The organism is Rhodanobacter sp. UC4438_H5 (assembly GCF_052978405.1).
Genome location: NZ_CM129672.1, coordinates 2418466 through 3333118 on the forward strand (window position 1 = coordinate 2418466; position 914653 = coordinate 3333118).

At 68.1% G+C, this 914653-nt stretch carries 769 protein-coding genes, 7 tRNA genes, 6 rRNA genes, 2 pseudogenes and 2 riboswitches (2 of these 786 running past the window's edge); of the genes and pseudogenes, 401 read left to right on the plus strand and 383 right to left on the minus strand.

The window, feature by feature from the left end:
* On the minus strand, positions 1-216 hold the start of the coding sequence (gene pdsR, locus ACVCL9_RS11265) for a proteobacterial dedicated sortase system response regulator (protein WP_447098052.1). Its footprint begins 474 nt before the window's first position; 216 of the gene's 690 nt are visible here — the first part of the coding sequence; its start codon is at positions 214-216; its stop codon lies beyond the left edge, outside the window.
* Between the two features lie 305 nt (positions 217-521).
* On the opposite strand from pdsR, the gene ACVCL9_RS11270 reads away from it, so the two are divergent.
* Both ACVCL9_RS11270 and ACVCL9_RS11275 read left to right on the plus strand, forming a co-directional pair.
* Entirely contained in the window at positions 522-647 is a 126-nt protein-coding gene (locus ACVCL9_RS11270; protein WP_447098051.1) for a hypothetical protein, read from the plus strand.
* Positions 648-702: 55 nt separating this feature from the next.
* Positions 703-1011, plus strand: coding sequence for a hypothetical protein (locus ACVCL9_RS11275; protein WP_447098050.1), 309 nt, complete (start codon positions 703-705; stop codon positions 1009-1011).
* Positions 1012-1322: 311 nt separating this feature from the next.
* Here the strand turns inward: ACVCL9_RS11275 and rpe are convergent, their stop codons facing one another.
* The 3 genes from rpe to ACVCL9_RS11290 form a co-directional block, all read right to left on the minus strand.
* The gene (rpe, locus tag ACVCL9_RS11280; protein ID WP_447098049.1) at positions 1323-1991 is read right to left on the minus strand and encodes a ribulose-phosphate 3-epimerase; all 669 of its coding nucleotides are present in this window, start codon (positions 1989-1991) and stop codon (positions 1323-1325) included.
* A gap of 134 nt (positions 1992-2125) precedes the next feature.
* Entirely contained in the window at positions 2126-2938 is an 813-nt protein-coding gene (djlA, locus tag ACVCL9_RS11285; protein WP_395120200.1) for a co-chaperone DjlA, read from the minus strand.
* Complete coding sequence (locus ACVCL9_RS11290) at positions 2935-3249, minus strand: c-type cytochrome (protein WP_447098048.1); 315 nt, start codon at positions 3247-3249, stop codon at positions 2935-2937. The genes djlA and ACVCL9_RS11290 overlap by 4 nt, the downstream gene beginning before the upstream one ends.
* 122 nt (positions 3250-3371) lie before the next feature.
* On the opposite strand from ACVCL9_RS11290, the gene ACVCL9_RS11295 reads away from it, so the two are divergent.
* The 3 genes from ACVCL9_RS11295 to ACVCL9_RS11305 are packed head-to-tail and all read left to right on the plus strand — an operon-like array spanning position 3372 to position 5166.
* A complete protein-coding gene (locus tag ACVCL9_RS11295) occupies positions 3372-4268 on the plus strand; it encodes a phosphoribosylaminoimidazolesuccinocarboxamide synthase (protein WP_395120202.1) in 897 nt (298 codons plus the stop codon).
* Between the two features lie 23 nt (positions 4269-4291).
* Complete coding sequence (locus tag ACVCL9_RS11300; RefSeq protein WP_395120203.1) at positions 4292-4762, plus strand: Mpo1 family 2-hydroxy fatty acid dioxygenase; 471 nt, start codon at positions 4292-4294, stop codon at positions 4760-4762.
* Positions 4759-5166 carry a hypothetical protein gene (locus tag ACVCL9_RS11305; RefSeq protein WP_447098047.1) on the plus strand — a complete coding sequence of 136 codons (408 nt, stop codon included), beginning with the start codon at positions 4759-4761 and terminating at the stop codon, positions 5164-5166. Before ACVCL9_RS11300 ends, ACVCL9_RS11305 begins: the two co-directional genes overlap by 4 nt.
* A 49-nt stretch (positions 5167-5215) precedes the next feature.
* Here the strand turns inward: ACVCL9_RS11305 and ACVCL9_RS11310 are convergent, their stop codons facing one another.
* From ACVCL9_RS11310 to ACVCL9_RS11345, 8 genes are all read right to left on the minus strand, one after another.
* Entirely contained in the window at positions 5216-5638 is a 423-nt protein-coding gene (locus ACVCL9_RS11310; protein ID WP_447098046.1) for a hypothetical protein, read from the minus strand.
* Positions 5639-5746: 108 nt separating this feature from the next.
* The gene (locus ACVCL9_RS11315; RefSeq protein ID WP_447098045.1) at positions 5747-8818 is read right to left on the minus strand and encodes an error-prone DNA polymerase; all 3072 of its coding nucleotides are present in this window, start codon (positions 8816-8818) and stop codon (positions 5747-5749) included.
* Positions 8815-10215 (minus strand): Y-family DNA polymerase, encoded by a 1401-nt coding sequence (locus ACVCL9_RS11320; RefSeq protein WP_447098044.1) that lies wholly within the window; start codon positions 10213-10215, stop codon positions 8815-8817. The genes ACVCL9_RS11315 and ACVCL9_RS11320 overlap by 4 nt, the downstream gene beginning before the upstream one ends.
* 12 nt (positions 10216-10227) lie before the next feature.
* Entirely contained in the window at positions 10228-10854 is a 627-nt protein-coding gene (imuA, locus tag ACVCL9_RS11325) for a translesion DNA synthesis-associated protein ImuA (RefSeq protein WP_447098043.1), read from the minus strand.
* Positions 10854-11474 (minus strand): transcriptional repressor LexA, encoded by a 621-nt coding sequence (lexA, locus tag ACVCL9_RS11330; RefSeq protein WP_395120209.1) that lies wholly within the window; start codon positions 11472-11474, stop codon positions 10854-10856. Before lexA ends, imuA begins: the two co-directional genes overlap by 1 nt.
* Before the next feature lie 64 nt (positions 11475-11538).
* A complete protein-coding gene (locus ACVCL9_RS11335; RefSeq protein WP_447098042.1) occupies positions 11539-12606 on the minus strand; it encodes a tetratricopeptide repeat protein in 1068 nt (355 codons plus the stop codon).
* Positions 12607-12688: 82 nt separating this feature from the next.
* Positions 12689-13348, minus strand: a complete 660-nt coding sequence (locus tag ACVCL9_RS11340) for a thiopurine S-methyltransferase (RefSeq protein ID WP_447098041.1) — start codon at positions 13346-13348, stop codon at positions 12689-12691.
* A gap of 53 nt (positions 13349-13401) precedes the next feature.
* Positions 13402-13704 (minus strand): hypothetical protein, encoded by a 303-nt coding sequence (locus ACVCL9_RS11345; protein WP_447098040.1) that lies wholly within the window; start codon positions 13702-13704, stop codon positions 13402-13404.
* Between the two features lie 161 nt (positions 13705-13865).
* Here ACVCL9_RS11345 and ACVCL9_RS11350 point away from each other — a divergent pair, with 161 nt between their 5' ends.
* Together ACVCL9_RS11350 and ACVCL9_RS11355 are read left to right on the plus strand one after the other, a co-directional pair.
* Positions 13866-14357: an SRPBCC family protein gene (locus ACVCL9_RS11350; protein WP_447098039.1), complete on the plus strand. Its 492-nt coding sequence runs from the start codon at positions 13866-13868 to the stop codon at positions 14355-14357.
* Positions 14341-14694: an ArsR/SmtB family transcription factor gene (locus tag ACVCL9_RS11355; protein WP_395120214.1), complete on the plus strand. Its 354-nt coding sequence runs from the start codon at positions 14341-14343 to the stop codon at positions 14692-14694. Before ACVCL9_RS11350 ends, ACVCL9_RS11355 begins: the two co-directional genes overlap by 17 nt.
* 66 nt (positions 14695-14760) lie before the next feature.
* Here the strand turns inward: ACVCL9_RS11355 and ACVCL9_RS11360 are convergent, their stop codons facing one another.
* Genes ACVCL9_RS11360 through ACVCL9_RS11370 form a run of 3 tightly spaced genes read right to left on the minus strand, consistent with a single transcriptional unit; the run spans position 14761 to position 16754 of the window.
* On the minus strand, positions 14761-15246 hold the full coding sequence (locus tag ACVCL9_RS11360) for a pilin (RefSeq protein ID WP_447098038.1): 486 nt from the start codon (positions 15244-15246) through the stop codon (positions 14761-14763).
* 2 nt (positions 15247-15248) lie between these two features.
* Positions 15249-16202, minus strand: a complete 954-nt coding sequence (locus ACVCL9_RS11365) for a hypothetical protein (protein WP_447098037.1) — start codon at positions 16200-16202, stop codon at positions 15249-15251.
* A gap of 6 nt (positions 16203-16208) precedes the next feature.
* Positions 16209-16754 (minus strand): hypothetical protein, encoded by a 546-nt coding sequence (locus ACVCL9_RS11370; RefSeq protein WP_395120217.1) that lies wholly within the window; start codon positions 16752-16754, stop codon positions 16209-16211.
* A gap of 205 nt (positions 16755-16959) precedes the next feature.
* On the opposite strand from ACVCL9_RS11370, the gene ACVCL9_RS11375 reads away from it, so the two are divergent.
* Positions 16960-17121, plus strand: a complete 162-nt coding sequence (locus ACVCL9_RS11375) for a hypothetical protein (protein WP_447098036.1) — start codon at positions 16960-16962, stop codon at positions 17119-17121.
* A 114-nt stretch (positions 17122-17235) separates the two neighbouring features.
* Complete coding sequence (locus tag ACVCL9_RS11380) at positions 17236-18051, plus strand: hypothetical protein (RefSeq protein ID WP_447098035.1); 816 nt, start codon at positions 17236-17238, stop codon at positions 18049-18051.
* Positions 18052-18367: 316 nt separating this feature from the next.
* Here ACVCL9_RS11380 and ACVCL9_RS11385 read toward each other — a convergent pair whose 3' ends face one another.
* The 5 genes from ACVCL9_RS11385 to ACVCL9_RS11405 form a co-directional block, all read right to left on the minus strand.
* Positions 18368-18865 carry a hypothetical protein gene (locus ACVCL9_RS11385; RefSeq protein WP_447098034.1) on the minus strand — a complete coding sequence of 166 codons (498 nt, stop codon included), beginning with the start codon at positions 18863-18865 and terminating at the stop codon, positions 18368-18370.
* A gap of 18 nt (positions 18866-18883) precedes the next feature.
* Positions 18884-19288: a hypothetical protein gene (locus ACVCL9_RS11390; RefSeq protein ID WP_447098033.1), complete on the minus strand. Its 405-nt coding sequence runs from the start codon at positions 19286-19288 to the stop codon at positions 18884-18886.
* Between the two features lie 31 nt (positions 19289-19319).
* Complete coding sequence (locus tag ACVCL9_RS11395; protein WP_447098032.1) at positions 19320-20066, minus strand: TSCPD domain-containing protein; 747 nt, start codon at positions 20064-20066, stop codon at positions 19320-19322.
* Between the two features lie 99 nt (positions 20067-20165).
* Complete coding sequence (locus ACVCL9_RS11400) at positions 20166-20744, minus strand: hypothetical protein (RefSeq protein WP_447098031.1); 579 nt, start codon at positions 20742-20744, stop codon at positions 20166-20168.
* 63 nt (positions 20745-20807) lie between these two features.
* Complete coding sequence (locus tag ACVCL9_RS11405) at positions 20808-24092, minus strand: LAGLIDADG family homing endonuclease (RefSeq protein WP_447098030.1); 3285 nt, start codon at positions 24090-24092, stop codon at positions 20808-20810.
* A gap of 354 nt (positions 24093-24446) precedes the next feature.
* Between ACVCL9_RS11405 and ACVCL9_RS11410 the strand changes: the two genes are divergently transcribed.
* The 6 genes from ACVCL9_RS11410 to ACVCL9_RS11435 all read left to right on the plus strand — a co-directional run bounded on the left by ACVCL9_RS11410 (position 24447) and on the right by ACVCL9_RS11435 (position 34702).
* Entirely contained in the window at positions 24447-25838 is a 1392-nt protein-coding gene (locus ACVCL9_RS11410) for a Do family serine endopeptidase (protein WP_447098029.1), read from the plus strand.
* Positions 25839-26122: 284 nt separating this feature from the next.
* Positions 26123-27436, plus strand: coding sequence for a LysM peptidoglycan-binding domain-containing protein (locus ACVCL9_RS11415; RefSeq protein WP_447098028.1), 1314 nt, complete (start codon positions 26123-26125; stop codon positions 27434-27436).
* Between the two features lie 34 nt (positions 27437-27470).
* A complete protein-coding gene (locus ACVCL9_RS11420) occupies positions 27471-28178 on the plus strand; it encodes an HAD family hydrolase (protein ID WP_447099522.1) in 708 nt (235 codons plus the stop codon).
* A 67-nt stretch (positions 28179-28245) separates the two neighbouring features.
* Positions 28246-29625, plus strand: a complete 1380-nt coding sequence (locus tag ACVCL9_RS11425; protein WP_395120238.1) for a leucyl aminopeptidase family protein — start codon at positions 28246-28248, stop codon at positions 29623-29625.
* 205 nt (positions 29626-29830) lie between these two features.
* Entirely contained in the window at positions 29831-32707 is a 2877-nt protein-coding gene (locus tag ACVCL9_RS11430) for a TonB-dependent receptor plug domain-containing protein (protein WP_447098027.1), read from the plus strand.
* Positions 32708-32809: 102 nt separating this feature from the next.
* Positions 32810-34702, plus strand: coding sequence for a sulfotransferase (locus ACVCL9_RS11435; RefSeq protein ID WP_447098026.1), 1893 nt, complete (start codon positions 32810-32812; stop codon positions 34700-34702).
* 93 nt (positions 34703-34795) lie between these two features.
* Here the strand turns inward: ACVCL9_RS11435 and ACVCL9_RS11440 are convergent, their stop codons facing one another.
* From ACVCL9_RS11440 to ACVCL9_RS11495, 12 genes are all read right to left on the minus strand, one after another.
* Entirely contained in the window at positions 34796-37045 is a 2250-nt protein-coding gene (locus ACVCL9_RS11440; protein WP_447098025.1) for a carboxy terminal-processing peptidase, read from the minus strand.
* Between the two features lie 8 nt (positions 37046-37053).
* A complete protein-coding gene (lipA, locus tag ACVCL9_RS11445; protein WP_395120242.1) occupies positions 37054-38064 on the minus strand; it encodes a lipoyl synthase in 1011 nt (336 codons plus the stop codon).
* Positions 38065-38075: 11 nt separating this feature from the next.
* On the minus strand, positions 38076-38774 hold the full coding sequence (gene lipB / locus ACVCL9_RS11450; protein ID WP_447098024.1) for a lipoyl(octanoyl) transferase LipB: 699 nt from the start codon (positions 38772-38774) through the stop codon (positions 38076-38078).
* Positions 38775-38881: 107 nt separating this feature from the next.
* A complete protein-coding gene (locus ACVCL9_RS11455) occupies positions 38882-39172 on the minus strand; it encodes a YbeD family protein (protein ID WP_395120244.1) in 291 nt (96 codons plus the stop codon).
* On the minus strand, positions 39172-40416 hold the full coding sequence (locus ACVCL9_RS11460) for a D-alanyl-D-alanine carboxypeptidase family protein (RefSeq protein WP_395120245.1): 1245 nt from the start codon (positions 40414-40416) through the stop codon (positions 39172-39174). Before ACVCL9_RS11460 ends, ACVCL9_RS11455 begins: the two co-directional genes overlap by 1 nt.
* A 76-nt stretch (positions 40417-40492) precedes the next feature.
* A complete protein-coding gene (locus tag ACVCL9_RS11465; RefSeq protein WP_447098023.1) occupies positions 40493-41401 on the minus strand; it encodes a septal ring lytic transglycosylase RlpA family protein in 909 nt (302 codons plus the stop codon).
* Positions 41398-42402 carry a lytic murein transglycosylase B gene (gene mltB / locus ACVCL9_RS11470; protein WP_395120247.1) on the minus strand — a complete coding sequence of 335 codons (1005 nt, stop codon included), beginning with the start codon at positions 42400-42402 and terminating at the stop codon, positions 41398-41400. Before mltB ends, ACVCL9_RS11465 begins: the two co-directional genes overlap by 4 nt.
* 96 nt (positions 42403-42498) lie before the next feature.
* Positions 42499-43614: a rod shape-determining protein RodA gene (gene rodA, locus ACVCL9_RS11475; protein ID WP_395120248.1), complete on the minus strand. Its 1116-nt coding sequence runs from the start codon at positions 43612-43614 to the stop codon at positions 42499-42501.
* On the minus strand, positions 43611-45572 hold the full coding sequence (gene mrdA, locus ACVCL9_RS11480) for a penicillin-binding protein 2 (protein ID WP_395120249.1): 1962 nt from the start codon (positions 45570-45572) through the stop codon (positions 43611-43613). Before mrdA ends, rodA begins: the two co-directional genes overlap by 4 nt.
* Before the next feature lie 16 nt (positions 45573-45588).
* On the minus strand, positions 45589-46074 hold the full coding sequence (gene mreD, locus ACVCL9_RS11485) for a rod shape-determining protein MreD (RefSeq protein ID WP_395120250.1): 486 nt from the start codon (positions 46072-46074) through the stop codon (positions 45589-45591).
* Complete coding sequence (mreC, locus tag ACVCL9_RS11490; protein ID WP_447098022.1) at positions 46071-47036, minus strand: rod shape-determining protein MreC; 966 nt, start codon at positions 47034-47036, stop codon at positions 46071-46073. The genes mreD and mreC overlap by 4 nt, the downstream gene beginning before the upstream one ends.
* Positions 47037-47057: 21 nt before the next feature.
* Entirely contained in the window at positions 47058-48104 is a 1047-nt protein-coding gene (locus ACVCL9_RS11495) for a rod shape-determining protein (protein WP_395120252.1), read from the minus strand.
* A gap of 272 nt (positions 48105-48376) precedes the next feature.
* Here ACVCL9_RS11495 and ACVCL9_RS11500 point away from each other — a divergent pair, with 272 nt between their 5' ends.
* Entirely contained in the window at positions 48377-49312 is a 936-nt protein-coding gene (locus tag ACVCL9_RS11500) for a carbohydrate kinase family protein (RefSeq protein ID WP_395120254.1), read from the plus strand.
* Between the two features lie 7 nt (positions 49313-49319).
* Here ACVCL9_RS11500 and glpK read toward each other — a convergent pair whose 3' ends face one another.
* The 7 genes from glpK to ACVCL9_RS11535 form a co-directional block, all read right to left on the minus strand.
* On the minus strand, positions 49320-50825 hold the full coding sequence (gene glpK, locus ACVCL9_RS11505) for a glycerol kinase GlpK (protein WP_447098021.1): 1506 nt from the start codon (positions 50823-50825) through the stop codon (positions 49320-49322).
* A complete protein-coding gene (glpD, locus tag ACVCL9_RS11510; protein WP_447099521.1) occupies positions 50822-52360 on the minus strand; it encodes a glycerol-3-phosphate dehydrogenase in 1539 nt (512 codons plus the stop codon). Before glpD ends, glpK begins: the two co-directional genes overlap by 4 nt.
* Positions 52361-52647: 287 nt before the next feature.
* Positions 52648-52761 (minus strand): 5S ribosomal RNA (gene rrf / locus ACVCL9_RS11515).
* 302 nt (positions 52762-53063) lie between these two features.
* A 23S ribosomal RNA gene (locus ACVCL9_RS11520) occupies positions 53064-55942 on the minus strand.
* A 202-nt stretch (positions 55943-56144) separates the two neighbouring features.
* Positions 56145-56220, minus strand: a tRNA-Ala gene (locus ACVCL9_RS11525).
* Positions 56221-56259: 39 nt separating this feature from the next.
* Positions 56260-56336: transfer RNA gene (locus tag ACVCL9_RS11530), tRNA-Ile, on the minus strand.
* Between the two features lie 182 nt (positions 56337-56518).
* Positions 56519-58064 (minus strand): 16S ribosomal RNA (locus ACVCL9_RS11535).
* The 16S, 23S and 5S rRNA genes sit together here with 2 tRNA genes alongside, the layout of an rRNA operon.
* Positions 58065-58072: 8 nt before the next feature.
* Between ACVCL9_RS11535 and ACVCL9_RS11540 the strand changes: the two genes are divergently transcribed.
* Complete coding sequence (locus ACVCL9_RS11540) at positions 58073-58267, plus strand: hypothetical protein (protein ID WP_395120256.1); 195 nt, start codon at positions 58073-58075, stop codon at positions 58265-58267.
* Positions 58268-58513: 246 nt separating this feature from the next.
* Here the strand turns inward: ACVCL9_RS11540 and ACVCL9_RS11545 are convergent, their stop codons facing one another.
* Both ACVCL9_RS11545 and ACVCL9_RS11550 read right to left on the minus strand, forming a co-directional pair.
* Positions 58514-58705 carry a hypothetical protein gene (locus ACVCL9_RS11545; protein ID WP_447098020.1) on the minus strand — a complete coding sequence of 64 codons (192 nt, stop codon included), beginning with the start codon at positions 58703-58705 and terminating at the stop codon, positions 58514-58516.
* Positions 58706-58812: 107 nt separating this feature from the next.
* Positions 58813-59010: a rubredoxin gene (locus ACVCL9_RS11550; protein WP_395120258.1), complete on the minus strand. Its 198-nt coding sequence runs from the start codon at positions 59008-59010 to the stop codon at positions 58813-58815.
* Positions 59011-59118: 108 nt separating this feature from the next.
* On the opposite strand from ACVCL9_RS11550, the gene thiE reads away from it, so the two are divergent.
* Both thiE and hemL read left to right on the plus strand, forming a co-directional pair.
* Positions 59119-59754, plus strand: a complete 636-nt coding sequence (thiE, locus tag ACVCL9_RS11555; protein ID WP_447098019.1) for a thiamine phosphate synthase — start codon at positions 59119-59121, stop codon at positions 59752-59754.
* Between the two features lie 7 nt (positions 59755-59761).
* Positions 59762-61045: a glutamate-1-semialdehyde 2,1-aminomutase gene (hemL, locus tag ACVCL9_RS11560; RefSeq protein ID WP_447098018.1), complete on the plus strand. Its 1284-nt coding sequence runs from the start codon at positions 59762-59764 to the stop codon at positions 61043-61045.
* Between the two features lies 1 nt (position 61046).
* Here the strand turns inward: hemL and ACVCL9_RS11565 are convergent, their stop codons facing one another.
* The 6 genes from ACVCL9_RS11565 to ACVCL9_RS11590 are packed head-to-tail and all read right to left on the minus strand — an operon-like array spanning position 61047 to position 66328.
* Positions 61047-61466: a VOC family protein gene (locus ACVCL9_RS11565; RefSeq protein WP_447098017.1), complete on the minus strand. Its 420-nt coding sequence runs from the start codon at positions 61464-61466 to the stop codon at positions 61047-61049.
* Positions 61463-62713 (minus strand): acetylornithine/succinylornithine family transaminase, encoded by a 1251-nt coding sequence (locus ACVCL9_RS11570; RefSeq protein ID WP_447098016.1) that lies wholly within the window; start codon positions 62711-62713, stop codon positions 61463-61465. Before ACVCL9_RS11570 ends, ACVCL9_RS11565 begins: the two co-directional genes overlap by 4 nt.
* A complete protein-coding gene (locus tag ACVCL9_RS11575) occupies positions 62710-63534 on the minus strand; it encodes an SDR family oxidoreductase (protein WP_447098015.1) in 825 nt (274 codons plus the stop codon). Before ACVCL9_RS11575 ends, ACVCL9_RS11570 begins: the two co-directional genes overlap by 4 nt.
* Positions 63535-63578: 44 nt before the next feature.
* Entirely contained in the window at positions 63579-64181 is a 603-nt protein-coding gene (locus ACVCL9_RS11580) for an LON peptidase substrate-binding domain-containing protein (protein ID WP_395120264.1), read from the minus strand.
* Positions 64182-64226: 45 nt separating this feature from the next.
* On the minus strand, positions 64227-65699 hold the full coding sequence (gene mpl, locus ACVCL9_RS11585; RefSeq protein WP_447098014.1) for a UDP-N-acetylmuramate:L-alanyl-gamma-D-glutamyl-meso-diaminopimelate ligase: 1473 nt from the start codon (positions 65697-65699) through the stop codon (positions 64227-64229).
* Positions 65700-65743: 44 nt separating this feature from the next.
* Entirely contained in the window at positions 65744-66328 is a 585-nt protein-coding gene (locus tag ACVCL9_RS11590; protein ID WP_027484899.1) for an adenylate kinase, read from the minus strand.
* A 189-nt stretch (positions 66329-66517) separates the two neighbouring features.
* Between ACVCL9_RS11590 and ACVCL9_RS11595 the strand changes: the two genes are divergently transcribed.
* From ACVCL9_RS11595 to ppa, 6 genes are all read left to right on the plus strand, one after another.
* Positions 66518-67795, plus strand: a complete 1278-nt coding sequence (locus ACVCL9_RS11595) for a 6-phosphofructokinase (protein WP_395120266.1) — start codon at positions 66518-66520, stop codon at positions 67793-67795.
* Positions 67796-67955: 160 nt separating this feature from the next.
* On the plus strand, positions 67956-68405 hold the full coding sequence (locus ACVCL9_RS11600) for an RcnB family protein (protein WP_447098013.1): 450 nt from the start codon (positions 67956-67958) through the stop codon (positions 68403-68405).
* A 162-nt stretch (positions 68406-68567) separates the two neighbouring features.
* Entirely contained in the window at positions 68568-70640 is a 2073-nt protein-coding gene (locus ACVCL9_RS11605) for a sodium-translocating pyrophosphatase (protein ID WP_447098012.1), read from the plus strand.
* Positions 70641-70830: 190 nt separating this feature from the next.
* Positions 70831-72921 (plus strand): prolyl oligopeptidase family serine peptidase, encoded by a 2091-nt coding sequence (locus tag ACVCL9_RS11610; protein ID WP_447099520.1) that lies wholly within the window; start codon positions 70831-70833, stop codon positions 72919-72921.
* 84 nt (positions 72922-73005) lie between these two features.
* Complete coding sequence (locus ACVCL9_RS11615; protein WP_447098011.1) at positions 73006-73860, plus strand: 2OG-Fe(II) oxygenase; 855 nt, start codon at positions 73006-73008, stop codon at positions 73858-73860.
* Positions 73861-73931: 71 nt separating this feature from the next.
* Complete coding sequence (gene ppa, locus ACVCL9_RS11620; RefSeq protein WP_395120270.1) at positions 73932-74477, plus strand: inorganic diphosphatase; 546 nt, start codon at positions 73932-73934, stop codon at positions 74475-74477.
* Positions 74478-74537: 60 nt separating this feature from the next.
* On the opposite strand, the gene ACVCL9_RS11625 is transcribed toward ppa, so the two are convergent.
* Positions 74538-75557, minus strand: a complete 1020-nt coding sequence (locus ACVCL9_RS11625) for a DUF2333 family protein (RefSeq protein WP_447098010.1) — start codon at positions 75555-75557, stop codon at positions 74538-74540.
* Positions 75558-75770: 213 nt separating this feature from the next.
* Between ACVCL9_RS11625 and ACVCL9_RS11630 the strand changes: the two genes are divergently transcribed.
* Positions 75771-76787: a zinc-binding alcohol dehydrogenase family protein gene (locus ACVCL9_RS11630; RefSeq protein WP_447098009.1), complete on the plus strand. Its 1017-nt coding sequence runs from the start codon at positions 75771-75773 to the stop codon at positions 76785-76787.
* 21 nt (positions 76788-76808) lie between these two features.
* On the opposite strand, the gene ACVCL9_RS11635 is transcribed toward ACVCL9_RS11630, so the two are convergent.
* Together ACVCL9_RS11635 and ACVCL9_RS11640 are read right to left on the minus strand one after the other, a co-directional pair.
* On the minus strand, positions 76809-77423 hold the full coding sequence (locus ACVCL9_RS11635) for a ferritin-like domain-containing protein (protein ID WP_447098008.1): 615 nt from the start codon (positions 77421-77423) through the stop codon (positions 76809-76811).
* A gap of 110 nt (positions 77424-77533) precedes the next feature.
* On the minus strand, positions 77534-78133 hold the full coding sequence (locus tag ACVCL9_RS11640) for a TetR/AcrR family transcriptional regulator (RefSeq protein ID WP_395136006.1): 600 nt from the start codon (positions 78131-78133) through the stop codon (positions 77534-77536).
* A 316-nt stretch (positions 78134-78449) separates the two neighbouring features.
* Here ACVCL9_RS11640 and ACVCL9_RS11645 point away from each other — a divergent pair, with 316 nt between their 5' ends.
* Positions 78450-79109 (plus strand): protein-L-isoaspartate O-methyltransferase family protein, encoded by a 660-nt coding sequence (locus ACVCL9_RS11645; RefSeq protein WP_395120275.1) that lies wholly within the window; start codon positions 78450-78452, stop codon positions 79107-79109.
* Positions 79110-79148: 39 nt separating this feature from the next.
* Positions 79149-80567 (plus strand): TolC family outer membrane protein, encoded by a 1419-nt coding sequence (locus ACVCL9_RS11650; protein ID WP_447098007.1) that lies wholly within the window; start codon positions 79149-79151, stop codon positions 80565-80567.
* 12 nt (positions 80568-80579) lie between these two features.
* Here ACVCL9_RS11650 and waaA read toward each other — a convergent pair whose 3' ends face one another.
* Entirely contained in the window at positions 80580-81848 is a 1269-nt protein-coding gene (gene waaA, locus ACVCL9_RS11655) for a lipid IV(A) 3-deoxy-D-manno-octulosonic acid transferase (protein WP_447098006.1), read from the minus strand.
* Between the two features lie 94 nt (positions 81849-81942).
* Between waaA and lpxL the strand changes: the two genes are divergently transcribed.
* Entirely contained in the window at positions 81943-82860 is a 918-nt protein-coding gene (gene lpxL / locus ACVCL9_RS11660; protein WP_447098005.1) for an LpxL/LpxP family Kdo(2)-lipid IV(A) lauroyl/palmitoleoyl acyltransferase, read from the plus strand.
* Between the two features lie 84 nt (positions 82861-82944).
* Here lpxL and ACVCL9_RS11665 read toward each other — a convergent pair whose 3' ends face one another.
* From ACVCL9_RS11665 to ACVCL9_RS11680, 4 genes are all read right to left on the minus strand, one after another.
* Entirely contained in the window at positions 82945-83697 is a 753-nt protein-coding gene (locus tag ACVCL9_RS11665; RefSeq protein WP_447098004.1) for a glycosyltransferase family 2 protein, read from the minus strand.
* On the minus strand, positions 83687-85018 hold the full coding sequence (locus tag ACVCL9_RS11670; protein WP_447098003.1) for an O-antigen ligase family protein: 1332 nt from the start codon (positions 85016-85018) through the stop codon (positions 83687-83689). The genes ACVCL9_RS11665 and ACVCL9_RS11670 overlap by 11 nt, the downstream gene beginning before the upstream one ends.
* A gap of 56 nt (positions 85019-85074) precedes the next feature.
* Positions 85075-86208, minus strand: a complete 1134-nt coding sequence (locus ACVCL9_RS11675) for a glycosyltransferase (protein WP_395120281.1) — start codon at positions 86206-86208, stop codon at positions 85075-85077.
* Positions 86209-86286: 78 nt separating this feature from the next.
* Positions 86287-86496 (minus strand): zinc-finger domain-containing protein, encoded by a 210-nt coding sequence (locus tag ACVCL9_RS11680; RefSeq protein ID WP_395120282.1) that lies wholly within the window; start codon positions 86494-86496, stop codon positions 86287-86289.
* A 196-nt stretch (positions 86497-86692) separates the two neighbouring features.
* Between ACVCL9_RS11680 and ACVCL9_RS11685 the strand changes: the two genes are divergently transcribed.
* Positions 86693-87955: a YIP1 family protein gene (locus ACVCL9_RS11685; protein WP_395120283.1), complete on the plus strand. Its 1263-nt coding sequence runs from the start codon at positions 86693-86695 to the stop codon at positions 87953-87955.
* A gap of 79 nt (positions 87956-88034) precedes the next feature.
* Here ACVCL9_RS11685 and ACVCL9_RS11690 read toward each other — a convergent pair whose 3' ends face one another.
* Entirely contained in the window at positions 88035-88628 is a 594-nt protein-coding gene (locus ACVCL9_RS11690) for a YceI family protein (RefSeq protein ID WP_447098002.1), read from the minus strand.
* Between the two features lie 181 nt (positions 88629-88809).
* Here ACVCL9_RS11690 and ACVCL9_RS11695 point away from each other — a divergent pair, with 181 nt between their 5' ends.
* Positions 88810-89826 (plus strand): mitochondrial fission ELM1 family protein, encoded by a 1017-nt coding sequence (locus ACVCL9_RS11695; RefSeq protein ID WP_447098001.1) that lies wholly within the window; start codon positions 88810-88812, stop codon positions 89824-89826.
* A gap of 72 nt (positions 89827-89898) precedes the next feature.
* On the opposite strand, the gene ACVCL9_RS11700 is transcribed toward ACVCL9_RS11695, so the two are convergent.
* Both ACVCL9_RS11700 and glnE read right to left on the minus strand, forming a co-directional pair.
* Positions 89899-92880, minus strand: a complete 2982-nt coding sequence (locus ACVCL9_RS11700; RefSeq protein ID WP_447098000.1) for a diguanylate cyclase — start codon at positions 92878-92880, stop codon at positions 89899-89901.
* Between the two features lie 195 nt (positions 92881-93075).
* Entirely contained in the window at positions 93076-95946 is a 2871-nt protein-coding gene (gene glnE, locus ACVCL9_RS11705; protein ID WP_447097999.1) for a bifunctional [glutamate--ammonia ligase]-adenylyl-L-tyrosine phosphorylase/[glutamate--ammonia-ligase] adenylyltransferase, read from the minus strand.
* A gap of 178 nt (positions 95947-96124) precedes the next feature.
* Here glnE and ACVCL9_RS11710 point away from each other — a divergent pair, with 178 nt between their 5' ends.
* The 8 genes from ACVCL9_RS11710 to ACVCL9_RS11745 all read left to right on the plus strand — a co-directional run bounded on the left by ACVCL9_RS11710 (position 96125) and on the right by ACVCL9_RS11745 (position 105041).
* Positions 96125-98029: an LTA synthase family protein gene (locus tag ACVCL9_RS11710; RefSeq protein ID WP_447097998.1), complete on the plus strand. Its 1905-nt coding sequence runs from the start codon at positions 96125-96127 to the stop codon at positions 98027-98029.
* A 201-nt stretch (positions 98030-98230) separates the two neighbouring features.
* A complete protein-coding gene (dcm, locus tag ACVCL9_RS11715) occupies positions 98231-99487 on the plus strand; it encodes a DNA (cytosine-5-)-methyltransferase (protein ID WP_447097997.1) in 1257 nt (418 codons plus the stop codon).
* Between the two features lie 66 nt (positions 99488-99553).
* On the plus strand, positions 99554-99781 hold the full coding sequence (locus ACVCL9_RS11720) for a hypothetical protein (RefSeq protein ID WP_447097996.1): 228 nt from the start codon (positions 99554-99556) through the stop codon (positions 99779-99781).
* Positions 99781-100197, plus strand: a complete 417-nt coding sequence (locus tag ACVCL9_RS11725; protein ID WP_447097995.1) for a very short patch repair endonuclease — start codon at positions 99781-99783, stop codon at positions 100195-100197. Before ACVCL9_RS11720 ends, ACVCL9_RS11725 begins: the two co-directional genes overlap by 1 nt.
* 88 nt (positions 100198-100285) lie before the next feature.
* Positions 100286-102178: a hypothetical protein gene (locus tag ACVCL9_RS11730; protein ID WP_447097994.1), complete on the plus strand. Its 1893-nt coding sequence runs from the start codon at positions 100286-100288 to the stop codon at positions 102176-102178.
* The gene (locus ACVCL9_RS11735; protein WP_447097993.1) at positions 102168-103001 is read left to right on the plus strand and encodes a hypothetical protein; all 834 of its coding nucleotides are present in this window, start codon (positions 102168-102170) and stop codon (positions 102999-103001) included. The genes ACVCL9_RS11730 and ACVCL9_RS11735 overlap by 11 nt, the downstream gene beginning before the upstream one ends.
* Positions 102998-103750: a DUF6339 family protein gene (locus ACVCL9_RS11740; protein ID WP_447097992.1), complete on the plus strand. Its 753-nt coding sequence runs from the start codon at positions 102998-103000 to the stop codon at positions 103748-103750. The genes ACVCL9_RS11735 and ACVCL9_RS11740 overlap by 4 nt, the downstream gene beginning before the upstream one ends.
* Before the next feature lie 52 nt (positions 103751-103802).
* Complete coding sequence (locus tag ACVCL9_RS11745) at positions 103803-105041, plus strand: type II restriction endonuclease (protein WP_447097991.1); 1239 nt, start codon at positions 103803-103805, stop codon at positions 105039-105041.
* Between the two features lie 132 nt (positions 105042-105173).
* On the opposite strand, the gene groL is transcribed toward ACVCL9_RS11745, so the two are convergent.
* Together groL and ACVCL9_RS11755 are read right to left on the minus strand one after the other, a co-directional pair.
* Positions 105174-106823, minus strand: coding sequence for a chaperonin GroEL (groL, locus tag ACVCL9_RS11750; RefSeq protein ID WP_395120291.1), 1650 nt, complete (start codon positions 106821-106823; stop codon positions 105174-105176).
* A gap of 132 nt (positions 106824-106955) precedes the next feature.
* Positions 106956-107249 carry a co-chaperone GroES gene (locus tag ACVCL9_RS11755; protein ID WP_395120292.1) on the minus strand — a complete coding sequence of 98 codons (294 nt, stop codon included), beginning with the start codon at positions 107247-107249 and terminating at the stop codon, positions 106956-106958.
* Positions 107250-107482: 233 nt separating this feature from the next.
* On the opposite strand from ACVCL9_RS11755, the gene cutA reads away from it, so the two are divergent.
* The 11 genes from cutA to ACVCL9_RS11810 all read left to right on the plus strand — a co-directional run bounded on the left by cutA (position 107483) and on the right by ACVCL9_RS11810 (position 118336).
* A complete protein-coding gene (gene cutA, locus ACVCL9_RS11760; protein ID WP_447097990.1) occupies positions 107483-107806 on the plus strand; it encodes a divalent-cation tolerance protein CutA in 324 nt (107 codons plus the stop codon).
* Between the two features lie 100 nt (positions 107807-107906).
* The gene (locus ACVCL9_RS11765; RefSeq protein WP_447097989.1) at positions 107907-110096 is read left to right on the plus strand and encodes a protein-disulfide reductase DsbD family protein; all 2190 of its coding nucleotides are present in this window, start codon (positions 107907-107909) and stop codon (positions 110094-110096) included.
* Complete coding sequence (locus ACVCL9_RS11770; protein WP_447097988.1) at positions 110096-110659, plus strand: TlpA family protein disulfide reductase; 564 nt, start codon at positions 110096-110098, stop codon at positions 110657-110659. Before ACVCL9_RS11765 ends, ACVCL9_RS11770 begins: the two co-directional genes overlap by 1 nt.
* Positions 110660-110804: 145 nt before the next feature.
* A complete protein-coding gene (aroQ, locus tag ACVCL9_RS11775) occupies positions 110805-111263 on the plus strand; it encodes a type II 3-dehydroquinate dehydratase (RefSeq protein ID WP_447097987.1) in 459 nt (152 codons plus the stop codon).
* A 66-nt stretch (positions 111264-111329) separates the two neighbouring features.
* Positions 111330-111797 (plus strand): acetyl-CoA carboxylase biotin carboxyl carrier protein, encoded by a 468-nt coding sequence (gene accB, locus ACVCL9_RS11780; protein ID WP_447097986.1) that lies wholly within the window; start codon positions 111330-111332, stop codon positions 111795-111797.
* A 117-nt stretch (positions 111798-111914) separates the two neighbouring features.
* Complete coding sequence (gene accC, locus ACVCL9_RS11785) at positions 111915-113291, plus strand: acetyl-CoA carboxylase biotin carboxylase subunit (RefSeq protein WP_395120297.1); 1377 nt, start codon at positions 111915-111917, stop codon at positions 113289-113291.
* Between the two features lie 121 nt (positions 113292-113412).
* Positions 113413-114339 carry a 50S ribosomal protein L11 methyltransferase gene (gene prmA / locus ACVCL9_RS11790; protein WP_447097985.1) on the plus strand — a complete coding sequence of 309 codons (927 nt, stop codon included), beginning with the start codon at positions 113413-113415 and terminating at the stop codon, positions 114337-114339.
* A 70-nt stretch (positions 114340-114409) separates the two neighbouring features.
* Complete coding sequence (locus tag ACVCL9_RS11795; protein WP_395120299.1) at positions 114410-115252, plus strand: zinc-ribbon and DUF3426 domain-containing protein; 843 nt, start codon at positions 114410-114412, stop codon at positions 115250-115252.
* Between the two features lie 216 nt (positions 115253-115468).
* Positions 115469-115774: a helix-turn-helix domain-containing protein gene (locus ACVCL9_RS11800; RefSeq protein WP_395120301.1), complete on the plus strand. Its 306-nt coding sequence runs from the start codon at positions 115469-115471 to the stop codon at positions 115772-115774.
* A 97-nt stretch (positions 115775-115871) separates the two neighbouring features.
* Positions 115872-117482: a bifunctional phosphoribosylaminoimidazolecarboxamide formyltransferase/IMP cyclohydrolase gene (gene purH / locus ACVCL9_RS11805; RefSeq protein ID WP_447097984.1), complete on the plus strand. Its 1611-nt coding sequence runs from the start codon at positions 115872-115874 to the stop codon at positions 117480-117482.
* A 143-nt stretch (positions 117483-117625) separates the two neighbouring features.
* Positions 117626-118336, plus strand: coding sequence for a glutathione S-transferase (locus tag ACVCL9_RS11810; protein WP_395120303.1), 711 nt, complete (start codon positions 117626-117628; stop codon positions 118334-118336).
* A gap of 22 nt (positions 118337-118358) precedes the next feature.
* Here the strand turns inward: ACVCL9_RS11810 and ACVCL9_RS11815 are convergent, their stop codons facing one another.
* A complete protein-coding gene (locus tag ACVCL9_RS11815) occupies positions 118359-118877 on the minus strand; it encodes a DUF2782 domain-containing protein (RefSeq protein ID WP_447097983.1) in 519 nt (172 codons plus the stop codon).
* Between the two features lie 93 nt (positions 118878-118970).
* On the opposite strand from ACVCL9_RS11815, the gene polA reads away from it, so the two are divergent.
* The 4 genes from polA (at position 118971) to ACVCL9_RS11835 (ending at position 126811) form a co-directional block, all read left to right on the plus strand.
* On the plus strand, positions 118971-121706 hold the full coding sequence (polA, locus tag ACVCL9_RS11820) for a DNA polymerase I (protein WP_447097982.1): 2736 nt from the start codon (positions 118971-118973) through the stop codon (positions 121704-121706).
* A gap of 294 nt (positions 121707-122000) precedes the next feature.
* Positions 122001-122219 (plus strand): hypothetical protein, encoded by a 219-nt coding sequence (locus ACVCL9_RS11825; RefSeq protein WP_395120306.1) that lies wholly within the window; start codon positions 122001-122003, stop codon positions 122217-122219.
* 73 nt (positions 122220-122292) lie between these two features.
* Positions 122293-124653 carry a 3'-5' exonuclease gene (locus tag ACVCL9_RS11830; RefSeq protein ID WP_447097981.1) on the plus strand — a complete coding sequence of 787 codons (2361 nt, stop codon included), beginning with the start codon at positions 122293-122295 and terminating at the stop codon, positions 124651-124653.
* Between the two features lie 136 nt (positions 124654-124789).
* Entirely contained in the window at positions 124790-126811 is a 2022-nt protein-coding gene (locus ACVCL9_RS11835) for a trypsin-like peptidase domain-containing protein (protein WP_447097980.1), read from the plus strand.
* A gap of 24 nt (positions 126812-126835) precedes the next feature.
* Here the strand turns inward: ACVCL9_RS11835 and ACVCL9_RS11840 are convergent, their stop codons facing one another.
* The 4 genes from ACVCL9_RS11840 to ACVCL9_RS11855 all read right to left on the minus strand — a co-directional run bounded on the left by ACVCL9_RS11840 (position 126836) and on the right by ACVCL9_RS11855 (position 131244).
* Positions 126836-127855 (minus strand): alpha/beta fold hydrolase, encoded by a 1020-nt coding sequence (locus ACVCL9_RS11840; RefSeq protein WP_447097979.1) that lies wholly within the window; start codon positions 127853-127855, stop codon positions 126836-126838.
* Between the two features lie 106 nt (positions 127856-127961).
* Entirely contained in the window at positions 127962-129215 is a 1254-nt protein-coding gene (locus ACVCL9_RS11845) for a heme biosynthesis HemY N-terminal domain-containing protein (RefSeq protein ID WP_447097978.1), read from the minus strand.
* Positions 129212-130393 (minus strand): uroporphyrinogen-III C-methyltransferase, encoded by a 1182-nt coding sequence (locus ACVCL9_RS11850; RefSeq protein ID WP_447097977.1) that lies wholly within the window; start codon positions 130391-130393, stop codon positions 129212-129214. The genes ACVCL9_RS11845 and ACVCL9_RS11850 overlap by 4 nt, the downstream gene beginning before the upstream one ends.
* Before the next feature lie 59 nt (positions 130394-130452).
* Positions 130453-131244, minus strand: coding sequence for a uroporphyrinogen-III synthase (locus ACVCL9_RS11855; protein WP_447097976.1), 792 nt, complete (start codon positions 131242-131244; stop codon positions 130453-130455).
* A 58-nt stretch (positions 131245-131302) separates the two neighbouring features.
* On the opposite strand from ACVCL9_RS11855, the gene ACVCL9_RS11860 reads away from it, so the two are divergent.
* The 3 genes from ACVCL9_RS11860 to ACVCL9_RS11870 all read left to right on the plus strand — a co-directional run bounded on the left by ACVCL9_RS11860 (position 131303) and on the right by ACVCL9_RS11870 (position 132774).
* Complete coding sequence (locus ACVCL9_RS11860; RefSeq protein WP_395120313.1) at positions 131303-131788, plus strand: YiiD C-terminal domain-containing protein; 486 nt, start codon at positions 131303-131305, stop codon at positions 131786-131788.
* 41 nt (positions 131789-131829) lie between these two features.
* A complete protein-coding gene (locus ACVCL9_RS11865; protein WP_447097975.1) occupies positions 131830-132243 on the plus strand; it encodes a hypothetical protein in 414 nt (137 codons plus the stop codon).
* A gap of 84 nt (positions 132244-132327) precedes the next feature.
* Entirely contained in the window at positions 132328-132774 is a 447-nt protein-coding gene (locus tag ACVCL9_RS11870; RefSeq protein ID WP_447097974.1) for a rhodanese-like domain-containing protein, read from the plus strand.
* Between the two features lie 77 nt (positions 132775-132851).
* Here the strand turns inward: ACVCL9_RS11870 and ACVCL9_RS11875 are convergent, their stop codons facing one another.
* Entirely contained in the window at positions 132852-133913 is a 1062-nt protein-coding gene (locus ACVCL9_RS11875) for a 2Fe-2S iron-sulfur cluster-binding protein (protein ID WP_447099519.1), read from the minus strand.
* A gap of 54 nt (positions 133914-133967) precedes the next feature.
* On the opposite strand from ACVCL9_RS11875, the gene ACVCL9_RS11880 reads away from it, so the two are divergent.
* From ACVCL9_RS11880 to ACVCL9_RS11895, 4 genes are all read left to right on the plus strand, one after another.
* Complete coding sequence (locus ACVCL9_RS11880) at positions 133968-134408, plus strand: hotdog fold thioesterase (RefSeq protein ID WP_395120316.1); 441 nt, start codon at positions 133968-133970, stop codon at positions 134406-134408.
* Between the two features lie 178 nt (positions 134409-134586).
* Positions 134587-135543 (plus strand): serine/threonine protein kinase, encoded by a 957-nt coding sequence (locus tag ACVCL9_RS11885; protein ID WP_447099518.1) that lies wholly within the window; start codon positions 134587-134589, stop codon positions 135541-135543.
* A 105-nt stretch (positions 135544-135648) separates the two neighbouring features.
* Entirely contained in the window at positions 135649-136083 is a 435-nt protein-coding gene (locus ACVCL9_RS11890) for a hypothetical protein (protein ID WP_447097973.1), read from the plus strand.
* A gap of 107 nt (positions 136084-136190) precedes the next feature.
* Positions 136191-137363 carry a class I SAM-dependent rRNA methyltransferase gene (locus tag ACVCL9_RS11895; RefSeq protein ID WP_447097972.1) on the plus strand — a complete coding sequence of 391 codons (1173 nt, stop codon included), beginning with the start codon at positions 136191-136193 and terminating at the stop codon, positions 137361-137363.
* Positions 137364-137400: 37 nt separating this feature from the next.
* Here ACVCL9_RS11895 and ACVCL9_RS11900 read toward each other — a convergent pair whose 3' ends face one another.
* Positions 137401-138594 carry an NAD(P)/FAD-dependent oxidoreductase gene (locus ACVCL9_RS11900; protein WP_447097971.1) on the minus strand — a complete coding sequence of 398 codons (1194 nt, stop codon included), beginning with the start codon at positions 138592-138594 and terminating at the stop codon, positions 137401-137403.
* 125 nt (positions 138595-138719) lie between these two features.
* On the opposite strand from ACVCL9_RS11900, the gene rmuC reads away from it, so the two are divergent.
* Positions 138720-140162 (plus strand): DNA recombination protein RmuC, encoded by a 1443-nt coding sequence (gene rmuC, locus ACVCL9_RS11905; RefSeq protein ID WP_447097970.1) that lies wholly within the window; start codon positions 138720-138722, stop codon positions 140160-140162.
* A gap of 3 nt (positions 140163-140165) precedes the next feature.
* Here the strand turns inward: rmuC and ACVCL9_RS11910 are convergent, their stop codons facing one another.
* Positions 140166-140378, minus strand: a complete 213-nt coding sequence (locus tag ACVCL9_RS11910; RefSeq protein ID WP_395120321.1) for a helix-turn-helix transcriptional regulator — start codon at positions 140376-140378, stop codon at positions 140166-140168.
* Positions 140375-141019: a hypothetical protein gene (locus ACVCL9_RS11915; RefSeq protein ID WP_447097969.1), complete on the minus strand. Its 645-nt coding sequence runs from the start codon at positions 141017-141019 to the stop codon at positions 140375-140377. The genes ACVCL9_RS11910 and ACVCL9_RS11915 overlap by 4 nt, the downstream gene beginning before the upstream one ends.
* A 151-nt stretch (positions 141020-141170) precedes the next feature.
* Between ACVCL9_RS11915 and folE the strand changes: the two genes are divergently transcribed.
* Positions 141171-141773: a GTP cyclohydrolase I FolE gene (gene folE / locus ACVCL9_RS11920; protein ID WP_395120323.1), complete on the plus strand. Its 603-nt coding sequence runs from the start codon at positions 141171-141173 to the stop codon at positions 141771-141773.
* A 2-nt stretch (positions 141774-141775) separates the two neighbouring features.
* Positions 141776-142105: an EF-hand domain-containing protein gene (locus ACVCL9_RS11925; protein WP_447097968.1), complete on the plus strand. Its 330-nt coding sequence runs from the start codon at positions 141776-141778 to the stop codon at positions 142103-142105.
* 21 nt (positions 142106-142126) lie between these two features.
* Here ACVCL9_RS11925 and ACVCL9_RS11930 read toward each other — a convergent pair whose 3' ends face one another.
* Positions 142127-142339, minus strand: a complete 213-nt coding sequence (locus ACVCL9_RS11930) for a helix-turn-helix transcriptional regulator (protein ID WP_447097967.1) — start codon at positions 142337-142339, stop codon at positions 142127-142129.
* A 659-nt stretch (positions 142340-142998) separates the two neighbouring features.
* Between ACVCL9_RS11930 and ACVCL9_RS11935 the strand changes: the two genes are divergently transcribed.
* The 4 genes from ACVCL9_RS11935 (at position 142999) to ACVCL9_RS11950 (ending at position 148110) form a co-directional block, all read left to right on the plus strand.
* Positions 142999-143523, plus strand: a complete 525-nt coding sequence (locus tag ACVCL9_RS11935; RefSeq protein WP_395120326.1) for a fimbrial protein — start codon at positions 142999-143001, stop codon at positions 143521-143523.
* Positions 143524-143618: 95 nt separating this feature from the next.
* Positions 143619-144353 carry a fimbrial biogenesis chaperone gene (locus tag ACVCL9_RS11940; RefSeq protein ID WP_447097966.1) on the plus strand — a complete coding sequence of 245 codons (735 nt, stop codon included), beginning with the start codon at positions 143619-143621 and terminating at the stop codon, positions 144351-144353.
* Positions 144350-147112, plus strand: a complete 2763-nt coding sequence (locus tag ACVCL9_RS11945) for a fimbria/pilus outer membrane usher protein (RefSeq protein WP_447097965.1) — start codon at positions 144350-144352, stop codon at positions 147110-147112. The genes ACVCL9_RS11940 and ACVCL9_RS11945 overlap by 4 nt, the downstream gene beginning before the upstream one ends.
* The gene (locus tag ACVCL9_RS11950) at positions 147109-148110 is read left to right on the plus strand and encodes a fimbrial protein (RefSeq protein WP_447097964.1); all 1002 of its coding nucleotides are present in this window, start codon (positions 147109-147111) and stop codon (positions 148108-148110) included. The genes ACVCL9_RS11945 and ACVCL9_RS11950 overlap by 4 nt, the downstream gene beginning before the upstream one ends.
* A 40-nt stretch (positions 148111-148150) precedes the next feature.
* Here ACVCL9_RS11950 and ACVCL9_RS11955 read toward each other — a convergent pair whose 3' ends face one another.
* Together ACVCL9_RS11955 and ACVCL9_RS11960 are read right to left on the minus strand one after the other, a co-directional pair.
* Complete coding sequence (locus ACVCL9_RS11955; protein ID WP_395120330.1) at positions 148151-148513, minus strand: hypothetical protein; 363 nt, start codon at positions 148511-148513, stop codon at positions 148151-148153.
* 223 nt (positions 148514-148736) lie between these two features.
* Complete coding sequence (locus ACVCL9_RS11960) at positions 148737-149483, minus strand: ferredoxin--NADP reductase (protein ID WP_395120331.1); 747 nt, start codon at positions 149481-149483, stop codon at positions 148737-148739.
* 91 nt (positions 149484-149574) lie between these two features.
* On the opposite strand from ACVCL9_RS11960, the gene ACVCL9_RS11965 reads away from it, so the two are divergent.
* The 3 genes from ACVCL9_RS11965 to ACVCL9_RS11975 all read left to right on the plus strand — a co-directional run bounded on the left by ACVCL9_RS11965 (position 149575) and on the right by ACVCL9_RS11975 (position 152187).
* Positions 149575-150537, plus strand: coding sequence for an ABC transporter ATP-binding protein (locus tag ACVCL9_RS11965; RefSeq protein WP_447097963.1), 963 nt, complete (start codon positions 149575-149577; stop codon positions 150535-150537).
* Entirely contained in the window at positions 150534-151310 is a 777-nt protein-coding gene (locus tag ACVCL9_RS11970; RefSeq protein WP_447097962.1) for an ABC transporter permease, read from the plus strand. The genes ACVCL9_RS11965 and ACVCL9_RS11970 overlap by 4 nt, the downstream gene beginning before the upstream one ends.
* Before the next feature lie 157 nt (positions 151311-151467).
* Positions 151468-152187 carry a pseudouridine synthase gene (locus ACVCL9_RS11975; RefSeq protein ID WP_395120334.1) on the plus strand — a complete coding sequence of 240 codons (720 nt, stop codon included), beginning with the start codon at positions 151468-151470 and terminating at the stop codon, positions 152185-152187.
* Between the two features lie 91 nt (positions 152188-152278).
* On the opposite strand, the gene tsaD is transcribed toward ACVCL9_RS11975, so the two are convergent.
* Positions 152279-153340, minus strand: coding sequence for a tRNA (adenosine(37)-N6)-threonylcarbamoyltransferase complex transferase subunit TsaD (gene tsaD, locus ACVCL9_RS11980; protein ID WP_447097961.1), 1062 nt, complete (start codon positions 153338-153340; stop codon positions 152279-152281).
* A gap of 68 nt (positions 153341-153408) precedes the next feature.
* Between tsaD and rpsU the strand changes: the two genes are divergently transcribed.
* The 6 genes from rpsU (at position 153409) to ACVCL9_RS12010 (ending at position 158257) form a co-directional block, all read left to right on the plus strand.
* A complete protein-coding gene (rpsU, locus tag ACVCL9_RS11985) occupies positions 153409-153624 on the plus strand; it encodes a 30S ribosomal protein S21 (RefSeq protein ID WP_007081639.1) in 216 nt (71 codons plus the stop codon).
* A gap of 171 nt (positions 153625-153795) precedes the next feature.
* Positions 153796-154242: a GatB/YqeY domain-containing protein gene (locus ACVCL9_RS11990; protein ID WP_395120336.1), complete on the plus strand. Its 447-nt coding sequence runs from the start codon at positions 153796-153798 to the stop codon at positions 154240-154242.
* 83 nt (positions 154243-154325) lie between these two features.
* Positions 154326-154496: a DUF1328 domain-containing protein gene (locus ACVCL9_RS11995; protein ID WP_136257740.1), complete on the plus strand. Its 171-nt coding sequence runs from the start codon at positions 154326-154328 to the stop codon at positions 154494-154496.
* A 98-nt stretch (positions 154497-154594) separates the two neighbouring features.
* A complete protein-coding gene (gene dnaG / locus ACVCL9_RS12000) occupies positions 154595-156331 on the plus strand; it encodes a DNA primase (protein ID WP_447097960.1) in 1737 nt (578 codons plus the stop codon).
* A gap of 130 nt (positions 156332-156461) precedes the next feature.
* On the plus strand, positions 156462-157082 hold the full coding sequence (locus ACVCL9_RS12005) for a DedA family protein (RefSeq protein WP_447097959.1): 621 nt from the start codon (positions 156462-156464) through the stop codon (positions 157080-157082).
* A gap of 119 nt (positions 157083-157201) precedes the next feature.
* Entirely contained in the window at positions 157202-158257 is a 1056-nt protein-coding gene (locus tag ACVCL9_RS12010) for a bile acid:sodium symporter family protein (RefSeq protein ID WP_447097958.1), read from the plus strand.
* A 127-nt stretch (positions 158258-158384) separates the two neighbouring features.
* On the opposite strand, the gene ACVCL9_RS12015 is transcribed toward ACVCL9_RS12010, so the two are convergent.
* Complete coding sequence (locus tag ACVCL9_RS12015; protein WP_447097957.1) at positions 158385-159104, minus strand: hypothetical protein; 720 nt, start codon at positions 159102-159104, stop codon at positions 158385-158387.
* A gap of 273 nt (positions 159105-159377) precedes the next feature.
* Here ACVCL9_RS12015 and ACVCL9_RS12020 point away from each other — a divergent pair, with 273 nt between their 5' ends.
* A complete protein-coding gene (locus ACVCL9_RS12020; RefSeq protein ID WP_447099574.1) occupies positions 159378-160382 on the plus strand; it encodes a sensor histidine kinase in 1005 nt (334 codons plus the stop codon).
* Positions 160379-161164, plus strand: a complete 786-nt coding sequence (locus ACVCL9_RS12025; RefSeq protein WP_395120342.1) for a LytR/AlgR family response regulator transcription factor — start codon at positions 160379-160381, stop codon at positions 161162-161164. Before ACVCL9_RS12020 ends, ACVCL9_RS12025 begins: the two co-directional genes overlap by 4 nt.
* A gap of 55 nt (positions 161165-161219) precedes the next feature.
* Here ACVCL9_RS12025 and mgtA read toward each other — a convergent pair whose 3' ends face one another.
* Positions 161220-163859, minus strand: a complete 2640-nt coding sequence (gene mgtA, locus ACVCL9_RS12030; RefSeq protein ID WP_447097955.1) for a magnesium-translocating P-type ATPase — start codon at positions 163857-163859, stop codon at positions 161220-161222.
* 101 nt (positions 163860-163960) lie between these two features.
* Positions 163961-164188, minus strand: coding sequence for a hypothetical protein (locus tag ACVCL9_RS12035; protein ID WP_395120344.1), 228 nt, complete (start codon positions 164186-164188; stop codon positions 163961-163963).
* 453 nt (positions 164189-164641) lie between these two features.
* Here ACVCL9_RS12035 and ACVCL9_RS12040 point away from each other — a divergent pair, with 453 nt between their 5' ends.
* Positions 164642-165400: a 4'-phosphopantetheinyl transferase family protein gene (locus ACVCL9_RS12040; RefSeq protein WP_447097954.1), complete on the plus strand. Its 759-nt coding sequence runs from the start codon at positions 164642-164644 to the stop codon at positions 165398-165400.
* A gap of 100 nt (positions 165401-165500) precedes the next feature.
* Here the strand turns inward: ACVCL9_RS12040 and cyoE are convergent, their stop codons facing one another.
* From cyoE to ACVCL9_RS12060, 4 genes are read right to left on the minus strand one after another with little or no spacing between them, the layout of a single operon-like run.
* Complete coding sequence (gene cyoE, locus ACVCL9_RS12045; RefSeq protein ID WP_447097953.1) at positions 165501-166403, minus strand: heme o synthase; 903 nt, start codon at positions 166401-166403, stop codon at positions 165501-165503.
* A 5-nt stretch (positions 166404-166408) separates the two neighbouring features.
* Positions 166409-167569 (minus strand): COX15/CtaA family protein, encoded by a 1161-nt coding sequence (locus ACVCL9_RS12050; RefSeq protein WP_447097952.1) that lies wholly within the window; start codon positions 167567-167569, stop codon positions 166409-166411.
* Positions 167569-168141, minus strand: coding sequence for a hypothetical protein (locus ACVCL9_RS12055; RefSeq protein WP_447097951.1), 573 nt, complete (start codon positions 168139-168141; stop codon positions 167569-167571). The genes ACVCL9_RS12050 and ACVCL9_RS12055 overlap by 1 nt, the downstream gene beginning before the upstream one ends.
* A 34-nt stretch (positions 168142-168175) precedes the next feature.
* On the minus strand, positions 168176-168904 hold the full coding sequence (locus ACVCL9_RS12060) for an SURF1 family protein (protein ID WP_447097950.1): 729 nt from the start codon (positions 168902-168904) through the stop codon (positions 168176-168178).
* Between the two features lie 59 nt (positions 168905-168963).
* On the opposite strand from ACVCL9_RS12060, the gene ACVCL9_RS12065 reads away from it, so the two are divergent.
* On the plus strand, positions 168964-169179 hold the full coding sequence (locus ACVCL9_RS12065; protein ID WP_395120350.1) for a twin transmembrane helix small protein: 216 nt from the start codon (positions 168964-168966) through the stop codon (positions 169177-169179).
* A 49-nt stretch (positions 169180-169228) separates the two neighbouring features.
* On the opposite strand, the gene ACVCL9_RS12070 is transcribed toward ACVCL9_RS12065, so the two are convergent.
* Positions 169229-170251, minus strand: a complete 1023-nt coding sequence (locus tag ACVCL9_RS12070) for an NAD-dependent epimerase (RefSeq protein WP_447097949.1) — start codon at positions 170249-170251, stop codon at positions 169229-169231.
* A gap of 62 nt (positions 170252-170313) precedes the next feature.
* Positions 170314-171591, minus strand: a complete 1278-nt coding sequence (gene tviB, locus ACVCL9_RS12075) for a Vi polysaccharide biosynthesis UDP-N-acetylglucosamine C-6 dehydrogenase TviB (RefSeq protein ID WP_447097948.1) — start codon at positions 171589-171591, stop codon at positions 170314-170316.
* Between the two features lie 153 nt (positions 171592-171744).
* Here tviB and ACVCL9_RS12080 point away from each other — a divergent pair, with 153 nt between their 5' ends.
* From ACVCL9_RS12080 to ACVCL9_RS12115, 8 genes are all read left to right on the plus strand, one after another.
* A complete protein-coding gene (locus ACVCL9_RS12080) occupies positions 171745-172365 on the plus strand; it encodes an XrtA/PEP-CTERM system exopolysaccharide export protein (RefSeq protein WP_395120353.1) in 621 nt (206 codons plus the stop codon).
* Positions 172366-172398: 33 nt separating this feature from the next.
* The gene (locus tag ACVCL9_RS12085) at positions 172399-173952 is read left to right on the plus strand and encodes an XrtA system polysaccharide chain length determinant (RefSeq protein ID WP_395120354.1); all 1554 of its coding nucleotides are present in this window, start codon (positions 172399-172401) and stop codon (positions 173950-173952) included.
* Positions 173949-174740: a polysaccharide biosynthesis protein gene (locus ACVCL9_RS12090; protein ID WP_447097947.1), complete on the plus strand. Its 792-nt coding sequence runs from the start codon at positions 173949-173951 to the stop codon at positions 174738-174740. The genes ACVCL9_RS12085 and ACVCL9_RS12090 overlap by 4 nt, the downstream gene beginning before the upstream one ends.
* A gap of 150 nt (positions 174741-174890) precedes the next feature.
* Positions 174891-176198 carry a hypothetical protein gene (locus tag ACVCL9_RS12095; RefSeq protein ID WP_447097946.1) on the plus strand — a complete coding sequence of 436 codons (1308 nt, stop codon included), beginning with the start codon at positions 174891-174893 and terminating at the stop codon, positions 176196-176198.
* A 3-nt stretch (positions 176199-176201) separates the two neighbouring features.
* Entirely contained in the window at positions 176202-176978 is a 777-nt protein-coding gene (locus tag ACVCL9_RS12100) for a serine aminopeptidase domain-containing protein (RefSeq protein WP_447097945.1), read from the plus strand.
* Positions 176975-177805, plus strand: a complete 831-nt coding sequence (locus ACVCL9_RS12105; RefSeq protein WP_447097944.1) for an alpha/beta fold hydrolase — start codon at positions 176975-176977, stop codon at positions 177803-177805. The genes ACVCL9_RS12100 and ACVCL9_RS12105 overlap by 4 nt, the downstream gene beginning before the upstream one ends.
* On the plus strand, positions 177802-178794 hold the full coding sequence (gene galE, locus ACVCL9_RS12110) for a UDP-glucose 4-epimerase GalE (protein WP_447097943.1): 993 nt from the start codon (positions 177802-177804) through the stop codon (positions 178792-178794). Before ACVCL9_RS12105 ends, galE begins: the two co-directional genes overlap by 4 nt.
* Positions 178791-180491, plus strand: a complete 1701-nt coding sequence (locus tag ACVCL9_RS12115; protein WP_447097942.1) for a hypothetical protein — start codon at positions 178791-178793, stop codon at positions 180489-180491. Before galE ends, ACVCL9_RS12115 begins: the two co-directional genes overlap by 4 nt.
* A gap of 10 nt (positions 180492-180501) precedes the next feature.
* Here the strand turns inward: ACVCL9_RS12115 and ACVCL9_RS12120 are convergent, their stop codons facing one another.
* From ACVCL9_RS12120 to ACVCL9_RS12150, 7 genes are all read right to left on the minus strand, one after another.
* On the minus strand, positions 180502-181311 hold the full coding sequence (locus tag ACVCL9_RS12120) for a glycosyltransferase family 2 protein (RefSeq protein ID WP_447097941.1): 810 nt from the start codon (positions 181309-181311) through the stop codon (positions 180502-180504).
* Entirely contained in the window at positions 181308-182303 is a 996-nt protein-coding gene (locus ACVCL9_RS12125; protein WP_447097940.1) for a polysaccharide deacetylase family protein, read from the minus strand. The genes ACVCL9_RS12120 and ACVCL9_RS12125 overlap by 4 nt, the downstream gene beginning before the upstream one ends.
* Before the next feature lie 15 nt (positions 182304-182318).
* Complete coding sequence (locus ACVCL9_RS12130; protein ID WP_447099576.1) at positions 182319-183467, minus strand: GNAT family N-acetyltransferase; 1149 nt, start codon at positions 183465-183467, stop codon at positions 182319-182321.
* Positions 183468-183505: 38 nt separating this feature from the next.
* Positions 183506-184570, minus strand: coding sequence for a glycosyltransferase family 2 protein (locus ACVCL9_RS12135; protein WP_447097938.1), 1065 nt, complete (start codon positions 184568-184570; stop codon positions 183506-183508).
* A gap of 271 nt (positions 184571-184841) precedes the next feature.
* A complete protein-coding gene (locus ACVCL9_RS12140; protein WP_447097937.1) occupies positions 184842-185774 on the minus strand; it encodes a methyltransferase domain-containing protein in 933 nt (310 codons plus the stop codon).
* 70 nt (positions 185775-185844) lie between these two features.
* Positions 185845-187011 (minus strand): hypothetical protein, encoded by a 1167-nt coding sequence (locus ACVCL9_RS12145; RefSeq protein ID WP_447097936.1) that lies wholly within the window; start codon positions 187009-187011, stop codon positions 185845-185847.
* The gene (locus ACVCL9_RS12150) at positions 187008-187682 is read right to left on the minus strand and encodes a polysaccharide deacetylase family protein (protein WP_447097935.1); all 675 of its coding nucleotides are present in this window, start codon (positions 187680-187682) and stop codon (positions 187008-187010) included. The genes ACVCL9_RS12145 and ACVCL9_RS12150 overlap by 4 nt, the downstream gene beginning before the upstream one ends.
* A gap of 247 nt (positions 187683-187929) precedes the next feature.
* On the opposite strand from ACVCL9_RS12150, the gene ACVCL9_RS12155 reads away from it, so the two are divergent.
* Both ACVCL9_RS12155 and ACVCL9_RS12160 read left to right on the plus strand, forming a co-directional pair.
* Positions 187930-189093: a glycosyltransferase gene (locus ACVCL9_RS12155; protein WP_447097934.1), complete on the plus strand. Its 1164-nt coding sequence runs from the start codon at positions 187930-187932 to the stop codon at positions 189091-189093.
* 25 nt (positions 189094-189118) lie between these two features.
* Positions 189119-191224 carry an NAD-dependent epimerase/dehydratase family protein gene (locus ACVCL9_RS12160; protein WP_447097933.1) on the plus strand — a complete coding sequence of 702 codons (2106 nt, stop codon included), beginning with the start codon at positions 189119-189121 and terminating at the stop codon, positions 191222-191224.
* A gap of 17 nt (positions 191225-191241) precedes the next feature.
* Here the strand turns inward: ACVCL9_RS12160 and ACVCL9_RS12165 are convergent, their stop codons facing one another.
* From ACVCL9_RS12165 to ACVCL9_RS12210, 10 genes are all read right to left on the minus strand, one after another.
* Positions 191242-192390: a glycosyltransferase gene (locus ACVCL9_RS12165; RefSeq protein ID WP_447097932.1), complete on the minus strand. Its 1149-nt coding sequence runs from the start codon at positions 192388-192390 to the stop codon at positions 191242-191244.
* Entirely contained in the window at positions 192387-193508 is a 1122-nt protein-coding gene (locus tag ACVCL9_RS12170; RefSeq protein ID WP_447097931.1) for a glycosyltransferase, read from the minus strand. The genes ACVCL9_RS12165 and ACVCL9_RS12170 overlap by 4 nt, the downstream gene beginning before the upstream one ends.
* Complete coding sequence (locus ACVCL9_RS12175) at positions 193505-194875, minus strand: phenylacetate--CoA ligase family protein (protein WP_447097930.1); 1371 nt, start codon at positions 194873-194875, stop codon at positions 193505-193507. The genes ACVCL9_RS12170 and ACVCL9_RS12175 overlap by 4 nt, the downstream gene beginning before the upstream one ends.
* Positions 194872-196422 carry an oligosaccharide flippase family protein gene (locus ACVCL9_RS12180; RefSeq protein WP_447097929.1) on the minus strand — a complete coding sequence of 517 codons (1551 nt, stop codon included), beginning with the start codon at positions 196420-196422 and terminating at the stop codon, positions 194872-194874. The genes ACVCL9_RS12175 and ACVCL9_RS12180 overlap by 4 nt, the downstream gene beginning before the upstream one ends.
* Positions 196419-197681 carry an O-antigen ligase family protein gene (locus tag ACVCL9_RS12185; RefSeq protein ID WP_447097928.1) on the minus strand — a complete coding sequence of 421 codons (1263 nt, stop codon included), beginning with the start codon at positions 197679-197681 and terminating at the stop codon, positions 196419-196421. The genes ACVCL9_RS12180 and ACVCL9_RS12185 overlap by 4 nt, the downstream gene beginning before the upstream one ends.
* 216 nt (positions 197682-197897) lie before the next feature.
* Positions 197898-204383, minus strand: a complete 6486-nt coding sequence (locus ACVCL9_RS12190) for an amino acid adenylation domain-containing protein (protein ID WP_447097927.1) — start codon at positions 204381-204383, stop codon at positions 197898-197900.
* A gap of 5 nt (positions 204384-204388) precedes the next feature.
* Complete coding sequence (locus ACVCL9_RS12195; protein WP_447097926.1) at positions 204389-211612, minus strand: hybrid non-ribosomal peptide synthetase/type I polyketide synthase; 7224 nt, start codon at positions 211610-211612, stop codon at positions 204389-204391.
* A 280-nt stretch (positions 211613-211892) separates the two neighbouring features.
* Entirely contained in the window at positions 211893-212675 is a 783-nt protein-coding gene (locus tag ACVCL9_RS12200) for a hypothetical protein (RefSeq protein ID WP_447097925.1), read from the minus strand.
* A 44-nt stretch (positions 212676-212719) separates the two neighbouring features.
* Positions 212720-213643: a cupin-like domain-containing protein gene (locus tag ACVCL9_RS12205; protein WP_447097924.1), complete on the minus strand. Its 924-nt coding sequence runs from the start codon at positions 213641-213643 to the stop codon at positions 212720-212722.
* A gap of 83 nt (positions 213644-213726) precedes the next feature.
* Positions 213727-214566 (minus strand): TIGR04325 family methyltransferase, encoded by an 840-nt coding sequence (locus ACVCL9_RS12210; protein WP_447097923.1) that lies wholly within the window; start codon positions 214564-214566, stop codon positions 213727-213729.
* 157 nt (positions 214567-214723) lie between these two features.
* Between ACVCL9_RS12210 and ACVCL9_RS12215 the strand changes: the two genes are divergently transcribed.
* On the plus strand, positions 214724-215380 hold the full coding sequence (locus ACVCL9_RS12215) for a J domain-containing protein (protein ID WP_447097922.1): 657 nt from the start codon (positions 214724-214726) through the stop codon (positions 215378-215380).
* 93 nt (positions 215381-215473) lie between these two features.
* Here the strand turns inward: ACVCL9_RS12215 and ACVCL9_RS12220 are convergent, their stop codons facing one another.
* The 7 genes from ACVCL9_RS12220 to ACVCL9_RS12250 all read right to left on the minus strand — a co-directional run bounded on the left by ACVCL9_RS12220 (position 215474) and on the right by ACVCL9_RS12250 (position 224585).
* The gene (locus tag ACVCL9_RS12220) at positions 215474-218449 is read right to left on the minus strand and encodes a hypothetical protein (protein ID WP_447097921.1); all 2976 of its coding nucleotides are present in this window, start codon (positions 218447-218449) and stop codon (positions 215474-215476) included.
* 221 nt (positions 218450-218670) lie between these two features.
* A complete protein-coding gene (locus tag ACVCL9_RS12225; protein WP_447097920.1) occupies positions 218671-220071 on the minus strand; it encodes a TIGR03013 family XrtA/PEP-CTERM system glycosyltransferase in 1401 nt (466 codons plus the stop codon).
* A gap of 306 nt (positions 220072-220377) precedes the next feature.
* Complete coding sequence (locus ACVCL9_RS12230) at positions 220378-221265, minus strand: cytochrome c oxidase subunit 3 (protein WP_395120385.1); 888 nt, start codon at positions 221263-221265, stop codon at positions 220378-220380.
* A 110-nt stretch (positions 221266-221375) separates the two neighbouring features.
* Positions 221376-221507, minus strand: a complete 132-nt coding sequence (locus tag ACVCL9_RS12235; protein WP_395120386.1) for a hypothetical protein — start codon at positions 221505-221507, stop codon at positions 221376-221378.
* A gap of 20 nt (positions 221508-221527) precedes the next feature.
* The gene (ctaD, locus tag ACVCL9_RS12240) at positions 221528-223144 is read right to left on the minus strand and encodes a cytochrome c oxidase subunit I (RefSeq protein WP_395121266.1); all 1617 of its coding nucleotides are present in this window, start codon (positions 223142-223144) and stop codon (positions 221528-221530) included.
* 62 nt (positions 223145-223206) lie between these two features.
* Entirely contained in the window at positions 223207-224130 is a 924-nt protein-coding gene (coxB, locus tag ACVCL9_RS12245; RefSeq protein WP_447097919.1) for a cytochrome c oxidase subunit II, read from the minus strand.
* Positions 224131-224144: 14 nt separating this feature from the next.
* Positions 224145-224585 (minus strand): DUF2244 domain-containing protein, encoded by a 441-nt coding sequence (locus ACVCL9_RS12250; protein WP_395121268.1) that lies wholly within the window; start codon positions 224583-224585, stop codon positions 224145-224147.
* Between the two features lie 295 nt (positions 224586-224880).
* Here ACVCL9_RS12250 and putA point away from each other — a divergent pair, with 295 nt between their 5' ends.
* The 6 genes from putA to ACVCL9_RS12280 all read left to right on the plus strand — a co-directional run bounded on the left by putA (position 224881) and on the right by ACVCL9_RS12280 (position 235897).
* Entirely contained in the window at positions 224881-228036 is a 3156-nt protein-coding gene (putA, locus tag ACVCL9_RS12255; protein WP_447097918.1) for a bifunctional proline dehydrogenase/L-glutamate gamma-semialdehyde dehydrogenase PutA, read from the plus strand.
* 141 nt (positions 228037-228177) lie between these two features.
* Positions 228178-229269 (plus strand): AraC family transcriptional regulator, encoded by a 1092-nt coding sequence (locus ACVCL9_RS12260; protein WP_447097917.1) that lies wholly within the window; start codon positions 228178-228180, stop codon positions 229267-229269.
* 115 nt (positions 229270-229384) lie between these two features.
* Positions 229385-230620: a parallel beta-helix domain-containing protein gene (locus ACVCL9_RS12265; protein ID WP_447097916.1), complete on the plus strand. Its 1236-nt coding sequence runs from the start codon at positions 229385-229387 to the stop codon at positions 230618-230620.
* Positions 230621-230662: 42 nt separating this feature from the next.
* Positions 230663-231865: an SO2930 family diheme c-type cytochrome gene (locus ACVCL9_RS12270; RefSeq protein ID WP_447097915.1), complete on the plus strand. Its 1203-nt coding sequence runs from the start codon at positions 230663-230665 to the stop codon at positions 231863-231865.
* A gap of 61 nt (positions 231866-231926) precedes the next feature.
* A complete protein-coding gene (locus ACVCL9_RS12275) occupies positions 231927-234422 on the plus strand; it encodes a TonB-dependent receptor (protein ID WP_447097914.1) in 2496 nt (831 codons plus the stop codon).
* Between the two features lie 59 nt (positions 234423-234481).
* Positions 234482-235897 (plus strand): coniferyl aldehyde dehydrogenase, encoded by a 1416-nt coding sequence (locus ACVCL9_RS12280; protein WP_447097913.1) that lies wholly within the window; start codon positions 234482-234484, stop codon positions 235895-235897.
* Positions 235898-235969: 72 nt separating this feature from the next.
* On the opposite strand, the gene ACVCL9_RS12285 is transcribed toward ACVCL9_RS12280, so the two are convergent.
* Positions 235970-237466 (minus strand): OmpP1/FadL family transporter, encoded by a 1497-nt coding sequence (locus tag ACVCL9_RS12285; protein WP_447097912.1) that lies wholly within the window; start codon positions 237464-237466, stop codon positions 235970-235972.
* A 243-nt stretch (positions 237467-237709) separates the two neighbouring features.
* Here ACVCL9_RS12285 and ACVCL9_RS12290 point away from each other — a divergent pair, with 243 nt between their 5' ends.
* Both ACVCL9_RS12290 and ACVCL9_RS12295 read left to right on the plus strand, forming a co-directional pair.
* A complete protein-coding gene (locus ACVCL9_RS12290) occupies positions 237710-238003 on the plus strand; it encodes a YcgL domain-containing protein (RefSeq protein WP_447097911.1) in 294 nt (97 codons plus the stop codon).
* 71 nt (positions 238004-238074) lie between these two features.
* A complete protein-coding gene (locus ACVCL9_RS12295; protein ID WP_447097910.1) occupies positions 238075-241509 on the plus strand; it encodes an ankyrin repeat domain-containing protein in 3435 nt (1144 codons plus the stop codon).
* Between the two features lie 13 nt (positions 241510-241522).
* Here ACVCL9_RS12295 and ACVCL9_RS12300 read toward each other — a convergent pair whose 3' ends face one another.
* From ACVCL9_RS12300 to bioD, 5 genes are all read right to left on the minus strand, one after another.
* A complete protein-coding gene (locus tag ACVCL9_RS12300) occupies positions 241523-243349 on the minus strand; it encodes a monovalent cation:proton antiporter-2 (CPA2) family protein (RefSeq protein ID WP_447097909.1) in 1827 nt (608 codons plus the stop codon).
* Positions 243350-243506: 157 nt separating this feature from the next.
* Positions 243507-244565: an STAS-like domain-containing protein gene (locus tag ACVCL9_RS12305; protein WP_447097908.1), complete on the minus strand. Its 1059-nt coding sequence runs from the start codon at positions 244563-244565 to the stop codon at positions 243507-243509.
* A 108-nt stretch (positions 244566-244673) separates the two neighbouring features.
* Complete coding sequence (dcp, locus tag ACVCL9_RS12310) at positions 244674-246884, minus strand: peptidyl-dipeptidase Dcp (protein ID WP_447097907.1); 2211 nt, start codon at positions 246882-246884, stop codon at positions 244674-244676.
* Positions 246885-247010: 126 nt separating this feature from the next.
* Positions 247011-247358, minus strand: coding sequence for a hypothetical protein (locus ACVCL9_RS12315; RefSeq protein WP_395120400.1), 348 nt, complete (start codon positions 247356-247358; stop codon positions 247011-247013).
* A gap of 64 nt (positions 247359-247422) precedes the next feature.
* On the minus strand, positions 247423-248115 hold the full coding sequence (bioD, locus tag ACVCL9_RS12320) for a dethiobiotin synthase (protein WP_395120401.1): 693 nt from the start codon (positions 248113-248115) through the stop codon (positions 247423-247425).
* Positions 248116-248171: 56 nt separating this feature from the next.
* On the opposite strand from bioD, the gene ACVCL9_RS12325 reads away from it, so the two are divergent.
* The 3 genes from ACVCL9_RS12325 to ACVCL9_RS12335 all read left to right on the plus strand — a co-directional run bounded on the left by ACVCL9_RS12325 (position 248172) and on the right by ACVCL9_RS12335 (position 252032).
* A complete protein-coding gene (locus tag ACVCL9_RS12325; RefSeq protein WP_395120402.1) occupies positions 248172-248663 on the plus strand; it encodes a GAF domain-containing protein in 492 nt (163 codons plus the stop codon).
* A 181-nt stretch (positions 248664-248844) separates the two neighbouring features.
* The gene (locus tag ACVCL9_RS12330) at positions 248845-249318 is read left to right on the plus strand and encodes a prepilin-type N-terminal cleavage/methylation domain-containing protein (RefSeq protein WP_447099577.1); all 474 of its coding nucleotides are present in this window, start codon (positions 248845-248847) and stop codon (positions 249316-249318) included.
* A gap of 8 nt (positions 249319-249326) precedes the next feature.
* Positions 249327-252032 (plus strand): putative bifunctional diguanylate cyclase/phosphodiesterase, encoded by a 2706-nt coding sequence (locus tag ACVCL9_RS12335; protein ID WP_447097905.1) that lies wholly within the window; start codon positions 249327-249329, stop codon positions 252030-252032.
* Positions 252033-252067: 35 nt separating this feature from the next.
* Here ACVCL9_RS12335 and yihA read toward each other — a convergent pair whose 3' ends face one another.
* On the minus strand, positions 252068-252718 hold the full coding sequence (yihA, locus tag ACVCL9_RS12340) for a ribosome biogenesis GTP-binding protein YihA/YsxC (RefSeq protein ID WP_447097904.1): 651 nt from the start codon (positions 252716-252718) through the stop codon (positions 252068-252070).
* Between the two features lie 112 nt (positions 252719-252830).
* On the opposite strand from yihA, the gene ACVCL9_RS12345 reads away from it, so the two are divergent.
* The 5 genes from ACVCL9_RS12345 to ACVCL9_RS12365 all read left to right on the plus strand — a co-directional run bounded on the left by ACVCL9_RS12345 (position 252831) and on the right by ACVCL9_RS12365 (position 256567).
* Positions 252831-253589: a c-type cytochrome gene (locus tag ACVCL9_RS12345; protein ID WP_395120406.1), complete on the plus strand. Its 759-nt coding sequence runs from the start codon at positions 252831-252833 to the stop codon at positions 253587-253589.
* 44 nt (positions 253590-253633) lie between these two features.
* A complete protein-coding gene (locus ACVCL9_RS12350; RefSeq protein ID WP_447097903.1) occupies positions 253634-254518 on the plus strand; it encodes a thiol:disulfide interchange protein DsbA/DsbL in 885 nt (294 codons plus the stop codon).
* A 33-nt stretch (positions 254519-254551) separates the two neighbouring features.
* Complete coding sequence (locus ACVCL9_RS12355; protein WP_447097902.1) at positions 254552-255202, plus strand: thiol:disulfide interchange protein DsbA/DsbL; 651 nt, start codon at positions 254552-254554, stop codon at positions 255200-255202.
* A 139-nt stretch (positions 255203-255341) separates the two neighbouring features.
* A complete protein-coding gene (locus ACVCL9_RS12360) occupies positions 255342-256154 on the plus strand; it encodes an endonuclease/exonuclease/phosphatase family protein (RefSeq protein ID WP_447097901.1) in 813 nt (270 codons plus the stop codon).
* A complete protein-coding gene (locus ACVCL9_RS12365; RefSeq protein WP_395120410.1) occupies positions 256151-256567 on the plus strand; it encodes a hypothetical protein in 417 nt (138 codons plus the stop codon). Before ACVCL9_RS12360 ends, ACVCL9_RS12365 begins: the two co-directional genes overlap by 4 nt.
* Here the strand turns inward: ACVCL9_RS12365 and ACVCL9_RS12370 are convergent.
* On the minus strand, positions 256469-258076 hold the full coding sequence (locus tag ACVCL9_RS12370; RefSeq protein ID WP_447097900.1) for a glycoside hydrolase family 17 protein: 1608 nt from the start codon (positions 258074-258076) through the stop codon (positions 256469-256471). The genes ACVCL9_RS12365 and ACVCL9_RS12370 overlap by 99 nt on opposite strands.
* 128 nt (positions 258077-258204) lie before the next feature.
* On the opposite strand from ACVCL9_RS12370, the gene ACVCL9_RS12375 reads away from it, so the two are divergent.
* Positions 258205-260241 (plus strand): transglycosylase SLT domain-containing protein, encoded by a 2037-nt coding sequence (locus ACVCL9_RS12375; protein WP_447097899.1) that lies wholly within the window; start codon positions 258205-258207, stop codon positions 260239-260241.
* 16 nt (positions 260242-260257) lie between these two features.
* Here ACVCL9_RS12375 and ACVCL9_RS12380 read toward each other — a convergent pair whose 3' ends face one another.
* From ACVCL9_RS12380 to hemB, 3 genes are all read right to left on the minus strand, one after another.
* Positions 260258-261829, minus strand: coding sequence for a sulfotransferase (locus ACVCL9_RS12380; RefSeq protein ID WP_447097898.1), 1572 nt, complete (start codon positions 261827-261829; stop codon positions 260258-260260).
* Positions 261830-262031: 202 nt separating this feature from the next.
* Positions 262032-262667 (minus strand): hypothetical protein, encoded by a 636-nt coding sequence (locus ACVCL9_RS12385; RefSeq protein WP_447097897.1) that lies wholly within the window; start codon positions 262665-262667, stop codon positions 262032-262034.
* 81 nt (positions 262668-262748) lie between these two features.
* Positions 262749-263738 carry a porphobilinogen synthase gene (hemB, locus tag ACVCL9_RS12390; protein ID WP_447097896.1) on the minus strand — a complete coding sequence of 330 codons (990 nt, stop codon included), beginning with the start codon at positions 263736-263738 and terminating at the stop codon, positions 262749-262751.
* A 158-nt stretch (positions 263739-263896) separates the two neighbouring features.
* Here hemB and glk (ACVCL9_RS12395) point away from each other — a divergent pair, with 158 nt between their 5' ends.
* The 3 genes from glk (ACVCL9_RS12395) (at position 263897) to ACVCL9_RS12405 (ending at position 266031) form a co-directional block, all read left to right on the plus strand.
* Positions 263897-264934: a glucokinase gene (glk, locus tag ACVCL9_RS12395; RefSeq protein ID WP_395120417.1), complete on the plus strand. Its 1038-nt coding sequence runs from the start codon at positions 263897-263899 to the stop codon at positions 264932-264934.
* Positions 264921-265604: an HAD family hydrolase gene (locus ACVCL9_RS12400; RefSeq protein WP_395120418.1), complete on the plus strand. Its 684-nt coding sequence runs from the start codon at positions 264921-264923 to the stop codon at positions 265602-265604. Before glk (ACVCL9_RS12395) ends, ACVCL9_RS12400 begins: the two co-directional genes overlap by 14 nt.
* A gap of 109 nt (positions 265605-265713) precedes the next feature.
* Positions 265714-266031: a hypothetical protein gene (locus ACVCL9_RS12405; protein ID WP_447097895.1), complete on the plus strand. Its 318-nt coding sequence runs from the start codon at positions 265714-265716 to the stop codon at positions 266029-266031.
* A 225-nt stretch (positions 266032-266256) separates the two neighbouring features.
* Here the strand turns inward: ACVCL9_RS12405 and ACVCL9_RS12410 are convergent, their stop codons facing one another.
* From ACVCL9_RS12410 to secB, 4 genes are all read right to left on the minus strand, one after another.
* On the minus strand, positions 266257-266823 hold the full coding sequence (locus tag ACVCL9_RS12410; protein WP_447097894.1) for a hypothetical protein: 567 nt from the start codon (positions 266821-266823) through the stop codon (positions 266257-266259).
* Between the two features lie 49 nt (positions 266824-266872).
* Positions 266873-269899: a DEAD/DEAH box helicase gene (locus ACVCL9_RS12415; protein ID WP_447097893.1), complete on the minus strand. Its 3027-nt coding sequence runs from the start codon at positions 269897-269899 to the stop codon at positions 266873-266875.
* 94 nt (positions 269900-269993) lie between these two features.
* The gene (locus tag ACVCL9_RS12420; protein ID WP_395120424.1) at positions 269994-271019 is read right to left on the minus strand and encodes an NAD(P)H-dependent glycerol-3-phosphate dehydrogenase; all 1026 of its coding nucleotides are present in this window, start codon (positions 271017-271019) and stop codon (positions 269994-269996) included.
* A 9-nt stretch (positions 271020-271028) separates the two neighbouring features.
* Complete coding sequence (secB, locus tag ACVCL9_RS12425) at positions 271029-271532, minus strand: protein-export chaperone SecB (protein ID WP_395120425.1); 504 nt, start codon at positions 271530-271532, stop codon at positions 271029-271031.
* Positions 271533-271844: 312 nt separating this feature from the next.
* Between secB and rpmB the strand changes: the two genes are divergently transcribed.
* From rpmB to ACVCL9_RS12445, 4 genes are all read left to right on the plus strand, one after another.
* On the plus strand, positions 271845-272081 hold the full coding sequence (rpmB, locus tag ACVCL9_RS12430) for a 50S ribosomal protein L28 (RefSeq protein WP_136258932.1): 237 nt from the start codon (positions 271845-271847) through the stop codon (positions 272079-272081).
* A gap of 10 nt (positions 272082-272091) precedes the next feature.
* The gene (gene rpmG, locus ACVCL9_RS12435; RefSeq protein WP_136258933.1) at positions 272092-272259 is read left to right on the plus strand and encodes a 50S ribosomal protein L33; all 168 of its coding nucleotides are present in this window, start codon (positions 272092-272094) and stop codon (positions 272257-272259) included.
* A 187-nt stretch (positions 272260-272446) separates the two neighbouring features.
* Positions 272447-272995: a DUF4166 domain-containing protein gene (locus ACVCL9_RS12440; protein WP_447097892.1), complete on the plus strand. Its 549-nt coding sequence runs from the start codon at positions 272447-272449 to the stop codon at positions 272993-272995.
* Positions 272985-273398: a thiol-disulfide oxidoreductase DCC family protein gene (locus tag ACVCL9_RS12445; protein WP_447097891.1), complete on the plus strand. Its 414-nt coding sequence runs from the start codon at positions 272985-272987 to the stop codon at positions 273396-273398. Before ACVCL9_RS12440 ends, ACVCL9_RS12445 begins: the two co-directional genes overlap by 11 nt.
* Here the strand turns inward: ACVCL9_RS12445 and ACVCL9_RS12450 are convergent.
* Both ACVCL9_RS12450 and ACVCL9_RS12455 read right to left on the minus strand, forming a co-directional pair.
* Entirely contained in the window at positions 273388-274500 is a 1113-nt protein-coding gene (locus tag ACVCL9_RS12450) for a saccharopine dehydrogenase family protein (RefSeq protein ID WP_447097890.1), read from the minus strand. The genes ACVCL9_RS12445 and ACVCL9_RS12450 overlap by 11 nt on opposite strands.
* A 232-nt stretch (positions 274501-274732) precedes the next feature.
* Positions 274733-275926 (minus strand): DesA family fatty acid desaturase, encoded by a 1194-nt coding sequence (locus ACVCL9_RS12455; protein WP_447097889.1) that lies wholly within the window; start codon positions 275924-275926, stop codon positions 274733-274735.
* 187 nt (positions 275927-276113) lie between these two features.
* Here ACVCL9_RS12455 and ACVCL9_RS12460 point away from each other — a divergent pair, with 187 nt between their 5' ends.
* From ACVCL9_RS12460 to ACVCL9_RS12485, 6 genes are all read left to right on the plus strand, one after another.
* Positions 276114-276872 (plus strand): ABC transporter ATP-binding protein, encoded by a 759-nt coding sequence (locus tag ACVCL9_RS12460; RefSeq protein ID WP_447097888.1) that lies wholly within the window; start codon positions 276114-276116, stop codon positions 276870-276872.
* Positions 276869-277624, plus strand: a complete 756-nt coding sequence (locus ACVCL9_RS12465) for an ABC transporter permease (RefSeq protein WP_447097887.1) — start codon at positions 276869-276871, stop codon at positions 277622-277624. Before ACVCL9_RS12460 ends, ACVCL9_RS12465 begins: the two co-directional genes overlap by 4 nt.
* Entirely contained in the window at positions 277624-278979 is a 1356-nt protein-coding gene (locus ACVCL9_RS12470) for a GldG family protein (RefSeq protein ID WP_447097886.1), read from the plus strand. Before ACVCL9_RS12465 ends, ACVCL9_RS12470 begins: the two co-directional genes overlap by 1 nt.
* 3 nt (positions 278980-278982) lie before the next feature.
* On the plus strand, positions 278983-279480 hold the full coding sequence (locus ACVCL9_RS12475; RefSeq protein WP_447099517.1) for a hypothetical protein: 498 nt from the start codon (positions 278983-278985) through the stop codon (positions 279478-279480).
* Between the two features lie 13 nt (positions 279481-279493).
* Positions 279494-280321, plus strand: a complete 828-nt coding sequence (mutM, locus tag ACVCL9_RS12480; RefSeq protein WP_447097885.1) for a bifunctional DNA-formamidopyrimidine glycosylase/DNA-(apurinic or apyrimidinic site) lyase — start codon at positions 279494-279496, stop codon at positions 280319-280321.
* 221 nt (positions 280322-280542) lie between these two features.
* Positions 280543-281142 (plus strand): nitroreductase family protein, encoded by a 600-nt coding sequence (locus tag ACVCL9_RS12485; RefSeq protein WP_447097884.1) that lies wholly within the window; start codon positions 280543-280545, stop codon positions 281140-281142.
* A 130-nt stretch (positions 281143-281272) separates the two neighbouring features.
* Here ACVCL9_RS12485 and ACVCL9_RS12490 read toward each other — a convergent pair whose 3' ends face one another.
* The 3 genes from ACVCL9_RS12490 to ACVCL9_RS12500 are packed head-to-tail and all read right to left on the minus strand — an operon-like array spanning position 281273 to position 284043.
* Positions 281273-282037, minus strand: coding sequence for a hypothetical protein (locus ACVCL9_RS12490; RefSeq protein ID WP_395120440.1), 765 nt, complete (start codon positions 282035-282037; stop codon positions 281273-281275).
* 23 nt (positions 282038-282060) lie between these two features.
* Complete coding sequence (locus tag ACVCL9_RS12495) at positions 282061-282693, minus strand: thymidine kinase (protein ID WP_447097883.1); 633 nt, start codon at positions 282691-282693, stop codon at positions 282061-282063.
* 54 nt (positions 282694-282747) lie between these two features.
* Positions 282748-284043: an NAD(P)/FAD-dependent oxidoreductase gene (locus ACVCL9_RS12500; protein ID WP_447097882.1), complete on the minus strand. Its 1296-nt coding sequence runs from the start codon at positions 284041-284043 to the stop codon at positions 282748-282750.
* A gap of 85 nt (positions 284044-284128) precedes the next feature.
* Between ACVCL9_RS12500 and ACVCL9_RS12505 the strand changes: the two genes are divergently transcribed.
* Positions 284129-286108, plus strand: a complete 1980-nt coding sequence (locus tag ACVCL9_RS12505; protein ID WP_447097881.1) for a UvrD-helicase domain-containing protein — start codon at positions 284129-284131, stop codon at positions 286106-286108.
* 94 nt (positions 286109-286202) lie between these two features.
* On the opposite strand, the gene ACVCL9_RS12510 is transcribed toward ACVCL9_RS12505, so the two are convergent.
* From ACVCL9_RS12510 to ACVCL9_RS12520, 3 genes are all read right to left on the minus strand, one after another.
* Positions 286203-289115, minus strand: coding sequence for a TonB-dependent receptor domain-containing protein (locus ACVCL9_RS12510; RefSeq protein WP_447097880.1), 2913 nt, complete (start codon positions 289113-289115; stop codon positions 286203-286205).
* 118 nt (positions 289116-289233) lie between these two features.
* Positions 289234-291264: an alpha/beta hydrolase family protein gene (locus tag ACVCL9_RS12515; RefSeq protein WP_447097879.1), complete on the minus strand. Its 2031-nt coding sequence runs from the start codon at positions 291262-291264 to the stop codon at positions 289234-289236.
* 163 nt (positions 291265-291427) lie between these two features.
* Complete coding sequence (locus ACVCL9_RS12520; protein ID WP_447097878.1) at positions 291428-292459, minus strand: hypothetical protein; 1032 nt, start codon at positions 292457-292459, stop codon at positions 291428-291430.
* 134 nt (positions 292460-292593) lie between these two features.
* Between ACVCL9_RS12520 and ACVCL9_RS12525 the strand changes: the two genes are divergently transcribed.
* The 6 genes from ACVCL9_RS12525 (at position 292594) to ACVCL9_RS12550 (ending at position 299808) form a co-directional block, all read left to right on the plus strand.
* Positions 292594-293478 (plus strand): 5'-nucleotidase, lipoprotein e(P4) family, encoded by an 885-nt coding sequence (locus ACVCL9_RS12525; protein WP_395120449.1) that lies wholly within the window; start codon positions 292594-292596, stop codon positions 293476-293478.
* 329 nt (positions 293479-293807) lie between these two features.
* Positions 293808-296456 carry a glycerol-3-phosphate 1-O-acyltransferase PlsB gene (gene plsB / locus ACVCL9_RS12530; protein WP_447097877.1) on the plus strand — a complete coding sequence of 883 codons (2649 nt, stop codon included), beginning with the start codon at positions 293808-293810 and terminating at the stop codon, positions 296454-296456.
* A 31-nt stretch (positions 296457-296487) separates the two neighbouring features.
* Positions 296488-297837 (plus strand): amidohydrolase family protein, encoded by a 1350-nt coding sequence (locus tag ACVCL9_RS12535; RefSeq protein ID WP_447097876.1) that lies wholly within the window; start codon positions 296488-296490, stop codon positions 297835-297837.
* Between the two features lie 108 nt (positions 297838-297945).
* Complete coding sequence (gene ubiE, locus ACVCL9_RS12540) at positions 297946-298713, plus strand: bifunctional demethylmenaquinone methyltransferase/2-methoxy-6-polyprenyl-1,4-benzoquinol methylase UbiE (RefSeq protein ID WP_447097875.1); 768 nt, start codon at positions 297946-297948, stop codon at positions 298711-298713.
* A gap of 199 nt (positions 298714-298912) precedes the next feature.
* Positions 298913-299179, plus strand: a complete 267-nt coding sequence (locus ACVCL9_RS12545; RefSeq protein WP_136259712.1) for a DUF2249 domain-containing protein — start codon at positions 298913-298915, stop codon at positions 299177-299179.
* A complete protein-coding gene (locus ACVCL9_RS12550; RefSeq protein ID WP_447097874.1) occupies positions 299179-299808 on the plus strand; it encodes a hypothetical protein in 630 nt (209 codons plus the stop codon). The genes ACVCL9_RS12545 and ACVCL9_RS12550 overlap by 1 nt, the downstream gene beginning before the upstream one ends.
* 16 nt (positions 299809-299824) lie before the next feature.
* On the opposite strand, the gene ACVCL9_RS12555 is transcribed toward ACVCL9_RS12550, so the two are convergent.
* Positions 299825-300754, minus strand: coding sequence for a DMT family transporter (locus tag ACVCL9_RS12555; protein WP_395120458.1), 930 nt, complete (start codon positions 300752-300754; stop codon positions 299825-299827).
* Between the two features lie 103 nt (positions 300755-300857).
* Here ACVCL9_RS12555 and ACVCL9_RS12560 point away from each other — a divergent pair, with 103 nt between their 5' ends.
* The 10 genes from ACVCL9_RS12560 to ACVCL9_RS12605 all read left to right on the plus strand — a co-directional run bounded on the left by ACVCL9_RS12560 (position 300858) and on the right by ACVCL9_RS12605 (position 312111).
* On the plus strand, positions 300858-301385 hold the full coding sequence (locus tag ACVCL9_RS12560; protein ID WP_395121273.1) for an Lrp/AsnC family transcriptional regulator: 528 nt from the start codon (positions 300858-300860) through the stop codon (positions 301383-301385).
* A gap of 95 nt (positions 301386-301480) precedes the next feature.
* Positions 301481-303049: a S10 family peptidase gene (locus tag ACVCL9_RS12565; protein WP_447097873.1), complete on the plus strand. Its 1569-nt coding sequence runs from the start codon at positions 301481-301483 to the stop codon at positions 303047-303049.
* A 16-nt stretch (positions 303050-303065) separates the two neighbouring features.
* Positions 303066-304619 carry a S10 family peptidase gene (locus ACVCL9_RS12570; protein ID WP_447097872.1) on the plus strand — a complete coding sequence of 518 codons (1554 nt, stop codon included), beginning with the start codon at positions 303066-303068 and terminating at the stop codon, positions 304617-304619.
* 16 nt (positions 304620-304635) lie between these two features.
* Complete coding sequence (acpA, locus tag ACVCL9_RS12575) at positions 304636-306330, plus strand: acid phosphatase (RefSeq protein ID WP_447097871.1); 1695 nt, start codon at positions 304636-304638, stop codon at positions 306328-306330.
* Positions 306331-306351: 21 nt separating this feature from the next.
* Positions 306352-307305 (plus strand): prolyl aminopeptidase, encoded by a 954-nt coding sequence (gene pip / locus ACVCL9_RS12580; protein ID WP_447097870.1) that lies wholly within the window; start codon positions 306352-306354, stop codon positions 307303-307305.
* A gap of 101 nt (positions 307306-307406) precedes the next feature.
* A complete protein-coding gene (locus ACVCL9_RS12585) occupies positions 307407-308048 on the plus strand; it encodes a glutathione S-transferase family protein (RefSeq protein WP_447097869.1) in 642 nt (213 codons plus the stop codon).
* 73 nt (positions 308049-308121) lie between these two features.
* Positions 308122-309984, plus strand: a complete 1863-nt coding sequence (locus ACVCL9_RS12590) for a M1 family metallopeptidase (protein ID WP_447097868.1) — start codon at positions 308122-308124, stop codon at positions 309982-309984.
* Between the two features lie 44 nt (positions 309985-310028).
* Positions 310029-310967 carry an alpha/beta fold hydrolase gene (locus tag ACVCL9_RS12595; protein ID WP_395121275.1) on the plus strand — a complete coding sequence of 313 codons (939 nt, stop codon included), beginning with the start codon at positions 310029-310031 and terminating at the stop codon, positions 310965-310967.
* Between the two features lie 164 nt (positions 310968-311131).
* Positions 311132-311677 (plus strand): sterol desaturase family protein, encoded by a 546-nt coding sequence (locus ACVCL9_RS12600; RefSeq protein WP_447097867.1) that lies wholly within the window; start codon positions 311132-311134, stop codon positions 311675-311677.
* Positions 311678-311715: 38 nt separating this feature from the next.
* Entirely contained in the window at positions 311716-312111 is a 396-nt protein-coding gene (locus ACVCL9_RS12605) for a YciI family protein (protein WP_447097866.1), read from the plus strand.
* A gap of 22 nt (positions 312112-312133) precedes the next feature.
* Here ACVCL9_RS12605 and ACVCL9_RS12610 read toward each other — a convergent pair whose 3' ends face one another.
* From ACVCL9_RS12610 to ACVCL9_RS12620, 3 genes are all read right to left on the minus strand, one after another.
* Positions 312134-312904 (minus strand): M48 family metallopeptidase, encoded by a 771-nt coding sequence (locus tag ACVCL9_RS12610; RefSeq protein WP_395120473.1) that lies wholly within the window; start codon positions 312902-312904, stop codon positions 312134-312136.
* Positions 312905-313036: 132 nt separating this feature from the next.
* Positions 313037-313954, minus strand: a complete 918-nt coding sequence (locus ACVCL9_RS12615) for a recombination-associated protein RdgC (RefSeq protein ID WP_447097865.1) — start codon at positions 313952-313954, stop codon at positions 313037-313039.
* A gap of 163 nt (positions 313955-314117) precedes the next feature.
* Positions 314118-315320, minus strand: coding sequence for an amino acid aminotransferase (locus ACVCL9_RS12620; RefSeq protein WP_447097864.1), 1203 nt, complete (start codon positions 315318-315320; stop codon positions 314118-314120).
* Between the two features lie 263 nt (positions 315321-315583).
* Between ACVCL9_RS12620 and ACVCL9_RS12625 the strand changes: the two genes are divergently transcribed.
* Both ACVCL9_RS12625 and ACVCL9_RS12630 read left to right on the plus strand, forming a co-directional pair.
* The gene (locus ACVCL9_RS12625) at positions 315584-315790 is read left to right on the plus strand and encodes a YdcH family protein (protein WP_395120478.1); all 207 of its coding nucleotides are present in this window, start codon (positions 315584-315586) and stop codon (positions 315788-315790) included.
* A gap of 4 nt (positions 315791-315794) precedes the next feature.
* Complete coding sequence (locus ACVCL9_RS12630) at positions 315795-316397, plus strand: GNAT family N-acetyltransferase (RefSeq protein ID WP_447097863.1); 603 nt, start codon at positions 315795-315797, stop codon at positions 316395-316397.
* A 162-nt stretch (positions 316398-316559) separates the two neighbouring features.
* Here ACVCL9_RS12630 and pssA read toward each other — a convergent pair whose 3' ends face one another.
* From pssA to ACVCL9_RS12655, 5 genes are all read right to left on the minus strand, one after another.
* Entirely contained in the window at positions 316560-317942 is a 1383-nt protein-coding gene (pssA, locus tag ACVCL9_RS12635) for a CDP-diacylglycerol--serine O-phosphatidyltransferase (RefSeq protein WP_447097862.1), read from the minus strand.
* Between the two features lie 374 nt (positions 317943-318316).
* Positions 318317-319246, minus strand: a complete 930-nt coding sequence (locus ACVCL9_RS12640) for a LysR family transcriptional regulator (protein ID WP_395120483.1) — start codon at positions 319244-319246, stop codon at positions 318317-318319.
* A 52-nt stretch (positions 319247-319298) separates the two neighbouring features.
* Complete coding sequence (locus ACVCL9_RS12645; RefSeq protein WP_447097861.1) at positions 319299-321224, minus strand: CocE/NonD family hydrolase; 1926 nt, start codon at positions 321222-321224, stop codon at positions 319299-319301.
* 2 nt (positions 321225-321226) lie between these two features.
* Complete coding sequence (locus ACVCL9_RS12650; protein ID WP_447097860.1) at positions 321227-322639, minus strand: SLC13 family permease; 1413 nt, start codon at positions 322637-322639, stop codon at positions 321227-321229.
* 101 nt (positions 322640-322740) lie between these two features.
* Positions 322741-325494: a TonB-dependent receptor gene (locus tag ACVCL9_RS12655; RefSeq protein ID WP_447097859.1), complete on the minus strand. Its 2754-nt coding sequence runs from the start codon at positions 325492-325494 to the stop codon at positions 322741-322743.
* A 216-nt stretch (positions 325495-325710) separates the two neighbouring features.
* On the opposite strand from ACVCL9_RS12655, the gene ACVCL9_RS12660 reads away from it, so the two are divergent.
* Positions 325711-326838: a CapA family protein gene (locus ACVCL9_RS12660; protein ID WP_447097858.1), complete on the plus strand. Its 1128-nt coding sequence runs from the start codon at positions 325711-325713 to the stop codon at positions 326836-326838.
* 12 nt (positions 326839-326850) lie between these two features.
* Here the strand turns inward: ACVCL9_RS12660 and ACVCL9_RS12665 are convergent, their stop codons facing one another.
* Both ACVCL9_RS12665 and ACVCL9_RS12670 read right to left on the minus strand, forming a co-directional pair.
* Positions 326851-327252, minus strand: coding sequence for a DUF4156 domain-containing protein (locus tag ACVCL9_RS12665; RefSeq protein WP_447097857.1), 402 nt, complete (start codon positions 327250-327252; stop codon positions 326851-326853).
* A gap of 143 nt (positions 327253-327395) precedes the next feature.
* Complete coding sequence (locus tag ACVCL9_RS12670; protein ID WP_447097856.1) at positions 327396-330275, minus strand: M16 family metallopeptidase; 2880 nt, start codon at positions 330273-330275, stop codon at positions 327396-327398.
* Positions 330276-330546: 271 nt separating this feature from the next.
* Here ACVCL9_RS12670 and ACVCL9_RS12675 point away from each other — a divergent pair, with 271 nt between their 5' ends.
* The 7 genes from ACVCL9_RS12675 to ACVCL9_RS12705 all read left to right on the plus strand — a co-directional run bounded on the left by ACVCL9_RS12675 (position 330547) and on the right by ACVCL9_RS12705 (position 335619).
* Complete coding sequence (locus tag ACVCL9_RS12675; protein WP_395120492.1) at positions 330547-330756, plus strand: hypothetical protein; 210 nt, start codon at positions 330547-330549, stop codon at positions 330754-330756.
* Between the two features lie 25 nt (positions 330757-330781).
* On the plus strand, positions 330782-331273 hold the full coding sequence (gene trmL, locus ACVCL9_RS12680; RefSeq protein WP_447097855.1) for a tRNA (uridine(34)/cytosine(34)/5-carboxymethylaminomethyluridine(34)-2'-O)-methyltransferase TrmL: 492 nt from the start codon (positions 330782-330784) through the stop codon (positions 331271-331273).
* 120 nt (positions 331274-331393) lie between these two features.
* Positions 331394-332044, plus strand: coding sequence for a ubiquinone biosynthesis accessory factor UbiJ (locus ACVCL9_RS12685; RefSeq protein WP_447097854.1), 651 nt, complete (start codon positions 331394-331396; stop codon positions 332042-332044).
* Positions 332041-333690, plus strand: coding sequence for a ubiquinone biosynthesis regulatory protein kinase UbiB (gene ubiB, locus ACVCL9_RS12690; RefSeq protein WP_447097853.1), 1650 nt, complete (start codon positions 332041-332043; stop codon positions 333688-333690). The genes ACVCL9_RS12685 and ubiB overlap by 4 nt, the downstream gene beginning before the upstream one ends.
* A 101-nt stretch (positions 333691-333791) precedes the next feature.
* On the plus strand, positions 333792-334493 hold the full coding sequence (locus ACVCL9_RS12695) for a pseudouridine synthase (RefSeq protein ID WP_447097852.1): 702 nt from the start codon (positions 333792-333794) through the stop codon (positions 334491-334493).
* Between the two features lie 110 nt (positions 334494-334603).
* A complete protein-coding gene (gene arfB / locus ACVCL9_RS12700; RefSeq protein ID WP_447097851.1) occupies positions 334604-335026 on the plus strand; it encodes an alternative ribosome rescue aminoacyl-tRNA hydrolase ArfB in 423 nt (140 codons plus the stop codon).
* On the plus strand, positions 335023-335619 hold the full coding sequence (locus ACVCL9_RS12705; RefSeq protein ID WP_447097850.1) for a 1-acyl-sn-glycerol-3-phosphate acyltransferase: 597 nt from the start codon (positions 335023-335025) through the stop codon (positions 335617-335619). Before arfB ends, ACVCL9_RS12705 begins: the two co-directional genes overlap by 4 nt.
* A 43-nt stretch (positions 335620-335662) precedes the next feature.
* On the opposite strand, the gene ACVCL9_RS12710 is transcribed toward ACVCL9_RS12705, so the two are convergent.
* Positions 335663-336703 carry a LysR family transcriptional regulator gene (locus ACVCL9_RS12710; protein ID WP_447097849.1) on the minus strand — a complete coding sequence of 347 codons (1041 nt, stop codon included), beginning with the start codon at positions 336701-336703 and terminating at the stop codon, positions 335663-335665.
* A 123-nt stretch (positions 336704-336826) separates the two neighbouring features.
* Here ACVCL9_RS12710 and aceB point away from each other — a divergent pair, with 123 nt between their 5' ends.
* Both aceB and aceA read left to right on the plus strand, forming a co-directional pair.
* A complete protein-coding gene (gene aceB / locus ACVCL9_RS12715) occupies positions 336827-338419 on the plus strand; it encodes a malate synthase A (RefSeq protein ID WP_447097848.1) in 1593 nt (530 codons plus the stop codon).
* A 142-nt stretch (positions 338420-338561) separates the two neighbouring features.
* Positions 338562-339857, plus strand: a complete 1296-nt coding sequence (gene aceA / locus ACVCL9_RS12720; RefSeq protein WP_447097847.1) for an isocitrate lyase — start codon at positions 338562-338564, stop codon at positions 339855-339857.
* Positions 339858-339956: 99 nt separating this feature from the next.
* Here aceA and ACVCL9_RS12725 read toward each other — a convergent pair whose 3' ends face one another.
* From ACVCL9_RS12725 to ubiK, 3 genes are all read right to left on the minus strand, one after another.
* Positions 339957-341744: a cation:proton antiporter gene (locus ACVCL9_RS12725; protein WP_395120506.1), complete on the minus strand. Its 1788-nt coding sequence runs from the start codon at positions 341742-341744 to the stop codon at positions 339957-339959.
* A gap of 165 nt (positions 341745-341909) precedes the next feature.
* Positions 341910-343403 carry a YifB family Mg chelatase-like AAA ATPase gene (locus ACVCL9_RS12730; protein WP_395120508.1) on the minus strand — a complete coding sequence of 498 codons (1494 nt, stop codon included), beginning with the start codon at positions 343401-343403 and terminating at the stop codon, positions 341910-341912.
* Positions 343404-343551: 148 nt separating this feature from the next.
* Positions 343552-343815, minus strand: a complete 264-nt coding sequence (gene ubiK / locus ACVCL9_RS12735; protein WP_447099516.1) for a ubiquinone biosynthesis accessory factor UbiK — start codon at positions 343813-343815, stop codon at positions 343552-343554.
* A gap of 186 nt (positions 343816-344001) precedes the next feature.
* On the opposite strand from ubiK, the gene glnK reads away from it, so the two are divergent.
* The 8 genes from glnK to ACVCL9_RS12775 all read left to right on the plus strand — a co-directional run bounded on the left by glnK (position 344002) and on the right by ACVCL9_RS12775 (position 352323).
* Positions 344002-344340 carry a P-II family nitrogen regulator gene (gene glnK, locus ACVCL9_RS12740; protein ID WP_136259205.1) on the plus strand — a complete coding sequence of 113 codons (339 nt, stop codon included), beginning with the start codon at positions 344002-344004 and terminating at the stop codon, positions 344338-344340.
* A gap of 89 nt (positions 344341-344429) precedes the next feature.
* Positions 344430-344644, plus strand: a riboswitch (cobalamin riboswitch).
* A gap of 154 nt (positions 344645-344798) precedes the next feature.
* Positions 344799-347237: a ribonucleoside-diphosphate reductase subunit alpha gene (locus ACVCL9_RS12745; protein ID WP_447097846.1), complete on the plus strand. Its 2439-nt coding sequence runs from the start codon at positions 344799-344801 to the stop codon at positions 347235-347237.
* 17 nt (positions 347238-347254) lie between these two features.
* Positions 347255-347479, plus strand: a complete 225-nt coding sequence (locus ACVCL9_RS12750; protein ID WP_447097845.1) for a hypothetical protein — start codon at positions 347255-347257, stop codon at positions 347477-347479.
* Positions 347480-347494: 15 nt separating this feature from the next.
* The gene (locus ACVCL9_RS12755) at positions 347495-348520 is read left to right on the plus strand and encodes a ribonucleotide-diphosphate reductase subunit beta (RefSeq protein ID WP_447097844.1); all 1026 of its coding nucleotides are present in this window, start codon (positions 347495-347497) and stop codon (positions 348518-348520) included.
* Between the two features lie 34 nt (positions 348521-348554).
* Entirely contained in the window at positions 348555-349424 is an 870-nt protein-coding gene (locus tag ACVCL9_RS12760) for a helix-turn-helix transcriptional regulator (RefSeq protein ID WP_447097843.1), read from the plus strand.
* A gap of 48 nt (positions 349425-349472) precedes the next feature.
* Entirely contained in the window at positions 349473-349916 is a 444-nt protein-coding gene (locus ACVCL9_RS12765; RefSeq protein WP_447097842.1) for a nuclear transport factor 2 family protein, read from the plus strand.
* A gap of 99 nt (positions 349917-350015) precedes the next feature.
* Complete coding sequence (locus ACVCL9_RS12770) at positions 350016-350402, plus strand: BlaI/MecI/CopY family transcriptional regulator (RefSeq protein ID WP_395120517.1); 387 nt, start codon at positions 350016-350018, stop codon at positions 350400-350402.
* A 1-nt stretch (position 350403) separates the two neighbouring features.
* Complete coding sequence (locus ACVCL9_RS12775) at positions 350404-352323, plus strand: M56 family metallopeptidase (protein ID WP_447097841.1); 1920 nt, start codon at positions 350404-350406, stop codon at positions 352321-352323.
* Positions 352324-352432: 109 nt separating this feature from the next.
* Here ACVCL9_RS12775 and ACVCL9_RS12780 read toward each other — a convergent pair whose 3' ends face one another.
* Entirely contained in the window at positions 352433-354769 is a 2337-nt protein-coding gene (locus tag ACVCL9_RS12780) for a DPP IV N-terminal domain-containing protein (protein WP_447097840.1), read from the minus strand.
* 433 nt (positions 354770-355202) lie between these two features.
* Here ACVCL9_RS12780 and ACVCL9_RS12785 point away from each other — a divergent pair, with 433 nt between their 5' ends.
* A complete protein-coding gene (locus tag ACVCL9_RS12785; protein WP_395120521.1) occupies positions 355203-355526 on the plus strand; it encodes a hypothetical protein in 324 nt (107 codons plus the stop codon).
* A gap of 122 nt (positions 355527-355648) precedes the next feature.
* Here the strand turns inward: ACVCL9_RS12785 and ACVCL9_RS12790 are convergent, their stop codons facing one another.
* On the minus strand, positions 355649-356548 hold the full coding sequence (locus ACVCL9_RS12790) for a LysR family transcriptional regulator (RefSeq protein WP_447099515.1): 900 nt from the start codon (positions 356546-356548) through the stop codon (positions 355649-355651).
* A gap of 105 nt (positions 356549-356653) precedes the next feature.
* Between ACVCL9_RS12790 and ACVCL9_RS12795 the strand changes: the two genes are divergently transcribed.
* The 6 genes from ACVCL9_RS12795 (at position 356654) to ACVCL9_RS12820 (ending at position 366307) form a co-directional block, all read left to right on the plus strand.
* A complete protein-coding gene (locus tag ACVCL9_RS12795; protein ID WP_447097839.1) occupies positions 356654-357652 on the plus strand; it encodes an aldo/keto reductase in 999 nt (332 codons plus the stop codon).
* 126 nt (positions 357653-357778) lie between these two features.
* Positions 357779-358603 (plus strand): NADPH-dependent 7-cyano-7-deazaguanine reductase QueF, encoded by an 825-nt coding sequence (gene queF, locus ACVCL9_RS12800; RefSeq protein ID WP_447097838.1) that lies wholly within the window; start codon positions 357779-357781, stop codon positions 358601-358603.
* Positions 358604-358732: 129 nt separating this feature from the next.
* Positions 358733-359317, plus strand: a complete 585-nt coding sequence (locus tag ACVCL9_RS12805) for a hypothetical protein (protein ID WP_447097837.1) — start codon at positions 358733-358735, stop codon at positions 359315-359317.
* A 168-nt stretch (positions 359318-359485) separates the two neighbouring features.
* Positions 359486-359878, plus strand: a complete 393-nt coding sequence (locus tag ACVCL9_RS12810; RefSeq protein ID WP_447097836.1) for a hypothetical protein — start codon at positions 359486-359488, stop codon at positions 359876-359878.
* An 86-nt stretch (positions 359879-359964) separates the two neighbouring features.
* Entirely contained in the window at positions 359965-362682 is a 2718-nt protein-coding gene (locus tag ACVCL9_RS12815) for a zeta toxin family protein (RefSeq protein ID WP_447099514.1), read from the plus strand.
* 412 nt (positions 362683-363094) lie between these two features.
* Positions 363095-366307, plus strand: a complete 3213-nt coding sequence (locus tag ACVCL9_RS12820; RefSeq protein ID WP_447097835.1) for a S41 family peptidase — start codon at positions 363095-363097, stop codon at positions 366305-366307.
* A 150-nt stretch (positions 366308-366457) separates the two neighbouring features.
* On the opposite strand, the gene ACVCL9_RS12825 is transcribed toward ACVCL9_RS12820, so the two are convergent.
* The gene (locus tag ACVCL9_RS12825; RefSeq protein WP_447097834.1) at positions 366458-367162 is read right to left on the minus strand and encodes a helix-turn-helix domain-containing protein; all 705 of its coding nucleotides are present in this window, start codon (positions 367160-367162) and stop codon (positions 366458-366460) included.
* A 108-nt stretch (positions 367163-367270) separates the two neighbouring features.
* Between ACVCL9_RS12825 and ACVCL9_RS12830 the strand changes: the two genes are divergently transcribed.
* The 8 genes from ACVCL9_RS12830 to ACVCL9_RS12865 all read left to right on the plus strand — a co-directional run bounded on the left by ACVCL9_RS12830 (position 367271) and on the right by ACVCL9_RS12865 (position 378343).
* Positions 367271-368209 carry a proline racemase family protein gene (locus tag ACVCL9_RS12830; RefSeq protein ID WP_447097833.1) on the plus strand — a complete coding sequence of 313 codons (939 nt, stop codon included), beginning with the start codon at positions 367271-367273 and terminating at the stop codon, positions 368207-368209.
* Positions 368140-369303, plus strand: coding sequence for an NAD(P)/FAD-dependent oxidoreductase (locus ACVCL9_RS12835; RefSeq protein WP_447099513.1), 1164 nt, complete (start codon positions 368140-368142; stop codon positions 369301-369303). Before ACVCL9_RS12830 ends, ACVCL9_RS12835 begins: the two co-directional genes overlap by 70 nt.
* A complete protein-coding gene (locus tag ACVCL9_RS12840) occupies positions 369300-369545 on the plus strand; it encodes a 2Fe-2S iron-sulfur cluster-binding protein (protein ID WP_447097832.1) in 246 nt (81 codons plus the stop codon). The genes ACVCL9_RS12835 and ACVCL9_RS12840 overlap by 4 nt, the downstream gene beginning before the upstream one ends.
* Entirely contained in the window at positions 369538-370803 is a 1266-nt protein-coding gene (locus ACVCL9_RS12845; protein ID WP_447097831.1) for an FAD-dependent oxidoreductase, read from the plus strand. The genes ACVCL9_RS12840 and ACVCL9_RS12845 overlap by 8 nt, the downstream gene beginning before the upstream one ends.
* Positions 370804-370847: 44 nt before the next feature.
* Entirely contained in the window at positions 370848-371723 is an 876-nt protein-coding gene (locus ACVCL9_RS12850) for a dihydrodipicolinate synthase family protein (RefSeq protein WP_447097830.1), read from the plus strand.
* Positions 371720-373210, plus strand: coding sequence for an aldehyde dehydrogenase family protein (locus ACVCL9_RS12855; protein ID WP_447097829.1), 1491 nt, complete (start codon positions 371720-371722; stop codon positions 373208-373210). Before ACVCL9_RS12850 ends, ACVCL9_RS12855 begins: the two co-directional genes overlap by 4 nt.
* Before the next feature lie 442 nt (positions 373211-373652).
* On the plus strand, positions 373653-375827 hold the full coding sequence (locus tag ACVCL9_RS12860) for a TonB-dependent receptor (protein WP_447097828.1): 2175 nt from the start codon (positions 373653-373655) through the stop codon (positions 375825-375827).
* A gap of 185 nt (positions 375828-376012) precedes the next feature.
* Positions 376013-378343, plus strand: a complete 2331-nt coding sequence (locus ACVCL9_RS12865) for a DPP IV N-terminal domain-containing protein (protein WP_447097827.1) — start codon at positions 376013-376015, stop codon at positions 378341-378343.
* 100 nt (positions 378344-378443) lie between these two features.
* On the opposite strand, the gene ACVCL9_RS12870 is transcribed toward ACVCL9_RS12865, so the two are convergent.
* From ACVCL9_RS12870 to ACVCL9_RS12880, 3 genes are all read right to left on the minus strand, one after another.
* Complete coding sequence (locus ACVCL9_RS12870) at positions 378444-378860, minus strand: hypothetical protein (protein WP_447097826.1); 417 nt, start codon at positions 378858-378860, stop codon at positions 378444-378446.
* 134 nt (positions 378861-378994) lie between these two features.
* A tRNA-Arg gene (locus tag ACVCL9_RS12875) sits at positions 378995-379071 on the minus strand.
* Positions 379072-379291: 220 nt separating this feature from the next.
* Positions 379292-381190 (minus strand): M61 family metallopeptidase, encoded by a 1899-nt coding sequence (locus tag ACVCL9_RS12880; RefSeq protein ID WP_447097825.1) that lies wholly within the window; start codon positions 381188-381190, stop codon positions 379292-379294.
* Between the two features lie 240 nt (positions 381191-381430).
* On the opposite strand from ACVCL9_RS12880, the gene ACVCL9_RS12885 reads away from it, so the two are divergent.
* Positions 381431-382513: a GGDEF domain-containing protein gene (locus tag ACVCL9_RS12885; RefSeq protein ID WP_395120531.1), complete on the plus strand. Its 1083-nt coding sequence runs from the start codon at positions 381431-381433 to the stop codon at positions 382511-382513.
* Between the two features lie 205 nt (positions 382514-382718).
* On the opposite strand, the gene ACVCL9_RS12890 is transcribed toward ACVCL9_RS12885, so the two are convergent.
* The 6 genes from ACVCL9_RS12890 to ACVCL9_RS12915 form a co-directional block, all read right to left on the minus strand.
* Complete coding sequence (locus tag ACVCL9_RS12890) at positions 382719-384263, minus strand: amino acid permease (RefSeq protein ID WP_447097824.1); 1545 nt, start codon at positions 384261-384263, stop codon at positions 382719-382721.
* A gap of 371 nt (positions 384264-384634) precedes the next feature.
* Positions 384635-385900, minus strand: a complete 1266-nt coding sequence (locus ACVCL9_RS12895) for a sterol desaturase family protein (protein ID WP_447097823.1) — start codon at positions 385898-385900, stop codon at positions 384635-384637.
* On the minus strand, positions 385897-386628 hold the full coding sequence (locus tag ACVCL9_RS12900; protein WP_447097822.1) for a lysoplasmalogenase: 732 nt from the start codon (positions 386626-386628) through the stop codon (positions 385897-385899). Before ACVCL9_RS12900 ends, ACVCL9_RS12895 begins: the two co-directional genes overlap by 4 nt.
* Before the next feature lie 29 nt (positions 386629-386657).
* Positions 386658-387731 (minus strand): glycerophosphodiester phosphodiesterase family protein, encoded by a 1074-nt coding sequence (locus ACVCL9_RS12905; RefSeq protein ID WP_447099512.1) that lies wholly within the window; start codon positions 387729-387731, stop codon positions 386658-386660.
* Between the two features lie 59 nt (positions 387732-387790).
* Positions 387791-388030 (minus strand): hypothetical protein, encoded by a 240-nt coding sequence (locus tag ACVCL9_RS12910; RefSeq protein ID WP_395120538.1) that lies wholly within the window; start codon positions 388028-388030, stop codon positions 387791-387793.
* 161 nt (positions 388031-388191) lie between these two features.
* A complete protein-coding gene (locus tag ACVCL9_RS12915) occupies positions 388192-389904 on the minus strand; it encodes an LTA synthase family protein (RefSeq protein WP_447097821.1) in 1713 nt (570 codons plus the stop codon).
* A 124-nt stretch (positions 389905-390028) separates the two neighbouring features.
* Between ACVCL9_RS12915 and ACVCL9_RS12920 the strand changes: the two genes are divergently transcribed.
* From ACVCL9_RS12920 to ACVCL9_RS12940, 5 genes are all read left to right on the plus strand, one after another.
* Positions 390029-392026 carry a bifunctional 2',3'-cyclic-nucleotide 2'-phosphodiesterase/3'-nucleotidase gene (locus ACVCL9_RS12920; protein ID WP_447097820.1) on the plus strand — a complete coding sequence of 666 codons (1998 nt, stop codon included), beginning with the start codon at positions 390029-390031 and terminating at the stop codon, positions 392024-392026.
* A 95-nt stretch (positions 392027-392121) separates the two neighbouring features.
* A complete protein-coding gene (locus tag ACVCL9_RS12925) occupies positions 392122-392943 on the plus strand; it encodes a creatininase family protein (protein ID WP_447097819.1) in 822 nt (273 codons plus the stop codon).
* 37 nt (positions 392944-392980) lie between these two features.
* Entirely contained in the window at positions 392981-394162 is a 1182-nt protein-coding gene (locus tag ACVCL9_RS12930) for a YVTN family beta-propeller repeat protein (protein ID WP_447097818.1), read from the plus strand.
* Positions 394163-394910: 748 nt separating this feature from the next.
* A complete protein-coding gene (locus ACVCL9_RS12935; RefSeq protein ID WP_447097817.1) occupies positions 394911-395933 on the plus strand; it encodes a ParA family protein in 1023 nt (340 codons plus the stop codon).
* A 50-nt stretch (positions 395934-395983) separates the two neighbouring features.
* Positions 395984-396940 (plus strand): hypothetical protein, encoded by a 957-nt coding sequence (locus ACVCL9_RS12940; RefSeq protein ID WP_447097816.1) that lies wholly within the window; start codon positions 395984-395986, stop codon positions 396938-396940.
* A 658-nt stretch (positions 396941-397598) separates the two neighbouring features.
* On the opposite strand, the gene ACVCL9_RS12945 is transcribed toward ACVCL9_RS12940, so the two are convergent.
* The 7 genes from ACVCL9_RS12945 to ACVCL9_RS12975 form a co-directional block, all read right to left on the minus strand.
* Complete coding sequence (locus ACVCL9_RS12945) at positions 397599-398492, minus strand: UbiA prenyltransferase family protein (RefSeq protein WP_447097815.1); 894 nt, start codon at positions 398490-398492, stop codon at positions 397599-397601.
* Positions 398493-398496: 4 nt separating this feature from the next.
* Positions 398497-399207 (minus strand): bifunctional 2-polyprenyl-6-hydroxyphenol methylase/3-demethylubiquinol 3-O-methyltransferase UbiG, encoded by a 711-nt coding sequence (gene ubiG, locus ACVCL9_RS12950; protein WP_447097814.1) that lies wholly within the window; start codon positions 399205-399207, stop codon positions 398497-398499.
* Entirely contained in the window at positions 399185-400333 is a 1149-nt protein-coding gene (locus tag ACVCL9_RS12955) for a sedoheptulose 7-phosphate cyclase (RefSeq protein WP_447097813.1), read from the minus strand. The genes ubiG and ACVCL9_RS12955 overlap by 23 nt, the downstream gene beginning before the upstream one ends.
* On the minus strand, positions 400330-400815 hold the full coding sequence (locus ACVCL9_RS12960) for an S-ribosylhomocysteine lyase (RefSeq protein ID WP_447097812.1): 486 nt from the start codon (positions 400813-400815) through the stop codon (positions 400330-400332). Before ACVCL9_RS12960 ends, ACVCL9_RS12955 begins: the two co-directional genes overlap by 4 nt.
* A 3-nt stretch (positions 400816-400818) precedes the next feature.
* Positions 400819-402057, minus strand: coding sequence for a sugar phosphate isomerase/epimerase family protein (locus tag ACVCL9_RS12965; RefSeq protein ID WP_447097811.1), 1239 nt, complete (start codon positions 402055-402057; stop codon positions 400819-400821).
* Positions 402058-402230: 173 nt separating this feature from the next.
* Complete coding sequence (locus tag ACVCL9_RS12970; protein ID WP_447097810.1) at positions 402231-403520, minus strand: cytochrome c; 1290 nt, start codon at positions 403518-403520, stop codon at positions 402231-402233.
* Positions 403517-404251, minus strand: a complete 735-nt coding sequence (locus ACVCL9_RS12975) for a c-type cytochrome (protein ID WP_447097809.1) — start codon at positions 404249-404251, stop codon at positions 403517-403519. Before ACVCL9_RS12975 ends, ACVCL9_RS12970 begins: the two co-directional genes overlap by 4 nt.
* A 384-nt stretch (positions 404252-404635) precedes the next feature.
* On the opposite strand from ACVCL9_RS12975, the gene ACVCL9_RS12980 reads away from it, so the two are divergent.
* The 18 genes from ACVCL9_RS12980 to ilvA all read left to right on the plus strand — a co-directional run bounded on the left by ACVCL9_RS12980 (position 404636) and on the right by ilvA (position 425676).
* Positions 404636-405787, plus strand: coding sequence for a homoserine dehydrogenase (locus tag ACVCL9_RS12980; RefSeq protein ID WP_395120572.1), 1152 nt, complete (start codon positions 404636-404638; stop codon positions 405785-405787).
* Complete coding sequence (locus ACVCL9_RS12985) at positions 405784-406776, plus strand: homoserine kinase (protein ID WP_447097808.1); 993 nt, start codon at positions 405784-405786, stop codon at positions 406774-406776. The genes ACVCL9_RS12980 and ACVCL9_RS12985 overlap by 4 nt, the downstream gene beginning before the upstream one ends.
* Before the next feature lie 168 nt (positions 406777-406944).
* Positions 406945-408273 (plus strand): threonine synthase, encoded by a 1329-nt coding sequence (gene thrC, locus ACVCL9_RS12990; protein WP_447097807.1) that lies wholly within the window; start codon positions 406945-406947, stop codon positions 408271-408273.
* Between the two features lie 42 nt (positions 408274-408315).
* On the plus strand, positions 408316-408840 hold the full coding sequence (locus tag ACVCL9_RS12995; protein ID WP_447097806.1) for a hypothetical protein: 525 nt from the start codon (positions 408316-408318) through the stop codon (positions 408838-408840).
* A 78-nt stretch (positions 408841-408918) separates the two neighbouring features.
* Positions 408919-409356, plus strand: coding sequence for a hypothetical protein (locus tag ACVCL9_RS13000; RefSeq protein ID WP_447099511.1), 438 nt, complete (start codon positions 408919-408921; stop codon positions 409354-409356).
* Complete coding sequence (locus ACVCL9_RS13005) at positions 409353-411608, plus strand: hypothetical protein (protein ID WP_447097805.1); 2256 nt, start codon at positions 409353-409355, stop codon at positions 411606-411608. Before ACVCL9_RS13000 ends, ACVCL9_RS13005 begins: the two co-directional genes overlap by 4 nt.
* Before the next feature lie 11 nt (positions 411609-411619).
* Positions 411620-412192, plus strand: a complete 573-nt coding sequence (locus ACVCL9_RS13010) for a hypothetical protein (RefSeq protein ID WP_447097804.1) — start codon at positions 411620-411622, stop codon at positions 412190-412192.
* Between the two features lie 416 nt (positions 412193-412608).
* Positions 412609-414231, plus strand: a complete 1623-nt coding sequence (locus ACVCL9_RS13015; protein WP_447097803.1) for a 2-isopropylmalate synthase — start codon at positions 412609-412611, stop codon at positions 414229-414231.
* Positions 414228-415223, plus strand: coding sequence for a branched-chain amino acid transaminase (locus tag ACVCL9_RS13020; protein ID WP_447097802.1), 996 nt, complete (start codon positions 414228-414230; stop codon positions 415221-415223). Before ACVCL9_RS13015 ends, ACVCL9_RS13020 begins: the two co-directional genes overlap by 4 nt.
* Positions 415220-416632 (plus strand): 3-isopropylmalate dehydratase large subunit, encoded by a 1413-nt coding sequence (leuC, locus tag ACVCL9_RS13025; RefSeq protein ID WP_447097801.1) that lies wholly within the window; start codon positions 415220-415222, stop codon positions 416630-416632. Before ACVCL9_RS13020 ends, leuC begins: the two co-directional genes overlap by 4 nt.
* A gap of 139 nt (positions 416633-416771) precedes the next feature.
* Positions 416772-417353 carry a 3-isopropylmalate dehydratase small subunit gene (leuD, locus tag ACVCL9_RS13030; protein WP_447097800.1) on the plus strand — a complete coding sequence of 194 codons (582 nt, stop codon included), beginning with the start codon at positions 416772-416774 and terminating at the stop codon, positions 417351-417353.
* Complete coding sequence (leuB, locus tag ACVCL9_RS13035; RefSeq protein ID WP_447097799.1) at positions 417350-418447, plus strand: 3-isopropylmalate dehydrogenase; 1098 nt, start codon at positions 417350-417352, stop codon at positions 418445-418447. Before leuD ends, leuB begins: the two co-directional genes overlap by 4 nt.
* A 324-nt stretch (positions 418448-418771) precedes the next feature.
* Positions 418772-420484 (plus strand): dihydroxy-acid dehydratase, encoded by a 1713-nt coding sequence (gene ilvD, locus ACVCL9_RS13040; protein WP_447097798.1) that lies wholly within the window; start codon positions 418772-418774, stop codon positions 420482-420484.
* Positions 420481-421491, plus strand: coding sequence for a ketol-acid reductoisomerase (ilvC, locus tag ACVCL9_RS13045; RefSeq protein WP_447097797.1), 1011 nt, complete (start codon positions 420481-420483; stop codon positions 421489-421491). Before ilvD ends, ilvC begins: the two co-directional genes overlap by 4 nt.
* Positions 421492-421559: 68 nt before the next feature.
* Complete coding sequence (locus tag ACVCL9_RS13050; RefSeq protein WP_395120596.1) at positions 421560-421901, plus strand: hypothetical protein; 342 nt, start codon at positions 421560-421562, stop codon at positions 421899-421901.
* 112 nt (positions 421902-422013) lie between these two features.
* Positions 422014-423813, plus strand: coding sequence for a biosynthetic-type acetolactate synthase large subunit (gene ilvB / locus ACVCL9_RS13055; RefSeq protein WP_447099510.1), 1800 nt, complete (start codon positions 422014-422016; stop codon positions 423811-423813).
* 64 nt (positions 423814-423877) lie between these two features.
* Complete coding sequence (gene ilvN / locus ACVCL9_RS13060) at positions 423878-424126, plus strand: acetolactate synthase small subunit (protein ID WP_395120598.1); 249 nt, start codon at positions 423878-423880, stop codon at positions 424124-424126.
* On the plus strand, positions 424123-425676 hold the full coding sequence (ilvA, locus tag ACVCL9_RS13065) for a threonine ammonia-lyase, biosynthetic (RefSeq protein WP_447097796.1): 1554 nt from the start codon (positions 424123-424125) through the stop codon (positions 425674-425676). Before ilvN ends, ilvA begins: the two co-directional genes overlap by 4 nt.
* 37 nt (positions 425677-425713) lie before the next feature.
* Here the strand turns inward: ilvA and ACVCL9_RS13070 are convergent, their stop codons facing one another.
* From ACVCL9_RS13070 to ACVCL9_RS13110, 9 genes are all read right to left on the minus strand, one after another.
* Positions 425714-426850, minus strand: a complete 1137-nt coding sequence (locus tag ACVCL9_RS13070) for a GGDEF domain-containing protein (protein WP_447097795.1) — start codon at positions 426848-426850, stop codon at positions 425714-425716.
* A 99-nt stretch (positions 426851-426949) separates the two neighbouring features.
* Complete coding sequence (gene fabG, locus ACVCL9_RS13075) at positions 426950-427687, minus strand: 3-oxoacyl-ACP reductase FabG (protein ID WP_447097794.1); 738 nt, start codon at positions 427685-427687, stop codon at positions 426950-426952.
* Between the two features lie 13 nt (positions 427688-427700).
* Positions 427701-428135, minus strand: coding sequence for a phosphotransferase (locus ACVCL9_RS13080; protein WP_447097793.1), 435 nt, complete (start codon positions 428133-428135; stop codon positions 427701-427703).
* Positions 428119-430437, minus strand: a complete 2319-nt coding sequence (locus tag ACVCL9_RS13085) for an MMPL family transporter (RefSeq protein ID WP_447097792.1) — start codon at positions 430435-430437, stop codon at positions 428119-428121. The genes ACVCL9_RS13080 and ACVCL9_RS13085 overlap by 17 nt, the downstream gene beginning before the upstream one ends.
* Before the next feature lie 2 nt (positions 430438-430439).
* Entirely contained in the window at positions 430440-431096 is a 657-nt protein-coding gene (locus ACVCL9_RS13090) for a LolA-related protein (protein ID WP_395120610.1), read from the minus strand.
* On the minus strand, positions 431023-431979 hold the full coding sequence (locus ACVCL9_RS13095) for an LpxL/LpxP family acyltransferase (RefSeq protein WP_447097791.1): 957 nt from the start codon (positions 431977-431979) through the stop codon (positions 431023-431025). The genes ACVCL9_RS13090 and ACVCL9_RS13095 overlap by 74 nt, the downstream gene beginning before the upstream one ends.
* The gene (locus ACVCL9_RS13100; protein ID WP_447097790.1) at positions 431976-432278 is read right to left on the minus strand and encodes a hydroxymyristoyl-ACP dehydratase; all 303 of its coding nucleotides are present in this window, start codon (positions 432276-432278) and stop codon (positions 431976-431978) included. Before ACVCL9_RS13100 ends, ACVCL9_RS13095 begins: the two co-directional genes overlap by 4 nt.
* Positions 432275-432994, minus strand: coding sequence for a xanthomonadin biosynthesis protein (locus ACVCL9_RS13105; RefSeq protein WP_395120614.1), 720 nt, complete (start codon positions 432992-432994; stop codon positions 432275-432277). Before ACVCL9_RS13105 ends, ACVCL9_RS13100 begins: the two co-directional genes overlap by 4 nt.
* 145 nt (positions 432995-433139) lie before the next feature.
* On the minus strand, positions 433140-433406 hold the full coding sequence (locus ACVCL9_RS13110; protein WP_395120615.1) for a phosphopantetheine-binding protein: 267 nt from the start codon (positions 433404-433406) through the stop codon (positions 433140-433142).
* A 91-nt stretch (positions 433407-433497) separates the two neighbouring features.
* Here ACVCL9_RS13110 and ACVCL9_RS13115 point away from each other — a divergent pair, with 91 nt between their 5' ends.
* Entirely contained in the window at positions 433498-434490 is a 993-nt protein-coding gene (locus ACVCL9_RS13115) for a chorismate transformation enzyme, FkbO/Hyg5 family (protein ID WP_395120616.1), read from the plus strand.
* Positions 434491-434503: 13 nt separating this feature from the next.
* Here ACVCL9_RS13115 and ACVCL9_RS13120 read toward each other — a convergent pair whose 3' ends face one another.
* Positions 434504-435076: a hypothetical protein gene (locus ACVCL9_RS13120; RefSeq protein WP_395120617.1), complete on the minus strand. Its 573-nt coding sequence runs from the start codon at positions 435074-435076 to the stop codon at positions 434504-434506.
* A gap of 113 nt (positions 435077-435189) precedes the next feature.
* The gene (glmU, locus tag ACVCL9_RS13125) at positions 435190-436584 is read right to left on the minus strand and encodes a bifunctional UDP-N-acetylglucosamine diphosphorylase/glucosamine-1-phosphate N-acetyltransferase GlmU (RefSeq protein WP_447097789.1); all 1395 of its coding nucleotides are present in this window, start codon (positions 436582-436584) and stop codon (positions 435190-435192) included.
* A 168-nt stretch (positions 436585-436752) separates the two neighbouring features.
* Between glmU and ACVCL9_RS13130 the strand changes: the two genes are divergently transcribed.
* The gene (locus tag ACVCL9_RS13130; protein ID WP_447097788.1) at positions 436753-437316 is read left to right on the plus strand and encodes a DUF3016 domain-containing protein; all 564 of its coding nucleotides are present in this window, start codon (positions 436753-436755) and stop codon (positions 437314-437316) included.
* A 24-nt stretch (positions 437317-437340) separates the two neighbouring features.
* On the opposite strand, the gene ACVCL9_RS13135 is transcribed toward ACVCL9_RS13130, so the two are convergent.
* The 12 genes from ACVCL9_RS13135 to ACVCL9_RS13190 all read right to left on the minus strand — a co-directional run bounded on the left by ACVCL9_RS13135 (position 437341) and on the right by ACVCL9_RS13190 (position 446206).
* The gene (locus ACVCL9_RS13135) at positions 437341-437763 is read right to left on the minus strand and encodes a F0F1 ATP synthase subunit epsilon (protein ID WP_395120620.1); all 423 of its coding nucleotides are present in this window, start codon (positions 437761-437763) and stop codon (positions 437341-437343) included.
* 116 nt (positions 437764-437879) lie between these two features.
* Positions 437880-439313: a F0F1 ATP synthase subunit beta gene (gene atpD / locus ACVCL9_RS13140; protein WP_395120621.1), complete on the minus strand. Its 1434-nt coding sequence runs from the start codon at positions 439311-439313 to the stop codon at positions 437880-437882.
* A gap of 178 nt (positions 439314-439491) precedes the next feature.
* A complete protein-coding gene (gene atpG, locus ACVCL9_RS13145) occupies positions 439492-440409 on the minus strand; it encodes a F0F1 ATP synthase subunit gamma (RefSeq protein ID WP_395120622.1) in 918 nt (305 codons plus the stop codon).
* 118 nt (positions 440410-440527) lie between these two features.
* On the minus strand, positions 440528-442078 hold the full coding sequence (atpA, locus tag ACVCL9_RS13150; RefSeq protein WP_395120623.1) for a F0F1 ATP synthase subunit alpha: 1551 nt from the start codon (positions 442076-442078) through the stop codon (positions 440528-440530).
* Positions 442079-442289: 211 nt separating this feature from the next.
* Positions 442290-442823 (minus strand): F0F1 ATP synthase subunit delta, encoded by a 534-nt coding sequence (locus ACVCL9_RS13155; protein WP_447097787.1) that lies wholly within the window; start codon positions 442821-442823, stop codon positions 442290-442292.
* A gap of 3 nt (positions 442824-442826) precedes the next feature.
* On the minus strand, positions 442827-443297 hold the full coding sequence (locus ACVCL9_RS13160) for a F0F1 ATP synthase subunit B (RefSeq protein ID WP_395120625.1): 471 nt from the start codon (positions 443295-443297) through the stop codon (positions 442827-442829).
* A gap of 89 nt (positions 443298-443386) precedes the next feature.
* Positions 443387-443665: a F0F1 ATP synthase subunit C gene (gene atpE, locus ACVCL9_RS13165; RefSeq protein ID WP_136257245.1), complete on the minus strand. Its 279-nt coding sequence runs from the start codon at positions 443663-443665 to the stop codon at positions 443387-443389.
* A gap of 70 nt (positions 443666-443735) precedes the next feature.
* Positions 443736-444551, minus strand: a complete 816-nt coding sequence (gene atpB / locus ACVCL9_RS13170; protein ID WP_136257246.1) for a F0F1 ATP synthase subunit A — start codon at positions 444549-444551, stop codon at positions 443736-443738.
* A gap of 3 nt (positions 444552-444554) precedes the next feature.
* Complete coding sequence (locus ACVCL9_RS13175) at positions 444555-444920, minus strand: hypothetical protein (protein WP_136257247.1); 366 nt, start codon at positions 444918-444920, stop codon at positions 444555-444557.
* A 255-nt stretch (positions 444921-445175) separates the two neighbouring features.
* Positions 445176-445562 carry a phasin family protein gene (locus tag ACVCL9_RS13180; RefSeq protein WP_136257248.1) on the minus strand — a complete coding sequence of 129 codons (387 nt, stop codon included), beginning with the start codon at positions 445560-445562 and terminating at the stop codon, positions 445176-445178.
* A 151-nt stretch (positions 445563-445713) separates the two neighbouring features.
* Complete coding sequence (queD, locus tag ACVCL9_RS13185; RefSeq protein WP_447097786.1) at positions 445714-446076, minus strand: 6-carboxytetrahydropterin synthase QueD; 363 nt, start codon at positions 446074-446076, stop codon at positions 445714-445716.
* 53 nt (positions 446077-446129) lie between these two features.
* Positions 446130-446206: transfer RNA gene (locus ACVCL9_RS13190), tRNA-Met, on the minus strand.
* A gap of 173 nt (positions 446207-446379) precedes the next feature.
* Between ACVCL9_RS13190 and ACVCL9_RS13195 the strand changes: the two genes are divergently transcribed.
* The 12 genes from ACVCL9_RS13195 (at position 446380) to ACVCL9_RS13250 (ending at position 456516) form a co-directional block, all read left to right on the plus strand.
* Positions 446380-446940: an RNA pyrophosphohydrolase gene (locus ACVCL9_RS13195; RefSeq protein ID WP_395120629.1), complete on the plus strand. Its 561-nt coding sequence runs from the start codon at positions 446380-446382 to the stop codon at positions 446938-446940.
* 100 nt (positions 446941-447040) lie between these two features.
* A complete protein-coding gene (locus ACVCL9_RS13200) occupies positions 447041-447823 on the plus strand; it encodes a hypothetical protein (protein ID WP_447097785.1) in 783 nt (260 codons plus the stop codon).
* 20 nt (positions 447824-447843) lie between these two features.
* Positions 447844-450645, plus strand: a complete 2802-nt coding sequence (locus ACVCL9_RS13205) for a kelch repeat-containing protein (RefSeq protein ID WP_447097784.1) — start codon at positions 447844-447846, stop codon at positions 450643-450645.
* 4 nt (positions 450646-450649) lie between these two features.
* Positions 450650-451297, plus strand: a complete 648-nt coding sequence (locus ACVCL9_RS13210; protein ID WP_447097783.1) for a hypothetical protein — start codon at positions 450650-450652, stop codon at positions 451295-451297.
* Between the two features lie 102 nt (positions 451298-451399).
* Positions 451400-451597 carry a (2Fe-2S)-binding protein gene (locus ACVCL9_RS13215; RefSeq protein ID WP_395136000.1) on the plus strand — a complete coding sequence of 66 codons (198 nt, stop codon included), beginning with the start codon at positions 451400-451402 and terminating at the stop codon, positions 451595-451597.
* A 109-nt stretch (positions 451598-451706) separates the two neighbouring features.
* A complete protein-coding gene (bfr, locus tag ACVCL9_RS13220; protein ID WP_395120634.1) occupies positions 451707-452177 on the plus strand; it encodes a bacterioferritin in 471 nt (156 codons plus the stop codon).
* Positions 452178-452291: 114 nt separating this feature from the next.
* On the plus strand, positions 452292-453044 hold the full coding sequence (locus ACVCL9_RS13225) for a DUF6776 family protein (protein WP_395120635.1): 753 nt from the start codon (positions 452292-452294) through the stop codon (positions 453042-453044).
* A complete protein-coding gene (locus tag ACVCL9_RS13230) occupies positions 453031-453465 on the plus strand; it encodes a bactofilin family protein (RefSeq protein ID WP_395120636.1) in 435 nt (144 codons plus the stop codon). The genes ACVCL9_RS13225 and ACVCL9_RS13230 overlap by 14 nt, the downstream gene beginning before the upstream one ends.
* Before the next feature lie 46 nt (positions 453466-453511).
* A complete protein-coding gene (gene erpA / locus ACVCL9_RS13235; protein ID WP_447097782.1) occupies positions 453512-453880 on the plus strand; it encodes an iron-sulfur cluster insertion protein ErpA in 369 nt (122 codons plus the stop codon).
* A gap of 10 nt (positions 453881-453890) precedes the next feature.
* Complete coding sequence (nudC, locus tag ACVCL9_RS13240) at positions 453891-454865, plus strand: NAD(+) diphosphatase (protein ID WP_447097781.1); 975 nt, start codon at positions 453891-453893, stop codon at positions 454863-454865.
* Between the two features lie 72 nt (positions 454866-454937).
* Positions 454938-455579, plus strand: a complete 642-nt coding sequence (locus ACVCL9_RS13245) for a hypothetical protein (RefSeq protein ID WP_447097780.1) — start codon at positions 454938-454940, stop codon at positions 455577-455579.
* Positions 455580-455646: 67 nt separating this feature from the next.
* A complete protein-coding gene (locus ACVCL9_RS13250) occupies positions 455647-456516 on the plus strand; it encodes a beta-lactamase induction protein (RefSeq protein WP_447097779.1) in 870 nt (289 codons plus the stop codon).
* 76 nt (positions 456517-456592) lie between these two features.
* Here the strand turns inward: ACVCL9_RS13250 and ACVCL9_RS13255 are convergent, their stop codons facing one another.
* Complete coding sequence (locus tag ACVCL9_RS13255; RefSeq protein WP_447097778.1) at positions 456593-458467, minus strand: MFS transporter; 1875 nt, start codon at positions 458465-458467, stop codon at positions 456593-456595.
* A 283-nt stretch (positions 458468-458750) separates the two neighbouring features.
* Here ACVCL9_RS13255 and ACVCL9_RS13260 point away from each other — a divergent pair, with 283 nt between their 5' ends.
* On the plus strand, positions 458751-459326 hold the full coding sequence (locus tag ACVCL9_RS13260; protein ID WP_395120642.1) for a helix-turn-helix domain-containing protein: 576 nt from the start codon (positions 458751-458753) through the stop codon (positions 459324-459326).
* 52 nt (positions 459327-459378) lie between these two features.
* On the opposite strand, the gene glyS is transcribed toward ACVCL9_RS13260, so the two are convergent.
* Both glyS and glyQ read right to left on the minus strand, forming a co-directional pair.
* A complete protein-coding gene (gene glyS / locus ACVCL9_RS13265) occupies positions 459379-461526 on the minus strand; it encodes a glycine--tRNA ligase subunit beta (protein WP_447097777.1) in 2148 nt (715 codons plus the stop codon).
* Positions 461523-462440 (minus strand): glycine--tRNA ligase subunit alpha, encoded by a 918-nt coding sequence (gene glyQ / locus ACVCL9_RS13270; protein WP_447097776.1) that lies wholly within the window; start codon positions 462438-462440, stop codon positions 461523-461525. The genes glyS and glyQ overlap by 4 nt, the downstream gene beginning before the upstream one ends.
* Before the next feature lie 99 nt (positions 462441-462539).
* On the opposite strand from glyQ, the gene ACVCL9_RS13275 reads away from it, so the two are divergent.
* Together ACVCL9_RS13275 and ACVCL9_RS13280 are read left to right on the plus strand one after the other, a co-directional pair.
* Positions 462540-464360 (plus strand): GspE/PulE family protein, encoded by a 1821-nt coding sequence (locus tag ACVCL9_RS13275; RefSeq protein WP_447097775.1) that lies wholly within the window; start codon positions 462540-462542, stop codon positions 464358-464360.
* 27 nt (positions 464361-464387) lie between these two features.
* Complete coding sequence (locus ACVCL9_RS13280) at positions 464388-465110, plus strand: glutamine amidotransferase (protein WP_395120646.1); 723 nt, start codon at positions 464388-464390, stop codon at positions 465108-465110.
* A 7-nt stretch (positions 465111-465117) separates the two neighbouring features.
* On the opposite strand, the gene ACVCL9_RS13285 is transcribed toward ACVCL9_RS13280, so the two are convergent.
* The 6 genes from ACVCL9_RS13285 to ACVCL9_RS13310 all read right to left on the minus strand — a co-directional run bounded on the left by ACVCL9_RS13285 (position 465118) and on the right by ACVCL9_RS13310 (position 471475).
* Positions 465118-465801, minus strand: coding sequence for a rhomboid family intramembrane serine protease (locus ACVCL9_RS13285; RefSeq protein ID WP_395120647.1), 684 nt, complete (start codon positions 465799-465801; stop codon positions 465118-465120).
* Positions 465802-466058: 257 nt separating this feature from the next.
* Positions 466059-466172 (minus strand): 5S ribosomal RNA (gene rrf / locus ACVCL9_RS13290).
* Between the two features lie 302 nt (positions 466173-466474).
* A 23S ribosomal RNA gene (locus ACVCL9_RS13295) occupies positions 466475-469353 on the minus strand.
* Between the two features lie 202 nt (positions 469354-469555).
* Positions 469556-469631: transfer RNA gene (locus ACVCL9_RS13300), tRNA-Ala, on the minus strand.
* A 39-nt stretch (positions 469632-469670) separates the two neighbouring features.
* Positions 469671-469747: transfer RNA gene (locus tag ACVCL9_RS13305), tRNA-Ile, on the minus strand.
* Positions 469748-469929: 182 nt separating this feature from the next.
* Positions 469930-471475: ribosomal RNA gene (locus tag ACVCL9_RS13310) — 16S ribosomal RNA — on the minus strand.
* A gap of 8 nt (positions 471476-471483) precedes the next feature.
* Between ACVCL9_RS13310 and ACVCL9_RS13315 the strand changes: the two genes are divergently transcribed.
* Positions 471484-471678, plus strand: a complete 195-nt coding sequence (locus tag ACVCL9_RS13315; protein ID WP_395120256.1) for a hypothetical protein — start codon at positions 471484-471486, stop codon at positions 471676-471678.
* A gap of 200 nt (positions 471679-471878) precedes the next feature.
* Here the strand turns inward: ACVCL9_RS13315 and tyrS are convergent, their stop codons facing one another.
* The gene (tyrS, locus tag ACVCL9_RS13320) at positions 471879-473090 is read right to left on the minus strand and encodes a tyrosine--tRNA ligase (protein ID WP_395120648.1); all 1212 of its coding nucleotides are present in this window, start codon (positions 473088-473090) and stop codon (positions 471879-471881) included.
* A 206-nt stretch (positions 473091-473296) separates the two neighbouring features.
* On the opposite strand from tyrS, the gene ACVCL9_RS13325 reads away from it, so the two are divergent.
* Both ACVCL9_RS13325 and ACVCL9_RS13330 read left to right on the plus strand, forming a co-directional pair.
* Positions 473297-474742: an OapA family protein gene (locus ACVCL9_RS13325; RefSeq protein WP_447097774.1), complete on the plus strand. Its 1446-nt coding sequence runs from the start codon at positions 473297-473299 to the stop codon at positions 474740-474742.
* Positions 474743-474755: 13 nt separating this feature from the next.
* Positions 474756-475889, plus strand: a complete 1134-nt coding sequence (locus ACVCL9_RS13330; protein ID WP_447099509.1) for an anhydro-N-acetylmuramic acid kinase — start codon at positions 474756-474758, stop codon at positions 475887-475889.
* Here the strand turns inward: ACVCL9_RS13330 and ACVCL9_RS13335 are convergent.
* From ACVCL9_RS13335 to ACVCL9_RS13345, 3 genes are all read right to left on the minus strand, one after another.
* Positions 475859-476161: a hypothetical protein gene (locus ACVCL9_RS13335; protein WP_447097773.1), complete on the minus strand. Its 303-nt coding sequence runs from the start codon at positions 476159-476161 to the stop codon at positions 475859-475861. The genes ACVCL9_RS13330 and ACVCL9_RS13335 overlap by 31 nt on opposite strands.
* 181 nt (positions 476162-476342) lie before the next feature.
* A complete protein-coding gene (locus ACVCL9_RS13340) occupies positions 476343-477647 on the minus strand; it encodes an AmpG family muropeptide MFS transporter (protein ID WP_447097772.1) in 1305 nt (434 codons plus the stop codon).
* The gene (locus ACVCL9_RS13345) at positions 477637-478407 is read right to left on the minus strand and encodes an exodeoxyribonuclease III (protein WP_447097771.1); all 771 of its coding nucleotides are present in this window, start codon (positions 478405-478407) and stop codon (positions 477637-477639) included. The genes ACVCL9_RS13340 and ACVCL9_RS13345 overlap by 11 nt, the downstream gene beginning before the upstream one ends.
* A 101-nt stretch (positions 478408-478508) precedes the next feature.
* On the opposite strand from ACVCL9_RS13345, the gene pyrE reads away from it, so the two are divergent.
* Both pyrE and ACVCL9_RS13355 read left to right on the plus strand, forming a co-directional pair.
* Complete coding sequence (gene pyrE / locus ACVCL9_RS13350) at positions 478509-479156, plus strand: orotate phosphoribosyltransferase (protein WP_395120653.1); 648 nt, start codon at positions 478509-478511, stop codon at positions 479154-479156.
* A gap of 126 nt (positions 479157-479282) precedes the next feature.
* Complete coding sequence (locus ACVCL9_RS13355; RefSeq protein ID WP_447097770.1) at positions 479283-479924, plus strand: DUF4124 domain-containing protein; 642 nt, start codon at positions 479283-479285, stop codon at positions 479922-479924.
* Positions 479925-479966: 42 nt separating this feature from the next.
* Here the strand turns inward: ACVCL9_RS13355 and ACVCL9_RS13360 are convergent, their stop codons facing one another.
* The 3 genes from ACVCL9_RS13360 to coaBC form a co-directional block, all read right to left on the minus strand.
* A complete protein-coding gene (locus ACVCL9_RS13360; RefSeq protein WP_447097769.1) occupies positions 479967-482306 on the minus strand; it encodes a phosphomannomutase/phosphoglucomutase in 2340 nt (779 codons plus the stop codon).
* Positions 482307-482377: 71 nt separating this feature from the next.
* Positions 482378-482836, minus strand: coding sequence for a dUTP diphosphatase (dut, locus tag ACVCL9_RS13365; protein WP_447097768.1), 459 nt, complete (start codon positions 482834-482836; stop codon positions 482378-482380).
* On the minus strand, positions 482833-484038 hold the full coding sequence (coaBC, locus tag ACVCL9_RS13370; RefSeq protein ID WP_447097767.1) for a bifunctional phosphopantothenoylcysteine decarboxylase/phosphopantothenate--cysteine ligase CoaBC: 1206 nt from the start codon (positions 484036-484038) through the stop codon (positions 482833-482835). Before coaBC ends, dut begins: the two co-directional genes overlap by 4 nt.
* A gap of 97 nt (positions 484039-484135) precedes the next feature.
* Here coaBC and radC point away from each other — a divergent pair, with 97 nt between their 5' ends.
* The 4 genes from radC (at position 484136) to ACVCL9_RS13390 (ending at position 488380) form a co-directional block, all read left to right on the plus strand.
* The gene (radC, locus tag ACVCL9_RS13375) at positions 484136-484807 is read left to right on the plus strand and encodes a RadC family protein (protein ID WP_395120658.1); all 672 of its coding nucleotides are present in this window, start codon (positions 484136-484138) and stop codon (positions 484805-484807) included.
* A 423-nt stretch (positions 484808-485230) separates the two neighbouring features.
* Positions 485231-486943 carry an arginine--tRNA ligase gene (gene argS, locus ACVCL9_RS13380; protein WP_395120659.1) on the plus strand — a complete coding sequence of 571 codons (1713 nt, stop codon included), beginning with the start codon at positions 485231-485233 and terminating at the stop codon, positions 486941-486943.
* Positions 486943-487620 carry an SPOR domain-containing protein gene (locus ACVCL9_RS13385; protein ID WP_447097766.1) on the plus strand — a complete coding sequence of 226 codons (678 nt, stop codon included), beginning with the start codon at positions 486943-486945 and terminating at the stop codon, positions 487618-487620. Before argS ends, ACVCL9_RS13385 begins: the two co-directional genes overlap by 1 nt.
* A gap of 4 nt (positions 487621-487624) precedes the next feature.
* A complete protein-coding gene (locus ACVCL9_RS13390) occupies positions 487625-488380 on the plus strand; it encodes an SDR family NAD(P)-dependent oxidoreductase (protein ID WP_447097765.1) in 756 nt (251 codons plus the stop codon).
* Between the two features lie 12 nt (positions 488381-488392).
* On the opposite strand, the gene ACVCL9_RS13395 is transcribed toward ACVCL9_RS13390, so the two are convergent.
* From ACVCL9_RS13395 to speA, 3 genes are all read right to left on the minus strand, one after another.
* Entirely contained in the window at positions 488393-489562 is a 1170-nt protein-coding gene (locus ACVCL9_RS13395; RefSeq protein ID WP_447097764.1) for a DUF3734 domain-containing protein, read from the minus strand.
* Positions 489559-490344, minus strand: a complete 786-nt coding sequence (locus ACVCL9_RS13400; RefSeq protein WP_395120664.1) for a 3-hydroxybutyrate dehydrogenase — start codon at positions 490342-490344, stop codon at positions 489559-489561. Before ACVCL9_RS13400 ends, ACVCL9_RS13395 begins: the two co-directional genes overlap by 4 nt.
* 123 nt (positions 490345-490467) lie before the next feature.
* Entirely contained in the window at positions 490468-492357 is a 1890-nt protein-coding gene (gene speA, locus ACVCL9_RS13405; protein WP_447097763.1) for an arginine decarboxylase, read from the minus strand.
* 268 nt (positions 492358-492625) lie between these two features.
* Here speA and speE point away from each other — a divergent pair, with 268 nt between their 5' ends.
* On the plus strand, positions 492626-493495 hold the full coding sequence (speE, locus tag ACVCL9_RS13410; RefSeq protein WP_447097762.1) for a polyamine aminopropyltransferase: 870 nt from the start codon (positions 492626-492628) through the stop codon (positions 493493-493495).
* 128 nt (positions 493496-493623) lie between these two features.
* Here speE and ACVCL9_RS13415 read toward each other — a convergent pair whose 3' ends face one another.
* Entirely contained in the window at positions 493624-493818 is a 195-nt protein-coding gene (locus ACVCL9_RS13415) for an antitermination protein NusB (protein ID WP_395120667.1), read from the minus strand.
* Between the two features lie 154 nt (positions 493819-493972).
* Here ACVCL9_RS13415 and ACVCL9_RS13420 point away from each other — a divergent pair, with 154 nt between their 5' ends.
* The 10 genes from ACVCL9_RS13420 (at position 493973) to ACVCL9_RS13465 (ending at position 504305) form a co-directional block, all read left to right on the plus strand.
* The gene (locus ACVCL9_RS13420) at positions 493973-495013 is read left to right on the plus strand and encodes a hypothetical protein (RefSeq protein ID WP_447097761.1); all 1041 of its coding nucleotides are present in this window, start codon (positions 493973-493975) and stop codon (positions 495011-495013) included.
* 140 nt (positions 495014-495153) lie between these two features.
* On the plus strand, positions 495154-495786 hold the full coding sequence (locus tag ACVCL9_RS13425; protein ID WP_395120670.1) for a ParA family protein: 633 nt from the start codon (positions 495154-495156) through the stop codon (positions 495784-495786).
* Positions 495787-495825: 39 nt separating this feature from the next.
* Complete coding sequence (locus ACVCL9_RS13430; RefSeq protein ID WP_395120671.1) at positions 495826-496299, plus strand: SixA phosphatase family protein; 474 nt, start codon at positions 495826-495828, stop codon at positions 496297-496299.
* Positions 496300-496437: 138 nt separating this feature from the next.
* Entirely contained in the window at positions 496438-498312 is a 1875-nt protein-coding gene (locus tag ACVCL9_RS13435) for a phospholipase D-like domain-containing protein (RefSeq protein ID WP_447097760.1), read from the plus strand.
* 69 nt (positions 498313-498381) lie between these two features.
* Positions 498382-498594, plus strand: a complete 213-nt coding sequence (locus ACVCL9_RS13440; protein ID WP_447097759.1) for a DUF2945 domain-containing protein — start codon at positions 498382-498384, stop codon at positions 498592-498594.
* Positions 498595-498597: 3 nt separating this feature from the next.
* Positions 498598-499143 carry a DUF488 domain-containing protein gene (locus ACVCL9_RS13445; RefSeq protein WP_447097758.1) on the plus strand — a complete coding sequence of 182 codons (546 nt, stop codon included), beginning with the start codon at positions 498598-498600 and terminating at the stop codon, positions 499141-499143.
* A 210-nt stretch (positions 499144-499353) separates the two neighbouring features.
* A complete protein-coding gene (locus tag ACVCL9_RS13450) occupies positions 499354-499704 on the plus strand; it encodes a hypothetical protein (protein ID WP_447097757.1) in 351 nt (116 codons plus the stop codon).
* A gap of 716 nt (positions 499705-500420) precedes the next feature.
* Positions 500421-502496 (plus strand): AAA family ATPase, encoded by a 2076-nt coding sequence (locus ACVCL9_RS13455; protein WP_447097756.1) that lies wholly within the window; start codon positions 500421-500423, stop codon positions 502494-502496.
* A 50-nt stretch (positions 502497-502546) separates the two neighbouring features.
* A complete protein-coding gene (locus ACVCL9_RS13460) occupies positions 502547-503569 on the plus strand; it encodes a helix-turn-helix transcriptional regulator (protein ID WP_447097755.1) in 1023 nt (340 codons plus the stop codon).
* Complete coding sequence (locus tag ACVCL9_RS13465) at positions 503562-504305, plus strand: hypothetical protein (RefSeq protein WP_447097754.1); 744 nt, start codon at positions 503562-503564, stop codon at positions 504303-504305. The genes ACVCL9_RS13460 and ACVCL9_RS13465 overlap by 8 nt, the downstream gene beginning before the upstream one ends.
* A 700-nt stretch (positions 504306-505005) precedes the next feature.
* On the opposite strand, the gene gnd is transcribed toward ACVCL9_RS13465, so the two are convergent.
* From gnd to ACVCL9_RS13480, 3 genes are read right to left on the minus strand one after another with little or no spacing between them, the layout of a single operon-like run.
* Positions 505006-505944 (minus strand): phosphogluconate dehydrogenase (NAD(+)-dependent, decarboxylating), encoded by a 939-nt coding sequence (gene gnd, locus ACVCL9_RS13470; RefSeq protein ID WP_447099508.1) that lies wholly within the window; start codon positions 505942-505944, stop codon positions 505006-505008.
* A gap of 52 nt (positions 505945-505996) precedes the next feature.
* The gene (locus ACVCL9_RS13475; RefSeq protein WP_447097753.1) at positions 505997-507520 is read right to left on the minus strand and encodes a mercuric reductase; all 1524 of its coding nucleotides are present in this window, start codon (positions 507518-507520) and stop codon (positions 505997-505999) included.
* Positions 507520-508836 (minus strand): glucoamylase family protein, encoded by a 1317-nt coding sequence (locus ACVCL9_RS13480; protein WP_447097752.1) that lies wholly within the window; start codon positions 508834-508836, stop codon positions 507520-507522. The genes ACVCL9_RS13475 and ACVCL9_RS13480 overlap by 1 nt, the downstream gene beginning before the upstream one ends.
* 281 nt (positions 508837-509117) lie before the next feature.
* Between ACVCL9_RS13480 and ACVCL9_RS13485 the strand changes: the two genes are divergently transcribed.
* Positions 509118-512966, plus strand: coding sequence for a GH36-type glycosyl hydrolase domain-containing protein (locus ACVCL9_RS13485; protein WP_447097751.1), 3849 nt, complete (start codon positions 509118-509120; stop codon positions 512964-512966).
* Positions 512967-513161: 195 nt separating this feature from the next.
* On the opposite strand, the gene ntrC is transcribed toward ACVCL9_RS13485, so the two are convergent.
* The 3 genes from ntrC to ygiD form a co-directional block, all read right to left on the minus strand.
* Positions 513162-514631 (minus strand): nitrogen regulation protein NR(I), encoded by a 1470-nt coding sequence (gene ntrC, locus ACVCL9_RS13490; RefSeq protein WP_447097750.1) that lies wholly within the window; start codon positions 514629-514631, stop codon positions 513162-513164.
* Positions 514624-515634 carry a two-component system sensor histidine kinase NtrB gene (locus ACVCL9_RS13495; RefSeq protein ID WP_447097749.1) on the minus strand — a complete coding sequence of 337 codons (1011 nt, stop codon included), beginning with the start codon at positions 515632-515634 and terminating at the stop codon, positions 514624-514626. The genes ntrC and ACVCL9_RS13495 overlap by 8 nt, the downstream gene beginning before the upstream one ends.
* Positions 515635-515772: 138 nt before the next feature.
* The gene (gene ygiD / locus ACVCL9_RS13500; protein ID WP_447097748.1) at positions 515773-516567 is read right to left on the minus strand and encodes a 4,5-DOPA-extradiol-dioxygenase; all 795 of its coding nucleotides are present in this window, start codon (positions 516565-516567) and stop codon (positions 515773-515775) included.
* A gap of 122 nt (positions 516568-516689) precedes the next feature.
* On the opposite strand from ygiD, the gene ACVCL9_RS13505 reads away from it, so the two are divergent.
* Together ACVCL9_RS13505 and ACVCL9_RS13510 are read left to right on the plus strand one after the other, a co-directional pair.
* Positions 516690-517301 carry an NAD(P)-dependent oxidoreductase gene (locus ACVCL9_RS13505; protein ID WP_447097747.1) on the plus strand — a complete coding sequence of 204 codons (612 nt, stop codon included), beginning with the start codon at positions 516690-516692 and terminating at the stop codon, positions 517299-517301.
* Positions 517302-517337: 36 nt separating this feature from the next.
* Positions 517338-517909: pseudogene (locus tag ACVCL9_RS13510) on the plus strand (NADPH-dependent FMN reductase).
* Between the two features lie 57 nt (positions 517910-517966).
* Here the strand turns inward: ACVCL9_RS13510 and glnA are convergent.
* The 5 genes from glnA to ACVCL9_RS13535 form a co-directional block, all read right to left on the minus strand.
* On the minus strand, positions 517967-519379 hold the full coding sequence (gene glnA / locus ACVCL9_RS13515; protein WP_447097746.1) for a type I glutamate--ammonia ligase: 1413 nt from the start codon (positions 519377-519379) through the stop codon (positions 517967-517969).
* Positions 519380-519556: 177 nt separating this feature from the next.
* A complete protein-coding gene (locus tag ACVCL9_RS13520; RefSeq protein ID WP_447097745.1) occupies positions 519557-520873 on the minus strand; it encodes an ammonium transporter in 1317 nt (438 codons plus the stop codon).
* 117 nt (positions 520874-520990) lie between these two features.
* Complete coding sequence (locus ACVCL9_RS13525) at positions 520991-521329, minus strand: P-II family nitrogen regulator (RefSeq protein ID WP_395120700.1); 339 nt, start codon at positions 521327-521329, stop codon at positions 520991-520993.
* A 23-nt stretch (positions 521330-521352) separates the two neighbouring features.
* A complete protein-coding gene (locus ACVCL9_RS13530; RefSeq protein ID WP_447097744.1) occupies positions 521353-522114 on the minus strand; it encodes a TorF family putative porin in 762 nt (253 codons plus the stop codon).
* A gap of 273 nt (positions 522115-522387) precedes the next feature.
* A complete protein-coding gene (locus ACVCL9_RS13535) occupies positions 522388-523281 on the minus strand; it encodes a pirin family protein (protein ID WP_447097743.1) in 894 nt (297 codons plus the stop codon).
* A gap of 131 nt (positions 523282-523412) precedes the next feature.
* Between ACVCL9_RS13535 and ACVCL9_RS13540 the strand changes: the two genes are divergently transcribed.
* Positions 523413-524210: an undecaprenyl-diphosphate phosphatase gene (locus ACVCL9_RS13540; protein ID WP_447097742.1), complete on the plus strand. Its 798-nt coding sequence runs from the start codon at positions 523413-523415 to the stop codon at positions 524208-524210.
* 173 nt (positions 524211-524383) lie between these two features.
* Here ACVCL9_RS13540 and ACVCL9_RS13545 read toward each other — a convergent pair whose 3' ends face one another.
* Positions 524384-525367 (minus strand): LysR family transcriptional regulator, encoded by a 984-nt coding sequence (locus tag ACVCL9_RS13545; protein ID WP_447097741.1) that lies wholly within the window; start codon positions 525365-525367, stop codon positions 524384-524386.
* A 144-nt stretch (positions 525368-525511) separates the two neighbouring features.
* Here ACVCL9_RS13545 and ACVCL9_RS13550 point away from each other — a divergent pair, with 144 nt between their 5' ends.
* From ACVCL9_RS13550 to ACVCL9_RS13570, 5 genes are all read left to right on the plus strand, one after another.
* A complete protein-coding gene (locus tag ACVCL9_RS13550) occupies positions 525512-526756 on the plus strand; it encodes an efflux RND transporter periplasmic adaptor subunit (protein ID WP_447097740.1) in 1245 nt (414 codons plus the stop codon).
* Between the two features lie 83 nt (positions 526757-526839).
* Positions 526840-530031 (plus strand): efflux RND transporter permease subunit, encoded by a 3192-nt coding sequence (locus ACVCL9_RS13555; RefSeq protein ID WP_447097739.1) that lies wholly within the window; start codon positions 526840-526842, stop codon positions 530029-530031.
* 140 nt (positions 530032-530171) lie between these two features.
* Positions 530172-531611, plus strand: a complete 1440-nt coding sequence (locus ACVCL9_RS13560) for an efflux transporter outer membrane subunit (RefSeq protein WP_447099507.1) — start codon at positions 530172-530174, stop codon at positions 531609-531611.
* A complete protein-coding gene (locus tag ACVCL9_RS13565) occupies positions 531608-532354 on the plus strand; it encodes an SDR family NAD(P)-dependent oxidoreductase (RefSeq protein WP_447097738.1) in 747 nt (248 codons plus the stop codon). Before ACVCL9_RS13560 ends, ACVCL9_RS13565 begins: the two co-directional genes overlap by 4 nt.
* Before the next feature lie 29 nt (positions 532355-532383).
* Positions 532384-533418, plus strand: a complete 1035-nt coding sequence (locus tag ACVCL9_RS13570) for an NADP-dependent oxidoreductase (protein WP_447097737.1) — start codon at positions 532384-532386, stop codon at positions 533416-533418.
* Positions 533419-533432: 14 nt separating this feature from the next.
* Here the strand turns inward: ACVCL9_RS13570 and ACVCL9_RS13575 are convergent, their stop codons facing one another.
* On the minus strand, positions 533433-533654 hold the full coding sequence (locus ACVCL9_RS13575; RefSeq protein ID WP_447097736.1) for a hypothetical protein: 222 nt from the start codon (positions 533652-533654) through the stop codon (positions 533433-533435).
* Positions 533655-533666: 12 nt separating this feature from the next.
* The gene (locus ACVCL9_RS13580) at positions 533667-533945 is read right to left on the minus strand and encodes a type I restriction-modification system subunit M N-terminal domain-containing protein (protein ID WP_447097735.1); all 279 of its coding nucleotides are present in this window, start codon (positions 533943-533945) and stop codon (positions 533667-533669) included.
* Between the two features lie 311 nt (positions 533946-534256).
* On the opposite strand from ACVCL9_RS13580, the gene ACVCL9_RS13585 reads away from it, so the two are divergent.
* The gene (locus tag ACVCL9_RS13585) at positions 534257-534724 is read left to right on the plus strand and encodes a hypothetical protein (RefSeq protein WP_447097734.1); all 468 of its coding nucleotides are present in this window, start codon (positions 534257-534259) and stop codon (positions 534722-534724) included.
* 150 nt (positions 534725-534874) lie between these two features.
* Positions 534875-535270, plus strand: a complete 396-nt coding sequence (locus ACVCL9_RS13590; protein WP_447097733.1) for a hypothetical protein — start codon at positions 534875-534877, stop codon at positions 535268-535270.
* A gap of 37 nt (positions 535271-535307) precedes the next feature.
* Here the strand turns inward: ACVCL9_RS13590 and ACVCL9_RS13595 are convergent, their stop codons facing one another.
* From ACVCL9_RS13595 to ACVCL9_RS13630, 8 genes are all read right to left on the minus strand, one after another.
* Positions 535308-535673: a cupin domain-containing protein gene (locus tag ACVCL9_RS13595; RefSeq protein WP_447097732.1), complete on the minus strand. Its 366-nt coding sequence runs from the start codon at positions 535671-535673 to the stop codon at positions 535308-535310.
* Positions 535674-535732: 59 nt separating this feature from the next.
* On the minus strand, positions 535733-536845 hold the full coding sequence (locus ACVCL9_RS13600) for an AI-2E family transporter (RefSeq protein WP_447099506.1): 1113 nt from the start codon (positions 536843-536845) through the stop codon (positions 535733-535735).
* Positions 536846-536922: 77 nt separating this feature from the next.
* Positions 536923-537261, minus strand: a complete 339-nt coding sequence (locus ACVCL9_RS13605; protein ID WP_447097731.1) for a hypothetical protein — start codon at positions 537259-537261, stop codon at positions 536923-536925.
* Entirely contained in the window at positions 537258-537743 is a 486-nt protein-coding gene (locus ACVCL9_RS13610; protein WP_447097730.1) for an ABC transporter ATP-binding protein, read from the minus strand. Before ACVCL9_RS13610 ends, ACVCL9_RS13605 begins: the two co-directional genes overlap by 4 nt.
* A 7-nt stretch (positions 537744-537750) precedes the next feature.
* Complete coding sequence (locus tag ACVCL9_RS13615) at positions 537751-538113, minus strand: DUF883 family protein (protein WP_395120723.1); 363 nt, start codon at positions 538111-538113, stop codon at positions 537751-537753.
* A gap of 40 nt (positions 538114-538153) precedes the next feature.
* A complete protein-coding gene (locus ACVCL9_RS13620) occupies positions 538154-538309 on the minus strand; it encodes a DUF1328 domain-containing protein (protein ID WP_395120724.1) in 156 nt (51 codons plus the stop codon).
* Positions 538310-538413: 104 nt separating this feature from the next.
* Positions 538414-539037 (minus strand): YbhB/YbcL family Raf kinase inhibitor-like protein, encoded by a 624-nt coding sequence (locus tag ACVCL9_RS13625; RefSeq protein WP_447097729.1) that lies wholly within the window; start codon positions 539035-539037, stop codon positions 538414-538416.
* 89 nt (positions 539038-539126) lie between these two features.
* Positions 539127-540233 (minus strand): PQQ-dependent sugar dehydrogenase, encoded by a 1107-nt coding sequence (locus tag ACVCL9_RS13630; protein ID WP_447097728.1) that lies wholly within the window; start codon positions 540231-540233, stop codon positions 539127-539129.
* Positions 540234-540332: 99 nt separating this feature from the next.
* Between ACVCL9_RS13630 and ACVCL9_RS13635 the strand changes: the two genes are divergently transcribed.
* On the plus strand, positions 540333-541808 hold the full coding sequence (locus ACVCL9_RS13635; RefSeq protein ID WP_447097727.1) for an AAA family ATPase: 1476 nt from the start codon (positions 540333-540335) through the stop codon (positions 541806-541808).
* A 370-nt stretch (positions 541809-542178) separates the two neighbouring features.
* Entirely contained in the window at positions 542179-542796 is a 618-nt protein-coding gene (locus ACVCL9_RS13640; protein ID WP_447097726.1) for a 2OG-Fe(II) oxygenase, read from the plus strand.
* Between the two features lie 109 nt (positions 542797-542905).
* Here the strand turns inward: ACVCL9_RS13640 and ACVCL9_RS13645 are convergent, their stop codons facing one another.
* The 4 genes from ACVCL9_RS13645 to ACVCL9_RS13660 form a co-directional block, all read right to left on the minus strand.
* On the minus strand, positions 542906-546277 hold the full coding sequence (locus ACVCL9_RS13645) for a GH92 family glycosyl hydrolase (RefSeq protein ID WP_447099580.1): 3372 nt from the start codon (positions 546275-546277) through the stop codon (positions 542906-542908).
* 25 nt (positions 546278-546302) lie between these two features.
* On the minus strand, positions 546303-547322 hold the full coding sequence (locus ACVCL9_RS13650; RefSeq protein WP_447097724.1) for a YheT family hydrolase: 1020 nt from the start codon (positions 547320-547322) through the stop codon (positions 546303-546305).
* Positions 547319-548119 carry a lysophospholipid acyltransferase family protein gene (locus ACVCL9_RS13655; protein WP_447097723.1) on the minus strand — a complete coding sequence of 267 codons (801 nt, stop codon included), beginning with the start codon at positions 548117-548119 and terminating at the stop codon, positions 547319-547321. Before ACVCL9_RS13655 ends, ACVCL9_RS13650 begins: the two co-directional genes overlap by 4 nt.
* 67 nt (positions 548120-548186) lie before the next feature.
* Positions 548187-548663 (minus strand): Lrp/AsnC family transcriptional regulator, encoded by a 477-nt coding sequence (locus tag ACVCL9_RS13660; RefSeq protein ID WP_136256685.1) that lies wholly within the window; start codon positions 548661-548663, stop codon positions 548187-548189.
* Between the two features lie 138 nt (positions 548664-548801).
* On the opposite strand from ACVCL9_RS13660, the gene phhA reads away from it, so the two are divergent.
* A complete protein-coding gene (phhA, locus tag ACVCL9_RS13665; protein WP_447097722.1) occupies positions 548802-549695 on the plus strand; it encodes a phenylalanine 4-monooxygenase in 894 nt (297 codons plus the stop codon).
* Positions 549696-549848: 153 nt separating this feature from the next.
* Here phhA and ACVCL9_RS13670 read toward each other — a convergent pair whose 3' ends face one another.
* The 8 genes from ACVCL9_RS13670 to ACVCL9_RS13705 all read right to left on the minus strand — a co-directional run bounded on the left by ACVCL9_RS13670 (position 549849) and on the right by ACVCL9_RS13705 (position 556125).
* Positions 549849-550541: an SGNH/GDSL hydrolase family protein gene (locus tag ACVCL9_RS13670; RefSeq protein WP_447097721.1), complete on the minus strand. Its 693-nt coding sequence runs from the start codon at positions 550539-550541 to the stop codon at positions 549849-549851.
* Complete coding sequence (locus ACVCL9_RS13675) at positions 550538-551272, minus strand: RES family NAD+ phosphorylase (RefSeq protein WP_447097720.1); 735 nt, start codon at positions 551270-551272, stop codon at positions 550538-550540. The genes ACVCL9_RS13670 and ACVCL9_RS13675 overlap by 4 nt, the downstream gene beginning before the upstream one ends.
* A 146-nt stretch (positions 551273-551418) precedes the next feature.
* Positions 551419-551823, minus strand: a complete 405-nt coding sequence (locus ACVCL9_RS13680; protein WP_447097719.1) for an MbcA/ParS/Xre antitoxin family protein — start codon at positions 551821-551823, stop codon at positions 551419-551421.
* A gap of 79 nt (positions 551824-551902) precedes the next feature.
* Positions 551903-553705, minus strand: a complete 1803-nt coding sequence (locus ACVCL9_RS13685; protein ID WP_447099505.1) for a DUF885 domain-containing protein — start codon at positions 553703-553705, stop codon at positions 551903-551905.
* A 108-nt stretch (positions 553706-553813) separates the two neighbouring features.
* The gene (locus tag ACVCL9_RS13690) at positions 553814-554518 is read right to left on the minus strand and encodes a helix-turn-helix transcriptional regulator (protein WP_395120738.1); all 705 of its coding nucleotides are present in this window, start codon (positions 554516-554518) and stop codon (positions 553814-553816) included.
* 95 nt (positions 554519-554613) lie between these two features.
* The gene (locus ACVCL9_RS13695; protein WP_447097718.1) at positions 554614-555243 is read right to left on the minus strand and encodes a glutathione S-transferase family protein; all 630 of its coding nucleotides are present in this window, start codon (positions 555241-555243) and stop codon (positions 554614-554616) included.
* Between the two features lie 35 nt (positions 555244-555278).
* Entirely contained in the window at positions 555279-555506 is a 228-nt protein-coding gene (locus tag ACVCL9_RS13700) for a hypothetical protein (RefSeq protein WP_447097717.1), read from the minus strand.
* A 10-nt stretch (positions 555507-555516) separates the two neighbouring features.
* Positions 555517-556125, minus strand: a complete 609-nt coding sequence (locus ACVCL9_RS13705) for a DJ-1/PfpI family protein (RefSeq protein ID WP_447097716.1) — start codon at positions 556123-556125, stop codon at positions 555517-555519.
* A gap of 244 nt (positions 556126-556369) precedes the next feature.
* Between ACVCL9_RS13705 and ACVCL9_RS13710 the strand changes: the two genes are divergently transcribed.
* Both ACVCL9_RS13710 and ACVCL9_RS13715 read left to right on the plus strand, forming a co-directional pair.
* Positions 556370-557386 carry a class 1 fructose-bisphosphatase gene (locus ACVCL9_RS13710; protein WP_395120742.1) on the plus strand — a complete coding sequence of 339 codons (1017 nt, stop codon included), beginning with the start codon at positions 556370-556372 and terminating at the stop codon, positions 557384-557386.
* Positions 557387-557581: 195 nt separating this feature from the next.
* Positions 557582-559642, plus strand: a complete 2061-nt coding sequence (locus ACVCL9_RS13715; RefSeq protein WP_447097715.1) for a prolyl oligopeptidase family serine peptidase — start codon at positions 557582-557584, stop codon at positions 559640-559642.
* A 69-nt stretch (positions 559643-559711) separates the two neighbouring features.
* Here the strand turns inward: ACVCL9_RS13715 and ACVCL9_RS13720 are convergent, their stop codons facing one another.
* The 3 genes from ACVCL9_RS13720 to ACVCL9_RS13730 all read right to left on the minus strand — a co-directional run bounded on the left by ACVCL9_RS13720 (position 559712) and on the right by ACVCL9_RS13730 (position 561654).
* Positions 559712-559888: a hypothetical protein gene (locus ACVCL9_RS13720; protein ID WP_447097714.1), complete on the minus strand. Its 177-nt coding sequence runs from the start codon at positions 559886-559888 to the stop codon at positions 559712-559714.
* Positions 559889-560011: 123 nt separating this feature from the next.
* Positions 560012-560350, minus strand: a complete 339-nt coding sequence (locus tag ACVCL9_RS13725) for a PRC-barrel domain-containing protein (protein WP_447097713.1) — start codon at positions 560348-560350, stop codon at positions 560012-560014.
* Positions 560351-560535: 185 nt separating this feature from the next.
* The gene (locus ACVCL9_RS13730; protein WP_447097712.1) at positions 560536-561654 is read right to left on the minus strand and encodes a PA0069 family radical SAM protein; all 1119 of its coding nucleotides are present in this window, start codon (positions 561652-561654) and stop codon (positions 560536-560538) included.
* Positions 561655-561812: 158 nt separating this feature from the next.
* On the opposite strand from ACVCL9_RS13730, the gene ACVCL9_RS13735 reads away from it, so the two are divergent.
* A complete protein-coding gene (locus tag ACVCL9_RS13735) occupies positions 561813-562190 on the plus strand; it encodes a GlsB/YeaQ/YmgE family stress response membrane protein (RefSeq protein WP_447097711.1) in 378 nt (125 codons plus the stop codon).
* A 242-nt stretch (positions 562191-562432) separates the two neighbouring features.
* Here ACVCL9_RS13735 and ACVCL9_RS13740 read toward each other — a convergent pair whose 3' ends face one another.
* Entirely contained in the window at positions 562433-564301 is a 1869-nt protein-coding gene (locus ACVCL9_RS13740) for a sigma-54-dependent Fis family transcriptional regulator (RefSeq protein ID WP_447097710.1), read from the minus strand.
* Between the two features lie 263 nt (positions 564302-564564).
* On the opposite strand from ACVCL9_RS13740, the gene adh reads away from it, so the two are divergent.
* From adh to ACVCL9_RS13805, 13 genes are all read left to right on the plus strand, one after another.
* Complete coding sequence (gene adh / locus ACVCL9_RS13745; RefSeq protein WP_447097709.1) at positions 564565-566085, plus strand: aldehyde dehydrogenase; 1521 nt, start codon at positions 564565-564567, stop codon at positions 566083-566085.
* Positions 566086-566333: 248 nt separating this feature from the next.
* On the plus strand, positions 566334-567536 hold the full coding sequence (locus tag ACVCL9_RS13750; RefSeq protein WP_447097708.1) for a porin: 1203 nt from the start codon (positions 566334-566336) through the stop codon (positions 567534-567536).
* A 29-nt stretch (positions 567537-567565) separates the two neighbouring features.
* Positions 567566-569284 carry a methanol/ethanol family PQQ-dependent dehydrogenase gene (locus ACVCL9_RS13755; protein WP_447097707.1) on the plus strand — a complete coding sequence of 573 codons (1719 nt, stop codon included), beginning with the start codon at positions 567566-567568 and terminating at the stop codon, positions 569282-569284.
* A gap of 13 nt (positions 569285-569297) precedes the next feature.
* The gene (locus tag ACVCL9_RS13760; protein WP_447097706.1) at positions 569298-570509 is read left to right on the plus strand and encodes a c-type cytochrome; all 1212 of its coding nucleotides are present in this window, start codon (positions 569298-569300) and stop codon (positions 570507-570509) included.
* Positions 570510-570930: 421 nt separating this feature from the next.
* Positions 570931-571317 (plus strand): DUF779 domain-containing protein, encoded by a 387-nt coding sequence (locus ACVCL9_RS13765; RefSeq protein ID WP_447099504.1) that lies wholly within the window; start codon positions 570931-570933, stop codon positions 571315-571317.
* A 202-nt stretch (positions 571318-571519) separates the two neighbouring features.
* Positions 571520-573865 carry a TonB-dependent receptor gene (locus ACVCL9_RS13770; RefSeq protein ID WP_447097705.1) on the plus strand — a complete coding sequence of 782 codons (2346 nt, stop codon included), beginning with the start codon at positions 571520-571522 and terminating at the stop codon, positions 573863-573865.
* A gap of 28 nt (positions 573866-573893) precedes the next feature.
* Positions 573894-576047 carry a TonB-dependent receptor family protein gene (locus tag ACVCL9_RS13775; protein WP_447097704.1) on the plus strand — a complete coding sequence of 718 codons (2154 nt, stop codon included), beginning with the start codon at positions 573894-573896 and terminating at the stop codon, positions 576045-576047.
* Between the two features lie 309 nt (positions 576048-576356).
* A complete protein-coding gene (locus tag ACVCL9_RS13780) occupies positions 576357-576629 on the plus strand; it encodes a DUF4242 domain-containing protein (protein ID WP_447097703.1) in 273 nt (90 codons plus the stop codon).
* 227 nt (positions 576630-576856) lie between these two features.
* The gene (acs, locus tag ACVCL9_RS13785; RefSeq protein WP_447097702.1) at positions 576857-578797 is read left to right on the plus strand and encodes an acetate--CoA ligase; all 1941 of its coding nucleotides are present in this window, start codon (positions 576857-576859) and stop codon (positions 578795-578797) included.
* Positions 578798-578917: 120 nt separating this feature from the next.
* Positions 578918-583603, plus strand: coding sequence for a glutamate synthase-related protein (locus ACVCL9_RS13790; RefSeq protein ID WP_447097701.1), 4686 nt, complete (start codon positions 578918-578920; stop codon positions 583601-583603).
* Positions 583604-583625: 22 nt separating this feature from the next.
* On the plus strand, positions 583626-585083 hold the full coding sequence (locus tag ACVCL9_RS13795) for a glutamate synthase subunit beta (RefSeq protein WP_447097700.1): 1458 nt from the start codon (positions 583626-583628) through the stop codon (positions 585081-585083).
* Between the two features lie 56 nt (positions 585084-585139).
* Positions 585140-585787 carry a 4'-phosphopantetheinyl transferase superfamily protein gene (locus ACVCL9_RS13800; protein ID WP_447097699.1) on the plus strand — a complete coding sequence of 216 codons (648 nt, stop codon included), beginning with the start codon at positions 585140-585142 and terminating at the stop codon, positions 585785-585787.
* Between the two features lie 79 nt (positions 585788-585866).
* The gene (locus ACVCL9_RS13805) at positions 585867-586610 is read left to right on the plus strand and encodes a pyridoxine 5'-phosphate synthase (RefSeq protein ID WP_447097698.1); all 744 of its coding nucleotides are present in this window, start codon (positions 585867-585869) and stop codon (positions 586608-586610) included.
* A gap of 145 nt (positions 586611-586755) precedes the next feature.
* Here ACVCL9_RS13805 and ACVCL9_RS13810 read toward each other — a convergent pair whose 3' ends face one another.
* The 9 genes from ACVCL9_RS13810 to dnaA form a co-directional block, all read right to left on the minus strand.
* Entirely contained in the window at positions 586756-587169 is a 414-nt protein-coding gene (locus ACVCL9_RS13810; RefSeq protein ID WP_395120757.1) for an ExbD/TolR family protein, read from the minus strand.
* Between the two features lie 6 nt (positions 587170-587175).
* On the minus strand, positions 587176-587598 hold the full coding sequence (locus tag ACVCL9_RS13815; protein WP_395120758.1) for an ExbD/TolR family protein: 423 nt from the start codon (positions 587596-587598) through the stop codon (positions 587176-587178).
* An 11-nt stretch (positions 587599-587609) separates the two neighbouring features.
* Positions 587610-588356, minus strand: a complete 747-nt coding sequence (locus tag ACVCL9_RS13820; protein WP_395120759.1) for a MotA/TolQ/ExbB proton channel family protein — start codon at positions 588354-588356, stop codon at positions 587610-587612.
* An 81-nt stretch (positions 588357-588437) separates the two neighbouring features.
* Positions 588438-589091: an energy transducer TonB gene (locus ACVCL9_RS13825; RefSeq protein WP_447097697.1), complete on the minus strand. Its 654-nt coding sequence runs from the start codon at positions 589089-589091 to the stop codon at positions 588438-588440.
* 211 nt (positions 589092-589302) lie between these two features.
* Positions 589303-590598: a tetratricopeptide repeat protein gene (locus tag ACVCL9_RS13830; RefSeq protein ID WP_447097696.1), complete on the minus strand. Its 1296-nt coding sequence runs from the start codon at positions 590596-590598 to the stop codon at positions 589303-589305.
* 236 nt (positions 590599-590834) lie between these two features.
* Positions 590835-593282 carry a DNA topoisomerase (ATP-hydrolyzing) subunit B gene (gene gyrB, locus ACVCL9_RS13835; protein WP_447097695.1) on the minus strand — a complete coding sequence of 816 codons (2448 nt, stop codon included), beginning with the start codon at positions 593280-593282 and terminating at the stop codon, positions 590835-590837.
* A gap of 97 nt (positions 593283-593379) precedes the next feature.
* Positions 593380-594462, minus strand: coding sequence for a DNA replication/repair protein RecF (gene recF, locus ACVCL9_RS13840; RefSeq protein WP_447097694.1), 1083 nt, complete (start codon positions 594460-594462; stop codon positions 593380-593382).
* A 96-nt stretch (positions 594463-594558) separates the two neighbouring features.
* Positions 594559-595659 (minus strand): DNA polymerase III subunit beta, encoded by a 1101-nt coding sequence (gene dnaN / locus ACVCL9_RS13845; protein WP_395120764.1) that lies wholly within the window; start codon positions 595657-595659, stop codon positions 594559-594561.
* Between the two features lie 268 nt (positions 595660-595927).
* Positions 595928-597262, minus strand: a complete 1335-nt coding sequence (gene dnaA / locus ACVCL9_RS13850) for a chromosomal replication initiator protein DnaA (protein WP_395120765.1) — start codon at positions 597260-597262, stop codon at positions 595928-595930.
* 188 nt (positions 597263-597450) lie between these two features.
* Between dnaA and rpmH the strand changes: the two genes are divergently transcribed.
* From rpmH to mnmE, 4 genes are all read left to right on the plus strand, one after another.
* A complete protein-coding gene (gene rpmH / locus ACVCL9_RS13855; protein ID WP_007809828.1) occupies positions 597451-597585 on the plus strand; it encodes a 50S ribosomal protein L34 in 135 nt (44 codons plus the stop codon).
* Between the two features lie 14 nt (positions 597586-597599).
* Entirely contained in the window at positions 597600-598004 is a 405-nt protein-coding gene (gene rnpA, locus ACVCL9_RS13860; protein ID WP_395120766.1) for a ribonuclease P protein component, read from the plus strand.
* Between the two features lie 62 nt (positions 598005-598066).
* Entirely contained in the window at positions 598067-599809 is a 1743-nt protein-coding gene (gene yidC / locus ACVCL9_RS13865; RefSeq protein WP_447097693.1) for a membrane protein insertase YidC, read from the plus strand.
* Between the two features lie 228 nt (positions 599810-600037).
* A complete protein-coding gene (mnmE, locus tag ACVCL9_RS13870) occupies positions 600038-601393 on the plus strand; it encodes a tRNA uridine-5-carboxymethylaminomethyl(34) synthesis GTPase MnmE (RefSeq protein WP_447097692.1) in 1356 nt (451 codons plus the stop codon).
* 13 nt (positions 601394-601406) lie between these two features.
* On the opposite strand, the gene rbsK is transcribed toward mnmE, so the two are convergent.
* From rbsK to lptM, 9 genes are all read right to left on the minus strand, one after another.
* A complete protein-coding gene (gene rbsK, locus ACVCL9_RS13875) occupies positions 601407-602291 on the minus strand; it encodes a ribokinase (protein WP_447097691.1) in 885 nt (294 codons plus the stop codon).
* A 105-nt stretch (positions 602292-602396) separates the two neighbouring features.
* On the minus strand, positions 602397-603377 hold the full coding sequence (locus ACVCL9_RS13880; protein ID WP_447097690.1) for an IS110 family transposase: 981 nt from the start codon (positions 603375-603377) through the stop codon (positions 602397-602399).
* A gap of 342 nt (positions 603378-603719) precedes the next feature.
* Positions 603720-604352: a hypothetical protein gene (locus ACVCL9_RS13885; RefSeq protein WP_447097689.1), complete on the minus strand. Its 633-nt coding sequence runs from the start codon at positions 604350-604352 to the stop codon at positions 603720-603722.
* A 28-nt stretch (positions 604353-604380) separates the two neighbouring features.
* The gene (gene hslU / locus ACVCL9_RS13890) at positions 604381-605724 is read right to left on the minus strand and encodes an ATP-dependent protease ATPase subunit HslU (RefSeq protein ID WP_447097688.1); all 1344 of its coding nucleotides are present in this window, start codon (positions 605722-605724) and stop codon (positions 604381-604383) included.
* Positions 605725-605808: 84 nt separating this feature from the next.
* Positions 605809-606363 (minus strand): ATP-dependent protease subunit HslV, encoded by a 555-nt coding sequence (gene hslV, locus ACVCL9_RS13895; protein ID WP_447097687.1) that lies wholly within the window; start codon positions 606361-606363, stop codon positions 605809-605811.
* A gap of 135 nt (positions 606364-606498) precedes the next feature.
* The gene (locus ACVCL9_RS13900; RefSeq protein WP_447099503.1) at positions 606499-607386 is read right to left on the minus strand and encodes a tyrosine recombinase XerC; all 888 of its coding nucleotides are present in this window, start codon (positions 607384-607386) and stop codon (positions 606499-606501) included.
* Positions 607387-607393: 7 nt separating this feature from the next.
* The gene (locus ACVCL9_RS13905) at positions 607394-608086 is read right to left on the minus strand and encodes a DUF484 family protein (RefSeq protein WP_395120773.1); all 693 of its coding nucleotides are present in this window, start codon (positions 608084-608086) and stop codon (positions 607394-607396) included.
* Between the two features lie 68 nt (positions 608087-608154).
* Entirely contained in the window at positions 608155-609024 is an 870-nt protein-coding gene (gene dapF / locus ACVCL9_RS13910; protein ID WP_447097686.1) for a diaminopimelate epimerase, read from the minus strand.
* Position 609025: 1 nt separating this feature from the next.
* Complete coding sequence (lptM, locus tag ACVCL9_RS13915; protein WP_395120775.1) at positions 609026-609208, minus strand: LPS translocon maturation chaperone LptM; 183 nt, start codon at positions 609206-609208, stop codon at positions 609026-609028.
* A 101-nt stretch (positions 609209-609309) separates the two neighbouring features.
* Between lptM and ACVCL9_RS13920 the strand changes: the two genes are divergently transcribed.
* Positions 609310-609999: a hypothetical protein gene (locus ACVCL9_RS13920; RefSeq protein WP_395120776.1), complete on the plus strand. Its 690-nt coding sequence runs from the start codon at positions 609310-609312 to the stop codon at positions 609997-609999.
* A 12-nt stretch (positions 610000-610011) separates the two neighbouring features.
* On the opposite strand, the gene ACVCL9_RS13925 is transcribed toward ACVCL9_RS13920, so the two are convergent.
* Entirely contained in the window at positions 610012-610485 is a 474-nt protein-coding gene (locus tag ACVCL9_RS13925) for a GNAT family N-acetyltransferase (protein ID WP_447097685.1), read from the minus strand.
* 201 nt (positions 610486-610686) lie between these two features.
* On the opposite strand from ACVCL9_RS13925, the gene ACVCL9_RS13930 reads away from it, so the two are divergent.
* Positions 610687-612171 carry a RimK family protein gene (locus ACVCL9_RS13930; RefSeq protein ID WP_395120778.1) on the plus strand — a complete coding sequence of 495 codons (1485 nt, stop codon included), beginning with the start codon at positions 610687-610689 and terminating at the stop codon, positions 612169-612171.
* A gap of 4 nt (positions 612172-612175) precedes the next feature.
* Here the strand turns inward: ACVCL9_RS13930 and ACVCL9_RS13935 are convergent, their stop codons facing one another.
* Positions 612176-612436 carry a hypothetical protein gene (locus ACVCL9_RS13935; RefSeq protein WP_447097684.1) on the minus strand — a complete coding sequence of 87 codons (261 nt, stop codon included), beginning with the start codon at positions 612434-612436 and terminating at the stop codon, positions 612176-612178.
* A 116-nt stretch (positions 612437-612552) separates the two neighbouring features.
* On the opposite strand from ACVCL9_RS13935, the gene aroE reads away from it, so the two are divergent.
* The gene (gene aroE / locus ACVCL9_RS13940; RefSeq protein ID WP_447097683.1) at positions 612553-613383 is read left to right on the plus strand and encodes a shikimate dehydrogenase; all 831 of its coding nucleotides are present in this window, start codon (positions 612553-612555) and stop codon (positions 613381-613383) included.
* A gap of 122 nt (positions 613384-613505) precedes the next feature.
* Positions 613506-614048, plus strand: coding sequence for an energy transducer TonB (locus ACVCL9_RS13945; RefSeq protein ID WP_447097682.1), 543 nt, complete (start codon positions 613506-613508; stop codon positions 614046-614048).
* 7 nt (positions 614049-614055) lie between these two features.
* On the opposite strand, the gene ACVCL9_RS13950 is transcribed toward ACVCL9_RS13945, so the two are convergent.
* Both ACVCL9_RS13950 and ACVCL9_RS13955 read right to left on the minus strand, forming a co-directional pair.
* Entirely contained in the window at positions 614056-614385 is a 330-nt protein-coding gene (locus ACVCL9_RS13950) for a low molecular weight protein tyrosine phosphatase family protein (protein WP_447097681.1), read from the minus strand.
* On the minus strand, positions 614385-614918 hold the full coding sequence (locus ACVCL9_RS13955) for a gamma carbonic anhydrase family protein (RefSeq protein ID WP_447097680.1): 534 nt from the start codon (positions 614916-614918) through the stop codon (positions 614385-614387). Before ACVCL9_RS13955 ends, ACVCL9_RS13950 begins: the two co-directional genes overlap by 1 nt.
* A gap of 93 nt (positions 614919-615011) precedes the next feature.
* Here ACVCL9_RS13955 and ACVCL9_RS13960 point away from each other — a divergent pair, with 93 nt between their 5' ends.
* Positions 615012-617069 (plus strand): M3 family metallopeptidase, encoded by a 2058-nt coding sequence (locus ACVCL9_RS13960; protein WP_447097679.1) that lies wholly within the window; start codon positions 615012-615014, stop codon positions 617067-617069.
* A 163-nt stretch (positions 617070-617232) separates the two neighbouring features.
* On the opposite strand, the gene ACVCL9_RS13965 is transcribed toward ACVCL9_RS13960, so the two are convergent.
* A complete protein-coding gene (locus ACVCL9_RS13965) occupies positions 617233-617442 on the minus strand; it encodes a cold-shock protein (RefSeq protein WP_008438719.1) in 210 nt (69 codons plus the stop codon).
* 217 nt (positions 617443-617659) lie between these two features.
* Between ACVCL9_RS13965 and xth the strand changes: the two genes are divergently transcribed.
* From xth to ACVCL9_RS13985, 4 genes are all read left to right on the plus strand, one after another.
* Positions 617660-618427: an exodeoxyribonuclease III gene (gene xth, locus ACVCL9_RS13970; RefSeq protein ID WP_447097678.1), complete on the plus strand. Its 768-nt coding sequence runs from the start codon at positions 617660-617662 to the stop codon at positions 618425-618427.
* A gap of 5 nt (positions 618428-618432) precedes the next feature.
* Positions 618433-619110 (plus strand): YecA/YgfB family protein, encoded by a 678-nt coding sequence (locus ACVCL9_RS13975; RefSeq protein ID WP_395120790.1) that lies wholly within the window; start codon positions 618433-618435, stop codon positions 619108-619110.
* A gap of 87 nt (positions 619111-619197) precedes the next feature.
* Positions 619198-619944: a DUF4336 domain-containing protein gene (locus ACVCL9_RS13980; protein ID WP_447097677.1), complete on the plus strand. Its 747-nt coding sequence runs from the start codon at positions 619198-619200 to the stop codon at positions 619942-619944.
* 103 nt (positions 619945-620047) lie between these two features.
* Positions 620048-620881: a pirin family protein gene (locus ACVCL9_RS13985; RefSeq protein ID WP_447097676.1), complete on the plus strand. Its 834-nt coding sequence runs from the start codon at positions 620048-620050 to the stop codon at positions 620879-620881.
* An 84-nt stretch (positions 620882-620965) separates the two neighbouring features.
* On the opposite strand, the gene ACVCL9_RS13990 is transcribed toward ACVCL9_RS13985, so the two are convergent.
* The 7 genes from ACVCL9_RS13990 to ACVCL9_RS14020 all read right to left on the minus strand — a co-directional run bounded on the left by ACVCL9_RS13990 (position 620966) and on the right by ACVCL9_RS14020 (position 631217).
* A complete protein-coding gene (locus tag ACVCL9_RS13990) occupies positions 620966-621787 on the minus strand; it encodes a carbohydrate ABC transporter permease (protein ID WP_395120795.1) in 822 nt (273 codons plus the stop codon).
* Complete coding sequence (locus ACVCL9_RS13995; protein ID WP_447097675.1) at positions 621784-622662, minus strand: carbohydrate ABC transporter permease; 879 nt, start codon at positions 622660-622662, stop codon at positions 621784-621786. Before ACVCL9_RS13995 ends, ACVCL9_RS13990 begins: the two co-directional genes overlap by 4 nt.
* Positions 622659-623939, minus strand: a complete 1281-nt coding sequence (locus tag ACVCL9_RS14000) for a sugar ABC transporter substrate-binding protein (RefSeq protein WP_447097674.1) — start codon at positions 623937-623939, stop codon at positions 622659-622661. The genes ACVCL9_RS13995 and ACVCL9_RS14000 overlap by 4 nt, the downstream gene beginning before the upstream one ends.
* A complete protein-coding gene (locus ACVCL9_RS14005) occupies positions 623936-625429 on the minus strand; it encodes a glucoamylase family protein (protein WP_447097673.1) in 1494 nt (497 codons plus the stop codon). The genes ACVCL9_RS14000 and ACVCL9_RS14005 overlap by 4 nt, the downstream gene beginning before the upstream one ends.
* A 64-nt stretch (positions 625430-625493) precedes the next feature.
* Positions 625494-627008 carry a tryptophan halogenase family protein gene (locus tag ACVCL9_RS14010; protein WP_447099502.1) on the minus strand — a complete coding sequence of 505 codons (1515 nt, stop codon included), beginning with the start codon at positions 627006-627008 and terminating at the stop codon, positions 625494-625496.
* 109 nt (positions 627009-627117) lie between these two features.
* Positions 627118-630165, minus strand: coding sequence for a TonB-dependent receptor (locus ACVCL9_RS14015; RefSeq protein WP_447097672.1), 3048 nt, complete (start codon positions 630163-630165; stop codon positions 627118-627120).
* A 32-nt stretch (positions 630166-630197) separates the two neighbouring features.
* Positions 630198-631217 (minus strand): LacI family DNA-binding transcriptional regulator, encoded by a 1020-nt coding sequence (locus tag ACVCL9_RS14020; protein ID WP_447097671.1) that lies wholly within the window; start codon positions 631215-631217, stop codon positions 630198-630200.
* Positions 631218-631788: 571 nt separating this feature from the next.
* Here ACVCL9_RS14020 and ACVCL9_RS14025 point away from each other — a divergent pair.
* The gene (locus ACVCL9_RS14025; RefSeq protein WP_395120801.1) at positions 631789-632244 is read left to right on the plus strand and encodes an SPFH domain-containing protein; all 456 of its coding nucleotides are present in this window, start codon (positions 631789-631791) and stop codon (positions 632242-632244) included.
* Between the two features lie 157 nt (positions 632245-632401).
* Positions 632402-633031: a 16S rRNA (guanine(527)-N(7))-methyltransferase RsmG gene (gene rsmG, locus ACVCL9_RS14030; protein ID WP_447097670.1), complete on the plus strand. Its 630-nt coding sequence runs from the start codon at positions 632402-632404 to the stop codon at positions 633029-633031.
* A 147-nt stretch (positions 633032-633178) separates the two neighbouring features.
* Here the strand turns inward: rsmG and ACVCL9_RS14035 are convergent, their stop codons facing one another.
* Positions 633179-634534, minus strand: a complete 1356-nt coding sequence (locus ACVCL9_RS14035; RefSeq protein ID WP_447097669.1) for a GH1 family beta-glucosidase — start codon at positions 634532-634534, stop codon at positions 633179-633181.
* A gap of 271 nt (positions 634535-634805) precedes the next feature.
* Between ACVCL9_RS14035 and ACVCL9_RS14040 the strand changes: the two genes are divergently transcribed.
* From ACVCL9_RS14040 to ACVCL9_RS14060, 5 genes are all read left to right on the plus strand, one after another.
* Complete coding sequence (locus ACVCL9_RS14040; protein ID WP_447097668.1) at positions 634806-635894, plus strand: ABC transporter ATP-binding protein; 1089 nt, start codon at positions 634806-634808, stop codon at positions 635892-635894.
* A 123-nt stretch (positions 635895-636017) separates the two neighbouring features.
* Positions 636018-636881, plus strand: a complete 864-nt coding sequence (locus tag ACVCL9_RS14045) for a ParA family protein (RefSeq protein WP_447097667.1) — start codon at positions 636018-636020, stop codon at positions 636879-636881.
* A 3-nt stretch (positions 636882-636884) separates the two neighbouring features.
* On the plus strand, positions 636885-637754 hold the full coding sequence (locus tag ACVCL9_RS14050; RefSeq protein ID WP_395120805.1) for a ParB/RepB/Spo0J family partition protein: 870 nt from the start codon (positions 636885-636887) through the stop codon (positions 637752-637754).
* A 12-nt stretch (positions 637755-637766) separates the two neighbouring features.
* On the plus strand, positions 637767-638312 hold the full coding sequence (locus ACVCL9_RS14055; protein ID WP_447097666.1) for a sigma-70 family RNA polymerase sigma factor: 546 nt from the start codon (positions 637767-637769) through the stop codon (positions 638310-638312).
* Positions 638299-639066 (plus strand): DUF3379 family protein, encoded by a 768-nt coding sequence (locus ACVCL9_RS14060; protein ID WP_447097665.1) that lies wholly within the window; start codon positions 638299-638301, stop codon positions 639064-639066. The genes ACVCL9_RS14055 and ACVCL9_RS14060 overlap by 14 nt, the downstream gene beginning before the upstream one ends.
* Positions 639067-639159: 93 nt before the next feature.
* Here the strand turns inward: ACVCL9_RS14060 and ACVCL9_RS14065 are convergent, their stop codons facing one another.
* From ACVCL9_RS14065 to bufA1, 4 genes are read right to left on the minus strand one after another with little or no spacing between them, the layout of a single operon-like run.
* Positions 639160-639630 carry a DoxX family protein gene (locus tag ACVCL9_RS14065; protein ID WP_447097664.1) on the minus strand — a complete coding sequence of 157 codons (471 nt, stop codon included), beginning with the start codon at positions 639628-639630 and terminating at the stop codon, positions 639160-639162.
* A 31-nt stretch (positions 639631-639661) separates the two neighbouring features.
* Positions 639662-640417, minus strand: a complete 756-nt coding sequence (locus ACVCL9_RS14070) for an HvfC/BufC family peptide modification chaperone (protein WP_447097663.1) — start codon at positions 640415-640417, stop codon at positions 639662-639664.
* Positions 640392-641258 (minus strand): MNIO family bufferin maturase, encoded by an 867-nt coding sequence (gene bufB / locus ACVCL9_RS14075; protein ID WP_447097662.1) that lies wholly within the window; start codon positions 641256-641258, stop codon positions 640392-640394. Before bufB ends, ACVCL9_RS14070 begins: the two co-directional genes overlap by 26 nt.
* Before the next feature lie 5 nt (positions 641259-641263).
* Complete coding sequence (bufA1, locus tag ACVCL9_RS14080) at positions 641264-641572, minus strand: BufA1 family periplasmic bufferin-type metallophore (protein ID WP_447097661.1); 309 nt, start codon at positions 641570-641572, stop codon at positions 641264-641266.
* 170 nt (positions 641573-641742) lie between these two features.
* Between bufA1 and ACVCL9_RS14085 the strand changes: the two genes are divergently transcribed.
* Entirely contained in the window at positions 641743-642459 is a 717-nt protein-coding gene (locus tag ACVCL9_RS14085) for a glycosyltransferase (protein ID WP_395120812.1), read from the plus strand.
* A gap of 64 nt (positions 642460-642523) precedes the next feature.
* Positions 642524-642892, plus strand: a complete 369-nt coding sequence (locus ACVCL9_RS14090) for a DUF488 domain-containing protein (RefSeq protein ID WP_447097660.1) — start codon at positions 642524-642526, stop codon at positions 642890-642892.
* Between the two features lie 60 nt (positions 642893-642952).
* Here ACVCL9_RS14090 and ACVCL9_RS14095 read toward each other — a convergent pair whose 3' ends face one another.
* Positions 642953-643900 (minus strand): patatin-like phospholipase family protein, encoded by a 948-nt coding sequence (locus ACVCL9_RS14095; protein ID WP_447097659.1) that lies wholly within the window; start codon positions 643898-643900, stop codon positions 642953-642955.
* Between the two features lie 195 nt (positions 643901-644095).
* Between ACVCL9_RS14095 and ACVCL9_RS14100 the strand changes: the two genes are divergently transcribed.
* Entirely contained in the window at positions 644096-645856 is a 1761-nt protein-coding gene (locus tag ACVCL9_RS14100) for an SLC13 family permease (RefSeq protein ID WP_447097658.1), read from the plus strand.
* Positions 645857-645958: 102 nt separating this feature from the next.
* On the opposite strand, the gene ACVCL9_RS14105 is transcribed toward ACVCL9_RS14100, so the two are convergent.
* Positions 645959-646930: a helix-turn-helix transcriptional regulator gene (locus ACVCL9_RS14105; RefSeq protein ID WP_447097657.1), complete on the minus strand. Its 972-nt coding sequence runs from the start codon at positions 646928-646930 to the stop codon at positions 645959-645961.
* A 147-nt stretch (positions 646931-647077) separates the two neighbouring features.
* Between ACVCL9_RS14105 and ACVCL9_RS14110 the strand changes: the two genes are divergently transcribed.
* Entirely contained in the window at positions 647078-647875 is a 798-nt protein-coding gene (locus ACVCL9_RS14110; protein ID WP_395120817.1) for a DUF481 domain-containing protein, read from the plus strand.
* Positions 647876-647993: 118 nt separating this feature from the next.
* Here the strand turns inward: ACVCL9_RS14110 and hemC are convergent, their stop codons facing one another.
* Positions 647994-648911, minus strand: coding sequence for a hydroxymethylbilane synthase (gene hemC, locus ACVCL9_RS14115; protein WP_447097656.1), 918 nt, complete (start codon positions 648909-648911; stop codon positions 647994-647996).
* 136 nt (positions 648912-649047) lie between these two features.
* On the opposite strand from hemC, the gene ACVCL9_RS14120 reads away from it, so the two are divergent.
* On the plus strand, positions 649048-649803 hold the full coding sequence (locus ACVCL9_RS14120) for a Bax inhibitor-1/YccA family protein (protein ID WP_447097655.1): 756 nt from the start codon (positions 649048-649050) through the stop codon (positions 649801-649803).
* A gap of 156 nt (positions 649804-649959) precedes the next feature.
* Here ACVCL9_RS14120 and ACVCL9_RS14125 read toward each other — a convergent pair whose 3' ends face one another.
* The 5 genes from ACVCL9_RS14125 to ACVCL9_RS14145 all read right to left on the minus strand — a co-directional run bounded on the left by ACVCL9_RS14125 (position 649960) and on the right by ACVCL9_RS14145 (position 657694).
* Complete coding sequence (locus ACVCL9_RS14125) at positions 649960-653013, minus strand: efflux RND transporter permease subunit (protein ID WP_447097654.1); 3054 nt, start codon at positions 653011-653013, stop codon at positions 649960-649962.
* Positions 653014-653022: 9 nt separating this feature from the next.
* A complete protein-coding gene (locus ACVCL9_RS14130; protein WP_447097653.1) occupies positions 653023-654183 on the minus strand; it encodes an efflux RND transporter periplasmic adaptor subunit in 1161 nt (386 codons plus the stop codon).
* A 94-nt stretch (positions 654184-654277) separates the two neighbouring features.
* Positions 654278-655774: an efflux transporter outer membrane subunit gene (locus tag ACVCL9_RS14135; RefSeq protein ID WP_447097652.1), complete on the minus strand. Its 1497-nt coding sequence runs from the start codon at positions 655772-655774 to the stop codon at positions 654278-654280.
* Between the two features lie 95 nt (positions 655775-655869).
* Complete coding sequence (locus ACVCL9_RS14140; protein WP_447097651.1) at positions 655870-656400, minus strand: TonB family protein; 531 nt, start codon at positions 656398-656400, stop codon at positions 655870-655872.
* Positions 656401-656407: 7 nt separating this feature from the next.
* Positions 656408-657694, minus strand: a complete 1287-nt coding sequence (locus ACVCL9_RS14145; RefSeq protein WP_395120824.1) for an acetyl-CoA C-acetyltransferase — start codon at positions 657692-657694, stop codon at positions 656408-656410.
* Between the two features lie 164 nt (positions 657695-657858).
* On the opposite strand from ACVCL9_RS14145, the gene ACVCL9_RS14150 reads away from it, so the two are divergent.
* A complete protein-coding gene (locus ACVCL9_RS14150; RefSeq protein ID WP_447110615.1) occupies positions 657859-658980 on the plus strand; it encodes a hypothetical protein in 1122 nt (373 codons plus the stop codon).
* A gap of 128 nt (positions 658981-659108) precedes the next feature.
* Positions 659109-661592, plus strand: coding sequence for a sensor domain-containing protein (locus ACVCL9_RS14155; RefSeq protein WP_447097649.1), 2484 nt, complete (start codon positions 659109-659111; stop codon positions 661590-661592).
* A 63-nt stretch (positions 661593-661655) separates the two neighbouring features.
* On the opposite strand, the gene ACVCL9_RS14160 is transcribed toward ACVCL9_RS14155, so the two are convergent.
* Positions 661656-662120, minus strand: coding sequence for an N-acetyltransferase family protein (locus ACVCL9_RS14160; RefSeq protein WP_447097648.1), 465 nt, complete (start codon positions 662118-662120; stop codon positions 661656-661658).
* A 182-nt stretch (positions 662121-662302) separates the two neighbouring features.
* Between ACVCL9_RS14160 and ACVCL9_RS14165 the strand changes: the two genes are divergently transcribed.
* Positions 662303-670951, plus strand: a complete 8649-nt coding sequence (locus ACVCL9_RS14165; protein WP_447097647.1) for a GH36-type glycosyl hydrolase domain-containing protein — start codon at positions 662303-662305, stop codon at positions 670949-670951.
* Between the two features lie 91 nt (positions 670952-671042).
* Here the strand turns inward: ACVCL9_RS14165 and ACVCL9_RS14170 are convergent, their stop codons facing one another.
* The gene (locus ACVCL9_RS14170; protein ID WP_447097646.1) at positions 671043-672044 is read right to left on the minus strand and encodes an integron integrase; all 1002 of its coding nucleotides are present in this window, start codon (positions 672042-672044) and stop codon (positions 671043-671045) included.
* A 2246-nt stretch (positions 672045-674290) separates the two neighbouring features.
* On the opposite strand from ACVCL9_RS14170, the gene ACVCL9_RS14175 reads away from it, so the two are divergent.
* The 21 genes from ACVCL9_RS14175 (at position 674291) to ACVCL9_RS14275 (ending at position 688089) form a co-directional block, all read left to right on the plus strand.
* Entirely contained in the window at positions 674291-674593 is a 303-nt protein-coding gene (locus tag ACVCL9_RS14175; RefSeq protein ID WP_447097645.1) for a hypothetical protein, read from the plus strand.
* A 524-nt stretch (positions 674594-675117) separates the two neighbouring features.
* Positions 675118-675360, plus strand: coding sequence for a hypothetical protein (locus ACVCL9_RS14180; RefSeq protein WP_447097644.1), 243 nt, complete (start codon positions 675118-675120; stop codon positions 675358-675360).
* 339 nt (positions 675361-675699) lie between these two features.
* The gene (locus tag ACVCL9_RS14185; protein WP_447097643.1) at positions 675700-676317 is read left to right on the plus strand and encodes a hypothetical protein; all 618 of its coding nucleotides are present in this window, start codon (positions 675700-675702) and stop codon (positions 676315-676317) included.
* A gap of 367 nt (positions 676318-676684) precedes the next feature.
* Positions 676685-676993, plus strand: coding sequence for a hypothetical protein (locus ACVCL9_RS14190; RefSeq protein ID WP_447097642.1), 309 nt, complete (start codon positions 676685-676687; stop codon positions 676991-676993).
* A gap of 69 nt (positions 676994-677062) precedes the next feature.
* Positions 677063-677821 carry an HNH endonuclease gene (locus ACVCL9_RS14195; RefSeq protein WP_447097641.1) on the plus strand — a complete coding sequence of 253 codons (759 nt, stop codon included), beginning with the start codon at positions 677063-677065 and terminating at the stop codon, positions 677819-677821.
* Complete coding sequence (locus ACVCL9_RS14200) at positions 677811-678386, plus strand: hypothetical protein (RefSeq protein ID WP_447097640.1); 576 nt, start codon at positions 677811-677813, stop codon at positions 678384-678386. The genes ACVCL9_RS14195 and ACVCL9_RS14200 overlap by 11 nt, the downstream gene beginning before the upstream one ends.
* Positions 678387-678503: 117 nt before the next feature.
* Positions 678504-678809, plus strand: a complete 306-nt coding sequence (locus ACVCL9_RS14205) for a hypothetical protein (RefSeq protein ID WP_447099582.1) — start codon at positions 678504-678506, stop codon at positions 678807-678809.
* A gap of 122 nt (positions 678810-678931) precedes the next feature.
* Entirely contained in the window at positions 678932-679768 is an 837-nt protein-coding gene (locus ACVCL9_RS14210; RefSeq protein WP_447097639.1) for a type II toxin-antitoxin system death-on-curing family toxin, read from the plus strand.
* A gap of 120 nt (positions 679769-679888) precedes the next feature.
* Positions 679889-680188 carry a hypothetical protein gene (locus ACVCL9_RS14215; RefSeq protein WP_447097638.1) on the plus strand — a complete coding sequence of 100 codons (300 nt, stop codon included), beginning with the start codon at positions 679889-679891 and terminating at the stop codon, positions 680186-680188.
* 71 nt (positions 680189-680259) lie between these two features.
* A complete protein-coding gene (locus tag ACVCL9_RS14220) occupies positions 680260-680550 on the plus strand; it encodes a hypothetical protein (RefSeq protein ID WP_447097637.1) in 291 nt (96 codons plus the stop codon).
* Between the two features lie 611 nt (positions 680551-681161).
* Entirely contained in the window at positions 681162-681494 is a 333-nt protein-coding gene (locus ACVCL9_RS14225; RefSeq protein ID WP_447097636.1) for a hypothetical protein, read from the plus strand.
* 111 nt (positions 681495-681605) lie between these two features.
* On the plus strand, positions 681606-682238 hold the full coding sequence (locus ACVCL9_RS14230) for a hypothetical protein (protein ID WP_447097635.1): 633 nt from the start codon (positions 681606-681608) through the stop codon (positions 682236-682238).
* Positions 682239-682264: 26 nt separating this feature from the next.
* Positions 682265-682708: a hypothetical protein gene (locus tag ACVCL9_RS14235; protein ID WP_447097634.1), complete on the plus strand. Its 444-nt coding sequence runs from the start codon at positions 682265-682267 to the stop codon at positions 682706-682708.
* 97 nt (positions 682709-682805) lie between these two features.
* Positions 682806-683630, plus strand: a complete 825-nt coding sequence (locus ACVCL9_RS14240) for a DUF4062 domain-containing protein (RefSeq protein WP_447097633.1) — start codon at positions 682806-682808, stop codon at positions 683628-683630.
* 66 nt (positions 683631-683696) lie between these two features.
* On the plus strand, positions 683697-684254 hold the full coding sequence (locus ACVCL9_RS14245; protein WP_447097632.1) for a hypothetical protein: 558 nt from the start codon (positions 683697-683699) through the stop codon (positions 684252-684254).
* Positions 684255-684342: 88 nt separating this feature from the next.
* Entirely contained in the window at positions 684343-684543 is a 201-nt protein-coding gene (locus ACVCL9_RS14250) for a hypothetical protein (protein WP_447110616.1), read from the plus strand.
* 224 nt (positions 684544-684767) lie between these two features.
* Positions 684768-685172, plus strand: a complete 405-nt coding sequence (locus tag ACVCL9_RS14255; protein WP_447097631.1) for a hypothetical protein — start codon at positions 684768-684770, stop codon at positions 685170-685172.
* 605 nt (positions 685173-685777) lie between these two features.
* Positions 685778-686020: a DUF6429 family protein gene (locus ACVCL9_RS14260; protein WP_447097630.1), complete on the plus strand. Its 243-nt coding sequence runs from the start codon at positions 685778-685780 to the stop codon at positions 686018-686020.
* 80 nt (positions 686021-686100) lie between these two features.
* On the plus strand, positions 686101-686469 hold the full coding sequence (locus ACVCL9_RS14265) for a GFA family protein (protein ID WP_447099501.1): 369 nt from the start codon (positions 686101-686103) through the stop codon (positions 686467-686469).
* A 384-nt stretch (positions 686470-686853) separates the two neighbouring features.
* Positions 686854-687543: a VIT1/CCC1 transporter family protein gene (locus tag ACVCL9_RS14270; RefSeq protein ID WP_447097629.1), complete on the plus strand. Its 690-nt coding sequence runs from the start codon at positions 686854-686856 to the stop codon at positions 687541-687543.
* Between the two features lie 324 nt (positions 687544-687867).
* Positions 687868-688089, plus strand: a complete 222-nt coding sequence (locus tag ACVCL9_RS14275) for a DUF1737 domain-containing protein (protein ID WP_447097628.1) — start codon at positions 687868-687870, stop codon at positions 688087-688089.
* Between the two features lie 36 nt (positions 688090-688125).
* Here the strand turns inward: ACVCL9_RS14275 and ACVCL9_RS14280 are convergent, their stop codons facing one another.
* The 3 genes from ACVCL9_RS14280 to ACVCL9_RS14290 all read right to left on the minus strand — a co-directional run bounded on the left by ACVCL9_RS14280 (position 688126) and on the right by ACVCL9_RS14290 (position 690645).
* Positions 688126-688830 (minus strand): LytR/AlgR family response regulator transcription factor, encoded by a 705-nt coding sequence (locus ACVCL9_RS14280; protein ID WP_447097627.1) that lies wholly within the window; start codon positions 688828-688830, stop codon positions 688126-688128.
* Complete coding sequence (locus tag ACVCL9_RS14285) at positions 688830-689882, minus strand: sensor histidine kinase (protein ID WP_447097626.1); 1053 nt, start codon at positions 689880-689882, stop codon at positions 688830-688832. Before ACVCL9_RS14285 ends, ACVCL9_RS14280 begins: the two co-directional genes overlap by 1 nt.
* A 97-nt stretch (positions 689883-689979) precedes the next feature.
* Positions 689980-690645 carry an alpha/beta hydrolase gene (locus tag ACVCL9_RS14290; RefSeq protein ID WP_447097625.1) on the minus strand — a complete coding sequence of 222 codons (666 nt, stop codon included), beginning with the start codon at positions 690643-690645 and terminating at the stop codon, positions 689980-689982.
* 231 nt (positions 690646-690876) lie between these two features.
* Here ACVCL9_RS14290 and ACVCL9_RS14295 point away from each other — a divergent pair, with 231 nt between their 5' ends.
* A complete protein-coding gene (locus ACVCL9_RS14295) occupies positions 690877-691365 on the plus strand; it encodes an REP-associated tyrosine transposase (RefSeq protein WP_447097624.1) in 489 nt (162 codons plus the stop codon).
* Between the two features lie 107 nt (positions 691366-691472).
* On the opposite strand, the gene ACVCL9_RS14300 is transcribed toward ACVCL9_RS14295, so the two are convergent.
* On the minus strand, positions 691473-693566 hold the full coding sequence (locus ACVCL9_RS14300) for a prolyl oligopeptidase family serine peptidase (RefSeq protein ID WP_447097623.1): 2094 nt from the start codon (positions 693564-693566) through the stop codon (positions 691473-691475).
* A 151-nt stretch (positions 693567-693717) separates the two neighbouring features.
* On the opposite strand from ACVCL9_RS14300, the gene ACVCL9_RS14305 reads away from it, so the two are divergent.
* The 9 genes from ACVCL9_RS14305 to tkt all read left to right on the plus strand — a co-directional run bounded on the left by ACVCL9_RS14305 (position 693718) and on the right by tkt (position 707267).
* Positions 693718-696150, plus strand: coding sequence for a prolyl oligopeptidase family serine peptidase (locus tag ACVCL9_RS14305; protein ID WP_447097622.1), 2433 nt, complete (start codon positions 693718-693720; stop codon positions 696148-696150).
* Between the two features lie 104 nt (positions 696151-696254).
* Complete coding sequence (locus ACVCL9_RS14310; RefSeq protein ID WP_395120854.1) at positions 696255-697625, plus strand: chloride channel protein; 1371 nt, start codon at positions 696255-696257, stop codon at positions 697623-697625.
* A 61-nt stretch (positions 697626-697686) separates the two neighbouring features.
* Positions 697687-698346 carry a class I SAM-dependent methyltransferase gene (locus ACVCL9_RS14315; protein ID WP_395120855.1) on the plus strand — a complete coding sequence of 220 codons (660 nt, stop codon included), beginning with the start codon at positions 697687-697689 and terminating at the stop codon, positions 698344-698346.
* A 128-nt stretch (positions 698347-698474) separates the two neighbouring features.
* Positions 698475-699893, plus strand: a complete 1419-nt coding sequence (gene zwf, locus ACVCL9_RS14320) for a glucose-6-phosphate dehydrogenase (RefSeq protein ID WP_447097621.1) — start codon at positions 698475-698477, stop codon at positions 699891-699893.
* Entirely contained in the window at positions 699890-700591 is a 702-nt protein-coding gene (locus tag ACVCL9_RS14325; protein WP_395120857.1) for an HAD family hydrolase, read from the plus strand. The genes zwf (ACVCL9_RS14320) and ACVCL9_RS14325 overlap by 4 nt, the downstream gene beginning before the upstream one ends.
* Before the next feature lie 50 nt (positions 700592-700641).
* On the plus strand, positions 700642-701745 hold the full coding sequence (gene tal, locus ACVCL9_RS14330; protein ID WP_395120858.1) for a transaldolase: 1104 nt from the start codon (positions 700642-700644) through the stop codon (positions 701743-701745).
* Positions 701742-703379, plus strand: a complete 1638-nt coding sequence (pgi, locus tag ACVCL9_RS14335; protein WP_447097620.1) for a glucose-6-phosphate isomerase — start codon at positions 701742-701744, stop codon at positions 703377-703379. The genes tal and pgi overlap by 4 nt, the downstream gene beginning before the upstream one ends.
* 118 nt (positions 703380-703497) lie before the next feature.
* Positions 703498-705144 carry a phosphoglucomutase (alpha-D-glucose-1,6-bisphosphate-dependent) gene (pgm, locus tag ACVCL9_RS14340; RefSeq protein ID WP_447097619.1) on the plus strand — a complete coding sequence of 549 codons (1647 nt, stop codon included), beginning with the start codon at positions 703498-703500 and terminating at the stop codon, positions 705142-705144.
* A gap of 71 nt (positions 705145-705215) precedes the next feature.
* The gene (tkt, locus tag ACVCL9_RS14345) at positions 705216-707267 is read left to right on the plus strand and encodes a transketolase (protein ID WP_447097618.1); all 2052 of its coding nucleotides are present in this window, start codon (positions 705216-705218) and stop codon (positions 707265-707267) included.
* A gap of 82 nt (positions 707268-707349) precedes the next feature.
* Here tkt and ACVCL9_RS14350 read toward each other — a convergent pair whose 3' ends face one another.
* The 3 genes from ACVCL9_RS14350 to ACVCL9_RS14360 are packed head-to-tail and all read right to left on the minus strand — an operon-like array spanning position 707350 to position 710005.
* Positions 707350-708228 carry an ankyrin repeat domain-containing protein gene (locus ACVCL9_RS14350; RefSeq protein WP_447097617.1) on the minus strand — a complete coding sequence of 293 codons (879 nt, stop codon included), beginning with the start codon at positions 708226-708228 and terminating at the stop codon, positions 707350-707352.
* 20 nt (positions 708229-708248) lie between these two features.
* Entirely contained in the window at positions 708249-709136 is an 888-nt protein-coding gene (locus ACVCL9_RS14355) for an ankyrin repeat domain-containing protein (protein ID WP_447097616.1), read from the minus strand.
* A gap of 20 nt (positions 709137-709156) precedes the next feature.
* Entirely contained in the window at positions 709157-710005 is an 849-nt protein-coding gene (locus ACVCL9_RS14360; RefSeq protein ID WP_447097615.1) for an ankyrin repeat domain-containing protein, read from the minus strand.
* Between the two features lie 41 nt (positions 710006-710046).
* On the opposite strand from ACVCL9_RS14360, the gene ACVCL9_RS14365 reads away from it, so the two are divergent.
* On the plus strand, positions 710047-712398 hold the full coding sequence (locus tag ACVCL9_RS14365; RefSeq protein WP_447097614.1) for a hypothetical protein: 2352 nt from the start codon (positions 710047-710049) through the stop codon (positions 712396-712398).
* Between the two features lie 31 nt (positions 712399-712429).
* A complete protein-coding gene (locus ACVCL9_RS14370; RefSeq protein WP_447097613.1) occupies positions 712430-712999 on the plus strand; it encodes a relaxation protein in 570 nt (189 codons plus the stop codon).
* A gap of 15 nt (positions 713000-713014) precedes the next feature.
* Here the strand turns inward: ACVCL9_RS14370 and eda are convergent, their stop codons facing one another.
* The 4 genes from eda to zwf (ACVCL9_RS14390) all read right to left on the minus strand — a co-directional run bounded on the left by eda (position 713015) and on the right by zwf (ACVCL9_RS14390) (position 718005).
* Positions 713015-713671 (minus strand): bifunctional 4-hydroxy-2-oxoglutarate aldolase/2-dehydro-3-deoxy-phosphogluconate aldolase, encoded by a 657-nt coding sequence (gene eda, locus ACVCL9_RS14375; protein WP_447097612.1) that lies wholly within the window; start codon positions 713669-713671, stop codon positions 713015-713017.
* A 159-nt stretch (positions 713672-713830) separates the two neighbouring features.
* Positions 713831-715648 (minus strand): phosphogluconate dehydratase, encoded by a 1818-nt coding sequence (gene edd, locus ACVCL9_RS14380; protein ID WP_447097611.1) that lies wholly within the window; start codon positions 715646-715648, stop codon positions 713831-713833.
* Between the two features lie 104 nt (positions 715649-715752).
* Complete coding sequence (pgl, locus tag ACVCL9_RS14385; protein ID WP_447097610.1) at positions 715753-716466, minus strand: 6-phosphogluconolactonase; 714 nt, start codon at positions 716464-716466, stop codon at positions 715753-715755.
* A gap of 75 nt (positions 716467-716541) precedes the next feature.
* Positions 716542-718005: a glucose-6-phosphate dehydrogenase gene (gene zwf / locus ACVCL9_RS14390; protein ID WP_395120872.1), complete on the minus strand. Its 1464-nt coding sequence runs from the start codon at positions 718003-718005 to the stop codon at positions 716542-716544.
* Positions 718006-718403: 398 nt separating this feature from the next.
* Between zwf (ACVCL9_RS14390) and ACVCL9_RS14395 the strand changes: the two genes are divergently transcribed.
* From ACVCL9_RS14395 to ACVCL9_RS14420, 6 genes are all read left to right on the plus strand, one after another.
* The gene (locus ACVCL9_RS14395) at positions 718404-719156 is read left to right on the plus strand and encodes a GntR family transcriptional regulator (RefSeq protein ID WP_136259285.1); all 753 of its coding nucleotides are present in this window, start codon (positions 718404-718406) and stop codon (positions 719154-719156) included.
* Between the two features lie 9 nt (positions 719157-719165).
* Positions 719166-720197: an SIS domain-containing protein gene (locus ACVCL9_RS14400; protein WP_447097609.1), complete on the plus strand. Its 1032-nt coding sequence runs from the start codon at positions 719166-719168 to the stop codon at positions 720195-720197.
* 120 nt (positions 720198-720317) lie between these two features.
* Entirely contained in the window at positions 720318-721466 is a 1149-nt protein-coding gene (gene nagA / locus ACVCL9_RS14405) for an N-acetylglucosamine-6-phosphate deacetylase (protein WP_447097608.1), read from the plus strand.
* 111 nt (positions 721467-721577) lie between these two features.
* A riboswitch (cobalamin riboswitch) is annotated at positions 721578-721808 on the plus strand.
* Positions 721809-721931: 123 nt separating this feature from the next.
* A complete protein-coding gene (gene btuB, locus ACVCL9_RS14410) occupies positions 721932-723797 on the plus strand; it encodes a TonB-dependent vitamin B12 receptor (RefSeq protein WP_447097607.1) in 1866 nt (621 codons plus the stop codon).
* Positions 723798-723906: 109 nt separating this feature from the next.
* Positions 723907-727089 (plus strand): efflux RND transporter permease subunit, encoded by a 3183-nt coding sequence (locus ACVCL9_RS14415; RefSeq protein WP_447097606.1) that lies wholly within the window; start codon positions 723907-723909, stop codon positions 727087-727089.
* A gap of 353 nt (positions 727090-727442) precedes the next feature.
* Positions 727443-730610, plus strand: a complete 3168-nt coding sequence (locus tag ACVCL9_RS14420) for an efflux RND transporter permease subunit (protein ID WP_447097605.1) — start codon at positions 727443-727445, stop codon at positions 730608-730610.
* A 122-nt stretch (positions 730611-730732) separates the two neighbouring features.
* On the opposite strand, the gene ACVCL9_RS14425 is transcribed toward ACVCL9_RS14420, so the two are convergent.
* Positions 730733-731059 carry a nucleotide pyrophosphohydrolase gene (locus ACVCL9_RS14425; protein ID WP_395120879.1) on the minus strand — a complete coding sequence of 109 codons (327 nt, stop codon included), beginning with the start codon at positions 731057-731059 and terminating at the stop codon, positions 730733-730735.
* Between the two features lie 85 nt (positions 731060-731144).
* Positions 731145-731492, minus strand: coding sequence for a hypothetical protein (locus tag ACVCL9_RS14430; protein WP_447097604.1), 348 nt, complete (start codon positions 731490-731492; stop codon positions 731145-731147).
* 324 nt (positions 731493-731816) lie between these two features.
* On the opposite strand from ACVCL9_RS14430, the gene ACVCL9_RS14435 reads away from it, so the two are divergent.
* Genes ACVCL9_RS14435 through ACVCL9_RS14445 form a run of 3 tightly spaced genes read left to right on the plus strand, consistent with a single transcriptional unit; the run spans position 731817 to position 732921 of the window.
* Positions 731817-732293, plus strand: coding sequence for a helix-turn-helix transcriptional regulator (locus ACVCL9_RS14435; protein WP_447099500.1), 477 nt, complete (start codon positions 731817-731819; stop codon positions 732291-732293).
* On the plus strand, positions 732290-732709 hold the full coding sequence (locus ACVCL9_RS14440) for a VOC family protein (RefSeq protein ID WP_447097603.1): 420 nt from the start codon (positions 732290-732292) through the stop codon (positions 732707-732709). The genes ACVCL9_RS14435 and ACVCL9_RS14440 overlap by 4 nt, the downstream gene beginning before the upstream one ends.
* The gene (locus ACVCL9_RS14445; protein WP_395120883.1) at positions 732706-732921 is read left to right on the plus strand and encodes a hypothetical protein; all 216 of its coding nucleotides are present in this window, start codon (positions 732706-732708) and stop codon (positions 732919-732921) included. Before ACVCL9_RS14440 ends, ACVCL9_RS14445 begins: the two co-directional genes overlap by 4 nt.
* 82 nt (positions 732922-733003) lie before the next feature.
* Here ACVCL9_RS14445 and ACVCL9_RS14450 read toward each other — a convergent pair whose 3' ends face one another.
* The 3 genes from ACVCL9_RS14450 to ACVCL9_RS14460 all read right to left on the minus strand — a co-directional run bounded on the left by ACVCL9_RS14450 (position 733004) and on the right by ACVCL9_RS14460 (position 737023).
* Complete coding sequence (locus ACVCL9_RS14450) at positions 733004-734977, minus strand: alpha/beta fold hydrolase (RefSeq protein WP_447097602.1); 1974 nt, start codon at positions 734975-734977, stop codon at positions 733004-733006.
* A gap of 88 nt (positions 734978-735065) precedes the next feature.
* Entirely contained in the window at positions 735066-736355 is a 1290-nt protein-coding gene (locus tag ACVCL9_RS14455) for an MFS transporter (protein WP_447097601.1), read from the minus strand.
* Positions 736356-736417: 62 nt separating this feature from the next.
* Positions 736418-737023, minus strand: coding sequence for a DUF2239 family protein (locus ACVCL9_RS14460; protein ID WP_447099499.1), 606 nt, complete (start codon positions 737021-737023; stop codon positions 736418-736420).
* A 146-nt stretch (positions 737024-737169) separates the two neighbouring features.
* On the opposite strand from ACVCL9_RS14460, the gene ACVCL9_RS14465 reads away from it, so the two are divergent.
* The 3 genes from ACVCL9_RS14465 to ACVCL9_RS14475 all read left to right on the plus strand — a co-directional run bounded on the left by ACVCL9_RS14465 (position 737170) and on the right by ACVCL9_RS14475 (position 740718).
* Positions 737170-738561 (plus strand): M16 family metallopeptidase, encoded by a 1392-nt coding sequence (locus ACVCL9_RS14465; RefSeq protein ID WP_447097600.1) that lies wholly within the window; start codon positions 737170-737172, stop codon positions 738559-738561.
* Positions 738558-740027 carry a M16 family metallopeptidase gene (locus tag ACVCL9_RS14470; RefSeq protein ID WP_447097599.1) on the plus strand — a complete coding sequence of 490 codons (1470 nt, stop codon included), beginning with the start codon at positions 738558-738560 and terminating at the stop codon, positions 740025-740027. The genes ACVCL9_RS14465 and ACVCL9_RS14470 overlap by 4 nt, the downstream gene beginning before the upstream one ends.
* A gap of 163 nt (positions 740028-740190) precedes the next feature.
* Positions 740191-740718, plus strand: coding sequence for an acyloxyacyl hydrolase (locus ACVCL9_RS14475; protein WP_447097598.1), 528 nt, complete (start codon positions 740191-740193; stop codon positions 740716-740718).
* Between the two features lie 9 nt (positions 740719-740727).
* Here the strand turns inward: ACVCL9_RS14475 and ACVCL9_RS14480 are convergent, their stop codons facing one another.
* From ACVCL9_RS14480 to ACVCL9_RS14500, 5 genes are all read right to left on the minus strand, one after another.
* Positions 740728-742254, minus strand: a complete 1527-nt coding sequence (locus ACVCL9_RS14480; protein ID WP_447097597.1) for a DHA2 family efflux MFS transporter permease subunit — start codon at positions 742252-742254, stop codon at positions 740728-740730.
* Positions 742255-742431: 177 nt separating this feature from the next.
* On the minus strand, positions 742432-743637 hold the full coding sequence (locus tag ACVCL9_RS14485; protein WP_447097596.1) for an HlyD family efflux transporter periplasmic adaptor subunit: 1206 nt from the start codon (positions 743635-743637) through the stop codon (positions 742432-742434).
* A gap of 10 nt (positions 743638-743647) precedes the next feature.
* Positions 743648-745207 (minus strand): efflux transporter outer membrane subunit, encoded by a 1560-nt coding sequence (locus tag ACVCL9_RS14490; protein WP_447097595.1) that lies wholly within the window; start codon positions 745205-745207, stop codon positions 743648-743650.
* Between the two features lie 25 nt (positions 745208-745232).
* Entirely contained in the window at positions 745233-745691 is a 459-nt protein-coding gene (locus ACVCL9_RS14495) for a MarR family winged helix-turn-helix transcriptional regulator (protein WP_395120893.1), read from the minus strand.
* 75 nt (positions 745692-745766) lie between these two features.
* On the minus strand, positions 745767-746021 hold the full coding sequence (locus tag ACVCL9_RS14500) for a hypothetical protein (protein ID WP_447097594.1): 255 nt from the start codon (positions 746019-746021) through the stop codon (positions 745767-745769).
* A gap of 242 nt (positions 746022-746263) precedes the next feature.
* On the opposite strand from ACVCL9_RS14500, the gene ACVCL9_RS14505 reads away from it, so the two are divergent.
* The 4 genes from ACVCL9_RS14505 to ACVCL9_RS14520 all read left to right on the plus strand — a co-directional run bounded on the left by ACVCL9_RS14505 (position 746264) and on the right by ACVCL9_RS14520 (position 749432).
* Positions 746264-747124, plus strand: coding sequence for a helix-turn-helix transcriptional regulator (locus ACVCL9_RS14505; protein WP_395120895.1), 861 nt, complete (start codon positions 746264-746266; stop codon positions 747122-747124).
* Positions 747125-747189: 65 nt separating this feature from the next.
* On the plus strand, positions 747190-748056 hold the full coding sequence (locus ACVCL9_RS14510; RefSeq protein ID WP_447097593.1) for an MBL fold metallo-hydrolase: 867 nt from the start codon (positions 747190-747192) through the stop codon (positions 748054-748056).
* A 28-nt stretch (positions 748057-748084) separates the two neighbouring features.
* A complete protein-coding gene (locus ACVCL9_RS14515; protein ID WP_447097592.1) occupies positions 748085-748489 on the plus strand; it encodes a TIGR01244 family sulfur transferase in 405 nt (134 codons plus the stop codon).
* An 85-nt stretch (positions 748490-748574) separates the two neighbouring features.
* Positions 748575-749432, plus strand: a complete 858-nt coding sequence (locus ACVCL9_RS14520) for an EamA family transporter (RefSeq protein WP_447097591.1) — start codon at positions 748575-748577, stop codon at positions 749430-749432.
* 67 nt (positions 749433-749499) lie between these two features.
* Here ACVCL9_RS14520 and ACVCL9_RS14525 read toward each other — a convergent pair whose 3' ends face one another.
* On the minus strand, positions 749500-750402 hold the full coding sequence (locus ACVCL9_RS14525) for a LysR family transcriptional regulator (RefSeq protein WP_447097590.1): 903 nt from the start codon (positions 750400-750402) through the stop codon (positions 749500-749502).
* 101 nt (positions 750403-750503) lie between these two features.
* On the opposite strand from ACVCL9_RS14525, the gene ACVCL9_RS14530 reads away from it, so the two are divergent.
* Entirely contained in the window at positions 750504-751382 is an 879-nt protein-coding gene (locus ACVCL9_RS14530; protein ID WP_447097589.1) for an NmrA family NAD(P)-binding protein, read from the plus strand.
* A 67-nt stretch (positions 751383-751449) separates the two neighbouring features.
* On the opposite strand, the gene ACVCL9_RS14535 is transcribed toward ACVCL9_RS14530, so the two are convergent.
* The 3 genes from ACVCL9_RS14535 to ACVCL9_RS14545 form a co-directional block, all read right to left on the minus strand.
* Complete coding sequence (locus tag ACVCL9_RS14535) at positions 751450-752259, minus strand: c-type cytochrome (protein WP_447097588.1); 810 nt, start codon at positions 752257-752259, stop codon at positions 751450-751452.
* Positions 752260-752542: 283 nt separating this feature from the next.
* Positions 752543-754378, minus strand: a complete 1836-nt coding sequence (locus ACVCL9_RS14540) for a tetratricopeptide repeat protein (protein WP_447097587.1) — start codon at positions 754376-754378, stop codon at positions 752543-752545.
* Positions 754375-756222 (minus strand): tetratricopeptide repeat protein, encoded by a 1848-nt coding sequence (locus ACVCL9_RS14545; RefSeq protein ID WP_447097586.1) that lies wholly within the window; start codon positions 756220-756222, stop codon positions 754375-754377. The genes ACVCL9_RS14540 and ACVCL9_RS14545 overlap by 4 nt, the downstream gene beginning before the upstream one ends.
* A 207-nt stretch (positions 756223-756429) precedes the next feature.
* Between ACVCL9_RS14545 and ACVCL9_RS14550 the strand changes: the two genes are divergently transcribed.
* Positions 756430-758034: a S10 family peptidase gene (locus tag ACVCL9_RS14550; protein ID WP_447097585.1), complete on the plus strand. Its 1605-nt coding sequence runs from the start codon at positions 756430-756432 to the stop codon at positions 758032-758034.
* Between the two features lie 30 nt (positions 758035-758064).
* Here the strand turns inward: ACVCL9_RS14550 and ACVCL9_RS14555 are convergent, their stop codons facing one another.
* Both ACVCL9_RS14555 and ACVCL9_RS14560 read right to left on the minus strand, forming a co-directional pair.
* Complete coding sequence (locus ACVCL9_RS14555) at positions 758065-759111, minus strand: LacI family DNA-binding transcriptional regulator (RefSeq protein ID WP_395120906.1); 1047 nt, start codon at positions 759109-759111, stop codon at positions 758065-758067.
* 122 nt (positions 759112-759233) lie between these two features.
* On the minus strand, positions 759234-760523 hold the full coding sequence (locus tag ACVCL9_RS14560) for a sugar MFS transporter (RefSeq protein WP_447097584.1): 1290 nt from the start codon (positions 760521-760523) through the stop codon (positions 759234-759236).
* A gap of 431 nt (positions 760524-760954) precedes the next feature.
* On the opposite strand from ACVCL9_RS14560, the gene glk (ACVCL9_RS14565) reads away from it, so the two are divergent.
* The 4 genes from glk (ACVCL9_RS14565) to ACVCL9_RS14580 all read left to right on the plus strand — a co-directional run bounded on the left by glk (ACVCL9_RS14565) (position 760955) and on the right by ACVCL9_RS14580 (position 768494).
* Positions 760955-762067, plus strand: a complete 1113-nt coding sequence (gene glk, locus ACVCL9_RS14565; protein WP_447097583.1) for a glucokinase — start codon at positions 760955-760957, stop codon at positions 762065-762067.
* A gap of 137 nt (positions 762068-762204) precedes the next feature.
* On the plus strand, positions 762205-764934 hold the full coding sequence (locus tag ACVCL9_RS14570) for a TonB-dependent receptor (protein ID WP_447097582.1): 2730 nt from the start codon (positions 762205-762207) through the stop codon (positions 764932-764934).
* Positions 764935-765079: 145 nt separating this feature from the next.
* Positions 765080-767392 carry a beta-N-acetylhexosaminidase gene (locus ACVCL9_RS14575; RefSeq protein ID WP_447097581.1) on the plus strand — a complete coding sequence of 771 codons (2313 nt, stop codon included), beginning with the start codon at positions 765080-765082 and terminating at the stop codon, positions 767390-767392.
* Between the two features lie 31 nt (positions 767393-767423).
* Positions 767424-768494, plus strand: coding sequence for an acyltransferase family protein (locus ACVCL9_RS14580; protein WP_447097580.1), 1071 nt, complete (start codon positions 767424-767426; stop codon positions 768492-768494).
* Positions 768495-768554: 60 nt separating this feature from the next.
* Here ACVCL9_RS14580 and ACVCL9_RS14585 read toward each other — a convergent pair whose 3' ends face one another.
* Together ACVCL9_RS14585 and ACVCL9_RS14590 are read right to left on the minus strand one after the other, a co-directional pair.
* Positions 768555-768713 (minus strand): hypothetical protein, encoded by a 159-nt coding sequence (locus ACVCL9_RS14585; RefSeq protein ID WP_447097579.1) that lies wholly within the window; start codon positions 768711-768713, stop codon positions 768555-768557.
* Positions 768713-773041, minus strand: coding sequence for a DEAD/DEAH box helicase (locus tag ACVCL9_RS14590; protein WP_447097578.1), 4329 nt, complete (start codon positions 773039-773041; stop codon positions 768713-768715). Before ACVCL9_RS14590 ends, ACVCL9_RS14585 begins: the two co-directional genes overlap by 1 nt.
* 238 nt (positions 773042-773279) lie before the next feature.
* On the opposite strand from ACVCL9_RS14590, the gene ACVCL9_RS14595 reads away from it, so the two are divergent.
* From ACVCL9_RS14595 to ACVCL9_RS14655, 13 genes are all read left to right on the plus strand, one after another.
* The gene (locus tag ACVCL9_RS14595; RefSeq protein WP_395121310.1) at positions 773280-774089 is read left to right on the plus strand and encodes an alpha/beta hydrolase; all 810 of its coding nucleotides are present in this window, start codon (positions 773280-773282) and stop codon (positions 774087-774089) included.
* 82 nt (positions 774090-774171) lie between these two features.
* A complete protein-coding gene (locus tag ACVCL9_RS14600; RefSeq protein ID WP_447097577.1) occupies positions 774172-779157 on the plus strand; it encodes an alpha-2-macroglobulin family protein in 4986 nt (1661 codons plus the stop codon).
* Between the two features lie 174 nt (positions 779158-779331).
* Positions 779332-781695 (plus strand): penicillin-binding protein 1C, encoded by a 2364-nt coding sequence (gene pbpC, locus ACVCL9_RS14605; RefSeq protein ID WP_447097576.1) that lies wholly within the window; start codon positions 779332-779334, stop codon positions 781693-781695.
* A gap of 122 nt (positions 781696-781817) precedes the next feature.
* Positions 781818-782504, plus strand: coding sequence for a response regulator (locus tag ACVCL9_RS14610; RefSeq protein WP_395120916.1), 687 nt, complete (start codon positions 781818-781820; stop codon positions 782502-782504).
* Complete coding sequence (locus tag ACVCL9_RS14615; RefSeq protein ID WP_447097575.1) at positions 782501-783907, plus strand: sensor histidine kinase N-terminal domain-containing protein; 1407 nt, start codon at positions 782501-782503, stop codon at positions 783905-783907. The genes ACVCL9_RS14610 and ACVCL9_RS14615 overlap by 4 nt, the downstream gene beginning before the upstream one ends.
* Positions 783908-784026: 119 nt before the next feature.
* Complete coding sequence (locus ACVCL9_RS14620) at positions 784027-785484, plus strand: TolC family protein (RefSeq protein WP_447097574.1); 1458 nt, start codon at positions 784027-784029, stop codon at positions 785482-785484.
* The gene (locus ACVCL9_RS14625; protein WP_447097573.1) at positions 785484-786614 is read left to right on the plus strand and encodes an ABC transporter permease; all 1131 of its coding nucleotides are present in this window, start codon (positions 785484-785486) and stop codon (positions 786612-786614) included. Before ACVCL9_RS14620 ends, ACVCL9_RS14625 begins: the two co-directional genes overlap by 1 nt.
* A gap of 5 nt (positions 786615-786619) precedes the next feature.
* Positions 786620-787366, plus strand: coding sequence for an ABC transporter ATP-binding protein (locus ACVCL9_RS14630; RefSeq protein ID WP_447097572.1), 747 nt, complete (start codon positions 786620-786622; stop codon positions 787364-787366).
* Complete coding sequence (locus ACVCL9_RS14635; protein ID WP_447097571.1) at positions 787363-788307, plus strand: efflux RND transporter periplasmic adaptor subunit; 945 nt, start codon at positions 787363-787365, stop codon at positions 788305-788307. The genes ACVCL9_RS14630 and ACVCL9_RS14635 overlap by 4 nt, the downstream gene beginning before the upstream one ends.
* 65 nt (positions 788308-788372) lie before the next feature.
* Positions 788373-789197 carry an alpha/beta hydrolase gene (locus ACVCL9_RS14640; protein ID WP_136257703.1) on the plus strand — a complete coding sequence of 275 codons (825 nt, stop codon included), beginning with the start codon at positions 788373-788375 and terminating at the stop codon, positions 789195-789197.
* Between the two features lie 2 nt (positions 789198-789199).
* Entirely contained in the window at positions 789200-789577 is a 378-nt protein-coding gene (locus ACVCL9_RS14645) for an EamA family transporter (protein ID WP_136257702.1), read from the plus strand.
* Positions 789574-789969, plus strand: coding sequence for an EamA family transporter (locus ACVCL9_RS14650; RefSeq protein WP_447097570.1), 396 nt, complete (start codon positions 789574-789576; stop codon positions 789967-789969). The genes ACVCL9_RS14645 and ACVCL9_RS14650 overlap by 4 nt, the downstream gene beginning before the upstream one ends.
* Positions 789970-789989: 20 nt before the next feature.
* Positions 789990-791201: a DegT/DnrJ/EryC1/StrS family aminotransferase gene (locus ACVCL9_RS14655; RefSeq protein WP_447097569.1), complete on the plus strand. Its 1212-nt coding sequence runs from the start codon at positions 789990-789992 to the stop codon at positions 791199-791201.
* A 1-nt stretch (position 791202) separates the two neighbouring features.
* Here the strand turns inward: ACVCL9_RS14655 and ACVCL9_RS14660 are convergent, their stop codons facing one another.
* Together ACVCL9_RS14660 and ACVCL9_RS14665 are read right to left on the minus strand one after the other, a co-directional pair.
* On the minus strand, positions 791203-792084 hold the full coding sequence (locus tag ACVCL9_RS14660) for a hypothetical protein (protein ID WP_447097568.1): 882 nt from the start codon (positions 792082-792084) through the stop codon (positions 791203-791205).
* Complete coding sequence (locus ACVCL9_RS14665; RefSeq protein ID WP_447097567.1) at positions 792077-793141, minus strand: GNAT family N-acetyltransferase; 1065 nt, start codon at positions 793139-793141, stop codon at positions 792077-792079. Before ACVCL9_RS14665 ends, ACVCL9_RS14660 begins: the two co-directional genes overlap by 8 nt.
* Positions 793142-793232: 91 nt before the next feature.
* Here ACVCL9_RS14665 and ACVCL9_RS14670 point away from each other — a divergent pair, with 91 nt between their 5' ends.
* Entirely contained in the window at positions 793233-793505 is a 273-nt protein-coding gene (locus tag ACVCL9_RS14670) for an acyl carrier protein (protein ID WP_136257697.1), read from the plus strand.
* The gene (locus ACVCL9_RS14675) at positions 793505-794737 is read left to right on the plus strand and encodes a beta-ketoacyl-[acyl-carrier-protein] synthase family protein (RefSeq protein ID WP_447097566.1); all 1233 of its coding nucleotides are present in this window, start codon (positions 793505-793507) and stop codon (positions 794735-794737) included. The genes ACVCL9_RS14670 and ACVCL9_RS14675 overlap by 1 nt, the downstream gene beginning before the upstream one ends.
* Before the next feature lie 35 nt (positions 794738-794772).
* On the opposite strand, the gene ACVCL9_RS14680 is transcribed toward ACVCL9_RS14675, so the two are convergent.
* Positions 794773-795087 (minus strand): hypothetical protein, encoded by a 315-nt coding sequence (locus ACVCL9_RS14680; protein ID WP_447097565.1) that lies wholly within the window; start codon positions 795085-795087, stop codon positions 794773-794775.
* A 289-nt stretch (positions 795088-795376) separates the two neighbouring features.
* Between ACVCL9_RS14680 and ACVCL9_RS14685 the strand changes: the two genes are divergently transcribed.
* A complete protein-coding gene (locus tag ACVCL9_RS14685) occupies positions 795377-798040 on the plus strand; it encodes an AAA family ATPase (RefSeq protein WP_447097564.1) in 2664 nt (887 codons plus the stop codon).
* Positions 798041-798606: 566 nt separating this feature from the next.
* On the opposite strand, the gene ACVCL9_RS14690 is transcribed toward ACVCL9_RS14685, so the two are convergent.
* Both ACVCL9_RS14690 and ACVCL9_RS14695 read right to left on the minus strand, forming a co-directional pair.
* A complete protein-coding gene (locus tag ACVCL9_RS14690) occupies positions 798607-800010 on the minus strand; it encodes an aspartate aminotransferase family protein (RefSeq protein ID WP_447097563.1) in 1404 nt (467 codons plus the stop codon).
* 46 nt (positions 800011-800056) lie between these two features.
* Positions 800057-800758, minus strand: coding sequence for an MtnX-like HAD-IB family phosphatase (locus tag ACVCL9_RS14695; RefSeq protein ID WP_447097562.1), 702 nt, complete (start codon positions 800756-800758; stop codon positions 800057-800059).
* Between the two features lie 181 nt (positions 800759-800939).
* Here ACVCL9_RS14695 and ACVCL9_RS14700 point away from each other — a divergent pair, with 181 nt between their 5' ends.
* The 5 genes from ACVCL9_RS14700 to ACVCL9_RS14720 all read left to right on the plus strand — a co-directional run bounded on the left by ACVCL9_RS14700 (position 800940) and on the right by ACVCL9_RS14720 (position 808218).
* Positions 800940-801563, plus strand: coding sequence for a phosphatase PAP2 family protein (locus ACVCL9_RS14700; protein ID WP_447097561.1), 624 nt, complete (start codon positions 800940-800942; stop codon positions 801561-801563).
* Positions 801564-801628: 65 nt separating this feature from the next.
* The gene (locus tag ACVCL9_RS14705; RefSeq protein WP_447101519.1) at positions 801629-803017 is read left to right on the plus strand and encodes a TolC family protein; all 1389 of its coding nucleotides are present in this window, start codon (positions 801629-801631) and stop codon (positions 803015-803017) included.
* On the plus strand, positions 803014-804081 hold the full coding sequence (locus tag ACVCL9_RS14710; RefSeq protein ID WP_447097559.1) for an efflux RND transporter periplasmic adaptor subunit: 1068 nt from the start codon (positions 803014-803016) through the stop codon (positions 804079-804081). Before ACVCL9_RS14705 ends, ACVCL9_RS14710 begins: the two co-directional genes overlap by 4 nt.
* Positions 804078-807149: an efflux RND transporter permease subunit gene (locus ACVCL9_RS14715; RefSeq protein WP_447097558.1), complete on the plus strand. Its 3072-nt coding sequence runs from the start codon at positions 804078-804080 to the stop codon at positions 807147-807149. The genes ACVCL9_RS14710 and ACVCL9_RS14715 overlap by 4 nt, the downstream gene beginning before the upstream one ends.
* A gap of 31 nt (positions 807150-807180) precedes the next feature.
* The gene (locus tag ACVCL9_RS14720; protein ID WP_447097557.1) at positions 807181-808218 is read left to right on the plus strand and encodes a YncE family protein; all 1038 of its coding nucleotides are present in this window, start codon (positions 807181-807183) and stop codon (positions 808216-808218) included.
* A gap of 45 nt (positions 808219-808263) precedes the next feature.
* Here ACVCL9_RS14720 and ACVCL9_RS14725 read toward each other — a convergent pair whose 3' ends face one another.
* The 8 genes from ACVCL9_RS14725 to ACVCL9_RS14760 all read right to left on the minus strand — a co-directional run bounded on the left by ACVCL9_RS14725 (position 808264) and on the right by ACVCL9_RS14760 (position 817070).
* Positions 808264-809454, minus strand: coding sequence for a glycosyltransferase family 9 protein (locus ACVCL9_RS14725; RefSeq protein WP_395120942.1), 1191 nt, complete (start codon positions 809452-809454; stop codon positions 808264-808266).
* A 209-nt stretch (positions 809455-809663) separates the two neighbouring features.
* Entirely contained in the window at positions 809664-809972 is a 309-nt protein-coding gene (locus ACVCL9_RS14730) for a PepSY domain-containing protein (protein WP_395120943.1), read from the minus strand.
* Positions 809973-810349: 377 nt separating this feature from the next.
* Positions 810350-811495: a glycosyltransferase family 4 protein gene (locus ACVCL9_RS14735; protein ID WP_395120944.1), complete on the minus strand. Its 1146-nt coding sequence runs from the start codon at positions 811493-811495 to the stop codon at positions 810350-810352.
* Positions 811492-812238, minus strand: a complete 747-nt coding sequence (locus ACVCL9_RS14740; protein ID WP_447097556.1) for a polysaccharide deacetylase family protein — start codon at positions 812236-812238, stop codon at positions 811492-811494. Before ACVCL9_RS14740 ends, ACVCL9_RS14735 begins: the two co-directional genes overlap by 4 nt.
* 140 nt (positions 812239-812378) lie before the next feature.
* Entirely contained in the window at positions 812379-813773 is a 1395-nt protein-coding gene (locus tag ACVCL9_RS14745; RefSeq protein WP_447097555.1) for a sensor histidine kinase, read from the minus strand.
* Positions 813770-814435 (minus strand): response regulator, encoded by a 666-nt coding sequence (locus ACVCL9_RS14750; protein ID WP_395120949.1) that lies wholly within the window; start codon positions 814433-814435, stop codon positions 813770-813772. The genes ACVCL9_RS14745 and ACVCL9_RS14750 overlap by 4 nt, the downstream gene beginning before the upstream one ends.
* A gap of 137 nt (positions 814436-814572) precedes the next feature.
* The gene (locus ACVCL9_RS14755) at positions 814573-816126 is read right to left on the minus strand and encodes an EAL domain-containing protein (protein ID WP_395120950.1); all 1554 of its coding nucleotides are present in this window, start codon (positions 816124-816126) and stop codon (positions 814573-814575) included.
* Between the two features lie 101 nt (positions 816127-816227).
* Positions 816228-817070 (minus strand): hypothetical protein, encoded by an 843-nt coding sequence (locus tag ACVCL9_RS14760; protein WP_447097554.1) that lies wholly within the window; start codon positions 817068-817070, stop codon positions 816228-816230.
* Between the two features lie 332 nt (positions 817071-817402).
* On the opposite strand from ACVCL9_RS14760, the gene ACVCL9_RS14765 reads away from it, so the two are divergent.
* Genes ACVCL9_RS14765 through mnhG form a run of 6 tightly spaced genes read left to right on the plus strand, consistent with a single transcriptional unit; the run spans position 817403 to position 823349 of the window.
* Complete coding sequence (locus tag ACVCL9_RS14765; RefSeq protein ID WP_447097553.1) at positions 817403-820303, plus strand: monovalent cation/H+ antiporter subunit A; 2901 nt, start codon at positions 817403-817405, stop codon at positions 820301-820303.
* Positions 820303-820644, plus strand: coding sequence for a Na+/H+ antiporter subunit C (locus ACVCL9_RS14770; protein ID WP_395120953.1), 342 nt, complete (start codon positions 820303-820305; stop codon positions 820642-820644). Before ACVCL9_RS14765 ends, ACVCL9_RS14770 begins: the two co-directional genes overlap by 1 nt.
* The gene (locus tag ACVCL9_RS14775; protein WP_447097552.1) at positions 820641-822236 is read left to right on the plus strand and encodes a monovalent cation/H+ antiporter subunit D; all 1596 of its coding nucleotides are present in this window, start codon (positions 820641-820643) and stop codon (positions 822234-822236) included. The genes ACVCL9_RS14770 and ACVCL9_RS14775 overlap by 4 nt, the downstream gene beginning before the upstream one ends.
* On the plus strand, positions 822233-822721 hold the full coding sequence (locus ACVCL9_RS14780; protein WP_395120955.1) for a Na+/H+ antiporter subunit E: 489 nt from the start codon (positions 822233-822235) through the stop codon (positions 822719-822721). Before ACVCL9_RS14775 ends, ACVCL9_RS14780 begins: the two co-directional genes overlap by 4 nt.
* The gene (locus ACVCL9_RS14785; RefSeq protein WP_395120956.1) at positions 822718-822999 is read left to right on the plus strand and encodes a K+/H+ antiporter subunit F; all 282 of its coding nucleotides are present in this window, start codon (positions 822718-822720) and stop codon (positions 822997-822999) included. The genes ACVCL9_RS14780 and ACVCL9_RS14785 overlap by 4 nt, the downstream gene beginning before the upstream one ends.
* Complete coding sequence (gene mnhG / locus ACVCL9_RS14790) at positions 822996-823349, plus strand: monovalent cation/H(+) antiporter subunit G (RefSeq protein ID WP_447097551.1); 354 nt, start codon at positions 822996-822998, stop codon at positions 823347-823349. Before ACVCL9_RS14785 ends, mnhG begins: the two co-directional genes overlap by 4 nt.
* A gap of 151 nt (positions 823350-823500) precedes the next feature.
* Here the strand turns inward: mnhG and ACVCL9_RS14795 are convergent, their stop codons facing one another.
* The 12 genes from ACVCL9_RS14795 to ACVCL9_RS14850 form a co-directional block, all read right to left on the minus strand.
* Complete coding sequence (locus tag ACVCL9_RS14795) at positions 823501-824829, minus strand: Fic family protein (RefSeq protein WP_447097550.1); 1329 nt, start codon at positions 824827-824829, stop codon at positions 823501-823503.
* 401 nt (positions 824830-825230) lie between these two features.
* Positions 825231-825428, minus strand: a complete 198-nt coding sequence (locus ACVCL9_RS14800) for a CsbD family protein (protein WP_395120959.1) — start codon at positions 825426-825428, stop codon at positions 825231-825233.
* Positions 825429-825591: 163 nt separating this feature from the next.
* Positions 825592-825930, minus strand: a complete 339-nt coding sequence (locus tag ACVCL9_RS14805; protein WP_447097549.1) for a CoA transferase — start codon at positions 825928-825930, stop codon at positions 825592-825594.
* A gap of 211 nt (positions 825931-826141) precedes the next feature.
* A tRNA-Ile gene (locus tag ACVCL9_RS14810) sits at positions 826142-826214 on the minus strand.
* Between the two features lie 113 nt (positions 826215-826327).
* Entirely contained in the window at positions 826328-826864 is a 537-nt protein-coding gene (locus ACVCL9_RS14815; protein ID WP_395120968.1) for a lipocalin family protein, read from the minus strand.
* Positions 826861-827976, minus strand: coding sequence for an SAM-dependent methyltransferase (locus ACVCL9_RS14820; protein WP_447097548.1), 1116 nt, complete (start codon positions 827974-827976; stop codon positions 826861-826863). Before ACVCL9_RS14820 ends, ACVCL9_RS14815 begins: the two co-directional genes overlap by 4 nt.
* Positions 827973-828755 carry a DUF1295 domain-containing protein gene (locus tag ACVCL9_RS14825; RefSeq protein ID WP_447097547.1) on the minus strand — a complete coding sequence of 261 codons (783 nt, stop codon included), beginning with the start codon at positions 828753-828755 and terminating at the stop codon, positions 827973-827975. Before ACVCL9_RS14825 ends, ACVCL9_RS14820 begins: the two co-directional genes overlap by 4 nt.
* Positions 828752-829303, minus strand: coding sequence for a DUF2878 domain-containing protein (locus ACVCL9_RS14830; protein ID WP_447097546.1), 552 nt, complete (start codon positions 829301-829303; stop codon positions 828752-828754). The genes ACVCL9_RS14825 and ACVCL9_RS14830 overlap by 4 nt, the downstream gene beginning before the upstream one ends.
* A complete protein-coding gene (locus ACVCL9_RS14835; protein ID WP_447097545.1) occupies positions 829300-830577 on the minus strand; it encodes a class I SAM-dependent methyltransferase in 1278 nt (425 codons plus the stop codon). The genes ACVCL9_RS14830 and ACVCL9_RS14835 overlap by 4 nt, the downstream gene beginning before the upstream one ends.
* A 23-nt stretch (positions 830578-830600) precedes the next feature.
* On the minus strand, positions 830601-831401 hold the full coding sequence (locus ACVCL9_RS14840; protein WP_395120973.1) for a DUF1365 domain-containing protein: 801 nt from the start codon (positions 831399-831401) through the stop codon (positions 830601-830603).
* On the minus strand, positions 831398-832696 hold the full coding sequence (locus ACVCL9_RS14845; RefSeq protein ID WP_447097544.1) for an NAD(P)/FAD-dependent oxidoreductase: 1299 nt from the start codon (positions 832694-832696) through the stop codon (positions 831398-831400). Before ACVCL9_RS14845 ends, ACVCL9_RS14840 begins: the two co-directional genes overlap by 4 nt.
* A 3-nt stretch (positions 832697-832699) precedes the next feature.
* Positions 832700-833698: an acyl-CoA desaturase gene (locus ACVCL9_RS14850; protein ID WP_447097543.1), complete on the minus strand. Its 999-nt coding sequence runs from the start codon at positions 833696-833698 to the stop codon at positions 832700-832702.
* 249 nt (positions 833699-833947) lie between these two features.
* On the opposite strand from ACVCL9_RS14850, the gene ACVCL9_RS14855 reads away from it, so the two are divergent.
* On the plus strand, positions 833948-835057 hold the full coding sequence (locus ACVCL9_RS14855; RefSeq protein ID WP_447099586.1) for a sensor domain-containing diguanylate cyclase: 1110 nt from the start codon (positions 833948-833950) through the stop codon (positions 835055-835057).
* 15 nt (positions 835058-835072) lie between these two features.
* Here ACVCL9_RS14855 and ACVCL9_RS14860 read toward each other — a convergent pair whose 3' ends face one another.
* From ACVCL9_RS14860 to dtd, 5 genes are all read right to left on the minus strand, one after another.
* Positions 835073-836482: a cryptochrome/photolyase family protein gene (locus tag ACVCL9_RS14860; RefSeq protein WP_395121312.1), complete on the minus strand. Its 1410-nt coding sequence runs from the start codon at positions 836480-836482 to the stop codon at positions 835073-835075.
* Positions 836483-836504: 22 nt separating this feature from the next.
* Entirely contained in the window at positions 836505-837167 is a 663-nt protein-coding gene (locus ACVCL9_RS14865) for a ChrR family anti-sigma-E factor (protein WP_395120977.1), read from the minus strand.
* Positions 837164-837718 (minus strand): sigma-70 family RNA polymerase sigma factor, encoded by a 555-nt coding sequence (locus ACVCL9_RS14870; RefSeq protein WP_395120978.1) that lies wholly within the window; start codon positions 837716-837718, stop codon positions 837164-837166. The genes ACVCL9_RS14865 and ACVCL9_RS14870 overlap by 4 nt, the downstream gene beginning before the upstream one ends.
* A gap of 260 nt (positions 837719-837978) precedes the next feature.
* Positions 837979-839865, minus strand: coding sequence for an RNA polymerase sigma factor RpoD (gene rpoD / locus ACVCL9_RS14875; RefSeq protein ID WP_447097541.1), 1887 nt, complete (start codon positions 839863-839865; stop codon positions 837979-837981).
* Positions 839866-840036: 171 nt separating this feature from the next.
* Positions 840037-840477, minus strand: a complete 441-nt coding sequence (dtd, locus tag ACVCL9_RS14880) for a D-aminoacyl-tRNA deacylase (protein WP_395120980.1) — start codon at positions 840475-840477, stop codon at positions 840037-840039.
* A gap of 144 nt (positions 840478-840621) precedes the next feature.
* Here dtd and ACVCL9_RS14885 point away from each other — a divergent pair, with 144 nt between their 5' ends.
* A complete protein-coding gene (locus ACVCL9_RS14885; RefSeq protein WP_447097540.1) occupies positions 840622-841521 on the plus strand; it encodes an LpxL/LpxP family acyltransferase in 900 nt (299 codons plus the stop codon).
* Here the strand turns inward: ACVCL9_RS14885 and ACVCL9_RS14890 are convergent.
* The 4 genes from ACVCL9_RS14890 to ACVCL9_RS14905 are packed head-to-tail and all read right to left on the minus strand — an operon-like array spanning position 841512 to position 845481.
* Positions 841512-841856 (minus strand): tetratricopeptide repeat protein, encoded by a 345-nt coding sequence (locus ACVCL9_RS14890; RefSeq protein WP_447097539.1) that lies wholly within the window; start codon positions 841854-841856, stop codon positions 841512-841514. The two genes, ACVCL9_RS14885 and ACVCL9_RS14890, sit on opposite strands and share 10 nt — an antisense overlap.
* Positions 841853-843577, minus strand: a complete 1725-nt coding sequence (locus ACVCL9_RS14895) for an ArnT family glycosyltransferase (protein WP_395120983.1) — start codon at positions 843575-843577, stop codon at positions 841853-841855. Before ACVCL9_RS14895 ends, ACVCL9_RS14890 begins: the two co-directional genes overlap by 4 nt.
* Positions 843578-843634: 57 nt before the next feature.
* Positions 843635-844666 carry a CDP-glycerol glycerophosphotransferase family protein gene (locus ACVCL9_RS14900; protein WP_447097538.1) on the minus strand — a complete coding sequence of 344 codons (1032 nt, stop codon included), beginning with the start codon at positions 844664-844666 and terminating at the stop codon, positions 843635-843637.
* Positions 844663-845481, minus strand: coding sequence for a glycosyltransferase family 2 protein (locus ACVCL9_RS14905; RefSeq protein WP_447097537.1), 819 nt, complete (start codon positions 845479-845481; stop codon positions 844663-844665). Before ACVCL9_RS14905 ends, ACVCL9_RS14900 begins: the two co-directional genes overlap by 4 nt.
* Before the next feature lie 297 nt (positions 845482-845778).
* Here ACVCL9_RS14905 and ACVCL9_RS14910 point away from each other — a divergent pair, with 297 nt between their 5' ends.
* Entirely contained in the window at positions 845779-846675 is an 897-nt protein-coding gene (locus ACVCL9_RS14910; protein ID WP_447097536.1) for a glycosyltransferase family 2 protein, read from the plus strand.
* 18 nt (positions 846676-846693) lie between these two features.
* Here ACVCL9_RS14910 and ACVCL9_RS14915 read toward each other — a convergent pair whose 3' ends face one another.
* From ACVCL9_RS14915 to def, 5 genes are all read right to left on the minus strand, one after another.
* Positions 846694-847971, minus strand: a complete 1278-nt coding sequence (locus tag ACVCL9_RS14915; protein ID WP_447097535.1) for an O-antigen ligase family protein — start codon at positions 847969-847971, stop codon at positions 846694-846696.
* Positions 847972-848038: 67 nt separating this feature from the next.
* Positions 848039-849748, minus strand: a complete 1710-nt coding sequence (locus tag ACVCL9_RS14920) for an ArnT family glycosyltransferase (RefSeq protein ID WP_447097534.1) — start codon at positions 849746-849748, stop codon at positions 848039-848041.
* 98 nt (positions 849749-849846) lie between these two features.
* Complete coding sequence (gene rsmB / locus ACVCL9_RS14925) at positions 849847-851148, minus strand: 16S rRNA (cytosine(967)-C(5))-methyltransferase RsmB (RefSeq protein ID WP_447097533.1); 1302 nt, start codon at positions 851146-851148, stop codon at positions 849847-849849.
* Positions 851145-852071 (minus strand): methionyl-tRNA formyltransferase, encoded by a 927-nt coding sequence (gene fmt, locus ACVCL9_RS14930; protein ID WP_447099498.1) that lies wholly within the window; start codon positions 852069-852071, stop codon positions 851145-851147. The genes rsmB and fmt overlap by 4 nt, the downstream gene beginning before the upstream one ends.
* An 11-nt stretch (positions 852072-852082) precedes the next feature.
* A complete protein-coding gene (def, locus tag ACVCL9_RS14935) occupies positions 852083-852592 on the minus strand; it encodes a peptide deformylase (RefSeq protein WP_447097532.1) in 510 nt (169 codons plus the stop codon).
* A 188-nt stretch (positions 852593-852780) separates the two neighbouring features.
* Here def and ACVCL9_RS14940 point away from each other — a divergent pair, with 188 nt between their 5' ends.
* From ACVCL9_RS14940 to ACVCL9_RS14970, 7 genes are all read left to right on the plus strand, one after another.
* Positions 852781-853902 carry a LysM peptidoglycan-binding domain-containing protein gene (locus ACVCL9_RS14940; protein WP_447097531.1) on the plus strand — a complete coding sequence of 374 codons (1122 nt, stop codon included), beginning with the start codon at positions 852781-852783 and terminating at the stop codon, positions 853900-853902.
* Positions 853903-853988: 86 nt separating this feature from the next.
* The gene (dprA, locus tag ACVCL9_RS14945; RefSeq protein WP_447097530.1) at positions 853989-855134 is read left to right on the plus strand and encodes a DNA-processing protein DprA; all 1146 of its coding nucleotides are present in this window, start codon (positions 853989-853991) and stop codon (positions 855132-855134) included.
* Positions 855135-855216: 82 nt separating this feature from the next.
* The gene (locus ACVCL9_RS14950) at positions 855217-857715 is read left to right on the plus strand and encodes a DNA topoisomerase I (RefSeq protein WP_447097529.1); all 2499 of its coding nucleotides are present in this window, start codon (positions 855217-855219) and stop codon (positions 857713-857715) included.
* Complete coding sequence (locus ACVCL9_RS14955; RefSeq protein ID WP_447097528.1) at positions 857715-858287, plus strand: L-threonylcarbamoyladenylate synthase; 573 nt, start codon at positions 857715-857717, stop codon at positions 858285-858287. The genes ACVCL9_RS14950 and ACVCL9_RS14955 overlap by 1 nt, the downstream gene beginning before the upstream one ends.
* 97 nt (positions 858288-858384) lie before the next feature.
* Positions 858385-859758: an AMP-binding protein gene (locus tag ACVCL9_RS14960; protein WP_447097527.1), complete on the plus strand. Its 1374-nt coding sequence runs from the start codon at positions 858385-858387 to the stop codon at positions 859756-859758.
* 67 nt (positions 859759-859825) lie between these two features.
* Positions 859826-861109, plus strand: coding sequence for a phosphoribosylamine--glycine ligase (purD, locus tag ACVCL9_RS14965; protein ID WP_447097526.1), 1284 nt, complete (start codon positions 859826-859828; stop codon positions 861107-861109).
* A 172-nt stretch (positions 861110-861281) separates the two neighbouring features.
* Positions 861282-862154: a YbaY family lipoprotein gene (locus tag ACVCL9_RS14970; protein WP_447097525.1), complete on the plus strand. Its 873-nt coding sequence runs from the start codon at positions 861282-861284 to the stop codon at positions 862152-862154.
* Between the two features lie 117 nt (positions 862155-862271).
* On the opposite strand, the gene ACVCL9_RS14975 is transcribed toward ACVCL9_RS14970, so the two are convergent.
* The 4 genes from ACVCL9_RS14975 to mnmG all read right to left on the minus strand — a co-directional run bounded on the left by ACVCL9_RS14975 (position 862272) and on the right by mnmG (position 869448).
* Positions 862272-864119: an autotransporter domain-containing protein gene (locus ACVCL9_RS14975; RefSeq protein WP_447097524.1), complete on the minus strand. Its 1848-nt coding sequence runs from the start codon at positions 864117-864119 to the stop codon at positions 862272-862274.
* 113 nt (positions 864120-864232) lie between these two features.
* Complete coding sequence (locus ACVCL9_RS14980; RefSeq protein ID WP_447097523.1) at positions 864233-866560, minus strand: Tex family protein; 2328 nt, start codon at positions 866558-866560, stop codon at positions 864233-864235.
* A 144-nt stretch (positions 866561-866704) separates the two neighbouring features.
* A complete protein-coding gene (locus tag ACVCL9_RS14985) occupies positions 866705-867487 on the minus strand; it encodes an RDD family protein (protein ID WP_447097522.1) in 783 nt (260 codons plus the stop codon).
* Between the two features lie 83 nt (positions 867488-867570).
* Positions 867571-869448: a tRNA uridine-5-carboxymethylaminomethyl(34) synthesis enzyme MnmG gene (mnmG, locus tag ACVCL9_RS14990; protein WP_447097521.1), complete on the minus strand. Its 1878-nt coding sequence runs from the start codon at positions 869446-869448 to the stop codon at positions 867571-867573.
* A 592-nt stretch (positions 869449-870040) separates the two neighbouring features.
* Between mnmG and ACVCL9_RS14995 the strand changes: the two genes are divergently transcribed.
* A complete protein-coding gene (locus tag ACVCL9_RS14995) occupies positions 870041-870226 on the plus strand; it encodes a hypothetical protein (protein WP_395121002.1) in 186 nt (61 codons plus the stop codon).
* An 87-nt stretch (positions 870227-870313) separates the two neighbouring features.
* Here the strand turns inward: ACVCL9_RS14995 and pepN are convergent, their stop codons facing one another.
* On the minus strand, positions 870314-872965 hold the full coding sequence (pepN, locus tag ACVCL9_RS15000) for an aminopeptidase N (protein ID WP_447097520.1): 2652 nt from the start codon (positions 872963-872965) through the stop codon (positions 870314-870316).
* 130 nt (positions 872966-873095) lie between these two features.
* On the opposite strand from pepN, the gene ACVCL9_RS15005 reads away from it, so the two are divergent.
* Positions 873096-874049, plus strand: a complete 954-nt coding sequence (locus ACVCL9_RS15005) for an aldose epimerase family protein (protein ID WP_447099497.1) — start codon at positions 873096-873098, stop codon at positions 874047-874049.
* A complete protein-coding gene (locus ACVCL9_RS15010) occupies positions 874046-875014 on the plus strand; it encodes a pyridoxal-phosphate dependent enzyme (RefSeq protein ID WP_447097519.1) in 969 nt (322 codons plus the stop codon). Before ACVCL9_RS15005 ends, ACVCL9_RS15010 begins: the two co-directional genes overlap by 4 nt.
* 78 nt (positions 875015-875092) lie before the next feature.
* Here the strand turns inward: ACVCL9_RS15010 and ACVCL9_RS15015 are convergent, their stop codons facing one another.
* On the minus strand, positions 875093-875938 hold the full coding sequence (locus tag ACVCL9_RS15015; RefSeq protein ID WP_447097518.1) for a DMT family transporter: 846 nt from the start codon (positions 875936-875938) through the stop codon (positions 875093-875095).
* A gap of 121 nt (positions 875939-876059) precedes the next feature.
* On the opposite strand from ACVCL9_RS15015, the gene ACVCL9_RS15020 reads away from it, so the two are divergent.
* Positions 876060-876641 (plus strand): DNA-3-methyladenine glycosylase I, encoded by a 582-nt coding sequence (locus tag ACVCL9_RS15020; RefSeq protein ID WP_447097517.1) that lies wholly within the window; start codon positions 876060-876062, stop codon positions 876639-876641.
* A gap of 98 nt (positions 876642-876739) precedes the next feature.
* On the opposite strand, the gene ACVCL9_RS15025 is transcribed toward ACVCL9_RS15020, so the two are convergent.
* Positions 876740-876883 (minus strand): hypothetical protein, encoded by a 144-nt coding sequence (locus ACVCL9_RS15025; RefSeq protein ID WP_395121008.1) that lies wholly within the window; start codon positions 876881-876883, stop codon positions 876740-876742.
* Between the two features lie 54 nt (positions 876884-876937).
* Between ACVCL9_RS15025 and ACVCL9_RS15030 the strand changes: the two genes are divergently transcribed.
* Both ACVCL9_RS15030 and ACVCL9_RS15035 read left to right on the plus strand, forming a co-directional pair.
* A complete protein-coding gene (locus ACVCL9_RS15030; RefSeq protein ID WP_447097516.1) occupies positions 876938-877720 on the plus strand; it encodes a hypothetical protein in 783 nt (260 codons plus the stop codon).
* Positions 877721-877805: 85 nt separating this feature from the next.
* Positions 877806-878654, plus strand: coding sequence for a transporter (locus tag ACVCL9_RS15035; RefSeq protein ID WP_447097515.1), 849 nt, complete (start codon positions 877806-877808; stop codon positions 878652-878654).
* Positions 878655-878702: 48 nt separating this feature from the next.
* On the opposite strand, the gene ACVCL9_RS15040 is transcribed toward ACVCL9_RS15035, so the two are convergent.
* From ACVCL9_RS15040 to ACVCL9_RS15070, 7 genes are all read right to left on the minus strand, one after another.
* The gene (locus tag ACVCL9_RS15040) at positions 878703-879716 is read right to left on the minus strand and encodes a hypothetical protein (RefSeq protein ID WP_447097514.1); all 1014 of its coding nucleotides are present in this window, start codon (positions 879714-879716) and stop codon (positions 878703-878705) included.
* Positions 879717-879847: 131 nt separating this feature from the next.
* Entirely contained in the window at positions 879848-880738 is an 891-nt protein-coding gene (gene bioC, locus ACVCL9_RS15045) for a malonyl-ACP O-methyltransferase BioC (RefSeq protein ID WP_447097513.1), read from the minus strand.
* Positions 880731-881531 (minus strand): pimeloyl-ACP methyl ester esterase BioH, encoded by an 801-nt coding sequence (bioH, locus tag ACVCL9_RS15050; protein WP_395121013.1) that lies wholly within the window; start codon positions 881529-881531, stop codon positions 880731-880733. Before bioH ends, bioC begins: the two co-directional genes overlap by 8 nt.
* Positions 881528-882274 (minus strand): sulfurtransferase, encoded by a 747-nt coding sequence (locus ACVCL9_RS15055; RefSeq protein WP_447097512.1) that lies wholly within the window; start codon positions 882272-882274, stop codon positions 881528-881530. Before ACVCL9_RS15055 ends, bioH begins: the two co-directional genes overlap by 4 nt.
* A gap of 28 nt (positions 882275-882302) precedes the next feature.
* On the minus strand, positions 882303-883496 hold the full coding sequence (gene bioF / locus ACVCL9_RS15060; protein WP_447097511.1) for an 8-amino-7-oxononanoate synthase: 1194 nt from the start codon (positions 883494-883496) through the stop codon (positions 882303-882305).
* Positions 883497-883653: 157 nt separating this feature from the next.
* Complete coding sequence (gene bioB / locus ACVCL9_RS15065) at positions 883654-884688, minus strand: biotin synthase BioB (RefSeq protein ID WP_447097510.1); 1035 nt, start codon at positions 884686-884688, stop codon at positions 883654-883656.
* Positions 884689-884792: 104 nt separating this feature from the next.
* Complete coding sequence (locus ACVCL9_RS15070) at positions 884793-886775, minus strand: multicopper oxidase domain-containing protein (protein WP_447097509.1); 1983 nt, start codon at positions 886773-886775, stop codon at positions 884793-884795.
* Positions 886776-886915: 140 nt separating this feature from the next.
* On the opposite strand from ACVCL9_RS15070, the gene ACVCL9_RS15075 reads away from it, so the two are divergent.
* The gene (locus ACVCL9_RS15075; RefSeq protein WP_447097508.1) at positions 886916-887635 is read left to right on the plus strand and encodes a ComF family protein; all 720 of its coding nucleotides are present in this window, start codon (positions 886916-886918) and stop codon (positions 887633-887635) included.
* Positions 887636-887710: 75 nt separating this feature from the next.
* Here ACVCL9_RS15075 and ubiA read toward each other — a convergent pair whose 3' ends face one another.
* The 3 genes from ubiA to ACVCL9_RS15090 all read right to left on the minus strand — a co-directional run bounded on the left by ubiA (position 887711) and on the right by ACVCL9_RS15090 (position 892879).
* Complete coding sequence (gene ubiA / locus ACVCL9_RS15080; RefSeq protein ID WP_447099496.1) at positions 887711-888604, minus strand: 4-hydroxybenzoate octaprenyltransferase; 894 nt, start codon at positions 888602-888604, stop codon at positions 887711-887713.
* Positions 888605-888797: 193 nt separating this feature from the next.
* Positions 888798-890186, minus strand: a complete 1389-nt coding sequence (locus tag ACVCL9_RS15085; protein ID WP_447097507.1) for a M28 family metallopeptidase — start codon at positions 890184-890186, stop codon at positions 888798-888800.
* Positions 890187-890344: 158 nt separating this feature from the next.
* Positions 890345-892879: a pre-peptidase C-terminal domain-containing protein gene (locus ACVCL9_RS15090; protein WP_447097506.1), complete on the minus strand. Its 2535-nt coding sequence runs from the start codon at positions 892877-892879 to the stop codon at positions 890345-890347.
* A gap of 699 nt (positions 892880-893578) precedes the next feature.
* Here ACVCL9_RS15090 and ACVCL9_RS15095 point away from each other — a divergent pair.
* Entirely contained in the window at positions 893579-894814 is a 1236-nt protein-coding gene (locus ACVCL9_RS15095) for a TIGR03862 family flavoprotein (protein ID WP_447097505.1), read from the plus strand.
* A 12-nt stretch (positions 894815-894826) separates the two neighbouring features.
* Here ACVCL9_RS15095 and ACVCL9_RS15100 read toward each other — a convergent pair whose 3' ends face one another.
* Complete coding sequence (locus ACVCL9_RS15100) at positions 894827-895594, minus strand: glutaminyl-peptide cyclotransferase (protein ID WP_447097504.1); 768 nt, start codon at positions 895592-895594, stop codon at positions 894827-894829.
* A gap of 16 nt (positions 895595-895610) precedes the next feature.
* On the minus strand, positions 895611-896990 hold the full coding sequence (dbpA, locus tag ACVCL9_RS15105) for an ATP-dependent RNA helicase DbpA (RefSeq protein WP_447097503.1): 1380 nt from the start codon (positions 896988-896990) through the stop codon (positions 895611-895613).
* Between the two features lie 123 nt (positions 896991-897113).
* On the opposite strand from dbpA, the gene folB reads away from it, so the two are divergent.
* From folB to ACVCL9_RS15125, 4 genes are all read left to right on the plus strand, one after another.
* Complete coding sequence (gene folB / locus ACVCL9_RS15110; protein WP_395121318.1) at positions 897114-897473, plus strand: dihydroneopterin aldolase; 360 nt, start codon at positions 897114-897116, stop codon at positions 897471-897473.
* A 147-nt stretch (positions 897474-897620) separates the two neighbouring features.
* Entirely contained in the window at positions 897621-898877 is a 1257-nt protein-coding gene (locus tag ACVCL9_RS15115; RefSeq protein WP_447099587.1) for a mechanosensitive ion channel family protein, read from the plus strand.
* A gap of 4 nt (positions 898878-898881) precedes the next feature.
* A complete protein-coding gene (gene folK / locus ACVCL9_RS15120; RefSeq protein ID WP_447097502.1) occupies positions 898882-899370 on the plus strand; it encodes a 2-amino-4-hydroxy-6-hydroxymethyldihydropteridine diphosphokinase in 489 nt (162 codons plus the stop codon).
* A 159-nt stretch (positions 899371-899529) separates the two neighbouring features.
* Complete coding sequence (locus ACVCL9_RS15125) at positions 899530-900390, plus strand: DUF6159 family protein (RefSeq protein WP_447097501.1); 861 nt, start codon at positions 899530-899532, stop codon at positions 900388-900390.
* Positions 900391-900494: 104 nt separating this feature from the next.
* Here ACVCL9_RS15125 and ACVCL9_RS15130 read toward each other — a convergent pair whose 3' ends face one another.
* Positions 900495-901241, minus strand: coding sequence for a pteridine reductase (locus ACVCL9_RS15130; RefSeq protein ID WP_447097500.1), 747 nt, complete (start codon positions 901239-901241; stop codon positions 900495-900497).
* A gap of 54 nt (positions 901242-901295) precedes the next feature.
* Positions 901296-901979: a hypothetical protein gene (locus ACVCL9_RS15135; protein ID WP_395121029.1), complete on the minus strand. Its 684-nt coding sequence runs from the start codon at positions 901977-901979 to the stop codon at positions 901296-901298.
* A gap of 171 nt (positions 901980-902150) precedes the next feature.
* Here ACVCL9_RS15135 and ACVCL9_RS15140 point away from each other — a divergent pair, with 171 nt between their 5' ends.
* Both ACVCL9_RS15140 and ACVCL9_RS15145 read left to right on the plus strand, forming a co-directional pair.
* The gene (locus tag ACVCL9_RS15140) at positions 902151-904328 is read left to right on the plus strand and encodes a TonB-dependent receptor (RefSeq protein ID WP_447097499.1); all 2178 of its coding nucleotides are present in this window, start codon (positions 902151-902153) and stop codon (positions 904326-904328) included.
* Between the two features lie 113 nt (positions 904329-904441).
* Entirely contained in the window at positions 904442-905629 is a 1188-nt protein-coding gene (locus tag ACVCL9_RS15145) for a class I SAM-dependent methyltransferase (RefSeq protein ID WP_447097498.1), read from the plus strand.
* Between the two features lies 1 nt (position 905630).
* Here ACVCL9_RS15145 and ACVCL9_RS15150 read toward each other — a convergent pair whose 3' ends face one another.
* Together ACVCL9_RS15150 and ACVCL9_RS15155 are read right to left on the minus strand one after the other, a co-directional pair.
* The gene (locus ACVCL9_RS15150) at positions 905631-907856 is read right to left on the minus strand and encodes an LTA synthase family protein (protein WP_447097497.1); all 2226 of its coding nucleotides are present in this window, start codon (positions 907854-907856) and stop codon (positions 905631-905633) included.
* Between the two features lie 59 nt (positions 907857-907915).
* Entirely contained in the window at positions 907916-909151 is a 1236-nt protein-coding gene (locus ACVCL9_RS15155; RefSeq protein WP_447097496.1) for a multifunctional CCA addition/repair protein, read from the minus strand.
* A 102-nt stretch (positions 909152-909253) separates the two neighbouring features.
* Here ACVCL9_RS15155 and ACVCL9_RS15160 point away from each other — a divergent pair, with 102 nt between their 5' ends.
* Positions 909254-910246, plus strand: coding sequence for a cupin-like domain-containing protein (locus tag ACVCL9_RS15160; RefSeq protein WP_447097495.1), 993 nt, complete (start codon positions 909254-909256; stop codon positions 910244-910246).
* Between the two features lie 12 nt (positions 910247-910258).
* On the opposite strand, the gene ACVCL9_RS15165 is transcribed toward ACVCL9_RS15160, so the two are convergent.
* The 3 genes from ACVCL9_RS15165 to trxA form a co-directional block, all read right to left on the minus strand.
* The gene (locus tag ACVCL9_RS15165) at positions 910259-911626 is read right to left on the minus strand and encodes a glutamate--cysteine ligase (protein WP_395121035.1); all 1368 of its coding nucleotides are present in this window, start codon (positions 911624-911626) and stop codon (positions 910259-910261) included.
* 262 nt (positions 911627-911888) lie between these two features.
* Positions 911889-913619, minus strand: coding sequence for a transcription termination factor Rho (rho, locus tag ACVCL9_RS15170; protein WP_447099495.1), 1731 nt, complete (start codon positions 913617-913619; stop codon positions 911889-911891).
* A gap of 244 nt (positions 913620-913863) precedes the next feature.
* A complete protein-coding gene (gene trxA, locus ACVCL9_RS15175; protein ID WP_008438536.1) occupies positions 913864-914190 on the minus strand; it encodes a thioredoxin TrxA in 327 nt (108 codons plus the stop codon).
* Between the two features lie 383 nt (positions 914191-914573).
* On the opposite strand from trxA, the pseudogene ACVCL9_RS15180 reads away from it, so the two are divergent.
* A pseudogene (locus ACVCL9_RS15180) lies at positions 914574-914653 on the plus strand (DEAD/DEAH box helicase); it runs 1562 nt beyond the window's last position.

Here is a 914653-nt window from a genome sequence, read left to right on the forward strand (position 1 = left end):
CGCGCGCAGTTCGCGGCACAGGTCGAAGCCGCCCTCCGGTTCGTCGCCCAGGCCGATGTCGATGATGACCAGCTCGGGCAACTTCATCGCGAACGCGCTGGACGCTTCCTGGCGCGAACCGTAGCCGCGCGCGTCGTAGCCGAAACGGTTCAGCGCCTCGACGTAGTTGGCGCGGATCAGCGGTTCGTCCTCGACGATGGCAATGCTGCGGCCCATGGCGCACTCCTTGGATGATGGCTGCAGCGTGCTATGCGCGCCGCGCGGGCGCAAGCGGTCGCAGCACGCTGCCAGCGATTTGCCACAAGCCGGCGGCAAATCGCCCGGCAGCGGCCGGCGCACGCGCCGCGACGGAGGCTTTGATGTGATCCACGCACTCCATCACGAGGTCACTCATGGACACCCGCCGCAACGAACACGACCCCCGCGCCGAACTGCACGGCTTCGAGCCGCTGCGCACCGGCCTGGCGCTGGGCGCCCTGCTGCTGGGCCTGTTGGTCGGCTTCTTCTGAAGGAGGCGCGCCATGTCCCGTCATCTGTCCAGACTCGATCCGTTTGCCGTGGTGGAAGTCGTCCGCGCACCCGGCGCGAAAGGAATCGCGCCGGGTGCGGCCCGGGACGACACCGATCCCGACTGGCAACCGCTGTAACCGTGGTCCTCCCCCTGGTGGTTGCTTGCCCCTCGCTTGCGAGGGGCTTTTTTTCGTGCGCGTGCTGCCCGCCCTTTGCCACGACTGGCCCGAACGCCGCCGCCGGCGCGGCTCCCGCGCGACCTTCACGCGTGCGGCAATGCCATCGTGGCTCGGGCCACAGGAGGACACCGACATGCATGCAGTAATACGGCTTTCGCGCACATGGCGTCACTGGTTGATGGTCGGCAGTCTGATGCTGGCCGCCGGACTGGGCCTCGATGCGGTGTGGCTGCACGCCCGGGTCGCGCTGGCGCAATGGCTGAACATGCGCGCGCAGGCTCGATCCAGCCGGCTGCGGCCGCGATCCGCACAGCGAACCTGAACGACACAGTTGGCAAATTGAGCCTCGCCGCGGGAACCAATCGGCAGGTACCGGGTCGGACCTGATGATTGGCGTGCGTTCCTCTTTGCCGTGGAACCTGCCGGTGCGAGGTTTGCGAGCTCCCTGGCGGACTTTCGCGCCGGCACGCGCCAATCCATGGTGTTTTCCCCCTTGCGTCCCCGACGACGTTTATCCCGGTGCCTCCCTCCTGGCGCCGGGATTTTTTCTTTGTGCCGTCTGGCCAGGCGATCGCCTTGCGCATGGCGGCGGATATCCTCAACCGATCGCCTTGCGCATGGCGGCGGGCATCCTCACCCGATCGCCTTGCGCATGGCGGCGATCTCGGCCGCGTAATCCTTCGCGTGGAAGATCGCCGAGCCGGCCACGAAGGTGTCGGCGCCGGCGGCGGCGATCGCGCCGATGTTGTCGGCGGTGACGCCGCCGTCGACTTCCAGCCGGATCGCACGGCCGCTGGCTTCGATCCGCTCACGCGCCTGGCGCAGCTTCTCCAGCGTGCCAGGGATGAACTTCTGCCCGCCGAAACCGGGGTTCACCGACATGATGAGGATCATGTCGAGCTTGTCCATCACGTAGTCGAGATGGTCCAGCGGCGTGGCCGGGTTGAACACCAGCCCGGCCTGGCAGCCGGATTCCCGGATCAGCCCCAGCGTGCGGTCGACATGCTCGCTCGCTTCCGGATGGAAGCTGATCAGGCTGGCGCCGGCCTTGGCGAAATCCGGCACGATGCGATCGACCGGCTTGACCATCAGGTGCACGTCGATCGGCGCCGTGATGCCGTACTTGCGCAACGAGGCGAGCACCATCGGCCCGATCGTGAGGTTCGGCACGTAGTGGTTGTCCATCACGTCGAAATGCACCCAGTCCGCCCCCGCGGCGAGCGCCGCGGCGGTGTCCTCGCCCAGCCGGGCGAAATCGGCGGCGAGGATGGACGGGGCGATGATGGCGCTTTGCTTGCTCATAAGCCGGGAATCGGGAATCGGGAATCGGGAATCGGGAATCGGGAATCAGGAAGATTATGAAGCCTGACGCGGCAAATGCCACCGCAAAGCCGCTTCTGCCATTCCCCATTCCCTATTCCCCATTCCCGGCCCCATCATTTGAATCCCCGTGCTTCCTTGATGCGGTCGTAGGCGGCGTTGATCTCGCTGGCGCGCGACTCGGCGCGCTTGCGCATGTCTTCGGGCAGGTCGCCGAGGCGGTCGGGGTGGTGCTCGGAGATCAGCTTGCGGTAGGCGCGCTTGATGGCGCGCTCGTCGGCGTTGCGGTCGATGCCCAGCACGGCATAGGGATCGGGCCCTTGCGGCGTGCGTTGCGGCGGCACGTAGCCGCCGCCATTGCCGTACTGCTGGCGGCCGCCGCGCGGGCCGCCCGCGCCCTGGTTCCAGGCGTAGCCCTTCATCGCCATCAGCGCCATCAGCTCCATGTCGCTGACGCGCAGCGCGAAGGCGAGCTGGCGCAGGATCGACATCTTCTCCGGCCCCGGGTTGCCCTCGGACAGTACCGTCTCGATCACCACGTCCAGCACCGGGAACGCGTGGTCGCGGCGCAGGCCGACCCAGCTGCGCAGCTCGGCGATGGTGCGGGTGACGTCGAACTCAGGCTGCTTGCCCGCATTGAAGCTGGCCACGGCCTGCGCGCGCTGCTCGGCGGTCAGGCCCATGCGCGTCATCAGCCGCTCGGCCACCGCGATCTCGGCCTCGGAGACGCGACCGTCGGACTTGGCCACCGCGCCAAGCAGGGTGAACAGCGGGCCGACGAAACCGCCGGCCTCGGGCGTGGCCTGGCGGCGCTGGCTGTGGCGCAGGTTGTCGAAGATGAAACCGAGCACCGCGCCCACCACCGCGCCCGGCATGTGGCCGACCAGCAGGCCGAAGATGCCGAACCAGATCGTGTAGGTGAAACTCATGGCTGCACCTGCGCCGGCGCGGCTGCCTGCGCGCTGTACCAGCGTGCCAGCGCATCGAGCTCGGCGGCGTTCAGCGGGCCGATCGCCGCGCGCATCACCGGCACGTCGCGGCGGCCGTCGCGGTACTGCTTGAGCGCATCGCGCAGATAATCCAGCCGCTGCCCGGCCAGGTTCGGCACGCCGGGCACGTGCGCCTGCCCGGTCTCGCCGTGGCAGGCCGCGCAGAGGCCGAGCCGGCCGGGCCGGGAGGCAGATTGGGCAAGGCTGGGCGAGGCGGCCAGGCAAAGCGCCGCGATCAGGAATATTCGCATCGGCAACACATGGGGCCAAAGGATGCCAATTCTAGCAGTGCGCCCGATCGGCCCGGCGGCACGCTCCCGGCGCCGTGCCGGCAGTCGCTACAATAGACATTTGCCGCCTCGTGGAACCCGCCGTGCCCACCACCCTGCCCCAATCGAACCTGCCTGGCCTCGAGCTGATCCATCGCGGCAAGGTGCGCGATGTCTACGCGCTGGATGATCAGCGGCTGCTGATGGTGGCCACCGACCGGTTGTCGGCGTTCGACGTGGTGATGCCCAACCCGATCCCGGGCAAGGGCGAGATGCTCACCCAGATCTCCAACTTCTGGTTCGGCAAGACCGCGCACCTGGTACCGAACCACCTGCTCGACGTGCCGCTGGCCGAGGTGCTGCCGCCCGGCACCGACCTCAAGCTGTACGAGAAGCGCGCGGTGGTGGTGCGGCGGCTGAAACCGGTGCCGGTGGAATGCATCGCCCGCGGCTACCTGATCGGCTCGGGCTGGAAGGATTACCAGGCCAGCGGTGCGCTGTGCGGCATCGCGCTGCCGACCGGCCTGAAGCAGGCGCAGCAGTTGCCCGAACCGATCTTCACGCCCTCGACCAAGGCGGCGGTGGGCGACCACGACCAGAACGTCAGCTTTGACGCCGTGGTGGACGCGGTCGGCGCCGACCTCGCCGGGCAGGTGCGCGACGCCACGCTGGCGATCTACCGCTGGGCCGCCGCCTATGCGGCCGAGCGCGGCATCATCATCGCCGACACCAAGTTCGAGTTCGGCACCGATGCGAGCGGCAAGCTCTACGTGATGGACGAGATGCTCACCCCGGATTCCTCCCGCTTCTGGCCGGCCGACGAATACCGCACCGGCATCAGCCCGCCCAGCTACGACAAGCAGTTCGTGCGCGACTGGCTGGAGACGCAGCACTGGAACAAGACCGCACCCGGCCCGGTGATCCCGGACGAGGTGATCGCACGCACCGCGGCCAAGTATGCCGAGGCGCTGCACAAGCTGGCCGGCATCCGGCTCGACTGAGGTTTCATCGAGGGGGAACGCTCATGCGCACCATGCAGGACTGGCTCGACAGTTACAGCAGCGACCACCAGAACCCGACCAACCAGATGTTCCACTGGTTCTGCGTGCCGCCGATCGTGTGGTCGGTGATCGCGCTGCTGTGGGCGGCCCCGGTGCCGTTCACCGCGCTGCGCCCCGGTTCGTGGGCGGTGCTGGTGATGGTGCTGGCGTTCTACTGGTACTGGAAGCGCTCGCACCGGCTCGCGGCGGGCCTGCTGATCGCGTTCGCCGTGCTGGGCCTGTTCACCAACTTCCTGTACTGGCGGCTGGGCGCGCCGGCGCTGGCGTGGTGGGCGGTCGGCGTGTTCGTGGTGGCCTGGATCGGCCAGTTCATCGGCCACAAGTACGAAGGCCGCAAGCCCAGCTTCCTCACCGATCTGTCCTACCTGCTGGTCGGCCCGGCGTGGCTGATGGCCAAGCTCTATCGCAAACTGGGACTCCGCCAGATCACATGAATACCGCACTTGCCGTGACCAGCACCCTGCTCTGGTGGGTGCTCTACAGCAGCATGGCGGCGCTGGTGTTCGCGCTGATCGGCTGGTCGGTGCTGCGCTGGACCGAGCGCTGCGCGGTGGTGTTCAACCGCGTCTACCTCGCCTGCCTGCTGTGGACGATGCTCGGACTGTTGCTGGTGTTCCTGGTGGCCGTCTGCGAAGGCGCGGTGCATCCACCCTACGGCGGCCTGCTGCACTCGGGCCTGCTGCGCGTCGCGCTGGTGCTGGACATGCTGCTCGGCGCGGTCCTGCTGTGGCGGCTGGTGCCGCGCATCGACGCCCGCCGCATCCGCCCCGGCAGCGCCTGCATGGCGGTGGCCGCGAGCATGGCGATCGGGTTCGGCGTGGCCAGCACGCTGGTGTGATCCTCGACCCATGGCGGAGGCGGCCGGCGCCCCCGCCATGCATCGAGGCTCAGTGCAGGCCGAACAGCGCCGCGCCAAACACCATCGCGAAGATGAAACCGATGATCAGCGCCAGCACGATGCCGATCACCATGTTGACCAGCTCGACCACGCAGGCCTTGCCGAAGCCGATCTGGCTGCCGTCCGCGGCCAGCAACAGGTAGTTCACCACGACGGCACCGACGAGGAAGGTCACGATCAGCGACAGCACGCTGCTGTGCACCACCATGCCGAGGATCAGTGTCACCACGAACACCCCGACATAGGTCAGCACCACGGCACCCAACGCACGCAGGTAGGACGGCATGAAACCGACCACCAGGCGAAAGGACACGGCCAGCACCAGCGCGCCAAGCGCGATGCCCACGACGATCATGATCAAGATGGCGAACAGGCCCATGCCGGCCAAGGCGGCAAACGTAGAAGTACCCATAAAATCCCCTGCATTGCGATGGAAGGAAAACCGCCCGGTGGCATCCCCATGCCTGGCCGGGCGGCGGCTCCAGCCTAACCGATTCCCTGCGCGGCGGCAGCGCCGGAGTCAGCGGAAATCGCGCGAGCGACTGTCCAGCTCGCCCAGCCACGCACTCATGTCGGTGAGCCGCCGGGCGATCAGGTGGGCCACGCCGTCGACGCACTCCCACTGCCCTTCCACCCCGAGCAGGCGCGCCTCCAGATACGCGCGCCGCTGCCGCTCGGCCACCTGGTTCCACACCACCACGTTGATCGCGCCGTGCTCGTCTTCGATGGTGATGAAGGTGACGCCGCTGGCGGTCTGCGGGCGCTGGCGCTGGGTGACCAGGCCGGCGGCGCGCACCGTGCTCTGGTGCGCTTGGCCGCGCAGGCTGCGCGAGTCGGTGAAACGCGCCGCGCGCAGGCGCGGGCGGATCAGTTGCAGCGGATGCGGGCCGAGGCTGAGTCCGGTGCGCGCATAGTCCGACTGCAGGTTTTCCGCCACCGACGGCACCGGCAGCACGACAGCCTCTTCCGCCGGACTGGCGCGCCCGAACAACGGCAGCTGCGATTCGACCCCGGCCACCGCCCACTTCGCGCGATGCCGATGACCCGCCAGGCCACGCAAGGCGCCCGCCTCGGCCAGCAGCTCCTGCTGGCGGCGGTCGATGCCGGTGCGGGCGCACAGATCCGTCACGTCGACGAAGGCACGCGCGGCGCGCGCCGCCGAAATCCGCTCGGCCACGTCTTCGCGAAAACCGCGCACCTGCCGCAGGCCGAGCCGCAGCGCCGGCTGCCCTTCCCGCGCGTCGTCCTCCAGCGTGCAGTCCCAGTCGCTGTGGCGCACGTCGACCGGCCGCACCGCGATGCCGTGGCGCTGCGCGTCCTGCACGATCTGGCTGGGCCCGTAGAAACCCATCGGCTGCGCGTTGAGCAGGGCGCAGGCGAACGCAGCCGGTTCGTGGCATTTCAGCCAGCAGCTGGCGTAGACGATGCCGGCGAAACTGGCCGCGTGGCTCTCGGGAAAACCGTAGCTGCCGAAGCCCTTGATCTGCTCGAACAGTCGCGCGGCGAACTCGGCGGTGTAGCCGCGTTCGAGCATGCCGCGGATGATCCGCTCGCGGTGGTGCTCCATGCCGCCGTGACGTTTCCACGCCGCCATCGCGCGGCGCAGCTGGTCGGCCTCGCCGGCCGTGTAGCCGGCCGCCACGATCGCCAGCTTCATCACCTGCTCCTGGAACAGCGGCACGCCCAGGGTGCGTTCGAACACCGCCTTCAGATCCTCCGAGGGATAGTCCACCGGCTCCTCGCCGCGCCGGCGGCGCAGGTACGGATGCACCATGTCGCCCTGGATCGGGCCGGGCCGCACGATCGCCACCTGGATCACCAGGTCGTAGAAATTTTCCGGGCGATGCCGCGGCAGCATCGCCATCTGCGCGCGACTCTCGATCTGGAACACGCCGACGGTGTCGGCACGCTGGATCATCTCGTACGTTTGCGGGTCTTCGGCCGGCAGCGTCGCCAGGCTGTAATCCTGGCCGCGATGCGCGCGCAGCAGGTCCAGGCAACGGCGCACGCAGCTGAGCATGCCCAGCGCCAGGCAATCGACCTTGAGCAGGCGCATCGTGTCCAGGTCGTCCTTGTCCCACTGGATGATGGTGCGATCGGGCATCGCCGCGTTCTCCACCGGCACCAGTTCGGCCAGCGGCGCGTCGCTGATCACGAAACCGCCCACGTGCTGCGACAGGTGCCGCGGCATGTCGCGCAACTCGGCGGTGAGTTTCAGCACCCGGCGCAGCACCGCGCCCTGTGGATCGAAACCGTGTTCGCGCAGGCGTTCGTCCAGCGATTGCTCACCGCGCCAGCCGAAGATGCCGCTCAGCTGGTCCACCTGGTCCGGCGGCAGGCCCAGCGCCTTGGCCACGTCGCGCACGGCGCTCCTGCCGCGATAGCAGATCACCGTGGCCGCCAGCGCGGCACGCTCGCGACCGTACTTGGCATAGATGTACTGGATCACTTCCTCGCGCCGCTCGTGCTCGAAATCCACGTCGATGTCGGGCGGCTCGTTGCGCTCCTTGCTGATGAAACGCTCCACCAGCAGGTTCATCCGCGCCGGGTCGACCTCGGTGACGCCGAGCGCGAAACACACGGCGGAGTTGGCCGCCGAGCCGCGGCCCTGGCAGAGAATCCCCTTGCTGCGGGCGAAGTGCACGATGTCGTGCACGGTGAGGAAATAGGACTCGTACTTCAGATATTCGATCAGGCCCAGCTCGTGCTCGATCTGCGCCCGGACTTTCTCCGGCACGCCATCCGGCCAGCGCCAGCGCACGCCTTGTTCGGTGAGATGGCGCAGCCAGCTGCTGGCGCTGTGGCCGGCCGGCACCAGTTCGGCGGGGTAGCGGTATTCCAGTTCGTCGAGGCTGAACGCGCAGCGCGCGGCGATGGCGGTGCTTTCGAGCATCAGCGCGGCAGGGTAGATCGCACCCAGCGCCTCGCGCCGGCGCAGGTGGCGTTCGCCGTTGCGGAAGATCAGCGCGCCGGCTTCGGCCAGCGGCACGCGATGGCGGATCGCGGTGAGCGTGTTCTGCAGCGCGAGCCGGCGACGCACGTGCATGTGCACGTCGCCGGCGGCAACCAGCGGCAGGTCGAGGCTGTGCCCGAGCCGCTGCAGCTCGCGCAGGCGTTGCGCGTCGTCCGGCCCGTGATGCAGTTCCACCGCCAGCCACGCCCGCTCGGCGAAGGTGTCGCGCATCCAGCGACCGTGCGCGACATCGGGCTCGCGCCCGGGCAGCCACAGCGCAAAGGTGCCCGGCACGCCATCGGCGAGATCGGCGCGCTGCAGCCGGTACGTACCCTTGGCCGCGGCGCGGCGGCCACGGGTGATCAGCGCGCACAGTGCGGTATAGCCGGCCTTGTTCTCGCACAGCAGCACCAGTTTGGGGCCGTCGTCGAGCTGGAATTCGGCGCCCACGATCAGCTTCATGCCGGTGGCGCGCGAAGCCTCCAGCGCGCGCACGATGCCGGCCAGCGAACACTCGTCGGTGATCGCCAGCGCCTCGTAGCCGCAAGCCTTCGCGCGTTCGAACAATTCACGCGCGCTGGATGCGCCGCGGCCGAACGAGAAGTTCGACAGGCAATGCAGCTCGGCATACGCGTTCATGCGAACCAGCCGTGCAGCATCCAGCCGTCGCGCTCGCCCGGCGCGCAAAATGCCCAGCCGCGCTGGCCTTGCGCGGTTTCCACCACGTAGTAGTCGCGGCACACCTCGCCGCCATCCCACCAGCCGGTTTCCAGCCGCTCGGGGCCGGCCAGGATGTGTGGCGCGGGGCCGCGCAGGGGAATCGGCCGCTCGAACAGCCAGGTCGGTCGCGGCGAGGGTTCCTGCCAGCCGGCATCGTGGGCCGTCACTTTCTGCGCCAGCTCGGGCCGCGGATCGGTGGTGCTGCCCAGCCGATGCACGGCGCGATCGCCCAGCCGCGCGCGCAGGCGTTCGCGCAACTGTTCGATCGGCAACGCATTGGCGGGGCGTTCGTCGAACAGGTCGCGGCCGGCCGGCACGAACGCAGGCAGGTCGCGCGCGATCAGGCGCATGGCCAGCACCGGCTGCGGCAGTTGCACCTGCTCCAGCCGCGCGCGTGCCAGTTCGAACAGCATGCCGGCCTCGCGCTCGGGTGCGAGCAGGCCCACCTTCACCTCGGTGTGTCCCTCGCGATGTTCCAGCTGCAACGTGAAACGCTGCACGCCGCCGTCGCGACCGGCCAGGTAGGCGGACAGGTCGGCCGTCATCCGACGCAGCGGAAACACCAGCGCGCCGATGGCTTCGACTTCATGCGTGAGTTCGATGCGCAGGTCGAAGCGGTCGGGTGGCCGATACGCTTCCAGGCCGGCCGTGGCCGCGCCGGTCAGCCGATCCAGCGCCAGCAGCAACTCCGCACCGAAGCGCCGGCGCAGGCCGTCGCGCGGCAGCGCCAGCAACTGGCCCAGCGTGCGGATGCCCATGCCCGGCAAGGCGTCGGCCGCCGCCGCAGGCAGGCGACTCTGCGACAGCGGGATGCGCTGCAGCGCGTGGCGCAGTTGCTCGTCGGTGAGCACCACTTGGCCGTCGGCGACACCGGTCAGCACGTGTGCCGCATGCGGCGTGGGCGCGGCGCTGATCCGGTGGCGGAAACCCAGCGCGTCGAGATCGGCACGCAGCAGGCTTTCCAGCCGCGGCCACGAGCCGAACAGGTTCAGGCTGCGGCTGACCTCCAGCACGATCGCGTGCGGCAACAGGCTCACCTCGGCGCTGTAGCGATAGGCCACCGCGGCCAGGAACCGATGCCAGTGGTCGACCCGCTCAGGCTGGTACGGCAGCGCCTCGAATTGCGCCAGCAGCGCCTGCGCCGCGCTCAGCCGCTGACCCACGCGCAGGCCGGCGTCGCGCGCGGCCGCGTTCGCCGCCACGATGCTGCGCGCATGTCCGGTGCCGGCCACCAGCACCAGCGGGCCCGCGTCCGGGCGGCGGCGGAGGACACCGTCCAGTGCCAGCTGCGGCAACAAGATGCAAGCCCACAACATGCGCGGCCACCATCAATGCAGCGCCGCGGTGGGCAGCGGCAGCGGTTGCGCCGGCACCGCGCCGCCCCGGCATTTGCGCACCCATACCCGCGCCTGCGGCCGTGCCTCCAGCTCCAGCCGCAACGCCGCCGGCGAGGCATTGGAGAGATGCCGGCGATCACGGAACGCGAAGGCCAGCGCGCGGCCGCCGTCGGCCGCCACCTGCAGGCGCCGCAGCGCGCGATCGTCCGCCTGCCGCGGCCACGCCAGCACCGCCGCGCAGCTGCCCGAGCGCAGGCATTGCTCCGTCGCCCACAGCACGTCGGCCTCGGTCGCGTTGACGATCTCGACCCGACGCATGTCCACGCCGTGCTGGCGCCAACCGGCCACGCAGGGCAGATACGGCGGCGCCACCAGCACCACCGGCCGCGCACCCTGGCTGAGGCGCGCCAGCGTGGGCAGCACCAGTTGCAGTTCGCCCACGCCATCCAGCGGCAGCAGGATTTCCGACAGCGCCGCCGCCGGCCAGCCGCCGCTGGGCAGTACCGCATCCAGCGCGGCCCAGCCGGTCGGCTGCTCGCCGGCCGGCGGCGGCTCGGCCCGGCCGCGCCAGACCCGGCGCGCATCGAGCAGGTTCGACAGTGGCACCACGGCCGCCATCAGCCGCCCCTCAGCAGGCCGGCGAACAGGCCTTCGATGGCGAAATCCTCGGTGGGGTCGGGATCGATCGGCTGGTAACCGGGGCTGTTCGGCAGCAGCCGGATCACCTCGCCCTGCCAGTACAGCCGCTTGATCGTGAAGCGGTCGCCGCCGACGCGCGCCGCCACCACCTGGCCGTGCCGCGCCACCGGCGTGGCGTGCACGCCGACCAGGTCCTGGTCGAGGATGCCCTCGTCGCGCATCGAGTCGCCGACCACCCGCACCAGGTAATCCGGCGTGAGCCGGAACAGCCAGCGCGACACGCGCAGGCTGCGCTCGATCCGCGACTCGGAGAACAGCGGCTCGCCGGCCGCGATGCGGCCGACCAGCGGCAGCTCCAGGGTATCGGCATCCAGCGCGTCGGGCGCATCCACCAGGCGGATGCCGCGCGAGCGGTGCGGCTCGATCGCCAGCCGCCCCTTGGCCTCCAGCGAACGCACGTGTTTGAGCACCGCGCTGACGTGGGGCAGGCCCATCGCCTGGCCGATCTCCTCCAGCGTGGGCGCCTGCCCATCCCGTGCCACGCGGGCGCGGATGAACTCGAGGATGTTGGACTGGCGGCTGGTCAGGTGCAGGCTCATGGTTTCGGCATTTTCACCTCAAAAGGTGAAAATTGAAAGTACCCGGAAATCATCCCCGCCGACCTCAATTGCGCAGCGGCACCCGCGCGCGGTGGTCCGCGTCGGCGTTGCGGCCGAGCACGTCGGCACGTTGCAGGGCCCGCCGCGCATGGCGCTCCTCGCCCAGTTGCCGATAGACCCGGGCCAGCCCGAGGTAGAAACGCGGGTCGCCGTGGTACAGCCGGATGGCGCGCCGGTAGTGCTGCACCGCGCCGGCGTAGTCGCCCCGTTTTTCGTCGTCCATGGCCAGCAGGAACTGGAAGTAAGGGTCCTTCTGCTGCACCTTTTCCAGTCGCTGCTGGAAGCGGGCGCGGCGCGCCTCGTCGCCCTGGCTGCGATACAGCGTGACCAGGTTGAACAGCGCGCCTGCATGCGTCGGGTCCAGCGCCAGCGCCTGCAGATAGTTGCGCTCGGCGCCGCGCAGGTCGCCCAGGCGCAGCTGCAACACGCCGGCATTGGCCCGGCCGCTGGCATAGCGCGGCGCCAGCTGCAGCGTCATCGCCATGTAGGGGGCGGCGACCTTCGGGTCATCGTCGGCCAGCAATTCGGCGGCGCGGTTGTTGTAGTAGAGCGCCAGCAGGCGCTGGTCGGGAATCGGCTCGGGCTGGTGCCGCGCCAGCACCTCGTCGCGGGCCACGTCGACGGTGTAGCGCATGCGGCCGATGGCGACTTGCGCATTGACGTGGTTGAAGCGGTAGACCACGTTGTCCTGCACGCGCCAGGCCACGACGTCGTCGATCTCCTGCGCGCGGGCCTCCAGCCCGGCCTCGCGCGCCAGCGCCATGGTGAGCAGGGTGAAGGTGAGGCAGTTGGCCTGGCGCAGCCGGTACGCCTGCGCCACCGTCAAGGTGGCGTCGGCGGCGTAGGTCATGCCCAGGCCGGAAGGATCGAACAGGAACGCCACCAGGCGCTGCAGCCGCTGCCGCTCCGACCCGCCGCCGCCGGTGACCTGCTGCTGCAGTTGCGCGCGCAAGGCCGGCGGAATCGCCATGACCTGTTCGGGAGGCGGCATCGGCTCCGGCGGCGGCATGGCCGGGGCGGGCGCGGTGGCCACCGACCACGCCAGGATCGCCGCATGCATCCAGGCCACCATGCCGGAACCCTCCACGCACAAGGCGGGAACGTTTGACGCGGCCAGTCTAGACCTTTTCGCACGCACCGAACGGCGCGGTGAATCAGGCCTTGCGCAGCAGCCGGTACGCGGCGGTCTCCAGTGCGCTCACCCCTTCGGCGGCGAAGCCCGGCTGCTCGGCCAGGATGTCGCGGCGCTCCAGCAACTCCACCACCCAGTCGCGGCCGTAACGCTCGCGCACCTCGGCCTCGGACACGGCAAACGGCGGGCCCTGCTTTTCGTGCGGCGGATAGTCGAGCGTGATCAGCAGGCCGCGGCAGCCGGCAGGCAGCTGCGCATGCACTTCGTCCACGTAGCGACGGCGCAGCTCCGGCGGCAGCGCGATCAGCGCGGCGCGGTCGTACACCGCCGAGCAATCGGCGAGGAGGTCGGCATCGAGCCCGAACACGTCGCCGCAGATCAGCTCGATGTTGCCGGCCACGTGGCGACGGCCACAGGCCGAGGCGGACACCTGCGGCGTCAGTTCGTGTTCGGCGAAGAACTGCTCCACTGCCAGCGGCGACAGCTCCACGCCCAGCACGCGATGCCCCTGCGCGGCCAGCCAGACCATGTCCAGCGACTTGCCGGCCAGCGGCACCAGCACGCGGGTGTCCGGCGCCAGTGCCAGCGCCGACCAGTGCGCGAGCAGCAACGGCGTGGGTCGATCCTGATGAAAGCCGGTGCGACCCTCGCGCCAGCGCCGATGCCAGAATTCGGGTTCCATGGCCTGTCTCCGGTGAACATGCCCGCGCACGGTAACAGGGTGTGCGTGACGCTTCAGCCGTGCCGGACCAGCCAGCGCAGATAGCCCAGATACAGCACGGTGGCCACCAGCGGCAGCGCATGCCAGGCGTATGCACCGGCGCCGCCACCGCACACTTGCAGGCACAGCACGATGAGCGCGCTGCACAGGCAGGCACCGGGCAGCACGAAGATCGACAGGTTCAGCACCCGCAACTGGCGCGGGCGCAGCGAACGCCCGCTGGCCATGCCGCCGCCGGAAAATGCCACCAGCATGAACAGCAGATACGCCAGCAGCAGCTGGCCGAACACTCCCAGCAAGGTCCATCCCCACGACATGCCGTTTCCCCCTTGCGCGCCACGCCGGCGAAGTATCGCAGGCCTTCCCCGACAGGTGCTGGCGACTGGAAACCGGCGGCAGCAATCGAGCAACTGAAAGATTGCATATCAGGCGCGGCGCGTGCATCATGCAACCTAAAGGTTGCCATTGAGGATGACCCATGAGTTCGTCGACCGATCGCATCGAACAACACATCCTGCTCCGTGCACCGCTCGAACGGGTGTGGCACGCATTGACCGACGCCCGCGCATTCGGCGCCTGGTTCGGCATGGCGCTGGACGGCCCCTTCGTCGCCGGGCAGCCGATCACCGGCACGATCCAGCCCACCCAGGTCGACGCCGACGTCGCAAAGTTGCAGGCGCCGCATGCCGGCACGCCGTTCACGCTGTACGTCGAGCGCATCGAACCGATGCGCGTGTTCGCCTGGCGCTGGCACCCCTACGCGATCGAGGCGGGGATGGACTACGACAAGGAGCCGACCACCCTGGTCACCTTTGAACTCGAAGCGTTGGCCGAGGGCATCATGCTGCGACTCACCGAGTCCGGCTTCGACCGGTTGCCGGCCGCGCGCCGCGACGCCGCACTGCGCGCCAACGCCGGTGGCTGGGCCATGCAGATGGGCAACATCGAGAAATATGTCGCCGCGCACTGAACGCTCCCGGCGCAAGGCCGCCGCGTTGTCCGCCAGCGCGCCGGTGTTCGCCGCGCTGGGCGATGCCACCCGGCTGCGGCTGGTCGTCGCGCTGTGTGCCGGCGGCGCGCTGTCGATTGCGCAGCTCACCGCGGGTACCACCATCACCCGCCAGGCCGTCACCAAGCATTTGCAGGTGCTTGCCGATGCCGGCCTGGTGCAGGACTTGCGCCAGGGCCGCGAGCGGCTGTGGGAGTTCACGCCGGCGCGGCTGGACGAGGCGCGCCAGGCGCTGGACGCGATCAGCGCGCAGTGGGGCGCGGCGCTGGCGCGGCTGCAGCGTTTTGTCGAATCGTGATGGCGGCGGGCTGCCGGGGTGCCGCGGTGGATGCAACGGCGGCGTGATGCGCCGAAGCCGGGGCGCCTATGGCGCGCGACAGCTCGACGGCAGATAGGTGGCCTTGAGCGTGGTGCGGTTGGTGCCGATGGCCGACATGCCCTCCGGTGCCGGCGACTCGCCGCAGGCCCAGGCGATCGGACTGTGCGGGCTGCCCTTCACCACCAGCGGCCGCAGGCTCAGCACCTGGCCTTGCAGGGCGCTGTTGATGTTCTTGTCGCGGAAACGGATGTTGATCACGCCATCGTCGACGGTCACCGCGCCCACGTAGTGGCCGATGATCGACCCCGCCGACGGCACGCCGCTGGCGCGGTTGTCCGCGGGGAAGTGGCCGAACTGGCGGTAGTAGTCGACGATCTTCGGCTGCACGAACGAGCCCAGCGAGAACGCCTCGGTGGTCTGCGCGCGAATGACGTAGCTCTGGTACGCCGGGATCGCGATCGCCGCGAGGATGCCGATGATGGCCACGACGATCATCAGTTCGATAAGCGTGAATCCGCGTTTGCGTGTCATCCTCAATGCACTCCCACCATGCTGGCGACTGAAAAGATCGGGACGTAAAGCACCGTGACCATGACGCCGACCAGGATGTAGAACAGCACGCGCGAGGCCAGGATCAGGCGGTCGCGCGACGATTCGAGTTGGGCCTGGGCGGTGGTCCAGTGCAGGCGGCGCTGCCATTCCAGTTCCACGCCGAACGTGCCCAGGCGCTCGGCCTGCGCGAGCTTTTCGCCCAGTTCGCCGGCGAGCGGCGTCCCCGCTGGCCAGCCGGCCAGCCGCAGGGCCGGCTCCAGCACCGCCGCATCCGTCACCCCTGCCGCCTTGAGCGCAGCGGCAAACTCCAGGCAGCGCAGCACCTGGTAGGCGGCCGCGCCCTTGCCATCCAGCCAGCCGGCACGGGCGCGCCCCAGCGGTTGCAGCTGCGCCATGCGACGACGCATGCGCAGCCATCGCGTCGCCAGCAGCACCAGCACGATGGCCATCACCAGCAGCGGCGCGAACAGGCGGATGGCGCCGTTCGCGGCGATCCAGTCGGCGGCGCCGTGCACGCCCAGCGTGCGGTCGAGGTGACTGAAGGCCGGCAGCACGTAGGTCGCGTAGATGAGCGCGATCACCAGCGCCAGGCCCAGCAGGAACAGCACGTACGAAAGAAAGGTGCGCACCGGCCGCCACCAGTCCAGCGCGAACAGCCGCGCCTCGGCCAGCGAGTGGATGAACGCGGCTTGCACGCCGGCCGCGCTGCCGCCAAGTTCCTTCGCTGCCGCAGCCAGGCGCGGGCCCAAGCCGGCATCGGCGAAGCGGGCCGGGCCGTCCGCCGCATCGCCGCCACCGAGCAGCGCCACGGCATCCGCGCCCAGCACCTCGCGCAACCGCGCATGCGCCGCCGGCTCGTCCAGGCCGCTGGCGAGCAGATGCGCGTACTGGCGCGTCACGAAATCGCGGGAGTCATCCAGCTTCAAGGCATCCATTCGCAATCACCGGCAAGAGGGCGGGAGGTAGTCCACGGGGAGGGTGGTCCGGTTCGCGGCCGTGGCCTCGACCGTTCCGGACACTGGCGTGGCGTAACCGCACAGGAAGGAAACCGTCGGCTCCTCGGCCGACCCCATCAGCTCGGGGCGGAACGACAGCCGCCCCCGCACACCGCCTGTCGCCACCGCGCCGCTGCGGTTGCCGGCCGGCAGCGACTGGCCCAGCACTACCTGCGCCGTGATGACGCCACCCTCCGCCAGTGAGAGGTTCTCCACGTGCGACCCCGCGCGCGCGTCGCCGAGGATGTTCGGGTCGCCCGCCGAGGGCCATCGACCATGTTCGGCGCGATAGACCCGGGCGTTGACTTGCGGGGCCCACGCCAGCGAGACCGCGTCCAGGGTCTGCGCCATGAGCATCACGCGGCTGCCGAAACCCGTGGCGACCGCCACCACGGCTGCCACGATCGCGCCAGCGGCAATGAGTTCCAGCGCGTCGGGCCCCCGCACTTCACGCGTGCGGCCGATCGCTGTCCGATGCAGTCTTGCTCCCATCGTTCGAGCCTAGCACAGCGTCCTGCGGCGCCGGAACGACTGCCTGGCGGCCCTCCTGCGAAGTGCGCGGTGGAAAGTTGCCGCCGCCACGATCACGCGGGTGGCGGCCCCTCGACGCCATGACGCGGCGATGATCCATCGACGACCGGGCATTCACCCGCCCGGACACTGGCGTAGGACGTCCATCTAACTCTGGAGCACTCCCATGTCCAAGGGCGACAAATCCTCGTACACCGCCAAGCAGAAGCGCGAAGCATCCCACATCGAGGAAAGCGAAAAGAAAAAGGGCAAGTCGGAGAAGACGGCCGAGCGCATCGCCTGGGCCACCGTGAACAAGCGCGATGGTGGCGGCAAGAAGAAGTCGTGAGGGCAGCGGCTACCGACCCCGGTTCCCCACGCATCTGCCGGCAACGCCCGAACCCCGGGCGCACACCGGGGCTGCCCCGCTATATTGCGTGGCAGGCACAACGGGGAACAGTCGATGTCCGATGGCGATGACGAAGACACAGACGGCGGCGAGTTCGGCATGTCCGTCGGCGAGGACGGCGAGGTCACCTTCGTCGGTCGCCCGCCCTGGGGCACCAAGGCCGCCAAGATCCCGGTCAACTCGAAGGCAAGCAAGGGGCCGGTGGAGGACCGCCGCCACATCCTGCACTGGGGCGAGCAACTGCGGCCGATCCTGGCCTCCGTCATGACGGCCATGTTCCAGCTGCACGGCCGCAGCGGGCCGGCGATCGAGAAGGCGCTGCGCGACCCGCTGAAGGGCCGGGTGCAGCGCATCGTCGGCACCGATGCCCACGCGATCGCCGAGCGGGTGGCGAAGGAGATCAACGGTGCCGTGATCAACCTCGTCGCCGATCGCGCCGACATCAACAAGGCCATCGAACACGTTCGCGCCCGCGTGCGAAACCTGACCCGCCGATTGACCGACGACCCCGCGCTCACCGCCAAGGTCGCGAAGGCCATGCGGGAGCCCTTCCCCAACGACGCGATCATGGACGTCTACCTGGACGAGGCGGCGCAGGAACTGCTGGGCGGGACCAGCGACAGCACCGCGATCAAGTCGCAGGTCCAGGACATCGGCTTCCAGATCGTCGGCCTGGTGCAGTCCTGCCGCGCGCCGTGCGATTTCGTGATGATGCTGCACCACGTGGCCGATTCGGTCACCTTCGACCTGTCGCAGAAAGCGGAGCGCGAACAGACTCGCCGCACGCTGGAATGGCTGCGCCGGATGGAAGCCAACATGCGCGAACCCGCCGACATCCGCTACGAAGCACTGCTGACGCTGCTGGACTGAGCGGCGACGCCCTCGCGGCACGGCGGCGAGGGAAACCGGGAAGCGGCCCCGCACTCAGGACGGCGTCAACTGCCGGTTCAGGTGCGACGGCAAGGCGCCGGCATTGTGTCGCCAGTGCGTCGCGCTCCACGTCGTGGTAGTCGGTGCGCCCGGCCGCGTATTGAACAGAACAGAACAACAAGGTCAGGTTCATTCAACCTACGCGGAATAATGAACCTGACCCCTTATTTTATATTTTACATGCCGCTCAGACGCCCATTGGCTGAAAGTCAACCACACGGATCGAGAGAGCCCTAAAACTGTCCAACTCGGCTAACTAATTCTGCCCGGAGGTGAGAGCGCCTTTCCTTACGAATACGGCGTCATCTATTTTTTCGAATGCCACTTGGTAGGGCTTCGGATCCAAGATGGGAGTATCCTCCGCCTGGGTCTGCCCGTACGCGCTAGAATTATTGCGTGTATTGACAAAGTTAAGGCGGACGCGGACGTATCCTGGCCTAATCTCTTCAACAAATGCTGTAGCTTTCGTTTGACCGCTTGACGCAACACCAACCATCGCCTGCCAAAAACCCGTCTTGTTGGAAGTTGGGCTTGCAGCAGTTATAAACCCAGTATCTTTATCGGCACTCTGCACGATATACCCCAAGTCCTGAAATACGCTCAAAACCGAGCCGAAGACGATTGTCTTCGTTGTTTCAAATTCTTTCGTCTGGAAAGACTGAATCTGCAACGAGGTTGGCGTTGGCTTGGGCGAAGTTGCACAGCCTGTCATGGCCGCTATAGCAAGGCAGCCAACAATAATAAACTTTTTCATCCCCTGTTTCTCCGTGCGTCAGAATTCACTTGATCTGCTTCTAAAATCAGAAACCAGATTGTTCTTTCCGAACTTGATGATTAATGTCATCGTTCGCTGAGTCTGCTCAAAACCTGAAGCAGAATTCGCACCTCCCGCAAGAACTACAGTCCAGTAGTTGCTACTCGAGCTGGACTGAGTCACCGTTGCTTGGCGCTGATATGACCAGACCTCCTGACCGGAGCCGTCGATCGTGGTGATGTTTGGCGCACCAAAATGCTCCAACACATCAGCCTTTGACGTCTGTCCAACCTTGATGTTTAACTGCACGTTGCCATGTGTAAGCTCGCTATTTCGAGTTGTCACAGGCTTCGCATTATTTTGGACACATCCCGAGCAAATCATCACGAACATTGCTAACGCAATTGCACTAACTGATTTCATACATTCCCCCCGCGACTTCCTCAGAATTAACTCACCCGCACTTCGAATACCCACAATTCAGACAAGTCTGGCAGTTGTCCATCAGCACCAGCGCCTTGGTGTTGCACTTGTCGCACATCATCGAGCCGGGCGGAAAGGTCAGGGTTTCGGAACCGGTCGAGCTGGCAGTCACGCCGGCGTCAGCGTTTTTTTTTGAGTCCATCGCCTCGTAGGCGGCGCGCTTCTCCGCAATCAACTTCCGCATCGCCTCATCCATTTCCGGATCATGGATCAGCCCGATGTTCTTCATGTGCTGTTCCACCACCGAGCCGATCTCGGCGACGATGCTGGGCATGTAGACGCCGCCGGCCTTGAAGTAGCCGCCGCGGGGGTCGAACACGGCTTTCAGCTCTTCCACGATGAACGTCACGTCGCCGCCCTTGCGGAACACGGCGGAGAGGATGCGGGTGAGCGCCACGATCCACTGGAAGTGATCCATGTTCTTCGAGTTGATGAAGATCTCGAAGGGGCGGCGCTGCTCGTACTTGGTGCCGGCGTTGAGCACGATGTCGTTGATGGTGACGTACAGGGCGTGCTCGAACAGCGGCGACTTGACCTTGAAGGTGGAGCCGACCAGGGTTTCCGGTCGCTCGACACTCTCGTGCATCTGGATCACTTCGGCCTGCTTGGGCGCGGCAGGGGTGGCCTGCTTCGCCGCGCTGGCGGCCGCATCGGCAACCTTGTCCTCGGGCTTGACCACGTTGTAGCCGGTGATCTTCTTGTCGATCTTGATTGCCATGGGATTCGCTTCTTTGCTGGGGCGCGCCGCAATGGCGGCGACGTGTGACATGAAAAACCATCCGGCCCGGCGCGACGCCGGGCCGGATGGAGGTACGGCTTACTTCTTCTTGCTGGCAGTGGACCTCTTGGCTGCCTTGGGGGCGGCCTTCTTCTTGCTGGCGGACTTCTTTGCCGCCGCCTTCTTCGGGGCCGCCTTGCGGGCGACCGACTTCTTGCCTGCCGCCTTGCGGGCGGGCTTGGCGCGCTTGACGGCGGCTTTCTTGACCGCCTTCTTCGCCACTTTCTTCGCGCTCTTGCGCACAGCCTTCTTCGGGGCCGCCTTCTTCACCGACTTCCTTGCCGCTTTCTTGGCGGCAGCCTTCTTCGGCGCGGCATTCCTGGCTGCAGCCTTTTTCTTGGGAGCCGCTTTCTTCGCGGCGGCCTTCTTCTTAGGCGCAGCCTTCTTGGTCGCGGCCTTCTTCTTCGGAGCCGCCTTCTTCGCGGCCGCCTTTTTCTTCGGCGCCGCCTTCTTCGGTGCGGCCTTCTTCACTGCGGCCTTGCGGCGTGCCGGGGCCTTCTTCGCCGGGGCCGCGGCGGGTGCGGCCGGCGCTACCTCGGGCAGCACGGGCAGCACGACGGCGGGTGCCTCGGCGGCCGCTGGGTTGTTGTTTGACTCAAGCTCGTTGTCGATGGACATAACTGGTGTTCCCCTCCGATGAATGTCAGTACGTGCCGTGGCCCTCGGGAAACTGCGCGCAGTTCAGAACTTGCCGTAGTAACCCTCCTTCAAGGCATCGAAGAGGTTGGCGGCCGAATGCATCTCGCCGTCGTATTCCACCTGCTCATTGCCTTTCAGTTCGACAACACTACCGTCCTCCAGCTCGAAGCGGTAGAGGGTGTTTTCAAGGTCCGATTCCTTGACCAGCACACCCTGGAAAGCGGCGGGGTTGAAGCGGAACGTGGTGCATCCCTTGAGCCCCTGCTTGTAGGCGTAGAAGTAGATGTCCTTGAAGTCTTCGTACGGGTAATCGGTGGGCACGTTGGCGGTCTTGGAGATCGACGAATCAATCCATTTCTGCGAGGCGGCCTGGATGTCCACGTGCTGCTTCGGGCCGATGTCGTCGGCGGAGACGAAGTAGTCGGGCAGCTTGTGCGCGGCGTCGTCGGTGAACGGCCTGGCCTCGGCGTTGATCAGCGCGCGGTAGGCGAGCAGCTCGAAGCTGAGCACCTCGACCTTCTCCTTGGATTTCTTGCCTTCGCGGATCACGTTGCGCGAGTAGCTGTGCGCGAAGCTCGGCTCGATGCCGTTGCTGGCGTTGTTGGCCAGGCTGAGCGAGATGGTGCCGGTGGGGGCGATCGAGGTGTGGTGGGTGAAACGCGCGCCGGTCTCGGCCAGTTGCTCGACCAGCTCCGGCGCCACCGTGGCGATGCGCTGCATGTAGCGGCTGTATTTCGCGTGCAGCACGCGGCCGGGGATGGTGTCGCCGATCTTGTAGCCGTCGGCCGCCATTTCCGGGCGCTTGCGCAGCATGTCGCCGGTGACGGTGTAGTCGCGCAGCAGCACCGGCGCGGCGCCCTTCTCTTTCGCCAGCTCCAGCGCCACTTCCCAGCCGGCCAGCGCCATTTCGCGCGAGACGTCCTCGGTGAACGCCACCGCCTCGGCGCTGCCGTAACTCTGCTTGAGCATGGTCACGGTGGAGCCCAGGCCCAGGAAGCCCATGCCGTGGCGGCGCTTGCCCATGATCTCGTTGCGCTGCTGCTCCAGCGGCAGGCCGTTGATCTCGACCACGTTGTCGAGCATGCGGGTGAACACCTTGACCACCTCGCGGTATTCCTCCCAGTCGAAACGCGCCTTGGGCCCGAACGGGTCGCGCACGAACTTGGTCAGGTTGACCGAGCCGAGCAGGCACGAGCCGTAGGGCGGCAACGGCTGTTCGCCGCAGTTGTGCGCGTGCAGGCCGTTGCCGTCGAAGGTGTTGATGCCGGGTACCTGCACGTCGTAGACGTCCTCGACGCCATCGGCCTGCAGCGATTGCACGGTGGCGACAAAGCGCTCGCGGTTGAGGTGACGCTTGTAGCCCGACAAGGCGGCCTTCAGACGCGCGGCCTTGTCGCTGTCGGCAAAGCCGATCAATTCGGCGAAACGCGGCAGCGACTCGCCGGCAATCACCAGCTCGTGCTGGGCCCGGGTGGCATAGGCATGCCTGCCGCCATGACCATCGGGCAACAGGCTTTCACCTGCGACACGGCGGTCGCGATAGATCCGTGACGGCATGCCCAGGCGCAGCAGCATGCGCTGTACCGCTTCCAACCGCGGCAGGTCCGACTGCGCCAGGCGCACGGACACGCCCTTGGCCTGGCTGCCCTGCACCGAACCGTCGGCGTCGAAGAAGCCGCGCAGGAAGCCGCGATAGGCCTCGCTCGACGCCTGCTCCAGCGCCGGCGTGATCGCCTTGTCGCCAGGATTCATGCCGAACTCGAACGCAAGGTCACGCAGCGCGGCGGACTTCATGCGGAACTCGCCGCGGCCGGCCACTTCCGACCAGCCGGTGAAATCGGCACGGTGCGGCAGCGTCCGGGCGCAGCGCAGGGCTTCGGCCATCAGCGCACGGGTACCGCCATCCACCGGGCCGTTCATCACGGCGGCCTGCGGCCACACCGACAACACCGCGGCCTCGTGCTTGAGCGTGCCGTCACCGACCAGCAGGCCGAGCAGGTAGCCCTGCTCCCCGGTCAGCGCACCGGGCCACTGCGCGTTGGCGCGGTGATCGTTGAGCAGCACGCGGTCGCCAGGCTGCAGCGCGCCGGCGGCGCACCACTCGGTGTCCACGCTCCAGCGGGTCAGGCGCGACACGCGGCGCACGCGGTGGTCCTCGGTCAGGCGCAGGCGGTGGCCTTCCTCGGTCTGCAGCGCCAGCACCGGCTTGGTCGCGGTGCGGAAGAAACCCTCGGCGCCAGTGGCGTGATCGTTGCCGTCCACGCGGGCCATGAAGCCTCGACCGAGCAGGTCACTGACCTGGCGCGGGCCTTCGGCGGTCTGCACCCAAGTGTCGGCCGTGACGCAGGGATTGGTCGCGCGGATGTGCTCGCACCACCAGTTGTTGTTCATCTCGTTGACCTTGTCGATCAGGATGAACCCGGGCTCGGCGTAGTCGTACGTCGAGACCATGATCATGTCCCACAGGTGCCGCGCGCGGATGTGGCTGTAGATCTTGCAGGCGACCAGGCCGTCTTCGCGGTCGACGTAGTTCTCGTGGGTCGGCCATTCGCGCCAGACGACCTTGCTGGGGTCGTCGAGATCGATCTCGTCCTTCTCCTTGACGTGCACCGGGAATACCAGCGGCCAGTCCTGGTCGTTTTCCACCGCGTCCATGAAGCCGTCGGTGATCAGCAGGCTCAGGTTGAACTGGCGCAGACGGCCGTCCTCGCGCTTGGCGCGGATGAACTCCTTGGCGTCCGGATGGCTGATGTCGAAGGTGCCCATCTGCGCGCCACGGCGGCCGCCGGCGCTGGAGACGGTGAAGCACATCTTGTCGTAGATGTCCATGAACGACAGCGGGCCGCTGGTGTACGCGCCGGCGCCGGAGACATAGGCGTTGCGCGGACGCAGGGTGCTGAACTCGTAGCCGATGCCGCAACCGGCCTTCAGGGTGAGGCCGGCCTCGTGCACCTTCTCCAGGATGTCGTCCATCGAATCGTGGATGGTGCCCGAAACGGTGCAGTTGATCGTGCTGGTGGCCGGCTTGTGCGCCAGCGCGCCGGCGTTGGAGGTGATGCGGCCGGCGGGGATGGCCCCGCGGCGCAGCGCCCACAGGAAACGCTCGTACCAGTGGCCGCGCAGCTCGTCGGTGGCTTCCACGTCGGACAGGGCGCGCGCCACGCGCTGGTAGGTCTCGTCGATGCTGCCGTCGACCGGCTCGCCGGTCTTGGTCTTCAGGCGATACTTCTTGTCCCAGATGTCCCACGAGGCGGGTTGCAGCGGGATGTCCACGGCAGCATCACGGCCGGTGGCGGGGTGGTTGGCTGGCGCACGCATTGTGCTCATCGTTTTGCTGACCTCTCGGTGTGGCCTCGCGGCCCCCGTTGATTTTTATTGGGATGTAAGGGTGTCGCTCGCGACGCGACGGCGACGAAGATCACGGGCGGGAACGACCTCCCGGCCTGCCCGCCCCCTGGCTTTCCGACAACAGTGGCTCCTCCCCAAGAACGCCGCGGTTGGCACCAGTGCTAGTCTCGGCATTGGCGCTTCAACACAAGATGTTGTGGTTGTTACCAAGGGAGGAAGTTAACCCTGCCGCTCCGGGAAGTAAAGTCCTGCGAGCGGCATCGGCCGGCGGGAACCCGCACGCCGCCGATCGGTCGAACCAGCGCCGAACTCACCCCCGCCAAGGAGCCCCTCATGTCGCCTCACCATCCCTCCGTGCCGTCGTGGTTGACCGGCTTGCTGGCCGCGCTGGTGATCGCGTTCGGCACGCTGCCGGGCGCCGGCCGCGCCGCCACCTTGCCGGCGGCGATCGACGGCCAGCCGATGCCGTCGCTGGCGCCGATGCTGACCCGGGTGACGCCGGCGGTGGTGAACATTTCCAGTACCACCCACGTGCCGGTGCGCGATGCGTATTTCGACGACCCGATGGTGCGCCAGTTCTTCGGCCTGCCGCCCACGCCGCGCGAGCGCGTGGAGCAGAGCCTGGGTTCGGGCGTGATCGTGGACGCCGCCAGGGGCTACATCCTGACCAACAACCACGTGGTCGCCGGCGCCGACGACATCAGCGTGACGCTGCAGGACGGGCGCAGCTTCAAGGGCAAGCTGATCGGCACCGACCCGGCCACCGACGTGGCGGTGGTGCAGATCCGGGCCAGCGGCCTGCACGCGCTGCCGATGGCCGACTCCTCCACCCTGCGCGTGGGCGACTACGTGGTGGCGGTGGGCGAACCGTTCGGCCTGGGCCAGACGGTGACCGCCGGCATCGTCTCGGCGCTGGGGCGCTCGGGCCTGGGCGATTCGAGCTACCAGAACTTCATCCAGACCGACGCCTCGATCAACCCGGGCAACTCCGGCGGTCCGCTGGTGAACCTGCGCGGCGAGCTGGTCGGCATCAACACGATGATCTTCTCGCCCTCGGGCGGCAACGTGGGCATCGGCTTCGCGATCCCCAGCAACCTCACCGCCGAGGTGATGAAGCAGCTGATCGCGCATGGCAAGGTCGAGCGCGGCAGCCTGGGCCTGCAGGCGCAGGCGATCACCCCGCGCATCGCCCAGGCGCTGGGGCTGAAGGAGAGCAAGGGCGTGGTGGTGACCGGCGTCGGCGACGGTTCGGCCGCCGCGCGCGCCGGGCTGCAGCCGGGCGACGTGCTGACCTCGCTCAACGGCAAGCCGCTGCAGAGCGTGCAGCAGCTGCGCAACACCGAAGGCCTGCTGCCGCTGGGCAGCAGCCTGCAACTGGGCATCGTGCGCGACGGCCAGCCGCGCCAGGTCAATGCGACGCTGAGCGCCGAGAAGCTGGCCAGCCTCGACGGCGGCCAGCTCGACCCGCGCCTGGCCGGCGTGCGTTTCAGCGAGCTGAGCCAGAGCCAGCGCGACCAGGGTTGGTACGGCGCCGCCGTCAGCACGGTGCAGCCGGGCAGCCGCGCCGCCCAGGCGGGACTGCGTGCGGGCGACGTGGTGGTCGGCATCGGCAACCAGCGCCTCACCAGCCTGCGCATGCTGCGCGGGCTGGCCGGTGTGCGCCTGCGCCAGTTGGTGCTGGTGGTGGCCGATGCGGACGGCAGCCACTACGTACTGATCAACTGACGACGCGGCAAAGCGACCGCGCGAAAAACCGGACGTGGGTCGCGTGAACGGCGTGTTCGCGCGCACGCTCTGTGACGCATCGTCACGCAAACGCCAGAAATCGCTTGATATTGTGGGTTCAGGCCGATCCAATATCCTGACGGCTTGTCGAACGCACCGCGCATCGGCTGCATACCCGCTTTCGATCACGCACCTTCGTCAAGTCGCCAGACGGGTGGGTCGGCCCGATCGGCCAGCTCACCCGCCCATGTCATGAGTTCATCACGCCGGGGTTTCGCATCATCATGTCCGTACGCTTTGCTCGCCTGTTCTGCCTCGCCCTGATCGGCGCCTGTTTCTCCACCGCGGCAACCGCGGCCACCAAGTCCGGCAGCCTGGTCTGGCGCGGCGACGACGCCACCGCCAACGCGGTGATGAACGAAGTGGGCAAGGCATGGACGAAGGCCGGCCACGGCCGCATCGAGCTGCAGCCGTTCAACACCGCCTCGGGCCTCGACGCGGTGAGCAACGGCACCGCCGACCTCGCCGGCAGCGCGCGCCCCTCCGACGGCAGCACGCAGAACGACCGGCTGACCTTCACCCCGGTGGCCTGGAGCGGCCTGGTGATCATCACCCAGGCGTCCAACCCGATCGGCAGCCTCACGCTGAAGCAGGTGCACGACATCTACTACGGCAAGATCCACAACTGGAGCGAAGTCGGCGGCCGCAACGCGCCGATCGACGTCTACGCGGTGGCCAGCCCCGGCGACGGCGTGGAGTACAGCCTGCGCAGCCTGCTGTTCGGCCGCGGCAACCAGCCGGTCGCCGCGCCGCGGCTGTACGTCAACACGCGCAAGCTGGAAGAAGGCATCGCGCTGAACCCGAACGGCCTGGGCGTGGCCATGCTGGCCGGCATCAGTGACAACCCCAAGCTGAAGGCGATCCCGATCAACGGCCGCACGGCGACCACGGCGAACATCGCCAACGGCAGCTACCCGCTGTTCATCCCGCTGTACCTGGTCACCAACCCGCACAGCGCCAAGGCCGAGCAGGCGCAGGATTTCGTGGACTTCCTCAAGACCGAGCCGGCCAAGGCTGCGCTGCGTCGCCACGGCGTGCTGCCCTACGACGACGGCGCGCGGCTGGCGGCGATGGATGCCGAGCGCCGCAGCACGATCCTGGCCGAAGTCGGCGCGCGCGCGCGGTCGCAGGGCACGCCGATCTCGGCGCCCGGCGCCACCTACGCGTCCCGCGCCGCCATCGCGCCCACGTCGGAGCGCACGGTGCAGGCCCGCAACGCGCTGGAAGCGCGCCGCGAGCGCGCGGCGAACGATGCACGGCTGGAGCGCGTCAGCGGCAGCGTCAGCAACGTCGCCGTGACCGGCGTCGAGCGCGCCAGCGGCTCGGCCACCACGGTGAGCCAGGCCAACGGCAAGAATTTCCGCAGCGTCAGCGCCGACGCCACGCAGACCCATTCGACGTACAAGGTGGTGCGCGGCGACACGCTGTCCTCGATCGCCAAGGCACATTCGGTCGAGGTGGCGCAATTGCGCGCGTGGAACCAGCTCAAGAGCGACCACCTGCAACAGGGCCAGGTGTTGCGCGTCAGCAAGCGATAACCGGGTGAGCCGCGCCGCAGAGGCGGGCGCCGGCATGGTCCAGCGTCCGCTGGCGCTGACGCTGGATCTGGACGACACGCTGTGGCCGGTGCTGCCCGCGCTGGAACGGGCCGACCGGGCCGTCGACGCCTGGCTGCAGCAGCACCATCCGGAGGTGGCGCGTGCGTGGCCGATCACCGCGATGCGGCAACTGCGCGCCAAAGTGGCCGCCGAGCGGATCGACCTGGCGCACGATTTCACCACCCAGCGCCAGCTGACCCTGCGCCATGTGTTCGAGGCCAGCGGCATCGCCGATGCGCCGGTGGACGCGTTGTGGGAAATCTATTTCGCCGCGCGCAACCAGGTGGAACTGTTCCCCGACTGCCCAAGCGCGCTGGAACGCATCGCCGCACGCTGGCCGCTGGCGAGCCTGACCAACGGCAACGCCGACCTGCGCCGCATCGGCATCGAGCGGCATTTCCGCCATCACGTCTGCGCCCGCGACCATGGCGTGGGCAAGCCCGACCGCGCCATCTTCCTTGCCGCAGCCGCGCTGCTCGGCGTCGAACCGGGACAGGTACTGCACGTGGGCGACGACCCCGCGCTGGACGTGGCCGGCGCGCGCGACGCCGGCTTGCGCACGGCGTGGATCAATCGCCAGGGCGAACCGTGGCCACCCGGCATGGGCCCGCCGCCGGATCTCGACCTGCCCGACCTGGCGGCGCTGGCCGACTGGCTGGAAGCCTCTTCCCGCCGCGACTGACGCCGTTGCGATTGTTCTTCGACGCGGGCATGTCCATCATGGGCCATTTCCCCGCAAGGATTTGCCCATGTCCGCCCTGATCGAACGCCGCCCTGGCCAGCGCCATGGCATCCCCGTCGAGACCACCGACGCCGCGCACCTGGCGGCCAGTCGCCGCCGGCTCGATGCGACGCAGCGGCGCTGGCTCGGCGACAGCGGCTTCGACGCGGCGCCCGGCACGTTCGCTCTGGTGCCCGACGCAGCCGGCAAGCTGGCGCGCGTGCTGGTCGGCGTGGCGCCGGCCGATCCGCTGGCCGCGCTGGCCGGCCTGCCCTGCCACCTGCCCGAAGCCACCTACGAACTGGCCGCCGAAGGCGTGCTCGCCGACACCGCGCTGGCCACGCTGGGCTGGGCGCTGGGCGCCTACCAGTTCACCCGCTACCGCGCAGCCAAACGCGCCCCGGCGCGGCTGATCGTGGCGGCCGAGGAACTGGCCCGGCTGGCCCCGCTGGTGGAGGCCACCTCGCGCGTGCGCGACCTGGTCAACACGCCCACGCAGGACATGGGCCCGGAGCAACTCGGCGAGGCGATAAAGACCCTGGCCAAGGCACACAAGGCGAAGCTGCGCGACTGGGTCGGCGACGAACTGCTCAAGGCGAACTTCCCCACCATCCACGCCGTGGGCCGCGCCAGCCATCGCGCGCCGCGGCTGGTCGAACTGAGCTGGGGCAAGCCCGACCATCCCAGGCTGGTGATCGTCGGCAAGGGCGTGTGCTTCGACACCGGCGGCCTGAACCTCAAGGGCGGCGAAGGCATGCGCTGGATGAAGAAGGACATGGGCGGCGCCGCGCACGCGATCGCGCTGGCCGGGCTGGTGATGCAGGCCAACCTGCCGGTGCGGCTGACCCTGCTGGTGCCGGCGGTGGAGAACGCCGTGGCCGGCAACGCGATGCGCCCGGGCGAGGTGATCACCACCCGCGCCGGCCATACCGTGGAAGTGGACAACACCGACGCCGAGGGCCGGCTGATCCTGTGCGACGCGCTGGCCTACGCCGGCGAACAGCAACCGGCGCTGATCATCGACTTCGCCACCCTCACCGGCGCCGCCCGCGTGGCGCTGGGCCCGGATCTGCCGGCCCTGTTCGCCAACGATGACGCGCTGGCCGACGCGGTGCTGCAGGCCGGTAACGCCGTGGCCGACCCGCTGTGGCGGCTGCCGCTGTGGCGTCCATACCGGCGCATGCTGGACTCCCACCTGGCGGACTTCGCCAACTCCAGCGCCTCGCGCCACGCCGGCGCGATCACCGCCGCGCTCTATCTCGAACGCTTCGTCCCCGACGGCACGCCGTGGCTGCACCTGGATACCTACGCCTGGAACGACGCCGACCGCCCCGGCCGCCCCCGCGGCGGCGAGGCAATGGGCCTGCGCGCGGTGTTCGCGTTCCTGCAGGAGCGTTACGGGCACTGAGCCGCACCCGCCGACCTCGACGCCCGACACCCCCTTCCGCCCGGCGCCGTGTGCAGTGGTGCGACGAAGCCTCGGGGGAGTAACCTCTCGAACGTTGGGCGTGGTCCGAAACTGGTTGCGACATTGCCTGAGGGGGGACAAGGGGCACCAGTGGACGCGCTCGACATTACAGGGCCGAGCCATCACCACTGGGGAAAGAAACCACATGAAATACGACTTGAATCACCTGTCACTGGCTGTGCGTCTCGCATTGACCGCCGGGATGCTCTCGGTCGCCGGCGGGCTGCAGGCCCAGACGACGACCACCAATCCGCCCACGACGGATCAGGCCACGCCGGCCTCCAAGGACAAAGCCAAGACGCTGAACGCCGTGGTGGTCACCGGCTCGCTGATCCGCCGCGTGGACGTGGAAACCGCCAGCCCGGTGGTGACCATCGACCGCGAGGCCATCACCAACTCCGGCAAGCCCACCCTGGGCTACGTGCTGCAGGACATGCCGGCGATCTCCGGCAACGCCACCAACCCCTCCAACAACAGCAACGGCGGCGGCGTCGCCAGCCCGCTGCTGGAAGCCGGCGGCGGCGCCTCGCGCGTCTCGCTGCGCGGCCTGGGCATCAATCGCACGCTGGTGCTGGTGGATGGCCAGCGCATGGTCAACTCGGACATCAACATGCTGCCGCCGGACATGATCGACCGCGTCGACGTGCTGGCCGAAGGCGCCTCCACCGTGTACGGCTCCGACGCCATCGGCGGCGTGGTCAACTTCATCCTGCGCAAGGATTTCCAGGGCGTCCAGTTCAGCCTGAACGACGGCATCTCCAGCCACGGCGATTCGCAGCGTCGCGGCTTCAACCTGACCGGCGGCATGTCCGGCGACAACTACAGCATCGTCGGCGGCCTCGACTACAACAAGTACGACGCCACGCTGGCCTCGCAACGCGACTTCTCGCGGCAGCAGCTGTACCTGTCCAGCGGCACCATCATCGCCGCCGGCTCCAGCTCGATCCCGACCGGCCGCATCCAGCTGCCGGCCTCGATCGCCAGCCAGTACGGCTGCGCGATCAACTCGTCCGGCACCGCCAACGTGACGCTTGCCACGGGCGACGGCTCGAACCTCGGCGACTACCGGTGCCGGCTCGGTTCGGACACCTACAACTATGCCGCGCTCAACTACATGCAGACCGCGCAGAAGCGCACCAACGGCTTCGTGCTGGGCAGCTACGACCTGACGCCCAACCTCAAGGCCTACGTCAACGCGTTCTACAACCGCACCGAATCCAGCGGCCAGGACGCCCCCTCGCCGGTCGGTACCGGTGACGGCCTGATCATCTCCTCCAGCAACCCGATCAACCCGTTCGGCGTCACCTTCAGCCAGAACGCGGTGCCGGGCGACCCGAACAGCGGCTACAACTTCCAGACCCGCCTGACCGGCGCCGGCACCCGCGTGCACAGCTACAAGACCGACAACGCGCAGATCAACACCGGCCTGCGCGGCAACTTCGGCCAGGACAGCAGCTGGATCTGGGACGCGTCGATCAACTACAGCCACAGCAAGCGCGACCAGCGCGACACCAACGAGGTGGACATCCCCGCCCTGCAGGCGGCGGTCGATGCCGGCGCCAACATCTTCAACCAGGCCGACCCGGCGGTGGGCAAGCTGCTGAGCGCCGGCGTGAAGACGCCGATCTATGTCATGACCAACTCGACCAAGCAGGCGCAGTTCGACGCCAGCGGCGACCTGTGGGACCTGCCCGCCGGCGCCATGCAGCTGTCGGTCGGCGCGCTGTACCGCAAGCAGACGATGAAGTACACGGTGAGCCCGTTCGCGGTGCTCGACCCGGTCACCACCCAGTGCCAGATCCTGCAGGAAGCATGCGGCTCGCCCGCCAGCGGCAGCTACAACGTCAAGGAGATCTACGCGGAAACCCTGATCCCGCTGCTCGCCGATGCGCCCGGGGCGCAGTCACTGAACATCGACCTGGGCGTGCGCTCCTCCAACTACAGCACCAGCGGCAGCACCACCAACGGCAAGGTCGCGATCGAATGGAAGCCGGTGGCCGATCTGCTGGTCCGCGGTACCGTCTCGCAGGTGTTCCGCGCGCCGAACCTCAACGAGCTCTACGACGGCCGCACCCTGGTGCAGCCCACCCTGAACGACCCCTGCGTCAACCTCAGCGCGGCCGATCTGGCCCAGCATGCCGCGGCCTGCCAGTACGTGCCGGTCAACTGGGGCGGCAACTCGCCGGCGCAGGTCAACACGTTCTATTCCGGTGCCGCCACCGTGGGCAACTCGCTGAAGCCGGAAAAGGGCAAATCCATCGACCTCGGCCTGGTCTACTCGCCGGAGTGGCTGCCCGGCTTCTCCACCAGCCTCGACTTCTGGCACATCTACCTGTCCGACACGTTGACCGCGATCACCGGCGACCTGGTCGTCAGTTCGTGCTTCAACAACAGTGCCAGCCCGTACTGCGGGCTGATCCATCGCGAGGACACCACCAGCCGCCAGCCGGGCCAGGTGTTCCTGATCAACACGCCGGTGGTCAACCTTGGCACGCTGAATACGTCGGGTGTCGACTTCACCTTGCGCTACAAGGTGCCCCACTTCAACATGGGCAGCGTGGACCCGGGCGACTTCCAGGTGGGCCTCAACAGCAGCTACACCTCCACCTACAGGAACAACGCCACCCCCGGCGAGCCGGGCGCACAGGCCATCGACTACGCCGGCACCTACAGCCAGCAGTTCGGCAACATCTCGCGGCTGCGCGGCACGGTCACGCTGAACTGGAGCAAGGGCAACTGGAACGCCCAGTGGCAGTCGCGCTACATCAACAGCCTGACCGCGCTCAACACGGATGCGGCCATTCCCGGCGTGAACATTCCGATCGCCTCGGTGACCTACCACTCGATCCAGCTCGGCTACGCGGTGCCGTCGATCCACACCCGCTTCGACGTCGGCGTGGACAACATCGCCGACAAGGCACCGCCGCTGATGTATCAGAACGGTTCCAACTACAACGTGGACGTCTCCACCTACGACGTGCTCGGTCGCTACTACTGGGCCCGCGCCACCGTGAAGTTCTGATGTCCTAGCTCCATCGCAGTCGTTGCAAACCCCCAGGAGGGCCGCGGGCAAACCGCGGCCCTCTTGCATAATGGGCGCCGGACACCACCCCACCGAGGCCGCATGCCCCCGCCCCCGCCCGCCGCCGATCCGCCCAGCACTCCGGCCAGCACGCTGGCCGCCGCCATGGCGAGCGCGTGGAATGCAGGCGACGCAGAGCGCGTCATCGAACTGGCGGCGCAGGCGGCGGATGCCGCCGGCGACGACGAAGGCGTGCTCGTCCTGCTCGGCGTGGCGCAACAGGCCACCGGCCGGCACGCACGGGCGGCCGCCACGTTCAACCGCCTGTGCCAGTTGCGACCGGCCGTCTCGGCCTACTGGAACAACCTCGGCGTGGCCTCTCGCCTGGCCGGCGACCTCGCCGCGTCCGGACAGGCCCTGCGTCAGGCCCGGCAGCTCGCGCCGGGCGATGCGGAGGTGCACTACAACCTCGGCCTGCTGTACACCCAGCAACGCGATTGGCCGGCGGCACGGCAGGCGCTGCTGGAAGCGGCCAGTCTCGCCCCTTCATTCATCGAGGCCCGCCTGCAGGCGGCCTACGCCTGCTACGTCTGCGGCGACAACGCGGCACAGGAGGAAATGCTCGACGGCGCCGGCGAGTGGCCGCCGCAACCCGCCGAACAGGCGTTGATCCTGGCCGCCATGTTGTCGGTGCAGGGCGCTTCCGAGGCGGCCCTGCGCACGCTCGCGCGCGCGCAGTTGCCGCCGACGGAGGCCGCGGCCGCTCCGCTGCGCCTGCGCATCGCCGCCCAGCGCGTGGTGTTGCACGAGCGCAGCAACCAGGTCGAACGCGCACAGCAGGACCTGCAGCAACTGCCGCTGGCCGCGATCGACGCCCTGCCGCCGGGCGCCGTGCAAGCGCGCACCGACGGCTGGCGCGCGCACGCCGCGATGGCCTCACGCAACGGCGCGCACGCCGAGGCAGCGGCGCTGTTCCGGCGCGTGCTGGCGCAGCCGCTCGACGACGAGAGCCGGGCCAGCGTCGGTTTCGGCCTCGCCATCGCCTGCGACCGGCTGGGCCGCCACGCCGAGGCATGGGACGCGTTGCAGGCGGCGCACGCGGCGCAACTGGAGATCGCCCGCCAGGTCGTGCCGGAGCGACTGGCGGCGGACAGCCAGCCGCTGCCGCTGGCGGACTGCGTGGTCGAACCGCACGACTACGCCCGCTGGACCGAGCTGCGCGCCCCCGGCTCCATGGAGAGCCCGGTCTTCGTGGTCGGCTTTCCGCGCTCGGGTACCACCTTGCTGGAACAGATGCTCGACGCCCACCCGGATTTCCGGTCCATGGACGAGCGTGCCTACATCCATGAGCTGATCGAAAGCATGGAACGCGTCGGCCAGCGCTATCCCGCCGATCTCGCCTCACTGAGCCAGGACGATGCCGATGCCCTGCGCCGCAGCTATCGCCGACGGGTCGCGCAGGTGCGTCCCGACCTCGGGCCGCGCCGGCTGGTCGACAAGAACCCGCTGAACATGCAGTGCCTGCCGATGATCATGCGGCTGTTTCCGCATGCACGGATCATTCTCTGCCTGCGCCATCCCTGCGACGTGTTGCTCAGCTGCAGCATGCAATCGTTCCGCTCGCCGGCGTTCATGGTGCTGTGCTCCTCCCTGCCGCGCCTGGCGCAGGGCTACGCGCGCGCCTTCACCCAATGGCAGCGCGATGTCGAGGTGTTCGCCCCGCAGGTGCTGGAGTGGCGCTACGAATCCGTGGTGGAGCAGTTCGGCGACCAGGCGACACGACTGGCGCGGTTCCTGGACCTGGCCGATGCCTCGCCCCTGCAGCGCTTCGCCGAGCATGCGCGCGAGAAGCACATCAGCACGCCCAGCTACGCGCAGGTCACCCGCGGCGTCTATCGCAAGGCGGTGGGCCGCTGGCGCGACTACCGCGAGCATTTCGAACCGGTGTTGCCCGTGCTGCAACCGTGGCTCGAACGCTTCGGCTACGACGGGTAGGAGACGGCCCGCGGGACAAGCGCCTGCGGGCCGCAGGCTCCCGCACGCACGACGACAGGCAGTGCCGCCTTGTCGTCGTGCGCAGCGGGATACTCAGTGCGCCGGGCTGCTCGCGGACGGCGCGGGGGTGGTTACGCTGGCCAGTGCGTGCGGCGAGAACTTGCCGCCGTAAGGCAGCACCTCGCTGGCCAGTTTCGGGTCGGCCTTGATCATGCCGATCGCGTCGAACAGGATGTGCGCGGTCTCCTGGAGCTGCGGGTCCTTGGCGTTCTTGGCGTCCTTCTCTTCCTTCAGCTCGCTCTTGATGCTGCGCTCGTTGGGGTTGAGGCCGTCGTCCAGCGTGCTGCCCGCCTCCGGCAGGGCCGCGTCGCTGCCGTCGATGGCGACGTGCCGCGCGCGGAAGGCGGCCTGCATCTGCTCCTGCTGCTTGCGCTCGGCTTCGCGGGTGGCCAGGTTCAGCGAGATCGTGGTCATGTCGCGCATCTTCTTGTACTGCGCCAGCTCGTCCAGCATCAGCTTCCACGCCGGCGATTGCGCCGCACGCTGGTCGTGCTGCTTGAGCAGCTGCGGCAGGTAGGCGGAGAGGTTCGCCACCGGCTGGTAGTCGGCCGGCGGAATCTGCGTCCACGGCAGCGCGTTGTCGTAGGTCGATTCGCCGAAGTCCTTCTCGTCGCCGTTCTTCGGGAACTCGATGTCCGGGGTGACGCCCTTGAGCTGGGTGGAACCGCCGTTGATGCGGAAGAACTCCTGGATCGTCATCTTCAGTTCGCCCAGCTGCGGCTTCTCGCTGTCGCCGGAGGCGAACTTGTCCAGGTCCACCAGGGTCTGCACGGTGCCCTTGCCGAAGGTCGGCTCGCCGATGACCAGGCCGCGGTGATAATCCTGGATCGCCGCGGAGAAGATCTCCGAGGCCGAAGCCGTGCCGCGGTTGACCAGCACCGCCAGCGGACCGCTCCAGGCCATGCCTGCATCGTCGTCGCCCTGCACCTGGACTTCGCCGTGCGAGCCGCGCACCTGCACCACCGGGCCCTTGTCGATGAACAGGCCGGTCATCGAATCCGCCTCGGCCAGCGAGCCGCCGCCGTTGTTGCGCAGGTCCACCACGATGCCCTGCACGCCTTCCTGCTTGAGCTCGGCGATCAGCTTGGCCACGTCGCGGGTGGTGCTGCGGTAATCCTTGTCGCCGGCGCTGCGCGCGCCGAAATCGGAGTAGAACGAGGGCAGGTCGATCACGCCGATCTTGCGGGTGACCGCGCCGTCCTTGATCTCGATGACCTTCTTGCTGGCCGCGGCATCCTCCAGGTTGATCTTGTCGCGCACCAGGGTGATCAGCTCGTGCTTGCCGTCCGGGCCGACATCGGCGGGCAGCACTTCCAGCCGCACCACCGTTCCCTTCTTGCCGCGGATCAGCGCGGTGACGTCGTCGATGCGCCAACCGACCACGTCCACCATTGCGCCCTTGTCGCCCTGGCCCACCGCCACGATGCGGTCGCCCGGCTTGAACTTGTGCGACTTCATCGCCGGGCCGCCGGGGATCAGCTTGACGATCATGGTGTAGTCGTCGCGCGACTGCAGCTGCGCGCCGATGCCCTGCAGCGACAGGCTCATCGCGATGTCGAAGTTGGCCGCCGCCTCCGGGCCGAGGTAGTCGGTGTGCGGGTCGGTGGATTCGGCGTAGGCGTTCATGAAGGTCTGGAACGCGTCGGCGCTGTTGATCTGCCGGATGCGGTCGATGTAGCCGCTGTAGCGCTTGTCCAGCGTCTTGCGGATGTCCGCGTCGTCCTTGCCGGCCAGCTTCAGACGCAGCCAGTCGTTCTTGGTGCGCTTGCGCCAAAGGTCCTGCGCGGCGGCCTCGTCCTTCGGCCAGGCGGCGTCCTTGCGGTCGACCTCGTAGCTCTCGTCGCGACTGAGGTCGAAGCCGTTCTTCAGCAGCTCGCGGGCGTAGCTCATGCGCTGCACGGCGCGCTGCAGGTACAGGTTGAAGATGGCGAACGGCGCGGAGAGGTCGCTGTTCCAGATCGCGTCGTCGAACTTGCTCTTCAGTGGCGCGAACTTGTCCATGTCGGCCTGGGTGAAGAACACCTTGTCGCCGTCGAGCATCTTGAAATATGCCTTGTAGATGCGCGCGGACATCGCGTCATCCAGCGGCTGGGCGTCGTAGTGGAAGCGGGTCAGGAAGCGCGCGGACAGTTGCGCGGCCTGGGCCTGTTCGGCCGTGGGCTCCAGCGGCCAGATGGCCGCCTTGCGCGGCTGGGGGCCGGCACCCAGGTCGGCCGCGGACTGCGCAAAGGCGCAGCTGGCGGAGAGAACGAACAGCAGGACCAGCGCGGGGCGAAGTTTCATGGATGCTCTCAGGCGGATTCGGTGACACCGGCTGCATGCGCCTGCAGGTCGGCGTGGTAGGACGATCGCACCAGCGGGCCGGAGGCGACGTGATGAAAGCCCATGGCTTCGCCGGCTTCGCGCAGCGCGTGGAATTCCTCGGGCGTCCAGTAGCGCAGCACCGGATGGTGGTGCGGCGTGGGCTGCAGGTACTGGCCGATGGTGATCATCTCCACATCGTGGTCGCGCAGGTCGCGCAGCGTCTGCAGCACCTGCTCGCGGGTCTCGCCCAGGCCGAGCATGATGCCGGACTTGGTCGGCACCTGCGGGTGCTGCGCCTTGAAGCGCTTGAGCAGGTCCAGCGACCACTGGTAATCGGCGCCGGGGCGCACCTCGCGGTACAGATGCGGCACGGTTTCCAGGTTGTGGTTGAACACGTCCGGCGGGAATGCCTTGAGCACTTCCAGCGCCCGTTCCATGCGGCCCTTGCCGCGGAAATCGGGGGTGAGGATCTCGATGCGGATGGCCGGGCTGGCATGGCGCACCGCGCGGATGCAGCTGGCGAAGTGCGCCGCGCCGCCGTCGCGCAGGTCGTCGCGGTCGACCGAGGTGATCACCACGTACTTCAGCCGCATGTCGGCGATGGTCTGCGCCAGGCGCGCCGGCTCCAGTTCATCCGGCGGCTGCGGCCGGCCATGCGCCACGTCGCAGAACGAGCAGCGCCGCGTGCACACCTCGCCGAGAATCATGAAGGTGGCGGTGCCGTGGCTGAAGCATTCGTGGATGTTGGGGCAGGAGGCCTCCTCGCATACGGTCACCAGCGCGTTCTCGCGCAGGCGGGCCTTCAGCTGCTGCACCGCGTTGCCCTGCGGCAGGCGCACGCGGATCCAGTTGGGCTTGCGCAGGGTCGGCACGCTGGTGTCGAAACCGGCGCGGTTCAGCGCGATCTTGTCGCTGCCGAGCTGTTTCTCCACCGTGCCGGTGCCGGCCACGACCTGGATCGGAATGGATTTGGACAAGGGGGCGCTGGTTTCGCTCATGGGAGAGGAGTTCAGACCGCGGCGCGCGCGGGGAGTTCGGGAATCAGGGGGGCAGCGGGCGCGGCGACGAAGCCGAACTGGCGGCAGAACTCGTCGGCCAGCACCGTCTCGACGTCCGCCAGCTGCGACGGACCGCCCAAGTCTACCAGTTGCGTGACCGCCAAACCCTTGTAGCCGCAGGGGTTGATGCGTTCGAACGGCTCCAGGTCCATGGCCACGTTGAAGGCCAGCCCGTGGAAACTGCAGCCGCGACGCACGCGCAGGCCGAGCGCGGCGATCTTGGCCTCGCCCACGTACACGCCGGGGGCGCCTTCGCGGCGCGCCGCCGCCACCTGCCAGTGCGCCAGCGTGTCGATCAGCGCCTGCTCGATCCGCCGCACCAGCTCGCGCACGCCCACGCCGATGCGGCGCAAGTCGATCAGCGGGTAGCCGACGATCTGGCCGGGCCCGTGGTAGGTCACCTGCCCGCCGCGGTCGACCGGGATCACCGGGATGTCGCCCGGCGCCAGCACGTGCTCCATCTTGCCGGCCTGGCCCAGGGTGAACACCGGGTCGTGCTCCAGCAGCCACAGCTCGTCCGGCGTGTCGGCGGTGCGGTTGTCGGTGAACGCGCTCATCGCCTGCCAGGTCGCCGCGTAGGGCTGGCGGCCGAGGCGGCGGATGACCAGGGGCCGGAATTCAGGATGGGGGGTTCGGGATTCGTGGTTCACGACGAGCTTGTGGCCTTGCAATTCTTCTGGTTCAAGAGCCGCCGAACCCATGCGACGCGGAGGCTCGGGACGCGGCTCTTGCGAATCCCCCATCCCGAATCCCGGCCTCACAACGTATACCGGACATCCGCATCGGCGCGCAGTGCGTGATGCGCTGCTTCGTACTGCTCGCGGTTGTCGCAGCGGAATGTGACCGTGACCGAGACGAAATTGCCGGCGCCGGAATGGCGGTGACGCACGGTTTCGTGCAGCACGTGCAGACCGGCGCGTTCGAGCAGTTGCGGCACGTGGCGGGGCAGGTCGGCGCTGGCGCTGCCCACGGCGGTGATCTCGAACTCGCCGGGGAACTGGAAGCCCCGGCCTTGCCGCTTCGCCTTGTCGAAGTCGATCGGTTGCATCACTTGGCGCTCGGCGCCTGCTCGGTGTTGCCGGTGTCCTTGTGGAACCAGAGCAGGATGCTGTCCCACAGGCGCGAGAAGAAGCCACCCTGCGGCGCGTCGGCCAGTGCGACCAGCGGCACCGTCTGCAGCGCCTGGCCATCCAGGCTGATGCGCAGGCTGCCGATCTGCTGGCCCTTCTTGAACGGCGCGATCAGGGTCGAGGGGATGTCCATCACCGCCTTGAGCTTGTCGTACTGGCCGGTCTTGACAGTGACCAGCACGTCGCTGGCCACGCCGATCGGCAAGGTGTCCGCCTCGCCCTTCCACAACCGCGGCGTCGCCAGCGGCTTGCTGGTGTCGTACAGCTTGTGCGTCTCGTAGAAGCGGAAGCCGTAGTTGAGCAGGGCCATCGCCGAATCGGCGCGCGCCTTGTTGGAGCTGGCGCCCATCACCACCGCGATCATGCGCTCGTCGCCATGCTTGGCGGACGCCGCCAGGCAGAAGCCCGCGTCGGCGGTGTGCCCGGTCTTGATGCCGTCCACGGCCGGATCGCGCCAGAGCAGCTCGTTGCGGTTCTGCTGCTTGATGCCGTTCCACTCGTACGACTTGATCGCCGAGATGGCGTAGTCGTCCGGAAAGTTGTGGATCAGCGCGCGCGACAGGATCGCGACGTCGCGCGCGGAGCTGTAGTGGTTCTGCACCGGATAGCCGGAGGCGTTGGAGAAGTGCGAGTTGGCCATGCCCAACTGCTTGGCGTAGGCGTTCATCAGGTTGGCGAAGGCATCCTCCGAACCGGCGGTGTGCTCGGCCAGCGCGATTGCCGCGTCGTTGCCGGACTGCACGATCATGCCCTTGAGCAGGTCCATCAGCGGCACCTGGCTGCCCAGCTTGAGGAAACTGGTGGAGCCGTCGGTGCCGGCACCGCCGCCGCGCCACGCATGCTCGCTGATGGTGATCATGTCGCTGGTGTGGATGCGGCCGTTGGCGAGCTCGGCCGACACCACGTAGTCGGTCATCACCTTGGTCAGCGAGGCCGGCGCGCGACGCGCATCGGGATCCTTCGAGGCAAGTATCTGGCCGGTGGCGTAGTCCATCAGCACCCAGCTGGCGCCATCGACGTCCGGCGGCGGCGGCACCGGTGCGGCCGGCATGGCCGGGCGCGGCACGGGCGACGGATGGGGCGGGGTCTGCGCCATCGCGGCGCCGACCAGCAGGACGGCAACGGCGGCAAACGGCATCAGGGTGCGTCGAAGAAAGTTCATCGTGTTTTCGAGTCCGGTTTTTCGAGGATCGGCGTTGCGCGCGCCGAAGTGGCAAGGAAGCCTGCGCAAATCCTGCTCAGTCTACCGCGACCTGCGGCGAGGGCAGACCCATGCGTTCGATCCGGCGACTGACTTCGTCGGCACGATCCACGCTGTCGAGCGGGCCGACCCGCACGCGGCGCAGGCGCTGGCCATGCGCCACGCCGTCGATCACCTGCACCGTGCCGAGGTCGGCCGCACGCAGGCGCCGGGCCAGGCGGTCGGCATTGGACGCGTCGGCGAACGCACCCACCTGCAGGTAGATTCCCGGGTGCCTGCCTGAGACCGTCTCCGGCGGCGGCAGTTCCTGCGCCGGATGCGCCGGGTCGATGCCGCGCACCTCGACCAGGCCGGTGCCCTTGGGCCAGATGCCGATCTTCACTGCCGCGGCATAGGACAGGTCGATCAGCCGGTTGTCGTGGAACGGTCCGCGGTCGTTGACCCGCACGACCACGCTCTTGCCGTTCTCCAGGTTGGTGACGCGCGCGTAGCTGGGCAGCGGCAGCGTGGTGCTGGCCGCGCTGAACGCGTACATGTCGTAGGTTTCGAGGTTGGAGGTCTTGTAGCCGTGGAACTTGTTGCCGTAGAACGAGGCGATGCCGCGCTCGTCGTAGCCGCGCGCCGTGGACAGCACGCGATAGGTCTTGCCGCGCACGCTGTAGGGCGACTTGTTGCCGTAGCGCGAGCGCGGCTCGGCCTTCGGCACCGGCTCGGACAGCTTGCTGACGTCGATCGGCGGCGGCACGCTGTCGCGGCCGTCGCGGTAGCGGCTCGATTGCGGCCGACTGAGGTCGTCGTGGATGCCACCTTCACCCGCGGGCGATGCCGTGCCGGACACGCCGCGATGGCCCGCGCCGGACGACGACGACGGCCGGCTGCGCGGCCCGCTGCACGCGGCAAGCAGCGCGCTGGCCGCGAGCACGGCGGCGACCGCGACGAACCTCACCGCGCCGCGTCCGCCTGCGCCACGCCGGCGGCGATCGCCTGCGCCAGCTGTTCGACGGCCATCGCGTACAACGGGCTGCGGTTGTAGCGGGTGATCACGTAGAAATTCTGGAAGGTGAACCAGTACTCCGGCCCGGCCGGGCCTTCGAGCTGCTGCAGGCTGGCGAGCCGGCCGGGGTCGATCCGCTGCAGCGGCGCGTAGCCCCATGCCTCGAACTGTTCCAGCGGATGCTTCGGCATGAGCTCGTTGAGGTCGCTCGCGTGCGCCTTGGCATCGGGCTGCGCCCGCGCCGCCACCGGGGCATCGCGCTCCCAGCCGTACCCGTGCAGGTAGTTGGCGACGCTGGCCACGATGTCGTCGGCCGAATCGTGCAGGTCGATGCGACCGTCGTGATCCTCGTCAACCGCGTAGTCGCGGATGCTCGAAGGCATGAACTGGCCCCAGCCCTGCGCGCCGGCATAGGAGCCGACCAGCGAGTCCAGCGGACCGGCCAGCTTGCTGGCGGGAAGCTCCAGCAGGGTCTTCAGCTCGTCGCGGAAAAACGGCGCGCGCGGCGGGTAGTAGAAGGCCAGCGTCACCAGCGCATCGAGCACCTTGTAGCGGCCCACGATGCGGCCGTAATTGGTCTCCACGCCGATGATCGCCACCACGTATTGCGGCGCCACGCCGTACTCGGTCGCGATCCGGTCGAGCAGTGCGCGATGCTGCTGGTAGAACGCGATGCCGCCGTCGATGCGGGCATCGGTGAGGAAGATCGGTCGATAGTCCTTCCACGGCTTGGCCTCGGCCGGGCGGCTGATCGCGTCGAGGATCGACTGCTGTTTGGTGGCGCCGTCGAGCAGCGCATTGAGCGCGGCCGGGCTCTGGCCGGTGTCGTGCGCCACCTCCTGCACCAGTTTCGCCTGCCCCGGATGGGCGGCCAGCGCGGTGTCCGTTCCAGCCACCCACGACAGCAGGACCAGCAGGCAACAGCACACACGGGACACGGGATGCACGGACATGCAAGGCCTTCGCAAAGGGAAAATCGGGGTCAGCGAGAGCCTACCATGCAAGCCGCGGCGACTTCGGCCCCACGCATGGCGCGCGCGGGGCGCGATTCAGATGTGGCTCTTGCGATTGGCATGGATCGACATCAGCACGCCGAAACCGGTCAACAGCGACACCGCCGACGTGCCGCCGTAACTGATCATCGGCATCGGCACGCCGACCACCGGCAGCATGCCGGCCACCATGCCGCCGTTGACGAACACGTAGACGAAGAAGCTCATGCCGATCGCGCCGGCGAGCAGGCGCGAATACGTATCGCGCGCCTCCATCGCGATCCACAGGCAGCGGCCGATGATGAACGCGTACAGCGCGATCAGCGCGCACACGCCGACCAGGCCGAACTCCTCGGAGAACACCGCGAAGATGAAATCGGTGGTGTGCTCGGGCAGGAAATCCAGCCGCGACTGCGTGCTGTGCAGCCAGCCTTTGCCGAACACGCCGCCGGAGCCCACCGCGATCTGCGACTGGATGATGTGCCAGCCGTTGCCCAGCGGATCGGATTCGGGATTGAGCAGGGTCAGCACGCGATCGCGCTGGTACTGGTGCAGGAAGTGCCAGCCGATCGGGATCATGCCCACCACCGCGCCCACCAGCAATCCGATGCGCCACCACGCCATGCCGGAGAGGAACAGCGCGAACGCGCCGGCCGTGGCCACCAGCACCGCCGTGCCCAGGTCCGGCTGTTCGGCGATCAAGGCGGCAGGAATGGCGATCAGGATGCCGACCACCGCGATGTCCTTCCAGCCCGGCGGCAGCTGCCGCGGGTGGAGGTACCAGGCCACCATCATCGGCGTGGTGAGCTTGAGCAGTTCGGACGGCTGGAAACGCATCACGCCCAGATCCAGCCAGCGCATCGAACCGCGCCCTTCACCGAGGATCGCCACCACCACCAGCAAGGCGACGCTGACGGCGTAGAGGCCCGGCGTCCAGCTGCGCAGCACCGGGGGCGGAATGCGCGAGACCAGCAGCAGCAAGGCGCCGCCCAACACGAAACGCGCGGCCTGGCCACCGACCAGGGCCAGACTGCGATCGCCCGCGCTGTAGAGCGTGGCCAGGCCGATCAAGGCCAGCACGAACAGGCCGGCCGCCAGCGGCAGGTCGATCCGGCGCCGGGTCATCACCCGGTGCGCGAAGCGGCGCATGCGCGCGCGCAGCACGCCGATCATGGTTGCACCTCGCTGCTGGCGGACACGGGCACGTCCTCGACGACCGAGCCGGCCGGTGCCGGCGCGGCGGATGGGAGCGGTGCGGCATCCGGCAATCGCTCGGCGCCGGGCAGCACGCCCTGGTGGGTGGCCAGCCACGCATCGAGAATCTTGCGCACGATCGGCCCCGCCGCCGAAGCGCCCCAGGCGCCCTGCTCCAGCACCACGGCTACGGCGATCTGCGGGTGGTCGGCCGGCGCGTAGGCGATGAACCAGGCGCGATGGCGGGTGGCCAGATACGCGGTGTTGCGATTGGTGTCGTACGCGTCGCTGGTGCGCGAGTAGCGCTCGGCGGTGCCACTCTTGCCGGCGATCGCGTAGGGGAAGCCGTCGTTCAGGCCCTTGCCGGTGCCTTCGGTGATCACCGCGCGCATGCCCGCGTTGATCACCGCCCAGTCGCCGCGCTGGCGGATCAACGTGGCGCCCGGCGGATTGGGCAGCGGCTGGCGCTGCGCCTCGCCGACCGTGCTGGTGGCCATGCCCAGCCGCGGCAGGTACGGCACGCCACCGCCGGCCAGGGTCGCCACCGCATGCGCCAGTTGCAGCGGGGTAACCGCCCAGTAACCCTGGCCGATGCCGGCGATCACCGTTTCGCCGGGATACCAGGGCTGCTTGCTGTTGGCCGCCTTCCACTGGCGCGAGGGCAGGATGCCGTCGGATTCGCCGATCAGGTCGATCCCGGTCTCGCGGCCGAAGCCGAAGCGACTCATCCACTGGCTCAGCCGGTCGATGCCCATGTCCAGCGCCAGCTTGTAGAAATACGTGTTGGTCGACTTCTCGATCGCGGTGACCATGTCCACGGTGCCGTCGCCGCCGCGCTTGTCGTCGCGGTAGCAGCGCGTCTGCCCCGGCAGGCAGAACTGACCGTTGGAGAACACCGTGTCCGACGGCTTGCGCAGGCCCAGCTCCAGCCCGCCGAGTGCAAGGAACGGTTTCACCGTCGAGCCCGGCGGATAGACGCCCCGCAGCGCGCGGTTGTACAGCGGCTTGTCCGGGTCGGTGGTCAGCGCGCGGTAGTCGGCCTGGCTGATGCCGTTGACGAACAGGTTGGGATCGAACGTGGGCACGCTGACCATCGCCAGCACCTGGCCGTTGCGCGGATCGATCGCCACCGCCGCGCCGGGACGGCCCTCGAATGCCGCCTCGGCCGCCTTCTGGATGCGCGCGTCGATGCTCAGGTAGAGGCTGCGGCCGGGCGTGGGCGCATGGGTTTCCAGCACGTGCTGGGTGCGGCCATCGGCGTTGACCTCCAGCAATTCGTAGCCGGGCTTGCCGTGCAACACGTCCTCGTAGGAACGCTCCACGCCGCTGCGCCCGACATGGCTGGTGCCCTGGTAGCGATCCGCGTCCAGCCGCTGCAGGTCGTCGGCGTCGATGCGCCCGACGTAGCCGACCACGTGGGCGAACAACGGGCCGAACGGATAATGCCGGGTCAGGTAGGGCACCACGTCGACGTTGGGAAAGCGCCAGCGATTGACCGCGAAACGATCGATCTCGTCTTCGGTCAGGTGCATCTTCAGCGGCACGCTGTCGAAACGCCGGCTCTGCCGCAACTGCTTGTTGAACGCGTCGATGTCGTCCTGGTCCAGCGGCACCACCTGGCCCAGCCGCGCCAGCAGAGCGGGCATGTCCTTGACCTGCTCGGGCACCACTTCCAGCCGGAACGCCGGCACGTTGTCGGCCAGCACCACGCCGTTGCGGTCGTAGATCAGGCCGCGCGCCGGCGGGATCGCGCGCGGCTTGACCCGGTTGTTGGTCGAGCGGGTGGCGAACTCGTCGTGTCGCGCGACCTGCAGCACCACGTAACGCCCGACCAGCCCGCCCAGCCCCAGCAGGATCAGCACGAAACCCACCAGCGCGCGTCGACGGAACAGCGCGGTCTCGTCACGGACGTTCTTGAGCGCGCGGCGACTCTTCATCTCACCGGCTCATGCTTCATTGGATCCGCAGCCGCGCGCGCAGGTCGTCGAGCAACAGGAACAGGAACGGCCACAACGCCGCGCCGACGAAGGGGGAAATCCACCAGCTCGCCGGCGGCAGCGAAGCGCCGGCCAGCATGCGCACCAGCAGCAGCAGGAAGCGATCGTTGAGCAGCAAGGCAAGCACCGCCAGCGCCTGCTGCCACATCGGGAAGAAGCGCAATCGCGAACGGAATCGCACGGTGATGAAGACCAGCGCGCACAGCCGCAGCGCCTGCTCGCCCAGCAGCACGCCGTCGAGCAGGTCCGCAAGCAATCCCACGCCGAAGGCAAGGCCCAGGCTCACCCGGTCTTCCGCTTCCAGCGCCCAGTACAGCAACACCAGCGCCGGCCAATACGGCTTGAACGGCTCCAGCACGCCGGGCAGCGGCACCAGCATCAGCAGCAGCGCCGCGGCCAGCGTGCCGACGAACCACCACTGGCTCAGCCGCGCGCGACTCATCGCGGTACCCCGCCGGCCTGACCCGGGTGCACCGCCGGCGCGGCCACGCTGGCGGAAGCGGCCGGCGCCAAGACCTGCGGCGGACCTGCCGGAACGGGCAGGTCGGGCGGCCCCTTGGGTTCGGCCTGGTCGTGCAGCAGCAGTACATCGGTGCTGCGATCGAGGTCCGCCGCCGGCGTGGCCAGGGCGACCTGGAACATGCCGGTCGGCGCCGGCGCCACGCTGTCGATCCGGCCCACCGGGAACCCCGGCGGAAAACGGCCGCCGATGCCCGAGGTGAGCAGCTTGTCGCCAGCGCGCACGTCAGCCGCCAGCGGCAGGTTGGGCAGGCTCAGCTGGTCGCCGTCGCGCGAACCGTAGGCCACCGTGCGCAAGCCGGTACGCGCGATCGTCACCGGGATCGCATGCGAGGGGTCGGTGATCAGCATCACCACGGCAGTGTGCGGCAGCACGGCCTTCACCTGGCCCATCACGCCGTGGGCATCGATCACCGGCTGTCCGGGCTCGACGCCGTCGCGCGAGCCCATGTTCAAGGTCAGCTCATAACGGTACGCGCCGAGATCCACGCCGATGACCCGCGCCAGTTGCACGTTGAGCTTCAGGCTGTGCTGGGTATCGAGCAACCGCCGCAGCCGTTCGTTCTGCTCGGCGACCGCGGCCATGCGGTTCAACTTGGCGTTGGCCAGCAGCAGGTCTTCGCGCAGGCGCTGGTTCTGCGAGGTCAGCAGCTGGCGATCGGCAAACGCGACGCCGAGGGTGTGCACCCCGGCCGCAGGCAGGCCGGCCAGCCGATAGACCGGCTCGACCACCGCCGAGGCGGCCGAGCGCAGCTGCCACAGCCAGCCATTGCGCTGGTCAAGCACCATCAGCACCACCGCCAGCGCCAGATAGACGATCAGCCGCAGCGTGCCGGCCGCGTTGCCGGCAAACAGGGGGGAAGAACCTTCGCGTGCGCGCGCCATCGCGGCCCCCGTTGCCGCGCGCTATTCGGGCGAGAAGAAGTCGCTGCCATGCTGATCGATCAGCTCCAGCGCCTTGCCGCCGCCGCGCGCCACGCAGGTCAGCGGGTCGTCGGCCACCTGCACGTGCAGGCCGGTTTCCTCGGAGATCAGCCGGTCCAGGTCGCGCAGCAGCGCGCCGCCGCCGGTGAGCACGATGCCGCGCTCGGCGACGTCGGAGCACAGTTCCGGCGGAGTCTGTTCCAGCGCCGACTTCACCGCCGCCACGATGCCGGCCAGCGGCTCGTGCAGTGCCTCGAGGATTTCGTTGGAGTTGATCGTGAACATGCGCGGCACGCCCTCGGCAAGGTTGCGCCCGGAGATCTCGATCTCCTTGACGTCGTCCTGCGGGAACGCGCAGCCGATCTGCAGCTTGATCCGCTCGGCGGTGGATTCGCCGATCAGGGTGCCGTGGTTGCGGCGCACGTAGTTGATGATCGCCTCGTCGAAACGATCGCCGCCGACGCGGGCGGACTGCGAGTAGACGATGCCGTTGAGCGAGATCACCGCCACCTCGGAGGTGCCGCCGCCGATGTCCAGCACCATCGCGCCGCGCGCCTCGTGCACCGGAATGCCGGCACCGATCGCCGCAGCCATCGGCTCTTCGATCAGGAACACGTCGCGGGCACCGGCGCCTTCGGCCGATTCCTTGATGGCGCGGCGCTCGACCTGGGTCGAGCCGCACGGCACGCAGACCAGCACGCGCGGGCTCGGCCGCAGGAAGCGCGACTTGTGCACCTGCTTGATGAAGTGCTGCAGCATCGCCTCGGTCATGGTGAAGTCGGCGATCACGCCGTCCTTCATCGGGCGCACCGTGGCGATGTTGCCCGGCGTGCGGCCCAGCATGCGCTTGGCGTCGCCACCCACCGCCGCGATCGTGCGCGGACCACCGGGGCCGCGGTCCTGGCGAATCGCCACCACCGAAGGCTCGTTCAACACGATGCCCTGACCACGCACGTAGATCAGCGTGTTGGCCGTGCCGAGGTCGATGGAGATGTCGTTGGAAAAGATGCCGCGGAACTTCTTGAACATGGGTCCGCCGTGGGTCGGCCAGGCTAAACAGACAAGCTCGCCAGTCTAGTCAGGCCCACCGTTCCACGCAAGGAAAAACACGTTAAGAAACCCTTGTGCAACACGGCCATAAGCGATTTTCCTGTGCCGTGGACTGAACTGCGAAGCAGGTCGCGAAGTCGCCAGCGCGGACGGATGGCGGTACGATGGCGGCCTTTGGCTGCAGGGACCGATTCTGCCCGTCCGGGCACGCGCCCGCAGCCTCCCATCTCAAATCGGGGTTTTCTCGCATCATGCCTGCCGTCATCTGCGGATCGCTCGCCTACGACACCATCATGGTGTTCCAGGATCAGTTCAAGAACCACATCCTGCCCGACCAGATGCACATCCTGAACGTGTCGTTCCTGGTGCCGGCCATGCGGCGCGAGTTCGGCGGCTGCGCCGGCAACATCGCCTACAACCTCAAGCTGCTGGGCGGCGACCCGCTGCCGGTGGCAGCGGTGGGCCAGGATTTCGCGCCCTACCGGCAGCACATGCAGGACTGCGGCATCCGGCTCGATGGCGTGCGCGTGTTCGAGGAGCAGTTCACCCCGCAGTGCTTCATCACCACGGACCTGGACAACAACCAGATCACCGCCTTCCACCCCGGCGCGATGTCCAGTGCGCAGGAGAACCACGTCCGCGACATCCCGCAGATCGACTTCGCGATCGTGGCGCCCGATGGCCGCGAGGCGATGCTGCAACACGTCGACGAATTCGCCGCGCGCGGCGTGCCGTTCATCTTCGATCCCGGCCAGGCGATGCCGTTGTTCAACGGCGACGAGTTCCGCTCGATGATCGCCAAATCGACTTACGTGATCGTCAACGACTACGAATCCCAGTTGCTGCAGACTCGCACCGGCTGGAGTGCGGCGGAGATCGCCAGCCATGTCACCGCCTACATCGTGACCCAGGGTCCACGCGGTTCGGTGATCCACGTGGGCGAGGAGAGCCACCACATTCCGCCGGCGCGCGAGCGCGTCATCGTCGATCCGACCGGCTGCGGCGACGCCTACCGGGCCGGCCTGATGTTCGGCATCATGCATGGCAAGGACTGGCCCACCACCGGCCGGATCGCCTCGCTGATGGGTGCGCTGAAGGTCGAGCACCCCGGCACCCAGAACCAGCGTTTCAACTACGCCGAGTTTGCCGCGGAGTTCGCCGACCAGTTCGGATACGCACTGGACTGAGTGGAAGTCAGCTCGCGGGAAAGCCCATCGTGGCCTGCACCGCCGCTTGCCAGCCGCTGTAGAGGCGCTCGCGACGGGATGCCTCCATCGCGGGATCGAAGCGGCGATCCTGCTGCCACAACCGCGCGATCTGCTCGCGGCTGTCCCAGACGCCGACCGCCAGGCCGGCCAGATAGGCGGCGCCCAGCGCGGTGGTTTCGGTAATCCGGGGCCGCAGCAGCGGCACGCCGAGCATGTCGCTCTGGAACTGGGCCAGGAAATCGTTGCCGATGGCGCCGCCGTCGGCGCGCAACTCCTTCAGCGCGATGCCGGCGTCGGCCTCCATCGCGGCCAGCACGTCGCGCGTCTGGTAGGCCATCGACTCCAACGCCGCGCGTATCAGGTGCTCGCGGCTCGTGCCGCGCGACAGGCCGAAGATGGCGCCACGCACGTCGGCGTGCCAGTACGGTGCCCCCAGCCCGGCGAAGGCGGGCACCAGATACACACCTTCGGTGGAATCCACGCTGTCGGCGCAGGCTTGCGATTGCTCGGCCCGGTCCAGCAGGTGCAGGCCGTCGCGCAACCATTGCACCACCGAACCGGCCACGAAGATGCTTCCTTCGAGCGCGTACTCCACCTTGTCGCCCAGCTTCCAGGCCAGCGTGGTCAGCAGGCCATGCTGCGACGGCACCGCGGAGTGGCCGGTGTTCATCAGCATGAAGCAGCCGGTGCCATAGGTATTCTTGGCCATGCCCGGCTCGAAGCATGCCTGGCCGAACAGGGCGGCCTGCTGGTCGCCTGCGATGCCGCAGATCGGCACGTCGCGACCGAAAAAATACTTCGGCTCGATGCGCCCGTAGATCTCGCTGCAGCCGCGCACCTGCGGCAGCATCGAGGCGGGCACGCCGAACAGGGCCAACAGGTCGTCGTCCCAGCATTGCCGATGGATGTCGTACAGCAGCGTGCGCGAGGCATTGGTCACGTCGGTGACGTGGGTGCGACCGCCGGTGAGGTTCCACACCAGCCAGCTGTCGATCGTGCCGAACAGCAGTTCACCGCGCTGCGCCCGTTCGCGCACCCCGCTGACGTGCTCGAACAGCCATTTCAGCTTGGTCGCGGAAAAATAGGCGTCCAGCAGCAGACCGGTACGCTCGCGCACCAGCGCGTCGACGGCCTCGCTGCGCATGGACTCGCACAGTTTCGCCGAATGCCTCGACTGCCACACCAGCGCGTTGTACACCGGCTCGCCGGTAGCACGATCCCAGACCACGGTGGTTTCGCGCTGGTTGGTGATCCCGATACCGGCCACCGCCGACGCCTCGATCCCGGCCTTGTGCATCGCTTCCGTCAGGGTGACCTGGACGCTGGTGAGAATGTCGCGCGGGCGATGCTCGACCCAGCCTGAGCGCGGAAAGATCTGCTCGAACTCGCGCTGTGCCGAAGACACCACGCAACCTTGCGCGTCGAAGACCATCGCGCGTGAACTGGTGGTGCCCTGGTCGATGGCGACGACGAAGTGTGCTTTCCCGCTCATGCCGATTGTGCCTCTGCTCTCTCCGCGGTTGCACCCACCAGCATCGGAACCATCCGCGCCACGTAAGCGTGCACCCGGTGGTGTTCCACCGGACTCAGGCGCAACCCGAGCTTGGTACGGCGCCACAGCACGTCGTCCCCGCTGCGCGCCCATTCCGCGCGGATGAGATAATCCAGTTCGAGCTGGTAGAGGTCGGCGCCGAAGTGCTCACCCAGATCGCCCATGGCGCACGCTTCGCCGAGCAGGGTTTCGGTGCAGGTGCCGTAGTGCCGGAACCAGCGATGCGCGAGCGAGGAAGGCAGCCAGGGCCAACGCTGCGACCAGGCCGCGAGCAGCCGTTCGGCATCGGCAAAATCGCCGCCTGGCAAGGGATCGCCTTGGGCAGTCCATGCCGACCGCTCGGGCCACAAGACTTCAGCCAATTGATCCACCGCTTCCTCGGCAAGTCGCCGGTAGGTGGTGATCTTGCCGCCGAAGACATTCAGCAGCGGGGCGCCCTGTTCGTGGTCCAGCGTGATGCGATAGTCCCGGCTGACCGTGCTGGCGTTGCCATCCTCATCCAGCAGCGGCCGCACGCCGCTGTAACTCCACACGACATCCTTCGGCTGCACCGGCGTGCGGAAGTAGCGATTGACGGCGTCGCACAGGTAGCGAACCTCGCCAGCGTCGATCACGACGTTCGCGGGGTCGGCGGCATAGTCGAGATCGGTGGTGCCCACCAGGGTGTAGTCGTCCTCATAGGGGATCGCGAACACGATGCGTCGATCGGGCTGCTGGAATATGTAAGCGTGGTCGTGTTCGAACAGCCGCGGCAGCACGATGTGGCTGCCCTTCACCAGCCGCACGCGTGGATGCCGATCGCGGCCCAGCACGTCACCCAGGAAGCGCCCGGCCCACGGGCCGCACGCATTGACCAGCACCTTCGCACGGCAGCTGTCCATCTGCCCGTCGGGGCCAAGCAGCTGAGCCTGCCACACGCCATCCTCGACGTGCGCGGAGACGCAGCGCGTGCGCACCCGGACATCGGCCCCGAGCCGGTGCGCATCCATCGCATTGAGCACGACCAGGCGTGCGTCCTGCACCCAGCCATCGGAGTACACGAAACCGCGTGTGTACGTGTTTTTCAACGGCGCGCCGCTGACATGGCTGCGCAGATCCACCGCGCGCGAATCGGCCAGCGTCCGATGGCCGGCACCCAGGCTGTCATACAGCAACAGGCCGAGCCGGATCATCCAGGCCGGGCGCAGGTGCGATTCGTGCGGCAGGACAAACAACAGCGGCCAGGCAATGTGCGGTGCCAGCCGCATGACCACCTCGCGCTCGGCCAGCGCCTTCGCCACCAGCCGGAATTCGTGCTGTTCCAGGTAGCGCAAGCCGCCATGGATCAGCTTGGTGCTTGCACTGGAGGTGTGCCCGGCCAGGTCGTCCTGCTCGCAAAGCGTCACCGAAAGTCCGCGGCCTGCCGCATCACGTGCCATTCCCGCCCCATTGATGCCGCCACCGACGACCAGGATGTTCGTGTCATGCCCCGCCATCATCGCCCTCGCCTGCGCCGAGCCGGCAACCCCACAACACGCTAACACGCCGCCCCTGCAACCAGTCGGCCCGTGTCATGGAACGGCCTTCCCGGCACAGCTTTGCTCCTGTTTTGCCAGGAACGTAGCGGGTTGATCGCGGGATGGGCGGCGCTTGCCACCCGAGCGCAGGCCCACCTCGAGAACGAACTCCCTGGCGGTGACCTGTTGCAGGTTGCGGGCGGCGGTGGCGGCGGCAGAAAAGAAAAACCCCCACCGTTGCCGGTGAGGGTGTTTCGGGATAAAGCCCCTGGCGGTGACCTACTCTTGCATGGCAAAGCCACACTACCATCGGCGCATGCGCGTTTCACTTCTGAGTTCGGGATGGGATCAGGTGGGACCACGCCGCTATGGCCGCCAGGGAAGGGGTGGGAGCAGCGCGCGTGCGCCAGCTCCACGTTTCTGAAGAGACGGCCCTGACGGCCGGCTCTTCCGCGAAAGATCCCTCGAGGTGTTGAAGAGTCCGCCATGGATGGCGAGGTGTTGACTCTTCTTTCCGTGAGAGGGATCTCACGTGAGATAAATCGTAAACGAGTGACAAGCGTCGAGGTGAAATTCAACCGTTTCGAGACAGTGCTCGAGGCGGCTCCTTTGAAGAGTCCGGCCAGGGATGGCCGGTGGCTCCGCAGAGGGACCTGCGTCAAACAAAGCCACTTGGGGTTATATGGTCAAGCCGCACGGCTCATTAGTACAGGTAAGCTCAACGCATTGCTGCGCTTCCACATCCTGCCTATCAACCACCTGGTCTTGATGGTGCCTTCAGGAGAGTCAAGCTCTCGGGAGATCTCATCTTGGGGCGTGCTTCCCGCTTAGATGCTTTCAGCGGTTATCACTTCCGTTCATAGCTACCGGGCAATGCCTCTGGCGAGACAACCCGAACACCAGCGGAACGTCCACTCCGGTCCTCTCGTACTAGGAGCAGCCCCCCTCAAATCTCCAACGCCCACGACAGATAGGGACCGAACTGTCTCACGACGTTCTGAACCCAGCTCGCGTACCACTTTAAATGGCGAACAGCCATACCCTTGGGACCGGCTACAGCCCCAGGATGTGATGAGCCGACATCGAGGTGCCAAACACCGCCGTCGATATGAACTCTTGGGCGGTATCAGCCTGTTATCCCCGGAGTACCTTTTATCCGTTGAGCGATGGCCCTTCCATACAGAACCACCGGATCACTAAGACCTACTTTCGTACCTGCTTGATCCGTCGATCTCGCAGTCAAGCACGCTTATGCCTTTGCACACAGTGCGCGATGTCCGACCGCGCTGAGCGTACCTTCGTGCTCCTCCGTTACTCTTTGGGAGGAGACCGCCCCAGTCAAACTACCCACCATACACGGTCCCTGACCCGGATAACGGGCCGAGGTTAGAACGTCAAGCACTTCAGGGTGGTATTTCAAGGATGGCTCCATGCAAACTGGCGTCTGCACTTCAAAGCCTCCCACCTATCCTACACAGAAGAACTCAACGTTCAGTGTAAAGCTATAGTAAAGGTTCACGGGGTCTTTCCGTCTTGCCGCGGGAACGCTGCATCTTCACAGCGAATTCAATTTCACTGAGTCTCGGGTGGAGACAGCGCCGCTGTCGTTACGCCATTCGTGCAGGTCGGAACTTACCCGACAAGGAATTTCGCTACCTTAGGACCGTTATAGTTACGGCCGCCGTTTACTGGGGCTTCGATCAAGAGCTTCGCCTTGCGGCTGACCCCATCAATTAACCTTCCAGCACCGGGCAGGCGTCACACCCTATACGTCCACTTTCGTGTTTGCAGAGTGCTGTGTTTTTGATAAACAGTCGCAGCGGCCAGGTTACTGCGACCCATCGGTGCTCAGCTACGCATGTAGCCACACTGATGGGCGCACCTTCTCCCGAAGTTACGGTGCCATTTTGCCTAGTTCCTTCACCCGAGTTCTCTCAAGCGCCTTGGGATTCTCACCCTGCCTACCAGTGTCGGTTTACGGTACGGTTCTTCTACAGCTGAAGCTTAGTGGCTTTTCCTGGAAGCGTAGTATCAGTCACTTCGCCCAAAAGGGCTCGTCATAAGTGCTCGGCATAAAGGATCCCGGATTTGCCAAAGATCCATGCCTACCTCCTTTCCCCGGGACAACCAACGCCCGGTAGACCTAACTTTCTCCGTCCCCACATCGCACTGTAGAAAAGTGCGGGAATATTAACCCGCTTCCCATCGACTACGCATTTCTGCCTCGCCTTAGGGGCCGACTCACCCTGCGCCGATGAACGTTGCGCGAGGAAACCTTGGGCTTTCGGCGGGGGGGCTTTTCACCCCCCTTATCGTTACTCATGTCAGCATTCGCACTTCCGATACCTCCAGCAGACTTTACAATCCACCTTCACAGGCTTACGGAACGCTCCTCTACCGCGCACATTGCTGTGCACCCCGAGCTTCGGTGTCTAGCTTAGCCCCGTTAAATCTTCCGCGCAGACCGACTCGACCAGTGAGCTATTACGCTTTCTTTAAAGGATGGCTGCTTCTAAGCCAACCTCCTGGCTGTCTATGCCTTTCCACATCGTTTTCCACTTAGCTAGAACTTGGGGACCTTAGCTGCGGGTCTGGGTTGTTTCCCTTTTCACGACGGACGTTAGCACCCGCCGTGTGTCTCCCGGATAGTCTGTCCTGGTATTCGGAGTTTGCCATGGTTTGCTAAGTCGCGATGACCCGCTAGCCATAACAGTGCTCTACCCCCAGGAAGATTCGTCCGAGGCGCTACCTAAATAGCTTTCGAGGAGAACCAGCTATCTCCGAGTTTGTTTAGCCTTTCACTCCTATCCTCAGCTCATCCCCATCTATTGCAACAGATGTGGGTTCGGTCCTCCAGTGCGTGTTACCGCACCTTCAACCTGGCCAAGGATAGATCACTCGGTTTCGGGTCTACTGCCTGAGACTATGCGCCCTATTCAGACTCGATTTCTCTTCGCCTCCCCTATACGGTTAAGCTTGCCACAGACAGTAAGTCGCTGACCCATTATACAAAAGGTACGCAGTCACCCTTGCGGGCTTCCACTGCTTGTACGTATACGGTTTCAGGGTCTATTTCACTCCCCTCTCCGGGGTTCTTTTCGCCTTTCCCTCACGGTACTAGTTCGCTATCGGTCAGTCAGGAGTATTTAGCCTTGGAGGATGGTCCCCCCATGTTCAGACAAGGTTTCACGTGCCCCGCCTTACTCAATTTCATATCAAGTGCCCTTTCGTCGACTGGGCTATCACCATCTATGGCCGGCCTTTCCATGCCGTTTGACTAGAACACAAGATACTTTTGGGCTAGTCCGCGTTCGCTCGTCGCTACTGACGGAATCTCGGTTGATTTCTTTTCCTCCGGGTACTTAGATATTTCAGTTCCCCGGGTTCGCCTCGCATGACTATGTATTCATCATGCGATACCGCTTGCGCGGTGGGTTTCCCCATTCGGACATTGCCGGATCAAAGCTTGTTGCCAGCTCCCCGACACTTTTCGCAGGCTGCCACGTCCTTCATCGCCTCTGACTGCCAAGGCATCCACCGTATACGCTTAGTCGCTTGACCATATAACCCCAAGTCGCCTCGGGGCATGCCCCCTCCTCAGGGGCAGCCAAGTTACTTCGTTTCGTGCCTTAACACTTGCCTCGGTTCGGTTCGAACCAAGACGCTTGTCACTCGTTTACGTGTTTTCAAAGAACATCGTGCCGGCCTCAATGCCGGTCGATTTCAAATCTTTTGTGTGCTGATATTTTACGCAGCGACATCCTGGTGGAGCCTATCGGGATCGAACCGATGACCCCCTGCTTGCAAAGCAGGTGCTCTCCCAGCTGAGCTAAGGCCCCGTCGAAGGGATATCCGGATTGTTCCGAACCTCGGAACAATGGTGGGTCTGGGTGGACTCGAACCACCGGCCTCACCCTTATCAGGGGTGCGCTCTAACCACCTGAGCTACAGACCCAGAGATCGAGCCCCAGAACCTACACCAGCCTCTCTCGAACTTCCGTTCGGAGCAGCTTTTGTTGAAGAGTCCGGCCACGGATGGCCGGTCTTGATGTTCGCTCTTCGCAAAAGGGACTTTGCGTAAAATACAGGTGTCTTGTGTGGACGTCTTGCACCGATCGGTGCGACGTGTCGTTCTCGAAAGGAGGTGATCCAGCCGCACCTTCCGATACGGCTACCTTGTTACGACTTCACCCCAGTCATGAACCACTCCGTGGGCGTCGTCCTCCTTGCGGTTAGACTAACGCCTTCTGGAGCAACCCACTCCCATGGTGTGACGGGCGGTGTGTACAAGGCCCGGGAACGTATTCACCGCGGCATAGCTGATCCGCGATTACTAGCGATTCCGACTTCATGGAGTCGAGTTGCAGACTCCAATCCGGACTGGGATCGGCTTTCTGGGATTGGCTCCACCTCGCGGTATTGCAACCCTCTGTACCGACCATTGTAGTACGTGTGTAGCCCTGGCCGTAAGGGCCATGAGGACTTGACGTCATCCCCACCTTCCTCCGGTTTGTCACCGGCAGTCTCCTTAGAGTTCCCGACATTACTCGCTGGCAACTAAGGACAAGGGTTGCGCTCGTTGCGGGACTTAACCCAACATCTCACGACACGAGCTGACGACAGCCATGCAGCACCTGTGTTCCGATTCCCGAAGGCACTCCCGCATCTCTGCAGGATTCCGGACATGTCAAGGCCAGGTAAGGTTCTTCGCGTTGCATCGAATTAAACCACATACTCCACCGCTTGTGCGGGCCCCCGTCAATTCCTTTGAGTTTCAGTCTTGCGACCGTACTCCCCAGGCGGCGAACTTAACGCGTTAGCTTCGACACTGATCTCCGAGTTGAGACCAACATCCAGTTCGCATCGTTTAGGGCGTGGACTACCAGGGTATCTAATCCTGTTTGCTCCCCACGCTTTCGTGCTTCAGCGTCAGTGTTGTCCCAGATGGCCGCCTTCGCCACTGATGTTCCTCCCGATCTCTACGCATTTCACCGCTACACCGGGAATTCCACCATCCTCTGACACACTCTAGCTCGCCAGTATCCATCGCCATTCCCAGGTTGAGCCCGGGGATTTCACGACAGACTTAACGAACCGCCTACGCACCCTTTACGCCCAGTAATTCCGATTAACGCTTGCACCCTTCGTATTACCGCGGCTGCTGGCACGAAGTTAGCCGGTGCTTATTCCTCAGGTACCGTCAGACTGCACACGTATTAAGCATGCAGATTTCGCTCCTGATAAAAGTGCTTTACAACCCGAAGGCCTTCTTCACACACGCGGCATTGCTGGATCAGGCTTGCGCCCATTGTCCAATATTCCCCACTGCTGCCTCCCGTAGGAGTCTGGGCCGTGTCTCAGTCCCAGTGTGGCTGATCATCCTCTCAGACCAGCTAGCGATCGTCGCCTTGGTGGGCCATTACCCCGCCAACTAGCTAATCGCACATCGGTTCGTCCTGCCGCGCGAGGCCTAAAAGGTCCCCCGCTTTCTCCCGTAGGACGTATGCGGTATTAGTCCCGGTTTCCCGAGGTTATCCCCCACGTCAGGGTAGATCCCGATGCATTACTCACCCGTCCGCCACTCGCCACCCAAGGAGCAAGCTCCTCTGTGCTGCCGTTCGACTTGCATGTGTTAGGCATGCCGCCAGCGTTCAATCTGAGCCAGGATCAAACTCTTCACTTAAGTTTTCGATGACCGAAGCCATCTATCTTTCCGAAGCGTATGTTCCCAACCAATCAAAACTCATTACTGACTTTTTACTTGGTGGGACGCTTGCATTGCTTGGACAGGTCACGACCCATCAACGCAAGACGTCCACACAATTCACCTGCGCACACTGTCAAAGATCTTCGCTGCCCGACCGCCTTTCGGTGATCGCCCCGTGACCTTTCGTCCCGGGTGAGCCGCCCATTCTACATCGCTTTCCGAGACCGTCAACACCCTCGATGGAAAAATTTCGACGGTGTTTTGTTGCGGAATCTTCGCCGACAGGGCCTGTCGTCGAAGGGGCGAGCATGATAGCGCCCCGCGGCGTTCGTGGGAAGGGTCTGCGTGCAGTTTCTTCCAGGCAATGGAGCGCCGAGGGCCGTGGAACGGCCTCGCCGCACCATCGCGCAGAGGGTTGGCCTGCATCAGGATCCCGCAGCACCACGCGAAAACAGCGGCCGCGCCGGACAGGTCTCCGGCAACAGCGCCACGGCGCGCGTGGGCGGAGTCGCGAGCGCCGGTTCAGGCAGCAAGCCGACTCGATAGGGGATGAAATCTTCCGGGCGCATGCGTTCGAACGCGTCCCAGTCATCTTCGAAGGGAATGAACCGCAGCATGGGATGCTCCTGATCCGGCGCGCACCATCCGTGCGCGAGTTCATCAGAGCAGTCGGCGCGGCCAGTTCGCCGGCAGGGTCTGGCCGTTTGCGGGCGCAACGCTGCGCTTAGTCGATCTCGATCATCTCGAAGTCGTCCTTGGTCGTGCCGCAATCCGGGCAGGTCCAGGTCTCGGGTACGTCTTCCCAGCGCGTGCCTGCCGGGATGCCCTCGTCGGGGACGCCCTGCGATTCATCGTAGATGTAGCCGCATACGACGCACATCCATTTGCGCGTGGCAGCGGCACCGGGGGAACTCTGGCTCATGGTCGGGCTTCTTCGGATGACTGGGAATAGGACATTCTCGCAACTCGACCGACAATGCGAAAGCACGACAATGATCCGGCCATCTTCACGCCACTCGGAAATCCGCCCATGAAACACCCCACTACGCTCGCACAACGTGGCCTGTACGCGATCACCAACGGACCGCGCCCCGACCTGCTCGACGTGGTGGCACAGGCGCTGGCCGGCGGCGCACGGCTGCTGCAATATCTGGACGAGGAGCCCGGCGATGTGCGCCGCCACGCCGAGGCCACGGCGATCGCGCAATTGTGCCGGCGGCATGCGGTGCCGCTGATCATCCACGAGGACGCGGCGCTGGCGCAGGCCGTCGGTGCCGATGGCGTGCATCTGGCGCACTCGGTCGACACAATCCGCACGGCCCGCGAACGCCTTGGCCCAACCGCCATCATCGGCGTCGCCTGTCGCGACTCGCTCGCCGACGCGCGCAGCGCGGCACAGGCCGGCGCCAGTTACGTATCGTTCGGTGCGATGTATCCGTCGCCGACCAAGCCGCAGGCAACGATCGCCCCGGTGGATCTGCTGAGGCAAAGCGCCGCGCTGGGCGTGGCACGGGTGGCGATCGGCGGCATCACGCCGGACAATGCTGCCTTGCTGATCGAGGCCGGCGCCGATTACGTGGCTTCGATTTCCTCCCTGTTCGCTGCGCCCGACGTGCGCGACGCGGCTCAGCGTTTCGCCCGGCTGTTTCCCTCGCCCAATCCTTGAGAATCCGATGACGACCAACCACGAACTGTTCCAGCGCGCCCTTCCGTTGTTGCCCGGCGGCGTGAATTCGCCGGTGCGCGCATTCAAGTCGGTCGGCGGCGAACCGTTCTTTACCGCCCGCGCCGATGGCGCGTATCTGTGGGATGTCGAAGGGACGCGCTACATCGACTATGTCGGCTCGTGGGGCCCGATGATCGTCGGCCACAACCATCCCGCCGTGCGCGAGGCGGTGGAACGCGCGGTGCGTGACGGCCTTTCCTTCGGCACGCCGTGCGCAGCCGAAGTGGTGATGGCCGAAACGATCACGCGGTTGATCCCGTCGATCGAGATGGTGCGCATGGTCAATTCCGGCACCGAGGCGACCATGTCGGCGATCCGGCTCGCCCGCGGCGCCACCGGCCGCAGCAAGATCGTGAAGTTCGAGGGCTGCTACCACGGCCACGGCGACAGCTTCCTGGTCAAGGCCGGCTCCGGTGCGCTGACCTTCGGCGTGCCGACCTCGCCGGGCGTGCCGAAGGCAAATGCGGATCTCACGCTCACCCTGCCGTACAACGACCTCGCTGCCGCGCAGGCGCTGTTCGCCGAACTGGGCGACGAGATCGCCGGGCTGATCATCGAGCCGGTTGCCGGCAACATGAACTGCATCCCGCCGGTGGACGGCTATCTGCAAGGCCTGCGCGAACTGTGCACACGACATGGTGCCGTGCTGATCTTCGACGAGGTGATGACCGGTTTCCGGGTGGCGCTGGGCGGCGCGCAGGCGCATTACGGCGTCATGCCGGACCTCACCACGTTCGGCAAGATCATCGGCGGCGGCATGCCGGTCGGCGCCTACGGCGGCCGCAGGGACCTGATGGAGCAGATTGCTCCGTCGGGCCCGATCTACCAGGCCGGCACGCTCAGCGGCAATCCGGTGGCGATGGCCGCGGGCCTGGCGATGCTGGAGCTGATCCAGGCGCCCGGCTTCCATGATCGTCTGGCCGCGCGCACGCGTCTGCTCTGCGACGGCCTGCAATCGGTCGCCGACGGCGAGGGCGTGGCGTTCAGCACGAACCGCGTGGGCGGCATGTTCGGCCTGTTCTTCAGCGCCGGGCGAGTGAACAGCTACGCGCAGGCCACGGCCGCCGACGTTGCGCTGTTCAATCGCTTTTTCCACGGCATGCTGAAGCGCGGCGTGTATCTGGCGCCTTCCGCTTTCGAGGCGGGGTTCATGTCCAGCGCACACAGCGACCAGGACATCGCCGATACGCTGGAGGCTGCACGCGGCGCCCTGCGCGACGCGCGCGGCTGATTCACCAGCTGCCGGTGTTGGGCATGGACGCCCACGGTTCGCGCGGCGGCAAGTGGCCTTCCTGCAGCAGTTCGACGGAAACCAGGTCGGGCGAACGCACGAACGCCATGTGGCCGTCGCGCGGCGGGCGATGGATGGTGTAACCCATGTCCAGCAACCGCTGGCAGGTGGCGTAGATGTCCTCCACCCGGAAGGCGAGGTGGCCGAAATTGCGCGCGCTGCCGTAATCCTCGGTGGAACCCCAGTTGTACGTCAGCTCGATTTCCGCCTCGGGGCTGTCCGGCGCAGCCAGGAATACCAGGGTGAACTGGCCCTGGGCGTTTTCCATGCGGCGTACTTCACGCAGACCCAGACCTTCGCAGTAGAAGCGCAGCGAGGCATCGATGTCGCGCACGCGCACCATGGTGTGCAGATATTTCATGGTCCACTCCTGTCTGTCGCGGGTTTCCCGCCTGCGACGAAATCGTTCAACGCGTGGTGCAGGCGGGAAAGGCCTTCGGCCAGTTCCTCGTCGGTGATGGACAACGGCGGCACGAAGCGCAGCACGTCCGCGCCGGCCTGCAACAGCAGCAAGCCGCGAGCCGCGGCGTGGTCGAGGATGTCGCCGGCCCTGCCCTTGTAAGCATCCGCCAGCACGGCACCGATCATCAGGCCACGCCCGCGCACTTCGTCGAACAGTGCCAGTTGCTGGTTGATCCGGGCCAGGCCCGCGCGCAAATCGTTGGCCTGGCGCTCGACGTTGGCAAGGATCGCCGGCGAGGCCAGCTTGGCCAGCGCCACGCGCGCCACCGCGGCGGCCATCGGATTGCCGCCGAAGGTGGTGCCGTGCGACCCGTACTGCATCGTGTCGGCCACTTTCGGTCCCGCCAGCATGGCGCCGATGGGGAAACCGCAGCCCAGGGCCTTGGCCAGGGTGACGACGTCCGGCTTGACCTGGCCATGCGCGAACAGCTCGCCGGTGCGGCCCATGCCGCACTGGATTTCGTCCAGCACGAGCAAGGCGTCGTGCTCGTCGCACAGCTCGCGCACGCGTTCGAGGAAACCCGGCGCCGCCGGCACCACACCGCCTTCGCCCTGGATGGGCTCCAGCATCACGGCGGCAATGCCGCCGGCCTCGAAGGCCAGTTCCAGCGCTGCCGCGTCGTTGTAGTCGAGGTAGCGAAAGCCGGCAGGCAGCGGCTCGTATCCGGCCTGGTATTTCGGCTGCGCCGTCGCGGTCACCGTGGCCAGCGTGCGACCGTGGAAGGAACCCTTGAAGGTGACGATGATGCGTCGCTCCGCCGGGCGCCCCTGCGCGGCCGCCCAGCGGCGCACCAGCTTGATCGCCGCCTCGTTCGCCTCCGCACCGGAGTTGCACAGGAATACGCGCTCGGCGAAACCCGAAGCCACGACCAGTTCCTCGGCCAGGCGCAGCGGCGGCTCGGTGTAGAACACGTTGCTGGCGTGCCACAGCTTGTGCGCCTGAGTGGCCAGCGCAGCGAGCAGATCCGGGTCCTGGTGTCCCAGCGAGTTCACCGCGATGCCGGCGCCGAAGTCGATGTAGTCGCGGCCCTGCGTGTCCCACACGCGCGACCCGCGACCGTGATCGAGCACCAGCTCGCGCGGCTTGTAGACCGGCAGCCAGTAACGCTTGCCGAGGTCCAGCAGTTCCTGTTCGGGCGAGCTCATGAGCGCTCCAGGAACAGGTCCGGCAACAACTCGGCGCCGGGCTCGACGGCGTACTGGTCGAAATCGGTCACGCCGGTTTCGCGCAGCACTTCGTCGTCGATCGCGAAATGGCCGGTGTAGTCGCGGGCCGGCCGGGTCAGGATGGCGTGGGCGGCATCGGCCACGATCTCCGGACGGCGGCACTGCCCGGCGGTGACGCCGTCGATCATCGCAATCGCGGCGGTGGCGATTACCGTGCGCGGCCACAGCGCGTTGACCGCGATGCCGAGCGGGGCGAACTCGGCGCTCATGCCCAGCACGCACAGGCTCATGCCCATCTTGGCGATGGTGTAGGCGACATGCGGGGCGAACCATTTCGGATCGAGGCTGGGCGGCGGCGACAGCATCAGCACATGCGGGTTGGTCGCTTTCTTCAGGTACGGCAGGCAGGCCTGGGTGACCAGGAAGGTGCCGCGGGTGTTGACCTGGTGCATCAGGTCGAAGCGCTTCATCGGCGTGCCTTCGGTGCCGGCCAGCCAGATCGCGCTGGCGTTGTTGACCACGATGTCGATGCCGCCGAAATGCTCCGCCGCCCGCGCCGCCGCGGCGACCACCTCGGCCTCCTCGCGGATGTCCACCTGCAGCGCCAGCGCACGACCGCCCGCCGCTTCGATGTCGGCCGCAGCGGTGTGGATGGTGCCGGGCAGCTTGGGATTGGGCACCGCGCTCTTGGCCGCGATCACGATGTTGGCGCCGTCGCGTGCGGCCCGGCGCGCAATCGCCAGGCCGATGCCGCGCGAGGCGCCGGTGATGAACAAGGTCTTGCCAGCGAGCGAACTCATGCGAATCGACTCCGTGGGATGAACGTCCAGTGTAGCCGGGCCGCTCACGCCTTCTGGAAGCGCGGCAGGATGTCGCGCAGCTCGGCCAGGCGCTGCAACGGATCGGTCAACTCCAGCATGCGCTGTTGTTCGCCGGTGTCCAGCGGCAGCAGTTCGGCCAGGCGAAAACCCAGCCAGCTGGCATCTTCGTAGTCGCTGCGTGCGGCATGCCGCCAATGCGGCGCCATCGTCTCGATCAGTCGTTCGAGGATGCTCTGCAGCAGGGCGAACTCCACCGGCACCTCCTGCACCGGCTCGCCGGGCCAGCGTTCGGCGTTGCCGCGCAACTGGCCATCGGCGCGCGCGCGGCTGCGCGAAACGCGAAAGCGCGCACCCCCTTCGGCCACGATGCCGAGCAGGCCGTTCTCGTCGCGCTGGAAATCGCTGATGCGCGCCAACGTGCCGATCGCCGCCGGCACGGCCGGCTCGCCAGTCTCGCGCCCGGCCAGGATCAGGCACACGCCGAACGGGCTGCCGTCACGGCAGCATTCGCGCACCAGATCCAGATAACGCGGCTCGAAGATGCGCAGGTGCAGCCGCCCACCGGGAAACAGCACGGAGGAGAGCGGGAACAGCGGGATGTCGAGCAGCTCGGATTTGACGGCCATCGGCCGAGTGTACCCAGTGCCCACCACGACGGTCTGCGCCCAGCATCAGGCGCCGCGCAAACGCTCGACGAAGCGCCGCGGCGCAGCCTCGAAACCGCCGTTGGACATGAACACCACCTGGTCGCCCGGCCGCACCTGCCGACCCAACTCGGCGATCAGCGCGTCGACGGTCGGCACCGCGGCGCCGCGGCCGCCGAGGGCTGCCGTCACCGCACCGGCGTCCCACGGCAACTCGGCACGCTGGAGGATCAACACGCCATCGGCGTCGGCCAGCGACGGCGCCAGCGCCTCCGCATGCGCGCCCTGCCGCATCGAGTTGGAACGCGGCTCCAGCGCCACCAGAATGCGCGCGTCGCCGACCTTCGCGCGCAGCCCGGCCAGGGTGGTGGCGATCGCGGTGGGGTGATGGGCAAAGTCGTCGTACACGCGCACGCCATTCACTTCGCCGACCAGTTCCATCCGTCGCTTCACGCTCTCGAAGTTGGCGAACGCCGGCAGCAGCGCACGCGGATCGGCGCCGGCGGCCGTCGCCGCGGCCAGCGCGGCCAGCGCGTTCATCACGCTGTGCTGGCCCAGCAGCGGCCAGCGCACCTCGCCGAGCCGCTCGCCGCCGCGATGCACCGCGAAGGCCGAGCCGTCCGCCTCGATCAGCGTGGCCTGCCAGTCGCCGCGGCCGATGCCGAAGGTTTCCACCGGCGTCCAGCAGCCCATCGTCAGCACCTCGGCGAGGCGCTCGTCGTGCGCATTGACGATCAGCCGGCCGTTGCCCGGCACGGTGCGCACCAGGTGATGGAACTGGCGCTGGATCGCGGCCACGTCGGGGAAGATGTCCGCGTGGTCGTACTCGAGGTTGTTGAGGATCGCGATGCGCGGGCGGTAGTGCACGAACTTCGAGCGCTTGTCGAAGAACGCGGTGTCGTACTCGTCCGCTTCAATCACAAATGGCGCCGCCACCGGCGGCACGACACTCCCTTCTCCCGCCGGCGACCCTTGGGGAGTCCCCTCGCGGGTGAGAAGGTGGCGCGCAGCGCCGGATGAGGGTCCGGGGCTTGCGTGTCCCGATGTGCTCCCCAGCCTCGCCGACACCCCGAAATTCCCCGGCACGCCACCGACCAGAAACCCCGGCGCCATCCCCGCACTCTCCAGCAAATGCGCCAGCAGGCTGGTGGTGGTGGTCTTGCCGTGGGTGCCGGCCACCGCCAGCACGTCGCGCTCGGCCAGCACCGTCTCGCCCAGCCACTGCGGGCCGGAGACGTAGCGCAGGCGCGCATCGAGCAGGTACTCGACGGCCGGATTGCCGCGCGTCATCGCATTGCCGACCACGACCAGATCGGGTGCCGGCTGCAGGTGTTCGGCGGCGTAGCCGCTCATCAGGCCGATGCCGAGCGCCTCCAGCTGGGTGCTCATCGGCGGGTAGACGTTGGCGTCGGAACCTTCGACCGCGTGGCCCAGTTCGCGCGCGAGCGCGGCGACGCCGCCCATGAAGGTGCCGCAGATGCCGAGGATGTGCAGACGCATGCCGAGCGACTCCGTGAAATCCGCTCCGCCGGAGCGGGAAGCGCTCAGCCGTTCGCGGCGGCAGCTTCGTTCTGCAGCGCGCGCTCGATCCGCGCGGTGACCTCGGCCAGCTCGCCGACGCCGTCCACCACCTGCAGCTTGCCGCGGCCGGCGTAGAAATCCGCCACCGGCGCGGTCTGCTCGGCATAGATGGCCAGGCGCTTGCGCACGGTGTCCGGGTTGTCGTCGGCGCGGCCCTCCGCCTTGAAGCGGATTTCGCAGCGGCCGATGATCGCCTGGTTCGGCACCTCCAGCTTCACCACCGCGTCCAGCGGCTGGCCGAGCTTGGCCAGCAGGTGGTCGAGCGCGTCGGCCTGGGCCAGGTTGCGCGGGTAGCCGTCGAGGATGAAGCCGGCCTTCGCGTCGGCCTGGGCCAGGCGCTCTTCCAGCATGCCGAGCAGGATGTCGTCGGAGACCAGCTGGCCGGCGTCCATCACCGCCTTGGCCTTGAGCCCCATCGCGGTGCCCGCGGCGACGGCGGCGCGCAGCATGTCGCCGGTCGAGATATGCGGAACGCCCAGCGCCGTTTTCAGCCGGGCCGCCTGCGTACCTTTGCCCGAACCGGGCGCGCCAAGTAGGACGAGTCGCATAATACTCCACGAGTTCGGCGGGCCGCCGCACGCTGCAGCAGCCCGCCCGATGCACGAAATTGCCGTCAAATTAGCCGCTGCACCGGGTGCCGTCAAACAGCGACCTTCGTCGCATCCGGCCAAGTATTTGTTGCATAAAAAGATTTGCCGGCACCGTTGCCACGCTTCCACTGCCCTATCGAGGATCCCATGAGCCCGAGCCGCCGTTCCCCCGCCGTCACCGGCAACCTGCTGTACGCCCAGTCCGGCGGCGTCACCGCGGTGATCAACGCCACCGCCGCCGGCGTGATCGAGGCCGCCCGCGGCAAGGGCGTGAAGGTGTACGCCGCGCGCAACGGCATCCTCGGCGCGCTGCGCGAGGAGCTGATCGACACCTCGAAGGAATCGGCCGCCGCGATCGCCGCGCTGCGCCACACCCCCGGCGGCGCGTTCGGTTCGTGCCGCTACAAGCTGAAATCGCTGGAGGACAACCGCGGCGAATACGAGCGGCTGATCGAGGTGTTCCGCGCCCACGACATCCGCTGGTTCCTCTACAACGGCGGCAACGATTCGGCCGACACCGCGCTGAAACTCTCGCAGATCGGCAAGACGCTCGGCTACGACATCCGCTGCATCGGCGTGCCGAAGACGGTGGACAACGACCTCGCCGTCACCGACTGCTGCCCGGGCTTCGGCTCGGTGGCGAAGTACACCGCGATCTCCACGCTGGAAGCCAGCCTCGACGTGGCCTCGATGGCCGAGACCTCGACCAAGGTGTTCATCCTCGAAGTGATGGGCCGCCACGCCGGCTGGATCGCCGCCGCGGCGGGCCTCGCCGGCGACGATGCGGACGCGGCACCTCACCTCATCCTGTTCCCCGAGAACGCGTTCGACGAGGCGGCGTTCCTGGCCAAGGTGCAAGCCACCGTCGAACGGGTGGGCTGGTGCACCGTGGTCGCCTCCGAAGGCGTGCGCAACGCGGCCGGCCAGTTCCTCGCCGAGGCCGGCACGCGCGACGCGTTCGGCCACAGCCAGCTCGGCGGCGTGGCGCCGGTGCTGGCCGCGCTGGTGAAGGAAAAGCTCGGCTACAAATACCACTGGGCGCTGCCGGACTACCTGCAGCGCTCGGCGCGGCATGCCGCCTCGCAGGTCGACGCCGAGCAGGCGTACGCCGTGGGCAAGGCCGCGGTCGACTACGCGTTGGCCGGGATGAACGCGGTGATGCCGGTGATCGTGCGCACGTCCGACGCGCCGTACCGCTGGAAGATCGCGCCCGCGCCGCTGGCGAAGATCGCCAACCGCGAGAAGAAGATGCCGAAGAACTTCATCAGCCGCGACGGCTTCGGCATCACCGCCGCCGCCCGCCGCTACCTCGCCCCGCTGATCCGCGGCGAGGCGCCGTTGCCCTACGGCAAGGATGGCCTGCCGCGCTACGTGCGGCTGAAGAACACGGCGGTGACGAAGAAGCTGGCGGCATTCGGGCGCTGAACTCCACGGCTTCCGTGACCGGCGTCACCGTGCTGAGCGCCACCTGAAAACCGGGGCGCCCGCATAGGCTTGCGTTCAGCCGCAGCTTCTTACGCTCCATCCTGCCCGGGTCGATCGCCGTGCCGTTACGGCCACGACCCTCCACGGGAGGAGACTTGAGATGAAACTCATCCACCGCCTGCTCATCGCCCTCGCCCTGCTCGGCACCGGCAGCATCGCGCTGGCCGCTCCCGGCCCCGGTCCGGGCGACCACGGCCGATACGACCACGACCGGGGTCACGACCGGGGTCACGACCGTGGCCACGACCGCCGCCATGACGACCGCCGCTGGCACGACGACCGCCGCCACGGCGACTGGCGCCGGCATGATGACCGCCGCTATGGCTACGGACACCGCGATTACCGCTACGCCGGCCCGCGCTATTACCCGGTGCGCCACCATCGCTGGGAACGCGGCCACCGCTACTACGGTCCGACCTACGTCGTGCGCGATTACCGCTACTACCGCCTGCGCCCGCCGCCGCGCGGCTACCACTGGGTGCGCGCGGACAACGACTACCTGCTGGTCGCAATCGCCACCGGCATCATCCTGGACTACGCCCTGCGCTGAGTCCGCACCAGGCTGACCGATCCGGGGGCCGTGCATCCGTGCACGGCCCTTTTCGCTGATGGACGGCGCTGCGCCGCACAACGGCCTGCGCCGTCGCCTCTGCCTATACTCCCCGGGACCGCCCGTTCCGGACGGCCACTTACAACCCATGGGGAGGCTCCGATGCTGCAGCAGTATGGCTGGTGGATCGTCGTTGCGTGTGCGGTGGTGGCGGTTCTGTATGGCGCGCTGTCCGCGCGCTGGATCCTGGCGAAATCGCCGGGCAACGAACGGATGCAGGAGATCGCCGCGGCCATCCAGGAAGGCGCACGCGCCTACCTCAACCGCCAGTACACCACCATCGGCCTGGTCGGCGTGGTGTTGCTGCTGCTGATCGGTTTCTTCCTCAACTGGCCGACCGCGATCGGCTTCCTGCTCGGCGCGATCCTGTCCGGGGCGGCCGGCTACATCGGCATGAACGTCTCGGTGCGCGCCAACGTGCGCACCGCCGAGGCGGCGCGCAGCGGACTCGGTGCGGCGATGGACGTGGCGTTCCGCGGCGGCGCGATCACCGGCATGCTGGTGGTCGGACTGGCCCTGCTCGGCGTGGCCGGCTACTGGCTGGTGCTCGGCCACTTCGGCGTCACCGGCGAGACCGCACTGCACGCGCTGGTCGGACTGGCCTTCGGCAGCTCGCTGATCTCGATCTTCGCGCGCCTGGGTGGCGGCATCTTCACCAAGGGCGCGGACGTCGGCGCCGACCTGGTCGGCAAGGTGGAGGCCGGCATCCCCGAGGACGACCCGCGCAACCCGGCGGTGATCGCCGACAACGTGGGCGACAACGTGGGCGACTGCGCCGGCATGGCGGCCGACCTGTTCGAGACCTACGCGGTGACGGTGATCGCCACCATGCTGCTGGCCGGTCTCACCTTCGCCGACAACCTCGCTGCCGTGCTGTACCCGCTGCTGCTCGGCGGCGTGTCGATCATCGCCTCGATCATCGCCACCTTCTTCGTCCGGGTGAAGGCCGGTGGCTCGATCATGGGCGCGCTGTACAAGGGCGTGATCGTGTCGGCGCTGCTCTCGGCGGTCGCGTTCTGGTTCGTCACCGGCAGCCTGCTGCCGCAGGGCCTGGCCGCCGGCGACGGCAGCGTCATTTCCAGCCACGCGTTGTTCCACTGCGCGCTGATCGGGCTGGTGCTGACCGGCCTGATCGTGTGGATCACCGAGTACTACACCGGCACGCAGTACAAGCCGGTGCAACACATCGCGGCGGCCTCGACCACCGGCCACGGCACCAACATCATCGCCGGCCTCGGCGTGTCGATGAAGGCGACCGCGATGCCGGTGATCGTGATCTGCGCGGCGATCTGGGGTGCCTACAGCCAGGGCGGCCTGTACGGCATCGCGATCGCCGCCACCGCCATGCTGTCGATGGCCGGCATGATCGTGGCGCTGGACGCCTACGGCCCGATCACCGACAACGCCGGCGGCATCGCCGAGATGGCCGACCTGCCGCCGGAAGTGCGCGGCGTCACCGATCCGCTGGACGCGGTCGGCAACACCACCAAGGCGGTGACCAAGGGCTACGCGATCGGCTCGGCCGCGCTGGCCGCGCTGGTGCTGTTCGCCGACTACACGCACAACCTCGACGTCGCCGCCCAGGCCAAGGCATTGGCCGCGGGCACGGCGTATTCCCCGCTGACCTTCGACCTGTCCGACCACATGGTGATCATCGGCCTGCTGATCGGCGGCCTGATCCCCTACCTGTTCGGCGCGATGGCGATGGAGGCCGTCGGCCGCGCCGCCGGCGCGGTGGTGGAGGAAGTGCGCCGCCAGTTCCGCGACATCCCCGGCATCATGCAGGGCACCGGCAAGCCGGAGTACTCGCGCGCGGTGGACATGCTGACCAAGTCGGCGATCCGCGAGATGATCGTGCCGTCGCTGCTGCCGGTGGCGGTGCCGATCGTGGTCGGCCTGCTGCTGGGGCCGAAGGCGCTCGGTGGCGTGCTGATCGGCACCATCGTCACCGGCCTGTTCGTGGCAATCTCGATGACCACCGGCGGCGGCGCCTGGGACAACGCCAAGAAGTACATCGAGGACGGCCACCACGGCGGCAAGGGCTCCGAGGCGCACAAGGCCGCGGTCACCGGCGACACCGTGGGCGACCCGTACAAGGACACCGCCGGCCCGGCGGTGAACCCGCTGATCAAGATCATCAACATCGTGGCGCTGCTGATGATCCCGCTGCTGTAACCGAAGCCATCCCATCCGGCTCGACGAAAATCCCGCTGCGGCGGGATTTTCGTTCGCCGCCACCGGCGCCCGACGGCCAGCGGCCGCATGGGATCCGCTCGATCGCCGGCAATTCCGCGCTCGCCCCCAAAGGAGAAACCTCATGCGACTGGTCTGGCTCACCCTGGCACTCGGCGTCACACTGGCGGGCATGAATCCTGCCGACGCCAGCGATACCCCAACCGCGAAAACCCCTGCCGACCAGGCCGCCACCGACGATCCCTGGCTGTGGCTCGAAGACATCCACGGCACCCGCTCGATGGAATGGGTGAAACAGGAGAACGCGCGCACGCAGGCGCGCTTCGCCAGCGACGCCAGCTTCGACAAGACACGCGACGCGATCCTGCAGGTACTCGACTCGGACGCACGCATTCCCTACGTCAACCGCATGGGCGGCGAGCTGTACAACTTCTGGCGCGACAAGACCCACCCGCGCGGCGTCTGGCGCCGCACCACCCTGGCCGAATACCGCAAGGCCGAGCCGAAATGGGAGGTGCTGCTGGACATCGACGCGCTGAACAAGGCCGAGGGCAAGCGCTGGGTGTTCAAGGGCGTGCAATGCCTCAAGCCGGCGTTCGAACGCTGCCTGGTGTCGCTGTCGCCCGACGGCGGCGACGCGGTGGCGGTGCGCGAGTTCAGCATCCCGAAGAAGGCCTTCGTGAAGGGCGGCTTCGAGCTGCCGGTGGCCAAGAGCGATGTCGGCTGGATCGACGAGGACACCATTTACGTGGGCACCGACTTCGGCCCCGGTTCGATGACCGCCTCCAGCTATCCGCGCATCGTCAAGGAGTGGAAGCGCGGCACGCCGCTGTCGGCCGCCGCGACCGTGCACGAGGGCAAGCACGACGACCTCGCGGTCAGTGCGTTCCACGACCGCACGCCGGGTTACGAGCGCGACTTCGTGTCGGTGGCCAAGGATTTCTTCCACAGCGAGCTGTTCCTGCGCCACGGCGGCAAACTGACACGCCTCGACGTGCCCACCGACGCCGATGCCAACGCCCACCGCGAATGGCTGCTGGTGCAGACGCGCTCACCATGGACGGTCGGCGGCGCCACCTATCCCTCAGGAGCGCTGCTGGCCATCCGCTTCGACGACTTCATCGCCGGCAAGCGCGAGTTCACCGTGCTGTTCAAGCCCGACCAGCACACCGCGCTGTCCAGCTACGCCTGGACCCGCAACCACCTGATCCTCGACGTGCTGGATGACGTCAAGAGTCGGCTGGAAGTGCTCACTCCGCCGCGGATGGCGGGCGCCGACGACGGCTGGCATCCCGAGGTGCTGCCGGGTGCACCGGCGCTCAGCACGGTCAGCGTGGTCGACACCGACCCCGACCACAGCGACGAGTACTGGCTCGACGTGGCCGGCTTCCTCACCCCCGCATCGCTCGAACGCGGCGTGCTGGGCAGCACGCCGGCGGAGACGATCAAGCAGGAGCCGGCGTTCTTCGACGCGTCGAAGTTCACCGTCAGCCAGCACTTCGTGACCTCGAAGGACGGCACCCGCGTACCGTATTTCGAGATCGCGCCCAAGGGCATCAAGCTGGATGGCGCCAACCGCACCCTGCTGTACGGCTACGGCGGCTTCGAAGTGTCGCTGCTGCCGCACTACAGCGGCAGCATCGGCCGCGCCTGGCTCGATCGCGGCGGCGTCTACGTGGTAGCCAACATCCGCGGCGGCGGCGAGTACGGCCCGCGCTGGCACAAGGCGGCGCTGAAGGCGAACCGCCCGCGCGCGTACGAGGATTTCGCCGCCGTCGCGCAGGACCTGATCAAGCGCGGCGTCACCTCGCCCGGGCACCTGGGCGCCGAAGGCGGCAGCAACGGTGGCCTGCTGATGGGCAACATGCTCACCATGTATCCGCAGTTGTTCGGCGCGATCGCCTGCGAAGTGCCGCTGCTGGACATGAAGCGCTATTCGCACCTCTCCGCCGGCGCGTCGTGGATGGCCGAATACGGCAACCCGGACACCGCCGACTGGAACTTCATCAAGACCTTCTCGCCGTACCAGAACGTGAAAAAAGACGGCCACTATCCGCCGGTGCTGTTCTACACCGCCACCAGCGACGACCGCGTGGGTCCGGTGCAGGCGCGCAAGATGGCCGCGAAGATGCAGGCGCAAGGCCACCCCGACGTGTGGTTCTACGAGAACCTCGAAGGCGGCCACGGCGCCGGCGCGGACAACCAGCAGTCCGCCCACATGCACGCGATGGCCTACGACTTCCTGTGGGATCAGCTGAAGTAGCGGTGACCGCCGCACGCTCGCGCGGGCGTGCGGCGAAAGTGGTCGCTGAAGTATGCTGACACGCCGATCGCAAGCCTTTCCGCCATGCCGTCACGCACCGCCATCAGCCATGAATTGCGCGAGTGGATCCTCGCCACCACACGGGCCGGCCACGGCGTGCCGGACGTGCTCAAGCTGATGAAGGACAACGGCTACGACCCGCGCCAGAGCCGCAGCATCGTCGCCGAAGTGCTGAAGCTGCCGCTGGCCGCGCTCAACGCCGGCACCACTTCGCCCGCACCGCGCGGCCTGCGCACCAGACACCCGGAGGCGCCGGCGGTCTGCGTCGACGGCCACGCCATCGGCGTGTCGCTGAGCGTCGACGAACCGCCGCTGCGCGTGCTGGAAAACATCCTGGACGACGCCGAATGCGCCGAACTGATCGAGCTGGCGCGGCCGCGGCTGGCGCGCGCGCTGACCGTCGACGACGACGGCAAACAGCAGGTGGACCAGCGCCGCACCAGCGAAGGCATGTTCTTTTCTATCGGCGAACGGCCGCTGATCGCGCGCATCGAGCAGCGCCTGGCCGGCCTGCTCGGCCTGCCGGTCAACCACGGCGAAGGGCTGCAGATCCTGCATTACCGCCCGGGCCAGGAGTACGAGCCGCATTTCGACTGGTTCGACCCCGCCTTGCCCGGCTACGACGCCATCACCCGTTCCGGTGGCCAGCGCATCGCCAGCGTGGTGATGTACCTCAACACGCCCGAACTGGGCGGCGGCACCGCCTTCCCCGAGCTGGGCCTGACCGTCACCGCGCGCCGCGGTTCGGCCGTCTATTTCGCCTACGAAGGCGGCGACCCCCGCTCGCTGCACGCCGGCCTGCCGGTGATCTGCGGTGAAAAATGGATCGCCACCAAGTGGCTGCGCGAGCGGCCCTACCGCCAGGGCGGTCGCGGCTGACAAGCGGTGCTGCGATGCAGCAGCGTTTGGCGTATCCTAGCGGACTGTTTTTCCCCCGCTTGAGGATTCCCATGGGTCTGCATCTTGTCCCCGCCGGTCGCGACGTGCCAAACGAAATCAACGTCATCATCGAGATCCCCAAGGACGCCGAGCCGGTCAAGTACGAGGTGGACAAGGAATCGGGCGCGATCTTCGTCGACCGCATCCTGTCCACGCCGATGCGCTACCCGTGCAACTACGGCTACGTGCCGGGCACCCTGGGCGGCGACGGCGACCCGCTGGACGCGGTGGTGATCCTGCCGTTGTCACTGGCCGTGGGCTCGGTGATCCGCTGCCACCCGGTCGGCATGCTGCAGATGACCGACGAGGCCGGCGCCGACGAGAAGCTGGTGGTGATTCCCTCGCCCAAGGTGTTCCCGGGCTACGCCCACATCAACGACATGAAGGGCGTCTCGCCGCACTGGCTGCAGCGCATCGGCCACTTCTTCGAACATTACAAGGATCTGGAGCAGGGCAAGTGGGTCAAGGTCGAGGGCTGGGTCGGTGCCGAAGAGGCCAAGGCCGAAATCCTGGCCGGCATCGCCCGCTACAAGGCCGAGCACGGCTCCAAGGCCTGAGCCCGAAGGCGATGCAACGCAAGAGCCCCGCCCGTGCGGGGCTCTTGCGTTGGGGCCGCATCAGCCGCGCTTGAGCAACTCGCGCAGGTCGATCAGCGCCGCATTGGCGCGCGACACGTAGTTCGCCATCACCAGAGAATGGTTGGCGAAGAAACCGAACGGCGAACCGTTCAGCACCATCGGACTGTGCAGCGGGCGCTGCGCCTCCTCCAGCTCGCGGATCACCTGTTCCAGGCTCACGTCGGCGTGCTTGGAGCGCAGGATCGGGCCGAAATCGCGCTGGATCGCCTTGAGCTGTTCCAGCAGCGTCCAGGTGTAGCCGCGTGCTTCGTAGAAGTTGTCGTCGATCTGCGTCCACGGGGTCTTGACCAGCCGGCCGCCGCCGGGCGCGGCCACGGTGGATGCGCTGACCGGATCGGAGGCGTCCACGTCGCCGATGCGGATCTGGCCCACGCTGGCGGACAGCCGCTGCGACAACGAGCCCAGCCGCGACGACACCAGCTGCAGGTAATCGGCCAGGTTGTCGGCGCGCGCGTAGAAGTGCGCATTGCTGTCGTCGGTATCGCCCAGCCGGACCAGATAGCCGTCCAGATACTTGATCGCCTTGCGGTACTGACTCTCCGAGCTGGGCAGCAGCCAGCGGTCGTTCGGGCTGTTGAGCAGCGGGTCGGCCCCGGCCAGGTCCTTGTCCTCGGTCGACTGCGTCTGCGAGCGACTGAAGTCGTTGCGCAGCGCACGCACCAGGTCGCGCGAAGCGGTCAGCGAGCCGAATTCCCAGTTCGGCAGGTTGTCCAGCAGCACGCCCGGCGGCAGCTTGTCGTTGCTGAGGTAGCCGCCGCGCTTGTCGAGCAGGGTGCGCACCGAGGCGATCAGGGTGACCGTGGTGGTGGCGCCGGTACTCACCGGCCGCTTCAATTCCTGCATCCGGGCCTGGGTGGCCGCCACCGGATCGAACAGCGCCGGCTCGGTATCCCACCACCACATCGACGCCGCGATCAGCAGCACCAGCACGGCGACCACGGCCAGGATCGCCCGGCGCAGGCCGCGGCGCGGCGCGGGGGAAGTGTCAGGGGTCAACATCGGACGGCTCCTGCGGAGGTGGCGAGCGAAGTCCGCAGCTTACAACGCGACCACCCCGGCGCTGTCGGGCGCATCTCGCTCGCGGCGGCGAGGTTCCGCCGCACAGGCTTTGCCGCGAGGCCGTGCCATCGCCGTATGCTTGCCATCGCCCGACGGCGCATCGCGCAGCGCGTTCGCTCACCGATGTTTACCCGCCGCCCCGGAGACATCCACATGAAAGCCGTCGCCCTCACCCGCTACCTGCCGATCGACGATCCGCAATCGCTGTTCGACGTGGAACTGCCCACACCCGCGCCGGGCGGGCGCGACCTGCTGGTGCGCGTCGAGGCCGTGTCGGTGAATCCGGTCGATACCAAGCTGCGCGCACCGAAGCCACACGTGGAAGCACAACCGAAAGTGCTGGGCTACGACGCCGCCGGCACGGTGGAAGCCGTTGGCAGCGCGGTGGCAGGTTTCAAGCCGGGCGATCGCGTGTATTACGCGGGCGACGTCACCCGGCCGGGCAGCAATGCGCAGTTCCAGTTGGTGGACGCGCAGTTGGCCGCGGCGATGCCGCGCAGCCTGGATTTCGCCGACGCCGCGGCGCTGCCGCTGGTGGCGATCACCGCGTGGGAGTTGCTGTTCCAGCGCATGCCGTTCGACAGCGAGCACGGCGGCGAGGGCCAGTCGTTGCTGGTCATTGGCGGCGCCGGCGGCGTCGGCTCGATCGCGATCCAGCTGGCGCGGCGCGCGGGGTTCACCGTGATCGCTACCGCCTCGCGTGCCGACAGTACCGACTGGTGCCGCGCGATGGGCGCGCAGCACGTGGTGAACCATCGACAGCCGCTGGCGCCACAACTCGCCGCGCTGGGTTTCGCGACCGTCGACGCCGCACTCAATCTCGCCGACACGGATGCCTACTGGGACGAACTCGGCGCGCTGCTGGCGCCGCAAGGCCACGTCGGCCTGATCGTGGAACCGCATGGCGCGCTGCGCATCGGCGATCCGTACAAGGCCAAATGCATCGGCATCCACTGGGAGTTCATGTTCGCCCGCGCGCGCTTCCACACGGCGGACATGGCCGAGCAGGGGCGCATTCTCGCCCGCGTGGCAGAGCGGGTGGATGCCGGCGAGTTGAGGGGCATCCGGCGCGAGACGCTGAACCCGATCAACGCGGCGAATCTGCGCGAGGCACATCGCCGGCTGGAATCGGGCAGCAGCATCGGCAAGCTGGTGCTGGCCGGCTGGTAGGGCGGCCGATCGACGGTGCCATCAGCGGCGCTTGCGGGCCACCGCTTTCCCGCCGCTGGCCCTGGTCGAGGGTGCCGGCTTGGCAGGCTCGCCCTTCTTGCCGAGCTGCTCCAGCAAGGTGTTCATGTCCTCGGCGTGCTCTTCCTCCATCGCCAGGATGCTTTCCAGCACACGGCGGGTGGTGGGGTCGGCGGTGCCCACGTAGTCGATCATCTCGCGGTAGCTGTCGATGGCGATGCGCTCGGCGACCAGGTCCTCCTTGATCATGTCGACGATGTCCTCGCCTTCGACGTAGTCGGAGTGGCTGCGCGTGAGCAGGCCCTCGGGCGACAGGTTCGGTTTGCCGTCGAGCTGGGTGATGCGCTCGGCGAGCAGGTCGGCGTGTCCCTGTTCCTCGTTGGCGTGCTGCAGGAACTCTTCCTTGATCGCCTGCGAGTGGATGCCCGAGGCCATGTAGTAGTGGTACTTGTAGCGCAGCACGCAGACGATCTCGGTGGCCAGGGCGTGATTGAGCAGGGTCACCACGGTGGCGCGGTCGGCCTTGTAGCCGGCGGTCATCGCGCCCTTGTCGATGTCCTGGCGGGCGCGTTTGCGGATGTTCTCGATGTCGCTGACGAACGGCTTGGTCTTGGCCATGGCTTGCTCCTGCGGACGGGTGGCGCCGGCTGCGATGAGCTTTCCGGCGCACGGATATCGGCAGAGCATGGGCACCGGCCCGAGAAAGCCGGGTGAAGAACTTGGCGTGGTCAGCGCGGCAGGAAGGCGCGCAGGAAGGTGTCCACGCCCGCGCGCGCGGTCGTCTCGATTTCCTGCAGGTAGCTTTCCGGGCAATTCGTGCAGCCGAACATCTGCCGCATCATCAGGTTGCCCTTGATCAGGGTGAGGAACTGCATGCTGGCCCGGCGCACGTCGTCGATGTCGAGCTTGCCGGCGTCAACCGCCTGCTGCAGCAGGCGTTCCATCAGGCCATGGGTGCGCGTGGCGCCTTCTTCCCAGATCAGCTTGCCGTAGCGCGGGTTGCCCTGGCGGCAGTCGCTGAGGATGGCGCGGAAGGTGCCCACGGTTTCGGCGTTGCAGTCCAGGTGGGCATGGGTCAGCGCCACCCGCAGCAAGGTCTCGCGGATGTCCGCCTGCGGGTCGAAGCGGTAGGTTTCCTCCGGCAGCAGGTCCTGGATGCGCGAGCGGATGACTTCGCGGAACAGGTTGTCCTTGTCGCCGAAATGGCTGTAGACGGTGAGTTTGGACACGCCGGCGTCGGCGGCGATGGCATCCATGCTGGTGCCACTGAAAGCGTTGCTGATGAACAACGCCTTGGCCGCTGCCAGGATGGCCGCACGCTTCTCCATGTCCTTCGGGCGACCGGGTCCCTGGGCTCTGATGGGCGCGCTGGTACTCATGTCCTCCACCTTCAAATACAAATGATCAGCCTTTAGTATACGCTTCGGTTTATTTATTTGCCACGCGGCGGCAATCCGGCCATGGGCGGCGGTCGATCCGATGCGCACGGCGGGGTGACGGACGTCACGCAGCGCCGATGACTTCCGGCACTTCGTGCACCGTGGCGCAGCCGTCAGGCTAGGTGCCAAGCGGCGCCGCCATTGTCGCGGCAGGTGGCAGAGCTTATCCTTCCGGGTTCTTCCGGGACAGCGCAGGCATGCACAGATGGCGATGAATTTCGAACAGGCACGCACGAACATGGTGGAGAACCAGGTGCGTCCGTGGGAGGTACTCGACGGCCGCGTGCTCGACGTCATCAGCCGCGTGCGCCGCGAGGATTTCGTCGCCGCCGAACACCGGCAGCTGGCCTTCGCCGATCTGTGCCTGCCGCTGGGCCATGGCGAGGTGATGATGAAGCCGGTGGTCGAGGGCCGCGTGTTGCAGGCGCTGGACGTGCAGGCCACCGACCGCGTGCTGGAAATCGGCACCGGCTCGGGCTATCTCAGCGCGTGCCTCGCCACCCTGTCGGCACAACTGGTCAGCGTGGACATCCATGCCGATTTCACCGCCGCCGCGAGCGAGCGGCTGCGTCACGCCGGCATCGGCAATGCCAGCCTGGTCACCGGCGAGGCGGTGCGCGCGTGGCAGCCGGATGGCTTGTTCGACGTGCTGGTGGTCACCGGCGCCGTGGCGGAAGTTCCGTCGCGCTGGCGCGCGTGGCTCAAGCCCGGTGGCCGCGCGTTCGTGGTGAGCGGACAGTCGCCGGTGCAGCGCGCCAACCTGCTGGTTCTCGAAGCGACCGGCGAACTGCGCGCGCAAGGCCTGTTCGAGACCGACCTGCCGTATCTGGTGCATGCCGAGCCGGCGCCGCGATTCGTTCTGTAGACCCCCTCCCCGACGTCCCCGATCGACACGAGGCATTCCATGCAATTGAAGCTGCTCACCCTGGCCCTGGCGCTGGCCGCCGTCTCGCTGCCCAGCCATGGCGAGGATCTGCTCGATGCCTATCGCGACGCGCGCGCCAATGACCCGGTACTGGCCCAGGCCGACGCGACGCGGCTGGCCACCGGCGAAGGCGTGCCGCAGGCGCGTGCCGGGCTGCTGCCGCAGATCGACGGTTCGCTCACCCTGCAACAGGCCAACGGCGGCCAGGGCAGCAACAGCCTGGACTTCGGTACCGGCGCCAACAGCTTCCTGTGCAGCGGCATCGCCGCCGGCAGCGGCAACTACACCTGTACCGGCCCGCTGGCGTCCAACGGCACCGCCTCCGACGGCGGCCACCTGCGCACGCGCAGCCTCAATGCCACGCTGACCCAGACCGTTTTCGACTTCAGCAAGTACGCCAACCTCAAGGCCGCGCACTCCGCCAAGGATGCGCAGGACGCGACCTACCAGGCCGCAGCGCAGGACCTGCTGGTGCGCGTCACCGCGGCGTACTTCACCGTGCTCAACGACGAGGATCAGCTGACCTTCGCCAAGGCCAACGAGGACGCGTTCAAGCGCCAGTACGACCAGGCCGACCAGCAGTACAAGGTGGGTCTGTCGGCGATCACCAACGTGTACCAGGCCAAGGCCTATTACGAGAACGCCAAGACCCAGACCATCGCGGCGCAGAACACGCTCGACAACGACCGCGAAGCCTTGCGCGTCATCACCGGCAAGCCGGTGGGCGAACTCAAGAAGCTGCGCGACGACCTGCCGATGGACGCGCCCGCGCCGAGCGATCCGCAGGCCTGGGTGAAGCAGGCGCTGGAGAACAACCCGACCTTGCAGGCGCAGCATGACAACGTGCGGACCGCCGAGCACAACATCACCGCGGCACGCTCGGGCCACCTGCCCACGATCAGCGCCAGCGTGAACTACGGCAAGAGCAGCAGTTGGTACCAGGACCCCGCGCGCATCGGTTCGGAGCGGCCGGCCTCGACCACCATCGGGCTGACCTTGAACGTGCCGATCTTTTCCGGCGGTTACACCCAGTCGCGCGTGCGCCAGTCGATCTACCAGCGCGATGCCGCCAACGACGCACTGGAACTGCAGCGCCGCCAGGTGATCCAGAACACGCTCAACTACTACCGCTCGGTGCTCGCCGGCATTTCGCAGGTGGAGTCGGGCAAGGCCTCGGTGGAGTCCGGCCAGAAGGCGCTGGAAGCCACCCGTGCGGGCTTCGAGGTCGGCACGCAGACCTTCACCGACGTGCTGCTGGCGATCCAGACCCTGACCCAGTCCGAAAGCGCCTATTCGCAGGCGCGCCACCAGTTCATCCTGAACAAGCTGCTGTTGCAGCAGGCCGCCGGCACGGCCGACTTCAAGGACATCCAGGGCATCAACGCTCTGCTGCAGTGAGGCGCTGACCGCCTACTCCTGCAGCAGCGCGTCGACCAGCTGCATGACGCGCCGCACTGCCCCGCGCTCGCGCTCGAATACCTGTCGCGCCGCCTCGCCCATCTGTCCGCGGCGCGGCGCGTCGAGCAGCAGCCGCAGCACGTGCGGGCCGAGTTGCTCGGCGGCAGCCACGCGCTCGGCGCCGCCGTCCTCGATCAGGCTGCGGATGATCTCTTCCGAATTGAAGGTGTGCGGCCCCACCAGCACCGGCACCGAGAGCGCCGCCGGCTCCAGCACGTTGTGGCCGCCGACCGGCACCAGGCTGCCACCGATGAAGGCCAGGTCCGAAGCCGCGAAGAACGGGATCAATTGCCCCATGGCGTCGATCACGAAGACCTGATGCGCGGTCGCCGGCACGCCTTCCAGGCTGCGCGTGGCGACCGTGAAACCGAGGCTGCGCACGGTGTGCTCCACCAGCCGGAAACGCTCGGGGTGGCGCGGCGCCAGCAGCAGCAGCGCATCGGGCAGGCGCTGCAGCACTTTCAGATGCGCCTCCAGCACCGCCAGTTCCTCGCCGTCGTGCGTGCTGGCCGCCATCCACACCGGCCGCCGGGGCCCCCAGTGCGCGCGCATCGCGGCGCCGGCCGCCACCGCGCCGTCCGGGATCGGCACGTCGAACTTCATGTTGCCGCTGACCAGCACCGACTGCGGATCGGCGCCCAGGAGGCGATAGCGCGCAGCATCGGTGCGCGACTGTGCGGCGATCACGCTCACGCAGCGCAGCGCCGAGGCGATCAGCGGACGCAGCGGCTTGTAGCCGCGCATCGAGCGCTCGGACAATCGTGCATTGACGATCATCAGCGGGATGCCGCGGCGGCGGCAGGCGAAGTAGAGGTTGGGCCAGATCTCGGTTTCCACGATCACCGCCAGACGCGGCCGCACGCGCTTCATGAAGCGGCGCACCGCGAACGGCAGGTCGTAGGGCAAGTACACGTGGAACACGCTGTCGCCGAACAGCTGCTGCACGCGCGCGGCGCCGGTGGGGGTGACCGTGCTGACCACCAGCGGCGCGTGGGCGTAGCTGCGCTGCAGTGCCTTGACCAGCGGCTCGGCGGCGTTGACCTCGCCCACCGATACCGCGTGAATCCACAGGCTGCCGCTGAAGCCGGGCGCGTCGAACGAGCCGAAGCGCTCCAGCCAGCGCCGGTGGTGGTGCGGCGGCGAGCGCAAGCCCCGCACCAGCAGGCGCAGCACCAGCACCGGCGTGACCAGGAACATCGCGAGGGTGTACAGGAAGCGCAACGGCCGATCCTTGCAATCAACGCGCGAGTATAGCGACAGCGCCTGAAGCAGGTTCGCGCGCGGATGGCCCGGTACAATGCCGACGATGCCCGGCATGCCCCGCCCCGAATTCACCCGATCGCTGCTCGCTCCCCGCCACTGGCCGGCATGGCTGGGGGTGGCGGCGGTGTGGCTGATCGCGCATCTGCCACAGGCGACATTGCCGTGGCTGGGGCGCCGACTCGGCGCGCTGGTGGCGCGCATTCCGTCGGCGCGACGGCGCATCGCGGCCGCCAACATCGCGCTGTGTTTCCCCGCGCTCGATCCCGCGCAGCGCGCGACACTGGTCGACGCCAACCTGCGCGACATCGGCATGATGATGGTGGAGTTCGCGCTCGGCTGGCTGGGCAGCGACCGGCGCATGGCCGCGCTGCCGACCGCCATCGAGGGGCTGGAACACCTGGAGGCGGCGCGCGCGCGCGGCAAGGGCGTGCTGCTGGTCGGCGGCCACTTCTCGCACCTGGAGCTGTGCGCGCGGCTGGTGTCGCAGCGCATCCGCATTGCCGGCATGTACCGGCGCATGGATTCGACCGTGTTCGAATGGGTGGTGCTGCGCGCGCGGCTGCGCTACGCCGCGGCGATGTTCGACAAGGACGACATCCGCGGCACGGTGAAGTACCTGCGCGCCGGCGGCACGCTGTGGTACGCGCCGGACCAGGACATGCGCAGCAAGGACACCGTGTTCGTGCCGTTCTTCGGCGTGCCGGCGGCGACCATCACCGCCACCCACCACCTGGCGCGGCTGTCCGGCGCGGTGGTCATCCCGTTCTTCCACCGCCGCCTGCCCGACGGGTCGGGTTACGTCCTGCGCCTGGGTGCGCCGCTGGAGGATTTCCCCGGCGCGGACGTGCTGGAGGACACCGCCCGCGTCAACGCCTGCATCGAGCAGATGGTGCGCGAGGCGCCGGAGCAGTACCTGTGGGTGCACAAGCGCTTCAAGACCCGCCCTCCGGGCGCCGCCGCCATCTACTGATCCGTTCGGCAGCCGGATGCCCGGCGGCGCTCGACCAGGTACAGCCGCATGCCTGCGTCCCGAGCGGCGATCGAGCTGGCCGGATCAGTCCCGCGGCCGCCGTTGCTCGTACAGCTTGGCGTACTTCAGGAACGCGTAGAACGCGTGGATGCGCGCGGCGATGAAGCCGGCCCAGCCGGAGCGCCAGTGTCCACGCAGCACGTAATAACGAAGAAACGCCACCGTCGGATACGCCACCATGCGCAAGCGCAGCCAGCTCACCCGTCGCCCGGCCAGATCGGCCTGTTGCAGGCTGGAGTAGCGGTTCGCCTTGACCACGCGGCCGGCGATGTCGGGCTCGCCATGGTGATCGATGACCGCGTCGAGCACGCCCACCGGGCCGTCCACCTGCACTTCCTCGTGCACCTCGTGGCCGCTCATGCGCGCACGCTGCCGGTCGAACAGGCGCACGTAGTGGTTGAGCCGGCCGCGCCGCGACTGCCAGCGCCAGAACTGCCACTCGCGCCGCCACAACTGGTAACCCGCATGGGCCGGCTCGCACAGCGCCTGCTGCAGGCATGCGGCGGCATCCGCATCCAGCGATTCATCCGAGTCCAGCAGGAGCACCCAGCGATGGCTGGCGAGGTCGATCGCCGCCTGCTTCTGGGCGCTGTAGCCGGCGAACGGCTGCGCGTGGATGCGCGCGCCGTAGTGCGCGGCGATCGCCGTGGTGGCATCGCTCGAGCCCGAGTCCAGCACCACGATCTCGTCGGCCCAGCTCACCCCGCGCAGGCAGGCGTCGAGCGTGTCGGCGCTGTTGAACGTGGTCACCACCACCGACAGCGGCTCACGCCCCATCGGGCGTTCCCTGAGGGGGTTCTGCGTTTAGGAGTCCGGCACGGATGCCGGGCTCTTCGTTGCCGGCAGAGATGCCGGCAACGAACAAACTGGCGCACCACAGCCCGAGCAGCCAGGCGAACAGCAGCCCCCACCAGGCCGAGTAGAACGCCAGGTGCGAGTTCAGCGGAAACAGCATCACGCCCAGCGCCAGGCTGGCGGGGAACGCGCGTGCGCGCGCCGCCGCGCCCACCCGCCGCCATGCCCGCCACGCCAGACCCGCCGCGGCCAGCCACAGCGCCAGCCCGAGCAGGCCGGTATTGGTGAGGATCTCCAGCAGCAGCTGGTGCGGATGGCAGGCGCCTTCGCCGACGCCGCACGCTTCGGCCGACACCACGAAGTGGTCGTCGGCCGGCGCGAACTGCGGATAGGCGTAGCGGAATCCGCGCACGCCCACGCCGTTGACCGGATGCGCCGCGGTCATCGCCACGCCGACCTGCCAGATATCGAGCCGGCCGCTGAGCGCCGTGTCCACCGACTGATCGGTACCCTGCAACACCAGCAGGCTGCGCGCCATCCGGTCATGGAAGCGCGCCGAGGTATTCCATGCCACCACGCCAGCCAGTGCCAGCAGCAGCGCCGCCGCCCCGCACCACAACGAGAAGCGCCACAGCGTGCGCGCCTCCTGCCAGGCGAAACCCGCCAGCACCAGCACGTAGCACAGCCACGCCGAACGCGAGCCGGCCAGCAGCACCGGGCCGAGCACCAGCACTGCGGCCAGCACCAACCCCGGCCGCCCCCAGCGCTGCCGCGCTGCCCACAATGCGAACGGCGAGAGCACCGCCAGGCTCGGGCCCAGTTTCAGGTTGTCGGCGCCGAAAATGCCCGAGACCCGAAAGGCCTCGGGATGGCCGCCCAGACTCCAGCCGGTGAACGCCTGCACCCACGCATCCGCACACCACAGCGCCAGCACCGCGGCGACCGCCTTGTACAAAGCGTGCAGTTTGGCCTCGCGACGGATCGCGAAGCACGCGTACAGGCCCAGCGGAACGTAACGCAGCGTGGCGGCCACCGTGCTCCAGCTCTTGCCGGGACGAATCGCGTCCAGCGCGGAAAACAACGCCGCCGCCACATACGCTCCCAGCAGCCACAGCAGCAGCTGCGCGCCGGGGTGCTGGCGCAGTGCGGCCGGGTCGCGTGCAAACAGCATGATCACGCCGAGCAGGCACAGCAGCGTGCCCAGCTCCGAACTGCGACCGAACGGCAGCAACGCAATCACCAGCCAGAACGGCAGCAAGGGGGAACGCAGCGCGGCCTTGAGTGAACTGCCGAAGGTCGTCATGGGTGGGCCAGGCGGGAACCAGCCCGCATTGTAGGCGCGCCGCGACGCCTGGCGCGTCAGCCCTGCGGCTGGCTCACTTCGTCGTACAACGCCAGCGTGGATTGCTGCATGTCGCTGAGCCGGTAGCTCTGCAGCGGCGAGATCGGAGGCGCCACCCGCAGCAATTCGGCCGCGCGTTCGACCAGCCGCTCGCGATCGCCCAGCGGCACGCGGCCGGCAGGGTACAGCTCGGCCAGCAATTCGCCGACGCCGCCATGGGCGTAGCCGAGCACCGGCCGGCACAGCGACAGCGCCTCGATCACCGTGCGCCCGAAGGTCTCGGGCTTGTTCGACAACTGCAGCACCAGCGCCGACAGCGCGTAGATGTCGCGGATGTCATCGCGCGGCGGCGACAGCACCACCTGCGAGGTCACCCCGCGCAAGCGGATCAGCTCCTGCAGCTCGGCCACGTAGGCCTCGCGGCCGGGCTCGACCACGCCCAGCAGCAGCAAGCGCGCCTCGATGCCGCGACGCTTGAGGTCGGCCAGCAATTCGATCGCGTCGTGGTGGCCCTTCAACCGCGTGCCGCGCGCGGGCATGGTCAGCAACGGCGCACCGGCGAGCGCAGGGAACTCCGCGAAGAACGCCTTCTGCCATGCATCGTCCGGCCGGTGCCCGTAGGGAAACGCATCCTGGTCGATGCCGCGCGGGATCACCCGCACCCGGCCCGGCTCCAGCCAGCGATAGTGGCTGAGCACATAGTCACGCAAGGTCTGCGACACCACGATCACGCGCTCGGCGCGCAGCAGGATCGAGCTGTAGCGGCCCGGCGAATTGAAGCCATGCACGGTGGTGATGAAGTGCGGTCGCGGGGAAATACCGCGCAGCGCCCACCAGCCCACCCACGCCGGCAAGCGCGAACGCGCGTGCACGATGTCCGGCTTCAGCTCACGCAGCAGGCGTCGCAGCGGGCCGATGCGGCCCAGGGTGGCGAGCGACTTGCGCCCCAGGTCGAGCGTGATGTGCTCGCTGCCCTCGGCCTGCAACTGCTCGACCAACCGCCCACCGGCGGAAATCACCACCGAGCGATGGCCTGCCTGCACCAGCGCGCGCGCGATCTCCAGCGCCGAACGCTCCGCACCGCCGGAATGCAGCGCGGGGATCAGCTGGACCACGGTCAGCAGCTTGGCGGGCACGACAATGCTGGACATGAGCTCGGGGCTGGCGGCTTTCATGGCAAAAAACAAGCAAAAAAAATGCCATGGCCGGCCGCCGACCGGGTCCGCTGGTCAGTCGCGCAGCACGTAATGCGCGCCACAGTAGGCGCAGGTTGACTCGCCGCCGTCATCGACGATCGGCAGGTAGACCTTCGGATGGGAATTCCACAGCACCATGCCCGGCATCGGACACGACAGCGGCAGGTCCTGCCGCGTCACTTCGTAACGATTTTCGGCATTTGCCGGCACCAGGGGCACGGTCGCGACAGCGGGGGATGACATCAGCGGACTCCGGACTGGACAGCAGGCTGCAAATGGTAGCAGGCTGGCGTTTGCTGCCGGGGCGCTCATCCGCCACGGCGCGGCCGGAAGGGGTTTCCGCCGCGCGACGGCAGCAAGCGGTGCGACGCACCAAAGGGGAAATCAACGACGTCCCGGCGCCCCGCGCCGGATTCGGGCATCTGATCGGGAGCAGACCATGGATTCCGCAAAGCTCATCGCGCGCGCAAAGAACATCCTGACCACACCCAAGACCGAGTGGCCCGTTGCCGCCGCCGAACCGGCCACGGTCAACAACCTGTACCTCGGCTACATCGCCATCATCGCCGCCCTGCCGGTGATCGCGCAGTTCATCAAGGGCAGCCTGATCGGCACCAGCTTCCTCGGCGTCACCGTGCGCGCCGGCATCGGCGCGGGCATCGGCCGGATGATCCTGGGCTACATCCTGTCGCTGGTACTGGTCTACGTGATGGCGCTGATCATCAACGCGCTGGCCGGCACCTTCGGCGCCAAGCCGAACCTGATCCAGGCACTGAAGACGGTGGCCTACGCGTGGACCGCCTGGTGGATCGCCGGCATCGGCGTGATCGTGCCGTGGCTGGGCCTGCTGATCGTGCTGGCCGGCGGTGTCTACAGCATCTACCTGCTGTATCTGGGCCTGCCCCACACCATGCAGTGCCCGCCGGAAAAGGCCGGCGGCTACACCGCGGTGAGCGTGATCATCGCGATCGTGCTGGGCTGGATCGTTAGCCTGATCCTGGGCCTGATCTTCGTCGGCGCGCTGGGCGGCGCGGCGATGAGCGGCATGCACGTCACCAGCAGCAACGGCGAGACCGTCACCGTCGACGGCAACAGCGCGCTGGGCAAGCTCGCGGCGATGGGCCAGCGCGCCGAACAGGCCGGCAAGGAGCTGGAAGCGGCGCAGAAATCCGGCGACAGCGCAGCGCAGTCGGCCGCGATGGGCAAGATGATGGGCGCGATGTCCGGCACCAACGGCCCGGTGGAGGCGCTGGCGCCCGACCAGATCAAGGCGTTCCTGCCCGCTGCCGTGGGCAATCTCAAGCGCACCGGCATCTCGGCCGAGCGCAACGGCGCGATGGGCATGCAGGTGTCGGAGGCCAGCGCGGAATACAGCGGCGACAACAACCAGCACATCACGCTGGAAGTCACCGACACCGGCGGCGCCAAGGGCTTCATCGCGATGGCCAGCGCGATGGCGCCGGAGGAGGAGAAGGAAACCGAAACCGGCTACGAGAAGACCTACAGCGACAATGGCAACCTCATCCACGAGGAGTGGGACCACCAGTCCAAGTCCGGCGAGTACAGCGTGATCGTCGGCAAGCGCTTCACGGTCAAGGCGAACGGCAACGCCGACAGCATCGACGAGCTGAAGGCGGCGGTGGGCAGCGTCGACCTGGGCAAGCTGGAGTCGATGAAGGACAGCGGCGTGAAATCCGAATAACCAGCGGTCGCCGGCACAAAAAAACCGCGCCGATGACGGCGCGGTTTTTTTGTGCGAGTGCGCCAGACCTGCGCGACGATTACTTCGCCGCGACTTCCTTCGGCACCGAACCTTCGGTGGTGATGCGCACGTGCACCTCGTCGCTGACGTTGGGCACGTAGGCGCCCACGCCGAACTCCGAGCGCTTCAGCGTGGCGGTGGCGTCGAAACCGATCGACTGCGCCTTGCCCATCGGATGCGGGCCCACCCGGTTCAGCGTGGCGTCGAGCACCACCGGCCGGGTCACGCCATGCACGGTGAGGGCACCGGTGACCCTGAACTTGTTGTCGCCCAGCGGCTCGACCTTGCTGCTCTTGAAGGTCACCACCGGATACTTGGCCGCATCGAAGAAATCGGCCTTTTTAAGATGCTCGTCCAGCGCCGCCACGTGGGTATCCAGCCGCGCCAGCGGCAGGGTCACTTCGACGCTGGACTGCGCCGGATGCTGCTCGTCGAACACGATCGTGCCCTCGCCCAGACCGAGGTCGGCGGTGGGGTTGGAGTAGCCGAAGTGGTTCCAGCTGAACAGCACCATCGTGTGGTTGGGGTCGAGCTGGTAGGTCACCGGCGCCGCCTGTGCGGAAACCGCCGCACCCAGCAGACCGGCGAGAAAGAGATATTTCAGTGGGGACATGCGAAGACTCCATGGGGCAAGGACGAAAGGCTGTTTCGGGCTGTCGCACGGTATCCTTTGCGAGAGCCGCACCGGCACGCTGGCCAGAAATTCCAGTGTACAGACCGGGCGCCGGCGGTCGACGCCCGGCGGAGAAACGCATCGTGTTGATTCGGGAAACAATCCTGCGGCGAACCCGGCCATGCTGACGCTGCACGGCGAGTGCTGGGTGATCACCGATTCGGCCGCCGGCAACCAGCGCCAGGCGCTGGCGCTGGCCGAGCATCTGCAACTGCCGCGCCGCCATTTGCTGCTGGAGCCGCGCGCGCCATGGTCATGGCTGGCGCCGCGCCTGATCGCGGGCGGACGCCTCGCCCTGCCGGCCAGCCAGCGGGCGTGGTTTGCGCCGCCCTGGCCGGCAGTCGCAATCGGCTGTGGCCGCGCGGCCGCGTTGTTCACCCGTATGCTGCGGCCGCTCGGCGAGGGCCGTTGCCACACCGTGCAGATCCTCGACCCGCGCATCGAGCCGACGCTGTGGGACACCGTGGTGGTGCCGCGCCACGATGAGCTGCACGGCGCCAATGTGCTGACCACGCTGGGCTCGCTCAACACCGTCGACGACGAATGGCTGGCCGATGGTCGCGACGCCTGCCCGCAGTTCGAGGCCTTGCCGCGGCCCCGCGTGGGCGTGCTGCTGGGCGGGCCGCGCCGCGGCATTGCACTGGACGCCGACTACGCCAGCGCGCTGATCCGGCAGCTGCTGGCGCGCCAGCGCGCCGAAGGCGGTAGCCTGCTGGTGCTCGGCTCGCGGCGCACGCCGACGGCACTGATCGAATCGCTGCGGCCGTTGCTGGCCGAGGTGCCGGGCCTGCTCTGGGCTGGCCGCGACGACGGCCGCAACCCCTACCCCGGCGTGCTCGGCTGGGCCGACCGGCTGGTGGTCACGCCCGATTCGGTGAACATGTTGTCCGAAGCCTGCGCCGTCGGCTGCCCGGTGCTCACCTTCATCCGCGCACCGCTGCCGCCGAAGATCGCGCGCTTCCACCAGACCCTGCGCGACGCCGGCCTGCTGCACGACCTCGACGCTCCGGGCACCGCCGCGCAACGCCCGCTGCGCGAAACCGCACGCGTGGCCGCGCTGGTGCGCGAGCGCATCGAGGCGACCCGGGGCGGGTTGCGTGGCGGAAATACCGGCGGATTCCCGCTTTCGCGGGAATGACGGCGCGGGGTGCTCGAGCGCGGCGGGCAGGGCTTCGCCCGAAGCGCCGGCGCAATGATCGAAGGCGCCCGCTCAGTTCGTCGGACGCACCCATTTCAGCTGGCCGGCGGCCAGCAGCGCGTCCAGTTGCGGTGCCAGCGGATCGCGCAGGATTGCCGCCGGCAACGGCGCGGCGGCCAGCAGGCCGACGCACTGGTCGCGGCCGAGGTACTTGGCGCGATACAGCGCCAGGTCGGCCAGCTCCACCGCCGCATCGAAGGTTGCCGCGTCGCTGTGGGCGGCCAGCGGATGCATGCTGAAACCGATCGAGCAGGTCAGCCGCAGCACGCCGCCGCGACCATCCGCGAATGCCTTGGCGGCAATGTCGTGGCGCAGGCGCTGGGCGATGCGCAGCACGTCGGCCTGGTCGACGTCGCGCAGCAACAGCAGGAACTCCTCGCCGCCCCAGCGCACGGTGATGTCGCTGTCGCGGCGCAACTCGGCGAGCCTGCCGCCCAGCTCGCGCAGCACCGCATCGCCCACTGCATGGCCGCGGGCGTCGTTGATGTGCTTGAAGTGGTCGATGTCGATCTGTATCACGCCGACGCTGCTGCCTTCGGCCAGCAGCGCGGGCAGTTGCGCCAGCAGGTAGCGCCGGTTGTGCAGCGCGGTCAGCGTGTCGGTATGGCTCTCCTCGGCCAGCGCGAGATTGGTGACGCGCAGGCGCTCCAGCGCGCGCGACAACTCGCCGGTACGGCGTTCGACCTGTTCCTCCAGCCACGCGTTGCGGCGGCGCTGCCGGCGCATGCTCCAGCGCGTCAGCACGAACAGCAGCACGACCAGCGCGGCCGCGGCGGCGAGCCGCACCAGCAGGTTTTCGTACCAGTACGGGGTGACTTCGACGGCAATCGCGGCCTCGGGCCCGTAGCCGGCGGCACCCGGCAGCGTGGCGGCGACGCGAAAGCGGTAGTTGCCCGCCGGCAGGTGGGTGTAGAACGCCTCGCGGCGCACGCCCGCGTGCTGCCAATCCTTGTCGTAGCCGTCCAGCCGGTAGCGGAAATGCAAGGTCCCCACCTGCAGGTAGGGCGCGGTGTAGTGCACGGTCAGGTCGCGGCTGCCCTGGTCGAGGGTGAACGCGCCGCCCGTGTATTGCCGGTCGTCATGTTCGACCGACACCACTGCCGCACGCGGCGCCGACGGCCGCTCGCCGAGTGCGCGCGTGTTCACGCCGAGGATGCCGTCGGTGGTGGCGTACCAGATGACGTCGCCGACGATGGCGCTGCGCGCGCGGGCGCCGCCATTGCAGCAATGCAGGTTGCTCACCGTGGTGGAACGCTGCTCGCCGGCCAGCTGCTGCGGCGAGACCGTGCGCGGCGGCGAGCCGGGCAGCGGCAGTTGCGAGAGCGGCAGGCGCCAGGCGCCTTCCGTCGAGCTGGCGTAGAGCTGCCCGTCGAGCAGGTCGAACGTCCACACGTTGTCGCTGGGCAAGCCTTCGCTCTGGCCGGTCATGCGCAGGCGGCCGTCTGCCATCAGGCCAATGCCGGCGTCGCTGGTGGCCACCGCGAGCAAGTCCGGCTTGAGCAGCGCCAGCCGCGTCACGAAGTGGCTGCGCAAGGGCTCGGCCCACGCCGGCCGTGTCCAGTGACCGTCGCGCCACTCGCGCACGCCGTCGCGGGTGCCGACGTACCAGCGCCCCGGCGCCAGCGGCAGCACCGAGCGGATGATGGCCTCGGCGGCGGTAGCCTGCGGATCGAGCCGGCTCAACGCGCCCTGCCGCCAGCGATAAAGCCCGGCGGAAGTGCCAAACAGGAAATCGTCGTCGCCGAGCTCGTGGATGTCGTTGATCTGCAGGTTGCGCAGGCCTTGCAGCGCGGACGGGGTGACGTCCACCCCGCGGTCGAACACCGCGATGCCGCCGCGCGTGCCCACCCACAAGCGCTGGCGGCGGTCGTAGTACAGCTCGTAGGCGGACGGGTTGGGCAGCGCGCTGCCGGGAATCAGCGTGCGCACCTGCTTGCCGTCGAAGACCTCCACGTCGGAATTGGTGCCGAACACGATCGCGCCGTCGGGCGCGCGCAGCACGCTCCACACCAGCGGGTCGCGCACGCCGTCGTCCAGCGACAGGCGCCGGGTCCAGCCATTCCAGATGCGGTACAGGCCCCGGGTGTAGGTGCCAAGCCACAGGTTGCCGTCGCGGTCCTCCAGCATGCGGTGCACCCACGGCCGGCGCTGGACATCGATCTCCTCGCGCTCCAGTTCGCCGCCCGGCAGGCGGCGGTACAGCGCTTTGGCGGTGGCGATCCAGAGCGAACCGACGCGATCGGTGAGCAGGCTCTCGATCGGCGCCGCATCGATCCCGTCGCCCAGTCCCGCCGCGACCCACTGCCCATCCACGATCCGCATCAAGCCGGCCGACGTGCCCAGCCACAACTGGCCGCCCTGCAGCGCCAGATGATTGACCACCACGTGCCGCCATGCCGCCGGCCCCGCCGCGATGCAGCTTTCCGTGGCCGGTGCGGCGCTGTCGGCGCGGCGGCAGACGCGGCCGGTGCCGCCGATCCAGAGATGGCCGTCGCCACGCAGCAGGCTGAAGGCCGGCCCGCTGCTGCCGCCGGTCGACACCATCCGGCCTTCGTGCAGCCGCTGCACGCCGTCGGCGGTGGCCAGCAGCGGCGTGCCGTCACCGGCGTCGATGATCGCGTTGACCGCAGCCCCGCCCAGCGCCTTGAACTGCCCGTCGCGCTGCTCGATCAGGCCGCGCGCGCCGCCGAACCATACGCCGCCGTGCGGGTCGGCCCATGCAGCGTTGAGCATGCTGGTATCCACGCCGGTGCTGGCACGGTCGTAGCGCACGAAGCGGGCGCCGTCGAAACGCGCCACGGCCGTTTGCGTGTTGACCCACAGGAATCCGGCGCGATCCTCGGCCAGGCCCAGCACGGTGATTTGCGGCAGGCCCTGTTCCACGCCCCAGTGGTCGAGCACAAAGGAATGGAACGGCTGCTGCGGATCCATCGCCCGCGCGGGCGACATGACAACCAGCCAGCCGGTCGACATCAGCAGGAGTGCAAGCAGCACTCGCGATCCCACTCCCCCTGTCACGCGTCCCCTCATCCCGCCCCTGCCGACAGCCCGTGGCCATGGTCGATCTTGCCTGCCGGGATGGGTCCAGACAAGCGCCATGCGTTGAAGGCACTCTTCACGTCCGTGAAGCGAAGGGCTCTCCGCGAACACTCCCCGGATCGCGCGCAAGGAGCATGCGCGCGATTCCTCTCAACCCTGCGGCGGCGGCTCCGCGTCGGCGGCGAAGGCGAAGCCCAGCGCGTCGGTGACTCCGCGCACGCCGGCGCGCAACTGCTCCAGCGCGGCGTCGCGCGGCGCGATGCGCGAGCGCAGGTCGAGCGTACAGGCCAGCGCGCGTTGCAGCAGGCCAGCGTGCGCGGCCGCCAGGGTCGCCGCCTGATCGTCGTCGAGCACGCCGGCGACGCGGCAGGCCTCGATCAACCCGGCGTTGGCGGTGACGCCGAGCAGCGCCGGCTGCCGCGCCGCGTGCGCCAGCACCAGTCCCTGCAGCGCGAACTCGATGTCGAGCAGGCCGCCGAGGCCCTGCTTCAGGTCGAACTGCTGCTCGTCGGAACGGTCACGCTCGGCGCGCCAGCGCTGACGCATGCTGGCCACTTCCGCGCGCACCGCGGCCGGGTCGCGCGGCACGGCGAGGACGTCGCGGCGTACTGTCGCCAGCTCGGCGTTGAGCGCCGCGTCGCCAGCCACCGGCCGCGCGCGCAACAGCGCCTGGTGCTCCCATGTCCACGCACGGCTTCGCTGATAGGCCACGAACGCATCGAGGCTGCTTACCAGCAGGCCCTTGGAACCATCCGGACGCAGCCGCGTGTCCACCTCGTACAGACGGCCGGCGCGGGTCAGCACGGTCAGCCAGTTCATCACCCGCTGGGCCAGCCGCTGGTACCAGCGATAGCCTTCCAGCGGACGCTCGCCGTCGCTCATCGCCTGCGCGCGCTGGCCGTCGAACACGAACACCAGGTCCAGGTCCGAGGCGAAGCCGAGTTCCTCGCCGCCGAGACTGCCGTAACCGAGCACGGCGAAGCCCGACCCGGTGCCCGGCAGGCGGCCATGCCGCGCCACCAGATCGCGCTCGGCCAGCGCCAGCACCGCGCCCACCACCGACTCCGCCAGCGCGGCCAGCCGGCGTGCGGTGGCTTCGGCGTCGACGCGACCGTCGTTGAAGGCCAGCCCCAACCGGAACGCGGTGGACGAACGGAACTCGGTGATCCGCTCCAGCTCGGTCTCGGCGTCGCGCTCATCCAGCGTGCCGAGCACGCGGGTGATCTCGGCGGCGATGTCGGCGCGGCGCAGCGGCAGCTGGTCGATGCGCGGATCGAGCACGTCGTCCAGCAGCAGCGGCTGGGCGATCACCCGTTCGGCGAGAAAGGCGCTGTCGGCGAACAGCCGCACCAGCCGGCGCCGCGCCGCGGGCTGCTCGTCCAGCAGCGCGAGATAGGCCGAGCGCCGCGCCACCGCCTGCATCAGCCGGCACAGCCGCAGCAGCGCGGGCACCGGCGCCGGAGTGTTGCGCGCGGCGCCGAGCAGCTGCGGCAGCAAGCGGTCGAGCCGCTCGCGCGAACGCGGCGACATCGCGCGCACCGAGGCGGCTTGCGGCAGCTTCAGCAAGGCGTCGGCCAGTTCCGCCGCGGGCGCGAAACCGGAAGCCTCCAGCGTGGCCGCATCCAGCGTTTCGTCGCAGGCGTGCTCCCACAGCCGCACGTCGGCGACCGGCGCGGCGGCGACCTGGCCATGCGCGGGCATCAGCACGGCGGCGAACTCCTCGCTGACGATCGCGCGATGGGTCGCCAGCGCCGCGCGCAAGGTTTCCCAGTCGGGGTAGTCGAGGCTGAGCGCGATGCGTTCGCGGCTCAGGGCATCGTCGGGGATGTCGTGGGTTTGCGCGTCGCGCAGCATCTGCACGCGGTTTTCGGCCCGACGCAGCAGCGCGTAGGCCTCGCGCAAGCGCCGCGCGCGCTGCGCGCCGATGTGGCCACGCGCCTCGCAGGCGGCCAGCGCGCCGAGCAGGCCGTGCACGCGCAGGGAGGGTTCGCGTCCGCCGCGGATCAGCTGCACCAGCTGCACGATGAACTCGATCTCGCGGATGCCGCCGGGGCCGAGCTTGAGATTGTCGGCCAGATCCTTGCGCGCCACCTCGGCGTCGATCAGCGCCTTCATCTCGCGCAGCCCGGCGAACGCGGTGTAGTCGAGATACTTGCGGTAGACGAACGGGCGCAGCATCTCCTGCAGCTGCTTGCCGTCGGCGCGGTCGCCGGCCACCGCGCGCGCCTTAATCCACGCGTAGCGCTCCCAGTCGCGCCCCTCGCTCTGGTAGTACTGCTCCATCGCGGCGAACGACAGCGCCAGCCGGCCGGCCTTGCCGAACGGGCGCAGGCGCATGTCGACGCGCGCGCAGATGCCGTCCATGGTCGGTTCGCCGAGCAGGCGCACCAGCTGGCGGCCGAGCCGCACGAAGTATTCGCTGTTGTCCAGCGGCCGCGCGCCGTCGCTCTGGCCCCCGTGCGGGTAGGCAAACAGCAGGTCGATGTCGGAGGAGAAGTTGAGCTCGCTGCCGCCGAGCTTGCCGAAGCCCACCACCAGCAGGTGCTGCAACACGCCTTGCGCATCGCGGCTGTGGCCGTAGCGCGCGGCCATTGCCGCGGTGGCCCACGCCAGCGCCTTGCCCAGCAGCGCCTCGTACAGGACGCTGGTGGCGGACAGGGTTTCCGGCAACTCGTCCAGCCCGTTGACGTCGCGGAACACCAGCCGCAACGCCTCGGCATGGCGAAAGCGGCGCAGCGCGGCCATGCAGCCGGCTTCGTCCTCCGGCAGTGGCAGCGCGTCGATGCGGGCTCCGGCATCGGCGCCGGAGCGCAGGCGATCCAGCCCCTGCGGGGCGAGCAGCTGCGGCTGGCGACACCAGGTGTCGAACGCGAAATCGCTGGCCAGCAAGGTGCGACGGATGCGTTCGGCGACGCCGGCATCGTCATGCAGGTGCACGCCGGCGGCGCGGCAACGGCGCTCCAGCTCGCGGTAGCGATCATCGATCAGCGCGCGCAGCGCGGCGGATTCGGGCGGGTTCATCGGCCCATTGTGCCGCAGCGCGGCGGCGACGCCGCGCATCGCCGTGCACGGCCGACCCGTTCGTGCGTTGCGCATGCCTGCGGCAGGCCCGACACTTGTCGTTTTGCGCGCCACCCGCCGTTCATCGAGTCCTGTTTACATTCTGGAGACCACCCATGACGACCCCGGCAGTCGCCACATGCCCCTGATCTCTCCCGACATCCGCAGCGCCAGGTATCCGCTGGGCGCGCGCATCGCGCTGGTGCTGGCACTGGCGCTGGCGTTCGTGCTGCTGACCGGGCTGGTCGACGGCGGCGTGGGGGTGACCACGGCGCAGTTGCTCAAGCAGCCGCGGTTCCCGCTGGCCAATGCGCTGCCCGGCCTGCTGCTGGCCGGCGCGCTGCTGGCGTGGACCCGCCGTGCCTGGCTGTCGTTCGGCTTGGCGTTCACGCTGCAAGGGCTGGTCTACGGCGTCAACGTGCTGAAGGTGGCCAACCTCGGCACGCCGCTGCTGCCGGACGATTTCCGCATGATCGGCCAATTGCGCAAGGGCGGCATGCACCTGCTGGCCGGCTACCTGCCGCACAGCCCGTGGCCGTACCTCGCGTTGCTGGCGGCGCTGGCGCTGGTGGTGCTGGCGTGGCGTTACGAGCCGCCGGTGGTACCGCGGCATACCGGTGGCAAGCGCCTCGCCGCCTGCGGCCTGCTGGCCGCGGCGTTCGTCAGCATGCTGGTGGGCCTGTCCGCCTGGGGCAGGATCTACAACGCGCGCGTGCTGTGGCTGGAGCCGTGGTCGGCCCGGGTCACCACCAACCATTCCGGCCTGATCAGCTCGCTGATGCTGTTCCACCTGCAATACGGCGGTGGCCACCACAAGCCCGACCGCGCCGCGGCCGAGCAGCTGATTGCGCAATCCGCGCCGGCGTTGCAACAGGTGTTGCGGCAGCCGGCGGCAACCGGTGAGCTGCCCGACATCGTGGTGGTGCAGAGCGAATCGTTCTTCGACCCGTCGATCATGCACGGCTACGAGCACAGCAACTTCGCGCCCAACCTGCGCCGGCTCGCGCGGCATGGCAGCAGCGGCAAACTGCACGTGCCCACCTTCGGCGGCGGCACCATCCGCACCGAGTTCGAGTTCCTCACCGGCCTGTCGCTGCGCTACTTCGACAACCTGCAGTTCCCCTACCTGCAGATGAGCCACAAGTCGCTGCCCAGCCTGGTGCGCACGCTGGCGTCGCACGGCTACAGCACGCTTGCGCTGCATGGCAACGACCCGGCGTTCTGGAACCGCACCACCGCGTTCCAGGCAATCGGCTTCGACCGGTTCGTGTCGCAATCCTCGTTTCCGCCCGGCGCGCCGAATGACGGCAAGTACATGGCCGACAGCGCGATGACCGACGAGATCATGACCCAGCTCAAGGACAGCGGCCCGCCGCAGTTCATCTTCGCCATCAGCATCGAGGCGCACGGCCCCTACGACATCGAGCCCGCGCACGTCGCCGAACGCGACGCGATCCCGGTGCCCGACGGCATCACCGGCCGCGACAAGCTCGAGCTGCAGACCTACCTCTACCACCTCAAACATGCCGACGCCGAACTCGGCCGGCTGGTGAAGCTGCTCGCCAAACGCGACCGGCCCAGCGTGGTGCTGTTCTACGGCGACCACCTGCCCGCCCTCAGCAACAGCTACCACATCACCGGTTTCGTCGACGGCAGCGACATGCTGGGCCAGGCCGGCGTGTGGCTGCTGGTCGACCCGAAACGGCCGTCCAAACCGCTGCAGGCCGACACCGCCTCCTGGCTGCTGCCGGGCAAACTGCTGGCCCACCTCGGCATCCACGACGATCCCTATTTCGCACTGACCGAACTGGTCGGCCCGCAGATCGCCGCCCTCACCGCCGCCCCCGGCGCCCCGCCGCGCCCGCAGAGCGACGAGCAGCGGCAACTTGACAAGGCCATGGCCGGCGTCGACCAGTTGCGCATGGGCGGCAAGCTCGAACCGATGCTGGCCAAGGCACTGGACGCCACCGCCGCGATGACGCAAGTGGTCCACGCCACCGCGATGCCTCCGGCGGTCGAGGAACAGCCCGCAACGGCGCATTGATCGGCGGTTTGGGTGGGCTCAGCGTCGACGCGAGTGATGCGCCGCTCCGGTATCAGCCCACGAGACGCCGCGCCGTCAACATCAGACATCGCACGACACGATGATGCCTGCCCGGCATGGACATGCCCGGGCATCTTCACCGCTTGTCATGGGGACATCTTGCGGACATACTGACCGCAATCATTACCGGAACGACAAGCCATGGAAAACATCCGGCATTTGCTGGCCAGTCTGCGCGGTCGCTACAACCAGCGTGAACTCGCCGAGGCACTGGGCGTCAGCGTGCGCACCGTGCGTCGCTGGGAAACGGGCGAAACAGATCCCCCGCCCTACGTCATCGGCGCCATCCGCCAGTATCTGCTGCCGCTCACCGGGTCGAAGGGGAATCCAAATGCCGCGTTTACCTTCATCGACTTGTTCGCCGGCATCGGTGGCATCCGTATGGGTTTCGAAGCCCACGGCGGGCGCTGCGTGTTTACCAGCGAGTGGAATCCGTACGCACAGAAAACCTACCTCGCAAACTTCCCCGAATCGACGCACAGCTTCGAGGGAGACATCACCCGAGTCGACGAACACGACGTTCCCGATCACGACATCCTGCTGGCCGGCTTCCCCTGCCAGCCCTTCAGCATCGCCGGCGTGTCCAAGAAGAACGCGCTGGGCCGCGCCCACGGCTTCGCCGACGAGGCGCAAGGCACGCTGTTCTTCGACGTGGCACGCATCATCAAGGCAAAGCAGCCGCGGGCATTTCTGCTGGAAAACGTGAAAAACCTCGTCAGCCACGACAAGGGCAATACCTTTCGCGTCATCAAGAAAGTGCTGGAACAGGACCTCGGCTACCACATCTATTGCAAGGTGATAGACGGTCAGCACTTCGTGCCGCAACATCGTGAGCGCATCCTGATTGTCGGCTTCCGCGAACCGACCGACTTCACCTGGGACGACTTGCAACTTCCGAAAGAAGGCCCGCGCCTGCGCAGCATTCTGCATCCGCAGGACGGCAGCGAGTTGCCGGAATCCCACTACACCACCGGCAAGCAAGCCAAGGTGGATGCGCGTTACACGCTCACTCCAAACCTTTGGGCCTATCTGCAAAACTATGCCGCCAAGCACCGCGCCGCCGGCAACGGCTTCGGCTTCGGACTGGTGGATGGCGATGGCGTGACGCGAACCCTTTCCGCGCGCTATTACAAGGACGGATCAGAGATTCTGATATCACAGGGACCGCGCAAGCGACCGCGGCGATTGACGCCGCGCGAGTGCGCGCGATTGATGGGTTTGCCGGACAGCTTCCATATCCCGGTGAGCGATACGCAGGCGTACAAACAATTCGGAAACAGCGTCGTCATGCCGGTCATGCGCGAAGTAGCGCGCATCATGGTGCCCCGCGTGCTCGAGCTGATACGACAAGAAGAGGAAGGTGTCCACCAGGTGCCGCTGCTCGCAGCCTATGCCTGATAGCGAAGGAGAGTCGTCATGCACGCATCCCGCATCCCCGATTTCGCCAACAAGAGTCGCGAAGGCATGTCGCGCTGGTTCTCGGAAATGTCCCTGCGCGGCCTGCTGTTCCATCCGGAAGACAGGCCCTGCGACATCATCAGCAATGCAAGCGGCGAAATGCTCTTCCAGTCCAACGAGTGCATCAAGCTCGACGCCATCATGGCCGAAATGTTCGGCCGATTCGGCGACGAGGTCTGCGAGACGGCGTATCCCATCTTCATGAAAGCCGCCGGCCTCCCACGCGGCAACTGATGACGGACGTAGTTGATCGTGCCACGCGAAGCCGGATGATGTCCGGCATTCGCGGGCGCGACACGAAGCCGGAGATCATCGTGCGGAAATATCTGCACGCACGGGGTTTGCGCTATCGAATCGCACCGAAGAACCTCCCCGGCAAGCCGGACATCGTGCTACCGAAATACCGCACGGTCGTTTTCGTGCACGGATGCTTCTGGCATCGGCATCACGGCTGCCGGTACGCAGCCACACCAGCCAGCAACAGGGATTTCTGGCAAGCCAAGTTCAAACAGAATCTGGCACGTGACACCCGAGTTCGAACCCAACTCGAGAAGCACGGATGGAAGGTTCTCATCGTGTGGGAATGCGAAGTCAGCTTGGGAAGACTTCAGCTGCTTGTCGACGAAATTCAATCGAAACGCAAGTCCTGAGAACTCTTTTGGGTCCGACGCGATTTGCCCACGCTTCCAATGCTGGTTTAACGTTGAATGCGTACTGTTGCAGACTCAGGGGGATCACATGGCACACTGGGAATTCTTGCCCAATCCAGGCAGGGAAGAGGAAGGCCTCGGCCATGCCGGTATCGAGACGTTCAAGGGCTCACCTTATCCCGGCATCGCTCGCGAGTGCTCACAGAACAGCCTCGACGCTTCAGCACGCCGGCCAGACGGCACATCCGAGCCGGTGCATCTCATATTCCGGTTGCTTTTGGCGCGGAGTTCAGAGATTCCTGGGTTGCAGGATCTCAAAGGCACCTTTGCCGTATGCCTGAAGCAGGCCAAGACGCGTAACCACAAGAAGGACAAAGAGTTCTTCGAGCGCGCGATCAGAATCGCTGACCGTCCCAACATCCCTGTGTTGTTGATGGAAGACTATGGTACGACTGGCCTCGTCGGCCCAGCCGTGGAGGGAACAGCTTTCCACGCGTTGGTCAAATCCTCAGGAATCAGTCAGAAAACGGACACCGACGCCGGTGGCTCATTCGGAATTGGCAAGAATGCCGCATTTACCATTTCCAGCCTCCGGACGGTGTTCTACTCCACTTGTTACTTGGACGGAGGCGAGCCGGCATTCCTTGCTCAAGGCAAGAGCATCCTTGTATCCCACGATGAAGGAAGTGGCCCGAAACGCTCCACCGGATACTGGGGTAACGGCGGCTACATGCCAGTCGATAACACCAGTTCTCTTCCCGCATGGCTTCGCCGCAACAGAATCGGCACCACCGTGGCTAGCATCGGCTTCTCAAATGAGCCCGGTTGGGAATGGTTGATGACCGAATCCTTGATTCGGAATTTCTTCTCCGCCATCCAGGATGGATCCATCCGCTTTACCGTCCAACGTCCTGACGTCGGCCCCATAGAGATAGACAAGGACACGGTCACGGCACTTTTCGATGAATCGGAGGTACGCGCAGCCGCGGAAAGTTCGGGCACAACCGACGACCTGACTTTCAGCGCAGCAATGCTGGAAGCACTCAAAAGCCCGGTATCGGAACGGAGTGAGCAGACTTTCGCCCCCATCGGGACCTTCAAGATGACGCTCCTGCAAAAGGACGGATTCCCCCGCCGCCTCGGCATCCTTCGTAACGGCATGTACATCGCGGACAACCTGAAACACTTCGGTCACCCCATGGCCCGCTTCCCGATGTCCAAGGATTTTGTCGCCCTGCTCGAACCGGCCAATCGCGACACCAGCAGCCAGATTCGGGACATGGAGAGCCCCAGACACGACGAAATTTCGCCAGAGCGTATTGATGAACTCGACAAACGCAAGCGGTACAAGTCTGCCATGAAGGCAGTCGGGACGTGGGTCAGAGAAACCATCAAGGCAAGCACCACCAAGCCGGCTGAAGCAGTGATCCTGCTCGACGAGATGAACCGCTTTTTCTCGAACCCGAGTGCAGGCAAGGTGATACCCGATCCGACCAACATCAACAATGACCCCGAACGTCCAAAGATCGCCCTGAAGCCAACTGCACCCAAACCTCGCACAGGCAGTGGAGACACTGGCGAATCAGGCTCATCCGGTGGCCTTAAACAGAGCAAAACAAAAAGCGGCCAGACTTCCGGCGAGAGGCAGGGCCCCGGCCGAGGCGTGGCCGGTGGCAGAGGCGGCAGAAGCATTCCCTACTTTGGGCTTCGCAGTTCCAAGTCGGGCTCGGGCGCCACCCGATTGGTCGCACTCACTCCTGAAGAATCCGCTACGGTAATTCTCGAGATCGTCGCCACAGGCGTCTCCAGTAACGAGGCCCTTGGCATTCGCTCCATCGGCGGAACGCCGTGTTCCAGGTCTCCTAGGGTCTTTCTCGAACAGGGCGCGCGCGCAAATTTCGAAATCGAATTCGACACCCCGTACTCGGGGCCAATTCGCGTAGTTCTCACGCCAATTGATGGAGAAGCCGATGCGCATTGATCACGGCATCAGTTTTCCACATCCTATCCTTTCTTCGGAAACACAGGATTACAGCAAGGGAAGCTTCGAGCTTTTTCTCGACGTCCAGGAAAGCGCAAATTGCAGCGACGCCACACTGCGCGGCAACTTGATTCTCAACGAGCGATCTATCCAGGAGCTGCTGGAGTCCGGAAAGGCTAAATCGGGTCTGATGGTCACGTGCCGCGACACCTATCTGGATCGCTTCGAGGAATGCCTACCCGGAGACATCTCCATCCCGCTCGTCAACGGCATCGTGCGTGGCACAGTGAATGTCCGCGCTGCCGTGATCGCTGTTCGGGACGATCTCAGGCTGGATTCCGAGCACATCGACAAGGAGTTCCCCGATGACGCAAAGATCGTCAATGCCGGAGATGTCTTGGCCTTAAGCGACGAACTGCGTTTCGAGGCTGGCCTCGAAAAGCTTGCTCCACTGGAATCCATTTTCACGCTCGTGAAACACGAGGACGTCCCGAAGGGAAGCTTCAGAATCAACCCTGACGACGAGGCAATTCAGATCATGGTTCATCCTGACCTGCATGCCTTTCTCGGCCTCTTGCGCGGACGTGCCGACCTGTGTGATCTCATGCTCCCATCTGTGTTCCTTCCCGCCATCATGTCGGTACTCGACATCATGCGGGGTGAGTCCGAATTCCAGGACAAGCGCTGGCACGGCGTGATGATGGCTCGCTGCAATGCGGAAGGAATCGACATCGAGAATCACGACTATGCCGAATCAGCACAGAAGCTTCTCGATGCTCCACTGGGCTCGCTGCAGGGCATCATCGAGAGGTTGGATCGATGAGCAAACTCCTTTATGTCGGGCAGCAGGTTGCTGACGACCTGAAGAACAAGGTCGCGGAGAATCTCGATCGCTATCGAGAGGGGAACTTTCGTGACATGGAGAGCAAGGGGGACTGGCGCATTCCTCTATCCATCGATGCAGACCTTGCCAGTCTTGAGCGACTGGAACTCACCGATGGTGCCGCTGCTGAAATCAGCAACTCCCTGATTGTTGGCCACGCGCTTGACAAACTGACCCCGGCACTGGCACGTGAGAATCGTGTATGGATACGTTTGAGCCACGTCGAGTGCCTAGAATACGCACGCAGGCGCTGGCTGCAGTCCACAATGAATGATGATGCACTGACAAAGGCCGTCGCCAAACACTTCTTTGCCCCAACCTTGACTGGTTGCCGTGATGATCATGCGATTGCCCGCCTGTGGTGGAATCATCACATTGCAAAGCTGATCATGCCGGACAACCCAGCCAGAGCGTTGAAAATCACACTGGCAAGGGCAGACATCCGCCTGAACCTTCTCGAACGCCCAGGCCTTGCCGCTCGTCCGATCCTCGCCAAAGGAATCGTTCTGGCTCTCGAGAAGTACAGTCAATTGTTGAACGGGGAAAGACTGTTTCGCGAGTTCATGAAAAAGATCAATCTTCTTGGGGCAGGTATCGCTTTCGAGGTATGGGATGAGGCGCGGATCACACAATTCATGGACCAGTGTTTGTCGGCCGCGCTGAGCACTGACCGGGCCAATCCTTTGTGACGGAAAAGACTGCTGAACGCTACCAAGCTCTTCGACAAGAACCACCGCAGCCATGGAAAAACAAGCGATGAAGCGCGGCCAGCTGTCCGAGTATTTTGAAGGCACAGCCATCAAGCAACTGTCTGCCGTTGAGGCGGACGAGACACGCTCGAACCAACATGAGTACAACGCCACGAAGCCCATGCTGTCCTTCATGGGGAGGCCGACCGAGCCGACCACTCTGCCCACCCGATTCGTCTACCTCGACAATGAAAGTGATGAGCCCATCGTCGAAGATGCGTTCTTAACTCTCTATGACAGTCGTGCGCGTCAGCCACATCGGCCTGCTGAGTACCGCTTCTATTTCCCGACCACAGCCGTATCGCTCAAGGCCTCTCCGGGTGACTTGCTACTGCTTGCCAAACGGCGCGATGAAGGCCTACTGGTCGTGATTGCCGCTTGCGGCTCTAGCGCCGTCGGCCAAATCGAATGGCTTTTCGGCGTGACAGGGGGCGACCTAAGCAAGTTCGCCGTCCGCACTGATGAGCAATTGAAGAACAACGATGTTGGCTTTGCGGCAACTGCCATTCTCGAAAGCATCGGCGTTGAAGTCACACAGCAGGATGATGGTCATCTCGAAGCCATGCTCAAACGTTTTCAGGGCGGCTTCCCGAGCACTCGTGACTTCTCGACGTATGCCAGGGAAACGCTGAATGGAGTCGACCCGCGCGAAGGCCCTGACGAAGCACTTATGGCATGGATGGAAAGGGAGGAGACGCTGTTTCGCATCCTCGAACGACACCTAATTGGGGAGCGCTTGGCCCAAGGATTCGATGCCGATCACGTCGACGACTTCATACACTTCTCCCTGTCTGTGCAAAACAGGCGCAAGAGTCGTGTCGGCTTGGCCCTCGAGAATCATATTGAAGTCATACTTTCGAGCATGGGGATCCGTCACGCGCGAACTGCCGTCACCGAGAACCGCTCCAAACCCGACTTCCTTTTCCCTGGGAGAAACGAGTATCACAACACCAGCTTTGACCCGTTTCGCTTGACGATGCTGGCGGTCAAAAGCACCTGCAAGGATCGTTGGCGTCAGGTTCTTGCTGAAGCCGACCGCATCCGGAGCAAGCACTTGCTCACGATGGAGACATCCATCAGCGAGAACCAGACCGCTGAGATGCGAAGCAAGCACCTGCAACTCGTGGTGCCCCGGGGCCTCCACGCAACCTACACCTCTGTACAGCAGAGATGGTTGTTTGACCTCGATTGTTTTACGCGATGCGTATTGGATCGGCAGCGCCGCATATAAACCATGCGCAAAGAAAAACCCCGCCGAAGCGGGGTTTTTCGTATTGCCGCCGGATTTCCGGGGCGTTGAGCGGCAGCCCTGCCGCTCGAACGCACCGAGTTGATCCGTCGCCGCGTCGCGGCGGGGGACAACTCAGAAATCCATACCGCCCATGCCGCCCATGCCGCCGCCCATGCCGCCGGCGCCGTGGCTGTGCTCTTCCTTCTTCGGCAGCTCGGCGACGATCGCCTCGGTGGTGATCGCCAGGCCGGCGACCGACGCGGCGTGCTGCAGGGCCGAGCGGGTGACCTTGGTCGGGTCCAGGATGCCCATTGCCACCATGTCACCGAACTCGCCGGTGGCCGCGTTGTAGCCGAAGTTGCCCTTGCCTTCCTTGACCTTGTTGAGGATCACGGACGGCTCTTCGCCGGCATTGGCGACGATCGCGCGCAGCGGCGCTTCCAGCGCGCGGCGGGTGATCGCGATGCCCAGGTCCTGGTCGGCGTTGTCGCCCTTCAGGCCCTCGACCGCCTTGAGCGCGCGGATCAGCGCCACGCCACCGCCGGGGACCACGCCCTCTTCCACCGCAGCGCGGGTGGCGTGCAGGGCGTCTTCGACGCGGGCCTTCTTTTCCTTCATCTCGATCTCGGTGCCGGCACCGACCTTGATCACGGCAACACCGCCGGCCAGCTTGGCCACGCGCTCCTGCAGCTTCTCGCGGTCGTAGTCGGAGGAGGTCTCCTCGATCTGCGCCTTGATCTGGCCGATGCGCGACTGGATCTTCTCCGCGTCGCCGGCACCGTCGATGATCGTGGTGTTTTCCTTGGTGATCACCACGCGCTTGGCGCGGCCGAGGTCGTTGATGGTGGTCTTCTCCAGCGACAGGCCCACTTCCTCGGACACGACCTGGCCGTTGGTCAGCACGGCGATGTCTTCCAGGATCGCCTTGCGACGGTCACCGAAGCCCGGCGCCTTGACGGCGGCGACCTTGACGATGCCGCGGATGGTGTTGACCACCAGCGTGGCCAGCGCCTCGCCCTCGACTTCCTCGGCGACGATCACCAGCGGCTTGCCGGCCTTGGCGACGGCTTCCAGCACGGGCAGCAGCTCGCGCACGTTGGAGATCTTCTTGTCGTGGATGAGGATGTACGGGTCATCCATCTCGACCTGCTGCGAGGTCTGGTTGTTGATGAAGTACGGCGACAGGTAGCCGCGGTCGAACTGCATGCCCTCGACCACGTCCAGCTCGTTGTCCAGGCCGGAACCTTCCTCGACCGTGATCACGCCTTCCTTGCCGACCTTCTTCATCGCGTTGGCGATGATGTCGCCGATGTCGGTGTCGGAGTTGGCCGAAATCGTGCCGACCTGGGCGATTTCCTTGTCGTTGGCGGTGGGGTTGGAGAACTTCTTCAGCTCGCCGACGGCGGCGGTCACCGCCTTGTCGATGCCGCGCTTGAGGTCCATCGGGTTGATGCCGGCGGCCACGGCCTTGAGGCCTTCCTGGATGAACGCCTGCGCCAGCACGGTGGCGGTGGTGGTGCCGTCACCGGCCACGTCGGAGGTCTTGGAAGCGGCTTCCTTGACGATCTGCGCGCCGAGGTTCTCGTACTTGTCGGCCAGCTCGATCTCCTTGGCGACGGACACGCCGTCCTTGGTGATCGTGGGCGCGCCGAAGCTCTTCTCGAGCACCACGTTGCGACCCTTCGGGCCGAGGGTGACCTTGACCGCATTGGCCAGGGTGTTCACGCCCTTGAGCAGGCGGGCGCGGGCGTCTTCGCCGAAACGGACTTCTTTGGCTGCCATGATTTTTTTGCCTCAAAAAAATTGAATAAGAATGGGAAACGTCACGAAAGAGCTGCAAGAAGGAGCCGAAGGCGACTGGCGTGCGCGCTTTTGACTTTCGTCGCGCTCAACCGGCCATCGGCCCCGAGCCCATCACCCCTCGATCACCGCCACGATGTCGTCTTCCTTCAGGAACACGAGCTCTTCGCCGTCGATCTTGATTTCCTGGCCGGCATACTTGCCGAACAGCACCGTGTCGCCTTCCTTCAGCGACATCGGGCGAACCTTGCCGTCGGCCATGATCAGGCCGGTGCCGGCGGCGACGACCTTGCCGCGGGTGGGCTTCTCGGTGGCGCTGTCGGGGATGACGATGCCGCCGGCGGAAACGCGCTCTTCTTCGAGACGCTTGACGATGACGCGGTCATGCAACGGACGCAGTTTGCTCATGGAAGGACTCCGATGTCGTTTGAGGTGGAACAAGGCTTTCAAGACCCCGATCCGGCGATCTTGTTAGCACTCGTGGTAGATGAGTGCCAATTCTAGCGACACAAACTGCCGCTGCAAGACGTTCGGACCGGGAACGTACAGCTAATTGGGTGGATGGGTGCAGGTTTCAAGGGGCGGGCGTCGAGCCCGAGGCAGGGGTGCGCGCGGCGGCTCCGCCGGTTAGGCTGGCCGGCATGCCTGACACCGTCCTGCTCTGCTACTGCACCTGCCCCGACCGAGACAGCGCCGGGCGCATCGCCCGGGCGCTGGTCGACGAGCGGCTGGCCGCCTGCGTCAGCGGGATCGCTGCGGTGCGTTCCACCTACCGCTGGCAGGAAGCGGTGCACACCGACACCGAGGAACTGCTGCTGATCAAGACCACCGCCGCCCGCCTGCCGGCGCTGGAACGTCGCGTGCTGGAACTGCATCCTTACGAGGTGCCGGAGTTGATCGCGGTGCCGGTGGCCGATGGCCATGCCGCCTACCTCGACTGGGTGCGCGAGCACAGCCGGGACTGAAGTCCGGCGCGACCAAATGAAGCACGCCGCGGCGCAGCGAACCGGCTGCGCCATAATGAACCGCTGCCCGCGCGCGGGCCCCATGTTTTCCGGAGTCATGATGCGATCGTTGTCCGCCGGCCCGATGTTTGCCCGCCTGCTGCTGGGCGTGGGCCTGCTGCTGGCCGGCCTGCCCGCGTTGGCGCAGGACACCGACGCTCTGCTGCCGGTGACCGAGGCCTACCAGCTCAGCGCCGACGCCGGCACTCCCGGCGTGCTCAAGCTGCACTGGAAGGTCGCGCCGGACTACTACCTCTATCGCGGCCGCATGAAGTTCAAGGCCGGCGACGGCGTCACCCTGGGCCAGGCGCAACTGCCCGAGGGCAGGAAATACCACGATGAATACCTGGGCGACGTGGAGACCTACCACCACGACATCGACGCCAGCATTCCCTACACCGTCGCCACAGGCACCACGCGGCTGAAGCTCAGCGTGCAGTACCAGGGCTGCCACGAGGTCGACCCGAAGATCTGTTACCCGCCGCATACCGAACAACTGGACCTGGCGCTGCCGACCGCCACCGCACCGACCGCACCCGCGGGCTCGCTGGGCGCGGCACTGGACCAGCTCGGCCGCGGCGGACAGAGCGCCGCCACCGGCGTGACGCGGGCGCCGCTGCCGCCCGAGCAGGCGTTCCGCTTCGAGGCACTGGCGCAGAGCCCGCAGCAACTGCTGCTGCGCTGGACCATGCCGGCGGGCTATTACCTGTATCGCGACCACACCACGCTCAAGCTGAGGAAGGCCGACGGCGTGCAGCTGGGGACGCCCGCGTGGCCGGCCGGCGTGCGGCATCAGGACCCGCAGTTCGGCGAGGTCACGGTGTACTTCGACCAGGTCGAAGTGCCGGTGGCGCTCGAAGGCGTACCCGCCAGGTCCGGACCGCTGACGCTGGAGGCGACCTTCCAGGGTTGTCAGGACGGCGGCCTGTGCTACCCGTTGATGACGCGCACGGTGCAACTCGACCCGGGCAGCGGCACGGTCGCCACCGGCATGCCGACCAGCGCCGCCAGGGAGCTGCCGCCGGCCACCAACGGCGGCCCGCTGCGCACCAGCCTGTTCGCCGCACTGGCGTTGGCGCTGGGCGGCGGGCTGATCCTCAACCTGATGCCGTGCGTGTTGCCGGTATTGTCGATCAAGGCGGTCGGCGTGCTGGAGAGCGGCGAAAACCCCGCCACGCGGCGCAGCCATGCCTTGTTCTATACCGCCGGCGTGCTGTGCAGTTTCGCCGCGCTGGGGTTGGGCATCCTCGCCCTGCGCAGCGCCGGTCACGCACTGGGCTGGGGTACGCAGCTGCAGCAGCCGGTGGTGGTCGGCGTGCTGGCCTGCGTGATGCTGGCGGTGGGCCTGTCGATGTCCGGCGTGGTGCAGTTCGGCGCCTCGCTGGGCAATACCGGCGCCGGGCTGGCGCGGCGCGCCGGTCCGGCCGGCGACTTCTTCACCGGCGTGCTGGCGGTGGTGGTGGCCAGCCCCTGCACCGCGCCCTTCATGGGCGGCGCGCTGGCCTATGCGTTCACCGCGCCGATGCTGTCGGCGCTGCTGGTGTTCCTGATGCTGGGCATCGGCCTGGCGTTGCCGTTCCTGGCCATCGGCTTCGTGCCCGCGGTGGCGCGATGGTTGCCGAAGCCCGGGCGCTGGATGGAAACGCTGAAGCAGGTGCTGGCCTTCCCGATGTACCTCACCGCCGCCTGGCTGGTCTGGGTGCTGGCCAACCAGCGCGGCGCCGACGCGGTGGGCCTGGTGCTGGTGGCGATGGTGCTGCTGGCGATGACCTTGTGGTGGTTCGAGCGCAGCCGTTCGCGCGGCGTGGTCAGCAAGCTGGCGGTGGCCGTGCTGGCGGTCGCCACGCTGGTGCCGATGAGCCTGCTCAGCCAGGTGCCGCCGCCAACCGCAGCCCGCATGGCCGACGGCGTGGTGCCCTATTCCGCGGAGAAGCTGGCCGCGCTGCGCGAAGCGGGCACGCCGGTGTTCGTGGACATGACCGCCGACTGGTGCGTGACCTGCAAGGCCAACGAGCACACGGTGCTCGACACCGCGCGCTTCCGCGACCTGCTGCAGCGCACCGGCGCGGTCTACATGAAGGGCGACTGGACCGACGTGAACCCGGCGATCAGCGCCTTCCTGGCCGAGTACCACTCGCCGGGCGTGCCGCTGTACGTGGTGTTCCCGAAGGATGGCGGTCCCGGCCGGCAGCTGTCGACCGTGCTGACCGCCTCGATGGTCGAACGGGCGTTGACCGACGCGGCGCGCTGATGCTCGACCGCACCTCCGGCCTGATCCTGCTGCTCGCCGCGCTGGCCGCCCTGCTCGGCGGCGGGCTGGCCCAATACCGACACCATCGCGCGACAGCCTCCGTTCCGGTCGCCGCGCCGGCCGTGTCGGCGATGGTCGGCAAGCCGCTGCCGGCGCTGACGCTGGCGGATCTGGACGGGCGCATGCACGCGCTGACGGCGTACCGCGGGCGCCGCCTGCTCATCAATTTCTGGGCCAGCTGGTGCGGCCCGTGTCTGCAGGAAATGCCCGCGCTCGACGAAGCCCAACGCAAGTTCGCCGATAATGGGGTGATCGTGCTGGGAATCGCCATGGATCAGCCCGACCACGTTCGTGCTTTTCTGGCCAGGCAACCGGTGAGTTACCCGATCTTGCTGGGCAATATGGAGGCACCGAGCACATCCCTGCAATTGGGCGATGAGGCCGAAATCCTGCCATTCAGCGTGCTGATCGGCGCCGATGGACACATTATCGCGACTCACGCCGGCATTCTTTCGCCGCAGCTGCTGACCCAGTGGTTGGCGCCGCAGCAAGGTGCTCCCTGAGTTCGGCCAAACATACGCCAGCGCAGGGCAATCCCTGCGGGTTCTCCGTTGAACATCGCCGATCTGCCGCGAACTGGACAACATCGCCCGACGCGCGCACACTGCGCCGGGTTCCGGGGCCTCCGGACGCAAGCTGGGTGGTTTCGTGGCGAAGATCCTGGTCCTGCACGGACCCAACCTCAACCTGCTGGGTGCACGCGAGCCGCAGATCTACGGCCGCGAAACGCTGGCCGGGATCAACCAGAGCCTGGCCGATCGGGCGCAGGCGGCCGGCCACGAATTGCAGTGGTTCCAGTCCAATGCCGAGCATGAGCTGATTGCGCGCGTGCACCAGGCGCGCGACGACCGCACCGCCCTGATCCTGTGCAATGCCGGCGCCTTCACCCATACCAGCATCGCGCTGCGCGACGCGTTTGCGGCGGTGGCCATCCCGTTCATCGAAGTGCACCTGTCCAACGTGTTCGCGCGCGAGCCGTTCCGCCACCACTCGTATCTGTCGGATCTGGCGCTCGGCGTGATCTGCGGCTTCGGCAGCGCCAGCTACGCACTGGCGCTGGACGCGGCGATCCAGCGGCTGCAGGCGCAGCCTGCCGCCGACGCCTGACCGGCGGCACCCTCTTTCCCCTTCCAGCCGCCTCCACGGCGGCATGACTGACCAAAGGCTGATCCGATGGATTTGCGCAAAATCAAGAAGCTGATCGACTTGCTCGAGGAATCCAACCTCGCCGAACTGGAGATCAAGGAGGGCGAGGAAGTCGTGCGTCTGTCGCGCGTGCCCAAGGGCACCGCACCGGTCGCGGCCGCCGCGCCGGTGGTCGCCGCCGCGCCTGCCGTGGCCGCCGCCCCGGTGGCTGCTGCGCCCGCCGCCGCTTCCGAAGCGCCGCCCGCCGACGCCCTGCCGGCCGGCCACGTGGTCAAGGCGCCGATGGTCGGCACCTTCTACGCCTCCGCCTCGCCCGGCGCCCCCGCCTTCGTCAAGGTCGGCCAGCAGGTCAAGGCCGGCGACACCCTGGGCGTGATCGAGGCGATGAAGATGTTCAACCAGATCGAAGCCGAAGTCGCCGGCACCGTACAGGCCATCCTGATCGAGAACGGCCAGCCCGTGGAATTCGACGAACCGATGTTCGTGATTGCGTGATTCGGCGGGGGATACGGAACGGGGAACGGTGGATGGGGAAGAGCCGGCCGCTACGGCATTGCGCTCATCGTCATCCACCGCTCCCCGCTCCCGTCCCCTGCTCCTTCGGAGCTTCCCATGCTAGAAAAAGTCGTCATAGCCAATCGCGGTGAGATCGCGCTGCGCGTGCTGCGCGCGTGCCACAGCCTTGGCATCAAGACGGTCGCGGTGCACTCCACCGTGGACCGCAACCTGAAACACGTCGGCCTGGCCGACGAGGCGATCTGCATCGGCCCGGGGCCGTCGGCGGACAGCTACCTCAACATCCCGCGCATCATCGCCGCAGCGGAGATCACCGACGCCCAGGCCATCCATCCGGGCTACGGCTTCCTTTCCGAGCGCGCCGACTTCGCCGAGCAGGTGGAGCAGTCCGGCTTCATCTTCATCGGACCGACCGCCGACGTGATCCGCCTGATGGGCGACAAGGTCGAGGCGATCCGCGCGATGAAGGCGGCCGGCGTGCCCTGCGTGCCCGGCTCCGGTGGTCCGCTGACCGAGGATGTCGACGCCAGCATCAAGATCGCGCGCGAGATCGGCTACCCGGTGATCATCAAGGCCGCCGGCGGCGGCGGCGGCCGCGGCATGCGCGTGGTGCGCACCGAGGCGCACCTGGGCAACTCCATCGTGATGACCAAGCAGGAGGCCAAGGCGGCCTTCGGCAACGATCAGGTCTACATGGAGAAGTTCCTGGAGAACCCGCGCCACGTGGAGATCCAGGTGCTGGCCGATGGCCAGGGCCACGCCATCTATCTCGGCGAACGCGACTGCTCGATGCAGCGCCGCCACCAGAAGGTGGTCGAGGAAGCGCCGGCGCCGGGCATCACGCCCGAGCTGCGCGCGCAGATCGGCAAGGTCTGCGTCGACGCCTGCCTGCGCATCGGCTACCGCGGCGCCGGCACGTTCGAGTTCCTGTTCGAGAACGGCCGCTTCTACTTCATCGAGATGAACACCCGCATCCAGGTCGAGCACCCGGTGACCGAATTCATCACCGGCGTGGACCTGGTGCGCGAGCAGTTGCTGATCGCCGGCGGCCAGCCGTTGTCGATCCGGCAGGAAGACGTGCACATCACCGGCCATGCCATCGAGTGCCGCATCAACGCCGAGGACCCGGACACCTTCATGCCCAGCCCCGGCACGGTGAAGCGCTTCGAGGCGCCGGGCGGCCCCGGCGTGCGCGTGGACACCCACCTCTACGACGGCTACAGAATCCCGCCGAACTACGATTCGATGATCGGCAAGCTGATCGTCCACGGCCCGGATCGCAAGACCGCCATCGCGCGCATGCAGCTGGCGCTGGCCGAAACGGTCATCGAAGGCGTCAAGTGCAACATCCCGCTGCAGCAGCGGATCATGGCCGACGTCGGCTTCCAGCACGGCAGCCAGAATATCCATTACCTGGAAAAACGCATGGCCGAACAGAAGGAAAAGGCTGCCGCCGGTGCGGCAGAGAAGTGAGTGAAGAGCAGTTGAGGAGTGAGAGAAGGCCGGCGCGCCCGTGCTTCTCTCCACCTTTGACACACTCGCCAAGCCTCGCCCTTCTCTCGTTCCTCACTCCTCTTCACTCACTCCTCGCCTCATGCCCTTCCTCGAACTCTCCCTGATCATCCGCACCGAACAGCAGCCGCGCGTGGAAGAGGCGCTGGAGGATCTGGGCGCGTTGTCGATCACCCTGCGCGATGCCGACGCCGAGACGCCGGACGAGCAGGCGATCTTCGAGCCGGGCGTGGGCGAGTTGCCGCTGTGGCCGACGATCACGCTGGATGCGCTGTTCGACGAGCACGCCGACCGGCGCGGCATTGCCGCGGCACTGGGCGACCTGTTGCCATGGCTGGAACCGGATCAGCTGAGCTTCCGCGACGTCGCCGACCAGGACTGGGAGCGCGCGTGGATGGACCAGTTCAAGCCGATGGCGTTCGGCCACCGGTTGTGGATCTATCCGTGGAACATCGAGCCGCCCGTCGATGACGGCAACATCGGCCGCTCCGATGCCTCCATGCGCGTCGTCGTGCGGCTCGACCCGGGCCTCGCCTTCGGCAGCGGCACCCACCCGACCACCGCGCTGTGCCTGGAATGGCTGGACGGGCTCGACCTGCACGGCAGGACGATCACCGATTACGGCTGCGGCTCCGGCATCCTGGCCATCGCTGCGCTGAAGCTCGGCGCCGCTGCCGCAATCGGCATCGACAACGATCCGCAGGCACTCACGGCCTCGGCCGACAACGCCGCGCGCAACGGCGTGGCCGATCGCCTGACGCTGTTCCTGCCGGAAGATCGCCCCGACGGCGCCACCGACGTGTTCGTCGCCAATATCCTCGCCGGGCCGCTCGATTTGCTGGCGCCGACCTTCGCGGCCGCGGCAAAACCCGGCGCGCCCTTCGCGATCTCCGGCATCCTCGCCGGCCAGCAGGACGAGTTGCTGACGCGCTACGCGGAATGGTTCGAGGACTTGCGCGCAGACCTTCGCGACGACTGGGTGCGCATCAGCGGGCGTCGTCGCCGCTGACGCCGCCGCTGCATCCGCATGCTCCGGACAGCCTGTTAAGCTTGGGCGATACCGGTTGAAGCGGCGACGCATGTATACCCAATGCCCCGAATGCCTGTCCGTGTTTTCGCTGGATGCACAGACACTGGCGAAGGCTCACGGTCACGTGGTGTGCGGGCATTGCAACGCCAGCTTCGGCAGCCTGGCCACGCTCACCGAGCAATTGCCGCCCGAGCCGTTCGTCGAACTGGCCGTCAACGAGCCCGCGCTGGAACCGCCGCTGCTGGACCTGGTGGTCTATCGGCCGCAACCCGAGCCGGTGGTGGTGGCGACCGAACAGCCGGCCAGCGCGCCGCCCGAGGATTTTTCGCAACTGGTGTTCACGCCGCGCTTCGCCCGCCAGTCGCGCGGCCGCGCGGGCAAGCGCACGCGCGGGAAAGCCCATCGCCTGCGCGCCGCCTCGGGCGAGCGCAACTGGCCGTGGATACTTGCCTGCGGCGTGCTGACACTGCTGTTGCTCGCGCAACTGGGGTGGGCCAAGCGCGACGCCCTGATCCGCGATCCCACCGTAGGCGGCTGGTTGCGCAGCAGTTGTGCCGTGCTGCACTGCCGGCTGCCGCTGGTGGCCGCGCCGGCACGCCTGCGCCTGCTCGCCAGCAACGTGCAGGCGCACCCCAGCGTGCCGAACGCGCTGATGATCAGCGCCAGCGTGCGCAACGACGCCAGCTTCGCGCAGCCCTATCCGGTGGTGACGGTGACGCTGTCCGACGCGCAAGGCCAGCGACTGGCCATGCGCCGGCTGCAGCCGACGGAGTACCTCGACGACCCTGCGACCTTGCGTCGCGGCCTGGCGCCCGGTGCCGTGGCGGTGTTGCTGCTGGAGGTCAAGGACCCCGGCGACCAGGCCGTCGCGTTCGAGTTCGGCTTCGAGTGAAGCGTGCAGCGCCCCATGGGCAACGACGCCTCGGCTGAACGGATCAGGGTCTCCCGCGCTTGTCGAGGGACTTAAAATCGACCGCGCACAAGGGTAGACTCAAGCGCTCGCACCGAGTGCCCGCCGGCACTCGATCCATGCTGCGAATGCACCAACCGACACCAGAGAACGCAGCGGCCCTCGCAGCCGCCGCACCGCATGCGAGGGAAAGTATCCGTGAATGCCGCCAGACTGCCTGCCGCCGAGGCTGCCGTATCGACCTCGTCGCAAGCTGCGCTTGCGCACGGCTCCGGCAGCGCACTGAGTGAGTGCGTCAGCCGCACGGTGCGACGCTATCTGGCCGACATCGGCGACACCGAATGTGCCGAGGGCCTGCACGCGCTGGTGCTGCACGAAGTCGAAGTGCCGCTGCTGCGCGAGGTGCTGGCCTTCCACGGCGGCAACCAGAGCCGCGCCGCCGTGGCGCTGGGCATCAATCGCGCCACGCTGCGCAAGAAGCTGGCGGCGCACGGGTTGCTTTGAGGCCGCTGACGCGGGATGGGGGATTGGCAACAACCCAGATCACCGCCCGGCCCGCCACTGCAACCACGAATTTTCCATCCCTGATCCCGGAGCCATCATGTCCGTCCCTGCCGTCGTTCCCGTTCGCCGCGCGCTGCTCAGCGTTTCCGACAAGACGGGGTTGGTCGAGTTGGCGCGGCGGCTGGCGGCGAAGGGGGTGGAACTGCTTTCCACCGGCGGCTCGGCGCGCACGCTGCGCGAGGCGGGCATCGCGGTTACCGAGGTCAGCGACGTCACCGGCTTCCCCGAGATCATGGACGGCCGCGTGAAGACGCTGCACCCGAAGGTGCACGGCGCACTGCTCGGCCGGCGCGGCACCGACGATGCGGTGATGGCCGAACTCGGCATCGCGCCGATCGACCTGCTGGTGCTGAACCTCTACCCGTTCGAGGCCACGGTGGCAAAGCCCGACTGCACGCTGGAGCAGGCGATCGAGAACATCGACATCGGCGGTCCGGCGATGCTGCGCTCGGCGGCGAAGAACTGGAACGACGTGGCCGTGCTGACCTCGCCCGCGCAGTACGACGCGGCGCTGGAGGAGATCGAGGCGCAAGGCGGCCTGACTCGCGCGACGCGCTTCAAGCTGGCGGTGGCCGCGTTCAACGACGTGTCCAGCTATGACGGCGCGATCAGCGATTACCTGTCCGCGCTGCAACTCAACGACGCCCAGGACGCCATCGCCGGCCACGACATGTTCCCCGGCCAGGTCAACGGCCGCTTCGTCAAACTGATGGACCTGCGCTACGGCGAGAACCCGCACCAGAGCGCCGCGTTCTACCGCGACCTGTATCCGGCGCCGGGCACGCTGGCCACCTTCCGCCAGCTGCAGGGCAAGGAGTTGTCGTTCAACAACATCGCCGACGCCGACGCCGCGTGGGAATGCGTGCGCAGCTTCGTCAAGCCGGCCTGCGTGATCGTCAAGCACGCCAACCCCTGCGGCGTGGCGGTGAGCCTGGACGGCATCGGCAAGGCGTATGATCTGGCCTTCCAGACCGATCCCACCTCGGCCTTCGGCGGCATCATCGCGTTCAACCGCGAAGTCGACGGCGCTACCGCGAAGGCGATCGTCGAGCGCCAGTTCGTCGAGGTGGTGCTGGCGCCGGCCTACGCGGATGACGCGCTGAAGGCATTCCACAAGAAAGGCAACGTGCGCGTGCTGGTGATCCCGCTGCCGACGCACGGCGAACTGCGTGATGCCCACCCCGGCATGCACTCCAAGCGCGTCGGTTCGGGCCTGCTGCTGCAGAGCGCCGACACCGGCATGATCACCGCGGCGGACCTGAAAGTGGTCACCTGCAAGGCGCCCACCGAAGCGCAGATCCACGACCTCATCTTCGCCTGGAAGGTGGCCAAGTTCGTCAAGTCCAACGCCATCGTCTATGCGAAGAATCGCCAGACCATCGGCGTCGGTGCCGGCCAGATGAGCCGCGTCTACAGTGCGAAGATCGCCGGCATCAAGGCCGCCGACGAGAAGCTCGAAGTGCGCGGCTCGGTGATGGCCAGCGACGCGTTCTTTCCGTTCCGCGACGGCATCGACGCGGCGGCCGAGGCGGGCATCGCCGCGGTGATCCAGCCCGGCGGCTCGATGCGCGATGGCGAAGTGATCGCCGCCGCCGACGAACACGACATCGCGATGGTGTTCACCGGCATGCGCCATTTCCGCCACTGAGCGCACGTCCCGCAGGAGCCCGCTCGCGGGCGATGCTTTTCCCGGGGATTCGCAAAGGCAGGAGCATAGCCCGCGAGCGGGCTCCTGCACGTCGCGTAGTAATGTCACGCCGCAGCATCGGATATCCCGCTGCGGAGGCTGCCATGCGCTACGAACTGTATTACTGGAGCGGCATCCAGGGCCGCGGTGAATTCGTGCGGTTGGCGCTGGAGGATGCCGGCGCCGATTACGTCGACGTGGCGCGCGAGGAAGGCGACGATGCCATCGTGCGCTACCTCGACGGCGCGCACGAAGGCGCGTTGCCGTTCGCGCCGCCGTTTCTCAAGGCCGGTCGGCTGGTGATCGCGCAGACCGCGAACATCCTGCAATACCTGGGCCCGCCACTGTCGCTGCTGCCGCAAGGCACCAGCGTGCGGCGCTACGCCCACCAGCTGCAATTGACCATCGCCGACCTCGTGGCAGAAGTGCACGACGCGCACCACCCCATCGCCAGCGGCCTTTACTACGAAGACCAGCGCGAGGAAGCCCGCCGCAGGGCCGGCGACCTGCGCACGCAGCGGCTGCCGAAGTTTCTCCACTACTTCGAGCAGGTGCTGGAGCGCGGCGGTGGCCGCCACGCCCTGCGCCGGCACTCCTGCGTCGACCTGTCGCTGTTCCAGCTGATGAGCGGCCTGAACTATGCGTTTCCCCGCACGATGCAACGCCTGCACGCCGGCCTGCCGTTGCTGCACGCGCTGCACGCCAACGTGACCCAGCGCCCGCGTATCGCGGCCTACCTGGCGTCCACGCGGCGCGTACCGTTCAATGAAAGCGGCATCTTCCGCCACTACCCGGAGCTGGACGACCCGGCCTGAGCGGCCGCGCCGTCATCGAGGTTCAGCGACTGCTGCTGGAAGCCGGCGCGCCGGTGTCGTCGGACGACTCGGCCGGCGGGCGGCTCTTGCCCCATTCCAGCACCTTGTACAGCGCGGGCGTGGCGCGTCGCTGGCCGTGTTCGTCCACCAGCCGGCCCTGCGGGTCGACCATGTAGGTCTGCTGCAGGCCGTGCCTGGGCGTGACCACCACCATGTAGACGCGACCGTTGCGGCTGTATTCCTGCACCGTGTTTTCGCCCTGCTGACGGATCTGCACTTCGGGCTCGTCGGCGGGACGGCCCATGCGGCTGTCGCCGCTCTTCATCGCCGGCAGGGTGAGCGGACGCAGATCGGGTTTCGGCGCGCTCGCGGGCGGTGCCGCGGACGTGGCCGGCGGCGGGTTTGCCTGCACGCCGGGATCGTTCATGCCGGGCGGCGGCAAGGCCGGACCGGGGGCGGCCGTCTGGGCGTGCACTGCCGCGGCGAACAGCGCGGTCGACAGCAAGGTGGCGACAACAACCGGCACGGCAGGGATTTTCATGGTGGCAACCTCGATGGGGAGGGCAGCATAGCAGCGCACCCGCGGCGCTTCCGTGAAACGCGACATTTCGCCGTGCATGCGAGAATCGCGCCCATGCCCAAGCTCATCCTCATCGACGGTTCGTCCTATCTCTACCGCGCGTTCCACGCGCTGCCGCCGCTCTCCAACGCGCGCGGCGAGCCCACCGGTGCGCTGTTCGGCGTGGTCAACATGCTGCGCGCCACGCTGAAGGCAAAGCCCGATTACCTGGCCTTCGTCAGCGACGCGCCCGGGCCGACCTTCCGCGATGCGTTGTACGACCAGTACAAGGCGAACCGGCCGCCGATGCCGGACGACCTGCGCGCGCAGGTTGCGCCGATGCTGGCCATCGTCGCTGCGCTGGGCTTTCCGATCCTGCGCGTGGACGGCGTCGAGGCCGACGACGTGATCGGCACGCTGGCGGTGCAGGCGCGCGCGCTCGGCATCGAGGTGGAAGTGTCCACCAGCGACAAGGACATGGCGCAGCTGGTCGGACCGCAGGTCACCCTGGTCAACACCATGACCGGCACGGTGATGGACGATGCCGGCGTGATGGCCAAGTTCGGCGTGCGGCCGGACCAGATCATCGACTTTCTCACGCTCACCGGCGACGCCATCGACAACATTCCCGGCGTGCCCAAGTGCGGGCCCAAGACCGCCGCCAAATGGCTGGCCGAGTTCGATTCGCTGGATGGCGTGATGGCCAATGCCGACAAGGTCGGCGGCAAGATCGGCGAGAGCCTGCGCGCCACGCTGCCGCAACTGCCGCTGTCGCGCGAACTGGTGACGATCAAGACCGACGTGGCACTGGAGTTCGGCCCCACCGACCTGGCGCAGCGCGAGCCCGATGTCGAACAGTTGCGCGAGCTGTACACGCGCTACGAGTTCAAGGCGGCGTTGAAGGAGCTGGATGGAACGGCGGAACCTGCAGGAGCGCACCCCGTGCGCGAAGCTCTTCCGGCGCGGGACGAAGGGCATCGCGCACAGGGTGCGCTCCTGCAAGGGCCGGGCGAATACGAACTGGTCATCACCCGGCCGGCCTTCGATGCGTGGCTGGAAAAGCTTCGCAGCGCCGAACTGATCGCCTTCGATACGGAAACCACCAGCATCGACGCGATGCGTGCGGACATCGTCGGCATCAGTTTCGCGGTGGAGCCGGGCAAGGCCTGCTACATCCCGCTCGGCCACGACTATCCGGGCGCGCCGCCGCAGCTCGATCGTGGCGAGGTGCTGCGCGCGCTCAAGCCGATCTTCGAGGATGCCGCGCGGCCCAAGCTCGGCCAGCACGCGAAGTACGACATCAACATCCTGTCGCATTACGGCATCACGGTGCAGGGCGTGAAGCATGATTCGATGCTGGAATCCTACGTGTGGAACGCCACCGCCACACGCCACGACATGGATTCGCTGGCGAAGAAATACCTCGGCTACGAGACCGTGAAATACGAGCAGGTCGCCGGCAAGGGGGCCAAGCAGATTTCCTTCTCGCAGGTGGACCTGGACACTGCCTGCCGCTACGCCGCCGAGGATGCCGACATCACCCTGCGCCTGCACCATGCGCTATGGCCCAGGCTGCAGGGCGTGCCCTCGCTGCAACGCGTGTACGAGGAGATCGAGATTCCGCTGGTGCCGGTGCTGGCCGGGATGGAGCGCCGCGGCGTCCTGATCGACGGCGACGCGCTGCGCGCGCAGAGCCAGCAGCTGGGCAAGCGCATGCTGGAGCTGCAGCAGCAATCGCACGCGCTGGCCGGGCGTGAGTTCAATCTCGATTCACCCAGGCAGCTGCAGGCGGTGCTGTTCGACGAACTGGGCCTGGAAGCGAAACTCAAGACGCCGACCGGCCAGCCCTCGACCAACGAGGAAGCGCTGGAGGCGATTGCCGAGACGCACGAACTGCCGCGGTTGATCCTGGACTACCGCGGCCTGGCCAAGCTGCGCAGCACCTACACCGACAAGCTGTCCGGCATCGTCAACCCGCGCACCGGCCGCGTGCACACCAGCTACCACCAGGGCTCGGTGGCGACCGGGCGGATCTCCTCCTCCGACCCCAACCTGCAGAACATCCCGGTGCGCACCGAGGAAGGCCGGCGCATCCGCCAGGCGTTCATCGCGCCGCCGGGGTGGAAGGTGATGGCGGCGGACTACTCGCAGATCGAACTGCGCATCATGGCCCACCTGTCCGGCGACGAAGGCCTGCTGCGCGCGTTCCACTCCGGTGGCGACGTGCATCGCGCCACCGCGGCCGAAGTGTTCGGCGTGGCGCCGGAAGACATCACCACCAACCAGCGCCGCGCGGCCAAGGCGATCAATTTCGGCCTGATGTACGGCATGAGCGCGTTCGGCCTGGCCCGCCAGCTCGGCGTGGACCGCGGCGAGGCCAGCGACTACATGGGCCGCTATTTCTCGCGCTACCCCGGCGTGCGCGCTTTCATGGAAGCCACCCGCGAGCGGGCCCACCGCGACGGCTACGTGGAGACCCTGTTCGGCCGCCGGCTGTACCTGGAAAACCTCACCGCACGCAACGCCGGCCTGCGCCAGGGCGCCGAACGCGCCGCGGTGAACGCGCCGATGCAGGGCACCGCGGCGGACATCATCAAGCGCGCGATGATCACCGTGGCGGCGTGGCTGGCCGAACGCGACGACGCCCACATGCTGATGCAGGTGCACGACGAACTGGTGTTCGAGGTGCGCGCCGACGCCGTCGAGGAGGTCCGCCGCGCGGTGTCGGAGCGGATGTCCGGTGCGGCGGAACTGTCCGTGCCGCTGCTGGTCGATGTCGGCGTGGGCGCCAACTGGGACGAGGCACACTGACGCCGGCCGGAGGTTAATTTTCCATGAGAATGAATCGCAGTTGAATTTCTGCGCGAGCCTTGCAACTTTCCCGGCGCGGCCGCATCTAATCCTTCGGATGCACGCAACGGCATCCGCGGCCAGCCCACCTCCCTGGGCGGCCACAGTCGCGAACCTCTCCCCTGGGTTTTCGCGTCTGCCCCGGCCCCGAAGGTTCCCCCTAACCTTCGGGGCCTTTTTTTGCCTCACCGGCGTGTACATTCCGTGCACGAACGATTGCGGCATACTCGATCCACCATCATCACGGGGAATACCATGCGTGCAGGCTTGATCGTCATTGGCATCATTCTCGTCGCCGCGGGCATCTGGGTGGTCGCCGGACATGCCTTCTACCAGGACACCGACACGCTGGTGCAGGTCGGCTCGGCCAAGCTCACCGCCACGCACGACAAGGGCGTGCCGCAGTGGATCGGCATCGTCGGGATCGTCGTCGGCGGCCTGCTCGCCCTCGGCGGCTTCATGCAGAAGCGCTGAAGCGCATCGACCCGCCAACGAAAACCGCCGCGCTTCGCGGCGGTTTTCGTTGGCGGCCACTACAATGGGCGAGATGGATGTCTCGTACCTGATCGATCCGCTGAACGAAGCCCAGCGCGAAGCCGTCTGCGCCCCACCCGGGCACTACCTCGTGCTGGCCGGAGCCGGCTCCGGCAAGACCCGCGTGCTGACCCACCGCATCGGCTGGCTGATGCAGGCCGAAGGCGTGCCGCCGTGGGCAATCCTCGCCGTCACCTTCACCAACAAGGCCGCCGGCGAAATGCGCGCGCGGCTGGCCTCGCTGATCCCCGGTGGCACCCAGGGGCTGACCGTTGGCACCTTCCACGGCATCGCCCACCGCCTGTTGCGCCGGCACTGGCGCGAGGCGGGCCTCCCCGAGACGTTCCAGATCCTGGATTCCGACGACCAGCAGCGGCTGGTCAAGCGCGTGGTGGCCGGGCTGGGGCTGGACGAGGCGAAGTTCCCGCCGCGCCAGGCCTGCTGGCAGATCAACCAGTGGAAGGACGAGGGCAAGCGGCCGGACAGCATCGAGCATCGCGACCACCCGGTAACGCGCGCTTTCGTCAACATCTACACGGCCTATGAGGAAGCCTGTCGTCGCGCCGGCCTGGTGGACTTCGCCGAACTGCTGCTGCGCGCGCACGAACTGTGGCTGAAAAACCCCGCCGTGCTGGAGCACTACCAGCAACGCTGGCGCCATCTGCTGATCGACGAGTTCCAGGACACCAACACGCTGCAGTATGCGTGGGTGCGCGTCCTGTCGGGTGCGAACCAAGGAATCGGGAATAGGGAATCGGGAATAGGGAGAGCTGACGGCGCCGCGGCGACCGGGGATGCTCCTATTCCCTATTCCCCATTCCCTATTCCCGCGAAAACCGGTCAGGTTTTCGCAGTAGGCGACGACGACCAGTCCATCTACGGCTGGCGCGGTGCCAAGGTCGAGAACATGCAGCAGTTCCTGCGCGATTTTCCCGGTGCGCGCACGATCAAGCTGGAACAGAACTACCGCTCCACCTCGACCATCCTGCAGGCGGCCAACCACATCATCCAGCGCAACGGCAGCCGCCTCGGCAAGCAGCTGTGGACGGCCGGCGAGGACGGCGAGCGCATCGCGCTGTATGCCGCCTACAACGAGCAGGACGAGGCGCGCTTCGTGGTCGAGCGCATCCGCGAGTACATCGACGAGCACGGCAGTGCGCAGGATTGCGCGATCCTCTATCGCTCCAACGCACAGTCGCGCAACTTCGAGGAGCAGCTCGTCCAGCGCCGCATCGGCTATCGCGTCTACGGCGGCCAGCGCTTCTTCGACCGCGCCGAAGTGAAGGACGCGCTGGCCTACCTGCGCCTCAGCGCCAACCGCCACGACGATGCCGCGTTCGAGCGCGCGGTGAACACCCCGCCGCGCGGCATCGGCGAGCGCACGCTCGACGTGCTGCGCCGGCGCGCGCGGCGCGACAACGTCTCGATGTGGGAAGCGGCGCTGATCGAACTGGGCAGCGGCAACGAGCTGGCCGGCCGCGCGAAGAATGCGGTGAAGGCATTCCTGGCCTTGATCGACCAGATGGCGCACGACTCTCAGGGTACGAGATCACCGGAAGGCGCCGCTCCGCCCGTACCCTCACCCCCGGCCCCTCTCCCGGAGGGAGAGGGGAACCATTCCCTGTCCCTGGCCGAACAGATCGACCATGCCATCACCCACACCGGCCTGCGCGACTATTACGAGAAGGACAGCCGCGGCAACGCCGAGGCGCGGGTGGAGAACCTGGACGAGCTGATCAATGTGGCCAGCCGCTTCGAGCGCTCGGCGGAGGATATCGACGCGGGCCTGAGCGAGCTCAACGCGTTCCTCTCCAACGCCGCGCTGGAGGCCGGCGAAAGCCAGGGTGCCGAAGGCGAGGACTGCGTGCAGCTGATGACCCTGCATTCGGCCAAGGGGCTGGAGTTTCCGGTGGTGTTCCTGGTCGGCATGGAAGAAGGCCTGTTCCCCAGCCAGCGCTCGGTGAACGACGAGGGCCGGCTGGAGGAAGAGCGCCGGCTCGCCTACGTCGGCATCACCCGTGCGCGCCAGCGGCTGATCGTCAGCCACGCCGAGTCGCGTCGCATGCACGGTGCCGAGATGCTGACCCGCCCGTCGCGCTTCCTCGCCGAAATGCCGCCCGAACTGATCGACGAAGTGCGCCCGCGCGTGCACGTGACCCGGCCGCTGTACACCGGTCGCGCGCGCGAGACGTCGCCCTCCCTGGACGAGTCGCTGCCGGTGAAACTCGGCCAGCGCGTGAGCCATCCCAGCTTCGGCGAAGGCGTGGTGCTCAGCGCCGAGGGCAGCGGCGCGCACACCCGCCTGCAGGTCAACTTCGAAGGGGTGGGCAGCAAGTGGCTGGTGGCGGCCTACGCCAATCTCACCGCGCTGTAACCGCGTACGGGGCAGGAGCCGCAAGGCAAGCCGCGCGATGCAATTGCCGCGGCGGCATGCCACTATCTGCAGCGGGGCCGCGTCCGCGAGCATTCACGGGGGATACTCGGATGGCCGCCCGCAGCCAGGGAAATCCATGTCCAGTTCGCAAGGCGTGAGCCGCCGGATCGGCGGCAAGGGAAGGAACTTCGCGCGGTGGGCGCTGTGCATCGGCATCGGTTGGGGCGGCTTCACCGGCAGCCACGCCGCGACGCTCGATCCGGCCATGCTGCCCCGCATCGAAGCGGCCACGTTCGAGGTCGTGCAGGCCAAGCCCGTCGACGATCCGCTGAGTTACGAGAAGCCGTTGCCGCTGGACCTGCTGCCGTTCCAGGAACGCACCGACAAGTACCACTCGATCGGCACGGCGTTCGCGATCGGCCCCAACCGCTATGTCACCGCCGGCCACGTGCTGCTGGCCGGCGCGGGCAGCCTGTGGGGCGCACCTGAATTGCGCGATTCGCAAGGCCATGTCTACGCCATCGACAAGATCGAGCAGTACTCGCTGCGCAAGGACTTCGTGGTGTTCTCGCTGGCCTCGCCGCCGTCGGTCAAGCCGCTGCCGGTGGACACCCGACCGGCACTGAACCAGGTCGTGTATGCGGTGGGCAACGCGCTGGGCACCGGCATCGTGATCCGCGACGGCCTGTACACCTCCAACACGCCGGAACAGCAGGACGGCAGCTGGAACTGGATGCGCTTTTCCGCCGCCGCCTCACCGGGCAACAGCGGCGGCCCGCTGCTGGACAGGAACGGCAAGCTCATCGGCGTGGTGCTGGCGAAATCGGCGAACGAGAACCTCAACTACGCGCTGCCGATCAGCGAGGTGCTGAACGCCCCGGCGCACCAGGCGATCATCGACTCGCGCCTGGTCTATCAGCTGGACATCTTCCAGGCCGTCGAGAACGGCACGTTCAAGGCGCAGTTCGCGCTGCCGCTGGGCCTGGACGCGTTCTACCGCGCCTTCCTCGATCGCGCGAACGCCAACGCCGACACAATGCTGAAAACCCTGCTCGCCAGGGAATCCGCCAATCTGTTTCCCGATGGCCCGGGCTCGCTGCGCCTGCTGCACCAGCGCACCAAGCTCAACGCGTTCCCGTCGTTGATCATGCGCGGTGCGGAAGGCGAATGGAGCCGCGTGGGCGAGGCTTCCAGTCATTACACGCTGAGCGGCAACGGCTACGTGGACGCCGGCGCGATCGGTCGCAACGGCCTGTTTCATCTGCGCCGCCCCGACGGTTTCGACGCGGAAACCTATTACCGCGATGCACGTGCGCGCATGGACCTGCTGGCGCAGACCGGCATGTTCCGGCGCGCGGTGGCCGGCGAGAACATCAAGATCACCTCCTTCGGCAAGCCCGTGCAGGAATCGGTGCACGAGGATCGCTGGGGCCGGCCGTGGCATGTGTCGGTATGGGCGTTGCCATATGCCAACGCGCTGGGCGTGGTGTATTCGCTGCCGGTGCCTGACGGCAGCGTGATGCTGACCCGGATGACGTCGCCGGCAAGCCTGCACGACACCCGGCTGGACATGGACCAGCTCAGCGGCTTCATCCACGCGACCTACGAGGGCACGCTTGCGCAGTGGACCGGCTACCTGAAGAACGCGAAGCTGAAACCGGCCGTCTTCAAGGACATCCGCATCGACTTCGACTACGGCCACCGCTTCAGTTATGCGTCGCCGCGGGTGGCTTTCTCCTACGGCCCCGAGGTGCAGGAGATCACCCCCGACAACATGCTGTGGCTTGGCTTCCGCTTCTTTCTTTCCGACGGCAAGCCGGTATGGGACGTGGGCATCGTCAATGTGTGGAAGGACTCCACCTCCGACAACCAGGAAAACGTCGACATCCAGCGCTACATGGCACCGCCACCGAACCTGGACAAGGACATGAGCAGCCGCTGGCAGCAACTGGTGCAGCGCCAGTTTCCGTTCAACGCGGTGGCGCGCCCCGAGAACGGCCTGATGAAGATCGACGCCGTCGCCACGCCAGCGCCGGGCGACGGCAAACCGTCGGTGCTGTACACCGCTTTCTACGGCGTCGCCGGCACTTCTTCGCAGGCCCGCATGAAACACCAGCTCGACCTGCTGATGAAGAACCTGCGCATCAAGGAACGCTGAGGCTGCCCGCGCGCGTCGCGCGGGTCAGCGCCTGGCCGGGGCCGGTTCGCGCAGCAGCTCCATGACCGCATCGGCCACCGCCTGCGGCTGATCCATCTCGATGTCGTGCGAGCTGTCGGCCACCTGGCGCAGCGTGCCGCGGGTCGAGCTGGCCGTGATGCGCTGCTGCGTCGCCTCGCGCGCGGCCTCCAGCGGCTTGCGCATGGCTTCCGGCGCATCCGCGTAGGTGCCCGAAGCCTGCAGCACCAGCAGCGGCATGTCGCCGTGCGATTCGCTTGCCGGCACCGGCGCGGCGAACACCGACGCGTTCTGCGCCAGCTCCGAGCGCAAGGTATGCCAGAACGCCGGACGCAGCTTGCGCGCACGGTCGGCGGCCGCCACCGCCGCGCTCTGCCACGGCAGCGGTCCGCCGACGCACTGCGCCAGCGCCGGCGGCGGCTGGCCCAGCACGCCCCGCTCGGCGCCCTGCTCGCAGCTGGCGATGAAGGCGTCGCGCTGCGTCGTCAGCGCAGCTTCGTCCTTCGTCCACGATGCCGGCAGGAAACGCGCCTGGCCCTGTGCCGGCGGATCGACCAGCACCATCCCGGCAACGTCGTCCGGATGCTCGCTGGCATAGCGGCGCACGATGTTGCTGCCCAGCGAATGACCCACCAGCAGAAGCGGTGTGTGCAGGCCGGCGGCGCGGATCAGCGCATGCAGGTCGGCGACGTCGGCGGCAAGATCGCGCGGCAACGGGCCCTCGTCGCTGAAGCCGTAGCCGGCGCGGTCATAGGCACACACGCGCGCATGCGTTTCCAGCAACGGCTGCACGCGGAACCAGCTCTGCGAATCGGCATGCGCCCCGGCCTCCAGCAATACGGTCACCGGCCCGCTGCCGCTGCAGCGCAGGTTGAGGCTGCGCCCGTGATCGATGGCGATGCGCTGGCCGGGCCTGGCGTAGCTGTCCGGCGTGGTCGCTGGCGCCGGCGGAGCCGCCGTCGCGGCGGTTGCAATGAACAGTCCGCTGCAGGCCAGGCCAAGAAGTCCCGCGTGTCGATGTTTCATGTGCTGATCCGGTTCGAGATCAGGCATGGGACCGGGGCGACGAAAGGAAGTTCGCGTGTGGAAATCGGGAGGCCGGGGACGACCTGAGCGGGCCGCTGGCCGAGGTTCAGCTGCGCAACCTCGGCACGCCGTGCTGGTCGCGCTCCTCCACCGCAATGACGGTGGTGTCGATGGCGCCGCCGGTGCGGCTGCGGGTGTCGCGCACGGCTTCGCCGCGGGTCATCGCCAGTGCGTTGCGATAACAGCGCTGCGCTTCGGCGGCGTCGCCCTGACCGGCGAACGTGTCGCCGAGGGCTTCCCACGCGCCGGCGACGGGCTCCAGCGCCAGCGAGCGTTCGAGGTATTGGCGGGCCTTGCCCCACAGTTTCAGGCGCACGCACATGCGGCCCAGGGCGAGCAGCAGGTGGGCGTCGTTCGGGTGGACGTCGAGCCAGGCTTCGGCGCGGCGCAGGCGCGGTTCGAGATCGTCGCCGGCAAGCAGGCCCCAGGTCTCGATCAAGCGCGGCGACCATTCACGGCGCAGTGCCGACTCCAGTTCGTCCATCGCCGGCAGCATCAGTCCGAAGAACGCGGCGCGGCGCGCATAGGCGTCGACCACGGTCGGCGGGCGGCGCTGCGCTTTCGGCAACTGCGACCACAGCGTGTTCAGCGCGGCGCCGTCCGGCGCGGCCTGCAAGGTATCGGCCAGGATCTGCGTTTCCAGTGCCGCGTACGCGCGACTGCCGAGCGCGCCGCTCTTCTGCAGCGGCTCCAGCGCGGTGCGCGCGCGGCGCAGATCGCCGCTTTCGCGAGCCGCCTGCGCCAGCTCGCGCCAACCGCCGGGAGTGAGCGTGCCCTTGTCCGCTTCCGGCGCCAGCAGCGCCAGCGCTTCGGCCGGCTTGCCCTCGCGCCGCAGCAGGCGGGCGCGCAACACGCGGGCCGCCTGCGGAACGTATTGCGAAGCCCGATCGAGCGACTCCAGCGCGCGGGCGGACTCGCCGCGGCGCGACGCGGCTTCGGCTGCGGCGAGCAGGGCCGGGCCGCGCAGGCTTTCCAGCCGCGAGGCGCGATTGAGGTCGCGCTCGGCGTCGCCGTGGCGGCCTTCGATCAGTGCCACCAGACCTTCGCCCAGGCGCTGCTGGCTGAGCCGGCGATGGCGCCGCGAGAGTGCGCCGAACGGCCAGCGCAGCAGGCTCCACGCCAGGCTGAGCACGGCCCACGCGAGCAGCCACAGCACCACCGCGGCAATCACCGTGGTCTCGACGCGCCAGCCGCGCATGCGCAGCAGGACGTAGCCCGGGTCTTCGGCCACCCAGTGCCAGCCGAACGCGGCCACGGCCGCCACGATGACCAGCAGCAACAGCCAGCGCCACAGCCTCATGGCTGCACTCCACCCCGGCGTGCCGCCGGAACGGCAGGCTTCGCCGCGGACTGGGCCGGCGCGGGCGCAAGCGCGTGCACCGCGCGCAGGTTGCGCAACTCGCGCAAGGCCGCACCCAGTTCCACCGCGCTGTCGGCAGGTCGTTGCTCCTGCAGCTTCTTCAGCGCGGCGCGGGCTTGCTGCACCGAATTCGCGTCGCCATCGAACTGGCTCGTCAGGCTGGCCTGCACCCGCTGCAATGCCGCGGCATAGGCGATGCCGTCGTGGGCGAGCAGATCGGCCTGCGCCTGCGCCAGGTCGAGCGCGGCCAGCTCGCGCGCGAAGCGGGCATCAGCCACCGCCAGCGGCGCACCGTTGTCGCGACGCACGCTGACCACGCTGCCGAGCGCGCGGCGGATGCGCGACCAGACGTCGGTGGCCTGCGCGGCGGCGGGGGTGTCGAGTGGCTTCAGCGGCAGTTCGCCGATCGTGCCGCGCAGCGCCTGCAACTGCTGCAGCAGCCCGGCCTGGTCGGTCGGCTGGCTCTTCAGCAGGGCTTCGCGCTCGGCCTGGATATCCTGGCGCACGCCACTGAAGGCGCCGTCATTGACCGCCGCCAGGGTCTGGTCGGCCAGCTCGTAGGCGGCAGCGGCCGCTGGTGCGTCGTGGAACAGGCGATAGCGCTCGGCGCCCATGCGCAGCAGCGAGTCGGTTTCGTCCAGCAGCATGGCGTCGTGGCCGGAGAGGCTCTTCTCCGCCAGCTTGGCCACGGCATCTTCCAGGTTGCGGATGCGTTCGCTCTGGCCCAGCAATTCTTCGCGCAGCGACCGGTTGACTGCCGCCGCGTCGTCCACGCGCTGATCGAGGCTGGCACGCTGGTCGGCCAGCGCACCCACGCGTGATTCGATGCCCTCTGCGCGCTGCTGCAAGGCCGCCACGCCCTGGCGGTCGGCGTTGCTGCCGCGCTGCTGTTGCCATTGCTGCCAGCCGACCCATGCGGCGGCGGCCAGCGCCAGCAGCGACAGGATCAGGGCGAATGCCAAGGTGCCGCCACCACGTGACTGCGGCGCGCGGCCGGCGGGCGCCGGGCGCGAGCGCGGCGGGTCGACGATCACCGGATCGGGCTGCACGTCCCGCGACGAGGCCGGGGTCCTGGCTGCCGCGGCGAGCGGCTCGGTGGGTTCATCTGGCTGGCTCATGGCTCGCATGCTAGCAGGCCATACGCCTGCGTTCGTAGCGCCTGCGCGTGAAGAGCGCCTCAACGCGCGGCAGCGGCCAGCATGTCGTCGGCCAGCGCCGAGGCCGCCTGCACGACGCGACGAAACCCGGCCGCACGCGCGGCCGCGGCCAGCCGTTCGCTGCTCACCACGGCGGTGGCGGCACACAGGCGCTGCCGCGCCGGCGGGGGCAGCAAGCTGCAGAGGTTGTGCAGCGCCTCCTGGCTGGACAGCAGCACGCGCGCCGAACGCGGCAGTACCTGCAGCGCCGCGGTGTGGCGGCGATCGAGCCGCGGCGGCACGCGACGATAGACCTGCACTTCGCGCAGGCATGCACCGCGTGCGGCGAGTTCGCGGCGCAGCACGCCGCGGCCACCCGGCGCGCCGATCAGCGCCACGCGGCGATCGCGCAATGCCTGCAATGCCGGATGCGCGAGCAGGCCTTCGCTGTCCTGCTGGTCAGGACACAGCGGCTGCTTCACCCCATGCCGGCGCAGCGCACGCGCAGTGCCCTGCCCCACCGCCAGCACGGTCGACCGCGTGCGCAGCGCAACGAGCGCCGCTGCGTGATGCACGGCCGCGGGGCTGGTGAAGATCACCAGTTCGTCGGCGAGCGCCTCGCGCAGCTGCGCACGCACGGCCGCCGGATCGTCCGCTGCGCGCAGCGCCAGGCCGGGCAGCGACAACGGCACGCCACCGAGCGCGCGCACGCGACGCGACAAGGCCGCAGCGGTGCCCACCGGGCGGGTGATGACGAGCACCCGGGCGCGCAAGGCGCCGACTCTCGTCAGTGCCTGCGGGTGCGTTCGCGTGTCGGGTCGATGGTCCGGCATGGCTGCAGTGTAGCGGCGGCCCTACACTGTGGAGTTTTCCCCCACCTCATCGAGCCACGTGGATACCCTTTCCGACAACGATGACGCGCAGCGCCTGATCCGGTTCATCCGCGACGAAATCCCGCTGGCCCGCGCAATGGACCTGCGATTGCAGCACCACGACGCCGACATGCTGAGTCTGTGCGCGCCGTTGCCGCCGAACGTCAACGACAAGGGCTGCGCGTTCGGCGGCAGCCTGGTCAGCCTGATGACGCTGAGCGGCTGGGCACTGGTTGAACTGGCGCTGCGCCGGCGCGGCATCGACTGCGACGTGTTCGTCGCCGAATCCGGCGTGCGCTACCTCGCGCCGCTGTGGCAGGACTTCTGCAGCGAGGCGCGGCTCGCGCCCGACGCACGGTGGGACACCTTCTTCGACACGCTGGCCGCGCGCGGACGTGCCCGCATCGCGGTCGAATGCATCGTTCCCGGCACCGACGGCCAGCCCGCGGCCACACTGGCGGCGCGTTTCGTGGCCAAGCGGCGCGAGCCGACCCTGCCGGCTTGAATGAGGCAGAATGGCCCGGCCACCGCCAAGGAGAACCACCCATGCGCCGTATCCCGCAGCTCCTGCTGGTGTTGTCGCTCCTGCTGCTGGCCGCCTGCGCCACGCAGGAACGCAGCCGCTCGCTGACCACCACCTTGTCGGCCTATGCCGGCACGCTGCGCTGGGGCGATTTCGCCAGTGCCGCGCAGTTCATCGACCCGAAGATCCGTGCCGAACACCCGCTGAGCGAACTGGACCGCGCGCGCTACAAGCAGGTGCGCGTCACCGAGTACGACGACGGCAGCGGCCCGGTGCCGCTCGGCCCGACCGAGGTGCAGCAGACGGTGCGGATCAGCGTGGTCAACATCCACACCCAGGCCGAGCGCAGCGTGATCGACCGCCAGACCTGGCATTACGACGAGCAGACCAGGCATTGGTGGCTGACCAGCGGGCTGCCGGACATCACCCGCGAATGAGCGCAGGCGCCGGCTGCCGCACGCAACCCGTATAATCGCGGGTTTACCCGAACCGGCGCCGCGCGGCGCGCCGATGGACTGACGATGAACGATTTCCTGCACCAGCTGCCTGCCTTTGTCGGCAACCATGTCGCCCTGTCGGTGCTGTTCGTGATCCTGCTGGTGGCCTTGCTGGTCATCCAGGCGCGGATCATGTTCAGCAAGATCAAGGAACTGAGCCCGGCCGCGCTCACCGGCCTGATCAACCGCGAGAATCCGCTGCTGATCGACCTGTCCGCGCTGGCGGACTTCGAGAAGATGCACGTGCCCGGTGCGAAGCACGTGGCGATGAGCCAGTTCGACCCGGAAAAGAAGGATCTCGCCGCCGCGAAGTCCCTGCCGGTCGTGCTGATGGACAAGGACGGTCGCGGCAATGCGGCCAAGGCCGCGCAGCGCCTGCTCAAGGCCGGCTTCGAGCACGTGCACACCCTCGGCGGCGGCGTGCTGGCCTGGCACGCGGCGCAGTTGCCGGTGGCCAAAGGCAACAAGTAGCAGGAGCAAGTGGAGAGGAGTGAGAAGTGAGAGAAAGCGGGGTTGTCCTCTCTTTTCTCACTCCTCTTCACCCGCTTCTAGCCATCATGGATGCCGGCGCGGCTGGCGATGATCTGCGCCAGCACGTCGGGCGCGTATTCGAACGAGTCGTAGTAGAGCCGATCCTCCGGCAGGCCGGCGGCGAGGAAGCTCGGGTGCGCAGCGTCGATCATCGCCGGCGGGCCGCTCATGTAGAGGTCGTGACCCGACAGGTCGGGCCAGTCGGCCAGCACTGCCTCATGCACGAGGCCCGTGCGCAGGCCGTCAGCGCGCGCGGCGTCGGACACCACCGGATGGAAGTCGAGGCCGGGCACGTCACGCGCCCACTGCGCGGCCAGCTCGCGCAGGTACAACTCGTCGGCGCTGCGTGCGCCCCAGTAGAGCCGGATCGGGCGGCGCGTGCCCAGCGCGATGAAGTGCTCGATGATTGCCTTGACCGGCGCGAAGCCGGTACCGCCGGCCATGAAGATCATCGGCCGTTCGGAATCCTCGCGCGGCACGAAGGTGCCCAGCGGCCCCTCCACGCGCAGGCGGTCGCCGACCTGCAGGGCATCGTTGACCCATGAAGTGAAGCCGCCGCCGGCGACGTGACGAACGTGCAGTTCGAGGCTGCCGTCCGGCTGCGGCCGGTTGGCGATCGAGAACGGCCGATGCCGGCCGTCTTCAAGCACCACGTCCAAATACTGGCCGGGCAGCCGGCGCAGGCGCCGTTCGCCGCGTTCGGGGCGCAGGCGCACGCCGATCACGTCGGGGGCCAGGCGCCACTTGTCGACCACTTCCACCCCCAGCTGGCGCCGCACGATGTCCTCCACCGAGGGCACTTCGCGCGCTTCCAGCAGCAGGTCGGTGACCGGCACGGCCTGGCACAAGAGCACCGCGTGATGGGCCACCGCATCGGCGCTCAGCGCCAGCGGCGGGTTGCGCGGGTATTCGCAGCGCCCCTGCAGCACGGTGGCCTTGCAACTGCCGCAGACGCCGGCGCGGCAGGAATACGGCAACGCCACGCCCGCGCGCTGCGCCGCTTCCAGCACGGTCTCGCCGATGGCCACGGGGAACTGCCGGCCGGAGGATTTCAGGGTAACGATGGGCACCGGCAGCATTGTCGCCGTGAACGCGACAGACAACAATGCGGGCTCGCCGCACGGGAATCGACGATGAGCCTCTGGAAACAACCCACCGACCTGGCCCGCCTCAACGGCTGGAGCGCCAACACGATGATGGAGACGCTGGGCATCCGCATCACCGCGGTCGGCGACGACTGGCTGCAAGGCACCATGCCGGTCGACGCGCGCACCCACCAGCCCTACGGCCTGCTGCACGGCGGCGCCTCGGTGGCGCTGGCCGAGACCCTGGGCAGCACCGCGGCGATGCTTACGCTGGACCCGGACCAGGAGCTGGCGGTGGGCCTGGACATCAACGCCAACCACATCCGCGGCGTGCGCTCGGGCACCGTCACCGGCACCGCCAGGGTGCTGCACATCGGCCGCACCACCCAGGTGTGGGAGATCCGCATCGAGAACGAGGACGGCGCGCTGGTGTGCATCTCGCGCATCACCATGGCGGTGATCGCCGCGCGCGGCATGGGCACCAGATAATGCGACCTGCTCCCGATGACTCTCATTGGAGCATCGTCATTCCCGCGAGAGCGGGAGACGCTTTTTCAACAGACGAATGTCTGGTCATCCGCTGTCTTTTACCTCGTGAACCCATGGATTCCCGCTTTCGCGGGAATGACGACCGGTGCGCACCGGTGAGATCGGCACTCCCGCCGACATGACCGCCGACGCGCCCTACGCCAGCCTCACCCCCGACCTGGTGCTCGATGCCGTGAGCGCCTGCGGGTTGTGGCCGGACGGACGCCTGCTAGCGCTGAACAGTTACGAGAACCGGGTCTGGCAGGTGGGCCTGGAAGACTCGCCGCCGGTGATCGCGAAGTTCTACCGGCCCGGCCGCTGGAGCGATGCGGCGATCATCGAGGAGCACACGTTCGCGCAGGAGCTGGCCGAGGCCGAATTGCCGGTGGTCGCGCCGTTGGCATTCGACGGCCGCACCCTGCTGCTGCACGGCGGCTTCCGTTACGCGCTGACGCCGCGCCGCGGCGGCCGCGCCCCCGAACTGGAAGCCGTCGACCAGCTGCAGTGGCTGGGCCGGTTGATCGCGCGCATGCACGTGGTGGGCGCGCGTGCGCCGTTCGTCCACCGCGGCCGGCTCGATCGCGACACCATGGTGCAGCAGCCGCTGTGCGCGGTGCTCGACTCGTCGCTGCTGCCGACCTCGCTGCAGGGGAACTACCGCGCGGCAGCGACTCGCCTGGATGCCGCCATCGCCGCGCGCCTGGAGGCGGTCGGCCCGGTGCGCCAGCTGCGCCTGCACGGCGACTGCCACCCCGGCAACGTGCTGTGGACCGACGCCGGACCGCATTTCGTCGACCTCGACGACGCCCGCACCGGCCCGGCGGTGCAGGACTTGTGGATGCTGGCCAACGACGAGCGCGCGATGGATGCCGTGCTCGAAGGCTACCGCCAGTTCCGCGATTTCGACGACGGCGAACTGGCGCTGATCCCGGCACTGCGCGCGATGCGCCAGCTGCACTACGCCGGCTGGATCGCCGCACGCTGGCACGATCCGGCGTTTCCTGCCGCGTTCCCCTTCGTCGCCGAATCGCGCTGGTGGGACCAGCACGTCGCCGACCTGCATGAACTGGCCGACGAGCTCGGCGCCCCCTCGTAGGCGCCCGCTCGCGGGCGATGCGGTTCCCGGATTCGGGATGCAGCAGGAACATCGCCCGCGAGCGGGCTCCTACAATCCACCGACTTGCTTTCAGGAGTTTCTTGCATGCGCACCACCTTGTTCCGCCTGATCGGCGTCCTCGAAATCGCCGGCGGCCTGTACGGCGTGGCGGCGATGCTGCGGCGGCTGTTGCCGTTCGGCGCGCATGACGGCGTGATCGCCCTGATCGGCCTGGTGCTGTACGGTTTCGTGCTCGCCGCCGGCGTCCAGCTGGTGGCCGGCACCGAGCATGGCGTGCGGCTGTCGCGCTGGGCGCAGTTGCTGCAATTGCCACTGATCGCCCTGCCGGTGTTCAGCTACGGCCTGCACTGCGGCGCCTTCATCAACGTGTTTGCCACCCTGCAGGCCGCGCCGCGGCTGGGACTGGACTGGCACCTCGGCAGCCAGGGTTTCGTGCTCGCGGTCGCCGGCCCGTCGGTGTCGCGCGTGGGCGTCAATCTGCTCGCCCTGCTCTCCTGGCTGGTGCTGCGCCTGCGCTGACGCACGGGAGTAGGGCGGGCACCGCCCGCCGGTCTTTCCCCCAAAGCGGCGGGCAGTGCCCGCCCTACGCTCCGAAGAGGGACCCGGCCAGCGGCTATCATGCGCGGATGAATACGCCCGCAGCGCTTCCCGTCATCCGCCTGAAATCCGATCGTGCTCCCGGCCACCCGTGGGTATGGTCGGCGCAGCTGCACAAGCCCGAGTCAAAGCTGCCGCCGGGCAGCGTGGTCGAGGTGCAGGATGCGAAGGGGCGTTTCGTCGGCCGTGCATTCTGGAACGGCCATGCGCGCATTGCCCTTCGCCTGCTGGACACGCATCCGGATGCCGTGATCGACGCCGACTGGATCGCCGCGCGCATCGCCCGCGCGGTGCAGCTGCGCCGCCAGTGGCTGCAGCTCGACGAGGTCAGCGATGCCTGGCGCGTGGTGCACAGCGAAGGCGACGACCTTTCCGGCCTGATCGTCGATCGCTACGCCAACGTCATCGTCATCGAATACTTCGCTGCCGGCATGTGGCGTTTTCGCGAAGCGATCCACGCCGCCCTGCTCACCCACTTCCCCGGCGCGCAGCTGTACTGGTTCGCCGAGTCGCACGTGCAGAAGCAGGAGTCGTTCGACTGTCGCAGCCCCGAGGTGCCGGCGCCGTTCGAGGTGCACGAACACGGCCTGCGCTTCCACGCCGCGCCGGGGCTCGGCCACAAGACCGGCTTCTTCGCCGACCAGCGCGACAACCGCAAGCGCTTCGCCGAGCTGGCGAAAGGCCGCCGCGTGCTCGACCTGTGCTGCAACGCCGGCGGCTTCGCCGTGCACGCGATGGCCTGCGGTGCGCGCGAGGCGGTCGGCGTGGACCTGGACGCGGGCATCCTGGAAGTCGCCCGCGCGAATGCGGAAGCGAACCAGGTCGCGGTGACGTTCGAGCAATCCGACATCTTCGACTGGGTGCGCGCCGCCGTCGCGCGCGGCGAGAAGTACGACGCGGTGATCCTCGACCCGGCCAAGCTCACCCGCGACCGCAGCAAGGTGATGGACGCGCTGAAGAAGTACTTCGCGATGAACCGCATGGCGCTGGACATCATCCCGTCCGGCGGCCTGCTGCTGACCTGCTCGTGCACCGGCCTGGTCGGCGAAGGCGAGTTCCTGGAGATGCTGCGCCGGGTGGCGCTCAACGCCGGCCGCACGATCCAGGTGCTGGAAGTGCGCGGCGCCGGCGCCGACCACCCGTTCCGCACCGACGTGCCGGAAGGGCGCTACCTGAAGGCGGTGTTCTGCCGGGTGGATTGAGGGATTCCGGCTTTTTTCTGCAACAACGCGGCGCGGGTCAGGATTTGCGCGGCAGCCGGCCGCGCAACGAGGCGGCGTCGAACGGGCCGGGCTCGGCGATCAGCGCGCGCGCCGCGTCCACCTGGTCCCACGTGTTCCACAGCAGCACGCCGCGCACGCGCCCACCGTCGAGGTAATACACCACGCCTTCGCGGTTCGGTTCGCGCCAGTCCTCGACCACTTCCAGCCGCGTATCGAGCAGGCCCACCGCCTCGTAACCCAGGTCGAACAGGTCGGAGTAGAAGAACGGCTGGGTGACGTACTCATCCGCGATCCCGGCCATCGCGCGGCCGGCGAGCCGGCCCATGCCGACGGCGGCGTCCTCGTGCTCCACGCGCATCCGGCGATCCAGGCTCACGCTGTGGAAATTGGCCACGTCGCCGGCGGCCCAGATGTCCGGATCGCTGGTGCGCAGCTGCGCATCGACCAGGATGCCGTTGTCCACCGCCAGCCCCGCCTGTTCGGCCAGCGCGACGTTCGGCGTCACGCCGATGCCGGCCACGGCGGCCTCCACGCGCAGCAACGTGCCGTCGGACAGGCTCAGCTCCACGCCGCCATCCGTGGGATTGCTGCCGGTGACCTGCGCGCCGGGTCGCACGTCCACGCCATGGCGCGCAAAGTAGTCGGTGATGAAACGCGCCAGTCCCTCGGGATAACGTCCTGCCCCCAGCAGCTCGCCGGGAAACAGCAGGCTGACCTTGCAACCCAGCGCGGCCAGCGAGGCAGCCAGTTCGCAGCCGATGAAGCCGCCGCCGATCACCGCGATGTACGCGCCGGGCTGCGCGAAACCGTGCAGCGCCTGGTAATCCGCCAGCGTGCGGTAATGGATCAGCCGCTTGCCGCCCTCGAACGGCAGCTGCCGCGGCGTGGCACCGGTGGCCAGCAGCAGGCGGCGATAGCGGTAGGTGTCGCCGCGGTCGTCGCGCGCGACGCGGGTGGCGCGGTCGAGCGATTCGATCCGCCGGCCGAGATGCAGGGTGGCGCCGCTGGCCGCGGTGGCCAGGTCGACGTCGGCGGGCGACTTGTCGCCCTTCCACAGCCCCTTGCTGAGCGGCGGGCGCTGGTACGGCGCAGAGGTCTCGTCGCCGACCAGGCCGACGTCGGCCGCCGGATCGACCTCGCGGATCGCCTTGGCGGCCGCATCGGCGGCCATGCCTGCGCCGATGATCAGGTAATCGTGGACATGTTCCATGACCTTCTCCTTGAACAAGCACTCCGCCCATCATGCACCACGCCCGCCATTCCAGCGTGAAACGCCGGCGCAGGCCATGAGACGGCTCGACGTACACTGGATGCATCGAACCCGGGAAACGTTCCATGCCACTCAACGAGATCCTGCAGATCGTCCTCGTCATCCTGCTTGTGCTGGTGCTGCTGTTGCAGCTCGTCACGGTGCTGCGCGGCCGCGACGGCGCGGGCGTGAGCGCCAAACTGGATGCGCTGAAGGACGACAGTGCCCGGGTCGAGCGCACCCTGCGCGAGGAGCAACGCGCCGGTCGGGAGGAGTTGCAACAGGGTTTCGACCGTTTCCGCGGCCATGTGGGGGAGCAGCTCGGCGGCATGTCGCAGCAGCAGGCCGAGCGCATCGAGGGCTTCGGCCAGCGCCTGGCTGCGCTCACCGACGGCACCAGCCAGGGTCTGCAGACCCTGGCGCAGCAACTCGCGGAGGACGCGCGCAAGAGCCGCGCGGAGACCACGCTCGCGCTCAACCGCTTCGGCGAACAGCAGCAGCAGCGCCTCGCCGCACTCAGCGCCGAACACGAGAAGCGCATGGGCGAGGTGCGCGCCACGCTGGAGGCCAAGCTCGGCGCGATCCAGCAGGACAACGCGGCCAAGCTGGAGCAGATGCGCGCCACCGTGGACGAGAAGCTGCACGCCACGCTGGAAAATCGCCTCGGCGAATCGTTCAAGCTGGTCTCCGAACGACTGGAGGCCGTGCAGCGCGGCCTTGGCGAGATGCAGGGCCTGGCCGTCGGCGTGGGCGACCTCAAGCGCGTGCTGGGCAACGTGAAGACCCGCGGCGTGCTGGGCGAGACCCAGCTCGGCGCGCTGCTCGAACAGCTGCTGACGCCCGACCAGTACGCGGTCAACGTGGCCGTCGCACCCAACTCAGACGCGCGGGTGGAGTACGCCATCCACATGCCCAACGGCGTCGATGGCGCCGCGCTGTGGTTGCCGATCGACGCGAAGTTTCCGCTCGAGGACTACCAGCGCCTGCAGGAAGCTCACGAGAACGCCAATGCCGCGGCCGCCGCCGATGCCGCCAACGCGCTGGAACGGCGCGTGCGCGAGGAGGCCAAGCGCATCCGCAGCAAATACGTGGTGCCGCCGCATACGGTGGATTTCGCCATCCTGTTCCTGCCGACCGAAGGCCTGTTCGCCGAAGTGCTGCGGCGGCCGGGCCTGTTCGAGTCGCTGCAGCGCGAACACCACATCACCGTGGCCGGACCGACCACGCTGGCGGCGATCCTGACCAGCCTCAAGGCCGGTTTCCGCACGCTGGCGATCGAGAAGCGCAGCAGCGAGGTGTGGCAGCTGCTGGGTGCGGTCAAGACCGAGTTCGGCAAGTTCGGTGCCGTGCTGGACAAGGTCAAGAAGAATCTGGACCAGGCCAGCAACCAGATCGATGCGACCGGCGTGCGCACGCGCGCGATCGAACGCAGGCTGCGCGGCGTCGAAACACTGCCCGGCGAAGTCAGCCAGCAACTTCTCGATACCGCCCCCGCCACGGAGGACGGCGACGAACCGACGGCCGACTGAACCTCAGCGTCGCCAGCGGAACACGTCCTCCACCCCCACGCCGAACGCATGGGCAATACGGAAGGCCAGCTCCAGCGACGGCGCGTATTTGCCGCCTTCCAGCGCGATCACCGTCTGCCGCGTGATCCCGCAGGCATCGGCCAGCGCCTGCTGGGTCATTTCGCCATGCTCGAAGCGCAGCTTGCGGATGCTGTTGTCGATCGGCGTGCCGCTCATGCGCTGCGCCGGTCGTGCCAGTAGGCCATGCCGGTAGCCAGGTATTCCAGCAGGCACGACGCCATCAGGCCGACGATCAGCACGTTGGCGACCGCCATCGGCCGGGCCCAGGCGAGGCGTTCCAGCGGCGAGAACGCGAACATCACGGCCAGGCCGATCACGAACACCGACAAGCCGACCCGCGCCCAACCGCAGGCGCGCGCCTCGATCTGGCGATCGCGCTCGTCCTGTTCCACCGTGTCGCGCCAGCGATGCCGCAGCAACTGCATCACCACCAGCCAGCCGACCACCAGCATGCCGATGTGCCGGCCGATCGCCGAGGCCTCCGGCGCCATCGACCCATCCGCAGCCACCATCTGCGAACCGCGCAGGAGGTAGTAGGCGCCGATGGCCGCGGTGAAGACCAGGCCGATCCAGGCCCGCTGCTCGCCCGGCGACACCGGTGCCGCCGACTCGTCCCGGGCCGCCATCGCGGCGGATTCCTGGAGCGTGGCCCAGAGCAGGTACCAGACCAGCCAGGCGCCACCAAGCACGGCCAGCCCGCCGGGCCAGCCCAGATCCACGTCGGGCAGCACGAACAGCACGTAGAACGCCGCCACGGACAGCGGAACCAGGACGAAGTAGCGCAGGTTGCGCGACATGGTGTCATCTCCATCGGACGTTATGTATGTTATACATTACATCATGTCTTGTCAGACGGACAATGGCCTCCCCGCGCGGGAACCCCGGCGACACAGACGTCATCAGGTTGGGAACGTTAAACTGGCAAATCAGCCATCCCGAGGCCCCCGCATGAACGAAGAGCATCATTCCCAGGAAGTCAGTCAGCAGCAGGCCGAGGACGCGGTGCGTATCCTGCTGCGCTGGGCCGGCGACGACCCCACGCGGGAGGGCCTGCTGGACACGCCCAAGCGGGTGACCAAGGCCTACCGGGACTGGTTCTCGGGCTACGAATCGGACCCGGCGGAGTTCCTGCGGCGCACCTTCGAGGAAGTGGCCGGCTACGACCAGATGGTGGTGCTGCGCGACATCCAGTTCGAGAGCCATTGCGAGCACCACTTGGCGCCGATCATCGGCCGCGCCCACGTCGGCTACATGCCGACCAACCGCGTGGTCGGCATCAGCAAGCTGGCCCGCGTGGTCGACGGCTTCGCACGCCGCCTGCAGGTGCAGGAGAAACTCACCGCGCAGATCGCCCATTGCATCCAGGAAACCCTGCAGCCCAGCGGCGTGGCGGTGGTGATCGACGCCAGCCACCAGTGCATGACCACCCGCGGCGTGCACAAGCGCGGCGTGTCGATGGTGACCAGCCAGATGCTGGGCAGCTTCCGCGACGATGTGCGCACGCGCAACGAGTTCCTGCAGTTCATCGGCATCCACGGCAGCGCCCGCTGAACATGCACCCCCGCTGGTGCGCCGTGCCGCTGCTGTGGCTGGCAGCCCTTGCGCACGCGCAGGATTCACGCGTCGCCTACCTGGGGTTCTTCGATCGCGACGGCGACGGCAAGGTCAGCGTCGCCGAATACGTCCAGTACATGAGCCGCGGCTTCGCGCAGATGGATGCCAACGGCGACGGCGTGCTGGAAACCGACGAGTTGCCGGGCCGCCGCGGCGAGCCGATTTCGCTCCCGGCATTCCAGGACAACCTGCGCCGCCAGTTCCATCGGCTGGACCGCAACCATGACGGCAGCCTGGATGCGCGCGAGTTGACCGCGCCGCCGCGCTGATCCGGCCGGCCTGCTCCGCGCTCACCCCGGCCCGCCGGGATCCACGCCAGGGAAGAAGATCGACTCGATCGGCCGTCCGAACAGGCGCGCGATCTTGAATGCCAGCGGCAGGCTGGGGTCGTACTTGCCGGTCTCGATCGCGTTCACTGTCTGCCGCGACACGTCCAGGCGCTCGGCCAGCTCGGCCTGCGACCATGCCTGTTCGCCGCGCAACTCGCGCAGGCAGTTGTTCATCGGCGGGACTCCGATGTCGATCGGCCCTGCTGCGGGGCGGGCTTGTTGCCCGGCATTTTTCGCAAAGAGGCGAGGCGCCTGCTCACGACGAAGCGGGCCGTCGGATCAACCGCGAGAAAAGGCAAGGCGGATGCCGGCGTGACCGGTTTTCCGGCTGTTCGCAGCCGCGGGCGCAACGGCGAGAGAGGGATTCGCCGCTGGCGAAAGGGGTTCACGGCGGGCTCCGGACGCGCGGGCAATCTTCCCGCCGCGAAGCTATCGGGCCGGCCCAGTAGCGTCAAGTTTACTTGACCAAAGCTAAGCAATCAGACGAGGTGCGGTTGCTCAAGCTTCATATATCAGTACAATTTGTGACGCAGTTCGCACTTTATGTGACGCAATCTGTAGGGGAACGCCGACAAACGCTGCCAATTTTTTGCCCCACGGCAGAAAAGCCACATGGCAGGTCGTGGCGGCGAGGGGGAATCCGGACGATCAGGATGATTGGCATGCCGGTTGCTTTAGCCACCGCAAGCCACGGTAGATCGTGGTCTGCATTTCATCCGGGGGGAATGAATTTAGCCAGAACCCGCCGGTTTACCAGATGCCTTGCCGCCAACGGGCCTTTCCTCGTGCGGCGATGCCGAGATCCCGAAACCATCCATCCAACGAGGAACACCATGAACAAGACTCTGCTTTCCACCGCACTGGTCGCCGTGATCGCCGCCACCGCCTTCGCGCCGACCGCCCAGGCAGCCAACACCGGCACCATCACCATCTCCGGCAAGGTTCTGTCCGACACCTGCACCGTCGCCGTCAATGGCGGCGCCACCGTGGCGCTGCCCACCGTGATGACCGCCAGCCTGGGCACCGTGGGCGCCACCGCCGGCACCACGCCGTTTACCGTTGCGCTGACCGGCTGCGACACCAACACCACCACCGCCGCGATGAGCTTCAGCGGCAGCAACATCGACGCCGGCACCGGCAACCTGAAGAACACCGTCGTCGGCGGCTCCAACGTGCAGATCCAGTTGCTCAATGGCGCCTCCCTGATCAACGCGTCCAGCGGCGCCAATGCTCCGGTGATCAACGTCACCAGCGGCAGCGGCAGCGTGGCCATGAACGCCCGCTACGTCGCCGCCAGCGCCGCGGCCACCGCCGGCCTGGTCGCCTCGACCGTCAACTTCACCCTGAGCTACCAGTAAGCGCGACATCGGCGCGCCGCAGTCGCCATGGCGGCTGCAGCGCGCCGTTTTTTTGCCAGCCGCCACTACCGCTCCACCGTCCCGGGAACCCTCCGATGAAGAACCTGCTCGCCCTTGGCGCCATGCTGATCGCCCTGACGGCTGTCAGTGGCGCGGCCGACGCCAGCGTCGTGATCGGCGGCACCCGCGTGGTGTTCCCGGCCGCCAGTGGCGAAGTCACCGTGCGCCTGAACAACAACGGCCAGCAACCAGCCCTGGTCGAAGCCTGGATCGACGCCGGCAATCCCGATTCCACCCCCGATACCGCGCGCGTGCCGTTCCTGATCACGCCGCCGCTGTTCCGCATGAACGCCGGCAAGGGCCAGAGCCTGCGCATCGTCTACACCAGCCAGCCGCTGCCGACGGATCGCGAGTCGCTGTTCTGGCTGAACGTGCTCGAGATCCCGCCCAAGCCCGGCACCGTCAATGGCGAGACGCAGAACACCTTGCAGTTCGCCGTGCGGTCGCGGCTGAAGCTGTTCTTCCGCCCGGCCGGCCTGGCCGGCAACCCGCTGACCGCCGCCTCGCAGATCACCTGGTCGGTGGCCAGCGACGGCCATGCGCTGGTGGCGCACAACCCGACGCCTTACCACGTCACGTTCAGCAAGGTGTCGCTGAGTGCCGGCAAGGCGGCGTTGGCGACCGACGCGGGCATGGTCGCGCCGCTGTCGACCTTGCGCCTGCCGCTTGCCGAAGGCGCACCGGCCCCTGCCGCCGGCACCGCCGTCGCGTTCACCACGATCAACGACTTCGGCGCCGCCGACGCCAACCAGGGCACGATCACGCCGTGAAGCGCGCACGCGCCCGCGCATCGACGCCCTGCGCGCGCGCAGTCGCCAGCCGTCGGCTGGCGTTGTCGATCCTGCTGGCGCTGGCCACCGCCGCCGGTGCCGCCCACGCTGCCGCGGCCAACGCCGACGCCGGCGCCGCGGCCGACGCGGCGGATGCCAACTTCGACCGCAGCATGCTCGCCGGCGCGGGCCAGAACACCACCGACCTGTCGCGCTTCGAACGCGGCAATTTCGTGCCTGCCGGAAACTACAGCGTCGACATCTACCTCAACGACGCGCCGGTCGGCCGCCGCGACGTGCGCCTGGCCGCGCCCTCGCCCGACGCCAGCGCCACGCCCTGCGTGACCCCGGCGCTGCTGGACACCCTGGGTCTGCACCCGGCCGATCTCTCCGACGCGCTGCTTGCGGAAATGGCCGACCCTGCCGCCTGCGTCGACATCACGCGCGTGATCCCGGGCGCCAGCCTCGGCTTCGACCTCGGCGACCTGCGACTGGACGCCAGCGTGCCGCAGGCGTTCCTGGGCCGCGTGGCGCGCGGTTATGTCGACCCGCAGTACTGGGACGAAGGCGTGACCGCGGGCCTGCTCAACTACAACTTGAACAGCTACCGCACCAGCGCCGGCGGCCTGCACCAGACCTCGACCTACCTGGGCCTGGATGCCGGCATCAACTTGGGCGCCTGGCGGGTCCGCCACGACTCGACGCTGGACTGGCAATCGGGCACCGGCGCGGCCGGCTCCACGCACCACTGGCAGAATATCGCCACCTACGCCCAACGCGACCTGACCGCACTGCGCGCGCAGCTGACCGTGGGCGACTCCTGGACCAGCGGGGAGATCTTCGACAGCTTCGGCCTGCGCGGCGTGCAGATCGCCACCGACGACCGCATGCAACCGCAGTCGCTGCGCGGCTACGCACCCACCGTGCGCGGCGTGGCCGACAGCAACGCCAAGGTGGTGGTGCGCCAGAACGGCATGCTGATCTACCAGACCACGGTCGCGCCCGGCCCGTTCGTGATCGACGACCTCTATGCGACCGGCTACGGCGGCGATCTCGAAGTCAGCGTGACCGAAGCCAGCGGCCGCGTGCACAGCTTCTCGGTGCCCTACGCCTCGGTGCCGCAGCTGCTGCGCCCCGGCGTCAACCGCTTCAGCATCGCGGCGGGGCAGATGCGCGAGCAGACCATCGAGGACGAGCCGAACGTGGTGCAGGCCACCCTGCAGCACGGCTTCACCAACCTGCTCACCGGCTATGCCGGCGTGGTGGGCTCGGAAGGTTACGGCGCCATGCTGCTGGGCAGCGCGCTGAACACCCGCTACGGCGCGTTCGCGATGGACATCACCGGCGCGCGCACGCGCATCCCCGGCCTCGACACCATGTCCGGCCAGAGCGTACGGCTGAGCTACAGCAAGATCATGGCGCCCACCGGCACCTCGCTGTCGGTGGCGGCCTATCGCTATTCCACCAGCGGCTACCTGACTTTGCGCGATGCGGCGCGCGCGCGCGACTACGCGCAACGCGGCCTGCCGGTGTTCGCCAGCGGCCCGGCCCGGCCGATCCTGATCAACGGCGTGCCGGTGGCCGGCCTGCTCACCCCGCAGCAGCAGGCGGCGCTGGCCGGCATCAACTACACCGGCGCGCTGGACACCGTGGGCGTCGATCGCCAGCGCAACAATTTCAGCATCAACCTCAGCCAGCGCCTGGGCGCGACCGGCGGCTCGCTGTACGTCACCGGTTCGGCGCGCGACTACTGGAACCGCGGTGGCACCGACACCCAGTTCCAGGTCGGCTACAACAACTCGGTGGGCCGGCTGAACTACAACGTCTCGGCCAGCCGCGAGCGCAACCTGTTCGGGCGCAGCGAAAACCGCTTCATGCTCAACCTCACGATCCCGCTGGGCAACGGCGCGCATGCGCCGATCCTCACCGGCGCGCTGAGCCGCACCGGCAGCGACGCCACGCAGGAGCAGGCCACCGTCAGCGGCACCGCCGGCAGCAACGACCAGTTCAACTACGGCGTCACCGCCACCCACGACAACGGTCGCGACAGCGGCTCGGTGGGCACCAGCGGCAGCGTCAACGCCGGCTATCGCGGCAGCCACGTGCAGGTCAACGTCGGCGTCGGCGCGGGCAGCGGCTATTCGCAGGCCTCGTTCAACCTGGCCGGCGGCATCGTCGCGCATCCCGGCGGCGTCACCTTCGGCCAGCCGCTGGGCGACACCGTGGGCCTCGTCGAGGCACGGGACGCCGCCGGCGCGCGGGTCATCAACGCCGCGGGCGTGAGGATCGGGCACAACGGCTATGCGCTGATCCCGTACCTCACCCCGTACCAGCTCAACCGCATCGACATCGACCCCACCGGCCTGTCGCTGGACGTGCAGTTGGACAACACCAGCGCGCAGATCGCGCCGCGCGCCGGCGCGGTGGTGCTGATCAAGTTCAAGAGCGAAAGCGGCCGCTTCGTGCTGATCCAGACCCGCCTGGCCGACGGCAACACGCTGCCGTTCGGTGCCGAAGTGGATGACGCGCGCGGCACGCTGGTGGGCGTGGTCGGCCAGGCCGGGCAGATCATGGCGCGATTGCCGAACGACAGCGGCTCGCTGCGGGTGAACTGGCAAACGGATGATGGCGCATCGCAGTCGTGCACCCTCCCCTATGACCTCGCAAAGTCGAACGGCACGGCTGCGGGAATCCGGCGGATCGAGGCCACCTGCGTCGCACCCGACCTTCGAGCAAAGCTTGCAGAGGCCCGCCCATGAGCAACGGTCCCATCACCTCCATCCCGCGGGCATTCCGATTGCCGAACCGGTGGCTCCTGCTGCTGGCTTGCACCCTGCTGGCAGCAACGCCCGTCGCGCATGCCGGCTGCTCCTTCAGCCGTGGCGACTCAACAGGCACGTATTCCGTTGGCGTCCCGGCGACCATCGTCAACGATCCCGGCATCCCGGTGGGCGCCACGCTCTACACCTCCGGCCTGACCGGAATCAGCCAACCGGTGAGTTTCAAGTGCAACGGCAACCAGAACTACTGGGGCCTGACGAACCGTGCCGGCGCGACTCCCGCTGCCGGGCAATACCTGTTCCCGATCGGCACCACCGGCATCAGCTTCCGGATCACCCAGACTTCGGGCAGTTACCCCGGACTCATCGGCCCCTGGCCGTTCCAGAGCCTGGACGGCAGCTCCACCTGGACTGAAGCGGACCCCGTCACGGTCGAGCTGGTGAAGACCGGCAATATCGCCGACGGCACGGTGGTGTCCGGCGCGCTCGCCGACTTTCAGGCCGGCACCGTCAGCAACAACATTGTCGACGCATCCATCGTGCTGGCCGGATCGCTGACTTTCGTGGCCCCGGCCTGCAGCGTGCCGTCAAGCCTGACCGTGCCGCTGCCGACGGTCACCACCAGCGCTCTCGCCGGCGGGACCGGCGTGACCACGGGTGACAAGCCTTTCGCGATCCCGCTGACCTGCTCGGCAAACGCCAAGCTGGCGATCACGCTGGACTCGACCAACCCGGTCAACCGACCCAACGGCGTGTTGTCGAACAGCGGGACGGCAACCGGAGTCGGTATCCAGATCGTCTGGAACGGCGCGCCGGGAACCAGCGGCAATCCGGTCGCGCTGGGCACGGCCGTCACCTTCAACGCGGCCAGTGGTGCGTCGCAAATCCCGCTGGTCGCACGCTACTACCGGACCACGGGAGCGCTTGCATCGGGGTCGGTCACGGCGACAGCCACCTATACGTTGACCTACCCCTGAAGGACGCGCGACAACGCCGGATGGCGGGTCCGACCCCTCCTCACTCGTAGGTGTGCACGACAAGCTTCGCGGCGGTTGCGCCATGCTGGTTGCGGGTGAAATAGGTCAGCAGGCGATCGCCGGCGACACGCGTCGCATCCAGATCCAGCACCACGCGCGAATACGGCCGCCCTGGATCGGTCGCGGTCTGGCCGCAGGCGAGTCGCAGCGGCGCGCGGGCGTCGACGGCCGGGGCGGCGATGCTGGCGGCAAGGTAGTGGGCCGGCACGGTACAGGTCGGTTCGACCACCGCGCCGGAAAACGAGATGCGCCCACTGGCGGCCTTGGCCACCGAGAAGGCGCCCAGCAGAGCCAGCGCCATCCATGCGCCTCCGACCACGTTGCTGCTCCACGAACTCCTCATGCCCTGCACCTCTTGCGCAAACCCGCCTGTGACGGGGCGACTCAAGTGGCTTTTCGGCAGCGCTTGTACGGGCTTTAGCGGCGGAGCCGGCGCGCATCGCAAACTGTGATGTGCGTCACGTTTCAGCCGGGCAAGAACGCCATGCCGCTTCCATGTCCGCCTGCATACCGCCCCGCGCGTGATGCGCGCGTGGAAGAGGCGTGAACCGGGAAGGTCGGCGACGTCAGCGGGAGGAGATGTACTTCTCGCGGCGGATCTGTTTCACCGGCAGGCCGAACTCCTGCAGGGCGGCGTAGGCGGCATCGACCATGTTGGGGTTGCCGCAGAGGTAGGCGATGTCGCGTTCGGCGCTGGGCCCGAGTTCGGCCAGCACGTGCTGCACGTGGCCGGCGCGATCGCCGGGGCGCGGCACGGCGCGGGCCTCGCGGCTGAGGCAGCCGTGGAACAGGAAGCCGGGGTGGCGCTGCGCGAACGCCTCGAACTCCTCGCCGTAGAGCAGTTCGGTTTCGTTGCGGGCGCCGTACAGCAGCACCACTTCGCGATTGCCGCCCGCCAGCAGTTTCTCGATCTGCGGCAGCATCGCGCGGTACGGGGTGACCCCGGTGCCGGTGGCCAGCAGCAGGTAGCGCGGGTGGGTGTCGGCCTCCTGCAGGCAGAAGCGGCCGTACGGGCCACTGGCGTCGATCACGCCGCCGACCGGCAGCTCGCCGAGCAGCTTCGTCGCGGCGCCGCCTTCGACGTAGCTCACCGCGATCTCGATGTGCGGCACGGGCGAGGAGCCGTCGCCCACGCTGCCCACCGAATAACTGCGCTTGGTCGGCGTGCCGTCGTCGTAGTGGAAATGCACCTGCAGGAACTGGCCCGGCTGGAACGCCAGCGGTTGCCCGTCGACACGCTCGAACACCAGGTGGCGCACCGTCGGTGCGAGCATGCGGGCGTCGACGAGACGGAGCTGGAAGGATTCGGCCATGGTTTTCCCGAAACAGTGTGTGCGTCGGGCGGGCCCGGACGGTGATGGTCAGCCCCGTATAATAAGCGGCTTGTCCCCCTTGGCGCAGCCCATGTCCTTCACCCAAAACGATTCGCCCCCCGCGCTGGTCGTCGACAATCTGCGCAAGGTCTACCGCAACGGCGTGGAAGCGCTCAAGGGCGTCAGCCTCACCGTGCAGCAGGGCGACTTTTTCGCCCTGCTCGGCCCCAATGGCGCGGGCAAGTCGACCCTGATCGGCATCCTCTCCTCGCTGGTCAACGCCAGCAGCGGCGATGCATTGGTGTTCGGCCGTTCGGTCATGCGCGAGCGCAGTGCGGCGATGCAGCTGATCGGGCTGGTGCCGCAGGAGATCAACTTCAACCAGTTCGAGAAGCCGTTCGACATCTGCGTCAACGAGGCCGGCTTCTACGGCATCCCGCGCAGGCTCGCCGCCGAACGCGCCGAGAAATACCTCAAGGAGCTGCGCCTGTGGGACAAGGCGTTCCATCAGGCGCGCGAGATGTCCGGCGGCATGAAGCGGCGCCTGATGATCGCCCGCGCGATGATGAACGAGCCCAAGCTGTTGATCCTGGACGAGCCCACCGCCGGCGTGGACATCGAGATCCGCCGTTCGATGTGGCACTTCGTCAGCGCCATCAACGCGGCCGGCACCACGGTGATCCTGACCACGCATTACCTGGAGGAAGCCGAGTCGCTGTGCCGCAACATCGCGATCATCGACCACGGCACCATCATCGAGAACACCAGCATGAAGCGCCTGCTGGCGACGCTGGACGTGGAGACTTTCGTGCTCGACCTGGCCGAACCGCCGGGCGAGCTGCCGACCGTGGCCGGCATCGCTCTGCGCCGCATCGACGAGCGCACCCTGGAGGCCGAGATGGCCCGCAAGCAGGATCTCAACACGCTGTTCAGCGCACTCACCCACCACGGCATCACGGTGCATTCGATGCGCACCAAGACCAATCGGCTGGAGGAACTGTTCGTGCGGCTGGTCGAACAAGGCCGCACCCCGGAGCGGGAGAAGGCGGCATGAGCAGTTCCACCAACCTGGTCGCGCTGTACACCGTCGCGCGGCGCGAAATCGTGCGCATCCTGCGCATCTGGACCCAGACGCTGATCCCGCCCGTCATCACGATGACGCTGTACTTCATCATCTTCGGCAAGCTGATCGGCAGCCGCATCGGCCCGATTGCGGGCGGGTTCAGCTACATGCAGTACATCGTGCCCGGCCTGGTCATGATGTCGGTCATCAACAACAGCTACATGAACATCTCCAGCTCGTTCTACGGCGCGAAGTTCCAGCGCTCGGTGGAGGAGATGCTGGTGGCCCCGATGGCCAACTGGGCGATCCTCTGCGGTTACGTGATCGGCGCGGTCGCACGCGCCCTGGTGGTCGGCGCGCTGGTGCTGGTGGTCGCGCTGTTCTTCACGTCGCTGCACGTGGCGCACCCGCTGACCGCGCTGGCCGCGGTGTTGCTGGGCGCGGTGATCTTCGCGCTGGCCGGGTTCATCAACGCAGTGTTCGCCAGCAAGTTCGACGACATCGCCCTGGTGCCCACCTTCGTGATCACGCCGCTGACCTACCTGGGCGGCGTGTTCTACTCGATCGACATGCTGGGCGAGCCATGGCGCGCGATATCGCACGCCAACCCGATCCTGTACATGGTCAACGCCTTCCGCTACGGCGTGCTCGGCATCAGCGACGTGTCGGTGGGCTGGGCCTTCGCGGTGATGCTGGGGTTCATCGCCGGGCTGTCGATCGCGGCGCTGCAACTGCTCAGGCGCGGCGTGGGGCTGAGGAGCTGAGAATCGGGAATAGGGAATCGAGAATAGGTAAAAGCTGCAGAACGTGAGCCACGCGCCTCGCCCAATGCCCGAAAACCATACGAAATCCGATCAGAGCGACCTCACCCAACCTCACCGATTCCCGATTCCCGATTCCCCATTCCCGATTCCCGGCCTTATGCGCGTAAACAAGTACATCAGCGAAGCCGGCCTGTGTTCGCGCCGCGAAGCCGACGAGTGGCTGCTCGCCGGCCGCGTGAGCATCAACGGCGAGGTGGTCGGCACCGGTGCCAAGGCGCTGGACGGCGACGAGGTGCGCGTGGATGGCGAGATCGTCCGGGCGCGCGTGCTGGCCGCCACGCCGGCGGCGAAGAAGGCGGTCTACATCGCGCTGAACAAGCCGGTCGGCATCACCTGCACCACCGACCAGAGCGTGGCCGGCAACATCGTGGATTTCGTCGACCACCCGCAGCGGATCTTCCCGATCGGCCGGCTGGACAAGGATTCCGAAGGGTTGATCCTGCTCACCAGCAATGGCGACATCGTCAACGAGATCCTGCGCGCGGAAAACCACCACGAGAAGGAATACCTGGTCGGCGTGAACAAGGCGGTCACCGACGAGTTCATCGCCGGCATGAGCAAGGGCGTGCGCATCCACGGCCAGCTGACCCAGCGCTGCCGCGTGCGCCGGATCGCGAAGTTCGGCTTCGCCATCGTGCTGACCCAGGGCCTGAACCGGCAGATCCGCCTGATGGCGGCGGCGTTCGGCTATCGCGTGACCCAATTGCGCCGCGTGCGCATCGACAACGTGAAGCTGGCCCACCTGAAACCCGGCCAGTGGCGCAACCTCACCGACGCGGAGCTGAAGGGCTTGCTGCCCGGGCGCACGCAATGGTGAGCGCGTAACCGCTTTGTAGGGCGGGCACTGCCCGCCGGCTTTTCGACGTACCAAGACCAGGAGCGGCGGGCGGTGCCCGCCCTACGGCAGCTCAGGCAGCCGGCAACGTCTGCAGGTCCCAGCGCGGGCGCACCTGCACGGTTTCGTCCTGCTGCTGGCCGCTGGCCAGCCGGATCGCGCCGGCCAGGGCGATCATCGCGCCGTTGTCGGTGCAGAACTGCAGGCGGGGGAAGTACGTGCGGAAGCCGTCCTTCTCGCCTGCCGCCGCCAGATCCGCACGCAGCCTGCGGTTGGCGCCCACCCCGCCGGCGATCACCAGCCGGCGGGTGCCGGTGGCCTCCAGTGCGCGGCGGCACTTGATCAGCAGCGTCTCCACGATCGCCTCCTCGAAGGCGCGGGCCACGTCGGCGCGGGTCTGCTCGCTCTGGTCCGATTTCTGCCAGGCCAGCAGCACCTGGGTCTTCAGGCCGGAGAAGCTGAAATCCAGCCCGGGCCGGTCGGTCATCGGCCGCGAGAAGCGGAACACCCCCGACCGGCCCTGTTCGGCCAGTTTCGCCAGCGCCGGTCCGCCCGGGTAGGGCAGGCCCATCAGCTTGGCGGTCTTGTCGAAGGCCTCGCCGGCGGCGTCGTCCAGGGTGTCGCCCAGGATGGTGTACTGGCCGATCGCCTTGACCTCGACCAGCAGCGAATGGCCGCCGGACACCAGCAAGGCCACGAACGGCGGCTGCGGCGGGTCCTGCTCCAGCAGCGGGGCCAGCAGGTGGCCTTCCATGTGGTGGACGGCGACGGCCGGCACGTCCAGCGCCCAGGCCAGCGCGCGGCCCACCGAGGCCCCCACCAGCAGCGCGCCGACCAGGCCGGGACCGGCCGTGTAGGCCACCCCGCCGAGATCGCGCACGCCCAGCCCGGCCTGCGCCAGCGCCTCGCGGATCAGCGGCAGCAGCTTGCGCACGTGGTCGCGGCTGGCCAGCTCGGGCACCACGCCGCCGTAATCGGCGTGCAACTTGATCTGGCTGTACAGGGTATGGGCCAGCAGGCCCGCCCCCGGGGCATCCGGCTGCCAGCGCAGGATGGCTACGCCGGTCTCGTCGCAGGAGCTCTCGATGCCCAGCACCGGCCGGTGGGCCGGCTTTGAAAAATCTTTGTTATCCACGGTATAATTCGCGGCTCACCACTTTCCACTGTCCCGCACAGGCGGGCAGATTACCACCTGGAGTTTCCATGCCCAACGTAAAAGTTCGCGAGAACGAGCCGTTCGAGATCGCACTGCGTCGTTTCAAGCGTACCTGCGAGAAGGCCGGCGTGCTGGCCGAGACGCGCAAGCGCGAGTTCTACGAGAAGCCGACCCAGGAGCGCAAGCGCAAGCGCGCTGCCGCCGTCAAGCGCCACCTGCGTCGCCTCTCGCGCGACGTTTCGCGCAAGGTCCGCCTGTACTGAGCGCCCTCCCCGCCGCGCGTCGGCGGGTCGAGCGGCAACAGTCATGCGGCAGGCGCGGGTTCTCGCTGCCGCCGCAAGCATCCGGATAGGCCATGGCCGGCGTTGTTCCCAGGGACAACGCCGGCTTTGCCGTTTCCGACGAATCGGAATTCCACCCAACGAGGCATCGCCATGACGCTCAAGCAGCAGCTCACCGAGGACATGAAGACCGCCATGCGCGGCGGCGACAAGCCGCGGCTGGGCGTGATCCGGCTGATGCTCGCGGCGATCAAGCAGCGCGAGGTGGATGAGCGCATCGAGCTGGACGATGGCCAGGTGCTCGCCGTACTGGAAAAGATGATGAAGCAGCGCAAGGACTCGGTCAGTCAGTACGTTGCCGCCCAGCGCGAAGACCTGGCCGAGGTGGAGCGCGCCGAGATGGCCGTCATCGAAACCTACCTGCCCGCCAAGCTGGGCGAAGCCGAGATCGACGCGCTGATCGCCGCCGCGATCGCCGACACCGGCGCCAGCTCGCCGCGGGACATGGGCAAGGTGGTGGCCGCGGTGAAGGACAAGGCCGCCGGCCGCGCCGACATGGGCGTGGTGTCCGCACGCATCAAGGCCCGCCTGGCCGGCTGACGCGCCGCCCGGTCGGCGATGCGCCGCCTTCACGCCGATCCCGCTACAACCTCCGGAAACCCCATCGCCTTCCGGAGGACCGCATGCTGAAGTGGGCCATCATCTTCGCCATCATTTCGCTGATCACCGGCTGGCTCGGCTTCGGCGGCGTATCCGGCGCCACCGCGACCATCGCCAAGGTGCTGTTCGCGTGCTTCGTGATCCTGTTCCTGCTCGCAGTGCTGGCCCTGGTCGGCGTGATCAGCCTGTTCTAGCCGGCCCGACCACGCGCCGGCGCCAGGTCGCCTCGCGGTATGCCACCGGTCGGCGCCAGTGCGCCTCCCCGGCGGCGACCGACTAGACTAGGCGGTCTATGCGCGGCCTGATCCCCGACAGCTTCATCGATGAACTGCTCGCCCGCGTCGACATCGTCGACGTGATCGAGCGGCGCGTGCCGTTGAAGAAGGCCGGCCGCGAGTGGACCGCCTGCTGCCCGTTCCACAACGAGCGCACGCCGTCGTTCTACGTCAGCCCGGCCAAGCAGTTCTTCCACTGCTTCGGCTGCGGCGTGCACGGCAGCGCGATCAAGTTCCTGATGGACTACGACCGGCTGGAGTTCCCCGACGCGGTGGAGGAACTGGCGCAGTCCGTGGGCCTCACCGTACCGCGCGAAGGCGGCCGCGACGAGCGCCCGCGCGAGGACAAGACCGATCTCTACGCCCTGCTCGACGCCAGCGCCAGCTGGTACCAGCAGCAGCTGCCGGGCAGCGTCGAGGCGAAGGCGTATTGCACGAAGCGTGGCCTGGACGCCGATACCATCGCGCGCTTCCGTCTCGGCTGGGCGCCGGCCGGCTACGACGGCGTGAGCAAGGCGCTGGGCAGCAGCCCGCGCCGCATGGAGCTGCTCGAGGAGGCCGGCATGGTTTCCACCGGCGAACGCGGCAGCAAGTACGACCGCTTCCGCGAACGGCTGATGTTCCCGATCCTCGACCGGCGCGGGCGCGTGATCGCCTTCGGCGGGAGGGTGCTCAGCTCGGAGCAATCCCCCAAGTACCTCAATTCGCCGGAGACCACGCTGTTCCACAAGGGCCGCGAGCTGTTCGCGCTGTGGCAGGTGAAGCAGGCCAACACGAACCTGACCCGCATCGTGGTGGTCGAGGGCTACATGGACGTGATCGCGCTGCACCAGGCCGGCCTGCCGATCGCGGTGGCCACGCTGGGCACGGCGACCACGCCCGAGCACACCGAATTGCTGTTCCGCGCCGCGCCCGACGTGGTGTTCTGCTTCGATGGCGACCGCGCCGGCCGCGCCGCGGCGTGGAAGGCGCTGGAATCCGCGCTGCCGCGGCTGCGCGACGGCCGCCAGGCGTATTTCCTGTTTCTGCCCGACGGCGAGGACCCCGATTCGCTGGTGCGCAAGGAAGGCAAGGCCGGCTTCGAACGGCGCATCAAGGAAGCGATGCCGCTGTCGGACTATTTCTTCAACGAGCTGTCGCGCGATGTCGACATGGCCAGCCTCGACGGGCGCGCGCGGCTCGCCGAGCGCGCGCGGCCGCTGATCGCGAAGCTGCCTGACGGCGCCTTCCGCGACCTGATGGCGCAGGAGCTGGAAAAACGCAGCGGCGCCCGCGCGATGCTGCAGGCCGACCCCGCCGCCCATCGCGCGGTGCAGCGTCCGATGGCGGTGCAGCGCAGCCTGGTGCGCAGCGCCATCTCGCTGCTGCTGACCCAGCCGGGGATGGCCGACCGGGTGGAGAAACCCTACCGCTTCCTGCGCCTGGACAAGCCCGGCGTGGAGCTCCTGGCCGAACTGCTCGACCTGGCGCGCGCGCGTCCCGGCATCAACCCGGCGATGCTGGTGGAGCATTTCGCCGAGCGGCCGGAATACCCGGCGCTGCAGAAACTGATGGCCGCCACCGTGGTGGGCGAAGCGGAGGCGCAGGCCGCCGAGTTCTTCGACGCCCTGCGGCGGATGGAGGAAGAATCCGTCCGCCAGCGCCGCGACGCGCTCACCGCCAAGAGCCGCGAAGGCGCGCTGGACAGCGCCGAGAAGGCCGAGCTGCGCGAACTGCTGGCCGCCCGCGTGGCCCCGCCGACGGCGCCGGCATGAACGCCGCCGCGCTGCCGGAGGCCGCACGCGCCGTGCGGCATGCTGTCCCGGCGCGCCGCAAGGGCGCCGCGGCTGTGGGATCATGCACGGCCGCGACCGGGACGCGACGGCAGAAGGCACGAAAACACTGATGGATCTGCTGCAGCAGCTGGTCACGATCTTTGCCGAGAACGGCTACCTGGCGGTCTTCATCGCGCTGATGATCTGCGGCGCCGGGTTGCCGCTGCCGGAAGACATCACCCTGGTCGCTGGCGGCGTGATCGCCGGTCTGGGCTATGCCAACGTGCACGCGATGGTCGCGCTGGCGATGTTCGGCGTGCTGCTGGGCGACTGCGCGATCTTCCTGCTCGGCTACCGCCACGGCGCGCGCATCCTGCAATGGCGCTTCGTGGCGCGCATCCTCACCCCGGCGCGCTACGCCAAGGTGCAGGAGAAGTTCCACCGCTACGGCAACCGCGTGCTGTTCATCGCGCGCTTCCTGCCCGGCATGCGCACCACGATCTATCTCACCGCCGGCATGACCCACCGGGTCTCGTTCCTGCGCTTCCTGCTGCTCGACGGCAGCGCCGCGCTGATCAGCGTGCCGTTCTGGGTCTACCTGGGCTTCGTCGGCGCGGACAACCACCAGTGGTTGCTGACGTGGATGCATCGCGGCCAGGCCAGCCTGTGGGTGCTGCTGGGCATCCTGCTGCTGGTGCTGCTGGTCTCCTGGTGGCGGCACCGCCGCCGCGCCCGCTGCACGCTGGACTGAACCGCCTGCATGGTCAGGAGCGTGGGCGCTAGAAATCTTCCGGGCTGCAAAAGCGCCTGCGTGGTCCATATTCCCGCCGCTTCTTGGCCCATAGAACCACTATGGGCCAGCGAATCGTCATGAATCTGTTCTCACGCAGCCACTTTTTCGCCTCGAAAGTTTCTACCGCCCACGCTCCTGGGCGTCGCGCGGTTCCCGACAACTTCACGCTGGCCCTGCTCGGCACGGTGCTGCTGGCCTCGCTGCTGCCCTGCGAGGGCGGAACGGCACGCGTGTTCGACCTCGTCACCGATGCGGCCATCGCGCTGCTGTTCTTCCTGCACGGCGCCAAGCTGCCGCGCCAAGCGATCGTGCAGGGCATGACGCACTGGCGGTTGCACCTGACCGTGCTGGCCAGCACCTTCGTGCTGTTTCCGTTGCTCGGCCTGGCGCTGCGCCCGCTCGGCGACGCCGTGCTGACGCCAGAGCTGAGCCTGGGCCTGCTGTTCGTGTGCCTGCTGCCGTCGACCGTGCAATCGTCGATCGCGTTCACCTCGATCGCCGGCGGCAACGTGCCGGCCGCGGTGGTCAGCGCGTCGACGTCCAACCTCCTCGGCATCGTGCTGACCCCGTTGCTGGCGGGATTGCTGCTGGAAAGCCACGGCAGCGGCGTCTCCTGGCATGGCGTACTGGACATCGTGCTGCTGCTGTTGCTGCCGTTCGCGCTCGGCCACTTCGCCCGACGCTGGATCGGCACTTTCGTGGACCGGCACAAGCCGCTGCTTGGCTTCACCGACCAGGCCACGATCCTGCTGGTGGTCTACACCGCCTTCAGCGCTGCGGTGGTCGAAGGCCTGTGGCACGACACGCCGCCGTCTTCCCTGCTCGCCATCCTGGCCGCCTGCGCGCTGCTGCTGGCGGTGGTGATGCCGACCGTCACCTGGGCCGCGCGCCGGCTGGGCTTTTCGCGCGAGGACGAGATCACCATCGTGTTCTGCGGCTCCAAGAAGAGCATGGCCAGCGGCATCCCGATGGCGAAGATCCTCTTCGCCGGCCAGGCCGGCGGCCTCGGCGCGCTGGTGCTGCCGCTGATGGTCTTCCATCAATTGCAGTTGATGGTGTGCGCGGTGGTGGCGCGGCGTTACGCGGCGCGGCGCGTGCATTCGATGGTCGGGGATGATCGCGAGGCGGACTGATGGTTGGGGCAGTCGCGAGGACCGCATGGACGACCAGCCCCTGCAGGGGACGACAGCGGCGGCTGACGAGTTCCGCTCCCCTGCGCATTTCGGGCGAATTTCGAAGTTGCACGAATCCGTCGTTTCCTCAGAGTGATGGCGATTTCACTTCCTTTGTCTGATCCACCCTCGCAGGCCTCTGCGCGCGGTACCGCTTCGACAGCGCGACCCGCAGCGCCCAGAAGACAAGCAGGCCGATCACCAGAAGCTCCGGCAGTTGGAGCAGGAACGAGCCCTGCAAGGTCTCCGGGAAGAGGTCCTGTTGCCCGGTGAAAAACGAGCTGGCCGCGATATAGAGCGCCACGGACATTCGCCAGAGGTGCTGCAGGACTCGGGATCGGCGTTTCAGGCCGCCACGCGCGAGCGTCCATGCATCGCTGACGGCACCGAAGGCGGCGATCCCGGAAAACACGAAGTAGATCGCCGCGGGAACGACGAACGTGCCGTCGAGCACGTCTGCGCGGCCGCTCCGGGCCTCGATGCCAAGATGCAGGCCATAGGCGGCAACCGAAACCCCGACGGCCAGTACAAGCCATTCCAGGATGCCGGCCTCGCCGTCGGCGCGCCGGGCGGCGAGCCGGCCCGAACTGACCAGATAGGCCGTCAGTACCGCCGCCAATACCGAGACACGCACGCCCGCCAGGACGGCGATATATCCACCCATGACCGCCATCACCAGCATCGAGGCAAAGAAGACGCGACCCGCCATGCGATGGGGCAGACTGCCCTTCGCCGCGATCATGGCCGCGGCTCCGGACAACAGACCCAGGGCTCCGCCAACGATATGCACCATCAACTGCCACGTCATGTCCCACCCCTCTCCCGTGCCGGATTTCGCGAGCGAAACGTTGACCGCGGGAAGGCGCGAAAGCGAGCCGTTTGCGATGGACGACGGCCTGGGCGGGTCGACTGACGATCGCCGTGGACGAACGGCGGCGATGGGCTGCGGAGCCGGGTCGCACAGTGCGAATCCACCCGCACCCTACTTTATAGTTGGTCCATGGCGACCACGGCTCCCGCGCTAGAACCACGAGGTCTGCACCCCCGCCTGCTGGGCTGGCGACGCGTGCGGCTCGTACTGATGACGAGCCTGGTGCTGAGCGTTCTCCTGCTGCCGAGTTGGGAGGGTCCGTGGGCCGTGCTGTTTGTCCGCATGATGTTCCTGGGCCTGTTCCAGCTGATGGTCTTCGGACTGTTCGAGCGCTGGCCCAGGCGCCTGCCGCGCTGGATGGCGCGCTGGGTGCTGCAGGTCGCAGGCGTGGCGATTGCGGTGCCGTTCGCCGTGGCGATCGCCTATTCGCTGACCACGTTTGGCGACGCAGTGCCCTGGCCGCGCAATGCAGACCGGCTGTCCGGCTTCGCGATGATCACCGGGCTGGGCCTCCTGCTGACGCCATGGATCGCCATGACGGCGTTGTACCGGCACATCAACGGCCACGCGCAGCGCCAGGCGCTGGCCTTCGAGCTGGAACGCAGCGAGTACGAGCGCAATGCCGCGCAAGCCCGTCTGCGGCTGTTGCAGGCGCAGGTCGAGCCGCATTTCCTGTTCAACACGCTGGCCAACGTGCGCGAGCTGGTCGATTCCGGCTCGCCGCAGGCCTCCGCGGTGCTCGGCAGCCTGATCGCGTACCTGCGTGCGGCGGTCCCGCGCCTGCACGAGCCGATGACCACACTTGCACAGGAAATCGAGCTGGTGCGCGCGTATCTGGAAGTGATGCACATGCGCATGCCCGACCGCCTGCAGTTCACGCTGCACGCCGATGAAGCGGCCCTGGCATCGCATCTTCCGGCGATGACGTTGCTGACTCTGGTCGAGAACGCCGTACGGCATGGCATCGACCCGAGCGAGGAAGGCGGCCGGATCGATGTGCGCGTGCGCGTGAGGGACGGGCGCTGCCGCGCTGAAGTCATCGACACCGGCGTCGGCCTGGGGCGGGCCGGCGATGGGCTGGGCACCGGACTTTCGAACCTGCGCGAGCGCCTGCAGCTGGCTTTCGGCGGCGATACGCAGTTGCGGTTGCTGCCGCTCGAACCGAAGGGCGTCTGCGCCGAACTCGAGTTTCCTGCGCGGGAGAGGCCGGCATGAGCAGTTCGCGCCCCACTGCATTGATCGCCGATGACGAGCCGCTGTTGCGCAAGCAGCTGATGCGGCTGCTTGCGCAGGCCTGGCCCGAACTGCATGTTGTCGCCCAGGCGCGCAACGGCCGCGAGGCCGTCGAGCAGTTCGAGGCGCTGCGGCCCGACATCTGCTTTCTCGATGTGCATATGCCGGCCCTGTCCGGCGTGGAGGTGGCGCGCTTCATCGATCGCCGTGCACATCTCGTCTTCGTCACCGCGTTCGACCAGTACGCTGTGCAGGGCTTCGAACAGGGTGCGCTTGACTACCTGGTGAAGCCGGTGGAACTGGCACGCCTGAGCGACACGGTGGCGCGTCTGCAGGAACGATTGCGCGCCGCGCAACCGGTACCCGACACCCGCACGCTTCTGGAGCAACTGGAAGCGCACCTTTGCAAGAAGGCGGCACTGACGCCGCTGCGCTGGATCCGCGTTTCGGTCGGGCAGGCGCTGCGCCTGGTTTCGGTCGACCAGATCGACTTCCTGCGCTCTGACGAGAAGTACACCCTGGTTGCATGGCGCGGCGACGACGGCAAGACAGCCGGGGGATTGATCCGGACGCCGCTGAAGGAACTGGTGGCGCAACTGGATGCTGCGCATTTCGTGCAGGTGCACCGTTCCGTGGTGGTGAATCTCCGCGCGATCAGCCATGTCTTGCGTGGCGAAAACGAGACCGCGGACATCCACCTGAAGGGCCGCGCGGAGGTGCTGCCCGTGAGCCGCACGTATCTGCACCTGTTCCGCCAGATGTGACCCGCGCCGATCGGCGCAATCACCCGGGGTGCGGAATCAGAGACGCGGATGGCGATCAGAGCCAACGCCCGTACCTGCGGATGTAGATGACCTTCACCAGCTGGGTCAGCACGCAGTAGCTGGCCAGGGTCAGCGCCAGCCAGGCGAAGTACATCGGTGGCAGCGGCACCATGCCGATCTTGCCGCCGAGCGTGCTGAACGGGATCAGCATGCCGAGCACGATGATCGCGAGGGTCAAGCCGAGCACCGGCGCGGAGGCCACGCTCTGCAGGAACGGGATGCGCCGAGTGCGGATCATGTGCACGATCAGGGTCTGCGAGAGCAGGCCCTCGATGAACCAGCCGGACTGGAACAGCGACTGGTGCGCCGGCGAGTTGGCGCCGAAGTAGTGCCACATCAGCCAGAACGTGGTGATGTCGAAGATCGAACTGACCGGGCCGATCCACGCCATGAAACGGCCGATGTCGCCGGCATCCCACTTGCGCGGCTTGCTCAGGTATTCCTCGTCCATGCGGTCGAACGGGATCGACAGCTGCGAGATGTCGTACAAGAGGTTCTGCACCAGGATCTGCAACGGCAGCATCGGCAGGAACGGCAGGAACGCACTGGCCACCAGCACGCTGAACACGTTGCCGAAGTTCGAGCTGGCGGTCATCTTGATGTACTTCATGATGTTGCCGAAGGTGACGCGGCCTTCGAGCACGCCCTCCTCCAGCACCATCAGGTTCTTCTCCAGCAGGATGATGTCGGCCGACTCCTTGGCGATGTCGGTGGCGGTGTCGACCGAGATGCCGACGTCGGCATCGTGCAGCGCCGGCGCGTCGTTGATGCCGTCGCCGAGGAAGCCCACCGTGTGGCCGAGCCGCTGCAGCGAGCGCACCACGCGCGCCTTCTGCAGCGGCGACATCTTGGCGAACACGGTGACGCGCGCGACCAGCGCATCGAGCGCAGCGTCATCGAGCGATTCGATGTCGCGGCCCTGCACCGATTCGCCGACGTCGAGCCCGACCTCGCGGCAGATCTTGCGGGTCACCGCCTCGTTGTCGCCGGTGATCACCTTTACCGCCACGCCGTGCTGGTGCAGCGCGCGGATCGCCGTGGCGGCGGAGTCCTTCGGCGGGTCGAGGAAGGCCAGGCAGCCGACCGCCACCAGTCCTTCCTCGTCGGCCACGCCATAGGCATGCGCCTGCGCCGGTTGTCGCCGCACGGCCACCACCAGCACGCGCAGGCCGTCCTCGTTGAGGCTGTGCGTCATCGCCTTGATCGCGCGGCGGCGTTCCCCGGTCATCGGCTCGATCACGCCGCCGGTCTGCGCCCAGGCACAGATCGACAACATCTCCTCGACCGCGCCCTTGCAGATCAGCAGGTGCTCGCCCGCACCGTCGGCCAGCACCACCGACATGCGCCGGCGCTGAAAGTCGAACGGGATCTCGTCGACCACGCGATAGCGCGTCGCCGCCGCCTCCAGGTCGCGATGCGCCAGCACCGCCTTGTCGAGCAGGTTCTTCAGGCCGGTCTGGAACCGGCTGTTGAGGTAGCCGTATTCCAGCGCCTGGTCGGAGGCTTCGCCGTCGAGGTCGAGATGGCGCTCCAGCACGATCCGGTCCAGCGTCAACGTGCCGGTCTTGTCGGTGCACAGCACGTCCATCGCACCGAAGTTCTGGATCGCGTTGAGCCGCTTGACCACCACCTTGCGCCGCGACATCGCCAGCGCGCCCTTGGACAGGTTGGCGGTGACGATCAGCGGCAGCATCTCCGGGGTCAGCCCCACCGCGATCGACAGCGCGAACAGGAACGCCTCGCCCCAGTCGTGCTTGTCCAGCCCGTTGATCACGAACACCACCGGCACCATCACCGCCATGAAGCGGATCAGCAGCCAGCTCACCGAGCGGATGCCGCGATCGAAACTGGTCTGCACGCGCGCACCGGCCATGCTGTGCGCCAGCGAGCCGAGATAGCTGCGCGCCCCGGTGGCCAGCACCACCGCGCTGGCCGTGCCGCTGACCACGTTGGTGCCCATGTAGCAGACGCTGGCCAGTTCCAGCGGGTCGTCGACGACGCCGGGCACCGTCGCCGCGGGCGCCGCCTTTTCCACCGGCACCGACTCGCCGGTGAGGATCGCCTGGCTGATGAACAGGTCCTTGGCGCCGAGCAGGCGCAGGTCCGCCGGCACCATGTCGCCGGCGGCCAGCTGCACGATGTCGCCCACCACCAGTTCGCGCACCGGCACCTCGATCTGCTCGCTGTGGCCGTCCGAGGCGCGGCGCCGCACGGTGGCGGTGTTGCGCACCATCGCCTTGAGCTGCTCGGCGGCGCGCGAGGAGCGGTACTCCTGGGTGAAACTCAGCAACACGCTGATGCCCACCATCACCGCGATGATGAGCGGCCCGGTGAGATCGTTGCCGTCGGTGGCGAGCTGCACGCCGGCGAGCACCAGCAGCACCACGATGAACGGGTTGCGGAACGCGCGCAGCAACTGCAGCGACCAGTGCGGCGGCTTCTCGCGCGAGACCTCGTTCAGGCCGTCACGCTGCAGGCGCGCGCGTATCTGTTCGGCGTCGAGCCCGCCGGGGTTGCTCTGCAACGCGTCCAGCAGCGCCTCGGGGCTGCGAAACGCATGCCCGAGCGTGGCCGCAAGGGCGGGCGGCGGCGCACCGGCGGCATCGCGGCCGCGCGTCGGGAATGGCTTGCTCATCGGGTGCGTCCGGGTAACGCGTGGCCGGGAAAGACGCGCGTGGCGTCAGCGAATGCGCAGGGCGCGGACGGACTGCCCGGGGCAGCGTCCGCAGCGGTGGATCATCGGTGCGCGCGGCCCAGCCGCCGGCGACGCGGCGAGCGCAGGAACGAGGCCGGCTCGCGTCGTCCGTTGCGCGAGGGTTCCAGGGTTTGCGGCGAAGGGCTCGCCGACCCGGCCAACGGGGCCGGCACGGTCACGCTGAAATCACGCGGCAACGCCGCCGGCTGGGACGCCACGGCACGGACGCCGGCAAACGGCCAGCGGAAGAAATCGTGAAGGAGCTTCATCGGCTCATCTCCTGGTAACGACGCCGTCGGCGTCCTCAGGAGTGGGCCGGACTTTCCCTAGTGGAAAGCACCAGCCGACCGCAGGCGGTCGCCGCAGGCGTTCAACTTGTTGTTGTGCGGCGCCGGCACCCGAAGCGAGCGGATGTCGACGTTGCGACTAGGGTAAACGTCCATATGCCTTGGTTTGTCAGGACTGGAAGCCGTGCGGCGCAGCGCGCCGCAGGGCGCGCGCATTGTCGTGCCGCAGTGCAAAACTGTCAATCGCCGGGCCGCGCGTGACCTCGGAAAATGGATAGAAAAACTGCATGCCACCGGCGTGGGAAACGAACGCCACGACGGCGCGCGCTGCCCGATCCCACTATGCTTGCCCCCGACTCCCGGCACCACTCGCGGCACCAAAGATGGTCCGCGGCCTCGATTGCGTCGGGAGCCGATGGACGCAGGGAGACATTCTTGACAGCGCAAGACAGATCCAGCCGACCCTCGCCCGAATGCGACGGGCACGACGCGCTGCTGCGCAGCGCACGCTGGCTGGAAGTGGGCGATGATGACCCACGACTGCCCCCGGCCTTCGTGATCGAGTTCTCTTCCGCGGCGTTCGCCCTGCCTGCCTTCGAGCAGCATGGCGTGCCGCTTCCGGCTGCACTGCAGAGGGCCGTGCCCAAACGGCAGGCCGAGTTTCTGGCGGGCCGGATCGCGGCCCGCCACGCGATCGAGCGCCTCGGCGTCGTTGCGTCGATTCCTGGCATCGGATCATCGAGGGAACCACGGTGGCAGGCGGGCGTGACGGGAAGCATCACGCACACGCGCGACCTCGCTGGCGCAATCGCCGTCCAGGCGTCGGCCGTGAGGGGCATCGGCATCGACTTCGAGGAGGTCATCGAGGCCGCCGCCCGCGACGCGGTGCGGGAACTCGCCTTCACGCCGGGCGAACTCGCCTTGCTGGAGAAGCAGCACGGTCACTTGTCCGACGACATGCTCCTCACGATCGCGTTCTCCGCCAAGGAGAGCCTTTTCAAGGGTGCGCACGCGGCAGCCGGCCGCTACTTCGATTTCAGCGCCGCGCGGGTTTCCGCCTTGGACGCAGATGCCGGCCGCCTGACCCTGACGCTGGCGGAAACGCTCTGCCCCGACCTGCCGGAAGGCAGCTGCCACCCCGTCTGCTTCAGGATGCTCCGCCCCGACACGGTCGCGACCAGCTTCGTCTGGTGAAGGCGGCGACACCGCGCTCGCCTTCCGTCGCCGCCGACAACTCATCCGAAAATCCCCCGCCGAAGCCCCCCACCGACGCGCGCGCAGCCCGCGCCACCGTTCAACCGATCTGCTGCAGCACCGCCCCATGCTGCAGCAGCGGGTCGACCAGCCAGTGGTCGAGCAGCAGGAAGGCGAACAAGGCCATCAGGTACACGATGGAGTACTTGAATACTTTCATCGGGTACAGCTCGTCGGGCGGGTTGAGCAGGCGGATCGCGTAGTAGAGGAAGCCCGCGTCGAGCACGATCGCACCAGCCAGGTAGAGCAACCCGCTCATGCCGGTGATCGCCGGCAGCAGGGTCACCAGCACCAGCAGGATGGTGTAGAACAGCACCTGCCAGCGGGTGTAGACCACGCCGTGGGTGACCGGCAGCATCGGCACGCCGGCGCGTGCGTAATCCTCGCGGCGGAAAATCGCCAGCGCCCAGAAGTGCGGCGGCGTCCACACGAAGATGATCAGGCACAGCTGCAGCGCGAATGCGTGCAACTCGCCGGTGACCGCGGTCCAGCCCAGCACCGGCGGGATCGCGCCGGCGAGGCCGCCGATCACGATGTTCTGCGGCGTGGCGCGCTTCAGGTAGCGGGTGTAGACCAGCGCGTAGCCGATCAATCCGCCGAAGGTCAGCAGTGCGGTCAGCGTGTTGACCAGCAGCGCCAGCACCAGCATCGAGGCGATGCCCAGCAGTACCGCGAACGCCAGCGCCTGGTGCGCGGTGAGTTTGCCGGTGGCCAGCGGGCGGCGCGCGGTACGCACCATCAGTTTGTCGATCCGCTCGTCGATCAGGTGGTTGAACGCCGCCGCCGAACCGGACGCCATCCAGATGCCCAGCGTGCCGAACACCAGGCCGCGCCACGGCGGCAGGCCGGGCACGGCGAGGAACATGCCGATCACGGCGCAGAACACCAGCAAGGCGACGACGCGCGGCTTGGTCAGCTGCAGATATTCGCGGATCAACTCCATCTCGCTCACGACTCCTCTGATATCGGCACGGCCGCCTGCGTGCGCGCCAACGTCGCCAGCAGGGCAAACAACAGCAAGGCCGCCACGCCATTGTGCGCGGTGGCCACCGGCAGCGGCAGGCCGAAATACACGTTGCTGATGCCCAGCGTCACCTGGGCCAGCAGGATCAGCGCGATCGCCAGCGCGTGCGCCCGCAAACCCCCGCGCGCCGCTTTGAACGCCAGCCATCCGAGATAGCAGAACACCACCAGTGCGCCGATCCGGTGCGCGATCTGGATCGCGCTGCGCGCGGCCATGTCCAGCACGCCGCCTTCGTAGTTGACGCCGATGCCGCGCCACAGGATGAAGCCTTCGCGGAAATCCGTCGGCGGCGCCCACTGGCCCAGGCACTGCGGGAACGAGCCCGGGCCGTAGCCGCAGGCCAGCGCCGCGTAGTTGGACGAGGTCCAGCCGCCCAGCGCGATCTGGCACGCCAGCAGCACCACGCCCGCCACCACCAGGCTGCGCAGCGCGGCCAGGCGCTGGTCCGGCGCGGCGACGCCGGCGAAACGCAGCGCCACGTACGAGAGCAGGCCGAAGGTGAGCATGCCGCCGAGCAGGTGGCTGGTGACCACCACCGGTTTCAGCAGCAAGGTGACCGTCCACATGCCGAGCATCGCCTGGAACACGATCACCGCGAACACCAGCACGCTGATCCGCCGCGCGCCGCCACCACCGAGTCGCCACGCGCCGAACAGCGGCGCGGCGATCGCCACGCCCGCCAGCACCGACGAGAACACATGCTCGCCGCGCATGTACATGGTCACGCCGATCGCCGCGCATATCGCGCCGACCACCACCATCGCGCGCACGCGCCGGTCCCGCCACGCGGCGGCCAGCGCCAGCACCAGCACCATCACGCCCAGCGTGCCGGCGAGGAAGCGATGCACCTGCTCGCGCCAAGCCTTGTGCGCCTCGTACGGACGGTCCGGGAACGCCGCGTCGGCGTGCGCCACCGCCTGCGCGTGCTGCGGCCAGGTGACCTGGCCGTAGCAGGTGGGCCAGTCCGGACAGGACAGCCCGGCGTTGGACAGCCGCACGAAGGCGCCGAACATCACCAGGCCGAAGGCGAACAGCGCCGCCAGCAGCGACAAGCCGCGCAGAAACTTCCGCTGACGCGCCGACATCACTTGATCACCTTGCGCATGTCGCGCAGCAGGCCGGCGGCATCGAAGCCGGGCGGATAGAACGACAGCGCGGTGCCGTTGGATTCCACCAGCAGCGCGCCGACGCTGTCGGGCGTGGCGGGTCGATAGCCGTCGAGCTTGCCGTCGACATCGCGGCCGGTTTGCCAGTACGTCGACATCGCCTCGCGTGCCGCCGCATCGGCAGGCGGCGTGCCCAGGTAGAGCAGGCGCAGGCGATCCTGCTTGTGATTCAGCATCACCCGCGCCTTGGCCATGGCGGTGAGCGTGGCCAGGCATTGCGTGGCGCAATCCGGGCCGGCCAGCGCCACCAGGGTCATCCGCGGCTCGCTGTCGCGCCAGGCGTAATCGCCGCCATCGGCCAGCACGACGCGCAGGTGCTCGTCGAGGAAATTGCGCTGCGGCACGATCGGCTGGCCGTTGCCCTTGGTGCCCGGCTGCCAGCCGGCAAAGGTGAGCACGCCGGCGGCGATCATGGGCGCCAGGAACACCAGTGCGATCAGCAACAGGTGGATGCGGCTCTTGCGCGTGCGGTTGGGGTCAGCGGTGTTCATCGTGGACATTCATCACAGGACATCGGTGGGGTCATCATCGCCCGCGCGGAGGGCGCTTGCGATGCAGCACCAGCAGGATCACCACCGCGGCGACGGCGAAGGCAAACCACTGGAACGCATAGGCGCGGTGTCGCGCCGGCGGCATCGAGAGGTCGAGCGTGTGCTGGCGCACGTAGATCGAGGAGGCGTCCGCATCCAGCGCCAGCACGCGCGGGTACAAGGGCCGGCCGAGGTCGGCGGCCACCTGGCCCATCGCCAGGTAGATGCTCTGCTTCGGCCAGCGGGTCTGCCGCGCCAGCGCATTGCCGCCCATCTCGAAACCGGTCGGCGGCGGCGGCACGTACAAGCCGCGCAGCTCGACCGGCGTGGCCGGCAACGGCGGCAGTTGCGGCGCCTTGCTGTTGCCGCTGCCGGGCAGGAAACCCAGGTCGACCAGCAGCAGCGGCGCGTGCCCGGCCAGTTCGAACGGCGCAAACACCTCCACGCCGCCGCGCTCGTCATGCTTGGGGTTGTCCAGCAGGTAGAGCCGGTCGGCAAGGTAACGGCCGTGCACCTGCACGCGCGGAAAGCTGCCCGCCGGCGGCGTGGCGGCCACCATGGCGAAGTCCTGCGATGGCGCGGTTTCCGCTGCGGCATAGCGCCGCAGCAGCGATTCCTTGAAGTCGGCGCGATGCAGTTGCCACACGCCCAGGCGCAGGAACAGCAAGGCGCCGGCCGCCGTCAGCAGCAACGCCCACCACGACGGACGGCGAAAGCCGTTCACGCGGTGCGGCTGCCGCGGGTGGCTATACTGCCGCTGTCGAAATCGCTCGGACCGATCACGTGGAAACCATCTACAAAGTCGCGCTGGTGGTGGTACTGCTGGTGGTGATCTTCAATCTCGGCCAGGCGCTGTTCTTCATGATGAAGGACAAGGACGACGACCGACGAACGGTGTGGGCGCTGACCCGCCGCATCGGCCTGTCGCTGGTGCTGATCGGCATGGTCGTGCTGGGCATCTGGATGGGCTGGCTGCACCCGCACGGCGTCAGCCCGTAATTGTAGCGGTTGTGCCGCCCCGGCGTTGCCGCGGCGCGCGCCACGTCGATCAGGCTTGCCCGCCGACCCGGTAATAGTCGCGATACCAGCGCACGAAATTCGCCACGCCCTCCTCCACGCCCACCCGCGGCCGGTAGCCGACCGAGGCGATCAGGTCGGAGATGTCGGCCTCGGTGTCCGGCACGTCGCCGGCCTGCAGCGGCAGCATCTCCATCTGCGCCTTGCGACCCAGGCACTGTTCGAGCACCTCGATGTAGCGCAGCAGCTCCACCGGCTGCTCGTTGCCGATGTTGTAGATGCGGTACGGCGCCACCCCGCTGCTGGCCGGGTCGGGTGCGTTGCCGTCCCAGCCGCGGTCCTTGCCGGGGATCTTGTCCAGCGTGCGCACGACGCCCTCGACGATGTCGTCGACGTAGGTGAAGCTGCGCTTGTGGTGGCCGTGGTTGAACACCTTGATCGGCTCGCCCGCCAGGATCGCGCGGGTGAACAGGAACAACGCCATGTCCGGCCGGCCCCACGGCCCGTAGACGGTGAAGAAGCGCAGCCCCGTGCACGGCAGGCCGTACAGGTGCGCGTAGCTGTGCGCCATCATCTCGTTGGCCTTTTTCGAGGCCGCGTACAGCGTCAGCGGATGCTCGGTCGACTGGTGCTCGGAGAAGGGCATCTTGGTGTCGGCGCCGTACACCGAACTGGTCGAGGCATAGACCAGGTGCTCGACGTCGTGGTGACGGCAACCCTCGATCACATGCAGGAAGCCGGTGACGTTGGTGGACACGTAGATGTGCGGGTTCTGCGCGGCGTAACGCACCCCGGCCTGCGCCGCCAGGTTGATCACCCGCTGCGGCTTGTGGCGGGCGAACACCGCCTCGATCGCCGCGCGATCGGCGAGGTCGACCGGCTCGTGACGGTAGCCCGGGTGCTCGGCGAAGCGCGCCAGCCGCGCCTTCTTCAGCTCCACGTCGTAGTAGTCGCTGAGGTTGTCGATGCCGATCACCTCGTCGCCGCGCTCAAGCAGGCGCATGGCGACGTGGGAACCGATGAAGCCGGCGGTGCCGGTGACGAGGACTTTCATGCGCGGGCGGCCTGCGGCGGGGAAACCTCCCCATGATACGCAGTCGCGGCGCGCGGCGCTGGCTACAGGCGGCCGTCCACCTCGTTGCGCGGCAGCACGTATTTCACGTCGTACAGCACGCTGGACGGCTTGCCGAAGGCGCGGATGCCGGCGCTGCCCAGCGCGGCGAACTCGCGGTGGCCGACCGCCACCACCACGGCGTCATAGGCGCCGGCGGCAGGGGCCTGGACCAGGTCCAGGCCGTACTCGTGCCGCGCCTCGGCCGCGTCGACCCAGGGGTCGTACACGTCCACCGCGGTGTTGTAGCCGCGCAACGCCTGCACGATGTCCACCACGCGGGTGTTGCGCAGGTCCGGGCAGTTCTCCTTGAACGCCAATCCCAGCACCAGGATGCGCGCATGCACCGGGTTGATGCCCTTGCGCACCATCAGCCGCACCACCTGGCCGGCGATGTACTCGCCCATGCTGTCGTTGGTGCGCCGGCCGGCCAGGATCACGTCCGGGTGATGGCCCACCTCCTGCGCCTTGTGAGTGAGGTAGTACGGATCGACGCTGATGCAGTGGCCGCCGACCAGACCCGGCCGGAACGGCAGGAAGTTCCACTTGGTGCCGGCCGCCTCGAGCACTTCCAGGGTGTCGATGCCCAGCGTGTTGAACAGCTTGGCGAGGTCGTTGACCAGCGCGATGTTGAGGTCGCGCTGGGTGTTCTCGATCACCTTGGCGGCCTCGGCCACCTTGATGCAGCTGGCCTGGTGAGTGCCGGCGGTGATGATCGAGCCGTACAGCCGGTTGACGAAGTCGGCTACCTCGGGGGTGGAGCCGGAGGTGACCTTGAGGATGCTGGTGACCCGGTGCTGCTTGTCGCCCGGGTTGATCCGCTCCGGGCTGTAGCCGGCGAAGAAGTCGCGGTTGAAGACCAGCCCCGAGACGCGCTCCAGGATCGGGATGCAGACCTCCTCGGTGCAGCCGGGGTAGACGGTGGATTCGTACACCACGATGTCGCCACGCTCCAGCACCTGACCCAGGCTTTCGCTGGCCTTGACCAGCGGGGTCAGGTCGGGGCGCTTGGCCGCGTCGATCGGGGTGGGCACGGTGACGATGTAGACGTTGCACCCGCGGATGCCCTCCAGCTCGGCGCTGAAGCGCAGGCGGGTGGCCGCCGCCAGCTCGGCCGCATCGACCTCCAGCGTGTGGTCGTGGCCGGCGCGCAGCTCGTCCACCCGTGCGGCGCGGATGTCGAATCCGACCGTGTCGTAGCGCCGGCCGAACTCCACCGCCAACGGCAGGCCGACATAGCCCAGCCCGACGATGGCGACCCTGGTGTTTTCCAGCTGCTGCATAGGTAACTGTCCCGTGATTTCCTTGATGGGGCGCGGCGCGAAGCGGGCCGACGGCCGGTCCGGCGCAGTCCGCGCGCCGTGTCCGCATATCCGGTTGTCGACGTTCCTGCCGTGATATTCTGCACATTCTGAAAGACAATCAGGAGGATTGCCATGAAATCGTTGTGCCAACTGCTCATGCTCGGCCTGTTGCTCGTGCTTGCCGGCTGTGCCACCGGTCCCGGCTCGACGCAGGCACCTTCGGTGAACCCCGAAGCCCAGGCGGTCGCCGTCTACCATATCGGTGTGGACGATCAATTGCAGGTGTCGGTGTGGCACAACCCCGACCTGAGCGTCAGCGTACCCGTGCGCCCGGACGGCATGATCACGGTGCCGCTGATCGGCGACGTGCAGGCCGGCGGCCGCACGCCCGAACAGGTCGCCGCGGAGATCAAGGAAAAGCTCCAGGCCTACGTGCGCGACCCGCAGGTGGCGGTGATCCTCACCTCGCTGCGCAGCCATGAATACCTTTCGCGCGTGCGCGTGACCGGCGCGGTGCGCACGCCGGTGTCGATCCCCTACCGCCAGGGCATGACCGTGCTCGACGCGGTGCTCGCCGCCGGCGGCACCACCGAATTCGCCGCGCCCGACCGCACCGAGCTGTACCGCAAATCGGGCGACGCCACGCAGTCGTACGCGATCCGGCTGGACAGCATCCTGCAGAAGGGCAACCTGACGACCAACTACCCGGTGCAGCCGGGTGACGTCATCACCGTGCCGCAGCGGGCGTTCTGAGCTGCCGGCACAGGCACGCGAGTCGACCCGTCCATGAACGAAGAACCCAATCCCCTGCTGGCACTGCTCCCGGTGCTGTGGACCGAGGCCAAGCGACGACGCGTGTCGCTGGCGGTCATCTTTGCCTCGATCGCGATGCTGGCGCTGATCGCCGGCATCAACTGGCCACAGCGCTACGACGCCTCGGTCACCATCCTGGCGCAGAAGAGCAGCATCATCACGCCGCTGATGGAAGGCGCCGCCGCCGCCACCGGCAACACCAACCGCGCCGGCATCGCCAAGGCGGTGATCTTCAGCCGCAAGGTCATGGACCAGGTGCTGGTGGCCGGCGGCTGGATGGCGCACAAACCCTCCCCGGTCGACCAGGACAAGCTGATCCAGGAGATCAAGGCGCGCACCCTGGTCACGATCTCGCGCGACAACCTCATCACCATCAGCTACCACGACAGCGACGCGCGGCGCGCCTTCGACGTGACGCGCACGTTCGGCCAGCTGTTCATCAGCGAAAGCGTGGCCTCGAAGATGAAGGAGAGCCGCGACGCCTTCGACTTCATCGACAGCCAGGTCGAGGCCTACCGCAAGAAGCTGACCGACGCGGAGAACAAGCTCAAGGACTACCGCAACGCCAACGCCGACGCGCGCCCGGGCAGCGAGGCCGACACCAACGCCAGCATCAGCCAGTTGCGCAACCAGATCGAGACGGCGCAGATGGACCTGATGGAGAAGCGCTCGCAGGCCGGCTCGCTGGAGCGCCAGCTCTCCGGCGAGTCGGAGGTCAACGCGGTGCAGACCTCCAACGGCATCTACGAAAGCCAGCTCGCCGAACTGCAGTCGAAACTGGACAAGCTGCGCCTGACCTACACCGACGAATATCCCGACGTGGTGCGTACCCGCCACCAGATCGAGGACCTGCGCCGCCTGCTGGCCAGCGCCGACCAGCAATCGGCCAAGGCGCCGCGCGCGATCGGCGACACCGGCACCAACGGCAGCGCCGTGCAGTTCAACCCGCTCTACCAGCAGATGCGCAGCCAGCTCGCCACCTTGCGCTCGGACATCGCCGCCACCACCGCGCGGCTGGGCGCGGCGCAGGCGCGGCTCGACTCCGAGCTTGACCGCAGCAAGCGCATCGCCAACTCCGAGGCGGTCACCGCCGAGCTGACCCGCGACTACACGGTCAACCGGGACGTCTACCAGGACCTGCTCAAGCGCCGCGAAAGCGCGCGGGTGTCGATGAACCTCGACTCCGACCAGGATGGCGCCTCGTTCGTGGTGCAGAACCCCGCGGTGATGCCGCTGGTGCCCTCGGGACTGCGCTTCATGCACTTCGGCATCGCCGGCATCCTCGCCGGCCTGGCGGTCCCGTTCGGCGTGCTGTTCGGCTTCGCCCGCTTCGATCCGCGCGTGCGCTCGGCGGAGCAACTGGAACAGGCGACCGGCCTGCCGGTACTGGCGACCGTTCCATTTTACCCGACACCGGGCGACCATCAGCGCGAGCGGCGGCGCAACCTGGCGCTGGTGGCGATCGTGCTGTGCGTGGTGCTGGCCTATGCGCTGCTGTTCTGGTTGAAGCTGAAGGGACTGGCATGAACGCTCGGGACGATGACAAGTCGGTAATCAACCTGCTCTCGCGCGAGCCCGAGGCCCGCGAACGGGCCGCGGCCGCCGGCGACGAGGCCAAGGCTGCACCGGGCCATTCGATCGCGCTGATGTCGGAAACCGGTGCACTGGTGCCGCGGCAGCTGGAGGAGCGCCGGCTGATCCACCGCGACGAGTCGGTGCGAACGCAGTCCGATGCCTTCCGCGAGATCCGCACGCGCTTGCTGTGGCTCGGCGGCGAGCGCAACTTCGTGACCATGGTGGTGCCGGTCAGCCCCAAGTCGGGCGGCAGCTTCGTGGCGCGCAACCTGGCCCTCGCGTTCGCCTTCGACGAAGCAAAGACCAGCCTGCTGATCGACTGCAACCTGCGCTACCCGACCCAGCACGAGGCGCTGGGGGTGGCGCGCGGCAGCGAGGGCCTGATCAACTTCCTCGAACAGCCGTCGATCGGCATCAAGTCGATCATCTACCCGACCGGCATCCCGCGCCTGCGCCTGATCCCGGCCGGTTCCACGCGCGAGAACAGCGGCGAGTATTTCTCCTCGTTCCGCATGCGCGCGGTGGTCGATTCGCTGCGTTGCCGCTACCCGGACCGCTACCTGTTCCTGGACGGGCCGGCGATCAAGGGCTCGCCCGACGCGCGCATCCTCTCCGAGCTGGCCGACCAGGTGGTGGTGGTGGCCGGCTACGGCCGCGACACGCCGGCGGCGATCAGCCAGGCGGTGGCCAGTTTCGATGCGAACAAGGTGGCCGGAGTGGTGTTCAACCACGCACCGTGAGGCCGTCCGGCGGGGCGTTGCGACACTCCGCCCCACCGCACGGTTCCGCGCGGATCTGCCAGACTCGCAGCGCCAGGGGCAAGCCATCGGATGCGGTTTCCGCAGGTTCAGGGCTCGACGATCATGGACAAGACAAGGGGGCACGCACACATGTCGACATATCGCACCCGCAATTGCGTACTGGGGTCGATGCTGGTCATTGCCTCGACCGGCGCATCGGCGGCGCAGTTCGACTACGGCTGGCGCGTCGGCGTGGGCCACAGCGACAACATCGGCCTGACCGAAACCGACCCGATCAGCCAGAACATGCTGATCCCGGGCTTCGACTTCAGCTATCAGCAGGAAGGCTCCACCTTCCAGGCCGACGTGGTCGGCAACCTGGAGTACCGCGACTACCTGGCGCACGCCTTCGATAACCAGACGCTGGCCCAGCTCGCCGGCCAGGCGAACTGGACGGTGCTGCCCGAGCGACTGGATTTCACCGTGCGCGACGTGGCCAGCGTGCAGCCGCTGTCGACCTTCTCCAGCAATGCGCCAGACAACCAGCAGCAGACCAACGTGCTGACGCTGGGCCCGACCCTGCGTTTCCGGCTCAACCCGACCGTGCGCGGCCAGGCCGAACTGCGCTACATCGACAGCCGCGCGTCCAAGACCAACGAGTTCGATTCCTCGCGCGGCCTGCTGGCCTTGCGCCTGTTCAAGGATCTCAGCCCCACCGCATCGCTGTCGGCCAACGCGGAAACCGAGCGGGTGACCTTCGACCACGCCGACGCCGGTCCGGCCTACAACCGCACCCAGCTGTTCGTCAGCTCGGTCAGCCGCCTCAGCCAGCTCGACGTCAATGCCTCGGTGGGCTGGTCACGGCTCTCGTTCGACCAGGCGCAGTCGATCAACACGCCGCTGGCGCGGCTGAGCGTGGCCTGGCGCATGACCCCCAACAGCACCCTGCTGCTGCGCGGTGCGCGCCAGTACGGCGACGCGGCGGAAGACCTGATCAACCAGCTCGACCAGAACCCCGGCGAATCGGCGCCGGCACCGTCGAACATCAACACCGGTGCCACCGTGATCAGCTCGCAGGTCTATACCGAGCGGCGCTACGAGGTGGTCTACACCTACGTCGGCACGCGCTGGAACCTGCGCATCGCGCCGCTGTACCGCAACTTCGATTACGTCAACGACCCCACCGACAGCCAGCGCGGCCGCGGCGGCACCCTCGGCCTCGACTACCGACTGCACCCGCGCACCACGCTGTCGCTGTTCGGCAACACCGAGTCGATGGAATACAACACGATGGCGCGCACCGACCGCACCACCAACTTCGGCCTGATCCTTGCCACCCAGCGCACCGAGCACTGGAGCTGGAACGCGTCGTTCACCCGTCGCGTGCGTCACAGCGACACCGTCGGCGCCAGCTACCATGCCAACGAGATCTATCTCGGCGTGGCCTACCGGAGGTGACGGATGCGCGTCGAACCGGCACAACCGTGCCAATTCGGTAGCGGGGAGAGTCTGTTCGGTCTCTATCATCCGGTCGCCGGGCCGGCGCGCACGGCCATGCTGCTGTGCCCGCCGCTGGGCCAGGACATGATTCGCAGCCATCGCGTGTACCGCCAGCTCGCCGATGCACTGGCGCTGCAAGGCGTCGCCGCGCTGCGCTTCGACTATTTCGGCACCGGCGACTCGGCCGGCCCCAGCGATACCTGCGACTGGACCCGCTGCGTGGCCGACACGGTTGCCGCGGCGGCTGAACTGCGTGCACGCTCCGGCTGCAGCCGGGTGATCGGCTTCGGCGCACGACTGGGCGGCGCCATCGCGCTGGAAGCGGCCGCGGCCGGCCGCCTGGCGGAACTCCTGCTGTGGGACCCGCTGCTGGACGGCCACGAATCCGTGACCCGGCTGGACGCGGCGCAGGAGGCCCTGCGCGCGGACCCGATGCGCTTCCCCGCGCCGCGCGGCCGCGAGGACGCGGCCGATCAATGGCTGGGCTTTCCGGTCGGCGCCGACCTGCGCCGGCAGCTCGACGGCTGGCGCGCGACGCCGGCGACGATTCCCGTGCGCGTGTTCGCATCGCAGCCCGCCGCCACGCATGCGGACTGGCCCGCGCAGCTCGGCGCCGGCAGCGCGGTCGTCGCGCTGTCGTCCACGGCCAGTTGGGATGTGCTGGATCGGCTGGAGCACGCCATCCTCGCCCCCGACCTGATCCGCGCCGTCGGCGACCACCTGCGAGCGGCGGCATGAGCACGGAACGCGCCTTCCGCTTCGGCCGCGCGCAGCACCTGGTCGGCGTGGCCGGGCTGCCCGATGCGGCGACACCTGCCGCGCCGGTCGGCGTGATCGTGCTGAATGCCGGCATGGTGCATCGGGTCGGGCCGTTCCGGCTGCACGTGGAACTCACCCGGCGGCTGAACGCCGACGGCTATCCCACCCTGCGCTTCGACCTTTCCTCGCTCGGCGACAGCAGCGCCGCCGACGAAGCGGGCTCGCAAGCGCAGCAGGTGAAGGCGGACGTCGCCGACGCGATGAGCCTGCTCGCCAGTCACGCCGGCTGCAGCCGCTTCGTGCTGCTCGGCCTGTGTTCCGGCGCGCAGAACGCGCACGGCGTGGCGCTCGACGAGCCGCGCGTGGCCGGCGCCGTCTTCCTCGATGGCTACGCCTACCGCACGCTGGGCTTTCGCCTGCGCCACTACCTGCCGCGGCTGTGGAGCGGCTCGCGCTGGCAACGCTTCATCAGCCGCAGCCTGCAGGCGCGCGCCAGCCAGGGCGACGACGTCTTCGCGGTACGTTTCCCGCCGCGCGAACAGGTGCAACGGGAACTGGCCACCATGCTCGACCGCGGTCTCAGGCTGCACTTCATCTACAGCGGGGGGGTGACCCGCTACTTCAACCATCCGCGCCAGTTCCGCGAGTGCTTCGGGCGCCTGGCCGACCGCCCGCAGATCAGCGCGCGCCTGTTCGCCGGCAGCGACCACACCTACGCCCTGCAGGTGGATCGCCGCCGCCTTCTGGACGACATCGCGACGTGGTTGCGGGACAATTTTCCGATTTCCGGCGGGAGCAATCCATGAGCACGATCCTGGTCACCGGCGGCGCCGGCTACATCGGCAGCCACGTGGTGCAGCAGCTGAGCGAACGCGGCGAGCGGGTGGTGGTGCTGGACAACCTGGTCAGCGGCTTCGCCGATGCCGTGCGCGGCGCCGAGCTGGTGGTGGGCAACGTGGGAGACCAGACGCTGGTGTCGCGGCTGCTGGCCGAGCACAAGGTGGACGCGGTGATGCACTTCGCCGCCCACACCGTGGTGCCCGAATCGGTGCGTGATCCGCTGAAGTACTACGGCAACAACACCTGCAACACGCGCAACCTGCTCGCCTGCTGCGTCGAGGCCGGCGTGGACCGCTTCATTTTTTCCTCGACCGCGGCGGTGTACGGCACGCCGGCCGGCGGCGTGGCCGACGAGGACACCCCGCTGCAGCCGATCAACCCGTACGGCAGCTCCAAGCTGATGTCCGAGATGATGCTGCGCGACCTCGGCACCGCCGGCGCGATGCGTTACGTGATCCTGCGCTATTTCAACGTCGCCGGCTGCGACCCGCTCGGCCGCATCGGGCAATCCACGCCCAACGCCACCCTGCTGCTCAAGGTGGCCTGCGAGCATGCTGTGGGCAAGCGCCCCGGCCTGGCCATCTTCGGCACCGACTACGACACGCCCGACGGCACCGGCATCCGCGACTACATCCATGTCGAGGACCTGGCCGCGGCGCACCTGCGCGCGCTCGACCACCTGCGCACGGGCGGCGAGTCGCTGACGCTGAACTGCGGCTACGGCCACGGCTACAGCGTGCGAGAGGTGATCGAGACGGTGCGCCGGGTCAGCGGCGCGACCCTGCAGGTGACCGAGCAGCCGCGCCGCGCGGGCGATCCGCCGATGCTGATCGCCCGCGCCGACCGCCTGCGCCAGCGCCTGGGCTGGGCGCCGCGCCACGACGACCTGGAGTTCATCGTGCGCACCGCGCTCGCGTGGGAACGCCAGCTGGCGGCACGGGACGCGGCCCGGTGACACGCGCAGCGCGCGGCTTCGTCCGGCGGCTGGGCGCACTGTTCGCCGGCCTCGGCCTGCTGCTCGCGACCGCGCACGCGCAAGGCGCCAGCGCGCCGCCACCGATCGCCAGGCTGGCGCCGACCGGCATCGGCGCGCAGTGGCAGACGATCACCCTGCATCGCCACGGCGCCGTCGGCGATCGGGTGGCGGTGACTGTCGGCATCCCGTTCCCGCCCGGCATGCTGGACGACGCGCGACGGGTGCGCATCGAGGACGCGCGCGGCCAGCCCGTGCCGGCGCATGTCGAGGCCACGTTGCGCTGGCATTTCGACGGCGGCGGCATCCGCGCCGTGCGCGCGCAGTTCCACGCCACGCTGGCCGGCGACAGCGCGCAGCTGCGTTTCGCCCTCGCGCCGGTCGGCGCCACCGCGACCGCCGCGCCGGGCTGGGCCTACGCCGACGAGCTGGTGGACGGTGCCGACGGCGTGCGCGTGCCGGGCGTATTGGCCACGCTCAGCCCGCAATGGATGACCGCTTCTCTGATCGCCGGCCCGCAAGTGCCGGCGGTACCCCCCGGCGCCTACGACCGCTACTTCGAAACCCAGTTCGCCTGGGCGCGCAAACTTCCGCGCAGCGACGGCTCGGCGTGGCTGTTCGATCGCCCCACCGCGCTGTTCCAGCAGTACGTGCGCACCGGCCGCGTCGATTACCTCGCCGCCGCGGTCCAGAGCTACCACTTCTACATGGCGCACATCCGCCGCTTCGGCGCACCGGGCTGGCCGCTGTGCGGCGGCGGTTTCAAGCTGGGCGAGGTGAACCCCTGCGACCCGAAGTACGTCTACATCCAGCCGACCCTGCTCGCGCTCGGCCTCACCGGCGACGACAGCCAGGACGACACGGCACTGGTCGAACGCATGGTGGGAGCGTGGGATACCGGCGGCTGGACCATTCCCGCCGGCCCCTACACCGGGCTCACCCAGAAGTTCTTCACCGAACGGCAGGCCGGGTTGGGCCTGCTGCAGATCGTCAGCGCGTGGGAACTCACCGGCAAGCGCGAATACCTGCAAGACATCGGCGATCGCGTGGGCTGGCTGTACCAGCACCAGCAGCACAATCCCGACGGCCTGGGCAATGACGGCTCCTGGCGCAGCAGCTGGGACATGCACGAAGGCAACCCGTACGACGCGGCCACCGACGTGCCGGGCAGCTCGCCGTGGATGACGCAGAACATCATCGACGGCCTGTGGCATGCCTGGCTGGCCACCGGGGACGCGCGCATCCCGCCGATGATCACCGCGTTCGGCCGCTACCTCGAGCGCTACGGCTGGATCGACGCCAAAACCGTGGCCACGGTCGGCAAGGACTGGCGCGACCCGTGCAGCGGACCTAGCGGCCAGATCAGCTGGTACTGGTCGTCGGCCCACGTCGACCGGGCCAGGCTGGTCGCCATCGAGAACTCCGACGGCTGGTACAGCGATTCGCACAACGTGGAGCTGACCCTGCCGGTGGCCGCCGCCCGCTATTTCAGCACCGACCCGCAGCTGCAGCATGCGCTGGACCGGCGCATGCATGCGCTGGCGTCGTCGTACGCCGTCGCCTGCGCGCGCAACGCCAGCACCGCGCGACGCTTCAACTGGAACCACCGCGGCACCGGCGTGGTGCAGTGGCTGATGCGCCAGGACGCGGGCAGCGGCGCCGCCCCGGCGCGCCCCTGACGCGCGTCGGTCAGGGCGATCGGCGCGGTCGCCTGCGCTTGGCGAAGGCGTGCCACACGTAGCGCAGCATGCACAGCGAGGCGCGCAGCAAGCCGAGCTTCTCGACCTGGCGATAGATCGTCCACTGCCAGCGCGCCGCGCGCAGCTTGTTGGCCGACAGCGACGACTCGCGCACCAGATACCAGGCCAGCGGTTCGGCGCTGTCCGCGCGCACCGCCGCGCCGGCGCGGCGAACCTGCTCCAGCCAGAACGCATAGTCCTCGTGGCCGATCCGACGAAACGGCACGTCGCCCAGCTCGCGCGCGTACAGGCCGGTGAGGTTGCCGATGAAATTGCTGGCCAGCATGTCGCGATGCTCCAGCCGCGCGGGCGGGTCCACCCGGCTGAGCACCCGGCCGTCTTCCGCCACCCGCCAGTACGCCGCGTAGCTGATGCGCTCGCCACTGGCGCGCAGGCTGGCCAGTTGCCGCTCCAGCTTGGCCGGGTGCCACCAGTCGTCGGCGTCCAGGAAGGCGACATAGTTGCCGCGGGCGACAGCCAGCGCGGCGTTGCGTGCAGCGGCCACGCCGCCGTTCGCCGGCTGGCGCTGCACGCGCACGCGCGCGTCGGCCTGCGCAAAGCCCTGCAGGATCGCCAGCGAATCGTCGTGCGAACCATCGTCCACCGCGATCAGCTCCAGGTTGCGATGGCTCTGCGCCAGCACCGACTCCACCGCCCGCGGCAACCACGCCGCGGCGTTGTACACCGGCATCACCACGCTGACCAGATCGCCGCCCAGCGCGGGCGTCGGGACAGCGGTCGTCGTCGGCGCGGCCGTCACGCGAACAGCTGCGGCAAGGTCACGAGGGAGCGGAACCAGTCGGTGTCCAGCTCCGTCTCCACCGCCACGCGAGGGATGTCGTAGGCGTCCCAGCGATCGTAGCGGGCGTGCCCGCCGTAGTAGCTGAAGGCATGCTCCACGCCCGCTTCGCGCAGGCAGTCGCGGGTGATCTGGTCGAACGCGCCCCGGTTGCCGACCGGATAGCTGAAGCAGCGCATCGGCGCACCCAGTTCCTCGGCGAGCCGGCGCGCGCAACCCTGGATCTCGTCGCGCTGACCCTGCGCCGACATGCGCGACAACACCGGGTGATGCACCGTGTGCCCGCCGATGGTCATGCCCGCTGCCTGCATATCGCGCAGCATGTCCCAGTCCATCCACAGCGCATCGCCGGCGCGGGTATCGGCACGGCCGGTGCCTGCGGCGTCCGCCACGGCATCGAGATACGCGACCGTGTCCTGCGCCGGCATCTCCTTGTACCTGCGCAGCAGCCGACGCACCGCCGCTTCCCGTTCCGGCTCGTCGAAGTGGATCGGCGCATCGAACCACGCCGGCAACTGCAGCGCTTCGCGCCGGCTGGTGCGCGCCATCCAGGCGATCTCGTCCCACCACGGCAGGCTGGGCGCGTCGATGAAACCGGTAGCGACGAAGAAGGTGGCGGTCACGCCTTCGCCACGCAGGATCGGCAACGCCGTCTCGTAGTTGTCGCGGTAGCCGTCGTCGAACGTGATCATGGCGTAGCGGCCGCGCCGGGCGGCGAGTACCCGCGGCAGGTCGGCCGGGCCGATGATCTCCAGCTGTGCCTTGCAGAAACGGACCTGCTCGGCAAACGCCTCCGCGCTGGCGCTCCAAAGGCCGCGATCGAACGGCGTACCCAGCGCATCACCGATGCGATGGTAGTTGAGCGCGAGCACGCCGGACCAGCGCACGGTCCGGTGCAGCAACCGGCGCAAACCGCTGCGGCAGAGCAGGTGTGACGCGATGGCCTTTTTCATTGGAGCACCCCGCGCTCAGCCCGGCGAAACCAGCTTGATGAAGCGGCGGATTGCGCGTACGCACAGCTGACGCAGGCGGTCGAGCAGTGCGCGCGCCGTATGCCTGCGGCACGTCGCGCAAAACAGCTGGCGTTGTTCAGTGGCCAGCGATTTCTTGTACGTGCTGACGCCCCGCAGGAAATCGTAGTGGGAGATGCCGCCCTGTGCCAGCTGCCGCATCAGCAGCAGGTTCGCCGCGGTACCCGAGCTGCGGACCACACCGGGATCCAGCGGCGCCACGCCAAACTGGTACAGGTCGAACTTGCGCCCGGTCACGAAACCGTAGAGCACGGCAAAGATCCTTCCCTGGTGCGAGAACCGCGCCAGCACCACACGCCCGCTTGCCGTCCACCGCCTCACCAGGCCGCGATGGAACTCGGTGAAACGTGGCGCCGAGAAGCAACCCGGTTCACCGGCCGCCACCCAGCGCTCCTGGTGGACGCGCACGAGATCGTCGAAATGACGGTCGGCCGTGGCGGCATCGGCCAGCTCCGCCACGATGCCGGCACGCTCGGCGTCGCGCAGGTACTGGCGGGCGTGCTTGCGTGTCTTGGGCGACAGGCTGCCCAGGTAAGCCTCGAAGCCGTCGCCAAGCCAGGCGATCGGGCAGGCCCCGCGCGACGACAGTTGCAGGCGGGCGTGGCGAGGGAAGTCGCTGCGCCAGCGCAACAGGGCCGCATGTTCGGAGAGATCGAGCAGCTCCAGGGTATCCCAGGCCATGGCGTCGATCGCCCGCCACGCGGCTTGCGCACAGGCCCGGTCCTCGCCGGGCAGGTGCAGCAGGTCCAGATAGTCGGCGCAGACCTCCTCGAACTCCTCTTCCCCGGTGGAGAGGAAGCGCAGGCAGCGCACCCCGAGCCAGCCGCCGCGACCCACGTCGAGGTACAGCGGCAGCGCGCCGACCAGGCGCGACCCACGCCACAACGTGATGATGCGCAGACCGCCCTGGCCATATACGGGGCCGTAAACGTCCCACCAATGGCGCAACCAGGCAAAGTCCAGCGGGGTCGAGGCCGTGGGGCTGGCCTGGTGCAGTGCATCCCAGGCCGCGCGGATCGCGTCCCAGGCGGCGACGTCCCCGATGATGCGCAGCGTCGGTGCCGGGCCGTGCGAATCGTCAGTCACCGCGGGCTCCGGTGTACCCGGCGCCACCGGGGGCAGGGTCATGGCGAGGCAACCGTGCGCTGGCGCAGATGCCGGCGATGCGCCCGGAGCCAGCCGCGCAGCACCGCCGGCAGGTAGCAGCACACGAACAGCTCCCAGGCACGCCGCTGCCACCAGCGATGGCGGATGCTCGCAAACAGGTGGGATCGCGCCGCCGCCATGTCATTCGCCTCGAACTGCAGCTCCCCGATCCACTCGTGGGCATCGGCCAGGGCGCCTTCGATCATCCGCCGGGGCAGGTGGATCTCGCTGCGCGCGGACTCGATGAAGGGAGTGATCGTGCGCAGGAAATTGGTGGCGGTATGGATGCGGTATTCGGAACGGGTCAGGCGGTCGGGCATGCCGCGCTGGTACTGGATGGTGGGCAGGTCGAGGAAACCTACCGGCCCGTGGCGGCAGGTACGCAGGTGGAAATCGAAGTCTTCGCCGGAATAGCGCAGGGTCTCGTCGAAGGCCACCACCTTTTCCAGCCGCTCGCGGCGGATCAGCACGGTGGAGGTGTGCACCAGGTTGCCCATGATCATCTGCGAAAAGATCATGCCCATGCGCAAGGATGCCGCGCCGACCACCGCCTCCATCGACGGCGCGACCGAACGCAGCGGCACGCTCTGCGGAAACAGCCGATCCTGGGGAAACAGTGCGTAGGTGCTGTACATGCTGCGGATGTACGCGTGGTTGAACACGCGCCCGTTCGGGTCGATCGCCTCCATGTCGGTCCAGACCATGCCGAGCTCGGGAAACTGCCGCAGGCAGCGCAGCTGCAGCTCGAGCTTCCACGGTTGCCAGACGTCGTCCGAGTCGAGCAACGCCAGGAACTCGCCGCGTGCAAGCCGGATGCCGTGGTTGCGCGCCGCTGCGACCCCCGCGTTCGCCTGCGCGATGTAGTGGACGCGACGCTCGGTGCCATAGCGCCGGCGCACGAGTTCGGGCGTCTCGTCGGTGGAGCCGTCATCGACGAGCAGGATCTCGAGTTCGGCATGCGTCTGCGCGAGCACGCTGTCCAGCGTGCGCGCCAGGCAATAGGCCCGGTTGAAAGTGGGGATGACTACGCTGACCAGTGCCATGGGTACCCGACCGCTCCTGCATCCAGTGACCACTTGAAGCTTCGACTCGCCGCCACCCCACGCTTGCCGCGCGGATCACGCAGCCGCGGCGCGCTGTCTGCCTGATCCGTCCGGCTGCCCGAGGCGTCGCAGCTTCCGCGGCCGCACTCCTGGCGCCGGAAGTAGCGTCATTGTATGCGTTTTCCGCATCGCCAGACATGGCGTTTCACGCTTTCCCCGGGCGGATCGGAAGGCCTGCCGGGCGCCCGGCAGGCGGCCTTCACGGACCCGCTCAGGCGGCGGGTTTGCGCGCGATGAAGTCGATCGAGGTGATGCACAGGCGTTCGGCCGGGATCGACGCGAACTGCGGGGCGATGTTCAGTTCCGCCAGCTCGCGCAGGCGCCTGGCGGGGGGCGAGCTCACCCGGGTCACGATGGCGAAACCGGCCGCCTCGGCCTGCTCGACAAAGACGTCGGCGCGCAGCCGGTTTTGGTACAGGAACGCATTGTTCCAGCGCTGCCACTGCGCATCGGTGTATTGCAGGTAATTGAGCTGGGTGATGCGGGAGTCGACATAGGCGTAGTGATCGCCGCAGTTGACCGAGTGGAACATGATCCCGCCGGGGCGCAGGATGCGCCTGGCCTCGCGGAAGATGCCGCCGATGGCTTCCGACGCCACATGCTCCAGCACGCTGTTGGAGAACACGCAGTCGATCCGGTCCGGCGGCAGCCCGGTGCGGGCAGCGTCCGCCGGCGCCCGATAGTCCACCACGCCCGCGGTGGCCACGGCCAGATCGGCTGACCTCTCCAGTGCGCCGGCCAGCTGCTGCTGGCGCTGCCGGACCTCGGCCACGGGGACGCCGGCCACCTCGGCGATCAGGGCGACATGCCGCTCCAGGCCCCGGGCGCAGGCGCGCACCAGATCCCGGCGCTGGTGCCGGTTGAGGTCGACGGTGACGACGCGCCGCGCGCCCGCCAGGAAACAGCACAACGGAAAAGTCGGATACCAGCCGCTGCCGATCTCGAACAGCCGCGCGCCCGCCACCGGCACGCCGACCTCGCGCAGCTGGTTGGCCATCAGCCGCCAGTCGTCGATCTTGATGTCGAACTCGCGATCGAAGTCGCGCAGCCCGCCGAACCGCCGCTGCAGCTGGTAGTGGACCGCGGCGCCGCCCGGCATCACGCCGAGCACCTTCTGCAGCATTCCCTTCGTGCGCCAGTCCATCTGTTTCCTCCTTCGAGGACGGAGATGATGCCGGGACCACGCCGCGGTGATCCGCGCGAGCGCGGCGCCGCTACGCCCCGGCAAGCCGATGCGGTGGCGGCGGCAGCAGGAAATCGCGGAACGCATGCGGGTCGCCGCGATGCCCGGCCTCGGCAGCCTTGATGATGTTGTAGGTCTCGCGCGCCGTCACGTAGTGCAGCACGTAGCGCTTGCCGTCGTTGTAGGCGCGCTCCAGGTGCTGGTGCATGCGCTGCGCGGCGTCGCCGAGCAGGGTGTCCATGTCGCGCTCCTGGGTGCCGTGCGTGTGGACCTTGACGAACACCCACTCCGGCCGCCCCTCGACGTGGATGCCGGTTTTCACCCACGCGTCGACCCGCTCGGGCGTGGGCGGGCAGCCGCGGCGCACGTCCGCGTTCTCGATCCGCGGCAGCACGCCGAACTTGCGCTCGCGCCAGTTCAGCCCCAGCGGCCCCTGCACGATCATCAGGTCGCCGCTGGGCGTCCCGCCCACGCGCACCGGCACGCCGCTGTCGTGCGACTTGGGCCGCAGCGGGTCGTCGGTGGCGTAGTAGATCGCGTTGCTGGTTTTCGTCTGCGTGTCGCTGGGCGCCGACGGCAGGGTGAAGTCGGCGTAGCAGCCGAGTTCGCGCAGCAGGATCAGCTCGTTGTTGATGCCGCACCAGCGGCCGTCGGCGCGCGAATTGTCCAGGCTCCAGTTGCCGTGGATGAAGCCGAAGCGCAGCTGGCCGGTGGCCGGATCGCGCGGCAACGCGCCGTGGCGCTCGTGCAGCAGGTTGTTGAAGCGCTCGATGGTCTGGCGGAAGTTGGCCTCGTTGTCGTTGTCGTGGTGCAGGTGGATCTCGATCTCGCCGTAGCCCTCCGCGCAGAGCGCGGCGATCTTGTCCAGGTGTTCTTCCAGGTATTCCTCTTCCGGATAGAAGAACGTGTGCTGCGGCATCCGCCCGTCGGCGTCGCGGTGCATCGCGGCGAGGGCGCGGTAGTCACGGCACCAGCGGTCGACGCGCGCGCGCTGGGTGGCCAGGTCGACCTTGCCCCAGGCCGGCTCGAAATGGTCGACGAAGCAGAACATCACGTGGATCGGCCCGTCGACCGCCGGCGGACGCCGGCGGCGCAGGTAGCCGCCCAGCCAGTACTGCATGTTGCGCGCGCGGATCGCCACGGTGACGGCGATCGCGCACAGCGCCAGCAAACCCGCGATCAGCCAGGCGACGATCATGCGTGCACTCCTTCAGCCGTTGCGCCCAGGTCGGCGCCGGTGGGCAGCGGGCGGAACTCGAAACCCTCGGAACGCCACTGCGGCAGCAGCGTCTCCAGCATGCGGGTGCAGCAGTCGCTGTCGTCGTGCATCAGCAGCACGTCGCCCGGCCGCGGCGGCTGCGCGCGCATCGCCGCCACCAGTTCTGCCGGCGGCCGGTGCTGGTAGTCGAGGCTGTCGTAGGACCAGTACAGCAGGCGTCGCCGCTCGCGCGCGAGGCGCAGCGTGAGCGCCAGCGAGAACGCGCCGCTGGGCGGGCGTACGCCGTGGTGGAGCACGCCATCGAACGCCTGCAGCACCCGGTCGGTGCGGTCGATCTCGTCCATCATCCCGGCCAGCGACAGCCGGTTGAAATCCGGATGGCTCCAGGAGTGGTTGCCCAGCCGGTGCCCCTCGTCCAGCATGCGCCGTACCAGCTGCGGGTGGCGCTCGGCCTTGCTGCCGATCAGGAAGAACGTGGCGCGCACCTGGTGCTGCCGCAGCAGGTCGAGCAGGGCCGGCGTGTATTGCGGGTCGGGGCCGTCATCGAAGCTGAGGTACAGCTCGCGGGCGCCGCCGGGAGGCATGGCGGTGAGTACCACCGCAGCGGGCAGGCAACGCAGCAACCGCATGCGCTTCAACCAGCCGATCATGGCGACCATCCGTCGCTGCCGCGCACGCTGTGCCGGCACCGGCAGAAATCCTTGCTTGCAGGCATAATCCACCCTTGTCGTCGATGGCGTGCGCAGGGGCTGCTGCCGCCATCCGAATCCGACGCACAGGATATCTTCATTCGGCACCAAGCCGGGCGATTTTCGCATGTCCGCCGTCCTTCGGGCGGCCGCGCGGGGATTACGGCGCCGGCCCACACACCCACGTTTGCGATCCGCGGAGAGACGCGTGCTGCAGGGATATGGCCTGATCTACTTCGGCAACGACTGGTACGCAGAAAACCGTACCAGCAGCCATCACGTGGCCGAACGCCTGGCCCATGCCGCACCGCTGCTGTACGTCGACTCGCCCGGCATGCGCGCGCCGCAGGCCAGCGGGCGCGACCTGCGCCGCGCCTGGCGCAAGCTGCGCGCGGCCCTGCGCGCGCCGGTGCCGGTGCGCCCCAACCTGTGGCATTGCACCGTGCCGCAATTGCCGTTTCGGCGGGTGCCGGGGGTCGACTGGCTGAACCGCGTGTTCGGCCGCTGGGCGGTGCGCCGCGCCATGCGCGTGCTGGGCGACGTCACGCCGATCTCCTGGTTCGCGGTGCCGCACCCGGGTTTCCTGGCGCAGCAACTGGGCGAGCGCCTGTGCGTGTACTACTGCATCGACGACTACGCGGCGCACCCGGGCGTGGACAGCGAGCTGATCGCCGCACGCGACCTCGATCTGGCCCGCCGTGCCGACCTCGTCTTCGTCGCCCCGCCGGCGCTGCTGGAGGCCAAGCACGCCATCAACCCAGCCACCCGCTTCTCGCCCCATGGCGTCGACACGGCCCTGTTCGGCCAGGCGCGCGACCCCGCCACGGCGGTGCCGGCCGCGGCGCGGGAGCTCGTCCACCCGGTGGTGGGCTATTTCGGCTCCCTTCACGAATGGATCGACCTGGAACTGATCGAATGGCTGGCGCGCGAGCGCCCGCAGTGGAGCTTCCTGCTGGTCGGCCACGCCGCCGTGGACGTGTCGCGCCTGCGCGCGCTGGACAACGTGCGGCTGGTCGGCGCGCAGCCGTACCGCGAGCTGCCGCGCTGGGCCAAGGCATTCGACGTGGCGATCATCCCGTACCGGCACAACCGCCAGGTCGCGAACGCCAATCCGCTGAAGGTGCGCGAGTACCTGGCCACCGGCAAGCCGGTGGTCAGCGTGAGCCAGCCGGAGATCGACAAGTTCGCGCGCTGGGTCGAGATCGCGGCGGACCGGGACGGCTTCCTGCACGGTCTGGATCGGGCGCTGCGGGACGACACGCCGGCGGCAGCCGACGCGCGCGTGGCCGCGGTGGCCGGACAAACGTGGGACAACCGCGTGGACGAGGTGTTGCGCGAAGTATCATCGGCGCTTGCACGCAAGCAGGCATGAATCAGTGGAAACAACAGGGGACAGGATGAACGCGGGAATCGAAGGGAAGCTGCGCATCGCCATCGTGGGTGCCGGCTACGTGGCTCGCCACCACATCGCCGCGCTGCGCCGGCTCGAGTTCGTCGAGATCGCGGGCATCTGCGACATCGACACCAAGGCCGCGCAGGCGCTGGCCACCAGCTTCGGGATCGAGTTCGTCACCGGCGACTTCACCCGGCTCGCCGAACGCCACCCGCATGCGGTGTACGTGCTCACGCCGCCGTCCAGCCACGCGCCGCTGACCCTGCAGGCGCTGGACATGGGCTGCCACGTGTTCGTGGAGAAGCCGATGGCCGACTCCGTCGCCGAGTGCGATGCGATGATCGCCAAGGCGCGCGACAAGGGCCTGTTGCTGTCGGTCGACCATTCCGACCATTTCGATCCGGTGGTGATGCAGGCGCAGGCCTGGGTCAAGGCCGGGCGCATCGGCGAGGTGCTGAGCTTCGACGTGCTGCGCAGCTCGGACTATCCGCCGTACGCGGGCGGCCCGCTGCCGGGCATGGTCAAGCAGGGCTCGTATCCGTTCCGCGACCTCGGCGTGCACGGCCTGTACGTGCTCGAATCCTTCCTCGGCCCGATCGGCGAGCTGGACGTGCGCTATCGCTCCAGCGGCCGCAGCACCAACCTGAAGTTCGACGAATGGGATGCCCGCGCACAATGCGCGGACGGCGTCGGCCGGCTGCTGCTGTCGTGGAACATCCGCCCGATGCAGAACCGCATCATCGTGCAGGGCACGCGCGGCATCATCGAGGCCGACCGTTTCCTGCAGATCTGCCGGATCAAGCGCGTGCTGCCCGGCCCGAAGTTCATCGGCATCGTGCTCACCGCCTTCACCAACGCCCTGCGCGACGTGGTGCGCGTGCCGTGGAACGTGCTGCGCTTCGCCACCGGCCGGCTGCGCCCCTCGCCCGGCATCCAGCACGGCGCGCAGGCATTTGCGCAGGCGCTGCATGAGGGCACCACGCCGCCGATCAGCGCGGAGGAAGGCCGCCGCCATGTCGCGCTGATGGAAACGGTGTGCGCGCAGGCGGATCGCGAACGGCGCGACGAACTGGCCGCACGCATCGTGCCGCTGGCGCCGGTCGACGCGCTGGTGACGGGCGCCGCCGGTTTCCTCGGCCGCGCGCTGGTCGCCGCGCTGCGTGCACGCGGGCAATCGGTGCGCGTGCTGGTGCGCCGGGCCGACCCGGCCGCCGAGAGCGCCGGCATCCAGGTGGTGGTGGGCGATCTCGGCGATCCGGCGATCGTCGACCATGCCGTGCAGGGCGCGCGCGTGGTCTACCACGTCGGCGCGGCGATGCGCGGCGGCCCCGGCGACTTCGAGGCGGGCACCGTGTGGGGCACCCGCAATGTGGTCGACGCCTGCGCCAGGCATGCGGCGGAGCGGCTGGTCTACGTCAGCTCGCTCAGCGTGCTCGACCACGCCGGCCGCGATCCGGCGGTGGCCGTCACCGAAAACTCGGCGTTCGAGCCCTGGCCCGACCGCCGCGGCGCCTATACCCAGACCAAGCTCACCGCCGAAGGAATCGTCAGCGACGCGATCCGCGAGCGCGCGCTGCCGGCGGTGATCGTGCGCCCGGGCCAGATCGTGGGGCCGGGGGCCGAGCGCGTGACCCCGAACGGCACGCTGGCGCTGGCCGGGCGCTGGATCGCGGTCGGCCCGGCGCAGCAGACTCTGCCGCTGGTCTACGTCGACGATGTCGTCGACGCGTTGCTGCTGGCCGCGCACGCACCCGCCGCGACGGGCCGGATCTTCAACGTGGTCGACCCGCAGATCGTCACCCAGGGCGATTACCTGGCCAGGGTGAAGGGCAAGCTGGGCGACGAGCTGAAGCTGCTGCGCGTGCCCACCGGCGTGTTCATGGCGCTGGCTGCCGGTGTGGAACTGCTCGGCAAGCTGCTTCACCGCAGCGTGCCGCTGACCCGCTACCGGGTCCGCTCGCTGCGCCCGCTGGCCAACTTCGACATCAGTGCGGCACGCAGCGGACTGGGCTGGGAACCGCGCATCGGCTTGCAGAAGGGTTTCGAGCGGATGTTCGCGACGAACGCGCAAACAGACAACGCGCCAGCGACAAAAGCCGACGACGCCTGACCGGCCCGCCCCGCGGGTCACGGGTGACCGGCAACGACCTCGCACAACACCCGCTCCAGCCGGTCGATGTTGTCGTCCCAGCGAAAACCCCGCGCGTGTTCGACGATGCGCTCGCCCTGCCATGCCCGGCCGGTGGCTTCCAGCAAGGCGGCGGACAACGCTGCCGGATCACGCACCGGCACCAGCATGCCGGCAAACTCCGGCAGCACTTCGGGGATGCCGCCGACCCGGCTGGCCACCACCGGGATGCCGCAGGACATCGCCTCCAGCACCACATTCGGCACCCCTTCGTTGTGGCTGGGCAGGCACAGCAGGTCAGCGGCGCGGAACCAGTCGCCCAGTTGCGCATGCGGCACGGCACCGACCAGGCTGACGCGTTCGGCGCAGCCCAGGGCGGCGGCCCGCGCGAGCAGTTCGTCGCGGCAGGCGCCGGCGCCGGCGTAGACCAGGGCCGCCTGCGGCCGCTGCGCCAGCACGGCGGGAAACGCCTCCAGCAAGTCCAGACAACCCTTCGTCGATTTCAGATTGCCGACGTAGAGCAGCAACGGCTGCTCGGCGCCCAGGCCCAGACGTTGTCGCGCCGCCTCGCGCGAACCGGGCGAGAACCGCTGCGCATCGACGCCGTTGTAGATCGTGTGCACCCGCGTCGGGTCCGCGCCCAGCGCCACCGCCTTGTCGGCCAGTGCCTGGCTCACCGCCACCACTGCGCCCGCACGGCGCAACGCCGCGCCGATCTGCGGCCGGCGCAACGCACCCTCGGCCATCACGTTCAGGTCGCTGCCGTGCACCTTGACCACGTAGGGAACGCCCAGCCGGCGCGCCAGCCAGCCCGAGGCCACCGCATCGGGATAGGCCCAGCTGGCCAGGATCGCGTCGTACTTCTCCGCGCGCAGGCGCCGGCCGTGCTGCAGCCAAAGCGAAGCGAACCAGCACCCGGCATGCAGCGAGCGCAGTCCCGGCGGAAACACGAAAGTGAAGTGGTCACGACGCAGGCCGGGCACGTCGACCGTGCCGCGCACGCCGCCCAGCCGCTCGCGAAAATCCACCGCGGTCAGCACGTGCACCTCGTGGCGCTGGCCCAGGCGCTCGAACTGCTGCCGGTTGAACGCGCCGCGCAGCGGGTCCCACGGCGTGGGAAACAGGTTGGTGGTGATCAGCAGTTTCATGCGCCGGCCGGCTCCCGCTCGCCGCGATAGAGCGATTCGTAGCGCGCGGCCATGCGCTCCAGCGAGCCTTCCGCCTCGACCCATGCGCGCCCGTGCGCGCCGAGTTCCTGCGCGGTCGCGGGCGCCTCCAGCAGCGCGATCATCGCCGCGGCCAGCGCCTCCGCGTCGGCGGCCGGCACCAGCTTGCCATTCACGCCCTCGCGCACAATCTCGCCGTTGCCGCCCACCGCGGTGGCGACGATGGGCAGGGCGCTGGCGCAGGCTTCCAGCAAGGCCATCGAATAACCCTCGCTGAGCGAGGACAGCGCGAACAGGTCGAGCCCGGGGAGCAGTTCGCGCACGTCGCTGCGATCGCCGAGAAAGCGCACGCTCCCGCCCGGCATCGTCGCAGCGGCAAGCTGCTCCAGCTCGGCGCGCAGTTCGCCGTCGCCGATCAGCAGCAGCACGACATCGGCCACGCGCTGGCGCACCACGGCGAAGGCGCGGATCAGGTTGGCCTGATCCTTGGTCCAGTTGAGCCGGCCCACGCTGCCGATCAGCCGCGCCTGCGGCGGCAGCGCCAGTCTCTCGCGCAGGCGCGCACGATGGTCGGGAGAGGCGGACAGAAACTGATCCACGCGGATGCCGTTCGGCACCACGCAGGCCTTGCCCGGCGGCACGATGCCGCGGCGCACGGCGTCGTCGCGCGCGGCCGCGCACACCAGCGCCACCGCATCGGTGCGCGCCAGCGCGCGTCGATACAGGCCCTCGCGCCGGCGCGAGTTGCGGTTGGCGCCCATGCCGTGGCGCGTGTTGACGACACGGCCGATGCCCAGCCCGGTGCTGGCCCAGACCGCGTGGTAGTGCGCCACCGCGTTGTGGGTGTGCAGCACTTCGGTGGCGGGTGTCGCCAGGGCGCGGCGCAGGCGCAGCAGGGCGCGCAGATCCGGCCCGCGGCGCTTGCCGCAGGCGTGCACGGGAATGCCCTGGGCGTCCAGCTCGTGCGCCAGCGCGCCGGCTTCGAACAGGCAGACCACGCGGCAGCGGTGACCCTGCCGCTGCTGCATGGTCACCAAGTCGATGACCATGCGTTCCAGGCCGCCGCGGTTGAGGTTCTCGACGACGTGGACGATGTTCATGCCGCGGGCGTGGCCGGCAGTTCGGAGATGCACACGCGCCACTTGCCGCTGGGCGTGAGCGGGATGTCGTCGACGAAATGGACGTTCAATTGCAGGCTGTCGCCGACCACCTTGGCCAGCTCGCGGCGGATGTAGGCGAGCGAGGCTTCGTCGAAGCCGGGACCACGCACCAGCGACAGTTCGAGCTGGTCGAGCCGGCGCTGCACCACCTGGAAGCGCACCAGCCCCGGCACGTCCTTGAGCATGTGCGGGAAGAACTCGCCGGGCAGCAGGTGGCCGGCCGGGGTGCGGATCGCGTCGAGCAGGCGGCCATCCACGCGCTGCAGCAGCGGCAAGCCGCGACCGCAACTGCAGACGTGGTCGCTCGCGGTGGCGACGTCTCCGTTGAGGTAGCGCACGAACGGCATGCCGTAGTTGAACAGGTCGGTGATCACCACCTCGCCCGGCTCGGTGGCAGGCGCACCGGGGTGCCGCTGCAACTCCACCACCAGGTGATCGGCGTTGACGTGCAGGCCTTCGCGACGCTCGCATTCGGAGGCTATCAGCATGAACTCGCGGCAGCCGTAGGTGTTGTACGCCGGGCAGCCGAATGCACGCTCGATGATCTCGCGCTGGAACTCGTGCAGCGACTCCGCGGCGCCGATGATGCTCCGCGGCGCGGCCACGCGGCGACCGGTGTCGAGCAGCCATTGCGCCAGCCGCACCAGCGGGCCGACGTAGCCGACGATGACCTGCGGGCGGTAGTCGTCGATCGCGTCGGCGTAGCCGGCCATGTTGGCCTCGGTCATGCCGAAGCTGTTGAGCACGCGCCGGGCGAACGCCGCGTTGTACACGCGGTCCTTGAACTGCTGAAGCCGGTGCGGCGTGCCCACGGCCCCGCCCCACACGAACAAGGTGCGCCGGCCCATGCGCGAGCCGGCCCAGTCGTAGCCGCGCCACATCACTGCGGTGCGCCGCTCGTAGCTCTCGCGGGTGTAGCCGAAACGCAGCGGGTCACCAGTGGAGCCGCCGGTGGCCTTGGTCAGCACGCGGTCGTGCCAGCCCTCGGCCTGCAACGCATCGAAGTGCTGGCGGATGTCGGCCTTGGTCAGCACCGGCAGCTGCGCGTAGTCATCCAGGTTGCGGATGTCGGCGACGGCGACGCCGGCCTCGCGCCAGCGCTGCCGGTAATACGGAACCTTCTGCTCGCAGTGCTCCAGCAACCGCTTCAGGCGTTGCCACTGCAGCGCGGCGATCTGCTCCGGCGCCAGCCACTGGTCGCGCTGGTAGTCGGCCAGGTAGGCCAGCGTGTGCCGCCGCCGCAGGCCGCTCTCCCACAGCGGGTAGAGCACGCGGGAAAACGCCTTCTCGTACCACGATGTCTTCATGGATCCCCCCAGGCGCGCGCACCGGCCCACGCCAGCAGACGGCCGAGCGGACGCGGTCGACCGGCGGCGTAGCGCTGGTGCAGGCTCTGCAATTGGGCAATGTCGGCGCGACTCCAGCACTGCAACAACAGGGTCAGCAGCGCGTAGGACGCGGTCAGCACGAACGCGCCCAGCAGCAGGGTCGGGATCGGCCCCAGCTGCGCCGCGTGGACCAGCGAGGCGAGCCCGGCGGCCAGCGCCGCGGCCAGCACGATGCGCAGCAGCCGCAGCCACTCCAGCTGCACGCCGCTGATGCGGATGCCGATGGTCAGGTAAGAGGCGGCGATGACGAACAACAGGATCACGATGGCCGCCACCGAACCGTACAGACCGAACCGCGCGATCAGCACGTAATCAAGCAGCATCTTCAGCACGCCAAGAATTATGGTGAGGATCAGCACCACGTTCTGCCGATCCGCACTGACCAGCAGGCTGGTGGCGCCCTGGGTCACCGTGCCCATGGCGCAGGCGAACAGGCACCAGCCGAACACCGGCGCCGCGGCGGCATAGGTCGCGCCATACAGCAGGCCGATCACCGCGCCGGCGAAGGTGCCGCCGAAGGCCACCACCGGCGCCGCCAGCAGGGCGAGATAGCTGGTCACGGCGACGAAGCGCCGGCCGCCGGCCTCGCGCCCCTGGCTCTGCGCCTTGGCCATCATCGGCAGCAGTACCGCCCCGAACACGCCCGGCACCAGCAGCATGATCCCGGTCGCCAGCTGGTAGGCGACCTTGAAATAGCCCGCCGAAGCGGCGCTGTCGAACAGGTTGAGGAACAGGATCTCCACGTCGCTGGCGATCAGGAAGCCCAGGATGATGGTGACCGAGACGATGCGCAGGTGCCGGCGCACCCGCTGCTGCAACACCTCGGGCACCGCCCCCGCGCCGGCATGCCGCGCCAGCAGGCGCCGCGCCTGGTGGCGCGAGGTGAGCAGGAACACCGCGCCGGAGATCAGGTAGACCACCAGGAACCAGAAGATCGACGCCCCCATCAGCATCGCCGCCGCCACCATCAGCAGGTTCAGCGGCGCGGAGATCAGGCTGACCTTGGCGGTGGCGTCGAACGCCTCGAAACCCTTGGCGACGGCGATGTTGAACATGTACGGCGCGCGCAACGCCACGGCGGCGGCAAGCATGACGAACTCGGTCACGCGCAGGTCGGCGGCGAAACGTGCGCCGAACAGCAGGTACAGCGCCAGCGCCAGCGCCATCACCGCGAGCAGGTGCCACATCTGCATGCGGCGCAGGTAACGCACCACCGGCACGATCAGCTCGTGCTGGTCGGCGCCGCGCAGCTCGGCGACGAACTTGATCACGCCGGTGGTGATGCCCGAGTTGGTCGCCACCACGCCGATCGCGGCAAACCAGATGAACAGGCCGTAGATGCCGTAATGCTGCGGTCCCAGCTGGCGCGCGATCAGGATCGCCGCCAGCATCCCCAGCGAGTACTCGACGTAGATGCCGATCGAGGAAAACAGGGTGTTGCGCAAGGCGCCGCTGCGAATGCTCATGAGCCGATCAGCAAGATGGTGGTGATGACGTACAACGCCACGATGGTGGCCACCGACACGGCCAGCCAGCGCATCCAGTGATCGGTCAGGCGCAGCAGCGGCACGCCCGGCCAGCGCTGGCGCGCGCCCATGTAATGGCCCACCACCAGCGCGACCAGCAGGTACATCACCACGGTGTAGCTGCGGCTGAGGAAGAACGCCGCGGAGAACAGCCCGTACAGCGACAACAGCAGGGTGAACGCGATCGCCCGCTCGCCCTGCCACGTGCCGGCCTGCGCCGACTCGACGGCCGTTTCGGGCTGGTGGCGCATCACGGTCATCATCATCCAGAAGCCGTAGGTGGTGAATGCCAGCCACAGGGTGTAGCCCAGAAACCCGGTTTCGGCCAGCACCAGTACCCAGGAGTTGTGCGCGGTGAGCTGATTGTAGTCGGTGAAGTTGCCGGGGCCGACGCCGAGCAGCGGGTTGGAGAAGAACATGTGCATGCCCTCGTACCAGGCATCCACCCGACCAAACGCCGATGACTCGTCCGGGTCCAGCTCCTGCATGCGCGAGGACAGCAGGCGCATCACCAGCAAACCCAGCACGCCGAGCACGCCGGCGGTGAACATGCCGCGGCGTCGCCACACGAAGATGCCGCCGACCACCAGCACCGCCAGCATGGCGCCGCGCGAATTGGTCAGGTAGATGCCGTACAGCAGCAGGCCCGCGGCGGCCAGCCACCAGATCCGGCGCAGGAACCCGCCCCCGCTGCTGAGGAAGAACGCCATCGGCAGCGTGGCGGCAAACAGCAGGCCCACGTCGTTGGGGTCGTTGAAGATGCCCACGTAGCGCACGCGCCCGTCCTCACCCAGCGGTACGCCGGTCCAGCCCATGCCGGTGTTCGCCTGCACGATGCTGTGCTGGGCCAGCACGCAGGCGCACAGCACGAACACCGCCATCGCGATGGTCACCCGGCGCTGCGTGGTGCAGGCGGAGGCGAAGACGAAGAAGGCGATCACGATGGGGCCGAAACTCTCCAGCAGCGCAAGCGCGCCGCCGAACCAGTGGTTGGCGACCATCGACACCATGCCTACCAGCAGGAACACCGGCAACAGCAGGAACTGCGGCGCGTCGAAATTCTTGCCGGCACGGATCATCCACGCCGCGAAAGCCAGCAGCAGCACCACCGGCAACAGCGGAATGCCCTCCAGCGCGGGCAAGAAATCCTGTGGCCGGACGATGGTGAGCGCGAGGTAGAGAAGGCTTAATGTGAACATGCGGCGTGATCAGGATCGAGCGCGTGACTCGGGGTGAAGAAACGACTGAGCCAGGCCATCACGATCGGTGCCGCGCCCCATGGACGGATGCACGCGTGCATTCGCTCGCCAACCCGCCCCGCACCGTCGGCGGGGCTGACACGATGGTAGCAGTCGCCGCGGGCGACAGGCTGGCACGGTGCACGTTCCGCGCACGCCCCTCGTCGAGCCCGCACCTCAGCCCCCTCCGAGGCGCTTGCGCAGACGCGACCACAGGGAACCTTCCGCCGGTCGCGGCGAACCCGCGCCGGCTTCGGGCAGCTCGGCGGCCAGCGATGCCAGCGTGCCGGTGACCACGTTCAGCAGGCGCAGGCTCACGCCGGTCTCCTTGCGCACCCGGCTGGCGAACTCCACCGCCAGCATCGAGTGCCCGCCGAGGTCGAGGAAGTTGTCGTTGCGGCGAATCTCCTCGACGCCGATCAGCTCGCGCCAGAGGCCGGCGAGATACAGTTCGCGCGCATCGCTCATCGCGTCGGTCGCGGGCTCGGCCTGCCGGCCGGGACGCTGCTGCGCCACGACCGCCGCGGCGACGGGCTCGGGCAGTTGCTTGCGATCGATCTTGCCGTTGGGCGTCTTCGGCAGCTGCGCCAGGGTCTCGATGTGCTGCGGCAGCATGTAGCCGGGCAGGCGCTGGCGCAGGTGCTCGCGCAGCTCGCGGGCACCCGCCTCGACGTCGCCGTCCATCACCACGTACAGCACCATGCGCAGGTCGTTGTCGCCGAAGCGGCGCACCCCCGCCACGGATTCGTGCACCGCCGGGTGGCTGTCGGCGGCGGCCTCGATGTCGCCCAGCTCGATGCGGAAACCGCGAAGCTTGACCTGGTGGTCGACGCGCCCGTGGAAATGCAGCACGCCATGGCGCCAGGCACCCAGGTCGCCGCTGCGATACATGCGCGCGGTGCCGCCGACGAAGGGATCGTCGACGAAGCGCTCGGCGGTCAGCTCGGGCTGGAACAGGTAGCCGGCGGCCACGCCATCGCCGCCGATCCAGATCTCGCCGATGACGCCCGGCGGCAATGGCCTACCCTGCGCGTCCAGCACGTAGATCCGCGTGTTGGCGATCGGCTTGCCCAGCGGGGCCGTATCGAGATCCGGGCGGATTCGCGCCACGCTGGACCAGATCGTGGTCTCGGTGGGGCCGTACAGATTCCAGAGCTCGCGGCAGCGCCTCGCCATGTTGCGCGCCAGTGCCGACGGCAGCGCTTCGCCGCCGACGAACAGGCGCAGCTGATCCAGCGCGCGATCCCGCCCGGCATCCTGCAACAGGCGCAGCACCGAGGGGGTCACCTGCAGCACGTTGCAGCCGCTGCGCTCGATCAGGTCCCACATCCGGTTCGGATCGTGCTGCTCCTCGTCGGTGGCGATCACCACGCGCCCGCCCACGGTCAGCGGCAGGTACAGCTCCAGCCCGGCAATGTCGAACGACAGCGTGGTGGCCGCGCACACGGTGTCGTCCCGGGTGAAACCCGGCTCGCGCGCCATCGCCAGCAGGAAGTTGACCAGGTTGCGGTGAAGCACGGCGACACCCTTGGGCTTGCCGGTGGAGCCGGAGGTGTACAGCACGTAGGCGGTGTCGTCGCCGTGCACCGGCGGCAAGTTGCCCTCGCCCGCCGGCTGCGCGGCCAGTGCGTCGACGTCGAGCAGTTCGCGACCTTCGGCGACCGCCGCCGGCAGCAGTGCCGCGTCGGTGACCAGCACATGGCGCAGCTGCGCATGCTCGGCCATGTAGTGCAGGCGATCCGGCGGGAAGGTGGGGTCCAGCGGCACGTAGGCGGCGCCACTGCGCAACACGCCGAGCACCGCCACCAGCATCGACAGGCTGCGCGGCACGCAGATGCCCACGCGGTCGCCGCGACCGAGGCCGTGACGACCCAGCGCCAGCGCGAGGTTGCGGCTGGCCTGGTCGAGCCACGCATAGTCGACGCGCTCGCCACCGCACTCGGCAGCGATGCGTTGCGGCGCGGCGCGCATCTGCGCCTCGATCAGCGCGGGCAGGCCCAGCGTGCGGTCGTAGTCCACCGCGGTCGCATTCCACTCCACGAGCACTTGCGTTCGTTCCGCCGCGTCCATCAGCTCGATGTCGCCCAGCGCGCGCTGCGGCGAGGCCACCGCCTGCGCCAGGATCTGCCGCAGGTAATCGATCCAGCGCGCCACGCTGGCGGCGTCGAAGATGTCGGTGTTGTAGGTGAGGCCGCCGGAAAGTCCCTGCGCGTGCTCGATGAACCACAGCCCGACGTCGTCAGCCGCGCCGTGCTGGAACACCGGGATGTTCTGGTGTTCCAGCTCGCCCCAGCGGCCCGGGCGCAGGCGCACGTCCTGGAACGAGAACATCGCCTGGCTCAGCGGCGGGCGGCTGTCGTCGCGGCGCAGGTCGAGGTCGATCACCAGTTGCTCGAACGGCACGTCGGCGCAGGCAAACGCATCGAGCACCACGCCACGCACCGCCTGCAGCGCGTCCAGGAACGAGGCGCCGTCTTCCAGCTGCACGCGCAGCGGCAGCGCGTTGACGAAGAAGCCCATCACCCGTTCCAGCTCGGGCGTGTCGCGACCGCGCACGGGCGTGTTCACGATCACCTCGCCCTGCCCGCTGAGCCGATGCAGCAGCACGCACCAGGCGGTCAGCAACACCATGAACAGCGTGCCCTGGCCCTGCTGGCCGAGCTGGCGCATGCCCGCCGCCTGGTCCGCCGGCAGATGGATCCACTCGGTGGCACCGGCGCCGCTCATGCGCGGCGGACGCGGGCGATCGACCGGCAACGCCAGCGGCTCCAGCGTGCCGGCCAGGCGCTTGCGCCAATGCGCCAGCTGGCGCTTCAGCTCGTCGCCACGCATCCATTGCGCATGCCACGCGGCGAAATCGGCGTACTCGACCGCCAGCGGCGGCAATGCAGGTTCCCGGCCGGCGGCACGCGCGGCGTACAGCGCCGACATCTCCTCGTACAGCAGGTCGAACGACCAGCCATCCCAGATCACGTGATGCGGCATGAAGAAGAACACGTGTTCGTCCGCAGCGAGCCGGAACAGCCTCACCCGGAACAGCGGCGGCGTGCCCAGGTCGAACGGCTCGGCGATCAGCTCCTCCAGCCGCCGGGCCAGTACGGCCTCGCGCCCGGCCGCGTCCACGCCGGAAAGATCCTCCAGCGGCAACGCGATCTCGAGCTCGGCATGGATGCGCTGGACCGCGGTCTTGTCGTCCAGCTCGATCGCCGTGCGCAAGGTCGGCTGGCGCCGCACCATGTCGCGCAGCGCCTGTTCGAAGGCCGCCACGTTCATCGGCCCGCGCAGGCGATGCGCGGACGGCGCGTGGTAGACCACCTGGCCGGGATTGAGCTGCTCCAGGTACCAGACGCGTTGCTGCATCAGCGAGAGCGGCGCGGTGTCGCGATCGGCGAGCCGCGGGATCGACGGCGGCGCCGGGCGGGCCTGGGCCGGATCGGCGCCCAGCGCGCGGATCGCCGCCGCCATCGCGGCCACGCTGGGGGCGTCGAACGCGGCGCGCAACGACAGGGTCAACCCCAGTTCGCGATTGAGCCGGGCGATCCAGCGCGAGGCCAGCAGCGAATGGCCGCCCAGGTCGAAGAAGTTGTCGTCCACGCCCGGCGCGTCCACGCCGAGCGTCGCGGCCATCGCTGCGGCCACGCGCTGTTCGAGTTCATCGCGTGGCGCCTGCTGTTCGCGTGCTCCGCTGCCCGCCGCCATGTCGGGTGCCGGCAATCGCGTGCGATCGACCTTGCCGTTGGGCGACAGCGGGATTGCCGGCAGCATCACGTAGTGCGCCGGCACCATGTACTCGGGCAGGCTCGCGCGCAGGTGCGCGGACAGCGCCGCCGGATCGGCGCTGGCGCCAGCCGCGCCGGCGATGTACGCAACCAGGCGCATGTCGCCGGGGCGATCCTCGCGCGCCAGCACCACCGCCTGCGCCACCGCCGGGTGCGTGGCGAGGCGGTGTTCGATCTCGCCCAGCTCGATGCGGAAACCGCGCAGCTTCACCTGGAAATCGTTGCGGCCGAGGTATTCGATGTTGCCGTCCGCACGCCAGCGACCGAGGTCGCCGGTCTTGTACATGCGTGCGTCGGCGTCGTGGGCGAACGGATCGGGCAGGAAGCGCTCGGTGGTCAGCGTCTCGCGGTTGAGGTAGCCGCGACCGACCTGCACGCCGCCGATGAAGATCTCGCCGGCCACGCCCACCGGCACCGGCTGGCCATAGCCATCGAGGATGTAGATGCGCGTGTTGGCCACCGGGCGGCCGATCGGAATGTTCGATGCGTCGTCGCCGGCCACGCACGCCCACGCGGTGACATCCACCGCCGCCTCGGTCGGGCCGTACAGGTTGTGCAGGCCCACGCCGGGCAACTGGCGGAAAAACGCCGCGGCCAGTACCGCCGGCAGCGCCTCGCCGCTGCAGATCACCTGCTTGAGGCTGGCGCACGCCGCGGTATCGCCGTGGTCGAGGAAGGCGTGCAACATCGAAGGCACGAAATGGATCGTGCTGACCTGCTCGCGCCGGATGGTGTCGGCCAGGTAGGCCGGATCGCGATGGCCGCCGGCACGCGCCATCACCAGCCGCGCGCCGCTCATCAGCGGCAGGAAGAACTCCCACACCGAGACGTCGAAACTGCACGGCGTCTTCTGCAGCACCACGTCGCGTGCATCGACGGCGAACATCTCCTGCATCCAGCGCAGCCGGTTGACCACGCCGCGATGCTCGTTCATCGCACCCTTCGGCAGGCCGGTGGAGCCGGAGGTGTAGATCACGTAGGCGAGGTGGCGGTCGTGCAGGCCGTTTGCCGCCGCGAGCGGGTTGGATGCCTCGCACTCGGCCCATGCCGGCGCGGCCTGGTCCAGCGCCAACGGCGGCACGGCCGGCGCCAGCGGCGCCAACCGCGGCACCAGCGCCTGCTGGGTCAGCAGCATTGCCGGCGCGCAGTCCTGCAGCATCCAGGCCAGGCGCTCGGGTGGATATTCCGGGTCGAGCGGCACGTACGCCGCGCCGGCCTTCAATATGGCCAGCAGGCCGACCACCAGCTCCAGCGAGCGCTCGGCGCAGATCGCCACGCGCTGGTCGGGGCGCACGCCGGACGCGCGCAGGTGATGGGCGAGCCGATTGGCCCGCTCGTTCAACCCGGCGTAGCTCAGCGTTGCGCCTTCATGGCTGACGGCAATCGCCTGCGGCGTGCGCGCCACCTGCGCCTCGACCAGTTCATGGATGCACTGCCCGGCCGGATAGTCGACGTGGGTGGCATTGAACTTCTCCAGCACCTTGCGCTGCTCGATGTCGGCCAGCAGCGGCAGCCGACCGAACGCCGTGTAGTCGTCGGCGGCCATCGCCTGCAGCAGGGTCTGGTAGTGCCCCAGCCACTGGCGGATCGTGGCGCCGTCGAACAACTCGCGGTTGTACTGGCATTCCAGGCGCAGCTCGCCATGGCTTTGCACCGCGTTGATCGCCAGCTCGAAGTTCTCGTAGCGGCGCGGATTGCTGGCGAATTCCAGCTGCAGGCCGGGGAACGCCGAGTCCTCGTGGTCCAGCGCCTGGTCGATGTTGAACATCACGCTGACCAGCGGCAGGCGCGAAGGGTCGCGGCCGATGCGCAGCTTGCGCAGCAGGCTGCCGAAGGTGAGGCGCTGGTGTTCCAGCGCGTCGAGCAAGGTGGTTTGCGCCTGCTCGATGGCCAGCGCGGCGGGCCGGTCCAGGTCCGGCTCGAACAGCAGCGGCAAGGTGTTGACGCAGTGGCCGACCAGGGCGTCGTGGCCGTCGATCGCCTGCCCGGCGGTGGGGATGCCGATCACCACCCGCGACTGGTGTGCCAGCCGGATCAGCAAGGCGGCGAAACTGCCCAGCAAGGTGGCGAACAGGCTGGCGCCCTGGCGCGCGCCGAGGCGGCGGATCGCCGCGACCAGTTCCGCATCCAGCGTCCAGTCCTCGCGAGCGGAGCCGAAGCTGCGGCGGGCCGGGCGCGGGCGATCGGTGGGCAGGTCGAGCACCGGGATCTCGCCGGCGAAGCGCGCCAGCCAGTACTGCTCGTCCTGCGCGTATGCGGCATCCGGCTGGCAGGCCTGGGCAAGCGCGTAGTCGGCGAACGCTTCGGCCGGCGGCAGCGCCTCCACCGCGTGGCCGAGCCGCTGCGCGTACAGCGCGCCCAGCTCGCGCACCAGCACCCACCACGACCAGCCGTCGCAGACGATGTGATGGGCGGTGAGGATGAGCACGTGCTCGTCGTGCGCCAGGCGGAGCAACTCGCCGCGCAGCAGGTGGTCGCGGCCCAGCGCGAACGGGGTTTCCACCACCGCGGCGCGATGCTCGGCCACGGCCTGCTCGCGCCGCGCCGGATCGGCGGCCGACAGGTCGAGCAACGGCAGCTCGAAGCTCACCTGCTCGCGTATGCACAGGGCTTCGCCATCCGGGCCGAAGCTGGCGCGCAGCGCATCGTGCCGATCCAGCAGCGACTGCAACGCCGCGTGCAGCGCGGCCGCATCGAGCACGCCGCGCAAGTGCAGCGAGACCGATTCGTTGTAGGCCAGCGAAGCCTCGGCGCCGAGCTGGTCGGCCAGCCAGATTTCGCGCTGCGGCTCGGTGCTGGGCACCACGCGCGACAGCGTGCCGTCGGCGAAGGGGTCGTAGTCGACGGCGAGCGCCGCGTCCCTGGCTGGGGTTCCGATGCTCATCGCGATCAACTTGCCTTGGTGTAGCTGCCCGGTTGCCCGGGAACCTGCACGAACCACGCCGGACGCCCGTCCGGTTCGCGGCCGATGCGCGCGCCGGGCAGCGGCGGCTGGCGCGCGTCCATCACGGTGCGGGCGGTGGCGGTGCGCCGCGGCAGGAAGTCGGCCTCCTGCAGTTCGATCACCGAATCCTTCCAGGCCTGCGTGATCTGCCGGAAATCCGCCTCGCTGTGCGCGGAGGTGAAGAAGCACGGGAAGTTGTCCAGGATGTGCACGCCGCGGCTGCGCATCATCGCGAACAGCAGATCCTGCAAGGGATGATCTTCCAGGAACTGGGTCCTCCAGAACGACGCGAAGTGCTTGACCGCGATCGGCGCGCCGACTTCGTCGCAGAACGCGTTGAGCTCGGCGGCCATCGCCGTGGTGCGCGCGTTGAGCCGCTCCTGCAGGCCGGCGCCCTGCTCCTTGATGTGTTCGAGCACCGCCTGCGCCGCCGCCAGCGCCAGCGGGTGGCGCACGAAGGTGCCGGCGAAATAGGTCACGCCCACGGTCGGCACCGAGTCGTCGCCGAACTGCCAGCTGCCGCCGTCGAGCGCATCCATGAACTCGCGCTTGCCGGCGATCACGCCGATCGGATAACCGCCGCCGACCACCTTGCCGTAGGTGGCGAGGTCCGCCTGGATGCCGAACAGCGCCTGGGTGCCGCCGGGATGGGCGCGGAAGCCGGTGACGATCTCGTCGAAGATGCACAGCGTGCCGGACGCGGCGGTGATCTTGCGCACCTCGCGCAGGAAATCGACCGGCTGGAAGTCGGGCCGCCGGCTCTGCACCGGCTCGATCAGCACGGCGGCCAGCTCGTGCGCGCGCGCGCGGATGATCTCCAGCGATTCCGGCGTGCCGTAGTCCAGCACGATCACGTTCTCCGCCGTGTTGCGCATGATCCCGGGCGCGGCCGGCACCGCACGCAGCTTCTTCGTGCCGCGCACGATCACCTCGTCGATGATGCCGTGGTAGGAGCCGCTGAACAGCACCACGGTGCTGCGCCCGGTGACCGTGCGCGCGACCCGCAGCGCACCCAGCACGGCTTCCGAACCGGTGTTGCACAGGGCGGCGCGGTCGTGTCCGGTGACCTCGCACACCAGTCGCGCCACGTCGCCGGCGAGCGGATGCTGCGGGCCGATCTCGTAGCCGAGGTCGAGCTGGCGGCGGATGGCCTCCAGCACGAAATCCGGCTGCCAGCCGAACAGGCTCATGCCGAAGCCGTTCAGCGCATCCACGTATTCGTTGCCGTCCAGGTCCCACAGGCGCGAGCCCTTGGAGCGCTCGACCACCAGCGGGTAGACGATCTCCTTGGTCAGCGGGCGGAAGCCGTTCACCACGCGCGGGTCGGCCATGTGCGGGCGCTGCGCCTCGGTGTACTGCTTGGACTTGCGCGACCGCGCGACGTAGCGCTCGATGAAACGATCGAGCCGCTCGCGCTGGTGGCGGGACAGTTCCAGCTGGCCGTTGTCGATGCGCGCGATCGCGCCGAACGCCTTCTTGACGTCGTAGCGGGTGTGCGCCAGCGCCGCTTCCTCGTCGCGATCCGCGCTGGTCGACACGGGTGCTGCCGCCGGTGGCGTCGCCACGCTGGCCGGTGGTGCTGCTTGCTGTGCGGGCGCGACGGGTGCGGCGGCGCTCGCCGTTCCCCCGAGCAAGGCCAGCTGCTGTGCCATCAGTTGCATCTGCTGGTCGATCACGTGACGCACGTAGTCGTTGCCGCCCGCTCCCGCCGTCGGCAGCGCCGGCACGGCAAGCGTTGGCGCGGCGAGCGTCGGCGCAGCCACGGGGGCGGCGACCGGCGCGGCAACTGGCGCCGCCGTCGGCGCGTCCGGCGGCATCTGCTCGTCCAGCAACGCCGCCAGCCGGTCCAGGCTGGCGTGGTCGACCATCAACTGGCGGAACGTCACCTTGACCGGGAACACGCGCGACAGGTGCAGCGCGACCTGGGTCAGCATCAGGCTGTCCAGCCCGAGCTCGATGAAGTTGCTGGTGCTGTCGGCGTCGTCCAGTTCGATCCCGGTGATGTCCTCGAACACCGCCTTGAGCTGGTTCACCAGCCGGGGGCGGCGATCGGCGGGCATGGCGACTTGCGGCATGGGGGCTTCCTCGGCCGCGGGCGCGGCGGCGACGGGTGTCGGTTCAGCGAACGATGGCGCGGGCGCCGTGGCGGGTGCGGCATCCAGCCAGCAGCGCTGGCGTTCGAACGGATAGGTGGGCAGGCGCACGCGGCGGCGGCGCGCGCGATGGTCGAGTCGTGCCGGATCAAGCGCCATGCCGCGGCACCAGAGTTGGCCCGCGGCCTGCAGCAGCGCCGTGCGCTCCACGTCCGCCGCATCGGCCAGGCTGGGCACGGCGACGATGCGTTCGCGCGCGGTACCGAGTTGCTGTCGGGCGAGCGTGGTCAGCGTGTGGCGCGGCCCCACTTCCAGCAGCACGCGCGATGGCGCGTCGAGCACCCGCGCCAGCGCGCCGGAGAAGCGCACCGGCACGCGCAGGTGCTGCGTCCAGTAATCGATCGAGCCGGCCTGCGCGGGGTCGAGCCAGTCGCCCAGCGCGGTCGACACCAGGGGCAGCTGCGGGCGGCCCAGTTCGACGGCGGCAAGCGCCTCGCGGAACGGTGCCAGCACCGGCTCCATCATCGCCGAATGGAAGGCGTGCGAGGTCTGCAGCAGGCGCGCGGCGATGCCGTCCGCTTCGAGCGCCGCCCGGAAAGCCTCGACCGTCTCGGCCGGCCCGGCCACCACGCAGGCGCCAGGCGCGTTCTCCGCTGCCAGCGCCAGATCCGCCGGCAGGCGTGCCTGCAATGCATCCAGCGGCAGCCGCACCGACAGCATCGCGCCCGGTGGCTGCGCCTGCATCAGCTCGCCGCGCCGCGCCACCAGCGCGATCGCGTCGCGCAGGCTGAACACGCCGGCCAGCGTGGCGGCCACGAACTCGCCCACGCTGTGGCCGATCATCGCTGCCGGCACGAGGCCCAGGCTCATCCACCACTGCGCCAGCGCGTATTCGATGGCGAACGTCGCCGGCTGCATCACCGCCGTGGGCAGCAGCGCGGCCGGGTCGTCGGCGAACACGCACGCGGCGAGATCGAAACCGCCCTGCTTGCGCAAGGCGCTGGCGCAAGCGTCGAATGCGTCGCGGAACACCGGCTCGCTGGCATGCAGCGCGCGACCCATGCCGGCGTACTGGGCGCCCTGGCCCGGGAACAGGAAGACCACGTCGCTCGCCCGCGCCGGCGTGCTGCGCGTCGCCGCCGCGGCGATTTCCGCGCTGGCCAGCTGCGCGCTGGCGCTGGTGGCGGACTCGGTGACCACGGCCAGCCGATGGGCGAAGGCCTTGCGTCCGACCGCCAGCGTCCACGCCACGTCGGCAAGCTCGACTTCCGGAGAGTCCGCCAGGTGTGTGCCCAGCCGCGTGGCCGCCGTACCCAGTGCAGTGGCCGTGCGCGCCGACAGCAAAAGCAGTTGCGGCCCGGCGGTCGCCTCGCTCGGCGTCGGTGCGGGTGCTTCCTCCAGCACCACGTGCGCATTGGTGCCGCCCACGCCGAACGAACTCACGCCCGCGCGGCGCGGTACGCCGGGCGCGCTGGTCCAGTCGTGCAGGCGATCGTTGACCACGAACGGCGAGCGGGCGAAGTCGATCGCCGGGTTGGCCGCGGCGTAATGCAGGCTCGGCGGAATCCGCCGCTCGGCCAGCGCCAGCGCAGTCTTGATCACGCCGGTCGCACCGGCGGCGATCACCAAGTGGCCGACGTTGCTCTTGACCGAACCGAGGCGGCAGAAGCCGGTATCCGGCGTGTCGCGCCGGAACGCCTTGACCAGGCCCTCCACCTCGATCGGATCGCCGATCGGCGTGGCCGTGCCGTGCGCTTCCACGTAGGAGATGCTGCGCGCGTCGACGCCGGCGTTGCGCTGCGCCATCGCGACCACCGCGGCCTGGCCCTCGCTGCTGGGCGCCATGAAGCTGGCCTTGGTGCCGCCGTCGTTGTTGATCGCGCCACCGCGGATCACCGCGATGACCGGGTCGCCATCGGCCTGCGCGTCGGCCAGCCGCTTCAACAGCACCACCGCCGCACCGTCGCTGAACACCGTGCCCCTCGCCTCGGCGTCGAAGCTTCGCGTGTGGCCGTCCGGCGACAGCATCGCGCCGTCCTGGAACAGGTAGCCGCTGCGCGGCGGACAGGTGATCGAGGCACCGCCGGCCAGCGCCATCTCGCACTGGCCGCTGCGCAGGCTCTCCATCGCCTGGCAGATCGCCACCAGCGAGGTGGAACAGGCGGTGTGCACGCTCACCGCGGGACCGGTGAGGTCCAGCTTGTGTGCCACCCGCGGCGCGATGAAATCCTTCTCGTTGTCCAGCATCACCTGGAACGCGCCGAGCTTCCCGACCTGGTCGGGATGCGCGCTGACGTGGTGCTGGAAATAGGTCGCGTTGTACATGCCGGCGAACACGCCGACCGGGCCGTCCTGCGCGCCGGGCGCATGGCCGGCGCGTTCCAGGCACTCCCAGCACAGCTCCAGGAACAGCCGCTGCTGCGGGTCCATCAACTCCGCCTCGCGCGGGCTGATGCCGAAGAACGCGGCGTCGAACAGCTCCACGCCGTCGATCACGCCGCGCGCGGGCACGTAGGCCGGATCGTCGCGCAGGCTCGCCGGGATCGACGGGTCGAGCTCGCCCGGCGCGAAGCGGGTGATCGACTCGCGTCCCTCGCACAGGTTCTGCCAGAAGCTCTCGATGTCCGCGGCGCCGGGGAAGCGGCCGCTCATGCCGATGATCGCGATCGGCTCGGCACCGGCTTGCGCGCCGGCGGCACGCGGGCGGGCGAGGCGCGCCGGTTCGATGCCGTCGGCGCCGGCGTGATCGCGGTGGCGGGCCAGCGCCAGCGGCGTGGGATCGCGGAAGAAGGTCAGCACGTCCAGCGCGGCATCGCCGTCGCGGCGCAAGCGATCGATCAGCCGCACCGCCAGCAGCGAGCTGCCGCCCAGCTCGAAGAAGTTGTCGTGGCGGCCCACCTTGTCCAGCGCGAGGCTGGTGGCGAAGGCGGCGCACAGGCGCGTCTCGGCTTCGCCCACCGGGGCTTCGTAGGTCGTGGCCAGTTCCGGCCGTGCGCTGCCCGGCGCCGGCAGTGCGGCGCGGTCGAGCTTGCCGTTGGTGGTGACCGGCAGCGCGTCCAGCACCACCCACGCGGCCGGCAGCATGAACTCCGGCAGTTCGGCAGCCAGGCCGCGGCGCAGCGCCGGCTGGTCGGGGCGGGTGGCGGCGGGGACCACGTAGGCGACCAGGCGCTTGCCCAGCGGCGGGTCATCGCGCAGCACGACGGCGCAGGCGCGCACGCCGGGCTGGCGCAGCAGCGCTGCCTCGATCTCGCCGGTCTCGATGCGGTAGCCGCGGATCTTGACCTGGCCGTCGCGCCGGCCGACGAACTCCAGCACGCCGTCGTCGCGCCAGCGCACCAGGTCGCCGGTGCGATACAGGCGGCCATCGGCGGCGCCGAACGGATCGGCCACGAAACGCTCGGCGGTCAGCTGCGCCCGTCCGAGGTAACCGCGCGCCACGCCGTCGCCGCCCACGTGCAGCTCGCCGACCACGCCCGTCGGCACCAGCTCGCCGGCGCGATTGAGCACGTACACGCGGGTGTCGGCTATCGGCCGGCCGATCGGCACCGAGCGCGCGTCGGCCGGCAGGTCCCGCGGGATCGGCCAGGTGCAGGTGAACGTGGTGCACTCGGTCGGGCCGTAGCCGTTGATGATCTCCACGCCGGGCAAGGCCGCCAGCGCGCGGCGCACATGGTCGACCGACAGTGCCTCGCCACCGATCAGCAGCTGGCGCAATCCCTCCAGCCGACGCGGCGCCTCGTCGACCACGGCGTTGAACAGCGACGAGGTCAGCCACGCCGTGCCGACCCCTTCGCCGGCAATGGTTGCGGCCAGGCCGGCAGCGGTGGGGATCGTTTCGGGATGGACCACCACGCGACCGCCGTTCAGCAGCGCGCCCCAGATTTCCAGGGTCGACGCATCGAAGCCCAGCGGTGCGGCGTGCAACATGCGCGTGTCGGCATCCAGCCGCACGTAATCCACGCCGCACACCAGCCGGATGATCGAACGATGGGCGATCGCTACGCCCTTGGGGGTGCCGGTGGAGCCGGAGGTGTACATCACGTAGGCGAGCGCATCGCCGTCGACCACGGGCAGCGGCGCGTCGTGCGGCACGGGTACGGACTCGACGACATCCAGCGCAAGGCACGCCACTCCATCGGGCAACGGCAGCGTAGCCGCGACCGATGCGACCAGCACCATCCGCGCACCCGCATCGGCCAGCGCAAACGCCAACCGCTCCGGCGGGTGGCTGCGATCGAGCGGCAGGTAGGCCGCGCCGGCCTTGAGCACGCCGAGGATTGCCACCAGCGCCCCCGCCGAACGCTCCAGCGCGACGCCGACGATGTCGCCCGGCACGACGCCGGCATCGAGCAGATGCCGGGCCAAGGTGCTGGACCGCTCATCGAGTCGGGCATAGCTCAGGGCGTGCCCGCTCTCGACCACCGCCGGTGCATCCGCATGCGCGGCGGCGGTGCGGGAGAACAGCGCGGACACGCTGTCGCCGCGGTGTCGCGGCACCGCGGTGTCATTCCACTGCACCAGCAAGCGCTGGCGTTCGGCCGGAGCGAGGAGATCCGGCTCGGCGTCAGCTTCGTCGAGCAGGCCCGCCCAGGCGCGCTGCACGCAACCGGCCAGCAGCTCCACGCTCGCTGCCGTCAGCGGGCTGCGCCAGCGCAGTTCGAGGGCGATCGCGTCGCTGAAATCGAGGCGCCAGGTGGAGAGCGCGGCGGCGGCGTCCGGCAACGCTGCCTCCTGCAGCACCATCCACGCCACCGTGACCGGGGCGGCCGACCCGCGCGCTGCGGACAGCACGCCCTCCAGCCATGCCTTGCGTGGCGCGTCGCGGGGCACCGGCACGGTCAGCTGGCGGGTGCATCCGGCCTGGTGCAGCGTTGCCACGGCGGACTCGGCGCCGGTCAGCTGCGCCTCGACCCGCGCCAACGCGGCCAGCAGGGTCAGCGCCGCGCGCTCGGGATCGGCCGCGTGCAGCGCCGCCACGCAAGTGGCCAATGCGCCGTCGAGCGGCACGCGGCGACTTTGCCAGGTTTCGTCATCGGCAGGCGCGATGCCCGGCAGCACGTCCAGCAACGACATGCCGTCGTCAATTGACACTGGATTGGATGCCGCGCCCACCACCCCTCCTGGTCGGGCGGCGATGACCGCCACGACACGCGCCGATCTCCCTCGGGCAGGATGCGCGCGATTCGCGAGGCACCGCGGATCGGCCGGCATCTGCCCAGCGAAGCCGCCTGGGAGCACCCGCTCATCGCGTCGTCTGCCAAACCAGCCTCTGGACGACAAGATTAGCGCAGAACCGCGTCGAACTGTGCAATGGGGCACGCCATTCAGACTGACTGCGTGCTATGCAGGTGGACTATGGCGCGGCGGACTGGAACGCGAACAGCCACAGGATCGCCCGCTGGCGCGGGCTGCCGCTCCAGCTCACCCGGTAGGTGCCGGCACGGTCGACCTGGCGGTAAGCCACCGCGCACTGCACGCCGCTTATCGGCGGCAGTTGCAGATAGCTGTCGATCACGGTGAAACCGTTGTCCGGCACGGCGCTCATCCGGCGTACATTGCCGTCACCCCACCACACCGCGATCAACGTGGCCGGCCCGGTCGTGGTGACCTCGCCGCTGGTCACGCTGAAGCGGTCGGCCGGATCGGAGAGCATGCCCTCCACCGTGCGCTTGAGCTTGCCCGCGATGCGCTGGACCAGATTGGGCGCGGGGTAATTCTGGGCGAAATCCTGCAGCACGCCGGCATGGCGGATTTCCACGAAGGGGATGGTGATCTCGCGCTCCGGCTCACCCGGCTTGTCGATGCTGACCGTATGGTGCCGGCCGCCCGGGCCGGCCAGCGACACGTAGGCCTTCACGTCGAAACGGCCCTGGTAGCCGTCGTAGACGGCGGTCGGACCCACCTGGGTCCAGTGCCGCCCATAACTGTCGGTCGGCGCCGCCGCGTTGCTGGCGAAGCCGCCATTGAGCACCAGCAACGCACTGCCCGCCGGCGCGGTGTCGAGCGGCGCGGTCACGGCGGGGCTGCGGCCGCGATGATCGGCCTGCGCCAGCAAGGTGTGGGCGCCGAGCGTAGGCGGCGCGGGAGGAGCTGGCCGGTCGACGCCGGCTGCGGTCAGCGGAATGCAGGCCAGCATGAGCACGCGCCAGGCCCGGCGACCGCCGCGTCGCCGGCCGGACATCACGAGTCGCCAACCTTGGCGTACGGTGCGGCGTCCGAATCGACGGACGCGCCGGCCAGTCGTAGCGCCAGCCGCTTGCTGCCGATGTAGAGCCCGCCGGCCGCCAGCGTGGCGGCGTCGAACAACGGGAAGCGATCCACCGCCGGCGGCACCCAGCCCAGCCGGCGCAGCATGTCGTGGGTGCGATGCAGGAGGGAGTTGCGCCGGGTCGCGCGGGTGTAATAGGTGAAGCTCATGGTGATCGACGGGCCATCGCCGTTCTCGACCATGTGCGGACTGGTCGAGGGCATGTACGCGCCCATCCCGGGTTCCAGCTCGAACACCCGGGCTCGCTCGCGATACTCCTCGCGCCACTGCAGCAGCTCGCGCGAATGGGTGCGATGGAAGCGATCGCGCGCATGCTCGCTGACCACCTGCGTGTCGCGATGGTCCCAGACGTAGATCCGCTTGCGGCCGTGCACCTGCAGGATGAAGTTGTGTTCCTTGTCCATGTGGAACGGCGTCACCGCCCCGGGCGAAGTGAGGAAGATCCAGCCGGCGCGATAGCACATGCCCGGGTCGACCGCCTCCACCTGCGGCCGGACCGAGTCGAGTACCTCGTCGACGACGGCGCGGTACTGCGGATCGGATTGCACGTTGAGCAGCGAAGTCCACGCCGCGGCATGCTCGATGTCGCTCAGCGTCGCCTCGACACCCTTGGCGTTGGGATGCAACCGGGGTGCTTCGTTGAACGACGTGCCCGCAGTGGCATCGCCGCTGTGCGAGCGCACGCGGCCACGCGCTTCCAGCCGCTTGCCCAGCTCGACCAGGGCCGGCAACTGCAGCGCGGGGTGCGTCGCCAGATGATGCCGCACGCCCTGTATCCGCCAGGGATCGAACTGATCCCAGGCGACTTCCAGCCACTTGGACGATGGACCCGACATGCCCCCTCCCGCGACCCGCCGGCCGCAAGCTGCGCCACGGAATCGAAGCGGCAGTGTGCCCCGCGCCCCGGCGCCCCGCAAGCTCAGTCGCGGCGGAAACAGAATCCGTGGTAACGATCGATCGAATGGTCCGGCTCGAACGGAATGCGCATGTGGCGCTCGGTCGTCGACCAGTGGTCGACCACGCTGTAGCCGGCTTTTGTGAACTCGTCGACGAAGGCGCCCACCGCGGAAACCCTGTACGGGCAGTTGGCGATGCCGACCCGGCGCCGGGTGACACGCTGCAGGGTCACGAAGCTGCGCTCGGGGTGCAGCGGCGTCACGTTGACCAATACGTGGCGCGGCGGCGCGCGCAATGGTTGCAGCAACTGCGGCAGCGAGTAGTCGAGGTACTGCAGCACGCCGCTGCAGAGCAGCACGTCGCAACCGTCGGCGTCCTGCGGAGAGTCGGTGAAGCCGAGCTTGCCGGCGCCATCCTCGCGCTCGGCCAGCGCGCGCCCGGCCGCGACCACGGCGGGCACGTCGTGCACCAGCCAGCGCAGGTCATCGGGATACGGCAGGTGGTGGCGGAAACCGAAATAGCTGGTGCCCACGTTGCCGCCCAGGTCGAACAATTTCCGCGCGTCGCCGGCAAACAGTCGCGAGAGCCAGAACAGCACCGGGTAATCCACGATCTGCACACGCTCCAGCCGGTCGGCGTAGAGCTCGCCCGACTGCGGCTGGTCGTAGCTGGTCGGCAACGATGCCGGTGCCCCGGCACGCGCCGCCTCGACACTGGCAAACACGCCGCCGTAGGCATTGCCGGGCAACACGTCGCGGGCAAACAGGTGGCGATAGACCGGCCGCGCGAGCAGACGCACCCCCGGCAATTCCGCCACGCCCAACGCCACACCCCGCAAGCTTGCAGTCAGGCCCCTGGCCATCGTCGCCTCCCGCCGTTTTCGGTGCGTCACGCTAGCACGAGGCAGCGAGGGTGCGCCGCGGCCGCGGCGTCCAGCAGGTATAGTTCCGCACGGCAGCCGGTGCACGGATGGTGCGCGGCACGTGGCCCGGCTTGCGGCATTCAAGGGGAAGCACGACGTGGCGCGCGAGACCGATTTTCTCGACCTCTACCGCTTGCTCGGTCTCGAACCGGGTTGTGGCCTGGACGAATTCAAGCACGCGTACCGGCGCCGGGTGTCGGTGCTGCACCCGGACCGTCGCGACGAGGATTCGCGCGGCGTCGCCGCGCAGCGGCTGCAGCAGCTCACCGCGATGTACGGCATGGCGATGGAGTTCCACCGCACGCATGGCCGCCTGCCCGGCGCCGCGGGCGTGCGGCCGTCCCAGCCGCCGAGGGGCGAAGCCGGGTCGGCCGCGGCGACGCAGCGGGTACTCGCGACACGGCGGCGTTCCCGCCGCTGGTTGTTGCTGCCGGCCGCTGCCATTGCGGCGTGGTGGCTGTGGCCGGGCGAACCGCCCGCGCCGCCCGCGGCCCCGCCCGCCGAAACCGTGCAGCCGCCGACGCATCGCGCCACGGCGACAGCGCCGGCGGAACGGCCGGCGTGGGGCCTGGGCATGGATGCCGCCAGCGTGCGCAGCATCGAAGGCGAACCCACGCTGATGGCCAGCGATCAGCGCTGGGAGTACGGCCCATCATGGGTGCGCTTCGAGAACGGCAAGGTGGTCGACTGGTACAGCTCACCGCTGTACCCGCTGCATGTGGCCGCGCACAGCAGCCCGCCGCAGGGCCAGTGAACGCGCGACACGCCGCACTCGCCCTGATCGACCGCGACCACCGCCCGGAGGTGCGTCTGCCGCGACCGGTGCGAACGCCGGTCGCGGTCCGGCTCAACCGCCGGGCTTGTACGGTGCCGGAAAGCCGGGAACCGGCAGCGCGCTGATCGGCACCGGGACGTAAACCGGCGTCGGCGGTGGCGGCGGGTTGCCCTGCACCGTGCCGTCGGTCGTCACGTAGAAGCTGAGTACACCCTTGTGGCTGCTCATGGTGGTGCCGCCCACGCTGATGTTGACGTTGCGCAACCCGGCGTTGGCCGAGGTGGTCACCGTGTAGCCGGTGTCCGGGAGCAGGTCGGTGACCACGTGGTAGGCCGACAACGGCTGCACTCCGTAGACGAGGTTGCCGCTGAGCGCGGTGCCGGGGGCGCCGCTGCTGCTCACCACCACGGCGTTGCCGTCGCTGGCGAGCAGTTCCACCCCGACGATGCCGCCCTGGCTCACCGTCACCGGGCTGGCCGTGGCGACCTTGGCGGCGGTGCCGGACAGGTCGAACACGGTCAGCCATCGCTGGCTGGCGCTGGTGTCGGGCGGGCGCACCTGCACCTGCCACGCCTTGATCGGGTTGTCGCCCGGATACATGCCGACCGTCGTGGTCTTGTTGCCGGTCGGCAGCACGGTGGTCATCGCGCCCACGTACTGGCCGTTGTAGCTGACGTCGAAGCGGTGCTGTCCCGCCGGCGCGCTGCCCGCGGCCGGGTTGGCCGGGAAATGCCAGGCCAGGTACTGGTCGTAGCCAGTGCTGCCTTCGGTGGTGCGGTCGTAGACGACGAAACGGTTCGGACGCAGGTAGACGACTTGCCGCGACCATGCCGACACCGCCGGCCCGGCGGAGAAGGTGCGATACATGTCCTCCAGGTGGGTAGCCAGCATGTAGACGTAGCCGTTGCCGTCCTCGTAGGCCGACACCGCGGTGCGCACGCCATCGTCCTCGGTGGTATTGGCCTCCTGGCCGAAACGCTGCGCCACCGAGCTGCCGCTCATGCTGCGCACGTAGAAGATGTTGTACAGCTGCCGGTTGCCGCTGTACTGGGTACCGTCGAGGTCGCCGTAGTTGTCGTTGAAGATCTTCGTCTCGTCGGCGTTGCCGCCAGGCTCGTGCACCAGCCAGCCGCCGGCATTGACCAGCAGCGGCGAGCCGCCGCGCACCAGCGCGAGGCTGCCCTGGTCGAAGAACTCGTGCCCGGCGGCGGGGTTGTTGGTGTAGGGGCCGGCGCGGAACGACATCCAGCTGGCGGCGGTGGTCCAGTCCGAGCGTGCCGCGACGGCGTTCATGCCCGGCGCGAAATAGGACAGCGGCAAGGTGCTCAGCGCCGCCTTCGGCGCATTCGGATCGATCGCCAGGAACTGCAGCCAGGCCGGCGCATCACTGTACCCGCCGGTGGCCTGGTCGACCGCCGCGAGGTACTGGTTGAACACCGCGACCTTGGGCGATTGCCAGTAGCTCAACGCACCGATGATCTGCTGGAACATGCCGACCGGGGTCGTGCCCGGCGGCGGCGAGGAGGGATCGCCGTTGGAGTGGTTGTCGTCACGGTCGTCGAAGTAGACCAGCGACGGCCAGGTGAAATGCATCGAGTAGTCGGCACTGTCCACCGGGAAGGTATACGGCGCGCTGGCATGCAGCAGGTCCTGCCCGGTGGCGGTCTTCACTTCGCGCGCGGGCAAGCTCATGTTGAGGATGCTCAGCGGCGCGTAGTTGCCGTAACCCTCCGGCCAGCCGCCACCGAGCATGTGCAGGCGATAGTACGGCTGCACCCGCGCGCCGAACTGGTTGCCCAGCCAGTCGGTCCACTGCGCCGGCGCGCTGGGATTTTCGCCGTAGGTGGCCAGCGAGATCACCGCCTTGGCGTGGAAGTAACCGGCGTAGTAGTTGCCGATGGGATTGCCATCGTAGGCAAACGAAGCACACCCGCCGGACTTTTCCCACGCGGCGATCCACGCGTTCGCGGTGGTGTAGATTTGCGTGCGCTGGGACGCGGTCAGCAGGTCGTAGACCCAGTCATAGCCCAGGCCGTAACCCACGCCGTAGAAGCGGATGCCGTAACCGCTGTCGGTGCACGGGTCCCAGCCGTTGCTGCCCGGGTAGGGCATCGACATCTTCATCAGGATGTCGACCGCCTTGGCGCCGTAGGGTGCCGCGGCCGCCGCATTGCTGGACTTCAGCACCTGGTAGCACATGCCTTCGGCCAGCAGCGCCGGCAGATAGGATTCGCCCTGGTAGCCCGAGCCGAGGTTCGGCTTGTCGGGGTACTGGTTGCCGGTGGGATACGCCACCGTGCCGCCGATGTAGGAATCGCAGGTGGCTTTCAGCGCCGTCCATTGCGGCGTGTTCGCCGCCGCGCGCTGGCGCAGCGCGGTCAGCGTGGAGGAGTCCAGAAGCAGCCGTGGATGCGCCGCCAGCGTCACGGCTTGCGGTCGCACCGGCACAGCGCTGAACGCAGCCGCCCGCGGCGCGCCCTGCACCGCGGAGGAATCGCGGCCGATCGACCCGGTCAGCCCGGCTGGCACGCCGACCGCATGCCTTGCAGCGGTGCTGCGGGAGGAGGCACCGGTGGCCGCCACCAGCGGCTGCACACCGACAACGCCACCGACAACGCGGGGGACCGGACGGGGCGTCGCTTCGGTCGTGGTCGCGCGGGCGCGCGGCGCGTTCGCCGGCGGCGCCACCGCGGCAGCATCGACCCGGGTCGCGCGTCGGCTCGTCGCCGCCGCGATGGTGGGGGAGACCCTGGCGTCAGCGGCATTTCCGAGCTTCTCCGCGGCAAGCGGCGAAGGCCTGGCGGGGGCCGCCGGCAGCCTGGCTGGCGCCGGCGCGGCGGCCATCGGACGGTAGGTCAGCGGTCGCGGTTCGTCATCGCGCGCCAGCAGCAGCGATACCGCAGTGAACAGCAGCATCAGCATCACGCCGCCACCGAGCAGCGCGGTACGCGTGCGTTGCGCGCGCAATGATGACGGAGCGGGCATCTCGCCGCTGCCCCGGGTCGGTGCTGCAGGCCTGTTCGGCGCAATCTGATCGGTGCGGGACATGGGGGGAATCCATAGGTAGGCCGATGCCAACGACCCAGCCTCGCCAAGCCGGCGGCTTGAGCTGGGTAGCTGATTATCCTGAATGCCCCGTGCCCGGAAAGCGTATCACCACACAATGCGGCGTCATAGCTGGCCCGGCAGCCATGACGCGCCAACCACGCCGCAGGTCCGGAAGACGGGTTCAAGCTTGCCGGGCCGGCCGGCCCGGAGGGAACCGCCAATCAGCGTGCGCCGCGGCGGAACAGCACCACTTCGACCGTCTGGAACAGGATCAGCAGGTCGAACAGCAGGTTGTGGTTCTTGACGTAGTACAGATCGTACTTGAGCTTTTCCTCGGCATCGGCCTCGGACGCGCCATACGGATAACGCAGCTGCGCCCAGCCGGCCAGACCGGGCTTGAGGCAATGACGCAGATCGTAGTAGCGGATCTTCTGGCCAAGGTCGATCACGAATTGCGGCCGCTCGGGCCGCGGGCCGATGAAGCTCATCTCGCCCTTGAGCACGTTCCACAACTGTGGCAGCTCGTCCAGGCGCACCTTGCGCGTGAAGCGGCCCACCCGGGTCACCCGGTCGTCGTCCTTGTTCGCCCAGCGCGCGATGCCGTCCAGCTCCGCGTCGGTGCGCATGCTGCGGAACTTGATCAGCTGGAACGTCTTGCCGCGTGCGCCGACGCGCTCCTGCCGGTAGAGAATGGGCTGGCCGGCACCGGACTCGATGCGGATGGCCAGCGCCACCAGCAGCATCAGCGGCCAGGTCAGCAGCAGCACCAGCGTGGCGATCAGCAGATCCGAGCAGCGCTTGCTGAAGCGGCGCAGCGGAGTGGCATCGAAGCCGCCGGAGAACACCAGCCAGGAGGGATCGGTCAGCGACAGCTGCACGCGGCCGGACTCGCGTTCGAAGAAGGTCGCCAGGTCGGTCACGTCGATGCCGTTCTGACGGCACTCCAGCAGGTCGCGCATGGGCAGCCCGCCGCGCCGGTCGTCCACGCCGACCACGATCTCGTCCACCTGGCGATGCAGCGCCCAGTCCACCAGCGAACCCTCGGGGCGCACCAGGGACATCGCGCCGACCTGCACCTCCTCGCCCTCGCGCGGCACGAAACCGAGCACGTTGAAGCCGATCCGGTCGGCGTGGCGGCGCATGCGCGTCTGGATCTGCGAGGCACGCTTGCCTGCACCCAGGATCAGCACCCGGCGCTGGAACACCACCGCGTCCACCAGGCGCAGGAACACCAGCCGGAAGCCCATCATCAGGGCGAAGGACAGCAGCAGCGCGATGGTCAGCACGCCGCGGCCGACATAGGCCTGCGGCAGCAGGTAATACATGATGAAGACGCCCACGCCACCGAGCACGAAACCCACGCTCTGGCGCGCCAGCACGCCGAACCAGCTCGTTCGCATGTGCGACTGGTAGTGACCCAGGGCGACCATCGCCAGCAGCATGATCACGGCGAACGCCAGCGAGCGCTCGGGCATGTGGTGGGAGAACTGGGCCAGATCGGCAGGCCGATTGAAATAACGCAGGTACATGGCCGCGTTGAGCGAAAAGCCCAGCAGCACCATGTCCACAGCCGCCAGCAGCAAGAGCCAGCGGTTGGCTTTACGACGCAGAAAGCGAAACATCTCCATCCCCCCAACCCTTGCCACTCCAACCAGCATGGCGAACCGACGGCACCGCTTGGCGCTCGTCCCCGCCTGGCGGCGGGCCTGAACCTATACACTAAACTTGTACCGGATACAACCACATCCGTCACAAATTGATGGCTGACCGGCTACGGTTCGGCAGATTCGGCAGGCAGACAGCACGGCATGCCGGCGGCCACCACAGGGGGCACACCACTCCAGGCTCCATACCCGCACACATTCCGGCGCCCGGAAACGAACCGGCCCGCCAGTGGCGGGCCGGTGCAAGCGAGTGCAGACCGACGCTCAGAGGATGTAGACGAACATGAACAAGCCCAGCCACACCACGTCGACGAAGTGCCAGTACCAGGCCACCGCCTCGAAGCCGAAGTGATGGTCCTTGCTGAAGTGGCCCTTCAGCACGCGCAGCCAGATCACCGCCAGCATGATCGTGCCCAGGGTCACGTGCAGGCCATGGAAGCCGGTCAGCATGAAGAAGGTCGAGCCGTAGACGCCGCTGCCCAGGGTGAGGTTGAGCTCGTGGTAGGCCTCGATGTACTCGTGCGCCTGGAAGTACAGGAAGGTGGCGCCCAGCAGCACGGTCAGGCCCAGGAACAGCAGGATCCGGCCGCGATGCCCGGCGCGCAGGGCGTGGTGGGCGATCGTCACGGTGACGCTGGAGGTCAGCAGGATCAGCGTGTTCAGCAACGGCAGCCCCCACGCAGGCACCGTTTCGAACGCCCCGCCGATCTTCGCCGGACCATTGCCGCCGTTGGCACCCCAGGCCGCGGTGTAGTCGCTCCACAGGAACTGGTGGGTCAATACGCCATGGCCTTCGCCACCGAGCCACGGCACCGAGAACATGCGGATGTAGAACAGCGCACCGAAGAACGCACCGAAGAACATCACCTCGGAGAAGATGAACCACATCATCCCCATGCGGAACGAGGTATCGACCTGGTGGTTGTAGTCGCCGGCCAGCGATTCGCGGATGACCGAACGGAACCAGCCGAAGAACATCCCCAGCACGCCGATCACGCCGAGGACGAACACCGATTTGCCGAAACCGGTCGCACCCGGCTCGGCGTTGAGCCAGTGCCCGGCACCGAACATGAAGATGAACATGACGACCGCGGCGACGATCGGCCAGTAGCTCTTGGCCGGTACAAAGTAAACGTCGTGTTGCTGACCCATGCTGAGACCCCGTGGATTTCTCTTGATGACTCTGCCCCGCCATGCCGCTCGGGGACCTGCCTGCCGGTCGTGCCGACCCGGGTGATTGAAGTGGAAAGGTGCTGGCGCGGTTATTTCATCAGCAGGATCTGCAGGAACGCCAGCAGATAGAAGCCGATCACTACCGCGACCAGGATCTTCACCGTGCGGCGCACGCCGCGGCGCTGGTCCGCGGCGTGGATGTCGTCAACCGGCTGTGTCATTTCCACGGCTTCCCCGCCGATCAGGCGTGCACGTTGCCGTGCGCCAGCTCTTCGTCATGGATCACCGGCGGCACCGAGAAGGTATGGTGCGGCGCCGGCGAAGGCACGGTCCATTCCAGTCCCTTGGCGCCTTCCCACACGCGGTCGGTGGCCTTCTTCCTGGAGAAGAACACGCAGTGGATCACCACGCCGAGGAAGATCAGCTGCGAGGCACCGAACAGGAAGCCACCGATCGAGCTGACCATGTTGAAGTTGGCGAACGCCACGTTGTAATCGGGGATGCGCCGCGGCATGCCGGCCAGGCCGAGGAAGTGCTGCGGGAAGAACAGCACGTTCACGAACACCACGCTGCACCAGAAGTGCACCTTGCCCCAGAACTCGCTGTACATGTTGCCGGCCCACTTCGGCAGCCAGTAGTAGGCCGCCGCAATGATCGCGAACAATGCGCCGGTCACCAGCACGTAGTGGAAATGCGCCACCACGAAATAGGTGTCCTGGTACTGGAAGTCGGCCGGCACCAGGGCCAGCATCAGGCCGGAGAAGCCGCCGATGGTGAACAGGATGATGAACGCGATGGCGAACAGCATCGGGGTCTCGAAGGTCATCGAGCCGCCCCACATGGTGGCCACCCAGTTGAACACCTTCACGCCGGTAGGCACCGCGATCAGCATGGTGGCGTACATGAAGAACAGGTCCGCGCCCAGCGGCAGGCCCACCGCGAACATGTGGTGCGCCCACACGATGAACGACAGGAACGCGATGCAGGCGAGCGCGAACACCATCGCCTTGTAGCCGAAGATCGGCTTGCGCGCGAAGGTGGGCACGATCTCCGAGATGATCCCGAACGCCGGCAGGATCATGATGTAGACCTCGGGGTGGCCGAAGAACCAGAACACGTGCTGGTACAGCACGGGGTCGCCGCCGCCGCCCGGATTGAAGAAGCTGGTGCCGAAGTACTTGTCGGTCAGCAGCATGGTCACCGCGCCGGCCAGCACCGGCATCACGGCGATCAGCAGGAACGCGGTGATCAGCCAGCTCCACACGAACACCGGCATCTTCAGCAGGTCCATGCCCGGCGCGCGCATGTTGAGGATGGTGGCGATGATGTTGATCGCGCCCATGATCGAGCTGATGCCCATCAGATGGATGGCGAACACCACGTAGGCCAGCGAATCGCTCTGCAGCGACAGCGGCGGATACATCGTCCAGCCGCCGGCCGGCGCGCCGCCCGGCGAGAACAGCGTGGACAGCATCAGCAGGAAGGCGAACGGAAGAATCCAGAACGACAGGTTGTTCATGCGCGGCAGCGCCATGTCCGGCGCGCCCACCATCAGCGGGATCATCCAGTTACCCAGGCCCACGAACGCCGGCATGATCGCGCCGAAGATCATGATCAGGCCGTGCATGGTGGTCAGCTCGTTGAAGAAGTACGGCTGCACCAGCTGCAGGCCGGGCTTGAACAACTCGGCGCGGATGGTCATCGCGAAACTGCCGCCGATGAAGAACATCGTCAGCGCGAAGATCAGGTACAGCGTACCGATGTCCTTGTGATTGGTGGACATGCACCAGCGTTGGAAGAAACTCTTCGGCGCGCCGTGGTGATCATCGTGCTGATCATGGGTGGCTGCGTAGGACATGGCCATGCACCTCTAACCTGTAATGGAATGCGACTGCAACGAAAACGCGGATGGGGTCGGGCTCAGCCCGGCGGAGTGGTCGCCGCGGCAGTGGCCGCCGTGCCCGCGTCGATCGGCGCGGGGGGCGACAGGGACTTGCCGGAAGCGGCTTCCTGCTCGGCCAGCCACTTGGCGAAGTCCGCCTCCGACTTGGCCACCACCACGATCGGCATGAAGCCGTGGTCCTGGCCGCACAGCTCGGCGCACTGGCCGCGGTACGTGCCCGGCTCCTTGATGTTGGTCCAGGCCGCGTTGACAATGCCGGGGATCGCGTCGAGCTTCCAGCCCAGCGCCGGCACCCACCACGAATGGATCACGTCGCCGCCGGTGATGATGAAGCGGATCTTGGTGTCGACCGGCACCACCAGCGGCTTGTCGACGTTGAGCAGGTAGGTCTGCTCGTCGCCCACCTTGACCGCATACGGGTCCATGCCCGAATCGAGCTGGCGGGTGTCGTCGCTCTGCTTGTCCAGCCTGGACATGAAGCCGACCTTGTCGATCGGCTTGCCCATGTAGCTGACGTAGTCGTAGCGCCACTTCCACTGGTAGCCGGTGACCTTCACCGTCATCTGCGAGCCGGTGGTATCGGCCCAGCTGGTGAGGCCGCCGGTGGCGAGGTAGGCCAGGGTGATCAGGATCAGCACCGGAATCGTGGTCCAGACCACTTCCAGCACGGTGTTGTGCGCCCACTTCTCGGCCACCGCGCCGCGCGATTTGCGGAAGCGGAACATCGCGACGAACATGGCGCCGAACACCAGCACGCCGATCACCACGCAAACCCACAGCGAGATGTTGTTCAGATCGTAGGGGACGTGCGACCAGGTGCTCGCGCCGCGCTCCATGTTCAGCTGCCATGGATGCGGATTCGCCTGCACGGCACCGCCGAACGTCGCAAGGGCAAGGCCCGCCGTCGCCATGATTGATCGCCTGATCCCGCCAGATGTCATGTCTTGCACCTTTGTCATTGCTGTTTGCGCCACGTTCCGGTCGAGCCGGCCAGCAGCACCCTGAGTCGCTTCGCCAGCTCGACGCGTTCCGTTGCCGCCAGAAACGCGCCGATCTCCAGATCGCGGCCGTGCGATGTCAACACCAGGCGTCCATTGCCGGTATCCAGCCGCACGCGCACCCAGCAAGACTGGAAGCGAGTGCAACGCCGGCCCGGCAGCGACTGCACCTCCAGCGACGATTCGTCGAGAGTGATGCGCTCGCAGCGGTCGCCGGCCCGCCAGGCCACGCTCAACGCGATGGCCATGGCGGCGGATTCCACCAGGGCAAACAGCGGAGCAAACACGTTCCCCTGCCACGCCCCCAGTTCTGCCGTTGTCAGCGCCAATGCCACCAGAACCACGATCAGTCGACGCAGGCCGCGGCGGCTGAGCGAGCGATTGGGCTTGAGCCACATCGTCACGCAGGGCAAGCCGGCGCTGGCTGGTCGAAGCACGATCATGGAGATCCGGCGTGCCTGGAACTGCCGGAATGATAGGCCGCGGCGGCGCAGTGGGCAAGAATGTCGCACCCGATTGACTTCGATCAACGCACACCGTGAGCTCGACAGGCACCGCAAGCCATTCGCGCCCGTGCGGCAGATCACCCTGCCCGAGGCGGATTTTCGCGCGTGGCGGCGCGTCCCCACGGCCGGGCACGAAGCGTACAATCGCGGGTTTATTCCATCCCCCACGACCGGCACCGACACGACCGTGACCTCACCCATCCTGAGCCCCGAGCTGCCCGCTCGAACCACACCCGCGCGCGCGCGCATCACTGCTGCCTGGCTGCGCGACGAGACCGAAGCGGTCAACGACCTGCTCGACCAGGCTGCGCTGCCGGCGGAGGAACGCGAACAGGTAGTCGACCGCGCTGCCGCGCTGGTCACCCGCGTGCGTGCGCGGGCGAAGGACCAGAGCGTGGTCGAGTCCTTCATGCGCCAGTACGACCTGTCCAGCGAGGAAGGCATCCTGCTGATGTGCGTGGCCGAGGCGCTGCTGCGCATCCCGGACAAGACCACCACCGACAAGCTGATCCGCGACAAGCTCGGCGACGCCAACTGGCGCAAGCATCTGGGCCGCAGCGAATCGCTGCTGGTCAACGCCTCCACCTGGGGCCTGCTGCTCACCGGCCGGCTGGTCAACCTGGCCGACGGCAGCGGCGACGATTTCAACGGCGCACTGCGCCGGCTGGTCGCCCGCGTGGGCGACCCCGCGATCCGCGCGGCGGTGCGCCAGGCCATGCGCATCATGGGCCACCAGTTCGTGATGGGCCGCGATATCGAGGAAGCGCTCGACCGCAGCCTGAAGAAGGAGAACGCGGTGTTCCGCTACTCCTTCGACATGCTGGGCGAGTCGGCGTTGACCGCCGACACCGCCGAGCGCTACCAGCAGGATTACCGCAACGCGATCGCCGCGCTGGGCGCGCGCGGCCCGTATGCGAACCACACCGACGCGCCGTCGATCTCGGTGAAATTGTCGGCGCTGTTCCCGCGCTACGAAGTGGCCCAGCGCGCACGGGCGCACCAGGCGCTCACCGAAAAGCTGCTGGAGCTGTCGCAGCTGGCGATGAAGCACGGCATCGCGCTGTCGGTCGACGCCGAGGAGGCCGACCGGCTGGAGCTGTCGCTGGACGTGATCGGCGATGTCTTCGCGCACCCCTCGCTGGAAGGCTGGAACGGCCTGGGCATCGTGGTGCAGGCGTACGCCAAGCGCACGCCGTTCGTGATCGACTGGCTGGTGGAGACAGCACTGGCCAGCGGCCGGCGCTGGTACGTGCGGCTGGTCAAGGGTGCCTACTGGGACGCCGAGATCAAGAAGGCGCAGGAGCAGGGCCTGGGCGGCTACCCGGTGTTCACCCGCAAGCCGAATACCGACGTCTCCTATCTGGCCTGCGCGCGGCGCCTGTTCAACGCGGGCGGCAACCTGATCTATCCGCAGTTCGCCACCCATAACGCGCACACCATCGCCGCCGTGCACCACATCGCGCAGGGCCGGCCGTTCGAGTTCCAGCGCCTGCACGGCATGGGCAGCGACCTGTATGCCGAGGTGATCGGCAAGCAGAGCTTCAACGTGCCCTGCCGCGTGTACGCACCGGTCGGCTCGCACGAGGACCTGCTGCCCTACCTGGTGCGCCGCCTGCTCGAGAACGGCGCCAACACCAGCTTCGTCAACCGCGTGGTGGACGAGGACGTGCCCGCGCGCGAGCTCGTGGCCGACCCCTGCGAGACGGTGCGCGCGTTCGATCACATCCCGCACCCGCGCATCCCGCTGCCGGCCAATCTCTACGGTGAACTTCGGAAGAATTCCATGGGCGTCAACTTTGCCAACGACAACGAACTGAACGACCTCGCCGCCGCGGTCAACGCGCAGCAGGGCCCGTGGGCCGCCGGCCCGTTGGTGCCCGGCGCCAGCAGCCAGGGCCCCACGGTGCAGGTCACCGATCCGTCCGACCGCCGCCGCATCATCGGCAGCTACCTCAGCGCCGACCAGGCCACCGTCGATCGGGCGATGGCCAACGCGGCGGCGGCGCAGGACCGCTGGAACAACCTGCCGGTGGCCAATCGCGCCGCCATGCTCGAATTCGCCGCCGACCAGCTGGAGGCGCGCCGCGCCGAGTTCATCGCGCTGTGCGTGCGCGAGGCAGGCAAGAGCCTGCCCGACGCGATCGCCGAAGTGCGCGAGGCGGCCGACTTCCTGCGCTACTACGCCACCATGGCGCGCCGCCTGTTTGCCGAACCCGAGCAACTGCCCGGCCCCACCGGCGAGACCAACCAGTTGTACCTGGGCGGTCGCGGCGTGTTCGTGGGCATCAGCCCGTGGAACTTCCCGCTGGCGATCTTCATCGGCCAGGTCAGCGCCGCACTGGCGGCGGGCAACACGGTGATCGCCAAGCCGGCCGAACAGACCAGCCTGATCGGCCATCTCGCCACGCAGCTGCTGCACGAGGCCGGCGTGCCGAAGGAGGTGCTGCAGTTCGTCCCGGGTGACGGCCCCACGGTGGGCGCCGCGCTCACCCGCGACCCGCGCGTGGCCGGCGTGGTGTTCACCGGCGCCACCGAAACCGCGTGGGCGATCAACCGCGCGCTGGCGGCGCGCGACGCGCAGATCGCCGTGCTGGTGGCCGAGACCGGCGGCCAGAACGCGATGATCGCCGACTCCTCCGCGCTGCCCGAGCAGATCGTCAAGGACGTGATCGCCTCGGCCTTCCAGTCCGCCGGCCAGCGCTGCTCGGCGGCACGCGTGCTGTACATCCAGGAAGACATCGCCGACAAGGTGATCGACATGCTCGCCGGCGCGATGGCCGAGCTGAAGGTGGGCGACCCGGGCCTGCTGTCGACCGACGTCGGCCCGGTCATCGATGAGGATGCCAGGGCGATCCTGGTGGCCCACGCCGAACGCATGGACAAGGAGGCGAAGAAGATCGCCGAAGCGCCGATGGACCCGGCCGCCACCGCGCACGGCACCTTCTTCGCGCCGCGCGCCTACGAGATTCCCTCGCTGTCGGTGCTCAAGCGCGAGGTGTTCGGCCCGGTGCTGCACCTGATCCGCTTCAAGGCCAGCGAGCTGAAGAACGTCGTCGACGAGATCAACAGCACCGGCTACGGCCTCACCCTCGGCGTGCACAGCCGCATCGACGCCACCGTGCACTACATCAGCCAGCACGCCCGCGTCGGCAACTGTTACGTCAACCGCAACCAGATCGGCGCGGTGGTCGGCGTGCAGCCGTTCGGCGGCGAAGGCCTGTCCGGCACCGGTCCCAAGGCCGGCGGTCCGCACTACCTGCTGCGCTTCGCCGGCGAACGCACGCTGACCATCAACACCACGGCATCGGGCGGCAACGCCTCGCTGCTGACGATCGGGGAGTAGGAGCCGGGGGCCGGGAGCGCGCAAGCGTTCGCCGGACGCTTGCGCCCGCTTGTGCGGCGCGCAAGCGGGCGCCGCCCCCGCCATGTTAGAAAGTCCGGACTGCAGGCCGTCGCGGCCTGCCTGCGTCGGAGCATCGGCACCATGGCACGACCCGCCGGCATGATCGGCCTGCATTCCTCAGCGGCGACGGCAGCGGCGACGGACGATCCGCGCTACACCGCCGCGGAGTTCCCGACCAACAAGCTGTTGTACCTGACCCAGCTCGCCGATGCCTGCGGCATCGACTGCCGCGGCTGGTTCGCCGGTCTGGCGCTCAGCCGCACGCAGCTGGCGGACCCTGCGCTGCGCGTGTCGTATCGCCAGGCTTCCGGTTTCGTGCGGCGAGCGCTGGCGGCACTGCGCGCGGCGGGGGTGGCGGACGCCGGCCTGCGCATCGGCCGCGAAGGCACCGTCGGCGGCTTCGGCCTGCTCGGGTTGGCGATGATGACCTCGCGCACCTTCGGCGAGGCGATGCAGGCGGGCATCGCGCACCACAAGATCTGCGGCTGCCTGCTCGACCTCTCGTTCGAGGCGGTGGACGAGCGCACCGTGGCGATGGTGGCCCTGCCGCTGTTCGAGGACGGCGAACTGCTGCCGTTCTTCTGCGAAGAGCTGTTTGCAAGTTCGACCCTGATCGCGCGCGAGCTGGTCGGCCCGGAGCTGCGTCCGCAGCGGCTGGAGCTGGCCTATCCGCGACCGGCCTACGCCGACGAATACGATGCCCTGTTCGGCTGCGAGTCGCGCTTCGACGCACCGCGTTGCCGGCTGCTGATCGACGTGCAGTGGCTGCCCCATCCGCTGCCCGGCTACAACCCGCTGACCGCGAAGCAGGCGCTGGCGTTGTGCGCGCAGCAACGCACGCCTGACGGTGGCGAGCCGCATCAGGAGATCGTCGCCGCGGTGGAGCGCCTGCTGCGCAGCCGCCTGGCGCAGCAACCCAGGCTCGACGAAGTCGCGCGCACATTGAACCTGAGCGAGCGCTCGCTGCGCCGCAAGCTGGCCGAGAGCGGGCGGATCTTCCGCGAGATCCATGATCGTGTGCGCGCCGAGCGCGCGCTGCAGCTGCTGCAGGCGGGCGCGTTGAGCGTGGCCGACGTCGGCAGCGCAGTGGGCTTCAGCGACCCGCGTGAATTCCGGCGCGCGTTCAAGCGCTGGACGGGCATGCCGCCGCAGGAGGCGCGGCGCCCGCGCTGATCAATCCGGCCGCTTTTCCCCCCGTCGGCTGGCCGCTTTGCCCTCCCCACGGGCGGCGGAATGGGCGAGAGTCGGAGTCATCGCGACGCCGGCACTTTCACGGGGGAATCCAACCATGCGCACACTGCTCATCACCATTGCACTGGCCGCGACGCTGGCCGGTTGCGGCAAGCACGAGGCGCCGTCGCAAACCGCCGCCGACAACGGTTTCGAGGCCAAGCTGCAGGAGCAGCTGCTGGACGCCAAGCCCGGCAGCGTGATCGAGATCCCCGCCGGCCACTACCACCTCAAGCGCGGGCTGAGCCTGCGCACCGACGGCGTCACCATCCGCGGCGCCGGCATGGACAAGACCGTGCTCTCGTTCAAGGGCCAGGTGGTCGGCCCCGAGGGCCTGCTGGTCAATGCCAGCGATTTCACCATCGAGAACCTGGCGATCGAGGACACCAAGGGTGATGCGCTGAAGATCAACCAGGGCAGCAACATCACCATCCACGGCGTGCGCGTGGAGTGGACCGACGGCCCGAAGACCACCAACGGCGCCTACGGCCTGTACCCGGTGAAGACGCAGAACGTGCTGATCGAGGACTCGGTGGTGATCGGTGCCTCCGATGCCGGCATCTACGTCGGCCAGTCGGACAACATCATCGTGCGCAACAACCGCGCCGAACACAACGTGGCCGGCATCGAGGTGGAGAACTCCACCCGCGCCGACGTCTACGGCAACACCACCACGCAGAACACCGGCGGCATCCTGGTGTTCAACATGCCCAACCTGTCCAAGGAAGGCCACAGCACGCGGGTGTTCAGGAACAAGGTAATCGCCAACAACCTGGACAACTTCGCTGCCAAGGGCGCGGCGGTGGCCAGCGTGCCGGCGGGTTCGGGCGTGGTGATCAACTCCAACGACAAGGTGGAGATCTTCGACAACGACATCGCCGACAACCGGACCGCCAACATCATCATCGCCAGCTACTTCTCCACCAACTACTACAACACCCGCGGCGTGGCGGCGAACTACAACCCGTACCCGAAGGCGATCTACGTGCACGACAACCGCCTCAAGGGCGGTGGCGATTCACCGGACGGGCTCAAGCTGAAGGCGCTGAAGACCGCGATGTACGGCCTCGGCGGCAACTTCCCCGACGTGTTGTGGGATGGCTACGTCGACACGAAGAACCTGGTCGACGGCCTGCCGCCGGCGAACGACCGCATCTGCATCCGGGGCGTCAACGGCGTGATCAACGCCGACGGCCCGCACGACTACAAGAACCCCAGCAAGGACATGAAGCCGTACGGATGCACGCTGCCCAGCCTGCCCCCGGTGACCTTGAATCCCGAGCCGAAGGTCTGAGGAATGTTCCGGGTATTTTCGGTCTCCGCAGGAGCGCGCCCTGTGCGCGATGCTCTCCGTCACGCCACCCGAAGGCATCGCGCACAAGGTGCGCTTCTGCAGGGTTTCGCGCTGCTGCTGCTCGCGTTGCTGCTGGCCGGCTGCCAGCGCGGCATGCAGCCAGTGGCGTTCCATGCCGAAGGCCGCCCGGCCAGGCTCAGCGACTGGCACGTGGTCGAGGTGCATGACGGCAAGCTGCAGCTCAACGACGGCGTGGTGCCGTACGACCTCAACACGCCGCTGTTCACCGACTACGCGCACAAGCTGCGCACGATCTGGATGCCCAGGGGCGTTAGCGGCAAGTACCAGCCGGTGGACACGCTCGACTTTCCGGTCGGCACGGTGTTCAGCAAGACTTTCTATTACCCGCGCACCGCCGACGGCAAGTTCAGCGACGTGGCGCGCACCGCGGATTACTCGCGCGACTTCGCCGGCCAGGGCCTGGACATGGCCAACGTGCGACTGATCGAGACGCGCATCCTGGTCCATCGCCAGAACGGCTGGGAAGCGATCCCGTACGTGTGGAACGACGCGCAGACCGAGGCCATGCTTGCGCGTACCGGCGCTGTGCTGCCGCTGACCCTGGTCGCCGCCAGCGCGCAGGACGGCATCCCGGCACGCGAGAATTTCAACTACGTGGTGCCCGACGAAAGCCAGTGCGCCAGCTGCCACGCGCAGGACTGGATCGATCGCAAGGTGCATCCGATCGGCCCCAAGGCGCGGCACATCAACAAGAACTACCCGTATGCCGACGGCGAGCACAACCAGCTCGAGCATCTGGTCAAGGTTGGCTATCTCACCGGCGTGCCGGCGCTGGCCACGGTGCCGCGCGACGTCGATGCCAGTGATCCGAAGGCGCCGCTGGATGCACGCGCCCGCGCCTGGCTGGACATCAACTGCGGGCACTGCCACAACCCGAACGGCGCGGCCAACACCACCGGCCTGTCGCTGATCCACGGCACCCCGGAGAACCACGAGCTGGGCATCTGCAAGCCGCCCACCGCGGCCGGTCAGGGTACCGGCAACCATTTCTTCGACATCGTGCCGGGCCAGCCGGATGCTTCGATCATCCCGTACCGGCTGGCCTCGACCGAGCCCGGCACGATGATGCCGGAGATCGGCCGCAGCACGGCCGACCACGAAGCCATCGCGCTGATCAAGGCGTGGATCGCGGCCATGCCCGGTACCTGCACTGTGCTGCACTGAGCCGACAAACGACCGCCGCGGCGCATCGGTCGCGGCCATTCCATGCAACGGGGAGCACGGCATGAACCTTCGTCAACGTCCACTTTCGACCGCGCTGCGCGGCTTGCTGTTCGGCGGCACGGCACTGCTGCTGTGCGCGCCGCTGGCGGCGCAGACGAACACGAGCGCCGACGGCACCGCTCCTGCCTCCGCCACGACCACCGCGGCGAAAGCGGACCGGCCCACCGAGCTTGGCGCCATCACCGTCACCGCGCAGAGCCGCAGCCAGCAGATGCAGTCGGTGCCGATCGCGCTGCAGATCGTCACCGCCCGGCAGATCGACACGCTCGCGGCCACCGACCTCAGCAAGATGAGCCTGTTCGTGCCGGGCCTGGTAGTCAGCGCCAACCAGCCGACCCAGCCCAACTACCAGTTGCGCGGCATCAGCACCGACGACTTCGGCGTGGGCACCGAGTCGGCGGTCGGCGTCTACATCGATGGTGTCTATGCCGCGCGTTCCGGCGGCGCCCTGCTGGCGTTCAACGACATCCAGCGCATCGAGGTGCTGAAGGGCCCGCAAGGCACCCTGTTCGGCCGCAATGCCGCCGCCGGCGCCATCTCGATCGTCACCAACGAACCCAGCGACAAGCTGGAAGGCAAGGCGCGCGTGCGCCTGGGCAACTACGGCAAGCGCTACGGCGACTTCCTGCTGAACCTGCCGCTCAACGCGGACATGGCGCTGCGCTTCAGCCTGTTCGACAACCAGAGCCACGGCTGGGCCCGCGACGCGGCCACCGGCAAGCGCTACGGCCAGGACAACGATCGCGGCGCGCGCGGCGTCTACCGCTGGAACATCACGCCGAACACCCGCGTGCTGTGGTCGTGGGATCACGAGGAGCTCAGGCAGCCGCCGCAGCCCGCCTTCGGCCTGATCCCGTCGTCGGCGTGGTCGGTGCGGCCGGACCCGAACGCGGGCGTGCTGAGCCCGCCGTATCCGGCCAACCCGGCGCAGTACCTCAACCCGCTGCACGCGCCGCTCTACAACGACGCGGTGGGCGCGGCCGAAACCCGCCGATTCGACGGCTCCACCCTGATCGTCGACCACAGCTTCGGCTGGGGCAGCCTGACCTCGACCACCGCGTGGCGCAATTTCGACACCCTGAACCTGGGCGACTACGACGGCACCAACCAGCGCACCACCTACCTCGACACGGCCAACATCGAGCACAACAACAGCTGGTACCAGGAGTTCAAGTTCGCCGGCAGCACCGACCTGATCGACTGGGTGGCCGGCACCAGCTGGTACAGCGAACAGGCGCGCCAGACCAGTCGTACCGACGTGTTCACCGACAGCATCGACACGCTGGCATTGAACGTGGGCGGCGCCAGCTACGCCGACACCTTCGCCGGTTTCGATTCGCTGCTGAAACTGTTCGGCCTGCCTTACACCGTGCTCGGCGCACCCTGGCGCGAGCAGATCGAAAACCAGGGCCGCTTCAAGGCATACGCCTTGTACGGCGACGTGATCTGGCACCTGGGGGACAAGCTCAACCTCACCACCGGCCTGCGTTACACCCGCGACCAGAAGCGGTTCTCGTGGTTCAACCCGCAGCGCAGCGCGCCGGAACTGGACCAGACCATCGACGCGCTCGACGCGATGGGCCTGCTCGCGCTGGCCGGCGTCAACCCCGACGTGTTCCGGCAGAACCTGATCTTCAACCCCGCCAGCGGCGCGCCGGTGGGCGTGCTGGTGCAAGGCAGGAACACCTGGAACGACCTCAGCCCGCGCGTGGTGCTGGACTACACGTTCAGCCCGGACGTGATGGTGTACGGCTCGGTCACCAAGGGCTACAAGGCCGGCGGCTACAACAGCGTGCAGGTCGGCTCGCACTTCGCGCCGGAGAAGGTCATCAACTACGAGGCCGGCGTCAAGACGCTGTTCCCCGGGCCCAACCTCCTGCTCAACGCCAGCGCCTACTACTACCGCTACGACAACCGGCAGTCGCTCACGCTGGATCCCAACAGCACCGGTTCCGGCGTGCCGCGCTACCTGGTGGCGAGCACCGACCAGCAGGCCCACGGCGTCGAAGTGGAGCTGCAATGGCAGCCAGACACGGCGTTCCGGCTGGGCGTGAACGGCGCATACATCGACGCCACCTACCGCAACGCCACCGCGCCCTCCGGCGCCAGCCTGGACGGCCAGCCCACCGGCGAGCCGAAGTATTCGTTCGCCGCACAGCTGGCCTACACCTGGCACGACGTGGCGCACGGCGCGCTGCAATTCGACCTCAGCCACGCCTATCGCGGCCCGTCCCGCTGCAACAACGACTCGCAGTTGCAGGGCACCTGCCAGATCAGCCCCAATTTCCGGGTCGGCTCGGCACGCCAGATCACCGACGTGCGACTGGACTGGAGCGCCGCCGGCGAGCAGTGGGGCGTGGCGCTCTATGGCACCAACGTGTTCGACAAGCGCTACGTCACGGGAGTGAACAACATCACCACCAGCGTGTTCGGCACGCCGTTCGCCGGCGTCACGCCGCCGCGGATGTGGGGCGTCGAACTGCGTGCGCGCTTCTGACCCGGCAGGCGGCGCCCGCCGTTTGCGTGCATGCTGCAGGACCCGTACCGATTAATGCCATGACCACCGACCAGGTTTCCACGCTCACCGACAGCCTGCGCCTGCTGCGCGCCGCGCAACGGGCGCAACCGATGCCCGAGTGGACCGTGCGCGCCGCCCGGCTGCGCGCGCTGCAGGCGCTGCTGCGCGAGAATCGCGAGCGCATGGTCGAGGCCATCCATGCCGATTTCGGCTGTCGCCCGCGCGAAGAGACCGAGCTGCTGGAGTTCTTCCCCAGCCTCTCGGCGATCCGCCATGCGCTGGCCCACGGCCGGCGCTGGATGAAGCCGCGCCGGCGCCTGGCCGACTGGCTGTTCCTGCCGGCGCGCACCGAGTTGCGGCCGCAGCCGCGCGGCGTGGTCGGCATCATCGTGCCGTGGAACTATCCGCTGTACCTGGCGGTCGGCCCGCTGGTCGACGCGCTGGTCGCCGGCAACCGCGCGATGGTGAAGATGAGCGAGTTCACGCCACGCTTCTCGGCACTGTTCGCCGAGCAGGTGACGAAGTATTTCCAGCCCGACGAAGTGCGGGTGGTGACCGGCGACGCGGACGTGGCGCAGGCGTTCTCGGCGCTGCCGTTCGACCACCTGCTGTTCACCGGCTCCACCGCGGTCGGCCACCACGTGATGCGCGCGGCGGCGGCCAACCTCACCCCGGTGACGCTGGAGCTGGGCGGCAAGTCGCCGGCGATCATCGGCCCCGGCGCGCGGCTGGAACATGCGGTGGAACGCATCATCGTCGGCAAGCTGCTCAACGCCGGGCAGACCTGCATCGCGCCGGACTACGTGCTGCTGCCGCGCGCGCGCGTGGCCGAATTCATCGGGCTGGCCGGCGAGGCAGTGGCGCGGATGTATCCGCAGCTGCAGCGGAACGCGCAATACGCCAGCATCGTCTCCGATCGCCAGTACCAGCGCCTCGCGGCGCTGCGCGACGAAGCGCGGTCCGCCGGCGCACACGTGCACGTGCTGGGCGAAGCCACGGAGGATCCGGCGCGCCGGCTGCTGCCGCCGCAATTGCTGACTGAAGTCGACGACGGCATGGCGGTGATGCGCGAGGAGATTTTCGGCCCCCTGCTGCCGCTCGTGCCTTACGACACGCTGGAGGAAGCGATCTACCACGTCGCCGCCCGCCCGCATCCGCTGGCGCTTTACCTGTTCGAGCACGACCGGGGCCGCATCGACCAGGTGTTGGCGCGCACCCATGCCGGCGGCGTCAGCGTCAACGACACGCTCTACCACATCGCCCAGCACGGCCTGCCGTTCGGCGGGGTGGGCGCCTCCGGCATGGGCGGCTATCACGGCGAGGCGGGCTTCCGCACGTTCTCGCACCTCAAGCCGGTGTTCCGCCAGGCGCGCTGGAACGGCGCCGGCCTGCTCAACCCGCCATACGGCAAGCGCTTCCGGCGCCTGCTCGACCTGCTGCTGCGGCGCGGCTGAGCATCTCCCCGCGCAAAAAAAACTCCCCGCCGAAGCGGGGAGTTCCGTCGTGCCATTGCCGCGGGTGGAGCCTCAGAACTTGTACATCGCCGAGAAGCTCAGCAGGTTGCCGTAGTCGTCGAAGTTGCCGGTCAGCGTGTCGCCGGTGCTGTTGGTCAGCGAAACGTGCGCGTTGTTGACGAAGATGTGCGCGTACGAGGCGTTGATCTCGAAGTTTTCGCTCGCCTTGTAGCCGATGCCGACGGTGGCCATCTTGCGGGTGGAGTCCGGCACGCGCGGGCTGCGGGTTTCCTCGTAGGTCGGGCTCTTGTCGACCGCGAGGCCGGCGCGCAGGGTCAGCTTGTCGTTGACGTAGTAGTCCCCGCCGACCGAGGCGTATACGGTGTTGCGCCAGTTGTACGGCTCCGACGTCTGCGGCTGCGCGTTGCCGTAGTTCACCGTCAGGTTCTTGAACACGTCCCACTTGGTGTAGGCCACGTCGACGCCGACGCCGAACTTCTCGGCCTGATGCCAGTAGCTCGCGCTGGCCACGGCCGGCGTGGTGAAGTCGGCGGTGCCGGTGGTGTGCGAGAACGGCGGGATCGAGCTGGCCAGCGCCGGGTTGGCCAGCAGCAGGTCGTAGCCCGGCGTGGTGGTGAAGTTGCCGGTACCCTGCAGGCGATGGCTGATCTTGGCGCGGTAGTTCAGCGCCAGCTTGTCGTTCGGGGTCAGCTTCCAGAAGCCGCCCAGCTGCCAGCCGTAGCCCCAGTCGTCGCCCTTGATGCGGGCGTAGCCGTCCACGCCCGGAGGCGTGACCGCCGCCACGCCGGCCGCGGCAGCCTGGCCCTGCTGCACGGCCGCCTGGATCATCGCCGCACCCTGCGCCGGCGAAATCTGGCCCGCGGCGATGGCCGCCTGGATCTGCGCGACGCCGGCGGCGGTCTGCGCGCCGATGCCCTGCTGGATGCCCAGGCCCACGGCGTTGAAGTTGACCGCGCTGGTCAGCTCGGCGCTGGTCTTCTGGGCGATGAAGCTGGCGCCCAGGCTGAAGTTGTCGGTGACGTCGAACGATGCCGACAGCGTGGCGTCCAGCGACTGGAACTTGGACTTGATGCCGTGGTAACGGCCGACCCAGTCCTTGTCGTACTCGGTCTGGAAGCCGAACGGCACCGAGAAGCCGCCGCCCACGTGCACGCGGTCGCTGACCTGGGTGGCGAAGAACAACGCCGGCACCGGCAAGGTGGTGCCGGCATCGCCGCCATTGCCGCCGCTGATCGGGCGACCCAGCACGTCATGCGCGCTGCCGTCGAACTTGGCGCTGAAGTTGATGGCGGTGACGTCGGCCTGCAGGTAGGTGCCCTTCAGCTCGGACATCGCGGCCGGGTTGTTGACCACCACCGAGACATCACCGCCGGCGGTAGCGGAACCCGCAAAGGCGCGGCCCAGGCCCTTGGCGCTGTTCTCCTTGAGCTGGAATGCACTGGCATCCGCGTTCACCGGCGCAACCAGGGCGCCCACGATCGCAATGCTCAGCGCGGCGAGCGCCAGTGGACGGGCAGCGCCCGTGAGGGTACGGAAAGACGTGTGCATCGCTGGCTCCTGCATGATATTGGGTCAACTCGGTTAAGTCGGGCAGACGGACAGGAAAATTCATACGTACGTTTGAACTTCCTGCGCTGGACTTTGCCCTCTCGGACAAGGCGTTGCAAGTGCGCTCGCAACAAATTACTAACAAGTGAACTCCGCCCGGCAAACAAACCCGCCCGCCGATCCGCCGGCCGGCGCTGCTACTCTCGCCTCCCCGGCGCTTGCTCCCGCCCCCACGGTGCTGCCATGCAATGCTTCGTCTACGCCAGCCTGTCCAAGGCTGACACTTACCTGTGGCTGGCCGAACGCGACGCGTTCGACGTACTGCCCGAGCCGCTGACGCTGATGTTGGGTGAACTGCGCTTCGTGATGGAGGTGCAACTGACGCTCCAACGCAAACTGCCGGTGGAGGACACTGGCCAAGTGCTGGAGCACCTGCGCACGCAAGGCTGGCATCTGCAATTGCCGCCGCAGGAAACGCTGGCCGCCGCCAACCACCCCGCCTACACGCACTCGCCGCGGGATGATCGGGACGAGTGAATCGCGCATCATGGCGTTCGCGTTAACGCCTGGTTACCGCCTGCACGGTCCACGATTTCTATACTGCCGCCATGACCCAGACCAAATCCCGCCGTCGCCCTCCCTTCCTGCATGCGCTGGCCTGGTTCATTCCCGGCTTGCTGGCCGTGGCACTGGCCAGCTTGACCACCCATCCGCTGACCCTGATCCCGCTGCTTCTGGCCAACGCACTGACCATGGCGGCCATTTGCCACGCGATCGGTTTCGATCCGGAACCGAGCTTCGCGCGCACCGTGCTGCGCCGCGGCGCCGCGCACCTGGTGATGTTTACCGGCTACACCGTGCTGGTATTCGTGCTGGTGGCCTGGCCGATGCTGCAACTGAGCCACAGCCCCAGCCTCAGCGCCGCCCTGCTGCTGGCCGCCGCGCTGGTGCTGGCGCTGGTCTCGCTGTGGCGACTGTGGCCGGCGTTCGGGCTGGTGTTCGTGTGGGACGACGCCTACCCGCCGCAACGCGACGGTTCATGGATCTTCACCGCCACCCTGCGCAGCATGGCGTTCGGTCGGCACCTGTCGCGCGAGGAGCGCTTCTTCACCCACTTCGTGCCGGCCGCGCTGTGCCTGCTCGCGCTGGCCTTCAGTGCGATCGCGCTGACCGGGCTGGTCGGCATGCTGCCGGAGGAAATGCGCCTGGCGGCGCTGGCGATCTATGCGCTGGTGATCTTGCCGCTGGCCTGCCTGGTGATCGCCAACCGCACCCTGCGCGCGTTGCTGTGCGAACGCCACCCGCCGCGCCGACGCGCCGACGCGAATCCGCTGACCGCTGAATTGCCGCGGCCGGTGCTGAGTGAACCGGAGCGCATCGCCGGCACACCCGAACAGGCGGCCGCCTTGCTCGCCGCCGCCCGCGCCGGCGACATCGAACGCGCGCTGGCGCTGCTGGAAGTGGGTGCTGCCTGCGACACTGTGCCGCCGCCGGGTGATCGCGACCAGCGCCCGGTGCTGATGCTGGCGGCGCTGCTGCCCGACACGCGGCTGCTGCGCGCGCTGATCGCCAGCGGCGCCGACGTCAATCGCGCCAGCGGCGGGCTCACCCCGCTGCTGGCGGCCACCCGCGACAGCTGGCACGGCCGCGCCGAAGCGGTGCTGATGCTGCTGGCCAACGGCGCCAGCCCGCTGGCCACCGATGCCGACGGCAACACCCCGCTGCACGGCGCCGTGCTCAGCGCCGACGCCGGCGTGGCGGCGATGCTGCTCGACGCAGCCGCGCCGATCGACGCGCTCAACCAGGCCGGCCTGAGCCCGCTGGCCACCGCCTGCCGTGCCGCCAACTGGCCGCTGGCGAAATTCCTGCTCGACCGCGGCGCCAAGCCGGCCCCGGCCGGCGGCGAACCGGCGCTGGTCGCCGCCGCCACCATCGCCGACGACGACCCCACCGGCGTTGCCCTGTTGCTCAAGCACCGCGCCGCCGTCAACGCACTCGACGCGCGCCAGCGGCACGCCTTGCTCGGCGCCGCCGCCGAAGGCCACGAGCGCATCGCCCGCGCACTGTGCGATGCCGGCGCCGACGTCAGGCTGGCCGACGAGCACGGCGTTACCGCGCTGATGGAAGCCGCGCGCGCCGGCGCCAGCGGCATCGTGCAGCGGCTGGCCGAGGCCAAGGCCAACGTGCTGGCCCGCGACCAGCACGGTCGCGACGCGCTGATCCTGGCCTGCCAGTCGCCGCATGCCGACGTCGCCACCGTCCGCGCCCTGCTCGAACTGGGTGCCGATGCCAAGGCCGCCGGCGGCGACGGCCGCAGCGCACTCGACCACGCCAGCGCCGCCGGGCGCTGGGATCTGGTCGCGCTGCTGGACCCGGACACCGCGCTGCCCGCCAACCTCAGCCACGATCTGCTGGACGAAGGCGCCGACACGCCGCAACACCTGCTCGACGCGCTGCGCTTCGGCCACTGGGCCACCGTCTCCGCCTTCGGCGAGCGGGTGCGCTCCTGGCCGCAAGCCGAACTGGCCCGGCTCTATCTGGAACTGGCCACGCCCGGGCTGGGCGCGGCGCGGCGCTGGCTGCTGGACCACGGCCTCGCCGCCGAGGCCCGGCTGGAGGCACCGCGCATCGACGAGCCCGACACCGGCGAAGCGCCTACCCAGGCACCGCTGGGACGGCGCCTGTTCGACGCCCTGCTCGAACGCCTGCCCGATGCCACCGAAGCGGTCGATGATCTGATGCAGGCCGGCGCCAGCCCCGCCGGTTGCGGCCTGCTGGCCGCGGCCCTGGTGCAGCTCGAGGGCGCAGCCCAGGCCGCCGCGCTGCCGCTCGGCCTGCTCGAGCGCGGCGCCGACCCGTTCGGCACGGACGCGAACCAGCGCACGCCGCTGCACCTGGCCACCCGCCACGCGCACGGCGACCTGCTGCAGGCACTGCTGGCGCGCGGCTGCGATCCCAACGCCCGCGACGGGGAGCAGCGCACGCCGCTGTTCGCCGCGCTGGAACATGGCGCCGCCGCGCTGCCGCTGGTGCGCAGCCTGATCGCCCACGGCGCCGACCCGGAAGCAGCCGACACCCACGGCGAGACGCCGCTGGGGCTCGCGCTGGAGCATCCCGCGCTGGAGCGCTGGCTGGACTGGCGCGACTGGCCGCTGCCGCAGCGACCGTTGCGCGGCACCGACCTGCCTGCCGCCGCCGCGGTCGGTGCGCTGGCCGCGGTGCAGCGACTGCTGGAGCTGGGCTTCGCCGTCGACACCCGCGACGAGCAGGGCGCCACCGCGCTGCTGCGCGCCTGCGGTGCCGGTCATCGTGACGTGGCCGCCTGCCTGCTCGACGCCGGTGCCGATCCCAGCCTTCCCGCGCACAGCGGCGTCACCGCCCTGGTCGCCGCGGTCAGCGCACGGCGCGAAGCGCTGGTGGCCCTGCTGCTGCAGCGCGAGGTGGCCGTCGACCAGCGCCTGCCGAACGACGCCACCGCGCTGATGGTGGCCGCCGCGCTGGGCTACCCGGACATCGCCGAACAACTGCTGGCCGCCGGCGCCGACGTCAAGGCGGTGGACAGCTCCGGCCGCAACGCATTGCACGCCGCCGCCCAGTTCGGCTTTGAACACAACGACAGCCTGCGCACCCGCCGCCTGTTCGACGGCCTGCTCAAGCACGGCGCCGAGATCAATCACGCCGATCGCGAAGGCAAGACGCCGCTGTTGCTGCTGCTGGGCGCGCAACTGCCGCCGGGCAGCGACGGCGACGCCACCCACCTGGGCGCGCTGGTACCGCCGCTGCTCGATGCCGGCGCGCACGTCGCGCATGCCGACCAGCGCGGCGTCACCGCGCTGCATGCCTGCGCCATGCACGCGCTGCTCGCCCCGGCCCGCGTGCTGCTCTCGCGTGGCGCCGACCGCCAGGCCACCGACGCCTTCGGCCGCACTGCCGCGGAAGTGGCTCGCCAACTCGGCTTCGTCGACATTGCCCACGAACTGAGCGCGCGCAGCAACCAGGCGATCCCCAGCGTGCGGCAGACGCTGCGGCAACCGGCGGAGTAGCCGCCGGCCGCGTCTATTCGGGACTGTCCGGCGCCACCGGCCCCTTCTCGCGCTGGCGCTCGGCAGTGCGCTCCGCATCGGCCTCGAACAGCCGCTGCAGGTCGACCAGTGCATCGCGGGTGCTCTGCATCAGCTTGGTCTCGTCGTCGTAGACCAGCGCCTGCTTCTGCAGCAGGTCCTCGTCGTAGCGGCGGAAGCGCTCGACACGATCGACCGCCAGCTCGTGCGACAGGCCCAGTGCCTCCAGCGTCTTGCGGGTCATCTTGAGGCTGGAATGGAAGGTCTCGCGCACCGGGTCGTCCACGCCCAGGTCGAGCAGGCGAAACACGTGCTGGCGGTTGCGCGCGCGGGCGACGATCTTCAGGTGCGGATACTGCCGCTTGACCAGGCGCGCGGTGCGCAGGTTCGCCTCCGGGTCGTCGGTGGCCAGCACGAAGACTTCCGCGGTGGCCGCGTGCGCCGCGCGCAGCAGTTCCGGCCGCGCCGGGTCGCCGAAGAACAGATTGATGCTGCCGAAACGGCGCGAGAAATCCACCTGGTCGGCGGAGTGCTCCAGCGCCACGAACGGAATGCCCTGCGCACGCAGCACGCGGGCGATGATCTGGCCGACGCGACCGAAGCCGGCGATGATCACCCGCGGCGGCGCCGTGTCGATGGTGTCGAACTCGCGCGACGGCTGGCGCGGGCGCAGGTCCAACGCCTTCGCCGCCAACACCACCAGCAGCGGTGTCAGCGCCATGCTCAGGGCGATCACCAGCATCAGCAGGTCGCGTTGCGCGACGCTGAGCAGGCGTTGCTCGGTGGCCAGCCGCAACACCACGAAGGCGAACTCGCCGCCGGCGGCCAGCAGCACCAGCAGGCGCAGCGTGTCCGAGCGATTGAGCCCGCACAGCCAGCGTCCCAGCGGCCACAGCAAGACACTCTTCAGCGCCAGCAGCAGCGCCAGCAGGGTCAGCACCAGGCCGGGGCTATGCCACAGCAGCGACAGATCCATCGACATGCCGACGCTGATGAAGAACAGCCCCAGCAGCAATCCCTTGAACGGCTCGATGTTCGATTCCATCTCGTGCCGGTATTCGGAATCGGCCAGCAGCACGCCGGCCAGAAATGCGCCCAGGGTGGCCGACAGGCCCGCCAGTTCCATCAGCCATGCCACGCCCATCACCACCAGCAAGGCGGTGGCGGTGGACACCTCGACCGAGTCGGCCTTGGCCACGAAACGGAACACCGCGCGCAACAGGTAGCGGCCGCCGACCACCACCCCGACGATCACCCCGATCGTGCGCAGCACGCCGAGCAGGTCCACATGCGAAGCCGAGGACGCCGCCAGCAGCGGCAAGGCGGCGATCAGCGGAATCGCCACCAGGTCCTGGAACAACAGCACGGCGAACACGTGCCGCCCGTAGGCCGAACCCGCCTCCTTGCGCTCCGCCAGGATCTGCAGGCCGAACGCGGTGGACGACAGCGCCAGGCTGCCGCCAACGACAAAAGCCGCCTTGCCGTTGAGGCCGAACAGCCAGTACGCGACCAGGCCGATCGCCAGGCCACTGGCCAGCACCTGCGCGATGCCGGTGCCGAACACCGAGCGCCGCATCACCCACAGCCGCTGCGGCGACAGCTCCAATCCGATCACGAACAGCATCAGCACCACGCCGAACTCGGCGATGTTCGCCACGCCCGAGGTGTCGTGGATCAGCCCCAGCAGCTGCGGCCCGATCGCCACGCCGGCCAGCAGATAGCCGAGCACTGCCCCGAGGCGAAAGCGCTTGGTCAGCGGCACCGCGATCACCGTGGCGAGCAGGAACACCAGGGCCGTCTGCAGCAGATGATGGCTGTCCACGCGTGATCGGGCTCCAGTCGGGAGTTTCGATTATTTCACGCAGCCGCTGCTCCCGCCGCCTACCTTCGTCACACCGCGGTCGACCGGCGCCCATTCACATCCGGCGAGCCAGAAAAACGCAGCAGCGTGTCGAAGAAGTTCCCGGTGAACGACCGGCTCAAAGCAAAGACAATTGCCCGCCGTCGTAATCACGTGTCACTTCGGCGCGACGGATCATCTGCTGCACTTCCGGAACGGCGTGGACAGGTACCAATTCCACCTCCGGGTGGGCCCGGGCAAACACGCGGAATATCTCGTCGGCAAATGCCTGCCCAATGGTGGTGACATCGCTGAAATCGAGCACCACGTGGCGGAACCTGTCCACGCGTTGCATCAGCCGTTTGGCCTGCGAACGGGAAATCAGGTTCTCATCGCCGACCTGGGCAAGGCGAACCGGAACCACGGTTTTCGCAAACGCGTACTCGTCCGGACCACTGGAAAATTCGTCGAACACCTGCTTGACGGTACGCACGGACCCCGTGGATATGCCCATGGATACGACGGTGCCCTCCTTCGGCATGCCGTCGACATCGAACAACACGTCCTTGCCATGTCCTTCCTCATGGGAGAACACCAGTCCTCCGGACATGATCTGGAAGCGATCGAACATCCGCGAGGTGAAGAACACGCCTTCGCCCGAGTGATTTCGCGGATCCGTGGTGAACTTGCCTTTGGACAACTCCAGCAGCGCCAGGCGTTCGTCCGGCAACTCCAGGGCACGCGCGATTTTCCGGAAAATGCCGACACCATCATCGGCGATCATCATCAACAGCTCGTTATCACGCAATTCCATGTGCACTCCGACGTGCGTGGCCTCGGAGTGGTCAATGGCGTTGTTGATCATTTCCGTTGCACCGTGGTGGGCGATGTCCAGCACGTTGCGCGGCACGTCCCGCAACAAGGGTGACAATTGCGCCGACCAGAGGGTGTCCTCGGTCAGGCCCTCCCGTGGGTATCGCTGCCAAAACCGGCGGTTGTGGCCCATCGTGTAGACGGGTCGGGTCGTCCCGTCCTTGCGCAGGTAGCCCTCGGCCACCAGCTTGCGAACCTGAATGCTGACCCTCGCACCCGATAGACCCAGCTGGGCCGCCACCATGCCGACCAGGTCGCGCGGATGTGTGGCCACTGCTTGCAGCAGGGCGGCATCTATTTCGGCGGAACGACTGGGGCGAGCCATTTCCGGATTCTAAAGTTATGCCACCCTATTTGCTAGTTAAAGGGCGACTACTTGAAAGTCAAAGGGCCTGCTTGCGCAGGCCCTCCAACACTTGACGCTCTAAACGGCCTACTTCTTCGTTGCGTCCTTCAGGCCGCGGTTTTCCAGCATCGGCTCGATGCTCGGGTCCTGGCCGCGCCAGTCCCTGTACATCTTGGCCAGGTCCTCGGTGTTGCCGCGCGAGAGCACCATCTTGCGGAAGCGGTCGCCGTTGGCGCGGGTAAGGCCGCCGTTGTCCTTGAACCCGATGAAGGCGTCGTCGGCCAGCATCTGCGTCCACAGGTAGGCGTAGTAGCCGGCGGCGTAGCCGTTGCCCCAGATGTGCTGGAAATAGCTGGAGCGGTAGCGCGGCGGCACGTAGCTCAGGTCCACGCCGTCCTTCTTCAGTGCGGCGGCCTCGAACTTGTCTGCGTCCTGCACCGGTGCGTCGGCGCCCAGCATGTGCCAGTTCATGTCGAGCATCGCCGCGGCGACCAGCTCGGTCATGTTGTAGCCCATGTTGAACTTGCCGGCCTTCTTCATTTTGTCGACCAGCGCCTGCGGCATCGGCGCGCCGGTCTTGTAGTTCTTGGCGTAGTTGGCGAACACCTTGGGGTTGGTCGCCCAATGCTCGTTGAACTGCGACGGGAACTCGACGAAGTCGCGCGCAGTGTTGGTGCCGGACAGGGTGGGGTATTGCTCGTCGGCGAGCATGCCGTGCAACGCGTGGCCGAACTCGTGAAACATGGTGATCACGTCATCGAACGACAGCAGCGCCGGCTGGCCCGCGGCCGGCTTGGTGAAGTTGGCGACGTTGTAGATCACCGGTTTGGTGTCCATCAGCTTCGACTGGCCGACGAAGTTGTCCATCCAGGCGCCGCCGCCCTTGTTGTCGCGCTTGAAGTAGTCGCAGTAGAACAGCGCCATCGACTTGCCGTCGGCGTCGAACACCTCGAACACGCGCACGTCCGGCTGGTACACCGGAATGTCCTTGCGCTCCTTGAAGGTCAGCCCGTAGAGCTGGTTGGCGGCGTAGAACACGCCGTTCTTGAGCACGTTGTCCAGCTCGAAGTAAGGCTTGATCTGGTTTTCGTCGAGGTCGTACTTCGCCTTGCGCACCTGCTCGGCGTAGTGGTTCCAGTCCCACGGCTGCAGCTTGAAGCCGGGCTGCCCGGCCGCCTTCTGGTCCTGGTCGATCTGCGCCTGGATGTCGGCGGCCTCGCGCGTGGCACGCGCCACCGCAGCCGGCGCCAGCTTCTGCATGAAGCCCATCGCGGTGGCCGGCGTCTTGGCCATCTGGTCTTCCAGCTTCCACGCGGCGTAGTTCGGATAGCCGAGCAATGCGGCCTCCTGCGCGCGCAATTGCGCCAGCCGCTCGATCGTCTTGCGGGTGTCGTTGGCGTCGTTCTGCTCGGCGCGGTTCCACGACGCCTCGAACAGCTGCTGGCGGGTGGCACGGTCGGTCAGATCCTGCAGCTCGGGCTGCTGGGTGGTGTTCTGCAGCGGCAACACGTACTTGCCGTCCTGCTTGCGATCGGCCGCGGCGCGACTGGCGGCGGCGATTTCCGCATCGCTCAGGCCGGCCAGCTTGCTCTTGTCGCCGATCACCGGCGCGGCGTCCTTGGTGGCCGCCAGCAGCTTGTTGGTGAACGCGGTGCTGAGGCTGGACTCCTCCTTGTTCATCGCCTTCAGCTTGGTCTTGTCGGCGTCGGACAGCTTGGCGCCGGCATGCACGAAGTTGTCGTAGACCACCTGGACCAGGCGCGCGGATTCCGGATCGAGCTTCAGCGTGTCGCGCTGGTCGTGGACCGCCGCGATGCGCTTGAACAACTTGTCGTTGAGATAGATCGCGTCCTGGTGGGCGGCCAGCCTGGGCGCCTCTTCCTCCTGCACTTTCTGCAGGGTCGGGTTGGTATTCGCCGCGGTGACGCCGTTGAAGACCGCCATCACGCGATCGAGCATCACGCCGGTTTTCTCCAGCGCCACGTAGGTGTTCTCGAACGTGGCCGGCTCGGGGTTGTCGGCGATCTTCTGCACCTCGGCCAGTTGCCGCTTCATGCCCTCCTCGATCGCCGGCTGGTAGTCGGCGTCGGTGATCTTGTCGAACGGCGGCGCCTGGAACGGCAGCGTGCTGGCCTGGAAGAACGGGTTGCTGGTCATGGCATCGGCCGGGGCGGTGGCGGAAGCGCTCGCTGTCGACGTGGGCGCAGGCGCGGGCGTGGCATCGGCGCCACCCGGCGATTGCGAGCAGGCGGCGAGGGCGATCGTGGTGGCAATCACGAGCAGGCGGAGTCGAAGCATCAGGTTCCCCAACGTTGGGCGTCCGCGGCGGGACGGGATGGAAATGCAGTCCCCGACTTTACCCATACGGCCGCCGCTTTCCAAACGTTCGCAGGAAACTGCGGACCGCGGATCAGCGAAGCGCCATCACGCCACGCGCAGGTCGCGCAGCTGCCAGCCGCCGCCGATCAGCAGGAACAGCCGATGGCGCAGCACGCTCATCGGCAGGTCGGTGGTCAGCTCCACGTCGGTGCGCAGGTCGGCGACTTTCGCCGTCACCTCGGCGGCCGGATCGGTGTTGCCGAGGCTGGCGTCCACCGCATCCGGGTCGGGCTGCGCCGCGCGCCAGCGCTGGAACAGCTCATCGCTGCGCAAGGCGTGCTGCAGCGCGCCGGCGAAATCATTCGGGCCGGCACCGGCGTAGCTGAAACGCGGGTCCTCGCCGCGGGCGTGGCCGAGGTCGGCGATCGAGAGGTAGTAGCGGTTGCGGGGCATTGGCCATTCCGGAAACAGGTCTGCGGCCATTCAAGCACGCACGCCGGTACGCCGGACGTGAAGGTCAGCCGAGCGCCGCCACGGCGGCGTGCAAGCGTCCGGCCGCCTGCGCCGGCGGCATGCCGTGCGGCAGCACGCCCAGGCACGGCGCCGGCAGCAGCTCGCCCAGCGTGGCCAGGTTCTCGGCTTGCGCTTCCATCGCCGGGTCGATGTGGTTGCCGATCCAGCCGATCAGGCGGCAGCCGTCGGCGACGATCGCGCGCGCGCTGAGCTGGGCGTGGTTGAGGCAGCCCAGGCGCAGGCCGACCACCAGGATCACCGGCAACTGCCATTGCCTGGCGATGTCCGAGGCGAACAGCTTGGGCGCCAGCGGCACCAGCCAGCCGCCGACGCCTTCGACCACCACGCGCTGGTGTTCGCTGCGCAGTTGTTCGAAGGCGGCGCGCATCGGCGCCAGCGTGACCTGCCGGTGCTCGCGCGCGGCCGCCAGATGCGGCGACAGCGGATCGCGCAACGCCACCGGGTTGATCCGCTCGTAGGCCAGCGCGGGATCGCTGCCTGCCGCCTGCAGGGCCAGCGCGTCGTCGTTGCGCAGGCCGTCGGGCGTCGCCGCGCAACCGCTGGCCACCGGTTTCATGCCGCAACTGCGGTGACCGGCATCGCGCAGGGCGTGCAGCAAGGTGCAGGAAGCATGGGTCTTGCCGATGCCGGTGTCGGTGCCGGCGATGAATACCGCGGCGTGGCGGGAGTCTGTCATCGGGATGTCCGTGGCGAGGGCGCGCATAATACGCCTTTGCCGCCGGATGACTTCGCATGTTCGAGCTCGAGACCCCCACCTTCGCCAGCAAGCAGGAGCACTATGAGCACCTGGTGCAGCAGGCGCGCGGCCTGCTGCAGGGCGAGCCGGACCTGATCGCCAACGCGGCCAATTTCAGCGCGCTGGTCTACCACGGCCTGCCGCAATTGAACTGGGCCGGGTTCTACCTGTTCGACGGCACCGAGCTGGTGGTCGGCCCGTTCCAGGGCAAGCCGGCATGCATCCGCATCGCGCTCGGCCGTGGCGTCTGCGGCACCGCCGCGAGCGAGCGCCAGACCCAGCTGGTGCGCGACGTCAGCACGCACCCCAACCACATCTACTGCGACTCGGCCTCGCAATCGGAGATCGTGGTGCCGCTGGTTCGCCGCGATGGTTCGCTGCTCGGCGTGTGGGACGTCGACAGCCCGGTGACCGATCGCTTCGACGAGGACGACCGCGCCGGCATGGAAGCGCTGTGCGCGGTGTTCATGGATGTCGTCACGCCCTGATCGGTTCGCGATGACCCGGCGCGCGTGACCGCCCGCCGGGCGTGGTCGCGCGCCGCTTGCCCGCCCGTCGTCATGGCGCTCAAGCGCAATCCTCCCGTGCCGCTAACGATGAGGGGCCCGGCGATTTGCCGAATCCCGGCGTTGCCGCTCGGTGCGCCTCGCGAACACTCCACCCGTAGCCATGAACAAGAGACTGCCCACGCCAAGCGCCGGGTTCACGCTGGTCGAGATGATGATTGCAGTCGTCATCATGGGGCTGCTCGTCGCCATGGCGATGCCGATCTATGCGCGGTACGGCAACCGCGTCAAGGCGAATGAAGTCGCGGCCTTCATGACCACCACCTCGCTGGCGCTGGAGACCTACCACGCCCAGTCGGGGACCTATCCCGCCACTCTGGCCGAGATCGGCATCAGCGAACCGGCGCTCGATCCATGGGGCAACCCGTACCGGTATCTGCCGATCGACACCGATCCGCCGCCCAAAACGGGCCAGGTCCGCCGCGACCGGAACATGAATCCGATCAACACCGACTTCGACCTGTACAGCACCGGACCGGATGGCCGTACGCAGACCCAGTTGACCGGACGCTTCGCGCGCGACGACATCGTGCGCGCGGGCAACGGCAGTTACATCGGCACGGCGCAGGATTTCTAGGCGCGACGATGCGCATTTACCTGCCCGGCAAGGTCAGTCGACGCCTCACCCTGCAGTTTCTCCTGGCCGCACTGATCCCCATGAGCGGCATGGCCTGGTACGTCTACCACGAGGTCAGCGCGCTGCTGCTGGACTCGGCGTACCAGCAACTTCGGGCCGACAGCAAATCGTTCGGCATGAGCCTGATCGAGCTGCTCAACGCCCGCGCGAGCGACCTTCGAAAGCTTCCCGCCGAGCACATCGGCGACGCATCGGCGGCAGCGAAACTCGGTTTCAGCGCGACCTCGCTGCAGCCCTCGCGCGACTTGACGGCGCCACAGCAGGCCCGCCTGGCGCGCGGCAAGAGCATCCTGCGAATGGCCGCCGGCCACCCCGTGCAATTGCTGGTTCCGTCCGCGTCCCGCAGCCAAGTCCTGGTGGGCGAGATCGCGACCGCTCCGCTGTGGCGCAACGACTCCGCACCCGAGCGCTACTGCATCCTCGATGCCGACTACGTCGCCATGTTCTGCACGCCCGGCCTCGCCCCGCTGGACCGGCACATGCTGGAGTCGGCGCTCGGCAACGGCACCGGCGGCACCGTGCCATGGCATGCCTCGGGCGAGGACCTGCTGGTGGGGCTGTGGCGGCTCAAGTTTCTGCCCGCGCTCGACAGCCCGGGCTTCGTCGTCATGCAGGCCACCTCGCGAGCCGACGCGCTGCGCCGGCTGGAGGATTTCCGCCATCTGTTTCCGATCATCGTGCTGCTGGCGCTGGCCGTCGCCGCGGCGCTCGCCATGCGCCAGATTCGCCACCAGATGAAGCCGCTCGACCAGCTGACCGGACTCACCCGCCGCCTCGCGGCCGGCGACCTGACGGCGCGCCTGCAACTGGCCGGCAACGACGAGTTCGCCGAACTGGGGCGCACGTTCAACGACATGGCGATGAACCTGGAATCGCGGTTCCACATGCTCGCCCTGCTGAGCGACCTCGACCGCGCCATCATCAGCGCCTCGCGCATGGAGCATGTCGCCAGCGAGGTGCTCGGCCACATCCGCAAGGCCATCCCCAGCGACGGCGCCGGCCTGCTGGTGCGCGACGGCGAGGCGGGTTACTACCTGCTGACGCATGACCCCGCGCACGCGGGCGTTTGCCTGCGCACGGCAACCGTCAGGTTCGGGCTCGACGCGCTGAGCCACGCGCAACCGGCATGCATCCTGTCACCAGCGCATCTGCCGGAGGAGTTCCTGCGACGGCTCGGCTCTGCGCTGCCCGCGCACCTGCTTGCGTTCCCGGTCCGCCATGACGACTGCCTGCATCAGGTGCTGCTGCTGGCATACCTGGGCTTGCCCGAGCAGATCGACACCGCCGTCCGGGGTGGCCGGGCACTTGCCGACCGCATCGGCATCGCGCTGTCCAGCCTGGCGCAGGAGGAAAGACTCCATCACCAGGCCCATTACGATGCACTGACCGACCTGCCGAACCGGGTGCTGCTGCGCGAGCGCTGCGAACAGGCCATCGAGCGGGCGCAACGCGAGCAGACCGCCGCCGCGCTGATCCTGATCGACCTGGACAACTTCAAGCAGGTCAACGACACGCTCGGCCACGCCAGTGGTGACCAGCTCCTGCTCCAGTGTGCGACGAGCCTCCAGCAGCAGTTGCATCCGGACGACGTGCTGGCCCGCCTGGGCGGCGACGAGTTCGTCGTGCTGGTGCAGGATCTGGTGCGCGGCGAGGAACACGCGACGCTCGACCGCCGGCTGCGTGACTTGCGCGCCGCCCTGGCCGAACCGATCACCGTGAGCGAACACCAGATCAACACGCCCGCCAGCATGGGGATCGCGTTGTACCCGGCGAACGCCAGCCAGTTCGATGAACTGCTGCAGATGGCGGACGCCGCCATGTACAAGTCCAAGCGCGGACAGCCGGGCGGCTTCCAGTTTTACTCGAGCGAGTTCACCCGCACCTCGAAAATCCATTTCGACCTGACCCAGGAACTGCGCAAGGCGGTCGAGAGAAGCGAACTGGTGCTGCACTACCAACCGAAGATCGACGCCCGCACGCGCCGGATCGTCGGCGCCGAAGCGCTGGTCCGCTGGCTGTCGCCCACGCGCGGCCTGGTCCTGCCGGCCACCTTCGTGCACCTGCTCGATGAAATGGGCCTGGGCGCATGGCTGGGCGAGTGGGTGCTCGATCGGGCCTGCGCGCAGATGCGGCAATGGCAGGACGACAACCTGGCGGCGATCCCGGTCTCGATCAACATGTCGCCGGTGCAATTCGAACGGACGTCCGTCGTGGAGCGGGTGCAGGCCGCCCTGGGGCGCTACCGGCTCGACGTCGACCGCCTGGAGATCGAGATACTGGAGGCGACCGCCGTCAACGACTCGCACAAGGTGCGGGAATCCCTCGTGGCGTTGCGCGCCGCGGGCATCGGCGTCGCGCTCGACGATTTCGGCACCGGTTACTCCTCGCTGGTCTACCTGACCCGCATCCCGGCCAACGTGCTCAAACTCGACCAGGCCTTCATCCGCGGGCTTTCCGGCGATCCGCGCCAGCAGGAAATCGTCAGGCACATCATCGCGCTGGCCAAGACGCTGGCTTACAGCGTGGTGGCGGAAGGCGTCGAGGAAGAAACTCAGCTCGCGCTGCTCGTCGCCATGGGCTGCGACTACATCCAGGGCTACCTGATCGGTCGCCCGCTGCCACCGGACGAATTCGCCGAGCGCTGGCTGCGCTGACGGCGGCCCCTGCGGGAGCGCCGGCGCGCCGCAGGTCAGGTCGCCGCGCGCGCCTGTCGCAGCAGGTTCGCCACCGCTTCGCGCGCTTCGTCCACGCCGGTGCCGGCGGAGGAGGAAAACACCTGCGCGCTGGCGTGCAGCCCCTCGGCGGCAAATTGCTTGCGCAGGGCGGCCAGCGCCTGCGTGCCGGCACCGCGCGAGAGCTTGTCGGCCTTGGTCAGCAGCACGTGGCAGGGCAGGCCGGTGTCGGCGCAGAACTGCAGCATCAGGCGGTCGAACTCCTTCAGCGGATGGCGGATGTCGACGATCAGCACCAGGCCGCGCAGGCTGCGGCGACGGTGCAGGTAGGCGTCGATCTCCTGCTTCCAGTGTTCGCGCATGTCCAGCGGCACCTTGGCGTAGCCGTAGCCGGGCAGGTCGACCAGGCGCCGGTCGGCGCCGGCTTCCACCGGCGCCGCGGCGGCCTCGCGCGGCGACGGCAGGCTGAAGGCGACCATCTGCTGGGTGCGCCCGGGCGTCTTGGACGTGCGCGCCAGACCCTTGTGATTGGTCAGCGCATTGAGCGCGCTGGACTTGCCGGCGTTGGAGCGGCCGGCGAACGCCACCTCGGCGCCCTCGTCGGCGGGCAACTGGCTGAGGCGGTGCGCGGCGAGCATGAACTGCGCGCCCTGGAGGGGATTCGGCATGGGAGCGGTTTGACCAAGGTAGGATGGCACGGGATAATTCTGCGGTTTCTGCCCACCGCTTCGTTCCGGTGCGCCGTCGGCAGTGTTCGCAAGTCTCTCGGGAGTCAAGTGTATGAGTTTTCGCTCCGCTGGTTTTCGGCCCGCCGCGTTCGGGTCCGCCCTGGCTCTCGCGCTGGCGCTCTCCACTACGGCCGTGATGGCCCAGGAGGCGCCGGCTCCCGCCGCCGCCGCGAGCGCCGCGGCGCCGGCAGCAGCGCCGGCCAGCGTGGCCGAAGCGGCGGTCAAGCCGGGCGACGCCGCCGCCGGCCAGGCCAAGGCCGCGGTCTGCGGCGCCTGCCACGGCATGGACGGCAACTCCGCCGATGCGCAGTACCCCAAACTGGCCGGGCAGAGCGAGCAGTACATCGTGCGCCAGCTGACCGATTTCAAATCCGGCCAGCGCCAGAACCCGATCATGCTGGGCATGGCCACGCCGCTGTCGGTGCAGGACATGCACGACCTCGGCGCCTATTTCGCCAGCCAGAGCTCGCGCCCCGGCGTGGCCGACCAGGCGCTGGTCGAGCAGGGTGAAACGTTGTTCCGCCAGGGTGACAGCACGCGCGGCATCCCGGCCTGCATGGCCTGCCACAGCATCGACGGCCGCGGCAACCCCGGCGCGATGTATCCGCAGCTGGCCGGCCAGCATGCGCAGTACGTGGAGGCCACGCTGAAGGCATGGCACGACGGCGCCAGTTGGGGCACCGATACCCGCTCGCAGATCATGCCCGCGATCGCCGCCAAGCTGGACGCCAGGGACATCGCCGCGCTGGCCAGCTACATCGAAGGCCTGCACCCCGCCGAGAGCAAGCCTGCGGCGGCCGCCACGCCCTGACCGCCCGCGCGGCGCGTCTCCCGTTTCACCGATTCGAGGTGGTCATGTTCAAGCGTCTTCCGATCCTGTGCGCCGCCCTGCTCGCGCTTGCCGCCTGCAGCCATGACAAGGGCGAACCGGCCGCCACGCCGGCCCCCGCCAGCACGGCAGCCGCGACCTCGGTGACGCCGGCCGCCCCGGCCAGCACGCCGGCGCCGGCCAGCACGGCAGCCGCCGCCACGGCCACGCCCGCCGGCGACGACAACAGCGCGCCCGCGCCCGCCGAAAGCGCCGCGACCGCCGCCGCCCCGGCCGTGCCCTTCGTCGACAACGGCAAGTGGGTCGAGGGCAAGAACTACTTCCTGATCGACCCGCCGCAGCCGACCAGCCACCCCGGCAAGGTCGAGGTGACCGAGGTGTTCTCCTTCGGCTGTCCGGCCTGCAACGCGTTCCACACCACCGCCGACCAGATCCGCAAGAGCCTGCCCGCCGGCGCGGTGATGAATTACCTGCCCGCGGCGTTCCGCCCGGACGAGAACTGGGTGGTCTACCAGCGCGCGTACTACGCCGCGCAGGCGCTGGGCCTGGCCGAGAAGAGCTACGACGCGATGTTCGACGGCACGTTCAAGACCGGCGAAATTTCCACCTACGACCTCAAGGGCAGCGGGCTGAAGCCGAAGGAGGCCTGGCCCACGATCGAGGACATCGCGCAGTTCTACGCGCAGAAATTCGGTGCGGACCCGAAGGAATTCGTCGCCGTCGCCAACTCGTTCTCGGTCAACACCAAGATGAAGCGCGCCGACGACCTGATCAAGGCGTACGGCATCGACGGCACGCCTTCGATGGTCGTCAACGGCAAGTACCGCTACGGACCGAGCACGGCCGGCGGCTATGCGCAGACGATCGAGCTGACCCAGTGGCTGGTCGCCAAGGAACAGGCCGGCAAGTAGGCCGCCGGCGCCATCCGCGTGGAGAACGACCCGATGTTCAAGCGATACGCCCGCCTGCCCGTCCTGGCCTTGCTCGCCAGCCTGCTGCTGGCCAGCGCCTGCACCGCGCAGCCCAGCGACCCGGCGCCGTACGCGGAGGGCACCGACTACGTCACCCTGCCCGCCCCGCACCAGCGCTACAGCAGCGAGGGCAAGGTCGAGCTGGTCGAGGTGTTCTCCTACGGCTGCATCCACTGCGCGGAGTTCGCGCCGGATGCCGAGAAGCTGCGCAAGGAGCTGCCGGCCGGGGTCGAGTTCAAGCTGCTGCCGGCGCCGTTCAACCAGCAATGGGTGCCGTTCGCGCGGGCCTATTACGCGGCCAGGCAGCTGGGCGTGGTCGAGCGCACTCACCTGCAGCTGTTCGTGGCCAAGTTCGGCGAGCATTACCCGATCAACTCGATGGACGAGCTGGCCGATTTCTACGCCCGCGAAGGGGTCAACCGCGACGAGTTCATGCGCATCGCGATGGCGCCGGAAACCACCGAGAAGATGAAGCGCGACCTCGACCTGCTGCGCACCTGGCAAGTCGACGGCACGCCGACCCTGGTGGTCGACGGCAAGTACGTCGTTGCCACGGTGCGCTCGCACGAGCACATGCTGGCGGTGGCGCTGTGGCTGGCCAAGCGCGAACTGGCCGGCAAGTAGCTCCCGCCAGGCGGCCCTGCGCGGCGGCGGATCGCGCCGCCATCGTCGCGTTCACGCGGCGGCGCGCATGCTGCAGCTCGGGCGGGTGGCCAGGCCGGCTGCTGAAGGCATCCGCTCCCCTCTTCTGCCGCGTGCTGCCATGAACCGTGCCGCCACCCCTGCCACCGCACCTGCCGAGCGTCGCCTGCGCCTGCTCAGCTGCAACATCCTGGCCGGCGCCAGCGTGGCGCATTACCGCGACTACCTGACCCGCAGCCTCAACGCGGTGCTGCCCGGACGCAGCAAGATGGACAACCTCGACCGCCTGGCCGAGGTGCTGGCCGGCTTCGACGTGATCGGCCTGCAGGAAGCCGACGCCGGCAGCCTGCGCTCGGGCTTCCTCAACCAGACCCGTTACCTCGCCGAGACCTCCGGCCTGCCGTTCTGGAGCCACCAGCCCAACCGGCCGGTGGCGCGGCTGGCGCATTCGGCCAACGGCCTGATCAGCCGGCTCGAACCGACCTCGGTGATGGACTACCCGCTGCCCAGCCGCATCCCCGGCCGCGGCGCGCTGCTGGCGCAGTTCGGCGAAGGCGAAGACGCGCTGGCGGTGATGATTGCCCATCTTTCGCTGAGCGCCCCGGCGCGCGCGCGCCAGCTCGGTTTCATCGCCGAGCTGCTGCAGGATTTCCGCCACGCCGTGCTGATGGGCGACCTCAACACCGAACCGGGCAGCGCGGAGATGCGCCAGCTGTTCAACAAGAGCAGCCTGCAGCCGCCGGCGCAGCCCACGCCCACCTTTCCCAGCTGGAAGCCGCGGCGGGCGCTGGACCACATCCTCACCTCCGAGGCGATCCAGCTGGAGAAAACCTGGACGCTGCCGCAGGCGTTCTCCGACCACCTGCCGGTGGCCGCGGAAATCCGCCTGCCCGCCGGCGTCGGCGGCCGCAACACGAAGCGGAAGCACCGATGACCTCGCTGCCGTGGCGCGCGGCGGCATGGTGGCTGGCGCTGCTGGCAGTGGGCCTGGGCGCCACCGCGCTGCGCTTCGGGCTGATCGAATCCAGCGCGATCGGGCAGCTCTGCGGCAGCGGCCACGGCCCCGCGTGGTGCACGCTGCGCACGTGGCTGGTGCTCGGCTTCCTGCATCACGTCTACGGCACGCTCGCGCTCATCGCGCTGCTGCCGGCGTGGTTGTTGCGGCGCCTGTCGCTGGCCTGGCTGGCCGCGGCGCTGGGCGTGTTCGCCATGCAGTTGTACGGCGCCGAGGCCGGCGCGCTGGCCTTGCTACTGGGCAGCCTGCGCCTGCTGCGCCTGCAGGCGGACGCCCGCGCGCCACGCATGCCAGACCGGCCAGGCAAGCAGCAGGTTCAGCACCAGCCATGACCACGCGGTCGGGTTGAGCCCGGCCTCCTGCGCGACCACGACCACGCCCAGCAGCGGCAGGCACGCGGCAAGGAAGCGCTGTTCCAGCGTGGGCCGCGCCCGCTCGCTCGCGCGGGACAGCCACCCCGCCAGTGCATGGCCCACGCACGGCAGCGCGAACAGGCCCAGCGGAAAATCGCGATAGCGCCCGTCGAACACCAGCAGCAGGCCGTAATACGCCAGCGCGAACAGCCACAGCGTGCGCCAGCCGCCGGGGCCACCCGGCCGCGGCGTGCCGGCCAGTCGCCCGGCAATCCAGCGCGCCAGCCGCAGCGCGGTGAACACGGCCAGCACGCAGGCGGCCAGCGAGATCGTCCACTCCCACGGGTTGCGGCAGGCAAACCACATCTGTCGGCACTGCCAGGCGACGGCGCCGCCGCTGGCCACGCCGGCCAGGCCCAGCGCCAGCCGTTTGCGCCAGCCGTTCCGGCGACGTCGCCATGCGCCGGCCAGCGCGAAGATCACGCCACCGAGCGCCGCGGCCAGCCAGCCCAGCCACCAGCGCGCCATCTCGACCACCGGCCCGGTCATCGCGAATTTCGGCTGCGCCTGCGCGTCGAAAATGCCCCAGTAGCCGCCCACCGTGCCTTCCTGCGTGCGCTTCCACGGCTGGTCGAACGCCTCGATCACGTTGTACGGCAGGCCGGTTTCCTCCGCGTAGCGCAGGAAGTCGCGCAGGTAGCGCGCCTCGTCCACCACGCTGGCGCTGGCCGCCTGGCGCGGGCGGCCGGCGCTGGGCCAGCCGGTCTCGCCGATCATCACGCGCCGCCCCGGAAACGCCGCGCCCACCTTCGCGTACACCGCCGCCACGTGCTGCACCGCCTGCTCGGGCGGCACCGGCCGGTCTTCCCAGTACGGCAGCACGTGGATGGTGAGGTAATCCACCGAGCCGGCCAGCTCGGGATGGCGCAACCAGAACTCCCACACGTCGGCATAGGTCACCGGCTCGGGCACCGCCTCGCGCACACGCGCCAAATCGGCCGCCAGCTGCGCCGACGACAGCTCGCCGCGCAGCAGCACCTCGTTGCCGACGATCACCGCACGCACCACGTCCGGGTAGGCGCGCGCCGTGGCGATGCCGAGGCGGATCTGTTCGGCATTGGCCTCGGGATCATGTCCCAGCCAGATGCCCAGCAGCACCTTCATGCCATAGCGCCGGGCGATCCGCGGTACCGCGCTGAGGCCCTGCCCCTGCGAGTAGGTGCGCACGCAATCGAAGCGCTGCGACAGCGCGCGCAAGTCCGCGTCGACGCGCTCGGCGCTGACGAAGGCCGAGGCATCCAGCGGCGACTCGCCCGCCAGCCGGAACGGTGCATACGACACGCAGGCGATGCGCGAGGTGGGTGCATCGGGCAACGCCACCGGCCGGCCGATCGCCCACCAGCCGTACAGCGATGCCAGGGCTGCCAGCAGCAAGGCCAGCCACGCCAGAGGCTCCCGACGGACAACAGGCGCAGCTTCGGATGACATGCGGCAAACCGTGGATGGCGACGAATCAGCGTGCCAGCTTAGCAGGGCGCGCCATGTGTTCACCCGGTCCACACAAGCGGCCGCGGGCGTTCCACTACACTGCGGGCAGATCGAATCGCGGAGTACGCATGCCTGCTTTCACCTCTCCCCGGCTGGCACGCGCGGGCGGCCTGCTGCTGGCCGGTGCCTGCCTGTTCACCGGCCTTGCGCAGGCCGCCGAGCCGACGCCGGCGCAACGCGCCACGTTCAAGCAGGCCTATGCGGCGGCCCAGCAGGGCGACGACTGGCGCGCCCTCGCCGGCACGCTGCACGACTACCCGCTGTATCCCTACCTGCAGGCGGCGGCGCTGGAGCACGACATCCGCACCGTCGACCGCGCCACCGTCGAGGCCTACCTCGCGCAGTATCCGGACTGGCTGCCCGCCGCCGACCTGCGCCGCAGCTTCCTGCGCGAGCTGGCGCGGCGGCAGGATTGGAGCGGCTTTCTCGCCCTGTACCAGGCGGGCCTTGGCGACACGCTGAGCTGCGACGCGCTGCAAGCCAGGCTCGCGCAAGGTGCCACGCTGGATTTCGATCGCGATCTCGCCGCGCTGTGGTCGCAGCCGAACCTGCCCGACGCCTGCGACCCGGTGCTCGATGCCGCGCAGCGCCAGGGCCTGCTCACCGCCGCAGGGTTGTGGACGCGCATCGACCGCGCCGCCGACGCCGGGCAGGCCGGCACCATCGCCAGCCTGGCGAGCTGGTTGCCCGCCGCCCAGCAGGCCGACGCGCAGCAGCTGGTACTGGCCTTGCGCGATCCGGCCGCGGCGCTGGCCAAGGCCCTGCAGTGGAGCGACACGCCGCGCGCGCGGCAGGCCGCGACGCTGGCGCTGGTGCGACAGGCGCGGCGCGACGTGGACCGCGCCGACGACGCGTGGCGGCAGTTGCAGCCGCGTTTGACGTTCGACACCGCGCAGCGCAACGACATCCTGCGCGCGCTGGCGCTGTTCCACGCCACCGACTTCGACGACGACGCGCTCGCCCGTCTCGTCGCGCTGCCCGCCGCCGCGCAGGACGACAGCACCCGCGAATGGCGCGCGCGAGTGGCGCTGGCTCGGATGAACTGGCCGGCCGTGTTGGCGGCGATCGCGGCGATGCCGCCGTCGCTGCAGCAGGGCGACGAATGGCAGTACTTCCGCGCCCGTGCGCTCGCCGCCACCGGCGATGCCGCAGCCGCGCAACGGCAATACGCCGCGCTGGCCGGACAGGCCACCTACTTCGGCTTCCTCGCCGCCGACCGCCTGCATCAGGACTACGCCATCTGCCCGCTGAGCCTGGCCGACGATCCGCAGCGCGAGCAGCAGTTGCTGGCCCGACCCGCCCTGCAGCGCGCGTTCGAATTGTTCGCGGTGGACCTGCCGCGACTGGCCCGGCGCGAATGGAACCGCGCGCTGCAAGGCACCGACGCGGCCACCCAGCGCCTCGCCGCCGACCTGGCCAACCGGCGTGGCTGGTACGACCGCGCGGTGTTCACGCTCAGCAGCGGCGACGCGCTGCGCCTGTACGACCTGCGTTTCCCGCTGGCCAGCCAGGACGGCCTGGTGCCGCAGGCCGAGCAGGCCGGCATCTATCCGGCATGGGCGTACGCGATCCTGCGCGCCGAGAGCGCGTGGATGAGCGACGCGCGTTCCGGCGCCGACGCCCGCGGCCTGATGCAGCTGCTGCCGGCCACGGGCGCGCTGGTGGCGCGTGCCGCCGGCCTGCCATGGGACGGCGCTGCCAGCCTGTACGACCCGGTGGTGAACATCGCGCTGGGCACGCGCTACCTGGCGCAGATGGCGCAGCGTTTCGACGGCTCGACCTGGCTCGCCAGCGCGGCCTACAACGCCGGGCCGAACCGCGTCGACGTGTGGCTGGCCGAACGCGGCACGCTGGCGCCGGACCTGTTCGTCGCCACCATCCCGTACAAGGAAACCCGCGAATACGTGGCCCGCGTGATGGCCTTCAGCGTGATCTACGACTGGCGCCTCAACCAGGCGGTGGTGCCACTGGCGCGGCGCATGGGCGCGATCGGCCAGCCGCTCGCAACCCCGGGCCCGGGCACGCCGCGTCGCGTGGTGCAGTGCCCGGCGGAGGCGCCGGCGGGCAGCGCTTCGACGTCGGCGCCGGTGTCGAGCACACGCTGATCGCCGCCCTCGCCATTCACGCGTCGGCGGCGCGCATCCCCAGCAACGCGCGCAACCGCTTCAGCTCCACGCCGTAGGCGGCGCAGCGCTCGCTGTCCCGGCGCATCAACGCGTCCACGCTGCCGGCATGGCGCTCGCCGCCGCCATGCACGTCCACGCAGGCTGGCGCGAACGGCAACGCGCAGAACGCCAGCAGGCGACGTGTCTGCAACGCCGGTTCGGCACGCCATGCCTCGTAGTGGTGTTCGAGAAAGCGGCCGGGATACAGCTGCCGCCAGTGCCGGCACAACGCGTCGTAATCGCTCCAGTAGCCGGTGACGTGGTCGAGGTCGTAGCTGAACTCGTGACGGTCGAGGAACAACTGCCGGTAGCAGGCGAAACAGGTTTCCAGCGCGCGGCGGCGGCTGTCGACCACGCGCGCGCCCGGCAGCATCGCGAGGATCGCCCCGACCAGCCGCCAGTTGCCCGGCGTGCGGTCGACCAGGCAGGCCTTGCGTCCGCGTGCCGCTTCGGCGCGGGCGAGGTAATCCCGGCCCAGTCGCTGCCAGTCCGCCGGCGTGGCCTGCGTCATCCACTGCACGCGCGGCTGCTGCCGGCGTTGCGTTTCGGCCTTGAGCACCTCTTCGACCGCATCCGATTCGTCGACCACCGCCACTGCCGGATGCGCGGCCAGCACCTGCGCGGTCAGCAGCGACCCGGCCTGCGGCATGCCGACCACGAACACCATGCCCTCGCCCAGCCGCGCATCGATGGCGTCCGTCCGCCGCGTCTCGAACACCCGGCGCATCGCCTGCGCCTGCGCGCGGGACTTGGCCGGCTTCCAGGCCAGCGCGCGGTACATCTGCGCATTGGCCTTGCGCAGCGCGCGAAATGCGCCGGCGTAGTCGCCCTGGTCCTCCAGCGCGCGGGTCAACGCAAAACCCAGGCACACCCGCGCGCGCTGACTGGCCAGCGGCGAACGCAGCAGTTGTTCCAGATGCGCGACGTCGGCCGCGCCGAACGACGCCGTCTCCAGATCGGCGAGGCCGACCCAGGCATCGGCCAGGTCCGGCTGCAGGCGCAGCACCGCACGATAACTGTCGCCGGCCGGACCCAACGCACCCAGGCTCGCCTGCGCCTGCGCCAGCAGCATCCGCGCCGGCACGTGGCCGGGCTCGGCATCCAGCGCGCGATGCAAGGCGGTGATCGCCCCGGCCGGACGCTGCTGCAGCATGTACATCTTGCCGAGGTTGAACCACGCCGGCGCAAAGTCCGGCGCCTTGGCACAGCATCGCTCCAGGCCAGCCATTGCCGTCGCAGGCTCGCCCGCGGCGAACAGCGCCGTGGCCAGGTTCATGCGCACCAGCGGGTCGTCCGGCAGCAACGCCCGCGCCCGCTGCAGGAAGGCCACCGCCCTCACGTAATCGCCGCGCACGTGCCGCACCAGCCCCTGCATGCGCAAGGCCTCGGCACAATCGGGCAGCATCGCCAGCACGCCATCGAGCGCCGCCTCGGCAGCCGGCAGGTCGTGCGCATCCAGCGCTGCGGAAGCACGCGCGAGCAACGCCCGCGCCGCCGCCGGCAAGCCGGCGGCGCGGTCGCTCGTCAACGGATGATCCTGCAACGCCCCCATCCTCGTTCGCCCCTGTGGCCGCTGTGCGGCCCCATCGGCCAGCTTACGCGAGGGCAGGCACCGCATCAAAGAGCGAACGCAACCCTGCTGTCGCGAGCGACCGAAAGTCCATGTTCCGACGCCCCCTGACATGCCGGAAATCGAAAGCAGCTCGCCATGGCCGCTTTTGCCTCAACGGTCATCCACCAACCATCAGGCAGGGCAGCCTTCGCAGGTCACCCGAGCGATCCAGCAACAGGCATTGCATACGCGTTCGTCTGAACAAGCCATCACGAGACACATAGTGGATCGAGAAAACCAGATCGCCGTCGGTTGTCCAACGCGCATCATTCGGGCCACCGCGGAGGGAATACTTCCGCGTGGCGACAACTTCGCCATCGCGGTGCTGCTCCACGCGAAAAATGGCACCGGCACCGCTCCCCAGATGGTTCAATCCGGTGAGCACGATCAGCCCGAACGGCATCTTCACGATGCCGCGCACGTTTCCCTTGAGTACCGGATGCACCGTACCGCCCACATCGCGAAACACGAGTTCTCCGCCCCACTCGCCGCGATCCGCTCCAAGCAGTTGGCCGCCAAACGCGGCAAGGACATAGTCAGGCTCCTGGAGAAAGCGATCGGTATGCGTACCCGTCTCGTCGATCCCGGTTGTCTCCACCAGATAACCAGGAACAGACGCGGCACCCGCCGGGGCAGGTGCCACCGCCGCATGCGTGTTCGCCGGCCCGCGTATACGGACGGTTACGCGCCCCCAGACCGCGAGCGCCGTGCACAAGCAGAACACGGCAATCAACAGCACCGCCAGAGAGGCCATCAGGTATTTTCCGCGACCCGTCATGGCAAGCCCGATTCGTCGTTTCCGGAGACGTTCCTCAGCGGAGGAAAGGCAAGCCCGCTACTCGCGCAACCACCGCGCCGCATCCACAGCGTAATAGGTGAGGATCGCATCCGCACCGGCGCGCTTGAACGCGGTCAGCGATTCGAGCACCACCGCCTTTTCGTCCAGCCAGCCGTTCTGCGCGGCGGCCTTGAGCATCGCGTATTCGCCGCTGACCTGGTAGACGAAGGTCGGTGCGCCGAAGGCGTCCTTCACCCGGCGCAGCACGTCGAGGTACGGCAGGCCCGGTTTCACCATCACCATGTCGGCGCCTTCGAGCAGGTCCAGCTCGACCTCGCGCAGGGCCTCGTCGCTGTTGCCCACGTCCATCTGGTAGGTGTGCTTGTTGCCCTTGCCGAGGTTGGCCGAGGAACCGACCGCATCGCGGAACGGGCCGTAGAACGCGGAGGCATATTTCGCCGAGTAGGCGAGGATGCGGGTGTGGATGTGGCCGGCCGCTTCCAGCGCATCGCGGATGGTGCCGACGCGGCCGTCCATCATGTCCGACGGCGCCACGATATCCATGCCCGCCGCGGCCTGCGCCAGCGACATCTTCACCAGCGCCTCGACGGTGGGCTCGTTCATCACGTAACCATGCTCGTCGATCAGGCCGTCCTGGCCGTGGGTGGTGTACGGGTCGAGCGCCACGTCGCCGATCAAACCCAGTTCCGGATACTTCGCCTTGAGCGCGCGGGTGGCGCGGTGCATCAGGTTGTCGGGGTTCCACGCCTCGGCGGCGTCGAGCGATTTCACCCCGGCGCCGGGCGAGGGGAACAGGGCCAGCGCGGGAATGCCCAGGCGCACGCATTCGCCGGCCAGCTTCAGCAGTTCGTCGATCGAGAGCCGATCCACGCCGGGCATCGACGGCACCGCTTCGCGCCGACCCTCACCCTCGATCACGAAGGCGACCATGATCAGGTCGCTCGGCAGCAAGGTGTGCTCGCGCATCAGCGCGCGAGAGAAGGCGTCGCGGCGCATGCGGCGCATGCGGGTGGCGGGAAAGCTCATGGCGGTACTCGCAAGTCGGCAGCCCTCTATTTTACGCCTTTGCCCCGCACGCAGCCGCGGCCCGCCGGCATCGCCATTCCGGCGCGTACGGATGCAAAACGCTGGACTACGCGGCACAACGGCGGCACGCTTGCTGTTCCGTTTCCGCAGGAAGCTACATGAGCCCGTCCCGCAGCGTACCCACCCTGCTCGTCGATCTGGGTGGCACCAACGTCCGCTTCGGCGTGGCCGACACCTCGCGCGAGCGCCCGCTGCTGGCCGACAGCATCCGGCGCTATCGGGTTGCCGAGCACGATTCGCTGGTGGCCACCGCCCGGCAGTACCTCGACGAAACGGGGCTGACGGTGAAGCGCGCCATCGTCGCCGCGGCCGGACGCATCGTCGACGGCGAGACGGTGAAGGTCACCAACAATCCGTGGGCGATCTCGGCCCACCAGACCGCCGAGGCGCTGGGCCTGGAGCATGTGCACCTGGTCAACGACTTCGCCGCGCAGAGCATGGCGGTGACGCTGCTGCACGGCGACGACCTGGTCGACGTGGGCACGGTGCCGCGGCCGGTGGTCGGTGCCGAGGACGAACAGACTTTTGCCATCGTCGGCCCCGGTACCGGCCTGGGCGTGGGCGGCCTGCTGGTGCGCGGCGGTCACTGCAGCGTGCTGCAGACCGAAGGCGGCCACGCCGGCTTCGCCGCGCACACGCCGGAGGACATCGCGATCCTCGACTACCTCAACCACAAGTACGGTCGCGTTTCCAACGAGCGGCTGATCTGCGGCCAGGGCCTGGTGAACCTGTACGACGCGATCTGCCACATGGTCGGCGCACAACCGGCCGACCTGAAGCCCGAAGACATCACCGCCCGGGCCAAGGCCGACAGCTGCCCGCTGTGCACGCGCACGGTGGAAACCTTCGCCGGCATCTTCGGCAGCGTGGCCGGCGACCTGGTGCTCACGCTCGGCGCGTGGGACGGCGTCTACCTCACCGGCGGACTGATCCCGGTGCTGCTGCCGTGGCTGGAACGCGGGCGCTTCCGCGAACGCTTCGAAGCCAAGGGCCGCTTCCGCGACATCATGGAAAAAGTGCCGACCCAGGCGATCATGAACCCGGAACCGGGGCTGCTCGGCGGCGCCGCGCTGGCCGTGCTGGACTCGGGCCGGCCATTGCTGCCGCGGCGCGAGAGCAGCCATGCCACGGCGTGACGGCGCCTTCCTGTTCGATCTGGACGGCACCCTGATCGACAGCGTCTACCAGCACGTGCTGGCGTGGAAGCAGGCGCTGGACGCCGAGGGGCTGGACATTTCGGTGTGGCGGATCCATCGCAAGATCGGCATGAGCGGCGGCCTGTTCGCCAACATGCTGTTGCGCGAGACGACTTTGCCGATCACTGCCGAGCGACTGGATCGCATGCGCGAGCATCATGCCGAGGCGTTCAACCGCATGCATGCGCAAGGCGCGGTGCGGCCGCTGCCCGGCGCGCGCGAATTGCTCGACTACCTCGGCGCGCAGGACATCCCGTGGGCAATCGCCACCAGCGGGCGGATGGAAACGGCCCGGCACAACCTGGAGGCGCTCGGCATCGATCCGTCGAAGGTGCCGGTGGTCACGCGCGACCAGGTGCGCCATGCCAAGCCCGACCCGGATTTGTTCATGGAAGCGGCCGAGCGGCTCGGCGTGGACATCCGCCAATCGCTGGTGATCGGCGACAGCGTGTGGGACATGCTTGCCGCGCAACGCGCCCGCACGCTGGGCGTGGGCGTGCTCTCCGGCGGCTACGGCCAGGCCGAGCTGCAGCAGTCCGGTGCATTCCGCGTGTACGAGGACCCCGCCGACCTGCTGCGCCACATCGACGAAGTGGCGGCGCGCGATTGAGCCGGCCGCGCTTCACTGAACCGGCGCGGCGCGCATCATGAAAAGTTAATCACCGGCAACAAGTCGGGCGCTAGGCTGAACCGGCCTCGCCCTCTTCCGGAGCCGTCCCATGCGTCGCCTCATCGCCAGCCTCCCGCTCGCCCTGCTGCTCGCCGCCTGCTCGCCCGCGCCCACGCCGCCAGCCCCTGGCGAAGCGCAGACGGCGCCCGCCAACCCCGCCCTGGGCTCGCCGGAATGGCTGGCCTGGGTCGACCAGTCGCTCGCCATCAGCGACAAGGGCCACGGCCCCGACCCCGGTTCCCCCGAGTGGAACCAGGCCGTGCAGCGCAAACTGGGCGAGGAAGCCCCGCAATCCAACCCGGGCTCGCCGCAATGGCAGCAGTCGGTCGACGCGCTGCTGCGCACGCGGCTGCCGCCGGGGTCTTGAATACAGAGGCGCGCAGCGAGTTGCAGGCCACCGAGGCCAGCGGCGATGCGGGCGCAATCGCCAAAGCCAAGGAGCTGCTCATGGGGCGCGCCCGGTCGAAGGGACGATGGATACCAGATGACGCGCTGTGGGCATGCTTCCAGACGAACAAGGAAGCGCTCAACCCTCGCCGACGCCCGGCCCCGACACGTTGCCGTCGGCGAATACCGACGAGCGCGGCGGGTTTCAGCCGCGCAGGCGATCCATCGTCACGTTGCCGGTGCTGCCCGCCTTGCGCGTGAAGCGAAACCGGAACGCCAGCCTGATCGGCACGAATTCGACCTTGATCACCGGACCGTCGCAACCCGGCGCCTGCGCAGCGTCGTATCCCTGCGGGTAGGTGCATCGCCGGGACCGGGCGAAGCGCCACGACGACGTCGCCTGCCTGGCGCTGCGCATCAATTCGGCGGCAACGTCGCCGATCCTCGCCGGGCAACCGGGCAGGCCCGTCAGTGGTGCGCTGGCATAAACGAGGCCGTCTCGATCAATCGACACCTCCAGGCAGACGACCACCTCACCGCGTGGCGCGTCCGCCGTCGCGGGGTAATTGGGCAACTGCAGCGGCGCCAGGGGCTCGCCGATGACGAAGCCCTGGTTTTCGGACATGGCATAACTTTCGGCGTTGGCCGGGATGAAGGTTTCCACGCTGGAACCGCGAACCTCACCGACATCCTGATGGGCGCAGCCAGCGAGCCACGACGCCAAGATGATGAAGAACGCACTGCGCCACGTGCGGAGGGTCCGATGTTTCACGATTTCTTCCTTGTCATCGCGTTGACTGGCGGGGCGTTCCGGACGCTGGCTACGAAACCGACTCCGGCGCCAGCAGCGCATCCAGGTCAGCTTCGTCGAAGCGCAGTTTCTCGCGGCTGCCGCCGCCTTCGAGCACGGCGTCGGCAAGTTCGGCCTTGCGCAGTTTCAGTTCCTCGATGCGCTCTTCCACCGTGCCGCTGGTGATGAGGCGGAACACGAACACCGGCTTGTCCTGGCCGATGCGGTGTGCGCGGTCGCTGGCCTGCGCCTCGGCGGCGGGGTTCCACCACGGGTCGTAGTGGATCACGGTATCGGCGGCGGTGAGGTTCAGGCCCACGCCGCCGGCCTTCAGCGAGAGCAGGAACAGCGGCACCTCGCCGTCCTGGAAGCGCTGCACCGGCTCGGCGCGGTCGCGGGTGTCGCCGGTGAGGGTGACGTAGCGGATGCGGCGGCGGTCGAGCTCGGCGGCGATCAGTTTCAGCATGCCGGTGAACTGCGAGAACAGCAGCACCTTGCGGCCCTCGTCCAGCAGCGCGGGCAGCATGTCCATCAACAGCTCGAACTTGGCCGATTCGCGCACGCCGCGCGCCGCCTCGAGTTTCACCAGGCGCGGGTCGCAGCACACCTGGCGCAGCTTGAGCAGCGCATCGAGCACCACGATGCCCGAATGCGCGATGCCGCGCTGGGCGATCACCTCGCGCAGCTCCTCGGTCAGCGACAGGCGCAGACCTTCATACAGTTCGCGCTGGCGGCCTTCCAGCACCACGCGGCGGGTGATCTCGGTCTTCGGCGGCAGTTCCTTCGCCACCTGCGCCTTGGTCCGGCGCAGGATGAAGGGCGCCAGGCGCAGGTTCAGGCGTTGCTGGCACTCCTCGTCGCGTTGCTTCTCGATCGGCACGCGGTAGTGGCGGCGGAACGCGCCTTCGTCGCCGAGCAGGCCGGGCACGGCCAGGTCGATCTGCGACCAGAGTTCGCCCAGGTGATTTTCCAGCGGGGTGCCGGTGAGACACAGGTAGCGTGGCGTGCGCAGGCTGAGCAGCGCGCGGCGTGCCTGCGTGCGCGGGTTCTTCACCTGCTGGGCCTCGTCCAGCACGATCAGCGCGAACGGCTGCTGGCGCAGCGCGGCGACATCGCGCGGCAGCAGGGCGTAGCTGGTCAGCACGATGTCCTGCGCGCCGAGCTGGTCGAATTCTTCCGCGCGCTGCGGGCCATGCAAGGTCAGCACCTTGAGCATCGGCGCGAAGCGGGCGATCTCCGACTGCCAATTGGGAATCAGGCTGGTGGGCACCACGATCAGCGCGGGCTGGGTCAGCGCCCCGCCGTGCTTGAGCGACAGCAGATGGGTGATCAACTGCAGGGTCTTGCCCAGGCCCATGTCGTCGGCCAGCACGCCGCCGACGCCGGCCTCGGCCAGCGCGTTCAACCAGCGCAGGCCTTCGCGCTGGTAGGGCCGCAGTTCGGCGGCAAGCCCTTCGGGCACGGCATCGCTGGCGCGCGCGGCGGCGTCACGCAGGCGTGCGGCGAAACCGAGCAGCGGCTCGGCTGCCTGCAGCGTGCCGCCAGCGGGCATGGCGGCGGCCAGTTCCTCCAGTCGGCCGGCCTGCACGCGCGGCAGGTGCAGTGACTTGCGCGGCTTCTCCAGGTATTCGGCCAACGGCGCCAGCAGGCCGCGCAGTTCGCGCAGGCGCACCGGTACGCGCCGGCGCGCATCGACCGGGGCGTACCACACCGCATCGTCGGGCTCATTCGCCGCCGGGCTGAGGGTCAACTGGTGCTCGGCCAGCGCTTGCGCCACGGCGGGCAAAAGGTTGTGGCGCTGGCCATCGACCTCGATGCCGATCTCCAGGTCGAAGGCGTGGTCGTCGACGTCCTCGGCCGCCTGGCCATACCAGCGAACCGGCCCTTCGAGCACCTCGAACGGGAAGCTGGGCGCGTACTCGACGAGGAAATTTTCTTCCTCAAGCTTGGGGCGCAACGCCAGCCAGCGCGCCGGCGTGTTGACCTCCAGTGCGCCGGCATAACCGGCGCCGGGGAACAGCCAGGCGTCTTCGGGCAGGGTTTCGGCCACGTCCCACGGCAGCCCCTCGGTATCCACGCCGGGGGTGAGTCCGACGCGTTCGAGCTGCTCCATCGCGGTGAGTTCCTCGGCACGGCGGCGGGTGATCTCGACCAGTTGGCCATTGCGCACGCGGCGCACCAGCGGCTCGCCGCCGCGGCCGGGCAAACGCTCGCCGGCATAATCGAAGGCCAGCCGCGCATAGCCCAGCGGCGGCGTGCCGGCGGCCAGACGCGCGTGGCGGGTCAGCGCGTGCAGGATCAGCACCGGCTTGGGCGCCAGCTGCGAGCGCTTGAGATCGCCGAACACCTGCGGCAGCGGCACGCGCGTGGCCAGCCGGCTGTTCGGCAGCTTGCTGCGCAGGCGGCGGCCATGCTCGTGTTTCAGCGGCGGCAGCTCCAGCCACTGGGTTTCCTCGGCCGGCGCATCGAACAGGCCCAGGGTCGCGCGCTCGGCGTCCAGGTACCACAGCGCGTCGACGCGCAGCAGGCGCTGGCTGTTGGGCAGCAGCGGCAGCAGGCGCTGGCTGCCGTCGGCCTCCATCTGCCAGTGCCAATTGAGCGGGTGCGACTTGCCGCGCGACAGGCGCAGGCCGGCCAGGCCGCCGAGAAAGCACGGCGCGGTATCGAGCACCTCGGCCAGCAGGCTGTCGCCGACGTGGCCGCCAAGGCGGGCATAGCTGCGGCTCTTGCGCACGCTCAGCGGCAGGCCCAGCACGCTGGCGGCCAGGCGCTGCTCGTGCGGCTGCAGCGGGGTCTGCACCAGGTGGCGGCTGTCCAGCGGCACCGGGCGGCTGTAGCGACCGTGCTCGACCACGCTGAGCAGTACCGGCGCCACGTCGACGCGGGCGAACGCCGCGCCCTCCTCGGGCACCACTTCGACGAAGAAGCCGAGTACGCCACCGTCCTCACTCGCCGCGGGTTTGGGCGCAGCCAGCAGCCGCCGCCAGGCCGGCGGCAAGGTGTCGTCGTCGCCAGCCGGGGGGCCGGCGACGCGCTGCTTCTCGTCCGATTGCGGCATCCGCATGCGTTCCGTAGCAACGACCAAATGCTTGAGCTTAGCAGCGCGAGTGCCGGATGCGGCGACGGCCGCGGCACCCGCCGCCGGTCCTGCGTCAGTCGTTGCCGAACAGCCCGTGCGGATATTCCGGCTTCTGCTCGCGCGCCATCAGTGCCTTGAGCCCTTCGGCCGGGGTGACCTCGCCGTGCAACACGGCGCGCACGCCGGCGCTGATCGGCAGGTCCAGGCCATGCTTGGCGGCCAGCCGCGCCACTTCGTCGGCGGTGAGGATGCTCTCCACCACCTGGCCGATGCGGCGCACCGCTTCGTCGATCGCCACGCCCTGGCCCAACGCCAGGCCGAGCCGGCGATTGCGCGAGAGGTCGCCGGTGCAGGTCAGCACCAGGTCGCCGAGGCCGGACAGGCCGATCAGCGTTTCCGGCCGTGCGCCCAGCGCCACGCCCAGGCGCAGCATCTCGTTCATGCCGCGGGTGATCAGGCCGGCGCGGGCGTTGAGGCCCAGGTTCATGCCGTCGGCGATGCCGGTGGCGACGGCCAGCACGTTCTTCATCGCGCCGCCGAGCTCGGCGCCGAGCACGTCGCCGCCGGAGTACGCGCGCAGGTTGGGCGCATGCAGCAGGCCGGCGAGTTGTTGCGCGAAGGCATCGTCGTCCGAATGCACGGTGACCGCGCTGGGCAGACCGGTGGCCACCTCCCTGGCGAAGGACGGCCCGGTGATGACCGCCGCCGGCCGGCCCGGCAACTTTTCCGCCACCAGTTCGTGCAGGAAACGCCCGGTACCGGGTTCGAAGCCCTTGGTCGCCCAGGCGATCGCGGTGCCCGCGTCGAGCAGCGGCGCGAGTGCGTCGAGCATCGCGGCGAACGCATGGCTGGGCACCACGATCAGCACGATATCGGCGCCGCGCACGGCCGCGCCGAGATCCGCCTCGTAGCCCAACGCCTCCGGCATAGTGACGCCTGGCAGGTAGCGCGCATTGCTGCGTTGCTGCGCCATCTGCGCCAGCGCGTCGGCATCGCGGCCCCATAGCCGGGTGGGTACGCCGTTGCGGGCGCCGAGCGCGGCCAGAGCCGTGCCCCAGGAGCCCGCGCCGAGCACGGTCAGCTTCGGCTTGTCAGGCATGCCCGAAGCTCAGCTGTTGAGCATCACCGGGGCTTCGTCGCCACCGGCACCACGGCGCAACTGTTCGGCGAACAGCGCGTCGAAATTGATCGGCTGCAACAGGAACGGCGGGAAGCCGCCTTCGAGCACCATCGAGGAAATCACCTGGCGCGCATACGGGAACAGCAGGTTCGGGCAATAGCTGCCCAGGATGCCGGCCTTGTCGGTGTCGCCGAAACCGGCGATGCCGAACACGCCCGCCTGCTCCACTTCCGCCAGGTACGCCGTGCGCTGGCCGACCGTGCAGGTCAGGGTCAGACTGAGCACCACTTCATACAGGTCGTTGCCCAGATCGCTGGCCTTCTGGCCCAGGTTCAGCTGCACCTGCGGCTGCGCGTTCTCGTCGATCTCCTGGAAGATCTGCGGCGCGTTGGGCGCCTCGAAGGAAACGTCCTTCACGTAGATCTTCTGCATCACCAGCTGCGGCTGGCTGGCCTGGCCGTTGGCCTGGTCGTTGTTGATCTCTTGTGCCATCGGGTGGTCCTCTCAAAGACGGGCGGTCAAGCAAAGAGGCTGATTGTTCCATACATCCCCGTCTGGCGCACCCATCCGCACCCTTGAACGGGCGTCCGAGGATTGCGCCCAACCGCTTGTTTCTGCGACAATGCGCGGCTCGCCTCATGTCGGCCCGGTTCTCCGGGTGGTCCGCCACGCAATGCGGACCCACGCGACCGGGCCATGCAACACCTCCGGCATTGCGTGGCGCACCGCGTCGCTGGGCCGATGCCGCCCTGGCCAACGGGTGGCAATCACGGCTTCAACCGAAGCCATTCTTGGGAGGTCGTCATGGCCCGTGTATGTCAAGTCACCGGAAAGGGTGTGCAGAGCGGCAACAATGTCTCGCACGCCAACAACAAGACCCGCCGCCGCTGGTTGCCCAACCTGCATGAGCGTCGCTTCTGGGTCCCCAGCGAAAGCCGCTGGATCAAGCTGCGCGTTTCCAACCACGCCCTGCGCACGATCGACAAGAATGGCATCGAGGCCGTGATTGCCGACATGCGTGCCCGCGGCGAAAAGGTCTGAGGAGCACACCATGGCCAACAAATCGCAAGACAAGATCCGCCTGATTTCTTCGGCCGGCACCGGCCACTTCTACACCACGCAGAAGAACAAGAAGAACACCCCGGAAAAGTTCGAGTTCAAGAAGTACGATCCGGTGGTGCGCAAGCACGTGATCTACAAGGAAGGCAAGATCAAGTGAGGTCATGGCGCATTCGCGCGTAGCGCGAGTGCCCTTGCCATGACGTCATCCCTGCGAAGGCAGGGATCGCTCTTGCTCTTGCGCTCTCCACAGCATCCGCAACAGCGATCTTGACTCCTCCAGGAAAACCCGCCGCCCGGCGGGTTTTCCTTTTGCCCGAAGCCCGCCTATCGCGCATCATCGGGCCATGACATTCCCCGCCCTGTTCCCCACCCTGCTCGGCGATGACGCCTGGCGCGCCTTGCCCGCGGCCGTGCAGGCGATGCACGGCGCCGCACCGCTGCTGCGCGCGAGCGGCGTGGCCGACGTCGATGGCGCCGGCCACTTCCCCGCGCGCTGCCTGCGCCGGCTGCTCGGCCTGCCCGCGCCCGGCCCGCAGCAGGCACTGGCGCTGACGATCGAGCGCCACGGCAACCGCGAAGTATGGACGCGCCGGTTCACCGGCCGACGCATGCAGTCCAGGCTCGACCGCCACGCCGGCTCGCCGCTGCTGCACGAACATCTCGGGCCGGCCACGCTGCGCTTCGCGCTGCGCCGCGACGGCGACGCGATCGACTGGCAACTGCGGGGCGTGAGCCTGTTCGGCCTGCGGTTGCCGCGCTCCTTCTGCGGCACGGTGCGGTCGCGCAGCGGTGCGCACGACGGGCGCTACGCCTTCGACATCGACGTGCGCCTGCCGTTGCTCGGTCGGCTCGTCGCCTACCGCGGCTGGCTGGAGATCGACCGTGTCACCTGAAGGCGAACACCCCGTCATCGTCTTCGATGGCGTCTGCGTGCTGTGCAGCCGCTGGGTGGATTTCATCCTGCGTCACGACCGTACCGGCCGCTTCCGGCTGGCGGCGATGCAGGGGCAACATGGTCGCGCCCTGCTGGTGGCGCACGGCTTGTCGCCGGACGACCCGGTGTCGTTCCTGCTGGTCGAGCAGGATCGGGGTTACCGCGACACGGACGCCATTGTCCGCGTGCTTCGCCACTTGGGCGGGCCGTGGCGCCCGGCAAGCGCGATGCTGCGCATGGTTCCACGCCGCTGGCGCGACGGCGCCTACCGCTGGCTCGCCCGCCACCGATACCGCCTGTTCGGTCGGCGCGCACAATGCCGCCTGCGCGAGCCGGACCAGGCGTGGCGCTTCATCGACTGAGCACCTCGACGCCGGTGCGCAACGCGAATCCCTCGAAGCCGGCGACGATCTGATCGAGCGCAAGCAATCCCATGCAGGGCATGGCGCCCTTCTCGGCCAGCAGACCATCCGCCCAGCGCCGCGCAAACACGATCGCCGGCGTCACCGGCACCTGCGGGCCATCGCCCGCGTCGGCATCCAGCCACCAGCACAGGTGCAGCGGCCGGCCTTGCTCGTCGGTGCCACGCAACTCCACCACCATGCCGCCGACATCAGTGCCCAGGCGCACGAACCATTCGCTCATGCGCCGCAGTGCGGGCGCGTGGCGCGCGAGATCGCGGATCAGGCCCAGTCGCACCAGTACGCCCATGCCCCAAGTCGCCCATTGCAGCAAGGGCAGTTCGAGGCCGGCGCGGAAGACCACCGAACGCGCCTGCGGATAACGCGCGTGAAACAGTTCGAGATCCGGAACATCGCAGACGCCGACGCGGCGATGGCCGAACGGGAACCATTGGCGCCGGCTGTCCATCCAGCCATGCACCGTGTCCCAGCGGCCCTCGCGCCAGACGCGGATCGGCCGCCCGCAATAGCCGAGGATGGAGGCCACCGTGGCATCGCCGCGCGGCGTGCGGTTGCCGGGATTGATCGCGTGTTCGATGGCGTCGAGCCGGCCGAAGCGGGGCAACAGCGCATCGACCGCCGCTGAACTCAGCGCCGGCACGCTGGACGCACCGCTGACCAGCAGCCGGCCCGCACACCGTGCGCGCTCGTTTAGCCGGGAAAAGCCGCAGACAAAATCACGGCCATCGGCGAGGTCGATGTAATCACTGCCGGCGTCGATGCACGCTTCCGCGACACGATAATCCTGCCCCTGGAACGGGCCGGCGGCGTGGATCACCAGATGCGGTTCGAGCGCGGCCAGCGCCGCCGGAAAGTCCGCACTCGCCGTATCCAGTGCATGGACGCGCACACGCGCATCGCCGATCGCCGCGCGCAATGCCTCCAGCGACGCCTTGTGGCGTCCAGCCAGCAACAGTTCGAAACGTGCGTCGTGCGCAAGCCGCGTCGCGATGCGCGAACCGAACACGCCGGTCGCGCCAAGCACCACCACCCTCGGGGTCATTCCGTACCTCCCTGTCGATGCGCAAGGGTTCGAGCTTGCCATGCGCCGCCCGAACGGAGAAACCGGGGCACACGAAGCCCCGGCTCTTCGGGGCAACCTCGCCCCCCGGCCGGAGGCTGCCCTGAAAGCGTCCACCATGTGTCCGGTCTAAACACAGAGTCGGGGGTTCCCTCAAGGCAAACGAAAAGCCCGCCATCGAGGCGGGCCTGGTTCGGGTCGATGCCGCCGGCGCTCAGGCCGTGGCGACCGTGTAGCCCTTGAGCCGCTGGGCGAACTCCTGCAGCGCGCGGATGCCGCTTTCCTCGGCCTCGTGGATCCACTGCTGCAAACCCTTCAGCGCCTGGTCGGCACCGCGCTGTTCCATCAGCGCCGCAAGGCGGCTGCGGAACTCGACCACGGTCTTCAGTGTGGGGCGCTTGGCCAGCATCGCCTGCATGCGGTCGCGGCCCTCGCTGTCGAGCCAACGGCCGCCGTCGGCCATGGCCAGCCGCATCCGGCGCGGGATCGCCCTGATGTTCTCGCCGGCGTGCTGCGCCTCGTCGCGCAGAGTCGGCACGATCACGCCGCGGTAATAGTCGGTCATCGCCTGGAAGCGATGGGTGAGCACCGCCTTGAGCGTGTCGGCGTCGGGCAGGCGCACGTTCGGGCGCACGTCCAGCGAGGGCGCCACGCGCAACACCTTGGCCAGGCCCACGGCACGCAGGCCGCAGATCGCCGCCCAGCCGATATCGAACTCCCACTTGCGCAGGGCGAACTTGGCCGAGCTGGGGAAGGCGTGGTGGTTGTTGTGCAGCTCTTCACCGCCGATCCAGAAACCCCACGGAATCAGGTTGCGCGCGGTGTCGGCGCTCTCGAAGTTGCGGTAGCCGGCCCAGTGGCCGATGCCGTTGACGAAGCCGGCGGCCCAGAACGGGATCCACACCATCTGCAGCGCCCACAGCGCCGCGCCGATCACGCCGAACAAGGCCACGCTGATGAACAACATCAGGGTCGGGCCCCAGTAGGGATGCGCGCCGTAGAGCTTGTGCTCGATCCAGTCGTCGGGCGTGCCGCGACCGTACTGCGCCATGTCCTGCTTGTTCTCGCAGGCGTCGCGGTAGAGCGACACGCCATCCCAGAACACCTTGCGGATGCCGTAGATCATCGGGCTGTGCGGGTCCTCCGCAGTCTCCACCTTGGCGTGGTGCTTGCGATGCACCGCCACCCATTCGCGGGTGACCATGCCGGTGGTGAGCCAGCCCCAGAAACGGAAGAAGTGCGCCAGCACGGGGTGGAAATCCACGCCGCGATGGGTCTGGCTGCGATGCAGGTACAGCGTCACCGTGAAGATGGTGAGCTGGGTCACCACCAGCATGTAGATGGCGATCTGGCCCCAGCTCGCGTTGGCGAGGCCGTGGTTGAGGAAATCGAGTACCGCGTCAAGCATGAAAGTTACCGAATGGGGATGGAACGGGGGGACGGGGTGGAGTCTAATTCGGGGAATGCCATACCCACCAGCATGGCCGGGTCATGATGGTAACAGCCTGTCAAGAGGCGGAAGTGAAACCGGCGTTGGTTGGCAGCGCGCACGATCGCCTGTTGTCTAACCATGGGGGCGCCGTGACAATCAGGCAATGACCACGATCATCCCCCCCGACCCGCCGCCCGCCCTGCAGCTGGATCACGTCGCACGCCGCCGCGCCGGTCGCGTTGCCGTGCGCGATCTCAGCCTGAGCCTGCCGCGCGGCCAGGTGCTGGGCCTGCTCGGCGTCAACGGCGCCGGCAAATCGACCACCTTGTCGATGATCGCCGGGGCGCTGCGCCCGGACCGCGGCGTCATCAAGCTGAACGGCGAGGACTTCCTGGAACACCCGGAGCTGGCTCGCACATGCATCGGCTGGCTGCCCGAACGCGCGCCGCTGTGGCCGGAACTGACCGTGACCGAACACCTGGACGCGCACGCCCGCATCCGCGGCCTGAATGGCGCCGCCCTGCGCGCGGCCCGCAGCGCGATCATCGAGCGGCTGGAACTGCAACCGCTGGCGCGGCGCCTGGCCGGTGTGCTGTCGCAGGGCCAGCGCCAGCGGCTGGGGCTGGCCTGCGCGCTGGTGCACCGCCCAGCGCTGCTGGTGCTGGACGAACCGGCGAACGCACTCGACCCGGTGCAGGTGGCCGCGCTGCGCAGCCTCATCCGCGAGCAGGCCGCCGCCGGCACCGCGGTGATCCTGTCCACGCATGTGCTGGCCGAAGTCACCGCGGTGTGCGATCGCGTGGCGATCCTGCACGAGGGCGCGTTGCAGCACGAAGGCACGGTCGAGGCCGGCGATCATGCGGCGCTGGAACGGCGCTTCTTCGAGATCGCGATGAACCCGCGCCCGGCGCAGGCCGCATGAGCACGTGGGCGGTGACTCGCCTGGAATGGCGTCGCCTGCTGGTGCGTCCGCTGGGCTGGCTACTCGCAGCGCTGACCCTGGCCTGGCTGGGCTGGAACTTCACCGTACTGCTGGGCAGTTTCCTGGCCGGCCAGGTTCAGCGCGCCGCCCTGCCCGACGGCCCCGGCTTCACCGATCTGGTGGCGGTACCGCTGCTGGGGCAACTCGCGCAACTCGCGTTCCTGGTGGTGCCGCTGCTGACCATGTCGGCGATCGCCGGTGAACGCCGCAACGGCACGCTGCCGCTGCTGTTTGCCGCCGGCGTGCCGGCGTCGCGCATCGTGCTTGGCAAGTACCTTGCGCTGCTCGGCTGGTTGCTGCCGTGGTTGGCGCTGACCCTGGCCATGCCGCTGACGCTGGCACACGCCACCGATCTGGACTGGGGCAAACTCGCCGCCGCCGCCATCGGCCTGGCGTTGATGCTGGCCGCGCTGGCGGCGCTGGGGCTGGCCTGTTCCAGTTTCGCCAGCCACCCGGCCATCGCCGCGGCCGCCGCGCTGATCCTGGGACTGGCGCTGTGGAGCGTGAACCTGGGCGCGCAGATGGCCGGCATCGACGGCGGCGCGATCAACTGGCTGGCGATGAGCACGCACGTGCAACCGCTGCTGCGCGGCCTGGTCTCCAGCGCCGACATCCTGTGGTTCGCGCTGCTGACCAGCCTCTCGCTGGCGCTGGCCACGCGCCACCTCTCCACCGAGCGGGAGCGCGGCTGATGCGCAGCGTATTCAGACGTCTGGACGGCTGGTTGTTCGCGCTGCTGTTGCTGCTGGGCTGCGCCGCGATCGGTTATCTCGGCACGCGCCACGTCTACGTAGCCGACTGGACCGCGAACGGTCGCATCAGCCTGTCGCCGGAAAGCCGCGCGGTGCTGGCGAAACTCGACGGGCCGGTGGACATCGTCAGCTACGCCAGCCCGCAGGGCGACCTGCGCCAGACTATTGCCGGCTTCCTGCAGCGCTACCAGATGGTGAAGCGCGACATCAGCCTGCGCTTCGTCGACCCGCAACTGGACCCGGCCCGGATGCGCGAGCTGGGGATCACCGTCGACGGCGCGCTGATCCTGCATTACCGAGACCACGAGCAACGCCTGGACGAGTTGTCCGAGCGCAGCCTGACCAACGCGCTGGAGCGGCTGCAGCGCGGCAACGACCGCATCGTCGCCTTCGTCACCGGCGACGACGAGCGGCGCGCCGACGGCCAGGCGAATGCCGACATGGGCACCTTCATGGCGCAGCTGGAAAGCCGCGGCATGCGCGCGGTGCCGCTCAACTTCTCGCAGGTCAACGCGGTGCCCGAACACACCGACCTGGTGGTGCTGGCCAGCCCCACGGTATCGCTCGCGCCGGGCGCGGTGCAGGCCCTGGTCGACTACGTGCAGGCCGGCGGCAATCTGCTGTGGCTCACCGAGCCGGCCAACGGCGAACTCGGCCTCAAGCCGCTGGCCGACGTGCTGGGCGTGCGCGTGTTGCCGGGCGTGCTGGTCGACGGTTCCGGTTCGGCGCTGGGCCTGCACGATCCGCGCATGCTCGCGCTGGGCAGCTACCCGCCGCAGGCGATCACCCGCGGCTTCCAGCTCGCCACGCTGTTCCCGCAGGCGTCGGCGCTGGCCGAGGTGGCGCGCACGGGCTGGGCGACGCACGCCTTCCTGCGTTCCAGTCCGCAGAGCTGGACCGAGTTCCAGCCGATCGACAACACGAGAAGCTCCGACATCCGCTTCGACGCCGATGCAGGCGAGCTGAAAGGCCCGCTGGATTTCGGTTTCGCGTTGAGCCGGCTGTCGCCCAGCCCGGACAAGAGCGAACAGCGCGCGGTGGTGATCGGCGATGGGGATTTCCTCTCCAACACCTATCTCGGCAACGGCGGCAACCGTGCGCTGGGCGAGCGGGTGTTCAACTGGCTGCTGGGCGACGACAAGCTGGTCGACGTGCCGCCGCGCGGCGCGCCGGACCGTCTGCTGGAAATCTCGCAGGGCGAGTTGAACGTGCTGAGCTTCGGCTTCCTGTTCGGCCTGCCGCTGCTGCTGCTGGTCATCGGCGGCGTCATCGTGTGGCGCCGGCGGCGGCGCTGAATGATGAAGCGCGCCGCCCGGCAACGATGGTTGCTGCTCGCCGCCGTGGCCATGCTGCTCGGACTGGCGCTGTGGCAATGGCAACACGACGCGAGCCGCGCGAACGGTGAGCTGACCACGCTCGATCCGTCCGTGATCAACCACATCAGCCTCGCCCTGCCCGGCGCCGCCACGTTGCATTACGAGAAGCGTGGCGACGGCCACTGGTGGCGTACCGACGGCACGGCGCGCCGGGTGGCCGACGACGACCGCCTGCGCGACCTGGCCGACATCGCCGCCGCGCGCGCGCTGAACTGGCGTCCGCTGGCCGATTTCGAGCTGGCGAAGATCGGCCTGGCGCCGCCGCATGCGGTGCTGACTCTGGACGGCCAGACATTGGCCTTCGGCATCAATGCGGTGACCGGGCCGCAACGCTATGTGCGCGTCGGCGAGCGCGTGGCGCTGGTGTCCGCGCGCTACATGCCGCGCTCGCCGGAAATCCGCACCACCGAACTGCACTGAGCGTCGAACTGTCGTGCCCGAACTGCCGGAAGTCGAAACCACCCGCCGCGGCATCGCGCCGTACCTGATCGGCCGTCGCGTCAGCGGCGTGCTCCTGCGCCGTCCCGATCTGCGCTGGCCGATCCCGCCCGAGATCGGCGAGCTGCTGCCCGGCCAGCGCATCGACGCGGTGGAACGCCGCGCGAAATACCTGTTGCTGCACACCGCCGCCGGCAGCGCGCTGCTGCATCTGGGCATGAGCGGCGTGCTGCGTGTGCTGCCGCCCGACGCGCCGGTGGGCAAGCACGATCATGTCGACATCGCGCTGGAACGCAGCGCCGCGCAGGCATCGCGCGTCCTGCGCTTCACCGACCCTCGCCGCTTCGGCTGCCTGCTGTGGCAACCGCCGGGCACCACGCACGAGCTGCTGGCCCATCTCGGCCCCGAACCGCTGACCGACGCCTTCGACGGCGAGCTGCTGTGGCGTCGCTCGCGCGGACGCACGGCGGCGGTGAAGCTGTTCCTGATGGACAACGCCGTCGTCGTCGGGGTGGGCAACATCTACGCCAGCGAGGCGCTGTTCCGCGCCGGCATCGATCCGCGCCGCGCCGCCGGCGGCGTGTCGCGGGCGCGCTACGAACGACTGGCCGCCGAAGTGAAGCACCTGCTGGCATGGGCGATCGAGCGCGGCGGCACCACCTTGCGCGACTTCCTCAACCCCGACGGCGCACCGGGCTATTTCTTCCGCGAGCTGATGGTCTACGGCCGCGCCGGCGAACCTTGCCGGGTCTGCAGCAGCGCCATCCGGCAGGCCGTGCTGGGCCAGCGCTCCACCTTCTGGTGCCCGCACTGCCAGCGCTGAAGGCGCGGGCAAAGCGGCACGCCCCCGATTTTCCGGTACGGCCCACGATGGCAAGCATCGTCATTGTTTCCTTTTGGAAACAGAGTTGTCACGATTTGCCGGCTACCCAACCTGGGTTCAGCTTCTAAGATAGCCACCTGTAACGCAGGAACCGTGAAAGTCGCTGGACTTCCACTGTTTCCAAAAAGCGTATAGATCCCACGTCTTTCGGAGGAACCTCCATGAACAGCACCATCATCGAATCGCTCAAGAAGCGCCGCACCCAGTACGCGCTGGGTCGCAACGTGGCGCTGGACAAGGACGCCCTCACCAGCCTGGTCAAGGACGCGATCAAGCACACGCCGTCGTCGTTCAACTCGCAAAGTTCGCGCGCGGTGATTCTGTTCGGCGAGCAGAGCGAGCAGTTCTGGGAGCTGACCAAGCAGGAGCTGAAGAAGATCGTGCCGGCCGAGGCGTTCGCCAACACCGCCGCCAAGCTGGACAGCTTCGCCGCCGGCATCGGCACCGTGCTGTTCTATGAGGACCAGTCGGTGGTGAAAGGCCTGCAGGAACAGTTCGCCCTGTACGCGGACAACTTCCCGGTGTGGTCCGAACAGAGCAGCGGCATGGCCCAGTTCGCCGTGTGGCTGGCGCTGACCGAGGCCGGCGTGGGCGCCAGCCTGCAGCACTACAACCCGGTCACGGATGAGGCGACCCGCCAGGAATGGAACGTGCCGGCGACGTGGAAGCTGCGCGCGCAGATGCCGTTCGGTTCGCACGAAGGCGGCTTCGGCGAGAAGGCGTTCATGGACGACGCGCAGCGCTTCATCACGGTGGGCTGAGCCCGTCCGCGCGATCCCGCGCGTACTGCGATGATGCGAGGCCGGCACCCAGGTGCCGGCCTCGCCGTTTGTGCGCCCCTGCAACCAGTCCGCGCCCCGCCACGAGACGGGCTGACCGGCACGCGGCCGGTCAGGCCCAGCGAAACTCGACCCAGCTGTTGTTGAAGGGCGGCTCATCCATGCCGCCGCCGAGTCTCGCGACCATGCCGGCGGGGATGCCCTCGCCCTGGAGCGCCTGGCCATCGGCGAAATGCGCGCCCAGCGCCTGCAATTCGGCCATCTGTTCGCACAACGCGCCGGCGCGATCGACGGCGGCGTCGGGCACGTCGCGGATGCTGATGTCGGGGCGACCGAACTTGCGCATGCCGCGCGTTCGTATCCACGAGCGTCCCGGCGCGGTGTCGCCGTCGCACAGGATCAGCAGGTGGTTCCGGATCGGCGCGCCATCACGGATCAGGTAGTGGCGGCGCCAGGCATCGGCGTCGAGCAGGCTGAGTATCTGCGGATCGAGCACCGCCACGCCGCCGATGTCGAGCATGCCCGCCAGCACGCCCAGGGTGTCACGCAGGTAGCCGGTGGCCGGGCTGTCCGCCAGCGCGCCGCGCACCACCATCACCTCCGGTGCATCGAACGCGCGCTGGAACGCCTGCGGCGCATCGGCCTTGTACATGCGCCCCATCGCCCCCTTCAGCGGGTAGCCGTCCCAGCCGCGCAGATCGGCGTGGCGATGATTGGTCGCGGCGAGGCCCGCCGGCAGGCCGGGGCTGCCGTAATCCTGCGAGGGCACGCGCACGGCCTCGAATTTTCCGAACACGTAGAACTGCAGCACGATCGTTTCTTCGCTCGGCTGCCAGTGCGGGCGTTGCCAGGCGGGAATGGGGAACTGGTGGCTCATGGTCATCCTTGCGATGGCGGGGTTCAGCGCTCGTCGTCCAGCGGCAGCACCGTCTGTTGCAGCTCGATGCGACCGCGGCCTTCGCTGATCTTCTTGAACTCGGCGCGACTCACCGAAACATAGCGCTCGTTGCCGCCGATCTCGACCTGCGGACCCTCGGTGACGGCACGGCCGTGCTCGTCCACGCGCACCACCATGGTGGCCTTGCGCCCGGTGTGGCAGATCGTCTTGATCTCCTGCAGCTCGTCGGCCCAGGCCAGCAGGTGGCGGCTACCCTCGAACAACTCGCCGCGGAAGTCCGTGCGCAGACCATAGGCCAGCACGGGAATATGGAGTCGATCGACGACATCGCTGATCTGCCATACCTGCGCCTTGCCGAGAAACTGCGCCTCGTCGACGAACACGCAATGCAGCGGTCCGCGTGCGGCGATGTCGGCCTCGACCAGGGCGAACAGATCCTCGTCGCCGGCGAAGCGTCGCGCATTCGCCTTCAGCCCGATGCGCGAAGCGACCACGCCCTCGCCGAAGCGGTTGTCCAGCGCCGGCGTGAGGATCAGCGTGCGCATGCCGCGTTCGTGATAGTTGTACGCGCTCTGCAGCAGCGTGGTGGTCTTGCCGGCGTTCATCGCCGAGTAATAGAAATAGAGCTTGGCCATGGGGCGTCGGCGCGGCGATCGGTCAGCGGAAACGCGTCATTGTAGGCTGCGCACTCACTCCGCGCGCGCCTGCGCGAGCCGATGGCGATGGCCGCGCCACCACTGACGCGGATGGCGCAGCACCATGATCGCGTAGACCAGCTTGAACAGGCGCAGCCGCCGCAGCACGCGCGGCGGGTCGTAGAGGTCGCCGGCCAGCATCGAGATCACGCCCTGCTCCAGCTGCCAGCCATTGCGCGGCGCAGCGAACATGCGCCGCATCACCGGCTCGTTGAAGCGGTGGATGAAGAACGCGAAGCGCGCCATGCCCATGCGCAGGCGCTTCTCCAGCGCCCGCTGCAGCGCCGCCTCGCGCTCCGGTTCGCGCAGCGCGCCGTCGATCACGTCCACCGCACGCTCGGCCGCGTCCATCGCCAGAAACACGCCGGAGGAAAACACCGGGTCGAGGAAGGCGAACGCGTCGCCGACCAGGATCCAGCCGGGGCCGGCCATCTCGCGCGAGTCGTAGGAATAGTTGCCGGCCACACGCACCTCGTCGATCAGCTCGGCACCCTGCAGGCGTTCCCACAGCGCCGCGTTCTGCCGCAGCGTGTCGAGCAGGAAGGCGCGCGTGTCGCCGTGCCTTTGCTTGAGGTAATCGGGCCAGCACACCGCGCCCACGCTCATGCTGTCGTCGGGCAACGGGATCATCCACATCCAGCCGTGCTCGAAGCGGTAGATGCTGACGTTGCCCGCGTCTTCGCCACTGCGGCGCGCGGCATGGCGGAATCGGCTGAACAGCGCCGCGCTCTGGTGCTGGCGATTCCTGCGCTTGAGCTTGTGCTTCGTCGAGAGGAAGGCATCGCGGCCACTGGCGTCGACCAGGTAACGCGCCTCGATCGCGTGCTCCGCGCCGTCGTCGGCATGCACCTCGATCCGCGTCTGGCGCGGGCCGCGCTGCTCGACTGCCACCACCTGCTGCCCTTCGCGCACGTCGGCGCCGCATTCGCGCGCGTGCTCGCAGAGCATCTGGTCGAAATCCTGCCGCCACACCTGGTAGCTGTGCGGCGGGCTGTCGCCGAGTGCGCGACCGAACGAGAACACGTTGTAGCCGCGCTCGTTGTCCGCCTCGAAGTCCGCGCCGGCCTTGAACACGCCCATCGCGTGCACCTTGTCCAGCACGCCGAGCCGCTCGAACACCGGCAGATTCATCGGCAGCAGCGATTCGCCGATGTGGAAGCGCGGGTGGCGCGCCTTTTCCAGCACGATCACCCGGTAGCCGCGACGCGCCAGCAGCGCCGCTGCGGTGCTGCCGCCGGGGCCGGCACCGATCACCGCCACGTCGCATTGCTCGACTTGCTGGGCTGTCATGCAGCTCCCCATCGGTGGGTTCGCTCGATTATGCCCCACGGCCGCTCTGTTACCATCGGGCGCTGTCCCACCCTCGCAACGATCCATGCTCAACCCACAACAACTGGCCGCCGTCGAACATTGCGAGGGGCCACTGCTGGTGCTGGCCGGCGCCGGCTCCGGCAAGACCAGCGTGATCACGCAGAAGATCGCGTATCTGATCCAGCGCCGCAGACTCGACCCGTCGAGAATCGCCGCGATCACCTTCACCAACAAGGCCGCGCGCGAGATGCGCGAGCGCGTGGCCAAGCTGGTGTCGAGCGAGGATGCGGCCGCGCTCACGGTGAGCACATTCCACGCGCTGGGGCTGAAGTTCCTGCAGATCGAGCACGCGCGCGCCGGGTTGCGCCGCGGTTTCTCGGTGCTGGACGCGGACGACAGCGGCGGCATCGTCAAGGAGCTGGCGCCCAAAGGCGCCAAGCCCGACGTGCTGTTCGGCCTGCGCAACCTGCTCAGCCGCGCGAAGAACGGCGGGCTGTCGCCGCAGGAAGCGCTGGCCGCCGCGCGCAGCCCGCGCGAGCTGGAGGCGGCGACCATCTACGAGCTGTACCAGGCGCGCCTGGCCGCGTTCAACGCGGTGGATTTCGACGACCTGATCCGGCTGCCGCTGCGCATCCTGGAATCGGATGGCGAATGCCGCGACGCCTGGCGCGAGCGCCTGCGCTACCTGCTGGTGGACGAGTACCAGGACACCAACGATGCGCAGTACCGCCTGCTGAAAGCGCTCACCGGCGAGCGCGGCGGAATCACCTGCGTGGGCGACGACGACCAGTCGATCTACGCCTGGCGCGGCGCCAACCCGGAGAACATCGACCAGCTCGGCCGCGACTGGCCGAACCTGCGCGTGATCAAGCTGGAACAGAACTACCGCTGCGGCAAGCGCATCCTGCGCGCAGCCAACGCGCTGATCGCGCACAACCCGCACAGCCACGAAAAGAAGCTGTGGAGCGAGCATCCGGAAGGCGCACCGATCCGCGTGCTGGAATGCAAGGAGGCCGAGCACGAGGCCGAGCGCGTCGCCGCGATCGCCACCACGCTGGCGGAGAAGCACAAGGCACGCTGGGACGACATGGCGATCCTGTACCGCGGCAACTTCCAGGCGCGCCCGCTGGAGAAGGCGCTGCGGCTGGCGCGCATCCCCTACCACCTCACCGGCGCGCTGTCCTTCCTCGACCGCGCCGAGGTGAAGGACATCCTGTGCTACCTGCGCCTGCTGACCAACCCCAGCGACGACGCCGCCTTCCTGCGCGTGGTGAACGTGCCCAAACGCGAGATCGGCTCCACCACGCTGGAGAAGCTCGGCCAGATCGCGCAGTCGCGCCACTGCTCGCTGCTCGATGCCACCCGCAGCGACGGCGTGCTGCGCCAGCTCACGCCGCGACCGGCCGCCGCGCTGGCGGGCTTTTCCGACCTGCTCGATGAACTGCGCAGCGCCTCGTTGCACGAAAGCGCCGCCGACCTGGTCGAACGCATCCTCAAGCGCACCGGCTACGCCGCACAGATTGCCGCCGCCACGCCCGACGCCAGCGTGCGCGAACGCAAGCTGGGCAACCTGAAGGAACTCGCCGACTGGTTCCGCGCGATGCAGAAAGGCAACAGCGCCGGCGACCTTGCCGCCCAACTGGCCCTGCTCAGCCACGCCGACCGCGACGAGCCGGGCAACGCGGTGCGCATGATGACGCTGCACGCCGCCAAGGGCCTGGAGTTCCGCTTCGTCTTCATCGTCGGCTGCGAAGACGGCACGCTGCCGCACGAGGGCGCGCTGGACGAAGGCCGCATCGACGAGGAACGCCGCCTGATGTACGTCGGCATCACCCGCGCCAAGGAACTGCTGACCCTGTCCTGGTCCGCGCAGACCAGGCGCTACGGCGAGATCCACCGCAACCAGCCCAGTCGTTTCCTGCATGAGCTGCCGCAAACCGACCTGCACTGGCAGGGCAAGGACCCCGAAGCGGACAAGGAAGTGACCCGCGAAACCGCCGAGTCGCACATGGCCAAGATCCAGGCGATGCTGGCCGGCGGGTAGTTCGCCAACCGCCGCGACGGCGCACCGGCATCACTACAAAAAAAGAGGCGACCCGAAGGTCGCCTCTTTTCGTCCTGCACCAACGCCTTTGCGATCAGAACTTGTAGTTCAGACGCGCAAAGAACGTACGGCCGTACCAGTCGTACTGCGAGGCATACAGCGGTGCATTGCCCACCGTGGTACCCGCGCTCGGCGAGATCAGATCCGGCTCGGTATCGAACACGTTGCGGATACCGACCAGCACACCCCAATGACCGCGCTCATAACCGACCGACACGTTGTGGATGAGCTGCCAGCTTGCCTCGATGTCCCGAGCCGCGCCCTTGTACCCCAGGTAGGTATAGATGTTGCTGAGGTCCTTGTTGCGGGTGGTGCTGACGTACTGGCCGTTCCACGTATAGGTCCAGTCGCCCCGCTCCAGGCTGATGACGCTGCGAGCCACCGTCTTCGGACGCCCGATGTAACCCACCTGCTCCGACGAGCTCAGGCCGCTGGCCGCAGCCGAGTCGAACAGCTGGTAGATGTCGGACATCGTGTAGGTGATCTGCCCTTCCGCCGTCAGCTTGCCGAACGAGAAGTCGTTGCTGTAGTTCATCTGCAGGTCGTAACCGCGGGTCCGTTCGCGGTTGATGTTGACGTAGACGCTGTAGATCTCGGTGATCCGGTTCGGATCGGCAGCTGCGTTCGGCGGGTTGCGCACGAGCTGGTTGCAGAACGAGTTGGGATACACGGTGGAGCCGTAGCAGCCGAGTACGATGTCGCCGGCGTCGAGCTGCGAGATCTCGCCCTGGACGTTGTAATCGAAATAGTCCAGCGCCACGTTCAGGTTGGCGAAGGTCGGCTGCCAGACGAAACCGGCCGACTTCGCACGCGAGGTTTCCGGCTTCAGGAAGCCCGCACCGCCACCCGAATAGATCGTCGCGGAAGCACCGCCGCCGGGATAGTTGGCCGGGATGCCCGCCGCGGCACAATTGGCACGGAGGCGATCGTTGCTGCTGTCACCCCACAGAATGCAGGGATCGATGCCGAGCTGGCCCAGGAACCCGGTCTGGTTGCCGAGGTAGAGCTCGTAGAGGCCCGGGGCGCGATACGACGTGCCCAGCGTGCCGCGCAGACGGAAGGTCGGGGTGATCTGCCAGTTCAGGCCGGTCTTCCACACGTTGTCGGTGCCCGGGATGCTGCCGTACTTGAACGCGCGACCCGAGAAGTTGGCCGACAGCGACTCGACTGCCGGCAGGCCCTTCAGCAACGGCACGTCGATTTCCGAGAACGCCTCGGTGACGTGATCCTGTCCGCGCGTGACCTGCGCCGAGCTGGAGCCCCACAGCCAGCCGTTCTTGGAGGCTTCGGAAGGCTGGTCGTCGATCGAGTAATGGCGATACTCGAGGCCGAACGCCGCACCCACGTCGCCCGCCGGCAGGGTGAACAGGTTGCCGGTGGCCAGCGCCTTGGCGGTTGCCTGGGTGTATAGGGTGTTGCCCTTGATGTTCATGCCGACGGCGTTGACGAGCTGGCTCATCTTGTCGCCGTTCAGGATGCCCGGATCGAAGTAGTCGACCAGCGGCGTGTCGAGCTCGTTGGCCGCGTCGCCCAGGTCACCGCTCTTGCGCGCATCGATCGCGAGCTGGCTGTAATCGCCGCTGGAGCGGCTGTAGCCGGCATCGACTTCCCACGACCAGCTGTCGGTGGAGGCGAACAGGCCTTCCAGCTTGGTGGTGCCGTAGAAATAATCCACGGTCTCCTTGCCATTCGAGGGGAACGGCATGATGGGCTCGTAGTAATTGTCGTCCGTCGGGTTGTAGACGATCGGGAAGAACTGGCGGTAGCCGTGCGTCTTGGTTTCACGACGGTTTGCCAGCCACTGGGTGCTCCAGTTCACCTCGCCGAAGCTGAAATTCGTGGCCGCATAGACACTGGCGCGCTGACGCTGGTTGATGGCGTACGCATCACCCACGAACGGGAAGTTGAGCTGATCCTCGTAGTACGCCTGCGGCGAGTTGCCGTAGCTCTTGGACGGGTTCGGCCGTGGGTGGTAACCGGGGAACGGTCCGACGGTGCTGCCGTCCACGGACGGCACGTAGCGAATGCCGGGATTGAAGTAGTTGATGATGCTGTTGGCGTACAGGTTGTTGCAACCGCCGAGGCTGGTGCCTCCGATGACGGAGTGATCCTCGCGGTCGATGCGCTGGCCGTCGGTACCCCAGACACGATCCTGGCTGCACTTGAGGAAGTCGCGGTCACCCAGCTCGATCGCGTTGAGCCGATCGAGCTGTGCCGCCAGCACGACGCTGCCCTTGTCGAAGTTCCAGCCGGTGCCGAACGACAAGGTGTACTGCTCGCCGCCGCCATGCTGAGGCATGCTGGCGGCGAAAGTCATTTCGGGACGATCCATGCGCTTCTTGGTGATCAGGTTGACGACGCCGGAAACGGCATCGGAACCGTACAGCGACGAAGAACCGTCCTTGACCACTTCGATGTTCGACAGGATGACCTGCGGAATCACGTTGAGGTCGAAGCCCGCGCCGGTCTGGCCGCGCGTGCCGGCCGGACCCGGGCGCTGACCGTCGAGCAGGACGAGGGTGCGGTTGGCGCCCAGACCACGCAGGTTGACGGTCTGGATGCCGGTGCCGCCTTCGACGATGTAGCCGCCGAACTGGCCATTGATCTGCGTGGAGCCCGCGGCAGCGGTGGTCGTCTGCAGGAAGTCGGCGGTGTCGAACTGACCGCTGGCGATGTTGTTCTGGACGTCGATCACCTGCACTGGCGAGGTGGTCTGGTATTCCGGCCGCTTCAGCAGGGTGCCCGTGACGGTCACCGTCTCCAGCTCCTTGGCCTTCTTGTTCTGGTCCTGCTGCTTGGTCGTGTCAGCCTGCTGGCTGGTCGACTGGCTGGCACTGTCGGTTGCCGGCGCCTGGTCCTGTGCGAACACAGGCGTGACTTGCAACGCTGCAACGACCGCGATCGCCAGCGGCAAGCGTTGAAGCCCTCGTTGGACAAACTTGTTCATGAAATAGCACTCCCCTAAATCGACCAGTTGTTGTAACCGCATTATTTTGCGGTTAAGCGAATGTAGCCGGTGGGGGGAGACTGTGCAACCGCCTCAACCGGCAGGCAAAAACGTTCGGCTAGCCTGAAATCTGCCCGCAATTCTTGCCCAGGAAATCCAGGATCAAGTTGAGGGTCTGCCGCTGCTGGCTCGGATACCAGGGCATGCTGTGCGGCATGTTCGGAATCCAGTGGAACTGGGCCGGCACGCGGTTCTTGACGGCCTCGTAGAACGGATGGGCGTGGATCGCCGGCGGAGTCCGCACATCACGGTCGCCGTCGAACAGCATGATGGGCAGGTGCGCCTTGTCCGCATTCTCCATGGGGTCCATGCCCTTCACGGTCTGGCCCTGCAGGATGCGCTGCAGGCGGTTGTCGCTCCAGGATGTGCCCAGCCGACCGAGATTGGCCACCGGCGCGCCGGCAATGGCGCATTGGTACGGCGACGGCGAACGCACGGTGGCGGCCACGGCCGCGAACCCGCCGTACGAGTACCCGAAGATCGCGATCTGGTTCTTGGCGGCAACACCCTGCGAGACAAGCCACGCAGCGCCGTCGTCGAGATCGTCGGACATCTTCAGGCCCCACTGCTTGTCGCCGGCCATCCAGAGCTCGCGACCGAGACCTTCCGAGCCGCGGTACTGCGGACGCAGCACGGCATAGCCGCGCGAGGTGAGCATCGGCACCCAGCCCGACGCGTCCCAACCCGTGTAATCCCGCGCCCATGGACCGCCGTGCGGCATGATGATCGCCTTCGCCGGCGCATCGCCCTGCTTCCAGCCGGCAGGCAGGTCGAGGATCGCGGGAATCTCGCGCCCGTCGCGCGCCTTGTAGGTCACCCAGCTTTCCTCGCCGGTCATGTCGTTGCTGATCCACGGGCGCGTGCTGCCGAGGTTGGCCACCTGCTTCTTGCCCAGCAGCAGATGGTAGGCCGGCGGATTGCTGGCGCTCTGCGTGGTGAACAGCACCTTGGCCAGATCGTCGGTGTAGCTGGCGATGTTTACCTGCTGGCCGGGGAAGGCCTGCTTGATCGAGTCCTGGATGGCTTTCAATTCCGGGTCGATGTAGACGACCTGGCGATACGGCCCATCGACGACGAAGCCCACGATCTGGTTGAAGTTGCTGGCCCGCGTGCTGAAAAGCAGGCCCCCGATGGAATAGTTCTTGTCGGCAAGGGCCGGTTCCGGGTCGTACTTCTGCGTCGCCGGGTCATACATGCGCACCTGCAGCTTGTCGGAAAACTGGTCGGTCAGGATGTAGAACTTGCCGGTCGCGTCGTCGAGGCCCTCCACCGTTACGGTGTAACGCTGGGAGAGCTTGGTGGTCAGCGCAGGCTGCAACTCGAACTGGCCGGTCTTGGCATTGAGCAGCAGCACGCGCTGTTCGTAATCGCCGCCGACGGGCTCGATCTCGGATTTGGCCAGCACCTTGCCGGTGCGGGAGTCGAAGAGCGAAGGCCGGGCGCGATTGCCGCCCTTGAACAGCAGTTCGCGCTCCTTGGTTTTCAGGTTGTAGAGGTAGTAGTTCGAGGTCCAGGTGACCTGGCTCAACTGGCTGATGATGACGCGATCCGGATCCAGCGGCAGCATGTTCACCAGATCCGACGTGCCGGCGATCTCCAGGCAGCGCTCGGTGTCCTTGCTGACGCCGACCCTGCGTGTGTCATTGGCAAAGGCTTCGCCGAAATTCTTCTGGTCGGCATCGGCCAGATAGGTCTTGACGACGAACGTCTTGGTGGCACCGGTGTCCTTGCCCTCGCCGCAACCGCCGAGGTGGCCGGTCCATTCCTGCCGGGCGATCGCCAGCAGCTTGTTCGCCTTCAGGGCATAGGCGGCAATGAACTTCATGTGGTCGCCCGACGGGGTCACCACCTTGGGGCCGGCGGACAGCGCGTCCGTATCCCACGTGGCCAGCGCCGTATCGTCCTTGTCGTTGGGCGAGGGAATCAGCCCGACCAGATGCTTGCCATCCGGACTCATCGATACCGATTGCAGTGCCGGCAAGCGGGCCAACGCCTCCACCGGAATCGGCTGGGCCGCGTGAGCCGACCCCAGACTCAATGCCGCTGCCAGCGCACCGCCAAGCAACGCCTGAAAAAACGTGTGTCGCATGTATTCAACTCCCCTGGAAATGACCGCCCCATACGGCCGTTGCGCCCGTGGGCGAATGGCTCTTGATCCCCGAAGATAGCAGGAACTTTGCGCTCGGCGAAGAAGCGGCGCGCACCGGCAGCGGACCGTCCGCCGTCCTGCTCGATTCATCCGTCGACCACCCTCACACCAACCCCCACGCTTCCAGTTCCAGTTTCAGGTAGGCGTAGTAGATCGGTGCGGCGATGACGCCCGGGAGGCCGAAGGCGGCTTCCATCAGCAGCATCGCCAACAGCAACTCCCAGGCACGGGCATGGATCTGGGTGCCGACGATGCGGGCGTTGAGGAAGTATTCGAGCTTGTGGATCAGGATCAGGAACGCCAGCGCGGCGATGCCCACGCTCAGCGACACCGACAGCCCGGCGATGGTGATGGCGGTGTTGGAAATGAGGTTGCCGATCACCGGCAGCAGGCCGACGATGAAGGTCGCCACCACCAGCGTCTTGGCCAGCGGCACGTGGACGCCGAGCAGCGGCAGCACGCCGAGCAGGAAGATCGCGGTGAACACGGTGTTGATCAGCGAGATCTTGATCTGCGCGAACACGATGTTGTGGAACCCCTGCGCCAGCCGCAGGCAGCGCAGGCTCAGTGCGGCCGCCAGCGGGCCGATCTGGTGCGCCGGCCGTGCGCGGCCGAGCGCCACGATCGCGCCCAGCACCAGGCCGATGAGGATGTGCACGAAAACCCGCACCGCACCCTTGCCGGCCAATTGCAGGGCACCGGCATGCTTGCGCGCCAGCTCGATCGCGCCCACGCGCAGGTCGTCGACGCTGTCGGGCAGGTTGTTGACCAGGGCCGGCGGCAATTGCTGGCGCGCCTTTTCCACCAGCGGCATCAATTGTTGCTGCCAGAGCAGCTCGGGGTTGCCGAGCTCGTGCCGGAACAGGCTGATCGCGCCGAGGATCAGCAACAGCAGCAGGCCGACCACGATGGCGCCCAGCACGGCCACCACCAGCAGTCGCGCGCGGTCGCCGGAAATGCGCCGGCCGAGCAGCGGCGCCATCGACTGCACCAGCTCGAACACCAGCAGGCCAGCGAGCAGGGCCGGCAGCAGGTGCAGGTCGATGACCAGCAGCAGGCCCACCGCAACCAGCAGGTAGCTGGCATAGCTGATGACGTTCGAGGGATCGCGCAAGGCGGGCTTGGGGAAATCCATGCGAGACGAAACCAGAGTGGGAGAGCAGGCAGTCTGTCAGCAGCCCGCGGCCGCTGCCAGCCCCGCCGAAACCGTCATGTGGCTGTCGTAAACTCGGGCGCCTGCCCACGTCGCCCCGCCCCAAGGATCTGCGCATGCCACTCCGTTTGCCCGCGAGCCTGCTCGCGTTCGCCCTGCTGGCCGGTTGTGCGGCCACCCCACTCCGCCATCCCGAGGTCGTCTCCTCTCCTGCCGCGCCCGCGACCGTCGCCGCCAACGACAACCTCAATGCCGTGGCGTGGACCCAGACCGCGATCGAGCACGACCTGATTTACCTGCAGACCTATCGCGATGCCGAAGCGGGCCTGCTGGCCGCCCTGCAGGACCAAGGCTGGGATGCACTGGCCAAGGACGACCGCGCCGCGCCGCTTCGCGGCCTCAAGCCGGCCGTGGTGCTGGACATCGACGAGACCGTGCTGGACAACTCGCCCTACCAGGCGCGCCTGGTAAAAAGCGGCGGCGAGTACAACGAGGCCGATTGGGCCGCCTGGTGCAAGGAGGAGGCCGCCCGCGCGCTGCCCGGCGCAGTCGCGTTCACCCGCTTCGCCGCCCGGCATGGCATCGCCGTCATCTACATCTCCAACCGCGCCAAGGATCTGGACCAGGCCACCCTGGCCAACCTGCGCAAGGCCGGCCTGCCGGTGTCCGGGCCGGAGGCCTTCCTCGGCCTGGGCACCTTCGTCGAAGGCTGCGAGCAGATCGGCACGGAGAAGGGTTGCCGGCGCCAGCTGGTCAGCCGCAAGTACCGCGTGCTGATGCAGTTCGGCGACCAGATCGGCGACTTCGTGACGGTACTGGCCAACAATGCCGCCGGTCGCCACCGCGCCATGGCGCCCTACATGGACTGGATCGGCCGGCGCTGGTTCGTGCTGCCCAACCCCACCTACGGGTCATGGGAACCGGCACTGTTCAACAATGACTGGAGCGCGCCACCGGCGGAACGCCGGCGACAGAAGATCGACGCGTTGCGCTCTGAATAATATTCGTCAACAAAATCATGGCTCTGCAAGACAAACGGCAAGTATTGCCTAAACTTTGACGAACCGATAACATTTGCTCCGCCAACGCCTGCCGGGGATTCCTTGCGGGCAAGGCCATTTCCCTTCCGGCTCTGCCGGATTGCCCCGTGAGGCCCTCGGCCCGCGGGGTTTTCTTTGACCTTCACGCCGCGATGCGGCACGAGGCTCGCCCACACCCCTTGCCGCCGTGGGCCGAGGAACCCCCGGCAAGCGGTCCGGATGGCCGCCCCCGCGGCGCCGCCGACCGCCATCGGCGCGGATTGGACGACGCGGCCGGGTAGAATGGCCCGATGCCGAATACCACAATGGTGGACTCCACCGTACGTCGCCGCGCCCCTTGGTGGTTCAACCTGGCCGGGCAGTTGCTGCAGCCCTGGGTGCGCATCCGCCGCGACCCCGCCGAGCCGGCGGCGCTGCTGCAACCGGGCGTGCCGGTGTGCTACGTGATCGAGCGCGACGGCTTCTCCGACGCGCTGATCCTGCAGCGCGCCTGCCGCGAGGCCGGCCTGCCCAACCCGATGCAGCCGCTGGCCGGCACCCGCCGGCGCCGCTCCGTGTTCGCCCTGACCCGCCGCGACGGCTGGCTGTTCGGGCGCAGCCGCAAGCGCGCCGCCGGGGAACCGCTGCGCCAGCTGGTGCGCTCGCTCGAGGGCGTGCCCGACCTGGACGTCCAGGTCGTGCCAGTGGCGATCTACGTCGGCCGCGCACCCAGCCGTGAGACCGGCTGGTTCCGCGTGCTGTTCTCGGAAAACTGGGTGATGGTCGGCCGCTTCGGCCGCCTGCTGGCGCTGCTGCTGAACGGGCGCGACACGGTGGTGCACTTCTCCGCGCCGGTATCGCTGCGCAGCGTGCTGGATGAATCCGGCGAGATCGGACCGGAGCGCTTCGCGCGCAAGATCGCGCGGGTGCTGCGCATCCACTTCCGGCGCATCCGCGCCGCGGTGATCGGGCCCGACCTGTCACACCGGCGCACCGTGGTCGACGCGGTGCTCGCGGCCGAGCCGGTGCGTGCGGCGATCGCCGCCAATGCCGCCAAGGAGAAGACCAGCCACGCCAAGGCCTGGCGCAAGGCGCACAAGATGCTGCTGGAGATCGCCGCCGACTATTCGCATCCGGTGGTGCGTTCGGCATCGTTCGTGCTGTCCAGTTTCTGGAACAAACTGTACGACGGCATCGCGATGCACCACTTCGACAAGGTCCGCGCGGTGGCGCCGGGTTACGAAGTGGTCTACGTGCCCAGCCACCGCAGCCACGCCGACTACCTGTTGATGAGCTACCAGTTGCACGTCTCCGGCGTGGTGGTGCCGCACATTGCCGCGGGGGTGAACCTCAACCTGCCGGTGATCGGGCCGATCCTGCGCCGCGGCGGCGCGTTCTTCATGCGCCGCAGCTTCACCGGCAACCCGCTGTACTCGGTGGTGTTCAAGGAATACATGGCGCAGCTGATCGACCGCGGCGTGCCGATCGAGTACTTCACCGAGGGCACCCGCTCGCGTACCGGGCGGCTGCTGTCGCCGCGCGGCGGATTGCTGTCGATGACCGTGCGCGCCTTCCTGCGCGCGCCGCGCCGGCCGGTGCTGTTCCAGCCGGTCTACATCGGTTACGAGAAACTGATGGAGGGCAACAGCTACATCGGCGAGCTCTCCGGCAAGCCGAAGGAGAAGGAATCCCTGCTCGGCCTGCTCAAGGGCCTGAAGGTGCTGCGCCAGCGCTACGGCCACGTGGCGCTGAACTTCGGCGAGCCGATCGAGCTGACCCCGCTGCTCGACGCCGCCAGCAGCGACTGGCGCAGCGCCGGGCTCGACCCGGAGGCGAAACCCGAGTGGCTCAATTCGGTGGTCAGCCAGCTGGCCGAGAAGATCCAGGTCAACATCAACCGCGCCGCCGACGTCAATCCGATCAACCTGCTGGCGCTGGCCCTGCTGGCCACGCCCAAGCACGCGATGGCCGAGAACGACCTGCTGATGCAGCTCGACCTTGGCAAGGCGCTGCTGGAGGAACTGCCGTACTCCGACCGCGTCACGCTGACTCCGATGAACCCGGCCGCGATCATCGCCTACGGCGAGCAGATGGGCTGGATCGAGCGGGTGCAGCACCCGCTGGGCGACGTGCTCACCGTCAGCGGCGAAAAGGCCGTGCTGCTGAGCTATTTCCGCAACAACGTGCTGCACCTGATGGCCAGCGCGGCATGGGTCGCCTGCTGCTTCCTCAACAACCGGCGCATGTCGCGTGACGCGATCCTGCGCCTGGGCGGCATCGTGTATCCGTTCATCCAGGGCGAACTGTTCCTGCCGTGGGATGAGGACGGCTTCAAGGAGCAGCTGAAGGCGACGATCGACTTCCTGGTGCGCCGCGGCCTGCTCGAATCCACCAACCATGGCCGCTCGCTGGAACGCAGCGCCGGTCAGGAAGACAGCGCCTTCCAGCTGCGGGTGATCGCGCGCAGCCTGATCCAGGCGTTCGAGCGCTACTACATCACCATCGCGGCGCTGGCCAAGAATGGCCCGCACACGCTGACCGGCGGCGAGCTGGAGAACGCCTGCACGCTCACCGCGCAGCGACTGGGCCTGCTCAACGAGCTGTCCGCACCGGAGTTCTTCGACAAGGCGCTGTTCCGCGGCTTCATCCAGAAATTGCGCGAACGCAAGGTGGTATGGACCGACGAGAACGGCAAGCTCGACTACGACCGCGCGCTGGAGGATCTGGTGCGCGACGCCCGCGTGATCCTGTCGCGCGAGGTGCGCCACTCGATCCTGAAGATCACGCCGGGCGGCGATCGCGAGCCGGCCGCGGCGCTGCCCGGTGACGCGTCGGCATCCGACCTGCACCAGCGCCACGTGGATACCGAGCAGCAGGAACACGAGCGGCGCACCGGCATCGACCGCCGCCAGGGCGACGCTGCAACACAGGAGCCCGCGCGCCGCGAAGGCGCCGAGTAGGATCAGCACACTGTCACCCGGGGGAACCACCATGACCACGACTCGCCACCTGTTGTTCGCCGCCCTCGTGGCATGTCTCCCTCTGGCTGCCGGCGCCGACGCGCCGGCCCGCGCCGATGCCGGCGACCACCGCGTCAGCGTGATCGAATGCGCGCGCCTGCTCGACCCGGCCGCCGGCAAGATGCTGGGCCAGACCACGCTGGTAGTGGAGGACGGCCGCATCAAGGAGATCCATCCCGGCACCGTCGACATCGCGCCGTACCGCCAGGCCGCCGGCACGGTGGGCTTCACCCGGCTGGCCGATGCCACCTGCATGCCGGGGCTGATCGACTCGCACACGCACCTGACGATGCAGTTCAGCAAGAGCACCTACAGCGACAAGTTCCGCCTCAATCCGGCCGACCACGCCATCCGCGGCACCGTCTACGCCAAACGCACCCTGCTCGCCGGCTTCACCACGGTGCGCAACCTCGGCGACGACGACAATGCCTCGCTCGCGCTGCGCAACGCGATCAACGCCGGCCTGGTGCCCGGCCCGCACATCTTCAGCGCCGGCAAGTTCATCGGCACCACCGGCGGCCACGCCGACCCCACCAATGGCTTCCGCTGGAACCTGCAGGGCGACCCCGGTCCCAAGGATGGCATCATCAACTCGCCCGCCGACGCGTGGAAGGCCGTGCGCCAGCACTACAAGGACGGCGCCGACCTGATCAAGATCATGCCCTCCGGCGGTGTGCTGGACGAAAGCTCCAGCTCCGAAAACCCGCAGATGACGCTGGAGGAAATCCAGGCCGTGGTCGCCGCTGCGCACGACTACGGCTTCACCGTGGCCGCGCACGCGCATGGCGCCGAGGCGATCCGTCGCGCGGTGCTGGGCGGCGTCGATTCGATCGAGCACGGCACCTTCATGGATGCCGAGGACATGAAACTGATGAAGGCGCACGGCACCTGGTACGTGCCCACCATCATCGCCGGCCAGTACGTGATGGAGAAGGCGCGCGAGGGCTGGTATCCGCCGCAGGTCGCGCGCAAGGCCGAGGAAGTCGGCCCGGTGATCATGGCCACCGCCGGCAAGGCGTACAAGGCCGGCGTGAAGATCGCCTTCGGCACCGACTCCGGCGTGTTCCCGCACGGCGACAACGCGAAGGAGTTCGCCTACATGGTGCAAGCCGGCATGCCGCCGATGTTCGCCCTGCAGGCGGCCACCACCCACGCCGCCGAACTGCTGCACAAGTCCGACCAGCTCGGCCGCATCGCGGTCGGCCGCGGCGCCGACGTGATCGCCGTACCCGGCAATCCGCTCGATGACATCACCGTCATGCAGCACGTCGAGTTCGTGATGAAGGACGGCGTGATCTACAAGCAGGGCCCGCTTCAATAAAATGACCTCGCTCCCTGCGTTTGCCCCCTCTCCCCGAGGGGGAGAGGAGGCGAAGGCAAAAGGCGCGCTGATCTTATTGAGGCCAAGGCTTGCTGTAGCATTGCAGGGATGAACGAGCAGCCGAAGTCCCCGCCCGCATCCACCACCCACTTCGGCTTCCGCGACGTGCCGGTGGGCGAGAAACAGAGGCTGGTCGGTCAGGTGTTCACCTCGGTCGCACGCAGCTACGACCTGATGAACGACCTGATGTCGTTCGGCACGCACCGGTTATGGAAGCGCCATTTCGTGGCGACCAGCGGCGTGCGCCGCGGCGACCGCGTGCTGGACCTGGCCGGCGGCACCGGCGACATCGCCGCGCTGCTCCATCCGGTAGTGGGCGAGACGGGCGAGGTGGTAGTCGGCGACATCAACGCAGCCATGCTCGACGTCGGCCGCGACCGGCTCACCGACCGCGGCCTGGTCGCCAGCCTGCGCTGGGCCCAGCTCAACGCCGAACGGCTGCCCTTCCCCGACAACTCCTTCGACGCGGTGACCATGGCCTTTGGCCTGCGCAACGTCACCGACAAGGATCAGGCGCTGGCCGACATCTGCCGCGTGCTCAAGCCCGGCGGCCGGCTGCTGGTGCTGGAGTTCTCGAAAGTGCAGAGCGAGGCGTTCGGCAAGCTCTACGACTTCCACTCCTTCAAGGTCCTGCCGCGTCTGGGCCAGCTGTTCGCCGGTGATGCCGACAGCTACCGGTACCTGGCCGAATCGATCCGCAAGCACCCGGACCAGCAGACGCTCAAGGGCATGATGGAGCGCGCCGGCTTCGGCAAGGTCGAGGTGCGCAACCTGACCAACGGCATCGTGGCGATCCACCGCGCGTACAAGTTCTGAGAAGCAGTCAAGCAAGTGACTGCTCATGCGAGCGAGTCCGGGCCTGTACCGGACTCGCGATGGAAGAAAACCCCAGGAAGTGGTTTTTTTCGCCGGCTCTGAGCATCGCGCGCCACGGGGTTTGCGCCTGATCCAGGTCAGTGGCCGATGGCCATCGACGGCGTATGTTGGGGCGGTCTTTCCCACCATGAGTCCCGTCATGCCCCTCGATATCGAGACCGAGCCCAACACCCACCTGTTCGATGCCCGCGGCGTGGCCCGCCGTTTCCGCCATTCCGCGATCTTCGGCGCGATCGGCGTGCTGCGTTCGGGCGAAACCATGCGCTTCGTCAACGACCACGACCCGCTGCCGCTGATCGCGCAGTTGCGTGATCGCCTCGGCGACAACCTCACCGTGGCCTACCGCCAGCGCGAGCCCGGTGCCATCGTGATCGACTTCGGCATCACCGGCTTGCCGGACGAGTGATGGGCACCCCGGCTTTCTTCGACCAGGCGCCGCCGATCCCGATGCGCGATCCGCTGGCGGCGTTCCTCGGCGCCGCCGACGACGGCCTGCTCGACTACCGCTACATCGACGCGGTGCGCCTGGCCGGGCACTCCTGCCCCACCGTCGCCGGTGCCTACCTGATGGCGCGCGCCGCGTTGCGGGCGTTGTATCCCGACGGCCCCGCCGAGCGCGGCGGCGTCGAGGTGCTGATCCCGGGGCCGGAGAGCGAGGGCGTCAACGGCGTGATCGGCCAGGTATTCACCCTGATCACCGGGGCGGCCGGCGCCAACGGCTTCCACGGCATCGCCGGACACTACGCGCGCCAGTCGCTGCTGAGCTACGCCGACACGGCCGAGCACGCCGCCGTGCGGGTCCGCCGGCGCGACACCGGCGCGAGCGTGGCGGTGGAGCTGGATCTCTCGAGCGTGCCCGCACCCGCCAACCTGCGTCCGCTGCTCGGCGGCGCACTCGATCCGGCGGCCAGCGCGGAACAGCGCGCGGCATTCGGTCGGGCATGGCAGGAGCGCGTGCAATGCCTGCTGCTGGAACACGCCGATGACCCGGACGTGATCCGGCTGACCCGGCTCGACCACCCACCGATGCACTGAAGCGCGCCGGTCGTCCTCACGACTGCTCGCACGAGGACACCGGCAGCGCCGGGCTGGCTGCCGGCGGCGCTGGCCGCCGCCGTGCGTTGGCCAGCACCACGCCGCCGATGGTGATCGCACCACCGACCAGCACCAGCACCTCGGGAACCTCGTGCAGCCACAGCCAGCCGATCAGCAGCGCGATCGGCGGCGACAGGTAGATGAAGCTGCTGACCTGCGAGGCCGATGAGCGGTTCACCGCCAGATTCCAGGCCAGGTAACCGACGAAGGTCGGCGCGATGCCCAGCCAAAGCAGCGCGCCGATGTGCGGCCACGAGGCCGCTGCCAGCGCCTGCGGCAGATGCCAGCCGAACGGCAACGCGCCGAGCGTGCCGGCGAACATCGCGAACGCGGTGACCCCGACCATGCTGCTGCGCGAGAACAGCGCCTTCTGGCCGACGAAGAAGACCGCCGAGACGGCCACGCACACCAGCACCAGCAAGGCGTGCGGATCGACCTCCACGCGCTGTCCGCTGGCGAATACCACCAGCACCGTGCCGAGCAGGGCCACCGCCAGCCCGAGCCACGTGCGTGCGGCCAGCCGTTCGCCGATCCACAGCGCCGACACCGCCGCCGTGGCCGCCGGCACCAGCGAGATCAGGATCGAGGCGGTGCCGCTGGCGATGCGCGTCTCGGCGTAGTTCAGGCACAGGTGATACACGGTCAGGCCAAGCACGCCGAGCAGGGCCAGTTGCGGCCAGTCGCGCAGCGCCGGCAATGGCACGCGCCTGATCCAAAGCAGCACGGCGAAGCACAGCGAGCCGATCAGCAGCCGCGCGAACGCCACCTCGCCCGGCGTGAACGCGGGCAATGCATAGGCGATCGCGGCATACGCCGACGACCAGGTGAGCAGGGCGATCGCGATGGCGAGCAGGGCACGGCCATCGAGACGTTGAGCGGTATCCATGGGGGGATTCTCCGGCGGGGAAGCGCGCATCCTAGTCCTGGCGATGGCGCCGGTGAATAATGCATCGCGGCGGAATCGCGATGTTTCGCCGCTGATCGAAATGATGAAAGAGGTTGTCACCTTGGAATCGAAACCGACCGATGGCCGATCCGCACTGGACGGCAAGGACTGGCAATTGCTGGAGGCGCTGCAGCGCGATGCGCGACTCGGTTTCGCCGAACTCGGCCGGCTGGTGCGCCTGTCCGCGCCCGCAGTGGCCGAACGGGTGCGGCGACTGGAGGATGCCGGCGTGATCAGCGGCTACCACGCCACGGTCAACCCGCGCCGGCTCGGTTATGCGCTGAGCGCGATGGTGCGCCTGCGCTGCGACGGGGCCACCTGCGCGCGCATCGGCAGCCTGGTCGAGGACATTCCCGAGGTGCTCGAATGCCGCCGCCTGGCCGGCGAGGACTCGGCCCTGCTGCACGTGGTGGCGATGTCCACCGGGCACCTGGAGTCGGTGCTCGACCGCCTGCTCAAGACCGGCGCCAGCAACAGCACCACCACCCTGATCGTGCTGCAGACGCCGCACGAGAACCGGCCCCTGACCCGCGCGATGTGGAACGCGGCGATGGCGATGTCGGGCGACTGATCCACCGGTCGCGCGGGGCGACCAGTACTTTTGTCACGGTCGCGCATCGACACGGCGTCGCATACTCGAACGCTGCTCGAACTCAGGGGAACCCCATGCGCCGCCTCGCTTCGCTATTGCTGGCCAGTGCCATCGCGCTCGCCGGCCTGCCCGCCGCCCATGCCGCCGACGCGGCGCCGGCCAACGCGTCATCCAGCGCCACCCATGACAGCACCGATCCGCGCATCCCCGCCCATGAAACGGCGGTGCGCACGCAGCACAGCGTCGCCATCGGCGGGCGCACGATCAGGTACACCGCCACCGCCGGCACGGTGATCATCCGCGACGACAAGCAGCAGCCGCAGGCCAGCGTGTTCTACGTCGCCTACACCGTCGACGACGGCAAGCCCTCGCAGCGCCCGCTGACCTTCCTCTACAACGGCGGCCCGGGTTCCTCCAGCGTGTGGCTGCACATGGGCTCGCTCGGCCCGGTGCGCATCGAGACGGCCAGCCCGCAGGCCACCGCGCCGGCGCCGTACCACCTGGTGGCCAACGGCGACAGCCTGCTCGACAAGACCGACCTGGTCTTCATCGACGCCGTCGGCGCCGGTTATTCGCGCCCGCTGGGCAAGGCCACCGGCAAGGACTTCTGGGGCGTGGACCAGGACATTTCCGCCTTCAGCCGCGCGATCGAGCGCTACGTCACGCTCAACCGGCGCTGGAACTCGCCCAAGTTCCTGTACGGCGAGAGCTACGGCACCACCCGGTCGGCCGCGCTGGTCGACGCGCTGCAGGACAAGGGCATGGCCTTCAACGGCGTGATCCTGATGTCCTCGATCCTCAACTACGCGATCCGCATGCCGGGCTACGACGAGAGCTACGTCGGCTACCTGCCCAGCTTCGCCGCCGCCGCGTGGTACCACGACAAAGTGCCTTCCAAGAGCGGCCAGAACAAGCCGGCCGAGCTGAAGGCCTTCGTCGACCAGGCCCGCGCCTGGGCGCGTGGCCCGTACGCCTCCGCGCTGGCACTGGGGCAGGATCTGCCCGCCGCACAGTTCGACGCGATCGCCACGCAGATGGCCGGCTTCACCGGCCTGCCGGTGCAATACATCAAGCAGGCGAACCTGCGCGTGAGCCCCAGCCGCTTCCGCAAGGAACTGCTGCGCGACCAGCGTCTCATCCTGGGCCGCTACGACGCCCGCTTCACCGGCACCGACCCCGATGCCGCCGGCGAAACGCCGGAGTACGACCCCTCCGACACCGGCATCAGCGGCGCCTTCGTCAGCGCCTTCCACGACTATCTTGCCGACCAGCTCGACTACCCGAGCCAGCTCGACTACCGCCCCACCTACGGCAAGATCATCCAGGGCTGGGACTGGAAGCACGCCGTCCCGGGCATGCGCCGCGCGCTGCCGCTGCCGTACGTGGCCGGCGACCTGGCGCACGCGATGCGCACCAATCCGAACCTCAAGGTGCTCTCGCTCAACGGTTACTACGATTTCGCCACGCCGTTCTTCATCACCGAGTACGACCTGGCGCACATGAACCTGGACCCTTCGCTGCGCGGCAATCTGTCGTTCGCTTACTACCCTTCCGGGCACATGATCTATCTCAACACCGAGGCGCTGCAGCAGCTCAAGCACGATCTCGCCCGCTTCTACGACCTTGCCGCGCCGCAGCGCTGATACGGAGCCTCTCGCCATGCGCCATTCCCTCATCGCCCCGCTCGCCTTCGTCCTGGCCATCGGCCTTGCCGCCCCGCTGCATGCGGCCGACAGCAACCCGCACGACAGCAAGTCCCAGGCCGACAAGGACACCAAGAAGGACACGCTGCCGATCCCGCCCGAACGCAAGGTGGTGACCTCGCACAGCGTGCGCATCGATGGCCGCAACGTGGCCTACAAGGCCACCGCCGGCACCTTGCTGATCAAGGACGACAAGGGCCAGCCCACGGTCAGCATGTTCTACGTGGCCTACACCGTCGGCGACGGCAAGGCCGCGCAGCGGCCGGTCACCTTCCTGTTCAACGGCGGCCCCGGCTCCTCCAGCATGTGGCTGCACATGGGTTCGGTCGGGCCGGTACGGGTGGCCAACGCGGGCGACCAGCCGATCCCGCCGCCGCCGTACAGCACGGTGCCGAACGAATACAGCCTGCTCGACAAGTCCGACCTGGTCTTCATCGACGCGCCCGGCACCGGCTATTCGCAGCTGGTCGGCGCGGCCAAGGGCAAGGACTTCTACGGCATCGATCAGGATGCCGACGCGTTCGCGAAGTTCATCACCCGCTACGTCGGCGACAACCACCGCTGGAACTCGCCGAAGTTCCTGTTCGGCGAGAGCTACGGCACCACCCGCTCGGCGGTGCTGGCCAAGCAATTGCAGGACCAGGGCATGGAGCTCAACGGCATCGTGCTGATGTCCTCGATCCTGGACTTCAGCGTGTGGGCCAACACCGGTGTCGACCACGGCTACATCGTCAACCTGCCGACCGAGGCCGCGATCGCCTGGTACCACAACAAGGTACCGAACAAGCCCGCCGACCTGGCCGGCTTCATCGCCGCCGTGCGCCAGTTCGCCAGCACCGACTACACCCTGGCACTGGCCAGGGGCGACGCGATCACGCCGGCCGAGGCCGACCGCATCGCCACGCAGCTGAGCCAGTACATAGGCCTGTCGACGACGTACATCAAGCAGGCCAACCTGCGCATCGACCCCAGCCGCTTCCGCAAGGAGCTGCTGCGCGACCAGCGCCGCACGGTTGGACGTCTGGACGGCCGTTTCGAAGGCATCGACCCGGATGCCGCCGGCGAGACGCCCGACGGCGACGCCGCCAGCGATGCCGCCACCGGCGCCTACCTGGCCGCCTTCAACCAGTACGCCACCAGCGCCCTGAACTACGCCAGCGACCACGCCTACCTGCCCAACAACTACGGCGTCATCAACCGCAACTGGGACTGGAAGCGCGAGCACCAGCGCTTCCCGCAGGCGCCGTACGTGGGCAGTGACCTGGCCGACACGATGCGGCGCAACCCGCATCTGAAGGTCTTTTCCGCCAACGGCTACTACGACCTGGCCACGCCGTTCTACGCCACCGAGTTCGACCTGGGCCACCTCAGCCTGGACCCGGCGATCAGCAAGAACATCGAGTACGGTTTCTATCCGTCCGGTCACATGATCTACTTCGATGTCGACGCCTTGAAGCAAGTGAAGGCGGATCTGGCGCGCTTCTACGACGAGGCCGCACCGCGGCCCTGACGGAGTCTCCCCAGCCATGACGGACAAGCCGAGCGCACCGCCCGACGCCGACGAGAACGCACCCCGCGACCCTGCCCGGCGCCGCGTGCTGGGCGGCATCGCGCTGGCGGGTGCGGCCGCGACGCTGGCCGGCTGTCGCATCGACGACGCACGCCACGCCAGTGCGCCGACGGGAGATCAAGCGGCGCTCGACGCGCTGCTGCGGCAGCACATCCAGCACGTGGTGGTGCTGTACGCGGAGAACCGCAGCTTCAACAACCTGTTCGCCGGCTTCCCCGGCCTGGCGCAACCGCTCAAGGCGCTCGACTCGCCCGAGTACCGCCAGCGCGACCGCGGCGGCAGTCTGCTCACCACGCTGCCGCCGGTGTGGAGCGGCATGGTGCCGCGCGAGCAGGTGGTCGGCGGGCGCCGCTACCTCATCGACGAGCAGGCCATCACCGGTTTGCCCAACCGGCCTTTCGCGCTGCGCACGCCCGATGGCGAGCTGCTGCCGCACGGCGTGATCACCCGCGATCTGGTGCACCGCTTCTACGAAAACCAGCTGCAGATCAACGGCGGCCGCAACGACGGCTTCGTGGCCTGGAGCAACACCGGCGCGATGCCGATGGGCCACTACGCCGACACGGCCCGCAGCCTGCGCCTGTGGCAGCTGGCGCGGCAGTACACCTTGTGCGACAACTTTTTCATGGGCGCATTCGGCGGCTCGTTCCTCAACCACCAGTACCTGGTCGCCGCGCAGCCGCCGTACTTCCCGCACGCCGACCAGAGCCCGGCGAAACTGCAGATCGCCCAGGTGCAGGGTGACGACCCCACCGGCATCCTGCCGAAGTTCGCCGAAGGCTCTCCGGCGAGCGCGATGCAGGGTCGCCCGGAATGGGCCTCGCGCGATGCCATGACGCCGGACTTCTGGGCGGTCAACACCATGGGGCCGGCCTATGCGCCGGGCTTCAGCCATGACCCGCGCGATCCGCGGCTGGCGGATGCGACCAGCCCGAACACGCTGCCCGCGCAGAGCCACCTGACCATCGGCGACGTGCTGTCGCAAGCCGGTATCGACTGGGCCTGGTATGCCGGCGCCTGGCAGCTGGCGCTCGACGGCAAGGGCGAAGGCGACCACAGCGAGTTTCCGCAGGTGCCGGATTTCCAGCCGCACCACCAGCCGCTCAACTATTTCCGCCAGTTCGCCCCGGGCACGGCGGCGCGTGCGCAGCATCTGCGCGACGCCGGCACCGGCAGCCGCGCCGACAGCAACCATTTCATTGCCGCGGTCGAAGCCGGCCAATTGCCGCCGGTGACGCTCTACAAGCCGCAAGGCAATCTCAACATGCACGCCGGCTACGCCAGCCTCGATGCCGGCGACGAGCACCTGGCGCAAGTGGTCGAGGCGCTGCAGCGCAGCCCGCAGTGGCCGAACATGCTGGTGGTGCTCACGGTGGACGAGAATGGCGGCTGGTGGGATCACGTGGCGCCGCCGAAAGGCGATCGCTGGGGCCCGGGCACGCGCGTGCCGGCGCTGGTGATCTCGCCACACGCGAAGCGGGGCTTCGTCGACCACACGATCTACGACACCGGCTCGATCCTGCGTTTCCTCACCCGCCGTTTCGACCTCAAGCTGCTGCCCGGACTGAAGCTGCGCGACGCATCGATGATCGCCGCCGGCGGCCCGCCGCCGGGCGACCTCACCGCCGCGCTGCAGTTCGCCAGCGCCTGACCCCCGCAGGAAACACCGACCATGCGCGAGCTGTACCCGGAGATCGAGCCGTACCAGACCCATCGCCTCCCCGTGGATGCGCTGCACACGCTGCACGTGGAGGAGTGCGGCAACCCGCTGGGCCTGCCGGTGATCTTCCTGCACGGCGGACCGGGCGCCGGCCTGTCGACCTATCACCGTCGCTTCTTCGATCCGGCGCGCTACCGCATCGTGCTGTTCGACCAGCGCGGCTGCGGGCAGTCCACCCCGTTCGCCGAACTCACCGACAACACCACCACGCACCTGGTCGCCGACATCGAGCGCATCCGCGCCTTCCTGGGCATCGAGCACTGGGTGGTGTTCGGCGGCTCCTGGGGTTCGACCCTGGCGCTGGCGTACAGCCAGGCCCACCCGCAGCATTGCCTGGGCATCGTGCTGCGCGGCATCTTCCTCGGCCGGCCACAGGAATTGCGCTGGTTCAACGAACTCGATGGCGGCGCACGGCAGATCTTCCCCGAACGCTGGGCGCGCTTCCGCGATTTCATCCCGAGCGACGAGCGCGGCGAGATGCTGGACGCCTACTGGCAGCGCCTGAACAGCACCGACGAAGCCACCCGCCTCGCCGCAGCGCAGGCGTGGAGCGCGTGGGAAGGCGGCAGCACCACCCTGGTGCACGACCCCGACGCCGGCGGCATCTTCGAAGACCCGCATCACGCAGTCAGCCTGGCGCTGATGGAAGCCCACTACTTCCGTCACGCGCTGTTCCTCGAACCGGACCAGCTGCTGCGCGACGTGCCGCGCATCCGCCACCTGCCGGCCACCATCGTGCACGGCCGCTACGACATCATCTGCCCCGCCGTCAGCGCCTGGGACCTCGCCCAGGCCTGGCCCGAAGCCACCCTGCACTTCGTGCTCGCCGGCCACAGCGCGGCCGACCCGGCCATCGTCGACCGCCTGGTCGAGGCCACTGACGCGCTGGCCGATCGGTACTGCTGACGGCACGCCGTTTCGGACCGGAACCGCGTCGGCGCAAGAAGCGGATGGCGCGCCCGGCGCGGTGACGCCAGAATGCGCGCCTCACCTCAATGGAGTTGCCGATGCTGACCCTCTACGACTACCTGCCTTCGCAGAACGCCTGGAAAGTGCGCCAGCTGCTGCATCACCTCGGCCGGCCGTATCGCACGCTGGAGGTCAGCATCTTCGAGGGCGAGGGCCGCAGCGAAAGCTATCTGCGCATCAGCCCGACCGGCACGGTGCCCGCGATCGAACTGGACGACGGCCGCACGCTGGCCGAATCGAACGCGATCCTGATGTACCTGGCCGATGGCACGCCGTATGTGCCGGGTGATGCGTTCGGCCGCGCCAAGGTGCAGCAGTGGCTGCATTTCGAGCAGGAGCGGGTGGAGTCGGTGCTCGGCGCGCTGCGCCACTGGACGCTGACCGGCAAGCTGGCGCAACGCGCACCCGCGCTGGTGGAGGCAAAGCGCCACGCGGCGCAGCGCACGCTGGAGATCCTGGAGCGCGAGCTGTCGGAGCGCGACTTCATCGCCGGCGAGCGTTACACCATCGCCGACATCGCGCTGTTCGCCTACGGCAGCCGCGCGGCCGAGGCGGGCTTCGCGCTCGACGAATATCCCGCCATCCGCGCCTGGATCGCCCGAGTGGAGGCACAACCGGGCTTTCTCGCCACCATGCATCCGTACGCGAGCGACCCGCATTCGGCAGGCGAGTTGCCCTGAGCTTTCGTCACAGGCGGCAGCCAGCGCGGCGGTGGCATACTCGGGGTTTCCCGGCCCGAGAGATCTCCCGCCCATGCGCCTGTTTCCGCTTCTTGCCTTCGGTACGCTGCTGTTGCCGGTGGCTGCCCAAGCCAACGATCCGAACTCCTACGCCCAGCCCGACCAGGTGCGGGTGACGCATCTGGATCTCGACCTCAACATCGACTTCCCGCACAAGCAGCTCGCGGGCCAGGCGACGCTGAAGCTGGATTGGCGCAACCCGCAGGCGCAGTCGCTGGTGCTGGATACGCGCGACCTGAAGATCGCCAGGGTCGAGGCGCTGGCCGCCGACGGCAAGGCCACGCCGCTGAAATACGCGCTGGCACCGCGCGACAAGGAGCTGGGCAGCAAGCTCACCATCACCGCGCCGAAGCATCCGGCGCAGGTGCGCATCGTCTACAGCACGGCACCCACCGCGTCCGGCCTGCAGTGGCTGACCCCGGCGCAGACGGCGGACAAGCGCGCGCCGTTCATGTTCTCGCAGTCCGAATCCATCCACGCGCGCTCGTGGGTGCCGCTGCAGGACTCGCCGGCGATCCGCTTCACCTACGACGCGCACGTCAGCGCGCCGAAGAACATCCGCGTGGTGATGAGCGCGCTCAATGACGCGCAGCATCCGCTTGACGGCGATTTCAGGTTCGACCAGCCGCACCCGATCCCGTCCTACCTGCTGGCGATCGCCGCCGGCGACCTCGCGGTGAAGGAAACCGGCCCGCGCTCGGCCGTGTACGCGGAACCCTCGGTGGTGGCCAAGGCCGCGCACGAATTCGAGGACACCGAGAAACTGATCGAAGCCACCGAGAAGCTCTACGGCCCCTACGCCTGGGGCCGCTACGACATCCTGGTGCTGCCGCCCTCGTTCCCGTTCGGCGGCATGGAAAATCCCAACATGACGTTCGCCACCCCGACCGTGCTGGTGGGCGACAAGAGCCTGGTTTCGCTGGTCTCGCACGAGCTGGCGCACTCGTGGTCGGGCAACCTCGTCACCGCCGCGGCGTGGCGTGACATCTGGCTCAACGAGGGTTTCACCACCTACGTGCAGGGCCGCATCACCGAGGCGGTGTACGGCAAGAGCCAGGCCGACGAGGAGGCACTGCTGTCGGCGCGCGCGCTGCAGAAAAGCATCGGCGCGATGGCCGAGAACGCGCAGAAGCTGGCGCCCGACCCGCGCGGCGTGGGCGCCGATGACTCGCTCTCCGACGTGGCCTACGACAAGGGCTCGTGGTTCCTGCGCACGCTGGAGCAACGCTTCGGTCGCGCCGATTTCGATGCCTACCTGAAGGGCTATTTCAAGCATTTCGCCTGGCACAGCATCACCACCGAGCAGATGCTCGACTACATGAAGCCGAACCTGATCGAGAAGTACCCCGGCAAGATGGGCTGGGCGGAGGTGCGCGAATGGGTCTACGGCAGCGGCATCCCCAAGGATGCACCGCTGCCCGAGTCGCCGAGCTTCGACGCGATCGACAGGCAGCGCGGCGAATTTCTTGCCGGCACGCTGGCGGCCGACAAGCTCGACGCGAAGGGATGGAACACGCAGGAGTGGATGTATTTCCTCGACCGCCTGCCCGACGCGCCGGCGCTGGACAGGATGCAGCAGCTCGACGCCGCCTGGCACCTCACCGGCACGCCGAACGCGGAGATCGGCATGCGCTGGTACAGCCACGCGATTGCCGCCGGCGACAAGGCGGTGTGGGATGCCGCCGCCGAGCACATGACCCGGATCGGCCGCATCTACCTCACCACGCCGCTGTACAAGGCGTTCGTGAAAACGCCGGAAGGACTGGCCTTCGCCGAGCAGGTCTACGCCAAGGCGAAAGCCGGCTACCACCCGCTGACCCAGCAGGTGGTGGAGGGCATCCTCGCCAAGGCGAAGCAGGCGGACAAGCCTGAGTGAGCCCGACCTCGCCCACCGATACGACCACGCCGCTGTGGAAGCGCATGCTGCGACGGCGGCTGAAGTTCCTTGCCTGGCTGGTGGCGCTGCTGGCCATCGTGCTGGGCGGCAGCTACCTGTTCGCGCCGCAATGGCTGATGCGCGCCGGGCACCTACGCGAGGCGATGGCGGCCAAGCTGGAAACACACAGCGTGCAGGTCGGCGACACCCGCTGGTCGTACTACGAAGGCGGCGAAGGCCCGACCATCGTGCTGCTGCACGGCTTCGCCGGCGACAAGGATGTCTGGTTGCCGGTAGCCGCGTTGCTGAGTGCACATTTCCATCTGGTCATCCCCGACCTGCCCGGCTGGGGCGAATCCTCGCGCGTGGCGCAGGGCAACTACGACGTCGACGCGCAGGCCGCGCGACTGGACGCCTTCGTGCAGGCACTGCGACTGCCGCGCTTCATGCTGGCCGGCCACGGCACCGGTGCGGCGATCGCCGCCGCGTATGCCGCCGACCAGCCGCAGCGCGTGGCCGGCCTGGCCCTGCTCGATGCGTACGGCCTGAAAGCCGGCGAGAGCGACTTGACGCGCCTGGTACGCGCGGGCAACAACCCCTACCTGTTCGGGGACCGCGCCGGTTATGCGCAGCTGGCCGCGCTGGAGTTCGCGCAGCCGCCCGACCGGCCCGGCCGCTTCGTCGACGTGCTGGTCGAGCGCAATCGGCGCGACCGCGATTTCATCCAGCGCACGTTCCAGGCCTGGCACGCGCAGCCGCTGGCGCTGCAGCAGCGGCTGGGCCGGCTGACCATGCCGGTGCTGGGGTTGTGGTGCCACGATGACAGGATCACCGACATCTCGGCGCTGGACAGCCTGCGCAACGGACTGACCGCCGCCAGCGCGATCAGCACCAGCACGATCAACGGCTGCGGCCACCTGCCGATGCTGGAAAAGCCCGAGACGACGGCGCAGATACTCACCGGTTTTGCGCTGTCGCACTGAACGGAACCGGTCGCCACGGCAGCCGGCGGGGGAAAACATGATGGATTGTGGTTGCCGACATGGGAGAATGCACGCATGAGCCTGCACACCGGCATGGCGCCTGGCAAGAAAGTGCAACGATGAAGCAGAACCTCGTTCGTTCAGCTGTGGATGCGATTGCGCGGATGTCCACCACGCGGACCAACTACTGGACCGAGCTGGTGCTGGACACGGCGCTGGGCGCCTGGCTGCTGGTCGTCGGCTGGCGCCATCTCGACGGCGGTCCCTGGCTGGCTGCCGGCGCGATCGCACTGGGCCTGTTCGCCTTCAGCTTCATCGAGTACTTCTTCCACCGCTGGATGTTCCACACCCGCATCCCGCTGTTCGAGCAGGGCCACCGCATGCACCACGAGCGTCCGCTCGGCTACGACTCGCTGCCGTTCTTCCTGCCGGCGATGGTGCTGATTGCGCTGACCGCGGTGCTGGTGGTGCTGATGCCGTTCGGGTTCGCGCTGCTGCTGGCCGGCTCGATCACGCTCGGCTACATCGTCTACGGCCTGGCCCACTTCATCATCCACCACGTGCGCTTCAAGCAGCCGCTGCTGCGCCGCTGGGCCGGCGCCCACCACGTGCACCACTACCACCCGGATACCAACTTCGGCGTCACCACGCCGCTGTGGGACATCCTGCTGCGCACGCGCTACGTGCGCCAGCCGCGCAAGGCAGTCTGACCGGCGCGTCACCGCGCCCCCTATCGAGGCCAGGTTCCATGCCCACAAACGAGTACCTGCTGATCTCGCGCGGACAATGGGACGAAGACGCCGACAAGGGCGCCGTGCAGGACACCATCGACCGCTTCTACGCCTGGTACGAAGAAGGCCTGGCGCAAGGGCGGCTCAAACCGGGCAGCCGCCTGGCGAACCGCGGCAAGCTGGTGTCCCGCGATGCGGTGACGGATGGTCCGTTCAGCGAATCCAAGGAGCTGGTCGGCGGCTACTGGTTCATCGTGGCCGACACGCTGGAGGAAGCCGCCGCGATCGCCGCGGAGAACCCCTGCCTCGCCTTCGGCCTGACCGTCGAGGTGCGTCCGCTGGAGTCGGCGCGCTCCAGCGTGGAGATCGTCACCAACGAGACACCGCGACGCTGGAAGACCACCGACGCCTGAGCCGGCGAGGACGCCGCGCCGTTCAATCGGCCACGTCGGCGACCAGCCGGTCGAGTTCGGCCTTGAGGATCGCGCCGTGCTGGCGCAGCCAGTCGCGCTGTTCGCGCCAGTCGGGATAAAGCGTTTCCACCAGTGCCCAGAAGCGCGGCGAGTGATTGCGCACGCGCAGGTGGCACAGCTCATGAACCAGCACGTAGCGCAACGCGGCCGACGGCGCCAGCGCCAGCGCGAGGTCGAGGTTGATGCGATCGCGCGTGTCCAGGCTGCCCCACAGGCTCTTCATCGGGCGGATGCGCAGCGAGGTCGGCGCCAGGCCCAGCTGCGGCACGTGGACCGCCATCCAGCGCGACACGTCGCGACGGATCAGCAACTCCAGGTGGGAGGCGAGCAGGCCGCGGGCGATCGGCAAGGCGCGGCTGTGCGGGCGCGGCACCACCAGCGTCAGGCCGCGCGCATGCGCCTCGATCTTCGGATAGGTGCCTTCGGACCAGTCCAGTTCCACCAGTTCGCCGCGCAGCGGAAAGTGGCACGCATGGCCGATGCGCAGCGGCGGCAGCGGCTTGACGATCAGGTTCAGTTCGTCGAGCTTCTGCTCCAGCCACACGGCGTGGCTGCGCAGGAACGCGCTGACCTGCGCCGGATGCGTGCCGCGCGGATACGACACCCGCGCGCCCTTGGGCGTGACGGTGAGGCGCAAACGTCGCGCACGCGGATGGGCGGCCTTCAACACCCGGATGGTGTTGCCGCCTGCCATCGCCAGTTCCAGCCAGTCGCCTTCGAGATGCTGCGTCATGTCCTGCCGTCCATCCGGTACGTCACGCGCGGTCGGCGTGGCGAATCCGGACAGACAGTATGCCGGCAAGCCGGCGCCCCGGCGCAAGGGCCGGGCGGCAGGCCGGCCGCAATTCCGGCCGGCTGCGAAATCTCAGCCGTCGGTGGGACGCGGCAGGCCGAACCATTCCTCCAGTTTGGCCAGCAACCGCGCCAGTTCCAGCGTCAACAGGGCGAAACTGGCGTCCATTTCGGCGTGGGCATCGGCCTGGCTGTCGCCCAGCTCGTCCAGCACCACGTCGAGGAACTTCAGCTTGCGGATGACCAGGTCCTCGCCCAGCACGAAGCTGATGCGGTCGTCGAAGGTCAGCCCCAGCAGGAATACCTGCTTGCCGTTGCGCAGGTGCTCCTTGACCTCTTCCGCATCCAGGTCCTGGCGGCGGCAGCGGGCGATCGCGCCGGTGGCGGTGGCCGGGTCGCGCAGTTCGCATTCGTCGCCCAGCGCCAGCCCGGCCGGCAGGTTGCCGGTGGCCAGCCAGTCGGTCATCAGCACGCGCGGACCTTCTTCCGGCGCCAGCGGCACCGCCGGGAAGCTGCCCAGCGCCTCGCGCACCTGGCTCAGCGCGTTCTCGGCCGACTTGCGGCTGGAGGTGTCCAGCACCAGCCAGCCGTGCTTCTTGTCGACGTAGGCGGACATGCGCGACTGCCGCACGAAGGCGCGCGGCAGCAGCTCGTTGAGCAGGTCCTCCTTGATCCGCTTGCGCTCGCGGCCGCCGACCTTGCGGCCCTCCTCCTCGGCGATCTTCTGCACCTTGCGATGCAGCTCGTCGTTGATGACGGCGGCGGGCAGCAGCTTGTCCTCGCCGCCGACGGTGAACAGGGTGGACTGCTTCACCGCATGGGTGAGCGGCTCGCCCTCGCCGCGGCCGACCGGCGGCACGAAGCCCCTGGTGAACATCTCCAGCGGGCCGCAGGGGCGCAGCCGGTGCTCGGCCAAGGCCTCGTCGAGGCGATCGAGATCGGTGGCGACCGCGGGGGAAAAACGGAACAGGGTGAGGTTGCGAAAGAACATTCGGTATCCGGGTATTGATGAAGCCGGCGGGAAGGATTTCAGCTCCCGCCGTTCGGCCTGAGCGCAGGCCTGAAAGGCCGAAGTCGAAGGGTATCGCAGCGTGCCCTTCGACTCCGCTGCGCTACGCTCAGGGTGAACGGTGGAGCAAGGCGGTGGTGGACAGTCAGCGGCAGACGGCGGCGACCGCCGCGGCCACGGCGTCCAGGTTGGACTCGTTCAACGCCGCCACGCAGATGCGTCCGCTGTCGAGGGCGTAGATCGCGTGCTCGTCGCGCAGGCGGCGCACCTGCGCCTTGCTCAGGCCGGAGTAGGAGAACATGCCGGCCTGCTTGTTGATGAAGCCGAAATCCGGCGCGCCGAGCGCGGCCAGCTTCTCGACGAAGCCCGCGCGCATCGCGTGGATGCGCGAACGCATGCCGCCCAGCTCCTGCTCCCAGCGCGCGCGCAGCTCGGCGCTGCCCAGCACGCCGGCGACCAGTGCGGCGCCGTGGGTGGACGGGCTGGAATAGATCGTGCGGATGACCTGCTTGATCTTCGACTGCAGCCGCGCCGCCTCGTCGCGATCGGCGCCGACCATCGACAGCGCGCCCACGCGCTCGCCGTACAGCGAGAACGACTTGGAGTACGAGTTGGCGACCACGAACGCCTCGATGCCGGAGTCCGCCAGCACGCGCACCGCGGTGGCATCCTGTTCGGTGCCGCGGTCGAAACCCTGATAGGCCATGTCGACGAACGGCAGCAGCTTGCGCTCGCGCAGCAATTCGACCAGTTGCGCCCATTGCGCGGCATCCAGATCCACGCCGGTGGGGTTGTGGCAGCACGCATGCAGCAGCACCACGGTGCCGGGTTCCATCCGGCCCAGATCTTCCAGCATGCCGGCGAAATCCAGGCCGTGGCTGGCCGCGTCGTAGTAGCGGTACTCCAGCAGTTCGAAGCCGGCGGTGCGGAACACCACGTGATGGTTGCCCCAGCTCGGGTTGCTGATCGCGACCTTCGCGTTTGCACCGGCCACCTGCCTGAGCAGGTCCGCCGCCACGCGCAGCGCGGCGCTGCCGCCGATGGTCTGCGCGGTGGCCACGCGGCCGGCCGCCAGCAGCGGCGACCGTTCGCCGAACACCAGCTGCTGGGTCAGCCGGTTGTACGCGGCGAGGCCGTCGATCGGCAGGTAGCCGCGCGGCTTCGCCGCCGCAGCCAGCGCCAGCTCCACCTCGTGCACGGTGGGCAGCAGCGGAATGCGCCCCTGCTCGTCCACGTAGATGCCCACGCCGAGGTTGATCTTGTGCGGCCGCGCGTCCGCCAGATAGGTTTCGGTGAGGCCCAGGATCGGATCGCCAGGGGCCATTTCAACGGGGGCAAAGAAGGACACGATCGGTACTCGATGGGTGGGGAAGGCACGCGCCGGGGCCGTCGATGGACGGCTTTCTCCGGCATGGCGGCGCGACGCACGGGAGAACGGCGCGAAACACCGCCGACTATAGCAAGAGCCGGCCGGCCACCGCAGCGGCGGGCGGGCCGCAACCGCCGCCCACGGCAGCGCGCGGAGCCGCCGCGTGATCCGTGGCGATTACCGCTGGCGCAGCGCCACCAGCGCGCTAAAATGGGCGGTACGTCACACGTTTGGCCATTCCCATGCCGATCCAGGATCACGCCGAAATCGCCCACCTGCTTGCCGAGCTCAAGCTGGAACATCGCGATCTCGACGTGGCGATCGACGAACTGGCCCACGCCATCGGCCGCGACGAACTGCAGCTGACCCGGCTCAAGAAGCGCAAGCTGCTGCTGAAGGACCATATCGCGCGGCTGGAAAGCAAGCTGATCCCCGACCTCGACGCCTGAGCCCATGACCCTGTTCGCCCCGATCCGCCTGCACGACGAGTACGTCGTGCTGGAGCCGCTGACGCCGGAACACGCGCCCGCGCTGGAAACCGCCGCCGCCGACGGCGAGCTGTGGAACCTCGCCGTCACCAGCGTGCCGCCACCGGGCCAGGCGGGCGATTACGTGGCGAAGGCGCTGCAAGGCCAGCGCGAAGGCCACATGCTGCCGTTCGCCGTGCGCGAGGCGCGCGGCGGCGACATCGTCGGCAGCACGCGCTATTACGAGATCGACGCCGCCGTGCCGCGCCTGGCCATCGGCTACACCTGGTACGCGAAACGCTGGCAGAAGAGCCACCTCAACACCGCCTGCAAGCGGTTGCTGCTTGAGCATGCGTTCGAGACCCTGGGCTGCGCGGCCGTCGCGTTCCACACCGACGTGCTGAACGAGGATTCGCAGCGCGCGATCGAACGCCTCGGCGCGCAACGCGAAGGCGTGCTGCGCGCGCACCGCCGCCGCACCGACGGCAGCCTGCGCGACACGGTGTGCTTCAGCATCCTCGCCGGGGAATGGGGCAACGTGGCCAACTGGCTGGACATGCGCCTGAGCCGGCTGATCGCAAACCCGTAGGAGCGCACCTGTGCGCGATACGTTGGAGCCGGGATTCGGGATTCGGGATTCGGGAAAGCATCGCGCGGGGTGCGCTCCTACCGCAGGCGATTGACCGGACGGCCGTCGTAGGGCGGGCAATGCCCGCCGGCTTCTCCGGCCGTGCGGCGGGCGGTGCCCGCCCTACAGCAGGCGATTGACCAGGCGGGCGAGTTGCGTGCGGTTCAAGCGGCGCAGCAGCCGACGCACTTCGGGCGGGTACTGGCGCGGGCTTTCCAGCGCGCGGTAATCGGCCAGCTGCACGGCGTGCCGGCGCAGTGCCGCCCATTCCGCCTCGTGCTGCGCGTGCAGCCGTTTCGCCGGGTCGCGCAGCAGCAGGCCGTTTTCCAGATCCAGCGACCATGCACGCGGGTTGAGGTTGTGGCCGGTCAGCACGGCCACGTCGTCATCCACGAACAGGCCTTTCAGGTGGTAGCTGTTGTCGCCGTCGCGCCACAGGTGCAGCCGCAACCGGCCGGCCTCGATCTGCGCACGGTGCGCGCGCGCAAAGCGGCGCAGATTGTTCTCGTACAGGTACGGCAGCAGGCCGATGGTCTTGAACGGTTGCTCCGGCGGTATGTAGAAATCGTTGGCGACCTTGTCGCCGACCATGATGTCGATGCGGCAGCCGCGCCGCAGCAACTGGCCGAGCACCAACCGTACCGGACGTGGCAGGTTGAAGTACGGCGTCAGCAGGATCACCCGCTCGCGCGCCTCCCGGAGCAGCGCCAGCAGCACCGCGTCGAGCTGGTTGCCGCTGCGGCCAAAACCCAGCAGCGGAGTCACCGCCACCTGGTCCGCATTCGGCAGCGCCGGGATCACTTCGTACCGCGCCTGCTGCAACTGCCCGCGCAAGCGGCGGATCTGCGGCTGCAGGCTGCGCGTGCTCGGCACCTCAGCCACGTTCAACTGCCGCACCGCGCCACTGCCGGCGAGCCGGTTCGCGACGAAGCCGGCCATCGCGTCGGCCAGGCCCGCATGCCGCAGCAGGTGGTAGCGATCGAGTCGGTAGCGATCGTGTCGCGCCAGGTAGACGTCGTTGAGACTGGCGCCGCTGTACAACACCGCGTCGTCGATCACGAAGCCCTTCAGGTGCAGCACGCCAAACAACTCGCGGTTCTGCACCGGCACGCCGTAGATCGGCACGCCATCGCCCAGCCGCTGCGCCCATTCGCGGTACATGCCGGCGTTGCCCGCGCTCTTGTGTTTGCCGATCAGCCCGCGCTGCGCGCGGTGCCAGTCGACGAACACCCCGATGTCCAGCTCGGGCCGGCGCGCCTTGGCCGCGTAAAGCGCCGCCAATATCTCGCGACCGCCATCGTCGTCCTGCAGGTACAAGGTCACGATCACGATGCGCCGGGCAGCCTGCGCGATCAGCGTCAGCAGGGTTTGCCGGAACGCCGCCGGATCGGACAGGCAGCTGATCGCCGCCGCATCCACCGCAAACGCCGGCAAGGCTGTGCGCGGATTGCCCTTGCGTCGCGGCAGCGACACCAGGCGTCGAGCCAGGCGGATAGGTGTTGTCATCAGGGTCTTGCGCGCAATCATTCCTCCATCATCGCAAACCATGCCGCGCACTACGACCCGTCCGGCGGGAATTGCCTGCGGCGAACCATGGCCGGACCGTTCCGCGCGCCGGCCGGTCCCTGCGCGACCCGCACCGGCGCCGAGGGGGTCAGGGCAGCACCAGCACCTGCTGCCGACTGTCGCTGAGCGCTCGCGGTGGCGGGCGCGCCTCGGCCAAGGCGACGATTTCCGCCGGCGGCTGCCGGTATGCCCATGGCGGGGCTGCCGTCGCGCCGGCCGCATCGTGGCAAGCGCCGGCGACCATCGGATCAACCCGTGACAAGCCACCATCCACCTGGCACCGCCGCGGCGGCGCTTGCTGGCGCCCGCCCCTGTCAGCCTCGCCGTGGCGGCGGTGACCCGCTGCGCCTGCGTCCCAGCGACGCGCGGCAGTGTTCGTAGAACGCCTCGGTCAAGGATGTCTCGCGCACGTTGGCGGACGACATGAACACGTACTCCTGCTCGATCGTCGGCGCGAAGCGGCGAATGCGCACGCCGGTCCACAACGAATGGCGCGACAGCAGCTCGTTGACGATCGCGATGCCGACGCCTTCGGCCGCCAGCGCACAGGCCGCGCCCACGTTGTGGGCTTCCAGCCGCACCGTCTGGCGCACCCCCGCCTGCTGGAAGGCCTGGTCGATCCGCATGCGGGTGTCGCCGCCGCGATGGCCGACCAGGATCAGCGGTTCGCCGGCAAGATCCCTGGCGCCGATCGGGCGCTTGCCCGCCGACAGGCGGTGCGCCGGCGGCAGCACGCAAACCGTGGGGCTGCTGATCAGCGGCCGCAGGCGGATGCCGGGATGATCCAGCGGCAGTTTGCCGAAACCGCAATCGGCGGTGCGCGTGGCAACCAGGTTCATCACCGTCGGCCGGGTGCGCGAATCGACATTGATGTGGATATTGGGATGCAGGCTCAGGAACGAAGCGACCAGCTTCACCAGCGGCCCCTCGGCGAAACTCGGCGGCGCCACCACGCGCAGTTGCCCGGCATTGGTCTGGCGGATGTCCTGGGCCAGCACATTGATCCGCTCGACGCCTTGCAGCGCCAGATCCACCTCCTCGAACAGCAGCAGCGCCTGCGAAGTGGGCAGCAGCCGCCCCTTGCTGCGGTGGAACAACTTGAAGCCCAGTTCGGTCTCGAACTGCCCCAGCAGGCGGCTCACCGCAGGCTGGCTCAAGCTCAGGCTGCGCCCGGCGGCGGTGGCCGAACCGAGCCGGATGATTTCGCGAAAGGCTTCCAGCGCCTTGAGGTTGTCGAGCTTCATGGGCGGGGCGCCACGTGGCGGCAGTGAATGGGCTGCCGAACAACGTACACGATCAAGCGGGCGACGCCACTGGCAACACCGGCAACAGCAGTCGCGACGGGTGTGCGCGATCCAGATGCACGCGATTGTGCGCCGGCCTGGATTCGCGCCAGCGACCGGGCGCCGTATCGGTGTTCGGATTGAGGTCGAAATGCGGATAGTTGCTGCTGGACACGTCCAGCCGGATCCGATGGCCCACCGCGAAATGGTTGGCAGTGGCGAAGGCCTCCACCTCCACCTCGACCACCTCGCCCGGCGCCAGCCAGCGCGGCTGCTGCCAGGAATCGCGGTAGCGCAAACGCAGGATGCCGTCGCTGAGGTTCATCGCGAAACCGTGCGGGTAGTCGGCATGGGGCGGGTACTCGTCGATCAGCTTGATGGTGATGTCGGTATCCCGGCAATCGGAGGAAACGAACAGCCTCACGCGGATGGGCCCGGCGATATCGACCGCGCGCGCCAGCGGCGCGCTGCGAAAACACAACACATCGTCGCGCTCGCCGATGTCGCGACCCGTGCCGGCGCAGCCGAAGAAGCGGGCGTCGTCGCGCTGGTCGAAGGCGCCCGGTGGCATCACCCCCTCGGCCGAGGTGATGGTGCCGCCGATGGTCGGCACCGGTCGCGCGGGATCGTAGACATAGTCCAGCGCCGCGAACCGCTCCGCTGGCGGCGTGGCGTCGAGCCGGCCATCGGCATGCAGGTGCCACGCCTGGCTGGTGGTGCCGGGCAAGGGCCAGTCGTCGGCATGCAACCAGCGCCCGCCGTGCTCCAGCCGGCCCTCGGCGTTGCGCCGGCCGCTGCCGCCGCCCATCAGGAAGATCGACACGCGACCGCGCGCGAACGGGTTGTCGGCCTGTCGCCCCAGCAGATGGTCGTACCACGCGCGACGCAGCTCGTAGAACGAGTGGCCGAACGCCGCATCCAGTGTCGCCTGCTCGCCGAAATCGACATCGCCGGCGAACGTCTGCGAGCGCCGGCCATGAATCCACGGCCCCATCACCAGGTGCACCGGAGCATGCTTGCGCCGCGACAGGCCGAGGTAATTGTCGGTGGCGGTGCGCACGTAGGGGTCGTACCAGCTGGACATGTGCACCATCGGCACGTCGGCGTAGGTGTCGTAATGGCGCTCACCGCACAACTCGACCTGTTGCCAATAGGGGCCGAAATCGCCGTGCTCCCATTGCTCGAACAGGTAGTCCTCGTATTCCGGTGCCGCACTGACCGGCGAGTCGCCGCGCGCCCACGGCATGCGCCGAAACCAGGCGCGAATGTCCTGCGCCTGCAATGCTGCCTTGCGGCTGGAATCCTGCTGCGTCAGCGGGCTCAGCAAGGCGTGCTTCAAGGCCCAGGTCGCCTGCTTGAGTTCGAACGCACCACCCTGCCGGATGCCGCCGTGGTACGCGTTGGAGAAGCCGCCGGAGTCGACGAACTGGGCGCTCAGCGCCGCGGGCGCCAGGCTGCCCAGCGCCGTCTGCACGTGCGCGCAATAGGACAGGCCCTGGGTGATCACGCGGCCATCGCTCCACGACTGCGCCGCCAGCCAGGCGAGGGTGTCGACACCGTCAACGGCCTCGTTGGTGTACTTGGTGAACACGCCTTGCGAACGGTAGCGACCGCGACAATCCTGCATCGCCACCACGAAGCCGTGGCTGGCAAACCACCGCGCGATCTGCGGTTTCGACAAGGGCAGTGGATACCCGGCCACGACATCCGATTGCGCGGTGCCCGCCTTGTCGTAGGGCGTGCGTTCGAGCAGGCAAGGCCAACGCGACCCGCTGGCGCCGTCCGGCAGATACAGATCGACCGCCAACTGCACGCCATCGCGCATCGTCACCATCACGTCCGCGCGCAGGCGTACCGGGTACGGGCCCGGCTGCAGGCCTGCGGCCGCTGCGTCGGCGGTGTCCGCCCGCGTTTGCTCCATGCCCTCACCGATCGCCATGCTCAGTAACCGATCCGCGTGGCGACCAGCAGGAATGCCGTCGCCACCACCGTCAGCACCAGGGTCAGCGGCAGCATGAAGCGCACCCACGCGCCGTAGTGCACCTTCGCCATCGCCAGCATCGCCAGCATCAGCCCCGAGGTGGGACTGACCGTCGCCATCAGGCCGTTGCCAAACAAGTAGGCCAGCACCACCGAGTTGCCTTGCAGCCCCGACAGCTGGCCGATCGGCCACAGGATCGGAATGCTGATTGCAGCCTTGGCCGAGGTCGAGGGAATCAGCACATCCAGCCCCGCCTCGGTGAACATGATGGCCAGCGAGGCGATCCACGACGACTGGCCGTGGATCAGGCCGGCCATGGCGTTGACCACGGTGTCGAGGATATTCGCCTCCTGCAGCAGCACGTGGATGGCGCCGGCCAGGCCGATCAGCAGCGAGGGCAGGATCATGCCCTTGATGCCATCGATGAAGGCATCCGCGCTGACCCGCGCACTCAGCCCGCCGATCACGGCAAGTCCCGCGGTCACCGCCAGGTAGAACGCGCTGAGCTCGTTGTAATGCCAGCTCCAGGCGCGTCCGGCGTAGACCATCAGCACGATCGCCAGGCCCAGCAGCAGCAGCACGCCCAGGTGCCGCCCCGACAGCGATCCCGCGGCAGGCGCGAAATCCGCCTTGGTGAAACCGCTGCGGCGGATGCGGTACAGCAGATAGGCGATGCCGATCGGCAGGAACACCGCCAGCACCGCCAGGCGCATGCCGAAACCGCTGAAGATCGGCACCTGCACGATGCCTTGCGCGATCGGCAGTACCACCGGATTGCTGACCGAGGCGATGTAGCCCAGCTTGGCCGCGATCAGCAGCATCGCCACCGCGTACAGCGGACTCAGGCGCAGCCGCTCGGCCATCGACAGCAAGACCGGCAACACCACCAGATACTCCGAAATCAGGCCCAGGAACGAGCTGCCCGCCGCCAGCGCACCCATCAGCACCGGCGCCAGCAGGTAGACATTCCCGCGCGAGCGATGCACCAGCTGGTCGAGGCCGGCGTCCAGCGCACCGGTCTGCTTGAACACGCCGAACAGGCCGCCGACGAACATCACCATGAAGATCAGCGAGGCGTTTCGCACCAGTCCCAGCGGGATGGATTCGAGCACCGTGATGACGCCGGCCGGGCGCGCCTGCTCGCCGGCCGCGCCCAAGCCAAGCAGGTGCCACCAGTCGAACGATTTCGGGATCACCGAGTAGGTCCCCGGCACCACCCGCCCATCGACGCGCTGGAACGCGCCGGAGTCCAGGACGTAGGTGAGCACCGCGCACAGCAACAGCACGGACACCAGCATCAGCACCGGGTGCACGTCGATCTTGCGACGGGGCCGCTGTGCAGGTTTGCCATCGGTGACGGGACGGTTGGCCATGCTGGGAAGATCCATGTGGTTGAGCGGGTCGCCGGCGCCCGCTCCCGCGGCGGCCCGGGCCGGCGGTCGGCGACATCGCGCCGATGCCGCCGGTGCCCGTCTCAGAGGGTGATCGTGGCCTTCACGTAGATGAAGCGGCCACGCGGGTTGTAGGTGCTCATGTCGAAGTTGAGGTCGCCGCCGTTGACATAGGACAGCGGCGGGTCCTTGTCGAACAGGTTCTGCACGCCAAGGGTGAAGGTCATCAGTTGCGAGCGCAGCGTATAGGCACCCCACACGTCATGGGTGATCTGCGCCGGGATCCGGCCATAGCCCGGCGCCGGGCCCTCGTCGGTGCTGCCGATGTAATGCATGCTCCAGTTCGCTGACCACAGGCCACGCGACCAGTCGACGGCGGTGTTCGCTTTCCAGCGCGGGAAACTCTCGCGCGCGATGTCCGATTTTCCGGCCCGCCTGGCCACGCGCACCTCCCCGCTGGGCAAGGTGTCGTAACGATCGAACGCGTTGAGGTAAGCCGCGTTGAACATCAGCCCGACATTGCCCGCCGCCATCGTCGGCAACTGGTAGCGCATGGTCGTATCGACGCCGCTGGCCTTGAGCCGGTTCAGGTTGATCGGGCCGTCGATCAGGTTGATGATCTCGCCGCTGGTGTCGCGCTTGATCAGGTTGCAGCGTTGACCGGTATTGGCGCACAGGTCGAGCAGGTTCTGCGAGCCGAAGCTGGAGATCGCCTCCTTCAGGTCGATGTCGTACCAGTCGACCGACCAGGTCAGGCCCTTGGCAAAGCTCGGCGTGTAGATGAAGCCGCTGCTGCGATTGACCGAGGTTTCCGGCCGCAGGTCGGGGTTGCCGCCCACGGTCGAGAGGATCGAGCCGCCCGAGTAGTTGCGCTGGTCGTAGCTGGTCGGCACCCCGGCACACCCGGGCTTGCCGGCGCCGCCGCCGTTGCAGGGGTCAACCGCCGGCAAGTTGGTCTGACGCAGGCCGGCGTAGAGTTCGTTGATCGAGGGCGCGCGAAAACCCTGCGCCCAGGTGGTGCGCAGCATCAGGTCGTTCCACGGCCGCCAGACCAGGCCGAGCTTGCTGTTGGTGGTGTTGCCGAACGTGTTGTAGCTCGAGTAGCGCGTCGCGGCGGACAGCTCCAGTTGCTTGACCGCCGGAAGGTTCGCCAGCAACGGCACGTTGAACTCGACATAGGCCTCTTTCAGATCGTAGGAGCCGGCGGTCGGCAGGCGCGGCGCCGAGGTGGTCTTGCGGCTGTAGGTGATGAACTGCGGCGTTTCATTGAAGTACGGGCTGGGCTGGTCGTAGCCCGATTCCTTGCGGTACTCGACGCCACCGGCGAACGCCAGCATTCCGGCCGGCAACTTGAACAGGTCGCCGGTGAGGTTGGCGGTGAAGTCGTGCTGTTTGGTGCCGTTGTGGTCGACGCCAGTGGCGCGGATGTAGTTGGCCATCTCCGGGGTGATGGTGCCGAAGATGTTCAGCGGCACGCAGTTGTTGGCCGCGCAGCGGGCGTTCGGGCCCAGTGCCAGCGCGACCTTGTCCAGATCGATCTGATTGGCCGAGGTCCACTTCGCCTTGTTCTGGGCATACGTATAGAAGCTGTTCCACGACCAGCCATTGGAGAAATCGCCTTCGAATCCGGCCGCCACACGCATCGTGTCAACGTTCTGCGTGTTGATGCGCGGCCCCAGCTCGGTGATCGTCCGCACCACCTCGAACTTGGTGCCCGTGCCCTGGAAGTCCACGCCGAACGGGTTGTACGGGTGGTCGGCCGGAATCGTCATGCCGTCGCCGCCGCGGATGCGTGGCGTTGCCGGCGGGAAGCGCTGGCTCGATTCGCGCGTGTTGTACAGGCCTTCGGTCACGAAGGTCACCGCATCACTGACGTGGAAGCGCAACTGGCCATACACGCCAGCCATGTCCAGGGGGCCGATCAAGGTGGTATCAGGCTGGTCGTTGTAGACGTCGGTGTCCGGCACGTCCAGGCGAAAACCGCCGTTGCCGTCCGGCACGAACGCCTTGGTGCCGAAGCCATCCACCGGCGTGCTGTTGCGGAAACGGCCCGCCGGCGTGTTTCGGCTCAACCCTTGCAGCGGCACCCGCGAGAAGTCGCGATGGCCGGCAAGGATCTCGTTGCTGCCGGCGACCGTCGCCGACACCAGCGCCGAGCCCCAGTCGCCGGACTTGCCCCAGAGGAAATCCTCGTTGTGTGTGAAACCGTCGCCCTTGTCGGTCTGGCCGACATAGCTGCTCGCCTTCAGCCCATCGAACTCGCTGAAGGTGATGATGTTGACCACGCCGGCGATCGCGTCGGCGCCGTAGATGGCGGTGGCGCCGTCCAGCAGCACTTCGATCCGCTCGACCGCGGCCAGCGGAATCGTGTTCAGGTCGACAAAGTCGCGAAAACCGCGGGTACCGGCTCCGTTCACCCAGCGCCGCCCGTTGACCAGAACCAGCGAGCGGTTGGCGCCCAGGTTGCGCAGGTTCAACGAGCGGGAGCCATGGCTGGTGCCGCCCGAGCCGGTCGAGTTGAAGCTGGAACCTACCGATGGCAGCTCCTGCAGCAACTCGCCGACCGAGACCACGCCGGTAGCCTCGATCTCGTTGCGCTCCATGGTAAACACCGGGCTGGCCGCCACCTCGTCCTTGCGGCGGATGCGCGAGCCGACCACGCTGACCGTCTCCAGCGTCTTCGCCTTGTTCGCATCGCCGCTCGTCGTGTCCGCGGTGCTCTGCGCATCCGCAGTCGCCGGCATTCCGCCCGCCGCCAGCGCCCCCGCAATCGCCACCATCATCACACCCAGGCGCGGTACACGCCGTGACTCCCCCTTGCCAGCCATCTTGTTCATCACCCCTCCCGAAACCATGCGTGGCGACCAGTTCGCCGGAGCATCTGCCTTGGTATCGAGTAATTCACGCGGACTGAACATATGCAATCTTATCGAGTCCGGTAATGCGTCCATGCCATTTTGGTATGGTATGCGCAGGTACGCGAATAAGCTTGCAAGCGGCCCGGTGGACGTGGATAGCTGGGGCTGTCGGGTCCGGATCGAGCGAGGGGCGTCATGGTCGAGTCGTGCAATCTGCAGCGCCGGCGGCTGCTCGCCGCCCTGGCGATGACGCCGCTGTTGCCGGGCGTTGCCGTGCGCGCGGCCGAACGCCGCGAGCTGACCCTCACCCTCACCGGGCAGGCGCTGATCGCGCACGACCTCTGCCACGAGCCCTATCCCGGCCTCGCCGAAGTGATCGCCCAGGTACGTCGCGGCGACGTTGCCATGACCGACTTGGAGACGCCCATACGCGTTGGCGCGTCGGGCGCACCGACTCGCCAAGGGCTGTTCCTGCATGCCGCGGGCCCCGACGCCTTGCGCTGCCTGCGCTCGTTCGGCTTCGACATGCTGGCCCTGGCCAACAACCACGCCGGCGATTTCGGCCGTGCGGGCGTACTGGCCACCCGCAGCGCCGCGCAACATGCCGGTTTCGCCACCGCCGGCAGCGGCAGCGACCTCGCCGAAGCCAGCGGTGCCGCCTGCTTCAAGGCGCGCGGTCGCCGTGTCGCGCTGGTGGCCATGGCGGCCGGCAAGATCCGTCCGGGCGTGGCGGCAACAAGTTCAGGCGCCGGCATCAACGAGCTGCGCCTGACCGCAGCCGGCACACCCGACCAGGACGATGTGGAACGAATCCTTCAGTCGATCCGCGCGGCGGCCGGCACGGCCTTCGTCGTCGCCTGCCTGCACAACCACGATTGGCGCGGCGACATGCGCGTCACCCAGCCATGGGCGCGCGAATTCGCGCGGAGCTGCGCCGAAGCCGGTGCCGGCGCATTCTTTTCGCACGGCGCCCCGCTGCTGCACGGGATCGAGCTTCATCACGGGGTGCCGATCTTCCATGGCATGGGCAGCCTGATCTTTCATTCCCGCACCGAGCCCGGCTACTACCCGCCCGAGGTGTGGGAAAGCATGATCGCGCACCTTCATCGGCGCGATGGCTCGATGCGTCAGCTCGAACTGGTGCCGGTGGTGCTCAACGAGAGGGGCGACGATGCGAGTCGCCAGGACGAAACGCGGGGTCGCCCCAGGATCGCGCGAGGCGAGGATGCACAACGCATCCTCGCGCGCCTCCAGTCGCTCAGCGCGGTGCTCGGCACCTCGCTGCGCATTGCGGGAGAACGCGGCTGGATCAGCATGGATTGACCGTCGAAGGGGTCAGCCGCCCGACACCGGGAACGTCTGCACGTCGCCCTTGGCCGATTGGGCCGAAGCCGGTCGGCCCGCCCCCGGCTTGGGCGGGTTGCTGCCGCACTGGTAGGCGCCCCACGGCTGCGAGCCATCGGCCGGTTCGGCCAGCGGCTTGATGGTGTCGGCGTGCATCTTGGCCGCCTCGTTGCGCGCGAGCACTTCCAGTTCGTCGCGCACCTTGATGTCGTTGCGGTCGACCGGACCGACGCGGTTCATCACCGAGACGGTGACCTTGCCCAGTTCGCGGCAGCTGGAAACATCGCCGCTCCAGGCGGTGCGCACGTTCTTGCCGGCCGAATCCAGGGTGATGCCCCAACTGCAGGCGCCGAGCAACAGGATGGGGACGAGCAACAACAGGGTCTTGCGCATGGGTGGCTCCGCGGCAGGTCTTGAGGGCATGAAAAGAGGCCGGACCAGGACGGTCCGGCCTCCATCGTAACGCGCCGGCGCGCCGGCGTCCCTCGCTCCATCCGCCGCTTGCCGCGCCGGTTCAGCCGGCGCGGCAGCGCGACTCACTTTGCCGGCTTGGCCGCCACCGGCTTGCCGTCAGCGTCGAGCACCTCGACCGTGCCGAGCTTCAGCGCGCGGATCGGCGACTCGATCTTGGCCAGGTCGCCGACGATCACCCAGGTCAGCTGGTCCGGGTGGATGATCTCCTTCGCCGCAGCCTCCACCGACGCATCGGTCTGCGCCTCGATGCGCGACTTCAGGGTCTGCACGTAGTCATCCGGGCGGTTGTACTGGGCGATGCCCTGCATGGCGCCCATCACCGCCTGGGTGGTCTGGTACTGACCCGGCATGCTGCGCACGTCGCCGACCTTGATCTTGCTGATCTCCTGCGCGGTCAGCGGCTTGTCGCCGATCACCCCGCGCGCTTCCTTCAGCATCTCGCTGACCGACGCCGCGGTCTTGTCGGTCTGCACCGGTGCGTAGAGCATGAACGGGCGCTGCCCGACCGCGTTCTGCAGGAAGCTGAAGGCGCCGTAGGCCCAGTGCTTGTCCTCGCGCAGGTTCATGTTGAGGCGCGAGGTGAAGCTGCCGCCGAAGGCGCCGTTCATGGTCTGGATCTGCAGGTTGTTCGGCGCCTCGGTGGACGGCGCCAGACTGCCGGCGAGGATCAGGCTCTGCTGCGCTCCGGGGCGATCGACCAGGAACACGCGCACCTGTTCCGGCGGCGCGACCTTGCCGATGTTCTTGGCCGGCACCTTGCTCGCCGGCGCCTTCCAGTTGCCGAACACCGCGTTCAACTGCGGGATGATCTTCGCCATCGTGGTATCGCCGGCCACCAGGATCTTCATGTTGTCCGGGCGGATGTAGTCGGTCATGAACTGGCGCATGTCGGCATCGGTCAGCGACTTGATCGAGGCTTCGGTGCCGGTGCCGGTGAACGGGATCGCGTAGGCGTGGCCCTTGCCGTACAGCAGCGGCGGCAGGGTGCGCAGCGCGATGCCGATGGGCTGGCTCTTCTCCTGGGCGATGCCGGCCAGCCACTGGCCGCGCAGGCGGCTGACGTCGGCATCGCGGAACGCCGGGTTGCGCACGATGTCGGCGAACAGGTCGAGCGAGGGCTTGAGCTGGTCGTCCAGCGCATTCAGCGAGGCATTGCAGTAATCCAGCCCGCAACCGCTGGCGATGATCGCGCCCAGGCGCTGCTTGCGCTTGGCGATCTCGACCGAATCGAGGTCCCGGGTGCCTTCGTCGAGCATCGACATGGTGAAGCTGGAGGTGCCCAGCTTGCGGCCCTGGTCGGCCGCGTAACCGGCGTCGAACAGCAACTGCATCTGCACCGCCGGCACGCCGTGGCGTTCGGCCAGGACCACTTCGACGCCGTTGTCGAGCTTGCCGTGCTGCAGGGTCGGGAACGCGAGGTCGGGGAAGCTGGCGACTTCGGGCACGCCCTTGCTGCGATCGACGTCGCTGGCCACGGTCTTGTAATCGCCCTTGGGCGTGAGCACCGGCGCCGGCGCACCGGACGCGGCGGCCCGGCCGGCCACGGTGGCCATGTCGGCGTCCTCCACCTTGCCGGGCACCACGGTCAGGGTGTAGTCGCCCTTGGCGATCCACTGGTTCGCCACCGCCTTGACGCTGGCCGGCGTCGCCGCCATCAGGGTGCTGAAGTCCTTCAGATAGTGCCCCGGATCGCCGTGGTACAGCTGGCCCTCGGCCAGGATCGAGGCCTGCGTGTTGACGCGCTCCAGGCCGCGCACGAAGGAGGCGCGGGTTTCGGTCTTGACCCGCGCCAGTTCGTCGGCGGTGGGGCCATCGTTGAGGAACTTCTGCCATTCGTCGGCGATCGCGGCCTCGACCTTGGCCGGGTCGACGCCCTTCTTCACGTCGACCTGCAACTGGAACAGGCTGGCCAGCGAATGCTGCTCGACGTAGACGGAGACGCTGTCGGCGAGCTTGTCCTGGTAGACCAGGCGCTGGTACAGCCGCGAGGTCTTGCTGCCGCCGAGCACGGCGGCGGCCAGCTCCAGCAGGTTCTCGTCATGGCTGCCGCGCGCCGGCACGTTCCATTCGCGGTAGATGCGGGTCTGCGCGACGTTGTCGGTCATCGTGCCGCGGGTGGACTTGTCGCGCGCGGCAATCCACGGCTGCGGGCGCGGCACCTGCGGACCGGCGGCGATGTCGCCGAAGTACTTCAGCATCTTCTCCTTCGCCACCGCCGGCGTGATGTCGCCGGCCAGCACCACCACCGTGTTGGCCGCGCCGTAGTAGTCGCGGAACCACTGCTTGACGTCGCCGAGCGAGGCTGCGTTCAAATCCGCCATCGAGCCGATGGTGTCGTGATGGTAGGGATGGTTGGCCGGGAACGCCTCGGCCTGGATCAGTTCGCTGGCGCGGCCGTAAGGCTGGTTTTCGCCCTGGCGCTTCTCGTTCTGCACCACGCCGCGCTGTTCGTCGAGCTGCGGCTGGCCGATGGCACCGAGCAGGTGGCCCATGCGGTCCGATTCCATCCACAGCGCCATGTCCAGCGCGGTGGTCGGCACGGTTTCGAAATAGTTGGTGCGGTCGAGCCAGGTGGTGCCATTCTGGTCGGTGGCGCCGGCCAGCTCGAACGGCTTGAAGAACTCGTCCTTGTGATTCTCCGAACCCTGGAACATCAGGTGCTCGAACAGGTGCGCGAAGCCGGTCTTGCCCTTGGGCTCATAGGAGGAGCCGACGTGATACCACACGCTCACCGCCACCACCGGCGCCTTGTGGTCTTCATGCACCACCACGGTCAGGCCGTTGGGCAGCACGAAACGGGAATAGGCCAGGTCGGGGATCTGCTGCGTCGCTGCAGCGGCGGCCTCGACCGCCTGCGCGGGGGCGGCGACCAGCAGTGTCGGCGCGGCGACCCCGAACGTGAGCAAGCCGGAGATGAGCAGGGCAAGCGGCGTTTTTTTCACGGTGAACCTCCTGTTTTCGCGAATGGTCCGGGCAGGCTACCCGGCCGCGCCCGGGCATCGCAAATGACTTGTGGCACGGTCGACGGCCCGTGCGGTGGCGCGGGGCACCGCTGTCCGGACGCCACCGGACGACTGTCCGCGGACAACGGCCGGGGCGTCGAGGCGGCTATCTAAACCTTGAAAAATCAGCATGTTGGCCGCATATCCAGGCGTGGCACAGGGATTGCTTTCATCGGGCTGCAGGGCTCACTTACGCATCGGAGATGTAACCGTGAAATTCGAGACTTTCATGCTGCACGGATTGTTCATTGCCAGCCTCGTGGTGTGCGGCCTCATCCTCGCCGCCATGCTGACCACCACCACCGCCACGCCGCCGGTCGAGCTCGCCCACGACGGCGGCATCGCCACCATCCTGCTGGCCGCGCCGAGCAGCTGCGCGCTGCCGCCGGACGGCGTGGTCTGCCCGCGCGTGGCCAGCTGAGCATGGCGCAAGCGATAATGCGTGGATGCTCCATGTCATCCTGCATCGCCCCGAGATCCCTCCCAACACCGGCAACGTGATCCGTCTTTGCGCGAATACCGGCGCGGCACTGCACCTGGTGCGTCCACTGGGCTTCGAGCTCGACGACGCCCGCCTGCGCCGCGCCGGGCTGGACTATCACGAATACGCCAGCGTCGCGGTGCACGAGGACCTGTCCGCCTGCCTCGCCGCGCTCGGCGCGCCACGCGTGTTCGCCTTCACCACGCGCGGCAGCGTGCCCCACGTCGACGTGCGTTTTGCCGACGGCGACGCGCTGCTGTTCGGCTGCGAAACCGCCGGCCTGCCGGACGACGTGCTGGACACCATCCCGCCGACGCAACGCCTGCGCCTGCCGATGCGCCCGCACAGCCGCAGCCTGAACCTGTCGAACACCGTCGCCGTGGCGGTCTACGAGGCCTGGCGCCAGCTCGGTTTCGCCGGTGAGAGCGGGGAATCGGGAACAGGGAACCGGGAATAGAAAGGCAGAAGCGTCGGCACCCACGGCACCTTGCAAGCTGGCGAAAGAGCCCTCCTCCGATTCCCGATTCCCCATTCCCCATTCCCGGCGGCGCCCGCGCCGCCCCGCTACAATCGGCGGATGAACGCTGCCACCCCCAACGCCTGGATGCCGCAACCACTGCGCAAGCTCGCCGGGCGCGCGCTGGAAACCGCGCTGAATCACACGCTGTCGCTCGATCCCGACACGCATCAGCGGCTGACCGCGTTGAACGGTCGCAGCGTGCAGTTGCATCTGCGCGGGCCGGAGTTGGCGCTGGCCATCACGGTCGATCAGGCGCACCTGAAAGTCGGCCCGCCGCGCGACGACAGCCAGCTGAAGGTGGCCGCGACGCCGGGCAGCCTGCTGGCGATGCTGCTGCGCCGCGACGACGACGGCATCGCGCCGGGCAAGGTGGAGATCGCCGGCGATGCCGAACTGGCGCGCCGCCTGGAAAAGCTGGCCGGCAAGTTCGCGCCGGATTTCGAGGAGGCCTTCGCGCGCAGTTTCGGCGACGTGCTCGGCGTGCCGTTGGCCAGGGCCGTGCGCAAGGGCCTGGCGCATGCCCGCGAAAGTGGCGCCCATCTCGTCGAAGACGCCGCCGACTGGGTGCGCGACGAAACCCGCGTGGCCCTGGCGCCTGGCGAAGTCGACACCTTTCTCGACGAAGTGGACAGTTTGCGCGAACACAGCGAACGACTGGCCGCACGCGTGCAGCGGCTGGCGCGGCAACTGCAGGGCGACACCGCGTGACGCCGCTGCGCGTGGTGCCGCGCCTGCTGCGAGTGGCCTCGGTGCTGCTGGCATGGCGGCTGGATGAACTGGTCGACGCCGCGCACCTGTTCCGCCCGCTGAAACTGCTGCGCCCGCTGCTGGCGCGACCGCGCGCCAACGTGGCCAGCCTCTCGCGCGGCGAACGCCTGCGCCGGGCGCTGACCGAGCTGGGGCCGATTTTCGTCAAGGCCGGCCAGGTGCTGTCGACCCGCCGCGACCTGGTGCCCGCCGACATTGCCGACGAACTGTCGCTGCTGCAGGACCAGGTGGCGCCGTTCCCCGGCAGCGAGGCGCGTGCCATCGTCGAGCGGGAGCTGAAACTCCCGGTTGGACGTCTATACGCCCAATTCGACGAGACGCCGCTGGCCTCGGCCTCGATCGCCCAGGTGCATGCCGCCACCCTGGCCGACGGCCGCGAGGTGGTGGTGAAGGTGCTGCGGCCGGGCATCGACGCGCAGATCTCCCGCGACGTGAAGCTGCTGCGCTCGCTCGGCGAACTGGCCCAGCGCTGGCACCCGAATGCCGACAAGATCCGCCCGCTCGACGTCGTCGCCGAAGTCGAGAAGATGCTGGAGAACGAACTCGACCTGCAGCGCGAAGGCGCCAGCGCCAGCCTGCTCAAGCGCAACTTCGCCAGCGGCGTGGACCTGTACGTGCCGGCGGTGCACTGGGAACTGACCGCCTCGCGCGTGCTGACGCTGGAGCGCGTGCACGGCATCAGCAGCGACGACATCGCAGCGATCGACGCCGCCGGGCTCGACCGCAAGGCACTGGCCGCCAAGGGCGTGCGGGTGTTCTACGAGCAGGTGTTCCGCGACAATTTCTTCCACGCCGACGCCCACCCCGGCAACATCTGGGTGGACCCGTCGCGCCTGGACGAGCCGCGCTTCATCGCGCTGGACTTCGGCATCATGGGCTCGCTGCCCGAGGCCGACCAGTACTGGCTGGCGCAGAACTTCATCGCACTGTTCGAACGCGACTACGCACGCATCGCGCAACTGCATGTGGCCGCCGGCTGGATGCCCGCCGACGTGCGGCTGGACGAACTGGAAGCCGCCGTGCGCACCGTATGCGAGCCGTATTTCACCCGCCCGCTGTCGCAGATTTCACTGGCCGAGCTGGTGGTCAAGCTGTTCCAGACCGCGCGCCGCTTCGAGCTGACCCTGCAGCCGCAGCTGATCCTGCTGCAGAAGACCCTGCTCAACATCGAGGGCGTCGGCCGCATGCTCGATCCGGAGATCGACATCTGGGCAGTCGCGCATCCGGTGCTCAAGCGGATCCTGCGCCAGCGCTACAGCCCGCTGCGCACCCTGCGCGACGTGCGCAAACGGTTACCCGAATGGCTGCACCACGCGCCGGAGTTTCCCGACCTGGTACGTGATGCGCTGCGTCAGATCGGCCGCGGCGAGCGGCGTGAGCCAGCCGATCCGCTGGCCCTCAAACTGGCGCAGGAGAATGCCCGTCGCCAGCACAGGACGCTGGCCTGCAGCCTGCTCGGCAGCGCACTGCTGATCGGCGCCGCGCTGCTGTGGACGCTGGCCCCGCAACACGGCATCTGGCCGCCGCTGGGCGCCGGTATCGCCGGTTTCCTCTCCTTCGCCATCGGCTGGCCGCGCTCGCGTTGACCGTGCAGGAGCCCGCTCGCGGGCGATGCTTTTCACGGGCACCCGCAGCATCGCCCGCGAGCGGGCTCCCACGAATAACCAGAGCGCGGAAGCTCGAACGCATGATCGACATCCTCTACCAGGACGACGCGCTGATCGCGGTGAACAAGCCCGCGAACCTGGCCGTGCATCGCTCGACGTTCGTGGGGCCCGCCGACGCGTTCCTGATCGACCTGCTGCGCGAGCAGGTCGGCGGCAACGTGTACCTGGCGCACCGGCTCGACCGCGCCACCAGCGGCGTGCTGCTGGTGGCGCGCAGCAAGGAGGTCGCCGCCGCGCTTGGCGAGCAGTTCATGCAGCGCACGGTGCACAAGCAATACCTGGTGGTGGTGCGCGGCTGGCCGGAGCCGGCCGAAGGTGTGATCGACTATCCCCTGCCCGGCTCGCGCGAAACCGGCCCGCGCCGCGAAGCGCGCACGCGCTACCGGCGCCTGGCCACGATCGAGGTGCCGATCGCACTCGGCCGCTACCCGCAGCAACGCTACGCACTGCTGCTGGCGGAGCCTGAGAGCGGCCGCTTCCGCCAGATTCGCAAGCACCTGGCGCACATCCATCACCCGGTGATCGGCGACTGCCAGCACGGCCGCGGCGACCACAATCGCCTCTACAAGCAGCACTTTGCCTGCCACCGGATGCTGCTGCACGCGTGGCGGCTTTCGTTCGCGCATCCGGTGAGTGGCGCGCCGATGCAACTGGAGGCGCCGCTGGACGAGGCATTCGCGCGATTGCTGGCGCAGTTCGGCTGGGGCTTGAAGCAGGAGTGAGTGAAGAGAAGTGAGGAGTGAGAGAAAAGCCGGGGTACGGCTTGCCTTCGCTCTCTCTCACTCCTCACTCCTCTCCACTCACTTCTCGCTTCTCCCCTAAACTTCCCCCCATGCTGACCATCAGCCGCACCCTCGCCCTGCCCGAGTCCGAACTGATCGAGCGCTTCCTGCGCGCCGACGGCCCGGGCGGTCAGCATGTGAATCGCACCGAGAGCGCGGTGGAATTGCGCTTCGACGTGGCGGGCTCGCCGTCGCTGCCGGAGGAGGTGCGCGCGCGGCTGCTGGCCCGGCGCGATCGCCGGCTTACCGCCGAAGGGATGCTGGTGATCCAGGGCCGGCGCTTTCGCGACCAGGCGCGCAATCGCGACGACGTGCGCGAGCGGCTGGCCGAACTGATTCGCGGCGTGCTGCTGCCGCCGAAGAAACGCGTCGCCACCAAACCGACCCGCGCCTCGAAGGAACGCCGCCTGGCCGGCAAACAGCAGCGCGGCAGGATCAAGCAGACCCGTTCGCGCAAACCGGAGTTCGAATGAAGCGTCGCGTCTTCACTCCAGCCCAGTTGCCCGCCCGCATGCCGAAGCTGCGCGACGGTTGGCAACGACGCATCTGCCGCGGCGTGTTGCGCCTGTGCGGCTGGAGTCTCACCGGCGAATTTCCCGACGTCCCCAAACTGGTGCTGATCGCCGCCCCGCACTCCTCGTGGTGGGACGGGGTGTGGGGGCTGCTGATCAAGGTGGCGATCGGCGCCGACGTGCACTTCATGGGCAAACAGGAATTGTTTCGCGGCCCGCTGGGCGGGCTGCTGCGTCGGCTCGGCGGCGTCCCCATCGACCGCAGCGCGGCCAAGGGCGTGGTCGAACAGATGATCGACCAGTTCCGCCAGCGCGAGAAACTGTGGCTGGGCATCGCCCCCGAAGGCACGCGCAAACCGGTGACGCGCTGGAAGAGCGGCTTCTGGCACATCGCCCACGATGCCGGCGTGCCGATCTTCCCGGTCGCGTTCCATTACCCCGACAGGACCATCCAGCTCGGCCCACTGTTCGACGCCGGCACCGACATGGGCGCAACCATGCAGCGCCTGCGCGAGTGGTACGCGCCGTTCAAGGGCAAGCATCGCGACGTTTGAAATCCCGCGCGCAGGGGCGAGGCTCGCAGAGCGGCCTCGGGCATCACCGCTGCGAATGCCCCGGATCATCGTGTTCGCGATGCGTCAGCAGCCCGGGGCGAATCAGGTCGATGAAGGCGCGTGCCTCGGCGCTGAGGAACTTGCCCTTGCGCATCACCACGCCGTAGCTGCGCTGGGGAAAGAACTGCTTCATGTTGCGCACGGCCAGGCGCCCGCGGTCGGCGTCGGTGATGCAGATGCCGGTGACGATGGAGATGCCCATGCCCATCGCCACGTATTCCTTGATCACGTCCCAGCCGCCGACCTCGATCGCGACGTGATAGGGCACCTGCCGCTGCTGGAACACCAGGTCGACCAGTCGATAGGTGGAGAGGCGCTGCGGCGGCAGGATCAGTCCGTAGGGTGAAAGATCCTCCAGGGTGATCTTGTCCTTCGTCGCCAGCGGGTGGTCGGGCGGCATGATCAGCATCGGGTCGTAGTGCTGCACCGGCGCCCAGGCGATGTCGTTGGGCACGTCCAGCATCGAGCCGACCGCGAAATCCGCCTCGTCGGCACGCAGCATGGCCATGCCGTCCTTGCCGGTCACGTTGGCCAACTGCAGTTGCACTGCCGGGAAGCGTTCGCGATAGCGGCGCACCAGTTCCGGCAGCAGGTACTGGATGGTGGAGGTGCCGGCGGCGATCACCAGCCGGCCGGCCTGCAGACCCTTCGCCTTCGCCTGGAAATCGCGATCCAGCGTGTCCCAGCCTTCCACCAGCGGGCGCGCCAGCTCGTACAGCGCCTCGCCCGCGTCGGTGAGATTGATGCGCCGGCGACGGCGCTCAAGCAGGGTGGCGCCGAGCTCGCGTTCCAGCGCCTGCAACTGCAGGCTGATGGTGGGTTGCGACACGTACAACGCTTCGGCGGCGCGGGTAAGCGTACCCAGTTTCACCACGCTGACGAAGGCGCGCAGTTGCTTGTGGCGATTGCCCTTGTAGTAGAAGCGGCCGCCAGCCTCCTCGGCGCGTTCGCCAGGGGTACGTTTTTTTGCTGCGCTGCGAGACGATTTTTTCGGCTGCTTCAGCGGAACGCCGGGAGTTTTCATCAAGTCATTTCAGCAAGTTGTGTCATATATTGATATTGCTCATAGTAATGATTGAAACATTCACTTTGTCAAATAGATATTTGCCGGCCTAGCTTCGAGTCACCCACGACGCGGAGCGAAACGATGGCAGCAGCGCAGGAACAACTCCACACCGGCCCCGCGGAGGTCCTCGCCGACGGCGCCGCCTACGCGGCCATCCTGACCCCGGCCGCGCTGGCGTTCCTGGCCCGGCTGCACCGTCGCTTCGAGGCGTCGCGGCAACACCTGCTGCGAGAGCGTCGCCAGCGCCAGGCTGCCTGGGATGCCGGTGCCCTGCCGGATTTCCGCGCCGACACGGCGGCAATCCGCGAATCGGATTGGAACGTGGCACCGATCCCGGCCGCGCTGCGCGACCGCCGCGTGGAGATCACCGGCCCGGTGGAGCGCAAGATGATCATCAACGCGCTGAATTCCGGCGCCAGGGTGTTCATGGCCGACTTCGAGGATTCCTCCTCGCCCACCTTCGCCAACCAGCTGGACGGCCAGGTCAATCTGCGCGATGCGGTCGACGGCACGATCACGTTCCGTTCGCCCGAGGGCAAGACCTACCAGGTCGGCAACAACCCCGCCGTGCTGGTGGTGCGCCCGCGCGGCTGGCATCTGCATGACCGCTTTTTCAGCGTGGATGGCACCCCGCTGTCTGGCGCGCTGGTCGACTTCGGCCTGTTCGTGTTCCACAACGCACGCACGCTGCACGAGCGCGACCGCGGCCCGTACTTCTACCTGCCCAAGCTGGAGGCGATGGAAGAGGCCGCGCTGTGGGAAGAGGTGATGAGCGCCGCCGAGGCCGAACTGCAGCTGCCGCGCGGCACGATGAAGGCCACGGTGCTGATCGAGACCCTGCCGGCCGCGTTCCAGATGGACGAGATCCTGCACGCGCTGCGCCGTCGCATCGTCGGCCTCAACTGCGGTCGCTGGGATTACATTTTTTCCTACCTGAAAACGCTGCGCGGCCATCGCGACCGCCTGCTGCCCGAGCGTGGCCAGGTCGGCATGACGGTGCCGTTCCTGAAAGGCTATTCCGAGTTGCTGATCAGGACCTGCCACCGCCGCGGCGCCTTCGCGATGGGCGGCATGGCGGCGCAGATCCCGATCAAGGGCGACGAGGCGGCGAATGAAGCGGCGCTGGACAAGGTGCGCGCCGACAAACTGCGCGAGGTCAAAGCCGGCCACGACGGCACCTGGGTCGCCCACCCCGCGCTGGTGCCGGTGGCGCAGGCGATCTTCGACGAATACATGCCCGCGCCGAACCAGCTCGGCAAACTGCGCGAGGACGTGCGGGTGAGCCGCGAGCAGCTGCTCGCCGCGCCCGGCGGCACCATCAGCCGCGCCGGCTTCGACAACAACGTCGAGGTGTGCCTGCGCTATACCGCCGCATGGCTGGGCGGCCTGGGCTGCGTACCGATCCATCACCTGATGGAAGACGCCGCCACGGCCGAGATCGCCCGCGCGCAGTTGTGGCAATGGCTGCATCACGGAGATCTCGAGTTCCCCGACCATGCACCGATCGACTTCGCGCTGTTCGACCAGGCGCTTGCCGCCCACACCCATCGCCTGCGCCAGAGCCAGCACCCCGGCGCCGCCCGCGCCGATGCCGCCGCCGCCCTGATTTCCCGCATGACCCATGCGGACGAACTGGCCGACTTCCTCACCCTGCCCGCGTACGACCAACTGTGATTTTCTCCCTTCTCCCTCCGGGAGAAGGTGCCCGAAGGGCGGATGAGGGGGCGCGGCGGAGTGTGCTGACACGCTCCGTCCGAACCCTCTCCCCAACCCCTCTCCCGCAGGGAGAGGGGCTCAACACCACCGGAGCCATGTCATGAAGAGCACCCTGCCCACCGCCGAACAGATCAGTCTGGACTGGAAGAACAATGCCCGCTGGGCCGGCGTCCAGCGCAACTACTCCGCCGATGACGTGGTGCGCCTGCGCGGCACCGTCGCGATCGAGCATTCGCTGGCCCGTCGCGGTGCCGAGCGGTTGTGGAAGTCGCTGCACCAGGAGGAGTTCGTCAACGCGCTCGGCGCACTCACCGGCAACCAGGCGATGCAGCAGGTCAAGGCCGGCCTGCAGGCGATCTACTTGAGCGGCTGGCAGGTCGCCGCCGACGCCAACGTGGCCGGCGAAATGTATCCCGACCAGTCGCTGTACCCGGCCAACTCGGTGCCGCTGGTGGTCAAGCGCATCAACAACACCTTGCTGCGCGCCGATCAGTTGCACCACGCCGAGGACAACCACGACATCGACTGGCTGGTGCCGATCGTGGCCGATGCCGAGGCAGGCTTCGGCGGCGTGCTGAACGCGTTCGAGCTGATGAAGGCGATGATCGAGGCCGGCGCCGCCGGCGTGCATTTCGAGGATCAGCTGGCCAGCGTCAAGAAGTGCGGCCACATGGGCGGCAAGGTGCTGGTCCCCACCCGCGAGGCGGTCGACAAGTTGAACGCCGCGCGCCTGGCCGCCGACGTCGCCGGGGTGCCGACGCTGATCGTGGCGCGCACCGATGCCGATGCGGCCGACCTGCTCACCTCCGACATCGACGACAACGACAAGCCGTTCCTCACTGGCGAGCGCACCGTCGAAGGCTTCTTCCGGGTCAGGCCCGGCCTGGACCAGGCGATCAGCCGCGGGCTGGCCTATGCGCCTTACGCCGACCTGGTGTGGTGCGAGACCAGCAAGCCGAACCTGGACGATGCGCGCCGCTTCGCCGAGGCGATCCACGCCAGGTTCCCGTGCAAGATGCTGGCCTACAACTGCTCGCCCAGCTTCAACTGGAAGAAGAACCTGGACGACGCCACCATCGCCCGCTTCCAGAAGGAACTGGGCGCGATGGGCTACAAGTTCCAGTTCATCACCCTGGCCGGCTTCCACAGCCTCAACTACGGCATGTTCGACCTCGCCCACGGCTACGCGCGCCGCCAGATGAGCGCCTTCGTCGAACTGCAGGAAAAGGAGTTCGCCTCCGCCGATCGCGGCTTCACCGCGGTGAAGCACCAGCGCGAAGTGGGCACCGGCTATTTCGACGCGGTGACCCAGGCGATCCAGCAGGGCCAGTCCTCGACCACCGCGCTGAAGGGCTCGACCGAGGAGGCGCAGTTCAAGCAGGCCTCGGCCGCGTGAGAAGACGAAAAGCGAGAAGTGAGGAATGAGGAGTGGGGAGTGAGAGAGAGCAAGGGCGCGGAATGCTCCCGCTTTTTCTCACTCCTCACTCCTCTTCACTCACTTCTCGCTCGCCGGTACAAGCGCGATCACGGTCCAGCCCGGCTTCGGCTCCAGTTCGCGCTTGGTCGAGGCCACCCGCAAGGCGCCTTTTTCCTCCACGCCGAACATCAGCACCGTGCCGGAACCGTACTGTTCGACGAATTGCGGCCAGTCGAAGGTAGCGGTGAGTTTGGTCGACTTGATCCGCCAGCCTTCGTCCAGCATCTGCGCGAAGCGGCCGTGGGTCATCTCCTCGTCGAACAGCGGCGGCGCCAGCAGGCTGCCGGCGAGCGCGGCGCGGTCGGTGTTCTCGCGTGGGGTGAGGTTGCGCAGGCGATACACCTTGTCGCGGCCGAATTCCTGGCGGTAGCGCACGCAGGCGAGCGAATTGCGCTCGCGATGGGTGGACACCGCGAGCAGCCGGCCGATGCCGGTCAGATCGAGATGGCGTTCCGCATGCGGCGAGGCCGGGTTGCCGAAGAACGTGGTCAGCCCGTCCATGCGCGCCAGCCGGATGCCCTCCCAGTCGTCGTCGGCCAGCATCACGCGGAAGCCGGCGTCGTGCAGCGACTGGGCGATCGCGCGCGCCACGTGGTCCGAGCCGAAGATCAGCACGCCGCGCGGCTCCGGCTCGGCCACTTTCAGCCAGATCGCCAGCGGCCGCGCGGTGGCGCTCTGCAGGATCACCGTGCCGATGATGAGGGTGAACACCAGCGGCACCAGCGCCTCGGCGCCGGCCACGCCGAGCTGATCCAGGCGCAACGCGAACAGCGCGGAAACCGACGCCGCCACGATGCCGCGCGGCGCCACCCAGCCGATCAGTGCGCGCTCGCGCCAATTCAGGCCGCTGCCGAAACTCGAGAGCGCCACGGTCAATGGCCGCACCAGCAACTGCGCAATCACGAACAGCGCGAGGCCCGCGCCCAGCATGCCGTCCGGCAGCGGCCAGTGCAGTCGTGCCGCCAGCAGGATGAACAGCAGCGACACCAGCACCGTGGTGAGGCTTTCCTTGAAATCGAGGATGTCGTCGATGTGCACCCCGCGCAGGTTGCCCAGCGCAATGCCCATGATCGTCACCGCCAGCAGCCCCGACTCGTGGGTCAGCGTGTTGGAGATGCTGAAGGCGAACAGCACCGCGGCCAGCACCGCATAGTTCTGCAGGTATTCGGGGATCAGCTGGCGGCGCAGGAAGAACGCCATCAGCCAGGCAGCCAAGGCGCCGATCCCCACGCCGCAACCGATGGTTGCCAGGAAGATGCCGATGGTGTGGCCTTCCTGCCGCGACACGATCGCCTCGTAGATCAGCACTGCGAACAGCGCGCCCAGCGGATCGATCACGATGCCTTCCCAGCGCAGCGTGTTGGCGATGCGCGCGTTCGGTCGCAGCGTGCGCAGCATCGGCGCGATCACGGTCGGGCCGGTGACGCAGCCCAGCGCACCGAACAGCAGCGCGATCGGCCAGGCCAACCCGGCGACCAGATGAGCAGCCAGCGCCAGCAGCAGCAGCGAGGCCACCGCGCCGTAACTGACCAGCCCGCGCACGGCCTTGCCGATGCCGGGCAGTTCGTGGAAACGCAGGGTCAGGCTGCCCTCGAACAGGATCAGCGCCACCGCCAGCGACACGGTGGGAAACAGCAGATCGCCCAGCAGCTTGTCCGGATCGAGCACCCCGGTGGCCGGCCCGAGCGCGATGCCGGCCAGCAGCAGGAACAGGATCGCCGGCAGCCTCACCCGCCACGCCAGCCACTGCGCGAGAAACCCGATCATCAGCATGCCGGCGAGCATCAGGCCCAGATCGATCGTCATTGCAGTCCCTGGAATGGTCAGGGCGACATCGGAACATGCGGCGGCGCGTGCGTCCAGCAGGAAAGAGCAGGAGTGAGCGGAGAGGAATGATGAGTGAAAGAAGAGCAACGGCATGTCGCGACATGCTTTCTCTCACTCCTCATTCCTCTCCACTCACTCCTGCCTTTACACCCTGCGGTACTGCAGGGCTTCGGCCAGGTGCTCGCGTTCGAGCAAGGCGGCGCCGCCGTCGAGGTCGGCGATCGTGCGGGCGACGCGCAGCACCCGATGATAGGCGCGCGCGGAGAGGCCCAGCCGCTCGAGTGCCTGTTCGAACCAGCGCCGCTCCGCCGGCCCCAGCGCACAATCGCGCTCCAGTTCGCGCGTGCTGATCTCCGCGTTCGGCCGGCCTGCGCGCATCAGTGCGTGGCGGCGGGCATGGAGCACGCGAACGCGAACGGTGGCGGAGTCCTCGTCGCGCGCGTTGCGCGGCGTGCCCAGTTCGGCCAGCGCCACCGGCGGCACTTGCACGCACAGGTCAATGCGATCCAGCAACGGCCCGGAAATACGTGCGCGGTAACGCTGCACCTGGTCGGGCGTGCACTGGCAGCGCGGCTCGCCGGCATAGCCGCACGGGCACGGATTCATCGCCGCGACCAGCTGGAACTGGGCAGGAAAGGTCGATTGCCGCGCCGCCCGGGAAATCATGATATGGCCCGATTCCATCGGCTCGCGCAGCACCTCCAGCACGTGCCGGCTGAACTCGGGAAGCTCGTCGAGGAACAACACGCCGTTGTGCGCCAGCGAGATCTCGCCCGGACGAGGAAACGAGCCGCCGCCGACCAGCGCCACCGCCGAGGCGGTATGGTGCGGCGCGCGGAACGGGCGCCGGCGCCAGCGCACGGGATCGGTGACCTGGCCCGCGACCGACAACACGGCGCAGGTCTCCAGCGCCTCCGATTCCGACAGCGGCGGCAGGATGCCGGGCAGGCGCTCGGCCAGCATGGTCTTGCCGGTGCCCGGCGGACCGACCAGCAGCAGGTGATGGCCACCGACCGCGGCGATCTCCAGCGCGCGGCGTGCCTGCAACTGCCCGCGCACGTCGGCCAGGTCCGGCCCGTCATGTGCGCCGCCATCGCTGGGAATGCCCACCGGCGCGGACAGGTCGTGCGCACCGCGCAGCCAGCCGCAGACTTCGGCGAGGGTCTCGGCGACGCGCACGTCGACGTCCGGCACCAGCGCGGCCTCGGCCGCGTTCTCGCGCGGCACCACCACCCGACGGTCGCGCGCGCGGGCGCGCAGCAGCGCCGGCAGCACGCCGGAGATGCCGCGCAGCGAGCCGGTCAACGCCAGCTCGCCGAGGAACTCGCAGTCATCCAGTTTCTCGCGCGGTACCTGGCCGCTGGCGGCGAGGATGCCCAGTGCAATGGAGAGATCGAAACGCCCGCCATCCTTGGGCAGTTCGGCCGGCGCCAGGTTCACCGTGACGCGCCGGTTGGGATACTCGAAGGCAGTGTTCTGGATTGCCACGCGCACGCGGTCGCGCGCCTCGCGCACGGCGGCCTCGGGCAGGCCGACGATGTTGGTGCAGGGCAAGCCGCCGGAGAGATGCACCTCGACCATCACCTGCGGGGCAGCGATGCCTTCCTGGGCGCGGCTGAGGGTGACGGCGAGGCTCATGCAGCCAGGGGCCGGCGGCGCAGCGATGGTGGTGGCGCGCTGACTGGCACAAACATCGCGCGACTCCATCAGCAGCGCTGGATAAATAACCGCCTCCGATCGTTCTCGGGGTGAGGGTGACGGATCGGAGGCGGCTCCCGGGAGGTGGTCAGTGCTGACCGCCGCGCGCGGCGACGACAGCTTCGAGCTCGGCCACCCGCTGTTCCAGCTCGTCGATCTTGGCCCGGGTGCGGGCAAGCACCTGGGTCTGCACGTCGAACTCTTCGCGAGTGACCAGGTCGAGGCGGCGCAATCCCTGCGCCAGAACATCCCGGAAGTTGGTGCGCAAATCCTGCTGCACCTGTGCCAGTCCTGGCGGTACCAACGACACAAGTCGCAGGGCAATCTGATCGATATCCTGCTTGTCCATCATGGACAGCGCCTCGAACTCGTCGGGGTAAATGCTAGGTGAACGCCGCGTGTTGCCGCCATCGGTATGCTCCATCAAAGACTGTAGGGATTGTCCTACACCGCTCCCGGTGAGGCGACAGCGCCCCGCCGGCCGGGCAGAATGCAGGTTTGCGGGCGCCTGCCGCCCGGCCGAAACGAGGAATGCTGCATGAAACTGGTCGTGGCGATCATCAAGCCGTTCAAGCTGGACGATGTGCGCGAGGCGCTGGCCGAGGTCGGCGTGCAAGGCGTCACGGTGACCGAGGTGAAGGGCTTCGGCCGCCAGAAGGGCCACACCGAGCTGTATCGCGGCGCCGAGTACGTGGTCGATTTCCTGCCCAAGATCAAGCTGGAAGTGGCGGTGGCGGACGACCAGCTCGACCGTGTACTGGAGGCGATCCAGGCCTCCGCGCGCACCGGCAAGATCGGCGACGGCAAGATCTTCGTAAGCACGCTGGAGCAGGTGATCCGCATCCGCACCGGCGAGCTGGATCACGATGCGCTGTAACGTCGCCGCAGCCCGCGCAGGCACCCGCCGCGTCCGGCCCGCAAAACGACTTGCGCACAATTTGTTGGGTTGACCCTTCCCGAGCCGCCCGATATGTTGTGTGCGTCGGTGCCAGACCCGATGCGACATCGGTTTGGCTTAAAAGGGAATCCGGTGTGACTCCGGAACTGCCCCGCAGCGGTAGAGCGGAAACGAACGTCTTCACGTGCACTGGCCCGCCGTGGCTGGGAAGCGAAGACAAGTAGGCGGATCGCCTCGATCCTCGTCCGCAAGTCCGAAGACCTGCCGGCACAGCGGGACGAACGTGTCCCGCTGCGTAGTGACGGCTTCCGCGGGGAAGTGCGTCGTGGAGCCAGGTCGCCGCACGGCGCCCGGCTTGCGCGCCGCCTCCGGAATCTTTCGCTATCAGGCCCTGCGCGCGGGAGCAGGCGTTTGATGTCCAGCCGGAGCCACCTGCCATGCAAGCCCTCGATACCGCCGAACGCGAGCGCGCCGTCGCGCCCGCCGAAACACCCGCCACCCACCAAACCGACACCGCGTTCGCGCTGACCCCGCCGCACAGCGCGGCCTCCATGCACGTGACCAAGCGCAACGGCGGCCAGGAAGCCGTCGACGTCAACAAGATCGTGCGCGCCGTGACGCGCAGCGCCGAAGGGCTGCACGGCGTCGACCCGCTGCGCGTGGCACTGAAAACCATCGGCGGCCTGTACGACGGCGCCACCACCGCCGAGCTGGATCAGCTCTCGATCCGCACCGCCGCCGCGCTGACCGCGGAGGAACCCGAATATGGCCAGCTGGCCGCGCGCCTGCTCGGCGCGTACATCGACAAGGAGGTCGGCGGCCAGGAAATCCAGAGCTACTCGCAGTCGATCGCGCGCGGCGCCGAGTTGGGCATCCTCAACGACCGCCTGCGTGATTTCGTGGCCGCCAACGCACGCAAGTTCAACGACGCGATCGACGTGCTCGCCACCCGCCGCTTCGAATACTTCGGCCTGCGCACGGTGTATGACCGCTACCTGCTGCGCCATCCGCAAACGCGCCTGGTGATCGAGACACCGCAGCACTTCTTCATGCGCGTCGCCTGCGCGCTGGGCGGCAACGAGATCGGCGAGACGCTGGAACTGTACCGGTTGCTGTCCTCGCTGAAATACCTCGCCAGTTCGCCCACCCTGTTCAACGCCGGTACCGCGCACGAGCAGCTCAGCTCGTGCTACCTGCTCGACTCGCCGGTCGACTCGCTGGAGTCGATCTACGACAAGTACGCCGACGTGGCCAAGCTCAGCAAGTTCGCCGGCGGCATCGGCCTGGCGTACTCGCGGGTGCGCTCGCGCGGCTCGCTGATCCGCGGCACCAACGGCCACTCCAACGGCCTGCTGCCGTGGCTGAAGACGCTGGATGCCTCGGTGGCCGCGGTGAACCAGGGCGGCAAGCGCAAGGGCGCCGCCTGCGTGTACCTGGAATCGTGGCATGCCGACATCGAGGACTTCCTCGAACTGCGCGACAACACCGGCGACGACGCCCGCCGCGCGCACAACCTCAACGTCGCCAATTGGATTCCCGACGAATTCATGCGCCGGGTCGAGAGCGACGGCGAGTGGTCGCTGTTCGATCCGAAGGTGGTGCCGCACTTCGTGGATAGCTGGGGTGAAGTATTCGACGCTGCCTATCGCAAGGCCGAGGTCGACGGCCTCGCCGTGAAAACCGTCAAGGCACGCGAACTGTACGCACGCATGATGCGCACGCTCGCGCAGACCGGCAACGGCTGGATGACGTTCAAGGACCGCTGCAACGCCACCTCCAACCAGACGGCCAAATCCGGGAACGTGATCCACCTGTCCAACCTGTGCACCGAGATCCTGGAAGTCAGCTCGGCAACCGAGACGGCCGTATGCAATCTGGGCTCGGTGAACCTGGCGCGGCATGTGCGCGATGGCGCGTTCGACTTCGACCAGCTCGCCTCGACCGTGCGCACTGCGGTGCGCCAGCTCAACCGCGTGATCGACCTCAACTTCTACCCGATCGACACCGCGCGCAACGCGAACATGAAGTGGCGCCCGGTCGGGCTCGGCGTGATGGGCCTGCAGGACGTGTTCTTCAAGCTGCGCCTGCCATTCGACTCGCCCGAGGCGCTGGCGCTGTCCACCCGCATCGCCGAGGAGATCTACTTCAATGCTCTGTCGCAATCGGCCGAACTGGCCGAAGCCGAAGGTCCGCATCCAGGCTTTGCCGAAAGCCGTGCCGCCAATGGCGAGCTGCAGTTCGATCACTGGCCGAACGCCACGCCACAGGACAGCACACGCTGGGACGCGCTGCGCGAGAAGATCAAGCAACACGGCCTGCGCAACTCGCTGCTGATCGCCATCGCGCCCACCGCCACCATCGCCTCGATTGCCGGCTGCTACGAGTGCATCGAGCCGCAGGTCAGCAACCTGTTCAAGCGCGAAACGCTGTCCGGCGATTTCCTGCAGGTGAATCGCCATCTCGCCGACGAGCTGAAGGCGCTGGGACTGTGGACGTCCGAAATCCGCGACGCGATCAAGCTCGCCGAAGGCTCGGTGCAGGGCATCGCCGCGATCCCCGAACGCCTGCGCGCGATCTACCGCACCGTGTGGGAACTGCCGCAGAAGTCGCTGATCGACCTGGCCGCCGCGCGCGGCGCATATGTCGACCAGAGCCAGTCGCTGAACCTGTTCATGGAAAACCCGAACATCGGCCAGCTGAGCTCGATGTACATGTACGCGTGGAAGGCCGGCATCAAGACCACGTACTACCTGCGCTCGAGGCCGGCCACAAGAATCGCCAAGACCACGGTGGCGGCGGTACCCGATCAGGCCCAAGCCACGGCCGCGGTGTTTTGTTCACTGGAGAACCCGGAATATTGCGAGGCCTGCCAATAGCGCCACGAGATGTCGCGATGAAGCGTTACCGGAATCTCCACGGCCAATCCGGCGTCGCCGCGTACGAATACGGCGACGGCTTCATCCGCATCCGTTTCGTCAACGGTGATGCCTACGAATACACCGACGAGGCCACCGGCCGCGAGCACGTCGCGAACATGCAGAAACTCGCGCAAGCGGGCCTCGGCCTCGCCACCTATGTCAGCCGCTTCGCGCATGACGCTTATGCACGCAAGCTTTGAATCGAAGGAACAATGATGTCCGCCCAACCCAACCGCAACGCCCACATCCTCGATCCCGGTTTCGAACTCACCCTGCGCCCCATGCGTTACCCCGGCTTCTACGAGAGGTACCGCGACGCGATCAAGAACACCTGGACCGTCGAGGAGGTGGATTTCTCGATGGACACGCGCGACCTCGACACCAAGATGTCGGCCGCCGATCGCCACCTGATCCGGCGCCTGGTGGCGTTCTTCGCCACCGGCGACACCATCGTGTCGAACAACCTGGTGCTGAACCTGTACCAGCACATCAACGCACCGGAAGCGCGCATGTACCTGTCGCGCCAGTTGTACGAGGAGGCGCTGCACGTGCAGTTCTACCTCACCCTGCTGGACACCTACATTCCCGACCCGGCCGAGCGCAACGGCGCGTTCGCGGCAATCGAGACCATTCCGTCGATCCGGCAGAAGGGTGCGTTCTGTTTCAAGTGGATCGACTCGATCCAGGGTCTGCACCGGCTGGAGACGCGCGAGCATCGCCGCCAGTTCCTGCTCAACCTGATCTGCTTCGCCGCCTGCATCGAAGGCCTGTTCTTCTACGCCGCGTTCGCCTACGTCTACTACCTGCGCTCGCGCGGCCTGCTGCACGGACTGGCCGCCGGCACCAACTGGGTGTTCCGCGACGAGAGCGGGCACATGGCGTTCGCCTTCGAGGTGGTGCGCACCGTGCGCGAGCAGGAGCCCGAGCTGTTCGACGACGCCATGCGCGCGCAGGTCGAGCAGATGATGGAGGACGCGATCGCCTGCGAGACCCAGTTCGCCGAGGACGTGCTGTCCGGCGGCGTGGCCGGCATGTCGGTGAAGGACATGCGCCAGTACCTCGAATACTGCGCCGACCAGCGTTTTGCCCAGCTCGACATGCCGAAGAAGTACGGCGCGAAGAACCCGTTCGACTTCATGGACCTGCAGGATGTGCAGGAGCTGGCCAACTTCTTCGAGCGTCGCGTCTCGGCCTACCAGGTCGGCGTGCAGGGCGAGGTGGCGTTCGACATGGCGTTCTGAGACGCTGGCGCACCCTGCCCCCAGCGAGCGAGCCATGGGTGCCTCCCGTCTCACCGTGCTGTTCGACAGTCCGCTGCTGCGGATCACCGACATCGACTGCAGCCACCCGCGCGGTGGTTGCGGCGGCGAACGCGGCGACGAGCGCACTCACCTGGTACTGCTGCGGCGTGGCGGCTTCGGTTATCACGTGCGCGGCGCGGAATACGTGGGCGACCCCGCCACCGCCCTGCTCTACCGCGCCGGCGACAGTTACCGCATCTCGCACCCGTTCGAGGGCGGCGACGCCGGCAGTTGTTTCGAGGTGGCGCCCGCACACGAGGAGGCGCTGTTCGGCCGGCGCCTGCGCGGGTCGGCCGACGCGGCGCGGCCGGTCGAGGCCATCGACCAGTACCGGCATCGTGCGCTCCACGCGGCGCTCGCCCACGGCGAGCGCGACAGTCTGCGCGTGGAGGAAGCGGCCGCCGAGCTCTGCACTGCCGTGCTTCGGCACGATACGGCGGCGAGCATCGCGCCGCTGTCTCATGCCACCCGGCGTCGGCTTGATCGCGTGCGGGAAGTGCTGCTGGCCGATCCGACCGCGGCCGTCGGCCTGGCCGAACTGGCCACCCATGCCGGCTGCTCGCCGTTCCACCTTTCCCGCCTGTTTCGCCGCACCTGCGGCAGCAGCCTGGTCGCCTACCGCACGCGCTTGCGCATCGCGCTCGCGCTCGACCGCCTCGCCCACGGCGCGGACAATCTCGCCACACTGGCCAGCGAGCTGGGCTTCAGTCATCAGAGCCATTTCGGCGCCACCTTCCGGCGACATGTCGGACTGACCCCGCGCGCCGCGCGCGCGACCCTGCATCCGTCGGCGCTGGCCCGCACGGGCAAGAATTTGATAGCGGCACACTGGCCGGAGTCCTAGCGTCGGAGCCATGCCCGGCCGCTCGCCGGGTCTTCGACGGAGGCCACCATGAAACTGTCCGCCACCCTGCTCGCGTTTATGCTGGGTACCGCACCCGCCGCGGCAACCGCGCCGCACGCCTCCTTGCCGCCCGCGCTGGCCCGCGCGGTGGCCGCGTTCGACCGCGCCCAGGTCGAAGGCGATGGCGCGGCGCTGCAGCGCCTGCTCGCCGACGACTACGTGCTGTTCAACAGCCGCGCCCGGGTCGAGAACAAGGCGGACTTCATCCGCGACTACACCGCCCCCGGCTATTCGCTGAAACCGTTCACGGTCGAGCACGAGGTCGTGCGCCACTGGCCCGGTGGCGCCGTGCTCGGCGGCGTGGCCACGCTGGAGGGCAGCAGCGAGGGCAAGCCGTTCAAGGCGCGATTGCGCTTTGCCGACATCTGGCGCGAGCGCGACGGCCGCTGGCAAGTGATCTTCACCCAGGCGACCCGCGTGGCGACACCGTAACCCGCTGCATGACCTTCGGCAGGGTGGCCACGCGGGCTATTGACTACAGATGTAAGCATGGCGTAGCTTGCCTACAACTGTAGTCAAGCGGGAACGGGCATGCGCAAACCTTCCATCGGCGACCAGGAACTGGCGCTGCTGCAGCACATCGACGAGAGCGGCACCGCTTCTGTCGGCGAGGTGGCCGCCAGCTTCGGCGAGCCGCGCGGGCTGGCCCGCTCCACCGTGCTGACGATGATGGAGCGGCTGCGCGGCAAGGGCTATCTCAAGCGCAAGCAGCTGCGCGGCATGTTCCGCTACAGCATCGCCACCGGCCCCGGCGAGGCGATGCGCAGCGCGGTGGGCAGCTTCGTCGAGAAGACCCTGAGCGGTTCGGTCTCGCCGTTCGTGGCGTGGATGTCCGAGCGCGCCGAAGTGAGCGACGACGAGCTGGCCGAGCTGGAGGCGCTGGTGGCGCAGTTGCAGAGCCGGCGGCGGGAGTCCTGACATGTCCATCGACCACGTCGTCATCTCGCTGCTGGCCCGGTTGGGCTGGACTTCGCTGCAGGCGGTGATTCTGATCGGCCTGCTCGCCCTGCTGGTGCATCTGCTGCCGCGGCTGTCGGCGGCGATGCGTTGCACCTTGTGGTGGCTGGTCGGCGCACAGTTGCTGGCCGGCATGGTCTGGCATGCGCCGCTGCAGCTGCGGCTGCTGTCGCCGCCGGCGGTCGAACGCACGCTCGACGCGGCGGTGGTATCGACGCCTGCGCCGGCCAACCTGCTGGTCAACGCCACGGCGAGCGTCGCGGCGGCACCGCACGAGAACCGCGCGCCGACACCGGCGTCGCCCGCCGCGCCCCGCTGGTTGGCGCACGCGCCGCTGGCGCTGGCCCTGCTGTGGCTGGCGGGCTTGCTGGCGCAGCTGCCGGCCATCGTTCGTCAGGGTTGGCAAGCGCGCCGGCTGCTGCGCGAATCCACGCCGGTGGCCAATGCGTCGCTGCAAGCGCAATGCGCGACGCAGGCACACGCCCTGGGCCTGCGCCGCGCGCCGGCCTTGCGCGCCTCCGCCGCGATCGCTTCGCCGCAGGTACTCGGCTGGCGTCGCCCCACCATCCTGCTGCCGACCGGACAGGCGTTGAGCGAAGGCGATGCATCGCTGGCGCTGATCCACGAGCTGGCTCACGTGCGGCGCGGCGACCTGTGGCTGGGCTGGATTCCGGCCATGGCGCAGCGGCTGTTCTTCTTCCACCCGCTGGTGGCGTGGGCGATGCGCGAGTACGCACTGGCGCGCGAGGCGGCGTGCGACGCGCAGGTGCTGGCGCAGCCGGACATCGAACCGCAGCGTTATGGCCGGTTGCTGCTGCAGCTGGGCGTGGCGCATCCCCTGCGTGCCGGCCTGGCCGGCGCGTCCCCTTCGTTCGGCAATCTCAAGAGGCGACTGACCATGTTGCAACACACCCCGATGCTTCCCCGCCAGCGCGTGCAGGGCTGGCTGCTGGTTGCCGTGATCGCGATCGCCGGCGTGCTGCCGTATCGCGTCACCGCCGCGGCGCCCGATCAACCGGCGCCCCCCGCGCGCAATGCTTCCACCGCGTGGATGGCGCCTCCGCCGCCCGCACCGCCACCGGCCACCGCGCCCGCGTTGCCCGCCATGGTCGCGCCGGCCGCTCCACCGGCACCGCCGGCACCGCCAGCACCGCCGGCCCCTCCCGCACCGCCCGCACCGATCACCGGCATGGGCAGCCACATGATGATCAGCACCCACGACGACACCGGCTACGCCTTCGCCCTGCTGGACGGCAACTCGACCACCGTCAACGGCACCGACGCCGATCTCGCCGCCGTGCGCCGGCTGCATCAGCGCGGCGAGCCCCTGCTGTGGTTCCGCCGCGGCGACACGTCCTGGACGATCCGCGACCGCGCCACCCTCGAACGGGCCAAGGCGATCTACGCACCGCTTTCCGCCCTGGCCGAACAGCAGGGCAAGCTGGGCGAGCAGCAAGGCGCGCTGGGCGAGAAACAGGGCCGACTGGGCGAACAGCAGGGCCGCATCGCCGCCGATCAGGGGCAATTCGCCGGGCGCCAGGCCGAACTGGCCGGCAGGGCCGCCGAACTGGCCGCCCGCCGCGCCGCCCTCGTCGGCCGCAGCGATTCCGCCGCACCCTCCGCCGCGCTGGACGCCCGGGAGCGCGAACTCGACGCCGCCCGCGTGCAGCTCGACAAGCAGCAACCCGACGTCGCCGATCGACAGGCGGCCCTGGCCGCCCGACAGGCCGAGCTTGGCCGGCAACAAGAGGTCCTCGGCAAGCAACAGGCCATCCTCGGCGAACGCCAGCAAGCCGCCTCCGCCAAGGCGGAGCAGCAGATGGTACAACTGCTGGACGAGGCGGTGGCGAAGGGCCTGGCGCAGAAGACCGCGCGGGATTGAGCGCGCCGCATCCGGCAAAGCCTCTCGCATCGACGCCTGAGAGCTCCCGCAACAGCAAAGGCCGGGTTTGCACCCGGCCTTTGCGTTGCCCTCGATCAAACGGTCGCGCTCACTTCCACGGCCACGCCTTCAGCTCGTACTCCTTCGGCGGCGTGTCGCCGGCGAGGTAGTGCACGAAGTAGTCCCAGCGGCGGCGGGTGACGTAGGGGGTGGCGTCGCCGTAGGCGTGGTGGGCGTTGGGGATCATCAGCAGGTCGAAGTCCTTGTTCGCCTTGATCAGCGCGTCGACCATCAGCAGGGTGTTGCCGGGCGGCACGTTGTCGTCCATCGTGCCGTGCACCAGCATCAGCCGGCCCTTGAGTCGCGCCGCCTGGTTGGGGTTGGCCTGGTCGTCGTAGTTGCTCTTGCCATCCTTGTTCTTGACCAGCTCGCCCTGGTACTTCTCGGCCCAGTCGTCCTCGTAGTGGCGATTGTCATGGTTGCCGCTTTCGGACCACGCGACCTTGAAGAAATCCGGGTAGCGCAGCATCGCGCCGGTGGAGGCGTTGCCGCCGCCGGAGTGGCCCCAGATGCCGACGCGGTCGAGGTCGATCCACGGGTAGCGCTTGCCCAGTTCCTTCAGGCCGGCGACCTGGTCGGGCAGCGTGTTGTCGCCCATGTCGCCATACCAGGTGTCGTGGAACGACTTGGAGCGCCACGGCGTGCCCATGCCGTCGATCGCCACCACGATGAAGCCCAGCTCGGCCATCGCCTGGTGGTCGGCGCGCGCGGAAGAGAAGCTGCGCCCGCGCACCGAGCCGGTCTGCGGGCCCGGGTAGATGTAGTCGATGATCGGGTACTTCTTCGAGGCATCGAAGTGCGACGGCTTGAACATCATGCCGTACAACTCGGTCTTGCCGTCCCGCGCCTTGACCGTGATCGGCACCGGCGGCACCCAGCCGGCCGCCTTCAATCGGGTGATGTCGGCGCGGGCCACGGTAGCAAGCGTACGGCCGTCGTCGGCAGCCCGCAGCACGGTGACCGGCGGCGCGGTCGGCGTCGAATAGACGTCCACGAAGGTCTTGCCATCGGGCGACAGGGTGATCTCGTGGTTGGCCGCTTCCGGCGTCAGCAGCACCGGCTTGCCGCCATCCAGGCCGACCTTGAAGAACTGCTGGTAGTAGGGGTTCACACCCGGCGTGCGGCCCACGCCGCGAAACCACACGGTGCGCGACTTCGCATCGACCTTGAGCACCTCGGTGACGTTGCCCGTGCCGGTGGTGATCGCGTGCTTGAGCTTGCCGGTGTCGAGGTCGTAGAGGTACAGGTTGCCCCAGTCGTTGCGCTCGCTGAACCAGATCGCCTCATGCGTGGCCGGCAGGTAGCGCCAGTTGACCGCACCGTTGCCGCTTTCGTAATACGTCGGCGAGGTTTCCTCGAACACCGTGCGCACCTTGCCGGTGGCCGCATCGGCGATGCGGAACCACGCGTGCTTGTGGTAGCGCGAGGTGGAGACGAAGGCCAGGGTCTTGCCGTCGGGCGCCCACTTCACGTCATCCCAGCCGCCGTCCGGACCGCAGCTGACGTCGTCGCACAGGGTGGAACGGTGCTGGTCCGGCGGCATCTGCAGGCGCGTGACCTTCTTCGTCGCCACGTCGATGATGACGCGCTCGATCATCGTCACGTCCTTGTCGCCCACCAGCGGGTACTTCCATTTCTTCAACTTCGGATGGCCGACCGTGGTGCTGATCAGGTACATCTCGCCGGTCTTGCGCTGGTCCTGCTGGAAGGTGGCGATCTGCTTCGAGTCGGGCGACCACTCCACGATCGCCTTGTCCGTGTGTTTCCAGCCGGCGTTGTCGGTGGCGTAGCCGAAGTTCTCGACGCCGTCGGTGGTGAGCCGGGTTTCCTTGCCGGTCGCGACGTCGCGCAGCCACAGGTTCCAGTCGCGGATGAAGGCCTCGCTCTTGCCGTCCGGCGACAGCGCGCCGGGTTCCTTGCCGGTCTTCACCAGCGTTGCGCGATCGACGCAGCTGGCCTCGGCGGCGACGAGGTCGCACACGTAGTGCTTGCTGCGCACGGTGACGTCGATGCGGCCGTCGGGCTTCGCCTCGTAAGCGGTCACCGGCAGCTTCATCGCGTCGACCGGCTTGCCGCCGGCCTTGCCCAGCGCCGCGGCCAGCTTCGCCTGGTCGAACAACGCCATGGCCTTGCCGCTGGCCGCATCCATGCGGATGAAGTGATCGCCGCGCTGGTCATGGTCGACGTACCAGAAATGGCCATCGTCCAGCCAATGCACGGCCGTCACCGCGTGGTCGACCAGCGGCGTGGTGTTGTAGCTCATGAAACGCTCGGCCTGCGCGTAGTCATTCGCGTCGAGCACCCGCCCATGCGCGGCGGCGACGCCGGACAACAGCCCCAGAAACACCGCGCCACAAAGGCGCAACTTGCCGAACCTTGAATACATCTGTTGATCTCCCCAAACCCGGATGCGCAACCGCCGGTGGCTGCGTCGACACACGTCCTGCCGATGCTAGCGCGATATCGCCTTGCCCACTCTGTGCCAAAGGTCCACGTCACCCGCCACCCGCCCCTTCGGCACGATGCGCCGCCGCAGGGTTTCGCCTACCGCGGAACTGGCCGGTGGACGACACGGAATGGCGAACACGCTTGTTGCGGATCGCCATGATGCAAAGACCCACCTGTTCGACATGCGAACAACCCACTCCGACTCTGGACTGGACCGGTATCAGGAAGGCAAGATTGCCCGGCCGGCACGCCCTGCAAGCTCGACTTGGCGCGCGGTTGTTGCCTGTGAAACAACCCGCGTGAGGCGTTTCATCCGCCTCGAGTGCCGTGCATTCACCTACGTTGGAATGACATCAAAATAGGGACTATTGATGAAAACACGCAATGCATTGACCGCCAGCTGTCTGTTCGCCCTGGCGCTGTCCGGTTGCGCCACCATGTCGACGACCGATGCGATGGTGCCCTTGCAAACCGAAACCGCACACATGCTCGGCCTGGCCTCTTCAGAGGAGCTGACGATCACTGACGTCAACGCCGGAAAGCCGGACGCACTGGGCGGTCAGGATTACACCTATACGGCAGCGACGAAATCGGGACGGACGTTCGACTGTTCGGCACGCATGACGCCGGGCATCATGGGCGCCGCGCCGACCATCTCGGCCCCCACCTGCAAGGCGATCAAAAGCCATTCCTGATCGTCCCGCATCCGGTCGTTGACCAGCCAGCAGCCCCGAGCCCCAGGCGAGGGGCTGTTGTTTTTCCAGGGTTGGCCGGATCGCGCCATTTGTCGGCAACGAGGAGCCTGTCCGCCGCAGCATCAACGCAGCGCCGCCGTCAGCTCCACCAGCCAGTCGACGAACACGCGCAGGCGCGCCGGCATCTGGCGTTGTGGCGGATAGAGCACGGTCATCGGCAGCGAGGGTGGCGGGAACGCCGGCAGCAGCTCGCGCAGCTGGCCGCGCTTGAGTTCGGCGGCGACGCGGTAGCGCGGGATCTGCGCGATGCCCAGGCCGGCCTCGCAACAGCGGTAATAGGCTTCGGCGCTGCTGACGCTGACGCAGCCGGGCAGCGCGACCTCGCGGCGCTTGCGCCCGACCATGAACTCCAGCGGCTCGACGCGGCGGGTGGTGGGCGAGATCCAGTTCACCGCCACATGGCCGTCCTGCAGTGCGGCGAGCGAGTCGGGCGCGCGATGCCGGCGCAGGTAGGCGCTGCTGACCACGGTGGCCAGCTCGAAACGGCCGACGCGGCGGCCGACCATGTCCGAATCGGCCAGTTCGCCGATGCGCAGCACGCAGTCCACGCCTTCGCGCACCAGGTCGACGAAGCGGTCGCCGGTGCCGATGTCCAGGTGGATCTGCGGATAGCGGGCAAAGAAATCGCGTAACGCGGGAATCACCAGCAGGCTCGCCAGCGAGGCGGGCAGGTCCACGCGCAGGCGTCCCTTCGGCTGCACCCGCGCCTCGCGGAAATCAGACTCCACCTCGTCGACGTCGGCAAGCAACCGCACGCAATGGCGGTAGTAGGTTTCGCCGTCGCGGGTCGCCTGCACGCGGCGGGTAGTCCGCAGCAGCAGCTGCGCACCCAGCCGCGCCTCCAGGCGCTTGATCGCGTGGGTGACGGTGGCGCGCGGCAGGTCCAGGTCCCCCGCCGCCGCGGTAAAGCTGCCCAGTTCGACGATCCGCGTGTACAGCCGCATGGCCTGCAGCCGGTCCATCGCCATTGTTGTTACTCGTGGAATGATGATGGCCATTATTGAGTATTTATCGAATCCCCGTCACGGCGCACCATGCGTCCACCCTCACCCACCGGAGCCATCCGCATGCAGACCCGCACCCTCGGCAACCGTTCCGCTGCCCCCCGCGTCTCCGCCCTCGGCCTCGGCTGCATGGGCATGAGCGCGTTCTACGGCGCACACGACGACGCCGAATCGATCGCGACCATCCACCACGCGCTGGAGCGCGGCCTCAACCTGCTCGACACCGCCGACATGTACGGTCCGCACACCAACGAGCTGCTGGTCGGCAAGGCCCTCAAGGGGCGCCGCGAGCAGGCCTTCGTGGCGACCAAGTTCGGCATCATGCTGGACCCGAACGACGCGCAGGCACGGGGCGTCAACGGTCGCCCGGAATACGTGCACGCCGCCTGCGACGCGAGCCTGAAGCGGCTCGGCATCGACACCATCGACCTGTACTACCAGCACCGCGTCGACCCGCAGGTGCCGATCGAGGAAACCGTCGGCGCGATGGCCGAGCTGGTGGCCGCCGGCAAGGTGCGCTACCTGGGACTGAGCGAAGCCTCCGGCGCCACGCTGGAGCGCGCCTGCAAGGTGCATTCGATCGCCGCGCTGCAGAGTGAGTTCTCGCTGTGGACGCGCGACCCGCAGACCAACGGCATGCTCGCCGCGTGCCGCAAGCTCGGCGTGAGCCTGGTCGCCTACTCGCCGCTGGGGCGCGGCTTTCTCACCGGCGCGATCCGTTCGCCGGACGATTTCGAGGCCGACGATTACCGGCGCCACAGCCCGCGTTTCGTTGGCGACAACTTTGCGCGCAACCTGCAGTTGGTCGAGCAGGTGAAAGCCATCGCCGCCGACAAGGGCTGCTCGCCTGCGCAGCTGGCGCTGGCCTGGGTGCTGGCGCAGGGCGAGGACGTGCTGGCCATCCCCGGCACCCGCAAGCGCAGCCGGCTGGACGAAAACCTCGGCGCGCTGGACGTGCAGCTCAGCGCCGCCGAGCTGAAGGCGATCGACGCGGTGTTTCCGCCCGACGCGGCCAGCGGCGAGCGCTACGTCAGCAGCGGAATGCGGATGGTCAACGCGTAAGGACGGAACTCGAAAGACCCGCAGGAGCCCGCTCGCGGGCGATGCTCCTGATGCCGGGATTCGCAAAAGCAAGAGCATCGCCCGCGAGCGGGCTCCTGCGAGAAGCGGCGGGGTAAACTTGGGCGAATGAGCACCCCCGAACATTCCCCGCTCGGCAAGGACACCGTCTACGCCGACCGCTACGACGCCAGCCTGCTGTTCCCGATCCCGCGCGCGGACAATCGCGCGCAGATCGGCGTGGCGGAGACGCTGCCGTTCCACGGCGTGGACATCTGGAATGCCTACGAGTTGTCGTGGCTCGACCCGCGCGGCAAGCCGCAGGTGGCGCTGGCCGAGTTCCGCGTGCCGGCGGCGTCGCCGTACATCATCGAGTCGAAATCGTTCAAGCTGTACTTGAACGGTTTCGCGCAGGAATCCATCGCCGATATCGACACGCTCGCCGAAACCCTGCGCCACGACCTCTCCGCCGTCGCCGGTGCTGTGGTCGGCGTGGAGCTCGCGCCGCTGCGCGCCGCGGCCTTGCCGGTAGTCGACCTCGACGGCGATCTGCTCGACGCGCAGGACATCGCCATCGATCACTACGGCCCACCGCGGCCCGAATACCTGCATGCGGATGCCGCGGCGACCGCAGTGGAGGAGACCGTGGTCTCGCACCTGCTGCGCTCGAACTGCCCGGTGACCGGCCAGCCCGACTGGGGCAGCGTGCAGATCGCCTACCGCGGCGCGCCGATCGATCACGCCGGCTTGCTGCGCTACCTCGTCTCGTTCCGCACCCACAACGAATTCCACGAGCAATGCGTGGAGCGCATCTTCGTCGACCTCACCCGCCGCTGCGCGCCACTGCAGCTGCGCGTGCACGCGCGCTACACGCGCCGCGGCGGGCTGGACATCAATCCGTTCCGCAGCAGCACGCCGGCCACGCCGGACAACCCGCGCACGGTGCGCCAGTAGTTGCGGCAACGCACTGTCACCACCGCGTGAAAAGTTCGGCAGGCGCGCGCGGCCGCTAATCGGCGCTTCATTTGCGCGGCGCTAGCCTCGGCGGGTGGGTCATGCCGACCAACCGTCCATGGAGTTCCGATGAAACGATCAACTGTCTTGATGGGCCTGTTGCAAGGCGCCGGCCTGGCCAGCCTGCTGCTGCTCGCCGCCTGCGGCAAGCACGATGAACCGGCCACCCCCGCCGCGACCCCCGCTGGCAATGCCGCTTCCGCGGCGTCGGTGCTGCCGACGCCGGCCCCCGCGCACACCGCGCCCGCGGCGCCGGCCGCCAGCAGCGCCATCGCGCCGGCGACCACGACGGCCGCGGCCGCTGCACCGGTGCCGCTGGCCTTTGCCAAGCTGACCGTGGGCGACGCCGTCGACAAGGGCCACCAGGTCACCCACGCGGCCGAACGCTTCGACGCCGACGATCACACGCTCTACGCCAGCGTGGCCACCGTGGGCAGCAGCCGCGACGCCACCATCGACGCCACCTGGCGTTACCTCGAAGGCGGCGGCCAGCTGGTCAGCAAGATCAGCCAGTCGATCGCCACCGATGGCCCGGCGATCACCACCTTCCAGGTGCACAACCCGGACCTGTGGCCGGAAGGCAAGTACACCGTGGACATCACCGTCGACGGCAAGCCTGCCGCCAGCCAGGATTTCAGCATCGGCAAGCCGTGAAGCGTCGCGAAGGCGCAGGCGTTCATGGCGGCTCCCGCGGGAAAAGTTGCCTGCATCCCCGGGTTGTGCCGCCTGCGATGAAAAGCCGAAACACCTGACAGACCCGTGCCGGAATTCGCGGTAGGCTCGACGAACCGCCCAAGGCCTGGCGCAGGATGCCGGCGATGCGTGGCGCTTCCGATCGACACGACCGACAAGGACATCACGATGCCGAAACTGCCCCCGCCCCCGGTTCCGCAGCGTCTGCGGGAAATGCTCAAGGACTACCCTGAGCACGTCCGGACCCTGCAGAACGATCTGAACGAGCTCATCGCCAAACCGTTCCGTGGAACGCCGATATTCGAACAAGCGATCTGGGCCCTGGAAGGCGCGCTTGATACTTTTATTGACGAAGCCCGCACCGAACTGCACGCCGCTGAAGCCAGTGGCGATGCGGAGGCGATCGCGAGGGCAGAAGCCAAGGAAAGCCTGATGTTCAGCGCCCGGTCGAGCAATGACGGTTTGTGCGACCTCAACGAGTTGTATGCGTACTTTGAGGCAAACAAGGGGGCGTTCCAGTGACCTCGTCCGAAGATCGCCTCGATCCGGGAACGCATGCGCGTGTTTTCGAGGAGCGCGTGGTTCCAAAGAGCAAGCTGCTGGAGAAGATGTCCCACGATCACCCCAAAGCCGTCATCTTGGGGGGACAACCCGGTGCCGGCAAAGGCGGTTTGGCTCGGACCGCCAGAAATGAATTGTTGGGTGATGTGATCAACATCGATCCCGACGAACTGCGCGACTACCACCCCCGCGTCCAGGAGTTCCGCTCCGCCCATCCCTACACTTGGTCAAGTCACACCCAAGCCGATGCCGGCCAGTGGGCCGACGAGTTGCGCGAGGCGGCAGTGGCAGGGCGCAAGCACTTCATCTTCGATACTACGCTGAGCAACGGGTCATGGTCAGCCGAGCTGATCCGCGACCTGCAGGCCAAGGGCTACGAGGTCGAGGTGCGCGTGGTGGCGGCACATGCATTGGAAAGCGAGCTCGGCGTCGATCAGCGATATGGGCGCAATCTGGACAAGAAGGGTTACGGCCGCCACGTCCCCGAAGGTGCGCGCGACGCGATCTACGACAAGGTGCCGGCGAGCCTGGACACGATCCACGCGGAAACGACCGCGCCCATCCGCCTCTTCGATCGCGAAGGCCGCGAGCTTTACGACAGCCGCACCGATGCCCGCTCGCCGGGACAGGCGTTGATCGAGGCGCGCGAAGCGCGTCTGCACGATCCGGCGATCACCCGCAGCCTCAAACGCAGTTGGCAGGATCAGCGGCTGTGGCACGAGACGTTGCCCGAAGCGATCACCGACAACCCGAAGGTGGCACCGGACACGGCCCGACGCCTGTTGATCGAGCGCGATGCCTCCAGGGTGGTCGAGGGCGTCCAGGGCAACCTCTCCCGGATCACCCATGTGGACTACACCACCCGGGTACACCCGAACGTCGTCAAGGGATTGGGCTTCGCCAGCGCCGCCGCCGTCGCCTGGGACGCCACGACCACCGCGCGCCACACGGCCACCCTGCTGCAGCAGGACAACCCGACGGGCGCCGCCTCGGCGGTCGAGCATTTCGGCTCGCGCAACCTGGGCATGCTCGGCGGCGCACTGCTGGGGGCGCAAGTCCTGGGCGCGGCGGGGATCGAGTCCGGCCCGCTGGATCTGATCGTCGCTGGCGTGGGAGGCATCGGCGGGGCGGTTGCCGGCGACAAGCTGGTCGACTGGCACGACCAGCACAAAATCCACAACCAGGCCGATGCGCAAGGCCGCCGCTGGCACCACGACCCGCAGCATCCGGAACATGGCTGGACGCGGGAGGTGCCCACCGGCGAGATCGGTTATGCGGCCAACCATCCGGTGGTCGGCTACGGCGTCATGCCCACGCCGGGCTGGCGCAGTGTCCGGGCCGATCCCGCGCTGGCTGCGCAACTCACGTTTCAAGCCAACAACACCGCGGTGGAACTGGCCCTGGCACACCCGGCCCCACCGCGCGATCCGTACACCCAGCCGGCCAGTGCGCAAGACACATCCAGCCGGCTTCCCGCGCCATGGCAGCGCGATGCCGCCTCGGGAGCGTGGTCGCGCACGGTCACCGACGCCGTACTGGAGCACGGCCTCAAGAGCACGCACGTGGAAACCGCCACGCCGTCACGCACCGCCGCCCTGGATGCCGCCGCGCATGCCACCCTCGCCGACAATCTGGCGCACTCCCGCCGCGGCATCGCCGCGCGCTATCAGGCGATCTACGCGCAACGCGGCTGGCAACAGCTCGGCCCCCTGCCCGATGCGGTAACCGACGCACTGCATGCGCCCACGAACATCTTGGACGCCTCCGACGGCCATGCTTACACCCGCGACGCGCGGGGCCACTGGAGCACGCCGGGCCGGCTGTGGGGTCGGAACGCGGCCGAGGGCAACCTGCGCGCGGAGCTCGATGCCACCGCGCAGCTGATCTCCACGACCTTCGCCATGCACGCGGCAACCCACGCCACGCAACAAACGCCGGCGCACGCCGCCGTTCCACCCATCCCGCCGCACCTGCACGACTTCCGCCATCCCGGCCACCCTCTGCACGCGAGCTACGGCACCCTGCTGCAGCACGTGCACGCGATGGAAGAGCGAGTGCGGATGGCGCACGGCGAGCACAGCGAGCGGGCGGCAGCCGCGCTGCTGGACCGGCACAGCGCCGACCGCCTGGGTCCGGCGGCGCGGGTCGAGCTGCACGGCGAAGGCAAGGCCATGGCGATGCATCTGGTCACCAACGAGCGCGCGCCCGGGAACACCTACCTTACCGTCGAGCGCCGCACCCCGGTCAGCGTGTTCGACGCGGTGGCCCGGTCAGTCGACGACGCCAGCCGCGACTGGTCGCGGCGCGAACTGCCGCATCTGTACCAGTCCCCAGTGCGAGTGGCCGAGACGCCGTCGCGCGATCCGTCGTCGCTCGAACCTTGCGACCTGCGCCGCCCGGACCACCCGCGCCATGCCGCATTCGTCAACATGCGCGAACACGTCGGTGCGGCCTATGCCCAGTACGGCATCGCGCGCAGCGCCGATCAGCTCGATCGCGCCACCGCGGCCGTCATGCTCGATCGGCCGGTACACGCTCGCCAGCCGGACCAGGTGCAGCTGTTGCCCGGTCCGCAGACCGGCCGCATCGGGCCGGACAGCGGCGTGCTGACCCGCGACTCCTCATCGTTCCTGCCCTGCACCACGACCACCCACGCCGCGGCCATGCAACAGCCACCGGAGGCGATGTTCCGGCAGCTCGACCAGCTGACCATGCTGCAGATGCAACAGGCGCAGATGCAGCCGGCGCAGGCGATGGGGCGATAGGGAGGCCTGGACAAGCCTTTGCTCACCATTTCCGCGAAAGCACACTGCCTTCCGGAATGGTTTCGCTGGCGGACACTGGAAGTATTGCCGCACAACCGCAGCGTGGTCGTCGCCTGCAGCTCGACTCAGAGTTTGAACTCACCTTGTCGTCATTCCCGCGAAAGCGGGAATCACGGCACTGAGTAAGTGGCGCTCGACTGTAGAGCGCCTCACCTTGCGCCATGGCGCTTTTTTGCGTCACGACACGAAACTGTTCCGGACGGCAGTGTGCTTTCGCCGGAATGACGGGCAGAAGCTTGCTCGGGCTTCTCCCGGTGAGGCGACAACGCCACCTCACCATGACCAATGGTGCAGGCGCCGGGCCGACGGCCGCCCCTACACTGGGCACCGGCCTTCTGCCTGGGGAATCCGTATGCGCCTGCGTGCCATGTTGTGGATGCTGTTGGGCCTGTTTGCCTTGCCGCTGCATGCGGCAGCGATGAAGGTGGCGCTGTCGCAACCCTCGGTCTCGCCCGACGGCAGCCGCATCGCGTTCGTCGCCAACGGCGGCATCTGGAGCGTGTCCGGCCAGGGCGGCAGCGCCACCCTGCTGGTGGCCGATGACGGCGGCAACGATTCACGCCCGCTGTATTCGCCCGACGGCAAGCAGCTCGCGTTCCAGTCCGACGGCGGCGGCGAAGCCAGCGGCATCTACCTGCTCGACCTCGCCAGCGGCGTGGTGCGTCGGCTGACCTGGGCCGACGGCGGCAACCAGCTCGATGCGTGGTCGCGCGACGGCCAGTGGATCTATTTCAGTTCCGCGCGCGACAACGTCGGCGGCATGGCCGGCGTCTACCGCGTGCGCGCCAGCGGCGGCACGCCGATGCCGGTGTCGCTGGAACGCTATCGCAACGAATCGATGGCCGCGCCCTCGCCCGACGGCGCCTCGCTGGCCGTGGTCGGCGGCGGCATGGGCGACTGGCAATGGTGGCGCCACGGCCGCAGCCACATCGACGAAGGCGCGGTATGGCTGCTGCGCGACGACGGCAGCCACCAGTACCGGCGGTTGACCGCCGACGACGCGCGCGCCGAATGGCCGATGTGGGCGCCGGACGGCAACACCCTCTATTACATGAGCGACCGCAGCGGCGCGGAGAACATCTGGCGCGTGCCGCTGGGCGGCGGCAGCGAGTCGGCACTGACCCGCTTCGCCGATGGCCGCGTGCTGTGGCCGAGCCTCGCGGCGAACGGCAAATTGCTGGCGTTCGAGCGCGACTTCGGCATCTGGACACTGGATCCGGCCAGCGGCCACGCCGCGCCGCTGACGATCACCCTGGCCGGCGCGATCCGCGGGCCGCAGCCGGAACACGAGAACCTCAGCCACGGCTACAGCCAGATCGCGCTGTCGCCGGACGGCAAGAAGCTGGCGTTGATCGCGCATGGCGAGGTGTTCGCCACCGACGCGGCCAAGGGCGGCCACGCGCGCCGCCTCACCCGCACCGCGGCGGAGGAGTACGACCTGGCCTGGGCGCCGGACAGCCGCCGCCTGGTCTACGGCTCCAGTCGCGACGGCCACGGCCAGCTCTACCTGTACGACTTCGCCAGCGGCAAGGAAACCGCGCTGACCTCCACCACCGGCAGCGACACCGCGCCGCGCTTCTCGCCCGACGGCAAGCAGCTGGCCTTCCTGCGCAACGACCGCGAGCTGTGCGTGCTCGACATCGCCAGCGGCAAGCTGCGCCGCGTGGTGAAGGCGCGCATCGACCTGCCGCGCCCGCTCGATTCCGCCGCGCCGTTCGCCTGGTCGCCGGACGGCCGCTGGCTCGCCTACCTCGACTTCGGCCCGCGCATGTTCCGCAACGTGCATGCGGTATCGCTGGCCGACGGCAGGCAGCTGGTGCTGAGTTCGCTGGCCAACACCGACGCGGACCACGTGTCGTGGAGCGCGGACGGCCGCAGCGTGCTGTTCACCACCGGCCAGCGCACCGAGGAGGGTCAGGTCGCGCAGGTCGACCTGCTGCCGCGCACGCCGGTGTTCCGCGAGGACCGCTTCCAGGATCTGTTCAAGGCCAAGGCGGACGACGACAAGCACCAGGGCAAATCCGGCGACGCCGACGACAAGCCCGCGGTGAAGCCCGTGCGCATCGACACCGACGGCATCCGCGAGCGGCTGAGCCTGCTGCCGGTGGGCCTGGACGTCGGCGCCGTGCAGATCAGCCCCGATGGCAAGACCCTGCTGCTCACCGCCCAGGTCGCCGGCACCAGCAACCTCTACAGCTGGTCGCTCGACCCGCTGGCCAAGGAACCGCCGGTGGCGCGCCAGCTCACGCATACACCGGGCGACAAGCAGGACGCGCAGTTCAGCGCGGACGGCAAGCAGGTGTTCTACCTCGACGGCGGCAAGATCCAGTCGTTCAAGCTCGACGACAAGGGCGAGGCCAAGCCCGAGGCGCTCGCCGTCGACGCCGCGATGGAAGTGGACTTCGACGTCGAGAAGCGGGTGGTGTTCGAGCAGGCCTGGAGCTGGCTGCGCGATACCTTCCACGACAGCGCCATGCATGGCGTGGACTGGAACGCGGTGCACGCCACCTACGCGCCGCTGGTCGCCAACGCGGCCACCCCCGCGGCGCTGTACCGGCTGCTCAATCTGATGGTGGGCGAACTCGACGCCTCGCACTCCGGCGCGCGCGCGCCGCAGAAGCGCGAACCGGTCACCGGCCGGCTGGGCCTGATGTTCGACCGCGCCGAATACGAACAGCACGGCCGCCTGCGCATCGCCAGCGTGCTGCCGCTGTCGCCTGCCGCCGTCGCCGGCGGCATCGAGCCTGGCGACTACCTGCTGGCCGTCGACGGCGAGCCGCTGGACGCGCACGCCAACCTGGCCCAGCGCCTCGCCCACCGCATCGGCGACAAGGTCGACCTGCGCCTCGCCGACAACGCCGCCGGCAAGGGCGCACGCGACGTGGCGGTCAAGCCGATCGACTCCAAGGATCTCTCCGAACTGGTCTACCGCGCGTGGACGGCGGACAGCCGCGCCTACGTGGCGAAAGCCAGCGGCGGCCGTCTGGGCTACGTGCACCTGCGCGACATGTCGTATGCGTCGCTGCAGGATTTCTACAAGGACCTGGACGCGCAGAACGCCACCCGCGACGGCGTGGTGATCGACATCCGCAACAACTTCGGCGGCTTCGTCAACGCCTATGCGCTGGACGTGCTCGCGCGCCGGCCCTACCTCAACATGACCTTCCGCGGCTTCGACCAGGCCGAACCGGCGCGCAGCATCCTCGGCCAGCGCGCACTGGAACGCCCCACCGTGCTGATCACCAACCGCATCACCCTCTCCGACGGCGAGGACTTCTCCGAAGGCTACCGCGCGCTGGGCCTGGGCAAGATCGTGGGCGAACCCACCGCCGGCTGGATCATCTACACCTCCGCCGGCAAGCTGATCGACGGCGGCACCGTGCGATTGCCCTTCATCACCATCACCGACAGCCACGGCCAGCCGATGGAAGGCCACCCCCGCCCGGTCGACATCCCGGTCAGCCGCGCGCTGGGCGAGTCGTTCCAGGGCAGGGACAGCGAACTGGATGCGGCGGTGCGCAGCTTGCTGGGGGCGCTCGGCAAACTCACGCCACCGACCTCCTAGAGGAGCCCGCTGGCGGGCGATGCTTTTGCTCTTGCGATTCCCGAATTCACTGTCCTGAGCTTGTCGAAGGGACGAATCCCGGCAAAAACGCATCGCCCGCCAGCGGGCTGATGCGGGATGGCGGCCGGAATGTGTCGTCGACGGTTCCGGTCAGCGAGCGTACTGGCTGCGGTAATCGCTCGGGGTCATGCCGGTGGTGGTCTTGAACTGGCGGCTGAAGGCGCTGTGGTCGGCAAAACCGCAGGCGTGGGCGATGTCGGTGACGCGCATGTCGCCGCGCAGCAACCGCAGCGCCGTGTCGACGCGGGCCTGCATCAGCGCCTGCTGCGGCGTGAGCTGGAACACGCGCTTGAAATGCCGCTCCAACTGGGCGACGGAAAGCCCGGCCCGGCGCGCCAGCTTCGACACGTTGAGCTTCTCGGCAGGATGCGCCTTCAGGTAGTCCAGCACCTCGCGCACGCGGCCGTAGGTCGGCCAGGAGCCGTCGGGCATGGGCAGGTCGCGGGAGACCCCGATGACACCGCGGATCGCGCTGCCCGCGCACAGGGGGATCTTGCAGGTCAGGCACCAGCCGGGCGCACGGTTGGCGAACAGGTGCACTTCCAGCTGGTCGTTGATGGACTCGCCCTGCAGCACGCGGCGGTCCTGCTCCACGAAACCGTCGCCCATGGGACCGGGGAAAAGCTCCGCCGCCGTCCTGCCGATGATGTCTTCGCGCGCCGGCAGGCGCAGCCGCCGCATCAGGGTGAGATTGACGTGGGTGTAGCGGCAGTCCGTGTCCTTGGCGAAAAAGACCACGTCCGGCAGGGTGTCGAACACGCCTACCAGCGTGTCGATGGAAACTTCGGTCTCCATGGTGGTCCCGGAACCTGTGCGCAGCGGGCTTCGATTGTGCACCATTCCGCATGTTTGGATGGCAAGCCGCTCTAGTTGACGCCGACGCCATGGCCGACCATGCCCGGCATGCCAAGCATCGAATTCGTCGACTCCCATACCGAGGGTGAACCCACCCGCACTGTGCTGTCCGGCTTCCCGGACCCGGGCACGGGCAGCCTCGCGACACGCCTGGCGCGCCTGCGCGCCGAACACGACGCGTGGCGCCGCGCGGTGGTGCTCGAACCGCGCGGCTCCGACGTGCTGGTGGGCGCCTTGCTATTGCCGCCGGACCATCCGCAGGCCTGTGCCGGGGTGATCTTCTTCAACAACGTCGGCTACCTGGGCATGTGCGGCCACGGCAGCATCGGGGTGGCGCGCACGCTGCAGCACCTGGGCCGCATCGGGCCGGGCCGCCACGCGCTGGATACGCCGGTGGGGCTGGTGGGCTTCGAGCTGGAAGCAGACGGGCGCGTGACCATCGACAACGTCGAGAGCTACCGGCATGCCCGCGACGTGACGCTCGACGTGCCCTGCCACGGGCCCGTCCGCGGCGACGTGGCCTGGGGCGGCAACTGGTTCTTCATCACCGCGGACTGCCCGGTGGCGCTGGAGCTGGCGCAGCAGCAGGCCCTGACGAATTACGCCACGGCGATCCGCGGCGCGCTGGCCGCCGCCGGCATCACCGGCGCCGGCGGCGCCGAGATCGACCACATCGAGATCAGCGGTGCGGACCCGCGTCCCGGCGTCGACGCCCGCAACTTCGTGCTGTGCCCGGGGCTGGCCTACGACCGCTCGCCCTGCGGCACCGGCACCAGCGCGAAACTGGCCTGCCTGGCCGCCGATGGCGTGCTGCCACCGGGACAGGTGTGGTGCCAGGCCGGCATCCTGGGCACCGTGTTCGAGGCCAGCTGGCAACCCGGCCGGCGCGGGGTGTGCCCGCGCATCAGCGGCAGGGCCTGGATCACCGCAAGCGGCCAGCTGCTGCTGGACGAGAACGACCCACTCGCCTGGGGCATCCAGGCGTGAGCAGCAGCCACGATCTCATCGTGGTCGGTGCCGGCATCGTGGGCGCCGCCTGCGCCGAGCGCGCCAGCGCCGAAGGACTGGACGTGCTGATCGTGGAGCCCGGGCCGGTCGGTGGCGGCGTGACCGCGGCGAGCATGGGCCACCTGGTGACGGTGGACAGTGCGCCGGCCGAGATGGCATTGGCCGCCTACTCGCAGGAACTGTGGTCATCACTGCACGACCTGCCCGGCCTGGAATACAGCCGCTGCGGCACGCTGTGGGTGGCCGCCGACGCGGACGACCTGGCGCAGGTGCCGGCCCGGCAGGCTCGCCTGGCCGCACTCGGCATCGAGGCCGAACCGGTCGATGCCCATCGGCTTTACGCGCTGGAACCGGCGCTGGCGCCGGGCCTGGCGGGCGGCCTGCGCGTACCCGGCGAGGGCGTGGTGTATCCGCCTGCGGCGGCGCGCGCACTGGTGCAACGCGCGTGCCGGCGCGGCGCCACGCTGCAGCGCGGACGCGTGGTCGCGCTGGACGATCACGGCGTGCGCCTCGAGGACGGCAGCCGCCGCCGCGGCCGCGTGCTGCTGGCGGTCGGCGGCGAGCTGGCGTCGCTGCTGCCCGAGCTGCCGTTGCGCGCGCGCAAGGGCCACCTGGTGATCACCGAGCGCTACCCCGGCACGATCCACCATCAACTGGTGCAGATGCGCTACGCCGACAACGTGCACGACGAGGCTGCCAGCGTGGCGTTAAACGTGCAGCCGCGCCCCACGGGGCAGCTGCTGATCGGCTCGTCGCGGGAATACGAAAGCAGCGACACCGCGGTGTCGCTGGCCACCGTGCAGCGCATGCTGCAATGCACGTTCGGATTCCTGCCCGGCCTGCGGTCGCTCAAGGCGCTGCGCATCTGGGCCGGCTTGCGCCCGGCCAGCGCCGACGGCCTGCCGTACATCGGTCCGGTATCCGGTCGCCGCGGCATATGGATTGCTGCGGGTCACGAAGGCCTGGGCGTGTGCACGGCACCGGGCACCGCCGCCATCCTCGTCGACCAGTTGCTGGGGCGCCCGCCCGCGATCGACGCCTCGCCCTACGACCCGGCGCGGATCGCGGCATGAGCGGACAGGTGCAACTCGTCATCGACGGCGGGACCTTCCGCGTGAGGGCCGGCATCAGCGTGGCCGCGGCGCTGGCCGTGGCCGCACGGCCTTTTCGCCGTTCGCCGAACGGCCAGCCCCGCGCGCCGCTGTGCGGCATGGGCGTGTGCTTCGAATGCCGCGTGCGCATCGACGGCGTGGCCCAGCAACGCGCCTGCATGGTGCCGGTGCGCGACGGCATGACGGTGGACAGCGATGGCTGAGCGCTACGACGTGCTGATCGTCGGCGCCGGGCCGGCCGGCCTCGCCGCCGCGCGCGCCGCCGCCGCAGCCGGTGCGCGGGTCGGTTTGCTGGATACCCAGGCGCATGCCGGTGGCCAGGTCTGGCGCCATGACGTTGACCACCGCGCCACCGGGCTGGCGCGGCGCCGGTTCGCCTTCGTGCAGGCCCATCCCCGCGTCGACTGGCTGGCGTCCAGCACGGTGGTGGCGGCCGCCGGCGGCAAGCTGCTGGTGGAAGATCCGCACGCCGCACGCTGGCTCGACTACGGTGCGCTGGTGCTGGCCACCGGCGCGCACGAACTGCTGCTGCCCTTCCCCGGCTGGACCCTGCCCGGCGTCACCGGCGCCGGCGGCCTGCAGGCGCTGGCCAAGCAGGGCTGGCCGCTGGCCGGACGCCGCGTGGTGGTAGCGGGCAGCGGCCCGCTGCTGCTGGCGGCGGCCGCCAGCATCCGACGCCATGGAGGCCATGTCGCGGGCATCCACGAGCAGGCCGGGCGCGATGACCTGCGCGGCTTTGTGCGCGGGCTGTGGCGCTGGCCGGGCAAGATCCTGCAGGCTGCCGCCCTGCGCGCGCGCCTGGCCGGCGTGCCGTACCACGGCGACAGTGTGGTAGTGGCCGCGCACGGCGACGACCGCCTGCGCGAGATCGAGGTGGAGGGGCCGCGCGGCCGCCGCCGGCTGGCCTGCGACCAGCTTGCGGTCGGTTACGGCCTGGTGCCGGAGGTGCGCCTGGCCGGCCTGCTGGGCTGCCGCCTCGAACCGGCCGGCGCGCACCAACGGGTGTGGGTCGACGCCATGCAGCGCACCAGCCTCGCCAACGTCTACGCGACCGGCGAAACCTGCGGCATCGGCGGGCGCGACTGCGCGCTGGCGGAAGGCGCCATCGCCGGCCACGCCGCCGCCGGCCGCACGCCACCGGCTGCGTGGCAACGACGTCGCCACCAGGCGCGCGCCTTCGCCGCCCATCTCGCCCGGCACTTCGCGCTGGCCGAACGGGTGCGGCGCCTCGCGCAGCCGGACACCATCGTGTGCCGTTGCGAGGACGCCCCGATGCGGGCTCTGGACGGCTATTCCGACGCGCGCGCCGCCAAACTCGCGACGCGCGCCGGCATGGGTGCATGCCAGGGCCGCATCTGCGGCAGCGCGCTGGCGGCACTGGGCCGCTTTCCGAGCGGCAGCCACCGGCCGCCGCTGTTCCCTGCCCGGCTGGACACGCTGGGCGATACCGATTTCACCTGATCCGCCTGCGCCGGATCGCCCGCTCACGCACTGGAAAACCACCCATGAAACTCGACGGCATCTACGTTCCCCTGATCACCCCGTTCGACCGCCGCGGGCAAGTCGACCACGCCACGCTGGAGACCCTGGTCGGGGCACTGATCGACAAGGGCGTGGCCGGACTCGTCGCCTGCGGCACGACCGGCGAGTACTACGCGCTCGACGACGGCGAGCGCCGCCAGGTGCTGCAGACCGTGCACCGCGCGGCGGCCGGCCGCATCGGCCTGATCGCCGGCATCGGCGACCTGTCCACCCGGCGCTCCGTCGAGCGCTCGGCCGAGGCGCACGCCATCGGCTACCACGCCGTGCTGCTGTCGCCCCCGCCCTACAGCCTGCCCGGCCAGGACGGCATCCGCGCCCACTTCGAGTACGCCGCGAACCACAGCAAGCTGCCCGTCATCATCTACAACTTCCCCGCGCGCACGGGCGTGGACGTCGAGTTCGACACCGTCGCGGTGCTGGCCGCGCACCCCAACATCATCGGCATCAAGGAGTCGAGCGGCGACTTCAGCCGCGCGCTGCGTCTGCTGCAGGCGCGCTTCGCCGATTTCGAGGTGGTCTGCGGCTGCGACGACCAGCCGGCGGACTTCTTCTTCTGGGGCGCGAAAAGCTGGATCGCCGGTGCCGGCAACGTGTTCCCCGGCGAACAAGTGGCGTTGCACGCCGCCGCGATGGCCGGCGACTGGGACCGCGTGCGCGAGCTGATGCGGCGCATGTACCCGGCGCTGCATTCGATGGAATCGGGCGACTACAACCAGAAGGCCAAGGCCGGCTGCCTCAACGGCAGCCTGGACGTCGGCGACGTGCGCCTGCCGCTGCTGCCGCTGGCCCAGGCCGCCAAACAGGCCTTCCGCGAACTGGTGGAGGGAGCACAGCCATGACTACGACCCGCCAGGACCTCTTCGAGCGCGCCGCACGAGGCGCGTTGCACGCACCGCAGCTCATCCACGGCTTCCGCGGCAACGACGACGGCCTCGTCAACCTCACCCCGATCGACAACAGCGTGATCGGCACCCTGGGCGACGGCGGCCAGGCCGAGGTCGACGCCGCGGTCGCCGCAGCGCGGGCCTGCTTCGACGCGGGCGACTGGCGCAGACGCAGCCCGGCACAGCGCAAGGCCGCCATGCTGCGCTGGTGCGACCTGCTGGCGGAACACGCCGCCGAGCTGGCGGCGCTCGACTGCATCGACGCCGGCAAGCCCATCGACGAGTGCGAGAATACCGACATCCCGGCCACGCTGGACACCCTGCGCTGGTACGCCGAAGCCATCGACAAGTGCTACGGCAAGGTGGCGCCGACCGGCGACAACGCGCTGGGCCTGGTCGTCGCCGAGCCGATCGGCGTGGTCGGCGCGGTGCTGCCGTGGAACTTCCCCGCGCAGATGTACGCGTGGAAAGTGGGACCGGCGCTCGCCACCGGCAACAGCGTCATCGTCAAGCCGGCCGAGCTGACGCCGCTGTCGGCGGTGCGCATGACCGAACTGGCTTACCAGGCCGGCATTCCGCCGGGCGCACTGCAGGTTGTCAACGGACGCGGCGAGACAGCCGGTGCCGCGCTCGGCCGGCACATGGACGTGGACATGGTCTCGTTCACCGGCTCTACCGAGGTCGGGCGCCTGTTCCTGGTCTACGCCGCGCAGAGCAACCTCAAGGAAATCGTGCTCGAGTGCGGCGGCAAGAATCCGCAGGTGGTGTTTGCCGATGCCGACATCCACGCGGCGGTGACGGACATCCTCAACGCCGCGTTTTGGAACATGGGCGAGAACTGCAGCTGCGGCTCGCGCCTGCTGGTGGCCGAGGAAATCAGGGACGAGCTGGTGGAGATGCTCGTGGCCGGCCTGGACGAGTGGAAACTCGGCGACCCGCGCGAACCGGGGGTGAGGCTGGGACCGATGGTGGAAGGGCCGCACCTGGAGAAAGTGCGCGGCTTCCTGGAACAGGCCCGCGCCGACGGGCTGCGCTGCGTGACCGGCGGGCGCGTCCGCGGCGACCTGCTCAGCGGCTGGTATGTCGAGCCCACGGTGTATGTCGATGTCGATCCCGCCGCGCAGCTGTTCCGCGAGGAAGTCTTCGGCCCGCTGCTCGCCGTCACCGGCTTCGCCACCGAAGCCGAGGCGATCCGCCTGGCCAACGACACCAACTACGGCCTGGCCGCCTCGGTGTACACCGAAAACGTGCACCGCGCGCAGCGCGTCGCCGGCGCCATCCGCGCCGGCACCGTCTCCATCAACGGCTTCTCCGAAGGCGATATCACCACCCCGTTCGGCGGCTACAAGCTTTCCGGCTTCGGCGGCCGCGACAACGGCCTGGAAGCGCTGCAGCAATACCAGCAGACCAAGACCATCTGGTACGTCAACCGCGGCGGCTGATCCGCGCATCCCGATTTGGCGCGGCGGCTCCACCCGGTGCGCACTGCTGTCCGGAATAAATCCACGCCGCTGCGTCAAGTGCGACAGAACCAGCGGCGGTGACCGGACATCGAAGCCATCGCCTTCCGCAGGAGCCCGCTCGCGGGCAATGCTTTCGCCGGGATTCGGCGAGAGCAGGAGCATCGCCCGCAAGCGGGCTCCTACGGCTCCGCCCTGCGCCAGGGCGGCTTCTCCGGACAGCAGCGGTGCTATGCGGGATTCCGCATACGAAGGGCGCAAATGCTTCAAGACGATACGTCTGCGCAAAAACAGAATGGATCACGCCAGGCTGGCCGCCGACGCAGCGCCGCAAATGGACTGCTTTTTCCCGGGTGGAAGGGCATCGGGTCGCGTGAGAGAACCCGCACCACTTTCGTCCCGGTTTCCGTATCAGGAGGGGAACATGACTGTCCAATGCAAAGCCCGCGCAACCACATCCGCGCGGATCACCCTGTCGAAGTCGAACATGCTTCTCGCCGGCATGATCATCTCGGCCCTGGCGATGCCGTCCGCCGTACTGGCAACCGACGGCACCTCGCCCGCCGGCAGGCCCGACCCTGCGCCGGCCGCACAGGCAGGCGACGCAGCCACGCAGGGCGGCGAGCAGCCCCGCACCAAGGCCTCGGCGCACAACGCGAAAGAATTGCAGGCGGTGACGGTGACCGCGCGCAAGCGCGTGGAGCGCGAGGTGGACATCCCGATCGGCATGTCGGTGATCAGCGGCGAGGAACTCGAGGCCGCCGGCATTACCAACGTCGGCGATGCCCTGCTGACCTCGCCCGGCGTGGCCTCGTTCGACGCCGGCGGCGGCTTCACCTATGTGCAGGTGCGCGGCGCCTCCGCGCGGCAGGGCAGCAACGAAACCGGCTACTACCTGGACGACGTGCCGTTCGACGGCGTCACCGTGCCGTGGTATCCGGACACGCGCTCGTTCGACATCGACACCGTGCAGGTGCTGAAGGGGCCGCAGGGCACGCTGTTCGGCGAAGGATCGGTCGGCGGCACCGTCGTCGTCACCACCAGGAAGCCGGATGCGACCGGCTTCCACGCGACGGTCGACACCAACGTCAGCTCCACCCAGGGCGGCACCAACGGCTGGGGTGGCAAGGCCATGGTCAACATCCCGCTGGTGGCCGACAAGCTGGCCCTGCGCCTGGTGGGCACCGACGAGAAGACATCCGGCTGGCTGTACAACCGCGACACCGCCGAGGACAACATCAACTGGCAGCGCATCAAGACCGGGCGCGCCAAGTTGCGCTACACGCCGACCGACCGCCTGACCGTCGATCTCGCCTACTGGAAGTACAAGAACCATTCCCCCGGCGGTTTCGACTACGCCTACCGGGACATGACGGTCGACACCTACTACGACGTCTACAGCGACTGGGATTCCGGCAGCCTGCGCGCCCAGTACGACCTCGACGGTTCGCAGCTGCTGTACGTGTATTCGGACGGCGGACTCGGCCGCACGCTCAACGGGGTCAACCTGGGGTTGGCCTATGCCAGCACCATCGACATCGGCGTACGCACCAACGAACTGCGCTGGACCTCCACCGGCGAGAACGTGCTGGACTGGACGGTCGGCTTCTACCAGCGTCGCGCTGACCGCGCGGACACGTACCACACCGAGGGCTACGACCCGAGCCGCTCCTCGCATCTGAACAAGTCGTACTCGCTCTACGGCGAAGTCATGTGGAACTTCGCGCCGAAGTGGTCCACCTCGCTGGGAGCGCGCTATTTCAAGGACAAGGTGGACGCGTACGATTCCACCACCACCCAGATCAACCGGCTGGACCACACCTTCACCCACGCCAGCCCCAAGCTCACCCTGACCTACCACCCCACCCACGATTCGTCGGTATACGCGAGCGTCGCCAACGGCTACCGCTCCGGCCAGCTGCAGCTGATCAACTCCATCATCCTGGCCGAGCAGATGGGCATCAGCGTGCCCGCCTCGACCCGGCCCGACGAGATCTGGAGCTACGAGCTGGGCTACAAGACGGTGATGGACGGCGGCCGGCTGCGGCTCAACTCGGCGATCTTCCACACCAACTGGAAGGACGTGCCGATCTACTTCCCGCTGCAGGGCGGCGCGCTCTACGCCCTGCTCAATTCCGGCGGCACCTCCACGGATGGCGCCGAGTTGGGACTGACCTGGATCCCCAATGCGTCGTGGACGCTGCAGTTCAACGGCAGCTACATCGATGCGGTCTACACCCGCACCGAACCGGGCACCAACTTCCACAAGGGCACGCCGGTGTTCAACGTGCCCAAGCTGCAGCTGACTGGCTCGGCCGCGTACAACTGGCCGATCGGCAACAGCCTGTACGGCATCGCGCGCACCGACGTGAGCCACTTCTCGCGCCGCGTGACCTCCTCGACGGCCGAGGGCGAACCGGGCGATGCGATCACGCGCGTCTCCGCCCGGCTCGGCGTGGAGTCCGTGCAGGGCTGGTCGGCCTACCTGTTCGGCGAGAACCTGACCAACGAGAAGGGCGCGGTCGACCCGCCCTACCTCGGCCAGGCCACGCGCCTGCGCCCGCGCACGGTCGGGCTGGAAGTGAGCTACACCTACTGAGGTGCCCCGCTGCCGCCACGCGCAAACGTGGCGGCAGCCTTTTTTCGTTGCGCTTTCGCGGCACCGGGAAATCCCGACATTCTCGGGAAAGGCCTCACGCCGTCGTGGTTCCCGCGAAAGCGCGAATGACGGCAAAAAGAGGGGTTGTTCGTGATTGCCGCGCGCACCCCGGATCGAGCACTGACATGCCAGAAACCATGAAGTCGCCGGGCCGCCATGCGGGCACCCTCCTCGCCATCCTGCTCGGCGTGCTGCCGGCGATCGGCTTCGCCCAAGGGCGGCTGGCCGACTATCGCCATGCCGAGCAGTTCCTGAGTGGCAACCTGTCCTCGCACATCCAGTTCGCCGACATCGAACCGCACTGGTTCCACCAGGACAACCGCTTCTGGTACCTCAGCCAGGGACCGGCGGGCAAGCGCTTCGTCCAGGTCGACGTGGCGCGCGACACGCAGGCAGCGGCCTTCGACCATGCGCGCCTGGCGGCGGCGCTCTCCCGCGCCAGCGGCAAGACCTACCGCGCCGACGCCCTGCCCTTCGACGCCATCGAGTTCGTCGACGACGGCAGCGGCCTACGCTTCGACATCGACGATGTGCACTGGCAATGCCGCCTGGACGGCTACGCCTGCACGCCCGAACCGCGCGAACCGCAGCCGGTGTCGCTGTCGCCGGACGGCCGCCACGCCGCGTTCGTGCGCGACCACAACCTGTACGTGCGCGACACCGCCACCGGCAAGGTCGTGCAGCTGACCGGCGACGGCGAGCCGGAGAACGACTACGCCACGCCGTGGCCGTGGCTGGAGCTGATGGTCGAGCAGGGCGTGACCGAGGGCGCGGACGCCAGACAGGCGCCGGCCGTGTTCTGGTCGCCGGATTCGACGCGGCTGGTGACCTACCGCATGAACACCCGCGACGCGGGCCACCTGGAAAGCCAGCAGTTCGTGCCGAAGGACCAGCTGCGCCCGCGCACCTACCGCTACATCTACCCGCTGCCCGGCGAACCGCTGCCCACGGCGCAGCTCGTCGTGTTCCAGTTGGGGCCGACGGTCCGGCGCGTCGAGGTCGACACGCCGCCGCTGGAGGTCCAGAGCTGGGGCTGGGGCGAGCTGGGCTTCAGCTGGTCCGCCGACGGCCGCCGCGTGCTTTACCGCTACCTGGGTCGCGGCGCGAAGTACATCGAGCTGCGCGAGATCGATGCCGCCAGCGGCCACCAGCGCGTCCTGCATCACGAGGATGCGGTCGGCGACTACATGGTCGACCCGTTCTCCACCCAGTGGCGCCTCGTCGACTGCGGCAGGCAGTTCCTCTGGACGTCCGAACGCAGCGGCTGGAACCAGCTGTACCTGCACGACGCCGCCAGCGGCCGCCAGCTGCGCCGCCTCACCGAGGGCGACTGGGTGGTGCGCGAGATCGTGTTCGTGGACGACGCGCAACGCCAGGTCTACTTCCTGGCCTCGGGCGTGCAACCCGGCGAGGACCCCTACCAGACGCAGCTCTATCGCGTCGCGCTGGACGGCGGCGGGATGCAGCTGCTGACGCCGGAGCCGGCCAACCACCAGGTGTTCATGTCACCCGACGGCAAGTACTTCGTCGACAACTACTCGCGTGCCGACCTGCCCGGCCGTTCGGTGCTGCGGCGTGGCAGCGACGGCCGCATCCTGCGCGAACTGGAGCGCACCGACACGCGCTGGCTCACCGCGCAGGGCTGGACGCCGCCGCTGCCGTTCAAGGGCAAGGCGGCCGACGGCAAGACCGATCTCTACGGCCTGATCGTGCGGCCCACGCACTTCGACCCGGCGCGCAGGTACCCGGTGGTGGAATACATCTACACCGGCCCGCACAACTTCTTCGTGCCCAAGACCCTGGCCCGCACCATGGACCTGCAGGCCACCGCCGAACTGGGCTTCGTGGTGGTGATGGTGGACGGGCGCGGCACCGCCAAGCGTTCGCGCGACTTCCACGCCTTCTCGTACCACAACCTTGGCAACGTGTTCGAAGACCATGTGGCCATGCTCCGGCAGATGGCCGCGCGCCATCCGTGGATGGACCTCGACCGGGTCGGCATCTACGGCTACTCGCACGGCGGCTACGGCTCCACCCACGCCTTCCTGCAGTTTCCGGACTTCTACAAGGTCTGCGTTTCCACCTCGGGCGACCACGACCCGCGCCTGGACAAGGCCGGCTGGAACGAACTGTTCCAGGGCTATCCGGTCGGCAAGGACTACATGGAGCAGGCCAACCAGCAACTGGTCGACCGCCTCAAGGGCCACCTGCTGCTGATCCACGGCGACATCGACGGCAACGTGCACCCCGCCGAAACCATGCGCCTGGTGGACGCGCTGATGAGCGCCAACAAACCGTTCGACATGCTGCTGGTGCCCAACATGGCCCACGGCGACAGCGGCCCGCACGCCCGCTACGTCACCCAGCGCCGCTGGAACTACCTGGTACGCCACTTGCTGGACGTGGAGCCGCCACGCGATTTCCGCATCCGCGAGACATCGCCCCGGCAAGACTGAAACCGCCGTCGTTTTCGGCGGGTGCGGGAGATCAAGCCCGCGCCTCCGCGCGGCGGCGGGAGGGAGACGCGGGGCCCGCGCCTCCCTCCCGAACCACGCCTCAGCCGCCGAAGCTCAGCACCACCGCGCGTACCTGCGTCGGCGAGATGCCAGCCTGCCGCTTCAGGGCGGTCAACCCGTAGGCGACCACGGCATCCGTACCGAGCCCGGCGGCGTTTGCCGACGCGGTGATGCGCAGGGTGCCGTCTTCCAGCAGCTCCATGCGCAGCGAGGCGGTGTCGTCCGCGTCGAGCTTCACCCGGGCCGTCGCACGCACGCGCACCCTCTGCTGCGCGGCCGGCGCATCGGCATAGCCGCCCGACACCGGGCGCAGCGCCAGGCTGTCGCCCAGGTCGTCTACATGGAAGCGGCCCAGCGACTGCCCTTCCGCCGTGAACACCGGCAGTTCGCTGCTCTGCGGCTGCGCCAGCGCTTCGCCGCCGGATGCGATGCTCAGGCTCTCGCCGTTGCGCAGCATCTGTTCCGTCGTGAAATCCGACGGAGCGGCGCCGGCGCTCACGCGCGAGCGCGCACGTCTGGAACGATGGCGGCAGGCACCACGCCGCAACCGCGGAGGACACGCGGAACGGTTGCGGAGGTGGAATGCGGAGATGGTGCGCCCGGCGGGATTCGAACCCACGACCACCGCCTTCGGAGGGCGGTACTCTATCCAGCTGAGCTACAGGCGCATTGTGTGGCCGCGCGCGGGTGGCCGATGGCCGGACCGCGGGGAGCGGCAGTATAGCCGAGTTGGTTGCGCGGCGGCATCCGGGCCGGCCGCGGAACGATAGGAGCGCGCTTTGCGCGCGATGCTCTCCGTTACGCCAATGAAGAGCATCGCGCGCAAGCGCGCTCCTACGGTTGTCGTGAGTTGACGCGAAGGGCATGGCGGGCTGTGCCCGCCTGCGCTCAGAGCGGCTTCAGGAGATCGGCCAGGGTGTCGGGCTTGCCGGTGTCGCGGACCAGGTGCGGGTATTTCAGGCCGTCGTGGTAGGCGATGCGCACGGTCTGGTACTCGTCGAAGTTCTTCACCAGCAGTTCGATGGTGGCGTTGTTGTCCTTGGCCGCGGCGGTGATGGCGTCCTTGAGATCGTCGGCGTCGTAGTCGTGACCGTTGACGGCGATCACGCTCATGCCGGGGGCGACGCCGGCCTTGAACGCGGGGCCGTCCCACAGCACGTCGGCGATGCTGCCGTCGTTGCCGATCGACAGGCCCAGCGAGTAGGTGAAGTCGGCCTGGTGGCGACGCTTCTCCGCGGCCTTGACCGCGTCGGAGGGCTGGTCGGTGTAGACCAGTTTCCAGCCGTGCGATTCGATGCCGCCGGTCAGCGGGCCGTGGCCGTCCAGGCGCGTGCGCAGGTAGCCGGCCCAGTCGAACGGCGCCACGCCATTCAAGGTCCTGACCACGTCATCGAAGGTGTAGGTGTTGACGTTCCACTGGCCGTTGTCCATGCCGAAAAAGGCGCGGGCGAAGTCGTCGATGGAACGCTTGCCGTGGCTGAGTTCGCGCAGCTTGCCGTCGACGTCGAGCCAGATCATCTCGCCGGCGGAGTAGTAATCCTCGCTGGACTGGTAGTTGCGGTACGGCAGTGGCGCGCGCTTGGCGATCACCGGGTCGTTGGTGGTGTCCTGCACGTTGCGCCAGCTGGCCAGGCCGGGACGGCCGCGGTCGTAGGTGGCGGCGACGTAGGCCAGCGTGTCGCGGGTGTGCTCCGCGTTCCACAGGCCCGAACGCGCGGCCATCACTTGGCCCCAGAACTGGGTCTGGCCTTCGTACACCCACAGCAGGCTGTCGCCCATCGGCACGTTGAAGGTCGGCGTGTAGAGGTCCGCGCCGCGGCGGTATTTGCCGTTCCACGAGTGGTTGAACTCGTGCGAGAACAGGTCGCGCGCGGCGACGTTCTTCTTCCACTCGGTGAAGAAATCGGCCGAGGTGCCGTCCTCGCTGGAGCGGTGGTGCTCCAGCCCGATGCCGCTCATCTTGTCGCTCAGCGAGACCAGGAAATCGTAGTGGTCGTAGTGGTGCGCGCCGTACAGCTTGTACATCTGCTGCACCAGGTTGCGGAACGCCTTGAGCTGGTCGGGCGTCACCTCCAGGTACTTCGCCGCGTCGGCGACCAGGTCCAGGTGCACCGGTGCCTTGGCGCCCGGGTCGAGGTCCAGCCGCTTGAAGTGCTTGCCGGCGAAGATCGGCGAGTCGACCAGGTTCTCGTAGTCGATCGGCTTGAAGTAGATGGTGTCGCCCTCGCGCGAGGCGACCTCCAGCGCGGTGCCGGCTTGCCAGCCGGCAGGCAGTTTCACGCTGGCCTGGGCGGGGATCTGGCGCGTGTAGTAGCCGGCCGGGTAGAGCGACACCGCGTTCCACTGCAGGTTGAGCATTTCCGGCGTCATCACCACGCGGCCCTGGCGACGATCCTGCGGCGACAGGAACTGGAACTGCGCCTCCACCTGGGTCGCCCCTTCCGGCACCACCACGTGGAACGCGAAGACGTCGAGCGAATCGCGCGTCCACGGCAGGGTCTTGCCGTTGGCGGTGACCACCAGCCCGGCCAGCTTGTCGATCGGGCCGGTGGGCGAGTGGTTGCCGGGCAGCCACTGCGGATAAAGCAGGGTCAGCGGGCCGGGCTGCGCCGGGATCACCTCGTGCACGCGGAAGATGCGGCGGGCGACGTCGCTGGCGTCCACGCTGATCTTCAGGCTGCCCTGATAGGGCACATTCTGCGCGGCCGGGACATCGGCAATGGCGCTGAAACTGGCCAGCGCCAGGGCACTGGCGGCGACGGCGGCGGCGAGGCGGGTGAACTTCAAGGGCGGCTCCCGGATGATGGAATGAGGTGGCGCCGGCCGCGCCGGCCGCGCGGGAAGGCGGCCGGCATGAGCTGGCGACAGGGGCGAACGCGGGCTTTCGATGCTAGTGCGCGCCGCCGGCGCCCACCCCTGCCGAAGGTCACGATCGCCGCGCCCGCATGGCCGCGAGGCGCGTCCTGGCGTTGGCATTCATCGTGCTTTGCTCCACCGCAAACCACTCCGGATATTCCGACCGCCGCCATGCCCGCCCCTGCCCTCCAGCCACAACCCAGCGAAGACGCCGCGTTCCGCCGCGACTACGCCGGCTATCTGGCGCAGCGCATGGGGCCGATGATCCACGCGCTGATGGCGGTGGCGCTGTGCGCCTACCTGCTGGCGGTGGTGGTGCGCGGCCTGCTCGGCGCAAGCCCGAACGAGTTGCTGTGGCAGCTGATCCCGGCCCCGCCGATGCTGCTGGTGGTCATCGCCGCGCGGCAGTGCCGCGAGCCGCTGACCCTGCGCATGCTCGCCCTGCTGTGCGTGGTGCTGCTGCAGATCGGCATCAACCTCGCAGGGTTCTGCGGCACGGCCGGCGCGCGCCAGCCGCTGCCGGGCCTGCTGCTGCCGGTGGCCTCGTCGGTGATCTGGTTCGGCCGCTGGGATTTCCTCATCGCGATGGCGCTGTGCGCGCTGGGACCGCTGCCGATGCTGCTGCACCTGGGCGACGGCGAGCGCACCTTGCAGTACTCGGTCTACATGGCCATCTCGGTGTCGCTGGCGACGGTGCTGCGCGCGTTCATGGCGCGCACCCTGCTCGAACAGTTCAAGCTGGAGCGCTTGCTGCGCGAACGCGCCGAGACCGACGGCCTCACCGGCGTGCTGCTGCGCAACCGCTTCCTCGACCTGGGCCGCATCGCGCTGCACGAAACGCAGCAACAGCGCCAGCCCATGGCGATGCTGTTTCTGGATGCCGACCACTTCAAGCGGATCAATGACGAATACGGCCATGCCGCCGGCGACGCCGCGCTGGTGGCGCTGGCCGCGCGCTTGCGCACGCAGGCCCGCAGCAACGACCTGATCGGCCGCATCGGCGGCGAGGAATTCGCCATGCTGCTGCCCGGCGTGAACCTGGAGCAGGCGCTGCTGCGCGCCGAGCAACTGCGCCTGGCGGTGGCCGCCAGCCATCACCCGGGCGGACACCTGAGCGCCAGCATCGGCGTGGCGGTATGCACGCCCGGCTGCTGCGACAGCGTCGAGAGCCTGCTGGCCCGCGCCGACCTGGCGATGCGCCAGGCCAAGCGCGAAGGCCGCGACCGGGTGGTCACGGCCCTCGCCAGCGCCTGAGCGGTTGTGATTCTTCAACCTCTCAGGCCGGCCATGACGAGGGCATGGATGCCCGAGTTGAGGCGACGCAGGAGCAGTTGCCCGATGGCCGGACATGAAGCAGTCACGCAAGTGACTGTTCCATGTGAGCGAGTCCGGGCATGTACCGGACTCGCGATAGAAGAAAACCACAGGAAGTGGTTTTCTTCACAGACCCCGAGCCGGATCAGGGCTCGCCGGTGGCGAGCTTGCTGTGGCGCATGCCGTAGAAGAAGTAGATCGCCAGGCCGATCGCCATCCAGATCACGAAGCGCCACATGGTGACGATGTCCAGCCCGCCGATCATGTGGAACTGGCCGTCGGTGACCCACGGCCAGCCGATGATCAGGAACAGCGAGAACACGATGCCCAGCGGCGCCAGCAGCCACAACGCCGGCGTGCGGAAGCGCCGCTCCAGCTCCGGCTGGCGGATGCGCAGGATCAGCACCGAGGCGCAGATCACGATGAACGCGGACAAGGTGCCGATGTTCACCAGTTCGGCCAGCTCGCGGATCGGCAGCAGGCCCGCCGCCAGCGCGGTGAACACGCCGAGCGCGATGGTCGGGCGGTGCGGCGTGCCGTATTTCGGGTGCGACTTGGCGAACCACGCCGGCAGCAGGCCGTCGCGCGCCAGCGCGAACCAGATGCGCGCCGCGCCCAGCATGAAGGCGAACACCACACTGGCGATGCCGCACACCGCGGCGACGTTGATGATGCCGCTGACCCAGTGCAGGTCGCGCGCGGCGAACACCGCGCTGACCGGCGCCGAGCTGGCCAGGATCATCTCCGAGCACTGCCCGGCGACCTCGGACGGATCCACGCAGCCGTTGTACGGCACCATGCCGGTGAGCACCAGCGAGATGGCCAGGTACATCGCCATCGCCACGCCCAGCGAGGCGATCACCGCCAGCGGCAGGTCGCGTTGCGGGTTCTTCGACTCTTCCGCCGCGGTGGTCAGCGTGTCGTAGCCGAATACCGCGAAGAACACGATGCTGGCCGCCGCCAGCATGCCGCTCACGCCGTAGCGCGTGCCGCCGGTGGCCGCCGCGTCGTGCACCAGCGGCGGGACGAACGGGGTCCAGTTGGCCGTGTTCACGTAGAACGCACCCACCACCACCACCACGATCACGCCGAGCACCTTGAGCGCCACCACCACCGTATTGAAGCGCGCGCCGACCTCGGTGCGTGCCACCTGCAGCGCGGCCACGCCCAGCGCCACCAGCATCGCGATCAGGTTGATGCCGCGCCCGCTGTCCGGATGCGCCGGGTCGTAGGCCGCCTGCAGGAACACCGGCAGGTGCAGGCCGGTGATCTGGGCGATCAGCGATTGCAGGTAGTTCGACGTACCCGCCGCGACCACGCCCACGATCAGCGCGTACTCCACCAGCAGGTCCCAGCCGATGATCCATGCGGGCAATTCGCCCAGCACCGCATAGCCGTAGGTGTAGGCGCTGCCGGTGACCGGGATCATGCCGGCGAACTCGGCGTAGGACAGCGCCGCGCAGGCGCTGCCGATGCCGGCCACCAGGAAGCTCAGGATGATCGCCGGGCCGGCGTTCAACGCCGCCTCGTTCGGCGCCAGCACGAACACGCCTACGCCCACGATCGCGCCCACCCCGATCGCGGTGAGCTGCCACACGCCCATGGTGCGGCGGAAATCCCGGCTGGCGCCTGCCTCGGCCTGCAGTTGCGCGACCGACTTGCTGCGTATCAGTTTGCTGAAGAAACCCATAGGGTGCTCCCCTTGAAATCAGCGCACAGCATAACAAGTCGCGCCCATCTGGCCAGGCGGCTGCATGGCGGCGTGCCGTTTGGACGTCCAAATGCGTGCCGTGCACACGCGTACCCCTGTGCGTGGTGCCCTTGGCCGGTATTCGGTATTCGGTATTCGGGGTTCGGAGATGCATCGGCTCCCACAACCGTTCGGGCTGAGCGTAGCCGCGCAGCGGCGAAGTCGAAGCCGTGCGACAGCCCCGCCCTTCGACTCCGCCGCTGCGCGGCTACGCTCAGGGTGAACGGCGAGGGGTGGGAGTCACCCGTAGGGCGGGCACTGCCCGCCGCTTGTTGCCACGAACCGTGGACGGGCGGCGGGCACTGCCCGCTCTACAGGTTGGAGGCGGCGTGCAGCGGTCCACGCGGGCGCAGGCCGGCCAGCCAAGGCAGCGCGACGGCGCTGGCGCCGAACAGCACGGCGATCGCCGCGGCGGCGCGCTGGTCGAGCGGGTCGACGCCGAACCAGCGGCCGAGCAGCAGCGGCACCATCGCGGTCAGCACGGTGCGCAGGCCCTCCAGCCAGAACGCGACGCGACGGCCTTCCATCAGTGCGCCGATCACGCACAGGCTGGCCACCATGTACAGCGCATAGCCGAACAAGGTGGCGAAGTCCGCGTGCGCGGTGAGCCCCAGGAAATGCGTGGCCATGCCCAGCAGCAGGGCAAACTGCAGCAGGCAGTACGCGGCCATCGCCGGCGCCATCGGCGGGTCGTAGACGGCGCGATGAATGTCGTACGCGGGCTTGGGGAAGCGCGCGGCCACGTCGGCGGGGCGCCAGCCGGGCCGACGGAACCACACCTGCAGCTTGTCGCGCCAGCGCCGCGCATGCCACGCATCGACCGCCGCCGCCCAATACACCTCGGCGTTCGCCCACAGCGGGTTCCAGCTGCGCAGCGGCGCGCGGGTGCCGTAGACCGGCTTGTCGGCGTCGTCCTCCTCGACGAAGGTGCCGAACAGGCGATCCCACACGATCAGGATGCCGCCGTAGTTGTGGTCGAGGTAGCGGTCGTTGGTGGCGTGGTGCGCACGATGGTTGGATGGCGAGCAGAACACGCGGTCGAACCAGCCCAGCTTGCCGACCTGCTCGGTGTGCACCCAGAACTGGTACAGCAGGTCGATCAGCGCCACCGCCACGAACACTTCCAGCGGATAGCCGAGCAGCGCCATCGGCAGGTAGAAGATCCAGCCGAGCAGGCCGCCGGTACTGGTCTGGCGCAGCGCGGTGGAGAGGTTGTACTGCTCGCTCTGGTGGTGCACCACGTGCGCCGCCCACAGGATGTTCACCTCGTGCCCCATCCGGTGCAGCCAGTAATAGAGCAGGTCGTACAGCAGCAGCGCGCTGATCCACACCCACAGGCTGTGCGCCGGCAGCGTGAACAGCGCCAGGTGCTCGACGCACCACGCATAGATGCCCAGCGTGAGCAGCTTGGTGAACACCCCGGCGATCTGCGACATCACGCCCAGGCCGATGCTGTTGACGGTGTCGTTGCCGCGATAGACACGCTGGCCGCGCACGCGCGCGACGATGAACTCCAGCGCGATCAGCGCGAAGAAGAACGGCGTCGCCCAGGTGATGATGAGCTCGGAGGTATTCATGCCGTCGATGCCTGCGTCACGCCCGCCATGCCATCGTCCCGCGCCACCGAGCGGGCGATGAACCACACCGCCGCGTAGTAGCTGCCGAGCACCCACACCGCGGCCAGCGGCAGCGCGCCGTGGAAGCGGTCCCAGGCCAGCAGGCTGTCGCCGAGCATGAACAGCGCTCCGCCGATCGCCGCACGCCGCGCCGGCCGCGCCAGCACGTCGCCGGCGTGTACCCAGGCGCGCGCCAGTGCCTGCGCCGCCATCGCCGCCAGCACCAGCGCATAGACCACCACCGCGCCGCGCAGCGCCGGCGGTATGGACGGCCAAAGCCACGCCAGGTTCAGCGCCGCCAGCAGCAGGCAGCCGAGCCAGGCCAGCGGGCGCGTGCCCAGGCGGCTGTCGCCGAGAAAGCCGCTGATGAAGTAGAGATGGCCGATGAGAAAGGCCACCAGGCCGGCCACGAACAGATCCGCCGGCCACATCAGCAACACGTCGCCGAGCAGCGAACAGATCAACCCGACCACGATCCGGCGCCGATAGCGCGACGTGATCGGCGGCCACGCCAGCGCCGCGACGATCACCAGCACGGTGGCCAGCGGCTTGGCTATCCAGTGCAGCCATTGCCACGCGTCGGCGCCTTCGCCGAGCGCGCCGCCGAGCATGGCGGCAAGCGCAGCGCACGCCACCATCGGCGCGAGGGCGCGGCGAAACGCGGGAGACGTGCTGGCGACAATGGACATGGGCGACGGGCGTCGTGGCGACCACGCGATCATAGCGAGCTTTCGCCCTGCACGGCCTGCACGAGCGCGTCGACCGCCTGCCGCCCGCTGGCCGGATCGTCGGTGAAGAACGCATCGATGCCGGCGTCGAGGTAGGCGCCGATCTGCGCGACCAGGCCGGCGCGGTGGCGCGCGTGCGGATCGTCGCCGCGGCGGAACACCGGGGCGAGGAAGGTGTTCTCCGGGCGGAACGTCCACGGATGCACTTCCAGCCCGACCGCGTGCGCGTCATGCACCAGGCGCGTCGGCGGATCGAGGCGGCCATCGGCGTTCCACGGGATGACCGCGCGCAGCTCCGGGCCGATCGCGTCGGCGTAACCGGCGACCTCGCGCAAGCCGTTCGCGGTCATCATCCGCGCGTAATCCAGCGTGCCGCCGGCGGCCACCACGTCGTACGGCTGCGCCGGCGGCACGTCGAGCAGTTGCAGCAAGCGGATGTTCGGGTGCGCGGTGCCGAGCCGTTCGCGCAGGTAGCGCAGGTTGCCGATCTCGAAGGACTGGATCTCCACCGTGGCCGTGCGCGTGTGCGCATGCCCGGCGAGCGTGGCCAGCAGCAGGTCTTCCAGCGGCAGGCCGAGCGCGCGGAAATGGGTGCCGTGCTTGATCTCCGGCACGATGCCGATGAGCCGTCCGCAGGCGGCGGATTCGGCGGCGGCAAGCTCGATCACTTCCTCCAGCGTGGCGATCGGCAACTGGCCGTCGTGCGCGGTGCCGCGCAACTGCGGCAGGCGTTCGCGCGCGCGCAGCGTCTTCAGCTCGGCCAGGGTGAAGTCCTCGGTGAACCAGCCCGTCACCGCCACGCCGTCGATGTGCCGGGTCGCGCGGCGCGCGGCGAACTCGCGCCGCGCGCCCACGTCGGTGGTGCCGCCGATCTCGTTCTCGTGGCGCACCACCAGCACGCCGTCGCGGCTCATCACCAGATCCGGCTCGATGAAATCCGCGCCATCGGCGATCGCGCGCGCGTACGACGCCAGGGTGTGCTCCGGCTGCCATGCCGGCGCACCGCGATGGCCGATCACGCCGACGCGTGCGGCCAGCGGTTTCTCGCGAGGCGTGGAGACCATCGGCACGGCGTACTCCGCAACGGATCGGGAGGCCAGCATAGCCGCGCGTGGCGGAAACCTCAGTCCGGCCGATACATCTGCTTGTACACGCGGCTCACCTGCTGCTGCAGGTCGCCCGACTGCCGCGCCTCGTCGAAGGCGTCGTTGATCTGCCGCTCGCTCTGGTGCAGCGTGCGCAGGAACAGGCGCTCCTCCGGCGACAGCCCCAGCGCGTCCATCTGCCGCTCCAGCGCAGCGGCGGCGCACACGGCGGCGTCGCTCGGCGGGGGCGTAACGGCATCGGGAAGGCGGCGAGTCATGTCCATGGCGAAGCAAGACGCTTGCCAGCACGCCGCCGATCGCGCCAACGCAGGCCTGGCGCGTGGCGCGGGCGCCCGGCCGGCCCGTGCAACTGCCCCCACGCGACAACCGCGAACCCCCGCCTGCCGCCCACGGTCATCACGAAGCTGAACGCGGTCGCTCACTCGTACACGTGCAGCCGGTCGAACACCCACGCGTAATAGGACGGCAGCAGCCCCGGCACGGTGCAGTCGTCGTAGCGGCCATCGCAACGATCGCGCAGGCGGCTGGAGGCGGCGAAGTACGCATCCTGCGGCAAGCCCGCCGCCTGCAGCACCATGCCGGGCAGGAACGCGATGTCGAGCATCGGATACCGCGGCAGCGCCGGCCCGGCGAAATTGCTCTTGACCATGTAGTAGGTGAGGTAGTCGCGATACGGCTGCAGCGCCGGCGGCAGGCTGCGCGGCAGGTCGCGGATCATGCCGCCGAAGGACGGCTGGTGGTCGCCGAAGTGCATCAGCACGGTCGGCTGCGGGCGGTCGAGGAAGTCGTGCTCCAGCGCGCGCATGGCCAGGTCCGAGTCGTGCAGCCGCGCCAGGTAGGTGTCGAAGTTGAGCGCCACCGCCGGCTTCAGCCCCGGCAGCAGGTTGCGGAACGCCGGCGGCAGCGACGACATCGGGTCCTCGTCGTGCGGGCCGTGCTGGTTCAGGGTGAGGATCATGATGAACACCGGTTGCCCCGGCCGCTTCACCTTGTCGTAGATGCGCTTGGCCGCGGCGAACATCTGCCGGTCGCTCTCCTCCCACTCGACCAGGCCCAGCTCGTTGACGTCGTAAAGGTGATCGAAGCCGTAGTCGCGATACGCGTTGCGGCCGTTGATGAAACTGCCGACGGTGGGATAGATCGCGATGGTGCGGTAGCCCAGGCGGCGCAGCAGTTGCGGCAGCGAATCGCGCACGTGCGGCGCCAGCACGTAGGGCGCGTACATGCCGCCGGGGCCGAAGATGTCCTGCGGCATGCCGGTCAGGCTGGCGAACTCGCTGACCCAGGTGCCGCCGCCGAACGTATGCGTGCGCAGCACGCCGCTGCCGCGGGTGCGCGCATCGGTCTTGAACATCGCCGCGCGGCAGGCCGGCACGCTGCAGTCGGTGAAGTTGGCCGGGTCGAACGTGCTCTCCTCCAGCACCTGCACGATGTCCGGGTACGGCGGCGGGCGATTGGACGGCAGCCCCTGCGCGGCCGCACCCCACACGCGCTCAGCCTCGCCGTCGCCGCTCATCGGCGGCAACCGCACCGCCGCGTCGCGGAAGCTGACGAAGAAGTTGGTCAGGTGCGCGTCGTCGGAGAGCTTCTCCCAGGTGTTGCGCGCGTGCACCCCGGCAAACGGACCGCCCGGCCACATGCACCACCACCACGCCGACGCGCCCAGCAGCAGCCCCGCGCCGCGCAACAGCCACGCCGGCCGCGCGCGCCAGGTGGCGAACACGCGCCAGTCCCAGCGCCAAGTGAGGTAGAGCAGCGGCGGCAACAGCACCAGCAGGCCGATGCCGAGCAGGTACAGGTGGGGATAGTGGCGCAAGGTGTCGAGCAGGCTGCTGCGCACGTAGTAGACGAAGTCCGCCGGCATCAGCTGCTCGTCGAGGTAGCGCAGCTTCATCACCGCGATGAACTTCAGCGCGACGAACAAGCTGCCGGCGAGCAGCAGCGCGCTGGCGAAGCGCGCCAGCACGGCCATCAGCACCACGGCGCTGCACAGCATCAGCGAGGTGACAAACACGCGTTGCAGCGGCAGCGGCTCGCGCCAGGCCGTGCATGCCACGCACAGCACGAACAGCAGCACGGCCCCCGCACACACCGCCGGGCCGCGGACGCGGCGCCATGGAATCGAACGCATGAGCTGAGCCATCCCCCTGCAGGACCGAGCCTGCAACCGCATCTTACGACCTCGTCGGGCACCGCGGCAGCCGTCCGATCTGCTAGCTTTGGCCGTCCCCTCAGCGGCTGTTCCCGGAACCTTCATGTCCGTCCGATCCACCCCGTTCGCCCTCCCCCTGCTGGCGCTGGCCGCACTGGCGCTGGCCGGCTGCTCCGCGCTGCCGTGGCGCTCCGGCCGCGTGCCCGACGGCGCCCGCGCGCAGGTGGCGATCCTGGAAACCACCGACATCCACGCCACCGTGCTCAGCTACGACTACTACCGGCTGAAGGGCGATCCCACGGTCGGCTTCGAGCGCACCGCCACGCTGATCCGGCGTGCGCGCGCCGAGTACCCCAACCATTTCCTGTTCGATTCGGGCGACACCATCCAGGGCAGCGTGCTGGCCGACTACCAGGCGCTGGTCAAGCCGGTGGCCTGCGACCAGGAACTGGCGGTGTACCGCGCGATGGACGCGGTCGGCTACGACGGCGGCACGCCCGGCAACCACGAGTTCAACTACGGGCTGGGCTTCCTGTCCCAGGTCACCGGGACGCCGATGAACGTCGACGGCAGCCGCAGCACGCATTGCGCCGGGCCGCATTTCCCGCTGGTGCTGGCCAACGTCTCCAGCGCACGCGACGGCGCGCCGATCTTCAAGCCGTGGACGATCGTGCAGAAGACCATCGACGCCTACACGCCCGACGGCAGCCACATCAGGGTGCCGCTGAAAGTCGGCATCATCGGCTTCACCCCGCCGCCGATCATGCAGTGGGACCAGCACCACCTGGCCGGCAAGGTCACCGTCGCCGGCGTGGTCGAGGCCGCGCGCAAATACCTGCCCGAACTGCAGGCGCAACATCCCGACCTGGTCGTGGCGTTGCTGCACGGCGGCCTGGACACCCACCCCTACACCAGCGACATGGAGAACGCCGGCTGGTACCTGGCCGGCGTGCCCGGCATCGACGTGCTGCTGCTCGGCCACTCGCACACCGAATTCCCCGGCCCGCGCTACGCCGGCATGAAGGACGTCGACGCCCGCCGCGGTTTCGTGCGCAACGTGCCGGCGGTGATGGGCGGCTTCTTCGGCAAGGACCTGGGCCTGGTCGCGCTGGTGCTCAACCGCCAGGACGGCCGCTGGGTGGTCGACCGGGACAACAGCCACAGCGAGGTGCGGCCGATCTGCAAGGACAAGCACGACTGCGTGCCGGCGGACCCCGCGATCGCGCCACTGGTGGCGGGCGTGCAGCAGGCCGCGGTCGCCTACGTCAACACGCCGATCGGCACGAGCGCGCTGCGCATGAGCAGCTACTTCGCCGACGAGGGCAACATGACCGCGCTGGCGCCGGTCAATGCCGCGCAGATCGACTACGTGCGCCGCGAACTGCCGCTCACCCATCCCGAGCTGGCCGACGTGCCGGTGCTCGGGGCCGCCGCCGCGTTCCGCACCGGCTTCGGCGGCCCGGCCGACTACACCGACGTGGCCGCCGGCTCGCTGACCCTGCGCAGCGCCGCCGACCTGTACTTCTATCCCAACACGCTGGCCGCGGTGAAGATCGACGGCGCCGGCCTCAAGGCCTGGCTGGAGCAGTCCGCGCGGCGCTTCAACCGCATCGACCCGGAGCAGACCGGCGAGCAGGCGCTGATCAACAGCCGCTACACCGGCTACAACTTCGACCAGATCCAGGGCGGCATCCACTACGTGATCGACGTGTCCAGGCCGGCCGGCGAGCGCATCACCACGCTCACCTTCCAGGGCAAGCCGGTCGCGCCGACGCAGCCGTTCGTCGTGGTCACCAACAACTACCGCGCCAGCGGCGGCGGCCACTTCCCCGGCCTCGACGGCAGCAACATCGTGCTGGCCGCGCCCGACGGCACGCGCGAGATCCTGGCCCACTGGATCGAGCGCAAGCAGCACCTCGACGCGGCCGACCTCGAAGCCACCTCCTGGCGGTTCGCCCCGCTGAAGACGCACGGTCCGGTGGTGTTCACCGGCGCGGCGAACAAGCTCGATGTGGCGAAAGCGGCAGGGCTGCACAACATCCGCCAGCTCAAGGACAACGGCGACGGCACGGCGGTGTACGCGGTCGACCTGTCGCACTGAAAGCGGCCAGGCCCGTTGCCGCGCCGCAACGGGCTTGCGCGCGGCGCAGCGCTGTTCCAATGTGCGCGGATGATCGATCGCCCCTCCCCGCCCGCGTGCGCAAGTTCCTGCTGAATCACCGCAGACTCCTCGGCCTCGCCCTGCTGCTGATGCTGGCGCAGGCGGCCTGCGCGCAACCGCCCACGGTGCAGTTGCAGGAGCTGACCTGGACCGAGCTGCGCGCGCGCATCGACGCCGGCAGCACCACCGTGATCATCCCGATCGGCGGCACCGAACAAAGCGGGCCCTACATCGCGCTGGGCAAGCACAACGCGCGCGCCGAGGCGCTGGCCGAGCGGATCGCGCGCGGGCTGGGCAACGCGCTGGTGGCGCCGGTGGTCGCCTACGTGCCCGAGGGCAGCATCACGCCACCGAGCGGGCACATGCGCTTTCCCGGCACCATCAGCGTGCCCGATGCCGCGTTCGAGCAGATGCTGGCCTCGGCCGCCGAAAGCCTGGCGGCGCACGGCTTTCGCCACGTCGTGCTGCTCGGCGACCACGGCGGCTACCAGCGCGACCTGCGCCGCGTGGTGGACCGGCTCAACAAGCACTGGGCTGGTTCGCCCAAACACGCGTTCGTGCCGCCGGAATACTACGCCGCCAGCTCCACCGGCTACGCCGCGCTGCTGCGCCGGCGCGGTTACCGCGACGACGAGATCGGCACCCACGCGGCGCTCGCCGACACCTCGCTTCAGCTGGCAGTCGCACCGTCGATGGTGCGCGCCGATACACTGCGCCACGCGAGCGCGCCGGGCGCGGCCGACGGCGTCTACGGCGGCGACCCGCGTCGCGCCACCGCCGCGCTGGGCCAGCTCGGCGTGGACCTGATCGTGGCGCAGACGGTCGAGGCGATCCGCAAGGACGTCGCTGGACACTGACCTGCCCGCACCCCCAACCTACATTCGTGGACCGGACATGCTGCCGAGGACTTTCACCATCAACGCACACCGCTCTCACCCGCGCCGTCGCGCCGGCTTCGCCCTGCTCGCCTGGCTCGCCAGCGGCGCGGCGTTCGCCGGCGGCGTGCAGACCGTCGCCGGCATGCCGCCGGTGACCAACCCGGCCAACCTCTATGGCGATGCCGGCGTCAACATGCTCAGCCCCGCGGTGGCCGGCGCGCTCTCGCGCATCTACGTGCCCAACCTGCGCTCGGACAGCGTCAGCGTGATCGACCCGGTGACGTTCAAGGTGGTCGACACCTTCAAGGTGGGCCGCAGCCCGCAGCACGTGGTGCCGGCCTACGACCTGCGCACGCTGTGGGTCACCAACAACGCCGAGGACCGCCCCGACGGCAGCCTCACCCCGATCGACCCGACCACCGGCAAGCCCGGCCAGGCGGTGGCGGTCGACGACCCGTACAACATGTACTTCAGCCCGGACGGCAAGCACGCCATCGTGGTTGCCGAGGAAGACGCCCGGCTCGATTTCCGCGACCCGCACACCATGGCGCTGCAGTTCCGCCTGCCGGTGCCCGGCTGCAAGGGCATCAACCACGCCGACTTTTCCATCGACGGGCGCTACGCGATCTTCACCTGCGAGTTCGGCGGCAAGCTGGCCAAGATCGACATGGCCGCGCACAAGGTGCTCGGCTACCTGCCGCTGAAACACCGCGGCATGCCGCAGGACATCCGCGTCTCGCCCGACGGCAAGGTGTTCTACGTCGCCGACATGATGGCCGACGGCGTCTACCTGATCGACGGCGACAGCTTCACCAAGATCGGCTTCATCGCCACCGGCATCGGCACCCACGGCCTCTACCCCAGCCGCGACGGCACGCGCCTGTACGTGGCCAACCGCGGCACGCACAAGATCCACGGTCCACGCAAGGGCAAGGGCAGCGTCTCGGTGATCGACTTCGCCACCCGCCAGGTCGTCGCCACCTGGCCGATCCCCCACGGCGGCAGCCCCGACATGGGCAACGTCAGCGCCGACGGCCGCATGCTGTGGCTCTCCGGCCGCTTCGACGACGTCGTCTACGCCATCGACACCAGCACCGGCAAGGTGCGCAAGATCAAGGTCGGCATGGAACCGCATGGCCTCACCGTGTGGCCGCAGCCGGGGCGGTATTCGTTGGGGCATACGGGGATCATGCGGTAGGGATGCCCTTGCTCGTCATTCCAGCGAACGCTGGAATCCAGCGTCTTCAACCATGTGCCGAGGCACTGGATTCCGGATTCCGCCGGGATGACGGGTTGTTCGGGCCATTCTTGTGACGATCGCGCGAGGGCGGTTCGTCACGTCGGAGGATCGAAGCGACCAGTCGCGTAGGGCGGGCACTGCCCGCCGGCTCCCGTCACTCGTGTCCATAGATTTGCGAGTGTTCGCAAGCGCTGCTCCTGCCGGTTGTTCCGTTCAACCCAGCGCATTTGAAGCGAAGAGCGGTCGATCGCCTACGGCGACCGAGTCACTTTCTCTTTGCGTGCTCAAAGAGAAAGTAACCAAAGAGAAAGAGCACCCCGCTTGGCGCTTGTTGGGCATCCTGCCCAACAAGTCCGTGAGCCGGGGCTGGGCTTTTCGACAGGGCATCCTGCCCTGGCGAAAAGGCATCGGCCTCCCTGCCGATGCCCGCTACGCGGCCTGTCGCCCCCGACTCACCGCCGCACAGGGGCCCCGGGTAGAGCAGCGGGCCATCGTGGCCCGCACTTTTCAGAGGAGCCAAAGCAAAGCAGGAGCAGCGCGCTGGGCGCTACCTACTCTATCTAGCTTCCTCCGTCTCGATTTCGATCAATCTCCACGGAGCCTCAATTCGAGCCCACCACAATTATGGCAGACAAAGACTTGTACACGTCCGTTATGGACGATATGATGTCGACATCAGCCATACAGATGGCTCACGGAGCTAACAATGGACATCAAGTACGCCTACTGGAACAACAAAGGTGGCACTGGAAAGACAAGCCTGTGCTTTCAGTCGATTGTTCGCTACGCCGAGAAACACCCGAAAAAGCGCATCTTGGCGATCGACATGTGCCCGCAGGCCAATCTATCTGAGCTGATGCTTGGAGGGCTGAATAACAAGGGTAGCGAGAAGTTGCTTGAACGGCAGGGCTTGGTACCTCGATGCAGCGTGGGTGGCTACTTTCAGCTCCGTCTGCCTGCACCGTACTCCCCACCTAAGTTCAATGCGCACGACTTCACTACGAAGCCGAGTAGCTATAACAAGGGTGTACCTGCAAACGTCGATCTTGTGTGCGGCGATCCAATGTTGGAACTCCAAGCGAACGCCGTGAACACGCTTGCCAACAATCAGATCCCCGGAACGAACCCCTGGATAGCGGTTGTCGACTGGCTGAAGGATTTCTTGGATCAGCTTGCCGACGAGTATGACGTGGTCTTCCTCGACTGCAATCCAAGTTTCTCCCTCTACACACAGATCGCGCTCTCCACAGCAGACCGCATCGTGCTCCCCGTGATGGCAGACGATTCCTCCCGTCGAGCAATACAGAACGCGTTTTCTCTCGTCTACGGCCTGAAACTGCCTTCGGAAATCTATGCAGCCTACGCATTCGCAACGAAGCTAAAGCATGCCCAGCGCCCCCTTCCGAAAGTTCATCTGATTGTCAAGAATCGACTGACGCAGTACATGGGCGCAGCTTCGGCCTACGCTGCCGTACTGCAAGCCATCGAGAGTGACGTTGGCAAACTCTTGAAGTCGAACCCCGAAATCTTCGCCTTTAAGAAGCTGGAAGCCGGGTTCGTCGAAATTCGCGACTTTCAGACAACTGGTGTGGTGGCTTTCGCAAAGGGCCTCCCGTTTTCGAAGCTTCCCATTGGCAAGCAGACTATTAACGGCCATCGTGTGCAGGTGAAAGAGGACTACCTTCGGAACGCCAAGAAGGCGATGGACGATCTAGTCGCGAAGCTGTAGCCGGTGGCTTCCTAGCCGCAGACCGGACATAGCAACCCAAAGGTGATCCGATGTCCGAGGTATTTCACTACCCGCCAGAACTGTTTGAGCTACTTGTTGAGACCATCGCCCGCCTCATTCGGGCGAAGAAGGGCGTCGTGCTGTTCCTACGCGGCGCCGGCGTTGCCGACGAAGATCTCGCCGAAGTAGAGCGCGCCGTAGCGACGAACGCGGACTCCATCAACAAATTCGAGATCGTTCGCAAGGTGCTCACCAAGGTCAATGGACGCGGCGATAGTGGCTTGCGCCCGCGACGCGAGATCATCAAGCGTGTGGTGGAGTTCGAGAGGTTCGAGACCTGTTGGCCGGAAGACCAGCTGAAGGCTAAAGGGCTCGTCGCAAGCGTGCGAGAGGCAGTCAACGCAAAGGACTCTTTCACGCGGATGAAGCAAGAACGAGATGCTGAACGCGAGGCCACACGCGCTCGTGAGCACGCGGAGCAAGCAGCAGCCGACAGGCGCTCCGAGATTGAGAAAGTGAATACTCGACTTGCGGCGTTGTTCGGCATGGACGACAAGCCCCATGAGCGCGGCAAGCTGCTTGAAGGTGTTCTAAACGACATGTTCAGTGCCTATGGAATTCTTGTTCGGGAAGACTTCCGCCGAAAAGACCCCGACACATCTGTTGTGCTTGAACAGATCGATGGTGTGATCGAGCTCGATGGCGCGGTGCACCTCGTTGAGATGAAATGGCTCAACTCGCCAGTCGGTACCAGTGAGTTTCTTCCCCATCTCAGTCGTTTGTTCCTCCGCGCGAACGCTCGCGGTATCTTCATCTCGTCCTCAGGCTTTACCGAACCCGTGGTCAAGGAATGCGCTGCCGCGCTCGCTCAAAAAACGATGCTGCTCTGCTCGTTGCATGAAATAGTCATGCTGTTACAGCGAGGCGATGATCTGATCTCCTTCCTAAAGAAAAAATCACACGCAGCCATTGTTGACAAGAACCCTTTTCTACAGATCGTCTCGTAGCCTGTGTGCCCTGAAAAGCCTCAATCGCAGACGTGGTATAGGCAACAACACAGTGCATGATCCGCGTCTTGGTAGTGCTATTGCTGCTGCACTTGCAGTTCGCGCCCTGCATCGACCGTCCACCGGTACGACCGGGCGAGAATCCTGCGGCGGCGGCGAAACCAGGACGGACGAAGTCAAACAGAGGGGATGGCGTACAGCGTCCCTGCTTTACTTGGGCTCTTCTGAAGAGTGCGGGCCACGATGGCCCGCTGCTTCACCCGGGGCCCCTGTGCGGCGGTGAGGCGGGGGCGACAGGCCGCGTAGCGGGCATCGGCATGGATGCCGATGCCTTTTCGCCAGCACATGGATGTGCTGTCGAAAAGCCCGACCCCGGCTCACGGACTTGCCGGGCAGGATGCCCGGCAAGCGCCAAGCGGGGTGGCCTTCTCTTTTGGTTACTTTTCTCTTGGCCACGCAAGAGAAAAGTGACTCGGTCGCCGAAGGCGATCGACCGCTCTTGCCTTTGATGTCCTGGATCGAAGGAAACACGCGGGTACGAGCGCGTTGATCGTGAGGATTTGACGGGCATGAGTGACGCGCGGGAAAGCCGGCGGGCAGTGCCCGCCCTACGTCCACCTTCCGGATCATGCGCCGGACTTCGGGGCGAACGGCACACTCAAGGCAACAACACGAACACCGTCACGATCAGCAACAACGCCAGCGGATACAAACTTGAGCGGTCGAACAGCCGCGCGGCCGCGCGGCCATCGCGGGTCACCGCCAGCCGCACCGCCGGCACCACCAGCAGCACCACACCAGCCAGCAACACGGCGAGCTGGAATGGCCAGCCGAGCATCAGTGGCGAGAGCCTCGCCAGCAGCAGGCTGCCGGCGACGACGAGACCGAGCAGCCCGAGCACCAGCCAGCCGGCGACGCGCAGGCCGAACACCAGCGGGATGGTGCGCGCGCCGATGGCGCGATCCTCCTCAAGGTCGTTCCAGTCGGCGGGGATGTTCTGCCCGCCCACTTCCCACAGCATCAGCCAGCCCAGCATCAGCGCCAGCCCCGCCAACGAAGGCGTCGGCACCACGGCGAATACGGCGGCGACGGGGCCGGCGGATTTCACCAGGCCGCTGACCACGGTGCGCCACCAGGTGACCTTGAGCAGTTTCACGTAGGCCAGTTCCAGCAGCGCCGCGGCGATGAGGATGGCGAGGATCCACGGGTTGAGCAGCCAGATGCCGAGCACGGCCAGCGCGAACCACAGGCCGAACCAGGCCAGCGCGCCTTTCATGCTGATCAGGTTCTGTGCCAGCGGGTAGCGCATCGTGGAGGCCTCCACCGCGTAGCCGGGGGTGAGCCCGCGCGCCACCTTCTGGCGGTCGTCGCGGACGCCGGCCAGGTCGTTCAGCGCGTAGATCGCGGTATAGCCGGCCAGTGCGGTGCCCAGGCAGAGCGCCAGCACCGGCCAGGCGGGGAAATGGCCGAGCCACAGCAGGGCGACGAAGCCGGGCATGGCGATGTCGAGCACGCCATGCAGCGAGCGCGAGAGGGCGAGGAAGCGGCGCATGTGTTCAACCCCGCTTCGTGAAGCTGGCCATGTAGTTGATGTCCTCGCGCCCCGGCGCCACGCGGAAGCTGCGCTTGAGCGGGTGGTACATGAGGCTCGCCACGGCGTTGAACTGCAGCCCCGCCGCACTTGCCCACGTGCGCATCTCGGTCGGGCGGATCAGCTTGCGGTAGCTGTGCGTGCCGCGCGGCAACAGGCCGAGGATGTACTCGCCGGCCACGATGGCGAAGGCGAACGCCTTGAGGTTGCGGTTGATGGTGGAGAAGAAGGCCACGCCGCCCGGCCTGAGCAACTGCGCGCAGGCGGCGATCACGCGCGCGGGCTCGGGCACGTGTTCGAGCATCTCCATGCAGGTCACCGCGTCGAAGCTGCCGGCCTGCTCGCGCGCCAGCGTTTCCACGTCGATCTCGCGGTAGTCGATGTCCAGCGCGCCGCGCTCGGCATGCTGGCGCGCCACGTTGAGCGACAGCGTGGAGAGGTCGATGCCGGTGACCTGCGCGCCGTGTCTGGCCAGCGCCTCGGCGAGGATGCCGCCGCCGCAACCCACGTCCAGCACGCGCGGCGCGGCGCCGCCCAGGCGATCGGTGATGAAGCGCAGGCGCAGGCCGTTGATGGCGTGCAGCTGGCCCATCTTGCCGTGCGGGTCCCACCACAGCTGGGCGATGCGGTTGAAGTGCGCGATCTCCGCGGCATCAACATTCGGCGATTCGGTCATGGGCGGGGCGAGTCCAGCATTGCAGGGTGGCGATGGCGTCGGCGAGTTCGCCGCGGCGGATGTCGTTGGCGAACACGCCCTCGCCCACGGCGACCGGCAGCGGCACGCGCTGGGCGCCGTTGCGGTGTTCGACGCGGTCCAGCAGCGACTGCCACATCAGCGTGGCGTCGAGCAGTTCCAGCGGCGGCGCCAGGCCGAGGCGCTCGACCAGGGCGAGGATGCGCGCGGCGGCGGCATCGGCCAGCAGGCCGCGGCCGTGGGCGATGGCGACGGAGACGAGGATGTCCAGCAGCACCGCCTCGCCGTGCAGCAGGTTGTCCTCGTGCCGCGTTTCCAGGCCGTAGCTGAAGGTGTGGCCGAAATCCACCACGCGCGCCAGCTCGTCCTCGAACAGGTTGGGCGCCAGCTCCTGCAGCATGTCGTCGATGGCGCGGTCGAGGATGGCGCCGCCGTGCTCGCCCTGGAACGCGCCGGCCACGCTGGCGGCGCCGTGGCGTTCCAGTTGCGCGAACAGCGCCGCATCCTTGATCACGGCGAGCTTGATGATCTCGCACACGCCGTTGTGCAGGTGGCGGCGCGGCAGCGTGCGCAGCAAGCTGCGATCCAGCAGCACGCGGCGCGGCGGCTCGAAGCTGCCGAGGCGGTTCTTGCGGCCGTTGAAGTTGATCCCGTTCTTGATCCCCACCGCCGCATCCACGTAGCCCATCAGGGTGGTGGGCACCTTGATGTGCGGCACGCCGCGGCGGTAGCTGGAGGCCACGAAGCCGACCACGTCGGTGAGCACGCCGCCGCCGATGGCGAGGATCGGCTCGTCGCGGCGGTGGATGGGGAACTCGTCCAGCGCGCGCAGCAGGTGCTGCCACGCCTCCATCGTCTTGCCGCCCTCGCCGCCGGGCAGCGCGACGATGCGCGCGGTCACGTCGTGCTGCGCAAAGTAGGCGGCGAGGCGCACGCCGTGGTGACGCAGCACCACCTCGTCCACCACCACGAAGCGGCGGCCGCCGGCGCGACGGCCGTCGGCCAGCAAGGCGTCGCAGGCCGGATCGAACACGTCCGCGACGTTGCACAGCTCGTACTCGACGCGGCGCGTCTCGCTGACCCGCCAACGCGTGACCGCCGCGTTCACGCGACCTCCCGCCACGCCGCGCGCCGCGCCAGCACCTCGCCCGCCACCGCCTGCGCGGCGGCCAGGTCGTGGTGGCGCCAGTGGCCGCATTGCTCGATGCGCGCGTAGGGCACGGCGGTGGCGCCGAGCACGCCGTAGAGCACGGTTTCCAGGGTCCGCTCGATCACCTCGCGGCGACCCTCGTTCAACAGCGTGAGGTAGAAACCGGTCCGGCAGCCCATCACGCCCACGCCGATGAAGTGCCCCGGCAGCAGGCGGCCGAAACCCTCCAGCAGGAAGTGCTCCAGCGAATGCGCCTCGACCGTGCTCAGGCAGGCGTCGGCATTGGGCAGGCGCCAGCGCAGGTCGATGGTGCAGACCACGTCGCCGCCCGCCCCCGCGTGCACGCCGCGCAACTTCACGCTGGGTGCCTTCAACCGGCGGTGGTCCAGCTCGCCGACGGTGTCGGCGGCCCAGCCCCAGGCGTCGAGGTCGATCCGCATCGATCAGCCCTGCGCGATCGCGGCGAGGTGGCGATGGCTGGCCTGCAACGCCTCCTGCCACGCATCCACGTGGTGATAAAGCTCCACCGAACCGAAGCCATGGAAGCCGTGCGCGTTCAGCGCGGCGAAGCTGGCCGCCAGATCCAGCGTGCCCTCGCCGGGGATCTCGTGGAAATGCACGACGCCGGTGCGCGTGTTGGCGACCATGGCGTCCACCAGCGCGGGGCCGCGCGCGCCGCGCAACCAGGCGAGGATCGGGTGGGCGCGCTCCAGCGCGTCGAAGCTGATGCCGGGCACCGAGATCAAGTAGGTGAAGATCTCGTCGTCCAGCGGCGAGGTGCCGGCGTGCAGGCTGCCGTAATCCACCCAGCGTGCCGCTCGCGCGAGACCGGCACGCGCCAGCAGGGCATCGATGCGCCGCTGCCGCGCGGCATCCGGCGCGCGATCGGCGAAGTACAGCGGGTGACTGCCATCCAGCAAGAGGTAGTCGGCACCGTCGGGGAAATACACCAGCGTGCTGGCGTGGTCGAGGTTGACGGCGAGCGCGTCGCTGTCTTCCGCGATCTTCAGGTTCCAGCCCGCGCGCGCATCGGAGATGTGCAGGTAACGCGCCTGCGGCGCGGCCTGCGCCAGCGCGGCGAGGTAGTCCGGCTCGGAGCAGTAGGCATGGCAGAGGTCGATGTGCAGCGCGAAGCGCGGCGAACCGACCGCGGCGATCAGCGCCTGGCCCTGCGCCAGCGTCTCGATCGCCATGCCGGGCTCGGGTTCGATCAGCAGGGTGATGTCGTCGTCGTCGCGGATCTCGCCCAGACACTCGCGGATGGACTCGGCCAGCACGTCGAGCGGGTCCACCTGCGGCTGGCGCACATGCTCTTCGCGCACGAAGCCGCTGCCGCAGGTGACCAGGTTCGTGCCCAGCCGGCGCGCCACGCGAATGCCGCGCTTGACCAGGTCGACGCGCCGCTTGCGCCCGGCCGTGTCCAGCGACATCAGCGAAGGCTCGTGCGGCCGCGAGGGCGTGAAGAAGTGCGAGGCGGTGGCCACGCAGGCCGGCGCGATGCCGGCGCGCGCCAGTCGATGCTTCACTGCACCGAGATCGTCGTCGCCGAGGTCGAACGGATTGAAGTGGTCGCGATGAAAGGCGATCTCCATCCCCGCATAGCCCGCGCGCGCCACCGCGTCGATGGCATCGAGGAAGGGCAAACGGGTGAGTCCGAAGCTGCTGTACGCGAGATCGATCATGCGCCGTGCCGGAGCGTGAGCCCGGTGTGGACAAAGTGGCGCAAGCGTGTCGGCGCAGCCGCGCAGTCGCCTTGATGCAGGTCAACGAATGCGGCAACGGTGCGCCACCGCGACAAAACGCGTCGCCTGGACGGGCCGGCATCGCGCGTCGCGCGATCAAGCCGGCGCGGTGCTCAATCCACCGGCGTATGCCGCGAGCGGCTGACCTCGACGGGCGCCACCGCGCTGGCCTTGTTCGACCACGACTGGCGGACGTAGCTGACCACGGCGGCCACGTCCTCGTCGCTCAGTTGCTGCGCGAACGGCGGCATCGAGTACGGCCGCGGATTGGCCGCGGTGGCCGGCGCGAAGCCACCCAGCAGCACGCTGCGGATCGCATTGATGCTGGTCGGTCCGGTGACCGAGGTGTTGCCGTCCAGCGGCGGATAGATGCCGGCCACGCCCTGGCCGTTGTCGCCGTGGCAATCGGCGCAGTGCTTCGCGTAGAGCTTGCCGCCCTGCTCGTGGCTGGCCGCCTGGGGGAACGCGACCGGTGCGGCCGGCGCGCGCGGCGGCAACGCTTGCAGGTAGGTCGCCACCGCCTGCAGGTCGGCGTCGGTCATGTGCTGGGTGCTCAGCCGCACCACGTCGGCCATCGGTCCGAATGCGCTGCCTTTGGACGACTGGCCGGTCTTCAGCAGGTCGATGACGTCCTGCGCGCTCCAGCCTTCCAGGCCGCCGCCGCTGCGCGTGCTGAGATCGGGCGCATACCAGTCCAGCTGCGGGATCTGCCCGCCGGTGAGGTGCTGGTTCTGCTCGATGCCGCCGAGCGAATCGCGCGGCGCGTGGCATTCGTTGCAATGGCCCAGCCCCTGCACCAGGTAGGCGCCGCGATTCCACTGCGGCGACTGCGCGGGATCGGGTTGGTACACGCCGGGCTTGAAGTACAGCGCGCGCCACGCCACCAGGCTGCTGCGCACGTTGTAGGGAAACTCCAGGCCGGTCGGCTGCGCCGGCTGGTTCACCGGCGGCAGCGATTTCAGGTAGGCGAAGATCGACAGCGCATCGTCGCGCGTGACCCTGGTGAACGAGGTGTAGGAGAACACCGGGTACAGCAGCTGGCCGTGGCGGCCCTTGCCCAGGTGCAGCGCGGCCCAGAAATCGTCGAAGCTCCACTGGCCGATGCCGGTGTCCGCGTCCGGCGTGATGTTCGGCGCCGGCACGTCGCCGAACGGCGTGGCCAGCGAGCGGCCGCCCGCATACGGCTGGCCGCCGCGCGCGGTGTGGCAGGCGGCGCAGTCGCCGACGGTGGCCAGGTACTTGCCGCGCTCGATCCGCGCCGGATCGACCAGCGCGACCGCATCGGCCTCGCGCTGGACCGGCGTGGACGGTGTGCGCTGGTCGCGCGCGAGATACCACCACGCTGCCGCGCCGATCAGCAGCAGGACCACCAGCAAGCCGACGCCGCGTCGCAACCACTTCATGGATTCACCTCGCTGTGGCCCATCACGCACCAGCCCGGCAGCGGCGTCGTCTGCGCCGCGGCGGGCTGCGGGTGCATGTCCGCCGCCGGCGCGTGGCTGGCCAGCCATGCGGACACCGCGGCGATATCCGACTCGCGCATGCGGTTGGCCACCACGCCCATGCAATACGGCCCTTCCGCCGCGCGGGTATGCGTGCGCCACGACACCAGCTGGTTGCTGATGTAGCCGGAGGACAGACCGACCAGGCCCGGCATCATCGACTCGAAGCCGGTGAGCTTGTCGCCGTGGCAGCTTACGCACGAAGGCACGGCGCGGGCGGGATCGCCGTGGAGCACCACCTGTTCGCCGCGGCGCAGGACCTCGGCCGACACGGCGGGCTGCGGCCAGCGGTGGTACGGCAGATCCTGCGCGGCGAAGTATTCCGCGATCTGGCGCAGGTAGGGCTGGCTCAGCTGGCGCACCACGTATTCCATCGGCGCGTGCCGGCGCTGGCCGGACTGGAAGTACTCCAGTTGCTGCAGCAGATAACCCGCCGGCTTGCCGGCCAGGCGCGGCGCCAGCACGCCATCGGGGGAACCTTCGCCGCGCGCGCCGTGGCAACTGGTGCATGCGGCCACGCGCTGTTCCAGGGTGTCGGGAGCGGCTGCGGCCAGCGCGGCCGCGGCACTGCAAAACGCAAGCAGCGCGACCGCCGCGCGAAGCGACGAGCGTCGGTAAGGGGGACGGATCATCCGCCCATGGTAATCCCGGGCGCCGTTTCGCCGGGGACTCGCGACATCCTGCCGCACTGCCACCCGACCCCCGAAGCCGCTGCCGGGCAGGCGAAAAGTTGCAAATGAATCTGTTGACCGCAGCGCAACATTGCCCGTATGGTCGATGCATGTCGCCGATTTCAGCCCCCGACCGCCTGTTTGCCGCCCCGGTTCGCACCGGCGCCGCGACGGTGCGCGCGGGCGCCGTCGCCACGACTACCCGCACGATTACCACCGGTACTACGAGTCCCGGGCGGAGCGTCGTGCGCAGCTGAAGTTTCCACGCAACGGCCCGCCCTCGACGAGGCGGGCCGGCTGATACCGACACGCCAGCGAGCACGGGCCTCCACCGGAGAGGCCACCGTGATCACCTGTGCACCCGAGCAAGCCAAGCATGTTCCGCTGCCGCCGCTGTCCCCGCATGCCACCGGCAGCACGCGGCTGCGCACGCTGGCGGTGGGCGTGATCGGCCCCGGCCGCGTCGGCAGCGCCCTGCTCGCCCAGCTGCGTGCGGCGCAGCCGCGGCTGGCGCGCACGCTCGGCCTGGACCTCAGGCTTTGCGGCGTGGTCGCCCGCAAGCGCATGTGGCTGGATTGCGACGATGCCGAACTCAACGACCGCCACGGCGGCGCGCAGACCTGGCGCCCGAATGATCTGGACGCGTTCGCCGCGCACGTGCGCGGCACCGATGGCCGCCATGCGCTGCTGATCGACTGCAGCGCCAGCGACGAAGTGGCCTCGCACTATCCGCAGTGGCTGGCCGCGGGCATCCACGTGGTGACGCCGAACAAGCTCGCCGGCAGCGGCCCGCTGCCGCGCTGGCAGGCGATCCACACCGCCTGCGCCGGCGGCGCGCGCTTTCGCTGCGAGGCCACCGTCTGCGCCGGCCTGCCGGTGGTGCAGACCCTGCGCGACCTGCTCGACACCGGCGATGAACTGCTCGCGGTGGAAGGCATGTTCTCCGGCACGCTGGCCTGGCTGTGCAACCGCCACGACGGCCGGCAACCGTTCTCCGCACTGGTGCGCGAGGCGCATGCGCTGGGTTATACCGAGCCCGATCCGCGCGACGATCTTTCCGGCCTGGACGTGGCGCGCAAGCTGGTGATCCTGGCGCGCGAGGCTGGCTGGCCGCTGTCGCTGGAAGACGTCGACCTGGAAAGCCTGGTGCCGGCATCGCTCGCCGCACTGGACCGCGAGGAGTTCTTCGCGCGGCTGGGCGAGCTCGATGCGCCGATGGCTGCCGCGCTGGCCCGCTCGCGCGAGGCTGGCGGCGTGCTGCGCCATGTTGCCCACCTCGACCGCCATGGCCACGCCAGCGTGCGACTGCAGGTGCTGCCGGCCAGCCACGCGTTCGCGCACACGCGGCTGACCGACAACGTGGTGCAGTTCAGCACGCGCCGCTACTGCGATAATCCGCTGCTGGTGCAGGGTCCGGGCGCCGGGCCGGAGGTCACCGCGGCCGGCGTGTTCGCCGACCTGCTGCGCATCGCCGAATCGCTGGCGGTGCATGCATGAACACGCCGCTACAGGAACCGCTCATGGCTGCACACGCACGACCGCCGCACCTCGCCCACGCCTTCGCCCCGGCCAGCGTCGGCAACGTCGGCGTCGGCTTCGACCTGCTCGGCCACAGCGTGGCCGGCGCCGGCGACCGCGCCGAGGTGCGCCGCATCGAGGAACCGGTGGTGCGCATCGCCGCCATCCGTGGCTGCGTGGAAGGCCTGCCGCTCGACCCGCGGCACAACACGGCCGGCACCGCGCTGCTGTCGCTGCATCGCGCACTGAAGCTGCCGTTCGGTTTCGAGCTGGTGCTGCACAAGGGCATTGCGCTGGGCTCGGGCATGGGCGGTTCGGCGGCCTCGTGCGTGGCCGCGCTGGTCGCCGCCAACGCCTTGCTGGAACAGCCGCTGTCGCGCGAGGCGCTGTACCCGTTCGCACTCGACGGCGAAGCGGTGGCCAGCGGCAGCCGCCACGGCGACAACCTCGGCTCGATGCTGCTCGGCGGCCTGGTCCTGGCCACCCACGAGCGCCTGGTGCGCATCGCCGTGCCGGCGGCATGGCACTGTGCGCTGGTGCATCCGCACGTGGTGCTGGAGACGCGCCGCGCGCGCGCCGCGCTGGCCGGCCACTACGAGCTGGGCGAGTTCGTGGCGCAGAGTTCGAACCTCGCCCTGGTGCTGACCGGCTGCCAACGCGGCGACGCGACGCTGGTGCGCGAAGGCCTGAAAGACGTGCTGGTGGAACCGCGCCGCGCCCCGCTGATACCGCACTTCGCGCAGGTGAAGCAGGCCGCGCTCGACCACCACGCCCTCGGCGCCAGCATCTCCGGCGCCGGCCCCAGCGTGTTCGGCTGGTACGACAACCGCGCCGATGCCGAGGCGGCCAGCGTGGCGATGCAGGCCGCCTTCGCCGACGCCGGGCTGGACAGCGATGCGTGGGTGTCGCCGATCGAGGGGCCGGCCGCCGAGTTGATGGATTCGCTCGACCAGGACTCGCAACCATGATGATCGTAGGGCGGGCACCGCCCGCCGGCCCCTCTTCGCGCATCGTCGCAATCGCGGCGGGCAATGCCCGCCCTACGCCTGTAGGAGCGCACCCAGTGCGCGAGCTCTTCCTGGCACGCGACAAAGGCATCGCGCACGGGGTGCGCTCCTACAGCAGGGGTGGCGGTCATGCATGAACCTCTGCGTTATCACAGCACGCGCAGCAGCAGCACGGAAACCGTACCGCTCAGCCACGCCATCGCCGCCGGCCTCGCCCCCGACGGCGGCCTGTACGTGCCCGAACAGCTCCCGCGGCTCGATCCCGCCGCCTTCGATCCGCGCGGCACGCTGGCCGACACCGCCACCACCTTGCTGGAGCCGTTCTTCGCCGGCGACGCGCTGGCCGACGCACTACCCGCGATCTGCGCCGAAGCCTTCACCTTCGACGCACCACTTCGTCCGCTGCCCGCCCATCCGCACACGCTGATGCTGGAGCTGTTCCACGGCCCCACCTCCGCCTTCAAGGATTTCGGCGCACGCTTCCTCGCCGCCTGCCTGCGCCGGCTGCCGCGCGCCGATGCGCGACCGCTGACGATCCTCGTCGCCACCTCCGGCGACACCGGCGCCGCGGTAGCCGCGGCGTTCCACCGCCAGCCGAACGTCCGCGTGGTGATCCTCTACCCCGACGGCCGGGTTTCGCCGCGCCAGGCGCACCAGCTCGGCTGCTTCGGCGACAACGTGACCGCGCTGCGCGTGGCCGGCCGCTTCGACGATTGCCAGCGCATGGTCAAGGCCGCACTCAACGACGCGGCACTGCAGGCCGACGTACCGCTGTCCTCCGCCAACAGCATCAGCCTCGGCCGCCTGCTGCCACAGATGAGCTACTACGCCCACGCCGCGCTGCGCTGGTGGCGCGAACACCGCACGCCGCTCAACTTCATCGTCCCCACCGGCAACCTCGGCAACGCCATGGCCTGCCTGTGGGCGCGCGAAATGGGCCTGCCGATCGGCGAAGTGCGCCTGGCCTGCAACGCCAACGCCACCCTGCCCGACTACTTCGCCGGCGCCGACTATCGGCCGCGCGAAGCCGTCGCCACCCTCGCCAACGCGATGGACGTCGGCGCGCCCAGCAACTTCGAGCGGCTGCGCTGGACGTTTCCCGACGAAGCGGAACTCCGCCGTCTGCTGCAAGCCCACAGCGTCGACGATGCCACCATCCGCCAGACCATCACCCGTCACGCACGCGAACATGGCGAAGTGTTCTGCCCGCACACCGCCACCGCCATGCACGAACTCGACTGGTTGCGCAATTCAGGTGATACGTCTGCGTGGGCGATCGTAGCCACAGCGCACCCGGCCAAGTTCGAGAGCGTGGTGGAGCCGTTGATCGGCCATTCCGTCGCGGTTCCCGTCGCGCTGGCCGCCATGCTGGATCGGTCAGCCAGTGCCGAACCCGTCGACGCCGATGACAGATCGCTCAGCGCACGACTGCATCACAATGGAAAATATTCCGATTGACCCTCCTCGATCGTCCGTGTTGTGCTGCGGGGACGGTTAATCATGCTCGACGGCCCGTTGGAATGTCAGCAGCCGGTCATGCTGGAAGTCAAAACGCACAGGGAGTGGCGCATGGGTCTGGAAAAAATGCTGCTGGCGTCCAGGGAAACTGGAGACTACATGCCAGTCTGGGAACAACTGGTCAATACCAAGCTGTTCGTATCGGTTTTCACCAACGAGACCGGACCAGAGATAAGCAATTTTCGATTTGAGATCAGGGAATCCCAACAAGACGAAAACCTGTACATCGTGGTATCCGACAACCTCGACGACCTAGCCCGATCCGGCTGCAGCACCGCCATACGCGAGAACGCATACAAGCTCTTGAACATGATCCGTCCAGAACTCGGCATGATCATTGCCATATCTGGCGGAGAGCACTTCTACATACCTCCGGGCCTGGTCGACTGGATCCGCAAGAGTACCCAAGTCGTGGATGCTCAAGACGGCAATGACGTCACTTCGCTTTCCCCGGTTGGCGCTGCCAAGGTGCTCAGTCATTCATCAGGCAAGAAAAATAAATCGTGATACGACCCGTTACTTTAACGAGGTAGATCAGGCATGGCAGTTGGATTGAACCACGACGCGCAACGCCCGGGAGGAAAAATGTCTTTCGTGAATGAATACATCTCCGCCGAAGATGCCGAAAAATACCAGCTTGAGGAGATTGACAAGCAATTCTTTCCAGGCACTCATGCTCGCGACTGGACGATCGATCGGGTGCGAAACATCTATCTTCGGAATGTGGAGCTAGGTGGTGGTTCCGATCCGGATCTACGTAACCAGTACAAATGGACCCTGTATTGGCACGGTGACCTGTTGCTCCTGGGAACGGAGCTTCTGGATCACGGTGGTGAAATTGGCCAACCCGGCTGGTCGCATTGGAAGTTGACTTCGCTGGACTTGCCCGAACAGTTGCGTCCACACAAGGAGGATATTCTTGCTGATCTGAACGAAGCCCTCCTAGCTTATAAAGGATCAGGCATATATTCCACAAACACAGAATATGAAATCACTGTCGATATCGGGGGAGACGTCATATGACGAGTCCCTTGACATCCCAACAGGCCATAGATCTGCTGCGGAGTCAACCAGAGAGGTACGCCACACCAGAGCAGTTGCGTGCTCTGGCGGCGCAGGTGGATGCGGATGCTTCAGGAAAGGTAACCGTGTTGTATAGCGGTCGTGTGTCTGAGGGCGTTTATTCAAATGACGTAGTCAAGGGCATGATTGCCGCCGGCGAGGACGTGCGGGTTATCAACAACAGTCAAGCTGCCAAATTTCTCGAATCCCGTGATTTCAATGCAGCCGTTTCTAAAGCCTATGGGATTGACCTAGCTGATTTGACAAGCGGCAAGTACCACGGTCCCGCAACAGACTGGCTCTACAACGCAAAAGAAGGCCCCTGGGCGGATGCCTCCGGTCGCTTCGTCGACGCCACCCATGGGGAGGTGCGCGCCATTGTCAGCGATGCAAAACTGGATCGGGTGTTCGTCGCGGTGGAACTACCTCGCGCCATCGCCAACCCCAATATCACCATGATCGAAGGCATCCCGCGTGAAGAGCTTGTCGCACGCCAAACCAGCCAGGGCACGCAGGCGGCTTTCGAGATTATTTCGGCGCGCGCTTACAACAACGTTGGCACCTTGAATGTGACAGTGAACTACGCGGGCACACCGCTGCGCGAGAACGGCATAGTGCAGGTGGATAGCCGCACCTATTTCGCCGGCACCTCGATCCAGGGCAAAACACCCTCCTTCACTGCTGTCACGCGACCCTTGGCCGATCGCATGCCACCACCGAACGTCTACGTGCAGGCCGGCAACACCCGTCTGCGCTTGGAGTCGGTGCCGCTCGCTGCCGAAGCGACGCGTGGTCTCCATCCGGGCGTTAGTGCGGGCATGGGTATCGCCGGCGTCGGTGCGCTAGTGGGCGACGCCTACACTACTGCTAAGCAATACCAGGCGCTCAGCGCGCAAGGCAACCAGTTCGGCGCGGATGCGCTGCTTCGACGCTACGAAGGGCGCACGGTGGGCGGCTTGCTCGGTGGCATCGGCGCCGGTGTCGCTTATGGCTTTGTGGCGGGTTCGGAAACCGGCCCCGGCGCCTTCATCACCGGCGCTGTCGGTGGCGTGGTGGGTGCGTTCGCGGGCGACAAGATCGCCACCATGGTGACCGAGCACAAGGTCAATCATCAGACGGGTACCGATGGGGTCACCTACGTGTACGAGGACGGACGGTGGCAGAACACGCACTACCAGCTCGATCCGGCCGTTGCGTCGGTACCGAATCCATACGGTGCGGCGTCGATGCGCGCCGTGGTGACGCCGGCGCCAGCGGCGCAGCTCGCCCAGCTCGACTACCAGCGCATGACCGCAATCATCTCGCTGGCACTCGCCAATCCAGCCACACAGGACACCAGGCACATCGAACTGGATGGCACCAAGTGGCACGCCACAGCCGACGGTTGGGCGCAGCAGGTGCAGATCCCCGGCGTGCCCAATACTTACGGGATCCCGTCCTATATCACGGTGGACCGGCCTGCCAATGCCCGGACAACCGAAGCGCTGAATCAGCTCGCCGCCAATCGGCGGTTCAACAACGAGCACTATGCCGAGGACGTCGCCAAGGCATACGTGATGGACTACTACGGCAAGGGCTGGAGCGCGAACGGTCCCTTGCCGGAGGTCGTCACCGAAGCCCTCGGGCTGGCCAGCGAGGAGCACATCACCGATCCGCGGACCGGGAAGGTCTGGAACGCCGACGGCCACGGCCATTTCAGCCGGGAAGAAACGCGGCTGATCGGCAGGGTAGTGATCCACGAGACGCACGGGGCGAGCGGCGAGGAACGGACGCGGCTTGGCCAGCTGGAGCAGCTCGCGGTGCACTCCAACGCCGATTACGGCCAGCAGCTGATTGCGCAGAAGTACGAGAAGTGGCTGGCCGCGCAATTGCACGTGCGCGCGTCGGCGGAAAGCTACGCGGCAGTCGGAGCAGATCATCAGACCCCGCTCGAATCTTCGCCGGCATCGCATGATGCGGTGGTGACCGCGCCACTTGCTGTTGCGGGCGTGGCGCCGATCACGCCCGCAAGCTCCGATCACGCCATGTTCGATGCCCTGGTCGCGGCCGCGCGCAGCCTGGATATCGAAGCCATGCGCTCGATCGGCCAGAACTACCTGCAATCGGAGCGCGGGCAGGCCTGGCTGGCGCAGGGACAACAACTCAACCAGCAATTGGCGCTGCAGGCGGGACGGGAGGCACAGGCGCAACAAGCTGCGGTGATGCAACGATGAGGAAGGAACCCATGAACCCGGACATCGACGGCCCGAACAATACGCAGACAGACGACCTGCGCGCGCTGGCGCTGCAACTGGCGGCATTCACCGGCGTGCTGGAGCAGCGCGGCCAGCAGGTGATGCAGGAGGTCCAGGACGCCGCGCAACGCCTCGACCGCACGGCGCACGGCGTGGCCGACTCCTCCGAGCGGCTCGCCGCCGGCATCATCGAACACATCCGGCAAGCCGCGGCCACCACGGTGGCCAGCGGGCTGCGTCAGCCACTGGAAGAGGCCGGGCGCACCATGCAGGACGGCACCCAGCGCATCCGGCACGCCATCCGCGAACTGGAACAGCGCACCAACCGGCTCGGCCGGGCGCTGTCGGCCCATGCATGGAAGACCTTCGTGGCCAGCGCCGTGGCCTCGCTGGCGGTGATCGGCGTGGCGATCTACATGGGCGTGCAGGCGCACCGGGAGAACGTGCGCGCCGAGTGGGTCGACCAGATCAACGCCGCGATCGCCAACGGCAGGCTGGCGCGTTGCGCCGACGGCGGATTGTGCGCGCGTGCCGGCAGCAAATGGGTGCGGCTGGATCCCTAGCGCAGCGCGAAATCGTGCCGCCGGTGGCCGGTCCCGGCGAGGTCGATAGTTTCATCTGTATCCATTTGGCCACCTAGCCGTCCAAATTGCGCCGCGGCGGCTTAGAAGATTTCGTCATGAAGATTTTTGTTGACAGGCTCGCCGGCATCGCTTACGGTCGGTTTCATGTCGCAACGCAGCAGCCACTGCCGCACCGCCGAAATGAACCGTCTCGCGACGGTTGACGGCCTGCTGCAGGCTCGCGGCACGCTCATTATTACCCTCGTACTCGTACTCCTTATTACCAACGGAGGTGCGGGCTGAGGGCATGTGTCCAGGTAGCTAGAAAAACCTGAAAACACCCAAAGAACCCCGCACCCGGTAACGGATGCGGGGTTTTTTTGTGCCTTCGGCGACGCCCACACAGCGGAGCCATGATGAAAAACCCCGACCAGCACAACGCACCCGCCGGCGACGACGACGTGGCCGCCGACCGCGTGCGCATCTTCGACACCACCTTGCGCGACGGCGAGCAGACGCCCGGTTTCTCGATGGACCGGCGCGCCAAGCTGCGCATGGCGCAGATGCTCGAATCGCTCGGCGTGGACGTGCTCGAGGCGGGTTTTCCGCAGGCCTCGCCGGATGATTTCGCCGCGGTGGCGCAGATCGCCGAGTCGCTGAAATCCACCACCGTGTGCGCGCTGGCGCGCTGCCAGTCCGGCGACGTCGACAGCGCCGCCCGCGCGCTGGAGCGGGCACAGCGTTCGCGCATCCACGTGTTCATCTCCACCAGCGCGCTGCATCGCGAGCACAAGCTGGGCATGAGCAAGGCGCAGGTGCTGGATGCCGCGGTTGCCGCGGTGGAACAGGCGCGCGAACGCTGCCACGAAGTGGAGTTCTCCGCCGAGGACGCGATGCGCACCGAGCCGGAGTTCCTCGCCGAGATATTCGCCGCCGCCGTTGCAGCCGGCGCCAGCACGCTCAATGCACCGGACACGGTCGGCTACATGACGCCGGCCGAGATCGCCGAACGTTTCGCCTGGCTGCGTGCCCACGTCGCCGGCGCCGAACGCGTGGTGTTCTCCAGCCATTGCCACAACGACCTCGGCATGGCGGTGGCCAACAGCCTGGCCGCGGTGGAGGCCGGCGCGCGCCAGGTGGAATGCACCGTCAACGGCATCGGCGAGCGCGCCGGCAACGCCGCGCTGGAGGAGATCGTGATGGCGTTGAAGGTGCGCGGCGCGTACTTCGGCGCGGATACCCGCATCGATACGCGCAAGCTGCATCCCGCCTCGCGCCTGCTGTCGCAACTCACCGGCCAGCAGGTGCAGCGCAACAAGGCAATCGTCGGCGCGAACGCCTTCGCGCACGAGTCGGGCATCCACCAGCACGGCATGCTCAAGCATCGCGGCACCTACGAAATCATGCGCCCGCAGGACGTGGGCCTGGCCGAGACCAAGCTGGTGCTGGGCAAGCACTCCGGTCGCGCCGCGCTGCGCCAGCGGTTGCAGGCGCTGGGCCACGCGCCGGAAGAAGCAGCGCTGGACGCGATCTTCGCGCGCTTCAAGACGCTGGCCGACAAGAAGCGCGAGGTGCACGACGAGGATCTGGAAGCGCTGGCGCTGGGCCAGGACCCCGACGCGCTGGGTCCGTGGCGGCTGCTGCGTCTGGACACCAGCACGCACCTGGGTGCCGGCGCCTCGGCGGCGGTGAAACTGCGCCACGACGATGGCCGTGAAGCCGCCGAAGCGGCGATCGGCGACGGCCCGGTCGACGCGGTGCTGCGCGCCATCGAACGCGCCACCGACAGCGACCTGCGGCTGACGGATTTCCAGGTGCGCGCGGTCAGCGAGGGCGGCGATGCCCAGGGCCAGGCTCGGCTGGTCGCCCGCCATGCCGGCCGCGACTGGAACGGCGACGGCGTCAGCACCGACATCGTCGAAGCCACCGCGCAGGCCGCGCTGGCCATCGTCAATCGCATCGAACGACACGCGCCGGTCACGCCAGCGACCGCATCCCCAACCCCACGCAACACCAAAGCCCTGGGAGCCACCGCATGAGTACGCCCTTCGTCTGGCACAACGGCCGGATCAAGCCGTGGGCCGATGCCAACGTCCATGTCAGCACGCACGCACTGCACTACGGCTCGTCGGTGTTCGAGGGCGAGCGCGTGTACGCCACGCCGCGCGGGCCAGCCTATTTTCGCCTGGCCGAGCACACCCGCCGGCTGTTCGAGTCGGCGCGCGTCTACGAGATCGAGGTGGGCTACAGCGAAGACGAGATCAACGACGCGTGCCTGGAACTGATCCGCGCCAACGCGATTCCGTCGGCCTACGTGCGGCCGATCGTGTTCCGCGGCGCCGGCGGGTTGGGTGTGCTGGCAAGGGATGGCGCGCCGGTGGAGGTGGCGATCATCGCGCTGAACTGGGGCGCGTACCTGGGCGAGGCGGCCGAGCGCGGCGCCGATGTCTGCGTGTCGTCGTGGAACCGTCCCGCGCCGAACACCCTGCCGAGCTGGGCCAAGGCCGGCGGCAATTACCTGTCGAGCCAGCTGATCGGGCTGGAGGCACGCCGCAACGGCTACGACGAGGGCATCGCTCTGGGCCACAACGGCCTGCTCAGCGAAGGCGCCGGCGAGAATCTGTTCCTGGTGAAGCGCGGCAAGCTGCTCACCCCGCCGTCCAGCGCCGGCATCCTGGCCGGCATCACGCGCGACGCGGTACTCACCCTGGCTGCCGATCTCGGCATCTCGGTCGAAGAGCGCGAGCTGCCGCGCGAGGCGCTGTACTCCGCCGACGAAGTGTTCATGACCGGCACCGCCGCCGAGATCACCCCGGTGCGCTCGGTCGACCGCAAGGCCATCGGCGCGGGCGCGCCGGGGCCGATCACGAAGGCGTTGCAGCAGGCGTTCTTCGGCCTGTTCGACGGCCGCACCGAGGATCGCTACGGCTGGTTGAGTGTGGTCAATGCAGTCGTCCCTGATTGTGGCTCAGCACCAGCTGGTGATCGCGCTCAGGGACGAGCGCACGAAGTGACGGAGGTCGCGGCATGACCTCACGGACCCTCTTCGAGAAAGTCTGGGACGCCCACGTCGTCGTCGCCGAAACCGCCGACACGCCGGCGGTGATCTACGTCGACCTGCACCTGGTGCACGAGGTGACCTCGCCGCAGGCGTTCAGCGAACTGCGCGAGCGCGGGCTGAAACTGCGCCGGCCCGACCGCATGCTGGCCACGCTGGATCATTCCACGCCGACCCTGCCGACGAATGCCGACGGCAGCCGCCCGTATGCGAACGCCGAGGCGCAGGCACAGGTCGCGCAGCTGGAAGCGAACTGCCGCGAGTTCGGCGTCGAACTGCACGGCTGGGACAGCGCCGACCGCGGCATCGTGCACGTGATCGGCCCCGAGCTGGGCGCGACCCAGCCCGGCATGACCATTGTCTGCGGCGACAGCCACACCTCCACCCACGGCGCGTTCGGCGCGCTGGCGTTCGGCATCGGCACCACCGAGGTCGGCCACGTGATGGCCACGCAGTGCCTGCTGCAGCGCAGGCCGAAGACCATGGCAATCCACGTGGACGGCCAGTTGCCGCCGGGCGTGGGCGCGAAGGATTTGATCCTGCACATCATCGGCACGATCGGTGTCGATGGCGGCACCGGTTACGTGCTGGAGTATCGCGGCGCGGCGATCGAGGCGCTGTCGATGGACGAGCGCATGACCGTCTGCAACATGTCGATCGAGGCCGGCGCGCGCGCCGGGCTGATCGCGCCGGACGAGACCACGTTCGCCTGGCTGAAGGATCGCCCGCGCGTGCCGCAGGGCGCGGCGTGGGACGCGGCGGTGACGAGGTGGCGCGCATTGCGCAGCGACGACGGCGCGCGATACGACCGCGAGGTGCGCATCGACGCCGGCGCGGTGAAACCCACCGTCACCTACGGCACCCATCCGGGCATGGCGATCGCGATGGACGCGCCGGTACCGGCGGCGAACAATGCGCAGGAACGCCGCGCGCTCGACTACATGCAAAGCACGCCCGGCCAGCCGATGCAGGGCACGCCGGTCGACGTCGTGTTCGTCGGCAGCTGCACCAACTCGCGCCTGTCCGACCTGCGCGAAGCGGCGCGCGTGCTGCATGGCCGACGCATCGCGCAAGGTGTACGCATGCTGGTGGTGCCCGGTTCCGAGGCGGTGCGCCGCGACGCCGAGCGCGAAGGCCTGCACCACGTGTTCACCGCCGCCGGCGCCGAGTGGCGCGTGCCCGGCTGCTCGATGTGCATCGCGATGAACGGCGACCTGGCGCAGCCGGGCCAGCTGGTGGTGAGCACCTCCAACCGCAACTTCGAAGGCCGCCAGGGCAAGGGCGCACGCACCGTGCTGGCCAGCCCGGCCACCGCCGCCGCATCGGCGATCGCCGGGCGCATCGCCGATCCGCGCGAGTACCTGGTGGAAGTGGCGGCATGAGAGGCAGGAGCGAGGGTAGAGGAGTGAGGAGTGAGAGAGAGCACGAGCCGCATACCGGCGATTTCTCTTTGCACGCACCCGCTCTCCGCCCTTCTCTCACTTCTCACTCCTCTCCACTCACTTTTCAAACGAGCCAGCCATGAATCCCATCACCCGCCTCCACTCCCGCACCGCCGTGCTGGCCGACGAGAACATCGACACCGACCGCATCATCCCGGCACGCTTCCTCACCACCACCACGCGCGAGGGGCTGGGCCAGCTGTGCTTCCACGACTGGCGCTACCAGGCCGACGGCAGCGACAACCCGGCGTTCCCGCTGAACCGGCCGGAAGCGCGCGGCTGCTCGATCCTCGTCGCCGGGCGCAACTTCGGCTGCGGCTCCTCGCGCGAGCACGCGCCGTGGGCGCTGCTGGATTACGGCATCCAGGCGGTGCTGTGCAGCGAGATCGCGGACATCTTCCGCGGCAACGCGCTGAAGAACGGCCTGCTGGCGATCGTCATCGACGAACTGGAACACCGCTGGCTGCTCAAGCACCCCGGCATCGAGCTGGCGATCGACGTGCGCGAGCAGTACATCGCGCTGCCCGACGGCGGCCGCATCCCGTTCCGTCTGGAACCGTTCGCGCGGCACTGCCTGCTCAACGGCGTCGACCAGCTCGGCTACCTGCTGCAGCAGGGTGAGGCCATCCATCGGTACGAACAACAGGAGCAAGCGGCATGAAGGCACGCATCGTCACTCTGCCCGGCGATGGCGTCGGCCCCGAGGTCACCGCCGCCGCGGTGGCCGTATTGAAGACCGTGGCCGCGCGCCATGAGCACGTGTTCGCGTTCGATGAACAGCTGATCGGCGGCATCGCGATCGATGCCACCGGCGAACCGCTGCCGGCCGCTTCGCTGGCGGCGTGCCGGTCCGCCGATGCGGTGCTGCTGGGTGCCGTCGGCGGTCCGAAGTGGTCCGATCCGAACGCACCGGTGCGGCCCGAACAGGGCCTGCTGGCGCTGCGCGCCGCGCTCGGCGTGTACGCCAACCTGCGCCCGCTGCAGGTGCATCCGGCGCTGGCCAACCTGTCGCCGCTGAAGAACGACAAGCTGAAGCACGTCGACGTGCTGTTCGTGCGCGAGCTCACCGGCGGCGCCTATTTCGGCGCGAAGACGCGCAGCGCCGACGCCGCCACCGACGAGTGCAGGTACACCGTAGCCGAGATCGAGCGCGTGGTGCGCCGCGCGTTCGAGCTGGCGCGCGGGCGCCGCCGCCATGTCACCTCGGTCGACAAGGCGAACGTGCTGGAAACCTCGCGGCTGTGGCGCAGCACGGTGCAGCGCATCGCCGCCGACTACCCCGACGTGAAGCTCGAACACCAGCTGGTCGACTCGATGGCGATGCTGCTGCTGACCCAGCCGAACCGCTACGACGTGGTGGTCACCGAGAACCTGTTCGGCGACATCCTCACCGACGAGGCCGCCGCGCTGGCCGGCTCGCTCGGCCTGCTGCCGTCGGCGTCGCTGGGCGACGGTCGCCGTGGACTGTACGAACCGATCCACGGTTCGGCGCCGGACATCGCCGGACAAGGCGTGGCCAATCCGGTCGGCGCGATCCTTTCCGCCGCGCTGCTGCTGCGCCATTCGCTGGGCCTGGAAGCCGAAGCGGCGGCGATCGAATCGGCGGTCGAGCAGGTGCTGCGCCACGGCCCGCACAGTCGCGACATCGGCGGCAGCGCCGGCACCGACGAGGTGCGCGATGCAGTGATCGCCGCGATCGACGAGCACGCCGGCAGCGCCGCCGTGTTCTTTGCCGGAGCACGCGCATGCGGCTGATCCGGCCAGCTTTCCCCGGCGGGCACACGGACGTGCCCGCATTTTCTGCCGCCCCCTGCGCGCATGCGACATGGATGGCTCCTGCACGCCGCGATGGCGCCGACTCCCTCGCCATTCCGTCGACCTCCCTCGCGCGCAGGGGGCGCTTTTCCATTCGCTGCCAATCGACTTCATGGCGAGCACCCACCCCTCATCCGCCCCTTCGGGGCCCCTTCATTCGGGCCATCCCTGGCCCTCACCCTGCGGGCGGCTGGCGCCGTGCAAATCGGCCTTCCTGCCGATTTGTCTCCCCGTCAAGGGAGTTAGTCCTTCGGAGCTTTCTTCATGCGCAGTGACCTGATCAAGAGCGGCCCCGATCGCGCGCCCGCCCGTGCCATGTTGCGCGCCACCGGCCTGGACGACGCCGCGCTGAAGAAGCCGCTGGTGGCGGTGGTGCACACCTGGTCGGACGTCTCGCCGTGCAACCTCAACCTGCGCGATCTCGCGCAGGCAGCGATGGAAGGCGTGCGCGCTGCCGGCGGCACGCCGGTGGAGTTCAACACCATCGCAGTCACCGACGGCATCGCCATGGGCACGCCGGGCATGCGCTATTCGCTGGTCAGCCGCGAGGTCATCACCGACTCGATCGAGGCGGCGGTGGAAGGCCACCTGTGCGACGCCATGGTGGTGCTGTGCGGCTGCGACAAGACCATCCCCGCTGCCGCGATGGCAATGGCGCGGCTGGACATCCCGGCCGTCGCGCTCTATGGCGGCACCATCGCGCATGGCCTGCACAAGAACCGGCCGATCACCATCCAGCAGGTGTTCGAGGCGGTGGGCGCGCACGGCGCAGGCAAGATCGACGACGCGGAACTGCACGCGGTGGAATGCGACGCCTGCGGCGGCGCCGGCGCCTGCGGCGGCCAGTTCACCGCCAACACCATGGCGATGGTGCTGACCACGCTGGGGCTGTCGCCGATGGGACTGAACGACATCCCCGCCACCCACCCGGACAAGCTCGCCGCCGCGCGCCGCTGCGGCGAGCTGGTGATGGACTGCCTGCGCGAGAGCCGCACGCCGCGTGCCCTGATCAGCCGCACCGCGATGCACAACGCCGCGCGCATGGTCGCGGCCACCGCCGGCTCCACCAACGCGGTGCTGCACCTGCTCGCGATCGCCCGCGAGGCCGGCGTGGACTGGTCGCTGGAGGATTTCCAGCCGGCCACCGAGGCCACCCCGGTGATCGCCGACCTGCTGCCCTCCGGCCGCTACACCGCGGTGGAGATGTTCGACGCCGGCGGCGCCGCGCGCGTGGCGCAGGAGCTGATCGAAGCCGGCATGCTGATCGACGCGCCCACCGTCACCGGCCGCAGCCTGTTCGCGGAGGCCGCCGCCGCGCCACGCTTCGCCGACCAACCGGTGATCGCGCCCGTGAGTGCGCCGCTGAAACCGCACGGCGGCTACTCCATCCTGTACGGCAACCTCGCGCCGGACGGCTGCATCCTGAAGATCCCCGGCAAGCACGGCCCCGGCCACGGCGGCACCCGCTTCGAGGGCAGCGCACGCGTGTTCGAGAGCGAGGAGGCTGCCTTCGCCGCCGTGCAGGAAGGCCGCATCGCGAAGGGCGACGTGGTGGTGATCCGCAACGAAGGCCCCGCCGGCGGACCTGGCATGCGCGAGATGCTGGGCGTCACCGCCGCGCTGATCGGCCGCGGTCTCGGCGACGACGTGGCGCTGATCACCGACGGCCGCTTCTCCGGCGCCACCCACGGCTTCATGGTCGGCCACATGGCGCCGGAGGCGGCACGCGGCGGGCCGATCGCGCTGCTGGCCGACGGCGACCGCATCCGCATCGACGCGCTCGCCCGCGAAATTTCCACCGACGCCGACCTCGCCGCGCGCCGTGCGCGGTGGCAGCCACCGGCACCGAAAGTCAGCCGCGGCGTGCTCGCCAAGTTCGCCCTGCTGGTGGGCTCTGCCTCCGATGGCGCCACCACGCAACCCGCCTCACCCGCACCGCACACCACCATCGCATCCAACCAGGGAGTCACCGCATGAGCAGCCCCAACACCCTCGCCTCATCCCGCATCGCCGTGCTCGGCTACGGCAGCCAGGGCCGCGCGCACGCGCTGAACCTGCGCGATTCCGGCCTCGACGTGGTGGTCGGCCTGCGCCCGAACGGCCCGACCTGGCACAAGGCCAAGGCCGACGGCTTCAAGGTGGCCGAGCCGGCCGAAGCCGTGAAGGGCGCCGACCTGGTCGCCGTGCTCACGCCCGACATGGTGCAGCCCGCGCTGTACAAGGAAGCGATCGAGCCGAACCTCAAGCCCGGCGCCGCGCTCTTGTTCGCGCACGGTTTCAACGTGCATTTCGGGCAGATCGTGCCGCGCGCCGACGTCGACGTGATCCTGGTCGCACCCAAGGGCCCCGGCGCGCTGGTGCGCAGCGAGTACGAGCGCGGCCGCGGCGTGCCGTGCATCTGGGCGGTGCACCAGGACGTCAGCGGCCAGGCCGAGGCGAAGACCCGGGGCTACGCCGACGGCATCGGCGGCGGCCGCGCGATGCTCATCAAGACCGACTTCAAGGAAGAGACCGAGACCGACCTGTTCGGCGAGCAGGCGGTGCTCTGCGGCGGCGCCAGCGAGCTGGTGACCAAGGGTTTCGAGACCCTGGTGGAAGCCGGCTACCAGCCGGAGATCGCCTATTACGAGGTGATGCACGAGCTGAAGCTGATCGTCGACCTGTTCTACGAGGGCGGCCTGGCCAAGATGCTGCAGTTCGTCTCCGAGACCGCGCAGTACGGCGACTACGTCAGCGGCCCGCGGGTGGTCGACGCCGGCGTGAAGGCGCGCATGAAGGAAGTGCTCGCCGACATCCAGGACGGCACCTTCGCGCGCAACTGGACGGCCGAATACGCCGCCGGCCTGCCGAACTACAACCGGCTCAAGCAGGCCGACCTCGCGCATCCGATCGAGCAGGTCGGCGCGAAGCTGCGGGCACAGATGCCGTGGCTGCAGCCAAGCGCACCGAAGACCGTCGTCGAGCCGCTGAAGAAAGCCGGTTGAATCCCCGCGGGTCGGCCGGCGCTTCGCCGGCGACCCGAATGACTTGTCCCGACATCACGAGGTTTGCCATGAAACGCTTCCACATCGCCCTGGCCGTTGCCGACCTGGACGCCTCCGTCGCCGATTACAGCGCCCGCCTGGGCCAGCCGCCGCACGCGCTGGTGCCCGGCAGCTACGCCCTGTGGCGTACCGACCAGCTCAACTTCTCGATCAGCCGCGAACCCGCGCACGCCGGACAGTTGCGCCACGTGGGTTTCGAGGACGACGACGCGCGCGGCTTCACCTGCGAGGCCGACGTCAACGGCATCGCGTGGGAGAACTTCTCCGCCGTGGCGCAGGAGCTGCGGATCATCTCGACCTACGGCGTGCCCGTGCACCAGGGCGCCGCGGAAGAACTGATCCGCAACTGAGCCGCACCTCTTCGACCCGCCGGCCCGACCGGCATCGCCAGGAGTCATCGTGACCACCTCTTCCCCACCCGCCAGCGCGGCCGTCGCCGTCGCCCATCCCTCACCCGTCGCGGTGCCGGCCAGCGGCGCCGAGGCGATCGTGCAGGTGCTCGCCGACGAGGGCGTGGAGGTGATCTTCGGCTACTCCGGCGGCGCGATCCTGCCGGTGTACGACGCGGTGTTCCGCCACAACGCCTTGCACCCCCGCGAAGACGGCGGCGAGTCGATGCCGCTGGTGGTGCCGGCCAACGAGCAGGGCGCCGGGTTCATGGCGGCCGGCTACGCGCGCGCCTCGGGCAAGGTCGGCGTGGCCATCGTCACCTCCGGCCCGGGTGCGACCAACATGGTCACGCCGGTGCGCGACTCGATGGCCGACTCGATTCCGCTGGTGGTGATCTGCGGCCAGGTCGGCACCGCCTCGATCGGCAGCGACGCGTTCCAGGAGGCGCCGGTCAGCAACATCATGGGCGCCTGCGCCAAGCACGTGTTCCTGGTCACCGATGCGGCGCAGCTGGAGGCGACCGTGCGCACCGCGTTCACCCTGGCGCGCAGCGGCCGCCCCGGCCCGGTGGTGGTGGACGTGCCCAAGGACGTGCAGAACGCCGCGATCGACTGGCACGGCAGCGGCGAACTGCTGCTCGGCGGCTATCGCTCGCGGCTGCGCACGGTGGAGCAGGCCAGCCTCTCCGACACGGACTGCGCGGCGTTCTTTGCCGCGCTGGCTCAGGCGCGGCGACCGCTGATCTACGCCGGCGGCGGCGTGATCGCGGCGGAGGCCAGCACGGCGCTGCGCGACTTCGTCGACGCCTTCGGGCTGCCGGTCACCACCACCTTGATGGGCCTGGGCGCGTTCGACACCGCCGACCCGCGCGCGCTGCACATGCTCGGCATGCACGGCACCGCCTATGCGAACTACGCGGTGGAAGACTGCGACTTCGTGCTGGCGTTGGGCGCGCGCTTCGACGATCGCGTGGCCGGCGTGCCGGACAGGTTCGCGCCGGGCGCGAAGTTCATCGCGCAGATCGACATCGACCCGGCCGAGATCGGCAAGGTCAAGCGCGTGGACTGGCACCACGTCGGCCCGCTCACGCGCGCGCTGGAACGGCTCACCGCGTACGGCCGCGCGCACGCCATCGCGCCGCAGCTCTCCGCGTGGCATGCGCACGTGGCCGGGCTCAAGCGCACGCACGCCATGGACTACGACCGCGCCAGCGCGCTGATCCAGCCATATGCGGTGATCGAGGCGCTCAACCGCCACACGCAGGGCCGCGCGATCATCAGCACCGGCGTCGGCCAGCACCAGATGTGGGCGGCGCAGTACTTCGATTTCCGCGCGCCACGGCATTGGCTCACCTCCGGCTCGATGGGCACGATGGGCTTCGGCCTGCCCGCGGCGATCGGCGCGCAGTTCGCGCACCCGGGCAAGCTCGTGATCGACATCGACGGCGACGCCAGCATCCGCATGAACATCGGCGAGCTGGAAACCGTCACCACCTACGGCCTGCCGCTGAAGGTCGTGGTGCTCAACAACAGCGGCGACGGCATGGTGCGGCAGTGGCAGCGGCTGTATTTCAAGGGTCGCTTTGCCGGCTCCGACAAGAGCCTGCACAAGAAGGATTTCGTGCTCGCCGCGCAGGCCGACGGATTCGCTTGGGCGCGACGACTCGACCAGCCGGCTGCGCTGGAGGCGACCGTCGCCGATTTCCTCGCCTTCGCCGGCCCGGCCTTCCTCGAAGTGGTGATCGACCCGGACGCCGGCGTGTACCCGATGGTCGGCCCCGGCGCCAGCTACGCGCAGATGATTACCGGCGATTTCATCGCCTCGCGCAAGGCGGCAGCCGTGGACGAAGGCGCGACGTCGCACATGTTCTGAGCTTTTGATTTTCCCTTCTCCCTCCGGAGACCGCAGGGAAAGGGACCACCCACGGAGCATCGCCATGAACCACACCCTGTCCATCCTGCTGCAGAACGAAGCCGGCGCGCTGGTGCGCGTGGCCGGGCTGTTTGCCGCGCGCGGCTACAACATCGACACGCTGACCGTCGGCCCCACGCACGACCCGTCGGTGTCGCGGCTGGTCCTCACCGTGCAATGCGACGAGGCCGGGCTGGGCCGGATCATGCAGCAGACGCGCAAGCTGGTGGACGTGCTGCAGGTGGCGCACCCGGCCGCCGCGCTCGCCGCGTGAATGCAGCCGCGCCACTGCCGCTCGACGGCGACGACGCCCTGCTCGCGCAGATCCTCGGCGCCCGCGTGCATGACGTGGCGCGCGAATCGGCGCTGGACGAGGCGCCGTTGCTCGGCGCACGGCTTGGCCGGCGCGTACTGCTCAAGCGCGAGGACCAGCAGAGCGTGTTCTCGTTCAAGCTGCGCGGCGCGTACAACCGCATGGTGCAGCTGGATGCGGCACAGCGCGCGCGTGGCGTGATCGCCGCCTCGGCCGGCAACCACGCGCAAGGCGTGGCGCTGGCCGCGGCGAAGCTGGGTATCCGAGCCACCATCGTGATGCCGGTGACCGCGCCGCAGGTGAAGGTGGATGCGGTGCGCCGCTTCGGCGGCGCGATGGTCGAGGTGCTGCTGGCCGGCGACTCCTACAGCGAGGCTCAGGCCGCCGCCGCGCAACTGCAAGCCGAGCGCGCTGCGGTGTTCGTGCATCCGTTCGACGACCCGGCGGTGATCGCCGGCCAGGGCACCATCGCGCTGGAGATCCTGCGCCAGCACCCCGGCCCGCTGCAGGCGGTGTTCGTGCCGGTCGGCGGCGGCGGCCTGCTCGCCGGCGTGGCCGCGTGCATCAAGGCGCTGCGGCCTGCGGTGCAGGTGATCGGCGTGCAGGCGGCGGATTCGGACGCGATGGCGCGCTCGCTGGAGCGCGGCGAGCGCGTGGTGCTGGACGAGGTGGGCCTGTTCGCCGACGGCACCGCGGTGAAGCAGGTCGGCGCGCTGACCTTTGCGCTGTGCCGGCAGCACGTCGATGCCATGCTGCGGGTGGATGCCGACGCGATCTGCGCGGCGATCCGCGACATCTACCACGACACCCGCAGCGTGCCCGAGCCCGCCGGCGCACTCGCCCTGGCCGGGCTGAAGCAGTACGCCGCCGCGCACCCCGGCGACGACGGCACGCTGGTGGCGATCGTCTCCGGCGCCAACATGAACTTCGACCGCCTGCGCTTCGTCGCCGAGCGCGCCGAGCTGGGCGAGCAGCGCGAGGCGGTGTTCGCGGTGACCATCCCGGAGGAGCGCGGCAGCTTCCGCCGCTTCTGCGCCACGCTGGGCCGGCACCAGATCACCGAGTTTAACTACCGCATCGGCGACACGCACAGCGCACACATCTTCGTCGGCGTGCAGATCGCCAGCCGCGCCGAACGCGAGGCGCTGGTCGCCGCCTTCCATGCGCAGGACTTCGCCGTGCTCGACCTCACCGACGACGAACTGGCCAAGCTGCACCTGCGCCACATGGTCGGCGGCCGCTCGCCGCTGGCCCGCGACGAACTGCTGTACCGCTTCGAATTCCCCGAACGCCCCGGCGCCCTGGTGCACTTCCTCGACCAGCTGCACCCGGACTGGAACATCAGCCTGTTCCACTACCGCAACCACGGCGCCGACCACGGCCGCATCCTGGTCGGCCTGCAGGTGCCGGCCGCCGAACACGCCCTGTTCGCGCGGTTCCTCGCCACGCTCGGCTACCCGCACGTGGACGACAGCGCGCACCCGGCCTACCGCTTGCTGCTGCGCACGTGAGCGGGAAGCGTCCTGCGGACGGCCGAAGGATGGGCGGCTAGAACAGGTCGATGCTGCCCGCGGCGAGGCCACGGCCGAGTGCGCCGCAGGCGCCGAGTTCCTCGTAGCCGCGCACGCCGTCGCGGCCGTGCTGCTTGACGAAATACAGCGCCTGGTCGGCGCGGTCGAGCGCCACGGCGGGGTAGTCGTGCGCGCCGATGCGCGAGTAGCCGATGCTGATGGTGACGTGACCGACCAGCGGGAAGGCGAAGCGGGCAACGTGCGCGCGGAAGCGTTCCAGCACGCCGTGCACGGTGACCTCGTCGGTGGCGCTGAACAGGGCCACGAACTCCTCGCCGCCGAAGCGGAACAGCACGTCGCCGCGACGGAAGCAGGCGCGCATCTGCTGTGCCAGCAGCAGGATCACCTCGTCGCCGTAGACGTGGCCGAAATTGTCGTTGATGTGCTTGAAATGGTCGATGTCCACGATCGCCAGCCACACCTGCGCCGCCTCGCCGGCCGGCGCCGCGCGCTGCTCCTGCGCGGGCGGAACGGCGAGCGGATACGGCCGCAGCGGCGTATCGCGCAGTTGCAGCATCCGCTGCAGCTGGCGCTCCAGGCTGCGCCGGTTGTACAGGCCGGTCAGCTTGTCGTGCTCGCTCTCGTGCAGCAGCGCGGTGTAGTTGGCGTAGATGCGCGCGAAGCCGTCGATCAGCGACCGGCTGCGCAGCGGCGCCAGCGCGCTGTCCAGTTGCAGCGCACCGATCGCATGCCCTTCACGCACGATCGGCACCAACTGGCGATGCAGGCCGTTGCGGGTTTCGGTCTGCGCCTGCATGTCCTGCAGGCAGCGATGGATCGGGCCCAGCGCCGCACCCAGGCATTCCGGTTCCAGCGGATGCACCTGGTACGCGCCGACGCTGTCGGGCGAGCAGCACACCACGCTTTCCAGCGCGCTGTCCTCGGGGAAGCACTTGGCCAGGGTCACGCGGCGCGCACCGGTCAGTTCGGCCAGGGTCAGCACCAGGCTGTGGTCCAGCGCGTCGAGATCGCGGTGATGGGTGAGCGCCGCCAGCGAATCGAGCACGCGCCATTCGTCGGGCGCCTCGACGGCCACCGGCCGCGCCGTCAGCACCTCGCTGCACGGGTCGGCCAGCTCCAGGCTGTCTTCCTCGATGAATTCGTGCTCGATCACGGACACTCCCGGCGCCACGCGCCCGGACTCGGTTGCGGGGACCCGACTGGGCCCTCCAGTGTCGGTATCGGCCCCGCGGGGGCAGTCTTTAGCGCGGGATCAGGCCATCCCGCCGTTTACCCCGATCACCTGGCCGTTGATGTAGCCGGCCGCCTCCGAGCACAGGAACGCCACCAGTGCCGCCACTTCCTCCGGCGTGCCGGCGCGCTGGGCCGGCACCAGCTCGCGGATGCGTTCGGGCGGGAACGCGGCGTCGGCCATGCGCCCCTCGATCACGCCAGGCGCGACCACGTTGACGGTGATCCCGCGCGAAGCCATTTCGCGCGCCAGCGATTTGCTGGCGCCATGCAGCGCAGCCTTGGCGGCGGCGTAGTTGGTCTGCCCGCGGTTGCCCAGCAGCGCCGCGACCGAGCTGATCGACACGATGCGGCCGAAGCGCGCGCGCGCCATCGGCAGCAGCAGCGGCTGGGTGACATTGAAGAAGCCGTGCAGGCTCACGTCGATCACCCGGTGCCATTGCTCGGAGCTCATCCCGGCCATCGGCGCGTCGTCGTGGATGCCGGCGTTGTTGACCACCGCATGGATGCAGCCCTCGCCGAGCAGCACGTCCAGCGCCGCGCGGGTGACCTCGGCGTCGCTCACGTCGAAGGCGGTGGCCTGTGCACTGCCGCCGCCGGCGACGATTTCGCCGACCACCGCCTCTGCGCGATGCAGGCTGCGGTTCGCGTGCACGATCACGTGGTAGCCGCCGCCGGCCAGTGCCTGGGCGATGGCGCCGCCAAGCTCGCCGCTGCCACCGGTGACCAGGGCGCGTCGCAGGGAGGTGGGAGTGGGCATGGGCGACCTCGAATCAGGATTGGGGGTGGATCACCGCGGCGCGGCCGCGGCACAGCAGGCGGCCTTGGTGCTCGACGCGGAACGCATACTGGGCGCCGCCGTCGTCGGCGTACAGACATTCGGCATGGACGTCCAGACGGCCATCCAGATGGTCGACATGTTCCGCGAACAAGTCCACCTCGCGCAGGCTGACCAGCCAGCCGGGGCGCACCGTTTCATGGCCCCGCTCGCGCGCCAGCAATGCGCCATGCACGGCCATCGCCTGTGCACCGTACTCGGCCAGGTGCACCGCGTGCAGGCCGCGCTCGCCGCGCAGCGGGTTGTCCAGGCGCGCGTGACCGGCGCTGATGGCGTGGATGCCGCGCTCGTCCCACGCCAGTACCGCATCGAGCAGGCACATGCGGCCGGCGTGCGGGATGAGGTGGGCCCAGTCAGTCTTGTCGAGCATGCGGCGCCATCAGGATCGACAGGCAGAAGTGGAACGCCACGCCCAGGCTCACCGTGAGCCCGATCGCGCGCAACACCGGAATCGTCGCCCACGCCAGCATGCCGAACACCAGCAGCGCGGACAGCACGCAGACCAGGGTGGCGTGCAAGGTGCGCCGCTGCTCGGCCGGGTCGCCGGTGTCGCGCTCGAAGAACAGCGCGTAATGCAGGCCCAGGCCGCCGGCGAGGATCAGCGCGACCAGGTGGAACAGCGAGATCTCGATGCCGGCCACGCGTTCGACCGCGAGCACCAGGAAGGTTGCCAGCGTCATCGGCGCCAGCACGTGCCAGGCGCGGCGCGCGCTGCGCAGGGCGACCGAGATCGTCACCACCAGCAGCAGTCCGGCCGCCAGCAGCGCCTGCAGGATGCGCGTGCGATAGGCGGCCACCAGCGATTCGGAGGCGGCCTTGAGATCAAGCAGATGCACCGCGCCGCCGCGGTCCGCGCCCAGCGTCTGCAGCGCGGCGACGTCATGCACGCCGCTGACCGTGGCCAGGCCCAGCCAGTGGCCATCGCGCTGCACCAGCATCGCGGCCAGGCGCTGGCCCAGCGGCGTCTGCGCGTAGCGCTCGGGCGTCAGCGGCGGCAGCGCGCGTGCGGTTTCCACGTCATCGACGAACGGCTGGAACAGGTCGGCGCGGAACGGCATGCCCTGCAGCGCCCCGGCCAGCGCATGTTCGAGCATGGCGCGATCGGGCAACTTCTGCTGCCGCGCGCGCTGCTGCGCCACGGCAGGCAGGTAGCGCGAGGGCAGCTCGATCGCGTCGACTGCGTGCCGCTCCACCAGCGCATCGGCCTGCGGCTGCAGCGATTGCGACAGCGCCAGCACGCCCTGTTCGGTGGGTGCCTGCAACAACAGCAGGTAACGCACGTCCGGCGCACCCAGCGCTTGGCGCAGACGCGCATCGTGCTGCAACAACGCGCTCGGCACCGGCGTCAGTGCAGCGAGGTTGTTCTGCCAGAACGGGCCCGGCGCCAGCGCCAGCATCGCAGCGATCGCCAGCGCCACCAGCAGCGGAATCCAGCGCGGGCGCGGCAGCCGGTCGAGCCAGCCGCGAGCACGGATCAACCAGCCCATCGCGGCCACGTCGCGCACGCGCCGCGGCAACAGATGCGGCAGCAGGTAGCGCGTGCTCAGGCCCGCCACCAGCAACCCCACGATGGTGAATACCGCCAACTGCTGCAGCCCGGCCACGCCGGAGGCGTAGAACGCCAGGTAGGCGATGCAGGCCGAGGCGATCGCGGTGAGCAGCAGCGGCCACAGGTCGCGCACGCTCTGCAACGCGTCCTCGCCGGCGCGGCGGTGGCTGAGCACGCGGATCGGGTATTCCTGCGCCACGCCGAGCAAGGTGAAGCCGAACGCCAGGGTGATGCCGTGCACTTCGCTGAACACGAGGGTGAGCGCGGCGATGCCGGCCAGTGCGGCGCTGGCGATCGGCAGCGCGGACAGCAGCAGCGAGCTCACGCTGCGATAGGCCAGCAGCAGCAGCGCGATGAAGCCCACGGTGGAGATGCGCCCGATCCAGTCGGCCTGGTGCCGCGTCTGCGCGCCGATCACCACGCTGAAGTAGCCCGGACCGCTCAGTTCCAGCCGCGCGTCGGCACTGCCGGGCAACGCGTGGAACGCCTCGCGGATGCCGTCGATCGCCTGCTGCTGCGCGCCGGGGTCGAAGCCGGCGGCCACGGTCTGCACCAGCAGCAACGCTTCGTGCTGCGGGGTGAACCACACGCCGTCGCGCAGCTGGGGCGATTTCGCCGGCGCCCAGCGCTCGGCCAGTTTCAGCGTCTCCAGCGTGGGATCGCGCGGCAGCAGGTTCTTCAGCAGGCTGGCGGCCGGCGAGGAGAGGTCGTCCAGCCGCTGCTGCAACTGATCGGCGAGATAGGCCTCGTCCAGCGGCTGCGTGTCCAGCGTGGGCGAGAGCAGGTAGCGATACGGCAGCAACCGGGGATCGAGCGACGCGAGGTCGAAGCTGCCGTTGAGCACCTGGCTGTAGCGCGCGTCCTTTTTCAGGACGGCAGCGAGGCCCTGGCTCAAGCCGGCCAGTTGCCCGTCGGAAGCGCCGGAGATCGACAGCAGCAGCAGGCGCGAACCCGGCCCCTCGCCCACCTGCTCCATCAGCAGGCGCTGGTCCGGCGTGGTCGGCGCGGGCATGAAGCTGCGCAGGTCGCTGCTGACGTGCAGGCGCTGGCTCACGATCCAGCCGAGTCCGGCCAGCGCCAGCAGCCAGGTGACCAGCAGCGTGGCGCGGGCGCCGCGGTGCATGTTCAGGGCGAACCCGTGCACAGCGCCTGCAGCTCGGCGCGGGTCGGTTCGGCCGGCATCTTTTCGGCGAGCGGACCAAGCAGGTCGACCGCCAGGTCGCCGTCGGCCTCCTGCATGTGCATGCAGCGCGACTGGTCGCCCACGCCGTCGATGCGGATGCGCGCGACCGTCTTCGCCACGTGGGCGTCGCGCGGCACCAGGGTCAGCGTCCACGCGCCGGCGGCATCGCCTTCGCGCTGGATCTCGAACGCCTGCTCCAAGCGGGCAGCATCACCGCCGAGCAAGGCAACGAAGCTGTCCAGCAGCACCTGCAGCTGCGGCGCACGCTTGAGCGAAAAGTGCCGCGCCGGCTTGCCGTCGCGCTGCTGGGTCACTTCGCCGTCGGCGATCGTGGCGGTCTCCGCGCGAGGGTGCTCGACGCGCCGCTGCAGGCGGTCGTCGCCCAGCCAGGACAGTTGCCCGGAGACCACCAGCGGGCGATCCAGCATCTTGAGGAAACGCGCCTCGGCGAACGCGGTGTGCGCCGGTGCCGGCTGGCGCAGGCCGGCGATCACGGCCTGGGTCGAGGTGGCCGCGACCGCCGGTTCAGACGCCCACGCGGTGACCGCCCAGCACGGCAGCAGCAGGTTCAGCAGCAGGCGGGTCTTGCCAGAAATCATAGAAGTTGAACCAGTTGTAGGGAGCGACGCGGATGTAGTGCTCCAGCCGTTGCGCGTAGCGCTCGAGCAGGGCGTCCAGCGCCGGCCCCCGATCATGCCGGGGAATCTCCACTCGTTCGCTGAACGGCTCGAACACCAGCCGGTAGCGATTGCCGCCGAGGTAAAGCCCGAAGCACAGTACCACCGGCACCTTGAGCGTATGCGCCAGCAACCACGGGCTGACCGGGAACGGCGCCGGCGAGCCCAGCAGGTCGACGCGGCGCAGCACCTCGTGGCCGCGGCCGCGGTCGGCCAGCATCGCCACCAGCGCGCCGTGCTGGCAGGCTTCGGCCATGGCCAGCGCGATCGAGGTGCCATCCTGCGCGGCGTCGATCACGCAGGCGCCCACCTCCGGCGCCAGCGCCTCCAGCAGCTCGGTCATCGCCGGGGTCTTCTGCTTGTCCAGCACCACCCGCAGCGGCAGCTCGGGCCGGCGCGCGCCGATCGCGCGCAGCGCCTCGAAGCTGCCCTGGTGCGAACCCAGCAGCAACACGCCGCGGCCCAGCGCAGCGCGCTGTTCCAGCAGGTCCAGGCCTTGCGTCTCGAACTGGAACGGCTGCTCGCCGCGGGCGAGCAGGAAGATCCGGTCCATGATCGTGGCGGCGAAACAGTGGATGTGCTTCAGCACCTGCCATGGCGTGGCCGGGCGACCGAACACGCGCTGCAGGTAGTGCGCCGAAGCCCGGCGCTCCGGCCCGCGGCGGCAGTAGAAGTACAGCGTGATCGGATACAGGCAGCAGCGACCCAGCCGGCGCCCGCCATGCAGGGCAATCGCGCGGATCAGCCACAGCGCGAAGCGGCCGCCGCCCTCGGGCCGGCTCTGCCAGTGTTCGCTGTCGCTCATGCCTCGCCCTCGATGACGCCACGCGCCAGCAGCATGCCGTCGCGCTCGATGCGGAAACGGACCCGCGAAGCCGATGCCGCGAGGGGCATCAGTTCCAGCCGGGCCGCTTCGCCGGGCCGCAGCGGCGCCACGAATTTCGCCTCCGGCACGCGCACCAGCCGCTGGCCGCGCCACGCGCGCAGCGCCAGCGCCAGCTGCTCCAGCAGCAACACGCCGGGCACCAGCGGCTGTCCCGGGAAGTGACCGGGCAAGGCCGGATGATCGGCCGCGAACTGCAACGCCTGTGCGTACCCGCTCATGGCGAGACGCCGCCGTTGCCGTGCAGCAGCTGCGGCCAGCGCAGGGCCAGTTTCAGCAGCATGTCGTGCAGGCCGGGGTGGCTGAGATGGCGCAGGCGCCAGCGCCGCCAGGCGTACTCCAGCAGGAACGCCGCGCCCAGCAGCAGGTAGCAGCCCACGTGCAGCCATGCCGAGGCCCAGCGCTCGGGCACCGACCACGCCGACGTCACACCGAGGCGCGGCAGCAGCCCGTCGCGTGCGGCGAACAGCAGCAGGCCGGTCAACAGCAGCGCCTGCGCCGCCAGCAGCACGGTCCAGAACCAGGTGATCTGCCGCGCATAGCGCGCCACGCCGGGCTCGCGCAGCCGCTCGGCACCCTCGATCGCCACCACGAAACGCGCCACGAGCGGCTCGCCGCCGAGCAGGCTGCGGCCGAACCAGCATGCCAGCGCCACGTTGATCAGGATCGGCACCGCCTCCAGCAGCAGGTCGGCCAGCCCGAGCCGCGAGGCCAGCCACACGCCGGCCAGCATCAGCAGCCACAGCAACCACGGCAGCGGTCGGCGCGACTGCAGCCGCGGCAGCATCAGCACGCTGGCCAGCACCGCCAGCGCCAGCAGCGCGAAGATCGGCCGATGGGTGACCACCCCGGCGATGGCGAACACCGGATAGGCGAGCAGCAACCACAAGGCGTGGCGCCGCGAGGTCGGAACATGGGGGGATACGGCGGATTTCATGCGCGATTCCGCGACGACTCGGTCGGCACCGGCAGCTTGCCACGCGTGGCGCACGGTGGCGTGACGAAGGCGGAAAGCGCGGCGCCATGCGGCGCCAAGGCGTCCATGACCAGCCCGCACGACCGCTCCATCCCGCACCGACCGTTCAGGCGCGGTGCTGCTCGACGTGGCTCGACAGATTGCGCAGGCTGGCGAAGATCTGACGGTTTTCCGGGTTGTCCGAGCGCAGCTGGAAGCCGTAGCGCTTGGAGACGGCCAGGGCGATCTCCAGTGCATCGATGGAGTCGAGCCCCAGTTCGCCCCCGAACAGCGGTGCATCGGGGTCGATCTGCTCGGCATTGACGTCCTCGAGGTTGAGGCATTCCACCACCAGGGTGGCCAACTCGTGCTGCGCCTCTGTCTGTTCCGCCATGCTCGATTCCGTACGCCAGATGCATTGCCTCCCCCCGGTGGCAGTGGGCGCAGAGTGTAACATAGCGGCCTTGTCGTTCCGGTTGGCCAGCATGATCCAGGGATGTGAAAACCCGCAGGTGGAAGCTCGGGCGCGGCGGGCGCCGCAGGTGTCCTATCGCATGGCGGAGGTCGCCACCCTGCTGGAGGCGCCGGGCACGCTGGCGGTGCTCGGTTTCGACCCAGCCGTACCCTCCGGTGACGATCCGCGCCACCTGCAGGTGGCGCTGGCCAGCACCGATGCCCCCGCGCCGCTGGAACTGTGGCAGGTGGACGCGCCGGTGCGCTGCGGCATGGAAGGCGCGTTGCGCTGGTCGACCGGCGGCGGCTGGCTGTTCGCCGCGGTCGAGCTGGACGAACGCGAACACGGCGGCGCCCGCGCCACCGCAAAGCAGGCCTACGACTTGCTGCACCGGTTCGTCGCCGGCCGCGACGCACGGCACGTCCTGCGGGTGTGGAACTACATCGGCGCGATCAACGACGGCGAAGGCGATGCGGAACGCTACAAGCGCTTCTGCGAAGGCCGCGCCGCCGGCATGGGCGATTTCTTCGCCGAAGGTTTCCCCGCCGCCACCGCGATCGGCCACCTCGCGGCGGAACACCGCCTGCAGGTCTACCTGCTGGCCGGCGAGCAGGCCGGCCACCGGGTCGAGAACCCGCGCCAGGTCAGCGCATGGCGCTACCCGCGGCAATACGGCCCCACCCCGCCCAGCTTTGCGCGGGCGATGCTCCTGCCGGCCCGCGACACGCTGGCCATTTCCGGCACCGCCGCGGTCGTGGGCCATGCCTCGGCCCACCACGACAACCTCGATGCGCAGCTGGAGGAAACCCTGACCAACCTGGACGCGCTGCTGGCCAGCGCCGACATGCGCGCCGGCTTCGACACGCATTCACCGCTCAAGGTCTACCTGCGCCACGACGGCGACGCGCCGCGCGTGCGCGACGCGCTCCGGCAGCGCCTGCCGGGCGTACCCCTGCTGCTGCTGCACGGCGACATCTGTCGCCGCGAACTGCTGGTCGAGATCGACGGCTGGCGCTACGTTTAGCGATGCGCCGGTTTCATCGGGAGTCCTTCGCCGATGGCTCCAGCGAATCCAGCAGCTCGATCATCTGGGAACGAACGTAGGGATTGGACGTTTTCCCGTGATCCGCAGCTTGCTGGTTCCTTACCGGCGACCGCATGAGCAATTTGCCGGTAGCGGCCTGGAATACCGAGATCACGGCCCTGTAACCGACCGTCGGCGCAAAGGACTCGCTGGACTGCTTGTACGAAGACGCCGAATAGCCAGGCGCCACCGAGGGGCGGTAGTCGATGGCCACCCGGTACGGCAAGGCGATCTCCGCGGCGCGCGACGCGGTGGCGGTGAACGCCGGATCATCGGAGTCCACGTTGTGGACGGTCACGTCGTGATCGCGAGCCCAGGCGAAAACCGCGTTGCCGACGTTGACGCAATTGACGCTGTCGCTGGTGCATGCCACGTAAAGCGAGAAGCGCGGGGTGTCGTCTGCGGCGAACAGTTGCAGCGATTGCAGTTGTCGTTGCTGGGCGCCACTTGTCGTCGAGCCGGCGCCAGCGCAACCGTAGAGCGCAATCGACGAAACCACGATCAAGCCATTCAGCCATTTCTGCATCACAGTCCTCCTTCCTTGCCGAGTGTCACGGTCGGAACACGCACGGGGCTCGTCGCGGGCGCGCAGATCGCGTGACGCGAAAACAGCGCGAGCGGCCCTTCAGCTTTCGCTCCTCACTTCTGTTTCACCGGTCGCCGCCAGCCCTCGAACGTCTGCTGTCGGGCGCGCGCCAGAGTCAGCTGGCCTTCCGGCGCGTCGCGGGTGATCACCGAGCCGGCGCCGAGGGTGGCTTGCGCGCCGATGCTCACCGGGGCGACCAGGGCGCAGTTGGAGCCGATGAAGGCGCCGTCGCCGATGCGGGTAACGAACTTGTTCACGCCGTCGTAGTTGCAGGTGATGGTGCCGGCGCCGATATTGACGCCACGGCCGACCACGGTGTCGCCGAGGTAGGTGAGGTGGTTGGCCTTGCTGCCTTCGCCGATGCGGGCTTTCTTGGTCTCGACGAAGTTGCCCACGTGCACGCCGGCGTCCAGCTCGGTGCCCGGACGCAGCCGCGCGAACGGGCCGATCGTGCACGGGCCGTGAGTGACCACGCCGTCGAGATCGCAGTGCGGATGCAGCACGGTGCCGGCGGCCAGTTGCACGTCCTTCAGGCGAGTGAAGGCGCCGATGCGCACGTCGTCGCCGAGCACCACGCGCCCTTCCAGGATCACGTCGATGTCGAGCTCGACGTCGCGGCCGGCCTCGACCGTGCCGCGCACTTCCACGCGCAGCGGGTCGGCCATGCGCACGCCATCGCGAAGCAACGCGTGCGCGGCGCGGCGACGCCAGGCGGCTTCCAGCTCGGCCAGTTGCACGGGATCGTTGGCGCCGGCGGCTTCCACCGGGTCGGCGCACTCGACGCTGAGTGCGCCGCGGCCCTCGGCAGCAGCCATCGCGAAGATGTCCGTGAGGTAGTACTCGCCTTGCGCGTTGTCGCGATCGAGTTGCTTGAGCCAGCCGCGCAAGGCCAGCGCGTCGGCCAGCAGGATGCCTGTGTTGACCAGGTTGACCGCGCGCTGGCCGGCGTCGGCGTCCTTCTCCTCGACCACCTCGCGCACGTGGCCGTTGCCGTCGCACAGCACGCGCCCGTAGCCGGTCGGATCGGCCAGCCGCGTGGTGAGCAGGCTGAAGCCGCCTTCGGCGTCCAGCAGCTGGCGCAGCGTTTCCGCGCGGGTCAGCGGCACGTCGCCGTACAGCACCAGTACGCGTGCCGCGCGCGGCACGCCGGCGATCGCCTGCTCCACCGCGTGACCGGTGCCGAGCCGCTCAGCCTGCAACACCCAATGCAGGGCCTGCCCCGGCTCTGATCCGGGATCGTCCTGCGAGGCAAACGCCGCGCGCACCTGCTCGCCACAATGCCCGTAGACGACGTGGATGGCGGCTGGCTGCAAGGTTCGCGCGGTGGCGAGCACGTGCGCCAGCAGCGGCTTGCCAGCCAGCGGCATCAGCACCTTGGCGCGATTGGATTTCATCCGCGTGCCGGCACCGGCCGCCAGGATGATCACGTGCAGCGGCGTTGTTTCCATCGGTTGCGACCCCGTTCCGAACGAAGCAAAAGCATAGCAGCCGATGCCGCCGGTCCGGTGCGGCCGAGCCCTAGCCGCGGCTTGCGAAGGCGCATACAAAAGCGCAACGATCGCCGTGACAGACTGGCGCCGACAAGCAGCAAACAGACGAGGTGCAGCATGACGCGCATGACCGGAATCCATCCGTGCAGTTTCGTGGCCCTGCTTGCCCTGGCCACGGCCGGCGGGCTGGCACCCGCGATGGCCGCGGCCGCGCCGCCGCCGACGATCGCCGTGGGCGAGCCCGTTCCCGGCGCGCGGGTCACCGTGAATTACGTCAATCCGGAGGAGTTCAGCGAGGCCCGGCAATACGGCCTGCAGGACCGCTTCAACGGGAGGAGCTACCTGGAGCCGCTGAAGGCCCATCTGATCAAGCGCGCCACGAAGATGCTGCCGGCCGGCGATCGCCTGGAGGTCAACATCACCGACATCAAGCTCGCCGGCGGCTACGAGCCCTGGCACGGCCCGCAGTTGAGGTACGTGCGCTTCATGAAGGACGTCTATCCGCCGCGCATCGATCTCGACTTCAAACTGACCGACAGCAACGGCAAGGTGGTGCGCGAAGGTTCGCGCAAGCTGCGCAACTTGGGCTACCTGCAGAGTGGCGCCGCGCGCGTGGGCGATACCGATCCGCTGCGCTACGACAAGGCATTGATCGACAGCTGGCTGCGCCGCGGGCCGGAAAACCTCTAGCGGCAGGAATCCGGCCGCGGGGCCTCAGTGCTTGAGGTTCTTGCGCAGCCGCTCCAGCGCCTGCAACTGGGCCATCGCCTGGGTGAGCCGGGTCTGTGCCTCGGCCAGTTCGATCGCGTCGGTGCGGTTGGCCAGCGCGTCGCGCGCTTCCTTCATCGCCTGCTGCGCGGATACCTCATCCAGGTCCGCCGCCCGTGCGGCAGTATCGGCCAGCACGGTGACCACCTGCGGCTGCACTTCGAGGATGCCGCCGGAAACATAGAACTGCTGGCGCTCGCCGCCTTCCAGCAATACGTCGACATGGCCGGGCTTGAGTCGGGTGATCAGCGGCGCGTGGCGCGGCGTGATACCCAGCTCGCCCTGGTCACCGGTCGCCACGACCATGGTCGCCTCGCCGGAAAAAATCTCGGCCTCGGCGCTGACGATGTCGACTCGGATGGTTGTCATGGGATTTCTCGCTTTGCTCGAAGGGAATGGAGAATAGGGAATGGGGAATAGTGAAAGCGGGCAGGTCGCGGCAATTCCGATTCCCTATTCCCTATTTACTATTCCCGAAAGCCGCCTCAGGCGGCTTTCTTGGCCCCCATCTCCTCACCCTTCTTGATCGCCTCGTCGATGCCGCCGACCATGTAGAACGCCTGCTCCGGCAGGTGGTCCACGTCGCCGTCGACGATCATCTTGAAGCCACGGATGGTTTCGGCCAGCGACACGTACTTGCCGGGCGAGCCGGTGAACACTTCGGCCACGTGGAACGGCTGCGAGAAGAAGCGCTCGCACTTGCGCGCGCGGTACACGGCCTGCTTGTCCTCTTCGGACAGCTCGTCCATGCCCAGGATCGCGATGATGTCCTTCAGCTCCTTGTAGCGCTGCAGCGTACCCTGCACGCGGCGGGCCACGTCGTAGTGCTCGGCGCCGACCACGTTCGGATCGAGCTGACGGCTGGTCGAGTCGAGCGGGTCCACCGCCGGGTAGATGCCGCGCGAGGCGATGTCGCGCGACAGCGTCACGGTGGAGTCCAGATGCGCGAAGGTGGTCGCCGGCGACGGATCGGTCAAGTCGTCGGCGGGCACGTAGACGGCCTGGATCGAGGTGATCGAGCCGGTCTTGGTCGAGGTGATGCGCTCCTGCAGCACGCCCATTTCCTCGGCCAGCGTCGGCTGGTAGCCCACCGCCGACGGCATGCGGCCGAGCAGCGCGGACACTTCGGTACCGGCCAGGGTGTAGCGGTAGATGTTGTCGACGAAGAACAGCACGTCCTTGCCCTTGCCGCTCTCGTCCTTCTCGTCGCGGAAGTACTCGGCCATGGTCAGGCCGGTCAGCGCCACGCGCAGACGGTTGCCCGGCGGCTCGTTCATCTGGCCGTAGACCATCGCCACTTTCGACTCGGGCAGGTTGTCGATTTTGACGACGCCCGCGTCCTGCATCTCGTGGTAGAAGTCGTTGCCTTCGCGGGTGCGCTCGCCGACGCCGGCGAACACCGACAGGCCGGCGTGCTGGGTGGCGATGTTGTTGATCAGCTCCAGCATGTTCACCGTCTTGCCCACGCCGGCGCCGCCGAACAGGCCGACCTTGCCGCCCTTGGCGAACGGGCAGACCAGGTCGATCACCTTGATGCCGGTTTCCAGCAGGTCGTTCGACGCGGCCTGCTCGTCGTAGCTCGGCGCCTCGCGGTGGATCACCCAGTGATCCTTCGCCTCGATCGGGCCGACCTCGTCGATCGGATTGCCCAGCACGTCCATGATCCGGCCCAGGGTGGCCTTGCCGACCGGCACCTTGATGCCTTCGCCGGTGTTGCGTGCCATGAGGCCGCGCTTCAGGCCCTCGGTGGAACCCAGCGCGATCGCGCGCACGATGCCGTCGCCGAGCTGCTGCTGCACTTCCAGCGTGATGTCGGTGCCGTCGATCTTGAGTGCGTCGTACACCTGCGGCACCTGGTCACGCGCGAACTCCACGTCGACGACCGCGCCGATGATCTGAACAACTTTGCCCTGGCTCATGCTGATAGCTCCGGATGAATCTCTTGAGGTTTTATCGAAGCGCCGCCGAAGCGTCGCCCTTACTAGGAGTGCGGCCATGGATGGCCGCTTTTTGATCTTGCTCTGCGATCAAGGATGATCGCACCAGTTAAATTGATCGCTCTGGCCAGACTGATCGAACCAGCCCGACCGATCGCACTCATACCGCCGCCGCGCCACCCACGATCTCGGAAATTTCCTGCGTGATCGCCGCCTGGCGTGCCTTGTTGTAGGTCAGCGTCAGCGTGTCGATCACCTTGTTTGCGTTGTCCGACGCGGCCTTCATCGCGACCATGCGGGCGGCGTGCTCGCTGGCCAGATTCTCCAGTGTGGCCTGGTACACCACCGACTCGATGTAGCGGCCCAGCACGTGCTCCAGCACGGTCTGCGCGTCGGGCTCGTAGAGGTAGTCCCAGTCGTGCCCGGCTTCCAGCTTCACGCCCGCATAGGCCGACTCGCCGGCATCCTCATGCGCTTCCAGCTCGGCCGCCACCAGCGGCAGCGGCAGCAGCGCGTCGATGGTCGGCTTCTGCGTCATGGTGTTGACGAAGTCGCTGTAGGCGAGGAACACGCGATCCAGGCCGTTGGCCGCGTAGGCGTCCATCATCACCTTGATCACGCCGACCAGCTGCTCCAGCCGCGGTTTCTCGCCCAGGTGGCTGACCGTGCCGACCAAGTTGACGCCCTTGATGCGGCGGAAGAACGAGATCGCCTTCTGGCCGATCGCCACCACGTCGACCTGCACGCCCTGCTTCTGCCACTCGGCGATCGCCGGCAGCAGGCGGCGGAACAGGTTGGAGTTGAGGCCGCCGCACAGGCCGCGGTCGGTCGACACCACGATGTAGCCGACCCGCGCCACGTTGTCGCGCTCGACCAAAAACGGATGGCTGAAATCCGTGCTGGCCTGCGCCACGTGCGCGATCACCTTGCGCATCAGCCGCGCATACGGGCGCGAGGCGCGCATCAGGTCCTGTGCGCGACGGATCTTGGCCGCCGAGACCATCTCGAGCGCGCGCGTCACCTTGCGCATGTTCTGCGTGCTCTTGATCTTGGTTTTGATTTCGCGTCCGCTGGCCATTTGTCTCGCTCGCTATGCTTGCTCGGGGAATCGAGAATCGGGAATGGGGAATCGCCAGTAGCGGCGAGGCCCGTTGCTTTTCCGATTCCCTATTCCCTACTCCCGATTCCCGGCTCTCTTACCAGCTGCCGGTCTTCTTGTACTCGTCCAGCGAGGCCTTGAAGGTGGCTTCGATGTCGTTGTCCCAGGCGCCGGTGGCGACGATCTTCTTCATCAGTTCCTCGTGGGTCTGATGCATGAAGGCGTGCAGGCCCTTCTCGAACGGCAGCACCTTGTTCACCGGCAGGTCGTCGAGGTAGCCCTTCTCGGCGGCGTAGACCGACAGCGCCAGCTCGGCGATCGACAGCGGCGAATACTGCTTCTGCTTCATCAGCTCGGTGACGCGCTGGCCGCGATCAAGCTGGGCGCGGGTGGCCGGGTCCAGGTCCGAGGCAAACTGCGCGAACGCGGCCAGCTCGCGGAACTGCGCCAGCGCCAGCTTGACGCCGCCGGAGAGCTTCTTGACGATCTTGGTCTGCGCCGAACCGCCCACGCGCGACACCGAGATGCCGGCGTTGACGGCCGGGCGGATGCCGGCGTTGAACAGGTCGGTTTCCAGGAAGATCTGGCCGTCGGTGATCGAGATCACGTTGGTCGGCACGAATGCGGAGACGTCGCCGCCCTGGGTCTCGATGATCGGCAGCGCAGTCAGCGAGCCGGTCTTGCCCTTGACCTCGCCGTTGGTGAACTTCTCGACATAGGCCTCGGACACGCGCGAGGCGCGCTCAAGCAGACGCGAGTGGAGATAGAACACGTCGCCCGGATACGCCTCGCGGCCCGGCGGGCGCTTCAGCAGCAGCGAGATCTGGCGATAGGCCACGGCCTGCTTGGACAGATCGTCGTAGACGATCAGGGCATCCTGTCCGCGATCGCGGAAGTACTCGCCCATCGCGCAACCGGAATACGGCGCCACGTACTGCAGCGCGGCCGACTCGGAGGCCGAGGCGACCACCACGATGGTATTGGCCAGGGCGCCGTTCTCTTCCAGCTTGCGCACCACGTTGGCGATCGACGAACGCTTCTGGCCGATCGCCACGTAAATGCATTTGATGCCCGAATCGCGCTGGGCGATGATCGCGTCGATCGCCAGCGCGGTCTTGCCGGTCTGGCGGTCGCCGATGATCAGCTCGCGCTGGCCGCGACCGACCGGGATCATCGCGTCGACCGACTTGTAGCCGGTCTGCAGCGGCTGGTCGACCGACTTGCGCCAGATCACGCCCGGCGCGACCTTCTCGACCGGCGCGGTGAGCTTGGCGTTCAGCGGGCCCTTGCCGTCGATCGGATTGCCCAGCGCATCGACCACGCGGCCGAGCAGCTCCGGGCCGATCGGCACTTCGAGGATGCGGCCGGTGGTCTTGGCGGTGTCGCCCTCGCGCAGGTGCTGGTAGTCGCCCAGCACCACCGCGCCGACGGAGTCGCGCTCGAGGTTCAGCGCCAGCGCAAACGCATTGCCCGGCAGCTCGATCATTTCGCCCTGCATCGCGTCGGCCAGGCCGTGGATGCGCACGATGCCGTCGGACACGCTGATGATCGTGCCCTCGTTGCGTGCCTCGGCGCCGAGCTTGAACTGCTCGATGCGGCTCTTGATCAGTTCGCTGATCTCGGACGGATTCAGTGTGGTGCTGGACATGGTCATCTATCCCGGAAATGAAAAGCTCTTGTTGAACAGCCCGGCCCGGATGGCCGGCCTTGCTCTTCGCGAGATGGATCTCGCGTGAAACCAATCTGTCCGACCATGGAGGGTCGGGTTTTGCTCGTCGCGAAAATGGACTTCGCGTGAAACCAAACTGTCCGGCCCGAACTGCCGGTATTGCCTTTCGCGAAGCTGGCTTCGCGTGAAACTACTGGCTCAATGCGCCAGTCAGCTTGGCCAGCCTGCCGCGCGCGGAGCCGTCGATCACTTCGCTGCCGGTGTCGATCACCGCACCGGCCAGCAGCGAGGCATCGACCTGGGTATCCAGTTCGATCTCGCGCTTGAAACGGCGCTTCAGCGAAGCCTTGAGCTGCTCGGTCTGCGCTGCGTCCAGCGCCATCGCGCTGGTCACCTTGACCAGCAGCTGCGACTCGGATTCGCGCTTGAACGTCTCGTACAGCTCGGCCACCTCCGGCAGCAACGCAAGGCGTCGCTGCTCGGCCATTTCGGCGAGGAACTGGCCGAATGGCGCATCGGCGGCGATGCCGGCCGGCAGATGCAGCGCGACGAGCTGCGCGGGCACCACCCGCGGATCGTTGCCGAGACCGGCCACGCGCGGATCGGCCGCGACCGCGGCGGCGAACGCCAGCGCCTGCGACCACGCGTCCAGCGTGCCGGCGGCATGCGCCACTTCGAACGCGGCGCGGGCGTAGGGACGGGCGAGGGTGATTGCCTGGGCCATCGATCAGATCTCGGCCGCGAGCTGGTCGAGCAAGGCCTTGTGCGTCGACGCATCGACCTCGCGCTGCACGATCCTGCTGGCGCCGGCCACGGCCAGCGCACCGACCTGCTCGCGCAGCTCGTCGCGCGCGCGCTGGGCCATCGAGGCGATGTCGTCCTGCGCCGAAGCCTTCAGGCGGTTGATTTCGCTGACGGCCTCGCCACGGGCCTTTTCGATGATCTGGTTGGCCTGCTGCTGGGCCTTGTCGATGATCTCCGAGGCTTGCAGGCGGGCCTGCTTGATCTCGGCCTGCACCTTGGAGTCGGCAGCCTTCAGGTCGGCGTGCGCGCGCTCGGCCGCATTCAGGCCTTCGGCGATCTTGAGCTGGCGCTCTTCGATGGCCTTGTTGAGATACGGCCAGATGAAGTGCACACAGAACCAGATCAGGATGGCGAACGAAATCATTTCGCCAATCAAGGTCGCGTTGAAATCCATCGCTGCGTTACCTGCAAATACGGGTTGAACCGAACCCGGGCGTCAGGACGCCCGGGTCGAAACGGCGGCGCTGTGCGCCGCCACGTGACTCAGGCACCGGCAAGCTTGGACAGCAGCGGGTTGGCCACGGCGAAATACATCGCCAGCGCCACGCCGATCAGGAACGCCGCGTCGATCAGGCCGGCGAGCAGGAACATGCGGCCCTGCAGCAGCGGCACCAGTTCCGGCTGGCGTGCAGCCGCTTCGAGGAACTTCGAGCCCATGACGCCGATACCGATACAGGCACCGAGCGCACCGAGGCCGATGATCAGGCCCAGCGCGATGGCGGTGAAGGACTGCACTTGAGCAATTTGAGTGATGAGTTCCACGACGGTCTCCTGAGAAAAGCAAACTGGGAATGGCAAAAACGGATGAAACGAAGGATTCGACAACAGCCAATCAGTGGTGATCGTGCGCCATCGAGATGTACACGATCGTCAGCACCATGAAGATGAAGGCCTGGATCGAGATGATCAGGATGTGGAAGATGCCCCACACCGTGTAGCCGATGATGCCTGCGCCGTACAGGGCCCAGCCGGCCAGGCCCGCGCCGGCACTGAACAGGCCGGCGATCAGCATGAACACCAGCTCGCCGGCGTACATGTTGCCGAACAGTCGCATCGCCAGGCTCACCGGTTTGGACAGCAGCTCGACCACGTTGAGCAGGAAGTTGGGCAGCCACAGCAACGGACTGGAGCCGAACGGCGCGGTGAACAGCTCGCGCATGTAGCCGCCGGCGCCCTTGGCCTTGAAGCTGTAGAAGATGATCAGCACGAACACCGTCAGCGACATCGCGAAGGTCATGTTGATGTCGGCGGTCGGTACGGCGCGGAAGTGGCCGACGCCGAATTTCTCGGTGATCCACGGCAGCAGGTCCACCGGCAGCAGATCCATCGCGTTCATCAGGAACACCCAGACGAACACGGTCAGCGCCAGCGGGCCCAGCACGCGGCGGTCGCCGTGGAACACGTCCTTGACCTGGCCGTCGACGAACTCCAGGATGATTTCGACGAACGCCTGACCCTTGCCCGGCACGCCGGCGGTGGCCTTGCGCGCCTTCAGCCAGAACCACAGGCAGAACAGCACGCCGAGCGCCAGCGACACGGTGACCGAGTCGAGATGCACCGCCCAGAAGCCTTCCTTGCTCGCATGCGGAACAAGATGCTGCAGGTGGTGCTGGATGTATTCAGTAAGCCCGCCCGACTCGCTTGCCATGCTTCAACCCTTGAATCTGAACGCCAGCAGATAGACCGCGTAGGCAGCCACCAACCCCGTGATGGCGGCCAGTGGCGGCAACTTGAATTGGAACAGGATCACGACCAGCCCTCCGACGATCACGACCCATTTCAGGAGCATGCCCGCCAGCAGCCGACCCAGCGCCAGACCCGCGCCGCCAATGCCGCTGAACATCCGCGCCGACATCACCGCGGTGCCCAGTGCCACCACCACCGCGCCTGCCGCGGCCGATGCCGCTTCACGACGCCCCAGCACAAGGAAGGTGCCGCCCACCAGCAGAGCCACTGCGAACTGCAGCAGCACGATGCGCAAGGCGATGCGCCGACCCGAGGCCAGGTTGTTGAGCAAGTGACGTCTCCGCGCGGCCCTTGTCAGGCGGCACCGATCCAGTCACCCGCCACGATCCGAATCCGTAAAAGTATATCAGTGCGCCGATTGCCCGGACAAGCCGCAAACCCGGCGAACCCCCGCGCTGCACGCACGGACGCGTACCCGCGTGGCACCTGCGACGATCCGCCGCAACCGCAGGATCCTGCGCACAAAAGAAGGCCGGACATCCTTGTCCGGCCTTCCCGGGGGTGTTGCAGCCGTTGACCGCCGTGATTACTTGGCGGCGGCCTTCTTGCCGGCGACCGGCGCGGCTACCGCGTCGTTCGCCGCCTGGCGCTGCTCCTGCACCAACGCGTTCAGCGACTCGGCGGTCTTCTGGGTGATCGCCAGCACTTCCTGCGACACCGCCACGGCGCGCTCGGCGTTCTCGCGGCTCAGGCTGCTGCCCTTCTCCCACAGGCCGCGCAGGCCGTCGATGTCACGGGCCTCCATCACCTCGGTGACGAACTCGGCGGAAACCTTGGTCTGCTCCTCGAGCGCCTTGAGCTGCAGCTCGGCAACTTTCTCCAGGCCCTTCAGGGCCAGCGAATGCGCCTTGAACGCGCTGTCGGTGAACTGCTTGGTGAACGCAAAAAGCTGGTTGTTGAATTGCTGGGTCATGGCTCGTTCCTCGTGGAGGATGGGGTAGTGGCAGCCACTCTAGCAAAGCTTCTGTTGCGTTGCAACATGAATTTCAGGAAATCGCCAGACCAGTCGACAAATGTTCAGCGTAAACGCTTACTTGCGAAAGTCATTCGCATAACGCAACGCGTCAGAAATCGACCCGGCTGCAGCTCGCCCCCGACGTGCAGGTCTCGTGCACCACCACCTTGTCCAGCCCCGCCAGCCGCGGCTCCAGCCGCTGCCAGATCCAGCGCGCCAGCATCTCGCTGGTCGGGTTCTCCAGCCCCTCGATGTCGTTGAGATAGTGGTGGTCGAGCTGGTCATACAGCGGCTGGAAGGTCGTCTTCAGCTCGGCAAAGTCCATCACCCAGCCGAGCCGCGGGTCCGGCTCGCCGGAAACATGAATCTCGACGCGGAACGAATGCCCGTGCAGCCGCGCGCATTTGTGGCCTTCCGGCACGTGCGGCAGGCGGTGGGCTGCTTCGAGCTGAAACACCTTGAAGATGTGCATGGCGACGTCCGCGCGGATGGACACGTCGGCGGGACAGACACGCGCGACACGTTTGGTGGCTATGGGTGGACTCGAACCACCGACCCCAGCATTATGAGTGCTGTGCTCTAACCAGCTGAGCTACATAGCCATTGGGAAGCCGCCGCGGGGCGATCGCCGGCGGGGCGCGGAAGTGTAGTGGGCGTGGCGCGTTCGTTCAAGTCGGCGAGCTTGCCGCTGCTTTGCGGGCTGTGGTTGAATCGGGGCAGGATCGCGCGGCCCTTTTGCCGCCGGTTCGCGGGGCCAAGCCCCGGGAGGCGACGCATGATTGATGTAGATGGCTACCGTCCGAACGTGGGGATCGTGCTGCTCAATGCAGACGGCCAGCTGTTCTGGGCGCGCCGGGTCAATCGTGACGGCTGGCAGTTCCCGCAGGGCGGCATGCGCACCGACGAAACCCCGCTGGAGGCGATGTACCGCGAGCTGGAGGAGGAAACCGGCCTGGCGGCACACCACGTGGAAGTGATCAGCGCCACCCACGGCTGGCTGCGTTATCGCCTGCCCGAGCGCTACGTGCGCCGGCACCAGCGCCCGACCTGCATCGGCCAGAAGCAGGTGTGGTTCCTGCTGAAGCTGGTCGGCGGCGAGGAGGCGCTGAAGCTCGATGCCAACGAGAAGCCGGAGTTCGACATCTGGCGCTGGGTCGACTTCTGGTACCCGGCCGCGCACGTGGTGAATTTCAAGCGCGACGTGTACGCGCGGGCACTGCGCCACTTCGCGCCGCTGGTGGAGGATTTGTTCGGCATGGAGATCGGCACCACGCCGCCACGCGAAGACGCCGACACACCCGTCGGGGGCCCGCGCACCGGACGCGCGGCAGCCTGATCCCGGCCTCCTTCCCGTCGCGCTGCGCAACGCCCATCCCGCGTTCGCCGCCGCACGCGCTGTCGTATAGTGCGGCGATTCCAGGGGAAGGAAAAAGGGGATGGGTACCCAAGCCAGGCTTCGCGTCGCCCATCGGTGGATGGCGGCGGGCGTACTGCTGATCGCCAGTGTCGGCGGCGCCCGCGCCATCGGCCCGCGCGACGCGCGCAACGGCGAGGAGTGCCGCGCCCAGGTCAACGCTCACTTCGACGCGGTCGAGGCGGAGATGCTGGCGTACGGAAACTACAGGGGCATCGCGGTGACCGAAGACGAAGGCCGCGGCCCCATGTTGCTCGATTGCAAAGGGTTCGAGGATAGCCTGCAGGGCGAGCAGATCGCAGCCGCGCTGCAGCGATTGTCGTTGGCGATCGACACCTTGCGCACGGGCCACGCGCTCACGGCGGTCACGATCGAACAACTGGCAACCGATCGCGCCGGCATCGAGGAGATGTCGCCACAGCCCTATCGCCACGAATACCTCCTGCAGTATGCCGATTACCAGCGCTACCTGTCGTTGGCGACGACCCGCGCCGCCATGGCCCCCACGGGCGACTCGCCCAAGGCGATCCATCGCTGCGGCACGCCTGACCATCCGCTCTTCAGCGATCAACCCTGTGCGTCCCATGGGTCGACCCCGCACGCCGCGCTCGCGGAAACCTGCCACGGTTTGCGCGAACATCTGGCGGACAGCAAGCGCGCCTACGACGCGGCCGCCGCCGCGCTGGTGGCAAGCGCGGATGACGCCGGCGACGGCTGGCGCGCCATCGAAGCGCGGCGCCGCAAGTCTCTTTCGGATCTGCGCTGGTACGGCGATCGCGCCCGCCTGCAGGGCTGCCCTCCGTGATGGGCCGGTTCGCCTTTCTGATGCTGCTCCTCGCCGGCGTGCTCGGCGCAGGCCCAGTGTCCGCGCAATGGCATCCCACGGCGGGCCACCTGCAACCGTTTGGCGGTTACCTGACACCGCTGCGCGGAGGCACGGTGGACGTGCTGTCTGACGGCAGCGTCCTTGCCTACGGCTACGGCATGTCCGCCAACGAGTGGCGCGCCGAACAGGACCAGAACGACGCCTTGCGCCTGCGTCACGGCATGGAAAGCGGGCCGGACCCTTCGCCCAAGCTCTACGATCCCGCCGCCGGGGGCTGGGTGCGCGTACCGCGCGCGCCGCAGTGTCCGGACGGCCATGTCTACCTGCACACCAGCACCGTGCTGGCCGACGGCCGGCTGCTGATCGCCGGCGGCCTGTGCGACGTGGCGCAGGCCTTGAACGATTCGGCGCCGTATCCGCCGTATGCAGGCATGTCGATCTGGGATCCGCTCAAACGACAGTGGCAATCGGCGCCCGCGTTGGCGCAGACGCGCATCTTCCATACCGCCACGCGGATGCCCGATGGCAGCGTGCTGCTGATCGGCGGCGAAAGCGATCCGCAGTTGCCGCACGATGGCAGCGGCGTGCTTGCCAGCGTGGTGCGCTATGCAGGCGGCAAGCTGGTTGCCGCACCGAGGATGGCCGCCGCGCGGGCCAAGCACAGCGCGACGGCGCTGTCCGACGGCAGCGTGCTGGTGCTCGGTGGCCTTGATGACACCAATCATCCGCTGACTTCGGCCGAACTGCTCGACGCCCGCGGACAGGCCTGGCGAACGCTGCCACCGATGCACGTGGCACGCTACGCGCACACCGCCACCCTGCTCGCCGATGGCCGCGTACTGGTGGCCGGCGGCATGGGCGAGGATGGCCGGCCGCTGCGTTCGGTGGAGCTATGGGATCCGCGCAGCGGCACATGGAGCGAGGGCGCGGAGCTCCCGGTGGGGCTGTACGGCCACGCTGCGGTCCGGCTGGCCTCCGGTGCCGTACTGGTCGCCGGCGGCACCTGGCTGCAGCCGGTCCAGGGACAATCCTCGCCGTGGGCGTGGTTGTGGGATCCGCATTCGCAAGGTTGGCAACTTGCCGGAACCACTTCTCCCAGCGTGGGCAACGACGCGCCGCAGCCGCTCGGCATGGTGGCGCGATCCGATGGCAGTGCGTTGATCTTCACCGCCAACGGGGTGTTGCGCTGGTCACCCGAGACACCGGCTGCGGACGTGCCCGCTTGGCGATCGACGCCCGCGATCGCCGCGCTGCCCGGGCATCGCGTGATTATGTTGGGCTACCTCGCCGACGATTTTCGCGGGCTGCCGGTGGCGCGCATCTGGAACGCGCGCACCGATCGCTGGAGCAGCACCGGCCCGCTGGAGGCGGACTCGGCGGGACACCCCGCGGCCTTGGCGCTGCGGTCGGGGGATGTCCTGTATGTAACGATGAAATCGCGGCACGAGTTGCAGTGTCACCGCTGGTCGGCTCCCATCAACCGCTGGTCCGGCTGCGGCGGCGCGACCTTGCAATACCTGGCCGATTCACGGCCGCAACTGGGCCTGTTGCCGGACCGGCGCGCGTTTGCCCTGGTCAACATGCACGAGGCCGCGGTGCTGAACGAGCGCACGGCGCGCTGGACGATCTGGCGCGTCGACTGGCACGACAAGGGGATCACCTACGGCGCGCCGGTGCACGGCCAGCAGCCGCTAGCCACCATCACCGACCCGACAGGACGCGAAAGCTTCGAGATCAACGACGCTGGCGCCCGCTTCGTGCACGCCGATGGTTGGCGGGCCACCGCAATGCTGTGGAACGCCGGCACCGGCTGGTGGGATTACGTGTTGATGGGGCGCCAGATGGGCGCCGACGCGCAGCGCCTGCCTGATGGCTGCGCCATCTCGACGTATCCGGTGGCGCTGTATCGGCCGGCGGATGCGCGGGTGTTCGCGCTGTCCGACCCTGGCTTCGGCAGCACCAGCCACGTTATGGCGGTCCTCGATGACGGCACCGTGGTGGTGGCGGGGCCGGGCCGCGACACGCTGGCAGCGGGCGCCGGCTTTTTCCATCGCCAGGCAAGCTGCCGCGGCTTTGCCCCGCCACCGCCGGGCGATCTCTACATCTCGCCCACCGTCGCGATGAAGCCGATCGCGCCGCCACCCACGGCTGCTGCGCCCGTGGCGAAGGCAGCGGCGCCGCGTGGACAGCAGCACTTCAGCTGGGACGGCATCGGCAACGTCAAGTGGGTCATCCTCGCCTGCCTGGGTTCGTGGCTGGCCTATCGACTGTTGCGCCGCGTCGCCTGGCCGCGCTTGCGCGGCGGCTATTCGCTGGCCGCCCGGTTGCTGGTGTATGGCGGGCTGGCCATCGTGCTGATGCCGTGGGTGCTGTCGCTGTCGACCTGCGTGCACCGCGTGCCCAAGGCCGACTGGGAACGCATGGGCGTGGCCGCACGCGAGACCGCCAAGGTGATGATGACGCCGAGCCAACGGCCATGCGGGCTCATCGGCCTGTGGTCGTCCACGCACAAAAGCATCATGCGGCGCATCGAATTGCGCGACGACGGTCGCTACGTGATGACCCCCAGCGCGTTCGACCGGCGCTCGACCGCCGGCTTTACCGGCCGCTGGAAAGTGCAGGCTGACAAGATCGTGTGGCAGCCCGACGGGAGTGGCGTGATCGACGTCAACGCAATGCTGGAGGCAAGCGACGGCCGCTTCCAGGTGATCGAAACCGATGGCGCACCAACCCGTTTCGAGCGCATCCAGGCGAAGCCATCGACGCAGTGCGACAAACCCGCAAGCCAGGCACGGGAGTGATCGGATGACGCCCACGGTTCGATGGACGATCACGCTGCTGCTGGCGGCGACAGGCGTGTTTTCCGCCCGCGCGGACGACGCGGTCTACAAGTGCCGGGGCGACGTGTTCCAGGACCATCCCTGCGACGGCGCGGTCCCGGCTGCGCCTGCATCATCGACCGTGCCGCCCCCGCCTGCTTACGACGAGCGGGCACTGGAGCGCGAACTCGACCGGTTGCAGGCGCTGGGCGTGGGCATGATCCAGCGAACCCTGCCCGAGACGCAGCCGCCGCGGGTGGCGCCGGTGTCGAAGATGCACGGCTTGTTCAAGCCGGAACCGCGCCTGTCCCGCATGGCGCGCGAGTTGCGCGACCGGGCGATCACCGCGCGCATGCAGGCACAGGCCGAACACGGCAATGCGGTATCGGCCGCAAAGCTTGGCCAGGTGATCGAACAACAGGAGCAGTACTGCGGCGGCGAACTGGCGAAGCTGCCCACGGTGGGCATGAGCGATGAGGCCTTCCGCCAGTGCACCATGCTGGCCCGCTTTGGCGAGGTGGACCAGATCGTGGTGAGTCAGGCCGACGGCGTGGCGTTGCGGCTGTACGTATTCCCCACGGCCGGGGTCCGCGTGTATTCCATCGGCGGCGTGGTGACCGCGATCAAGCCGTGAGCGGAGGGCCCACGAGGCGGGCAAGACCGACGCGCTGAACGGACGACCGCCCCGCCCAGTCGATTGTTGACAATCGTTCGCATTCGCGTTCTCATATGCGTCATGTACGTCTGCATGTGCAATGCCGTCACCGACCACGACATCCGCCGCGAAGCGGCCGATGGCGTGCAGACGTTTGCCGAATTGCAGGCGCGCACCGGCTGTTCGGACTGTTGCGGCTGCTGCGGCGACGAAGCCCGCGCCACCTTCGAGCAGGCTCGCCGGCAGGTGCTCTGCCAGCTTCCGCTCGTCGCCGCCTGAGCCGACCTCGGGCTTCGCGCCCGGCGGCAAACCATTGGCATTCTCATTTCCGTCCTGACCGTCGCGGAGTTTGTATAGTCCGTGGGTCCGTCGCGATGGAGGAAAGGCCATGAAGGGTGATGCCAAGGTCATCGAGTTTCTCAACAAGGTGCTCTACAACGAGCTGACCGCGATCAACCAGTATTTTCTGCATGCCCGGATGTACAAGAACTGGGGCTACACCGAGCTGGCCGAGCACGAATACAAGGAGTCGATCGACGAGATGAAACACGCCGATCGGCTGATCGAGCGCATCCTGTTCCTCGACGGGCTGCCCAATCTGCAGCGGCTGGGCAAGCTGCGCATCGGCGAGCATCCGGTGGAAGCTCTGCAGGGCGACCTGGACCTGGAGCTGGCCGCCACCGTCGACCTGCGCGAGGCGATCGCCTACAGCGAAGGCATCGCCGACTACATCAGCCGCGATCTGTTCAAGCACATCCTGCATGACGAGGAAGAACACATCGACTGGCTGGAAACCCAGTTCAACCTGATCAAGGACATCGGCGCGGAACGCTATCTGCAGAGCAAGATGCAGAGCTGACGCCGGTCGCGCAGCGCGCACGCCGCCACGGCGCATCCGCGCGGGCGTGCGCCCGTTCCTTGACGCTTTCGTCACGCCCGGGCTATACCTCGGGTTTTCCGGGAACGTCCTCCCATGGGTTCACGACCACCTCCGCGTCTCGTGGTGCGCAGGCACGACGACGTCGGCCATCGCTGGCGCCGCCTGGGGTGGGGTTTGGCGTGGTTGGCCAGCCTGCTGGCGGTGGGCGCGGCGGTGCATGTGCTGGGCGTGCGCGGCACGCCGGCAGTAGTCGACCACAAGCAGCAGCGTGCGCTGCTGGCAGAGGTCGACGATCTCAAGCAGCAGGTGGCGAACCTGCAGCGCGCTGGCCAGGTCAACGAGGTGGCCACCAGCGCCTTGCGCGGCACTCTCGCGCAGCGCGAGAAGGAGTTGAGTGCGCTGCGTTCGGACCTCGGGTTCTATTCGCGCCTGGTCGCCGGCAACGATCAGCGCCAGGGCCTCAAGCTGCAGGAGGTGAAGCTGCAGCCGATCGCCGGTTCGCGCGGCTGGACGCTGATCCTCAGCCTGACCCAGAACGCCAAGCGCGGCGCCGAGGTCAACGGCCATGCCACGGTCAGCGTGGAGGGCATGCGCAAGGACAAGGTCGTGACGCTGGACTGGCCGGCGCTGGGCGACGGCGCGCAGAAGGACGGCCTGCCGTTCCGCTTCACCTATTTCCAGCAGTTGCAGGGCACGATCGTGCTGCCCGCGGATTTCCGGCCGACACGGCTGCGCATCCGCGTCGATCCGGCCAGCGGCGAGACCTTCAGCCGCACCGTGGCGTGGAGCGCCGCCTTGTCCGGCAACATCACCACCGCCGAGGGAGACCGAGATGCTCAACCGTAGACGCAGCGACCGCAACCGCGGCAGTTCCGAAACCAGCCTGATCGCCCGCGGCACGGTGATCCGCGGCGACTTGCGCTTCAGCGGCGCCTTGCACCTGGACGGACGCATCGAAGGCACCGTGCTGGCCGAGGGCGACGATGCCATGTTCACTCTGAGCGAGCATGGCGAGGTGGAGGGCGAGGTGCGCGTGCCGCAGGCGGTGATCAACGGGCACATCACCGGCGACGTGTACATCAGCGTGCGGCTGGAGCTGGCGCCGCTGGCGCGCATCGACGGCGACCTGCGCTACCACACGCTGGAAATGGCTGCCGGCGCCCAGGTCAACGGGCACATGGCGCGCCAGGCCGAGCCGGCGCAGCGCGCGCTGGCGGCGCCGGCGACCGACGCCACCGGCAGCGACGAGGAAGCCTTGCCGGCCTGACGCGCTATGCTTGCATCTGTCCGCCTTCATCCCCATTCAGATCACCATGGAAACCATCGTCGCAATCCCCGATTACCGCAGCGGCGGCACTCCGCTGGAGTTCACCGCGGCCGCCGCGCACAAGGTGCATGAGCTGATTGCCGAGGAAGGCAATCCGCAGCTGAAGCTGCGCGTGTATATCTCCGGTGGCGGCTGCTCGGGGTTCCAGTACGGCTTCACCTTCGACGAGGCACAGGCCGAGGACGATCTGGCGGTCGAGCGCGAGGGCGTCACGCTGCTGTGCGATCCGCTGTCGCTGCAGTACCTCACCGGCGCACAGATCGACTACGCCGAGAACCTCAGCGGCGCGCAGTTCGTGATCAGCAATCCGAACGCGAAGACCACCTGCGGCTGCGGCTCCTCCTTCACCGCCTGACCTCCTCGCCATGGACCAGGCCAGGCTGCCGCGCCCCAACACCTTCGCCGGCCTGAGCCTGGTGCTCGACCGCATGGCTGAGCATCGCGACGAGGCGACGTGGGTGGCCGCGCAGGCACGCGCCGACACGGCTCGCTACCTGCTGCTGGATGCCACCGGCGAGGCCTATCTCCGCCGCGACGACGACGCGCTGCGCTGGCTCACCGCCGCCGAACGTACGCAATGGCTGGCCGACACGCGTGCCAGCTTGCTCGGCATCGCGCACGAGCGGCCGCACTTCCTGCTGGTAGTGAGCGATCGCGAGCAGGGCGACGCGCTGGAAACCGCGCTGGACGCACGTCGCATGAGCCTGCGCAGCGCCGGCCTGTTGCTGCCTGCGGACGAGGCCGGCCTGTTCGCCTATGCCAAGGGGCTGTCGCACTGGCAACGCGAGACGCAGTTCTGCGCGTACTGCGGCGGGCCGTTGCAGCTGGTGGCCGCCGGGCATCGGGCGCAATGCCGCAACCCCGATTGCGCGCGACTGCATTTCCCGCGCACCGATGCGGCGGTAATCATGCTGGTGGAGCACGACGGCGCCTGCCTGCTGGGCCGCCAGCCCGGCTGGCCGCCGCACCGCTATTCCACCCTGGCCGGCTTCGTCGAGCCGGGCGAGGCGCTGGAAGATGCCGTGCGCCGCGAGGTGGCCGAGGAATCGGGCGTGATCGTGGACGAGGTGCGCTACCACTCCTCGCAGCCGTGGCCGATGCCGGCGTCACTGATGGTCGGCTTCATCGCCACCGCGGTATCGCGCGAGATCCGCATGCGCGACCTCGAACTGGAGGATGCGCGCTGGTTCACCCCACAGCAGATCGTCGACGGCATCGCCGACGGCAGCTTCCTGCCGTCCACACGCTTGTCGGTGTCCTACCGGCTGCTGGCGCACTGGCTGCACGGGCGCGCCGGACTGGACCTGGACGCGTTGACCGCCGTCGCACCCGTCGCCTGATCCCTTCCGGCGGAACTCCATCGCGGCGCGCGGGTCGTTGTCCGGGTACCCGGCCACGGATGGACCTCTCCCATGCACCCGACTCACCGCTTTCCGGCAGCGATGCGCGCATCGAGCGGGCGCGTCGCCATCCACGTGGCGGTGATCGGCGTGCATCTGGCGGCATGGCTGGTGTGTTTCCATGCCAGCCCGCGCGTCTGGCGGCCCGCCGCACTCTGGCGCCATCCGCCATCGACGCCGCTCACCCTCCGGTTGCTGACGGTGGTAGCCACGGCCGCACCGCCCAGGCGGCCATCGCAGCGTCCTTCGGTACGGCACCCTCCGCCGCCCCGAGGCATCGTCACGTCACCGAAGCCCACACCGCTGCCGGCGACGTCACCGGCGCGCGAGCGCAGCGCGATCACCACCAAAGCCGACGTACCCGGTTACGTCGCCGGCGGCAATCTTCTGCGCGGCGGGATGTCCATGCCGCGCCCGGTCCGCCTGCCCGGCTCCTCGACGCCGATCGTGGAGGGTTTCCGCATGGTCGACCCGCGCATGCAGGGCGTCGGCGGCGCCGTGCGCATGGTGCAGGCGTTGTTCGGCGTGGTCGACCCGCACTGCATGGACGTGGAGGTCTGGCGCGGCATGACGCCGGCCGAGCAGTTGGCCCGGCACATCAGCTCCACCGACGTCGAACGCACCGCCGAGCGCTACCACTGCGGGCCCGGCTGAGCGGCGAGCGCCAGCGGGCTGCACACGCGCTCGTTACAATGCGGCCATTGTCCGGGAGTGCGTCACCATGGCCATCCGTCTGCTCGTTGCCCTGATCGCCCTTGGCCTGCTGCATGTCTCGCCGCAACTGGCCAGCTGGCGCCGCGACGGCCTGTTCCGGCGCTGGGTGGCGCAGTTGTCCGACACCAGTGGCGCCGGCCGCGTGGTGCTGGCGCTGGCCCCGCCGCTGCTGCTGTGCGCACTGCTGGTGTGGCTGTTCGGGCACACCGTACTGGGCGAGTTGCTGCCGCTGCTGTTCGCCGTGGTGGTGCTGATCTACTGCTTCGGTCCACGCGAGTTCGAGCGTGACCTGGAGGCGATCCTCGCCGCGCCCGACGACGTCAGCCGCGAGGCGGCGGCGCAACGGCTGTCCGACGACGGGCGCCCGGTGCGCTGGCACGCCCCGGCGCTGGGCGAGGCGATCGTCTATGCAGCGTTGCGCCGACGCTTCGCGGTGCTGCTGTGGTTTTTCCTGCTCGGCCCGGTCGGCGCGCTGCTGTACCGGCTGGCGCAGACGCTGGGGCGCGACGACTCGCTGGCGCTCGACGGCGACAGCCAGCATGCCGCCCACTACCTGGCCAACGCGCTGGACTGGTTGCCGGCCCAGGTGCTGACCTTCACCCTGGCCGTGGTCGGCCACTGGGATGCGGTGATCGAGGCGTGGCGGCGCTGGCACATCCAGGCCACGCCGACCAGCTGGTATCAGCGCGGCCCCGGCTTTCTCGGCGCCGCGGCGCAAGCCGACGTGCGTATCGACGTCGAGGCCGGCGACGGCTATGCCGAGGAGCACAGCGATCCGCTGGACGAGCTGCGACGCCTGCGCGGCGCCTTGCTGCGCGCCTTGCTGGCCTGGCTCAGCGTGATCGCCTTGCTGGTGATCGGCAGCTGGGTGAGCTGAAGCCGGCGGGCGGGGCCGGCTTGGACCAGCTACGCCAAGGCAGGGCGGGCACTGCCCGCCGCTTGCCCCGCCGCGCTCAGGCAAGCTCCCCGCGCAATTCGCGAACCCTGGCTTCCAGCGATGCGGCGCTGGCCGCCTGCGGCGGCACCGGCGCATCCACGACCAGTTCCACCCGCGCCCGGAAGCGCCGCGGCAGGCGCAGGCGGCCGAGCCGGGTGTCGCGCCGGCTCCACACGCTACCCCACAACCCCCGCAGCGCCAGCGGCACTACCGGCACCGGGCGCCGGGCCAGGATCTTCTCCAGCCCTGGCCGGAATGGCGCGATCTCGCCGTCGCCGGTCAGGCCGCCCTCGGGGAAGATGCATACCAGCTCGCCGTCGGCCAGCGCCGCGTCGATCGCGTCGTACGCCTGCTGCAGCACGACCGGATCTTCCTTTTGCCCGGCAATCGGAATCGCCTTGGCCGTGCGGAACACGAAACGCAGCAGCGGGGTGTGGAAGATCCGGTAATACATCACGAAGCGCGCCGGCCGCCGCAGGTTGGCCATCAGCAGCAGCGGGTCCATGAAGCTGACGTGGTTGCACACCAGCAGCGCCGGACCTTCCTCGGGCAGATGCTGCATGCCGTCGACGCGCACCCGGTACAGCGTGTTCACCAGCACCCAGGTGATGAAGCGCATCAGGAACTCGGGCACCAGGGTGAAGATGTACACCGCCACCAGCACGTTGAACAGGGCGGCCAGCAGGAAGATGGTGGCCGCGTCCATGCCCAGCCGGCCCAGCACCAGCCCGAACACCGCGGCCAGCACGATCAGCAAGGCATTGATGATGTTGTTGCCGGCGATTACCCGCGACAGCCGCTCGCGCGGCGTGCGCGACTGCACGAAGGCAAACAGCGGCACCACGTAAAAGCCGGCGAACACGCCGATCGCGGTGAGGTCGAGCACGATGCGCCAGCTGCCGGCGCCGTGCAGGAACGCCAGCCAGTCCAGTCCGCGCGTGGCCGCAAGCCCGTGCCGGGCCAGGTACAGGTCGATGCCGAACACGGTGAGGCCGAACGCGCCCAGCGGCACCAGGCCGATCTCCACCCGCTTGCCGGACAGCTTCTCGCACAGCAGCGCGCCGACGCCGGTGCCGATCGAGAACAGGGTCAGCACCAGCGTGTTGACCGAGCCGTCGCCGCCCAGCGTCTCGCGCGTGTAGATCGGCAACTGCGCGATCAGCACGGTGCCGAAGAACCAGAACCACGAGATGCCCAGCACCGCGTTGAACACCGCGCGATCGGCGCGGGTGATGCCCAGCACGCGGGCGGTCTCGCTGAACGGGTTCCAGTTGAACTTCAGGTCGGGCGCGGTCGCCGGCGCGGCCGGAATGCGCCGGCTGGCCAGATAGCCGGCCACCGCCACCGCGATGGTCGCGCCGGAGGCCAGCATGGGCCCCACGCCGGCCACCAGCATCAGCGAGTTGCCGGCGATCATGCCCACCAGCATCGCCATCTGCGTGCCCATCTCGACCAGGCCGTTGCCGCCGACCAGTTCCTCGTTCTTCAGTGCCTGCGGCAGGATCGCGTACTTGATCGGCCCGAACATGGTCGAGTGCATGCCCATCATGAACAGCACCACCAGCAGCAGCGAGGTGTGGTGGGTGTAGAAGCCGTACGCGGCCAGCGTCATCGCCGCGATCTCGAACAGCTTCACGTAGCGGATGATGCGGCTCTTCTCGTACTTCTCCGCCAGCTGGCCGGCGGTGGCGGAAAACAGGAAGAACGGGATGATGAACAGTGCCGGCGCCAGGTTGGTGTAGAGCCCCACGGTGCGGTCGTCCAGCCCCATCTGGAACGCCACCAGCATCACCAGCGCATTGCGGAACGCATTGTCGTTGAAGGCGCCCAGCGCCTGGGTCCAGAAGAACGGCGCGAAACGCCGCTTGCCGAGCAATCCGAATTGGCTCATGCCTTGTCCTGTGATGGGTCCCCGGCGCCACCACGGCCGGCGGCGACCGGGCGACGGTAGCAGCTGCGGCGCACCGGACGAAAGATCGGCATGGCATGAAACTCCCCGCCATTCGCGCGGTCGCAACCTGGTTGCCGGCGCCGGTTCGGGGTCGACGGCTTGGCACGGCACCGGCGGCGGGCGCAAAATGCTGCGTGGACGACCCGGTTTTCCCGCCGCGGCGATCGTCCCCGAAATCTTGCGCCCCGGTGCAGTCTCCTACCCTACCGACACGGCCACTCCCATGAGCAAGTCCTCTCCCCAGGTTTCCGGCGGCACCTTCGCCGACCGCATCCGGCTGCTGATCCAGCGCGTCGGCAGCGCCACCGAGATCGCCCGCATGTGCGGCTTTTCCGAAGGCGTGGTGCGCAGCTGGCGAGACGGCAATACCGACCCCTCGCGCGCACGCTGCGTCACCCTGGCGCGCACGCTGGGCATCTCGCTGGTATGGCTGGTGGCCGGCGAGGGCGGCATCCAGATCGACCCGACCCCGACCATGCAGGACGACCAGCACAGCAGCCAGGTCGTGCGCACCCAACGCGTCCACGCCAAATCCGGTACGGTCACTCGTCTGCCGTTGTCCGCGCAGATGCAGGGGTTGGACCCGCAGCGCCTGAACACGGCGATGCAGATGCTGCAATCCGAACTGGAACTGGCCGGCAGCCCGCTGGGCCTGGCCGAGAACACCGACCTGCTCACCGAGCTGTACGAGATCCTCGGCCCGGGCGGCGTCAACGTGGACGCCGGCGCGATGATGGCGTTCAACCGCCACCTTGCCCAGCGCCTGCGCAAGGATCGCCTGGCCTCCACCACGGCCTGAGATCCGGGCGCACTCCCGCGGGGTGGGCGTTCGCCCGTTCCGCGGTTCGGCGTCAGAGCAGGGCGATGTCAGCCACGGTGCTGAACTGGCTCTTCAACTGATTGAGCAGCGCCAGGCGGTTGGCCCGCACGGCGGGGTCTTCGGCGTTCACCAGCACGTTGTCGAAGAACGCATCCACCGGCACCTGCAGTTGTGCCAGGCGGGCCAGCACGGCAGCGTAATCGCCAGCGGCCTCGGCCGCGGCGCTGTCCTGCCGCGCGGCGGCCAGCGCATCGGCCAGGTCGCGCTCCGCCTCCGCCTCGAAACAGGCCGGGTCGACCGTCCGCCCGATCGGCGGCGCACCGGCCTCCTCGGCCTGCTTGCGCAGGATGTTGGCGACGCGCTTGTTGGCCGCGGCCAGGCTCGCCGCCTCGGGCCGGCGGCCAAACTCCACCACCGCGCGCAGGCGCCGGTCGAAGTCGGCCACGCTGGCCGGCTGCACCGCCATCACGGCTTCGAAGGCCCCGTGTTCGAAGCCCTGTTCGGCGTAGTAGCCGCGCAGGCGCTCATGCACGAAGTCGAGCAGCTCCTCCAGCAGGATCGCACGCCGCGCGCCCGCCTGCAGGGCCGGCGGCTTGCCGTCCTTGCCGGGCTTGAGGCCGGCCGCCAGCGCGGCATCGGGCAACTGCTCCAGCGCCTCGATGAAACTCGCGCGCAGGTCCAGTTCCAGGCCGCCCTCGATCAGGGTGCGCGCCAGGCCCAGCGCCGCGCGGCGCAGCGCGAACGGGTCCTTGTTGCCACCGGGTTTCATGCCGATGGCGAAGATGCCGGCCAGGGTATCGAGCCGCTCGGCCACCGCCAGCACCTGACCCAGGGGGTCCGCGGCGATGCGGTCGCCACCGAAGCGCGGTTGGTAGTGGCTGTCCAGCGCCTCGGCCACCGCCGGCGGTTCGCCGTCATGGACGGCGTAATAGCGCCCCATCACGCCCTGCAGCTCGGGAAACTCACCGACCATGCGGGTCAGCAGGTCGCACTTGGCCAGGCTGGCGGCGCGCGTCGCCAGCGCCGCATCGACGCCGATCCGGTTGGCCACCACCCGCGCCAGTTCGGCCACGCGCACGCTCTTGTCCCACTGGCTGCCCAGCGCCTGCTGGTAGGTGACGTTTTTCAGCTGCTCCTGGTAGCTGGCCAGCGGCGTCTTGAGGTCCTCGTCCCAGAAGAACTTGGCGTCAGCGAAACGCGGCCGGATCACCCGTTCGTAGCCACGGCGGATCTCAACCGGGTCCTTGCTCTCGATGTTGGCGATGCCGATGAAGTGTTCGGTCAGCTTGCCCTCGGCGTCGAACACCGGCACGAATTTCTGGTTCGCCACCATGGTGGTGACCAGTGCCTCGGCAGGCACTTCCAGGAAGCGGCGCTCGAAGGTGCAGGCGATCGCCACCGGCCATTCGGTGAGGTTGGCCAGCTCGTCCAGCAGCGCGTCATCCAGTTGCGGCGTGCCGCCGGTGCCTTGCGCGGCGAGCTCGATCTGCTGGTGGATGCGCTGACGCCGCTCGCGCGGATCGGCCAGCACCTTTGCGGCGCGCATCGCGTCGAGCCAGCCATCGGCGTCGGCCACGTGCACCGGTTGCGGATGCATGAAACGGTGGCCGCGCGACTTGCGCCCGCTGGCCAGGCCCAGCACTTGGCCGTCGACGATGTCGGCGCCGTGCAGGATCACCAGCCAGTGCACCGGGCGCACGAAACTGTAGTCGTGGTCGGCCCAGCGCATCGGGCGCGGGATCGGCAGCGCCTTGAGCGCCTCGTCGATGATCTCCGGCAGCAGGGCCGCCAGCGACTGGCCCGGCCTGACCGCACGCCAGACAAACCACGCGCCCTTGTCGGTTTCGAGCTTCTCCAGCTGGCCGACGTCGACGCCGCATGAGTGCGCGAAACCGAGCAGGGCCTTCGACGGCCGCCCTTCGGCGTCGAGCGCGGCGGCCACCGCGGGGCCGCGGCGTTCGATGGATTGCGCCGGCTGCGCCGCCGCCACCGCGGGGATGAAGGCCGCCAGCCGGCGCGGCGAGGCGTAGGCCACCGCCTGGTCCAGCCCGGCGCTGACGCCGCGCGCGGCCAGCCCGCCCACGATGCCGCGCAGGAATGCGGCGGACAGCTCGTCCAGTGCGCGCGGCGGCAGTTCCTCGGTGCCCAGTTCGATCAACAGCGACTTGCCGGCGTTCATGCGGCCTGCTCCTGGTGGGCACCAGCGTGCTTGAGGCCGGGAAAGCCCAGCTTCTCGCGTTGCGCCACGTAGGCCTCGGCGACGGCACGCGACAACGCGCGCACGCGCAGGATGTAGCGCTGGCGCTCGGTGACGCTGATCGCGCGGCGCGCATCGAGCAGGTTGAAGGTGTGGCTGGCCTTCATCACCTGCTCGTAGGCGGGCAGCGGCAGGTTGGCCGCCACCAGCTTGTTCGCCTCGCCCTCGCAGACATCGAACCAGCGCAGCAGCTCGGCCACGTTGGCGTGCTCGAAGTTGTAGGTGCTCTGCTCGACTTCGTTCTGGTGGAACACATCGCCGTAGGTGACGGTGCCGCGCGGGCCGTCAGTCCAGACCAGGTCAAAAACGCTATCCACGTTTTGCAGGTACATGGCCAGGCGCTCCAGGCCATACGTGATCTCGCCGGTGACCGGCCGGCACTCGATGCCGCCGGCCTGCTGGAAGTAGGTGAACTGGGTGACCTCCATGCCGTTCAACCACACCTCCCAACCCAGTCCCCAGGCACCCAGCGTGGGTGATTCCCAGTTGTCCTCGACGAAGCGCAGATCGTGCACCAGCGGGTCGAGGCCGAGCTCCTTCAGCGAGCCGATGTACAACTCCAGGATGTTCTCCGGGTTCGGTTTCATCACTACCTGGTACTGGTAGTAGTGCTGCAGGCGGTTCGGGTTTTCGCCGTAGCGGCCGTCGGTGGGGCGACGCGACGGCTGCACATAAGCGGCCGACCAGGGCTCCGGGCCGAGCGCACGCAGGAAGGTGGCCGGATGGAACGTACCGGCGCCCACTTCGGTGTCCAGCGGCTGCAGCAGTACGCAACCCTGCGCCGCCCAGTAGCGGTTGAGGGTCTGGATCACATCCTGGAAGGTGCGCGCGGACATGGCTTTCCGTGACCTGGGTTAAAGCGCGTTAGTATAGCCGCAGCTCGCTTTGCGGCTGGAATTTCCGGCTGGCGGAGCCTCGCACAGGACACTTGCCGGATGGCTGCATCGCCACAAATTGCCTCGCTGCTCGGCCGTCGTGGCCGACTCGAACTGGACGAGGTGCTGGCCGCGCTGGTGGTCGACGGTTACGCGCTCGCCGAGGATGCGAAGAACGTGCGCATGGGCGCGCGCGCCGGCCGCAGCACGGTGGAGCTGCACCCGCTGGTGGTGATCGCCAACGCCAAGTTGATCAACCAGCGCGAGCCCGGCCGGCCGTTGAGCCTGGAGACGCTGGCCGAGTGGCTGGCCGGCCATGCCGGCTTGCCGTACCTCAAGATCGATCCGATGAAGATCAACGCAGCCACGGTCACCCAGGTGGTGAGCCTGGCCTACGCGAAACGGCACCGCATCCTGCCGATCGCGGCGACCGTGGGCGAGGTGACGTTCGCCACCAGCGAACCGTTCGACGACGCCTGGGCGCCCGACCTGGCCCACATGCTGCGGCGGGACATCAAACGCGTCGTGGCCAGCCCGATCGACATCAACCGCTACCAGCAGGAGTTCTACGGCGTCCAGCGCTCGATCCAGCTGGCGCAGGACGCCAAGACCGGCAGCGACAGCTCCTCGGCGATCCTCAACTTCGAGCAGTTGGTGGAGCTGGGCAAGAGCGGCGAGGTCGGCGCCGACGATCGCCATGTGGTGCACATCGTCGACTGGCTGCTGCAGTACGCCTTCGAGCAGCGCGCCTCGGACATCCATCTGGAACCACGACGCGAGACCGGCTACATCCGCTTCCGCATCGACGGCGTCATGCAGAAAGTGTTCGAGTTGCCGGCGCCGGTGATGACCGCAGTGACCGCACGCATCAAGATCCTCGCCCGCATGGACGTGGCCGAGAAGCGCCGGCCGCAGGACGGCCGCATCAAGACGCGCTCTGCCTCCGGGCGCGAGGTGGAGTTGCGCATCTCGAACATGCCCACCGCCTTCGGCGAGAAGGTGGTGATGCGCATCTTCGATCCGGATCTGGTGGTGAAGGATTTCGCCCAGCTGGGTTTCTCGCCGAGCGAGGCGGAGAACTGGCGCAACATGGTCGAGCGCCCGCACGGCATCGTGCTGGTCACCGGCCCCACCGGCTCGGGCAAGACCACCACGCTGTATTCCACACTCAAGCACCTGGCCACGCCAGAACTCAACGTGTGCACCGTGGAGGACCCGATCGAGATGGTCTCGCCGGAGTTCAACCAGATGCAGGTGCACGCGGCGATCGACCTCGATTTCGCCGCCGGTGTGCGCACGCTGCTGCGGCAGGACCCGGACATCATCATGGTCGGCGAGATCCGCGACCTGGAAACCGCGCAGATGGCGGTGCAGGCCTCGCTCACCGGACACCTGGTGCTGTCCACGCTGCACACCAACGACGCGCCCAGCGCGGTCACCCGCCTGCTCGATCTCGGCGTGCCGCACTACCTGATCCAGTCCACCCTCACCGGCGTGGTGGCGCAACGCCTGGTGCGCACGCTGTGCCCGCATTGCAAGCAGGCCACCACCCAGGACCCGCTGGCGTGGAACGTGCTGACCCGCGGCTGGTCGATGCCGGTGCCGGCGCAGGTGTACCGGGCGGTCGGCTGCCTGGAATGCCGCAACACCGGCTTCATGGGCCGCACCGGCATCTACGAGATGATGAAGCTCTCGCCGCATCTGCGCGGCATGATCTCGGCCGAACTCGACCTCAGCGGCTTCGGCCAGGCTGCGTTGGACGAGGGCATGCGCCCGCTGCGCATCTCCGCCGCCGACCAGGTCGCCGCCGGACTGACCACGGTGCAGGAAGTGCTGACCGTGTTGCCACCGATCGACGCCTTGGCCGATGATCCGCACTAGCGCGTCAAACCTCCCCCGAGACACCGCATGAAACCCGTCCTGATCATCCGTACCGGCCGGGCGCCGGACAGCATCCGTGCGCGCCACGGCGATTTTCCGCACTGGTTCCGCCTCGCCGCCGGACTGCGCCCGGAGCGCCTGCGCATCGTCGACGTGGCGGCCGGCGAAACGCTGCCGGCGGCGGGCGAGGTGGCCGGCGCCATCGTCACCGGCTCGGCCGCGATGGTCACCGAGAAACTACCTTGGAGCGAAGCGACCGCCGGCTGGATCCGCGACGCGATGGACGCCGAGGTGCCCCTGTTCGGCGTCTGCTACGGCCACCAGCTGATGACGCACGCGTTGGGTGGACGGGTCGATTACCTGCCCGGCGGGCGTGAGATCGGCACCCAGTCGATCGGGGTCAGCGCAGGGCAGGCGCACGACCCGCTGGGCGCTGGCCTCCCCGCCAGTTTTCGCGCGCACACCACGCACGAGCAGAGCGTGCTGGAGCCGCCCGCGGGGGCGCAGATCCTGGCCAGCTCGGCACGCGACCCGCACCAGTGGCTGCGCTACGGGCCGAACGCGATCAGCGTCCAGTTTCATCCCGAGTTCAACGCCGAGGTGATGCGCGCCTACATCCGGCGCAAGCGCCACGACCTGCATCGCGAAGGTGCCGACGCCGCGCGCATCTTCAGTGACGTGGCCGCCACCCCGATCGCGCGCCGATTGTTGCGCCGCTTCGCCCATCTGCACGGTTGGGCCGGCGACTGAGCCGCCATCAGCCGCGCAAGCGCCTGGCGATCGCCTCGCGCGAGAACAGCGCAAACCCCACGCCGAACACGAAACCGCCGATGTGCGCCCACCACACGTAGGCACCATAGCTGGGCCCGGCATAGCTGAACAGCAATTGCAGCAGCACCCACATGCCGATCAGCAGGAAGGCCGGCACGCGCACGAACTGCAAATACAGGCCGAGCGGCAACACCAGGCCCAGGCGTGCCCGCGGAAACAGCGCCACGTAGGCGCCCACCACCGCCGATACTGCACCGCTGCAGCCGATGATCGGCAGGCGCACGCCGGCCAGCGACAGCGCCCCGATCAGGTTGGCCACCACGCCGCCGATGACGAACAGCACCAGGAAGCGCAACGATCCCAGCGCACGCTCACCGGGCAAGCCGAAGATCACCAGGAACAGCAGGTTGCCCAGCAGATGCAGCCAGGTGACGTGGATGAAGAGCGCCGTGAACAGCCGCAGCAGCGCCGGATCGGTCAGCTGCGGCAGCAATGGCTCGTGCGCATCGAAGATGTTCGCCGGCACCGTACCCCACTGCAGCAGCAGCGCGATGCGCTGCGGCGCCGGGATCATTGCCAATCCGACGAAACAGACCACGCACAGACTGACCAGCAGCACGGTCGCCCAATGCCAGCGCGGCCGGCGGCGCGTTTCCACATGGACAAACAAAAGCCATCCCTCCGCCTCGCCCGCGCGCTGGCGCGTGACCTGGCCATCATAGGCGATCGCTGCCGCATGACCTTGACGCAATGCGGCTCTTGGCCGGTGGCTGTCGCAAGGTCACCCGAGCGCAGGCCACCCCGGAAAGGAAGGCCCGCGGGGGACAAGCTCCCTGGCGGTGACCTGTTGCAGGTTGCGGGCGGCGGTGGCGGCGGCAGAAAAGAAAAACCCCCACCGTTGCCGGTGAGGGTGTTTCGGGATAAAGCCCCTGGCGGTGACCTACTCTTGCATGGCAAAGCCACACTACCATCGGCGCATGCGCGTTTCACTTCTGAGTTCGGGATGGGATCAGGTGGGACCACGCCGCTATGGCCGCCAGGGAAGGGGTGGGAGCAGCGCGCGTGCGCCAGCTCCACGTTTCTGAAGAGACGGCCCTGACGGCCGGCTCTTCCGCGAAAGATCCCTCGAGGTGTTGAAGAGTCCGCCATGGATGGCGAGGTGTTGACTCTTCTTTCCGTGAGAGGGATCTCACGTGAGATAAATCGTAAACGAGTGACAAGCGTCGAGGTGAAATTCAAACGTTTCGAGACAGTGCTCGAGGCGGCTCCTTTGAAGAGTCCGGCCAGGGATGGCCGGTGGCTCCGCAGAGGGACCTGCGTCAAACAAAGCCACTTGGGGTTATATGGTCAAGCCGCACGGCTCATTAGTACAGGTAAGCTCAACGCATTGCTGCGCTTCCACATCCTGCCTATCAACCACCTGGTCTTGATGGTGCCTTCAGGAGAGTCAAGCTCTCGGGAGATCTCATCTTGGGGCGTGCTTCCCGCTTAGATGCTTTCAGCGGTTATCACTTCCGTTCATAGCTACCGGGCAATGCCTCTGGCGAGACAACCCGAACACCAGCGGAACGTCCACTCCGGTCCTCTCGTACTAGGAGCAGCCCCCCTCAAATCTCCAACGCCCACGACAGATAGGGACCGAACTGTCTCACGACGTTCTGAACCCAGCTCGCGTACCACTTTAAATGGCGAACAGCCATACCCTTGGGACCGGCTACAGCCCCAGGATGTGATGAGCCGACATCGAGGTGCCAAACACCGCCGTCGATATGAACTCTTGGGCGGTATCAGCCTGTTATCCCCGGAGTACCTTTTATCCGTTGAGCGATGGCCCTTCCATACAGAACCACCGGATCACTAAGACCTACTTTCGTACCTGCTTGATCCGTCGATCTCGCAGTCAAGCACGCTTATGCCTTTGCACACAGTGCGCGATGTCCGACCGCGCTGAGCGTACCTTCGTGCTCCTCCGTTACTCTTTGGGAGGAGACCGCCCCAGTCAAACTACCCACCATACACGGTCCCTGACCCGGATAACGGGCCGAGGTTAGAACGTCAAGCACTTCAGGGTGGTATTTCAAGGATGGCTCCATGCAAACTGGCGTCTGCACTTCAAAGCCTCCCACCTATCCTACACAGAAGAACTCAACGTTCAGTGTAAAGCTATAGTAAAGGTTCACGGGGTCTTTCCGTCTTGCCGCGGGAACGCTGCATCTTCACAGCGAATTCAATTTCACTGAGTCTCGGGTGGAGACAGCGCCGCTGTCGTTACGCCATTCGTGCAGGTCGGAACTTACCCGACAAGGAATTTCGCTACCTTAGGACCGTTATAGTTACGGCCGCCGTTTACTGGGGCTTCGATCAAGAGCTTCGCCTTGCGGCTGACCCCATCAATTAACCTTCCAGCACCGGGCAGGCGTCACACCCTATACGTCCACTTTCGTGTTTGCAGAGTGCTGTGTTTTTGATAAACAGTCGCAGCGGCCAGGTTACTGCGACCCATCGGTGCTCAGCTACGCATGTAGCCACACTGATGGGCGCACCTTCTCCCGAAGTTACGGTGCCATTTTGCCTAGTTCCTTCACCCGAGTTCTCTCAAGCGCCTTGGGATTCTCACCCTGCCTACCAGTGTCGGTTTACGGTACGGTTCTTCTACAGCTGAAGCTTAGTGGCTTTTCCTGGAAGCGTAGTATCAGTCACTTCGCCCAAAAGGGCTCGTCATAAGTGCTCGGCATAAAGGATCCCGGATTTGCCAAAGATCCATGCCTACCTCCTTTCCCCGGGACAACCAACGCCCGGTAGACCTAACTTTCTCCGTCCCCACATCGCACTGTAGAAAAGTGCGGGAATATTAACCCGCTTCCCATCGACTACGCATTTCTGCCTCGCCTTAGGGGCCGACTCACCCTGCGCCGATGAACGTTGCGCGAGGAAACCTTGGGCTTTCGGCGGGGGGGCTTTTCACCCCCCTTATCGTTACTCATGTCAGCATTCGCACTTCCGATACCTCCAGCAGACTTTACAATCCACCTTCACAGGCTTACGGAACGCTCCTCTACCGCGCACATTGCTGTGCACCCCGAGCTTCGGTGTCTAGCTTAGCCCCGTTAAATCTTCCGCGCAGACCGACTCGACCAGTGAGCTATTACGCTTTCTTTAAAGGATGGCTGCTTCTAAGCCAACCTCCTGGCTGTCTATGCCTTTCCACATCGTTTTCCACTTAGCTAGAACTTGGGGACCTTAGCTGCGGGTCTGGGTTGTTTCCCTTTTCACGACGGACGTTAGCACCCGCCGTGTGTCTCCCGGATAGTCTGTCCTGGTATTCGGAGTTTGCCATGGTTTGCTAAGTCGCGATGACCCGCTAGCCATAACAGTGCTCTACCCCCAGGAAGATTCGTCCGAGGCGCTACCTAAATAGCTTTCGAGGAGAACCAGCTATCTCCGAGTTTGTTTAGCCTTTCACTCCTATCCTCAGCTCATCCCCATCTATTGCAACAGATGTGGGTTCGGTCCTCCAGTGCGTGTTACCGCACCTTCAACCTGGCCAAGGATAGATCACTCGGTTTCGGGTCTACTGCCTGAGACTATGCGCCCTATTCAGACTCGATTTCTCTTCGCCTCCCCTATACGGTTAAGCTTGCCACAGACAGTAAGTCGCTGACCCATTATACAAAAGGTACGCAGTCACCCTTGCGGGCTTCCACTGCTTGTACGTATACGGTTTCAGGGTCTATTTCACTCCCCTCTCCGGGGTTCTTTTCGCCTTTCCCTCACGGTACTAGTTCGCTATCGGTCAGTCAGGAGTATTTAGCCTTGGAGGATGGTCCCCCCATGTTCAGACAAGGTTTCACGTGCCCCGCCTTACTCAATTTCATATCAAGTGCCCTTTCGTCGACTGGGCTATCACCATCTATGGCCGGCCTTTCCATGCCGTTTGACTAGAACACAAGATACTTTTGGGCTAGTCCGCGTTCGCTCGTCGCTACTGACGGAATCTCGGTTGATTTCTTTTCCTCCGGGTACTTAGATATTTCAGTTCCCCGGGTTCGCCTCGCATGACTATGTATTCATCATGCGATACCGCTTGCGCGGTGGGTTTCCCCATTCGGACATTGCCGGATCAAAGCTTGTTGCCAGCTCCCCGACACTTTTCGCAGGCTGCCACGTCCTTCATCGCCTCTGACTGCCAAGGCATCCACCGTATACGCTTAGTCGCTTGACCATATAACCCCAAGTCGCCTCGGGGCATGCCCCCTCCTCAGGGGCAGCCAAGTTACTTCGTTTCGTGCCTTAACACTTGCCTCGGTTCGGTTCGAACCAAGACGCTTGTCACTCGTTTACGTGTTTTCAAAGAACATCGTGCCGGCCTCAATGCCGGTCGATTTCAAATCTTTTGTGTGCTGATATTTTACGCAGCGACATCCTGGTGGAGCCTATCGGGATCGAACCGATGACCCCCTGCTTGCAAAGCAGGTGCTCTCCCAGCTGAGCTAAGGCCCCGTCGAAGGGATATCCGGATTGTTCCGAACCTCGGAACAATGGTGGGTCTGGGTGGACTCGAACCACCGGCCTCACCCTTATCAGGGGTGCGCTCTAACCACCTGAGCTACAGACCCAGAGATCGAGCCCCAGAACCTACACCAGCCTCTCTCGAACTTCCGTTCGGAGCAGCTTTTGTTGAAGAGTCCGGCCACGGATGGCCGGTCTTGATGTTCGCTCTTCGCAAAAGGGACTTTGCGTAAAATACAGGTGTCTTGTGTGGACGTCTTGCACCGATCGGTGCGACGTGTCGTTCTCGAAAGGAGGTGATCCAGCCGCACCTTCCGATACGGCTACCTTGTTACGACTTCACCCCAGTCATGAACCACTCCGTGGGCGTCGTCCTCCTTGCGGTTAGACTAACGCCTTCTGGAGCAACCCACTCCCATGGTGTGACGGGCGGTGTGTACAAGGCCCGGGAACGTATTCACCGCGGCATAGCTGATCCGCGATTACTAGCGATTCCGACTTCATGGAGTCGAGTTGCAGACTCCAATCCGGACTGGGATCGGCTTTCTGGGATTGGCTCCACCTCGCGGTATTGCAACCCTCTGTACCGACCATTGTAGTACGTGTGTAGCCCTGGCCGTAAGGGCCATGAGGACTTGACGTCATCCCCACCTTCCTCCGGTTTGTCACCGGCAGTCTCCTTAGAGTTCCCGACATTACTCGCTGGCAACTAAGGACAAGGGTTGCGCTCGTTGCGGGACTTAACCCAACATCTCACGACACGAGCTGACGACAGCCATGCAGCACCTGTGTTCCGATTCCCGAAGGCACTCCCGCATCTCTGCAGGATTCCGGACATGTCAAGGCCAGGTAAGGTTCTTCGCGTTGCATCGAATTAAACCACATACTCCACCGCTTGTGCGGGCCCCCGTCAATTCCTTTGAGTTTCAGTCTTGCGACCGTACTCCCCAGGCGGCGAACTTAACGCGTTAGCTTCGACACTGATCTCCGAGTTGAGACCAACATCCAGTTCGCATCGTTTAGGGCGTGGACTACCAGGGTATCTAATCCTGTTTGCTCCCCACGCTTTCGTGCTTCAGCGTCAGTGTTGTCCCAGATGGCCGCCTTCGCCACTGATGTTCCTCCCGATCTCTACGCATTTCACCGCTACACCGGGAATTCCACCATCCTCTGACACACTCTAGCTCGCCAGTATCCATCGCCATTCCCAGGTTGAGCCCGGGGATTTCACGACAGACTTAACGAACCGCCTACGCACCCTTTACGCCCAGTAATTCCGATTAACGCTTGCACCCTTCGTATTACCGCGGCTGCTGGCACGAAGTTAGCCGGTGCTTATTCCTCAGGTACCGTCAGACTGCACACGTATTAAGCATGCAGATTTCGCTCCTGATAAAAGTGCTTTACAACCCGAAGGCCTTCTTCACACACGCGGCATTGCTGGATCAGGCTTGCGCCCATTGTCCAATATTCCCCACTGCTGCCTCCCGTAGGAGTCTGGGCCGTGTCTCAGTCCCAGTGTGGCTGATCATCCTCTCAGACCAGCTAGCGATCGTCGCCTTGGTGGGCCATTACCCCGCCAACTAGCTAATCGCACATCGGTTCGTCCTGCCGCGCGAGGCCTAAAAGGTCCCCCGCTTTCTCCCGTAGGACGTATGCGGTATTAGTCCCGGTTTCCCGAGGTTATCCCCCACGTCAGGGTAGATCCCGATGCATTACTCACCCGTCCGCCACTCGCCACCCAAGGAGCAAGCTCCTCTGTGCTGCCGTTCGACTTGCATGTGTTAGGCATGCCGCCAGCGTTCAATCTGAGCCAGGATCAAACTCTTCACTTAAGTTTTCGATGACCGAAGCCATCTATCTTTCCGAAGCGTATGTTCCCAACCAATCAAAACTCATTACTGACTTTTTACTTGGTGGGACGCTTGCATTGCTTGGACAGGTCACGACCCATCAACGCAAGACGTCCACACAATTCACCTGCGCACACTGTCAAAGATCTTCGCTGCCCGACCGCCTTTCGGTGATCGCCCCGTGACCTTTCGTCCCGGGTGAGCCGCCCATTCTACATCGCTTTCCGAGACCGTCAACACCTTCAGGGAAGTTCGTCGAGGTGTCGCATGTCGCGCCCCATGGCGTTGGGCCGACGTGGGCCGCGAATCATACGGCCTGCGCTTTTTTTGGCAAGTGTTTTCTGCGTCGGCCGCGAATTCGCGCCGCGAGAATGCGGCTGTCGGTTCAGGCGACGACCAGCCGCACCCGCGCGAAATTGCGCTTGCCGACCTGCAGGACGCCCTCGAAGCCGGCATGGAAAACGCGCTGTGCGTCTTCCGCGACGGCCGCGTCGATGCGAACGGCACGCTCCTTCAGCTTCCGGGTTGCCTCGGAGTTGCTGGTGGTCAGGCCGGCGGCGGTGAGCAGCGCGGCCAGGCGCAAGCCCTCGGCCGGCACGGCGATGTCGGTTTGCGGCAGCAGCGCGGTGTCGCCTTCGCCGCGCACGACGGCATGCCAGCCGGCGATCGCCTGTTCGGCGGCGGCAGGGGCGTGGAAACGTGCAGCCAGCTCGCGCGCCAAACGCAACTTGGCGTCACGCGGGTTGAGCTGGCCACCCTCGACATCGCGCTTCATGCGCGCCAGCTCGTCCAGCGACACCTCGAAGCTGAGCAGCTCGAACCAGCGCCACATCAACTCGTCGCCGATCTTCATCGTCTTGGTGACGATGTCGATGGCCGGTTCGTTGATGCCGATGTAGTTGCCAAGCGACTTGGACATCTTGTTGACGCCGTCCAGCCCCTCCAGCAGCGGCATGGTGAGCACGATCTGCGGCGGCTGGCCATAGTGTTCCTGCAGGCTGCGGCCCATCAGCAGGTTGAACTTCTGGTCGGTGCCGCCGAGCTCGATATCCGCCTTCAAGGCCACCGAGTCGTAACCCTGGGTCAGCGGGTACATGAACTCGTGGATGGCGATCGGCTGCTGCGCGGCATAGCGCTTGGTGAAATCGTCGCGCTCGAGCATGCGCGCCACGGTGTGCTGCGCGGCCAGCCGGATCATGTCGGCGGCCGACATCTTGTCGAACCATTCGGAGTTGAAGCGCAGCTCGGTCTTCTCGCGGTCCAGCACCTTGTAGACCTGCTCGGCGTAGGTCTCGGCATTGGCCAGCACATCCTCGCGCGTGAGCGGCTTGCGGGTGACGTTCTTGCCGGTCGGGTCGCCGATCATGCCGGTGAAGTCGCCGATCAGGAAGATGACCTGGTGACCCAGATCCTGGAACTGGCGCATCTTGTTAAGCAGCACCGTGTGACCCAGGTGCAGGTCCGGCGCGGTCGGATCGAAGCCGGCCTTGACCCGCAGTGGACGCCCCGATTTCAGGCGCTCGACCAGCTCCTCGCGCTTGATGATTTCGTCGGCGCCACGCGCAATCGTGGACAGGGCGTGCTCGTGCTCGCTCATGGATTTCTCGCTGGATGGGGCATGGAAAATGAACCGGGCGGCGCGAAACGGAGAGGCGTTAGCCATTCGCTGCGTGCGGCGAAAGTTAATTGTGCGTTAATCAGGAATGGATCGCAAACCATTGATGGCAAAGGCATTGACGCTCTCTGCACATCGCCGTTATGGTACGCCGAGTTTTTGCTTGAGCGGTACGGGGTGAACACGGCATGGCCGAAGAGAACATGGGCGCGCTGCAGGCGCGCAAGCAGGCCATATGCCGCAAGGCACAGCGTCTTCACTGTCGCTTCTACGAACGTTGCGCGCACTGGTCGTTCAACCGGTCGAGCGATGTCGAACCGATCCGCTGGCACCGCGAACACTGGATGCTTGCCGGCACAGCGCTGCTGATCACCTTGTTGTCCGGCTTCATCATGCCGTCGTGGGCCAACGCGATGCGTCCGGCGCCCGCACCCGTGGCGCACACGCTGTTGCCGCTGGCCCTGCCCAAGGCCGACCTGGTCCAGACGCCGGTGTCCACCGTCGATGACTGGCAGGTGGTGCGGGTGCAGCCGGGACAGACCCTTTCCGACATCTTCACCGCCCATGGCCTGGGCATGAGCGACCTGCAGAAGGTGATGGACACCGCGGGCAACCACAAGGAGGCCCTGCACAGCATCCGTCCGGGCGAGGAGTTCGATTTCCTGCTCGGCAGCGACGGCAGCCTGAAGGGCTTCCGTTTCGATCCGGATGCCGCCAACCGCGCCGTCATCCGCTTCGACGGCGCACAACCCACGCTGGCCTTGCAGCCGCGCGACATCGACCGACGCGAGCAGGTGGCGCACGGCGTGATTCGCAGCAGCCTGTATGCCGCCGGTGACCAGGCCGGGGTGAACGCGGCGATGATCGGCAAGCTGGCCGACCTGTTCAAATACGACATCGACTTCGTGCAGGACCTGCGCGTGGGCGACAGCTTCACCATGATCTACGACGACATCTACCGTGATGGCGTGCGCTACGGCCAGGGCGACATCGTGGCTGCCGAATTCGTCAACCAGGGCAAGCGCTACACCGCTTACCGATTCAAGAAGGCCGACGGCAACTACGGCTGGTTCAGCGAAGATGGACGTCCGATCCAGAAATCCTTCCTGCGCATCCCGGTCGATTTCACCCGGATCTCGTCCCAGTTTTCCTCCGCCCGCATGCACCCGATCCTCGGCCGCATGCGCGCGCACAAGGGCGTCGACTACGCGGCCCCCAGCGGCACGCCGATCCACGCCGCCGGCGACGGCGTGATCAAGTACCACGGCTGGGAGCGCGGTTACGGCAACTTCGTGGTGATCCAGCACAACAAGACCATCAGCACCGCGTACGGCCACATGTCGCGGTTCGTGAAGGGCCAGCACGTGGGCGAGCGGGTGCGCCAGGGCGAGGTGATCGGCTACGTCGGCATGACCGGGCTGGCCACCGGCCCGCACCTGCACTACGAGTTCCGCGTCAACGGCGTGCAGCGCAACCCGCAGACGGTGACCCTGCCCAAGCCCGAACCGCTGCCCGCCGCCCAGCTGGCCCGCTTCGAGTCGCAGGTGGTCAAGCCGCAGCTGGCCCGGCTGACCGAGCTGGACAACCGGATCAAGCTGGCCCGCGCCAACGCTCCCGCCAATCACGACAACTGAGCTGCCCTTGCGCGTGGCTGAAGACGACTCGGCGCTCTACATCGGGCTGATTTCCGGCACCAGCGCCGACAGCATCGATGCGGTGCTGGTGCGTTTTCGCGAAGGCAAGCCGCACACCCTTGCCTGCCATGCCCATCCGTGGCCGCATGCCTTGCGCGAACGCATGCTGGCAGTGGCGCAAGGCGAGGCCGCGCTCGACCTGGACGACTGGGGCCGGCTCGACGTTGAAATCGGGCAGCAGTTCGCCGAGGCCGCCTTGCACTTGCTCGATCGCGCCGGCACGACGGCCGCGGCGGTGCGCGCCATCGGTTCGCATGGACAAACCTTGCGCCACCGGCCCGGCGGCGAGCACCCCTTCACCTTGCAGCTGGGCGACCCCAGCGTGATCGCCGAGCGCTGCCGCATCGAGGTGGTCGCCGACTTCCGCCGCGCCGACGTCGCCGCCGGCGGCCAGGGCGCGCCGCTGCTGCCGGCGGTGCATGCCATGCTGCTGGGCGTGCCCGGGCTTACGCGCGCCGTGCTCAACCTCGGCGGCATCGCCAACCTCACTGTGCTCGCGGCCGACGGCGGTGTGCGCGGCTTCGACACCGGGCCGGCCAACGGCCTGCTCGACGCGTGGTGCCTGCGTCATCGGGGCGAACCGTTCGATCGCGGCGGAGCCTTTGCCGCCGACGGCCGGGTCGTGCCCGAGCTGCTCGACGCCCTGCTGGCCGATCCGTACTTTGCGCTGCCGCCGCCCAAAAGCACCGGACGCGAATACTTTCATCTGGACTGGCTGGCCACCCGCGCGCCGCTGGCCATGCTGGCACCCGCCGACGTGCAGGCGACGCTGCTGGAGCTGACCGTGCGCAGCGTCACCGCAGCCGTGATGCAGCATGCGCCGGAAGCGACGGAGGTGCTGGCCTGCGGCGGCGGCGTGCACAATGAGCGGCTGATGCAGCGCCTGGGCGAGACGCTGGCCCCACGCCGGCTGGACAGCACCGCCAGCTGCGGTGTCGACCCGGACTTTCTCGAAGCGACCGCATTTGCCTGGCTGGCGCGCCAACGCCTGCTGCAACTGCCCGGCAACCTGCCGGCCGTGACCGGCGCGCGCGGACCGCGGGTACTCGGGGCGGTCTATTCCGCGCCGGCACCCGGCACGTCGTAACGGATGCTCTCCGGCGCCAGTTGGGTCGGCCGCGTGCGGGCCAGCGCCAGCAACGCCTCCTGGAACGCGCCGCGCTCGTCGGCTTCCCAGTGACCATCGAGTACGGCCAGGGCGTGCGGATCGCGCAGGCTTTCGCTGTATCGGTGCGCCACCGACATGCCGAGGCCGACGCGCAGCGCGTCCAGCATCACGTCGTTGACCGGACACTGGCGCAGCTTGGCCAGCGCCGCGATGCGTTCGGCCAGCAGGCCATCGATGTGATGAACGATCATGTCCGGCACAAGCGTCACTCCCTGCAGCACCTGCCCCTGTGCCGGGGATGTTTGCACATCCGCGATGCACCGGTGCCGCGCCGTGGCGATTTCCGTGGCTGACTTGGCAGTTGCGCTGTGACCCGCGCCACTGTGGGCCGCTGCAGATCCGGACCCGCTCGCATGGAACGGCCACAATCTTTCAGGTCACCGCCCGCGCGCGCTCGAATCCGCGAAAACGTCGCCACAATCCGGCGAACAGCAGCATCGCCGGGATCACCGCCAGCACGGTGAGCACGAAGTAGGCGCCGTAGCCCGCCGTCATGGCGATGCCGCCGGCAAAGAAGCCGAGCAGCTTGCCCGGCAGGTTGACCAGCGAACTCAGCAAGGCGTACTGCGTCGCGGTGTGCTGCTGGTTGACCAGCGAGGACAGGAACGCCACCGTCGGCGGCCCCAGCATGCCCAGGGTGAGGTTCTCCACCGAGATCACCAGGGTCAGCATGGCCAGATTGCCCGGGTGCGCGATCAGCAGCAGGTACATGAGGTTGCTGCAGCCGCACAGCACGATGGTGACGCCCAGCGGCCGCCACGCGCCCCAGCGCGCCACCATGGCGCCGCCGACGAACACGCCGACGATGCCGATCCAGATGCCGTAGATCTTGGTGATCGTGCCGATCTCGGTCTTGGAGAAGCCCATGTCGCGGTAGAACGGGCTCATGATGCCGCCGATGGTGGCCTGTTCGGGCATCTTGAACAGCAGCAGGAACAGCAAGGTCACGCCGGCCAGTGCCCAGCCGTAGCGCCGGAAGAAGTCGGCGAACGGATCGATCACGCTCTCGCGCATCGCGTCGCGCCAGCGCGCGGCACGCACGCGCAGCACCGTCGGCTCGCGCGCCACCAGCGTGGTGACGATCGGCAGCAGCATCGCCAGCGCCATCATCAGGTAGACCACGCGCCAGGCGATGTGGTCGGCCAGGATCAGGGCCACCGCGCCGGCCACCAGCAGCCCGATGCGATAGCCCAGCGAATAGGTCGCCACCAGCGCGCCCTGGTCCTCGACCGGCGCGATCTCGATGCGATACGCATCGACGGCGATGTCCTGCGTGGCGCCGAAGAACGCCACCGCCAGCGTGGCCGCCACGAACGCCGCCAGATGCTGCGGCGTCAGCGCCGCCATCGCGAGCAGCCCGGCCACCACGCCCAATTGGGCGAACAGCAGCCAGCCTCGCCGCTGGCCCAGGCGCGCGAAGCCCGGGATGTGCCCGTGGTCGAGCAGCGGTGCCCAGAGGAACTTGAATGCGTAGGTCATGCCCGCGCTGGCGATCATCGTGATGTCGGCCAGCTCGATGCCGTTCTCCTTCAGCCAGTACGCCAGCGTGCCGGCCACCAGCAGGAACGGCAGGCCGGAGGAGAAGCCGAACAGGCACATCGTCCACGCCGCCGGCTGGGTGAACGCATGCCACACCGACGGCTTCGCCGGCCGTCGCGCCGTTGCTTCAGTCGACATAGTCGACCGTGTACGGCGCGTGGTCGGAAAAACGCTGGTCGCGGTAGATCGAGCACGCACGCAGGCGATCGCGCAGCGAAGGGGTGACCACCTGGTAGTCGATCCGCCACCCCACGTTGTTCGCCCGCGCCTGGCCCCGGTTCGACCACCAGGTGTATTCGACCGCGTCGGGCTTGAGTGCGCGGAAGCTGTCGACCCAGCCGCGCTGGTGGAACAGCAGGTCCAGCCACGCGCGTTCCTCCGGCAGGCAGCCGGAGTTCTTCTGGTTGGAGCTCCAGTTCTTGATGTCGTTCTTCGTGTGCACGATGTTCCAGTCGCCACAGATCACGTAGTCGCGGCCGCTTTTCAGCCACGCGTCGAAGATCGGCGTGATCCATTCCATCGCCTTGAACTTGAACTGCTGGCGCTCGTCGCCGGACGAACCGGACGGAAAGTACAACGAGACCACGCTGAGGTTGCCGAAGCGCGCCTCGATATAGCGGCCCTCGTTGTCGAACTCGTCCCAGCCCAGCTCGGTCAGCACCTGGTCGGGCTCGCGCCGGGCGTAGATCGCCACGCCGCTGTAGCCCTTCTTGCTGGTGGCGTCGCGGTAGAAGCAGTGATGGCCGTCGGGGCGGAACCTCGCGTCCGTGAGCTGGTCTTCCTGGGCCTTGGTCTCCTGCAGGCAGACCACGTCCGCGTTCTGCGCGCGCAGCCACTCGAATACGCCCTTGCTGCCGGCCGAGCGGATGCCGTTGGCGTTGAGGCTGATGATGCGCATGGGTACTCCCGGTCGACAGATCGGGCGATCATAACAACCCCGGCCGGCGGCACCGGCGCGTGTACCATGCGCGCACCGCCGCCATGCCAGCGAGACCGACCGTGCACGACTACCAACGCGACTTCATCGAACTCACCCTGCGCCGGCAGGTGCTGCGCTTCGGCGAGTTCACGCTGAAGTCCGGCCGGCAGAGCCCGTACTTCTTCAACATGGGCCGGATCGATTCAGGCGCCGCGCTGGCGCGACTCGGCCGCGCGTACGCCGCCGCCCTGGTCGAGGCGGGGATCGAGGTCGACATGCTGTTCGGCCCGGCCTACAAGGGCATCGCGCTGGCCGCGGCCACCGCCATCGCGCTGGCCGAACAGCACGGGCGCGACCTGCCATGGGCCTACAACCGCAAGGAGGCCAAGGATCACGGCGAGGGCGGCAGCCTGGTCGGCGCGCCGCTGGCCGGGCGCGTGCTGATCGTCGACGACGTGATGACCGCCGGCACCGCGGTGCGCGAGTCGCTGGCGCTGATCCGCGCCCACGGCGCCACGCCGGCCGGCGTGCTCATTGCGCTGGATCGCCAGGAGCGCGGCCAGGGCGAACGCTCCGCCGCGCAGGAAGTCGCCGCCGAGCACGGCATCCCGGTCATCGCCATCACCTGCCTGGACGACGTGCTGGAGTATGCCGGCGCGCAGCCGCAACTGGCTGCCGAACACGCGCGATTGCTGGACTACCGCGCCCGGTACGGCGTACCCCGCTGACCGGCGCGGCATGCGCCACCGGTTCATGCACCGGCCAATAGACTCCGGCCAACCCCATCACAGCAGCGCCGCGGGCAACCGGCCAGCATGGCGGAGCCAGCTATACTCGGGCCAACAGGAGAACCCATGCGCAAATCACTGCTCATTCTGGCTGCCGTAGCGATGGGCGCGAGCCTTGCCGCGTTCGCCCAGAACGCTGGCAGCGTGCGCTACAAGTGGTATGACAACCAGGGCCTGGTGCATTACAGCGACAGCCTCACCGCCGACGCGATGAAGTACGGCTACGACCTGGTCAACGATCGCGGCATGGTGGTGCGCCACGTGTCGCGCCAGCTCAACCCCGAGGAGCGCGCCGCGGCGGCCAAGCTGGCCGAGGCCGAGGCGGCCAGACAGCGCGCGGCGCAGGAAGTGGCCACCGCCGAGGCGCAGATGCTCAACGCCTACCCGGACGAGGAGTCGTACAAGATCTCGCTGCAGCAGACGCTGGACACGGTCGACCAGCAGATCCGCACCACCCGGATCAACCTGCGCAGCCAGGAGAAGGCGCTGACCGATCTGCTGGCCCGCGCCGCGGAGATCGAGAACGCCAAGAAGCCGGTGCCGAAATTCCTCACCGACAGCGTCGCCGCGCAGCGCAACGTCGTCACCGGCCTGCGCGCCACCTTGCAGCGCCAGCAGACCCTGCGCACGCAGACGGTGCAGGAGCAGGTCAAGCAGCTGGCCCGCTACCGCGAGCTGAAAGCCGAGCAGGACAAGGCTTCGCAGTAGTCTGGCTCGGGCCGACGCGGTCCGCGTCCCGGCCCGCCATCCTCAGAACGGCAGTTTCAGGGCAGGATCGACCGCCAGCATCTGCCGGCGGAACACCTGCTGGATGCGCTTGAGCGCCGCCTCGGTGTCGGCCTCGAAACGCAGCACCAGCACCGGCGTGGTGTTGGACGCGCGCACCAGTCCCCAGCCGTCCGGCCAGTCCACGCGCAGACCGTCGATACCGATCACCGAGGCGTCCTCGAAGCTGGCGCGCTCGCGCAGCCGGTCCATGAAGCGGTAATGCTCGCCTTCGGCCAGCGCGACCTTCAGCTCGGGAGTGGAGATGCTCTTGGGCAGGGTGGCGAAGATCTCCTCCGGGCTGCGCCCGTGGAGGTCGCCGGCGAGGATCTCCAGCAGCCGAGCGGCGGCATAGATGCCGTCGTCGAAACCGTACCAGCGCTCCTTGAAGAAGAAGTGCCCGCTCATCTCGCCGGCCAGCTCGGCGCCGGTCTCGCGCATCTTGGCCTTGATCAGCGAATGCCCGGTGCGCCACATCAACGGACTGCCGCCGGCGTCCAGGATCTGCGCCTTCAGGTGGCTGGTGCACTTGACGTCGTAGATCACCGTGCCGCCGGGCTGGCGCGACAGCACGTCGCGCGCGAACAGCATCAGCAGGCGATCCGGATAGATGATCTCGCCGGCGCGGGAGACCACGCCCAGGCGATCGCCGTCGCCGTCGAAGGCGAGGCCGAGGTCCGCTCCGGTCTGGCGCACGGCGTGGATCAGGTCCTGCAGGTTGGCCGGATCGGACGGATCGGGATGGTGGTTCGGGAAGCTGCCGTCGACATCGCAGTACAGCGGGACCACCTCGCAGCCGACGCCTTCGAGCACCTGCGGCGCGATCGCGCCGGGAATGCCGTTGCCGCAATCGACCACCACCTTCAGCGGGCGCTCGGCGAGCACGTCGGAGACGATTTTCTCGATGTAGTCCGGGGCCACGTCGACCTGGCGCAGGCCGCCGTGACCATCCTGGCTCAACGCGCCGCCGGCGATGCGCTGGTACAGGTCCTGGATCGCGCCCTCGGCCAGCGTCTCGCCGCCGATCACGATCTTGAAGCCGTTGTAGTCCGGCGGATTGTGGCTGCCGGTGACCGCCACGCCGCAGCCGGTGTTGAACCGGTACGCGGCGAAATACACCACCGGCGTGGGCACCGCGCCCAGGTCGATCACGTCGACGTCGGCCTCGCGCAGGCCGTCGGCCAGCGCGCCGGCCAGTTCGGGACCGGAAACCCGGCCATCGCGGCCGACCACGATCTCGCGCAGGCCGCGCTCGACCATCACCGCGCCGATCGCCCGGCCCAGCAGCCTGGCCACGTTGCGGTCCAGTGTCTTGCCGACCACGCCGCGCACGTCGTAGGCGCGGAAGATGCTCGGGTCCACCGGCACCGTGGCGGGTTCGGCCGGCGCGGCCGCGGGACGCGCAGTGGCCGGAGCGGGGGTCGACGGCGCGCGCGCGCGCGGGCGCGGCAGCGCGACCTCGGCCACCAGCGGCTCCTCTTCGGCCGGCGGCGCCGACGAAGCCTGGCGACGCCCGCGCAGCCACAGCAGATAGCCGGCTCCGCCCAGCCCCAACAGGCTCAGCAGCGCGCTCAACCACCACGAATGCGGCAGCACGATGAACGCATCGGGCAGCCCGGCGCCCACGCGGAACGCGGTGCCGGGCACGGCCACGCTGTTGTCGCCGGTCTGCGCCGAGGCACTGCCGTTGGAGAACAACTGCACGCTGCCCGGCTCGTCTCCCTGGCGCAGATCGAGCCGACCGCCGGCCGGCGGGATTGCGTCGAAAGCCCGCTGGACCCCGGCAAACGGCAGTTCCACCCACACCCACGCCTGGGTCTGATCGGGCGCACCCAGCGGCACGACCATGCTCAGCCGGCGGTCGCCGTTGCCGTAGTAGACGCTCTGCACCGGCGGCGCGCCCTCCGCCGTCTGCGCGGCCATCAGCTGCGCCGCCTTGGCATAGCCGAACTCGCGGTAGTTGGCGCGCAGCACTTCCTTGAGGTCGCCGCTGTAGATGTCCAGCTGCTGCGCCTGCGGCAGGCGCAGGCGCAAGGTGGCGATCGACTGCGCCGGGTCGTTCAGCACCGTCGCCGGGTCGACCAGCGCCAGCGCCTTCTCCACCGCACCGCGCTGGCGTGCGACCTCGTCGGCAACCGCCTTGACCGCCTGCGCCTGAGCGGCATGGACCCGTTCGTCGGCGTGATGCTCGTCGGCGATCAGCCAGGTCTGCCAGGCACAGAACAGGCCCAGCAGCAGCAGCAAGGTGCCGCCGGCCAGCGGCAGCACGGCCGACCAGTCGACCTCAGGCCGGGCCAGCCGCCGCTTCGCGATTTTTGGTGCCATGCTCTGCCCCCACGGCTGAAACTGCGCGGTGGCGCGACCGCTCCGGGTCGCGCCGAGTTTCCGTGCCCATGCTATCGGATACCGGTGGAGCCGAAGCCTCCGGCGCCGCGTTCGCTGGGCGTGAATTCATTGACGATCTGCAGCCGCGCCTGCGCCACCGGCACCAGCAGCAACTGCGCGATGCGGTCGCCGACCGCGATGGTGTACGGAGCGTCGCCGCGGTTCCAGCACGAAATCATCAGCGGGCCCTGGTAGTCGGCGTCGATCACGCCGACCAGGTTGCCCATCACCAGGCCGTGCTTGTGGCCCAACCCGGAGCGCGGAACGATCAAGGCGCACCATTGCGGATCGCCGATGTGAATGGCGATGCCGCTGGGCACCAGCGCACTTGCGCCGGGTGCCAGGGTCAGCGGCTGCTCCAGTGCCGCACGCAGGTCCATGCCGGCGCTGCCGGGGGTGGCGGCATGCGGCAGCGGAATGCTGTCGCCCAGGCGCGGGTCGAGGATCTTCAATTCGACGTCGAGCGTCATCCGCGCGTCGCCCGGTAGCGTTCGGCCACTTGCGCGATGAGCTGGCGCGCCAGTTCGCTCTTGGCGGCGCGCGGCAAGGCCAGCTCGCCATCGGCCCAGTACAGCGTCAATGCGTTCTCGGCGACCTCGAAACCGAGTCCGTCGCCGACCTGGTTCGCCGCGATCATGTCCAGCCCCTTGCTGCGCAATTTGCCGCGCGCGTAACTGGCCACATCATGCGTCTCCGCGGCGAATCCGACCAGGAACGGGTGCCCGCTCTGCGCGGCCAGGCTGGCCAGGATGTCGGGGTTCTCTTCCAGCTGCAGCGAGAGCGGCGCGCCCGCGCTCTTTTTCAGCTTCAGCGCCGAGACGCTGGCCGGCCGATAATCGCCCACCGCCGACGCGCCGATGTAGATGTCCGCAGCGCGACTGGCCTCGAGCACGGCGGCCTGCATTTGCGCGGCGCTGCGCACGTCGATGCGCCGCGCCACCCCGACGGGCGTGGCCAGGCTCACCGGGCCGGCCACCAGGCTCACCGTGGCGCCCGCCTCCGCCGCGGCCGCGGCCACCGCGAAACCCATCCGGCCGGAGCTGCGGTTGCCGATGAAGCGCACCGGGTCGATGTCCTCGTAGGTCGGACCGGCGCTGACCACCACCTGCAACCCGGCCAGCGCGCCGTTGCCGAACGAGGCAGCCAGCGCGTCGCGCAATTCGTGCGGCTCCAGCATGCGGCCGGAGCCCATGTCGCCGCAGGCCTGCTCGCCGGCCGCCGGCCCCAGCACCTGCACGCCACGCTGGCGCAGCAGCACCAGGTTCGCCTGCACCGCCGGGTGCGCCCACATCTGCTGGTTCATCGCCGGCGCCAGGTACAGCGGTGCGGCGCTGGCCAGGCACAGCGTGCTGAGCAGGTCATCGGCATGGCCATGGGCGAGCCGGGCGATGGTGTCGGCGCTGGCCGGCGCCACCAGAATGCGCTCGGCCCAGCGCGCCAGCTCGATGTGACCCATCGCCGCCTCGGCGTGCGCATCCCACAGGCTGCTGCGCACCGGCTGGCCGGAGAGCGCCTGGAACGTGGCCGCGCCGACGAAATGCTCGGCCCCTGCGGTCATCACCACGCGCACCTCGGCGCCCTGCTCGCGCAGGCGGCGGACCAGTTCGCAACTCTTGTAGGCGGCGATGCCGCCGGTCACTCCCAGCAGGATGCGGCGTTGGGCGAGGCTCATGTAAGGCGGGCCTGACAGTCGGGCAGACGCTTAGCTTACCGGATTCAATCCGCACCACTGCTGCCTGCCGGCGACCCCCTTCGCCAAGCTGGCACGCATGAGCATCCGCGACTGGCCCGAAGGCGAACGACCCCGCGAAAAACTGCTGGCCCGCGGGAGCGCCGCGCTGTCCGACGCGGAGCTGCTGGCCGTGCTGCTGGGCAGCGGCAGCCGCGGCAAGGACGCCATCGCGCTGGGCCGCGAACTGCTCGCCAACGCGGGCGGCGTGGCCGCCTTGCTGGGCCGGCCGGAGCAGCAGATCCGCGCCGGCGGGCTGGGTCCGGCCAAGCGCGCGCGGATCGCTGCGGCGCTGGAACTGGCCCGGCGCAGCCTGGCCGAGCAGCTGCAGGAGCGGCCCAGCCTGGGCAACCCGCGCGACAGCGGCGACTACCTGCGGGCCCGCCTGCGCCACCTGCCCTACGAAGTGTTCGGCTGCCTGTACCTGGACAACCGCCATCGCGTGCTGGCCTTCGAGGAGCTGTTCCGCGGCACCGTCGACGGCGCCAGCGTGCACCCGCGCGAAGTGGTGCGCGCCTGTCTGCATCACAACGCCTGCGCGGTGATCTTCGCCCACAACCACCCCTCCGGCGTGGCCGAACCCAGTGCCGCCGACCGCGCGATCACCCACGAACTGCGTGATGCCCTGCACCTGGTCGGCGTGCGCGTGCTCGACCACCTGGTGATCGGCCACGGCGAGCCGGTGTCGATGGCCGCCCGCGGCCTGCTCTGAACGCGTCCGTACCGGGCCGCCGCTGCGGCGCGCATCTCCCCACCTTCGCCCGACAAGCCGGCTCTGCCGCGCTGCGGCACACCGTGCGCCAACCTGTTCGCGCGCACAGAAGCGGCCGCCAAGTGGTCGAAACTTATGCACAAAATGCAACGACAACCGGTTGCCGTCGCAATCGCCAGTCTTGCGCAAAGTTGCTGCTTCAACATAATGATTTTGCTTGATAATTTCTTGCGACTTGACAAAGACCAGCCAGCCGCTGCCTCGGCGCGTTCCCCGCCGGCGAATTTCCCCACAGAGTTATCCACAGGACGCCTCGACGCGGTGCAACACGAGACCACCCCGCGTCCGGCACGGCCTTCGCCGCCGGCGTGCGCGCGCCGGTCTGTTAGAATTGCCGGTTCCATCACGAAACCGATCCCACCCGTGAAAGCACAGCTGCGCAACCTGGTGTTGCAGGCCATCCACGCCCTGCAGCACGACGCGACCCTGCCGGCCGAGCTGGCCATCCCCGACTTCGTGATCGAGCGCGCGCGCAGCCGCGAGCATGGCGATTTCGCCTGCAACGCGGCGATGCTGCTGGCCAAGCATGTCCTGAGCCCTGTCGAAGGGGCGGCGCGCGCCAAGCCACGCGAGCTGGCCGAAAAACTGGTCGCCGCACTGCCGGCCAACCCGCTGGTGGAAAAAGTCGAGATCGCCGGCCCCGGCTTCATCAACTTCTTCCTCGCCGCCGGCGCCTATCACGCCGAAGTGCGCCGGATCATGGCCGAGGGCAACGCCTACGGCCGCAATGCCAGCGGCGGCGGCAGGACCGTCGGCGTGGAATTCGTCTCGGCCAACCCGACCGGCCCGCTGCACGTGGGCCACGGCCGCGCCGCGGCGATCGGCGACTGCCTGAGCCGCCTGCTCGACGCCAGCGGCTGGAACGTCAAGCGCGAGTACTACTACAACGATGCCGGCGTGCAGATCGCCAACCTGGCCGTGTCGGTGCAGGCGCGCGCGCGCGGCATCACGCCCGAAGACAGCAGCTGGCCCGACAACGGCTACCGCGGCGACTACATCGCCGACGTGGCGCGCGCCTACCTCGATCGCGAATCGGTGGTGGCCGACGGCGAGACGGTCGTCGCGGCCGGCGACGTCGACGACCTCGACGCGATCCGCCGCTTCGCCGTAGCCAGCCTGCGCCGCGAGCAGGACCTGGACCTGCAGGCATTCGGCGTCGGCTTCGACACCTATTTCCTGGAGTCCTCGCTGTACAGCGACGGCAAGGTCGAGGAAACCGTGCGCGAGCTGATCGCCCACGGTCACACCTACGAGGAAGGCGGCGCGCTGTGGCTGCGCACCACCGCGTTCGGTGACGACAAGGACCGCGTGATGCGCAAGTCCGACGGCACCTACACCTACTTCCTGCCCGACGTGGCCTACCACCTGAGCAAGTGGCAGCGCGGCTACCAGCGCGCGATCACCGAGCTGGGCTCGGACCACCACGGTTCGCTGGCGCGGGTGAAGGCCGGCCTGCAGGCGCTCGATTGCGGCATCCCCAAGGGCTGGCCGGAATACGTGCTGCACCAGATGGTCACCGTGATGAAGGGCGGCGAGGAGGTGAAGATCTCCAAGCGCGCCGGCAGCTACGTCACCTTGCGCGACCTGATCGACGAAGTCGGCAAGGACGCCACGCGCTACTTCCTGATCGCGCGCAAGAGCGATTCGCAGTTGGTGTTCGACGTCGACCTGGCCCGCTCGCAGTCCAACGACAACCCGGTCTACTACATCCAGTACGCGCATGCCCGCGTCTGCAGCGTGCTGCGCCAGGCGCCGGAGAAAGGCTTTGCCTTCGACCTCGCCGACGGCCTTGCGCACCTGGACCGGCTGGACAACGAGCACGAGCAGATCCTGCTCACCGAGCTGTCGAAATACCCCGAACAGGTCGAAGCGGCGACGGCCAACCTGGAGCCGCACCTGATCGCCGGCTGGCTGCGCGAACTGGCCAACGCGTTCCACACCTACTACAACTCGCACCAGTTCCTGGTCGAGGATGCGAGCCTGCGCAACGCGCGGCTGGCGCTGGTGGTCGCCACGCGCCAGGTACTGAAGAACGGACTGGATTTGCTGGGCCTCAGCGCCCCGGAGAAGATGTAATGGCAGCACGCAAGGGCAGGGGCCGGCAGGCCGTACGCAACGGCCGCAACGGATTCCCGGGCTGGGGTTACGCGGTGATCGGCGTCCTCGCCGGCGCGATCCTGATGGCGATCGTGATGCGCGGCAGCCTGTTCACCAACCTGCGCACGCCGACCGGACCGCAGGCCAACCCGCAGGCCACCGCCCAGCGCGGCAGCGAGCCGGGCGTGCTGGAACCGGCCCCCGGCGAAAGCACGCCGAAGAAGCCGCAGTACGACTTCTACTCGGTGCTGTCGGAGAAGGAAGTGCGCATCCCCGACGCCGAGATCAGCGCGCAGGCCAAGGCCGAGCAGCAGCAGGCCGCCACGCCGGCACCGGCGACGACGCCCGCCAGCACACCCGGCGTGGCCGTGCAGAACGTCACCGCCGCGCCGGCCGAGGCGGTGGAACCGGCCAGCGGCGGCAACGGCTACCTGCTGCAGGTGGGCGCGTTCCCCGACCCCGCCACCGCCGAAGCACAAAAGGCCAAGCTGGCCCTGCAGGGCTTCGTCGCCAACGTGCAGACGGTGAATGTCGGCGGGCAGACCTACCACCGCGTACGGCTGGGGCCGTTCCGCTCGGCCACCGAGCTGGAATCGACCAAGCAGAAACTCGCCGCCGCCGGCATCCCGGCGATCGCCCTGAAAGAAGGCAAGTAATCGCATGAACGGCAAGATCGCCTGGATCACCGGTGCCACCGCCGGTTTCGGTGCCGCCACCGTCGAGCGCTTCGTCGCCGGCGGTTGGCGGGTGATCGCCAGCGGCCGCCGGGCCGAACGATTGCGGCAGCTGGTGGACCGCCACGGCGCCGAGCGCGTGCATGCGGCCGCCTTCGACATGCGCGACGAAGCGGCCATGCGCGCCGCCCACGCCGCCCTGCCGCCGTCGTTCGCCGGCATCGACCTGCTGGTCAACAACGCCGGCCTGGCGCTGGGCACCGCGCCCGCGCAGCAAGCCGAGCTGGCGCAGTGGAAGCAGATGATCGACACCAACGTCACCGCGCTGGCCACGATCACGCACCTGCTGCTGCCGCAGCTGATCGAACGCCGCGGCGCCATCGTCAACATCAGCTCGATCTCCGGCAGCTACGCCTACCGCGGCGGCAACGTGTACGGCGCCAGCAAGGCCTTCGTCACCCAGTTCTCGCAGAACCTGCGCACCGACCTGCACGGCAGCGGCGTGCGCGTGACCTCGATCGAACCGGGCATGGCCGAGACCGAATTCACCCTGGTGCGCACCGGCGGCGACCAGGCCGCCTCCGACCAGCTCTACGCCGGCGCCCACCCGATCACCGCGACCGACATCGCCGACACCATCTGGTGGATCGCCAACCTGCCGCCGCACCTCAACATCAACCGCATCGAGCTGATGCCGGTCAGCCAGTCGGCAGCCGGGCTGCAGGTGGCGCGCGACAGCTGAGGCTGAACCCGCTCAGCCCGCCTCGCCGCGATGCACGTCGTGCGTCACGAACGGATGTCCGGGGTCGGGGGCGGCAAGCCACTGCGGATGCGCCAGGGTGTGGCGCATGTCGTCCAGGCCGCCCTGCCAGTGGCTGCGCATGCTGGTGGCGCTGAATTCGTAGTCCTTGAAGTGGCCTTCGTGGGGCCGGTCCTGGTAGATCAGGTGGATCACGTTGGTCAACGCCTCCGCCGCGCGTGCCTCGGCATGGCGGTACGCCGGGTCGCCGCGCCGCTCGGCCGGCACCAGCGCCATCACGTCGTGCAGCAGGCGGCGCTGCTCCTGCATGCGGCGCATGAACTCGGTGACCAGCCGGGTGCGGCTGGAGTACTGGATCTCCTTGCTGCGCTCGGCCACGTCGGCAAGATCGCGCGGCAGCGTGCCGCGGGCGCTCCACAGGTCGACCTGGAACACCAGCGTGTCGCAACCGGGGCGTTCGCTGAGCACCTCGTAAAGCGGCGTGTTGGAGACCATGCCGCCGTCCCAGTAGAACTCGCCGTCGATCTCCACCGCGGGAAAGCCCGGCGGCAACGCGCCGGAAGCCATGAAGTGCTCGGGGCGCAGGCGCTCGCGGCGATTGTCGAAATAGGCGAAGTTGCCGCTGCGCACGTTCACCGCGCCGACCGCCACGCGCATCGTGCGCGCATCGTTGAGGCGGTCGAAATCGACCAACCGCTCCAGCGTGGCGCGCAGCGGCTTCGTGTCGTACCAGCTCACGCTGCCCGGCGTGGCGTGCCCGCCCAGGAACGGCGGCGGCTGGCGCGGGTGGAAGAAGCCGGCCTGGCCCTCGGTCATCGCGCGCCAGGCGGCCAGGCCGCTCATGCCGTTGAGCCATGCCGTCGGCCACGCCACCGCATCGAACCACGGCAGCGCCGGCACGTCCGGCCACAGCGGCGAGCGGCAGATCGCCTCCCAGAATTCGCGCAGCCGTTCCACCCGCCGCTCGGGCGCGTTGCCGGCGATGACCGCCGCGTTCAACGCGCCGATCGAGATGCCGGCCAGCCGGTTCGGCTGCAGGCCGGCCTCGTCCAGCGCCTCGAACACGCCGGCCTGGTAGGCGCCGAGTGCGCCGCCGCCCTGCAACACCAGCGCGACGGTGCGGTAGTCGCGGGCTACCGTTTCCGCCAGCGACGGCGTGGTCACTGCATGAACCAGCCGTGGCTGACCACGATCGACTGGCCGGTCAGCGCGGCGGAGGGGAAGGTGGCCAGGTACAGCGCGGTCTGCGCGATGTCCTCCACCGTGGTGAAGGTCGCGTCGACGGTGTCCTTCAGCATCACGTTCCTGATCACCTCGTCTTCCGTGATGCCGAGCTCCCTGGCCTGCTCGGGGATCTGCTTCTCGACCAGCGGCGTACGCACGAAGCCCGGGCAGATCACGTGCGAGCGCACGTTGTGCGGCGCACCCTCTTTCGCCAGCGTGCGGGCCAGCCCGAGCAGGCCGTGCTTGGCGGTGACGTAGGGCGCCTTCAGCTTCGAGGCTTCGTGCGAGTGCACCGAGCCCATGTAGATCACGATGCCGCCGCGGTCGCCCTGGTACATGTGCTTGAGCGCGGCCTTGGTGGTGAGGAAGCCGCCGTCGAGATGGATCGCCAGCATCTTCTTCCAGTCGGCGAAGGCGAACTGGTCGATCGGATTGATGATCTGCACGCCGGCGTTGGAGATCAGGATGTCCAGATGGCCAAATGCCGCCACCACCTTGTCCGTGCCGGCGTTGACCGCCTCCTCGCTGGTGACGTCCATCGCCACGCCGAGCGCCTTGCCGCCGGCGGCGTTGATCTCCGCCGCCACCGCATCGGCAGCTTGCTGGTTGATGTCGGCGATCGCCACGCTGGCGCCGTTCTTCGCGTACAGCTCGGCGATCGCCTTGCCGAGGCCGCTGGCCGCGCCCGTGATCAGGGCGACCTTGCCGTTGAGACTGCTCATGCGTTGCTCCTCTGCGACTGGAACTGGATGGAACGGGTCATGCTGGAGCCCGCTTGCGGGCGGTGCTCTCGGCGCCGGTATTCGGAATTTGCGAGAGCATCGCCCGCGAGCGGGCTCCTGCGATCAGTGGGTGTCTTCGGCGAGGTAGGTGTAGGCGGTGAGGCCGGCATCAAGCGCATCGTACAGGCGCGCCGCCTCGTCGCCGGCGACGCCCGCGTCGGCAATGCGCGCGCGGTAGCTGGCGCGCAAGGCCTCCAGGTCGTAGCCGACGTAGTCGAGCATCAGGTCGGTGGTGTCGCCGCGACGCTTGTTGGCGAACACGTAGCCGTCGCCCTCGACGCGCACGTTGACCGCGTCGGTATCGCCGAACAGGTTGTGGATGTCGCCCAGGGTCTCCTGGTAGGCGCCGACCATGAAGATGCCCAGCCGATAGCTCTCGCCGTCCTTCAACGCATGCAGCGGCAGGCTGACGTCGACGCCGTCAGCCTCCACATAGTGGTCAATGCGGCCGTCCGAATCGCAGGTGAGGTCGACGATCACGCCGCGCCGGGTCGGCTCCTCGTCGAGCCGGGCGATCGGCATGATCGGGAACACCTGGTCGATCGCCCACACGTCGGGGATCGATTCGAATACCGAGAAGTTGGTGAAGTACTTGTCCACCAGCTTCTCGTCCAGCTCGTCCAGCACCTGTCGGTGCGCGCGCTCGGCCGGCAGCAGGCGCCCGCGCACGGCATTGGCGATGGCGTAGAACATCTCGTCCAGTCGCGCGCGGTCGGCCAGCGACAGCTGGCCCAGCGCGTACAGCGATTGCCCTTCGGCCAGGTGATGCTGGGCCTCGTGGAACAGCTCCAGCGGCGGGCGCTCGTCCAGCGCCGCGTGGACCTCGCGCAGGTGGCGCAGCACCACCGGCTCGTCCCCGCGCGGCGACGGCATGCTGCCGGCCGGCACCTGCTCGACCTCGGTCACGTTGACCACCATCACCGCGTGGTGCGCGGTCATCGCCCGGCCTGCCTCGGTGAGGATGTGCGGCGCGGCCAGGCCCTCGGCGCTCACCGCCTCGGCCAGCGACTGCACGATGGTGGCGGCGTACTGTTCCAGCGAGTAGTTGATCGAGTTGTGGCTGCGCGAGCGGGTGCCTTCGTAATCCACACCCAGGCCGCCGCCGACGTCGACGATCTCCAGCGGCACGCCCATGTGCGAGAGTTCGACGAAGTAGCGGGTGGCCTCGCGCATGCCGTTGGCGATGTCGCGCACGTTGGAGATCTGCGAGCCCATGTGGAAGTGCTGCAGCTTCAGCGTGTGCTTCAGGCCTGCCGCATCGAGCCGCTCGATCAGCCGCAGCACCTGCTGCGGCGACAGTCCGAACTTGCCCTTGTCGCCGCCGGTGTTCTGCCACTTGCCGGCGCCGATCGAGGCCAGTCGCACGCGCACGCCGAGCAGCGGCTCCACGCCCAGCGCCTTCGCCTCGCTGAACACGTGGTCGAGTTCGGACAGCTTCTCGATCACGATGTGCACGCGCAGGCCGAGCTTCTTGCCGATCAGCGCAAGGCGGATGTACTCGCGGTCCTTGTAGCCGTTGCAGATCACGATGGAACCGGGCCGCGCCATCGCCAGCACCGCCATCAGCTCGGGCTTGGAGCCCGCTTCCAGGCCGAAGCCCTGGGTGCCGGCGGCGACCAGCTCGCCCGCCACGCTGCGCTGCTGGTTGACCTTGATCGGATAGATCGCGGTGTAGCCTCCGGCGTAGTCGTGCTCGGCGATGGCGCGGGCGAAGGCGCCCTGCAGCTGCGCGAGACGGTCGGCGAGGATGTCCGGGAAACGCACCAGCAGCGGCAATCGCAGGCCCTCGGCGCAGGCGCGGTCGACGATCGCCGGCAGCGCCAGCGCCGGGCCCTCGGCGCCGCGCGGGTGCATCAGCAGGTTGCCGGCGGCATCGATGTCGGCGTAGCCGTCGCTCCAGTAGGGCACGGCATAGGTGTGGCGGGCAGTGGCAATGGTCCAGGGCTTCGACATGGGGCCTCCCTCGGGAAACGTAGCAGGGGATGTCGCAGCGGCGAGCCTTGACGAGGTTGCTCGATGGAGCGGAAAGCCGGCCGGCCGGAAGCCTCGCACGCCGCGGGGCCGGATGGGCTTGCCCGGCCTTCGTCACGCCCTCGCGACGGCTGGCCGGGCCACCATTGTAATGGCCGCGCGCCGCCCTGCACGGCGGCCGCGGCCGGGACGTCAGCCGCCGTTGCCGGTACAATCGACCTTCTTTGCCCACGCTTCGCGGAACCATCCCATGTCGCAGCCCGCCCCCCTCACCGAAGCCCACTGGTTCACCGAGGCGCACCAGGCGTCCGGTTCGTCCATCGGCTTTCGCACCGAGCAACTGCTGCACGCGGAGAAGACCCCATTCCAGTCCATCGAGATCCACAAGACCACCGACTGGGGCAACCTGATGGTGATCGATGGCTGCGTGATGCTGACCAGCCGCGACAACTTCTTCTACCACGAGATGATGACCCACCCGGCGCTGTTCACCCACGCGCGCGCCAAGCGCGTGGTGATCATCGGCGGCGGCGATTGCGGCACGCTGCGCGAAGTGCTGCGCCACGAGGAAGTCGAGCACGCCGTGCAGGTGGAGATCGACGAGCGCGTGACGCGCCTGGCCGAACAGTATTTCCCCGAGCTGTGCGAGGCCAACGCCGATCCGCGCGCCGAGCTGCTGTTCATCGACGGCATCAAGTACATGGCCGAGTGCGAGCCGGAGTCGGTGGATCTGGTCATCGTCGACTCGACCGACCCGGTGGGCCCGGCGGAAGGCCTGTTCAACGCCGCGTTCTACGCCAGCTGCTACAAGGCGCTGCGCCACGGCGGCCTGCTGGTGCAGCAGAGCGAATCGCCGCTGGCCCACCTGGACCTGATCCGCTCGATGCGTTCGGCGATGCGCACCACCGGCTTCGCCGCGGTGAAGACGCTGCCGTTCCCGCAACCGTGCTACCCCACCGGCTGGTGGAGCTGCACCATGGCGCGCAAGGGCGGCGACCTGTCCGGCTTCCGCGAACGCGGCGCTTCAGCCAAGAAATTTCCCACCCGCTACTACAACGCCGAAATCCACAAGGCCGCCCTGGCCCAGCCGGAATTCATGCGCGAGGCGCTGGGGGACTGAAAGCCGGGAATGGGGAATAGGGAATGGGGAATAGTAAAGAGCCGCCCGTCGTTGCTCTTCTATTCCCTATTCCCTATTCCCTATTCCCTATTCCCCATTCCCTATTCCCCATTCCCTATTCCCTGCAACTAAAACATCTTCGACCGCACCTTCGGCAGCAGCACCAGCAGCAAGGTGGCGAGCGGGCCGAGCAGCAGCGAGAGCAGGAACCACAGCAGCCCGCTGCGGTTCTTGCCCTGCGCCAGCGCCGCGTTGATCAAGGCCAGCGTGCCCCAGCCGACAAACCATGGGGCGCCATCGGTCCACAACGAAAAATGATTCACGACACTCTCCCGAGCGATGGGTGGCGTCGTCCTGCGCCCGAACAGGCATCCTAACAAGCCTGGCCGCCCCGCCGACCGGCGAGCGGCGCGTCGATCAGGCGAGCTTAATCTGCACTCGCTATGCTGGCGCCTTTGCCGCCGAGGGAAGTTCACGATGCCTGGAATGCGCTGCGTTGCCGTGAGTTGCGTGTGGCTGCTGTTCGCCGCGCCGGTGCTGGCGGCCAAGGCGCCGCCCGCCGCGAAACCCGCGGCGACGACGTCCAGGGCGGCGCAGGCGCGCGACCAGGCGCAGCTGGCCTTCCAGCGCGACCTGGTCAGCGTGCTGGCGCCGCGCGCCGATGCGATGCCGCTGCTCGGTGCCGCGCTGCTGGCGCGGCCATTGTTCAACCAGCCGCCGGGCAACAGCTTCCACGCCCTGATCGAGCGCGCCGCCGCCGCCGAAGGCGCAGGCTCGGCGGTGAACTGGGCGCGGCTGGCCGATTGCGAGGCCAAGGCCGGCAACTGCCCCAACGCTGCCGCGCTGGATGCCTTGCTCACGCAGGCGCCGGACAACGCCGCCGTGTGGCTGGTCAAGCTGGGCGCCGACGCGCGCGACCACAAACAGGACGACGCCCGCGAAGACCTGCGTCGCGCCGCCGCCGCCAAGCTGTACGACGACTACGCCGGGATCAGTCTGCAGGCGTTGGCCGATTCGGTCGGCGTGCTGCCGCCGCCGGCCGCCGCGCTGGACCCGAACCACGCCGCCGGCGCGGTCGGCATGCAGACCGTGCTGATCTTCGGCCTCGCCAGCGCCCAACCGCAGCCGAGCCTGCAGCTGGTGGCCAAGTTGTGCGAGAACGCCGGCGAGGATGCCTCGATCAAGGCGGACTGCCTCAATCTGGCCAAGCTGCTGCAGTGGGGCTCCAGCCCCCTGGCCCGCTCACTCGGCCTGCACCTGGCCGAGGTGCTGGCCGACGACCCGGCCGCGGCCCAGGCCGCCAAAGACGCCCGCCGCCGCCTGGTCTGGCAAGTGCGCAGCTTCAACCAGCTGCTGGCCAAAGTGCAGGACGACACCCCCCTCGCCCGCCACCTGCTGTCGCTGGCCCGCAACGGCGGCACCGAGATGAGCCTGCAGGCGGCCGCCCTGCGCGATGCGGGCATTGCGCTCGATCCGCCTGCGGCGGATCGAGAACCGGGAATAGGGAATAGGGAATAGCCACAGCCGAAGCGACAAGCACCAGCCCGGTCGCAAGCCGCTCTTCCGATTCCCTATTCCCCATTCCCTATTCCCCGCCTATTCCCCATTGCCGCCCCGCCCGTTAGGCTGGACCCACCTTCCGTGGCAGGGGCGATCCGATGCTTACGACGCTGGTGGCGAGCAGCAAGGGCGGGTGCGGCAAGAGCACGCTGGTGACGCAACTGGCGTCGCACTGGGCCCAGGCAGGGCAGCACAGCGCCATCGTCGACGCCGACCGGCAAGGTTCCAGCTTCCGCTGGGCCGCGCGCCGGCCGGAGAACGTCCCCGGCGTGCTGGCGCTCGAAGGCGGCCGCCGCTCGCTGGCGAAACTGCCGTCGGACACCGCGCAACTGCTCATCGACACCCCCGCCGGCGCGCGCGAGCGCGAGCTGGAACCCTATCTCGACCAGGCCGACGTGCTGCTGGTGCCGGTGCTGCCCTCCTCGTTCGACCTCGACGCCACGCTGGCCTTCACCGAGGAGCTGCGCGCGATCAACCGCATCCACCGCGGCAAGCTGCCGGTGGGGCTGGTGGCCAACCGGCTCAAGCCGTGGACGCACGCCAGCCAGGATGCGCTGACCCAGCTCGCCGAGCAGTCGCCGTTCCCGATCGTGGCGCAGTTGCGCGACAGCCAGGCCTACGTGCTGCTGGCCGCGCTGGGCAAGGGCATCTTCGACTACCACAGCGAGCAGGTGCGCAGCCACCAGGAGGACTGGAAACCCCTGCTGCGCTGGATCAAGCGCCAGTCCTGACAGCGGCCCACGCCTCTTCCCTTTTCGCCGGAGCCTCCCATGCACGAACTGATCCTGCTGCGCCATGCCGAAGCAGTGCCCATAGCCGACGGCGGCGACGACCGCGAACGCGCACTGAGCACGCGCGGCGAACAGGAGGCGCAGGCCGCCGGCCTGTGGCTCGCCGCGCACGGGCTGCAACCGCAGCGGGTGCTGTGTTCGCCGACCCGACGCACCAGCGAGACCACCCGGCTGGCACTGGCCGCGCTCGGCACCGCGCCGGCGCCGCGGATCGCCGAGGAAATCCACGAGGCCACGCCGGGCGAGCTGTTGCTGCTGCTCGACCAGCACACCGACGCCGACACCGTGATGCTGGTCGGCCACAACCCCGGCGTCGAACGGCTGGTCGCCCTGCTGGTGGAAGGCCGCTCCGACGAATTCCGCGGCATGCCGCCCGGCGCGCTGGCGGTACTGCATCTCGATGGGCCGCTGGAGCCCGGCCAGGCGCGACTGGACGCCTTCTGGTCGCCCTAGGTTGCTTCGATCAAGCCTTTTTGCTCGTCATCCCGGCGAATGCCGGATGACGGATGACGGCTTGCTCGCACCTTCGCTGGCGCCCCACGCGCCGCGCATCGTCACGGGACGGTGGCACACAACCGTTATCATGCGGCGATGTTCCGCGACCTTCGCCGCCTCGCCCTGCCGCTGCTCCTGCTGGCCACCGTGCTGCAGGGCTGCACGCTGTCCAAGGCGCAGATCCGCCGCGCCGACGCGGTGGTGGCGGCCACCGTCGACCGCCAGCAAACCTGCCACCAGGCCGACCACTGCGCGCAGCCCTCGCCGCTGCTGCAGGCCGCCGACCAGGCGCTGGCCGAATCCACCGCCGGGCACCCGGTGCACGTGGTCACCCTGCTCGGCGACAGCGAGCCGGCGCTGGCCGCGCGGATCAACCTGATCCGCGCCGCACGGCGCTCGATCGACGTGCAGACCTACATCTGGAGCCAGGACGACGTCGGCCAGCTGGTGCTGGACGAACTGGTGCGCGCCGCGCGCCGCGGCGTGCAGGTGCGCATCCTGGCCGACCAGCTGTTCTCCTTCAACGACCCCGACCTGCTCGACGCGCTGGCTCGCGCCAGCGCCAACCTCAAGGTGCGGCTGTACAACCCGACCTTCCACAAGGCGCGCACGCCGCCGCTGGATTTCGCCGCCGGCGTGCTGTGCTGCTTCATGCAGTTCAACCAGCGCATGCACAACAAGCTGCTGCTGGTGGACGACGCCATCGGCATCACCGGCGGGCGCAACTACCAGGACCGCTACTTCAACTGGGACGACACCTTCAACTACGTCGACCGCGACGTGATGGTCGGCGGTCCTGCCGCCACCGCGATGGCCAGCAGCTTCGAGCTGTTCTGGCGGCACAAGCGCGCGGTGCCGCTGACCCACCTGCGCGACGTCAACCAGCGCATCGTCGCCGACCGCGCCGCGCCGAGCTGGCCCCAGCCGCATTATCGAAAACCCCAGCGGGTCGCCCAGCTGCTGCAGGCCGCCGAGGACCCGGCCTGGCTGCGGGCGTGGCTGGTGGAACCGTCGCTGCGGGTCGGCAACGTCGAATACTTCAGCGACCTGCCGGCAAAGACCGACGACCCCGGCGGCAAGCGCACCGCGGCGTTCACCCGCCACATCATGCAGATGATCGGCCAGGCCCGCCACGAGGTACTGCTGCAGACGCCGTACCTGGTGATGAGCCGGCGCGCCCAGGGCATCTTCCGCCGCCTGCACCGGCGCGCCGACCCGCCGCGGGTGATCGTGTCGACCAACTCGCTGGCCTCCACCGACGCGTTCGCCGTCTACGCGATGTCGTACAAGCACCGCAAGCGCTACCTGAAGAAGTTCGGCTTCGAAATTCACGAGCTGAAGCCGCACGCGCCCGGCCCCGCGGTGGACTACGAACTGGCCAACCTGGACGCCGACACCGCGCAGGTGCCGGCCGCCACCGCCACCCCCGCCAAGGCCTCGCGCACGCGCTTCCACCTGCTCGGCAGCGGCAGCGGCAACCGCCCGGCGCCGCTGCGCAGCGAGGGCCGGCGCTCCGGCCTGCACGCCAAGTCGATCGTGATCGACGACGACTTCAGCATGGTCGGCTCGCACAACTTCGACCCGCGCTCGGACCACTACAACACCGAGGCCGGCGTGATCGTCTACGACCACGCCTTCGCCGACGAACTGCGCCAGGCCATCCTGCGCGACACCGAGCCGCAGAACGCCTGGGTGATCGCGCCGCGCCGTCCGGTGGTGCCGGTGCTCACCGACATCAACCAGGCCATCGGCACGGTCTCCGAGAGCCTGCCGTTCTTCGACCTGTGGCCGTTCCGCTACGCCACCAGCTTCGACCTCAAGCCCGGCTGCCCGCCGCTGCGCGCCAGCGACCCGCGCTTCTACGCATGCTACCAACCGGTCGGCGACTTCCCCGACGTCAACCTGTCGCCGAAGTGGGTCATCACCCGCCTGATCACCGCCTTCGGCAGCAGCGCCAAGGGCATCCTGTAGCGCGCTGACCTCGCCTGCACGTGCGGCGTCGTTCAATGGGGTTCGAGTCACGTCAGGAGACACGCAACCATGAGCCATGCATTCAAGGTCGGCGACCACGTGCGCTGGAACTCCGAGGCCGGCCACGTCAGCGGCAAGATCATCAAGGTGCACACCCGCGACACCGACTACAAGGGCCACCCCCGCCACTGCAGCGAGGACGATCCGCAGTACGAGATCAAGAGCGACAAGACCGACCACGTCGCCATGCACAAGGGCGCGGCGCTGCACAAGATCGACTGAGCGATGCCCGCCACCCCCGCCACGATCTGGACCATCGGCCACTCCACCCGTCCGCTGGAGGAGTTCCTCGGCCTGCTCGACCACTACCGCATCCAGGCCATCGCCGACGTGCGCCGCTTCCCCGGCTCGCGCCGCCACCCGCACTTTGCCAGCGAGGCGCTCGCCGCGTCGCTGCCCGCCCACGGCATTGCCTATCAGTGGATTCCCAGACTCGGCGGTCGCCGCAAGGTGCAGCCGGACTCGCCCAACACCGCCTGGCGCAACGCCTCCTTCCAGGGCTACGCCGACTACACCGCCACCGCGGAATTCGCCGACGGCCTCGCCGAACTGCTGCAACTCGCCGCCCGCCAGCGCACCGCCATGATGTGCGCCGAAGTGGTCTGGTGGCGTTGCCACCGCTCCATCGTCTCCGACGTGCTCAAGCTGCGCGGCATCGAAGTCATCCACATCCTCGACGCCACCCACACCACGGAGCATCCGTACACCTCGGCGGCGCACGTGATGGATGGGCGGTTGAGTTATGCGGCGGCGCAGGGGGAGTTGCTGTAGCGCAGCCGTTCGCGCCGACACCGGGCCATCGGCGCGCCAGCCCTCAGGAGCAAGGGTCCTGGCCACCTGTGCTGACCGGGCCGTCATTGCCCCTGGCCGGCGATCCGGAGCGGCCGACCGCTTGCGACGAACCGTCGCGGTTCTCGCGGTGCGGCGCATAATGTTTGCGGTGCAAGATGATGAAAGGAGTACGCGATGAAAGCGGATCGAATGGCGGAACAGCCGCATGCGGGCACGCACGCCGCACCGCTGCCAGCCGACCAGACCGGGCGGATGCGGGCGGCAATTGATCGGGCCGTGGCGGCAGGGCCCGGCTTCCTGCGCGGCGACACCGACGCGGATCAGATGGCGAATATGATGGTCGACACGGTGCGTCACTACGCCGAACAGGAACGCGCCAGCGGCGGCAACGCCTCCCTGCGCGACGCCGAAGCACAGAAGCTGCAAGACGCCCTCACCGAGCTGATGACGTGCGGCTCGGGATACCTCGCCGGTCGCTGCGACGCCGCCTGCGTTGCACGCACGATGACGCAGATGGTGCGCGAGTTCGCCGTGCACTGACCGATTCCCGGGGAGCGCACGATGCGTCCGACGCTCGCGGAAAGCTCGACGTGCTGACGTGGAGCCCGGCCTTTCCCTCCCCTGCGCGGCGGGAAACTTTCCGTGGGTTCTTGGGGCCTGTGAAGCAGACGTTGCACCTCACATCCCGTCCTGCCTGCGAAGGCAGGCACCGCACGTCGGCCCTCGCACCGCAAGGACCGACCCCCACAGCTCGTCATGCCTGCGAAGGCAGGCATCGTACTCGGCTGTCACCCCGCGGCGGAGGGTGCGCAGAGCAAGACCTTTCGTCTGCCTGCGGCAGCCGAGTTACTTTCTCTTTGCGTGGCCACGCACGCGCAGGAGCGCGTGCGAACGGCGAAGCCGGCCCGAAGGGCGAAGGGCAGGATGCCCGGAGTAAAGAGAAAGATAACCAAAGAGAAAGGCCACCCCGCTTGGCGCTTGTTGGGCATCGGGCAACTGCTCCTGCGTTGCCTCAACTCGGGCATCCATGCCCTCGCCATGCCCGCTGCGCGGCCTGTCGTCCCCGACTCACCGCCGCACAGGGGCCTCGGCAGAGCAGCGGGCCATCCTGGCCAGCACTTTTCAGAAGGGCAACAACCAAGGCAGGGACGGTCGCCACAAAGCGTCCTCGTCGTCCACCCAGAGCGAATCTTCGCTGCGACGCGGTTCGTCGCAGGTCCGGTACACACTCGCACCACGTGACGGAGCGAGACGCGATGAGAAAGAAGCCGGCAGCAACCAATGATGACGACTCAAGCATCTGGGGTGAGCGTCCTGTGAAGTGGGGCCTGCGCATGCTGATGCTGCGCGGTCGCCCTTTGGCCCTGTCACTATCGCAACCCGTTGCGTGGGACGTCGCAAGTTTTCTTGGTCTCGATCTTCCCGAGCAATTGAAACTTGACGAATTGCCTGACGCGATCCTGGCTGCGGTTACTTGCAAAGGCGAGCAGCGACCCACAAGGCCAGTACGCAAGGCCCTGTTGTGGCGCAACCTGCAACACCTGAGGCGATCCTTCGGCTTGAACTCGACAGAACTGGACGTTATCGCCTTCCGGGCCATGCTGCGACTGCACGCCGGGTTTGGTGAACTCGCAACCAAGTACATTGGGCCGTGCGTGGACTCCCAGTTTCATCGGCGTCTGGCTGCGGTCTTCGATACGCCAGTTGGTAACGTCGAGCGGGCACTCGACCCTGAAGGGCGATTCGTACAAAGCGCAATAGTCTCGGTCACAGAGGGCATACTTGGACCTCTCGACGAACGTCTTCGGCTGAGAAATGGGATGATCAGCAACCTGGTCAGACCAAATAAATCGGCCACAGCGCTGCTTGCCTCACTGCTGCCGCGCAAGCGCGAACCATTTTTGGCTCTGGGGGATTATCCACATCTCCATGACGAAGTACGGTTGATGCGCGATTCGTTACGCCAAGCACTTTCATCCGGTCGCCGTGGCGCGAACGTGCTCTTGTATGGCGCTCCTGGTACCGGCAAGAGCGAACTTGCAGCTGTGGTCGCCGCGGAGCTGAACTGCCCGCTATATGAAACGGAATGCGACTCCGTGGGATCGATGACACCGCGAGATCGGCTTGCCATAGTTCGGCACCTCCAGCGGATCGTTCCGGTCGCCGGCAAGGCCATCTTGTTGGTGGACGAGGCCGAAGACCTGTTTCCGACGGCCAGCAGCGATTTTCGGAAAGTGTCCACCAAAATCACGGTCAACGAATGTCTGGAGCGCAACCCCACCCCGACGATCTGGATCAGCAATGGGGTGCGACACATGGACGAAGCCTTCCTGCGCCGGTTTGACCTGGTGCTCCACATATCCTCGTTGCCCACCAGCGCCAAATGCGACCTCTTGCGCAAGGCACTGCCAGCACAGGCACTCGACGAGCATGAAATCCGGCGCTACGCCGGGCAGCGCGAGTTGTCGCCAGCCATGTTGATTCGCCTGGCAAGTACCGCCGTTGGTGCGCATGCGAACGGCAGTGGCGAGGTACGCCGCAACCTGCGGATTCTCTCCAGTCATTACTTGAAAACGCTGGGCGTGACCCCGCCCCCGTTCTCCGCTCTGGTGCCGGTGCTGAAACACGACCTCAACCTCCTCAACACCGACATCCCCCTCCAGCCAGTCATCGACACCATGGCGGGAACGGGTCACGGCGCACGGATGTTGTTGCACGGGTTGCCCGGGAGCGGCAAGACGGCGTTCGGCAAGGCGATTGCGGAAAGGCTGGACCGCCCACTTCTGCAGCGACAAGCATCCTCGTTGTTGTCGAGCTGGGTGGGCGGGACCGAACGCAATTTTCGCGAGATGTTCGACGAAGCGCGGCAGGGAAACGGAGTTCTTTTGCTGGACGAGGTCGACAGCTTTCTGGGCGACCGTTCCAGCACGCGCGTGCATTGGGAAACGACCCAGACGAATGAGCTGCTGACTCAGATCGAGGCCTTCAATGGCGTCTTGATCTGCACCACCAACCGGCTGGACAACCTCGATCCGGCTGCCTTGCGCCGGTTCGACCTCAAGGTGGAGTTCCGGCCGCTTCAGCCCGCCCAGCGCCTGGCCCTACTCCGCCAATGCTGTGCCGTGCTCGACCTTCCCGTTGAACTTGATGACCCGGTGCTCGGCCGTCACGTCGACCGGCTCGACGGCCTGACGCCGGGCGACGCCGCGACTGCCTTGCGGCGGCTCTCCCTCTCGGGGGAGCCTCCCACCGTCGATGCTCTGATTGGAGCGCTGGCGACCGAATGTCGCTACAAGCCAATCACGCATCGCGCGATCGGGTTCGTGCACTGAAACGTTCAGGGTTAGAGTCATGCTTTGGGACCTCCGACTGGATTTTGCCGATGGCCACCACCCAGGCATCGCTGAGCCGCCAATGGTTGATGCTGCAGTCGATCCCCCGGCACCCGCAAAAGATCACCGCGCGTGATCTGGCCGAGCTCCTGCGCGCCGAGGACCACGTTGTCACCAAGCGCACCGTGGAACGCGATCTCGCTTCCCTGTCGGCCGTGTTCCCACTGCTATCCGACGAACGCAGCAAGCCGTTCGGATGGAGCTGGCACAAGGACGCGCCCCAGTTTTCGCTACCCGGCATGTCGCCGCTGCAGGCGATGGTGCTGACGTTGGCGCAAACCCACCTGCGCCCGCTGCTGCCGGCGCACCTGCTGGAACCGCTGCACCCCTATTTCCAGCAGGCCGACAACACCTTGCGACAGGCCTTGGGCAAGCGCCGCCTGGCAAACTGGAACAAGCGCGTCGCCGTTGTGCAGCCCACACAGCCATTGCTGCCACCGAAGGTCAGCAACAAGACGATGGCGGTTGTGCACGAAGGGATCGCGCAGGAGCACCAGCTCGAACTGCGCTACCGCAACCGCAGCTCCGACAACACCGTCCACTACCGCGTCCACCCTTTCGGTCTGATCTACCGCGGCATGCTCGGCTACCTCGTCTGCACCATCAACGACTACACCGATCCACGCCTGCTGGCGCTACACCGCATCGATGCAGCCCGCCTGCTCAACGAGCCCTCTCGCACGCTCATAGGCTTCGACCTGAAGGCCTATGCCCACTCCGGCGTACTCGGCTTCATGGACAACGGACCCATCAAGCTGATCCTGCGCATGGAAGCACCAGCCGCCGAACACCTCCACGAAACGCCGTTGAGCGAGGATCAGGTCATCACCAGGGACAAACGCGAAGGTTGGGTGCGCATCAGCGCAACGGTGCACGACACGTCGCAGCTGCGATGGTGGGTGTTGGGGTTTGGGGATCAGGCCGAGGTTGTTGTGCCCGCTCCCTTGCGACATGCGCTGCTTGAGATTTACCAGTCTGCCGCAAGGCGCCACAGGGGGAGTGACGATGAGTAGCGAAATTGACCTCAAAGCCTTCGCTGACCAGGCCATCAGATGCTTGGAGGGGGCTGCAGGTGTCTATCCATGCCTGGACATACCAGGGGACATCATCCAGTGCCCACCGAGCGCTCTACGCGAGGGCGACTTTTATGTGCTGGGGTTCAATCCGAGGGGAGGCGGTGGCGACTCGATTCGCCAAACCGCGGAAGGAATTCCGTCCTCCACATCTCAGGACCACCCGCTCAGAAATGCGGAAGGAAACTACTGGCCCAATCTCTGCAAGCTGGCGCAAGGGCTAGGCTTCAAAGACGGATGGGAGAGCAAGCTGTTTGTGACGAACCTGTTCCCCGATTGTTCGGAAGACATTTGCGAATGGAAGAGGAAGAGGTTCGGGAGGCCCGTCTCTGACTACGTCGAAGCCATCTGGCCCTTGCACGAGTTGATGCTATCTATCGTGCGTCCCCGCTTCATTATCGTGTCCGGTATAAGTCGCCGCGGTTCTGCCTTCGGCCTGCTGTGGGACAGGTTTCATCCTACTGATACGCGTTGGGACGACACCATGTCGAAAGTGACCAAAGGCGACGATCCTCAGATCAAGTCGTTCAGCACGAGCGGTTCGTCTGTTGCGAAAGGGAACCCGCGCGACTGCGTTACGTTCATCGGCATACCGCATCTGTCCTGGCGCGCTCCCAAGGTCAAGGTCATATCCAAGCTGATCCAATCCGAACTCGCAGCGGACTCAACACGGTAAAGGGACTCCGTTGAACCAGCAGCTGACCCGCACTCGCCGTCGAACATCGCATGCGCACTCCTGCAAGAACGTCATTTACCGGCGCCTTTGCTCGGCCAGCACGACGGGCGAAGTGCGATGCCTGCCTTCGCAGGCATGACGGGGACGAGGATGCGCGAAGGCGCGAGGAGCCCGCTCTTCTGAATAGTGCGGGCCAGGATGGCCCGCTGCTCTACCCGGGGCCCCTGTGCGGCGGTGAGTCGGGGTCGACAGGCCGCGCAGCGGGCATCGGCAGGATGCCGATGCCTTTTCGCCAGCACATGGATGTGCTGTCGAAAAGCCCGACCCCGGCTCACGGACTTGCCGGGCAGGATGCCCGGCAAGCGCCAAGCGGGGTGGCCTTTCTCTTTGGTTACTTTCTCTTTGGCCACGCAAAGAGAAAGTGACTCGGTCGCCGAAGGCGATCGACCGCTCTTGATTCTGAATGCGGGGAAAGCCGGCGGGCAGTGCCCGCCCTACGCCGCCGTTGGCCACGCCAAGAGAAAGTGACTCGGCTGCCGAAGGCAGACGAAAGCTCTTCGCTTTGTAGTGCAACAAGAGCATCGCGCGCGAGCGTGCTCCTGCGAAGGGGCTCGTCGTCGGGCGAAGTGCGATGCCTGCCTTCACAGGCATGACGGAGTGCGGGGAGATTGGTCCCCGCAGCCGGCGCGACGCGCCAGCGTCACTCCTTCTTGATCGCGTGCCCGCCGAACTCGTTGCGCAGCGAGGAGAGCAGCTTGTCGGCGAAGGAGTCGTCGTCGCGGGAGCGGTAGCGTTCCATCAGCGAGAGGGTGATGACGGGGGCCGATACGCTCAGTTCCATGGCCGCGTCGACGGTCCAGCGGCCTTCGCCGGAGTCGACCACGTAGGGGGCGACGCCGTCCATCTGCGGGTTTTTCTTGAGCGCGTCGGCGGCCAGGTCCAGCAGCCAGGAGCGCACCACGCTGCCGTAGCGCCAGATCTCGGCGACCTGCGCGAGGTCGAGGCCGAATTCCTCCTTGTGCTTGAGGATCGAGAAGCCTTCGGCGTAGGCCTGCATCAGGCCGTATTCGATGCCGTTGTGGACCATCTTGGTGAAGTGGCCGGAACCGACCGGGCCGACCCGACCCCAGCCCTTGTCCTTGCCCGGCGCCAAGGTTTCGAAGATCGGCTTCAGGCCATCGACGACTTTCTCGTCGCCGCCGACCATCATGCTGTAGCCCTCGGCCAGGCCCCACACGCCGCCGCTGGTGCCGCAGTCGATGTAGTTGACGCCCTTTTCCTTGCACTTGGCCGCGTGGCCGAGCGAATCCTTGTAGTTGGAATTGCCGCCGTCGATCATCGTGTCGCCCTTGTCCAGCAGCGCCAGCAACGCGGCGACGGTGTCGTCGGTGACCTTGCCCGAGGGCACCATCAGCCACAGCACGCGCGGCGCGGGCAAGGCCTGCACCAGTGCCTCGAGCGAAGCGGCCGAACCGCCGCCCTTGCCTTCCAGCTGCTTGCGCGCGTCTGCGTTGGGGTCGAAGCCGGTGACCTGGTGACCGCCATTGAGCAGCCTTTGCGCCATGTTGGCGCCCATCTTGCCGAGACCGATCATGCCCAGTTGCATGGAAGCTCCTTGCGTGAGGTGGAGAGTGGGGATTCGCGATTCTAGGTGGTCGGGCGATAAGCGCGCGTGAGATGACCGCGCACGCTCAATGCGGCAGGCAGCGGCGCAGGCGCGCCAGCAGGCGGCCGCTCAGCCGGCGACGGTTGTACGCCATCGCGGCGAGACGGATCGCCTCGGTCTTGGTCGGGTAGGCGTGGATCACTTTCGCCAGCGTGCGCAGGCCCACGCCGGCGACCATCGCCAGGGTGACCTGGCTGATCATGTCGCCGGCGTCGCGCGAGACGATGGTGGCGCCCAGGATGCGGTCGCTGCCTTCGCTGACGTGCAGCTTGACGAAGCCGTCCTGCTCGCTGTCGGTGATCGCGCGATCGACCTGGTGCATCGGGATGGTGTAGGTCTTGATCGGGATGCCGCGCGCGTTCGCCTCGCGCACGTACAGGCCGACGTGGGCGATCTCCGGATCGGTATAGGTGCACCACGGCACCACCCGTTCGCTGAGCCGCTCGCGTCCGCCGAGCAGCGCGTTGCGCACGCCGATGCGTGCCGATTCCTCGGCGATGTCGGTGAACTTGGCTTCCAGGCAGACGTCGCCAGCGGCAAAGATGCGCCGGTTGCTGGTGCGCAGGTGGTCGTCGACGGTGATGCCGGCGGTCTCGTCGTAGTCGATGCCGGCGGCCTCCAGCGCCAGCCCGTGCACGTTCGGGCGGCGCCCGACGCCAGCCAGGATCGCGTCGACGCGGATCGTGCTGTGGTAGTCGTCGGTGACCAGGTCGACCACCTTCTCCGCGCCTTCGGTGCGGATCGCCACCACCTCGGTGTTCAGGCGCACCTCGATGCCATCGCGGGCGAACGCCTCGGACAGGGTCTGCGCCGCGTCGCGCTCCTCGTGCGGCAGGAACAGCGGCATGTTCTGCACGATGGTGACCTTGGCGCCGAAGCGCTCGAACGCCTGCGCCAGCTCGCAGCCCAGCGGGCCGCCGCCGATCACCAGCAGCCGCGGCGGCAGCTCGGTCAGGTCGAACACGGTGGCGTTGGTGAGGAAGCCGGCCTGCTTGAGGCCGGGGATGTCGGGCAGCTGCGGGCGCGCGCCGGTGGCGACCAGCGCGCGGCGGAACCGCAGCGGCTGGCCGTTGACGGTGAGGCTGTCCGGGCCGGTGAACTGCGCGTTGCCGAAGAACACGTCGACGCCGCGCTCGGCCAGGTGGCGCACCGACACGGTGCCGGCCAGGTGGCTGCGGATGTGCCGCAGGCGCGCCATCGCGGCGGCGAAATCCACCGTGACCGCGGCCGGCGGCTCGGCGCCGTAGCGCGCGGCGTCGCGCATCTGCGCGTACACCGCGGCGGTGCGCAGCAGGCTCTTGGAAGGCACGCAGCCGGTATTGAAGCAGGTGCCGCCGAGCAGGTGGCGTTCGACCAGCGCCACGCGCGCGCCAAGCGTCGCCGCCGCGTCGGCCGCCGCCAGCCCGGCCGAACCGCCGCCCAGGATCACCAGCTGGTACGGCGCCTCCGGTACCGGGTTGATCCACGAGGTGGGGCCCACCGCGGCGAGGCGCTCGCGCTCGTCCTCGTCCTGCGGGGTGCTGATGCTGGCGTCGTAGCGGGTGGCCATCAGCGGACTCCTCCGACCGGCGCGTCGAGCCAGCCGCCGCTGAAACCGGCCTTGCGCAGGCCGCTGGCGAGCGGGTGGCAGCCGCGCATCAGGCGCCAGATCGACTCGCTGCGGTGGTTCTCGATCATCATGAAGACGATGCCCTGGTCCAGCCCGTAATGCCCCGGCGAGATCCATGGCCCGCCATCGCCGCCGTCCACGCTCGCGTTGAAGCTGGTGGCCAGGCGATCGGCGCCGAGGATCTGCGGATGGCGCAGCAGCATGGTGCGCAGCGCGGTCAGCGCCGGCTGCGGTGCGAACGGCAGCGAGGCCAGCACCGCCGGCGGCGACAGGGTGCCGTCGTCCGGCCCGTACGGCACGCCGCGCGCGGCATAGCCGAACAGGTGGCGCTGCTCGTTGGCCACGTCGAGCTGTTCGTCGGTGGGGCCGTCGCAGGCGGACAGGCCCCAGCAGTTGCGGTCGTAGCCGATGAACCCTTGCGGATTGAGTTCGGCGTAGCGGCGCTGCACGGCCACCGCGCGGCGGCTGTTCTCGAAATAGTCGGAATCTTTTTCGCGCATGAACCGGTCGCGCACGCCGCGCAGGTCCAGCCAAGCCTGCGAGTAGTGGTGCACGAACAGCGGGCCGGCGTAGAGGAAGTCCTGGTCGTAGAGGTTCTCCCACTGGTAGGTCGCGGTCCAGCCGGCGTAGCAGTCGGCGGGAATCGGATGGGTGGGCGAGCCCAGCGCCAGCGCGTACAGCACGATCGCCTCGCTGTAGCCCTCCCAGCCGTAGTGCAGGTAGCCGCTCTCCGGTTTCCAGCCTTGGTAGATGGTGCGCGCGTCGTCCTGCGACCAGCGCCAGTCGACGCGCCGGTACAGCGCATCGGCCAGTTCGCGCAGCTCGGTTTCCTCCGCGCCGGGGCCGTCGAACGCGGTGGCGACGGTGAGCATGCCGGCGATCAGCAGCGCGCTGTCGATCATCGACAACTCCGATTGCCACACCCGCGCGCCGCTGTCGATGTCGAGGAAGTGGTAGTAGAAGCCCTTGTAGCCGGTGGCCGCGGGGCTGCCGCTCTGGTCGCTGTCGTGGAAGAAGCGCAGTGCCAGCAGGCTGCGGCGCACCGCCTCGGCGCGCTCGATCCAGCCGCGCGCGACCGCCGCGGGATAGCACGACAGCGCGAAGCCCACCACCGCGATGCTCACCGGCGAGTGCGGCCGCGAGGTGTCGGGGATCAGCCCGTTGCGCGGGTTCATCGTCTCCGTGAAGTAGCCGAACGCGGCGCGCTGCAGGCGGTCGAGCATGGCGTCATCGGAGAGCGAGCACAGCGTGGTCATCGGCGGCATCCTGGCAGCTGGGGTGGAACGGCAAACTGCCTGCCAGTGTGCGACGACAAGTGCGTGCGTGGCGTGTAGAGCGGCACTTTCACGTTGCATTGCCGACGCGCGCCGCAGGCTGGAGCGGTTTCGCCGAATGGCTTGGACGCGCGCCATGCCCGCGCAGGGCGGGAACCTTTCGCTTGCGCGGGACTGACCGGCTCGCAGGTTTTTGCGCTCATGCGCATGCCATTCGCCCCCTCGCCCGATCCGACTGCACCGCAGCCGCAGGAGCCGTCCGCATGTCCACCGATGCATCCCCACCGCCCCGCCACCTGCTCGGCAACGGTCGCCTCACCACCATGCTGGGCCCCAGCGGCGCCGGCTTCCTGCGCTGGCGCGAACTGGCGGTGACGCGCTGGCGCGAGGACCCGGTCACCGATCCCTGGGGCAACTTTCTGCTGTTGCGCGACGAGGACGACGGCGAGGTGTGGTCGGTCACCGCGCAGCCGCTGGGCGTGTCGCGGCCGGACGATGCCGTGCGCTTCGCGCCCGGGCTGGCGCATTACGCCGGCCGCCACCAGCTGCTGCATCACGAACTGGACGTGGCGGTGGCGGCGGATGCCGACATCGAACTGCGCCGGCTGGTGTTGAGCAACCACGGCGACCGCCATCGCCGCGTGTCGCTGACCAGTTACGCCGAACTGGTGCTCGGCCCGCGCGGCGACGACGACAGCCACCCGGCGTACTCCAAGATGTTCGTGCAGACCGACTGGGATGACGCGCGCCAACTGCTGCTGGCCACCCGGCGCAAGCGCAGCGACAGCCAGGCCACGGTATGGGCGGCGCAGGCCCTGCAACTGCTCGGCGACACCGCCGGCGCGCCCGAGCGCGAGACCGACCGCGCGCGTTTCCTCGGCCGCGGCCGCACGCTGCGCGATGCGTGCGCGATGGCTCCCGGCGTGGCGCTGTCCGGCACCACCGGCTGCGTGCTCGACCCGGTATGGGCGCTGCGCCGGAACTTCACCCTCGCGCCGGGCGCCCGCGTCGTACTGCTGCTGTGGACGCAGCTGGCCGACTCGCGCGAGGGCGCGCTCGCGCTGCACGCGCGCATGCAGGATGCGCAGGCCGCCGAGCGATTGTTCACCGATGCCGCAGCACGCGCCCGCGGGCAACGCCAGCAACTCGGCATCGACGATGCGCAGGCCGCGTGCTTCGCCCGCTGGCAGGATGCGCTGCTGGTCAGCGATGCGAGTCAGCGCGCCGCGCCGGACGATCGCGCGCGCGGTCACGGCGGCGCACCGGCGCTGTGGGGGCTGAGCATCTCCGGCGATCGCCCGATCGCACTGCTGCGCGCGGACGGTGCCGCGGCGCTGCAGCGGCTGGATGCGCTGCTGCTGGCGCAGCGCTGGTGGCGCGCGCAGCAACTGGCGGTGGACGTGGTGGTGCTCGATCGCCTCGGCGAGGACGACGCCACGCGCGCTGCCCTGGCGCCGCGCATCGACGCGCAGCAGGCGCAACTGAAGGGCTGCGAAGGCTTGCCCAAGGTGGAGCTGTTCTGCCTGCGCGAGGATGCCATCGCCGCCGACCAGCGCGACGCCTTGCTCGCCGCCGCGCGCGTGGTGGTCGACGCCGACACCGTGGCCACCGCTGCACCCGCCGCCGCGACGCCAGCCGCCGCTGCGCCGATCCGCGCCGGGACGCCCGCCGCGGTCGTCGCACCGGACGAGCCGGTGCAGGAGTTTCCCAACGGCCACGGCGGTTTCATCGAGCATGGCCGTGCCTACCGCATCGAGCTGGATGACGCGCGCCCCACGCCTGCGCCGTGGACCAACGTGTTGGCCAACCCGCATTTCGGCTGCACCGTCACCGCCGAGGGCGGCGGCTACAGCTGGTCGACCAACAGCCAGCAGAACGCGCTGACGCCGTGGCCGAACGACCCGGTCAGCGATCAACCGCACGACATCATCTACCTGCGCGACAGGGACAACGGCGAGCTGTGGAGCGCCGGCGCGCTGCCGATCCGCGTGCCCGGCGCGCGCTGCACGGCGACGCACGGCAAGGGCTGGACGCAACTCTGCAACGACGCCCACGGCATCGCGCTGGCATTGACCGTGTGCGTGGCGCCGGACGATCCGGTCAAGCTGTCGCGGCTGCGCCTGGTCAACCGGTCCGGCCGCACGCGGCGGCTGTCGATCACCGGCTACGTGGAATGGGCGCTCGGCGCCAACGGCAGCACGCCGGCGCCGTTCGTGGCGACCGCGCGCGACGCGGCCAGCGGCGCGTTGTTCGCCCGCAACCGCTGGCGCGCCGATTTCGGCGAGCGCGTGGCGTTCTTCGACCTGGCCGGCGCGCAGCAGTCGCTCAGCGGCGACCGGGCGAGTTTCCTCGGCGCGCTGGGCAGCACCGCGCAGCCGGCGGCCTTGCATCACGACCACCCGCTGGACGGTCGCCTCGGCGCCGGACTCGACCCGTGCGGCGCGCTGCAGACGCGCGTGGAACTGCCGCCGGGCACGCAACTCGACCTGACCATCCTGCTCGGCGAAGGCGGCGACGAGAACGCCGCGCGCGCGCTGGTGGCGAAGTACCGCCACGCCGATGTCGACGATCTGCTCACCCGCATCGCGACGCAATGGAACGACCTGCTCGACACCGTGCAGGTCGGCACGCCCGACCGCGCGCTCGACATCCTGCTCAACGACTGGCTGCTGTACCAGGTCACCGCCTGCCGCCTGTGGGCGCGCACCGCGTACTACCAGGCCAGCGGCGCCTGGGGCTTCCGCGACCAGTTGCAGGACGTGATGGCGCTGTGCGTGAGCCGCCCCGACCTGGCGCGCGAGCACCTGCTGCGCGCCGCCGGGCGCCAGTTTCCCGAGGGCGACGTGCAGCACTGGTGGCTGCCGCCGCACGGCCAGGGCGTGCGCACGAAGATCCGCGACGATCGCGTGTGGCTGGCCTATGTGGCGATGCATTACGTCGAGGTCAGCGGCGACCGCGCGGTGCTGGACGAAAAGCTGCCGTTCCTGCAGGGCCAGGCGATCCCCGACGGCGCCACCGATGCCTTCTTCCAGCCCGAAGTGTCCGACCGGCAGGCGACGCTGTACGAGCACTGCGCGCTGGCGATCGACACCAGCCTCACTCGCGGCGCGCACGGCCTGCCGCTGATCGGCACCGGCGACTGGAACGACGGCATGAACGCGGTCGGCGCGGAGGGCCGTGGCGAAAGCAGCTGGCTGGGCTGGTTCGTGCTGGCCACCATCGACGCGCTCGCGCCGGTGGCCGCCGCACGCGGCGATGCGCGCGCGGCGCACTGGCGCGATTGCGCCACGGCGCTGCGCGCGGCACTGGAGCAGTCCTGGGACGGCGCGTGGTATCGCCGCGGCTACTACGACGACGGCACGCCGCTGGGTTCGAAGGACAGCGAGCAATGCCGCATCGACACCATCGCGCAATCGTGGAGCGTGCTGGGCAAGGCAACCAACCGCGAACACACGGTGCAGGCGATGGATTCGGTCGACCGCCTGCTGATCGACCACGAGCACAAGCTCGCGCGACTGTTCACCCCGCCGTTCGACCAGGACGGCAAGAAGGACCCCGGCTACATCAAGGGCTACCCGCCCGGCGTGCGCGAGAACGGCGGGCAGTACACGCATGGCGCGATCTGGTCGATCTTCGCCTGGGCCAGGCTCGGCGACGGCGACCGTGCCGGCGGCCTGTTCGACCTGCTCAACCCGATCCGTCACAGCGACAGTCCCGAGGCCGTCGAACGCTACAAGGTCGAACCCTACGTCGCCTGTGCGGACGTCTATTCGGTGGCACCGTACATCGGCCGCGGCGGCTGGACCTGGTACACCGGCTCCGCCGCCTGGCTCTACCGCGCCGGGCTGGAGGCGCTGCTCGGCTTCCACTTGAGGGGCGACCGGCTGAGCATCGATCCGTGCATTCCCAAAGCCTGGCCCGGCTTCAGGATCAGCTACCGGCATCGCGGCACGCTTCACGAGATCGGCGTGCAGAACCCCGACCACGTCTGCCGCGGCGTGCAGCGGGTGGAAATGGACGGCCAGACGCTGGACGCCGCCGAACCCGTCACCCTCGCCACCAATGGCGCGACGCACCGCCTGCGCATCACGCTGGGCCATCCGCCCTCGTAGGAGCCCGCTCGCGGGCGATGGTTTTCCCGGATTCGCGATCCGCGAAAGCGGCGGGCAGTGCCCGCCCTACGTCACCGCTTCGAAGCCGCGCGTCGGCCCCGACCCGTCGACTTTGCCGCTGCGCGGCTACGCTCAGGATGAACGGCGAGAGGGGTTCCGTGTAGGGCGGGCACCGCCCGCCGGCCGCGGGCCAACTCAACGTCGCCGCGTGCGCGAGGCACCGAGCTTGCGGGTCAGCGTGTTGCGTCCCACGCCGAGCGCCTGCGCCGCGTTCTGCCGATGCCCTTCGTGTGCCTGCAGCGCGGCCTGCAGCAGGGTCTGGTCGAGCGCTTCGCGGGCGCGGGCATGGATGTCCGCCTCGCCATCGGCCAGCGCCTGCGCGGCCCACTCGCGCAATGCGTCGGTCCATTCGCCGCCGCGTGCCGTGTCCGCAGCGTCGCCCAGGTCGCCGGGCAGGATTTCGCTGCCCGGCGCGATCACCGCCAGCCGGCGGCACAGGTTCTCCAGCTCGCGCACGTTGCCGGGATAGTCGCGCTGGGCGACGAGTTTCAGTGCGGCCCTGGAGAAGCGCTTCGGCGACAATTTCAGTTCCTGCGCGGTGGCGGCCAGGAAGTGCTGCGCCAGCAGCGCGATGTCGCCGCGGCGGCTGCGCAGCGGCGGCAGTTCGATGCGCACCACGTCGAGCCGGTGCATCAGGTCGGCGCGGAATGCGCCGGCGGCGACGCGCGCGGAAAGATCCTGATGCGTGGCGGCGACGATGCGCACGTTGCAGCGGATCAGTTCGCGCCCGCCGACCCGGTAGAACTCGCCGCCGGCCAGTACGCGCAGCAACCGCGTCTGCAGGATCAGCGGCATGTCGCCGATCTCGTCGAGGAACAGCGTGCCGCCCTCGGCCTGCTCGAAACGGCCGGCGACGCGGCGGGTGGCGCCGGTGAACGCGCCGGCCTCGTGGCCGAACAGTTCGCTCTCCAGCAGCTCGCTGGGGATCGCGGCGGTGTTCAGTGCGATGAAGGGTTGCTCGCGGCGCGCGCTCTCCTCGTGCAGCGCGCGCGCCACCAGTTCCTTGCCGGTGCCGGTTTCGCCAGTGACCAGCACGTTGAGGTCGCTGGCGGCGACGCGGCCGATCAGCCGGAACACCTCGCGCATCGGCGCGCTGTCGCCGAGCAGGGCGTGGCGGGCGACCGGCGCGGCGGGAGCCGGCGCGGCCACGTTCGCCGCGCTGGCCAGCACGCGCTGCACCACGGCCACGGCGTGATCGAGGTCGAACGGCTTGGCCAGGTAATCCACCGCACCTGCGCGATAGGCTGCCGCCGTGGTGGCGACGTCGGTGTAGGCGCTCATCACGATCACCGGGCCGATCGCGCGTTGCTGCAGGTCGTGCAGCAGGCTCAGGCCGTCCTCGCCCGGCATGCGCACGTCGGTGAGCAGCAGCGCGGGGCGTTCGTCGCGCAACGCCGCGCGCGCCGCCTTGGCATCGCCGAACTCGCGCACCGCGAGGCCGGCATCGCGCAGGGCCTCGGCCAGCACGAAGCGCACGCCGCGGTCGTCGTCGACGATCCAGATTTCCTGCAGGAGCGGACTTTGCGCGCGATGCTTGTCGTTGCGTGACGCAGGAGCATCGCGCACGAGGTGCGCTCCTGCAGGGATCTTCGTCCGGTCAGTCATGCGCGCGCTCCAGCGGCAGGTACAGCGTGAACACGGTCTCGCCGGGGCGGCTGGCGCCGCGCAGTTCGCCGCCGTGTTCGCGGGCGATCTCGCGGGACAGCGCCAGGCCCAGGCCGGTGCCGTCGGCGCGACCGGAGACCAGTGGTTCGAACAAGGTGTCGCGCAGGCCGGCCGGGATGCCGGCGCCGTCGTCGATCAGCTCCAGCCGCAGCGCCGTGCGCAGCATCCGCTCACCGAGGCGCACGCCGTGTTCGACGCGGGTGCGCAGGGTGAGCGTGCGGGCGCCGGCTTCCAGCGCGTTGCGCGCCAGGTTGAGCAGCAGCTGGTGCAGGCGATCGGCATCGCCGAGCAGGTCCGGCACGCTGGGGTCGTAGTCGTGGCGCCATTGCGGCGGCGCCGGCTCGGCCTGCAGCAGGTCGGCGAGGCGCTCCAGCAATTGGTGGATGTTGACCGGGCCGAGCCGCGCGGCGCCGTCGTGGTGCAGCAGGCGATTGGCCAGCGTGCCGAGCCGGTCGGCCTCGTCGATGATCATGCCGGCGAGCGCCTGCAGGTCGTCGTTGTCGACCCGTCGCTGCAGCAGTTGCGCAGCGCCGCGCAGGCCGGCCAGCGGGTTCTTCACCTCGTGCGCGAAACCGCGCAGGGTGGCCGACAGCGGCGAGCTCGCCGACAGTGGCTCGGCCAGCACGTGCACCTCCAGCAGCAGGCCATCGTCGAACGGCTGCAGCGCGATGTCCGCACGGATCTCGCGGCCGTTCGCGGCGGCCAGCGGCACCGCGCGCCACTGCGCCGGCCGCTGCGCGGCCAGCACCCGCGCCGCCCGCGCCACAGCCTCGTCACCGTCGGCAAACAGCAACGTCAGCGGCTGCCCCAACGGGTGGCGCACGCCCAGTTCCAGCCCTTCGACCAGCGCCGGATTGAGCCAGCGCAGGCGCAGCCGGGCGTCGACCAGCACGATGCCGGTTGCCAGCTGCTGTGCCCATGTCTGCCACGCCAGATCGCTCATTGCACCATCATGGGCAATGTATCCATTTGGTGCAAATGCCGGGGACCGCCCCGCCGCAGGCACGACCCCCCGCAACCCGGCGGCACCGCCCCCGCTTCTTGCGGTCGAGCGCGGCGGGCCGCGCGCCCAGTGCGACGCTCAGCCGAACTGCACGCTCAGCATCGAGATCGAGCCGCCGTCCATGCCCTCGACCGGGAACGTCACCGCGTCGCCCTCGTCGCTGGCGCCGAGCACGTACAGCAGCGGCAGGTAGTGGTCGGGCGTGGGGATCGACAGCTCCGCGTCGCGACCCAATGCCTCGTAGTCCACCAGCGCATGGTGATCGCCCTGCAGCATCAGCTCGCGCGCCTTCGCCTCGAAGCGCAGCGCCCAGTCGAACGGCTCGGCCGGATGCCGGCCCCAGGCATAGGCGTGCAGGTTGTGCACCACGTCGCCGCTGCCGATCAGCAGGATGCCCTCCTCGCGCAGCGGCCGCAGCAGGCGGCCCAGGCCGTAGTGGAACGCGGGCGGCTGCGACTCGTCGATGGACAGCTGCACCACCGGCACGTCGGCGTCGGGATAGACGTGGCGCAGCACCGACCAGGTGCCGTGGTCCAGCCCCCACGAGCGATCCTCGCCCACGTCCAGCGGCTGCAGCAGTTCGCGCACGCGGCGCACCAGGTCGAGGTCGCCCGGCGCCGGGTATTGCACCTCGAACAGCTCGCGCGGAAAGCCGCCGAAATCGTGGATCGTGCGCGGCCGGGCCATCGCGGTGAGCAGGGTCGCCGGCACGTACCAGTGCGCGGACACCGACAGCACCGCGCGCGGGCGCGGCAGGCGGCGGCCAAGCGCGGCCCAGCCGCGGCTCCAGTCGTTGTCCTGCAGCGCATTCATCGGATTGCCGTGGCCGAAGAAGATCGTCGGCAGGCGCGTCGAGGTGTTCCGCTCAGTCATCGGGGGACTCCTGCAGTGACGATTCGTATCCACGTACTGCTTACATTCGCGGCGTTAGTCTGGCCCGATCGCCGACGCGACGCCATCGACCATCAGCGCGATACCACCCCAGGGAGGCAAGCATGAACATCGCCCTGATCGGCGTCACCGGCCGCGTCGGCTCACGCCTGCTGGCCGAACTGCTGCGCCGCGGCCACCGCGTCACCGGCATCGCCCGCGACACCGGCAAGCTGGCCGGCCAGCCGGGCCTGGTCCTGAAGAACGCTGACGCCGACCAGCCCGCGCAACTGGCACCGCTGCTGGCCGGCCACGACGCGGTGATCAGCGCGCTGAAGTTCGCCACCATCGAAGCGGCCGCACTGCTCGCCGCGGTGAAACAGGCCGGGGTCAGGCGGCTGCTGGTGGTCGGCGGTGCCGCCACGCTGGAAGTGGCGCCGGGGCAGGTCCTGCTCGACACGCCCGGCTTTCCCGCGGCCTACCGGCCCGAGGCCGAGGGCGGTCGCCGCTTCCTCGACACCTTGCGCGGCGAGCACGACCTCGACTGGACCTTCCTGTCGCCGTCGGCCGAGTTCGCTCCCGGCGAACGCACCGGCAGCTTCCGCGTCGGCGACGACGCGCTGCTCACCGACGCCGGCGGCAAGAGCTGGATCTCGATGGAAGACTACGCGATCGCCCTCGTCGACGAACTGGAAACGCCGAAACATCTCCGGCAGCGGTTCACGGCGGGCTACTGAACCGCGCCCTCACCGCACGCGCCACGAGAACATCCCATGAGCAAGTACAAGGTTGGCTACATCGTCGGCAGCCTCGCCAAGGGCTCGATCAACCGCCAGCTGGCCCACGCGCTGGCAAAACTGGCAGCGCCGCAACTGGAGCTGGTGGAGATCCCGATGGGGACCTGCCGCTGTACAGCTACGACTACGACGCGGATTTCCCGGCGGTGGCGCGCGCGTTCAAGCAGGCGATCGCCGAGGTCGACGCGGTGCTGTTCGTCACGCCGGAATACAACCGCTCGATCCCCGGCGCGCTGAAGAACGCGATCGACTGGGCCAGCCGGCCGTGGGGCAAGAACTCGTTCGCGCGCAAGCCGTCCGCCGTGATCGGCACCTCGCCCGGCTCGATCGGCACCGCGGTCGCCCAGCAACAACTGCGCGGCGTGCTGTGCTTCTGCAACTCGCCGCTGATGAACACGATGGAGGCGTACCTCCAGTTCAAGCCGGGCCTGATCGACGAGGACGGCAACGTCACCAACCCGTCCACCGCCGAGTTCCTGACCAACTACATGAAGGAGCTGCACGTGTTCATCGAACGCGTGCTCACCGTGCTGCCGCGGGAAAGCTGACTCCGGCACGACGACGGGCGCCGCGGCGCCCGTTGTCTTACCGCCTGGACGCCTCGCTCAGAGCGAGTAGTACATCTGGAACTCCAGCGGATGCGTGCTGGCGCGGTACTTGGTCACTTCCTTCATCTTCACCTCGATGTAGGCGTCGATGAAGTCGTCGGTGAACACGCCACCGGCCTTGAGGAACTCGCGGTCCTTGTCCAGCGCTTCCAGCGCGGCGTCGAGGCTGGAGCACACCTGCGGGATGTTTTTCTCCTCTTCCGGCGGCAGGTCGTAGAGGTCCTTGTCGGCCGGCGCGCCCGGGTCGATCTTGTTGAGGATGCCGTCCAGGCCGGCCATCATCAGCGCGGTGAACACCAGGTAGCCGGAGTTCATCGGGTCGGGGAAACGCACCTCGATGCGTCGCCCCTTCGGGCTGGCCACGTAGGGGATGCGGCAGCTCGCGGAACGATTCCGCGCCGAGTACGCCAGCATCACCGGCGCCTCGAAGCCCGGCACCAGGCGCTTGTAGCTGTTGGTGGTGGAGTTGGCGAACGCGTTGATCGCGCGGGCGTGCTTGAAGATGCCGCCGATGTACCACAGCGCGGTCTGGCTCAGGCCGCCGTAGAGATCGCCGGCGAACAGGTTCTCGCCGTTCTTGGCCAGCGACTGGTGCACGTGCATGCCGCTGCCGTTGTCGCCGACCAGCGGCTTGGGCATGAAGGTGACGGTCTTGCCGTTCTGGTGCGCCACGTTCTTGATGACGTACTTCATCGTCATCAGCTCGTCGGCCTTCTTCACCAGCGTGTTGAACTTCACGCCGATCTCGCACTGGCCCGCGTTCGCCACTTCGTGGTGATGCACTTCGACGGTCTGGCCCAGCGATTCGAGCACCTTGCACATGTCCGCGCGCAGGTCGCCCAGCGAATCGACCGGGCTGACCGGGAAATAGCCGCCCTTCACGCCGGGGCGATGACCGTGGTTCTCGCCGTCGTACTTGTAGCGCGACGACCACGCCGCTTCCTCGGAACCGATCTCGTAGAACACGCGGCCCGGGTCGTTCTGCCAGCGCACCGAATCGAAGATGAAGAATTCCGGCTCCGGCCCGAAGAACGCGGTGTCGGCGATGCCGGTGGATTTGAGATACGCCTCGCCGCGCTTGGCGATCGAGCGCGGGTCGCGGCCGTAGGCCTGCATCGTCGACGGCTCCAGCACGTCGCAATGCAGGATCAGCTGCACGTGCGAGCTGAACGGGTCGAGGTGGGCGGTGTCCGGATCGGGCAGCAGGATCATGTCCGACTCGTTGATGCCCTTCCAGCCGGTGATCGAGGAGCCGTCGAACATCTTGCCGTCCTCGAACGTCGACTCGTCGATCGCGTGGGCCGGAAAGGTGACATGGTGGTGCACGCCGAGCATGTCGGCAAAGCGGAAGTCGACGAACTCGACGTCATGTTCCTGGATCAGGTCGAGCACTTGGTTGGCGGCGGACATGGAGCAACCTCGATGGGGATGGACGAACTGGTTGAGCAAGTCGTGTGCCAGCGGGGGAAAGCGTTGCGCGGCAATGGCTTGCGCGATCTCGGACGCGATCGGAGAGTTTCAGGCTGGTGCAATCGCGCATGTGATTGCACCAACCAGGGTCAATCCGCAAGAACCCGGCCGGCCGATTCACCCATCGTAAGCGCTTTCCCCGTGCGAGGTAATGTCCAGCCCTTCGCGCTCCGCTTCATGCGGCACGCGCAGGCCGAAGACCAGCTTGACGACCAGCAAGGCCAGCACGGAAACCACGCCGCTCCACAGCACGGTGATGCCCACTCCCAGCGCCTGCACGCCGAGCTGACGGAGGATCAAGAAGCCCGCCGCGCCGGTGCCGCCCAGCGCCGGGGCGGTGAATACGCCGGTCAGCAGCGCGCCGACGATGCCGCCGATCCCGTGCACGCCGAACACGTCCAGCGCGTCGTCCGCGCGCAGCAGCTTCTTCAGTCCGGTCACGCCCCACACGCAGCAGAGGCTGGCCACCGCACCGATCACGATCGCGCCCATCGGCCCCACCGTGCCGCAGGCCGGCGTGATGCCGACCAGGCCGGCCACCGCGCCGGAGGCGCCGCCGACCATCGACGCGTGGCCGCGCAGGATCGCCTCCACCGCCAGCCACGCCAGCACCGCCGCCGCCGTGGCCAGCAAGGTGTTGAGGAAGGCCAGCGCCGCGCCCGCGTTCGCCTCCAGGTTGGAGCCGGCGTTGAAGCCGAACCAGCCCACCCACAGCAGCGCCGCGCCGATCATGGTGAAGGTCACGTTGTGCGGCTTCATCGGTTCGCGCCCGAAACCCAGCCGCGGCCCGACCAGCCAGGCGCCGACCAGGCCGGCCACGCCGGCGTTGATGTGCACCACCGTGCCGCCGGCAAAATCCAGCGCACCCTTGGCGAACAGATAGCCGTCCGGTCCGTACCAGACCATGTGCGCGATCGGCAGGTAGGCGAAGCTGAACCACAGCGCCGCGAACAGCAGCACGGCGCGAAACCGCATACGCTCGGCCAGCGCGCCCACGATCAGCGCGCCGGTGATGCCGGCGAAGGTGGCCTGGAACGCCACGAACACGTACTCCGGCAGCGCCACGCCGGCGCTGAACGTGGCGGACAGCGTGTCCCTGGTCACGCCGCGCAGGAACACCTTGCCGAAGCCCCCGATCACCGTGCCATCGCCACCGAAGGCGAGGCTGTAGCCGTAGGCCACCCACAGCAGCAGCAGCAACGAGAACACCGTCAACACCTGCATCAGCACCGACAGCACGTTCTTCGCACGCACCAGGCCACCGTAGAACAGCGCCAGCCCCGGCACCGTCATCAGCAGCACCAGCAAGGTGGAGGTGAGCATCCACGCCACGTCGCCCTTGTCGACCGTCGGCACCGGTGTGGCGGCGTGCAGCAGCGGCGCGGCCAGCAGCAGGGCCGCAACGAGGCCGCGGCGGAACTTGAATGATTTCATCGAAAGCCTCGCGGGCTGGGGGTCAGGAGGATGGCGTTCGCCTGAAGGGCGTCGTCCCCGCGAAGGCGGGAATGACGAGAGCCGAAGATTGGGCACTCGAACCGGGTGATGGCCGGATCACAGCGCATCGGCATCGAGCTCGCCGGTGCGGATGCGGACTACCTGCTCGACGTCGGTGACGAAGACCTTGCCGTCGCCGACATTGCCGGTGCGCGCGGCGCGCTGGAGCTCGTCCAGCGCGGTGTCGAGCAGCGCGTCGGGCACCACTGCCTCGACCTTGAGCTTGGGCAGGAAATCGACCACGTACTCGGCGCCTCGATACAACTCGGTGTGGCCCTTCTGGCGGCCGAAGCCGCGCACTTCCGTCACGGTCATCCCGGACACGCCGGCACCTTCCAGCGCATCGCGGACCTCGTCGAGCTTGTGCGGACGGATGACACTGGTGATCAGTTTCATGGGTGGCTCCCGCGGAAATGTGTTCAGAACGACCGGGCCAGGCTCAGCACTGCCGTGGCGCGGCCCAGGTAGTGGCCGCGCGCATTGGTGTAGACCGGGCGGCGCGCGTCGGTGTCGTAGTAGCCCAGCGCCAGCGACCAGTTGCCGGCGAAGCTGCGCGTCACGCCCAGCTTCCAGTCGCTGTACGACGCGCCGGGCACGTTCGCCACCTGCTGGTGGCCGACGTGCGTGTTGAGCTGCCAGCCCGGCGCCAGCGGCTGGTTCCAGGACAGATCCAGGTAGCCGCTGCGCTCACTGTCGGCATAGCCGAACAAGGGGGTGAGTGCGCAGGAGTACTTCAGCGACAGGTTCTTCCAGGCGACCGCGACGTAGATCTCGCTGGTGTTCGGCAACGTGGCGCCCGCGGGATAGCTGCCCGGGTACTGATAGCGATACGCACCCAGGTCGACGCTCCAGCCATCACCGAGACGGCTGCGCCAGCCGCCGTAGAGATCCAGCTCCACGCTGCTGGAAACCGGCGCGGCCGGAGTCGAGGTATCGGACAGCCAGCTGACGTTGCTGCCCCAGCCGCCGACGTACCAGCCGTCGGCGTGATCGAACTCGACGCCGGCCTGCACGGCTGGCTTGCGGTCGGTCTGCGAGATGCCGCGGAACAGGTAGTCGCTGACCACGCCGGCATTGCCGATCCACTGACTGGCCGGCGCGTCGCCCGCCCGCAGCGGTGCCGGGCCGGTGGCGGCGCAGCACGACACGGCCACTGCCGCAAAGATCCCGCTTCGCCTCATGGACCCGCCCTCGAACCGGTGGTGCCGTGGCGATGGCCGTCCAGACGTCCAGACGTCCATGCACCTACGACATGACCGCGCGACCGCGCGGCCTCACCAGACCCTCAGCAAGCCCCATGCCATGCACGGAAACCGTTGCCGTGAGGGCATCGGCGTCGCGGCGGCGCCGCGGACGCCCCTGCGTTCGCACCAACCACGGCGGTCGAGACGACCGGCTTGCACTGTTCCGGTGCGTGCGGGGTCATGCCGGCAAGCGGTTCAACCCGCTCCGCCTCAGGACATCGGCTCCGGCTTCGCGTCCAGCCTGGGCGGCAGTGGGATGAACTCGTCGTGGTCCAGGTCCGGCAGCTTCATGCGCCCGGCGGCCCAGTCGGCGCGGGCCTGGTCGAGCCGCTCCGGCGAGGAGGAGACGAAGTTCCAGTCGATGTAGCGCGGCCCCACCGGCTCGCCGCCCAGTGCCATCACCACCGCGTCGTCCAGCGCGGCGATGGTGGCGGACTTGCCGGCCGTCAGCACCGCCATGCTGCCGGCCTCCACCCGCTGGCCATCCACCTCGACCTCGCCGCTGGCCACATAGACCGCGCGCTCGGCGTACTCCGCCGGCAGCGAGGTGCGCGAGCCCGCACGCAACGTCCAGTGCACGTAGAACTGCGGCGAGTCCACCTTCACCGGCGAGGCCACGCCCGCCAATCGCCCGGCAATCATCCGCCCGTTGACGCCGCCTTCGCCGAATACCGGCAACGCCTCGCTGGCGTAGTGCCAGAAGCCCGGCTCCATTTCCTCGCGTTCATCGGGCAGCGCCGCCCACAGCTGCACGCCATCGAGCGGCCCGCCCTCGCGGCGCAGGCGCTCGAAGCGCTCGGAGTGGGTGATGCCGCGGCCGGCGGTCATCCAGTTGACCTCGCCGGGGCGGATCGGCTGCTCCGAACCGAGGCTGTCGCGGTGCGTGATCTCGCCGTGGAACAGATAGGTGATGGTCGACAGGCCGATGTGCGGGTGCGGGCGCACGTCCGCCTCGCGCGGCAGGCCCGGCGCCAGCTGCTTCGGGCCCATGCGGTCGAAAAAGATGTACGGCCCGACCATGCGGCGCTGGGCGAACGGCAGCACGCGGCCAACCTCGAAACTGCCGAGGTCGCGGCGGCGCTGGGGAATGACGAGTTCGATCATGGCGTACCTCCGGGTGGGCGGGCGGGTCGACGGATGGCCACTATCGCACCGCGGGCGCGCTTTCACCTCTCCGTGCCAGCGCCGGGCCAACCCCGTAAGCTATGCCGCTGCCTACTGCATCGGACCTTCCCGTGATCGACCTGTTCCACGTCATCCTGCTCGGCATCATCGAAGGCATCACCGAATTCCTGCCCATCTCCTCGACCGGCCACCTGCTGATCGCCGAGAAGTTCGGGCTGGGCGCACGCTCGGACCTGTTCAACATCGGCATCCAGGCCGGCGCGATCCTGGCGGTCACGCTGATCTACTGGAAGCGCATCTGGCAGTTGCTGACGCAGTGGCGCGACCCGGCCAACCGCGACTACCTGCTGAAGCTGGTCGTGGCCTTCGCGATCACCGCCGTGCTCGGCTTCATCGCGGTGAAGCTCGGCTTCAAGCTGCCCGAGACGGTGACGCCGATCGCCTGGGCGCTAGTCATCGGCGGCTTCTGGATGATCGGCGCCGAGCTGCTGGCCGCGCGCCAGCCCGAGCGCAGCGAGGTGACCTGGCGGGTGGCGATCCTGGTCGGCATCGCGCAGATGATTGCCGGCATCTTCCCCGGCACCTCGCGCTCGGCGGCGACGATTTTCGCGGCGATGCTGTTCGGCACCAGCAACCGCGCGGCGGCCACCGAGTTCGCCTTCCTGGTCGGCATTCCCACCATGTACGCGGCCACCGGCTACGAGCTGCTGAAGGTGCTGCACGGCGGCAGCGCGGTGCACGAGGACTGGACCGCGCTGGCGGTGGGTTTCGTGGTCTCGGCGATCACCGCCTTCGTCGCGGTGAAGTGGCTGCTCGGCTACATCGTCGGCCACCGCTTCACGCCGTTTGCGATCTATCGCATCGCCTTCGGCGTGGCGCTGCTGTTGCTGGTGCCCGCGGGGGGCTGATCGTCCCGCCGATGCACGCTCCGTCGCCGCACGCCCTGCCCGATGCGCTGGAGCACGACGCGGCACTGCGCTAACCCGACGCGCTGCGCGAGGATTTCGACGCCCGAATATCGCCAGCTTCGCGCGCGCGAGGCGATCCGCCCACGCTGTTCCGGCGACGGCGCCGGAGCCGCTCAGGCCACCAGCGACTCCAGCGGACGCGCACCGGCGCCCGCAACCACCGCGGCTTTCGGCGCAGGCATGCCGGTGGCGCCATGTCCCGGCTGGTTGGTGCGGTCGAACAGCTCGCGCACCCACTCGATGAAGGCCTGCACGCGGGCGGACAGGTGCTTCTTCTGCGGATAGACGATCCACACCGGCTTGCCGGTCGAGGCGGTATCCGTCATCACCAGCTCCAGCATGCCCTTGTCCAGCATGCACGCGGCCAGCATGCGCGGCACCTGCGTGATGCCCAGGCCGGCGGCCACCGCCTGCAGCACCGATTCGCCGTCGTTGATCAGCATGTGCGCGTCGATGTCGACCTCCAGCGGGCCGCCGGGCGTGTCGAACTGCCACTGTCGCGGGCGGCCGTTCGGATACACGTAGTTGATGCAGCGGTGATGCTTCAGATCCTCGATGCTGCGCGGCGCGCCGTACTTGCGCAGGTACTCGGGCGAGGCGCACACGACGTTGCGCAGGTAGCCGATCTTGCGCGCGATCAGGCTGGAATCCTCCAGCTGGCCGACGCGGATCGCGCAATCCAGGCCCTCGCCGTTGAGGTCCGAGGCCGAGTCGCTCATCGACAGCTCCAGCCGGATGTCCGGGTAGCGCTGCTCGAACTCGGTCAGCCGGGGGATCACCGCGGCGCGCCCCACCGACAGCGAGATGCCCACACGCAGCTTGCCGGTGGGTTTGCTGTTGGCGTAGTTGAGCGCCTCGGTGGCCTCGGCGAGATCGGCGAGGATCTCCTTGCAACGGGCATGGAACGCGGCCCCGTCGTCGGTCAGACGCAGCGATCGCGTGGAACGGAACAACAGCCGGGCACCGAGCTGGGTTTCCAGTCGGGTCACGGCCCGGCTGACGCCGGACGGGGTCATGCCCAACTGGCTGGCGGCGGCGGCGAAGCTCTTGGCCTCGACCACGCGGACGAAGGTCGAAATGGCGGAAAAGTCTTCCATTGTTTCAATTCCTCGTCGATTCGTGACTGCGGCGCACGAGTGTAGTGCGCAAGAAACGGATTTTCTATACTGGAAAGTACACCTATTCTCTCGACCCTTCGCCGGGTTCCCCCTCCCCGGCCAACAAGGTGTTGGGAGCGCAAGATGAAAAAACAATGGATGCTGGTCCCCCTGATCGCTGCCGGCGTGCTCGGCAGTTGGGTTCTCCTGCACGGCAACGACAGCCATGCGCAAAGCCCCGCCGGCGGGCCGCCGCCGGAAGTGACCGTGGCGCAGGCGCTGACCCGCAAGGTCAGCGACAGCGCCGAGTTCACCGGCCGGCTGGAAGCGGTCAACACGGTGCAGGTGCAGCCGCGGGTCGGCGGCTTCGTCGAATCGGTGCATTTCCAGGAAGGCGCGCTGGTGCACAAGGGCGACGTGCTGTTCCAGCTCGACGCCCGCCCGTACCAGGCCGAAGTCGACCGGCTGGTCGCCAACCAGGCGCAGGCCAGGGCCGAGCTGAGCCTGGCCGAGACCAACCAGCGCCGCGCCGAGATGCTGCTGGCCCAGCACGCGATCGCGCAGCAGGAAGCCGACCGCCAGGCCACCACCGCGCAGAGCGCGCGGGCGCAGCTCGGTGCCGCCACCGCCGCGCTGGCCGCGGCACGGCTGAACCTGGACTTCACCCAGGTGCGCTCGCCGATCGACGGCCGCGTCAGCAACGCCCGCGTCACCCCCGGCAACCTGGTCACCAGCAACGACGTGCTGACCAGCGTGGTCTCGGTCAACCCGGTCTATGTCTATTTCGACGTGGACGAGCAGACCTGGCTCAAGCTCGACCACCTGCGCGCCGACGCGAAGCAGGCCGGCCGCAACGCGCGGATCGAGGCCGCGATGGGCCTGGCCGACGAGACGGGCTACCCGCATGAAGGCCGCCTCGACTTCGTCGACAACCAGTTGCACACCGGCTCCGGCACGATGCGCCTGCGCGCGGTGTTCGACAACGCCGACGGCCTGTACACGCCCGGCCTGTACGCCCGCGTGCAGCTGCAGAGCGGCCAGGCCCGCCCGCGCGTGCTGGTCGACGACCGCGCGATCGGCACCGACCTCGGCAACCAGTTCGTCTACGTGGTCGACAAGGAGCACAAGGTGCAATACCGCAAGGTCGACACCGGTGCCTTGTTCCACGGCCTGCGCGTGATCGACAGCGGCCTGGCGCCGACCGACCTGGTGGTGGTGAACGGCCTGCAGCGCGTGCGCCCCGGGGTCGAGGTGAATCCGCAGAAGGTGGCCATGAGCTACCGGCTGGACGCGACCGACAAGGCGCTGGTCGAGCGCGGCGATGCACCGAACGCCGATTCGCGCACCGCGCAGGCCAACACGGCGAGCCCAAAGACCCCGCAAGGCTGACCACACTCTCCCTCTCCCTGCCGTGCAGGGGGAGGAGCAAAGAAGACCGAGGCCGCGCAGCGGCTTCGTCGAGGATCTTTTGCATGAAAAACATCGCCCAATTCTTCGTCGACCGGCCGATCATGGCCGCCGTGCTGTCGCTGCTGTTCGTGATCACCGGCTCCATCGCGGTGTTCCAGCTGCCGATCAGCGAATACCCGGAAGTGGTGCCGCCCACCGTGGTGGTGCACGCCAGCTATCCCGGTGCCAACCCGAAAGTGATCGCGCAAACCGTCGCCACGCCGCTGGAGGAACAGATCAACGGCGCCGAAGGCATGCTGTACACCTCCTCGCAGGCCACCAGCGACGGCAGCCTGACGCTGACCGTGACGTTCGCGCTGGGCACCGATCTCAACAACGCCCAGGTCGACGTGCAGAACCGCGTGGCGCAGGCCCTGCCGAAACTGCCGGAGGAAGTGCAGCGGCTCGGCGTGACCACGCAGAAGAGTTCGCCCGACCTGACCATGGTCGTGCATCTCACCTCGCCCGATCAGCGCTACGACATGCTGTACCTGTCGAACTACGCGCGATTGCACGTGAAGGACGTGCTGGGGCGGCTCGACGGCGTCGGCGACGTGCAGATCTTCGGCGCCGGCGAATACTCGATGCGCGTGTGGCTGGACCCGCAGAAGCTGGCGCAGCGCTCGCTCACCACCGGCGACGTGATCAACGCGATCCGCGAGCAGAACGTGCAGGTCGCCGCCGGCGCGCTGAATGCGCCGCCCGGCCCGAGCAACAATGCGTTCCAGCTCAACATCAACACCCGCGGCCGACTGGTCAGCGAGGACGATTTCCGCAACATCATCGTGCGCACCGACGCGAACGGCGGCGTGACGCATCTGAGTGATGTCGCCAAGGTCGACCTCGGCTCGAACAACTACGCGCTGCGCAGCCTGCTCGACAACAAGCCGGCGGTGGCGCTGCCGATCTTCGCGCGGCCGGGTTCCAACGCGATCCAGATCTCCGACGAAGTGCGCGCCACGATGGCGCAGCTGAAGCAGGATTTCCCGCAAGGCGTCGACTATTCGATCGTGTACGACCCGACCGTGTTCGTGCGCGGCTCGATCGAGGCGGTGGCGCACACGCTGCTGGAAGCGATCCTGCTGGTGGTGCTGGTGGTGATCCTGTTCCTGCAGACCTGGCGCGCCTCGATCATCCCGCTGGTGGCGGTGCCGGTATCGCTGATCGGCACCTTCGCGGTGATGCACCTGGCCGGCTTCTCGCTCAATGCCTTGAGCCTGTTCGGACTGGTGCTGGCGATCGGCATCGTGGTCGATGACGCGATCGTGGTGGTGGAGAACGTCGAGCGGCATATCGAACTGGGCGAGTCGCCACGCAACGCGACACGCAAGGCGATGCACGAAGTCACCGGCCCGATCGTGGCGACCGCGCTGGTGCTGTGCGCGGTGTTCATCCCGACCGCCTTCGTCAGCGGCCTCACCGGCCAGTTCTATCGCCAGTTCGCGCTGACCATCGCGATCTCCACGGTGATCTCCGCGTTCAATTCGCTGACCCTGAGCCCGGCGCTGGCCGCCGTGCTGCTGAAGCCGCATGACGCGCCGAAGGACCGCCTCACCCGCGGCATCGACCGTGCGTTCGGCTGGCTGTTCCGTCCGTTCAACCGGATGTTCCATCGCGGTTCGGAGCGCTACGTGGGCGGCGTCAAGCGCATCGTCGGCAAGGGCAAGCTGGCGCTGGTGGTCTATGCCGGCCTGATCGCGCTGACCTGGTTCGGCTTCTCGCACGTGCCGACCGGTTTCGTGCCGGGCCAGGACAAGCAGTACCTGGTGGCGTTCGCCCAGCTGCCCGACGCGGCGTCACTCGATCGTTCGGACGACGTCATCCGGCGCATGAGCGCGATCGCGCTGAAACAGCCGGGCGTGCAACACGCGGTGGCGTTCCCCGGCCTGTCGATCAACGGTTTCACCAACTCGACCAACTCCGGCATCGTGTTCGTCACGCTGAAGCCGTTCGAGGATCGGCGCAGCGCGGATCTTTCCGCCGGCGCGATCGCCGGCGCGCTGAACCAGAAGTTCGGCGCGATCCAGGATGCCTACATCGCGGTGTTCCCGCCGCCGCCGGTCATGGGGCTGGGCACGATCGGCGGGTTCCGCATGCAGATCGAGGATCGCAGCGACCGTGGTTTCGACGAGCTGTACAAGCAGACGCAGAACCTGATCGCTGCCAGCCGGAAAGACCCGGCACTAGCCGGACTGTTCTCCAGCTTCCAGGTCAGCGTGCCGCAGGTGGACGCCGACGTGAACCGCGAGAAGGCCAAGGCCGAGGGCGTGAACCTGGGCGACGTCTACCAGACCATGCAGGCCTACATGGGCTCGCTCTACGTCAACGACTTCAACCGCTTCGGCCGCACCTACCAAGTGAACGTGTCGGCCGACCCGGCGTTCCGCCACACGCCCGAGGACATCCTGCAACTGAAGACGCGCAACGCGCAGGGCCAGATGGTGCCGCTGGGCTCGTTCGTCACCGTGCAGCACGGTGCCGGCCCGGACCGCGTGCAGCACTACAACGGCTATCCGACCGCCGAGATCAATGGCGGCCCGGCGCCCGGCTTCAGTTCCGGCCAGGCGCAGGCGGCCATGGAAAAGCTGGCCAAGGACAACCTGCCCAATGGCATGAGCTTCGAGTGGACCGAGCTGACCTACCAGCAGATCCTCGCCGGCAATACCGCGATCCTGGTGTTCCCGCTGTGCGTGCTGCTGGTGTTCCTGGTGCTGTCGTCGCTGTACGAGAGCTGGTCGCTGCCGCTGGCGGTGATCCTGATCGTGCCGATGGTGCTGTTGTCCGCGATCGCCGGCGTGTGGCTGTCCGGTGGCGACAACAACATCTTCACCCAGATCGGATTGATCGTCTTGGTCGGACTGGCGTGCAAGAACGCGATCCTGATCGTGGAGTTCGCCCGCGAACGCCAGCATGAAGGCATGGCGCGTCACGAGGCGGTGCTGGAAGCGGCGAAGCTGCGCCTGCGGCCGATCCTGATGACGTCGTTCGCCTTCATCATGGGCGTGGTGCCACTGGTGACTTCGCACGGCGCCGGCGCCGAGATGCGCCATGCGATGGGCGTGGCGGTGTTCGCCGGCATGCTGGGCGTGACCATCTTCGGGCTGATCTACACGCCGCTGTTCTACGTCGTCATTCGCGCCCTGGTCGAACGCCGCGAGGCGCGCGCGGCAGAACGCGCCGCCGCGCATGCGCTGCCGGCGCTGGAGAATCACTGATGAAGATGTTCACGACCATGTCCGGGCTCGCCGCGCAAGGCTCCCGTAGGGCGGGCACCGCCCGCCACACCACCACAACAGGCGACACCGGCACCACGGCGGGCAGTGCCCGCCCTACGCACCACACGGCTTTCGCGGCGATGACGGTGACGGTGCGCGGCACGCTGCTGGCGACCGCTCTTGCGCTGGCCGGCTGCGTCACGGTCGGCCCGGATTACCACGCCGCAAAACCCGCCGCGCCGCAGCTGGCACTTGATGCTGCGCAGGAAAGCAACGCGCAATTCCAGGCTGCATGGTGGAAGCAGTTCAACGACCCGACGCTGGATGCGTTGATCCAGCGCGCCGCGGCGAACAACCTCGACCTTCGCATCGCGGTGGCGCGGCTGCATGAATCGCGTGCACTGCTCAGCGGCAGCAAGGCCGCCCGGTTGCCGACGATCGACACGGACGTGAACTACACCCGCAGCCGCGGCCAGCAGCCGGGCTTCAGCGACCAGCGCCGCACCACGACGACCTACCAGGCCGGCTTCGATGCGTCGTGGGAGCTGGACCTGTTCGGCGGCATACGCCGTTCGGTGGAGGCGGCCGGTGCCGACCTCGGCGCCAGCGAGGCCGCGCTGCACGACGCGCAGGTCAGCCTGCTGGCCGAGGTCGCGCGCAATTATTTCGAGTTGCGCGGCAGCCAGTCGCGGCTCGACATCGCCCAGCGCGACATCGAGAACCAGCGACAGACCCTGCACCTGACCGAGGTGCGCCAGCAGCTCGGTGCCGGCTCCGAACAGGATGTGGCCAGCGCGAAAGCGCGCCTCAGCGCCGTGCAGGCGCAGTTGCCGGTGCTGCAGACCGCGGTGAGCGCGAGTGAATTCCGCCTCGCGGTGCTGCTGGGCGAGCGACCGGGCGAGCTCGACATCGACGTATCGCCGAAGAGCTTCACGCCGATCGCCACGACCTTGCCGATCGGTGATGCCGGCGACGTGCTCGCACGCCGTCCGGACGTCCAGATGGCTGAACGCGAATACGCCGCCGCCAATGCGCGCATCGGCGTGGCCAAGGCCGACTTCTTCCCGCACATCTCGCTGGGCGGCTTCCTCGGCTTCCTGTCCGGGCGCAGCAACGACTTCGGCAGCCCGTCGACGCGCGCGTGGACGCTGGCGCCCAGCATCAGCTGGGCCGGGCTCAACGTGCAGCGCGTGCGCGCGAACCTGCACGCCAGCGAAGCGCGCGCCGATGCGGCGCAGGCGAACTACCAGCGCACCGTGCTGGAGGCGATCGAGGACATCGACAACGCGGTCACCGGCTTCAACCAGCAACGCATCCGCGTGAACCACCTGATCGAACAGGGCACGCAGAGCAAGCGCGCCGCCGACCTCGCCCGCGTGCGCTACCAGGAAGGCGCCACCGGTTTCCTCGAACTGCTCGATGCCGAACGCACCCAGCTCGCCGCCGAGGACGACCTGGCCCAGGCCGAGGCGGCGATCAACACCCGCGCCGTCGCGCTGTACAAGGCGCTCGGCGGCGGCTGGCAGGCCTGCGGCGACGAGCGCTGCAGCGCGGTGGCACAGCGGGGCGCCGCCCCATGAGCCGGCCGGCCCGACGCGTGCCGGCGGCAACGCCGGCGATCACGCCGACCTATCGCGTGGCGCTGGTCAGCGGCGCCAACCGCGGCCTCGGCTTCGAGGTGGCGCGCCAGCTCAGCGAGCACGGCATGACCGTGCTGCTGGGCTCGCGCGATCCCGACAAGGGCCTGCACGCGGCGCGCCAGCTCGCCGGCGCGTCCGGCGAGGTGATCGCGGTACAGCTCGACGTCACGCAGCAGGACCAGGTCGATACGCTGGCACGCTGGATCGAGATCACCTACGGCCGGCTCGACGTGCTGGTCAACAACGCCGGCGGCTACTACGACCACGACGGGCTGGCCAGCGACGGCGACCTCACACTTGCATGGGGCGCGATGCAGACCCACCTGTTCGGCAGCTGGCGGCTGACCAGCGCGATGCTGCCGCTGATGCGCCGGCACGGCTACGGCCGCATCGTCAACGTGTCCAGCGGCTGCGGTGCCAGCAGTTCGAGCAGCAACCATTGCGTGGCCTATCGCACCTCCAAGTCCGCGCTCAACACTTATACGCGTACGCTGGCGGCGGAGCTGGAGGGCAGCGGCATCGCGGTCAACGCGGTGTGCCCAGGCTGGGTCGCCACTGAACTCGGTGGCCCCGGCGGCCGGCCGGTGAGCCTGGGCGCCGCCGGCATCGTGTGGGCCGCCAGCCTGCCGACGCCGGCGCCCACCGGTCGCTTCTTCCGCGATGGCGAACAAATCGCCTGGTGATCGTCCCTTTCCACCCTGGAGCTTTTCGCATGCCGCAAGACGCTTCGACCAATCGCCGCATCCTGCTCGCCTCCCGCCCGCACGGGTTGCCGACCGCGCAGGATTTCCGCCTCGACCATGCACCGCTCCCGGCGCCCGGCGACGGCGAGGTGTTGCTGCGCACGCTGTATCTCTCGCTCGATCCGTACATGCGCAACCTGATGGACGAGGCCGGCACCGAGTACGCGCCCGGGCTGGAACTGGGCCAGCCGATGATGGGCGGCACGGTGAGCCGCGTGGTCAGCTCGCGGCATGCCGGCTTCCACCCCGGCGAGCTGGTACTGGCCAGCGCCGGCTGGCAGGACTACGCCGTGGCCGCGGGCGACACGCTGACGGCGCTGGGCGACCTGGCGCAGCCTTCGCTCGCACTGGGCGGCCTGGGCATGACCGGTTTCACCGCCTATGTCGGCCTGCTCGACATCGGCCAACCGCGGCCGGGCGAGACCGTGGTGGTGGCCGCCGCGACCGGCGCGGTCGGTGCGGTGGTGGGACAGATCGCCCGGCTCAAGGGCGCACGGGTGGTCGGCATCGCCGGCGGCCCCGCCAAGTGCCGCCACGCGGTGGAGGAGCTGGGCTTCGACGCCTGCCTCGACCACCGCGCGCCGGATCTCGCCGGGCGCCTCGCCGCGGCCTGCCCGGACGGCATCGACGTGTACTTCGAGAACGTGGGCGGCGCGGTGTTCGACGCCGTGCTGCCGTTGCTCAACCACCATGCGCGGGTGCCGGTGTGCGGCATGATCGCGCACTACAACGACGCCGCGCCGCCGGCAGGGCCGGATCGCCGCCCGCAGCTGGTGGCCAGCGTGCTGCAGAAGCGCATCCGCATGCAGGGCTTCGTCATCCTCGACCACTACGCCGATCGCTTCGCCGCTTTCCGCAGCGACATGCAGGCCTGGCTCGACGCGGGCCGGATCAAGCTGCGCGAGGATCGCGTCGAGGGCCTGGAAAACGCGCCGGCCGCCTTCATCGGCCTGCTCGAAGGGCGCAACTTCGGCAAGCTGGTGGTGCACGTGGCCGACGATTGACGTTCCGCTGCGTCTCAGCGGCTGCCTACCGCGCTGTGCTGCGAGTACAGCGCATGCCAGCGGCCGCCCTGGTAGACGAAGATGTCGGAGGAGCGCACGCCGTTCTGCGGCCCCAGCTGCGGGTCGTAGAAGGTGATGATCGCGGTGTCGCCGCGGATCACCACCGATTTCCCCAGCGGGTTCGCCTTCAGCCACGCTGTCGCGGAAGGTCTGCAGGTAGGGAAACAGCTCGCCATTGACGAACTCGATCAGGTCCTTGCCGGTGAGCGCGGCGTTGAGATCAGGCGTGCCGTCGGCCGCCTTCGGCGCGGCCCAGGCTTGCCAGCGATACGGCTCGCGAGGATGGGGGTGTAGTCACGGCCTTCCAGAGCGGCCTCGTCTTCCCACTCCTTCTCCATATCGTCGATATCGTCGAGGTATTTGAGGAACAGCAGCCACGAGGTCTGTTCGGCATAGTCCAGCTCGGACGCCAGACCTTCGTCGTTCCGCATGACGCGGCCCATGTTGTTGAAGGCGTTTTCGAACATGCGGCGTCGTTGTTCCCAAGGTCTGATCGGCACGATGCCGCCGCGCGCGCACGGGCGCGACGACAGTCGCACCCGTACAAGGGTGACAGGTCGATGAAGGATGGTCGGCGGCACCATGGGGTTCGTCAAGCCACCCGTGCGCAGCGCTCCCCGCTAAACCATCCCGTCCCGTTTGCCAAGCGGTTCGCATTCCGGCATTGATGGCGTCCGCAGTTCCGGCAACGCGGCGTGCGCAGCGGGCGCGGATCGCGCGATAAAGGCGGGGACGGCGGTCGCAGGGGGTGGCCGCGTCTGCCCGGTGGGGCTCTGCCATGAAGAAGATCGCCCTGGTCGTACTGACACTCGCCGCGTTCGCGCTGCCGAACGGTACGGCGCGAGCGGCGGAAGCGGCGGGCACGATGCGCGCGGCCGGCCACGGCGGCGCGGCCGCAGCGGGGGGCGATGTGTTCGAGGCGGCCATCGCCAGGTTCGACTGGCACCCGCGGGCCGGCGGCCTGCTGCTGTCGGTGGGGGCGGTGATCGACGATATCCGGGTGGCCGCCATGGCCCACCCGCCCATCCCCGGCCGGAACGCATTGGGCGACGCCTGGGTCCAGGCGCGCATGCCCTCGCGGCGAGAACTGGCGGCGTATCTGGGCATCGGCTACCGCGCGGCCGACTCCGGCTTCTACGGGCAGGCCGGCGTGGCGGCGGCGACGGGCCTGGATGGCGAGCCCCGCCGCGCGCGGGAGCAGGCGGTCTACCCGGTGCTGGAGCTGGGCTGGTCGCGTCGCTTCTAGCCGGGAAGTGCGCGCCCGTGCCAAAAGACTCCCCACGAGCGTTGAAGTCGTTGGAAAGTCTGTCGTCGCCTGCGGCCTCGTCGGGCTGACCTGGCGCGCATGCACGGGGGACAACGGCAACAACCACGTCTGGCGCGTGTTGCGGGCGCCGTGGCGCGGCAAAACGCACGCCGTGATTCCGACCCGCAGGGCCGCTTCCTGCTCTACGCCGGCGACCAGGGCGATGCGCTGGGCCGCGCCGACATCTGCATCGTGTTCCGCCAGCCCGACGGCAGCTGGGGCAGGCCCGCGCACCTGGGCGAGGGGATCAACAGCCGCACGCTGGAGAACGCGCCCTCGCTGGGGCCGGCGTTCGGCGAGCTGTTCGTGTCGAGCAACCGCCGCGAGGAGGTGAGCTTTCCCAAACCGCGCGACGACGCAGCCACCCTGCAACGGCGCCTGCAGTCACCATTGAACGGCTCGCGCAACCTCTGGCGCTTCGACATCTCCGCCGTGCTGCGGACGCACGGCATCACGCCGGCGACGACCGGCACGGCATCGCCTTGAGGAACCTCGCGGGCCAACGATGGAGCGCGCCGGCGCGCTACACCCACACGTCGTCGGGTGCAGTACGAGCGCCACCGGCGTCGCCCGTGTTGACCACCCCGCGCGGCTCGACCAGCATCACGCTGCACTCCTCCGCGGCCACCGGGCGATGCTCCTCGCCCTTGCGCACCACGTACATTTCGCCGGCAACCAGCGGCACGGAGCGATCCCTGAACTCCAGCGTCAAGGCGCCCTGCAGCACGATGAAGACCTCGTCCGTATCCGCATGCGCGTGCCAGACGAACTCGCCCTTGAGCTTGGCCAGCTTGAACTGGTAGTCGTTCATCTCCGCGACGACGCGGGGCGACCAGTGCTCGCTGAACCGGGCCAGCTTGTCGCGCAGGTTGATCGCCCGATCGGTCATGGTGCATCCCCGGTGGTGTCGTTGTTCGGAAACTGCGGCGCCATGCGGCGGATCGCACCCTAGCGCGACACGATCAGCGCGAACCACTCCCAACCCCGGATGCGCTCGCAGATCAGCTTGGCGCAGGTCAGCATCGGCACCGCCAGCAGCGCGCCGGGAATGCCCCACAGCCAGCCCCACACCAGCAGCCACAGCAGGATCGCGATCGGCGACAGGCGCATGCTGCGGCCCTGGATCAGCGGCGTGATCAGGTTGCCCTCGACGATGGTGATGGCGGCGAAGGTGAGTGCCGGCAGGAACACCTCCAGCTCGGCGTTCTTGGCGTACAGCATCGACACGAAGGCCAGCAGCAACGTGGTGAAAATCGCCCCCACGTACGGAATGAAGTTGGCGAACATCGCCACCGCGCCCCACAGCAGCGCATCGGGCACGCCGTACAACCACAGCATGCCGGCGGTGATCGCGCCCAGGCTGGTGTTGATCGACAGCGCAGTGAGCAGGTAGCGCGAGACCTCGCTCTGGAAACTTCGCACGATGGTGACCGCGTGCCGCTTGTAGGAGAAGCTGGGTGTCAGCTCCACCAGCCGGCGCAGCATGGTGTCGCCGTAGACCAGGAAGAAGAACACCAGCAGCATCACGCTGAGTACCGCGGCGAGCACCTTGGGCGCGGTGGATACGACATCCCACGCGCTGATCGACAGCGGCGCCGGCGGCGGCGCGGCGCTGCGCGAAGTGCCGCTGACCAGGGTCTGGGTGGCGCGGTTGGCCGCCTCCAGCGGCTTGGTCAGGTTGCGCACCTTGGGCACGAAGCTGCGGATCGCCGACGGCGCGCCGTGGAACCAGCCGAGCGCCGGTTGCGCCAGCAGGCCGACGCCGCTGCCGATGCCGACCACCAGGCCGATCATCAGCACCAGCGCGGTGAACCAGCGCGGCAGGTGCAGGCGCGCGCCGGTGGCCACGATCGGGTTGAGCGCCAGCCCGATGAAGGCGGCCAGCACCAGCGGAATCAGCAGTGCGCGGGTCAGCGTGACGGTGTACAGCAACGCCAGCAGCAGCATCGCGTTGAGCAGCATGCGGATGGCGCGCAGGTGGCGGCGCGTGCCGCGCGCGCTGTGCAGCCGGCGCGCCAGCGGCCGCGGCAGGTTGCCGACCAGCAGCGGATCGGCCGGCATGTGCGAGAGCATCGCCGCGGAGGTCATCTCGCGCAGCGTGTCGTCCGCGTTCGGCGGCGGCTGCTCAGGCTCGGCGTTCACGGGGTCGGCGCGCCATCCGGCGCGGCGGCATCGGCAGTTGCAGCGGCGTGCGCCGCCACCCCCGCCACGGCCATCTCGGCCAGCAGGTGACTGCCCTGCGCCAGCACCTCGACCAGGCCGCCGCCGACCAGCGAGGCCAGCCCCGGTACCCGCAGCGGGTGCAGGTCGAGGCTGCCCAGCGCAAAGCCGGCGCCGGCGGCCACGCCCACCGTGGCGAGCGGGTATTCGCGCCCGCGCGCCAGCAGTGCGGCGGCCGGCTCGCCCACCTCGTGGCGCGCCCGCTCCATGCGCGCCTGCGCGAGGCGCACCTCGGCCAGTTGCTTCAATACTTTCATCGCCCTTCCTCGCCCCGCGCGGCATGCGGCGCCGTGGCCGGCTCGTCGGCGACTTCCGCCTCGATCCTGCGCACGCCTGCGCGCATCATCGCACCCCATTGGCCACGCGTGACAGGCAGGCTCATCCAATGCATGCAGCGGCGGAACAGCAGCACCGCGCCGAACAGGAACAGCAGCTGCAGCAGCGCCAGCAGCAGCAAGGCCCACACCCACGAACCCAGCCACTTGGCCAGCAGCACGCCGAGCAGGCCGAGCACGGTGAGGCCGAAGCCGACCCCCGCCACGGTGGCGGCCAGCCCGGCCACCAGCAGCCACGACACCGCGCTGCGCGCCAGCCCCAGCTCCGCGGCCAGCAGATCCTTCTGCGCGCCGAACAGCCGCTTCAGCGCGGCGCCCAGGCGGGCGATCTCGTCGAACAGGCCAGACGACGACGGCGCCGGGTCCGGCGCCGTCTCGCGGGTGCTGTCACCCTGCTCGTGCATCAGTGGCTCAACGTCGCAGGATGCGGCCAAGCAGCCAGCCGGCCCCCAGCGCGATGGCGACCGATTGCATCGGCTTCTCGCGCACGTATTCGCGCGCCTGCTCAAGGAACTCGTCGGCGCGATCGCGGGTGTGCTCGTAGGCGGCGCGGCCCTGCTCGCCCACTTCGGCCGCCTTGTCGACGGTGCGGTGGGCCGCCGACGCCGTCTTGTCGGTGGCGTGGTGCAGGCCTTGCTCGACGCGGTCGGCGGCGCGGTCGACCTTGTCCTTGGTGCTGGCCACGGCCTGCGAGGTGGCCTGCTTGACGCGCTCGGCGCGCTCGTCGATGCGCTCGTCGACCGAGGGCTTGGGGGTTGGCTCTTTGGGGTTCATGACCTGCTCCGACATGGCAATCTCTTGGATGATAAGGGGGCTATCTGGCGCGGCGGAAGAACGCGATGATCGCGAGGATCAGGAAGATGACGAAAAGGATCTTCGCGATGCCGGCTGCGGCGCCGGCGATGCCGCCGAAGCCGAGAATCGCGGCGATGATCGCGATGACCAGGAAAACCAGTGCGTAGTGCAACATGGGGCATCCCTCGTGGTGGGTGGGTGCCATTCACCCACAGCACGCGCCATGCGGGCGTGAAGGATACCGCCAGCCGCCTGCACGCCGCGCCCACGCGCCCTCGTTCAGCCGGCCACCGCAGGGTTCAGGCTGTAGACGCCGGTGAGCGTGGCCTGATCCAGCACATGGCCGGCCATCGCCGCGCGCAACTGATCGCGCGAGTAGCCCTTGACCAGCGGCAGCGCGTCGACGTCGATCGCATGGATGGTGAAGTGGTAGTGGTGCAGCAACGTGTCGTTCCAGGGCGGGCACGGGCCGTCGTAGCCCAGGTATTCGCCGCCCATCTCGGCGTCGCCGGCAAACCAGCCGGTGTAGTCGTTCACCCCCTGCACGCTGCCCGGCGGCCCGTACGGCTCGCGCTTGCCGCGCGGCGTGACCTCGTCGCTGCAGGCGCCGGCGGCCAGTTCGCCGCACTCGGCCGGGATATTCGCCATCAGCCAGTGCACGAACTCCACCCGCGGCAACGCCGCCGGCACCGTGCGGCCCGCCTGGTTCACGTCATCGCCGCGACTGGGCACGTCGGTGTCGATGCAGGTGAGCACGAACGAGCGCGTGGCCGGCGGGGCGTCGCGCCAGGCGAGGTGCGGGCTGTGGTTGTCCGACAGCGCGAAGGGATCGGCGATCTTGCCGAAGGCGAAGCGCGCGGGAATGCGCTGGCCGTTGTCGAAATTGTCGCTGCGCAGGTGCATGGATTTTCTCCGGGAATAGGGAATGGGGAATAGGGAATGGGGAATGGGGAGCAGAGAATGGGAAACGCCGGAAGCGCTCTTGCGATTCCCTATTCCCCATTCCCCATTCCCTGCTTGTACGTCACCCGGTACACCGCCCCCGCCAGGTCGTCACTGACCAGCACGCTGCCGTCGGGCAGGGGCTGCACGTCGACCGGGCGGCCCCAGGCGCTCTGGTTTTGCTGGAAACCGGTGATCAGCGGTTCGTAGGAGAGGACTTTGCTGCCGCTGAGGCGCACGGTCATCACGCGGTAGCCGGACTTCTCGGTGCGATTCCACGAGCCGTGCTCGGCGACCAGGATGGCGCCGCGGTAGCTGGCCGGGAACTGCTTGCCGGTGTAGAAGCGCATGCCCAGCGAGGCGACGTGGGCGCCGAGCTTGAGCACCGGCGGCACGTAGTTGCGGCAGGGGTGGCCGGCGCCGAATTCGGGGTCGGCCACGTCGCCCTGATGGCAATACGGATAACCGAAGTTCTGGCCGATGCGGGTGACCTCGTTCAACTCGTCGCTGGGCACGTCGTCGCCCAGCATGTCGCGGCCGTTGTCGGTGAACCACAGGTGTTTCGTACCCGGCTGCCAGTCGAAGCCGACGGTGTTGCGGATGCCGGTGGCGACGTCCTGCCAATCGCTGCCGTCCGGGTTCATGCGCATCAGCTTGGCGTAGTCGGGACCGGCGTTGCAGATGTTGCACGGCGCGCCGATCGGCACGTACAGCTTGCCGTCGGGGCCGAAGGCGAGGAAGCGGCCACCGTGATGGCCCTTGGTCGGCAACTTGTCGGTGACCAGCGCGGGTTCGGGCGGCGCGTCCAGGTGCTGCTCGATGTCGCGCAGCACGAGGATGCGGCTGATCGCCGATACGTACAGGTCGCCGTCGTGGAAGGCCACGCCGATCGGGTTGCGCAGGCCGCTGGCGACCACGCGCACTGTCTCGGCCACGCCGTCGCCGTTGGCGTCGGTGAGCGCGTAGACCTTGCCGGCGCCGCTGGACCCGACGAACACGGTGCCGTGCGTACCCAACGCGATCTCGCGCGCATTCGGCACCTGGTCGGAGTACACGGCGATGTGGAAACCTGCAGGCAGGGTCAGCCGATCCAGCCGGGGGGCCGCCAGCAGCGGCAGCGACAGGATCACCAGCAGCACGGACAGCAACGCGCGCATGAGCAGTCTCCGGCAAGGCGAGGCCACCAATGTACCCCGGACCGCGCGAAGCCAGAAACAGCGCCGCCCGCTAAACTGGGCTCCTTTCAGGGGAGTGGCATGAGCGAACTGGACGACCTCACCACGCTGGTGCGCGCGGCAACGCCGCTGCTGGTCATCGAAACCGTGGACGAGCAGCGGGTGATCGACTGCTTCCGCCACGTGATCGCACAGGCTTTGCGCCCGCTGTGGCGCTGGACGCTGACCGACGGCCTGAGCCGCCTCGATTTTTCGCAGGACGGCGGCGCGGTGTCGCCGGACGCCACCGCCACGCTGGACGCGATCCGCGCCCAGACCGAAGCGGGCATCTACCTGCTGTTCGACTTCCATTCGCTGCTGGACTACGCGCGCAGCCTGCGCCAGCTGCGCGAGATCGTGCAGCGCCAGCGCTCGGCGGCGCACACCATCGTGCTGGTGGGCGCGAAGATCGAGCTGCCCGCGGGGCTGGAGGCGCTGGCCCTGCGCGTGCCGCTGTCGCTGCCGGACATCAAGGAGCTCGCCGGCATCCTGCGCGGCGAGGCTGCCGGCTGGCAGCGCGAACAGGGCCGCAAGATCGAGGTGGACAACGACGCCGCGCGCACCATCGTGCGCAACCTGCTCGGCCTGACCGCGCCGGACGCGCGGCGCATCGTGCGCAAGCTGATCTACGCCGACGGCGCGCTCGGCCCGAACGACCTGCCGGTGCTGATGCAGTCCAAGTTCAACCTGCTCAACCGCTCCGGCCTGCTGCATTACGAATACGCCACCGCCAGCTTCGCCGACATCGCCGGCGTCGCGCGCGTGCGCGAATGGGTGCAGCGCCGCCGCCCGGTGTTCCTCTCGCCCGAAGCCGCGCCGCGACTGGACCCGCCCAAGGGCGTGCTGCTGCTGGGCGTGCAGGGTTGCGGCAAGAGCCTCGCGGCGAAGGCAATCGCCGGTGGCTTCGGCGTGCCGCTGGTGCGGCTGGATTTCGGCACGCTGTACAACAAGTACCAGGGCGAGACCGAGAAGAACCTGCGCGAGGCGCTGACCAGCACCGAGCTGCTGAGCCCCTGCGTGCTGTGGATCGACGAGATCGAGAAGGGCCTGGCCAGCGGCGGCGACGATGGCGGCGTGTCACGCCGCGTGCTCGGCTACCTGCTGACCTGGATGGCCGAACGCAAGGCCAAGGTGTTCACCGTGGCCACCGCCAACGCGGTGCAGGAGCTGCCCGCCGAGCTGCTGCGCAAGGGCCGCTTCGACGAGATCTTCTTCGTCGACCTGCCGAGCGAATCGGTGCGCGGGGAAATCTTCGCCCTGCACCTCAAGCGCCGCCAACTCGACCCGGCCGCGTTCGACCTGCCCGCGCTGGCGGCCGCCAGCGCCGGCTTCTCCGGCGCCGAGATCGAGCAATCCATCGTCAGCGCGCTGTACGACACCGCCGGCCACGGCAACGGCCCGGACCAGGCCGCCCTGCTCCACGCCCTGCAGCAGACACGCCCGCTGTCGGTGCTGATGCGCGAACAGGTGGACACGCTGCGCGCGTGGGCGCAGGGGCGCTGCGTGGCGGCGGACTGAACACGGGCAGCAAATCGCCCTTGCAGAGAGCGCGCAACAGCCGGCCACGGCGGCTGTCTCCCTGTCGAGGGCGACGACACGGGGCGCGGGCCGGCTGCTGGCCGACCTGCCGGCCTGGTTCGCGCGCGAGGGGTTTCCGCCGGGGCAATGGGGGGCGGTTGCTGGCGCTGGCGCTGGAGATCGACCGCAACGGCCTGCGGGGCCTGCTCGATCCGTTGCGACGGCCGCCGCGCTGAGGACGTTTCGACTTATGCTGCCGGCGCCGCACGGCTGACGGGACCGACCCACCGGCATCTCCGCGGCAACCTTTCCGCGCCGGCCACGACAGGCCCGCACCGGATCGGCAACGTCGTGCATCCCGAGGCGCTCGATGAATTCCGGCAACTCCTCATTCCACGCCGCGGCGGACGCGCTGGCGAGCGACGGCTGGTGCGTCGTGCACGACCTGCTGGAGCCGGCGCAGATCCGCGCGCTGGCGGCCGAGTGCGCGGCGTTGCATGACGCCGGACAGCTGCAGCCTGCAGGCACCGGCATCGGGCAGCTCGACGCGGCGCGGCGCGGCGACCGCACGCGCTGGTTCGCCGAAGGCGCGATGAGCGCGCCGCAGCAGGCCTTCGCCGATCGCATCGACGTGTTGCGCGGCGTGCTCAACCGCGAGCTGATGCTGGGCCTGGTCGAGTACGAAGCGCACTACGCGGTGTATCGGCCGGGCGCGCGCTATGCGCGTCATCGCGACCGCCTGCGCCACAGCGACGCGCGGGTGGTGTCGGCGGTGTTCTATCTCAACGAGGATTGGCGGGAGGTCGACGGCGGGGCACTGCGGCTGTACCTGGCCGATGGTTCCTCGCGCGACATCCTTCCGCAGGCGGGCACCCTGCTGCTGTTCCTGTCGGCGCAGTTCGAGCACGAGGTGCTGCCTGCCAGCCGCGACCGCATGAGCATTGCGTGCTGGCTGCGCCAGCGCGGCCTTGCCGCCACCAACCCGTAGGAGCCCGCTCGCGGGCGCCTACGGGCGGTGCGCGGTTCCGTGGGGCGGACACTGTCCGCCGCCTTTCGTCACGAACGCGGAAGGCAACGGCCGGCAGGCAGCGCCCCGCCTACGGGGTGGGTCCGAGCAGTTCGATTTCGGCGAGGGCGCGGGGCGATGCGTCCGGTGCCGCGTCGAAGTGCAGCCGGTAGTGCGCGTACTCGCCCGGCGCCGGCACGGCGAACGCCCGGGTCTGCCGCGGCCAGGCGAAGCGTTGCTGTTGGCGGGTATCCAGCGTGCGCCAGTGGTGGCCGTCGACGGAAGCCTGCAGCTGCCAGCCCGACGGCGCGGCGGCCCTGGCCGCCGAGGTCAGGGTGAGCAGGGCGACCCGGCGCGGCGCGGCATAGTGCCAGGCGATCGTGGTCGACGTTGCGGGCAACACGGCTTCGCTGGCGGAGTCGTTGTCGAACAACGCGGGCAGGCCGGCGATGGTCGGCGTGCTGCTGGTGGCGGCACCGGGATCGCGCAACGGCTGCGGCCGGCCGTGGGGGGTCAGTGACGGCGGCAGTGCGGCCTCGTCGCTGGCCCAGCGTGAGGGCGTCGGCCCCATGAGGAATTCGAGCGTGGCGCCCTGCGCCAGCAGCGCGTGCGGCAGGGTCAGCTTGTTCCATGGCTGGCCGTTGACGCGCAGGCCCTGCACGTAGCGGTTGGTGTCGCTCACCGCCGGCGCATCGATCACGATGTGCGTGCCGTTATCCAGCGCAATGTCCATGTGCGGGAAGTACGGCGCGCCGATCACGTATGCCGGCGTGCCCATGCGCAGCGGATAGAAGCCGGCGGCGCTGAACAGGTACCACGCGGACATCTCGCCGTTGTCCTCGTCGCCGGGATAGCCCTGGCCGATCTCGCTGCCGACGTAGAGACGGCTGAGCACGTCGCGCACCTTGTCCTGCGTCTTCCACGGCTGGCCGGCAACGTCGTACATGTAGATGATGTGGTGCGAGGGCTGGTTGCTGTGGCCGTACTGGCCCATGCGCACGTCGCGCGCCTCCAGCATCTCGTGGATCGGCTCGCCGTAGCTGCCGACGCGGAACTCGCCCGGGGTGGCGAAGAACGCGTCGAGTTTCGCCGCGAGTCCGGCGCGACCGCCATACAGCGAGGCGAGGCCGGCGCCGTCCTGGGGTGCGTGGAAGGCCATGTTCCAGGCGTTGGTCTCGGTGTAGTCGCCGCCCCAGCGCAGCGGGTCGAAATGCTTCGCGTCGTCGCGCCACTTGCCCTTCGCGTCGCGGCCGACGAAGAAGCCGACGGCGGGATCGAACAGGTTGACGTAGCCCAGCGCACGCTGGTGGAAGTACGCCGCGTCGTCGGCGTAGTGCGCGGCGTAGGGGTCGTCCGCAGCCGGCGCGGCCGCCAGCGCGGCGGCGAGATTGCCGATCGCGAAGTCGTTGATGTAGCCGTCCATCGACCAGGACAGCCCTTCGTCGACGGCGGTGTCGGTGTAGCCGTTGAAGATCGAGCGCTGCAGCCCCTTGCGGCCGGTGCCCGCGAGCGGGCTGACCACGGTCGCGTCCTTCAGCGCGGACTGGTAGAACGCGCGCACGTCGAAGTGGCGCACGCCCTTCAGCCAGGCGTCGGCAAACGCGACGTCGGCGCTGGTGCCGACCATCAGGTCGGCGTAGCCGGGCGACGACCAGCGCGCGATCCAGCCGCCGTCGCGGTACTGTTGCACGAAGCCGTCGATCATCTCGCCGGCCTTCGTCGGCGCGAGCAGCACGTAGGCCGGCCACGCGGTGCGATAAGTGTCCCAGAAGCCGTTGTTGACGTACGGCTTGCCGTCGACGATGCGCGCGCCGGTTCGCGTCGGCGTGTCCTTGCCGGTCGGCGCGGAGAACGGGCTGGCGTATTGCCAGTGCGGTTGCGCGGCGCTGCCGGTGTTCTCGTACGCCTCGTTCGGGTACAGGAACAGGCGGTAGAGGTTGGAGTACAGCGTGGTCAGCTCGTCGGCGCTGGCGCCGTTCACCTTGATGGTGCCGAGCTGCTGGTCCCATTGCCGCTGCGCCCGCTCGCGCACGTCGTCGAAACTGTCGCCCGGCGCGATCTCCAGTGCCAGGTTGTGCCGCGCCTGCGCCACGCCGATCAGCGAGGTGGCGATGCGCAGGTTCACCACTTTCGTCTTCGAGGTGTCGAAGCCGAACCACGCGGCGACGTGGTCGCGGCCCTCGCCGGTGAGCCGCCCGCTCTCGCTGACCGGTTGGTCGACCGTGCCGTAGAAGAACAGCCGGGTGGCGCCGGCGGACAACCGGCTCTTCACGTCGGACCAGCCAATGAAGCTGCGTGCCGCCGGGTCGAGCACGATGCCGCCGTGGTCGTCGCGGTTGTCGAACACCAGCTGCGAGCGGTCCCCGGTGAAGGTGAAGCGGAACATCGCGGCGTGGTCGGTCGGCGCGATCTCGGTGACGATGCCGTCGTCGAAGGCGACGCGGTAGGCATGCGCGTGCGCGGTCTCGTTCGCGTGGCTGAAGCTCAACGCGCGCGTCGCGCGGTTCGCGCTGGGCGCGCCGCGGGCGACCGCCGCCGGCATCAGCTGGAAGGTCTGCCGGTCGCCCATCCACGGGCTCGGCTCGTGCGACAGCGCGAACGCCTCCAGCCGCGGGCGGTTGTCGGCGCCGTTGCGCTGCTGGTACTGGTACATCCAGTTCGAACCGGCGTCGGTCACCGGCGTCCAGAAATTGAAACCGTGCGGCACGGCCACCGCGGGGAAGTTGTTGCCGCGCGAGAAGCGGCCGTTGGAATTCGTGCCGCGGCGGGTGTCGACGAAGTCGCTCGGGCGCCGGCGCGTGTCGGTCGGTGCGGGGCCGATACGCAGATCATCCAGATAGCCCTCGAAGCTGGCGGCCGGACCGTCATGCGCCAGCACGATGCGCTTGATCGTGCGACCGGCGGCCACCGCGCCGACGTCGACCGCCAGGTAGTTCCACTGATCCGGGTACAGCACGCGGCCCTCGCCCTGCGCACGCGCCGACGCGCCGAGGCGGTGCTGGTCACGTGCGCCGCGGCTGGACAGCCGACTGCCGTCGTCGAACAGCAGGTCCACCGCCACGTAATTGGCCGGGTTGCGCAGGTCGCCCGCGTTGGACACGGGAAACAGCAGGTAGGACAGCTGCGTGTCCGCATGTACCGGCAGGTTCACCGCGTACAGCGCGACCTGCTGTTGTCCGCCCGCCTCGCCGCGGTAGCGCAGCGAATGCAGGCCGCTGAAGCCGACGCCCGGCTTGGCGGTGAGTGCCGCCGCCTGACCGGGACCACCGGCGACGGCGACGTTGAAGCGCGGGTCGGGCGCGCCCGCCAGCGGGGCCGGTTCGGCCGGTTCGAACGAGCGCAGGAAGGTCGTGGCCGCGGGCGTCGCCGCCGGCGCCAGCCCGCCCGGCAGGACGGCCAGCCACAGGGCGAGGCGCACGCCGCGCATCGCGTGCCGGCGGATCGTGTCGCGTGCTCGCCGCATGTCGCCCCCTTGCGCCGCCAGGTTCTCAGCCGATCGGCGACGTGCCGTCGGCCAGTGCGTTGAAGCGCGCCGCGATGTAGTCGTCGGTGTAGCTGACCATGTCGCCGCCGCGGATGAAGCCACAGTGGCCGCCGAAGTCGGCGATATCCAGCTCGACGTTGGGCGGCAGGCGCAGCTGCTCGAAGCTGTCGACCGGGATCACCGGATCGTCTTTCGCGGTGAGGATGGTGGCCGGGACCTGCATCGCCAGCATCGCGTCGCCGGCCACCGAATAGCCGTCCAGATATTGCTGCAGCGACTTGAAGTCCGTATGCCGCAGCACCAGCGCCTCGGTGAGCCCGCGCAGGTGCTTCTTCAACTCCGACATCTCGAAATACTGATGCTGCGGAAACGCCTTCTGCTTGAGCAGCAGCGAGTGCCGCCACTTGCGCATGAAGTACGCCTGATAGAACCACGGCGCCGTTTCCTCCAGCGAAAACAGGCCCACCGCCGGATCGATGATCGGGCACACCGCCAGCGCGTAACTGAGCGGAATACCCACGCGCGAAGTCTGCATCGCCGCGCGCAGGGCGAAGTTGCCGCCCAGCGAGAAGCCGGCCACCGCCATCGGCCGCGCGCCCCAGCGCGTGGCGATCTCGCCCAGCGCATGCACCACTTCGTCAAGCCGGCAGGAGTGGAACAGCGCCTCGTTGAGGCCGTGGCTGTCGCCGTGGTCGCGGAAGTTGAGCCGGAAGATGTCCCAGCCGTCGGCGAGCAGGCGACTGCCGGTCTGCAGCACATAAGTGGAATCGACGCTGCCTTCCCAGCCGTGGAACAGCACGGCCAGGCCGCGCGACTGCGGACGGGTCTTCTGCGCGGTGTAGGCGCCGCTCAGGCGCACGCCGCCGCCGCCGTCGAGCACCACCGGCTCGGCGCCCTGCAGCACGGTCTTCGCCGCACGCGGCAGCAGCAGGCGGCGCACGCCGCTGGAAGACAGCATGGTCTGGACATGGCCGCTGCGCAGGGGCCAGGGCGGGCGGAAATCCTTGCCCCGGGGCAGCGTCATGCAGAGCGGTCCGCCAGTGCGGCGGCGATGCGTTCGCGCGATTGCTCGGCCATGCGCCGGCGGCCCTCCGCGCTGGCCGGCACGGTGCCCAGGAAATGCACCTCGGCATCCATCGGCGGCTCGCCCAGCAGGCGCAGGAAGTTGGCCAGGAAGCTCTCGTGCTCGCGGAAGCCGGCGTCGATCACGCGGCGGCCGTCGCGGGCGAAGCGCAGCGCCACCGGCTGCACCGGCACTTCGGCTTCCAGCGCGGCTTGGAAGATGCGCGCGTGGAATACCTTGAGCACGCCGTTGTAGCCGCTACCGCCTTCAGGGAACACCGCCACCGAACGCCCCGCACGCAGGCGCTCGACCATCACCGCCATCACCGCGGCCAGCGAATGGTTGCTGCCGCGGCGGTGGAAGATGGTGCCGCCGTTGGCGGCCAGCCAGCCGACCAGCGGCCAGCCGGCGATCTCCGCCTTGGCCACGAAGCAGGCTGCGCGCTGGCTGTGCAGCAGCTCGATGTCGATCCACGAGGTGTGGTTGGCCACGAACAGCACCGGGTCCGGCAACGGCCGGCCCACGCGTACCGCGCGCAGGCCGAAGATGCGCATCAAGCCGATCGACCACCAGCGCACCAGCCGGTGCGGGAACGGCTCGCGACCGTCGCGCATCACGCGATCGCGGTTCCAGCTCATCACCAGGCCGGCCAGCAGGATCGCCAGCACGGCGTGCAGCAGCAGCAGCGGCACCCGCCACAGGTAGCGCAGCGGGCGCAGCAGGTCGCGTTCGGCGGGAGTGGCGGTGTCGAGGCTCATCAACGGGTCAGTTTAGCGTTAGTCGCCGGCCAGGGGAGACCGGCGCCGGACGTTTTCGCCGCGGTCGTCATCGCTGCAGGTGCTGCAGCGGCAGCGAGGGCGAACGCTTCACGGTGCGCAGCACGAAGCTGGAGTTCACGTCGGCCACCCCGCTGGCGTTGAGCAGGTGATCGAGCAGGAAGCGCGAGAAGTCCTTGAGGTCGGCGACGTAGACGTGCAGCAGGTAGTCCATGTCGCCGGTGAGCGCATGGCAGGCGACGACCTCGTGCCAGCCGTTGACCCGTTCCACGAAACGCTCCACCGCGGCGTGTTCGTGCTTGGCCAGTTGCACCCGCACGAACGCCTGCAGCCCCAGGCCCACCGCCTGCGGATCGACCTGGGCGGCGTAGCCGGTGATGATCTGCGCCGATTCCAGCCGCTGCAGCCGGCGCAGGCAGGCCGATGGCGACAGGTTGACCCGCTCGGCCAGCTCGGCATTGCTGATGCGGCCCTCGCCCTGCAGCACGGCGAGGATGCGCAGGTCGGTGCGGTCCAGCGTGGCCATGGCAAGATTCTCCGACGTTTGGCGTGATCCGAGCAAGAATAGTGCAACCATGGCGCTGCATCCGGCAACAAAACAAGCTTCGTGCCCGCCATTCGGCCTAAGCTGGCGGTTCGAACCCGCTGTCTCCGGAGACCCGCCATGGAAGCCCCCGCACCGCGCAAGATCGAACACCAGCAGACCGACCGCGGCTACGTGCCGGTTTACGCCACCGGCGTGGTCGAGCAGCCGTGGACGAGTTACAGCAAGACCGACCATGACGTGTGGGACACCTTGTTCAAGCGACAGCGCGAGCTGCTGCCCGGGCGCGCCTGTCGCGAATTCATGGAGGGCGTGGAGCGCTTCGGCCTCGGCGACGGCGGCATCCCGAAGTTCAGCGAGCTCAACGTGGTGCTTGGCGCCGCCACCGGCTGGCAGGTGGTGGCGGTGGAAGGCCTGCTGCCGGACGAGGTGTTCTTCGACCACCTGGCCAACCGGCGCTTCCCGGTCAGCTGGTGGATCAGGAAGCCCGACCAGCTCGACTACCTGAGCGAACCGGACCTGTTCCACGACCTGTTCGGCCACGTGCCGCTGCTGCTCAACCCGGTGTTCGCCGACTACATGCAGGCCTACGGCCGCGGCGGCATGAAGGCGTTCGCGATCGGCCCCGAGGCGCTGATGAACCTCACCCGGCTGTACTGGTACACGGTGGAGTTCGGCCTGATGAACACGCCCGAGGGCATGCGCATCTACGGCGCCGGCATCGTCAGCTCCAAGGGCGAGTCGATCTACTGCCTCGATTCGCCCTCGCCCAACCGCATCGGCTTCGGCCTGGAGCGCGTGATGAGCACGCGCTACCGCATCGACACCTACCAGCAGACCTACTTCGTGATCGACGACTTCGCGCAGCTGTTCGAGGCGACCCGGCCGGACTTCACGCCGATCTACGCCCGGCTGCACGACCAGCCGGCGCACGCCGCCGGCGACGTGCTGGACACGGACCGCGTGTTCACCCGCGGCGACCGGGTCGGCTGGGCGACCAACGCGGACACCTGAGCTCCCAACAAGAAGTCTCGACAGGCCTCCGTCGTTCCTGCGAAAGCAGAGGCGCTTTTCAACAGTCCGAAGGACTGGTCAATCCAGCGCCTTGATGGCCGATCCGCAAGGCACTGGACTCCGGCTTTCGCCGGGATGACGGGCCGTCGCGGGTCAATCGTGCGCGGCGGGTTTGCCGTGCGCCTCCACCCACGGCTTGAGCCGCTCGATCCACAGCGCGTAGCCGCGCCGGTTCATGTGCAGGCCGTCCGGCCCGAACCACTGCGGCTGCGGCTGGCCATCCTCGCCCAGCATCGGCGTGAACACGTCGACATAGGCCACGCCCCGCTGCGCCACCGCGTACTCGCGCACCAGCGCGTTAGCCGCGCGGATCTGCGGCAGAAGCTCGCGGCGCGCCATGCTGGGCTTGATCGCGATGAAGGCGATCGGCACGCCGGGGTCGAATGAGCGGACGCGGCGCACGAAGGCGGCGAAGTCGTCGCGCACGTGGGCCGGGCTGTCGCCATCTGCCAGGTCGTTGTCACCGGCATACATCACGATCGCGCGCGGGTGGTACGGCGCCACGAGGCGGTCGGCGAAGAAGGTGGCGTCGTCGATCTGCGAACCGCCGAAGCCGCGGTTGATCGTCGCCACGCCGGGGAAGTCCGCCGCCAGCGTCTTCCACAAGCGGATCGACGAGCTGCCGATGAACAGCACCGCGCCGCGCGGCGGCGGCGCGGCCCGGTCCGCGGCCTGGAACGCGGCGATGTCCGCCTGCCACTGCGCGTGATCGTTGGCGTGGTTGTCGCGCGCCAGCGCGGGCACGGCGCACAGGCACAGCAGCAGTATCGCGGCGATCCTGTTCACGGTGCACTGCCGTCAGCGGGGTTCGACCTTGCCGTGCCGACCGCCTGCGGCCGGCTCAGCTCCGAGACTTCCAGCACCTGCGCGATGCGCGAGCCGTCCCAGCGATAGACCAGGTGCTGCGACTGCACGCAGGGCGCGACCACGTCGGGCTGGAACGCGGCCAGGCATTCGCCGCCCGGGTGGCGGGCGCTGTCGTAGACGATGCCGTTGGAGCCGTCGTCGCGCAGCGTGCGCGCCAGCTTGACGCTGGCCACATAGGCATCCGGATCGTGCTCGGCCTTCCAGCCGCCGCGGATGTCGTGCAGGCGGCTGTCCACGCTGGTGCGGTAGCAGCGCATCTGGATGCTGCACGGCGGCTCGGCGGTGGCGGCGAGGAAGCGCTCGCGGTGGTACACGGTTTCCTCCACCGCGGTAGCCACGCTGTGCGCGGCGTAGAACACGCCCCACGTGCCGTCGGAGAAACGGCTGCCCTCCGGGTTGAGATGGGTGAACGCGGCCATCACCGGCGTGGAGCCGGGGCCGCTGATGCGGTGCTCCTTCGGCACCAGCTTCAGCGCATCGGCTTCCTCGCGCAGGCGCGGATTGGTCAGCGCCTCGACCGCGAACAGCGCGTCGATGTCGGCCGGGGCGGCGATGCGGTCGTACACGCCGACCGGCGGAAAGCGGCTGGGCACGATGCGGAAGGCGTGGCTCCAGCGGATGCGTTTGACGGGTGGCAACGAGGGCGGCATCGGTTTTCCGTGGACAGGCATCAACCCCGCAGGAGCGCACTTGTGCGCGATGCTTTTGTTTCAGGCCCAACGCGAAGAGCATCGCGCACAAGTGCGCTCCTGCGGGGGTATCGCAGCGTCGCGGATGGATGTATCGCGGGCTGCGATCAGCCGCGCTGCGCGTCCAGGTACTGGCGCACCACATACAGGTCGGCGACGTTGCCCGACAGCATGCGTTCGAGCGCGGAGTGGCCGCCGAACAGCGGGGCCGCGTTCGGCTTGTGCAGCCAGGCGTCGGCCTGGGCCGGGTCGGGAAACAGGATCTGCAGCGACTTCCAGATGCCGAGCAGGTAGCTGATGCGTTCGAGCGTGTCGCGGCCCGGGCTGCCGCCCTGCTCGCGCTTCCACTTGTAGAAGGTGGATTCGGGCGGGTCGCCGAGCAGGCGGCGCTGCTCGGCCGTGCGCAGCTGCCATGCCTCGGCGAGGCGGAAGAAGCCGCGCAAGGCGGGTGGTCCCAGGGTATCGGCGGGCGGCGCGTAACGCGGCGAGGCTTCGGCGAGGCGGGCGGTCATGGCGGTGACTCTCCCTGTGAAGTACGCCTCGATATTACTACATCCGTGAAGTTTCCTGTCCAGTCCGCCCGGGTTGCGTTCAGGCGCCGTCGCCGGTGCCCTTCGCCTTGGCGCAGTCGCAGCCGAAATCCGGTTCCGGGCCGCCGTCGGCAATGAAGTGGTCGATGCGCTTCTCCAGCACCGGTAGCGGCACCGAGCCGGTGGACAGCACGGTATCGTGGAAGTGGCGGAGGTCGAACTTTGCGCCCAGCGCCTGTTCCGCCTTTTCGCGCAGCTCGCGGATCTTCAGGTAGCCGAGCTCGTAGGACAGCGCCTGGCCGGGCCAGCTGATGTAGCGGTCGACCTCGTTGGCGATCTCGCGGTCGGACAGCGCGGTATTGCCGGTCAGGTAGTCGATCGCCTGCTGCCGCGTCCAGCCCAGGTGGTGGATGCCGGTATCGACCACCAGCCGGCACGCGCGCCACATCTGGTAGGTGAGGAAGCCGAACTTCTCGTAGGGCGTCTTGTAGATGCCCATCTCGTTGCCGAGGTATTCCGAATACAGGCCCCAGCCCTCGCCATAGGCGGAAATGTAGCCATTGCGGCGGAATGCCGGCTGGTCATGCCGCTCCTCGGCCAGTTCCAGTTGCAGCGCGTGGCCCGGATACGACTCGTGCAGGGTCAGCGCCGGCATGTTGTACAGCGGCCGCGAGGGCAGATCGTAGGTGTTGACCAGGTAGGCGTCGGCGCCGCCGCGGCCGGAGGTGTAGTACGGCGCGATGTCGGCCGGCACCGGCACGATGGCGAAGCGCGAACGCGGCAGATGGCCGAAGAACTTGGCCATCTGGCCGTCCACTTCCTTGGCCACCCACGCGCTCTTGTCGAGCAGCTCCTGCGGGGTCTTGGCGTAGAACCGCGGATCGCTGCGCAGGAAGGCCAGGAACGCGGGGAAATCACCCTTGAAGCCGGTGTCCTTCATCACCTCCAGCATCTGCGCGTGGATCTTCGCCACCTGCTCCAGGCCGATCTTGTGGATCGCGTCGGGGCTGAGGTCGAGCGTGGTGTACTCGCGGATCTGCTGGCGGTAGAACGCCTTGCCGTCGGGCAGCGCCTCGGCTGCCAGCGTGGTGCGCGCCTGCGGCACGTACTCGTCGCGGAAGAACTTCAGCAGCTTGGCATAGGCCGGGATCACGTCGTCGCGGATGTGCTGCAGCGCCTGGCCCTGCAGCGCCTGCGCCTGGTCGGCGGGGATCGTGGCGGGCAGCTGCTTGAACGGCTTGTAGAAGCTGCTCTGCGTGGGGTCTTTCAGATCCGCCACCGCCGCGATGGAGACGTCGCGGCCCTTGAGCACTTCGCGCGGCACGCTGAAGCCGCGTTTCAGGCCGAGGCGCATGTTGGCGATCTGCTGGTCGAAATAGGCCGGGATCTGGTCCAGCCGGTCGAGGTACTTGCGGTAGTCGTCGACACTGCGCAGGCGGTCGCCGCCGAGCTCGTAGCCGATGTCCGACCAGAACGCGGAGTCGCTGTTGAACGGCATCTGCCAGGCCTTGAACTTCTGGTCGGCCAGCAGGTTGCCGATCTGCACGTGGTAGACCTCGAAGTTGACCCGATTGCCCGGCGACAGCTGCGCCACGTCGATCGCGTCGAGCTGCGTCATCACGCGCTGCCAGTATTCCAGCCGCCGCTGCTGGCTGGCCGCGCCGACGTCATCGAGCCGGCCGCTGTCGCCGGCGTCCGCATTGCCGGGGTGGCCGCTGCGCCACGCCCATTCGGTGGTGTAGATGCGCTTGAACTGCGCATCCGCGCTGCCCGTGGCGGCGGCCGGCGCCGCCGTCGCCGACGCCATGGCGCACGCGCCGAACACCAGTGCCAGTGCGGCGAGGCGGGTGATCCTGGAGGTCATCTTCAACACGGGGCTCCTTGGCGGGCAATCGGCAGGCGGAGCGCGGCGCGATCCGGCGAACCCGTCAAGCCTAACGCGCCGACCGCAGCTTGAACACGGCGAACGCGTTCAGCGCAGCGCGAGCTGATCCACGCCCACCGCGCGCAGGTAGGCGGCCAGGCCGCGCTCGGCGACGTCGGCGAACACCTCGCCGGTGGGCGTGCCGGTGCCGATGCGGTCAGGACGGAAATTGCGGAAATCCCCGCGCAGCCGGCACCACGCGCCCAGCGTCCACTTGCCGCCCCAGAACGACAGGCACAGCGGCTCGACCTCGCGCACGCTGGACTGGCCGGCCTCGTCGCGATAGTCCAGCCGCAGCACCTGGTTGCCGACGATCGCCGCGTGCAGCTGGTCGATCAGCGCGGCGAAATCCTCGCGATGCTGGTCGCGCCAGACCGGGGCGAAGATGCGCGTGCTGCCGGCGCGCTCGCGCAGGTCCGGCGGCAGTACCGCCTCGATCTTCAGCAGCGCCGCCCGCGCGCTCTCGGCCAGGCGCACGCCGGCGAAGGCCTGCACGAAGCGCGAACCGACTACCAGGGCCTCGAGCTCGTCGGCGTTGAACATCAGCGGCGGGATGTCCGAACCCTTGCGCAGCACGTAGCCGACGCCGGCCTCGCCCTCGATCGGCACGCCGGACAGCTGCAGGTCGGCGACGTCGCGGTACACCGTGCGCAGCGACACGCCCAGGGTCTGCGCCAGCGCGCGGGCCTGCAGCGCGGTGCGCCGACCGCGCAGCGCATGGATGATGAGGAACAGGCGATCGGCACGGCGCATGCGTACATGATTACCGAGCCGGCGCGCGCCGGCCAGCGTCGGAGGTCACGGTCGCGGCGGCGCGAGCGCGGTGCCATCGCGGCCGTCCCGGCGGATCACGCCGACTGCGCCGCCACCAGCGCGGCATCGGCGGCGGCGGCACGCTGCATCGCCGGGCGCGCCAGCACGCGGTCGATGTAGGCGCGGATCACCGGCAGCTCGGGCACCAGCTTGAACGTCACCGTCCAGTTCAGCGCCGTGCCCCACAGCACATCGGCGGCGCTGAAGGTGTCGCCCAGCAGGTACGGGCCGCGTTCGAGCTGGTCGGTCAGCGTCTTCAGCATGGTGTCGTAATCGCCGTAGGGACAGGTGGAGGGCGCGGCGGGTTCGCGCTGCATCGACTTGTCGATCACCGCCGGCTCGAAGCACGAGCCGTAATAGACCAGCCAGCGCAGATACGGCCCGCGCAGCGGGTCGCCGAGCGGCGGCGCCAGCCCGGCTTCGGGGTAGAGATCGGCCAGGTACAGGAACACCGCCGGCTGCTCGGTGACCAGCGCCTCGCCGTGGCGGATCGCCGGCACCTTGCCCATCGGGTTGATCGCCAGGTACTCCGGCTTGCGCGTGTCACCGGTTTTCAGGTTGAGCGCGCGCAGGTCGTAGTCGGCGCCGAGCTCCTCGAGCAGGGCGCGGGTGCCGCCGGAGCGGCTCTGCGGCGCGTGGAAGAAGGTGACGCGTGGGTGATCCATGGAATGGACTCCTTGCCAGGGGATGATGGTGCGGCTCAGCGATGCTGTCCCGCGGACATCCGGCCACCGCGGCGGCCGCCCGAACCAAGCGGGCGGAGAACAAGCTGGAACAACGTGGCCAGCAGGGCACGCCGGGTGCGTGGGGCCGTACCGGCGATCGGCGGCGGATCGGCCTTCGGCAACCGGTACTGGCCATCCAGCAGCAAGCCATGCAGATACAGCGGGCGATACGCCCTCTCGATGCGTTGCAGGATCGTGCTCATGTCGCCCTCCTCAGGCCGCCACCGCTTCGCCGACGCACCAGGGCGGAAGTTGCGCGTGCTTGAACAGGCGATACCAGTCGGCGCGGTCGGTGGCGCTGTACAGGTCCAGCGTGTGGATCACCTCGCGGGCGAACTCGATGCAGCCCAGGTGGCTGGCGCTGATCACGCCGTCGTCGCTGACCGCCAGCACCTCGGCGTCGAACTGCTCCGTGCCGCGATAGCCCGGCACCTGCGCGGCCAGCTGGCCGGCCCAGTTGCCGGTGTGCCGGCGCTGGTCGAGCAATCCGCTGCGGGCCAGCGCCAGCACGCCGCTGTCGATGCCGGCCACCGGCGCGCCGGCGGCATGCACGCGGCCGATCAGCTCCACCGCCGCATGCCCTTCGTCGCGCAGCCACAAATGGCCGCCGGGCACGATCAGCAACGCCGCCCGCGCCAGCTCGACCTCTTCCAGGGCGAGGTCGGGCTTCACCGCCAGGCCGCCCATCGAGGTCACCATGGCCCGCGAGAAACCCACGGTGCGCACCTCCCAGTCGCCGGGGCGACGGATCTCGCACAGTGCCAGCGCCGCCTGCCAGTCGGCAAAACCGTCGAACACCACGAAATAGACCGTGTCGCGCATGTCGTATCCCTCCGTCTTGGAGGTACAGCTTGGCGACCCCCTGCTGCCAACGTGTTGTCAGCAGGCCGGGAATAGGGAATAGGGAATAGGGAATAGGGAATCGGAAAAACATCGCCCGCAGCAGCTGAGGAGCAGGAAGCTTCGAGCTTGGCGAGTCCAGCTCTTCCTATTCCCTATTCCCTATTCCCGATTCCCAGCTCCTCACAAATGCGACAATAAGCGTCTCCCACGCCATGGACCCGACATGAAACCCGTCTCGCTGATCCAGTTCCTGATCGAGGAACGCCGCGCCGGCCACATCAACGCCGAACTTTCGCTGCTGATCGAGGTGGTCGCGCGCGCCTGCAAGCGCATCGCGGTGGCGACCAGCAAGGGCGCGCTGGGCGGCGTGCTGGGCGAGGCCGGCACCGGCAACATCCAGGGCGAGGCGCAGAAGAAGCTGGACGTGATCTCCAACGAGATCCTGCTGGAGGCGAACGCCTGGGGCGGCCACCTGGCCGCCTGCGCCTCGGAGGAGATGGAAGACCCGCAGCAGATTCCGGACGGCTATCCCAAGGGCCAGCACCTGCTGCTGTTCGACCCGCTGGACGGCAGCTCCAACATCGACGTCAACATTTCCGTCGGCACGATCTTCTCGGTGCTGCGCTGCCCGGACGGCGTCACCGAACCGAAGGCCGAACACTTCCTGCAGCCGGGCACCACCCAGCTCGCCGCCGGCTACGTGGTGTACGGCCCGGCCACCGTGCTGGTGCTGACCTTCGGCCACGGCACCCACGAGTTCACCCTGGACCGCGAAGTGGGCAGCTTCATCCTCAGCCGCCGGAATATCCGCATTCCCGGGCAGGCCACCGAATTCGCCATCAACATGTCCAACCAGCGCCACTGGCAGCCGCCGATGCAGCGTTATATCGGCGAACTGCTGGCCGGCAAGACCGGGCCGCGCGGCAAGGATTTCAACATGCGCTGGGTGGCCTCGATGGTCGCCGACGTGCACCGCATCGTGACCCGCGGCGGCGTGTTCTATTACCCGCTGGACGCGAAGATCGAGAAGCAGGGCGGCAAGCTGCGCATCATGTACGAGGCCAATCCGATGGCCTTCATCATCGAGCAGGCCGGCGGCGCAGCCACCACCGGCCGCCAGCGCATCATGGAGGTGCAACCGACCGGCCTGCACCAGCGCGTGCCGGTGTTCCTGGGTTCGAAGGAAGAAGTCGAACTGGCCACGCGCTACCACCTGGAAGCCGAAGGCGCGCAGGCCTGACGCCTTCGCTCCCTCCCCTGCCAAGGCCGGGGAGGGCTGGTGGGGGCCCGCCCTGATCTTCCTCCAGCCGCGCCTCGCTCCCCGGGGGATGCGCCAATCCGGCCCCGGCACGGGGCACGCTGCGCGCGCCTTCCCTACTTGGCGCACGCCACAGCGGGTTGTAGGTTTGACGGATTCCCCCGGCCGGAACCTCTCATGCCCAAGCGCACGCACCTGATCGCTCCCCTTTCGCTGCTGTGCCTGGCGCTGGCGCCCAACGCCTTCGCCGACGCGCCCACGGTGGACCCGCGCATCGAGCAGGTGCTGACCGAACTGGGCAAGGCGCAGTCGATCCAGGCCACCGCGATCTCGCCGGACGGACGGCAGCTCGCTTGGGTGATCCGGCGCGACGACAAGCCGGCGATCGAGGTGGCCAACGCCGACGGCAGCCATGCGCGCCGCGTGAGTGCGGCGGCCACACCGGGCAGCTGCGCCGAATCCGGCATCGCGTGGGCGCCGGACTCGCGCCACCTCGCCTTCGTCTCCAACTGCAACGTCGACCTCACCAGCACCCGGGTGATGCAGAACGACATCTACCTGGCCGACACCCGCGGCAGCACCGCACCGGCGCGGCTGGCCGCGCTGAAAGGCTACGTGCGCGCGCTGCAGTGGACCGACGACGGCAAGTCGCTCGGCTTCCTCTATGTCGCAGGCGCCACCCGCCACGCCAGCGCGGTGGCCGCGGCCAAGCGGCCCGCCGGCGAGATCGGCGTCAGCGGCATCGAGGTGCAACGCGTGGCCAGCCTCGACGTCGCCAGCGGCGCGCTGCATGAGCTGACGCCCGCCGGCATGTACGCCTACGAGTTCGACTGGTCGCCGGACGGCTCGCGCATCGCCTATACCGCCGCGCCGCCGCCGGGCGACAACAACTGGTGGATCGCCAGGCTCTACGTGCAGCCCGCACAGGTCGATGCCGCCGCCACCGTGCTGGTCGATCCGGCCGACACCGCCAGCGGCTCGCTGCACGGGCTGCAGATCGCGCTGCCGCGCTGGTCGCCGGATGCCTCGCGGATCGCCTTCATCGGCGGCCTGATGAGCGACCAGGGCGCCACCGGCGGCGACATCTACGCGGTGCCCGCCGCCGGTGGCACGCTGGTCGACCTCACGCCCGGCATCAAGGTCACGCCGAGCTGGCTACGCTGGACGTCGCCGCGCGCGATGCTGGTCAGCCAGGTCAGCAACGGCCAGAGCCAGCTGGCCGATTACACGGTGTCCGCCACGCGTGCACAGCAGCAGCGCGTGCACTTCACCGTGCCGGCCAGCATCGGCGATGGCAGCGCGTCGATGGCGATGTCGCTGTCCGCCGACCTCAGGCACGTCGCCTTCCTGCAGAGCTCGTACGCCAGCGCCAGCGAAGTGCACGCCGGCGCGCTGGGCAACACCGCGCCGCCGGCGGTGACCTCGTTCAACGCCGGGCTCAAGCCGGCCTGGGGCAAGGCCGAGTCGGTGGAGTGGAACAACGAGGGCTTCCACGTGCAGGGCTGGCTGCTGTACCCGGCCCACTACGATCCGAAGAAAACCTATCCGATGGTGGTGGTGGTGCACGGCGGCCCGTCGAGCGCGGTGATCCCGCGCTGGCCGGGGGTGGGCTACGGCGCCGCGCCGCTGTCTGCGCTGGGCTATTTCGTGTTCCAGCCGAATCCGCGCGGCAGCTTCGGCCAGGGCGAGAAATACGTGCAGGCCAACCGCAAGGATTTCGGCCATGGCGACCTGCGCGACGTCCTTGCCGGCGTTGATGCAGTGGAGAAAATCGTACCGGTTGATGACCAGCGGCTCGGCCTCACCGGCTGGAGCTACGGCGGTTTCATGAGCATGTTCGCGCCGACCCAGACCCAGCGCTTCCGCGCCGTGGTGGCGGGCGCCGGCATCTCGAACTGGCAGAGCTATTACGGCCAGAACCTGATCGACCAGTGGATGCCGCCGTTCTTCGGCGCCACCGTCTACGACGATCCGGCGGTCTATGCCAAGAGCTCGCCGATCAACTTCATCAAGCAGGTGAAAACGCCGATGCTGATCGTGGTCGGCGACCGCGACGCGGAGTGCCCCGCGCCGCAATCGTTCGAGATGTGGCACGCCCTGCGCGCCCAGGGCGTGCCCACCTCACTGGTGGTGTATCCCGATGAAGGCCATCACTTCGTCGACCCGGCGCACCAACGCGACGTGCTGCAGCGTGCGCTGGAATGGTTCAACAGGTACCTGCCGGCCGGCCAGTCGTGATCGATGCTCCCTGGCTGACATCGGCCCGACCTTCAGCGCATGGGCCCCTCCCGGCCCCATGCGCTGGTGTCACTCCGGTGGATCCCTGCGGCGGGTTTTGGTGACCGCGCCGAGGATGCCGGCACCGAGCAATACCACGGCACCGCCAACAATCCACTCGACAGGCACGTGCACCAGCGTAGCGATGTAGGCAAGTCCGCCAATGACAACGATCATGCCAATAAGGTAAAGCGCGAATGAGGACATTGATGACTCCTGTGCAAGACGGTGCACCCGATCAACGTGGTGACCATTCCGCACAGTGCAGCCCATTCGTCCTCACAAGCGCGTGAAGAGCCGGCGGCGAGCCATCCCCCCGGCGCTCCTTGCTCAGCGGTAGTAGCCGCGCAGCTCGTCGGCAAATGCCGGCTCGGCGAAGTTCGGCCAGTGTTCCTTGTCGAAGCCCGGTGCATCCTTGAGCCGCTCCTTGCCGACATTGAGGACAAGACATTTGTTCTCTGCGTCGACGGCCAACGCTTCCCACGGCACCGCAAACAGCTTGTCACCCATGCCAAGGATGCCGCCGAAGGAGAGCACGGCATAGGCAACCTTGCCGGAAGTGGTGTCGATCATGATGTCCTTGAGGTCTCCCAGCGAGTCACCCTGAGGGTTCTTGATGGCGTCGCCGGAAAGGGTGGACGCGGAGAGAAAGCGGGGTGAAGTGGCCATGCGGGATTTCCTCGGGAGCGCACCATGGCATTGGCAACAGTGCTGTGGGGGAGTTGGAAGCCTGCATGGTCAGGCGTGAATCTTCGGTGCCCCCCCGGGTGGACTGCGTGCAACGGGCGTCTAACAAGGTCGTCCGCAAGCCGCCTGCAGACCCGAATCACACAAGCCGATCCGAATGAACGACGTCAGAACAACTCGCCCTGCGGCGACGCCTTGCGCGGCGGGACGAAGCGCGTGATGTCGAGGGTGAGTCCGCGCGCGCGAGCGAAACCGTGCTTGCGGCATGCCACTTCGAAGCGGCGACGCAGCAGTTCGGCGAACACGCCGGAACCACGCATGCGGGTGGCGAAGTTGCTGTCGTAGTCACGCCCGCCGTTCATCTGCTGCACCAGGCTCATTACATGCGCGGCACGCTGCGGAGCGTGCAACGCCAACCAATCCCGGAACAGCGCTTTCAGCTCGTACGGCAGGCGCAAGGTGGTGTAACCGGCGCAGTCCGCGCCCGCCTCGGCCGCGCGCGCCATCACCGCTTCCATGTCCATGTCATTCAGGGCCGGAATGATCGGCGCCACCAGCACGCCGACCGGAACCCCCGCTTCGGCCAGGGTATGGATGGCCTTGATCCGGCGATGCGGTGCACTGGCGCGTGGCTCGAGTTTTGCGGCCAACCGGTTGTCCAGCGAATTGACCGACACGAATACCTGCACCAGCTTCTCACGTGCCATCGGCACCAGCAGATCGAGATCGCGTTCGACCATGGCGTTCTTGGTGACGATGGTGCATGGATGGTGGCAATCGGCCAGCAGTTCCAGCGCGGCACGGGTCAGGCGCCAGCGCTTTTCGATCGGTTGGTAGGGATCGGTATTGCTGCCGATGTTGATCGGACTGACCACGTAGCCGGGCTTGCCCAGCTCAGACCGCAGCACCTCGGCCAGGTTGCCCTTGGCACGCAACTTTGTCTCGAAGTCGAGGCCGGGCGACAGGTTGAGATAACTGTGCGAAGGGCGTGCAAAACAATAGATGCATCCGTGTTCGCAACCACGATACGGATTGATTGCCTGACTGAATGCAATGTCTGGCGAATCGTTGCGGCTGATCACGCTGAGCGCCCGCTCTTCGCTCACTTCGGTGCATGGACGCGGCGAGTCCTCATCCAGCAAGGTGCTTTGCCAGCCGTCGTCCTCGGCCTGATGGTGGATGCTTTCAAAACGGCCTTCGGGATTGGAGGCGGCACCACGGCCTTTGTGTGGTCGGGTCACGGCGAGCTGCTCCGGTGGCGTCGGTGCGGGTGGCGAAGCGGTCATGCGTGCAGTGTCGTCGGTCGTGATCTCAGCCGTCGCGACATTCCCGCTCAGCCGACCGGGTCAACTTGCTGGCTCGGCCACCATCGTCTTGCGCATCAGGTAGTTCTCTACCTTGCCGGTCACGATCATCGGGAAGGCGTCGACGAAGCGCACCGAACATGACGCTGCACAAGCTCGTCACGGTCGCTGCACAGCACAGGATGGACGCTTGCGGGGCGTGGCATGGAGGTGCGCGCAATGTTATCGACCTTTTCCTCTCGCACCAGGAGTTCATGATGACTGCTACGGCCTTGATCATCTTTCTGTTGATTGGCGCCATCGCCGGCTGGCTGGCTGGCCTGCTCGTGCGTGGCTTCGGCTTCGGCCTGCTCGGCAATATCGTGATCGGCATCGTCGGCGCGCTTCTCGCCGGCTGGCTGCTACCTGCACTGGGTGTCAGCTTCATGATCATCGGCCCGATCGTCACCAGCATCGTCTACGCGATGATCGGCGCCATCGTGTTGCTGGTAATCATCGGCTTGATCAAGCGAGCCTGATAGAACCGCGGGAAGAAAAATACGCAGCGTTGCCCCCTGCGCATTTTGTATTTCCGCCACACGATTGATCACTCACCCATGGCTCCACAGAGAGAAACTCCATGGCCATATCGGTGCACGGCCCACCGGTCAGCCATCGACCTACGCCGTTGCAGTAGAAGTATTCGGGTGCTCAATGAGTTCGACGTCGGCACGGTGGCTCGACAACCAAGCCAGTCGCATCGCGGCGTCGCCGATGGTAGTCAGTCGGCTGGGCTCTGCTCGCTGAGACGCCGGTAGATGGTGCTGCGGCTCACTCCCAGTTTGCGTGCGGCGGCGGCGACGTTGCCATCGCAGTCAGCAATCGCCACATTGATCGCCTGCTGCTCGATCGCCTGAAGACTGCCGGACAGACTCATCGACGCTGATTCTGGCGCCGATGTCGGTGCAAGCGGATTCTTCAAATCGGCTGGCAAATCGTCGTGGGTCAGGGTCGCCCCTTTTTCGCCGAGTGCCAGGAAGCTGCGCAGCAGGCCTACCAGCTGGCGCAGGTTGCCGGGCCATGGCATGGCGGACAACTCTTCGACCAGATCAGGGTGCAACGACATCGGAATCTGCTCGGCACCCAGAGAGTGCCAGAGCTGCCTGATCAATGTGGCGAGATCAAGATGATCCCGCAGCGCGGGCAGGCGCAGGGTGGCCTGCGCGACCCGATAGTACAGGTCGGCACGAAATTCACCGCGAGCGACGGCACCGGCCAGTTCGCGATGGGTGGCGGCGATCACGGCGACGTCAATTGCGTGCGCACGACTGCCACCCAACGGCGTGACCTCACGCTCCTGCAGCACACGCAGAAGTCTGCTCTGTGTGCCGAGCGGCATGTCACCCAACTCGTCGAGAAACAGCGTTCCACCATCCGCGTCGCGCAACAGTCCCGTGGCGCCTTCGCGTCGGGCACCAGTGAATGCGCCGGGCATGTAGCCAAACAGTTCCGATTCGATCAGGTGCTCCGGCAGTGCGGCGCAATTGACTGCAACGAACGGTGCTGCGCAGCGCTGGCTACGCTGGTGCAATGCCCGCGCCACCACTTCCTTGCCAGTACCAGTTTCTCCCTGCAGTAATAGGGGGATATCGCCATCCAGCAGGCGTACGCTGCGATCAATCTCGGCTTCCAGCTCGGCAGAGAAAACCGGTTCAGGCAATCGGATTGAGCACGTGCGCTGATTGCGCGGAACGCGCGAGGAGATGCCGTTATGGCTTAGCGCATCGCGTTTGGCATGCAGCATTTCGCCGCTCTGGCAGCGCATGCTGGTCAGACTGCCCGGGCGTGGCAGGGCCGAAACGAACAATTCGTCGTAGCGACGACGGCCGAGCTCTTCCCAGTTGACCCCGAGCAGGCGTAGCGCATGCCGATTGGCGGCCACCAACCGGTGCGCCTCGAATACCAGCATGCCCTCGCGCGCCGTGCCGAGCAGGTCGGGGTCGGGCTGGATACGCACGATGTCGGCACCGTCGAAACGATGTTCGAACAGACGATGTTCAATCTGTTCGACCGCCAGTTGCACCATGCCCAAGGCGTGCAGGTGATGCATCGACGCTTCGCCTGACAGATCAAGTACACCGACAACTTCGCCGAGCGGGTCGAAGATCGGCGAGGCTGAGCAGCTGAGCACGCGGTGCGGCGCGTAGTAATGCTCGCCGCCGCGTACTTCGGCCTCGCGGCGCTCGAACAGCGCCATGCCGATGGCATTGGTACCGGTCACCGATTCGCCCCAGGGTGAGCCGGCACACAGTGACACCCGGGCCGCCTTGTCGAGAAAGCTAGCGTTGCCCAGCGCATCAAGGATGAAGCCGTCGGGGGCGGTGAGTATCACGATGCTGCCGGCCTGATTGGCGCTGGCGTACAGAGCCTGCAATTCCGGCCGGCACAGCCGGCGCAGGACTTCATGTTGTTCCTGCATCTGATTCAGCGCATGCCGCTCTACCGGCGCCACTTCAGGACAGCTATCCGCCATCTGGCCCTGCTGTCGGCAGCGGCGCCATGAGGCGAGGATGTTGTCGGGAACCAGGCCGCGCGGTGCAGTACCGCTGTCGAAAAAGCGGCGGCGTGCATTGCTGATGGATTCGGTCATGCCTGATTGGCGCATGGGATACCTCGTGTGTCGCATTCTGCGACACCTACTCCAAAGGGTGTCTTGATACAGAACACATTAGACGGCGCAGCGCAACCATGCCTTCGAATCGCGGATGCTGCGTTGCCACAAATGAAAAGCATTCCCTTTTCATTGCCTGACATGACGGCTTCATGCGCCGCAACAATCGCGACGCGAAAAAGCTTCTGGCACGACATCTGCTCTGACTTCGATACCTTTCCACCGACGCGGAGTACGCACCCATGACCAAGCTCGAACAGCAACATCTCGCCGTGCAGGTTCCCTTCAAGCAGCGCTACGGCAATTTCATCGGCGGCCGTTGGATCGAACCGATCAACGGCAAATACTTCGAGAACGTCACACCGATCACCGGTCATCCGTTCTGCGAGATTCCGCGTTCGGACAAGGATGATATCGAGGCCGCGCTCGACGCGGCCCACGCGGCCCGCGAGGCGTGGGGAAAGACTTCGGCCACGGCGCGCGCGCGCATCCTCAACCTGATCGCCGATCGGATGGAACAGAACCTCGATCTGCTCGCCCACGCGGAGACTTGGGACAACGGCAAGCCGATCCGGGAGACCGCCAATGCCGACGTGCCGCTGGCCATCGACCATTTCCGCTACTTCGCCGGTTGCATCCGCGCGCAGGAAGGTTCGCTGGGCGAGATCGATGACGACATGGTGTCGTATCAGTTCCACGAGCCGCTGGGCGTTGTCGGCCAGATCATCCCGTGGAATTTTCCCTTGCTGATGGCATGCTGGAAGTTGGCGCCGGCACTGGCGGCAGGCAATTGCGTGGTGCTGAAGCCGGCCGAACAGACGCCGGTCAGCATTCTGGTCTGGGCCGAGCTTATCGGCGACCTGCTTCCACCGGGCGTGTTGAACATCGTCAATGGCTTCGGTCTGGAGGCGGGCAAACCGCTGGCTTCCAGCCCGCGCATCGCCAAGATTGCTTTCACTGGCGAGACCACCACCGGCCGACTCATCAGCCAATACGCAAGCCAGAATCTGATCCCGGCCACGCTGGAGCTTGGCGGCAAGTCGCCCAATATCTTTTTCGCCGACGTGGCCGACGCCGACGACGATTTCTTCGACAAGGCGATCGAGGGTTTCGTGATGTTCGCCTTCAATCAGGGCGAAGTCTGCACTTGCCCCAGTCGTGCGCTGATCCAGGAGTCGATCTATGACAAGTTCATGGAGCGCGCGCTGAAGCGTGTCGCCGCGATCAAGCAGGGCAATCCACTGGACCCCTCGACCATGCTTGGTGCACAGGCGTCGAGCGAACAGCTGGAGAAAATCATCTCCTATTTCGACATCGGCAAGCAGGAAGGCGCCAAGGTACTGATCGGTGGCGAGCGCAACTCGCTCGAGGGCGAATTCAAGAACGGCTATTACGTGAAGCCGACGGTATTTTTCGGCCACAACAAGATGCGCGTGTTCCAAGAGGAGATCTTCGGCCCGGTGGTGTCCGTCACCACCTTCAAGACCGACGAGGAAGCGCTGGAAATCGCCAACGATACGTTGTACGGACTCGGCGCCGGCGTGTGGACGCGCAACGGTACGCGGGCATATCGCTTTGGTCGCGGCATTCAAGCCGGTCGAGTCTGGACCAACTGCTACCACGCGTATCCGGCGCACGCCACGTTCGGCGGCTACAAGCAGTCGGGCATCGGTCGCGAGAACCACAAGATGATGCTCGACCACTACCAGCAGACCAAGAACCTGCTGGTCAGTTACTCACCGAAAAAGCTGGGCTTTTTCTGATCGGCCAACACGCACGGCCGGGGTGATTCGTTGCCTTGCGCCGTGCGACCGGGCTGGCCGCGGGAAGGTTGTCGCTACCGGATTTGCCGGCACCGGCAAAACAGCAAAGGCCTGATCCACACGACGCGCATTCGTGGCGCGATCAGTCGCTCGGGGGGGGAATCGCCCGTTCGGAAGAAGCAAGACATTCACGCCACAACGGTGGCAACGCAGGGGTCGCGCCACAATTCAACCATGGGGAGCAGGGTATGAAAACATCAGCAACCGACAGGACGGCAGGCAAGCATCGCCTGTCCAGTCTCAAGTCACTTTCCAGCGGCGTGGCCGTGCTGGGTCTGGCCATGTGTCCACTGGCAGCCAACGCCACTTCATTCAGTGGCGACGACTGGACGGTGGACATCGGCGGTTTCGCCAATGCCTACTACACCACGGTGAGCTGCAATGGCGATGCCGTCGGCGGTACCGCCCTGGCGGGCCGCGCGCTGGGTTGCGGCGGGCAGCAGAACCGCACCACGATCGGCAACGGACTGTTGCCGGATGCGCTGACCACCAAATTCAGTACCCAACAGCAAGGCATCGATATCACGGCGCAGGTCAGTCTGATGGCCGCCGTTGCCACCTCCGATGCCCTGTCGGCGAACAGCGGTGTCGATGTGCGACAAGCATTCTTTACTCTTGGCACGCCCGATTTCGGCACGGTCAAGCTGGGCCGCGACTACGGCGTGTTCGGCTCCAACGCGACTCTCTCCGACATGACCCTCATCGGGGTCGGCGCGCCGGTCCAGGCCACCCAGCGCGGTCGTGTGTCGCTGGGTCACATCGGTGCCGGCTATACCTATCTCGGCAACTACGGTCAGATCGTCTACACCACGCCGGGCACCACTGGTTTAAGCTTCACCGGTGGCGTATTCAGCCCAGTCAACAACACTGGTATCTACGACTCACGCTCGGCGCCGCAAGTGCAGTTGCAGGTGTCGTATACCGATGGTGGCTTCAAGGGCTGGATCGGCGCGAAATCGCAACGGTTCTATGCGCCGACCGGTTCCGGCGTGCAGCCCGACAGCTTCACCATGACTGCCGCCGAGATCGGCGCCTCTTACAAAATTGGTCGTTTCGGCCTGCTGGGCAATGTCCAAAGCGGCCACGGTATCGGCATCCTGACCGACGGTGACCAGGGCAATGCCAAGGCCACCAACTACCTGCTGCAGGGCACCTTCCAGCTTACCGACAAGCTCAAGCTGGGCCTCAACGGCGGCATCAGCCGCAACCAGGACGACCTCGCCAGCACGGCGAACTTCAAGTCCAACAGCAACGTGACCGCCGGCGTGTACTACGCGCTGACCAAGAGCGTGACGCTGAGCTTCGAGCTCAGCCAGACCCGCTCGAAAGACTTTGCCGGCAACACCGCGCGCATGAATGGTGCGTCGATTGGCGGCTTTGTCTTCTTCTGATTTGCCTGACCGAACCACAGGAGATTCACATGAAAAATCTGAATAATTTTCGTATCAGCGGACTGTTCGCGGCGATGTTTGTGTTGAGTGGTGCTGCGTTTGCCGCCGACAGCGCGGCGACTGCGGCCGACTACAAGCCGGTGACGAATGCCCGGCTCGTGAATGCGGCGAGCGACAACGGCTGGCTGATGTACCGGCGTGATTACGCCAGCACCGGCTATGCCCCGTTCGAGAACATCAATACCGACAACGTGACCAAGCTCAAGCAGGTCTGGGACTACAAGACCGCGTTCGAGCAGGGGCATGAGTCGCCGGCGATCGTCAATGGAGATTACCTGTTCATCACCACGCCGAAGAATGAGCTGGTGGCATTCCAGGCCAGCACCGGCAAGCAGTTGTGGAAATACCAGCACGATCTGTCCCAGGCCGGCCTGAAGACCGTGTGTTGCGATGTCGTCAATCGCGGCGTGGCGTTGTACGGCGACAACGTCTACATGGCCACGCTGGACAACTACGTGGTGGCGCTGAACGCCAAGACCGGCAAGGTGGTCTGGAAGAAGCAGCTGATACCGGCCGACGTGGGCTACGCGATGACCCTGGCGCCGCTGGTGGTCAAGGGCAAGGTGATCGTCGGCGAGTCCGGTGGCGAGTACGGAGCGCGCGGCTTCATCGAAGCGTTGGACGCGGAAACCGGCAAGCAGGCCTGGAAGACCTACACCGTTCCCGCACCCGATGAACCCGGTGGCAAGACCTGGCCCAAGGGCGCGTACAAGACCGGCGGCGGTGGTGCGTGGTTGACCGGCACCTATGACGCGCAGACCGACACGCTGTTCTGGGGCGTCGGCAATCCGGGCCCGTGGCTGGCCACGTTGCGTCCGGGCGACAACCTGTACACCGACTCGGTGATCGCCATGAATCCGGCCACCGGCAAGATCAAATGGCACTTTCAATACACTCCCAACGACACCTGGGACTATGACGGCACCAACGAAACCGTACTGACCGACATCGACTACAAGGGCAAGTCGTACAAGGCACTGGTCAGCGCCAGCCGCAACGGCTGGTTCTATGCGATCGACCGGACCAATGGCAAATTGATCTACATGGAGAAATTCGCCACGGCGACCTCCGTGAACGGCTCGAAGGACGGCAAAGTCACCACCGATCCGGCGATGCGCCCGACCGTCGACAAGGAAGTGTTCACCTGTCCCAGCTTCCTCGGCGGCAAGAACTGGTGGCCGATCTCGGTTGACCCGAAGACGCGTCTTGCCTACGTGCCGACCATGCATACCTGCATGACGATCAAGGGCACTACAGTCAGCTACAAGGCCGGACTGCCTTTCCTGGGTGAGAGCTTCAAGGTCGTGGCCGATCCGGCATTCAAGGGGCAGTGGGGCGAAGTACAGGCGATCGACGTCAACACTGGCAAGCAGGCGTGGAGTCATCCCTCGGCGTTGCCGTGGAATAGCGGCATGCTCAGCACGGCCGGTGGCCTGGTGTTCTCCGGCAGCGCGGACGGCCACCTGTATGCGTTCGATGCCAAGAGCGGCAAGGTGCTGTGGAAGAGCCCGCAGATGAGTTCGGGTGTCATCGGCGTGCCAAATACGTGGAAGGTGGACGGCAAGCAATACGTGTCGGTCTACGCCGGCTGGGGCGGCGCCACGCCGATCTGGGGCGGCGACATGGCCAAGGATCCTGCAGTGCGGAACATACCGCTGGGCGGTCATTTTTACGTGTTCTCGCTGTAACCGGAGTGCTGGCATGAAGACATATCGTTTCCCTTCCAGGTCCCATCTGTGCCGCATCGGAATGGCCGCCGTACTTATGTACGGCGGCACCGCCGTCGCGGGCGAGCTGTCGGTTTGCATCGACAAAAGCAGCCCTACCGCGTCCATGGACCACCACCTCGCACAGGCCGTGGCCACCCACGAAGGCAACTCCCTGCGCGTTCATGAGTTTGATGGCAGCGGCGGCGACGAGGGCTTTGACCTGAAGGAGTTCAACAAGCTCGCCAAAGACAGTTGCACGTTGGTGCTGGGCTTTCCGATCGATGCCGACGAACATGCCGTACCGTCCGGCCTGCAGGCTACCGAGGCGTACGGTCACACCGGCTTCGTGCTGGTGACGCCGAAGGACAGCAAGGCCACCACGCTCGACCAGTTGCCGAAAAAGACCAGTGTGGCGGTGACCTACCAGACCACGCCGAACCTGTACTTCGCAGATCATCCCGGCCTGCAGGCGGACGTCCATCTGACCAACGACGATTCGATCAAGGCGTTGCAGACACATGCAGCAGGTGCGGCGATGCTGTGGCAACCAACGGTGGTGAATTATCTGTCCAGCCACCACCAGGCGGGTGGTTTCAGTTACCACCCATTGCACGAACCGCATGCGCAATTCGACCTGGTGGCGCTGTACAACAGCAGTCACGCAACTGCGGCGGCAGCATTCGGCCGAGCAATCGTGGCGATGACCGCTTCGGGCGAGCTGGCGCGGCTGCTCACGCCCTATGCCGAGGCGGGAAGGGCGCAGGCCTCGCAGCGCGGTGCGTCAGCATCGGTGCAGCTTTCTCACAAGGTTCAGTCGCTCGATAACGGTCGCGCAACCGCATCGAAGCAGGACGATGCGAGCCACCCTCCGGCGTTGTTTACCGAGACCCAGGCGGCGAGCGGCAAGCAGAAGTTCGAGGATCACTGCGCGTTCTGTCACGGGTCAACCCTGGCCGGTCGCGCCGGACCCGCACTCAAGGGACCGCACTTTGCTCCGGCCAAGGCTGACTTCCATGTCGGTGACATCTTCGGCATCGTTTCGAAAAACATGCCAGCTACCGAACCGGGCAGCCTGGCGCACGAGGATTATGTGGAGATCATGGCCTTTATCCTCCAGCAGAACGGCTACCCGGCCGGCAGCGATGCACTGACTTTCGAGGAGGCGACGGAGTCCAGGGTGCGGTTGATCTACCACGGCGAATGAATCGGCACCGCCGGCAGGCGAAGCTGATGTCGCGCACCAGCCATGCGCCCGTTGGCGCAGGATTTTCCAGAGTCTACGGGAGTGCCACGTGAATCAGCCAGGACGGTCACCGCCGCGACAGCGCGCGGCAATCCGCGGGCTTCATCTTCATCCGCTTGTCCTGGTTCATGCGGGGTGTGCGCTGCAACCAGTCATGGCGAAAGAAGCGGATTTTACCGCTACGGCTGCCGTGACCAATCTGCAGGCTGTAGAGGTCGATGCCAGTCGACTGGATCTTGCGCCGTTTGATGTTCCTGCCGCACTCAGCGGCACGGTGATCGTCAACGACGGCAATGCCCGCTATTTCGGACCCGGACCGGACCGCCGCCTCGTGCTAGGGGCTCGGTTGACGTTTCAGCTTGCCACAATGCAGGAGAACAAGATGTCGGATACCACGGTTGCAGTTGCCAAAGTGCTCGCCACGCCGGCTGCTGAGGAGTTGATCGAACGATTGCGCACACGCCACGGACCGCTGCTGTTCCACCAGTCTGGCGGCTGCTGCGATGGCTCCTCGCCAATGTGCTTTGCGCAGGACGATTTCATCGTGGGCGATCGCGACGTCAAGCTCGGGGAGATCGCCGGCGTAGCGTTCTACATGAATCCCGCGCAATACGAATACTGGAAGCACACGCAATTGATCATCGACGTGGTCGAAGGGCGTGGCGGCATGTTTTCGCTGGAAAACGGCGAAGGTGTCCGCTTTCTCACTCGTTCGCGGCTGTTCACCGACGACGAGATCAAGCAGCTGACTCGCGAAGGACGCTTCTGAGCAAGGCGCCTGATCAGCGGCGCCGGGCTATCGGGATGTTGGGATGTTGGCTTGTCCCTCATGGCAACATCGTGCCGTCAACATCACGCCATGAACGGTCGCCACTACCATGCAATGCAGTGACGGTTGCCGAGCATCAAACGAACTGGCGACCACCCCGGATCTTCCCGGCAACACTGAAGAATGGAAAGGAATGTGCTTGATGGCAGCTCACAAGAAATCGCGGCGCTTTCGCGGACTCGGCCCACTATCGATCGCACTGGCGCTGATCGTCGCGAGCAGCTCCGTATTCGCACAAGAAAGCAGCCGCGAGACCAACCCCCAGAACGTCACCGAACTTGACCTGATCAGGGTGGTCGGCGTGACACCTGTCACCGGCACCGACATTGATCCCGGCAAGCTGCCGTATTACGTGCAGTCGACCAACGACGACCAGATGGATCGCGCGCAAGTACTCGACCTTACCGACTTCACCAACCGTCGTTTTGTCGGTGTAACGACGAACGGCGCGCAGAACAACCCGCTGCAGGCGGATGTCCAGTTCCGCGGGTTCACCGCGACGCCGCTGCTTGGTGGCTCCGAGGGCATGTCGGTCTACCTCGATGGGGTGCGCGTCAATGAAGTGTTTGGCGATACGGTCAATTGGGACCTGATCCCGACTGGCGCCATTGAGCGAATGAGCCTGCTTGCCGGCGCCAACCCGGTGTTCGGCCTGAACACGCTTGGGGGTGCGATCTCGATCCAGACCAAGACGGGCTTCAGCGACCCAGGTACGCGCCTCTCCTTCTACGGTGGATCATTCGGGCGCACCAACGCCACCTTCGAGACCGCCGGCAACTCCGGCCGCTGGGGCTGGTACCTGATGGGCAATCGCTTCGACGAGGACGGTTGGCGCGACCAGTCACCCTCAAACGCTCGCAACTTTTACGGCACCCTGTCCTGGCGTAGCGAAGCCGCTACGTTCGACTTGCACCTTGGCCACGCGAAAACCGACCTGGTCGGTAACGGCAGCGCGCCGGTCGAGCTGCTCGCCGAACGCTGGAGAGGCATCTTCACGGCGCCGGACAACACCAGCAACGATATGGGTCTCATCAGCGGCCAGGGAACCGTTGATATCAACGACGCCACGAAGCTCTCGTTCACCGTGTTCCACCGCAAAGTCAAAACGCTGTCGTACAACGGCGATGCCAGCGATTTCGACGAGTGCGACGACGACGATGACATCCTTTGTGACGAGGACCACGACGACGCACCGATCATCGACCAGAACGGCAATACTGTTTCCTCCGACTTCGACGCGATCAACAATATCGGCCACCGGAACCAGACGAGCGACGGTGGTACCGTGCAGCTCGCATTCAACCAGCCACTCGGCCCTTTGGAGAACCAGTTTGTGGCGGGCCTGGATTACATGAACGGCCGCCTCGACTACAACTCGGCCCTGGAAATGGCAGTCCTGCAGCCAAACCGGGTGACGTCGTCCGATTCAGGCATCCTGATTCCGGCAGGCGCACTGAGCGTCAATAGCCACACGCGCACGATCAGCCTGTACCTCACCGATACCTTGTCGATCACCGACCGCCTCGCACTGACGGTGTCGGCGCGAGGCAACCGGACACGCACCACGATCAACGATCCGACCGGTATCAATCCCGCGCTGGACGGCAAGCACCGTTTTTCGCGCGTCAATCCGGCGGCCGGACTCACCTGGCAATGGACTGACGCGGTGAACGTTTACGGCGGCTACAGCGAATCCACGCGCGCACCCACGTCGGTCGAACTAACCTGCGCGGACGAGGATGCCCCCTGCAAGCTGCCCAACCAGTTTCTGTCCGATCCGCCGTTAAGACAGGTCGTCGCCAAGAGCTGGGAAGCGGGCTTGCGCGGCAGGTTCGCCGGCGGCAACAACCTTGGCCACTGGCATGTGGGTCTGTTTCGCACTATCAACACCGATGACATCCTGTTTCAGGCCACCGGTGGAACGAAGTCCAACGAGGGCTTCTTTGCCAATGTCGGGGACACGCGTCGGCAGGGCCTCGAGGCCAGCATCGCCGGCACCGCATGGGACCGGCGTCTGCACTGGTACGCAAACTACAGTTGGCTTGATGCGACCTATCGGACCAGCTTCTTCGAGAAGAGCGCCAACCACCCTGACGCCGATGAAGATGATGAGATATTCGTGCGCAAGGGTGACCGCATTCCCAGCCTGGTGCGCAACAGCTTCAAACTTGGCGCCGATTTTTCGATTACACCGAAGTTGACCATGGGTGGCGAAATCATCGCGAACTCCGGCCAGTACCTGCGCAGTGACGAAGCCAATCTGCTCGCGCAGACCGGCGGATATGTGGTGGTGAACCTGCGAGCCAATTACGACGTGACTGCACACTTCAGTTTATTCGCACGTATCGACAATCTGTTCGACCGCCACTACGTCACGTTCGGAACACTTGGTGAACCCGACGAAATCATGCCGGAATTTGACGACCCGCGCTTCTATGGCCCGGGCGAGATTCGCGGTGTTTGGGTTGGCTTCAAGGTTTCGCTATAGCTTCGTTTCCATTGGACGGGTAACAATAATGCTTGATCAATTTGAAAATCCCGATAGGCGCTTGATGAACGGCGCGGCCAGGGGCCTTGCTCCACGCGCATTCATTTGGCGCAGTCTCTCGGAAGCGTTGGTGCTTGTCTCGTTGGTCCTGCCTGCGGCTCATGCGGAGGATGTGCAGACCAATACCGCACGGACAACATCGTCTACGACGACGCTACCCGTGGTCGTGGTGACCGCGACCCGCATTCCACAGCCCGACCTCGACGTGCCCGCCGCTGTTGGCGTCGTCACGCAAGACAAGATCGCCGATGGCGCTCCGGCATCCGCACTTTCCCAGTCACTTGCGCGGATACCCGGGATTGTCGCGCAGAATCGCCAGAGCTACGCGCAGGATTCGCAGATTTCCATTCGTGGTTTTGGTTCACGCGCCTCCTTTGGCGTGCGCGGCATCCGCCTGCTGGTGGACGGCATTCCGGTGTCCGGGCCGGACGGGCAGGGCCAGACCGATCCCTTCGACCTTGCTACCGCGGAGCATATCGAGGTGTTGCGCGGGCCGTTTTCGGCCCTGTACGGCAATGCCGCCGGGGGCGTGATCCAGATATTCACCAAGGACGGCCCGGAGCAGCCGACGGTCGGGGCTTCCACGCTATTCGGCAGCTATGGCACCCGCATCCAGCGGCTGGATGCGGGTGGCACGGTCGGCAACTTCAACTATGTCGTGGATGGCACGCATTTCGAAACCGACGGTTTTCGTCAACACAGCAAGGCCGAGCGCGACAATCTGCGCGCAAAGTTCCGCTACGACATCAGCAAGGACGCTTCGCTGACGCTGCTGCTCAACGGCGAGAACCAGCCCTTCGCCGAGGATCCTTCGAGCCTGACCAAGCAACAGGCACGGGAAGACCCAAGCTTCGCGGTGCCAGGCGTGTTCAAGTTCGGCGCGGGTGAAAGCCATCGTGACCGCCAGCTTGGCGCTGTATACGAACAGCAAATCGGCCAGAGCGATCATCTGCATGTGATGGGCTACGGTGGTTCCCGGCGCGTGGTCCAGTTCCTTCCTTTCCGCGGCGATTCCACCAATGGCGGCGGCGCGGTGGTCGACCTGAAAAACAGGTCCAGGGGCGGCGGTGTCCGCTGGGTGCACAGTTTTCCGCTCACCTCGACATCGCTCGACCTGATTACGGGTATCGAGTACGACCACCTGCGCGAGCTGCGCAAGGGCTGGGTCAATGATGCAGGCGTGGAAGGGGAGCTGCGTCGCAACGAGAGGGATTTTTCCAGTCAGGCCGGGGAATACGCCCAGCTCGAATGGAAGCCCGATCGTTGGGTCATCGTCGCTGGCCTGCGTCATTCGAACGTCAAGTTCGGAAGCGACGATCACTACATAACGCCCGAAGATCCCGACGACAGTGGCAGGCGGAATTTTTCGAGTACCAATCCGGTTGCAGGCGTGCTCTACAAAATCAATCCGCATCTGAACGTCTACGCGAATTACGGCCAGGGCTTCGAAACCCCGACGCTCTCCGAGTTCGCCTATCGGCCCGACGGTCGGGCCGGCTTTAATCAAGCCTTGCAGCCAAGCAAGAGTCGCGACTATGAGACAGGGCTAAAGGGGAGCTGGGCTGCGACAAAATTCGACTTGGCACTTTTCAACATATCGACCACAAACGATATTGTCGTTGGCGCATCCAATGACGGTCGCGACAGTTTCACCAATGCCGGAAGCACGAAGCGACACGGGCTGGAACTGAGCATTCAGCAGGCCTTTTCCGGCGGCTTCAGTGGTTACCTGGCCTATAGTTACCTGCACGCGACTTTCGATGGCGGAGCGCTCGACGGCCATCGAATGCCAGGCGTGCCGCGCCAGATGGTGTACGGCGAGTGGGACTGGCAGTACCGCCCGCTTGGATTTTCCACCTCGCTAAGCGCGCAGTGGCGTGATCGCGTTTATGTCGACAACAAAAACACGGACTTCGCCGGTAGCTACGTCGTGGTCGATTATCATCTGGCGTTCAGGCAAAACGCGGGCGGCTGGCAGGTCAGCGAGTTTGCAGGTATCAACAACCTTTTCGATCGCAACTACGTCGGTGCCGTTGTCGTCAACTCCGGCAACGGTCGCTTCTTCCAGTCCGCACCGGGCCGCAATTTCATGCTCGGCTTGAGTGCAAGTTACAAATTCTGATTTGCCCGATTACATACGATGTTCGCGGATGTCGCGACGGAGCGGGCATCCCTGCATGGAGGCTCTTTCGCGTTTGGCGTGGTTGATCTTCACGCCGCAACCTGTCGAATCGCTTGCGTCCATGGGTTCTTCGGCAGGTGTTGGAGGTTGGAGCACATCAGGTAGCTGACGATGGTCATGCGATGGTCGGTGGCGTAGTCTCTGGCGCGAGCCTTGGCCGCCTGGATGCGCCATTGATCCCTTTGTGCAGAAACATTTTCTGATGGGCCTGACCATTATTTATGCTTCTAGACAACAGAGGACCATGCCATGCCGAAATACGTGATCGAACGTGATATTCCTGGTGCCGGGAAGTTGTCGCCCCAGGAACTAAAGGCCATTTCGCAGAAGTCTTGCGGTGTACTGAGCAATATCGGGCCACAGATTCAATGGCTCCAAAGCTACGTGACCGGCGACAAGATCTATTGCGTATACATCGCTCCGGATGAGGAAATGGTTCGGAAACACGCCGAGGAAGGGGGCTTTCCTGCGAATCGTGTGTCCGAAGTTGCCTCAATCATTGATCCAACAACGGCTGAGTAGCACCATCCGGCGGCGCCGCTGACAACGGCAGCCCCCTTTTTAATGCCGACAGCCGGCGCGATCCGGGAGCGGGCAGGATCAAACGCGCCTATCTTTATTTGTGTAGCGAAGTACCGACTCCCAGTCGTATTACGATCAGGCTAACTCAAGGACCGCACACAGCGCGGCATCGATGGCTGTCGCAGGTTGCCTGAATCACTCCCATCCAGTCCAGCAGGAGAAAATCCATGTCCAGCACCTATCCGGTCGACCCCGAGTTTGCAGCGTCTGCGCGCACCAACCACGACGACTACACACACATGTATGCCGAATCCGTGAGAGATCCGCAGGCATTCTGGGCAGGTATCGCCAAGCGCCTGGACTGGACCAGACCGCCGACGAAGATCAAGAACGTCTCGTTCGATCCGAAGGACCTGCACATCCGCTGGTACGAGGACGGCGAGCTCAACGTGAGCGCGAATTGCCTCGACCGCCAGCTGGAGAAGCGCGGCGACAAGGTGGCGATCATCTTCGAGGGCGACGATCCGGCCAACTCGCGCCGGATCACCTATCGCGAGCTGCACGCCGAAGTGTGCAGGTTCTCCAACACGCTGAAGCACCTGGGCGTGGTCAAGGGCGATCGCGTGGCCATCTATCTGCCGATGATTCCCGAGGCCGCGGTCGCCATGCTGGCCTGCGCTCGGCTCGGCGCGATCCACTCGGTGGTGTTCGGCGGTTTCTCGCCCGATTCGCTGGCCGGCCGCATCGCCGACTCGCAGGCCAAGGTGGTGATCACCGCCGACGAGGGCTTGCGCGCAAGCAAGCACATTCCGCTGAAGGTCAACGTGGATGCCGCGCTGGAGCGGCCGAACACGAACAGCGTGGAAACCGTGATCGTGGTGCGTCACACCGGCGCCGCAGTGAACATGCAGTCGCCGCGCGACCGCTATTATCACACGCTGATGGAAGGCCAGTCGGCCGATTGCCCGGCCACCCCGGTCGAGGCCGAACATCCGCTGTTCGTGCTGTACACCTCCGGTTCCACCGGCAAGCCGAAAGGGGTGCAACACAGCACCGGCGGCTACCTGGTGTTCATCAGCTACACCCACGAGCAGGTGTTCGACCTGCGCGAGGACGACGTCTACTGGTGCACCGCCGACGTGGGCTGGGTCACCGGCCACAGCTACGTGGTGTACGGCCCGCTCTGCAACGGCGCCACCACGGTGATGTTCGAGGGCGTGCCCAACTATCCCGATTACAGCCGTTTCTGGCAGGTGGTCGACAAGCACCAGGTCAGCATCTTCTACACCGCGCCCACCGCGATCCGCGCGCTGATGCGCGAAGGCGAGGAGCCGGTGAAACGCACCTCCCGCGCCAGCCTGCGACTGCTCGGCTCGGTCGGCGAACCGATCAATCCGGAAGCCTGGGAGTGGTATCACCGCGTGGTCGGCGAGGAGCGCTGCCCGATCGTGGACACGTGGTGGCAGACCGAAACCGGCGGCATCATGATTTCGCCGTTGCCCGGCGCCATCGGTACCAAGCCCGGTTCGGCCACGCTGCCGTTCTTCGGCATCAAGCCGGCGATCGTCGACGCCGACGGCGCGGTGCAGGAGGGCGTCGCCGAGGGCAACCTGTTGATCACCGATTCCTGGCCCGGCCAGGTACGCACGATCTACGGCGACCACAAGCGTTTCATCGAAACCTATTTCAGCGCCTACCCCGGCAACTACTTCACCGGCGATGGCGCCCGTCGCGACGAGGACGGCTATTACTGGATCACCGGTCGCGTGGATGACGTGATCAACGTCTCCGGTCACCGCCTGGGCACGGCCGAGGTGGAAAGCGCCCTGGTGGCGCACCCCAAGGTCGCCGAAGCTGCGGTGGTCGGCTGCCCGCACGACATCAAGGGGCAAGGCATCTACGCCTACGTCACCCTGGTCGCCGGCGAGACCGGCAGCGACGAGCTGCGCAAGGAGCTGATCGCCTGGGTGCGCAAGGAGATCGGCCCGATTGCCACGCCGGACTACCTGCAATGGGCGCCCGGCCTGCCGAAGACCCGCTCGGGCAAGATCATGCGCCGCATCCTGCGCAAGATCGGCGAGAACCGCCCCGACCAGCTCGGCGACATCACCACGCTGGCTGACCCGGGCGTGGTACAGAACCTGGTCGACGAACGTTTGATCAAATAATCTGGATCGGATCGTCCGGCCATGGATTCGGCCATATATACGTCCATTTGATTTTGCTTGCTTATTTTTGTTGCAACGCACTATAGTCGAGACTCCCCCCTTGTTTCGGGAGCCCAGACCATGGACCAGCCACGCGCGCAGGGTTTGTACGACCCAAGGCACGAGCACGACGCCTGCGGCGTGGGCTTCGTGGCGCATATCAAGGGGCGCAAGAGTCACCAGATCATCGAACAGGGGCTGCTGATCCTGCGCAACCTCGATCATCGTGGCGCGGTTGGTGCCGACCCGCTGATGGGCGACGGCGCCGGCATCCTGATCCAGCTCCCCGACCAGCTCTACCGCGAGGAAATGGCGCTGCAGGGCATCCAGCTGCCGCCGCCGGGCGAATACGGCGTGGGCATGATCTTCCTGCCCAAGGAGCACGCCTCGCGCCGCGCGTGCGAACAGGAGCTGGAACGTACCGTGCGCGCCGAAGGCCAGGTGGTGCTGGGCTGGCGCGACGTGCGCGTGGACAGCGACATGCCGATGTCGCCCGCGGTGAAGGCGCGCGAGCCGGTGATTCGCCAGCTGTTCATCGGCCGCGGCGCGGACATCATGGTGCCCGATTCGCTGGAGCGTAAGCTCTACGTGATCCGCAAGACTTCCAGCCACGCGATCCGCGCGCTGAACCTCAAGCACGGCCGCGAATACTTCGTGCCTTCGATGTCCACCCGCACCGTGGTCTACAAGGGCCTGCTGCTGGCCGACCAGGTCGGCACCTACTATCCGGACCTCACCGACCCGCGTGCGGTGTCGGCGCTGGCGCTGGTGCACCAGCGCTTCTCCACCAATACCTTCCCGGCGTGGGAGCTGGCGCATCCGTATCGCATGGTCGCGCACAACGGCGAGATCAACACGGTCAAGGGCAACGTCAACTGGTTGAACGCGCGCACCGGCGCGATCTCCTCGCCGGTGCTCGGCGACGACCTGGCCAAGCTGTGGCCACTGATCTATCCCGGCCAGTCCGACACCGCCTCGTTCGACAACTGTCTCGAACTGCTGACGATGGCCGGCTACCCGCTGTCGCACGCGATGATGATGATGATTCCCGAGGCGTGGGAACGTCACACCCTGATGGACGACAACCGCCGCGCGTTTTACGAATACCACGCGGCCATGATGGAGCCCTGGGACGGTCCGGCCGCGATCGCGTTCACCGACGGTCGCCAGGTGGGCGCCACACTGGATCGCAATGGCCTGCGTCCGGCGCGCTACATCATCACCGACGACGACCTGGTGATCCTCGCCTCCGAGGCCGGCGTGCTCGCCGTGCCCGAGCCGCGCATCGTGAAGAAGTGGCGGCTGCAGCCCGGCCGCATGCTGCTGATCGACATGGAAGCGGGGCGCATCATCGACGACAAGGAGGTGAAGGACCAGCTGGCCAATGCGCGGCCGTACAAGCAGTGGATCGAGCACATCCGCATCCGCCTGGACGACCTGCCGGTCGGCCACGTCGAGCCGCCCGCGGGCGAGCAGCTGGTGCAACGCCAGCGCATGTTCGGCTACACGCTGGAAGACCTCAAATTCCAGCTGCTGCCGATGGCGCACGACGGCCAGGAGGCGATCGGCTCGATGGGCAACGACGCGGCGCTGGCGGTGCTGTCCGAGCAGAACAAGTCGCTGTACCAGTACTTCCGCCAGCTGTTCGCCCAGGTCACCAACCCGGCGATCGACCCGATCCGCGAGCAGCTGGTGATGTCGCTGGTCTCCTTCATCGGGCCGAAACCCAACCTGCTGGACATCAACAACGTCAACCCGCCGCTGCGACTGGAAGTCGCCCAGCCGATCCTCGACTTCGCCGACATGGCGAAGATCCGCAAGATCGGCCGCTACTCCAAGGGCAAGTTCCGCAGCTTCGAGCTGGACATCACCTATCCGGCGGCGTGGGGCAAGCAGGGCATCGAGGCGCGGCTGGCCTCGCTGTGTGCACAGGCCATCGACGCGATCGGCCAGGGCCACAACATCCTGATCGTGTCGGATCGCCACGCGGGCCGCGAGCGCGTGGCGATCCCGGCGCTGCTGGCCACCTCGGCGGTCCACCAGCACCTGGTCAACCGCGGCCTGCGCACCAGCGCCGGCCTGGTGGTGGAGACCGGCTCGGCGCGCGAGGTGCACCACTTCGCCCTGCTCGCCGGCTACGGCGCCGAGGCGATCCACCCGTACCTGGCGATGGAGACGCTGGCCCGCCACGTCGCCGTCAGCGGCGCGATCACCGCGGAACAGGCGATCGCGCACTACATCAAGGCGATCGGCAAGGGCCTGCAGAAGGTGCTGTCCAAGATGGGCATCTCCACCTACATGTCCTACACCGGCGCGCAGATTTTCGAAGCGGTGGGGCTGAACAGCGAACTGGTGGAAACGTACTTCAGCGGCACCGCCAGCACGATCGAGGGCATCGGCCTGTTCGAGCTGGCCGCCGAGGCGCTGCGCCAGCACGAGGCGGCGTGGGCCGACGACGCAGGTCAGGCACTCGATGGCGGCGGCGAATACGCCTGGCGAGCCGATGGCGAAGCCCATCTGTGGACGCCCGATTCCATCGCCAAGCTGCAGCACGCCACCCGCGCCAACAGTGCGACGACCTATGCGGAATATGCGCGGCTGATCAACGACCAGACGCGCCGCCAGCTGACCTTGCGCGGGCTGTTCGAATTCCGCATCGATCCGGCGGCCGCGATCGCGCTGGACGAGGTGGAGCCGGCGGCGGAGATCGTCAAGCGCTTCGCCACCGGCGCGATGTCGCTGGGTTCGATTTCCACCGAGGCGCACGCCACGCTGGCGGTGGCGATGAACCGCATCGGCGGCAAGTCCAACACCGGCGAAGGCGGCGAAGACGAGGCGCGCTACCGCGACGAGGCGCGCGGCATCGCCATCGGCGAGGGCGCAACGCTGGGCAGCATCCTCGGCGCCGATCGCATCGAGAGCGACCTCGCCCTCGAACCCGGCGATTCACTGCGCTCGCGCATCAAGCAGGTGGCCTCGGGCCGCTTCGGCGTCACCGCGGCGTACCTGGTCTCGGCCGACCAGATCCAGATCAAGATCTCGCAAGGCGCCAAGCCGGGCGAGGGTGGCCAGTTGCCGGGCCACAAGGTGTCCGACTACATCGCGCAACTTCGCTTCTCGGTGCCCGGCGTGGGCCTGATCTCGCCGCCACCGCACCACGACATCTACTCGATCGAGGACCTGGCCCAGCTGATCCACGACCTCAAGAGCTGCAACCCGCAGGCGTCGATCTCGGTGAAGCTGGTGTCCGAGGTCGGCGTGGGCACGGTCGCGGCGGGCGTGGCCAAGTGCAAGGCCGACCACGTGGTGATCGCCGGCCACGACGGTGGTACCGGCGCCTCGCCGTGGTCATCCATCAAGCACGCCGGCACGCCGTGGGAACTGGGCCTGGCCGAGACCCAGCAGACGCTGGTGCTGAACCGACTGCGCGGGCGCATCCGGGTGCAGGCGGACGGCCAGATGAAGACCGGCCGCGACGTGGTGGTCGCCGCCCTGCTCGGCGCCGACGAGTTCGGTTTCGCCACCGCGCCGCTGGTGGTGGAAGGCTGCATCATGATGCGCAAATGCCACTTGAACACCTGTCCGGTCGGCGTGGCCACGCAGGACCCGGTGCTGCGCCGCAAGTTCGCCGGCAAGCCCGAGCACGTGGTGAACTTCTTCTTCTTCGTGGCGGAGGAAGCGCGCGCGATCATGGCGCAGCTCGGCATCCGCCGCTTCGATGAACTGGTCGGGCGCGCGGACCTGCTCGACGTGCGCCAAGGCATCGCGCACTGGAAGGCGCGCGGGCTCGACTTCAGCCGCGTGTTCCACCGCCCGGCGGTGTCCGCCGACGTGGCCTGGCGCCACGTCGACGAGCAGGACCACGGCCTCGCGCGCGCGCTGGACCACGCGCTGATCGACAAGGCGCGCGCCGCGCTGGAGCAGGGCGAGCGCTGCAGCTTCATCGTGGCGATCCGCAATACGGATCGTTCGGTCGGCGCGATGCTGTCGGGCGCGCTGGCGCGGCGGCACGGTCACGCCGGCCTGCCGGAGGACAGCATCCACGTGCAACTCGATGGCGTGGCCGGGCAGAGTTTCGGCGCGTTCCTGGCGCGCGGCATCACCTTCGACCTGGTCGGCGAGGCGAACGACTACGTGGGCAAGGGGCTGTCCGGCGGCCGCATCATCGTGCGTTCGCCGAACGATTTCCACGGCTTCGGGCCCGAACACATCATCGCCGGCAACACGGTGCTGTACGGCGCCACCGGCGGCGAGGCGTTCTTCAACGGCGTCGCCGGCGAGCGCTTCGCCGTGCGCAACTCCGGTGCCACCGCGGTGGTGGAAGGCGTCGGCGACCACGGCTGCGAATACATGACCGGCGGCACCGTGGTGGTGCTGGGCGAAACCGGGCGCAACTTCGCCGCCGGCATGTCCGGTGGCGTGGCCTATCTGTACGACCCGGACGTGCAGTTCCAGGCGCGCTGCAATCTCGCGATGGTGGCGCTCGAGCCGCTGCTCTCCACGGTCGAGCAGGAACTGCGCGTGCCGCGCGAACTCTGGCACGCGCCGGTGCGCGGAGCCCCCGGCGAGACCGACGAGGCGATCCTGCGGCGTCTGCTGGAAAGCCATTTCCGCGCCACCGGCAGCTTCCGCGCCAAGGCGATCCTGCACGACTGGATCAACGCGCGCACGCACTTCGTCAAGGTGATGCCGCACGAGTACCGGCGCGCACTGGGCGAAGCCGGCCGGGCAGCGACAGCGCCCGGCACACGAGCCATCACGGCCTGAGCGGCCCGGGGAGACAACGATCATGGGCAAGGTCACCGGCTTTCTCGACTACCCGCGCGTGCCGGAACCCGGCGAGGCGCCCAACCTGCGCAAGCGCCACTGGCGCGAGTTCACCCCGCAGCTGGACGACGCCGGCGCGGCGATCCAGGCCGCGCGCTGCATGGATTGCGGCATCCCGTTCTGCCACCAGGGCTGCCCGGTCAACAACGTGATCCCGGACTTCAACGACCTGGTCTATCGGCAGGACTGGCAGCGCGCGATCGAGGTGCTGCATTCGACCAACAACTTCCCCGAGTTCACCGGCCGCATCTGCCCGGCCCCGTGCGAGGCGGCGTGCACGCTGAACATCAACAGCGATGCGGTGGGCATCAAGTCGATCGAGCACAAGATCATCGACAAGGCATGGGAGGAAGGCTGGGTGCGCCCGCAGCCACCCGCGCGGCGCACGGGCTGGAGCGTGGCCGTGGTAGGTTCCGGCCCGGCCGGCCTGGCCGCGGCACAGCAGCTCGCGCGTGCGGGCCACGCGGTCACCGTGTTCGAGAAGAACGACCGCATCGGCGGGCTCCTGCGCTACGGCATCCCCGATTTCAAGTTGCAGAAGGAGCATATCGACCGCCGTCTCGATCAGATGCGCGTCGAGGGCGTGCAGTTTCGCCCTGGCGTGTATGTCGGCAACGCCGCCGACGCGAAGGACGGGCAGCTCGCGCTGACGCCGGAGCAGTTGCAGCAGGACTTCGACGCGGTGGTGCTGGCCGGCGGCGCCGAGACCCCGCGCGACCTGCCGCTGCCCGGGCGCGAACTGGACGGCGTGCACTTCGCGATGGACTTCCTGCCGCTGCAGAACCGCGTACTGGCCGGCGACGCGCTGGCGTCGCAGATCCTTGCCACCGACAAGCAGGTGGTGGTGATCGGCGGCGGCGACACCGGCTCGGACTGCGTGGGCACTTCCAACCGCCAGGGCGCCGCGGCGATCACCCAGTTCGAACTGCTGCCGCAGCCGCCGGCGCAGGAGAACAAGCCGCTGACCTGGCCGTACTGGCCGATTCGGCTGCGCACCTCCAGTTCGCACGAGGAGGGTTGCCGGCGCGACTGGGCGGTGGCCACCAAACGTTTCAACGACGACGGCAAGGGCCGCGTGCGCAGCCTGACCGCGGTGCGGCTGCAATGGCACGAGGGCCGCATGAGCGAGGTGCCGGACAGCGAGTTCGAGATCGAGGCGGACCTGGTCCTGCTGGCGATGGGTTTCGTGTCGCCGACGCAAGCCGTGCTCGATGCCTTCGGCGTGGACAAGGACGCGCGCGGCAATGCGGCGGCGAAGGTCGACGGCGGCGCCGCCTACCGCACCAGCGTCGACAAGGTGTTCGCCGCCGGCGACATGCGCCGTGGCCAGTCGCTGGTGGTGTGGGCGATCCGGGAAGGCCGCCAGTGCGCGCAGGCGGTGGACGAGTTCCTGATGGGCACGTCGCGCCTGCCGCGTTGACACAAGCGCCGTCGCGTCGCTTGTACCGCGACGCGACGGGCCGCACCATGAGCGGGATGACCGACACGCTCCCGCCCCTTCCCGCCGCCGCTGCCGCGCAACTGGACGACCAGACGGTGCACGTCTGGCATCTGGGCTACCGCCGCGCAGCCGGTCGTCTGCCGTTGTTGCGGATACTGGCCGCATATCTCGGCGTCGACGCCGGCGAGCTGCAGCTCACGCAGGACGCGCACGGACGGCCGCGGCTCGATCCGCGCCACGGCACGGCACTGGATTTCAACTGGTCGCACAGCGGTGACCATGCGCTGGTGGCGATCGCCCGTGGCATCGCGCCGGGCGTCGACGGCGAGCGCCGGCGAGCCCGACCGCGTGCGCTGGCGCTGGCCCGGCGCTTCTTCGACGCGGCAGAGACGGCGGCGCTGGCGGCGTTGCCCGTGGACGCGCGCGACGACGCGTTCCTGACGCTGTGGACGGCCAAGGAAGCGCTGCTCAAGGCGCATGGACGCGGCATCGGCTACGGACTGCAGCGGCTGCGCGTGGCGGCGCCGCCGCAACCATTGCAGCTGCTGCGCTTCGACGGCGAAGATGTCGGCGCCTGGCAACTGCAGCGGCTCGACCTCGCGCCGGAACTGGTCGCCGCGCTGGCCTGGCGCGGGTCGCCGCGCAAGGTGCGCGCGGCGACGCTGCTTGCCGACATCGAATGATCGGTGCACTGTCACCCGTCGGCATGGCGTGCTGCCGGGCCAGCCAGCCGATTCTTCCCGCCCCGGAGTGGTTTCCGCGATGACCCTGCTCAGCGTCAACCTCAACAAGATCGCTGTCCTGCGCAACTCGCGCGGCGGCCGCAGCCCCGACATCTGCCATGCCGCGCAGACCTGCATCGAGGCCGGTTGCGGCGGCATCACCGTGCATCCGCGCCCGGACCAGCGCCATGTGCGGCCCGATGACGTCCGTGCGCTGGCCGCGATGCTGCGCGGGCGGGTCGAGTACAACATCGAGGGCAACCCGTTCGCGGGTCCGCGCGGCGATTACCCCGGCTTGATCGAACTCGCGCGCCTGGTCCGCCCGACCCAGGTAACCCTGGTGCCGGACAGCGACGGCCAGATCACCTCGGACCATGGCTTCAACCTGCGCCAGGACACCACCCGCCTGAGGCCGCTGGTCGATGAGCTGAATGCATTGGGCTGCCGGGTCAGCCTGTTCGTCGACGCGGGCAGCGGCGATTTCGAGCTGGCCGCGGCCATCGGCGTACAGCGCATCGAGATCTACACCGGCCCGTATGCGGAGGCCTTCGCCGATGGCGACCCTGCGGCGGCGCTGGCGGCATGTGCCGACACCGCCCGCCGCGCCCAGCAGGCCGGCCTGGCGGTCAACGCCGGACATGATCTCAGCCAGGCCAACCTCGGCACCTTCAAGGCCGCGATCCCCGGCCTCGCCGAGGTCTCGATCGGCCACGCCCTGATCGGCGAGGCCCTGTACGAAGGACTGGCCACCACCGTGCGCCACTACCTGCAGATCCTGCGCTGAGCAGTGGCGGACGTGCCCGGCAAGCGCTTCCCGCAAGCGACCCGTCGCTCAAGCGGGCACCTCCCGGGGTACGGCGCGGTGCCGAGCTCTGAAAACAAAGGCCCCGCCGAAGCGGGGCTCTTGCCTGGATCGTTTTGCGCCGAGCTCAGCGTGCTTCGTTGAAGCCGATCTTCACCAGGTTGTAGCTCTTGGCGTCGGCCAGCACCCGCGCCACATACTCGTAGGCCACGTGGTCATCGGCGGCGATCTGGATCTCCGGCTGGTTCGGCAGCGACTGCTGGCCGATCACCGCCAGCTGCGCCTTCAGGCCCAGCTCGTCGACCGGCGTGCCATTCCAGTAGAACGCGCCACTCTGATCGATCTTCAGATTGATCGGGCTGGGCGGATTGGAGGGCGGGATCACATCCTTGTTCGGCTGCGGCAGATCGACCTCGATCTTGTGCGCCAGGATCGGCGCCGTGATCATGAAGATGATCAGCAGCACGAGCAACACGTCGACCAACGGCGTGACGTTGATCTCCGCCATCGCACCGCCGCTGCTTTTGGTTGAAATCGCCATCTCGAATTATCCCTTCGGTGCGTCGGTGGTCATGAAGGCGACATGCACCATGCCCGAACCCTTCGCATCGCTGATGATCTTCTTCACCACCATGAACTGCACTTCGCGATCGGCACGGATCTGCAGCTGGGGCTGCGGCGTGAGCTGCGCTTCCACCAGCAGCTTGGCGCGCAGTTCCGCATCGGTCACCGGCTGATCGTTGAGGTACAGACTGCCATCGACCTTGATCGCCAGGTCGATCGGCGGCGTCTTCGGATCAGGCGTCTTGGCATTCGGGTTGGCGATGGGCAAATCGATCGTGACCGAGTGCGACATCAGGGGAGCCGTGATCATGAAGATGATCAGCAGCACCAACATCACGTCGACCAGCGGCGTGACGTTGATCTCCGACATCGGGCCCGTGGAATCACCACCTAGGCTTACGGCCATGGGTCAATCCCTCACTTCGTGCTTTCGATGCGCGAACCGGTTGCAAAGAAGTCATGCAGGTCGTTCGCGAACTCGTCGAAGCGGGCGTAGACCACGCGGTTCGAGCGGTTGAAGAAGTTGTACGCGAACAGCGCCGGGATGGCCGCGAACAGACCGAAGGCGGTCATGATCAGCGCCTCACCCACCGGACCGGCCACCGCGTTCATCGAGGCGTTGCCGGTGGCGGCGATGCCGATCAGGGCGTGGTAGATGCCCCACACGGTACCGAGCAGACCGACGAACGGCGCGGCCGAGCCCACCGTGGCGAGCAGGGTCATGCCGCCTTCCAGACGCATGCTCTCGCGAGCCACGGCCTGGCGCAGGGCGCGGTCGATGAACTCCGAGCGGCTCAGCGATTCCGCCAGGCGACCGGCGGTGCCGGTAGTGCTCTGCTGGTGGTGCGCCATCGCCGAAGCGGCTTCCAGCGCGATCTTGGAGAACGGCTCGCTCTTGGGCTGCGCTTCCAGCTCACGGATGGCGTCCTGGGTCGAGCCATTGCCCCAGAAACCGTCGATGACCTTGTCCGCCCGTGCCTTCACGGTGGCATTGCGAATGCCGTTGGCGATGATGAAGTACCAAGACAGGAACGACATCGCGACCAGGGTCACGAAGACCACCCAGCCGAGCCAGTCGAAGTTCTGCATCAGGTTCTCGAAGCCCATCTGTTTCATGGCTTCGGCGTTGGTGTTGCCGGTTGCAGCAGGAGTCTGAAGGAACATAACGCTACCCTAGAAAAGTCAAGCGTGAACTGTGACCGTAATCGATTGTCGCCCGATTACGGCGGGTTGAAGTGGTTATCTCTAGCCACTGAGATTGAAGTTGATGGGGACACGAGCATAGCCCTCCACTTTCTTGCCGGCCTTCACCTCTGGATTGAACTTCCAGTGGCGCATGACCCAGTCCTTGGCCGCCCGATCCAGCTCGCGATAGCCGCTGGATTTTTCCACCTCGACGGACTTTGGCGATCCGTCCAGGCCAACCAGGATCAGCAAGGTCACCGTACCCTCGTGGCGCTGACGGGCAGCCATCGGCGGATACGGCGGACTCGGACGGGTGCCGTAGCTCAGGTCCGAACCGGCCGCGATATCCGGTGGCGGCGCCGGCGGCGCGGGTGGCGCCGGTGGCGGCGCCTGCACGGCATTGGCGGAAACCTCGGTCACCGGCGGCGGTGGGGTCGGCGGCGGCGGGGTCGGCGGCGGATTGACCTGCTGGATGATCTTCGGCGGCGGCTGCTTCGGCGGCTCCGGCGGCGGCGGCGGCGGTGGCGGCGGCGGCGGCGGCGGCTCGATGAAGCTGACCTGGACGATCTTTTCCTTTTCCTTGTGGTTCTGATTGGGCGGCGCCATCGGCGCCACGATCAGCAGGAAGGCAAATGCGTGCAGCCCGATGGCCACTGCCAATGCCCAGGTCCGCTTCCAACTAAAACGCCCGGTTTCTTCGTTACTAGAGGCCATCTGTCACTATCTGGAAGCTGATCAATCGGGGGATCGCATCGCCGCAGTGACCTGTCGGGAGCCGTCTGGTTGGACCTGACGGAACCCGCCACGGGTTTGCTGAAACAATGCGCAGTGAAAGGTTTTCAACGTTACAACACGCCATGGCTTTTGTATAGCGCTGGCGGGGCGTGAAATGGACGTCCACCTTCGCCAGCGCCATACCGGATGGCTACTTGCCTGCAGCTCCCAGTTTCTTGAGCAATTCGTTGGCCCGGTCAGCGCTTTCCGGTTCCTGCGCGGCCTTCTTCAATGCGGCGACGCGCGCAGCCTTGTTGTTCAGGCCCCGCTCGCACTCGGCCAGCACCAGGTAGGCGTTGCCCATGTGCTTCACGCCCTTGCTGATGGCCTGGTTGACCATCGTCTTGGCCTTGGCGTAATGGTTGTTGGTCAGTTCGATGTTGGCGATCTGCAGCGCGGGCTCGCCGTCGGTGGCCAGCGGCAGCGCCTTCTGCAACGCCTGCGTGGCCGCCGGGATGTCGCCGGCCACGTAGTCGGCCTTGCCCAGCAGCACGTAGTTCTCCGCGCTGGGCTGCATGATCTGCTTGCTCATGCCTTCCTTGATGACGGCGATCGCCTTGTCCGCCATCGGCTTGGGTTCGTCGCTGGACAGCGCCTGGTTGTAGTACAGCGAAGCCAGCAGCACGTAGTCCGCTTCGTTGCCGAGCAGGCCCTTGGCACGGGCATCTTCCATGACCTTGATCGCCTCGGGGTATTTCCCCGCCTGCTGGAGCGCCTGGATGGCGGCCTCGACGACCTTCGGGTCATCCGGATGCGCGGCGAGGTTGTCCTGCGCCATCTGCACCAGCTGGTCGTTCTGCCCGCTGGCGGCATAGCTTGCCATCAGGATCTGGTCCCACTGCGGCTCGGGCTTGTCGGTCAGCGATTTGGCCTTCTTTACGGCCGCGATGGCTTCCGGGTACTTCTCCAGACGATACAGGTCGTTGCTTTCGACGGCATACGATTCGGCAGTTTCCTTCTTGCCCTCGGCTCGCCACTTCTTGAGGGTGTCCAGCGAGGCCTGGTACTGCCCGTCGGCTTGCTGCGCGACAGCCATCATGTACTGCATGGCGAAGTAGTCGTCGTTTGGCAGCACGCCGTTGTCCAGGGCGCGTTGCAGCAGGCCGATCGCGGCCTTGAAATCCTGCGCGTTGTACTTGAGCACGGCCAGCCCGCGCAGCGCCATGGCCTGGGCGTACTTGCTCTTGCTGTCGTCGAGCAGCTTCTGCAGGGTCGCCTCGGCCGTGGCGGCATCGCCCTTGTTGAGGGCATCGAAACCTTCCTGCAGCTGCTTCTGGTCCTGCGTCTTGGTGAGGTCGAGCTTCGGCGCGGTGCGCGTACTGTCGGGGTACTCGCTCGTCTGCTTGGACTTGTCGTCGTGCTGCTTCCGGGCCCATGCCGGGCTGGCGAGCAGACCAAGCAGCAAGGCCGCGGTGGCCAGCAGAGTGAAGCTTCGAAGCTGTTTCATGGGGTTCCTCATCGCAAGGCCGGTACGTGTCGACGCAAACAGGCGGGTCTTGCAGCGTAACCCTATCCGGGCCCGGATAACAAGTTGCGCTGCGGCATAAAAGATCTTTTCAGATCAACAGGTTAGACACAAACAAAGTGTCGCCGAAGGCCGCGCCCCCAGCCTTGCTCAGCGGCGGTCGGCGATCACCGGCTGCCGGCGCCTGCCACGTCACGGCAGGCGCCGGTGGTGCCTCGTCAGATATCCAGGTTGGCAACCTTGAGCGCGTTGGCCTCGATGAAATCACGCCGCGGCTCGACCGCCTCGCCCATCAACATGGAGAACATCTGGTCGGCGACGATCGCATCCTCGATGCCGACCTGCAGCATGCGGCGGGTTTCCGGGTTGACCGTGGTATCCCACAGCTGCTCCGGGTTCATTTCGCCCAGGCCCTTGAAGCGCTGGATGCTGCGCCCCTTCTTGGCCTCCTCCAGCAACCAGTTGCGGGCGTCGACGAAGCGGAGGATGCCGCGCGAAGCATTGCCCCGGCGCACCACTGCATCGGGCTGGACCAGGCCGGCGATCTGCTGGCTGATCGCCAGGATCGGACGGAACTCGGCGCTGCCGAAGAACGGCTGCGGCAGGAACCAGGTGTGGCTGAGCCCATGCTGCTCGCGGATCACCTCGATGGCCGCCGGCTGCGCCGCGCCGGCGGCGGCGGCGTGTGCCGGTCGCAGGCGCAACGTGTAATGCGGCTTGCCCAGCCCGCTCGCGCTGAGCTTGAGCGTCACGGCGTCCAGCCATCCCTGCATGGCCTCGGCATCGGCCCACAGCGCCGGCACCAGCGGCGGATGCTCCAGCATCGCGGTGAGCACCGCGGGGTCGAAACGATGTGCCAGTCGGGCGATCTGGTCCAGCGCGCTCTGGTAGCCGCGCAGCAGCTTTTCCAGCGCCTCGCCGGTGATGGGCGGCGCCTCGGGGCTGTACTCCAGCGCAGCGTTGTCCACCGCGCTGGAGATCAGGTAGTCGTTCAGCGCAGTGTCGTCCTTGATGTACAGCTCCTGCTTGCCCTGCTTCACCTTGTACAGCGGGGGCAGGCCGATGTAGATGTGGCCGCGCTCGATCAGCTCGGGCATCTGGCGGTAGAAGAAGGTCAGCAGCAGGGTGCGGATGTGCGAGCCGTCGACGTCGGCATCGGTCATCAGGATGATGCGGTGATAGCGCAGCTTGTCGGGGTTGTACTCGTCCTTGCCGATGCCGGTACCGAGCGCGGTGATCAGGGTGCCTACCTCGGCCGAGGCGAGCATGCGGTCGAAGCGTGCCTTCTCGACGTTGAGGATCTTGCCCTTGAGCGGCAGCACCGCCTGGGTCCTGCGATTGCGGCCCTGCTTGGCCGAACCGCCGGCGGAATCACCCTCGACCAGGAACAGCTCGCACAGCGCCGGATCCTTCTCCTGGCAGTCGGCCAGCTTGCCGGGCAGGCCGGCGATGTCCAGCGCGCCCTTGCGCCGGGTCATCTCGCGCGCCTTGCGGGCGGCTTCCCGGGCACGGGCGGCGTCGACCACCTTGGAGGCGATCGCCTTGGCTTCGTTCGGGTGCTCCAGCAGGAATTCGCCGAGCTTCTCGTTGACGACCTGCTCCACCACCGTCTTGACCTCGGAGGAGACCAGCTTGTCCTTGGTCTGCGAGGAGAACTTCGGGTCGGGCACCTTGACCGACAGTACCGCGATCATGCCCTCGCGCATGTCGTCGCCGGACAGGGCGACCTTGGCGTTCTTGGCCAGGCCTTCCTTCTCGATGTAGTTCTGCAGCGAGCGGGTCAGCGCGGCGCGGAAGCCGGTGAGGTGGGTGCCGCCGTCGCGCTGCGGGATGTTGTTGGTGAAGCAGAACATCGTCTCGTTGTACGAGTCGGTCCACTGCATCGCCACCTCCACCACGATGCCGTCCTGCTCCGCGGTCAGGCTGATCACGTTCGGGTGCAGCGGGGTCTTCATCTGGGACAGGTGCTGCACGAAGGAGCGGATGCCGCCCTCGTACGCAAACGTGTCCGAGCGCCCTTCCCCGCGCTCGTCTTTCAGCTCGATGGTGACGCCGGAGTTGAGGAAGGCCAGCTCGCGCAGGCGCTTGGCGAGGATCTCGTAGTGGAAGTCGATGTTGCTGGTGAAGGTGGCCGGGCTGGGCAGAAAACGAACGGCAGTGCCGCGCTTGTCCGACGGGCCGACCTCCTTCAGCGGGAACAGCGGCTCGCCGAGCGAGTATTCCTGCAGGTATTCATGGCCGTCGCGGTGGATGGTCAGCCACAGGTGATCGCTGAGCGCGTTCACCACAGAAACGCCCACGCCGTGCAGGCCGCCGGAGACCTTGTAGGAGTTGGCGTCGAACTTGCCGCCGGCATGCAGCACCGTCATCACCACCTCGGCGGTGGAGCGGTGCTCCTCCGGGTGCATGTCGACCGGGATGCCACGACCGTTGTCGGCGACGCTGACCGAACCATCCTCGTGGATCATGACCACGACCCTGTCGCAGTAGCCGGCCAGGGCTTCGTCGATCGAGTTGTCGACGACCTCAAACACCATGTGGTGCAGGCCGGTGCCGTCATCGGTATCGCCGATGTACATGCCGGGGCGCTTGCGCACCGCCTCGAGGCCCTTGAGTACCTTGATGTTGCTCGAATCGTAGTGGGATTCGTTGAGGGGTTCGTTCATGCGAAGGTCGTTTCCTGGCGCCAGCGACCCGGCCCGACGCGGCGCCGTGATCGGCCGGGCAAGGGTTATGCAACCTGCGAAAGGTGCAACCCTTCGATTATAGCAGGCGCGCTATCTGGCCTTGTTCCACGTGGAACACGCGAGCGGAGGTCGCCTGCAATGCCGGCGGCAATTCGGTGCCGGTCAGCAGCACCTGGGCGTGGACGTCCTGCAGTTCGGCCACCACAGCCGCCTGGTGCGACTGGTCCAGCTCGGAGGCAAGGTCGTCCAGGCACACCACCGGCCAGTCGCCATGTTCCTGTGCATACAGGGTAGCTTGCGCCAATACGCAGGCCAGCGCAGCGAGCTTCTCCTGGCCGCGCGACAGGTGCTCGCGCAGCGGGGCCCGTTCGAAAGAAAGCGTCCAATCGGCGCGGTGTGGACCCAGGCTGGTGTGCCCCCGCGCCTGATCCCGGCCGCGCTGCGTCGCCAATTGATCGGCAAGCGGCAGCTCGTCCGACCAGCCACGGCGGTAGCGCAGTTCCATCGCGCCCAACTCCGGCAGCAAGGCCGCCATGCTGACTTCGAGGCAAGGTCGCAAGCGGTCCAGGTAAGCGCGGCGCTGCAGGTCGATGCGTTCTGCGGCCTGCGAAAGCTCCCGTTCCCACGGTTCGCACAGGTCATCCGACGGCGTCACTCCCGCGCGCAGCAAGCTGTTGCGCTGCTTCAGCGCGCGCTGGCAGCGACGCCACAGCGCCAGGAAATCCTGTTCCACGTGGAACACGCCCCAATCGAGATAGCGCCGACGCTCCTCGGCCGGGCCGGCGATCAGCGCATGTGAGCCAGGCTCGAAGCAGACCACCGCGCAGGCCTGCACCAGCTCGCCGATCGACGCGGCCTCGCCGTTGATACGCGCCTCCCAGCGCGCGCCCGAACGCCCCAGCCCCAAGCGTTCGACATCAGACTCATCGCGGTGGCGCACCTCGGCAAACAAGGCCAGTTGCGCCATGCCCCGCTGCACCAGCGCCTCGCGCGCGCCGGAACGAAACGAGCGTGCGTGCGAAAGCAGAAAAGCGGCCTCCAGCACGCTGGTCTTGCCGGCACCGTTGTCGCCGATGAACACGTTGATTGCCGGGTCCAGCGCCAGGCTGACATCGGTCAGGCAGCGCAAGCCGCAGATACGCAACTGTTCCAGCCTCATGCGGACCGACACCCCAGACGACAACGCCGGGGCTCCCTGCGGAGACCCCGGCGCTGCTGGTGACGACGCCTGATCGCAACGACCACGAGAGCCGCGTCAGAGCCGCAGCGGCATGATCACATGGCGCGCCTGCTCGTTGTCGTGCTCCTGCACCAGGCAACTGGACTGCGCATCGCGCAGGCTCAAGCGCGCCTTGTCGCCGCGCAGGGCCGCGAGGGCATCGAGCAGGTAACCCACGTTGAAGCCCACCGCCAGGTCGGAGACATGGGTGTCGGCCTCGACCTCCTCCACGGCTTCTTCCTGCTCCGGGTTGTGCGCCACGATGCGCAGCTTGCCCGGCGACAGCTCCAGCCGCACGCCGCGATACTTCTCGTTCGACAGGATCGCCGCGCGCTGCAGCGCCCCGCGGAGTACCTCGCGGTCCAGCGTGGCGGTCTTGTCCGCACCCAGCGGAATCACCGCCTCGTAATCCGGGAAACGACCGTCGATCAGCTTCGACGTGAAGGTGACATTGCCCCGGCGCACGCGCAGATGGTTGCGGCCGAACTCCAGCTCCACCTCGCCGTCACCGCCTTCCAGCAGGCCGATCAGCTCGTTGACGCCCTTGCGCGGGATGATGATCTGGCGGCGGGTGCTCACCGAGCTCTGCAGCTCGGTCTGCTTCATCGCCAGGCGATGGCCGTCGGTGGCCACGCAGCGCAGGCTGTGTTCCTGCAGGTCCAGCAGCATGCCGTTGAGGTAGTAGCGCACGTCCTGGTTGGCCATGGCGAACGCCGTGCGCTCCATCAGGTCGCGCAGCACCTCCTCCGGCAGGTTGACCTTCTCGACCACCTCGATCTGATCCACCGTGGGAAATTCGCTGGCCGGCAGCGTCGTCAGCGTGAACCGGCTGCGTCCGGCGTGCAGTGCCACGCGGTCACCGTTCAACTTCAGCTCGATATGGGCGCCGTCGGGCAATGCGCGCACGATGTCGAACAGCTTTCGGGCCGGGATGGTGATCTCGCCGTCTGCGAGCTTCTCCGCCTCGGTGACCGCGATCATCTCGACTTCCAGGTCGGTACCGGTAAGCGAGACCTGACCGTCCGCCACCTTGAACAGCAAGTTGGCCAGTACCGGCAGCGTCTGGCGCCGTTCGACCACACCCACTACCTGTTGCAGCGGCTTGAGCAGAGCTTCACGTTGGATGCTGAATTGCATGGTGGGCTTCCCTTTACCTGCTGTTCTTTCTTTTGAAAAGAAGTGTAGTGGCTGTTGTTGTACTTGTGGAGAACCGGTCTTTGTCGTTTTTTGTCCGCAAAATCAACTTGTTACGATCTATTTTCTGTGTGCAGTGCAGGCCGGCCAGGCAGTGCATGACTTGTGGATAACCTGGCAGGTCCATTCATCCACCCATTATCCACAGCTTGGCCCCAACTTGCCCCGCATTCTCGCGCATTCCCGGCGCGCAGGCCCGCCCACGCGCGCGTCAACCGGTGAGCGTGCGGATCAACTGTTCCCAGTCCTGGCGCATGCGCACGTCGGTTTCGAGGAACTTGCGGATCGTCTTGCAGGCGTGCATCACCGTGGTGTGGTCGCGCCCGCCGAACGCCTCGCCGATCTCGGGCAGGCTGTGCTCGGTCAGTTCCTTGGACAAGGTCATCGCGATCTGCCGCGGCCGCGCCAGCGAGCGCACGCGCCGCTTGGAGAGCAGGTCCTGCAGGCGCACGTTGAAGTATTCGGCGGTGATCTTCTGGATGTTGGCGATGGTGACCGCCTGGGCGTGCGTGGCCAGCAGGTCGCGCAGGGTCTCCTCGGCAAAATCGGTGGTGATCGGCCGCCCGTAGAAGTTGGCACGCGCCGCCAGAGTGTTGAGCGCGCCTTCCAGGTCGCGCACGTTGGAGCGGATGCGCTTGGCCAGCAGCATCGCCACGCTCTCGTCCATGGCCACGCTCTTGTCGTGTGCCTTGGACAGCAAGATTGCCGCGCGCGTCTCGAAATCCGGCGGTTCGATCGCCACGCTCAGGCCCCAGCCCAGGCGCGACTTCAGGCGCGGCTCCAGCTTGTCCACTTCCTTGGGATAACGGTCGCAGGTGAGGATGATCTGCTGCTTGGACTCGAACAACGCGTTGAAGGTGTGGAAGAATTCCTCCTGCGTGGTGTCCTTGCCCGCGAAGAACTGGATGTCGTCGATCAGCAGCGCGTCGACCGAACGGAAGCGGCGCTTGAACTCGTCCATGCTCTTGGCGCGCAAGGCCTCGATCATCGAGCCGACGAACTGCTCCGAGTTCAGGCACATCACCTTGCAACCCGGGTTGCGCTCCAGCATCAGGTTGCCGGCGGCGTGCATCAGGTGGGTCTTGCCCAGGCCGGTGCCGCCATACAGCAGCAGCGGGTTGTACGCGCGCCCCGGGTTGGTGGCCACCTGCATCGCGGCGGCCTTGCCGAGCTGGTTGGACTTGCCCTCGACGAAGGTTTCGAAGGTGTAATGCGGGTCGAGATTGTGGTGGAACGCCTGCGTCGCCGCCGCAGGGGCGGGCCGGGTGGGCGTGGCTGCCGCCGATTTGGCCGGCTCCGCCCGACGTACACTGGAACCCACCTCCAGCCGCACCGGCATGGCGCGGCCAGCCAGCTGCCCCAGTACCTGCTCGATTTGCGCCAGGTAGCGCTGGCGCACCGTGTCCAGCGTGTAGGAATTGGGGGCGAACAGCTGCAAGCCGTCGGCATCGTCACGCGCCTGCAGCGGCATCAGCCAGGTGTGCAGGTCTTCGGCGCTCAGATCGCCTTCCAGACGCTCAAGGCAGCGCCGCCACAGATCACTCATGAATTCGATCAACCACGACTTGGGGCGCTTGCGCGCAGGGTGATGGGCTAGTCTAGCAGCAGCCCCCGCGGTGCCGGACCGGCGCCGTCGCCGCGTCGCGCAAGGCGCGAGCTGGCGCGATTTGACAGCCGCGGCCCCGACCGGACATACTCTCCAACCTTTTACTCACATTCCCTTCGGAGCAACCCATGAAGCGGACCTTCCAGCCCAGCAAGCTCAAGCGCGCCCGTACCCACGGTTTTCGCGCACGCATGGCCACCGCCGACGGCCGCAAGGTGATCAACGCCCGTCGCGCCAAGGGCCGCAAGCGCCTGATCCCGTAATCGGGCGCGGCGTGATGTCCAGCGCCGGTCTGCCGCGCGAGGCGCGGCTGCGTCGGCCCGGTGAATTCGCCGCCTTGCGAAACAGCAGCGGACGCGCAGGCGGCCGCTGTTTTCATTTGCGCTATCGCGACAACGAGCTGGGCGGCGCGCGGCTGGGCCTGGCCATTTCCAAGCGGGTGTCCAAGCGCGCAGTGGAGCGCAACCGGATCAAGCGTCTGGTGCGCGAGTCGTTCCGGCGCGTGCGCCACCGCCTCCCCGCGATCGACCTGATGGTGATGGCGCGCGAACAGGCCGCCGGCGTGCCCGGGCCGGAGTTGCTGGGCGAGCTGGAAGCCCTGTGGCAAAAGCTGCCGGCCCGCGCGGCTGACCCGGCCGAACCATTGAAGCGAATCGACGGTCCCCCCACAATCGAGCGCTGACCTTTTTCCAAGCTTCCGCGGCGAGACCCTCGAGTCGTGGCGTTACCCGGATCTGCTACGCGATGAATCAAACGCGCAACTTCCTCCTGTTTGCCCTGCTGGCCGTGGCCTATTTGCTGTTCATGGCCTGGGAAAACGACCACGCACCCAAGCCGGCGCCGACCCCTGCAGCCACCGCCAGCCAGGCCGTCCCGACGTCGGCGGACGGCAGCGTTCCCGCCGCGATGGCGGTCGCGTCGAGCGCCGCGCCTTCGAGCACGGCGGCAACCGTCGCTACCCATGAGCCATCGGCACCCGCGAGCGCGCAGCTGATCACGGTCGACACCGACGTCCTGCACCTCACGATCGATACCCGCGGCGGCAGCCTGGTGCACGCCGAACTGCTGGCCTACCCGCAGCAGGCGCCGACCCACAAGAACCCCACCCCGCCGCCCGTCGTGCTGCTGGACAACAGCCCCACGCATTACTTCGTGGCGCAGAACGGCCTGGTCAGCAGCAGCGACACCGCGCCGGCCGACCAGCCCAACCATCTGGCGCTGTTCCACAGCGAGAAGACCAGCTACACCCTGGCGCCGGGCCAGGACGAACTCCAGGTCGCGCTGACCTGGCGCGACGCCGCCGGCCTGGCGGTCACCAAGACCTACACCTTCAAACGCGGCAGCTACGTGGTGGGCCTGAGCCAGCGCATCGACAACGGCGGCAACACGCCGTGGCAGGGCAACGCCTACCAGCAACTGCAGCGGATCGCGCCGCCCAAACCGTCCAGCTGGTTCAGCCATTACACCGATCCCGAGCAGCGCAGCTTCATCGGTGCGGCCTGGTACACCGGCGAGAAGTTCGAGAAGCTCGGCTTCAAGGATTTCGGCGAGAAGAAAGACGCGCTCGACAGCGAGATCAAGGGCGGCTGGGCGGCGATGCTGCGCCTGTACTTCGTCACCGCGTGGATTCCGCCGGCCAGCCAGACCAACCACTACGTCACCCAGACCATCGATCCGGACAGCGCCCACCCGCGCTACCTGATCCGCACGATGAGCCCGACGCTGAACGTGGCCGCCGGGCAGAGCCTGACCACCGAAGCGCGGTTGTACGTGGGCCCGAACCGGCAGGGCACGCTCGATGCGATCGCTCCCGGGCTCGACCTCACCATCGACTACGGCATGTTCAAGGCCATCGCCGTGCCGATGCACTGGATCCTGTCGCAGTTCCACGCGATCACCAGGAACTGGGGCGTGGCGATCATCCTGCTGGTGCTGCTGATCAAGGGCCTGACCTGGAAGCTCACCGCGATGCAGTACCGCTCCAGCGCGCGCATGCGCAAGCTGACGCCGCGACTGCAGGCGCTGAAGGAGCGTTACGGCGACGACCGCCAGAAGATGCAGCAGGCCACCATGGAGCTGTACAAGAAGGAGAAGGTCAACCCGATGGGCGGCTGCCTGCCGGTGCTGATCACGCTGCCGGTGTTCTACGGCCTGTTCTTCGTGCTCGAGTACAGCCTGGAGCTGCGCCACGCGCCGTTCCTGTGGATTCCCGACCTCAGCGCGCCCGATCCGTGGTACATCCTGCCGATCATCTACGCCATCGTGATGCTCGGCACGCAGTGGCTGAACCCCGTCGCCGCGGGCATGGACCCGACCCAGGCGAAGATGATGAAGGTGATGCCGTTGCTGTTCACCGTGATGTTCGCCTTCTTCCCCGCCGGCCTGTGCCTGTACTACGCGGTCAACGGCCTGGTCGGGCTGGGCCAGCAGTGGTGGGTGACCCACCACATCGATCGCGAAGGCGAACCCAAGGCCAAGGCGGCCTGACCCATCGCCGAATGGACGACACACAGCCGCGACGGTTGCCCCGCCGCGGCTGTTTCGTTTCTGGTTGCTGACGTCGCGGACCCTTCGACTCCGCCGCTGCGCGGCTACGCTCAGGGAGATCGTCTTTACTCCCCAAACCGTTCGTCCTGAGCGTAGTCGCGCAGCGGCGAAGTCGAAGGACATCGCACCCCCCGTTCAAACCCGAAACCGCCCTGTAAAGTTCGTCCCATGACCACCGAGACCACCGAGACCACCGACACCATCGCCGCCATCGCCAGCGCCCCCGGCGCGGCCGGCGTCGGCGTGTTGCGCGTCTCCGGTCCCGCCGCGCCAGCCATCGCGCAAACCCTGCTCGGCCGCGCACCGCAACCTCGCCATGCCCACTTCGCCGCGTTTCGCGATGGCGCCGGCGAACTGATCGACCGCGGATTGCTGCTCTACTTTCCCGCCCCCGCCTCCTACACCGGCGAACCTGTGCTGGAGCTGCAGGGCCATGGCAGCGCCGTGCTGCTGGACGCATTGCTGCGCCGCTGCTGCGAACTTGGCGCGCGACTGGCGCGCCCAGGCGAGTTCACCGAACGCGCATTCCTCAACGGCAAGCTCGACCTGGCCCAGGCCGAAGCCGTCGCCGACCTGATCGCTGCCCGCTCGCAGGCCGGTGCGCGGGCAGCGCTGCAATCGATGGAAGGCGTGTTCTCGCGCAAGGTCGGCGCGCTGCTGCAAGCGCTGATCGCGCTGCGCGTGCACGTCGAGGCGGCGATTGATTTCCCCGAAGAGGAAATCGACTTCCTCGCCGACCCCGCCATCACCGCGCAACTCGCCAAGCTGCGCCGCGAACTGGCCGACCTGCTGCGTGAAGCGCAACGCGGCGTGCGCCTCAACGACGGACTCAAGGTGGCCATCATCGGCCGCCCCAACGCCGGCAAATCCAGCCTGCTCAACGCGCTGGCCGGCAGCGACCGTGCCATCGTCACCCCGATCGCCGGCACCACCCGCGACGTGCTGCGCGAAAGCCTGAGCCTCGACGGCATCGTGCTGGAACTGGCCGACACCGCCGGCCTGCGCGATACGGAAGACGAAGTCGAACGCGAAGGCGTGCGCCGCGCCCACGGCGAACTGCAACGCGCCGACGTTGCCCTGCTGGTCACCGCCGCCGCGCACGCCGGCGCCGACCTCGCCTTCTTCGCCGCGTTGCCGTCCCAGGTAGAGCGCATCGTGCTGGTCAACAAGATCGACCGCGACGGCCTCGCCGCGCATGACGAATGGCGCGAAAGCGTCTACTGGCTATGGGCCTCTGCCAGAACCGGCGACGGCCTCGATCTCCTGCGCGACCACCTCAAGCACGTCGCCGGCGCCGGCAGCGGCGAAGGCGCCTTCAGCGCCAGACGCCGCCACGTGCTCGCCCTCCAGTCCGTGCGTGACCATCTCGATCGCACCGCCGCCATCCTTGCCACCACCCGCGCCGGCGAACTCGCTGCCGAGGAATTGCGCCAGGCCCAGCACGCGCTGGGCGAAATCACCGGCCACTACAGCAGCGACGACCTGCTCGGCGCGATCTTCAGTTCGTTCTGCATCGGCAAATAGCCCGTCGGCGCCGCTACGCGAGGAACCTGTCCAGCTCGCGCCCGGTGGGCATGCCGCCCTGCGCGCCCAGCTTCGTCACCGACAGCGCGGCGGCCGCGCAGGCCTTGCGTACCGCTGCGGCCAGGCCTTCTTTCAGGAATACCGCCAGCGTCGCGTTGAAGGTGTCTCCGGCGCCGGTGCTGTCGACCACGTCGACCTTGAAGCCGGGCTGGTGCAGCGGTTCGCCCTGTTCGCGATACCAGGCGCCTTCGCCGCCGCGGGTGAGCACGACCGGGCATGGGGCGCGTTGCATCAGCGCCTTGAAGTCTTCGGTGGGATCGGCGCCGAGCAGGATCGCCAGCTCGTGCTGGTTCGGGGTGACGTAGCGGGCGAGTTTGAGCCAGTCGGTGGGCAGTTTTTGCGCGGGGGCAGGATTGAGGATCACCGGCACCCCGAGGCGGTGGCCCAGGCGCACGGTGGCTTCGACGGTTTCCAGCGGGATTTCCATCTGCACCAGCACGGCGTCGGCCCGTTCGAGCAGCGAACGCGCGGCTTCGACGTGGGCGGGCGTGACGCGAGTGTTGGCGGCGGGCACCACGATGATCTGGTTCTCGCCGCCGGCGACGGTGATCGAGGCGGTGCCGCTGGCGCTGTCGTCGAGGCGCGCGACGTGGGTCAGGTCGACGTGTTCGGCGGCGAGGCCGGCGTGCAGCTGGTCGCCGAAGGCGTCGCGGCCGAGCGCGCCGACCAGGGCGACCTCGGCGCCCAGCCGCGCGGCAGCAACCGCCTGGTTGGCGCCCTTGCCGCCGGGCACGGTAAGGAAGCGTTTGCCGAGGATGGTCTCGCCGGGGCCGACGAAGCGCGGCGCCTGGGTGACCAGGTCCATGTTGATGCTGCCGACGACGACGATGCGGCTCATGCGTGCTCCACGGCGGACGGGCTTTCAGGATGAATCCGAAAGCTTACCCGTTGGCGCGACGAGTTGGGTGCGACCGCGACCCCGTAGATACCGTCTTGCCGTCCGTCAGGCAAGCGCGATGCTGGGGTCGAAATTCTTACCTGAGCGGATAACCCCCCAAGCGAGGTGGAGCAGCTTGCGCATGGCGGCACCCAGCGCCAGTTTGCGTGGCTTGCCGCGAGCGACCAGTCGATCGAACAAGGCGCGCACGGCGACGTTGTGGCGGATCGCCGTCATCGCCGGCATGTAGAGCTTGGCGCGCAACAAGGCGTGACCGAGCTTGGACAGGCGGCTTTGACCGACCCACTTGCCCGACTCGCGGATGGCGGGATTCATGCCGGCGAAGGCATCGAGCTTGCGCGGGTCGTCGAACCGGCGCAGGTCGCCCGCACAGCCCAACATGAAGGCCGCCGTCAGCTCGCCAATCCCCGGAATGGAGGTCAGCAGGCCGGCATCGCGGCGTAAGTCCGGATCCGAGTCGATGTGGTTGTCGATTTCCTTCTTCAGCTCTGCGATCTGGGCGTCCAATGTCTCCATCACGTCGGCGATGGAGCCGCGCACCGCCTGATCGCTGACGTCCAGTCGGTTGCGTTCCATCTGGCGCATGCCCTCCAGATCGTTCAGCCGGTGGATCAGGGCGCGCAGTTTGCGCTGGGCGGGCGTGGGCGGCACCCACGGCCGCAAGGTGGTGCCTACCTGCAACTGCGCCATCGCAAAGCGGGCGATCAGCTTGGCATCGGCATGATCGGTCTTGGTCCTCGACAACTCGCTCTTGGCATAGGCGGCGACCTGGGCCGGGTTGGCCACGTAAACGGTCACGCCGCGCTCGACCAGGAAAGTGGCCAATGCTTCGTGATACACGCCCGTCGCTTCCATGCACACCGCCGCTCCCGGCACGTGGCGATCCAGCCAGTCGCTCAGCAAGGTGAAGCCGGCGGGCGTGTTCGGCAACTTCGCTTTGGTGCGGTACTTGCCCTTCGGTTCCAGCGGCGCGGCCACGTCAAAGGTTGCCTTGGCCACGTCGATGCCAACCATGGATTCTGTCATCAGCCAATCCTCGTTCGGTTCAGGTGTCCGACCATCGAAGATCCGCCAAGCCGATCCTTACACGTGCAGGCTCACGCCAGGGGCGGGCCTAAGATACCGTTGCAGCTTGCGGCAGATAAAACGGAACGGGGGCGCGAATCTACGGCGCAGGCGCGAAGCCAGAGGAGCCCGACGGCGTCTCCCCGTTCCCACCGATGATCAGTCGGCGATTCTCCCCCAACCTCCGAGGAGAATCGACACATAAGGAGCCCGCCCGCGGGCGATGCTCTTAATGCTTTTGCGATTCCCGATTCCCGGCCAAAAAGGCATCGCCCGCAAGCGGGCTCCTACGGGAGGAGGGGTTCAGGGCGAGGGCGCGCGACCGAGGCCGCTGGCGTCGCCGGGCAGCAGGGCCGGGGCGGGGCCGGCCACAGCCAGCAGGGATTGGGCGTAGCTGTCTTCCATGCTGATGGTGGAGACCTCGTCCCAGCTGAAGAACGAGACCTCGCGCATCCACTCCGCGTCCGGGCTGAGTTCCTGCATGTAGAAGCCGTCGTCCTCGACGCTGACCAGCCGGCCGATGTAGCAGACCTCGGACTCGTCCTCGCTGTCCACGTGCACGCCGATCACCGGTGCCTGGGCGCCGGCGGCCTGGACTACCTCGCGGATGCTGTCCAGCGGGAAGCCGCGCGGCATCCGCGGCAGGATGTGCTTGAGCGCCAGCGCCTTCTCGAAGAAGGCATGGTGCTTGTCGGGTGCTTCGAGCTCGGAGATGTCGCGGTGCCGCATCACGTACATGCCGTCGTAGGTGATGCCGTCGCCGACCACCCAGAGCAGGAAGAACTCCCGCCCCACCCCGCCCACGTAACCGCAGAAGCTGCCGTGTTCGAGGTCTTCACGCCACAACCGGATCAGCGTCTGTTTCTGTTGCGCCTCGCGCAACTGGGCGCGCTGGCCGGTGTTTTTCAGTTCGATAACGTTGTTCACGGTGTCCATTTTAGCAGATCGGGGTGATCTGCCGGCTTTACAGGATGTAGCGGCTGAGATCCTCGTCACGAACCAGGTTGGCGAGGGAGTTGTCTACATGTTGGGCGTCGATCTTGTATTTTTCGCCGGACTTATCCGCAGCTTCGAAGGAGATTTTTTCCAGCAGACGCTCCATCACGGTGTGCAGCCGGCGGGCGCCGATGTTCTCGGTGCGCTCGTTCACCTGGAACGCCACCTCGGCCAGGCGGTCGATGCCGGAGTCGGCGAACTCGATGGTGACGCCCTCGGTGCCGAGCAGTGCCACGTACTGCTTGGTCAGCGCGTTGTTCGGCTCGCGCAGGATCCGCTTGAAGTCGTCCACGCTGAGCGCGGAGAGCTCGACCCGGATCGGCAGGCGGCCCTGCAGCTCGGGGATCAGGTCCGAGGGCTTGGCCAGCGAGAACGCGCCGGAGGCGATGAACAGCATGTGGTCGGTCTTGATCGGGCCGTACTTGGTCGAGACGGTGGAGCCTTCCACCAGCGGCAGCAGGTCGCGCTGGACGCCCTCGCGGCTGACCCCGGCGTGGCCGTGGTCGCTGCGCTGGGCCACCTTGTCGATCTCGTCGATGAAGACGATGCCGTTTTGCTCGGCGTTCTCCATCGCCTGGGCGCGGATCTCCTCGTCGTTGAGCAGCTTGCCGGCCTCCTCGTCGATCAGCAGCGGGCGGGCCGCCTTGATCGCGAGCTTGCGGGTCTGGGTCTTGGCGCCGCCCAGGTTCTGGAACATCTGGCGCAGTTGCGCGCCCATCTCCTCCATGCCCGGTGGCGACATGATCTCCACGCCCACGTTCATGGCGAAATCCAGCTCGATCTCGCGCTCGTCCAGCGCGCCCTCGCGCAGCTGTTTGCGCAGCTTCTGGCGGGTGTCGCTGTCGATGGCGGGAGCGGCCGGTGCGTCGTGGCTCCAGTCGGTCGGCGGGGACTGCCGGCGCGGCAGCAGCGCATCGAGGATGCGATCCTCGGCGCGGTCCTCGGCCTGTGAACGCACGCGTTTGATCGCCTGCTCGCGGGTCAGCTTGTAGGCGCCGTCGGCCAGGTCGCGGATGATCGACTCGACGTCCTTGCCGACGTAGCCCACCTCGGTGAACTTGGTCGCCTCGACCTTCACGAACGGCGCGTTCGCCAGCGTCGCCAGCCGCCGCGCGATCTCGGTCTTGCCCACGCCGGTGGGCCCGATCATCAGGATGTTCTTCGGGGTGATCTCGTTGCGCATCTCCACCGGCAACTGCATGCGTCGCCAGCGGCTGCGCAGCGCTACCGCCACCGCACGCTTGGCGTCGTGCTGGCCGATGATGTAGCGGTCGAGTTCGTTGACGATTTCGCGGGGGGTGAGTTCGGACATGGGCTGGCTTCGCAGGGAATAGGGAATGGGGAATAGGGAATGGGAAGAGCGTGGGCTTGCGGGAATGTCGGGCTTGTCTATTCCCTATTCCCCATTCCCCATTCCCAGCTCCTCGATCGACACGTTGTGGTTCGTGTAGATGCAGATGTCGCCGGCGATCTTCAGCGCCTTCTCGACGATGGTGCGGGCGTCCAGGTCGGTGTTTTCCAGCAGGGCCATCGCGGCGGACTGGGCGAACGGGCCGCCAGAGCCGATCGCGATCAGCCCGTGCTCGGGTTCCACCACGTCGCCGTTGCCGGAGATCAGCAGCGAGGTTTCCTTGTCGGCTACCGCCAGCATCGCCTCCAGTCGGCCGAAGCGGCGGTCGGTGCGCCATTCCTTGGCCATTTCCACCGCGGCGCGGGTGAGGTTGTTGTTGTGCTTCTCGAGCTTCTGCTCGAACAGTTCGAACAGGGTGAAGGCGTCGGCAGTGGCGCCGGCGAAACCGGCCACCACCTCGCCCGTCTTGCCGAGCCGGCGCACCTTGCGCGCGTTGCCCTTCATCACCGTGTTGCCCAGCGTGACCTGGCCGTCGCTGCCGATCACGACGCGGCCGTCGCGGCGCACGCAGACGATGGTGGTGGCGTGGAAGGATTCCATATGAAGCTCCATGGGTTGAGCGCACGACATGGGGGTGGTCGGGCAAGGCTTCAACACGCCGCCGGCAGGAGCGCACCCCGTGCGCGACCGCTCTTCGTCAGGTGACGGCAAGAGCATCGCGCACAGGGTGCGCTCCTACGGCTTCCTTTTGGCCCGCGGATGCGCCGCGTCGTACACCTTGGACAGATGCTGGAAATCCAGGTGGGTGTAGATCTGGGTGGTGGCGATGTCGGCGTGGCCGAGCAGCTCCTGCACCGCGCGCAGGTCGCCGGAGGATTCCAGCATGTGGCTGGCGAAGGTGTGCCTGAGCAGATGCGGATGGATGTGTTTCGGGATGCCCTGCTGCAGCGCGAGGGTGTTCATGCGCAACTGAATCGTGCGTGGATGGATCGGCGCGCCGCCGCGGCCGCGGAATACCGGGCCGTCCGGCGGCATGCCCTGCTCGGCGCCGAGCGCACGAAGCGCGGCCACGGCGTGGCGGCCGACCGGCACGATGCGCGTCTTGCTGCCCTTGCCCAGCACGCGCACCTCGCCGTCGTCGAGCTTGAGGTCGAGCCAGCGCAGGCCGCACAGCTCGGACAGGCGCAGGCCGCTGGAGTAGAACAGCTCCAGCATCGCGCGGTCGCGCACGGCGAGCTTGCCGCCGCTGTCGGTCTCCACCAGCGCGGTGGCCTCGTCCACGTCGAGCACCTGCGGCAGCTTGCGGCGCACCTTGGGGCCGCGCACGCCGAGCAGCGGATCGTGGCTCAGCGTGCCCTCGCGACCGAGCTGGCGGAACAGGCTGCGGCAGGAAGAGAGCAGGCGCTGCAGGCTCTTCGGCGCCAGCCCCGCGCGATGTTCGCCGGCGATGAACGCGCGCATGCGCGCGCCGTCGAGTGCTTCGAAGGTGCCTACCTGACCTGCCGCCATGAAGCGCAGCAGCTTGTCCAGGTCGCGCCGATAGCCGGCGACGGTGTGCGGCGAGGCGTGGCGTTCGCCGGCGAGGCGGGCCAGCCAGGCATCGACTTGGCCGGCCGGGGTCACTACCGGCTCAGGAGACATCCCGCGAGCGCGCCAGCGCGGCGGTGATGGTGGCGGAGATCATCCTCAGGAACAGCGTGCCCATGCCCGGCTGGAAGCGGTTCGGGTCGGCGCTGCCGATGGCCAGCATGCCGGCGTCGCCCAGCGGGATCAACGCCACCGACTGCAGTCCGGTCGCGTGCTCGCCGAACAGCCGCGCCAGCTTGTCGGCCGACAGGCGGCCGGAGCTGGGCTCGCCCTTGTGCAGGAAATCGGCGAACTCGGGCAGCGCCGCCGCGCCGCCGGCGATCTGCTGCAGCCAGTCGGCGCGCGGCAGCTTGGGTTCGGCCCCGAACAGCAGCAGGCTCACGCGCTCGGTGTGGAAATCCGCGCTGAGCCGTGCGATCACCGTGCGTGCAGTGACCTCCATCGTGCTGGCGCGCAGCAGCGCCACGGTCAGGCCGTGCACGCGCTCCATCAGCTTCTCGTTCTCGGCGGCGATCTCGACCAGTTCGGCCAGCCGCCGCTCCAGCTCGGCGTTCTTGTCGCGCAAGCTCTGCATCTGGTAGACCGCCAGCGAGGCCACCGCGCCGCCGCTCTCGCGCGGCGGCATGGTCAGCTTGGCGGCAAGCTCGGGGTACTCGCTGAGGAATTCCGGGTGCCGCTTCAGGTAGGCGGCGACCACGCGGGCCTGGGTGGCGTCGTCGAGCAGGGTAGCGGTCATGCGCGGAGATCCTGGAGCGGGGCGGGCGGGGCTTGCCTGCCGCAGTGTGCGATGGACGCGCGCGGGCTTCAACCGGCCGGCGGCGGTTCGACGCGGGGAAGCGCCCATTCGCCCTCGAAAACGAAGGCCGCCGGGCCGGTCATCCAGAGCGCATGGCCGGCGCCGGCCCAGTCGATGCGCAGGCTGCCGCCGGGCAGCGCCACCGCGACGCGCTCATCCACTTCGCCGCGCCGGTGCAGCACCGCCATCGCGGCGCAGGCCCCGGTGCCGCAGGCGCGGGTCCAGCCGGCGCCGCGCTCGTGCACGCGCAGGCGCAGGTGGCTGCGGTCCAGCCGCTGCACGAAGCCGGTGTTGGCGCCTTCGGCGAAGCGCGGATGCCGGGTCAGCAGCGGGCCGAGCCGTTCCAGCGCGGGATCGGCCAGGTCATCGACCGTCACTACCGCATGCGGATTGCCCATCGAGACGGCGCCGATGTCCAGCGTGTCGCCGCCGACCTCGATCGGGTAATGCGCGGCCGTCGCCGCGGCCGCGAACGGAATCCGCGCCGGTTCGAAGATCGGCTCGCCCATGTCTACGGTGACTTGGTCGGGTGCGAGCACGCGCACCGTCACCGGGCCGGACGGACTCTCGATGCGCACCGCCTGGTCCAGCGCCAGCGCGCCGGCACGATGCAACCACGCCGCCACGCAGCGCACGCCGTTGCCGCACTGGCCTGACGGCGAGCCGTCGGTGTTCCAGATGCCGTAGTAGAACGCGCACGACGGATCGCGCGCCGGCTCCACGCTGAGCAGCTGGTCGAAGCCCACGCCGGTGTGGCGATCACCCAGCGCGCGGATCTGCACCGCGTCGAGCGCGAACGCCTGCCGCCGGCAGTCCAGCACGACGAAGTCGTTGCCGCTGCCGTGCATCTTGGAAAAGCGCAGTGGCGCCGGCGCCATCTCAGTGCTCGCCGGAAGCATCCGCGGCCACGCTGGCCGGCATCGCCGGTGCCGGTGCGCTGGTGGCCGGTGTCGGCGGCGGCGCGGTTCGTGCCGGCGGCAGCACCAGCGGTCCCTTGTTGCCGCAGCCGGCAAGCAGGGCGACGACGAGGGCGAGCGGCAGCAACAACAGGGATCGGCGCATGGCGGGGTTCCTCAGCAAGTGGCCAGTATAGCGAGGCACCCGCGGTGCGCCGGCTATCATGGGGCGGCGGCGCGTGCCGCGCGACGACGAGGGTGGATGCGATGGACTGGAGCGCCTTGCTGCGCATGCCGATGACGGTGCTGCTGGTGCTGGCCGCGGTGTTCGCGCTGGTCACCCTCGCGCAGCTGGTGATGCTGCGCCGGCACCTGCAGGCGCGTCGTCGCGCAGCGGCCAGCTGGCGGGCGCTGCTGTGCGTGGCGGCGTTTGCGCTCACACTGTTGCTGGCCGGCACCGGCGCCGCGCTGCGTGGCTACCACCTGCTGGGCGAGGAGGCGTCGGTGGTCGAGATCGACGCGCGCATCCTGTCGCCGCAGCGCTGGGCGCTCAACCTGACCTGGCCCGACGGCAGCACGCGCGAGGTCGAACTGGCCGGCGATGCCTGGCGCGTCGAGGCGGTCGTGCTGAAGTGGAAGCTGCCCGCGCTGCTGGCCGGCGTGCCACCGCTGTACCGGCTCGATCGGCTCTCCGGCCGCTACGACGATCCCGCGCAGGAAATGACCGCGCCGCGCACGGTGATCAGTTTCGAGCCGGCCGGTGCGTTCGACCTGGTCAAGCTGGGCAAGACGCACCCTGCGTGGCTGCCGGAACTCGACACGGTCTACGGCAGCGGCGCGTTTCTGCCGCTGGTCGACGGCGGCCACTACACGGTGAACCTGATGCGCACCGGCGCGCTGGTGGCGCGGGCGGACGACGCCACTGAGCAGCGCATCCGCCACCCGCTGGGCGGCTGACGCGCGACGCGATCAATCCAGCGCCTGCTCGTAGCGCCAGGCGTCGGTGCCGTCCTCGTAGTAACGCCGATACGCGCCGAAACGGCGGAAGCCAGCGCGCTCGTACAGGCGGATCGCCGCGGCGTTGTCCGGACGCACCTCCAGCCGCAGCCGGTCGCAACCGCGCCGTCGCGCGGCGGCCGCGGCCGCCTGCAGCAGCGCCGCGCCGATGCCCAGGCCGCGCGATTCGGGTCGCGTCGCCAGCGAATACACGCGCGCCACCCGGCTGCGCTTGCGGAAAAACAGCACCGCGCTGCCGAAGAAATCGTGGCGGCCGCCGCTGGCTACCAGCACTTGCGCCGAATCGCTGTCCAGGTGGCGGCGGTATTGCGCCCGGCTCAGGCGGTCGCCGTCGAACGCGTTTTGTTCCAGCGTCACCAGGTCGTCGAGATCGGAAAGATCCGCGCGGCGCACGCGCGCCGGTGCGGTGACGGGCAAAGACGGCATCGAGGGTGGTATCCGTGGCATCAGGCAGGGCAATCCCGCGGACTCTAGCAGGCGCTGCACAGGCTGGCGCGGGCGGGCATTTACGTCTCCTTCAGTGCCATCCCTTGTGTCGTCGCGGCGCTGTGCCAGACTGCGCACTTTGCGCCGCCGCCCGCCCCGGGCGCGACCGGCCGCGCATGCCACTTGGGATCGAGAGGTGTCATGGCCCGCCTGGTCGTCGTTGTCGAGAAAGCCTCCGACTGGAGCTCGTATTACCCCTCCGTTGATGTGATGAGCGCAATGGATTATCTGCGCACGCCGGTCGGTGCCGACGACGAACGCACCCACGTGATCAACCTGTGCCGCAGCTACAAGTACCTGGGCACCGGCTACTACGTGTCGTTGCTGGCCGAGGCGCGCGGGCACAAGGTGATGCCGTCGGTGCGCACGGTGAACGACCTGCGCCGGCGCTCGCTGTACGGCCTGGACATCGACGACCTCAACCAGAAGCTCACCCACTTCCTGCCTGCCGGCGGGCGCGACACCACCGACTTCGGCATCCTGGTGTACTTCGGCGAGACCGCCTACCCGGCGCTGCAGGACCTGGCCCGGCAGGTGTTCGAGATGTTCCCCTGCCCGCTGCTGCGCATCGAGTTCGAGCGCGACCGCGTGTGGCAGGTCAGCTCGATCAAGCCGGTCGGCCTGCATTCGCTGGACGACGCGCAGGAGGACGCCTTCGCCGAGGAACTGGACCGCTTCTCGCGCAAGCTGTGGCGCAAGCCGCGCGCGCGCAAGCAGTTCCGCTACGACCTGGCCATGCTGGTCGACCCGGCCGAGCAGATGCCGCCGTCGAACAAGCGCGCGCTGAAGGCATTCATCGGCGCCGGCAAGGAGCTGGGCATCGAGGTCGACCCGATCGGCAAGAACGACTACCAGCGGCTGGCCGAGTACGACGGCCTGTTCATCCGCGAAACCACCGCCAGCGACAACCACACCTACCGCTTCGCCCACCGCGCCGAGAAGGAAGGCATGGTGGTGGTCGACGACCCCAGCTCGATCCTGCGTTGCACCAACAAGATCTACCTCAACGACCTGATGGTCTCGCGCAAACTGGCGGTGCCGCGCACGGAGATCCTCTATCGCGACGACAGCAAGGGCATGAAGGAAGTCGTCGAGCGGCTCGGGTTCCCGCTGGTGCTGAAGATCCCGGACGGCTCGTTCTCGCGCGGCGTGGTCAAGGTCGAGGACGAGCAAGAGCTGGCGCACGCGGCCAGTGGCCTGTTCCAGCACAGCGCATTGCTGCTGGCGCAGGAATACGTCTACACCGAGTTCGACTGGCGCATCGGCGTGTTCAACCGCGAGGCGATCTACGCCTGCAAGTACTACATGTCGCGCGGCCACTGGCAGATCTACAACCACGGCGCCACCGGCACGGCAAAGTCCGGCGGGTTCGAGACCATCGCGTTGAAGGACGCCCCGGTGGCCGTGGTCAAGCTGGCGCTGAAGGCGACCCAGCCGGTCGGCGACGGACTCTACGGCGTCGACCTCAAGCAGGTCGGCAACCGCCCGGTGGTGATCGAGGTGAACGACAACCCCTCGATCGACGCCGGCGTGGAAGATGCCTATCTCGGCGACGAACTGTACCTGCGCGTGATGCGCGAATTCCTGCGCCGGATGGAACGCAAGCGCCAGGGCGGCGCCGTCTGAGCCATCAGCGCCAGGCCGCGCCGTGAACGGTGTGGACGACACGCAGACGCCGCCGCGCCAGCCAGCGGCGCGGCAGCCCCGGTTCCAGCGCCAGCAGCACCAGCAAGGGCGCGACCAGCAGCCAGAACGCGGGCGTCCAGCCCAGGAGCGCGGTGTGCGCCGGCACCAGGGTGCTCAGCAGCAAGACGCCACCTCCGAGCAGCCAGGTGCTGGCAGCGGTAAACAGGCGTGGATGATGCGGTGAAAGCGGGCTCGACGTGCGCATGGGGCATCTCCCGTGAAAGTGCCGCCAGCGTGCCTGCCGCTCATCTCACCGCCTGCGACCATGCACGCTGAGGGGTGGCTTGTAGACTGGCAGCCAGTACTCCTCAGGGAACCCCCATGCAGCCCGCCCAGTTCGCCGTGTTCGGTCACCCGATCAGCCACAGCCTGTCGCCGGCGATCCACCAGGCGTTCGCGCAGCAGTGCGGCATCGAGCTGGCATACCGCGCGATCGACGTGCCGCCGGCCGACTTCGCCGATGCGGTGCGGCGCTTCTTCGCCGATGGCGGCCGCGGCGCCAACGTCACCTTGCCGCACAAGGCGGCCGCGTTCGCGCTGGCCGACCAGCACAGCGTGGCAGCCACGCGGGCCGGCACGGCCAACGTGCTGACCCGGCTGGAGGACGGCCGTCTGGCGGCGCACAACACCGACGGCGACGGCATGGTGCGCGATCTGGCCGAACGCCACGAGATCGACCTGCGCGGCCATGACACCTTGCTGCTCGGTGCCGGCGGCGCAGCGCGCGGGGTGGCCTGGCCGCTGCTCGATGCCGGCGTGCGATCGCTGACCATCGTCAATCGTTCGCCGGCGGCGGCCGACGCGCTGGCCGACGCCATTGGCGAGCCGGCGCGGGTGCGTACCCGCTACTGGGACGACCTGGCCACCATCGGCAGTTTCGACCTGATCGTCAACGCCACCTCGGCTGGCGTGCTCGGCGCGGCGCTGCAACTGCCGTTTGCCCTGCTCGGCAGCCGCGCAGTGTGCTACGACCTGTCCTACGGCCAGGCCGCCGCCGGTTTCATCGGCTGGGCCCGCGCGGCCGGCGCGCGCTACGCCTGCGACGGCCTGGGCATGCTGGTGGAAACCGCGGCCGACGCCTTCGCGCTGTGGCATGGCCAGCGACCGGACACCGAGCCGGTGTACCAAACCTTGCGCCGGCAAACGGCCTGAGCGCACCGGTCGCCGCCGCGCCACACGACTGAAACAATGCGCGGGCAGGATGGCGCGACCCGCCGGGAGCGCGCCGATGACGACGACTCCAGCGCGCGGCCATCGTTTGCGCAGCAGGTGTCATGTCCCGCTTTCTTTCCACCGTATCGCACCGATACGCGCTTGCCGTCGTCTTGCTGCTGGTGTTGGGCGGAGCCGCTGCGACCTTCCGGCGGGGCCCGGTGGCGGCACCTTCGCCCACTGGAACGACCGCTGTCGAAGCGGCCGGGACACCGCTCGACGATGCGCAGAGCGACCGCGCCATCCTGCTCGGGCTGGCGCGCGACGCCATGCGCGACGGCCGCCTGATCGCGCCGGCCGGCAGCAACGCGTTCGAGTTCTACCTCAGCGTACTGCAGCTGGAGCCGCACGACCGCACCGCGCACGAGGCGTTGCGGGAATCCTTCGGCCGCGCCTCGGAGGAGATCGAGCGCACCATCAACCGCAACGAACTGGAGGAGGCGCGCCGCGAAATCGATCTGCTGCGCGAATTCGACAGCAACAACTTCACGCTGTCCCTGCTCGGCGGCAAACTGTCCGCCGCGCGCAACATCCTGACCCGGCAGCACGAGGCCGAAGCCGAGCGCATCCGCCAGGCGAACGCCATGCGCGGCGCGGCGATGTGAGGCCGGCTCAGCGCAGCAGCGGCCCGGCCTTCCGCAGCAGCGCCGCGACCAGTTCCGCCTGCATGAAGGCGTAGCGGTCGGGAATGTCCAGGCAGACGATCTTCTTGCCCTTGAGCCGGGCGCGATGGCGCGCCTGCAGGCGCCGGCGATGGCTGCTCTCCATCACCACGATCCATTCGGCCCGGTCCAGCTGGTCCGTGCTCAGCACCACGTCGGCGTCGTCGGCGAGGCCGGCCGAATCCACCTCGAGGTTCGGCCATGCGCCGAACACCCGCTCGGCAGTCGGGCTGCGCCGGCGGTTGCGGCTGCACAGGAACAGCACGCGACGGATGCCCATCAGGCCTCCGCCAGGTAGACGTCCTTCAGCCGAACGTAATGCCCGGCCGAATAGTGCAACTGCTCGATCTCGCGCTCGCCCAGCACGCGCACGCATTTCGCCGGGTTGCCCAGCCACAGCTCGCCCTCGCCGACCACCTTGCCCGGCGGGATCAGCGCGCCGGCGCCGACGAAGCCGTGGCGCATCACCACCGCGCCGTCGAGCACGCTGGCGTGCATGCCGATCAGGCAGTAGTCGCCGATCGTGCAGGCGTGCACCACCGCACCATGGCCGATGGTGACGCCCTCGCCGATCAGGCACGGGTAGCCCGGGCCGTACGGGCCGGCGTGGGCCACGTGCACGACCGCGCCGTCCTGGATGCTGGTCTTGGCGCCGACGCGGATGGCGTTGACATCGCCGCGCAGCACCGTGCCGGGCCAGATCGAGACGTCGTCGCCGAGCACCACGTCGCCGATCACCGTGGCGGCGGGGTCGACGTAGACGCGTTGGCCGAGCGTGGGCGCGATGCCCTTGAAGCTGCGCAGGGAATTCATCGGCGCATTCTAGCGGCGCGCGGTGCCTCGTCACGCTGCCGCGCTTGATTTCGCCCGGCGCGATCGCCACGCTGGCGGCTCAAAGGAGACCGCATGAGCCCCGACAATCCGCTGCTGGCCGACGACACCCTGCCGGCGTTTTCGCAGATTCGCCCCGAGCACGTCCAACCGGCGATCGACGCGATCCTGGCCGACTACCGCGCCGCCATCGACGCGCTGGTCGCCCCCGGCGCGCCGCGCGACTTCAACCACGTGATGCTGACCCAGGAACGGCTGGAGCAGCGCCTGGCGCGGGCCTGGGCACCGGTGTCGCACCTGCAGGCGGTGGCCGACAGCGAAGCGCTGCGCGCGGTCTACGGCCCGGCCGAGGAAAAACTCACCGAGCACGCGATCGAGCTGGGCCAGAACCGCGCGCTGTACGCGGCGGTGCAGACGCTGGCCGATGCGGCGGATTTCGCCGCCTTGCCGCGGCCGGAGCGCGCGCTGGTCGAACATGCCCTGCGCGACTTCAGGCTGTCCGGCGTGGCGCTGGCCGAGCCGGCGCGTTCGCGCTTCCGCGAGATCGGGGTGGAGCTGTCGCGGCTCTCCACCGAGTTCTCCCACGCGGTGCTCGATGCCAGCGAGGCATGGCACGAACACGTCACCGACGAGCGCGACCTCGCCGGCATCCCTGCCTCCGGCCTCGCCGTGCTGCGCCAGTATGCGCAGGATCAGGATCTGGACGGCTACCTGGTCACGCTCAAGCAGCCCAGCGTGCAGGCCGTGCTGAACTACGCCGACCACCGCGGCCTGCGCGAGCGGGTGTACTGGGCCTACCAGACCCGCGCTTCGGACCAGGGTCCGGATGCGGGCAAGTTCGACAACAGCGAGCGCATCGAGAAGATCATGGCCCTGCGCCACGAAGCTGCGCGCCTGCTCGGCTTCGCCAATGCGGCGGAGGAGTCGCTGGCCACCAAGATGGCCGCCTCGCCGGCCGAGGTGCTGGAGTTCCTGCACGACCTGGCCGCCCGCGCCAAGCCCGTCGCGCAGCGCGAACTGGCCACCCTTCGCGAGTTCGCCCGCGCCGAACTGAAGCTCGACACGCTCGAACCGTGGGATGTCGCCTACGCGTCGGAGAAACTGCGCCAGCGCGAGTACGCACTGGACGAGGAGCAGCTCAAGCCGTACTTCCCGCTGCCGGCGGTGATCGACGGCCTGTTCGGCCTCGCCGGAAAACTCTACGGCATCACTCTCGCCGCCCGCGACGACGTCGACGTGTGGCACCCGCAGGTGCGCTACTACGACGTGCGCGATGCCGCCGGCAAGGTGTTCGCCGGCGCCTACGTCGATCTCTACGCGCGCAACGGCAAGCGCGGCGGCGCCTGGATGGACGTCTGCCGCGCCCGCTTCGACGACGGCGGCCAGGAGCAACGGCCGGTGGCCTTCCTCACCTGCAACTTCGCCCCGCCCACCGAGGGCAAGCCGGCACTGCTCACCCATGACGACGTGCTGACCCTGTTCCACGAGTTCGGCCACGGCCTGCACCATTTGCTCACCGGCATCGCGCTGCCCTCGATCGGCGGCATCGACGGCGTGGAATGGGACGCGGTGGAACTGCCCAGCCAGTTCATGGAGAACTTCGGCTGGAATCGCCAGGCGCTGGACCTGTTCGCGCGCCACTGGCAGACCGGCGAGCGGCTGCCGGACGAGCTGTTCGAGCGCATGCTGGCCGCGCGGCATTTCCACGCCGGCCTGTTCCTGGTGCGCCAGCTGGAGTTCGCGTTGTTCGATTTTCTGCTGCACCTGGAGTACGAGCCGTCCCGCGGCGCCCGCGCGCTGGCGGTGCTGGAGCAGGTGCGCAAGCAGGTGGCGGTGCTGCATCCGCCGGCATGGCAGCGCTTTCCGCACGGCTTCAGCCACATCTTCGCCGGCGGCTACGCGGCCGGTTACTACAGCTACCTGTGGGCCGAACTGCTCAGCGCCGACGCGTTCGGTGCGTTCGAGGAGCAGGCGGGGGAAAGCGGCAGCGTGATCGACCGCGCCACCGGCGAGCGCTTCCGCCGCGAGTTCCTCGCCGTCGGCGCCAGCCGCCCGGCGCTGGAGAGCTTCATCGCCTTCCGCGGCCGCAAACCCGAGCCGGAGGCGCTGCTGCGCAGCTACGGTTTGGCGTGAAGGGCCGGGAATGGGGAATAGGGAATAGGGAATCGCAAAAGCGGTCGGTCGCGAAGCGTTGCCGCTCTTCCTATTCCCTATTCCCCATTCCCTATTCCCCGCCCCCAAGGCAAAAAAAAGCCCGCCGAAGCGGGCTTTCCTTCAGGAGCTGAGTCTGTGCGACTCAGGCAGCCTGGACTTCCTCGGCCTGCAGGCCCTTCTGGCCCTTGGTGACGATGAACGTGACGCGCTGACCTTCCTGCAGGGACTTGAAGCCCGTGCCCTGGATCGCGCGGAAATGCACGAACAGGTCATCACCGCTTTCCGGCGTGATGAAGCCAAAACCCTTGGCGTCGTTGAACCACTTGACTGTACCGCTCTGACGATCCGACATGTAACGTTACCTTTGAAGCATGGATGATTTGCGGCTCGGAGCGATTGCACTTGACCGCAAGATGGGCAAGTGAACCGGGTGCTCCGGACGGCTTGCCCGCGCAGCATACACTGGAAATCGCGATTTCGGTGGCTTTCCTGCACCGAAGTATTGCGATCGGCGCGAACCGTTCAGCCGGCCCGCCGGGCCGATCGGGGCAATCCTTTACAATATCCCGATGAAAATCGCCTCCTGGAACGTCAACTCGCTGAAGGTGCGCCTGCCGCATCTGGGCCAGTGGCTGGCCGACGCACAGCCGGACATCGTGGCGCTGCAGGAAACCAAGCTGGAGGACGCGAAGTTCCCGGTCGACGAGCTGGCCGCTGCCGGCTACCGGGCCGTGTATTCGGGCCAGAAGACCTACAACGGCGTGGCGATCCTGGCCCGTGAGGCGCCGGTCGACGTGATTACCGACATCCCCGGCCTGGACGACCCGCAGCGGCGCATCCTCGCCGCGACCATCGGCCCGCTGCGCGTGGTCGACCTGTACGTGGTCAACGGCAAGGCGGTCGGCGACGAGAAATACGCCTACAAGCTGGACTGGATGGCCAGGGTGCGCGAGTTCCTGGCGCGTGAGCACGAGCGCCACCCGAACCTGGTGGTGCTGGGCGATTTCAACATCTGCCCCGACGATCGCGACGTCTACGACCCGGTGGCCTGGGGCGAGGACATCCTGTGCTCGCCGCCCGAGCGCGAGGCACTCAAGGCGATCACCGACCTGGGCCTGCACGACAGCTTCCGGCTGTTCGAGTCCGCGCCCGGGCACTACAGCTGGTGGGATTACCGGCAGGCGGCGTTTCGCCGCAACATGGGCCTGCGCATCGACCTGATCCTGATCGGCGACGCCCTGAAACCGGCCGCCATGGCGGCGGGGATCGACCGGGAACCGCGGCGCTGGGAGCGCCCGTCCGACCATACCCCGGTAACGCTGGAACTGGACATCTGACCGAAATGACTGCAAAGAACGAATGGCCGAGCTCGCTGGACGACCACGAACTGGACGAACTGGACCGCTACCTGCGCGCGCATACCGGCGAGGGCGACCTGCTGCTCGATGGGGTGCACGGCCTGCTCTCGGCGCTGGCCGTCGGCCCGCTGCTGGTGCTGCCCGAGGAATGGCTGCGCGAGGTGCTGCACGAGCCGTTCGAGGATGAGGACGAAGGCAATCGCGTGCTGGCCCTGCTGGCCAAGCTCAACGATTCGATCAGCGCCGAGCTCGACGTGGATGCCTACGAGCCGATCCTGGGCGAAGTCGAATCCGAGGCCGGTCCGATGCTGTCGGCCGCCGGCTGGTGCGAGGGCTTCAGCCGCGGCATCGACCTGCGCGCCGCCCTGTGGGAAGGCCGCCTGGCTGAAGATCCCCAGCTGATGGAGCTGCTCGGCCCGGTGATGGCGCTGGCGGTGGACGAAGGCATCCTGCGTGCCGAGGCCGAGTTCGAAAAGCTCAGCGACGACGAATACGACGACTGCCTGGGCCAGGTGCCGGCGGTGCTGCAAGCCGTGAACCAGTACTGGCAGGCCAACCCCGCCACCGAGGCGGAAGTGGAAGCGATGGTGCGCCAGCACCAGCCAGCCAGCGATAGCGAGGCCGCACCGCCGCGCCAGCGCAGCGGTCACTGGGTGCATTGAGGGCCGGGATTCGGGAATCGGGATTCAGGATTCGGAGTAAACCCATCGCCCGCGAGCGGGCTCCTGCTGCATTTGGCGAGGTCATTCGTGACGGAACTCGGCTTGTACACCCCGCTCGACACGTTGAAACCGGTTGCCGCCGACATCTGGATCGTCGACGGCCCGGTGGTGGCGATGGCGGCGCTCGGCATGCGCATGCCGTTTCCCACCCGCATGACGGTGGTGCGGTTGCCCGACGGCGGGCTGTGGTGCCACTCGCCGATCGCGCCCGACGCGGCGCTGTTCGAGGCGATCGATGCGCTCGGGCCGGTGCGCCATCTGGTGTCGCCCAACCTGCTTCATTACGCCCATATCGCCGCGTGGAAGCAGCGCTACCCCCACGCCACGGCGTGGGCTTCGCCCGGGGTGCGCCAGCGTGCGGCCAGCCAGCGCATCGACGTGCATTTCGACGCCGATCTGGACGACGCGCCGCCCCCGGACTGGGCCGGCAGCATCAAGCAGATGTGCTTCCGCGGCAGCCGCGTGATGCAGGAATTCGTGTTCCTGCATGACGCCAGCGGTACGCTGATCCTCACCGACCTGATCGAGAATTTCGAACTCGACAGGCTGCACGGCCCGATGCGCTGGCTGGCACGGCTGGGTGGCGTCCTGGACCCCGACGGCAAGGCGCCATGGGACATGCGCCTGACCTATCTGGGTCGCAAACGCCAGGCACGCGCTTGTCTGGCGCGGATGCTGGCGTGGCAGCCGCGGCGCGTGGTGCTGGCGCACGGGCGCTGGTTTCCGGACAACGCCATGGCCGAGTTGCGCCGGGCCTTTCGTTGGCTCGACTGAGCCGGTGTCGCGCCAGCGAAACGATCCGTTCCGGTGACACCGCTTGGATCGGCGCACGAATCGGACCATCTTGGCGGGCATGTCTTACCAGCCGGAGAACCCCATGAGCGATCGCACCATCACCCGCCGCATCCGCGGCACCGACACCTCCGACGGCGCCGGCGTGAAGCTCAAGCGCATCATCGGCCAGCCCGGGCTGGACATGCTCGACCCGTTCCTGTTGCTGGACGAATTCCGCTCCGACAGCGCCGATGACTACATCGCCGGCTTCCCCGAACACCCGCATCGCGGCTTCGAGACGGTCACCTACATGCTCGCCGGCCACATGCGGCACGGCGACAACCATGGCAACCGCGGCGACCTCACGCCGGGCAGCGTGCAGTGGATGACCGCCGGCCGCGGCATCCTGCACTCGGAAATGCCGCAGCAGGAAAACGGCCTGATGTGGGGCTTCCAGCTGTGGGTGAATTTGCCGGCGAAGGACAAGATGACGGCGCCGCGCTACCAGGACATCGCCCCGGAGCGGATTCCGGTGGTGCATCCGGCCGACGGCGTCGAGGTCAAGGTGATCGCGGGCGAGCTGGCCGGCGCCACCGGACCGGTCGAAGGCATCGCCACCGCGCCGGTGTATCTCGACGTCAGCCTGCAGCCCGGTGCGCGGTTCGCGCTGGCGTTGCCCGTCGGCCACCACGGTTTCGCCTACGTGTTCGAGGGCGAATCGGCGCTGGTCGGTGGCGAACGGCTGCAACGCAGCGAGCTGGGCGTGCTGTCCGATGGCGAACAATTGCAGCTGGCCGGCGGCGACAAACCCTCGCGCCTGCTGGTCGTCGCCGGCAAGCCGCTGAACGAACCGGTGGCTCGCTACGGTCCGTTCGTGATGAACACCCAGGCGCAGATCCACGAGGCGATCACGGATTTCCGGGCGGGCCGGTTCTAATCAGATAAAGCGCTCCTTGCATTCGCCCCCTCTCCCAGAGGGAGCGAACGCAAGGAGCGCGTCACTCCATTAAAGCGGGCGCTCTCACCCCTTCACGCTCCCCAGCAACAACCCCTGCAGGTAATGCCGCTGCAGCGCCAGGAACAGCACCAGCACCGGCAGCACGGTGACGACCGAGCCGGCCATCATCAGTTCGGTGTCCTCGCTGTGTTCGCGCACCAGCGAGGCCAGCGCCAGTGGCAGGGTGTAGTGCTCCTGGCCGGTCAGCACGATCAGCGGCCACATGAAATCGTTCCAGGCGGCGAGGAAGGTGAACACGGTCAGCGTCACCATCACCGGCTTGAGCAGCGGCAGCATGATCTGCACGAAGATGCGCCACTCGCCGGCGCCGTCGATGCGCGCCGCTTCCAGCAACTCGTCCGGCACGCTGCGGGCGAACTCGCGCACCAGGTAGATGCCGAACAGCGTGGCCATGCCCGGCACGATCGCGCCGGCGTAGCTGTTGACCAGGCCGGCATATTTCAGCAGCAGGAACAGCGGCAGCATCGCCACCTGGGCGGGGATCAGCAGCGCGCCGATCAGCGCGCGGAACAGGCGCTCGCGCCCGGCGAAGCGCAGCTTGGCGAAGGCGTAGCCGGCCATCAGGTTGCATACCAGCGCCAGCGCGGCGATCGCGCCGGAGATCGCCAGGCTGTTGAGCAGGTAGCGGCCCATGCCGGCACGGGCGAACAGCGCACGGTAGTTGTCCAGCGTGGGTTGCGCGGGCAGCAGCGGCGGCGGCAGCGAGCTGGCGCTGCCGGCCGGCATCAGCGAGGCCGACAGCATCCACAGCAGCGGCAGCACGGCCACCGCGGCGCAGCCGAACAAGGCGCCGTTGACCAGCCACCGGGCGAGGCGCGGGTTCATGCCGCCGCCCCGCGTCGCGCCAGTCGCAACAGCAGCATGGTCACCGCCAGGATGATGCCGAACAAGGCGAAGGCGACGGCCGAGGCCACGCCGAAGTTCCACCACTTGAAGCCGTCGTCGTACATCAGGTAGAGCACGCTCGTGGTGCTTTGCAGCGGCCCGCCTTCGGTCATCACGTAGGGCTCGGCGAACAGCTGGAAATAGCCGGCCACGGTGAGCACCATCACCAGCACCATGGTCGGCCGCAGCATCGGCAGGGTGATGTGGCGGAACTGCCGCCAGCGCGAGGCGCCGTCGATGCGCGCCGCCTCGTACAGCTCCGGCGGGACCGCCTGCAGGCCGGCCAGCAGGATGATCATGTTGTAGCCGAAGTTCTTCCACACCGCGAAGGCGATGATCGTGGGCATCGCCCAGTGCGGGTCGCCCAGCCAGTCCACCGGGTTCAGTCCCAGCATCGCCAGCGCATGGTTCACCAGGCCGTACTTGGTGTTGAACAGGTAGCGCCAGATCACCGCCACCGCCACCACGGTGGTCACCACCGGGGCGAACAGCACGGTGCGATGGAACGCCTTCATCCGCGCCAGCGGCGAGTTGAGCAGCAGCGCGGTGCCCAGCGAGGCGCCGATCGACAGCGGCACGCCGACAACCACGAAGTAGAACGTGTTGCCCAGCGCGGTCCAGAACAGCGGCCGCTGCAGCAACTCCCCATAGTTGTGCAGGCCGACGAAGCGCAGGTTGCGGATGTCGGCCAGCGCGTACAGGTCGTAATCGGTGAGGCTCAGGCCCAGCGCGCCCAGCACCGGCACGAAGAAGAACACGCCCAGCACCAGCAGCGCCGGGGTGAGGAACAGCCAGGCGGTGCGCGCGCGGCTCATCGCGTGCGCCCGGCGCGGTCGAGCATCCAGCGCCGCTTGGCCAGGATCGCGTCGGTGCGGCGGTCGATCTCGGCGGCGGCCTGGTCCACGGTGAGCTCGCCGTGGGCCGCGCGCGCGGCGACCAGCTGCATCTCGGTGACGATGCGCTCCCATTCCGGCACCGGCGGGGTCGGCTTGACCCGTTCCAGCTGCTCGTGGAATGCCTGTACCGCGGGATCGCCACGCAGCGCGTCGCCCCGCCACGCCGAACGGCGCGGCGGCATGTCGCCCAGCAACGCGTAGAACTGCTGCTGCACCTCGGGGCGCGACAGGTATTCGATCAGCAACCAGGCCTGCGCCTTGCGCGGCGAGTGGCGAAAGATGACCAGGCTGGAGCCGCTGGCGATGCCGGCTCCCGGGCCGTGCAGGCCAGGCAGCGGCGCGGTCGCCCATTCGTCCTGCCGGGACGCCGGGAGGCGTTGGCGGAACTCGCCGATGTTCCACGGCCCGGAGAAGTAGAACGCGTACACGCCGCGGCCGACCTCGGCCCATGGGTTGGGCACTTCGGTGTTGGCCAGCAGCGGCGCTTCGTGTCGCTTGAACCGCTCCACGTAGAACGCCAGCGCGCGCTTGAAGCCGGCGCTTTCGAAATTGCCGTAGCGGCCGCCGTCGCGCAGCAGCGGCTCGTCCTGCTGCAGGGCCAGCGACAGCAGCTGCTCGAACTCGTTGGTCGGCAGCAGGATCGCGTAGTGATCGGGCGCGGCCTGCGCCTGCAGCGCGGCCAGCTGCCGCGACCAGGCAGCCCAGTCGCGCGGCGGCGCGTCGAAGCCGGCGGCGGCGAGCAGGTCCTTGCGGTAGAACAGCAGCCGCGTGTCGACATACCAGGGGATGCCGACCAGGGTGCCGTCGATGCGGTTGGTGGCCCAGGTGCCGGGAAAGTAATCCGCCGGCTGCACCACGCGCGAACGTTCGACGTACGGCTGCAGCGGTTCGAGCGCATCCAGCGCGCACATCTCGGCGAGCCAGGTGTTGCCCAACTGGGCCACGTCCGGCGTGGTGTCGCCGGCGATCGCGGTGAGCAGCTTCTGGTGCGCCGCCTTCCACGGCAGTTGCTGCACGTCGACGCGGATGTCCGGGTGTTCGCGCTCGAACGCCGGCATCAGCTGCGCCACTGCCTCGCTCTCGCGGCCCATCGCCCAGAAGGTCAGTGTGTGGCGATCATCGTGATCGCCCCGGCAGGCAGCGATGCCGACCAGCAACAGCGCCGGCGCCAGCAGTCGCCAGCGCCGCCGGCTCACGGTGTGGCCGCCGCCCGTGACAGCCAGCCGCCGCGGAAGCCGGCCTGCTGCAGGCCCTTGCGCACATACGGGTTGCGCTTCATCACTTTCCACACCAGGCCGCTGCGCCAGTTCTCCAGCATCAGCAGGATCGGGCCCTGGTCGATGCCCAGGTACTCGGTGTCGACCCAGCCGAAGCCGGGAATCACCAGGCCGGTGCGCAGCGGCGCGTCGGGATCGCGCAGGGTCAGGTTGAACGCGTCGCGGAAGCCGTACTTCGCGTAGATGTATTTGCCGTAGCGCTGTTTCATGTGCAGGAACTCCGGCACCACCAGGTCCGGCGCGAAGGCGATCGAGCCCAGCGCTGCCGTGGGCGCGATGGTACCGTCATCGACCACGTGGCGCAGGCCCACGCCGCGCGCGGAGTAGCCGAAGTAGCGCCGCTCGCGCCCGTCCGTGACGATGCCGAAGTGGCCCGGGCCGTTGCTGGCCGTCAGCCCCCACAGGTTCTCGCCGTAGCCGGTCCAGCCCGCCGGATTGGCGATCGCGTAGTTGCGTTGCGACAGCACCGCATGGCGGCCGTTTTCGAAATAATCCGAATCGTGCTGGCGCATGAAGTCGTCACGGATGCCGCGGAAGTCGATCCACGCGGCGCTGTACTGGTGGCCGAACAGCGGCCCGAAGGTCAGGAAGGTTTCGCCGTAGAGCGTGCCCCAGTAGCGCGGGTTGGTGCGCGTCCACGCGTGCCACGCCGCGGGCTGCAGCGGATGGGTGGGCGAGCCCAGCGCCAGGATGTAGAGCAGGTTCGCCTCGCTGTAGCCCTCCCAGTCGTGCGGGATGAACTCGCCGCCGGGGGTCCAGCCCATGCTGACCAGCGGCGGGCGTGCCTGCATCCACGGCCAGTCGACGCGCTTGTAGAGCATGTCGGCGAGCGCGCGAATCTCTTTTTCCTGCGGCGTGTCGCGGTCGTAGTACGACTGCGCGAACAGCACGCCACCGAGCAGCAAGGTGGTGTCGATGCTGGACAGCTCGACGCCGCGACCGTGGCGCAAGCCGGTCTGCATGTCGAGGAAGTGGTAGTAGAAGCCGCGGTAGCCGGTGGCGTCATCCTCGCTGGCGTTCTGCGGCGAGTCGGCGAAGAAGCGCAAGGTCACCAGGGTTCGCTTGACCGCCTGGTCGCGGTTGATCCAGCCCCGTTCGGCGCCGATGCCGTAGGCCGTCAGGCCGAAACCCACCGCCGCGATGCTGGAGAACGACTGCCCCGGCCAGTGGTCCGGTGCCAGCCCGTTGACCGGATTGGTGGTGTCCCAAAAGAACTGGAAGGTGCGGTGTTCCAGCTCGTCCAGTTGCGCCTGCTGGTCGGCAGGGAGGGCGGTGAAGGCCAGCGGCGCGTGGCGCGTGGCCTCGGTGGTGATGTCCTGCGCTGCGGCTGGTGCCCATGCACCCAGGCCGGTGAGCGCGAATGCCAGCAGCAATGGGGCGAGGAAGGAGCGGAAGCGCAGAAGACTCATCGAGCGGAATATCCGTGGCGACGAATGAAGGATGTGGTTCTTGTGTTGATGGTGCAAACCCGGGTCACGCAGCTCCAGCGGTGCAGTAGCGATCGATGAAGGCCTGTTGCATCGGCATCGAATCGACGCAGCTGGCGACAACCTGGCCGACACCGGCAATGAACTTGCGCAGGTCCCGCTCGGGCATCTGGTCAACCAGGGGGTGATAGCCCCGCGGGATGATGCCTTGGCCGATCATCACCTGTACCCAGCTGACCAGAGCAAACATTTCCTCGGCATTGCGGAAGAAGCGGCCGCTGTCGCGAAACAGGGCGATGTTCTCGCGCAGTTGATCCGGAATCGACATCGTGCGGCACTGGCGCCAGAACGGCGTGTCGTCCCGCCGGGTGGCGTGGTAGTGCAGAATGAGAAAGTCACGGATGCGCTCGTACTCGAAAACGGCTTGCGCGTTGTAGCGATTGATCACCACCTCGCTGAAATCGCGCTGCGGAAAAAGATTGAGCAGGCGCGCGATACCGGACTGGATCATGTAGATGCTGGTCGATTCCAGCGGTTCCAGGAACCCGCTGGACAGTCCCAGCGCCACCACGTTCCTGTTCCAGAACTTCTTGCGCACGCCGGTGGTAAAGCGCAACGGGCGCGGCTCGCCGACCGCAGGTGCGTCGAGATGGGCGAGCAAGGTTGCCGCTGCTTCGTCGTCGCTGACATGGCCGCTTGAATACACGTAACCGTTGCCGGTGCGATGCTGCAACGGAATCCGCCACTGCCAGCCGGCATCGCGCGCGGTGGAGCGCGTGTAGGACGTGGGTGGTCCCACCTTCTCGCAAGCCACCGCAACTGCACGGTCGCACGGCAGCCAGTGCGTGAAGTCCAGATAACCCGTATGCAGCGCCTGCTCGATCAGCAGGCCACGAAAGCCGGAGCAGTCGATGAACAATTCGCCATCGATCCGCTCGCCGCTTTCCAGGACGACGGCCTCGACAAAGCCGTCATGCGCACGCAGCAGGGTCTGGGAGATCTTGCCCTCGGTACGACGCACGCCGCGCCGCTCGGCGTAGCCCCGCAGGTACCTGGCGTAGCGGCCAGCATCAAAGTGGTAGGCATAGGCGATGTCCGCCAGCGGCGAGCCGGCCGGTACATCGGTGGCCGAAGGCATGAACTTGCCAAGCGGCGCGGCCACCGTGTTCAGCGAGTAGGCGCCGATGTCCTCGGCGATACCCAGCTGATTCGCCTTGATCCAGAACTGATGAAACGGCAGCAGGCTGACATCGTGGCCGATCGTGCCGAAGCCGTGGATATACGTGTCGCCGATGCGGCCCCAGTCGTTGAACTGGATGCCGAGCTTGAACGTGCCCTGCACCTGCCTGATGAACTCGATCTCGTCGATTTCCAGGAGATTGTTGAAGAGCTTCAGGTGCGGCACCGTCGCCTCGCCGACGCCGACCGTGCCGATTTCTTCCGATTCGATCAGCCGGATTGCATAGTCCGGCCCGAGTACCTTCGCAAACGCCGCTGCAGCCATCCAGCCCGCGGTGCCACCGCCGACAATCACGATATTGCGGATGCGTGGATCAGTCATGGAAAACCCGCTCGTGCAAGGGAGTGCTTCGGCGTGAAGAACAAAGCCCGCGAAACGCGGGCTTTGCATGAGACCGCTCCGGTGCCGTCCACCGGCTCGAAGCTCCGCCCTAGAAGCTGATGCCGGCCGTGGCCCTCAGGGTGCGCGTGTAACCGGTGATGTCGCCGGTGGGGTTGTAGAACACCTGCGGGTTGTAGACGCCGCCGCTGCCGTAGTTCGTCATGTAGCCCACGGTATTCCTGAAGTTGAACACATTGATCAGGTCGATGCGCACATAGCCACTGACGTTGTCGTAGATCTTGAAGTTCTTCGTGGCCTGCAGGTCGAGGTCGCGATAGCCGAAGACCTTGCCGCCGATCAGGAAGCGGCCGTTGCCCGGTGGCGCGATGGCGACGACGCGACCGCCGGCGCCGTTGGTCACGCCGTTGTCCTGGTTCGTCGCCGGCGCACCATAAAAGGCCATGCCGACGTTGGGAACGGGTGTGGACAGGGTCAGCTTGCCGCCAAACACGAAGCCCCAGGGGCCATCGATGTTGCCGGTCACCACGAGCCGGTTCTTGGCCACGGCACCGCCGACAAACGGGTAATGGCCGACGGTCTCGAAGTCGAACGCGTACTGGTCGGTCGGGTCGTTGTTGTTGTGGTTCTGACTCGAATGGGTGTGGGTGTAGGCAATCGTCAGGCCCCAGTGCGATTCCTTGGTATAGGGCTTTTCCGCGGACAGCAGGACCTGGGTGGTGCGGGTTTCCAGGCCGTTGTTGCCGATGATGAAACTGCCGAAGCCGGGGATGCCGTTGCCCCACGGCTGACTGCCGTTCTGCCAGAAACTGCCGTCGGGATAGCGGTTGCCCAGCGTGTAGACCAGGCCGTCGTGGCTGCGGATGTTGGCGATCGCGGCGCTGGTGTTCCATTCGCCGATCGTGTTGCGCATGCCCAGGCTGATCTGGTCGGAGTAGGGCGTCTTGAGGTGGTTGTTGACCGCGTCCACCTCCTTGCCGGTGTTGGTTCCGGCCACCAGCGCCTGCAGGGTCGCGATGTCCATGTATGACGGATCAAAGGCGTAGCAGGTACCGACCCCTACCGTGCACGGATGGAGCGGGGTGTTGAACTGGATCGTCGGCTGCGACAGCACCGACTTGGTCTGCTCGACCTGGATCGCCTCGTACAGGTTGCGATCGTAGGAACGGCCGATGCCGCCGAAAATGACATGCGCTTCGTCCCCGTTGAGGTCGTAGGAGAAACCGAGACGGGGCTGGAAGTTGTTCTTCGGCGCCTTTCGATTGTTCCCGGTGCTGATGTAGTCGTTGATGTCCACGCCGCCCAGGGCCAGTGTCTGCGCGTAGGTCTGACCGGCGGGCGCACCCGTGTGGGGATCGGGGCTGTTGAGGGCGGCGACCACGTTGGCTGGCGTGACGTAGTTGAGATAGGAAGGCGTTTCCTCGTAATCCCAGCGCACGCCCAGGTTCAGGGTCAGCTTGTCGTTGATGGCCCAGTCATCCTGGATATAGGCGCCGAACTGCTTGTCGCGACTGGTCGCCACCGGACTTTGCCCCGGCGTGGGTGAGCCGAACTGCACTTCGTAGGGGGTCGCCTCGGTGCCGGCATCGGGCGTGACGGCGTAGCTGAACAAGGCATTCGTATCGCCGGCGTCCTGCGCCGTGAGTTTCACTTCCTTGTACTTCACCCCCATCTTGATGACGTGGTCGCCGTGCCACTCGAAATCATTGAAGGTCAGGTCGTCCTGCAGCGCCGGCCCTTTCTGGCCCTTGTTCTGCTGGGCCAGCGGGGAGTTGCCTGTCTGCAGGATCGTCTGGTTCTGGTTGATGTCCTGCGTGTACCGCGCACCGGCGCCGTGCATGGCGGGCGTGGGTGAGAAGAACGCGTCCTCGTACGTCACCTGCAGGCGGTTGAACCAGCTGTAGGCGCTGTGATCCCAGCGCAGGTCATAGCGTTTGTCGGTGTTGTTCGTGTTGATGGCCGCCGACGGCGTGGTGACGCCGCCGATGCCGGACACCTGGGTTTCGTCGCGATACTTGCCGCTGAGCTCGAAGCGATCGCGGTCGGTGGGCTCCCAGTCGATCTTGCCGAACCAGTCGTTTTCCTTGAACGGCAGGCTGGCCGGGCCGATCTGCGCGCTGGCGCTGGCGGGCAGCTGGCTTTCGTAGCCGCCGCCGATCAGGCCCGGAACCACCGTGGTCGGCGTGTCGAATTCCTTGCCCTCGTAGGCAATGAAGAAGTGCGCCTTGTCCTGGATGATCGGGCCGCCCAGATCGAAGCCGTAGTCCTTTTCGTGCGAATCGGTCTTCTTGTGGTTGGCTATTTCGGAAGGCGTCTTCGCGCGCATGGCGGTGTTGGTGAAGTCGCCGAAGACGTCGCCGTGGAAGGTGTTGGTGCCGGACTTGCTTTGCGCCACCACGGCGGCGCTCGAGACCTGGTCGAACTCGGCCTTGTAGTTCGAGGTGATGACCTTGTATTCGCCGATGGCCAGCTGCGGGAACGGGTTGCCCTGGCTGCCGGTCTGGCCGGTGACGCCGCCCTGCAACACGTAGTTCTTCTGGCCCACGCCGTCGATGTACACGTTGATCGCGCTGGTGGCCTGGGCGCCGGAACGCAGGCTGGTGTTGCCGTTCGCATCGCGCGTGAAGACCATGCCCGGCACGGCGTCGGCGAATTGCAGGAAGTTGCGCGAGGATTGGGGCGTGGCGTCGATCTGGCGCAGCGACACCGTGTTGCCGACCTCGGACGTCTTCACTTCCTGCAAGGCCGTTGCAGTCACCGTGACGGCGCCGAGGTTGGTCGCGTTGGCTGCGGCGGGTGCGCTGGTGCTGGTCGCGGCCGCGGCCGTCAGATTCAGGGTCGCGGTGGACGCCACGCTGAGCGTGACGGTCTGTGTCGTGCCCGGGCCGGCATCGACCGTATACGTGCCGGGTGGCAGGCCGACCAGCGCATAACTGCCTTCGCCGTTGGCCTTGGTCACGCGGGTCGAGCCCGTGGCGATATTCCTGGCGGTCACCAGGGCGTTCGGAGGCGCATGGCCGCGCAGGTTCGCGTCGGAACTCGCGGCCATCACGAACGATGGTGCGACGGCCAGAGACATGATCGACGCGCCGATCAATCCGGCCAGCAGGTTCTTCTTGAATTGCGTTGAGGTTTTCATCGCTCCCCTCCCCGGGCAGTTTGCTGAGACGTTCAGGAGTTCTTTTCTGGTTTGTTTCCGCCGCAGGTGTCGCGAACCACGATTTCAAAACCGAGCGTGTCGGCGGAAGGTGTTTCCTGCCCGGGGCGTTCGACGACGTCGGCCAGGCGCTCCAGCGCGAGACGGCCGAAGTCGGCAATGCGCACGCGCACCGTGGTCAGGGCCGGTGTCACGTAGCGGGTGATCGGGATATCGTCGAAGCCGGCCAGCGCGATGTCCTCCGGCACCTGCACGCCGGCGTCCTTGAACGCCGCCAGGCAGCCCACCGCCATCATGTCGTTGGCGGCGAACACGGCCGCCGGCCGCTTCGTCCGCGCCAGCAGCTGCTGGCCGGCGCGATAGCCCGATTCCTCGGTGAAGTCGCCATCCACCACGGTCAATGCCGCGCGCGGGGCGTATTTGGCCATCGCCTCGCGATAGCCGCGCTCGCGTTCGCTGGCGTCGAAGTTGCCGGGCGGCCCGGCGATCAGCGCCACGCTGCGATGGCCGGCCTGCAGCAGGTGCCGCACCATCGCCACCGCGCCGCCGTGGTTGTCGATGTTGATCACGTGGAACGCCGGCCCGCTCACCGCGCTGTTGAGCAGCACCACCGGCAGCGCCTTGGGCAGGTTGGCGCGCAGGAACGCCGTGTCGACCCGTTCGGACAGGATCAGCAGGCCGTCGACGCGACCCTGCATCGAGCGCACCGCCGCCGCCGCTTCGGTCGCGCCACCGTGCGAGCTGGATACCAGCAGGTGCAGGCCGCGCGCACGCGCCGCCAGGTCGATGCCGCGGATCAACTCGGAAAAGAACTCGCCGTACAGGTCGGGCAGCAGGGCGCCGACAGTGTGCGTGCGGCGGGTGATCAGCATGCGCGCCGCTGCATGCGGGATGTACTGCAGGCGCTCGGCGGCGGCGTGGATGCGCGCGCTGGTGGCCGCGGTGACGCCGCCGCCGCCATTGAGCGCGCGCGACACTGAAGCCACCGACACCCGGGCCTCGCGCGCCACGTCTTTGATGGTTGCTGCCGCCATGGGAATGTTTCCGCCGGGTTCGCCAACCCTTGGGTGGCGCCAACGTAAACGTTTTCATGCGGACTTGTAAAGGGCTTGTTGCGGCGACCTGTGCTGCATCGCAGCAGCGCGCAGGCGGCAGCCCGGCGGGAAATCCCGGCGAAACGCCAGAGCGGCCCGCTTGCCGATCCAGGCACTCCCTTGCTGCGCCACGGCAACGGTATGCGGCGCCGACGGGCCGGCGTGGCCGATCGGCCGCCCCCTCGAACGTGACGGACGCCACGCCCCCGCGCCTTGGCTGCGGATACCCCGTGTTTTGGCAAGTTCGATGCTTGATTCCCGGGGCAGGAGGAAAAGCGGGCCGCGCGCGACCGAACCGGAGTGAAAACTGACGCAGCGCGGCCGTTCGTGTCCTCCCGTGTCGTCGACAGCTTCACCGATCCGACGACGCGCTCTTGACTTGTTTTCGGCGTCTTGTTAAAGATTCATCCGCGCGTTAAACCGCGGTTAAGTCACACAGAGTCAATCGATTGTATCCTTCAGTTCCAGTATCAGACGAATAAACCAATCTCAAGTTACTGATTTTACGACCATGACCATGCTGTCCACCCTCATCGTTGCCTTGCTCGCCGTGCTGCTCGCCAGCGCCGTGCGGCGCGTGCCGGAGGGTCTGGTCTACAGCATCTACCGTCATGGCAAGCCGCGCCGGCTGCTGCCGGCCGGCACGCACCTGGTGCTGCCGCTGCTCGACCGGGTCGCGCACAAGATCAATCTGTCCGGCCAGACCCTGCAGCTGCAGGCGCCGCTGGGGCCGCGCGACGTGCGCGGCACGGTGTACTGGCAGGTGCTGGAGCCGGAACGCGCCGACGCCGTGTTCGAGCAGGTCGACCAGCTGATCCGCCATGGCGCGCAAGCCGCGCTGCGTGACGAACCCGCCACCGAGGCGGTCGATCGGCGCGATCTGGGCGCGCGGGTCAAGCAATCGTTGAATCACGTGCTGCGCGAGCGCGGCATGATGGTCACCCGGGTCGATCTCGACGCCGCCTGAGCATCGCATCGCGCCAGGCGCCCGCAGAGCGCCGCGCCGCAGGGGATTTGCTCCACTTCGAGCCCGCTTCGGCGGGCTTTCTTTTGCCCCGGCTGCTGGCGTTGCGGCGGGCTTGCCGGGATACTTGCCGACCGCTTTCCCACAGGACTGATGGCCGATGGCCGCGCGCGACGCCTTGCAGGCACAACTCGAACAGGGCATTGCCGCGCTGGGCCTGCAACTGCCTGCCGATGCGGTGCCGCGCCTGCTCGACTATCTCGCCCTGCTCGAACGCTGGAACGGCGCCTACAACCTCACCGCGGTGCGCGAACCGACCGAGATGGTGACCCGCCACCTGCTCGATTCGGTGGCGATCCTGCCGTTCGTGCAGGGCCACAGCCTGGCCGACCTCGGCACCGGCCCCGGCCTGCCCGGCATCGTGCTGGCGATCGCCGCGCCGGGCCGGCAGATCCTGCTGGTGGACTCCAACGGCAAGAAGGTGCGCTTCCTGCGCGAGGCGATCCGCAGCCTGAAACTGGAGGGCGTGCGCGCCGAACAGGCACGGGTGGAAGACGTCGCCGGCCAGTTCGACTGCATCACCGCGCGCGCCTTCGCCAGCCTTGCCGACATGCTGGCCTGGGGCGGCCACCTGCTGGCACCGCAAGGGACCTGGCTGGCGATGAAGGGGAAGCTGCCGGACGACGAGTTGGCGGGGATCCCGGACGGCTTCGTCGTGCGCGCCACGCACGAACTCCATGTGCCCGGCTTGCCCGCTGAACGCCACCTGCTGGTGCTCGGCCGCGGGTAGGGCGGGCAGTGCCCGCCGGTCTTTGTCCGAGATCGCGAGAGCGGCGGGCAGTGCCCGCCCTACGCCACCACGGTTGTTGTAGGAGCGCACCCTGTGCGCGATGCTCTTCGTCACGCTGCACAAAGGCATCGCGCACAGGGTGCGCTCCTACAGATCCAGCACCGCGCCGTTGCTCTCGATAATCTGCGCATACAGCCTGGCGCTGGCCTTGGCCGTGCGCTGCTGGGTGGCGAAGTCGACGTGGTAGAGGCCGAAGCGCTTGGCGTAGCCCAGCGACCACTCCAGGTTGTCCAGCAGCGACCAGGCGTAATAGCCCTGCACGTTCACCCCTGCGGCGATCGCGGCATGCAGCGCGCGCAAGTGCTTGCGCAGGTAGTCGCAGCGCAGCGGGTCGTCCACGGTGGCGCCTTCGGCGACCGGCGGGTCGTAGAAGGCGGAGCCGTTCTCGGTGATGTACAGCGGGATGTCGCCGTAGCGCTGCTTGAACCAGACCAGGGTGTCAGTCAGCCCCTGCGCGTAGACCTCCCAGCCCGTTTCGGTGTGGGTGCGGTTGGGTTGGCGCACCGACACCGCGCGCAGCGGATACGCGTCCGGGTCGTGCCGGACCACCGCGCGCGTGTAGTAGTTGATGCCGACGAAATCGACGCGCTGGCGGGTCAGCGCGAAATCCTCTGCCGGGAAATCCGGCCATGCGGCGCCGAAGATCTCCTTGAGCTGCTCCGGATAGCTGCCCAGCAGCGCGGGGTCGGCGAACTGCCGGTTCATGTAGGCGTGCGCGCGCGCGGTGGCGGCCATGTCTTCGGCGCCTTCGGAATACGGGTATTTCGGCTCGATGTTGAACACCACGCCGATCTCGTGCCTGCCGTGCGCGCGGTAGGCCTGGATGCCGGCGCCACTGGCGCGCATCAGGTTGTGCGCGGCGATCGGCGCCTCGTACTTGTTGCGGTGTCCGGGCGCCAGCGCGCCGTGCAGGTAGCCGCCGTCGGTGACCACCCAGGGTTCGTTGAGCGTGGACCAGCGCGGCACGCGGTCGTCCAGCGCCTTGAACATGACCTCGGCGTACTCGGCGAACCAGTGCGCGCTGTCGCGGTTGAGCCAGCCGCCGCGGTCGTCCAGCGCCGCCGGCAGGTCCCAGTGGAACAGCGTGGCGTTCGGCGCGATGCCGTGTTCCAGCAGCTCGTCGACCAGCCGCGAGTAGAAGTCCAGCCCCTTCGGATTGACCCGGCCGGTGCCCTCGGGAAGCACGCGCGCCCAGTTGATGCTGAAGCGGTAGCCATCGAGGCCCAGCGCCTTCATCAGCTGCACGTCTTGACGGTAACGGCGGTAGTGGTCGCAGGCGACGTCGCCGGTGTCGCCGTTGGCCATCATCCCGGGCGTATGCGCGAAGCGCTGCCAGATGCTGGGGCCGGCGCCGTCGGCCAGCGGCGAGCCTTCGATCTGGTAAGCGGAAGTGGCGGCGCCCCAATGGAAACCGTCGGGAAAAACGAATCGGGGTGCGGTCATGGGGTTCCCTGAGAGGTTGTGCTTTTTCAACCTCGAAGCCCGGCCATGGATGGCCGGACGCGGATCGGGCACGCAAGTGCCTGATTCGCGTGAGCGAGTCCGGGCGTGTACCGGACTCGCGATAGAAGAAAACCACAGGAAGTGGTTTTCTTCACAAGCTCTGAGGCCCGCGCTTTGATGTAAACGCTTACATGGGCAGAATAGCCCAATGCCCGCCGGCCTGCGAAGCGCCGGCGCCGCGGCCGAGCCGGCCACCGCTGTGGAGATGCCGATGGCCGAGGTTCAACTCGATCGCCTGCGCAAGGTCTACCCCGACGGCCACGTCGCGGTGGCCGGCGCCAGCTTCACCGTGGCCGACGGCGAATTGCTGGTGCTGGTCGGGCCGTCCGGCTGCGGCAAGACGACCTTGCTGCGCATGATCGCCGGGCTGGAACCGATCAGCGACGGCACGCTGCGCATCGGCGGCCGCGTGGTGAACGAGGTGGCGCCGAAGGACCGCGACATCGCGATGGTGTTCCAGAACTACGCGCTGTACCCGCACATGACGGTGGCCGAGAACCTGGGCTTCGGGCTGAAGCTGCGCGGCAGGCCGCGGGCCGAGATCGCGCAGAAGGTGGCGGTAGTGGCCGAGTCGCTGGGGTTGCAGTCGCGGCTGGCGGCGCGCCCGGCCGCCTTGTCCGGCGGCCAGCGCCAGCGGGTGGCGCTGGGCCGCGCGCTGGTGCGCGAGCCGCAGGTGTTCCTGCTCGACGAGCCGCTGTCCAACCTCGACGCGAGGCTGCGCCTGTCGATGCGGGTGGAGATCGCCCGGCTCCACCGCCAGCTCGGTGCCACCATGATCTACGTGACCCACGACCAGATCGAGGCGATGACCCTGGGCCAGCGCATCGTGGTGCTGGATGGCGGCGTGATCCAGCAGATCGACACGCCGATGGCGCTGTACGACCGGCCCGCCAACATGTTCGTGGCCGGCTTCCTCGGCAGCCCGGCGATGAACCTGCTCCGCGGCACGCTGCGCCGGCACGAGGGCTGGCGGCTGGCCTGCGCCGCGGGCGAGCTGGTGCTGGGCGACCTTCTGCCCGATCCCGCCTGGGCGGCCTGGTGCGATCGCGAGGTGGTGCTGGGCGTGCGCCCGGAACACCTGCAGCCGGACCCCGCCGGTGCGGCCTTGCAGGCGCGACTGGAGGTGGTCGAGCCGGTGGGCAACGAGGTCTTCCTGAACCTGCGCTTCGGCGACCAGGTGCTGGTGGCGCGGGTACCGCCACGCCCCCTGCCCGAGCCCGGCAGCCTGGTCGCGCTGGGCCTGTCGCACCCGTACCTGCACCTGTTCGATGGCGCCAGCGGCGCGCGGATCGGCGACTGAGCCCGGATCGCCCAGCAGCGTGATCCCCGCCGCCACCGGCGGCAGAGCGGTCCGGCCGGGGCAGGCAAGCCCGGGCGGCAATGCTAATCTAGCCGTCCTTCGCGAACGGAATGCCTTCGATCCATGGCCCGCATCATCGCTGTCGCCAACCAGAAGGGCGGCGTCGGCAAGACCACCACGGCCGTCAACCTGGCCGCTGCGCTTGCGGCGGCCAAGCGCAAGGTATTGCTGGTGGATCTCGATCCGCAGGGCAACGCCACCATGGCCTCGGGCATCGACAAGCGCCAGATCGGCCCGAGCGGCTGCGAGGTACTGCTGGAAGAGGTGGAGATCAGCGCGGCGATCGTGCCCACCGAGGCGCACTACGACGTGCTGCCGGGCAACGGCGACCTCACCGCCGCCGAGCTGAAACTGATGGACGCGCTGGCCCGCGAGCACCGCTTGAAGGACGTGCTGGCCAAGGTCGCGGACAAGTACCACACCATCCTGATCGACTGCCCGCCCTCGCTCAACCTGCTCACCCTCAACGCGCTGACCGCCGCCGACGGCGTGCTGATCCCGGTGCAGTGCGAGTACTTCGCGCTGGAGGGCCTGTCCAGCCTGCTCGACACGGTCAAGGCGGTGCGCCACCGGCTCAATCCGAAACTGGAGATCGAGGGCCTGCTGCGCACCATGTACGACGTGCGCAACAACCTCGGCAACGAGGTCTCCGCCCAGCTCACCCAGCACTTCGGCGACAAGGTGCTGCGCTCGATCATCCCACGCAACGTGCGCCTGGCCGAGGCGCCGAGCCACGGCCAGCCGATCCACCTGTACGACCGCAGCTCGCGTGGCGCGATCGCCTACATCGGCCTGGCCGGCGAGGTGATCCGGCGCGAACGCGGGCTGCCGCCGCGCGCCGAGCCGGCCGACGAGGCCGACTCCGCCGCGCATGGCGACCACAACGGCGTGCTGCTCAAGGCACCCGCCGCCAATCATCAGGACTGAGGCATGGCAGCAGCGAAAAAACGTGGATTGGGACGCGGGCTGGACGCCCTGCTCGGCGGCGACGGCGAAGGCACGCCGTCGGTACTGGCGCAGGAGGGTGAGCTGCGCACGCTGCCGATCCAGCAAATCCAGCCCGGCAAATACCAGCCGCGGCGCCACTGGAACGACGAGGCGCTGGACGAGCTGGCTGCCTCGATCAAGGCGCAGGGCCTGATCCAGCCGGTGGTGGTGCGCGAGATCGGCAAGCACCGCTACGAACTGATCGCCGGCGAACGCCGCTGGCGCGCCGCGCAGCGCGCGCAGCTGGGCGAGATCCCGGCGCTGATCAAGCAGGTGGCCGAGCAGGCCGTGCCGGCGATGGCGCTGATCGAGAACATCCAGCGCCAGGACCTCACCCCGCTGGAAGAAGCCGATGCGCTCAAGCGCCTGATCGAGGATTTCGAACTCACCCACCAGCAGGCCGCCGACGCGGTGGGGCGCTCGCGCGCCGCGGTGTCCAACCTGCTGCGGCTCACCGAGCTGCCCGAGGCGATCAAGAAACTGCTCGACGACGGCAAGCTGGAGATGGGCCACGCCCGCTGCCTGCTGACCCTGGACGAGTCCATCGCCGTGCCGCTGGCGCGCCAGGCCGTCACCCTCGGCTGGAGCGTGCGCGAGCTGGAGGAGGCCGCCCGCCGCGCGCAGACCGCGCCGAAGGGCAAGGCCCGCCACGCGCCCGCGCGCGATCCCAACATCAGCGCGCTGGAGCGCGAACTGGGCGAGCGCTTCGCCACCCGCGTCGAGCTGGCCCAGGGCAAGGGCGGCCGCGGCAAGCTGGTGATCCACTACCACAGCAACGACGAACTCGACGGCATCCTCGGCAAGATCCGCTGACCTTGGTGAAAGATGAAACGCTCCGGGCCGGTCTATCTGGCAGTGAGTTCCCGACAACGTCAATTCGAGGCGCTGACCCGCGCGCATGCCGGCGACCTGTACCGCTTCGCCTACTGGTTGTGCGGGCAGGATGCGCTGGCCCAGGATCTGGTGCAGGAGACCTTGTTGCGCGCGTGGAAAAGCCTCGACGCGCTGCGCGAGGCCGAGTCCGCCAAGCCGTGGCTGCTGACCATCCTGCGTCGCGAGAACGCGCGCCTGCATGAGCGCAAGACGCCGGATACCGTCGAGCTGGAAGACAACCTCGCCGAGGACGCCGCCTGGGCCAGCCCCGAGCGCCACGGCGATGCCGCCGAACTGCGTGAAGCCATGTCCCGATTGCCGCACAAGTACCGCGAACCGCTGCTGCTGCAGGTGCTGGGCGGCATGAGTTGCGACGAGATCGCCGCCGAGCTGGACCAACAGCCCGGCGCGGTGATGACCCAGTTGTTCCGCGCCCGGCAGAAGCTGAAATCCATCCTGCAGGGCGGCCGCCCGGAGGCGCAGCATGGATTGCCTTGAGTTCCGCCGCCGCCTCGGCGCCGAACCGCACTCGCGCGCTGCCGAACTGCTCGCCCATCGCGACAGCTGCCCCGCCTGCGCCGCCGCGTGGGAGCGCGCCCAGGCCTTCGAGCGCGAACTGCACGCCGCGCTCGAGGTGTCCGTGCCCGAAGGCCTCGCCGAGCGCGTGCTGCTGGCCCAGGCCACCGGCGAGCGCCACCGGCAGACCCGTCGCCGCCAGCTGGCGTTCGCGCTGGCCGCCTCGCTGCTGCTCGCGCTCGGCCTCGGCGGCTACGGCTGGAAGCGGATGGATGCGCGCTCGCTGCCTGCGCTCGCCGTCGCGCACATGCCCGACGAAATCCACTCGCTCGACCTCGTCCAGCCCATCGGTACGCCCGCCATCGCCGCCGGCTTCGCCGTGCGCGGCGTCAGCCTGCGCGGCCCCGCCCCCGTCGACGTCACCTACGTGCACGACTGCCCGGTCGGCCCCTACAAGACCGTGCACCTGGTCAGCCGCGTCGGCGGCACCCCGGTCGCCGTGCTCTACCTGCCGCACAAGCAAGTGGCCAAGGCCAGCGACTTCCAGCGTGACGGCTGGCATGGCCGCATCGTGCCGCTGCAACACGGCACCCTGGTGATGCTCACCGACCGTGGCGGCGCACGCCCGTTCGACGCGGTGGCACGCCACTGGCGGGTGGCGATCGATGGAGAGGGCAGCGCGCAGACTGCGCAGCGCCGCGCGGTCAACGAGGCGCCGGGCCGGTTGGCACCCTGAGTCTTCCAGGCACCTGATCACAAGGACTCGCGGCGACCGGCTGGCGTCCATGCCCTTTCGTCCGCGCTGACACGACGGGCAGGGGACTCCCCGTCACCGAAACAACCGGCTCATCACGGCGTCCCCCGAGATCCGCCCTGCCCCAAGCGCCACCAGGGCCAGCAGCATCAACCCCCAGGCCTTGTGGTCATTGAAGTCGCCGCCGATCAGTCCGTGCCAGAGGCCGTTCGGCCACAGTGCCGGGTAGGAGACCACCGCGACGATGTTGTAGACGAACAGCACGGCGGCGACCACGCGGGTGCCGAGGCCCAGCGCGAGGAACCACGGCAGCACCAGTTCGGTCCAGGTGGCGAGCGTGGCGGCCAGCGCAGGGGCGAGCAGGGGCACCTGGTATTCGTTGTCGAACAGGTAGGCCGTGCCGCTGGGGTCATCCCATTTCACCGTGCCGGCGCGCCAGAACGCGAGCGCCACGAACACGCGGAACAGCAGCAGGGCGAGCGGGGTGAGCACCGCGAGTTGCGCGGTGAGACGCGACCAGCGGGCGATGGCGACGGCGGTGTTCATGTGGACGATTCCCGGATGAGTGGATGACGGATCACGCGGCGAGCAGCGCGTGTTCGAGCAGGGGGCGCAGCAGGGTTTCGGGCGGCGCCTGCGGGTCGATCAGCTGTGCGGCGGCGAGCGCCAGGTCGAGCGATGACTCATGCCGCAGCGCGTCCACGAACGCGGCCTGCGCAGGTGCGATGGCGCGCATCGCGACCTGGCTGCCTTCGCGCCACAGCAAGACGGATTGCGGCACGGCGGGGTCGATGGCGTCGTGTTCCGGCGCCTGCGCGCAACGCCACAGGTCGAGCACCGCCCAGGCGCAGGACAGCGCGCGCACGCACGGCCGCAGCCGCGGCGGGTGGTCCGCGTCGGCCAGCGCAGCGACCAGGGCTGCGGCATCGGCGGGCGTGGCATCGGCGGCCAGCGCGACTTCCTGGCGCAGCCATTCCAGCCGCGCCACGTCACCCAGCCAGGGCCACGGCGCGGTTTCCGGCTGCGCGGCCACGAACGCGGCGAAGTCGGCGCCGTAATCCTGCAGGTTGCCGCTGCGGTTGCCGCGGAAAGCGGCGTGGCGGGTGGCGAGGCCGTCGAAGCAGTCCTCGCCGAGCAGGTGTTGCAGCGCGGGGAAACTGGTGGCCAGCGCGTCGACGTGGATCGCGAGGTTGGCGTTCCGATAGATGCGCAGGCGGGCGGCGGGCGCGATGCCGCGCGTGGCGATCCACGGTTCCAGCGAGGGCGCCACGCCGTCCACGATGGCGCCGGCGAACGCGTGCTGCAGCTCACGCAGCGAGGGCGGCGACGACATCGAGATGCTCCGTGGCGAGCCGCGCCTCGTCTTCCAGCACGGCGAAATCGGGCAAGTGCTGGTCCCATTCGATCAGGGTGGGTTTCGCGCCGAGGCGGGCCAGCGTGTAGCCGTACAGCGCCCACACGGCGGCATCGACGCGCTGGTCGTGCGAGTCGATCAGCAGTTCGCCGCCCAGCCCCTGCTTGCGGGTGAAGCCGGCCAGGTGCAGTTCGCCCACCGCGGCGGCGGGGATGCCGTCGATGAAGCGTTGCGCGTCGAAGCCGTGGTTGACGCTGTTGACGTAGACGTTGTTGACGTCCAGCAGCAGGCCGCAGCCGCTGCGCGCGGCGAGTGCGGCAAGGAACTCCCACTCGCTCAGCGTCGAGTGGCTGAAATGGATGTAGCTGGAGACGTTCTCCACCAGCACGCGGCGGCCCAGCGTTTCCTGCAACTGGCCCACGCGCGCCACCATCAGCTCCAGCGCTTCCTCGGTGTACGGCAGCGGCAGCAGGTCGTTGTAGTGGCGCCCGCCGATGGCGCCCCAGCACACGTGCTCGGATACCAGCGCGGGTTCGGCGCGTTGCACCAGCGCGCGCAGCGCGGCGAGGTGGGCGGGATCGAGCGGCTCGGCCGAACCCAGCGACAGGCCCACGCCGTGCAGGCTCACCGGGTAGTCGCGGCGCAGCGCGTCTAACGCGTCCCACAGCGCGCCGCCGGCGCAGAACAGATTCTCGCTGTGCAGCTCGAAGAACGGCACGGCGGGCCGGTGGTGCAGCACGTGCGCGACGTGCGCCGGCCGCAGCCCGATCCCGACACTCGTCGGGATCGGCTGCGCACGCACGGGGCGTGACGGGGGCACGGCTGTCAGCTCTTCTTCATCATGGCGTCGTGCGACATGGCGTCGTGGGCCTGCAGCGAACCGCCATCGAGCTTGGCGCACAGGCCGGCGGGTACCGCCACGAAGGCCTGCGGATCGCGCGCCTTGCTGTCCTGGCCCGCGCAGGAATGGCCCGGGGACTGGCAGTCGTTCTTCATCGCGGCGTTGACGCCGTAGCACTTCTGCGTGGCGCTGGCGGCCATCTTGTCGGCGGCGTGGGCGGTCGTGGCGGCGCCGAGCGCGCCGGCGGCGAGCAGGCTGAGCAAGGCGGAGCTGAGGATGGTCTGGGCTTGCATGGGTCTCTCCCGTGGATGCCGGACAATTCCGGCTGCGGTAGATGACCCGGTGGACGCGGATTTCATTACACCCGGTTTTCGTATCCGGTGCCGACGGTCCGTGCCGGCAGGCATTAAACTGCGCGTTCGCCGCCGTCCGCGGTGCCCGTTTCCGCTGAAAGGCCAGCCCCATGCCGCAACTTTCCGTCGTCGTCCCCGTGTTCAACGAGCGCGACAACATCCCGCCGCTGCTGGCCGAAATCGCGGCTGCCTTGCGTGGCACGGCCGACTACGAAGTGATCTACGTCGACGACGATTCGTCCGACGACAGTCGCGCCGTGCTCGAAGCGCAGAAGGCGCAGCATCCCGAGTTGCGCGTGCTGCATCACGTCACCCGCAGCGGCCAGAGCACGGCGGTGTGGAACGGCGTGCGCGCGGCGCGCGGCAGCTGGATCGCCACGCTGGACGGCGACGGCCAGAACGATCCGGCCGACATCCCGAAGCTGCTCGCCGCGCGCGACGCGGCGGCGGCCGAGGTGAAGCTGTTCGCCGGCTGGCGCACCACCCGCCGCGACAGTTTCAACAAGCGCATCTCCTCGAAGGTCGCCAACGCGGTGCGCTCGCGCATGCTGCGCGACGCCACGCCGGACACCGGCTGCGGCCTGAAGCTGTTCGAGCGCGAGGTGTTCCTGCGCCTGCCCTACTTCGACCACATGCACCGCTACCTGCCGGCGCTGGTCAAGCGCGCCGGCTTCCGGAGCACCAGCGTGCCGGTGGGCCATCGCCCGCGCACCGCCGGCGTGTCCAAGTACGGCATGCTGGACCGGCTGTGGGTCGGCCTGGCCGACCTGCGTGGCGTGGCGTGGCTGATGCGCCGGGGCAAGGTGACCGAAGTCGAGGAACTCTGACCTCGATCACGCGGTGTCGCCGCGGCGGTCGTATGCTTGTCCTGTTTCATTGCAGGAGAACGCCATGGCCCTCGCGATCAAGCGTGCGTACGAAGCGCCCGCCAGGGAGGATGGTTATCGCGTGCTGGTGGAGCGGCTGTGGCCGCGCGGCATGAAGAAGGAAGATGTGCCGCTGGACCAGTGGGCCAAGGAACTGGCGCCGACCACGGCGCTGCGCAAATGGTTCGGCCACGATCCGGCGCGCTGGGACGGCTTCCGCCACCGCTACGCCAGCGAACTCGACGAGCTGGCCGAATACTGGCAACCGCTGGCCGAGCGCTCCGCGCGGCACCCGGTCACCCTGATCTACAGCGCCCGCGACGAGGAGCACAACGGTGCCCTCGTGCTGCGCGACTACCTGCAGCACTGGCTGCACACGCACGGGCCGCGCTGACCGCCTTGAGCATGGCCCCGCCCTTGCGCAGCGGGGAAGTCGAAGTGCCGTGCGGCCCGCTCAAGTCGCGCGCAGCGGCGTGCCCGTGCGCGGCCACTCGGCCAGCGCCTTGCGCGTCTGCAGGCGACCGCGCTCGATCAGTTCGCGGGCGCGGTAGAACTCGTAGACGCTGGCGATGTTGCGCGGCAGGGTGATCAGCAGGTCCGGCTCGTACGCGGCCAGGCGCAGCCGCGCCAGGTTGGCCTGCATCAGGTCCATCGCCTGGTTCAGCGTGTCGAAGGTACCGGGCTCGCGCGGCGGTTCCTCGCTGCGCGGCATCAGCCGGCTGATGAACTCGCCGATGCGGTGGCGATAGCTAGGGTCCTGTCCGGTGGCGCTCTCCTCCACCGGCGCGACGGCCGCCTCGACCGGGCCGTCCACGCTGACGGCGAACAGATAATCCGCCTCCACCCCGATCAGCGGCGTGACCGGCACCGGGTTGAGCAGGGCGCCGTCGACCATGCGGTGGCCGTTGAGGTGGTGCGGGCGGAACACGGTCGGCACGGCGATCGAGGCGCGGATGGCCTCGAACAGGTTGCCGCGGCCCAGCCATACCTCGCGGCCGCGGTCGAGGTCGGTGGCCACCGCGGTGAACGCCAGCGGCAGCTCCTCGATCAGGGTGTCGCCGATCAGCCCGCGCAGCGTGCCGATGATCTTCTCGCCCTTGATCAGGCCGCCGCCGGAAAAGGACCAGTCGACCAGTCGCAGCACGTCGAAACGGGCCAGCGCGCTCACCCAGTCGCGGTAGACGTCGAGCTTGCCCATCGCGTGGATGCCGCCGATCAGCGCGCCCATCGAGCTGCCGGCGATCGCCACGATGCGAAAACCCTGCGCCTCGATTTCCTCGATCACGCCGATGTGCGCCAGCCCCTTGGCGCCGCCGGCGCCGAGCGCCAGCGCCACGGTGGGCTGGCGCTCGCCGGCTGGTTCTTGTGGCTCGCCTGGCGCGTCGGGTTCGTGGGTATTCATGCCGACATTCAATCACGAATCGTCGATGCCGCCGCGGCCAGCCGGCAGCGACGGCGGGCGAACAGCTGCGCGGGTTAGTATGACCGGGGCCGTGGCGGCAAGCCGACGGCGACACTCCACGGAAACCTGCATGGCCCCATCCCGACCCACCGCGACGCCCCGCCCCGCCCGCCTGCCCGCGCCGAGGCGCGCTGCATGAACTGGCAGGCATGGGCCACGGTCGCGGTGATCGTGCTGGCGATGGCGCTGTTCGCCAGCGAGAAGCTGCGCATCGACCTGATCGCGCTGCTGGTGCTGGCGACGCTGGTGATCCTGGGCATCGTCACGCCGGTGGAGGCGCTCAGCGGCTTCAGCAACGAGGCGACGGTGACGGTGGCGGCGATGTTCGCGCTCAGCCTGGGCATCGAGCGCTCCGGCGCGCTCGATCCGCTGAGCCGCTGGCTGATGCGGATCAAGCGGCCGTGGGTGCTGACCCTGGCGCTGATGCTGGCGATCGCGCCGCTGGGCGCCTTCGTCAAGAACATTGCGCTGGTGGCCACCTTCCTGCCGCTGGCGCTGCGCGTGTGCCAGCGCACACACACCTCGCCCGGCCGCGTGCTGATGCCGATGGCCTACGCCGCGCAGATGGGCGGCGTGTGCACGCTGATCGGCACCTCCTCCAACCTGCTCGCCGACACGCTGGCGCAGAAGCACGGGATGGAGGCGTTCGGCGTGTTCGAGTTCACCCGCATGGGCGTGATCCTGGCGGTGGTCGGCATTGTCTACCTGATGCTGGTCGGCCGCTGGCTGCTGCCGCGCGAGATCGACACCCAGCTGCCGGTGCAGGAGGAGATCGGCAAGTACGTCACCGAGCTGGAGGTGACCGAGCAGTCCGCGCTGGTCGGCGGCAGCATCGCCGATGCGAAGCTGGGCGAGCGTTACGGCGTCTACCCGCTGGAGCTGCTGCGCGGCGAGCGGCGCATGTGGTCGCCGCGCAGCCAGGAGATCGCCGTCGGCGACGTGCTGCTGGTGCGCGGCGACTGGGGGAAGATCGAGGATTTCCAGCGCCGCGCCGGCCTGCGCAACGCGCCGGACCGCCGCTACGCCACCGGCGATGCCCGCTCGCGGGTGATGGTGGAGCTGATGATCGCGCCGGCCAGCCCGATGGAAGGCCGCCAGCTGGAGGAAACCGGCCTGCACTGGCGCTACGACGCGGTGGCGCTGGCGATCCACCGGCGCGGCCAGCTGCTGCGCGACAAGCTCAGCGACGTCAGCCTGGCGGTGGGCGACGTGCTGCTGGTGCTGGTCGACGACGAGGCGTTGTCCAACCTGCGCAACGACGAGGCCTTCATCGTGCTGAGCGAGCGCGAGGAAGCCCACCGCACCCCGCGCAAGGCGTTGTATGCCGCCGCGATCATGGTCGGCGTGGTGGTGGCCTCCGGCCTGCACTGGCTGCCGATCCCGATCGCGGCGATCTGCGGCGCGGTGGCGATGGCGCTCACCGGCTGCTTCGGCCGCAAGGACGTCTACGAGGGCGTGGACTGGAAGATCATCATCCTGCTCGGCGCGATCCTGCCGCTGGGCATCGCGATCGAGCGCAGCGGCCTGTCGGAAACGCTGGTGCAGATGGGGCTGGGCGTGGTCGGCGACCACGGCCCGCTGGCCGGCCTGCTGATGGTCTACCTGCTGACCGCCCTGCTCACCGAACTGATGGGCCACAACCCCTCGGTGGTGCTGATGGTGGGCATCGCCGTGTCGGTGGCCCACGCCATGCACGTGGACCCGCGCCCGTTCGTCGTCGCGGTCGCCTTCGCCGCCGCCACCTCGTTCGCCACCCCGGTCGGCTACCCCACCAACACCATGGTCTACTACGCCGGCGGCTACCGCTTCACCGACTTCATGAAGGTCGGCATCCCGCTGATCGCCATCTTCTGCGCGCTGTCGATGTGGTTGATCCCGAAGTTTTGGCCGTTCTAGAGCTGGGAATAGGGAATAGGGAATGGGGAATGGGGAATAGGAAGAGCAACGGCGTTCCGCGACCCCCTGCTTTCCCTATTCCCCATTCCCTATTCCCGGCAGTCAGGCATAGCCTGACAGCGCCAGCCGCAGCAGGATCTTCATCTCCTCGCGCAGCGGCAGCGGGGCGACCACTTCCGCGTCGGGGCCGTACTTGAGCACGTCCATCAACAACTCTTTCGAGTTGGAGTAGGGCAGCTTCAGCTCGTAGCGGCCGTCGCTCAGCCATTCGCCCTGCTGCTGCGAATGCCAGTGCTCGTCGGAAACCCAGCGCGCGGCGTGGGCGGAGAAGCGGATCGTGGCCCAGGCCTTGGGCTTGCCGGCGAAAATGCCGTAGCTGGAGGCGAGCAGTTCGTTGAGCTCGCTGTCGGTGACGTCGCGGGCGGGCGCGTCCTGCGCCTGCGCCTCGGCGATGCGGTCCACCGCGAAACTGCGCAGCGCCTCGCGGTCGTGGTCCCACACGTCGAGGTACCAGTTGTCGCGGTAGTGGGTCAGCCGCTGCGGGGAGACCAGCCGGCGGCTGTCGGCATTGGTGGTGCGTGCGCGGTAGCGGAAGCGCAGCTGGCGCCGTTCGAGCACCGCGCCGGCGACCACGCGGAACACTTGCTGGTCGAGCTTGCGCTCGCCCCACGGAATCACCCGGATGCGCTCGATCGGCAGCGCCTTGCCGCTTCCCTGGTGCGACAGCAGGCCCTCGATGCGCGCCTTGAACGGCGCCAGCGTGCCGGCGAGCACGCCGGGGCCGGAGCGGCTGATCAGTTCGTTGAGCGCCAGCAGCGAGGCCAGCTCGTCGGAGGTCAGCCACAGGCCGGGCAGCTCGAACTTCTCGCCTTCGCCGGCTTCGTAGCGGAATGCCGCCTGGTCGGTGCCGGCGCTCTCGATCGGCGCGCCCAGCGCATCGCGCAGGAACGCCACGTCGCGATACAGCGTGGCGCGCGAGCATTCCAGTTCGCCCATCAGGCGCGACAACGGCACCGGATAGTGCGCCGATTTCAGCAGGCGATGCAGCGTCAATATCCGTTCGTAGCGATCCATTCGGCACGTCTCGGGCGGGGCACGTCCTAGCATGGTGGCGGCCGTGGATGGCTGCAAGTCGCACGGCGGGCCGGCGCATTCACTGCGAGTTCAAGACGGCTGGCTAAGGTACGCTGTTACCAAACTTTAACAAACGGATATTCGGCAATGAACAAGACCCTGATCGGCGGCCTGCTGCTGGCCGGTTTCGCCAGCTTCGCCGCCCACGCCCAGGACACGGAAAATCGCGGCGGCTGGAGCGGTTCGGGCGAATTCGGTTTCGCCTCGTCCACCGGCAACTCGCGCTCGGAGAACATCAACGCCAAACTGGGCCTGAGCCAGGAAAACGACCAGTGGAAGAACAACTTCTTCGTTGACGCGCTGCGCTCCAAGAGCGAGCAGAAGATCGTCGACACCAATGGCAACACGATCGAGCAGTTCAACACCACCGCCAACCGTTACGATGCCGGCGCCTCGGTCGGCCTCAAGCTCGACACGCGCAGCTACATCGTCGGCGCGGCCCGCTACGAGCACGACGACTTCGGCGCCAACCTGTGGCAGGGCACGGTCTCGCTGGGCTACGGCTATATCGCGCTGAAGGACGAGCGCAACGAGCTGTCGTTCGAAATCGGCCCCGGCTACAAGCGCTACCGTCCCGCCGACACCCAGGTGCTGGTCGGCAACGTGCTGGTCGCCCAGCGCCAGCCCACCGAAGGCGAAGTGGTGGCCCGCGGCCTGGTCAACTACAAGTTCAAGCTGAGCGCCAACACCGCCTTCGAGGACACGTTCCTCACCGAAGCGGGCTCCAAGAACACCTACATCCAGAACGACGCCGGCCTGGCCGTCAGCATGACCAAGAAGCTGGCCCTGAAAGTGGGCTTCCAGGTCCGCTACAACAGCGACGTGCAGCCGGGCGTGAAGCAGACCGACACGCTGACCACGACGAATCTCGTGTACAGCTTCTGAGCGCCGGATGGGGAGTGGCACGGCGGGCACCGCCCGCCGCTCCCCCGCATGGGCGGTGGCGGGCACTGCCCGCCGTGGGTCGCTGCCGCATGGACTGCAGGAGCGTGACAGCGTCGGCTCACGTCCCCAGCAGTTTGCCCGCCCCTTGCGCGAGCAACGCCTGCGCCACCTGTCGACCGAGTGCCTCGGCCTTATCCGCCGGCGCGCTGCCTTCGGCGTGCAGCAGCTGGCCGCTGGCCGCGTCGCCGACGAGGCCGCGCAGGTGCAAGCCGTGGTCGCTGCGCATGCACCAGGCGCCGACCGGCACCGTGCAGCTGCCGCCCAGGGCGCGGTTCATCGCGCGCTCGGTGCTCACCGTGAGCCGCGTGTCGGCGTCGTCGAGCGCGGCGAGCAGGGCCAGCACCGCCGGATGCTCGTCGCGCGCCTCGATCGCGATGGCGGCCTGGCCCGGGGCGGGCAGCCAGTCCGGCGCGGCCAGTCGCGAGACGATGCGCGAGGCCAGGCCGAGGCGTTCCAGCCCGGCGCAGGCCAGCACGATCGCGTCGTACTGGCCGGCGTCGAGCTTGCCCAGCCGGGTGCCGACGTTGCCGCGCAGGTCGCTCAGCTGCAGATCCGGCCGCAGCGCGCGCAGTTGCGCCTGCCGGCGCAGCGACGAGGTGCCCACCCGCGCGCCCTGCGGCAGCGCGGCGAGGTCGGCGTAGTGGTTGCTGACGAAAGCGTCGGCGGCGTCGGCGCGGGGCAGGATGGCCGGCAGGGTGAAGCCGCTCTCGAGATCGGCCGGCACGTCCTTCAGCGAATGCACCGCCAGCTCGGCGCGGCCCTCCAGCATGGCCACTTCCAGCTCCTTGAGGAACAGCCCCTTGCCGCCGATGGTGGCCAGCGGCTGGTCGAGGATCTCGTCGCCGCGGGTGGACAGCGGCACCAGTTCCACGACCAGGCCGGGGTGCGCCGCGCGCAGCAACGCGGCGACGTGCTCGGCCTGCCACAGCGCCAGCGCGCTCTTGCGGGTGGCGATGCGCAAGGTGGAAAGGCTCATGGGAACTCCGCAAGAATCGGCAAGGTCTCAATTGTCGCGTAGTCGGCCACCACGGTGCAGCGTGGCGAATCGGCGCGGTGGCTGTCGCGACGGGCGCGGGCCGGCTACGATGACGTAAATTCCTGCGGAGTTCATCATGCAAAGCGGCAACCCGGCACTCAACAAGAACACCTTCCTCGACGCCGCCAGCGGTGCGGTGGTGGCGCATGGCGACGAGGTGATGACCCTCAACGGCACGGTCAACAAGACCGGCCTGCTGCTGATCCTGGCCATCGTCGGCGCGGCCTTCAGCTGGGGCCAGTTCAACGGCGCGGAGAGCCTGCCGACGATGGGCCCGCTGATGATCGGCGGCGCCATCGGCGGCCTGATCCTGGCCTTGGTCACCGTGTTCAAGAAAACCTGGGCGCCGGTCACCGCGCCGTTGTACGCGCTGGTGGAGGGCGTCTTCATCGGCGCGTTGTCGGCGATCTTCGAGATGCGCTACCCGGGCATCGTGATGCAGGCGGTGGGGCTGACCTTCGGCGTGATGGCGGCGATGCTGCTGGCCTATCGCAGCGGGCTGATCCGCGCCACCGAGAAGTTCAAGCTCGGCATCGTCGCGGCCACCGGCGGCATCATGCTGCTGTACCTGGCCAACTTCGTGATGGGCTTCTTCGGCCATTCGATGGGCTTCATCAACGGCTCCAGCGGCCTGGGCATCGCCTTCAGCGGCGTGGTGGTGGTGATCGCCGCGCTCAACCTGATCCTCGACTTCGACATGATCGAGCAGGGCGTGCATGCCCGCGCACCGAAATACATGGAGTGGTACGGCGCCTTCGCCCTGGTGGTGACCCTGGTGTGGCTGTACCTGGAACTGCTGCGCTTGCTGTCGAAGCTGCAGTCGCGCAACTGAGACAGCGGCGGGAGTGAAGAAAGTCGGCGGGCGATGTCCGCCGGCTTTTTTTGGGGCCGGGAAAGCGGCGGGCAGTGCCCGCCCTACACCGACGTATCGTCGCGTAGGGCGGGCACTGCCCGCCGGCTCTTGCTTTCCGGGCGGGGCTCTCTTCGTCTAGGCCACCAGCTCAGCGTCATCCCCCGGCTGTTCCGCGTGATGGTCCGCCGCCAGCAGCATGTAGAACGCGGGCACCACGAACAGGGTGAACACGGTGCCGATGGCCAGACCGGTGGAGATCACCAGGCCCATGTTGAAGCGGCCCGCGGCGCCGGCGCCGGCGGCGATAACCAGCGGCATCACGCCGAGCACCATCGCCGCGGTGGTCATCAGGATCGGCCGCAGGCGCACCGCCGCGGCGTGCTCGATCGCCTCGCGCTTGGACATGCCGGCGCGCTGCGAGTCGTTGGCGAACTGCACGATCAGGATGCCGTGCTTGCTGATCAGGCCCATCAGGGTGACCAGGCCCACCTCGGTGTAGATGTTGAGGCTGGTGAACAGGTTGACGAAGATCAGCGCCCCGAACAGCGCCAGCGGCACCGAGACCAGGATCACCACCGGGTCGCGCAAGCTGTTGAACTGCGCCGCCAGCGCCAGGAACACGATGATGACGGCGAACAGCAAGGTGCCGCCGAAGCCGCCGGATTCCTGCATGAACTGGCGCGACTGGCCGGCATAGTCCACGTTGTAGCCGCTCGGCGCCACCTCGTGCACCAGGTCGCGCAGGTAGGTCAGCGCATCGCCCTGCGACATGCCCGACACGCCCGAGATGGTGGCCGAGTTCAGCTGCTGGAAGCGGTTCAGCGACTGCGGCACCACCTCGTGGGTGACCTTGGCCACGGTGCCGGCCTGGATCACCGAGCCGTCCGGCACGCGCAGGTAGTAGTCCAGCACCTGCTCCGGATTCAGCCGGTCGGCCTGCAACACCTGCGGGATCACCCGGTACGAACGCCCGGCGATGGAGAAGTAGTTGACGTAGCCGCCGCCCAGCGCCGAGCCCAGCGCGGCGCCGACGTCGGCCTGGGTCAGGCCCAGCGTGGCGATCAGGTTGCGGTCCAGGTTCACCGTGGCCTGCGGCTTGTCGATCTTCAGGTCGGAGTCGATGAAATAGAACTTGCCGCTGGCCTGCGCCTTGGCCAGCACCGCGCTGGCCACTTCGTCGAGATTGTCGAACGGCTCGGTGGTGGTGATCACCACCTGGATCGGCAGGCCCTGCGCGCCGGGCAGCGGCGGAAACTGGAACGCCGCCACACGGCCGCCGGCGATGCCGTTCCATTTTTCCTGCAACACCTGCTGCAGTTCGTGCGCGCTGCGCTCGCGCTGGTCCCACGGCTTGAACACCACGCCGCCGATGCCCTGGTTCACCGTCGGCACGCCGGTCAGCTGGAACATCTGCTCGTACTCGGGCAATTCCTTGGCCAGCTCGAACATCTGGGTGGCGTAAACGTTCATCTGCTCGGCGGTGGCGTTCGGTGCGCCGACGATCTGGCCCACCACCACGCCCTGGTCCTCCTCCGGCGCCAGTTCCGATTGCGCAGTGACGCCCAGCGCCACCGTGGCCAGCAGCAGCAGGCCGGCCATCACGATCACCACCACCCAGGTCGACAGCACGTTGTGCAGCACGCGCTGGTAGCCGTGGTGCACGCGGTCGAACTGGCGGTCGATGAACTGCACGAAGCGACCGCCTTCCTGCCCGCTCGTGAAGAAGCGCGAGGTCAGCATCGGCGACAGCGTCAGCGCCACGATCGCCGACACGGTCACCGCGCCGGCGAGGGTGAACGCGAACTCGCTGAACAGCGCGCCGGTGAGGCCCTTCTGAAAGCCGATCGGCACGTACACCGCGATCAGCACCACGGTCATCGCCAGGATCGGCCCGCCCAGCTCGCGTGCGGCCAGCAGTGCGGCCTGCAGCGGGGTCTTGCCTTCCTCCTTCATGTGGCGGTCGACGTTCTCCACCACGATGATCGCGTCGTCCACCACCAGGCCGATCGCCAGCACCAGCGCCAGCAGGGTCAGCAGGTTGATCGAATAGCCCAGCACCAGCATCACGAAGAACGCGCCGATCAGCGCCAGCGGCATCGCGATCACCGGGATGATCACCGCGCGCAGGCTGCCCAGGAACAGGAAGATCACCAGGGTGACGATCAGCAGCGCCTCGACCAGGGTCTTGATGACCTCGTTGATCGAGCTGTTCACGAAGTCGGTGCCGTCGTAGACGATCTTGCCGGTCAGCCCGCTCGGCAACTGGTGCTGGATCTCGGGGAACGCATCGCGCACGCGCTGGGCCACGTCCAGCACGTTGGCGTCCGGCGCGACCTTGATGCCGATGAACACCGAACGCTTGCCGTTGAAGGCCACGTTGAAGTCGTAGTTCTCCGAGCCCAGCGACACCGTGGCCACATCCTGCAGCCGCACGATCGCGCCGCCGGACTGGCGGACCACCAGCTGCTTGAATTCATCCACCGTGTGCAGGCTGCTGTCGGTGGTCAGGTCCACCGTCACCGCCTGGCCCTTGCTGGAGCCGACCGCGGCGAGATAGTTGTTGGCCGCCAGCGCGGCGTTGACGTCGCTGGCGGTGACGCCGACCGCGGCCATCCTGGCCGGGTCCAGCCACGCGCGCAGCGCGAACTGGCGCGCGCCGAGCAGCTCGGCGGTCTGCACGCCGTCGAGCGCGTCCAGCTTCGGCTTGACCACGCGCGCGAGGTAGTCGGTGATGTTGTTGGTCGGCAGCACGTCGCTGTAGAAGCCGATGTACATCGCGTCGACCGTCTCGCCGGTCTGCACGTTCAGCACCGGCTGCTGCGCCTGCGGCGGCAGCTGGTTCTTCACCGAATTGACCTGGGTGGTGATCTCGGTCAGCGCGCGGTTGGCGTCGTAGTTGAGGCGCAACGTGGCGGTGATGGTGGACACGCCCGATACGCTGCTGGAGGACAGGTAGTCGATGCCCTGCGCCTGCGAGATCGCCTGCTCCAGCGGCTGCGTGATGAAGCCGGCCATGGTCGCCGCGTCGGCGCCGTAGTAGGCGGTGGTGACGGTGACCGTGGCGTTCTGCGTCTCCGGATACTGGCGCACGCTGAGGCTGCTGACCGCGCGGATGCCCAGCACCAGGATCAGCAGGCTGACGACGATCGCCAGCACCGGCTTGTTGATGAACGAGTCGGTGAATTTCATCGTGGCGGCTCAGTGTTCCTGCGGCGTGGGGTGCGCGCTGTCGGCCGGTTGCACCCGGTTGTCGACCTTGATCGGCGCGTCGTTCTTCAGCTTCACCTGGCCGCTGGTCACCACCTCGGTGCCGGCGGTGATGCCCTTGAGGATCGCCACCTGGTCGCCGCGCGTCTCGCCCACGGTCACGAAGGTCTGCTGCACCGTGGCCGGCAACGGGTGGCCCTGCGCGTCCTTGCCCTTGGACGGGTGCACCACGTAGACGGTGTCGCCGTAGGGGTTGTAGACGATCGCCGCCTGCGGCAGGGTCAGCCGGTTCTGGCGCCCGCCGAGATCGACCGTGAGCTTGGCGAACATGCCCGGGCTCAGCGCCTTGTCGGGGTTCGGCACGCTGGCCTCGACCCGCACGTTGCGGGTGCCGGGGTCGACCTTGGGGCTGATCGCGGTGAGCTTGCCGTCGAACTGGCGCCCTTCATAGGCATCCAGGTTCAGGTGCAGCGACTGGCCGACCTGCAACCGGCCCAGCTCGCTCTGCGGCACGTTGAAGTCGACCAGCAGCGGGTCCAGCTGCTGCAGCGTCACCAGCGTGGTGCCGGCGCTCACGTAGTCACCCGGGCTGGTCGTGATGATGCCGGCGCGGCCGGCGAACGGCGCGCGCAGCTGCTTCTTCGCCACGATCGCCTGCTGCTGCGCCACCGCGGCCTGGTTGGCCTTGAGCTCGGCCGCGGCGCGATCGTAATCGGCCTGGCTGATGGCCTGCGCCGCGAGCTGCTGGCGCGCGCGCTCGAAGGTCAGCTGCGACAGCTTCGCCGTCGCCTGCAGCTGCTCCAGCTTCGCCGTCTCGTCGCCGTCGCGCAGCTGCAGCAACAGCTGGCCCTGCTTGACGTCCTGGCCGGATTTCAGCGGCACCGCGGTGACCAGGCCGGAGGCATCCATCGCCAGCTCCGCGCCCTGCGCCGCGCGCAGCGTGCCGACCGCGTTCAGCGCGGGCTGCCACGGCTGCTCGCGGACGGTGGTGGTGCTGACCGTGGCCGGCGCCGGTTGCGGCATCGAGTGGATCATGCGCATCACCAGCAGCACCTTGATGCCGACGATCAACGCGATCAGCAGCAGCACGCCGCCGATCATCCAGAGCATGCGTTTGGTGGTGCCGGGTTTGTTGTCAACGCGCGTGGGCATGCGCGGGCTCCTGTGGGTGGGCATTGATTGATGCGATCCTCCCTGATCGCCAAAGATCAAAGAGCGGACATCCTGTCCGCACTCGTAGATAACGCTATGGCTTCTGGATGGCTGCCTCGGTGCTGGCGTCACCGCGCCAGCTGCCGCCGAGCGCGGCATACAGCGCAGCGGTATCGGCCAGCCGCGCGGTGCGTGCCTGGATCAGCGCTATGCGCGCGCGCTGGTGGTCACGCTGCGCCTGCAGCAGGTCGAGATAGCCGCTGGCGCCGACCCGGTACTGCCGCTGGGCCAGCGCCAGCCGCTGCGCGGCGGCGTCCTCGGCGGCGAGCTGGGCGGCCAGGCCGTCGGCGTCGTATTGCAGCGCCTGCAGCGCATCGGCCACGTTCTGGAACGCCACCAGCACGGTCTGCTGCCAGTCGGCCAGCGCCTTGTCCAGGCCGGCTTCGGCGGCGCGCTTGCGGTGGCGCAGTTCGCCGCCGTGGAACAGCGGCTGGGTCAGTCCCAGCCCCAGCGACCAGGCGCGGCTGCCGGCGGAGAACAGCTCGCCGACATGCGCCGTCTGCGAACCGGCGCTGCCGGAGAGAGTGATCTGCGGCAGCATCGCCGCGGTGGCCACGCCGACCCGCGCCGTGGCCGCATGCAGTTGCGCCGAGGCGGCGCGGATGTCCGGCCGCTGCGCCACCAGCCGCGACGGCAGGCTGACCGGGATGTCGCGCGGCAGCGCGATCGCATCCAGCGGCAGCGGCGACAACTCCAGTTGCGCCGGCGTGCTGCCCAGATAGGTGGCCAGCTGGTTGCGGGTGGCGGCAAGGCGTGCGCGCAATGGCGGCAAGGTGGCCTCGGTGGCGGCCAGCTCGCTGCGTGCGGCCAGCGTGGCGGCCAGCGAGGTCGCGCCGATCTGCTGCTGGCGCTCGGCAATGCGCACGCTGTCGCGCTGGCTGTCGGCGATCGCCTCGGTGGCGCGCACCTGCTCGCGCAGCGACGCTTCCTGCAGCGAAGCGGTGACCACGTTGGCGGCGAGCGTCAGCCAGGTGGCATCGGCCTGCGCCTGCTGCACGTCGGCCAGCGCCGCCTGCGCCTCGATGCCGCGGCGGGTGCCGCCGAACAGGTCGATGCCGTAGCTGACGCTGACGCCGGCGTTGTACACGGTTAGCGGCGCGAAGGCGAAAGTGTCGCCGAACGCGGCGCCGGATTGCTTCTGGCGGGTGACGCCGGCGTTCGCATCCACCGCCGGAAAGCGCACCGCGCCGGCGGCGCGGGCGTTCTCCTGCGCCTGGCGCAAGGCGGCCTGGGCCGCGGCCAGCGACGGGCTGTGGCGCAGGGCGGTGTCCACCCGGCGGTCGAGCTCGGCATTGCCGAACGTGGTCCACCAGTGCTCGGGCACTGCCGCGTCGACGACGAAACGCTGTGCTGCGCCGGCCACGCTGGCGGTGCCGGCGGGCAGCAGCTGCGCGGTATAGCGGTCCACCCGCGGCGCGTCCGGGCGGTGGTAGTCCGGGCCCACCGCGCAGCCGGCGAGGATCAGTCCCAGCAGCGCTGGCAACGCGCGCAGGCGCAGGGTCGGCGAGAAGCGGAGCAGGTCGCGGGGCACGGAGGGAAGCCTGGGCAGGGGAAGCCGGGCCGAGACATTAACAGACGATGGAGTTCAGATATATAGGTGAGAGGTCACCCGCGGCGATGCCGTCGTTACAGCATGCCGACGCGGCCGTCCTGCGAGGAGAAGCGCATCGGCAGCTCGCCGCTGAGGCCGTCCGGATGTCCCGGCGGCACCGCGAAACGCCAGCCCTGCACGCTGCGCAAGGCATGCGCGTCGAGGATCGGATCGCCGCTGGAGGCGACCACGCGCGTATGCAGCACGCGACCTTCGCCATCCACCCGCAGTTGCACGGTCAATTGGCCGTCCAGATGGCCGCGAACATCGTCCCAGCGTTCGGCCGCGGCTGGCGTGGCCAGCGGCTGCAGGCGTGTCGGCGCCGCCGCAGCTTGCGCGATGTCCACGCCAGTCTCCGCCGGCAGGGCGCGCTGGCGCACGGCCGGCACGATCGCATGGCGACGGTGCCGCAGCGGGCGGGCCGACGCCGGGCCATCGTGTGACGCGGCGATGCCGCGCGGCGCATCGGGCCAGCTGGCGGTCAGCGTGCTGAGCCAGCCGGTGCCGGCAATGCCGATGGCCAGGGCCAGGACGCTGAGGCCGGTGGTGGTGCGCAGTCGCAACATGACCGTGCTACGGCCGCTCGAGGATCGCGGTGACGCCCATGCCGCCGGCGGTGCAGATCGAGATCAGCCCGCGACCGGAGCCTTTCTGTTCCAGCAGCTTGGCCAGCGTCGCCACGATGCGCGCGCCGGTGGCGGCGAACGGGTGGCCCACGGCGAGGCTGGAGCCGTGCACGTTGAGTTTGGCCGGGTCGATCGCGCCCAGCGGCGCATCCAGCCCGAGCCGGTTCCTGCAGTAATCGGCCGACTCCCACGCGCGCAGCGTGCACAGCACCTGCGCGGCGAATGCCTCGTGGATCTCGTAGAAATCGAAGTCCTGCAGGCTCAGCCCGTGCCGCGCCAGCATGCGCGGCACCGCGATGGTCGGCGCCATCAGCAGGCCTTCGCCGTGCACGTAATCCACCGCGGCGACTTCGGCGTCGCGCAGATAGGCCTGGATTTTCAGCCCGCGCTGCGCGGCCCACGCCTCGCTGCCCAGCAGCACCGCGGCGGCGCCGTCGGACAGGCCGGTGGAATTGCCCGCGGTGAGCGTGCCGTGGCCGGAGCGCTTGTCGAACGCCGGCTTCAGCGTGGCGAGTTTCTCCAGCGTGGTGTCCGGGCGCAGGAAGCCGTCGCGCTTGAGCCCGCGGAACGGCACCAGCAGATCGTCGAAGAAACCTGCCTCGTAGGCGGCGGCGAGCTTGTGGTGGCTGTCCAGCGCCAGCCGGTCCTGTGCCTCGCGGCTGACCTGCCACTGCCTGGCCATCTGCTCGCAGTGATCGCCCATCGACTTGCCGGTGCGCGGCTCGGCCACGCCGGGGAACGAAGGCTTCAGCTCGCGGAGCGAAAAGCCGCGCGTGGCGGCCTTGAACTTCTCCAGCGGGGTCTTGGCCCGATTCATCGCCAGCAGGCGGCGGCGCAGGCGGCGGCCGTACACGATCGGCACGTCGCTGGTGGTGTCCGAGCCGGCGGCGATGCCGGCCTCGATCTGCCCGCAGGCGATCTTGTTGGCGATGATGATGGTGTTGTCCAGCGACGTGCCGCAGGCGCGCGCGGTGGTGATGCCCGGCGTGGTCGGTGCCAGCCCGGAGCTGAGCACCGCCTCGCGCGCCAGGTTCCAGTCGGCGCTGTGCTTGATCACCGCGCCGGCGGCCACTTCGCCCAGCTCCACGCCGTGCAGGCCAAAGCGCTCGACCAGGGCGCCGAGCACCTTCACCGACATGCCGAAGTTGCCCACGTCGGCATAGGCAGTGTTGTTGCGACAGAACGGGATGCGTACGCCGCCGATCACCCCGACGCGCCTGTGCGTGTTTTCCATGCCCTGAACGATCCATCACACGAATGGCTTCAAGGCTAACCCGCCATGCCGCCGGGCGAAAGCCCGGATGGCCGCCGGCGTGGCGGTTTGTTCAGCACCGTGCGGCAGGTCGCTCGCGGCGCGGCGGTAGAATGCATGTTTTCCCGCTGCAAGATGGATCCATCGTGGAAGCGCAAACATTGCACGCCCTGCCGGTGCTGCTGGCCCTCGAACCGGTGACCGGACAACCGGCGCCGGCGACCACCCTCACCCGCGACGCGGCCGCCGAACTGGCGCAGCACGTGGCGACCGACCTGCTCGGCCTGGTGCCGCAGGTCGCCGGGGCGCGGCTGGCGCTGGCCGGGGCGCTGTTCGACCAGGTCGAACTGCTGCGCCCCGGTTTCCCGGTGTGGGCGACGCTGGACGACCTGGCGCGCCGGCTGCCGCGCGGCACGCTGGAGCACGTGGTCGCCTTCGGCAGCCACGACGGCGTGATGCCGGCGCCGGTGCTGCAGCCCTCGTCGGCGTACGCCGGCGGCCCGATGCGGCTGCTGCCGCTCAGCCTGCTGGTCAATCCGGAGGCCGCCGACGAACTCGCCACCCAGCTGGAGATCCAGCTGGTCGGCCGCGGCGAGGCCGGCGCGGCCACCGCCGACTGGCTGATGCGCACGCTGGGCATCCGCCTCGAACACCTGCGCTACCTCAGCCGCAACAACCTGCTCGCATTGACCTGCGTGCAGTACGAACACGCCAACCTGGCGCCGCTGTGGTCGCTGCTGGAAGCGGCTTTGCTCACCCCGGAGCAGCCCGAGGCGACGATGAGCGCGCGCGGGCTGGCGCTGCGCTACGCCGATGGCATCGTGTGGGCGCAGCCGCCGGCGCAATGGCTGGCCGCGCAGCGCACCGACGCGGCGCAGCGCGCGCACGATTTCGCCGGCATCGTGTTCGAGCTGCGCCAGTACGCCGCGCTGCTGGAGGCGCACCAGTTGCCGCTGCGGCTGCAGTCGTCGCCGGCGGTCGCCGCCGGCGCGGGTTATCTGCTGGAACAACTCGCCGACGCTCCGGCCTCCGCGCCCGCGCCGCGCCTGTTCGCGCACGAGGCGCCGGGGCTGGGCGTGGTGGCGGTCAGCGTGGCGCAGCCGCGGCCCGACGGCGCGCCGCGCATGCTGGCGCACGGCTATCCGCTGCAGCCGCAGGCGCTGGGCCCGTTGCTGCAGCAGCTCGCCGCGCAATACGGCACCGCCGCCGAACTCGACACCCGCGGCCAGGTGGTGCTGGATGCGGCCGGCGCCCTCGGCGCGCCCTGAGCGGATGACACGCGCGTGCCGGCCGGCCCGGACATTTTCCTGGCCGGCAGCAGTTGTGCGGCGGCGAACGGTCGGCGCATGATGGCGTGGCGCTGATAAGGGGGCGCGCTCCAGCTGACGGAAACACCATGCGGCCGCCGAAGCAAGCCGAGGGAGTACCGACACCGACAGGGGGATCGCACGAGCCGCAACGGCTGTGGCATGGCGCCCCCGTGCTGCTCACCTGGCTCGATCTCGACCAGCGCTTCGGCCACGTCAACGACACCCATCGGCGCTGGCTCGGCGTCGACCCGGCGCAGCTGATCGGCAAGCGCCTGGTCGAGGTGATCGGCGAGGCCAACTACGAACGCTCCCGCGCGGCGCTGGAGCAGGCCTACGCGGGCCACCCCTCCAGCTACGAGGGCGAGCTGTTCAACGGCCGCGAGCGGCGCTACGCGCACGGCAACTTCGCGCCCGATTTCGATGAAGACGGCCGCGTGCGCGGCGTGTTCACCGCGCTGGTCGACATCACCGAGCGGCGCGAACTGGAGCTGCGCCTGCATGAAAGCGAGCGGCGCTTCTTCAGCGCCTTCCAGCACGCCGCGATCGGCATGGCGCTGACCGGGCCGGGCGGGCGCTTCCTGCGCGTCAACGCCGCGGTGTGCCACATGCTCGGCTACACCGAGGAGGAACTGCTCACCCTCGGCGTGGCCGACGTCACCCATCCGGACGACATGGCCGCCGATGCCGAGCAAATGCTGCAGCTGCTCTCCGGCCAGCGCGAAAACTACCAGCTGGAAAAGCGCAACCTGCACAAGGACGGCCACGTGGTGCACCTGCAGCTGGCCGTGTCGCTGGTGCGCGACGAGGAGGGCGCGCCGCTGTACTTCGTGTCGCAGGCGCAGGACATCAGCCAGCGCAAGGCATTCGAGGACGCGCTGCAGCGCGAGCGCGAGCTGGCCGAGGTGACCCTGCGCTCGATCGGCGACGCGGTCATCATCACCGATCCGCAGTCGCGCATCCGCTCGCTCAACCCGATCGCCGAGGCGATGACCGGCTGGCGCAGCGCCGAGGCGCAGGGCCTGCCGGTGGAAGCGGTGTTCCAGCTGTTCGACGCCGTCGACGGCCGGCCGGTGGCCAACCCGCTGCGCACCGCGATCGACAGCAACACCATCGCCGACCTGGCCGGCCGCACCCTGCTGCGCCATCGCCACGGCTTCGACACGCCGGTGGAGGATTCCTCCGCGCCGATCCACGACCACGCCGGCAACGTGGTCGGCGGCGTGCTGGTGTTCCACGATGTCAGCGAAACGCGCGCCTTCGCGCTCAAGCTGGTGCACCTGACCCAGCACGACACGCTCACCGGCCTGCCGAACCGCAGCCAGTTGCAGGACCACCTGACCCAGGCGCTGGCCAATGCGCGGCGCCGGCAGCAGCGCGTGGCGCTGCTGTACATCGACATCCACCAGTTCAAGCAGATCAACGACCAGCACGGACAGGCCGCCGGCGACAGCGTGCTGCGCGCGTTCGTGGCGCAGCTGCAGCGCCGCCTGCCTGCCGAGGCGCAGCTGCTGCGCTATGGCGGCGACGAGTTCGTGGTGGTGCTCTCCGCGCTGGACAGCACCAGCGAAGCGGCCAGCCTGGCGCGCGCCCTGATCGACCAGGGCGAGCAGACCCGGGTGGACGGCCTGCATGCGCTGGGCCTGCATCTGGGCATCGGCATCAGCGTCTATCCCGACGATGCGCTGGACCCGGAAACCCTGCTGCAGCATGCCGAGACCGCGCTGGTCGCGTTGCGCAGCCAGGGCGTGCACGGCTGCCGCTTCTTCACCGCCTCGATGGACGAGCGCGCGCGCGCGCGCCGCAGCATCGAGTCGGCGCTGCGCCAGGCCTTGCCGCGCGGCCAGCTGAGCCTGCACTACCAGCCGCGCATCGCGGCCTCCAGCGGGCAGATCGTGGGTGCCGAGGCCCTGCTGCGCTGGCACGTGCGCGGACGCGAGCTGTACAAGCCCGACCAGTTCATCCCGGTCGCCGAGGACACCGGCCTGATCCTGCCGATCGGCACCTGGGTGCTGCGCCAGGCGTGCCGGCAGGCGCGCGCTTGGCAGCAGCAGGGGTACCGCATCCCGGTCTCGGTCAACGTCTCGCCGGTGCAGTTCCAGCACGTCGATTTTCCCGACTGGCTGGACGATGCCCTGGCCGACAGCGGACTCGACCCCGGCCTGCTCGAACTGGAACTGACCGAACGCATGATGATGTCCGGCGGCGATGTCACCGGCAGCCTGCTGCAACGTATCCGCCAGCGCGGCGTGCGCCTGTCGCTGGACGATTTCGGCACCGGCTATTGCAGCCTGTCCTACCTAAAGCACTTCCCGATCGACACGCTGAAGATCGACCGCGTGTTCGTGCGCGACCTGATCGGCGACGCCGACACCGCCACCATCACCAGCGCGATCATCGCCATGGCCCAGCGGCTGGACAAGCTGGTGGTCGCCGAAGGGGTGGAGACGGACGCGCAAGCCGCGTTCCTGCGCCAGGCCGGCTGCGCCGAACTGCAGGGCTTCCTGTTCGCCGCGGCACTGCCGGTCGCCGACTTCGAAAAGCTACTGACCGAACCCGCCCGCGCGACGTAGGGCGGGCACCGCCCGCCGGCTCTTTCTCGTACCCTTGGCGCAACCCGGCGGGCGGAGCCCGCCCTACGTCGCCGGATCGACCAGCGATGCCTCGTACATGAAGTAATGGCAGCGCTGCATGCCGAGGCCTTCGTAAGTGGCCTGCGCGCGCGCGTTCTCCGTTTCCACGTACAGCCTCAGGCCGACCGCGCCGGCATCGCGCGCGCGCTCCGCCACGGCGGCATGCAGCGCGCGGAAGACGCCGCTGCGACGCGCGGCGGGCACCACGTACACGCTCTGGATCCACCAGAAATCGCCGCAGCGCCAGTCGCTCCACTCATAGGTCACCAGCAGGCCGCCCACCGCCGTGCCGTCCATTTCGGCGACCAGATAGAAGCCCCGCTGCGGCTGTTCCAGCACCGCGCCGACGCCGCGGCGCAAGCGTTCGGGGTCCAGTCGCTTGTGTTCGGTCTCCCACGCCATCGCGGCGTTCCACGCCGCCAGGTCGGCGACATCGGCGGGGCTGGCGGTGCGGATCGACACGGGCATGGCGGGACTCCGGCGGCGGAACGCCGATCGTAGCGCGCACGCTCTTCACATGGGTCCGCGTACTGTCACGGCACAGCCGCTGGCCGCGCCGGCGACGTCCGGCCTTGCTGCCTGCGCGGCCCGCGTGCCGCGCGGCGGCATCGTCGGCGCTCTTTCGTTTTCCCCGGCAAGGAGTTTTTCGCTTGAACATCGGCAGCGTCCTGGATCGGCTCAAGCTGCGCCGGCTGCAGGCCTTCCGCCGCCGCCGCGTGGCCGCCCGCACGCGGCCGGAGCAGGAGCCGGCGCTGCGCGCGGAGCTGTTCAATGCCGAGCAGATGGAACAGCACGGCCGCGAGCTGGCCGGCCAGCACCGCCTGCGCGAACGCTCCAGCATGGATCTGCTGCTCGGCCGGCTGGCCGACAACGAGGCGGTCATCACCCACAGCTGCGAGCGGCTGACCCAGGCGACCCGGCGCAAGCGGCGGATCACGCCGGCGGCCGAGTGGCTGCTGGACAACTTCTACCTGATCGAGGAACAGATCCGCATCGCCCGCCGGCATCTGCCCAAGGGCTACAGCCGCGAATTGCCGCGACTGGACAACGGCGCCTCGGCCGGGCTGCCGCGGGTCTACGACATCGCGCTGGAGATCATCGCCCACGGCGACGGCCGCATCGACACCGCCGGCCTGCACCGCTTCATCCACGCCTACCAGGAAGTGACGCCGCTGCGACTGGGCGAGCTGTGGGCGATCCCGATCATGCTGCGGCTGGCGCTGATCGAGAACCTGCGCCGCGTGGCCGCGCGGGTGATGGCCGACTGGCGCCACCGCGGCCAGGCCGCGCGCTGGGCCGACACGATGACCGCCACCGCCGAGCGCGCACCCAACTCGGTGGTGCTGGTGGTGGCCGACATGGCGCGCTCCGACCCGCCGATGAACGGTCCGTTCGTGGCCGAGATGGCGCGCCGGCTGCAGGGGCAGAGCCCGGCGCTGGCGCTGCCGCTGAGCTGGATCGAGCAGCGCCTGTCCGAATCGGGGCAGAGCATCGAGCACCTGGTGCAGCGCGAGGCGCAGCAGCAGGCCGCCGCGCAAGTGAGCGTGAGCAACAGCATCGGCAGCCTGCGCCTGCTGTCGGCGATCGACTGGCGCGATTTCGTCGAGCGCGTGAGCCTGGTCGAGCAGCAGCTGCGCGAGGACCCGGCCGGCGTCTACGCGGAGATGAACTTCGCCACCCGCGACCGCTATCGCCACGTGGTGGAGCGGCTGGCCCGCCAGCACCGGCTGGACGAGGTGCGCGTGGCCGCCGCCACGGTGGAACTGTGCCGCGCCGCCTCGCCGAACGAGCCGGCTCCGGCGCTGCCGCGGCACGTCGGCTGGTACCTGATCGATCGCGGCCGGCCGCAGCTGGAGCAGCACCTGGGCGTGCGCCCGCGCCTCGCCGATCGCCTGCGCCGCCATTTCGACCGCGCCCCGGTGTCGATCTACCTCGGGCTGCTGGTCGTGCTGACCGTGGCCATCGCCGAGCCGCTGGTGGTGGCCGCCGCCGAGGACGAACTGGCGGTGGGCTGGCTGCTGGCGATCGCCGTGATGGCCTTGCTGGTGGCCAGCCAGCTCGGCTCCAGCCTGCTCAACTGGATGGCCACGCTGGCGATCGCGCCGCAGCCGCTGCCGCGCATGAACTACGTCCACGGCATCCCGGCCAGCGCGCGCACCCTGGTGGCGGTGCCCAGCATGCTCGGCAGCGCCAGCGACGTGGAGGAACTGGTCGAGGCATTGGAGGTGCGCTTCCTCGGTAACCGCGACGAGAACCTGCACTTCGCCCTGCTCACCGACTTCGCCGATGCCGACAGCGAAACCCTGCCCGGCGACGAGGCCCTGCTGCGGCTGGCGCAGCGGCGCATCGAGGCGCTCAACGAGCGCTACGCCAGCGTCGAGTCGGATCGCTTCTTCCTGTTCCACCGTCCGCGCCGCTGGAATGCCGGCGAGCAGTGCTGGATGGGCCACGAGCGCAAGCGCGGCAAGCTGGCCGACCTCAACGCGCTGTTGCGCGGCAACGGCCACGGCCGCTTCGCGCGCATCGTCGGCGACATCGACGCCCTCGGCCCGGTGCAGTACGTGATCACCCTGGACACCGACACCGAGCTGCCGCGCGACGCGGCGCAGGCCTTCGTCGGCAGCATCGACCACCCGCTCAACCGCGCCGTGTACGACCCGGTGCGCCGGCGCGTGGTCAGCGGCTACGCCATCCTGCAGCCGCGTGTGGGGATCAGCCTGCCCAGCACCGCGCGTTCGCGCTACGCGCAGCTGTACGGCAGCGACGCCGGCATCGACCCGTACACGCAGATGGTTTCGGACGTCTACCAGGACGTGTTCGGCGAAGGCTCCTTCATCGGCAAGGGCATCTACGCGATCGATGCGTTCGAGCGCACCCTCGATGGCCGCTTTCCGGAAAACCGCATCCTCAGCCACGACCTGGTCGAGGGCTGCCACGCGCGCTCGGGCCTGCTCAGCGACGTGCAACTGTTCGAGGAATACCCGGCCCGCTACGGTGCCGACGTGCGCCGACGACATCGCTGGATTCGCGGCGACTGGCAGCTGCTGCCGTGGCTGCTGCCGTGGGCGCCGACCGCGAAGGACGGCTGGCGGCGCAACGCGCTGACCGCGTTGTCGCGCTGGAAGATCCTCGACAACCTGCGCCGCAGCCTGGTGCCGCCGGCGGTGCTCGGCCTGCTGGTGTGCGGCTGGCTGCTGCTCTCGCCGGTGCTGTCGTGGACGGTCGCGGTGCTGGCGATGGTGCTGGTGCCGCCGCTGCTGTCGGCGCTGCTGGAGCTGGTGCAGAAACCCAAGGACGTGCAGCTGGACCAGCACCTGCGCGCCGGCTTCGCCGACGGCCTGCAACACGTCGCGCGGATGGCGCTGGGCCTGGCCTGGCTGCCGCACGAGGCGCTCTACCACCTCGACGCGATCGTGCGCACGCTGTGGCGGATCACGGTCAGCCATCGCCACCTGCTGCAATGGCAGACCTCCAGCGAGGTGGCCCGGCGCAGCAGCAATGCGCCCGGCGCCGTGTGGCGGCAGATGTGGATCGGGCCGGCGCTGGCGCTCGGCCTGGCCGTGGCGCTGGCGCTGCAGCGGCCGATGGTGCTGTGGCTGGCGTGGCCGCTGCTGGCGTTGTGGCTGCTGTCGCCGGCGATCGCCTGGTGGGTCAGCCAGCCGCGCCGGCCCGACACCTTCGTGCCGAACGCGGCGCAGACGCGCTTCCTGCGCACGCTGGCGCGACAGACCTGGGCGTTCTTCGACAGCCACGTCAACGCCACCGAACACTGGCTGCCGCCGGACAACCTGCAGGTGCAGCCCGGTCCGGTGATCGCCTCGCGCACCTCGCCGACCAACATCGGCCTGGCCCTGCTGGCCAACCTGGCCGCGTGGGATTTCGGCTTTCTCGGCACCGGCCGCCTGCTCGAACGCAGCCGCGACACGCTCGCCACCCTGCAGCAACTGCCGCGCTACCGCGGCCACTTCTACAACTGGTACGACACCCGCACGCTGCAGCCGCTGGCGCCGCAGTACATCTCGGCGGTGGACAGCGGCAACCTCGCCGGCCACCTGCTGACCCTGCGCCCGGGCTTGCTGGAACTGATCCACGCTCCGGTATTCCGTCCGCGCGTGCTGCAGGGGCTGCTCGACACCCTGCAACTGCTGCATGACGCGCTCGACCAGGAGCACGAGCCGCTGCACCGCTTGCAGGTCGAGCTGCAGGAGGCGCTGGACGAACCGCCGACCACCACCGGCGCGGCGCTGGCGCTGCTGCAGCGCCAGCGCGAACACGCCCATGCGCTGGCGCCCGCGCTGGCGCCGCATCCGGACAGCGACGCGGGCTACTGGCTGCACGCGCTGTGCGCGCAGCTGGACGAGCTGTGCGAGGAAACCGCCCGCTTCCGGCTCGACCCGGTGGACGATGACGCCGACGCCCTGCGCGGCATCCCCACGCTCGCCGTGCTCAGCCGCATCGAGCCGCTGCGCTGGTCGGGCGAGCACGACGCGGAGGCCATCCGCGAGCACGCCCGCGAGCGCATCGCGCTGATCGAGCAGCTGGCGCAGCAGGCCGACGAGCTGGCGCGGATGGATTACCGCTTCCTCTACGACAGCGCACGCGACCTGCTCGCGATCGGCTACAACGTCGACGCGCGCCGGCTCGACGCCGGCTACTACGACCTGCTCGCCTCCGAGGCGCGGCTGGCCAGCTTCGTCGGCATCGCCCAGGGCCAGCTGCCGCAGGACAACTGGTTCGCGCTGGGCCGCCTGCTCACCACGGTGGGCGGCGAGCCGGCGCTGCTGTCGTGGACCGGCTCGATGTTCGAGTACCTGATGCCGAACCTGGTGATGCCCGGCTACGAGGACACCCTGCTCGACCAGACCTGCCGCGCGGCGGTGGCGCGGCAGATCGAGTACGGCAACCAGCACGGCGTGCCGTGGGGCGTGTCCGAGTCCGGCTACAACATCCTGGACGCGCACTTCACCTACCAGTACCGCGCCTTCGGCGTGCCCGGTCTGGGCCTGAAACGCGGCCTCGGCGACGACGTGGTGATCGCGCCCTACGCCAGCGCGCTGGCGCTGATGATCGCGCCGGCCGCAGCCACGAAAAACCTGCAGCGGCTGGCCAGCGAGGGCGTGCAGGGCCGCTACGGCATGTACGAGGCGGTCGACTACACCCCGGCGCGGCTGCCGGTGGGGCAGGGCTCGGCGCTGGTGCGTTCGTTCATGGCCCACCACCAGGGCATGAGCCTGCTGGCGCTGGACTTCGCCCTGCTCGACCGGCCGATGCAGCGGCGCTTCGCCGCCGATCCGCAGTTCCGCGCCACCAGCCTGCTGCTGCAGGAGCGCATTCCGCGCACCGCCGCCGAATACCTGCACGCGTCCGGCTTCCCCGACAGCAACGCGGCCGAGCCGACCAGCGAGGCGCGGCTGCGCGTGTTCGGCGACCCGAACCGGCCGCGCCCGGCGGTGCAGCTGCTGTCGAACGGGCGCTACCACGTGATGCTGTCCAGCGCCGGCGGCGGCAGCAGCCGGCGCGGCGAGCTGGCGCTGACGCGCTGGCGCGAGGACATCACGCGCGACCACTGGGGCATGTTCTGCTACCTGCGCGACGTCGCCAGCGGTGCGTACTGGTCCACCGCCTACCAGCCCACGCGGCACAAGACCGAGCTGTACGAGGCGATCTTCTCCGAGGCGCGCGCCGAGTTCCGCGTGCGCGAGCGCGAGTTCGACGCGCACACCGAGATCGTCGTCTCGCCCGAGGACGACATCGAACTGCGCCGCACCCACCTGACCAACCGCGGCCGCAGCGCGCGCACCATCGAACTGACCAGCTACGCCGAGGTGGTGCTGGCGCCGCCGCTGGCCGATGCGCTGCACCCGGCGTTCAGCAAGCTGTTCGTGCAGACCGAGCTGGTGCCCGCGCTGCAGGCGATCGTGTGCACGCGCCGCTCGCGCGCGGCCGACGAGCATCCGCCGTGGATGTTCCACCTGCTGGCCGTGCACGATGCCGACATCGACGAGATCTCGTTCGAGACCGATCGCGCCCGCTTCATCGGCCGCGGCCGCAGCCTGGCCGACCCGCAGATGCTCGACCTCGAACAGACGCGGCTGTCCGGCAGCGCCGGCTCGGTGCTCGACCCGATCGTGGCGATCCGCTGCCGCATCACCCTGCAGCCCGAGCAGACCGCCACCATCGACTACGTCACCGGCATCGCCGACTCTCGCGAAGGCTGCCTGCAGCTGATCGGCAAGTACCGCGACCGCCACCTTGCCGACCGCGTGTTCGACCTCGCCTGGACGCACAGCCAGGTGCTGCTGCGCCAGCTCAACGCCGGCCTGGGCGATGCGCAGCTGTACGAGCACATGGCCACCGCGCTGCTGTATCCCAACGCCAGCCTGCGCGCCGAGCCCGCGGTGCTGCGCGGCAACCGCCGCGGGCAGAGCGGGTTGTGGGGGCAGTCGATCTCCGGCGACCTGCCGATCGTGCTGCTGCAGATCGCCAGCGAGGCGCGCATCGAGATGGTGCGCCAGCTGGTGCAGGCGCATGCCTACTGGCGGCAGAAGGGGCTGGCGGTGGACCTGGTGATCTGGAACGAGGACCGCGCCGGCTACCGCCAGCAACTGCAGGACCAGATCCTGGGCCTGATCGCCTCGGGCAGCGAGGCCGGGCTGCTCGATCGTTCCGGCGGCATCTTCGTGCGCCCGGCGCAGCAGCTCTCCAGCGAGGATCGCATGGTGATGCTGGCCAGCGCGCGCATCGTGCTGGCCGACCATCGCGGCAGCCTGGCCGAACAGATCGGCCGGCGCCAGCTGGAAACCCACGCGCCGCCGTTCGAGCCCAGCCGCGCCGAACGCCCCGCGCCGGCGCTGCCGGCGCCGGTGGCCGCATTGCCGGAACTGCAACTGCGCAACCCGCACGGCGGTTTCAGCGCCGACGGCCGCGAGTACGTGATCGTTTCCGCCGCGAACGACGCCACGCCGGCGCCGTGGTCCAACGTGCTGGCCAACCCGCACTTCGGCACGGTGATCTCCGAGAGCGGCGGCGCCTACACCTGGGGCGAGAACGCGCACGAGTTCCGCCTCACCCCGTGGCACAACGACCCGGTCGGCGACGGCAGCGGCGAGGCGATCTACCTGCGCGACGAGGACAGCGGCACGCTGTGGTCGCCCACCCCGCGGCCGTGCCGCGGCAGCGGCCAGTACCTGACCCGCCACGGCTTCGGCTACAGCGTGTTCGAGCATGTCGAGGACGGCATCCATTCGCAGCTGTGGATCTACGTGGCGCTGGATGCCTCGGTGAAGTTCTCGGTGCTGAAACTGCGCAACGAATCCGGCCGGCCACGGCGGCTCAGCGCCACCGCCTACGTCGAATGGGTGCTCGGCGACCTGCGCGAGAAGACCGCCATGCACGTGGTCACCGAATCGGACCCGGCCAGCGGCGCGCTGTTCGCCCGCAACAGCTACAACGGCGAGTTCCCCGGCCGCGTGGCCTTCCTCGACGTGGACGATCCGGAGCGCGGCATCGACGGCGACCGCGGCGAATTCCTCGGCCGCAACGGCAGCATGCGCAAGCCTGCCGCGCTCGGTCGCAAGCAGCTTTCCGGTCGACTCGGCCCCGGACTCGATCCCTGCGCCGCGCTGCAGTCGAAGGTGGCGCTGGACGACGGCGCCGAGCGCCAGCTGATCTTCCGCCTCGGCCTGGGCCGCGACGCCGCCGACGCCAGCGCGCTGGTGCAGCGTTTCCGCGGCGCCGGCTCGGCCGCGGCCGCGCTGGAGCAGGTGCGCGCGCACTGGCAGCGCGTACTCGGCGCGGTGCAGGTGCGCACGCCGGAACCGGCGCTTGACGTGCTCGCCAACGGCTGGCTGCTGTACCAGACCATCGCCTGCCGCATCTGGGCGCGCAGCGGCTACTACCAGTCCGGCGGCGCGTTCGGCTTCCGCGACCAATTGCAGGATTCGATGGCCACCGTGCACGCCGCGCCGGAACTCTCCCGCGCCCAGCTGCTTCTGTGCGCGGCGCACCAGTTCCCCGAGGGCGACGTGCAGCACTGGTGGCATCCGCCGCTGGACCGCGGCGTGCGCACCACCTGCTCGGACGACTACCTGTGGCTGCCGCTGGCCACCAGCCGCTATGTGCAGGCCACCGGCGACCGCGCCGTGCTCGATGTGCCGGTGTTCTACATCGAGGGCCGCGCGCTGCACGCCGGCGAGGAATCCTGGTACGACCTGCCGCAGCCCTCGGGCCTGTTCGAGCCGCTGTACAAGCACTGCGTGCGCGCGATCGAACGCAGCTTCATCCTGCGCGGCGAACGCGGCCTGCCGCTGATCCGCGGCGGCGACTGGAACGACGGCATGAACCGCGTCGGCGAAGGCGGTCGCGGCGAGAGCGTGTGGCTGGGCTTCTTCAGCTGCGAGGTGTTGCAGCGCTTCGCCGAGGTGGCGCGTGGGCACGGCGACGCGGCATTCGCGCAGCGCTGCGAAGAAGAAGTGGCCAGGCTTCGCGGCGCGCTGGAGCAGCACGCCTGGGACGGCGCCTGGTATCGCCGCGCCTGGTTCGACGACGGCACGCCGCTGGGCGCCGCCGGCAACCTCGAGTGCCGCATCGACTCGATCGCGCAAAGCTGGTCGGTGCTCTCCGGCATCGGCGCGCCGGCGCGCCAGCGCCAGGCCATGGAGTCGCTGGACCGGCACCTGGTGCGCCGCGATGCCGGCCTGGTGCAACTGCTGGACCCGCCCTTCGACAAGACGCCGATGGACCCGGGCTACATCAAGGGCTACGTGCCCGGCGTGCGCGAGAACGGCGGCCAGTACACCCACGCCGCGATCTGGGCCACGATGGCCTTTGCGGAACTCGGCGACAGCGCCCGCGCGTGGGAGCTGCTGCGCATGATCAACCCGGTCAACCATGGCATCGATGCCGAGCAAATGGACGTCTACAAGGTCGAGCCCTACGTGGTCAGCGCCGACGTCTACGCGGTCGCCCCGCACGTCGGTCGCGGCGGCTGGAGCTGGTACACCGGCTCCGCCGGCTGGATGTACCGGCTGATCGTGGAATCGCTGCTCGGCCTGCGCCTGGAAGCCGGCACGCTGCGTTTCGCGCCGGTGCTGCCGGCGGAGTGGGAGGGCTTCACGCTGGACTACCGCCACCGCGACACGCTCTACCGCATCGACCTGCGCCAGAGCGACGCCGGCACGCCGGGCACCGTCTGGCTCGATGGCGAAGTGCAGGCCGACGGCCGCATCCCGCTCGCCGACGACGGCGCCGAGCACAGCGTGCAGCTCAACCATCCGCGCAGCCCCCCGCTCCCCCTGTAGGAGCGCACCCTGTGCGCGATGCCTTCCCCCCGCAAGATCCGTCACGCGACGCCACCCGCGCACGCGCCCACTCCCGTCCCGGTTCTGCCGTTCACCGATCCAGCGGACTCAACACCCCATGCCCGCCGCGATTGAGCACATGCGTGTAGATCTGCGTGGTTCTCACGTCCTTGTGGCCCAGCAACTCCTGCACCGTGCGGATATCGCTGCCTGATTCCAGCAGATGGGTGGCGAAGGAGTGGCGCAAGGTGTGCGCACTCACCGGCTTGGCAATGCCTGCCTCGCGACACGCCTTCTTCAAAGCCCGCGCCAGCAAGGCATCGTCGAAATGGTGTCGCCGTTCGCAGCCATCGCGGGGGTCGCGCGAGCGGCGAGCCGCCGGGAACACATACTGCCAACCGAACTCGCGCGGCGCCGATGGATACTTGCGTGCCAACGCAAACGGTAGCCAAACCGCACCAAAACCCTCCTGAAGATCGGCCTGATGCAACTGGCGCGCCCGCTCCATTTCGCGGCGCAAGGGCTCGGCCAGCGACCTTGGCAGCATGGTGTGACGATCCTTGCCGCCCTTGCCATCGCGCACGGTAATTTCGCCGCGATCAAAGTCCACGTCCTTCACGCGCAGACGCAGCGCCTCCATCAAACGCAGCCCCGCCCCGTACAGCAGGCTTGCCAGCAGCCAAGGCCGCCCATCCAGACGCGCCAGCAGACGCGTCACCTCATCGCGCGAAAGCACGGCAGGAACCCGCGCAGGCCGTTTGGCCCGGGTCACCCCTTCAAGCCAGGGCAGCTGCACCTGCAGCACCTCGCGATACAGGAACAGCAGCGCCGAAAGTGCCTGGTTCTGGGTGCTTGCCGCCACCTGTCCCTGCACCGCCAACTGCGACAGGAACTGCTCCACCTCAGCCGGCCCCATGTCGCGAGGGTGTCGTTTGCCGTTGGCCAGAATAAAACGGCGAATCCAGCCCACGTAAACGTGCTCCGTACGCAGACTGTAGTGCTTTACCCGAAGCACTCTCCGTACTTCGTCCAGCAGCCGCGGCGGCTTGCCTGCGCCAGCATGCATATCGGCGTTTTCGGGGCGATAAGGCATACACACCTCATTTCGCGAGATATGCAAACCAGCATCCGCTTTTGCGGCGGGCCAAGGCAGCCGGGCAAACTCTTGATGGAACGTAGGACTTCCCCGCTTGACGGCGCCGCAGCGGGCGCGGAGCATGGCGTGCATATGCCCCGATCTGGGGTCTACTTAGCGTTAGGTGTCAAGACAAACATGGTCGAGTGTCCCTACTGTCACAAGCAAGCTATGTCCCAGCTCCGGAAGTCGTGTTTGGGACCCATCCTTACGGCTTCTTGCCGGTCTTGCCACAAGCCAGTCTCTGTACATCCGGCAGCCATGCTTGCTGTAACCCCGTTTCTGTTTAGCATCGTCCTTGCAGGGCTCGTCGTGTCTCAGGGCTGGTGGCTTACCGCCACTTCATTATTTGCCGGTGCTGCATGCATGTTCGCAATTCATGCGTTTCTCGTCCCACTGGTGCCGCGCGGCACCTAACCAGTCATTCAAGCGGACGGCTCCGCCGCCGCTTAATTCCAGCGTTAGAACACACGGACAGTCCTATGCAATCGAAGCTTCCATCGCGCTACTTCGTACACGGCGACCGCGTCGAGCCATCCAAAGACGAATATTTTTGCGCGGCATGTGACCTATTTGTTCCGCGAAACCATTTCGACTCTTGTCACTGCAAAAATCACTTCGACAGGTACGAAAAGTCTCTCGGTGCCTTTAAAACTCTAGTCAAGCATGGCTCAAGTTACACACGCCCTGCGCGCCCAGAAAACTTGTTCGGTTAGGTTCTAACATTTCGTTCAAGGCGGACGGCTTCGCCGCCGCTTAACTCCAGCGTTAGGCCGCTATGGCAGCAATCTCAGAACTCGTGGCAAAAGGCGCTGAGGAGTTGCGCAGGTTCAAAGACACGCCTGGCGCTACCTCGTTTGACGCAGCATGGCTTGATCGCATTGCCGATCGACTTTCCGCCGCTAGCTCACTGACACCTGACAAAATGGAGCGAGAGGTTCATACCATTGCCCACTTCTTCATAGACTCTGGCCCAATGGACGAGCAGGCAGCACCTTCATTCTGGTTAGTGGTAGATGCGCTACAACGTAGGTCTCGCCGTCGTTAATCATGGCTACGCGGCCTAACAATTCATTCAAGCCGACACCGCTTCGCGGTGCGGCTTAATTCAGGCGTTAGAACTCATGGACCCATTCGATAAAACTGGCTGGAATACGTTCGCGCAGGTGTGTAGAGAGGACTTTTCCCGCTGCTCATTTCAAGAACAGCTCATCCAAGAATGCGCAGGGCTTCAAGATGTCGCATGGGCTGTCTTCTATAGGCTGCTCGGCAAGTCTATGGGTTGGCTTCACCATCAAATCCCAGCGCTCAATGGCGAGGTTCCAGTCGTTCTATTTGCTTCCGGCAGAGCAGACGAAGTGCGCTGTTGTCTTTGGCGAATGCCGTAAGTTCGTTCTAACAACTCGTTCAAGGCGGACGGCTTCGCCGCCGCTTAACTCCAGCGTTAGGTGTCACGTGACGGTTGCTGTGAAATGGAAGGTTGCGGCACTCACCTTGGTCACTTGGCCAGTAGCTGCTTGGCTGGTCTTTCCAGACCCCAACTCTCGCTCATCCAAGGCTTTGCTTGTCGTCGCATCTGTTCCTTTGTTCATTGCCGTAGGTATCGAGCTGTACGCCCAGTGGCGGCAGTTGTGCGAGAGGCCGGAGTCCTTCGTATCAGGTAGCCCAACAGGTAACAAAATTGCCGTAGTCTTGGCTGCAGCACTCATCGGGTTGGTTGCTTGTCTCGCTTATGCAATTGCGCGGCACCACACCTAACCTGTCGTCCAAGCGGACGCGCGAAAAGCCGCGCGCCGCTTAACTCCAGCGTTAGGCCGCATGGAAAGTCTATTCGCGCTCGCATACACCACTGGCCTCATTGCATTCTGGTCGGGTGTCGTCGTGACACTTTGGCGCTTCGTGCAGATGGCTTCCCGGCTCTCAGCTGCGACTGCAGTCCGGTTCGCGGCTGCGTCTTTGGCACTCGCGGTCGGGGGTTACATTCCGGCTGCACTCATCGGCGCTTGGGGCTTTTGCTCGGCGTCAGCCGGCGGCCTCTGTGCACTGGGTGGGTATGTCGGCACCGGGCTGGTCGCTGCCGGTGGCGTGCTGCTTTACCGTTTCTTTCGGGCGCGCCGGGAACTCGCTGCGGCCTAACAATTCGTTCAAGGCGGACGGCTGCGCCGCCGCTTAACTCCAGCGTTAGGCCATATTCGGACACATTCATGCAGCCAGAGGCCCATCTCGACCGACATTACATCGGCATTCGGAAGCGGTCCGAGACAGAACAGGTATGCCACTATGAGTTCATCTGCACGGAATACAGGCGGATCGGCACCAAGCGTCTTGAACAGCTCGGGCACGTTACCGGCACCTTTCAGATAGACAAGCAAACGGGGGCTACAGAGCTGGTGCGTCCTATGCCCGGCGATGAGAGTCTTAGCGCCTTCAACCGTGCGAGCTACATGATCCACAAGCGCTGGCTGGCCGGCGAGCTTCCAAACTCAGCGCAATACTGTGCGGGCTGATGTGGCCTAACATTTCGTTCAAGGCGGACGGCTTCGCCGCCGCTTAACTCCAGCGTTAGAGCGCACATGAAGTATTCCGCGGCCATTCGAAGAACGATCCCTTGCGGAATTTTCGGCATGTTCGCGGGCGGCTATTTAGCATCTCTACTCCTTGGCGCCGGAATCGCGTTCTCCAATCGCACTCCACAACTTCATGATTGGGCGTCTGCACCATTAGCAGCCTTTCCTCTTCTCGCGGTTGCGCTGCTCTTCGCTGCACCGGCCACGCTACTAGTCGGGTGCCCGCTGTACGCGGCACTGCTGCAACGAAATCGCGCTTCAGTCATCTCTACGCTGCTCGTTGTCCTTGCCATGGTCGCTATATGCTTTGTGGCAGCAGGCTCGGCCGTTGCATACCTGGTCGGCTTATACGGAGTTCCCATTGCGCTAGTCACACATGCTGTGCAGCGAGTACGCTCTAACAATTCGTTCAAGGCGGACGCGCGAAAAAGCCCGCGCGCCGCTTAACTCCAGCGTTAGGCACCATGAGCAACTGGAAATCGGCAGGCATCACAATGGACGGCCAAGCATTCCGACTTGGCGGCCTCAATGTCTGGAAGCACAAGTGGTTCAGGCTTGCGGAGGAGCCCGTCGAGCTTCCTCATCCTTCGTATCCAGCCCAGCGGCACAAAATGTGGCAGTACGAAATTCAAGACGGGGGCAAGCGGGTTCGGTTCGCCGCGGGCGAGCTATCGGCAGGGGTGTGGGGCTTCTACGTTCATGCCTAACATCTCGTTCAAGGCGGACGGCTTTGCCGCCGCTTAACTCCAGCGTTAGTCGGTAGCTCGTGTGGGTTCTTCGTTGCATGTGTTTCGCCCAGCCTCGCGCTGGCTTGTCGTCCGTGGCCGCAGCAACTTTTCGCGCGGCATCGTCGCAAGCCTGGGCATTCAGAGCTGGCAGCTTTGGGGTAGTCGGTTGCTCAAGCTGTGCGTTCGTCGTGGCAGTCGTTGTCGCCCGAGCATGCAGCGTCGCAACCGTCTAACATCTCGTCCAAGCGGACGCGCGAAAAGCAGCGCGCCGCTTAACTCCAGCGTTAGACCTCATAATTGAGGCTCAAAGGAATCCTAATGAAAAGCCGCACTGAACTAGAAGCTGAGTTGGAGGAAGTTGAGAAAAAACTCGACCCTACCTCCAGGCAGCTGGATGATCTTCTCAAGCGCTTCGCCGCCTCTGTTGTCCCTGAGGTTAAAGAGTGGATTAAGAAAGAGGCAATTAGCCAGATGGAAGAAAATCACGCCAAGGTCAATGAAGCTGGCGTTGATTTTGTCCGGGAGTTCAAGGGAGATGTTGTAGCTCTCCTAGAGAACATTGATGAGATTTGCCTGATTGCGCTGGGTCCAAAAGACCGGTGGCCCCACAACAAAGAGCTTCAACAGCAGGACTTATACACGTCATCGCAAAATGACTTCTTCTCCGACGTTTTTAGGCGCGCGATCTCGTCTCTTGGCAAGATTCTTGATGCGCGTGGACTCTTGACTGGCTACACGCAGAACAGCAGTTGGCGTCGTGCGCCCTCAAAAGGGTACGAGTACGCATACCACTCAGGCTTCGACGGACGAAAGTATGAGGAAGTCTCGACGTACCGTGAACTGCTTAGAACGCACTGGGAGTTGAAGCAGTCAGTTTCCCGGATAAAAGTGAGCATAGAAAAAGCCAAGACTAGGGAGTTGTGGGATGAGGTCTAACAATTCGTTCAAGGCGGACGGCTACGCCGCCGCTTAACTCCAGCGTTAGAAGATGACGTGCGTAACTTTTTCATAGGGCCAAACATCACCCCATTTTCTACCACTCTGCGACTGGCCGTTGTTGCGGTGTGTCTCGCGTTCGCCGGTTTTTTACTGACCCTTCTCGCAATGTCCTGGCATGCGCGCGTACTCTTTGTTTTGGGGTTCGCGTGCGCAGTGACCGGCATCTTCGGTGGCATCGGCGCGATACTCTATGGCTGGTGGTGCGTTTTTGCTCGTTCACGCGGTAGGTAGCGGCGTCGCAACCTTCTAACTACTCGTTCAAGGCGGACGGCTTCGCCGCCGCTTAACTCCAGCGTTAGGCCTCATGGAAAAGCTTGCGCTCTCCAACATAGAGGACAGTGTCTTGGCTATGGCTGAGGACGCGTTCATCCACTTCAAAACAGCACGTCCAGTGCTGGGTACCTACTATGAGCGCAACGTTAGTTTCCAGGAGCTGTCGTCTATCGTCGGACGCTTGTCCGCCCTCGGGCTCATCCGCTGGCGTATCAAACAGCGCAGCACAGTTCATTTCTGCAAGCGTGCGCCGGTCAGCTCTCAGCACAACTGCACGGCGGCGTTCACGGCCACGGCCAAAGGCAAGGCGTACCTCGCTCAGCCTCGGTGCGCGGCCTAACCACTCGTTCGAGGCGGACGGCTCTGCCGCCGCTCAACTCAAGCGTTAGCCGTAACAAGGGGTGCTCTCATGTCCGTGAACTTTGCCGCTGTGCACGACCGTAAGCCTTGGCGGAAACACAAAATTCACCAATCACTTCACGCCGCGATTGATGGGGGCGACGGCGCAAAGAATCTTCTTCGTCAAGTTGGGCGTGTCGCGGGCATGTGGCAAAAGTATGGCGACGTGAGGTGTGTGTTTGTTTGGGAGGACAACGCGCCGACTGGTTATGCTTTCCGCCTAGCTTCCGTCGGCAGTGCCGAAATCGATTCAGCGGAGCTGTCGGTCGATCAGATCCAACAGTTCGGTGCCCGGAAAACATGTACCTCCCAAGAAATAGCCGAACTGTTTGCCAGCGCGACGTTGTCCGACTTGACGGCGCCAAATCCGGTGCTGGGGCCATCGATCTTTTCTCTAGCTCCGACCGTCGAGGTCGGGAGTCTTTGGCCTGACGACCTTCCAGAAGGTAAAACTTACTTTGAGGGCCTCGCCCAGCAAGTTGTCATAAATCGGTACGAGCGCTCGCCGGACGCTCGTGCCGCTTGTATCGCGCACTACGGTTGCGTATGCCAAGTTTGCTCAGTGGACTTCAGCAAGCGCTATGGCCCCCTTGGCGAGGGATTCATACACGTTCACCACGTCGTACCAGTCTCGTCAGTCGGTAACGAGTATCGAGTCGATCCGGTCGCTGACCTTGTTCCCGTCTGCCCGAATTGCCATGCAATGCTCCATAGGAGCGTGCCTCCACTTGCGGTAGAACGTCTGCGTGCATTGCTGCATGATGGCTAACAAGTCATTCAAGCGGACGGCTGCGCCGCCGCTTAATTCCAGCGTTAGAGGGCTCATGGACGGTTCCGAAGCAATTGCAACGTTGGCTCTGGTTGTTAGCGTGGCCTCGGCTTTCATCAGTTATAAGGCTTTTAGGCACTCTGTAAACATTCACGAGCTCGAAACAACTTTGGCGTTTGAGCGAGACAAGTCAGAGCTTCTCATGCACGTAGAGCAAAGTCGCAATTTGTTCTCGTCGGCTCAACGTGAAATTGAGAACGTAAAGTTTGTCCTCGCGCACGAGCCCTCACAAGTTCAAAATGCGCTCGGGTCGTACCAGAATCTTTTCACGGAGTTCCTTCCTAAGCTGGTTGGCGCGGAGCGCCAAGCTACCGCACTCTGGAATGAAATCTACGAGTGGCAAGACAAGTCCGGCCGCAGCGCCTTTGCACATCACACGCCACAGTACCGAGCTCTTCTGGAAAATGATCGAGTCGCCCACCAGTCTGCACTCAAGTGCGTCGCAGAGCTCCGAAGTCAAATCATTCGAGCCCATGAAGCATATGAGCGGGGGCAGTTGGGATAGCCCTCTAACAATTCGTTCAAGGCGGACGGCTGCGCCGCCGCTTAACTCCAGCGTTAGACCACGTTGATGATCCCAGACTGCCTAACCAAATCTGCGGAATTTCCGCACAAAGCTGACGTGCTTGCCGCGCTCAACAATGGCGCGACTCTGCGGCGCGATGAGCGCTCACTGCCAGCCGATAGACTTCTTGGCACATATCAAATCCGGTTAAGAATCGCGCAAGAGATTGCACCTCGGGAATCTGAAGCACAACTGCAGGCGCAGGCAGCCTTGGACATGGCTTTTCTAGTTTCGCAGCTGCGCCAACAACAGACGGCTCTGGTTACTATCTGGTACGTTCGCGCTACAGATAATTCCAAATTCGTGCTTATGGAAAATGCCCAAACGAGCGAAGCGTTAGGGTGCTTGGCGAATGTGGTCTAACTACTCATTCAAGGCGGACGGCTTCGCCGCCGCTTAACTCCAGCGTTAGCTAACACATGACAGACCCAAGCGATTCGATCCACTTTGATCACGACGCAGTTCGCCTCGAGTACGAGCGGTGGATGGCCGATATCGCAAGAGATGATCCTTATACGTCGGATGCGATTCCTGGGCTCAAGGACGTATTACGTGCCCATTTTCTCATCGTTGATTACTTTTACGGCAAAGGCAGCGGCTTGGGCGGTATAGGGCCCAAAAGTGTTGACCTTCTACACTCCGCGCTCTACAGGCCGTTCGTTTCCCTGGGCGGTGTTGAGAAGTGGAAAACTCACTACGAAAAAGCCGCTACGCTGATCTATGGAATTGTTTGCGACCATCCGTTTCACGATGCAAATAAACGCACTGGCCTTCTCACACTTCTTCTTTACCTCAGCAAGAACAGCAGAGTTCCCATCGTTGGTCAGAAACAGTTAGAGGATTTCGCTGTCGATGTTGCAGATCACCAGCTTGACAAATACCCCCGCTACAGGGAGCTAAAGAAAAGAAAGCATCCGGATCCAGAGGTCGCGTTTCTGGCGGATCATTTGGAACGAAAGTCCAGAAAAATCGATAGAACCAGTTACACAATTACATTCAGGGAGCTGGATCGCGTTCTACGTGGTTTCGGCTACAAATTGGATAATGCCTCTGGAAACTATATTGACCTCATCCGGGTTCAGCATCGGAGAAAGATTTTTGGTTGGGGCGATAAAGAGCCAGTTGACGTAAAGATTCTCCAGGTAGGCTTCCCGGGGTGGAAGAACCAGGTCAACGTGGGTGCAGTTAAATCTATTCGGACTGCAGCAAAGCTAACGCCGGAATATGGAATTGATTCGCAAACCTTCTATCAAGGAACGGATCCCGTGCAAGCTCTAATCTCCGAGTATGCAGGCCCGCTCGAACGACTGGCTTACCGCTGAGCGTTAGCTAACAGTGCGTTCAAGCCGAAATTGCATCGCTACGCCGTCAACATGGCAGATACAGCTTGCCATGTTGCCAGCTACGCGCTGCAATTCGGCTTAACTTAGGTGTTAGCGCTCATGAGCAAACTCGGTCTAACACTGTGCTTTCTTTACGTAGCTGTCAGCGCGCTCTGCGTCTGGGGATCATTTGATGCCGGCGGTGACAGTAAAGGAGCGTTTGTTCTTCTCCAACTGCCTTTGGCATTTCAACTTGAGGCGCTAGATTGGCTTGGCTTTCGTCCCCTGCTAACCAAGATGTCTTGGCCGGTCGCTTATGCTTCCATCGGACCACTCACGCTTGCACTTCTCTATGGCACGGGATGGCTCATTGGCTTCCTCTCCAAGCGAGCGCTTGCAGCTTTATGGCATGCGCGCTAACAATTCGTTCAAGGCGGACGGCTACGCCGCCGCTTAACTCCAGCGTTAGGCTCGGTGAAATTATGGATATCATGACAACGGCGTTTGGCACGTTCGTCGCTGGCCTGATCGGTGCGTTCGCTGTGGCTTTTATTCTTCGCCTTCTTGGCAAGAAGCCGGATTACGTAAGTGCAGTTGCACTCGCCATAGGCGTAACAATTCCTGCTGTTGTAGGGATGGTCTGGCCTATCAGCCACACCACGCACTCAGCGATCCTTGCCGTGAGCGTCGGTCTCGCCCTTTACTGCGGCCAACTGGTCTCCAGGCTGCGCACGCCTAACCAATCGTCCAAGCGGACGCGCGAAAAGCCGCGCGCCGCTTAACTCCAGCGTTAGAGCGCACATGAAGTATTCCGCGGCCATTCGAAGAACGATCCCTTGCGGAATTTTCGGCATGTTCGCGGGCGGCTATTTAGCATCTCTACTCCTTGGCGCCGGAATCGCGTTCTCCAATCGCACTCCACAACTTCATGATTGGGCGTCTGCACCATTAGCAGCCTTTCCTCTTCTCGCGGTTGCGCTGCTCTTCGCTGCACCGGCCACGCTACTAGTCGGGTGCCCGCTGTACGCGGCACTGCTGCAACGAAATCGCGCTTCAGTCATCTCTACGCTGCTCGTTGTCCTTGCCATGGTCGCTATATGCTTTGTGGCAGCAGGCTCGGCCGTTGCATACCTGGTCGGCTTATACGGAGTTCCCATTGCGCTAGTCACACATGCTGTGCAGCGAGTACGCTCTAACAATTCGTTCAAGGCGGACGCGCGAAAAAGCCCGCGCGCCGCTTAACTCCAGCGTTATACCTCACAACCGCACCTTTTTGGCCAAATAGCATGGGGACGTTTCTTGAATGAAACATCGAGCGTTACTTTTCTTCATCGTCGCATGCGTAGTTGGGTGTACATCTACGTACGAGCTCGCTCAACCAGGGGAAGGGTTCTTGTCACACTGGAACGCTTCTGTGCCCAGTGAAGGGCTCCAATTGAAATCGGATTCACAGGGCGATTACGCAAGCAAAAATGGCGATATACTTATAATGTATCGTAAAGGAAAGTACGGCCCTTCTTGGATGCTTATAAGTACCGTAGAGCCGGAAGGCAATATGATTTGTGCAGAACTATTAATAGCTTCGACAAAGATCTCCTACGATCACGCAACGTCGATGGTGGAAGAGACGGCTACACAAAAATCTATTAAAGATGGCAACCTTGAGTTCTACATGAATCGTGGTGGCGGTGGCGTTTCATGTAATGTGAGCCTCACCAAAACCTAAGTAACCTCGTCTCGCACTTGCTGCAACGGTATAACAATTCGTCCAAGCGGACGGCTGCGCCGCCGCTTAACTCCAGCGTTAGGCCTCACTATGAGACTACGAATCTACCGAATGAGTGCGGTCATTGTTGCTGCGGTTATTGCGGCAGCTTTAGTTTGCTGTGTTGCGGCCCTTTATCTTTATCAGTTCCACGGCGGGCTTGCTGACAACTCTCAGGACTGGGCAAACCTTGGCGATTATCTCGGTGGCACGCTGGGGCCATTGTTTGCCTTCCTCGCCTTTGCCTTAGGCCTGCACACCATTAATCAATCTCGGCAACAAAGCCGCCGCGACGAGCTCCTTAAGACCATCCAGGGCTATGAACACGACTTTGAGCTGTGCGCGGCCAAGCCCGTAACTTGCCAAGCGCCTTGGATTTGGGGCAATGACTTTGGCGCCGCAGACAATGTTCAAGAGCTGCCTTTGCGCACCCTCCTCCAAAGCGAAGGAATTGACTGGGAGCAACATCTACCCATCGTTGCGCAGGGCTTGAAGTTCCGCATACTCCCTGATGGAGAGCTGATCCAAGACCGCGATATCTGGCTACGCGCTCACCTAGCGGTCGAGGGAATCTTTCGCTATTTGGAGTTGTACAAAGAAGCCGGTGGAGATATGTCGCTAGTGCAGTACCTCACTGAAAAATATGAGATTGCTCGTAATCGTTTGCTATCCTCCGGCTATGAGGCCCAGCTCTTGGGGGCGTGAGGCCTAACAATTCGTTCAAGCCGAACTTGCTTCGCTACGCCAACAACGTGGCAGGTAAAGCTTGCCACGTTGTCGGCTACGCTACGCAAGTCGGCTTAACTCAGGCGTTAGGCTACCCTATGCAGTCTCCCGAAAAATCTGGAATCATTGCCTATTTTTACTTGGCGTTCTTTTTAGTGATTATCGCTTTCGTCGTCGCATTAGTGATGAGGCACCCAGCGGGTTCCACCCAAGAAATTACCGGCACCATTGAGTCAATTGGCTACACGGATGTAGGTGGTGGTGGGCTCCATGGACGTATCAGCAGACATGCAGTTGTACGCCTTCCAAGTGGCAATATTGCCCAAGTTCTTGTTCCCACCAACCAGAGGTTGGTTCCGGGAACTCAGGTGGTACTCACTGAGATCCCGCAAAATTTTGGCCAACCGGAGTATGGTTTCATCCGGCTCTCTAGTAGCGGTCAGCCCTAACAATTCGTTCAAGGCGGACGGCTACGCCGCCGCTTAACTCCAGCGTTAGAGCGCATAGGGGAAGAAGATGGCGTACCAAGCAACGATAATTCCAGTCATGATTGCGTCGCCCGGAGATGTAGCAGAGGAACGCGACGTCATTCGTGGCGTCATTCACGACTGGAACGACGTAAACGCGGAGCATACGAATACCTTACTTTCGGCTGTTGGCTGGGATACGCACTCATCGCCGGAACTTGGTGCACGGGCACAAGACCTCATAAATACTCGCGTGTTAAAAAACTGCGATCTCCTCATCGGCGTTTTCTGGACTAGGCTCGGTACGCCGACCGGGAACTCTCCGAGCGGCACGGTTGAAGAAATCGAAGAGCACATTCAAGTTGGTAAGCCGGCCATGATTTATTTTTCTTCAAAACCTGTGGCCCCGGAAAGTATAGACTCGGCTCAGTACGCTAAAGTGAAAGAGTTTCAGAGCAAGCTGAAGGATCGTGGAATTATTGAGACTTACAACAATATTCAAGATTTCAAGTACAAGTTGTCAAAGCAAATGCAATTATGTCTTGTCAATAACCAATATCTGCGCGGCCTCGTCGCATCACCGTCATCCTCTGGTGCTGTTGGCACCCCAGGGGTTTCTGTTCGGGGCTTGTCGATCGACTTTAACCTAACCGACGAGGCCAAGGAATTACTGAAAGCGGCAGCAACCGATGAACGGGGTACGATCATCAAGGCCGCGTACATAGGCGGTCGGGTTATTCAGGCGGGCGGTAAATCTTTTGGTGGCGAGCGCGGCCGCGATAGCGCTAAGTGGGAAGCTGCGCTCGACGAGCTTGAGTCTACGCATTTGGTGGTCGGCCGGGGCGAGAAGGGGCAGATCTATGAGCTTACGCATCGCGGATGGGAGGTCGCAGATGCGCTCTAACAACTCGGTCAACCGGACGCAAACCCGCTGCGCGGGTTGCGCCGGTTACCTCGGGCGTTAGGCCTCATGTCAGACGACGAAATGACTCCGGGATTCAAGGGGCTCTTGGATCTCATCAATGCTCCGAACAAGCGAGAAGCCCAGAAGATTTGTCGGGATCTGATAGTAGAGAGTCAGGACCTGTTCGAGCTGATCATTGCTGGTCGTCACGGCCTGCTTCAGCCGTACCGATACGCTTGCCATTTCTCGGACTACACCCCTGAGCATGTAATCCCAACACAAGAGCAAATGTCCGCGTTGTCGCAATACGGCCCGGGAGAGTTCACCGGCAAGGCAAAGACTGCTGTGAACAAACTGTTTCAGACATTCAAAGACCGGCGCATGTTTGCCGCCCATCTCTTTTATCTGCCGGAGCAAGACTACTGGTCGTTGTTCTACTTCGATCAGAGAGACCGCTCGGAGTTCGATAACCATTGGAAGATTGGCGGCCCTCACATACATTACGCATGTGAGGCGTTCACCCGCGATCCAATGCAGATGATGTGGCAAAAAGTTTGCCAGCTACCGCCCAATCCGCCAGGTGCCTCGCATGTTCGTTATCGGGAGACGCAGGATGAGGGCTAACAATTCGTTCAAGCCGATGCCGCTTCGCGGCACGGCTTAACTCAGGCGTTAGACCTCACAGCAGATGACGTTGCACATGGACTTCTATATGGCCAAAACATTCCAGAAGGCTTGTTCCATTTGCGGCAGGACCTATCCCGCGCAAGAGTTCAGCTACGGCAACAAAGACAATCGGTCGTATTGCAGAGCTTGTGACAAGGCTGAGAAATCGGCGTACTCAGCAGGTGGCACCGAGGCGGCGCGCCAGTTCCGCGAGCAACAGCGTGCCAAGTGGCAGAGTAAGGTCTAACATTTCGTTCAAGGCGGACGGCTTCGCCGCCGCTTAACTCCAGCGTTGAGGTTGTAGAAAAAGTCGGTTTGCCAAGTTGATCGCGGCGGCGCCGAAAATCGCCCTGACAGGAGGCGCTAGAATCGACGCGCAGCACCTTGGGAGGGGTCGAAGTACCCCCGGAAATCGGCAAATTTCTTGACCAAGGACTTTTTCTACAACCTCGTTAGGTGCGGCAGTAGCTCATGCGCAAACTGGCAGCAACTGCATTTGCACTACTAGCAGTGGCGGCTACGGCAAGCCAGCCGCGACCAAACGTGAGTGGTATCGAGGTTTACTACCGCTCGTTTGACAAGACTTCCATCGTCAACTTGGATGCGGAAGCATTGATCGGCGCTCACGATCGCCATTTGGTCATAAACGGGCCTAGCCAAGTAAAGGCGCTACTCGGCGCACTCGAGCAACCCTGCAACTCGGTCCCCCCAAGGCAAGCTCAAGATCTTCGCCTGCTCATTCTCGTTCGTGGTTCGCATCCTTGGCGCTGGGAGGCGTCAAACTTCGCGTACTGGGATGGCCGCACTGGTGCCACTTGCCTTCTTTCCTCATCACAGCAGTCCCATCTGCTGGCACTATTGGGGCTCGAAAGGTAACGGCGTGTCGGCCGCACCTAACCACTCGTCCAAGCGGACGCGCGAAAAGCCGCGCGCCGCTTAACTCAAGCGTTGAGGTTGTAGAAAAACCACTGCTGGACAAGTTGATCGCGAAGCCGGGGAAAAGCGACCTCACAGAACGCTCTACAATCGACACGCAGCCTGCCGGGAGGGGTTCAAGTACCCCCTGGGATCATGTGAATCCGCGCCGGGATATTTTTTCTACAACCTCGTTAGACCCCATGACCAACACTGTCGAATGCCATACACACGGGGAGCAAGACGAAACCTTCGTTTGTCAGCATCTTGTCGGCGCCCTCAGCACCGGGGAGAAAGTTGGGTTCTTTTGGTCGGGCGGCCCGCGCGGTGATGCTTGGTGCTCCGCATGTGAGGAGGTTCGCCTCCGCGAGGGTGATTCTACCGGCGATTGGAACGAGCGTTCCGAGGCGTTTGCGGGCATCAAAATTCTGTGCGGTGCGTGCTATGACCGGTTGCGTGCGCAGCACGGCGTCTAACATTTCATTCGAGGCGGACGGCTTCGCCGCCGGCCAATTCCAGCGCTAGCTGCCGTCATACTGAGACACCTGCTCTTTGAGGTTCCTGACATGGCCTATGACGAGTCAAAGATCGAGGACACTGTGCTTGCGCTGCTCGCTGCTTTCAGTTTCGAAGGTGGCAGAGCTTGGAAGGGGTTCGACTTCGACGTAATGGATCGCCTTCATGCTCAGGACTTCATCGACAATCCGGCTAGCAAGAACAAGTCGGTCTGGCTCACGCCGCAGGGCCTGGAACGTGGTCGCAAAATTGCCGAGCGGCTCTTTTCGGCTAGCTCAGGCAGTGCCGGCTAACATCTCATTCGAGGCGGACGGCTACGCCGCCGCTCAACTCCAGCGTCAGGCCAGGAGGGATTGTGAAGACGGGATCGTGCATGTGCGGGGCGGTCAGTTTCACCGTCTCGTGTGACCTTAAGCCTCCTGATGCTTGCCACTGTGTTCAGTGCCGAAAGTTCTCGGGGCACTATTCAGTCGGAACGGACGTGCCCAGGAGTGCAGTGGAGATTTCTGGCGCTGAGAACGTAACCTGGTATTACTCGTCCGAGAAGGTGCGTCGCGGGTTCTGCTCGGTATGCGGGTGCTCCATGTTCTTCGATCCACCTGCCAAGGAGTGGATCGGAATCCATATGGGAGCGTTCGACGTGCCGACCGAGACGCGCGCCGAGTTGCATGTATTCGTCGCCGAGAAGGGTGACTACTATGAGATTGGCGATGGGTTGCCCCAGTACCAGCGCATTCCGTAGGGACGAGCCTGCGGCCCGTCTGAGCGCAGGCATCAAGCCTCCGCCCAGGACCGGGAGCATTCGTGCCACGATGCATCAGATGTGCGGGAGAGCTTGAAGAGCCTTCGCACCTGACTGGGATGGCGGCCGCCGCACCAGACAGGCCCGATGGGCAAACGGCGAACCCGATGATTCACTTGGTAGCGGGCAGTGGAATCGCACTGCAGCGCCAAATGTCCCTGCCGGCGCGTTACCTGTTGTTGCTTGTCGTTGCAGAGAATGCGGCTGGCCCGACGCATTTGCGCATCCGGTGGCCTGATAAATCGTTCCAGGCGGATGGCTTCGCCGCTGCTCAATTCCAGCGTCAGGCGTCGCCATGAGGCCCATACCTCAAGGTGAGAATGCATGAGGCACAGCGAAAGACATCGAACACACCGAACAGGCTGGCTTCGCGCTGCCGTGCTTGGGGCAAACGACGGTATCGTTTCTACCGCGAGCCTTGTGTTGGGGGTTGCCGCCACCGGAGCAGGTACGAGAGCAATTCTCGTCGCAGGAGTCGCTGGCCTGGTTGCCGGCGCCATGTCGATGGCTGCTGGTGAGTATGTCTCGGTCAGCTCACAGGCTGACACCGAGCGCGCAGACTTGGCTCGCGAGAGCAAGGAGTTGGCCGCAAATCCCGACCAGGAGCATGACGAATTGGTGTCGATCTATGTACAGCGGGGGCTGGACAGGTCATTGGCGTCGAGTGTTGCCACCCAACTCATGGCTCACGACGCGCTCGGGGCGCACGGGAGGGACGAGCTCGGCATCTCCGATACGTTGGCTGCCAAGCCAGTCCAGGCTGCATTCGCTTCTGCCGGGACATTCGCGACGGGTGCGGCGCTGCCACTCCTGATGGTACTCGTGCTCCCAAGCGCCACACTCATGTGGGGCCTCGCAGGCAGCTCACTGTTCTTCCTTGCATTGCTAGGCCTGCTGGCGGCGCGCACAGGCGGCGCCCTGGCACTCGCATCCGTGCTGCGCGTTACTTTCTGGGGCGCGCTGGCAATGGCTTTAACCGCGGCAGCCGGGGCGATCTTCGGGGTGACTGCATGAGCAGCGTCAAGTGGGTGATCACGTCTTTTCGCTCGGCGGCGATCCGCAGCGCGATATCGTCATGGTCAGGCCGGTGGCTTGCGGGTGACGTGCTTGACCCCTTCCCCGATGGTTTGCCGCGCAATTCGCACGCCCGGGCGCGCATCGGGTTCCACGGACGCGATGCCCGCGCAGGCGGGCATCCATCGGACTTCCCGATCGGCGAGCAGGCCTGTCCGCGAACTTCGGTTGCACGGAACAACGGCAAGCCGCGCGTGACTTCGCCGAGAGGTGATTCCTGCGTTAGCCTGCAGCCTGGTTCCCCCGAGAGTTCGATCCGCGCCCATGCCTCCCTCGACTTCCGCGCCGCCGCCAGGGCTTCCTGCCTATCGCATCCTTACCGGCCCTGACGATGCCGGGTTTTGCCATCGGGTCAGCGAGGCGCTGGCGCTCGGCTACGTCTTGCACGGATCGCCCGCGGCGACCTTCAATGGCGAGAGCGTGATCGTCGCCCAGGCCGTGGTCTGGCCTGCACGTCACCGAACAACGCCACCGGGCGTGGGCTGACGGTTCCTTTCGGCGGCGGATGTCCGCCGTGCGCGCTCAGCCCAGGCGCAGCCAGCGACGCACCGCGGCGAGGTTGCGGCGGCTGATCTCCGGGCTGTGCTCGCTGCCGTCGAGGCGGGCCAGCACGCGGCCGTCGGGCAGGCTGCGCAGCCCGACCAGGCGCGCGCGCGGCACCAGGCAATTGCGGTGCAGGCGGATCAGCTGGTCAGGCCAGGCTTCCTCCAGCTGGCGCAGCGATTCCTCGATCAGCAGCTCGCCGCCGGCGTGCTGCACGACCACGTACTTCTCCTCGGCAAGCAGGCACAACACGTCGTGCAAGGCGATGCGCACCTCCTCGCCGCGCAGGCGGCCGTGCAGGAAGGCGGTCGACTCGCGCGGGCTGTCGTCGAGGCGCCGCCGCGCACGCTGCAGGGCATCGCGCAGGCGTTCCAGCCGCACCGGCTTGAGCAGGTAATCCGCTGCGCCAAGCTCGAACGCCTGCAGCGCGTGCGCCTCGTACGCAGTGCAGAAGATCACCTGCGGCCGTGCCCTGCCCGCGAGTCGCTGCGCTACGGAAACGCCGTCGATGCCCGGCATGTTGATGTCCAGCAGCAGCACGTCGGGCTGCAGTTCGTCGAGCGCGGCCAGCGCGGACTCGCCGTCGGCGACCGTGCCGACCAGCTGCGTGTCGCCGCATTCGCCCAGCAGCGCGGCCATGCGCGCGCGGGCCAGCGGTTCGTCGTCGACGATCAGCACGCGCATCACGGCGATGCCCTCGGCAGGCGCAGCAAGACGACATAGTGGCCGCCCTGCGGCGCGGCTTCGACCACCGCGCGCGGCCCGTAACGGAACGCCACGCGCTGGCGCACGCTGCGCAGGCCGTGGCCGTTGCCCGCCACGCCTGGCTGCGGCGGCAGCGGGTTGCGGATCTCGATGCGGATGCCGTCACCGTCGCGGGCGCCGCCCAGCATCACCTCGCCGCCTTCGCGCAGCGGCTGGATGCCGTGGCGCACGGCGTTCTCCACCAGCGGTTGCAGCAGCAGGCGCGGCAGCGGGAAATCCGCCGGCAGGTCGTGCAGTTCGCGGCGGATGCGCAGGCGAGGGCCGAGCCGCAGCTGCTCGATCGCGAGGTAGCGCTCGATCAGTTCGAGCTCCTCGCCCAGCGTGCCGTCGCCGCGATCGGGCGAGCCCAGCGCGGCGCGGAACAGTTCGGACAGATCCTCCACCGTGCGCTCGGCCGCGGCCGGGTCGACGCGGATCAGCGCGGCCACGGTGTTCATGCTGTTGAACAGGAAGTGCGGGCGGATGCGCGCCTGCAGGGCCTCCACCTGCGCGCGGGTGACCGCGGCCAGGCGCGCCTGCCACTGCGCCAGCACGTAGAAATAGCGCAGCATGGCGGCACCGAGCAGGGCCGCGATGATGGTGTTGTCGCGCACGAAGGCGATCATGGGGCTGCCGATCAGGCCGGTCTGCAGCGCGCCGTCGAGCCAGCGCGCGGTGGCGCTGGCGAGCAGCACGATCAGCACGATCAGCAGCCACACCGCAACGTACGGCATGTGTCCGGGCAGGCGCTGCAGCAGGTGGCGCAGCTTGCACAGCGCCAGCGCGACCACCATCGCCAGCCAGGTGACGAAGAACATGCTGACGCTGTAGGCGGGCCAGTCCTGGCGATCGTCGCGGGCCAGCCACATCACGGTCACCGTCAGCGCGCCCACCACGAACAGTGCGAACAGCGCCGGCAGCTGGCAGAAGTCCGGCAGCGGGCTGTGTTCGGCGCGGCCGCGGACGTCGCTGGCGGGCGTGGATTCGGGCATGCGGCAAGTATGCCGCATGCGTCCGGACTAGAGCCGGCGGGCGGTGCCCGCCCTACGCAGCGCGATGCAAGGCAGGCGCTCCCGCCATGGAGCTGCCTCAAGCGGTCAGCCGGGTGCCCAGCCAGTGGCGCAGGTCGGCGATTTCCTCGGCGCACACCGCGTGGGCCATCGGGTAGCTGTGCCAGTCCACCGTGCAGCCCAGCGCCTGCAGGTGGTCGCGCGAATCGATGCCGCGTTGCATGACCACCACCGGGTCGGCGTTGCCGTGGGCCTGGAAGATCGGCGTGGCGGCATTGGCGTGGCTGCGCTCGCGCGCCACCACCTCGGCGATCGGCAGGTAGGTGGACAGCGCCACGATGCCGGCCAGCGTCTGCGCGTGGCACAGCCCGGCGGCCAGCGCGATCGCGCCGCCTTGCGAGAAGCCCGCCAGCACGATCCGGCCGGCGGGCACGCCGCGCGCGTGCTCGCGCGCGACCAGCGCCTCCACCGCGGCGATCGAGGCACGGATGCCGGCCTCGTCCTGCGGCGCGCGCGCGTCGAAACCCGCGATGTCGTACCACGCCCGCATCGGCATGCCGTTGTTGACCGTCACCGGCCGCACCGGCGCGTGCGGAAACACGAAGCGCAACGCCGGCCAGGCGGGATCGACCAGCTCCGGCACGATCGGCGCGAAGTCGTGGCCGTCGGCCCCCAGGCCGTGCAGCCAGATGACGCTGTGGGTGGGGTTGGCGGCGGTTTCGTGTTCGACGGCGGGGAGGGTCATGGGGTGGATTGATGGCGGAGGAACGTCATCGTAGCAGTCCAGATGACAGCCCTGACGGGTAGGAGCCCGCTGGCGGGCGATGCTCCTGCTCCTGGCCTTTGCGAATCCCGAATCCCTGCCTTCAAGGCATCGCCCGCCAGCGGGCTCCTACAGGGTGTGGGGGAGCGGGCGGACGAGGAATGATGCTGGTGCGCGATGTGCTCTTGCTGATGTCCGCGGCAGTCTGCGCGCATGCCCGCTTTCCCTCCCGTTGGTCGTCGTGCCTTGCGCCGGGGTCGTGTGTCCATTCCTGGCCAGATGTATCTTCTGACGACGGTGACCCGTCGACGCGAGCGCCTCTTTGCCGATCCATCCAGCGCACGGGCGCTAAGCCGGCTCATCCACGCCGCATCGACCTGGGCGGATTCCCGCCTGCTTGTGTGGGTGCTGATGCCCGATCACTGGCATGGTCTGCTGCAACTCGGCGACGAGCCGCTGGGTCGGGTCATGAATCGATTCAAGGCATGCGCATCGCGTGTGTTGCACGAATCATGCGGGTTGGATGGTTCGCTGTGGGATCGCAGTTTTCATGATCACGCACTGCGTGCCGACGAGGACATCAGGGCGGTAGCGCGATACGTCGTCGCCAATCCGGTGCGTACCGGTCTGGTCGACAGCGTGTTCGATTACCCTTATTGGAATGCCGTCTGGCTCGACCGCGACGCGCCTCCGATCTTGTAGGAGCCCGCTGGCGGGCGATGCTCCTGCTCTGGCCTTTGCGAATCCCAAATCCCGAATCCCTGCCTTCAAGGCATCGCCCGCGAGCGGGCTCCTACCCATCAGGGCGGCTACTTGCTGGTGTCCAGCCCCAGCTCGTGCGCGAAGAAGGTCAGGCCGATCGCGGTGTCGCCGACGCGCTGGCTGAACGGGGCGCCGATGCCGTGGCCGGCGTGCATGCGGGTAAGCAGCAGGATCGGCTGGGGCGAGGAGGTGGCGTTCTGCAGCGCGGCGGTGAACTTGCGCGATTGCCACGGCGCCACGCGCGGATCGTTCTCGCCGGTGGTCATCAGCACGGCCGGGTAGGCAGCGTGCGGCGTGACGTTCTGCAGTGGCGAGTACGCGAGCGTGGCCTTGAACTGCGCCGGGTCGGCGATGCTGCCGTACTCGGGGATGTTGTACGGGCCGTTGGCGAAGTCGGTCTCGTGGCGCAGCATGTCGTAGATGCCCACGCGTGCGACCACGGCGCGGTAGTCGGCAGGGTGCTGCACGATCTGCGTGCCCATCAGCAGGCCGCCGTTGCTGCCGCCGAGAATGCCCAGGTGGGCGCGGTCGGTCCAATGCGTGTCGATGAGGGCCAGCGCGGCGGCGTGGAAGTCGTCGAACACGTTCTGCTTGTGCAGCTTCTGGCCTTGCGCGTGCCACTGCTGGCCATTCTCGTTGCCGCCGCGGATGTTGGCGTAGGCCAGCACGCCGCCGTGTTCGAGCCAGGCCAGGTTGGCGCCGATGAAGCCGGGCTTGATCGGGATGTCGAAGCCGCCGTAGCTGTACAGGATGGTCGGGCGCGCGCCGTCGGGCGTGATGCCGGGCATCGACAGCACGGTGACCGGGATCCTGGTGCCGTCCTTCGAGCTTCCTTCGATGCGCTGCACGACCACCTTCGAATAATCGGCGGCGGGCTGCACCGCGAACACCGTTTTCAGCGTGCCCCGGTTGCCGTCGTATGCCGCCCAGCGGGTGGGCGTGGTCCAGCCGGCGTAGCTGATGAGGGCCTCGGGCCGACCCGACTCGGAGGCGATGTCGCCGATGCTGATGCCCTGCGCCGGCAGCGGCACGCGGCGCACGAAATTCGCGCCGGCGTCGTACTGCTCGATCCACCAGTCCGGGCCCTGGCTGCGCACCACCAGGAAGCCGTCGCCGAGCGGGGCGATCTGCTGGATCGCGCCGTCGCGCTGGGCCAGCACCGGCACGGTCTTGCCGTCGTCGGTGACGGCCACGATCCTGCCGCGTGGCGCATCGTCGAACGACGCCACGTACAGCCGTCCATTCACCCACGCGGCGGTACGCACGTTGGCGCGGCGATCGAGTGCGCGCGTGAATGCGGCGCCGTGGCGCAGGAACACTTCGGCCGGGCCGCCATCACCGTCGTAGGCGAGCACCGCGGCTTGCGCCGTGGCGGGCGAGTTCACCAGCACGTACTCGGCGGTTTTCGAGTAGCCGCGGCCGAACACCACGGTGTCCGTATCGGCGGCCCGGCCCAGCGCGTGATGCACCAAGGTCGCGTTGAACTGCACCACCTCGTGGCCCGCCGCCGGCGGCGCGAAGCGCACATAGCTGAAGCCTGCCTCGTCCGTATCCCAGGCCACGCCCTGCGGGGTGGTGCCACCGCCGGCCCAGGGCAGGGTGTCGGGGAGTGTCTTGCCGCTGGCTACGTCGAGCACGTGCAGGGTGGTCAGTTCGCTGCCGCCTTCGGCGGTGCCGTAGGCCAGATAGCGCCCGTGCGGCGAGGGCCAGTAGCCGGTGATCGCGGTGCCGCCGTGGTCGGCGTTCGGATCGACCAGGGTCCTCGCCGCGCCCTCCGGCCAGGCTTGCGCGACCAGCACCGGCTGCGATTGCGGCGGCGTCTGCTGCAGGTAGAACAGGGTGCCGCCGGCCAGCACCGGGCCGGAGCGCGTGGTCGAGGTGATCGCCAGCTGCTGCACGCGCGCGGTGAGCGCCTTGCCTTCGGGCATCGCGGCGAGCGTCGCCTCGGTGTAGGCGTTCTGCGCGGCGATCCACTGCTGCACGGCCGGGTCGGCGGGGTTTTCCAGCCAGCGATACGGATCAGGCACCTGCACGCCATGCAGCACGCTGGCCGCCGTGTGCGTCGGCGACGCGGGCGGTGCGGCGGCGTGGCTGCAGCACGCCGCCGTGGCGGCAAGGACCAGTGCAAGACGACGTCGCATGGCGTACTCCGGAGACAGGCGTGGGATCGACATCCAAGGTTAGCGCCAATCGCCCGCGGCACCGCGCGAGCCGCCCCTGACTTTCGGCACAGATGACGGCAACCGGTCCCCACGCTCGGTTATGCTGATTTTTTTTGTCTGGGGAAGCACCATGCCTCGCCTGTTGTTCGCCGCCCTCGCCGCCTTGCTGGCGCTGCCCGCCGCGGCGGCCACGCCGACTGCCGGCGCATCCACCCCGCTGGACCTGGAAACCATCATGGCCGACGCCGATTGGATGGGACAGCCGGTGGAGAATCCCTACTGGAGCGTGGACGGCCGCAGTCTCTATTACGAACTGAAGCGCGAGGGCAGCTCGGTGCGCGACCTGTACCGCGTCGACCCGGCCAGCGGCAGCAGCGTGAAGCTCGATCCGGCGGCGATGGCCGGCGCCGACGGCCCGGCGGTGTTCGATCGTGCGCACCGGCACGCGGCCTTTGTCCTGCACGATGACATCTTCCTGGTCGACCTGGCCAGCGGCCAGCGCCGCCAGGTCACCCTGACCACGCAGCGCGAGTCCGCGCCGCAGTTTTCCGCCGACGGCCGCGCGCTGCAGTACCGCGCCGGCAACGACTGGTACAGCTACGACCTGGCGAAGGGCGTCAGCGCGCCGGTGGCCGAGCTGAAGTTCGCCGACGACCCGCAGGCGAAGCAGCCCGACGACCTCGGCCAGCTGCAGCTGGACCTGTTCAAGACGCTGCGCGCGATCAAGGCCGACAAGGAAGCGGTGCGCGAGCACACGCAGGCGCTGGAGGCGGCCGATGCCGGCCGGGCGCCGCGGCCGTTCTGGCTGGGCGGCAAGATCAAGGCGGTCAACAGCACGCTGTCGCCGAACGGCCGCTGGCTGCTGCTGGTGACCGAGCCAAGGCAGTACAAGGACGGCAAGGCGCCGGTGGTCAACCATTACGTCACCGACAGCGGCTACACCGAGGCGGAAGACGCGCGCACCTACGTCGGCCGCGCCGACCCGGCACCGCAGTCGCTGCTGCTGCTGGACCTGGCGCAGCACAAGAGCTACCCGCTGACGACCGATGCGCTGCCCGGCATCAAGACCGATCCGCTCGCGGCGCTGCGCAAGCAGACGGTGGCCGCGCTGGAGAAGGCCGGCAAGGCCGACCAGGCCAAGGCGCTGAAGGCGCCCGAGGTACGGCCGGTCACGGTGAACTTGCGCGGCCTGGCGTGGAGCGAGGATGGCGCGAACCTGGCGGTGCAACTGCGCGCGATCGACAACAAGGACCGCTGGATCGCCAGCGTCGATTTCACGCAGCACGTGCTGACAAGCCAGCATCGGCTGACCGACCCGGCGTGGATCAACTGGAGCTTCAACGATTTCGGCTGGCTCAAGGACGGCCGCACGCTGTGGTACCTGAGCGAGCAGGGCGGCTATTCGCGGCTGTATGCCAAGCCGCTCGACGGCAAGGCGCGAGCGCTCACCGGCGCCGGCAAGTTCGAGGTCAGCGCGCCGCAGCTGAGCGAGGACGGCCAGTGGTTCTACGTGCTGGCCAACAAGGTGGCACCGTACAGCTATGACGTCTATCGCGTGCCTTCCGCCGGCGGTGAGCTGAGCCGGCTGACGCAGTACCAGGGCGTCGACGGCTTCGAGCTGTCGCCCGACGGCCGGCAGCTCGCCGTGCTGCATGGCTCGCCGTACCGGTTCGACCAGCTCGCGGTGGTGGACGCCGCCGGCGGCACCGCGAAGGAACTCACCCACACCATGAAGAGCGCCTACATGGCGCACCCGTGGATCGCGCCGAAGATCGTCGAGGTGCCCTCCGCGCACGGCGCCGGGGTGGTGTATGCCAAGTACTACGGCCCGGCCGACGAGGTCGCCGCGCCGGCCTCGCGCCCGGCGGTGATCTTCATCCACGGCGCCGGCTACCTGCAGGACGTGACGCTGCAGGCCACGCCGTATTTCCGCGAGCAGATGTTCAACAACCTGCTGGTGCAGCAGGGCTACGTGGTGCTGGACATGGACTACCGCGGCTCGGCCGGCTACGGCCGCGACTGGCGCACCGCTATCTACCGCAACATGGGCCACCCGGAACTGGAGGACCTGCTCGACGGCAAGGCGTGGCTGGTCAAGCACCACGGCGTCGACCCGCAGCGCGTGGGTCTCTACGGCGGCAGCTACGGCGGCTTCATGACCGAGATGGCGCTGCTGCGTGCGCCGGGCGAATTCGCCGCCGGCGCGGCGCAGCGCCCGGTCACCGACTGGACCAGCTACAACCACGAGTACACCTCCAACATCCTCAACGACCCGCAGCTCGACCCGGAGGCGTACAAGACCAGCTCGCCGATCGAGTACGCCGCCAACCTGCGCGACCCGCTGCTGATGCAGCACGGCCTGATCGACAACAACGTGATGGCCAGCGACACGATCCGGCTGTACCAGCGCTTCATCGAGCTGCACAAGAAGAACTTCTGGATGTCGCTGTACCCGATGGAACGCCACGGCTTCGTCCACGCCGATTCCTGGTACGACGAATACCGCCGCATCGACGAGCTGTTCGACACCTACGTGAAGCCGGTGCGCGAGCGCGCGCACTGAGGCACTGAACGTCACCGCCCGCCGGAACGGCGGGCGGTGGGCACGGGGCACCGTGTCGCGGCGGGCTACAATGCGCGGCCTCCCTGCCTGTCCGGTACCACCCGATGCCTCGCCTCCGCCTCGCCGAACCGCTCGTGATGCTGGCGACGGTGGTGCAGTGGCTGGTGCTGTCGATCGTCACCGGGGCGGTGATCGGGGTGGGCTGCAGCCTGTTCCTGCGCGCGCTGTTCGCCACCTCCGGGCACACCTACGCGATCTCGTGGTGGGCGCAGGCCGGCCTGCTGCTGGCCGGCGGCCTGGCCAACGGCCTGCTGCTGCATTACGGCTATCGCCTGCGGCGCAGCAACTTCGACGATTCGCCGATCGTGGCGGTCAACGAGCAGCGCGGCAAGATGCCGTTCCGCACCTTGTGGATCAAGCCGGTGGCAGCGCTGATCACGCTGGGCTGCGGCGGCTCGGCCGGCAAGGAAGGGCCGTGCTCGCACATCGGCGCCAGCCTCGCCGCCGGCATCGGCCGGGTGCTGCACCTGAACCCGGAGCTGCGCAAGCGACTGCTGGCCTGCGGCGTGAGCGCCGGTTTCGCCAGCGTGTTCGGCACCCCGATCGCCGGGGCGATCTACGGCGTGGAGATGCTGGCGATCGGCCGCATCCGCCACGACTTCCTGTTTCCCGGCATCGTCGCCGGGGTCACCGCGTTCGAGGTCAGCAAGGCGCTCGGCGTGCCGTATCCGGTCTACCGCATCGCCTTCGTCGGCGATTTCACCGAGCTGCTGTTCCTCAAGACGGTGCTGATCGGCATCCTCTGCGGCGCGGCGGCGTGGGTGTTCGTCGAACTGTTGCAGACCATCCGCCGCGCGTTCGTCACCCTGCGCGAGCGCTACGCGCTGTGGCCGCCGCTGTTGCCGATGGCCGGCGCGGTGGTGCTGGCGCTGCTGCTTCTGGTGCTGCCGACGGATTACCTCGGGCTGAGCCTGCCGCTGATGGAGCGCGCATTGGACGGGCAGTCGATGCCGACCCTGGGTTTCCTGTGGAAGGCGCTGCTGGTGGCGATCACGCTGGGCTCGGGCTTCTACGGCGGCATCGTGACGCCGCAGTTCGTGATCGGCGCCGTGCTGGGCGGCGCGTTCGCCCCGATGCTGGGGCTGGCGCCCGCGCTCGGCGCGGCAGTGGGACTGGTGGCGGTGGTGGCCTCGGCCTCCAATGCGCCGATCGCGGCGATCCTGATGGGCGTGGAACTGTTCGGCTCCGATTCGACCCTGTACGTGGCCGGCGCCTGCGTCGCGGCGTATCTGATCATCGGCCATCGCAGCGTGTATCCGGCGCAGCAGATCGCCTTCAGCAAGTCGTCGTGGATCTTCGCCCGCGCCGACCTGCCGGTGGGCCAGGAAAAGGTGCGCCTGTCGTACGGCCTGCTGCGCTGGTGGACCAGGCGGCGACGCCAGCTGGGGCGACGCGACGACGAGCGCCTGCCCTGAGCGTGGCGCACTCGGCCAGCGGGCATAGAATCGGGGTTCCCCTCGCGCTTCGAGCACCGCCATGTCCCGCCGCAGCCTGAACCTGGACGACACGCTGTATCGCTACCTGCTCGACCACTCGCTGCGCGAGCATCCGCAGCAGGTGGCGCTGCGCGAGGCGACGCAGGAACATCCGCGCGCGCAGATGCAGATTTCGCCGGAGCAGGGGCAGTTCATGGCCTTGCTGGTGAAACTGATCGGTGCGCGGCGCTGCATCGAGGTCGGCGTGTTCACCGGTTACAGCGCGCTGTCGGTGGCGCTGGCGCTGCCCGAAAACGGCCACCTGCTGGCTTGCGACATCAGCGCGGAGTTCACCGCGGTCGGCCAGCCGTTCTGGGCCCGCGCCGGCGTGGCGCACAAGATCGAGCTGCGCCTGGCGCCCGCGCGCGAGACGCTGGACGCGCGCCTGGCCGCCGGCGAAGCCGGGAGTTACGACTTCGCCTTCATCGACGCGGACAAGAGCGGCTACGACGATTACTACGAGCGCTGCCTGCGCCTGCTGCGCCCCGGCGGCCTGCTGGCGATCGACAACGTGCTGTGGGGCGGCGCGGTGGCGCAACCCGCGCACGACGCCGACACCCTTGCGCTGCAGGCATTGAACGACAAGCTGCACCACGACGAGCGCATCGACTTGTCGATGCTGCCGCTGGGCGACGGTCTCAGCCTGGCGCGCAAGCGCTGATCGCGACGCGCTTTTTGCACCAGCTTCACCCGTGCGCGGGCACACTCGCCGCGATGCGGCTCTCGCCCGGCACCCGTTCCACCGCCGTCCGACCGCCGACCCCGACTCTCACCGGAGACACTCCCACGATGGCGACACCCCGCTCGGATGCATTGGTTTTCTTCGGCGCCACCGGCGACCTGGCCTACAAGAAGGTCTTCCCGGCGCTGCTGGCGATGACGCGCGACGGCGATCTGGAGGTGCCGGTGATCGGCGTGGCGCTGTCCGGCTGGACGGTGAAGCAGCTGCGCCAGCGTGCGCTCGACAGCGTGCGGCAGGCGGCGAAGGAGCACGGCGAGAAGTTCGACAAGGCGGTGTTCGACAAGCTTGCGGCACGGCTGCAGTACGTCGACGGCGACTACGCCGACCCGGCCACCTTCGCCCGGCTGAAACAGGCGCTGGGCAAGGCGAAGCGGCCACTGCATTACCTGGCGATCCCGCCCAGCCTGTTTGGCACGGTGGTCAAGGGGCTGCAGCAGGCCGGCTGCGCCGACGACGCGCGGGTGGTGGTGGAGAAGCCGTTCGGCCACGATCTCGCTTCCGCGCGCGCGCTCAACCGCACGCTGCGCTCGGTGTTTCCGGACGAGGCGATCTTCCGCATCGATCACTTCCTGGGCAAGGAAGCGATCATGAACATCCTGTATTTCCGCTTCGCCAACTCGTTCCTCGAACCGATCTGGAATCGCGACCACATCGCCAGCGTGGAGATCACGCTGGCCGAGCAGTTCGGGGTGAAGGGGCGCGGCGCGTTCTACGACGGCGCCGGCTGCCTGCGCGACGTGATCCAGAATCACCTGATGCAGATCGTGGCGCTGCTGGCGATGGAGCCGCCTGCCTACCAGGGCTTCGAGGCGGTGCATGCGGAGAAGGCCAAGGTGTTCCAGGCGATGCGTCCGCTCGCGCCCGACGACCTGGTGCGCGGCCAGTACCGCGGCTATCGCAAGGAGCCGGGCGTGGCCAAGGGTTCGGACGTGGAGACCTACTGCGCGTTGCGGCTGTACATCGACTCCTGGCGCTGGGGTGGCGTGCCCTGGTACCTGCGTTCGGGCAAGTGCCTGCCCGAGACGGTGGCCGAGATCATGGTGATGCTGAAGCCGCCGCCGCAGCAATTGTTCGACGACGCGGTGACCCGCCCCGGCCGCGCCAACTACCTGCGCCTGCGCGTGTCGCCGACCACCGCGATGGCGCTGGCGGCGCGGGTCAAGCGTGCCGGCAAGGAGTTTGTCGGCGACCAGCGCGAGCTGTTCCTGATGGACGAGCAGGCCGGCGAGGAGCTGCCCTACGAGCGCCTGCTCGGCGACGCGATGGCCGGCGACGGCGCCTTGTTCACGCGCGAGGATGCGGTCGAGGCGGCGTGGCAAGTGGTCGATCCGGTGCTGACGAACCACCACCCGGCGATCCCCTATCGCCCCGGCAGCTGGGGCCCGAAGGAGGCCGACGCGCTGATCGCCGCCGACGGCGGCTGGCACAACCCGGTGCTCGACGAGCACGCGGAGCGCACGTCATGAGCGAGGCCGCGGCGCTGGTGTTCCTGCTCGACGTGGACAACACCCTGCTCGACAACGACCGCTTCGGCGCCGACCTCGGCGACACCCTGGCCGCGGCCTTCGGCAACGACCAGCGCGATCGCTACTGGTCGCTCTACCGGCAGCGCCGCGACGAGTGCGGCTATGCCGATTATCTCGAAACGCTGCAGCGCTTCCGCAGCGGCCTGGACAACGAGCCGGCGCTGCTGCAGATGTCGAAGTACCTGCTGGAGTATCCGTTCGAGCAACGGCTGTACCCGCACGCGCTGGAGACCATCGCGCACCTGCGCACGCTGGCACCCACGGCGATCCTTTCCGACGGCGACGTGGTGTTCCAGCCGCGCAAGATCCAGCGTGCCGGGATCTGGGCGGCGGTGCGCGGCGAGGTGCTGATCTACATCCACAAGCAGCGCATGCTGGTGGCCGTGCAGCAGCGCTACCCGGCCGCCCACTACGTGATGGTGGAGGACAAGCCGCAGCTGCTGGCCGACATGAAGCGGCAGCTGGGCGAGCGGATCACCACCGTGTTCGTGCGCCAGGGCCACTATGCCGCCGAAGGTGAACACGAGCGCATCGAGCCGCCGCCGGACCAGACCATCGCGTGCATCGGCGAGTTGCGCGGGCGTAAGCTTGAAGACTTCCTGCCGAGCGCGCCCACCATCGCGCTCGCGGCCGAGTGAACGCGGCGACGGCAGGGCGATCGACACATCGAAGCGATTCCGGAGCAAGCATGAAAGCGACCCGACAACTGCACGACCTCGGCCAGAGCCTGTGGCTGGACAACATCACCCGCACCCTGCTCGACGACGGCACCCTGGCGCGCTACATCAACGAGGATTCGATCACCGGGCTGACCTCCAACCCGAGCATCTTCGACAAGGCGATCGGCGACGGCGACGCCTATGACGCCGGCATCCACGCCAAGACCCTGGCCGGACTCGCCGGCGAGAAGCTGTTCATCGAGCTGGCGCTGGAGGACCTGCGCCGCGCCGCCGACCTGTTCGCGCCGGTGTACCAGCGCACCGCCGGGGTGGACGGCTGGGTGTCGATGGAGGTCTCGCCGCTGCTGGCCGCCGACACCGCCGGCTCGGTCGCCGCGGCGCGGCAGATCCACGCCGCCGGCAAGCGCGACAACCTGTTCGTGAAGATCCCCGGCACGCCCGAGGGCGTGGGCGCGATCGAGGAGTCGATCTTCCTCGGCATCCCGATCAACGTGACCTTGCTGTTCTCCTGCGCGCAGTACGAAGCCTCGGCGCAGGCCTACCTGCGCGGCATCGAGCGGCGCATCGAGGCGGGACTCGATCCGCGCGTGCGCTCGGTGGCCTCGCTGTTCGTCAGCCGCTGGGACGTGGCCGCCAACGAGCAGCTGCCCGAGGCGCTGCACAACCAGCTCGGCATCGCGGTGGCGCGGCAGGCCTATCGCGCCTACCGCCGGTTGCTGGCCTCCGACCGCTGGATGAAGCTCGCCGCCGCCGGGGCGCAGCCGCAGCGCCTGCTGTGGGCCAGCACCGGCACCAAGGACCCGAAGGCCTCCGACACGCTGTACGTCAGCACGCTGGCCGCACCCAACACGATCAACACGATGCCGGAGAAGACCCTGCACGCGTTTGCCGAGCACGGCCAGCTCGACGGCGTGATGCCGCTGGACGGCGGCGACGCCGACGCGGTGGTGCAGAAGGTCGGCGCGGCCGGCGTGGACGTCGATGCGCTGGCGGACAAGCTGCAGCGCGACGGCGCCGAGGCCTTCGTCAAATCTTGGAACCAGCTGCTGCAGCGGATCGCCGACAAGGCCGCGGCACTGGGCGACAAGGGCCAGGGACCGGCGATGCCATGAACCAGCCGCTGCCGACCACACTGCCGGCCTGGCAGGCGCTGCAGCAGCACGCCGCCGTCATCGGCCGCAAACATCTGCGCGACCTGTTCGCGGGCGATCCGCGGCGCGGCGAGACGTTCGCGCTGGCGGACGTCGACCTGTACCTGGACTACTCCAAGCAGCGCGTCGACGCCGACACGCTGCGCCTGCTGCGCGAACTGGCGCTGGCCTGCCACCTGCCGGAGCGTACCGCGGCGATGTTCCGCGGCGAGCGGATCAATCGCACCGAGGACCGCGCCGTGCTGCACGTGGCACTGCGCGCGCCGCGCGGCGAGCGCATCGAGGTGGACGGCCGCGACGTGGTCGCCGACGTGCACGCGGTGCTCGATCGCATGGCGGCCTTCGCCGACCGCGTGCGCGGCGGCGAATGGCGCGGGCACAGCGGCAAGCCGATCCGCAACGTGATCAGCATCGGCATCGGCGGCTCGGACCTCGGCCCGGTGATGGCGTACGAGGCGCTGCGCGACTATAGCCGGCGCGACATGACGTTCCGCTTCGTCTCCAATGTCGACGGCACCGATTTCGTCGAGGCCACGCGCGACCTGGACGCCGCCGAGACATTGTTCATCGTCTGCTCCAAGACCTTCACCACGCTGGAGACGCTGACCAACGCGCACGCGGCGCGACAGTGGTGCATCACGGCTCTGGGCAACGAGCAGGCGGTGGCGAAACACTTCGTGGCGGTGTCCACCAACGCCGCCGAGGTGGCGAAGTTCGGCATCGACACCGCGCAGATGTTCGGCTTCTGGGACTGGGTCGGCGGGCGCTACTCGATGGATTCGGCAATCGGCCTGTCCACCATGCTGGCGGTCGGGCCGGAACATTTCCGCGAGATGCTGGCCGGCTTCCACGCCATGGACGAGCATTTCCGCCACGCGCCGTACGAGCGCAACCTGCCGGTGCTGATGGGCCTGCTGGCGATCTGGAACAACAACTTCCTGGATGCCGCCACGGTCGCGGTGCTGCCGTACGAGCAGTACCTCAAGCGCTTCCCGGCCTACCTGCAGCAGCTCACCATGGAGAGCAACGGCAAGCGCGTCACCCTCGACGGCACGGCCGTGGACTACGCCACCGGACCGATCTACTGGGGCGAGCCGGGCACCAACGGGCAGCACTCGTTCTACCAGCTGATCCACCAGGGCACGCGCCTGGTGCCGTGCGACTTCATCGGCTTCGCGCAGCCGCTCAACCCGCTGGGCAACCAGCACGACCTGCTGATGGCGAACCTGATCGCCCAGGGCGAGGCGCTGGCGTTCGGCAAGACCACCGGGGAAGTGCGCGCCGCCGGCACCGATGCGGCACTGGCACCGCATCGCACCTTCCCCGGCAACCGGCCCAGCAGCACGATCCTCGCCCGGCGCCTGACCCCGCGCGTGCTGGGCAGCCTGATCGCGCTTTACGAGCACAGCGTGTTCGTGCAGGGCGTGATCTGGAACATCGACTCGTTCGACCAGTGGGGCGTGGAACTGGGCAAGCAACTGGCCAAGACCACCATCGCCGAGCTGACCGCGGCCGACGAGCCGAAGCTCGCCCACGACAGCTCCACCAACACCCTGATCCGCCGCTACCGCCAACTGCGCGACGGTCACACCTGACGCTTTCCTTTGTAGGGGCGCACTTGTGCGCGACGCCTTTCGTGACGTGACGAAGAGCATCGCGCACAAGTGCGCTCCTACAGGCACGGCATTCCCATCGCACGAACTCCGAGCATCCATGAGCCAGACAATCAGCCCGCTCGCCGGCAAGCCGGCGCCGAAATCCATCCTGGTCGACGTGCCGAAACTGCTCGCCGCCTATGCCGATACCCGGCCCGACCCGTCGGTGCCCTCGCAGCGCGTGGCGTTCGGCACGTCCGGCCATCGCGGCAGCTCGCTGCAGGGCAGCTTCAACGAGTGGCACATCCTGGCGATCACCCAGGCGATCTGCGAGTACCGTGCGGGCAAGGACATCGACGGCCCGCTGTTCATCGGCTTCGATACCCATGCGCTGTCGCAGCCGGCGTTCGAGAGCGCGCTGGAAGTGCTGGCCGCGCACGGCGTCACCACGATGGTTTCCAGCGGCGGCGAGTTCACGCCCACGCCCGCGATCTCGCACGCGATCCTGGTGTACAACCGCGGGCGCAGCAACGGCCTGGCCGACGGCATCGTCATCACGCCCTCGCACAACCCGCCAGACAACGGTGGCTTCAAATACAACCCGACCAACGGCGGCCCGGCTGACACCGACATCACCCGGTGGGTGGAGAACCGGGCCAATGCGCTGATCGAGGGCGGCCTGAAAGAGGTCAGGCGCATGCCGTTCGCGCAGGCGCGCAAGGCCGCCGGCACGCGCGAGCACGACTACCTCGACGCCTACGTGGCCGACCTCGCCAACATCGTCGACTTCGACCTCATCCGCAGCGCCGGCGTGCACATGGGCGTCGATCCGCTGGGCGGCGCCGGCGTGCACTACTGGGCACCGATCGCCGAGCGCTACCGGCTCGACCTCACCGTGGTCAGCGAAACGGTCGATCCGCAGTTCGCCTTCATGAGCGTGGACTGGGACGGCAAGATCCGCATGGATCCATCGTCGAAGTACGCGATGCAGCGGCTGATCGGCCTGAAGGACCAGTACGACGTTGCGTTCGCCTGCGATACCGACCACGACCGCCACGGCGTGGTGACGAGCTCCGGCGGCCTGATGGAGCCGAACCACTACCTGTCGGTGCTGGTCGACTACCTGTTCCGCCACCGCCCGCAGTGGAGCGGGGATGCGGCGGTCGGCAAGACCGTGGTCAGCACCGCGCTGATCGACCGCGTGGTGAAGCGGCTGGGGCGCAAGTTGTACGAGGTGCCGGTCGGCTTCAAGTGGTTCTCCCAGGGCCTGTTCGACGGCTCGCTCGGCTTCGGCTGCGAGGAAAGCGCCGGTGCCTCGCTGCTGCGCCGCGACGGTTCGGTGTGGGCCACCGACAAGGACGGCCTGGTGCCCTCGCTGCTCGCCGCCGAGATCACCGCGCGCGAGGGCCGCGACCCGGGCGAGCTGTACCGCCAGCTCACCGACGAACTCGGCCGACCCTTCAGCAACCGCGTCGAAGCCGCCGCCACCCCGGCGCAGAAGGCGAAGCTGGCCAAGCTCTCGCCCGACCAGTTGCACACTGATCGATTGGCCGGCGAGAAGATCGAGCAGGTGCTGGACAAGGCGCCCGGCAACGGCGCGGCGATCGGCGGCATCAAGGCAGTGGCCGCCAGCGGCTGGTTCGCCGCGCGCCCGTCGGGCACCGAGGCGATCTACAAGATCTACGCCGAGAGTTTCAAGGACGAGCGGCACCTGCAAGCCCTGCTCGACGAGGCCCAGAAGATCGTCGACACCGCCATCGCGTAGGGCGGGCACCGCCCGCCAGCCGTCGGCGGGAGCCGACGGCGCATCGCGTCCATTCCATCGGAGAAATCATCATGTCCCACGACCTCGACCAGCAATGCATCAACACGCTCCGCTTCCTGTCGGTGGACATGGTGCAGAAGGCCAACAGCGGCCATCCCGGCCTGCCGCTGGACGCCGCGCCGATGGCCTACGTGCTGTGGACGAAGCACATGAAGTTCCATCCGGCCGATCCGCACTGGCCGGACCGCGACCGCTTCGTGCTCTCCGCCGGCCACGGCTCGGCCCTGCTCTACAGCCTGCTGCACGTGACCGGCTACGACCTGTCGCTGGATGACATCAAGCAGTTCCGCCAGTGGGGCAGCAAGGCGCCGGGCCATCCCGAGTACGGCCACACGCCGGGCGTGGAGGTCACCACCGGGCCGCTCGGCCAGGGCCTGGCCAATGCGGTCGGCATGGCGATCGGCGAGGCGCAGCTGGCGGCCACCTACAACCGGGACGGCCACACCGTGATCGACCATCGCACCTGGGCCATCGTCAGCGACGGCGACCTGATGGAAGGCGTCGCTTCCGAAGCAGCTTCGCTGGCCGGCCATCTCAAGCTCGGCAAGCTGGTGTGCCTGTACGACGACAACTACGTCACCCTGGCCGCCGGCACCGACATCACCTTCTCCGAGGATCGCGCCAGGCGCTTCGAGGCGTACGGCTGGCAGACCATCAAGGTGGACGACGGCAACGACGTCGCCGCCATCGACCAGGCCTTGAACGATGCGGTGGCGGACACCGCGCGGCCGACCCTGATCCTGGTGCGCACCCACATCGGCTACGGCTCGCCCAAGCAGGACAGCTACAAGGCACACGGCTCGCCGCTGGGCGTGGACGACGTCAAGGCGACCAAGGAGAACCTGGGTTGGCCGACGGCACCGGACTTCCTGGTGCCCGAGCCCGCGCTCAGACATTTCCACGAAGCCGGCCAGCGCGGCGCGCAGGCGCAGTCCGAATGGAACAGCCGTCTGGACGGCTATGCCAAGGCCTTTCCCGAGCTGGCCGCGGAATTGCGCGGGCGCCTGCGCGGCGAACTGCCGGAAAACTGGGATGCCGATACCCCGAGTTTCGACGCCGACCCCAAGGGCCTGGCCACGCGCGAGGCCGGCGGCAAGGTGATGAACGCGATCGCGCCGCATCTGCCGGCATTGTTCGGCGGCTCGGCCGACCTCGACTCCTCTACCTTCACCAACTTGAAGGGCTTCGGCGACTTCAATCCCGCGGCCACCAAGGGCCTCGACACGCAGGGTTCGGACAGCGCCGGCTGGAGCAACGCCGGCCGCAACCTGCACTTCGGCGTACGCGAGCATGCGATGGGCGCGATCGTCAACGGCCTGGCCGTGCACGGCGGCTTCATCCCGTACGGCTCGACCTTCCTGATCTTCTCCGACTACATGCGCCCGGCGATCCGGCTGGCCGCGCTGATGGGCGTGCACGCGATCCACGTGTTCACCCACGACAGCATCGCGCTGGGCGAAGACGGCCCCACCCACCAGCCGATCGAGCAACTGGCCAGCCTGCGCGCGATACCCAACCTCGTGCTGATCCGCCCCGCCGATGCCAACGAGACCGCGGTGGCGTGGAAGGTGGCGCTGGCCACCACCGGCAAGCCGGTGCTGTTCGCGCTGTCGCGGCAGAAACTGCCCACGCTCGACCGCAGCCGCTGCGCCAGCGCCGACGGCCTGCGCCAGGGTGCCTACGTGCTGCGCGATGCGAAGGACGGCCAGAAGCCGGCGTTGATCCTGATCGCCAGCGGTTCGGAGGTCGACCTGATCGTGCAGGCCGCCGAGCAGCTCGAAGGCCGAGGTATAGCCGTTCGCTGCGTGTCGATGCCCAGCTGGGAACTGTTCGAGGCGCAGTCGCAGGCCTACCGCGATGAAGTGCTGCCGCCTGACGTCACCGCCCGGCTGGCGGTGGAACTGGGCGTGGCCCAGGGCTGGCAACGCTACACCGGCGCCCACGGCGACATGCTCGGCATCGACCGCTTCGGTGCCTCCGCCCCGGCCGAGGTGCTGCTGCGCGAATACGGCTTTACCGTGGAAAACGTGGTGCAGCGGGCGAAGGCCCTGCTGCAGCGCTGACCGTCACACGGAGCCCTGCCGACGCGAAGGCTTGCGCGATCGCGTCGGCCGGCCTGGTTCCGATGCGTGCCGGTCAAGCGGATCAGAGCAGCGGAATGTCCTTCGGATCGCTCGCCACGCCAAGCTTCTTGCGGTAGTCGCCCCAGACGCCCATTTCGGGCGTGCGCTGGATGCCATGGTCGCGCAGCCAGTGCTGGCACTTGCGCTGCCATGCCACGCCGTCGGGCCGCACCGGCGCGTAGTAGATGTCCTCGACCATTGGCATGCGGCCGTAATTGGGCGTGCCGGGGTCAGCCTTGATCTTGCGGGTCGGGTCGGCGCCGTGTTGTAGCAACCAGTAGGCCTGCTCGAAATCGGCGTATTTGGTGTACCAGTTGAGCACGGTGTTGTAGCCGTCGGTGGTGTAAAGCGGCTGGTTGATGTTGGCACCGCGCTCGATCAACAGCTGCACGTTGGGCCAGACGTGATGCAGCGTGGCGACGTAGGTGAGCTGCTCGTCGTTGGAGCTCATCGTGTTCGGATCGCCGCCACGGTCGAGCAGCAGTTTGAGATAGCGCTGGTCGGGCAACCCGGCGGCGAAGACCAGGGCGTTGTCTTCTCCCGCCTTGCCGCGCTCGCGCAGCGGCATCATCTTGCGCGCATTGGGGTTGGCGCCGTTGTCCAGCAGCAGGCGCAGGCCGTCGAAGTTCTGGTTGATGATCGGCCAGGCGACCATCGGCATGTTGGCCTGGTCGAAGATCGTGTCCGGGTTGACGCCCTCGTCCTTGATCAGGTGGCGGATGGCGGCGGCATCCTTGCGATCCACTGCTTGCGCCAGTTCCAGTGCCTGGCCCTGGAAGTGGTCGGTGGCGCGGAACGGTTGCCTGGCCGGTGGTGGCGGGATCGAGCAGGCCACCAGGCCGCCGAGGATGAGCAGCCAGGCCACAGCCGCCGCGCGCAGATGTCGATGCCGACGTTCCATGTCGTGTCGCTTCCTTGGGGTTACAGCAGCGGGATGTCTTCCGGTTTGTACGGATCGCCCAGCCCCTCGCGATACCTTGCCCAACGCCCCATTTCGTTCGTGCGGGGAATGCCATGGGTGCGCAACCAGTGCTGACACTTGCGCTGCCATTCGATGACGTCAGGCTTGATGACGTCCGCGTAGTAGATGTCCTCGACCATCGGCATGCGGCCGTAGTTGGGCGTGCCGGGATCGGCTCTCATTCTGCGGGTGGGATCGGCGCCATGTTGCAGCAACCAATAGGCCTGCTCGAAGTCACCAAACTCGGTGTACCAGCTGAGCACGGTGTCTGCGCCATCGGTGGAGTAAAGCGGCTGGTCGATGTTGGCGCCGCGCTCGATCAGCAGCTGCACGTTGGGCCAGACGTGATGCAGCGTGGCGACGTAGGTGAGTTGCTCGTCGTTGGAGCTCATCGTGTTCGGATCGCCGCCACGGTCGAGCAGCAGTTTGAGATAGCGCTGATCGGGCAGGCCGGCGGCGAAGACCAGGGCATTGTCCTCGCCCGCCTTGCCGCGCTCGCGCAGCGGCATCATCTTGCGCGCATTGGGGTTGGCGCCGTTGTCCAGCAGCAGGCGCAGGCCGTCGAAGTTCTGGTTGATGATCGGCCAGGCGACCATCGGCATGTTGGCCTGGTCGAAGATCGTGTCCGGGTTGACGCCCTCGTCCTTGATCAGGTGGCGGATGGCGGCGGCATCCTTGCGATCCACTGCCTGCGCCAGCTCCAGCGCCTTGCCCTGGAAATGGTCGGTGGCGCGAAACGGTTGCCTGGCCGGCGGTGGCGGGATCGAGCAGGCCACCAGGACGAGGCTGCCGAGAGCCAGCCATCCGATCAGGGTTGCCGCACGCAGATGTCGATGCCAACGTTCCATGTCGTGTCGCTTCCCTGGGGTTACAGCAGCGGGATGTCTTCGGGCTTGTATGGATGGCCAAGCCCCTGCCGATATCGCGCCCAGCGACCCATCTCGTTCGTGCGTGGGATGCCGTGATCGCGCAACCAGTGCTGACACTTGCGCTGCCATTCGATGACGTCAGGCTTGATGACGTCCGCGTAGTAGATGTCCTCGACCATCGGCATGCGGCCGTAGTTGGGCGTGCCGGGATCGGCTTTCATCTGCCGGGTGGGATCGGCGCCATGTTGCAGCAACCAATAGGCCTGCTCGAAGTCGCCGTACTGCGTGTACCAGCTCAACGGAGCGTCGTAGTCGTCGAGGCTGTACAGCGGCTGGTTGATGTTGGCGCCGCGCTCGATCAACAGCTGCACATTGGGCCAGACGTGATGCAGCGTGGCGACGTAGGTGAGCTGCTCGTTGTTGGAGCTCATCGTGTTCGGATCGCCGCCACGATCAAGCAGCAGCTTGAGATAGCGCTGGTCGGGCAGGCCTGCAGCGAAGACCATGGCGTTGTTGCGCTGCTTGCCATACTTGCGCAGCGGTTCGACCTTGCGCGCATTGGGGTTGGCGCCGTTGTCCAGCAGCAGGCGCAGGCCGTCGAAGTTCTGGTTGATGATCGGCCAGGCGACCATCGGCATGTTGGCCTGGTCGAAGATCGTGTCCGGGTTGACGCCCTCGTCCTTGATCAGGTGGCGGATGGCGGCGGCATCCTTGCTATCCACTGCCTGGGCCAGTTCCAGCGCCTTGCCCTGGAAGTAATCCGTGGCGCGGAACGGTTGCCTGGCCGGCGGTGGCGGGATCGAGCAAGCCCCCAGAACCAGACCACCGAACAAGACCAGCAACAGCAACCGAGCGAAACATCCCTGAATTCGCATGTGGCATACCCGTAGTGAGTTGCCGAAAAGCTTACCCGATTGACGCGTCCGCGGACCATGTCCATAGTGCGAACCTCGTGCAGTCAGACGGATCTGTGCGGCTCATCATGGAATCAGGGAGAACGATCATGCCGACCATGCCCGGTGACCCGGTATTGCCCGAGCAGTCGCCGCATACGCTGCAGGAGAAGATCGAGCAGGTGCGGCAGCGGCAGGCGCTGCTGGCGCAATGGCGCGCCACCGGCAGTCCCGAGTTGATGAAACAGGCCGAAGTCCTGGAAGGGCGATACCACACCCGTGATGTGGGTGAGCTGGCCGGCGACGTTTACCCTTCCGCGGCGCATGAACCGGCTTCGCCGGGTTTGGGATGGATCCGCGTCAGCGAACATCCCGAACTGCTGAAACAGTACTTCGGCGTGGATTGGACGGCGGAGCAGATTCACGAGTACCTGCAGCCCGACGAATCCGATTTCCGTGCGGAGATCTATTTGCCTGATCCTCGGGTCTACGGACCAGACGTCAAACCCGTTGTCGTAATCAAGGGCTCGAACGGACTCGTCGCAGTGTCGGACGGCAAGGGCGGCATCATCTTGCGCGATTCCGCTTTGGAAGACTGGATCGAAAACGGCCGTCAAGGCGTCGGGCTGGAGAGCGACCACGTCGACCGGGCGATGGCTCTCGCAAGGAAGCTTCAAGATGGCTTTCGAGGGCAATTTGAGTTGGCAGGTCACTCCAAAGGAGGCGCGGGTGCCAGCGCTGCCGCCGAGGTGACCGGCGTGCCGGCATACACGTTCAACAGTGCCGGGCTGCATCCCAACACCGCGCACCGTTACGTGGAGCAGCACGGTGGGACGCTCTACGGGGCCTCGTCCATCCACAGCTACTACGTCCACGGCGAAATGCTCCACGACGCCCAGAGCGGCGTCCACGACATGGACGCGGTGACACGGGCGCAGTTGGGACTGGCCGCGCGGCAGCTGGGCGAATTGGGACAGCTGGACGGCATGCAGGACCTGCTTCGCGCGCGGCTAGCGCAGGCGTTGCCGTACGACCGCAAGATGCAGGACGACGCGATGGAGCTGGTGGCCTATCTCAGCTCCCATTCCGGCGCGAAGATCCTGGCCGGCGTGCCGCTCGCCGCCGGCGCCCACCCGATCGAACTGCCGCCGAAGATGCGCGATGCGCAGGGCCAGCTGGTGGATCGCCCGGCGCAGCCGTCGCTCGGCGAGCTCGGCGCCGATGCCGGCCCGTTGATGAACGTGGTGTCCGGCGCGCTTGCCGGCGGCGCGGGCGGCAAGCGCGTTGGCGATGCCATCGCTGCCGGCGGTCGCGGCATCGAGCACAGCGCGCAGCGCACCGGCGACCACGTGCAGCGCGGCATGCAGGTTTTCGGCTACGTGCTGAACGAGGGCGTGCAGGGTCACGGCCGGCTGGTGGCGGGTGCCATGCATTACGGTGCCGCCGCGGTCGCCGACCTGCGCGTGGTGCACGGCGAGGTCCGCGCCTCGGTCGAGCGCGGGCTGGGCACGCTGGCGCAACTGAGCGCGGACCTGGACGGTGCCGTGCTTCGTGCGGGCAGCCATGTTCCCGGCTTGCAGGGTCTGCGCCAGGTCGCCGACAACGAGGCGCGCCTCGCCGCCGCCCGCGCCGGGCATCATCAGGCGCAGGCCGACCGCGAATGGCACGAGGCGCAGCGCGATGCCGGCGCGATACGCCGGTTCGCCGACGTGGGCGCGGATCGCGTCCGGCACGCATCGAGCGTCGCCGGGCAGACGCTGGAACGTGAGGCGCGGCAAGGCGGCGCGCGCATCGGTGACGGTTATCGCGCCTACGGCGCATCGGTGCGCCGCGCCACCGAACATGCTCCCGAAGCCGGCGCCGCCGTCGGTGCCGTCGCTGGCGCCGGCGCGGTCGCCGCCGGCGAGCTGCTGACCCATCCGGCTGGAACCGTGCGGCAGAGCAGCCACGTCGCGCAGCATGGCGAGGCCACTGTGGCCGAAGCGGTCAACCGCCACAGCATGAAAGACACGGTGTTGCCCAGCCTGGATGCAGACATCCGTCGCCAGGAACACGCGGGCATGGCATTGCTCCACACGCTGCAGCGCCCCGCGACCTCCGCGCGCATGCCGGCGACGGTCGGACAGGACCCGAGCGCCTTTGTGCAAGGCATGCTGGATTCCGCGCAATCCGGCAACTGGGATGCCTTTCGCCAGGGCACGAGGACGCTGGCGAGTCTGCCGGCGGGGCAGGCGCTGCACGCCGAGGCCATGCTTGCCGTGGATCGCCAGCAGCAGGCGGCCGCGTGGCAGGCACTGTCACCCCAGCAGGCGGAGCCGCAAGCCGCCGCGCTGACGATGATGCGCTGAAGCGGCCGTCGGCATACAGGGAAGCCAAGCCATGAACGAGACCGAATGCATGACCCTGGTCAGCCAGGCCGCGCAGTTGATGGAGCAGTTCGAGCGACGATGCGACCACCTCGGCGGGCGCCTGCAGGGGCTGATGCAGGACATGCAGGCGCTGGCCACGCAACTGCCCCGCGTCGTGGAGCAGGCCGCCGATGCCTCCATGCAGGCGCTGCCGGCGCGGGTAGCCCACGAGACGCGCGAAGGGCTGGGGCAGGCCGTGCAGTACTACCGGCAGCACCTGCAGGCATCGGGCGAGGAGGTGTCCGGCAGCGCCCACGCGCTGGCCGAGCGGATCGAGCGCCTGGAGCGACTGCACCGGCATCTGCTGTGGAAGACCTTCGGCGCGGTGGCGCTGTGCCTGGCCCTGCTGCTCGCCGGCGGCGCGTGGCTGTCGCTGCACTATCGCAAGGTCATCGAGCAGAACCAGCTTTCCGCGCAGTTGCTGAAGGCATACAACGATGCCGATGTGAATCTGTGCGATGGGCAGTTGTGCGCCCGCGTGGACCTCAAGGCGCCGCGTTTCGGCGAACGCCGGCAATACCTGCCGGTGCTGCCGCGCTGAGCCCGGCGCGACGCGTCAGCGCCGTTCCCGCAATTCATTCGCCTCGCGCGCCAGCAGCTCGATGCCGGCCCAGTCGCCTGCCGCCAGTTTGTCGGCGGGGGTGAGCCAGGAGCCGCCCACGCACAGCACGTTGGGCAAGGCCAGGAAATCCGTGGCGTTGGCGAGGCTGATGCCGCCGGTGGGGCAGAAGCGAATCTGCGGCAGCGGGCCGGCCCAGGCGCCGAGCAGCTTGTGGCCACCGGCGGGCACGGCGGGGAAGAACTTCAGGTGGCGGTAGCCGCGCTCGAGCAGGCTCATCGCCTCGCTGGCGGTGGCTGCGCCGGGCAGCAGCGGCAGCGTGCTGTCGTCGGCCGCATCGAGCAGGCGCGGCGAGATGCCGGGCGACACCGCGAAGCGGGCGCCGGCCGCTTGCGCCGCGCGCAGGTCGCCAGCGCCGAGCACGGTGCCGACCCCCACCGTGGCGCCTTCGACCTCCGCGGCGATCGCGCGGATCGCGTCCAGCGCCACGCTCGTGCGCAAGGTCACCTCGATCGCCGGCGCACCGCCGGCAACCAGCGCACGCGCCATCGGCACCGCGTCCCTCAGCGCATGGATCACCACCACCGGAATCACCGGCGCCAGGCGCATAGTGGCTTCGATCTGTTCCTGCTTCTGCTCGATGAGGCTGGTCATGACATGGCTCGGTGGGTTGATGATCGGCATTTTCGGCGCTGGGCGAGTGGAGAAGGCTGCGGACGCCTTGCGCGGTGTAGGGCGGGCACTGCCCGCCGCTGCCGTTTGGCCGCGAAGTCGGGAGAAAAAGGCCGGCGGGCAATGCCCGCCCTACATCGCCTATAGCACCCCCGCGCCGAAATCGGCGCTGGTGGCGGCCTGCCGGAACAGGCCGAACAGCTCACGGCCCATGCCGGTGTGGTCGTGCGACAGGTCGGCGAGGTGCGGCAGGCGGGCGTCCAGTTCGTCCGTCTCGACAAGGACGTCCAGACGTCCATTTGCAGCGTCGAGCCGGATCATGTCGCCATCGCGGATCTTCGCGATGTTGCCACCGGCGACCGCCTCGGGCGTCACGTGAATCGCCGCCGGCACGCGGCCGGAAGCCCCGGACATGCGCCCGTCGGTGAGCAGGGCGATGCGGTGGCCGCGGTCCTGCAGCACCGCCAGCGTGGGGGTGAGCTTGTGCAGCTCGGGCATGCCGTTGGCGCGCGGACCCTGGAAGCGCACCACCGCCACGAAATCGCGGTTGAGCTCGCCGCGCTGGTAGGCGCCGGCGACCTCGTCCTGGTCGTTGAACACGATCGCCGGCGCCTCGATCAGCAGGCGATCCTCCGGCACCGAGGAGACCTTGATCACGGCGCGGCCGAGGTTGCCGTCGAGCAGGCGCAAGCCGCCGTCGGGGCGGAACGGCTCGTCCACGCCGCGCAGCACGCCACGGTTGCCGCTCTGCTTCGGCACGGGTTTCCAGCGCAGCGTGCCGCTGTCGTCCAGATACGGTACCTGCGCGTAGCCCTCCAGGCCGGTGCCGAAGATGGTCTTGACGTCGCCGTGCAGCAGGCCGGCGCCGAGCAGCTGGTCGATCAGGAAGGCCATGCCGCCGGCGTCGTGGAACTGGTTCACGTCGGCGTAGCCGTTCGGATAGACGCGCGCCAGCAGCGGGATCACCCCGGACAGCGCGTCGAAATCGTCCCAGCGCAACTGGATGCCCGCGGCCTGCGCCATCGCCACCAGGTGCAGCAGGTGGTTGGTCGAGCCGCCGGTAGCGTGCAGCCCGATCACGCCGTTGATGATGGCGCGCTCGTCGAGATGGTGGCCGAGCGGCAGGTAATGTCCGCCCAGCGCGCTGTTGGCGGCGACGCGGCGCACCACCTCGGCGGTGAGCGCGTCGCGCAGCGGCGTGTCCGGCGCGGTGAAGCTGGCGCCGGGCAGGTGCAGGCCCATGATCTCCATCAGCATCTGGTTGGAGTTGGCGGTGCCGTAGAAGGTGCAGGTGCCGGCGGTGTGGTATGACGCGGCCTCCGCCTCGAGCAATTCGGCCTTGCTCGCCTTGCCGTCGGCGAACGCCTGGCGCACTTTCGACTTCTGTTCGTTGGGGATGCCGCTGGGCATCGGGCCGCTGGGCACGAAGGCCGCGGGAAGATGACCGAAGCTGAGCGCGGCGATCAGCAGGCCCGGCACGATCTTGTCGCAGATGCCGAGGAACAGCGCGCCGTCGAACATGTCGTGCGACAGCGCCACCGCGGTGGCCAGCGCGATCACGTCGCGCGAGAACAGCGACAGCTGCATGCCAGCGCGGCCTTGCGTGATGCCGTCGCACATCGCCGGCACGCCGCCGGCGACCTGCGCGGTGAAGCCGGCGTCGCGCGCGATCTGCCGGATCAGCGCGGGATAGCGCTCGTACGGCTGGTGCGCCGAGAGCATGTCGTTGTAGGCGGTGACGATGGCCAGGTTGGCGCGGTGGCCGTTGCGCAGCGCGTCCTTGTCTTCGCTGCCGCACGCGGCGAACCCGTGCGCAAGGTTGCCGCAGGACAGGTGCCCGCGCCGCGGCCCGCTGCGATCCACCGCGTCGATCCGCGCGAGATACGCCGCGCGCGTCTCGCGGCTGCGTTCGCGCAGGCGTTCGGTGACTTCGGCGACGACGGGATGCAGCGTGGTCATGATTCAAATCCAGAAATGAGTGAAGACGAGTGAGAAACGAGAGACGGCGGGAGTGGCGGGTGTGGTTCACTCATTTCTCACCCCTCCCCACTCGTTTCTCGCTCTCAAGGGCACCAGTACACCGCCACCGGCACGCGTTGCTGGGTCAGCACGGCGCGCACCGGATAGTCGCGCGCGGCACCCAGGCCAAGCCGCGCGTCGGCGAGTACGTCGCGCTTCTTCTCGCCGGCCACCAGCAGGTACAACGCGCGCGTTTGCAGCAGCGTGGGCAAGGTCAGCGTGATGCGCGGCTCGTCGGCACCGGGCGCGTGCATCGGCAGTACGCGCATGCTGCCGTGCGGGTCCAGCGCTTCGGCGAGGTGGTCGCCGCCGGGAAAGAACGAAGCGGTGTGGCCGTCGTCACCCATGCCCAACACCACCGCGTCGAACGGCAGCGGCAACGCGGCGATGCGTGCTTCGGCGCGGGCCAGGCCGGCCTCCGGACTGGCGTCGCCGGTGTACAGCGGAATGAATGGCGCCGCGGCAGCGGCGTGCTGCAGCAGGTGCGTATGCACCAGTCGCGCGTTGGAGCGCACATCGCTTTCGGGCACCCAGCGTTCGTCGACCAGGGTCACCTGCACCCTGGTCCAGTCCAGTGCCTGGCGCGACAGCTGCTCGAAGAAATCCTTCGGCGTGCTGCCGCCGGAGACCGCCAGCACGGCCTGGCCGCGTTGCGCCAGGCCGTCGCGCAGGCGTTCGGCCACGCGCTCGGCCAGCGCCACGGCTTGCGCCTGGCATCCGGTGAAGCTGTGGGTGGTGACGTTGGTGGGTGCGGACATGGCGGGTTCGATCGGCGGCGAGGTGATGCGTTCCAGTGTGGTTGGGGCGGCGCAGGCAGCAGGTGAAGTGCGCGCCTATTCGTTGTCGTCGTGCCAGGTGCGGCCGTCGCGCTCGATCAGCGCCACCGACGCGCTCGGCCCCCAGCTGCCGGCCGCGTACGGCCGCGGCGCTTCGCCGCTGTCGCTCCACGCGGCCAGGATGGGGCCGGCCCAGCGCCAGGCCGCTTCCACTTCGTCGCGGCGCATGAACAAGGTGGGATTGCCGCGCACCACGTCCAGCAGCAGGCGTTCGTAGGCGTCGGGCTGCGACACGCCGAACGCCTCGGCGAAGCTCATGTCCAACGGCACGTGGCGCAGGCGCAGGCCGCCGGGGCCGGGGTGCTTGATGGTCAGCCACAGCTTCACGCCCTCGTCCGGCTGCAGCCGCAGCACCAGCCGGTTCTGCGCCAGCGAGCCGGAGGCGGCGTCGAAGATGGAATGCGGCACCGGCTTGAAGGTCACCGCGATCTCCGACACCCGATGCGCGAGGCGCTTGCCGGTGCGCAGGTAGAACGGCACGCCGGCCCAGCGCCAGTTGCCGATCTCGGCTTTCAGCGCGACGAAGGTCTCGGTATCGGATTTCGCGTTGCCCAGTTCCTCGCCGTAGCCGGGCACGCTGGCGCCCTCGGCCACGCCGGCGCGGTACTGGCCGCGCACGGTGAGCTGGCCGGCGTTGCTCGCGTCGATGGGCTTGAGCGAGTGCAGCACCTTGAGCTTCTCGTCGCGCACCGCGTCCGGCGCCAGCGACGAGGGCGGTTCCATGGCCACCATGCACAGCAGTTGCAGCATGTGGTTCTGCACCATGTCGCGCAGCGCGCCGGCGCGGTCGTAATAGGCGCCGCGGTGGCCCACGCCGAGCGTCTCGGCCACGGTGATCTGCACGTGGTCGATGTGCGCGGAGTTCCACAGCGGCTCGAACAGCGCGTTGCCGAAGCGCAGCACCAGCAGGTTCTGCACCGTCTCCTTGCCGAGGTAGTGGTCGATGCGGAAGGTCTGGGTTTCGTCGAACACCTGGCCCACCGCATCGTTGATCCGGTTGGCGCTGTCCAGGTCGCGGCCGATGGGCTTCTCCAGCACCACGCGCGACTTGCCCTGGTTCAAGCCGTAATGGCCCAGCCGCTTGCAGATGTCGACGAACAGTTCGGGCGAGGTCGACAGGTAGAACACCCGCACGTGGTCGGGCTCGGCGCCGATGAAGGCGGCGAAATCGTCCCAGCCCTCGTCCTTGCGCGCATCCAGCGGACGGTAGAACACCTGCTGCAGGAACTCGTCCAGCTGGCGGGCATCGCAGATCGCGATCAGCGCCTCGCGCAGTTGCGCGCGATAGCCGGCGTCGTCCAGCGCCTCGCGCGCCACGCCGACGATGCGGCTGCTGGGCGGCAATTGGTGGTCGAGAAAACGGTGGAACAGCGCCGGCAGCAATTTGCGCGCGGCGAGATCGCCGGTGCCGCCGAAAATCACCAGGTCGAATGGCTCGACGGTTTGGGGGGAAGCAGTCACGCGATCACCTCGACTCGATGCCGGCTGGCGGGCCGCGGCCGGATGCCGCTGCCCGGGTTTTTGCCGATGGTACCAGTGAAATACCAGAGCGACTACCCGGTTGCATACGAATTCATCGGCGGCCCCAGCAGAACGATCCGCAGGCAGTCCCGTCACCCCCGTTCTCCCTGAGCGCAGGCCGTTCCCGCAGGCCGTACGCGGGGAGCAGCCAGGGATGGCTGTGCCTTGGGAAGCAAGGAAGTCGAAGGGTCTGGTCACCCGGCGATGCACTTCGACCCCGCTCGCCGGCGCGAGCCACGCTCGGTGCGAACGGCTGGGGATGGCCGAGCGTTTGCTGGCGGGCATATCGCACCGTCATGGCTTGCGGCCGGTGGATCGCTATTGGTATGGTGCGCGCCATGGAAACCACCTTGTCCAAGGAATACCGCCGGATCTGCCGCGACCCGGCCAATCACCAGCCGCTGGCCTACCTGCGACTGCGCCAGGCGATCCGCAACGTGGTGCAGCAGCACGACGTCGAGCCGGGCCACGCGCTGCCCAGCGAACGCGACCTGGCGCTGGTGCTGAAGCTCTCGCGGGTCACCGTGCGCAAGGCGATCGCCGGCCTGGTCGAGGAAGGCCTGCTGACCCAGCGCCACGGCGCCGGCACCTTCATCGCCGAGCGCATCGTCAAGCCGATGTCGCGGCTGACCAGTTTCACCGAGGACCTGCGCGAGCGCGGACTGCGCCCGCGTTCGGAGTTCTTCGAGCGGGTGATCGGCGAGGTGACGCCGGAGGAGTCGATGGCGATGAACCTCTCGCCCGGCTCGCTGGTGGTGCGCCTGCATCGCCTGCGCTACGGGCAGGACGAGCCGCTGGCGATCGAGCGCAGCGTGGTGCCGGCCAGCGTGCTGCCCGATCCGATGCTGGTGCGCGACTCGCTGTACGAGGCGCTCGAACAACTCGGCTGCCGCCCGCGCCGCGCGCTGCAGCGCCTGCGCGCGGTGTCGCTGAACGCGCAGCAGGCGCGGCTGCTGCACGTGGCGGTGGGCAGCGCCGGCCTGAACATCGAACGGCGCAGCTTCCTCGACGACGGCCGCGTGGTCGAGTTCACCACCTCCTGGTATCGCGGCGACATCTACGACTTCGTCGCCGAATTGCACACCGACTGAAGGACAAGCATGAACGCCAGCGACACCCTGATGTTCCGCGAAGCGCAGGAATCGGCCGCGGTAGTGGCGCGCCAGCTTGCCGCCAACGAAGCGGTGGTGAGCGCGCTGGCGCAGTCGCTGCGCGAGGCGCCGCCACGCTTCATCGTCACCTGCGCGCGCGGCAGTTCGGATCACGCCGCGGCCTACGCCAAGTACGTGTTCGAGACGCAGCTGGGCATCGCCACCGCCTCGGCGTCGCCCTCGGTGAGCTCGGTGTATGCCGCCGAGCAGCAGTGGCGGGACGCGCTGTTCATCGCGATTTCGCAATCGGGCAAGAGCCCCGACCTGCTGCGCACCGCGGAGGCGGCGAAACGTGCCGGTGCGCGCGTGGTGGCGCTGGTCAACGTGGCCGATTCGCCGCTGGCCGCGCTGGCCGACACCGTGATTCCGCTGCACGCCGGGCCCGAGCGCAGCGTGGCGGCGACCAAGAGCTACCTCGCCGCGCTGGCCGCGGTGCTGCACCTGTGCGCGCGCTGGAGCGGCGACGCCGAACTCGACGCCGCGCTGCCGACCCTGCCCGACGCCTTGCGCAAGAGCTGGGATGCGGACTGGTCCAGCCTCCATGAAGGCCTCGTCGGCGCGCACAACCTGTTCGTGGTCGGCCGCGGCTTCGGCCTCGGCATCGCGCTGGAAGCGGCGCTCAAGTTCAAGGAAACCTGCGGCCTGCACGCCGAGGCGTTCAGCGCCGCCGAGGTGAAGCACGGCCCGATGGCGCTGGTCGGACCGGACTTCCCGGTGCTGTGCTTCGCCCAGGACGACGACACCCTGGCCAGCACGCTGGCGGTGGCGCGCGAGTTCCGCGGCCGCGGCGCGCAGGTCTTCGTTGCCGCGCCGGGCCAGCACGGCCCCGGCACGCTGCCGGTGCCCGGTGGCCTGCCCGCGCTGTGCACGCCGCTGCTGATCATCCAGAGCTTCTACCGCGCCGCCAGCGAGCTTGCGCTGCGCCGCGGTTTCAACCCCGACGTGCCGCCGCATCTGAACAAGGTCACGGAGACGGTTTGAGCATGCCGTAGGGCGGGCACTGCCCGCCGGCCTTTATTTTCGCGTGACGGGGAGCGGCGGGCAGTGCCCGCCCTACGAGGGTATTGCTCCTTCAGTCGCGCATCATCAACGGAATTCGCCATGCTTCACGTCCTCACCCACGCCCGCGTACTCACCCCCGACGGCTGGCGCGACGACTTAGCCGTGCTGCTCGACGGCGAGCGTATCGCCGACCTGCTGCCGCCATCCGATCCGCGCGTGGGCGCCGCGCAGGTGCACGACCTCGCCGGCGCCATGCTGCTGCCGGGCTTCATCGACGTGCAGGTCAACGGCGGCGGTGGCGTGCTGTTCAACGAGGCGCCGACGGTGGAGACGATCCGCCGCATCGGCGCGGCCCACCGGCGCTACGGCACCACCGGTTTCCTGCCGACCCTGATCAGCGATCGGGTCGAGGTGATGCGCGAAGCGCTGGCGGCGGTGGAACAGGCATTGGCCGAAGGCGTGCCGGGCCTGCTCGGCATCCACCTCGAAGGGCCGTACCTGGCGCCCGCCCGCAAGGGCGTGCACGACGCGAAGTACTTCCACGTACCCGGCGCCGACGAGCTGGCCTTGCTGTGCGCACCCCATCGCGGCATCCGGCTGGTCACGCTGGCCCCGGACCGGGTGCCGCCGGCGAGCATCCGCGCGCTCGCCGCCGCCGGGGTGATCGTTTGCGCCGGCCACACCGCCGCCGACTACGAAACCACCCGCGCCGCACTCGATGCCGGCGTGCGCGGCTTCACGCATTTGTTCAACGCGATGACCCCGTTCGGCAGCCGCGAGCCGGGCGTGGTCGGCGCCGCGCTGGAAGATGCGGCGAGCTGGTGCGGCATCATCGTCGACGGCCACCACGTGCACCCGGCCAGCCTGCGTGTGGCGATCGCCGCCAAGGCCCGCGGCAAGATGCTGCTGGTCACCGACGCGATGCCGCCGGTCGGCGCCGACCGCCCCGACTACGTGCTCAACGGCGAAACCATCACCGTGAAAGACGGCATCTGCCAGACCGCCAGCGGCGTGCTCGCCGGCTCGGCGCTCGACATGGCCGCCGCCGTGCGCAACACCGTGCAGATGCTCGGCCTGCCGCTGGACGAGGCAGTGCGCATGGCCAGCACCTGGCCGGCCGAGTTCCTCGGTCTTGGCGCAAGCCGCGGCCGCATCGCGGCCGGCTGCCGCGCCGATCTGGTGGCGATGGACGATGCGTTGCGCGTGCAGCAAAGCTGGATCGGCGGCGAGGAGCGGGGCGAGAAGTGAGTGGAGAGGAGTGAGAGGTGAGAGAGAGCCAGCACCACGCCTCGACCCGCCTTTTCTCGTTTCTCACCCCTCCACTCACTCCCGCACCATTGCCCGAATGGGCGTCCGCCGCTACAGTGACGCGGTTCAGGTGTCCCGACGGTTCAACGCCCAAGGGATGAAACGGGAAGCCGGTGCGTGGTGTGCGAACACTGCAAGGCCGGCGCTGCCCCCGCAACGGTAAGCGAAAGACACGAACGGCGAAGGCCACTGTGCGATGCACGGGAAGGCGCCGTTCGCGGCGAGCGGAATCACCGCCCGCCACTCGCGAGCCCGGAGACCGGCCTGGACGCTCCTTGGTGGCTCGCGGTGGGCGAGGCCGGACCACGGCCTGTCTGTCCGTCGTTCCGTCCCCGCTTTTTCGCCCGGCTGCCATTCCCTCTGGACATGCGGCCGTGCGCGGGTGCGCGGCGAAGGAAAACGAAGATGAAGAAGACCTTGCTGGCCAGCTTGCTGCTGGCCTGCGCCACCGGTGCCGGCGCGACCGGGCAGGACCCATCCGGGCAGGACCGCGCCATTTCGCTGGAGCCGGTGATCGTCACCGCCACGCGCACGCCGATCGACATCGGCGACTCGCTGTCGTCGGTGAGCGTGATCAGCCGCGCCGACATCGAGCGGCTGCAGCCGGTGTCGATCGCCGACCTGCTGACCGGCCTGCCCGGCGTGAGCTTCGCCAACGCCGGCGGCTACGGCCAGCAGACTTCGCTGTTCCTGCGCGGCGCCAATTCCACCCACACCCTGCTGCTGGTCGATGGCGTGCGGGTGGCTTCGGTCAGCGCGGGGCTGGCCGCGTTCGAGCAGATTCCGGTGGAGCAGATCGAACGCATCGAGATCGTGCGCGGCCCGCGCTCCAGCCTCTACGGCGCCGATGCGATCGGCGGCGTGATCCAGATCTTCACCCGCCGCGGCTCGCGCGACGGCGGCCTCGAACCGTCGCTGGCGCTCACCGCCGGCACCGACAGGCTGTTGCGCGGCCAGCTCGGGCTGTCCGGCGGCAGCGAACAGGGCTGGTACAACCTGGGCGCGGGCAGCCAGTACACCGGCGGCATCAACACCTGCCGCGTCGGCGCCGCCGCGGCCTTCGCCGGCTGCTTCACCGACGAGCCGGATCGCGATCCGTCGCGCAACAAGAACCTCAGCGCCAGCGGCGGCTACCGCTGGGACAACGGTGCCGAACTGACCGGCACCTGGCTGCGCAGCCTGGGCGAGGCGCATTTCGACGGCAGCTACCAGAACCGCTGGCGCACCGTGCAGCAGGTCGCCGGTTCGACCTTCGGCTTCCGTCCGCTGCAGGCGTGGAAGAGCACGCTCAGCGTGGGCCAGAACCTGGACCGCTACGACAACTACGAGAACGCGAGCTTCGTCGGCTACATCTATTCGCGCCGCAACCAGGCCTCGTGGCAGAACGACATCAACCTGGCCGCGGACCAGCTGCTGACGCTCGGCGTCGACTGGCAGGGCGAGCACATCGACAGCGACACCGGCTTTCTCGCCACCCGCCGCCACGACACCGGCGCGTACGCGCAGTACCAGGCCACGTTCGGGCCGAACGAGCTGGCGCTCTCCGCGCGGCGCGACAGGAACAGCCAGTACGGCCACCACGACACCGGCGCGCTGGCCTGGGGTTATCACTTCGACAGCGGCGTGAAGCTCACCGCCAGCTACGGCAGCGCCTTCCACGCGCCCACCTTCAACGATCTCTACTACCCCTACGGCAGCGGCAATCCGGACCTGAAACCGGAGACTTCGCGCAGCGCCGAGCTGGGCCTGAGCCGGCAGCACGATGGCTGGAACTGGGCGCTGAACGCCTACCAGACGCGCATCGACCAGCTGATCGCGCTGGACAGCCAGTACTTCCCGCGCAACATCAGCAAGGCGCGCATCCGCGGCGTGGAAGGCCAGTTCGGCGCCCGGCTCGGCGGCTGGCAGCTGCAGAGCTACCTGACCTGGCTGCAGCCGCGCAACGAGGATGGCGGCCCGAACGACGGCAACGTGCTGCCGCGCCGCGCCGAGCAGACGGCGCGCATCGACCTGGACCGCCGCTACGGCGCCTTCGGCGTCGGCGCCACGTTCAACGCCGCCGGGCACCGCTATGACGATGCGGCCAACGCACACCGACTGGGCGGTTACGCCACCACCGACCTGCGTGCGAGCTGGCAGTTCGACCGCGCCTGGCAACTGGAGGCGCGCCTGGCCAATGCGTTCGACCGCCACTACGAAACGGTCTGGTACTTCAACCAGCCCGGGCGCGAGCTGCTGCTGACCCTGCGTTACAGCCCCGCCGCGCGTTGATCGGCGGGGTGGCGGGCACTGCCCGCCGCTCCCGCGGCCGCCGGCATGCCGCAGGTCACTGCCGTCGGCCGGACCGGTGCCGTTATGCTTGGGCGACAGGGAGAGCCACGTGAACGCATTCGCACCGATGATCCGCCGCCCGGTCGGCACCTCGCTGCTCGCCATCGGCCTGATGATCGCGGGCGTGTGGGCCTATCTGCTGATCGGCGTGGCGGCGTTCCCGTCGATCGAGTTTCCCGGCGTGGCGGTGGTGGCGGGCATGCCCGGCGCCAGCGCGCAGACCATGGCCACCACGGTGATGGCGCCGCTGGAACGGCACATCGGGCGCATCCCGGGCGTGCAGTTCATGTTCTCCAGCGCCAGCGAAGGGCGCGCGCAGATCCAGGTGCTGTTCAAGTACGGGCGCTCCACCGATGCGGCTGCGCGCGACGTGCAGGCGGCGCTCAATGCCGCCGCCGCCGACCTGCCGCCGGGCATGCCGGCACCGCCGCAGTACTTCAAGTTCGATACCTCGACCATCCCGGTGCTGCTGGTCACGCTGACTTCCAGCAGCCTGCCGCCGGACCGCCTCTACGACCTCACCGACACCCTGCTCAAGCCCGCGGTGGCGCAGATCCCCGGCGTGGCGCAGGTGCAGGTCGGCGGCGGCACCCCGCACGCGGTGCGCATCGCGCTGAACGCCAACGCGCTGGCGATCAAGGGCATCACCACCAACCAGGTCGCCAACGCGCTGCGCGCGGCCAACGTCACCTCGCCGCAGGGCATCCTCAGCGACGGCGTCAGCCAGATGACGGTGACCGCCAACGACGCGCTGCACACGCCGGCGGATTTCGCCAGCCTGGTGATCGCCAGCAACAACGGCGTGCCGGTCCGGCTGGCCGACGTGGCCACGGTGAGCGGCGGGCAGCAGGACCAGTACGCCGCGGCCTGGTTCAACGGCACCCGCGCGGTGACCCTGCAGATCAGCAAGCGTCCGGACGCCAACGCGATCGCCGTGGTCAAGGCGATCCGCGCGGCGCTGCCCGGGCTCAGCCACGTGTTGCCCGCCGACGTGAAGATCACCCCGATCTTCGACCTCACCCCGACGACAGAATCGGCGCTGCACGAGGTCGAGGTGGCGCTGGGCATGAGCATCGTGATGGTGGCGCTGGTGATGCTGCTGTTCCTGCGCCGGCTGCGGCCGACCCTGATCGCCATGCTCAGCGTGCCGCTGTCGCTGGCCGGCGCGCTGATCGTGATGTGGATGCTCGGCTTCACCCTGAACATCTTCTCGCTGGTGGCGCTGGTGCTGTGCGTGGGTTTCGTGGTGGACGACGCGATCGTGGTGATCGAGAACATCGTGCGCCACATCGAGCAGGGCATGGCGCCGCTGCAGGCGGCGCTGACCGGCGTGCGCGAGATCGGTTTCACGGTGGTGTCGATCACGCTGTCGCTGATCGCCGTGTTCGGGCCGATGGTGTTCGGCGACAACATGTTCACCATGCTGATGCGCGAGTTCGCGGTGACCCTGGTGGCCACCATCGTGATCTCGGCGGTGGTCTCGCTCACCCTCACCCCAGCCCTGTGCGGGCGCAGCCTGGTGCACGAGCCGGAGGGCAGCCGCACGCCCGGGCGGCTGGAGCGGCTGGCCGAGCGCTTCGATGGCTGGCTGCTCGCGCAGTACCGGCGCGCGCTGGACTGGTCGATGCACCACCGCCGCCTGATGCGCTGGCAGCCCGCCGTGCTGCTCGTGCTCACCGGCGTGCTGGCGGTGCTGGTGGTGATGACCGCCGGCGGCGGCCTGATGCCGAAGGAGGACACCGGCCTGGTGCAGGTGCAGATCACTGCCGGCCCGAACATCTCGCCGACCCGGCTGACCACGCGCTCACGCGAGGTGGCCGCGGTGTTCCAGGCCGACCCGGCGGTGCTGGACGTATCCACCATCGTCAACGGCGGCAACGGCGCGCACCTGTTCGTCGACCTCAAGCCGCTGGGCGATCGGCCGGACGATCGCCACGTCACGGTGCAGCAGGTGGTCGACCGCCTCGCCGCCCACTTCAAGGGCGTCACCGACCTCGACGTGGCGGTGTCCGCGGTGCAGTTCTTCGGTGGTGGCGGTGGCGGCGGCCTGGGCGGCGGCAATGTCGGGCGCTACTCGTTCCAGCTCGACAGCCTGGACGGCACGCCGCTGCAGGAACCCACCCTGCATCTCGAACACGTCATGCGCGGCATGAAGCAGTTCAAGGATGTCACCAGCAGCTTCGACGGCATCGGCACCCAGCAGATGGTGCAGGTCGACCGCGCCGCCGCCGCGCGGCTGCAGGTGAGCATGGGCCAGATCGACTCGGCGCTGTACAACGCGTTCGGGCAGAACCAGATCTCCACCATCTATTCGGACATCAACCAGTACCGCGTGGTGCTGACCGCCGACCGCGGCGACGAGCTGAGCCCGCAGGGATTGCTCGGCACCTATGTGCGCAGCAGCCGCGGCGAGATGATCCCGCTCTCCGCGCTGGCCACGATCCAGCCGCACCTGGCACCGGCCACGGTCAGCCACTTCAACCAGCTCGAATCGGCCTCGATCAACTACAACCTGGCCGAGGGCATCACCCCGGCGGAAGGCCTGAAGCTGGTCGACCAGGCGATCTTCGCCGCCGCGCTGCCGAACGGCATCCAGCGCAAGTACACCGGCGAGAACCAGAACCTGGTCGACGCGCTGAGCGACGTGCTGTTGCTGCTGCTGGCGGTGATCCTGGTGATGTACGTGGTGCTGGGCGTGCTGTACGAGAGCCTGATCCACCCGCTGACCATCCTCTCCACCCTGCCCGCCGCCGGCATGGGCGCGTTCCTCGCCATGCTGGTGACCCACACCCAGCTGACCCTGATGTCGGTGATCGCGGTGCTGATGCTGATCGGCATCGTCAAGAAGAACGCGATCCTGATGGTCGATTTCGCCCTGGTCGCCGAACGCGAGCGCGGCCTGTCGCCGCCCGAGGCCATCCGCGAGGCCGCGCTGGTGCGCTTCCGCCCGATCACCATGACCACCCTGGTGGCGATGGGCGCGGCGCTGCCGCTGGCGGTGGGCTTCGGCTACGGCTCGGAGCTGCGCCAGCCGCTGGGCATCGCGATCCTCGGCGGCCTGCTGGTGTCGCAGCTGCTGACCCTGTTGAGCACGCCGGCGATCTACCTGTGGCAGCACGACCACCGCGAGCGCAAGGCGGTGCAGAAGCGCATCCGCGATGAATTCCGCCGTGGCCGCCAGCCGCCACCGATGCCCGCCGTGCCCAAGGGCATGCCGGCGCTGCCCAAGTAGCGGGGATTAGGGATTCGGAAGAGCGACGTGCGGCTCGTAGGGCGGGCACCGCCCGCCGGCTCTCGCATCGTCGCGGCAAAACGGCGGGCAGTGCCCGCCCTACGTGCCCCCGCCGCTCGGGGTGAGCGGAGCCAGGCCCGACCTGGTCGCTCACCGGGGTTGCCTTCTCGAACCCCGAATCCCGATCCGGGCCCCTGCCTTCCGGCACGGTGCGTACTTCAGGCACATACGCCCACAGATACCCGGTGGCATAAAGCCGCCATGAAAGAAACTCCCCTGCCCATCGCTGGTCTTGCGTACCTGGGGCGCGCGTGCGCCTTGCGCCGCGCCGACCTGCTGCCGTGGGTACTCGCGTGAACATATTCGCCCCGTTGATCCGCCGCCCGGCCGGCACCTCGCTGCTTGCCGTCGGCCTGGTGCTGGCCGGGCTGTGGGCTTACCTGCTGCTCGGCGTGGCGGCGCTGCCCTCGCTGGACTTCCCCGGTGTCTACGTGGTGGCGAACATGCCCGGCGCCAGCGCGCAGACCATGGCCAACACGGTGATGGCGCCGCTGGAACGCCATCTTGGCCAGATCCCCGGCATCGACGACATGTACGGCAACGCCAACGAAGGCGCGGTGGGGATCGGCGTGCGCTTCAACTTCAGCCGCACCGCCGACAGCGCAGCGCGGGACGTGCAGGCGGCGCTGAATGCCGCGGCGGCCGACCTGCCCGCGGGCATGCCTTCGCCCCCGCAGTACTTCAAGTTCGATACCTCGCAGATCCCGATCCTCTTCATCACCCTGACCTCCGAGGGCATGCCGCAGGACAAGCTGTTCGACCTGGCCGACACCTTGCTGAAACCCGCCGTCGCGCAGATCGACGGCGTGGCCCAGGTGCAGGTGTTCGGCGGCACCCCGCACGCGGTGCGCATCGACCTGGACAACCGAGCGCTGGCCGCCAAGGACCTCACCGCCAACGACGTCGCCAACGCGTTGCGCGCAGCCAACGTCAACTCGCCGCAGGGCATCATCAGCGACGGTCGCACGCAGATGACGGTGAGCGCCAACGACGGCCTGCGCGAGCCGGCCCAGTTCGCCGACCTGCTGATCGCCGAGCGCAACGGCGCGCCGGTGCGGCTGTCCGACGTGGCGCATGTCTACTCCGGCCAGCAGGATCAATACCAGGCGGCGTGGTTCAACGGCGCGCGCACGGTCGGCCTGCAGATCACCAAGCGGCCGGAGGCGAACGCGGTGGCCACGGTGGCGGCGATCCGCGCGCGTCTGCCGCAACTGGCCGCCTCGCTGCCCTCTGACGTCAACATGCAGCCGGTGTTCGACCTCACCCAGACCACGCAGTCGGCGCTGCACGAGGTGAAGGTCGCGCTGCTGATCTCGATCGCGATGGTGGCGCTGGTGATGCTGGTGTTCCTGCGCCGGCTGCGGCCGACCCTGATCGCCATGCTCAGCGTGCCGCTGTCGCTGGCCGGCGCGTTCGTGGTGATGTGGATGCTCGGCTACACCCTGAACACCCTGTCGCTGGTGGCGCTGGTGCTGTGCATCGGCTTCGTCGTCGACGACGCGATCGTGGTGATCGAGAACATCGTGCGGCACATGGAGCAGGGCATGGCACCGCTGCCGGCGGCGCTGACCGGCGTGCGCGAGATCGGTTTCACCGTGGTCTCGATCACGCTGTCGCTGGTGGCGGTGTTCGCGCCGCTGCTGTTCGGCAACAACATGCTGATCATGCTGCTGCGCGAGTTCTCGGTGACGCTCACCGCCGCGGTGGTGATCTCGGCGATCGTCTCGCTCACCCTCACGCCTGCGCTGTGCGGCCACCTGCTCAAGCACGAGCCGGTGCCGGCGCCCCCGCCGGGGCGCATCGAGCGGGCAGTGGAGCGTTTCGATCGCGGCCTGCTGCGGATGTACGAAAGCGCGCTGGACTGGGCCATGCGCCATCGCCGGCTGATGCGCTGGCAGCCGCTGCTGCTGCTGATCCTCACCTTCGCGCTGGGCGCGGCGGTGGTGAAGACCGCCGGCGGCACCTTCATGCCCGACGAGGACACCGGCCAGCTGCAGGTGGAGATCGACGCCGACGCCAACATCTCGCCCACCGTGCTGGCCGAGCGCGCGCGGCAGGTGCAGAAGATCATGCAGGCCGACCCGGCCGTGCTCGACCAGCTGACCCTGCTCGGCGGCAACGGTGCCGGCGGCGCGGTAGGCAACAGCGCGCAGATGTTCGTCGACCTCAAGCCGCGCGGCGATGGCCCGGGCGAGCGCGATGAAGGCATCAAGGCGGTGATCGAGCGCCTGTCGAAACAGTACGACCGCCTGCCCGACGTCAAGGTGTCGGTCAGCGCCTCGCAATTCCTCGGCGGCGGCGGCAGCGGCGACCGCGGCGGCCAGTACGAGTTCCAGCTCACCAGCACCCAGGGCAGCGACCTGCAGCCATGGGCGTTGAAGATGGTGCGCCAGTTGCGCACGCTGAAGGAGTTCCGCGACGTCAGCAGCCCGTTCGACCAGGTCGGCAAGCAGCAGCAGCTGCGCATCGACCGCGAGGCCGCCGCGCGGCTGCACGTCAGCGTGGGCGCCATCGACACCGCGCTGTTCAGCGCGTTCGGCCAGCGCCAGGTGTCGCAGATCTACTCCGACGTCAACCAGTACGCGGTGGTGCTCAACGCCAGCCCGAACGAGAACCTGAGCCCGCAGTCGCTGCTGAACATCCGCGTGCGCAGCGAGCAGGGCAAGATGATTCCGCTTTCCGCGCTGGCCACCATGGAGCCGGCGATCAGCCCGCTGCGCGTGCGCCACCACAACCAGCTGCAGGCGGTGACCATCAGCTACAACCTGGCCAAGGACGTCACCCAGGATCGCGGCGTGGCGCTGGTCGACCAGGCCGCCTTCGCGCTGCACCTGCCGGATGGCGTCAAGGTGGAATACACCGGCGCCAACCAGCGCCTCAAGCAGGCGCAATCGAACGGCATGGTGCTGCTGCTCGGCTCGATCCTGGCCATGTACATCGTGCTGGGCATCCTCTACGAAAGCCTGGGCCACCCGCTGACCATCCTCTCCACCCTGCCCGCCGCCGGCGCCGGCGCGTTCCTGGCGATGCTGGTCACGCAGACGCAGCTGTCGCTGATGGCGATCATCGCGATCCTGATGCTGATCGGCATCGTCAAGAAAAACGCGATCCTGATGGTCGACTTCGCCCTGGTGCGCGAGCGCGAGCACGGCATGTCCGCGCCCGATGCCATCCGCGAAGCCGCACTGGTCCGCTTCCGCCCGATCACCATGACCACCCTGGTGGCGATGGGCGCGGCGATGCCGCTGGCGATCGGCTTCGGCATCGGCTCCGAAATGCGCCAGCCGCTGGGCATCGCCATCGTCGGCGGCCTGCTCGTCTCGCAGCTGCTGACCCTGCTCAGCACCCCGGCCATCTACCTGTGGAATCACGACCGCAAGATCCGCAAGGCGGCGCGCAAGGAGCGCAAGGCGGAGAAGAAGCGGTTGAAGGCGTTGGCGCGTCCGCAGCCCGCGGCCTGACCGCCGTGGACCGGGCGATCGAGCATTCGCGCGGCTCCCGCTGCGCGCGCCGCTACGGCGTTCGGTTTCTGCGGGGTGGCTGCGTCACGGAATCGTGCTCCAGGCGCGGGCCCGGGCGGTCGTCATGTGCGCAGTTCGCCGGCGACGTGATCGATCAGCTCCCTCGTGTTCCTGCAGTACTCCGCTTCCAGGTCGATCCCGCACTTGTCCGCCAGCACGATGATCGACCACAGGCAGTCCGACAACTCGTGGCCAAGCTTCGCCTTGCAGTCGTCGATCTTGCGGACCCCCGCGTTCGCCTGGATCAGCTTCGCCAGGTCGCCGACGTCGCCCATGAAACCCAGCGCCAGCTCCTGCGTGGTCCAGGCGCGTCCGTACATCCTGGTTTCCAGCTGCTCGTAGAGGTCGTTGAGCCGCAGCGCGGATTTTTCCAGATCGGAAAAGTTCATGGGGACTCCAGGTGAAGACAGCATCGAGCAGTACCGCGCGGGCTCGCTGGTGCGCAGGGCAAATGGCGGTGGGCCGCACTAGCCACTAGCCGCCCTTCGCATCCGTGGTTGCAGCTGTGCCGTCGGCAATATGGACCGTACTGCAAGACGGAAGCGTCTTGTTTGCCACGCAGCCACGCACATCGGCACCCGACGGCGGCGCACCGACGTCCACGGCGTAACCCTCGGGCACTTCCCTCGCGCGGCCGGTTGGCGTGCCGTCGACGAAGATGTTGAACGCACACACTCCGCTGGACGACTGGGTGCAGGTGAGCCGTGTTTCATTGTTCCCCACGGGATCGGCGCGGAACGAAATGGTGGAGGTGCAGCCGCCAACAACAAGCGCCAGCCCGATGACCACCAACCCCGAGATCCATGTATTTCGCTTGCTCACGGCACTTCTCCCTGGATGCCCCATGGGCAATGGTGCCACGCCCGAGACGACGATACGTGGCGTCGAGTGCCCGGAACAAGGACCGACTGGAGAACATGGCGAGACGCGCTTGCCGTGTCGCGAGGCCTGAGAAGCTTGGGGGTCAGCGGCGGATTCAACTCCCAAGTGCAGCGCGTTTGAGCAATCGCTCGAACACTTCTTGCGGTGTGCGATAGCCTAGCTGCCACGTGCCGCAGGATTCCGCCGCACTGTCCGGTTTAGTCATTCACCTTTCCGCCCGCTTCGCAAGGCCGGTGCATGGGCGTCACGCAGGGCACGAAGCCGATGGGCCAGAATCCCGAATTGTTGCGCCGCCTGCTGCGCGCGAAGGACCGGATGGACGCGGCCTCCCACGAGGAGTGGCCGGTCCGGCGGCTGGCGCAGGTGAGTGCGGTGTCGGCGGCGCACTTCGCGCGCGCCTTCCGAGAGGCGTTCGGCGTGCCGCCGCATCGCTATCTGCTCACGCGCCGGATCGAACGCGCCACGGCGCTGCTGCGCGATGGCGATCTGCCGGTCACCGAGATCGCGCTGCGGACCGGTTGGAACAGCATCGGCACGTTCGGGCGGATCTTCCGCGACATCACCGGCGAGAGTCCGGGCGAATTCCGCGCGCGCCAGCGCGCGATCGGGCATGGACACGGACATGTTCCGGAATGCTTCGTGCGCGCCGCGCACCGGCCCGACCTCAGGAGCGCAGTTTCGGAGAAGCGCCGCCGTGCGGCCCCCGGTAAAAAGGCACTCCAATCCACGGAGGTCCCATGACTCAAGGTGTCGATGTAGCCGGACTCTATGTCCGCGACCAGGATGAAGCGCTCGCCTTCTATGTCGGAAAGCTGGGCTTTGTCGTCAGTGCCGATGCGCGCAACGGCGACTATCGCTGGCTCACCGTGCAGCATCCGGAGCAGCCCTCGTTCCAGCTCGGTCTGTTCAGGCCGGGACCGCCGGTCCACGACGCGGCGACTGCGCAGACGCTCTGCGAGATGGTGGCCAAGGGTGCGATGCCGCCGTTGGTGTTGGCGGTGGACGATTGCCAGGCCGCTTTCGAGCGGCTGCAAACGCTGGGCGTGGAGTTCACGCAGGAGCCGATGCGCCGCTACGGCACCGTGGATGCAGGCTTCCGCGATCCCTCCGGCAATGGCTGGAAGATGATCGAGGCCAGGGCGAAGGGCGCGGCATGAGCGCGAGCCAGTGGATCCGCCAGAGCCACCGCTGGCTGTCGATCGTGTTCACCCTGACCGTGATCGCGAACTTCGCCTGGCGCGGGATGAGCCCGCACGAACCGCCGGCATGGCTGACCTATGCGCCGCTGCCGCCGCTGTTCGCGCAGTTGTTCAGCGGCCTGTACCTGTTCGCGCTGCCGTACGCCGCGGCAGCGCGCCGCAGGGCCTGAGGCCGCGGGCGCGGCGCGTTCCCGGTCCCCGCCATCGGCAACTGCGGTTCGAGTGGCGAACAGCGAATCGAGTGCCGCGCGCCTACTTGCCGCCTGCCGTGACGCCGGGTCCGATGCTCGAACCGATGAAGTCGAGCATCTTCCCGTACAGCTCGGCGACATTGGCCTCGTCGTAGAAGCCGTGCATCTCGCCGGGCTTTTCCAGCCAGACGTGCGGCACGTGGCGCTTGAGCAGCGCCTCGTGCAGGTTCGTGCCCTGGATCGGCGGCACGCGCCGGTCCTGGCCGCCGACCACCAGCATCACCCGCGCCTTGAGCGCATCGAGCTGGTTGATCGGCGAGCGCTGCGCCAGTTGCGCCAAGTCGTCGCCCAGCTGGCGCTTCAGGTAATTCTCGCCGCTGACCGTTTCGGGAATGTCGCCGCGCCGGTACATCAGGGGCAGGTCGTAGATGCCGACGTAGCCGATCGCGCACTGGTAGAGGTCCGGCTCCTTCACCGCGCCTTCCAGCGCGGCATAGCCGCCGTAGCTGGCGCCGTAGATGCACAGGCGCTGCGGGTCGGCGATGCCCTGGGCGATGGCCCAGCGCGTGGCGTCAGTGACGTCGTCCTGCATCTTGCCGCCCCACTCGCGCCAGCCGGCCTGCTCGAACGCGTAGCCGTAGCCGCCCGAGCCGCGGAAATTGACCTGCACCACGACGTAGCCGCGCGTCGCCAGCGCCTGCACGTCGGCGTCGTACTCCCAGCGGTCGCGCACGGAGAACGGGCCGCCATGGACCATCACCACCGTGGGCAGGTGCTTGTCCTGCTCATGGCCCGGCGGGTAGCTCAGGTAGCCCTGCAGCTTCATGCCGTCCCGCGCGGCGAACTCGAACGGCTGCTTGGTCGCCATCGACTGCGGATTGATCCACGGCGCGCGCTTGAGCAGCGGCGTCAGCCTTGCGGCCTTGGCGTCGAACAGGTAGAACGTGCCCGGATCGGCGTCGGCCTCCACCAGCACCACGCTCAGGCTGCCATCGCTGGTGCCGGAGACGAAGCGTACGCTTTCGCCCGGGAACTGCTTCATCAGCGCCACCAGCATGCGTGCCGCCGGCGACTGCATGTCGAATGGCGCGATGCCGGCGCGGCCATCCATGTAGGCGACGCCGGCGATGTCGTCTTCGGCCAGCCCCTGCAGCAGGCCGTCCGATTCCACAGTGGGATTGCTCCACACCTCCTGCAGCGTGGGCTTGTCTTCGCTCCAGCGGCAGATGCCGAAACCGCCGCTGGGGACCGGGCAGCTGAAGTACGCCCCGCTGTCATCACGGTCGAAGGCGATCGGCACGGAATGGCTGGCGCCCAGTTCGGGCATGGGCTTCCAGTCGCCGCCCCCGAGCGGCAGCTGGAACACCCGGACGTCGCCCTGCTCGTCCTCGCCCCAGGCAAACCGGATCCGGCCCTGATGGTCGCCGACGAAAAATGCGTCGCGCATCGGCGCGGTGGTGATTTCCCGCAACTTGCCGGTGCGCACGTCCATGCGGGAGGCGGTGGCAAACACCCCGTGCTTGCCGTTGGCGTCCCACAGCCGGGTAGCGACCAGGATATGTTTCGGATCGCCGGCAATGGTGCCGATGAACTCCGCCGAGCCGCGTTCGCTCACCACCTGCTTGACCAGCGTACCGGTGGTCATGCCGTCCTTGCGAAAGCCGTACAGCATGGTCGAGCCTGTTCCATCGGCATTGACCGCATACAACTCGCCGGTGGGCAACGGGCGGTCGTAGCCACCCAGCCGTGTCCCCACCGTGTACACCACGCGGGTGGGAGAGATCCACCAGAAGTCCGTCACCGCGTCTTCGTTGCGCTGGCGGATCAGCTGCCCCTTCTTGTCGGCCAGGCGAATCAGCGCCAGCAGACTGTGGCCATCCACCAGGGCGGTGGTGGCAAGGTACTTGCCGTCAGGCGAAATCTTCACGGCTTCGTATTGCATGTGCCGTGCGAGATCGGCAAGCGGTACCGGTTCGGCGTGCAGGAACGTGGCGCACAGCAGCACCAGCGCGACCAACCAGCGTCGAGTATCCATGGCGATTTCCCCTGTTTTGCGATGTGCGCGGCCGCGCTCCGCGGCCATCCGGCCATCCGACTCTAATGCAAAGTGCGCGGCGGCAGGATCAGGACGCCGCCGTCGCCGCCGGCGCTGCCCCGATGCTGCGCAGCGCCGGGCTGCGCATGCAGCCCAGGGCGATCGCGGTGAGCAGCAAGCCGGCGCCGGCGAACAGGCCGGTGAGCGGGATCAGCCTGAGCAGGCTGCCGGCGATCGCGGCCGAGATCGGCCCCAGGCCCATGAAGGTGAACATCAGCACGCTCATGGCGCGGCCCATCATTTCCGGCGCCACGCGACGCTGGATCCAGCTGACGATGGCGATCTGCGCGATGCCGGCGAGCACGCCGGTGGCGGCCAGCAGCACCGCGCCGGTGACCGTCGCATGCACCAGCGCCAGCGTGGCCAGGGCCAGGCCGGCGAGGCTGTCGATGGTCAGCACCATCAGGCCGAGGCGGCCGCGCACGATGCGGCTGGCCGGGCCGGAAAGGAAACTGCCCAGCAGCATGCCGCCGCCGTTGGCGGTCATCAGGATGCCGAGCGAGGCGGCGCCCAGATCCATCCGCGTATCGGCCAGCACCGGCAGGCCCACCTGCAGCGGACCGCCGACGAACACCGAGACCACCGCCGCGTAGAGCATGAATGCGCGCAGCGGCAGGTCGGCCCAGATCATCCGCACGCCGCTGGCCACGTTGGCCAGCACGCCGCCCGCGGCGGGTTTCGGATCGAAGTCGGCGGACACGCGGATCAGCAGCAGCGACGCCAGCGAGAAGGCGAAGCTGATCGCGTCGATGGTGAATGCCAGGCCCAGTCCCTCCGCATCCTGCAGCGCCTGCGGCTGTGCGCCGTGCGCGCCCGCGCTGATCACCACGCCGGCCAGCGCCGGACCGACGAACATGCTGAGCTGGCGCATGCCCATCACCAGCGCATTGGCCGGTTGCAGCTGATCCTTGCGCACCAGTTGCGGCAGGATTGCCGAGCCGGCCGGGTAGGCGAACGCGGTGGACAGGCCGATGCCCAGCGCGATCAGGTACACCAGCCACATGCGGATGTCGCCCAGCAGCACCAGCGCGGCCAGCAGCGCCACCAGCAGCGCGTTCGCCCCGCGCGCGGCGAGCAGCACGCGGCGCGGCGACAGCCGGTCCACCACCGCGCCGCCGATCAGCATGAACAGCGCACGCGGCAGTGCCATCGCCGCCAGCACCAGCCCCAGCGCGGCCGGGTTGCCGGTGAGTTTCAGCACCAGCCACGGCAGCGCCACCAGGGTGAACTGGTCGCCCAGCATCGAGATCGTGCTGCCGCCGAACAGCAGGCGGAAGTTGTGGTTGGAGAAGACGGAGTCGCGGCGGGCGGTGGCCATCAGTGGGTTCGCAGGTCGGGGATGATTGAGTGGGACGAGACTGAAATGGGCCGCCGCTCGGCTCAGCCGGCGTCGGCGCGCTCGTCCCAGGCGACCGCAGCCAGCTGCCGCAGGTGTGCGCGCACATCAGCCGGCCAGCGGGCAGTCAGTGAGCCGAAACGCTCACGGTCACCACGATAGAAGGAGCGCGAGGCTTCCTCGTAACCCGGTTCGTCGCCGGCCATGACCTGCATGAAGCGGTCGACCGATTCCATCGCCTGGCGCGCACGCTCTTTCGCACCGCCATGACGGATGGACTGCTCGACCAGACGCCGCAACACTGCCGAGGCCCCACCGGGTTGCTGACCCAGCCAGGTCCAGTGTCGTGGCAACAAGGTGACTTCGCGCGGCACCACGCCGAGCTTCGGGCGGCCGGGCCCGCGAGTGACTGGCTCGGCGGGCGACGCCGACGTGGCGTGCGGTGCGAGCCGGGACAACACGTCATCCACGCTGCCACGAAAATCGATCTCGAGCTGACGACTGTCGCGCTCGTCGAACACCAGCAAGGGGCCGCTGGCGCCCGCGTCCAGCGCCTGTTTCGCGGCGCGCGCGACGTCGGGCAACGCGCCATGCGCGATTCGCTTTTTGCCATCGAAGGCTATGCAGGCGACGGTTTGAGACGGCGACATTGTTTTACCCGGATAAATTGATGGGCGCATTCTATCCGGGTTGAAATCCATGTCAATAGTACCCGGGTACAAATGCCCGTCCGCGGGTTGCCCGGCGGATCGCCGGGCTTGCTATTGTTGACGCTTTCCACCCGCAAGGACTACGGATGACCAAGCGCCTGCGTTCGGCCAGCTTGATGGTTTCACTCGGCCTGCTCGCCGCCACCGCGATTCCGCACCCCGCGCAGGCGTCGGATCTCGCCATCCCGCCGATCCAGTATCACCAGCGCACCCTGCCCAACGGGCTGCAGGTGCTCAGCGTGGAGGATCACGCCAGCCCCAACGTGGCGGTGCAGGTCTGGTACCACGTCGGCTCCAAGGACGACCCGCAGGGGCGCTCCGGCTTCGCGCACCTGTTCGAGCACCTGATGTTCAAGAGCACGAAGCACATGCACGCCGAGCAGATGGACCGGCTCACCGAGGACGTCGGCGGCGCCAACAATGCCTCCACCGGCGACGACGTCACCAACTATTTCGAGATCGTGCCCAGCAACCACCTGCAGACCCTGCTGTGGGCCGAGGCCGAGCGGCTGTCCAACCTCAACGTGGACCAGAAGAACTTCACCTCCGAGCGCGCGGTGGTGGAGGAGGAATACCGCCAGAGCGTGCTGGCCAACCCGTACGGCAAGCTGTTCAACGCGATCGACCCGAAGTCGTACACGGTGCATCCGTACCGGCGTCCGGTGATCGGCAGCATCGAGGAGCTGGAGGCGGCCTCGCTGCAGAACGTGATCGACTTCCATCGCACCTACTACCGCCCGGACAACGCCACCCTGATCGTGGCCGGCGACTTCGACCCGAAGCAGCTCGACGCCTGGGTCGATGAATACTTCGGCTGGATCCCCAAACCGGCCACGCCGATCCCGCAGGTCACCGCGAAGGAGCCGGTGCGCAAGCAGGACAAGCGCTACACCGTCACCAGCGAGACCGCGCCGCTGCCGGCCGTGGCGATGACCTGGCTGATCCCGCCGGCAGCGGACAGCGCCGACCGCATCCCGCTGCAGGTGGCCGCGGCGCTGCTGTCGCAGGGCGATTCCTCGCGGCTGTACCAGTCGCTGGTGTATCGCCACCAGGTCGCGCAGGAGATCGGCGCGTTTGCCGACACCCGCGTGGGCCCGGGCCTGTTCACCGTCTACGCGGTGCTCGCCAGCGGCCATGAACCGGCCCAGGCGGAGAAACTGCTGAACGAGGAAATAGTCTGGCTGGCGACCCAGCCGATCGCCGACGCCGAGCTGGACAAGGTCAAGACGCAACTGCTCACCAGCGAACTGAAACAGCGCCAGACCGCGCAGGGCATCGCCTTCGCGCTCGGCCAGGCCAGCCTGATCGACGGCAACGTGCAGCACGTCAACGACGACCTGGTGGCGTTGCAGAAGGTCAGCGCGGATGACGTGCACCGCGTGCTGCAGAAGTACGTCACCGGCGCCAAGAAGGTCACCATCGACTACCTGCCGCAGGCCAAGGCCGCGCCGGCCAACGCCAAGGGAGATGCGAAATGATCCGCGTCCATCGTTTCCGTCTGGCCGTCTTTACGGCCGTCGCGCTGAGCACCGGCATCGCCACCGCGGCCGATTTCCCGACCACGCCGCCGGCGCCCGGTCCGGCGCCGCAGCTGAACGTGCCCACGCCGACCACGCAGACCCTGCCCAACGGCCTGGAGGTCATCAGCGTGCGCCGCGCCAACCTGCCGCTGGTCACCGCGCAGCTGTGGGTGCGTCGCGGCGGCGAGATGGATCCGCCGCAGCTGGCCGGCCTGGCCGACCTCACCGCCAACCTGCTGAGCAAGGGCGCGGCGGGCAGGAGCGCACCGCAGATCGCTGCCGCCGCCGAGGCGCTGGGCGGCTCGCTGGATGCTTCCGCAGGCTGGGACGAGAGCGCCATCGGCATCACCGTGACCACGCCGAAACTGCCGCAGGCGCTGGGCCTGCTGGCCGAAGTGGTGCGCCAGCCGGATTTCGCCGAGACCGAGGTGCAGCGCGCCCGCAGCCAGGCGATCGACGACCTGCGCCTGCAGCTGAGCCAGCCCACCGCGCTGGCCGCGCTGGCGGCCAACCGCGGCGTGTTCGGCGAAGGCGCCTATGGCCATTCGCGCCACGGCACGCCCGACTCGCTCAAGCGCATCACCCGCGCCGACGTGCAACGCCTGCACGACGCGCTGTACCGGCCGGACAACGCGATCCTGATCCTCGCCGGCGACATCACTCCCGCGCAGGCCTTGCAGCTGGCGCAGGCCAGCTTCGGCGACTGGGCCAAGCCGGCCACGCCGCTGCCGCCGCGCCCGGCCGGCAGCGCTGCCAGCCAGCTGCCGCCGATCCTGCTGATCGACCAGCACGGTGCCGGCCAGGCCGGCGTGGTCGCCGCGCACGCCGCGCCGCCGCGCCGCGACGACAGCTACTACGTCGGCAGCGTGACCAACGCGGTGCTGGGCGGTTCGTACTCGGCACGCCTCAACGAGGAAATCCGCATCAAGCGCGGCCTCTCCTACGGCGCCGGCAGCCGGCTGCAGGGGCTGGGCGATGGCGGCGTCTGGCTGGCCTCGGCGCAAACCAAGAACCCGTCCGCGCCGCAGGTGGTCGAGCTGATGCTGGGCCAGTTCAAGCAGCTGGGCGACAGCCGCGTGGATGCCGATGAACTCGCTGCGCGCAAGGCCACCCTGATCGGCGCTTACGGCCGCAGCCTGGAGACCACCGCGGGGCTGGCCGGCGAGGTCGCCGAACTGGCGATCTACGGCGTGCCGCTCGACAGCATCGGCAAGTACGTCACCGAGGTGCAGGCGGTCACGCCGAAGCAGATCGAGAAATACGCCCGCAAGCACCTGGCGGCCGACGACCTGCACGTGGTGGTGGTGGGCGATGCCGCGCAGTTCGGCGCGGCGATCCGCAAGGATCATCCGCAGGCGGTGCTGCTGCAATCCACCGCGCTGGACCTGGACAGCCCCAGCCTGCAGGCGCCGGCCGGTCGCTGAAGTTCCGGCGGAACGCGCACGGGAACCCCTGCAACGGCAGGGGCATCCCGTGGCCGCGGGGCATCGCGGCAATCATTCTTCGCCACCCCTTGGTTTCACTTCGGTTCGACGTTATTTAGTGAACCATCAAGTTCACTAAAATTCCGCCCCGTCCGAGGTTGCCATGCACGTCCCGTTTTCCGCCCGCCTGCTGCTGCTGGCGCTGGCGTCGTCTCCGCTGCCGCTGCTGGCGCAATCGGTCCATCTGCAGGTGCAGGGCGGGCGCAGCTACATGGATGGGCATGGCACTCCCGCGCTGTTCGTCGAAGCGGTGTTCGACGACCATGCGATCGGCGACAGCCGCTGGAGCCTGGCACCCGACGTCTCGCTGGGCTGGATCGATGGCCGCGACATCGCACGCTTTCGCGACAATCGCTACCCCACCCGGGAGCAAGCCTGGCTGCTGGCCGCCGGTGCGCGCCTTCAGTACCGCACGGCCGATGGTGCGCCGGGCCACTGGTTCGCCAGTTTCCAGCCGGCATTCAACACCGCACGCACGCAGGCGCTGAGCAGTCCGTACGAGTTCGTCACCACGCTCGGCTGGCAGGGGCGTCGCTTCAGCTTCCAGATCCGGCACGTTTCCAACGCTCGCCTGCATCAGCCCAACCGCGGCGAGACCATGGCGCTGGTGGGCATCGGCTTCGATCTCTGACCGATCGCCTCAGTGCCCGCCAGCGACCGGCCGCGCCTTCGGTGTGAACGGCGGCTTGGCCAGCCAGATCACCAGCATCAGGCCGATGAAGATCCAGCCCAGCGCGTGGAACACCTCGTTGAACGAGATCTGGTAGCTCTGCTGGGTGATCATGCCGTTGATCACGCTGCCGCCCAGTTGCGGATCGCCGTGGCCCAGCTGCTGCATCGCGGCCTGGCTGACCGGGCTGTAGGGCGTGATGTGCTCGGCCAGCTGCTCGTGGTGGTTCACCGCGCCGCGGGTCCACATCAGCGTGGTGATCGAGGCGGAGAAACTGCCGCCCAGCGTGCGCAGGAAGGTCGACAGCCCGGAACCGGCGGCGATCTCGTCCTGCTGCAGGTCCGACAGCAGGATGGTCAGCGTCGGCATGAAGAACAGCGCCACGCCCAGGCCCTGCAGCAGCTGCACCATCGCCACGTGGTAGAAGTCGATCTGCAGGTAGAAGTCCGCGCGCATGAAGCAGGTCGCGCCCATCACCAGGAATGACGCCGCGGCGAGCAGGCGCAGGTCCATGCGGGTGGCGTACTTGCCCACGAAGAAGGTCAGCAGCACCGGGATCACGCCCAGCGGCGCGGTGGCGAAGCCGGCCCAGGTGGCGGTGTAGCCCAGGTTCTGCTGCAGCCACAGCGGCACCAGCAGCGCGATGGCGAAAAACGCTGCGTAGCCCAGCACCATCGCCACCGTGCCGGTGGTGAAGTTGCGGTGGCGGAACAGCTTCAGGTCCACGATCGGGTCGGGGTCGGTCAGCTCCCAGATCAGGAAGATCGCGATCGCGATGGCCGAGATGATGCTGGCCACGATGATGAAGTTGGAGTTGAACCAGTCCGCGTCGTTGCCCTTGTCCAGCACGATCTGCAGCGCGCCCACGCCGATGATCAGCGTGATCAGGCCGACGTAGTCGATGCGCGGGCGCTCGGTCTTCTCGACCTTGCCGCGCAGCTGGTTGGCCACCACCACGCTGGCGAAGATGCCGATCGGCAGGTTGATGAAGAAGATCCACGGCCACGAATAGTTCTCGGTGATCCAGCCGCCGAGGATCGGTCCGGCGATCGGCGCCACCACCGTCACCATCGCCAGCAGGGCCAGCGCCATGCCGCGCTTGGCCGGCGGGTAGATGCTGATCAGCAGGCTCTGCGTGATCGGGTACATCGGGCCGGCCACCGCGCCCTGCAGCGCGCGGAACACCAGCAGCATGCCCATGCTTTGCGACACGCCGCACATGAACGAGGAGGCCACGAACAGCAGCGTGCACGCGGTGAACAGGCGCACCTCGCCGAAGCGGCGGGTGAGGAAGCCGGTCAGCGGCAGCGAGATCGCCATGCTCACCGCGAACGAGGTGATCACCCAGGTGCTCTGGTCGTTGCTGACGCCGAGGTTGCCGGCAATCGTCGGCAGCGAGACGTTGGCGATCGTGGTGTCCAGCACCTGCATGAAGGTGGCCAGCGACAGGCCGACCGTGCTAAGTGCCAGGTTGGGTGGGCGGAATGCGGTGGTCATGGCCGTATCAGTCGGTGGGACGGGAGGTCCCTCTCCCACCGGGAGAGGGTGCCCGAAGGGCGGGTGAGGGTACGGGCGGAGCGCGTCGTCGCGGTCTCCGCCGAACCCTCTCCCCAACCCCTCTCACCCGCAAGGGGACTTCCTTCGGTCGCCGGGAGGGAGAGGGGCGATATCGCGTCATTTTTCGCCGGCCATGTTGGCGTGGATGATCTCCTTGATCGCCGCATCCGCCTTGGCCAGCTGCTGCTTGTAGATGTCGGTGCTGAAGGCGGGTTGCGAGGGCGCGCGCTGCGCCAGCGTGGGGCCGCTGCGGTCATGCAGGTTGACGTCCACGTTGAGCGACATGCCCAGCCGCAACGGGTGCTGCTCCAACTGCTTCGGGTCGGTGAACACCACCCGCACCGGGATGCGCTGCACGATCTTGATCCAGTTGCCGGTGGCGTTCTGCGCCGGCAGCAGCGAGAACGCGCTGCCGGTGCCGATGCCCAGGCTCTCCACCTTGCCGGTGTAGCTCACCGCGCCGCCGTAGACGTCCGATTCGATCTCCACCGGCTGGCCGATGCGCATGTCGGTGAGCTGGGTCTCCTTGAAATTGGCGTCGATCCACACCTGGTGCAGCGGCACCACCGCCATCAGCGGCGTGCCGGGCTGCACGCGCTGGCCGACCTGCACCGAGCGTTTGGCCACATAGCCGTCCACCGGCGCCAGCAACTGCGTGCGCGCGTCGGCGAGGTAGGCGGCGCGCAGCTGGGCCGCCGCCACCTGCACGTCCGGGTGCGAGGCGACCACGGTGTCGTCGACCAGCACCTTGCTGGTCTGGTACTGCTGCTGCGCCGTGATGAGGGCGTTCTGCGCGGTGGTCAGCGCGTCGCGGGCATGCGCCAGTTCCTCGGTCGAGATCGCGCCGGACTTGGCCAGCGCCACGCGCCGCTCGTAGTCGGAGCGCGCCTTCGCCACCGCCGTCTGGCTGGCGGCGACGTCGGCGTGTGCGCCGCTGACGCTGGAGTACAGGCCGCGCACCTTGCGCACGGTCAGCGCCAGGTTGGCCTTCGCCTCGGCCAGGGCCACGTCGGCATCGCTGGGATCGAGTTTCACCAGCACGTCGCCGGCGTGCACCAGGTTGCCGTCGTCGGCGCCGATGCTGACCACGGTGCCGGGCACCTGCGGGGTGATCTGCACCACGTTGCCGTTGACGTAGGCGTCGTCGGTGCTCTCGTACCAGCGGCCTTCGAGGAAGTACCAGAGGCCCCAGCCAATGGCGGCGAGCAGCACTACCACGCCGAGCGCGCGCAGCAGCGCGCCGCGGGATTTCTTCGGCGCCGGCAGCGGCGGCCTGGACTCGGCCTTGCTCTCGTTCGAGTCGGATGAGGGTTGAGCAGACATGGGGGAAGCCTCAGCGATGCGCAAAAGTGGAAGATGACGGTGCCGGCGCGCCGGCCTGCGGCGGGTAGCCGTCGCGGGGTGCCTGATCCTGCGGGCGGTATCCACCGCGGGGTGCTTGATTCTGCGGGCGGTATCCACCGCGGGGTGCTTGACTCTGGGGGCGGTATCCACCGCCCAAGGCCTGGATCAACTGGATCGAACGGTCGACCTGTTGCGCCTGCAGCGCGGCCACGCCGCGGTCGGCGGCCAGCAGCTGCTGGCGCACGCTGAGCGCTTCCAGGTAGCTGCCCACACCGGCCTGGTAACGCTGCAGCGCGAGATCCCACGCCTGCCGCGCGGCGGCCTGCGCGCGTTGCTGGGCGGCGAGTTGCCGCTGCAGCGACTGCGTCGCCGAGACGTCGTCGGCGACCTCGTTCACCGCGCCGACCAGGGTCTGGTTGTACTGCGCCACGGCCAGGTCGTACTGGGCGTCCTTGGCCGAAAGGTTGGCGCGCAGCCGGCCGCCGTCGAAGATCGGCAGGCTCAGCGAGGGGCCGAGCTGGTAGAAGCGCGCCGGCAGGGTGAACGGGTTGCCGCCGCCGAGCCGGAGCACGCCGGCCATCGCGCCGATGCTGATGTTGGGCAGGAACTCGGTCTTGGCCGCCTTGATGTCCTTGCCCGCGGCCTCGACCCGCCAGCGCGCGGCGACCAGGTCGGCGCGATGGCCGATCAGTTCCAGCGGCAGATTCTCCGGCACCGCCAGCTCGGCCGGCGCCAGCACCTGTGGACGGGTGATCTCGTCGCCGCGATCCGGGCCTTTGCCGAGCAGCACGGACAGCGCGGAGCGCGCAGCATCCACCGCGCGATCGGCCAGCGCGGCTGCCTGCTCATCCGTGGCCACTTCGGCCTCGGCCTGCTTCAGCACGATGCGGTTGTCGATGCCGGCGGCCACGCGCTGCGCGGTGAGCTGCTGCGACTGTTGCGCGCGTTTCAGCTCGCCGGCGGCCAGGTCCTGCTGGGCGAAGGCATAACCGAGTTGCGCATAGGCGCGGGCCACGTTGCCGGACAGTTCGATGCGCGCGGCGCGGGCCTCGACCTCGGCGGCACGCGACGCGCCCAGCGCGGCTTCCCACGCGGCGCGCTTGCCGCCCCACAGATCCAGGCCCCACTTGAAGCTGCCATAGGCGTAGCTGGCCAGGTTGAAGTGGCCGCCGCCGGCATCGGCGGGCATCACCGTGGTCGGGATGCGCGCGCCGGAAACGCTGGCGCCGGCATTCACGCTGGGGCGGCGCGCGGTGTCGGCCAGGCCGGCGGCCGCCTGCGCCGCGCGGGCGCGCGCATCGGCCACGGCCAGGCCGGGGTTGTCGGCCAGCGCTTCGCGGATCAGCCGGTCGAGCTGCGGGTCGCCCAGTGCGCTCCACCAGTCGCTTTCGGGCCAGGCGGCCGCGATGTCGTTCGCGCCGAGATGGTGCGCGGCTTTCAGCGAGGCGGGGTCGAGCGGCGCGCCGTTCGGATGCAGGCCGCCGCTGCTGGCGCAGGCGGCCAGCGCGAGGGTCAGGGCGGTGGCAGCCGCAAGGTGATGCAGACGCATACGTGGGGGGCTCCGAGGGGGAGGGTCAGTTCTTGTCGCGAAGGGCGTGCAGCACGCGCTCCAGGTAGTCGTGCAACCGGGCCTGTTCGGCCTCGTCCAGCGAGCGCTGGGCGGCATTCAGCACGCGTTCGTTGCAGTCGGTCAGCTGCTGCCAGATCGCCTGGCCCGACTCGGTCAGCTCGATCCGCAACGCGCGGCGATCCTGTTCATGCGGGCAGCGGCGCAGGTAGCCCTTGCGTTCGAGCTGGTCGAGCTGGCGGGTCATCGCGCCGCCGTCCAGTTCGACCGAGCGGGCCAGCTCGCTGGCCGACATCGGGCCGAGCCTCGCCAACCGCTTGAGGATCAGGAACTGGGTGAAGCGCAGGTTCACGTTCTGCGCGGCCAGCTCGGCTTCCATCGCCCGCACGATCTCCGCGCGCACCAGCCCGAGCAGGATGCCCAGGCTTTCTTTCGGGGTGGCAAAGGCGAGCGACTCGGTATTCATGGCCGCGCATTCTATTGCCTCAAGTATATTTGTCAAGGCAAATATGTGCTGGAATGCTTTTGCCTTGGCAAGATGTCAGGCGGCACGCACCCGCTGGGCCTGCAGCTCGTCGCGCACCAGCGCGTGCAGCGCCGGATCGCGGAGGGTGAACAGTTCGAATACGCCCAGCGCCTGCAGGATCGGCAGTTGTGCCAGCAGGCGCGGTTCGGCTTCGCGGCGCACCGATTCCGGGGTGGCCGGATCCAGCATCAACTGGGCATGGATCACGAAATCGGTGAGCGCATCGATGCGTGGGGCATGGACGGGGGTGGGGACGGGGAGTAACGACATGTCGATCTCCTGCATGGGTTGGCACAAGGACGTCGGCGGGTGCCGCGTCGTGACAGGCTGCAAGACAGCGCGGCGGGCGTGGCGGCTGGGAGGTGCGCCGCGGACGGGCGTGACCGCATCGCCGGCGTCACGGTCACGTGTGGGCACATGACTTGGGGGACAGGCGACATTAGGTCGCTGCGACGTAGCATGGGAAGGCAGTCCCCACTGCTGGTACTCCCACTACCCGTTCCGGATCGCCCATGAAAGCATCCATGCAACGCACCGAGCTGAAGGCCTTCCTGCGCACGCGGCGTGCCGCGCTCACGCCCGAGGCGGCGGGTCTGCCGCGGGGTTCGCGCCGGCTGACGCCGGGACTGCGCCGCGAGGAAGTGGCGGCGCTGGCCGAGGTCGGCGTCACCTGGTACACGTGGCTGGAGCAGGGCCGTGCAATCAACGTATCGGCGGCGGCGCTGACCCGGATCGCCCGCGCGCTGTCGCTGTCGCCGACCGACGAGGCCTACCTGTTCGCCCTGATGGGGCTGTCGCGCACCGACGTGCCGGAACATCACTTCAGCCTGCCGCCGGTGATGCACGAGGTGCTGCGGATGTACCAGGCGCCGGCCTTCGTGCTGGACACGGTGTTCAACGTGCTGGCCTGGAACCGCATGGCCGAGTGCCTGTACGACTTCGGCGAGTTCGACGGCCCGTTCGCCGACAACCACCTGTGGAACGCGTTCATGAATCCGGCGCGGCGGCGGCTGTATCCGGATTTCGAGAACGGCGCGCTGAACCTGCTCGGCATGTTCCGCATGAACCAGGCGGCGCATCCGGAAGACCCGCGCTTCGCCCGGCTGACCGAGGCGCTGGCCGAGGCCAGCACGGAGTTCGTCGAACTCTGGCAGCGCTGCCACACCGCGCCGCTGAGCGCGATCGTGGTGCCGTTCTTCCATCGCGAGTTCGGCGACCTCAGCATCCATTCGATGCGCCTGCCGATCCGCGACAGCGACCACGTCGATCGCGCCACCGCGTTCTTCTTCGCGCCGGCGAATGCCGAGACCGCGGCGAGCTTCGCGCGCGTCGCCCGGCGCCTCGCGGCGGAGCAGGCCGCGCAATCGGCGTGATGCGGCGACCGTTGCCGCAGGGGCCATAATCTCCGTGATCCCGATTTCACCGCGAGGAGACGGACATGCCAAGCCCCGACGTGCGGGCGTTCTTCGACCAGGCCAGCCATACCTTCAGCTACGTGGCCTGGGACCCGGCCACCCGAAGGGCCGCCGTGCTCGATGCGGTGCTCGATTACGAGGCGGCCTCCGGGCGCACCGGCCACGCCGCCGCCGATGCCGTCATTGCGTTCGTGCGCGCCGAGGGGCTGACGCTCGATTGGGTGATCGACACCCACGTGCATGCCGACCACCTGTCGGCGGCGTCCTACGTGCAAGCTCAGCTGGGCGGCAAGCTGGCGATCGGCGAGCACATCCGCGAGGTGCAGGATACGTTCGGCGCGCTGTTCAACGCCGGCGACGGGTTCGCCCGCGACGGCAGCCAGTTCGACCACCTGTTCACCGATGGCGAGCGCTATCGGGTAGGCGGGATCGAGGCGCAGGCGATCCACACGCCGGGGCACACGCCGGCGTGCATGACCCACCTGATCGGCGACGCGGCGTTTGTCGGCGACACGCTGTTCATGCCCGACTACGGCACCGCACGCTGCGACTTCCCCGGCGGCGACGCGGCTACGCTGTACCGCTCGATCCGGCGCATCTTCGCGCTGCCGGAGGCCACCCGGATCTTCCTGTGCCACGACTACAAGGCCCCCGGCCGCGACGAGTTCGCGCACCAGACCACGGTGGCGGCCGAACGCCAGGGCAACATCCACGTGCATGACGGCATCGGCGAGGAGGAGTTCGTCGCCATGCGCCGCGCGCGCGATGCCACGCTGAAGGTGCCGCAACTGCTGCTGCCGGCGGTGCAGGTGAACATGCGCGCCGGCCAGTTGCCGCCGGCCGAGGACAATGGCGTGCGCTATCTGAAAATCCCGCTGGACGCGCTGTAGGCGTCCATCCCTTCCTACGGAGCATTGCATGCAGATCCATCCGCTTGCCGGTGCGCTGAGCGTCAGCGCGCAAATCGACGTCGACGACATCGCGGAACTCGCCGCGCAGGGTTTTCGCGGCATCGTCAACAACCGCCCCGACGGCGAGGAACCCGGCCAGCCGGACAATGCCACGCTGGAATCGGCGGCGCGTACCGCCGGCCTGGCCTGGCGGCATATCCCGGTGGCGGGCATGCCGTTCGCGCCGGCCGCCCTGCACGAATTCAGCGCGGCGCTGGAGGAACTACCCGGCCCGCTGCTGGCGTTCTGCCGCAGCGGCACGCGCAGCAGCGCGCTGTGGGCGATGCAGGCGCCGGGCACGGCCGACGAGATCCTGGCCACGGCGCGCGCGGCGGGCTACGACCTGTCGATGCTGCGGCCGTGGCTGGGCTGACGCCTTGAGGCGCCGCCGCGCGCGGCGCGACTGACTCGCGTGCCGCTTGCGGCACAATGCGCGCTGTTTGTCGCGGGAGGGTCGGATGTTCTTCGTGCTGTTGAGCGTGTTGTGCAGCGTGGCGGTGTCGGTGCTGCTGAAGCTGGCGCGGCGCTGGCGCATCGACGTGGGCCAGGCGATCGCCTGGAACTACGTGGCCACCAGCGCGCTCACCGCGCTGCTGCTGCAGCCGTCGCCGGCAAGCCTGCGCGGCGGCGAGGTGCCGTGGCTGGCACTGGTTGCGCTGGGCGTCCTGCTGCCCACGATCTTCCTCGCGCTGGCCGCGGCGGTGCGCCACGCCGGCATCGTGCGCAGCGATGCGGCGCAGCGGCTGTCGCTGCTGCTCTCCCTGCTGGCCGCGTTCGTGCTGTTCGGCGAGCAACTCTCCGCGTTCAAGCTCGGCGGCATCGCGCTGGGCCTGCTTGCCCTGCTGGGCATGGTCTGGCGCAGCGAACGCTCGCCGGCCGATCCCGGCGCGGCCGGCTGGCTGTATCCGCTGCTGGTGTTCGCCGGCTTCGGCGTGATCGACATCCTGTTCAAGCGCGTGGCCCTCGCCGGCGTGGCGCTGGGTACCTCGCTGCAGGCGATGTTCGCGCTCGCCCTGCTGGTCGCCTTCGCCATGCAGTTGTGGCGGCGCGCCCGCGGCACCACCCGTTTCACCGCCCGCAGCGCGGCGGCCGGCCTGCTGCTGGGGCTGGCCAACTTCGGCAACATCCTGTTCTACCTGCGCGGCCACCGCGCCTTGCCCGACCACCCGGCGCTGGTCTTCGCCAGCATGAACATCGGCGTGGTGGCACTGGGCGCGCTGGTCGGCCTGCTGCTGTTCCGCGAACGGCTGAGCCGGCTCAACCTCGCCGGCGTGGCGCTGGCGGCGGTGGCGATCGGGGTGCTGGCGCGCGGTTGACGGGTCGCCTGCCTGTCGACTTTGCCTATCGGCCGGCCACCGGGTCGGCCGGATCATCGACGCCGCTTCATCTCGCGCTCGCGAGTCGGGCGAACGCACCCGGTGAGGCATTTTCGAAGCGGTCCAGCAGCAGTTTCACGAAGGCGGCCACGCGGGCGCTCAGGTGGCGATGCGAGGGGTACAGGGCCCAGACTTCGACCGGACGTCCGGCGAGCACGCCCCAGTCGAGCAGCCGGCCCGCATCGATGTCGGCCTGCACCAGCGAGCGCGGCATCGCGGCGGCGCCCACGCCGGCGAGCACCGCATCGTGGATCATCGCCATCGACGACAGACGCAGCACCGTATGCGTGGCGATGCGGCGCACGCTGCGTGCGCGACTGAGCTGCCAGGTCGCATCGGGCGGCGTGCGCGACAACGTGATCGCGGGCACCACGGCGTCACTTCTTCCCGCTGGCCGCAGCAGTGACGGCGTGGCCACGACCACCATCACGTCGCGCAGGAAGCAGCGGCCGGCCAAGTCGGTCGAGGGGTCGGGGTTGGCGCGGATGATCAGGTCGAAATCGTCATCCACCGGATCGACGAAGCGATCCTCGGTGACCACTTCCAGCTGCACCTGGGGGTAGGCGAGCGCGTAGTCCGCGGCGATGCGGCCCAGGCCGCGCTGGCCGAACAGCACCGGCGCGCTGATGCGCAGACGGCCGCGTGGCGTGCCGATGCTCCCGCGCAACGCCTCGCCCACTTCGTCGATGTGTTCCAGCAGCGACTGCGTCCGTTCCTGCAGCTCGCGTCCCTCCGGCGTCAGCCGGAGCGTGTGGCCGCCGCGCTCGAACAGGCGAACGCCCAGCGCATCCTCCAGCTGGCGTACCCGTCGCGACAGCGTGGCCTTGGGTCGGCCGGTGGCCCGGGCGGCGCGGCCGAAGCCGCCGTGTCGCGCCACGTCGTTGAAATCGGCCAGGGCGAGCAGATCCACGGGTGTTCCATGAGCGAGACGGGATGTCCAGATTATGCGGCTATCGGGACGCTTCGTGAAACATCAGGATGGCGCTGTCCACCACCTCGAAGGAGATCCCCATGAACATTCTCGTCACCGGCAGCACCGGCACCATCGGCAGCCTCGTCGTCCGCGGCCTGGCCGCACAGGGCGCCAGCGTCCATGCGCTGACGCGCAACCCGGACCAGGCGTCGTTCCCCGACGGCGTCATCGCGGTCAAGGGCGACATGACCGACATTCCCTCCATGCGTGCCGCACTGAAGGAGGCCGACACGCTGTTCCTGCTCAACGCCGTGGTTGCCGATGAAGTGACCCAGGCCATCGGCACGCTGAGCCTGGCGCGCGAGGCCGGCATCAAACGCATCGTGTATCTGTCGGTGCTCAACAGCGACAGATACACCGACGTGCCGCATTTCACCGGCAAATACACGGTGGAGCGGATGATCGAGCAGTTCGACCTGCCGGCGACCGTGCTGCGCCCGTCCTACTTCATGCAGAACGACGCGATGCTTCGCGACGGCCTGTTGCAACAGGGCCGCTACGGCATGCCCATCGGCAGTGTCGGCGTGGCGATGGTCGACGTGCGCGACATCGCCGAGGTCGCGGTGGCCGCGCTGCTGCGTCGCGCGCGAGCGGCGGCGCCGCTGCCGCGCGAGGTGATCGAGATCAGCGGGCCGGACGTGCTGACCGGCGATGCGCTGGCGACGATCTGGTCCGGCGTGCTCGGCAGGCCGGTGACGCCTGCGGGCAGCGACCTTGATGCCTGGGAGGCTTTCATGGCCGGCCTGATGCCGTCCTGGGCAGCCCATGACCTGCGCCTGATGCTGGCGCGGTTCCATGTCGACGGCATGCTCGGCAAACCTGGCGCGGCGGAAATCCTCACTGGCCTGCTCGGGCATCCGCCGCGCCGTTACCGCGATCTTGCCGTCGAACTGGCCGCGGCCTGGCAGGCGGGGTAAGCGCATGGGCGACGGGCGAACGGCGCGGACACACGGGGCGCCATCCGCGCCCCGTTCCGCGTGAACCTCATGGCGTGCGCGATCCCGCATACGCCGCCACCGCAATCATGTCGTCGACGGTCAGCTGCGAGGCTTCCAGCCGCATCGGCGCGGCGGCGGGATTCGAACGCTGGCCAGCGCGGAACAGGAGCAGCTCGCGCACGATGTAGGTCGGCGAGCGTCCGGCCAGCGGCGGGACGGCGTCGGTGCCCTGCAGCCTGGCGCCGTGGCAGGACTCGCATGCTGGCGCCGCGCCGCTGCCGTTGGCCGCGATCGCCGCGCCACGCGCGATGCTGCCGGGCGGCACGTAGGCGACATAGCGGGTGCGGCCGCTGCCGTGTCGATAGTCGTCGAAAGACTCCGGTACCTCGACGATGCGCTCGCCCAGCGGTTCGCGCGCGCCATCCTGGTCCGGCACCTGCACGAAATCCATCCAGTGGGTCTTCGGCACGTTCGCGCTTTCGACCACGCGCGTATGCGGCACGAACTTCAGCCGCGAAAAATAGCCGGCGGCGAGCTGCAGATCGTCGTCGCTGAGGCTGCGCGCCTCGTCGGCCATGTCCTGCGTGGTGCGCGGCGCGCTCGCCCCGCGCTGGCCGTGCCGGAACGCGGCCACCTGTTCGAGGATGTAGCCCTTCGGCAAACCCATGATCTGCGCAGTCGCGGGAACGCCGGCGCCATTCACCATGTGGCATTCCGCGCACGGCCATGGCCAGCCGGGCCGGCGATCGACGGTGACGATCGGTGGCGCGGCCGAATGGTCCTGCGGGAACCAGTCGGGAACGAAGTGCTCGACGTCCAGTTGCGCCTGCGTGTAACGGCGCGTGCTGCCCGCCACGTGAATGATTCTGGCCGGGTCGGACTTCGGCGCGTGCGGGTCCGGCGGCGGAAATCGCGGAAACGCCCATGCCTCGGCCGCGCCAATCTCCGCGTCTGGCGATTCCCGGCTGACCGGAGCGTGGGTCGCGACCGCCGGGAACACCTGGCACAGAAGAGCGGTGGTGATGAGCGTCGTCCACTTCCTGCCTTCGATTCGCATGTCGTTCCCCTTGCCGGTTGAAAAACTCCACGCTGCGCCGGCGTGAGCTGGCGCTATCGGTCACAAAGCCGGGCGGCCGGGTTCATGAGCAAACAAATGCCTGCGCACCGGGGGCCGGCGTGGGCTTGCACAGGTCCGGCCAGCCGTACTGCTTCCAGTACGCGAGCATGCCGAGGCGTTGCGCAAAGCCCTGGAAGGCGGGATCGCGGCGCGCCTTCCGCGACCACGGTTCCGGCTGCCACAGCCAGTTCAGGTAGGCATCGGACAGGCCGCTGTGGCCGTGCTCATACAGATCGAATGAACGCGCCGGTGCGCCGAGTTGCAGCAGCATGGTCGGCGCCCAATTGTCATCGGCGTGCGTGGCGACGATCTGCAATGCGGCCTGGCGTTGTGCGGCATCGCCGTAGGTGCCGCGGTAGATCTCCTGCAAATCCGCGCGGGAAATCTTCGTGCCCATCTCGCTGGTGGAGCTTGCGAAGTCCCGCGCGGAAGCCTGCACGTCGCCGTGCGCGGCATCGTAGAACTCCAGCATCAACGCGCCGAACGCCGAATCCGCCACGCCGGCGCGATGGACGTAGGCCAGCGCGCCGGCCTGATCGCCTTCGCGCCAGCGCAGCATGCTCTTGTAGAACAGCAGCAGGGGATTGGCCGGATCGTCGACGAGCGCCGCATCGATGCGCGCCTCTGCGGTGCGGGTGCGGCCCATCGCGGCGAACTCGTTGGCGGCCCAGTAGTTGACCGCGGAGTTCTCCGGCGCCAGCTTCAGCGCCCGCTGCATCGGTTCCACCATGGCCGTGTAGTGGCGCTGCGAAAACTGGTTGTAGCTGAGCGCGGCATAGGCTTCCGCATCGCCCGGATCGAGCGCCAATGCACGATGGGCGGCATCGTCGGATGTCTTCCAGCTCGCGTTCCAGTCACCGGCCACATATTGCGGCAGCACCGCGTTGGCCACGGCGAGCTTGGACCAGGCGCGCGCGAAGCCCGGATCGAGTGTCGTCGCCTGCTGCAACAAGACAATCGCGCGCGGCAGGCTGTCGCCCACGCGGCGATTCACCAGTTCCTGCGCGGTGATGAAATCCGCGTACGCGTCCGCGCTGCGGGTGGCCACCGGCACCAGCCGCGTGTTGCCGACATCGCCCAGCACTACTTTCAGGTGCTCGGTGATCGCCCGGGCGATCCGCTCCTGCAGGTCGAAGATGTTGTCCAGGTTGCCGTCGTAACTCTGCGACCATGCCTCGAAACCGTCGCGGGTGCGGATCAGTTGCACGCTGATCCGCACCGCCTGGCCCTGCGTGCGCACCGAACCTTCCAGCACGTTGGCCACATCCAGCGCCTTGCCGATCGTGCGCAGGTCGGCATTGTGGTCGCCGTAATAGAACGAGGAGGCGCGCCCGGCGACGCGCAGATCCTGCACGCGCGCCAGCGCATTCAACAGTTCCTCGGCCATGCCGGCGGAGAAATAGCCGTGATCGTGGGCGGGACTCAAATCCTCGAACGGCAGCACGGCGATGGATTTTGCCGGAACGATGAGCCCCGGATCGTCGCCCAATCCCGCGCCCTTGCGCCATACAAACGTATTTGTCAGCAGCAGCACGACCGCGACCAGCAGCACGCCGATGATCCACTTGTCCAGCTTGCGGCCAGTGGCGTGCGCGATGGAATCGCCCGCCGCGATCTCGCTCTCGCGCCTCAGGCCTTCAGGCGTGAATTCATAGAACCACGCGAACGCGATCCAGAACGGGAACCCGATGGCCGCCGCAATCAGGAACCACCGCGTCGCCCAGTCCGGCAACCCGACCGCCGGGCTGAACTGCGACAGGCCCTGCCCGAACGCCCACACCGTGCCCGCGTAGAGCATGGCCGCGCGCCATACGTTGCGGCGCTTGAGTTCGGCGAATAGCGACGACCGGGCGCTCATGGCGTGGCGGATTTCCATGGGGTGTAGGGCAGGTCGATCTTCCTGAGCATCGCCTTGAAGCGAGGATCGTCGCGGATCGGATCGAACGCCGGATACCACAACAGTTGCGGCGTCGTGCTGTCGCCGTTCAGCGCGAATTCGTCGAGCATGGCCAGGGCGCGCTCATTCTGGCCAAGCGCGACGAGGAACACGGCATGCACGATGGCGTCATGGCGAAGGTTGTCCAGTGCAGGGGAAGTCTCCAGGGACTCGACCGCACTCGCACGCAAATGCGGATCGGCGATGCCGCGTACCAACAGCGCACTGACATCGGAATGACGCGGGCTCGACAGGCGCATCTGCCGTTCCGCTTCGGGGTAACGATGCGAGGACAGATACACCCACACCGCGATGCGATGTTCCAGCACGCCATTGGGATGCGCGGCCAGGGTGCCCTCGATCTGCTTCAAGGCCTCATCGTTGCGATGCAACGCGAACAGGAGCTGCGCGCGCACCGCGCCACTGACGCCGGAAAGCGGATCGCGCTGCAGCGCGCGCTCGATCTCGGCCAGGGCGGGTACGAGCTGCCCGGCTGCGTACAGGAACTGCGCGTATTGATCCATCGCCTCGGCGTCACCCGGCGCCAGCGCCAGCGCGCGACGGAACACGCGATCGGCCTCGGCCCAATGCATCTGGTTGGTGTAGACGATGCCCTGCGCGACATACGCCAACGCCACATCGGGATTCAGCGCAAGCGCATGTTGCGCGGCGGCCAGCGAATCGGCATCGGCGGTCTGCATCGACACCGGCATGTATGCCGGCAGTAACGCATGCGCTTCGGCCAGCGATGCCCAGGCTTGCGCGTAATCCGGGTCAATCGCCACGGCCTGCCGGAACGCATCAACGGCTTCCCCCACCGAACGTGCGGCCAGCAAGGTGAGCCCGCGCAGATAGGCATCGTGTGCGCGCGGATCACCGGTTTTTTGCGGAACCAGCGACTGGCCGCTCCCGCCCGCCAACTGCACCTTCAGCTTGTCGGCAATCGCCTGGGAGATTTCATCCTCGACCGCGAAGATGCTGGTCAACTTGCGATCGTATTTCTCCGACCACAGGTGGTAGCCGCTGCGCGTGTCGATCAGCTGCGCGGTAATGCGCACCTCGTCGCCGGACTTCTGCACGCTGCCTTCCAGCACGGTGGCGACGTCCAGCACGTCGCCGACCTTGCGCAAGTCCTCGGCCTTGCCCTTGAACGCAAAAGCGGACGTGCGCGCGGCGACCTTCAGGTGCGGCAACTGCGCCAGCGCGTCCAGGATTTCCTCGGTGATGCCGTCGCTGAAGTAGTCGTTTTTCGGATCTCCGCTCATGTTGACGAACGGCAGCACCGCGATGGACTTGGCGGGCAGTGTTGGCGCGAGTGATGCGCTCGCGGATGGCCCGGCCGTCGGCGGGTTGGCGCGAACCGTCGACGTGGATGCTGCCGCGACACCCTGCATCGGCTGCCTGGCGTCGTGCTGGAAATGCCACCAGCCAAGTCCCGCGATGGCGGCGACCAGCACGCCGATCAGGCCGACCGCGACGCCGGCGTGGCGCGCCGGTGATGGCGCCATCGAATCGGTGCCAATGGTGCCGTCCGTGCGCACGATACCTCGGGGCGTGGCATCGAATGCCCATGCCAGCACCAGCGCGATCGGGAAGCCGAGCAGGATCAGCAGTACCACCGCCTGATCGATCCAGTCCGGCAGGTGGAACACCGGCAGCACCTGCGTCGCCACCTGGATCAGCAGCCAGCCGACAATGGCATACGCAGCCGCCACGCGATACACGTGGCGGCGCCTGATCTCTCGCCAGAATCCCCGCTGGGCCATGGGCATGCGCCGAGTCGCGAAAGCGCGTCGTCCCTGCCCGTTCCGCGGCGGCATTCTGGCATAGATCGCGGGGCTTTCCGCTGCCTTCGGCCAGTCCGTGGCCGCGGCTTTTGCAGCCACGCAAGTTCCTGCGCAATGACTTCTGGCGGATGAAGGCCGGCCGGGGTGGAGCCTAAGCTCGGCGCTTCGCCTGCCGGATGCCAGCCCATGCGCAAACTTCCCCTCGCCGCGGTGCTTGCCGCGCTGCTGCTCACCTCGACGGCCTTTGCCGGCACGGACAAGAAGGACGACAAGGCGACCCCCGAGTCGAAACCCGACGCGGCGCTGGTGCAGCCGCAGTCCTCGACCAGCGAGGGGTCGGTGTCGGTCGAGGGCAAGCGGGTCGACTACAAGGCGGTGGCCGGCACGCTGGTGCTGCACGGCAGCGGCGACAAGGAGGACGAGCCGCAGGTCAGCATGTTCTACGTCGCCTATTTCAAGAAGGGCGTCGATGCCGGCAAGCGACCGGTCACCTTCATCTACAACGGCGGTCCCGGCTCGGCCACGGTGTGGCTGCACATGGGCGCGTTCGGGCCCAGGCGGGTGGTCACCAGCGACGACACGCACACGCCGGCGGCGCCGTACCAGCTGGTCAACAACGACTACAGCCTGCTCGATGCCTCCGACGTGGTGTTCATCGATGCGCCCGGCGCGGGCTTCAGCCGGCTGATCGCGAACGACGAGGACAAGGCCAAGCGCGAGGAGCAGATGAAGGACCGGCGCAAGGCGATCTACGGCGTCGACGGCGACGCGCATGCCTTTGCCCAGTTCATCACCCGCTTCCTGTCGAAGTACGACCGCTGGAACTCGCCGAAGTACCTGTTCGGCGAAAGCTACGGCACCACCCGCTCGGCGGTGCTGGCCAACATCCTGGAGAACGAGGACAGCGTCGACTTGAACGGCGTGATCCTGCTCTCGCAGATCCTCAATTTCGACACCAGCATCGACGGGCCGGAGTTCAATCCGGGCGTCGACCTGCCGTATGAGCTGGCGTTGCCGACCTTCGCCGCCACCGCGTTCTACCACCACAAGTTGCCGCAGCAGCCGGCCGCGCTGGAGCCGTTCCTGCGCGAGGTGGAGCAGTACGCGCTGGGCGAGTACGCGCAGGCGCTGATGGCCGGCTCGCGGCTGCCCGAGGCGCGCAAGCAGGCGGTGGCGGAGAAACTGCACCAGTACACCGGGCTGCCGGTGGCGTACCTGCTGAAGGCGAACCTGCGCGTCAGCGGCGGCATGTTCGAGCACGAGCTCCAGGCGGGCGACGACACCACCACCGGCCGGCTCGACACGCGCTTCTCCGGCCCGACGATCGATCCGCTGGGCAAGGCTTCCGAATACGATCCGCAATCCTCGGCGATCAGCTCGGCCTACGTGTCCGCGTTCAACGACTACGTGCGGCGCGAGCTGAAGTTCGGCCAGGGCCGACAGTACCGGCTGTTTGCCGACATCGACCATTGGGACTTTTCGCACAAGGCGCCGGGCGTCCAGGGCGAGGCGCTGCAATCCTCGACCAACGTGATGCCGGACCTGGCGATGGCGATGAAGACCAATCCGGGTCTCAAGGTCTACCTCAACGGCGGCTACTACGATCTGGCCACGCCCTACTTCGCCGCCGACTACGAGATGCACCACCTGCCGATCCCGGCCAGCCTCGAAGCCAACATCAGCTATGCGTGGTATCCGTCCGGCCACATGGTGTACGCGCACGCGCCGTCGCTGAAGCTGCTGCACGACAACGTCGCCCGCTTCATCGAGCAGACCGACAACGTGAAGTAATCGCCCGCCCTGGGGGCGATGGCCGGCTGTTCAGCGCCGTGAGGTGGTGTGCCGCGGCGCGGTGGAACCGCGCACGACCAGTTCCGGGCTGAAGCCCTCGTTGGTGCCTTGCGCCGGCTCGCCGTGGGCGGCGCGCTGCAGGTCGCCGATCAGGCGTTGCGCGGCGTGGCGGGCGATCTCCTCGGTGGCCTGGCGGGCGGTGGTCAATGCCGGCCAGGACTGCTTGGAGAACGGGCTGTCCTCGAAGCCGGCGATGGAGAGCTCGTACGGCACGTTGATGCCGTCCGAGTGCGCCGCGGCCAGCACGCCGGCGGCGATCTCGTCGTTGGAGCCGAAGATCGCGGTGGGCCGGTCCTTCAGCGCCAGCAGCTTGCGCGCGCCGCGGAAGCCGTCGTCGAAGGTGAAATCGCCGGGCAGGATCAGCTTGCGGTCGAGCGCGATGCCGTAATCCTTCAGCGCATCCTCGTAGCCCTGGTAGCGCTCCGGGCTGGAGCGGTGCTCGCGCCCGCCCCACAGGAAGCCGATGCGCTGGTGGCCGAGCTGGATCAGGTGTTCGGTGATCGCGTAAGCCGCGTCGCGGTCGTCCACGTAGACGCAGGGGTAGCCATCCTGCGGGTCCTTGCGCGCGGAGATGATGCGGATGAACGGAATCCCGGCGTCGCTCAACGCCTGGATCAGCGCGGGCTGCTCGGACATCGGCGGCGCCAGCACCAGCCCGGCCAGGTGCGAGCGACGCACCAGCGTGCACAGCTCCTCGGCCAGCGTCGGCGAGGAGGAATCGCAGGGGTGGATCTGCAGGCCGAAGCCGCTGGAGCGGCACACCGACAGCACGCCGCGCTGCAGGTTGATGATGTAGTGCGCGTTCGGGTTGTCGTAGACCAGGCCGATCGCATAGGCACGCGTGCTGCGCAGGCTGCGCGCGGTGGGGTCGGGCTGGTAGCCGAGCGCGTCGATCGCCTGCTGCACCCGCTCGCGCGTGCGCGCATGCACCGAGGGCTCGTTGTTGATGACGCGCGACACCGTCTTCAGCGAGACGCCTGCCCGTTCCGCGACATCCTTGATGGTGGCGCTGCGCACCGCTGGACCTCGTGCATCGTGAGTGGGGCGCCGGCAGCGCCATGTGCCGACACCGCCGCACAGCCGGTGTGCGGCGGCGTGTGCATCCTAGCGTATGGCCCCGGGACTGGCGAACGGCGCGATCACGGTGCCGCGCGCCGCTGGCCCACGCGGTGGCCGGCCAGTCCGAAGTACAGGATGTACAGGTAGCACGGCACCATCAGCACGGTGAAGGCGAGCTGGAAGTCGATGTGCTGCTTCAGGTGCACGAACAGCTGCGGCACCACCGCGCCGCCGGCGATCGCCATGATCAGCAGCGCCGAACCGCGCTCGGTGAGGTCGCCCAGGCCCTTGATCGCCAGCGGAAAGATCGCCGGCCACATCATCGCGTTGGCGAAGCCCAGCGCGGCGACGAAGCCGACCGAGACGTAGCCGTTCGTGAGGTAGGCGCCGATCGAGAACAGCACGCCGAGCACCGCCGATACCGCGAGGTAACGCTGCTGCGAGATGTAGCGCGGGATCAGCACCAGGCCGACCAGGTAGCCGGCCAGCATGCCGCTCAGGGTGAACGCGGTGAAGACCTTGGTGCGGTCCAGCGGCAGGTGGAAGCCGGCGCCGTAGGTGCCGATCGCGTCGCCGGCCATCACCTCCACGCCGACGTAGAGGAACAGGCACAGCACGCCCAGCCACAGGTGCGGAAAGCTGAAGATGCTGCCGTGCCCGTGGCCGATCGCGCGCTCGCTGTTGGCGCCTTCCGGCGTGATCTCCGGCAGCGACGAACGCGCGATCCAGATCGCCAGCACCACCAGCAGGCCGGCCATCACCATGTACGGCGTGTGCACCTTGCCGGCGAAGGCGTTCAGCAGCGCCTCGCGCGCCTCGACGGTGGGCGCCGCGGCAACCTGCTCGCCGAAGCTGCCGATGCCGCTGAGCACCAGCGCGCCGAACACGAACGGCGCCAGCACGCCGGCCACCTTGTTGCAAATGCCCATGAACGCGATGCGCTGCGCGGCGCTGTCGATCGGGCCAAGGATGCTGATGTACGGGTTCGATGCGGTCTGCAGCAAGGACAGCCCGGCACCGATCACGAACAGCCCGGTCAGCGCACCGGCGAACACGCGCAGGCTGACGAACTGGCCGAACAGCACGGCGCCGACCGCCATCACGAACAGGCCCAGCGCCATGCCTTTCTTCATGCCGGTGCGGCGCAGGATCATCGAGGCGGGCAGCGAGAACACCAGGTAGGAAATGTAGAACGCGAACGGCACCAGGAACGCATAGGCGTCCTCGACCTGGAACGCCAGCTTGACGAAGGTGATCAGCGGACCGTTGAGCCAGGTCACGAAGCCGAAGATGAAAAACAGCAGGCCGATGATCAGCATCGGCCCGAGTTGCTGCTGCCGGGACGGCGCGGCCGCCAGTGTGGTGCTCATGGTGGTGGATCTCCCCGGGTGCCGTGTCGCTGCGGCCGGCTGGCCGTGCTGACAGGAATGTCTCCTTATTCCGCAAAAAGTGCAACGTTGTCAATCGACGCCGGCGACGGGACATCGCTGCGGCGGATGGTCGAGCGCATCCACCGCCGTTCGGATCGCATCGTTGCGGCAGTGCAACAGGTGGTCCGGGCCGCCAGGCTGCCACGAATATGGCTTGCACAAAGCCTCCAGGCGCACACTTGAAGCAACCTCGCAGGTTGCCATGACAGCTTTGCTGCGACGCCACAGCCGCGTCGCGAAATTGGACGACGATCACAGTTGACAACGTTGTCATCTTGACCACAGACTCGCCCTCCATCAGGCCGGCGTGCGGCCGCGCCGAGTGACCGGCGCACGCGTCGGGATCGCAGCGGAGTTTCGGGAGATCGTCCGTGGGGGAAGTCGCCAACCAGCGCCATGCCGTGTCGCCGTCGACCACCGTGCCGGTTGCTGCGGCGTCGTCGGAGCGGGTATCTGCGGCGTCGGACGGCGAGGCGGCGCAGCCGTTCCTCGCTGCCGATGTCGGCGGCACGCATGCGCGGGTCGGCCTGGTCAGCGGCTGCGGCGATGCGCACGGCCCGGTCAGCGTGCTGCACTTCCGCCGCTACGCCTGCGCCGAGTGGCCCGACCTCGCCGCGATGCTGCGCGACTTCGTCGCACAACTGGCGCACACGCCGCACGCGGCCGCGGCCGCCGGCATCCGCGAATGCGCGGTGGCCTGCGCCGGTTACGTGCTGGACGACGCGATCGTCAACGGCAACCTGGCCTGGCCGGTGTCGATCCGCGCGATCCGCGACGCGCTGGGCATCCGGCAGTTGGCCGTCATCAACGACTTCGAGGCGGTGGCCTATGCCACCCAGTTCCTCGACGCGGCCGATACCCGCTGCATCATCGAGGCGCCCGCACCGCCGCCGGGGCCGGTGCTGGTGATGGGTCCGGGCACCGGGCTGGGTTCGGCGGTGCTGTTGCCGGGCTCGCCGCGCGCCCGCGTGCTGGCCACCGAGGCGGGACAGATCTCGCTGGCGCCGGGCACCGAGCGCGAGATCGAGATCCTGCGCCTGCTGCGTCGCGAGCGCAGCCACGTCTCGTTCGAGGATGCGCTGTCCGGGCCGGGCCTGCTCAAGCTCTACCGCGCGCTGGCCGAACTGCACGGCCGCGCGCCGCGCTGGAGCACGCCGGCCGAAGTCACCGCCGCGGCGCTGGAAGGCCGCGACCCGGTCGCCCGCGAAGTGCTGGAGATTTTCTGCGGCCTGCTCGGCAGCTTCGTCGGCGATCTCGGCCTGCTCTACGGCGCCCGCGCGATCTACCTGGCCGGCGGCATCCTGCCGCGCATCCACGACTTCCTGCTGGCGAGCACGTTTGCCGAGCGCTATTTGAACAAGGGCGTCATGCGCGCCTGGCTGCAACAGGTTCCGGTTCGACTGATTGAGCACGGCCAGCTTGGTGTCATCGGCGCCGCAGGCTGGTTTCTGGATGAAGGGCGCAACCCCAGGCAAGGAGCTTGAGATGAGCCCGATCCCGCAGCACGGCGCCACGCCCACCGTCGTTGTCCGCTGTCCACCGCCACCACGCGTCACCCACAGTCCGCGACCGCATCCACGCCGGTCCTGATTCGATCCAGCCTCTTGAGGGGAGGAACACCATGAACCATCGCAAGACATTGCTCGCCGCCAGCATCATCACCGGTCTGTGCGTCTCCGGTGCGTTGTTTGCGCAGGACAGCACGGCCGCGGCCGACGCCAACCAGCCGAAGAAGACCAACGTCAAGGAACTGGCCACGGTAACCGTCACCGGCATCCGCGACAGCGAGGCCGAATCGCTGGCGTTGAAGAAGGCCGCCGATGCGCACGTGGAGGTGGTCACCGCCGAGGACATCGGCAAGCTGCCGGCCAAGAACGTGGCCGACACGCTGCAGCGACTGCCCGGCGTCAGCGTCGGCACCTCCAGCGCGGGCGAAGGCGGCTTCGACGAGAACGACCGCGTCAGCCTGCGCGGCACCGCGCCCAGCATGACCCAGACCCTGGTCGACGGCCACAACATCGGCACCGGCGACTGGTTCGTGCTCAACCAGACCGCCACCGTGGGCCGCAGCGTCAGCTACAGCCTGCTGCCGGCGGAGATCGTCAGCGAGGTGGTGGTGAACAAGACCTCCGAGGCGCGCCTGGTCGAGGGCGGCGCGGCCGGCACCGTCAACATCATCACCCGCAAGCCGCTGCAGTTCGACAAGCCGGTGACCGTGCACGCGTCCGTCGGCGGCGTCTACTCCGACCTGCCCGGCACCACCAAGCCGCAGTTCAGCGGCCTGTTCAACTGGAAGAACGACGCCGGCACCTTCGGCGTGATGGCGCAGGCGTTCTACGAGGAGCGCAGCCTGCAGCGCAACGGCCAGGAAGTGCTCGGCCTGGAGCAGCTCAAGAGCACCGACGCCATCGTCGCCGCGCACCCGGATCTGAACGGCGTCTACTTCCCCAGCCTGATCGGCAACGTGCTGTTCACCCAGAAGCGCAAGCGCACCGGCGGGTCGGTGGACGTGCAGTTCAAGCCGACCGACAACGTGACGGTCAACCTGAACGGCTTCTACAGCAAGCTCAAGGCCAACAACTTCAACCGCAACTACATGATGTGGGCCACCCACTTCGTGCACGGCGCCACCAACCTCCAGCCCGGCTACGTCGTGGCCAACAACACGTTGACGAATGCCGTCTTCTCGCCCAGCAACGACGCGACGAACTACGGCATCTACGACCAGATCTCGCGCGAGGCCTCCGCCTCGACCCGCTTCTTCACCGCCGACGTCGACTGGCGCGCGAGCGACCGCCTGAGCTTCTCGGCCCAGCTCGGCACCACCAAGGGCGAAGGCTCCAGCCCGAAGCAGGACGTGCTGGAACTGAACACCGCGCCGGGCACCGGCGCCGCATGGGATTTCCGCGGCACCGGCAAGCCGGTCAACTGGTCGCTGGGGCCGGACAACAGCTCGCCGGCGGCCTCGGGCGTCAGCGCCAACTGGATCTTCGGCGAAGGCGGCATCAACGTCGAGGACAAGGAGAACTGGGGCAAGATCGACGGCGAGCTGGACTTCGACGACAGCACGCTGGCCTCGCTGCAGTTCGGCGTGCGCTACGCCGACCACACGCGCGAGAACCCCTATGCGTTCGCGCAGGGACCGAACGGTGGCGACTGGAGCAACCCGGCCAACTTCCCCGCCAGCTTCGGCCATTACCCGGGTGATTTCGGCAGCTCGCTGGGCGGCTCGTTCCCGACCAATATCTGGTACTACTCGCAGGCCGACCTGGCCGCCTACGACTCGAAGTACGCCAACCGCGGGCCGGAGCGGCTGTACCCGAACGACATCTACAAGGTGAACGAGAAGGACGGCGCGATCTACCTGCAGGCCAACTTCATCGGCGACCGCTGGAGCGGCAACGTGGGCGTGCGCTACGTGCACACCAAGCAGGCGGTGAACTACACCAGCACCTCGCCGCAGGAGACCGAAGTGCAGGGTCCGATCCTCGGCTCGGCGTTCTTCCCGGCCGGCTACTACTGGAACACCAACAACGCCAGCTACAGCAAGGCGCTGCCCAGCGCCAACCTGAAGTTCAACCTGACCGACGACGTGCTGGCGCGCGTGGCGGTGTCGCAGACGCTGACCCGGCCGGACTACTCGGCACTGGCCGGCACGGTGTCGCTGGATGACACCGGCCACACCGGCAGCGGCGGCAACCCGAACCTGAAGCCGCTGATCTCGACCAACTTCGACGCCGACCTGGAGTGGTATTTCGCGCCGCGCGGCCTGTTGTCGGCCGGCGTGTACCAGATGTCGCTGCAGAACTACGTCACCTTCGCTTCCGAGTCGCGCCTGTACAAGGACATGCCGGCCAGCACGGCGGCAGGGCACGATGTCTACTCGGCCTACCAGGTGAACATCCCCAGCAACGTCGACGGCAAGGTGCGCGGCGTGGAGTTGAACTACCAGCAGCCGATCGGCGACAACTTCGGCGCGGCGCTCAACTACACCTACGCCACCGGCAACGCCGACAACGGGCAGGACCTGCAGGGCACCTCGAAGAACACCGCCAACGCATCGGCCTTCTTCGAGAACGACAAGTTCAACGCGCGGGTGAGCTACACCTACCGCTCGTCGTACTTCGCCGGCCCGGACCGCGGCGGCTTCTTCTACATGCAGGGCACCGGCTACCTGTCCGCGTCGCTGGGCTACAGCATCAACGACTGGATGTCGGTGTCGCTGGACGGCCTCAACCTCAACAGCCCGAAGCTGCGCTACTACGTCAAGGGCGACGGTTACGGCATCCAGCCGCGTTCGACCTACATCAACGGTCGCCAGTACTACCTGAACCTCCGCTTCAAGTTCTGACGCAACGCCGCGGCATGGCGCGCCACGGACGGCGCGCCGACACCCTCCCCGTGCGGGCCCCGGCATTGGTTGGCGGGCCCGCTTTTTTTTGGCGTCGCATGGTGGCCCTGCATGGCACCATGCGAGCGCGCACCGGAGAATGCGGATGACCCGTCGATGCCTGCCGACCCTGTACTGCCTGCTCGCGTTGCTCATGCTGCTGCTGCCACTGCCGCCGGCAAGCGCGACGGCCGCAGCGCCCTCGCTGATTCCGCTGCCTGCGCAACTCGTGCCGGGCGACGGCAGCTTCCGCGTCGACGCCGCCACCACCATCGTGGTGGCCGACCATGACCCGGCCACCACGCAGGCCGCGCACTACCTGATCGACCTGCTCTCGCGCACGCGCGGCCTGACGCTGCAGCCTGGCGGCGGCGCGAAACGCGCCATCGTGCTGCGGCGCGACCCACAGGCGCCGGTGGCGCAGGCCGGCGGCTATGCGCTCGATGTCGACACCCACGGCATCCGCGTCAGCGCGCGCGACGACGCCGGCCTGTTCCACGGCGTGGTCACGCTGTATCAGCTGCTCACGCCCGATGCCGCGCGCGGCGCGGTGGACGTGCCGGCGCTGTCCATCCGCGACTGGCCGCGCTTCGCCTGGCGCGGCGTGATGCTCGATTCGGTGCGGCATTTCCAGAGCGTGGCCGAAGTAAAAACCCTGCTCGACCAGATGGCCCAGCACAAGCTCGACGTGCTGCACTGGCATCTCACCGACGACCAGGGCTGGCGCATCCAGATCAAGCGCTATCCCGAGCTGACCAGGATCGGCGCGTGGCGCACGCCGCCGGACGCCGGCAGGGATGGCGAGCCGCAGCGCTACGGCGGTTTCTACACCCAGGACGAGATCCGCGACGTGGTGGCCTATGCCGCCGCGCGCCACATCACCATCGTGCCGGAGCTGGACATGCCCGGCCACGCGCAGGCCGCGGTGGCCTCGTATCCGCAGCTCGGCGTCACCGGCAAGCGTCCCGCGGTGTCCGTCGACTGGGGCGTGAACCCGTATCTGTACAACGTCGACGATGCCACCTTCGCCTTCATCGACCACGTGCTCGACGAGGTGATGGCGCTGTTCCCGTCGACCTACATCCACGTCGGCGGCGACGAGGCGATCAAGGACCAATGGCAGGCGTCGCCCGCGGTGCAGGCGAAGATGCGCGCGCTCGGCATCCGCGACGAGAACACCCTGCAGGGCTGGTTCATCGGCCGCATCGGCCGGTACCTGCAGCAGCACGGCCGCAAGCTGATCGGCTGGGACGAGATCCTCGAAGGCGACAAGCTGCCGGCCGACGCCACCGTGATGTCCTGGCGCGGCATCGACGGCGCGATCAAGGCCGCGCTGCTGGGCCACGACGTGGTGATGTCGCCCGCGCCGGACCTCTATTTCGACCACGTGCAGAGCGCGCTGGCCGACGAGTACGCCGGCCGCCTCGGCGTGGAATCGCTGCAGGACGTGTACGGTTTCCAGGCCATTCCCGGCGTGCTCGACGCGCACCAGGCGAAACACGTGCTGGGCGTCCAGGCCAATTTCTGGACCGAGCACATGCCCGGTTTCGCCCACGTCGAGCACGCGGCGTTCCCGCGGCTGGATGCGCTGGCCGAAGTCGCCTGGTCGCCGGACGCCCGCCGCGACTGGAGCGACTTCCTGTCGCGCCTGCCCGGCCAGCTCGCGCGTTACCGCGCCCAGCAGATTTCCTACGCCGACGGCGCCTTCGCGGTGGAGATCGCCACCGATCGCAACGTGGCGCTGGCCACCGGCCGTGCCACCGTCACGCTGGCCAGCCCGACCGGGTTCGGCGCGATCCGCTACACGCTCGACGGCAGCGCGCCCACCCCGGTCTCGCCGCGCTACGAGGCGCCGTTCAACGTGACCCTGCCGGTGACCGTGCGTGCCGCCAGCTTCGCCGCCGACGGCAGCGCGCTGGCTGCGCCGCGTGAACGGGTGCTCAGCCGCGCGGGGTTGCTGAGCCTTGCGGGCAACACCTTGCCCAACTGCCCCGGCAGCGACTTCCGCCTGCGCGTGCAGCCGTCGCCCGATGCGCCCAGCACCCAGCCGGTCTACGCGGTGAACGTGTTCGACAGCTGCCAGCTGTTCCCCGCCACGCGCATGGATGGCGTCGCGGCGATCCACGTCGACGCCGTGCGCCTGCCGCGCAACTTCGCGCTGGCGCACGAGCAGAAGCTGGTGGTGTCGCGCCCGCACGCCACGCCGTTCGGCGAACTGGTGGTGCATGTCGATCACTGCGACGGACCGGTGCTGGCGTCGATGCCGTTGCCCGATCCCGCGCACGGCCCGCGGCGCTTCAGGCTCGACGCGAAGCTGCCTGCGCAAAGCGGCGAACACGGCCTGTGCCTGATCTACACCGCGCCGATCGACGGGGCGCTGTACGCGCTGGAGAAGGTGTCGCTGCAGGCCACGCCATGAGCGCGTCGCATGCACGGTGCGGCGGCGTGGCATGAGCGCGCGGTCCACACGCCTCGCCTCCCTCGACGCGCTGCGCGGCTGCACGGTGGCCGCGATGCTGCTGGTCAACGACCCGGGCGACTGGGGCCACGTGTACTGGCCGCTGGAGCATGCGCAGTGGAACGGCTGCACGCCGACCGACCTGATCTTTCCGTTCTTCCTGTTCGTGGTCGGCGTGTCGGTGGCGCTGGCGATCCTGCCGCGGCTGGAGCGGGGTGCGTCCGCCGCCGAGCTGACCCGCGCGGCGATGTGGCGGGCCGCGCGCATCGTGCTGCTCGGCCTGGCCATCAACCTGCTGGCGACGTGGCTGCTGCCGGATCGCGGCATGCGCATCCCCGGCGTGCTGCAACGGATCGGCGTGTGCTTTGCCGCGGTGGCGCTGTTCGCCATCCACACGCGGCCACGCACGCAATGGTGCGCGATCGCCCTGCTGCTGCTCGGCTACTGGGGGCTGCTCGAACTCGGCGGCACGCTGGCGCCGTGGGCCAATCTCGCCAGCCGCACCGACAGCGCGGTGTTCGGCCACTATGTCTGGTCGATCGATCCGCTCAGCGGTCGCGGGCACGATCCGGAAGGCCTGCTCAGCACCTTGCCGGCGCTGGCCACCACCTTGCTCGGCCTGCGCGCGGGCTGCTGGTTGCGGCGCGGGCGGCTCAAGGCGCTGGGGCTGGGCGGTCTGCTGTCGCTGGCTCTCGGTGCGGGGTGGTCGCTGGTGCTGCCGTTCAACAAGAACCTGTGGACGCCCTCGTTCGTGCTGTGGACGGCCGGCTGGGCCGTGCTGGCGCTGCTGGCCTTCCACTGGCTGGTCGAGCGCCGTGGCTGGCCACCGCTGGGGCGGCGCTTCGGCGTCAACGCCATCGCCGCCTATGCCGGCTCGGAGGTCATGCAGATCGTGCTGCCCGCCCTGGGCCAGGCGACGTGGTACCGCGCCGTGTTCGCCGACTGGATGACGCCGCGCTTCGGACCCTGCGTGCCGTCGCTGGCCTTCGCCGTGGTGTTCGTGGCGTTCTGGTGGCTGGTGGTGTGGGCCATGGACCGGCGCCGCATCTACCTCAAGCTGTAGGGCGGGCACTGCCCGCCGGGCTTTTCGCCGAAAGCGGCGGGCGGTGCCCGCCCTACCGGTTCACCGGCGTTGGCGCATGGCGCGGATCAGCAGGCCCATCAGCAGCAGGCCCAGCACCACGCCGAGGCCGGCGCCCCACAACGCACCGACGTCGCCACCGACCAGGTAGCCCACGCCCGCGCCCAGCGGAAACAGCAGCAGCACCGGCAGGCAGCCCATCAGGATGCCTGCCGTACCGTGGCATCCGGTGCCGACGGGTGGCGCAGCAATACCGCACGCGCGCGTTGCCATTCGGCGGCGGACAGCTCGATCAGCGCCACCGGCTTGCCGCCGACCAGCGCGGCGATCGGCATGCCGTCGCGGTACAGCACGCGCGAGCCGGCCAGTGCCGGCACCTTGTCGCCGACCAGCACGGTGCCGACCAGGTTCAGCGGATCGCTGCCGCTGACGCAGACCAGCTCGTCGTCGTCCGCGCGCTGGCGCACTGCGCGCAGCGGCGCGATGGCCTCGGGCAAGGCAAACTGCTCGCCGACCAGGCCTTCGACGAAACGGCCGCCGCGGATTTCACCGCGCGCCTCCAGCCGGTGGTACACGCGCAGCAGCTCGCGCCACGACGGCAGCCACGGCGCCTCGCGCTCCAGCAGCTTCCAGAACACCACGCCGTAGCGGCGCAGCAGGGTATGCGCAATATGTTCAATCGCCTCGGGCCCGGCCTTGGCGTCCGTGGCCGGGCCGCGCGCCAGTGCCCAGCGCCCCGCATCCTCGATCCCGCCAAATGCGTGCCGGCGCATGCGCCGGTGCCGTGTGCCGTCGCGTTTCGCCGCCGGCAGCAGCAGGGCGCGCAGACCGGCGAAGCTGTCCGCGCTGATCCGGCCGGCGGCCACCAGCTCGCCCAGCGCGTCTTCCAGCTCCGGCCGCAACAGGCGGGTGTCAACCAGCAACTCGTCGAAGAACAGCGCACCATGCTCGCGCAACGCCTCGGCCACGGCCTGGGCGCGCGACGACAGCAGGATGTCCTGCGGCTCGCCCGCGGCGACGGCCGTCCAGACGGCCATCTCCCGGCGGGGCAGCAGCACGATCGGCGTACTGCGCACCGGCCCGCCACCACCGCCGCCGCCGCTGCGCAGCCGGCTCCAGGCGATGCGGCCGGAACGGCACAGCTCGTCCAGCCAGCTGATCGAGTAATCGCCCACGCGCGCTGGCAGGATCTCCGCTTCCCACGCGCCGGCCGCGGCCTCGTAACCTTCCAGCTGTGCCAGCGTGGCGACCAGCGCATCGGGGCCGTTCAAGCGGGTGGCCGCCGACACGTGCTGCCAGTCGAACAGGAAGCGCATCAGCGCGCGCCGGCTGACCGGCTCGATCTCGCGGCGCAGCCGGCCGATGGTGTAACGGTGGATGCGTGCCAGCAGATGGCGCTCGCACCATTCGGTGTCACCGGCGTCGGCGGTGAAGCGGCCCTGCATTACGTAGCCTTCGGACTGCAGCCGCAGCAGCGCCTGCTCGACTTCGCCGGTCTCGACGTGGAGGGATTGCGCCAATCCGTTCACGGTGACCGGGCCGAGTCCGCCGAGGCGGTGGCGCACGAGTTCCAGCAGCGCGTCCTCGCGCGTCCAGGGCTGCGCGGCGTATTCGGCGGGTGCGGCGATCGGCGGTTGCATCGATGCCGCAGGATGCAGCGCCTGCCACAGCGGAAGTTGTTCGGCAGACGTCCACACATCGCCGAGCCGGGTGGCGCGCTTCGCCTTCGCCAGCGCCTGCAGTCGCTCGTTCCAGTCGGGGTTGGCGGCGACTTCATCGGCGGTGACGAAACCCAGCAAGGTCAGCGCCTCGTGCATCTCGTCGGCGTCGCGCACCTGCGGCCAGGCTTCCTCGCGTACGGCGGCGATCGCCTCGGGATCGAGCCGGCCCAGATCGTCTGCGCTGTCGGCGTCGTTCCAGCGGCGCGTCTGCACGGCCTGGGTGCGGCGCTCCTCCAGCGGCGCGTCGTCGAGGAAGGCGTACGGTGCCGCGTTCAACACCTCGGCGGCGAGCGGGCTGGGTGCGGTGAGGTCGCGTGCGACGATGGCGATCTCGCCGGCCTCCAGCTGGCGCAGGATCGCCAGCAGGCCGTCCACGTCCATCGCCTCGCGCAGGCAGTCGTGCAGGGTCTGGTTGACCAGCGGGTGATCCGGCACCTCGCGCTCGCCCACGATGTTTTCCAGGCAGGCGACCTGATCGGGGAACACCGCGGCGAGCAGGTCCTCGCTCTTCATCCGCTGCAGCGGCGGCGGGGTTTTCTTGCCACCGGTGAAGCGCGGCAGCGCCAGCGCGGTCACCGCATTCCAGCGCCAGCGCGCGGGGAACAGCGGCGCGTCGAGCAGGGCCTGCACCAGCACGTGCTCGGCGGTGGCCGAGTGCAGGTAGTGCGCCACCTCCTCCAGCGGAAAACTGTGGCTGGTGGAAAGTGACAGTACGATCGCGTCCTCGGTCGCCGCCGCCTGCAGCTCGAAGTTGAACTGGCGGCAGAAGCGCTTGCGCAGCGCCAGCCCCCAGGCGCGGTTGATGCGGCTGCCCCACGGCGTGTGGATCACCAACTGGGTGCCGCCGGACTCGTCGAAGAAACGTTCCAGCACCAGCGTGTGCTGGCTGGGCAGCACGCCGAGCGCGGCTTTCGCGCGGGAAAGATAGTCGGCCAGCTGCTGCGCGGCGGCCTCGTCGAGGCCGAGTTGATTACGCAGCCACGCGACGGCGGCGGAAAGACCGCCGACATCGAGTTGTGCGGAAATCTCCTCGCGCAGACGCGACACGCCGAACGACAGCTCGTCGCTGCGCCCCGGTGCCTCGCCCAGCCAGAACGGAATGCTCGGCGGCGCGCCGTGCGCGTCCTCCACACGCAGCCGGTCGCGCTCGACGCGCTGGATGCGGTAGCTGGCGTTGCCGAGCTGGAAGATGTCGCCGGCCATGCTCTCGACCGCGAAATCCTCGTTCACCGTGCCGACGATGATCGCCTGCGGTTCCAGCACCACCTTGTAGTCGGCGGTGTCGGGAATGGTGCCGCCGGAGGTCAGCGCGGTGAGCCGCGCGCTGCGCCGCGGGCGCAGCTGGCGGTTCACCGCGTCGCGATGGATGTACGCCGCGCGCGGGCCCTGGCGGGTGGTGAAGCCTTCGGCCAGCATGCGCACAACTGCGTCGAAATCGGCTCGGGCGAGATCGCGGTACGGGTACGCGCGGCGCACCAGCGCGTACAGCGCGTCCTCGTCCCACTCGGCGCAGGCGACCTCGGCGACGATCTGCTGCGCCAGCACGTCCAGCGGCTGCGGCGGCATCACCAGCGCGTCGAGTTCGCCGCGGCGCACGCAGTCGAGCAGGGCGGTGCATTCGATCAGGTCGTCGCGCGTCGCCGGGAACAGCCGCGCCTTCGGCGTGCCGTCGATGCTGTGGCCGGAACGGCCGGCGCGCTGCAGGAACGCGGCGATCGAGCGCGGCGAGCCGAGCTGGCAGACCAGGTCGACTTCGCCGATGTCGATGCCCAGCTCCAGCGACGCGGTGGCCACCAGCACCTTCAGCTCGCCGCGCTTGAGCCGCTGCTCCGCATCCAGCCGCAGCTCCTTGGCCAGGCTGCCGTGATGCGCGGCGACGTGCTCCTTGCCGAGCCGTTCGGACAGGTGCCGCGCGGCGCGCTCGGCCATGCGCCGCGTGTTGACGAAGACCAGGGTGGTGCGGTGCGCGTGCACCAGCTGCGCGAGGCGGTCGTAGACCAGCTCCCAGCTGTCGTTCGACATCACCGCTTCCAGCGGGACGGGCGGGACTTCGATGGCGAGGTCGCGCGGGCGGGTGTGGCCCGTGTTGATGATGGTGCAGGGATCTTCCTTCTCCCCCTCGGGGAGAAGGGAGTGCTGAGCGCCGACCAGAAAGTCGGCGACTTTTTCTATGGGCTTCTGCGTCGCCGACAAGCCGATCCGCAGCAGGCGCCGCTGGCACAGCGACGCCAGCCGCTCCAGCGACAAGGCCAGATGCGAGCCGCGCTTGCTGCCGGCGATGGCGTGGATCTCGTCGACGATCACCGTGCGCACGCCCGCCAGCATGGAACGGCCCGAGGCCGAGCCGAGCAACACGTACAGCGACTCCGGCGTGGTCACCAGGATGTGCGGCGGCTGCTTGCGCAGCAGGTTGCGTTCGACCTGCGGGGTGTCGCCGGTGCGCACGGCGGTGCGGATCGCCACGTCGGGCAGGCCGAGCTTCTCGAGCTCCGCGCGGATGCCTTCCAGCGGCGCTTCCAGATTGACATGGATGTCGTTCGACAATGCTTTCAGCGGCGACACGTAGAGCACCGTGGTGGCGTCGGCCAGCACGCCGCCGTGCGCCACGCCCTCGCGCACCAGTTCGTCGATGGCGGCGAGGAAGGCGGTGAGCGTCTTGCCGGAGCCGGTCGGCGCGGCGACCAGGGTGTGCTGGCCGGCGCGGATCGACGGCCACGCCGCCGCCTGCGCCGCGGTGGGTGCGGCGAAGCTGCGGCGGAACCAGGCGGCGACCGCCGGGTGGAAGGCTTCGAGGATTCGGGAGTCCATGCGCGGCGGCACCGGTCGGGGCGGTGGCGGGGAGTGGGACACCCGATCATATATGGGGGCCGCGGCTGCCGTCGCAACCGGCGCGCAGCGGTGCGCGGTCGGCGCGGGCATGTCAGTATTCGCGCTCCATCGGCGCATCGCGTGGAGGCGCTGCAGGACGGTGATCGAACGGGAGGAAGCGGTGCAGGCGCCATCGGATTCGCGGAGCGAGGAAACCGGAGTCACCAGCTGGCAGACCATGGCCGATGGCCAGCGCCTGCTGTTGCGCGACTGGCCGCGACAGGGGGCGCGCGGGGCCGTGCTGTTCGTGCATGGCCTGGGCGAACACAGCGGCCGTTACGATCGCGTCGCCGCGTGGTTCAACCAGCGCGGCTATGCCGTGCGCGGCTACGACCAGCGTGGCCACGGGCAGTCGCCCGGGCGGCGCGGCGCGCTGCGCCATCGCGACGACCTGCTGGCAGACCTGGCGGCGGTCTATCAGGAGTACGCGCGCGCCACGCCGCACCAGCCGCTGCTGCTCGGCCACAGCATGGGTGGTCTGGTGGCCGCACGCGCCGTGCTCGACGGCGCGCTGGCGCCGCCGGCGCTGGTGCTGTCCTCGCCGGCCCTGCGCACTCACGAATCGCCGCAGATGATCCGGCTGGCCGCGATACTCGGCCGCTGGCTGCCGAACCTGCCGCTGCGCAACGGGCTGGATGCCGGCAAGCTGTCGCACGATCCGCAGGTAGCCGCCGACTACCGCGCCGATCCGCTGCGCCACGGCTGGATCACCCCGCGGCTGGCCGATTTCATCTTCCGCGAAGGCGCCGCCTGCATCGCCGATGCCGCCGAGCTGGCCGTGCCCACCCTGCTGCTGGTGGCCGAGAGCGACGCACTGGTCGACCCCGCCGGCAGCCGTGCCTTCGCCAGGGCGGCGGCATCGAGCGGCCAACTGACCACGCGCTTCTTCGCCTCGCTGTACCACGAGCTGTTCAACGAAACCGAACCGGGCCGCGGCCAGGTGCTGATGCAACTGGGCGACTGGCTGGGTCGGCAGTTGCCTCGTTGAGAAAACGCGCGTGCCCGATCCGTGCCATCGGCCCGCCATGAATGGCGGCGATACTTCGATCCAATCTCAGGGAGAGACCACCATGTACGCACGATCGTTTGCGCGCTTTGCGCGGGTATGGCCAGTCCTGTTGTCGGGCCTGTTGCTGGTCGCCTGCGGGCGCGGCCATGACGGCCATCCGCCGACGCTGCAGGGTGCGCCGGGCACGGCCGCCTCGGCGGCGCCGGCGCCGGCCGCAACCAGCTTCGCCCTGCTTTCGGCCAGCTCCCGCAGCAGCGACTCGCGCACCGCGCTGACCCTGCGCTTCAACGCCGCGCTGGCCTCGGCGCAGGCGTTCGACACGCTGATCGCGGTGACCGGCCCGAACGGCGAAGTGGTCAGCGGCAGCTGGAGCCTCGACAACGACGGCAAGACGCTGAACTTCCCGTTCGTGCAGGCGAACACGCGCTACGCGGTGCAGCTGAAGGCCGGCCTGCTCGCCGCCGACGGCCGCACCCTCGGCCACGCGGTGAAGCACGACGTGTACTCCGGCAACCTGCCGGCGGCGGTCGGCTTCGCCTCGCACGGCAGCGTGCTGCCGGCGCGCGGCACCCGCGGCCTGCCGCTGGTGTCGATGAACGTGCACGACGCCGACGTGGAGTTCTTCCGCGTGCGCGAGGACGCGTTGTCGGACCTGTTCTGCGCGTACCCGCGCAACGGCCACCGCGACAGCTACGAACTCGACCACGACGTCGCCTACTACAACAGCTGCGGCGAAGGCGACGAGCGGCGCAGCCGCATGCCGATCACCGAGATCGCCGATTCGGTCTACGCCAACCACTACACCCTGGGCGGCGAGCCGAACGAGCGCACCGTCACCTACCTGCCGGTGCAGAACATCAGGGAGCTGGCCCAGCCCGGCGTGTACATGGCGGTGGTCAAGGCCGGCGGCACGTTCAAGGACGGCTACGACACCGCCACCTTCTTCGTCAGCGACCTCGGCCTGCACCTGCGCGTGTATCGCGACAACGTGCTGCTGCACGTGGCCTCGCTGCGCGACGGTACGCCGGTGAATGCGGTGGACATCGAGATCCGCGACGCGGCCGGGCGCAGCAAGCTCAAGGCCTCGACCGGCGCCGACGGCAACGCGCTGCTCGCGTACAAGATCAAGGCCGCCGACGTGCTGGTCGCGCGCCACGGCAAGGACGTCTCGGTGCTGCCGTTCAACCGGCCGGCATTGGACGTGTCCAACTTCGACATCAGCGGGCGCAAACAGGCACCGTTCGAGGTGTACGCCTGGTCCGGCCGCGACCTGTACCGTCCCGGCGAGACGCTGCGCGCCTCGGCGCTGCTGCGCGACGACGACGGCAAGCCGATGAAGGCGCAGTCGCTGTTCGTGCGGGTGAAGCAGCCGGACGGCCGCACCCTGGTGGAAAAGCGGCTGGAGCCGCAGCAGCTCAACTACTTCGAGCTGAGCCAGGCGATCCCGGCCGACGCGCCGACCGGGTTGTGGCAACTGGAGTTCCGCCTCGATCCTTCAGCCAAGGAGACCGTGCAGGCGTTCCCGTTCCACGTCGAGGAGTTCCTGCCCGAGCGGCTCAAGGTGGATCTGTCCAGCCCGCAGCAGCGGCTGGCGCCGGGCGAACCGCTGAAGCTGAAGGTCGCCTCCAGCTACCTGTACGGTGCGCCGGCCGACGGCAACCGTTTCACCGCGAAACTGCTGGTGGCGCCGGAAGTGCATCCGCTGGAGAAGATGAAGGACACCTTCTTCGGCAACCCGCTGGTCGAGCTGCCGAAGAGCGCCGACGACGTGGTCGATGCGAAGCTCGACGCGCAAGGCGTGCTGGAGCAGGACGTGGCACTGCCCGACGACGTGAAACCGGTCGCGCCGCTGGCGGTGACCCTGTCCGGCAGCGTGTACGAGAGCGGCGGCCGCGCGGTGACGCGGCTGCTCAAGCGCACCTACTGGCCGGCCGACGCGCTGGTCGGCGTGCGCCCGCTGTTCGATCCGAAGCAGGGCGCGGAGAGCGAAAGCCCGGTCGGTTTCGAGATCGTGCGCGCGAACGCGGACGGCGCGCTGGTCGCAGGCAGCCACCTGAAAGTGCGCCTGCAGCGCGAGCTGCGCGATTTCTACTGGCTGTACGAGCGCGATGGCGGCTGGCAGTCGAATGCGAACCAGCGCCTGCAGCTGATCGAGGAAAAGGACGTCGACGTCGCCGCCGGCAAGTCGGCCCAGGTGGAATTCCCGGTGCAGTGGGGCAGCTACCGCGTCGAGGTGTACGACCCGGCCACTAAACTCACCACGGTGTTCCCGTTCTTCGCCGGCTACAGCTGGGACGACGAGAACCTGGGCAAGGAGGCGCGCCCGGACAAGGTCAAGCTGCAGCTGGACAAGGCGCGCTACCGCGCCGGCGACAGCATGAAGGTCACGGTGACGCCGCCGCATGACGGGCCCGGCGTGCTGCTGGTGGAATCGGACCACCTTCTCTACACGAAGAACATCGACGCGAAAGCCGGTGCCACCTTCGAGATCCCGGTGACCAAGGAGTGGGAACGCCACGACGTCTACGTGACTGCCCTGGTGTTCCGCGGCGGCGAAGCGGCCGAGCACACCACGCCGGCGCGCGCGATGGGCGTCGAGTACGTGGCGATGGACCGCAACGACCGGCGCATCCCGCTGAAGCTCGACGCGCCCGCGCTGATGCGTCCGGGCAATCCGCTCGAGGTCGGCGTGCAGGCCACCGGTCTGGCCGGGCAGCAGGCCTTCGTCACGCTGTCCGCGGTCGACCAGGGCGTGCTCAACATCACCGACTACCCGGTGCCCGACGCGTGGGCGTGGCTGTTCGCCAAGCGTGCCCTGAGCGTGGATGCGTACGACCTGTACAGCCGCATCATCGAGGCGATGGACGGCGCCGAGGCGAAGCTGCGCTACGGCGGCGACATGAGCGGCGCGGCGTTGCCGAAGGCCACCCGGCTCAACCCGAAGGTACAGATCGTCGACCTGTTCGCCGGCCCGGTGGCGTTCGACGCGCAGGGCAGGGCCACGCTGCACGTCGACGTACCCGACTTCAACGGCAGCCTGCGCCTGGCTGCGCTGGCGTACACCGACAGCCGCTACGGCAACGCCGACGGCGCGGTCACCGTGCGTGCGCCGCTGGTGGTCGAGCCGAGCACGCCGCGGGTGATGGCGGCCGGCGACCAGGCGATGATCAGCCTCGATCTGAAGAACCTGTCTGGCAAGGACGGCACCGCGAAAGTGAGCGTCAAGGGCGGCGGCCCGATCACGGTGGACAAGGCTGCGCAAAGCGTGTCGCTGAAGGACGGCGCCGGCACCACCCTGCACATGCCGGTCACCGCCGGCGCGGGCGCCGCGGTGGCGACGGTGGACATCCACGCCGAGCTCAACGATTACAGCGTGGACCGCCACTTCGAATTTGCGGTGCGCCCGGCCTGGCCGGAAACGGTAAGCACCACGCCCATGGCGCTGGAGGCGGGCAAGCCCGAGCACCTCGGCGCCGCCGCGATCGCCGGCCTGCTGCCGGCCACGGTGAACGCGCGGATCACCCTGAGCACCTTGCCGCCGTTGCCGTACGCGGCCGCGCTGCGCGACATGCTGCGCTATCCGTACGGCTGCATCGAGCAGACCACCAGCAAGGGCTACGCCGCTTTGATTCTGGACGGCCAGACGGCCAAGGCATTGGGCGCGCAAGTGATGAGCGACGCCGTGCGCAAGGCCGCGGTGGACGGCGCGCTGTCGCGGATCGCCTCGTTCCAGGCCAGCAATGGCCACTTCAGCTTCTGGGGCGGCAGCAGTCCGATCGTCACCTTCACCACGCCGTACGTGGTCGACTTCATGCTGGACGCGCGCGACGCCGGCTTCGCGGTACCGCAGGACGTGCTGCAGAAAGCGCTGCAGCGGCTCAACGACGACCTGCTCGCCGGCGGCCACCCGTACTACGAGTACGAGCAGCACGATCACCTGCGCATCGCCGACGAGGCGTACTCCGGCTTCGTGCTGGCGCGCGTCAACCGCGCGCCGCTGGGCACGCTGCGCGCGATCTTCGACAACGAACGGCAGAAGCTGGTCGCGCCGCTGCCGCTGGTGCACCTGGGCATCGCGCTGAAGCTGATGGGCGACACCGAGCGCGCACAGAAAGCCGTGGACGAGGCGTTCGCGTGGAGCAAGGAGCGCCCGTGGTACGTCGGCGACTACGGCTCGGAGCTGCGCGACCTCGCGCTGATGGTCGCGCTCACCCACACCTACGGCATGAGCAAGCCCGCCTACGACGCCAAGCTGGTCGACTGGGCGCGCAACGCCACCGCGAACGTGCGGGTGCGCCAGCAGCAGGACAAGGATTACCGCTGGTCGTGGTCGTACCTGAGCACGCAGGAGCAGGCGGCGATCGCCCGCGTGGCGGCGGCATTCGATGCGAAAAGCAATGCGCCGCTGGCCGCCACGCTCACGGTGAACGGCAAGACCGAATCTGCCCCGGACCAGCGCCTGTGGAGCCGCGCGCTCAGCGTGGCCGAGCTCAACGCCGGGGTCAGCGTGCAGCCGACCAGCGACGCGGCGATCTTCGCCACGCTCGACGTCGCCGGCATCCCGCGGCAGGCACCGCCGGCCGACGACAGCCAGATCGACGTGCGGCGCAGCTACTTCACCACCGACGGCAAGCCGTGGAGCGGCAGCCAGTTGAAGGAAGGCGACACGCTGATCGTCGAACTGAGCATCGAGGCGCGCATGAACGTCCCCGACGCCCTGGTCACCGATCTGCTGCCGGGCGGGCTGGAGGTGGAGAACCTCAACCTGGGCGGCGCGCAGTCGTGGTCCGGCGTGGTGATCGACGGCATCGAACTGGACCAGCACGCCGCCGCCGCGCAGATCGTGCACGAGGAGTACCGCGACGACCGTTACGCCGCCGCCCTCAACCTCAGTCGTGGCGACAAGGCCCGCGTGTTCTACCTGGTGCGCGCGGTGACGCCGGGCACGTACACCGTGCCGCCGCCGCTGGTGGAGGACATGTATCGTCCCGCCGTGCGCGGCATCGGCAAGGTCGAACCGGCGAAGATCAGCGTGGTCGAACCGTAGGAGCTCGCCCCGGGGGGTGATGCTCCCGGGTGGCTCTTGGAACAGATAAGGCTGATTGGAGTCGCGGCATGCCCTTCGACTTCGGCCTGCGGCCTACGCTCAGGGCGAACGGTGTGGAAGACCGTTCACCCTGAGCGTAGCTCGCGTCAGCGAGCGAAGTCGAAGGGCCCCACCATGACCAACGCCAACCCGTTCCGCCGAAGATCCCGCCTCACGCACGGGCTACGTGTCTTCGCGATTGTCTTCATCGGCGCCCTGCTCGTCGCCTTCGCCCTCGACCGTCTGTTCCCGTTGCGCCTGCCCGCCCCCGACACCGGCAGCACCGTGGTGCTTGCGCGCGACGGCACGCCGCTGCGCGCGTTTGCCGACAGCGACGGCGTGTGGCGTTACCCGACCACGGCGAAGCAGGTCTCGCCGCTTTATCTCAAGGCATTGCTCACCTACGAGGACCGCTGGTTCTACCGCCACCCCGGCGTGAATCCCTACGCGCTGCTGCGCGGTCTCGCCGGCGGCCTGCGCCATGGCCGCATCGTCTCGGGCGGTTCGACGCTGACCATGCAGGTGGCGCGGATCATCGAACCGATCCCGCACAGCTTCCGCGGCAAGCTGGTGCAGATCTTCCGCGCGCTGCAGCTGGAAGTGCACCTGAGCAAGCCGCAGATCCTCGACCTGTACCTCAACCACGCGCCGTTCGGCGGTCCGATCGAAGGTGTCGAGGCGGCCTCGTGGGCCTACCTGGGCAAGCCGGCCAGCCGGCTGTCGCACGCCGAGGCGGCGCTGCTCGCGGTACTGCCGCAATCGCCGAGCCGGCTGCGGCCGGACCGCCACCCCGAGGCGGCGCGCGCCGCGCGCGACAAGGTGCTGCGCCGCATGCGCGACCTCGGCGTGTGGAGCGCGGCGGAGGTGCGCGACGCGGCGATCGAACCGGTGGTGGCGCGTTCGCTGCGCGCGCCGTTGTCCGCGGCCTTGCTGGCCGAACGCCTGCACCGGCAGCAACCGCAGGCGCGACGCATCGCCAGCACCATCGACGCGAACCTGCAGCGCGCGGCCGAGGACCGGGTCAGTGCGTATCTCGCGCGCCTGCCGGCACACACGTCGGCGGCGCTGCTGGTGGTCGACAACGCGACGCTGGAGGCGCGCATCTACGTCGGCACCAGCGACTTCGCCGATCCGCAGCGGCATGGCTACATCGACATGGTGAACGCGCCGCGTTCGCCCGGCTCGACGCTGAAGCCGTTCCTGTACGGCCTGGCGCTGGACGACGGCCTGATCCACTCGCAGAGCCTGCTGGTCGACGCGCCGCAGGATTTCGGCGGCTACAAGCCGGGCAATTTCGATGAAGCGTTCAGCGGCCCGGTCAGCGCGGCCGAAGCGCTGCAGCGCTCGCTCAACGTGCCGGCGGTGGACGTGCTGGACCGGGTCGGGCCGAACCGCTTCGTGGCGCGGCTGGCCAACGGCGGAGTCGACCTCGGCCTGCCCGCGGGGGCGCAGCCGAACCTGTCGATCATCCTCGGCGGCGCGTCCACCCGACTGGAAAACCTGGTCGGCGCGTACACCGCGTTCGCCAACGGCGGCCTCGCCGGCACGCCGCGCTACACCATGGAACAACCGGCGCGCCCGCGCCGGCTGCTGTCGCCCGGCGCGGCGTGGATCATCCGCGACATCCTCGCCAGCAACCCGGCCGCCGTCGAGGGCGGCCCGCTCGCCGGCGCGATCAACCGGCACGCCACGGTGGCGTGGAAGACCGGCACCAGCTACGGCTACCGCGACGCCTGGTCGATCGGCGTCACCGACCGCTGGACCGTCGGCGTGTGGATCGGCCGCCCCGACGGCACGCCGTCGCCTGGTCAGTACGGCGCGGTGACCGCGCTGCCGCTGCTGTTCCAGATCGTCGACATGCTGCCCTCGCGCGGCGGCCACGCCCGCGCGCAACCGACCAGCGTCAGCCGGCGCGACATCTGCTGGCCGCTGGGCGGCGCGGCGGAGAACACCCCGCCCGACCTGTGCCGCCAGCGCCGCAGCGCCTGGGTGCTCGACGACGCCTTGCCGCCCACCTTCGCCGAACGCGATCTCGGCGCGTGGTCCGCCGGCCTGCTCCGCTTGCGCGTCAATGCGAAAGGCCAGCGCCTCAGCGGCGCCTGCCACGCCGCGCACGAACGCACGATCCAGCTCGCGCGCTGGCCCGCGCTGGCCACGCCGTGGCTCCGCGTCGACGACCGCGCCGCCGCGGCGCTGCCGCCGCTCGCCCCCGGCTGCGCACCCGATTCGCTGGACCGCGCCATGCCGATCCGCATCACCGGCCTGGCCAGCGGCGTCACCCTGCGCCGCGCGCCGAACAGCGACCAGCCGCTGCGCGTGACCCTGCGCGCCCTCGGTGCCGAGGGCGAAGTGCAATGGCTGCTCGACGGCCGCCTGCAAGGCAGCAGCGTGGGCGCCGCCGTACAATCCCTCGTGCTGCACCGGCCCGGCCCGCACACCGTCACCGCGCTGACCCGGGACGGCGCCTTCAGCGCCGTGCGCTTCCGTGTGGCGGACTGAGATCGCATCCGCGTGAACCTCGCGCCGCCGGCGTGGTCAACGAGCCGCACGACCGGGCGAATTGCGCGCCAGAATGGAAACCGGGCGTCGTGTTGCCGCTTTCTCCCCGTACCGGAGTCTCCATGCGCATCCTGCTGGTGGAAGACGATCCCTCCATCGCCGAGGGCATCCGCGCCTCGCTGCGCCAGGGCGGCCACGCCGTCGACCACGTGGCGGACGGCAGCCAGGCGGACGCCGCGCTGCGCGATCACGGCTACGACCTGCTGGTGCTGGACCTGGGCCTGCCGGGGCTGGATGGCAGCGAGGTGCTGCAGCGCCTGCGCCGCCGCGGCAAGGGCCTGCCGGTGCTGGTGGTGACCGCGCGCGACGGCCTGGCCGAACGCATCCGCGTGCTCGACCTCGGCGCCGACGACTACCTGGTCAAGCCGTTCGCGCTGAGCGAGTTCGAGGCGCGCGTGCGCGCCTTGCTGCGCCGGGCCAGCAGCCAGGGCAAGCCGGAACTGCAACTGGGCCGGCTGCGGCTGGACCTGCCCGGCCACCGCGCCTGGGTCGATCGCCGGCCGCTGGAGTTGACCGCGCGCGAGTTCGGCCTGCTCGAAGCGCTGGCGCTGCGCGCCGATCGCGTCACCAGTCGCGCGCAACTGATCGAGGCGCTGTGCGACTGGGACCAGGAGCTGACCGACAACGGGCTGGACATCGCCATCCATCGCCTGCGCCGCAAGCTGGACGGCAGCGGCACCGGCGTGCGCACCATCCGCGGCCTGGGCTATCTGCTGGAGGAGCTGGCCGACGCCGGCGGCGCCGCATGAAACGCCCCGCGCCCGCGCGCCCCAGCCTGCGTCGGCGACTGCTGGTGTTCCTGCTGATCCCGATGGCGACGCTGCTGCTGCTTGATGCGCTGCTGAGCTACGGCGTGGCGCTGGGCTACGCCAACCGGGTGCACGACCGCGACCTCGCCGACGATGCGCGCACCCTCGCCAAGCTGCTGCAAAGCAACCCGCTGGGCGGCCGGCTCTCGCGGCAGGCGCGCTTCCTGCTCGAATACGATCCGGACGGGCGCAGCTACTTCAGCGTGCGCAGTTCCAGCCAGGGCCTGCTCGCCGGCGACGACCGGCTGGCCGCGCCACCGACGCCGCCCGCCGAAGGCGTGCCCGCGCTGTACGACACCCGCCTGGACGGCCACGCGCTGCGTGCGGCCACCGTGCGCGAAGACATGCCGGGCGATGCCGCCGGCCAGCTCACCGTGACCGTGGCCGAGACGCTGCACGATCGTCGCGAACAGGCCCGCGAGATCCTGTTGCTGGCGGTGGTGATGCAGACCCTGCTGATCGCCTGCGTGCTGTCGCTGGTCTGGTTCGGCGTGCGTCGCGGCCTGCGCGTGCTCGATCCGCTGACCGCGCGGCTGGCCGCCCGTTCCAGCGAGCTCACCCCGATCGACGGCCCGGACGTGCCGCAGGAGATCCAGCCGCTCACGCGCACCATCGACGCGCTGTTCGGCCGCCTGCGCGACATGCTGGCGCTGCACGACCGCTTCATCGCCGATGCCGCGCACCAGCTGCGCACGCCGCTGGCCGGCCTGAGCCTGCACGCCGACCGCGCGCTGGCCGATCCCAGCCCGGCGAACCAGGCCGACGCGCTCGCCCACATCCAGCGGTTGACCCGGCGCGCCGCGCGCACCGCCTCGCAACTGCTGGCGCTGACCCGCGCGCAGGCGGCGCCGCCGGAGGGTGGCGAGCAGCGCCTGATCGACCTGGCCCGGCGGGTGCCCGAGATGGTCGCCCAGCGCGTGCACGAGGCGATCCGCGCGGGCATCGACCTCGGCTACGAGGGCGGCACGGCGCCGTTGTGGGTGCTCGGCGAACCCGCCGGCGTGCAGGATCTGCTCGACAACCTGATCGACAACGCGGTGCGCTACGCCGGCCATGGCAGCGAGATCACCGTGCGACTGCGCGCGCGCGACGACGGCGGCGCCAGCCTGCTGGTCGAGGACAACGGCCCGGGCGTGCCGCCGGACCTGCTGCCGCGGCTGAGCGAACGCTTCTTTCGCGTCGGCGCCAGCGCCGAGCCCGGCAGCGGGCTGGGCCTGGCCATCGTGCAGCACATCGCCGGCCGCCATGGTGCCGAGCTGCTCTTCCGCAACATCGAGCCGCACGGCCTGCAGGTGGCCGTGCACTTTCCGCCGCCGCCCGCCGCGGTGGGCGCGCCGCCATGAACACCGCCGTGGCCGGCGCCGCGGGCGATAAGGCCGGCGAAAGATTCGCACACCACAATGGGGCTCCGACTTCTGCCCCGGCGCCCGCGCACGTCCTGCGCGGCCCGCCGCCATGGAACATGCCCGCCGAGTTCGCCCGCCTGAACCCCGCTGCATCCGGCCCGTGCAGGCGCCTCCGCCCGCTGCTGTGCGCGCTGCTGCTGTGCGCATTGGCCGGCTGCGCCGAGCCGCTGCCGAAGCTGGCACCGCCGCAGTCCGCCCAGTGGCGGCATGCGACCGCCTCGGCGCCGGCGGCGGCGACCGACCCGGCGCTCTGGTGGCATGCGTTCCACGATCCTGCGCTCGATGCGCTGGTCGAGCGCGCGCTGGCCGACAACCTCGACGTGGCGCAGGCGGTCGAGCGCCTGCGCGCGGTGCGCATCCTGCGCCGGCACGCGACCGATCGCTACCGGCCCGGCCTTTCCGCACGCACCGGCGACGCGGTCGACCCGGACGCCAGCGCCTCGTTCTTCGTCGCCGGCTTCGATGCCAGCTGGGAACTGGGCCTGTTCGGCCGCGCCGAGGGCAGCCGCCGCGTGGCGCAGGGCGAGCTGGACGCCGGCGTCGCCGACCTGCGCGCGGCGCGGGTCAGCCTGGTCGCCGAGGTGGTGCGCGAATGGATCGGCCTGCGCACCGCGCAACGACAGGAGCAAGGGCTGCAGCAGGTGGCCGCCGAGCGCGCGCGCGCCTGGCAGTTGCTGCAGGCACGCCAGCGCCTGCAACTGGCCGCGCCCGCCGCGGTGGATCAGGCCGCGGCCGCCAGCGCGCAGGCCGAGGCCGCGCTGGCGGCGCCGCGGCAGGCGATCGACGCCAGCGCCCAGCGGCTGGCCGTGCTGCTCGGTCGCGAGCAACCCGATCCGGCCTGGCTGCAGCCCGCACCGCCACCCGAGCTGGGTGCGTGGCGGCTCGGCGCCACCCCGGCCGACCTGCTGCGCACGCGCCCGGAAATCGCCCGCGCCGAGGCCGACGTGCTGCGCGCCGCCGGCGAACTGGCGCTGGCCCACGCCGACATGTTCCCCAGCATCGGCATCGGCGGCTCGCTGGTGTGGGCCACCGACATCAACAACAACCACCGCTTCTCCACCACTCCCAACGCGATCGCCTCGCTCGGCCCGATCATCAGCATCCCGCTGTTCGACTGGGGCATGCGGGTGGCGGCGCACCACGCCGGCGCGCACCAGCTCAAGGCCAGCGTGCTGGCCTATCGGCAGGCGGTGCTGCAGGGCGTGGCCGAGGTGGAGACGGCGCTCGGCAGCCTGCACCAGGAGAGCGAGCGCGAGCGCCACGACCAGGCCGCGTGGCAGGCGTTGCAACACGCCGACCAGGTGCTGCGCCAGCGCGTCGCGCTGCACCTGGACAGCCCGCTGCAGCAGATCGACGGCCGCATCGCCGCGACCCAGGCGGCGCTGGAACTGGACGACGCGCGCGCCGCCCGCGCTCTGGCCTACGTGGCCTTGTTCAAGGCGCTCGGCGGCGCGCCGCCTCCGGCGGCAACGACGGCGCCGACCGTCGCGGCCAGCGCAGCGGCACCGCGCTGATGGTTGCCCTCGCGCGCAAGACGCTGGTCTACGAATGGCGCCGGTTCCTGCCGGCGATGCTGGCGGTCGGCTTCGCCGGCCTGCTGCAACTGCTGCAGATCGCGCTGGTGCTGGGCATCTTCGGCAGCACAAGTGTGTACGTCACCGGTTCGGCGGCCGAGGTCTGGGTGGGTTATCCCGGCACGCAGAGCGTCGGGCTCGGCCGCGCGATCGACGCGGACGTGGCCTCGCACCTGCAGATGGACCCGCAGGTGCAGCGGGTCGAGCCGTACCTGTGGGTCGATGGCGACTGGCGCGGGCCGCGCGAGACCGGCGGCGTCTCGGTGTTCGTCTCCGGCATCGACCCGGCGGCCGACGGCCTGATGTTCGCGAAGGTGCTGCCGCCCGCGTTGCGCGCACGGCTGGCCGAACCCGATGCCATCGTCATCGACCGCTCCGCGCTGGACCAGCTCGGCGTGGACGTCGGCCAGAGCGCCACCATCAACGGCCACCGGGTGCGCGTGGTGGGCATCGGCAGCGGGCTGCGCGCGCTGGGCGGGGTCAACGTGCTGTGTTCGCTGGAAACCGCGCGCGAGCTCGACAACGATCCCACCGACACCGGCCCGACCTACCTGGTGGCGAAGCTGCGCGACCCGACCCAGGCCGAGGCGGTGGCCGCGCGCCTGCGCGGCGCCACCGCGTTCGGCCCGTACACCGCCTGGAGCGCGCGCGATTTCGCCAAGCGCTCGGTGCGCTACTGGCTGTTCGACACCGGCGCCGGCGCCGGCGTGCTGTTCCTGGCCGGCATCGTGTTCCTGGTCGGCACCGTGATCACCAGCCAGACCCTGATCGCCGCGGTCAACGGCTCGGTGCGCGAGTACGCCACGCTCAACGCGCTCGGCGTGGGCGTCGGCGCGCTGCGCAAGGTGGTGCTGGAGCAGGCGTTCTGGGTCGGCGCGCTGGGCCTGCTCGGCGCCAGCGTGCTGGGCATCGTGCTGATGCTGCTGGCGCGCAGCCAGGACGTGCCGGTGGTGCTCAACGTGGCGGCGGCGCTGGGCTGCATCGTGCTGGTGATGGGGCTGGCCGCCGTGTCCGGGCTGGCCGCGATGCGCAGCCTGCGCCGCGCCGATCCGGCCAACCTGCTGCGATGAGCGCGATGCCCGCCACCACCGAAACCGCGCGCGTGCCGTCGCTGCAGGCCGACAACGTCAGCAAGGCGTTCGTCTCCGGCAACCAGCGCACGCAGGTGCTGGACGGCTTGTCGCTGAGCATCCACGCCGGCGAACTCACGTTGATCTCCGGCCCGTCCGGCTGCGGCAAGAGCACCTTGCTGGCGGTGCTCAGCGGCCTGCAGAAGGTGGACGGCGGCCGCGTGCGCGCGCTCGGCAGCGAGCTGGGCCAGCTCGACCTGCGCGCGCTGGAGCGCTTCCGCCTGCAGCACACCGGCTTCGTGTTCCAGGGCTTCAACCTGTTCCCCGCGTTGAATGCGTTCGAGCAGGTCGAGCTGCCGCTGAACCACATGGGCCTGTCGCGCGACGAGGCGCGCCGGCGCGCGCGGCAATCGCTGGAGGAGGTCGGGCTGGCGCATCGCATGCGGCTGCGTCCGTCCGAACTGTCCGGCGGCGAGAAGCAGCGCGTGGCGATCGCCCGCGCATTGGCCAAGCAGCCGGAGCTGCTGTTCGCCGACGAGCCGACCAGCGCGCTGGATGCCGCCAACGGCCAGGTCATCATCGACATCCTGCATCGCATCGCGCACGCCCACGGCACCACCGTGCTGTGCGTCAGCCACGACCCGCGGCTGGTCGTCCACGCCGACCGCGTGCTGGCGATGGAGGACGGCCGCATCCTCAGCGACCGGCGCCCCGCGGCACCGGCCATCGATTCCCAGGAACCCGCCCCATGACCTCGCTCGCACCGCATTCCCCGCACCGCCGCGCGCTCCGGTTTGGCATCCTCGCGCTGGGCGTCGCCGGGCTGCTCGGCGGCTGCTCGCAGCCGGGCGACGCACCGGTCGGCGCCGCCGCACCGGTCGCCCGTTACGCCGCGGTGGCGCGTGGCCGGATCGACATCGAGGGTGGCCTGCTGGCGTTGTCGATGCCGCGCGAAGGCGTGCTCGCCACGGTGGCGGCGCACGAGGGCGACCGCGTGAAGCGGGGCCAGTTGCTGGCTGCACTTGATGCGCACCCTGCGCAGCTGGCGGTGGACGCCGCACAGGCGCAACTGGAGCAGGCGCAGGCACAGCTCAAGCTGCTCGGCGTCAAGCAGCAGGCGGCGCGGCAGCGCGCGCAGCGCCTGGCCGCCGCCGCGGCTGCCGGCGCCGGCGACGGCCAGAGCGCCGACGATGCGCGCGAGGCGGCGGCCCAGCTCGACGCCGAGCAACTGGCCGCGCGCGCCGCGCAGGACATCGCCACGCAGAAGCTGCAGGAGGCCCGCTATGAGTTGCAGCAGCGCAGCCTGCACGCCCCGTTCGACGCCCAGGTGGTGCACGTGGCGGCGCAGCCCGGGGCGAGCGTGTCGCCGGGCTCCGGCGCGCTGTTCACCCTGCTGCCGGACAAGCCGCGCATCGTGCGCGCCGAGCTCAACGACAGCTTCGTCGGCGCGGTCCACCCCGGCATGCCGGCCGAGGTCAGCGCCGACAGCGATCGCGACGGAAGCCACTGGGCCGCGCACGTGCTGCGCATCGGCCAGGTGTACGGCCCGGCCACGCTGGAGAACGACCCGCAGGTGCGCGCCAACGCACGCACCGTGGAGTGCGTGCTGACCTTCGACCAGCCCTCGTCGCTGCGCATCGGCCAGCGCGTGGTGGTGCGTTTCGACAAGCCCGCCGGTGCGGCGAAAGACTGAGGAAACCGCGCCCGGCGATCATGCTGGCGGCAAACCGCCACGATTCCGTCCCGCCAGGCCTGCGCGTGATCCAGCAAACCGACTTCTTCCTCGAGGGTGGCCGCCGCGGCGTGCTGCTGATCCACGGCCTCACCGGCACGCCGATGGAAATGAAGCTGCTCGGCAAGGGCCTGAACCGCGCCGGCTTCACCGTGCACGGCATGCAGCTGGCCGGGCATTGCGGCAGCGCCGACGACCTGCTCGCCACCGGCTGGCACGACTGGTACGCCAGCGTGCAGCAGGCCGCCGACGATCTGCTCGGCAAGGTCGATCAGCTGTTCGTCGGCGGCCTGTCGATGGGCGCGCTGCTGGCGTTGAAACTGGCCGCCGATCGTCCGGGGCAGGTCGCCGGCGTGGGCGTGTACGGCGCCACCTTCCGCTACGACGGCTGGAGCATTCCGCCGCTGGCGCGGCTGTCGTTCATGCTGCCGCTGCTGAAGAAACTGGGCATCGGCCGCGGCCGCAGCTTCATGGAGCAGCCGCCCTACGGCATCCGCGACGAGCGCCTGCGCGCCCAGGTCAGCGCGGCGATGCTCGGCGGCGACAGCGCCGCCGCCGGGCTGCCTGGCAACCCGTGGTACTCGCTGGCGGAGATGTACGGCCTGGCCGCCAGCGTGCGCCGCCAGCTGCCGCAGGTGACCGCGCCGTGCCTGGTCGCCCACGCCAGCGACGACGACGTCGCCAGCCCGAAGAACGCCGAGCTGGTGGTGCGTGCGGTCAGCGCGCCGACCGAGCTGCTGCTGCTCGACGACAGCTACCACATGATCACCATCGACAAGCAGCGGCGCACCCTGATCGAGCGTTCGGCGGCGTTCTTCGACGGCATCGCCGCATCGCGCGCGGCGGCCTGACCATGCCGGCAGCGGGCGCCATCTCCCCCCTCGTTGCCAGTCTCTGGCTGCTCAACATCGTGCTTGACACCGGCGGCCAGCTGGCGTTCAAGGCGGCAGCGGGCGACCCGACGGCCGGCGACGGCCTGGCGCGCTGGAAGTACATGGCGTCGCGGCCGTGGCTGTGGCTCGGCATCGGCAGCTACGTGGCCGAGTTCCTGGTGTGGATCGCCTTCCTCTCGCTGATCCCGCTGTCCGAGGGCGTGCTGCTCGGCTCGATCAACATCGTGGCGATCATGCTGGCCGGGCGCTTCCTGTTCGGCGAAAGACTCACCCGGCTGCGCGTGGCCGGCATCGCGCTGGTCACGCTGGGCGTGGCGATCGTGGGACTGGGCGCATGAAGCGCTTCTACCTGTTCGGCTTCCTGCTGCTGATGGGCTTCGACACCCTCGCGCAGATCAGCTTCAAGTATGCCGGCACCCAGGCGCTGCCGGTGGAGGCGAGCCTGGCGTGGCTGCTGCGCGTGTTCGGCCAGCCGTGGGTGTACGGCGCGGTGGTCGGCTACGTCGGTGCGTTCTTCACCTGGATGGCGCTGCTGAAACACGCGCCGATCGGTCCGGCTTTCGCCGCCTCGCACCTGGAGGTGGTCTCGGTGATGCTGCTGTCGGTGTGGCTGTTCGACGAACACCTCACCGCCGCCCGCGTGCTTGGCGCGATCGCGATCATCGCCGGCATCGCCTGCCTCGGGCTGGCCGAGAGCCGCGAGCACGCGCCGGAAGCGGCCGTCATCTGAACGCAGGCCACGCGCTGCCCATGCTGCCCCGCCGCCGCCACGAATTGCCGCCCACCGCCGGCCTGCCGCTGCAGCTGGCCGACCTGCGTCCCGGTGCGCCGACGCTGGCCGCCGACGTCGCCGCGCTGCTGGGCTTGCCGCCGCTGGCACTGACCTGCTCCGGCACCGCCGCACTTCTGCTTGCGCTGGCCACGCTGCGGGAACTGCAGCCGCAACGCCGTCGCGTGGTGGTGCCGGCCTTCACCTGTCCGCTGGTGGCGATCGCCGTGCGGCAGGCGGGACTGGAACTGCAATTGTGCGATCTCGCGCCCGGCCACCATGACCTGGACCCGGCCGCGCTGCGTGCCGCCTGCGACGAACGCACGCTGGCGATCGTGCCGACCCATCTCGCCGGCCGCGTCGCCGATGTCGACGCCGCGCTCGCCGTCGCGAACGAGGTCGGCGCCTACGTGATCGAGGACGCCGCACAGGCGCTGGGTGCGCGCCGGGCGGACGGCGCCAGCGTGGGCCTGGCCGGTGACGTGGGCTTCTTCAGCCTGGCCGCCGGCAAGGGTCTGTCGATCTACGAAGGCGGCCTGCTTGTCGCGCGCGATCCCGTGCTGCGCGAGAAGCTGGCGCGGGCGGCGAACCGCGTGCCGCCCCATGCCGGCTGGGAAGGGCGGCGGCGCCTCGAACTGCTCGGCTACGCCGTGCTGTACCGGCCGTGGGGGCTGCGCATGGCCTATGGCAACCCGCTGCGTCGCGCGTTGCGCCGCGGCGACGCGGTCGCCGCGGTGGGCGACGATTTTCCGCTGACGATACCGCTGCATCGCGTCGGCCGCTGGCGGCAGGCGCTGGGCGCGCATGCCGCTACGCGCCTGCCGGCGTTCCTGGCGCACACCGCCGCGCAGGCGCAACGCCGGCTGTCGCGACTGCGCGACATCCCCGGCGTGCAGGTGCTGGATGACCCGCCCCACGCCCGCGGCACCTGGCCGTTCTTCGTGCTGCTGCTGCCCGACCAGCGCCGCCGCGACGCCGCGCTGGCGCAACTGTGGCAAAGCGGCCTCGGCGTCAGCCGCCTGTTCATCCACGCCCTGCCCGACTACCCCTACCTCGCCGGCGTGGTTCCCGCCGCCGACGTGCCGCACGCGCGCGACTTCGCCGCGCGCAGCCTCACCGTCGGCAACAGCCCGTGGACGACGGACGCGGATATCGAGGCGATCTGCCGCGTGCTGGAAGCGGTGCTGCGCTGACTCAACCAGTGCGCGCCGCGATCGCGGCCAGCAGCTCCAGGTTCAGCGCGTGCTGCTGCGCCTGCCAGTCGGCAAGGCGGGCGATGTCGACTGCCGGCTGCGCGTCCATCGCGGAGAGCTTGCGCTTCCACCAACTGCGATAGTGGTAGTGCGAGATCTCGCCGTTGATGTCGCTGCCGACCAGGCCGCGACGCAGGCTGCCGACCAGCGCCAGCGCGTGGTCGAGTTGCAGCCGGCCCTGGTCCCAGTTCGTGCGCGCCACCTCGGGCGCGAACACGTCCTTGTCGATCGACAGGTAACTCGGCAGCGTCTGGGTACGCTGGCTTTCGACGAAGGCATCGAGCATGGCCTCCGCCGTGTCGAAGCCATGGAACGCCGGCGCCAGGCCGAGTCGCCGCGACCAGCCGGTATCCACGCCGATGCTCCAGTAGCTCAGCTTGCCGCGCCGCAATGGCGTCAGGTAGTTCTCCCACGCATGCCCGGCGCCGATGTCGGCGGAGGTGATGCCGAGCACGTGCACGTGGCTCACCTGCGGCAGCAGCGCCACGCGGCGCACCCACGAACCGCAATGGACGCCGAACGGGAAGCGCATGTTGTCCGGGTGGTTGTCCAGCACCACCACTTGGAACGGCGCGTTGCCGCGCAGGCGCGCGATCAGCGGCCAGCTCAGGTGGTGGAAGTCGCCGCTGCCGGTGAACACGGTGCCGTGGCTCGTCGGCAGCAGCTCGTCGAGCACGCGCGCGAAGCGCCGCATCGTCGCCAGCGAACAGCCGAAGCGGATCGACTCCTGCCAGCGTTCCAGCGGCAGCACCAGCCGGTCGCGCAGGGGGCCGACGGAGTGGTCGATGTCCAGCACGATCGGCTGGTTCGAAAGCTCACTCATCGGCACTCGCCTCCTGCCACTGGCGGTCGCTTTCGAAATGACCGCCGAGGCGACGCAGCAAGGCGCGCAGCAGCGGGTTGCGCGCGTACACCGCGTGGCGGGTGAAGCTCATCCGCGCGCCGAGAAAGGCTTTCACTTCCGGATCGGTCCAGCCGGCCACGTAATGCGTCAGCCCGCGCCGGCGCGCGTGCTCCAGGTTGTGCATCCAGCTGACGAAGTACAGGTTGTGCTCGCGCGCCTGCGGATAGGCAAAACCGACGTACTTGTCGATCAGCTTGCCGGCGTGTTCGTAGCAGAGGTTCCAGCCGATCATCGCGCCCCCGTGACGGTAGACGAACACCACGCCGCCGCTGGCGGCATCCTGCAGCAGGGTGCGGAAGAAGGCCGCGGTGGGCCGGTCGAAGTGGATCGTGCTTTGCGCGTAGACGTTGTCGAACAGCGCGTGGAACGCCGCCAGCGTCGCCTCGTCGCGAAAGCGCGCGTCGCCGGTCGGCACCGCCTCGACCTCCAGGGCGGCCCGCGCACGCAACTTGCGCCGGATGTTCTTCCGCCGGCCGTGCGACAGGCGCGCCAGGTACTCGTCCTCCGAGTCGAAGTCGATCGGCACCCAGGCCAGCGCCTGGCCCTCCAGCAGCACGAAACCCGCGGCCGCGCAGGCGCCGGCGAAGGCGTGCGCATACGCGTTGTCGGCGTCGCCGAGCAAGGGCGAGTCGTGCGCGATGTCCTTCACGATCAGCAGCCGGCACTGGCGCCCGAAGGCGGCCTTCAGTCCCTGCGCCAGCGCCGCGGGCGCAACCCCCGGCGGCAACGGCGCGTACTCCGTCACGGTGCTGCCGGCGAAGCGCGTGCGCCAGCGCAGCAGCGCCCGCCAGTGGCGGTACAGCGGCAGCGCGGCCACGCGGCGGCGCAGCGCGTCGTCGGCGGTGGTCAGCAGGTCGAACGGCGCCACGAAGGCCGGCATGCCCTGCGGCGAGCGGTCCACCGCGAAACCGGCCGGCGGTTCGGCCGTGAACGCCGCCAGCAGCGCGTCCGGCTCCAGTTGCGCAATGAAAGGCATGAGTAAGCGAGCGTGCCTAGACTGGGGCCGTCAGCTTGCGTCAGCCACCTTGCGCCAGCCTTCCATTGCCGCCTGCCACCCGGGACATGCCATGAATGCCACCACCCAGCAGCAAGTGTTCGAGATCATCGCCAAACAGGCCAAGACCGACGTCGCCAACGTGAAACCCGACTCCACCCTGAAGGACCTGGGCATCGCCTCGCTGGAGGCGATCGAGTTGATCTTCGACATCGAGGAGCACTTCAACATCAACTTCCCCGACCAGCAGGGCGCCAACTTCGACCGCGACACCGCACAGAGCCTGGTCGACGCGGTGGACAAGGCGCTGGCCGACAGGGCCGGCGCCGGTGAAGGAGCCGCCTGATGCAAGGCCTGCCGCTGCGCCGCGTGGCGATCACCGGCATGGGCGCGATCAGCCCGCTCGGCGTCGGCGCCGCGGCGCTGTGGCAAGGCTTGCGCGAAGGGCGCAGCGCGATCGGCCCGCTGCGCCACCCCGACGCCGAACGGCTGCGCGTGAAGGTCGCCGCGCAGGTACCGGCCAGCTTCGACCCGGCGGCCAATCTCGACGAACGCATCCTGCCCACGCTCGACCGCACCTCGGAATTCGCGCTGCACGCGGCGCGCGAGGCGGTGGCGCAATCCGGGCTGGAGTTCGCGAATCACGGGCTCGGCCTGCGCACCGCGGTGGTCGTCGGCACCGGCGTCGGCGGCGAGACCACCCAGGACGAGCAGAGCCGGCGCCTGTACGGCGAGAACGCGCAGCGCGCGCATCCGCTCACCATCGTGCGGCTGATGACCAACGCCTCGGCCAGCCAGATCAGCATCGCCTACGGTTTGCGCGGCCCCACCTTCGCCGTGGCCAGCGCCTGCGCCTCGGCCAACCACGCCATCATCCAGGCCGCGCAGATGATCCGCTGCGGCATGGCCGACGCCGCCGTGACCGGCGGCACCGAGGCCTGCCTCACCTATGGCGCGCTGCGCGCGTGGGAGGCGATGCGCGTGCTGGCCGACGACACCTGCCGCCCGTTCAGCGCGAACCGGCACGGCCTGGTGCTCGGCGAAGGCGCCGCCATCTTCGTGCTGGAATCCATGGAACATGCGCAGGCCCGTGGCGCCACCATCCTCGCCGAACTCGCCGGCAGCGGCATGACCGCCGACGCCAGCGACATCGTGATGCCCAGCGCCGAAGGCGCCGCAAGCGCGATGCGCCAGGCGCTGGACGAAGCCGAACTCAACCCCGCCGACGTGGACTACATCAACGCCCACGGCACCGGCACCTCGGCCAACGACGTCACCGAAACCCGCGCCATCCGCCTCGCCTTCGGCGCGCACGCGGACCGCCTCGCGGTGTCCTCCACCAAGTCGATGCACGGCCACGCGCTGGGCGCCTCCGGCGCGCTGGAACTGGTCGCCGCCATCGGCGCGCTGCGCGACAGCGTGGTGCCGCCCACCGCCAACCTGGACCAGGCCGATCCGGCCTGCGATCTCGACTATGTGCCGAACGTGGCGCGCGAGATGCCGGTGCGGGCGGTGCTCAGCAATTCGTTTGCGTTCGGGGGGTTGAACGCGGTGTTGGCGTTGAAGCGGGCGCCCTGAGCGGGGCGCCTCAAGCAAGCCCGCCTCCCTGCTCGTCATTCCTGCGAGACGCTTTTCAACAGCCGAAGGCTGGTCAGGCAGGAATCGCACTTCAGCCCTCGCGCAAGACGACGCGTGCCCTTGTAGGAGCGCGCTTGCGCGCGATGCTTTTTCTCGCTTGCCAGCATCTCAGAGCAAGAGCTTTCGTCTGCCTTCGGCAGCCGAGTTACTTTCTCTTTGCGTGGCCAAAGAGAAAGTAACCAAAGAGAAAGGCCACCCCGCTTGGCGCTTGCCGCCCATCCATGGGCGGCAAGTCCGTGAGCCGGGGCCGGGCTTTTCGACAGCACATCCATGTGCTGGCGAAAAGGCATCGGCATCCTGCCGATGCCCGCTGCGCGGCCTGTCGACCCCGACTCACCGCCGCACAGGGGCCCCGGTAGAGCAGCGGGCCATCCTGGCCCGCACTTTCAGAAAGAGCCGGAGCAAAGCCACAGCGCCGCGCGCGGATTGTTATGTTCCTTCATGAGGCAAGAGTTGCAGAGTCCGTTGCTGATTGACCGCTTACGACCCGGAGCGAACATTGGGAAAGCTGCCGATGTTGCGTAGCGCGCTATGCTCCAAGCCGCATCACAGCAACGTGGCCGCGTGCAGGGGGGCAGGATGGGCACCGCAAGACAGGATTTTGAACGCTTTGTGCGCTGGTTGAACGACCCCGGGCGCCTTGCCCCTGAGAGTTCGCGCAGGATGGCCAACCTGACGCTGGCGAACTTCGATGCTGTGGCCGCGATGGCCAGGCAGCGCAACAACCGTTCTCAACTCCTGGCGCGCTTGGCCCGCCAACACCTCGCGACCACGAGCGCGGATCTTCCAGATCTCCCCGACGCGACCGCCCAAGGGCAATGGCCATGGCTTCGGCTGCGCTCCCTAACCCTAGGGCCGTTTCGCGGCTTTCGCGAGCCCCAGGCCTTCGATCTGAGCAAACGAGTCACCCTCTGCTACGGGCCGAACGGCAGCGGAAAGAGCAGTTTGTGCGAGGCGCTCGAATACGCGCTGTGCGGAGCCGTAGAAGAGGCAGGCTCGAAGCGGATCGAGCAGCGTGAATACCTTGCCAACATCCACGCCGGTCGCTTCGCCAACCCCAACCTCACAGCTACCGATGCTGAAGGCGGTGAGGTCCGGGTCGCCGCCGACGAGGACGCGTTCCGCTTCTTCTTCGTCGAAAAGAACCGGATCGATAACTTCTCGCGGATAGCCGCGACGTCTCCTGGGCGCAAGACCGACCTGATCGCGACTCTGTTCGGAATGGAGCAGTTCAACAACTTCGCCTCGCACTTCAATGAGTCGATGGACGCCGCGCTCACGCTCACCACCGAGACGCAGGCACAGCTAGCCGGTCGCAGGCAAGCCCTTCGGGCCGACGAACTGACGCGCGACGGCGAGGTGGAGCAGCTCCGCGCCCTTGATGAAGCCGCGGCCGACTACGCCACAGGCGTCGCCGAGAACCTCACCTATAACAATCTCATGCTGTTGGTGTTCGGAAGCGAGGAGACGCCCAGTCGCCTGCAGGAGCTCGACACGAAGCTACGCTCGCTGATACCAGCAGTCACGAATTGCTCGCGCCGGATTGTTGCCGACTTATTCGCCAAAGCGGATGTTGGCGTGGAGAACTTGGCAACCTCGCAACGCAGTCTCGACGAGCAACGCAGCCAAGTCTCTTTCCGACGGCTCTTCGCCGCAGTGCAGGCTCTGCGCGCAGAGCGCGAGGATCGCTGCCCGGCGTGCCTGACGCCAATCGCCGAAGTGGCGAGCAACCCGTTCGAGCGGGCCGACGCGGGCTTGCGCGAACTGGAAGAGCTCGCGAGACTCGAAGCTGACCACGATAGTCTGCGGCGCGCAGCAGGCGAGGCAAGCCGCGCCCTGCAAACCGGCCTTCGCAATCTCGAAGAGTTCCTGGTGAGCGAAGGCAGGGCGGACACACTGGTCGGGGCCTACCTGCACGCCCTACCTCGCAGCCCCGACGCTCTCGATTGGTGGATAGCTGTGTACTCGCCGGAGACCGACGAGACCGGCGCGACGCCATCGCTCGAGCAGATTTTGGTCGTGGCCGATCAAGCCGCTGCGCGCGACGAGCGCACACGCGAGGCATTGCAACGGCGCGACGAAGACATGGCAGAGCAGACGCGATTGAACGAAGCCCGCGTCTGGATAGCGGAACACGACGGTCGCCGCAGCCAGGTCATGGAGAACGCCGCGCAGGCCCGAGGCCGCATCACGCAATGGGAAGAAGCGAACGCCGACCTGATCAGGCGCGCGAGTGAGGAAGAGCAGGCCAACGCGCGCGACCGGCCTATCAAAGAGGCCTATGACAGCTTTTACGGTCTGCTTGGACGCTTTCGCGAGCAGCTTCCCGGCATGCTTATGGCGGACCTGAACGCTTCGACCATGGCGCTATACAACGAGTTCAACCACTGGGACCGCGGCGAGGACAAGCTAGCTGACCTCCGCCTGCCGCTCACCGGCGACGGCATCATTGACATCGCCTTTCGCGGTAACCCCCAGCAGCGAGTGAACGCGCTAGCCGCTTTGAGCGAGGGGCACATCCGCTGTCTGGGCCTCGCGATCCTATTGGCGAAGGCTGAGGCTGTGGGCGCTCCGCTCATCATCTTCGATGACGCAATCAATGCGATCGACCACGACCATCGCAGCGGCATCCGCGCGGCGATTTTCGAGTCGGAGCGCTTTCGGCAGACGCAGATCATCCTCACCTGTCACAGCCCCGAGTTCGTCAAGGATATCGAGAACCACTTGCCGCGGGATCTCCGAGACGACTGCCACCAGTACGTGCTGCTGCACCACCGCGGCGACTATCAGCCACGCGTAAACCCTCCGGGGACTCAAAATTATCTGGCGCGCGCAAGGGAAGCCATCGACGAACGCTTCAACGCTCGCGACGCGCTCTCATTCGCGCGCAAATCACTGGAGATGCTCACCCACAAAGCTTGGAAGTGGCTCGAATCGCATCGGGTGGGCAACATTTCGGTGCAAATCGAAGGGCCCGGCAAAGAGCCACAGCTATATGGCCTGTGCACGGCGCTGCGCAGGAAGCTGATGGACGCGCGGACCTTCGCCCACGATAGTAAGGCGCCGCTGCTCGAGAACCTGAACACGATCCTGGGCATCCCGGAGGACAACTTGGTTTGGACGCTCCTCAACAAGGGCGCACACGAAGAGCCAAACCGGGACGATTTCGACATGGTCCATGTCGAGACCGTCCTCGCCGTCCTCAGCAACGTTGACGCGCTGGAGCTCCGACCAAATCGGTGATTGTAGAAAAGGTGTCAGGGACGAATACCCTCAAGCTTGCGGTGCTTTGGCTTCTGGCGCGCAGGATGCGCGCCTGCTTTTTCGGGTCCCCTCGGCGGCGGTGAGGCGGGGACGATCAGGCCGCGTAGCGGGCGTTGCCAGGGATGGCAACGCCTTTTCGCGCGGGCAGGAGCCCGCTCGAAAAGCCCGGCCACGGCTCACGGACTTTCCGGCCAGGGATGGACGGAAAGCGCCGCCGCGGGGTGCCGTTTTCTCTTGGTTACTTCTCTTTTGGGCACGCAAAAGAGAAGTAACTCGGGCGCCGTAGGCGCACGAAAGCTCTTGCTTTTGAAGCTCTGGCTTTCTCTCTCTCTCTCGAATAGCACACATAAGCAAGAGCATCGCCCGCGGGCAGGCTCCTACAAAGGTATTCGTTGACGGGCGAAGTGCGATGCCTGCCTTCGTAGGCATGACGGATGTGAGGGTGCGATGCTTGCCTTCGCCGGCATGACGGCGAGAGGGAGAAGTCGCGGGCATGAAAAAGGCCCGGCAGCCACCTGCCGAGCCTTTGATCCACGCCGCGCAAATCAGCCCTTCTTGGCCTTCGTCAGCAACTGATCCAGCAGCGCGATCGCCAGATCGATCTCCTCGTGCGTGATGTCGAGCGACGGCGCGAAGGTGATCACGTTCTTGTACCAGCCGCCCACGTCGAGCACGAGGCCGATCTTCTTGCCGTTGTGGGTGAGGTCGCCGGCGAGGCCGATGTCGACCATTCTGTCGAGCAGCGCCTTGTTCGGGGTGAAGCCGTCGTCGGTGCAGATCTCGGCGCGCAGCGCCAGGCCGAGGCCGTCGACGTCGCCGATTTCCTTGTGCTTTTTCTGCAGCTCGCGCAGGCCGGCGAGGAAGTGCGCGCCTTTCTTCGGCACGCTGGTCTCGTAGTCCAGCTCGTAGCCCATCTTGATGACTTCGAGGCCGAGCGAGGTGCCGAGCGGGTTGGAGTTGAAGGTGGAGTGGGTGGAGCCGGGCGGGAAGATGGTGGGGTTGATCAGTTCCTCGCGCGCCCACAGGCCGGACAGCGGGTTCAAGCCATTGGTGAGCGCCTTGCCGAACACCACGATGTCGGGCGTCACGCCGAAGTGCTCGATCGACCACAGCTTGCCGGTGCGCCAGAAGCCCATCTGGATTTCGTCGGACACCAGCAGGATGCCGTACTGGTCGAGCACCTTCTTCAGGCCCTTGAAGAAACCCATCGGCGGGACGACGTAGCCGCCGGTGCCCTGGATCGGCTCGACGTAGAACGCGGCGTATTCGCACTGGTTGGTCTTGGGGTCCCACACGCCGTTGTATTCGGTCTCGAACAGGCGCGCGAACTGGTGCACGCAGCTGTCGGAATATTCTTCGGCCGTCATGCCCTTGGGGCGGCGGAACGGGTACGGGAACGGCAGGAACATCGCGCGCTCGCCGAAGTGGCCGAAGCGGCGGCGGTAGCGGTAGCTGGAGGTGATCGACGAGGCGCCCAGGGTGCGACCGTGGTAGCCGCCCTCGAAGGCGAACATCAGGCTCTTGCCGTTGCGCGCGTTGCGCACGATCTTCAGCGAGTCCTCGATCGCCTGCGCGCCGCCGACGTTGAAATGCACGCGCCCGTCCAGGCCGAACTTCTTCTTCGCGTCCAGCGCCACCGCCTTGGCCAGCTCGATGCGGCTCTGGTGCAGGTACTGGCTGGCCACCTGCGGCAGCAGGTCGATCTGCTGCTTCAGCACGTTGTTGAGGCGCTTGTTGCCGTAGCCGAAGTTGACCGCCGAGTACCACATCTGCAGGTCGAGGAACGGCACGCCGGCGCTGTCGAACATGTAGCTGCCTTCGCAGCTGCGGAAGATCTTCGGCGGGTCGACGTAGTGCACGGTGTCGCCGAAGGAGCTGTATTTCGCCTCGTCGGCGAGCAGCTGGGCGTCGTCGATCACGACGGCAGCGTTCTTGTCGAAAACATTCATCGGAAGTCCGGGGTCGGTAAAGGAGTGGATCGCGCGGGCCGGCCGGTCAGGCCGTGGTCGCCGGCGCAGGGGTGGCGGGCTGGCCGGACAGGCTGCCGTCCAGCAGCTGCGGCAGCAGGTCGAGCGCATCCTCGAAGCCGGTGATCGGCACGTAGGGGATGCCGGCGGCGCGGCAGTGCTCGATCAGGCGGTGCTTGGCGAACACGAAGTCGACGCGGTCGGCGGCGCAGAAATCCGAGGCGCCATCGCCGATCAGCAGCGTCTTCGCGCCGCCCGCGCGGGCCTGCGCCACGCAGGCGCACTTGCAGGTGCCGCTGCGGCAGCCGTCGGCCTGGAACGGCGAGGTGAGCTGCCACTGTTGCGGCGGCGTGGCCGGCGCCAGGTGGTTCGCCGCCAGCGGCAGGTCGTCCAGGCCGTAGCGGGCGAGAATCTGCCGGATCGCGACATCGAGGCCGTCGCTGACCACGCGGATCGGCGCGCCCAGTTCGTGCGCCTTCGCCACGAAGCCGGGGAACGCGTGGTCGATCCACATCCCGGCCAGGTGCGTGTCCAGTTCGGCGCGGCTCATCTGCAGCAGCGCGACCTGGCCGGCCATGCATTCGCGCGAACCGATCCGGCCGGCGCGCCAGTCCTGCTCCAGCACTTCCCAGCCGGGGCGGCCGAAGCGATCGAGCAGCGAGTCGATCACGTCCTCGACGGAAATGGTGCCGTCGAAATCGCACAGGATGGTCCAGCCGGAAACGGGCATCACGAACTCACGTCGGCAACGATGGGGCGGCAGCTTAGGCAGCCTGCCTTTCCATCGCCTTTCCGTCGCCTGGCGCGGCCGGCGCCCGCGCAAATCGGCGCATCCGTAAGCAAAAGGAAAGCTGGCCCGCGTAGCGTGGCAAGGCACGGACCAGCCGACTTGCCTGGTCGGGGAGAGGACCATGCGTGCGCCATCGTTCCTGCTGCTGTGCCTTGCCTTGCTCGCCTCGACCGGTGCGATGGCCGCGAGTGGCCTGCTGGGCATCGACCATCGCCTCCACTACGACAACCGCGGCATCTGGAACCGCACGGACCAGAACGCGCTGGTCTACGGCACGGTCGCCACGGTGGTCGGCGGTGCGCTGGCCTTCGGCGACCACGACAAGCTGGGCGACACCTTCTGGCGCTCGGTGGACGCGCTCGCGGTGACCGCGGTGGCCAGCGAGGGGTTGAAGCTCACCTTCCAGCGTGAACGCCCTTCGCAGACCAGCGACCCGAACCGCTGGTTTGCCGGCACGCACGCGCAGAGTTTTCCCAGCGGCGAGGTGGCGGCGATCTCGGCGGCCGTCACGCCGTTCATGGTGAACTACGGCCACGACCATCCCGCGGTCTACGCACTGGCCCTGCTGCCGGTCTACGACGCCGTGGCGCGGGTGAAGACGCACGGCCACTGGCAGAGCGATGTCCTGGTGGGCGCGGCGATCGGCACCGGCGTGGGCCTGTGGGCCGCGCATCGGGATTCGCCGCTGATCATCGGCTGGCTGCCCGGCGGCTTCCAGGTCGGCTTCATCCATCATTTCAAGTGATGCGAGGGACGCAATCCGTCACCGGGGCTCCGACTGCGCACTCGTGGCGCGCTATCGTGGCGTCCATGATCGGGCGCAACCACGGCGGATGGATCGGTCTGATGCTCGCCACGCTGCTCGGCGTGGGGGGCTGCGCTACCTACACCGACCTGCCGCTGGACGGCGGCGCCGGTGCGTCCGGCGTGGCCCGGCTCAGCGCGCCGACCGCGGAGATGCCGCTGCCCGCGTGGTCGACACACCGGTTCGATCCGGCCGATGGCCTGGATGTCACCGAGGTGGCGATGCTGGCGGTGGCCAACAGTCCGCAGCTGCGACTCAAGCGCGACGAGCTGGGCGTCGCGCGGGCGCAGGCGTTCGCCGCCGGGCTGCTGCCCGATCCGCAGTTGGCGGTGTCGGCGGATGTTCCGCGCCATTCCGGCGCCGGCTTCGTCACCGCCTACAGCCTCGGCCTCAGCGAAGACATCGGTGCCTTGCTGACGCGCTCCTCGCGCCGCGCCGCCGCGCGCGACCAGGTCAACCAGGTCAACCTCGACCTGCTGTGGGCCGAGTGGCAGACGGTGGCGCAGGCGCGGCTGCTGTTCGACCAGGTGCTGAACCTGCGCGCGCAGCAGGCGCGACTCGAGCGCGAGCAGGAGGCCGTGGCGACGGTGGATACCTACATCCGCGCCGCGCTGGACGCGGGCAACCTCACCTACGACAGTGCCAGCGCCGGGCTCAATACGCAGGCCGACGTGCGCAAGCGGCTGGCCGAGACGGCGATCGCGCTGCACCAGGCACAAGGCGACCTGCATCAGCTGCTCGGCCTGGCACCCGCGGTGAAGCTCGACCTGGTCGGCGCGCCCTGGCTCGATCAGCCCACGCCGTCGCAGGTGCAAGCGGCGCTCGACGACCTGCCGCGGCGGCGACCGGACCTGCTGGCCCTGCAGGCCGGCTACCAGTCGCAGCAGGCCAGGCTGCGCAGTGCGATCCTGGCCCAGTTCCCCGCGCTGAACATCGGCTTCAACACGGCACGCGACACCAGCGCGGTGTACACCAACGGGCTGAGCATCGGCATCACCCTGCCGTTGTTCGATCGCAACCGCGGCAACATCGCGATCGAGCGGGCGACGCGCCAGCAACTGCATGACGACTATGCGGCGCGCGTGCTGGCCACACGCAGCGACATGCAGCGCATCACCCGCGACCTGGCCACGCTCGACCGGCAACTCACCGGGCTGGACGCGCATGCGAGGCAGCTCGACCTGGCCGGCGCGTCGGCCGAACGCGCCTGGCAGGCCGGCACGCTGGACTGGCCGACTTACCTCGCGATTCGCGCCAGCGCGCTCGCAGCCGACCTCGACCTGCTGGCCGTGCGCCAGGAACGCGCCCGGCAGTCGATCGCGCTGGATGCCCTGCTCGGCAACACCGACCTCGTTGCCGCCCATCCCGATGCCACCCAGGCTGCCACGCCATGAATCGCTTCGTCATCCTGCCTGTGCTGGGCGTCCTCCTGCTGGCCGGCCTGTTGTCGGCTTGCGGCAACGCGGCCCCGGATGACGACGAGGCCGCCGCGCCCGCCGGCGGTGTCGTCGCGGTCACCACCGCCATGCCTGTGCAGACGACGTTTCACGACACCATCGAAGCCTGGGGCAGCGCCGCCGGCGATCCGCAGCGCGCACGCACGATCAGCCTGGCGCAAGGCGGCCAGATCACGGCATTGCATGCATCGGCGGGACAGGCGGTGGAGCGCGGCGCGCCCTTGCTGACGATCACCCCGGACCCGGTCGCGCGCAGCGCCTGGCAGCAGGCGCAGAGCGCGCTGACGCTCGCCGCCGGCGAACTCAAGCGCACCGAACGACTGGCGGCGCAGCGGCTGGCCACGCAATCGCAGCTGGCCGCGGCGCGCAAGGCGCTGGCCGATGCGCAGGCGACGCTGGACGCACAGCGCGCGCTCGGCGGCGGCGCGGCCAGCGAAACCGTCGAGGCGCCGGCCGCCGGCGTGGTCACCGCGCTGCGGGTCGGCCTGGGCGAGCGGATCGCCGCCAATGCGCCCCTGCTCGATTTCACCCCGACGCATGCGCTGCTCGCGCTGCTGGGCGTGCAGCCGGACGATGGCCCGCGCCTGCAGCCCGGCATGGCGGTGCAGCTGCGTGCGGTGTACGGCACGCAGACGTTCGCCGGCACGCTGCGCATGGTCGGCCAGTCGATCAACCCGCAGAGCCATCTGCTCGATGCCCAGGTCGAGCTGCCGGCCGCCGCCGGCGCCAGCCTGGTGGCGGGCGCGCCGCTGCAAGCGCAGATCCGCACCACCGATTTCACCGCGTGGTCGGTGCCGCGCGCCGCCGTGCTGCATGACGCGCGCGGCGACTATCTGTTCCAGGTCGAGCATGGCCATGCCAAACGGGTCGACGTGACAGTGCGCAGCGCGCAGGGCGATCCGGTGGGCGTGGCCGGGCCGCTCGATCCGAAGGCGAAGGTGATCGTGCTCGGCGTGTACGAACTCGACGACGGCGACGCGGTGCGGGAGTCGGTCAAGTGAGCCTCACCGCATGGATGCAGCAGCATCGTCGTTCGCTGCTGTTCCTGGCGCTGATGCTGGCACTCGGCGGCGTCGCCAGCGCGTTCCTGATGCCGGTGGCGCTGTTCCCGAACGTGTCGTTCCCGCGGGTGCAGCTGACCCTGGATGCGGGCGACCGCCCGGCCGACCAGATGGCGATCGAGGTGACCACGCCGGTGGAGGAGGCGGTGCGCCGGGTGCGCGGCGTGCGCGACGTGCGCTCCACCACCAGCCGCGGCAGTGCGGATATCGCGATCAGCTTCGACTGGGGCGCGGACATGGCCGGCGCGCTGCAGGAGGTCAACGGTGCGGTGAGCCAGGTGTTGCCGCAGCTGCCGGCAGGCACGCAGATCGCTTCGCGCCGGATGGACCCGACCACCTTCCCGGTGCTGGCCTACAGCCTGCGTTCGCACACGCTGTCGCCCAGTGCGCTGCATGATCTGGCGCAGTACCAGTTGCGCCCGCTGCTGAGCGGCATCAACGGCGTCGCCCACGTCGACGTGCAGGGCGGCGAGGTGGCCGAGTTCCACGCCGACGTCGATCCGGGCAAGCTGCGCGCGCTGGATCTGAGCCTGGCCGAGGTGTCGGCCGCGGTGAGCCACGCCGCCACGATCCAGGCGATGGGCCGCGTCGCCGACCACTACAAGCTCTACCTGCTGCTGGCCGACAACCAGCCGAAGACGCTCGCCACGCTGCGCAACATCGTGTTGCGCGCCGGCCCGGGTGGCGTGGTGCGGCTGGGCGACGTGGCGCGGGTCAGCCTGAGCCACGTGCCGCAGTGGATCCGGGTCAATGCCGACGGCCAGGACGCGGTACTGCTGCAGGTCTACCAGCAGCCGGCCGGCAACAGCGTGCAGATCGCCAGCGACGTGAGGCAGCGCCTCGCCGGGTTCGCGCCGCAGATGCCGGCGGGGGTGACGGTGGCCAACTGGTACGACCAGACCCAACTGGTCACCGGCGCGGCCAGCAGCGTGCGCGACGCGATCCTGATCGGCATCGTGCTGGCCGGGCTTGTGCTGTTCGTGTTCCTGCGCAATACGCGGATGATCCTGATCGCGCTGATCGTGGTGCCCGCCGTGCTGGCGATCACCGTGCTGCTGCTGCGCGTGCTCGGCATGAGCTTCAACATGATGACCCTGGGCGGCATGGCCGCGGCGGTCGGGCTGATCATCGACGACGTCATCGTGATGCTCGAGCACATTACCCGCCGGCTGCACCAGGGCGAAGGGCATCTGCACGATCGCATTGCCGGCGCGGCACGGGAGTTCACCCGCCCGCTGACCGGTTCCAGCGCCGCCACCGTGGTGATCTTCCTGCCGCTGGCCTTCCTTACCGGCGTCACCGGCGCGTTCTTCAAGGCGCTGTCGCTGACCATGGCCAGCGCGCTGATCATTTCCTGGCTGCTGACCTGGGTGGCGGTGCCGCTGCTGGCCGAACGCCTGCTCGACCAGCGCCATCTCGCCGAGCGTCCGCGCTCGCGCTTCACCACGCGGATGATGGACGGCTATCACAAGCTGCTGGCGCGCTGGCTGCGACGCCCCGCGCTGGTGTTGCTGCTGCTCGTGCCGCTGATTGCGCTCGGCGGCTTCGCGTACACCCGGGTCGGTACCGGCTTCATGCCGAAAATGGACGAGGGCGGTTTCATCCTCGACTACCTGTCCAAACCCGGCACCTCGCTGGAGGAAACCAACCGCCTGCTCAACCAGGTCGAGACGATCATCCGCGCCAACCCCTGGGTCGACACCTATTCGCGGCGCACCGGCCTGCAACTGGGCGGCGGTCTCACCGAGGCGAACCAGGGCGACTTCTTCGTGCGCCTGAAGAACGGTTCGCGACCTTCAACCGAAGAGGTGATGGCGCAGGTGCGCACGGCGGTCGAGGCGCGGGTGCCGGGGCTGGACATCGACCTGGCGCAATTGATGGAGGACCTGATCGGCGACCTGGTGGCGGTGCCGCAGCCGATCGAGGTGCAGCTGTACGGCGACGACGAGAAGCAACTGGACGCCACCGCCGCGAAAGTCGCCGCGGCGATCGGCAAGATCCCCGGTGTGGTCGGCGTGCTCGACGGCATCAACCCCGCCGGCGATGCACTGACGGTGCAGGTCGATCCGGCCAGGGCCGCGCTGCAGGGGCTGGACCCGGTCGCGGTCACCGACCAGGTGGCGGCGGCCATCGACGGCACGGTCGCCGCGCAGCTGCCGGTGGACGGCAAGGTGGTCGGTGTGCGCGTGCGCCTGCCCGATGACGCGCACCAGCGGCTCGACCAGGTGGCGGCGCTGCCGATCCGCGCCGCGGACGGCCATCTGTTTCCACTGGCGCAGGTGGCGACGCTCAAGCAGGTGCAGGGCCAGCCGGAAGTCACCCGCGACAACCTCAAGCGCATGGTGGCGGTGACCGGACGCATCAGCGGGCGCAGCCTCGGCGCGGTGATCGGCGACGTCAAGCACGCGCTGGCCCGACCGGGCCTTCTGCCGAAAGGCATGTACTACCAGCTTGGTGGTGTCTACCAGCAGCAGCAGCAGGCTTTTCGCGGGCTGGCCATCGTGATGCTGGCGGCGATCGCGCTGGTGTTCACCCTGCTGCTGTTCCTGTACGAGAGTTTCCGCGCGGCGCTGGCGATCATGGCGATGCCGCTGCTGGCGCTGCCCGGGGTGTTTGCCGGGCTGTGGCTGACCGGCATCGAGCTGAACATCTCCTCGATGATGGGCATGACGATGATCGTGGGCATCGTCACCGAGGTGGCGATCTTCTACTTCTCGGAACTCGAGGACGCGCAGCGCAGCGTCGCCCTGCACGAGGCCCTGCACGAAGCCGGCACGCACCGCAGCCGGCCGATCCTGATGTCGACCCTTGCCGCGATCCTGACCCTGTTGCCGCTGGCGCTGGCGCTCGGCCAGGGTTCGCAGATGCAGCAGCCGCTGGCGGTGGCGATCATCGCCGGCATGCTGCTGCAGCTGCCGCTGGTGCTGCTGGTGATGCCGGTGCTGTACGCGCTGCTGCGTCGCCACGACACGCCGCCCGCTGCAAACGGACCTGCGCCCGCAGGCTGATGTTCTCCGTCCCCACGCCAAGGTGACTGCCATGCAAACGCAAAGACTGCTTCGCTCCCTCGTGCCGGCCGCGCTGGCCTTGCTGCTCGCGCCGGTGGCGGGCCGTGCCGCATCGCCTGCCCCGGTACCGCGGTTGTTGTCGACTCTGCCGCTGGGTGGCGCGGGCGGCTGGGATTACCTCAGTTTCGACGCGGCGCCGCGGCACCTGTTCGTCAGCCGCGGCGATCGTGTGCTGGTGATCGATGTCGACGCGAACCGGCAGATCGGCACGGTTGCCGATACCCCCGGCGTGCATGGCATCGCGATCGCCGACGACCTGCAGCGCGGTTTCACCAGCAACGGCAGGAGCGCCTCGGTCACCGAGTTCGACCTGCGCACGTTCAAGCCGCTGGCGACCATCGGCGGCACCGGCGAGAACCCCGACGCCATCGTCTACGACGTCCCCTCGCATCACGTGCTGACCTTCAATGGCAGGAGTCATTCGGCCAGCGTGATCGACCCGGCCAAGGGCGCGGTGATCGCCACGATCGCGCTGCCCGGCAAGCCGGAGTTCGCGGTGTCCGATGGTGCCGGCCACATCTACGACAACATCGAGGACAAGGCCGAGCTGGTCGAGATCGACACCGCCGCCGACACGGTGCTGCGCGTATGGCCGCTGGCCGGGTGCGAATCGCCCAGCGGGCTGGCCATCGACCTCGTGCACCATCGGCTGTTCTCGGTCTGCGACAACCGGCTGATGGTCGTCACCGATGCGCGCGACGGTCACCAGGTCGCCCGCGTGCCGATCGGCGACGGCCCGGATGCGGTGGTGTTCGACGCCGCCGCGTCGACGATCTACAGCTCCAACGGCGAAAGCGGCACGGTCACCGCCATCCACCAGGACGACGCGGACCACTATCGCGTCAGCGCCACCATCGCCACCCAGGTCAGCGCGCGCACGCTGACGCTGGACCCGAAGCTGCACCGGCTCTATCTCTCCGCCGCGCGTTTCGGCAGCGCGCGGCAGCCGAATGGCCGGCACACGATCGTGCCGGGCAGCTTCGCCGTCCTGACCGTGGGGCAGCCTTGACGGTTGCGGCGACCAGCCCATGCCGGCCCGCCCCCGGTGCGGGCTTCACGCGTGACGTTGCGCCTGATCGAGGGAGGGTGAGGCCGGTTCGCTGATCGCGCGCGACGACGACAACCGCGCACACCAGCGCGCGGCGGTGACCGCCACGGCCGCGGCATTCATGCCGCGGGTATCCAGCGCGGCATTGGCGCCGCCATGCGGCCCGTACTTGGCCGGATCGGTCACCGAGAACAGGCCCAGCGTGGGCGTGCCGCTGGCGGCGGCCAGGTGCATGACGCCGCAGTCGGCGCTGATGAAGCCGTCCATGCAGGAGATCATCGCGGCCATCCGGCGCAGGTTGCGCGAGTAGTACGGCGCCAGTTGCGAGCCGAGCTGCGAGCGCCCATGCGCCGCCAGCATGTCCACCAGCTGCACCTGCGGGCACAGCGACTGGAACGTGTCCACGAACTGCCGCCACCAGTCCTCGCTGTAGCACTTGGCACCGGTGGCGTTGGGGAAGATCGCCACCGTCATGTCGCGGTGCCCGCCTGCCTCGCCACGGACCCGCGCCAGTGTCTTGGCCGCCGCCTGCTTCTCGCCGGTGGTCAGGTCGAGATTGAGTCGGGGATAGTCGGCGGCGATCGTGCCGGCATACGCCTGGCGCAGCAGGAACACGCCGCGGTCGGCCAGGTGGGCAGGCCACGTCAGCGCATGCCATGCGGAGGCGGGATTCACCAGCGCATCCGGAAATCCCAGCTTGTGTCTGGCCTGCGCCATGGCCAGCGCGATCCGCCCCGACTGCGAGCCGTTGCAGGCGTCGATGGCGAGGTCGTAGCGGCATCGTCGCAGCGCGCGCAATACCCCGGCGGAGTACCAGATGTGCCGGGCGATCTTCTGCGGCAACGCGAAAACGTCGTGGACACTGAACCGGTTCGCGTACAGACAGGCCGTGGCGTGGCTGCCGAGGATGTCGATCTCCGCGCCCGGATAAAGCGTCTCGATCTCCGCGATAAGCGGGCTGATCAGCACACTGTTGCCCAGCCGGTGATTCGGGCGGCAGACCAGCACCCGATGAATGCCGGTGGTCGGCAAGCCACCCGGAGCGCATAACTGACCACCCACCTTGTGGAACATCCGGCGCAGCATCCAGCTCACCGCAACCCGTCGCCAGGCGTCTTTCGGGAGCGATCGCTTGAGCGAACCGGTGGCCGTTGGCGGCGCGGCGACGAACTGGCGGACGATAGCGGTGATGGTCATGACGCCAGCATGAGGCACGTCGCTTTCAGCTCGCTTATCGACCGGTGAGGATCTGGTTAAGGCAACGCACGAACCGTGCCCCGATGCCCGTCATTCCCGCTTTCGCGCACCGTTGTCCGGAATGAATCCGCAGGCACCCCGGCCGCTCATCGCAGCCTGCCGCACGGACTGGTTCCGGTTGACCGCTCCAGCGCGTCGTCAGGGATGCCTCAATCGTTGTCCGCGCCTTCCAGCGAGTTCTCCAGCACCTTGCCGGTCTTTGCGTCGACGCCGACCTCGTGCGTCGCCTTGGCGGAGCTGATGTCGAACGAGTAGCGCAGGCCGCTGCCGCCGGGCTCCTGCTCCAGCTCCTCCTTGACGATCTTGCCGGGATACGCCTTCAGGGCGATGTCGCGGGCATGACTCATGTCGATCTTCGCCTGCGTCTTGAGATTCGCCGGCGGGGTGGCTTGCGCCGGCAGGGTGGCGCTGGCCGCCAGCAGGGCCAGCGCGAGGGAAACAACCAGTACGTTGCGCATGTTCATTCCTTCAGTCATGGGGGAATGACAGCGTCGCCGAACAAGCTTCGTGGACGCTTAGGGATGCTCTGATCTATTCCACGCACCCGGCATGACGTCCAGAAGGCCCGCAGGGTGTGTTGCGTGGCGCAGGGCAGACTGGCCGTCCGTTCAAGCTACGCGGCGCAGCCTGCGGGCCTTCTGGACGTCACCCCATCTTTTGATTCAATGCGTCGGGGCCGCACTGTATGCGCGCAGCGATTCGCCCCAGCGTCTAGACAGACGGCCAGTCTGCCGTCGCCGCTGCGACAAACCGCTGCGCGCATACAGCGCGGTGACGGGTACGCGGATTAGATCAGGGCATCCCTGGTGCCGGCCGGATGCGGCGGTGTTCCTGCTCAACCCGGCAGTCGCCATCTTCCGCGAGGCCGATGCGGAGGGATGCCCGTGCTGCCGGCCTTCGAGGTGCTCGCGGCGGTCAGCAGATGCACGAAGCGGGCCGCGATCACGCCGGTGCTGAAGCGCTCGCGGACGAAGGCCTCGGCCGCCACGCCCATCGGCTGCCGGCGCGACGGGTCGCACATCGCCACGATGGCGGCACGCCACGCTTCGACGTCGCCGGGCGGCAGCAGCACGCCGGTGACGCCCGGCTGCAGCGTTTCCGGAATGCCGCCGATGTCGCTGGCCAGCACCGGCAGGCCGGCGGCCTGCGCCTCCACCGAGACGCGCCCGAAGGTTTCCGGGGCGATGGACGGAAAGGCCAGCATCGACATGGCGCTGTAGTACGGGTGGATGTCGTTGACCCAGCCCGGGAAATGGTGGCGGTTGCCCAGCGGATGCGCGGCGGCGCGCTCGCGCAGCGCCTGTGCATCCGGGCCGTCGCCCAGCCACAGGCAATGCAGTCGCGGCTGCTGCGCCATCGCCGCGGTGGCGGCGTCGAACAGGGTGAAGATGCCCTTGCCCCGCTGCATCCGGCCGCAGTAGCCGAGCACGACGGGGTCGCCGAAGATGTCCAGGCTGCGCAGGATCGCGCTGCGCTGCACCGGGTCGTGCCGGCACAGCGCCATGTTCACCGGGTTGTACAGCACCTGCACCAGGCCGGGCGGCACGCCGCGTTGGAGATAGGCGCGGCGTGCGTGGCGGGACACCGCGAAGAAGCGGTGCGCCAGCCGCGGCAGCAGCCAGGCCGAGACGCGCTTCATCGGTGGCACGCGGTGGCGGAACAGCACGACCGGGATGCGCAGCAGCCGGCCGATCACGATCAGCGGCCAGTACTCCTTGCCGAAGTTGCCGACCAGCCAGTGCGGCCGCAGCTGCCGCGCCGCGCGCAGCACCGCGGCGAAGCCGCGCAGGTCCAGCGCATTGCGGAACGTGGCGCGGTGCAGTTGCACGGCGGTGTCGGCAAGCTGCTGTTCGATCAGTCCGTCGGCGGCCGTGACCACGCCGACCTCGTGGCCGGCCTCGGCCAGCGCCTGCGCCAGCGCGACGAAATGGGTGGCCGCGCCGGTATGCTCCGGGTTGGTGCCGACCAGCAGGAATTTCATGCGCGGCGATCCTCGTAGCCGGTCAGCACGCGCGCCGCGAACTGCGGCAGCAGGTGGTGCCGCGCCACCTGTATCCGCGGCAGTCGCCACAGGTCGGCGCCGGCCACGGCGCGCCCGCGGCGCGTGGTGGTGGCCGCCGCGTAGCCGGCTTCGCGGGCCACCGCGACCACGCGCTCGTCGAGGTCGCCGTAGGGGTAGCAGAACTGGGTCACCGCGCAGCCGAGGCGATCCTCCAGGTCGGCCTTGCAGCCGTGGATCTCGCCGTGCAGGACGGCGTCCGTACATTGGCTGAGCCGCGGATGGCTGCGCGTGTGCGCGCCGATCTCCATGCCGGCGTCGTTCCAGCGGCGCATGTCCGCGGCGGACATCAGCGGCTTGCGGATGCCGAGCCGTTCGGCGTCCCACGTGTTGAAGCGGCCGATGCTGCCGCTGACCATGTAGATCGTGGCGCTGAAGCCGAACGACTGCAGCACCGGCAGCGCCGCGTCGAGGTTGTCGACGTAGCCGTCGTCCAGCGTGATGGCGACGACCCGTCCGCGGCGTTCGCCGCGCAGGTACGGCAATGCCGCCGACATCGACAGGCCGGCGTATCCCAGCTGCTGCAGCAGCCACATCTGCCGCGCGAATCTGGCCGGGCTGACATACAGGCTGCGGTAGCTGCGCAAGCCTGCGGGGGTTGCCGCGATGTTGTGATACATGAGCACGGGCACGATCTGGCCGCCCGCCTTTCCCGCCTTGTCCATGCCTGTTCCGCCGCACCCGGGTTTGCCCGCCACCGGCACGCATCGGCCGGGGTCATCGGCCGGCATTCTCCGGGCGGCCGGCTTTCAGCCGGCTTACGGAGGCGCAGGCTGGCGTTTCAGTGTCGTGACGGGCGCTTCGCTCAGTCGTTGCGCGGGATGCTCACGTGCACGCGCAGGCCGTGGCCGAACGGCGAATCGAGCAGCTCGATGCTGGCGCCGTGCAGCTCGGCGGCGCGCTGCACGATCGACAGGCCGAGACCGTAGCCTTCGCCGCGGCTGCTCGATTCGCGGTGGAAGCGGGCGAACACGGCGGCGCGCCGTTCGGGCGGGATGCCGGGGCCATCGTCGGCCACGTCGATGGTGGTGGTGACCACGCCCTGCGCAATCGACAACTGCACCTGGCCGCCGGCCGGCACGTGGCGCATGGCGTTCTCGATCAGGTTGCGCAGCAGCGCGGCCAGCGCGGCCTCGTGGCCTTGCACCTGCAGCGGGTGGTCGTCGTGGCTGAAGCCCAGCTCGGCGCCGCTTTCGGCGATCACCGGAGCCAGCTCCTCGATCACGTCGCTGGCCACGCGCACCAGGTCGACCGGCTGGCGCTGCTCCAGCGCGGTGCCGGATTCCAGCCGCGCCAGCGCCAGCAACTGCTCGACGCGCCGCGCCAGCGCGGCCACGTTGTGGCGCGCGCCGGCCAGGCTGGCCTCCGCTTCGGCGGGATCGCGGGTGGCCATTGCGCTCTCGATGTTGAGCATGATCGAGGCCAGCGGCGTGCGCAGCTCGTGCGCCACGTCGGCGCTGAAGCGATGCTCGCGCTCCAGTGCATCGGCGAGGCGCTGCAGTTGCCCGTTCAACGCGTCGAGCACGGGCTGCAGTTCCAGCGGCGCCCGCTCCAGCACGATCGCCTCGCGGCTGCCCAGCTTGCGCGAGGCCAGTGCGCCGGTCAGCGACTGCAGCGGGCGCAGGCCGCGCCGCACCGCCCAGCCGACCAGCAGGCCGAGCAGCGGCAGGCCGATCAGCAGCGGCAGGGCATGGTCGAACCACAGCGCGCGCAGGATGTCGTGGCGGCTGTCGTAGCGCTCGCCGGTGCGGATCACCAGGCCATCGCGCGGGTCGGACAGGGTGAACAGGCGCCAGCGGTAGCCGTCGGCGCGGATGTCGCGGTATTCGCCGTCGCCGGCTTGCGGCGCGGGCAGCGCGGCGAGGTTGGTGGTGGCCATCACCAGGCGGCCGGCGCGGTCGAATACCTGGAAGCCGACCTCGGACTCGAACGTGTGGCCGCGCCGGCGCATGGCCTGCACCGCGGGCGCCTCGATCGGTACCAACTGGCCATGCTGGCCGTGGCCGCGCAACACGTCGGGGCCTTCCTGGCCGAGGATCACCTGCAGCGTGCGGGCCGACTGCGCCAGCCGGCCGTCGGACAATTCGTTCATCTCCTGCATGATGCGCCGGAAGCTGAGCACCGCCAGCGGCAGCAGCACCGCCAGCATCACGCCGATGATCAGCCAGCGCAGCCGGCCGCGCAGGCTGGGCTGGCTCATTCGGGCTCCCGCGGGATCATGTAGCCGAAGCCGCGCACGGTGCGCACGGTGTCGTAGCCGAGTTTCTTGCGCAGCATATGCACCAGCACCTCCAGCGCGTTGTCGCCGACCACGGTGTCCAGACCATACAGCGAGTTCACCAGGCTTTCGCGGCGCACCAGCTTGCCGGCGCGTTCCAGCAGGATCTGCAGCAGAGCGAACTCGCGCCGGGTCAGTTCGATCGCCTCACCGCGACAGGTCACCTGCGAGGTGCCCAGGTCCAGCGCCAGCGCGCCGACCTCGATGCGGTTGACCGCCAGGCCCTGCGCGCGCCGGTTCAGCGAGCGGATGCGCGCGCACAGCTCGTCGAGGTGGAACGGCTTGATCAGATAATCGTCGGCGCCGGCATCGAGTCCGTGCACGCGCGCCTGCAGGCCGTCGCGCGCGGTCATCACGATCACCGGCGTGGTGACGTGGCTGCGGCGCGCCTCGACCAGCACGTCGAGGCCGTCCTTGCCGGGCAGGCCGAGGTCGAGCAGCACCAGGTCGGCGGTTTCGTCGCGCAGCGCGATGAGCGCCTCGCGGCCGTCGCGCAGCCAGCTCACCGTATAGGCGAGGCGTTCCAGCGCGCGCTGGATGGCGGCGCCGAGCTGGGCGTCGTCCTCGACCAGGATGATGTGCACGAACAGGCTCCGGTGTGGCGGCGGCCCGGCGGATTATCCGTGTGCCGGCTTAAGAAGTGCTTATGGCGCAGTCGACACGTCAAGAGCCGGTGGCTGCGCGGTCCGCGCGGAGGCGCTCGACCGGGTGCCGCCGGCAATCAGTCGGGCCCGGCCGGGCGCAACAGCTCGTCCAGCGGCTGCGCCTTGCCGAACAGCCAGCCCTGGGCAAACGCCACGCCGTGCTGACGCAGGAACTCGGCCTGGGCGTGGGTCTCCACCCCTTCGCTGATCAGCGTGAGCTTGAGCGAGCGCGCCATCGCGATGATGTGCAGCACCACTTCGCTGGTGACCGACCCGGTGCCGATGGCGTCGACGAAGATCTTGTCGATCTTCAGGCAATCGGCGCGCAGCTGGGTCAATTGCGACAGGCCGGAAAAGCCGGTGCCGAAGTCGTCGATCGCCACCCGGATGCCCAGCGCATGGATGCGCGCGATCGTGCGGTTGGCGCTGGCCGGGTCGACGAAGGAGCTCTCGGTCACCTCCACCACGATGTTGTGCACGCCGATGCCGGGCGTGGTCAGCAGGCGCTGCAGGTGCTCGACGACTGCGCCGGATAGCAGGTCGCTCGGCGCCAGGTTGACGCTGATGTAGCAGCCCGGATATCGGCTGAAGAAGCGTGGCCCGTCGATGGCGACGCGGGCGAGCACGTATTCGGTGAAGCGGGCGGTCAGTCCGCAGTCGGCCGCGGCCTGCACGAACAGCGCCGGGCGCATGCCGATCTGCTTGTTGGCGGGCCAGCGCAAGAGTGCCTCGGCCCCGGCTATCGTGTTGGAGCCCAGCTCGACGATCGGCTGGTAGTACAGCACGAACTCCTGCCGGTTCAGCGCCGCCCGCAGCAACGCGGGCAGCGACGCACGCTGGCGCGCGAACATGACGATCGCGCCGACCAACGCCGCGCCCAGTGCCAGCCCGACGGGAAGCAGCAACAGGGCGAGCTCGCGCAGGCGGGAGCTCAGGTAGGCACGCGGAATCGCCGCGTAGGCGCCCACGTCGAAGCGTTCCGATCCCTGGATCGCCACCAGGTAGCCGCCGTCGTAGAAGATCGCGCGGGCCGCCTTGCCGTGCTGCTCCAGCCATGCCGGGTCGAAGTGGCCGTCACGGGCCCAGACCTTGCCGGCGCTGCGCCCGAACACGCCCTGCGCAAGGCCCGGCACGGAAGGCGTTTCGACCAGCAGGTTGTCCGGGTGAACCGCGGTGGCGTAATGGTCGCCGCTGAGCACCACGAACGGACGGCTGCCGTCGATGGAAACCCCGAAGTGCACCCGCGTGCCCTTCGGGCTCACGTACGCCGGTGGCCCCATCTGCAGGCCGTCGGCCTGCGGGCCGATGGCCGAGCAGGTGATGCGATCGCCGGAGACGTAGCCGGCCGCCTGCACGTAGTCGTAATCCAGCAGAATCCGGCGCAACTGCGCGCGTTTGGCCTCGGAGCACGTGCCGGAGGGATTCAACTCGGTCAACCGCTGATAGGCGGCCGCGGACTGTTCGCCCACCGCTTCCGTGCGATGGATGATGGCGCTGGCGATGTTCGATGCCTGGGCGCCGGCTTCCTCCATCGACTGGTGTCGGGCGATCAGCAGTGCCGCCACCAGCGGCAGGGCGATGGCCACGGTGCACAGCGTCAGCGCGATGGTGGTGGCAAACCGCCTTGGCATCGTTTCCCCTTGCCGCGCCCGTGTCGGGACGGCTCGTCGGAGCCTCGATGATGCACCAACGCTGCCGGCGTGCCTATCCGCTCATGCGCCGGCGGCACGCCTCAGAAGCGCAGGTGGACGAACAACGAGGGACCGTCAAGTTTCATGTCGAGGTTGGCGTGGTAGGCGTGCTTGCGCTGGTGCAGCACCACGCGGCTGTAGCCGTATTCGGCGCCGAAGCCAAGGTGTGGCCACGGCAGCCATTCCACGCCCAGCGCGGCGTTCACGATGTGGCCGCTGAGCCGGCCGCCGTTCTTCTTCACCCCGGCGGCGTCGGCATACATGCGCCACTGGTCGTTGAACGCATGGCGCCAGCCGAGCTGCAGCATCGGTGCCCAGGCGCCGTCGCTGGTGCCGGAGGAGACCTGCCCGACCGGCTCGCCGTTGACGCTGGCCTCGCCGCTGATGGCGGCGTGCACGCGGTAGTAGGCGCCGCCCAGGCCCAGCCCGAACACGTCGTTGCCGTGGCCGAACCACCAGCGCCAGGAGGCGCTGCCGAAATCGAAGTTCAACTTGCCGCGCACCGTGGCGGCGGCCTCGTAGTCGTTGCCGGCGTAGCTGATCGAGCGCGCCAGGCTCTGGCTGCGCGAGCGGTTGACGCTGTAGTAGTCGAGCGAGAAACCCTGGCTGTCGCCGACCAGGAAATCCAGTCGCGCGCGCGGCACGCGCTTGCGGTCGTTGAAGCCGAGATCGTTCTCCAGACTGAAGTTGCCGCCGTACCGGCCGCCCGGATCGCTGGCGCCGAGCGTGGTGTCGACGTGCGCGTCGTAGCCGCCCAGCCACAGGCTGACGCGATCGAGTGCAGGTGACTGCTGCGCGCCGGCGAGCCCGCTGCCCAGCGCCAGCGGCAGGAGGGCGGCGAGGCGCAGCGCATGACGGGGCCGACGAAGAGGTGGACAGGTCATCGATCATGTCTCCGGATGGGTGCGAGGCAACGCATGCGCGCGGCCATCCCGGGATTCCACGGGTGATGGTACGAACAGGTGGTGTGCAAGCGCCGTGCAGGGCCGTTGCCGCTTGCGCGCGGCGAACGATAGAATCGGGCGAGGAGTCCGGACGGTTCTGGCCGCCACGCTCCCAGCCCAGAGGTGAGTGCATGCGGGTGATCGCGACGATGGCCTGCCATGCCGCGCGCCTGCATGACAGCTGGTTCGAGGCGGTAGCCGTGCGTGATGCACCCGGGCGCCGGTCCGGTGACGGGCGACACCGACGATCTTTCCATCGAACGCAGTGAGCGATGCCCGACAACCTCATCCCAGGCGCCATCCTCTGCCTGCCTTTCGCGGCGGCGGCGGCGACGTGGCTGATGCGCGAGCGCGGGCACAATAGCGCCGCCTGGCTGATGACCGGCGCCGCGCTGCTCGGCCTGGCACTTTCGTTGTGGCTGGCCCCGGCGATCCTCGCCGGCGAGGTGCTGCGCCAGACCATCCCATGGGCACCGTCGCTGGGTCTGGACCTGGTGCTGCGAGTGGACGGCTTCAGCTGGCTGATGCTGCTGCTGATCTGCGGCATCGGCGCGCTGGTGGGCGTGTACGCGCGCTACTACATGTCGCCGGACGATCCGCTGGCGCGCTTCTTCGCGCTGCTGCTGGCGTTCATGGGTTCGATGCTGGGCATCGTGATGTCCGGCAACGTGATCCAGCTGGTGTTCTTCTGGGAGCTGACCAGCCTGTTCTCGTTCCTGCTGATCGGCTACTGGCACCACGGCGCATCCGCGCGCGATGGCGCGCGGATGGCGCTGATCGTCACCTCCGGCGGCGGCTTCTGCCTGCTCGCCGGCATGCTGCTGCTGGGGCACATCGCGGGCAGCTATGGACTGGACGCGATCCTCGCTGCGGGCGAGGCGGTGCGCGCGCACCCGTGGTACACGCCGACCCTGCTGCTGATCCTGCTCGGCGCGTTCACCAAGAGCGCGCAGTTCCCGTTCCACTTCTGGCTGCCGCAGGCGATGTCTGCGCCCACGCCGGCCTCGGCCTACCTGCATTCGGCGACGATGGTGAAGGCCGGCGTGTTCCTGCTGGTGCGCTTCTGGCCGGTGCTGGGCGGCACCGACCAGTGGTACTGGATCGTCGGGGGCGTGGGCCTGGTCACGTTGATCCTGGGCGCCTACGCGGCGATGTTCGAGCAGGACCTGAAAGGCGTGCTGGCCTATTCGACGATCAGCCACCTGGGCCTGATCACCATGCTGGTGGGGCTGGGCAGCACGCTGGGCGTGGTGGCGGCGATCTTCCACATCGTCAACCACGCCACCTTCAAGTCCTCGCTGTTCATGGCCGCTGGCGCGGTCGACCACGAGGCCGGCACGCGCGACCTGCGCAGGCTCGGCGGCCTGTACCGGGTGATGCCGGTCACCGCCACGCTGGCGCTGGTGGCCGGCGCGGCGATGGCCGGGGTGCCGTTGTTGAACGGTTTCCTCTCCAAGGAGATGTTTTTCGCCGAGACGCTGGCAGTGCGCCAGGGGCCGCTGCTGGACGCGATCTCGGTGGTGATCGCGGTGGCCGCCAGCGCATTCGGCGTGACCTACTCGATCCGCTTCGTGCGCGGCGTGTTCTTCGGCCGCATGCCTGCCGACCTGCCGCGCGAACCGCATGAGCCGCCGCTGTGGATGCGCTTGCCGATCGGCTTCCTCGCGCTGGCCTGCCTGCTGGTGGGCGTGCTGCCGGGGCGGGTGATCGGACCCACCTTGCACGCGGCGGCCGGCGCGGTGCTCGGCGCGGAGATGCCGGCGTACAGCCTGGCGGTGTGGCACGGCCTGACCACGCCGCTGCTGATGAGCGTATTCGCCTTCGCCGCCGGCTGCCTGCTGTTCGCCAGCCTGCGCCGTCGCTTCGATGCCATCGAGACGGCGCCGCTGACCAGCCGCTTCAGCGGCAAGCGGCTGTTCGAGCGTGCGCTGGCGCTGTTCGCGGCGGACTGGCCGCAGCGCATCGAGCGGCTCTATCCGAGCCGGCGGCTGCAGTCGCAGTTGCTGTGGATCGTGCTGCTCGCCCTGCTGGCCGGCGGACTGGCGGCAACCACGGCACCGCTGGATTTTCGCCCGCACTGGTCCAGCATCGATCCGGCGTTCGCGCTGCTGTGGCTGCTCGGCGCGGCCTGCGCGATCGGCGCGGCAACCCAGGCCAAGTTCCATCGCCTCGCCGCGCTGGTGCTCACCGGCGGCGCGGGGCTGGTGTCGTGCGTGAGCTTCGTGTGGCTGTCCGCGCCTGACCTGGCGGCGACCCAGCTGCTGGTGGAGGTGGTCACCACGATCCTGATCCTGCTCGGCCTGCGCTGGCTGCCCAAGCGCATTGCCGGGTTCACGCCCGAGGGGCGGCGCCAGCGCTTCCGTCGCCGCCGCGACATCGTGATCGCGCTGGCGGTGGGCGTCGGCGTGGCCAGCCTGGCCTACGCCGCGATGATGCATCCGGTGGCCGATTCGATCTCGCGCTTCTTCCTCGAACAGGCGTACACCGAGGGCGGCGGCCACAACGTGGTCAACGTGATCCTGGTCGACTTCCGCGGCTTCGACACGCTGGGCGAGATCAGCGTGCTGGCGATCGTGGCGCTGACCGTGTTCGCCTTGCTGCGCCGTTTCCGCCCGGCCGCCGAAAGCATCCACGTACCGGAGCAACAGCGCCAGCAGACGGCGCTGGAGGCGGATGAACCCGGGCGCGCGGCGGACCATTCGCTGACCGACTACCTGATGATCCCCGGCCTGATCATCCAGTTGATGGCGCCGGTGATCCTGCTGTTCGGGCTGCACCTGTTCCTGCGCGGGCACGACCTGCCGGGCGGCGGCTTCGTCGCCGGGATCACCGTGGCGGTGGCGCTGATCCTGCTGTACATGGCGCGCGGCGCGCGCTGGGTGGAGTCGCGCCTGCGCGTGCTGCCGCTGCGCTGGATCGGCGCCGGGCTGCTGCTGGCCTTGTTCACGGGCTTAGGCTCGCTGGTATTTGGACGTCCATTCCTGACCAGTCATTTTCAGTACCTGGCGCTGCCGCTGTTCGGCCGCGTGCCGCTGGCGACGGCGCTGCTGTTCGACCTTGGCGTGTTCGCCACGGTGGTGGGCGCGACCATCCTGATGCTGATCGCGCTGGCGCACCAGTCGCTGCGGCGTCCGCGCCAGGTGTCGGCCGCCGCCGCGGAAGGGGAGGGCTGATGGAACTGGTGCTGGCCGCCGCGATCGGGATTCTCGCTGCCTCCGGCGTGTGGCTGCTGCTGCGTCCGCGGAGCTTCCAGGTGATCATCGGGCTGACCCTGATCTCCTATGCCGTGAACCTCTTCATCTTCTCCATCGGCGGCCTGCGCACCGGCGCCGATCCGGTGCTGCACGAGGTGGCCGGCAACGTCGCGCAGTACACCGACCCGCTGCCGCAGGCGCTGGTGCTCACCGCGATCGTGATCGGTTTCGCCACCACCGCGCTGTTCCTGGTGGTGCTGCTGACCTCGCGCGGGCTGACCGGCAACGATCACGTCGACGGCGAGGACGGCACGCCGTGAGCCAGCACCTGGTCGTCGCGCCGATCCTGCTGCCGCTGCTCATTGCCGCGCTGCAGCTGCTGGTGGGCGAGAAGCGCCGGCGCACGGCGCTGGCGCTGAGCATCGCCTCGTGCGTGGCGCTGGTGCTGCTGGCCGCCGCGCTGCTGCTGGAGGTGTCCGCCGACGGCGCGCTGGCGGCGGTCTACCGCATCGGCGACTGGCCGGCGCGCTTCGGCATCGTGCTGGTGGCGGACCGGCTTTCCGCGCTGATGGTGCTGCTCACCAGCGTGCTGGCGCTGGGGTTGCTGCCGTATGCGCTGGGTCGCTGGCAGCATCGCGGCGGCCATTTCCAGCCGCTGCTGCAGTTCCTGCTGATGGGCCTGAACGGCGCCTTCCTCACCGGCGACCTGTTCAATCTTTTCGTGTTCTTCGAAGTGCTGCTGGCGGCGTCCTACGGCCTGGCGCTGCACGGCTCCGGTGCGCGGCGGGTCAGCGCGGGGCTGCATTACATCGCGGTCAACCTGACTGCCTCGATGCTGTTCCTGCTCGGCGTCAGCCTGATCTTCGGCGTCACCGGCACGCTCAACATGGCGGCGCTGGCTGAGCTGATCCCGCACGTGCCGGAGCGCACCCGCGCGCTGCTGCATGCGGGCGCGGCGCTGCTCGGCGTGGCGTTCCTGATCAAGACCGCGATGTGGCCGCTCGGCTTCTGGCTGCCGCGCACCTACGCGGCCGCGGCGCCGGCGGTGGCCGCGATGTTCGCGCTGATGACCAAGCTCGGCATCTACGTGCTGCTGCGCCTCGGCCTGCTGCTGTTCGGCGCTGGCGCCGGGCCCGCCTCGGCGCATTTCGGCAGCGCGTGGATGCTGTGGGGCGGCATGGCCACGCTGGTGGCCGGCACCATCGGCATGCTGGGCGCGCGCGACCTCGGCAAGCTGGCCGGCTACAACGTGGTGGTCTCCGCCGGCACCCTGCTCGGCGCGATCGGCCTGCAGCAGAGCGCGGTGACCGCCGGCGCGCTGGCCTACCTGGTGATCTCCACCCTGGCGATCGCCGCGTTCTTCCTGATTGCCGGCCTGCTCGCCTCCGACGGCGACGACGACACCGACGACACGCTGAGCCTGGAACCGTACGAGCAGCCCGGCGAAACCCCCGCGAACGAAAGCCTGTACGCGCAGGAGGACGAGAGCCGCGTGGTGATCCCGGCGCCGATCGCGATGCTGGGCCTGAGCTTCTCGGCCTGCGCGGTGCTGCTGGCGGGGCTGCCGCCGCTGTCCGGTTTCCTGGCCAAGTTCGCCCTGCTGGCGCCGATGCTCGATGACGCCGGGCGCGGCGCGCAGCTGCTGTTCGCGCTGGTCGTGGCGGCCGGTTTCTGCACCGTGACCGCGCTGTGCCGCGCCGGCATCCAGATCTTCTGGGTCGAGCCGGAGCGGATCTTTCCGAAGGTGCGCCTCACCGAGAGCGTCTCCGTCGCGCTGCTGCTGGGGCTGTGCCTGCTGCTGACGGTCTGGCCCGAGCGGCCGCTGCACTATTTGCGCGACACCGCCGCGCAGCTGCATGCGCCGGGCAACTACATCCACGCCGTGCTGCCGGGCGCCGAGGTCGCACCATGATCCGCCGCTGGCTGCCGCATCCGCTGCTGTCCGCGCTGCTGGCGCTGATCTGGCTGATCTTCAACCAGAGCGTGTCGCCCGGCACCGTGCTGCTCGGCATCGTGCTCGGCATCGTGCTGGGCCGGATGCTCGACCTGCTGGACCCGCCCAAGGCGCGGCTGCGCAACTATCCGTTGCTGCTGCGCCTGTTCGTGCGCGTGGTGCTGGACATCGTGCGCTCCAACCTCGCGGTGGCGCGCATCGTGCTGTTCAACAAGCGCCCGTTGCACTCGGGTTTCGTGGCGATCCCGCTGGAGTTGACCGACCATTACGGCCTGGCCGTGCTGTCGTGCATCATCACCTCCACCCCCGGCACGATCTGGGTCAGCTACGACTCCGACGCCAACATCCTGCTGATCCACGTGCTGGACCTGGTCGACGAGGCCGGCTGGATCGACTCGATCAAGCAGCGCTACGAACGCCCTCTGCTGGAGGTTTTCCAATGAGCCACGAACTGCTCGACGTGTCGATCCGCGCGGCGCAGATCCTGCTGCTGCTGGCGATGGCCTTCTCGCTGATCCGCATGGTGCGCGGCCCGCGCGCGCAGGACCGCGTGGTGGCGCTGGACGCCCTGTACGTCAACGCGATGATCCTGCTGCTGACCATCGGCATCCGCAGCGGCAGCATGCTCTACGTCGAGGCCGGCCTGATCATCGCCCTGCTCGGCTTCGCCAGCACGGTGGCGCTGTCGAAATTCCTGATGCGCGGGCAGGTGATCGAATGAGCCATCTCGACGCCCTGCCGCCATGGGCAGCCATCATCGTCGCCGTGCTGATGCTGCTCGGCGCGCTGTTCGCCTTCGTCGGCTCGCTCGGCCTGCTGCGCCTGAAGAACTTCTACCAGCGCGTGCACGCACCCACGCTGGGCACCACGCTGGGCACGTTCTTCATGCTGGCCGCCTCGATCACCTGCTTCTCGGTGCTGCACGGCCGGCCGATCTTCAATGAAGTGCTGATCGGCGTGTTCCTCACCCTGACCACCCCGATCACCCTGATGCTGCTGGTGCGCGCCGCGCTGTACCGCGACCGCGAGGAAGGTTCGCAGGACGTGCCGCAGCCGACGCGAGAGGACTGACCGCGCGCGAGCCGCAACGCGGCGTGGCCGATGCGAACGTGCCGGCCCCGCGATCCGATGCCGCGGCGAACCGCTTGCAGCATCCGCTCGAACACCACCTGTCGTTTGGCCTCGTCACGCGCGATCCTGCGTGTGACGAGGCACGCCATGGTCATGCATGCAATCGTTTTTCGAGATCGGGCACCGGAACGAACACGAAGGCCTTTCCTTCGCGGGATTGGCGCAGGAACCCTTCGGCCACCAGGGCAAGCAGGTCGGCCCTGGCGGTCTGGTATGACGTGCCGTGGCTTCTACGGTGCATTTCGATGGTGAAGACCTTTCCCGGGTTCTTGAGGGCGTTCAGAAGGAGCGCTCTTTGCCTGTGGTTGATCCGGTGAGCCAACGGGCTGCCGGGTTTGAGCAGCGCCGCGGCGGCTGCCTGCTCATTCTGTTTTCGGGTGATGTAGCGATGAACGCCGTCGATGGCTTCGAGAATGGCGGTCAGCTGGTGAGCCACGAAATAGGTGGTGTCTCCCTCATCAGTCTCCGTGTACAGGTATGACCGCATGTATTGGGCGGGCGCCCGTTTCAGGATGCTCGATATCGACAGATACTCCGCCATCCAGAAACCCGATCTCAGCAGCGACCAGTAGAACAACGTCCTGGCGGTCCGGCCATTTCCGTCGACGAACGGATGGTCGTAGCCGATCTGGAAGTGGATCAGGATCGCCCTGACCACCGGATGCACGAAGTGCTCGCCGTCGTCCGACTGGTTGGCGAAGTCGCAAAGGGACTGCAGGCGCTGCTCGAGCTCCCGTGCCGGTGGAGGCACGTGGAGAACGCGACCGGTCTCGTCCTCGATGACGATGTCTTCCGAGGGCAACCGGAACCTTCCCGCGCATCCCTCGTCCTCGAGCGTTCCGTCGGTCAGTTTGCGGTGGATCTCGAAAACCGCCGCAGGGGTCAGCGGCCGCTGCCTCCATGCTTTCAGTTCGCGCATGGCCAGGTAGTTGTTGTAGATCATGCGTTCGCCGTAATCACGCGGCTCCCGCCCACTGCGAAGCATGTCTTTTGCGACTTGGGTGGTCGTGGCAGCTCCCTCAAGCTGCGACGAAGTCATCGCTTCTTCCATCAGGGATCGAACGAGGTAATGTTCGCGGGTGACTTCTGATTGAGATGCCTCCTGGCCACGAAGCGCGCCAGCGGCATCACGGCCAATCAGGAACAGGTTTCGCTGGATGCTGTCACTCAGAACGACGGTGAATGGGTTGCCCGCCTTGTCCTTCAACGGCATTTCCTGGCGCAACCCGCGGCGCGCCATCTTGATTCCCAGCCACCATTCTTCAGGCGTCAGGTTCTCGGGTGGCGTGAGATGGCGCAGCTGATCCCAGTGCTCGTATCGTCCCTTGACCTCGGGGCCAAGCTTGGCGAGAAGTATCTTGCGGACGTCGGAACGCTCGAACAGGTCGCCGAGCGCCGGGGGTGGCATGGGGAGTTTCATGGGGCACCTGTCAATTTGCTACTAATTGATAGCGTAATTAGTAGCAAATTGACAGTGCCATGCGCCGGCTTCGCGACGGGCCGCCCGTACGCCATGAACCCGGAGCGGGCGGTACCTCCTCCACCCGCAATATGTACGAGCCCACGCTTGTGGTGTGCAGACCCGATAGCCGACGAGGGTGGTGGTGATCAGCCTGCTTGGGCGGCGGCTGCCATCGGGGCCGGGCACCTGGGCGCCGAAGGCCGGCTGGCCTTTGGTGTGCGTGACACCAGTTCGAACTGCCGGCCCGCGCTGTACCGCGACCGCGAGGAAGGCTCGCTGGAGGTGCCGCAGCCGACGCGAGAGGGCTGAACGCGGCAGGGCCGATGCGAAGCTGGCCCTGCCGCGAACCGGCGCGGCGATTACAGCGTGCGCTCGAACTCCTTCACCTGGCGCTGCGCCTCGTCGCGGGCGATGCCGTAACGCTCCTGCACCTTGCCCACCAGGTATTCGGTGTTGCCCTCGGCACGGGTCAGGTCGTCGTCGGTCAGGTCGCCCCACTTGGCCTTGATCTTGCCGGTGAGCTGTTTCCAGTTGCCTTGGATGCGGTCGTTGTTCATGTGTGTCGACTCCGTGTTGGGGACTCGCGGCGGGGGCTTCCGGGGGAAACCCTCCCGCGCCACCCACTCTCCGGAATCCGTGTGAGCGGCGGGTCGTCAGTTCGTGTAGAGGGGGCGGGGGCGTTCATGATGGGCAGGTCGCGGGTGCGCCTGCCGCGCCGGATCAGCGTTTGCCGAATGCGCTGTCGGCATCGTCCTCGAGCGCGGCGATCACGGCGGCGGTGTCCTGGTCCAGCACCGGCGCGGCAAACGGCGCCGGTCCCGGCGTGCGGCCGAAGCGGATCGACTGGGCGACGCCGCGGTAACGGCCCACCAGCGGGTGCTCGAAGGTGTCGATGATGCCCTGCGATTGCACTTGGGGGTGGTCGAACATGTCCTCGATCCGGCGCGCGGCGGCGCACGGTACCTCGTCGCCGAACAGGTCCTCCCATTCCAGCGCGCTGCGCGCGGCGAGCGCCGCGTGCTCCGGCCGTGCACCGGGCACGAACAGCTTGCTACGCATCGGCTTGCCCGCCTGTCGCCATCCTCGTCATGAGCGGCAGTGTGCGGCATGGCACGACGGCAATCGAGCCGATGCGCCATGTTCAAAAGATAGTTTTTCTATCGAACCGGCGGCGGTGGCGCAGCAGCGAGGCGCTGTAGATGCGGCGGGTTTCCCGATGCGCTGACGCTCGGTGCGCGCCTGCCCGGGCGGGGTGCCGAATGTCGTGAAATGGGCCCACCAGGACTCGAACCTGGAACCAAGGGATTATGAGTCCCCTGCTCTAACCATTGAGCTATAGGCCCGCGAGCGTGGGAGTTTACCGTAGGGCGCGGCGCGCCCACGAGGCCGGACCTTCGCCGGAACGAAGAAGCCCCGCGTCGGCGGGGCTTCCTGGCAGGCGCGGCGGGTTGTCCGGTCATTGTCTGGCTTGCTGGGGCACCTTGCGCACCTTGTCCATCGGGTAGCCCAGCGCCTGCACCCGCGCCAGCAGCGCGTCGTAGTCGGCCTGCGCGATGGTCGGCGTGCGCGCCATCACCCACATGTAGTCGCGCGCATCGCGGGCCACGATGACCTGGCTGTAGTCGTCCTTCAGCCAGGCCACGATGTACTGCGCCTTCAGCGGCCAGAATACCTGCACGCCCCACACCGCGTTGCCGGTGCCGGGCTTGACGAAGCCGGTGGAGTGGATCTCCTTGCGTTCGCCGTCGAAGCTGCCGTTGCGGAAGTGGAACGAGGTGGCGACGTTGCCATCGGGCCTCAGCGTGTAGACCTCGACCGCGTTGTACGCGTTCTTCTCGAAGCGGGTGGGGATGGTGGCGATCACGTACCAGTCGCCCATGAAGCGGGGCAGGTCGACATGGGCCACCGGCGTGATCGGCGGCAGCTCCCTGGCGAAAGTGTTGACGTTGAACAGCATGAGGCAGGCCAGCAAAAAGGTCGTCAGGATTCTCATGGCGTCTCCGCGGCGATCGAGGGGCGGGTGTCGACCGCGGGGCGCACGAAGCGGTAGTGCGCGACCAGCCACTGCTGGCCGTCGGCGTAGCCGAACAGCTCGGCGCAGGACATCCAGAACATGCGCCAGCGCTGGAACCACAGCGGCGCGGCCTTGCTGCCGTAGGCTTGCGCCAGTACCTTCATCACCTCGTCGTGGTGCGCATCCTGGTTGGCCAGCCAGTGGTTGGCGGTGCGCTGGTAGTGCGTGCCGTCGACATGCCAGCGCTGCTCGATGTGCAGCGCGGACTGGAACCACAGCAAGGTGTCCGACGCCGGCATCAGCCCGCCGGTGAAGAAGTGCCGGCCCATCCAGTTGTCGTCGCCCTCGGTCTCGAACGGATACATCGCCGTGCGGTGCGCGAAGATGTGCACGAACAGCTTGCCGCCGGGTTTCAGCCAGCCGGCGATGCGGTTCAGCAGCGTCTCGTAGTTGCGCATGTGCTCGAACATCTCGATCGACACGCAGCGGTCGAACTGCGTCGGATCGAGTTGCAGCGCGTTGACGTCGCAGGTGATCACCTGCACGTTGAACAGGCCACGTCGGCGGCATTGCGCCTCGATGTGCTGGCGCTGCGGGGCGGAGTTGGATACCGCGGTGATCCGCGCGCTCGGAAAATGCTCGGCCATCCACAGGGTCAGCGAGCCCCAGCCGCAGCCCAGTTCCAGTATCGACTGGCCATCGGCGAGCTGGGCGCGTTCGCCGTACAGCTTGAGCATCGCTTCCTCGGCCTGGTCCAGCGACTCGTCGCCGCGCGGGTAGTAGCAGGACGAATACTTCAGGCGCTTGCCCAGGCAGAGTTCGAAGAACGCCGGCGGCAGCTCGTAGTGCTGCGCGTTGGCCGCGTCGGTGTGGATCGCCACCGGGCTGTGGCGCAGCATCTCGATGCGCTGTGCATATCGCTCGGCCTGCGCGTCCAGGCCGCCGGCCTGTTCCTCGCGCAGGCGTTGCGCACACAGTCGGCGGATGCCCTGGCGCAACAGCGCGTCGGGGATGCGGCCGCGTTCGGCCATGCCCAGCAGGCCTGGCGCCGGGCGCTCGCTGGCCAGTTCGGTGGAAGCGGGGGTGGTCATCGCGGGGTCCTCCTGGGGAACCATGGAATAAGCATCGCCGTGGTGCGCTGGTAGTCGCGGTAATCCTCGCCGCGCGTGCGCAGCGCCTGTGCCTCGGTGTATGGCACGCCGCTGATCCAGCGCAGGAACACGTACATGACTACCGGCCCGGACCACGCCAGCCAGCCGATCGGCGAACCGATCGCCAGGCAGACGTAGGCGAACCAGTGCAGCCATTCGAAGAAGTAGTTCGGGTGGCGCGAATACCGCCACAGGCCATCGCGGCAGGTCTTGCCACGGTTGGCCGGGTCGTTGCGGAAGCGCGCCAGTTGCGCATCGGCGAGCGACTCGCCCAGCACGCCCAGCAGCCAGATGGCAACGGCCGCGGCCAGCCACGGCGCGGACGCCTGCGGGTTGCGCGCGACCGCCGCGAACGGCAGCGCGAACAACACGATCAGGAAGGCCTGGAACTGGAAGAAGGCGAAGAACTTCCACTGCGCGCCCTGCCAGTGCGCGCGCAGGTTGCGATAGCGACCGTCCTCCGCTTCGCCACGCACGCGCCGCCAGAGGTGCAGGGACAAGCGCAGGCCCCACGCGCCGCCGAGGCATGCCAGCATCGCGCGTGTCCACGGCGCGCCGCTGCCGGTGAGCGCCAGCAGGACGGCGCTGCCGCCCACGCCCGCCGCCCACAGCACGTCGACGATGCCCGCATTGCTGCGCCTGCGCTGCCACTGCCAGCCCAGCGTCATCATCAGCGCGGCCAGCAGCCACACGATCAGAAGTTGCCACCCGGGATTCATGCGCGGGCTCCCCGCGTTGCCGGCCGCGGCTGCGTCGAGGCGCGGCCGAGGCGCGCCAGCCACGCCAGCGCCGGTGTCGCCAGCGCCCAGCCGAGCGCCAGTGTTAGCAGCGCGCGCCACGTCGGTTCGGCAAACGTCACCACCTGCCAGCCGCGCGCCGCACCCAGATAGGCCAGCGGACCGCCGACCAGCCCCAGCAGCGCCGCCAGCCACAGCCGCGTCTGCAGGTAGCGCAGGGACTGGCTGAAGGTCAGCGCGAAGGTCACCCACAGCGCGAGAATCCACGCCGGTGCCAGCGCCGGGTTCGGCCAGCCGGCCGCGTAATCGGCCAGCCCGCTCCGACTGAGCGTGCCGTCCAGCAGGAAACCCATCACCAGCCCGGCGGCCATCAGGGCGAGATCGACGCGGAGGTTGCGGGCGCAGGCCAGCTGCACCAGCGCGTAGACCAGCATGCCGAGCACGCCCGGCCACGCCAGCCCGTGACCTGCGCCGATCACCGCGGCAAACCACACGGCCTGGTAGCCGATCAGGCTGAGCCAGAAACTCATGCCGGCCGGCCCGGCGACGATGCGGCAGGGCGATGACCCGGCTTGGCCATCAACAGGTGCGCCACGCCGATCGAGCGTTCGCGGAAGCCGCCTTCGCAATACGCCAGGTAGAACTCCCACAGGCGCACGAAACGTTCGTCGAAGCCCTGCGCGCGCACTTGCGGCAGGCGGGCCATGAAGCGCTCGCGCCATGCCTTGAGCGTCTGCGCGTACGAACTGCCGAAGTCCTCCAGCCGGATCAGGCTCAGGTCGCTGGCGCGGGTCTTGGCCGCGAGCAGTGCGCTGATCGAGGGGATGAAGCTGCCGGGAAACACGTGGCGCTTGATGAAGTCGACCGACCTCAACGCCTGCGCGTAGCGGTGGTCCTCGATGGTGATCGCCTGCACCAGCGCCAGGCCCTCCGGCTTCAGCAGGCGGCCGAGCTTGCCGAAATAGACGTCCAGATACGGGGCGCCGATCGCCTCGACCATCTCGATCGAGACCAGCTTGTCGTACTGGCCGTCGAGGTCGCGGTAATCTTCCAGCAGCACGGTGACGTGTCCCTGCATGCCGGCTTCGGCGACGCGCTGGCTGGCCAGCGCATGCTGCTCGCGCGAGATCGTGGTGGTGGTGACATGGCAGCCGTAGTGCTGCGCCGCGTACAGCGCGAAGCCGCCCCAGCCGGTGCCGATCTCGATCACCCGGTCGGCGGGCTGGAGGTCGAGCTGGCGGCAGATCCGCTCCAGCTTCCGTGCGGAAGCGGTTTCCAGCGTGTCGGCCGGGTCGCTCCAGATCGCCGAGGAGTACATCAGGTCCGCCGAGAGGAACAGGCTGAAGAAATCGTTGCCCAAGTCATAGTGCGCGGCGATGTTGCGGCGGCTGCCGTCGCGGGTGTTGCGACGCAGCGCGTGCCACAGCCGCATCGCCATGCCGCCGAGCCGGGCCACGCCGCTCTCCATCCCGTCGAGCAGGTCGCGGTTGCGCACCAGCAGCTGGATCAGGCCGACCAGGTTGTCGCAGCGCCACTGGCCGTCCATGTACGACTCGCCGGCGCCGACGCTGCCATGGCGCGCCACTGCGCGGTAGAAGCCCGGGTCCAGCACCTGCAGGTGGATCTGCAGCGTGGGCTGCGCACTGGCGGGTTCACCCAGCTCGGCCGTGCCGCAGGCGTCGCTCAGCACCAGCCGGCCGTGGCGCAGGCCGCGCATCCGCTCGAGCAGTTGCCGGCGCAGGAAGCGATCGAGCCCGCCGAATGCGGCGTCGTCGCGGGTACGGGTGCTGGCGATATCGTTCATGGCAAACCTCGGGAGCGTTCGTTTCAGTCGGCAGGGCGCGCGGGCGGCGCCGGATGGTCGTGCACCGGATTGCGCTTCAGCCACAGCCGCAGTGCATGCCAGTGGATCGCGCCGACCACCTGGGCGGTCATCAGCGGATAGCGCCAGAGCACGCGCGCCAGCGACGCGCCGGTCAGCGGCAGGCGCCGCAGGTTCAGCGTGGCGTCGAACGTGCGCCGGCCTTCGCGCATCACGTTCATGTGCACGCGCAGGTCCTCGGCCGGCACGGTGAAGCGCCAGTCGTAGGTGCAGTCCATCGGCATGAAGGGCGACACGTGGAAGGTCTTGGCAAAGTTCCAGTGCAGTGCGCGGCCATGCACCTGTGCGTCCTCGACCGGCAGCACATAGGCGTGGCGCTGCTTCCACGGCGTGTTGGTGATTTCGGCCAGCACCGCCAGCAGGGTTTCGCCATCCTCGGCGAAGCAGTAGTAGAAGCTGACCGGGTTGAACACCATGCCGGCGTAACGCAGGTGGGTGAGCAGGCGGATCGGACCGCTCGGCCGCGTGCCGGTGGCTTGCTCCACCCGCTGGCGCACCGCATCGGTCAGCGACAGGGTCGCCGGTCCCAGGTAGTCGCTGCGGCGGAACTGCGCCAGGTTGCGATGCGTGGTCGACCACAGCCAGCGCTCGGCGAATATCCGCTCGACCTCGTCCAGGTCCAGGTACAGCTGGGCCATGCGATAGCTGAACGCGTGTGCGTGCGGCTCATGCCGACGGTGGCGCACCACGCCTTCGTACACGGCGCTGGCCAATCGCAGCTTCGAGCTGGCCGGTTTCGTCGTCACGCCATCAGCTCCGCCTGGTGCGGAGTGGGCGTCGCCACCGGCGCATGGTCCGGTGGCCAATGCACGCCGAGCGACGCAGCCACCTCGACCGCGCTGCGCATGCCGTCCTCGTGGAAACCCCAGCCCCAGTACGCGCCGGCAAACCAGGTGCGGCGCCAGCCCTGGATTTCGGCCTTGCGCGCCTGCGCCTGCACCGAGGCGCGGGTGTAAACCGGATGGTGGTAGCGCATGCGCGCCAGGACCTTGGCCGGGTCGATTGCCTCGCTGCGATTCAGGCTGACCACGAAGGGCTCAGGCGAGGCGATGCCCTGCAGCAGGTTCATGCAGTAGCTGACCGTGCACGGCGCGGCGGGATCGCGCGGCAGCCACGCATTCCAGGCCGCCCACGCCTTGCGCCGGCGCGGCAGCACGCTGGCGTCGGTGTGCAGCACGGTGTCGTTGGCCTGGTAGGTCATCGCGCCCAGGATCGAATGCTCGCGCTCGTTCGCGTCGCCCAGCAGGCGCAGCGCCTGGTCGCTGTGGCAGGCCAGCACCAGCTGGTCGAAATGCTCCACGCCCGCCGCGCTGCACACCTCGACGCCGCCGGCGTGGCGCAGGATCGAATGCACCGGGCAGTGCAGCCGCTCGCGCACCGGCCAGTGCGCGCGCAACGCCGCCACGTAGGTCGACGAGCCGCCCTTCACCACGCGCCACTGCGGACGTCCGGCCAGTTGCAGCATCTGGTGGTTGGCCATGAACTGCACCAGGTAGCGCGCGGGAAACTGCAGGATCTGCGTGGGCGGCGACGACCACAGTGCCGAGGCCATCGGAATCAGATGTTCGTCGCGGAACGCGGTGCCGTAACCGTGCTGCAGCAGGTAATCGCCGAGGCTGGTCGTGTCCTCGGGCGTGAGCAACAGCGCGGGTGCCTCGCGGTAGAAGCGGGCGAGGTCGCGCACCATGCCGAGGAAGCGCGGCGACAGCAGGTTGCGGCGCTGGCAGAACAGCGTGTCCAGCGTGGTGGCGTTGTACTCCAGCCCGCTGGCCTCGCTGTGCACCGAAAAGCTCATCGTGGTCGGCTGCGAGGCCACGCCCAGCTGCGCGAACATCCGCGTCAGCAGCGGATAGTGCGCCGGGTTGTGCACGATGAAGCCGCTGTCGATGCGGTAGCTTTTTCCGGCCTGCTCCACCTCGTGCGTATGGGTGTGCCCGCCGAAATAGTCATTGGCCTCGAACAGCGTCACCTCATGCTTGCGCGACAGCAGCCACGCCGATGCCAGCCCCGCGATGCCCGACCCGACCACGGCGATGCGCATCGCTCAGCTCCCCGCCCTGGCCAGCACCCACGCCGGCACCGGTTTCAGCCCGCGCACCAGGCCCAGCATCGCCATCAGCTTCAGTCCGTACCAGGTCACGTCGACTTCCCACCAGCGGAAGCCCTGGCGACTGGAGCCGGGGAAGAAGTGGTGGTTGTTGTGCCAGCCTTCGCCGAACGTCAGCAGCGCCAGCCACAGGTTGTTGCGGCTGTCGTCCTTTGTCGCGTAACGACGACGGCCGAAGCGATGCGCCAGCGAGTTGATCGTCACCGTGGCGTGGAACAACACGATGGTGGACACGAAGAAACCCCACACCAGCATCTGCCCGCCACTGGTGCCCAGCTGCGGCGCCACGTGTTGCAGCAACGCGCCCAGCCCGTACATCGCCATGGCCAGCAGCAGCGGCACCGCGATGTCGAACCGATCCAGCCAGCGCAGCTCCGGATACTTCGCCAGGTCCGGTACGCGCGCCAGGTCGGTGCGGAAATTGCGCGGGGTCAGGAACCAGCCGACATGGCTCCACAGGAAGCCGTGCACGCGCGGCGAATGCGGATCGGCCGGCGTGTCCGCAACCCGGTGGTGCTGCCGGTGATGCGCCGCCCACCACAGCGGTCCGCGTTGCACGCAGGACGCACCGATCAGCGCAAACACGAACTGCACTGCGCGCGAGGTCTGGAACGTGCGATGCGAGAAATAGCGGTGATAGAACCCGGTCAGCGCGAACATGCGCAGCATGTAGAGCGCGCCCGCCACGCCCAACGCGACCGGCGACACGCCGACCCGGATCACCCCGAGGCAGGCAAGGTGCATCGCGACGAACGGTGCCGCGCGCAGCCAGTCGATCCGGTCCTCGCGGCTCTCGTCGATCTCCACCACGGTGCTGGTGTCGAACCAGCGACGCAGCGTGCGGGCCGCCCAGGAGCGCTCCGCGACCGCAACGGGGCCACCGGCAGGTGCCTGGAGGGGCGAAGGCGTTGCAGGCGATGTCGATCGGGCGGCCATCAGGGAAACATCCGGTGAGCGGTTCAATGACACATACGGCGCGAATGGCGCCGCGGATGCATGCGGATGCGAAGCCGTCGTTCGCGCCACCTCGCGGCGGCGTGTGCTGTTCAGTGCCGATCTCGCCTTGCCGGCGACGGGCGACGCGCAGGCAGCGAGCATCAAGATCTTCGTGGCCGTGCCGATACCGCATTGCGCAACGAGTGAAAAATCGCAAAAGGGGTCACCAATCGAGTCGTTGCCGCATCCATGCAGGACACGCCTTGGGTGAGCCAAGGAGTTCGCATGTCCAGTACCGATCTCGCCTTGCCCGGGCCGCAGTCCATCGCCGACCCATCGTCGGCGCTGGAAACCGTGTCTCGCCCCCTGCTGCGCGTGGTCCAGCACATCACCGGCATGGAAACCAGTTTCGTGACCGCGATTGACTGGGAAGCGCAGCGGCAAGACGTGCTGTTCAGCCTGAACACCGGGGAGTTGCAGATCGTCGAGAAAAGCCAGACCGCCTGGCATGACTCGATGTGCCGCTCCATGTTCCTCGCCGGCCAGGCGGCCAGCATGGACGTGGGCCGCGACGTGGTGGCCACGGGCGACGCGCAGACAGCGGGCATCAAGAGCTTCGTCGCCGTGCCGATCCTTGCTGGCGACATCACGATCGGCACGGTATGCAGTGCCAGCCGCCGCCCGATCGGGTTGAGCGGGGACCAGGTCGAGGCCTTGCAATGCATTGCCGACGCCGTGCAGCAGCTGCTGCAGATCGAGCTCGAGAAAACCCTTGCGCTGAGACGGGCAACCGCTGCCGAGCAGGAGGCGCGGGAAGCAATCGAAGAGGCCAGCCGGAACGCGGTCGAAGTCGAGCGCATGGCCCACCTGGCGCATACCGACGACCTCACCGGCCTGCCGAACCGGCGCGCGTTCGTCGCCCGCTGGGAGGACACGCTGGCGCGCTCCGGCCGTCTTCATTACGGCATCGGCGTGCTGCTGATCGACGCCGATCGCTTCAAGACGATCAACGACACGATGGGTCACCACATGGGCAACGAGGTGCTGGCCGCCGTCGGTGCATCGCTTCGCCAGGCGGTGCGCGGCGAGGACTTGATTGCACGCCTTGGCGGTGACGAATTTGCCATGGCCATCTGCAGTGCCAGCGGCGAGGAACTGGTCAGCCGGGCGCAGTTGATCCGGCAAAATTTTGCGGCGATTACCGCCGGGCTGGGCGTCGATTCCACGCTCAGCATCGGCATCGCCCACAGCAAGAACGGTTCGCGTCACGAGCTGCTCGCTGCCGCCGACCGGGCGCTGTACCGCAGCAAGGCCGCCGGTGGCGACCGCGCGACACTCTCGGACGGCGACGACACCTGAGCAGCCAACCCTGCCTCAGCGGGCAAGCGCGCCGTAGGCATCCAGCGCCTGCTGGCGCGATTGGCCGAGATCGACCATCGGTGGGGGGTAGCCGCTGCGTTGAAGCAGGGCGGCGTCCTTCCACGGCTCGTGGAGCAGCGCTGCGGGCGCAGCGGCCAGTTCCGGCAACCAGCGGCGCAGGTAGGCGCCATCCGGATCGAACTTGCGTGCTTGCGTCACCGGGTTGAACACGCGGAAGTAGGGCGCCGCGTCGGCGCCGCAGCCGGCCACCCACTGCCAGCCCAGCGTGTTGTTGGCGAGGTCCGCGTCGACCAGGGTGTCCCGGAACCAGCGCGCGCCGTGCTGCCAGTGCTGGCGCAGGTTCTTGGTCAGGAAACTGGCCACGACCATGCGCACGCGGTTGTGCATCCAGCCGGTGTGCCACAGCTCGCGCATGCCGGCGTCGACCAGCGGGACGCCGGTGCGGCCGCGTTGCCAGCGTTCCAGCAAGGCCTGATCCGCGGACGCCCACGGGAAATCGTCGAAGCGCGGATTGAAGTTGTCGGTGGGCGTGTGGGGAAAGTGGTACAGCAGGTGATGGGCGAATTCGCGCCAGCCCAGCTCGCGCAGATACGGCTCGATGTCGGGGCGGCGTGTGGCGTCGGCGGCACGGGCGCGAAGATCGAGTTCGAAGTGGATTTGCCGCGGCGAAATCTCGCCGAAGTGCAGGTGTGGCGACAGCCGCGAGGTGCCATGGCGCGCGGGCAGGTCGCGTGCGTGCGCGTAGTCGCCGATGGCGTCGTCGGCGAATATCTCCAGCAACTCCTGCGCGCCGGCTTCGCCCGGTTGCCAGCTGGCGGCCAGGCCATCGGCCCAGGCGATGCGCGGCAGCAGCTCGAGTGCCGCCAGCGGCAGGCTGCCGGACAAGTCGCGCCAGCCCGGCACGCGTGGCGCGGGCAGCGGTCCGGTCGCCTGCAGTTGCGCACGCAGGTTGCGCCAGTACGGCGTGAACACCTTGTACGGCTGGCCTTGCTGAGTGGCGATCTGCCATGGCTCGCACCACAACGCGGCGTTGTGGCTGTGCACCGCGACGCCGTCGGCCTGCAGGGCGCTCTTGATGCGCGTGTCACGCTCGATCGCGGCCGGCTCGTACAAGCGGTTCCAGTACACCGTGCGTGCACCGCTGCGGTCGATCAGCTCGCGCAGGGTGCCCAGCGGCTCGCCACGACGCAGGTGCAGGGCGGCGCCGGCATCGCGCAAGTCGTGGTCCAGCGCCAACAGCGAATGGTGCAGCCACCAGCGGCTGGCGGCGCCGGTGGAGCCGGCGTCGTCATCGGCATGGATGAAGACCGGCAGCACCCGTGCGTGTTGCGTACAGGCCGCGCTCCACGCCGGGTTGTCGGTGAGGCGCAGGTCGCGCCGGAACAGCACCAGCGCCGTGTCCATCGCGTCGCGCGCGGACACGGTTCTAGAAGCCGAACAGCGGTTGCAGCGTGCGCGCGAGCCAGCCGGAGAACTTCAGCGGCGCATCGGTGGCGGCCACGCAGATGCACGGCACGCCGGGCGAGGTCACCGGCTGGTGCAGGGTTTCGCCGTCCAGGTCGGCCACGTCGCCGGGGCCGAAGTGACCGAGCAGGTCGTCGTAGGCGCCGTCCAGGATCATCGTCAGCTCGCTGCCGCCGTGGCTGTGCAGAGGCAGTTTGCTGCCTGGCGCGATGCGCAGCAGCATCAGGTCGCCGCCAGCGATGCCGCCGGCGCGAATGCGCTGCACGCCCGGCGCCACGCGCTTCCAGCGCAACGCGCGCAGGGACTGGCCGAACCACGGGTGCAGGGCGCGCGGCAGGCGATCGGGATCGCGGGCATCGACGGCCTCGGGCGGCAACGCCGCCTGCCCGGTCTCCGGCTCGGCATCGAGCCGGGCCAGGATCGCGATGCGCGCATCCTCCGCCGGGCCTTCTGCGCGTTGCTGTTGCAGCAGGGCACCGCCGATCTGGTCGGCGTCCCGCAGATGCGCGCGGCACTCCGCGCAGCGTTCCAGATGAGCCGCCGCAACCACCGCCAGCGCGGCGGGCAGGGCGCCGGCGGAATAGCCGATCAGGGTGGCGTCGTCGAGGTGACGATTCGGCTTCATCGCGCGCCCCTCATGCTGCCCTGCAGTTTGGCGAACGAGCGCCGCAGCGAGGATTTGACCGAGCCCAGCGGCATGTCCAGCTCCCGCGCGATCTCGCTGTGGCTTTTGCTTTCTAGGTAACACATGCGAACCAGCTTGGCCTGCACCGGGGGAAGTTGATCGATGGCCTGCTTCAACAGGTCCTGGTCGAAGGAGGATTCGGGCTGCGAGTCGAGCCGGCCGGATTCGAGCTGGTCGAGCTGGTCCAGGCCTTCCTGGATCGGCGACCAGTGCGGTTCCCTGCGCACGTGGTCGATGTAGAGGTTGCGCGCCACGCGATACAGCCAGGTGGCGAGGCTGGCGCGCGCCGGATCGAACATCGCGGCCTTGCGCCACAGCGTCAGCAAGGCCTCCTGCACCAGCTCGTCGGCGATCGATTCGGGCACGCCGAGGTTGCGCAGGTAGCGCTGCAGGCGTGGCGCGAAGTGATCGAAGATGCGCATGAAACTCGCGCGGTCACGCTGCGCGGACACGGCGGCCATCTGCGTCGACCAGTAACGTGCGTCAGGCATGGCGTGGTTCACGGCGGCAGGCACGGGTCGTATCGCCCGAAAGGGCGTCACCTCGGTGGCAGAGCGATCCGGACCCATCATACGCAACTTTCCGCTGGCGACCGGGGCCACATGCCCGACGATCGGACATGCTCCCTGTCACAGGCATACGGCGGGCGCGGCCATTCGGATTCAACCGCATCGAAAATCGCCGGCGAGCGGCCGGGCAAAAGAAAGCCCCGCACGTGGCGGGGCTGTTCCGGTGGTGCGTTGGCGTGCGCCTACTCGACGTCGAGGAACGAGCGCAGCTGTTCGGAGCGGCTCGGGTGGCGCAGCTTGCGCAGCGCCTTGGCCTCGATCTGGCGGATCCGCTCGCGGGTGACGTCGAACTGCTTGCCGACCTCTTCCAGGGTGTGGTCGGTGTTCATGTCGATGCCGAAGCGCATGCGCAGCACCTTGGCCTCCCGCGGGGTGAGCCCGGCGAGCACGTCGCGCACGGTTTCCATCAGGCCGGTCTCGGTGGCCGAGTCGATCGGCGAGCTGGCGTTGCCGTCCTCGATGAAGTCGCCCAGGTGGGAATCCTCGTCGTCGCCGATCGGGGTTTCCATCGAGATCGGTTCCTTCGCGATCTTCAGCACCTTGCGGATCTTGTCCTCGGGCATCTCCATTTCCTTGGCCAGTTCCTCCGGCGTCGCCTCGCGGCCGAACTGCTGCAGCATCTGGCGGGAAATGCGGTTCAACTTGTTGATCGTCTCGATCATGTGCACCGGGATGCGGATGGTGCGCGCCTGGTCGGCGATCGAGCGGGTGATCGCCTGGCGGATCCACCAGGTGGCGTAGGTCGAGAACTTGTAGCCGCGGCGGTATTCGAACTTGTCCACCGCCTTCATCAGGCCGATGTTGCCTTCCTGGATCAGGTCGAGGAACTGCAGGCCGCGGTTGGTGTACTTCTTGGCGATCGAGATCACCAGGCGCAGGTTCGCCTCGACCATTTCCTTCTTGGCGCGCCGGGCCTTGGCCTCGCCCGAGGCCATGGCGCGGTTGATGTCCTTGATGTCGATCAGCGGCAGGAACAGCTTGCGCTCGATCGCGGCCAGCTTCTCCTGCTCGGCGTCGATCGCCTCGCGGTAGATCTTGATGTTCGGCGACCACTTCTGCCGCTTGCGGCTGAGCTCGGCGACCCACTCGAGGTTGCCCTCGTTGCTGGGGAAGGCCTTGATGAACTCGGCCTTGGGCATCTTCACCTGCTTGACGAAGATGTCCAGCAGCACGCGCTCGTGATGGCGGATGTCGCCCACGACCTCGCGCAGCTTGCGCACGAAACCGTCGATCAGCGCGCTGGGCAGCTTGAGCTTGAGGAACTCCTCGGCCATCTGGTCGCGCAGCTTGACGATCTTCTTGTCGGTGATGCTGGCGGCTTTCGGCGCGGCCTTCTGGAACTTGGCGTAGTACTCGCGCAGCAGCTCCATGCGGCGCTTGACCTCCTCCGGGTCCGGACCGGTGGGGCCGGCTTCTTCCTCTTCGCTGGCGTCGTCGGAATCCTCGTCGTCGCCATCGGATTCCTCGTCCAGGCCAAGCTCGGCGGCCTCGGCGGCGGCGGCTTCCTTCTCCTTGCGGGCGAGGTCGGCGGCTTCCTCCAGGTCGAGGAAGCCGGCCAGGATCTCGCTGAGGCGGCGCTTGCCGTCCAGGTGCTGGTCGTATTCCTCCAGCAGCAGCTCGATGGTCAGCGGGAAACTGGCCAGTGCGGTCTGCACCTGGCCCAGGCCTTCCTCGATGCGCTTGGCGATGGCGATCTCGCCCTCGCGGGTGAGCAGCTCGACCGTGCCCATCTCGCGCATGTACATGCGCACCGGGTCGGTGGTGCGGCCCACTTCGGCGTCCACGGCGGAGAGCAGCGCCACGGCCTCTTCGGCGGCGGAGTCGTCATCGCCCGGGCCGCCGCCGGGGGCGGCGCTGTCGGAGATGGTGTCGGTATCCGGCGCGGCGTCATGGACTTCGATGCCGACGCCCTTGAGCACCGCCATGATGTCTTCGATCTGCTCCGGGTCGACGATGTCGTCGGGGAGGTGATCGTTGATCTCGGCGTAGGTCAGATAGCCCTGCTCCAGGCCCTTCGAGATGAGTGCCTTGATTTCCGACTGTTGCTCATGGGGAGCTTTGCTGTTCATGGATTGACCGACCGCCAAAGGGGTGCAAGAACCGGACATTATAGCGATGTGCTGCTTTTCTGACCAGTTTTCAAGTGAAAAATTCTGTCGTCTGCCGCGTCGGACGACACGCAAAATTCGAGCCAGACCGCGGTGTTGGCGCTGTCTGCGGGGTGCCGCGCGGCACCTCGGTCAGGCAGTGTCCAGCCAGAAGGTGACCGGGCCGTCGTTGACCAGCTGGACCACCATATGGGCACCGAAGCGTCCGGTTTCCACCCTCGGATGGGCAACCCGCGCCAGTCCCAGCAGGTAGTCAAACCAGTGGCGCGCATGCTCGGGCGCGGCGGCGCGGGTGAAGCTGGGGCGCATCCCCGAGCGGGTGTCGGCGGCCAGGGTGAACTGGCTGACCAGCAGCAGGCCGCCGCCGGTGTCGCGCAGCGAGCGGTTCATGCGGCCGGCATCGTCGGCGAACACGCGGTAGCCGAGCAACCGTTCCAGCATGCGCCGGGCCTGCGCCTCGCCATCCTCCGGCTGCACCGCGACCAGCGCGAGCAGGCCGGCGTCGATCGCGCCGACGGTCTCGTCCTCGACCTGCACGCTGGCGGAGGTCACGCGCTGGATGAGGGAGATCATGGGGTGGCCGGGATTGGGGAATCGGGAATGGGAAAAGCATAGCGCCCGGCGGCTGATGCCACGCAGTCGGGCGAGCCCATCCGGTGCGCGCCTGACTATTCCCATTCCCGATTCCCCATTTCCGGCCCAGCTACACTTTCGCTCATGCGTTTCGACATCTACATGATCTATCTGCTGTTGCGCCTGTTGGCGCTGTTGCCGTTGCGGGCGCTGCATGGCGTCGGGGCGGGGCTGGGGCGGCTGGTGCTGTGGCGCGGGGGGCGCACGGCCCATCACACCGCGGTGAACCTGCGGATCGCGCGGCCGTTGTCGGACGCGGTGCGCCAGCGCGAGCTGCTGCGCGAGGTGATGGGCGAGAGCGGCAAGTCGATCACCGAGATCGTCAAGGTGTGGGGCGGTGGCGCCGAACGTGCGCTGGATCTGGTGCGCGAGGTGCGCGGTGAGGCGCTGCTCGATGCCGCGCTGGCGGCGGGCAGGGGCGTGATCATTGCCGCGCCGCACCTGGGCTGCTGGGAGTTGCTGAACTACTGGCTGTGCCGCAAGACGCCGATGGCGATCCTGTACCGGCCGCCGCGCATCGCCGCCATCGAGGGCCTGCTGCGCAAGGTGCGCGGGGCGCTGGCACCCGAGCAGATCCGCGCCGACGGCGCCGGCGTGCGCGCCTTGTACAAGCGCGTGGCCGCCGGCGGCGCGGTGGGCATCCTGCCTGACCAGAAGCCGCGCGCGGGCGAGGGGCGGCTGGCGCCGTTCTTCGGCCGCGATGCGCTGACCATGGTGCTGCTGCCGCGGCTGGCCGCACGCACCGGCGCCACGGTGCTGTTCGCCTTCGCCGAACGCTTGCCCGCCGGCGCGGGCTACCGCATCCACCTGCGCGAGGCGCCGCCCGGCATCGCCGATGCCGACCCGCAGGTCGCCTGCACGGCGCTCAATCGCGGCGTGCAGGATTGCGTCGAGCAAGCGTTCGCGCAGTACCAGTGGCAGTACAAGCGCTGGTCGGCGGTGGGCCTGGTCAGTCCGTACGACGACGAGAGGCGTCAGGACTGAGCCGCGTCGCCCGGCGCGGGCGATTTCTCCAGCCGGCGCAGGAACACGGTCATCTCCTTTTCGGCCTGCTTGTCGCCGCGTGCGCCGGCGGCGGCGATGCCGCGACGCCAGGCGTCGGCCGCCGAGGCGAGCTCGCCGCTGGCGAGCCGGGCCTTGCCCAACAGTTTCCACGCGGCCGAATAGGTCGGGTCGAACTCCAGCGCGCGTTCGAGTGCTGCCACCGCACCGGCGGCGTCGCCCGCATCAAGCAGGGCGCTGCCCAGCGAGTAGCGCAGCAGCGCGCCATCGCGCGGGCCGTCGCATTGGCGGCGCAGGTTGTCGAGCAGGGCGTTCAAGGCAGGCGGTAGCGGCGTTCGTCGGCCGGATAGAGCTGGGTCGGCTGTGCCGGTTCCGGCGGCGTGTGGCCGGCGCGCAGATCGGCCAGCGAACTGGCCGTCCAGATCACCACCCACGACGAGCGGAACGGCTGCGCCAGCAAGGCGTAGCGCAGGTCGGCCGGGGTCAGGTGGTCCGGCCGGTCGACCACCAGCGCATCGGGATGCGCGCGTGCGTAATCGGCCAGCGCCTGGTCGCCGTACAGCTCGGTGATCGGCCGGGTCAGCCGGCCGGCGAAGTGGAACTCGCCGGCGTAGCTGCCCATGAAGGCCAGCGGGTGGCCGGCCTGCTCGGCGCGGCCCAGCAGTTCGGCCGACGGGCGCAGGTCCCAGCGCGGCCACAGGGTCAGCGTGAACAGCGCATTCAGCGCGAACACGCCGATCAGCCCGGCCACCGCCAGCCGGCGCAGCTCGCCGCGGCCGCGCATCAGCAGCAGGATGCCGAGCAGCAGGAAGATCACGCTGAAGTAGCGGCTGTACGGCGCGACCGTGTGCGCCCAGTCGCCCTGCACGACGGCGTGCTCCACCAGCATGGGCAGCGCGAACAGCAGCAGCGCGAAGACGATCCCCCCCACGCCCAGCGGCCAGGTGCCGAGCGCGTAATGGTTGGCCAGCGCGGCGCGGCGCTCGCGCAGCACGGCGATCGCACCGGCCATCAGCAGAGCCACGCCGGCCAGCTCCGGCAGCGGGTAATACAGCTGCTTGCCGCTGATCAGCGAGAACACCACGAATGCGGGAACCAGCCAGCACAGCGCGAAGCGCAGGCCCGATTCCAGCGGCCGGCGCAGCCCGGCCACGGCCACCCACGCGCGCGGCCAGCCGCTGAACGGGAACAACAGCACCGGCAACCAAAGCACGTAGAACCAGAACGGTTCGGCGTGGTTCTGCAGATCCTTGCCTTCGGACAGCTTGTCGACCACGCGCCCTGCGGTCTGGGTGAAGAACAGCCGTTCGCGATAGGCGTCCCCCCCGACCAGGCCGGCCGGCAACGCCCATGCCAGCAGCATCGCGCCGCCGAGCAACAGCGACAGCACGCCGGAGCCGTACCAGCGCGCGCGATGCTCGCGCGCCCATTCGTTCCACAGCGGCCCGAGCAGCCACGGGAAGGCGACGTGCAGCAGCATCACCGGGCCCTTGGTCAGCAACCCCAGCCCCACGCAGACACCGAACAGCAGCCAGCGCGGTTCGACCCGTCGCGGCTTCGGCGTAAGGCACAGCAGCGCGGCCAGCACCCAGACCGCCAGCAGCACGTCGTACATGATCTGCAAGGCGAACAGGAACGCGTAGCCGAACGCCAGCAGCATCCACGGCGCGGCCTTGGCCATCCACGGCCGGTGCGGGAACAGCCGCCGCGCCAGCAGCGACACCAGCACCAGCTGCGCGCCGCCGAACAGCACCTCCAGCACGCGCGGCCACACGTCGCTGACGCCGAACACGAACCAGCCGGCCTCGATCAGCCAGAACAGCAGCGGCGCCTTCTCGCTGTACGGCGCGCCGTTGATGTGCGGCACCAGCCACTGGCCATGGCTGAACATGTCCCAGGCCACCGCCAGCGTGCGGGTGGAATACAGCGGCATCGGGCCGTGCGCGAAGATCGCCAGCAGCGCCACCAGCATCCACAGCGGCAGCCACGGCCAGACCGCGCGCAGGTGTTCGGAACGGCTGAAGGAGCTGGGCGGCACGGGGTGCACTCGCGGTGGGAGAGAGAGATTCTAGCCTGCGACCGGATCAGGGCATCGCTAGGCCGGACCCCAGTAGCCGATGCGGCGACGCAGTTTCAGCTTGCGCCACAGGTTGAGCGGCTTGCGCCGGCGGTTGCGACCGCCGCGGGCGAGGAAGGCGTCGATCGCGTCAAGCACGCGCTCGCTGGAGCGGCCGTCGCGGCGCGGATGGATGGCGTTGCCGTAGTCGGCGATCGCCTGCATCAGTTCCGGCGGCCGCGCCAGCGCGCGTTCGATCGCCGGCTCGAAGTCCTTCGCGTCGTCGATGTCGAGCAACTGCGGCCCGGGGCGCCGGTTCTTGAATGTCACCACCGGCTTGCCGGTGAGCAGGAACTCGTTGAGCGCCGAGGAGGTATCCGAGCACATCATGTCGACTTGCGGGAACAGCTCCAGGATGTTGTCGTTCTCGGCGAAGGTGAGGTACTCGTTCTGCAGCGCCTTGAACTTCGCCGTGGTCTCCGGGTTCATCTTCGGATGGAAGGTGACGATCCAGTGCCAGCGACCGTCGCGCGACAACCGCTTCACTTCCTCGTACAGCGTCTCGGCGGCACTCCACGACGGCGAAAAGGTGGAGTGGTAGAGGATCACCGGCGGCCGGCGCACCGGCGGCAGCGGACCGGCGATCTCGCGCATGAACGGGTCGAGCTTGGGCCAGCCGGTCTCGGTCACCGTGAAGTGGCCGAGCCGGTCCGCCAGCGCCTGGAACTGGGCGGTATCGCGTGGACCGGTGGTGCAGTACAGATCGAAGAAACCGCGGATGTAGATGTGGCGCGGCTTGCCCGCATCGAAACCGTGGAACACCTCGACCTTCACGCCGGTGAAGAAATGCGGCAGGTGATTGCCCGGGGTCAGCACGGCGTCGGGCTTCCATGCGCGCACGCCGGCCACGTCGAGCAGGCGCTCGCCCTCGACCAGATCCTCGGCGCCGGGGCCGTCGAAAAACCACGCCGCCTCGCCGCCGCGGGCGCGCACCGCCTCCTGCAGCGGGCGCAGGATGGCCAGCGCGTAGCGCTCGGAGCCGTACATCAGATAGCGTCTGGGACTGTTCATTCGATGCTCGCGCCCTGCGCGCGCAGCGCGCTGGCGGCCTGTTCGACGGATGCCGGGTTGCGCGTCATCTCGTAGTAGCGCATGCGCTTGTACAGCGCGTAGCTGGCGGCGGTCTGCGCGATCACGAAGCCGCGCCAGCCATCCAGGCAGGCCAGCCGGAACAGGTAATCCTTGAGGAAAGCCAGCGCGTAGACGAACGGCGCCTGCCACATCCGCGCCGGCTTGCCCTTGTCCAGCCAGTCGCGGCATTTCAGCTCGGCGTACTGCAGCACCTTGAGCTGCTTGTGCACCAGGGTCGGGTTGTTGGTGTGCAGGAAGCTGCCGCGCAGGGTGGGCGCGGGGCCATCGAACTGCAGCGATTCGTGCACGCGCGCATCGCTCCAGCGCGCGCGGCCGCGGTGGTACAGGCGGGCCATGCGCTCGCCCGTGGCTGGCCGGTACCAGCGCATCGGCGCGCCCATGTAGACCGTGCTGCGGCGCAGGTACGCGGCGGCAGCGTGGCCGGCCATCAGTGCGGGCAGGCGCCGCTGCAGTTCGTCGGCGAGGTCGCCGCCGAGGTATTCGTCGGCGTCCAGGACCAGGATCCAGTCGTGCGCGCACTGGCCGGCGGCGAAATTGCGCTGCGGCCCGAAACCCAGCCAGTCCTGGTGGACGACGCGCGCGCCATGCGCCTGCGCGATCGCCACGGTGTCGTCGTCGCTGCCGCAATCGACGACCAGTTTCTCGGCGGCAAACGGCACGCTGTCCAGGCAGCGGGCGATGTGGGCCGCCTCGTTGCGGGTGATCACGGCGAGGGTCAGGGGAAACGCGGGCATGGCGGCGATTCTAGCCGAATCATGCGAGTGGTCCGCCGCTGCGTTATGCTGTGAATGCGGAGTGAATTCCGTGGCTGGCGTGCGATTGGAGGGATTCCGGACGCCGCAGCCTCCTGGAGCGGTTGCCGTGGGACGGCGTAAGGGGCGCAGGGCGCCCACAGTCAGCGTCAGGTTCGCCGCAAGCCGGATATCGGCGCGGATCGTCCGACGCGAGACATGGAAGCGGAACATCGCGTCCGCCAGCGGCCGGAGGCCGCATCCAATGCAGTCTTCATGTACCGCTGTGGGGGGCATGCCATGCGCATCAGTGTTGCCGTGATCACCTATAACTGGCCCGAGGCGCTGGAACTGGTGCTGCGCGCGCTGGCCAGCCAGACCGAACTGCCGCACGAGGTGATCGTCACCGACGACGGCTCGCGCCCGGCCACCAGCGAACTGCTGCGACGCCTGGCGCACGACTATCCGGTGCGGCTGGTGCACCTGTGGCAGCCCGACGACGGCGCGCGCATGAGTCGCGCGCGCAACCGCGCAATCGCCGCCGCGCAGGGCGACTACATCATCCTGCTCGACGGCGACATGGTGGTCGAGCGGCATTTCATCGCCGACCATCGCCGCTTCGCCCGGCGCGGCTGCTTCACCCAGGGTTCGCGCGTGCTCACCGATGCCCGCTCGGTGCAGGAGATGCTGGGCCGCGGGCCGACCTTTCCGGATTTCTTCCGCCGCGGCATCGACCGTCGCCGCCACACCGTGCGCCTCCCGCTGCTCGCCCATCTGTTCGCCCGTCCGAGCATGCGCCAGCGTGGCATCAAGAGTTGCAACATGGGTTTCTGGCGCGACGACCTGTTGCGCCTCAACGGTTTCAACGAAGCGATGACCGGCTGGGGTCGCGAGGATACCGAACTGGCCGTGCGCGCCTTCCACGCCGGGCTGCTGCGCCGCGACCTGCGCCTGGGCGCGCTGGCGGTCCATCTCTACCACCCCACCCGCAAGCACCTGGTGGACAACCCCAACGACCGCATCCTGGCCGAGACGCGGCAGCGCAACCTCGTTCGTTGCGAACGCGGCGTCGAGCAGTACCGCGACGAGTTTGCCGTCGCGCCGCTCGACCTGCGCGCGGTCGTTGCACCGACCCCGTTGCGGCCATCGATGCACGTGGGTCACGTGGCCGCGCCACCGGCCGCCGCCACTGCGTAGGACAGTCGTCCGCCTCGGTCAGGCCGCGGCCACCCGCGGCGGCTCGCGGTGGCGCAGCCAGGCAAGTCGCAGCGCCAGCCCCAGCACCACGAAGAAATAGAACGACTGCGTCATCACCCGGTAGAACACCGCGTCGGTGAGCGCGCAGAGCATGTACAAGGCGATCACGCCGACGCCGACGGCGGCCGGCAGCGCTACTTCGTCGTCCGCATCCAGCACGCGCCGGCTGAAGTAGCGCAGCGGCACCAGGAACACCGCCAGCAGCACCAGCAGACCTGGCACGCCGCCGGTGGCGGCCGCTTCCAGATACTCGTTGTGCGGCTGGTTGTAGCGTTCGATCGCGGCATGGCTGCGGCCGGCGGCGACCTCCTCGCGCGTATACGCGTCGAATTGGCCCACGCCGATGCCCACCAGCGGGTGTTCGCCGAAGGCGCGCGCCGCGGTGCGCCACATCTCCAGCCGCTCGATCACGGCGCCGCGGGTGGCCTGGCTATGGTCGAAGCGGGTGACCTCCGGCGCGATGGCCTGGAACCGCTCCACCATTTCGCCGCGCATGCCGAAGGTGACGGTCCCGGCCACCACAGACACGGCACCGACCAGCAGCAGGCTGGAGCGCCAGTGTCCGCAGCGCCGCGCGTGCAGCAGCACCAGCAGCAGGAACACCGGCGCAAATGCCAGCAGCGGGCCGCGGCTCTGGGTCAGCAGCGCGCCGTACATGGCGCAGCCCATCGCCACCAGATGCAGCCAGCGTTCCCGGCGCCCCGTGCCGCGCGCCAGGAATTGCACCAGCGCCATCGTCGACAGGCCCAGCAACACCGTGGCCAGTTCGATCGAGGCCGACGGGCCGCCATTGAGGCCGTGCGGACGGTCGATGCCGAGCGCGTAGGCCTGCACCACGGCGGCCGCGCCCAGCACGATGGCGCCGAGGCTGAAACCGGCCCACACCACGCGCATCCGCAACGGCAGGCTGAAGCACGCCGCCACCACCAGGAACAGCAGAATGTGCGCCGGGCGATCCAGCGGTCGCCAGCCCAGGTCGTGCAGCAGCACGTTGAAGATCACGAATCCGATCATCGCCAGCGCCACCGCCACCGGCGGCCACGCCGCGCGATAGCTGCGCCGGATCGAGGCGGTGCTCGCCACCAGCGCCAGTCCAAGCAGGAACAGCAGCGCCGGCGGCAGCGCCTTGATCCCCCAGTCGATCGAGAACGACAGCGGCATCAGGGCCAGCAGGATCGACACTGTCCACGCCGGCCCGGGGCGCGCGAACACCTGCGCGAGGCGGGTATCGGTCATGCGCGCGTCACACTCGCGAAGACCGCCGCGAGACAGGCTGGGCGGCGTGGAGAGGAAGTGGTGCGGTTCATTCGTCGTCGTCGCCTGCGGTACGCGGGATGCACCCGGGTATTACCGCGTCGTGCCTGAACATCCACCACTCGCGGCGGTTGGCGTGGCCGACATGGATCGCCCGCGCGCGATCCACGCAAGCGCCCATCGCCTCGTCCAGGCTGAAGATCCAGCGTTGCGCGGGATCGCCCTCGAGCCAGGCGATCGCCTCGGCGTACTGCCGCGGCCACGGTTTGCGGAAGCCGAACTCGGTCACCGGGCCCTGCGCCATCAGCAGGTTCTGCTCCTTCCACGCGAGCAGGCCGATCGTGGCCTGCGGGCCGGCGATGGCGCGCGCCTCGACCATCACGTCGCGCGCCGAGCGGTCGCCGTTGAGTAGCGGATAGCCCCACACCCCATACACGCTCCACAGCACGCCGGCGAACAGCAGCCATCCCAGCGGCGCGCGGCGCACCCGCGTCAGCGCGGCGATGGCGAGGCCGGCCACGCCGATGGCCAGCAGCATCCACCAGATCCGCGGGTCCAGGCTCTGTTCTATCTTCAGCGCCCAGGCCGGGTGGCGATGGATCGCCAGCGCCGAGGCGGCGGCCAGCGTGCCGGCCAGCAGCACGGTCAGCGCGAACACCGCGATGCGCACGCCGCGCCGGCGCAACAGGCCGGGCAGCAGCGGCGCCAGCGCCAGCGCCACCATCGGCAGCGCCGGCAGGATGTAGACGTCGCGCTTGCCGGGGCTGAGCGAGAAAAACAGCAGCACCAGCACGGCCCAGCCCAGCGGCAGCAGGAAACGCGCATCGCGTCGTTTCAGCCGGCGCCACCACGCCGGCAGCGCCCACGGCAGCAGCAGCGACAGCGGCAGCCAGTCGACCACTATGATGCCGAGGAAGTAGAACGGCGAATGGATATGGCCGGTGGGCGTGGCGTAGCGGTGCACGGTCTGCCCGAACAGGATGTTCTGCACGTACTCGGCGTGCTGCGGGTCGCCGTCGGCATGGGCGATCAGCAGCATCGGCAGCAGCCAGCCGAGGATCGCCACGAAGAACAGCGCCAGCCCGCCGGCCCAGCGCCAGCCGCCGGTGGGCAGGGCGAGGTGCCGCCAGTGGCCGCGGCGCGCGACCATGTACGGCACCAGCATCAGCAGGGCCAGCACGCCCACGCCCTTGGTCGCCACGCCCACGCCGGCGAAGAAACAGCCCACGGCGAACCAGCGCCAGCACGGCCCCAGCAGCAGATGGCGCAGCAGGCCGTAGTTGGCCAGCGTCATCCAGCCCAGCAGCAGCGGGTCGATCTGCGCGTTGCGCATCTGGTAGGTGAAGTGGATCGTGACCAGCAGCGTGGCCGCGGCCAGCAGCGCGCTGCGGTGACCCCACAGCCGCCGAGCCAGGTCGTAGACCAGTGCCAGCGCGCCCAGCGCGGCGAGCAGCGAGGGCAGCAGGAAGGCGATGCGCCAATGGCCGGTGAGGTAGTAACTGAGCGCCTGCAGCCACATGAACACCGGCGGCTTGTCCGGGTACAGCTCGTGGCCGCGGTGCGGGAACAGCCACTGGCCGTGCTCGACCATCCATTGCGCGACCAGCGCGAAGCGCGGTTCGTCCGAAGGCCACGGATCGCGCAACCCCAGCCCGGCACCGAGCACCAGCAAGGCGAACGCGCCGAACACGACCAGCTCCCAACGGGCATCGCGCAACCACAACGGACGGGCGCGGGACAAGGGCACCGGGGGATTCACGATGAAGGGAGTTCCGCTGCGGGGACAGGGAGGGCAAGCATAAACGGCCGGCGCGATCCCGCACAGCCCCGCCCTGTGGCGGCGCGGCCGCGAGGTGCTCAGCCGCGCTTGTGCACCACCGCGTAATACATGCCGTCGAGATCGCCGTCGCCGGGCAGGATCTGCCAGCCCACCGCGGCGGCCTGGCCGATCGGCAGGCTGAGCGGCACGGCCTGGGCATCCGCTTGCTGCGCCAGCCACGTGCCGACCACGGCCTCGTTCTCCGCGCGCAGCACCGAGCAGGTGATGTAGACCAGCCGCCCGCCCGGCGCCAGCAATGGCCACAGCGCGGCGAGGATGCGCCGTTGCTGCGCGCCCATCGCGGCGATATCGCTCTCGCGCCGGTGCAGGCGCACGTCCGGTCGCCGGCGCAGCACGCCGGTTGCCGAGCATGGGGCATCGACCAGGATGCGGTCGAACAGCTGGCCCTTCCACCAGCGCGCGGGCACGCCGGCGTCGCCGACCACGATCTTCGCGTCCAACCGCAGCCGCATCAGGTTCTGCCGGATGCGTTCGGCGCGCGCGGGTTCGAACTCCAGCGCGGTGAGGTCGATCTCGGCGCGCTCCAGCAGATGGCAGGCCTTGCCGCCGGGCGCGGCGCACGCATCCAGCACGCGCAGGCCGTCGCGCAGCTCGGCGAGGTCGGCGGCGACCTGGGCGGCACCGTCCTGCACCGCGAAGTGGCCGGCGTCGAAGCCGGGCAGCCGGGTGACGTCGGTGCTGTGCGGCAGCACCAGCGCGTTGGCCAGCCACGGGTGGGCGCTGGCCGCGTGACCGGCAGCCTGCAGTTGGCCGATCAGCGTGTCGCGCTGGCAGCGCCGGCGATTGACCCGCAGCATCAGTGGCGGCTCGCCGTTGTCGGCCGCCATCACCGCGGCGGCCTGTTGCGGCCAGTCGCGTTCGAGCGCCGCGGCCAGCCAGGCGGGGTGGGCGTGGCGGGTGGCGGGGTTGGCGTCGAGCGCGGCCAGCCGCGCGGTCCGTTCGCGCTGCCAGCGGCGCAGCACGGCATTGACCAGGCCGGCGAGCTGCGGGCGCTTCAGCGCACGCACCGCCTCCACGGTGGCCGCCACGGCGGCGTAATCCTGCAGTTCGAGGATTTCCAGTTGCACCAGCCCCAGCACCAGCAGCGCATGCACCGCCGGGTCTTTGGGGCGCAGGGATTTCTCCAGCAGGCCGTCGATGGCCGGGTCGAAGCGCAGCCACCAGCGCGCGCCTTCGCTGAGCAGGGCCATCAGCAGCGCGCGGTCGCGCGGATCGGCCAACCTCGGCGCGTTGCGCTCCATCACTTCGCGCAGCGAGGCGCCGCGCAGGGCGATCTCGGCCAGACCCCTGGCGGCGAGGGCGCGGGTATCGGTTTTCACGGGCGCGGGCGCAGGTCGGGGCGGGCGTTGAGGTAGTCCGTCGCGCCGATGCGCTTGCCGCCGGCGCGCTGCACCGCGGTGATGCGCAGGGCGCCGCTGCCGCAGGCGACGTCGATGCCTTCGCGCCCGGCCGCCAGCACGCTGGCCGGGGCGGCATGGTGGTCCACTTCGATGGCGCGCGCGGCCCAGATCCGCAGCGATTCGCCGGCGATCTCCGCCTCGGCTACCGGCCACGGGTCGAATGCGCGCACCTGGCGTTCCAGCTCGATGGCCGGGCGGCGGAAGTCGAGCTTCGCCTCGGCCTTGTCCAGCTTGTGCGCGTAGGTCACGCCGTCGGTCGGCTGCGGCGTGGCGACCAGCGTCTCGCCCGCCAGGGTACGGCGCAGGCCCTCGGCCAGCAGCTCGGCGCCCAGCGCGGCGAGGCGGTCGTGCAGCGAGCCGCCGGTGTCGTCGCGGCGGATCGGGGTGCGCCGCCGCAACAGCACCGGACCGGTATCGAGGCCGGCCTCCATCTGCATCAGGTCGACCCCGCTCTCGGCGTCGCCGGCGAGGATTGCGCGCTGGATCGGCGCGGCACCGCGCCAGCGCGGCAGCACGCTTGCGTGCACGTTCCAGCAACCCAGGCGGGGGATCGAGAGCACTTTGCGCGGCAGGATCAGGCCATAGGCGACCACCACCAAAAGGTCGGGGCGGTAATCGGCGAGCCGCTGCTGCACCTCGGCGGATTTCAGCGACTCGGGCTGTTCCACGGTCACCCCGGCGGCCAGTGCGGCCTGCTTGACCGGGCTGGGCGCCAGCTTGCGGCCGCGGCCGGCCGGGCGGTCGGGCTGGGTATAGACGGCCACCAGCTCCGCGCCGCTGTTGCGGCACGCCTCGAAGCAGGGCACGGAGAATTCGGGGGTGCCGGCAAAGGCCAGCCGCAGGCCGGCGCTACTCAAGCACCCGCCGCCTGCTTGCGCTGCTTGTCGAGCCGCTTCAGCAGCAGGCTGCGCTTGAGCGGCGACAGGTAATCGACGAAGACCTTGCCGTCGAGATGGTCCATCTCGTGCTGGATGCACACCGCCAGCGGGCCTTCGGCTTCCACCACGATCTCCTTGCCGTCCACGTCCTGCGCCTTGACCTTCACCTTCAGCGCGCGGGTGACGTCGGCGTACAAGCCGGGAAACGACAGGCAGCCCTCCTGGTAGACCTGCGAGCCATCCTTTTCCAGCAGCTGGGCATTGATCAGCGCCAGCGGCTGGTTGCGCCCCTCGCTCATGTCGGCCACCAGCACCCGCTGGTGCACGTTGACCTGGGTGGCGGCCAGGCCGACACCGTTGGCCGCGTACATGGTTTCGAACATGTCGGCCACGAACTGCTTCAGCTTCGCGTCGAACGCGGTGACCGGCGCGGCGCGGGTGCGCAGGCGCGGGTCGGGGAACTCCAGGATGGAAAGTACGGACATGGCATCACCTCGGCGTCGAAAGTGCGGGCGACTTGGTAAAAATCCCACCCCGACGCGATCTAGAATGTGCATCATTGTACGTCGGCAAGCACGCGAGCGCAGACGATTTTCGCCAACCCGCGCCGGTTGCGCGGGTTAACCATTCGGTTACACTCGACCGAGCATCTGGGGAAGGGGGATTCCCGCCAATGATCAGAAAGACAATCGTGTTGCTGGCCGGCATGCTGGTCACCCTGACCGTCTATGCCGCGGGCGCGCAATTGCGTGCCAATCACCCCGACAGCTACACCGTTCGCCGTGGCGACACGTTGTGGGACATCTCCGCCAAATTCCTGGCCAAGCCGTGGTTGTGGCCGGAGATCTGGCAGGCCAACCCGCAGGTGCGCAATCCCCACCTGATCTATCCCGGCGACGTGCTCAACCTGTCCTTCATCAACGGCCCGAGCCTGCGGCTGGAGCCCGGCGTGCATCGCGAAGGCGAGGCGGTGCCGGCGATTCCGCTCAGCCAGCTGAAGATGTTCCTGAAAGACATGCGGGTGATGGATTCCAACGCGGTCAGCTCCGCGCCCTACGTGGTCGGCCTGGAAGAGAACCGCCTGCGCGGCGCCGTCGGCCAGAACCTTTACGTGCGCGGCTTGCAGGGCGAGCCGGGCCAGCGCTGGGCGATCGTGCGGCCCAGCCACGTGTTCCGCGGCTTCGACCAGAACGATCCGGCCGATGCCGACCTGGTGGCGCACGGCCTGGACAGCAACGCGGCAATGGTCAATGCGCCGTGGCGCGAGGATTCGCGCAACGACGGCCACTATGGCAAGGGCGACGACCTCGGCGTCGAGGTGACGGTGATCGGCACCGCCGAGACCCTGCGCACCGGTGATCCGGCCACCCTGCTGCTGCTCGACTCCACCCGCGAGATCCGCAGCGGCGACCGCATCATGCCGATCGACGAGCATCCGTACGACGCGTACTACTACCCGCATGCGCCGAAGTCGCTGCCGGCCGACGCCAAGGTGATCGGTTTCGCCGACGCCCTGCGCGCGGCGGGTTCGCGCCAGGTGGTGCTGCTCTCGGTGGGTGCCCGCGACGGCGTCGACAACGGCACCACGTTCTCGATCTTCGAGCCCGGCGAGACCATCCACGACGATGTGGCCAGCAACAGCTGGAACCGCGGCGTAGGCGAAAAGGTCAAGCTGCCGGACGAGTACGTCGGCCACGTCATGGTGTTCCGCACCTTCGACCGGGTCAGCTACGGCCTGGTGATGGACAGCCTGCGCCCGGTACACGCCGGCGGCCGGCTGACCATGCCCGAATAGCGGCCATCGCAACGGCATCCTCCTACACGACGGCGCGGCCACCACCGCGCCGTCTTCGTCTGCGGTCGCTGCGTACACTCCCGGGCATGCATGATCCGCACCCTGATGACGACCACCGCGCCTGGCTGACCGCGCTGCGCACGCCCGGGCTCGGTCCCGGCGGCCTGCGCCAGTGGCTGGATCGCGGCGACGGCGACATCCATGCCGCGCTGGCGCAGTTGCGCCGTGACGGTGCCGGGCTCGATTCCGCCGCGCTGGCCTGGCTGGAGCACCCGGACGAGGCGCGCCTGGCGCAGGACCTGGCCTGGCTGGCCGAGCCCGGCCACCGGCTGCTGCGGTGCACGGATGCGGATTTCCCGCCGCAACTGGAGCACATCCCGCAGCCGCCGGCGGTGCTGTTCGTGGCGGGCGATGCGAGCCTGCTGCTGCATCCGCAGGTGGCCATCGTCGGCGCGCGCGCAGCCAGCGCCAGCGGCATGGCGCACGCGCGGGCGTTTGCCCGTACGCTGGCCGAGGCGGGTTTCACGATCACCAGCGGCATGGCCGACGGCATCGACGGCGCGGCACACGCCGCCGCACTGGATGCCGGCGCGAAGACGCTGGCGGTGATCGGTACCGGGCCCGATCGGGTGTATCCGCGCAAACACCACGCGTTGGCCCGGCGCCTGGTCGAACACGGCGCGCTGGTCAGCGAATTTCCGCCCGGCACGGCGGCGCGGGCCGACCATTTCCCCCGCCGCAACCGGATCATCTCCGGGCTGGCGCTGGGGGTGCTGGTGGTCGAGGCGGGGCTGCGTTCGGGTTCGCTGATCACCGCGCGACTGGCCGCCGAGCAGGGCCGCGAGGTGTTCGCGCTGCCAGGATCGATCCACAATCCGCTGGCCAGCGGCTGCCACCGGCTGATCCGCGATGGCGCGCGACTGGTGGAATGCGCGGCGGAAATCGTCGAATTGCTGGCCCCCGCGGCGCGTTCACTGGGCCTCGAACTGGCCGCTCGGCTGGGTGGCGAGGAGGTCGGAACCGTCACGACGGCGACCGCGGCGGACGCCGATTATCGACGATTGTTGTCCGCACTTGGCCACGAACCGGCGACAATGGATGAACTTGTGCAGCGCACCGAGCTGTCGGCCGCGGCACTGTCCTCGATGCTGCTGATGCTGGAACTGGACGGGCGCATCGAACGCCGGTCGGGCAACGCCTACCAGGTCATGCCCACGTCCCTGCGGGCTTGACAGCCGAAGCCATGGCGTGGTTTCAACTATATATATGTCCGGCACGGAAGCGCCGGTGGTTCACTTTTGGATATCCCGCTTCATGGCAAAAAACCTGCTCATCGTCGAATCACCGGCCAAGGCCAAGACGATCAACAAATACCTCGGCAAGGACTTCCAGGTCCTCGCATCCTACGGTCACGTGCGCGACCTGAAGCCGAAGGAGGGCGCGGTCGACACCGAGCACGGTTTCGCGATGGCCTACGAGGTGATCGAGCGCAACCAGAAACACGTCGACGCGATCGCCAAGGCGGCCCGGGAGGCTGACGACATCTATCTGGCGACCGACTTGGATCGCGAAGGCGAGGCGATCAGTTGGCACATCAGCGAGATCCTGAAGGAGCGCGGCCTGACCAAGGGCAAGCAGCTGCACCGGGTGGTGTTCTCCGAGATCACGCCGAAGGCGATCAAGGCCGCGGTGGCCGCGCCGCGCCAGCTCTCGCACGACCTGGTCGACGCGCAGCAGGCGCGCCGCGCGCTGGACTACCTGGTCGGCTTCAACCTGTCGCCGGTGCTGTGGCGCAAGGTGCAGCGCGGGCTTTCCGCCGGCCGCGTGCAGTCGCCGGCGCTGCGCATGATCGTCGAGCGCGAGGAAGAGATCGAGGCGTTCAAGGCGCGCGAGTACTGGACCGTGGAAGCGCAGCTCAAGCACGTCGAAGGCGACTTCAGTGCGCGGCTGTCGCGTCTCAACGGCAAGAAGTTCGAGCAGTTCGACCTCACCAACGAAGCCGATGCCCAAGCCGCGCGTGCGGCGCTGAAGCAGGCCGCACGCGGCCAGCTCACGGTCAGCGACGTCACCTCGAAGGAGCGCAAGCGCCGCCCGGCCGCGCCGTTCACCACCTCCACCCTGCAGCAGGAGGCCGCGCGCAAGCTCGGCTTCACCACCAGCCGCACGATGAAGGTGGCGCAGGGCCTGTACGAAGGCGTGGCGCTGGGCGACGAGGGCAACGTCGGCCTGATCACCTACATGCGTACCGACTCGACCATGCTCGGCGACGACGCGATGGCCGAGCTGCGCCAGCTGATTGCCCGCGACTTCGGCGCGAAGGCGCTGCCGGACGCGGCGCAGGTATACAAGACCAAGTCGAAGAATGCGCAGGAAGCGCATGAGGCGATCCGCCCCACCTCGGCGATGCACACGCCGAAATCGGTGGCCGCCTTCCTCAACGACGACCAGCGCAAGCTGTACGAGCTGATCTGGAAGCGCACCGTCGCCTGCCAGATGATCCATGCCACGTTGAACACCGTCACGGTGGAGTTCGCGTTGCCGGACGCCCCCGGTGGCGACGCCTCGTTCCGCGCCAGCGGCACCACCGTGGTCGATCCCGGCTTCCTGGCCGTATACGAGGAAGGCCGCGACCAGAAGACCGCCGAGGACGACGATGAAGGCCGCCGCCTGCCGCGGCTGGCGAAAGGCGAGGCGGTGCCGCTGCATGAGATCGTCGCCGACCAGCACTTCACCGAGCCGCCGCCGCGCTACTCCGAGGCAAGCCTGGTCAAGGCGCTGGAAGAACATGGCATCGGCCGCCCGTCGACCTACGCCAGCATCATCCAGGTACTGCAGAACCGCGAATACGTGTTCCTCGACAGCCGCCGCTTCAAGCCCAGCGACGTGGGTCGCGCGGTGAGCAAATTCCTCACCCAGCACTTCACCCAATACGTCGATTACGACTTCACCGCCAAGCTGGAGGACGAGCTCGACGCGGTCAGTCGCGGCGAGGAAGCCTGGGTGCCATTGATGCAGCGCTTCTGGCTGCCGTTCAAGCAGCAGGTGGACGAGAAGGCCGAGTCGGTCGACCGCAGCGAGGCCACCGGTGCGCGCGAACTGGGCAGCGATCCGAAGACCGGCAAGCCGGTGTTCGTGCGGCTGGGCCGCTTCGGGCCGTATGCCGCGATCGGCGACAAGGACAGCGACGAGAAACTGCAGTTCGCCTCGCTGCGCCCGGGCCAGAGCATGCACACGATCAGCCTGGCCGAGGCGCTGGAGCTCTTCAAGCTGCCGCGCCAGCTCGGCCAGGCGGACAACGGCGACGAGGTCAGCGTCGGCATCGGCCGTTTCGGCCCGTTCGTGAAGCAGGGCAGCACCTACGCTTCGCTCAAGCCCGAGGATGATCCGTACACGATCGAACTGCCGCGTGCGCTGCAACTGGTGGCCGACAAGCTGGAGATGCTGGCCAACCGGATGATTCTCGATTTCGGCAACGGCGTGCAGGTGCTCAACGGCCGCTACGGCGCCTACATCACCGATGGCGAGAAGAACGCACGCATCCCGAAGGAGCAGGAACCGAAGCTGCTGACCGAGGCACAGTGCCTCGAACTGCTTGCCGCCGCGCCGGTGAAGAAGGGCCGCTTCGGCAAGAAGACGGCGACCAGGAAAGCCGCCGCGAAGAAGGCCGCGCCGGCGAAGAAGGCCGCAGTGAAGAAGGCCGCGACGAAGAAGGCGCCGGCGAAAAAGACGGCCGCGAAAAAAGCCGCGGCGAAGAAAACCGCCACGAAGAAGACCGCGGCGAAGAAGTCTCTTGCCGGCAAGGCCGGCGCCTGATGCTGCAGCGTTTCACGCTCGACGAAGTCGATGCCGCTGCTGCACTGCTGCATGGCGGCGGCGTGCTCGCCTATCCGACCGAGGCGGTGTTCGGCCTCGGCTGCGATCCGTTCGACCGCGGCGCGTTCGAGCGGGTGTTCGCGCTGAAGCAGCGCCCGTCGACGCAGGGCGTGCTGCTGATCGCGGCGGACTTCAGCCAGGTCGAACCCTGCATCGACTTCGCGGCGGTGCCCGATGCGGTGCTGCGGCAGGTGCGCGCCAGCTGGCCGGGGCCGTACACGTGGATTTTCCCGCGCTCGGCATGGGTGCCCGACTGGGTGGCCGGCGCGCATGCCGGCGTCGCGCTGCGGGTCAGCGCGCACGAACCGACGGCGTTACTGTGCCGTGCCTTCGGCGGCGCGCTGGTGTCGACCAGCGCCAACCCGCACGGGCAGCCGCCGGCCCGCGCCGCGCAGACCGTGGCCGAGTATTTTGGCGATGCCCTGGACGGCCTGCTGGATGCCCCGCTGGGTGACCAATCCAGCCCCACGGTGATTCGCGACGCCCTTTCGGGCGCTATCATCCGCGCCTGAACGTGCGGGGGGAGCGCACGTCGGGGCATTCACGCCACCGTCCGCGTGGCGGCGCGATGCTGCCGCACGCCATTTGAGCATCCACGGAGACAGCCGTTTGGTTACCGTCCACGACCCGCGCCAGCGCGAGCTTCCACCGCTGCTGCCCTTGCTGGCGGCTGCGGACCCGGCGCGCGTGGTGGCCTGGCGGGAGGGCGAGGCGATCAGCGCCGGACACTTCCTCGCCGAGGTCCGCGCGGTGGCGGCGTCGCTGCCGCACGCACCGGCGGTGGTGAACCTGTGCGAGGACCGCTACGCCTTCCTGGTCGCGTTCTGCGCGGTGGCGTTGCGCGGCCAGGCCAACCTGCTGCCGTCCTCGCGTGCGCCGCAGGCGGTGGACGAGGTGATGAAGGCTCACCCCGGGTGCCACGCGCTGGGCGATCAGCGGCTCGACCCGGCGCCGCCCGGTTATCAGCAACTGCCGTCGTTCGACGCGCCGCGACCGGCGTACGTCGAGGCGCCCTGGCCGACCTTGCCGGCCGACCGGGTGGTGGCGATCGGCTACACCTCCGGCTCCACCGGCACGCCGATGCCGAACCCGAAGACCTGGGGCAGTTTCCACGCCAGCAACGCGGGCAACCTGGCGCGGCTGCACGCCATTGTCGGCGAGCGCTTCGAGCTGGTCGCCACGGTGCAGCCGCAGCACATGTACGGCATGGAGATGTCGGTGCTGTTGCCGCTGCTGGGCAATGTCGGCGTGCACACCGGCCGCCCGTTCTTTCCCGCCGACGTGGCCGCCGCGTTGGCCGCGGTGCCGGCACCGCGGGTGCTGGTGACCACGCCGGTGCATCTGCGCGCGCTGATCGATTCGGGCATCGAGCTGCCGGCGGTCGCGGCGATGGTATCGGCCACCGCGCCGTTGCCGGTCGGGCTGGCGCGCGCCGCCGAGCAGCGCTTCGCCGCGCCGCTGCTGGAAGTGTTCGGCTCCACCGAAACCTGCGTGTTCGCCAGCCGCCGCCCCACCGTGGACGAAGACTGGCTGCTGTACGACGACGTGACCTTGCACCCGCAACCCGATGGCACCGCGGTCGAGGCGCCGCAGCTCGGCGCGCCGGTCAGCCTGGCCGACCTGGTCAGCCTGTCGCGCGACGGCCGCCGTTTCCGCCTGTGCGGACGGCATGCCGACATGCTGGAGATCGCCGGCAAGCGCGCCTCGCTGGCCGACCTCACCCGCCGCCTGCTGGCGATTCCCGGCGTGCGCGACGGCGTGGTGTTCCAGCACGGTGACGGCGACGCGCTCGGCGTGCACCGCATCGCCGCGCTGGTGGTGGCGCCGGAGCTGGACGAGCACGCCATCCTCGACGCGCTGCGTCGCGCGATCGATCCGCTGTTCCTGCCACGCCCGCTGAAGCGGGTGGCCGCCTTGCCGCGCAACGAAACCGGCAAGCTGCCGCGCGCGGCACTGCTGGCGCTGCTGCAACCGCCAGGCTGACGCCCGGGCGGCGGATCGCTGCCGCTACAATGGGCGACTGCGCCGGGTGGCGAGCGGGAGTGCGGCAATGAAGGTTCTGGTCATCGGCAGCGGCGGACGCGAGCACGCGCTGGCGTGGAAGCTCGGGCAGTCCGTGCAGGTCGACGAGGTGATCGTGGCCCCCGGCAACGCCGGTACCGCGCGCGAACCGGGCGTGCGCAACGCCGAGGTCGCGATGAACGACCTCGATGGCCTGCTGCAGTTGGCGAAACGCGAGAAGGTCGGGCTGACCGTGGTCGGCCCCGAGGTGCCGCTGGTGGCCGGCGTGGTCGACAAGTTCCGCGCCGCCGGCCTGCGCATCTTCGGGCCGCGCGCGATCGCCGCGCAGCTGGAAGGTTCCAAGGCGTTCGCGAAGGATTTCCTGCAGCGGCACAACATCCCCACCGCGCACTACGCGGTGTTCACCGAACTCAATCCCGCGCTGGCCTACGTACGCCGGCAGGGCGCGCCGATCGTGATCAAGGCCGACGGCCTCGCTGCCGGCAAGGGCGTGGTGGTGGCGCTGACCCTGGCCGATGCGGAACTGGCGCTGCACGACATGCTCGGCGCGCACGCGTTCGGCGACGCCTCGGCGCGGGTGGTGATCGAGGAATTCCTCGACGGCGAGGAGGCCAGCTACATCGTGATGAGCGACGGCAGCCACGCGTTGCCGATGGCCTCCAGCCAGGACCACAAGCGCCGCGACGAGGGCGACCTCGGTCCGAACACCGGCGGCATGGGCGCGTACTCGCCGGCGCCGGTGGTCACGCCGGAGGTCGAGCAGCGCATCCTGAAGGAAGTGATCGAGCCGACCCTGCGCGGCATGGCGGCCGAGGGCGCGCCGTTCATCGGCTTCCTCTACGCCGGCCTGATGATCGACAAGTCCGGCGCGCCGAAGGTGATCGAGTTCAACGTGCGCTTCGGCGACCCGGAAACCCAACCGATCTTGTTGCGGCTGAAGTCCGATCTGGTCGAGCTGATCGACGCCGCGCTGGACGGCCATCTGGCGCAGACCCGCGCGCGCTGGGACAGCCGCCCCTCCATTGGCGTGGTGATGGCCGCCGCCGGTTACCCCGGACGCGTGCGCACGGGCGATTCGATCGCGGGCCTGGACGACATCGACGATGGCGACGTGAAGGTGTTCCACGGCGGCACCGCCCGCGACGCGCAGGGTCGCGTGGTGACGTCGGGCGGGCGCGTGCTCTGCGTGTGTGCGCTGGGCAGCGATCTTGCCGCGGCGCGCGAGCGCGCCTATGCGGCGGTCGGCAGGCTGCGCTGGGAGGGTGCGTTTCACCGCCGCGACATCGCCCATCGCGCCTTGCATCGACGCTGAAAGCGCTGCAGCGCCGGCATGCAGCGTACGCGCGCGCACGGCGGGCGGGCGGGGATTGACTTTTCCGCGCCCGCTTTTTTGCGATATGCTTGCAGGCTCCCCCGCGTAGAGTCGTGGCGCCACCAGGCCCGCGCGACCACGTGTCGATTTCACGCATAAAGAGGTTTCTGGCATGCGCAAGACGGTTTTGTCGCTGGTATCGGTTGCTGCGCTGGCCCTCGCCGGCTGCCAAGGTTCGTCGTCGGATCAGGCCGCAAACGGCGGTCCCGCCAACGCCGAAAGTGCGGCCAAGGTATCGATCCCCAGCGAAGTCAGCGGCACGATCTCCCTGCGCGCAGGTACGCCGCAGCCTTCGGACAAGGCAACGCTGGTGCTTAACCTGGTCGATGTCTCCTCCACCGCGGTCGGCTCCGCGCCGCTGGCCACCAAGACCTCGCCGGCCGGCAGCTTTCCGCAGCCGTTCAAGCTCACCTTCAACCCCGCCGACGTCAAGCCGAACGACCTGTACGTGGTGCAGGCGATCCTGACCGACGGCGAGCGCCAGTACGTGATGCCGATCCAGGCGCCGGTGCTGGCCAAGGGCAGCCAGAACGACGCGGTGTCGATCCAGCTGGTCGCCGAGCAGACCCCCGGGGAAAAATTGCTGGCCGCATTCGACGACGTGCAGAAGCAGCTCGGTGCGATGAAGGTCAACCACGGCACCAAGCTGGAGAAGGACGCCTCGCGCGGCTGGCAGCTGTTCCGCCAGGACGGCCAGATCCAGTTCATCCGCGAGCTGGTCGAGTACACCAAGGACGGCTTCACCAGCACCGACTATGCCTACAAGGACGGCAAGCCGTGGGCGATCGTGCAGCAGCACATGGCCAGCCGCGACGGCAAGCCCTCCTCGATCGACCGTGCCGGCTGGAGCGATGACGGCACGCTGGTGCTGAAGCAGCACCAGGTCGGCAGCGACGTGCAGCCGCTGGACCCGGCCGAGGCGGCGAAGCTCAAGCAGGAGGCGATGACCATCCTCGGCCTCGCCACCAACGGCAAGAACAAGTAAGTCGCTGCAGAGTCTCCCGCGTCGAGCGGGAAGCTCGCAAAGAAAAAGCCGCCCGCATCAGCGGGCGGCTTTTTTCATGGACGTGACCCGGGCCGGCCGAGTCGCGGCCTGGCCGGATCAGAGGTCGATCCGCACGCCCATGTTGACGCTGTTGTACTTCTGGCTGTTGTCGCCGAAGCGGCCGCTGTAGCCGATCCAGCTTTGCACGCTGGGGGTCAGCCGGGCGGACAGCCCCAGCGTGGCGGCGCCCCAGCTCTGGTCGGGGCTGAAGCCGGTCAGCGCGAAGCTGCCGTTCATGCTGTTGAGGCCGGCGCGGACCTCACGTGCATCGGCCTTGCTGTCGTGGTTCCAGCCCAGTTCGGCATACGGCGACATCACCAGGTTGTTGACCTGCCACTGGCCGCGCAGGCGCCAGCCCAGGGTGGATATCAGCGAGTCGCGCTGCTGGCGGCCGAACCACATCGCGCTGCTGTCGTTGCCGCTCTCGCTGTAGCCGCTGATCTTCACGGTCTCCCAGTCGACGGTGGCGAACGGGCCGGTCTGCAAGTCGTTGCCCAGCTCGAACCACCAGCCGCCGGTGACGCCGCCGCCAAGGTGCGAGCCGTCGGTCTTGCCGGTCTCGGTGCGCTGCATCGCGCCGATGTTCATGCGGCGCTCGATGTCCTTGAAGTTGGACTGGCCGAAGTTGACGTAGCCGCCCACGTAGCCGCCACCGTTGTGGTAGCCGACGTAGCCCAGGCCGCTGACGTCCTGCAGCTTGTAGCCGCCGCCGCCGGAGAAGTCGGCGTTGTGCTGGCCGACGCCGAGCGCCACGCCGGCAGTGACGTGCTCGCCGGCGAAATAGTTCGCGCCCAGGGTGAAGTTGAGGTTGTCGCTGTTGGTGCGCGGCGAGTTGTTGCTGGCGTCGAAGCGTTGCCGGGCGTAGTCGATGTTGACGAAGGTGCGCACGTCGCCGTCCTTGCCGGTGGTCAGCATCTGGTCGCGCATCACGCGGTTCTGCACGGCGCTGGCCGCCAGCGGCGCTTCGCCGAGCAGCGAGATCTGCTCCGGCGCGTGGATCACCGACAGCACGTACTGGCCCAGCATGGCGTGGGCGGCGGTGGTCGGGTGCACGCCGTCGGCGAACAGGTAGGTCTGGTCGGCGCCGGCCGCGTAGCTGTACGGCAGGCCCGAGCCCTGCGGGCCGCACTGCACCGAACTGGAACCGGCGCCGCAGGCCGGCGCGGTGACGTTGCTGAAACCGTAGGCGCCCGGGTTGGCGATCACTTCGTTGAGCAGCGCGTAGGTGTTCGCCGGGATGATGTTCAGGCCGTTGTTGCTGAGTTGCGCCAGGCCGCTGTTGAGCACGCCGTTGTAGAGCACGGCGAGCTGGCTGGCGCCGGCCTGTGCGGTGGCGCCGCCGAGCGCGGCCTGCGGGGTCTTGCCGAGATCGGGCAGGTTGTAGACCAGCACGTATTTCGCGCCGGCCGCCTGCAGGCCGGCGAGCACGCCAAGCTCGGTCTGCGCCGCATTGACCGCGCCGGCGGAGATCGCGTTCGGATCGCTCAGCGTACCGCTCAGGTAGAAGATGTCGTTGGCGCCGCCCCAGACCTGGTACAGCGCACGCGAGTCGGCCTTGCCGCCGTTCGCGCCGAGGTACATCTGCAGCTGCTGGGTGATGGTCGGTACCGCGGCGACGTTGTTGACGAAGCCCGCGCCGCCCCAGGCGTAGTCGGTGCCGCCGGCCGCCGACGGCGCCAGCGTGAAGCCCAGGCCCGTCGCCACGTTCTCCGCCGCGGTGGTGCCCGGGTTGGTGGTGAAGCGCAGCGGCGGCTGGATCGTCGGTGCGCTGGCCAGCGAGATGTTGCCGTTGTCGCTCAGGCTGTCGCCGAAGACGATGACGTTGCTGAAATCGGCGGCTGCGGCGGCCGTGCTGAACAGCATGGCGGTTGCGATGGCGCCGGCCAGATGGCGGGTGCGAAGCATGGAAGTACTCCTCGGCCGGGATGGCCTTGTTCGTTGCGGGTTACGGTACGGTATTCCATACGGAACCGCATGCTGCAGCGCATCGCCGCCGCAGGCGGATGGTGGTCGGCGCTTCAGCGCTTGCCGGCGCGCGCGAACGCGTCGGCGAAAGCGTTGCTGGCGGGCGCGGCCGCGGGCTTGGGTGCGCCGCCCCCCGGACGCGGGCCGCGGCCGTCGCGCGAGCCGCCACGGGCATCGCTGCCGGCGCCCGGACGGCTGCCGCGCGCCTGCCCCGGTTCGTCGTCCAGGCGCATGCTGAGGCCGATGCGCTGGCGCGGAAGGTCCACCTCCATCACCTTGACCTTGACGATGTCGCCGGCCTTCACCGCGTCGCGCGGGTCCTTCACGAAGCTGTGCGACAGCGCCGAGACATGCACCAGGCCGTCCTGGTGCACGCCGATGTCGACGAAGGCACCGAATGCGGCGACGTTGGTGACGCGGCCTTCCAGGATCATGCCGGGCTTCAGATCCTTCACGTCCTCGACGCCTTCGGCAAAGCGCGGCGCCACGAACTCCGGGCGCGGGTCGCGGCCGGGCTTTTCCAGCTCTTTCAGGATGTCGCGCACGGTCGGCACGCCGAACTTTTCATCGGTGAATTGCTCGGGCTTGAGCCCGCGCAGGAAGCCGGCGTCGCCGATGATGTTGCGCACCTCGCGGCCGCACTGGGCGATGATCCGCTCGACCACCGGGTAGGCTTCCGGATGCACCGCGCTGGCGTCCAGCGGGTTGTCGCCGTCGGGCACGCGCAGGAAACCGGCGCACTGCTCGAAGGCCTTGTCGCCGAGCCGCGGCACCTTCAGCAGCGCCTTGCGGTTCGGGAACGGGCCGTTCGCATCGCGGTGCTTCACCACATTCTCGGCCACCGAAGCGGACAGCCCGGCCACGCGCGCGAGCAGCGCGGCCGAGGCGGTGTTCACGTCCACGCCGACGGCGTTGACGCAGTCCTCCACCTTGGCGTCCAGCGCGCGCGCCAGCTTGATCTGGTTCACGTCGTGCTGGTACTGGCCCACGCCGATCGCCTTCGGCTCGATCTTCACCAGTTCGGCCAGCGGGTCCTGCAGCCGTCGCGCGATCGAGACGGCGCCGCGCAGGCTCACGTCCAGTCCGGGGAACTCCTTCGCGGCGAGTTCGGAGGCCGAATACACCGAGGCGCCGGCCTCGCTCACCACGATCTTCGACAGCTTCGCGTCGGCCAGCTTCCTGATCAGCTCGCCGGCCAGCTTGTCGGTCTCGCGCGAGCCGGTGCCGTTGCCGATCGCGATCAGGTCGACGTTGTGCTGCTTGCACAGCTTCGCCAGCGAAACCAGCGATTCGTTCCACTGCCGCCGCGGCTCCAGCGGGTAGATCGTGTCGGTGGCCAGCAGCTTGCCGGTGGCGTCGACCACCGCCACCTTGCAGCCGGTGCGGATGCCGGGATCGAGCCCCATCACGGTCTTCGCGCCGGCCGGTGCGGCCAGCATCAGGTCCTTCAGGTTGTCGCCGAACACGCGGATCGCCTCGTCCTCGGCGCCTTCGCGCACGCGGCCGAACAGGTCCAGCGTGAGGTGCAGGTGCAGCTTCACGCGCCAGGTCAGGCGCACGGTCTCGCGCAGCCAGGCGTCGGCGGCACGGCTGCGGTCGTGGATGTTCGCGTGCGCCGCGACGCGGCCCTCGCCCTCGGCGTGGCCCTGTTCGCTGTCGGCGGCGGGCGCCAGTTCCAGTTCGATCACGCCCTCGTTGCGCGCGCGCATCAGCGCCAGCAGGCGGTGCGAGGGGATCTTGCCGATCGGCTCGACGTGGTCGAAGTAGTCGCGGAACTTGGCGCCTTCGTTCTCCTTGCCCGCGACCACCTTGGCGCGAATCTGCCCTTGCGACCACAGCCAGTCGCGCAGCTCGCCGACCAGGTGCGCGTCCTCGGCGATCGCTTCCATCAGGATGGCGCGCGCGCCGTCGAGTGCGGCGCGCACGTCGGCCACGCCCTTGTCCGCATCGACGAACGCTTCGGCGAAGGCTTCCGGCGATCGCGTGGGATCCTCGCGCAGGCCAGCTGCCAGCGGTTCCAGCCCGGCCTCGCGGGCGATCTGCGCCTTGGTGCGGCGCTTGGGCTTGTACGGCAGGTACAGATCCTCCAGCCGCGCCTTGGTGTCGGCGGCGAGGATGTCCGCCTTCAAGGCGTCGTCGAGCTTGCCCTGTTCCTCGACGCTGGCGAGGATCGCCGCGCGGCGTTCTTCCAGTTCCCGCAGGTAGCGCAGGCGTTCTTCCAGCAGGCGCAGCTGGGTGTCGTCGAGGCCGCCGGTGACTTCCTTGCGGTAGCGCGCGATGAACGGCACGGTGGCGCCGCCGTCGAGCAGGTCCACCGCCGCGCGCACCTGTTCGGTCTTCGCGGCGATGTCGTGGGCAATGCGTTGTTCGATGCTGGGCATGGGTGGAGCGTTCCTGGCGGCGGCGCGGTGCCGCCGAATGAAAAGGTCAAGCCGTTGATGATAACAAGCGCCCGGGAATCGTCGGCGCGCCAATGAAAACGGCGCCGCGGACGAACCGCGGCGCCGTGCGTGGAGCAAGGCCGATCAGGCGCTGAAGGAGTTGCTCTTGCCGGTTGCAGTGGCATCCGGCTTGAACTCGCTGGCGCGGCCGTTGAGCACCAGAGTGCTGCAGAGCATGTCGTGCAGAGCCTGCTTGCGGCGCGTCCAGCCGGCCATCATGAAGCCGATGAAGAGGATGATCGTGCTGAGGAACTTGGCCAGGTAGCGGCCCAGTGCCCGCCAGAAGCTGATCCGCCGGCCTTCGAGGTCGGTGACGCGGATGCCCAGTGCCAGCTTGCCCAGCGTGGCCTGCCACGGCGAGCTTTCGCACACGGCGAAATACAGCCAGGTCAGCACGGCGGTGAGCAGGATCGCCGTGCCCATCGTCGCGTAGTACTGGCCGTAGGCGGCGAGCATCACGTGCGGATCGCCGGGCGCCGCCATCATCGCCTGCTTCATCGTTTCCTGCGCGGCACCGTCGCCCATCGAGCGCATGATCACCAGGTTGTTGGGGATATACAGCACGATCGCGTCGAGGATGTAGGCCGCCAACCGCTTCCAGAAGCCGGCGTAATCCTCCAGCACCGCGGCGGTGGTCTGCGGCAGCGCCTGCAGCGGGGTGGCCGGTGCCGCGTAGGGGTTGTCGGCAGGCGGAGTGGCGGCCGGTACCGCGTCGCGGAACAGTACCGACAGCGGCTGCCAGTCGGCGAGGCCTTCGTACCAGGCGAGATCGTCGGGGCTGACCTTGCCGCTGCGCAACCACTCGCGCACGTCACTTTCCTTGTATGGCCCATGCCGTTCGCCGTCGCGGCCGATCCAGATTTCCATTGCGCACTCCCCGGGGCTGTGTGGAGTGCGCATGATGCCATGAGTGCGCGCGCCGGCGCTGTGCCGGGAGCAGGGGGCGATTCTCAGGCTGCGTCGCGGCGCTTCAGGTGGACCAGCAGCAGCGAGATCGCCGCGGGAGTGACGCCGCTGACGCGCGCGGCCTGGCCCAGCGTCGCCGGCAGCGAGCGCTTGAGCTTGAGCAGCACTTCCGCCGACAGCCCGCGCACCTTGTCATAGTCGAAGTCGGCCGGGATCGCGGTGTGTTCGTGCCGGCGCTGGCGCTCGATCTCTTCGCGCTGGCGTTCGAGATAGCCGGCGTACTTCACCTGCACCTCGACCTGCGCCGCCACGTCCTGGCGCGCCACCGGCGGGCCGAACCCGGGCACGCCGGCGAGGCTGGCGTAGTCAAGTTCGGGCCGGCGCAGCAGGTCGACCGCGCTGGTTTCGCGGCTGAGCGCGATGCCGAGCTGGCGCTCGAGCGCCGCACCCAGTGCATTGGCCGGCGCGGCGCACAGGCCGCCGAGGCGCTGCAGTTCCCGCTCGACCGCCTCGCGCCTGGCGCGCAGCGCCTCGACGCGTGCCGACGGCACCACGCCCAGCGCGAAACCCTGCTCGGTCAGGCGCAGGTCGGCGTTGTCCTCGCGCAGGTGCAAGCGGTATTCGGCGCGCGAGGTGAACATGCGGTACGGCTCGATGGTGCCGTTGCTGGTGAGGTCGTCGATCAGCACGCCGATGTATGCCTCGTCGCGGCGCGGATACCACGGTGCCTTGCCCTGCACGGCCAGCGCGGCGTTGAGCCCGGCGAGCAGGCCTTGCGCGGCGGCTTCCTCGTAGCCGGTGGTGCCGTTGATCTGGCCGGCGAAGTACAGGCCGGGGATCGCCTTCGTTTCGAGCCAGGGGTGAAGTCCGCGCGGATCGAAGTAGTCGTACTCGATGGCGTAGCCGGGGCGGGTGATGTGGGCGTGCTCGAAGCCGGGGATCGAGTGCACCAGCGCCAGTTGCACGTCGTACGGCAGCGAGGTGGAGATGCCGTTCGGATAGATCTCGAACGTGTCCAGTCCTTCCGGTTCGATGAAGATCTGGTGCGACGGCTTCTCGGCGAAGCGCACCACCTTGTCCTCGATCGACGGACAGTAGCGCGGGCCGACGCCCTCGATCTGGCCGGTGTAAAGCGGCGAGCGGTCCAGCGCGCCGCGGATGATGTCGTGGGTGCGCTCGCTGGTGTGGGTGATCCAGCAGCTGACCTGGTGCGGATGCTCGGCGCGGTTGCCGAGATAGGAGAACACCGGCGCGGGATCGTCGCCGTGCTGTTCTTCCAGCCCGCTGAAGTCGATGCTGCGGCTGTCGATGCGGGGCGGCGTGCCGGTCTTCAGCCGGTCGGCGGCGACCGGCAGCTCGCGCAGCCTTTGCGCCAGCGTGCTGGCCGGCGGATCGCCGGCGCGCCCGCCGGCGTACTGCGCCTGGCCGATGTGGATCTTGCCGGCGAGGAACGTGCCGGCGGTAAGCACCACCGTGCGCGCGTCGAAGGCGAGTCCCATCTGGGTGACCACGCCGCGGACGCGGCCGTTCTCGATGATCAGGTCGTCCACCGCCTGCTGGAACAGTTCGAGGTTCGGCTGGGTTTCCACCATGCGCCGGATCGCCGCCTTGTACAGCGCACGGTCGGCCTGGCAGCGGGTGGCGCGCACGGCCGGGCCCTTCGAGGCGTTCAGCGTGCGCCACTGGATGCCGGCAAGGTCGGCGGCGTGGGCCATGGCACCGCCCAGCGCGTCGATCTCCTTCACCAGGTGGCCCTTGCCGATGCCACCGATGGCGGGGTTGCAGCTCATCTGGCCGATCGTCTCGATGCTGTGGCTGAGCAGCAGGGTGCGCGCGCCGGTGCGCGCGGCGGCCAGCGCGGCCTCGGTGCCGGCGTGGCCGCCGCCGATCACGATGACGTCGTAGCAGGTGGGGTGACGCATGCTGTTGCCCGGAGCGCGCAAAAGTGACAAAAGTGGGCGTCATGGTAACGCGATACGTCTGCCGTCGAAGATTGCCTGAAAGTGGCATGGATCGTGCTTCATCCGGCTTGCACTTTCATGGGCAGACGCTGCGCGAGGATCGCGCGCCGAGGTCGAGCGGACAGGGGTTCGATCGCGTACCGTGAGAGGAAGCAAGACGGCACCTTCGGGTGCCGTCGTCTTTTGTGGCGCCGGTGGATGCGCGATGCGACGCCAGGCCCGGAAACACGAAGCCCCGCGGCATGCGCGGGGCTTCGTGTCATGTAGATCTGGCGCCAGGCGGTCTCAGGAACAGGGGGAATCCAGGATGACCGTATTGCCGGGCGCCAGAAAGCGATGGGAATTCGAAGGTGAAACGTGAGGTTGATCTTCGCCGGAAACGCGTGAACGAAGGGTGACTGAAAGGGGACTTTATGCCGGCTCGCGGCAACAGCTGACGCGGGACGTCAGTGTCGCGGCAGACGCGGCAGGTTGGCTGTGACGGGAATCACACATTGGCACGGGTGATGCTTGTTCATCACTACCCACCCATTGACCCATTCAGGAATTCGCCATGGACATGAACTTCGATTTCCAGCCCGTCTATCCGCATCACGACCTGCTGGTCGAGATCGGCGAGGTGGAGATGGCGATGGACCACCTGAGCGAGTTCGACAACGACGTGCGCGACGACATGCAGCCGGACCTGGAATCGCGCATGCAGAGCCTGCTCGAGGCGCTGGACCACCTGGCCGTCTGAAATGCCGGCTGCCGCCGCGCGGCGTCGATGCCGTGCGCGCCAGGCAGCCGAAGCGATCGGCCGCTGCCCGCATGCGTCGCGCGGATTTCAGTGGTTCAGCACGTTGCCGATGATTTCGCCCAGGTTGCGTGACAGGCCGGCGCTGCCGGCCAGCTCCGCAATCGCCGTCCGCGCCAGCGCACGGCGCCCCGGTTCCAGCCGCTGCCATCCGTTGAACGCCGTGGCCAGGCGCGCTGCCACCTGCGGGTTGAGCGCGTCCAGCGTACCCAGCCGCTCGGTCAGGAACCGATAGCCGGCGCCGTCGGCGCGATGGAATCCGCTGGGGTTGCCGCGCACGAACGAGCCCAGCAGCGACTGCACCCGGTTCGGGTTGTGCAGGGTGAACGCCGGGTCCTTTTCCAGTCGCATCACGCGCGGCAGCGCCGCGTTGCCGGGCAACTGCGCCTGCACCGCAAACCACTTGTCCAGCGCCAGTGCATTGCCGGCATGGCGCTCGCGATAGTCCGCCAGCGCCTGTTCGCCCGCAGCGGACTGGCCGCGCACCAGCACCGCGAGCGCGGCGAGGCGGTCGGTCATGCCCGGCGCGTCGTGGTACTGCGCCGCGGCCAATGGCTGCGCGCGTTCGCTGGCGCAGGCCTCCAGCAACTCCAGCAGGCGGCGGCTGAGTCGACGGCTGGCCTGGCTGGCGGCATCCAGCGCGGTCGAGCGGCGTGCGGCCAGCGTGCGATAGCGCTGCTCCAGCGCGTCGGCGCCGAGCCGTTCGGCCAGCCTGCGTTGCAAGGCCTGGCGCAGCTGGTGGATGCGCTCGGGATCGACCGCGCCTTCGCGTTCGGCCAGTTCGATCTCGCCCGGCGGGGTGAGCAGGTCGGCCAGCAGGGCATCGTCCATGTTGCCGTCGGCGAACAGGCGGGCCAGCGCATCGCCCCAGGCCTGCAACGAGGTGTCGGTGCCGCCGTCGCGCAGGTTCTCGTAGGCGCGTGCGGCCAGCAGCTGGCCCGCTTCCCAGCGGTTGAAACCATCCGGGTCGTGCGCCAGCAGCAGCGCCAGTTCGGCCGGCGTGTAGTCGCATTCCAGGATCACCGGGGCCGAAAAGCCGCGCAGCAGGGATGGCACCGGCGGCGCGTCCACGCCGGTGAACACCAGTGCCTGCTCGGCCTGTTCCAGCACCACCACGCGTTCATTGCCGGCGTCGTTCGCCTCGCCGGCCAGTTGCAGCGGCAGCATGCGGCCGTCGCTCGCGAACAGGGCCAGCTTCACCGGAATCGGCAGCGGCGCGCGGGCCGACTGGCCGGCGACGGCCGCCGCGTGCTGGCCGAGGGTCAACGTGTACTCGCGGCGTGCGGCGTCGTGCTGGCCGTGCGCGCGCAGCCGCGGCGTGCCGCTCTGGCCGTACCAGGCCAGGTACGCCATCAGATCGACGCCGTTGGCTTCGCCCAGCGCGCCGAGGAAATCCTCCAGCGTGGCGGCGCGACCGTCGTTGCGTTCGAAATACAGGTCCATGCCGCGGCGGAAACCATCCGCGCCGAGCCGCCCGGCCAGCATGCGCACCAGCTCGGCGCCTTTCTCGTACACCGTGGCCGTGTAGAAATTGTTGATCTCGCTGTACTGCGCCGGGCGCACCGGATGGGCCAGCGGGCCGGCGTCCTCGGGGAACTGCGCGCGGCGCAGCAGGGCGACGTCCTCGATGCGCTTGAGCGGCGCGGAATTCATGTCGGCCGAAAAGCTCTGCTCGCGGAACACCGTGAGGCCTTCCTTCAGGCTGAGCTGGAACCAGTCGCGGCAGGTGACGCGGTTGCCGCTCCAGTTGTGGAAGTACTCGTGCGCGACGACCGCCTCGACGTGGCGGTACTCGTCGTCGGTGGTGGAGTCCGGATCGGCCAGCAGGTATTTCGCATTGAAGATGTTGAGGCCCTTGTTCTCCATCGCGCCCATGTTGAAATCGTGGGTGGCGACGACGTGGAACACGTCGAGGTCGTAGTTGCGCCCGTAGCGCTGCTCGTCCCAGCGCATGGCGCGTTCCAGCGCGTCCAGCGCATAGCCGCAACGGCCGATCGCGTCGGCCTCGGCCCAGATCTTCAGCTGCACGGCGCGGCCGTCGGCGGTGCGATAGTCGCGCCCGATGCTTTCCAGGTGGCCGGCGACCAACGCGAACAGGTAGCTCGGTTTCGGGTGCGGATCGACGAATCGCGCCCAGTGCCGGCCGTCCTCCAGCTCGCCGGCGCCGGCCGGATTGCCGCCGGCCAGCAGCACCGGGAAACGGGTGCGGTCGGCACGCAGGGTCACGGTGTAGGTCGACAGCACGTCGGGGCGGTCGGGGAAGAAGGTGATGTGGCGAAAGCCCTCGGCCTCGCACTGCGTGAGCAGGAAGCCGCTCTCGCGCGGGCCGGACAGGTACAGGCCCTCCAGTGCGGTGTTGGCGGCCGGGTGCACGCGGACGCGGGTTTCCAGCACGCTGCCGTCGTGCGCGCCGTCGATCTCCAGCACGCTGCCGTCGTAGCGGTACGCCTCGGTATCCAGCTGGCGACCATCGAGCGCGATCGACACCAGTTGCAGGTTCTCGCCATCCAGCCGCAGCGGCAAGGGTTGCGCCGGATCGCGGCGCAGGTGCAGGCGTGCGGCGATTTCGCTGGCGTCGATGCCGAGCTCGACCTCCAGTTCGATCGACTCGACGCGCCAGGCGGGCGGCTGGTAATCGCGCAGCCGGATCACCGGACCGGCTTGCTGGGGAAGTGCGTGCATGAGCGGAACAACGTGGGTGGGGGATGGATCAGGCTAACATGGGCAAGTTCAACCGCAGGAGAATCCGGTGACTGCTTCCGGCTCGACCCGCTACGGCGTGGAGCGTTCCTGGCTGGGCACGCAGCCCGTCATGGCGTTGCACGATCACGCGGGAAACCGCCACGTGCGCGTGGCCTTGCATGGCGCCGCCCTGCTCGGTTTCGAGGTGCCTTTCGGCGACGGCCTGCACGACCTGGCCGACGGCTACCACGATGCCGACGAGGTGCAGCGCCGCCCGGGCTCGCGCTTCGCGATCATGGTGCCCTTCGCCGGTCGCGTTGCCGATGCGCGCTACCGCTTCGACGGCGTGGCGCAGGATCTCGATCCCGGCGTGACCGGCAGCGAACGGGCCAGCCGTCACGGCTTCGTGCGCGATGCGTTGTTCGAGATCGAGAAACTGGCCGCCACCGATACCGCCGCCAGCGTGCGGTTGACCACCGCGGCGATTCGTCCGCGCCCGGGCTACCCGCACGCGATCGACCTGGCGGTCGAGTTCACCCTGGATGATGCCGGGCTCGGCCTGGACGCGTGCATGAAGAACGTCGGCGACACTCTCGCCCCGTGCTTCTTCGGCTGGCATCCGTACTTCCGGCTGCCTGGCGGTGGCCTGGTCGACGACTGGCCGCTGCAGATTCCCGCGCAGACGCTGATCCGCACCGGCGCCGACCTGATCGCACTGCCCGGCGCCGCCGCCTACGTCGCGCTCGACGATGCGCCGGCGCTGGATTTCCGCGAGCCACGGCAGATCGGCGACAGCATCCTCGACCAGGGCTACACCGACCTCGAAGCCGATGCCGACGGCCGCATCCGCACCCGCCTGGGCGATCCGTCGCACGGCTTCGCGCTCGCGCTGTGGCAGGAGCGCGGCGTGATGCACGCGTTCACCGCCGACACGGTGGCGCGCGACGTGCGCCGCGCGGTCGCGCTGGAGCCCATGGAATGCATGGCCGATGCGTTCAACCGGCCCGAGTGCTCCGACGCGATCGCGCTGGCGCCCGGCGCCACGCGCCATTTCCGTTGCGGCATCGAGGTCGTCGGCGCATGAGCCATTCCATCGAAGAGCTTCCCGAGCTGGCGCAGGTTCGCGCCGCGGCCACGCGCATCGCGCCGCATGCGCGAGTGACGCCGGTGATGTGCAGCCCGGCGCTGGATGCGCTGAGCGGCGCCAGACTCTATTTCAAGTGCGAGCACCTGCAGCGCGGCGGTGCGTTCAAGTTCCGCGGTGCCTGCAACGCGGTGTGGTCGCTGGATGAGGAGCAGGCCGCGCGCGGCGTGGTCACCCATTCCTCCGGCAACCACGGCAACGCGCTGGCGCTGGCCGCGGCCACCCGCGGCATCGCCGCCCACGTGGTGGTACCCGAGGGCGCGGTGCGCGCCAAGCTCGCGGCGATCGAACGCGCCGGTGCCACCCTGCACCGCTGCGCGCCGACCCAGGCGGCGCGCGAGGCGATGTGCGAGGAGGTGCGCCGCGCCACGGGTGCGGAGCTGGTGCATCCCTATGCCGACAGCCGGGTCATCGCCGGACAGGGGACGGTCGCGCTGGAGCTGTTGCAGCAGATTCCCGAACTGGATGCGTTGATCACCCCGGTCGGCGGCGGCGGGCTGGCCGGCGGCATGGCGATCGCCGCGCACGGCATCGACCCGGCACTGGCGCTGTTCGGCGCCGAGCCGCTCGGCGCCGACGACGCGGCGCAGTCGATGGCGCACGGCGAGCGCGTCACCACGGTGGTGCCGGACACGGTCTGCGACGGCCTGCGCGCGCTGGTCGGCGAACGCAACCTCGACGCGTTGCGCGCACACCATGTCGAGATCATCACCGTCAGCGACGCCGAGACGATCGCGGCGATGCAACTGCTGTGGTCTGAACTGAAGCAGGTGGTGGAAGTCTCCAGCGCCACCGTGCTGGCGGCGATCCTGCAGCAACCGGCGCGCTTCGCCGGTCGCCGCGTCGGCGTGGTCATCACCGGCGGCAACGTCGACCTGCAGGCCTTGCCGTGGAGCTGGAAGTGAGTGGAGAGGAGCGAGAAGTGAGAGAGAGCGGCAGGATCGCCGCGCCCTGCTGTTCTCTCACTTCTTACTCCTCTTCACTCACTCCTGAGCCTTGCGCCCCAGCCCGCTGACCGCGAGCAGGCCCAGCAGCACGAACGCGATGCCGGTGGCTTCCAGTGACGACGGCTGCTCGTGCAACAGCCACCAGGCCAGCAGCACGCTGAGCACGGGCACGCCGAGGCTGGACACGCTGGCCACCGTAGTCGGCAGCCGCTGCAACACGATCGACCACAGCCACCAGGCCGCCGCCGACGCCAGTACCGCGCTGTAGGCGAGACCGCCGATGAAGGCCCAGTTCCACACCAGCGGTCGCTGCGGCATCACCAGCGCAAGTAACCCCAGCACCACGCCGCCAGCCAGCATCTGCCAGGCAGTGAGGCTGAGCACGTCCGGCGCGTGGCGCTGGAACAGGCGTTTGCTGAGCACGGTGCCGGTGGCCCAGGCGAGTCCACCGAGAATGGCCAGCACGGTGCTCGCGGCGCTGCCCATCGGCCGCCAGGGTTCGATGATGCACAGCAGGCCGATGGCCGCCAGCGCCAGGCCGAGCCAGTGCCGCGGCGTCGGCCGGTCGCCCAGCAGCAGCCACGCCAGCAGCACTGCCCAGAACGGCATGGTGTAGGCGAGCAGGGCCACGTGGCCGGCACCGCCGTCGAGCAGCGCCCACTGCTCCAGGCCCTGGAAAGCGGCGGTCTGGCACAGTCCGATCAGGATCGTCGGGCCCAGCGGCGGCGGCCGCAGCGAGCGTCCCGACAGCAGCAAGGCCACGAACAGCACCCCCGCGCCAAGCAGGTAGCGCAGCGCCGCGAAATCGAACGGGCCGGCCCAGGCCAGCACCTGTTTCATCACGATCCAGCTGTAGGCCCACAGCACGATGGTGACGAGCATGGCCAGCACGGCGCCGCGCTGGGGTGACGGGGAAGGCGGCATCGACATGGGGCCAAAAGAGGGGCGACAAGTGTAATGGCCTCCGTTACGGTTGGCGGATCGACAGCCACATGAAGTCGCCATGAGCAAACGCGCCGAACCCACCCGCTGCCACTGGGCCGCCGCCGACGACGCGCTGATGTGCGCCTACCACGACACCGAATGGGGCGTGCCGCTGCATGACGACCGCGGCCTGTTCGAGTTTCTCTGCCTGGAAGGAGCCCAGGCCGGTCTGTCCTGGCGCACCGTGCTGGCCAAGCGCGCGCATTACCGCAAGCTGTTCCACGATTTCGAGATTCCCCGCGTCGCCGCGATGAGCGACCGCGAACTGGAGAAGGTGCTGCTCGACCCGGGCATCATCCGCAACCGGCTGAAGGTGTACTCGACCCGCGACAACGCGCGCGCCGCGCAGCAGGCGATCGCCGAGTTTGGCAGTCTGGACGGCTATCTGTGGTCCTTCGTCGATGGCCGCACCGTCGTCAACCGCTGGCGCGAACCTGCCGAGGTGCCGGCCAGCACGCCGCTGTCCGACCACATGAGCAAGGCGCTGAAGAGGCGCGGCTTCCGCTTCGTCGGCAGCACCATCTGCTATTCGCTGATGCAGGCCACCGGGATGATCGACGATCACCTGGTGGGCTGCTTCCGGCACTGCGGGGCGCGCTAGCCGCCGCAGAAACTTTCGTTCGGCGCCGAATGCGGGCGCGCACGATGGCGAAATGCGCAGTCGCTCACACAATCGCGTGAAAGAGGGGCCGGCAGCGTTCAGCACGCGAAATGCATGCTGAACAAGTCAGCGGTGCGCGCTTGTGCGTCGCGCGCACACGAACTGAAGATGCGCGAGCAGGTGTCGGCGGCATGCGGATCGACCTTGGCCAGGGGGCGGGGTTCGGGCAGGGAATGCAGCATGTCGTCTCCTCCCGCAGGCATTCCGCCATCGCAGCATTGCCCAGGAGCCACTTCATGAAATCCCGCCATCTCAAATCCACGCTGCTTTGCGCCGCGGTGCTGGGCGCGTTGTCGCTCGCGCCGGCCATGGCGCAAACCGCTCCGCCGCCTGACGCCCCCGTGTCGGCCAGCGCCAACGGCCAGGAGTCGACCCGGCTAAGCACCGAATTCGCTGCATTCGCCGGTTCGGATGCCAATGCGCAGGCACTGGTCGCCGGGTTGCGCGACGGCAGCGCCATCGCGCTCGACGACGTGATCACGAACGCCGATGGCACCACCACCACGACCACCACCACGTTCACGCCGGCCACCGGCCAGATGGGCTACGGCAACGTGAAGATCGCGCTGTCGCTGGCCGAAGCCAGCCTGGCGCAGGCGGGCATCACCGAGCCGACCGCCGCCGAGATCGAGGCCGCGCTGAACGGCGGCACCATGGTGCTGGCCGACGGCACCAGCATTGATCTCGACGGCGTGCTGGCGGCACGCGCCGCCGGCGAAGGCTGGGGCCAGATCGCCAACAGCATGGGCTTCAAGCTGGGTGACGTGATGCGTTCGCCGAAGGCAACCGGCAGCGCTTCGGCCAGCGCGCATGGGCATGTCGACGTTTCGGTGGCCAAGGTCGAGTTCGGCAAGAGCCACATGGGCGACCATCCGACGGCGGCCGATCACCCGGGCAAGCCCGATACCGCCGGCAAGCCGGACATCGCGAACAGGCCCGCTCTGCCGGAACGCCCGCAGCGCCCCGAGCGCCCGCAGATTCCGGATCATCCCACCCACGTCGGCCGCCCGGGCGGCTGAGTCCGCGGTTCGCCTTACGTGCTTCTCCGCGCAGGCCCGGCAGACGCCTGGCCTGCGCAGTTCCCTGTCAGCAAGGATACTTTTCATGCGCAACGCACAACACTGGATGGTCGCCGGCGGACTGCTGCTGATCGGCGCGCCGGCAGCGCACGCCGCCACCGCGGACGGCGGCCAGTTCAGCCTCTCTGCCGGTGCCGACTACAGCAGCGGCAAATACGGCACCGACACCACCACCGACATCTGGTCGGTGCCGCTGACCGCGGCGTACCAAAGCGACCGCTGGACGTTGAAGCTCACCGTGCCGTATATCCACGTCAGTGGTGCGGGCAACGTGATCCCCGGCGTGGGCAAGGTCAACAACGGCAACCCCATTGGCCGCGGCCTCGGCCACATCATCGGCGGTGGCGGCTCCGGCGGTTCCGGTGGCAGTGCGGCGACGTCCAGCGGCTCCGCCTCGGGCCTGGGTGACGTCACCGCGTCGGCCGGCTACCAGTTGTTCACCAGCACCGACCGCACGGCCGGCCTGGATCTCACCGGCAAGGTGAAGTTCGGCACCGCCGACGAGAACAAGGGGCTGGGCACCGGCAAGAATGACTACGGCCTGTCGCTGGACGCCTACAAGGTCAGCGGCGCGTGGACCGCGTTCGGCGGCGTGGGCTGGACCAAATACGGCAGCTCGCAGTACATCCAGCTGCAGAACGGCTTCAACGCGAACATCGGTGCCGACTACAAGGTCGGTGCCAGCGACAACGTCGGCGCCTACTACTACTACCGCGAGCGGATCGCCGACACCGGCGCCGCGCAGAGCGAGCTCGCCGGCTATTGGAACCACAAGTTCAATCCGAACCTGCGCCTGCAGGCCTATGCGCTGGCCGGCTTCACCGACGGCAGTCCGGATTACGGCGTGGGCGCATCGGTCAAGTACAGCTTCTGATCGAAGCGGCGCCGCGCGCGAGCGTGCGCGGCGCCGGCTGCGCGAGGTTCAGTCCGGCAGCGCCAGCACGCAGTCGTCCGCGCCGTAGCTGCGGCAGCACACGGCGAAGATCGACAGCTCGCGACGGTCCAGCACCGGCGCCAGCAGGCCCTCCAGGAAACCGCTGAAGAAGATGCAGCCGGAGTGGCCGGGTTCGCCGCACAGCGGGCTGTGGCGAATGTGCAGCTGGCTGCCGTCCTGTTCCACCTCTACCAGCGCGCGCAGTGCCGGCACGCCCCGTTGCGCGATCGCCTGCTCCAGGTCGAGCCGCCCGCCCGCCGTCGGTTCGCGCTGGGCGAGCCATGCACCGGTGCGCCGGCCCGCCAGCGCCAGCGTGGGTTCGCGCGCCGCCTCGGCGACCGCGCGATCCAGCTGCTGCAGCCGCGGCATGATTTGCGGGTACTCGGTGGCCAGTTTCGCCAGCAGCTTGTCGATGGCCTCCTGGTCGGGTTCGAGCGGGACCAGCTCCACGAACGGCGCCTCCGCCACCACGGCGGGCGCAGGCGCCACCGGAGCCGGCGCCGGGGGCGGCAGGATGAATTCGAGATCCGGCTCGGGCGTCGGCCGCGCGGCGACCGCAGGCGGGGGCGCGGGTGCCGCCGTCGGCGTGACCAGCCTGACCGGCGCGACCTCGTCGAAAGCGGGGACAGCCGGCGCCGTCGCAGCCGCGGGCCTGGTCGGCGCCGTCGGCGGGGCCGCCTCCGGTGCCGGTGGCGCCACTGGAAGGACGGGCGGAACGTACGCCGACGGCGCGCGCGAGGCGGCGAAGTGCGCGCGTTCCTCGCCCTCGGTGACCGGTTCCAGTTCGAAACTGATGATGCGCTCGTGGGCATCCAGCGCCGCCGCCAGCGCGCGCTTTTTTCGCGGCGGCCCGCGCACCACCATGGTCAGCAGGATGCCGTGCGGGTCCTGGACCAGTCGCTGCCGCTGCAGGCTGAAACCGCTGGCCAGCACCAGCCGGCCCACTTCCATCAACAGGCCCTCGCGTCGTTCCGACAAGGCCTGGATTTCCAGCTCGATCATCAGGCCCCCCTGTATGCGTTGCTGGTCCACCGAGTTGTGGCCGATACCATGATCGCATCCGGCGCGAAAAAGCGTGCGCTGGTTGTTGAATCCGCGAAGTCAGCGCTGCATCGGCGCCCCCGGGGCATGTTTCATGCTTCGTCTTTCTGACGCCGCGAGCCGCGCAGCTTGTCGATCGAGAAGCTGGCGATCTCCATGCCGCCCACGCGTCGCGGCTGCCCCACCGGCGGGCCCCATGCATGCGCGCTGACCACCTCCCAGGTGGCCGGGATGCGGCCGTCCACGCGCATCGTTTCGTAGGCGGCCAGCATGCGCCGGTAGCGCGACTTGCCGGTCAGTCCGCGCTCGCGCTGGCGGTCGGCATTGGTGGCGCCCAGGCCTTGCAGCTCTTCCAGCAACTTGCGCGGCTCGCTGTAGGTCAGGGTGTAGCGGAACACGTCCAGCACCGGGTCGCGCAGGCCGGCGGCGAGCATCGCGTCGCCCACGTCGTGCATGTCCAGGAAGCGGCTCACGTGGGCGCGCTCATCCGCCGCGGCCCACGCGGCGCGCAGCTCCATCAGGGTGTCGGGGCCGAAGCTGGAGAACGCCATCAGCCCGCCGGGCTTGAGCACGCGCATGCATTCGCCGAACAGCGCGGGCAGGTCGTCGATCCACTGGAAGCAGAGGTTCGAATGCAGCACGTCCACGCTGTGGTCGGCCAGCGGCAGCGCGCATGCCTCGGCGCAGACGCGGTCGAACGGCCGGCGCCAGCTGCTGTGCTGTTTCGCCACGCGCAGCATCGGTAGCGCCAGGTCGAACGCGATCACCTCGGCCTTGGGATAGCGCCGCTTGAGCGCGGCGGTGCCGCGGCCGGTGCCGGCGCCGATGTCGACCACCCGCTGCGGCGTGTCGAGGTAGAACGAGAGCCGCTCCAGCAGGTGCGTCTGCACTTCGCGTTGCAGCGCATCGTGCTTCTCGTAGGTGGTCGCCGCACCGGCGAAATTGCGTCGCAGTTGGCGTCGGTCGAGTTGGAACTCACTCATGGGCAAGGCTCGCGCTGGCCCGGCCACCGTGCCGGGCGAACAAGGGTTGCAGCGCCGCGACCACCGCGGCGGCATGGCTGAAGAACGGCGCGTGGCCGGCCTGGGCGATCTCGTGGCTGTCGCCGCCGCACTGGCTCGCCGACCAGGTCATCGCCTGCGGTGGCACCAGCCGGTCGCGGCGCCCGGCGATCCAGGCGCTGGGTACCGCCAGGTCGGGCAGGGCGGCGCGGCGGTCGCTGTCGTGCAGGATGCGGATGCCCTCCTGCAGCACGCGCGCGTCCGGTTCGCCGCGGGCGAACACCAGCTCGCGCAGATGGCGCAGCTCGCCGCGCGGGTCGGCGCTGCCCATCGCCTCCAGCGCCAGGAAGCGCTCGATGGTGGCGTGGTAATCGGTTTCCAGGTCACTGGCCAGTTGCTGCACCAGCGCCGGATCGCTGCCGTGCGGCCAGCCGGCGTCGCGCACGAATTTCGGTGTGGCGCACAGCATCGCCAGGCCATGCGCCTGATGCGGCAGGTCCAGCGCCGCGGTCAGCGCGATCAGCCCGCCCAGCGACCAGCCGAGCCAGAGCGCCGGCGGCGTGGCGGCGGCGATCGCGGCGGCGCAGGCGTGCGGTTCCAGCGGCAGGCCGCAGTCGCGCGAACGGCCGTGGCCGGGCAGGTCGACCACGTACATCGTGCACTGCGCTTGCAGCGCCTCGACCAGCGGCGCCAGCACGCCGCCGTGCATTGCCCAGCCGTGCAGCAGCACCAGCGGCAGCGGGCCATGGCCGGCTTTCTCGATGAACAGGCTCATGCGCCCGCCTCCTGCGGAAGCGGAAGCAAATCGGCGCCCACGGCGCCGCGTCCGTCGAACACGAAGCAGCCGCCCTGCCAGTGCGCGCCGTCGGTGAGTTCCAGGTATTTCAGGATGCCGCCTTCGAGCTGGTGCACGTGTTCGATGCCCAGTTCCTGCATGTAGATCGCGGCCTTCTCGCAGCGGATGCCGCCGGTGCAGTACGGCACCACGGTCTTGCCGGCGTAGCGTGTGCGGTCGGCGGCGAGCGCGGCGGGGAAGTCGGTGAAGCGGGCGATGCGATAGTCCACTGCCTGCGCAAAAGCGCCGGCGTCGGTCTCGTAGTCGTTGCGGGTGTCGAGCATCACCACCTCGCGGCCGGCGTCGTCGCGACCCTGGTCCAGCCAGCGCTTGAGCGTTGTCGCATCCACGCCGGGCGCGCGGCCCTCGGCGGGGCGCAGCGCGGGCAGGCGCAGGGTGATGATCTCGCGCTTGAGCCGCACGCGCAGGCGGCCGAAGGGCACGGTGTCGGACAACGATTGCTTCGCTTCCAGCGCGGCAAAGCGCGCGTCCTCGCGCAGCCAGGCCATGAAGGCGTCGGTGGCCGCGCGGGTGCCGGCGAGAAACAGGTTGATGCCCTCGTGTGCCAGCAGCACGGTGCCCTTGAGCGCCAGCGTCTCGGCGCGTTCGCGCACGCGCTCGCGCAGCGCGGACAGGTCGTCCAGCGCGACGAAGCGGTAGGCGGCGATATTGACGACGTTCATGGGGGAAAAGGCACAAGACAACGTGTCATTATACGGGGCCGCTCGCGCGCGGTTCCTGCGGCAGATCAGCCAGCGCGTCGAGCAGCCGGTCCACCTGGGCCTCTTCGTGCGCCGCGGACAAGGTGATGCGCAGCCGCGCCTGGCCAGCGGGCACGGTCGGCGGGCGGATCGCGACGACCAGCAGGCCGCGCCGTTCCAGCGCCTGCGCAGCCTGCAAGGCCGCCCGGGCGTCGCCCAGCCGCAACGGCTGGATCGCGCTCGCCGAGTCCATCAGCGGCAGGCCGAGCTGCGCGGCGCCGGCGCGGAAACGGGCGATCAGCGCGGCAAGCTTGTGGCGCCGCCAGGTTTCGCTCTGTGCCAGCCGCACTGCTTCCAGCGCGGCTCCGGCCAGCGCCGGCGGCATCGCGGTGGTGTAGATGTACGGCCGCGCGAACTGGATCAGCCCCTCGATCAGCGCCGCCGGGCCGGCCACGAACGCGCCGCTGCAGCCGAGTGCCTTGCCCAGCGTGGCCATCAGCAGCGGCACCTCGTGCTGGTCCAGCTTCGCCGCGCTGAGGCTGCCGGCGCCGTCGTCGCCGAGCACGCCCAGGCCGTGCGCGTCGTCGACCATCAGGGTGGCGTGCTCGCGGGCGCACTGCTGCGCCAGCGCGCGCAGCGGTGCGACGTCGCCGTCCATGCTGAACACGCCGTCGGTGGCCAGCAGCGCGGCCGCTTCGGGGCTGGCCGCCAGCTGGCGCGCGGCGGCGGCCACGTCGGCATGCGGATAGCGCTTCAGTTCCGCGCCGCTGAGCTTCGCGCCATCGAGCAGGCAGGCATGGTTGAGCTTGTCCTGCACGCACACGTCGCCGCGCGAGAGCAGCGCCTGCAGCACGCCGAGGTTGGCCATGTAGCCGGTGGAGAACAGCAGCGCGCGCTCGCGCCCGGTCCATGCGGCCAGCGCTTCTTCCAGTTGCGCGTGCGTGCGGCGGTGGCCGCAGATCAGATGTGCCGAGGTGCTGCCGACGCCTTGTTCGCCCGCCGCGCGGGCGAGCGCGGCAACCAGTGACGGGTGCTGCGCCAGGCCGAGGTAATCGTTGCTGCAGAACGAGAGCAGGCGCCGGCCGCCACTGTTCAGCCACGGGCCGTCGGCGTGCTCGATCACGTGCAGGCGGCGGCGCAGATTGGCGCGTTCGCGTTCGGCCGTCTGGACGGCCAGTCGCTGGAGGAGGTCGGGGCGGGGCATGGCTCAGTGCACTGCGCAGGGCGAGGAGCACCCCCTCCCGACCTCGCCCTGCGATGCAGGGGGAGGAGGCAAACGTGTGCCGCACGCCTTGCTCCCTCCCCTGCTTGCCCCAAAGGGACTTCCTGCGGCCGCAGGGGAGGGCCGGGGTGGGGCGCTGCTATGCCGCCGCACTGCAGCCGCAGCCGTGCCCGCAGCTGGCGTTTTCGCCGATGTCCGCATGCACGGTCTCCGCATTCTCGACCACCTCCATCGGATGCAGGTCGAGCCGGCGGAACAGCGCGCGGTCGGCCTCCACGTCGGGGTTGCCGGTGGTCAGCAGTTTCTCGCCGTAGAAGATCGAGCCGGCGCCGGCGAAGAAGCACAGTGCCTGCACCGCATCGTCCATCTGCTGGCGGCCGGCGGACAGGCGCACGATCGACAGCGGCATCAGGATGCGCGCCACCGCGATCGTGCGCACGAACTCGAACGGGTCCAGCGGTTCGGCGTTGGCCAGCGGCGTGCCCGGCACCGGCACCAGCTGGTTGATCGGCACCGAGTGCGGGTGCTCGGGCAGGTTGGCCAGTGCCTGCAGCAGGCCGGCGCGCTGCTCGCGCGTCTCGCCCATGCCGACGATGCCGCCGCAGCAGGTTTTCAGGCCGGCGTCGCGTACCTGTTCCAGCGTGGTGAGGCGATCCTGGTATTCGCGAGTGTGGATGATCTCGCCGTAGAACTCCGGCGCGGTGTCGAGGTTGTGGTTGTAGTAGTCGAGGCCGGCGTCCTTGAGCTGCTGCGCGTGGCCGTCGCCGAGCAGGCCCAGGGTGGCGCAGGTTTCCAGGCCCAGGTCCTTCACCGCGCGCACGATCGCGGCGACCTTGGGGATGTCGCGGTCCTTCGGCCCGCGCCACGCCGCGCCCATGCAGAAGCGGCTGGCGCCGGCGTCGCGGGCGGCCCTGGCGCGCGCCAGCACCTCGTCGACCTCAAGCAGTTTTTGCGGCAGCACGCCGGTGTCGTAACGCTGCGCCTGCGGGCAGTACGCGCAGTCCTCGGGACAACCGCCGGTCTTGATCGACAGCAGGGTCGACACCTGCACCGCGTTCGGATCGTGGTGTTCGCGATGCACGCCGTGCGCGCGATGCAGCAGGTCGTTGAACGGCAGCGCGAACAGCGCGGCGACCTCGTCGCGGCTCCAGTCGTGGCGGATGGCAGCGGGCATGGCGGGCTCCTGGGTCAGAGGCCGCGCAGTGTGGGCGGCGTACGCCGCTTCGTCAACCTTGGTAACTGTGTTTCAGGTTGACAAAGCGGCGGGTGCCCGCGTTGCTACTTGCTGCCGTCGCGCACGGCCTTCACCTGCTCCGCGGTCACCGGCTTGGCCTGGTTGCCCCAGGAGGTGCGCTCGTGGTTGGCGATGTCGGCGATGTCCGCGTCGTTGAGGGTGGCGGCGAACGGCGGCATCGCGCTGGGGTAGCTGACGCCGTCGATGGCCACGCCCTGCAGGCCGTGCAGCATCACGTCCAGATGCTTGGTGGGGTCGGCATCCAGCACCGCCGGGTTGCCCTTGAGCGGCGGGAACGCACCGGGCAGGCCCAGCCCCGTGGGCTGGTGGCAGGCGGCGCAGTAGGTCGCGTAGAGCTGCGCGCCGTGCGCGGGATCGAACGTGTACGGGCCGGTGGCGGCCGGTGGCGGCGCGGCGTTCGCATCTACCGGTGCCTTGGTGATCTGCGGCTTGGCAAGCGCCTCGCCTGGCGTGGCGATCTCCAGGATGCCCTGCGCGCCGAGCACGGCGTGCGCCATCGAGTGATCTACGAACGGATAGTGGCCCGCCTCGTCCAGGGTGAGGTCGAACACCGCGCCCTCGCCCGGCCCCACCGAGTAGGTGGAGACACCGTCGATGGCCTGCGCCGGATTGCCGCCGGGATAGACCTTGTCGAAGATCGCGCCGATCACGTGGAACGCGCTCCACAGGTTCGGACCGGCGTTCACCACATACAGGCGAACCAGGTCGCCCGGTTTGGCGGTCAGTGGATGCTGTGCGTACTGGAACGCGGCGCCGTTGAACACGACTTCATCCGGGCGGATCTGCTGCATCTTCTCGTAGCTGCCCGCCATCAGCGTGCCGGAGACCTGCTGGGTGTACCACTCGCCCTGCACCAGCACGTAGCTCTCGGCCGCCGGCGGCAGCGGCTCGGCCGGGTCGACGATGATCGCGCCGTACATGCCGTTGCCGATGTGCAGCAGCACCGGCGGCGTGCCGCAGTGGTAGAGGAAGGCGCCGGGCACCTTGGCCACGAACGAGAACTTGATCGACTCGCCCGGCATGATGTCCACGTAGTGCAGGCTCGGCGGCGTGATCGCCGAGTGGAAGTCGATCGAGTGCTGCATGGTGCCGCGGTTGGTGAGGGTGACGTTCACCGTCTGCCCCTGGCGCACGTGGATCACCGGGCCGGGCACGGTCTTGCCGAAGGTCCAGGCCTGGTACTGCACGCCGCTGGCGATCTCCACGGTGTCGTCGCTGGAGGTGATGTTCACCTCCACGCTGTCGCCCGGTTGCAGCGGCGGCAGGCGCGCGTCGCGGGCCTGCTTGATCGGCTGGTTGGAGGCCAGCGACAGCGGCGTCACCGCGGCGGCGGCGGCGGCGGGGCTGGCGCTGCGCACGTTCAATGCGCTGTGCAGGCCGGCCAGCAGCAGCGCCACCAGCAGCAACACGCCGGCCAGCGCCGGTCCCTGCACGCGCCACGACACCGGCCGCACCTGTTCCAGCGGAACCCGCGTGTTCCATTCGGAGAACCGCCGCCAGCGCGGCCAGCGGCTCTCGATCAGGTAGTCCAGGCTGTACGGGCTGGGGCCGGCGCGCAGGTTGATCACGATCAACGCGGCAAAGATCAGCACGAAGCTGATCGCCGCGCCGATGTTGTTGGCGCCCACCGAATACGGCCCGCCGAAACCCTCGGCCGTGCTCCAGATCAGCAGGCTGAACAGGATGCCGACGACGTAGGTGATCTTGCGCGCGAAACCCAGCAGCAGGGCCAGCGCCAGCAGCGTCTCGGCGATCCGCGTGGCCCACACGAACAAGCCCGCGTGCGGCGTGACCACCGCGATCCACATGTCGAACCACCACGCCGACCACGCCGGCTGGCCGGTGGCGGCATTGTGCAAGTAGCCGACGTAGTGGTCGGCGAAGCCGTCGGTCCAGGTCAGCGCGGCGCTCACCGCCCAGATCACGCCGAAGGCCACCCGCAGCGCGGTGCCGGCGATCGCGGGCCAGGTCGATGGAGCAGGGTGGTCGTCGTGGATCGAGCTCATGCGAATCTCCAGGTTTTCGATGGGCGAAGTGCAGGCGTGGCAGGGCGCGCCACGGTTGGTGATCGAGTGTAGACCGCAGGTGCACTGCGCGCGACCCGCGGTTGCCGCTACCATCGGTCGAGGCGGGGACGGGGGAGACCATGCACAAGACCAGTCTGCTGCAATCCTGGCCAGCGCTGCAGCGATGGCTGCTGCCGCTGCGCTGTCTGTTGTGCGGCGCGCCGGGCCACGGCGGCATGGACCTGTGCGCGGATTGCGCCGCCGAGATGCCGCGCAACCGCAATTGCTGCGCACGCTGCGCCTTGCCGCTGGCGACCGCGGCGACGTTGTGCGGCGAATGCCAGCAGCACGCGCCGCCATGGGACGCGGCATGGGCGCCGTTCCGCTACGGCTGGCCGCTGGACCGGCTGGAATCGCGCTTCAAGTTCGGCCGCGACCTCGCCGCCGGCCGCGTGTTGTCCGGCCTGTGGCAGAACGAGCCACGGGTGATCGAGCGGCCTTCGCTGCTGATTACCGTACCGCTGCATCGCAGCCGGCTGCGCCAGCGCGGCTACAACCAGGCGCTGGAGCTGGCCCGGCCGCTGGCGCGTGCGCTGGGGGTGCCGCTGCGCCACGACGTGCTGCAGCGCTCGCGGCGCACCGAGGCGCAAACCGAACTGGACGCGGTCGACCGTCGCCGCAACGTGCGCGACGCGTTCGCGCTGTGTCCCGGGCTGGCGCCGCCTGCGCACGTGGCGATCCTCGACGACGTGATGACCACCGGCGCCACGCTGGCCGAATGCGCCGGCGTGCTCAAGCGCGTCGGCGTGCCGCGGGTGGATGTCTGGGCGCTGGCGCGCGCGCCCTTGAGGCGGGAGTGAGTGGAGAGGAGTGAGAAGTGGGAGAAAGCATCGTCTCGCCACGCTCACTTCTCACTCCTCTCCACTCACTCCTCGCTATTTCACCGCCAGCGCCAACACGATGCCCACCCACAAGGTCAGGCCCAGCCAGTTGTTGTGGCGAAAGGCGGCCAGGCAGGCGTCGCGCCCGCGCTTGCGGATCAGCCACAGCTGGTAGCCGAACAGGCCGACGACGGCGAGCAGGGCCAGCCAGTACGGCCAGCCCAGGCCGGCACGCTGGCCGACGAACAGCAGGGCCAGCAGCAGGGTACCCATCAGCATGCCGAGGATCGGCACATCGGCATCGCCGAACAGGATCGCTGTGGATTTCACGCCGACCTTGAGGTCGTCGTCGCGGTCGACCATCGCGTACTCGGTGTCGTAGATCACCGACCACAGGATGTTGCCGAGGAACAGCAGCCAGCCCAGCGGCGGCACCGTGTGCGTCACTGCGGCGAACGCCATCGGGATCGACCAGCCGAACGCCGCGCCCAGCACCACCTGCGGCAGGTAGGTCCAGCGCTTGGTGAACGGGTAGATCGCCGCCAGCACGGCACCGGCGAAGGCCAGCTTGATCGTCAGCGCATCGGTGAACAGCACCAGCACGAAGGCGACTGCCAGCAGCACGGCGAACACCACCAGCGCCTCGCGCGGCGTCACCCGCCCGGCGGCGATCGGTCGCCCGGCCGTGCGCGCCACCTGCGGGTCGAGCTTGCGGTCGGCGTAGTCGTTGATCGCGCAGCCGGCCGCGCGCATCGCGAACACGCCCAGGGTGAAGATGATCAGCGGCTTCCACGGCGGGAAATCGCCGGCGGCCAGCCACAGCGCCCACCAGGTCGGCCACAGCAGCAGCAACGCGCCGATCGGCCGATCCATGCGGGTCAGCACCAGGTAGTCGCGTGCCTTTTCGCGGTGGCGTGCCGGCAGTTTCCGCAGCAGCCAGTCGAGCACGCGGGTGGCGCGGGTGGAGCTGTCCGCGGGGCGCGAGACGGCGGGCCTGGCGGCGGTCTTGGTTGCCGCCGGTCGCGCGCGCGGTCGCGCGACCGGCGCGGGTGCGCCGGTCTTGCGGGGCTTGCGTTTGCGCGGAGGCGTGGCCATCGCCCGGAAGTTTAGCGTGCGTCGCGCGGGCGCAGCGCCAAGCCCGTCACTTGGCGGACGGCTCCGGCGCGGGCGAGCGTTCGAAGCTGCCGGCGAAGCCGGGGAACACCACCGGGCTTTCGTAGCCGTCGGCCGAGACGGCCGACACCCCGAAGAACCAGTCGTCGATCACCACGTCGGCCAGCACGGCCTGGTCGACATCGCCGACCGCGCGCACGTACTGCCATTGCGACGCGGTGGTGTCGCGCCAGTGCACGCGGTAACCGGCGGCGCCGGGCACCTTGTGCCAGCTCACCGTGGTGTCGGTGGCCAGCGCGCCCTTGATCTCGACCTGCGTCGGCGGCGCCGGCGCGCGGCTCAGGCTGGCCATGGTGATGGCGTTGAGCGCGGTGACCCGTGCCAGGTAGCGGAAGTCGACGCCGTCGATGCTGTCGCCGTAATCGATGCCGCCTTCCTTGCGCAGGTCCTGGTGCTGGCGGGTGTAGTTCTCGTGCGCCTCGCTGACCCGCACGGCCGGATAGCCGGCCTGCAGGAACGGCACCTGGTCGCCGCCGCGGCCGAAGCGGTCGGTGCGGTAGATCATGCGCACGTCGAAATCGGGCAGGTACTGATCGGCAAGGCGGTCGATGTAGCGCGCCAGGTTGCGGGAGGGCGAATCCACCTCGCCGCCGTGGTAGCGGCGGTAGTCGGCCTGAGCCTGGCTTTCGTTGGTCTTGGTGCCCTCGGAGAACACCCGCACGGTGGTGTTGCCGATCACGCCGTTCTGGCCGTGGCTGTTGCCGACGATGTCGTTGTTGAGCTCGGCCTCCACCTTCCAGTCGTGCGCCACCGCGTAGTCGGCCAGCACCTTGCCGCCGTACAGGCCCTGCTCCTCGCCGGACAGCGCGGCGAACACCAGGGTGGCGCGGTTGTCCTGCCTGGACAGCAGCCGCGCGGCCTCGATCAGCGCCGCCACGCCGGAGGCGTCGTCGTTGGCGCCGGGGGCGTCGCTGGTGGTGTCCATCACGTCGGTGACGCGCGAGTCGAGGTGGCCGGTGATCACGATGACGCGCTGCGGGTCCGTGCTGCCGCGCTTGATCGCCACCACGTCCATCACCTCGGTCGGCGTGGGTGCGCGCTTGCCGGTGAACATCTGCGAGGGCGTGACGACCTCGATGCAGCCGCCGCAGTCCTTCGAGATCGCCTCGAAGCGCGACTTCACCCAGCGTCTCGCGGCACCGATGCCGCGGGTGTCGGACTTGGTGTCGGACAGGGTGTGGCGGGTGCCGAAGCCGACCAGGCGGGTGATCGTCATGCGCAGTTCGACCTGGCTCGGGGCATCGGCCAGCGCGTGCAGCGACGGTTGTTCGCGCGGTACCGCGGGCAGGCTGGTTGCCGCGACAGCGGGTACGCAGGCAAGCGCGAGCAGGGCACACGGCAGGATCAGGCGGCGCATCGGCGGGTTCCTCGGCGGGGAAAACTCCGACCATACAACCTCTGCGCCGATGCGCGCCGCAAAAAAAAGGCCCGTCCGTTGCCGGGCGGGCCCGAAGCGTCATCCGGTGCTTCCGTTGTGCGCTGCGCGTCCCTGCGCAACGGGTTGCCGTTGACCGCTTACGGCGTGTAGCTGCCGGTCAGCGTGACGCCGCTGTAGCTGCGGTAGGCGCGCACCATGATGTAGTAGGTGCCCGGGGTCGGTGCCGACGCAGTGCAGCTCTCGCTGTTGCCCGAAATGTAGGGGCGGCAGTCGTAGCTGCTGGTAGTCGGCGTGGAACCGAGCTTGACGTACAGGTCGGCGTCGCCGGTGCCGCCGGCGATCTTGATGTTGAGGTTGCTGGCCCCGCTCGGCACCACCATCGTGTAGTACACGGCGTTGCCCGTGCTCGCGCTCAGGCCGGATACCGGCACGCCGTTCTGCAGCACGTTGCCGCCACCGCCACCGCCGCTGCCGGTGCTCCAGGTCGCCTTGACGCTGACGCCCGAGAACGCCTGGTAGCCATTCAACATCACGTAGTAGGTGCCCGCTTGCGGCGAGGCCACGGTGCAGCTCTCGTTGTTGCCGGTGAGATACGGCCGGCAGTCGTAGCTGGACAGGGTCGGGGCGGAACCGAACTTCGTGTACAGGTCCGCGTCGCCGGTGCCGCCGGACTCGGAGATCACCAGGTTGCTGGCGCCGGCCGGGATCACCACGGTGTAGAACAGCTGGGCACCCTGGGCGCCGGACTGGCCGGTGAGCGCCACGCCGTTCTGCAACTGGTTGCCGCCACCGCCGCTGGAGCTGACCGTCACCGATTGCGTCTTGGTGTTGGTCGCGCCGTCGTTGTCGGTCACCGTCAGCGACACGCTGTAGGTGCCGGCCGCCGCATAGGTGTGGCTGGGGTTGGTCGCGGTGGAGGTGGCGCCGTCGCCGAAGTTCCACGAGCGCGAGGCGATCGAGCCGTCGCTGTCGGTGGAGCTGTCGGTGAAGTTCACGGTCAGGCCGCTGATCGAATCGCTGAAGTTGGCGACCGGCGGCACGTTGGCCGGCGGCGAACTGCCGCCGATGTCGCTGGCCGCGCCGCTGATGATCAGTTCGCCGCGACCGGTGGCCAGGTCATAGCCGGCGCTCGCCGTCTCGCCGCCGTTGTTGCCCGAGGTGATGTCGTGGAAGTCGGACGCGGGCAGCTGGTACAGCAGCGGTGCGGCAAAGCCGACGCCGGAACCCTTGATCGCGATGATCCGCGCCCACGCGCCGGCAAACAGCGGTGCCGACAGGCTGGTGCCGCCGTACTGCTGGGTGGCGCCGCTGACGATGATCTTCGCGCCCGAGTTCGGGTCGGCATCGTAGGCGATGTCCGGCAGGCCGCGCGTGCTGCCCGGGGCCACGCCGTTCTGCCAGCTCGGCTGCGGCTCGAAGGTGCTGGAGCTGCCGCCGCCGCTGGTCCACACGGTGGCGCTGTTCCAGGTGGTGGTCGATGCGTTCAGCGTGGTGCCGCCCACCGCCACCACGTATTGCGAGGCGGCCGGCCAGCTCGGCGTGACGCCGCCGTCGCCGCACTCGTCCGCGCCGGAGTCGCCGGTGGAGATCGAGAAGGTCTGCCCCTGCGCCACGGCCTGCTGGAAGATCTGGTCCTGCGCCGCGGCCGAGCCGTCGCTCTGCGCGCTGGTTTCGCACTCACCCAGCGAGACGTTGATGATCTTGGTCGCGTTGGCGTTGACGATGGTGTTGAAGTCCGCCGTCAGGTTGCTGTTGGACAGCGTGGGGATGTTGTAGAAGATCAGGCTGCCGACATGGCCGCCGGCCATGCCGACGATGTCCTGGCTGTCCAGGCTCCACTCGCCCAGGCCGCTGGTGTCGCTGCTGGTGCCGTTGGTGTTGACCGTCTGCGTGGTCACCGTCGGCAGGCCGTTCTGCGAGGTGAACGTGTTGAGGTCGGTAATCGTCTGGGTGATCTTGCCCTGGGTGACGATGCCCACCGGCACGCCGGCCGCCGTGGTCACGCCGCTGCCGCCGTAGATCGAGGCAAACTCGACCGGGTTGTGGCCGGTCACTGCCTGCGTGGTGTAACCCGATTGCATCGGCTTGGCGAAGGTGTGCGCCTGGTGCACGCTCTGCAAGCCGATCACCGACAGCACCACGTCCTGCAGCGAGGCAGGGATGTGCACGTCGTCGTTGTGCATGTACGCCATGCGGCCATCCTTGGTGCGCACCTGGGCAAACGTGGTCTTGAACGCGGCGCCGGCGGTATCGGCGCGGCCATCGGCCGACACCAGCATCCGGTTTGGCGAGATCTGCACGTTGGTGAAGCCGGCTGCGCGCAGCCAGGCCGCCACTCTGTTCGCCTGCGTGGCGGTGGGCGAATAGCTGGTGACGAACTGCGGCGTCGTCATCGAGCGCTGCACCATCGACAGCGGCGAGCTCTTGGCGGTGGCGATGAAGCTGTGCAGCTGGGCCGGGTTGCGCAGTTTCAGCGCCACCTCGATGTGCATCGGCTGTGCGCTGGACAGCGGGCCGCTGACCACGTCGCCCTGACGCAGCACGGTGGCGTGCTGGTTCAGCGCGACGAAAGTGGTGCCGCTGGTGATGCTGGCTGGCGTGGCGCCCAGCGCACCGGCTGCCGCGAAACTGATCGCGGCGGCCAGCAACTTGAGACGATGATGACTTGGCATGGTGACTCCCGAAGTTTTTTGAGGCAAAGCGCTGCCCTGAGACTGCCCGCGCCTCATTGGTTGATTTGCCGCGCGTGCACGGCATCCGTGATTTTTTGAAGCGGACCGACGATCCCGTACCCGCTTCGGTCGGCCCTCCCCTGGTGAGTCCTTGAGGGCCAGCTGCGGGCATGTCGCATGCCATTGACTGCAGGCCATGCGTCATTGCATGGCTGCTTGACAGGATCATTCGCCAAACTCCCCGTTGGCGAACCGCACGACGGTATGGCGCTGCGATTAATCCGGTCAATAGGACTTTTTCCGGCTCGCAGTGATTTTCGTCACAACGGTTCGAGCGTCATCGGGCGGTCCCGGATGGCGTAATTATTTGCGGTATGTTGCGCTGCGTCCGCTTGCTCGGGAGCCCGGCTGAAACGGCGCCATGAAAGGCATGGGCGGCAGCGCTGGTGATGAAGGATTCCATCAGGCAAGGTCTCCCTTCCTGGATTATTCAGCGATTTCACGTGGCCCGCGAACATAATCGCATTGTCGAATGAAATTACGTTTTCCGCAGCGCCGCGCGGCGAAAGAACTTGCCGAATGGAGTGTTGCCCGGAAGTGCGCCCTGCGACCCCGAACAGCATGCCGCGGTCAGTTTCGATTCAGACTGCACCGGCGGGTCGGCATGCGTCGTTTGGTGACGCGTGCGACCATGGCCGGATGTCTATCCCCGCAACGCCCCGACTCGCCGTCATCGGCGGTGGCCCCGCCGGCCTGATGGCGGCGGAGACCGCGCGCGCCGCGGGCGTCGAGGTGGACCTGTACGACGCGATGGGCTCGGTCGGGCGCAAGTTTCTCCTGGCCGGCAAGGGCGGCCTCAACCTCACCCACGGCGAGGCGCCGGATCGGTTCGTGGCCCGCTATGGCGCGCGCCAGGCGGAGGTCGGCCGCTGGCTGGCCGTGTTCGATGCGCCGGCATTGCGCGCGTGGGCGGCCGAGCTTGGCGTGGAGACCTTCGTCGGCAGTTCCGGTCGCGTGTTTCCGCAGGATCTGAAGGCGGCGCCGCTGCTGCGTCGCTGGGTTCGCCGCGTGCGCGACGCGGGCGTGGGTTTCCACATGCATCATCGCTGGCTCGGCTGGCAGGCGGATGGCGCGCTGCGTTTCGCCACGCCGCAAGGTGAGCGGATGATCCACGCCGGCGCGACGATCCTCGCGCTCGGTGGCGCCAGCTGGCCGCAACTGGGCTCCGACGGCGGCTGGGTGGCACCGCTGCAACGCGCCGGCATCGACATCGCGCCGCTGCAGAGCGCGAACTGCGGTTTCGAGCTCGACTGGAGCGACCACCTGTGCAGTCGCTTCGCCGGCGCTCCGCTGAAACCGGTGGTGGCGCACTGGGTGGACCGCGACGGCACGGCCCGTTCGCGTCAGGGCGAATTCGTGCTCAGCGAATACGGCATCGAGGGCAGCCTGGTCTACGCGATCGGCGCCGAGCTGCGCGAGCAGATCGCCGCGCGCGGCGAGGCCGGCTTGATGCTGGACCTGGTGCCGGGCTACGCGCAGGCGGTGCTGGCCGAACGCCTCGCCGCACCGCGCGGCAAGCACAGCATCGGCGACTGGCTGCGCCGCCGCGCCGGGCTGGACGCGGCGAAGTGCGCGCTGGTGTTCGAGCTTGCCGACAAGGCCACGCTGGCCGATCCGCTCGCGCTGGCCGCGCAGCTGAAGGCCTTGCCGTTGCGGTTGCGCGGGCCGCGGCCGATCGCCGAGGCGATCAGCACCGCCGGCGGCGTGCGGCTCGAAGCGCTCGATGCCGGCCTGATGCTGCGCGCCCGCCCGGGCACGTTCTGCGCCGGCGAAATGCTGGACTGGGAGGCACCCACCGGCGGCTATCTGCTCACCGCCTGCTTCGCCGGCGGCCTGCTCGCCGGCCGCGCTGCCGCGCGCTGGCTGGGCCGCTGAGATCCCGCCGGCTCAACGCGCGGGCTGTATCACCAACTCGATCTCGAACAGCTTCGGCCAGTGCTTGCCGGTGACGAACAGGCGCTTGCCGCGTGCGTCCCAGGCGATGCCGTTGAGTACGTCGTTCATCGGCACCGGCAAGCTGTTCACGTCGAACAGGCCGGTCAGGTCGATCCAGCCGACGACATGGCCGCTGGCCGGATCGATGCGCGCGATGCGGTTGGTCAGCCAGATGTTGGCGTAGATCTCGCCGTCCACCCATTCCAGCTCATTGAGGTTGGTCACCGGCGCGCCGTCGGCGGTGACGGTGATGCTGCCCACGCGGGCCAGCGTGGCCGGGTCGAGGATGCGCAGCACCGACGACCCGTCGCTCATGTAGATGCGGCGCTCGTCGCGGGTCAGCGCCCAGCCTTCGCCGGGATAGCTGAAGCTGCGGCGCAGCTTGAAGTCGTCCAGGCCGTAGACGAAACCGGTCCCGGCCTGCCAGGTAAGCTGGATCAGCTCGCCGTTCCACGCGACGATGCCTTCGCCGAAATACTGCGCGGGCAAGTCCAGTCGCTGCAGCACCTTGCCGGTTTCCAGCTGCACCTTGCGCACGCTTGAGGCACCTTTCTCGCCGGTGCTCTCGTACAGAAAGCCGTCCTTGTAGAACAGCCCCTCGGTGTAGGCCGAGGTGTCGTGCGGATAGGCACGCACCACGCGGTAGCCATAGGTCGGGATCGCCGCACCGCAGGCGGTAGTGGCAAGCAGCAGGGCAAGCAGGGTGAGCAGGCGTCGCATGCGGGCCTCCGTGGGGTCAGTTCAGCGCGCGCACGCGGAAGTTGCGGCCCTTGATCTTGCCGGCGCGCAGGCGCTCCAGCGCCTTGTTGGCCAGCGCGCGGCTGATCGCCACGTAGGCGCGGGTGGCGAACACGTCGATCTTGCCGATGTCCCCGGCGATGAGGCCCGCGTCGCCGGTGAGCGCGCCCAGGATGTCGCCGGGGCGCAGCTTGTCCTGGCGGCCGGCGTCGATCACCAGGGTCTTCATCGGCGCCAGGTGCAGGGCCTTGCCGCGTGGCGGCGCGATCTTCAGCGGGCGCCACGGCAGCGGCGTCCCGTTCAGCGCCTCGATGTTCGCCGCCTTCGGCCGCTCGCGCGGCGTGCACAAGGTGATCGCCAGGCCCGATTCGCCCGCGCGGCCGGTGCGACCGATGCGATGGGTATGGGTTTCCGGGTCGTGCGCGACGTCGTAGCTGACCACCAGCGGCAGCGCCACGATGTCCAGCCCGCGCGCAGCCACGTCGGTGGCCACCAGCACGGCGCAGCTGTGGTTGGCGAAGCGCACCAGCACCTCGTCGCGGTCGCGCTGTTCCATGTCGCCGTGCAGGGCCAGCGCGGAGTAGCCGCGGCGGTCGAGTTCCTGCGCCACCGCGTCGACGTCGCGGCGCATGTTGCAGAACACCAGTGCCTGCCCGCCCCGCTCGCCCGCCAGCAACTGCGCCAGCGCATCGGGCTTCTGCGCCGGCTCCACTTCGTGGAAGCGCTGCTCGATCGCGGGCCTCGCGTCGGCTGGCGCATCCACCGTCACTTCAACCGGATCGTTCTGCACGCGCTGGCTCACCGCGCGGATCTCGCCCGGGTACGTGGCCGAAAACAGCAGGGTCTGATGGTGTTTCGCGATGCGCGAGATGATGTCGTCGATCGCCTCGGCAAAACCCATGTCGAGCATGCGGTCGGCCTCGTCCAGCACCAGCACCTTGATGCCGCCGCCGTGCAGGCTCTGCCGCTTCAGGTGTTCCTGCACGCGGCCAGGCGTGCCCACCACGATGTGCGGGTCGTGCGTCAGCGAGGCGAGTTGCGGACCCAGCGGCATGCCGCCGCACAGGGTCAGCAGCTTCACGTTGGGGATGTTCGCGGCCAGCTTGCGGATCGCCTTGCTGACCTGGTCGGCCAGTTCGCGGGTGGGGCAGAGCACCAGCGCCTGCAGCCGGATCGTGTCCACGTCCAGTGCCTGCAGCAGGCTCAAGCCGAATGCCGCCGTCTTGCCGCTGCCGGTCTGCGCCTGCGCGATCACGTCGCAACCTTCGAGCATCGGCGGCAGGCTCTGCGCCTGCACCGGGGTCATGTCGGTGTAGCCAAGCGCGTCGACGCTGGCGAGCAGGGCGGGTTTGAGCGGGAGGGTGCTGAAGGCGGTCATGGGCGCATGATCGCATCTTGGGCGGGGGGTTCGCTGGGCGTGTGCCGTGGGGCACGCCGCCCGGGCTTGCATCCGCAAGCCGCGTACCCGACCCTGTACGGCCCCGCCACAGCAGTCACCGCCATGGATACCGTGTTCATCGAAGACCTGCGCATCGACGCCGTCATCGGCATCTACGACTGGGAGCGCCGCGTGCGGCAGACGCTGTCGTTCGACATCGAGATGGCTTTCGACAACACGGTGCCCGCGGCCAGCGACGACATTGCCCTGACGCTCAACTACAAGGACGTGTCCAAGCGGCTGATCGGTTACGTCGGCGCATCGAGCTTCGGCCTGGTCGAGACGCTGGCCGAGCGCTGCGCGGCGATCATCCGCGAGGAGTTCGGCGTGCGTTGGGTGCGCTTGAAACTGTCCAAGCCCGGTGCGGTGCGCGGCGCGAAGGCGGTGGGTGTGTGCATCGAGCGCGGCACGCGGTCGCCATAGCGCCTGCGTCGAAAGGCCCGCCGGGGTTGTTGCGGTGCCGCCTGGCCGCCATGCTTGTCAGGATTGGCCACGTGCCTTCCGCGGTCCATGCCGCCCCGTCCTGCCCGCTGACCATGGCGCGGGCTCCGAGCCGACAGGAACGAATTGATGCAGACCTTGCAGAACTTTCTCGACCTTCCCTGGATGCGCACCGCGCTGGGCGTCATCGCGCTGCTGGCGCTGGCCTGGCTTGCCGGTCAACTGGCGCAGCGACTGCTGCTGCGCGTGGTGCGCGGCATCGCCCGGCGCACGACCTGGAAATGGGATGACGCCCTGTTCCGGCGCCACACCTTCCAGTGGCTGGCGCGGATGGTGCCGGCACTGGCGATCCAGTACGGCATCATGCTGGTGCCGGGCGTATCGCCTCGTATCGAGGTGCTGGTCGGCAACCTGATGACGGCGTTGCTGGTGTTCTTCGTGGTGATGGCGATCAGTGCCGCGCTGTCGGCGCTGGAGGATCTCTACCGGGAGACCCCGCGCGGGCAGCAGCGATCGATCAAGGGCCTGGTGCAACTGGTGAAGCTCGGCCTGTTCGTCGTTGCCGGATTGATCATCATCGCGGCGGTCACCGGCAAGCACATTGGCCTGCTGCTGTCCGGGCTGGGCGCGATGTCGGCGGTGCTGATGCTGATCTTCAAGGACACCATCCTGGGCTTCGTGGCCGGCGTGCAGTTGTCGTCGAACGACATGCTGCGGGTCGGCGACTGGATCGAGATGCCGCAGCTCAATGCCGATGGCGACGTGATCGACATAGCGCTGCACACGGTCAAGGTGCGCAACTGGGACAAGACCATCACCAGCATCCCCAGCTGGCGCCTGATCAGCGACTCGTACAAGAACTGGCGCGGCATGCAGGAGACGGGCGGGCGGCGGATCAAGCGTGCGCTTTATATCGATGCGGCCAGCGTGCGCTTTCTCGATGCGGACACGCTGGGGCGGCTGGCCGAGTTGCGCCTGCTGGCCGACTACCTGCCCTCCAGGCAGCAGGAAGTGGCGCGGTGGAACGCAGCACTCGGCGAGGCCGGCGAAGTGGCCGGCAATCGTCGCCGGCTCACCAACCTGGGCACCTTCCGCGCCTATGCGCAGGCCTACCTCGACACTCATCCGGAAATCCACCACGGGCTGTTCTGCCTGGTGCGCCAGCTCGCCAGCGGCCCGCAGGGCATTCCGCTGGAGCTGTATTGCTTCACCGCCAGCGTGGCCTGGGCGGACTACGAGAACACCCAGAGCGATATCTTCGACCACCTGTTTGCGCTCCTGCCCGAGTTCGGCCTGGCGCTGTACCAGCAGCCGTCGGGGCAGGACGTGCGCGCCGCGCTGGCGTACCGGCAGGAACAGTCGCTACGCCTGGCGGCGGGTGGTTGAGACGATGGTGCGTGTCTACCTGAGTCTGGGGTCCAACCTCGAACCGCGGAAACATCTCGTCGCGGCCATCGACGCCTTGCGCGAACGCTTCGGCGAAATCACGGTGTCGCCGGCGTACCGCAGCGCGTCGGTGGGTTTCGAGGGCGCCGAGTTCGTGAACCTCGCGGTGGCGCTGGATACCGACCTGACCCCGCAGGCGCTGAACGACTGGCTGCACGCGCTGGAAGATCGCCACGGCCGGCGCCGCGACGTGCCGCGCTATTCGGACCGCACGCTGGACATCGACATCGTGTTCTACGACGCGCTGGTCATCGACGGCCCCGGCCATCTGCAGATTCCGCGCAACGAGTTGCGGCACGCCTTCGTGCTGCGTCCGATCACCGATATCGCACCGGATTTTCGCCACCCGGTCAGCGGCTTGAGCATGGCCGAGTTGTGGGCGGCGTTTCCGCGACAGCGCGAACCCTTGCAGATGGAATCGCTGGCGGATTGAACAGGTACACTGCAGCGCACGCGGTGTGGGTGCTGGCGGGGCGCATCACCGGCGCAGGGCGGGCACGGCCCGCCGGCTTTTTTCCCGGTGACGGCAACAGCGGCGGACGGTGCGTGCCCTGCAAGACAAGTCGGATCCAGACACGAAGGGGAAACAATCATGGCCGGAAAATTCGCGCGCAGCTGGGCGTTGATGAAGGCGAGCGCGGCGGTGCTGCGCTCGGACAAGTCGCTGCTGGTATTCCCGCTGCTGTCGGGGTTGTGCACGCTGCTGGTGGCGGCCAGTTTCCTGGTGCCGGTCGCGGTCATGGCGATCGGCGGCGAGCATGCGGGGCAGGAGATCCAGGAGCGCCTGTCGGTGGGTGCCTACCTGCTGATGTTCGCGTTCTACCTGGTGCAGTACTTCGTGATCATCTTCTTCCAGACCGCGCTGACCGGCGTGGCGCTGATGCATCTGCGCGGCGAGCCGACCAGCGTGGGAGCGGGCTTCGCGCTGGCGCGCGCCAGGTTGCCGCAGATCCTCGGCTATGCCTTGATCGCCGCCACCGTCGGCCTGCTCCTGCGCATGGTGCAGGAGCGCCTGGGCCTGATCGGCCGCTTCGTGGTCGGCCTGATCGGCCTGGCCTGGACGGTGGCCACCTTCCTGGTGGTGCCGGTGCTGGCGAGCAGGGACATCGGCCCGATCGACGCGGTCAAGCACAGCGTGGAACTGCTCAAGCGCAGCTGGGGCGAGAACCTGATCGGCCAAGGCGGCATCGGCGTGGTGTTCGGCCTGCTGATGTTGGTGGCGGTGCTGGTCGGCGCGCTGCTGGTCGGCGGCGCCATCGCCATGCATTCGATCGTGGCGGCGGTGGCGGCAGTGGTGATTGTGGTGCTCGGCTTCATCCTGCTCGGGCTGATCCAGTCCGCGCTGCAGGGCATCTACGCGGCCGCGCTCTATCGCTATGCCGAGGCGGGCGAGGCCAGCGCGGGCTTCGACCAGGCCCTGTTGCAGCAGGCCTTCGCGCCGAAGAAGAAATGACGCTGCCGATTCACTCCGCCGGCACCTCGCAGAAGCCCGCTCGCGGGCGATGCTTTTGATCGGGATTCGGGATTCCAGGGTCGGAAAAGTATCGCCCGCGGTTCCTACACCGACAGCGTGCGCCCGCCGTCCACCCGGATGATCTGGCCGGTGACGAACGGCGCGTCGCGCAGCAGCCACAGCACGGTGCCGGCCACGTCGTCGGGCGTGCCGGCGCGCTGCAGGGGCGTGCGCGCGAGCATCGCCTGCTGGTCGGCGTAGGGCTTGCCGTCGCTGGGCCACATCACCGCGCCTGGGGCCACGCCGTTGACCCGCACCGCGGGCGCGAGGTCGAGCGCCAGCGAGCGGGTCATTGCCGCCAGTGCAGCCTTGGCCATGCAGTACAGCGGGTGGTCGGCGAGCGGGCGTTCGGCATAGATGTCGACCAGGTTGACGATGCTGCCGTGCGCGTCGCGCAGCGCCGGCAGCGCGGCCTGGCTCAGGAAGAACGGCGCCTGCGCATTGGAGGCGAACAGCGTGTTCCACTGCGCCGGCGTGACGCTGCCCATCGGCGTCGGAAAGAACGCGGAGGCGTTGTTGACCAGCGCGTCGAGTCGGCCGTAATGCGCCACGACGCTCTCGACGGATGCCGGGAGCGCGGCCAGGTCGGCGAGGTCGGCCTGCACCAGCAGCACGCTGTCGGCGCGTGATGTCCGCAGCTCGTCGGCCAGCGCGTGTGCCTCGTCCGCCGAATGGCGATAGTGCAGCGCCAGGTCGTAGCCGGCCGTGTGCAGGGTGCGCGCGATCACCGCGCCGACGCGGCGCGCGGCGCCGGTGATCAGCGCGACGGGGCGATCAGGGCGTGGCGTCATCGCGGGCATCCGGCAGCAGGTTGGGGACCAGCTTGCCGCAAAGCGGCGCGGGCGTCATCCGCGCGGCGATTTGCGCGACAGCGTGGCGGCATCGTCGCGCGGGTCTTCATCGTCGCGCGCATCCCCGTCGAGCTGCTCCATCACGATGTCGCTTTCGAACAGCGCGATCGCGGTGCCGGCCACCTGCCGGGTGTCGTAGTACGCGTAGGCGCCCACGCCGAGCGCGCCGATCGCCGGCAGCCAGCGCGAGGCGCCCTTGCCCAGCGTGCGCCGGGTCAGCTTGATGCCGATCTGCCGGGCGATGCGCTCGATCACGCCGTGCGACATGCGCCGGAACACCAGTCGATCGCCCATGCGCACCACCAGGTCGCGGAATGCCTGCGCCGCGGTGTGGCGGAACAGGCACCACAGCATCTGTTCGCGCCCCAGCGTGGCGTGGCGACCGTAGGCGGCGGCGATGTCGCTGACCATCTGCGCCTGGATCTTCCAGATCGCGATCAGTTCCGGCAGCAGGGTCAGCCAGCCCAGCGGCCCCGGCGGCAAGGCCAGCGAGCCGGCGGTGACTGCGGCGCGTCGGGCGGCGCGGTCGGCCAGCCGGCGGGCCTCGGTGGCTGGTTGCGGACTGTTGCCGACGGTGCTGTCGGGCACCTCGCTGACGAAATCCAGGATCGCGCCGGTGATCCGGCCGTGGGCGGTCGGCACGACGACGGCGGGTACCTGCTTGCCGGGTGGGGTCATGCGTGGCTCCGATGGCGGACGCCGGACGCGCCCCGCGCCTTCGCAGTCTAGAGGTCGCGCGTGAAGCGCGGGCCAACCGTGCTGTGACCGGCGTGACTTTCGGCCCGGGCGCCTCTTCTGCAGATACAGGAATGTTATAACATTACAAAAACTCCCCACCTCCGGTCTTCGATGAAAGCCTCCCCGATTGCCCTGGCCCTCGCTGCCGCCCTGCTGGCGAGCGGTATCCACGCCGCCGAGCCCACCCCGACCAGCACCGGCGCGCCGGTCGCCGACGACGCCACCGTGGCCGCCGAAGGCAGCGGCGGCCAGCCCCCGCTGCCGGTGCGGGAACTGGGTGAAGTGTCGGTTTCCGCCGCGCTGGACCAGGCGCGCAATGCGCTGTCGCCGGATACCGGCTCCAGCCAGTACGTGATCGACCACAAGGCCATCGTGCAACTGCCGCTGGGCGCGTCCACGCCGATGAGCCAGGTGCTGCTGCAGGCGCCGGGCGTGGTGCAGGATTCCTACGGCGGCCTGCACGTGCGCGGCGACCATGCGAACCTGCAGTACCGCATCAACGGCGTGATCATCCCCGAGTCGATCGGCGGCTTCGGCCAGAGCCTCGACGCGCACATGATCGACACCGTGACGCTGCTCGATGGCGCGCTGCCGGCGCAGTACGGACTGCGCACCGCGGCGGTGGTCGACATCACCACCCGCAACGGCCACGACCTGGGCAACGGCGGCAGCGTCGGCATCACCGGCGGCAGCAACGCCACGCTGAACCCGAACGCGTCGGTGTGGGGCAGCAAGGATCGCTGGAGCTGGTTTTTCACCGGCAACTACCTGGAGAGCGACGCCGGGATCGAGAACCCCACGTCGAGCAGGAAGCCGATCCACGACCACACCGATCAGGTGAAGGGCTTCGGCGACGTCAGCTATCTGATCGACAACGACACCCGCCTGAGCTTGCTGTTCGGCGTCGCCAACAACCGCTACCAGATTCCCAACAACCCGGGGCAGATACCGGCCTTCGGCTATCTCGACACGGTCGATTTCAATTCCGCCGACCTCGACCAGCGCCAGCGCGAGACCACCCGTTTCGGCGTGCTGGCACTGCAGGGCAGGCTGGGTGCGACCGACTACCAGCTGTCGCTGGGCCAGCGTTACAGCCGCCTCGCCTACACGCCGGACCGGATCGGCGAGCTGATGTTCAACGGCGTCGCCTCCAATGTCACCCGCAGCAACCGCGCCAGTACCTTGCAGGCGGATTTCTCCACGCCGCTGGGTGGGCGCCATACCCTGCGCTACGGCATCTGGGGCAGCTTCGAGCGTGCCGTCAGCGGCAACGATGCCTGGGTGTTCCCGGCCAATGCCGATGGCGAACAGGCCAGCACCACGCCGATCAACATTCTCGACAACAGCCGCCTCACCGCGAAAACCTGGTCGGCCTATGTGCAGGACGAATGGAGCCTCGCCGAGAACTGGACGCTGAACGTCGGCCTGCGCGGCGACCGCTACCAACTGGTGCGCAGCGAGAGCCAGCTGAGCCCGCGCCTGGGCCTGGTCTGGCAGGCCAGCGACGGCACCACCGTGCACGCCGGCTACTCGCGCTACTTCACCCCGCCGGCGACCGAGATGATCGCGAGCTTCAACATCGCGAAGTTCGACGGCACCACCAACGCGGTGGCGGACAGCGGCAACAACACGCCGCTGGCCGAGCGTTCGGACTATTTCGACGTGGGCGTCCAGCAACGCCTCGGCGATGCCTGGACGCTGGGCGTGGATGCGTATTACCGCAAGGTGCGGCGCCTGCAGGACGAGGGCCAGTTCGGCTCCGCGCTGGTCTACTCCACCTTCAACTACGCCGAAGGACGGGTGAAGGGCGTGGAGTTCACCGCCAACTACGAGCAGGGGCCGCTGTCGGCATACTTCAATGCGTCGCTCGGCAAGGCCATCGGCAAACGCATCATCAGCAGCCAGTACAACTTCGCGCCGGACGACCTGGCCTGGGTCAACCAGCATTGGATCTTCCTCGACCACGACCAGAAACTCACCTCGTCCGGCGGCGTCAGCTACGCGCTGGATGACGCCACCCGCCTCGGTGCCAACTACCTGTACGGCAGCGGCCTGCGCAAGGACGGCGCGGTGCCGAACGGCGCCTCGTTGCCGGCATACTTCCAGCTCAACCTCAACGTCACGCATGATTTCATGATCGACGACTTCGGCCCGTTGCATGTGCAGCTGGCGCTGATCAACGCGCTGGATCGCACCTACGAGCTGCGCGACGGCAGCGGCATCGGTGTCGGCGCACCGCAGTTCGGCCCGCGCCGCGGCGTGTACCTGAATCTGCAGAAGGATTTCTGAGGGGCGGGGAACAGGGAATGGGGAACAGTGAATCGGAACGGCAAAAGCGGAGGCGGGCTGGCGGTTGCAGACCATCCGTTATGCTTGCCGCGTTTTCATCACCGGCAAGACCGATGCCTTCCCGCCTCCCCGAACCCGGCGCCGACGAACGCGCCCATGCCGACCGCCTGATGCAATTGCTGCGCGAGCAGATCGCCTCGCACGGGCCGATGCCGTTCTCGCAGTACATGGAGCGTTGCCTGTATGCGCCGGGGCTGGGCTATTACAGCGCCGGTCGCACCAAGTTCGGCGCGGCGGGAGACTTCGTCACGGCGCCGGAACTGGGCGAGCTGTTCGCACGTTGCGTGGTGAATGCGTTGCAGCCGGTGCTGGCGATGCTGGGCGGGGAGGCCGACTTCCTCGAACTCGGTGGCGGCAGCGGTGCGTTCGCCGAGGCGGCGTTGAAGACGCTGGCAGCGGGCGACACCTTGCCGCGGCGATACTTGATCCTGGAACCCAGCGCCGACCTGCGCGAGCGCCAGCGCGAACGCCTGCAGGCAAACCTGCCGGCGGAACTCAACGCGCGCGTGGCATGGCTGGATCGCCCGCCCGAGCAGGACTGGCGCGGCGTGCTGTTCGCCAACGAGGTGATCGACGCGCTGCCGGCCACCCGTTTCGCGATGCGCGATGGCGAGGTGTTCGAGGAATATGTGGCGCTGGACGGCGAGGGGCGATTGATGCGCGTCGATCGTCCGGCCGATGCGCTGGTCGCCGGCGCGGTGCGGCACGTCGAACGCGACCTCGGCGCCGAGTTCGCCGACGGCTACCGCTCCGAACTGCTGCCGCAGTTGCCGTACTGGATACAGGCCGTGGCCGGGGCGCTGGTCGCCGGCGTGATGCTGTTCGTCGATTACGGCTACGTGCGCCGCGAGTACTACCTGGCCGAGCGCGACGACGGCACCTTGATGGCGCACTACCGCCACCACGCGCACAACGATCCGCTGTACCTGCCCGGCTTGAACGACCTCACCGCATCGGTGGATTTCACCGCGCTGGCCGAGGCCGGCAACAGCGCGGGTTTCGGCGTGGCCGCGTACATGCCGCAGGCGCAATTCCTGATTGGCGCGGGCTTGCAGCAGGTGTTCGAGCAGCTGCAGCCGGCGGACGAACGCGGCCGCCTCCAGCTGGCGCAGCAGGTGAAGAAGCTGATGCTGCCCGAACAGATGGGCGAGCGCTTCCAGGCGATGCTGCTCGCGCGCGGCATGGAGGCGCTGCCGCTGCCGGCCGAGCTGCTGGCCGCCGATCAGGGCGGCCGGCTCTGAGCTAGCCCGCGACGGATCCGGCGGTCGGCGGCGCAGTGGCCGTCGACGTGGCCGCCGCCGGCGCCGATGCAGCTGGCGCGGGAACGGACGCGGCCGGCGCCGGCAATGGCTCCACCTTCGTCGAATCCTCCGGCCGCCGCCGCATCGCGCCGCTGGCGAACTGCTCGCTGGCCACTTGGTAATACGCCACTGCGTCGTCGATCAGCGATTGCCGCAGTGGCTGCACCGGCGTGGCGTCGCCGGTGGCGTAGTCGGGCTTGAGCTGCTCCAGCCGGCGCCGCGGCTCCAGGATGGTGAGCACGTCGTCTTGCAGGTAGCCGAGCTTTTCGTAGGTGCCGGGGAAGGCGTGTTCGCGTTCCGGCGGCAGCGCGAACAGGTCGTGGCCGAAGAAGCGCGTGCGATAGCTGAAATTGAGCATGCCCAGCAGCGTCGGCGGGATGTCCAGCTGGCCCATCAGCCGGTGCACGCGTTCGGGCTTGAAGTGCGCCGGCGCGTAGATCCACAGCGGGATGTGGTAGCGGTTGATCGGCAGGCTGGTCTTGCCCGCGCTGGAGGCGCAGTGGTCGGCGGTGATCACGAACACCGTGTTGTCGAAGTACGGCTTAGCCCGCGCGCGCCTGATGAAGTCGCCGATCGCCCAGTCGGTGTACGCCACCGCGCCGGCGCGCGATTGGTTGGGAAACTTCACCCGGTTGTCGGGGAAGGTGTACGGCCGGTGGTTGGAGGTGGTCATCACGTGCAGGAAGAACGGCTTGCCCTCGGCGTGGATCTGGTCCATCTGGCCCAGCGCCAGGGTGTACAGATCCTCGTCTGCCACGCCCCACACGTTCTGGCCGTGGATGGTGGCGCCCTTGGGGATGTCGCGCCGGTCCACGTCGCGATAGCCGTTGTGGCCGAAGAAGTAGTTCATGTTGTCGAACTGGCCGTAACCGCCGTAGACGAAGTCCGACTGGTAGCCGCGGTCATTGAAGATGCCCGCCAGCGAGAACAGGTCCTCGTTGTCGTGCTCGCGGATCAGCGAGTCGCCCGGTGTCGGCGGCACCGACAAGGCCAGTGCCTCCAGCCCGCGCACCGTGCGCGTGCCGTTGGCGTAGAGGTTGTCGAAGAACACGCTGTGATCGACCAGCGAATCGAGATACGGGGTGAGCTGCTGCTGGTTGCCGAACGTGGCCAGGTAGTCGCCGGACAGGCTCTCCACGCTGATCAGCACCACGTTGAGATGCTTCTCCGGGCCGACGTGGCGGATTGCGCGGGTGAGGTCGCGCGGGTCGTCGCTGATGAAGGTGGCGTCCGGCGTCTGCAGCAGTTCGCGCAGTCGCGCATAGGCCTGGTCGTCGGGCAGCGTGCGGTAGAACTTGGCGTAGTCCAGGTGCGAGGAGCGGAACGCGGCGAAGAACTGGTAGATGCCGTTGCCGGCCAGCTCGTCGACATAGGTGTTTCCAGTGCGATCCTTCATGCCGCCGTTGACGGCGAACACCGAGACCACCGTCAGCACCAGCCACAGCAGCACCAGCTTGCCGCGCTGCCACAGCCGGCTGCCGCTGTCGCGCGCGCGCAGGCCGCGGCGGCCGATGAAGAAGATCACCAGCGCCAGCACCACCAGCAGCGCCAGCCAGCGCCAGATCGGGTAGGACTCCCGGATGTTGCCGATCACCTCGGTGGTGTAGACCAGATAATCCACCGCGATGAAGTTGAAGCGCACGCTGAATTCGTTCCAGAACACCAGTTCGGATGCAGCGATGAACAACAGGGCGTAGACCAGCAGCAGCCCGAAGCCGTACACCACCCACTGGCCGGCGCGCGAGGTGTAGGTGAACCCCGCCAGCGGCAGCACGAACAGGAACGGCAGGATCGCCGGCCAGGTCACCTTGAGGCTGGCGTGGTAGATCAGGTGCAAGGCGCCGACGCACAGCACGCCGGCCAGCGTCACCCCCACCGCGTACAACAGCCAGCGCAGCAGCGGCGGCGTGCGGCCCGAGCGGGTCGGCACCAGCCACAGCAGCAGCACCATCGGCCAGGCCAGGTAGATGAAGGTCACCAGGTCGTAGCCCAGCCCCACGCCGAACGCGTAAAGCAGGTTCAGCGGGGTATGCGGCACGTTGCTGCCGGACATCACCAGCAGCACCACGCGGGTGACGAAGCTGATCGCCAGGTAGGTGATGCCCAACCACCACAGCGGTCGGAAGCGCTGGCGCAGCGGTGAGGGCGCGGTGAACAGGTCGGACACGGACGACTCCAGCGGGTTGGCCGATCCCCCGATCGGCAATCCGCTCTTTATACCGCGGATCAGCTTTTCGGATGCTTTGTCTTCACCGCGGCGATCGCGTCGATGCGTGCCGCCGCCATCGCCTGCCCGATCGCCGGGCCGGTCAGGCCGGCGGCGACGAAGCCGGCCGCGTCGATCGCCGCGGCGGCATCGCGGCAGGCGCGCAGGTAGTCGGCCTGCGGATACGCATCCAGCGCATGTCCCGTGCGACCGCGCTTGTCCGCCATGCAGGCAGCCAGGAACTTGTCCAGCCGTGCCGGGCGCCGCAGGGCGTCGAGCGCGGTCAGCAACTTCAACACCGTCGCGGGCTTCAGCTCGAACGCCCGGTGGGCGTTCAGGTGCTCGCGGCAAACCAGCTCGGCCAGCGCGGCATGTTCGGTGGGTACCTTCAGCCGTGCGGCCAGCGCGCGCAGCGGCTTCACGCCGCGCTGCTCGTGGCCGACGTGGCGCGGCAGTTCGTGCGCCGGGGTCAGCGCCTTGCCCAGGTCATGAGTCAGCGCGCAGAAGGCGACCAGGTCGTCGCCCGGCGCCAGTTGTGCCGACTGGTCCAGCACCAGTTCCAGGTGAACGCCGCTGTCGATCTCCGGGTGGAACTCGGCGCGCTGCGGCACGCCGTACAGCGCGTCGACCTCGGGAAACAGCACCGCCAGTGCGCCGCACTCGCGCAGCACGCGCAGGAACGCCGAGGGCTGCGCCTCGCCCAGTGCCTTGCGCGTCTCCGCCCAGACCCGCTCCGGCACCAGGTGATCGATCTCGCCATCGCGCACCATCTGCTGCATCAGCGTCATCGTCTCCGGCGCCACCGTGAAACCCAGCGGGGCGAAGCGCGCCGCGAAGCGTGCCGTGCGCAACACGCGCACCGGATCTTCGGCGAAGGCCGGCGACACATGCCGCAGCACCCGTACGGCGATGTCGCGCACGCCGCCGAACGGATCGGTCAGCACGCCTTGCGCATCCTCGGCGATCGCGTTGATGGTCAGGTCGCGCCGCGCCAGATCCTGCTCCAGCGTCACGTTCGCGTCGGCCTGGAACACGAAACCGTGATAGCCGCGCCCGCTCTTGCGCTCGGTGCGCGCCAGCGCGTACTCCTCGCCCGTCTCCGGGTGCAGGAACACCGGGAAATCCCTGCCCACCGGTCGATAGCCGCGCGCCAGCAGGTCCTCGGGCAGCGCGCCGACCACCACGTAGTCGCGGTCACCCGCCGCCCGCCCCAGCAACTTGTCGCGCACCGCGCCGCCGACCAGATAGGTTTGCATGCGGGCATGATGCCATGCGGGAAGCGTTACGCCGTGCGTTGACCGTCGCAGACGAGGGGTGGAACATGCGCTCGGCGACATGGTACGGACCGTGAGTCCTTCTTGTCCGCGCTTGACCGCGCCGCCGCCATGAATGGCCGCAACAAGGGGGGCATCATGCTGGGCAGCTTCATTTCCTCCCGTCATTACGCCGAACTGCTCGCCCGAGGTCGTCAAGCCGGGCCGCGCATGCTCGAGCTCGATCCCGCGCAACTGGCACGGCACTACAATCGGCAGCCGTTTGTGTTCGCCCATGCCTTGGCCGGCAACGAACACTTCGCGCTGCCTCGCCTGTTCGACCTGTGCCGGCGCATGGATTCCCGGAAGATCCGCTACCGGATCGGCGAGATTCCCGACGACGCACACTTCGACAGTTCGTTCGATCGGTACAAGGCGGGCCTGAGTCTCGAAGACGCGATCGATCGATTCGAAGAAGAGCGTGCCTACGTCGTCATCTACAACCCCGAGCTGGACCCGGAATACCGGGTGGTCATCGAAGGCGTGCTGGCCGAAATCGCCGCGGACACCGCGTCCCTCGATCCGGAAATGACCTGGTATTCGACCTACATCTTCATTTCCACGCGCGACGCCGTCACGCCCTATCACATGGACCGGGAGATGAACTTCCTGTGCCAGATCCGCGGTACCAAGCGCGTGCAGCTGTGGAATCCGGCCGACGAGGAGGTGATGACCGACGCGCAGAAGGATCTGCTGCTCGCCCACGTCGGCGAGCGACCGACGTTCCGGGATGCGCTCGAGAACAAGGCGAGCACGTTCGACCTCGGCCCAGGCATGGGCGTGCATCATCCGTTCATCGCCCCGCACCGCGTGTACACCGGACGGGACCTGTCGGTGTCCTTGGCCGTCACCTACCGCACGCGTCGTTCGGACGTCTGCACGGCTGCCCACGTCTTCAATGCGAAACTGCGTCGACTTGGCTGGCGACCTCTGCCGGTCGGCCGCTCCCGCGCGCTCGATCGCTGCAAGGCAGCGGGCTTGCGTCTGTTCCGGCGTGGACGCGGCCTGATCCGGGGCAGGGGCGACGGACGGGCGTGAACGCCGCGGCGCTCAGTACGCGAACTCGCGGAACACCGGGTCCACGCTGCCGCCCCACGCGCCGTGGAACAGTTCAAGTTTGCGCTCGGCCGGGGTCTGGTTGGTGGCGACGATCTCGAGCAGCGGTTCCAGGAAGATGCTTTCGTCGGCACCGTTCTTGTTGAGGCAAGCGCGGCGCTTGAGCCCGTGGGCGGCGATCTTCAGCGCCTCCTCGGCGAGGTCACGCACCGTGCCGCCACGGAACGGCAGTTTCAGCGCGTGCTTCGGTACGCCGTCGCGCAGGGCGTGGCGCTCGGCGGTGCTGAAATCCTTGACCAGGTCCCAGGCTGCGTCCAGCGCCTGCTGGTCGTACAGCAGGCCGACCCAGAACGCGGGCAGCGCGCACAGCCGGTTCCACGGGCCGCCGTCGGCGCCGCGCATCTCCAGGTACTGCTTCAGGCGCACCTCGGGGAAGGCGGTGGTGAGGTGGTCCGCGAAGTCCTTCATGGTGGCGCGCACGCCCGGCAGCGCGGGCAGTTCGCCGGCCATGAACTTCCTGAAGTCCTGCCCCGCCAGGTCGAGGTACTGGCCGTTCTGCAGGCTGAAGTACATCGGCACGCCGAGGATGTAGTCGACGTAGCGCTCGTAGCCGAAGCCGTCGGCGAACACGAAGTCGAGCATGCCGGTGCGATCCGCATCGGTATCGGTCCAGATGTGCGAGCGATACGACAGATAGCCGTTTGGACGTCCCTCGGTGAACGGCGAGTCGGCGAACAGCGCGGTGGCGATCGGCTGCAGCGCGAGGCTGGTGCGGAACTTCTTCACCATGTCCGCTTCGGACGAGAAGTCCAGGTTCACCTGCACCGTGCAGGTGCGCGTCATCATGTCCAAGCCGAGCGAGCCGACCTTGGGCATGTACTCGCGCATGATCTTGTAGCGGCCCTTGGGCATCCATGGCATCTCGTCGCGGCGCCACTTCGGCTGGAAGCCCATGCCGAGGAAACCCACGCCCATGCTCTCGGCGACCGAGCGCACGTCCTTCAGGTGCGAGTTCACCTCGGCGCAGGTCTGGTGGATGGTCTCCAGCATGGCGCCGGACAATTCCAGTTGCCCGGCCGGCTCCAGCGTGATGGAGGCACCGTTGCGCGACAGCGCCACCGGGTTCTCGCCTTCGCGGGCGACGTCCCAGCCATAGCGGATGGCCAGGGTCTCCAGCAGCACCTTGATGCCGCGCTCGCCCTCGAAGGTGGGCGGACGCAGCGTGTCGGTGAGGAAACCGAACTTCTCGTGCTCGGTGCCGATGCGCCAGGCCTCGCGTGGCTTCTCGCCAGCCGCCAGGTAATCGGCGAGCTGCTGGCGCCCCGCGATCGGGGTGCTCTTGACGGCGCTGGGTATGGACACGGGGGAAGCCTCGCTGGGAGTGCGCACCATGTTGGGGCTGCGGCGCGAGCACAAAAGGGGGTGACGGAAAATAATTGTACGCGACGGTACAGATGAGCCGGGAATCGGGAATAGGGAATCGGAGGAGCGTCGCCTGGCCGGCATGTTTGTCCGGTGGAAGAATCCGGGGACCGGAAAACAACAGGGCCGGCATGAAGCCGGCCCCGTCGCGACGCTTTTCTATTCCCTATTCCCTATTCCCCATTCCCGATTCCCGGCTCTTTCACCGCTTCATCGAATTGAAGAACTCGTCGTTGGACTTGGTGTTCTTCATCTTGTCGAGCATGAACTCCATCGCGGCCAGCTCGTCCATCGGGTGCAGCAGTTTGCGCAGGATCCAGATCTTGGCCAGCAGGTCCGGGTCGATCAGCAGGTCTTCGCGGCGGGTGCCGGAGCGGTTGATGTCGATCGCGGGGTAGACGCGCTTCTCGGAGATGCGCCGGCTCAGGTGTACTTCCATGTTGCCGGTGCCCTTGAACTCCTCGTAGATCACCTCGTCCATCTTGGAGCCGGTTTCGATCAGCGCGGTGGCGATGATGGTCAGCGAACCGCCTTCCTCGACGTTGCGCGCGGCGCCGAAGAATCGCTTCGGGCGCTGCAGCGCGTTGGCGTCCACGCCGCCGGTGAGCACCTTGCCGGAGCTGGGCACCACGGTGTTGTAGGCGCGGGCGAGGCGGGTGATCGAGTCGAGCAGGATCACCACATCCTTCTTGTGCTCGACCAGGCGCTTGGCGCGCTCGATCACCATCTCGGCGACCTGCACGTGGCGCACGGCCGGCTCGTCGAAGGTGGAGCTGATGACTTCGGCGCGCACGGTGCGGGCGATCTCGGTGACTTCCTCCGGCCGTTCGTCGACCAGCAGGATCATCACGTGCGCTTCGGGATGGTTGTAGGTGATCGCCTGGGCGACGTTCTGCAACATCATCGTCTTGCCGGACTTGGGCTGCGACACGATCAGGCCGCGCTGGCCCTTGCCGATCGGCGCGATCAGGTCGAGGATGCGGCCGGTGATGTCCTCGCTCGACCCGTTGCCGCGCTCCAGCTTGAACGCCTTGCGCGGGAACAGCGGGGTGAGGTTCTCGAACAGCATCTTGTTCTTCGATGCTTCCGGCGGGTCGCCGTTGATCGTCTCCACCCGCAGCATGGCGAAGTAGCGCTCGCCTTCCTTCGGATGCCGTACGCGGCCGGTGATGTAGTCGCCGGTGCGCAGGTTGAAGCGACGGATCTGGCTGGGGCTGACGTAGATGTCGTCGGGGCCGGCCAGGTAGCTCTCGTCGGCCGAGCGCATGAAGCCGAAGCCGTCCTGCAGGATTTCCAGCACGCCCTCGGCCCAGATGCCGCCGCCGGAGCGGGCGTGCGCCTTGAGCACGTTGAAGATCACGTCCTGCTTGCGCGCGCGGGCAATGCCTTCGTGCAGGCCCAGCGATTCGGCGAACTCCAGCAGCTGCGGCGCCTTCATGCGCTTGAGCTCGGTGAGGTTGATCAGGCGGGTGTCGCTGCCCGGATCGGCGTTGTCGTCGTCCATCGGCAGGCCGTTCGGGTTCGGGCGCGGGTGGCGCTCGCCCTGCGGCCGCTGCTGGTTGTTGCGCTCGCCGCGCTCGTTGCGGCGGCGCCGGCCGCGACCGTCGCGACCTTCACGGGGGCCGTTCTGGCCCTGGTTGGAACCCTGGCCCTGGTTCTGGTTCTGGCCCTGGTTCTGGTTGGCATGGGGGTTGGCGGCGCCGGATTCCGTGTTCGCCGGGGTGTTGTTGCCCGTTGCGGCCCCGGCTTCCGTGGCGGCCGGGACGGGTGCCGGAGTTGGAGCCGGTGCGGCGGGCGCGGGCTGTTCGCTGGCGGGCGCCTTGTCGGCTGCGCCTGCCTTGGCGCTGGTGCCGCCGTCGTCGGTGGTCGCGGCGGATTTCGCGGCGACCCGGCGCGGCGCGCGGGCGCGGGGCTCGGGCTTGCCTTCGGTCACGGTGCTGGCATCGGCGCCCCGGGTTTCGGGCGGAATCTGGTTATCGGTATCGGACACGGGCAATCCTCGCGGGGCGCCGTTGAGTTGCAGGAGGGAGGGTGTGCGTCGCGCGGAGGCGCAAGGGGACAGGACTGTCCCGACGGACGCAGATCAATCTAGCACCCGTCGTGGGGCGGCGTAAAGCGGCGCAGGCCTGCCGGACCATGCCGGACAGGCTGCGACGGACGGGTGGCTTGCGGGAAAGTCAGATGGCCTTGTCGATCATCTGGGTCAGCTGGCCCTTGCTGACGGCGCCGATCTGGGTCGCCTCGACCTTGCCGTTCTTGAACACCATCAGGGTCGGGATGCCGCGCACGCCATAGGCTCGCGGGGTCTGCTGGTTCTGGTCGATGTTGACCTTGACCACGCGCAGCTTGCCTTCGTACTGCTGGGCCAGCTCGTCCAGCATCGGCGCGATGGCCTTGCACGGGCCGCACCATTCGGCCCAGAAATCCAGCAGCACGGGGGTTTCGGATTTGAGCACCTGCTGTTCGAAGGCGTCGTCGTTAACATGGGTAATCAGGTCGCTCACCGGGGATCTCCGTGGCTTGGGGTACGCAAAAACTGCAGGCAGGGAACAATGGGGTGGCCAGCGCCACAATACAAGGAGTGGCGTCATCGGCTACACTCGGGCGCCCATGAAGCATGGGTTGAGCTGAGAGGGAGGCGGGCCGGCACGGCCAGCGTCCATTCCAGCGCAACCCCGGGCACGATTCAAGAGCGGCCCTTGCAGGCCGCTTTCGGGCCGCCGTCAAAACCGGCGTCGCACGCCGCGGCGCGACCTTGCCGACCCCCGGGATTGCACGCTTCACTGCGCCACGCGCACCCGTCCTGCACCGTTTCGCGCCGGTTTTCGGCCGCCAAAGCGGGTGCAGCGCATTACGCCGCCCCAAGGCAAGGTTCCCAGTTACCCATATGTCACAAACCGTACTCACCGATACCTTTTTCACCAACTTCGATCTTCATCCGCTGCTGCAGCAGGGCCTCGACGACAG

Excerpts from the sequence above, each read along its gene's own strand:
- ACVCL9_RS11270 (WP_447098051.1), top strand. The coding sequence starts at position 522 with ATGTCCCGTCATCTGTCCAGACTCGATCCGTTTGCCGTGGTGGAAGTC.
- rpe (WP_447098049.1), bottom strand. The coding sequence starts at position 1,991 with ATGAGCAAGCAAAGCGCCATCATCGCCCCGTCCATCCTCGCCGCCGAT.
- djlA (WP_395120200.1), bottom strand. The coding sequence starts at position 2,938 with ATGAGTTTCACCTACACGATCTGGTTCGGCATCTTCGGCCTGCTGGTC.
- ACVCL9_RS11290 (WP_447098048.1), bottom strand. The coding sequence starts at position 3,249 with ATGCGAATATTCCTGATCGCGGCGCTTTGCCTGGCCGCCTCGCCCAGC.
- ACVCL9_RS11300 (WP_395120203.1), top strand. The coding sequence starts at position 4,292 with ATGCGCACCATGCAGGACTGGCTCGACAGTTACAGCAGCGACCACCAG.
- ACVCL9_RS11305 (WP_447098047.1), top strand. The coding sequence starts at position 4,759 with ATGAATACCGCACTTGCCGTGACCAGCACCCTGCTCTGGTGGGTGCTC.
- ACVCL9_RS11310 (WP_447098046.1), bottom strand. The coding sequence starts at position 5,638 with ATGGGTACTTCTACGTTTGCCGCCTTGGCCGGCATGGGCCTGTTCGCC.
- ACVCL9_RS11315 (WP_447098045.1), bottom strand. The coding sequence starts at position 8,818 with ATGAACGCGTATGCCGAGCTGCATTGCCTGTCGAACTTCTCGTTCGGC.
- ACVCL9_RS11320 (WP_447098044.1), bottom strand. The coding sequence starts at position 10,215 with ATGTTGTGGGCTTGCATCTTGTTGCCGCAGCTGGCACTGGACGGTGTC.
- imuA (WP_447098043.1), bottom strand. The coding sequence starts at position 10,854 with ATGGCGGCCGTGGTGCCACTGTCGAACCTGCTCGATGCGCGCCGGGTC.
- lexA (WP_395120209.1), bottom strand. The coding sequence starts at position 11,474 with ATGAGCCTGCACCTGACCAGCCGCCAGTCCAACATCCTCGAGTTCATC.
- ACVCL9_RS11335 (WP_447098042.1), bottom strand. The coding sequence starts at position 12,606 with ATGGTGGCCTGGATGCATGCGGCGATCCTGGCGTGGTCGGTGGCCACC.
- ACVCL9_RS11340 (WP_447098041.1), bottom strand. The coding sequence starts at position 13,348 with ATGGAACCCGAATTCTGGCATCGGCGCTGGCGCGAGGGTCGCACCGGC.
- ACVCL9_RS11345 (WP_447098040.1), bottom strand. The coding sequence starts at position 13,704 with ATGTCGTGGGGATGGACCTTGCTGGGAGTGTTCGGCCAGCTGCTGCTG.
- ACVCL9_RS11350 (WP_447098039.1), top strand. The coding sequence starts at position 13,866 with ATGAGTTCGTCGACCGATCGCATCGAACAACACATCCTGCTCCGTGCA.
- ACVCL9_RS11355 (WP_395120214.1), top strand. The coding sequence starts at position 14,341 with ATGTCGCCGCGCACTGAACGCTCCCGGCGCAAGGCCGCCGCGTTGTCC.
- ACVCL9_RS11360 (WP_447098038.1), bottom strand. The coding sequence starts at position 15,246 with ATGACACGCAAACGCGGATTCACGCTTATCGAACTGATGATCGTCGTG.
- ACVCL9_RS11365 (WP_447098037.1), bottom strand. The coding sequence starts at position 16,202 with ATGGATGCCTTGAAGCTGGATGACTCCCGCGATTTCGTGACGCGCCAG.
- ACVCL9_RS11370 (WP_395120217.1), bottom strand. The coding sequence starts at position 16,754 with ATGGGAGCAAGACTGCATCGGACAGCGATCGGCCGCACGCGTGAAGTG.
- ACVCL9_RS11375 (WP_447098036.1), top strand. The coding sequence starts at position 16,960 with ATGTCCAAGGGCGACAAATCCTCGTACACCGCCAAGCAGAAGCGCGAA.
- ACVCL9_RS11380 (WP_447098035.1), top strand. The coding sequence starts at position 17,236 with ATGTCCGATGGCGATGACGAAGACACAGACGGCGGCGAGTTCGGCATG.
- ACVCL9_RS11385 (WP_447098034.1), bottom strand. The coding sequence starts at position 18,865 with ATGAAAAAGTTTATTATTGTTGGCTGCCTTGCTATAGCGGCCATGACA.
- ACVCL9_RS11390 (WP_447098033.1), bottom strand. The coding sequence starts at position 19,288 with ATGAAATCAGTTAGTGCAATTGCGTTAGCAATGTTCGTGATGATTTGC.
- ACVCL9_RS11395 (WP_447098032.1), bottom strand. The coding sequence starts at position 20,066 with ATGGCAATCAAGATCGACAAGAAGATCACCGGCTACAACGTGGTCAAG.
- ACVCL9_RS11400 (WP_447098031.1), bottom strand. The coding sequence starts at position 20,744 with ATGTCCATCGACAACGAGCTTGAGTCAAACAACAACCCAGCGGCCGCC.
- ACVCL9_RS11405 (WP_447098030.1), bottom strand. The coding sequence starts at position 24,092 with ATGAGCACAATGCGTGCGCCAGCCAACCACCCCGCCACCGGCCGTGAT.
- ACVCL9_RS11410 (WP_447098029.1), top strand. The coding sequence starts at position 24,447 with ATGTCGCCTCACCATCCCTCCGTGCCGTCGTGGTTGACCGGCTTGCTG.
- ACVCL9_RS11415 (WP_447098028.1), top strand. The coding sequence starts at position 26,123 with ATGTCCGTACGCTTTGCTCGCCTGTTCTGCCTCGCCCTGATCGGCGCC.
- ACVCL9_RS11420 (WP_447099522.1), top strand. The coding sequence starts at position 27,471 with ATGGTCCAGCGTCCGCTGGCGCTGACGCTGGATCTGGACGACACGCTG.
- ACVCL9_RS11425 (WP_395120238.1), top strand. The coding sequence starts at position 28,246 with ATGTCCGCCCTGATCGAACGCCGCCCTGGCCAGCGCCATGGCATCCCC.
- ACVCL9_RS11430 (WP_447098027.1), top strand. The coding sequence starts at position 29,831 with ATGAAATACGACTTGAATCACCTGTCACTGGCTGTGCGTCTCGCATTG.
- ACVCL9_RS11435 (WP_447098026.1), top strand. The coding sequence starts at position 32,810 with ATGCCCCCGCCCCCGCCCGCCGCCGATCCGCCCAGCACTCCGGCCAGC.
- ACVCL9_RS11440 (WP_447098025.1), bottom strand. The coding sequence starts at position 37,045 with ATGAAACTTCGCCCCGCGCTGGTCCTGCTGTTCGTTCTCTCCGCCAGC.
- lipA (WP_395120242.1), bottom strand. The coding sequence starts at position 38,064 with ATGAGCGAAACCAGCGCCCCCTTGTCCAAATCCATTCCGATCCAGGTC.
- ACVCL9_RS11455 (WP_395120244.1), bottom strand. The coding sequence starts at position 39,172 with ATGCAACCGATCGACTTCGACAAGGCGAAGCGGCAAGGCCGGGGCTTC.
- ACVCL9_RS11460 (WP_395120245.1), bottom strand. The coding sequence starts at position 40,416 with ATGAACTTTCTTCGACGCACCCTGATGCCGTTTGCCGCCGTTGCCGTC.
- mltB (WP_395120247.1), bottom strand. The coding sequence starts at position 42,402 with ATGTCCGTGCATCCCGTGTCCCGTGTGTGCTGTTGCCTGCTGGTCCTG.
- rodA (WP_395120248.1), bottom strand. The coding sequence starts at position 43,614 with ATGATCGGCGTGCTGCGCGCGCGCATGCGCCGCTTCGCGCACCGGGTG.
- mrdA (WP_395120249.1), bottom strand. The coding sequence starts at position 45,572 with ATGAAGAGTCGCCGCGCGCTCAAGAACGTCCGTGACGAGACCGCGCTG.
- mreD (WP_395120250.1), bottom strand. The coding sequence starts at position 46,074 with ATGAGTCGCGCGCGGCTGAGCCAGTGGTGGTTCGTCGGCACGCTGGCC.
- mreC (WP_447098022.1), bottom strand. The coding sequence starts at position 47,036 with ATGGCGCGCGCACGCGAAGGTTCTTCCCCCCTGTTTGCCGGCAACGCG.
- ACVCL9_RS11495 (WP_395120252.1), bottom strand. The coding sequence starts at position 48,104 with ATGTTCAAGAAGTTCCGCGGCATCTTTTCCAACGACATCTCCATCGAC.
- ACVCL9_RS11500 (WP_395120254.1), top strand. The coding sequence starts at position 48,377 with ATGCCTGCCGTCATCTGCGGATCGCTCGCCTACGACACCATCATGGTG.
- glpK (WP_447098021.1), bottom strand. The coding sequence starts at position 50,825 with ATGAGCGGGAAAGCACACTTCGTCGTCGCCATCGACCAGGGCACCACC.
- glpD (WP_447099521.1), bottom strand. The coding sequence starts at position 52,360 with ATGGCGGGGCATGACACGAACATCCTGGTCGTCGGTGGCGGCATCAAT.
- ACVCL9_RS11540 (WP_395120256.1), top strand. The coding sequence starts at position 58,073 with ATGACCGAAGCCATCTATCTTTCCGAAGCGTATGTTCCCAACCAATCA.
- ACVCL9_RS11545 (WP_447098020.1), bottom strand. The coding sequence starts at position 58,705 with ATGCTGCGGTTCATTCCCTTCGAAGATGACTGGGACGCGTTCGAACGC.
- ACVCL9_RS11550 (WP_395120258.1), bottom strand. The coding sequence starts at position 59,010 with ATGAGCCAGAGTTCCCCCGGTGCCGCTGCCACGCGCAAATGGATGTGC.
- thiE (WP_447098019.1), top strand. The coding sequence starts at position 59,119 with ATGAAACACCCCACTACGCTCGCACAACGTGGCCTGTACGCGATCACC.
- hemL (WP_447098018.1), top strand. The coding sequence starts at position 59,762 with ATGACGACCAACCACGAACTGTTCCAGCGCGCCCTTCCGTTGTTGCCC.
- ACVCL9_RS11565 (WP_447098017.1), bottom strand. The coding sequence starts at position 61,466 with ATGAAATATCTGCACACCATGGTGCGCGTGCGCGACATCGATGCCTCG.
- ACVCL9_RS11570 (WP_447098016.1), bottom strand. The coding sequence starts at position 62,713 with ATGAGCTCGCCCGAACAGGAACTGCTGGACCTCGGCAAGCGTTACTGG.
- ACVCL9_RS11575 (WP_447098015.1), bottom strand. The coding sequence starts at position 63,534 with ATGAGTTCGCTCGCTGGCAAGACCTTGTTCATCACCGGCGCCTCGCGC.
- ACVCL9_RS11580 (WP_395120264.1), bottom strand. The coding sequence starts at position 64,181 with ATGGCCGTCAAATCCGAGCTGCTCGACATCCCGCTGTTCCCGCTCTCC.
- mpl (WP_447098014.1), bottom strand. The coding sequence starts at position 65,699 with ATGCGTCTGCACATCCTCGGCATCTGCGGCACCTTCATGGGCGGCGTC.
- ACVCL9_RS11590 (WP_027484899.1), bottom strand. The coding sequence starts at position 66,328 with ATGCGACTCGTCCTACTTGGCGCGCCCGGTTCGGGCAAAGGTACGCAG.
- ACVCL9_RS11595 (WP_395120266.1), top strand. The coding sequence starts at position 66,518 with ATGAGCCCGAGCCGCCGTTCCCCCGCCGTCACCGGCAACCTGCTGTAC.
- ACVCL9_RS11600 (WP_447098013.1), top strand. The coding sequence starts at position 67,956 with ATGAAACTCATCCACCGCCTGCTCATCGCCCTCGCCCTGCTCGGCACC.
- ACVCL9_RS11605 (WP_447098012.1), top strand. The coding sequence starts at position 68,568 with ATGCTGCAGCAGTATGGCTGGTGGATCGTCGTTGCGTGTGCGGTGGTG.
- ACVCL9_RS11610 (WP_447099520.1), top strand. The coding sequence starts at position 70,831 with ATGAATCCTGCCGACGCCAGCGATACCCCAACCGCGAAAACCCCTGCC.
- ACVCL9_RS11615 (WP_447098011.1), top strand. The coding sequence starts at position 73,006 with ATGCCGTCACGCACCGCCATCAGCCATGAATTGCGCGAGTGGATCCTC.
- ppa (WP_395120270.1), top strand. The coding sequence starts at position 73,932 with ATGGGTCTGCATCTTGTCCCCGCCGGTCGCGACGTGCCAAACGAAATC.
- ACVCL9_RS11625 (WP_447098010.1), bottom strand. The coding sequence starts at position 75,557 with ATGTTGACCCCTGACACTTCCCCCGCGCCGCGCCGCGGCCTGCGCCGG.
- ACVCL9_RS11630 (WP_447098009.1), top strand. The coding sequence starts at position 75,771 with ATGAAAGCCGTCGCCCTCACCCGCTACCTGCCGATCGACGATCCGCAA.
- ACVCL9_RS11635 (WP_447098008.1), bottom strand. The coding sequence starts at position 77,423 with ATGGCCAAGACCAAGCCGTTCGTCAGCGACATCGAGAACATCCGCAAA.
- ACVCL9_RS11640 (WP_395136006.1), bottom strand. The coding sequence starts at position 78,133 with ATGGAGAAGCGTGCGGCCATCCTGGCAGCGGCCAAGGCGTTGTTCATC.
- ACVCL9_RS11645 (WP_395120275.1), top strand. The coding sequence starts at position 78,450 with ATGGCGATGAATTTCGAACAGGCACGCACGAACATGGTGGAGAACCAG.
- ACVCL9_RS11650 (WP_447098007.1), top strand. The coding sequence starts at position 79,149 with ATGCAATTGAAGCTGCTCACCCTGGCCCTGGCGCTGGCCGCCGTCTCG.
- lpxL (WP_447098005.1), top strand. The coding sequence starts at position 81,943 with ATGCCCCGCCCCGAATTCACCCGATCGCTGCTCGCTCCCCGCCACTGG.
- ACVCL9_RS11665 (WP_447098004.1), bottom strand. The coding sequence starts at position 83,697 with ATGGGGCGTGAGCCGCTGTCGGTGGTGGTGACCACGTTCAACAGCGCC.
- ACVCL9_RS11670 (WP_447098003.1), bottom strand. The coding sequence starts at position 85,018 with ATGACGACCTTCGGCAGTTCACTCAAGGCCGCGCTGCGTTCCCCCTTG.
- ACVCL9_RS11675 (WP_395120281.1), bottom strand. The coding sequence starts at position 86,208 with ATGTCCAGCATTGTCGTGCCCGCCAAGCTGCTGACCGTGGTCCAGCTG.
- ACVCL9_RS11680 (WP_395120282.1), bottom strand. The coding sequence starts at position 86,496 with ATGTCATCCCCCGCTGTCGCGACCGTGCCCCTGGTGCCGGCAAATGCC.
- ACVCL9_RS11685 (WP_395120283.1), top strand. The coding sequence starts at position 86,693 with ATGGATTCCGCAAAGCTCATCGCGCGCGCAAAGAACATCCTGACCACA.
- ACVCL9_RS11690 (WP_447098002.1), bottom strand. The coding sequence starts at position 88,628 with ATGTCCCCACTGAAATATCTCTTTCTCGCCGGTCTGCTGGGTGCGGCG.
- ACVCL9_RS11695 (WP_447098001.1), top strand. The coding sequence starts at position 88,810 with ATGCTGACGCTGCACGGCGAGTGCTGGGTGATCACCGATTCGGCCGCC.
- glnE (WP_447097999.1), bottom strand. The coding sequence starts at position 95,946 with ATGAACCCGCCCGAATCCGCCGCGCTGCGCGCGCTGATCGATGATCGC.
- ACVCL9_RS11710 (WP_447097998.1), top strand. The coding sequence starts at position 96,125 with ATGCCCCTGATCTCTCCCGACATCCGCAGCGCCAGGTATCCGCTGGGC.
- dcm (WP_447097997.1), top strand. The coding sequence starts at position 98,231 with ATGGAAAACATCCGGCATTTGCTGGCCAGTCTGCGCGGTCGCTACAAC.
- ACVCL9_RS11720 (WP_447097996.1), top strand. The coding sequence starts at position 99,554 with ATGTCGCGCTGGTTCTCGGAAATGTCCCTGCGCGGCCTGCTGTTCCAT.
- ACVCL9_RS11725 (WP_447097995.1), top strand. The coding sequence starts at position 99,781 with ATGACGGACGTAGTTGATCGTGCCACGCGAAGCCGGATGATGTCCGGC.
- ACVCL9_RS11730 (WP_447097994.1), top strand. The coding sequence starts at position 100,286 with ATGGCACACTGGGAATTCTTGCCCAATCCAGGCAGGGAAGAGGAAGGC.
- ACVCL9_RS11735 (WP_447097993.1), top strand. The coding sequence starts at position 102,168 with ATGCGCATTGATCACGGCATCAGTTTTCCACATCCTATCCTTTCTTCG.
- ACVCL9_RS11740 (WP_447097992.1), top strand. The coding sequence starts at position 102,998 with ATGAGCAAACTCCTTTATGTCGGGCAGCAGGTTGCTGACGACCTGAAG.
- ACVCL9_RS11745 (WP_447097991.1), top strand. The coding sequence starts at position 103,803 with ATGGAAAAACAAGCGATGAAGCGCGGCCAGCTGTCCGAGTATTTTGAA.
- groL (WP_395120291.1), bottom strand. The coding sequence starts at position 106,823 with ATGGCAGCCAAAGAAGTCCGTTTCGGCGAAGACGCCCGCGCCCGCCTG.
- ACVCL9_RS11755 (WP_395120292.1), bottom strand. The coding sequence starts at position 107,249 with ATGAGCAAACTGCGTCCGTTGCATGACCGCGTCATCGTCAAGCGTCTC.
- cutA (WP_447097990.1), top strand. The coding sequence starts at position 107,483 with ATGCCTGACACCGTCCTGCTCTGCTACTGCACCTGCCCCGACCGAGAC.
- ACVCL9_RS11765 (WP_447097989.1), top strand. The coding sequence starts at position 107,907 with ATGCGATCGTTGTCCGCCGGCCCGATGTTTGCCCGCCTGCTGCTGGGC.
- ACVCL9_RS11770 (WP_447097988.1), top strand. The coding sequence starts at position 110,096 with ATGCTCGACCGCACCTCCGGCCTGATCCTGCTGCTCGCCGCGCTGGCC.
- accB (WP_447097986.1), top strand. The coding sequence starts at position 111,330 with ATGGATTTGCGCAAAATCAAGAAGCTGATCGACTTGCTCGAGGAATCC.
- accC (WP_395120297.1), top strand. The coding sequence starts at position 111,915 with ATGCTAGAAAAAGTCGTCATAGCCAATCGCGGTGAGATCGCGCTGCGC.
- prmA (WP_447097985.1), top strand. The coding sequence starts at position 113,413 with ATGCCCTTCCTCGAACTCTCCCTGATCATCCGCACCGAACAGCAGCCG.
- ACVCL9_RS11795 (WP_395120299.1), top strand. The coding sequence starts at position 114,410 with ATGTATACCCAATGCCCCGAATGCCTGTCCGTGTTTTCGCTGGATGCA.
- purH (WP_447097984.1), top strand. The coding sequence starts at position 115,872 with ATGTCCGTCCCTGCCGTCGTTCCCGTTCGCCGCGCGCTGCTCAGCGTT.
- ACVCL9_RS11810 (WP_395120303.1), top strand. The coding sequence starts at position 117,626 with ATGCGCTACGAACTGTATTACTGGAGCGGCATCCAGGGCCGCGGTGAA.
- ACVCL9_RS11815 (WP_447097983.1), bottom strand. The coding sequence starts at position 118,877 with ATGAAAATCCCTGCCGTGCCGGTTGTTGTCGCCACCTTGCTGTCGACC.
- polA (WP_447097982.1), top strand. The coding sequence starts at position 118,971 with ATGCCCAAGCTCATCCTCATCGACGGTTCGTCCTATCTCTACCGCGCG.
- ACVCL9_RS11825 (WP_395120306.1), top strand. The coding sequence starts at position 122,001 with ATGCGTGCAGGCTTGATCGTCATTGGCATCATTCTCGTCGCCGCGGGC.
- ACVCL9_RS11830 (WP_447097981.1), top strand. The coding sequence starts at position 122,293 with ATGGATGTCTCGTACCTGATCGATCCGCTGAACGAAGCCCAGCGCGAA.
- ACVCL9_RS11835 (WP_447097980.1), top strand. The coding sequence starts at position 124,790 with ATGTCCAGTTCGCAAGGCGTGAGCCGCCGGATCGGCGGCAAGGGAAGG.
- ACVCL9_RS11840 (WP_447097979.1), bottom strand. The coding sequence starts at position 127,855 with ATGAAACATCGACACGCGGGACTTCTTGGCCTGGCCTGCAGCGGACTG.
- ACVCL9_RS11845 (WP_447097978.1), bottom strand. The coding sequence starts at position 129,215 with ATGAGGCTGTGGCGCTGGCTGTTGCTGCTGGTCATCGTGGCGGCCGTG.
- ACVCL9_RS11850 (WP_447097977.1), bottom strand. The coding sequence starts at position 130,393 with ATGAGCCAGCCAGATGAACCCACCGAGCCGCTCGCCGCGGCAGCCAGG.
- ACVCL9_RS11855 (WP_447097976.1), bottom strand. The coding sequence starts at position 131,244 with ATGCCGGACCATCGACCCGACACGCGAACGCACCCGCAGGCACTGACG.
- ACVCL9_RS11865 (WP_447097975.1), top strand. The coding sequence starts at position 131,830 with ATGCGCCGTATCCCGCAGCTCCTGCTGGTGTTGTCGCTCCTGCTGCTG.
- ACVCL9_RS11870 (WP_447097974.1), top strand. The coding sequence starts at position 132,328 with ATGAACGATTTCCTGCACCAGCTGCCTGCCTTTGTCGGCAACCATGTC.
- ACVCL9_RS11875 (WP_447099519.1), bottom strand. The coding sequence starts at position 133,913 with ATGCTGCCGGTGCCCATCGTTACCCTGAAATCCTCCGGCCGGCAGTTC.
- ACVCL9_RS11880 (WP_395120316.1), top strand. The coding sequence starts at position 133,968 with ATGAGCCTCTGGAAACAACCCACCGACCTGGCCCGCCTCAACGGCTGG.
- ACVCL9_RS11885 (WP_447099518.1), top strand. The coding sequence starts at position 134,587 with ATGACCGCCGACGCGCCCTACGCCAGCCTCACCCCCGACCTGGTGCTC.
- ACVCL9_RS11890 (WP_447097973.1), top strand. The coding sequence starts at position 135,649 with ATGCGCACCACCTTGTTCCGCCTGATCGGCGTCCTCGAAATCGCCGGC.
- ACVCL9_RS11895 (WP_447097972.1), top strand. The coding sequence starts at position 136,191 with ATGAATACGCCCGCAGCGCTTCCCGTCATCCGCCTGAAATCCGATCGT.
- ACVCL9_RS11900 (WP_447097971.1), bottom strand. The coding sequence starts at position 138,594 with ATGGAACATGTCCACGATTACCTGATCATCGGCGCAGGCATGGCCGCC.
- rmuC (WP_447097970.1), top strand. The coding sequence starts at position 138,720 with ATGCCACTCAACGAGATCCTGCAGATCGTCCTCGTCATCCTGCTTGTG.
- ACVCL9_RS11910 (WP_395120321.1), bottom strand. The coding sequence starts at position 140,378 with ATGAGCGGCACGCCGATCGACAACAGCATCCGCAAGCTGCGCTTCGAG.
- ACVCL9_RS11915 (WP_447097969.1), bottom strand. The coding sequence starts at position 141,019 with ATGTCGCGCAACCTGCGCTACTTCGTCCTGGTTCCGCTGTCCGTGGCG.
- folE (WP_395120323.1), top strand. The coding sequence starts at position 141,171 with ATGAACGAAGAGCATCATTCCCAGGAAGTCAGTCAGCAGCAGGCCGAG.
- ACVCL9_RS11925 (WP_447097968.1), top strand. The coding sequence starts at position 141,776 with ATGCACCCCCGCTGGTGCGCCGTGCCGCTGCTGTGGCTGGCAGCCCTT.
- ACVCL9_RS11930 (WP_447097967.1), bottom strand. The coding sequence starts at position 142,339 with ATGAACAACTGCCTGCGCGAGTTGCGCGGCGAACAGGCATGGTCGCAG.
- ACVCL9_RS11935 (WP_395120326.1), top strand. The coding sequence starts at position 142,999 with ATGAACAAGACTCTGCTTTCCACCGCACTGGTCGCCGTGATCGCCGCC.
- ACVCL9_RS11940 (WP_447097966.1), top strand. The coding sequence starts at position 143,619 with ATGAAGAACCTGCTCGCCCTTGGCGCCATGCTGATCGCCCTGACGGCT.
- ACVCL9_RS11950 (WP_447097964.1), top strand. The coding sequence starts at position 147,109 with ATGAGCAACGGTCCCATCACCTCCATCCCGCGGGCATTCCGATTGCCG.
- ACVCL9_RS11955 (WP_395120330.1), bottom strand. The coding sequence starts at position 148,513 with ATGAGGAGTTCGTGGAGCAGCAACGTGGTCGGAGGCGCATGGATGGCG.
- ACVCL9_RS11960 (WP_395120331.1), bottom strand. The coding sequence starts at position 149,483 with ATGGCCGAATCCTTCCAGCTCCGTCTCGTCGACGCCCGCATGCTCGCA.
- ACVCL9_RS11965 (WP_447097963.1), top strand. The coding sequence starts at position 149,575 with ATGTCCTTCACCCAAAACGATTCGCCCCCCGCGCTGGTCGTCGACAAT.
- ACVCL9_RS11970 (WP_447097962.1), top strand. The coding sequence starts at position 150,534 with ATGAGCAGTTCCACCAACCTGGTCGCGCTGTACACCGTCGCGCGGCGC.
- ACVCL9_RS11975 (WP_395120334.1), top strand. The coding sequence starts at position 151,468 with ATGCGCGTAAACAAGTACATCAGCGAAGCCGGCCTGTGTTCGCGCCGC.
- rpsU (WP_007081639.1), top strand. The coding sequence starts at position 153,409 with ATGCCCAACGTAAAAGTTCGCGAGAACGAGCCGTTCGAGATCGCACTG.
- ACVCL9_RS11990 (WP_395120336.1), top strand. The coding sequence starts at position 153,796 with ATGACGCTCAAGCAGCAGCTCACCGAGGACATGAAGACCGCCATGCGC.
- ACVCL9_RS11995 (WP_136257740.1), top strand. The coding sequence starts at position 154,326 with ATGCTGAAGTGGGCCATCATCTTCGCCATCATTTCGCTGATCACCGGC.
- dnaG (WP_447097960.1), top strand. The coding sequence starts at position 154,595 with ATGCGCGGCCTGATCCCCGACAGCTTCATCGATGAACTGCTCGCCCGC.
- ACVCL9_RS12005 (WP_447097959.1), top strand. The coding sequence starts at position 156,462 with ATGGATCTGCTGCAGCAGCTGGTCACGATCTTTGCCGAGAACGGCTAC.
- ACVCL9_RS12010 (WP_447097958.1), top strand. The coding sequence starts at position 157,202 with ATGAATCTGTTCTCACGCAGCCACTTTTTCGCCTCGAAAGTTTCTACC.
- ACVCL9_RS12015 (WP_447097957.1), bottom strand. The coding sequence starts at position 159,104 with ATGACGTGGCAGTTGATGGTGCATATCGTTGGCGGAGCCCTGGGTCTG.
- ACVCL9_RS12020 (WP_447099574.1), top strand. The coding sequence starts at position 159,378 with ATGACGAGCCTGGTGCTGAGCGTTCTCCTGCTGCCGAGTTGGGAGGGT.
- ACVCL9_RS12025 (WP_395120342.1), top strand. The coding sequence starts at position 160,379 with ATGAGCAGTTCGCGCCCCACTGCATTGATCGCCGATGACGAGCCGCTG.
- mgtA (WP_447097955.1), bottom strand. The coding sequence starts at position 163,859 with ATGAGCAAGCCATTCCCGACGCGCGGCCGCGATGCCGCCGGTGCGCCG.
- ACVCL9_RS12035 (WP_395120344.1), bottom strand. The coding sequence starts at position 164,188 with ATGAAGCTCCTTCACGATTTCTTCCGCTGGCCGTTTGCCGGCGTCCGT.
- cyoE (WP_447097953.1), bottom strand. The coding sequence starts at position 166,403 with ATGGAGTTGATCCGCGAATATCTGCAGCTGACCAAGCCGCGCGTCGTC.
- ACVCL9_RS12050 (WP_447097952.1), bottom strand. The coding sequence starts at position 167,569 with ATGTCGGCGCGTCAGCGGAAGTTTCTGCGCGGCTTGTCGCTGCTGGCG.
- ACVCL9_RS12055 (WP_447097951.1), bottom strand. The coding sequence starts at position 168,141 with ATGAACACCGCTGACCCCAACCGCACGCGCAAGAGCCGCATCCACCTG.
- ACVCL9_RS12070 (WP_447097949.1), bottom strand. The coding sequence starts at position 170,251 with ATGAAAGTCCTCGTCACCGGCACCGCCGGCTTCATCGGTTCCCACGTC.
- tviB (WP_447097948.1), bottom strand. The coding sequence starts at position 171,591 with ATGCAGCAGCTGGAAAACACCAGGGTCGCCATCGTCGGGCTGGGCTAT.
- ACVCL9_RS12080 (WP_395120353.1), top strand. The coding sequence starts at position 171,745 with ATGAAATCGTTGTGCCAACTGCTCATGCTCGGCCTGTTGCTCGTGCTT.
- ACVCL9_RS12085 (WP_395120354.1), top strand. The coding sequence starts at position 172,399 with ATGAACGAAGAACCCAATCCCCTGCTGGCACTGCTCCCGGTGCTGTGG.
- ACVCL9_RS12090 (WP_447097947.1), top strand. The coding sequence starts at position 173,949 with ATGAACGCTCGGGACGATGACAAGTCGGTAATCAACCTGCTCTCGCGC.
- ACVCL9_RS12095 (WP_447097946.1), top strand. The coding sequence starts at position 174,891 with ATGTCGACATATCGCACCCGCAATTGCGTACTGGGGTCGATGCTGGTC.
- ACVCL9_RS12100 (WP_447097945.1), top strand. The coding sequence starts at position 176,202 with ATGCGCGTCGAACCGGCACAACCGTGCCAATTCGGTAGCGGGGAGAGT.
- ACVCL9_RS12105 (WP_447097944.1), top strand. The coding sequence starts at position 176,975 with ATGAGCACGGAACGCGCCTTCCGCTTCGGCCGCGCGCAGCACCTGGTC.
- galE (WP_447097943.1), top strand. The coding sequence starts at position 177,802 with ATGAGCACGATCCTGGTCACCGGCGGCGCCGGCTACATCGGCAGCCAC.
- ACVCL9_RS12125 (WP_447097940.1), bottom strand. The coding sequence starts at position 182,303 with ATGAAAAAGGCCATCGCGTCACACCTGCTCTGCCGCAGCGGTTTGCGC.
- ACVCL9_RS12135 (WP_447097938.1), bottom strand. The coding sequence starts at position 184,570 with ATGGCACTGGTCAGCGTAGTCATCCCCACTTTCAACCGGGCCTATTGC.
- ACVCL9_RS12140 (WP_447097937.1), bottom strand. The coding sequence starts at position 185,774 with ATGGACTGGCGCACGAAGGGAATGCTGCAGAAGGTGCTCGGCGTGATG.
- ACVCL9_RS12145 (WP_447097936.1), bottom strand. The coding sequence starts at position 187,011 with ATGATCGTCGCCTGGCTGATCGCGGGTTTGCTGGCGCTGTGCGCGATC.
- ACVCL9_RS12150 (WP_447097935.1), bottom strand. The coding sequence starts at position 187,682 with ATGATCGGCTGGTTGAAGCGCATGCGGTTGCTGCGTTGCCTGCCCGCT.
- ACVCL9_RS12160 (WP_447097933.1), top strand. The coding sequence starts at position 189,119 with ATGAACGCGGGAATCGAAGGGAAGCTGCGCATCGCCATCGTGGGTGCC.
- ACVCL9_RS12165 (WP_447097932.1), bottom strand. The coding sequence starts at position 192,390 with ATGAAACTGCTGATCACCACCAACCTGTTTCCCACGCCGTGGGACCCG.
- ACVCL9_RS12170 (WP_447097931.1), bottom strand. The coding sequence starts at position 193,508 with ATGAACATCGTCCACGTCGTCGAGAACCTCAACCGCGGCGGCCTGGAA.
- ACVCL9_RS12175 (WP_447097930.1), bottom strand. The coding sequence starts at position 194,875 with ATGAAGACATCGTGGTACGAGAAGGCGTTTTCCCGCGTGCTCTACCCG.
- ACVCL9_RS12180 (WP_447097929.1), bottom strand. The coding sequence starts at position 196,422 with ATGAGCATTCGCAGCGGCGCCTTGCGCAACACCCTGTTTTCCTCGATC.
- ACVCL9_RS12185 (WP_447097928.1), bottom strand. The coding sequence starts at position 197,681 with ATGTTCACATTAAGCCTTCTCTACCTCGCGCTCACCATCGTCCGGCCA.
- ACVCL9_RS12190 (WP_447097927.1), bottom strand. The coding sequence starts at position 204,383 with ATGAGCATCGGAACCCCAGCCAGGGACGCGGCGCTCGCCGTCGACTAC.
- ACVCL9_RS12195 (WP_447097926.1), bottom strand. The coding sequence starts at position 211,612 with ATGTCGTTGCTGGACGTGCTGCCGGGCATCGCGCCTGCCGATGACGAA.
- ACVCL9_RS12200 (WP_447097925.1), bottom strand. The coding sequence starts at position 212,675 with ATGCTGGCCTGCATTCCGCTGACCGCAGCCGGCGTCGACCGGCCAGCT.
- ACVCL9_RS12205 (WP_447097924.1), bottom strand. The coding sequence starts at position 213,643 with ATGTCGGGTCCATCGTCCAAGTGGCTGGAAGTCGCCTGGGATCAGTTC.
- ACVCL9_RS12210 (WP_447097923.1), bottom strand. The coding sequence starts at position 214,566 with ATGGCCAGGGGCCTGACTGCAAGCTTGCGGGGTGTGGCGTTGGGCGTG.
- ACVCL9_RS12220 (WP_447097921.1), bottom strand. The coding sequence starts at position 218,449 with ATGTCCCGCACCGATCAGATTGCGCCGAACAGGCCTGCAGCACCGACC.
- ACVCL9_RS12225 (WP_447097920.1), bottom strand. The coding sequence starts at position 220,071 with ATGTTTCGCTTTCTGCGTCGTAAAGCCAACCGCTGGCTCTTGCTGCTG.
- ACVCL9_RS12230 (WP_395120385.1), bottom strand. The coding sequence starts at position 221,265 with ATGGGTCAGCAACACGACGTTTACTTTGTACCGGCCAAGAGCTACTGG.
- ACVCL9_RS12235 (WP_395120386.1), bottom strand. The coding sequence starts at position 221,507 with ATGACACAGCCGGTTGACGACATCCACGCCGCGGACCAGCGCCGCGGC.
- ctaD (WP_395121266.1), bottom strand. The coding sequence starts at position 223,144 with ATGTCCTACGCAGCCACCCATGATCAGCACGATGATCACCACGGCGCG.
- coxB (WP_447097919.1), bottom strand. The coding sequence starts at position 224,130 with ATGACATCTGGCGGGATCAGGCGATCAATCATGGCGACGGCGGGCCTT.
- ACVCL9_RS12250 (WP_395121268.1), bottom strand. The coding sequence starts at position 224,585 with ATGTGGCTCAAGCCCAATCGCTCGCTCAGCCGCCGCGGCCTGCGTCGA.
- ACVCL9_RS12260 (WP_447097917.1), top strand. The coding sequence starts at position 228,178 with ATGGCACGACCCGCCGGCATGATCGGCCTGCATTCCTCAGCGGCGACG.
- ACVCL9_RS12265 (WP_447097916.1), top strand. The coding sequence starts at position 229,385 with ATGCGCACACTGCTCATCACCATTGCACTGGCCGCGACGCTGGCCGGT.
- ACVCL9_RS12275 (WP_447097914.1), top strand. The coding sequence starts at position 231,927 with ATGAACCTTCGTCAACGTCCACTTTCGACCGCGCTGCGCGGCTTGCTG.
- ACVCL9_RS12280 (WP_447097913.1), top strand. The coding sequence starts at position 234,482 with ATGACCACCGACCAGGTTTCCACGCTCACCGACAGCCTGCGCCTGCTG.
- ACVCL9_RS12285 (WP_447097912.1), bottom strand. The coding sequence starts at position 237,466 with ATGCACACGTCTTTCCGTACCCTCACGGGCGCTGCCCGTCCACTGGCG.
- ACVCL9_RS12290 (WP_447097911.1), top strand. The coding sequence starts at position 237,710 with ATGCAATGCTTCGTCTACGCCAGCCTGTCCAAGGCTGACACTTACCTG.
- ACVCL9_RS12295 (WP_447097910.1), top strand. The coding sequence starts at position 238,075 with ATGACCCAGACCAAATCCCGCCGTCGCCCTCCCTTCCTGCATGCGCTG.
- ACVCL9_RS12305 (WP_447097908.1), bottom strand. The coding sequence starts at position 244,565 with ATGGCTCGCCCCAGTCGTTCCGCCGAAATAGATGCCGCCCTGCTGCAA.
- dcp (WP_447097907.1), bottom strand. The coding sequence starts at position 246,884 with ATGCTTCGACTCCGCCTGCTCGTGATTGCCACCACGATCGCCCTCGCC.
- ACVCL9_RS12315 (WP_395120400.1), bottom strand. The coding sequence starts at position 247,358 with ATGCCCCGCAACCGCTACTACCTCTCGATCGCCGACCTCGGCCACGCC.
- bioD (WP_395120401.1), bottom strand. The coding sequence starts at position 248,115 with ATGACAGACTCCCGCCACGCCGCGGTATTCATCGCCGGCACCGACACC.
- ACVCL9_RS12325 (WP_395120402.1), top strand. The coding sequence starts at position 248,172 with ATGTTCGAGCTCGAGACCCCCACCTTCGCCAGCAAGCAGGAGCACTAT.
- ACVCL9_RS12330 (WP_447099577.1), top strand. The coding sequence starts at position 248,845 with ATGAACAAGAGACTGCCCACGCCAAGCGCCGGGTTCACGCTGGTCGAG.
- ACVCL9_RS12335 (WP_447097905.1), top strand. The coding sequence starts at position 249,327 with ATGCGCATTTACCTGCCCGGCAAGGTCAGTCGACGCCTCACCCTGCAG.
- yihA (WP_447097904.1), bottom strand. The coding sequence starts at position 252,718 with ATGCCGAATCCCCTCCAGGGCGCGCAGTTCATGCTCGCCGCGCACCGC.
- ACVCL9_RS12345 (WP_395120406.1), top strand. The coding sequence starts at position 252,831 with ATGAGTTTTCGCTCCGCTGGTTTTCGGCCCGCCGCGTTCGGGTCCGCC.
- ACVCL9_RS12350 (WP_447097903.1), top strand. The coding sequence starts at position 253,634 with ATGTTCAAGCGTCTTCCGATCCTGTGCGCCGCCCTGCTCGCGCTTGCC.
- ACVCL9_RS12355 (WP_447097902.1), top strand. The coding sequence starts at position 254,552 with ATGTTCAAGCGATACGCCCGCCTGCCCGTCCTGGCCTTGCTCGCCAGC.
- ACVCL9_RS12360 (WP_447097901.1), top strand. The coding sequence starts at position 255,342 with ATGAACCGTGCCGCCACCCCTGCCACCGCACCTGCCGAGCGTCGCCTG.
- ACVCL9_RS12365 (WP_395120410.1), top strand. The coding sequence starts at position 256,151 with ATGACCTCGCTGCCGTGGCGCGCGGCGGCATGGTGGCTGGCGCTGCTG.
- ACVCL9_RS12370 (WP_447097900.1), bottom strand. The coding sequence starts at position 258,076 with ATGTCATCCGAAGCTGCGCCTGTTGTCCGTCGGGAGCCTCTGGCGTGG.
- ACVCL9_RS12375 (WP_447097899.1), top strand. The coding sequence starts at position 258,205 with ATGCCTGCTTTCACCTCTCCCCGGCTGGCACGCGCGGGCGGCCTGCTG.
- ACVCL9_RS12385 (WP_447097897.1), bottom strand. The coding sequence starts at position 262,667 with ATGGCCTCTCTGGCGGTGCTGTTGATTGCCGTGTTCTGCTTGTGCACG.
- hemB (WP_447097896.1), bottom strand. The coding sequence starts at position 263,738 with ATGAGCTTTCCCGCCACCCGCATGCGCCGCATGCGCCGCGACGCCTTC.
- glk (WP_395120417.1), top strand. The coding sequence starts at position 263,897 with ATGAGCCCGTCCCGCAGCGTACCCACCCTGCTCGTCGATCTGGGTGGC.
- ACVCL9_RS12400 (WP_395120418.1), top strand. The coding sequence starts at position 264,921 with ATGCCACGGCGTGACGGCGCCTTCCTGTTCGATCTGGACGGCACCCTG.
- ACVCL9_RS12405 (WP_447097895.1), top strand. The coding sequence starts at position 265,714 with ATGCGTCGCCTCATCGCCAGCCTCCCGCTCGCCCTGCTGCTCGCCGCC.
- ACVCL9_RS12415 (WP_447097893.1), bottom strand. The coding sequence starts at position 269,899 with ATGCCGCAATCGGACGAGAAGCAGCGCGTCGCCGGCCCCCCGGCTGGC.
- ACVCL9_RS12420 (WP_395120424.1), bottom strand. The coding sequence starts at position 271,019 with ATGCCTGACAAGCCGAAGCTGACCGTGCTCGGCGCGGGCTCCTGGGGC.
- secB (WP_395120425.1), bottom strand. The coding sequence starts at position 271,532 with ATGGCACAAGAGATCAACAACGACCAGGCCAACGGCCAGGCCAGCCAG.
- rpmB (WP_136258932.1), top strand. The coding sequence starts at position 271,845 with ATGGCCCGTGTATGTCAAGTCACCGGAAAGGGTGTGCAGAGCGGCAAC.
- rpmG (WP_136258933.1), top strand. The coding sequence starts at position 272,092 with ATGGCCAACAAATCGCAAGACAAGATCCGCCTGATTTCTTCGGCCGGC.
- ACVCL9_RS12440 (WP_447097892.1), top strand. The coding sequence starts at position 272,447 with ATGACATTCCCCGCCCTGTTCCCCACCCTGCTCGGCGATGACGCCTGG.
- ACVCL9_RS12450 (WP_447097890.1), bottom strand. The coding sequence starts at position 274,500 with ATGACCCCGAGGGTGGTGGTGCTTGGCGCGACCGGCGTGTTCGGTTCG.
- ACVCL9_RS12455 (WP_447097889.1), bottom strand. The coding sequence starts at position 275,926 with ATGCTTGACGCGGTACTCGATTTCCTCAACCACGGCCTCGCCAACGCG.
- ACVCL9_RS12460 (WP_447097888.1), top strand. The coding sequence starts at position 276,114 with ATGACCACGATCATCCCCCCCGACCCGCCGCCCGCCCTGCAGCTGGAT.
- ACVCL9_RS12465 (WP_447097887.1), top strand. The coding sequence starts at position 276,869 with ATGAGCACGTGGGCGGTGACTCGCCTGGAATGGCGTCGCCTGCTGGTG.
- ACVCL9_RS12470 (WP_447097886.1), top strand. The coding sequence starts at position 277,624 with ATGCGCAGCGTATTCAGACGTCTGGACGGCTGGTTGTTCGCGCTGCTG.
- ACVCL9_RS12475 (WP_447099517.1), top strand. The coding sequence starts at position 278,983 with ATGAAGCGCGCCGCCCGGCAACGATGGTTGCTGCTCGCCGCCGTGGCC.
- ACVCL9_RS12485 (WP_447097884.1), top strand. The coding sequence starts at position 280,543 with ATGAACAGCACCATCATCGAATCGCTCAAGAAGCGCCGCACCCAGTAC.
- ACVCL9_RS12490 (WP_395120440.1), bottom strand. The coding sequence starts at position 282,037 with ATGAGCCACCAGTTCCCCATTCCCGCCTGGCAACGCCCGCACTGGCAG.
- ACVCL9_RS12495 (WP_447097883.1), bottom strand. The coding sequence starts at position 282,693 with ATGGCCAAGCTCTATTTCTATTACTCGGCGATGAACGCCGGCAAGACC.
- ACVCL9_RS12500 (WP_447097882.1), bottom strand. The coding sequence starts at position 284,043 with ATGACAGCCCAGCAAGTCGAGCAATGCGACGTGGCGGTGATCGGTGCC.
- ACVCL9_RS12505 (WP_447097881.1), top strand. The coding sequence starts at position 284,129 with ATGCTCAACCCACAACAACTGGCCGCCGTCGAACATTGCGAGGGGCCA.
- ACVCL9_RS12510 (WP_447097880.1), bottom strand. The coding sequence starts at position 289,115 with ATGAACAAGTTTGTCCAACGAGGGCTTCAACGCTTGCCGCTGGCGATC.
- ACVCL9_RS12515 (WP_447097879.1), bottom strand. The coding sequence starts at position 291,264 with ATGCGACACACGTTTTTTCAGGCGTTGCTTGGCGGTGCGCTGGCAGCG.
- ACVCL9_RS12520 (WP_447097878.1), bottom strand. The coding sequence starts at position 292,459 with ATGGATTTCCCCAAGCCCGCCTTGCGCGATCCCTCGAACGTCATCAGC.
- ACVCL9_RS12525 (WP_395120449.1), top strand. The coding sequence starts at position 292,594 with ATGCCACTCCGTTTGCCCGCGAGCCTGCTCGCGTTCGCCCTGCTGGCC.
- plsB (WP_447097877.1), top strand. The coding sequence starts at position 293,808 with ATGCCGAATACCACAATGGTGGACTCCACCGTACGTCGCCGCGCCCCT.
- ACVCL9_RS12535 (WP_447097876.1), top strand. The coding sequence starts at position 296,488 with ATGACCACGACTCGCCACCTGTTGTTCGCCGCCCTCGTGGCATGTCTC.
- ubiE (WP_447097875.1), top strand. The coding sequence starts at position 297,946 with ATGAACGAGCAGCCGAAGTCCCCGCCCGCATCCACCACCCACTTCGGC.
- ACVCL9_RS12545 (WP_136259712.1), top strand. The coding sequence starts at position 298,913 with ATGCCCCTCGATATCGAGACCGAGCCCAACACCCACCTGTTCGATGCC.
- ACVCL9_RS12550 (WP_447097874.1), top strand. The coding sequence starts at position 299,179 with ATGGGCACCCCGGCTTTCTTCGACCAGGCGCCGCCGATCCCGATGCGC.
- ACVCL9_RS12555 (WP_395120458.1), bottom strand. The coding sequence starts at position 300,754 with ATGGATACCGCTCAACGTCTCGATGGCCGTGCCCTGCTCGCCATCGCG.
- ACVCL9_RS12560 (WP_395121273.1), top strand. The coding sequence starts at position 300,858 with ATGAAAGAGGTTGTCACCTTGGAATCGAAACCGACCGATGGCCGATCC.
- ACVCL9_RS12565 (WP_447097873.1), top strand. The coding sequence starts at position 301,481 with ATGCGCCGCCTCGCTTCGCTATTGCTGGCCAGTGCCATCGCGCTCGCC.
- ACVCL9_RS12570 (WP_447097872.1), top strand. The coding sequence starts at position 303,066 with ATGCGCCATTCCCTCATCGCCCCGCTCGCCTTCGTCCTGGCCATCGGC.
- acpA (WP_447097871.1), top strand. The coding sequence starts at position 304,636 with ATGACGGACAAGCCGAGCGCACCGCCCGACGCCGACGAGAACGCACCC.
- pip (WP_447097870.1), top strand. The coding sequence starts at position 306,352 with ATGCGCGAGCTGTACCCGGAGATCGAGCCGTACCAGACCCATCGCCTC.
- ACVCL9_RS12585 (WP_447097869.1), top strand. The coding sequence starts at position 307,407 with ATGCTGACCCTCTACGACTACCTGCCTTCGCAGAACGCCTGGAAAGTG.
- ACVCL9_RS12590 (WP_447097868.1), top strand. The coding sequence starts at position 308,122 with ATGCGCCTGTTTCCGCTTCTTGCCTTCGGTACGCTGCTGTTGCCGGTG.
- ACVCL9_RS12595 (WP_395121275.1), top strand. The coding sequence starts at position 310,029 with ATGCTGCGACGGCGGCTGAAGTTCCTTGCCTGGCTGGTGGCGCTGCTG.
- ACVCL9_RS12600 (WP_447097867.1), top strand. The coding sequence starts at position 311,132 with ATGTCCACCACGCGGACCAACTACTGGACCGAGCTGGTGCTGGACACG.
- ACVCL9_RS12605 (WP_447097866.1), top strand. The coding sequence starts at position 311,716 with ATGCCCACAAACGAGTACCTGCTGATCTCGCGCGGACAATGGGACGAA.
- ACVCL9_RS12610 (WP_395120473.1), bottom strand. The coding sequence starts at position 312,904 with ATGACGCAGCATCTCGAAGGCGACTGGCTGGAACTGGCGATGGCAGGC.
- ACVCL9_RS12615 (WP_447097865.1), bottom strand. The coding sequence starts at position 313,954 with ATGTTCTTTCGCAACCTCACCCTGTTCCGTTTTTCCCCCGCGGTCGCC.
- ACVCL9_RS12625 (WP_395120478.1), top strand. The coding sequence starts at position 315,584 with ATGCCGATCCAGGATCACGCCGAAATCGCCCACCTGCTTGCCGAGCTC.
- ACVCL9_RS12630 (WP_447097863.1), top strand. The coding sequence starts at position 315,795 with ATGACCCTGTTCGCCCCGATCCGCCTGCACGACGAGTACGTCGTGCTG.
- pssA (WP_447097862.1), bottom strand. The coding sequence starts at position 317,942 with ATGACAACACCTATCCGCCTGGCTCGACGCCTGGTGTCGCTGCCGCGA.
- ACVCL9_RS12640 (WP_395120483.1), bottom strand. The coding sequence starts at position 319,246 with ATGAAGCTCGACAACCTCAAGGCGCTGGAAGCCTTTCGCGAAATCATC.
- ACVCL9_RS12645 (WP_447097861.1), bottom strand. The coding sequence starts at position 321,224 with ATGGCGATCGGTGAGGGCATGGAGCAAACGCGGGCGGACACCGCCGAC.
- ACVCL9_RS12650 (WP_447097860.1), bottom strand. The coding sequence starts at position 322,639 with ATGGCCAACCGTCCCGTCACCGATGGCAAACCTGCACAGCGGCCCCGT.
- ACVCL9_RS12655 (WP_447097859.1), bottom strand. The coding sequence starts at position 325,494 with ATGAACAAGATGGCTGGCAAGGGGGAGTCACGGCGTGTACCGCGCCTG.
- ACVCL9_RS12660 (WP_447097858.1), top strand. The coding sequence starts at position 325,711 with ATGGTCGAGTCGTGCAATCTGCAGCGCCGGCGGCTGCTCGCCGCCCTG.
- ACVCL9_RS12665 (WP_447097857.1), bottom strand. The coding sequence starts at position 327,252 with ATGCGCAAGACCCTGTTGTTGCTCGTCCCCATCCTGTTGCTCGGCGCC.
- trmL (WP_447097855.1), top strand. The coding sequence starts at position 330,782 with ATGCTCCATGTCATCCTGCATCGCCCCGAGATCCCTCCCAACACCGGC.
- ACVCL9_RS12685 (WP_447097854.1), top strand. The coding sequence starts at position 331,394 with ATGAACGCTGCCACCCCCAACGCCTGGATGCCGCAACCACTGCGCAAG.
- ACVCL9_RS12695 (WP_447097852.1), top strand. The coding sequence starts at position 333,792 with ATGATCGACATCCTCTACCAGGACGACGCGCTGATCGCGGTGAACAAG.
- arfB (WP_447097851.1), top strand. The coding sequence starts at position 334,604 with ATGCTGACCATCAGCCGCACCCTCGCCCTGCCCGAGTCCGAACTGATC.
- ACVCL9_RS12705 (WP_447097850.1), top strand. The coding sequence starts at position 335,023 with ATGAAGCGTCGCGTCTTCACTCCAGCCCAGTTGCCCGCCCGCATGCCG.
- ACVCL9_RS12710 (WP_447097849.1), bottom strand. The coding sequence starts at position 336,703 with ATGAAAACTCCCGGCGTTCCGCTGAAGCAGCCGAAAAAATCGTCTCGC.
- aceB (WP_447097848.1), top strand. The coding sequence starts at position 336,827 with ATGGCAGCAGCGCAGGAACAACTCCACACCGGCCCCGCGGAGGTCCTC.
- aceA (WP_447097847.1), top strand. The coding sequence starts at position 338,562 with ATGAAGAGCACCCTGCCCACCGCCGAACAGATCAGTCTGGACTGGAAG.
- ACVCL9_RS12725 (WP_395120506.1), bottom strand. The coding sequence starts at position 341,744 with ATGACGATCGATCTGGGCCTGATGCTCGCCGGCATGCTGATGATCGGG.
- ACVCL9_RS12730 (WP_395120508.1), bottom strand. The coding sequence starts at position 343,403 with ATGAGCCTCGCCGTCACCCTCAGCCGCGCCCAGGAAGGCATCGCTGCC.
- ubiK (WP_447099516.1), bottom strand. The coding sequence starts at position 343,815 with ATGATGGACAAGCAGGATATCGATCAGATTGCCCTGCGACTTGTGTCG.
- glnK (WP_136259205.1), top strand. The coding sequence starts at position 344,002 with ATGAAACTGGTCGTGGCGATCATCAAGCCGTTCAAGCTGGACGATGTG.
- ACVCL9_RS12745 (WP_447097846.1), top strand. The coding sequence starts at position 344,799 with ATGCAAGCCCTCGATACCGCCGAACGCGAGCGCGCCGTCGCGCCCGCC.
- ACVCL9_RS12750 (WP_447097845.1), top strand. The coding sequence starts at position 347,255 with ATGAAGCGTTACCGGAATCTCCACGGCCAATCCGGCGTCGCCGCGTAC.
- ACVCL9_RS12755 (WP_447097844.1), top strand. The coding sequence starts at position 347,495 with ATGTCCGCCCAACCCAACCGCAACGCCCACATCCTCGATCCCGGTTTC.
- ACVCL9_RS12760 (WP_447097843.1), top strand. The coding sequence starts at position 348,555 with ATGGGTGCCTCCCGTCTCACCGTGCTGTTCGACAGTCCGCTGCTGCGG.
- ACVCL9_RS12765 (WP_447097842.1), top strand. The coding sequence starts at position 349,473 with ATGAAACTGTCCGCCACCCTGCTCGCGTTTATGCTGGGTACCGCACCC.
- ACVCL9_RS12770 (WP_395120517.1), top strand. The coding sequence starts at position 350,016 with ATGCGCAAACCTTCCATCGGCGACCAGGAACTGGCGCTGCTGCAGCAC.
- ACVCL9_RS12775 (WP_447097841.1), top strand. The coding sequence starts at position 350,404 with ATGTCCATCGACCACGTCGTCATCTCGCTGCTGGCCCGGTTGGGCTGG.
- ACVCL9_RS12780 (WP_447097840.1), bottom strand. The coding sequence starts at position 354,769 with ATGTATTCAAGGTTCGGCAAGTTGCGCCTTTGTGGCGCGGTGTTTCTG.
- ACVCL9_RS12785 (WP_395120521.1), top strand. The coding sequence starts at position 355,203 with ATGAAAACACGCAATGCATTGACCGCCAGCTGTCTGTTCGCCCTGGCG.
- ACVCL9_RS12790 (WP_447099515.1), bottom strand. The coding sequence starts at position 356,548 with ATGGACCGGCTGCAGGCCATGCGGCTGTACACGCGGATCGTCGAACTG.
- ACVCL9_RS12795 (WP_447097839.1), top strand. The coding sequence starts at position 356,654 with ATGCAGACCCGCACCCTCGGCAACCGTTCCGCTGCCCCCCGCGTCTCC.
- queF (WP_447097838.1), top strand. The coding sequence starts at position 357,779 with ATGAGCACCCCCGAACATTCCCCGCTCGGCAAGGACACCGTCTACGCC.
- ACVCL9_RS12805 (WP_447097837.1), top strand. The coding sequence starts at position 358,733 with ATGAAACGATCAACTGTCTTGATGGGCCTGTTGCAAGGCGCCGGCCTG.
- ACVCL9_RS12815 (WP_447099514.1), top strand. The coding sequence starts at position 359,965 with ATGTCCCACGATCACCCCAAAGCCGTCATCTTGGGGGGACAACCCGGT.
- ACVCL9_RS12820 (WP_447097835.1), top strand. The coding sequence starts at position 363,095 with ATGCGCCTGCGTGCCATGTTGTGGATGCTGTTGGGCCTGTTTGCCTTG.
- ACVCL9_RS12825 (WP_447097834.1), bottom strand. The coding sequence starts at position 367,162 with ATGGAGACCGAAGTTTCCATCGACACGCTGGTAGGCGTGTTCGACACC.
- ACVCL9_RS12830 (WP_447097833.1), top strand. The coding sequence starts at position 367,271 with ATGCCAAGCATCGAATTCGTCGACTCCCATACCGAGGGTGAACCCACC.
- ACVCL9_RS12840 (WP_447097832.1), top strand. The coding sequence starts at position 369,300 with ATGAGCGGACAGGTGCAACTCGTCATCGACGGCGGGACCTTCCGCGTG.
- ACVCL9_RS12845 (WP_447097831.1), top strand. The coding sequence starts at position 369,538 with ATGGCTGAGCGCTACGACGTGCTGATCGTCGGCGCCGGGCCGGCCGGC.
- ACVCL9_RS12850 (WP_447097830.1), top strand. The coding sequence starts at position 370,848 with ATGAAACTCGACGGCATCTACGTTCCCCTGATCACCCCGTTCGACCGC.
- ACVCL9_RS12855 (WP_447097829.1), top strand. The coding sequence starts at position 371,720 with ATGACTACGACCCGCCAGGACCTCTTCGAGCGCGCCGCACGAGGCGCG.
- ACVCL9_RS12860 (WP_447097828.1), top strand. The coding sequence starts at position 373,653 with ATGACTGTCCAATGCAAAGCCCGCGCAACCACATCCGCGCGGATCACC.
- ACVCL9_RS12865 (WP_447097827.1), top strand. The coding sequence starts at position 376,013 with ATGCCAGAAACCATGAAGTCGCCGGGCCGCCATGCGGGCACCCTCCTC.
- ACVCL9_RS12870 (WP_447097826.1), bottom strand. The coding sequence starts at position 378,860 with ATGCTGCGCAACGGCGAGAGCCTGAGCATCGCATCCGGCGGCGAAGCG.
- ACVCL9_RS12885 (WP_395120531.1), top strand. The coding sequence starts at position 381,431 with ATGCCCGCCCCTGCCCTCCAGCCACAACCCAGCGAAGACGCCGCGTTC.
- ACVCL9_RS12890 (WP_447097824.1), bottom strand. The coding sequence starts at position 384,263 with ATGGGTTTCTTCAGCAAACTGATACGCAGCAAGTCGGTCGCGCAACTG.
- ACVCL9_RS12895 (WP_447097823.1), bottom strand. The coding sequence starts at position 385,900 with ATGAATACCTCCGAGCTCATCATCACCTGGGCGACGCCGTTCTTCTTC.
- ACVCL9_RS12900 (WP_447097822.1), bottom strand. The coding sequence starts at position 386,628 with ATGTCCATTGTCGCCAGCACGTCTCCCGCGTTTCGCCGCGCCCTCGCG.
- ACVCL9_RS12905 (WP_447099512.1), bottom strand. The coding sequence starts at position 387,731 with ATGGTCTCCACGCCTCGCGAGAAACCGCTGGCCGCACGCGTCGGCGTG.
- ACVCL9_RS12910 (WP_395120538.1), bottom strand. The coding sequence starts at position 388,030 with ATGACTCGCCGCCTTCCCGATGCCGTTACGCCCCCGCCGAGCGACGCC.
- ACVCL9_RS12915 (WP_447097821.1), bottom strand. The coding sequence starts at position 389,904 with ATGCGTTCGATTCCATGGCGCCGCGTCCGCGGCCCGGCGGTGTGTGCG.
- ACVCL9_RS12920 (WP_447097820.1), top strand. The coding sequence starts at position 390,029 with ATGTCCGTCCGATCCACCCCGTTCGCCCTCCCCCTGCTGGCGCTGGCC.
- ACVCL9_RS12930 (WP_447097818.1), top strand. The coding sequence starts at position 392,981 with ATGCTGCCGAGGACTTTCACCATCAACGCACACCGCTCTCACCCGCGC.
- ACVCL9_RS12935 (WP_447097817.1), top strand. The coding sequence starts at position 394,911 with ATGGACATCAAGTACGCCTACTGGAACAACAAAGGTGGCACTGGAAAG.
- ACVCL9_RS12940 (WP_447097816.1), top strand. The coding sequence starts at position 395,984 with ATGTCCGAGGTATTTCACTACCCGCCAGAACTGTTTGAGCTACTTGTT.
- ACVCL9_RS12945 (WP_447097815.1), bottom strand. The coding sequence starts at position 398,492 with ATGCGCCGCTTCCTCGCCCTCTCGCGCTCGCTGCATGGCGTGCTCGAC.
- ubiG (WP_447097814.1), bottom strand. The coding sequence starts at position 399,207 with ATGACCGAATCGCCGAATGTTGATGCCGCGGAGATCGCGCACTTCAAC.
- ACVCL9_RS12960 (WP_447097812.1), bottom strand. The coding sequence starts at position 400,815 with ATGCGGATCGACCTCGACGCCTGGGGCTGGGCCGCCGACACCGTCGGC.
- ACVCL9_RS12965 (WP_447097811.1), bottom strand. The coding sequence starts at position 402,057 with ATGATCGATCTCGCGTACAGCAGCTTCGGACTCACCCGTTTGCCCTTC.
- ACVCL9_RS12970 (WP_447097810.1), bottom strand. The coding sequence starts at position 403,520 with ATGAAGTGGTTGCGACGCGGCGTCGGCTTGCTGGTGGTCCTGCTGCTG.
- ACVCL9_RS12975 (WP_447097809.1), bottom strand. The coding sequence starts at position 404,251 with ATGATCCGTCCCCCTTACCGACGCTCGTCGCTTCGCGCGGCGGTCGCG.
- ACVCL9_RS12985 (WP_447097808.1), top strand. The coding sequence starts at position 405,784 with ATGAACACGCCGCTACAGGAACCGCTCATGGCTGCACACGCACGACCG.
- thrC (WP_447097807.1), top strand. The coding sequence starts at position 406,945 with ATGCATGAACCTCTGCGTTATCACAGCACGCGCAGCAGCAGCACGGAA.
- ACVCL9_RS12995 (WP_447097806.1), top strand. The coding sequence starts at position 408,316 with ATGCTCGACGGCCCGTTGGAATGTCAGCAGCCGGTCATGCTGGAAGTC.
- ACVCL9_RS13000 (WP_447099511.1), top strand. The coding sequence starts at position 408,919 with ATGTCTTTCGTGAATGAATACATCTCCGCCGAAGATGCCGAAAAATAC.
- ACVCL9_RS13005 (WP_447097805.1), top strand. The coding sequence starts at position 409,353 with ATGACGAGTCCCTTGACATCCCAACAGGCCATAGATCTGCTGCGGAGT.
- ACVCL9_RS13010 (WP_447097804.1), top strand. The coding sequence starts at position 411,620 with ATGAACCCGGACATCGACGGCCCGAACAATACGCAGACAGACGACCTG.
- ACVCL9_RS13015 (WP_447097803.1), top strand. The coding sequence starts at position 412,609 with ATGAAAAACCCCGACCAGCACAACGCACCCGCCGGCGACGACGACGTG.
- ACVCL9_RS13020 (WP_447097802.1), top strand. The coding sequence starts at position 414,228 with ATGAGTACGCCCTTCGTCTGGCACAACGGCCGGATCAAGCCGTGGGCC.
- leuC (WP_447097801.1), top strand. The coding sequence starts at position 415,220 with ATGACCTCACGGACCCTCTTCGAGAAAGTCTGGGACGCCCACGTCGTC.
- leuD (WP_447097800.1), top strand. The coding sequence starts at position 416,772 with ATGAATCCCATCACCCGCCTCCACTCCCGCACCGCCGTGCTGGCCGAC.
- leuB (WP_447097799.1), top strand. The coding sequence starts at position 417,350 with ATGAAGGCACGCATCGTCACTCTGCCCGGCGATGGCGTCGGCCCCGAG.
- ilvD (WP_447097798.1), top strand. The coding sequence starts at position 418,772 with ATGCGCAGTGACCTGATCAAGAGCGGCCCCGATCGCGCGCCCGCCCGT.
- ilvC (WP_447097797.1), top strand. The coding sequence starts at position 420,481 with ATGAGCAGCCCCAACACCCTCGCCTCATCCCGCATCGCCGTGCTCGGC.
- ACVCL9_RS13050 (WP_395120596.1), top strand. The coding sequence starts at position 421,560 with ATGAAACGCTTCCACATCGCCCTGGCCGTTGCCGACCTGGACGCCTCC.
- ilvN (WP_395120598.1), top strand. The coding sequence starts at position 423,878 with ATGAACCACACCCTGTCCATCCTGCTGCAGAACGAAGCCGGCGCGCTG.
- fabG (WP_447097794.1), bottom strand. The coding sequence starts at position 427,687 with ATGCCCACTCCCACCTCCCTGCGACGCGCCCTGGTCACCGGTGGCAGC.
- ACVCL9_RS13080 (WP_447097793.1), bottom strand. The coding sequence starts at position 428,135 with ATGCTCGACAAGACTGACTGGGCCCACCTCATCCCGCACGCCGGCCGC.
- ACVCL9_RS13085 (WP_447097792.1), bottom strand. The coding sequence starts at position 430,437 with ATGCACCGCGGCGCCCGCGCCACGCTGCTGGTCACCTGGCTGCTGGCG.
- ACVCL9_RS13090 (WP_395120610.1), bottom strand. The coding sequence starts at position 431,096 with ATGATTTCTGGCAAGACCCGCCTGCTGCTGAACCTGCTGCTGCCGTGC.
- ACVCL9_RS13095 (WP_447097791.1), bottom strand. The coding sequence starts at position 431,979 with ATGAGCGACAGCGAACACTGGCAGAGCCGGCCCGAGGGCGGCGGCCGC.
- ACVCL9_RS13100 (WP_447097790.1), bottom strand. The coding sequence starts at position 432,278 with ATGAGCGGGTACGCACAGGCGTTGCAGTTCGCGGCCGATCATCCGGCC.
- ACVCL9_RS13105 (WP_395120614.1), bottom strand. The coding sequence starts at position 432,994 with ATGAAATCCGCCGTATCCCCCCATGTTCCGACCTCGCGGCGCCACGCC.
- ACVCL9_RS13110 (WP_395120615.1), bottom strand. The coding sequence starts at position 433,406 with ATGGCGGAACAGACAGAGGCGCAGCACGAGTTGGCCACCCTGGTGGTG.
- ACVCL9_RS13115 (WP_395120616.1), top strand. The coding sequence starts at position 433,498 with ATGATCCAGGGATGTGAAAACCCGCAGGTGGAAGCTCGGGCGCGGCGG.
- ACVCL9_RS13120 (WP_395120617.1), bottom strand. The coding sequence starts at position 435,076 with ATGCAGAAATGGCTGAATGGCTTGATCGTGGTTTCGTCGATTGCGCTC.
- glmU (WP_447097789.1), bottom strand. The coding sequence starts at position 436,584 with ATGGAAACAACGCCGCTGCACGTGATCATCCTGGCGGCCGGTGCCGGC.
- ACVCL9_RS13130 (WP_447097788.1), top strand. The coding sequence starts at position 436,753 with ATGACCGGAATCCATCCGTGCAGTTTCGTGGCCCTGCTTGCCCTGGCC.
- ACVCL9_RS13135 (WP_395120620.1), bottom strand. The coding sequence starts at position 437,763 with ATGACAACCATCCGAGTCGACATCGTCAGCGCCGAGGCCGAGATTTTT.
- atpD (WP_395120621.1), bottom strand. The coding sequence starts at position 439,313 with ATGAGCCAGGGCAAAGTTGTTCAGATCATCGGCGCGGTCGTCGACGTG.
- atpG (WP_395120622.1), bottom strand. The coding sequence starts at position 440,409 with ATGGCCAGCGGACGCGAAATCAAAACCAAGATCAAGAGCACGCAGAAC.
- atpA (WP_395120623.1), bottom strand. The coding sequence starts at position 442,078 with ATGTCCAGCACCACACTGAATCCGTCCGAGATCAGCGAACTGATCAAG.
- ACVCL9_RS13155 (WP_447097787.1), bottom strand. The coding sequence starts at position 442,823 with ATGGCCCAGGCAATCACCCTCGCCCGTCCCTACGCCCGCGCCGCGTTC.
- ACVCL9_RS13160 (WP_395120625.1), bottom strand. The coding sequence starts at position 443,297 with ATGGATTTCAACGCGACCTTGATTGGCGAAATGATTTCGTTCGCCATC.
- atpB (WP_136257246.1), bottom strand. The coding sequence starts at position 444,551 with ATGGCAAGCGAGTCGGGCGGGCTTACTGAATACATCCAGCACCACCTG.
- ACVCL9_RS13180 (WP_136257248.1), bottom strand. The coding sequence starts at position 445,562 with ATGACCCAGCAATTCAACAACCAGCTTTTTGCGTTCACCAAGCAGTTC.
- queD (WP_447097786.1), bottom strand. The coding sequence starts at position 446,076 with ATGCACATCTTCAAGGTGTTTCAGCTCGAAGCAGCCCACCGCCTGCCG.
- ACVCL9_RS13195 (WP_395120629.1), top strand. The coding sequence starts at position 446,380 with ATGATTGATGTAGATGGCTACCGTCCGAACGTGGGGATCGTGCTGCTC.
- ACVCL9_RS13200 (WP_447097785.1), top strand. The coding sequence starts at position 447,041 with ATGGGTACCCAAGCCAGGCTTCGCGTCGCCCATCGGTGGATGGCGGCG.
- ACVCL9_RS13205 (WP_447097784.1), top strand. The coding sequence starts at position 447,844 with ATGCTGCTCCTCGCCGGCGTGCTCGGCGCAGGCCCAGTGTCCGCGCAA.
- ACVCL9_RS13210 (WP_447097783.1), top strand. The coding sequence starts at position 450,650 with ATGACGCCCACGGTTCGATGGACGATCACGCTGCTGCTGGCGGCGACA.
- ACVCL9_RS13215 (WP_395136000.1), top strand. The coding sequence starts at position 451,400 with ATGTACGTCTGCATGTGCAATGCCGTCACCGACCACGACATCCGCCGC.
- bfr (WP_395120634.1), top strand. The coding sequence starts at position 451,707 with ATGAAGGGTGATGCCAAGGTCATCGAGTTTCTCAACAAGGTGCTCTAC.
- ACVCL9_RS13225 (WP_395120635.1), top strand. The coding sequence starts at position 452,292 with ATGGGTTCACGACCACCTCCGCGTCTCGTGGTGCGCAGGCACGACGAC.
- ACVCL9_RS13230 (WP_395120636.1), top strand. The coding sequence starts at position 453,031 with ATGCTCAACCGTAGACGCAGCGACCGCAACCGCGGCAGTTCCGAAACC.
- erpA (WP_447097782.1), top strand. The coding sequence starts at position 453,512 with ATGGAAACCATCGTCGCAATCCCCGATTACCGCAGCGGCGGCACTCCG.
- nudC (WP_447097781.1), top strand. The coding sequence starts at position 453,891 with ATGGACCAGGCCAGGCTGCCGCGCCCCAACACCTTCGCCGGCCTGAGC.
- ACVCL9_RS13245 (WP_447097780.1), top strand. The coding sequence starts at position 454,938 with ATGCACCCGACTCACCGCTTTCCGGCAGCGATGCGCGCATCGAGCGGG.
- ACVCL9_RS13250 (WP_447097779.1), top strand. The coding sequence starts at position 455,647 with ATGGCCATCCGTCTGCTCGTTGCCCTGATCGCCCTTGGCCTGCTGCAT.
- ACVCL9_RS13255 (WP_447097778.1), bottom strand. The coding sequence starts at position 458,467 with ATGAGCCAATTCGGATTGCTCGGCAAGCGGCGTTTCGCGCCGTTCTTC.
- ACVCL9_RS13260 (WP_395120642.1), top strand. The coding sequence starts at position 458,751 with ATGAGCAAGTCCTCTCCCCAGGTTTCCGGCGGCACCTTCGCCGACCGC.
- glyS (WP_447097777.1), bottom strand. The coding sequence starts at position 461,526 with ATGAACGCCGGCAAGTCGCTGTTGATCGAACTGGGCACCGAGGAACTG.
- glyQ (WP_447097776.1), bottom strand. The coding sequence starts at position 462,440 with ATGTCCGCGCGCACCTTCCAGGATGTGATCCAGACCCTCAACCGCTAC.
- ACVCL9_RS13275 (WP_447097775.1), top strand. The coding sequence starts at position 462,540 with ATGGCTGCATCGCCACAAATTGCCTCGCTGCTCGGCCGTCGTGGCCGA.
- ACVCL9_RS13280 (WP_395120646.1), top strand. The coding sequence starts at position 464,388 with ATGAAACCCGTCCTGATCATCCGTACCGGCCGGGCGCCGGACAGCATC.
- ACVCL9_RS13315 (WP_395120256.1), top strand. The coding sequence starts at position 471,484 with ATGACCGAAGCCATCTATCTTTCCGAAGCGTATGTTCCCAACCAATCA.
- tyrS (WP_395120648.1), bottom strand. The coding sequence starts at position 473,090 with ATGAGCGAGCACGAGCACGCCCTGTCCACGATTGCGCGTGGCGCCGAC.
- ACVCL9_RS13325 (WP_447097774.1), top strand. The coding sequence starts at position 473,297 with ATGGCCGAAGAGAACATGGGCGCGCTGCAGGCGCGCAAGCAGGCCATA.
- ACVCL9_RS13335 (WP_447097773.1), bottom strand. The coding sequence starts at position 476,161 with ATGATCGTTCATCACATCGATGGCCTGCTGGCCGAACGCATCGCGGCG.
- ACVCL9_RS13340 (WP_447097772.1), bottom strand. The coding sequence starts at position 477,647 with ATGTCGACTGAAGCAACGGCGCGACGGCCGGCGAAGCCGTCGGTGTGG.
- ACVCL9_RS13345 (WP_447097771.1), bottom strand. The coding sequence starts at position 478,407 with ATGCGCATCATCAGCCTCAACGCCAACGGCATCCGCTCGGCCGGCAGC.
- ACVCL9_RS13355 (WP_447097770.1), top strand. The coding sequence starts at position 479,283 with ATGCGCAAATCACTGCTCATTCTGGCTGCCGTAGCGATGGGCGCGAGC.
- ACVCL9_RS13360 (WP_447097769.1), bottom strand. The coding sequence starts at position 482,306 with ATGGCACCAAAAATCGCGAAGCGGCGGCTGGCCCGGCCTGAGGTCGAC.
- dut (WP_447097768.1), bottom strand. The coding sequence starts at position 482,836 with ATGACGCTCGACGTCGAATTGAAGATCCTCGACCCGCGCCTGGGCGAC.
- coaBC (WP_447097767.1), bottom strand. The coding sequence starts at position 484,038 with ATGAGCCTCGCCCAACGCCGCATCCTGCTGGGAGTGACCGGCGGCATC.
- radC (WP_395120658.1), top strand. The coding sequence starts at position 484,136 with ATGAGCATCCGCGACTGGCCCGAAGGCGAACGACCCCGCGAAAAACTG.
- ACVCL9_RS13385 (WP_447097766.1), top strand. The coding sequence starts at position 486,943 with ATGGCAGCACGCAAGGGCAGGGGCCGGCAGGCCGTACGCAACGGCCGC.
- ACVCL9_RS13390 (WP_447097765.1), top strand. The coding sequence starts at position 487,625 with ATGAACGGCAAGATCGCCTGGATCACCGGTGCCACCGCCGGTTTCGGT.
- ACVCL9_RS13400 (WP_395120664.1), bottom strand. The coding sequence starts at position 490,344 with ATGAGCAGTCTCAACGGCAAGGTCGCCCTGATCACGGGCGCGGCCAGC.
- speA (WP_447097763.1), bottom strand. The coding sequence starts at position 492,357 with ATGTCGAAGCCCTGGACCATTGCCACTGCCCGCCACACCTATGCCGTG.
- speE (WP_447097762.1), top strand. The coding sequence starts at position 492,626 with ATGTCGCAGCCCGCCCCCCTCACCGAAGCCCACTGGTTCACCGAGGCG.
- ACVCL9_RS13420 (WP_447097761.1), top strand. The coding sequence starts at position 493,973 with ATGCCTGGAATGCGCTGCGTTGCCGTGAGTTGCGTGTGGCTGCTGTTC.
- ACVCL9_RS13425 (WP_395120670.1), top strand. The coding sequence starts at position 495,154 with ATGCTTACGACGCTGGTGGCGAGCAGCAAGGGCGGGTGCGGCAAGAGC.
- ACVCL9_RS13430 (WP_395120671.1), top strand. The coding sequence starts at position 495,826 with ATGCACGAACTGATCCTGCTGCGCCATGCCGAAGCAGTGCCCATAGCC.
- ACVCL9_RS13435 (WP_447097760.1), top strand. The coding sequence starts at position 496,438 with ATGTTCCGCGACCTTCGCCGCCTCGCCCTGCCGCTGCTCCTGCTGGCC.
- ACVCL9_RS13440 (WP_447097759.1), top strand. The coding sequence starts at position 498,382 with ATGAGCCATGCATTCAAGGTCGGCGACCACGTGCGCTGGAACTCCGAG.
- ACVCL9_RS13445 (WP_447097758.1), top strand. The coding sequence starts at position 498,598 with ATGCCCGCCACCCCCGCCACGATCTGGACCATCGGCCACTCCACCCGT.
- ACVCL9_RS13450 (WP_447097757.1), top strand. The coding sequence starts at position 499,354 with ATGGCGGAACAGCCGCATGCGGGCACGCACGCCGCACCGCTGCCAGCC.
- ACVCL9_RS13455 (WP_447097756.1), top strand. The coding sequence starts at position 500,421 with ATGAGAAAGAAGCCGGCAGCAACCAATGATGACGACTCAAGCATCTGG.
- ACVCL9_RS13460 (WP_447097755.1), top strand. The coding sequence starts at position 502,547 with ATGGCCACCACCCAGGCATCGCTGAGCCGCCAATGGTTGATGCTGCAG.
- ACVCL9_RS13465 (WP_447097754.1), top strand. The coding sequence starts at position 503,562 with ATGAGTAGCGAAATTGACCTCAAAGCCTTCGCTGACCAGGCCATCAGA.
- ACVCL9_RS13475 (WP_447097753.1), bottom strand. The coding sequence starts at position 507,520 with ATGGCCACCCGCTACGACGCCAGCATCAGCACCCCGCAGGACGAGGAC.
- ACVCL9_RS13480 (WP_447097752.1), bottom strand. The coding sequence starts at position 508,836 with ATGACCACGCTGTGCTCGCTCTCCGATGACGCCATGCTCGACCGCCTG.
- ACVCL9_RS13485 (WP_447097751.1), top strand. The coding sequence starts at position 509,118 with ATGTCCACCGATGCATCCCCACCGCCCCGCCACCTGCTCGGCAACGGT.
- ntrC (WP_447097750.1), bottom strand. The coding sequence starts at position 514,631 with ATGACTGACCGGACGAAGATCCCTGCAGGAGCGCACCTCGTGCGCGAT.
- ACVCL9_RS13495 (WP_447097749.1), bottom strand. The coding sequence starts at position 515,634 with ATGAGCGATCTGGCGTGGCAGACATGGGCACAGCAGCTGGCAACCGGC.
- ygiD (WP_447097748.1), bottom strand. The coding sequence starts at position 516,567 with ATGACTGAGCGGAACACCTCGACGCGCCTGCCGACGATCTTCTTCGGC.
- ACVCL9_RS13505 (WP_447097747.1), top strand. The coding sequence starts at position 516,690 with ATGAACATCGCCCTGATCGGCGTCACCGGCCGCGTCGGCTCACGCCTG.
- glnA (WP_447097746.1), bottom strand. The coding sequence starts at position 519,379 with ATGTCCGCCGCCAACCAAGTGCTCGACCTGATCCAGGAACATGACGTC.
- ACVCL9_RS13520 (WP_447097745.1), bottom strand. The coding sequence starts at position 520,873 with ATGAAATCATTCAAGTTCCGCCGCGGCCTCGTTGCGGCCCTGCTGCTG.
- ACVCL9_RS13525 (WP_395120700.1), bottom strand. The coding sequence starts at position 521,329 with ATGAAACTGATCACCAGTGTCATCCGTCCGCACAAGCTCGACGAGGTC.
- ACVCL9_RS13530 (WP_447097744.1), bottom strand. The coding sequence starts at position 522,114 with ATGAGGCGAAGCGGGATCTTTGCGGCAGTGGCCGTGTCGTGCTGCGCC.
- ACVCL9_RS13535 (WP_447097743.1), bottom strand. The coding sequence starts at position 523,281 with ATGATCGAACTCGTCATTCCCCAGCGCCGCCGCGACCTCGGCAGTTTC.
- ACVCL9_RS13545 (WP_447097741.1), bottom strand. The coding sequence starts at position 525,367 with ATGGAAGACTTTTCCGCCATTTCGACCTTCGTCCGCGTGGTCGAGGCC.
- ACVCL9_RS13550 (WP_447097740.1), top strand. The coding sequence starts at position 525,512 with ATGAAAAAACAATGGATGCTGGTCCCCCTGATCGCTGCCGGCGTGCTC.
- ACVCL9_RS13555 (WP_447097739.1), top strand. The coding sequence starts at position 526,840 with ATGAAAAACATCGCCCAATTCTTCGTCGACCGGCCGATCATGGCCGCC.
- ACVCL9_RS13560 (WP_447099507.1), top strand. The coding sequence starts at position 530,172 with ATGACGGTGACGGTGCGCGGCACGCTGCTGGCGACCGCTCTTGCGCTG.
- ACVCL9_RS13565 (WP_447097738.1), top strand. The coding sequence starts at position 531,608 with ATGAGCCGGCCGGCCCGACGCGTGCCGGCGGCAACGCCGGCGATCACG.
- ACVCL9_RS13570 (WP_447097737.1), top strand. The coding sequence starts at position 532,384 with ATGCCGCAAGACGCTTCGACCAATCGCCGCATCCTGCTCGCCTCCCGC.
- ACVCL9_RS13575 (WP_447097736.1), bottom strand. The coding sequence starts at position 533,654 with ATGGCGAGCTGTTTCCCTACCTGCAGACCTTCCGCGACAGCGTGGCTG.
- ACVCL9_RS13580 (WP_447097735.1), bottom strand. The coding sequence starts at position 533,945 with ATGTTCGAAAACGCCTTCAACAACATGGGCCGCGTCATGCGGAACGAC.
- ACVCL9_RS13585 (WP_447097734.1), top strand. The coding sequence starts at position 534,257 with ATGAAGAAGATCGCCCTGGTCGTACTGACACTCGCCGCGTTCGCGCTG.
- ACVCL9_RS13595 (WP_447097732.1), bottom strand. The coding sequence starts at position 535,673 with ATGACCGATCGGGCGATCAACCTGCGCGACAAGCTGGCCCGGTTCAGC.
- ACVCL9_RS13600 (WP_447099506.1), bottom strand. The coding sequence starts at position 536,845 with ATGCCGGCCGATCCGCTGCTGGTCGGCAACCTGCCGCGGCCGCTGGCG.
- ACVCL9_RS13605 (WP_447097731.1), bottom strand. The coding sequence starts at position 537,261 with ATGAAAGTATTGAAGCAACTGGCCGAGGTGCGCCTCGCGCAGGCGCGC.
- ACVCL9_RS13610 (WP_447097730.1), bottom strand. The coding sequence starts at position 537,743 with ATGCACGAGCAGGGTGACAGCACCCGCGAGACGGCGCCGGACCCGGCG.
- ACVCL9_RS13615 (WP_395120723.1), bottom strand. The coding sequence starts at position 538,113 with ATGAACCCCAAAGAGCCAACCCCCAAGCCCTCGGTCGACGAGCGCATC.
- ACVCL9_RS13620 (WP_395120724.1), bottom strand. The coding sequence starts at position 538,309 with ATGTTGCACTACGCACTGGTTTTCCTGGTCATCGCGATCATCGCCGCG.
- ACVCL9_RS13625 (WP_447097729.1), bottom strand. The coding sequence starts at position 539,037 with ATGCACCTGCGCAGCGACAATTTCGACAACGGCCAGCGCATTCCCGCG.
- ACVCL9_RS13630 (WP_447097728.1), bottom strand. The coding sequence starts at position 540,233 with ATGCGCGCGTTGCTGTCCGTGCTGCTGGTGATCCTGTCGCTGCCGCTG.
- ACVCL9_RS13635 (WP_447097727.1), top strand. The coding sequence starts at position 540,333 with ATGAGCGAACTGGACGACCTCACCACGCTGGTGCGCGCGGCAACGCCG.
- ACVCL9_RS13640 (WP_447097726.1), top strand. The coding sequence starts at position 542,179 with ATGAATTCCGGCAACTCCTCATTCCACGCCGCGGCGGACGCGCTGGCG.
- ACVCL9_RS13645 (WP_447099580.1), bottom strand. The coding sequence starts at position 546,277 with ATGCGGCGAGCACGCGACACGATCCGCCGGCACGCGATGCGCGGCGTG.
- ACVCL9_RS13650 (WP_447097724.1), bottom strand. The coding sequence starts at position 547,322 with ATGACGCTGCCCCGGGGCAAGGATTTCCGCCCGCCCTGGCCCCTGCGC.
- ACVCL9_RS13655 (WP_447097723.1), bottom strand. The coding sequence starts at position 548,119 with ATGAGCCTCGACACCGCCACTCCCGCCGAACGCGACCTGCTGCGCCCG.
- ACVCL9_RS13660 (WP_136256685.1), bottom strand. The coding sequence starts at position 548,663 with ATGGCCACGCTGGACCGCACCGACCTGCGCATCCTCGCCGTGCTGCAG.
- phhA (WP_447097722.1), top strand. The coding sequence starts at position 548,802 with ATGGAAGCCCCCGCACCGCGCAAGATCGAACACCAGCAGACCGACCGC.
- ACVCL9_RS13675 (WP_447097720.1), bottom strand. The coding sequence starts at position 551,272 with ATGCCGCCCTCGTTGCCACCCGTCAAACGCATCCGCTGGAGCCACGCC.
- ACVCL9_RS13680 (WP_447097719.1), bottom strand. The coding sequence starts at position 551,823 with ATGACCGCCCGCCTCGCCGAAGCCTCGCCGCGTTACGCGCCGCCCGCC.
- ACVCL9_RS13685 (WP_447099505.1), bottom strand. The coding sequence starts at position 553,705 with ATGACCTCCAGGATCACCCGCCTCGCCGCACTGGCACTGGTGTTCGGC.
- ACVCL9_RS13690 (WP_395120738.1), bottom strand. The coding sequence starts at position 554,518 with ATGCGCCGTGCCGATCGCCTGTTCCTCATCATCCATGCGCTGCGCGGT.
- ACVCL9_RS13695 (WP_447097718.1), bottom strand. The coding sequence starts at position 555,243 with ATGGATCACCCACGCGTCACCTTCTTCCACGCGCCGCAGAGCCGCTCC.
- ACVCL9_RS13700 (WP_447097717.1), bottom strand. The coding sequence starts at position 555,506 with ATGAGCACGATCCTGCAACGCATCGAGAGGGCGTATCGCCCGCTGTAT.
- ACVCL9_RS13705 (WP_447097716.1), bottom strand. The coding sequence starts at position 556,125 with ATGCGCGACACGGTCTATTTCGTGGTGTTCGACGGTTTTGCCGACTGG.
- ACVCL9_RS13710 (WP_395120742.1), top strand. The coding sequence starts at position 556,370 with ATGAAACCCGTCTCGCTGATCCAGTTCCTGATCGAGGAACGCCGCGCC.
- ACVCL9_RS13715 (WP_447097715.1), top strand. The coding sequence starts at position 557,582 with ATGCCCAAGCGCACGCACCTGATCGCTCCCCTTTCGCTGCTGTGCCTG.
- ACVCL9_RS13720 (WP_447097714.1), bottom strand. The coding sequence starts at position 559,888 with ATGTCCTCATTCGCGCTTTACCTTATTGGCATGATCGTTGTCATTGGC.
- ACVCL9_RS13725 (WP_447097713.1), bottom strand. The coding sequence starts at position 560,350 with ATGGCCACTTCACCCCGCTTTCTCTCCGCGTCCACCCTTTCCGGCGAC.
- ACVCL9_RS13730 (WP_447097712.1), bottom strand. The coding sequence starts at position 561,654 with ATGACCGCTTCGCCACCCGCACCGACGCCACCGGAGCAGCTCGCCGTG.
- ACVCL9_RS13735 (WP_447097711.1), top strand. The coding sequence starts at position 561,813 with ATGACGCTGCACAAGCTCGTCACGGTCGCTGCACAGCACAGGATGGAC.
- ACVCL9_RS13740 (WP_447097710.1), bottom strand. The coding sequence starts at position 564,301 with ATGACCGAATCCATCAGCAATGCACGCCGCCGCTTTTTCGACAGCGGT.
- adh (WP_447097709.1), top strand. The coding sequence starts at position 564,565 with ATGACCAAGCTCGAACAGCAACATCTCGCCGTGCAGGTTCCCTTCAAG.
- ACVCL9_RS13750 (WP_447097708.1), top strand. The coding sequence starts at position 566,334 with ATGAAAACATCAGCAACCGACAGGACGGCAGGCAAGCATCGCCTGTCC.
- ACVCL9_RS13755 (WP_447097707.1), top strand. The coding sequence starts at position 567,566 with ATGAAAAATCTGAATAATTTTCGTATCAGCGGACTGTTCGCGGCGATG.
- ACVCL9_RS13760 (WP_447097706.1), top strand. The coding sequence starts at position 569,298 with ATGAAGACATATCGTTTCCCTTCCAGGTCCCATCTGTGCCGCATCGGA.
- ACVCL9_RS13765 (WP_447099504.1), top strand. The coding sequence starts at position 570,931 with ATGTCGGATACCACGGTTGCAGTTGCCAAAGTGCTCGCCACGCCGGCT.
- ACVCL9_RS13770 (WP_447097705.1), top strand. The coding sequence starts at position 571,520 with ATGGCAGCTCACAAGAAATCGCGGCGCTTTCGCGGACTCGGCCCACTA.
- ACVCL9_RS13775 (WP_447097704.1), top strand. The coding sequence starts at position 573,894 with ATGCTTGATCAATTTGAAAATCCCGATAGGCGCTTGATGAACGGCGCG.
- ACVCL9_RS13780 (WP_447097703.1), top strand. The coding sequence starts at position 576,357 with ATGCCGAAATACGTGATCGAACGTGATATTCCTGGTGCCGGGAAGTTG.
- acs (WP_447097702.1), top strand. The coding sequence starts at position 576,857 with ATGTCCAGCACCTATCCGGTCGACCCCGAGTTTGCAGCGTCTGCGCGC.
- ACVCL9_RS13790 (WP_447097701.1), top strand. The coding sequence starts at position 578,918 with ATGGACCAGCCACGCGCGCAGGGTTTGTACGACCCAAGGCACGAGCAC.
- ACVCL9_RS13795 (WP_447097700.1), top strand. The coding sequence starts at position 583,626 with ATGGGCAAGGTCACCGGCTTTCTCGACTACCCGCGCGTGCCGGAACCC.
- ACVCL9_RS13800 (WP_447097699.1), top strand. The coding sequence starts at position 585,140 with ATGACCGACACGCTCCCGCCCCTTCCCGCCGCCGCTGCCGCGCAACTG.
- ACVCL9_RS13805 (WP_447097698.1), top strand. The coding sequence starts at position 585,867 with ATGACCCTGCTCAGCGTCAACCTCAACAAGATCGCTGTCCTGCGCAAC.
- ACVCL9_RS13810 (WP_395120757.1), bottom strand. The coding sequence starts at position 587,169 with ATGGCGATTTCAACCAAAAGCAGCGGCGGTGCGATGGCGGAGATCAAC.
- ACVCL9_RS13815 (WP_395120758.1), bottom strand. The coding sequence starts at position 587,598 with ATGGCCGTAAGCCTAGGTGGTGATTCCACGGGCCCGATGTCGGAGATC.
- ACVCL9_RS13820 (WP_395120759.1), bottom strand. The coding sequence starts at position 588,356 with ATGTTCCTTCAGACTCCTGCTGCAACCGGCAACACCAACGCCGAAGCC.
- ACVCL9_RS13825 (WP_447097697.1), bottom strand. The coding sequence starts at position 589,091 with ATGGCCTCTAGTAACGAAGAAACCGGGCGTTTTAGTTGGAAGCGGACC.
- ACVCL9_RS13830 (WP_447097696.1), bottom strand. The coding sequence starts at position 590,598 with ATGAAACAGCTTCGAAGCTTCACTCTGCTGGCCACCGCGGCCTTGCTG.
- gyrB (WP_447097695.1), bottom strand. The coding sequence starts at position 593,282 with ATGAACGAACCCCTCAACGAATCCCACTACGATTCGAGCAACATCAAG.
- recF (WP_447097694.1), bottom strand. The coding sequence starts at position 594,462 with ATGAGGCTGGAACAGTTGCGTATCTGCGGCTTGCGCTGCCTGACCGAT.
- dnaN (WP_395120764.1), bottom strand. The coding sequence starts at position 595,659 with ATGCAATTCAGCATCCAACGTGAAGCTCTGCTCAAGCCGCTGCAACAG.
- dnaA (WP_395120765.1), bottom strand. The coding sequence starts at position 597,262 with ATGAGTGATCTGTGGCGGCGCTGCCTTGAGCGTCTGGAAGGCGATCTG.
- rpmH (WP_007809828.1), top strand. The coding sequence starts at position 597,451 with ATGAAGCGGACCTTCCAGCCCAGCAAGCTCAAGCGCGCCCGTACCCAC.
- rnpA (WP_395120766.1), top strand. The coding sequence starts at position 597,600 with ATGTCCAGCGCCGGTCTGCCGCGCGAGGCGCGGCTGCGTCGGCCCGGT.
- yidC (WP_447097693.1), top strand. The coding sequence starts at position 598,067 with ATGAATCAAACGCGCAACTTCCTCCTGTTTGCCCTGCTGGCCGTGGCC.
- mnmE (WP_447097692.1), top strand. The coding sequence starts at position 600,038 with ATGACCACCGAGACCACCGAGACCACCGACACCATCGCCGCCATCGCC.
- rbsK (WP_447097691.1), bottom strand. The coding sequence starts at position 602,291 with ATGAGCCGCATCGTCGTCGTCGGCAGCATCAACATGGACCTGGTCACC.
- ACVCL9_RS13880 (WP_447097690.1), bottom strand. The coding sequence starts at position 603,377 with ATGACAGAATCCATGGTTGGCATCGACGTGGCCAAGGCAACCTTTGAC.
- ACVCL9_RS13885 (WP_447097689.1), bottom strand. The coding sequence starts at position 604,352 with ATGGACACCGTGAACAACGTTATCGAACTGAAAAACACCGGCCAGCGC.
- hslU (WP_447097688.1), bottom strand. The coding sequence starts at position 605,724 with ATGTCCGAACTCACCCCCCGCGAAATCGTCAACGAACTCGACCGCTAC.
- hslV (WP_447097687.1), bottom strand. The coding sequence starts at position 606,363 with ATGGAATCCTTCCACGCCACCACCATCGTCTGCGTGCGCCGCGACGGC.
- ACVCL9_RS13905 (WP_395120773.1), bottom strand. The coding sequence starts at position 608,086 with ATGACCGCTACCCTGCTCGACGACGCCACCCAGGCCCGCGTGGTCGCC.
- dapF (WP_447097686.1), bottom strand. The coding sequence starts at position 609,024 with ATGGCGCCGGCGCCACTGCGCTTTTCCAAGATGCACGGCAGCGGCAAC.
- lptM (WP_395120775.1), bottom strand. The coding sequence starts at position 609,208 with ATGCGCCGATCCCTGTTGTTGCTGCCGCTCGCCCTCGTCGTCGCCCTG.
- ACVCL9_RS13920 (WP_395120776.1), top strand. The coding sequence starts at position 609,310 with ATGGACTGGAGCGCCTTGCTGCGCATGCCGATGACGGTGCTGCTGGTG.
- ACVCL9_RS13925 (WP_447097685.1), bottom strand. The coding sequence starts at position 610,485 with ATGCCGTCTTTGCCCGTCACCGCACCGGCGCGCGTGCGCCGCGCGGAT.
- ACVCL9_RS13930 (WP_395120778.1), top strand. The coding sequence starts at position 610,687 with ATGGCCCGCCTGGTCGTCGTTGTCGAGAAAGCCTCCGACTGGAGCTCG.
- ACVCL9_RS13935 (WP_447097684.1), bottom strand. The coding sequence starts at position 612,436 with ATGCGCACGTCGAGCCCGCTTTCACCGCATCATCCACGCCTGTTTACC.
- aroE (WP_447097683.1), top strand. The coding sequence starts at position 612,553 with ATGCAGCCCGCCCAGTTCGCCGTGTTCGGTCACCCGATCAGCCACAGC.
- ACVCL9_RS13945 (WP_447097682.1), top strand. The coding sequence starts at position 613,506 with ATGTCCCGCTTTCTTTCCACCGTATCGCACCGATACGCGCTTGCCGTC.
- ACVCL9_RS13950 (WP_447097681.1), bottom strand. The coding sequence starts at position 614,385 with ATGGGCATCCGTCGCGTGCTGTTCCTGTGCAGCCGCAACCGCCGGCGC.
- ACVCL9_RS13955 (WP_447097680.1), bottom strand. The coding sequence starts at position 614,918 with ATGAATTCCCTGCGCAGCTTCAAGGGCATCGCGCCCACGCTCGGCCAA.
- ACVCL9_RS13960 (WP_447097679.1), top strand. The coding sequence starts at position 615,012 with ATGAGCCCCGACAATCCGCTGCTGGCCGACGACACCCTGCCGGCGTTT.
- ACVCL9_RS13965 (WP_008438719.1), bottom strand. The coding sequence starts at position 617,442 with ATGTCGGATCGTCAGAGCGGTACAGTCAAGTGGTTCAACGACGCCAAG.
- xth (WP_447097678.1), top strand. The coding sequence starts at position 617,660 with ATGAAAATCGCCTCCTGGAACGTCAACTCGCTGAAGGTGCGCCTGCCG.
- ACVCL9_RS13975 (WP_395120790.1), top strand. The coding sequence starts at position 618,433 with ATGACTGCAAAGAACGAATGGCCGAGCTCGCTGGACGACCACGAACTG.
- ACVCL9_RS13985 (WP_447097676.1), top strand. The coding sequence starts at position 620,048 with ATGAGCGATCGCACCATCACCCGCCGCATCCGCGGCACCGACACCTCC.
- ACVCL9_RS13990 (WP_395120795.1), bottom strand. The coding sequence starts at position 621,787 with ATGAACCCGCGCCTCGCCCGGTGGCTGGTCAACGGCGCCTTGTTCGGC.
- ACVCL9_RS13995 (WP_447097675.1), bottom strand. The coding sequence starts at position 622,662 with ATGAGCCGCGCGCGCACCGCCTGGCTGTTCCTCACCCCGGCGCTGCTG.
- ACVCL9_RS14005 (WP_447097673.1), bottom strand. The coding sequence starts at position 625,429 with ATGAGTCTTCTGCGCTTCCGCTCCTTCCTCGCCCCATTGCTGCTGGCA.
- ACVCL9_RS14010 (WP_447099502.1), bottom strand. The coding sequence starts at position 627,008 with ATGACTGATCCACGCATCCGCAATATCGTGATTGTCGGCGGTGGCACC.
- ACVCL9_RS14015 (WP_447097672.1), bottom strand. The coding sequence starts at position 630,165 with ATGAAAACCTCAACGCAATTCAAGAAGAACCTGCTGGCCGGATTGATC.
- ACVCL9_RS14020 (WP_447097671.1), bottom strand. The coding sequence starts at position 631,217 with ATGGCGGCAGCAACCATCAAAGACGTGGCGCGCGAGGCCCGGGTGTCG.
- ACVCL9_RS14025 (WP_395120801.1), top strand. The coding sequence starts at position 631,789 with ATGACCATGCTGTCCACCCTCATCGTTGCCTTGCTCGCCGTGCTGCTC.
- rsmG (WP_447097670.1), top strand. The coding sequence starts at position 632,402 with ATGGCCGCGCGCGACGCCTTGCAGGCACAACTCGAACAGGGCATTGCC.
- ACVCL9_RS14035 (WP_447097669.1), bottom strand. The coding sequence starts at position 634,534 with ATGACCGCACCCCGATTCGTTTTTCCCGACGGTTTCCATTGGGGCGCC.
- ACVCL9_RS14040 (WP_447097668.1), top strand. The coding sequence starts at position 634,806 with ATGGCCGAGGTTCAACTCGATCGCCTGCGCAAGGTCTACCCCGACGGC.
- ACVCL9_RS14045 (WP_447097667.1), top strand. The coding sequence starts at position 636,018 with ATGGCCCGCATCATCGCTGTCGCCAACCAGAAGGGCGGCGTCGGCAAG.
- ACVCL9_RS14050 (WP_395120805.1), top strand. The coding sequence starts at position 636,885 with ATGGCAGCAGCGAAAAAACGTGGATTGGGACGCGGGCTGGACGCCCTG.
- ACVCL9_RS14055 (WP_447097666.1), top strand. The coding sequence starts at position 637,767 with ATGAAACGCTCCGGGCCGGTCTATCTGGCAGTGAGTTCCCGACAACGT.
- ACVCL9_RS14060 (WP_447097665.1), top strand. The coding sequence starts at position 638,299 with ATGGATTGCCTTGAGTTCCGCCGCCGCCTCGGCGCCGAACCGCACTCG.
- ACVCL9_RS14065 (WP_447097664.1), bottom strand. The coding sequence starts at position 639,630 with ATGAACACCGCCGTCGCCATCGCCCGCTGGTCGCGTCTCACCGCGCAA.
- ACVCL9_RS14070 (WP_447097663.1), bottom strand. The coding sequence starts at position 640,417 with ATGTCGTCGCCGCCCTCGCTGCGTGAGCTGCAGCACGCGTTCGCCGGC.
- bufA1 (WP_447097661.1), bottom strand. The coding sequence starts at position 641,572 with ATGCAAGCCCAGACCATCCTCAGCTCCGCCTTGCTCAGCCTGCTCGCC.
- ACVCL9_RS14085 (WP_395120812.1), top strand. The coding sequence starts at position 641,743 with ATGCCGCAACTTTCCGTCGTCGTCCCCGTGTTCAACGAGCGCGACAAC.
- ACVCL9_RS14090 (WP_447097660.1), top strand. The coding sequence starts at position 642,524 with ATGGCCCTCGCGATCAAGCGTGCGTACGAAGCGCCCGCCAGGGAGGAT.
- ACVCL9_RS14095 (WP_447097659.1), bottom strand. The coding sequence starts at position 643,900 with ATGAATACCCACGAACCCGACGCGCCAGGCGAGCCACAAGAACCAGCC.
- ACVCL9_RS14100 (WP_447097658.1), top strand. The coding sequence starts at position 644,096 with ATGAACTGGCAGGCATGGGCCACGGTCGCGGTGATCGTGCTGGCGATG.
- ACVCL9_RS14105 (WP_447097657.1), bottom strand. The coding sequence starts at position 646,930 with ATGGATCGCTACGAACGGATATTGACGCTGCATCGCCTGCTGAAATCG.
- ACVCL9_RS14110 (WP_395120817.1), top strand. The coding sequence starts at position 647,078 with ATGAACAAGACCCTGATCGGCGGCCTGCTGCTGGCCGGTTTCGCCAGC.
- hemC (WP_447097656.1), bottom strand. The coding sequence starts at position 648,911 with ATGAGCCTTTCCACCTTGCGCATCGCCACCCGCAAGAGCGCGCTGGCG.
- ACVCL9_RS14120 (WP_447097655.1), top strand. The coding sequence starts at position 649,048 with ATGCAAAGCGGCAACCCGGCACTCAACAAGAACACCTTCCTCGACGCC.
- ACVCL9_RS14125 (WP_447097654.1), bottom strand. The coding sequence starts at position 653,013 with ATGAAATTCACCGACTCGTTCATCAACAAGCCGGTGCTGGCGATCGTC.
- ACVCL9_RS14130 (WP_447097653.1), bottom strand. The coding sequence starts at position 654,183 with ATGCCCACGCGCGTTGACAACAAACCCGGCACCACCAAACGCATGCTC.
- ACVCL9_RS14140 (WP_447097651.1), bottom strand. The coding sequence starts at position 656,400 with ATGTTGCGACTGCGCACCACCACCGGCCTCAGCGTCCTGGCCCTGGCC.
- ACVCL9_RS14145 (WP_395120824.1), bottom strand. The coding sequence starts at position 657,694 with ATGGAAAACACGCACAGGCGCGTCGGGGTGATCGGCGGCGTACGCATC.
- ACVCL9_RS14155 (WP_447097649.1), top strand. The coding sequence starts at position 659,109 with ATGCGGCCGCCGAAGCAAGCCGAGGGAGTACCGACACCGACAGGGGGA.
- ACVCL9_RS14160 (WP_447097648.1), bottom strand. The coding sequence starts at position 662,120 with ATGCCCGTGTCGATCCGCACCGCCAGCCCCGCCGATGTCGCCGACCTG.
- ACVCL9_RS14170 (WP_447097646.1), bottom strand. The coding sequence starts at position 672,044 with ATGCCTTATCGCCCCGAAAACGCCGATATGCATGCTGGCGCAGGCAAG.
- ACVCL9_RS14175 (WP_447097645.1), top strand. The coding sequence starts at position 674,291 with ATGCAGCCAGAGGCCCATCTCGACCGACATTACATCGGCATTCGGAAG.
- ACVCL9_RS14180 (WP_447097644.1), top strand. The coding sequence starts at position 675,118 with ATGAGCAACTGGAAATCGGCAGGCATCACAATGGACGGCCAAGCATTC.
- ACVCL9_RS14185 (WP_447097643.1), top strand. The coding sequence starts at position 675,700 with ATGAAAAGCCGCACTGAACTAGAAGCTGAGTTGGAGGAAGTTGAGAAA.
- ACVCL9_RS14190 (WP_447097642.1), top strand. The coding sequence starts at position 676,685 with ATGGAAAAGCTTGCGCTCTCCAACATAGAGGACAGTGTCTTGGCTATG.
- ACVCL9_RS14195 (WP_447097641.1), top strand. The coding sequence starts at position 677,063 with ATGTCCGTGAACTTTGCCGCTGTGCACGACCGTAAGCCTTGGCGGAAA.
- ACVCL9_RS14200 (WP_447097640.1), top strand. The coding sequence starts at position 677,811 with ATGATGGCTAACAAGTCATTCAAGCGGACGGCTGCGCCGCCGCTTAAT.
- ACVCL9_RS14210 (WP_447097639.1), top strand. The coding sequence starts at position 678,932 with ATGGCCGATATCGCAAGAGATGATCCTTATACGTCGGATGCGATTCCT.
- ACVCL9_RS14215 (WP_447097638.1), top strand. The coding sequence starts at position 679,889 with ATGAGCAAACTCGGTCTAACACTGTGCTTTCTTTACGTAGCTGTCAGC.
- ACVCL9_RS14220 (WP_447097637.1), top strand. The coding sequence starts at position 680,260 with ATGACAACGGCGTTTGGCACGTTCGTCGCTGGCCTGATCGGTGCGTTC.
- ACVCL9_RS14230 (WP_447097635.1), top strand. The coding sequence starts at position 681,606 with ATGAGTGCGGTCATTGTTGCTGCGGTTATTGCGGCAGCTTTAGTTTGC.
- ACVCL9_RS14240 (WP_447097633.1), top strand. The coding sequence starts at position 682,806 with ATGATTGCGTCGCCCGGAGATGTAGCAGAGGAACGCGACGTCATTCGT.
- ACVCL9_RS14245 (WP_447097632.1), top strand. The coding sequence starts at position 683,697 with ATGTCAGACGACGAAATGACTCCGGGATTCAAGGGGCTCTTGGATCTC.
- ACVCL9_RS14250 (WP_447110616.1), top strand. The coding sequence starts at position 684,343 with ATGGCCAAAACATTCCAGAAGGCTTGTTCCATTTGCGGCAGGACCTAT.
- ACVCL9_RS14255 (WP_447097631.1), top strand. The coding sequence starts at position 684,768 with ATGCGCAAACTGGCAGCAACTGCATTTGCACTACTAGCAGTGGCGGCT.
- ACVCL9_RS14260 (WP_447097630.1), top strand. The coding sequence starts at position 685,778 with ATGGCCTATGACGAGTCAAAGATCGAGGACACTGTGCTTGCGCTGCTC.
- ACVCL9_RS14265 (WP_447099501.1), top strand. The coding sequence starts at position 686,101 with ATGTGCGGGGCGGTCAGTTTCACCGTCTCGTGTGACCTTAAGCCTCCT.
- ACVCL9_RS14270 (WP_447097629.1), top strand. The coding sequence starts at position 686,854 with ATGAGGCACAGCGAAAGACATCGAACACACCGAACAGGCTGGCTTCGC.
- ACVCL9_RS14275 (WP_447097628.1), top strand. The coding sequence starts at position 687,868 with ATGCCTCCCTCGACTTCCGCGCCGCCGCCAGGGCTTCCTGCCTATCGC.
- ACVCL9_RS14280 (WP_447097627.1), bottom strand. The coding sequence starts at position 688,830 with ATGCGCGTGCTGATCGTCGACGACGAACCGCTGGCCCGCGCGCGCATG.
- ACVCL9_RS14285 (WP_447097626.1), bottom strand. The coding sequence starts at position 689,882 with ATGCCCGAATCCACGCCCGCCAGCGACGTCCGCGGCCGCGCCGAACAC.
- ACVCL9_RS14290 (WP_447097625.1), bottom strand. The coding sequence starts at position 690,645 with ATGACCCTCCCCGCCGTCGAACACGAAACCGCCGCCAACCCCACCCAC.
- ACVCL9_RS14295 (WP_447097624.1), top strand. The coding sequence starts at position 690,877 with ATGCCCGCTTTCCCTCCCGTTGGTCGTCGTGCCTTGCGCCGGGGTCGT.
- ACVCL9_RS14300 (WP_447097623.1), bottom strand. The coding sequence starts at position 693,566 with ATGCGACGTCGTCTTGCACTGGTCCTTGCCGCCACGGCGGCGTGCTGC.
- ACVCL9_RS14305 (WP_447097622.1), top strand. The coding sequence starts at position 693,718 with ATGCCTCGCCTGTTGTTCGCCGCCCTCGCCGCCTTGCTGGCGCTGCCC.
- ACVCL9_RS14310 (WP_395120854.1), top strand. The coding sequence starts at position 696,255 with ATGCCTCGCCTCCGCCTCGCCGAACCGCTCGTGATGCTGGCGACGGTG.
- ACVCL9_RS14315 (WP_395120855.1), top strand. The coding sequence starts at position 697,687 with ATGTCCCGCCGCAGCCTGAACCTGGACGACACGCTGTATCGCTACCTG.
- zwf (WP_447097621.1), top strand. The coding sequence starts at position 698,475 with ATGGCGACACCCCGCTCGGATGCATTGGTTTTCTTCGGCGCCACCGGC.
- ACVCL9_RS14325 (WP_395120857.1), top strand. The coding sequence starts at position 699,890 with ATGAGCGAGGCCGCGGCGCTGGTGTTCCTGCTCGACGTGGACAACACC.
- tal (WP_395120858.1), top strand. The coding sequence starts at position 700,642 with ATGAAAGCGACCCGACAACTGCACGACCTCGGCCAGAGCCTGTGGCTG.
- pgi (WP_447097620.1), top strand. The coding sequence starts at position 701,742 with ATGAACCAGCCGCTGCCGACCACACTGCCGGCCTGGCAGGCGCTGCAG.
- pgm (WP_447097619.1), top strand. The coding sequence starts at position 703,498 with ATGAGCCAGACAATCAGCCCGCTCGCCGGCAAGCCGGCGCCGAAATCC.
- tkt (WP_447097618.1), top strand. The coding sequence starts at position 705,216 with ATGTCCCACGACCTCGACCAGCAATGCATCAACACGCTCCGCTTCCTG.
- ACVCL9_RS14350 (WP_447097617.1), bottom strand. The coding sequence starts at position 708,228 with ATGGAACGTCGGCATCGACATCTGCGCGCGGCGGCTGTGGCCTGGCTG.
- ACVCL9_RS14355 (WP_447097616.1), bottom strand. The coding sequence starts at position 709,136 with ATGGAACGTTGGCATCGACATCTGCGTGCGGCAACCCTGATCGGATGG.
- ACVCL9_RS14370 (WP_447097613.1), top strand. The coding sequence starts at position 712,430 with ATGAACGAGACCGAATGCATGACCCTGGTCAGCCAGGCCGCGCAGTTG.
- eda (WP_447097612.1), bottom strand. The coding sequence starts at position 713,671 with ATGACCAGCCTCATCGAGCAGAAGCAGGAACAGATCGAAGCCACTATG.
- edd (WP_447097611.1), bottom strand. The coding sequence starts at position 715,648 with ATGACCACGCTGCATCCCGTCGTCGCCGAAGTCACCGAACGCCTGCGC.
- pgl (WP_447097610.1), bottom strand. The coding sequence starts at position 716,466 with ATGTCCGCACCCACCAACGTCACCACCCACAGCTTCACCGGATGCCAG.
- ACVCL9_RS14395 (WP_136259285.1), top strand. The coding sequence starts at position 718,404 with ATGGAAACCACCTTGTCCAAGGAATACCGCCGGATCTGCCGCGACCCG.
- ACVCL9_RS14400 (WP_447097609.1), top strand. The coding sequence starts at position 719,166 with ATGAACGCCAGCGACACCCTGATGTTCCGCGAAGCGCAGGAATCGGCC.
- nagA (WP_447097608.1), top strand. The coding sequence starts at position 720,318 with ATGCTTCACGTCCTCACCCACGCCCGCGTACTCACCCCCGACGGCTGG.
- btuB (WP_447097607.1), top strand. The coding sequence starts at position 721,932 with ATGAAGAAGACCTTGCTGGCCAGCTTGCTGCTGGCCTGCGCCACCGGT.
- ACVCL9_RS14425 (WP_395120879.1), bottom strand. The coding sequence starts at position 731,059 with ATGAACTTTTCCGATCTGGAAAAATCCGCGCTGCGGCTCAACGACCTC.
- ACVCL9_RS14435 (WP_447099500.1), top strand. The coding sequence starts at position 731,817 with ATGGGCCAGAATCCCGAATTGTTGCGCCGCCTGCTGCGCGCGAAGGAC.
- ACVCL9_RS14440 (WP_447097603.1), top strand. The coding sequence starts at position 732,290 with ATGACTCAAGGTGTCGATGTAGCCGGACTCTATGTCCGCGACCAGGAT.
- ACVCL9_RS14445 (WP_395120883.1), top strand. The coding sequence starts at position 732,706 with ATGAGCGCGAGCCAGTGGATCCGCCAGAGCCACCGCTGGCTGTCGATC.
- ACVCL9_RS14450 (WP_447097602.1), bottom strand. The coding sequence starts at position 734,977 with ATGGATACTCGACGCTGGTTGGTCGCGCTGGTGCTGCTGTGCGCCACG.
- ACVCL9_RS14455 (WP_447097601.1), bottom strand. The coding sequence starts at position 736,355 with ATGGCCACCGCCCGCCGCGACTCCGTCTTCTCCAACCACAACTTCCGC.
- ACVCL9_RS14460 (WP_447099499.1), bottom strand. The coding sequence starts at position 737,023 with ATGTCGCCGTCTCAAACCGTCGCCTGCATAGCCTTCGATGGCAAAAAG.
- ACVCL9_RS14465 (WP_447097600.1), top strand. The coding sequence starts at position 737,170 with ATGACCAAGCGCCTGCGTTCGGCCAGCTTGATGGTTTCACTCGGCCTG.
- ACVCL9_RS14470 (WP_447097599.1), top strand. The coding sequence starts at position 738,558 with ATGATCCGCGTCCATCGTTTCCGTCTGGCCGTCTTTACGGCCGTCGCG.
- ACVCL9_RS14475 (WP_447097598.1), top strand. The coding sequence starts at position 740,191 with ATGCACGTCCCGTTTTCCGCCCGCCTGCTGCTGCTGGCGCTGGCGTCG.
- ACVCL9_RS14480 (WP_447097597.1), bottom strand. The coding sequence starts at position 742,254 with ATGACCACCGCATTCCGCCCACCCAACCTGGCACTTAGCACGGTCGGC.
- ACVCL9_RS14485 (WP_447097596.1), bottom strand. The coding sequence starts at position 743,637 with ATGTCTGCTCAACCCTCATCCGACTCGAACGAGAGCAAGGCCGAGTCC.
- ACVCL9_RS14490 (WP_447097595.1), bottom strand. The coding sequence starts at position 745,207 with ATGCGTCTGCATCACCTTGCGGCTGCCACCGCCCTGACCCTCGCGCTG.
- ACVCL9_RS14495 (WP_395120893.1), bottom strand. The coding sequence starts at position 745,691 with ATGAATACCGAGTCGCTCGCCTTTGCCACCCCGAAAGAAAGCCTGGGC.
- ACVCL9_RS14500 (WP_447097594.1), bottom strand. The coding sequence starts at position 746,021 with ATGTCGTTACTCCCCGTCCCCACCCCCGTCCATGCCCCACGCATCGAT.
- ACVCL9_RS14505 (WP_395120895.1), top strand. The coding sequence starts at position 746,264 with ATGAAAGCATCCATGCAACGCACCGAGCTGAAGGCCTTCCTGCGCACG.
- ACVCL9_RS14510 (WP_447097593.1), top strand. The coding sequence starts at position 747,190 with ATGCCAAGCCCCGACGTGCGGGCGTTCTTCGACCAGGCCAGCCATACC.
- ACVCL9_RS14515 (WP_447097592.1), top strand. The coding sequence starts at position 748,085 with ATGCAGATCCATCCGCTTGCCGGTGCGCTGAGCGTCAGCGCGCAAATC.
- ACVCL9_RS14520 (WP_447097591.1), top strand. The coding sequence starts at position 748,575 with ATGTTCTTCGTGCTGTTGAGCGTGTTGTGCAGCGTGGCGGTGTCGGTG.
- ACVCL9_RS14530 (WP_447097589.1), top strand. The coding sequence starts at position 750,504 with ATGAACATTCTCGTCACCGGCAGCACCGGCACCATCGGCAGCCTCGTC.
- ACVCL9_RS14540 (WP_447097587.1), bottom strand. The coding sequence starts at position 754,378 with ATGAGCGCCCGGTCGTCGCTATTCGCCGAACTCAAGCGCCGCAACGTA.
- ACVCL9_RS14545 (WP_447097586.1), bottom strand. The coding sequence starts at position 756,222 with ATGGCCCAGCGGGGATTCTGGCGAGAGATCAGGCGCCGCCACGTGTAT.
- ACVCL9_RS14550 (WP_447097585.1), top strand. The coding sequence starts at position 756,430 with ATGCGCAAACTTCCCCTCGCCGCGGTGCTTGCCGCGCTGCTGCTCACC.
- ACVCL9_RS14560 (WP_447097584.1), bottom strand. The coding sequence starts at position 760,523 with ATGAGCACCACACTGGCGGCCGCGCCGTCCCGGCAGCAGCAACTCGGG.
- ACVCL9_RS14570 (WP_447097582.1), top strand. The coding sequence starts at position 762,205 with ATGAACCATCGCAAGACATTGCTCGCCGCCAGCATCATCACCGGTCTG.
- ACVCL9_RS14575 (WP_447097581.1), top strand. The coding sequence starts at position 765,080 with ATGACCCGTCGATGCCTGCCGACCCTGTACTGCCTGCTCGCGTTGCTC.
- ACVCL9_RS14580 (WP_447097580.1), top strand. The coding sequence starts at position 767,424 with ATGAGCGCGCGGTCCACACGCCTCGCCTCCCTCGACGCGCTGCGCGGC.
- ACVCL9_RS14585 (WP_447097579.1), bottom strand. The coding sequence starts at position 768,713 with ATGGGCTGCCTGCCGGTGCTGCTGCTGTTTCCGCTGGGCGCGGGCGTG.
- ACVCL9_RS14590 (WP_447097578.1), bottom strand. The coding sequence starts at position 773,041 with ATGGACTCCCGAATCCTCGAAGCCTTCCACCCGGCGGTCGCCGCCTGG.
- ACVCL9_RS14595 (WP_395121310.1), top strand. The coding sequence starts at position 773,280 with ATGGCCGATGGCCAGCGCCTGCTGTTGCGCGACTGGCCGCGACAGGGG.
- ACVCL9_RS14600 (WP_447097577.1), top strand. The coding sequence starts at position 774,172 with ATGTACGCACGATCGTTTGCGCGCTTTGCGCGGGTATGGCCAGTCCTG.
- pbpC (WP_447097576.1), top strand. The coding sequence starts at position 779,332 with ATGACCAACGCCAACCCGTTCCGCCGAAGATCCCGCCTCACGCACGGG.
- ACVCL9_RS14610 (WP_395120916.1), top strand. The coding sequence starts at position 781,818 with ATGCGCATCCTGCTGGTGGAAGACGATCCCTCCATCGCCGAGGGCATC.
- ACVCL9_RS14615 (WP_447097575.1), top strand. The coding sequence starts at position 782,501 with ATGAAACGCCCCGCGCCCGCGCGCCCCAGCCTGCGTCGGCGACTGCTG.
- ACVCL9_RS14620 (WP_447097574.1), top strand. The coding sequence starts at position 784,027 with ATGCCCGCCGAGTTCGCCCGCCTGAACCCCGCTGCATCCGGCCCGTGC.
- ACVCL9_RS14625 (WP_447097573.1), top strand. The coding sequence starts at position 785,484 with ATGGTTGCCCTCGCGCGCAAGACGCTGGTCTACGAATGGCGCCGGTTC.
- ACVCL9_RS14630 (WP_447097572.1), top strand. The coding sequence starts at position 786,620 with ATGCCCGCCACCACCGAAACCGCGCGCGTGCCGTCGCTGCAGGCCGAC.
- ACVCL9_RS14635 (WP_447097571.1), top strand. The coding sequence starts at position 787,363 with ATGACCTCGCTCGCACCGCATTCCCCGCACCGCCGCGCGCTCCGGTTT.
- ACVCL9_RS14645 (WP_136257702.1), top strand. The coding sequence starts at position 789,200 with ATGCCGGCAGCGGGCGCCATCTCCCCCCTCGTTGCCAGTCTCTGGCTG.
- ACVCL9_RS14650 (WP_447097570.1), top strand. The coding sequence starts at position 789,574 with ATGAAGCGCTTCTACCTGTTCGGCTTCCTGCTGCTGATGGGCTTCGAC.
- ACVCL9_RS14655 (WP_447097569.1), top strand. The coding sequence starts at position 789,990 with ATGCTGCCCCGCCGCCGCCACGAATTGCCGCCCACCGCCGGCCTGCCG.
- ACVCL9_RS14660 (WP_447097568.1), bottom strand. The coding sequence starts at position 792,084 with ATGAGTGAGCTTTCGAACCAGCCGATCGTGCTGGACATCGACCACTCC.
- ACVCL9_RS14665 (WP_447097567.1), bottom strand. The coding sequence starts at position 793,141 with ATGCCTTTCATTGCGCAACTGGAGCCGGACGCGCTGCTGGCGGCGTTC.
- ACVCL9_RS14670 (WP_136257697.1), top strand. The coding sequence starts at position 793,233 with ATGAATGCCACCACCCAGCAGCAAGTGTTCGAGATCATCGCCAAACAG.
- ACVCL9_RS14675 (WP_447097566.1), top strand. The coding sequence starts at position 793,505 with ATGCAAGGCCTGCCGCTGCGCCGCGTGGCGATCACCGGCATGGGCGCG.
- ACVCL9_RS14680 (WP_447097565.1), bottom strand. The coding sequence starts at position 795,087 with ATGCCTTTTCGCCAGCACATGGATGTGCTGTCGAAAAGCCCGGCCCCG.
- ACVCL9_RS14685 (WP_447097564.1), top strand. The coding sequence starts at position 795,377 with ATGGGCACCGCAAGACAGGATTTTGAACGCTTTGTGCGCTGGTTGAAC.
- ACVCL9_RS14690 (WP_447097563.1), bottom strand. The coding sequence starts at position 800,010 with ATGAATGTTTTCGACAAGAACGCTGCCGTCGTGATCGACGACGCCCAG.
- ACVCL9_RS14695 (WP_447097562.1), bottom strand. The coding sequence starts at position 800,758 with ATGCCCGTTTCCGGCTGGACCATCCTGTGCGATTTCGACGGCACCATT.
- ACVCL9_RS14700 (WP_447097561.1), top strand. The coding sequence starts at position 800,940 with ATGCGTGCGCCATCGTTCCTGCTGCTGTGCCTTGCCTTGCTCGCCTCG.
- ACVCL9_RS14705 (WP_447101519.1), top strand. The coding sequence starts at position 801,629 with ATGATCGGGCGCAACCACGGCGGATGGATCGGTCTGATGCTCGCCACG.
- ACVCL9_RS14710 (WP_447097559.1), top strand. The coding sequence starts at position 803,014 with ATGAATCGCTTCGTCATCCTGCCTGTGCTGGGCGTCCTCCTGCTGGCC.
- ACVCL9_RS14720 (WP_447097557.1), top strand. The coding sequence starts at position 807,181 with ATGCAAACGCAAAGACTGCTTCGCTCCCTCGTGCCGGCCGCGCTGGCC.
- ACVCL9_RS14725 (WP_395120942.1), bottom strand. The coding sequence starts at position 809,454 with ATGACCATCACCGCTATCGTCCGCCAGTTCGTCGCCGCGCCGCCAACG.
- ACVCL9_RS14730 (WP_395120943.1), bottom strand. The coding sequence starts at position 809,972 with ATGCGCAACGTACTGGTTGTTTCCCTCGCGCTGGCCCTGCTGGCGGCC.
- ACVCL9_RS14735 (WP_395120944.1), bottom strand. The coding sequence starts at position 811,495 with ATGAAATTCCTGCTGGTCGGCACCAACCCGGAGCATACCGGCGCGGCC.
- ACVCL9_RS14740 (WP_447097556.1), bottom strand. The coding sequence starts at position 812,238 with ATGGACAAGGCGGGAAAGGCGGGCGGCCAGATCGTGCCCGTGCTCATG.
- ACVCL9_RS14745 (WP_447097555.1), bottom strand. The coding sequence starts at position 813,773 with ATGAGCCAGCCCAGCCTGCGCGGCCGGCTGCGCTGGCTGATCATCGGC.
- ACVCL9_RS14755 (WP_395120950.1), bottom strand. The coding sequence starts at position 816,126 with ATGCCAAGGCGGTTTGCCACCACCATCGCGCTGACGCTGTGCACCGTG.
- ACVCL9_RS14760 (WP_447097554.1), bottom strand. The coding sequence starts at position 817,070 with ATGACCTGTCCACCTCTTCGTCGGCCCCGTCATGCGCTGCGCCTCGCC.
- ACVCL9_RS14765 (WP_447097553.1), top strand. The coding sequence starts at position 817,403 with ATGCCCGACAACCTCATCCCAGGCGCCATCCTCTGCCTGCCTTTCGCG.
- ACVCL9_RS14770 (WP_395120953.1), top strand. The coding sequence starts at position 820,303 with ATGGAACTGGTGCTGGCCGCCGCGATCGGGATTCTCGCTGCCTCCGGC.
- ACVCL9_RS14780 (WP_395120955.1), top strand. The coding sequence starts at position 822,233 with ATGATCCGCCGCTGGCTGCCGCATCCGCTGCTGTCCGCGCTGCTGGCG.
- ACVCL9_RS14785 (WP_395120956.1), top strand. The coding sequence starts at position 822,718 with ATGAGCCACGAACTGCTCGACGTGTCGATCCGCGCGGCGCAGATCCTG.
- mnhG (WP_447097551.1), top strand. The coding sequence starts at position 822,996 with ATGAGCCATCTCGACGCCCTGCCGCCATGGGCAGCCATCATCGTCGCC.
- ACVCL9_RS14795 (WP_447097550.1), bottom strand. The coding sequence starts at position 824,829 with ATGAAACTCCCCATGCCACCCCCGGCGCTCGGCGACCTGTTCGAGCGT.
- ACVCL9_RS14800 (WP_395120959.1), bottom strand. The coding sequence starts at position 825,428 with ATGAACAACGACCGCATCCAAGGCAACTGGAAACAGCTCACCGGCAAG.
- ACVCL9_RS14805 (WP_447097549.1), bottom strand. The coding sequence starts at position 825,930 with ATGCGTAGCAAGCTGTTCGTGCCCGGTGCACGGCCGGAGCACGCGGCG.
- ACVCL9_RS14815 (WP_395120968.1), bottom strand. The coding sequence starts at position 826,864 with ATGAGAATCCTGACGACCTTTTTGCTGGCCTGCCTCATGCTGTTCAAC.
- ACVCL9_RS14820 (WP_447097548.1), bottom strand. The coding sequence starts at position 827,976 with ATGACCACCCCCGCTTCCACCGAACTGGCCAGCGAGCGCCCGGCGCCA.
- ACVCL9_RS14825 (WP_447097547.1), bottom strand. The coding sequence starts at position 828,755 with ATGAATCCCGGGTGGCAACTTCTGATCGTGTGGCTGCTGGCCGCGCTG.
- ACVCL9_RS14830 (WP_447097546.1), bottom strand. The coding sequence starts at position 829,303 with ATGAGTTTCTGGCTCAGCCTGATCGGCTACCAGGCCGTGTGGTTTGCC.
- ACVCL9_RS14835 (WP_447097545.1), bottom strand. The coding sequence starts at position 830,577 with ATGAACGATATCGCCAGCACCCGTACCCGCGACGACGCCGCATTCGGC.
- ACVCL9_RS14845 (WP_447097544.1), bottom strand. The coding sequence starts at position 832,696 with ATGCGCATCGCCGTGGTCGGGTCGGGCATCGCGGGGCTGGCATCGGCG.
- ACVCL9_RS14850 (WP_447097543.1), bottom strand. The coding sequence starts at position 833,698 with ATGGCCGCCCGATCGACATCGCCTGCAACGCCTTCGCCCCTCCAGGCA.
- ACVCL9_RS14855 (WP_447099586.1), top strand. The coding sequence starts at position 833,948 with ATGCAGGACACGCCTTGGGTGAGCCAAGGAGTTCGCATGTCCAGTACC.
- ACVCL9_RS14860 (WP_395121312.1), bottom strand. The coding sequence starts at position 836,482 with ATGGACACGGCGCTGGTGCTGTTCCGGCGCGACCTGCGCCTCACCGAC.
- ACVCL9_RS14865 (WP_395120977.1), bottom strand. The coding sequence starts at position 837,167 with ATGAAGCCGAATCGTCACCTCGACGACGCCACCCTGATCGGCTATTCC.
- ACVCL9_RS14870 (WP_395120978.1), bottom strand. The coding sequence starts at position 837,718 with ATGCCTGACGCACGTTACTGGTCGACGCAGATGGCCGCCGTGTCCGCG.
- rpoD (WP_447097541.1), bottom strand. The coding sequence starts at position 839,865 with ATGAACAGCAAAGCTCCCCATGAGCAACAGTCGGAAATCAAGGCACTC.
- dtd (WP_395120980.1), bottom strand. The coding sequence starts at position 840,477 with ATGATCTCCCTCATCCAGCGCGTGACCTCCGCCAGCGTGCAGGTCGAG.
- ACVCL9_RS14885 (WP_447097540.1), top strand. The coding sequence starts at position 840,622 with ATGCGTTTCGACATCTACATGATCTATCTGCTGTTGCGCCTGTTGGCG.
- ACVCL9_RS14900 (WP_447097538.1), bottom strand. The coding sequence starts at position 844,666 with ATGAACAGTCCCAGACGCTATCTGATGTACGGCTCCGAGCGCTACGCG.
- ACVCL9_RS14905 (WP_447097537.1), bottom strand. The coding sequence starts at position 845,481 with ATGCCCGCGTTTCCCCTGACCCTCGCCGTGATCACCCGCAACGAGGCG.
- ACVCL9_RS14910 (WP_447097536.1), top strand. The coding sequence starts at position 845,779 with ATGCGCATCAGTGTTGCCGTGATCACCTATAACTGGCCCGAGGCGCTG.
- ACVCL9_RS14915 (WP_447097535.1), bottom strand. The coding sequence starts at position 847,971 with ATGACCGATACCCGCCTCGCGCAGGTGTTCGCGCGCCCCGGGCCGGCG.
- def (WP_447097532.1), bottom strand. The coding sequence starts at position 852,592 with ATGTCCGTACTTTCCATCCTGGAGTTCCCCGACCCGCGCCTGCGCACC.
- ACVCL9_RS14940 (WP_447097531.1), top strand. The coding sequence starts at position 852,781 with ATGATCAGAAAGACAATCGTGTTGCTGGCCGGCATGCTGGTCACCCTG.
- dprA (WP_447097530.1), top strand. The coding sequence starts at position 853,989 with ATGCATGATCCGCACCCTGATGACGACCACCGCGCCTGGCTGACCGCG.
- ACVCL9_RS14950 (WP_447097529.1), top strand. The coding sequence starts at position 855,217 with ATGGCAAAAAACCTGCTCATCGTCGAATCACCGGCCAAGGCCAAGACG.
- ACVCL9_RS14955 (WP_447097528.1), top strand. The coding sequence starts at position 857,715 with ATGCTGCAGCGTTTCACGCTCGACGAAGTCGATGCCGCTGCTGCACTG.
- purD (WP_447097526.1), top strand. The coding sequence starts at position 859,826 with ATGAAGGTTCTGGTCATCGGCAGCGGCGGACGCGAGCACGCGCTGGCG.
- ACVCL9_RS14970 (WP_447097525.1), top strand. The coding sequence starts at position 861,282 with ATGCGCAAGACGGTTTTGTCGCTGGTATCGGTTGCTGCGCTGGCCCTC.
- ACVCL9_RS14975 (WP_447097524.1), bottom strand. The coding sequence starts at position 864,119 with ATGCTTCGCACCCGCCATCTGGCCGGCGCCATCGCAACCGCCATGCTG.
- ACVCL9_RS14980 (WP_447097523.1), bottom strand. The coding sequence starts at position 866,560 with ATGCCCAGCATCGAACAACGCATTGCCCACGACATCGCCGCGAAGACC.
- ACVCL9_RS14985 (WP_447097522.1), bottom strand. The coding sequence starts at position 867,487 with ATGGAAATCTGGATCGGCCGCGACGGCGAACGGCATGGGCCATACAAG.
- mnmG (WP_447097521.1), bottom strand. The coding sequence starts at position 869,448 with ATGCGTCACCCCACCTGCTACGACGTCATCGTGATCGGCGGCGGCCAC.
- ACVCL9_RS14995 (WP_395121002.1), top strand. The coding sequence starts at position 870,041 with ATGGACATGAACTTCGATTTCCAGCCCGTCTATCCGCATCACGACCTG.
- pepN (WP_447097520.1), bottom strand. The coding sequence starts at position 872,965 with ATGCACGCACTTCCCCAGCAAGCCGGTCCGGTGATCCGGCTGCGCGAT.
- ACVCL9_RS15005 (WP_447099497.1), top strand. The coding sequence starts at position 873,096 with ATGGCGTTGCACGATCACGCGGGAAACCGCCACGTGCGCGTGGCCTTG.
- ACVCL9_RS15010 (WP_447097519.1), top strand. The coding sequence starts at position 874,046 with ATGAGCCATTCCATCGAAGAGCTTCCCGAGCTGGCGCAGGTTCGCGCC.
- ACVCL9_RS15015 (WP_447097518.1), bottom strand. The coding sequence starts at position 875,938 with ATGCTCGTCACCATCGTGCTGTGGGCCTACAGCTGGATCGTGATGAAA.
- ACVCL9_RS15020 (WP_447097517.1), top strand. The coding sequence starts at position 876,060 with ATGAGCAAACGCGCCGAACCCACCCGCTGCCACTGGGCCGCCGCCGAC.
- ACVCL9_RS15025 (WP_395121008.1), bottom strand. The coding sequence starts at position 876,883 with ATGCTGCATTCCCTGCCCGAACCCCGCCCCCTGGCCAAGGTCGATCCG.
- ACVCL9_RS15030 (WP_447097516.1), top strand. The coding sequence starts at position 876,938 with ATGAAATCCCGCCATCTCAAATCCACGCTGCTTTGCGCCGCGGTGCTG.
- ACVCL9_RS15035 (WP_447097515.1), top strand. The coding sequence starts at position 877,806 with ATGCGCAACGCACAACACTGGATGGTCGCCGGCGGACTGCTGCTGATC.
- ACVCL9_RS15040 (WP_447097514.1), bottom strand. The coding sequence starts at position 879,716 with ATGATCGAGCTGGAAATCCAGGCCTTGTCGGAACGACGCGAGGGCCTG.
- bioC (WP_447097513.1), bottom strand. The coding sequence starts at position 880,738 with ATGAGTGAGTTCCAACTCGACCGACGCCAACTGCGACGCAATTTCGCC.
- bioH (WP_395121013.1), bottom strand. The coding sequence starts at position 881,531 with ATGAGCCTGTTCATCGAGAAAGCCGGCCATGGCCCGCTGCCGCTGGTG.
- ACVCL9_RS15055 (WP_447097512.1), bottom strand. The coding sequence starts at position 882,274 with ATGAACGTCGTCAATATCGCCGCCTACCGCTTCGTCGCGCTGGACGAC.
- bioF (WP_447097511.1), bottom strand. The coding sequence starts at position 883,496 with ATGCCCCGCCCCGACCTCCTCCAGCGACTGGCCGTCCAGACGGCCGAA.
- bioB (WP_447097510.1), bottom strand. The coding sequence starts at position 884,688 with ATGCCCGCTGCCATCCGCCACGACTGGAGCCGCGACGAGGTCGCCGCG.
- ACVCL9_RS15070 (WP_447097509.1), bottom strand. The coding sequence starts at position 886,775 with ATGAGCTCGATCCACGACGACCACCCTGCTCCATCGACCTGGCCCGCG.
- ACVCL9_RS15075 (WP_447097508.1), top strand. The coding sequence starts at position 886,916 with ATGCACAAGACCAGTCTGCTGCAATCCTGGCCAGCGCTGCAGCGATGG.
- ACVCL9_RS15085 (WP_447097507.1), bottom strand. The coding sequence starts at position 890,186 with ATGCGCCGCCTGATCCTGCCGTGTGCCCTGCTCGCGCTTGCCTGCGTA.
- ACVCL9_RS15090 (WP_447097506.1), bottom strand. The coding sequence starts at position 892,879 with ATGCCAAGTCATCATCGTCTCAAGTTGCTGGCCGCCGCGATCAGTTTC.
- ACVCL9_RS15095 (WP_447097505.1), top strand. The coding sequence starts at position 893,579 with ATGTCTATCCCCGCAACGCCCCGACTCGCCGTCATCGGCGGTGGCCCC.
- ACVCL9_RS15100 (WP_447097504.1), bottom strand. The coding sequence starts at position 895,594 with ATGCGACGCCTGCTCACCCTGCTTGCCCTGCTGCTTGCCACTACCGCC.
- dbpA (WP_447097503.1), bottom strand. The coding sequence starts at position 896,990 with ATGACCGCCTTCAGCACCCTCCCGCTCAAACCCGCCCTGCTCGCCAGC.
- folB (WP_395121318.1), top strand. The coding sequence starts at position 897,114 with ATGGATACCGTGTTCATCGAAGACCTGCGCATCGACGCCGTCATCGGC.
- ACVCL9_RS15115 (WP_447099587.1), top strand. The coding sequence starts at position 897,621 with ATGCAGACCTTGCAGAACTTTCTCGACCTTCCCTGGATGCGCACCGCG.
- folK (WP_447097502.1), top strand. The coding sequence starts at position 898,882 with ATGGTGCGTGTCTACCTGAGTCTGGGGTCCAACCTCGAACCGCGGAAA.
- ACVCL9_RS15125 (WP_447097501.1), top strand. The coding sequence starts at position 899,530 with ATGGCCGGAAAATTCGCGCGCAGCTGGGCGTTGATGAAGGCGAGCGCG.
- ACVCL9_RS15130 (WP_447097500.1), bottom strand. The coding sequence starts at position 901,241 with ATGACGCCACGCCCTGATCGCCCCGTCGCGCTGATCACCGGCGCCGCG.
- ACVCL9_RS15135 (WP_395121029.1), bottom strand. The coding sequence starts at position 901,979 with ATGACCCCACCCGGCAAGCAGGTACCCGCCGTCGTCGTGCCGACCGCC.
- ACVCL9_RS15140 (WP_447097499.1), top strand. The coding sequence starts at position 902,151 with ATGAAAGCCTCCCCGATTGCCCTGGCCCTCGCTGCCGCCCTGCTGGCG.
- ACVCL9_RS15145 (WP_447097498.1), top strand. The coding sequence starts at position 904,442 with ATGCCTTCCCGCCTCCCCGAACCCGGCGCCGACGAACGCGCCCATGCC.
- ACVCL9_RS15155 (WP_447097496.1), bottom strand. The coding sequence starts at position 909,151 with ATGCAAACCTATCTGGTCGGCGGCGCGGTGCGCGACAAGTTGCTGGGG.